This window comes from Dyadobacter sp. HNCC25DJ185 (assembly GCF_056895195.1).
Window position 1 is genome coordinate 229,524 of sequence record NZ_JBXHAR010000001.1, and the last position, 922,746, is coordinate 1,152,269.

Here is a 922,746-nt window from a genome sequence, read left to right on the forward strand (position 1 = left end):
AAGATGCATTGCAGAATCCCCCCCATCTTCCTGTTGAGAAAAATCCGGGCAGCAAGCCGCTGAGTCCGGAACAGACCATGCGTTCGATCAGGCTCCCGGAGGGTTATCACCTGGAACTGGTGGCAAGTGAGCCGATGGTGACGGAACCGGTCGCGATTGCCTGGGATGGTAATGGAAGGATGTTTGTGGCGCAAATGCAGACTTACATGCAGGACATCAACGCTACGAATGAAAATCTGCCGATCAGCCAGGTCTTGCTTCTAGAGGATACCGACGATGATGGTAAAATGGATAAAAAGACGGTTTACATCGATAGCCTGGTACTGCCGCGCATGATGCTTCCATTGGATGACCGATTGATCGTGGGAGAAACCTATTCCAATCATTTATACAGTTACCGGGATAAGAACTGGGACGGAAAAGCGGATGAAAAAATCCAGGTTTACGAAAACAACACACGCGACAACTGGAACCTCGAACACCAGAAGAGCGGGCTGATCTGGAATATCGATAACCACATTTACGTCAGCACCGGCCCGGTCCGCTACCGGTTTGCAGGCGGGAAAATGATAGCCGATTCCCTGCCGGAAGGTTCTCGGGGACAATGGGGACTTACGCATGACAATTACGGAAGGCTTTTTTATTCGCTCGCAGGCGGGGAAGTACCCGCACTTGGCTTTCAGCAGAATCCCGCATACGGCGATCTGGAATTTTATAAGTCGCAATGGGAAAGCGGATTCGAGAAAGTATGGCCGATCCTTTCCACGCCCGATGTGGAAGGAGGGGCGCACCGGCTTCGCGAAGACAGCACGCTGAACCATTTCAGCGCGAGCTGCGGACAATCCATTTTCCGCGGCGACCGCCTGCCAGGCGACCTCGTCGGCGACCTGCTGATCTGTGAACCGGTCGGAAGACTGATCCGGCGCGCCCGGGTCGTCAGCAGCCATGGAAAAAGAATGCTGAAAAATGCCTACCAAGAGGCCGAGTTCCTGGCTTCCACCGATATGAATTTCCGCCCGGTCAATACGGCCACCGGGCCGGATGGGAATCTCTACATTGTGGATATGTACCGGGGCATTATCCAGGAAGGGACTTACACGGGCCCTTCTTCCTACATCAGGCCGCAGATCCTGAAAAAAGGACTGGATAAAAATATCGGCAGGGGCCGTATTTACCGCGTGGTTCATGACGATTACGTTCGGGGAGGCAAGCCCCAATTGCTCAATGAACCCAGTAAAAAGCTGGTTGAATACTTGTCGCACCCCAATGGCTGGTGGCGGGATAATGCACAGAAATTGCTGGTGCTCAGGGATGCCCGGGAAGTAGTGCCCGATTTGCAGGACCTGGCTACCGGATCGATTTGGGACAGAATCCTATTTTGGAAAAGCAGTAACCGGCATTTGGGCAGGATCCACGCCTTATGGACGCTGGATGGTTTAAAAGCTCTTGACAAGACAACGCTCTTCGAAGCTTTCAAAGATCCGGACCCGCAGGTAAGGCGGACCGCTATCCGGCTCAGTGAGAACTATTTAAGGAAATCAGACCAACAGGTATTGGATCAGCTTGCTGAAATGCAAACCGATCCGGATGTTGACGTACGAACCCAGCTCGCACTCTCTCTCCGGTATTTTCAGACAAGGTCTTCCAAAGGATTGCTCGAAAATATCCTCAAGAGCGACAATAAGAATGAAATGATCGTGAGCGCTGTCAAAGGTTCCCTGGGTAAGTGGGAGACGGGCAAAAAGGTCGATCTCCAGATCAGCGGCCTTTCTGCATCGGATCGGGCGCTGATACAAAGGGGGGCGGTCATTTTCAAACAACTTTGCGCCACCTGCCACGGTTCAGACGGAAAGGGGTTGCAGCTTGGCGAAAGTGGGATGGCCGCGCCGCCACTCGCCGGATCGCCCAGGGTGAAAGGCGAAAAAAGGATTTTGATCAAAATACTCCTTTCCGGACTAACCGGTCCGGTGGACGGGAAAACATACCCGGGCATCATGCCCGAAATGCAACGGAATGACGACGACTGGATCGCTGCCGTGGCCAGCTACATCCGGACCAATCTGGGAAATAAATCATCCGTAATTACCACCGCCGAACTGCTTGAGATCAAGGCCAAGGAGCCCGGGCATTACCAGCCATGGACTTTCAAGGAACTGGGGCTTGCAGACAAATAGCCGGGTGATAAAATAACCTTTTTAACAATCGGGTAGCCTATTGCCATGGAATTAATCAGAAATCTCTTTTTCCGCTTCCTGCTCATTCCTGCCCTGCTGTTATTCACGGCTTCGGCGAATCAGGAGCGTGGAGCAGAGGTCCCCGATCCAAATGTTCGGAAGGAGCTCGAATCGTTCCGGCTTGCCGAGGGTTTCGAAGTATCGCTCTGGGCTGCCGAGCCGCTTGTGGTAAAGCCTATCCAAATGAACTGGGATGCCGACGGCCGCCTGTGGGTGGTCGGCAGCACGGCCTATCCGCACGTCACAACCGGAGAGACGCCCAATGACAAGGTGTTTGTGATCGAAGATACCGACGGCGATGGCAAGGCCGATAAGTCAACCGTTTTTGCAGAAGGCCTGCTGACCCCGACCGGGATCCTTCCCGGCGACGGAGGCGTGTACGTAGCCAATGCGACCGAAATACTGCATCTGACGGATACGGACGGTGACGGTAAGGCCGACAAACGGAGGAGGGTACTATCCGGGTTCGGCACGGGCGATACGCATCATCTCATACATACTTTCCGCTGGGGGCCGGATGGGACCATGTACTTCAACCAGTCGGTATATATCTTCAGTCATGTGGAAACACCTTTTGGGATTAGAAGGCTCGAAGGTAGCGGCGTGTGGGAGCTCCGGCCCAAAAACCTCAAACTGGATGTGTATGCCAAAGGGATGGCCAATCCTTGGGGATTTCAGTTTGATAATTGGGGCGAACCCTTTATGACAGACGGGGCGGGCAGCTCCGGGATCCATTTCGCGATTCCTGGAAATGCATTTGGCCTCAACCCAGGCCAACCCAAACATTGCGGGCTCGAAGTACTTTCCGGCCGTCAATTGCCCGAATCATGGCAGGGAAGTGTACTTACCAACGACTTCCGGGCGAATCGTATCAATCGTTTCCAACTCGAAAAACAGGCAAGCGGGTACGCATCAAGGCAAATGGAAGATCTGATGTGGACCGATCATATGGCTTTCAGACCGGTGGATATCAACCAGGGCCCCGATGGCGCCATTTATGTGGCAGATTGGTATAATCCCATCATTCAGCACGGAGAGGTCGATTTTCACGATCCCCGCAGGGACAGGGAGCACGGAAGGATCTGGCGTATTGTAGCAAAGGACCGGCCCTTGGTTAAAACACAAAAATGGAGTACAGCTACCCTGCAAGAACTTCTTGAAGCGCTGAAGCTGCCCGAAAACCAAACCCGTTCGCAGGCCAGACGGGTATTGAAAGACCGAGGGGCAGCCGAAGTAGTCCCCGCAATTCACAAATGGCTGGAAACACTGGATCAAAATGATGCCGCGTACGAACATCACCTGCTGGAAGCACTGTGGGTGTTTGAGTCCCTGGATATTGTAAACGAAACGCTGCTTCGAAAGCTCTTGACCTCGAAAAGCCCGGACGCACGGGCTGCGGCTGTGAAAGCTTTTCGTTTATGGGGCGGGAAGGTTCCCGGTGAACTGGAACTGGTCAGCAAAGCCGTCACCGACCCTATGCCGAAGGTAAGGCTGCATGCCGCCATTGCGTTCCGCACGATCCGCCAGCCAGAAGCCGCCCGGGCGGCATTGACAGTGCTGGACCAGCCGACGGACGAATTTATCGACTATGCGATATGGCAGACGATCGTCAGCCTGGAACCGGTCTGGATGAAACGGCTCAAAACGGATCCTGACTTTTTTCAGGATACAAAAAAGACAATATATGCTCTTAAATCCGTGAACACGCCTGAGGCAGTCACAGACTTGATGCAGCGTTATCAGAAAGGGCAGGTCCCGGGCGAATATGAGAAGGACGTACTTATCTCTATTTCAAAAAATGGGAGTTCGGGCGACCTGAACCTGCTTTTAGATTTGGCTATCAAAAATGCAAAGGAAGGCAATGCAGCGGCTGGTGCACAGTTAAGGGCACTGGAAGATGCCGCAAAGCAGCGAAATGTAAAGCCCGGTCGCGGACTGGACCGCGTTGCCGGGTTGACGGGCCACGCTGATGAAGCAACCTCGATCGGGGCCGTCAGGCTGATCGGGCTTTGGAAGCTGAACGAATCGGACACAGAACTGATCAGGCTCGCTAAAACGGGAGAACCCGATATGCAAAAGGCTTCTTTGATTTCACTGGCGGCTTTGGATCGGGCAAAAGCAGAAAAAGGGCTCATACATATTGCAAACGGTCCGGGATCGGCAGCTATCAGGCTTTTGGCGGTGACACAGCTGGTTCCGCTGAATGTGGCCGCAGCTGCAAACCTCACGCCAGGAATTCTGGCAGCCTTGCCTGAGGGATCAGATACTTCCCCACTTTTTACAGCCTTTTTTGCATCAAAAGAGGGTATCGGGACGCTTGCCAGGTCTTTATTAGCAAAGCCGATACCGGAAAAGATAGCCAAAGCCGCGAGGCAGGATTTACAGGTCAAAGTGGATGCAAACCGACAACAGGAGGAAGAGATCGTGCTACTGAAACGGGCGCTTGAGGCGTCGGGGGGCACCTTGCCGGTCGAGCGCATACCACAGCATCCGGGAGATACGGAAATCGCCGAGATGGCCCGGGCAGTAAACACGCTGGCCGATCCGGAACGCGGCGAAACTGTTTTCAGGAAAAGCAGCTGCCCCCATTGTCACGGCATTGGCGGTGCCGGTGGCCTGATCGGTCCCGACTTGAGTAGTCTTGGTACAAGTTCTCCGGTTGAAACCATTATCAAGTCAGTGATTTATCCGTCAGTATCTGTCAAAGAAGGGTTCGAGTTACATCGTGTTTTCAAGAAAGACGGCAGTGAGATCGTGGGTTACCTGTCGGCTAGCCGTCCATCCGAAGTAACGGTCCGGGATGTGAGCGGAATATCCATTTCTGTGCCCCAAAGCCAGATCCGGTCCATGGAAAAAATGCCCGGTTCACTCATGCCTGCGGGATTGGCCAGCGGTATGGAGAAACAGGAATTGATAGACCTCATCGGATTTCTTGCCAAACTGGGGCAACCCGGAAAATACCGCGTCCCCAATGCCCAGTTTGTGCGCCGCTGGCAAACCGTAGTACCGACAGCAGCTTTGATTATCCAATTAGGTTCAGAAGGACCGGCGTACGTCACAAAGCCCAGTGCAAAAGTTACTTTTCAGCCGCTGTACAGCAAAGTAGCGGGTGATCTGCCCGTTGAAGAACTGCCGGTGACCGAATGGGGCGGAGGAAAACGGTATAGCTTTATCCGTTTTGAAATAGAAGTGCTGACTAGAGGCATTGTAAATTTTGACATGAACACAACAGCCGGGTTCACTTTCTGGGATGGGAATAAACCCATGAAGTTATCCACTCGGGGTCTTGCTGCTGACCTTGCTCAAGGTAACCACAGCATTACCGTCGCCTTGGACAGAGATGTAGTGAAAGCAAGTTCGGTAGAGGTTCGGCTGGGCACAGAAGGTTCGACTGCGCAGGTGCGATTGCCGACAGGAAATTGAAATAATGACGAGATCAGAAAACCAACCACAAATTTTGAATAAAAACCAATGAAGAAAACCTTAGCCCTGTTTGCCCTTTTACTGCTGCACCTGAGTAGCTACGCCCAAAAAAACAGCCTGCAGTGGAAACAGGTCGCGCCGGGTGTCTGGAAGGCGGTTATTGGCTCGCCCGATCAGATCAGCCTGCTTTCTGTTGCGGGGATCGTCCCGAAAATCAGCGCTCTGAAGACGTTGGGAGAACCGGCTTTTCCGAAGGAACTGGCAGAAGGTGCCGGTGAAATCGTGGACGGAAAGACCTACCTGCGTTTTCCGCTGCAAAAGGGAGAACAGCTGTACGGCTTTGGATTGAATTTTAAGAACGTGCTGCAACGGGGGACCATCAAGACCCTGCATGTAGACCATTACGGTGGCCGGGACGATGGCCGCACCCACGCCCCGGTGCCGTTTTATATATCCGACCTCGGTTACGGGGTGCTGGTCAATGCGGCCAGGTACATCACCGTTTACGCAGGAACGGCTGTCAGGAAAGACAGCAGGAACCTGCCGCCCGAGCTCAACCGTAACCTCGATAAAAACTGGGACGCTCAGCCCTATTCGGATGCAGTTGAAATGCTGGTACCGACCAAGGGTACGGAAGTGTATGTGTTTGCCGGCAAGGACGCCATGGAAGTTGTGCAACGGTATAACCTGTATTCGGGTGGCGGGCAGCTTCCGCCCAAATGGGGCCTGGGCTTTACCCAACGGACACCCACACTGTATACCGATGCCGATGTGCTGAAGGAAGTCCAGGCCTTTGAGGATAAAGGTTATCCGCTGAGCTTTATCGGGCTGGAACCGGGCTGGCTGTCGCGTTCCTACCCCAACACCTTTGCCTGGGACAGCACGAGGTTTCCTAATCCGGGAAAGCTGCTGTCCGCGTTGCTCCGGAAAAATATCAGGGCCAATCTCTGGATGAACCCGTATGTGTCGACCTATTCGCCCATTTACAAGTCGGTATTGCCTTACACCGGTTCACACACCGTCTGGCTGGGTCGTATTCCCGATTTTACACTCAAGAAGGCGAGGGATATCTATACCGATTTTTTTACAAAGGAGCATTTGGATATCGGCGTGGCAGGCTACAAAGTGGACGAGGTCGATGGTTTCGATTCCTGGCTCTGGCCCGACGTCGCGACATTTCCGTCCGGACATTCTGCGGAGCAAATGCGGCAGACCTACGGGGTTAGTTTTCAGAAAATGACGGCAGACTGGTTTCATGCCAGAAATACCCGCACCTACGGCCTGGTGAGAGCGTCCAATGCGGGTGCCGCCGCTCTGCCTTATGTGATCTATAACGATTATTACGACCACCGGGATTTCATTACGGCGCTGTGCAACAGCAGCTTCACCGGGACACTCTGGACACCCGAGGCCCGGTCGTCGGGCTCTTCCGAAGAGTGGCTGCGCCGGATGCAGACCGTTTGTTTCTCTCCGATGGCCATGCTCAATGCCTGGTCGGACGGGACCAAACCCTGGACTTTTGCTGATGTGGCGCCGCAGGTGAAGGAGGTAATGGAATTACGGATGCAGCTCCTTCCTTATCTCTACACCACGTTCGCGCAATACCATTTTGAGGGTAAACCGCCGGTGCGCGCCATGCCGCTGGCGGAGGGTTTTTCCTTTGACGAAAAGGTGACCAAAGGGCAGGTCAACTCGACCTCCAATCCCTATGCAATGGCGGTGCGCCAGGATATCAAAGATCAGTTTCTGCTAGGGGATTATCTTTTGGTGGCACCCATGTTCGCGGGAGAGAAAAAGCGCAAAGTAATCCTGCCCAAAGGGAAGTGGTTCGATTTCTATACCGGCAAATTAGCGGGTGAAGGAGAGGTGATCGAAATAACCCCGGGCCTCGACCGTATTCCGCTTTTTGTGAAAGACGGCGGGATCATTCCGCTGATACCCGCGCTGCTGCATTCGCCGCGAAAAGACGACGTAGTGCCGCTGACCGTCCGTTACTACGGCACAAAACCTGCAACCTTTAAAATGTACGACGACGACGGGGAGACCTTTGACTATGAAAAAGGGGTTTTCGGCTGGAGCACATTGTCTGTCAGGCGCAACGCGGCGGCCAAGCCGGAAGGCGCTCTTGAAAAGGGTAAGATTTTTCATTATGATAAAATAACGTGGGTCTATATGACCGAATAGCATTGCCGAATTCCTAAATCCTAACCATCCTAAACATGAATCCTTTTTCTTTGAGGATTAAGATCCTTGTTGCCTTTTTTTTAATTCTTGCCCGGCTTTCTTTCGGGCAGGCCGTCTTTGTGAGTCCTGCCGGGAATGATCGTAACCCCGGTACTTCCCAAAAGCCGCTCGCGACACTGACTGCCGCGAGGGACAAAGTAAGGCAGCTCCGAAAACAGCAGGCTTTCAAAAAGCCTATTGAAATCATCGTCAAAAAAGGGCAGTATCGTATGACCGAGCCGCTGGTACTTACTACCGATGACAGCGGCACGCAGGAATCTCCTCTCATATTCAAAGGAGAAGCGGGAAGCACGCCGGTTTTTACCGGAGGGAAATCGCTTGGAAAGTTTGAAAAAGTGAATGAGGGATTGTGGAAAATGAGTATCCCGGAGGTGAAGCATTACGGCTGGTATTTTGAGCAGCTTTTTGTAAATGGACGGCGAGCCCAGCGGGCACAGGCGGTCAACGATCTGTTTATCACGCAGCCGCTGGCTGTAAAAGAGACCATCGTACTCAAAGACACCACTTATGCCAACGACTTTGCTGTTCAGAAAGTGACCTTGCCGGTGGAAAGTGCCAAATGGCTGAAAGGGCTGTCCAAAGCGGAGCTCGACGATGCCATCATCACATTTTACCACAACTGGGACATTACCCGTCGCCGTATCGCTGCTTACAGTCCAAAGGATACGGCTATTTTTGTGACAGGACAAGGGCAAAAGCCATGGAATGGCATCAGTTCCAATTCCCTTTTTAATCTTGAAAATATAAAAACAGCACTGGACGCGCCAGGGGAGTGGTTCCTGGAAAGAGCGGGGACACTTTACTACAAGCCGCTGGCAGGGGAAACCATCGAAAATACCAAGGCGCTCGTGCCGGTTTGCGACCAGCTGATTGTGATTGCAGGCGATGAAAAGGAGGACCGGCGGGTATCCAACATCCGGTTTGAAAATCTGTCTTTTGAAATGACAAAATACCGTATGCCACTCTCGGGAGAGGAGCCTGCACAGGGTGCGCACCATATCGGGACGGCGGTCGCCCTGGACTATACGGATCATATCTCGTTCGTGAATTGTGAAATAGCCCACACCGGCGGCGGGGCGATCTGGTACCGCAAAGCCTGCACGAACGGGAGGGTCGAAAGATGTTTTCTGCACGATCTGGGTGCCAGTGGCGTGAAGGTAGGCGAACTTTCCCAGCCGCTAAAAAGTGATGAGCTGACCAGGTTCATCACTTTGGACAACAACATCATGTCGGCTGGCGGAATGGTTTTTCCATGCGCCGTGGCAGTCATGATTTTCAATTCCAGCGATAACCAGGTCACCCATAATGAGATCAACAATTTCCAGTATTCCGGCATTTCGGTCGGCTGGACGTGGGGGTACAGCCATAGTCCCGCCAAACGGAACAAAATCGCATTCAACCACATCCACCACCTGGGCTGGGGCGTGCTGAGCGATATGGGCGGGGTATATACCCTGGGCAGTTCGGAAGGAACGGTCGTTAACAACAATGTGATCCACCACATTTATTCGTTCGACTATGGTGGTTGGGGACTGTATACCGACGAAGGTTCAACCGGTATCGTGATGGAAAACAACCTCGTGTACAATTGCAGAAGTTCCGGTTTTCACCAGCATTACGGCAAAGAGAATTTCATCCGCAACAACATATTTGCCAATAACATCAATGCGCAGCTGCAGGCGACCCGGGTGGAAAAGCACCGCTCTTTCTCTTTTACAAATAACATCGTCTACTTCGACAAAGGAGATCTGCTGAGCAATAACTGGGATGATATCGACATTGTTACCGACGAAAACTGTTACTGGGATACCCGCACCACGGATATTAAGTACAAGAAAAAAACATGGGCTGAGTGGCAGGCTGCAGGCAAGGATTTAAAATCAGTGATCGCTGATCCCGGTTTTAAGAACATCAAAGATTTCGATTTCAGCCTCACAAACCCTCAATTATTGCAAAAGATTAATTTCAAAACATTCGATTACTCCCAGGCCGGCGTGTATGGCGCGGCCGATTGGAAGGCAAAGGCCCGGCTGGACCCAAAGCTGGAACATATTTTCGATGAAATAGTAACCGTCAGAGAAAAGGGCAGGAAGTGAAATTCAGGAAAACGGGTCGCTACTATCCGGCAAATGAAATTTACTAATGTGATACCTTCCATTTTTTGCTGGCACATTTTTGCCCTACGCAGGCTTGCCTTCCTGCTGGTAACCGGCCTCTGCAGGCTTGCATCGGCGCAAACAGACAAGGGATTCAGTACCGCATGTATCCAGAGGTTCGGTCGTATCAATCAAAAGCGAAATAGCAAAGCATATAAGAATATGAAAAACCTGCTCTTCCTCATGCTCGCCCTATTGTCCCTCCCCGGATTGGCCTACGATCATCCCGGAGGGATGCACCCGCGCAGCCAGATCGAATTTGTCAGGAAAAAGGTGAAGAACAAGGAGCAGCCTTTTTATGATGCTTACCGGGAACTCATCGCTTATGCCGATTCGGCCGAACAGCATCCCGAACACGCCCTGGCCGATTTCAATGTGCCCGGTTATTACATCGAACCGCAATTGCACGAGGAACGCTCATTGAGCCTCGCCTCAGACGCATTTGATGCCTATGCATGCGCGCTTGCTTTTCAGCTGAGCGGGCGGGAAGTATATGCAAAAAGGTCACTTCGTTTTCTGAGCGCCTGGGCGCTCAAAAACAAAACCTATTCGAACTACGACGGGAACCTCGTCATGGCCTATACAGGTACAGCGATGGTGATCGCCGGAGAGTTGCTTTATCATTACGATGGCTGGAACAAGCCCGACAAAGCAGCGTACCTGGAATGGGTGCGCCACGTGTATGGTAAATCCGTGAACGAAATACGGAACAAGAAGAACAACTGGGCCGACTGGGGACGGTTCGGCTCGGTGCTGGTTGCACATTTACTGGACGACAGCCAGGAGATGGAGGAAAACGCGCGGCTGATCAGGTCGGACCTTTTGTCCAAAATTGAGGAGGATGGTCACATGCCAGAAGAAACGCGCCGGAAGGCCAACGGGATCTGGTACACCTACTTTTCACTTGCGCCGATCACCGCTGCTGGCTGGGTGATTCTGAATGCCGGTGGGGGAAATATCTTTGGGATATCCCAGGGTAATCGCTCCATCCGTTCGGCAGTTGATTACCTGTACCGGTACAATCTGGAACCCAAATCGTGGCCGTGGTTCCCGGATCCGGTTCAAGGCAGCGCGAAAAGCTGGCCTGGCAATCTCCTCGAAGCCATGTCAGGTATTTTCGGCAAAGAGAAATACGAAAAATATGTATCGGCAGACAGGCCCATCTGCTACAATACCCATCATTTTGCCTGGGTTTTTCCAACCTTAATGCCTTTGCGCCCGCAGGGTTATACCGATAGTTTGCCAAAAGTGCTGACCGGCGACTATGTAGACCTGATCAACCGGGAGCTCAGGCGAAAGGCCATTATACAGTTTCAAAACCTTCGGTTGCCGGCAGATAAAAAAGAATGGGATGGCCACCGGGCGCAATTGCGGAGCAGGATTTTTGAAAAAACCGGGGCGGTCGTCGATCATAACCTGCCGCTGAACTACCGGGAAACCGGACGGACCCAGCTGGCAGGCTACTCGGTCAGGAACATTCTTTTTCAGACCAGGCCAGGTATTTATGCGACCGCCAACCTGTATGTTCCGGACGGTGAAGGCCGTTTCCCTGCCGTGATCGCCATGCACGGGCACTGGCCCGATGGTAAGACGGACGAAGTGGTGCAATCACTGGGGCATACCCTTGCGCTGAGCGGATACGTTTGTCTGGTAAGCGATGTCTGGGGATCCGGCGAGCGTACGACGGTTCATGGCGTGGACGAATACCACGGCTCAAATCTGGGATCTTCCCTGATGAATGTGGGCGAAACACTGATGGGCGCGCAACTGACAGACAATATGCGTGGGGTCGACCTGCTGGCCTCCCTGCCTTATGTGGATGCGGGCCGCCTGGGTGCAACCGGGGCGAGCGGCGGCGGCAACCAGACAATGTGGCTGGCCGCGATGGACGACAGGATCAAAGCTGCCATGCCCGTTGTCAGCGTCGGTACTTTCGATTCCTACGTGATGGGCGACAACTGCGTATGCGAACTGCTGCCCGACGGGCTCACCTTTACTGAGGAATCGGGTATTCTGTCCATGGTCGCTCCACGGGCATTGAAACTGGCAAGCGCCCTGCGGGACGATAATCCCACCTTCGTTCCAGCCGAAATGATCCGCAGCTTCAGCAATGCCCGGCCTGTTTTCGATATGTTAGGCGCAGGCGATCATCTGGCCTATCAGCTTTTCGATACCGGACATGGCTATATGCCGGAGATGCGGGAGGCTATGCTGGGCTGGTTTTCTTTGCACCTGAAAGGAACTGGCGATGGTACCGCTATCAAGGAAACTCCTTTTCAATTACTCAGTGCCGACAAATTGCGGGTTTTTCCCCATGGCGGGAGGGACGCTGCGGTGAGGAACATCGCGGAGTATTGCGTAAAAAGAGGAGCGGAACTGAGGGGCGCTTTCATGAACAACGGCGCTTTAAATGCCGATCAGAAAAGGAATGAGTTGCGCGCGCTTTTGAAGCTGGACAAACCCGCCACCCTTGTGGAGGTAAAAAAGCACGGGAGCGAACGCGGCTGGCAGCGGATCTCTCTGAAGACCAGCGAGCACTACTTCATCCCAATATTGCTCAGATCACCGCAGAAGGGCTCCGACGAGTATGTGATCGTGATACGACCGGAAGGCAAGAGTGCAGTTGAACCGCGCATTTTGGAACAATACAAAGGGAAAGGCATCCTGCTGGTGGATTTATGGGGAACAGGCGAAACCCTCTCAAAGCTGACCATTCCTTTCGATACCGGCTTCACACCGTTCCATACATTGGAAAGGTCCACACTCTGGCTTGGAGAGACGGTCATGGGACATTGGGTCACCGACCTGAATGTGGTAACCGCCTATCTCAGGCGGCTGAACCCATCGGCGACAATTACGGTTGACGCCGGAAAAGAAACAGGCATATCCGCCTTGCTTTTTGCAGCGCTCGGAGGAAAGGTGAAAGAAACGATTCTCCGGGAAACGCCGGTCAGTTATCAGTTTGACCAGAGGCAGGGTGTTGATTTTTTCAGTATGGCCACGCACATTCCCGGTTTCCTGAACTGGGGAGATGTTTCGCTGGTGGCGGCATTGGGTGGACAGCCGGTTGTTTTCAAAAAGCCGGTCACCATGTCGGGACGGGCGCTCGATGCCGGCACGATCTCAGATTTTAAATCGGAATTTGATGTGGTCAGGAGAAAGTGCAACCAATCTGGGAATGTGTCTTTTGAATAAAACCGCAAAACCATTTTCAGGCAGGCATGTCCGGTGCGCCTAGGGATTGTATTATTAACGGACTGCCAACCTGGTTTTCAAGAGGGGAAAACAACGGTAAATCCAATGCGGCGACCTATTCTCCGGAACAACCGCGAAAAGTATATGATGGTTATGGATCATTTTTTGTTGTTTCAAAACAAAGGCCAGCACTTCTTCCGGTGGGGAGGATCGCTCATTTTCCTGTTAATCGGGATGCTGTGGTTACCGTCGCTGATGCAAGAAGATACAGGGAGTTTTCCTGGAAACGAGGGAACGAAACATGCTCTTTTTAATGCATCTGCTTTCGAGAATGCAAAACCGCCAGTCACTTTATATGCTTCGCCTGATGGTGCGGGTAGCATTTGTTCTAAAGAACATCCAGGATCACTAACAAGTGTGCGGGATAAAGTCAGGACCCTGGTTCCCGCCATGGATCAAAATATTGTAATCAACCTTTTTGGAGATACTTATCGCATTAAATCGACTTTTAACCTGGGTCCGAAAGACAGTGGCCGTAACGGCTTTTCCGTTACCTGGCAGGCTTATCCCGGTCAGATCCCGTTTTTTAGTGGAGGTACCGAAATTACGGGATGGACTTTGTACGATCAAAGGCATGACATCTGGAAGGCAAATGTCGGAAGCTCCGTCAGGTTCCGGCAGCTCTATGTGAATGGTGTGAGGGCGGTCAGGGCCAGAATTCCAAACTTGACCTGTGAATTGGACAGGGGCCCTTATTCCCGGTTATTGTCATGGAATAAGGGGCATCCGGTGATCCATGCATCGTTACTGCCCGGATCGGTCGGCCACGGACAGCTCGAATTCTGCGTGAACAAATACTGGCAGCATTTAAGATACAGAATAGCCTCCTCGACAATAAAAGGGGACAGTGCCATTCTCTCGTTCAGTATGCCCGAGGCAGCAACAGCACCTCAGTTTACAAATGACAATGCGCCTTTTATGCTCGAAAATTCCCTTGAACTTCTCGATGCGGAAGGCGAATGGTACCTGGAGCCGGATGGCGGAAACCTGTACTATAAGCCGCGGAAGGGAGAGGTCATGTCGAAAGCAACGATCGTTGCCCCCGTCCTGGAAACGATCATGAAAATAACGGGAACCACTGCCACCAGTGCTCACGATCTCCGTTTTAAAGGAATTACCTTCGAACACAGCACCTGGCTTGGCCCCAATGACCGTGGATATACCTGCGTACAGGCTGCCATCGGTATGGCTATTCCGGGTATGGTCGAAGTTTCCAATGCAAATCATATTCTTTTTGAACGAAACCGTTTCAGACATGCGGGCGGATTTGGACTGGTGTTCCTGTCATTGTCTCTTCACAACAGCATCGTCGGGAATGAGGTTACCGACATTTCTGCCAACGGAATTGTCATGGATCCGACGTTTTACCAGGGAAGCTACCAGGACGATGTCTATCCCTGGATGATTTCCGAAAAAGCAATGGCCAAGTTATCAGCTGGCAGCAATGATGATGTCATTAAAAATAACCTGATTGAATTTTGCGGGCGGGACTATTCTGACGCCGTCGGGATTTACGCATCTTTCCCAAACCATTTAGTGATCGAACATAATGAGATACGAAATCTCCCTTATTCGGGTATCAGCGTCGGGTGGTCGTGGCGAAAGGAAAAAACACCGTATCAGGATGTGGAAATCAGATACAATAAAGTACACGATGTTTGCCAGACTAATCCCGACGGAGGGGCTATCTACAGCCTTGGGACTGTGTCGGGAAATGGGACACGGATACACCACAATTATATCTATAATGTGACCAGTCCAAACGGGTGGGCGCCCGACTGGCCGATAGCAGGCCTTTATTGTGACGGACCAGGAGCCACCAACGTCTTGCTCGATTCGAATGTACTGGACAATTGTAATTCCGCCTTTCAGAACGGGACACACACAAGCAATCCGGATCTTCGGTTTAATCACAATGATTGGCAATGCCCGAAGCTATGGTCTGGCAATGGCGCAGGGAACGACAAGGAACCGAACACAGCTGCCAAGGATTCGGGGAATGTAAGGGTTACCAGTAACCAATGGCCTGTAAAAGCAATATCGGTTATGAAAATGTCCGGAATCGAGCCTGGCTACAAACATGAATAGGGAAACATTTTTACGGAAAGCCGGCATCCTGCCATTGGTCGGGTTCGCATGGCCGGGCTATGTTCAAACCTCTGAAGCGCATCGTCCGGATCGCGGATACAGGGATGATGAAAAAATAACGACCGACTATTTCGATGGGGCCTTTCCTCCCAAAGTCTATGGAGGCTCTTTAGATGAAGTAGCACAGACCATCCAAAAAGTGCTTGAAAATATTTTCCGGGATCCGTATGGAATGATGCGTTCCGGGGTAAATGGAAAAACGATGAAAATACTGACCCCGGCGGAGGTCATCGACAGACCGCATGGGGTAGGGGGATTCGCCGAAAATGCCTGTATTCCTGACGAGGCAAAGGCCACATGGACCAATTATGAAAACTTCGGCATGGCGAGTGGCACTTACCTGGAAGCGTTATGTACCAGGGCTCGTGCAACAGGAGATCCGGCGACGCGGGATTTGGCGAGGAAAACGGTCGAAGCCATCGTTTTGCTCTGGGAGAATGCTGCGGTGATGGGGCATCCTTTGGGCGGGGAAGGGAGAGGGTGGCTTCCGAAGCCTTATCTCGGCATACAGAATCTGGAAGGAATGTTCGAATGCAGCGTAGACCAGTATTGTGAAGTCACCCTGGGACTTCACAGTTATTATCTTTTCCTGGCAAATGCGCATGAAAAACGGACCATTGAAAAAGTAATCGTTTCCTTTGCGTCATGGTGGTATGACCACGATTATTGCGGTGTTTACTTCGGCAAGGCTATTTATTGGAAACGCCTTAAATGGCATTCCATTGCGGCATCTTTTTTCCTGTATGTCAACAGCCTGGCCAGTACCTGGGATCCGGACCCGAAATTCAGGCAAGCCTTCGACATCTGGTACCGGCTGAGGGATAACTTGCAACCGGCTGGTAATGAGGCGAGCTTTGTTCCAATGCACGGGATGACGCTCAATTGTATGGAACGTCTGCTTGTTCTGGAACCCGACCTTTCAAATCTGTGGAACGATGTAGTCGACTATCATATTCCGTTGCTTATCAAGAGTGTTGACCCTGTAAATCACCCCTTCCCGCATATCAACGCCCTTGCCTACGGAGCTGATTATCTCGCCACCGCGCATCGGCTTCGGCCTGGCAACAGCTACGACAGCTTGTCGGAAAATTGTCTCAAAATGACCAATAGCCGGGCACATTTTTACCATCTGAAACGTGGCCTTCCTTTTGATGGACTTAACAAAGCCGTGACGGGGGACGATTATAAGAATTTGTTTATGTGCGAAACACACGCACATTGGTTAAATGCTTACTGGAACCGTAAGGCATAGGATCGCGGCCAATCTTTTGACTTAAAAACCCCTAAACAATTTTCAGGCGGGCATGTCCTGCGCCTCTGCCAATTGTATTACTGAACAGACACCCATCTGCTTTTCGGGAGCGGAAAGACATCGCATTTTAATGTGCATATAGTGTATAGCGTTAGCTGTATTCCTGGGATGACTGCGCACTGATTTCGCGATCGGTCACGGTTCAGCGGGTACAGGCAGCTTTGGAGATGATGATCAATTATAGAATACCGGCATTTAAGACGATTTTCCTGAGCCCTCGTTCCGGCAACTATGCCGTGGGGCGAGTCACCATCACCTTTCTGATCATTTTGACAGGATGCTTGGCCCACCGCCGCACGCCGAAAAACGGTCATACGGAAAGTCGCGTAGGTGATCCGCACCGTTCGTGGTGGGAATATGGGGGCGGGCCGGATCAATCGAAGTTTACCTGCCTGACCCAGATCAACAAGTCGAACGTGACGCAGCTGGAAGTAGCCTGGGAATACCCAACCGGCGACAGGTACCAGCACAATCCCATTATAGTGGACAGCGTAATGTACGTCATGGCTAAAAACGGGTCGCTGGTAGCACTCGACGCGGCAACCGGGAGAGAGTTGTGGATACACGCCAACCTGCACGGGATATCACGGAGGGGCTTTAATTACTGGGAAAGTAAGGACCGGCGAAACCGCCGTATCATGCTGACCATCAACAACACCGTCCAGGCAATCGATGCCTGGACCGGAAAATCGATTATGGATTTCGGAGAGAACGGATATGTGCCTTTGAGAGAAGGGCTGGGACGAGAGGTAAGCAAGGTTGTGAATGTACAATCAGGCACGCCGGGGCGGATTTTCGAAGATCTGTTACTGGTGGGTTCTGCTACCGGGGAGGATTATTTTTCAAGTCCGGGGCATTTGAGAGCGTACAACGTGATCACAGGAAAGCTGGCCTGGATTTTCCATACCATTCCCCAGCCGGGTGAATATGGGTACGATACCTGGCCGAAAGATGCTTATAAATATGCAGGAGGAGCGAATACCTGGGGTGAAATCACGCTTGACGAAAAGAGAGGCATCGCTTATTTCCCCATCGGCGCGCCAACCTACGATTACTACGGCGCTGACCGGATCGGCAGCAATCTTTTCAGCAATTGTCTGCTGGCGCTTGACGCCCGCACCGGGAAAAGGCTCTGGCATTTTCAGGCCGTGCACCACGACCTTTGGGATTATGACCTGACGGCCGCCCCGCAGCTGATCACGGTAACCCACAAAGGAAAAAGAGTAGACGCCGTAGCCATTGCCACCAAACATGGTTTTCTATTTGCTTTCGACCGGGTTAACGGGAAACCATTGTGGCCGGTTGAAGAAAGACCTGTGCCTGTGAGCGATGCTCCCGAAGAACAATCCTGGCCGACACAGCCTTTTCCAACCGTCATCCCGCCTTTCAACCGGCAGCTGCTGACCGTCGACGATGTGAACCCCTACCTGATTGGGAAGGAACATGATGATGCGATGAAAACGGTGAAGGAAGCAAAAGGCGGCATGTTTACGCCGCCGTCGCTGAATTACGAAACCATTGCCTTGCCAGGGGCCGTGGGGGGCGCCAATTATGGCAATACTGCCTCTTACCCCTCTAAAGGGTTGGTCTTTGTTGCTTCGCAGGATTATCCCTCTGTTTACAAACTCCGTCCCTTCAAACCCGAGCCGGAACCTGAGGCACCTGCAAAGGTGGTAGCGGTCGATGATGGCGCGAAAATCTATACAACCCATTGCGGGGTCTGTCATGGAGAGGACCGTGCGGGAAAAGCGGGGCCTTCTTTACTGAAACTTGGCAGCCAAGTGAACTTTGAAAATTTCAAATGGACGGTTTCAAATGGAAAGGGCCTGATGCCGTCGTTCAGGCAGATCGATGACAAAAAATTAACAAAACTCTACCATTACCTCGCCGACCAAAAAACAGAAAGTGCGGTGCCGCATGGCGTGCAGGCGCTGCCAGCAACGGTTCAGGTACCCGTTTTGCCCGAGGGGCCTGTTGTTGCCAACGGATCTGTCCCATTGAAGCCCTCGGACCCGCCGAAACCCATGCTGTTTTATCCCGATGGCGTGAAGCATCCCCGGCACAAGTATACTTCAGGTTGGGGATTTTCGCCTGAACTGATTGCCCCGCCCTGGTCGATCATCACGGCTTATGACCTCAACAAAGGAGTTATTATCTGGAAAAAACCATTGGGCCATGACGATCAGGTACCCCGCAGAGACGGGCACGACCTGGGCCTGTACATGGGATCTCAGGGAACCGCCATGGTGGTTACGGCTTCGGGAATTGTGTTTTCAACGGCTAAGGGTGGAAAAGTGATCGCCTTTGATATGGAAACCGGGCAGACACTCTGGACGAAACATCTGCCATACGAAGTATCCGGCCTTATGTCGATGTATGAAGTAAATGGCCGACAATACCTGGCGGTAAATGCGACGGACCAGCTGAAAGACTGGATGAACAAGCCGGCAGAGCGCTGTATGAAGGCTGCGGGCTATGTGGTATTCGCTTTGCCCGAGATAAATAACAGTCCCAAAACCAAACCTGAATGAACAGAAGCGCATTTATATACAGATCTTCCGGACTGGTACTGACCATTTGGGCGGGCCCTTACTTACCAGCGGTGCGAAAAGATGCGATGGACCGGATCGCCATGGGTACCGTTCTGTTCCGGTACCGTTTTAAGCAAACGCTCCCCGCTGAGATCGCGGTGGTCAGGGACGAACTGAAGCTGACGGATATTCCGCAATACTATCACAAGCGCTTTGGCATCAAAAACATAGAGTTTTGGAGCAAACATTTTGAATCACTGGATGCGCCTTACCTGAAGGAGGTCAGGAAAAGTATCCGTGAGGCCGGGTCCAGGCTTATCAATGTCCAGATCGATGAAAGCTACAATCTGGCTTCACGCCATGAAGAGGAGCGTCTGGCCAGTATGAGGCTGGTGAAAAAATGGATCGACGCCGTTTCTTTTCTGGGATCAAAGGCGATTCGGGTCAATCCGGGAAGCAACAAAGGCAGCATTGAAAACAGCATCCGTTCCATGAAAGAAGTGAACCAATATGCGAAGCAACGAAAACTCATTTTGCTCAATGAAAACCATTTTGGAATAGAAATGGACCCGACCCTGCATCTGCGGATTATCCGGGAGGCGGGGCCCGGGAATATGTATACCCTGCCCGATTTTGGGAACTATGAACCCGCAGACAGGATGGCGTCATTGACGAAGATCATTCCCTATGCCTATCTGATATCGGCAAAAGCGGACCGGTTCAATGCCTCATTTGAGCACTTTTCATTTGATTTTGATGCCTGTGTAAAGCTCGCAGAGAGCCTGGGTTTCAGGGGTATTTATTCGGTTGAACAATGGAGTGGCTACTACCAGGACCTGGATTATGAAAAGGTAGGGGATTGGCTCATTGAACATGTCAAAAGCAATATCCGCCCATGAAAGCATACCTATTCCTGCAAGCTGCGCTCTTTCTGATCAGTCTCGGATGGCAGGCGAAGGGTCAGTCATTTGTGAATGAAAATCCCGGGACCGGCCTCTCATTTGAGCCCGATGCGCGTTTCAAAGGCGCTTCCCTTGCGGGTTGGCACAATTTGGGTGGAGTGAAATGGGTAGCAAAAAGCGGACAGATCACCGGTACAGGAGCTTCCGCTTCATCCACGGGTGTGCTGGTTTCCGGTCAGTCTTTTCAGGACATCGGCCTGCATGCTGCCTTCAGAACTTCGGAGGATGCTGAGGCGGGTTTTATTTTTCGCCTGGAAAAAACAGACGCCGGTTTCAAGGGTATCCTGGTCTCGGCGCGGAAAGGGGAGATCACTTCTTACAAAGTGACACTGGACCAGCAGGGCAGCGTGACGCAAAGAACCATTTTACGCAACGCCGGGGGCACCAGCAGAATAGTGCCCCCTCCCCGGGACGGAGATGAACCAGGAAAACCCGGAGGCAGGTTAAGTACCGGGAAAGCGCCCGACCTGCTCGCTTTTCCGTTGCAAAGGCCCGAAACCGGTTTAAGGTCAAATGCCTGGAACCAGATTGAAATCTTTCTGGACGAAAACATCATCCGTTCGTTCTTGAATGACGGCGATGAAATTGCAGGCGGTGCCACCGAACCGGAAGATGGAAATTTCGGGCCCTTTGCTTTTTATATGGCGGGCCAGGGCGAAGTATCCTTCAAAGATGTGGTTTACAAGGATTTATCCGTCAAAGTATGGCCGAAGGAAAACGTCTCCCGGCGTTTTCGGGCCGAGCGGATCAGCGATATGTATTATTCCTGGGGTGTGAGTGCAGGGGATTATGATAAAGATGGCAATATGGATATTGTGTCCGGTCCTGTGCTTTTTTACGGACCAGATTTTACAAAGTCAAGGAACATATACCCCGAGTATCCGTCCAATCCGAACGAGTTTGCGAACGTGAACTGCCAGTTTACATTCGATTTCAACCGCGACGGCTGGCCCGATATCCTCAACAACCCGCCGGGCGCGACCGTTTATTTCAATCCAAAAAATGAATCGCGGCGGTGGGATAAAAGCAGGGTGGTGAAGGATGTAAATACCGAAGTGAACCTGCTGGAAGATCTGGACAACGACGGCTTTCCGGAATTCATCTTGTGCACGGCAGGTGCCGTGAGCTTTGCCAGGCCCGATCCTGTCGGCAGCAGTCTTCCCTGGAAAATCTACCCGGTTTCCGAGCAGGGCTACGCAATGGCGCACGGACTTGGTGTGGGGGATATCGACGGCGACGGACGGAAAGATTTGTTGAATCCCAATGGTTGGTGGGAACAGCCCGCAGACCTTGAGAAAGGCAAATGGACGTATCACCCTGTCGCTTTTGGAAGGTATGCCCACAGAAGTACTGGCGTGGGCGGCAGTGTCATGGGCGTGTATGATGCGAACGGGGACGGGCTTGCCGATGTGATCACCAGCCTGAATGCGCACGGCTTCGGATTGGCCTGGTTCGAACAAAAGCGGGATGGCAAAGGAGGAATTTACTTTGTAAGACACATGATCAGCGACGATTATGGCGCAAAAAACGCGGGCGGCGTAACGTTTTCCCAGCCCCACGGCTCAGCCGTTGCCGACGTCGACGGCGACGGGGTGCCCGATTATATTGTAGGCAAACGTTACTGGTCGCACCGAGACAATTACCTGGATCCCGACGCATTCGGGCCGCCCGTTTTATACTGGTACCGCACCGTACGTAACCCTGCCGCGCCAGGCGGCGCCGAGTTTGTCCCGGAGCTGATCCACAACAGATCGGGCGCCGGATCCCATTTATTAGCCATGGACATGAACAAGGACGGTACGATTGACATCGTATCGTCCAACAACAGAGGCACTTTCATTTTCTGGAATACACCCCGGAAATAAGTGTTGCTCCAATCAATTTTTATGAAGAATTTAAAAAACAAGACCACCGTGCGAATTACCCGCTTCAGTATCTGCCTTTGCATAATTGTTGTTGTGTCTGCATTTTTCAGGTGTCAGACCTGTGCACAGTCTGCTTCCGATGTCATTCCTTTGACCGATCTATCCTTTTTTTCAAATACCGCAGATAACTGGCAGGTTGCGGGTGACGTGAATGCGGATCTTGGAAAAAAACACGCGCTGCACGTCGTAAAAGGCATGGGCGTGTTGGTTAACCTTCCCAAACACAAGGGCAATGCCAACATCGTGACCCGCGCAACACATGGCGATCTTGATCTGGAACTGGATTATATGATGGCCAGAGAATCCAATTCGGGAATTTACCTTCAGGGTCGTTACGAGTTTCAATTACTGGATAGCTGGCTTGCCGCAAAGCCGGATCTAACGGGTAACGGCGCTATTTACGGGTACCGTGCCGCGCGGCAGAATGCGAGCAAAACGCCTGGCCTCTGGCAGCATCTGAAATTATCTTTCCGGGCTCCGAGATTTGACCGGACGGGAAAGAAAGTGGAAAATGCCCGCGTGATCAGGGCGGAGCTGAACGGGACCGTGATCCACGAAAATCTCGAACTGACCGGCCCTACCGCTGGTGCGATCGGGTCGGGGGAAGTTGCAGCAGGTCCTCTGCTGATACAAGGCGACCATGGGCCGGTGGCATTCCGGAATATCCGTTTTACCAATCTTTCGGAATCACAGGCCGTTTTCTTGCCGTTTCAATATGAGGTTTACAAAGGGAAATTTGCCCAGATACCTGATTTTTCCAAACTCAAACCGGTCAGGGCCGGCACATCCGTCCAAATGCTCTCGAATGTTTCCCCCTGGGCCAACGATTACCTGATCCGCTACCACGGCAAGCTGCACATTGCGGAGGCCGGCACCTATTCGGTCTTCCCGATCGCCGATCATGGTTTTTCCGAACTAACGATCCACGGAAGGGAAGTTTTCGATTGGGATTCGCCCAACTGGCGGCCAGCCCGGAAGGTCAGTTTGCCGGCGGGTAATCTGGATTTTGAGATGATCTATTCAAAGCTTGACCTCGACCCCGCCGCATTGGGGATCTGGCTGAGCGGCCCCAAAATGATTCCGCTTTTCAACGGAGATTCCTGGGCGTCGGTGGGTGCTTACGACCACGACGGGCCGGTGTATGTGGAGGCAAACGAAAATACAATCCTCCGCAGCTTCATCAACCTGCCCGACGACGATCCCTCGAAGCAGCCTTATTTTGTGGCCCACGGTATTTCGGCCGGTACACCCGCGGGCATCAGCTATACCTACGACCTGGACAACGGAGCGCTTGTACAGGTTTGGCGGGGGCATTTTCTGGACGCATCGCTGATGTGGAAGGGCAGGGGCGACGCCATTGCGGTCCCAACCGGCACCATAACCCGCACAGACCTCCCGGGCTTCGTTTTGAACAGATTACAGGATCCGGGTTCAGCCTGGCAGCGCGATACATTGGGCTCGGGCTATCGGTTCAAAGGGTATCTGCTCGACAGCCAGGACCTGCCGACGTTTGAATACCATGTTTTTGGCGTGAATGTCAGGGATGCACCCAGTGTCTTGGAAAACAGGGAAGGTATACGCAGGGAAATCACTGTTTCCGGGGCGACCGACGGTCTTTTTGCCTGTCTGGCGGAAGCCGGTAAAATTGAAAAGCGCGCCGAAGGACTGTATGTGATCGGAGAAAAGCAGTTTTTTATCCGTTTCCATCCCGGAAAGGGGCAAGTGCCACAGATCCGGAATTCGGCAGGGCGCCAGCAATTGATCGTTCCGGTAGCTGCCGGGCAAATCTCTTATGAAATATGGTTTTGAGCCATGAAAACAAATCGGGAGTCCGTCAAAAATAAAAAGGGAATGAATGATCTGAATTATAGAAGCATGTTTTGTAAAACATTGAAGAGAAATATATTACTGATTGCCCTGGCCATTTTTAACGGTCGCAGCCATGCCATTGCGCAGCAGGCTTTGAAGGAAGATGACTTTTCGAAAATAGTACCGGTGACCGGTCCCGAAGGTACCATACTGGAAGTAGGGGGACTCGTTACCTTGCCCGATGGGAATATTGCCGTTTCAACCCGCCGGGGTGATATTTATATCATCGAAAACCCAAATGCGCGCAAGCCGTTTTTCAGAAAGTTTGCGAGTGGTCTGCACGAAGTTTTAGGGCTTGCTTACAAAAATGGCTCATTCTATTGCGTGCAGCGGGGAGAGCTCACCAAACTGACCGATACGGACAACGATGGGAAGGCAGACAAAATCGAAGCGATTTTCACCATTCCAGTCTCCGGGAATTACCACGAATACAGTTATGGTCCTAAAATAGCGCCTGACGGGTCGTTTTTCCTGTCGACCAATGTATCCTTCCACATTTCCTTTCGGGGCGAAAGCCGGGTGCCCTGGCGTGGCTGGGTCCTGAATGTGAGCGAAGATGGAAAACTCCAGCCCTGGGCAACAGGCATGCGTTCGCCCTGTGGTTTGGGAATGATCGACGGGGAGTTGTTCTATACCGATAACCAGGGCGAATGGATGGCGTCCGGCGGAATCTGGCATCTTAAAAAGGCTCCTGGACCGGGCATGTGGCTGGCCTGGACTGGACGAAATTGCCCAATTCGCCGCTTCGTTTAACTGCGGCACAAGTTTATGAAAAGGTAGACCCTCAATTTCGTTTTCGCCCGAATGGCAGCAGTATTTCCCCGGACGACGACCCCAGCAAGATCATACCATTATTTGCCCTCAAAGAAGCTTTCCCAAACCTGCAGCTACCGGCGGTCTGGCTTCCGCATGCGATCATGGGTATCTCCAATTCAGAGATCGTGAAGATCCCGGAAGGATATCTGCCGCCGTTTTCGGGCCAGATACTGGTAGGGGACCAGGGGCAGAATAAGGTCATGCGGGTATTTATGGAAAAGGTCAAAGGCGAGTACCAGGGGGCGGTTTTTGACTTTCGAGGCGGGTTTCAGTCGGGCGTATTGCGGATGGATTGGGGAAAGGACGGCTCCTTATTTGTGGGGGAAACCAATCGGGGCTGGGGATCCGAGGTAGGGGTCGAACAGGGCATTGAAAGATTGATCTGGAACAAAAGGCTGCCTTTCGAGATGAAGGCGGTACGCGCCATGCCGGACGGATTTGAAGTAGAGTTCACACAGCCGGTAGATCGCAAATCTGCCGAAGATCTGGCATCTTATACGCTCAAAAGCTTCATTTACAAGTACCATCCCGTCTACGGCAGTCCGCCGGTGAATAAGCTGGACAACACGGTCAAAGGCGTGAAGGTATCTTCAGACGGCCTCAAGGCACGTATTGTCGTGGATCAGCTCAGGCAGTATTACATTCACGAGATCAATCTGGCGGGCATCCGCAGCGCGGCAGACGGGGATCAGCTGCTGCACGCTGTCTCTTATTATACCCTCAATAATTTGCCCGACGGAGAACCTTTGAAATTAAGTGACATCAGCACAAGGAAAACTTTGCCTGCCAACGCGCCAGCAGCGAAGGAAGCGGCAGTGAGCAGTAAAAAAATGGCCTACGAGGATGTGAAAGAGTTACTGTCCAAAAATGCTTGCCTGGCGTGCCATGAGGCAGGAAAACGCAAGATTGGGCCAGCCTATAGCGATGTTGCCAAACGCAATTATACCAATGAAGAGATTGTGGAACTGATCTTTAAGCCGAAGGCTGGCAACTGGCCGGCATTCGCGACCGAAATGCCGCCAATGCCCCAGGTGCCCCGGGATGAAGCATTGAAAATCGCAGAATGGATCAACTCTTTAAAACCCGGAAAAAGCAAATGACCTGCCAGCATGCCTGGAAGGAAAATTATCTGTATTAGTAGTCGGATGGCATGCTTAATGCGTATTGTTTTCCATGAATGCCACAACATTTCCAATCCTTTTAGCAGTGCGAAATTTTCTGATGGGTGCTCCAAAAGTCTATAGTCGTTTGACTGGCCGTAACAAGAGGCGGGCAGGGCTGATATCGGCACTCGTCGTTTCTCTCGCCTTGCTCCTGACAAACGGGTTTTACGTTTCAGCACAGAAAAGGCCGATAGCCGAAGCAAAAAGCATGGATAGCTGGATTACCGACCATTTCGCCAAAGGGAAAGTGCCTCCTTTTTCTTTCGTTTACGGAGGGAAAGAGTCACGTTCATTCATTCATAAATGGAAATATAAAGCTGAGAAGCAATCTGGCCGCCCAGGTATTTCAAGCTATACTTTTACCTACACTGAACCCGGAGCAGGATTAAGAGTGTCTTGCCAAGTGACTGGTTTTGAAGATTTTCAGGCCGTTGAGTGGGTGTTGGGGTTCACCAACACGGGGTCCGCCAGTTCGCCTGTGCTGGAAAAAGTAAATGTTGCCGACCAATCCTTTGCTGAAAGCAACAACGGAAAATATACATTGCATTACGCGATGGGTTCGGATGCCAAAAAGACGGACTTTCTGGCTGCTGACAGCACGCTGGAAGCTGAAAAACATATTTATCTCACCCCGACGGGAGGACGTTCCTCGGACCAGTCTGCGTTTCCGTTCTTCAATATCGAAATGCCAGGTGCGCACGGGGTGGTGGTGGCTGTTGGGTGGACAGGCAAATGGTTTGCAGACCTGAGCCTGCAAAAAGCATCCGGACTGAACCTGAAATCCGGCATGGAAAGATTGAAACTGAAATTGTTGGCCGGAGAATCCATCCGTACACCGCGTATCAGTATGCTTTTTTGGCAGGGCGCCGATCGGATGATTGGACATAACCGGTTCAGGCAGTTTATGTTAGCCCATCATTCGCGTAAAGTCAATGGCAAGTTTGCGGAATATCCCCTTTCCGGCGGTTTCAACTGGGGCGACCCGCCTCCATGCAACGAATACAGCTGTCTCACCGAAGATTACGCGGTTTCGTTGATCAAAAGATACAAGCAGTTTGGGATCGTACCAGAGGTGTTCTGGCTGGATGCGGGGTGGTATACCGGCTGCGGGACAGGGGAAAAAGGTCAGTGGTGGGAGAATGTGGGAAACTGGACGGTTGAAAAAGAGCGCTTTCCCAATGGACTCAAACCCATATCCGACGCAGCGCACGAAGCCGGTGCCAAATTCATGGTTTGGTTTGAACCTGAACGAGTGCATAGGGGCACACAAGTTGAAAAGGAGCACCCCGAATTTTTACTTTCCGACCCCAAAAAAGGAGATCACCTCTTCAATCTCGGAGACCCGAAAGCCCGGCTCTGGATGACAGAGCATATCAGTAACCTGATCAAAAAAGAAGGGATTGACTATTACAGACAGGATTTCAACATGGACCCGATGCCGTATTGGGAGCTGGCAGATGCGCCCGACAGGATAGGGATTTCGGAGATCAGGCACATTGAAGGACTTTATGCTTATTGGGACAGTTTGCTGGTCCGTTTTCCGGAGCTCCTGATCGATAACTGTGCCAGCGGCGGACGGCGGCTGGACCTCGAAACGACCTCGCGGAGCGCACCTTTATGGCGCACCGATTACAACTACGGCGAGCCCAACGGGTATCAAAACCATACTTATGGCCTGAACTTTTACCTGCCGCTGCATGGAACGGGCCTATTTGCAAAAGCAGATCCTTATACATTCAGGTCTAGCCTGAGCAGCGCCATGGTACTGAACTGGAAAATTACCGGGAACCAGGTGACGATCCCGGATATGCAGCGGTCGATCCGTGATTTCAAGCGGCTGCGACCATTTTTTTACGGCGATTACTATCCGTTATCGGGAATTGGTGATAACACGGGTGACGACGACTGGCTCGCTTACCAGATGCACCGGCCTGGCTCGCAGGATGGGATTGTGGTTGGTTTTCGCAGAGCTGCCTGTCAGGAGCAATCCTGGCTGATCAGGCCTGCAGGTCTGGATCCGAAGGCGAGCTATGAATGGCTGAACGAAGATACGGGGGAAAAAACCGTCGTGACGGGTGCAAAACTCAGCGAGGGTATTTTATTGGAAATGAAGACCAAACCGGGATCTGCATTGATCAGTTACCGGAAAATTGAACCATAATTTAAAGCAATCTCTGGCAGCCGGACTGTTTTGCTCCGACCTCAGACCTATTGACCGGAAATGAAAAAATATACTTGGATCGTCTTGCTGCTCATTACCACTGCTCCGGCAATGGCGCAGGGTACGCGTTGTGAAAATGTAGTAGTAGTCACACTCGATGGCATGCGCTGGCAGGAAATCTTCCGAGGCGCCGACAGCCTGCTCACTTTCGACGCAAATGCAGGATACGATAAAAGTGGTATTCAAAGAAAATACTGGGATGCGGTGGTCGGGGAACGCAGGAAAAAGCTCATGCCATTTTTCTGGGGCGAAATGGCCGGGAATGGCTTGCTGGCAGGTAACAGGGATCGCGGGCATCTTATGAACAATGCCAATCCCTACTGGTTTTCCTATCCCGGTTACAACGAGATCATCACAGGCTATCCGGATACCCTGGTTAACTCCAACAACGAAGTGCCCAATCCCAATGAAAGCGTTTTCGAATACCTGAATAAAGAGTCGACCTTCAAAGGCCGTGTGGCTGCGTTTGGCTCGTGGCGGGTATTCAGCTCGATATTCAATGAAAAACGGAGCGGGATTTATGTCAATGACGGCTTCAGAGATGTCACCGGCAAGCTTTCAGAAAACCAGAAAAAGCTGAACCGGTTGCAGCACGAGCTCCCCGACCTTTTCCACGGCGGCGAGCGACTGGATTTTGCAACCTTCCATATCGCCCTGGAATATATGAAGGTGAACAAGCCTCGGCTGCTGTTCATTGGATTCGGCGACACAGACGAGTTCGCCCACGGCGGACAGTATGACCTTTACCTCGGCGCGGCTCAAAATGCAGACAACTGGATCCGCCAGCTTTGGGAATACATACAGGCCACGCCCGGGTACGCAAACAAAACAACCCTGATCGTCACCACAGACCATGGGCGCGGCGATGTCGGGAAGGAGTGGGCCAATCATAACAGGCAAACTCCGGGGTCCAGCGAGATATGGATGGCTGCCATCGGGCCGGGAATCGGGGCGAGGGGCGAGTTGGCAGGGAAAGCCCAGTGGTACCAGGGCCAGATCGCCGCCACGATAGCACATTTGCTCAACAAAGAATTTAAGCCAAAACATACCGTTCTGCCAGCATTGGATTTGTCGCGTTGATAGTCAGAATAACCATCAATTCATAACAATGTACCGTAAGTTAGCATTGCCCTTTTTCATTCTCTTGCTCCTTGTCATCGGGTGTACCACCGGACTCAAGACAGCCGTTTTCCGGTCGCCCGAAAAGAAGGCAGTGGATCCGCATCCTTCGGTTGCCTACAGGTCACCGGAGGAAACGATTAGAGCCACTACTTTGCCGGAGGGGTATCACCTGGAGCTGGTCGCCAGCGAGCCGATGATCGCAGAGCCGGTCGCGATCGTATGGGATGCCAACGGGCGGTTATATGTGGCGGAGATGCGGACTTACATGCAGGACATTGAGGCCACAGGCGAGAACCTGCCTGCCAGCCGTATCTCGCTGCTGGAAGATACCAACGGGGACGGCAAAATGGATAAAAGCACCATTTTCATCGACAGCCTTGTACTGCCCAGGATGATGCTTCCGCTGAACGACAGGCTCGTGGTAGCCGAAACTTACACGGGCAACCTGTACAGCTACAAGGATACCAACGGGGACGGAAAAGCCGACGAGAAAATCCAGGTATACAAAGACGATCAGCGCGATAACCGCAACCTGGAACACCAGGAGAGCGGCCTGGTCTGGAACATCGACAATTGGATTTACGTGAGCAACGGGCCCATCCGCTATCGCTTCGAAAATGGTGTGTTGCGGTCGGATACTTTGCCGGATGGTTCAAGAGGGCAGTGGGGATTGACCTACGACAATTATGGACGGCTGTTCTACTCGGCCGGTGGGAGTGAGAACCCGGTGTTCGGGTTTCAGCAAAACCCTGCTTACGGGGAACTCGAATTTTACCGCGATCAGTGGGAAAAGGGGTTCGAGAAAGTATGGCCGATCATCGCAACTCCGGATGTGGAGGGAGGGGCCAAGCGGCTCAGGGCCGATAGTACCGTGAACCATTTCACCGGCGCATGCGGACAGTCTATTTACCGCGGAAACAGGCTGCCGGCCGATCTGGTGGGCGATTATATCATTCCCGAGCCGGTAGGCAGGCTGATACGCCGCGCCAAAGTGACCGATGTAAACGGAAAGAGAATTCTTAAAAACGCCTACGACGAGGTGGAGTTTATCGCCTCGAAAGACATGAACTTTCGTCCGGTGAATACGGCCAATGGACCCGACGGCTGCCTTTACATTGTCGATATGTACCGGGGTATTATCCAGGAAGGCACCTGGACAGGTCCCAAATCATATCTCCGGCCGCAGATTTTAAGCAAAAAACTCGACAAAAATATTGGCCGTGGCCGCATTTACCGACTGGTACACGACGGCTTCAAGCCCGAAGATTCGCCAAAACTTCTGGAAGCTTCCAATTCGGAGCTGGTTGATTACCTTTCACATCCGAATGGCTGGGTGCGCGACAATGCCCAGGTTTTGCTGATCCTTCGCAAGGCAAGCGAAACGATTCCGGAACTGCGGAAGCTCGCACAGGGTGACATCTCCTTTTGGGATAAATTAGCTTTCTGGAAAGAAAATCCGTCGCATCTGACGAGGCTGCATGCGCTCTGGACCCTCGAAGGCCTGGGTTCCGCAGACAAGAGCCTGGTTTTAAATGTTTTGCAGGATGAACATCCGCAACTTCGAAAAGCCGCTATCCGCATCAGCGAGCGGTTTCTGAAAGAAGGCGACGCCTCGGTACAGGATCAGTTGGAAAAGTACCAGGATGATCCGGATTTTGATGTCCGTATCCAGCTTACACAATCACTGAGATTTATCAACAATGAAAAATCGAGGGATATCCTGGCCCATGTGATCAACAAAAGCCCGGGGAACGAACTGCTGACGGCAACCGTTAGCCAGACCCTCGGGGAGCTGGAACTGACAAAACCGGTCACCGTGAACACCAAAGGGTTCAGTGCCCCGGACAGTGCCCTGATCGCCAACGGAGCGGCTACTTTCAAACAATTGTGCGCAACTTGTCATGGTATCGATGGCAAGGGGATCATGCTTGGGGAAAGTGGTATGGCAGCACCCCCGCTCGTGGGTTCTGCGCGGGTACTGGGCGATAAAAATGTGCTGGTCAACATCGTGATGTATGGCCTCATGGGGCCGGTGGACGGAAAGACATATCCGGGTATGATGCCTGATATGAAATCGAATTCCGACGAATGGCTGGCGTCTGTCACCAGTTACATCCGGACAAACCTGGGCAATAAGGCCACGGTGATCAGAACGGCGGATGTTACAAAGGTGCGAAAGACCGTGCCCGACCGATGGGCGTGGACGCTGAAGGAATTGGGGATCGGGGAATAAGCAAACGATCATTTGCATTCACATAAACGCTTTTAATACGTTAATCCTAAACCCTTATGTTTAAAAAATTAGGTCTGCTCATGCTGTTGTTCGCCGCCGGCTGCAACAGGGAACCTGCCGCTCCGGAGGCATACGGCGTGCTGCCCACCCAGCGGCAGCTCGATTGGCACCGGCAGGAAACATATGCCTTTCTTCACTTTACCGTAAATACGTTCACAGACAAAGAATGGGGTTATGGCGACGAAGCCGAAACGGTGTTCAATCCGACGGATTTTGATGCGGACCAGATTGTGGGTACTCTTAAGAAAGCCGGCTTCAAGGGGGCCATCCTGACCGCCAAGCACCATGACGGATTTTGTCTCTGGCCTTCCAAATACACCGAGCATTCCGTTAAAAACTCCAGATGGAAGAATGGCAAGGGCGATGTGGTGAAAGAGATCTCCGAAGCCTGCAAAAGACAGGGCATCAAGTTCGGCGTATATCTATCACCGTGGGACAGGAATCATGCCGATTATGGCACCCCCAAATATGTCGAGTACTACCGCAATCAGCTGCGCGAGCTGCTGACCGGGTACGGGCCGATCTTTGAGATCTGGTTTGACGGAGCCAATGGCGGCGATGGATATTACGGAGGGAAAAGGGAGGTGAGGAAGATTGATGCGAGCCATTATTACGAGTGGGAAAAGACACTGAAAATTGTGCGCGAGCTGCAGCCCAATGCGGCGGTGTTCAGTGATGCCGGGCCGGATATCCGCTGGGTGGGAAATGAAGGCGGCTATTCCAATGATACCTGCTGGGCCACTTACACGCCAAGCCCGCGTGAGGGTTTCACGCAGTCCTGGGCAGGTACCACCAAAGATTGGGAAGGAGAAAAAGGTCATATGAATGGTAAATTCTGGCTTCCGGCCGAAACCGACGTGTCGATCCGTAAAGGCTGGTTTTACCACGATTCCGAGAACAGGGATAAAGTGAAGGACGTGGATAGCCTGGTCAAGATTTATTTCAAATCGGTCGGCAACGGCACTTCCCTGAATTTGAACCTGCCGCCCGACAAACGGGGGAAAATCCATCCGACGGACTCTACCAACCTGATGGGGCTGAAGAAATACCTGGATGAAGGTTACAAGCATAACTTTTTGGCCAACAGCAAGATAATGGCCGGCGAAAATGATGATTGCGACAAAATTCTATCCTACGAACTCACCGACGGAGACGATGATACGTATTGGTACAATGGCGTCAAGACCAATAACAAGGTAATCAGCTTTCACCTCGACCAGGAGACCGAGTTCAACTGCCTCATGCTCAAAGAATACATACCATTGGGGCAGCGTGTGAAATCCTTTTCGGTAGAAGTGTACGATGGAAAAAACTGGAAGGAAGCGGGCAGGGCGGCAACGATCGGGTACAAGAAACTGTTACGGTTTCCCACTCAAAAAGCCAGGGACGTGAGGGTGGTGATCAAAGATGCGCTTGCAACCCCGCTTATCGCAGAAGCCGGGTTGTACCGCTTCGCGGATTTGAAGGCCAGATGAACGAGATCATTTTTGCAGCGGATTCTTTTTGCAGCTGCTGCAAATGGCGTTAATAAAAAAGGAGGTTACATTCATTGGTTGAGTTTTACATATCGGGGCGGGATCGTCTGAATTCCGCTCGGATATTTGTTTCCGACAAACCTGAGTAAGAAGAAAATAAGTGTATTTGAATCATTTTTCAAGTCCCGAGAAGATGCTTTTAAGGCTTGGTTTTAATTTTTCCTGGCGGGCAGGTCTCTGTCTCTTATGGCTGTTGTCGGCCTGTTCCGTGGCGCAAATCCCGGAGCACGGGAGAAATATGCCGTTAATCTCTGTCGAAGACCTGTCTTTCCTAAAACAGATCACCATGGATGTTCTGGAAAAAGCAAAGGTCTACCCTGGCCAGGAAAAAGGAGCAGGTCATACCAACAACACGAAGGGCGTGCTGATCACTCCGGGAGGCAACTATCCGGCATTCTGGATCCGGGATTATGCCATGTCGCTCGAAACGGGCTTTATTTCTGCGCAGGAGCAGGTACATATGCTGAAACTTACCGCGGGCACGCAGTGCGACCAGGCCTGGATTACCCACCGTGGTGCCATGGTGCCGGTTGGTTCCATTGCCGATCACATCAGGCTCAGTGACAGTCTCCCCGTTTATTTTCCCGGGACATATAGCTATGAAGATCAGGGTGACGGGAGCTTTGGGATGCTGCCGCCATTTTGTGATCAGTTTTTCTTTGTTCAAATGGCATGGTATTATGTCAAAAGTACCGGAAATGTCAAACTATTATCAATGCCGATCAATGGTAAAAAGTTGATAGACAGGCTTGAAGCGGCTTTTTCTTCGCCGACATCCCGTCTGGACAACGAGGTAGTTTATACCACCGAAGCGTTTCGCGCAGTGGATTTTGGATTTAGAGATGCCATCACCATTACCGGGGACCTGTGTTTTGCCTCACTCCTGAAATTGCAGGCGGCGAGGCAGCTGGAATACCTGTTTTCAAAGTTGGGCAAGCGAGCCAGGTCGGAGCATTACAAAGGGGTGGCCACAAAGCTGAAAAGCGCCATTCCGAAACTGTTTCTGGATAACAGGGGAATGCTTCTGGCCTCCACCGGCAAAAGTAAGCAGGCAGATGTATGGGCCACCGCATTGGCGGCGTACCTGGGCGTTCTGGAAGACGAGAACCTGAAAGCAACTTCCCAATTTCTTGCTGGTGCTTATAAAAAAGGCACTCTTGCTTTTAAAGGGAACATCCGGCATGTTCTGAAATCGGACGATTTCAGTGAACAGAGCGCCTGGGAAGTTTCAATGGCTGCAAAAAACGAATATCAGAACGGGGCCTATTGGGGAACTCCCACTGGCTGGGTGGCCTGGACCATCGCCCAGACGGATCTCACGGCGGGCAAAGCGCTGATCAAAGAATTTGTACTCGATTTACGTGAGAACGATTTCAGGAAAGGGGCGGGTTTCGGGGCTCCGTTTGAGTGTTTTTATCCACCCGCACACAAGCAGAACCCCGTTTATCTGACCACGGTTTCTTGTCCCTATATCGTTTTGAAGGATTTTAGATAGAATATTTCCGGCTTGAACACAAATAACTTTTAAAACCAATTCGCATGCTTTTCAGAAGCAAAGTACATTCCCTCCGCCGGGCCTGTATGAGCGGTGCTTTATTGGCACTGGCTTTTACGGAGCTATCAGCTCAATCAGTCGCCCTAAACGATCTCAGTTTTTTTAGAAATCCTGGGAAAAACTGGCAAATTGTTGGCGAAGTGTCTGCGGACCTTTCGCGGCACGACCAGCTGGAAACCAAGCCAGGTAAAGGTATTTTGGTAAACTTACCGGACGGAAGCAACCGTGCACACCTGGAAACCGTGGCCGAACATGGCGATCTGGACCTGGAACTGGACTACATGATGGCGCTGGGCTCCAACTCCGGCATTTATCTTCAGGGCCGCTACGAAATCCAGCTGTTCGATAGCTGGCTGGTCAAAAAAGTGAGTGAAAACGACAACGGTTCCATCTACGGACGACAATCGGCCAGGCAAAATGCCAGCCGCGCTGCCGGGCTCTGGCAACATATGAAAGTAAGGTTCAGGGCGCCTAGATTCGACGCGGGAGGCAAAAAAACAGAGGATGCAAGAATCGTCAGTCTTTACCTGAATGGCGTACTGATCCATGATAACGTGGATCTTCCCTGGCAGACGGCCGGGGCTGTCCAACCCAATGAGGTGGCTAAGGGAGCCCTGCTCATACAAGGCGATCATGGTAAGGTAGCTTTTCGTAACATTGTCTTCAAACCGCTCCATACACCAGTCCCTTCATTGACGCAGCTTCATTATGCGGTGTACAAAGGCCAAAATACAAAGGTCCCGGATTTCAGGCTCTTAAAGGCCGACTCGGAGGGGAGCTCAAAGGAACTTGCTTCTGCCGTCGCCAACAAGGCCAACAACTTTCTGATCCGCTACACGGGAACCCTGGAAATCGGCGAGGCGGCTAAATATTCGCTCTTTTTGGTCGCGGACGGAGGATTTTCCCGGTTAAAAATTGATGGTAAGGAGATATTTGACTGGGATGACCCCAACTGGCGGCCCGAGCGTACTGCCGACTTGCCCGCTGGCGACTTGCCGTTTGAGCTTATTTATTCCAAGGTCAACGGGGGGGCGCAGCCCTCACTTGGCCTGACGTTATCGGGTGCTGCACTGCTTCCGACATTTACCGGCGATTCATGGGCTGCCGTCGGACGGTACGAAGAGGAAGGCCCCATGTATGTGGATGCGCCCGCGCCGGTTGTGATGCGAAGTTTCATGGACCTGCCGGGAATGGACGCAGGTGACAAAACCTATCGCGTGACGCATGCCATCTCGGTAGGCCATCCCGATGCGATCCATTACACCTATGACATGGATTTCGGGATGCTGCTGCAATCGTGGAGAGGTTATTTTCTTGAAACGACCCCCATGTGGAGGGGCAGGGGGGATGGTTCGTCCCGGCCAAGAGGCGTCCTGAGCCGCAACGGGAGACCCCGCCTCACACTCAGCCGCCTGAAAACACCGGCAAGTCCCTGGCCTTCCGACACTACCGGATCAGGATACGAACCAGACGGATATGCGTTGGATGCACAGGACCTGCCTACTTTCCGCTATGAGATATTCGGGTCGGCCGTCAGCGATAAGATCCGGCCCATTGTTACCGGCGAAGGCGTTCACCGGGACATTACAGTCAAAAATCCCGCAGCTGATCTGTACGGTCTGCTGGCTTCCGCATCCAAAATAGAGCAGGTGGACGACCAAACTTATGTGATCGGTGACAGGCAATATTATATCAAAATCGACAGCGGCAGTGCCCGTAAGCCGGTGATCAGATCTTCGTCGACGGGGCAGGAACTGATCGTTCCTATGGATTCAGGCAAATTGTCATACGCAATCTGGTTTTGATCATGGCGCAAATAGTTGATCCGGTAACGAATGCCGACAGGTATTCAGGAAGCGTAGAAAAGCCGGAACGCCTGCTATCGCTGGATACATTGCGGGGTTTCGATATGTTTTGGATCACCGGCGGGGCGAACCTGGTCAGGACCGTGGCAGCACAAACGCAATGGGGATGGGTAGTCTTGATTGCGGATCAGCTGGACCATCCGGCCTGGAATGGCTTCCACTTTTATGACCTGATCTTCCCCCTATTTGTTTTCCTGGCAGGCGTTTCAACTCCTTTCTCTTTTGACAGCCGGATCGTAAAAGGAGTCTCAAAAAGCCACCTGCTGCGAAAAGCAGTACAGCGCGGGCTGATCCTGGTCATTTTGGGAATTGTTTATAACAATGGTCTTTTTCACACAGCATGGGACCACATGCGTTACCCGAGCGTACTTGGGCGGATCGGGTTGGCCGGTATGTTTGCGCAGATCATTTACCTGTACGCAGGCCGTCGCTGGCTTTATCTCTGGGTGCCCGCAATCCTGGTCGGTTACTGGCTGATCATTGCGCTGGTCGCGGTTCCCGGTTGTGGTGCAGGGCTCCTGACCAGAGATTGCAACCCGGCGAGCTACCTCGACAGCATCCTGCTCTCCACCAAAAACCAGCCGGTAAATCATGATCCGGAGGGATTGCTTTCAACACTTCCGGCTATAGCTACCGGACTGATCGGCATCCTGGCAGGGAGATTATTGAAGTCGGAAGCGGAGACCATCAATGCCCGTGAAAAAGTAGCCTGGCTGATGATCGCCGGAATTGCCAGTATCTGCATCGCCATGATCTGGGATACTGTTTTTCCAATCAACAAAAACCTGTGGACAAGCTCTTTTACCCTGCTCACATCGGGGCTCAGCCTACTGCTCCTGGGACTTTTTTACTGGGTCATCGACGTCAGGAAATACTACAGGTGGACCTTCTTTTTCATGGTGATCGGTACCAATTCGATCGTGATCTATATGGCCAAGAAATTCATTGACTTCAATTACACGGCCCAGGCCATTTTCGGAGGCATCCTTGATTTCTTTCCCGAAGCGGTGTCAAAACCAGGGCTGGTCGTGGCGTTCATCGCCGTGCAGTGGGCGTTCATCTATTATCTGTTCCGTAAAAAGTTATTTCTCAAAATTTAACCTATACCCCATCCATCACAAATGAATATGATCAAGTATGATCTGGTGAGAAGCACATTGGTTACACTGGCATGCTCAGCGACGCTGGTTTTATCTTTTGATCGGCTGGCAGCCCAGGAATCGCCAAAAGAAACGGATTATTTTAAAATATTTCCCGTTGTGGCGCCGGAGGGTACCATACTGGAAGTGGGAGGCCTGGCGTCTATTCCCAATGGGGATCTGGCTGTGGCGACGCGTCGCGGCGATATTTATGTGATCGAGAACCCGGCAGGACGATACCCTTACTTCCGGAAGTTTGCCAGCGGCCTGCACGAAGTACTTGGCCTTGCCTACAAAGACGGCTCATTATATGCAGCCCAACGCGGCGAACTGACCAAAATTACCGATACCAACAAGGATGGTCACTCGGACATGTCCAAGCTGAGCGATACCGGTACGGACGGCAAGGCAGATACCTTCGAGACCATTTACGCCTGGCCCCTTACCGGCAACTACCATGAATACAGTTATGGCCCCAAAATAGCCGCTGACGGTACTTTTTTTGTTTCCGCTAACGTCGCTTTTTTTGACGACGAATGGTGGAGCGGAGCGAGCCGGGTGCCCTGGCGGGGATGGGTGATGCACATCACAGGCAAAAACAAGATGGAGCCCTGGGCAACCGGAATGCGGTCGCCGTGTGGATTGGGGATCATCGACGGCGAGGTCTTTTACGCCGACAACCAGGGTGACTGGATCGGGTCGGGCGGAATATGGCATTTGAAGAAAGGTGCCTGGACCGGACATCCGGCCGGATTACAATGGTCGGGGCAGCCCAATTCGCCTGTGAAAATTTCGAAAGACGATGTGTATGCCATCATTGATCCCCGCAGGAAACGCGGAGGAAACGGAGAGTGGATCAAGCCCGAAAACAATCTGAACGACAAGATAGTACCACTGTACACGCTGAAAAGCAAGTTTCCTGCATTGCAGACCCCGGCTGTCTGGCTTCCCCACGGCATATTCGGCGTGTCCAATTCAGAGCTGGTCAAAATTCCTGATAACGCATTCGGGGCTTTTGGCGGCCAGATCCTGATCGGGGACCAGGGGCAGAGCAAGATCATGCGGGTATTTATGGAAAAGGTCAAAGGAGAATACCAGGGCGCGGCGTTCGATTTCCGGTCGGGCTTCAACTCCGGTGTATTGCGTATGGCCTGGGCGGGCGACGGTTCTTTATTCGTGGGAGAAACAAGCCGTGGCTGGGGTGCTTCCGGCAATGCGCTGCAGGGACTGGAACGGCTGGCGTGGAGCGGCCAGGACCCTTTCGAAATGAAGGCGGTGCGGGCTATGCCGGATGGGTTTGAGATCGAATTTACCAAACCAGCCGACAGTAAGACAGCCGCAAACCTGGCGTCTTATTCCGTTTCGAGTTTTATTTACAAATACCACCCCGTGTACGGAAGTCCACCGGTGAACCAGCAGGTCAACAAGGTCAAGGGTGTGAAATTGTCCCCTGACGGACTGAAAGCGCGTATTGTTGTGGAAAACCTGCGCCCCTATTATATCCACGAGATCCGCCTGCCGGGCGTCAAAAGTGCGGAGGGTGCCTATGCGCTGGTACATCCATTGGCTTACTACACGCTCAATAGCATTCCTGACGGCGAAAAATTAAGTGTTTCGGAATGGAGCATTGAAAAAAATACGATCCCGGAAACTCCGGTGAAGCCCGCCGACATGAAAGCTGGCGCTCCGGGGAAAGCGCTCACTTTTGAGCAGGTCAAACCGCTTTTGAGCAAATATACCTGTCTGGCCTGCCATAGCGCAGACAAGCGTCAGGTTGGGCCGGCTTATGCCGCAGTGGCGCAGAAGAATTACACCAGTGAGCAGATCGTAGACCTGATCTACAATCCGAAGCCCAAAAACTGGCCCGAATTCGCGACCGAAATGCCGCCCATGCCGCAGGTACCCAGGGCCGACGCCCTTAAGATCGCGGCCTGGATCAATTCGCTTTCAAAAAATTAACCGCATTTGCTATTCACATTTCCTAAACTCTTGAGAATGATCCGCTATAAACCTGCAACCGACCTCCTGATCCCCGAAAAATCGTGGAGAAACCTTTGTATCCTGGTGATATGTGCTTGCATGTCGGTGCAAGTGTTTGCCCAGGAAGGCAGCGCAGAAAAAAGGCTGCTCGTCTTTTCCAGGACCACTGGGTTCCGCCATTCATCGATCCCTTTCGGCAAAGATGCGATTATGAAACTGGGCCGGTTGCACGGTTTTATAGTGGATACCACTGAAAAGGCTTCGGTTTTTACCGACGAAAATTTGAGAAAATATGGGGCCGTGCTTTTTCTGAATACGACAGGAGGAGTGCTGGACACCGATCAGCAGGCAGCATTTGAGCGGTTCATCAAGGCAGGGGCGGGTTATGTCGGTATTCACGCGGCAACCGATACAGATCACAAATGGCCTTGGTATACAGCGCTTTCAGGCGCCTGGTTTGCTGGCCACCCCGATCAGGATACGGTTCAGACAACGGTTGTGAGCAGGGACCATATCTCCATGAAGGGTTTTCCAGATCACTGGTGGATCAAAGACGAGCTCTATAATTTCGGAAATGTAAGCCCTGACATCAAAGTGCTGCTGACCATTGACGAAAAAGCCTATGAGGGAGGCAGTATGGGTGATTTTCATCCGATGTCGTGGTACCACGAATTTGACGGCGGCAGGTCTTTCTATACCGCATTCGGTCACCGGGAGGACCTGTATACGAATCCGGTATATCTGAAACATTTGCTCGGAGGTATTCAGTATGCATTGAAAAAACCGAAGCACGCAGCCCATCGTCATAGCTCAAACAGGTAGCAATCGCAATGTCCATAACAACGATATCCCGGCGCAACTTTGTCCGTAATTCTTCAATCGGAATGAGCCTTCTGCCCCTCTCCGCCTATTTTGATCCCATTACCAAACCGGCTGCGCCGCTCAGGATCGTCTGCACAGGCGGCCACCCCGATGATCCGGAAACGGGCTGCGGCGGTACGCTGGCCAGATTTTCGAAGGCCGGACACCAGGTAACGATCATTTATCTGACAAACGGGGATGCGGGAATTCCCGGAAAAAGCCATTCCGAAGCGGCGAAAATACGTACTGCCGAAGCAACCCGGGCCTGCAAAATCCTGGGGGCAAAACCTGTCTTTGCCGGACAGGTGGATGGGGCATCTGTCGTCACCAATGAATGGTACGGCAAAATCCGGAAATTGATCGAAGATGAAAAACCGGATCTGCTTTTCACGCATTGGCCGGTGGATTCTCATCAAGACCATATGGCGGCCAGCATCATGACGCAGCGCGCCTATCTGGAAATGAAGCGTGATTTTCCCTTGTATTTCTATGAGGTTTGTACGGGAAGGCAAACGCAGAATTTTCATCCCACAGACTATGTGAATATTACCGATACGCAGGCGCTGAAACGAAAGGCTGTTTTTTGCCACAAAAGCCAGGGGTTTGTTTCAGACCAGTTTTACCAGCAGGACCATGGGATCATGGAAGATTTCCGGGGATTAAGCATGGGAGTAAAAGCGGCCGAGGGTTTTGTGAAGCTGGCCACGATCCATCCATCCATTATCTAGTTAAAGCAGGTTACTATGTTCCGAGCACACATTGCAAAATACTTTTTTCTAACCGGCATGCTGACCGTTCAGGGGGCTTCCCTGATGGGCCAGAGTGGCAGGGTGAAGGTTGTCGTTCCCGCCAGTGTCGTGGATGTTTTTGTCCCGGCTCATGCTGCCGATGTGAAGGTAGGCGGGGAAATAGGCCGCCGGATTGATATCACCGAGCATGCGAACTTGGCAAGCCTCCGGCTCGATCCATACTTTATCGAACCGTTCGTGAACAAAAAGAGGGTGGAGGGTTTTGTCGGCACCGGAATGCTGATCGACGCGGTGGCTAAGCTGGCGGCGCATTCGCAGGATGCCGGTACGATTAAGATTAAAAACCAGTTGGTAGACCATCTCATTGCTGCCCAGGAGCCCGACGGCTACGTGGGCATGTTCACCAAAGCCGAGCGCATGTGGACCTTGTGGGATGTGCATGAGATGAGTTACATTACCTTTGGGTTACTGACAGATTATCAGCTTTTTAACAGGAAAAAATCGCTGGGCGCAGCTACCAGGGCTGCGGATTATATCATCACGAACTGGTCTGCCATGCCTTATCACTGGGACAAAAACATCGGTGTAAACCTGTTTGAGGCAGTCACCGGTCTGGACCGTGCCCTACTCACCCTTTACCGCCTGACGGGCAAGAAGAAATACCTTGATTTTTGTATGGAACAAAAAAAGCTAAAGGATTGGGACCTGGAAATCGAAGTTGGCCGCAGGCTTGGGCTGAACGGACATGTCTATGGCTTTTTGGGGATGTGCCTCGCGCAACTTGAACTGTACCGTTTATCGCCAGAACCCGGGCTACTCAAACAGACCAACAAAGCAGTTGATTTTCTGACTTCCGGGGATGGTACTGTCATTTCAGGAGCGGCCGGGCAGTGGGAAGCCTGGACCGATGACCAGGATGGCGAGAATGCTTTGGGCGAAACCTGTGCTTCGGCCTATCAGATCAGGGTCTACGAGAATCTTTTCCGGCTGTCGGGAGAACCTAAATATGGTGATCTGATGGAGCGGACCATTTACAATACGCTTTTTGCGGCGCAATCGCCTCAGGGAGAGCAGATCCGCTATTATACGCCTATGGTAGGGCCGCGGCGCTATTTTCATGAAGAGGGCTATTGCTGTCCCAATAATTATCGCCGCATTATATCCGAGCTTCCCTCCATGATCTATTACCAAAGTTCCGAAGGAGGAGAGGGAATCGGGATCAATCTGTATACGCCTTCGACGGCCCGGCTGAATTTGCCGAAAGCGGGCATCGTTCAGATCGAACAGCGGACGGACTATCCGGCTGACGGTCGGGTGACCATACGCGTTGCGCCAACAAAACCATCGGTTTTCCCGCTGAGTCTCCGTATTCCCGCCTGGTGCAAAGGGGCCACGATCAGCGTCAATGGGGTACCCTGGAGTGAAAAAACGGAACCCGGATCTTTTATTAAAATGAATCGGAAATGGTCCAAAGGGGACGAGGTGACCTTGAATATGCCTATGGAAGCCAGGCTGGTAAAAGGCCGGAAGCGGCAAGCCGGCCGGGTGGCCGTGATGCGTGGGCCCGTCCTTTTTTGCCTTAATCCGGAGCGCAACCCCGGAGTCGACAGCATGAATAAAGAAGTTGATCCCCATAATAAGCTGAACGCCTTCGATCTCGGCCGAATCGTTCTGGACCCGCTCGCGATCAGCGGTCCGGTAGCGGATAGTTCGATCCGGCCGGGCGGCATTTCGCTGAAAATAAAAGGCTGGCGGGAAGGCTGGGGCATGGGAAGCGGGCCGCATGAGCTGGATCTGCTGCTGACCGAATTCGCCGATCCAGGTGGGAAGGCAACCTATTTCCGCCTGGCTGACCTCGGTAACGCTGGTGAAGACGAACTTTTTGGAAGACCCTGACACGACACCCATGATACCTGCTTTAAGCTCTTACGATCTCCTGACTTTCGTCCTCTACCTGGCGGTATTTGTAGGCGTAGGCATGATCGCGGGCCGTCGGAAAAGCGAGGCGGCTGCGGATTTTTATCTTCGTCAGGACCAGCTGCCCTGGTATGTGATCGGGTTTTCGCTGGTCGCAGCCGGCATCAGCAGTGAGCAGTTTATCGGCACCGTCGGCGCGGTGTATAGCCGGGGTTTGGTGACGGCCAACTGGGAATGGGGTATCTTCCCGGCGGTGTTGCTGATGGTCGTGCTTTTTGTTCCGTTTTACCTCAAAAAAAGGATCCTTACGACGCCGGAGTTCCTGGAAAAGCGTTTCGATAAGCGGGTAAGCCTGCTCTATGCAATCCTTTCGGTGCTGATTTATGTTTTTATCAATCTAGCGGGGGTGCTGTACTCCGGCGCTTTTGCGATGAGCCAGATACTAGGCCTGGATCTTTTTATCTGCATTGCTTTCATTGCGGCGATCGTCGGTTTTTTCTCGGTTTACGGTGGCATGGCATCGCTGGCATGGGTGAGCGTTTTACAGGCCGTGATGCTTTTGGGCAGCGGTATTGCGCTTTTTCTGCTGGGTGTGGGCCGGATTGAAGGCGGGTTGCCGGCCATCATCGGTACCAGCGAACGTGCCCACCTGATCCGTCCGCTGGATGATCCCGAGATCCCCTGGACGGCTTTGCTGGTACTCATGTGCTCTACCAATGTCTGGTATTATGCAACCAGCCAGAATATCAATCAGAGCGTACTCGGTGCTAAAAGTCAGTGGCACGGGAAAATGGGCATTGTGTTTGCCGGATTTTTGCTGATGATCGTTCCGCTGGCCGATGTGTTCCCGGGCCTGATCGCCTTCCGGCTGAACCCTTCCCTGCCTCGCGCGGATATGGCCTTTGTATTTGTAACGCGTGCGCTCATGCCGGCAGGGGGCGCAGGTATCGTTTTTGGCGTGCTCATTTTTGCCGTCGTCACAGCGGTACTATCCGGCGTTAATGGCGTATCCGCTATTTTCTCTTTTGATATTTATAAAAACCTCAGGAGCAACAAAGCGCAGTTGACCGAGGGAGAACTGATCAAAACAGGCAGGTATTTTGCCGGGGCCGTGCTGGCGATCGGTGCGCTTTTTGCGCCTGTGGTCGGCAGCTTCAAGCACATATTCGACTTTTTTCAGCAATGCTGGGCGTTTGTAGCGGTGCCTGTCTCGCTTACCTTCCTGCTGGGGGTGCTGAGCAAACGCATGACCGCCAATCTGGCTTACTACCTGCTATTGTCAACATTTCCCATGTTTTTGGTGCCTTATGCGCTGAGATCGCTGCAGGTTAGCTGGAACATATTCAATGTTGCCGGGGTGTTATGGATCATTTTGCTCCTCCTTTCACTGTTACATATTGCGCGTTTTGGGAAAGAGAAACGGGAGCAGGCAACTGCAAGCGACGCCGTAACTGTCCCCTTGGAAGAAGTGGTTTCCTGGTACCGCGGCGTTCCGTTCTGGCTGTGCGTAATGGCCATTTGTTATATCAGTATTTACATTTTGCTATGGTGATGAAATCAATCAGCATGTCGTCGGACCATAAAATCACCGTTAACGGACAGACCCTGATACGCCTCGAAAACCAGTGGCTGAGCGTGGATATTTTCCCGCGGGGAGGCGGAAAACTGACCAGCGTGTTCAACAAGATTTTGGGTTACGAATTCTTATGGAAGAACAACGGGCTGTCTTTGGAAGCATATCCGGCCGGGACTGAATATGATCCTGTATTTTACGGTGGTATCGACGAGCTTATTCCAAATGATATTCCCGAATCCATCGACGGCATCGACTACCCCGATCACGGCGAGTTATGGACTACCCCGCTCGACGTTTCACAGGACGAAGCGGGTATCAGTCTGTCTGCCACATTGCCAGAGAGCAGGCTTTTTTACAAAAAAACGATCCGGCTGGACGACAGTGCCCCGCTGATCAGGACCGACTATGTCATTCGTAACGACGCGGAAGAACCCAGGAAGTTCTTATGGAAGCTTCACGCTGCCCTGAAAGTCTCAAAAGGGGACCGGATTCATTGCAGCGCGGTTATGGGAAAGGTTGTTGATCCGGACTATTCCAGGTTTACCAGTACGGAGCCTTTCAAATGGCCGGGCATCGAGGGAGCAGATGCGTCCAGGATTCCGGCGAAGAACGGGACGATCGATTTTTTCTATCTCTACGACCTGGGGCAGGGTGAGGTCAGCTGGAAAAGTGCCAATGGTTTATACCGTTTTCAATATTACTTTGATCTCAAGGTATTTCCATATGTCTGGCTTTTTGCCAGCTACGGCGGTTTTCTGGGACATTATACTGCTATTTTAGAGCCTTGCACCACCATGCCGTTATCGGTTTGCGATGCGGCTTCGCTGGGGCAGTGCACGATCCTGGAACCCGGACAGGAGATACAGACCACTGTAGTGATGTATGCGGGGATTCAGTAGATAAAAAGATAAAAAGCAATGGGCACTGACAAACTTAAGATATTGGTAACCGGGGCCGCATCGGGTATTGGCCGGGCTGTTGCGCGACGTTTCGCGGCGGAAGGTTACGCGGTTTGTTTAAACGACATCCAGGACCTGGGCTCTACATTGGCATCACTTTCGGGCGAGGAGCACCTTGTTTTTCAGGGCAGCTTCGCCGATGAGTTGAACATGGAGTTGCTCAGGGAACATATTGGGAAGGAATGGGGGAGGGTTGATGCACTTGTGAACTGCGCCGGCTTTTCACGATATACCCCGTTTGTGGATACATCGCTCAATGAATGGGAGCTGATCTTTCACGGAATGTCCAGAGGGGCGCTACTGACATCAAGATTGGTTTTTCCATTCATGTCCAATGGTGGCAGGATCATCCATATTACGTCGGTCCATGGCGAGCGGGCAGAATATGGTTCGGGCAGCTATGCCATGGCGAAGGCGGCAATCAACCAGTACTGTCGGACGCTCGCGTTGGAACTGGCCCCCCGTGGAATTTTGGTAAATGCGATTGCGCCAGGGTTTGTCAATACGGCGATGTCTATACAGCCCGATGGGCAAAGCGAGCTGGAAACCGCCTGGTTCAGGGACAATTACATCAAAGGGCATCACCTGCCTTTGAAACGGGCGGCAGAACCGGAAGAGATTGCCGGGGTGGCCTGGTTCCTGGCTGGCAACGATGCACGGTATATCACAGGTCAGGTGATCCATGTGGACGGCGGGCTGAGTGTGACCTTCTGATTTTTTTATGAATTAGTAATCAAGTAATTAAAATTTTTACAGCAAAGTAAGATGCACATAGGATCGGTTGATTTTTTCTATCTGAGTATGCCGGAAGTACTCGATATCGGTGACGGGAGCCAGGATGCATTACTGGTAAGGGTAAGGGCCGGCGGGCTGGAAGGCTGGGGCGAATGCGAGGCCTCTCCCTTGCCAAGCATCGCCGGATATGTGGCACCCATGTCGCATAGCGGGTGCAAGCCGGTCAGCTGGGCCGTCGAAGGTATGCCGTTAAACACGCCCGACGACATTTATGAAATCACAAAAAGGGTTCATGAAAATAGTTTCGACCTCCTGCAGTCTGACCATATCCTTTCCGGTATCGACATTGCATTGTGGGACTTGCTGGGTAAATCCCTGGAAGAGCCCGTTTACAAGCTCATTGGCTATCCGAAATCCTATCCCAAAATTCCCTATGCTTCCCAGCTTTTCGGAGATACACCCGAAGGGACTTTTGAAAAGGCCAGGCAATCGAACCTGCTTGGCTATAAGGCCGTTAAATTTGGATGGGGCCCCATCGGAAGATCCGGGCCTGCTTTGGATGAAGCACATTTCCGGGCGGCCAGGGAAGGACTTGGAGAGGATATCTACCTGATGATCGATATCGGAACAGTGTGGGGAGAAAACGTTTCCGAGGCGACTCAACGACTGGCGGCATTAAAAGCGGTGAACACCTACTGGCTGGAAGAACCTTTTGCGAATATGGCCCTGGGCCCCTACAAGGCATTGTCGAAAGCAGGCCCCAAGGCATCCCTGGCGGCTGGCGAAGGCTGCAATAACTATGTGCAGGCCGCAGCCATGATCGAGTACGCCGGTCTGGATTTTATTCAGATCGACACGGGGAGGATCGGCGGTATCACGACAGCCAGACGGGTTGCCGGCCTGGCACAGAGCATGGGCGTGACTTACGTAAACCATACTTTTACCTCCCACCTGGCTTTGAGCGCATCCATCCAACCTTTCGCGGGGCTCGAAAATGACATGATCTGCGAGTATCCCGTAGAGCCAAAGCAGCTTGCATTGGACATCACCAGTAATAAACTGCTGCCAAACGAACATGGCGAGATCGTGCTGCCTGAAGCGCCCGGCCTTGGCCTGACGGTCGACACTGCAAACCTGAAAAAATACCTGGTGGACGCGGAGATCATTGTAAAAGGGAAAGTGCTTTACCGTACACCGGAACTCTAACCATTGTCCAGAATTATTATGGTCCAACGTTTCTGTCTTCTGTTCTGTGTTACCTGCCTATGCCTGCGTTCTTTCGGTAAAGGAAATCCGGCAGGTCAGTATGGTACCCATGCGGCCACAATAGAATTATATGTCTCTCCCGGGGGCAATGACCTCCATGAGGGAACGAAGCAGGCGCCATTGAAAAGCCTCGAGGGTGCCCGAAACCGGGTACGCCTGCTCCGTAATGGCAATCCCGATCAAAGTGTGGTGGTGTACGTCCGTGGCGGACTTTACCCGTTGGAAAAAAAGCCGGTCGTATTTAGCGGCGAAGATTCCGGAACGGAACGCAGCTCTGTAACCTATCAGGCCGCAGCAGGCGAGCAGCCTGTATTTTCCGGTGGCCGCCGGTTGAACCACTGGAAGAAAGTCAAAGACAAGCAAGCGCTTGCACGGCTAGCCGGTGCCGCAATAGGGAAGGTGTATGTGACAGATCTGAAGGCCGCCGGGATTTTCGATTTTGGAGACCCCACGGAGCTGGGGCGCAGACCGGAGCTGTTTTGCAATCAGCAACTCCAAACGCTGGCCCGCTGGCCAAACACCGGGCTGGCCACCGCCGGGAGGGCGACGGGGCAGACACCTCTACCGGAGACATATATTGCCAAACGTGGTTTTAAAGAAGGGAATTTCGAATACCTGGACAACCGCCAAAGCCGCTGGGCCCTCGAAAGTGACGCGCGGCTTGGTGGGTACTGGTATTGGGACTGGAGCGAGGAATTCCAGAAAGTGGCCCGGGTGGATACGGTCAAAAAGACCATTCAGATCAGCCCTCCCTATCATGGTTATGGTTACAAAGACAGTCTGCACTATTTTGGGCTCAACCTGTTCTGTGAAATCGATTCCCCGGGAGAATGGTTCCTCGACAGAACGGCCGGCCTTCTTTACTGGTATCCGCCGGCTGGCGTCAATCCTTCCAAAGCGGAGGTCAGCCTCTCGGTATTTGCAGAACCCTTTATGATCCGTGCTGAGGACTGTACCAATTTTTCGATAAAAGGTCTGGCATTTGAGGAGGGCCGCGGGAGTGCGATCAGCGTGAAAGGCGGACAGCATTGCCTGATCTCTGATTGCCGGATCGAGCGGTTCGGGCAGGATGGTATCCATGTGAAAGGAGGATCTGCAACCGGTATCTCCGGGTGCATGCTGACCACTTTTGGCTGCGGGGGTATCAAAATGGAAGGCGGCGACCGCAAAAAGCTGATCTCCTCCGGTCATTTCATCGAAAATACCGTCGTGCAGGACTTTTCTCTTTTTAAAAGGACTTATCAGCCTGCAGTTTTGATGGAAGGATGCGGGCATCGGATCAGTCACAACCGGTTCAGTAACTCTTCTTCGTCCGCTTTCAGGCTGGAAGGCAATGATATGGTAATTGAGTACAACGAGATCAGCCGGGTCGTAAATGAATCGGATGACCAGGGCGGCCTGGATGTATTCTATAATCCGTCCTATCAGGGTAACGTCGTCAGGTACAACCATTGGGCGGATATCGCAGGCGGGACGCTCCACGGCGCGGCGGGAGTTCGTCTCGACGATATGATCTCCGGATTTCTGATTTATGGAAATGTCTTTGAACGTTGCGGGGCAAGGCATTTTGGCGCGGTTCAGATTCATGGCGGGAAGGACAACATGATCCGTAACAACCTCTTTTTCAATTGCCCGTATGCCGCGAGCTTTTCTACCTGGGAGAACAAAAGATGGTATGCTGCGCTTGAATCGCCATCCATCCGCGAAAGGCTTTATGAGCAGGTAGATATCAATTCGGCGATTTACCAGGAAAAATATCCATTGCTGAAAAATATCCGCCTGAACCCCAATGTGAACAGCATAGTCGATAACCTGCTGGTAGACTGCCCGCAAACACTCCGGAACGGCCAGGAACAAATTTCGAATAACAACACCTCTGTTGCATCTGCGGGAAAATCAATTGAAACATTTTGTGATCCGGCATTTTTAAAAACCATTGGTCTCCAGCCCATACCGTTTGGGGAAATGGGCCCCAAGCACAATCGATGGGAGAAGAAAAGATAGCAGGTATCCCGGTTGGTTAAACCAAACCCATGCAAAAGAAGATTCAAACTATTTTAAAATGACTACGAGAAGGGACTTTATTCAGAAGGCAGCCGGGATTACAGGATTAGCTGCCATGCCGTCAGCAGTTTTGCCCACCGGACGGACTTCCGGAGACTTATTCAAACTCGGCATGGCTGGTTATACCTTCCATAAGTTCTCAATTGACCAGACCCTCGCCATGATGAACAAGGTGGATGTGAAATATCTATGTATCAAGGATTTCCACCTTCCTTTGAACAGTAGCGATGAACAGATAGCGGTTTTTTTCCGGAAACTGGAACGGGCTGGGGTGACAGGGTACGCGGTGGGGCCGATCGGTGATGACGACACAGACCTGGACGGGACATTCAGCTACGCCCGGAAAGTGGGTGCCAGGCTGATCGTCGGGATTCCTGCGCTGAAAGATATCCCGGACATTGAGAAAATGGTAGAAAAGTACAATGTACGCTATGCCATTCACAACCACGGGCCCGACGAAAGCCGCTACACCAATGCGCTTTCTGTTTATAACCTCATCAAAGACCGAGATCCCAGGATGGGGCTTTGCCTGGATATCGGCCACGACGCCCGTTTCGGTAGCGATCCGGTAGCAGATCTTAAAAAATACGCACACCGGGTTTTTGACATACATCTTAAGAATGTAACGGCGCCGGATAAGGAAGGAAAAGGAATTGAGCTGGGGAGGGGGATCATCGATATTCCGGCGTTTGTAAAAATGCTCAGGCAGGTGAAGTACAATGGCATGTGCAGCCTGGAATACGAAAAAGATATGGAAGACCCGCTCGTCGGGATCGCCGAGTCGGTCGGCTATTTTAAGGGTGTTTGCGCGGTTTAGATTCAACAAATTCTCATTTCAGAAGCATGGAAAACGCAAGGAGGGATTTTATTAAAAAGACAGTTGCGGGTAGCAGCGCACTTGTTTTTGGCGGTATCATCAAGGGAATGAGCGCGGCCAGTTACGCAAGGATATCGGGTGCGAACGATCGCCTTCATGTTGCCATTGCCGGGTTAGGCAGGAGGCTGGACGCCTATTTTGAACCTGTTTCCCTCAAAACCAGCAATGTAAGACTGGTAACTTTATGCGATGTGATGGAACGCCAGCGCAACAGGGCTGCGGGGGAGTTCGCAAAGCATATTGACTATAAGCCAAGGCTTGAAAATGATTTCAGAAAGGTTGTGGAAGATCGGGAAATAGATGTGCTGATCAATGCCACGCCCGACCACTGGCATGCGCCGGGAACGATCATGGCTGTGAAAGCCGGCAAGCATGTATACGTGGAAAAACCCTGCAGCCACAATCCCCGGGAAGGGGAGCTCCTGGTGGAGGTGCAGAGAAAATACAATAAGATTGTCCAGATGGGCAACCAGCAGCGTTCTGCGGCTGAGTCGGTGCAGATCGTCAGCGAAATACACAATGGGGTGATCGGCAAACCCTATGAGGCCGTCGCATTTTATTCGAGCGACAGGGAGGAAACCCCTGTGCCGAAGATAGCGCCTGTCCCTGAGGGCCTCGACTGGGACTTGTTCCAGGGGCCTTCGCCCAGAAAAAAGTATATGCACGATACCTGGGATTACAACTGGCACTGGTATGGCTGGGACTTCGGTACTGCCGAGTCGGGTAACAATGGTACGCATGAGCTGGATGTGGCGCGATGGGCCCTGCAGGTGGATTTCCCGGAGCAGGTAGAAGCGCGGGCTGCCAAGCGACATTTCGTGGATGACGGGTGGACTATGTACGACACCATGGATGTTACCTACAGGTTTCCGGGAAACAAGGTCATCAAATGGGATTGCAAAAGCCGCACCGCCTACACGACCTACGGGGCAGGGCGGGGTACGATCATTTACGGAACGGAGGGGACGGTATTTGTGGACAGGGGAGGGTTCAGGTTGTACGACCGGATGGGCAAGCTGATCCGGGACAGCCAGGCGAAAGGTAAGGAGGCAGGAACCGTGCTCGGCGGTGGCGGGGATATGTCCACCAGGCACCTTGTTAACTTTTTCAATGCGGTGAGGGGTACGGAAAAGCAAAACTCAACGATTGAAGATGGCGCCCGAAGTACGTTGCTGAGTCATTTGGCCAATATTTCATACCGAACAGGCAAATCACTTAAGACTAACCCTAAAAACGGGCACATTGATGATCAGCAGGCGATGAAACTGTGGAGCCGTGCCTATGAGCCGGGATGGGAACCTAAGATTTGACATACCATGATGAAAGCAATCATCCTTATCGGCCTGGCCTTCCTGCTGTTTACCGTTTCTGGTTTTGCCCAGGAAGCGGAAACCAATGAGGATGAAAGCAAAGTAGGTGCATTTATTTTGCCCGAGGTGCTCAAAACAAATGCGGGCACGATCGTGCATAGTAAAAAGGACTGGGAGATGATAAGGCGGCCCGAAATCGTGGCCCTTTTTGAAGAGAATGTCTTTGGAAAAACGCCTGTTCGTAAACTCCCGATGCGGGTTGTGGTGACTTCTGTTGACGAAAAGGCATTGGACGGGAGGGCGGTCAGGAAACAGATCACGATTTATTTTACCGAAAAGGATAAACCGAAAATGGACCTGTTGCTGTACCTTCCCGCCGGTGCCAGCAAGCCTGTGCCGGTATTTCTGGCACTCAATTTCGAAGGCAACCACTCTATTCACGCTGATACCGGAATTAGCATGAGCCGGCGCTGGATGAGATACGACCATGCTCGCGGGATCGCCAACCATTTTTCAACTTCTGCCAGCCGGGGTTCGAGGGCCGCGAGGTGGCCGGTGGAGGAAATGCTGGCGCGCGGTTATGGGCTGGCGACGGTATACCAGGGCGACATTGAGCTGGACCGTGCGGAACGATCTCCGGACGATATCCATGCATTGTTCCCCAGGCCCGGGCCGGGCGACTGGGGAAGTATAGCGGCGTGGTCGTGGGGATTGAGCCGGGCGATGGATTACCTGGTTACCGACCGGCAGGTCGATGCCGGAAAAGTAGCCGTGCTGGGGCATTCGCGGCTGGGGAAGGCTGCACTTTGGGCCGGGGCATTGGATCAAAGATTGGCCATGGTCATCTCCAACAATTCGGGAGAAGGGGGCGCGTCATTGTACAGGAGGAATTTTGGAGAAACGATTGCAGATCTTACCCGGACTGTGCCTTACTGGTTTTGTGGGAATTTCAGCAAGTACAGCGGTCGCGAAAAAGAGCTGCCGGTGGATGCACATGCGTTGATTGCTCTGATTGCGCCAAGGCCTGTGTATGTGGCGAGTGCGGTGGAAGATACCTGGGCGGACCCTAAGGGAGAATACCTGGCAGCCTACCATGCAGGTCCGGTTTATAAATTATACGGACTCGCCGGATTGGAAAGCGATCAGCAGCCTGAGCCTGGGAAGGGCGCAGGAAATGGTGTTGTCGGCTACCATCTCAGGAAAGGAGATCACGAGCTGACCCACCTTGACTGGCAGTATTTCCTGAATTTTGCAGACCGGCATTTCAAAAGCAAAATATAGTTCACAGACAATCAGTTACGATAATAAAACATTTCTTTTCTATACGACATACCATGAAATTAAGCCCGTACACCTGTATTATTTTTCTCTTGTTTGCCGGTTTTCGTTCGGCTGCGCAAAATGACATGGCTTTGTGGTACAAGGCGCCAGCCAAAGAATGGACGGACGCATTGCCGGTAGGCAACGGCCGGTTAGGAGGAATGGTGCATGGGCGCTACGACAAGGAGCTGATCCAGCTCAATGAAGAGAGTGTGTGGGCAGGTAGCAAGATCAATAATAACAATCCGCAATCGGCCGCGCACCTGGCGGAGATCCAGCAGGCGATTTTCAAAGGTGAATATAAAAACGCAGTCGCGCTTGCGGACAGGTACATGGTGGGGACACCTCCCCGGGTGCGTTCCTATCAGCCGCTTGGAAACCTGTTTATTGAATATCCTTTTAAGGAAACTGCCGAAAGCTACCGGCGGGACCTGACGCTCTCTACCGGAATTTCCAGGACAGAATTTACAGTAAAGGGAAATAAAGTTTCACAGGAAGTATATGTTTCGGCGCCTGGTGACGTGATGGTACTCACGATCACAGCCGCTCAGCCAATGGATACGGACATTTATCTCAGCAGGGACCGGGACGTAACCAGCTACCAAAGCGCGGCCGGAACCGCTTTTTTTAAAGGTCAGATTGATGACAAGGAGGATAAGCAGGCGGGACCGGCAGGAAAGCACATGCGATTTGCGGCTGCCATGAAACTACTGGAGACGGATGGGAAATCCTCGGCCATGCAGTCTGCGACCAGTTCCGGGTTCAAGATCAAAGGTGCGAGAAAGCTGGTGATCGTGCTGACGGGCGCGACGGATTATAACGTAGAAAAGCTTGATTTCGACACTTCTATTGACCCCATTGCCATATGCAACGCCAAACTGGGGGCTACAACCGGAAAGACGGAAGCGGTGCTGAGAAAGATCCATACCGATGACCACCGCTCTTTTTTTGATCGCGTGAGTTTGAAGCTGGGCGCGGAGAATCACAATGAGCTGCCTACGGACGAGCGGCTGAACCGGGTAAAAGCAGGCGGCGTGGACCTGGGTCTGATCGCTTTGTATTATCAGTACGGAAGATATTTGCTGATGGCTTCTTCACGTAAGCCCGGCCGTTTGCCAGCCAATCTTCAGGGTATCTGGAATGACAGCTACGAAGCTGCCTGGAATTCGGATTTCCATACGAATATCAACCTGCAGATGAATTACTGGCCTGCTGAATCGGGCAATCTGTCCGAAACGGCTGAGCCGCTGGTCCACTTCATGGAAAAGATCACAGGGCCTGGAGGCGCTACCGCGAAGGAAATGTACAAGGCGCGTGGCTGGACATTGCATCATTTAACCGATCCTTTCGGGCGGACGGCCGCGGCCGACGGTGTCTGGGGCGTATCGCCAATGGCAGGACCGTGGATGACTTTCCCGCTTTACGAACATTATGCCTACACCGGCGATCTCAATTACCTTCGGAAAAGTGCTTACCCTATCATGAAAGGCTCGGTAGAATTCGTGCTGGATTTTCTGGTCAGGTCCCCGGAAGGGTTCCTGGTTACCAATCCGTCCCACTCGCCTGAAAATGCCTTTTTTGTACCCGGAACAGATAAAAAGGAAAGTTCGCAACTCTCTTACGCTGCCACGATCGATACGGAAATCATTCACGGACTATTTAATTATTACCTGAAAGCAGCGCAGGTGCTGAACCTGGATGCCGGTTTGGTAGCTCAGGTAAAAGCGGCTCAGAAACAACTGCCGCCGCTCAAAGTAGCGGCAAACGGCACATTGCAGGAATGGATCCAGGACTATGAGGAAACCGAGCCCGGGCACCGTCACATTTCACACATGCTGGGTTTGCACCCTTTGAACCTGATCTCTCCCAAAGAGCCGGTACTTTTCGAAGCGGCAAAAAAGACAATAGCCAGGCGCCTCTCCAACGGCGGGGGGCAAACGGGCTGGAGCAGGGCATGGATCACCAATTTTTATGCAAGGCTGCTTGATGGCAGCAAGGCTGGAGAAAATTTGCAGTTACTACTTCAGCGAAGCACGCTCAACAACCTGTTCGACACGCACCCGCCTTTCCAGATTGACGGAAATTTCGGTGGCGCGGCCGCAATTGCCGAGATGTTGCTGCAATCTCAGAACGGCGAGCTTCACATTTTGCCTGCGCTCCCCCCAGGCTGGACAGAGGGGTCCATCAAAGGATTGAGGGGACAGGGAGGCTACACCGTCGACATCACCTGGAAGGGCGGCAAACTGACCGGGCTGGTCATTACTGCTGACCGACCGGGCAAATATACCGTGAGGTATCAGGAAGATATGAAGGCGATTCATTTCAAAAAATCAGTCGCTCAGAAGGTAACTTTCTGACCAGGTTACTAAATGCCAGATAGTATCAAAAATGTCTGATAACGAAGTGTTTAAGTCGTAAAAAAACGTCGCCTAAGAGGTGCGATCAGTTCCGATAACGTTACCGCTACTATTTATTGTTCGAGCCGAAAAGTTGACATAGAAATATTGTAAAATTGTGGCGGCTGAAAATAGCTGATCCAATACTGACTGAAATGGCAGCCAGGCTCAGAACCTGCCCTTGACAGGAACGCTCAGATTAATCTGATATACAGACATACCGCTTGCTCCGGACAATTGGGCCGGACATAACCAGCTTGTTTCAGGAACGGGTGATCAACGTATCAGTTCGCGTTCGGTACAATTTCAAATAGTAGAATACATGTTTAGTAGGACCATTTTTAAAGTTGGGGGCCGGTGCCTTCTGTGGGCTTGCCTGTGTTGTCTTTCGCTGCATGGAAATGCACAGCCTTCGGGCAAAATGTCTCCCGTTGCCAACGCGCCGGTTTTTCTGACACCTCCGGGACTCAGGATGTCATTTGGAGGGGTAATAGGAGAAAGATTAAAAGCAAACCTTGAAAACTGGGAGCTCAAAGCTCCTGAGGCCAATCCGGCAATGGTCGAGATGTTTTACGACCGTGACCGTAAGCCATCGCGCAATCCACTGCCATGGTCAGGCGAGTTTATCGGAAAGTACCTCTGTCAATCGATCCTGAGTTACCGGATTTTAAGGGATCCCAGACAGAAAGAGCTGATTACCAATCTAAGCGAACGTTTCATGAAAAGCCAGGGGGCCGATGGTTACCTGGGCGCTTTCGATCAGCAAAGCCGTCTGACAGGGTCCAACTGGGATATCTGGGGGCATTACTGGGCTATCCAGGCACTCCTGCTTTACCACCAGGATTTCAGCGCTCCCCACGCTTTGCAAGTGGCTGCCAGGGCTGCCGATTTGATTGTAGAAAAATTCCTGAACAAAGACTTCCATCTCACTAACGATGGCAGCCAGGGTCAGATGAACTACTCGGTGATCCATGCCTTTACCCAGCTTTACAAGTTAACCGGTAAACCGTCCTACCTGGATATGGCCCGCTGGATCGTGAAAGAGTGGGATCTGCCTGGAGCCGGAGAATATATGTCGAATGCGCTGGCGGGAAAGGATATGTACCAGTTTCCGGGAAACCGCTGGGAGAGCCTGCATGGTTTTCTGGGGATGTATGATATGTATCTGATTACGGGCGAACAGCGATTCCGTGATGCCTTTACGCATATCTGGTACAGCATACTCAAGGGAGATCGCCACAATACGGGCGGCTTTACATCCGGAGAGGCGGCCAAAGGAAACCCGTACCTGCCCGACCCGATCGAAACGTGCTGCACCGTGGCCTGGATAGATATGAGCATTGCCATGCTGAAACTCACGGGCGATTCCCGGGTAGCCGATGAGCTGGAACTATCTACTTACAATGGCCTGCTCGGCGGTCAACACCCCAGTGGGCGCTGGTGGACTTATAATACGCCTATGGACGGGGTCAAAGAAGCTTCGGCACATACCATCAATTTTCAGTGCCGTGCGGGCAGTCCCGAGCTGAATTGTTGCTCTGTGAATGCGCCGCGTGGATTGGCATTGCTTTCGGAATGGGCGGTTCTAAGTTCTGCCAAAGGTGTGGTGCTCAATTTTTACGGGCCTTCTCAACTGGATTTAAAAACGCCTGCGGGTAAAAGGCTTCAATTGATCCAGAAAACGGATTACCCCAGGGGCGGGAGAGTGAGTGTCCGGGTTAACCCTGAGGCGGCGGAAACATTCGATGTCCGGCTGAGGATTCCTTCCTGGTCGGCCGGTACCCGTTTAGCTGTGAACGGGAAGGCTGTCAAGGAAATAAAAGCGGGCTCTTACCATGTTCTTTCGAGGAACTGGAAACCGGGAGATGTGATTGACGTCACGTTTGATATGACGCCGCATTATTGGGTGGGTGATCAGCAAACTGCCGACAAAACCTCTGTTTACTACGGGCCGCTGCTGCTCGCCTTTGATCCGGTCTACAATAGCATGGATGCGGATCAGATTCCGGAAATACGGGTTGAAAACCTGCGACTTACCTCCGCATCCACCGACAGGACGATCAAGCCCTGGGTGCTTTTCAGGGTAAACGCCACAGGGACGCCCGTTTATCTTACAGATTTTACCACGGCCGGTGCATACGGCAATTATTATACAAGCTGGCTACCGATCAGGGGTGTCATTCCGATCGCCTTTGATCCGCAATCTGCGATCTGGAGTAACCGGCCCAAGAGGTAGGCAAGATAAGAACCTATGAATTTTCAGGAACCGGAATGGACCGTAAAAAAGGTCCTGTGGCCCGGATACATTCTAAATTTTAAACCCAATGAAAAAAAGAGACTTTTTAAAACACTTCAGTTTGGGCAGTATAGGCATGGCAGGCTCCGGATTTGCATCGGGTGCTGCCACGTATGCTGCTGCTCCTGGTTCACAGCCCGCCAACTTTCGCAAGGGTTGGAACCGATTCAACATGTCCGGTTATGCGGCGCCTAAGATCGATACCGTCCGAATCGGTTATATTGGCGTAGGCAGCAGGGGCGAAGGCGCTGTGCAACGGATTCTGAATTTGAAAAACATCCATGTGAAGGCAATTTGCGACATCAGGCCGGAAAAGGCAGCATTCGCAAAAAAGCATTGCGAGGGAACATCCAGCAACCCCGTACTCTATTCGGGAAGCGAGGAAATCTGGAAAAAGCTATGCGAACGCGATGACATCGACCTGGTTTATATCTGTACACCCTGGCACTTGCATACGCCGATGGCCCTATATGCCATGCAGCAAGGCAAACATGTAGCCGTTGAAATCCCGGCTGCGACTACCGTAGAAGATTGCTGGAAGCTGGTAGAGATGTCCGAACGTACCCGGAAGCATTGCATGATGCTCGAAAATGACTGCTACGACTTTTTCGGACTACTCACGCTCAATATGGCCAGGCAGGGTTATTTTGGCGATATCATTCACGTGGAAGGGGCTTATATCCACGATATTTTCAATTCTCTCTTTGATAAGAACGGTCGCTATAATCTTTGGCGTCTGCGGGAAAATATGAACCGCGACGGAAATCTGTATCCCACGCATGGGCTGGGTCCGGTGTGCTGGATCCTGGATGTGAATCGGGGGGATCAAATGGATTACCTGGTTTCGATGTCGAGCAATGATTTCATGCTCAAAAAAAGGGCAGAGGAACTGGCGAAAACCGATCCGGACTTCAAGGAGTTTGCGGGACAGCATTTTCGCGGGAATATGAATACGACTACTATCAAAACCCAAAGAGGAAGAACAATCATGTTGCAGCATGATGTTTCCTCTCCAAGGGTCAAATCCCAGATCTATCTGGTGAGCGGGACTAAGGGCTCAGCGCTGAAATATCCTTACCCTTCAAAGATATCCCAGGGGCATGAGTGGGTATCGGAGGATGAGCTCAAACGGCTGGAAGAAAAGTATAATCCCGAAATCGTAAAACGGATCGGCGAACTGGCCAGGCAGGTAGGAGGGCACGGCGGCATTGACTTCCTGATGGACTGGCGACTGATCGACTGTCTTAGAAACGGCTTGCCGCTCGATCAGGACGTATATGATGCAGCGTCATGGAGCAGCGTGGGGCCGCTCAGTGAATGGTCGGTAGCCCATCGCTCGAGTCCGATTGATATTCCTGACTTTACGAACGGGGCTTGGAAAACCAATACACCCGTTGATATTTCGCTGGAAAAGGGAGGCACCACGGGTGTTAACAGGAAAATTTAAACCCTAAACCTTAACATGTATGGAAATTGGATTTTCAGGTCGCAAGGGCCTTGTGCGTCTCCTTTTGCAAAATTTTCAAAAGATCATGATGACAGCCTTGTTTCTTGCCTCGTGTCAGGCGGCATTCTCGCAGACAGAGAAGCCCTATCTGCCGAATCAGGACGAGCTGGCATTTCCGGCACAGGTCGCCCAGAACTGCTTCGGGGTCAAAAGGGAAAAGGGAAATATCGTGCAGATTGAGCAGCCGTGGGAGTTAGTAAAATTTAAGCAATCGTTTCTGAAAGAGCGCCTTACAATAGCAGGCAGGCAATTCGATCATGGTTTGGGCGTACACGCGAACAGTCAATTGCTGATCCGCCTTCCGAGGCCCGGGCGCCGTTTTCAGGCAAAGATCGGATATGATGAAAACAAACTTACCCGCCAGCATGCAAGCTCTAAAATCATTTTCAGTATTGAAGCCAACGGCAGAAAGTTGTGGCAGTCGAAGCCGATGGGTTTACAGGATCAGGCTGTCGTGGTTGATATCCCGCTGGGAGGAGTCACAGAATTCTGTCTGAAGGTAAATTCCACGGATGCTAATTTCAGCTATTGTCATGCAAACTGGGCGGACGCAAATGTTGTGTACGGTCCAAATGAGTCGGACTGGATCGATTCTTTTTCTCTTCAGGATTCCGCCATCAACGCATTGCCCTTATCCTTTGTTCTTGGGGGGCGCTCCTCGCGGGATTTGCTGGGCGGCTGGATCCGAACGGTGGCCTCGAAACCCCAAAAAGACCGGATCTTACATCAAATCAAATGGACTAAGCCTGACAAGACATTCGAAGTGCGATGCGAACTGACAGAATTCACAGACCAGCCGGTGCTGGAATGGAGGCTGTTTTTTAAAAACAGGGCCAGCGTAAATAGTGCCGTACTGCAAAATGTGCTGCCCCTGGATGTGCAGCTCAAGCAGCCTGAAATGTTTTCGCTGAGAAAGCAAAGCTACAATCCGGTCAGGATACACAGTAACAAGGGAAGCAACTACGCCAGTTATGACTTCATGCCATTTACAGAAATTCTGGAAAAAGAAGTGCCGGACGAGAAGCATGCGTATACTATTAATCGTTCGAGCATGTCCAGCGAATCGTTCTTGCCTTTCTGGAACACGGAACTCAATGGAATGGGCCTGGTAACCGCGCTCGGCTGGTCCGGATCGTGGAAATCGGATTTTTCATACACACGCGACGACCAGGTGAAAATGTCGGCGGGCATGGCAAGGATGAAACTTTACCTGAAGCCGGGAGAGGAGATCAGTTCGCCCTCAGTCTGCATTCTGTTCTGGACGGGCGCTGAAGCGATGCGGGGCAACAATCTTTTTCGTCGCTACATGAGAGAAAAAATCGTTCCGAAATGGGATGGAAAAGAGCCGGTTACGTTTTCAATGGGCGGCGGCTCCTCGGCCCTGGAGACGGTCAGTGAAACGAACCAGCTGGATTATATCCGCAAAATAGCCGGAACGGGAGCGAATGTTTACTGGCTGGATGCAGGCTGGTACGACGGCCCGCCGGGAGAAAAATGGTCGGCCGGGCGCGGCAACTGGTTTCCGAGCCCTCAGAAATTTCCTCGCGGCATGAAGGTCCTGGCCGACGAGGCGCATCGCAATAACCTGAAATTTCTGCTTTGGTTTGAACCGGAAAGTGTTTCGCAGGGTTCGGCCATCGCGTTGAAGTATCCTGGCTGGGTATTGCGCCAGCCCGACAGGACCAATCGGGGGCTGTATAATCTGGGCGACCCGGCGGCTTTGAAATACATGACCGACCTGATTTCCAGGGACCTGATCGATTGGAACGTCGACATCTTCCGGTGCGATTTCAATGCAGACCCTGAAAGGTTCTGGCTGATGGCCGACCAGCCGGGCCGAACCGGGATGACAGAAATAAGGTATGTGGAAGGGCTGTACCAGTTTTGGGATGAACTATTGAGACGAAAAGCCGACCTGCTCATAGACAACTGTGCCAGCGGAGGCCGCCGGATCGACTATGAAACCTGTAAGCGTTCCGTCCCGCTGTGGCGGTCGGACTATGAGTGTGAGCTCTTTCCTGATCTGTATGAAGCGAGCCAGAACCAGACTTACGGACTGGGTATGTATCTGCCGATACATTCGACGGGACAGGGAATGACCTTTGACAAGTATAAAGACCGTAGCCTTGCTACAAGTTCGGTAGTGCTTTCTATCGGCACAAAAGCCGATGAACCAGTCGATGTTCCGTTCGAAAAAGTGAAAAAGGTGTGGGAAGACCTGCGATCTTACTCCTATCTCATGATGGGGGACTTTTATCCGCTGACTGATTTTGATCTGGGCGACAAAAGCTGGATGGTGCAGCAGTACGATAGTCCTGAGAAAGGCGAGGGCTGCATCATCTGTTTCCGGAGGGGCCATGCACCTGGCCCTGAATTTACTCTGAGACTGAGGGCCGTGGACCCGGAATCGAGATACAGGTTAACAGACCTGGATACCCGCGAGGAAAAGACAGTGACCGGACTCGAGCTGGAAAGGCTGTCGGTTAGCCTGAACCGGCTTGAATCCAGGGTGATCAAGTATAAGAAGATTGAAAACGGATCAAATAACCAGCAAAGCAATCCATAACCTGAATCCTTCATGAAAAATCAACTGGCGCTTGTCGACATTAATGAGTTGAACAGCCGTGATAAAACCATATCGCTGCTCATTATCGGCGGTCTTTTCTTTATCATTGGTTTACTTTCGTGGGTCAATGCGATCCTGATCCCTTATTTTAAAATCGCCTGTGAACTGACCTCCTTTCAGTCATATCTGGTCGCTTTTGCCTTTTACATTGCCTACCTGATCATGTCGGTGCCGGCTTCTTTGCTGCTCCGGAAATTCGGGTTCAAGAAAGGGATGATGCTGGGGTTCTGGGCGATGTCCATGGGGGCTTTCATCTTTGTTCCTGCCGCATTGACGAGGACTTACGGGCTTTTTTTAACGGGATTGTTCACGATCGGGATCGGTTTGTCGATTCTCCAGACCGCCACCAATCCATATGTCACGATCCTGGGTGCCAAGGAACGCGCGGCGCAGCGGATCAGTATGATGGGGATCTGCAACAAGGCGGCCGGCATTCTGGCCCCGCTGTTGTTTGCAGCAGTCGTGCTCAGGCCTACGGATACCGCGCTCTTTGGCCAGCTTGCTACGATGAGCGATGCCGAACGCGGAGCGGCCCTGGACGAACTGGTCAGAAGGGTGGTCACCCCTTATGCAATCATCGGTTCGCTGCTTTTTGTTTTTGGAATCCTGCTATACCTTTCGCCGCTGCCGGAAATCGATTCGGAACAGGAGTCTGCGCAGGTAGCCGCTGCAAATTCCGGGAAAACATCCATCTTCCAGTTTCCCCATCTCATCCTGGGAGCCCTGGCCATTTTCCTTCATACAGGAACGCAGATTGTTTCCATTGATACGGTGATCAGTTATGCCAACTCCATGGGGGTTGATCTGTTGGAAGCGAAGGTTTTTCCTTCTTACACGCTGTTCTGTACGATTTGCGGGTACTTGTTGGGTATTGTACTGATTCCGCGTGTGATCAGTCAGGTGAACGCGCTAAGGTTCTGTACCATTCTGGGTTTGGTGCTGACGGTCTCGATCATTTCACTGCATGGAACGATCACTTTTCTGGGGCACACGACCGACATCTCGATCTGGTTTGTAGTACTCCTCGGTTTGGCCAATTCATTGGTCTGGGCAGGAATCTGGCCTTTGGCTTTAAGCGACCTGGGCCGGTTTACCAAACTCGGTGCTTCTATCCTGATCATGGGACTTTGCGGCAATGCAGTGATGCCTCTCTTTTACGGGCACTTCGCGGATGCATATAGCCTCCGTTTGGCGTACTGGGTGCTTTTCCCCTGTTACTTATACCTGGCTTTCTATGCTTTTAAAGGCCACAAAATAAGGAGATGGTCTTTCTGAGAACCCCTCTCAAAGCCCGCCGCATTTGGAAACCAATTTATTCAGATTTTAAAATTTATTGCGAAAATGGAGGTAATCGTATCTCAGACGACAAAACAGCTGGGTATGGCTGCCGGCAAAGAAGCGGCAGCATTCATCAGAAAGGCGATTGCCCGGAAAGGCAACGCCCATATTATTCTGGCAACCGGGACAAGCCAGTTCGAAACGATCGGCCAGCTCGTCGAAGAAGAGGACATCGACTGGTCTAAGGTGGTCATGTTCCATCTTGACGAATACATGGGTATCAAAGACACGCATCGGGCCAGTTTTAGAAAGTATCTCAAAGAACGGTTTTTGAGCAAAGTCCCGGCGCTGGGGTCAGTCTATCTGATAGACGGAGAGGGGGATGCGGCCGCAGAGACAAAGCGACTGGCACGGCTCATTGAGGACCATCCTATCGACGTGGCATTGGTTGGTATTGGAGAAAACGGGCATCTGGCTTTCAATGATCCGCCGGCCGACTTCGATACGGAAGACCCCTATCTGATTGTTAATCTGGATGAAATGTGCCGTCGCCAGCAAATGGGAGAAGGGTGGTTCGAGACTTTGGATGAAGTGCCGACGCAGGCGATCAGCATGTCGGTGAGGCAGATATTAAAATCGGCGCATATCATTTGCTCGGTGCCGGATGCCCGAAAGGCCCAGGCTGTAAAAGACTGTCTGGCAAAGCCGATATCCAATGTTTATCCTGCGAGCATCCTTCGGCAGCATGCAGATTGCAAGCTGTTCCTGGATCAAAAATCGGCCGGATTGCTTCGTGACGTACAAGCGGAAAGTCGCGCGTAGCGCGGTCGCTCCTGGAATTGATTGATCGTTTAACATGAATGATTGAGATGAAGAATTTCGCCGGTATTGCCATTAAAATGATTTGGTTGTCAGTGATTTGGCCTCTTTTTTCCGTTAAGGCAGCTGCGCCTGATAAGCCCCGTAACCTGAGAAGTTTCGACAAGTATGACCCGATAGGCACTGGTAACTCACCTTATTTCGGGTGGTATTTCTCCGACCCCGACGACAACGAAATACAATCGGCCTACCAGGTTTTGGTCGCATCTTCTATGGAGATATTGGAATCTGACCAGGGGGATATCTGGGACAGCGGGAAGGTCGGGTCCAGAATGCAAAACTATGTATATGCGGAAGGGAAGCCACTTCGGTCGGCCAGTCGTTACTATTGGAAAGTGAGAACCTGGGACCGTGACGGGAACATCAGCCCGTATTCTGTTCCGGCAAACTTTGAAACAGGCCTGCTTACAAACGAGGATTGGGCGGGAGCCCGGTGGATCAAGCGGAACACGGACGAGGGTGACGATTATACTTATTTCAGGAAAAAATTCGGGTTGCGTGGTAAGACCATCAGAAAAGCAACAGCCTATGTGGCGTCCTGTCACAGTTACGAGCTGTACCTGAACGGCAGGTTGATCGGCAAAGGGTTCAACAATCATTATCCCCAGTACAGCTACTATCACGCGTGGGATATCACTTCATCCGTTTTGAGCGGTTCCGAGAACGCAATTGCATGCCTCACACACTGGTATGGGGGCGGACAGGGGAGGGCGACAGGAAGCCGGGGCTTGCTGATGAAAGTGATTATCCAGTATACTGACCTGACCACCACGGTGGTCGGCAGCGACGGTACGTGGAAACAAATGCAGGCCGCCCAGTGGGTTACAGGCCAGCCTGAGCGGAATGGCGAAGGCATTGGCCGGATTGAGATGATCGATTCCCGCAAAGCGGTCGCCAATTGGGATGCACTTAAATTTGACGATTCAGCCTGGCTGCCCGCAACCGAGATAGGTCAGCACCCGGTGGCACCCTGGACAGGGACGCTCCGGGCCGATCTGACGAGGGTGATCGAAGAGGAGATCAAACCCGTTTCAGTGACGGATCTGGGCCGGGGTAAATATGTGATCGACCTGGGGAAGATTTATCCCGGTTCATTTAAAATAGGCTTTTCGGGTGGAATTTCGGGCGATACCATCAAAATGCACGGCGGCTACGTCCTGGAAAAAGACGGTACGGTTTCCACAAAAATCAATCAGGGCACAAAACTGGGCTTTTATTTTATTCATAATGGGAAAACATCGGTTTTCAATCCCCACGTGTACCTGGGAGTCCGCTATCTGCAAATAGACCATGCGCCGAATGTGGTCCATACAGATAATGTGCGTTTTGTTAGCCGTCATTTCGAGCTGGATCCCGCACGGTCCAGTTTCAGCTCGTCGAACCCGATGCTGAACAGTGTCTGGGAACTGATGCGCCACTCGCTGATTGCCGGTGCGCAGGAAGGGTTTGTCGACACACCCACCCGCGAGAAAGGTTCATTTCTCAGTGACGGCTGGTCGCAAGCCGTGCCAGCCATGCGTGTTATGGGCGACAGGACCATGAATTTCCGCGTTTTGCATGAATTTCTGGATTCCCAGGACCAGTACTGGCCCGACGGAAGGTTGAATGCCGTTTACCCGAATGTCGACGGGGCACGGGACATTCCCGATTACACCCAGGCGTTCCTGGTCTGGATCTGGGATTACTTTATGCAGACCGGCAATATCGAATTTCTGAGGGTAAATTATCAGCGACTCAAAAAAATCGCCGACTATGTGGATACTTATCGAAATGAAAAAACCGGCCTGATCCATCTGCTAAAAGGTGGGGACGGCCTGTATGAGCACGGAATTATCGACTGGCCGGTAAGTATGCGATACGGCTACGACGTTTCTGTAGAATCGCGCACCGTCATCAATGTGTACGCTTATGCGGATTTCGATCTGATTTCGAAAATAGCGGGCTTGATTGGCAATACGGCCGACCGGGATAAGTACAGGGTGAAAGCAGAGCATATCAAAACTGCAATCAACTCCCAGCTAATCAACAACGATGGCGTGTATATCGATGGGCTGAACGCAGACAAAACACAGAGTACGCATGTATCCCAGCATGCCAACATATTCCCCCTGGCGATGGGCATTGTTCCTGCACGGAATATCGGGCCAGTGTTGGCAGAAATAAAAAGCCGGAAAATGAATGTGGGGATGATCAGCCTGCGCTGGTTACCCGAGTCGCTGGGCCAGGCGGACCAGGGCGCACATCTTATTGACCTGTACACCAATACCGAATGGGATGGCTGGGCAAAAACCGTCTTACTGGGAGGGACGGTAACGTGGGAGTCTTGGAACGCTTATTTGAACAACGACAGCATGTCGCATCCCTGGGGGGCGGTGGGCCTGCTGGCTATGCAGCAGTATATTCTGGGGTTGCAGCCGCTGACTGCCCAGCACGACCTCGTTCAGATAAAGCCACTTGAAATGGAGGGGAAGCTCTCGTCGGCACGCGGCGTATCGCCAACCGACAGGGGTGATATCAGTATTGCCTGGGAGAAAAAAGGTGCTGGTTTCTCCATGACAGTGAACATTCCAGACAATGTCACGGCGAAAATATACGTACCAAAGTGTGGGAAACCGGGAAGGTCTGTCAGGGTTGATGGGATTGAAACCGAAGGCGACGAGGAGGGAGGCTACCTTTATTTCAACCATATCGGTTCGGGTGTGCATCTACTGGAACGGTGAGAGATCCGGGGAAGCTTCTCAACGGATCTCTCTCAGCACTTACCGGTGCTGTGTATCGCCGTTGGCATCGTTTTCGTCCGTATCTACATCGGCATGTGCTTCGGCCTGATAGGTATCAGCATATTTTATTTCGTCAAGCCAGTATGCCGAACTCACAATGTCATAGGAGACAGCCGACGCGCTCCTGGAGATCACATTCAGCTGCCAAAGGATGTCCCGTGCTTCAGCAAAACGGTTTCCCTTGATCTGATCAGGAAACAGGCGCTGGATCAGGCTTCGTTCTGACATGCCGGCTGCAAGGATTCTTAAGATTGCGGGTTCTGGATTTTCATTAAAAATAGTGACGTCGCCTTCTATTTCGATGGAAAAACGGACTGCTTCCGCACGCGGAAATTTGCCGTTGAAAGCATCATAAAGCAGTTGCGTTGACCGGAAAAGATCGGGATGTAATGACAATTCGGGATATTCTTCCCAGAGCTTTTCGGTCAGGATTTCATGTGAAAGGTTTTCAATCTGCCCGTCTGTCAGCCGCCCTGCAATTGTATAATCTAAAACGATCTTTGCGGCTTCTTCAGGCTCAAAGTCGGTCAGGGACATCATGCACATTTCCTTCAGCTCGGAGTCCTTGATCTCCCCAGGGTTTTGGTAATCCATCGCGCCCAGCAGATTGACCAGATCATTTTTCTCCCAGGATCCGGGCAATTCCTGAATTTGCTCAAAGGACAGGACTTTTACTTTAAATTGACTCATTTTGCAGTTTGGTGATTTGAAAAGCTGACTATAAAGATGGTTACCGAATCACAGGAATTCGTTTCCTTACCCAGGTTATACCGTTCTCTAGTATAATCGTGCCCGGCATAGTCATATGACTTAGATATCTCGGATGAAGCAGTAGGCTCACCATACAGAAGCCTCGAAATGCAATTTGAACTTTCAATTAAAGGAATGACGGAATTCGAGCGGCGAGAGGCGGGTTTTGGTTTTGAAAAGCTTACTAAAGGATTGCAGGTGTTCAAAGCCCAGCTCGTAGGCAATCTCACTGACCGACAGGTTGGTGGTGGATAGCTTTTCCTTGGCCAGTTCGATCAGCTTGCCGTGCAGATGCTGCTGGGTGCTTTGGCCGGTCAGGGATTTGAGCAGCCCGCTCAGGTAACCCGGTGAGATATTTAAGTTTTCGGCAATGTAGGTAACGCTGGGCAGTCCTTTCACAGCAAGCGCACCGCTGTTAAAGTAATCGGTAAGCAGGTCTTCCAGTTTGGATAGGATTTCATGGCTATTGATCTTGCGGGTGATGAACTGGCGCTGGTAGAACCTCTCCGAATAGGTCAGAAGTAGTTCCAGCTGGGCAATGATCACACTTTGACTGAAGCGGTCGATATTGGCGTGGTACTCTTGCTCGATATTTTGCGCGATGGTTGTGACCATGGTTTTCTCTTTGTCTGAGACGTAAAGCGCCTCGTTAACCGAGTAATGGAAGAATTCGTATTGCCTGATGGTTTTAGCCAGCGGCGTATTCCACAAATAATCAGGATGGATCAGGATCATCCAGCCTTCGGGACGGTGCATTACGCTGCCCTTTTCAATTTCCATCCCGAAAACCTGGCCTGGTGACATAAAGAACAGTACGCCTTCATCGAAGTCGCTGGCCTGCTGGCCGTATTTAAATTTAGCATTCCTGACCCTTTTCATCGAGATCGAATAAAAATCATAGATCAAACTGAACGAGCCTTCGCTCAGCGGCCTGTTCAGGTCGTCCATATGCACCAGGCTTATGAGCGGGTGGGCGGGTTTAGGCAAGCCCGCAGCCCGGTGATATTCGGTGATCGTATGAAAATGGAAAAGCTGCTTCGTGTTCATAGCTAAGATAAAGTTCGTCATTTTTTATGGTAAGCTGCCGCAAATTCTCTGGCAAAATCAGCCAGTTTGACCTGGCCCATTTTCGGGTTGCTCCGGTGAAAGTTTTCCAGGGTCTTCCCGCTGTGCATGGCGGCCTGCATTTCCACCAGGGTCTCTGCCAGCTTTTCCGGCACCTTAGCCATCTTCAACCCCCGCAGCATTTCCTTTTCCGATAGCAGTACCCATTTTAGCCAGGGTTTGCCTACCGCGCTGCCAATGATCTTCGCCGCCTGGTTACAGGTCATTTCTTCGCTCCCTACGTAACGAATGGTTTTTTCGGCGGGCATCAAGAGCAATTCTTCAGCCACTGCATCCGCGATGTCCTTTGGCGATACGAACACGATCCGGTCTTCCCCGCCGTAATTGCCCATCAGCAGGCCCGTCTTGCCGGTCAGCAGAGCCCAAAGACCGGAGTAGCGCAGCGTCAGGAACTTACCTATGAAGCCTTTGCCTTTGATCAGGTTGATGGATTGGTAGAAGTTGGTGTAAAAGGACCCTGGGCGCATGATGGTTGTGGAGGCTTCCAGTCCATCAAATAAATGCTCCACGTTTTCGGACCTGATCAGGTCCGCTGCCCATCCACTCATCAGGACGACCCTTTTGGTACCGGCTTCTTTAAGGGCTTGCGCATAGTTTTGCGCCATCCGGTGCATATAAGCGCCCAGATCGTGCTCGGTAAAGCTCAATGGGATCATGGCATACACTGCATCGGCACCCTGGAATGTATGGGTCAAAAACCTGACATCGGAGATTGACCCGATTGCCGGTATGGCGCCCAACTTTTCAATCGCGGCCCGCTTTTGGGGGTCGCTGCTGACAACAGTTACCGCATGTCCCTGCGCGACCAATATTTCTGTCAGTGGCTTACTGATATTCCCTAAGGAACCCGTTACAATAATTTTCATCGCTTTTATTGGGTGTAAATGCCACTTTCAATATCGGCAAGTAAGGTGGAATGCGTTGGGTGCCAGTTCAGTTGCTGCTGTGTCCACTGGCTCGAAGCCGGGCAATCAATCGCGGCCATATGTGAAAACCAGCCAAAATGCTCGGCGGCTGCTTCGGGGGCAATTGAAACTACTGGTACATTCAATTGGCTGCCTATGGCCTCTGCTATCGTTTTGACCGCGATAGCTTCCTCGGCAGAACCATGGAAACGGGCGCCAGGTGTCGCATTTTCTAATGCCAGTCGGTATAAATGGGCGGCGTCCAGCCGGTGTACGGCGTTCCACCGGTTGAGCCCGTCGCCCACGTAAGCGGAAACACCTTTCTGGCGGGCTATATTCACCAAAATGGGTACAAATCCGTGCCGGTCGTCCAGGCCATGTACCGAGGGCGACAGGCGAATGGATGCAGTCCGGGCCCCAAACGCGGCTACTGCATCGGCTGCTTGTTCCGAAGCCCTGGGCCAGGCAGGATTAAAAGGTGGAATGATATCCTCGGTCGCCAGCTTTCCGGGGCTTACAAGCGCTGTACCAGAAGTGACAATAAACGGACGGTCGGAACCCGCCAGTACTTCCCCGATGGTTTCAATGGCTATTTTATCTACCCTGCAGACTTCCGGAAACCGGGTAAAATCGTGGATGAAACCCGCATGGATTACGCCGTCTGCTTTTGCCGCGCCACTGCGCAGGCTGTCCAGATCCTCCAGATCTCCCCTGTGAACTTCAGCACCGGCATCGGTCAGCTTCTGGGCTGACGCCTCCGAACGCGCCAGTCCCAATACCTGGTGGCCGGCGCCAATTAATTCCTGTACAATGGCAGTACCTATGAAGCCTGTGGCCCCTGTGACAAATACACGCATGATTGATTTTCTTTTTGTTTGGACAAATGTCGGCAGCTTTGGTCAGGAGGATTTATCCAAATCTCAGTTTGATTTAGCCGAAATCGTGGAAAGCAAACGCGGGATATGGTGGCCACCCCGGGGACGTATAAAACTGCCTTTGATGGCTGTTTAATCCAAAGTTACGTGCGCGTTTTGAAGTGTATCCTCTTCAGGGAGCCGGGATAATTCGGGGACCGGCTCCTGGTGGTAAGGGAGCCTTTGGCCTGTTTGCCGGATAGTGGCAGTAAAATGGTGCGGGCTTTGCGACGCAATCACACGCCTAATATTTTCAGGAATTCATCTTTATAGTGACCGCCTAACGGCACTTCAATTCTGCCCAGGATAATCCGGTTGCCCTTTAAGCTTGTGACTTTTGAAAGGTTGATAATAAAAGACCGGTGAACCCTGAAAAACAATTGGGCTGGCAGTTGTGTTTCAATAGATGAGAGCGGTGCGGTGCTTACAAAGTGCTCGCTGGAAGTAACAACCTTTGTGTTGTTCCGGTTGGCTTCCAGATATACAATCTGGTCGTAACTCACTTTATTGATCCTGCCTTCTGTCCGCAATAGCATGTGGCCGCCCACCGTAGGGGACGGCATCTCCTGCCTTGCATTTGTTTTGGAGCCCTGCTTTTCCAGGACGCGGTCAATGGCGATAATGAACCGCTCAATGGAGAACGGTTTCAACAGGTAGTCACAGGCAGCCAGGTCAAATGCGTCTGTCGCAAATTCCTTGTAAGCGGTCGTAAAAACCACGGAAGGCGGATTTTTCAGTGTTTTTATAAGGTCAATTCCCGACAATATCGGCATGTTAATGTCCATGAGTACGAGGTCGATCGGCAGCTGCTGTATTTTCTCCCTGGCCTCGAAGGCATCACCGCAGAGTCCTACCACCCGCAGGACAGGGAGCAATTTGCAATATTCCACTAGAATGTCCCTGGCTACCGGGGAGTCGTCGACGATTAGGCAATTGATCATGATTATTTGGCTTTCAGCCGTAGTTCCACCTGGTAGATGTCATGGTCGGTACCGGCATTGTAAAAATAATCCCCGCCATAGATCAGGTTTAACCTTTTCAGCGTATGGTGCAGGCCAATACCAGAGGAGCCCGGAAAACCGGTTTCCCGCCCGCGGTCAGTCTCGAATGAATTTTTGATCGTAAAGTGGATCCAGCCCTCTCTGACCTGCAATGTAATGGCAACGAAGATATGCGGCCTGCGCGTCGACTTGGAATATTTGAATGCATTTTCAACAAACACGATTAACAGCATAGGAGCGATCCGTGTGCTGTCTTCCGGCTTTTCTTCGAAGACAAGTTCCAGGGTCAACCTGTCACCAGTTTGTATTTTCTCAAAGTCAATGTAATTCCTAAGGTACAGCAGCTCATTTTTGAGCGGGATAAACGCTTCCCTGGTTTCGTAAACGCTATACCTGAGCAATTCGGATAGCTTAAGCAGCAAGTGAGGCACCCTTTGCTGCTGTGTAAGTGATATTCCATAGATATTATTGAGTGTATTAAAAAGGAAATGCGGGCTCAGTTGGGACAGGAGGAGCCGAAGCTCACTTTCCTTTTGCTCCCGGGCGATTTTGGCGTCAGTGACCTGCAATAAAAGTGCATGCCGCGCTAAGGCAATGGCCATACCAAAAATTACAAAGAGCACCGAAATGGGAAAGCAGATCAACAAGTTTTGCAATAAGTAATTGGCAATATCACCTTTAAACATATATGCGGCACCGGTAGCGCCGCCCAGCACCAGCGCCAGGAAAGTCGCAACCGACTTTGAAAGGGACACAGGCACCACGGATCGGTGCAACCAGGACTTTCCGTACCATCTCCCCACGTAAGTGCACGTCAGAATATAAAGGCAGCTTACCATCGCAGCAACAGCCACCTCGAGGTTTCCACTCAAAATAACTGCCAGTGAAAAGACGGACACAAAAGCCAGGCAAAAGCACAGGTGCAGCAACAACCGGGAGGTCAGTACTTTCCCAATCAAAAATTCCAGTTGTTCCATGCCCTAAATATGGACAATGAAAGCCGCTTTCGAAAACCTTCATGCCCAAAGGCGGTTTTTCAATGCCCAATTCAAGATAGGTACCGTCAAAGGGGCTGGGCATGACAAACACGTAACAAGGCAGCCTGGTTGCGGCTTATGTCCGGATCATTTTTCCATTTGGACAAAGCCGGGAATATTTGTCTGTCATTCAAAATACACGATTATGAGTCATCGAAATGAGCTTGCCATTGAAACCAGCCGTTTGTCGTTTAGGTTTTCGAAAAAACGGCCTGTTGTTAAGGAACTCAACATGCAAATTCCGAAAGGGGCCATTTATGGTTTTTTGGGCCCGAACGGCGCAGGTAAAACCACAACGATCAGGTTGCTGCTCGACCTGCTTCCCGCCAGCTCCGGGACGGTCAGGATCTTCGGCAAATCGCTTCGCGACCAGCGTAACCTGGTACTTTCCCAAACGGGCGCCCTGATTGAAACACCATCGCTGTACGAACATCTGACCGGGTTGGACAACCTGAGGGTAGCTGCAGCCCCGAGGCACATCGGGAAAAGCCGCGTACGGGAAGTACTGGAAATGGTCGGGCTGGGAAGGGAGGCAGGGAAATATGTTTGCAATTACTCGCTTGGAATGAAACAGCGGCTCGGCCTGGCCATTGCTTTGCTTTCTTCACCGGATTTGCTGATCCTGGATGAACCTACCAATGGACTCGACCCCAATGGCATCACAGAAATCAGGGGGCTTTTACGGGAGCTGAATGGGAACGACAATGTTACTGTGCTGGTATCAAGCCACTTACTTTCGGAAGTCGAGAGGCTCGTGTCCCATGTGGGCATTATTAATCATGGTCAATTGATGTTCCAGGGGCCACTGAAAGAACTGCACCAAATCGGCTCCGATAAAACCTTCATTGAGATAGATACAGATGATAACGATCGCGCCTTGAAAATTCTGACGGAACATCAAATACCCGTCGCCACTGCCGCACCATTTCTGGCAGTACGATGCGGCGATCAAGCACTCGTGGCACAGATGATCGCCTTGCTGACGACGGCAGGGCTGCGTGTCAACCGCGCTCAGCTTGTGGAAAGTACCCTCGAACAAACTTTCTTTTCACTTATAAAGGATGATCATTTATGAAATTGTTTTACACCGAGCTGATTAAACTCAAAAATACATTTGCCCTCTGGCTGACCATATTAGGCGCTCTTTTTATCCCCCTTATTTTGTTTGCTACCTACCTGTCCGATGTAAAGGCGTTTATTCCCGGGCATGGAATAAATCCGTGGGACGATTTTCTCGTGCGGACGCTAAATGGATGCTGTTTCTTTTCCGCAGGCTTTATCCTGCTGATTGTCGGTCTGATTCTCCATATTGAACATAGGGCAAATGCATGGAAGCATTTATTTACATTGCCCGCAAGCAGGGGTAGAATTTATCTGGGCAAGCTGATGGTTATTTTTACTGCAGTCCTTGTTTTCTTTACATTATACCTGTCGTTCAGTGTTGTATCGGGTGTGGCACTTGGTTATGCCGTGCCGGATCTCGCGTTTTTAAAATTCCCTGTGCCGGGCCTTTACCTTTTCCACTTCGTGACCGAGTTCTTCACTGCTATTTTGCCGATGGTTTTTTTGCAATACTGGCTATCGTTCAGGCTTAAAAACCTGATTACTTCTCTAGGTATTGGTCTGGCTGGACTGATGATTGGCTTGCTGTTAAAAAGCTGGGAATACATTATTTACCTGCCATACGCCGCCCCGTTCCGGATGCTGAACTACCGGGATTTCGACAGTCATCATCGCGTTTACCTGTTAACCGCCCTGTATACGCTGTTGCTGGTGACGCTGAGTTACCAGGATTTCACCAAAAGATTCCGTGGATAAACGGGCCTGGGTATTCTGGTAAGCCTGTTCCAGGTTTTACGGAGAAGTGCCGTCGGGCCCACCCTGGGCATGGCCCTGGATCTTGAAAACGAAGATTCTATAAAAGCTTTTGTTCAGGAGATCATGGCTGAGTTTGGAAGAATTGATGAGCTGGTCAACAACGCGGTTTCCCGCGACGGGTTCCGAAACCTGAAAGACATTGACCGTGAAAGCTGGGAAAAAGCACAGCGTACCAACTCCACCAGGCTTGTGCTCATTACTCAGGCGGTTAGCCGTGTGATGGTAACGCAGAATTCCGGTAACATTATTAATATGAGTTCTATACAAGGCGCTGTCGGGCCAAATTTCCCGGTCTATGGCAGTACGGACATGACCAGAGCGGTCAATTATACTTATGACAAATGGTGCATGGTGGGTTTTACCAAATGGCTGGCCAACTATTACGGCAAGCACCAGATACGTGCAAATTGTATCAGTCCGGGCGGCTATGGCCCTGGTGTTTCCCAAATGACCGGCAAAGAAGAATTTGTTGAAAACGACAAGCGATTGACCCCTCCCGGACGGTTCGCCGAAGAAGATGACATCAAAGGGCCGGTTGTATTTGTGGCTTCAGACGCTTCTGCCTTTATTACAGGTCAAAACCTGCTGGTCGATGGAGGTTGGACCAGTTGGTAAAGACAACTGGCCAACCTCAGAAAGGGGCTAATGCGGCACGTTACCGGGTTGGTGTCACATCAAGCATTATTCCACTTTAAGATTATCAACCGGATTGATCAGCGCCGTTTTCACGGATTGAAAGCTAATGGTAATGACTGCCAAAAACAGGGCAGACAGGCCGGCCAGCGTAAATACATCCCATGAGACCGGGATACGGTATGCAAATGAATCCAACCACTTTTCCATGACCCACCATGCCAGGGGAAGTGAGATCACAACGGCGACTGCCACGAGTTGGATGAAGTCTTTGGACAACAATAAAGTTACGCTGCTTATCGATGCGCCAAGCACCTTACGGACACCCACTTCTTTGGTCCGGAGTTTTGCCGAATATGCCGATAATCCAAACAGGCCCAGGCAGGAAATCAGGATTGCCAGGCCTGCAAACCCATTGAAAACCTGACTCATGCTATTTTCAGATGCGTAAAGTTTATCCAGGTTTTCGTCCAGGAAAGAGTAAGTGAATTTGCTGGAAGGCGAAAGGGTGTTCACCTGATCTTTCAGGAAGGCCAGCGTTTGCGGAATGTGGTTCCCCCGGACTTTAACCAGCAGGTAATTTGTCCAGAACGGATTATACTGCATCACCAATGGTTCCACTTTGGAATGAAGGGACGCGAAATTGAAGTCTTTCACCACGCCCACCACAGTGCCAGTGTCTGCGCCGGTCACAAACGGTTCTCCCACCGGATTTTTTAGTCGATAGGCTTTTACCGCAGCTTCGTTCAAAATGAATTCGTGATTTTTAACTTTAGGGAACTGGTTGCGAAAACCTCTCCCTTCTTTCAGCCTGATACCCAGCGTGGAAAATATCTTTTCATCTGACCAAAAGACCCTGGAACCATCGGGGATACTTTCGCTGGGTCTGTGCAAGGGCGACGCGGGATAGTTGCCGAAACGCTCACCGGGCATGTTCGAGGCGATCGCAAAGTTGGAAATGGCAGCATTTTTTGCCATTTCATCTGTCAGTGCACCGTACTTTTCCCACATCTGATCGTACATCGTGACACTGATAATCTGGTCCTTGTCGAAACCCAGGTCCCGGTTGTGAAACAGCTGCAATTGGCGATACACGATAATCGTGCTGAAAATCATAAATACCGACACCGCAAATTGAAATATGATCAAGCCCTTCCTGACTACATTGACACCCTGCCCGAGCCCTTTTTTACCCTTTAGAGCTGCCACAGGGTTGAAACGCGCCACAAACCAGGCAGGGTAGAGGCCGGCCAGAAATGCCACAACAAACATCATCACTACAGGAATAGCCAGGTTTGGCAAGGCCACGATGTCCGAGAAAATGAAACCGTCGGAAGCCAGATTGGTGTAAAAAGGGAGGCTTAATTTGAACAGCACCCCCGACAGGAAACTTGCCAGGAGGGTGACCAGGAAAGATTCACTCAAAAACTGGCGGATCAGCTGTTGCCTGGTAGCGCCTACTACCTTACGGAGCCCAATCTCTTTCATCCGGTTGAAAGCCAGCGCCGTCGAAATATTAATAAAATTGACGGTAGCAACGAGAAGAATAAACAAGGCGGCAATTGCGAAAATATAGACGTAGGTAATATCGCTGTTTGCAGACATTTCTTTCTCCAGCTTGGAATGCAGGTGAATGTCCTTGATCGGCTGTAAATGGAGCTGTCGGGTTGCGAGGATTGTCTTTTTAGATTCTCCCAGCGGCGCATAAAACCGGGTGGCAAATAATGGTAATCCGGCCTCCAGTTTTTCTTTGGAAGCACCTTTTCGAAGCATGACATAATGATAGAACCCCGACCAGTCGACTTTTTCAAGCGTCTTTTTGTCCATGTAGTGATCAATCGTCGGAATAGAAACCAGATAGTCAAAATGCAGATGGGTTGGAAAGTCAAACGCTTTCACAACGCCTGTTACTTTCAGCGGTAATTTGTTGCGGTCGTCCACGATGATCTTACCCAACGGATCCGACTTTCCAAAGTACTTGGCAGCCATTTCCTGCGTGAGGATGATCGAATTCGTTTCGTTAAGTGCTGTTCGCGAGTTTCCACGTAAAAACGCCAGATCAAACATGGTGATCACATCTGAATTCGCAAAAAAACCGCCCTTTTCTTCAAACCGTTTGACCTCCCCTTTCGGTCCGGCATAGCTTAGGAGCTGATAGGGGTATAATTTGTGAAGGCGCACACTCTGCTCAATCTGGGTGAACTGGCGTTGCAACGACGGCCCCAGCGGCGGAGGGGTGGCAGCCCAATGACGGCTGTCTTCTCCCTTGCTTTCGAATGTGACGCGGTATATACGGTCGGCCTTTGAAAAGCCCTTGTCGTAGCTTAACTCGTGCTTAATGTGGAAAACAATAACGAGTGCGCCCGCTATGCCAATAGCTAGCCCAAAAATGTTAATGAGCGAAAACGTCTTGTTATTCCACAGGTTACGCCAGGCAATCTTGATGTAGTTTTGGAGCATCGCAATATCTTTGATCAGGTGAAGAAAAGTCTTGTTTGTAAGAAAGCAAAAAAGATGCCAAAAATGTAAAATGGCTGTTTTTCAGCAAGATGTGCGTTGTTTTTTTGTAAAAAACGTTCGATTTCGTACAAAACGTTTTGAACCTGGACAGATCGGTCTTTCAGATTTATTTCTGTTACCCAACCTTGGCATGTATTTCGAGAGCCACTGTCCAGGATTGGACAATAGTTTGTCCGTTTCTGGACATCACTTTTACCATTAACAAGCTTTTTTTGGCCCGGAGGCACATTTCGTATGCTGGCACCAGATTTGATTTAAAATATTGTATCTAATCAGGCAAGCAGAAACGCTCATGAAAAAGACTATTCTGGGAGAGTTAGAAGAGCTGGTGTTACTGGTGGTGGCGGCCAGTACCGGGGAGGTGTATGGTGTGCCCGTTATGGAGCAGCTCCAACTCCAGACCGGCCGGAGCTTCACCGTCAGTGCGGTGCACACCACCTTGTACCGGCTCGAAGAAAAAGGGTTCCTGTCGTCCTCGGTGGGCGGGGCTACTACCGAGCGGGGAGGGCGGCGTAAGCGGCTGTTTGCCCTGACAGCGGCCGGTGGGAGGGTATTGCTGGAAATTCAGCAGATGCGACAACAGCTCTGGCAGTCCATTCCTGAGGGAAAATTTGAGTTACTCGGACTATGAGAACGCAACATAACCCGGGCGGGCCCTCCGGTTTGGGTCCTCAATCTCCTCGCTGGGCCGACCGCCTGCTGGAATGGTTCGTAGCCCCGCACCTACTGGAGTATGTGCAGGGAGATTTGCAGGAAGTATTTCACAAGCGCGTCGAGCAGGTCGGTCTGGCCCGTGCCCGGCGCGAATATGGCTGGGAGGTGCTGTACTGCCTGACCCCATTTTTTCTCAGGCAGCCCCGGTACGGTAGGTATGCCGAGCTTGGCCCCGCGGGCACGAGGTCACGTGGTGCCTCCAAACCCATTTTCAAACATCGTCAACCCGCACCAATGGACATGCTGCAGAACTATTTCAAAATCGCTTTCCGTAACCTTGGCAAAAACAAGGGTTACTCTTTCATCAACATTTCGGGGCTCGCGATCGGCATGGCCGTGACGATGCTCATCGGGCTCTGGGTTTACGACGAAATTTCGTTCAACCATTATCACCAAAATTATGATTCTATTGCGCAGGTAAGGAGGTTGTATACAGACCCCAATATCCAGAAAACGGACGGGACAGACGCTCAGCAATTGCCGATGGGGGCTGTTCTGAAAAGTAATTACCACCAATATTTCAAACATATTTTGATGGCCTGGTGGGTTGGGGAGTACACGCTTTCCACTGGGGATAAGAAAATGCCGAAAAAGGGTGAGTTTATTGAAGCAGGTGCTTTGGAAATGCTTTCGCTGAAAATGCTCAAAGGAAACTACGCATCGCTGAATGAGCTTCATTCGATTGTGTTGTCAAAATCGGCGGCGGATGCCATTTTCGGCCAGGAAGACCCGGTCAATAAGAGCCTGAAAATTGATAACCGTATCGACGTGGTCGTGACAGGCGTATATGAGGACATACCCCGGAATAACCGTTTCAGCGAAGTTCAGTTTTTTTCGCCCTGGGATCTCTGGGTTGCTTCCAATGATTGGATCAAAGAAAATGAGAACAGCTGGGGCAACAGTTCGTTCGGTATTTACGTGCAGCTGCAGCCCCATGTTTCCATGGAAACGGCCAATGCCCGGTTGAAGGATTTCTATCAGAAAAGCACACCCAAAGACGTGGCTGAGCGGGCATCAAAATACAAGTACGAAGTTTTTTTGTACCCGATGAAGGAGTGGCATCTGTATTCGGACATGAAAAATGGAAGGCCAGCCGGCGGGCGCATCACGTTTGTCTGGCTTTTTGGTATCGTCGGCATTTTTGTATTGCTTCTGGCATGTATCAACTTCGTGAACTTGAGTACCGCGAGGAGCGAAAAGCGGGCGAAGGAGATAGGTGTTCGAAAAGCCATCGGCTCGCTGAAGAACCAGCTTGTGCAACAATTCCTGAGTGAATCGTTCCTGGTGGTTTTGTTGTCGTTTGTGTTTTCAATACTGCTGATTTTAATCGCCCTTTCCTGGTTTAACCAGGTGGCGGACAAAGATTTAAACCTCCCATTTTCAAACCCGATTTTTTGGATAATCAGCGTGGCGTTTATCGTCGTTACCGCCTTTTTAGCTGGTGCTTACCCTGCCTTTTATTTGTCCGCTTTTCAGCCGGTAAAGGTTTTGAAGGGTACCATTCGTTTGGGACGCTTTGCGGCTTTGCCCCGAAAAATCCTGGTCGTTGTCCAGTTTGTTGTTTCCATTGTTTTAATAATCGGCACCATCGTCGTCTATAAACAAATTCAATTTGCGCAGGACCGGCCCGTAGGCTATCATCGGGAAGGCCTGATCACAGTTCCCAAAAATGATCCCAATTATGTGGGTAAACTGGACGCATTGCGATCCGATTTGCTGAACACAGGTATGGTAAGCAGTATGGAGCTATCGTCGAGCCCCCTTACAGCGATTTGGAATAACATGGGTGGTTTCAGTTGGAAGGGAAAAGACCCCGAGCTGGCCGATGATTTTGCTATTACGGATGTGTCGTACGACTTTGGGAAGGCGGTGGGATGGCAGGTTATTGCAGGCCGGGATTTTTCCAAAGAGTTTGTTACCGACAGTACTAAAATGATCATCAATGAATCGGCGGCCAGATACCTGGGGTTGAAGAACCGCGAAAGCGGAACGACCGTCGGAGAATTTGTGACTTTTTATGATGGCAAAACATCCCGGCAAATTATTGGCGTGGTTAAGGATATGGTCAGAAACTCGCCCTATGAGCCTGAAAAGAGGGCTTTTTTCTTCCTGGATGCTGACTATGCGGCTGCCAGCCAGATCATCATAAAAATCAAACCGACCGTCAGCGCTTCCCGTGCCCTGCCAACAATCGAATCGGTTTTCAAGAAAGTAGTTCCTACGGCAGCATTCGATTACAAATTTGTCGATGAAGAATATGCTAAAAAGTTCAGCACCGAGGAACGGATCAGCAAGCTGGCCTCGTTTTTTGCAACGCTGGCCATTTTCATCAGCTGCCTGGGCCTGTTCGGACTGGCGTCCTTCGTCGCCGAGCAACGTACCAAAGAGATTGGTGTCCGTAAAGTGATGGGTGCTTCGGTGCTGAACCTTTGGGGTCTGCTGTCCAAAGACTTCGTGTTCCTGGTTGTGATTGCAATGGGGATCGCTATTCCGGCAGCCTGGTACGTTTTAACCGGCTGGCTCAACAACTATTCATACCGCACGGACATCTCCTGGTGGATTTTTGCAGTATCCGGGGGAGGGGCCCTGCTGGTTACCCTGCTGACGGTCAGTTTCCAGAGCATCAAAGCCGCTTTGATAAATCCGGTCAGAAGTTTACGTTCGGAGTAAGATGAATACAACCTTTTCACCCGTAGACGTACAAGACCTTCAAACATGATGATCAGCAGTCACACAGGATGTCTTTCTTGAAAGCTTTCTTAATCGTACCACCAGTAAAAACGAATCAGCTAGTGATTGTTGTCGCCCAAATCGAATCGGTAATCATGAATGTCGAAGTGTTTGTGCTCAGATCATCCATTTTCTTTCTGTTGTAAAAGAAATGGTCAGCCACATTTCATAATCACCTTTGATCTGGTCGTGCAGTTTCTGACGGATTTCGTCCATTTCGGAAACAGAGGTAGCCGATAAGCTTTTTGGTAACAGAAAGTCGATTTCAATGGTGTAGCTATTCCCTGTTTTTGCTACGCGTACCAGGGAATCCAAAAACTGGTATTCGCTGCGAACCTGGTCCGAGACATCATGGATTTTGTTTTCAACTTCGTCGTCTGGGGCGAATTGCAGTAATTCGCGTACGTTTTTCCAAAATGTATGGGCAGGGATGCGCAGGAATACAATTGAGATAATCACGACCATCGCAGGGTCGAGGTAGGGGATCAGATAGGCCAGCGGCCCCCTTTTAAAAAAATAACCCAGCGAAAGAACCCCGAGCACACCTATACTCAGCCAGGCATCGAGCTGCCATTCCGTAGATTCGATCCGCAGGTATTCGGAGCCTAGTTCCGAAGCTTTATTTTTGAAAAACAGCCAGAGCACGAAACAGACGATGATCGATGCGATCAGATAAGGGAGGGCAACGTCGAGTTCGACCGTTTTGCCACCGTTAATGATGTCGATAACCGATGTCGCGAGGGAGTAGAGGCAGAGGAAAATGATAACGGACGACTGTAACGTAATGGCAAAAGGCTGGAATTGCGACCTTCCGAACGGGAGATTATCGTCGTCGGGCTTACGGATAAAGTTGTTGACCAGCAGCGAAACGCCGGAGAGGCTGAGTCCGACCATTGAGAAAAGAGCGTCAAAGATGATTGATTTCGAATCTCCGGCTATACCTACACCGATCGCCCACGCCGTCAGTACCGAGCCAATTGCGATGGAGATTTTGATGAATCTTCTTTCCAGAAGCCTTTTTTTTCGGGAGCTCATTGGGCTTGAACTTTTGAAACAGTCACCCGGTCATCAGGTTGGTTGTCCCGCGATCGATTCGCCGTTCAGTTGTGTTTGCTCAGCTAGCTTCTTCGCTTTTTTATCGGCCCGCTTTTCTGCCTTCCTGATTTTATCGGCAAGTTTCTTCGCTACCTTTTCAACAAATTTCCTGATTTGTTTAGGCTGCTGGTCTGGTTCGCCAAACTTGCCGGTTACCGCTGATACAATCTGGCTTGTAAGCTCTTTTTTTCTGCCTTTCATATGGATGGGACGCTAAGTGACGTCGTAAATCTAAGACTTCCGCCAACAAATTTCATATTAAGTTTTTTCGACCTCATTCAAACACAAGTTCACAAGGGACACTGAAAATGGGGGTCTGATACAGGTAACAGGCCGCCTGCAACTTATTTATAGACCTGCGCTTGTTATTGACGGAACACCATGTACTTTTGTAAAGTAACTTAACAAGTTTACCTTACAAATATGCTCTTAGACCAGGATAAAGGGCAGCTGGCTGTCGAGCTGCGAACAATACTGACCCGACTGATCAAGAAAATGCGGAGCCAGTCGATCACGCGTGACCAGATCTCCCTGACCGAGCGCTCGGTGATTAAGCTGCTCGACCAGCATGGGGCTTTGCTGCCCAGCGAGATAGCCCGGATGGAAAAGGTGACGACCCAGTCGATGTCCCAAATAATTAATCACCTGGCAGAGCTAGGCTATATTGTCCGTCGGCCGCTTGAGACCGATAAGCGGAAAGTCCACATTTTATTGTCTGATGCAGGTCAGGAGATTTTGCGCACTGTCAAAAATGAGGTAGACGAGTGGCTGAATAAGGCCATATACGAAGCCTGCACTGCCGACGACCGTGCCTTGCTGCATCAGGCGCTCGGGCCACTGGCAAAACTGGTTGATTTTGACTGAACCTGGTGGCTCGCTCACAATGAATACTAATGACAAATCAATTACACTTGTTAAATCTCAAAATATGAAATGGTATCAATATCTGGGCGCTTTTTTTGCCGGGCTCTTCCTGGCAAATGTCGTTCCTCATTTTGTAAATGGCGTATCGGGTGATCCATTTCCGACACCGTTTGCAGATCCGCCTGGCAAAGGCCTTTCCTCGCCAACGGTCAATGTTTTATGGGCTTGTTTCAATTTGCTGGTGGGGTATCTGCTGTTGCGTGTGAGCAGGGTATCTCCGAAGAATAAATGGTCGATGCTGCTGTTATTTGCAGGAATTGTGGTTTTGTCGGTAATGGGAAGTATCAACTTTGCGGACAAAATGCATCCCTGAACCGGGCGAGGGTAAGCATAGCTGCATGCAGATTCGGGCGCAGGCCCATTTTACTTCCACATTACCTCATATCTGTTACCTGCTCTTGCTTGTAATCGGTCCCTCTTTTTACGCTCGCTGACAGGCTGCTGGCACGTTGTTTGCTGCTAGGGTGCATTTCCGTTTCCCGATCAAACCTGAACAGTTCAAAATGAAGGACTTTATTAATAAAAGGATTTCGGCCAATACGCTGCATATCAATGAAGTAATCGCTGGGGTCAATGACACTTACGAATATTTGCAGTCCAGAGGTTTGGTTGTCTTGCATGACCCCGCCAATGCCTACAGGTATTTTGTTTTTGATCTCACCGCCAGCCTTACCGGCACGCGTATGCACGCTGTGGAAAATCTGGGCGCATTCATCAATAGGATAAGCCAATTTCGTGAGCTGAAAATGAGTCAGGCAAGGCTTTCGAATGTAGCCTTCAAGTTACTCAAAACATATTTTGACGATCCTGCCGACCACTGGATCCGTTTGGTTGTCAGGCGGTCCGGTGAATATTTTGATTTTCCCGTCGCCGTTATGCTGGATGACCCGTTTATCCGGTTCGCGAAAAAAACTTCTTGAAACGATCTGAAGGAAGAGGAAAGAGGGCTCAGCACATATGCGTAGTCGCGAGCTATGGCACGTTTTTAGCTTACTAGCATTGTCAAACCAAAACGATAATGTGATGAGCACGAAATATGAAGATGACGAAAGTGAAGACTCTAATGGCGGTTTTGCGTTAGGTCTGCTGGTTGGCGCCACCCTAGGGGCACTGGCTGCAATGCTATTTGCCCCCAAATCTGGTGTCGAAACCCGGCAGCAGCTAAAAGACCTTGCCGACCGGCAAAAAGAAAATCTCAAAAATCAATGGCAACAAGCCAAAGAGACAGCCGCCGGTACTGTTGATGCAGCCAGGGAAAAGCTGGATGAGGCAGCAGAGCAAACCAAAGATACGGTCGATGTATACGCAGATAAGGCCAAAGAAGCGGTTGATTATCTGGCCGACGGCACAAAAGCAACCGTGGACAGGTTTCAAAAGAGATATTGATGCAACTCCGGTAAGTGTCCGTTGCGCATACCTTGAAAGAAATCACGCTGATTATCACTATTGAAATCAATGGTGGCAATTAGCGGGAAACTGCTAGGCGGCCTGGTTTAAAGACCAGGTGAGCTCAACAGCATACAAGAAAACCATTTGTCCCGGGGGCCTATGGGTTACCCCACTTGTAAGGTTTACTTCCTTTACTAAGCAGGTAATCCGCATTGATTGGTTCCCCGTTATCGGCAACCTCTTCCCCTTTGCCTTCCCCTTTTGCTACTAATTCTTACATTATGCTAAACCACACAAACTACGGTTCTTCCAAAAGCAGGGAGGCCTCCATGGATGAAGACGCCCTTCGCGACAATCTCCCGCGGGCGGTAACCAGGCCGAATAAATATTTACTGCTTGATGGCGAATGGAAATTTGCTGAGGACACGGAAGACCGGGGAATTGCTGAAAACTGGTTCACACAATACACATTTGTTCAAAACGCACATTGGCCGGGAAGCGTGGAGCAGCATCTGGCTGTATCCAGACATAACGGCTCTTCCTGGAATGATAAGATTATTGTATGGTATGAACGCGAGTTTGCATTGCCGGACTACCTGTCTCCCCAGAACGACAACACCATTGTGCAGCTGACTTTTGGCGCATGCGGATACGAAACCCGCGCCTGGCTGAACGGACATCTGTTATCAACCATTGAAGGTGAGCAGGTACATACGGGGGAGTATACTTCGTTTTCTTATGAACTGGAAGACCTTTTGCCTGTAAACAGGCTCACAGTCCGCGTCGCCAGCAGCATGGACGCGGATATCCCGCGTGGCAAGCAGGAGTCGCACGTATACAAGAGGGGAGGTATCTGGTATCAGACTTTCACCGGCGCTGTTCGCAGTATCTGGCTCGAAAAGGTGGAAAGAAATCGTTTGCGGTCAAGGGTAGGAGTGGTGAGCATTATTGAAGATAACCTGGTGCGGTTTACGCTCACTACCCGTATCCATGATCCTGGTTTATACAAGATCACACTATCCGTGTATGCACCTGAGGCGGGAAAATATGACAGGCTCGTTGCCGAAGACGAATTTCCAATGGTACTGGAAGCAGGCCAGAAATCGCAACGGCTTGTTCTCGACGTGCCGGACGCCCTCCTTTGGTCGCCGGATTCCCCCAGTCAATACCGGCTGGTTGCCCGGCTTATTGATGAAAGAGGTGCCATGTCTGTCATTGAAACCAATTTTGGATTGAGGAAATTTGAGGCCAGAGGGAGTCGGCTGTATCTGAACAATCAGCCGATTTATCTGGATGGCATCCTCTACCAGCCTGGCAATGCGACCTACGATCAGATCAAAAACCATTTGCTCGCCATGAAAGAACTGGGATGCAACCTGGTCAGGATTCATATTGCAGGTGTGGACCCACGCATTTATAAGCTTGCCGATAAAATCGGGATGCTATTGTGGGTTGAGGTGCCCAGTCCACATCAGTCGACGCAAAAAAGCCGTGAAAATCACCAGGCTGAGCTCATGCGCATGCTTGCATTGATTGGTACACACCCTTCTGTAACCATCTGGAGTCTGTATAATGAAGACTGGGGAGCGCAGGATATTGCTTATAATCATGAGACCCGCTCGTATATCATTGACATGTACCATTTCATGCAACTTGCGTATCCTCAGTTCCTTGTTGTCGATAACGATGGCTGGCAGCACATTTCGTTAGAAGGCCGGCTTAAATCCGACCTTTTGACGGCACATTTGTATACGGCAGACCTCGGGCACTGGCAAAAGGTGCTCGATGAGCTGACAAACGGGGACCTGGATACCGTGGCTGCATTTCCGCTGGTAGTGGGCGATCCGTTCTTTTACAGGAAGCAGGTGCCTCTCATCGTGAGTGAATGGGGAGGATTTGGTTTTGAAAATTACGGTGGCCCGGCAGATAATGCCGCACGCGCGGAGCAGATTGCGCTTTTCAAAACGGAACTTAGGAAGCGGTCGGTAGCCGGGGACGTTTACACACAGGCAACTGACATTGAAGACGAGCGAAACGGATTAATTGACACCCAAAGTGCTGAACTTCGGGTGCCTGCAGGCCTGCTCGCTTCAAAGACAGACCAAGCATAGCAGCTTAAAACGGCTATGGGGTCGTCGCAGCATCAAACGATACCAGGCAAACTAGTTGGCTTTGGTTTTTTGCTTTTCGATGGCATCCAGCAATTTCTGAAACGGCTTGTTGAATTTGTCGATACCTTCTTCTTCCAGCTGCTTTGTTACTGCGTCTATGTCAATTCCCGCAGCTTTTATTTGTTCCATGATCGCAGTCGCCGTGTCAAGGTCGTTTTCCAGGCGGCTCGCCGGATCGCCATGGTCACAATAGGCTTCCAGCGTTTCCATCGGGATCGTGTCCACGGTATCCGGTCCGATTAATGCTTCCACGTATTTTGTATCCTTGAAAGCAGGGTTCTTGCTGCTGGTGCTCGCCCATAACAAACGCTGCGGCACCGCGCCTTTGGCTGCCAGCTTTTTCCAGCGGTCGGTACTGAATACGCGTTGATAGATCTCATACGCCTTTTTGGCTGAAGCGATGGCCACTTCTCCTTTGAGATCGCCCAGGCCTTTTTCATCCAGGAGCGGATCAACCAGCACATCTATGCGGCTTAAAAAGAAACTGGCAACGGAAGAGATATGATTGATAGGCAAGCCATCCGCGGCTCTTTCTTCCAGTCCTGAAATGTAGGCTTCAGTAACCGCTTCATAACGGTCGAGGCCAAAAAGCAATGTCACGTTGATGTTGATTCCTTCCCTGATCGCTTTCTGGATTGCGGGAAGTCCAGGTTCTGTGCCCGGAATTTTGATCATTACATTTTCTTTGTCAACGGCTTTCCAAAGTTCACGCGCCTGTGTGATGGTTCCCTCTGTATCAAGCGCCAGAAAAGGGGATACTTCCAGGCTCACGTACCCGTCGGCACCCACTACTTCGGCGTCGTACACAGGTCTCAAGAGATCACAGGCCGTTTTAATATCTGCAATGGCAAGGCCAAAGAATATTTCTTCGTTGGTTTTGTCGCCTTTTGACAATGCGGCGATATCCGCGTCATAATCTGAGCTGCTGCTAATCGCCTTTTCAAAAATGGCGGGATTGGAAGTAACACCTCTCACACCGTCTTCCTCGATCAATTTTTTTAACCCGCCTGAGAAAATGATCTTGCGATCAATAAAATCCAGCCAGATACTTTGACCGAAGTCATGTATTCGTTTTACCTTATTCGACGTCATCTGATTCTATTTAATTGTTTAACTGAAAAATCTATGGATCTTCTGTTTTCACATGGTCCCAATTCCCTAACCATGTTTTTGCTTTTTTAATTACAAATTCCAACCACGTCGCATTGCTGCGCGGATTGGATCTCACGATCCGCCATGGATCAAATATTCAAATTTGCGGCTGTTTTTCTGTCTGGTTTCGCTGATGCGGGCCGCCGCGGTCACCCTGGAACTCTTCGACAAGGAGCCTTTCGAGTGTACGTAAATTCTCAATCGCCGCACCCATCGTATTGTTGAAGTACACATACACAGTTTTTCCCGAGCCCTGCCACTGCGAGATGTATCCGGCGTACTCGTACAACAGCCCCTGGTCGTAACTGCCTTTGTAATCGCCATCGGGCCCGTGAAAACGCAGGTAAACATGTTCCGCTTCCAGCTCTGGCTGGGGCGATTGGCTGGCTGACTTGTCATGGTAGACCATCGCCGCATGATATTCGTTCAGAAGGTCATAGGTTTGCTGCTGGTACCAGGAAGGGCTTCTGAATTCCACAGAAACAGGCCAATTGTCTTCATTTAACGCTTGTAAACGGGCCAAAAGAAATGCGACTTTCCCGAACTGCTGGCTTTTTACAGAGGCAGGGAATTGAACGAGGATGGTGCCTCTCTTGTCGCGGGCTCCTGCAATCACCTGGAAATACTTCTGCAGGTCGGCCTCATTGAAGTCGAGACCCGGGCTGTGTGAAACCTGTTTCCAGAGTTTAAATGTAAACCGGAAATCTTCACCGACAGCCTCGCTCCATTGCGCTATCGTTGAAGGTCTGGGAAGTTTGTAGAAAATGGAATTGACTTCAATGGAATTGAACAAGGTACCGTATACCCTGATCCTGCTGCTGCCTTCGAGGGCCGGAGGGTAGGCTTGTCTGTTTTTATAAGGTAAAACCAAACCACTTAGTCCAAGGTATAATGATCCACACTTATTCATATCCTGCTTAGTATTTTTTTGCTATGCAAAAGGCATAACAAAATCGAGCCTCTTGTTTTCAGTGCGCACGATCAGCCGCCGACTAGGTATTGCCGCCAGATCAATGTGGTATGCGGCGGCAACAGGCGATGGATACCAGCGATGTTTCACAGGGTAGGGCACCGAGGCGTTTCCGGAAGGGGGTAGCGTTACGGTACAGGGGCGATCCATCCTGGCGATGAAATTGCCGTTTGTATTATCCGGCCGGAAGAAACGACTGGGACGTGTAGCTTACTACAGACTTATCATCACATTATAAGCCTTCCCGCCTTCTTGATAAAAAATATTGAAGCGGCTGTCCGAAAGTGATACGACCCTGAATGTGGAAACCTTTGGCGCTCCTTCCAGTTGTGCATCCAGCATGATCAGGCCGTATTGGTTGGTTACTTTATTGATCCTGAAAGGCTTCCTCAAAGGGCTTTCAGTGTAGTTGGCGGCGTTACTGGAAAGCTTCGTCTGCTGGATCGCAGTGAATTCAGTTCTATTGGAAATTGCCTTCTCGAACTCGCCAAAGCCGGGAACCTGGCTGGAGTAAGCGATTCCAAGTAAGTTGGTGGAAGAGGGATAAAAAAGATTGTATCCGATTGCCCGTGGCAAACGGTACCAAGGCACAAAAGCAAAGAGAGGATTTTAACTTTCATATTCCCAACAGTTTGATGATTTCTGAAGATCTAACGGTCCGGCCCGACCAGATAAATGTACAAAAATCCCTTTTTTGCTCAACACCGATGCGATCATGCTCATCAGATTCCGGACGTGATACCAATTCGTGTACAGCGACGCAAAAAGCAGGGATGCGGCACGGTTATTTCTGAGGGCATAAGATCATTTCTTGTTACAAATCATATATCATGGAAAATTTTACAATGCTTCAGTTCTTCGAATGGTACTTTCCCTCCGACGGGACCCTTTGGAAACATTTCAGGGATGAGGCGCCGCGTTTGAAGCAAACTGGCATCGACTCTGTGTGGCTGCCCCCGGCACACAAGGGCATGGAAGGAGGTTCGTCTTCAGGTTATGATTCTTATGATCTATACGATCTTGGGGAGTTCGATCAGAAGGGTTCAGTACGCACAAAATACGGCACCAAACAGGAACTGCTGGATGCGATCAAAGCGGGCAAAGAATCTGGTCTGCAGGTATACTGCGACATTGTCCTCAACCACATGGGGGGTGCGGATGAGGTGGAAACCGTGCCGGTTAAGGAAGTAACGCCGGAAAACCGGACAGAATTTATCAGCGATACCTTTGAAATGGAGGCTTATACCAAATTTACTTTCCCAGGAAGGGGCGGCCGGTATTCGCAGTTCGTATGGGATTACCAGTGCTTTTCGGGTGTGGATTACAATGCTTCCACGCAGCAAAATGCCATTTACAGCATCCAGAACCAATATGGTGAAGGATGGCAGGATGTGCTGGACCTCGAAAACGGGAATTACGACTACCTGATGTTATCCGATATTGAGTTCCGCAACCCGCATGTGCGGCAGGAGCTGAAAAACTGGGGTGAGTGGTTTGTGGAAACGGTGAATTGCGATGGTTTCCGTCTGGATGCGATCAAGCATATGGACCCGACCTTTTTTAACGAGTGGCTTGACCACCTGAGGGGGAAATACCAGCGGGAGTTTTACACGGTTGGGGAATATTGGGCACCTTATGACCTCGCTTCCATGCATGCCTACATCGAAGCGACAGGGGGGAGGATTTCACTCTTCGACGCGCCGTTGCAGGCAAACTTCTTTCGTGCATCCAAAGAAAACGAGCATTACGATCTGCGATTGATCCTGGACGAAACCCTTGTACAAAGCTACCCTTCACTGGCAGTTACCCTGGTTGAGAATCACGATACCCAGCCCTTGCAGTCACTGGAGCAGACCGTAGAAGGCTGGTTCCGGCCTATTGCTTATGCCATTATCCTGCTGAGGGACGCGGGGTACCCTTGCGTCTTTTATACCGACCTTTACGGGTCCAGGTATATCGACACAGGCAACGACGGCCAGGAACACGAAATCACAATGGAAAAATTGAACGGGCTTGAGACCATGCTCAGCGTCCGAAAAAATTACGCATATGGTCCGCAGCACGATTACTTCGACAATCTCAACTGCATTGGCTGGACCCGTGAAGGTGACGAAGAACACGCTGGCTCGGGTTGCGCCGTATTGGTCTCCAATCACGAAGACGCAGAGAAAACCATGTTCATCGGCCCCCGGCACCACGGTCGCGTATTTTCCGACTGCCTTGGGAATGTGACTGAAAAAGTGACCGTCGGGGAAGATGGCAGCGTGGTTTTCAGCGTGAAAAGCCGTTCCGTCAGTATCTGGGTGGCCGACCCAGAAAACCAATGATGAGAATTGATCAAAATATCCGTGAACGGCCAGTCTCGGATATTTTGTTTTAATCTTCATCGGATTTCTCATCAGAAGCCCGCGCTTTACCTTTGGTCCTGTGCACGGTTTTTGATTTTTCCTTTTGCAGGTCATCGGCGGCATCTATAGAATAGGAATCATGGATATCCTGGTCTTTTTCCGACTCGTCGGACAAACGCTGGTAGAACTTGTGCAAAACTTTGAGCTCCTCTTCCGTGAGGTCTTCAATGTCGACCATCCTGTTGCTGGCGCGCTGGCTGGCGGCGATGAGCTCGTTGAGTTTAAGCTGGATGGCCATAGAGTCCTTGTTTTGAGATTTTTGTATGATAAATACCATTAAGAAGGTGATGATCGTCGTGCTGGTATTGATCACGAGCTGCCATGTTTCGGAATAATTGAACAAGGGCCCTGTCGCGCCCCAAACCACTACAAGTGTAAAAGCAGCCAGGAAAGCGGCCGAGCTGCCCGTCCATTGTGTGGCTTTGGTGGCCACAATCTCAAAAAGTGCATTTAGTTTTTTCATTGGGATAGGAAATCAATTCTGGTTATACAATTGCCGGGATTGTACAAAAATCGTGCAAAGGAAATCAGCACAGGTACCCGCCCCAAGTGGGTATTTTGAGTAATACTTGCAACCCGCTTATTCAGGAAAATCGTTGCCTCTGCGGGGATGACAGGACGTCTGCACACCCGCAAATCCAGGGAGAGCGGGGATGAATATATCCGTATCACCTACATTTTAATCTCAAGATTAAAGCAGGATTTAAAAACAATTAAAAGAAGATTAGAAGATAGGCGGGAGCTGCTGACGTAACATTGGCTTAACATCGGTTTCTGGGATTTGCCGGACTTTTATGCTGTACAATCAAACAGTTAAGTCTCATGAAGCATTTTGTTTCTACCCTGCTATTACTCTTTTTCATTGCCACCGTTGCTACTGCCCAAATTACCACCAGCGGTATCAGCGGCCTTGTCAGCGATAACAAAAATGCCAGCCTGATCGGCGCGACGGTTCAGGCTACCTACATTCCCACCGGCACCAAATACGCGACGGTTACCGACATTGACGGACGTTTCCGGATCAACAGCATGAACGCCGGCGGACCTTATCGGATCGACGTCACCTACGTAGGTTTTAAAACAGAAACCCTCTCGGATATCGTCCTCCAGCTTGGAGAAACGACCAACCTGAATGTCACTTTAAAGGACGAAGGCCAGACACTGACCGAAGTGACCGTTACAGGGTCGCGGGGCGGCGAGCGGGAGGGCGCCGGGTCGAATGTAAATGCGGAAACCATTCGCCGGTTACCCACCATTTCACGCAGTCTGACGGACATGACAAGGACTTCGCCCCAGGTCAATAACAACAATTCCTTTGCGGGCACCAACTTCCGCTATAACAACGTAACGGTCGACGGTGCCGTGAACAACGACGCGATCGGCTTCAGCCCATCGCTGGGCGGCTCCACGGGATCGACCGGCCAGCCTGGGTCCAGTACCCGTACCAACCCGATCAGCCTGGACGCCATTCAGGATATCCAGATTGCCGTTGCACCATTCGATGTCAGATTGGGCAACTTCCTGGGAGGGTCGGTCAATGCGGTAACGCGGAGCGGTACCAATGAAGTGACGGGCTCGGTGTATGGATTTGGCCGTAACTCGGCACTTGTAACCAAATGGAACGGTGCTTCGGATGCGAAAGAAAAACTGCCCAGTACCTTCTACGAATACCAGACAGGTGCCCGAGTGGGCCTCCCGTTGATCAAAGACAAGCTTTTCTTCTTCACGAACGAGGAAGTGACCCGCCGCCAGGACCCTGTCCAGTTTCAGGCAGGTACTCCGTCCTCTTTGATTAAGGATGCAGCGGTGGCCCAGGAGATCACGGATTTTGTAAAAACCAATTACGGCCTTGATGCCGGCTCTTTCGGCAATTACTCGATCTATTCAAAAAGCACCAAGTTTTTCAACCGTATCGACTGGAACATCAGCCGTAAACACCAGCTGTCGGTCCGCAACAACACGGTATTTTCGGAAGCCACTAACCTGGAACGCGACGCACAGAACTTCCGCTTCGGGAGCATCGATTTCAAGCAACATAACAATCAGACGAGTACGGTTGCGGAGCTGAAAAGCCAGTTTGGAGGTCACTCGTCCAATAGTCTGATCGTGGGTTATTCCTCGATCCACGACTACCGCAATACCCTGGCGAATATCAGGACTTTTCCGCAGGTTGAAATCGGGTACAACGGCGGAACGATCTTCCTGGGCAACGACCGCGAAGCATCGGTTTTTAATCTGAAGCAAAAGACGTTCGAGGTGACCGACAATTATACTTTTTATGTGGGTAAAAACACCTTCACAGTGGGAACGCATAATGAGTTTTATCATATCAATTACGGGTTTGTCAATTCTCCCAACGGGCGTATTTCATATAGCAACCTCGACCAGTTTCTGGGCATCGGCACGCCCAACAACCAGTCTCTGCCCAACCGTGTGCGTGGTTCTTACCCCTTTTCCGATCCGACCAACAACCTGGAAACGCAGTTTAATAATCCCTATGCGCAGTTCAAGGTTAACCTGCTGAGCGCATATATTCAGGACGATATCCAGCTGACCGACCGTCTTAAAATCACCCCGGGCATCCGTCTGGATTATTCAGGATTGCCTAATAAGCCTGCATTAAGCCCTCTGGTTACCGCAGCGGCGACAGATCCGGGCTATGGTACCACCTATTCTTATACCCCGCTCAACCAGATCAACAATAAGTACCTGAACAACGTACAGGTTTCGCCCCGTTTGGGATTCAAATATGATGTGAAAGGGGATAAGAGCGTGATCGTTCGCGGCGGAACGGGACTGTTCACCGGCCGTATTCCTTTTGCGTGGCTGGGTTATGCATTCTATAACAATGGCGTAGGTTATGGGGCTTATGATTTCAACAACAATGCAACAGCCGCAACCAAGCTGGTGGGCGATCCGCTTGTGCCAAACGGTGGCGTGCTCATCAACAACAATCCGGCTAACGGCGGCGTAAAGAGGACCCAGGTAGACCTCATCGACAATCATTTTAAGATGCCGCAAATGTTCAGGAGCAACCTGGCGGTAGATTATACGGTGGCCGGCTATAAGTTCACGGTCGAGGGCTTGTACACCAAGGTGATCCAGGACCTTAAATTTCAGCAGGTCAATACCAAAGACGTGGTCCGCTACTATAGCTACGACACCCAGCACCAGCAGCCGATTTACGTGGCTGCAAACGGATCGGCCGGAGCCCAGCGGATCGACAATAATTTCGCGAACGCTTACATGCTATCCAATACCAAGCAAGGCCACCGTTACAGCTTAACCGGCCAGATCCAGAAGACTTTCCCGATGGGCTTTGGTTTCTCGGCTGCCTACACTTACGGAAAATCCTACGATATCACCAATGGTATCCGCAACTCGATGGAATCGAACTGGCAGCTGAACCAGTCGCTGACCCCCAATAATCCTAAGCTTGGTTATTCGAATTTTGACATCAGGAACCGTATCGTAGGCACTGTCAACTACCGTAAATCATGGAACCCGAAAAATGCGACGACGGTCAGTTTGTTTTACTCGTTCCAGTCGGGCACACCGTTCTCCTGGGGATATGTAAACACCACCATCGACGGAACAGGGCAGGCCAACAGCCTGGCTTACATTCCAAAGGATCTTGCCGAGGCGCAAAAACTTTTGCCGACTGGTACACAAGCTGCTGATTTCATGGCCTTTGTTGATTCAAAATCCTATTTGAAATCAAGGAAAGGAAATTTTACGGAAAGGAATGGGGGCCGTACACCCTGGAATAACACCATGGACCTTCGTTTTATGCATGAGTTCAAGATCAAAGGCCGACAGGCGCTTCAGATTACTTACGACGTGCTTAATTTCCTGAACCTGGTTGATAAAAAATTGGGCTACTCTTATTTCTCGCCCAATACTTTCAACTCAACAGCTTCCATCGGCTTAGCGCGCGCGACCAACCCCACGACGGGCGATCCTACTTTTACCTGGACCAAACCCGGCGCCCCTTATTCGATAGACCCGCTGGCCTCCAGATGTCAGATGCAGCTGGGCGCGAGATACTCATTTTAGTAACAGGTCACGAATGACATAAAGAACTTATAATTGGTGTCAAATTGTGAAAAGGCCGGTAGCGTTTGCTTCCGGTTTTTTTTGTTCCGCCAGTTCAGCGGGTGTCAGCCCGAACAGGTTTTTAAAATCAGATGAAAAATGCAGCATCTCTTCAAAGGCCAGGTCGTCGTTATTGGGCCGGTTTATTCAAACGGAAACTCGCATGGAGCGTGATGTTTCTCGGAAAATTGCGCGCGTGGCGAATCCAATCCGCTCGCTGAGGGCGAGCTTTTTTAGAGAGGAAAGTTTTCTCCCGGCATGGCCAATTTTTCAGGGATAAGTTCTCGGATGTTCACAGCGAGATTAAACGCAACTATCCATTGCTGCTTTCGCCAGTACCGAAAAGTAGGCTGGACAGAATGAAACTTTTGAAAATATCGTCTCCCGGACAAATAGATTATGACTTGTACTTGATTTTGACATTAGCTATTTTTTTCTAATGACGGTCAATCAAAACTACCTCTTAAAGCTCAAAGCGATTTTACCACTGTTCTCGGTAGTTTCCTGGGGCACTTTGCTCGTGCTGGGCTTAATCCGCTGGTTTTTCTTTTTAGGCAAGCACCCGATTTTGGAGATCGATGAGGAAATATGGAACTACTGGATACCTGCCTTCGCTCCCTGGCTGCCCATTTTGCTTTGGCTGAAATTCGATAGGCTTGTTTTTCGGAAGGACCAAAAAGGGGCACAAACGCGTATGCAATTAATTGTCTGGTTCACGATGTGGGCCATGCTGGTATTTTCGCAACATTACGTTACAACTGCCACGGCAAAGGTACTCGATCTTCCGAATGTCAGGGAAATTGGCAAGCACGAGCAAGCCAGGTATTACCGGATCGATACTTTTGCTGTGTATCGGCCGATCGGTGGCGTGCGTTACGCTTTCCGCAAGACCGGGCGGTTTAACGAAAACCTGAACATCGACATTTGCTTTACACACCCGATGCTCACTCATAAGAACCAGGCCATCACCATGACGCCGCTCTATTGGTACGGTGTCAAATTTCATAAGCAGATCAGCAATCGTAGTAGTCAGGCAAAAAAGGAGCAGCGTTTCCGGGATTTTCTCCGAACCTGCGTGGATTCTATGAACACTTACGACTTCTATAAAGTGGACCATTTTGAATGCAAGCCAGCCTCGTACGACCGCGAAAATTTTCGTCAAGCCGTTCAAAACGCGTGGAGGAGGCCAACCAACAATACATTCGTCATCCTGGAACCGAGGTACGACCCCGTGGAAGGGCGCAACGGCCACAAGATCGCATGGATGCTATTGTCCTTCGCGATCGGTATCGGGATAATGATGCTTGCGTTGATCAGGCCGGGGCTGCATGTTGAAAGCAAGTGAATTCCGTAATTCGGCCTGAACCATCTCACCTTTAAACCAATGGCAAAAACAGACTACCGGACGATTGATGAATACCACCAGGCATTTCCAGGGGATATGCAGGAAAGAATGCAGGCCGTTCGTGAACTCGTGCATCAGATAGCACCCGAAGCAGTGGAAGTGATCAGTTACCAGATACCTGCGTTTAAAATCGGCAAAAAGTTTTTAATCTACTACGCGGGGTTTGCAAAACACCTCACCATTTCCAACCCCTGGAGCGACGCCTTTCTGACAGCATTTGCACCGGAACTCAAAGGGCTGAAGGTTTCGAAATCAGCGATCCAGCTGCCTTTGGACAAACCTCTGCCGGTTGATTTCATAGAGCGCGTCCTGAAATTCAGGAAAGAGGAGGTGGGAGCCTGAATAAGTGAGTTTTCCATTCCCCTCTGCAGGAATGGTCACCAAGCCGGTACCGCCTGCGCGACAATAGATAGCACGCCGTCGGCGACGCGGCAATGTGGCATTGTCGAATTGCTATCCGCGATGCCCGGTGAGGATTGTTGGCCTACTGTCCGGATGCTTTCGCCCCGCAAAGTAAGTCAGTGATCATTGCATGCATTTGCCAGCTCATCCCGACCGGTCCGGAAGTTGATAAGCAATAACTTAAGACGCCGGTGCACGGCAGGTTACTTTTCGTCGGGGCCCATCTCCTTCCTGCTTTCAAACAGGCCCCATCCTCATTTCGGCTACGAAAACCCCCGATTAGACTACAAACGCAGCATGGCCGCAGCGGACCTTTGTCGCATTCAAATCAAAAATTAAAATGATGGTACAACAAGATGAAAAATCAGGCGCTCAGCCTGCCCTAGCCCCAGCTTCGGCGGATAAAGTTTGGTTTATTACGGGCGCATCCCGCGGTTTCGGGCGGGTCTGGGCCGAGGCAGCGCTTTCACGGGGCGATAAAGTAGCGGCCACCGCACGCTCCCTTGCAAGTATTGCCGGTCTCCGGGAGAAATACGGCGAAAATGTATTGACATTGCAGCTCGATGTCACCAATGCCGAACAGGTAAAATCGGCCGTGGCGCAGGCGCATACCCATTTCGGAAGGCTGGATATTGTGCTCAACAACGCGGGTTACTCGCTCGTCGGGACGATTGAGGAAGCCAGTGCGGACGACGTGCGTGCGCTTTACGAGACGAACATTTTCGGTCCGATCGCCGTTATCCAGGCGGCGCTTCCCTTGCTGCGGGAACAGGGTTACGGGCATATTCTGGGCACATCCAGCAACCTGGGCCATGTGGTATTGCCGGTGATTGGCTACTATTGTTCTTCCAAATGGGCATTCGAGGCCATTCACGAAAGCCTGGCCGCGGAGGTCAAAGCTTTTGGGATCAGAGTAACGATCGTTGAGCCAGGTGCTTATGCTACCGAGTTCGGGAGTCAGGAATCGTTGAAGTTTGCCTCAGGAATGGACATTTACGAGGACTTTAAAAACCAGTTCATCGGCGGGATCAGAAATCTGGAAAGGGGCGACCCCAATGCGACGCCGGAGGCACTTTTCAAAATCGTAGATTCGGAAAATCCGCCTCTGCGGTTCTTTCTGGGCAGCCACAATCTGCCTTGGGTGCGTAAGGATTACGCCGGGCGTTTGGCACTCTGGGAAGAATGGGAGGAAGTTTCGAACTCCGCTCAAGGGGTGTCAAAACAAGAGGGCTAGAAAAATGTGAACCGGTAGCTGATGTTACCGGTTCACGCAAATCAATTCAAAATGAAAAACGAAGACGCTCCCTACAAATTCGATTCTCTGTCCGACCTGCATCGGGCCTTTGGCTTAGCTAAGCCGCTACACCCGCTGATCAGCCTGATCGATAATGGCAACACGCAGATCGATATGCGCAAGCTGCGGCATTCGCATGCGCTTACTTTTTATAAAATAGCCTTGAAAGGGAGGCTGAGCGGGAAGTTGCGATATGGGCAGGATTACTATGATTTTGACGAGGGCGGGCTTTTGTTTGCTGCCCCAGGCCAGGTGATTGGGCACCAGAGCGACGATGCAGCGATTGCTGAGAGCTGCTCCTTGTTTACTTTGCTGATACACCCGGATTTTCTGCTCCATTATCCTTTGGCAAAAAAAATCCGGCAATATGGTTTCTTCTCCTACTCGGCTAATGAAGCATTGCATTTATCGGACCAGGAAAATGCTGTTATCCTGTCTATTTTTGATATTATGCATGGAGAATTGCAGGGACGTATCGACGAGTTCAGCCAGGATGTGATGATTTCTCAGATTGAACTGCTCCTGAACTATGCCAACCGCTTTTACAAACGGCAATTCATTACCCGTAAAGTTTCGGGCAATAACCTGTTGCAAAAGCTGGAAGAAATCCTGGACGAATATTTCAATCAGGAGAAATCGCTGAATCAGGGCATCCCGACCGTTCAGTTCCTTTCCGACAACCTGAATATCTCGCCCAGCTACCTGAGCGATATGCTCCGTTCCCTGACGGGGCAAAATGCGCAGCAGCATATCCATCAAAAGCTCATTGAAAAGGCAAAGGAAAAATTATCTACAACCAGCCTGACGGTGAGCGAGGTGGCTTATGAGCTCGGCTTTGAGCACCCGCAGTCGTTCAGCAAGTTGTTCAAAACCAAAACCAGCCTGTCGCCATTGGAATTCAGACGGTCATTTAACTGATCCGTCCGGCAAGCGATTCCTGATAGCTGAAAACGAAAAGAGGCACAACCTATGCTGTGCCCCTTTCCGTCTTTAACCAGTTTGATCAGTACCCGGGATTCTGGGTGATTTTTTCTTTATTGATATCGATCTGGCTTTGCGGTATCGGAAAAACGAGGTTTTTCGTGGTCAGCTCGGAAACCAGCCTGATCTGTTCTTTTTTGCTGTTTAAGACTGCTATCGCACGATCGGTGCGTACAAGATCAAACCAGCGGTGCCCTTCGAACGCCAGTTCAACACGTCTTTCCTGTTCTATGGCCAGGCGAAAATCCTGCTGTGTCGGAACCGTCGCAGCCGTTTTCTTAGCTAAGCCAGCCCTTGTCCGGATCATGTTCAGGTAAGAAAACGCATCCCCGTCGGCCTGATAGCCTACTTCGTTCAGTGCTTCCGCGTACATCAGCAGTACGTCGGCATAACGGATCAACGGGATATTGTTGCCGTTGTCATTTTTTGCAACCGGCACATCATAGTATTTTTTGATAAACCTGTCCGGGATAACCTGTCCTGCCGCATTTGTATAGGATGAGGCGACAGATACGTCTTTCCGTAGATCGCCGGGTTCATAAGCATTGATGATATCGAGGGTTGGCTGGTTATTGCCGTCGCCGCCGAAAGCAATCACCGCATTGCCCGAATTTTGGGGCGCAAAGGAATTGGGCCAGGGATTTCCTTCACCGGCACCGCCCGATTTGTATTGGACGTCAAAGACCGACTCCTTGTTATTTTTATTGGCGACTTTGAATACGTCGGCATAAGAAGGCAGCAGCGCATACACACCCAGATCGATCACCTCTTTCAGCTTGGAGACAGCCGGGGCGTATTTTTTTTGTGTCAGGTACACCTTGCCCAGATAGGCTTTGGCGGCACCTTTTGTTGCTCTTCCCAGATCGGCGGCAGGGTAGGAAACGGGCAGGATACCTTCGGCGTCTGTAAGGTCTTTTTCAATTTGTGCGTAAACATCCGCTTTGGGTGTGCGGCCAAATGAATAGCCTTCATCCGGGGTAGCGACGGGTTTGAGTATCAGCGGGACATCCCCGAAGGTCTGCACCAATGTGAAATACACGATCGCGCGAAGGAATTTTGTCTCCCCGATGTACCTGTTTTTCAGTGCTTCGTCCATGGTTACCGCGCCGATCTTGTCCAGAATTGTATTGTACCGGGCTATGGCACTGTATGCGTCATTCCAGCGGCCGGAGATATACGGGTTGGTGGTTTTGATGTAAAACCTGTCGAACTCATCCTGATCGGTAACAGATCCGGAAGCGACGGCAACGGTATTATCCGAAGCAATTTCCCCGAAAATGTAGCTATTCCCCGCAAGTCCTCCGGCCTGGAGTCCTGCATACCCGCCATTGACTGCATTTTTAAAATCGTCGGCGGTCCTGTAAAAATTATCGCTCGTAGCTGTCGAGATTGGCTTCAGGTCCAGAAATTCTTCGCTGCACGAACTGAGCGAGACAAGGAATAAAAGGAATAGATATGGCTTTGAAATGTTCATTGCTTTTTGTTTTTTGAATTTAAACTTCACGCGTCCCATGGCTGGCTTTGACTTATAATCCGATGTTGATACCCAATGTGAATGTTTTGGCCAATGGGTACACGCCATAATCGACACCTCCGGTCAGCGGGCCTTCGTAATTGCTTACCTCTGGATTGAAATTGAGGTATTTGGTGAATGTGAACAGGTTCTGTGCCGACGCGTAAATTCGTACCTGCTGCAATTTCGCCTTGTTGATCAGGGATGCCGGAAGCTGATAACCCAGGCTGACGTTCTGGATACGCAGGTAGGAGCCGTCTTCTACCCAGCGTGTCGAAACAGCATTGTTGTTTCCGGTCGTCCGGGCATTGGCGCGGGGCGTTACTCCGTCGCCAGGATCCGACGGGGAGCGCCATCTGGTCAGAACGGTGGTCAGCTGATTGGCATTTCCTTCGAGGTTTTCAAAAAACCGGCGGCTCAGGTTCAGTATCTCTCCGCCCTGTGTCCCCTGGATGGCAATGTTCAGGTCAAAACCTTTGTAGCTGAACGTATTCGTGATCCCGTAAATGAAGTCGGGCTGGTTGTTACCAATGATCGTACGGTCGTTCGCATCAATTTTCTGATCGCCGTTGACATCTTCATATTTTACATCCCCCGGCCGGGCGGTAGGATCATGCGGGTAACTGTCCAGTTCGGCCTGGTCTTTAAATACGCCCAATTGTTTGTACCCGTAGAAACTGCCGATCGGGGAGCCGATCTGGGTAATGTTCGTTTCGCCGACACCCGTTCCGCTGCGGATCGGGTCGCCTGTTGGCCCCAATGCAATTACTTTATTCCGGTTGAATGATAAATTCAGACTTGTGTTCCAGATCAGCGCTTTGGTAAGATTACGGGTGTTCACCGCAAATTCCCACCCTTTGTTCTGCATTTTGCCGATGTTCTTGACTGCCGAACCAAAGCCGGTCAGCGTGGGCACATTCACCGAAAGCAGCAAGTCCTTGGTGGTGCGCTGATAATAATCCACGATCAGATATATACGGTTGCTGAAGAGTCCTACGTCGATCCCGGCGTCCAGTTGCTGACTGCGTTCCCAGCCAAGTTGCGGGTTGGCCAGGGACGAAGGCGCCAGGCCGTTGACCAGCCCATTGTTAAAGCTGTAATTATCGGACCGAAGTGTGGCTACATAAGGATAGTTGTTGCTGAAAGCGTTGTTTCCTGCTAAACCATAACTTACACGCAGCTTAGCTTCTGACACTGCCCTGACCGGTTTCATAAATGCCTCTTCGCTGATCCGCCAGCCCAGCGATCCCGCAGGGAATGTACCCCAGCGGTTGTCGGGCCCGAAGATCGAGGAGCCGTCGCGGCGTACCGAAACATTGACAAGGTATTTCCCTTTGTAATTGTAATTGGCCCGCGCAAAATACGAAGCCGATGCATTTTCCACCTTGGAAGAAACGGCCGTTGTCGTTGTTCCGCTCGCGCTTCCGTTCAATGTCTCCACCACATCGTTCGGGTAAGAACTGCCTGTTCCCTGGCTGTCCTGGTATTGGAATTTAGTGGATTCCATCCCGATCAGTACGTCAAAATTGTGGACTTCATTGAGCGACTTGCTGTAATTTAAAGTCTGGTTGAAAAGCCAGCTCAGGCTCTGATCCGAATAGGCTGTTCCGGTTGACACCGAAGGCGGCAGGATCTGGTTCAATGGCATTTTGGAAGTACGGTACGCATTGCGGCGGTTGCCCATAAAATTCACGTTTCCCGAAACCCGGTAGGTGAAATCTTTGAACAGGTTCAGCTCTGCATACGTATTGGCAAGCAGGGTGGCTGTCAGGTACTGGCTGTTATACTCGGTGATATTGGCAACCGGGTTGGTAATGCCAGGATAGTTATAAGGGGCGGCAAAAGCGGTTTGCGAAGTATAAGAGCCGTCTGCTGCGTAGATCGGTATCATCGGCATGACCGACAGGGCCGAGTTGATCACGGCATTATCCGCCCAGTGCCCCGCGTCCTTCACTTCCTGCTGGACTTTATACGAAGGGTTGATATTTAAACCGATTTTGAGTTTAGGCAGCACATTCACTTCCACATTTGCCCTCAGCGTATAGCGGTCCAGGGCCGATCTGCGAATGATCCCATCCTGCTTCAGGTATCCGCCGCTGATGCTGTAGCGTGCCTTATCAGATCCCCCGGAAGCGGAAAGCTGGTAACTGCTCATTTTGGCCGTCCTGAAAATTTTATCCTGATAGTCGTAATAGGGCAGTGCGGCAACCTTGGCAGGGTCGTCAAAATTAAACCAGTCGAAAACTTCTCCCCTGGGATAGCGGTACCTGAGATAATCCGTAGGCCTTACGCTATTGGGGTCTGTGATGTTGGCGCCTTTGATATTATCCAGATAGGCATTGTTGGAAGCGTCCTTTCCAAATTCGGCAAATTGCTGTGAATTGATCAGATCGATCTTTTTGCTGATTTGCTGGAAACCGGCGAAAACATCGAGGTTCACGCTCGGCTTCCCGCTTTTCCCTTTTTTTGTAGTGATCAGCATGACGCCGTTGGAACCCTTCGAGCCGTAGATGGCCGTTGAAGAAGCATCCTTCAGAACGTCCATGCTTTCGATGTCATTAGGATTTAATGTGCTGAAAATATTGGCATTAACAATATTTCCATCCACAACAATCAGCGGGGCATTCCCTGCGCTGATAGAGCCAAAACCCCGGACTTTGATCGCCGGCGTACTTCCCGGCGTACCGTTGTTCTGCTGGATGACCACACCCGGGATTTTCCCCTGAAGCGCCGTCGCGAAATTGGAGACGGGCATGTCCTTTACCTCGCTCATGGGGACCGAGGCAATTGCAGCAGTCACGTTGGCCCTTTTTTGCGTACCATAGCCTACCACCACAAGCTCATCCAAAGACTTGGTGTCTGTCTGGAGGGTTATGTTCAGCGTTGTTTCGTTTTCAACTGCTTTTTCCTGGGGCAGATATCCTACGAAGCTAAAAATCAATGTAGAAGGACCGTCGGGCACACTGATCTGGTAGGTTCCGTCGACATTGGTAGATGTGCCGCGCTGTGAACCCTTTACCACGATGCTGACACCCGGCAGCGGTTCCCCTTTTTCGTCCTTGACAGTGCCCGAGATGCTTTTATCGACAGCAGGGGCACCCTTCGCGTTCAAATGTCCGGCTAACGTAAGCCCGTACAATACAGCGACCAGCAAAGATTGTATCAGTCGCATCCGCATGGATTTGACATAAAACAATTCGGTAAATACTTTTTTTTGCATACTTAAAGGTTTAGAATGATGGTAAATAAACATCAGATAAAATCACGTCTGACAGGATGGCGACTACGATTTAGAAGCCATACCCTGACGTGAAGTCACCATTTGTTTACAGCCGTCATCCAAATCACTTTTCCAGGCTGCCTGCAAGCAGTTTTGATTCCGGCCCGGTCAGTTCGTCGACCAGCGCGTATCGGGTTGTCCTTGTGATGGCCATTTCGTCCATGGTATCTACCATGTTCTTGTAGCTCGAACCGGGCGTCGGCTTGATCACCACGGTAAACGGCGCGGAGGTGTTACTTACCTGGCCCGCCATTGCATTGACCCGCCGCTGCGCCGCAAAAATGACATTTCTCAATTCATAGCCGGGACGCGTTGTTTTTAAAGCAGAACCGGCATGGCCGTCGGTGGCCGCCACTCCGTCCAGATAATAGATTTCGTCGTTTTCGCCCAGAAAGATAGTGAGCACGTGTGACGCTTTAACCGGCATGTTACCGTTGGGTTCTTTTTTGGGAAAGGACACGGACATTACCGTTGGGCTGGATAAACTCGTGGTGAGCATGAAAAATGTGATCAGCAAAAAGCCGAGGTCAACCATGGGCGTCATGTCTACGCCTGTTGATAGCCTGCTGCTGCTTGCCTTGCCGTAGCCCGCGCTACGGTCATTAACGGGAATTTCGATTGCTGCCATGATCAGGTGATCTTTGAAAGTGAAACATCTGGCCCAATTTATATATAATTTATTTATATATAAAATTATTTATTTGCCCAGTAACGGTGCATGCTAGAGATGCCTTGGTGCGCGATCTTAGGCCGCAAGGAGGAACAGTGATACCATGCAATGCTCCCTGCTGAAAAGCGTCGGTAAGTAGCTCGTAGATGCTTAAAAATGAATGTTTTATATATTTTTCAAATAAATAATAATATTAAACACATAATTTTTTGTCTTTACAGAGATTTTGAAGGGGCGGTTGCGCGTTAAATGGGCAATGAATTAGCCGTATTTGAATGTCAACAAACCAAACCAGACTGGTCCTGTTTATGGCCGGTCTATTTCTCTTGTCACTGACCGTTTATAGGTGGCAGTTGTTCACACACTTTGTATGGAGCATCGTCCTGTTCAAAATTTTGGTGCCCGTTTCCTTTGTCATGCTTTGTTGCGGATTAGGCAGGATGCTCAGGATACCGTTGCTTTTCTGCCTCGCACTCCCCGTAGTGGCCGAAGGCATTTGCTGGATGTACATGCGGCACGTGATCCGGGTAAATCAAACGGCGGAAATACACCGGATAGGGATTTTGGAACAATGGGTCAATTATCGTGACGTGATCCAGTTCAACAGGCAATTCAGCAGCTATTCCGACGATCTTGGATATACGCTCCGGCCGCGGAGTGTGGGCTACCATGCTTCTCTTGAATATAAAAACAAATTCTCGATCAACAGCCTGGGCGTCAGGGACGACGATCAGTCGCTGGAAAACCCTGAGATCGTATTTCTGGGGGATTCTTTTACAATGGGCTGGGGGATCGACCAGGACCAGACTTTCGCTCACCTCACCGAACGCGAAACCGGCGCCAGGACGATCAATGCGGGTATTTCTTCTTACGGTACTTTTCGTGAGATGTTGTTATTCAAAAAGCTACAACGCGATTCGTGCAAATTGCTGGTGATCCAATACTGTGATAACGACCTGGAAGAGAACATGGCCCGAAACGATCCTAACGGCGGTGGCCAGCTCTTAACGCCCGAAAAGTTCGGAAAGGTAACTGTTTTCAACCGCCTCAATGAGCAGTATTACCCCATGCGCTACACCTACTTTTTTCTCCGCGAAAAAGAGCTTTTCAAACGCACCTTCACAAGCCCTGCCGGGGTATTTCAGGATACTTTCGACGCCCTATCTTTCTGGATATCGGGGAAACCTTTGACGGACGATAAGCCGCTTTCAATCAAGTCGCAGGCTGAAACAAGGTTGCATACTGAACACTTTTTTAAGGTACTGGATAAAATCAGGGCGGTATATGCGGGAAACATCGTGGTGATGCATATAGACGGCCGCTACACAAGACCGGAGCTGATCAATGCTTTTGAGGCGAACGCGAAAAGCCAGGGGGACCCCAAGCTGCATTTCCTCAGAAGCTCAGACCTGCTCCGTGCCGGCGACTACTATCCGGTAGACGGCCACCTGAACACGGCAGGTCACAAAAAAATTGCCGGGAGTCTTTGCAGACTGATCCGGGAAAAGGATTTATTGCGCTGACAACCCGCCAAAGTCAGATGATTTTCAGCCGTTCTTCCTCCAGATCGATCTGGTACAACTGCTGACGAATCATATCTTCATCGATCCTGGGGTCCTTGTTGAGTTCGGTAAGATATTGCCGCTGGGTTTCGAGCAGCTCTACAAAAATCAGCTTGGTCTTTTCATTCATCCAGCTGTCGTCGGTGGCTTTGGCCCGCTCCTCCCATTGTTTCAGGAATTTTTCCATGCCCGCGTGACCATTGAGCTCGGTTTCATATTTGTTTTTCAAAAACTGATACACATGTTGTTTCAGGCCCTGTTTCATTTTTCGCCTGGTCGATTCTTCTGTCTCGTCTTCCGTCAGGCCTGCAAACAATTCCGTACGTGTGATTAAAGAAGGCAAGGTAAGCCCCTGTACCACGAGCGTGAGCAATATCACAATGAAGGTGATAAACAAAATGAGGTTCCTTTGGGGGAAAGCCGTGCCATTGTCCATGGTGATGGGTATGGCCAGTGCCGCCGCCAGCGATACAACACCGCGCATACCGGTCCAGCCGAGCAGCATGGGCATCATCCAGCGTCTTTTGTTGGACCTGGCACGGGGGATTACGCCAGGGCGAAAAATGTAAGTAGCAAGCAGCGCTGCGTAGGAGCTGATGATCCGGGCGGCAATCAGCACGCCCGTGATCAGCACTCCAGACCCGACGGCCGTCCGCAATGGAATGCCTTTTTCGCGCATCCCTTCCACAATTTCGGGAAGCTCCAGGCCGATGATCAGGAATACAATGCCATTCAATATAAACACAAAGCTTTCCCAGACACTAAAGCTCTGTATACGGCTGGTACTATTCAGAAAAACAAGCCGCCTGGCCGACATAAACAGGCCGCCGCTTACCACCGCCAGCACGCCCGAGCAATGGATCTGCTCGGCCAGCCAGTACATGAAATAGGGCTCAATGAGTGTCAATGCAATATTTGACTGCGCATCGAGAGGGAGGCGTTTATGTGCCTCAACAAAAATCCAGGCCAGTAGCAAACCAATGCCCGTGCCGCCTATTATCATCCAGATAAAACTAATGGCCGCTTCCTGCCAGATAAACTGACCAGTACCTACGGCAATCAGCGCAAACCGGAATATAATCAGCGATGAAGCATCGTTGAGCAGGCTTTCACCTTCCAGAATAGCTGAGGTGGCTTTGGGTATTTTAACGAACCTGGTGATGGCTCCGGTACTTACCGCATCGGGCGGCGATACGATCCCTCCCAAGAGAAATCCCAGGGCAATGGTAAAGCCGGGAATGAAATGGTGTGCCACCACCGCTACCGACGACGCTGTGAAAAACACGACGAGAAAGGCAAAACTGCCGATGATCCGCCACCATTTTCTCATTTCCTTAAAGGAGATCGTCCACGAGGCCTCGAAAAGGAGCGGTGGCAGGAAAATGAAAAAGATCAGGTTCGGGTCAATGCGCAACATGGGTAACCCGGGGATAAACCCAATCAGCAGGCCGGCCACGACCAGCAAAATAGGGTAGGCAATCCTGAGTTTGTTGGCCATGGTGTTCAGCAGCACGATGGCCACGATCATGGCAATCAGAAAGGGTAAATGGGTATGCATGAGGCAAAAGTTAGGTAATCGTTACCGTCTTTTAAAGCATCAAAGCAAAGAACGGTCATTTTTATTTTGTTTGAATCGGAACGGGAAAAGTAGCCTCAGTCTTTTCGCCGTTCCGGAACAAGCCAAAGAAGTTAATAACGAACGTTATTGCTTCACGAATTTTCTCGCATACTGGTTTGACCCGCCTTTGATCGTGATAAAGTAAATACCCGGTGAAAGGGATTGTAAATCAATTGATTGGTTTTCAGTTAGAATTCCGGACCGGACGACCCTGCCTGATTGGCTGTAAATGGTCAGGTCGGCGTTTTTCAGGGTATGGTCTGCCTGAACAGTTAACTGGTCGGTCACCGGGTTAGGGAAAATCGTTAACGTTTTGTTGGTCAGTGCTTTCGCTGCTACAATACGGCTGTATTCAAACTGTCCGTCCAGATCGACCTGCTTTAACCGGTAGTATAGGTTTCCCGGGTTTTCAAAAACGTCCTCATATCGATAGCTCAGCACGTGCGTACTCTCTCCCCCCGCCCGGACAGTGTCGACAGAGTCAAAGCCGTACGATGGGTTCAAAGATCTTTCTATTACAAAATAGGCCGAATTTAACTCCGAGGAGGTAGCCCATTCCAGCAGTGTTCCGCTGTGACTTGCTTTGGCTGTGAAAGACAACCAGGTAACCGGCAGGGTCCCGGATGTTTTGGCCTTCCCGGACACCGCTGTGGCGGTCCCGTATACCGGCGCGCTTGTGCCATTGTATTCAAAAATGGCAAAGTAATACTCTGTATCGGGTTTTAATCCGTTAATGGTGACCGCATTCCCGTTGCTGGCATAAACCACATACTCCTCTTCGGCAATCTGGGCGCCGGATTTGAAATTGTTGTTCGCCGGATATACGCTCAGATTTGAAGGTGTGCCGGTCACTGCATTTGCTTCTTTTACGACCACAATTCTTCCGGCCCCATTACCAATCGTCCAGCTCAGGGAAATCGAGGAGGCGGAGCTTACGGACAGGACATTTTTGCTGCCCGTCGTCGGTCCGTAAATCGTGGATCCCGTCGCGGCGAGGAAATCGGTGACCAGATATTTTCTGTTCGTGCCATTGCCATTATATTCAAAAACCGCAAACTGATATCCTGACTCGGGCAGAAGGCCAGTAGCTGTGACGAAGTTCAGGCTGCCGTCGAAAATAGCGAACTGTCCGTTCCCCAAGTCTTGCCCATAACCAAACTGCGGATCTGTGGCATAAACAACGCCATCTGTCGGTTTGAAATCCACGGGGCTGTCCTTCCTGGCGATGACGAGCCTGCCCGATCCATTTCCATTTGTCCAGCCTAGCTTAAACTGATCGCCATCCACTGCGGTAATGCCGGGCTGCGAAGCGGGTACAGTAGGCGCAGTGACCGGGCCTGTGTTTTCCAGGGTAGTAAAGCTGAAAGCAGCTCCCGGGCGCAGATAAACCGGGTTCGAGGAACCGTTGAATTCAAATCCGGTTACGTGATAGAGCGTATTGGGTTTAAGGTTCGAAATTGTAAAGGGGGCCTCCGTTGCGGTTGACTGGACCACGTAATTACCCGTTCCTATGGGCATAGACCCATAGCTGCTATTTGCTTCGTAGCGTTTCAGGTCCTCCGGTTCTGCGTCTACCGGTGAGCCTTCACGGATCACGAAAAGCCTTTTCGCACCGCTTCCGCTTTTAAAGGTCAGGGTGGCCTGGGTTGCTTTTATTTCACTGGTTGCGATGTTATAAACCTGACTTGCAGGCACGGAAACCGTAGTGACCTGCCCTTGCAGATATGGGGATACCAGATAGTCGGGGCCCGCCGGCGAGCCATTGTATTCGAAGATCGCCAGGTAATAGGAAGAAGCCTTTTCCAATCCGCTCAATATAAAATTATTGGCGGTGCCGTCATAAACCACATATTGGCCGGTTTCGATTTCAGTGCCTTTGGTAAATTCGGAGTTTGCGGTGTAGGTCTGGCCATCGGCTGGTTTGGCGGTCACTGCAGTACCCTTCCGCGCAATCACAACCCTTCTTGCCCCGTCCCCGATTTTCCAGGCGGGTTTAACACTGTTGCCCTCCGGAGCCTGCGCTTCCAATAGCGTCGAGGGAACAGCCGGTTCAACGGAAATCGTGAAGCTTGCTTTTGCGCCGGGAACAAGATAAACCGGGCTTTTATTTCCATTTGATTCAAAGACTTCAATATGATAAGTAAAACCCGCTTTCAGGTTCGAGATATTGAGGGTAGTGCCATTCATGTTGGAAGCCATGATGTAGTTTCCCGCGCCCAGCGTCGCACCCAGCCCAAAGGCCACGTTCCCACCGGTATAGTAGGTGAGGTCTGCAGGCGTACCGTCCACTGGAGAGCCTTCCCGCATCACGATCATCCGGTATTTTCCATTTCCGTCCGGAAAGCTCAGCGAGGCCGTGGAGCCGGTAGTGGCCGTTACTTTGACGTTACTGTTTATTGTCGGTTTCTGTTCCGTGCTGCTGCTGCCTGTCCGGTACGAGGAAGTCAGATAGTAGCTGTAACCGCTCAGATCAACATCATATTCGTAAATTCTGATGAAGTAAGCCGTCGCCGGTTCCAGATTGGAGACGATCAGCGAAGCGTCGCCCGAATTGCTGAGCACAAATTCGCCCGGCGATATTTCGAAGCCGGAGCCAAAAACAGGGTTTCCGTTATACACTTGTCCATTTTGAGGAACGGCGGCGGGTGCCTCGCCTTTTTTAGCAATGACCAGCCTCTTCGTGCCGTTTCCCACTGCAAAATAGAGTTTAAAACCATTTCCTTCTTTTTCCGTAAATGTGATCACGCCCGGAATCGTAGTCGGGCCTGCGCTGGTCGTGACGGAGTTGGTTGCGGCTGTTTTGATATAGACCGGTGAATGGTTACTGCTGCCGTTGTACTCAAAACAGGCAAAATGATAGGTTGCATTGGGTTCCAGGTTGGCGATCGTCACTGAAGGGCTGCTTAATCCGCTCCCTACTACAAAGTTATCTCCATTCAGGACCGCGCCGTCGCCGAAATTGTTGTTGTTGATGTAAGGTTTCAAATCCTCCGGCACAGCATTGACGGGGCTGCCCTTTCTGGCCAGAATGATCCGCCTTTCGCCATCACCGGCCGTCATCGACAACTTGACGGAGTTTCCTGTCACGTTGCTGATTGCCAGACCTTTTGTGGGCACAAGGGGTGCCGAGGCAGTAGACATGCTGGCTGTAAAAGCCGTTGCCCCGTATTCGATCGCAGCACCGGAGCCATTGTATTCGAAGATTTTGAGGAAATAGGTGGTGGCCGGTTTGAGTTTGTCAATGGAAAACGAATTTCCGTTCCCGCGGTAAACCACATATTCTCCCGGCCCGGTAAACTCGCTTCCTGCGCTCCCAAACCCGGAATTATAGCTGTACTCAGTTCCATTGACGGGAGATCCCGTTACCTGGCCAGCTTCTTTGAGCACAAGAATACGGGCGTTGCCATTTCCTCTGGTGAAATACCCCGAAAGGCGGGTGCCGTCCACAGGGTTTAAGTTGATATTGCTGGCGGGGACAGTGGGCGCCGACGCATAAGAGAAGCTGCATACGCTCAGCAGAACGTACGTCACAAACATGGAAAGCTTGTTCATTTTAATTTTGAGAAAAGTATGGCTAACAGGACATCGTTGGTTTTGACCGATCGGTGATACAAAATTTGTTGCCGAGACGATGTTAACCCAGACCGAGAAGGGTGAATTGGAAATTCGTATCTATGAAGCGACAGAAATCGGGGATGGCGCGGTCACGATAAACATATTGGCTGCAAAGGGGAGGACTTTTATGTTTCCGGACATGAAATCCTACAAGATCTCAACTCCGTGCCCAATTTCAGATCAGATCATGGCTGGGAAACCAGCTAAGGGTAGGGACAAAAAAATAGAACTATTTACCATGTTCGGCCCGGCTCAGACGTCCGTGACGTTGGCCGGCGGTTTGCTTCGGTCCATCACTTCCGGATAAGCTGCCCGCCCGCCGGGAGTAATGTTGTTGCCGTTGTTGTAAATCTAAACCCTTTAAACGTTATTTGTCTATCGATTTAGTAGATTAATATTCCATCTTGATGGTTTTTGAAAGTGTATTTTTCCGGGTCAAAGCCTGGGCAATCCCTGCCCTCGCTTATGTCTTACTGGCTATCCATTTTTGCCACGCACAGCCGGGCAAAGGCAAGCCCAATATTGTGATCATCATGGCCGATGACCTGGACAGCAGGCAGTTGAGCTGCTATGGTGGTCAGAACCTAAAAACAACCCACATCGACCTCATCGCCTCCAAAGGTCTGAAATTCAATCACATTTATGTCTCGGAGGCCATGTGCGTGCCCACGCGGGCTTCACTTTTTACCGGCTTGTACCCGGTCCGTCACGGATCGTTCCAGAACCATAAACCGGTTTACGATAACCTGCAAAGTGTAGGGCATTACCTGGCAGATCTGGGATACCAGGTCGGACTGACAGGGAAAGATCATGTGACGAAACCAAAGCATGTTTTCCCGTTCGATCTCATCGACGGCTTTGAGCCGGACTGCGTGTCGCCGACAGACGATTACCGCCTGGATGACGTCCGGAAATACATTACTGCCGGCGAAAAGCCATATTGCCTGTTCGTGATGAGCATTAACCCGCATACGCCATGGACAACCGGGGATACAACGGAATTTGATGCGGCCAAACTGAGGTTGCCTGCCGACTGGGTGGATACCCCGGTTACCAGAAGGCAGTACGTCAGGTATCTCGCGGAGGTCAGGCGATTGGATCATCAGGTCGGTGAAATCACGGGTCTGCTGCGAGAAACGGGGCAGGAACAAAATACAGTCGTTATTTTTCTGGGCGAGCAGGGCGCACAATTCCCCGGCGCCAAGTGGAATTTGTGGGACTCGGGCCAGAAAAGCTCCATGCTGGTGAAATGGCCCGGCAAGGTGACCGCTTCAACCGAAACCAATGCCATCGTTCAGTACGAGGATATCACGCCAACCCTGATCGACATTGCGGGTGGAAAGCCGGTTGCCGGCCTGGACGGGAAAAGTTTCCTCCCAGTATTGACAGGTAAAAGCAAGACGGCCCGAACCTATGCTTACGGAATCCATAACAACATTCCCGAGGGCAATGCCTATCCGATCCGCAGCATCCGCGACAACCGTTACAAGCTGATCCTGAATTTAATTCCTGACGTCCCTTATTATAACCGGTTTATGATGAACAGAGAACGTTCCATGGATCGCAATATGGTCTGGTTTTCGTGGCTCGAAAAGGCGGAAGCCGATTCAAATTCCAGAAGACTAACAAACCGGTTTGTAAACCGTCCGCCGGTGGAATTTTACGATACGCAGAAAGATCCTTTTGAACTCAATAACCTGGCTGCCGACCCGGCCTACAGGCAACTGATCGGGAAATTCAGGGCTGAACTGACGGCCTGGATGAAAGAGCAGGGTGACGAGGGGGCCTCCATCGACAAAGCTTACACGAAATGAGAAGGTTACTTTTTTACGCATTGCTGTTTCTATCGCTTACCCGCGGGGCCGAAGCGCAGATCCGGAAGGAAAAACCAAATATCATCATCATCCTGGCCGATGATATGGGTTTTTCGGACCTCGGCAGTTTTGGCTCCGAAATCAGCACGCCCAACCTCGACCGGCTTGCCAAAGAGGGGTTAAGGCTGACGTCGTTCTATAACAGCGGCCGCTGCTGCCCGTCCAGGGCGGCGCTGCTCACGGGGTTGTACCCTCATCAGGCGGGGATCGGGGATATGGTACAGGATAAGGGTTCGCCGGCCTATCAGGGATTTTTGAGTGAAAACAGTGTGACGATTGCGCAGCTTTTGAAAACAAAAGGATACCATACCATTGTTTCCGGAAAATGGCACGTGGGGCTTGTGCCCCCTGCATTTGCCCATCGCCGTGGTTTCGACAAATCCTTTACCATGCAAAATAACGGCAGCAGTTATTTTAACTCTGAGCCGATTTACAATGATGGCCGCAAAGTCACTTTCCTGCTGAACGGGAAGGAAGTCCAAAGGCAGGATACCTCGAAATACCTTACCCAGGCCATCACGGATTTTGCAATCCAATCGCTCAACGAACTGAAAGCAAGTCCCGACCCTTTCTTTTTGTACCTCACTTACACCGCGCCGCACTGGCCTATCCAGGCATTACCCGAAGATATCGCCCGGTATAAAGGAAAATACAGGAAGGGCTGGGAGGCTGTCAGAAAAGCGCGTTTTGAAAGGCAAAAAGCACTCGGTTTGATCCGGAACAATTGGAAGCTGCCCGAACCTTATGCTTCCAAAACCCCCTGGGGATCGCTTTCGGATGCCGAGAAGGACAACTGGGATTTGCGAATGGCAATTTATGCAGCCATGATCGACAGAATGGATCGCGGCATCGGCGAAATACTTGCTAAGCTGAAAGCATTGAAAAAGGATAAAAACACCATTATTTTCTTTGTTTCCGACAATGGCGGCAGCGCCGATACGGCGAAAGACTGGGCGGATGTAATCCAGAAGAATGGGCAGCCGGGCTCCGTAGCTTCTATAGACAGCTACTATCCCGAATGGGGCAATGTGAGTAATACACCGTTCAGTCTTTTCAAAAAGAACACGCATGAAGGCGGTATTGCTTCGCCGTTTATCGCCTGGTATCCCAAAATGATCCGCGGAGGGTCGGTGAGTAACCAGACCAGCCATTTAATAGACCTCTTGCCAACTTGCCTGGATCTCGCGGGGGCAGCATATCCAAAGGAATTCGATGGTAAAAAATTGATCCTCAATGAAGGAAAGAGCCTTTTGGGGACATTTAAAAATACAGCGGAATCTTCGGAAAGAACCTTATTCTGGGAACACGAGGGCAGTCGGGCCGTTCGCAAAGGGTCGTGGAAATTGGTTGCGGAAATTCACAAGCCATGGGAGTTATACAACCTGGAAACCGACCGGACCGAAACCCTGAACCTTGCGAAACAATATCCCGATCGTGTCCGCGAATTGGAAAAGGAATTTCTGCTCTGGGCTGAAAAGGTCGGGGTGGTAGATTGGGATCAGATCAAATGAAAACTGACCGGTTTCGCGGAATGAATGGCGACGACTCAGATCGTCGGCTTACCCTGGATATAACCCAATGATTCCAGGAAAATATCGGCTTGCCGCAGTGTTTGGGTAAAGCTTTCTCCCTTGTTGAAGAAACCGTGAGCCTGGTCCGGATACAGATACAATTCGCAGCGGTTGCCGGCTTCGGTCATTTTAGTTTGATAGGCTTCCGCGGTTTGTACGGACACCAGCTTGTCTTTCGTGCCAAAGAACACGACGGCTGGCGCAGCACCTTTCACAATGTTATGGTAAGGCGAAATTTCCGGATAACGCTCCCTGATCCTGTCGTAACCATATTCGCCGGGACCATTGTTAAAGACAGGGTTAAACAACACCAGCGCATTGGGCCGGGAGCTGATGCGCTGGTCTTCCGAAGGTTCGTCGAGCCTGGTAAGATCAGCAGCCGCGGCAACATGTCCCCCTGCGGAACCGCCGGCTGCGGCTATGCGGTTTGGGTCGATGTTTAATTCGGAACTATGCTGGCGAACATAGCGGATGGCGGACTTACCGTCGGCAACAGATTCAAATGGGGTTGTGTGGTGGCGGGATGCAACGCGGTAGTCGGCCAGGACCGCAACCATTCCTCTGGAGGCAAGGTACAAAGCTTGCTTTTTAAACTGCGCGATGCTGCCATTGATCCAGCCGCCTCCGAAAAAGAACACAATGGCCGGGTATTTTTTGGCGGTATCAAAGCTTGCGGGTTTGAAAATGCTCAGCTGCAGATTGATGGTGTCAACCGTTTTGTAAGTTCTGATCACTGGAATGGTATCAGGCTGAGCGCTTGCCAGATGCGCAATGTACAAAAGCATGGTTGCCAGCAGTGTCTTTCTCAGGGGATAGAGCAGATGAATGTTCATGTGGTAGGGAAATGATGTCCTTGCATTTATTTTAACAAATATGATAAAATGCGCCGCGGTTTTGGCAATTTGAAAACTATTAATGTAATTTGCCCATAGATTTAATAGAGTATATCCTTTTCAGCTAACCACCGGCCGGGATATATGGGTTGCAAATGTTGCAGGACGGTCCTGCAACCTGATTTTACTTCAAAATGGTGGTTCAATTTCTATTTCCTTACAGCCTTTGGAATACTGCGGTCCCGCAGGAGCTATCCCATTTCTTGTACAGAATCCAAATTCAATATTTATAAAACGACTATGAAAAATCTTCGACTACTTGGCATGATGCTGCTTGTACTGGCTTTCAAAACCCCGGTTTTTGCGCAGCAGGAAAAGAAAAGAGACCTGCTATCATTTGAGGCCTTCGAGGCCAAGCTGAAAGCCGCTGGTAAGGATGCCCAGATCCTGGATGCCCGCTTGCCGGAAGAATACGCCCAGAACCACCTCGAAGGAGCCATCAGTTTCAGTGTTGCCGACAAATCGGATTTCGAAAAGCAAAGCGGGAAATTAAACAAAGAGAAACCTGTCTTTATTTATTCGATCGGGAATGGACGAAGCGGCGTCCTGGCTGCCGACCTGCGGAATGCTGGCTTTAAAGATGTTACCGAAATTCCCGGTGGCCTGAGCAAGTGGATAGGATTGGGCCGGCCAGTTATTTCTACAACCGGGAAAGGGCTCTCACTGGACGAATACCAGGCGTCGCTGAAAAGCGATAAGCTGGTCCTGGTTGATTTTGGTTCGCGCTACTGCCCAAGCTGCAAACGGCTCGCGCCAACCGTCGATTCGATTAAAACAGAACAGGCTGCCCATGTAAAGGTGATCAAAATCGAGGCTTATGAAAATAAAGGCCTTGTGAAAGAACTGGGTGTGGTCGGTCTCCCTACTCTGATCCTCTACCGCAACAATCAGGTGGTGTGGGAGAGAAAAGGTGTTGCTTCCAAGGCTGAGATCGAAAAAGCACTGAAAGAACAAACTGTTTTTTAAAGTGAATTTCATGCGATCAGTACATTACAAGAAGCTGGCTGCGGCAACATTCCTTAGCGCAGCGCTTACGGCAGGCCAGGTAAATGCCCAGCACGATCCGGTGCAGCCATTTAAAGGCAAAATCGGGAAGACGATTGAAGAAACCCAGCAATGGTGGCAGGAGCCTGTGAAAGCACCGAAGGGCGCGCCCAATGTCGTCTGGATATTGCTGGACGATGTCGGTTTTGGTGCCACGTCTGCATTTGGAGGATTGATCGACACGCCTCATTTCGAGAAGCTCGCCCGTAACGGTTTGCGTTATACCAATTTCCACACCACGGGGATCTGCAGTCCGACCAGGGCTGCATTGCTTACTGGCCGTAACGCGCACAGTGTCGCGATGGGGCACCATGCTGAGCTGGGGATCGGTACGCCGGGCTACAACGGGAACATTCCTTTCGAAGCCGGAACGGTGGCCGAGATATTTAAGGAAAACGGCTACAACACATTTGCATTGGGCAAGTGGCACGGAAACCAGCCGCGTGACCTGACTATTGCAGGTCCGTATAACCGCTATCCGACCGGTCGGGGCTTCGAACATTTTTACGGATTTCTGGGCGGCGCGACAGACCAGTGGCATCCGCAACTGGTAGAGGAAACTTCGCCGATCGATATCGAACCCAATACGCGGCATTTGAATGAGCTCATGGCCGACAAAGCCATTTCTTACATCGCCAACCAGAAATCAGCCGATCCTGAAAAGCCTTTTTTCGTCTATTTCGCAACCGGCGCAGCCCACGCGCCGCACCACGTAGCTAAACAATGGAGCGATCCATACAAAGGCAAGTTCGACGGAGGGTGGGATAAATACCGCGAGGAGGTGTTCAAAAGGCAATTAGCTGCCGGACTGGTTCCGAAAGGGACGCAGTTGCCGCCGCGCCAGACAGGTATCAAACCCTGGGAGTCGCTTTCGGCAGACGAAAAGAAAATATACGCACGCTTCATGGAGGTGTATGCGGGTTTTCTGACTTATACCGATTATGAGATTGGTAGAGTAACGAAGTATTTAGAAGAAATTGGCCAGCTCGATAACACGTTGATTTTCCTGATCGTGGGGGACAACGGAGGTAGTAAAGAAGGTACTTACACGGGCACCGTGGGTACAGCCGAAAAAGCAGCAGGGGACAATATCAGTTTCCTTTTGTCGCAATATGATAAGATCGGCACCGAATACAGTTACCCGAATTACCCGCTCGGCTGGTCGCAGGCTACGAATACTCCCTTCCGTTACTGGAAAAGCGATGTGAATGCGGAAGGCGCATCGCATACCACGCTGATCGTACATTACCCAAAAGGTATCAAGGAAAAAGGCGGATTGCGTCCCCAGTATGCACACGTGATCGATATCCTGCCCACCACGATCGAATTGGCTGGATTGAAGGTGCCGGAAGTGATCAACGGTTATCCGCAACGGCCATTTCATGGTACTTCGCTCACGTATTCCCTGGACGATGCCAAAGCGCCGACGCGGCATACCCAGCAATATTATGAGTTGCATGGCGGGCGCTCTATTTATAAAGATGGCTGGAAAGCCAGCGTTTATCACCCAAGAAATACATTTGGCGAGAATACGACGGACATTAATTTCATCGCCGATTTCAGCAGGGACAAGTGGGAGTTGTACAACCTGAATGAAGATTACAACGAAATCAACGACCTGGCGGCGAAGTATCCCGACAAGCTGGAAACACTCAAAAAGCTGTTTGACGAAGAAGCCCAAAAGTATGACGTGTACCCTCTGAAAAATTTCCGCGCAGGATTGGCGCCACCGCCGATTAGTCCCAAATCGGTGATCTACGGAGGTGCGAGCATCAAAACCAGGGTTTACATTGGAAAAGGCCCTGTTCAAATTACCGCGACCGTCGATGTGAAAGACAGGAACACGGAAGGCGTAATCTTCGCAAATGGCGGTTTGATCGGCGGGACAAGCCTTTTTGTGAAGGATAACAAGTTGCAATACCTGCTTAATGATGGTTTGAAAGAGATTTTGTTGATTTCTGCCAAAAGCCTTTCGGCCGGAAGGAACGTGATCAAAGTGGAGTTTGCCGATGATAAAAAAGTAACGCTTTATGTCAACAACGAGAAAGCCGGCGAGCAGTTCATCGAAAGTAAAACCAAGTTTCTCAATTCGGCTTCGAGTGACGGGTTTAGCGTGGGGAAAGATTTGAATTCGCCAGTCACGAAGTCGTATGGAGGGACGTTTGCGTTTACCGGCGCAGTCAAAACAGTGGTCATTGAGCAGTCGGAAGGGGACAAGAGCGCGACAGGGAAGTGAAAGCGCGCCCAACCCGCAAGATGGTGGGTCTACTCAGGCAAATACAACACAAAGTCCCCTTGAAGGGATTTGGGTTCAGAGACACAACAACACTAGTCTTCTCATGCACCAGAAAGGGAAGATATGCTCAGGGATTCCTCAATTTTTATTATGGATTTTAGATTAACTAAGGTTTTTTATTGCGTTTGGGCTTATTTGTTGATTGCGCTGCCAGAAGTTAGGGCACAGAGCAATCGGGTCTGGGAGAGACACGCAATCGACCATTCTCTGAAACCCAGGGTTGCCAGCGGAAATCTTGGAATTATAGGGTTTTGGCTCTCATTCCCTTTAGACGTAAATGTATGCTTACTTCTGTAAATAATTTAACTTTTTGAAGATTCAGTTTTGGGGACAATACTTATTTGTTTGTCAGTCTGTGAATTATGCTCTGAACGATTTATAAAAAAATGAAAATTTCAAGAGATGCTTCCGGATTTTCTGGCTTTTGCTTGGATATATAAATTTAAAAACTTTACTTTGTCTATCAAACAAGTAGACTATATTTGTTTGTCTCAATGCTGCTAACCTGCTGAAACGTCAAAATCAAAATAAGACAATGAAAAATGCTTTACACGAGTCACAGCATCCCGCTGTATGCATGGTGGTTTCACGACGCTCTTCAAATGTTTTCTATTGTTGTTGTGGAAACTCATGAAGTGTGGTAAATCAATACCAGAAAAAGTTGCTTCCACACGACGGCCTATCAACAACGCCCCCCGACATCCCTAACTGTTTGTGATCTCCAAATTCTCGTGCACGTGAATTTGGCTGCGTATATCTGTGTCCGTTGCTCCCGGGTGAGTGCCGGAAAGTTGCGTGTATGATAAGAGAGTGCCCTCAATTTAATTTACCATTATTCATAGTTTAGAAATGATCAAGAAAAAGTTTTACCTGATCTGGTTATTAGGTGCGTTAATTTTCAGCGCCTCTGCGCTGAAAGCTCAGGACGTTATTAAAGGTATTGTCAAGGATGATACAGGACAGGGCCTCCCCGGCGCAACCATTGTTGAAAAAGGGACATCAAAATACGCCTTATCGGACTTAGAAGGCAAATTCAGCATTAGCGCTGCGAAAAAATTTCCTTTCACGCTGCAAATCAACGTGACTGGATTTCAGCAGCAGGAAATCGAAATTTACGAACTGACCGATGAAGCTGTTGAAGTAGTATTAAAAACCGCCAACCTGCTCAATGAAGTGGTTGTGATCGGGTACGGTGAACAGAAAAGAAAGGACATTACGGGTTCAATTTCTTCTGTTCCGCAAGAGATAAAATCGCAGCCGGTAGTTTCCGTGGAAAGGCTTTTGCAAGGTTCTATTGCCGGGGCAACAGTAACCCAGACGTCCGGACAGCCGGGTGGCGGTGTGAGTGTCCAGATACGGGGAAGCAATTCGATCACCGCAGGAAGTGACCCGCTGTATGTGATCGACGGGTTTCCGATTAACAACGATTACGGGCTAAATGACGCGGGCGTAACCAACGGTTCGAAGATCAACCCGTTGTCTTCGCTGAATACGGCAGACATTGAATCCATCGATGTATTGAAGGATGCATCGGCTACGGCTATTTACGGTTCGAGAGGGGCTAACGGTGTAGTAATTATCACCACCAAAGGCGGATCAAAAAAGAAGTCGTCCATTACATATGAAGCTTATTATGGCAAACAGGAGGTGATCAGGACATTGCCGTTGCTGAATGCGGGTGAATGGTGGCAGTTGCGTAAGGACGCCGCTTACAACTCGGGAAAGACGCCCAATTTGCCAAGTGTGACAGGATACAAGCTTGATACAACAGGAGCAGGGACCGACTGGCAGGCAGCAGCTTTCAGAAAGGCGACGCAGCAAAGTCACAGCATTTCGATTTTATCGGGCGGAGACAAAACCAGGCTTGGGATTTCCGGAAATTATCTGAAACAGGACGGCGTTCTGAAAAACACCGATTTTGAAAGGCTTTCAGCCAGATTCAACATAGACCATGATTACAGTTCCAAACTGAGATTCACATCGAGCATCACGGGCAGTCGTACAAAGGCCAATGTAGCACCGGCAAGCATCGTTTCTGCTTTGGTACTTACTCCCCCTGCATTACCCGTTTACCAGGACGATGGTACTTATGTAAAAAACAGCCCCTTCGAAACGGTTTATGCCAACCCGATCAATTCATTGTATAATCAGCTTAATGAAACCATTACCAACCGGTTTCTGGGGAATCTTTCAGCGGAATATACGATTATCGAAGGCTTGAAGGCGAAAGTGCTGGTGGGTACTGATATCGTGGATAACAAACAGAACAGGTATCTGCCCAAATCTACCTATGAAGGTTCGTCGTTGAACGGTCAGGCGCTCGTCGGCTCTCTTTTTACAACCAACTGGCTGAACGAAAATACCCTGAGCTATGATAAGGAGCTTAATGAAAAAAACAGGATCAATGCCGTCGTTGGTTTCACTGCGCAGCGATCACAATCCAAAGGTGCGGTTGCTGAAGCGGCTGGTTTTTCTTCTGACGCCCTTGGATACAACAACCTTGGAACAGGAATAACCAACAGGACACCATCTTCGTCGTCTTCCGAATTTTCATTGGCGTCTTACCTTGGTCGGGTAAACTACGTTTTCGATAATCGGTACCTGTTAACTTTTACGCTTCGCGCTGACGGGTCTTCGAAGTTTGGGGCGGGAAACAAATGGGGGTATTTCCCATCCGCAGCATTTGGCTGGAATATCGCCAATGAAAAGTTCTTCGAAAAGGTCAAGCACGTGAGTTTGCTCAAACTGAGACTGAGCGCAGGCTCGACTGGTAACCAGTCTATTCCGCCATATCAGTCTCTTGCACAGCTCACTTATTACCCTTACAACTTTTCAGGGAACACCGTTTCGGGTTATGCGCCTAGCACGGTGTCAAACAAAAATCTGGGATGGGAAAAGACATTTCAGGTGGATGCAGGCTTAGATGTGGGGTTGTATAAAGATCGTATCAATATCACGGCGGATTATTATTACAAAAAGACAACAGACATATTGCTGACCAGGACTGTTCCAGGTACCTCCGGTTTATCGGATATCTACAACGGACAAGGTTCTACGGTTTACCAGAACGTGGGCGCTGTTTCAAACCAGGGTTTTGAACTGGCGGTGAATTCTCAGAACCTTACAGGCGCTTTAAAATGGAATACCTTGTTTATTTTTGCCAGAAACACCAACAAGATCCTGGATCTGGGGCCTGGCGTAAGTCAATACATCCCATCCAGTTCCGCACCGTCTATCGCCAAAGTTGGACATCCACTGGGTTCCTTTATTGTCTACAAAACCGATGGCGTGATCCAGGAAGGGGAAACCCCGCTCACGCCGCAGGCGAATAAAGGACCTGGCGGACAACAATTTAAGGATCTGGACGGCGACGGCGTAATAACCCAGGCAGGTGACCGTGAGGTGATCGATAATCAGATCAAATTTACAGCCGGGATCACCAACACGTTGAGCTACAAGGGATTTGACCTTTCCGTATTTTTTCAGGCGTCGGTGGGAGGGAAATTATATAACGTCAATCGGGCCAGTCTGGAACTGGGAACAGGTTATACCAATGCATCCACGGAGCTCTTAAAGAGATACACGCCCACGAATACCAATACCGATGTCAAGGAAGCGTATCAGGATCCGGCCATTACAATTTCCGACAGGTTTATCGAGGATGCGACCTATTACAGGCTGAAAAACATTTCTTTCGGATATACCATTCCCAAGCAAATTCTTGCAAAAGCGAACATTCAAGCCCTCAGGATTTATATATCTGCTCAGAATGCAGCAACCTGGACCAATTACACTGGTTTTGACCCCGAGGTGAGTTCCAACGGACAAAGTTTGATTAATAAGGGTGTGGACGACAGCGTTTATCCAAACAACAAATCCTACCAGGTTGGCTTGTCCCTAACATTCTGATTTTTATCAATAACAACGAGCATTAAAATGAAAAAATACCAATTTATTTTGTTGGCCATGAGCGCTTTGTTTATGGCATCCTGCAAAGAATTTCTTACCGAGGAGCCCGAATCCATTATTTCGGAAGAGCAGTATTACAAAACAGAGTCCGATGCGGTCACAGCGATCAACGCCGTCTATTTCCACCTCAACACGGCACGGGTACAATCGCCCTACAACACCTTGTTCAACACAGGCATGAACATGGGCAGCGACGACGAGGATCCGGGTCCCGGCGCCACCAATCCTGACGTGAGGTCGCTTGCAGTGCAGTCTCATTCGTCAGCCAATCTGAGGGTCTACGAACTCTGGCAGCAGCATTACGCGGCAATACGTAAGGCCAATTTGGTTTTGGCAAAAGTGCCCGGTATCACTTTCAGTGTTCCGGCAACAAAAGACAGAATTTTGGGAGAAGCCAAATTTTTAAGGGCATTATATTACTTTAACCTGGTACGTTTATACGGTGACGTTCCTTTGGTTACGGAGTATCAGAATTACGTTACCGCAGGTGAATATGCCATTGCAAGAACGCCGTCAGCTGATGTTTATGCGCAGATAGAAAAGGATCTCACCGAAGCTGCTGCGGTATTGCCTGCTACATATAGTTCCCCAGAGGTGGGGAGGGCCACAGCCGGCGCGGCAAAGGCGCTGCTTGCCAAAGTGTATCTGATCAAGGCGTCGCTGCCTTTGAAACTGACTGAAAATTACCAGAAGTCGATCGCCAAAGTGGAGGAAGTATTGTCAGCGGCGGATGGCGGCACCGGTAACTATGGGTACGACCTGATTTCGGACTATTCCCGCGTATTCCTTCCAGCTTATAAAAATGGGGCCGAACATATTTTCTCGGCTCAGATGAAAGGCAACTCCTACAGCCAGGGAAACAGTGAAAACCCGCGTGCGATTTATACAGCCATTCCCGGGCTGACGGGCAATTACGCCCACATGGTTCGCTTTTACACGGAGGGTAACGATAAGTCTTTTAGCATTTACAAACTCTACAAGCCTACTGATAAGAGACGTGCGGTAACCTTTGTGAGAAGCTTTACAAGCCCCACCAATGGGAAAAAATACGGCCTGCCAATTGTTAACACGGCTGTTCCAAATGATTCTACGCCTTTCTGGAACAAGTGGTGGGACCCCAATAATACCGCGGTAACTTCAAACTCGGAAGCCAATGTTCCTATTATCCGTTACGCCGAAGTGCTGTTGATCCATGCCGAAGCCGAGAACGAAGTGAACGGTCCGACTGCCAAAGCTTACCGGTCGATCAACCGTGTGCGGACAAGAGCCGGATTGCCCAACCTTACACAGGGATTGACAAAAGACCAGTTCAGAGATTCATTATACTTTGAACGTCGATTGGAATTGTCTTATGAATATCAGCGGTGGTTCGACCTGATCCGTGAAAAGGATGCAAATGGTAACGGAATATTGGAATCCAGCCTGCGTAAGGTGGGCAAGAACAATGTTTCTGCCAAACATTATCTCTATCCGATCCCACAGACAGAGCTGGATAATAACGCGCTTTTGAAGCAAAACCCGCTTTGGCAATAAGAAGAATGTATTTTTCAGTCTGATGTATGTTGGAAATGTAAAATGCCCTCCGTTTTTTGAATGAATATGGGGGGCATTTTACCTTCCGGCAAAGGTCGGGCTACTATTAAATCCATCAGATCTGATATAGAGATGAAACAAGTTTTAATTCCTGTCAAACATTTGCTTGTTGCGATGGTCTTGTTGAGCACAGGCCGGTTTGCAAACGCCCAATACACTCCCGTCCAACCCTACAAGGGCAAGATCGGAAAGACTGTAAAAGAAACCACAGAATCCTGGCCTGAAAAGAAGACGGCCCCGAAAGGCGCGCCAAACGTAGTCTGGATATTGTTGGATGACGTTGGCTATGGAGCGATCAGTACTTTTGGGGGGCTCATCAATACGCCAACGCTTGATAGCCTGGCCAATAATGGTTTGCGTTACACCAATTTTCATACAACCGCCATCTGCGCCCCCACGAGAGCCGCGCTGCTGACCGGTCGGAATGCTCATTCGGCACACATGGGGCTGTTTCCTGAAACCGCCATCGGTACGCCGGGTTATGATGCCCAAATCCCCTTCGAAAAAGCGACTATTGCCGAGATACTCAAAGAAAACGGATATAATACGTTTGCATTGGGAAAATGGCATATCACACCACTTGCCGACCTGACACCCGCCGGGCCGTTTAACCGCTGGCCAACGGGCCGTGGTTTTGAGCAATTTTATGGGTTTCCTTCGAGGGGCAGTATAGATCAGTGGCATCCTGAGCTTTGGGAAGGGACGCAGCGCCAGAAAGATCAGCAGAATGGAAAGCACTTCAACGAATTGATAGCCGACAGAGCGATCAGCTATGTTTCGGGACAAAAGGCGGGGAACCCCGATAAGCCGTTCTTTCTCTACATTGCCACGGGGGCAGGGCACGCGCCTCACCAGGTTGCAAAGGAATGGTCGGACAAGTATAAAGGCAAGTTCGACGGTGGCTGGGACGAATACCGCGAAAAGGTGCTTGCCAATCAGATCAGGCTCGGTGTTGTTCCTAAAAACGCCAAACTGCCCCCCCGAAATCCGGGTGTCAAGGAATGGAGTACGTTGCCTGCGAATGAAAGAAAATTATACGCCCGTTTCTTCGAAAACTATGCGGGTTTTATTGAATATACAGATTATGAGATCGGGCGCGTGATTAAACACTTGAAGGAATCGGGTCAGCTCGAAAATACACTCATTTTTGTCTCAGTTGGCGACAACGGCGCGAGCAAGGAGGGTACTTTTGTGGGAACCGTAAACAATTATGGAGCAGGCATTACCGAGGAACAGCGTTTGAAAAAGAACCTGGAAAATATAGACCTGATCGGTACGGAATTTTCCAAAGTAAACTATCCGCTCGGCTGGGCCGCTGCGACCAATGTCCCGTTCCGCCACTGGAAACAGGACGCCAATGCGGAAGGCGGCACGCACAATCCGCTCATCGTCTTTTATCCGAAAGGAATTAAGGAAAAAGGGGGAATACGTAACCAGTACAGCCACGTCATTGATATTCTGCCCACAACGCTCGAACTGGTCAATGCGAAAATACCAGATCAGATCAACGGCTATAAGCAGGATCCGATTGAAGGCACAAGTCTGGCGTACAGCTTGAATGATCCTACTGCAAAAGACCGTCACACGGTACAGTATTATGAAATCCATGGTTCCCGGGCGATTTATAAGGATGGCTGGAAAGCGGGCTCCCTGCACGTGAAAGGAGAAGATTTCAGTCAGGATAAATGGCAGCTGTACAATCTGAAAGATGATTTCAATGAGATCAATGACCTTGGCGAGCAGCAGCCGGCTAAGTTAAAGGAACTTCGCGCGCTGTTTGATAGTGAAGGCACAAAATACAATGTTTTTCCATTGAAGGATGGGACGCTGGGTTATAATTTGCAGACGGCCTACAAAGATTTGGACCGTGTGGTTTTATATCCCGGTCAGTCGACTATTGTGGATGTAGCAGGGTCTTTTGCGATAAAAAAATCATTCAGTATCGTTGCGGACGTAGCTATTTCGGGGGTAGAAACAGAGGGTGTGCTCTTGTCGCGTGGCGGGTTTGAAGGAGGGCTGAGCTTCTTTGTGCAGAATCAGAAACTGAAATTTGTTTACGCTGTCGGGGACGGCACGAAATACGTGGTCACCTCCGAAAACGCGACTTTGCCCACAGGGAAAGTGCAGCTTAGAGCAGATGTAAAGTACGATCAGGATGGGACGGGCCTGATCAGGCTTTTTGCAAATGATGCGAAGGTTGGCGAATCTAAAATTGAAAAGACAACGGGCTACGTGTATCTGCATGAAGGCGTCAATGTTGGCTTTGATGACCTGACGCCCGTAGCCGACACGTACAAAGTTCCTTTTGCTTTTACGGGAAAAATAGATCGTATCACGATTGATTACAATCCGGGGCAGCAAAGCAGTCTGAAGTAGCAGGTTTAGTTTGAAGCCTGGAAAACTGGACATTCTTCCAGGCTTCCTTTTCGTCTGCGGTGCGTGGAAAGGGTGTCTTCACAGCAGTTGGAATGGGCGGTGCGTTTGGTGTAGCCAATAAGGAGCACACTATGCGAATTTAGAGACGCAGGCTTTCATGGAAACTGGATCCCATGAAAGCCTGCTTTGTTTGTAACAGAAGGTGGACAAAATTTTATTTAATATTGAAAAATTTAAATTTATTGTGTTGACTATTTAGGTTGTATTACTCTTTATGAGGGCTGTAAGCACTTTTTAAATACAACGGATATTAAAAAAGTCACAAATGTTTGATTAAGTATTTTTATTAACTTTACTTTGTCTATAAATTTAGTAGGGTATACTCTGTCGGCCTTCCGCATATATCCTGCGACACTTACGATTTTTCAATTACTGTCTAGCATAATGAAAGCTTTCAAATCCCTATTAATGGCAGCCGGCGTGGCTGTTTTTGCTCATTCGCTCTCCTTTGCGCAGGAATCTTCGCAGGACAAGGTGGTGATTACCGGAGTTCGGTTTGCATATCCACTGGTCGAAAAATGGATCAAGGACTATACGGCAGAGCATCCGAATGCGCAGATTGTCATTGAGTCCAGAACGGTAACTGATCCGGAGAAATACGATCTGCTTATCGAAGCATATGATCAGGAAAGGCTGGTTAAGGAAGGCAGGGAATTCATTTCCATCGGCCGTTACGCGTTGCTTCCTGTTGCGAATGCGAAATCTGCCTTCGCCAAAGTATACGGTGAAAAGGGGCTGGATGAAAAGACGTACAAGCAGGTTTTTTTCCATGACATATATGCGGAAAAAAGCGAGCCGATAACCGTTCCCTTTACTGTTTACACGCGTCTTCAGAAGGCCGGTGCTCCTGTTACATTTGCAAAATTCTTCGGATATGAGCAACAGCAAATTAAAGGCAAATCAATCGCCGGAGCGGATGAACACCTGATTAAAGCACTTTTGAAAGATGAAACCGGCATTACTTATACAGTGCCTGGCCTTGCATTTGACCTGAATTCCAGGAAAGTGGCTGACGGGCTTGCCATCATCCCTGTGGACCTGGACGGAAACGGACGGATTTCCAAAGACGAAAAAGCATTTGAAAACCTGGATCAGGTCATTGGAAAACTCGAAGGCGAAAAAGTGAAAAATGTACCTATCGAATATTTGCACTTCTCAATCGCAAAAAACAACGCAAATCAGGAAGCGAAGAAATTTCTCTTATGGGTGGCGTCTCACGGAGGAGCGGACCTGCATCAGTTTGGTTTTCTGAACGCAGATGCAAAACGTCTTGAAGCTGAAAAGGCGAAACTGGAAAAACTGCTTGCGGTAAAGTAAATCTTCCCGGAAGAATCCTGCCGGGTTTAATGACCGGCAGGATCAAATCGTGCTCAGGTCATCTCTTTTTTTACAGTATAAGACAATTTACGCTCCAATGAAGTTTAAGTTCATGATGATCTTTCTGCTGCTGGGCAGCGTGAAGGTCTCCCTTGCCCAAAAAAAGACAGTACCGGACCAACGTCCCAATATCATCCTGATCATGGTGGACGATCTGGGGTATTCGGATATCGGTGCTTATGGTTCCGAAATCAAGACTCCTAACCTGGACCAACTTGCGGCAGAAGGTATCCGTTTCCGCGAGTTTTATAACAACTCCATTTGCGCCCCCACGCGTGCTTCGCTGATCACCGGCCAGTACCCACACAAAGCCGGGGTTGGTTATTTCAATGTGAACCTGGGCTTGCCGGCTTACCAGGGATATCTCAATAAAGAGTCGCTGACATTTGGCGAAGTGCTGCGCAATGCGGGTTACAGCACGCTTCTGAGCGGAAAATGGCATGTGGGGAATGACAGCCTGGCCTGGCCTAACCAGCGCGGGTTTGACCGGTTTTACGGCTTCATCGATGGCGCCAGCAATTATTATGACATTGGTAAATACGGCAAGGCACCTGCGGTACCGTTGATTGAAAACAACAAAAGGATCACGCTGCCTGCCGACAAATACCTGACCGACGAGATCGCGGACCATGCCATCGGTTTTCTGGATGAGCAGAGCAAAACGGCCAAACCGTTTTTCTTATACCTCGCGTTCAATGCGCCGCACTGGCCATTGCAGGCTCCGGCGGAGGATATTGCTAAATACAAAGGCCGTTACAGCATTGGCTGGGACTCGCTCAGAAAAGAGCGGATTCAGCGGCAGAAGGTCATTGGCATTGCCAGTCCAGGTCAATCCATTGCCGTGAGAGACAGTGAAGTTACGCCCTGGGACAATGTGCCTTTCGACGAAAAACAGCTGTGGCAAACCAAGATGGAGATATACGCGGCTATGGTCGACCGTGTGGACCAGAACATCGGCAAGCTGCGCGAGAAGCTGAAAGCCTTGAAAAAAGACGATAACACGCTCATTATTTTCATTTCTGACAATGGCGCGCAGGGCGGTTATGCCGGCTCCGCACCCCGCAGGCCGCAGCGCAATTCGGGCCCGGCGGGAACGGCTGGCTCTTATGTATACCAGGATCAGCCCTGGGCTTCTGTTTCCAATGTACCGCATGCAAGCTATAAAAACAATATGCACGAGGGAGGCATCAGCGCGCCGTTCATTGCCTGGTTTCCGAAACAGATCAAAGAGGGAAGCATTGTAAAAGGTACGGGCCACCTGATCGATCTTGCGCCTACATTTTACGACTTAGCCAAAGCGACATATCCGGCTTCATTCCAGGGACGTGCGACGAATACGCTTCCGGGTAAAAGCCTTCTGCCGGTGTTGACCGGGACAAAGGAGCAAGTTGAACGCGGAGAGCCTATTTTCTGGGAGCGTGCGGGAAACCGGGCTGTCAGGAAGGGGAATTGGAAGATTGTGTCCACCTATCCTGCTTACAAATGGGAGCTTTACGATCTGGAAAAAGACCGGGGTGAAACGACCGATCTGGCCGCTACGCGGACTGATATTGTCAACGAACTTTCGGCAGACTATTTCCGCTGGGCCGAAAAAACGGGCGTCGTGGATTACGAAAAGATCAAACCTGTCAATCAGATCGGCTCGCCCGCAGCGAGACCCAACAGGCAGGCGGCCAGTTTTTAGCGGATAGCCTTTTTGAAAATGAGGGTTAAACTTATTCCTGAGACAATTAATAAAAGCGAAATGGCACGAAGCTAAAAGCCCATAGGAACCCACACCATGCTGAAAAACATATTGCTCCTGAGCCTCGTCGCTCTTGCAGGTACAGCCCATGCGCAAACAGCGAACAAGGCGTCTCGTCCGAATATCATCTTCATTTACACCGACGACCAGCGCTTTGACGCATTGAGCGTTGTCCAAAAAGAACAGGGAGATAAAGCCAGGTTTCCCTGGTTCACGACGCCGAACATTGACCGGCTGGCCGACGAAGGGGTCAGGTTCAGGAATGCATTTGTGATCAATTCGCTTTGCTCGCCCAGCCGCTCCACCTTGCTCAACAGCCGGTATAACCACCTCAATGGTGTCGCAAACAACCATACCGGACTGGCAGATACGACGGTAACTTACGCTACCGAACTCCGGAAGGCGGGTTATCGGACGGCGTTCTTCGGCAAATGGCATATGGGCAACGAAACCGGCAAGCGGCCGGGGTTTGATTATTCGGCGAGTTTCATCGGACAGGGAAAGTACTTTGACTGCCCCATTGAGGTCAACGGAAAGTCGGAGCCAACCCGGGGCTGGATAGACGACGTTTCGACCACCAATGCGATCGATTATATCCGCGCCAACAAAGACAAGACTTTTTTGGTAGCCCTTGCCTTCAAATCAGGGCATGGGCCGTTTCAGCCGCCGGTACGGCACCAGGATACGTATGCCAAAGTCACTTTAACCGGGCCTGCCAATGAAAGCAACGGTTTTCCATACAAAGGACAGATCGATACCGGCAAGCCCAGCGCGAACGCCGCCAATGCAAGCGGCACGTGGACAGAGAAAAACGAGCAGCGGATCAGGAATTATTTCGGAGCATTGAAAGGCGTTGATGAAAACGTCGGCAGGATACTCAAAACACTTGATTCGCTTCATCTGGATCAGAACACCGTCGTGATTTTTTCCAGCGACAACGGGTTTTTCTTTGGGGAACACGGCCTGGGGGATAAGCGGGCCGCCTATGAGGAGTCGATCAGGATACCTTTGCTGGTCCGTTATCCGGCCCGTTTTCCAAAAGGCAAGAAGATAGACAAGATCGTGCTGAACCTGGATGCGGCGCCCTCTTTTCTGGATCTGGCTGGGATCAAAGCACCGGCCTCATTTCAGGGAAAAAGCTGGGTGCCATTGGTTGAGGATAGAGCGAAGGATTGGCGTACGTCATTTCTGTATGAATATTTTTACGAAAATGGCTATGCGACACCTACCATCAAAGCGATCCGCACGGAAAAGAGCAAGCTGATCCTCTATCCTGGAGAAGAGGGCTGGTCGGAGCTCTACGACCTTGAAAAAGATCCGGGGGAAAGCTCGAATTTATATCATGCCAAAGAGGGTGAAAAGCTGAAGAATCAACTCCAGACAGAACTGACCAAACAGGAAAAAGCAGTGGGGTATGTCAACCCCGATTTCGCTGACCCCAGACCGGTTGATGAAAACGGCAAATATGTTCGTCCCAAGAAGCAGGTGATCCCTTAATGGTCTTAGGATGATGTTTACAAAAAAGATGTCCGGCTACCTGAACCGCATTACAGCGCTTTGTTTCTTGCTTGGCAGCGCGTTCCCTCTTTTCGCAATTGGCAAAAAACCAAATGTGCTTTTCATCATCGTCGATGATTTGCGACCCGCTTTGGGTTGTTACGGCGATCGTCTTGCCTACTCGCCTCATATAGATGCGCTGGCAAAAACCGGTGTGGTTTTCAAACGGGCATATTGCCAGGAAGCGGTATGCTCACCCTCACGTACCTCCATTCTAACCGGGCTTCGCCCCGATCAGACGCGCGTCTGGGGACTGAAAAGCCTGTTTCGGGAGACGATTCCGACGGCAGTTACGCTTCCGCAGTATTTTAGACAGCATGGCTACATCACGGCGCAGGCAGGCAAAATATTTCACGACCCGGCTTCCCACCAGGACAGCGTTTCCTGGTCGGGACCGGTACGATATAATATCACCCAAAATTTGAAAGGCCACAAATACGTACTGGACGAAAACCTGTCAGGCGGGAAAGGCGCATCAACAGAAAGGCAGCCGGTCGCGGACAGTGCTTATATCGACGGAAAAGTGGCAGACGCTTCGATCGAGATACTGCGGCAAATTTCGGCAAAGCCCTTTTTCCTGGCCGTAGGTTTCAGGCGGCCCCACTTACCTTTTACTGCTCCGGAACCATACTGGCAACGATTCGATCAAACAGTGTTCCCGATACCTGAGCGTGTCCGGCCCAAAAACGCCCCACCATTGCATTTCATCGTTCACAGGAATTACGTGGATACGGGGACATTGGCCAGGAATCTATCTCAGAACAAGTTGCCAGAAATCTTTGGCAGGGTTACTATGCGGCAGTCAGTTATACAGACGCGCAAATCGGCAAGGTGCTTGCCGAACTGGACCGTTTAAAGCTTTGCGACAATACGATCATAGTTCTTCTGGCTGACCATGGCTACCATTTGGGAGAGCAGGACCAATGGTCCAAATCTACCAATTTCGAAAACGCAGTACGAGTACCTCTGATCATTTCAGCACCAGGAGTGAGCAAGCCGGCGGCCTGCGACGCCATTGTTGAACTGATAGATCTATACCCAACCCTGGCTGAACTTTGCGGGCTTCCCGGCAGAGAAGGGTTGCAGGGTGAAAGTCTGGTGAAACTTCTTAAAAATCCCAATGCGCCATCCAAAGGCCTTGCGCTCAGTCAGTTTATCCGCCCTTATGAGGCCTTGCAAAATGAAAGCCGGATTCAGAGCATGGGTTATTCCCTGAGGGCCGACCGTTACCGATATACGGAGTGGTACCGTTTCCAAACGGATTCTCTGATTGCCTCCGAACTTTACGATCATTTGAAAGATCCAGCGGAAACCAGGAATGTGTATGCTGAGGCTTCCGCTGGTTTATTGGATTCGCTTCACAGGGAGCTGGGGACTTTGATTGGAGGGAAATAAGCCTGTACGGGCGAGATTGAAAGCAGTCTTATTACCACCAGGAAGCGGAGTACCGATATCCGGCGTTTTCATCCCGACTGGCACCTACACATCGCGAACTTTACGGAAGATCCTTCTGAGTATTTCTGTTGATTCTGTAATTTTTAAATCCCAGTATTTGGTGTGGGTAGTGAAAGGTACTTTGTTCCAAAACGACTTGGGAAGATTCACCTCAAAATCGCGGATACCAGAACCCAATTCGGATGCGAGCGGTCCCCCGATCCAGTCGTTCCCAAAATAGATATTGGTCCATTGTGTTTCAGCAAAGCACGCGGCATGATTGAGGTTCAGAAGATTTCTCGGGGCCTTGGGGCTTCGGTCGTATTGAAAATCGAATGCAAAGTGGTGATCATAGATATCCAGTTGCGGAGGACAGGTGGGCAACTCCCGCTGCGTTTTTTTTAGCTCAAATTCAGCTTCATCTTTGCCAAAAAGCATCATGCCGTGCGTCAGAGGCGAGCCCGCTGTGATAAAATGGCTGACCCTCCACTGATTTCCCAGTTCTTTAAATTCTTCAAATACTTTCTGCTGCAAGTTTTGATAACCATCTTCTTCGTGGTCCGGATGGATTACTTCGCGGAGTTCTTTTAACTGGGGCTGCTCAATGTCGTCGGGAATATTTGCGTATTTCTGATTGTACGAAGAAAACAGGCTGGTCAGCATATCATAAGCCACTATACTGCCAAGGCTGTGACCTACAACAATAATCTCCTTATATCTGCTTTTGCCACTCGGATTCTGCTTTTTATGTAAGTTGTCGAGCAGCAGTATCCCTGCATCCCGGATCTTTGCCCTGCAGGCTATGTTTTCGGGAGAAGCGACTGTATATTTCAGTACATCACCCAGGCTGCCCGTCACAATGCCCACCAGGGTGTTCGATGCAAGCGATAAAAGCGATTTGGCGATATAAAAAATGAACGCAGCAGACACTACGGTGGCTACTGCGTTTTCAATGTCGTGTTTAAAATATTTCATATACACCACGACCAGTGCGATCAGAAGTATGACGACCGCGCCAATGGACAGGCGTACCGGCCAAATGTGTTCAGCCAGTCGCTTGGAGGGCTTTTTAAAAAACAGGAGTTCAAAGGCCCACTTTAAAACCGCCAAGATGCCAGGCTCCTCTACAAGATGCGCCCAATAGTATTCGTAAAAGTCATATCCGCTTGACTTGAAACTTAACCTTCGGGTTTCCCGGTCGTCGGTGATCCGGTTGGGGCTGCTGAATAATGTAGAGTCATCGGGTTGCAGGGCTTTCACAAAACCCCTTAACGTATCCATTGGATATTGGTTGCCCATTCCATGCACGACGACGACGGCAATACGGTCCTGGTTTCTCATTCAGTGGAGAGTTATCATGTCAAATTCTGTTCATCCGTTGCGAATGATTGCAACCAGGGAAAATAACAAAATTTTAGATGACAGGAGCCACAAAAATGAAACAGGTTGCTTGCATTCAATTACTTCCAGCCACCCCCCAGGCTCCTGTACAAATCCACCCTCGCTACCAGCGACTGGCTGCGAATAAATGCCAGGTTCAGCTCGGCCTGCAATGCATTGCCTTGCGCCGTGATCACTTCCAGGTAGTTGGCCATGTCGCTTTTATAGAGCAACTGCGCATTGGTGATGGCCTGTTGCAGGATCGTTACCTGGTTGCCTGCGATTGCCTCCTGTTCTTTTAGCTTTTGGGTTTGGACCAATGTATTGGAAACTTCGCCGATTGCATTCAGTACCGACTGGCGGAATGCGATCACCGATTGTTCGCGCTGGATCTTCGCGACTTCGTAGTTGGTTTTCAGCTGCCGCCTCGCAAAAATCGGTCTGGCAATCGTTCCGGCAGCTATGCCGAATAGGGAGCCCGGAATATTGAACCAGTTGCTCGATTTAAAGGACTCAATACCGCCGCTAGCCGAAATGATCAGCGACGGGTACATGCTCGCGTGGGCTACACCCAACTGTGCATTGGCGATCAGGACCGACATTTCGGCTTGCCGGACGTCGGGGCGGCGGCTCACCAATGCGGCGGGGACGCCGGTAGCGAGGCTGTCGTCCGATTTGAAATCCGCCAAACTAACTTTTCTGGCAATGCTGTCGGGCATCTGGCCGGTCAGTAACTGCAATGCATTTTCCTGAATGGCAATGTCCTGTTCCAACTGCGGGATTAGTAGCGCAATGGATTCCCGCTGTGCTTCGGATTGCTGGATGGAAAGGGAGGTAACCTCGCCCGCGTCTTTCAGCAAACGGGTGATTTTCAATGTATTGTCGCTCAATTCCAGGTTGCCTTTAGCAATTTCCAGTTGTTTGTCGAGCATCAGCAAATTGAAAAACCCTTTGGCAATATCTGCCACGAGCTTGGTTTTCACGGCTTTGCTGGCTTCGTAGGTTTGCAGGTACTGACCAAGTGTCGCTTGCTGCTGCCTCCGGATCTTGCCCCAGATATCGGCTTCCCAGCTCAGGTTCACGCCTGCGATATAGTTCTCGATGTGTTTGGAACCCAGAAAATTACTGGCGCTGATCCCGTTCAAACTATTGCTCGACGGACGGTTATACTGCCCGGCGATCTGTAAATCCAGTCTTGGAAATTGCAAAAACCTCGCCTGCTTTACCTGCTGCTGCGCAATATCAATGCGTTTCAATGCCAATTGGAGGTCGTAATTGTAAGTCATTCCCCGATCGATGAGCCTTTGCAGGGTTGTGTCCGGGAAGAAATTTTTCCACTCTATATCAGCCACCGTCGCGGTATCAGCGAAAGTGGCATTGCGGTATTGGGCGGGCAGGCTTAGTTCGGGGCGCTGGTAATCTTTGGTCACCTTGCAGGACGAAATCACCATCGTCAAAAGCAGGAAACCCAGGAAATGCTGAAAATCTATTTTGTTTTTCATGTATCTGTTTCTTGATTTTTTAAGGAGTCTGTGGTTCAAAGAAGCTGTGACTTCGTCAGCTCTTCATGAGCCCGCAATTCTTTGGACTTACCCACCACTCGTTCCTGTAAATATTGAAATATCACATACAGTACGGGAATAACAAATATCCCGAAGATCACGCCGGTAAGCATGCCGCCCACTGCGCCCGTACCAATGGAACGGTTACCCAGCGCGGAGCCCCCAGTGGCCCTCATCAATGGCACCAGACCAACGATAAAAGCAAACGAGGTCATCAGGATCGGCCTTAGCCGGAGCCGCGAAGCTTCGAGCGCCGACTCCACAATGGACATACCCGCACGCCGGCGCTGCACCGCATATTCGATGATCAGGATTGCGTTTTTGGCCAAAAGACCAATTAACATGATCAGGCCGACCTGTACGTAAATGTTATTTTCAATGCCTGTGAGATTGATAAACAGCATGACCCCGAAAACACCCAGCGGAATGGTGAAAATCACCGCGAAAGGCAGGATATAGCTTTCATATTGGGCTGCCAGCAGGAAGTATACAAACACAAGGCTCAATACAAAAATCAACAGGATCTGTGAACCCGCATTGATCTCTTCCCGGGTCATGCCGGTCCATTCGGTACGGTAGTTATTGGGAAGTACCTCGGCAGCGGTTTCTTTCACAGCCCGGATCGCATCCCCGGTACTGTAGCCTGGCTTGGGTATTCCGTTGATCGCCACGGCATTGTACAGGTTGTTACGGGTAACGGTTTCAGGGCCAAATACCCTTTTTAAAGTGACCAGTGAATTGGCCGGTACCATTTCCCCTTGCGTATTCTTCACATAAATATTGTTCAGAGACGATGGGTTTGCACGGTAGGACGCATCCGCCTGGGCCATTACCCTGTAATATTTACCAAAGCGGTTGAAATCCGAGACAAAACTGCTGCCGTAATAAATCTGTAAAGTTTGAAGCAACTCGTTAACAGGTACATTCAGCTGTTTTGCTTTGGCATTGTCGATTTCCAGCAGGTATTGCGGGTTTGCTGTGGCAAAGGTGGTAAATGCGTAGGCGATCTCTTTTTTCTGCATCAAAGCGCCCAGGAACTTATTGGTAGTCGCGCTCAGCTTTTCCAGCGATCCATTCCCCCGGTCTTGCAGCATGAATTCAAACCCGCTGACATTACCGAATCCGTCTACCGTCGGGAATGTGAAGAAAAATGCATTGGCATCGTTTACGGCCCGCACTTTCTGTGACATCATGCCCACGATCTGATTAAAGTCCTGTACCTCGCCACGTTCTGCCTTGGGTTTCATTCTTATAAAACCCACTCCATAGGGCGATGCATTGGAATTGGAAATGATGTTCATCCCCTCCACAATGTAGCGCTGCTCGGCGATAGGGGAGTTTTTTACGATGCTATCCACCTGCGCCATCGCCTTGTGCGTACGGTCGAGTGAGCTGCCCGGAGGTGTGTTGAGCGCATACAACAGAAAACCCTGGTCTTCTGTCGGGATAAAACCGGTCGGGGTTTTCAAGGTAAGCCAGAGTGTCGACCCTGTGATGACGACCAGGCCCAAAATGGTTACCCATTTGGCGCGGACCAGGAATTGCAGGCTCTTGACATATTTGTTAGTCATGGTCTGAAAGCCCGTATTAAACGCGGCAAAAAACCTTGCTCCGAAACCCTTGCGTACCACATGGCCATTTGCGTCGGTTGTATGCGGGTTTTTCAGGAACAATGCACAGAGTGCCGGGCTGAGTGTCAGGGCGTTCAAGGCCGAAATCAAAATGGCGATGGCGAGCGTGAAGGCGAACTGCCGGTAAAATACCCCCGCCGGTCCCTGCATAAACCCGACCGGTACGAATACTGCGGCCATGACCAAAGTGATGGAAATGATTGCACCGGAAATCTCATTCATGGATTCGATGGTGGCAGGCCTGGCGGCCAGATGCGTCAATTCCATTTTGGAGTGCACGGCCTCGACGACGACAATGGCATCATCGACGACAATCCCGATTGCGAGCACCAATGCAAAGAGCGTCAGGAAGTTGATCGTAAAGCCAAACAACTGCATAAAGAAAAACGTACCAACAATGGCCACAGGCACTGCAATCGCCGGGATAAGCGTGGAGCGGAAATCTTGCAAAAAGATGAAAACCACAATGAAAACCAATACAAAGGCTTCCAGCAAAGTGGTACGCACCTGACCGATGGAGTCGTCCAAAAAGTCTTTGGAGTTGTACATAATGGTCGTTTTCACGCCTTTGGGCAATGATTTTGAAAAATCGTCCAGCAATGCTTCGGCTTGTATCAGGATGTCGTTGGCGTTCGTACCGGCAGTCTGGAAAACGGCGACACCGGACGACGGGTGACCATTGAGTTTACCATTGGAAGAGTAGGTGTAGGACCCGAATTCCACCCGCGCCAGGTCTTTCAGGCGGATTACCGAACCGTCGCTGTTGGCTTTGATAATGATATCCTCATATTCTTTGTTCTGCGTGAGCTTCCCTTTGTATTTCAAAACGTATTCAAAGACTTCCGTGCTGCTTTCTCCCAGACGGCCCGGCGCGGCTTCGAGGCTTTGCTCGCGGATTGCGCTGGTTACTTCCTGGGGGGATAATCCGTATGCTGCAAGGCGGTCAGGTTTCAGCCAGATCCGCATCGAATAGTCGCGCGTCCCGAACGGCTGTGCCTGTCCTACCCCGGGAATACGCTGCAACTGCGGTACGAGGTTGATCTTGATATAGTTCAGCAAAAAAGTTTCGTCATAGGTACTGTCTTCACTCGACAGCGCCACGAACATGATGATACTGTTCTGCTGCTTCTGCGTGGAAATACCGGCCTGCACCACTTCCTGGGGGATCTGGCTTACTGCCTTTGAAACACGGTTCTGGACGTTCACGGCAGCGATATCCGGATCGGTACCCTGTTTGAAATAAACGTTCAAAGCCATGGTGCCGTCATTATTGGACGAAGAGGTCATGTAGGTCATGTTTTCCACGCCATTCACCGCCTCTTCGATCGGCGTGGCTACCGCACGGGCCACCACTTCGGCATTCGCGCCCGGGTACACCGCTGTTACCTGCACGGTAGGTGGGGCGATATCGGGGAATTTGGTAATCGGTAAAGTTGTGAGCGAGATGATCCCCAGCAGCAGTATCAGGATAGAGATCACCGTCGAAAGGACAGGCCTTTCTATGAATTTTTGAAACATACAGGTTGCGTTTTACCCCGCGTAGGGTATGGTGTTGACTTTTTTGTTGGGCAAACGGATAACAGCCATAGCATCATTTCGCAATGCTATGTTGCTGAAATCCTGGTGTATTATCAAATAGCGGGCGTCCCGGTCAAATCGGATTGGCCAGCAGCAGGCTATCCATTGACATCTTCTGCGGGACGATGGACATGCCGTCGCGCAGCCTGTCAAGCCCATTGTATACGATTTTTTCGCCCGGTTTCAGCCCTTTGGATATCAGGTAATAACGTCCGCTTCTGTCGGAAACTGTCACGGGGCGCCCTTCCACTTTGTTGCTGTCGAGGACGGTGTAAACAAACACTTTGTCCTGCAATTCGAACGTCGCTTCCTGCGGGATCAGCACTGATTTCACGAGCTCGCGTGGTATCCGCACTCTACCGGTATTGCCTGAACGCAGCAGTCCGTTCACATTCGGGAAGGTGGCGCGAAAGTGGATGGCGCCCATGGTTTTGTCAAACTGGCCTTCTACAATTTCGACCTTTCCCTTTTGCGGGTACACACTGTTATCGGCCAGCAAAAGTTCCACGGGAGGAATTTGTTTGATCTTCTGCTCCACTGTGTTTCCGGGGAACTGATTTTTGAATTGCAGGAAATCCAGCTCGCTCATGGAAAAATAGACGTGGATATCCTTCGTTTCGGACAGCACTGTCAGCGCCTCCATGGTGCCTTTTCCAACCAGACTGCCGGTTTTAAAAGGGATCGTGCCAATATAACCATCCGCAGGTGCCTTGATAGAGGTGTACCCAATATTGATCCTGGCTGCATCTACAGCAGCCTGAGCCTGGGATACATTGGCTTTGGCAGCATCCTGGGCGGCTTTTGCCGATTTGAGCTGCACATCCGACACGACATTGTTGGCAACAAGCGGAGTAAGTTTATCCACATTGATAGAAGCACTTTCCAAGGCAGCTTTTGCCGAGTTCAGGCTGGCAGTCGCGGTATTCAGTTGTTCGGCATAGGGACGGGCATCGATGTGGAACAAAACCTGTCCCTTGTGGACGTAGGCGCCCTCATCTACGGAAATCTTATCAAGATAACCGTCTACCTGCGGGCGGATCTCGATATCGCGGCTACCCTGGATGGACGCAGTAAACTCTCTGTGTGCAGTCACCTGGTGGTCACTTACCGTGAGCACGGGCAACGATTGCGCAGGCATGGCTGTAGCCGGGGCGTCGGCATTGGAAGATCCGCAGCTGTAGATGGCTGCGGGCACTGTGGCGAGTAAAAAAAACGCAATAAGCCGTCGGAGTGAATTAAAAAGAGCGCTTTTCATGGATGTTGAAGGTACTTTTTGTGGTGAGAAATAGACAATTAAGAATGGATAGCGTGGTTATTATTACTAACGGTGTTAGCTTATTTTTAAAAAAATTATAAGTTTTTAATGAATGCTTCTACGGTATCATCCATTACTTTCTTGTTCATGGTGGTGTCGTCGATGTCGGAGCAGCGCATCATCACAATGGAGATCAGCCCGTGCAGCACCGACCAGAATGCGTAGATTTTAAAGCAGGTTTCGTCATCGGTGGATTGCTTGTTTTTGACGATCCCTTCAATGGCTTCTCCGATATAATCCCGGAAGCAATTGAATTCTGGCTTGATCTTCCCAGCCCCTGAACAAGGCATGCCCAGTCCGTACATCAGCTGATAATACTCGGGATTTTTAAAGGCAAAGTTCCAGTAGGTCTCTGCATGGGCTTTCAGCCGCTCGGCCGGATCAGGGTATTTTCTTTTGTTTTTTTCCAGCGTTCGTTCCAGTAACCTGAAACCATCCAAAGAAAGTTCAAACAGAATGGCTTCTTTATTTTCGAAGTGATCATAAATGACCGGGACGCTGTACTCGATAGCGTCCGCTATCTTCCGAATGGACAGGGATTGCCAGCCTTCATCCTTGACCTGCTGCAATGCAACAGACAGGATGGTGGTCCGCATGTTTTCCTTTTGCCTGATCCTTCTTTCCAGAATACCCATTTGAATCCGATTTTCACCTAACGGTGTTAGCAAAGGTAAGGGCGCTTTTTGATTTTGTCAAGCGGAAATTCTGACTAATCGTCGATAATTCCGACAATGACCAGGCCGAATGCATAATTCCGCGGAAAAAAGAACCCTGAAAGCACCACTTTACCGTTCCCAAAACCGGTTGAGGTACCTGAGGGGAATTGCCCAGAAAATGTTGGCCCCGCATTTGGAACATCTGTGTTTTGCCCTAAGTACGATTTCAATCGAGAGCGCAGACCGTGGGCTGCCGGGTAGCGGTAATGAATATAAAAATATATTTAATCTATTGATTTAGTAGTTTATTTGATGTTCTTTTGTGACCAACATATTTCCCGGCTTTTCTATCTGAACTAATACCTGCATAACGATGATCAGGAAAATTTACCTTGTTCTTACATTCGTAACGATAACCATCTTATCCACTTTCGCACAGGGCGACGGCACGCATCAACTGGCCGCTCCGGAGGCAGCCAAAATCAATGAGGTACTCGACGCTTACCTGAGCACTTTCAATGCGAAAGACCTGAAAGGGTGGGAGAGGACCTATCATTTTCCGCATTACCGGCTGGCCAGCGGCAAAATGTCGGTACTGGAAAGAGCAGGTTTGAGGGACTCTGCTCATGTGTTTGGACCGCTTATCAGGGCGGGTTGGGATTACAGTAAATGGGACCACCGGAACATCATCCAGGCCTCGGACAATAAGGTACATGTGGACACGAAATTTACCCGTTACCGTAAGGATGGTAGTGTGGTGGCTTCTTACGAAAGCCTCTACGTACTTACCAAGGAAGATGGCAGGTGGGCGGTAAAGTTGAGATCCAGTTTTGCAGAATAAAGCTCGGGTATGAACACAAAATTTTACCTGATCGCCGCGCTGACCTTTCTGCTCCGATATACCAGCTCGGGTCAAAATGCGAAGCCCAACATCGTTTTCATTATGGCGGACGATCTGGGTTATACAGATCTTTCCTGCTACGGAAATCCGTACCACAGGACTCCACATATCGATTCGCTGGCGCGGAATGGGCTCAAATTTACCCAGGCATATTCCGCATGCCCGGTGTGCTCACCGTCGCGGGCGGCGATCATGACCGGCAAATACCCGGCACGCCTGCACCTCACTAACTTCATTGCCGGGGACAGAAAAGATCCCGCCTCGCCCGTGCTGCCTGCCAAGTGGACTAAATACCTGCCGTCGTCCGAGACAACTCTTGCCGAGGTGCTTCAAAAACAAGGTTATGCAACCGGCATAGTGGGGAAATGGCATCTGGGAACTGCGGATTCTACTTCTCCTTCAAACCAAGGATTTGATTACGACCGGGTGATTGGCAAGAATGGGCTGGATTACTACAATTATTCGATTACCGCCAAAGGTAAAACTGTTTTCGAGGATCAGGGGCAACATTATCTGACCGACAAGCTCACCGATTACGCGGTGGAATACATTCAGGAAAACAAATCGAAACCTTTTTTCCTGTACCTTACTTACTCGGCGCCGCACGTCATGCTGATCCCGCGTGCCGACAAGCTGAATTATTATTTTTTGAACTACGCAAAGCACCAGGGAAAATTCAACCCTAATTATGGGGCTATGCTCGAAAGTCTGGACGATGGCGTAGGCCGGGTCGTGAAGCAGCTTGCCGAAAGCCATTTGCTTGAAAACACCATCATTGTTTTCACATCCGACAACGGTGGCCTCGGACTTGCCGAACTCGGGCCGGTACCGACGAACCTGGAACCATTGCGAAAATGGAAAGGCCATATTTACGAAGGGGGAATCCGCGTGCCGCTGATTTTTTCCTGGAAGGGAAAGATCCCCGCCAATACCGTCACGGGCAGTTATGTGATCGGTACCGACTACTTGTCCACCTTCGGCGAACTTTTAAAAATAAGCGGCTTCAGAGCACCTGCCGACGGACAAAGCTTTTACAATCTACTGAGGGACCCGACAAAACCACTGGACCGCGGACCTGTTTACTGGCATTATCCGCATTTCAGTAACCAGGAAGGCCGGCCGGCCGGGGCGATCCGTAGCGGCGATTTCAAGCTAGTGGAATCGTATGAAACTGGTAAAACGGAGCTTTTCAATCTAAAAAATGATATCGGCGAAACAACAGACCTGTCTGCTTCCAATCCCGATAAAGCCAGGGAACTGCTTCAAGCGCTGCAGGCCTGGCGCAAGGCAGTAAAAGCCAATATGCCCGAACCCAACCCGGACTTTCGTAAGAAATAATCATTCTCAGAAACCCTCTATCCCTCGTCATGGCCTCCAGAAGAAACCTCAGAAAGCCCATTTTTTTAATCATCTTACTTCTCATTGCCGTAGCTGTCTATGCATTCTGGCCACTCGACAGTGACTGTTTCAGGATCAATCAGGACCAGGAGAAAATTAAAGCCAAAGAAGCATTCCTCTCTGAAAAAGTGCCGGATGACATGGCTGGAAAACCAAATATCATTGTTCTGGTGGCCGACGATCTGGGTAAGACAGACCTGCCTGTTTACGGCAATCAGTTTGTCGATGCGCCACATATCACTGCGCTCTCGAAAGAAGGTGCCTTGTTTAACGAAGCCTATGTGACCGCGCCCATCTGCTCACCTTCCAGGGCGGGGCTGCTGACCGGCCGCTATCAGCAGCGTTTCGGCTATGAGCTGCAGCCTGTGAACCGCTACCTCAGCAACCGTTTCATGAAATGGGCTGTAAACCATACACGCGATCTTCAGGAACTTGAATTTATTGATTACGACCAGGTTCCCGACCAGGAATCCATTGCGCAGCAAGGTCTTCCCGTGCAGGAAATCACCATGGCGGACCTTTTGAAAAAGAACGGATACCAAACCGCGATCATCGGTAAATGGCACCAGGGTTTCAGCGAGCAGTTTTTGCCTTTGCAGCGCGGCTTCGATTACCATTATGGATTTTACGAGGCATTCTCTTATTTTGACGATACGACCAAAACCGTCAACGTACACCACGCTGGCATCATGGACTCGCATATCTGGGAAGCGGGAGATAAAGGTCCGGCTGCGAAAAGACGGAATAATGAAATCATTAAAGTAGAGGAGTTTTACACAGACGCGCTGGCCCGGGAAGCAACGCAGTTCATAGAAAAGAATAAAGACAAGCCCTTTTTTCTATATGTGCCGTTCAATGCACCGCATACGCCTTTTCAGGCATTTCAAAAAGATATAGACCACTACAAGGCCAAAGGTGTGACTGATCTGAACAAAGCAGTGTACTACTCACTGATCACCGGGCTGGACAGGGCGGTTGGGGAGATCAATGAAAAAGTAAAGGCTTTGGGCCTGGAAGACAACACACTGATCATTTTCCTGAGCGACAACGGCGGCGCTACCTATACGCATGCTACGGACAATGCGCCGTTGCGCGGAGGTAAGATGTCCCTTTATGAAGGGGGAATCAACATTCCATTTCTGCTGAAATGGAAAGGAAAAGTGAAACCCGGTACCATTGTGGATGCGCCTGTCAGTTCGCTGGATATTTTCGCCACCGCCGCAGCGGTTTCTGCTTCCACGCTCCCCAAAGACCGGCCATACGACGGCATTGACTTGGTTTCCTACCTGACCGCCCAATCTGCTCATGCGCCCCACCCGGTCTTGTATTGGCGTTCAGGCAACAACAAGGCGGTCCGTAAGGGCGACTGGAAATTGGTCATCAACGACACCGACCATATTACCGCATTATTTGATTTGAAAAACGATAAATCCGAAAAGCACAACCTTGCAGGCACTAATGCCCCCAAAGTTGCTGAATTGAAAAAGGAGCTTGCTCACTGGGAAAGCGGGCTTATTAAGCCACTCTGGCCTGGAAACGGGTACTATAAGAACCCGCTATTCGAAGGCAAGCCAGACCGTTTTTCATTGTAAGCATAAACCTGTCAACCAGAAACATACTCCAACATGAAACAGACGCCCATCGAGAATTTCGTAATCTTCATGCTCCTGTTGCTGTTATTTGTGCAGACTTCCGCTCAGAAATACATGTCGGCAGACAGCTTTAAAGGGGCAGACCTGTATGCGGATGTTGTCCATTATGTGAAGCTCGGCATTCACCGCACGGGCACCGAGGGGGATAACCGTACCTCGGAATGGATCAAAGGTATTTTGGATAAAAATGGCTTTAAAACGGAGTACGTGACGTTTCCGGTGGAGCAGTTTTTTCCCGAAAAGACACAGCTGACTGTAAACGGCAAGATCCTGGAAGTGTTTCCGATATGGCCGGTCACTAATCCAAAAGTGAACCTTACGGGTGAGCTTTCAGATGCGCAAAAAGGAACAGGCGACATTTCGGGAAAGATTGTCTGGATCAATCAGGTATCTAAAGAAAGGTCTTTCAGTTTTCTGGACAAGGATCATGCTTCGGTCATCAAAAAAATGATCGCGGCCGGCGCAAAAGCCATTATCCTGGTCACCGACAATGCCGCTGGCGAAATTGCGGCGATCAACACACTGCCGGGTGATAACTGGCCGGTACCTGTGGTGCAGCTTGCTCCGAAGGACTTGTCGCAGCTTTCGGACGGAGTCAAAGCAACGATGACCATTCAGGGTACTTTGAAAAACATTACTGCCCGTAACATTCAGGGAACGATCGGCGAAGGCGCGAAGACGGTTATCATTTCCACGCCCATCAGCGGGTGGTTTACCTGCGGTGGTGAGCGGGGGCCGGGCATTTCGGTTTTCAATGCGTTGTCTAGATGGGTAGCGGAAAAGAAGCTGCCTTACAAATTCATCTTCACGGGCAATTCCGGTCACGAGCTGGCCCAGCATCAGGGTACCCACATATTCCTGCATGAAAAGGCCCCGAAACCCGACGATGTACGCCTATGGCTCCATTTGGGTGCCAGCTTTGCCACTTATGCATATTCCAAAACGGGCACCGGGGTCGAAAAACTCAGCCGGGCGGACACCAACCGCATTGTCTATTTCTCCGGTAATGTCCGGAATGCTGTGGATGGCGCTTTTGGTAAAGTGAAAATCAACAAAGTCAGCGACAAGGCTTACGGGGAACTGGTTGTCGCGAAGGATCAGGGTTACTCACGCTTTATCGGCCTGGTAGGTACAGCCTCTTTCCCGCTCTTTCACACCCGGTTGGACGATGCTTCCACTACCTCGCCCAAGCTGCTCGAAGAAATGGCCAACGCCGTAAAGGAGGCTATTGAGCTCGAGTTGGAGAAGGATAAGGCGCATGGAGGCCAATAAGGGCATAAATTAGGAATATACCATCTATTTATTACATCTCATACCTATGAAAAAGCTGACTCTTCTGGCGATCCTTTTTTTATTTTCTGTTACCATTGCAAGTGCGCAGCAGGCCGCATCGGCGCCGTCAAATATTGTTAAACCTGATGCATCGGCGCTTAAAAAGATCAAAGCTGGTAAAGCGTATCTGGTCGATGTACGCACGCCCGAAGAGTATTCGGCCGGTCATTTGCAATACGCTTCGAACGTCAACTATAACAGTCCGGATTTTAAAGCGCAGATCGGGAAGCTCAACAAAAAGAAACCGGTTTACCTGTATTGCAGGTCAGGCAACCGAAGCGGAAAAGCTGCGGACACGCTGAAAGCATTGGGATTTAAAACGTTCTATAACATCGGCGGTTTTGAACAACTTATGAGCGATGGATTTCCCGCAGCCATAAACTGAAAATGCTAATCTATAAAATTGGTAGGTTAAATAGTTTGCTTACCTTTGCAAAACAGCCACCACTCTGGTACCGATTGACTTATATCCTATGGATAGCAGGCGGTACGTATCTCACTTAACAAAATTGTGTAATGAAAAAGTACTGCAATCACTTCATCTGGCTGGCTGGAATTTATGTACTCTCAGCGTTTACTTTTAACTATAGCGCATACGAAGAACAGATTCAGCAGTGGCACCAAAAAAGGATCGAAAGTCTGAAAGAGGAATCGGGCTGGCTGAACCTCGCGGGTTTGTTCTGGCTGGAAGAAGGCCGGAATACATTCGGCGCTGACGAGAAAAATGATATTCTATTTCCAAAAGACAAGAGTGATCCGTTCCTTGGAGAGATCGTACTCGATAACGGCAAGATAACCCTTCAAGCGAATCGCGATGCGAAGATTTTTAATGGAGATGCGCCGGTGGACCAACTCGATATCTTCCCGAATGAAAAACCGGTTACCCTCAGACACAAATCTTTGCGATGGTTTATCATCAGGCGCGGCGACAAATACGCAGTGCGCCTGCGCGATCTGGAAAGCCAGTACCTCAAAGAATTTTCGGGTATTGAACGCTATCCGGTGGACGAAAAATGGCGGGTAAAGGCCAGGTTTGAACCAACGACCGGTAAAAAAGTATCGATCACCGACATCACCGGGCGGGTCGCCGATCAGGACTCGCCGGGAACACTGGTATTTTCGGTCGCCGGAAAAGAATACCGTTTGGACGCAGTGGGGACTACCGAAAACCTGTTCATCATTTTTGCAGATCAGACTAATCAAAAGGACACGTACGGCGCTGGCCGTTTTCTCTACTCGGCGGTTGAAGAGGATGGCAGCGCATGGCTGGATTTCAATAAATCCATTAATCCGCCCTGCGCATTTTCTCCTTATGCGACTTGTCCGCTTCCGCCAAAGCAAAATAAGCTTGCACTGGCCGTAGCGGCTGGTGAAAAGCGTTATGGAGCGCATTGATTAAGTCCGAGCTCTACTTATTCACCTTTTTTCAATTTCGAACCCGGAGGCGTCCCTGTTTCCGGGTTCGAAATTTCGTTTCTCATTCGTGCCTCTTACTACCCACTTGACTTATAAGCAACAACACAACGCCGCCCGCGGCTTTGCGTATACCCGCCTGCGTGCATGAATTGCTTTGTGCTTCCTTGCTGAGATTACTGTCCATTGCAGGTCCGGTTGAGATAAAGGGAAGTGGCTGGCCGCAACAGCTGAATATAGCCACGACCCTGCACCTGTAAAGGGGGGCAGCTTGGGAAGGTATGTTTCATTTAGCTTTTCTTCGCAAGGTCATCGGTCTTCGAAGTGATCCTTAACTGGTGTGTATTGAAAACCTGGGAATCGGGCGGGATGCTTTTGGTAAGGAACACGCTCCCCCCGATCACAGTGTTTTTGCCGATGACCGTGTCGCCCCCCAGAATGGTTGTCCGGGCGTAAATGATCACGTTATCTTCCACGGTCGGATGTCTTTTGGTGCTGTGAAGTTCCTTAGCAACCTGCAGTGCACCCAGGGTAACGCCTTGGTAGATACTCACATTGTTACCGATTACCGAGGTTGCCCCGATGACAATCCCGGTCCCGTGATCGATCATAAACGGCACACCGATGGTCGCATCCGGATGGATATCGACACCCGTTTTTCCATGGGCGGATTCGCTCAATATTCTTGGCAATATCGGGATGCCGAGCCTGCTGAGGTGATTGGCGATCCTGTAAACCGTGATGGCGTAAAAACCGGGGTAAGATACGATCACCTCATTTACGCTGGTTGCGGCGGGATCGTAATCGTAAATCTTGCTGGCATCCAGCCTGAGATTACGGTAAATGGTTTCCAGTGCATTGTAGAAAGACCCTACCACACTTTCGACATCAATTTCTTTCGGGTCCAGATAGCTGAGCAGGATATTCTCGAGATCGATCTGGTTCTTCTTCAGGATTCCTTCGTAAGAGGAATTCTTGGGCAAATGATTGCTGGGAAACAGGAATTGGACCAGATCGTTCAGCCACGAAATCGCATCGTGGGATGAGGGGGTCGCTTCCCATTCCGCACGATGCGTTTTTCTGAGCAATTCAACCAAAGACCGCGTATCCGTATGCCTGGTATTTGTTGTTTGTGCCATTAATTTCTTCCTCTCCTTAACCGGTACAATGTATCCACCAGCACATCAATTTCGGAAGTGGTATTATAAAATGCCAGCGATGGCCGGACGGTGGTTTCCTGTCCGAACCTGCGCAAGATCGGCTGCGCACAATGGTGGCCCGAGCGTACCGCTATACCTTCCTGGTTCAATGCGGCGCCTACTTCCTCCGTCCTGAAACCTTCAAATATAAATGACAACACCGATGCTTTTTCTTTTGCGGTACCAATCAATCTGAGGCCTGGAATAACCTGCATGCGGCTGGTGGCGTATTCGAGTAAATAATGTTCGTATTGGTTGATGACATCGATCCCGATTTTGTTCACATAATCAATGGCAGCACCCAAACCCACTGCGTCGGCAATGTTTCCGGTACCGGCTTCAAACCGCGAAGGCGCTTTGTGGTATTGGATATGCTCAAAAGTAACATCGACGATCATATTGCCTCCCCCCTGCCAGGGCTGGGTCGCATTCAGCAGGTCTTCTTTGCCGTACAAAACACCTATTCCGGTAGGTCCAAACACTTTATGTCCTGAAAATACAAACCAGTCGCAATCCAATCCGCGTACATCCGAACGTAAATGGGAGACCGATTGAGCGCCGTCGAGCAATACTTTTGCTCCGGCGGCATGTGCCATCTCTATGATCTGCTTCGCAGGGGTGATCGTTCCGAGCGCATTGGAAACCTGGGTAAAGGAAACTAGTTTGGTGCGGTGGTTCAGCAGTTTTGCATATTCCGAAAGAATGATTTGTCCGTCATGATCAACCGGGATCACGCGGATGGTTAACCCTTTTTTATCGGCCAGCTGTTTCCAGGGAACAATGTTGGCGTGATGTTCCAGATGACTCAGAATGATCTCATCGCCGGTAACCAGATTCTGATCGCCCCAGGTTTTCGCCACGAGGTTAATGGCTTCAGTAGTACCCCGGACAAAAATGATTTCGTTAACAGAACCTGCATTCAGAAACTGCCGCACTTTTTCACGCGCACCTTCGTATGCGTCGGTTGCACGGGCGGCAAGCTCGTGTGCGGCGCGGTGGATATTGGAGTTTTCGTGCTCGTAAAAATAGCTGACGCGGTCAATTACTTGGCGAGGCTTTTGGGTGGTGGCCGCATTATCCAGCCAGATCAGCGGCTTTCCGTTGACGCGCTCATTAAAAACCGGGAAATCTTTCCGGATGGAGTCGACGTCGAAGCCACCCTGCGACTGCGTAACCTGCTGCGGCGTACCGGGTAGAAAATAGTAGGCGGGATTGGAACCCTGATAGGCGTCAGCCGGAATTTGCGGCAGCTTTTCTGACTGGGTAATTGCGGCCAGTATGTGCTTTAACTCAACTTCCTGCCGGTGATCAAACTGGTAAGGCGTGAATTTGGAATCGTTAACCTCGAATGGATGCGCATATCCCTGGACAGCCGGCGTTACTTCCTGCCGGGAAGGCTGGTAACTGTGTGCGACACCGGCAGGAGATACCCCCACACCCGTGGCCGAAGGAGGCACTTTTCCATCAGAAAAATGCGGATCTGCCAAACTCGTCTGCGGGTTGCTCATTTGGAAGCCATCGTGTGCGGCCGGGGCCTTTGAGAAGCCGGGTACCACAATGTTCAGCATTTTTTCCATTCTGGGATGATCCTCCAGGTGCGGGGAAAAAACAGGCTTGGGCGCCTCGTTCGGAAGCGCTGAAAACAGCTCATTAGCCAGCTTCTCGATCCAGGCAGCATCCGGGACGCCCGGAGCGTTTGGGTCAGTATTTATACTCATGGTAATTGCCGATTTCGACGTCTTCCAAAACTGCGATCGCATCGTCTACCAGCACCGCCAGAGAGCAGTACAGCGATACCAGGTAAGATGCAATGGCTTTGTCGTTAATGCCCATAAAGCGAACCGACAATCCCGGGGATTGTTCGCCCGGCAATCCAGGCTGGTACAGGCCGACCACACCCTGACGGCTTTCGCCTGTGCGCAATAGAAGGATTTTTGTTTTGCCATTTTCAATGGGCACCTTATCCGAAGGGATCAGCGGGATGCCGCGCCAGGTGATAAACTGAGAGCCGAAAAGCGAAACCGTTGGCGGCGGGACACCTTTACGTGTACATTCACGACCAAAAGCGGCTATTGCTTTCGGATGCAGCAAAAAGAAACCCGGCTCTTTCCAGACTTTCGCCAGCAGATCGTCGAGATCATCGGGAGTGGGAGGACCCAGGCGGGTAGAAATGCGTTGAGAGGGTGCAATACTGCTGATCAGACCGTATTCGCCGTTGTTGATCAGTTCACTTTCCTGGCGCTCTTTAATGCTTTCGATCGTCAGGCGTAATTGTTCGCTGATCTGGTTATAAGGCTTACTGTAAAGGTCGGAAACCCTGGTATGGACGTCCAAAACCGTATTTACAGCTGTCAGATTATACTCACGCGGATTTTCGACATAATCGATAAACGTGTGCGGCAATTCTCTTTCGTCGCGTCCGGAACAATCTACTTCGGCGGTACTGCCTTCTTTTACTTTGTTCAATCGGTACACCCCGGATTCAACGGGTATCCAGTTGAGTAACCGGGTCAGCCAGCGGGGGGTGATGGCTTCAAACTGAGGGACGGTACGGGTGGCGATGGCCAGTTGCCTCGCGGCAACATCGCCTAATGCGGTTTGGTTTTGATTCTGTTTTGCCATTATGAATTGTGTATTGGTAGGGATCCTGGGGCCGGAAGCAAGGGGCCACAGTTTGTAAACATACAGGAAGTTATCCCCGGAAAAACAGGAAAACCTGATGCATACCACCTGCTCCTGCAGCATGTAGAACCCCTGAAACAGTGAAACGAAATATTCGTTGGAAATGAAGGCTTTATTTTACTTAATGTTAAATAAAGTTTTATAATAGAGCGGAATAGTATACTTATATTCTGCTATTTAATCCATTACTTTAGTCGGAAAGGAAGAATAAAGGATTGGGCACTTTACCACATGAATCTATAAAAATCTATTAAATCGATAGATTTTATATTTTTAATTTTTAACTTTGAAAAAGCGTAATTTTCCTATACACGATGCCAGCAGGTAATTTGATCGATGTCTATAAAAACGAAGAAATCGCCATATTGGCGTTCAGGGACTTCCGGTTAAGAAAAGGGGTAACTTGTAAGAAGTGTGGTGGGACAGATCATTACTGGCTGTCGTCCAAGCAGCAATTTCAGTGCAAGCATTGCAGATTTCGTACCACCTTGCAAAGCGGAACGGTACTGGAAGGCAGCAAGCTGCCGATTTCCTATTTTTTTATTGCCGTTTACCTGATACTTAAAAAGGGCAACGCGTTTACGATCCAGGACCTGCAGCTTCAGACCGGCCATAAATACTATGAACCGCTTTACGATTTCGCGCGAAAGATCAGGGCTTACCTGAGTGAAAGCGAGCAGAGCGGTATCCTGATCGATTTTGTAGAAATATCAAGTCAGCAGCTGATCAGCCGGCAAGCGGAACGGGCAGGAGCCTAGTTGATTGCTTTTTTGGCTTCTATGGCCTCAGGCTTGCCGGTTTCACATCATAAATGTGACAGCAAATCCATACCGCCGGGTTTCATCATAATGAGTGTTTGCTGAATCTTGCAGCATCAAACGGCAACGCTTTTTCCCAGGATCTAAATCCACAATAGTTGGAAGAATAAGAACTAGCGGCCATATATGATGCTGAGATACTGTTTCTGCAAGGTCGAAAAATAGGCGAGGCAGGCAGTGGTCACGGCCGACAGGAAAAGGAAGGTGGTCGGGTGCGGGAAGTAATGGAACGTGATCAGTACAATAAGGGTAGCCCGGATGAACTCGAGATAAAAGACCCATCGGCGCTGTTCCAGAATGGCACCACAGTTGATCAGCGTGACGAAAATAGTCAGTGCGATCATAATCTGGATGTATGCACTGATGTAATGTTCGAAGAGCAAAAGGAAGAACAGCGTTGTAACTGTCAGGGCGAACTGGATTACGGCGTAAAATCGGAACTTTTGCGAACGTACACGTACTTTGTGCCTGGAGAGAAACCGCTTCTCGGCTAAAATCCGGAATTGGGGATCGAAGTCTGCGGGGCGCCCGAATATGATTTTGAGTTTGTGATACATTCCGGGCGTTCTGCGAACCGCGTAACCGAGCTCTACCAGGTAATGAAAGTGCTGCCAAAGGAAGCTATGGCTTTCCAGTTGTTTGGTCAGGCCATATCGCGGAGCCTCTTTTTCTTCCGCAAATGTCCCGAACAACTTATCCCAGATAATGAACATATCCCCGAAATTCTTATCCAGATAAGCCTCGTTGCTGGCGTGGTGGACGCGATGGTGGGAGGGTGTTACGAGAATTTATTCCAGGAACCCGAGCTTGCCGATCACCTGGGTATGCGTGAAAAACGGGTATAGTCCGTGCACAATCAGCATGGTCGTGATCATTGCAGGCGGAAATCCGATTATGGGCAATACCGTCCAAAATGCAGTCCGTACAAACGCCTGAAAAACCGTAATTCTGGTACCTGCAGTGTAATTGAATTCTTCGCTGGTATGGTGAACGACATGAAAACCCCAGAAAATATTGATTTCATGTCCCAGGCGATGGTACCAATACCAGACAAGGTCTGTTGCAAGTATCAGCGCGATCCACATCAGAATACTCGGTTTGAGGTCGAAAATGGCGTAATGCTGGTGCAGGTATTGGTAGAAAAAATAGAAGGACCCGGCCGTAAACATGTCGATCAGGCGCTCGGCCACGCCTACATTCATATTCGTGATGGAACTCGTAAAGTTAAAGACCTGAAGACCAAGCTTTTTAGAGAGTAAATATTCCAGTCCAATCAATAACAGAAACACGGGGACTGCCAATGCCATGTAATTCAGGTCCATATCTGCAAGCTTTTATATCTGGTTCAACTTAATGCCAGGCCCAAAAGTAAAGAAATTTTTAAAACTATATATAATTGATAGAATATATAGGTTTAAAATTGAAATTACAATTTGTAAAGCAAAGTCAGGTAAGCTTAAAATGGGCCTTTGTCGTTTTTTCGATCTGCATCTGCGGCCGTACCTGGCATTTCTCCGCGTGTGCCTTTTGCAGGCAATGCTGTGCCATTTGCGCGGCTATACCAATCAGGCGTGAGTTCTTTGGGCGCTGTGTCGCCGGTTTCTGCCTGCCATTGCCTCATGACTTTCCTTAAAACGGCCACCTGATTTGCGTATGCCGGGCTTTGGATGAGGTTATGTTCCTGCAGGGGGTCTTTCTGATTGTCGAAAAATTCTTCCGCGGGGCGGGGCAAAATAAATATTTCGTCCTGGTAAGCCGTGATGGTCCCGTTGGCTTTTGCCTTTTTGAGTGCCTTGGCGGAAGGACTTTGATTGGCATCGATAGGGCCCTCGTTGGTCAGTAAGGGGCGGCCGTTTGTGAGGTAAAGGAAATCTTTGGTTCGGACAGATCTTTCCAGCGCTTCGTAGTCATGCCAGTTGTGTTCCCCAAAAACGTGGTTGCGGAATGGAGCGGCAGGGTCATGTAATAGTTTTGCAAAACTCACGCCCTGTATGCTTTCGGCTGGTCCCGCGCCTGCGAGTTCCAGAAGGGTGGGGGCGATGTCAATACTGCTCACCAGTCCGGGGACGCTGACGCCCGTTTTGGGCATTCCCTTCGGCCATTTGATCACAAACGGGGCTCGAAGTCCGCGGTCCAGCAGCCGTGTTTTAGCGCCGGGAAAGGGTCGAGCGTTATCGGCTGTGAAGATGATGATGGTATTGTCTGCAATGCCCTGCCTCTCCAGTTCCTTTTCCAGCTCACCAATGTAATGGTCTATGCGTGAGATTTCATTATAATAGTAGGCAAGGTCCTGCCGCGTTTCCCGTGTATCGACCAGTGAGGGCGGCACGATCACTTCTTCCGGCCGGTAGGGTTTATCAAACTGGTCGTTCGAAGACCATTCCCGGTGCGCATCATAGGGGGCAAGCCAGAAGAAAAAAGGTTTTCCTGCCGGTCTCGCTTTCAGCAAGCCGACCCATTGGTTTTCACCACCCTCCCCATTGATTTTCTTGTCGGACAGAAGCGTGTCGTAGGCGCGGCGTGAATTTTCTCCCTCATGCCATTTTCCGGCCAGTAAGGAATAATATCCGCTTTGTTTAAGTAACTCGGGGAAATACGACAAATGCTTCGGAAGCGGGTATGCAGCTCCGCCGCGCCGGTGTTGTGCGGGTAACGGCCTGTAAGAATACTGGTCCGGCTTGGACTGCACGAACTTGCAGTCAGAAAAAAATGGTCAAATTTCAGCCCTTTTTTTGCCAGCCCATCCATATTTGGCGTGCGGATTGCCCTGTTACCGTAAATACCGATGTCGTCGGCGCTGATGTCGTCACCCACAATAAAGATGATATTCGGTCGCTGATCTTCGCTTTTCTTCCGACATGCGGTCAGGCCGGCGAGCGAGAGCAAAAGGAGCAAAAGGTAGTATCTCATGTTTTAATTTTATAAGCGGCTCGAACATTCCATTTACCCGATCATGCCGACAAGTCGCCGGAATGTTTTCATGGCTAAGCCGCCTGCTATTTTTATTTTATCGAATGCATAGCAATTCGCGACGTTAGGAGATCCCTTGCCGTCGGTTCAGGGAGGTTTCCGGGGCATCAGAAATCGGGTCCCGACACCTCCATGATAGTGCCGGCGTCTGGGGCCATGCATTCCACAAAATGAGGCGCGACATGGGATAATGATCCTCTAAATATTGAAACCGCTTGCCGATTCTGCTGGTACGGATATTGTTCGGGAGGCACCACCATGTAACATCTCAACTTCATCATGGACTAAACTTGAAAAAAATGGAGAATGAACAAATGAATAAGCCGGAGCAGCCGGAAAATGAGAAAACCAGGTCACTGGAACAGCATTCCGAGCATCCTTCCGGTCAGATGATGACCACGAATACCGGACTGAAGGTCAATGACGATCAAAATTCGCTGAAAGCTGGCGAGAGGGGGGCTTCGCTGCTCGAAGATTTTATTCTAAGGGAAAAGATCACCCATTTTGACCACGAACGGATTCCCGAACGCGTGGTGCACGCCCGCGGGGCGGGAGCGCATGGTGTCTTTAAGGTCTACGAGTCTATGGCCTCGGTGACCAGGGCGGAGTTCCTGTCTGATCCTTCTCTGGAAACGCCTGTTTTCGTGAGGTTTTCGACGGTTGCCGGATCACGCGGCTCGTCTGATCTGGCCCGGGATGTGCGCGGCTTTGCTACCCGTTTTTATACTCGTGAGGGGAATTTCGACTTGGTTGGCAATAACATGCCTGTCTTTTTTATCCAGGACGCGATCAAATTTCCCGATCTGATCCACGCGGTGAAGCCAGAGCCTGACAATGAGATTCCGCAGGCTGCATCGGCGCATGATACGTTCTGGGACTTTATCTCGATCATGCCCGAATCAGCCCATATGATCATGTGGGCAATGAGCGACCGTGCCATTCCGCGTAGTTACCGCATGATGGAAGGTTTTGGCGTGCATACGTTCCGTTTTGTAAATGCGGAGGGTGTGGCGAATTTTGTCAAATTCCATTGGAAACCTTTACTGGGTGTTCATTCGGTTGCCTGGGACGAAGCGCAGAAAATTTCGGGCAAGGACCCCGATTTTCACAGACGCGATTTGTGGGATGCGATCGAGGCCGGAAATTACCCGGAATGGGAACTGGGTGTGCAAATTGTGCCCGAAGCCGACGAATTTAAATTCGAGTTCGACCTCCTCGACCCGACCAAGATTATTCCGGAGGAACTGGTTCCGGTACAACGCATCGGTAAGCTGACACTGAACAGGAACCCATCCAATTTCTTTGCAGAAACAGAGCAGATCGCTTTCCACCTGGGGCACATTGTCCCCGGAATCGACTTCACAAATGATCCGTTGCTGCAAGGAAGGCTGTTTTCATATACCGATACACAACTTACCAGACTTGGCGGCCCCAATTTTCAGGAAATACCGATCAATCGCCCGATTGTTCCCGTACATAACAACCAGCGCGATGGTTTTATGCGGCAGCAGATCAATAAAGGAAAAACCAGCTATGGGCCGAATACGATCGGGGCCAATGATCCTGCGCAGGCAAAGGCGTCGGAAGGAGGCTTTACGAGTTATCCGGAGCGTGTAGATGCCAGAAAGGTGCGGGCGAGAAGTAAAAGTTTCTTCGACCATTTTAGTCAGGCACGGCTGTTTTTCAACAGCCAGTCGGACCCCGAAAAGAGCCATATGATCGATGCTTTCAGCTTCGAGCTGGGCAAGGTGAATGACAGGACGATCCGCGAACGTATGCTGGGTATCCTGTCGCTGGTCGACAAGGACCTTGCTGCCGCTGTAGGCTACGCGCTGCGGATGCCCGTTCCTCCGGATCCTGCATTACCTGTTAACCACAGTATGCCAGCCGACGCCGATCCTGCGGATTACGATTCGGCAATGGTAGAGAGCTCGCTTTTGCGTTCTGAAGCGCTCAGCATGGCCAATACGATCAAGGATACGATCAAAACCCGCAAAATCGCTTTCCTGGCGGCTGACGGTGTCGACGAACAATCGTTGAAAGTAGTGCGCAAGGCATTGGAAGATGCCGGTGCCGTTGTGGAAATCGTGGCGCCGAGGCAGAACTTTATCCAGGCTGAAAATGATGTGGAAATTCCGGTAGACCACAGTCTGCTGACTGCCGCGTCGGTACTTTACGATGCAGTGTATGTGCCGTCTGGCGTTACCAGTGCGGCCACTATCGCGGCGGAACCCGATGCGATCCATTTTCTGAACGAGGCATTCCGGCATTGTAAGGCCATTGCGGCAGATGCAGGTGCTATTCAGGTGTTGGAGGCAACCAACTTTGCAGGTAAGCTTCCGGCCGATTCATCAGATGAAAGCGTCCTGACAGAAGGGGTTGTGATCGGCTCTGACCTCCAAAAGCTGGCCACCCAGTTCATTAAGGCGATCGGTATGCACCGTTTCTGGGAAAGAGAGAAACCGAGAAAAGTCCCTGCATAAGTAAAACAGGAATGTATCTATTGCAAAACTACCCGCACCAACTGTGCGGGTAGTTTTTTGTATCAGGATTGCAGCATGGTCACCGCGCTTTCATTTCCCTGCTGCAGTGCATGTTCGGTTGCCGAAAAGCCGCGTTGATCGACAATGTGCCTGTCTGCGCCGTGAGCGAGCAGAAGCTTTAAAATATCATTTCGGCCGAACATCGCCGCGAACATCAGGGCAGTTCCCCCGTTGCCATGCTGCTGGTCGAGGTTTGCGCCATGCGCTATGAGCAGCGTTGCGATGTCGGTGTACCCTTTAAAGCAAACCCCCATGAGCGCAGTATTTCCTCCAGAATCGCTTCCATTTACATCTGCCCCTGCGCGGAGCAGCATCTCTGCCGCCTCCAGGCGGTTATTGTAGCAGGCCACGATGAGTGGGGTATATCCTTTTTCATCTCTGGCATTCAGGTCTGCATTTCGGGCAATGAGCTCTTGCAGCACCTCCACATTCCCAAGCCGTGCAGCGTGGATCGTCACGGGGTCAAGGTTATTTATTTCTGTCATAGGTTCTAAAATGTTGCGAATCAATTTTTAAAATATTGTGCCGCAATCTATTAGGCTATGCCAGGAAGATCAGTTTCTACAACTATGGAGTGGGCATCGGGCTTTTGGAACAGTTTTTAACGGCATTTAAACGACCATCAACATTTGAAAAGATATGAAACCTGAAATCAAAAGCCTCGCAGGCGGACTGGCCGGTGCAGTGGTACTCAACCTTATTCATGAAACTGCAAAAAGATTTTCGCATAAAGCGCCGCGGATCGACCTGATCGGCGAAGAAGCGCTGACTAAGTCATTGAACGCTGTTGGCGTGCCGGCGCCCAAGGGAAATGCATTGTTCGGCACAACCCTGGCGGCCGATATTGCAAGCAACACCATGTATTACGCCATGATCGGGAAAGGCCCGAAAGAGCATTTGATGCTACGCGGGGCCGGTTACGGGCTTTTTGCCGGACTGGGGGCAGTGGGGCTTACCCAAAAACTTGGTCTTAGCGACAAGCCGGTTACCAAAACGACCGAAACCAAGCTGATGACCGTTGCCTGGTATCTCCTCGGCGGGCTGGCTGCCGCTTTTGTTATGCAGAAGGTAAGTGAGCTGGAAGTGCCATCCCTATCGGCATGAACCTCGGGGATGTCACTTTAAAGGAGTGTTTTCAGGGAAGCGAGCACAAAATCAAAACCGGGATTTTTCGTCCAGTCGATGGTTTTGTGAAGGGTTGTATCCAAAGGTCCCCAGCGTTCGGGCTCGCCGTCCATACTGATCACAATGCTTGGGGTTCGCGTGGCGGCCGCAATGTGGGAAACACCGGTGCAGTTACTGATGAGCAGCGCTGAGTCTTTGATCAGCTGCCCCATTTCCCCGAGGCCTGTCTGGCCGGTGAGGTCAAGAGCGGGAGAGCTCATCAGTTCAACGACTTGCGAGGTGATGCCGGCTTCGTCTTTTGTTCCCGTGACAATCACCTCGTAACCGTTTTCTGTGCATGTATCGGCAAGGCTGGCGAAATGGGAGGGCGGCCACTGCCGCCAGGCCCCCCGACTACCCGGATGTACACATACATAACGTTCCGTTGGCAACATCGGGATCGACGAACGCAGATTCCGCACTTCCGATTCGCTGACCGGGAACTCCAGGGCGGTTCCCTGAGACGGGATACCCAGGTTTCCGAGCATGCGCAAATGCCGCTCGATCTCAGAAATACCAGTCGGATATTCCAGAAAATAATTACCACCCCTGTGATTTCCGGCGCTGTGAAAACCAGCTACCCGACCAGCTTGCAGATTTTCCAGCATGTCGTTGACAATGTTGCCGTTTCCCTGCATCTGGAGGATGAGGTCAAATCGTTCTGCCTGCATCTGAGCTTCGAAATCTTTCCAGGCAGCTTCGTTAAAGGGCTGTTCGGGCAGACCTGCGAACCCCGGGAAATGTATGAAACGGTCGATATACTTTGAAAACCTTTCAGAAAATGAAGCTGCCCAGGGTAAACCCAGCAACGTGATTTCTGCTTCCGGATAGCTATACCGCAATGCCCGCAGGGCAGGTACGGCACAAAGCATATCCCCGAGTTGCAATGCCCTGAAAACGGCAATTTTTTTTGTGGAAGCGGCTGGAAATTTCATAGGAAAAATACCTTATAACGCATTGCCCCGCGCAGGGTCCAGTAGATTGAAAGATAGGGTATCAGCACAGATGTGACCGCCATTTCCAGGCGGTGTGAAAATGAGCGATTGGTGCCTCGTAAACGTCTGATCGTAAAACCGGCAACGGCCCAAAGCCAGCCCGCCGAAGCAATCCCTCCCAGGAGCGGGATTTGAAAGACAAATGCAAGTATTGCCATGATGCTTGCCAATAGGATCGCATAGTAATTCCAAACCGGGCCGTTTGCAATGTGTTTCCGATATAGATGAGGGTGTTTTTTGAACAGCAGCGCATTGAACATGCTCTTCTGCTGGTCACGGATACTGGAGCCCCAGGATGTCGTTCGCACCGGGTGGCATACCAATGCTTTGGGAACCCGGACAATCCGCACCATTTTTTCGAGCAGCTGGAATTGCAGATCGGAATCTTCCCGCCAGGCGACCGGGAAATCCTCATCAAACCCGTTCACTTTTTCCAATGCTTCCCGAGTTGCAGCGCAATTGGCGGTAATGAATTCGGCGGTAGAAAGGTGGGCAATGTTTTTTTCGTAGTCGGTTGGTCGTGCGGGGATGGGAACATCTACAGGTCCGGTGAAAGCGACCAGAGGCAGTCCCACTGCCTGATAACCGCGCCAATACGCTTCCAGCCAGCCAGGGGACGGGAGACAATCGTCGTCTGTAAACACGATCAGCTCTCCGTTGCTTTGCTTCCACCCATAATTTCTGGCGGTGGCCGGCCCGCGTTTTTCTCCCAGGGTATGGAAACAAATGGCGAAGCCGGGATTAGCTTCTCGCAGCCGGTCAATCAGCGAACTGGTGGCAGGATCAGGACCGTCGGACACCACAATCACTTCAAATGAGCAGGCGGAGCTGTTTTGCCGGATCAGCGCATCCAGGCATTTTTGCAAAAGCGCAGGGCGACGGTAGGTCGGAATGACTACGCTGATATTCGTGACCATTATTTTTCCAGGATAAATGAGTTGATGATCAGGGCATCGAAAGGAGAAGTCCAGAAACATTCGATGGCATCGCGCGGGGTGCACACAATGGGTTCGCCGCGCGTGTTGAAGGAGGTATTCACCAGCACCGGCACGCCAGTAAGTGCCTTGAATTCACGGATGAGCTCATAATAGAGGGGGTGCTGCTGCGGATTGATGGTTTGAACGCGGGCAGTCCCGTCTGTATGCCTCACAGCGGGGATGCTGTCGGCCTTATCGCCTTTTACCGGATACACAAAAAGCATAAAAGGAGAAACAGTGGCGTCTACGAACCATTCGGGCGCATCTTCTTCCAGCACAACCGGTGCCACCGGCCTGAAATCTTCCCGGTCTTTAATGTCATTGAGCCTGGCCTGCATATCCGGGTGGATCGGCGAGGCGAGTATAGAACGGCTTCCCAGGGAACGCGGGCCAAACTCCATCCTGCCCTGGTACCAGGCAATCACCTTGTCCTGAGCCAGTATGGATGCTGTTTCTTTGGCAATGTTGTCCAGCCGTCTATAAGGCGTTTTGGCCCAGATCATAAACTGCTCGATCTCTTCGTCGGAGTACTCCGGCCCCCAATACACATGGTTCATTTCGGAAGTATACCGGGTATCCTTTTGAGCATTCAACGCCACATCGAGCCACTGCGCCGCACCGAGCGCAGTCCCCGCATCGCCAGCGGCTGGCTGAACCCAAACGTTTTTGAAAGGGCCTTGGTCGCGAATCACCGCGTTCATCACACAGTTGAGGGCGACACCTCCGGCCATGCACAGATTCTCGGTGTTGGTCTGATCATAAAGCCAGGTTACCAGTTTTAAAACCGTCTCTTCCAAAGCTTTCTGAAGGGAATGGGCAATGTCGTGGTGCAACTGTTCAAACGGGTCTTCTTTTTTCCGCCCGGGCCCCCACCAATGTTCGGGGTCGAACTCGTCGATCGTATAATGGCCATCCTCGCCGACCTGGATCACAGACAGGAAGTCTTCCAGGTACACAGGCTTGCCATAAGAAGCCAGCGCCATGACTTTATATTCATCGGAGGAATGCAAAAAGCCCAGGTACGTCGTCATTTTTTCATACAGCATGCCGAGAGAGTGGGGCATGTCGACGGTTGTTAACGGGACGAGCGCATTGCCATGGCCAATAAAATAACCTGTCGTTGCTTTTCGCCCCTTCCGTCGAGTGTAAGTACCGCGGCATGTTCGAACGGTGAAGGGAAAAATGCACTTGCGGCATGGGCGATATGGTGATTTACGAAAGTCCATTTCCGATTTAAGTCGCCCGGATCGGCGAAGCGTTTTTGCAGGTGGTGCGGGTAACCGTCGCGAAGTTGCTCGGGGGCTTTCCGGATATAATTCAAAAATAAAGTATCCCAGCCATTATAAACATCGGCCACTTCCTGCACGCCGGTGCCCGAAAGCAGGTCGTCTTCGTATACGGAAGCTTCGCAGACACCATCCGGATCAAACGAATAGGCGATACGGTCGACCTCCTTCAACGTGATGCCCGCCGTTTTGAGGCAATAGTCGATGGCGTGAAAAGGCAGTTCCCAGGTAGAAAACGGCACCGGACGTTTGCCGTGCTTGATATGGGTAAACCGTTCTTCTTCGGCGGCTGCAATGATCCTCCCGTCTTTTACGAGTGCCGCAGCGGTGTCGTGAAATGCTGCATTGATTCCCAGAATATACATAAGCGATGTGTCGTGTTTAAAATGCAGGCTTTGTTGCACAAGGATAGTGCCAGAGAGAAGTGGGGATATTATTGCATGTACCGCTGTCAGTTGACAAAAGGTTTATACGTCGCGTTTTGAACAGTTCCGCGCATTCTATTGGCTCTTCTCCTAACTCTTTGATAATTAGGGAAGCGTTTTGTGTGGAGTGGCACTGTTTTTTACAAGCGGCGTTCTGTTCAAAGCGAAAACGCAGTCATTATGAATGAAATCAATATCGAGAACCGACGGCTTAAAATCTTCACATGGCATATTCACGGAAGTTATCTGTATTACCTCTCACAAGGTGCCTATGATATTTTTATCCCGGTCAATCATCAAAAAACAGAAGGCTACTACGGTAGGGGAGAGACCTTCCCGTTTGGGCCCAATGTGATCGAAGTTCCTGCGGGAGAAATCAGGAACATGCAATTTGACTGCATCCTGTTTCAATCGGAGCGAAATTTCCTGACCGATCAGCATGAATTGCTGGCCGACTGGCAAAAGCAGCTCCCCAGGATATACGTAGAGCACAACACGCCCGAAAAACATCCGACCAATACCCGTCACGTGATGACCGACCCGAACGTAACCATGGTGCATGTAACGCATTTCAACAAGCTGATGTGGGACAATGGCGGAATCCCAAGAGTGCGTGTCATCGAACATGGCGTTTGCATACCTCCCGTCGTGTACCAGGGCGACATCCCGCGCGGTATTGTAGTGATCAATCACATCGAACAGCGTGGCCGGATTACCGGCTGGGATGTTTTCGAGCAAGTGAGAAAGCACGTGCCGCTGGACCTGATCGGCATGGGGACTTCGGAGTCGGGAGGGTTGGGAGAGGTACTGAACCCGCAACTGCCCGGATTCATCAGCCATTACCGGTTTTTCTTTAATCCAATCCGGTACACCAGTTTCGGCCTCGCTGTCTGCGAGGCGATGATGGCCGGCATGCCGATCGTTGCGCTGGCGACTACCGAGTATGTCACAGTCATCAAAGACGGTGAGTCGGGCTTTATTGACACAGATATCGGGAAGCTGATTGCAAACATGAATACCTTGATCGCCGACCCTGCCAAGGCGGCGCGTGTGGGTGAAAACGCAAGGCAGCTAGCATTGGAAAAGTTTGGTATCGAGCGCTTTACCCACGATTGGGAAACTATTTTCAGAGAAACGGTCCAACTAAACTTCCCTAAGCATGAAACGGAGAATAGCATTTATCAGTGAGCACGCATCGCCTCTGGCGGTCCTGGGTGGAGTGGATAGTGGAGGTCAGAACGTATATGTGGCCGAAATATGTAAATCGCTGTCGAAACTGGGCTATGTGATCGATATTTTCACAAGACGCGATGATGCAAACCTGCCGCAGGTGGTTGGCTGGTTGCCCGATATTCGGGTCATCCATGTAGACGCCGGTCCGGCGAGTGAAGTTCCGAAGGAGGCATTGCTGGGCTACATGGATGATTTTACCGCAGGCATGATCCGTTTTATAGAAACAAACAAACCGGGATATGAACTGGTCCACGCCAATTTTTTTATGTCGGGACTGGTCGCATCGCGGATAAAAAGGCGATTGGGCATTCCTTACGTGATCACATTTCACGCATTGGGCAGGATCCGCATGATCCATCAGAAAGAAAGGGACGCGTTTCCTTCAGAGCGGTTGGACATTGAACAAATGCTCGTGCATGATGCCGACTACATCGTGGCTGAATGTCCGCAGGACAAGCAGGATCTTGTCGATCATTACCAGGCCATACCCTCGCGTATTACGATTATCCCGTGCGGGTTCAGCCCGGAAGAGTTTTACCCTTACTCCAAGGCAAAAGCCAGACAAAGGCTTGGATTGAAAACGGATGAGGTGGTATTATTACAGTTGGGCAGGGTGGTGCCCAGAAAGGGTATTGACAATGTGATCCGTGCGATGGGTCTCCTCAAAAATATTCCGAAGATTAAGCTTTTGATTGTAGGCGGACCCGACGAAAAGCCCGATTTTACAAAGGATGCCGAACTCCGGCGCCTGAAAGAAGTAGCTGAAATGGAAGACGTATCTGCCGCCGTAGCTTTTACGGGTCGCAAAAACCGGCAGCAGCTAAGGTATTACTATCAGGCGGCGGATTTCTTTATTTCGACACCCTGGTACGAACCATTTGGTATCACCCCCCTGGAAGCGATGGCCTGCGGCACTCCAGTGATTGGCTCCGACGTGGGAGGAATTAAGTACACGGTCCAGCATGGAAAAACAGGCTTTCTGGTGCCGCCTAATGATCCGCAGGCACTTGCGGACGCATTGAGGGAAGGCGTTTCGTGCCCGGATACGTATCGTCGTTTGTGCCAGAATGCATTAAAGCGCGTCAACGAAAACTTCACCTGGGGATATGTTGCCCAGAAAGCGCATCAGCTGTATGCGAAGATCGCGGGTCGCGGCCGGACACAGCCGGTGTACCTGCTGCACATTAAAAAGTCGGAACAGAAGTTATTCAAACAACCCGGTCTAAATGCGATCACCTATGCTGTATCCTGAGTACCCGACTACCAAAGCCGTATTTCTGGACAAGGACGGCACACTCATCAAAGATGTACCCTATAATGTTGATCCCAGGCAAGTTGTATTTGAAGATGACATTTTTGAGGGGCTCAGGACATTGCAGGCAGACGGTTACAAGCTGGTGATCATTTCCAATCAGCCCGGTCTGGAAATGGGCAAGTTTTCCCAGGATGAATTCGATCGGCTTATTGCCTATTTCATTGAAATGTTTCGGGAAAACGACCTGGAACTCTCGGGATTCTATTACTGTCCGCATGCACCGCCCGACGGTATCGTTTCCTGCGGGTGCCGGAAACCGGAGCCTGGGCTCCTCGTCTGTGCTGCCCGGGAGCTGCATATTGATCTCGCCCAATCCTGGATGATAGGTGACATCCTGAACGACGTGGAAGCCGGAAACCGTGCCGGATGCAGCACCGTCCTGATCGACAACGGGAACGAAACGGAATGGGTGAAGGGCCTGCACCGTGAACCGGAATATACAACACGCGATTTTCGGGACGCAGCAGATTATATAACCACTAAGACCGTAATCGCCGATGCCTGACCAGCCTTTTAAAAATGTGTTATGCGTACGGGCAGACAATATGGGGGATGTGATCATGGCATCTCCAGCCATCCGCGCTATCAAGGAATCGTTTGGAAGCCGTATTACCCTGCTCACTTCCAAGGCAGGCTCACTGGTCGCGCCTTATCTCGATCAAATCGACGATACGGTTCCGTTCAATGCGCCATGGGTTCAGAGTGTGGGATCTGACAAGGAGGCTTTGCTGTCGCTGGTGGATGAAATTAAGGACCGAAAATTCGATGCGGCGGTTATTTTTACCGTTTACAGCCAGAGCTCACTTCCTGCGGCCATGCTCGCATACCTGGCGGGGATTCCCGTGCGGGTGGCCTATGCGCGGGAAAACCCCTATCAACTGCTCACCGATTGGATACCCGACTCCGAGCCTTACGAACGTATATTGCACCAAGTTCGGCGTGATCTGGACCTTGTTGGCCATCTCGGGGCAAACGTCATGGACGACCGTCTGTTACTTCATATTGGCGTTGCCGAACGGGCGTCATGCCAACAGAAACTTTCGGCCTTCGTGACAGATACCGGCCGGCCCCGCATTATTTTTCATCCCGGCGTCTCGGAGGCGAAAAGAGAGTATCCCGTAGATTATTGGATCAGGGCCGGCAGGCTGGTTGCAGAAAAATACCAAATGGATATACTGGTCACCGGATCTGAGCCAGAAAGAGAACTGGCGGAAACAATTGCCCGGGGGATCGGAGCGCATGCGGTTTCTGTCGCGGGAATGTTTTCGGTCGGTGAGTTCGCCGCCCTGATTGACAAAGCGTGTTGTGTCGTCTCGGTCAATACGGCGACGATCCATATTGCCGCAGCCATGCAAACGCCTGTGGTGGTGGTATATGCGCAAACAAATCCACAGCATACGCCCTGGAAATCGGCTCACAGGATTTTACCCTTCTCGGTGCCTGCTCATTTGAAAAGCCGTAACAGTATCATCAGACATGTCGATGGGCGATTGTACGATGAACACATACCCTATCCTATTGCCGAGGAAGTAGTATCTGCATTGGATAGCCTTATGCCTAAATTCAATGCAGGTGTTTGATGACACTTCCAACCCAGTCATAGGGGTGTTTGCGTCGAAGAGATACACGGTAACTACCGAACGTCCGACGTCTTATTGGGCTGAAACTATGAGTCCGACTGAAAGTCCGTTCCGGTGCCTGCCATGGCAGAGTGGTCGACCAACCTGTTATAATCGATCCAGTAGCGGCAGATGGTTTCGAGCAGTTCCCGCAAAGCATCCGATTCCACTGGCTTGATGATGAAGGAGTTGGCGCCGGCTTCATAGCATTGTTCGATATCCGCCGGCGCCGAACTGTGGGTAAGGATCAGTACAGGAAGGGTACTCCATTTTGTGACATGATTATCCGGGGTTTTCCTGATCAGCTTCAGTAATTCCAAACCATCTATCGCGGGCATTTTGAGGTCCATCATGATCAGGGCAGGCCTGTTGCCGCTGAACTCAGGCGATGACTGGAGAATCAGGAACTGATAAAGTTCGCTGCCTCCCTGAAAGGACCTCACATGGTAATCGGGCAGGAACTGCCTAAAAATAGTTCTGACCAGAAGCCGTTGGTCGGCCGAGTCATCCACCAGATATATTTCCTTTTGATCCATATTGAAAGATAGGCGATAAGTACGACCGCACGAATGCCAAAATTATGCCAGACGGAAGGTCCGGCATAGGCCACACAAATCCCACAGGGTACCGATCATAGGAACAGCCTGAACCGCCGCCTACTTCTTGGAGCGGATGTCCAGGTTATGAAATACAAAAACGCGCAGGATATTATTGCTGTTAAAATGGTTACCGGAAGGCAGTTGCTGAAACTGGTTCATATAGCCCACCTGGACATTCAGCTCTTTTGTGAATTGGTATCCGAGTCCGACAAAAAGCCGGTTCTGATCAAAAACGTTATAGGTGATTTCCTTGCCTGCGTTGATATGGATTTCGTCGTTAAATGCGAAAAATAACGTATTGGGCTCGATGAAATCACGGTTCAGCGGCACCATCAGGTTTAGAAGGTATCGGAAGCGAAAATTGAAATTGTAACCGTCCTGAAGCTGGTCATTGGCAATTTTCCGGTTAAATCGTTCTTCAACCCTGATCCATTGCTGCGTCTGGAGCCGTTTTTGCTGGCTTGTCCAAAGCACTTGTTGCCATAACCTGTTTTCGGGCCTTACCGTGTGCAGGCCGGGTGCAGGAAAGCTTCTTGCAAATGCATAGCCTGCCGTGAGACGAACGCGTTCGTTCCAATAGTAGGTAACACCCGGCCTGATGATCTGGGTGGACCATCGGTCCAGAAAGTCCGTTCTCCGTGCGTGCAGGTCCAGCCATACGCCCCATTTATCGGAAAACCTGGTTTGGTTAAAGTATCCCAGCCAGGCACCGCTTTGCTTATTGACTTGTTTTTGACCTAGTGTGGTAAGGGGTAAAATGAAAGCTAACAAAAACAGGTGGTATTTTTTCATAACATAAATTGAGTACTTGCGATAGGCGTTACAATATTAGCTGGCAAGGCATCCCAAAAATAGAATGAAAATGATTATTTGTATCAGCTTTACTTTTTGAGCAAATTTTTCCTGTAATCGGAGGGATTTTGACCCGTATGTGCCTTGAAAATCCGGTTGAAGTGGCTCTGATCCGAAAAACCGGTCAGGTAGGCAATTTCAGACAGGGATTGCTCAGGATTGGATAGCAGATCAATGGCCTTTTCTATTCTCAATTTGCGGATGTATTCCCCGAAGGACAGGTTGCTGAAATACTTGGAAAACTCCCTGGACACGTAGCTGGGATGTATCTGCAATCCTTCCGCGATTTCCTTGAGGCTCAGGCTCAGGTTGGTATCAATCTGGTCCTGGATTATCTCTTTCAATTCCTTTGCCCATTTTGGCATCTTGGCTTGCCCGGTTTGCTTTTTGTCCAGGTAATTGTTGAAAACCTGCAAGAGAAGCTTTTCAGCCGGGCTCTGCGTGTGCTTTTGCGTCTGCAAATGTTTGGCCCAGCTGTACAACCCATCGTATATCAGCAACCCCGTTTCCAGGAGCTGCTGATCGTCCGTCAGGTTGTATGCAAGACCAGCCGAGATAGCCCACAGGCCTGCCGACTGGCCGGCCAGCGAATGATTGTCCGTATCAGCGCCGCGGATAATAACCGCCATATCTTTTAAGGCCGGGTCCCGTAAATCATATTTTTCAAGAAAATAATCGAAGGTACATCTGTCCTCGTAGTGCGTAAATTCCACATCAGGTATGTCGAAAGGCGTCGCGTTTAGTTCCAGTGCCTTTTGCCTGACCTGCTCAAAAGGGACATAGAAGATCTGTGCGTCCGGATCGATGAAGCGTTTAATCAGCCAGGGGCAGGCGATGCGGTCTATCTTTGGTTTCTCCCTTGTAATCCAGTTCATTGCTCAATTGAATACGGATGGTTTCCATGCAGCTGGGCCGTGTGCTCATTTGCCCGTCGCATCATGCAAAACTAACTCCAATTTCTTCACCAGATTCTCAGGCTGCTCGCGCATGGAATAATGGCCGCCTTCCAAGGTGTAAATTTTCCAGTTTCTTACCCTTGCCCTGGCGACTCCCATTTTGTCGGTACCGCTGTCGCTCTTGCCGTTTTTGGTCATGAGAATAAAAGCGGTCGGGATTTTTTTGACCAACGGGTTACTGATCCTGAGTGGCTCGGTAAAGGTTTTCAGAGGTTGCGCCACATCGGTGGGCGGCGTTGATTTTGCGGTGCCGAACGGGTACTCCACCAGACCGTCCCTGATTTTGGGTTTCATCAGTACATCCCAGATATCGCCGCAAACCGCCTGGGCGCTTTCGCCGTCGTTGGGCACCATGGCGTCCAGATAAATGAGGTTGCCGATCCGGCCGGGTATCTGCTCTGCCACACCGGAAATGACCATGCCGCCATAGCTATGGCCCACCAGGACGACGTTATGCAGATTTTCAAATAGGATTACGTTTACGATATCCGTGATGTAGGTGGTGAGGTTGATATCTGGATGAGACAAATGCACCCGTTCTCCCAGCCCGGTGAGGGTAGGTCGGTAAACCTGGTCGCCCTGGGCACTTAAAATAGAATCTACTCTGGCATAGTCCCAGCCGCCATCCCAGGCACCATGCACAAACAGGAAAGTACGTGGCCGGTGCGATTGCCCGAAGCAGGCCGTAGTAAAAAGGAGGGCAAAAATCAAAAATGGTTTTTTCATGATGTGTTCTGGATTGTTGGTTAGAGGCACAAAATTAGGCGCAATTAGTTACCAAAAGATAGTTGTTACCTATTGGTAAGTAGTTACCTTTGGGTAAGGAAACTTCTTTAAAAAAAGATATGGAAAGCAAAGAACCGGTCTGCCAGTACGAATTGATGGCTGCAAGAGACGCATTGGAAGTGGTCCAGGGCAAATGGCGTATCCCGATCATCATTTCCCTTACTTATGGCAAGAAGCGATTTGGCGAAATTCAAAGGGATATCTCGGATATATCGCCTAAAATGTTGTCGCAGGAATTAAAGGCGCTGGAAGAAAACAAGATCATCACGCGCACGCTCTACGATAGCATGCCTGTTACGGTGGAATACGACCTAACGCCGCTGGGCCAGTCGATGAAAAATCTTTTGTTCGAATTGCGGAGCTGGGGTAAGCATTTCAGGAATGAGATTGTCGGGAAGCAGCCGGATGCAACGGACTGACTGAGAGACAGGGGGATAAATACTATTTGGAATTAATATAATATTAGGAAAAAATTAAAATATGCGAAGTTTTGGTCAGACACTATTTCGTAAATCGGGCAGTATTTATCTTTGGACAAAACCCCCTAACAACAAAGAATAAATGAAGTCCCTTTTTCGATTTTTTTCTCAGGAAAAAATGATACTTGCTGTGTACGCTTTGCTCAGCATTGTCATTGCCCTCCAGCATTACAGGGGCGGGCCCGACCGCTACAACAATTTCAGGATTTTCAGGGCGGCATTGTGGCATCTGCTCGAACAGAAGAACCTCCATCTGGAGTACCCCTCCGAATACTGGGACCTGTTTCTCTACAACCCCACGTTTTGTATTTTTTTTACTCCTTTTGCAGTACTGCCGGTTGGTGTCAGCATGGTTTGCTGGGCGGTTTTCTGTGCGCTGGTACTTTTTTTTGCCATCAGTTCCATGCCCCTGAAAGCAGATCAGAAAGTTTTCTTCTGGTGGTTTATCTTGCTTGAGCTGGTTACTTCGCTCCACAGCCAGCAAACCAATCCACTCATCGCGGCGTTCGGGTTGTTCACTTTTTCGTTTCTCGAAAAGGACAGGCCCAGGTGGGCGGCGTTATTTCCGGTTCTCGCATTTTGCATCAAGGGATATGGCCTCATTTTCGCCGGACTTTTTCTGTTTTATCCCCGAAAGGGACAGTATATTCTTTTTTCGGTCCTTTGGGCAGTGGTTCTCGCCTTGCTCCCGCTACCGGTGACGGGCCCCGCCTATTTTGTCCAGATCTATAAAGACTGGCTTGCGGTACTGGTACAGGACCACCAGGTCAACTATGGATTTTCCGTCATGGGATTGCTGAAAATCTGGTTCCCTTACTTCACTCCCGAAGGTGTTACCAGGATACAGCTCGCTGGGTTGGCCCTGTTGGGGCTGACTTTGGTTGTCAGTCTTGTCAAAAAGGCTTATTCCGACGGAAAGCAGCGGGTCTTGATACTGGCTTACCTGTTTTTGTGGGTGATTTTGTTCAACCACGCAGCAGAGTCCCCCACTTATGTGATCGCGATTCCGGGCGTGGTGCTGTTTCACCTGATCAACCGGGACAGGCTGCGTCCCTGGTCGACCGTCCTGATCATTTGCGTATTTGTTTTCTGCGTGCTTGCCCCGACGGATCTCTACCCGCTTTCCTGGCGAAAGCATTTTTTTCAGCCCTATCTGATTAAAGTGATTCCCTGCCTGCTGGTCTGGTCAGTGCTTCAGATTCAATTACTCCTTCATCATGAAAACTAAGAACGAAAGTCAATTGCCGGGTATCAGCATTGTGCTGCCCTGCTACAACCCTTCGCCGGGTTGGTGCGAAATATTACAAACGTGTATCTGTGAACTTCATGAAAAGCTGCCGGATGTCGTTATTCAGTATATTATCTCCAACGACGGTTCTACGCGCCTGGATCCCGAGCAGGTGGCCGCGCTGCTGACCATGCCGGGTGTGCTGTTTCTGGATAACCCCGTGAATGAAGGTAAAGGCTCCGCAATCCGGAAAGGAACGCTCAGGTCCACCGGGGAGATCATTATCTATACCGACATTGATTTTCCTTTTGGCACAGACCCCGTCGTGGAAATGGTAACTTTGTTTCAGAATAATCCGCGATGCTGGTTTGTATACGGAAACCGGAATGCCGAATACTTCAAAAAGCTACCCTGGAAGAGAAAGCTGTTTTCCAAATGTCTTCAGATCATGAACCGGGTCATTTTGAGCAAGCGTATAACGGATACCCAGGCCGGGATCAAAGGACTGAGAAGGGAGATATTGCCGGAGATCCTGCAGACGAGGACCAATACCTTTGTCTTTGAGGTGGAATTAATGCGTAAGCTGCTAAGAAAAGGAATTGGCATTGAAAAAGTCGACGTTTGTGCCAAATCGTCCATTGTTTTCACCGATTTCAGCATCAAGGTACTTTTCAGAGAGGCAGTCAATTTTGCAAAAATCACAATCATGAACAGACAATGGACCGATCTTTCATAATGCTGACCTTCGACCTGGAGGAGTTTGATATTCCAGAAGAATATGGACAACCGGTACCCGAAAGGGACCAGATTCAGGTAACACTCACCGGCATGGAACGCCTGCTGGCCGTCTTGGATGCGCATCAGATCCGTGCCACTTTTTTTACAACCGGTAATTTTGCAGACAAAAATCCTAAACTGATACGCCATCTGGCCCAAAAGCACGAGATCGCGTCGCACGCGCTCTACCATGCGCACACGCACGAATTCCGGGAATCAGATATGGTGCATTCGAAAAGAATCCTGGAGGCTATTACAGGCAAAGAAGTAACTGGCTTCCGTATGCCGCGGCTCAAACCGTTTGACGTGCATGCACTGGCCAAATGGGGTTATCATTATGACTCATCCATTAACCCAACCTGGCTACCTGGCAGGTATAACCTGCTGAACAGAAACCCGTTGCCAGAAATCATCGACAGCCTCGTCGAAATACCGTGTTCCACGACACCCTGGCTCAGGTTCCCGCTTTTCTGGCTGTCGTTCAAGAACCTTCCGCTCAGCTGGTACCTCGCATTATGCAGGCTGACACTCAAAAAGCGGAAAAACCTCATGCTTTACTTTCATCCTTGGGAGTTTGCCGATCTGGCCGCCTACCCGTTGCCGGGGTATCTCAAGAGCCCCGACGGCGACCAACTGACGGAGAAATTGGACCAACTGATCACCGGATTAAAAAAAGGGCAGGGCCGTTTTGTGACCTGCCAGACTTTTTACAAGGATTTCATGCATGGCATTGCAGAGAGCAAAAACTCACTGCCTGCTCACTGAAACCGCCGGTCACCGGGAAGATATTCTGATCATTGGCTTTTGCCATATTAGAAGGACGGGCTGGCTGTGTTTAGGTCTGTTTGCACCAGATTGTACAGCCCCTGTCTTTTCACTTTTTTTGCCAATCTCCGCCTAATTTTTACCGACAGCGGCGTGCAGGTCCCACGGACCGGTGGTTCCTTGTGCCAGGACGTATACGTCCGAACGTCAAAGCTTTGTAAGACAATTATTTACCGGCTCATTATTTACTTCCTTTCCTTCTATTTTAGCACAAATACATCAGTGCTACGCCGTCCTCCGACTTTAATCCAACCCGAAAAGCTATGATCAGCCCCCAATTTGCGATCCTTGAATTTGATCCCGCCAAGCAATCAATCACTCCAAAGAAACAGCTTCGGGACGGCTTATCCGTTTCTGTGCTGGTAGGAGACTGCCTCTGGGTTGCCAATGATGAAACCGTCAGTCTGGAGCGTCTGACGCTAAAACGCAAAGACCCGGATGGCTACCTGTTCGGTGATCATGAACAATTTCCTTTGGCGAAATTTTTGAACCTTCCGGTCCCGTCTCCCCCGAATGATATTGAAGAGGTTGACCTGGAAGGGCTGGATTGTGACGGAGGTTATCTCTGGTTGGTAGGCTCGCACAGCCTGAAACGCGCCAAGTCGGATCCTTTTGATCAGGAAAGCAAGCACGACCGGCTTAAAAAGTTACATCAAGTGAAACGGGAAGGTAATCGGTTTCTGCTTGCCCGGATACCCATTTCAGGCAATGAATTGGAGCCAACGTCCGGAACACTTACAGCAGCTCAATTACCGGGTAACAGCATTGGCAACGAACTGACCGAAAAATTAAGGGGTGGTAAGTTGAAATTTGTCGATCATGAAAAAGAGAAAGTAAGGGTAAAAGTCGATGGTGATTTGGTCAGATTATGCGATGAGGCACTCAATGGCGACGAGCATCTTGCACCGTTCCTGGATATTCCGAGCAAGGACAATGGCTTTGATATCGAAGGGATGGCTGTGAGAGGCGATCGGGTTTTTCTGGGTTTGAGAGGACCGGTATTGCGCGGATGGGCCTTTATCATTGAGTTGAAAGTGGGTGAGCACGAGGAGGACGGGCGGACTGTCCTGCATATTGCAGATCTGAAAAAACATATCCTACATTTGGGTGGCCTGGGAATCAGGGATTTATTCATTCGGGGCCAGGATATTTTCGTTTTGGCAGGTCCAACCATGGATCTCGATGGACCGGTTTCCATTTTCCGTTGGATAGGAGGCTTCGATTCCGCAAATGACCATCCGGTGCTGGTCAAAGTGCGGGATATCCCATTTGGACAAGGTGAGGATCATGCAGAGGGGATGTGTTTATTGCCGGCGGAGTTTGGCGGGGATGGCGATGCTGTTCTGGTTGTATACGATTCTGCTTCACGCGGCAGAAAAGTAGGGGCGGCGGCAGCCGTGGCGGATATTTTTCCATTGTTTGGATAGAAGCATTTGTTTTCCAGTTGCCAGTAAAATCAATCAACCTCCTCTTAACTATTTAAATGATGCGTATCCTAGCCACGATTCCCCCATTACTGCTGATCCTGCTCATCTCTTTTGCCGTGTATCTGATCGGGAAGGCAGGAATTATTTCCAGGTGTTATCACAAGATCATTGGGTTTCTTCAGGGAGTTTTTGCTCTGCCTGTCGTCTCGAGGCAGAGGTTGTTCACCGCTTTCTGGACAGTCGTACGGCATAACTGGTACAGCTTGCTGATGATAACGCTGCTTTGGTACCTGCTTTTCAAACAGGACGTTGGCGAGGACACCATAGAGAGTTACATGAGCAACCTGACTGATTTTTCCTGGCTTGAAAAATACCTTTCCATTTTATCTCTTTTTGCCTGTGCATTCACGCTCACGCTTTGCGTATGGATCATTCCGTTCTTTTTGTTTTCGGAAATACGGGTACATGAGTTAAAGAAAGATGTTGTGGCGTTTTACACCCGTTCGAAGATCTTGTCACTCTTTGCGATACTCCCGTTTTACATTCTCGCCAATGCATTTCTTTTGCACGGTTATCCGAAGACTTTAACCAAACCCTGGCATTTCCTGGTTATTAATCTTTTGATCATTGTCGTATTCTCCGCCATTGAGTTTCTGATATCAATGGTACGGCCGAAACAAACCCATCAATCGGCAGAAAACCGGAGGAAGAAGATTAAATCGGACAAACGATACCTTCGCACCATTGCGTCCATTCTTCTGGTTGAGCTGATATGCATTGCCTTTGTCGCTTTTCTGACCGGGATAGAGGCTATCAAATCTGACGTGGTCGTCAGTGTATTCTTGTTTATCAGCAGCGGAATGGTATTTCGGTTCCTCTTTTTTACAGATGAATCCGAGAAAAGTAAGGAAGAAGTAGAAGAACTATTTCTGATTTATACGGACACAGCTCATAAAAAAGAAAATAAGATCGTGTACCAGTCCCTGTTTTTCCTGATCGGTCTCTGGAATTTATATTACTATTTGATCCCGTCGCTTACAGAGACGAATACGCTATATGTCCTGTTCTCCTGTTTTAGTTTGATTGTCATCTATCTCGATTATTTCCGAAACCGTTTTCAAATGGGCGGATGGAAAAACAAGGCCATTTCCATGACCGCGCTTTTGATATTTTTAATAGCCCCTGTCCTCACACCTGACAACCAGTTTAGAGTTGCGTTGCTACCGGTACAGGTTAACGAAAAATCGCCGTCATACAATGATTTTACCCTTGAGAGTGCGCTTGCGGAGCGGATCAGACAAATCGACAGTCGCCAAAAAGGGGCTCCCGTTTATATTGTGTGTGGAATGGGCGGCGGTAGCCGGGCAGGGTTTTTTACCTCATCTGTGTTAACAAAGATAGATTCCCTTTATCCGAACTTTTGGGACCATACATTATGCTACAGCACCATTTCGGGTAGCTCGGGAGGTATTTATCACTACATCAAAGCGCGGGAAGCCAAACCGGACGGCCGACAAAATATCCTCCGGAGAATCTATCAAAGAAATTATAACACGAGCGGCGGGTACGGGCTGTTGTTAGTCGACCCGATTGAAGCACTTTTTGGGAAGATCCTCACGGTACCCAAGAAGTGGCTGTTGGATACAATTCCTCCCACGGGCTTTTACGACCGGAACGTGCGGCTCAGGATGGAGTACGAAGTCGCTATGCAACAAGCGCTTGCGGATAAAAGCAAAAATGACGATCAAAAAAAATGGTTTCATAACTATTGGGACTATACTTTTTCAACCGGAACATCTGCTCCGGACGGGTTTAAGACTTTCTTCGCCGGAAAGCTGGATAGATTACCCATTCACCTCGTCAACTCCTTTGAAGTAAATTCAGGACAGCGGACCATTCTCTCACCATTTTGTGTAAGTGACACGAGTTTTTTTTCAAATGTTATTCTGCCTATGCAGGATCCCGTTTTTGATGTAGATATCGCGAAAAAGGATATCCGATATCGCGACGCGGTGCATCTGTCGGAGCTTTTTCCTTTTGTGAGCGCGGTGTCGACCATTGGAGAAAGCCCACAGCAATTTGCCGATGGCGGAAATTTTGAGAATTATGGATTGGCAACCGCTCTGGATATCGTAAACTATCTGATCAGCCATCAGTTAATTGAGCGGGACAGGATTAAAGTTCTGTTATTAAAGAACAGTGCACAGTTACCTAAAATCCCCACAAGCAAAGGTCAACTGGTTGCTCCGTTGATTGGTGCTCTGAATGCGCCTTTTACGGGGCATGCCAATCATTTTTTGCAGGAGGCGACCAAATTGCTTCAGGGGAATTTTAGCATCATCCCGTACCCTGCCGAACAAGTGGGCTTCGAGGTCCCGCTTACCCGAGCATTAACTGGCCATCACATTGCAAATATGACGCAGAATATCAATGAGCGGCGCAGCATTCCTATGATTGATTCTGCCGAAGCCAGGGTTCCGGCTGTCCGGTAAAACCTGCGAGATGCAAGCTTCAACTGTATTTGCTTTCCATGAAAACGGAAGGGACCCCGACAGGGAATATTCTAAAATATTAATCCATTAAATTGGTAGGATAAATAGTTTAATTAAATTTATGCCGCTTATCTTACACGATGAAGAAATATTTACTGATCCTGTTACTTTCCATATCGGGCAAAGAGGGTGTCAATGCCCAGAAAACGGCGCGCCCCAATATCGTGCTGATCATGACCGACGACCAGGGTTATGGTGACTTTGGGTTCACGGGCAATCCGTATGTAAAAACACCGAACATCGACCAGCTCGCGGCCCGTTCTACGAGGCTGACCAATTACCATAATGCTCCCGTATGCGCGCCGACACGTGCCAGCCTCCTCACCGGGCGTTACCACCAGCGCACAGGTGTTCACGATACCTATAATGCAGGGGCGATCATGGCCTCCGAGGAAATCACTCTGGCGGAAATCCTTGGTAAGAATGGCTATAAAACCGGGATTGTAGGTAAATGGCATCTCGGCGATAATTATCCTTTCCGGCCCTCGGACCAGGGTTTTCAGTATAGCCTCGTGCATGGCGGCGGCGGGGTAGGACAGCCGGGCGACCTGATCGAGAATTTTGTGAGGACCGACAGTTGTTACTTCAATCCTGTTTTGATCGAAAATAACCGCAAAGTGGAAAGCAAGGGTTATTGTACCGACGTTTTTACCGATTATGCCCTGCGGTTTTTGAAGGAAAACAAAAGCGCGCCTTTTTTTCTTTACATATCCTATAATGCCCCGCACACCCCGCTGCAGCTGCCCCGGAAATACGAGGATATGTACCGGGACGTGCAGTTCGACTCAGATTTTGACAGACGGAGAGATCAGCCCTGGTCGGCCATGACCGACCGGGACAAGGAAGATGCGCGAAAAGTGTACGGCATGGCCACCCACATTGACGACAATGTGGGCAGGATCCTGCAGGAATTAAAGAACCAGAAATTGGATGAAAATACCATCGTGATCTTCCTGACCGACAACGGAAACCAGCAATTGCGCTTCAACACTGGTTTTCGCGGATTAAAAGGGACGGTTTACGAGGGAGGGACCAGGGTGCCGTTCCTGATTTCAGGGGCCGGACTTTTTCAGGCTGACAAAGAAGTGCATGCATTGCTTGCGCACGTGGACCTGTTACCAACGCTATTGGAAGCGGTCAAAATCACATTGCCCAAAAACGTTGAAACCGACGGGCTACCGGCGTTGCGTATTCTGCAGGGGAAGACGGATCCCAAAGAGCGGATTTTATACAATTCCTGGAACCGCGGCTGGCCCGAGCCTTACCGGAATGCAGCTTTTTACAAAGGCAGGTACAAGCTGACAGCCGTTAATGCCCGGGAAGGTGATTTCCATTCATTCGGCCTGTTTGATCTTGATAAGGACCCTTACGAAAAGTCGAACCTGGTAGACAGCGCGCCTGAAATTGCAAAAGACCTTAAAAAGGGGATGGACAGCGTTTTTGCCGCTATTTCGGCCAGTCCAAACCTGAGTCCGAGGCGGATGATCGTAGGGTCACCTCAAGAGCCGGTTTCAATCCTCACACGCCAGGATATGGGAGGCACCGCAATGAACAACTGGCTTTCGGACAAAGCGACGGGCTATTGGAATATTTCTGTCTCTAAAGATGGCTTTTATGACTTTAAGGCGATCCACACCAAGCCTTTGCCGCCTGGCACACGTGCCTTGGTGCGCGTCGGAAACGTACAGAGAAGTGTCGTTTCAAAAAATGAGAAGAGCTCTGTTGATCTCAATCAAATATTCCTTAAAAAAGGCGATTACCAGGTCGAATCCTGGTTTGAAGGCCGCGACGGCGTGACAGGCCCATACTATCTGGAAGTCGCAGAGAGCAAATGATCGGCATAAGCATTTGATCATGGGACAAATGCCGACCTTAAACTATATAAATCGAAATGAGCGTGAAGACAAAACTTACATTCCTGTACATCCTTTGCCTAGTTACCGCAACCGGCCAGGCGCAGCAAAAAAGTAAGCCCAACATCGTGGTTATTCTGGCCGACGACCTCGGTTATGGCGATATAGGCGCATTCGGTGCGACAGACATCCGCACGCCAAACATTGACAAGCTGGCCGCTAATGGTCTGAAAATGATATCTTTTTACTCAACGTCACCGGTGTGCAGCCCTACCCGGGCTGCGCTGATCACCGGCCGTTATCCCAAGAGACTGGGGATCGAGCACGTGTTTTTCCCAGAAAGCTTTACCGGGATCCCATCTGAGGAAGTTACCATTGCAGAAACACTGAAGGGCAATGGCTACAGGACCGCAATCTTTGGGAAATGGCATCTGGGACATCACAGGCAATTTTTGCCGCTGCAAAACGGTTTTGACGAATATTATGGCATTCCCTACAGCAACGATATGCAGGGTGTGGTTTACCTGCGCGGGAATGATGTGGATAGCATAAAGGTAAACCAGAAATACATCACCAGAACTTACACCAACGAAGCGACGCGGTTTATCGGACAGAACAAAAACAGGCCGTTTTTCTTGTATGTGACGCACAATATGCCGCACGTGCCCTTGTACGCTTCGCCCGGATTCGAAGGAAAGTCAAAAAGGGGGCTTTACGGGGATGTGATCGAGGAGATCGACTGGAGCGTGGGCGAAATCGTAAAATCCCTGAAGAGTAACGGGTTGGAAGACAATACCCTGGTCGTTTTCACCAGCGATAACGGCCCCTGGCTGATCTTTGATGTAGAAGGCGGTTCGGCCGGGCCATTGCGGCAGGGAAAGGGCACTACTTTCGAGGGTGGGCAGCGCGTTCCGGCGGTGGCTTACTGGCCCGGTAAAATCAAGCCCGGAAGCGTTTACGACGACCTGGCCACGCAGCTTGATCTTTACCCAACCATTGTGAACCTGACCGGCAGCCAGAAAACGCAAACCAAAAAGCCGCTGGACGGGGAGGATATCAGTGCGGTTCTGTTTGGTACCGGAAAGCGGAAAGGGACCGAATTCGCCTATTATTCCAATGGCATCATCGAAGCTTTCCGGAAAGGTGACTGGAAACTCCGTTTACCGCAGGCAGAGGTTAAGGCAGGCGAGGCCGTCGTAGTGCCTGCTACTGATACGCTTCTTTTTAACCTCAGGGCCGATGTGGGCGAAAAGAACAACCTGGTAAAAACCAATCCTGAAAAAGTGAGGGAATTGCTTGCGGCCTGGAAAGCATACGAAAAAAACCTGGGCGAAATGCCCCCTGCACTGGTGCAGCGGATGCCCGCCGACAATAGCCACATCATCAAACGGGCGGAAAGGGCGAAGAAAAGCGCAAAGTGATGACCCGTACTTGGCCGGCCCAATGCGGATTGTTCATGTAAGAGGTTGTTGCTTTACCGCGTTAAACGTCGCAGGTACGGTCCGCCGCTTTTTTGAAAAGCGCCACTTTTTGATGCAGCTCAATGATATTGGAAACACCCAGTTTACCGAAGATTCTTGATTTGTAAGTGCTTACAGAGCTTTCGCTGACGTGCAATCTGAACGCGACCTCTTTAATCCAAAAACCTGCTATCAGCATATCCATCACTTCAAGCTCCCTGGCAGACAAGTCCATGATCGGGTTGTTGGTATTTCTTCTGGGGTCGTTCAGATTGGCAATCATCTGGTTTCTGATGGATGCGCTCAGGTAATTTCCGATTTCGAGAACAGAAGTAATCGCATGTTCGATTTCCTTTTTTTCTGCGTTCTTCGACAGGAAGCCGTTTGCCCCGGCTTTTAAATAAAATACGGCGTAGATATTTTCATTGATGGATGAAAAGACGAGGATCTTTACCCGGGGAAATAATTTTCTGATCCGTTCAATGACATTGAAGCCAGCTTCTTCCAACCTTGCAATATCCACGATCACAAGGTCCGCCGCATGTTCCGAGAGTTTGTAAAACATCTCACTGCCTGAGATAGCCTCATTGACAGAAGCATGATAGGGCATGCCTTCGATAATCGCTGCCAGGGCAGCGCGAACAATGTAATGGTCATCAACAATCAAGACTTCTTTCATACCTTCCAATTCAGTTCCTTGGGCCGCATATAACAATAGCGGAATCAACAGGTGCCGACAGTTCATGCTGACGGGTGCCCTGAGCGGTTTCTGTTTTTAAGGTGGATTGTAAGGTAAGTCGGTATTTGAAATGACTTCCAGATGACTTCCGGATATGGGCAAAAATAGTTAAGAGCCATTAAATACAAATATTTCTCAGATTCTTTTTCGGGTAGAATTTATACATAAGGCACCCGCTAAAAATTGGGGAGGAACTCTCCTTTTTTATTGGGGGGCAATTGTGGCTGTTGCGGCACCAGGATGGTAATAATTTGCATCTTAAGAATTGTAAGGCCAGTTTCTGATCCTTTTGAAAATTCAATATCAAAGCAATCAAAGGTACAGTCCGCTTGTTTGTATGCAGATAACGGATGAGAGCCTGGTGCTTAGCTGCGCTGACTGTTTTAACTTTCTGCATTACACATTCCTCTTGCTGATGACGACCTCTGCTGGTATAGCGATCTGGTAAACGCAATGGCCATCCCTGGAATACGGGTAGAGGCGGTCCCGGCACCGGAACAAATCGGGCTAGATTATTGATATCAGGCTCTTCTTTTTTTATTGGAAGTGCGCCTTTACTTTTATGGTTATTTTTCAAACTGATTCATGAGGCCCTTTCCGACCAGCTTGCTTTTTGCACTCTTCCTGATTATCTCTCACCGCGAATCCTTAGCGCAAACCAATCGTAACCCGCACCCGCTGGTGTTGTGGTATGACAGCCCTGCCAGGGAATGGATGACCCAGGCGCTGCCCATCGGCAATGGGTATGTGGGGGCTATGTTTTTCGGCGGCGTCGACGAGGAGCGGCTGCAATTTTCGGAGGGAAGCCTTTGGGCGGGGGGTAAAAATGCCAACGCCTCGTACAACTTCGGGCTGAAAAAAGGAGCAAGCCAATATTTACCGAAAGTCCGCGAATTACTCGCCGCCGGAAAGCTGAAAGAAGCCCACGAGCTCGCCAATAAGGAACTCACCGGGGTAATTCATGAAAAGAAGGAAAATACGCCCTCCAGCGACTTCGGGGCACAGCAAACAGTGGGGGACCTTTACGTAGGCATATCCCACCAGGGCGATATCCGGAACTACCGAAGGGAATTGAATATTGCGGATGCGGTGGGGAAGGTTAGCTATGATGCAGGCAGCAGCCATTTTGAGAGAACATTCCTGGGGAATTATCCATCGAAAGTGATGGTCTACAGATTCCAATCGTCCACACCGGAAACCTACGCGATAAGGTTCGTGTCCCCCCATCAAAAGGAATATGAGCAGTTTGCGAAAAACCAATACACTTTCGGAGGAAGTCTGAAAGACAATCACCAGGAATTTGAAACAGTTTACCGTATCGATACGGACGGCAAAACGGCATTCAAAGACGGGGTTTTAACAGTGACCAACGCCAGGTCGGTGGTGCTCGTCCATACGGTTGCCACGGATTACGTGATGCAGTTTCCGTCCTACAAAGGCAATGATTATAAAAAAGCCAACCGCGCCATCATGGGAAAAGCGGCTGCTAAACGCTTCGAGGCCTTATATGCGGAGCAGCAGAAGGACTATCACGGCCTTTTTGATCGCGTATCGCTGCGGCTAGGCAAAGGACAGCCTCAAAATATGCCTACAAACGAGAGGCAAAAAGCGTATGCGGCCGGCGGGTCCGACAATGGCTTGGAGGAATTGTATTTCCAGTACGGCCGCTACCTGATGATTTCTTCGACCCGCCCGGGTACGATGCCCATGAGCCTACAGGGCAAATGGAACGATAGCACCAATCCGCCCTGGGCCAACGATTACCATACCAATATCAATGTGCAAATGCTGTACTGGCCCGCGGAGGTCACCAACCTGTCGGAATGCCACCTGCCACTGATGGATTTTACCCAATCCATTGTTGAGCCGGGCAGGCTGGCAGCGAAGGAGTTTTTCAATGCCAGGGGCTGGATTGTGAATACCATGCTCAATGCTTATGGCTACACTTCGCCGGGCTGGGATTTTCCCTGGGGGTTCTTTCCGGGAGGGGCGGCCTGGCTGTCACAGCATTTAGGGGAGCATTACGCATTTACCCATGATCAAGCATTTCTGGAAAATACGGCCTATCCGGTAATGAAAGAAGCGGCCCTTTTCTGGATGGACTACCTGACCGACGATGGCAAAGGGCATCTGGTATCCTCACCGTCGTATTCGCCCGAGCAGGGTGGCATTTCCACCGGTGCTACCATGGACCACGAAATTGCGTGGGATATCCTCAACAATACAGCGGAAGCGGCCGCAGTGCTCGGCGTGGACAAAGACTTTGCGGAAAAAGCGGCAAAGACCCGCGACAAGATCCTGCCTTTGCAAATCGGAAAGTGGAAACAATTACAGGAATGGCGCGAAGATGTGGACGATTCGACCAACCATCACCGGCACGTATCACACCTTTTTGCATTGCATCCCGGAAAGCAAATCTCGATAGGTGAAACACCAGCCGAAGCACAGGCCGCCAAAATAAGCCTCAATGCCCGCGGCGACGATGGAACGGGGTGGTCATTGGCTTGGAAAGTGAATTTTTGGGCGCGTTTGCAGGATGGTAACCGTGCGCACAAATTATTCAAAAGTGTTTTAAGGCCTGTGAACGACCAGGGTACCAATATGGCCGACGGCGGGGGATCTTACTCCAACCTGCTGTGCGCGCATCCGCCGTTCCAGCTGGACGGTAACATGGGCTCTACCGCCGGCGTAGCCGAAATGCTTTTGCAATCCCAGACCGGCGCCATCGAACTCCTGCCCGCTTTGCCCGATGTATGGCCCGCCGGCGCTGTAAAGGGGCTGAAAGCCAGAGGAAATGTGACTGTGGATGAAGCCTGGGAAAATGGGAAGCTGACCTCGGTTTCAATCATTTCGCCCGAGCCGCAGACACGAACGCTGAAATATGCCGGAAAGACGATAAAAGTAACCTTGGCCGCCAATACGCCCAAAATGTTGCATTTGCGTGATTTCGGTTTCAAATAGAGGGCCCCGGGCATTAATTGCTTCGATAACCCACATATTCGTTGGAAAAGGACCCGTCGTCGAAAAGGTCGATAATGGCGTAACCGGGCCTGGTTTCTTTATATTTTCCCATCCAGTAGTTACCGCAAACCGCACCATTGCAGCAATAGGTCACCTGGTTATATTCCACACGGTCCTGTAAATGAATGTGCCCGCTGACCGCGAGTCTGACATTTTGATGTTTGTGGAAAAGTTTGACGAGCTGCGCCGAATCCATGTGCATCCAGCTGCCGGGAACTACCCAGTTTCCGTCCCTTAAATTGTCGCCGTCGAAAAATACACTGGCGGATAAAATGGGAATGTGCGAAGCAATCATAACCGGCACGCGGTCCGGCGTACTTTTCAGATCTTCCGCCAACCAATGCATTTGCGCTTCATCCAGGCTGGCCAGGTAACCAGTGTCGCCAATCCGGGGGTGTACGCTGTCGAGCAGGATGAAATGCCATCCATTGAGGTCAAAGCTGTGATAAGGCTTTGCCATTTTTGTTTCGTCCATGGCCCATTTTTTACCGTCCTGGAAGCCGTTTTCGGACAACGACGGATACCAAATGTCATGATTGCCAATACAGGAAACCATGGGCAGACTGTTTTCGGAGGATAAGACCCGATTGTAAAGCCTCCATTCTTTGGAAGCCTTTTCTCTGGAACTGCCGTGGGAGCCCATCACCGAATCGCCCGTGTTGAGTATTAAATCAGGTTTAATGTCCAGATTTTGGAGATGATGCAGGCATTTTTCAAATCCCTTGGCCGCCCACAAATGAGGCTGAACATGGATGTCGGTAATGTGGGCGATACGCAAAACCCGTTTAGGCGAAGGGCTGGCGTATTGAATCCCTTCTGGAGCAGGCCATCCGCCGACCATTATTCCAAGCGTTTTCAGAAGATCTCGTCTTTGCATCTTGCTCAGGCATGTTTCGCGAAGATGCCTCTTCTGTTTAAACCCTGTGTTATTGGGAGGTTACCTGATTATTAATCTTTCCTGGCAGGCACTTGCATCGCATTACCAACACGATGACCACTTTCGTAGTAGGGCGCGGCCAGGCGGGACCGGTATGAGAAACCACTTTACATGGAAAGAAAGTGAAGCTACATAGTCTCTTTCTCACGGTGTTTCTTATCCATATCGACTTTCGAGATAAAATAACCCCGACCCCCACGCGCCTCCATTTCGCTGGAAGGGGAGCTCTGGCGCAGAAAGATCCGATGGATTTAGCAGCGTGGTCGGTAGTAGCAGCCGGCGTCCCGGTATAGCTCGTTATCCTGATATGTAGATGAACTACTTTGGCAGAAATTGTATAAAATTTGTCATTTATGCCAAAATCATAATTGGTTAAATTTGTATGTTGATTCAGGTCCGGAAAAGTGAGGCCTGGACGTACCTAAATTACCCAGATATGAAAATTGCAATTAATGGTTTCGGAAGAATAGGCCGCATGGCTTTGCGCGCCTTACAGAATAAGGAAAATGTTGAAATTGTAGCAATCAACGATTTAACCGATATTAAAACGCTGACGCATTTGCTCAAATACGATTCGTCCCACGGCCATTTTCCCGGCCAGGTTTCTGAGGACGGGACCCACATCCGCGTCAATGGAAAGGATATTATCCTGCTCAGCGAAAAGGCTCCTGAGAAATTACCCTGGAAAGATTTTGGAATTGATGTCGTCATTGAATCCACAGGCCGTTTTACGGAAAGGGACAAAGCACAACTGCATATCAATGCGGGTGCCAAAAAAGTGCTGATCACGGCCCCGGCTACGGGTGGTGTCAAAACCATCGTCAGTGGTGTCAACAATGATATCATCACCGCGGATGACGATATTTATTCAACGGCGTCCTGTACGACCAATGCTATTGCGCCGGTTCTGCATGTGCTGGATAAGGAATTTGGAATTGAATCGGGTTATATGAGTACCGTGCATGCTTTCACGGCAGATCAGGTATTGCAGGATGCTCCACACCGTGACCTGCGCAGGGCGAGGGCTGCGAGCCAATCCATCATACCCACTACCACCGGTGCGGCAAAGGCAATCGGCGACGTACTGCCTAACCTGAAAGGCAAACTGGACGGCTTCTCCTACCGTGTGCCTGTCGTGGACGGTTCCATCGTGGATCTTTCACTTAATCTGCTCAAAGAGGCTTCGTCACAGGAAATTAATGATGTATTGAAATCCTATGCTGTAAACCAGCTGAATGGCGTGCTGGAATATACCGAAGAACAATTCGTGTCGGTCGATATCCTGGGCAATACCCATTCTTCGATTGTCGACGGTACGCTGACCAGAAGTATCGGAAAGATTGTGCAGGTTGTTGCGTGGTATGATAATGAAGTGGGTATTTCAAACCGTATTTCCGAACTAGTTTCCGAACTTGCGGGTAAGACCCGATAAAAGCAAACTGAATGGAAGTAGCGGAGCATTCAAAACTGGTTGTTATTGTCGCATTCCCGGACCTGCCCTTACTGGAAATAGCAGGTCCGGGAGATGTGTTTTTTCAGGCATCCAAAGCGGTGTACGAAAAGACAGGAATTGAAAATGCCTACCGGGTGACGGTTGTAGCCGCAGACCGCTCCGAACAAGTCGTGACCCGGTCGGGAATCACCATCAGTACACCAGTTAAAAGGGACGAAATCAAGCAACCCATTGATACGCTGATTATTGCAGGTTACAATTTCGAGAACCCAGCTATTGAGGAGTCGGATTTTTACCAATGGGTTTCAGGGATTTATCCAAAAGTCCGGCGGATCGGATCGATATGCGTCGGCACATTTGCCCTGGCCAAAGCCGGGCTTTTAACGAATAGAAACGTAACAACCCATTGGAAAAGGGCCTCCAGGCTCCATCATGATTTCCCTGACATCCATGTCGATTCTTCACAGCTTTTCATCCGTGACGGCAATGTGTATACTTCGGGCGGCGTATCCTCGGCGACGGACCTCTCCCTGGCATTGGTGGAAGAAGATTACGGACGTGAGATTGCCGTCTCTGTCGCCCGGCACCTGGTTCTCTATCTGAAACGTCCTGGCTACCAATCGCAATTCGGCGACTTGCTGCCGGAGCCGGAAACGGAAAACGGTGTGTTCGCGCGGATCCAGGAGTGGATGATCGCGAACCTGGACAAAGACCTGAGCGTGGAGCAGCTTGCGGTGCACAGTAACATGAGCCCGAGGAATTTTGCCCGGGTTTTTTTAAAAGAGACCGGCCTGACTCCTGCGAAGTTTGTAGAAAAACTCCGTGTGGAAATGGCCCGGAAACTACTGGAAGAAAGCGACCTGAATATGGAACAGATTGCGGCCAGGACCGGACTCGTCAGCCTGGTGTCCATGCGGAGAATATTCCTGCGCAATCTCATGATCACGCCCAGTGACTACAAACGCATGTTCAGAACTACCAACAGGGAAGTTGAATTTGCATAGCGCCTGCGGCCAGTTCAGCGACCAAATTTCGTGTAAGCGATTCGTCACGTTGGAAATTCTGTATATTCCACTTTCCAATACGACTTCCTATGAAATGTTCGCTCTTCTCCCTGCTGATCCTCACGATTGCTTTATCCTGCTCTAAAAAGGCAAAATACGATTCTATCATTCGCAATGGGGTTATTTATGACGGCAGTGGCCGAAAGCCTTATACCGCCGATATTGCGATCAATGCCGACACCATTGCCTTTATTGGCGATCTCAGGGAAGCCACCGCAGCAAATGAAACTGATGCCAAAGGCATGGCCGTCTCGCCTGGCTTTATCAATATGCTGAGCTGGGCCGGGGAATCGTTGATAGAAGATGGCCGGAGCCAAAGCGACATTCGCCAGGGAGTTACCTTAGAGGTCATGGGCGAGGGAACCAGCGCGGGACCACTAAGTGAGAAGATGAAACAGGAATGGCAGGCCGGAGAGGGAGATATTCAGTACAAAGTAGCGTGGAGTACATTGGGGGAATACCTTCGTTTCCTGGAAAAAAAAGGGGTCAGCTGCAATATTGCCTCGTTTATCGGGGCGGGTACCGTAAGAACTTATGTGATTGGGGAAGACAACCGGCAAGCTACGCCGGCCGAGCTGGACAGTATGCGGGTCCTGGTGAGGGAGGCTATGCAGGAGGGTGCCATGGGGGTGGGCTCCTCCCTCATTTATCCTCCTCACTTTTTCGCAAATACAAACGAGCTCATTGCCCTCTGCAAGGAAGCGTCAAAGTACGGGGGAATGTACATTTCGCATATCCGAAGTGAAGGTAATAAACTGGATGAAGCTGTGGATGAGCTGATTACCATTGCCAGGGAGGCGCATATTCCGGCGGAGATCTATCACATCAAGGCGGTGGGCAAGGATAACTGGCACAAAATGGATGGCGTCATCAGCCGGATCGAGAAGGCGAGGGCGGAGGGATTGCAGATTACCGCTGATATGTACACTTACCTGGCCGGCGCCACGGGGCTCACTTCGGCTTTTCCTCCGTCCTTACAGGATGGCGGATTTGGCAAGTTGTGGCAACGCCTGCAAAATCCGAAGATTCGTTCTGAAATGAAGCGGGTCATGAACTCGAACCCGAAGGAGTGGGAAAACCTGTATTATGGTGCCGGATCTCCTGAAAATGTATTGCTGCTGGGTTTTAGGCAGGATTCGCTCAAGAAGTTTACCGGGAAATCGCTGGCTGCGGTGGCCCAGCTCAGAGGTACTTCTCCGGAAGAGACCGCCATGGACCTGATTGTGCAGGATAGCACCCGTATCGACGTCGCTTATTTCTTCATGACCGAAAGTAACCTGAAAAAAGAGATCGCTTTGCCATGGGTCAGTTTTGGTTCGGATGCCGGAAGTTATAGTCCCGAGGGCGTCTTCCTCAAATCGCAGCCACATCCGAGAGCGTATGGGAACTTCGCGAGGGTGATCGGGCACTATGTAAGGGAGGCCAAAATTATACCGCTCGAAAAAGCCATCTACAAGCTGGCCAAGCTGCCCGCAACCAATCTGAAACTCCAAAAACGTGGTGAGCTGAAAGTGGGCAACTACGCAGACGTGGTCATTTTCGATCCTGAAAAAGTGCAGGACCACGCTACTTACGACAAGCCGCAGCAGTTTGCCACCGGTGTTTCCGACGTCTTTGTCAATGGGATACCCGTCCTGAAAAACGGGGAACATACCCATGCGAAACCTGGCAGGTTTGTGAAAGGGCCTGGGTTTGTCGGGAAATGATGCTTGTTATTTACGATCCCAAATATTGTTGGAGCTGTCTATATCGGGAAATATTCCTTTGGGGTTGATGACCACTTTGATAACCGCGCCCACGGCGTCTGGGGCAAATTGGTAAACTGGACCTTGCTGCCAAATCTCCACCGGGAAGGTGTGGGTTTCTTTGACGCCGTTTTCAAAAGTGACTTCAACCGATAAAGGCATTGCTGCTTTCTCCCTGTTCTCCACAACAATCAACGCTTTGCCTGACTGTCCTTTCGGAGGATTGGTAACCCCCGATAGCCTTTGGTCCAGCTTGTCATTTTCAATAAACATGGATTTCCAGAACCAGTCGAGGTCCTCGCCCGTCGAGCTCCCGATACTTCTGAAAAAATCCCATGGAGTAGGATGCTTGTAGGCCCAGTCCTGGATATACTTGCGGAACGCGGGATCGAATTGGTCTTTTCCCAGAATATGTTCCCTAAGTAGCGTGAGCAGGTAGGCCACTTTCTGGTATTGTACGGTGTACACTTCCGTGCCAGGGATCACGTCGGGCCTGGTCATGATCGGGACCAATGAATCCGCAAAAAGCCCTTGCACCGGGATATCGATCTCGGGATAGCCGATAAATTCGCCTCCATTAAAATCCTTCGTAGCCATATTGTCCATGAAAGCATTCAAACCCTCGTCCATCCAGGCGTATCTCCTTTCGTTGCTTCCCACAATCATCGGGAACCAGGTATGCCCGAGCTCATGGTTGACCACCGCCCAATACATATTCCCTTTGTCCTTGGCCGAACAGAAAACGAGGCCGGGATATTCCATGCCGTCCAGGTTGGATGCTACATTAACAGCCTTGTTATAAGGATATTCGTACCATTGCTGGGAGAAATATTGCAGGGTGAAACGGATGTATTCACTGGATCTTTCCCAGCTTTCGGGCAGTTTGGCTTCGGCTGGGTAGAGCGAGCTTCCGAGCACTTTCCTTCCGCTGGGAAGCGCAATACCAATTCCCTCCCAGATGAACGATTTCGACGCAGTCCATGCGAAATCCCTTGCTGAGTTTAATTTGAATTTCCAGGTACAGTGTGGTTTGGACGGGCGCGAGGCAGGGTCGGTTACTTCCTCAGATGTCCGGATCAAAACTTTTTCGTTGGACGACCTGGCTCTTTTCCAGCGTTCCGATTGGACGGGCGTCAGTACTTCCTCAGGGTTGAGGAGATCGCCCGACGCCTCTACAATGTAGGCAGAGGGGAGGGTGATGTTAACTTCAAAATTTCCATATTCCAGATAGAATTCCCCGTTTCCCAGGTAAGGCAACGTGTTCCACCCATTGATGTCGTCGAGTACGCAAAGCCTTGGGTACCATTGTGCTACGGAATAAATGTCGCCGTTTTTGGTAGGCAGGATATCCGTCCTGTTCACGTTGAAATCGGCATTCCTGAAATTTCTCGGGAATTGGTAGCTGTATTTGATCTCAAATGAAATCCTTTGCCCCGGGAGCAGCGGCTCGGTCAGCTGGACCTTCATTCTCGTATCGCTTATGGTAAAGCCGGCCTGTCTGGAAACTCCTTTGATGCTTTTCAAGGTCACCGACGAAATTGTGAACCCGCCTTCGAAAGCCGGATCGGCACCGGTGTTGGTCAGGAATAATTTGCTGTCCAGCCCTTTCGAATGCTTTTTATAAACATTCTGATCCAATTGTAACCATAATAATGTAAGTGTTTTGGGGCTGTTGTTAGCGTAAGTAATGGTTTCGATACCTGCGATGATTTCGTTTTTATCGTCCAGGCTTACGTCAATTCGATAATCTGCCTGGTTTTGCCAGTAAGCTGGGCCTGGCTCGCCGGTTGCCAGACGGAACGAATTGCCCGCAGGCAAAATGGACGTGGCCGGAAACAGCTCCTTTGCGTCATATTTTGATTTTTCCAGATCCTGGGACCAGCCTGAAAGGGCATTTAATAGAAAAAAGTGAAGACAAAAAACGGTGAAACCGCGGTTCATAGTCATTTTTAAGAAGATGAGCGTTATGGAGCCAAGATAACGATTTCGGCCCAAAGACCGATAGTCCTGGATGTCCGCCATTGAACGACGATTGTCCGCTTACGGACAGCTTCTCGCGTTGAAAACCCGCTATGCTGGGCAAAATTGCCATTTTAAGGCTTGGCAACCTATTTGCTATACAAATGAGTAGGATAAAATCCGTATACCGATGAAAGGCTCTCAACTAGGGGAATTTGAGGAAATAGTGCTTCTGACCATCGCGCTGCTCTACGACGACGCATACAGCGTGGCTGTTATGGAAGAACTCAGCCAGCGGCTGGATCGTCCCATGAGCCTCGGGGCCGTCCACCGGACGATGCAGCGGCTGGAAGAAAAAGGGTTTGTCGATTCCCGGTTTGGCGATGCCACGGCAGAGCGGGGCGGGCGTCGTAAAAGGCTGTTTACTGTGACCACGGCGGGTGAACAGGTTTTGAAGGAAGCCCGTAAGATCAGGAACGAGTTGTGGGCGGATATCCCTCATACAGCTTTTGGAGGAAGCATGGCATGAACCCTGGGAAAACAAAGCAAAATAGAAGCGACCCGCACCGCCCACCCCGCTGGGCCCGCGCACTGATGGAGCGTATCACGGCCCCTCATCTCCGCGAAGAACTCGCAGGTGACCTCAACGAACTGTTCCACAAACGCGGCCGGCGCGACGGCTATGGCAAGGCAAGACGCATGTACGTGTGGGACCTGCTGTTGCTCATCCATCCCCGGCTCTGGCGGCGGGAACGCGTAATTCGTAGTAAAACAAAGCATCAAATACATAGAGAACTCCCCCAACCTTCATCTTTCCGTCCCGACATGATCCGCAACTATTTAACAATCGCCTTTCGTAACCTGGTCAAAAGTAAATCGTATTCCGCCATTAACATTGGCGGCCTCGCCGTGGGGATGGCCGTAGCCATGCTGATCGGTATCTGGATCAACGATGAAGTATCTGCCAACAAGCACCATAAGAACTACAACACGCTCTATGAGGTGAAACTGAACCAAACCTTTGATGGTACCAGGGGTACCCAGGACGCGGTCCCATTTCCCGTTGGAGACGAACTAAGGTCCAAATTTCCCGATTTCAAGGCAGTGGCCAGTTATGACAGGGGTGAGGGAACCCGTTCCCTGATAGCCGGTAACCAAAAATTCCTTAAGAAAGGGATTTTTATAGGCGAGGATGCCATTGATATGTTTTCACTGCGCATCCTGAACGGAGGAAAGGATCCGTTAAAAGAGCCTTATTCGATCGTGTTGACGGATGAAACCGCCGAGGCTTTCTTCGGTAGCCAGGACCCTGTTGGTAAGAGCATCAACCTGGAAAACAATGTGAATTTGAAAGTAACGGCCGTAGTGGCCAAACAACCGGATAATGCAACACTTCAATTTGATTACCTGCTGCCCTGGCATTTACAGGAGCGGATGTATGACTGGGTCGAGAAATATGCAAAAACGGATTGGCGGAATAACGACTGGGGTGTTTTTGTCCAGCTCAATGAAGGCGCCGACCCGGTACAAACGAATGCCAAAATTAAGGACGTGGTGCTAGTCCATCAAGCAGGTGACGCCAATGTAAGAAATCTGATTAAGCCCGAAATTTTCCTGCACCCCATGTCAAAATGGCGGCTTTATTCCGAGTTTACCGAGGGCAAAAACACGGGAGGTTTTATCAGGTATGTGCGGCTGTTTGCTATTTTCGGCCTCTTTATTTTGGTCATTGCCTGTATCAATTTTATGAACCTCTCCACCGCCCGGTTGGAGAAACGGGCGAAAGAAGTGGGGGTCCGAAAAGCCGTAGGCTCTGGCCGTCGGCAGCTCATAGGTCAGTTTTTAAGCGAATCGACCCTGATTACGGGCATTGCCCTGGTGCTGGCACTTGCGATGGTGGTGTTGTCGCTGCCTTACTTCAATACCCTGACTACTAAAAAGATGTCCGTCGACTTCGGGAATCCGATTTACTGGGTTGTTATCGTGGTTTTTACGTTGTTGACAGGTTTACTGGCAGGCAGTTATCCTGCGCTTTACTTGTCGTCGTTCAACCCCGTAAAGATCCTGAAAGGAAGCGTCCATGTCGGGAAAGGAGCGTCGCTGCCTCGGAAAATCCTGGTGGTGATCCAGTTTACTTTTTCCGTGGCACTGATGATTGGTACCATCCTTATTTATCAGCAGATCCAGCACGGTAAAAACCGTCCGCTTGGTTTTACGAAGCAGGGCCTCATTTCGGTCAATTCGTCGAAAGACCTGTTGGACCATTTCGAAGTGCTACGGGCCGAATTATTGGCTACTGGTGTGATTGCGTCTGTTTGCAAGACCAATTCGCCTCCCACGCAATGGTGGAGCAGCAACAGCGGCTGGAAATGGAAAGGCGCAAAACCCGGGGACGAATCCGTCATCTTCACAACCCTCGCTACCAGCTACGATTACATCAAAACAATGGGCATTAAACTCAAAGAAGGGCGGGACTTTTCGAGGGACTTTGCAAGCGATTCTACCGGAGTTATTCTGAATGAAGCGGCTGTTGCGCGCATGGGATTAAAACATCCCGTTGGTGAGATCCTGAGATGGGGCGGGAAAGACCGGACGGTTGTAGGCGTTATCCCCGATATCGTCGTGGAATGGTCGGCCTACCGCGCGGTGGCACCGATGACTATTATTTTCGACAAAAACTGGGTGGGTTTTATCGACATGCGGATCAATCCGACTGTGTCGCCTTCCGTAGCGATCAAAAAAATCGCCCCGATTTTTGATAAATTCAACCCTGCCTATCCATTCGATTACAAGTTTGCCGATGCCGAATATGCCAAGAAATTCTATTACGAGGAACTCATTGGCAACCTCTCCGCCGTTGTTTGCCTTTTGGCCATATTCATTTCCTGCCTGGGCTTATACGGATTGGCGTCTTTTATGGCAGAGCAGCGGACCAAGGAAATCGGGATCCGCAAAGTACTGGGCGCAAGTGTCAGTAATGTCTGGGGGTTATTGTCCAAAGACTTCGTGCTGCTGGTGGTTATTTCCTGCCTGGTGGCATCGCCCATCGCCTGGTTTGCCATGCAGAAATGGCTGGAAGACTACACTTACCGGATCGATATCAGCGCTTGGGTATTTCTGCTGGTACTGGGCGTCGCCTTGCTTATTACGCTGTGGACGGTCAGCTATCAGGCGATCAAGGCAGCTTTGCTGAACCCGGTGAAGAGTTTGCGGAGCGAGTAGGGATGAATACCAAGGTCAGCCAGTTACCTGTTATGCTCAGTGTCTCGTCAGGGTGCCGCGGAAACAGCTGTTTCAGAACGTTATTCGCCCCGCGTTCGGCTGCCAAATTCCTGCGCTGCTGTACTTTATCTTTTTTCTTTCCGGAAGTCTTGGTTGTTTTGTTTCAGGCAAAATCATTTTGGGAAACAGAGCTATCATATCACTTTACTGGAAATGCCAGCTGATCGGCTGGACAGTCGCTTCGTTGTACTGGACTTTTCAGGGCTGGACTGGCGACGGGTTCAGCTGGGGCTTGGCCCTGGTACAGCTGGTGTCGGATGTGGGTATGTACATTCTGATCACGCATCTTTACCGGATTTTTGCATTAAAAAACCATTGGCAGGATCTTTCGCTCGACCATTTATTGTGGCGCATGCTGGCCGCGATACCGGTGATGGGTGTATTCTATTCTGTTGTTACACTCGCCAAACTTTACTTTATCCAGGTCTTTTTTCTGACGAAGAGCCCACAGCAGTTTGGTGACTTTTTTGAATTGACCGGATTGAGCATTTTCATTGCGGGTGTCCGCCTGATGGCGATCTGGCTGCTGGCTTATCATTTATACCATTATGCCAAAAGGGAAATAAGGCTCTCGGGCGAAAACGCGCGGCTTGAACTCAATTTCAAGCAGGCGCAGCTGGATAACCTTTTTGCGCAGCTCAATCCACATTTTTTGTTCAATTCGCTTAATACCATCAAATCGCTCATTTACACCAATCCCGCTTCCGCCGGCAGGGGCATCGACCTGTTGAGCGAATTGCTCAGAAGCGGATTGTACAGCGGCTCCTCCATGCTGATCAGCCTGGGCGAAGAAATGGAGCTGGTGAAGGATTACCTCGAATTGGAGCAGTTGCGCATGGAAGAGCGGCTGACTTACCGTCTCGATATCGATAAATCCTTTTTAAACTTCCTGGTGCCTCGTCTGAGCGTTCAGGCCTTAGTCGAAAATGCCGTAAAGCATGGGGTTGCGCTGCGAAAGGAAGGCGGACGGATTAATGTCTCGGCATTGGAAAAAGGGGGATTTTTATATCTCAGGGTTGCGAATCCGGGCAATCTGAAGCGGGATATCAGTCCGGAGGGCATCGGTCTCCGCAACCTGAGGGAGCGACTGGCGATCAGTTACCAGGGTCGGGCTGCCTTGCATTTGTTTCAGGAAGGTGAAAATGTACGTGCTGAAATCAAGATGCCGGTCCCATGAAAACAATAAAGGTGCTGATCATTGACGATGAGCGCGGCGCGAGGCTGGAATTGCTTCGGATGCTGACCAGTTATCCCCAGATAACGGTTTTGGGCGAAGCAGCCAATGCCGATGAGGCAGAATCGCTGATCCGGTCTTTGCGGCCAAACCTTATTTTTCTGGATATCCAGATGCCGGGGCGGTCGGGTTTCGACCTCCTGGAAACGCTCGACCACCTGCCGCAGGTGATCTTTGTTACCGCGTTTGACCAATATGCCATCAAAGCTTTTGAAGTAAGCGCCCTGGATTACCTCATGAAGCCGGTGCGGGAAGAACGTTTCGCGCGGGCAATGGACCAGGCTATGGAAAGGATCGGCGGGCGCGAAGAGCCCTCGGTTTTTGTGAGGGACAGGGGCAGGTACCATCTCATCAAATGGAAAGACATCCAGCTGATCGAATCGGTGGAAAATTATGCGAGGCTCTGGTTTGGAAAGAACCAGGTGCTCCTCAAAACTTCGCTCAACAAGCTGGAAGAAAACCCGGATTGCAGGATGTTTTTCAGGGCCGGAAGAGGGCAGCTATTCAATATGGAGTTTATCAAATCGATACGGAAAGAAGATAACGCAATGACGGTTGAGCTCACCACGGGAGAACTGGTCCATATTTCGGAGCGGCAGGCCGTCAAATTCAGGAACCTCAAAAAACAATAGAACAAAACTTAATGATGTATATGAAACCGAAAAATTTCGGTATGGCTTTGCTATGCCTCTTACTCAGCTTTCGCAGCTTCGGTCAGCAAAAAGCCGACTTGCCGGATACAGCCGGCTACGTGATCCAGGACAGTGTGATGATCAAAACCAAATATGGCATTACGCTCTCGGCGGTGGTGGTAAGGAAGAAAGGGGTGAAGGCCAAACTACCCGCGGCGCTTTTTTATTTCATTTATTCCAATACAAACAGAAGCCTGGCGGAGGCGAAATATGCCGCGGATCATGGATATGCAGGCATCGTTGCGGATGCGCACGGAAAACGGCTGAGCCCCGACAAGCCTGAACCTTACGAGCATGAGGCTAAGGATGTGAATGCTGTCATCGATTGGATCATCGCCCAGCCGTGGAGCGACGGCAGGGTAGGGATGTACGGGGGAAGTTATTCGGGTTTTGCGCAGTGGGCGGCCACCAAAAACCTGCATCCTGCCCTGAAAACGATCGTGCCTTATGTGGCGGCAATCCCTGGCCTCGGGCTTCCGATGGAGAACAATGTATTTCTTGCGGCCAACTACCAGTGGGCGTTTTACGTGACCAATAACAAATACACGGATGACGCCGTGAACAACGACAATGCCCGCTGGCGGAGGATGAGGAACAACTGGTGGGAGAGCGGCGCAGCCTACAACCGGATCGATAGTATAGACGGAACGCCCAATCTCTGGCTCCAGAAGTGGCTGTCGCATCCGGACTACGATGCCTATTGGCAGTCGATGGTGCCATATCAGGAGGATTTTAAAAAAATCAACATACCCGTGCTGACCATTACGGGTTATTACGACGACGGACAAGTTTCTGCCCTGGAATATCTGCGGGAGCATTACAAATACAACCCGGCGGCCGAACATTACCTAATCATCGGGCCTTACGATCATTTTGGTGCCCAACGCGGAGGTGTCGCCGAATTAAGGGGTTACAAAGTAGATTCACTTGCTTTGATCAATACCCGGGAAGTCACCTTTCAATGGCTGGATTACGTACTCAAAGGCGGGAAGAAGCCAGCGTTGCTGAAGGACAAAATCAATTTTGAAGTAATGGGCGCCAATACCTGGAAGCACGCCGCTGCACTGGAAAAGATGGAGGACCGTAAAGTCAGGTTTTACCTCGACAGCATTCCCGGAGGAGCTCCCGTACTTTCGGAGAACAGACCTTCGAAACCAGGTTTTGTGTTCCAAAAAGTGGACCTGGCCGAGAGGGAGACATCCAACAATGATTACTATCCCGACCCAATCATCAAAAAGGATCTCGACAGAAGTAACGGGTTGTTTTTTATGACCAGGCCATTTAAAAATGCAGTTTCAATCAGCGGCGCTTTGCAGGGCGAACTAAAAGCGATCATCAATAAGAAGGATATGGACGTAGGCCTGGTGCTGTACGAGGTGACGCCGGAAGGTACTTACTTTCAGCTCTCCTATTACCTGGGCAGGGCAAGCTATGCGGAGGATATGAGCAGGAGGAAATTGCTTGTTCCGGGCAAATTAGAAACTATCCCTTTTTACCGGTCGCGGCTGTTCAGCAAGCAATTGCAAAAAGGAAGCAGGTTGCTTTTGGTACTGAATGTTGATAAAAACCCTTTTGCGCAGATCAACTACGGATCAGGCAAAGACGTGAGTTTCGAGACCGTAAAGGATGCGGGCGACCCGCTTGAAATCAGGTGGTCGACGGAGAGTTTTATTGAGCTCGGGGTTTCGGGCCTCCCATAAAGACCGCCGCGAAGTCGCCGCATTTGGAAATCCTTCTTACGTAAGCCAAAGCCAAATTGAGTCGGGCGAAAATGATGAAACGGTCTTGAATGCCATTCATCAGGTACGGGCACGGGCTTGTAGCGTGGCGGCAGAGCAAACAACCTCTTATCCGCCCTAGAAAGCAGGTTAATACCGGTGTCACATAGAATTTGGGTTAAAACGGATAAACCGTGTAAAGCAACGGCTTAGACGAACTACGCATCATGGTGTAAAATTTGAAAATCAACGTCTTTCGTTGTAAATCCCGAACTCGGCAACGGAAGGCGCTTCCTTGAAATCCGTGAATTTGATCCTTACTTTCTGGCCGGTTACGCGGTCGAAACGGATCGCTTTGATACGCTTTTCCTGCATGCCTTCGGCCAACGGGTACCATTTGTTGTTGGCAAAATATTCGAGATTGTAATGTAAGGGATTGGCTTTTGCAGCGGTTACCACCACGGTGTTGAAGCCGGTCTCTCTCTCCAGATCAACCTCGAACCAGGGTTGTTTAACGGAAGGATTGGAGTTCCAGCTCGTTTTGAAGTTGTCGTCATTGGCAAAATCCATGATCATCATATCGTCGCCCCAGCTGGAATCGGCAGGACGGTTCTTGGCCAGATTGGAGGAAATAACCGGCCCGTCATTGGCAGGTAATGTGGGAGAACTGGCGGGTTTTTTGTACAATTTTCCAATCTCTTTCAGTTCCGCAATCACATTGTCGTCAATCAGCCCGTCACGGTTTGGGGCGACGTTCAGGATGAAGTTGCAATAGACCTGATTGAAGGGGATCAGGTTTTTGTTGACCAGGTCGTCTGCCTTCTTCACGGGCGTGGTCGGGAATGAGGGTTTCCAGAACCAGTATGAGTTGATCGGCAGGCAGGATAACGCGGGAAGCTGGTTGCTTTCTTTGGAAATATGCTGACCCGCACCTTGTTCGTAGGATTTGATATCGGTATAAAACAATGCTTCCGCTGGATACTTAGCCGCATTCAGGTCCATGAGCAGGCATTGCGGCTGTATGGATTTGACCAGGTTGTATATTTCTTCAAAGGGCACGTCGTCATAAGAAATCCGCGACCAGGGCGCATCCCAGCCATCGATGATCAAAGCGGAAATTTCGCCGTAGTTGGTCAGCAGCTCGGTAAGCTGATCTTTGATCATCTGAATGTGTGCGGGGGTAATGTGGCCGGGGCGCAGCTTGTGGTGCGTGTCCAGGATCGAATAGTACAGCATCACTTTCAATCCCTGCTTACGAAATGATCGGGCATATTCGGCGACGATATCTTTTTTGTAAGGACTGTTCATGACATTGTAATTGGTGGTTTTGGTATCCCAGATCGCGAACCCGCTGTGGTGCTTGGTCGTGAGGCAGCCATAAGCCATATTTGCCGATTTCGCCGCTTCGGCCCATTGATCGGTATTGAGTTTTTTGGGATTAAAAACAGCAGGCGAAGCGTCGGGATCGGCCCAGTCGTCGTCCCCGTAAGTAGGGATGTTATAGTGGATGAACATGCCGAACCCCAGGTCGACGAACTGCTGCTGCAGGGCAACCAGCGATTTTCCTGTACCTGCCTTTTGAGGGAAAGCCAGCTCCGGGCAACCCCAGAGGCACAGAAAAAGGAGAATTAAGGATATTAATCGTTTCATTATGAGGTGTTTATTTTTTACTTTATGCTAAAAACTTTTCTGCCCCTCCCATTGGTATCAAAAAGGGTTATGGTCTCGGTTGCTTCGGAAATGCCGATGGTACGTTCCTGCTGCGACAGGTATCCGGCACCGTAATAAAATTCCTGTTTTCGCTTCGTGCCATTTTTGAGCGTAACGACCGCATACACATCATCGGCCCCAGCTTTCACTGTTTTTACAAGGGGATGATACCTGTTCGATAATAGGTTCAGGCTATCCGCATTGGCAACGGCGAGGATCAATTCGCGCCCTTTGCTGTCGTGCAGTAAACCAATGCCCCTGGTTGCGCCGATCAAAAACAAACCGCTCTTTTCTGCTGTTTCTGCTTTGAAATTTCCTTTCCCGTCGCCTTTTAACAAAACTCCGAGAGATGCGTCCATGAAACCGTAAACCACCTCGTTGGAATGCGAGTTGCCGGTGATGAGCAGGTCGAGGTTGCCGTCTTCATCCACGTCCGTAGCCAGAATCCCGAAGATGCAGGAAAGCTGTGCTTCTGCCGGCAATATTTTCACTTCAAGTTTTCCGTTGCCTTTATTGATCAGGACACAGCTCTGGAATGTGTCGGCATTGTAATGCTTTGCCTGGGCGATGATGTCTTTATTAAAAATATCGCCCAACTGTGCCTTGCTGAACGGTTCGTAAGTCCCAAAGGTCTTTTTGAGGATCGGCATGGAGCGGAACAGGTCGTCGCGGTAGGTGAGGGGAAAGCTCTTTTTCTCGCCGTCGTTATTGGCAATGTAATGGGTAACAAGGGGTTTGGGCCTTCCATTTCCGGCGAAATCGGCATAGAAAAGTTCCAGTGGCTGGCCTGGCGAAGGCCGGTAGTCGATGTTATTGCCCATGTTGCCCAGGACGTAATCGGTATCGCCGTCATTGTCCAGATCAGCCGGGTAAATGCTGTTCCACCAGCCGCTCATATGGGTCAGGCCTGTTTGCGCAGTGACGTTTACCAGTTTCCCTTTCTGGTTTTTCATAAAAACAGGGGTCATCCATTCCCCGGCCACGATGAGATCTGTCCAGCCGTCATTGTCAAAATCAGTCCAGACGGCTGCATGGATCATACCTGCCTGCATCAAATCCGGCGCGAGCTGCAGGGTGGCGTCTGTGAACGTTCCGTCCTCATTTTCTAGAAGGTAACTTCTCGGGGGCTCGGGGTAGGCACCCGGTGAAACCGCGCCGGCCCGGAACAAATCGAGGTCTCCGTCCTTGTCAAAATCGGCCGCAACCACGCAGCTGCCGCTCGAGACCGTCGGCGGCAATGCTTGGGCGTTGCGGGTAAAATTGCCTTTGCCGTCATTGATATAAAGCCGGTCATGATAGGCGCCTGGTTCCGTTTTGAATTCGCTGCCGCCGCTTACCACATACAAGTCCATGTCGCGGTCATTGTCGGCATCAAAGAAAATCGAGCCCATATCTTCGTACCTGGCATCTGCTTCATGGAGGGGCTTTTGCTCGAAAGAACCCTTGGCCGACTGCCGGAAAAGCGTGCCCGGGATACCAGCCGCGCCGCCAATATAAAAATCTGTCCCGTTTTGATTATCCGCTTCGCCCACCGCAATGCCCGGCCCTTTTTTCGAATACATTGCCAGGAGCAGCGATTCGTCGATAAAGTCGTTGTATTCGTTTTCCACGTGTTTCCAATGCAAATGGTATTGGTCATTCACATTCGTAAAAGCCGGACCGGGCGTATCTAAAACGGGATTGGGGTTTTTCGAAGCATTTTTGTAATCCAGCATAAGCCGCTGATTGGGTTTAACCGACCTGATCACCTGCGACTTCCCGTCCGGCCAGATCACGGCCAAAGAATCGATAACTGCATTTTTGCCCAGCCCGGTATGCAGGGGGCCGTTCATGCTGGACAGATAGCCCTTAACAGGCGAAAAGTAGTTGTAAAATTTTTCCTGACCACAGTACAAAGTAACTGTGGTGCCAATTCCGTTGGGGTTTTTGTCTGTTCCCTTTAAAACCATCTGCAGGTAATTTTCTTTCGCCCCCGGTTTCATGGCCCTGTTTTCAAATACAAAGGCTTCTTCATTGATATTGTTGACCACCAGATCGAGGTCGCCGTCGTTATCCAGATCCGTATATGCTGCCCCGTTGGAGTAGGAATCGTATTTCAGTCCCCAGTTTTTCGTTTCGTTTTCGAATGTCAGTCCGCCGGTATTCCGGTACATGTAATTGGAAAGTTTCACGCCTTTCAGCAGGCTCAGCAGGTTTTTGGTACGGTTGGCTTTTACTTCGTTGGTACCAAACATACTGTTGTCGGTATTGTAGGCCAGGAAATCCAGGTCGGTAATGTCTTTGACGAAACCGTTGGTAATGTAAGCGTCGCGCCGGCCGTCGTTGTCGTAATCCGCGAGCAGCACGCCCCAGCTCCAGTCGGTTGCCTGCATGCCAGTCAGCTGAGCAATGTCCGAGAAATACGTAACGCCGCCAGCATTGGTACCCTGGTTCAGCTGCACGGTATTGCGCATGTACTGATCCACATATCCCGCTTTTTGACGCATGAAAAATTTCTCGTAATCCGCCTTGGCGATCATGGTTTTGCGCCGCTCGTTATTTTCCGGCAGCATGTCCATGACCATGATATCCGGTTTGGCGTCATTATTAATGTCTTCGATATCCACACCCATCCCGTTGTAAGTCTGGTGACGCATGCTCTCTTTCGCCGATTCCCTGAAGGTTTTGTTTTTCTGATTGATCAGCAATTGGTCGTTGGGCATGAAGTCGTTGGCGGCATAAATATCCGGCCAGCCGTCCCGGTTCAGGTCGGCTACTGCCAGGCCCAGCCCATAGCCTTCCTGCGTGATGCCTGCCTTTACAGACACGTTTTTGTAAAGCGGATGGCCCAGCGTATCGCCCACGTTTTCGTATAGCTTGTCGCATGTTTTGCCCCTGGTGACAGGGAAGCTGGAGGGCATAATCAGCGTTTTTTCTACTTCATCGACGTCGTTGGTCAGCAGGTACATGTCCAGGTCGCCGTCCCGGTCGTAGTCCAGGAAAGCCGATTGCACGCAGAAGGTGCTGTCATTGAGCCCGTAGCCCGCAGCTTCCTCTTTAAAAGTCAGATCTTTTTGATTGATGTATAGCAGGTTATGATGCTTCTTGTTGAAGCGGGGGCCGGCTACACTGAGGTAAATGTCCATGAATCCATCATGATTGATATCGACGACCGACACGCCCATGACCCAGTCTGAAGTGGTTACGCCAGCCGGAACGGTGATGTCTTCAAACTGCATATTTCCCTTGTTGAGATACAGTTTGGAAGACACCATGTTGCCGGTAAAGAAAATGTCAGGCAGCTGGTCATTATTAAAATCGCCAATACCGACACCGCCGCCATTGTAGCAATAGTAGTAAGTGAAGGTGTTGATGGTATCGCCTTCGGTAATGGTATTCGCGAAATGGATCCCTGTTTTATTCGGGGATAGTTTGCTGAACAACTCGCCGCCGTTTCGGTTGCAGGCGATGGCGGCTAGCAGCAGGAAAACAAATACTGTTTTGTTCCCCATAACCCAAGGATTAGTCCTTGGGTTATGGGGAACTGGTCGCAGCAAGCTTTTTTTCATATTTTGGTAACAAGGTCTTTTGTTTGGCATGCTTCACAAGAGCCTCTGGCTCTGTCTTACGGCTTTGTTGCCGGTACCCCAGGTTGAAACCCGGGGTTAAGATATCGGTCGAGCCTCTGGCACTGTCTCACGGCTTTGCTGCCGGTACCCCAGGTTGAAACCCGGGGTTAAGATATCGGTCGAGCCTCTGGCTCTGTCTTACGGCTTTGTTGCCGGTACCCCAGGTTGAAACCCGGGGTTAAGATATCGGTCGAGCCTTTGGCTCTGTCTTACGGCTTTGTTGCCGGTACCCCAGGTTGAAACCCGGGGTTAAGATATCGGTCGAGCCTTTGGCTCTGTCTTACGGCTTTGTTGCCGGTACCCAGGGTTGAAACCCGGGGTTAAGATATCGGTCGAGCCTCTGGCTCTATTAACTGATACACTGATGTTGTTGGTGACAACACCGGCACCTAACGCCTAATTGATATACCCCGGGTTCTGCTTGATCTTTGGATTGGCACTTACGTCGTTGAAAGGAATCGGCAGATACTCATGCTTGCCTGCTATGAACTTACCGCCGCTGTTGGAGCGGTATTCGGGATGTTTTGTGAACACATCCGCCATGGTTCCCCAGCGCAGCAGATCGAAAATCCGGTCGCCTTCGAGTGACAATTCCAGTACCCTTTCGTCGCGCACGGCGGTGCGGAACGCGTCTTTGCTTAGTCCCGGTGTAATATCGGGCATGTTGGCCCGCGCCCTTACGGCGTTGATCGCGGCATAAGCGGTTGCATCCGGCCCAATGGCTTCGTTTTGCGCTTCGGCATACATCAGCAGCACATCAGCGAGGCGGATCATCCTCCGGTTGTTGGAAGCATACCACCATGAGCCTGGTACCAATGAGCTCTCACGGTCGAAGTTCAGGTATTTGCGGTCCCAGATCCGGTTCGTATCGGCGCCGGTCATCTTGGTTTTGAAACTGTCCTGGTAGATTTTGGCTCCCGGATAATTCCAGATCATGGTCGCATAAGCCCGCGGGTCTATCTTGCCGTCTTTGGTTTTTTGTTTCATAAAAGCATCAAAGACCCATTTGTTCACAGAAATACTGCCCTGGCTGGAATAGGCTGGCGGGGCAATATCGGGTTCGTAAGCCTGGCCGCGTCCCACATTGGGCGTGCCGCTGGTACCCCAGCTCGCATTCACGTTGCTTTCATACTGCAATTCCCAGATCGATTCCGCATTGTTGTTGGTGGCCGTCAGGAAGTTATCCTGATAATTAGCCACCAGGCGGTACAAGTTGGGTTTGTCTATGATTTTCTTGAACTCGGCCGCTGCATTCGTCCAATCCTTTGTAAACAAATAGGCCTTGCCAAGCAGCGCAGTGGCTGCTCCCCAGGTTGCCCTGCCGACGTTTGCTGCATCTACTGTTTCGGGTAACGAGCTTTGCGCCAACTTGCTATCGCTGATGATCGAAGCCCAAACCGCTTCCTGGGTCGCCTGTTCTACAAAAAGATCGTTCACTTCTTCCACCGGTTGGAGGATCAGCGGAATGTTGCCCCACATGTTCAGCAGATAGAAATGGGCCAGCGCACGCAGGAACGACGCTTCGCCCAGGATCCTTTTCTTCTGCGCCTCGTCCATATCGATTTTAGGCACAAAAAACAGTACCGAGTTAGCCCTGGCGACGATCGCGTTCAATTCTCCCCAGCCTTCGCCAACACGTCCGTCGGTGGGCACCACGGTGAAAGTGCCGGGATCATTTACAGCTGGCCAAGAGAACGCATTGGCGTCGTCCCCGCGCTGAATGGTGAGGATACCGCCGAGCATCCTTCCCCAGCCCTGTGTGGTAGTGAGCGGCCCGTAAACGGCCACCAGCCCTTTTTCGGCATCGTCTGCCGTTTTCCAGAAGCTGGAAGTACTCAGCGCATTGGGGTTGGTCAGGTTCAGGTCGTCCTTACTGCAGTTTACGGTCATCATGACCACCATCATGAAAACCATAGGAAGTATAAAAAACCTCCTTTTATTACGAGTGATGATTATCTTTTTCATGTTTGTGAATTAAAAATTTAAGTCAAGACCGACACTCATGATTCTCGCGTTGGGATAAGCCGTCTGGTCCACGCCATTGTTGAGCAGGTTGCCGATGTTGTTCGGGTTACTGCCGCCGTTACTGTTACGTCCCACCTCCGGGTCATACCCTTTGTACTTGGTGAAAGTCAGCAGGTTTTGTCCGCTCACGTAAAACCGAGCACCGCTGATCTTGGCCTTGTTGAGAACTGCCTGTGGCAGACTGTACCCGATGGTCAGGTTTTTAAGTCGGAGGTAAGATCCGTCTTCGATATAAAATGACGACGAGCGTTTGTTGTTCGCGGGATCCAGCTGGGTCGCTCTCGGAATGTCGGTATCCGTATTGGTTGGCGTCCAGGCTTTCAGTACTTCCGGGCTTTTGTTGCTTCCATAATCCAGGATGTACTGGAAGCGCCCTTTTGCGTTCCAGATCTTGTTGCCGTTAACGCCCTGGAAAAACAGGCCGAAATCGAAATTCTTGTACGATGCATTGAAGTTGGCGCCGTAATTGAATTTCGGGAACGGGCTGCCCAGCCAGGTAGGGTCTTTGCTGAATTTGAAATCGCCGGCCCCGGCATCGGTGCGTCCGTCTTCGGTGGCTTCCTGCTTGGTTTGGTAAATACCTAGTACCTGATATCCCCAGAAACTGCCGATCGGCTGGCCGACATCGGTGCGTGTCGCTTGCAGTGATTGCTGGGTGAACCCTCCCGCAATAATCGGGCTGACCCCGTCCCCGAGGCTGATAACCTTGTTTTTCACTGTGCTGAAAGTACCGGTAACGCTGTAATTAAAGTCCTTTCCGGCCGGTTTTGCATAAGTGACAGCCATTTCAAACCCTTTGTTGTTGATGGAGGCTGCGTTCTTGGTCAAAGAGCTGCCGCCGCCGCCGTAGGCCGGGATTGGGATGTTGGCCAACACATTGGATGAGGTTTTATCAAAATAATCCGCTGAAATGGTAATCGCGTTCCGCAGCATGCTCAGGTCGAAGCCAATGTCGCTCGTTTTGGTGGATTCCCATTTCAAGGCAGGGTTAACATATTGGGTCACTGCGATACCCGGCTGCGCTCCACCAGCAAAATAGTAATCCGAAGTCAGGTTAAAAGTAGGGGACGTCAGATAGTTTCCAATGTTCTGAGAGCCCAACGTTCCGTAACTTCCCCTTAGTTTTAAGTCGTTGAACAGGTCATTTTTCGGGAAAAACGATTCTTCGCTCACGCGCCATCCCAATGAGAAAGATGGGAAAGTAGCGAATGTGTTGGACGGATAAAGGAATTTGGAAGATCCGTCCCGGCGGATCGTGGCAGTGAGCAGGTACTTGGATTTATAGTTGTAATTGATCCTTGCCAATGCAGATTGCAATACAAATTGCTGTAAGTCGCCGCTGGTATTGACCGTCCTGTTGATAGCCGCATTGATCACTTTCAGGTCATTGGAAGGAAAGTTCGCAGCCGTGGCGCCGAGGCTCCTTGCCGTACCGTTCTGGGAAGTATAACCGATCAGAACTTCAAAATTGTGGTCCCCGAACGATTTGTTATAGGTAAGGGTATTTTCAACCAGCGTGGTAAGCGATTGGGTATAGGAATCGTTCAGAGTAGCTTGCTGCTGGAACGCTTCCTGCGAATTGCTCATGAAAAACGCCGGGGTGAAATCGTACTGGTGGTAAACCGAGTAATCCAGACCGACATTGAGCTTGTATTTCAGCCCGTCGATGATCTCATATTCCAGCCCAATGTTGCCCAGCGCCTGGTCTGTCGTGTACCGGTTGTCGTCCATATGCGCCAGCCCATACCAGTTTACGACCCGCGCAACGCCCGCAAAAGCGGGGTCCAGACCGGCATAACCGCCCAGGTTTTTCGGATTGTACACGGGCATGGTAGGCAGCGGGCCTGTTTCCCGGCCTACATAAGTATTGGGATTGTTGACGCCCCTCGACAAACTCAGCGATTCCGTAAACTTGAACCTGCCTTTCGTGAACTGTGAGTTGGCACGGAGGTTATATCGCTTGAACCAGGAGTCGGTGGCGATCCCTTTTTGGTCAAAATACTGGCCAGAGATAAAGTATTTGGCATTGTTGCTCCCACCGGATAAGCTGAGGTTGTAATCCGTCATTGGCGCGGAGCCCAATTCCAGATTTTGCCAGTCGGTATCGATGGTCGGATCGAATTTGGAATCGTTGCCGGGCGCACGTTCCAGGCCGTCGTTGTCATGGGCCTGGTTGTTCCAGTCGGCGTATTGGCGCGCATTCAGGAATTTCAGTTTTTTGCTGGGTGTCTGGATACCTCCTTTCACGTTCAGGCTGATTTTTACATCGCCTGCTTTGCCCGCCTTGGTTGTAACCAGCACCACGCCGTTGGCGGCGCGGCTACCGTAAATGGCAGCAGCGGAAGCATCTTTCAGTACTTCCATAGACTCAATGTCATTGGGGTTGATGTAGGCCATAGACGCGGCGATCATGCCGTCGATGACGTACAGCGGCTGATCGTTTCCGAAGGTTCCTGTTCCCCGGATCACCACTGCAGGGGCCTGGCCCGGCGCGCTCCCTCCGTTCTGAACCGTTACCCCGGCGAGTCTTCCCTGCAATAAGGCCGACGCATCTGCGGCGATGACGCTTTTGACGTCACTCCCTTTCACGCTGCCCACAGCGCCGGTCACGTCCCTTTTTTTCTGGGTACCATAGCCGACCACCACCACCTCATCCAATGCCCTGTCTTCATGCACAAGCTCGACGGTGATTTCAGTCCGGTTGCCGATTGTCTCTTCAACGGTTTTGTAGCCTACAAAGCTGAATACCAGGATGGCATCCCCGGGTTGGATTTCCAGGCTGAACTCGCCGTTTCCGTTCGATACCGTTCCCCGCTGTGTCCCCTTCACCACGACATTCACACCGGGCAAACCTTCGCCCTGGCCATCTTTTACTTTGCCATGAATGGCCTCGACAACCCCCGCAGGCAAAGCGGGAAGGCGCGTGCGGCCGCCCTCCGCCAATGATGCCCCCGAAAAGGCAACAGCGATCATTAATTGATAAAATAGTTTTCTCATAGGTTTAGGAACAGTTAGTGTAGATTTATTTGTATTTTCATAATTTTTAATTGATTAATTCAATTTAAAAATGAGCCCAGGTATCCTTGTACAACAGGCCAAAGAAGCATGCTGCGGATGGAGCCTATCCGGCCATTGGCCCGATCGGGCCTGAAAAGTGATTTGGTAACACGGTTTTTATTTTTTCATAGGCGACTGACGATCAATTTGAAGTTTGTTCAATGGGCTTACCGTTTCGGGAAACTTCGTCATTCAGTTTTGTGAGTAGTCATTTTACGGGAATGGTTGCCAGCGTTTCCGTTTCAGCATTGGTTTCCAGCGCAATCACATAGGGCAGTTTGCCCTCGGGACTGAGGCTGATTTTCAGTGCACCGTTTTCAACTTTGACCGGAATGCCTTGGCTGCCGGCCAGATAGCTGGCTTTGGTTACTTTCAATGGTGAGGGAACCGGGATGGTTAAATTGGTGAGGGATTTATTTAAAATATGGAGGTAAATGATTTTTCCTTTTCTGGTGGAAACGAAATCCGGTGTGGGTTCATAGGGCCCGCCTTTTGTGCCGTAGATGGCTGTGCCATTCTGTTTCATCCAGGCACCCATTTGTAATAACATGTCGGTCTGGCGCTGCTCGAAACGGCCGTCGGGCATGGGACCGACGTTGTAGAGCAGGTTACCGCCTCCGCCAGCCGTCCGGATCAACGTTTCCAGGCTGGTTTCCAGGGGTTTCATTTTATCATTGGGTTTCCATGCCCACTGCTCGCAGATCGTCATGCAGGTTTCCCAGGGCTCTTCCACCATGTAAGCGCCTATCCGCTGTTCCGGTGTAGCGTAATCACCTGCGTACTTTTCCTGATTGGCATTGTTCCTTACTTCCACACCCTGGAAACCTTTATCGATACGGTCGTTGATGATCACATCGGGTTTCAGCTTGTGCAGATACGCATACAAGTCCATACCCATTTCGTGGGTCAGGCATTCTTCCCAGCTGCCGTCAAACCATAATACCTTTGGGTCGTAGTTGACGATAATTTCTTTCAGCTGGTCTTTCATATACTGGACATACCGGGGCATCACCGATTCGGAAACCGGCCGGGGATCGCCGCCGTAACGGGTTGCATAATCGGGATGGTGCCAGTCGGCGAGGGAATAATAGATGCCGAAATCGATGCCATATTTTTTGCAGGCTTCCGCCAGGGCTTTCACAATGTCCTTTTTATACGGCGTGGACATGATGTCGTAATCGGTGTATTTGGAATTGAAAAGACAAAAGCCGTCGTGGTGCTTGGCAGTAATGATGAAATATTTCATACCGGCGTCCTTTGCTGTTTTGATCCACTGATCGGCGTCGAAAAGCACCGGGTTGAATTCCTTGTAGAGGTTATCATAATCCGCGATCGGCACGATTTTACCCCTCGACCAGCCAATCTCCGTTCCACGGAGTGTAACTGGGCCCCAGTGCAGGAACATGCCGAACTTGTTGGCCCGGAAACGTGCCATCGCCTCCTTGTCGGGATGCAGGTTGGGGTAAGCCTCGCCCCCGCCCCGCAATTGGGCCATGCCGGCGAATGAAACCAGTGAAAAGAGGACAGCTGTGGTTATGACTTTTGGGAGGTTCATTGTGTGATCATTTAAATGGGATTAAAACCGTTTTTTAAAAGCCGCTCACTGGCCGGGTGGGAACAGTTCGAACTCGTTCACACCGAAATACCGATGGTAATCGCTGATCACCAGCCTGAACTTCTGCGCAGTGACCGGTTTGATTTCTTTGTCCCAATCGCCCATTTTGTCGCCTTCTGCCAGACTTACCCAGTTGCGGCCGGAGAGATACTCCACCTTGAATTTCTTGATCTCCGAATCATTGTATTTCGATTCCCCCAGCTTGATTTTGCCCACCAGCTGCGGCTTTCCGAGGTCCACTTCCAGCCAGCCGGAAGGTTCGTAAAGCGCCAGCACATCTTCGGACAGGTAATGGATATTTTTACCGTAGATCTTGTCCACATCAATGTCCTTCCTCCGCCCGATCTTCCAGCTTGTTCTGGGATTATCATCAAATGCCGCCGCCGGATCGTGGTAAAACTGCCCGACCGAGCTGGACGCCGTGGCTTTTTTTCCGTACGCCATTGAACCGGAAGTGGAGAATGGTATGATGGGCGCGAGTCCGGAAACAGGCCTATCTATGGTCAAAACCGCGATGGTCGCAATGGAATCGATCTGATCCCTGGGGAAGTTGATTTTCAGCTCTTTACTGGTTTGGGAGAAGCTGACCTTTCCCCCGTTCAACAGCGCTGCGCTTTTTACCCTGGCAGAAACAACGGGCAGGGTAAGTTCGGTTTTTGAGCCATTTAACAGGTGAACGTACACTTTGTTGCCCCGGAAAGAACTCACGTAATCCTGGGCTGGCGTGTAGATCCCGCCCCGGGTATTGTAAATCGCCTGCTCGTTTTTTGCAATCCAGCTACCCATTTCGCGCGCCCTGGCCGCAAAGTCCGCAGGGAAAACACCAGAACTGTCGGGGCCGATGTTGAAGAGTAAATTGCCGTTCCCGCCGACGCAGCGAAGCAAAGTGTGCACGGATTCTTTGAGGCTGCGCGGGTGGTCGTTGAATTTCCAGGCCCATTGGTGGCCCATATTCGTACAGGTTTCCCATGCGGTTTGTCCGTAACCCGCTACAAACCCTTCGGGCGTGGCGTAATCGGCGTATTGCCCTACATAGCCGTGCGATTCGTCCGGGGTGAATGGTTCGAGCCGGTTGTTGATAATGATTTCAGGCTGCAAGCCGCGGGCGAGGTCAAATACGCTTTTGGGCGCAACCGGGCTGGGCCAGCCTTCAAAGTCAATCCACAGCAGACTGATCTTGCCGTAGTTGGTCAATAGTTCCTTTACCTGCTCCAACACCCTGTCGGCGAAAACACCGTTCGTTTTGGGATCGCGGCAGTCGGGGTCTTTCCAGTCGGCAACCGAGAAATACCAGCAGATCGGCATGTTGGCTTCGTGTGCGGCCTGGGCCAGTTCTTTGCACACATCACGCCCGAACGGCGTGTGCATGATGTTGTAATCCGTCGTTTTGGTTTCAAACAAACAAAAGCCGTCGTGGTGTTTGGCGGTAAGTACCATGTATTTCATGCCCGAAGCTTTCGCCAGTGCCACCCATTCCTTTGCATCGAACTGTTTGGGGTTAAACCGTCTGTAGAGGGAGTCGTATTTTGCCGCCCCATAATCCTTGCGCGACCAGCTGATTTCTTTTCCGATCAAAGAAACCGGCCCCCAATGTATGAATAAGCCCATTTTAGCATCCTGCCACCATTTCAGCCTGTCAGCCAGCGGCATTCCATGCGGCATTCCATGCGGCATTTCCTTTTGCGGGAAAGCACGAAAAAAGGAGACGATAAGAAGCAAAGTGAGGATAAACCTTTTCATAAAACTGGGCTGTTGAAATTGATATTTTCCGATTGTAAACCGGTCTCTTCACGGGTAACCTTATGGCCTGTCCCGGCGTAATATACCAGGTATGCATAGCAGATTACCGGAACGGCAAAGGCGGGTTTGATCCCATAAGAATCCGAAAGCAGGCCCATCAGCGGCGGTATCACAGCCCCGCCTACAATGCTCATGATGATCAGGGACGAGCCTGTTTTGGTATAAATGCCAAGATCTTTGATACTGAGCGTAAAAAGGATCGGATACATGACAGAAGTGAAAAGACCAATGAACGACAGCGCGTAAATGGAGATATAGCCGGTGCTCAGTATGGAGACAAAGATCAGGCCCATTGCCGCAAGCGCACACGCCGCCAGCATTTTAGAAGGGTTCAGGCTGCGCAGCCAATAAGCTCCCGCAAGCCTGCCGATCAGTACCAGCGCCATATAAAACGTGATAAACAAAGCGGCATGCTGCTCCGTAAGCCCGGCAATGCCCGAGGATTTGGCATAGCGGATCATAAAGCTCACAATACCCACTTCGGCACCGAGATAACAAAACACGCCCAAAGCGCCCAGTACGGTATGCCTGAATTTGAGCACAGACCTCAGGTTACGAGCGGATCCACCGTCTTCCTGAATTTTCGGGAGTTTAATCAAATACAACAGCAAGCCAATCACTACAAAAAGGCCACCCAGGCTCAGATAAGGTATTTTCACAAGCTGGGCTTCTGCATTGAGGTATTGATCCATTTCTGGGGCATTGAAATGTGCTACCGTTGAAGCAGATACCTCTGTGGCATGGAGCAAAAACCGGCTGCCGATCAACGGCCCGATGGTCGCCCCCAGTGACCCCACAGCCGATGCCAGGCTGAGTCTGCTCGAGGCACGGTCAGGATCGCCCAGTACCGATATGTAAGGTGTCGCAGTCACTTCCAGGAATGTAAAGCCGGCGGCCATGATAAAAAGTGCCGCCAGAAACAACGGATAATAACGTGTATTGGCTGCCGGAAAGAACAAAAATGCACCTGCGGCCGCGGTCAGCAGCCCGGTTACCATTCCCGCTTTGTAACCATATCTGCTGATAAACTGCCCGACTGGCAACGCCAGCAAAAAGTAGCCGCCAAAGAACGCCGACTGCACCAGAGACGATTGGAAATCAGTTAACTGGCACGCCCTTTTCAAATGCGGGATCAGGATATCATTGATATTCCGGCTGAGGTTCCAAATGAACATCAGGCTCATCACGACCAGTAACGGTACCACCACTGCCTTGCTGTTTTTCATTGGATATGGTCGTTTAGTAAAAACACCGGTTCCATCTCTGCCCAATGCTCCCCGGGCCTGGCTTCGGGCAATTTTTTCTGGAATTCAGCCATGAGTAATGCCCATTCAGATTGCCGGGGCATCGTGCCCATTTTTTCGAAGGCTTCTTTCAGGCTTGTCGTTTCAGCATAATCGACGATCATAAAAAGCCGGGTCCCAACGCGGTAGATCTGCATGTCAACAATCCCGGCCTCTCTGATCCCCACCGGAATTTCGGGCCAGATACCTTGCGGGCTGTGGTAATGTTCGTATTCCGAGATGAGGTTTGGCTCGTCCGTCAGGTCCAGGGCCATGCAGGTTCTTTTTACCGCCATTGTCGTATCATTTTTTATATCCTAGTTCCGCGCCACCACTTACGGGCATGACGCACCCCGTTACGAACCGCGCCGCGTCGGAAATCAGGAATACGGCCACATCGGCAATCACATCGCCCTCCGGACAGTAACCCAATGCATGGATGTGGTCGAGGTATTGCTCGATTTCTCCTGTATTCGGCTGCTCGGCAGACCATTTTCTGAGCATCGGCGTCCAAACGCCCGCCGGGCAAACGGCATTGACGCGGATGCCGAACGGCGCATAATCGAGGGCCATTGCTTTGGTAAGCGCGCTCATTCCTCCCTTTGTCGCGACGTACGCCGCGTGGTTATCCTGGCCTATTTCGCCCACCATGCTACTGGTATTGAGGATGCAGCCTTTGGTTTGTTTCAAATATGCAATGCCGTACCTGGTGGTCCAGAACACGCTTTTGAGGTTGACGGCAAACAGGTTGTCCCATTCTTCTTCCGAGGTTTGGTCCAATGGCCTGGATGGGTTTGCAATGCCAGCATTGTTGTGGATGACGTCTATTTTGCCAAATGCTTCGATCGTCTTCTCGAAAGCTTCTTTTACCTTGTTTTCCGAGCGTACGTCCCCGGCGAAAATGAAAAGTTCTTCGCCGCTGAATTCACGGAACAGATCCTTCAGCGCATTTTCGTCAGCGTCCATCACCACCACTTTGGCCCCGGCCTTGATGTAAGCCTTCGCGCAGGCTTTACCAATGCCGGCGGCACCGCCTGTCAGGAAGATGATTTTATTTGCCAACACGCTCATATGCTCAAAAAGGTATTTGTTATCAAGCCTTAATCCTTCAGGTCACTGCTGCTTCCGGGTATTTGGGGTACCTGGTAGTAAGCGTCAACGATCTCTGCCGGATTTACAAAATATTGTTTCAAATGTGGTATATGTTCTAAAAACAAATGTTCGTGACCTATGCCGATGTGATTGAACAACACCAGGTGCTGGTGGATCTGTCCCATATCGCCCACATGCGGGACGACGGGAATACCCATGCTTTTGGAAAGCAGGCTGATGGTCAGAAACTCGGAAACGCCGCCAACCCTCACTGCGTCGACCTGGCAAAAATCCATGGCCTTGGCTTGGAGAAAATTTTTGAAAATCACTTTGTTAGGGATATGCTCGCCTGTCGCGATTTTGAGCGGTGCAATCGCGCGGGCAATGGTCTGATGGCCGAACACATCGTCGGGATGCGTCGGTTCTTCGATCCAGAACGGGTTGATTTCGCCCAGCCGCTTACAGATGTCCAATGCCTCAGGGACGTTCCACTTCTGGTTTGCGTCGACCATGATCGTCGCGTCGTCCCCGGCTGTGCTCCTGATCAGGCCTGCCCGGCGAATATCGCGTAGCGGGTCGTCGGAGCCTACTTTCAATTTCAATGCGGTGAATCCGCTGTCCATTGCCTTTTTGGTATTGGCTACTATTTTCTCATCCGAGAAGTTGAACCAGCCTACCGAGGTGTCATATCCTTTGTAACCGGTCGACAAAACGACTTTCCGTGCCTCCCTGGTCGCTAAGTGTTCTGTCAGCAATGCAATTGCCTGGTCCCGTGTAAGTACTTCTTCCAGATAGCTCAGGTCCAGGGTGTTCACCAGTTGCTCCGGGGTAAGGTCCAGGAGCAATTTCCATAAGGGGACCTGGCGTGATTTTGCCCAGAGGTCATAACAGGCATTCACAATCGCCGCCAATGCCAGGTGAACGACGCCCTTGTGTGGTCCGAGCCATCTGAATGAAGGCGAATCGACCATCTTACGGTACACGGTCCCGAAATCGCTCATCAGTTCCCCGATCTCCCGGCCAATCAATGGCCCGGAGAGATATTCAATGGCTTTGCATACCAGGTCGGTACCGACACCGAGCGTGAAGGCCAGGCCGGTGCCGGTCACCGATGTGCCGGTTTTCAGGCAGCAGACAGCATAGGCATATTGAGGTGTGGTATGTGTCGCGTCTGAACCGACCCCGTTTGAGAGGTCGAACCGTTTGTCCTTTATTTCAATCGATGTGATCTGCATTCGCTCTATTAATGTCAATATGCTATTAGTGTGGCCAACGGTCAGGTCTGGCCCGGTCTCCTTACTTCTATTTTATTTTAATCGAATTATAATGTGCATTAAACCAAGTATATGCACCCATTTGATCTCTTTTACCGCAAAAGTCGCTCCTCGTAGGTCTCCACGACTGTAAGGCTGTTAGAGATATTGTACAAATTTATTGCTGGTAAATCCAGTAAGTTGATTTCAGGTTGATATTTTATAGTACTATGTTTGCACGTGCATTTCCGTTCTACGCCAGGCCCATTCCATCATGAAAGCCACCTATACGTTGTTGCCCGACTTCGCCCAGGCCCGCAAGCCGTTTCTGGTCAAGAAGATCATACGGCCTTACTTTTCGAAGGATTTTCATTTTCATACAGAGTGCCAGCTGGTTTATGTGCTTTCGGGCTCAGGGACACGCATCATTGGCGACTCCATCGAGCATTTTGAAGAGGGCGACCTGACGTTCGTAGGCCCCAACGTGCCGCACGTCTGGTATAGCAAATCCGACCCGGATTACAGGGGTAAAGACGCGGTTTCGGTGGCGCTGTATATCAATCCCGAGGCTGTAAGCGAAAACCTGGACGGGTTGATCGATACCAAGGAATTGCGGCATTTTTTTAAGGAATCGGAGCGGGGGATCAGCATCTGCGGTGCAAAAAAGGCATTGATCACGGACATTTTACAGCAGATGCCCAGCCAGAAAAACATCACTTTGCTGGCTTCTTTCACGCAAATCCTGCATCATCTGCTGGACCCTCAGGACCTCGTCTGGCTGAATGTCCCTAATCCGCTTTCGGTGTATGCGGGGCAGGCACCGGGACGGGTACACAAGCTGATGCATTATATCCAGCAGAATTTCAAAGAAGAAATTACATTACAGCAAGCAGCCTCCGTAGCGGGCCTTCAGATCCATTCCTTTTGCCGGTTTTTTAAGACGCTCACCAATCGCACTTTCTCGGACTTCCTGAACGAAGTCCGCGTTGGCTTTGCCAGTAAGCTCCTGCAGCAGTCGGACCTGCCGGTGACCCAGATCGCCCTCGAAAGCGGTTATGCCAACATATCGTATTTCAACCGCTGTTTTAAGAAAATTAATAAAATGTCACCCAAGGAGTACCGGGCACTAAGTGCGCCGAAGGGGGAGGACAAGGGCTAGGGGGGCACACTAACAAGCCACTACTTCGCCATCTGCCGGAATGGTGATCCTGGACAGCAGGTTTTTTTCTTTGATCGCTTCCCGGAGCAGCGTTCTGGTTATGAGACAATGGTTCACGGTGTCCATATGCACGGCAATTACCCTGGTTTCGGGAGCGGCATTGCACACTTCTTTCACATCGTCAGGCGTCATGGTGATCGGGCCGCCCGTCAGGAAGCGGGCGCCGCCTGCATTTACCACCGTGTGTTTTGGCTTGTATTTCAGAAGCGCCGTTCGAACTTCGTCACACCAAATGGTATCACCGGCGATGTAAATGGTATGCTCGCCGTATTGCAGTACAAATCCAGAAACGTGTCCCATTGCTTTGCCAATCTCGCCCGTGCCGTGTTGTCCCTCGGTCCGGTAAATCGTTAGCCCTTCCCAATTGTGCCTGTTCGCGACCGGGGTAACCTTTTCGAAACCTTGCTGAAGGATCAGTTCCTCGTCCTGCGGCTGACAGAAAACGGGTTTATCCTTATCGATCAGCCTGATCGCTTCCTGATCCCAATGGTCACGGTGTGTGTGGGTGACCAATACGGCATCCACTTTTTTCAAAAGACTGGCAAGTTCAGCCCCATTTAATGGCAGGCCCACCATGGGGATCCGAAAAGCATTTTCGGCATTTCCGACCGGATCCATCGCTTCCTTTGGAGAAAGCATCGGATCAACCAATAGTTTCAGACCATTGATCTCTACCCATAGCGTCGCGTGTCGGATCAGCCGTATGCTGGCCTGTTCTTTCAAAGAAATTTCGGAGGATAGGTGAACAGAAGGTAAGCTCATTGTGATAAGACCCAGGTGATTGATCAATTCCGCTCTTTTCATTCTGACTGTCTTTTTTGAATTGGCGTCAAATGAAGAAGAAGAGGAACAATGCCCCTCTCCTTACCAAAACTACAATGAAATGTCGTTTGCCGGTAGTTACCGTGGTGCGGCCTTCCGTTTTTTATTGGCGCAGAACTTACCGGGGTGCTTTTCTTTCAAACCTGACGACGCGGTGATCAATGGGTTTTACGCTATTCAGGTAGGCGAAAATGGCTTCGAGGTCTTTCTCTTTCATACCTCCGTACATTGTCCAGGGCATAGGTGTGTTGTAAGCACCAGCAGGTACTTTGGGAGAAACATAGGCGCTGTCGGTGTAAATTTTGAAACGGCGCACGAACGCTTCTTTAGTCCAGCTGCCGATCCCGGTTTCCTGGTGCATCGTGATGTTGGGGGAACGTAAAATACCGTTGGGGCCGCTGAACTCCATACCTCCGCCCAATTCTGTTCCGGGTATCACGCTTCCTTTTTCGGTCCTGCTGTGGCAATCCACGCAGCCTGTGGCGGTAACCAGGTATTTGCCATAGGCTATCTGGTCTGCTTCCGAGGGGATTTTGGTGAAAGCAGCGTCGCGGGGCATGGTATTGATGATTAAGTTGACTGGAAAATCGGGCTCCGATGCAGGGATATCCTTCCTCACCGGCGGGAGCTCCCGGATGTAGGAAATGATTGCGTAGATATCTTCCTGGTCCATCTGGCCAAAACGGTGGTAACCCATCACCGGGAACAGGGCTTTCCCGTCTTTGCTGACCCCCGTGGTGACCGCGCGGAAAATTTCACCGTCGGTCCAGTCGGCCAGCTTATAAGGTGTGATATTGGGGGCGAAAAATTTGCCTGGAAAACCCATTTCCTGGTTAAAGGTCTCGCCGCCAGCACCAAATCCCCCCGCGATCGGTCCTGCGTATTTCGACCAGTCGCGAGTGCTGTGGCAGTCCATACATACAGTTACATGGTTGGCCAGGTATTTTCCGCGCTCGATCCTGGCGGCTGTCCTTTCAATTTTGATGTCGGGGGCAGGTCCGGTGTCCGGAAGGGCTGTTTTTACGTAAACCATCGCCGCTCCAATCAGGATCAAGAGCCCGGCCAGGATTGTGCCGATCAATTTCAGTGCTTTCACTTTCTTCTTTTTTGTCTAAAAAATAGGTAAACAGTTTGCTCATCCCGACTTGTCAATGTCGTGCGGGAATGGTCACAAAACTGGTTTAAAGCGCCCTATTGGGCAATCCTGATTGGGTTAAACTGTTATTACGGGCGTATGAACCGGTAAAATCGGCGTTTTGGGATGAAAACGGTTTGATCTTCGTTAACACGAAATATACCTGAGCGCATGCTTGACGGCGGTGAGCAACTGAGGATGGCCCGGGAAAGGATAAGCCGATATTTTTTACAATACAATGAAAAAAAATGAATGTCAGGGCAAAGTGCAAACCGCGCTTTGCTTATCGAAGATCTTATTGTTTTGCGCTGTATCAGGGATGGCGCTCAATTCCTGCAAAGTTAGTGTGCAGGAGCAGCACGATGGCAAAGCGGCTTACGCCAGTCTCGCAGGCCGCGTAGATACCTCGTTGCTGCCCAAAAGGCACATCGATTTCAAAAGGGCCGCTAATTTCAGGGACTTGGGCGGGGTGAAAACTAAAGATGGCAGGACGGTTCGGCTGGGTATGATCTACCGGTCGGACAACCTGTCCAGGCTGGGCACTAACGAGTTCGGCGAATTCAATGGTCTGCACATTGCCACTGTGTACGACCTGCGCACGGATCATGAGATCAAGGGTAAGGAAGACCACCTGCCTCCGAACGTGACGTATCTGCATACGCCGACCGTTCAGGATCAGGAAGGTGAAATTGCCAAATTGCGGGAGAAGGTGCTGCGCGGCGAAATATCTGAACAGCAGGCCAGGGAGAAGACAATTCAATTTTATGAAGACGCCGTAACCGTCAACGTAGGCTCTCTGAAAGGCATTATCCGGCAGATCATGGAATCAAAAGAGCCTGTGCTTTACCATTGCTCGGCAGGAAAAGACCGTACGGGTATTGTTTCAGCTTTGATTTTGTCGATCCTGGATGTCGACAGGGCTACCATCGAGAACGAGTACCTGTTATCGAATTATTATCGCAGGCCCCGCACCGAGAAAATGCTGGGTAAGGCCAGGCTCGCCAAAGTGATCAAACCGAAGATGGACCTGAAAGCGATCGAGGTTTTTATGACGGTCGATGAAAGCTTTATCGATGCCACTTTCGCCGCCATTGATCAAAAATATGGCAGTATGGACTCATTTATTAAGGATGAACTTGGCATCGGCCGGCAGCAGCGGGAAAACCTGATCCGGAAATTGACTTATTGAGCCAACCCGCCTGTTCCTTCCGATTTTTTCCAACGCTTGCCCGTGAAGGGGAAGCGTTTTTGGTTGCTTTTGATAGTAGGTTTCAGGCAGAATGAACTTAGATCATTTTGCAGTGGGGCCTCTCTGGTGCATCGTTCCCGGTTTTGCGGTAAACAATCCTGAACCAGGCAGATGGGGTAACCGCGGAGGTATCAGAGTTTGTGGTCCAAATCATCAAAACATTGAATTTATGCAAAACCGCAGGGATTTCATCAAAGCAACAGCCGTAGCCGGCGCAGGCTTGCTGACCACTTCCAACCTCTATGCTTTTCGGGGAAAACCGAATGAAAAGGTGGTACTCGGCATTATGGGAACGAATAGCCGGGGTGCCTTTCTGGCCAAAACCTTCGCGAATATACCCCATGTAGAAATTGCATATATCTGCGATCCCGACTCGAAAGTCCTGGAACGGACCATCGCCGATATTGAAAAAATCTCGGGGAAACGGCCGCAAGGTTTCAGCGATGTCCGCAGGATGCTGGAAAAAAAGGATTTCGACGGAATGGCAATCGCTGCCCCCGACCACTGGCATGCGCCCGCGGCTATTATGGCTTTGCAGGCCGGAAAGAACGTATACGTGGAGAAACCCTGCAGCCACAATCCGAGAGAAGGCGAATTGCTGGTTGAGGCGGCTGACAAATATAAAAAGCTGGTGCAGATGGGCAGCCAGCGCCGGACTTTCAGTCATGTCAAGGGCATGATCGCCAAGCTCCACGGCGGGGAGATAGGGAGGGTTTATTTTGCCAGAGGGTGGTATGTCAACAGCCGTAAGTCCATTGGCAAGGGCTCGGTGGCAGCAGTGCCACAAAACCTTGACTTCGATCTCTGGCAAGGACCAGCGCCCCGGCGCGACTACCGGGATAACCTGGTGCATTACAACTGGCACTGGTTCTGGAACTGGGGTACCGGGGAGGCACTCAACAACGGCACCCACGAACTCGACGTGATCCGCTGGGGACTGGGCGTGGACTATCCTACGCAGGTAGTCTCGGCAGGGGGAAGGTTTCACTTCCAGGACGATTGGGAAACGCCTGATACGCAAACCATTACCTATAATTTTGGAAACAACACAGCGTGCACCTGGGAAGGCCGGAGCTGCAATGGCTATAACTCCGAAGGCAGCGGCCGGGGCGTGATTTTCTATGGCGACAAAGGCACTATCGTGTATCCTGGCGCCAATAGTTACCAGGTTTTTGATCCGGCCAATAAGCTGATCTCGGAAGTAAAGGACGACACACCTTTTGACGCCACCAATACCGTCAGCCCGCTCGAAAAGCTGGATGGCCTACACCTGATCAACTTTTGCGAGGCGATCAGGGGAAGGGAAAAAATCAATGCGCCGATTTTAGAAGGCCATAAATCGACTTTGCTTCCGCAATTGGGCAACATCGCTTACCGCGTGGGACGCGCCCTGAAGTGCGATCCGTCCAATGGGCATATCCTGGACGATAAAGAAGCCATGAAACTGTGGTCCAGGGAATATGCAAAGGGCTGGGAGGTAGTGGTTTAGGGTATGTTTAGGCGGGATTGCAGGAATTTAAATGCAGTTATGTTGTCCGAAGTTGCGGCCGAAAGGGTTATATTGCTTTAAACGAGCATCATGACAAATTTTTTAAAGGCAAAGTGGGAGAACCTGATCATGGCCAATTATGTCATTGAGCCGGAAGTACTTTTGCCCTACCTCCCGAAAGGTACCGAGCTGGATTTTCACGACGGCAAAACCTTTGTCAGCCTGGTTGGTTTCTTGTTCCGGGATACACGGATTTTCGGGGTGCCCGTTCCTGTTCTGGGGACTTTTGAAGAAATCAACCTGCGCTTTTATGTGATCCGGAAAGTGGGCGGCGAAGTGCGGCGCGGCGTCGTGTTTGTCAACGAAACCGTTCCCAACCGTTTTGTTGCCTGGGTCGCCAATTTTCTGTATAAGGAACATTATGTTGCGGTGCCCACAACCCACCAATGGGCCGTGGAGGAAAAGACCAAGCGGGTGAAATACCAGTGGAGCAACGATCGGGAATGGAAAAGTATTTATGTCGAAGCAGGCCTGGAAAAAAGACCGATGAACTCGGGGACCATCGAAGAATTTATCTTCGAGCATTATTATGGCTATACCCGGGTCGACGGGAATACCTCCGAAGAATATCAGGTACAACATCCGCGGTGGGACGTGAACCAGGTAAGCAGTTACGAGATCAACTGCAATTTTGAAACAATGTATGGTAAGGATTTCGCCTTTTTAAACGGCGTTGAACCGCATTCGGTGCTGCTGGCGGAAGGGTCTGCGGTAACTGTGAAGTGGAAGCGGGACCGTTTCTGACAGACGGTCAATGCATATCTGTCCCTTTGTTTTTGCGGTAGCTGACAGGGGAAATGCCCATCTGCTGCTTGAACAACCTTGAAAAATAAAAAGGGTCGTCGATCCCGATCCGTGAAGCCACTTCATTGATCCGAAGATCGCTGAAATGGAGCAGCTGGCAGGCTTTCTGTATCCGGAGATGGTTGAAATATTCGATAGGGGCGTAACCGGTATCCTGTTTGAATTTTCTTGAGAAAAAGGATACCGACAAATGTGCCGAACGGGCAATATTGTCCAGTGTGACCGTATGTGACAAATTCTCCTGCATAAACCGGACCGCCCTGTCCGTGGCGTTTTCCTGGTGTATGACGCTGTTGCCGCGATTGAAATTCTCAGGTGCAATAAAGGTAGCCAGGTAATAGGGCAGCGACAGGTTTGCCGTCAAAAGATTGGCGGCGCTATAACCTTTCAGGAGCGTCGTCGCGATCTGTTTGAACAGAGCGTTGCGTTCTTCCGAAAACCCTGCCTGGGCAGCACGCCAGGTATCATGTTCGTGGTGAATGATCGAATACGCGGCATCATCGGCATGATTTCCGTTGATATGCAGCCAGTAGATACTCCATGGGTTTTTGGCATCGGCCCCATAGGCATGCGGAATACCGGTGGGAATAAGGAATATCTCCCCGGCGTGTATCTGGATATTTTCCTCCCGGAGCCGGATCCAGCCTTTGCCATCCGTGCAGTAGAGCAGTATCACCTGGTTGATTCCAGAAGGGCGCTGGTAGTAATGATGCAATGCCTTGGGATAAAAGCCCATACGGGAAAGATAAAGCGACCGTATCAATGGCAGCTCTTCACTGTGGGCGATCGCCATTTTGGGTATTTCAATGATCAATTCTCCTTCGAAACCTCTGCTTTTCCTCATGGGATGATGGGCTGGGCTAAAACTGGCTGAGAATTTCAAAGGTAAAATAATCCATGTTTACAATAAAATTGTTCAGTTGATATTTCACGGAATAGCTGAATTTTGAATTGTTAAAGTACAACTCGATCCAAAGTTGTATGACTATATCCTAAACCTTTAATTTTTAAAACATGTCTAAAAAGATCTTAAGCCCTGAACAGATCAGGCGGTACCACGAGGATGGTTACCTGATCGTCAGCGGTTTTTACGATGCGGATGAAGTAGCCAGGCTATATGCCATTGCGATGGATGACATCGCCGTTAGCAAACATGCGATCAACGTGAACGACAGTACCGGAAAGCGCAGCAAACTGTCGCTGTGGTATAAGCCGGGCAATGATGTGTACGGCCTGCTTACACGCGGCGAAACGCTGGTAGCCTCCGTTGATCAGCTGCTCGAACGCCAGCCAGGCGATGTAGAGCATTCTGTTTGTCACTACCATTCCAAGCTTATGCAAAAAGAACCGAAGGTAGGAGGCGCCTGGGAATGGCATCAGGACTATGGTTATTGGTATAAAAATGAATTCCTGCTGCCAGACCAGATGATGTCGGTGATGTTCGCGATCACCGATGCCAATGAAGAAAATGGTTGTCTCCAGGTCATTAAGGGGTCTCACAAAATGGGCCGTGTCGAACACGGGTTCTCCGGTGAACAGGTAGGCGCGTCGCAGCGCTATGTGGATCTGGCGCTGAAAACCATGGAGCGTGTTTATGTGGAGCTGAAAGCAGGCGACGTCCTGTTCTTTCACAGCAATATCCTGCACCGTTCGGAGGCGAACTTGTCGGAGCGTCCGCGTTGGTCGATGATCTCCTGCTACAACCGCTCGACCAATGTGGGCTATAACGAATCGTCGTCATCCTCCGCAAGTGTTACCCCCATCGACGTGGTTCCAGATGAAGCACTGCTAACCTGGGATGCTGCAGGGCTTGCCGAAGAAGCTGCCGATTTCCTGAGCAAGGAGGCGGATGTGTCGCTGAAATGAACAAAGGTTACGTATATCTGATCAGCACCATTGCGGCGCTGGGAGGTGTTTTGTTTGGCTTCGACCTGGTCATCATCTCCGGGACGGTTTCTTTTTTTGCCGATCATTTTCAACTGAATGAATTCGAAACGGGCTGGGCTGTGGGCTGTATTAACCTGGGCGCTGCGATCGGTGCGGTTATCGGGGGCAGCCTCAGCGAAACGCTCGGGCGTAAAAAGTTGCTGATGCTTTGCGCCGTATTGTTTGCACTGACCGGCGCTGGCACGGGCTGGGCGGGTTCGTTTCCTTTGTTTGTCGTTTTCAGAATGCTCAGTGGCGTCGCGGTCGGCGCTGCCGCGCTGGTTTGTCCGATGTATGTAGCTGAAATTTCCCCGGCAGCGATGCGGGGAAGAATGGTATCTTTTTACCAGCTATCCATTGTAACCGGGATTTTGCTTGCCTATTTGTCCAATTACCTGCTGCTGGATACCGGCGAAAATAACTGGCGCTGGATGTTTTCTTCGCAATCGGTGCCATCTCTGCTCTTCTTTTTGGGTTTGTTCTTTGTGTCCGAAAGCCCCCGCTGGCTCATTGGCAAAGGCCGGGGCAGCGAAGCAAACGGGATTCTCGAACGGATCGGGGGCTCCGGTTATGCCGCCGCCGAGGCTGCCCAGATCGAGTTGAGCTTTTTACAAAAAAACACTGTCGCCGTTTCCGATCTGTTCAAAAGGGACGTCTGGCATATTGTATTCATTGGTATCATGATCGCCGTTTTTTCGCAGGCGGTGGGGCAGAACTCACTCTTCTCTTATGCTCCGGAATTGTTTAAAAAAGCAGGCATGGCGCAGGATTCGGCATTTTTGCAGTCTATTATCATCGGGGTGATCAATTTCATTTTCACCTTTATAGCAATTGGGAGCATCGATCGCTTAGGCAGAAAGAAACTGCTTCTGTACGGTGCTTTCCTGCTTTTTGCAGACGCACTTGCTTTGTCGGCGGCATTTTACCTGGAACTGCCCGGTATTTGGGTATTGATCTTTGTCCTGGTCTTTATAGCCGTTTACTCGGCGACGCTGGGGCCTGTAACCTGGGTAGCGTTATCCGAGATTTTCCCCAACCGCATCCGGGGCCATGCCCTGGCGATCGCTACGCTGGCGTTATGGACTGCCAATTTCTTTACTACATCCTTATTCCCTGTCATGAACCAGTATTTCGGCTTGTCGGTCACCTTTTTGATCCATGCCGTGATCTGTCTGGCGTATTTTCTCTTTGTGAGGGCGAAGGTGCCGGAAACGAAGGGCAGGTCGCTGGAAGAGATTGAGAGGTTGTTAAGTAAAGAATAAGTGTCCCGGTCGTCATGAAAATTAAATTCTACGCCCCCGAGTGGGGAAATACCCTTCCGTTCGATACGTTTTGCGAAAATGTGAAAGCTGCCGGCTACGACGGCGTTGAAATGGCCCTGCCTTTTGAACAGAAAGAAAAAGAGGCGATACTGGGAGCATTGCAGAAACATCACCTGGAACTGATCGGGCAATACTGGCAATCATTCGAAAAAGACATGGATGAGCATGCGGCCAGCTACGAAAAGTACCTGCGTCATTTGATCGCCGCAAACCCTGTTTTTATCAATTGCCAGACCGGGAAGGACTATTTCAGTTTTGATAAAAATAAAAGGCTTTTTGAGGTGGCGGCCGGTCTCGCAAAAGAATCGGGTATTCCGATCATCCATGAAACACACCGTGGGAAAAGCCTGTATGCTGCAAACATTACCGCAGATTATCTGACGCGCATCCCTGACCTGCGGATTACCCTGGATATTTCGCATTGGTGCAATGTGCACGAGTCGCTACTCGCCGACCAGGATGAAGAAGTGCGCCTTGCGATCCGGCATACCAGTCATATACACAGCAGGGTAGGCCACCCGGAGGGGCCGCAGGTTAATGATCCGCGAGCACCTGAATGGGGTGAAACGCTGGAAACGCATTTGAAATGGTGGGACCAGGTGGCGGACCTGCACAGGGGCAATGGTACCACGCTGACGGTTACGACAGAATTTGGTCCAGCCACTTACATGCCCCTTATGCCTTATACCCAGATGCCGCTTGGCAATCAATGGGAGATCAATGTGTTTATGATGGACCTGCTGAGAAACAGGTATGAGGTAGGTGTCCACTAGATTGATCACAGCGAACGCCGGAAACGATGGCGGGGCTTCATTTGAATTTATAAATATATTTTATGAATAAATCAATTGAAAACTTCATGACAGATCAAGCCCACAAGCTTCGGGAAATCTGATCAGCACCAGGATTGCTTTCGACAATCCCGTAGCAAGGCTCGTGTTATTTACAAGCCGTCGTGAATAAGTTCACGAAAAATTGCACTAAAGTTCCTTAAAAAGTGAAATGATTGTTTTCAGGTTTTTGGCTAGTTTTGGATTATGAAGTCTCCATACTCAACGATACCGTGAAAACTTACAGAAGAAATTACCCCCCTACATCAGTCAAAAGTCGTTTTCCGCAATGCCTGGCCACTCTTCGCCAGAAATATTTCATGATACGGTTCCAGTTGTAGGATACCAGCATGTCGCGACTATCTAAGTCCGGCTATTCACGCACTTACAATTCAGCAATTATCAAATCAAATTGGGACACAAACCGTATCACGATGGATCAGCAAGATTACAATCCCGGGCCCGGCCCTTCAATCACCGGTACATTTAAAGGAATAAGGCTTTTAATGGTGGAAGATGAACAGATCAATGCGATGATCTGCTCAAAATATCTCGACCGGCTGCAGATCTCCTACACCTGGGCCGAAAATGGCCAGGTGGCTTTGGAGGCTTTTTTGAGTGCAGACTACGATGTGATCCTGCTGGATCTGCAAATGCCGGTGATGGACGGCTATGCCACAGCGGCTGCGATCCGGGAATTGTCGGCTGAAAACAAGCGGAATGTGCCCATTATTGCCATGACAGCCTCCATAGTGACCCATGATCGCGATAAGGTTTTTGCTGCGGGAATGAATGAATATATCCCTAAGCCTGTCAGCATCGAGTCCCTCACGGAAAAAATCACTGCCCTGCTGATCGTCTGACGGACCGCACTGATATGCGAGGCCGGGCAGGGTAAAGGACCGTCTGATCGGCGTCGCATATAGGGTACCGTTATGTCGAAAAGTATCACTCGTATATCGACCTGCTACTACATGCAGGAGAATATAGCCGGTATGAAAAGCGGCAGCTTGGAACTGGACGCCCGAATCATTCTGGAAACAGGCCGGAGGCAGCCCCCATGGGCTTTCTCCGGTATCGCCCATGGACGGTTTTCCTGCTCTTTTTAAACGGGGGCGGTCAGGGTAATGCGAAAGCTACATACTTGTCGCCGGACCGGCCGTTGAGCTTCCCGCCGCCGCAGGCAATGACCACATATTGTTTGCCGCCCACTGCATAGGTGCTTGGAGAAGCAAATCCCCCCGCCGGCAGCTGTGCCTGCCAGAGGATAGCGCCGGTCCGTTTGTCGATAGCGCGGATCTGCTCGTCCTTGCTGGCGGCAATAAATAGCAGCCCGCTGCCTGTGACGAGCGGCCCACCGTAATTATCCGTGCCGGTAGGAGGGACTCCTTTTGCGGTCAGTTCCTTGTATTCTCCCAACGGCACCTGCCAGAGGTGGTCGCCGGTGTTAAGATCAATGGCTGTCAGCGTGCCCCAAGGCGGCGCGCTGACGGGGTAACCTTTGCTGTCGTACCAGCGGTTATAGCCGGTATGCTGGTAAGGAATTTCCGTTTTTTTGCCGGCTATGGTAACTTTTTCTGTCGATCCACCCTTATTGGTCAGGAAATCAATAATCGCTTTGGCCTCTTTTTCGGGAAGGTGCGAAAAGGAAGGCATCATACCGCGGCCTTTTTGGAGTACCTGCCGGATTGCAGGGTCGGAGAGCCGTTGTTCGATCCCCAGCAGGGAGGGGTAGGACCCGTCGTGGTTGCCCTGCCGGTCTTTTCCGTGGCAGGCCGCGCAGTTAAGGTTATACAATTGGGCGCCGGTTACAGATGCATTGGCGGTTGGCTGCTCTCTGAGCACAAGCGAAGAAAAACAGGGATTTTGTTTGGCAGGAATATAGACAATCCCCTCAGGATCCACTGCGGACCCGCCCCATTGCGCGCCGCCGTCGGTGCCCGGAAAGAAGATCGTCATCGTGGAAGTCAGAGGCGTGAAAGGGCTTCCCGTGCGCGCATTGCGCAGCAGTATTTTGATAGAATCCTTGTTAGACGCCCAGGGGTTGATGTCCTTTTCGGTGAATGTCTGCCTTGTAAATGGCGCCGGTTTCGTGGGGATCGGCTGGGTCATGCTTACTTCTTCGCCTTCTACGGCGTCGGTCGGAAAGGATTTTTCTTGGATCGGGAAAAGCGGTTTGCCGGTCACGCGGTCGAAAACAAAGATGTGCCCCTGCTTCGTCGTTTGCGCTACTGCATCAATCCGTTTTCCGTTTTGACGAACGGTAAGCAGGTTGGGCGGGGAGGGAGGGTCGCGGTCCCAGATATCGTGGTGGACGAACTGAAAATGCCAGAGCAGTTTCCCGGTTGCCGCATTTAATGCCAATAAACAATTGGCGTACAGGTTATTGCCTTTGCGGTTGCCACCGTAAAAATCGTAAGCCGCAGAGCCTGTAGGGATGTATACAATACCCCGCTGGCGGTCTATCGCCATGCCGGCCCATGCATTGGCGCCACCCAGCCGCTGCCGGGGATTTCCGGGAGACCAGGTGCTGTAACCCGGCTCGCCGGGTGCCGGTATGGTGTGGAATGTCCATGTTTTTCTGCCCGTTTTTACGTCGTAACACCTGATATCGCCCAGCAATGCGGTTTCGCCTTCAGAAACACGTACGCCCACGATGATGGAATTTTTATAGATCACGTTCGGGGTGTTGGGCAGCACATAATTGTCAGCGCCCGGCCGTTCAATACCGGCTTTGAGATCGATACGGCCTGCTTCGCCGAAGCTGGGAATGGATTTACCCGTTCGAGCGTCCAATGCATAAAGCCACTTGCCCGCACCGAAAAGGATTCTTTTGTCATCTCCTTCAGCCCAATACGTTAAGCCCCGGCTGGTTGTACCGCCATTATCGGTCAGGTTTGTTTTCCAGATCTGTTTCCCGGTAGCGGCTTCCAGGGCGAACGCCTGCGTCCCCGCTGACACCCCGTACAATATGCCATTAATGATGATGGGATTGCATTGGATCTGGGTTCGGTTGCCTACCGTATCCGCCCCGCCTGAGGCATATGTCCAGGCAACTTTCAGCTGACCGACATTTTCACGGTTAATCTGGGTTAAAGGCGAAAAGTGGCTTCGGGCGCCGTCGCCATTGTATTCTGCCCAATCCGTATCGGGCATGAGCGGCGCAGAGGCAGCACCGGCGAATAAGAGAAAAATCAGTCCTTTAAGATAACGCATAAGAAACCGGATTGGCTACTTTTTCAGATTTGTGAACACATATGTAAATGTATCCTTTGCAGCCAACATTTGGTTGGTCAGAACGACGCGGGTTATATTTTTTTTAAACCATTTTTCACGAAAAACCTGATCGTCGGGATTGTTCAGCGGAAGTGTCTCTTGGGTAGCCTTCCATTTTTTTGGGTCGTAAGTCATCATCACTTTCTCCCCACCGGGTTGTGTGAAGATCATCTTTCCGGGCTGGTCCAGATCGACGTTGCAAACGGTCATGAAAATCTGCGAAAGGCTTTTAAGCCTGCCGGTTGCCTCGAATTTGTCGGTTACGCTGACCGTCATCCTGTGATCGCTTTGCACAGTGCGCGTCCATTTTTTCAATGTCGTTTCGGCGGGATACGCTTTCTCAATGCCCATTTTCAGAGAGGTGATATTGTCTTTATCCTCATAAAAGACATCGGTGGCTTCGAACTTCCTTCCCGCCGATTGCTGGATGCCATTGATCATCGGCAGGTTATGGTAGGCGGAGGTATTGTACCAAAAATTGTAACGCTCCGATGAAAAGGTTTTGGCGGTGTAGGTGCCTGACCCGGCGTCGATGATCACCGGATAGCCATTGGCATACACGATCAAATCGCCCACATCATTGTGGTTATGGCTTTCGGCATTATGCCCTGCGTGTGAGGCCACAAACAAACCGTCATCTGTACGCGCGGACATTAGCTGGATATCGCCGATCCAGACACTCGGGAGTACGGGCGCAGCAACTTTTGCCGCGTTTGCCTCTTTTGTGATAGCGGGCAGCGTCAGCCAGTCAGAGAGCATGCGCGGCTTGGTATTGGTCTCGCTGAAAGCCAGCCCGGGAGTGCTCTGGAAGCTGGAAACGGCCAATTGTACCAGCAAAGGATCTTCAATTGTCTTCCCCACCCTGAACAGAAAAGGCGCGTCTATGCGGATCGTGGGGCTGGCGTCGGCCGTATTGATAAAATAATTACCCGAGATATGGGTTTTGTAGATGTAAGCGGCCATGTTCCTGACCAGCGGCTCTTTGTACACGTCCACTTTTCCCCCGGTTGCGCTTTTGAGGATTTCCAGTGCATCAAACATGCTGCCGCCTGCTACAAACCAGTACGACGGTCCTTCGTCGCAACCGCCGTCGTCGCCCAGGCTGTCGAAATAATGGTCTATCAGCTGCATGGAATAATGCAGGTTTTTTGCCCTTTTTACCTCATCTTTTTCTATGATGAGGTTCACGAACTGCCAATTGGAAATAATCCAGGGATTCCAGTTGTTCACTGGCTTGTCGCCGGTGATCCCGAGGTAGGCATATCGGGCGGTTTGCATAGGAATGAGCATCCGCCTGTTCAGTTCATATTGGATTCGGGGGCGTAGCAATTTCGATTTGTTGTCGAGACCTTCGGCCAGAAAATAATCCGCCAGTGCCAGCATGACGGCCGTTTCAGCAGAAACCAGGTCCACGGTGGGCTCTTCTGCATCTGGTAATCCCAATCCCTTTTTTTGTAAATAAAGATGGACGGGGATGCCCCAGTACGTTTCCTCGCAGGTAGACCATATACCGTTCATGATATCTTCGAGGAACCGTCCCTTTCCTTCCATCGTTTCAGCAAAGATCAGCGCCATCAGATTAGCTCTTTTTTTGGCCTGGTAGTTGGAATATTCGGTACGATCGCCGGTACGGGTAGAGGTAAGGAGCAATGAGGCGGAAATAGCAGGCCAGGTAACGCCCAGTAACCCTTCACCTCTTTTGATCACACTTTTGGTGATCGAATCCGGTAAGGATGCCTGCCATTCAGCGGCAGTCTTGGGGTAGGGCTTCCATTGTTCACGGGGAATCAGCGAGCCTGAAATGTCTTCGAGGGAGAATTTGCCCAATATATGGCGGTCTTTTCGTTGCGCAGATACACTTTGGGCAAACGCGACGGCCAGCCAGAAAAACAGCCATGTTCTCATCACCATCCGGGGTTATTGTTTCCAAGGTTTGGATTAAGGCCTAACTCGTTGACCGGCAAAGGCCACAGATAATCCCTTCCCGATTTAAAAGTGCGTTTGGCCGCGGCTTCAATGAGTACATAGCCATCCTGAAGGGCAGGGGCGGCGGTACCGGTTGAATATTCGGCAGGAAAATATTTTGGCCCGATCAGGGGTTTCAATAATTCCGTTTCGGCTGTTTTCCAGCGGATCAGGTCCCAGTAACGAAAGCCCTCGAAGGCCAGCTCGACTGTACGTTCCCGGCGAAGTTCGGTCCGCATGTCCAGCCCATTCGCGGCCAGAAAGGCGTTGGTCATGGGTGGCAGCAAATCAGGCTGGTTGTTGGTCGAGCGGTTGCGCAACAGGTTGACTGTTTTGTCAAGGTCGGCATCGCTTATTTTTCCGGTAAGCTCAAAGGTTGCTTCTGCGTAATTGAGCAGGACTTCGGCGTAGCGGAGTACCATAAAATCCACAAAGCTCTGGTTTTGGACCCAGTCCGCGGGGATGTAGTATTTTTTGATCCGGTAAGCGGTGGTAGGCACGAAATAGGGTGCAAAGGTGGAGCCGAAATAGTCGCCTTTTTTGAAAATGGTCTGCACCAGTCTCGGATCGCGGTTGCGGTATTCGGTTAATGTTCCCGTTTGCATTGCCGTAGAGTCGAATCGGGATTTACCGGCGGGTAGCCCGTCTTTGAACAAAACCATATCCATGTAGGCGCGCGTGGCGACCATTTGCCCTCCTTCCAGAACACTCCTGCCATATGAATGATAGGAAATGTTATTGGTAATGTTCTGCCCGTATAACCTGGCCAGGATCACTTCCTTGTTGGCCGAATAATTTTCCCCCGGGTATTGAAACAGGTAAAAAAAGCTGCTGTCTTTCTTGGCGGGATAGGTATACAAAGCGTGTTTGCTTTCGGTCATGACGATGTTGCAGGCGTCGAGGGCAAGCTGCAAGTGTTTGACTGGCGTGCCGGTGGCAAAGTATTTCTGGCGGGTACCTTCAAAAAGCGCGACCCTGGATTTGAAAGCCAATGCGGCAGAACGGGTGATCCGGCCGTCTTCGTTTCCGCTTGTGGTGGTCAGCTTGTCGGGTTGCGGGCAACTGGCAGCGGCGTAATCCAGGTCGGCATAAACACTGTCGATCACCGTTTCCCTGGCTGTCCGTGTCCCGAATAGCAGCGGATCGTCGGTCGTCAGCGTTTTGAGGATCAGTGGTACATCGCCAAATCGTTTGGTCAGCTCGAAATAGGCGAAAGCCCTGAAAAACCTGGCTTCCCCGATATAGCGGCTGATCACCGCAGCGTCCCCCGTTACCCCGGCCGATTTCTCGATAATGTTGTTTGCCGCGCGTATCAGTTTGTAAAAGTTATTCCATTCGGTAGAAGTGGAGGGTGCCGTGGTCCGGGACCCGTTACTGATCTCGTTCAATGCGCCGGTAGCCACACTGGCCATATCGGAATAATCGTCCTGCACGGGCGTGGCGACGCCGCTCGGGTCACCCGCAGAAAGTCCCGGCAGAAAGGTGTAAAGATAGTTGCAGCCGAGTGCCAGGTCACTGGTTGTTTTCCAGAATGTCTGATCGGTAATGGCTGTTTGCGCAACCTGGTCGAGGTTTTTCTCGCATCCCCAGACCCCACCGGATACCGCAGCCGCGATCAGATAAATTTTAAGCTTTTTGAAATAGTTCATTTGAATAAGGGTTTAGGATCTTATTGGAATGTAACGTTCAGGCCAAGTGAGAACGAGCGGAACAATGGATACTGGAAGCTCGCATTGCTGGGATTTTCGGCATCGTAGTACTTGTACCACATTTTGTTCTTTTCCCAGATATCCTGGCCGGTGAAAAAGATCCTTGCTTTGGCCATATGGATTTTTTGTGTCAGCAGTGCCGGCAGCGTGTAACCTACCTGCAGGTTTTTCAGGCGGATATAAGCCGCATTCTGCACCCAATGGCTCGAAACGTTGGTGTTCCAGGTCGCGCCATTGTAGAGGCGGGGGAAACGTGCGTCCTGGTTCTCGGGTGTCCAATAGTCTTCGTGTATCGCCCAGGGCATCCGCCAGCCGTCCACAAACGGGATCACCGCTTTGGCAAACAATAACATTTTGCGTTGACCTACCCCTTGCAGCAGTGCCGATACATCGAAACCTTTCCAGGATGCGCCGAGATTCGCCCCGAAAATGTAGCGCGGGCTGGTGTTGCCCAGGTTGACCAGGTCGCCGTGGTCGTCGGCACGTCCCAATCCGGCATTGATCTTACCGTCGCCATTGATATCCTGCAATTTGATATCCCCGACACCGGTTTTGGAATTCTGGAAAGCGTGGGCTTTGAGTTCTTCGTCGTTGTTGAAATAACCTTCTGATTTGTACCCGTAAATCGTGTTGAGCGATTGTCCGGGCAGGTAAGGGTTGAGACCTTCGAGATAGGCGACCGGCCCATCGTAGCGGGTTACCTTATTGGTGTTGTCGCTCACGTTGACGTTGATAAAGTAGTTTCCCTTTTTGAAAGTATCCCGCCATCCCAGTGAAGCGTCCCACCCCTTCACCTGCAGTGAAGCGGCATTGGTGGAACTCGGCGACACGCCCAGCGTGGCGGGCAGATTTAGCCTGATAAAAACATTGTTGTTGTTACGGACGTAATAGTCAAAGCTTCCGGTCAGGCGGTTTTTGAACAAACCAAAATCCAGTCCCAGATCGACGGTTTCGATGATCTCCCATCCTTTGCCGGGAGAAGGCAGTGCCGATTGGTAAATATAGGGCGTGTTGGCGTTGTTGAACGGATAGTTGGACCCACTGATCAGCAATGCCTGGTAATCATAATTATAGAGGTTCAGATTGGAGGATTGTGCGCCGCCCAAACGTCCCCACGAACCACGGAGTTTGAATTCCGTAAACATCGGCAATGCCGCGCTGAACCAGTTTTCCATACTCAACCGCCATGCTGCGGACGCCGAAGGGAAAAATGCGCTTCGGTATCCCGGCGCCAGGCGTGAGCTGGCGTCATTGCGAAGGTTGGCTTCGAGGAAGTATTTTTCGGCATAATTGTAAGTGACCCTTCCGAAATAGGATACCCACGTATTGACCTGGATGTTGTCACTGACATTGGCGGGCGAGGATGCGGCCAATGTAGAGAAATTCAGCGTCGGGACATCGTTGGACAGCAGCGCGGTCTGTTTGGCTGAAGTAGAATTGTAATTGTAGCTCTTGTATTCAAACCCTCCCAAAACGTGGAAATTGTGTTTGCCTGCCAGTTGCAGGTCATAGTCGGCCAGTGCCTGTACGTTCTGCCAGAGCTGCGTCGACCTCACTTTTTGCAAAGAATTGGTAGGGTTGATGCTTCCTCCCGATACAGGATCCGGCGAGGTGAGCACATATCTTGGGACAGTTCTCAGGAAAATGTCCTGGTTGTATTGTTGCAAACGTGGGCTGTACACCAGCCGCATTCCAAATCCTTTGGCCAGGTTATCGGCCCTCCATGTAAAAACGCCTTCCACGGTATGCTGGCCGGAATTGTTGAAGCCGCCGTCTTTTAAAATAGGGTAGGCAGCCGACGTGGTCCCCACATAGGCATACTTGCTGTCATTACTTCCGGGCAGGAAAATGGGTTGTCGCGAAGAGCGTACCTGGTACACGTTGTACATGAGGCCGCCATCGCCGGCGGCGGTCACCGAGGGCGATTGTATGCGGGCCTGGGTGTAAGAGGTGCGGGAATCTATACTAAAAATCCTGCTGATCCTGCTCGTCAGGTTCAACCGTGCATTGTACCGTTGCGTGGCGTCGGGGCCGAATTTGAAGACACCTTTCTGATCAAAATAACCAAATGAAAAGAGGTATTGGGTTTTGTCGCTGCCGCCGCTCACTGTCACATTGTGGTTTTGAACGGGGCTTACCTTGCGCATCAGGACGTCGGCCTGGTTGATGTCGTAATAGTAGTCGTACCCGCCGCTGCCGTTCTTGACCTCATTGGTGTCAGGGTCCATCAGCCAGCGGATCTGCTGGTCGGAATATGCTTTGCTGCCATTGGTATTGAACTGTGCCACGTTGTTCAGCTCGGCCTGTTCCCACGAATGGAGCAGTTTGGGCCGGTTATAGGGTTTGTTCAGCGTAAAGAGACCGGTATAATCGACTTTCACTTTTTGGGCAGAGCCTTTTTTGGTCGTTACCAGAATAACACCCCCTCCCGCTTTGGCACCGTAAATGGAGGCAGCTGCGGCATCTTTGAGCACAGAAATGGATGCGATATCATTGGGGTTCAGTAGCGAAAGATCGCCCTCTACGCCATCGACAATCACCAACGGATTGTTACCCGCGTCGGCATTGATCGACGTCGCCCCCCTGATCTGTGCAGACCAGCCCTCCATACCCGGCTGCCCGCTGCTTCTTGTAATAATTAATCCCGGCGCTGTTCCCTGTAATGCGGAAACCGAGTTGGTTACCGGCCTGTTTTCAATCGTCTTGCTGTCGACCGTGGATACCGCGCCGGTGAGGTTCACTTTCTTTTCGCTTCCGTAGCCCACAACGACAATTTCTTCCAGCGAATTCAATCCCGGTTTTAACTGGACGTTCAGCGTTGTTTCACTGGTAAGCAGTATTTCCTGCGAATCGTAGCCGATAAAAGAGAACACCAGGATGCCTTTGCTTTGTTCGTCGGGTATGCTGAGGCTGTAAAGTCCCTTGATATCCGTAACCGTACCGGTGGACGTCCCTTTGAGCACAATACTGACCCCCGGGAGCTCTTCTCCTGTTTCGCTGGTTACTTTTCCTGTGACGGTATGTTGTGGCGCGGGCTTCGAAATGGTTTGCAGCGGAGGTCTGTCAGCAGTTTCCGCCCCTGGCGTAACGGGTGCTGGGAGCTCGGTTACTGCCACCGCAGATTCGGTGTTACGGATTAAGTTATCCGCGCTGACGAGGTAGGATTTGCCTCTTTTACGATAGGTAAGCTGAAACTTTTTGAGCAGTTCGTCCAGGCGGTTGTCCACTGTGCCTGTTTCCTGTACTTCGTCCAAGGGCACGCTCAGATCTTTGATCGTTGCGTCCTCGTAAAGGATATTGATCTTGAAAGTCTTCGCCCATTGGTTGAGTATTTCTTTTACCGGGCGCGTTGCGGACTGCTGAACGGGACTGTGGCTTACCGGATGAGCGGAAGCTACATATTGGGCCTGGACAGGAAATATGTGTAAAACGGCAATCAATATGAATGCAATCTCGAAACGATCATTGCGTAAAACTGTCTTCATAGAGGCTTGGATTATTTTGATTTAGGTAGTTTTCCGGGGATGATTGTTGGTTGGGAAAGCTCGACGCCTTCGGGAGTTGTGACCGCATTGAGGTGCAGCAGGTCGGCGAGCGCTTCTACGAGCTCGCTGGACTTCTGGGCTTCAAATACACCCGAAACCTTCCGTTGGGCCAGATTGGGATCGTTGATGATGATGGTCAGCCCGAAATGTTCACGGATTTGCTGGCCGATCTCTGCCAGGCTCGTCTGGTCGAATGTGAAACGATGCTGTTTCCAGCTGGAAAATTTGGTTGGCTTGTCGGTGGTTTTACGCATCAGCCTGCCTGAATCGCCCAGATCTACCCAGTCCCCGGGCTTCATCAAAAGCGCTTTTCCCGGCTGGTAAGTGACCTTCACCTTTCCTTCGCTTAAAATGACCTTGCGGCGGCGCTCCCTTGCATACAGCAGGAACGAAGTTCCCAGCACTTCCACAGCAAAGTCCGTGCTGGTCTTTACCACGAATTTCTGGTGATTGGGTAAATGGGATACTTTGAATTCTGCTTCGCCGTCCAGCAGGACTTTGCGGTCGGATGCGCCAAACCCCCATCGCGGCACCTGCAGCCGGGAGTTGGCATTCAGCGCTACTACCGTTCCGTCACTCAATTTCAAAGACGACGTTTGCCCGTAACCGGTGCTGTATGTGACGTACCTGACCAGGTTTCGTCCGAAGTAACCACCCACGGCCAGCAATAAAAGGAAAGAGGCCGCCAGATAGCGGGTTGATCGGATATCCCATCGCTTTCTGGTTACAAATTGCGCTGTGGCACTGCCCTCTTCATGGGTATGAAGCCGGGTCGACCTGCGAAAGTTTTCGATCGCTCCCGTTACGTCGGCCTGATACTGCGGATGCTGGCTTTCCCATTCGTTGAGATATTGGTAATAAATAACCTGATTGGCAGGGTCTTTCAGCCAGTCGGCAATCCACTGCTTTTGCAGGGAGGTACTCTTTCCCGCAAAATAGTCGAAAAGGAGCTGTTGATGAGGAAATTCGGGCATGGCTTGATGTTGTTATTTCCGGTAAGACAAAAAACTTGAAATGCACCCCACGCTGACGGGCGAAATACGGTTATTGTGATAAGATGTGGGTTAATCGAGATTGAGATGGGTTCTCAGCCGTCTTAACGCGCGGCTGATGAGATGCTCAACTGCTTTTTGGCTGATGTGAAGCTCTTCGGCTATGTCGTGGTACTTTTTTCCTTCGTACCGGTTGATCATAAAGGCCCGGCGGCATTGCGTCGGAAGGGCCTGGATTTCAGCATCGAGACGGTGGGTGAGGTCCTGGAAATGCATGATCGCTTCAGGCGTGTCGTGGTCGACCAGTCTCTCGTCCGAGGTTTTGTCGAGAGACTGGTTTTCGCTTAACTCTTTGCGGAGATGATTATAAGTGCGGTTGCGAACGGAGCGATACAGATAGGCTCCATAAGAGATGTTGACCTGTTCGTGTGTCGCGTTTTTCCAGAAATTCAGAAAAATGTCGGACACAATATCCTCCGCCACCTGTTTTGAAATCACGTACCGTGTAGCATAACTGCATAAATTCTGATAGTACCGATGGTAAAGCAGCTCACAGCCAATGAGCGGGTCCTGCAGAAAGCCGCGCCGGATAAAAAATTCGGGATCATCGGGCTTCATGGGGTTATCCCCTGTTTCATGTCCTGTGTCCGGGATAAATTGATTTGCCTTGGAAGGATCAAAAGAGGGCAAAGGGTTTTCCATCAGCATAAGGTTTATTATAGTATAACCTTAAGACATAATTAGACTCTGGCACCCCACGCGGATAATTGAATATTTTTATAATGATATTTTTGAAGCTTTCCCTGCATTGCATCACCGGCCTGGCATTTTATATCCATTGTGATATTCCTTGGAAATTAACTTATTGGCTGCCGCTTCGTCGAACTTTCCTTTGTCCGCGTCCCAGTAAATTTTTTTACCTGTCCTGTAAGCGATGTTTCCCATCTGGGACAGGATCGCAACGTCTGCACCCACCTGGATCGGGGCGTGCAGGTCGACCAATTTTCGGGAGCGGATTACTTCGACAAAGTTTTTCGCGTGCATGTCGAGTCCGTTGTCCGACGATTTCTGAAATGGGACAGCTTCCATTTTCTGTCCCTGCGGTACCACTTCCCAGCCACCTCGGTCCAGGATCAGGGTACCATTGCCACCGAGGAACGCAATGCCGTGCTCGCGGTTGTAGATGCCCGGACCATACCCGATCACATGCTCCCATTGGATATTGAAACCATCGAATTCATAGAGGGTTGTGAGGGTATCAGGCGCATCGACACCAAAATTGAGCACCATGCTGCCCGCAGCAGACACACACTTTGGCGACCCGGCTTTCATCCCCAGCAATGCATAATCCAGCAGATGCACCCCCCAGTCGGTCATGATGCCGCCTGCATAATCCCAGTACCAGCGAAAACGGCCGTGAAAGCGGTTGGGGTTGAAAGGCCGTTTGGGGGCGGGTCCAAGCCACATATCATAGTCCACGCCAGCCGGTGCTGCGCTGTCGGGCAGGCTCACCATCGGGGTGCCGTAATTGAAATACCCCCAGACTTTCACAAGGCCGATTTTGCCAAGCTTTCCCGAATGCACGAATTCAATCGCATCCCGGAAATGTTTCTGGCTGCGCTGCCATTGTCCCACCTGTACCACGCGGTTGTAGCGCTGCTGCGCCGCCACCATACTCCTGCATTCCGCAATCGAATTGCCGATCGGCTTTTCCACATACACGTCTTTTCCTGCCTCGCAGGCTTCCGCCATCATCAGGCAATGCCAATGGTCGGGCGATCCGATCACGACGGCGTCAATGCTTTTGTCTTCCAGCATTTTACGGTAATCGCCGTAGGTTTTTACGTTAATACCCCTGGCAGCGAGCTCGGCTGCCCGCTTGTCGAGGACGTTTTTGTCGACATCGCACAGAGCCACACATGCAACGCCCGGGACCTTCATCACCGCGCTGATATCCGCCCAGCCCATGCTGTTGATTCCGATGGCACCGACACGAATGGTATCTGCAACCGGGAAAATCTTGGGAAAGGCGGATAGCGAAGAGGGGATCGCCGATGAAAGCCCCGCAGCCACAGCGGAAGCCGATCGTATAAATTGTCTTCTGGAAGTTGTCATAGGGGAAAGCAGAAAATAGCCGGTTGTGGGTAACAGAATATTATAAACTTAAAGGAGTATAATGCCATCTGTTTACTTGTGTCCGGCGGGAGAAGCAGACCGGCGTGCCGGTCTACGGCATTGATACTTTACACATCATCATTTAAAAGCATCAACCAGGAAATGGAAGAATTCCGAAGCTTCGGACTAAACAAATGCTGCCTTTTTGTTATGATATCCAAATCAACAAAAGATATTTTATAGATGAAATTATCCCTAGACATATCAATCATTTTATGATTGGCCCTAAGAGTTGAAAAGATAAATCAGGAAATTTACCCGCATGTGTATGGCAATGGCAGTTATAAAGTCGCATTTGATTTTAGATGCACGTTTTATTAAATGTGATGAAATTTTTGAAATATTCTAATGGCACATTTCATTCGTTATGGTAAATATGATCATCGTAAAACGGGATCCGAAGATGTTTGTTTCTTACACGAAATACTTTAATTTGCTATGTAAACAAAACAACCTCCAATATGAAAAAGTATACCTTGTTCCAATGGATTACAGGAAATGGTCTGACACAAAAGGACATTGACAGAAGATTTGAATGGATAGAGCTCATTGTTGCAAGTTCGATTAATTTAGTGGGCATAGCGCTTACGGGGGTAGTGCTTTTTTTTGTCACAGTTAGCACATCCCGTGAGAATAAGAGATTTGAGAACAGGGTTGTTGCCTATGGAAAGATCATGAAGCATAAAAGAACATGGCCAACAGCAGTTGAGAATTACGCAAAGACTTTCTTATTGGTTGACTATTGTAGTTTGCATAATGAGATCAAAAAAGATAGCGTATATGCGGCGGAGGCCGCTTTTCACAAGGAAAAGGCCTATGACCTCTTTGACAGGGTAACCAAACAACAGAGTGAGATTTTCGAATCATTAGGAACGATTGAAGTGAGCTATGAGATAGATGCGAATTTAAGATCCGCTATTGACGCGATCTACGATTATAAGCCGGTTCCCATAAACAGGTTAGGAGAGCAACAACATTTACTCAAAACGATTACATCACTAGATTCAGTTAATTCAATTATCGAGAAAGAGATAGAATATTTTGTATCAAAAGAATATGCTGAAAAAATTAATAGATTAAGTAATCTGTTAAAAAGAGAATTAGATAAAGAAAACGACTAACGAAAATATTAGGCGTCCTGCCCCTTTCGACAGTAGTAAAATCTCAATAATAATAATGATGATTTTGTTTTTACTAATTATGGAATGCTGACAGGCTGGTTTGAAAAAGTTGAGCCAAGGGAATTCGAATCTTTGGGTGGAAAAGTGAAATTATACATGACAGATTTGCTTGTCAATCATAGTGTATTTTATCAATGGCTCATCATTGACTTTGCCGGATTTTTATCCGGCAAAGTACCAGCCCTAAACCTCAGCCATAATCAATTGCCCCGGCTTTCTCGCCGGAGCAATTGATTTGATTGAAAATCAAAAGAATGCTATACCCTCCCTGTGATCAGCGCTCCGGCATCCGCATCGAGTAAAATCTCGCAGTTCGGGTGCATCTGTACAATGGAGGCCGGGATATCCGTTGTGACGGGGCCCAGGATCGCTTTGGCGACCATTTCGGCTTTGTGGGAGCCTTTGGCGATGAGGATAAGCTTGCGGGTATGCATGATGTTTTTGATGCCGCGCGTCAGCCCGCCGAGTTCGGTGCCTTCCGGTACCTGTGTTTCGCGGCGTACGCGGGCTTCGAAATCGGGATCCATGGGCGAAACCCAGGTTTCGCTTTCGAATGGTGTTCCCGGCTGGTTGATGCCGATGTGGCCGTTGGAACCCAGCCCAAGCATTTGCAGGTCTGCGCCGCCGCGCTCGGCCAGCCGTTCTTCAAACAATTTTGCTTCCCTCTCAAAATCGTCGGACATCGTAGGCGGCATGATGAAGTTTTCGTCAGGGATACCAAGCGGGCCGGCGATCTGGTTGAGGATCATCGTATAGCAGCTACCGGCATATTCGCGGGGCAGGTTGGTGAGCTCGTCGACGTTGAAGAGCGTGATCCGGGAAACATCAAAGGGGTATTGGGTATAAATATGGGAAACAATCGCGTGCATGTCGATGGTGGTCTGGCCGGTGGAAAGGCCGATCACGGCGTCGGGTTTTTCCAGCATCTGGGCAATGATCCGCCATGCAGCGGTAATGTTGAATTCCTGCTCGTTCCTGCAAATCGTGATTTTCATAAAGTACTGAGTTGTTCGTTAAAAAAGACATCTACCGCCGAAGCGGCTTCCACTTCGTCTTCGCCGTCGATCATAACCGAAACTACATCGCCGCCCTTCGTCGACAAGGCCAGGATATTCAGCATGCTGTTGAGCTGGATCGTTTTGTCATCCTTTTTCAGGCTTATCCCGGATTTGAATTTCTTAACCAGCCTGACGAGCGCCGTCGCAGGTCGGGCATGGATGCCTTCCGGGGCGAGAATGGTGTATTCTTTTGAGATCATATCCAATGATTCGGTTTGGGTTAATAAGGGACAAAAGACGGATTTCTTACTTTTTAGGCGCCGGCTTGGAAGCGGGCATACCCAGCACCGGATTGGCCGACATAAAGCCCATGGGCATCAGATGCACCGCCACGCTGTGCTGGTTCATGATCGGCCACTCTTCGGGCCGCACAATATGCGTCACGCCGCCGACATACCAAACCACCACATCCGTGTTGTCGATGTTCCGGTTTTGTTTGGTCCATTCCGGCAAACCCTGGCCTTTTTGTTTCGTGGTAGGGTAATCCCCGGCCGGGTACATTTCGTCGGGATTGTAGGGGGTTGCCCAGAAATGGTGGTACAATACTTCCGCTCGGTTGAACAAAGACGAGTTCTTGTCGGGCAGAGGCGTAATGCCCGCGCTGGGCATGAGCATGTAGGACGAATGATGCCCGTATTTATTCATTACCTGGTGGTTCATGACCATCCAGCTCCGGTTGGTCGCAATGTTGGCATCGCGCTGCGCTTCCTTTTCTTTCTCGAACATGGTTGTTTTCGCAACCAGCGTGTTACCCAGGGGATTGGACGGCCCTCTTGGCACAGCCACGGTATTCATCTCGCCGACACTGTTCAGCTGCCCGTCCACGTCGAGGTCAAACCGGTATACAAACCAGTGCTGGTGGTTATTGGCTTCCACGTGTGGTTCCACAATGGTCCCGTAAAAATTGCCGAGGTAAGATTCATCCGCCTTGTCCCCCAGGGCCGCAGCAGCATGGTCTTGAGTCCGGTTTACGGCGCGCACGTGCGGATATCCGTTCAACTCGGTCTCTACCACAATCACGCCGTCTTCTTTGAAGATCCATTTAAAGCCATAGTCGTAGTTACCGGCTGTAATGTAGTATTTGATGGCCAGGTTGGTAGCCCTCCGCGAGTGGTTTTCATGCCGCCAGAGCACGCCGCCATATTCTTCAAAAACAGCCACCGAACTGTCGGATTTCAGCGGGGAACCCCATTCATTGTGTAAGGTCGAAGGAAGATAGGTAGCATTTTCGGGTGCGTCGGCCCCGTAAGTAAGTGGTCGGGCCACATTTTGGAACAACCGGTAAACACCCACATCGAAATAATTATTGGCTGCATTCAGCAAATCCGGCGAACCATAATTCACGATCATTTCGGCCAGGCCACCCCGGTACATCACATACCGCCATTGTTTCTGGGCGTGGTCGAAATACTGGACATCCGAAATGACCAGTCCTTCCCGGTTGTGTATGCCAAAGCGGAATTTCCAGAAGGGCGAGATGATCTGGTTCCCTTCGATCCGGTAATTGGTGCCCTCGGGCTGAGTGATGACGATCGGTTTGGGGGCCTGCAGGTCCGGGACGATTTTCTTGCCGTCAAAATAGTTTACTGCTGTCGGCTTATCATAGCCCCTGCCCGTATCGATCACTTTGAGCACTTTTTTGTCGGTAATATCAATATAGGCATAAATTCCGGCGATGGGCATTTCGTAAAAAGCCTTGTTTTTGTAAGCCGGGGCAACAATCCGCTCGCGGTGACCAACCGGCGCCAGGCCCAGGTCCGCCGCAAAGGTGCCACGGTGCGATTTGACCGAATCCGGGTTAATGCCCCTTTTTCGCAAAGCATTATTCCATTCTTCATTGTCTTTCACAATCTCGGACACGATGGTATCGCCCTTGAACGAACCGACCGGCTGCTTATCGGGGATCACGTCAAAAGACAGAAGCTTCCCGGCTTTGAGGTCCACGACTGCCTTGGCCAATGTATTGGACGGGAAATCATACACCATCGCATAACCCTCCCGCCTGAACGTTTCGCCTGGCTTGTAAGCCAGTACCTCGGCCTTGGGCGGTTCTTTGAGGTTGATGATGCTGAACAAGCTGCTGCTGTCGCTGCGGATCTTGTTTTCCTGTAATAGAACCTGTTTGATCAGTTTGATTTCGATGGAATCCAATGGGTCCAGCGGGTGACGGTATTGCATAACCGTCTGCTGACCGTAGCCGCGGGCATAACCCAGGAGCGCGAGTGCAAGCAGGAAAAATGTAGTAGCATTTTTTTTCATATTCAATTCAAGCAGGAGTGATATGGTTGGTTAAACAGGCAATAAAGTTTTCAGATAGATTTTGATCTCATCAGAATCGCTCATTTCGCTTACTTTCAGAAATACCTCTTTTGCTTCTGAAAACGAGCTGCTGATGATCGTGTTTTTGACAAAAGGAATGGAAACTGCGCTCATCGAAAATTCTTTCAGGCCCATCCCAATCAATAGCAGTGTCGCCAGCGGATCGGCCGCCAGCTCGCCGCACATAGCCACATGAATGTTGTGTTTGTGGCCTTGCTCGATCACGTTGGCGATCAATCTCAAAACACCCGGATTGTACGGATCGTAAAGCGCAGACACCTTTTCATTCATCCGGTCCACAGCCAGCGTATATTGCACCAGGTCATTGGTCCCGATGCTGAAAAAATCGACCTCTTTGGCAAGCATATCCGCCATAACCGCCGCAGAAGGAATTTCGATCATGATGCCCACCTGGATATCCGGATTGAATGCAATGCCTTCGTTTGCCAGTATGGCTTTTGCATTTTCCAATACCTTTTTGGCTTCCCTGATTTCCTGCACATTGCTGATCATGGGAAACATAACCCTCAGATTTCCAAATGCATTGGCCCGCAGGATTGCTTTTAGTTGTACCCTAAAAAGGTCTTTCCTGTCCAGCGAGATCCTGATCGCGCGATAGCCGAGAAAGGGGTTCTGCTCTTGGGGCAGGCCGAAGTAATGCAGTTGCTTATCCCCGCCAATGTCGATCGTGCGAACGGTAACTGGCTTACCTCTGGCCTTTAAGGCCACTTTTTTATAAAAATCAAACTGTTCCTCTTCGCCTGGAAAGGCATCGCGGCCCATAAAAAGCAGTTCGCTCCGCAACAGCCCGACTCCCTCTCCACCGTTTTCAAAAACCTGTTCCATATCCGCAGCCTCTGAAATATTGGCAACCAATGCGATCCGGCGGCCATCGACCGTTTTGGCCTGCACATCTTTCAGCGAATTCATGATGCCCGATTGGCGCAGGTAAGCTTCTTTTTTTGAGGTATATAACGCAATGATATCCTCGTCAGGATTAGCCATAATTTCACCGGTTGACCCATCCAAAATCAGCCGATCGCCGGTTTTAATGGTAGACAAATCCGTTCCGCAGCCCACTGCCGCAGGTATCCCCCTCGCTTTCGCAACAATGGCCGCGTGGGAAGTCGCGCCACCGGTTTGGGTGGCAAAACCCGCGACGTTTTTAATGTCCATCGCGATGGTATCGGAAGGGGAAATATCCTCCGCAATCAGGATTGAGCCTGGCACAATGACCTGTTGATCAGCGGAAATGGCCGATCCCAGGTTCTTCAGAATCCGCTCGCCAATATCCTGCACATCGGCCGAGCGTGCCCGCATATACTCGTCCGTCATCGCCTGGAACATCGCCACAAGCGTCGAAATGACTTCGATCAGCGCATCGCCGACCGTTTTTCGTTCGGTACTGATTTTTTCCAAAACATCAACGCGGATCTGCGGGTCGCTCAGGAATTCAATATGGGTTTCCAGGATTTCCAGGCTTTCGTCCGTAAGGTCTGCCTGCGCGATGAGCATTTCCACTTCTGCAATGGATCTGCCGACAGCCGCGTCATATTTTCCCATTTCAACGAGGACCGCATCCTCATTATCAATCAACAATCCGGATAAAACTGCCTGCTGTTTCCGAATGACGTGCGCTTTTCCAATAGCGATCCCCGGCGAAACGCCAGTGCCTTTGATCGTAAGGGTTGTTTTCAAGTCCATGCCTTCTCAGATGAATATGCCCAGCACGCTTCCCGCGAAACCCAAAACCAGCAAACCGAGCAGCAGATAGGTTGTTTTTATATTTCTTTTTACAAAATAGAAAACCAGGAACGTCAATGCCAGCGGCAGCATATTCGGGACGATCTGGTCCAGAATGCCTTGTACCGATACCGCAGCATCGGAAGATCCGATTTTCAAAGGCGTTTTGATCGCCATTAAAGTGGCGGGCATCGCCCCCACGACCATCAACCCCAAAATGGCCGAGCCGGATTTCAGCTTGTCCATCACATTGCTTTTGGACAGATCCTGTAAAAACCGCGTACCTGTCTGGTAACCGATGAAAGTGAGCTTATAACGCAGCCACAAATGCGGGACATTAAAGATCAGCAGGAACAAAACCGGCCCAAGCAGGCTTCCCTGCAATGCCAGCGAAGTACCAACACCGGCTGCAATGACCTTCACCGTCCCCCAGAACAAAGAATCGAAAACACCTGCCAGCGGCCCCATCAAGCCTAATTTGACAGCGTTAATGGATTCTTCGTCGAAATCCGCTTCTCTCGCATTCTGCTCTTCCATGGCTGCTGCAATGCCGATGATGAGCGTCGAGCCATGCGGGGCTGTGTTGAAGAACTGCAAATGTCGTTTCAAAGCCTGCGCCATTGCTTCTTTGGTCGTATAAAGTCTTTTCAGGACCGGAATGATCGAGAATGCAAAGCCGGTATTCTGCCAGGTTTCGAAATTGAAGTTAGCTTCCAATGCCATTGACCTGAGGAAGAGGTTACGTATGTCTTTTTTGGTCAAAACGGAAATTACTGTGGTTGGTGCAGGTACCGTTTGTTCTGTGGAGAAATCGTCAAAATCATCATCAAAATCACTGTCTGTACTTGCTACCGGCGCTTCTTTGCGCGTCATGCCCGTAACGATCAGCGCAATGATCACGCCCAGTCCGCCGAGCGCAATCATGGGCAATTTCAAGTAACTGGTCAGGATAAAGCCCAGGAAAAAGTAGGGAGCGACCGTTTGATTGAACATCAGGTTCATCAGCAAAGCGAAACCCAGCGCGGGCAGCATGTTGCCCGCGACCTGCAAACCCGAATGCACCCTGGGCGGAATGGTATCCACAAAAGTCCTGATTACGTCGGAGCCCGATACCAAAGCGAGCAGGGTTACCGCGCCCATCAGCAAGGGTTTCAGCAAACCGGAGAGGATATGCAGCCGCTGAACGCCTTTGAAGTCTCCGTTTTCGGCATATATGGCAAATCTTTTATTCAAAACCGGCCTGAAAACAAATAGTCCGCTGACGACCATTTCGGCGAGAATAGAAATGGGCACGGCCAGAGCCAAGGCCACAGCCGCGCCTTTCCCGGACATGATCGCGAACGCAGTACCCAATACGCCGCCGGTGATCACATCGGGCGGTATGGCGGCTCCGACTTTGATGTTGCCCATGAAAATCAGTTCCAAAGTAGCGCCAATCGTGATCCCCTGCTGCAAATCGCCGAGCACCAGGCCTACGAGCGGCCCTAAAACCAGCGGCCTGCTCAATAAAGTAGTACCCAGGAAGTCTTCCGAATGGCCAAACATGGCGATCAGGGTTAGGAGGAGGTGGTTCAGTAGCATTTTTAAAGGGTTAAAAGCCGGGCGGTTAAGGGTCAGATCAGCGTTTCGACCAGTTGTGCTTTGTCGGTTGGGACTTGCCTGATTTCCAGTTCGATATCTTTTGCAAGCAAATCTTTAATGATCGCGATATCGGCCTCATTTACTGCAACCGCTTTTGAAATTAGCTTTGAGCCCTCTTTTCCCCGGATCCCGCCGAAGTTGATCGACTTGATTTCCGGCATCGCGCCTGCCAATGCCGCCGCATCCTGCACGGAATTGACGAGGACCAGGATTTTCATGTTCCGGCTTCGCTCGTCAGAAAGAAACCTGACGGTATCTTCCACGGATTTGATCAGCAGTTTTGCCGACGCTGGCTTGGCCAGGTTCATTGTCATTTTGAGGAATTCGTCTTTGGCGGCTTTGTCGTTGGCGACCACCAGGCAATCGGCCCCGAGCGAGGGCGTCCAGGTAAGCGCAACCTGCCCGTGAACCAGCCGGTCGTCTATGCGTACTAGTTTAATCATCGAAATCGGATTCTTCTTGGGGTGTTAATAACTGGTTTACATACACGATCTGCTCTTTGGCAGCGGCAATCGCGTTGGCAATGATTGTTGTTACCGGCTCTTCGGGGTCCGCAAGCAGAATTTCCACCAGCAACGGCAGGTTAAAACCGGAAACAACGTGCACATTGGGCTTGAGGGCATGCCTCAAAACCTGATTGGTGACACTGCCGCCCATTAAATCGGTGAAAACCACCAGTTCGTCTTCGTCGGCCACATTTTCCATGACCATAGCGAGCTCATCCTCAATGCCCTTGTTTGCTTCTACATAGGCCTGGATCAGAAAAACATTTTCCATGGGACCAATGATGATATCCAGCGACGATTGGGCGCCCTTTGCCAAAGTGCCGTGTGTGGCGATCAGGAATTTTCGCATTGCATTTGAACGAATCTTGTTTATTTTGTCCCTGGTAATACCTGTTACTTAAAATTCGGTGAAACAGGCTAGCAAGTTAGTATTTAACCGGATGATTTTCCAAATAGCCCAAATCTTGTTCTGGGCAGTATAAGTTAGGCCACAGCCGTTTTTGATAAGCAATAACCGTCGCGCATTTCATGAAACCACGCAGCTTTCTACTTTCTTTTTTTCTTACACTCCTCATTTTTTCGCATCAGGCGCATTCCGGTGTCATTATTCATGTCAATCAGGTAGGGTTCGACAGCCAGGGAGCCAAAACGGCTGTGATTTCCGCAGGTCCCGGAGAGCTGGATACTGTAAAAGAATTCGAGCTGATAAGCCCCGCCAGTACGAAAAAGGAATTTTCGGGCCCGGTTTCGGGAGCCATGAAAATAGAAGAATGGTTTCCCGGAAAGGTGTATTACCGGATTGATTTTTCATCCTTCAACAAGCCGGGCAGGTACAAGATCAGGGTTTCTGCAAAAGGTATGACTTATGTTTCTGATGAATTTCAGATCGCCGACAAAGCGCTGGCGAAGCTGCTGGTGCCATCTATTATCCATTATTTCAATAAACAAAGGGCCGATAAGCCGGAGGAACTGATTGCTGATAAGGCGGTTACACTATTTGGAAGTAATAAAACCGTCGATTTGCGCGGTGGCTGGGACGACGCTTCGGGTGATATCAGCAAGTATTTTTCGCACCTGGCTTATGCCAATTTCATGTCGCAGCAGCAAATCCCGCTATGTACCTGGTCGATGGAAAATGCGGCTGAAAGCATTCCGAAACTGCTTACCGGGTTGAATGTGCTGGATTCGATGAAGCGGGAAGCATTGTATGGGGCCGATTACATTGTGCGCTCGCTTTCGGAGGAAGGCTACTTCTACATGACGATTTTCAGCTACTTCAATCCCGATCCCAAAGCGCGGCGGGTAGTGGGTTTGAATGCCAACAGCGTTACGACCGACAAATACCAATCCGCCTACCGCGAGGGCGGCGGCATGGGTATCGCAGCCCTCGCCCGGATTTCGCGCTGGAAAATGAACGGCGATTTTACTTCCGAACAATACCTGGCCGCTGCAAAAAAGGCATTTGCCCATTTGCAGGTTAATAATCTCAAATACTGCGACGACGGGAAGGAGAATGTGCTCGATGATTATTGTGCATTGCTGGGAGCCACCGAACTCTGGATGGCGACAGGCGAAAATGAATACCGCGACGAGGCGAGGAAGCGTGCGAAAAATCTAGGAAACCGGTTAGCACCCGCTGGTTATTTCATTGCCAATGACGCCGACCGCCCTTTCTGGCATGCATCGGACGCTGGCTTGCCGATTGTTGCATTGTGCCGTTACCTGAAAATCGAATCCGATCCGGCGTTAAGAACTGTTGCGTTGAGTACCGTCAAAAAAGCATTGGATTACAATCTGAAAGTGACGGGCGAGGTAAGCAACCCGTTCGGATATGCGCGGCAATCGTTTTTATTTAAAGGAGATGTCAAAAACGGCTTTTTTATCCCGCACGAAAATGAAAGCGGCTGGTGGTGGCAGGGCGAAAATGCCAGGCTGGGTTCGCTGGCCACAGCGGCGATCATGGGCGGAAAGCTGGTGTATCCCGGAAAAGGAAACTGGGGGACTAATGAAGCACTGGCGGGTTATGCTTCCCGGCAGATTTCCTGGATATTGGGCGGTAACCCTTACGAGGCGTGTTTTATGTACAAATTCGGCCGAAATAACATGCCTTATATGAAGTCGATGTACGGCCACGGCTCGGAGCGCGGCGGGATTTCCAATGGTGTCACGGGCAAAGACGGCAACGCAGATGGCAGCGGGATCGATTACAAACCGCATGACAACGGCAACGAATGGCGCTGGACCGAGCAATGGATCCCGCATGCGGGATGGTTTTTGCTGGCATTGACAGCGATGGCGGCGGAGTGATTCTCCAACAGTAAAAGAGCCAAAGGCGCGACCGATATCATGGCGCCGGGTTTCAACCCGGCGTCCGGGCATGTGATATGCGTGATCTTGCGTTGGATGTCAACGGATTGAAATCCGTTGTCTCAGGTTTGGCTTCAACGGATTGAAATCCGTTGTTAGGATATCGGTCGAGCCTCTGGCTCTGTTCGCGTAGCATAACAGTTTAAATGTGTTGATTTTCAATATGATGAGAAATTTTTTTGTCAGGTTTGAGATGCTTCGGCAGCTACTATTAGCTGTCTTCTTCGCCGTAACTTCTTACGCCCAAAAGCCAGCTTTCAAAGTCATCGCCTTCTACAATACCACCGTAGAAATGGACCATGTTTTGTTTGCCAATGATGCATTGTATTTCCTACGGCTGATTTCTCAGCAAAACAACTTTTCTTTCGACGCGACTACCGATTGGACGAACCTCAATGAGACCTATCTCAGCAATTATCAGGTGGTAGTTTGGCTCAACGATTCCCCGCACACGGCCGAACAGAAAGCGGCTTTTGAGAAGTATATCCGTCATGGAGGTGCCTGGCTGGGTTTTCATGTGGCGGGGTATAATGATAAGAGTTCAAACTGGCCGTGGTTCCTGGAATTCCTGGGAGGGCCGGTTTTTCATAGCAATAACTGGCCGCCGATGGCTGCGAAGGTAAATGTGGAAACGCAGGAACATCCGGTTACGAAGCGGATGCCGAAAACCTATGATTCGCCAGTGACGGAATGGTACCAGTGGAAGCCAAGCCCGCGATTGGACAAGGATGTGAAGGTACTGGTTTCGCTGGCGCCCGAAGTGTACCCGCTGGGTGTGAAAACCTACCTTTCCGCTGGCGACACACCGGTGGTTTGGACCAATACGCGGTATAAAATGCTCTATATGAATTTCGGTCACGGCAATAAAGTGCTTTCCAATTCGGACCAGAACAGGATGATCACCGATGGAATTTTGTGGCTGGGAGGACAATCAGGCAAATGACCAGACCACTCATGAAGACATTTCTCCGCTTCTCACTTTTCATTAAAACTGCTCTTCCGGCAATGTTTTTGGCCGGATGTCAGGCGTTCGGGCAAAAGCCTGATTTTAAAGTCATTGCTTTTTATTCCAACCGGGTTGAGCCCGATCATGTCGACTTTTCCAATGATGCGCGGGCGTTTTTCAAAAACCTGGCTGCGGAAAACAATTTCACTTTCGATGTAACTTCCGAATGGACCAATTGTAACGACGCCTTTCTAAGCAATTACCATATTGTGATGTGGCTCAACGATTTCCCGCACGACGAGTCGCAACGCGAAGCATTCCGGAAATACATGGAAAAGGGAGGGGGATGGTTCGGCTTTCATGTGGCCGGCTATAACGATAAAGATACCAAATGGCCGTGGTTTGTGGATTTTCTGGGAGGAGGCATATTTTACAGTAACTCCTGGCCGCCTGTTCAGGCGAGGTTATTGGTGGATGATCACCAACATGCCGTTACCCAAAACCTGCCCGACGCCTATGCAGCCCCTGTAAACGAGTGGTACCACTGGCGACCCAGCCCACGTGCAAGTAAGGACGTAAAAGTGTTGGTGACCCTGGATCCCGCCAACTACCCGCTGGGTATCAAGGATATACTGGAAGGTGGCGACACGCCCGTCGTCTGGACCAACACCAGGTACAACATGATCTACATGAACATGGGCCATGGCGACAAGGTGATGTCCGACTATATGCAGAACAATATGATCGCCGATGCCCTGTTCTGGCTTGGCAAAACCAAACGGAAACCATTGGCCGGGACGTTGCCGGAATTGCCTGCCAGGTATTATCCGGAACTTGTGAATGTCCGGGGCGGTATGTTCACGATGGGCGACGAGACCGGCAAAGGCGGGGCGGACGAACTGCCTGCGCATCAGACTATTGTTAAAGATTTCAAAATCGCAAAGACCGAAACGACCGTCGCCCAGTGGCGGGTTTTCTGCACTGCCACCAAACGCAATATGCCCGACCTGCCTGGCTGGGGCTGGCACGAGGATCACCCGGTGATCAATGTGAGCTGGGACGATGCGGTGGCGTATTGTAGTTGGCTCAGCGGGCAAAAAGGGACCCGGTACCGCCTGCCTACCGAGGCCGAATGGGAATTTGCTGCGAAAGGGGGCAGCAAGGGCAGGAGCAGGAGCTTCAGCGGCGGTGGCGACATTGATTCTTTGGGCTGGTACGCCGCAACCGGGTACGGAACCAAACCCGTCGCTACCAAAAGGGCTAACGAGCTGGGCCTGTTCGATATGACTGGTAACGTATGGGAATGGGTGAGCGACTGGTATGATGCCGGGTATTATGCCGCCAGCCCGATAAACAATCCAACCGGGCCCGTAACCGGTGTTTACAAGATTTACAGGGGCGGCGCCTGGTCGGTGCCGGCTGGGAATTGCCGGGTCAGTTATCGCAATGTGGTCCCTCCTTCCAGCAGCAATTTCAACCGGGGTTTCAGGGTGGCGGCAGACTGACCGTTTTGTGAAATGGAATAAAATTTTAAAATAATATTATTTTTAGTAATTATTCAAAATTTTGTTTTATATTTGTATCCTAATCTAATATAAAATAATGCAAGAAGGAACGGTTAAATTTTTTAATGAAACTAAAGGTTTTGGTTTCATTTCTCCCGCAAATGGTGGAGACGACATTTTTGTACATTCATCTGGTTTGAATACCAACATCCAGGAAAATGACAATGTCAGTTACGAAGTGGAAAATGGAAGGAAGGGATTGAACGCAGTGAACGTGAACGTGATCTGATTTTTTTCATATAGTCATCAATGTAGGAACCTCCCCCAAACAGGGGAGGTTTTTTTGTGCGGTCGTGTGTCGAGAAACGGGCTTTTGCGGGTTAGAATCCCTTGTTTTTAGCGCCATTTGTCTTAACTATGTAGTATTGCACCATCCAATAACTCAACCCTGCGATAGCTATAGCCCATGTTTAGCAAGAGACGAAGCACTTTTCTATTGGTCCTATTAATGGCGCGAACTATCTACGCAAACGCCCAACAGCTCTATTACCCGGATTCCATTTGGCAAACCAAATCCCCGGCAGAGCTGAAAATGAACAGGCAATGGCTGGACAGCGCCGTAAATATTGCTTTACACAATGAAAATGACGTGGACCGTGACCTTCGGATCGCAAACCTGAAATCCTACCAGCGCGAGCCGAACTACCAGCTGCTCGGGCCCACTAAAAAGCGCGGCGGACCGGCCGGACTGATCATTAAGAACGGCTATATTGTGGCCAAATGGGGCGATGTGGAGCGGGTGGACATGACTTTCAGCGTTACAAAAAGTTATTTATCGACCATTGCCGGGCTGGCGATTGACGATGGACTGATCCGGAACGTGCAGGACCGGGTAAACAAATACGTATGGGATGATACGTTTGAAGGCGAACACAATGCTAAAATCACCTGGGACCATCTGCTGACACAGAGTTCGGACTGGTCGGGCACCCTGTTTACACAGCACGACTGGGCCGACCGGCCTCCCCAGGAAGGCGGTATCGACGACTGGAAAAACCGCAAACTGCTCGAGCCAGGCACCCATTTTGAATACAACGACGTACGGGTAAACCTATTGGCTTATTCGCTCCTTCAGGTTTGGCGGAAACCTTTGCCGGTAGTCCTGAAAGAAAAAATCCAGGACCCGATCGGCGCCTCCACCACCTGGCGCTGGTATGGTTACGACAATTCATTTGTGAACGTGGATGGCGTCATGACTCAGTCGGTAAGCGGCGGCGGACATTTCGGCGGCGGGCTGTTCATCAGTACCCTCGACCAGGCCCGTTATGGCCTTCTGTTTCTCCGGAAAGGCAAATGGAAGGGCAAGCAGATACTCTCCGAAAAATGGGTGGATGCAGTGCACCAGCCCTCGGCCGCCAACAAGGCTTATGGCTATTTATGGTGGATCAATTCCGACAACGCGATACAAGGCGCACCATCCAATCTTTATTATGCCAACGGTTTCGGCGGCAATTACATCGTGGTCGACAATGCGCACAACCTGGTGATTGTTGCCCGCTGGCTGGATAGTAAGAAGCTGGGGGATCTGGTGAACGCGGCGATTAAGGCGGGCGGGGAGTAGGGGGTGGGATGTTGTCTGGGGGCCTTGGGTCCTTGCCGCCAGGGTTGAAACCCTGGCGGGGCCACCCTGGCTTAGGAGATCGGTCATGCCTCCGGCATTTGGTACAATGCAAGTGACGGAGGCACGGTCGATCTTTTTGCACCGGGATTTATCCTGGTGGCAATTGATGACAAAGGATCCAAACTAAACTTTCCATGTTGTTTGCCACCATGGTTGAAACCCTTGCGGGGCCACCCTGGCTTAGGAAATCGGTCATGCCTCCGGCATTTCAGCATAATGCAAGTGCCGGAGGTGCGGTCGATATTTTTGCACCGGATTTATCCCGGTGGCACTAAACCTTGCCTGTTGTTTGTCGCCAGGGTTGAAACCCTTGCGGGGCCACCCTGGCTTAGGAGATTGGTCATGCCTCCGGCATTTGGCACAATGCAAGTGCCGGAGGCACGGTCGATCTTTTTGCACCGGGATTTATCCTGGTGGCAATTGATGACAAAGGATCCAAACTAAACTTTCCCTGTTGTTTGTCGCCAGGGTTGAAACCCTGGCGGGGCCACCCTGGCTTAGGATATCGGTTATGCCTCCGGCATTTGGTACAATGCAAGTGCCGGAGGCACGGTCGATCTTTTTGCACCGGGATTTATCCTGGTGGCAACTGATGACAAAGGATCCAAACTAAACTTTCCCTGTTGTTTGCCGCCATGGTTGAAACCCTGGCGGGGCCACCCTGGCTTAGGGGATTGGTCATGCCTCTGGCATTTGGTACAAGGCAAGTGCCGGAGGCACGGTCGATCTTTTTGCACCGGGATTTATGCCGGTGGCAGATGATGACAAAGGATGTAAACTAAACCTTCCCTGTTGTTTGCCGCCATGGTTGAAACCCTTGCGGGGCCACCTTGGCTTAGGAGATCGGTCATGCCTCTGGCATTTGGTACAATGCAAGTGCCAGAGGCACGACCCATCTCCTTGCCTTGGGATTAATCCCAGGGCAACCGATAGCAAAGAACCTCCAAAAGTGCCAGCGGCACGGCCGATCTCTTTCAAGTAGATAATCTAAAATCAAGGTTATATCTGGAAAGAACTCAACCTCGACCATGACCGCCCAAAACCTCAACTCCCAACTCCTCGAACTCTACCAAACCTACACCCAATCCATCTACTCCCAAACATGGGAAGACAATGTTTCTGCGCCTTTGCTGATGCATGTTTTCGATGAGTACTGCGCGATGGAAAATAAGATACTTTTTGTCGGGCAGGAGACGCATAGTTGGGGGCAAATGAATTTAAAGTCGACTCCCGAGGCGCTTTTGACGAGTTATCGCGAGTTTAATCTTGGTAAGTCTGCCGATTACGGCGATGGGAAGCCGCGTCGCTACTTGCGAAGTCCGTTCTGGAATTTTCTGCGGGCTTGTTTTTATCAGGGGAATTGGCGGAATAGCGAGGTAACCAACAAAACAAACGGATTTCTCTGGACAAACATTTCCAAATTCGATTGCAACAGTACCACGCCGTCGCACGATCTGCAAGACCGGAATAAGGAAGGTTTTGAATTGCTGAAAGCCGAAATCGCCATTTTGAAACCCGATGTGGTGGTGTTCCTCACCGGTTCCAAATACGACGATCGCATTAACACGGTGTTCAATCCTGTCCGGGAAACCATTTTGCCCGACGGATATTTGTATCAGCTAACCACCAGCGACGGTTCTCTGCCGCCCCGCACCTTCCAAACCAAGCATCTCAGAACATTACTGGGCTCTCGCCGGAATAAGATGGAGAATCGGTATCGGGAAGTTTTGGGGAAGGTTGTTGAATGTGCGTTTTGTTGATAGGGCAAATATGAATATAATGTTCACTAGTGGGTGAACTGACGACAACCGCTAGTGAATGAAATAGTTCTACGATTTTAGCAGGGGAAAGTCGATGTAAGGGTTTTGGGTCAGCTCATATGGCTTATTCAGGCCTCTATAGAGAAGCTGTGGGCTGAATTGTCTGAATTTTATATTATGTTTAACGACGGGATCTTCAAAAAGCCCCTTGGAGATTTAAAGACATATCGTTTCAAATGGAAAGAATAGAGATTAGAGGCTATAAGTCAATCCGGGAGCTTGACCTCGGACTTAGAAATATAAACATTCTCATAGGCGCAAATGGAAGTGGAAAAACTAATTTTTTGAGTTTTTTTGAATTGCTGCGGAATATTTACAATGGTAATCTTCAGCAATATGCTGCGCTTAAAGGGGTTGAGAAATTTCTTTTTAACGGAGAAAAAGTAACTGAACAAATTAGTGCTAGGATTTCATTTCAAAGTACGAATAGATATTCATTTACATTAAGGAAAGGGGAGGATCGATTCATTTTTGTTGAGGAAGGGCTTTGGTATGATAACAATCCCGTTTACGCGAATCCAATTAGTATAGCTTCGTTTGGGCCGGAATCTCGTCTTAGATATGCTACTCAACCTCGAGCTGATTTTATTAGAACTTATTTGGGATCGTTGGAAAAGTATCATTTTCATGACACCGGAGAAAGATCACCTTTTAACAGAGAGTCCAATATCCAAAATGATAAATTTATATTATATGATAAGGGCGAAAATCTCGCAGCCTTTTTATATAACATTTTTGTAGAGAATAGGATAGTCTATAATATAATTGTTAAAACTATTCAGTCAATTGCACCGTATTTTCTTGATTTTGTCCTTCGTCCGGAAAGTACCGGAAATATCAGATTACGTTGGCAAAGCCGTAATAGCTCTACAATTTATGGGGTGAATGATTTGTCCGACGGAACGGTTCGGTTCATCGCCCTGACAACTCTATTTCTTCAACCATCTCTTCCTGACACAATTATAATTGACGAACCTGAACTTGGCCTCCATCCATCGGCAATAGCTAAATTGGCTGGAATGATTAAGGTTGTGGCAGCTAAGCGGAAACAGGTTATTGTTGCTACTCAATCCACAGACTTGATTAGTCATTTTGAACCAGAGGATATTGTCACGGTAGATCAGATAAATGGGGAAAGTATTTTTAAGAGGTTGGAAAGTAGCACTCTAACCCGGTGGTTAGAGGACTATACGATTGATGACTTATGGAAAAGAAATATTATCAGCAGCGGTCAGCCAAATTACTGAATAACCAATGAAGAGAATTATTGTCATTTGTGAGGGGCCAACAGAACAGGTATTTTGCGAAAGAACCCTTTATCCTTATTTCATTCGAAAGGAATATCACATACAAGCTCCAACAATTAAGCATAGCAAAGGGGGAATTGTAAGTTGGCCAATATTAAAAAAGCAAATTGAGACACATCTCCTGTCTGAGTCAGATGTATTTGTAACGACATTCATAGATTATTATGGCTTGTACCAAAAGCATAGTTTTCCAGGTTGGGAACTAGCGGAACGTAACACTGACAAAAATGCGCGGATGATTGCGTTGGAACTTGGAATGTATCAGGATTTGCCAGATCAACTAAAACACCGTTTTATTCCATATTTACAACTTCATGAATTTGAAGGTCTCTTATTTAACAACATTGATGTTTTTCATGAACAAATACCCAGGGCTGACCTGGTTGGATTGGCGGAATTGGAAACAATTTTTCAACAATATGAAAATCCAGAAATGATTAATAGTAATGTGCTTACTTCACCATCGCACAGATTACAAAGAATTATATCTGGATACAACAAGATTGTTTATGGCGACATATTAGCCGAAGCGATTGGGCTAGAAAGGATTATGCAAAAGAGCCCTCGCTTTAGTCAATGGATTCAAAAATTGTCTGCCCTTTAAAACGACAAACTGAGATTGCTTTATACAGATCATACAATTCTGACTTTCCTGCATTTGATCGATGCGTTGATCACATTACTATTAATGCAACCAAAGTTGGCCCGCAATGTTATTGCACAGGGTCTTGCTACCGTTAAAAAATTCCCCCGCCCTCTATTTGCATCCCACCAATTTTCTCCCGAATATGCGACCTCCAAAAAAATAGTCTTATGAAAAATATTGAAAGTTTTGCCCTGTTATGGTGTGAGGACCGCGAAAGCACCTCGAGCGATGACTACTTCGCTTGGACACCTTAGGCAGGGCATTTTATATCCATCCAAAAAAGTAGTTGTAATGTCAAACAAACCAAACTCCCCCGAGTCTGCGGACTCCACGTGCATGGCCTACGGTGAAAAGGTCAAGGAACTGCTAAGCGCCAGTTCACCCGAAGCGTGGTGCGACTACCTCTGGGCCATGTACGGCGGGTACGTCATCGCCCAGAAGGAATTGGGTTACGGTCCCGAAGCACCGAATGTTTTTTGGTCTTTCCGCGATCTGCTGTTTTTCTTTGAAGGAATGAAGGAGAAGAAGAATGTTAATGATTAAGCATTGTCACCCTGAGCGCAGTCGAAGGGTAGGAGCACAATGCAAAAAAAGCGTAATGCCTGGCCAGTAGCGTCCTTCGACCGCCGGGCGGCCCCGTCCGCTCAGGATGACAACTCGGATGACAAGTTAACTCACGTTGTTCTATTACTTTTTACACTTCTCAACCCATGAAAAAACCCACCTTACTCACACTTCTGATTTTCATTTTTTTCGCTTCGCCGGTTCTGGCGGGCGGCATAGTTGCGGATAGCGGCGTATTCATTTTGCATAAGTTTCAGCAGCGCATTGGGCGGGAGGTTTATCGGGTTTCGGGCGGGGATGGGGCGGTGCGGTATGATGTTGATTTTAAGTTTGTGGATCGCGGGAGTCCGGTGCCGCTTACGGCTATGATCCGTTTGAATGCGGCTTTCGAGCCGGTGGATTTTAAGGCAGAGGGCAAAACTTCGCGGTTTTCGCAGATCAAAGATTCCATTCACATTGAAAATGGTACCGCATTTGTCTCGGCGACGGACACGGTTTTTAATCAGAAAATAGATAAAAATACATTTCCGATCGACGGTTATTCCCCGGCCACAGTGCAGGAATTGTTGTTGAAATTCTGGAAAAAGAGAGGGCAACCTGCCCATATAACCACTTTGCCGGCTGGCGATTTGCAGATCCAAAAAGACGGTACCGACCAATTTACCCTCGCCGGAAAATCGGTTACATTGACGAGATATATGGTCAGCGGGCTAATTTGGGGCAATGAAATGCTTTGGGCCGATGGCGACGACAACCTCGCGTGTATCCTGACGATCGATGCCGAGGGCGACAAAACCGAGATGGTCCGGGAGGCTTACGAACCTTTGCTTGATGAATTCATCAGTCGCGGCGCTGCTTACGGCATGGCCACTTTTGCCAAAACGATGACCAAAACCGAAAGCGCCAATGTGCCGCTTTTGATCCGGGGAGGCCAGGTGATCGACGTAGTCAATGGCGTGGCTGCGCAAAAAGATGTGCTGATCGAAAACCGGCGCATCAGCAAAATCGGTAAAAACCTGACGGCCCCGAAAAACGCGAAGGTGATCGACGCGACCGGCAAAACGGTGCTGCCGGGACTTTGGGATATGCACGCGCATTTCGAGCAGACGGAATGGGGACCGGCGTACCTCGCCGCCGGCGTGACGACCGTGCGCGACTGCGGCAACGAAATCGGCTTCATCACCGCCACGCAAAAGGCGATCGACACCGGCAAAGGTGTGGGGCCGAAGATTTTGATGGCGGGGATTATCGACGGAAAAGGGCCAATCGCATTGGGCGTGATCCAGGCCGATACGCCCGAGGAGGCCGTGAAAGCGGTGCGGACTTACAAGGAAAACGGTTTCGACCAGATCAAAATTTACAGCTCCATCAAGCCCGAAATCCTGAAAGTGATCAGCGACGAATCGCACCGTCTCGGCCTGACCGTCACCGGCCATGTACCGCAAGGCATGAACCTACGGCAGGCTGCCGCGCTGGGGATGGATATGGTTAACCACCTGCCTTACGTTAGCCAGCTGATGAAGCGCGACTCGTTGCGCAAGATTGATTTCTCAGATACCGCCAGCATTTCGGCGATCGAATTTGTAAAACAAAAACACCTCGTCGTGGACCCAACGGTAGGCGTGTACGCCCTATCAGCCCGGAACCTGAGCGAAGATATCACCAAGTCTGAACCCAATTTTTACACACTGCCAATGCCTTTGCAGGCGCAATTCAAAAGCACTGGCGTAGATTCAGCGACGGCACGGCGATACAAACCAGCATTGGTAAGCTTAGGGATACTGGTCAAAAAGTTATATGACCAGGGCGTCCCGATCGTGGCCGGAACCGACATGGGTTTCCCCGGATACAGCCTGCCCCGCGAGCTGGAACTCTACGTCGAAGCCGGCCTAACCCCAGCCCAGGCCCTGAAAACCGCCACAATCATTCCCGCCCAGGTCATGGGAAAAAACAAACAAACCGGCTCAATTGCGGAAGGGAAAGATGCTGATTTGATTATTGTTGACGGGAATCCGCTTGTGAATATGAGGGATGTGAGAAAGGTGAAAGTGGTCGTGAAGGGTGGGGTGGTTTATGATCCGGGGGTGTTGCATCGGATGGTTGGGTTTAATGTCAAATAAGTGTATATGCACTTTGTCAATCTGAGCGCAGTCGAAGCACGCCACTGGGAAGCACAATGCAAAAAAAGCATAGTGCCGAGCCAGAAGCGTGCTTCGACTCCGCTCAGATTGACAAGGTAAACCTACGTTTCGACCACCCGGCGGCCCGGTCCGCTCAGCATGACAAGTTTTTAGAAGGCTTAGCCCTCCCTCACTGCGCCCCATCAATCCCCGACTTCGAAGTCTTCTTCTCCTCTGCCACTTTAAACTTCGCTCCCGAAATCTTCAAAACCACCGCATTAGGCCAGGTCCGGTTCGTATAAAATCGCTGCCCATTCACAGCACTCACTGCCAACCCCAGCGGCGTAGGCGCAGCGCGGATGGAGGCGTCGAAATTGTTGACGTATTCTACCAGTTCGCTTTTGTAGCCGAGGACTTCCACTTTCGTTTGGGCGTTGCCTTCGATCATGGGGAAGAGGAATTCGCGGCGTTGGCCATATTTCCAATCGTCGTCGCGTTTCTTGGTGATGAAGGCGTAAATGGACTTTTCGTCATTGGATTGAGTGAACCAAATGTCTTTGTCGCGGATCACCGGCAGCGGTTTCACTGCGTAAATGGATTCTCCGTTGGCGAAATTCCAAAGCGCGATCTCCCGCAGCAATGCTTCCTGCTCGATCTGGATCTCTCCATTGGGTTTCGGGCCGACGTTCAATAAAAAGTTGCCGCCTTTTGCACGGATTTCGATGAGCATGTTGATGATCTCGGTACCGGATTTGTGCGGGTCGTTGGTGGGCTTGTACTGCCAGTCGGTGCCCATGGTGTAGCAGGCTTCCCAGGGGCGGGGCGACGCTTTGTCGGGGATGTTTTGCTCGGGCGTGTTCATGGCGTCGCGGGTGATGACCAGCTCGGGTTGCAGGCTCCATGCGTATTCGCGGAGACCGTCGCCGGGGCCGTCGAAGAACATAATGTCGATTTTTCCGTAGTTGGTCAGCAGCTCTTTGATCTGCGCTTTGTCGTATTCCATCAGCTTCGGATTGTTGGTCGGATATTGCCTTTTATCCTGTAACCGGCCGAGCGGAATGTTGTTTTGGTGAAAAAACAGAAAATCTTCCGGTGAAAAATACAGCCCGATCGCAATGCCCTGCTTGCGGAAAGCCTCAATGATCTCCTTCGTCACGTCCCGCTTGAAGGGCGTGTTCATGACATTGAAAGTCGTCGTTTTGGTATCAAACATGCAGAAACCGGCGTGATGCTTGGTCGTAAAAACCACATATTTCATCCCCGCCAGCCGCGCCGCCGTCGCCCATTCGTCGGGATCGAATTTCTTTGGGTTGAAAAAAGTAGGGAGTTCCTTGATGTAGCGATCGACATATTCGTCGGATGCGCCGGCCAGCGAGTGGCTGATTACGGTGCCTAGCGAGACATCGACATTCCAGTGGATGAACATGCCGAAGCCGAGGTCCTGGAACCATTTAACACGGTCGGGGTTGTTGGTGGTTTGCTGGGCGGTTACGAGGCTTGAAGTTGTGAGGAGTAGTACGAGGGTAAGGAGTTTTTTCAGGCGCATAAGAGTGAAATGTTTTTAAGAAAGATAGATTTTTGGGAGGGGCGATACTCGGTTTTGTTCGTATTTTTTGAAAATACTTGCAGGGTTCGTGGTTAGATCGAAGTTTTCGGGAATTTTGTTAGTAAAATCAACACTTCGTCGAAATGCGCGCCCATAAAATCACCTTACTACTTCTGCTTATCACATTGACCCGGGTTTTTGGTCAAAAGGAGGAAATTTATCGGCTGACATTCAGTGATCCCACGAACTTTAACATTATGAACAGCCTATCACACAAGCAGCCTAAAACGATACTTATCGCTGACAGCATCGATGCCTGGGATTATACTGTTTTCTGGAATGGATTTGTGGGAGGTGAAACACAGGATCAAATCGATATAGAAACGAAAACGACGCGTCATGAGTCTTACGACCCGGAATATCTCTTCCGTGATCCGCAAATGTTGAAAGCCATCAGTACGGCTGAGCGTAAGTCACTTAGAAAACGCACGCTTTCGTGGACGGCCAAAAAAAATTCGTTGAAAGGCACAAATTACCGCACGATATCATCCATAAAGAATGTAAAAGGCTTTTGCGTTTCGACTACGGAACCGATTTTTACCTCCGACAATCGCTATGCATTTATTGACATTGCCATCTATTGGGGCGGGCACCATCAGGTCGATGGGGCCTGGTACGGTGATTTTGGTTCAGTCACTCTTGTGTTCCAAAAACAGGAGAATGGTAATTGGAAGCGATTCAAAAAGTTTGATCATTTGATTTTGTAGATTACATATCACGGAACTATTTCAGATTGCGATTGAAGAAATCTTAGGACCAGATCATCCCAATTTTATGAATCGGGAAATAGCAATGTTCAAACAGCGGGTTGGTATGAAAGCTGTGGATGATTTGCATCACTGGCTTAGCAAAACGCCGCAGGAGCGTATTGCGGCGGTGACTTTCCTTGTCCATCAGACATTGAAACCACATTGGTGTTCTTTCATCTACCATCAGTTATCCGCAAACCGTAACTCTACCCGCCGGTTCCCAACCCTATTCTCTTCCCACGGGGTTTTGGTAGCTGACAGAAATGAGCATATCCTAATTTTAAGTTTTGATTTAAATTAGCAAACAATTACCGCTGCAAAAAACAGGTAAGACCCGCCAACCATGCGTGCCGAAATTTTATCTACGAATAAGACATTAACAAAAACAGCACAATATGCGAAAGCTCGTTCTTTACATCGCCACAAGCCTCGACGGCTACATCGCCGCTCCGGGCGACGACCTTAGTTTCCTGAGTAAAGTAGAAAAACCTGGTGAGGATTACGGCTACGCCGGGTTCATGGCGCAGGTCGATACGGTGATTTTAGGTCGTCGGACGTATGAGTGGGTATTGCAACATGCGCCGGATTACGCACATGACGGGAGAGAAACTTACATTATCACACGGACGCCGCAGGAGAGTGTTGGCAATCGGCATTTCTACACGGGAGATCTGGACGAGCTTGTTTCTGACCTTAAGTCAAGGGAAGGCAAAATCATTTTCTGCGACGGCGGCGCAGAAGTCGTGCATCAACTCCTGACGAGGCATTTGATCGATGAATTTGTCATTTCGATCATTCCCACATTCATCGGTGACGGTATCCGGCTTTTTAAGGACGGTCGGCCTGGTGCGGATTTGGTGTTGGTGGAGGCTAAAAGTTTTGATACTGGTTTGGTGCAGCTGCATTATAAACGGGCTTGATAGACTCTCCGGTTATCTTAACTCCTTATCCGCGAGCTTCGTGAGCCAGGGAAGCTGATCCATGCTGTCGATAATAGTACTGGAAACGATCAACCGTCCGGTTTTGTCGAAAATCATGGCGCGGGGGATGAATGTCAGGTTTTGCTGCTTTAAAAATTGGGAGGAGTCCTGATTTGTGATCAGGTAGTTTTCTGCGTAGCCGGTTAATTTTTCCTGTTCGCTGGCCTTCTTCCATTTGCTTGAATCTTTGTCAATAGACAGGTAAATAATTGCAATATCTTTCCCTTTCATTGCCTCGATCAGCTTTTTCGACTCCGGCATGGCTTCGCGACAAGGCCCGCACCAACTTGCCCAAAAGTCAGCCACGATGATCTTCCCGGCGTGCCGCTTTTTGATATCATCAAAAGTTAGTTTTTTTCCAGCAAGATCGGCTAGAAGAATTGAATTGGTGTCTGGTTTTGGGAGATTGGTAGTTGGGTTTACTTCTTTTTGAAATGGGTGACCATTCCTCATTTGATACATACCAGTCAGTATCGTTGTCAAAATTATCAGTTGGTATTTCATGCTCATGTTTGATACTGAAAGTGTCTACAGAAAAACAAAATGGGTAGGGCGACTATGTTCTAATTTCAAGTTTTGATTTAAATTAACAAACAAATCAACGACCATAAAACTAATCTGAAAGCAAATATGCTGGCAACCATCAAAAACAATCTATGGACCCAATTCGGAGCGAGCATCGACATGCTCAAAAACGCCATAGAACTGTGGCCGGATGAATATTGGGAGACCGACAGGAAATTCTTTTACATGTCGTATCACACATTGGTTTTCCTGGACTATTATCTCACCATCCCGCCGCCAAAGGTTTTTTCGTCGCCGCTGCCTTTCACATTTACAGAGCCCAAAGATGCGCCTGAAGAGGCCATAGACGACATTGTTCCCAATCGTATTTACAGTAAGGTGCTATTACTTGATTATCTCCAATCGTGCCGGGAAAAGTGTTTTGAAGTCATTGAAAGCCTCACGCCCGAAAAGCTCGAAGAACGCTGGATTGAGGAAGACGGCGATATGGATTATGCGGTTTTGGAGATATTGCTTTACAGTATGCGTCACGTCCAGCACCATGCGGCGCAATTGAATTTACTTTTGAGACAAAAGATTGATGATGCGCCCGGTTGGGTTTCGAGGGCAGGATAGCTTTTTGGAGATCGTATTTCCATAAACATTATTTCTTTGCAGGTATTCACTGTAAACAGACAAGAACTAACCAATGCCAACCCTTTCGACCTATTCCCTCGCCATCATGCCCAGCCCCACCATCCTGGAACAGGTGGCAGCAATGAAACAACAATACCGCACGGCAGTTGGCAGAAGTTATGGCAGCGCCAATGCGGAGGCGCACATTTCGCTGGATGGTTTCGAGGCCAATGAGGATGACTATCCTTACGTATTGGCTGAATACCAGCGCATTGTGTCGGAGTTAACGCCTTTTGAAATATATTTCTCAGGTTTTGGTGATTTCGACCGTGCTCATTTTTCTGCATTTTACATTAAACTTCTGGATGAGTCTGCTGATGCGATCAGAACGCGCAGCCAGGTGGTGATTAAGAATTTTGATAAAAAGCTCAAAAAGCAATACATCAGAAAATGGTCGGACGAATCGAAAAACCCGCACATGTCTATCGGGCGGCGACTAACGCGCGAGTGGATTGCGCTAGCCTATTCATTGTTTACAGATTATGAGGCCAGCTTTCACTGCGACACATTTGTGATCCGAAAGTTCAATGAGAAGCGTCGGCAGTATGATGTAGTGGACGTGCTTTCGTTGGCAGGCGCACCGGCGGTTCAGCTGGATTTGTTTCAGCCGTGAGTGTAAAGGTTTCGAGGTGAATAGGTGAAGTTTTCGGGTCGGGAGGAAATTTTCTGGTGTGTGAATCTTAACCCACTTTCAGCCACCCCGTAATGCTAAGCCTCGCCTTATTGGTTACCAAAACTTCATGTTCCAGTTCGCTGCTTTTGAAGAAGATACTTTTACCATTCATCGGGGAAATATCCTGTTCGTGGTCTGCGTGATAGATCCTTAATTGGCCGCCGTCGGCCTCTACCCAGTCTGCGTTCAGGTACATGATCATGGAATACTGTCGGCTTGGGTTGTTTCGGAACTGGTCGAGGTGCTTTTTGTAAAAGCTGCCTTCCGGGTACAAGGCATAATGAAATTCGTAGCCGGTGATGCCCGTATAGCAGGTACGGTTCAAATGCAGGACAAAACGGTCCATTAGGTCGAAGAAATCATTTTCGTGAGGATTGTTATGCTTACGGTCGAGCCAGTAGATCATGTCGCTGCGGTACAGTTTGTCGTGCAAAATGATCTTTTCATTCCCTGTCCCGGCCGGTTGAAACTGGTCATTTGCAAACAAGGCATACAGATTGCTCTTGAGCTGTGAAGCGAGCAGGTCGCTTAAAAAATGATTGGCTATCCCCACTTTGTCATCAATGTAGCTGTCGATGAGGGTATTAAAGATCGTTTGCAAGCGGTGAAGGTAGCTCTATTAAATTTCATTTATACAAAACCTGACAGCTCTCGCAGAAATAACTCCGTCGTTTGGTTTTTCCAAGGTATGCTTTATGAAAAGGGATATTACACCGCGGACAGATCTTTTTGGTATGTGCCAGCCAGTGCTTTTTCAGGGTAAACTCCTTTTTCCATTCGAGGAAGTCGAAAGCATAGTCACGCGTTTCTTTCACCATTTCTTTGAGCTTCTTGTCAGGGATTTTCCCAACTTCGCTCAGAGGGTGCATTTTCGTACGGAAAAGGACTTCATTTTTGATGATGTTCCCGCTTCCTGCGAATATGTTTTGATCTAGTAACGCATCACAGGCCAGCATGCCGGGGTTGGCTTTCAGCTTTTTCAACGCGGCGGCAGGCTGCCAGGAGCTGGCCATGATATCGGCGGTCCAATCATATATTTCGTCCACCGGCTGGTCGAAGATTTTGATTGCGCAAGCGTAGAAATTGAGTTCGTCCTGATCGAAGGTCAGACTGAGCCTGGGCTGCGTTTTCTTCTTTTCATTGATCAGATAACTTCCAAAAAGCATAAAATGGATCCGAAGCGTGAAGTCTTCAAAGCAGATCAGGAAATGTTTTCCCCAGGACCTGAAATTCGCGACTTTCTGGTTGATCAGGCGGTCCTTATCGATCTTCGAATTGCCATCTGCGTGCCTGATAGGCTTTCCTTCCAGATGAAGTACATCAATAGCCTCTCTTAAAATCACAATAGACGGTCCTTCGGGCATGGCATACTTATTATATCGTGTTGCGTACCGGCTTCCTAAAAAATGCGGGCCATCCACGAAAAGTAAGTCCTTATTTTAACCTGACACAATCGTATGGGAATTTTCTCCACCAAACCTAAAGAAACAAAAACGCCCGGCTCTATTGGCCTTTCCACGGAACAGGAATATCCGTTTTACATCAAGGCGCCCATGACCCTGATCGGTTTGTACCTGTTTTTTTATTTTCTCTACCTTTTGCAGGATATCATCGTCCCGTTTGCATTTGCAGGACTTATTTCGATACTGCTGAACCCGGTTTACAATCGTTTCCAAAGATGGAATTTTAATAAAATAGTTGCGATTGTGTGTACCATTTTGCTGGCCGTGCTGGTGGTGGCGGGTATTATGTTCTTTCTCTCTTCTCAAATCGTGCAGTTTGGCGAAATGCTGCCCCAGTTGAAAACCAAGACGGTGTCGTTGGTTCACGATCTGCAATCCTGGCTTTCGGTCAAATTTAATGTTTCCGACGAGAAGCAGACAAGTATGGTCAACGACGCTTTAAACGAAGCCATGAACAGCGGAAAAACTTATGTCGGCAAAACGTTAAATACGGTCTTCGGCATTGTCAGCTTTTTCGTCCTGATCCCACTTTATATCTTTCTCTTACTGTTCTACAAGCCGCTGATCCTGAACTTTATATTCGAAGTCTTTGATGAGCATAACTCGGATCGTGTAGCCGAAATCCTGCAGGAAACGAAAGGAGCGGTGCAGAGCTACATCGTGGGCCTGATGATCGAAACAACCATCATAGCGGCGCTCAATTCTACGGCACTATTAATTCTGGGGGTCAAATACGCGTTGCTGCTCGGCGTCATCGGTGCGATTTTGAACCTGATACCTTATATTGGCGGACTGATAGCCATCATTTTACCCGTATTGATTTCTTTCATTACCAAAGATGGTTTTACCACGCCGCTGCTCATTATAGGAGCCTACACTTTGATCCAGTTTGCAGATAACAACATCATTGTCCCAAGGATCGTATCGTCTAAGGTGTCCGTCAATGCATTGATATCTATTTTGATCGTGTTGCTCGGCGGTACCCTTTGGGGTGTGAGCGGAATGTTTTTGTCGATCCCGTTTGCGGCTGTGATGAAAATCATTTTCGACCGGATCGATGAATTAAAGCCGTGGGGTAAATTATTGGGTGATAAAATGCCCGACAATCCGCCGCCCATGGTTGTCAATCCCGAAGAGGCGGAGGGTCGTGGAAGGCGGCCCTTTTGACGTGGACCGCATGAAAAAAGCGCCATCCCTGTCTCGGAATGGCGCTTTTTTATGATTGTGAGGACTTAGTAGGTCAATTTTTGGACAGTTCCCAATGCGTAGCTCTGAACATAGAATGTCTTGTTGCCACTGCGTTTGATGTCTGTCGGCATCATCAGCCCACCTATTAAAACAGCGCCATCTTCATTTAATACAGAGCCCGTAAACGGTGTAAAGCCGCCAGGAAGTGCGAAATCGCCGAAATGAAGCAATAATGGCTTTTTATTTGCAGTCAGTGTTAAATGGGTAAGTGTGGTGAAGCCGGTTTTGTAGTCGCTTACCGTACCATCCAGGGCAACCTGGAGTACTTTTGCAGACCCCGGAGCGAATGGGAAGCCTGTTAGCTGGCTTACCAGAAACTTCGTTCCATCGAACACGATACCAGTAGGTACCCCGTCCACCATCGCCGAGGGGCCGGGGATTTTGGCAAACAGGCTCAACGCATGTGTGTCTTTATCACGCTTGATAATGGCATTGGCACCGGCGTCTGCAATGTAAAGATGGCCATCCGGGCCCTTAGCAAGGCTATAGGGGTCGGAATTCAGTGGGTCGGTGAGGTTCAGGGATTTTACATAAATACCTATATCCTGTTTTGGAATAAGATTAAGGGCCATCTCAGGATCACCCGATTTGAAATTAGATACGTTGATCGTGTAAAGTGTAGCTTCCACGCCATGCAGCAGATAAAGCGTCCCTTTGTCATAGTACATGTGAGCCAGCCCCTCAGGTCCGCCCTCCGGGCTAACAGAGGACGAAAATCCGCTTAGCACGGTGGTTTTAACGCCGGCTGGCGTAATCATCACCAGTGCGCCATCGTTTTGCCCTGTACCGGCTTCGGTAATCCATAGCTGTCCCCAATCATCGACAACCATGCCGATTGGAGCGCGTAAGCCGCCTGCAAAGGGAGTTGCAACAAGAGCAGTGGGTTCGGGGATCGGTTCCTCAGGAATTTCGTGGTCGGTACAGGCGAGAACGCCAAAGAGGAGCAGCAGGTAAGCGGAAACGGATTGTAGAAAATTCTTTTTCATCATGATGTGTATTGGACGTTGGTAGGATATGACATGCGGTACGTGTTATATACCGTTCCAAATTTAATTATTTTGAGGATACCTTGCATTGGATAGGGACAAAGTAGCTAAGTCCTATTTATTAATCGGTAAATCCGCTGCCCTTGCTTGTCGTCTGATGCGCAGGTACTATGTTTACAAATTCTGACCCCACCACCATTACGAACATATCAGCCGTATTCCATGACACAAGACATCAACCAACCGTTACCGAAGGCTTACCGGGCGATCGACGAAGCAACCAGAGAGTCGGGCTTTACGATGGCGTCGGATATTTACACTTGTTCTTTATTAAAAACCCTGGCTGCTTCCAAACCTGGCGGCCGTTTTCTGGAGCTTGGTACAGGCACAGGTCTTTCCACTGCATGGATACTCGACGGGATGGATCAAAACTCCAGCCTGGTTTCAATAGACTTTGATGAGGCTTTTTTGAAAATAGCGGATTACTATCTGGGAGGTGATTCCCGGTTATCGCTGGTGCACAGCGACGGTGCCGATTGGGTTGAGCGTAACATCGGGCAGAAATTCGACTACATATTTGCCGATACCTGGCATGGGAAATATTTGTTACTGGACGAAGTGCTGGATATGGTCAAACCCGGCGGTTTTTACATTATCGACGATATGCTGCCTCAGCCCAATTGGCCGGAAGGTCACGATATCAAAGCCCGCAATCTCATTGATTACCTCGAAAGCCGGAATGACCTGGTTTTGACGAAACAGGTTTGGGCGACCGGAATTATTCTGGGGGTGAAGGTTTGACCCCCAACTCCCTGGGAGGGGCGTTTCTCGACCGAAAATTGTAAGGTTTCTTTCTGGGATTTAGATGGTAATACCGTGAAACATTGAATTTTTTAAAGACAAATTAGAGTAAAATTGAGTATTGGTGTACTTCGATCTATACTAATCCCTTAAATTTTACAGATATGTGTCAAAATCATGGAGTAGCTTACATCAAGCCAGGCGAAGTGGAAGTGCAGGAAATCGAATATCCGAAACTTGCCCTGGGCAACCGAAAGTGCGAACACGGCGTGATCCTGAAAATCGTTTCTACCAACATTTGCGGCAGTGACCAGCACATGGTACGCGGACGTACAACCGCCCCGGCTGGCTTAGTTCTGGGTCATGAGATTACCGGTATTGTGCTCGAGGCGGGCCGCGATGTGGAATTCATCAAGGTGGGCGATTTGGTATCCGTACCTTTCAATATCGCCTGCGGCAGATGCCGGAATTGTAAGGAGGGCCGCACCGGTATTTGCTTGAATGTGAATCCATCACGCCCGGGGGCCGCGTATGGCTACGTGGATATGGGCGGATGGGTAGGAGGGCAGGCAGAGTATGTAATGGTGCCGTATGCCGATTTTAATCTGCTCAAATTCCCCGACAAAGATCAGGGAATGGCTTATATCAAAGACCTCACTTTATTATCTGATATTTTCCCTACTGGTTATCACGGCGCAGTAACTGCCGGGGTGGGCCCTGGTTCTATTGTGTATGTGGCAGGTGCCGGTCCGGTTGGGTTGGCCTGCGCGGCTTCCTGCCACTTATTAGGGGCGGCGGTAGTGATTGTGGGCGACATGATTCAGGAAAGGCTCGACCAGGCAAAAAGCTTTGGCTGTGAGGTGATTGACCTGGCCAAGGATACACCATTGGAGCAGGCCATTGAAGCCATCATTGGCGTCCCCGAAGTAGATTGCTTTGTGGATTGTGTAGGTTTTGAGGCAAGGGGGCATGGCGCACATGCTACAGAAGAAAGACCAGCTACAGTATTGAATACGGCCATGGCGGTAACCCGGGCTGGTGGCGCTATTGGTATACCCGGCCTCTATGTAACCGGAGATCCCGGCGCAAAAGACAAGGCAGCCCAGGAAGGCAGCCTGAGCATCCGCATAGGATTGGGCTGGGCCAAGTCGCATTCATTTTATACAGGACAATGCCCTGTGATGAAATATCACCGGCAATTGATGAATGCTATTTTATATGACAAGATCAAAATCGCAAAAGCCGTTAACGTGGAAGTGATCACCTTGCAGGATGCACCGCGGGGCTATCAAGATTTTGACAAAGGCGCTGCCAAGAAGTTCGTGATTGACCCGCATGGTATGATTGCGTAAAGATCACACTGAGCGGACGAGGCGTAGGGCGGTTGAGGTGTGTGAACAGTCTACTGGATGCCGTTGCCGGTGTTGTCACCGGCAACCTTTTATCTTGATACCTGATGGTGCTTGTTGTCGGTGACAACACCAACAATGGTATCAGAGCCACTTAAAAGGATCCCCGGACGCAATGTGGGTAACCTTCAGGTCGGGGATCTTTGGTTGTAGCCAGCCCGCGAAATAATCCATCCCCGGTTCCTCGCTGACCGAGTGCCCCAGGATGATCAATGCCGTTTTTGCGCCCAATATTCGGCCGTCACGAATATATTCGGCCGTTTCCCATTCCGATACTTCGCCCACGATCAGGACATCCGGCTTTTCGGCTTCAACTACCGACACATGCGAAACCCCGCCGGAGGCGCCCGGCAGCAATGCAATCCGCTCACATTTTTGATCCAGATCCCCGATTACCCGCAATTGCCTAATGCCCAGCGAGGTTTTGAGATGCTTGACCAGATCACCAAGTCCAATAGAGGGAATCGTCAGTATCCTTGACCCGGTTTTATAATAGGGCGCCCAGTTTGCCTTTTTCGCGACACCATAGCTGACTGCGTCGGGTTTCAAAGAATGGCAGTAATCGTGAAAACGCCAGACTGCAATCTTATGCTTTTCGAGCAGGTCTTGCTTCTTCTTGACGATCTGATTGTTTTTGACCCAATCCGGATCATCCCTGTGATTGTAAAATGTGGGTTCATGCGCTATCATAAAATTGGCATTGCGCTTGACTGCTTCTTCAATTACGGCAACTGTCGCAAACATCGTGGTGACGATGCCGGTTACGTTCTGCCCAGCGCTTCCGGACTTTAAAGTATCGACTGTATTGGGGATAGGCGAAAGGTTGCCCTCCTTCATGACAAGGTCCATAATCTGCTGTACCGTCCAGGACTTGACGGGAGCATATGTGTTTTTGCCGATGACCAGCTCCGGCAGCAATGTAAGCATGGCGGATGCTTTTAGCGAACCGGCCAGGAAGTTTCTTCTGGGAAGTGTTTTTACAAACTGATATTTCGAATTGGTCATGACAGGCACAGTTAAGATCATTAGCACAATGATTTGAAAAGGCAGATGCGGTGCCTTGTTTACTGGCAGAACTATTCACTTAACACTTCCCGTCGGTTAAAACCTACGGCAAGTGTGATACTCAATTCCCGTCGGTTTTAGCCGATGGATAACAATAACACTTCATTACTCAGACTTTAACGATTTCGCGGGATTCGTCAGCGCCGCTTTCATCGCTTGTGAACTTACCGTTGCAAATGCAATGATCACTGCCAGAAGCCCCGCGACCACGAACATCCACCATTCGATATCAATTTTATAAGCAAAATCGTCCAGCCACTGACGTACGCCATACCAGGCAATAGGTGAGCCGATTACAATAGCGATTAGCACCAGCTTCAGAAAGTCTTGTGAAAGTAGGGCTACAATACTGCCTACCGTTGCGCCGAGCACTTTTCTCACACCGATCTCCTTGGTACGCTGCGCAATGGTGTAGGAGGAAAGCCCGAAAATACCCAGCGAAGCGATCATTACAGCCAGTAGCGAGAAGAAACTGGATATCTGCCCGAAAATACGGTCGTCTTTATATTGTTCATTAAAATGCTCGTCCATAAAAAAATAGTCAAAATCGTTTCCAGGGAAGAAGTCAAGGTATTTTTGCTTGACGAGCTGAACCGTTTTTTCGACATCCGGCGTAGCTATTTTTAATGAATAAAACCCTCCAAGCGTATAAAATGGTGCGAAAACGATTGGTTCTATCGCATGTTTCAGCGATTGCTGGTGGAAATCACTGACTATACCAATGATCTCCCATTCTTTTTGATAATGCGAAAATTTCTGGCCTACGGCGGATTCAGCGTCTTTGAAGCCTAGCAATTTCGCAGCAGAAAGGTTCAGAACCACATTTTTAACTTTGTTGCCGTCCGGGTCCGAATCCGTTGGGATGAAATTACGCCCTGCCAGCATTTTGATCTGATAGGTGTCAAAAAAGTCAAGGTCGACCGGCATACGGCTAAACGTAACACCTTTTTCCTCGTTGGAACCCAGTCTTTTGATGTTGAAACTCCTCGAAAGGCGGTTGCCAAAAAGATTACTGGAAGAGCTTGCGGCCTTGATCTGCGGATACCGTTTTAGTTCGGCTTTAAAGCTATTGATGCGGTCGATGGAAGTGGAGTCCCAGCGGGTAAGCTCCGGCCCGCGCAGTACCAGCATTTGCTCCATATTAAAGCCGAGGTTTTCATTCCGCATAAATTCCAGTTGTTTGAAAACAATGAACGTACCTACTATCAAAACCATCGACGCCGTGTACTGAAAGACAACCAGGGACTGACGGACCCAAATACCCTTTGCAGATCTTTTGAAACTTCCTTTCAAAACACTGATCGCCTTAAAAGCAGACAAAGCGAATGCCGGATAAAATCCCGACAAAAGAATGCCGAGTACAAATGTGGTAGCCAAAACCAGGGCCATTGTGGCGCCGCCATACCCCTGTCCGGTCAATAGTGAAAATGACAAGGGTTTTTCAATCAGCTTATTAAGTACTGGTTGCAATATTCTTGTCAAACCCAGCGACAATACCAATGCCATTAAATTCAAAAGGATCGATTCGGAGAGAAACTGCCAGATCAACTGTCGCGAAGTCGCTCCCGCTACCTTTCTGACACCTACTTCTTTGGCACGTTCCAGCGAGCGCGCAGTAGAAAGATTGATGTAATTGATCCAGGCAATGACAAGAATAAATGCGGCGATGATCAGCATGGTCCATACCGCCTTACCATTGTTCACTTTCCCGATTTCATACTCATAATCCGAGAAAAGGTGCGCCTTATTGAGCGGCTGCAAATAGAATTTCTCAACGCTTCCGGATACTTTGTCGCCTTTGAAATACCGCTGGCTAAATGCGGGAAATTTCTTTTCCAGGCTGGCCGCCTGCACACCGGGCTTTAGTTTGAGGTAATGCCACATATCAGATCCGTCCCAACTGGTTTTCACCCAATCCCCCCAGATACGCACCAATGTTTCATAGGACATCAGCACGCTGTATTGCAGGTGCGAAGTCGCGGGGAAATCCTTCATGATACCCGTAATCTGATAGGGTTCCGTGTCCAGATCGATCAGGATGGTCTGCCCGATCAGGGCCGGATAATCTCTGGGCTGAGCGTTGAAAATCTTTTTGGCGTCCGATTCGGAGAGTACAATGGAATTGGGTGCTTTTAATGCGGTTTGCGCGTTTCCTGCTAGCAACGGAAACGTGAAAAAAGATAAGAAATGATCATCGGCATACAATCCCTTGGCTTCATAGATCTTCTTGTCTTTTTGCAGCTTGAAAGTCCCGGCATTGGATACGGTTGTGTAGGCTTCGACTTCACTGAAATCCTTTGCCATCGTGGTGCCAATGGTTGGGTAGGTGATGGTACCGTGCTGGATGAGCTTTCCCTGCTGGAACCGGTCGTTGGTAACCCTGTAGATCCTGTCGGCATCCTGATGAAACTGGTCGAAACTCAGCTCGAAACTTACATATTGCAAAATCAGCAGACAGGCCGTGATGCCAACCACGAGGCCGGTCAAATTAACGAAGGAAAAAGCTTTGTTTTTCCACATGTTGCGCAAGGCAATTTTGAAATAATTCTGGATCATTGATGGTTGAAAAATAGAAGGTTGGGGATACTTGCTCATTTCTTTTTTAAATGCAAACGGGCGGATCATGCTCAGTACGTCGATTACATAGCGGATCCGGGCCTTGCCGACATCTCCTGATGCAACACGCTGATCATACAATTCTTCCAGATCCCCCTCGAGCTCCTCCACTAAATGTGGGGCACAGAAGAGTCGCAAAAGGCGATTGGGCCATTTTGGCGGATTGATATAACGGTTATTTTTCATAGTTATTCGCTTCTCAGGCTTGTACCGGGTTCATGAGCGCGGCGATTGCAAATACCCACCATCCGATATCGTGTCACCGTCCATGTCCTTCACGGATTGGAAAGCGCATAAGAAATGCAGCACCCGGCTGGCCCACATAGGGGGTGTTAGACGTTTTTTTTGTTTCATGATCAGGCTGGTTTTGGAATGGCGTCCCACATCTTATTACGTATTTCCCGGATGCTGTCCAACGCCCTGGTACCAGCCATCGTAACAGTAAAAAGCCGTTTGCTCCTGCCGCCCCTTTCCGCGGTAGCCCCGCCCATGCGCGAATTGAGCAGTCCCTTTTCCTCCAACCGGTGCAAAGAGGCGTGCACTGCTCCGAGGTTGACCGACCTGCCCATCTGTTGTTCTATTTCATTCGTGATTGCTGCTCCATAAGCGTCCCCTGCGAGAATCGCGACGGCCAGTAAAACGATCTCCTCAAACTCGCCTAGATAGGTGCCTTTCATTGCTTAGCTGTTAGCTTTTTTGGCAGTTAGCTTTTGATTTCAAACGCATGAATAACCTGATGCCAACAGGTATCGGACTAAAAGCTGACCGTTATCCATTATTTCTGTAAATGTATAACAAATAGAATGCCAGTATTAGAAAACGTTGTTTCCAGGGAATGAGGAAGGATTTTGCTGAGATGAACTGTTCGAATGCGGACAAAATGTTCAGGGGCCGGACAATCCCGGAGTCGTAAAAAATGGATGCAGTTTACTGTTGCTGACGAAAAATAGTGGCCGTTTGGGCCAAATTAGAGTAGTTATCACTTATTTTCCAGTTTAAATATCCGAGTACCTTTATCCACTGCGCCGATTATATCGGTTTTGACTGTATCTACTAATTATGTTAAAAATCACGCTCAGCCTCTTTTCAGCCTTTCTGCTTGTTTTTTGGAATGGTATGAACCTGGGACGTCCTGAAAAACCCGCAGGCAAGACCATTGTCTCCAGGCCCGACTCTTTGCCTAATGCTTCTGGCTGGCCGCCAGAGTTAAGTGTCACTCCTTTTGCAGGCCCCTCCCTTACTCCAAGTCCTGCCTGCCTTGCGGTGGCGGCAACCGGGGAAGTGTATGTGGGTGTTGATATGATCGGTTCGCTTGGAAAAGATCCCGGAAAGGGAAGCATTGTGAGGCTGGTTGACACGGACAATGACGGGAAAGTAGATCAAAACACCACATTTGCGATGGTGGATGATCCGCGCGGCATCATTTCAATGGGCGATCAGCTTTTTGTGCTGCATACCACATTTTCCAAGGAAACCGGTAAAGCCTCCGGTATGGACCTGGTAGTTTTCGAAGATAAAAACCATGACGGTGTAGCTGACGGCCCTTCGAAACCTTTGATCGTAGGAGTGAGTAACCCCGTGTTCCTGCAAAGCCGTGGTACAGATCATGCTACCAACGGGATACGCATGGGTATCGACGGCTGGATTTACATTGCGGTCGGGGACTTCGGGTTCCACGAGGCGGTAGACCGTTCAGGAAAAAAGCTGACCCAACTCGGTGGCGGGATTGTGAGGGTAAGGCCAGATGGCACCGAAATGGAGGTTTATACCCACGGTATGCGTAATATTTATGATGTTGCCATTGATCCCTACATGAACATTTTTACGCGCGATAATACCAATGACGGCGGTGGCTGGAACATCCGTTTTAGCAACCAGATCCAATCTGGCGAGTACGGCTATCCTGTTTTGTTCAAAAACTTTACCGAAGAAATTATCCCTGCGTTGATCGATCTGGGTGGCGGTTCCGGTACTGGTTCATTGTTTATGGACGACCCTACCTGGCCTGCCAAATACAACAGAGTACCCATGATGGCCGATTGGGGCAGAAGCCAGGTATATATACACCGCGTAACACCTGACGGCCCTACATTTACCCAAAAAGAAGAAGAATTTATCAAGCTCGCGCAGGTGACCGATCTGGACGTCGATGCGTCTGGCCGGATGTATCTGGCAGCCTGGGACGGCGCAGGATATTCTGGCAACCCCAATAAGGGTTTTGTCGTACGTGCAGTGCCCAAAACCTGGCAGTATAAGGCATTTAAAGACACAAAAAAGTCTTCTGACAAAGATTTGGCCAACCTTCTGAAATCTGAGAGCGCTGTTCAGCGGCTGGCTGCACAGCAGGAAATGCTTGCGCGCTCGGCAAAGAACGCAGCAAAGGCTTCCTGGGCAATCGCATCGGATAACAGTCTTCCATTGTACGTAAGGGCTGCCGGTATTTTCACTTACGGACAGGCAGCAGGAAAAGACGGAATTTCCAATCTGGTAAAATTGACGGACGACAACGACGTGCGGGAGTTTGCACTGCGTGCATTAGCCGACAGAATGCCTAATCTGGATAAAGTGCCGATCGAGCCATTTCTCAGGGGAATGAAAGATGCAAACCCCCGCGTACAGACCGTTGCGACTGTGGGCTTGGGAAGACTAGGGCGTATGGAAGCCGCGCCTGCATTACTTGCGGTAAAGGTCCCATCGTCGTTTGTATCTCCCGCGAAAGGGACCGAGGGCCCGCACGCAACGCCGAATTCGGCCATTGTCCCGCCGCATTTGGCAGTACGCGCATTGGTGGCTATCCATGCCGTGGACGCTTGTGTGCAAGCTGTGGGTACCGAAAATTCCACCATCGCACTTTGGGCTTTGCGTTATATGCATGACCCAAGAGCCGTTTCGGGACTGATCGCGGCTTATGGGAATGCAAAGGACGAAGAATTAAAAAAACGGATTTTGACAACGTTGGGAAGGCTTTACAAGGAAGAAGCACCCTATGACGGCTCCTGGTGGTGGAGCACCCGGCCAGATACGCACGGGCCCTATTATAAAGCCATTACCTGGAAGTCGTCCGACGCAATCAAAAGTCTGCTGATGCAGGAATGGAGTAAAGCCGACGAGAACGGCAAGAAATTTTTCGCAGAACTCAACGGTCGTCAGCGTATGGGAATCGACGAATTTGGTGGAGAAGAAATTGTCATTGAAAAAACGGAACAGAAAATCGACCTGACTAAGATACAGAACAAGAAGGGGCAGGTTGGCGATAATTCTATCGAAGACGTGATGCTTGCGATAGCAAAAATAGAGGGCGATCCCGCGTTGGGCAAAACACTTTTTACCAGGCAAGGATGCGTGGCCTGTCATAGCATCACCAAAAGTGGTCCGCTAAAAGGCCCTTATATGGGACAAATTGGTTCGATCATGAACCGCGAGCAGATTGCGGAATCGATACTTAAACCAAGTGCGTCTATCTCGCAGGGATTTGCTTCGGTTTTGATCACAACTAAAGACAAGCAGAGCTATATAGGCTTTGTTTCGGAAGAGTCGGCTGAAAAATTAGTTCTAAGAGATATTACTGGCGCTGTGTATACTTTTAAGATGTCGGACATCACTTCCAGGCAGGAAATGGAGAATTCAATGATGCCCCCGGGACTGGCCAACGAGCTGTCGTATCAGGAATTTGCTTCCCTGGTTACTTTTTTATCACAACAAAAAAAATAACAAGTGTCAGTATATCAGAAAGTTGAAAGATATTTTTAGAAATACGAGGAAAAATCTGAAAAAAATCTGAATTTTCGATAGTCGTAAATGATACTAGCGTAGTAATACTTGGTACATACAGTAAACCCGCCTATCAGAAATTCGATTTACTCAACGTTAACCTAACCTTAATCCCGCCCTACGCTCAGGGCGGGATTTTTTTGAATAATCTGTAAGCATATTCCTATGGCTTTTTATGATTTATCCAAACAAGGCAGGCTGGAACTCGTTGAGACTATCAAAGCAGACCTTCGTAAAGAGCTAGAAAGCTCTTTCCCGCTGAGGACGGCCTCCCATTTTGGTGACGACGATACTTATATCAGAAAAGCGGGATACTTGTCTATGGGGCGTCTTTATGCATCAGATGAGAATCTCCGGGAGCCTATTCTCGGTATGCTCAGCGGACTGATCGCCTCGCCGGATTTTAAGGTCAGACAAACTGTGATCAATGCGGCTGGTGAAATTGGCAAAACGCATTTTGAAGTGGTCAGGCGATTTTTTGACCAGGGACTTTTTGACGAACACCATTCGCCACGTAACGCTGTAATTGGGTCCGTTAAGAAGATGGGCGAATCAAATCCGAAGCCGGTCCTGGCCTGGGCGCGGGAATATTTGCATCATCCAGACAAGGAAATCAGAAGGGAAATCTGTCATGGGATCGAGCTGCGCGGCCGGAAATATCCTCAGGATATCCTGCCCTTACTGAAGGAATTTCAATATGACAAAACCGCAAGGGTCAGAAACACATTGGTCCACGTGATAGGCCAAATCAGTTACAAAAAAGGTTGCCTGCAAACGGTAGTAGCTTATTTGAAACACTGGGACAACAGACAACTGGTAGCTGCGGCTATGGAGGAAATCATTGCTGTGCATGAACGTTACCGTAATTTTTCGGCTATGACGCAGGATGAGGCCAGGCATTACATTCTGGGAAATAGCTGACTTAACCTCATTGATCCAACCGAATATGAAGTATCTCCCATCATTGCTGCTTATGACCTTTTGGATGAGCGAAACAGATCATTTCGCACTCGATTCGCTTCCGAATAACAAGATCGGAATCACAGGAGGGCCAACACAGGATTTTTCACAAATTGTCAGGGGACGGTTTATATTGAAAAAGACGAGTTGCGCCGGATTCGAGTTTTTCAGCGATAAGGAGATCGTCTGGAGGAATGAAATTACCTGTTCCAGCCCGGACACTTTAATGCTTTACTGGCTGGATCAGAAGTCTTTTCTCGTCAAAGACAAACGACGGATCGATGGCAATAGCGACTGCCCGCCGCGAAACTGGTATTATAGAGTCAGTCGGTATGATGGCAAGAACCTGGACCTGGAACAAATATGGACGGGCTGGGGTGATTATAAAACAGAAAATCTGAAATTTTCAAAAATGCTTTCGGAGAAATGACATAGAACCTTTGGAAGGCACCAACTTAAAAACCTCTGAAATACGGTCTGGCCGAAAGAGGGGAGAAGGGCCAGGGAATGGCTATCAGGATGATCAATGCTGCGATCACGTAGAAAATGGTCATCGTTCTGAACTTGGCGAGGTCGCCCTCTTTTCGTTTTGCCGCTGAAGACCCAATTGTGATCAGAATGACCGCAACGGTCATCAGCGAAATATGGATGATCCCAAAGAACATGAAATCAAACTGCTTGGCCGCCTCCTTAAAATGCGAAAGAAAGTAGGCGATAAACGGACTGTTAAAATACAGTAAGTACCCGATCGTCAATTGAATGTGTGAGAAGGTTGCGGTAATGTGCCTGATCGCATCGTCCCGCTTTGAGAAGTGCCTGTTGCCGAACCAGCCCCAGGCGCCCTGGTAGATTGCAAGAAAAAGAGAAGTTACCACAAGCCACCTGATAATGGAATGCGAAAAGATCAGGAAAGGGTACATATGTTGTTAATCAGGGCTTTTTGCGTTTTTGGGTCGTGCCCGCTTTGGGGGCCTCACCGGGATTTACGGTTCTGATGGTTTTTTTAACAGTGTATGTTGTGGCGGTATCTGCATCCGGCCGGCCGGTACTACTTCTGCTTCCATCTACCGTACCAGTTGAAGTTACTGTGCCATTGTCGTTCAAAATAGGCCCGGTTTCGGCATTGGACGAATCTTTCAGAATGGCTGTAACATCGGAAGTATCGGTCGTGGCCTTGCGAATGGACATTTTTTTCTCGTAAACCCGCTCGCTGGATTTTCCTTTTTGGGCAAAAGTGAACGCGGGTGCAAGGAGCAGCCCTATTACAATAAGAGATTGAAACGCTTTCATGATTTACTGGTTTTAGTTGTTGATGACGGACTTGTCCTGATTTTACTTTAAATCAACAAATATTATTCCAGGCGGTTAGACTTTGGTCGTGATTCTGTGATTTCGGCGAAATGCTCCCAGGCTCACTCCCTTACTTTTCTTGAAAAACCGGTTCAAGTGGCTTTCGTCGGTAAAAGAGAGTTCGCTCGCAATTTCATTGATCCGCATATCGCTGTGCAGCAATCGTGTTTCGATTAGTTTGAGGCGCGAGTTCACGATATATTCCTGCATCGTCTCATTCGTATGTTTCTTAAAATAGCGGCCGAGGTAAGATTCGGATATCCCGAAATGTCTGCTGATACAGCCAGCTTTAATTTTCTCAGGATGGTAAATATGCTGCTGGATGTATTGCAGGATATCCAGCGCCTTCTCCTCGGTACACGCGTTGATCTGCGCAGGGAGATACATAGCTATGTTCCTGGCTACCAGGATAATCATTGTATTCACGTATTGCTGGATCAGCTCTCGGTTGTAAAGGTCACGGTTTATATATTCCCTAATGATCGCTTCGACCAGTGGTCGGATAATGCTTTTATCGGCTTGGTTTTTCAGAATGCAGCCGGGCTGGTGGTTGGCATTCTGCAGGATAAATTCCAGTCTTTGCAAAAAGTCTTTCCTTTGGGAATCGCTGATCAATGCGTTGTTTTTTTTGAGATAAACGTCGTTGAAGCGAATGAAGAAAAAATGGGTCGTCGTTTCAATATCAAAGGAATGGGTATCTTCCGGGGTGATCAGGAACATGTGCCCCGGCTTATATTGAAAAGCATTGTGATTGATCACCTGAGTACCCGTTCCCCCCATGATGTAAACCAGCTCGAAGAAATGATGCTGATGGTGTGACTTGGGGCATTCGTCCAGTTCTTTATAGACAATCTCGAACGGCTCGTGAAGATTTTCTTTCATATTGCAATTAATTTACCGGAAGAAGGAAAAATTGTACAGCGAAAGTAGCCATTTTCCAGTACAACTTTGCAATGTTCAATCATTCATCAGAAATCATGAAAGCAGCATTCTTAACAGGCACCGACGAACCGCTCGTCATCAAAGAAGTAAGTAAACCCATCCCCGGTCCAGATCAGGTTCTCATCAGGCTAGCTTATTCCGCATTGAACCATCGGGATGTGTGGATACAAAAAGGCAAATATGCCGGTCCTAAGTCCGGGCTTATACTCGGATCGGACGGATTTGGTACGGTTGCTGAAACCGGACCGAATGTTGATCCAAACTGGGCAGGAAAAGAAGTGATCATTAACCCCAGCCATGATTGGGGCAATAATCCCGCCGCCTTCGGCGACAATTTCAAAATTCTGGGCAATCCCGAACAAGGCACTTTTGCTGAATACATTGCGGTGGATGCCAGATACGTGCACCTAAAGCCGGCTCACTTGACCGACGTTGAAGCGGCAGCATTGCCACTCGCCGGGGTGACCACTTACAGGGCCCTTTTTACAAGAGCTGGATTGCAATCCGGTGAAAAAGTCCTGGTAACAGGTATTGGGGCCGGCACTGCTTTACTTGCATTACAATACGCCATTGCGGCCGGGGCGGAAGTATATGTCACTTCAGGCTCGCGGGAAAAGATCGAGAAGGCTAAACAGCTCGGCGCCAGGGAGGGATTTAGCTACAAAGCCGACTCCTGGTTCAAAAAGGCAAAGGAAGTCTCCGGCGGTTTTGATGTGATCATCGACAGTGCTTCGGGAAATGGATTTGGTAGTTTGATTGAAGTCGCTAGGCCTGGTGGGCGGATCGTATTTTTCGGCGGAACAGACGGTGCGATCGGCAATATTGTTCCCAATAAAGTGTATTGGAGAAACCTGTCGATCCTCGGTACGACAATGGGGACCTTGGCGGATTTCGCGGCTATGCTAGCCTTTACCGAAAAACACAAGGTCAGGCCCGTGATTGACAAGGTTTATCCTGGTTTGGAATATGCCCAGGAAGCGCTCGATTATATGCATGAAGGAAAGCAATTTGGCAAAATCGTTTTGACAAACGCATAATCGGTACAGGCAATAAGTACTATTATGTCTTTTAATACATATAATACGGGTGATACTTTTAATGATAAGCGGTGGTTTGTGCAGGTACCACCCGTTTTTTCTATTTCTGTTTAAACCCTGCAAATCCGCGATCCCATTGGCACAAAGCTGAATAAACAGTTTATTTTTTTGCATGTTTGCAATTAGTTTAATGCTTAAAATGAGGATTTTGGAAAAATAATGGCTTCTGATTTAAGTGAATTGCAGCGATGCAAAGGAATAATTGAGAAAAACCTCGATTGGGGCTCCAGCGAAAGCTGGCAAACCGCTGATTTTGAAAATCTGAGCCAGCTGATCCTCGAAAGAACAGGCGTTTCGCTTAGTTTGAGCACGCTTCGCAGGATATGGGGCAGGGTAGAGTATAACCACTTGCCAAGTGGTACCACTTTGAGTACGCTGGCCAAATTTGCCGGTTACCAGGATTGGCGTTCTTTTGTAAAGCAGCAGCAGTCCCATCCTGAAGCCATTCCTGCGCAACCGGCACAGATTTTCAGTCGTGACCACGACGGTCAGGCGGCAAAACTCATCTGGCCACTATTACTAATTTTGGCAGTGGCTTTTTTTTGCATACTCGCTTTCAAAAAAGTCCAGTCTTTTAATCGCAAAGCCTATTCATTCGGGAGCAGGCCGGTTACAAGAGGGATTCCCAATTCGGTGATATTCACTTACGACGCTTCGGCTTCTCCCACTGATTCGGTTTTTATTCAGCAGTCCTGGGATATGCGTACCCGGACTCGGGTCGATAAAAATCTGCATAGCCATACAGCGGTTTATTATGAACCCGGTGTGTATACTGCCAAACTGTTTGTCGGCGAACAAGTGGTGAAAGAACATCAGCTTGTGGTGCCATCGAATGGATGGATGGCGGCTGTTGGGGGGGCAAAGATTCCGGTTTATATCAAGAAGGAACAGTTTATGGAGGATCACATGCTCCGCATACCGATAGACCTGATCAGAAAGAACAACATTGATCTGCAGCCGCAGCCGCCCTTCACCCGGTATTTCAACGTGGGTAATTTCGATCCGGTAGCGCTTGACAATTTTGCGTTTAGTGCAGAGGTGAAAAATGAATTTGATGAAGGTGCCGGCGCCTGTCAGTTTTCCTACGTCGCGCTTTTCACGGACGACATTCCCATCATGATCCCTCTTTCGATCAAGGGCTGTGTGTCGGAGTTGAACATTCGAAGTGTCGATGATTTTGTTTCTGGCAAAAAGTCGGACCTCTCGGTTTTGGGGGTTGATTTTTCAGATTGGGTGCGCGTTTCCTGTCGAAGTTCGGGACATAAAATCCGATACTATATCAATGAAAAGCTGGCCTTTGAATTCCCTTTACCCAAAAGGAAAATCAGGATTCTGGGGATTTCCTTTGGTTTCCAGGGAACGGGGTCTGTTAAAAATATCAATCTTACTTCGGGGAATAAAGTCGTCTTTAAAGCCTTTTAACTTTCGAGGCTTGGAAAAACCAGATTAATAACCGGAGTCGGACATCAATGAGCGATAAAACGGCATGTTTTGGCAACATAGGTATCCTGTTCGAAATGGATATTACATGCCGCTGGGATATTATTTCAGGTTAATGATCAAGTAGGATACGCCGCAAAAAGCAAAATATACCGCGTAATAGATTATCTGGTCGTTACAGTCTCGTTCATGATGGACGGCACCGTCCGTTTATGCCTTTTATAAGTTGCGGAACGTGTAAACAGCATTAAAGTTTTTGCAGTTTCACTAACTTGGCTGCTGATTAAACAAAAGATCAAATGAGATTGAAGATTTCCCCTCTTCGGAATGTCAATGTGACAAGGTACCTGACGCCACTTCGGGAAGGCGGGTCTTTGCCGGCGATTGTAGAGGCCGACGACGATTTTTTGTATGTTTTGAAATTTCGGGGCGCTGGGCAAGGGCAGAAGGCGCTGATTGCCGAATTGATAGGAGGGGAGCTCGCCAGGTTTCTCGGACTGCGGGTCCCGGAAATTGTATTCGGCGAATTAGACGAAGCTTTTGGAAGGACCGAACCGGATGAAGAAATTCAGGATCTGCTAAAGGCAAGTACCGGACTTAATCTGGCAGTACATTATCTGTCCGGTTCCGTGACCTTTGACCCGCTGGTCACCCGGTTGGAAAGTCGGCTAGCTTCTCAGATCGTGTGGCTGGACAGTTTGCTGACCAATGTGGATCGTACCGCCAGAAATACGAATATGCTGATGTGGCATAAAGAGCTCTGGCTCATAGACCATGGCGCATCTCTCTATTTTCACCACTCGTGGGATCATTGGCTTGAACAGGCGAAAAAATCCTTTGTGCAGGTCAAAGACCACGTTCTGTTGTGGCAGGCCGATCATATGGAAGAAATCAACAGCGAATTCAGGACAGCGCTTACTCCCGAGGTGATCAGGGAAATAGTGAACCTGATACCGGATGAATGGTTGCTGAAAGATTCTCCCTTCGAATCTTTTGAAGACCACCGCAATGCGTACGCCGAATTTTTGGAGACCCGTCTCTCAGTATCGGAAATATTTGTAAAAGGAGCCAGGGATGCAAGGGAAGCACTTATTTGAGTACGCGATCGTTCGCGTTGTGCCCAGGGTGGAGCGCGAAGAGTTTATGAATATCGGGGTGATTTTGTACTGCCCCGGACAGAACTTTCTACAGGTCCTGTTTGAGGAAGATAAAACCCGGTTATGTGCATTTTCTGACGGCATTGATCATGCGGAAATGATGGTTTACTTAAATGCGCTGGAAAGGGTTTGCAAGGGACGCAAAGAGGGTGGCATAATCGGAGCTTTGCCACTTTCTTCGCGTTTTCGTTGGCTTACGGCAACCCGCAGCACGGTGATTCAGACCTCGAAAGTGCATTCAGGTTTTTGTGGAGACCCGATGGAAGCACTTGCGAGGATATTCAAACAGCAGGTCGGGTAGTTTTGATGATTAACTACCTCATGTTCAGGTATTGTTGCACCACATCCTTCTTGCGTCTTGAAATCTCGATCTGGGACCCGTCAGAGAGCAGTATGTATTGGTTATTGTGACTGACCTGCTTGATGTGCCGGGGATTAACCAGGTGTGATTTATGTGTGCGGATGAAATTAAATTCGGTCAGCATGTCATCAAAATGTTTAAGTGTTTTGCTTGAGAGAAAGGGCCTCTTTCCGATCAGATGAATGGAAGTATAATTTTTGTCCGCTTCCAGACGCAAAATATCATCCAGATTAAAGAAGTAGACCCCTGCACTGGAGGGGACTGCCAGCCTGAAATCCTTGACATCCTTTTTTTCAATGTTCTTAATGAGGTTCTCGTAAAGCTGTCTTTGATTGTCCTGGGAAGATTTCTGTTTAAATTTTTCGATATGACGGTCAACAGCGCAACGCAGCTCGTCTGGATCAACAGGTTTGAGCAGGTAATCTAATGCACTGAACCGAATTGCCTGGATCGCATATTTGTTGTAAGCCGTGATGAATACAATGTCATAGGAAGGATTGTCACGGGCGATCAGGAAGTCGAAGCCATTCTGATGCGGCATTTCCACGTCGAGAAACACGATATCGGGCGTGTAGTTTTCAAGAATGAGCAGCGCCTCGCTCACCGAGTCGGCCTGCCTGACAAAAATTTCCTCCGAAATAAAATTGGTTAAGTAATGGTTCAGTACGTTGCGAGCCTTCTGTTCATCATCGATTATTAGGGCCTTTATCATAACGTTTGTAGAGTAATATGTGAGAAAGTTGAAAGTTCTGTTAATGCTGTGCACCTTTTTGTTCGTGCCATTCGTATCAAAATGCTGTTTATGTTAAAGAAATCTTTTTGCTAAGTGGTCCTTTTTCGTACTCTCATTCGAATTAAGTTACGTGGCCTTCCACATTTTTTAGTGGTAGTAACAAACTAATCGTATTACAGTATTTGCATTTTTTGAACATATACCACAATAAGAAATGGCTTTCCAGAGCCAAGATCGCGCCATTTGACTGGCCAATTGAGGTATCATTTTTCAGGTATCGCAGAAAATCGGTGCCTTCAGCCAGTCACCGGGCAACAGGATACTCGAAGCTTGGAAAACGGGCATTGAATTCAATATAAAGTCGGCCATTTTCATTGTTACCAAAAACTAGGCAGTCCTTGAAGAGATTTTGGAAGAAACTTTTTTTTCGGCGGGAATGAATTTTCAAACGGTAACAGATCGCCGTTTAAAGGTATTTTTTAGCAGCAAGTTAAAAACCAAAAGCGCCTCGTTATTTTATAGTTTTCATTAACGTATATACATTATCGTTCACTTCATATTAGCCTGCTTGGCTGGGGTATTTGGCAGGCAGGCTCTCGCTGATCGCAATAGTCCAATGGCATGACAAATTAGTTCGCAAAACTATACCGAGTTAGTGTATGATTACTACTCAGTAGCGGATTCGCTATACCGATGAATAATTGGTTTCCAACGATGGTTCATCGGATTGTCCGAAGTAAGGCTTGGAAGGCCACATTTGTCGCAAATCAAAAAATCAGTCTTTACTCTAAAACATGAGGAACTATGGAAACGACAACGCGACGACAAACGACATTCAAAATGCACGACAACTTTACCAAATGCTTCTAAACAAGATGAACATCTACCTTCTTCCAACTATGAAAATGTCAACTTTTAAACGCACTAATTATGAAAAAGATATTTCTATTCATAGCATCATTTATCTTCATATTTTGTAGTTTCCTTCAAGCTCAAAGTATTTCCCCAACGGGAGGAGGGAGTACTTGCGCTGTTTGCGCCCCTCCTGGGTGGACGAAGGTCACCGGAATCACAAGTGTATCCTCAACGCAGCTTATGGCGGGGACTGATAACTGGGTTCCTTCCGTTCCTACTCCTCCCTCTGTTCAAGGTGCTTCTTCCGGAACGTTTTTAACTGCTTACAAAGTCAACGATGCTTCTGATCAAGGAACCGCATCCACGACAATCACCGGCCTAGTTTCGGGAAAAAAATATAAGTTGAAATATTCCGTCATATCAGCAAAAACTAACCTAGCAACCTATGGCGATTTGCTGACTATTGAACTGTCAAATGGAGCAACGGCAACACAGTCAACTAGTTTTTCAGCTGCTCAAAGTAATCTTGGCAAATGGATTACAAATACCATTGAGTTTACAGCCACCGCGTCGTCAGCGAAATTGACATTTAGAGGTAGCACTGCAAATAATTCTCTTGTCGGTATTGATATCGGCTCGGATGCAATAAAGGCATGTAACGCTGGTATAAATCAGGTGAGCCTATTCAGCACATTTCTTACAAACAACTGCCCCTCAAAAACTATAAACCTTAATTATGCCTTCAATGGTAATGGTGCCAGCGCCCCAGCGGGGACTACGCTTGTGTGGTACGATAATCCGACTCATTCTGGCTCAGCGGTTTCATCTCCATCAGCCGTCAGTTCTGGAACTATTTACTATGCCTTTTTCTATGATAAGGTAAACAATTGTTTTAATACGGACAACTCATCTGCCTTGGTCACCGTTTTTTTCAAAGATTGTTGTAATGCTGGTACTGATCAGGTCGTCCTGAACGCACATAAGCTTAAAAATGTCTGCCCATCCCTGACCGTAGACCTCAAACAACTATTCAGTGGAGTGGCCCCTTCCGGCTCAAGCTTGGTATTTTATAGTACTCCCGATCATCAACCAGGTACATTAATTGCTGAAAATGGGGTAACCGGTATGATTAGTGTAAACACCTCGGGTACTTATTATGCTTTTTTTTATGATGCGGTCAATGAATGTTTCAATACTAATAATTCAACTGCCTATGTGGATGTGATTGTTACAACCTGTCCTCCACAGTGCAATGCAGGGAGCCAGCAGGTATTGCTCAATACGTCAACTCTTAAAGCGGTTTGCCCCACGACTACTGTTAATCTGAACAATGCCTTTGTCGGTAATGAACCGATAGGAACTGTTTTGAGGTGGTTCAGTAATCCGTCTCATTCCGGTATCCCGGTTTTTAGTTCTGCCGTTGGGGAAGGATCATATTATGCCTTTTACTATGATTACAATAACGACTGCTATAATACTGATAACTCGACTGCGGTGGTTACTGTTACGATAACAGCCTGTCCGCCATGTAACGCAGGAACGAGTCAGGTTACTCTGACCACTAATAAACTTAAGAACATCTGTCCATCAAAAATAGTAGATCTTAAGCCGTTATTTCAGGGAGTTGTTCCCGCTGGGTCTACACTTGTATTTTACAGTACAGCTAGCCACGACCCTGGAACGCTCATTGCAGAATCTGGTGTCAATGGACAGACTAAAATTAATGTAGACAAATCGGGAACATACTATGCCTTTTTCTATGACCCAGTCAACAATTGCTTCAATACCGGACATTCGACGGCTTTTGTTGTTGTTACGATTGGTAGCTGTTGTGTTGCAGGAACGGATCAGGTTGTTTTAGCAGGAAATACGCAGCCTATATTAAACTGCCCTTCTTCAACCGTTAACTTGATTAAAATTTTCAAGGGAATCGTCCCCAGCGGAACCACCTTGGTATGGTTTACAGACGAGTCGCATACCCCTGGTAACCAGGTTGCTAATCCAGCATCTGTGCCCGCTGGAACTTATTATGCATTCTTTTATGACGCTGCAGCTGACTGCTATAATACTGATTTTTCAACCGCAAAAGTGGTTGTCAGTCCACCTCCGGCGGTTACGTTGAGCGGAGAAACACTGATAGATTTAAAATGTACCAATTCTACTTTTAATCTGAATTCTGCCTTCGCTGGCTCGTTACCCGCGGGAATGTCTTTGGTTTGGTTTAATAATCCCACACATACACTTCCCACAGTGGCCGATCCGACGTCAGTATCTGTTGGGACTTATTATGCATTTTTCTATGATGCACTTAACAACTGTTATAATACCGATAACTCTGACGCAAAAATTACCATCTATGCGCCAATACAAGTTGGGCTGAGTGTGACAAATGCGAATGCAACTTGCCCAGGTAATACAATTAACCTGAATACGTTGTTTATGGGTTTTCAACCTGTTGGGTCTATCATAAGGTGGTATACCAATGCGAATCACGCGAACGCGCCGGTGGCGAACCCGGCAATGGCGCCTCCTGGAACTTATTATGCATTTTTCTACTTTGCCGGAAGCGATTGCTATAATACGGATAACTCACAATCAAAGGTAGTTGTGAATACAGCAAATTGCTGTACTGCCGGCACAAATCAGGTTGTACTTGTCGGGCCTGGCGAAATCAATATTGGTTGTGGCGGAGGACCAACTGTAAATCTGAATAATTCGAGCCCAGGCATACCACCAGCTGGCTCTTTTCTAGAATGGTTTACTGATCCCATACACTCAGCAGCCAACAAGGTTAATGATCCAACCGCTGTGGGTGTAGGAGTATATTATGCTTTTTATTACGACCCGACATACGGTTGCTATAATACGGACAATTCTATTGCGAAAATCACTGTTGTGAATAAAGCTTGTGTGGATTGTAATGCCGGCACAACAGAGGTCACATTGGTCAATCAGGAATCACAGCGTTTCTGCACCAACCCAGTTTGGAATCTTACACAGGTCTTTGTCCAGGGACAAGCACCTGCTGGGGCAACTGTGGTCTGGTATACCGACCCAGCACATACGCCGGCCAATAAGGTGATCACTCCCGAATCTGTGGGGCCAGGTGTATATTACGCATTTTTCTATGACGAGGTGAATCAGTGCTTTAACACCGATGATTCCAAAAGTAAAGTGACCACGGCCAAGTATACGATTCAAACTGCGCTTGCTACTAACGCATTGACAAACACCTGCCCGGCGACAACTGTCGACTTGAACAACGCATTGGCCTTACCGCCTACCGAATACGCGGGAATAATAGTTTGGTATGACAACCCAAATCATACTGGATCACCCATACCTAATCCTCCTATTGTCCAGCAAGGTAAAACTTACTACGTGTTCCAGAAGGGTGATGAAGATAACTGCTTTAATACCGATAATTCTCCCGATTTAGTTAACGTCACCATCAACCCTTGCGGGGTACAGCTGGGAATAAAAGTTGCCTTGCAGGGTTCTATGCCCACTGTTGGCACTACGATGCGTAATGATTTGCAAAACTATTTTGGAGAATTCCTAGGATTGTTACCTGCGAATGATCCTTACAATGGCGGAGCTGTTTATCCTAATATTGGCAATAAAACTGGGGTAGCCGGTTCTATTGTTGACTGGGTCCAAGTTGAAATACGGAGTGCAGCAAATCCCTCAATCATCCTGGAAGCGAAAAGTTTGCTTCTTAAAACGGATGGCAGTTTGGTAGATGTTAACGGCGCAGTTCCTTCATTTGCGCCACAGGCTGGCAATGTGCAAGTGGCTGTAAAACATCGCAATCACATAGGAATCATGAGTAATCCTTTTGCATTTGCGGCCGGCTCCATAAGCTATGATTTTACAAATGGTTTAAACAAAGCGTTCAATGACGGTTCGGTACCCGATCAGATGATCCAACAAAATGGAATCTGGACGATGATCGCCGGGGATAGTTTCAGCGATCAGGTCGTAGACAATACTGACGTCACTGTGCTAAGAATTGCCTTCAACAAGGGTGACTTTGATATCTACACAAATAAAGATCTAAATCTCGATGGAGTTGTAGACAATACCGATGTAGCAATTCAAAGAAATGGATTTAACGCTGGATACTTTTCAATTTTAACCAACTATTAATAATCAATCATGAAAAAATTTTTAGAATTATTAACCCTGCTACTGTTTTTTACAGCCATATTTCAACAGGTCAAATCTCAAGCGATCATATTGGACTTCACAAATCGCAAAGTAGCCGCTGATGGTTTGAGCTGGTCGTTTGATCTTGAGGCTAAAGGAGATGTAGGAGATGCACAAAATTTACCTTACGGCGGTACTGAAAATGGATCGTGGACTGCGTATAACATTCGACTGGATCTCAAATTACCAGCGGGAGTGACGATCACTGGCGGATCGGGTGTAGGTGTGCCAAATTACACAAATGGTGTTGCCGCTGTTCAGACTAACGTTCCGGGTAATCCACCAGCGGGACAGACGGAAGTGGGACTTACGCTCGAGAGGTCGGATTTTGGAACAGACTTGAACAATATCACTTTCGTCAAACTAGCCAGCTTTACTATCAATTTTTCGGGTCCAGTTGATCAAAGCGATCCAGCAACTCCAAGACCAAATGCAAATTCGGCTGGCAGTTCATGGACTAATACCGCTGCACCGTTGTTAAAAAGACCTTTTAAAATGGCGAAAAACACCTTTCCGTTACCCGTGAAGTTAATCTCTTTCACTGCGACAAAAGAAGGCAAGGTAGCACAACTCACCTGGAAAACATCGGAAGAGATCAATAGCGACAGATTCGATGTCGAGAGAAGCGCTGATGGCAAAGCATGGGAAACGATCGATAAAGTATCGGCGAAGGGACAGAGCTTGAACTTAGTTGAATACAATTCAAGTGACAGTAACCCCTTGGAAGGTAGCAATCTGTACCGCTTGCGTATGATCGATTTGGATGGAAGCAGCGCATTTAGCCAAATTCAGGCTTTGAATTTTGGAGCCAGGTCCAAATTTACTTTATATCCTAATCCTGTATCGGACAAGTTGATGATAAAATCGGCCGATTTTGACAAAATTGCTGAAATACAGATTTTCGACGCAAAAGGGGTAAGTGTATACAAATCTGGAAAAACGCCTGAAAGCTCTGTTGATTTGAAAAGTTTGATATCTGGTATGTATGTCATTCGTATAGAAGAAAAAACGGGCGCATTCAGCAGTCATAAGATATTGGTGACTAAATAATGGCGTAATTTCTCAATTAAGATGTCATTCTTCTAAGACATCTTAATTGAGAATTTTGTCAGTTGTTGGATACGGTTTAAACGTAGCGTATATGCTTAAAAGCACTGCAGTTAATCTACTGCTACTCCTGATAACCATTTCTTGCACTAAGCATGCCAAGGAATGCGTCCCACCAATATTTAGTGAAAATCTCGTGGGGACATGGTCAGCGTCTTGGGCTTCAAGTTCGGATGAGGTGGGTACCGTTGAGTTTAAACCTGGCGGCATTTATACCGAAAATAAAGATGTGCTGCTGGGTATTTATAATAACCCCACGGCAAGCTGGAAAGCGAGCAAAGATTCGCTTAACGTCGTTGCCAAATTCACAAATTCCAGTACCTCCTCCTACACTTTTTCTGTTTTGATAAACAGTTGCAATGAAATTGTCCTGGATTTAGAAGGTTTAGAAAAATTGAAATTGGTAAGAAAGTAGTTTCATGAAATAAGGCGAATCATACTCGCATTGTTGGCGAAATGCGTGTGGCCCTCTCTCTGCGATGAGCGGTGTTTAGTGTGTGTAAAGTTGTTCCCGAATAGATATTTTCTATTCGGGACTTTTATTTATGCTGGCTAAGTAGGATGTTAGCATCACCTATAACCACTCAAACTCCCCCTCATACTTCAAAACCACAATTCCCAGGGGTGGCAATATAAGCGGCAGTGAATGCCCTCTCCCGTGCTTTGGGATCGGATAGCTCTCTATGGCGCCTGTTTGCAGCAAGTCTGACCCTCCGTACTTCAAATTGTCTGTATTGAAGATTTCCCGATAATGACCCGGCCTTGAAACGCCGACCCTATAGTTTTCTCTCACAATGGGTGTGAAATTGGCAACGAAAATCAAGTGGTCCTTTTCATCATTTCCTTTTCGCGTCCAGCTCAGCACGCTGTTGGTGGAATCCTGGTTATCAATCCATTCGAATCCCTCGACTGAGAAGTTTTTTTCGTACAGTGCAGGCTCACTTTGATATAATTCATTGAGGTCTTTCAGCAGCCTCTGAATTCCTGTATGAGCAGGATTTAAATTCTCGTCCCAATCCAGGCTGAAATCATGACGCCATTCATGTCGCTGCGCAAATTCGGCCCCCATGAAAAGTAGTTTGGCTCCCGGGTGTCCAAACATATAGCCATATAAAAGCCGCAGATTGGCAAATTGCTGCCAGCTGTCCCCAGGCATTTTGTTGATCATCGAGTTTTTTCCATAAACTACCTCATCGTGAGAGAGTGGCAAGGTGAACTTCTCCGAGAATGCATAGTGAATGCTGAATGCCAGCTGGCCCTGGTGGTAAGAACGATAAATAGAGTCTTTCTGAAAATAGGATAAGGTATCGTGCATCCAGCCCATCATCCATTTCATATCAAACCCAAGTCCGCCATGGTCGACGGGTTGTGTAACGCCCGGCCAGGCTGTTGATTCCTCGGCTACTGTAAAAACATCCGGGAAATAACGGTGTACTGCAGAATTGAATGCTTTCAGAAAATCGATTGCTTCCAGATTTTCACGGCAGCCATACTGATTCGGAATCCATTCCCCATCATTTCTTGAATAATCCAGATAGAGCATAGAGGCGACCGCATCGACACGAAGTGCGTCGATATGAAATTTGTCGAGCCAGTAAATGGCATTGGAGATCAGGAATGCCCTTACTTCGTTTCGGCCGTAATTGAAAATGAAACTTTTCCAGTCGGGATGAAACCCTTGTTTGGGATCGGCATGCTCGTATAGATGAGTGCCATCAAAATATCCCAATCCGTGTTCATCGCTTGGAAAATGGGAAGGTACCCAGTCCAGGATAACGCCAATGCCAGCCTGATGCAGTGAGTCAACCAAAAACATGAAATCCTGGGGAGTGCCAAAGCGGCTGGATGGCGCGAAGTAGCCGGTCAACTGATATCCCCAGGACCCGTAAAACGGATGTTCCATGACCGGCATCAATTCCACATGGGTAAAACCCATAAATGCGCAATAGGAGGGTAGATCGGCAGCCAATTCCCGGTATGTCATCAACCGCCCCGCTTCCTCATGGATCCTCCTCCATGAGCCAATGTGCATCTCATAAATCGAAATTGGTTTTTCCAGAGCAGGCGTTTCCCTGCGTGACTCCAGCCATGAGTGGTCGTTCCATTGAAAATCGAGATCCCAGACTATAGTAGCGGTGTGCGGGGGCGTTTCCCAATGAACCGCGTAGGGGTCGCCTTTTTCGATCTCATGCCCATTGTGCGAGCGGATGAAATATTTGTAATATTCTCCCTTTCCTACGTCAGGGATAAAGCCTTCCCAGATTCCTGAGTGATCCGCCCGAGGCTGTAACGGATGGGTTTCCCTCATCCACGCATTGAAATTGCCTGTTACCGAGACATATTTTGCATTCGGGGCCCAGACGGCGAAAAAGACACCCTTTTCGCCGTCCAGTTCTACGATATGAGAGCCTAGCTTGTTATATACATGGCAGTGCGTACCCGACCTGAATAATTCTATATCAAACTCAGTTATTGGCGATACGGAGCCGTTATTGATATCAGTCATAATTTATTTTTAAACGGTCAGTACTTCCTGTTGTTTCAGGATGGACTTGATCCCCCTGAGTGGTACCATGACCCATGACGGCCGGTTGTTGACTTCGTAATTCAACTCATAAATGGCCTTTTGCAAAAGGAAAGTCCGGATGAGGATTTCCAAATCCTCTTTTTTCTGAGGAATAATCGGGTTGTCTCCGACCGTTTCGAGGTAAGCCTTCATGAAAAAACCGCTCATATAGTGATACCATTGCTCCACGTAAGGCAGTAGCTTGCTGATATCCTCCTTCCTGATCTGGTTATCCAGATAGAGACTTCCATAAGCGGCATAATGAAATGAACGTAACATGCCGGCCACATCCCTCAGCGCAGATCGTTTCAGCCTTCTTTCGCTGTAACTCCTTGCTGGTTCGCCTTCAAAATCGAGGATAATAAAGTCTTTGCCGGTAAACAGCACCTGGCCTAGGTGATAATCACCATGGATACGGATTTTGGAAGTATCTATCTTATGGCTGTATATCTTTTTAAGCTCCGAAAGAATTTCATCCTTCCTGTGCAGAATCTCATCTGCCTCTTCTTTCACGTCGGGCGCAAGTTTTTTCATATTCCTGTTCAGGCTCTGAAATGCAACCCGCACCAGCGACTGCAGTGAAGAATAAACCGATCGCTGATAATGAAGCGAAAATTCCTCTGGTTTGAAATCTGGTCCGTCTTCGGTCGAAGCCAGTGCCAGATGCATTTCGGCTGTGCGAACGCCCAGCAAAGCAACCTGCTCGGCTATCGGAACGTCCAGCAGTTCTTTTAAAACATCCGGGATGTCTTCGTAACCAGCAGGTTCTGTGATCGTTCCAATTAGCTCCGACGGTAACTCAATACCATGCCCGGAAAGGATTTTTTCATTAAAGCTGTCAAGACGGTCCAGCATATTGGCCCAGGCATCGGTGCTGTTATTGACCATTTCCTGCATCATACCCAGCACCATGGAATCTTTCTTATACTTCCATTCGACTGCGCCGACAAAGGCCGGGATGTTTTTGAACTTCGCCTTCTGGCTCAGGAAATGTGTGATTTCCATATCAGGATTGATCGCCCTGTCGACTTTCCGGTATAATTTGAAAAAGTACTTACTATCGTATGTAATGGAGGTGTTGCTCTGTTCGCCGGATAGGACCCGCGGCCTGATTTTATCCGTTTCCCTCACATGTTTTTCCAGTTCTATATTTCCTGAAAAATGGATTTCACTGTCCTTGGCATGTAATTTCTCGCTCCCGGCCATATTCAGCAGCAGGGCCTGCTGTAATTCCAGACCATAAATAGCGTCAAACAAAACACCCTCTTCCTCGCCCTTGATCTTGATGCGCGCAATGACAGCCTGTGGGCAATTTTCTTTCACTTTATAAGAAAAAGGCTCTTTGCCGAAGGCGACCGGCAACTGGTACATTTCGGGAAGATCGTTTTGATAAGTTGCTTCCAGCAGGAAAATGTAGCACGGGGGATTACCTCCCAATGGAATAGCGGCGTGGGAAATAATCCGGATGCTGTCCAGCCCTTTTCCTTTTCCGCCAAACCAGCGCATCTTCATCAGGTAATTGGGCAGAAAATTGTTTTCCAGTTTTTCCAGCGTCTCCGGCTCAATTAAGTCTTTCCATTTCTCCAGTTTCATGAGTGGAAGCTCCGCATTTTCGTCTATTTCAGGATGGACTTTCTTTAACGCAAAACATTGACAAGCATAGGCTTCCAATGTAAAGAAGTAGGGTGTGTTATCCTTTACAGAGGGAAACTTGTTTTTGCTGTAAATTTCAACTGGCTGAAAACCCTTGTATTGATCCAGATCTAGTTCTACCGGCTGTGGAAACCTCGAAAGGTTTGCAATTACAAGCATGGTTTCATCTTCAAAAGTGCGTGTAAAAGCGAGCACCTTTGAATTCTCGGAATTGAGGAACTGGATATTCCCACGACTGAAAGCTTTGTATTTTTTACGTGTACTGATGGCCCGTTTCATCCACCATAGTAAGGACGACGAGTTGCGCGATTGCAATTCCACATTCACCGACTCATAGTGATACTGGGGATCCAATATCAGCGGAAGGTAAAGCCGCTGTGGGTTAGCCTGCGAAAATCCAGCGTTTCTGTCGGGATTCCATTGCATTGGCGTTCTCACGCCGTCCCTGTCGCCGAGGTAGAAATTGTCCCCCATTCCGATTTCGTCGCCGTAATAAATGATTGGGGTCCCGGGAAATGTAAACAGCAAGGAATTGAGCAGCTCGATTTTTTTGCGGTTGTTTTCCATCAATGGTGCCAGCCTGTGCCTGATACCCAGGTTAATCCTTGCTTTGGGATCCTTTACATACACTTTATACATATAATCTCTTTCCTCGTCGGTCACCATTTCAAGTGTCAGCTCGTCATGGTTTCGTAAGAAGATACCCCATTGACAATTGTCAGGAATAGCTGGTGTCTGCTCAAAAATATCGGTAAGCGGGTAGCGGTCTTCCATTTGCAACGACATGAACATGCGCGGCATGATTGGGAAATGGTAATTCATCTGGCATTCGTCGCCGTCGCCAAAATAGGCCGCCGAATCCTCAGGCCACATATTGGCTTCAGCGAGGAGTAAAGTGCCTGGATATCTTTCGTCGACGTATTTCCGGAGCTTTTTGAGATAAGCGTGTGTTTCTGGCAGGTTTTCACAGTTGGTACCATCCTGTTCAAACAAATAAGGCACGGCATCCAGGCGGAAGCCATCGACACCCATTTTGCACCAGAAGTTGATGATCTTGAAAATCTCATCCTGAACGAGCTGACTTTCATAGTTGAGATCAGGCTGATGGTGAAAGAAGCGGTGCCAGTAGTATTGTTCCGCTTCGCTATCCCAGGTCCAATTTGATTTTTCGTAATCCTGGAAGATGATCCTCGCATCTTTGAATTGCTTCGGGTCGTCAGTCCAGACATAAAAATTACGGTGATCGGATCCCTTAGGAGCTTTCCTGGCACGCTGGAACCAGGGATGCTGGTCGGAAGTGTGGTTGATTACCAACTCGGTAATTACTTTGAGTCCGCGTTTATGTGCTTCCTTCAGAAACAGCTTGAATTCGTGAATGTCTCCGTAAGAAGGGTTAATAGAATAATAGTCCGCGATGTCGTACCCATCATCCCGCAAAGGCGAAGGATAAAACGGCAACAGCCAGATCGCAGTGACACCAAGATCCTGGAGATAGTCAAGTTGCTCCATTAGTCCTTTAAAATCGCCAATCCCATCACAGTTGCCGTCTTTGAAAGCCTTGATATGCAATTCATAGATAATGGCATCCTTGTACCAGAGCAAATTCTTTTCGAGCATTCCTTTTCTGTAATCCATACGATCTCGGTGTTCAGTGGTTTTCAATTTTTAAGATGTGTGCGGGCATTTCGTAAGGGTTCATTTGTACATAATTATATTCTCCCCTCCAGTGGTACCGTTCCCCGCTCAGCATGTCGCGGACGGTATACGGCTGGTCGGGATACATACCGAATTTGTGGACAGGTACTTTGATGTGGGCCCCTTGGGTATTGAAATGATCCAGGTTAACGGCAATGATCAATGCATTGCCCGCCCGCTCATCGGCTTTTGTATAGCAAATGACCATATCGTTGTCCGTTTCGGTGAAATCAACATTCCAGGTGGTTTGCAGCGCCGGATTTTCACGTCTGATCCTGTTCACCCGCGTGATGATCTCCCTCGTCCTGCTGTACCGGTCCCAATCCCACTGCTTTATCTCATATTTTTCATTGTCGGTATACTCCTCTTTGCCAGGATGGGGTGTATTGACGCCGTATTCATATACCGGTCCATACATGCCATAATTGGACGACAGCGTCGCCGCGAGAATAAAGCGGGTAATATGTGCGTTTTCGCCTCCCTCAACCAGGTGGTGGGGCAGAATATCCGGCGTGTTAGGCCAGAAATTGGGGCGGAAATAATATTGCTGATCTGTTTTTGTCAGTTCGTAGAGATATTGTTCAATGTCCCATTTGCTATTTCGCCAGGTGAAATAGGTATAGGATTGGTTGAAACCGATCTTAGCGAGCCTTTCCATCACTCTGGGCCGTGTGAACGCTTCCGCCAGGAACAAAACTTCCGGATGTGTTTTCCTTACTCCGCCGATCATCCATTCCCAGAAAGCAAAAGCTTTTGTGTGCGGATTGTCGATCCTGAAAACGGATACTCCCTTTTCAATCCAGAATTCTATGACGCTCTTGAGTTCGTTCCAAAGGTTTTGCCAATCCTTCGTCTCGAAGTCGAAAGGGAGGATATCCTCGTATTTTTTGGGAGGATTTTCGGCATACTGAACGGTCCCGTCCGGCCGCCACTTGAACCACTGCGGATGTTCTGTTACGTAGGGATGGTCCGGTGCGCATTGGTAGGCAATGTCCATGGCTATCTCAATCCCATATGTCCCCGCTTCTTTGACCAGATTTTCGAAATCTTCGATCGTGCCCAGTTCCGGGTGAACCGACTTATGGCCTCCTAGCCGGTTACCAATCGCCCACGGAGATCCGGGATCCGTATCGGACGGGTTCAGGGAATTATTTTTTCCTTTCCTTTTCATTGTCCCGATGGGATGAATGGGCGGGAAGTAAAGAATATCAAAACCCATTTTGGCTACTTTCGGCAAAAGGCGCTGGACGTCCTTAAAAGTGCCATGCGTATCGGGAAATGCCGAAGCTGACCTTGGGAAGAGCTCATACCAGGTACTGAAACCTGCCTTTTTTCGCTCTATTTCCAGGCGGAAGGTCTGGTCAAAAACGGTGATCCTGTCGGTATACCTGATTTGGGACATGGCATCGCCCAGTTCATCGCTGATCGCCAGGTTAACAGCCGATTCTGCATCACTGGTGTGTTGCAATCCGTCGATCCATTTTTCAAAAGACGGCCTGGCTTCGGCATTGGCCAGCAAAATCGCCTCGCCCAACAGCTCAGCCCCGATCAGTATCTCGACGGATATGTCCTGGCCTGCTTCAAACTTTTTTAACAACCCCTTTTTCCAGGTTGTAAAGTGGTCTACCCAGCCGGTGAAACGGTATTCGTAAACTCCAGGTTTCCCAGGTGTCCAGTCTGCTTCCCACCGATCGTTGATCACGTACTGCATTGGGATATCTCCCCACCATATCTCCTTATCATGTTTATAGATCACGCTGGCAGCTATCGAATCATGGCCGTCGCCAAATATGTCTGCCGAGAAATGGACGCTTTCATCAATTGCGCGTCTGGCCGGAAATCTGCCTGCTTCAACCTGGGGGGCGACGTTGGTAATGACCACTCGTTTTCTTCCATCCTGAATATCCATCGGACCGTCCATTTTGTTTTCGATTATTGAATGGCAGCCTACCAATCAAAATCATGCCTGCAGGGCGGAGCAGAAGCGGTTTTGCTGAATTTTTCCCGTGAAAGAGCAATGGAAATAAAGCTCCAACATCTTGAAATAGTGGAGCGCAAAGGCTAAGTTGGCGGAGCTGAGGGGCGGGTTAAACGACCTGCTTGAAGCTGAATGCCCTTTGAAGGGAGGTTTTTATTTCTTCGTACCTGATTGGTTTTGCGAGATAATCGTCCATTCCTGCCTGTATACAAATTTCCCTGTCTTCCGGCATTGCATTGGCAGTTACTGCAATAATAAGGGGTTGCTGGCCGGGTAATTTCCGGATCAGGCCGGTTGCTTCAAGTCCGTCCATCTCAGGCATTTGAACGTCCATAAAAATGATGTCATATGACTCCTCACGTGCCTCACAGAGCGCTTCTTTCCCATTTCTGGCTACTTTTGCGTCATAACCCAATTTCGAGAGCAATGCCAGGAACAGTTTTTCATTGACTGCATTGTCTTCTGCAATCAGGATCTTAAGCGGAAACTCTTCGGCGAAAGATACCGACAATAAATTCTGTGAACCGGTGGTCTTTGGTTCAACTGCGACGGCCTGACGAGAGAGTTCTTTTCGTATCACATGCCCAAGCTTCTGATGTTTGACAGGTTTGGTTAAAATAGCGCAGAAAATTCCTGGGTAGTTCTTTCTCGTTTCGTCCCCCACGGAGCTTAACAGAACGATTGGGAGGTCAGGGTACCTACTTTTGATTTTTTCGGCCAATTGAGTGCCAGTCATTTCCGGCATGTTCTGGTCGGTAATGACCATGTCGATTTTGCGCTTGCTGGTCAGTACCTGAAGGGCCTGGCTACCCGAAGATGCAAGGATGGGAAGGAGCTTCCAGTATTTCAGCTGCATCTCAATGATCCGAAGGTTTGTTTTGTTGTCGTCGACCACCAATACCGATTTTCCTTCGTCTTCAAAAGCATTCTGGCCCAGGATGTTTTGCCTGGTATCTTCGCCTGCACTGGTGATGATTGTAAAATGGAAGCTGGCGCCCTGCCCTTCGGTACTTTCTGCATAAATACCTCCTCCCATTAGCTGGATCAGCCGCTGGCTGATCACCAGGCCCAAGCCAGTCCCCCCGTATCTTCTTGTGTGAGAGGAATCGACCTGCGAAAAAGCCTTGAAAAGTAAGTCCAACTTGTCAGCTGCAATGCCTATCCCGGTGTCCTGAACCGTGAATTTGAGCTCTATTTCCCCCTGGTTACTTTTCTGTATGCATTGCACACTGACCAGGATCTCTCCTTCGTGCGTGAACTTCACTGCATTGCTGACAAGGTTGATCAGTATTTGTCGCAAGCGCATATTGTCGCCAATGATCTGGGAAGGTACTTCCGGGTCGATCTGATACACCAGGTCCAGACCAAGATCTGCCGTTTTCCTGGAAAATAGGCCCAAAACCTCTTCAATGCATTCATGCAGATCAAAGGGTTTGTGTTCCAGCTCCATGTTTCCTGACTCGATCTTGGAAAAGTCCAGGATATCGTTGATTACCGTCAGTAATCCATCTCCACATCCGATGATCGTTTCGGTGTATTCTGCCTGCTCTTCCGTCATTTCGGTCTGTGACAACAGCATGGCCATTCCCAGGATTCCGTTCATTGGAGTACGGATCTCATGACTCATGGTTGCAAGAAAGACACTTTTGGCCTGGTTGGCCTTTTCCGCTTCTTCCCGGGCCTGCTGTTCCTCAATGTGCTTGATTTGCAAGTCGTAGTTTAGTTTGTGTAGGTGGAGTGCCTGCTGCTCAAGCTCCTGCTTTTGCTCAATCACTTCACGTGTCCGTTCGAATACTTGATTTTGCAAAACCTCTTTCTGACTTTTAATAGTCCGCACTCTCCGCTGGTACCATAAATAGATGACAAGAAGGACGAGCGCAATAAATAAGAGGCGGAACCAGTATGTCTGCCAGAAGGGGGGGATCACATGAAGCCTTACAAATGTGCCGGTTTCGTTCCAAATCCCGTCGTTGTTGGATGCTTTGACGCGGAACACATAATCGCCAGGGTCCAGGTTGGTGTAGGTAGCCCTGCGGGTGGGGCCGGAATAGATCCAATCCTTATCGAATCCTTCCAGTTTGTATGCATATTGGTTTTTCCGTGAGATGGTGTAATTAAGTGCCGTAAACTCGAAGGAAAGCATCAGGTCTTCGTAAGATACAGTAATGTCCTGCGATTCGGTGATATGATAGGTCAGGGGTGAGTTTTCAGTGTGTGGCGTAACAGATTGGTTAAAGATCTGAAAATCGGTGATGTATACCGGTGGAATAAAGCGGTTATAACGGATGCTGTCCGGATGAAATACATTTAGGCCATTTTGACCGCCAAAAAACAAAGTACCCTTTGCGTTTTTAAAAGCCGATCCCCTGTTGAAGGACGCGCCCTGAAGACCGTCGCTGGTGTCGAAATTCCGAAAGGTTCTGGTGGACGGGTTGAAGTTGGATAATCCGTTATTGGTGCTGAGCCATAACGTCCCATGGGAATCTTCTTCAATGGCCCATACCACGTCATTGGGAAGCCCGTCCTTCTGACGATAATGTGTGAAAGTATTCTTTTTCCGGTCGTACAGGTTGACACCGGCGTTGGTACCTATCCATAGATTGTTTTTGCTGTCTTCAAAAATGCAGTTAATCAGGTTGTTACTAATGGTGGCAGGATTATTTTTATCGCGGGTGAAATGCCTGAATGTCTGGGTTTTTTCATCCAGCAGGTTCAATCCTCCCCCTTCGGTTCCTACCCAGATATTGCCCCTTTTATCCTTATAGACGGCCAGAATGATATTGCTGCTGATACTTCCCGGGACACTGGGATCGTGTATATAAGTCTTAAAGGTATTGTTATTTGTATTGTAACGTAGCAGGCCCTCAGATCCCCCGATCCAGATACATCCATTGTGGTCCCTGGCAAAGCAATAGATGTTATTGGGGATAAGGGACTTAATGTTCCGGTTTTTGTTGAGATTGTTAAAGTTGTCCGTCTTGGGATTGAAAAGGCTTAACCCTCCTTTGAAATTTCCCGCCCATATTTGTCCTTTCTGATCCTGAAGCAGCGCGGTAATGAAGTTACTGGCAATACTGGAAGGGTCGCCCGGGTTATGGGGATAGTGTTTGAAATCCCCTGTTTTCTGATCCCATACATTCACCCCCCCACCATCCGTGCCAAGCCAAAGTTTTCCGTCAACAGCCTCTATCACAGATAGAATGTTATCGTTGTTAAGACCGTTACGGATACTGGGATTGCTTCGATATCGGGTGAATTTCAGCGGGGCTCTATCCAGTACATTCACTCCTCCGCTGAACGTGCCAACCCACATATTGCCAATTTTGTCGCAAAAAAGGGAGTAAATAGAGCCATTATTCAGACCCTCCGAATTGGCTTTATTGAAATCGTGTTTTGTGAATTTTCCATCTTCTTCCAGGATATTGATCCCCCCATTTCTGGTACCGATCCACAGGCGGCCACTCTCGTCCTCCGTCAGCGAGATCACATCATTATGTGAAATGCTGGCCGGATCGCCCGCAACATGCCGATAGGCGGAGAATGTACCCCGGGCGCGGTCCATCTTGTTTAACCCGCCGCCTTCGGTGGCAACCCATAAAATGCCTTTTTTGTCCTCATAAATTGTATTCACCTCGTTTTTTGTCAGCGACATGGGTGCGGCCGGATTATGGAGATACCGGGTAAAAATGCCTGCCGGGGTTTCCAGCTTGTTGAGGCCTCCCTCTCGGGTACCGACCCATACCACCCCTTCTCGGTCGACAAAAACCTTTTTGACGAAGTCATTGCTAAGACTTCTGGGATCGCCGGGGTGATGTTGGAAGCGTTGAAAAGTTTGTTTGCTTATATCAAAATAGTTCAGCCCTCCTCCTCCCGTACCTATCCAAAGATTTCCGCGATGGTCCTGCGCGATAGACATCACCTTATTGTGACTAATGCTTAACGGATTGGCGGGTTCATTGCCATAATTGGTAAAGCGATCATTTTTAAAATCGTACATGCTGAGCCCGCCTTCATCGGTACCAATCCACAACCTTCCTTCCTTGTCCTCGAAAAGTGTATTGATATAACTATAACTAATACTCTGGGAGTTTTGAGGGTCATTGCGGTAGACGGTGAATTTATATCCGTCGTACATGTTGAGGCCATCTTGGGTGCCGAACCACATAAACCCCCTTTTGTCCATGAGAATACAGGTCACATTATTTTGTGAAAGCCCCTGATTAGTAGTGAGATGGCGAAAAATATATTTTTTTTGCTGCGCCTTTAATGGAGAAACAGAAAGAAGAAGAATTAAACCATAATATAGAAATACTTTCATTTTTATTTTAGGATCGAAATAAAGTATTACTAAACATTTGCTTTTTTATGATTTAGTTTGCGAAATGAGTATTTGAATTATTTCTACAATCGTGTTTTAAATGTATAAAAAAAAATTATTTTTCTACATTTAATCATGAATAGGTTAGCAGTTGTTTCAATGTAAAATTATTTTTCCTTGCCTGCATGGAATTTATAATAATTGACGATAGTCCATTTGATTTGTTCACGCAGGAAAAGCTGCTTTTGAAAAGTGGTTTGGCAACAAAAGTCCAGACTTTTCTCTCGCCGCAGCATGCATTGGATTACCTCAACCAGCATCTCGAGTTTATCTCGGATGTAGTTATTTTACTGGATCTGCAGATGCCCGGTTTAAATGGTTTCGAATTCACCGAACAATATTCCCTGCTTCCCGAGAATGTAAAAAACCGGATTCGTTTATTTATGATTTCCTCTACTGTGGATACTTCGGATATGAAGGAGGCGGACTCTAACCCCTACATCATCAAACTATTGTCTAAGCCTTTGGAGGTTGCCGTGCTGAGAGCTCTTCTCGATAGCTGACGTGATCTGGCGACCTATCTCGCGGGTTGCTGGCATAATATTTAGAGGCCAGGATTTATATCATTTAATTTAAACATGAATAATCCTGTTTCTACCTACCGAATACAATTTAATCGGCAATTTACATTTAAGGATTTTGAAAAATTGATCTCCTATTTTCAAAAACTAGGAGTTGGAACCATATATGCGTCCCCTATTCTGGAATCTGTTCCCGGCAGTACGCACGGTTATGATGGCGTCAATCCCGAAAAAATTGACCCGGAGTTGGGAAATCTGGAAGATCTTCGACACCTGAGCAGAAATTTAAAGGAACATGGAATGGGCTGGTTGCAGGATATTGTGCCCAACCACATGGCTTTTCATTCCGAAAATCCATGGCTTATGGATGTTCTGGAAAAGGGGACCCGATCAGCTTATGCTTCCTTTTTTGATATCGCATGGAACAGCCGGCTCTTCCATGGCAAAATCATGGTGCCCTTTTTAGCCCATGACCTGGATGATGTGATTCAAAACGGCGCGCTGAAACTGGCATATCGGGACAATAGGCTGGTGATGGATTATGAGGGTTCGGTTTTCCCGCTGAACCTGAGATCCTATGTCACTTTGTTGTCCTTAGGGCAGGAGAACCACCCACAGTCGGTGCACCAGCTGATCACGCAGCTCCGGGAAATGAATGAAGTAGAAGACGCGAGGGCTTTCTCTGAAAGGTGGAGTGAACTTTTGCTGCAACTAGCCTCACTCAGTAAAAATGAACAGGTGGGCAGGTTCGTGCAGGATACGCTCGATCACTATAACAGCGACGAGGGGTTGTTGAGGCAGATCGTTGATCAACAGGCCTATGTCCTTTGCCACTGGCAGCGGACTGAGGAAAAGATCAATTTCCGTCGTTTCTTTACTGTTAATGGTTTGATCTGTCTCAATATGCAGGATGAGGAGGTTTTTGACCAATACCACAGGTTGGTAAAAGAGCTTACCACGGAAGGTGTTTTCCAGGGACTTCGGATCGACCATATCGATGGTCTGTTCAACCCGGTTGGCTATCTTGATCAACTTCGGGAGTTGGTGGGAGAGGAAACCTATATCGTCGCGGAGAAGATCCTTGAAAAAAATGAAAAACTGCCAACAGACTGGCCAATCCAGGGAACCACAGGCTACGAGTTTTTGGCAATGGTGAACAACCTTTTTACCAATAGCGCGGCAGAACAGGTATTCACCAGCTTCTACGAACAACTGATACAAGAGGGTAAGCCTGTCCACGACCAGCTCATCAGCAAGAAATCGGAAATTCTTTACAACCATATGGGCGGGGAGCTCGAAAATCTCACACAGCTTTTTATAGAACTGAGGTTGGCAGAGCCTTCGGAAATGGAACATTTGGAAGAAGGGGAGCTGAAAAAGGTAATAGGTGAATTTCTGATCCATTGCCCGGTATACCGGTATTATTCCAATAAAATCCCGCTGCCGGATTCGGAGGTTGTGGCCATTCAATCAATTTTTAGTGAAATCGTACGATACCATCCCGGTCTGGTAAACGGATCCGCGTTACTTGAAGCGTGTTTGGTCGGCAAACCAGTTGACGCCGATGACGACTACAGGGAACGAGTATTGGAATTTTACCTGAGGTGCATGCAGTTTACCGGTCCATTGATGGCGAAGGGTGGCGAGGATACGCTCATGTACACCAACAACCGGTTCATCGGGCACAACGATGTAGGGGATTTTCCCGACCGGTTTGGCGTGACGTCGAAGGCGTTCCATACCTTCATGCAGGAGCGACAAAAGGAATGGCCCCTGGCTTTGAATGCTACGTCTACCCATGATACCAAAAGGGGAGAGGATGTGCGGGCCCGCCTCAATGTATTGACTGATCTCGGTGAAAAGTGGATAGATAGAGTCAGACGGTGGCAGGAACTGAGCGAGAGAACCGACGAAAAACCTTTGGCAAATGATGAATACCTCATCTACCAGACCCTCGCAGGAGCTCATCCCATGCCCGGTGAAGACAATGACCATTTTGCTGAAAGGCTAAGTCAATATTTGCAGAAGGCCCTCCGGGAAGCAAAGACAAATACGACCTGGGCGGAGCCCAATGAACCTTATGAAGAAAAGGTGAAACGTTTTGCCGCCAGCCTTTTGGATCCAGCACAGCCTTTTTTTGAAGACTTTAAAAATTTCCAAAACGAAATTGCGGATTTCGGGATCATCAATTCCCTTGCTCAATTGGTTTTAAAGTTTACCTGTCCGGGTATACCCGACGTATACCAGGGATGCGAACTCTGGGATTTCAGCCTGGTTGATCCTGACAACAGGCGCCCCGTCGATTTTGCAAAACGCGAACGATCGTTACTGGAATTTTCGGAATATGAACCCGAGCGGCTGGTAGAAAAGCTTTGGAAAGAAAGGAACAATGCCAATATCAAGCTTTGGCTGACCCAGAAGCTGTTTCATCTGAGAAAAGCACACCCTCTGCTGTTTACGAAGGGTGACTACCTTCCTCTCAAAATCCGCGGGGAGCATAAAGCACATTTGCTCGCCTTTGCCAGAAAGCACAAGAAGGATTTTTACATCGTCGTGATACCTCTCCATGCAGCGGTAATGTGCCAGGAGCAGGGGAGGGATTTTTTCTCATTGGACTGGTCAGACACTACAATTGTATTGCCCGACAACCTTTCGCCTGAATGGGAATCGGTATTAACGGGTGAAAAAAACGAATTCCAGGGTAAACTGACGCCCGATGTAGTCTTCAAAGGGTTGCCTTTGGCCATACTGAAAGGAACTAAGCCCGACAACGAACGACGGGCTGGCGTGCTGCTTCACATCACCTCCCTGGCGTCGCCATTTGGAATAGGTGATCTTGGGCCGGAAGCCTACGCTTTTGCCGATTTTCTGGAAAAGGCAGGACAGAAAATATGGCAGATCCTGCCACTGAACCCGACTGAAGCATCACAGTTGAACTCACCTTATAGCGCTTTATCCAGCAGGGCAGGAAACCCCTTATTGATCAGTCCGGAACTATTGGCCCAGGAAGGGTTGCTCTCTTCGGACATGCTTGCCGATTACCACGTCCCACCGAATGCCGCGACAGACTTTGAAAAAGCTGGTATCATTAAATCCGATCTTTTGAAAACGGCTTTCAAAAACCGCAGGGATACGTCGGAAAACAGTATAGACTTTGAAGCTTTCTGTACCAATAACTCCGAATGGCTAGACGATTTTGCGCTATACGTTATCCTCAAAGCACAACATGGTGGTTCACCCTGGTATGAGTGGCCGGAGGAATTCAGGCTGCGCGATGGCATTGCCCTGCAGAGAATCCAAGAATCAGAGAAGGAGGAGATTGAGTATGTGCGCTGGCAGCAGTTTGTGTTTGATAAGCAGTGGAAAGCTCTGAGGGAATATTGTAAGGATTTGGATATCAAAATGCTGGGTGATATTCCATTTTATGTGAGTTATGATTCCGCCGATGTCTGGGCCAACAAGGAATTTTTTCGAGTGGATGAAACTGGCAAAATAACCGGCATGGCAGGCGTTCCTCCCGATGCTTTTTCCGATGATGGCCAGCTATGGGGGATGCCGGTCTTTAATTGGAGCGCATTAAAAGCAGACGGTTATCAATGGTGGATCAATCGCCTGGCGAAAAATATCGAATTATTCGACCTGGTCAGGCTGGACCATTTCCGGGCGTTCGCGGATTATTGGGAGGTTCCCGGCGGTGAGAAGACAGCGGTAAACGGCAAGTGGCAGACAGGCCCCGACGAGGACTTCTTCAAAAAAGTAGAGGCTGCTTTTGGATATCTGCCATTCATCGCTGAAGATCTGGGCGAGATCAGTCCGGAGGTTTACAGGCTGCGCGATCAATTTTCTCTGCCGGGGATGAAGGTATTACAATTTGCATTCGATGAAAATATGCCGCAATCGGATCATATACCTCATCATTTTTCACCCAATTTCGTGGCATATACCGGTACGCACGACAATAATACCGTGAAAGGCTGGTTCAGGCAAATGGAAAAAGAGGGTGTCCGGGAACGTCTCGAGCGGTACATCGGGAAAGCAGTTTCAGAAGATAATGTATATGCTGAAATGGCAAAGCTGGTATACGCGTCGGTAGCCAAAATCGCCATATTGCCGATGCAGGATGTGCTTAACCTGGATGAAACTGCTAAAATGAACCTGCCCGGTTCGAACGGGAACAATTGGGTATGGCGGCTGTTGCCCGGGCAAATTACAAATGAGCATGAGCAATTCCTGGCGGGTCTGTCTGCTTTGTTTAACCGGGATTAGCATTCCTTTTTCAACAAAATGCAACCCTTTATATTTGCGTTTCACCAACTTGCTCTAAAATGTCCGTTCTAAGAACCCGTATCTGGCTTTTGCTTTTTTTCGTGACTTTATGCCTGCAGTCGTGCGATCAATCTGCCGGCAGTGCCCAGGAAGCGGCTGGTTTTCTTACAGCTTCTCCCAGATGGGTGATTGATGAGATTTCAGTTAATGACGCTGTTACCTATAAGGACGGGAAAATGTCAAGACAGTTCGGAGGGATTGATTTTGAAAGATATATGGAAACGGTCGAGATCAAAAAGGATGGGACCTTCGCTGGTCATTTTAAAGGGGAATCAAAACCGTTTGTTTTGCATTGGAAGGCTAATCCCAAAGACATCACGGTAGGTCTGCCGAACAGTACATCCCAGGGCAGCGACTGGACTATCGCTCCCCAGGATGTTACCAAAGCGTCATTCATCATGAAAACCAAGAGTACGGCCTACGATTATCCGAGCGTAACTTCGATTGCTTTAAAGTTCAAAGCTGGTTTGTAGAAACCCAGCGATGCTATTTTCCAACCTCCGCCTTTGATCCATCCAGGGATTGGGCAGTTTTTGCCAGGCGGACGAATTCGGAACGGTAACCTTCTTCGTCTTTGCCAAAAGCACTTTTTGCGAGACTGATTACGTGGCCATAGGATGCATTGCCCTTGTATTCAGAATTGCGGAGCAACAGCCCGAATTCAGCGACCGCGGTGGCGAACTGCAAGTTCTGGGAACAAGCACCCAGCGTTTTAGAGGTGTTTTTCACTGGGATATCGAATAAAATGCTTTTATCGCTGTCAGGATTTTTGTAGCGGATTTTTACGGTAAGCATTTCATCTGTTTTGCCAGCCTCGGAGGCACCGGTCTTTTGATATTTCAATGCGTCCATTTGAGAGAGGTAGCTGCTTTTTGTTCCCGTTGGGACAATTTCATAGATCGCCGTCACCGTATGCCCCGAACCCATATCTCCCGCATCTTTCTTGTCGTCATTGAACTCTTCATTTTTCAACGCGCGGTTTTCATACCCAATCAGGCGATAGGCCTGTACATGAACGGGATTGAATTCGATCTGAATTTTGACATCTTTCGCAACGGTAAATAATGTTCCGCCAAATTCCTGGACGAAAACCTTTCTGGCTTCCTGGATATTATCAATGTAAGCGTAATTGCCGTTCCCTTTGTCCGCCAATGTCTCCACATGACTGTCTTTGTAATTTCCCATTCCAAAACCAGCGATACTTAAGAAAATCCCATCTTTCCTTTTTTGTTCGATCAGCCGCTGCAGTTCACCTTCACTGGAAACGCCAACGTTAAAGTCTCCGTCTGTTGCGAGAATAACCCTGTTATTGCCTTTTGGCATCAGATTTTCCCTGGCGAGTTTGTAAGCCATTTCAATTCCTTCCCCACCTGCAGTCGAGCCCCCGGCTTCCAGGTTATCCAATGCTTCTTTGATCTTCATTTTTTCGGCACCCGAGGTAGGCGGGAGCACCACACCCGCAGCACCTGCGTACGCCACAATGGAAATTTTATCTTCCGGGCGCAACTGGTCCACAAGCAGCTTGAATGCCTGTTTCAACAATGGAAGTTTATTGTCATCCATCATCGAACCGGAAACATCAACCAGGAATACCAGATTGGAAGCAGGTAAGTTTCTGGCCGATAAGGTTTTAGCCTGTAAGCCGATATGTAATAATTTTAATCCGCTATTCCAGGGCGAATCTGTATACTCGGTGCTCACAGTCAAGGGTCGATCGCCAGTCGGCTGGGGGTAGCTGTAATCGAAATAATTGATCATCTCCTCAATTCTGACCGCATCTATGGGCGGCATCTGACCGGAATTCAGAAACCGGCGGACATTACTGTAAGCGGCACGGTCGACATCCACTGAAAACGTAGTAACCGGGTCATGCCCGGTGAATCGGAAACCGTTTTCGTTGATCGGGTTATAGTTTTCTGTATTGGGGCGCGGACTTACGCGGTAGGCCTGGGCGGCGGATACAGGTGCTTCGGCCAGCTTAGCAAATGAGGGCGATACGAAATCTTTCGTCACCATGTCTGCTTTGGGATCGGGTTCTTCTTTTTCTGATATGCCAGTCTGCAATGTGACATGGACAGTGGATGCAGCAGATAATTTTACCTCGGCGATTTTGAATCCCACATGGCTGAAAACCAAGCTTTTCGAATACACGGGAACAGGGACAGAAAATCTTCCGAGCGAGTCGGTTGTTGTCTTTGTCCGGCTTCCTTTAACCGAGACTACCACATTGGCAACAGGTACCCGGTTACTATCCTGAACAGTTCCGGTGATCATTCTGTCGGGCACAAGGGCGAACGCGCTGAAAAACAGTGCGAGGAGTACTACAATTTTTCCTTTCATGGTCAATCAAGTTTTGGTTTTATCGACTGGATGCGGCTCTCGCGATAATTCCATAAACTTTTCTAAACTTTTTTATGGAATTTTGATCGGACGGCATCTACTGGCTACCTGGCAGATGGAATTGGGGCTTTAAGCATCAACAAGTGAAGTTTTTGAAAGTATTCGCGGAGAAAAATCAAGGCGCGTTGACGGAAGGTGAAAAGCTCGGACTTTATCGCCGGACGGGCGACGTCGCACTTCTCGGCACATTGTATGAGCCTTACATGGAAATGATTTACGCGATCTGCTATAAATACCTGAGAGCAGAAGATGAGAGTAAGGATGCGGTTATGCAGATATTCGAGCAGTTGGTACATGATTTAAGGCACCATGAAATAACCCGTTTTCAAAGCTGGCTCCATAGCGTTGCCCGCAACTATTGCCTCATGCAAATCCGATCCCGCCCCGCATTTGTTGCTTTTGAGGAGTTGTTGGAAAATACCGAAAGTGGGGTATTTGAACCGGGAGCCAACGAACATTTGGCAATAGACCGCCAGCTTACAGGCCTTGAAAAATGTCTTGAAACGCTCGTCGGCGAACAACGTTTAACGTTGGAGATGTTCTATAAGCAGGAAAAATGTTACAAAGAAATTTCACAGGAAACGGGTTTTGACCTGAGTAAAGTCAAAAGTTATATCCAGAACGGAAAGCGGAACCTGAAAATTTGTATGAAAAAGTATGAAAGCCAATAGCTCAAATCCACCGGTAAGCTTCGAAATATTTCGCCGCTATCAAAACGGGGAAATGTCGGCAGAGGAACAGCACAAACTGGAACAGCGTATGCTGGATGACCCGATGGTTGCAGAGGCATATGAGGGCTTTTTATTGATGGGTTCGGACCAAGACGGCTTGAAAAGGATTAGCATGGAGCTCTCGCAAAGGTTGGAGCAAAATGCGTGGCCGAATACAAGGAAGCGTTTCCCTTTCTGGGGATATGCAGCAGCGGCGTCGGTGCTGATGGTTCTGGGTGCTTGCTGGCTAGTGCTTTTATCAGATAAAAAGGAGTTGCAGAGCGACCAGCTGACAGCAACCCGCCCTGCAATTGCTCCCCATCAAAAGTCCGATGGAGCCAATGGCCCTGAGTTTCGGCCGTCAAAGCCACAGGTTGGCCGACAGCAGGTCCCTCAGATTAAACCAGGGATTGCAGCACCGCCGGAAATAGCGGAAGAGCAAAAACCCGAGGTGGATAACCTGGAAAAGGCGGTTGCTGCTGACGAGGTAGAAGAAAAAGTTGCCGCCGCTGAGCCTATCCCGGCAGCAGCGCCAGCCCAGCCGCTGTCAGAAGCATTGGCAAGTCGGCCGGCTGCAAAGGTCGCTGCGAACAATGGCAATGCAGATTTTGTTACGGCCAAATCTGTTGCTCAGGGCAGTGCCTTTCTGAACGATTCGCTGCCTTTTCCCAAGGTCGGGTGGGGTGCCTATCGGGCTTATCTTTTAAAAAATGCGATTTCTGGCTTACCCGACCAGGATATCACAGTCTTTTTCGTAGTAAACGCCGATGGCACGCTGACCGATTTCAGGGCAGTGGGAGAGGAGGCATTACACAGTAAAGCGATTCAGGTGATACAGGAAGGCCCAGCCTGGCAGCCGGTCGTTCAGGGCGGCAAACGAGTAAATGTGGCCATGCAAGTCAAACTGCGCTTTCGCCACTCTAATTGAAAAAAAGATAAAATCGGTTACAAAATAGGGTGTAGAACTAATTTTAAAAAAAACCGAATTTAGAACTGGATATTTTTTGTGTTATAGCTTCCAGTACTTAATTTTACTTTCAATTACCCGACCTCACCCCCACAGGAATTAAAAACATTGAGCCTTTTCAGATATTAAAACATAGCCTATCGGGTTAATTGGCGGTTTTTTGAAAAAATTCACTATGTCGTCAAGAAGAAAGTTCGCGATTTTTGAGAGCAAATTTTGTTATCGTAAGTATTATTACTAAATCTACCAAATAATTTGCTGTACCGGATAGAGGGGGGCAGGGGATGCTGCAGCGGGAAATCATATTAACTAATCACCATCACCAAGTTCCAGTAGCAAGCATTTGATTTTTACGCTCAACCATGGATAGTAAAAAAAGTCTGTTGATTATAGACGATGAACCCAGTATTACCAAAATACTGGAACATTTCCTTAAGAAGGATTTCAATGTAATTATCAAGAATGACGGCTCTGAAGGCATGCTTTGGCTTGAACAGGGCAACCAGGCAGATCTCATTATTGCCGATTTAAATATGCCGAACCTGAACGGAAAGGAGTTCCTGAAGGTCGCAAGGGCAAGCAACCTGTATTCCGAAATACCCATTATTATACTTTCTGGATCCGACGAGAGCAGTGAACGAATTCAATGTTTGAACCTGGGTGCTGATGATTTCATGGTCAAGCCGTTTAATCCGATGGAAGTGCATGCGAAGATCAACGCGATCTTGCGCAGAAGCAAAAGATACTCCTAATCAGTTATACCATGGAATTGACAATGAGTTCCCCTGCAAGAACTGTCGAGGCAAAATCATACAATGCGCAGTTTAGGGTTATTTACCTGAACTCCGATTTTGAACACTACCTCAGCTTTTCCGAAAAATTTACGGAGTCTTTGCAGGTAGAATATTTTGCGACCAAAGAGGCCGTTCTGGAGGCACTTCAGGAGAATTATCCAGCAGATGTGATCATTGCGCATACCTCAAGCGGGGGCCTCGAATTGCTTGACATCATCCGCAGCAGCGCAGGATTTGGCAACATCCCGTTCGTGTTGATGGTCGACACGCTTACCAGGGAAGCTGTCAATATCGCCCGTGAGAAGCATGCAGACGATATATTTTCTGTCAAATTTGACGAAGGTGATCTCCTGACCAGGGTCAAGTATTTTAAGAAAAGGCAATGGTACGTCGCAAATAAGGCTTCCAAAATCATTGGGTCGCAAAGCACACACACACCACTTTGGAAGCGTTCGATCGATATAATTACCACAGGAACAGCGGTTTTGCTTCTGCTCCCGGTTTTTATTCTGGTTGCTATCCTGATCCGCCTGGACTCAAAGGGACCAGTATTTTACAAATCAAAAAGGGTAGGTAGCGGCTACAAGATTTTTGATTTGTACAAGTTTCGAACGATGCGTACGGATGCCGATCAGCTTATCCGGAAAATGGCTGCCTTGAGCATGTATAATAAGACCGCCGAGCCGGTTCACCAAATCGAAAACAATGGCCTGTGCGAGGAGTGCCAGGCCGGTAACAAATGCAAGAGCCTGCTTTTCCACGACGGAAAGGAGATTTGCGAAAAACTTTACCAATTTCAAAAAGAGCAGAAAGCCGCTTTTATGAAATTCCAGAATGATCCCCGAATCACCCGCTTTGGTCAATTCCTGCGAAATTCGAGTTTGGACGAATTGCCTCAGCTCATCAACATCCTGAAGGGCGACATGTCCCTCGTGGGGAACCGCCCGCTTCCGCTTTATGAGGCCGAAAAGTTGACGACAGATGACAAAATTTTCCGCTTTGCGGGACCAGCTGGTTTGACTGGCTTATGGCAGGTTACGAAGCGTGGAAAAGGGAAGGCTGATATGTCCGAAGAAGAGCGTACACAGCTGGATATCACCTACGCAAAAGAATTTTCCTTTAAAATGGACATGCTCATCATACTTAAAACGTTTCCCGCTCTCCTGCAGTCCGAGAACGTTTGATGACCTTCCTAACACCGCCTTCAACCCCATTTTTGTAACTTCATAACCCCACTAGATGAGATATATCTACGCACTACTGTTCTTCTTCATCATTTCTATCTCTCCTTTAAGATCCCAGGATATACTATCCCAGGAAATTTCTTATCCTTATCTCGAAAAGTTGATCGAGGTGGCTAAAAAGAATTATCCCAGGCTGAAACAGTACCAGGCCCGTGTTGAGGCCGGCGGTTACGCAGAGAAGAAAGCGAGGCTCTCTTATTTCGAGATTCTTTCTTTCTCGTACTTGTTCAGTCCCGACCGCCTGGCCAGCAGTATCAACCCCAATTTTCTAAATGGATACCAGTTTGGCTTCTTCGTTAATATTGGATCGCTTCTCCAGAAACCTTCCCTGATCAAACAAGCTAAGAGTGAGCTGAAAGCCCTGGAATACGACAGGGATAGTTACCAGCTGAACCTTGAAGCAGATGTGAAGCGCAGGTATTTTACCTATGTTCAGTTTAAAATGCTTCTTCAGATTAAAGCAAATGCCCTGCAGGATGTAACAGAAATGGCAGAGGAGCTTAAAATTAAATTCGAAAAAGGCGAAAGCACTTTTGAAGAATATAACCGGGCTCAGGTGGTGATATCGGACAGGCTCCAAAGCAAGATATCGGCAGAGACAGACCTGCTCATCTCCAAAAGCAATTTAGAAGAATTATTAGGCCAAAAACTGGAAGACATCCAATGACAGAACTTTCCATATTCCTCAAACTATTATACAGAAATAAGTTCATCCTGATTTTTGTCCCATTAATTACTGTAGTAGCTGCTTATTTTCTGGTCAAAGCCCTGCCAGACCAGTACAAATCACGCGGAAGCATTGCGACAGGACTCGTCGATAAGACAGAGCAGGGACTGATGAGCAGCGGAACTGAACAGGACTTTGAAATTTCCAGAAAATTTGACAACATCATCCAGATGATGTCTCTCAAAAAAGTAATGGATCAGGTATCCTATCAGTTGTTGTTGCATGACTTGAAGGAGAGCGAGCGAAATGATTTTGCCAAGCCTTCCAAACTGTTGAGCGAAATGAGCCAGCAGGAACGTCAGCAGGTTGTTTCGGTTATCACGCAAAAATATAAGGCCCAGCAGGAACTGTCGTCCGAAAAACCTATTGAAAAGAAGCTGCAGACTATCCTGTCAGACATGGAGTTTGATGCAGGAAGCCTACAGAAGAAGCTCTTGATATTCAGGGCTTCCAACAGCGACTACATCAATATCGAATTTGAGTCCAAGAACCCGGTCATGGCTGCTTTTGTGATCAATACATTGAGCAGCGAATTTATCAGTATTTATTCGTCACGCCTGGCGACCAACAACAACCGCACCATCAGCTTCCTGGCCGATTTATTGGAACAGAAAAGACTGGCCCTGCGGGTTCAGATGAATGGCCTGAGGGATTACAAAATCCGCAACAGGGTACTCAATCTGGATGAACAGGCCAAAAGCCTTTACGGGCAGATCGCCGAATTTGAGCTAAGACGTGAAGTGGCAAAAAAAGACATCATTGCTTACGGCGTGGCTATCAAGAATATTGAAAACAAGTTCAGCAGCAACGATCGAAAGTATTTTGAAAGTACAGTTTCTACAATTAACCAGAACATCGTCGCGACCAAGCAAAGACTGCGCGCTGCGAATGAGGCTTATGTGAAAAGCAATTTCGACCCCAAATACAAATCGTCGCTCGACTCAATTCAAGCAAAACTATCGGCACAAATAAACGAATCGACAGACCGGTACTTGTACAATCCATTGACAGTCAAGGAAAACCTTGTTACCGAAAAGTTAACCATGGAGGTGTCGAGGGACCTTGCATTGAACAGTGTTTCGACCATTGAAGCTGAATTAGCGCGGTTAAATACCAAGTTTGACGGTCTGGTTCCCAATGAAGCGAGGGTGCAGGAATTTGAGACAGCGATCGACATTGCGGGCAGAGAATATATAGAGGCCCTGCAAAAGTACAACGACGCGAGGTTGCTTTCCAGCTTTCCCGCTAAGCTTAAAGTGGCGGAAAAAGCATTGCCCGGTATCATTCAGCCGTCCAAGAAAATTGTGCTGATCATACTTTCCGGGGTGATTAGTCTTGCATTCTGCTTATTCGTTCTGTTCATCCTCTATTTCTTCGATAACTCCATCAGATATCCGCAACAACTTGCCAATGCGACGGACAGGCCGGTACTGGGCTTTGTAAACCAGGTAAGCGGCGGATTTAACCTGACCCAATTACAGAATGAAGCCACAAACGAACGAAAGGTGGAATTGTTCCGGAACCTCATCAGATCAATCCGCTTCGAGCTTGATAATGAGTACCCTGATCCCAAGGTGGTCTCCGTGACAAGCCTGTCGCAAGGTAGCGGAAAAACGCTGCTGACGATCAGCCTGGCCTGGGCCTACTCGAAGATCAATAAACGCGTGCTGATCATTGACGGAAATTTCAGCGACTCAGATATCACCAAATTAAACAGCGGGTCGAAGCACCTGGAAGATTATTTCACCAAGCCTGACTCCGTTGCACTCGACAATCAGTACGGCTCCATTTGTCTGTTGGGAAACAAAGGGGGAGATGTATCCCTGTATGAAATTACCAATGAAGCACAGATCCGAGCGGCGTTCGACAGGCTGAAAACGATGTTTGATGTGATATTGATTGAAGCCGACTCACTGATTTCCATGAACAAAGCCAAGGAGTGGATCACCTTCTCCGACACGGTGGTTTCTGTTTTTGAGAGCGGCCGCAGTATTTCGTACGCCGACAGGTCTAAAATCGAATACCTCAAAAGCCTGAATGGCAAAATGGCGGGCTGGGTACTGACTGGTGCCCAGGACATTCTTAAGCAAACTGGAAAAGTTTCTAAACTTGTGACTGAATGAAAATCATTTGGTTTTTATGGTGGCTGGTTCAGACGGCAATCGGATTTTATCTCGTTTTTCCGATCCTTTTGCTGGTGATACATTTGTTTGTCCGTAAACCTGCCAGGGTTGCTCCCGGGATCCGTCCGTTAGCCGAACCTGACTATGCGCTGATTGTTGCCACCTATGAGCAGGTGCAGCAGCTTCCGGATGTGGTAGCGTCCATTTTGCGGATGAATTATTCTAATTACCTTGTTTATATCGTTGCCGATAATTGCGATACTTCGAACCTGCATTTTCAGGATGACAGGGTGTTTGTTCTCAAACCCGATACTATTCTCGCAAGCAATACCAAATCCCATTTTTTTGCGATAGACCGTTTTCAGCGTGCACATGAGCGTTTGGCGATCATTGACAGCGATAACCTGGTCGACAGCGAGTTTCTAAATGAACTGAACCTGCTTTTCGCCGAGGGGTACACCGCTGTCCAGGGTGTCAGGAAAGCGAAAAACCTAGACTCGGTGTATGCCTGTTTGGATGCTGCCCGCGATATCTATTACCACTATTATGATGGCAGAATGCTGTTTGAAGACGGTTCTTCTGCAACGCTTTCGGGCTCGGGAATGGCTTTCACAGTTGATCTTTATAAACAAACGCTCGGCGGGCTCACGATCAGCGGCGCCGGATTTGACAAGATTCTCCAGAACGCCATTGTCACCCGCGGTGATCGCATTGCATTTAACGAGCATGCCGTGGTTTACGATGAGAAAACTTCGGAGTCTGAACAGCTTGTGAAGCAGCGGTCGAGATGGATTAATACCTGGTTCAGGTATTTCAAGTTTGGCTTTTCACTCGTTTTCAAGGGCGCGATCCATTTCAACTGGAACCAGTTTCTATTCGGATTCGTGCTGTTGCGGCCACCATTGTTTATTTTTCTGATCATATCAGTGTTTTTCATGCTGCTGAATATCTGGATTAGCCCGGTTGTAAGTTTGCTTTGGTTTGGGGGGCTTTGTCTTTTTGTAGCAGGATTTCTGGTCCCGCTTTTCAACTCGTCTGTTGATAAGCGCATTATCAAATCACTGTCGTCTATTCCTGTTTTTATGTATTACCAGGTAATATCCTTGCTCAAGGCGAAAAAGGCGAACAAAATGTCAGTGGCCACGAAGCACAATTACAGAAAGGCACCATAAATTCAATGATATGAAAGTCCTCCCTTCTCGAAAAACCAGGAAAAAGCTGCGTGAACCTGAGTTAACCCGATTGCAAACGATCACGAGGACCATTGCGTTGATACTGGCGTTTATCAGTGTATTTGTGTTCTTTTTTAAGATATTATTTTTCTAGAACCACGAACCGGTGAAATATTCATTACCAGGAGACTCACTTCAAAGCAAAATGCCGATTCCTCTTACAGATCGGCTAAATGGTCCCGGCTGGATCATCCTGTTATCGGTGGTGGCTATTTTATTGGGAGTCGGGTCGGTGTACGGAGGTATGGTGTCGGGTTTGCTGATGCTGATCGCCATGGTGGCCATTCCGGCCGTGTATGCCATCATCGTTTATCCTATTTTCGGTATCGTCGTGTTGATGACGATGGCGTTTTTCCTGTTCTTCATTTCCCGTATGGGCGTCAACTTTCCTTTGGGTACGATGATGGACGGATTGCAGGCATTGCTCATTTTGGGTTTTTTGATCAAGCAGAAGGGGCAGTGGGATTTTAGTATCTATAAAAATCCGGTATCAGTGATGATATGGGTCTGGATCGGTTACAATGTATTGCAGGTTGGCAATCCCTGGGCTGAGTCGCGGCTGGCGTGGGTTTACACAGTGCGGACTGTGGCGATTGTTACCCTCATGTATTTTGTTTTCATTTACCATTTGAGGTCAGCCAAAGCGATACGTGTAGTTGTGATTACCTGGATCTTGTTGGCGGCATGCGGAGCTATTTACGGTTTCAAGCAGGAGTATTTCGGATTTGCTCCTTCCGAATTACAGGATTTACTTAATAATCCCCTGATGGTAAGCCTTTTGTATATCAATGGGAGCTGGCGGAAATATTCTTTGTTTTCAGACCCTGTGTCGTTTTCTTACACAATGGTGGGTGCTAGTCTGCTTTGCATTGCGCTATTATCGGGGAAAACCACCCTTAAAATGAAAATAACCTTGGGGAGCCTTATCGCTGTATTTTTGATTGCCATGTTATATTCGGGTACCAGAGGTGCTTACGTGCTGGTACCAGCTGCGATGGTTCCCTTTGCATTATTGAATTTCAGCAAAAAGATCATGTTCGTTTCGTGTGTGGGGGCCGTATTTATCGCAATCCTGATCGTGATTCCGACAGGAAATCCCACTTTGGCGCGGTTTCAAACCGCATTTCGTCCTTCTGATGATCCATCTTTCAATGTCAGAAAATACAACCAGAAGCGTATTCAACCCTTTATTATATCGCATCCGTTCGGCGGAGGGCTGGGTTCTACCGGAGCCTGGGGCGCTCGTTTCTCGCCTAACAGCTTTTTGGCGAGCTTTCCGCCTGACAGCGGATACATGCGGGTGGCTGTAGAAACGGGGTGGGTCGGGCTACTGATATTTTGTATGCTGATGTTTACCGTATTGAAAATGGGGATCAACAACTTCTACCGTATTCGGAATAGTGAGCTTAAGACTTATTCCCTGGCGATGATACTGATTGTATTTGCATTAAATGTGGGGAATTTTCCGCAGGAAGCAATTGTGCAATTTCCTAATAACATTCTTTTTTATGTCGCGGCGGCGATACTGCACACTACTTACCTTGCTGATAAAAAGGAGAGTGAAGTAACCTCTCCTCTTATCACGGAATCTTAGAGGCCTTTCAGGATTTTCAAGCCATATCTTGATTCGCTTTCAAGATCTTCAAGGACCTTGCCAAGGTTGTCAATGATTTCGCCTCTTTTGAGGACTGTCTCGATTTCCTTGTATTTGGCAGCTGTTTTGAGTAAACCAACAGAAAACAAAGAGGACCTGTATTTGTGAATAGCTTGTTTCAGGCCTTCAAAATTTGATTGTTTATTGGATGCCGAAATATTTGAGAGTTGAACATTTGTTTCGTCTTCAAACATATTGATCAATTCACCTTTTAATTCTTCGTCTCCACCAGTGATTTCATTGAGATAAGCATGATCTATCATGGACTCATTATTATCCTGGTCATTAGTTGAGTCAATTATTTCTATGTTCATGGTTTTTTGTTTAATTATGAAAAGGGTACATGTAACAAATCTAATCAATACTGTTAATTCAACAAAATACTTTAAGGAGTATTTGAGAGCCGGAATGGCAGGTTTTGATTGCTCATCTGAGCCGCCTGAACCGATTATGCTGGTATATCTTATATGCCCCTATTTCCTTTACCAAATAATAATTCTTATTTTTTATTTCTGGTAAATCCGGGATAATGCGAAAGTTAAAAGGTGTGGAAGATTCAATAATGTACTTTGTTCTGCCTGATGTTAATGTGTCCCTGAAATTAGAATAACCCAATACCCCTGATTTTACATTTGAAGACTTAAAGATATCCAGCTGCGGAATCAGGCAATTTTCAAATAGCATATTATTGATTCCCCGCCTTCCATAGGAATTTTCAATAATTGACTCGTCATTCAGATTGGCAAATACATAATCCTCAGACGTTAATTGCTTTTTCACATACTCAGCCACGTCAAATGCTAATTGTTCCCTTGTCTGGACCTGACTCTTATAATCAAATTCAAGCTTTTTTACCTCCGAATATTGGTGAATTACGTTCAAAACGCATACACCCGAAAAATATATCGCAAATAAAGGATGCAGATAAAATTGGGGAATTGATTTGTTATTAACTGATCTTAATTTCCAGGAGAAAAGTAGTAATGAAATAATAAAAAATGGAGAAAAATACGCAACGTTTGAGCCGCTTTTGAGTACGGTGATCCCTGCAAATGCGAACATAGCGCATGCGCAAAAACATAAAAAACGGGTGATGATATCATCTCTGAATATATTCCAATGATAAAATGTTACCGCCAGGACAATGAGTGCAGGTATCAGAATTTTAACCTTGAATCCCGGTCCAAAGACATAAAGAAAAAACCAGCTGGTATCGATGCCGTTGGCTACACCGCCGATCACATTCTTGAAAAAGACACCTTTGTAGAGTAAAAGCATTGTAACAGTGAAGGCCGCAAAGGAGCAAGCCATTGTCAACATGCTTATTTTCAGCCCCTTCCAATCATTTACAAAAACAAGAAAGCTCAAAATGATGACGGGCATCTGGATGCCGCTTTGTTTGACAAAGATCGCCAGGACTGCCAGAAACGACCCCATGGCCAGGTTACCTCGTCCCGAATGCCTGTCTTTAAGGTAACCTAAAAAAAAGTATACGGACAGTATGATCACGAAATCCATCAGTGAATCGGGGCGTACTGTAAATCCCTGCCGGAAAACGCAAACGAAGCACCCCAATCCCAGTGCAGCAGAAAGGGAAGCTGATAAATCTAATTTCCTGAAAGCAATGCGATAAACGGTGAGCGCAAGAAATAGATTGATCAGTATGTTAGCTCCTCGCCCGATTAAATATAGCTGATAGATATTTTTCTCCGGATCCTGTCCGGTTAGCCAGGCTACAAACGCACATATGTAGTGATAAATCGGCGTGTATTGAGTTATTGTAAACGGGGCGTTCTGGGGGTCTGTATAAAGCTTGCCATCGAAAAGTAATTTCTGAATACTATATATCACATTTTGCTCAACGCCGCCCAGGTCGGAATGATGACTCTTGGCGAGAATAACACGCAAAATGATTGTTGGGATAAAGCAAAGGGTAATCAGAAAAGCGGAAAAAAAGTAGATTTTTTTTGTAGAAGGCAGGTTAGCAAACAATTTCATTGACGAAACTACGGAACGGGGTGGGTTGAGTAATTTATGAGTGCATCGTGAGGCAAATATCGTGATTATATTACAAATGTAATTTTATTTGTTAAAATTTAGGCAGCATCAAACGATGATGCTGACCAGCTCTGGCGACGCCAAGCTGGCAGCAGGTATTAACGGCCAACCGTATGTAAAGCACCTTGGACAAGATGAGGTGGAAATCGCTGATTTTGAAAAAAAAATGGTGGCCAGACGGGATATGTGGCTAAATATTGCGATTTTTAATGTCTGTTTATTGATGCTGAACAGATTGAATAGCCGACATTCCTGGCTTAAACGTCCACGAGTAACAGGATAAATGTTTATGAGAGAGGGATAATCACTAAAACATGCTAAACAAATTACTTAGTTTTATAGTCCTTGTTAAATATGGACAATTACCGGTTAACATCAGATATTTTTACAGGCATACCTATTATTGTCAACTTGTTCAGCTGAAATATTTTTTTCGGGATTATCTATTCAAAAGGAAATATAAGGATATTGATTTTCATGGTGAGTTTGCGCCGGAACTCCAGTTTGTCCTGCCTTTCGCATATTGGCATCACAAAAACGGCACATTAAAAAGGACAGAAGGCTGCAAATTCACCAGGGAGCTGTATTTTTTTTCTCCTGAGCATTCGGAGTCTTACGATATCAGGACGGAGGATGGGAACTACAATTTTGAAATGCCCAGAATCTTGTACAGCCAGAATTATAACATGAAAAAGTGGCTGCCGGTACCATTGAAAGCGCATTACCAGAACCAAATCTATAAGTATGACAGACCTATACTAATTATTGCAAACCGTTATAATATGGAGTGGGGGGGACCTCCGATCAGTTTTTATAGTATCGAAATCCTGGCATACATACTCGAAAGGGTCAAGGAGAACTATACGGTCATCTATAACAGGCCTCGTCCACACCATATTACAATGGATAACAGTGATATTTATGACATGAAGGAACATGAATGGCTCGAAAACGAGCATCCCGACGTGTTGCTTATGGAGAACCTTTATAAGGAAAATAAAGGCGGGGCGAATAATTTCAACCACCTTCAGCTCATGGTGTACGCCAATGCGGAAAAGTTCATTTCCATCCATGGAGGGACTGCCACCCTGGCCAGTTACTTTGGCGGGACCAATCTGATCCTTTCCAAAGAAGGTCCGGAGCACCATTTCCACTGTTATCAGAAACTGTACCCCAAGCTTTCGGGTGCTAAAATTATCCACGCCAAAACCGAGGATGAAGTAAAGTACTATATAGACGAACTTTTTACCAAGGATATCGTTCCAAGCGATTAACATACCAGGCAATCAAAACATGCTTAATAAGTTACTGAGTTTTATTGTCTTGATTAAGTATGGAAAGCTCCCTATTGGGATACGGTATTTTTATAGGGATACTTTTTACTGTCAGCTTGTTCAGTTGAAGTACTTTTTTAAAGATTATGTCATACGGGGGAAATATAAAACCTTGATTTTTGACGGTGAATTCGGCCAGGAGCTACTTTTTGTATTGCCGTTTGCCTACTGGCATTTCAAGAATGGGACACTACGGAAAACTGTTGGCAGCAAGCATACCAGTGAGTTTTATTTCTTTTCTCCTGAACATGTGGAGGAATTCGATATTCGAAGAGAATCGGGTAATTACAACTTTGAAATTCCCAGGATTCTTTTCAGCCAGAATTATAATATCAGAAAGTGGCGGCAGGTACCGCTTAAGGACCGGTACAAGAATGACTGGTACGTTTTTGAAAAGCCAATATTGATTATTGCAAACCGGTATAATGAGGAGTGGAACGGGCCGCCTGTCAGCTATTTTGACATAGAAATGCTTTCGTTTATGATCGAGAAACTCAAGAGCAAGTACACGATCATCTATAACCGCCCGAGGCCACAGCATATCACGATGGATAATAGTGATATCTATGATCTTCACGAGTATGACTGGCTGCAAAAGGAATATCCCGAGGTTTTACTCATGGAGAATCTTTACAGGGAGAACATTGCCAATGTGCACAATTTCAATCATTTGCAACTGATGGTTTATGCCAATGCGGAGCGCTTTGTGTCCGTTCATGGCGGCACTGCCACACTGGCCAGTTATTTCGGCGGCGTAAACGTGATTTTATCAAAAAAGGGGTTAGAACACCATTTCGGCTGTTTTTACAAGCTTTACCCGCGTCTTTCCGGAGCGAACATTGTTCATGCCAAGACGGACGACGAGCTGAAAGAGTTTATAGGCCGATATTTTTTATAGTATGAGACTGAAAGGACAACAAATCATTGTTTTTGGCCTGCCGCGGTTCGACTCCAAAATTGAATCAACCAACTATACCGTTGCGAAAATGCTGGCGCGGGAAAACAAGGTTTACTATCTGGAGCATCCGTTTACAATCAAAGATTATTTGCGTCTGAGGAATTCGCCGGAGAACGAAAGAAGAAAGGGTTATTTTTCAGTATGGAATGATGATGTCCTCGACACGGATATCCCGGATTTCAAGGTGATTATTCCTCCGGTATTGTTGTCGATCAATTTCCTGACCGAGGGACCTGTGTTCCGGCTGGCTCTTAAATTCAATGAATTCCTTATCAGGACCAAGCTCAGGCGGATTATCAGGAGATACCAGATCAAAGATTTCATTTTCATTAACTCCTTTAATTTCCATTATCCCGACGTGGCGGACGGTCTTGCGCCAAAGCTTACGGCATACCACTGCGTAGACCCGATCATTGTGCCTTTCGATGCGCGGCATGGAGTGGTTTCTGAGAAAAAGTTGCTGAAAAACAGCGATCTTGTTTTTTGTACAAGCCGGCAGCTTTATAATCAAAGCAAGGTAGTGAACCCGGCCACATTCTTCGTACCCAATGCTGCCGATATCAGACATAGCCAAAAGGCATTGGATGAAAACCTGCCTGTTGCATCTGTTTTACAACAAATTCCCAAACCGGTCATCGGTTACTTTGGCAATATTGAAAGGCGGATGGACTACACTATGCTGCATGAAGTCGTGAAAATGAACCCCGATAAAAGCTTCGTTTTCGTAGGCCCGCAAGAAAGAAACTACATACCCGACTGGTTTTTCAACACTGCCAACGTGTATTCGACTGGCAGCGTACCCTACAGCGAGATGCCCGCCGTAATAAAAGGCTTTGACGTGGCGCTGCTGCCTTTCAAGCGGGACGAGGTCAGCGCTACTATTTTTCCCTTGAAACTTTTTGAATACCTGGGAGCAGGCAAGCCGCTGGTTGCCATTAACTTTAACGATGATCTGAAAGAATTTACAGGGAATACGGTAACGTATTGTGATAATCCGGTTTCATTTTCGGAAGCAATTGCTGATGCATTATCCAATGACACCGCCGAGAAGAAGGAGAGGAGAATTCGGGTCGCCGCTGACAACACATGGGAAAAAAGAGTTGATCAGATCTCGGACCTGCTTGCAGATGCAATGCTTGCAAAGGGCCAGGCGATGTAAATTACAATTTCTCGATCTCTTTCGGCGCCTTGGAATGCAGATTGAAAAGCAAGCCTTTGAATTCTTTGATGACCCTCTTGGTAAAGAGGCTGAAAAAACTTCCATCCCTTTTCAGGGTCCTGGCGCCTGTCCAGGCGCGAGCGTTATTATTCTTTACTTGTCTGATCTTGCCATAATTCATTAAGGCATAGGCCATTCTCCCGTCTTCTCCCCGCACGTTTTTCATCACAAAGCCTATTTTAAGCGCTGGCTCCCTGAGAAACCCCATACTGATCCCGTAAGTATTGAGGTAGGGCCGGTTGAGGTGGCGGTATTCTGCTATGATGTCTTTGGCTTTTTCCAAAAGCGACAACTGCCAGCGCGAATAGCCTTCTTCGCTGATGAAGGAATATCGTCCGTATACACAAACGACCTCTGGCTGGGTAAGTACTTTCATCATTTCTTCCAGCCAGCAATCGGGATAAAAGCAATCTGCATCAGCTAAAAGAATATATTTCCCCGATGCATTTTCGAGACCCAGCTGTCGCGCGGGGCCTGGCCCCTGAATTTCCTGGAACACAGTCCTCACATGCAATGCATCGATGGTCTGCTGGGTTTTGTCGGTAGAATTGTTATTGACGACCAGGATTTCAAACGGCTTGGAGGTGGCCATGGCAGACAAAGTAGCGACGCACCGAAGCAGGTTGACTTCCTCGTTCCAGGCTGCGATCATGATGGTGATCAGCGGATCGGAGGTTTTTCTGGCGTCGAGCCTTCTATTTATTTCATTAAAAACGCGCTCCGGGATTTGGTCATAGGAGGTATAGGGATAATGGTATTGATCGAGCCAGTCCGGGTTCTTAAAGAATGACATTGGGAAAGGTGTCTTAAATAAGTGAGCAAATGATGTTGAGGGTCAGGTAAAACGGGGCTTTATATATTTCGAGAAAAATTCAGGATAAAACTTATATGCGTAGATGAAGGTATTGAACGTATTGACGTGGAGAATCCGGTTCAGGATTGTCTGCGCGATCGTGAAACTGATGATGTTCGAGATCAGCGTTGCATATGCCGCCCCCATTACGCCAATCCGGCTGATCAGAATGTAGTTCAGGCCCAGGTTTACTGTTGCGTTCAGTACGACGAGCATAAAATTGATCTTTGGCCTCCCGATAGAATCCAGAATCGTGCCGCATTGACGCCCAAAGGGAATTAACATACAATATAACACCGTGACTTTCAGGATCGGAACCGTTTCTTCATACTTATTCCCGGCAATAAAACTGACGACAAAATCGGGAAAAAGGAACAGGAAAAGCAATGCAGGTATCAGCACCGCAAGTATGGTACCTACTGATTTTTCGTAAAGATATTTGATTGCGCCTTCCCCATCGGTAGCCAGCCTTCGCGCACTTTGCGGAAAGACAATGACTGCAATGGCATTGGTGGGGATATCGACGAGGTTCATGATCCTGACCGCAATGTTGAATGCCCCGGAAGCGGCAGGGGAGAGCAGTGAACCCAGCATCATCTGGTCGATTGTACTGGAAAGTATGGAGCCGATAGACGTCCCGAATGCATATTTCCCGTAATTCAAAAGTTTTTTTACCCATTCCCCGGTTACCCGGAAAGTGAAGTGAAGCAGGTCCCTGACGAAAAAATACTCAAGAATGATACTAAGAAGTAATGCAAGTGCCTGGATGTAAACGAGCTCTATGAGGTGTACCTTGATTTTAAAAAAAAAGCAGATAACCAGATAAGTGAAGAAAACGCCCTGCTTGACGAAATTAGTCACGAAAATACCATTGAAACGGAAATTGGCCTGCTCCATCCAGTGAAACTGCGACAATATGCCTGAAAACAAGTATACTACGCTGTACATCATAAACAACGGAACGATTTCCTCCGATTTCCAGATCTGTCCCAGATAATGAGCGATGATGAGGTTGACCAGAATACAAAGCGCTGTGAGCCCGCCGCACAAGGCGAAGGAGGCGGAAAGAATTTTGTGATGTTCTTCCGGCTCAGAAAACGAAAGGTATTTGATTAATGCATTTTGTATGAGACCGCTTCTGACCATTTCGAAAATGGTAGTGGTTGCCACAAAAAGCGTCCACACACCAAAGGAATGTTTGTCGAGCATACGAACCATCAGGTAAAACCCGCCAAAGCCAAACAGGACACTGGTGAAATTCTGCATCACATTGATAATCCCCGACTTTAACCAATAATGGTCGTTACTTGATTTTTCACTTGCCATAAATGCAGATCCTAAATTTTAATGCAAACTCCATTCAATCATTTTCTTAGAGGAATAGCTATTTGCCAATCAGGTAGTCGTAATTGAATTTTAAATGTCGATACAGATGACGCGACAGGGATATCAGGGGATTTTCAGTTTCCCGCCAAAAATTTCTCCTTACCGTACTGGGTTCAGCAGAGGAGTTGATCTGATCAAATAGCCCGGTGTAATCTTCGTAAAACAAAGCCTTTCCCTTGTTTTTCAACACGGACATCATCATGCGGTATTCGGTAACTTCCACTTTTAAACCCTCCGGGTAGCGTCCAAACCGATCGAAGAAATTGCTGCGCCTTAAATGCGGGTGGTCGCTGTAATAGTAAAACTTTTTATAGCCTGGATTCCAGATGCTGAACAGCATGTCTGAAAATCCGTTTTTGTAGGGTTTGAGATAAGGATATTTGAAATAGGCATAGAAGCGGACGAAATCAAGTTCTGTCCTTTCGTTCATAAAGCCTATGGCATGTACCAGGTTTGCGGGAAAAATGGCTTGAGGCACAAAATCCTCCTGTACGTAGAGCGTGTATGGGGTTTTGACCGCGTCCTGCCCCTTGTTGATGTTATTACCTAGTCCTTTGTTTTTCGGTGTTGTTACCAATGTAAAGGTATAAGTGCTTTTAAGACCATTGATGTAGTCAATGTGTTCCTGCTTGCTTCCGTCATCGGACACCACGATATCGCCGAAACTCAAACCCAGGTCACTGAAATTTTTCAACAACCTTTCAAGGGAAGTGCTTCTGTTATAATGTGTTACAAGTAAAGTTATATCATCGAAACGCTGCATATCCGTGAGGACCTATTTAAGATAACCTGAAATAATTTTTCTCAATTTGTTGTAAGCCTTCCTGCTAAGCCGCACCCAGTCTGGCACCGGTTTGTGGTCTTTCCAGGGCGTCATCCTGAGGTATTTGTAAAATTCGTCCTTATAGGCCACGTTGCAATTATAGGATTGAAAGATGGGTTTGATATCCAGATAGTGGATCAGCCAGGGGTCTTTAATGTCCAGGATGGCGAATGTATTCCAGCGCTGGTCGAGGATCACCCATCGGTTAGCCAGGGTCACATTCAAACCGTACTGGTCAGGGAAGCTGGCTGATGCGAGGTTATCAAAAATACACTTGATTACTTTATTGGAAAGGTCGTCTGCCCGCCATTTAATAGGGTCAACCAGCAGCATACCGGCATTAAAATAGGGCGTGTCCGGTGCAAAACCCAATTCTTTATAGTTGGGCACGCCGCCCCAGTCGCTGGCGAAAATTTTTGCTAAGTCCGGTACAGCAGCAAATAATTGATCGCCAAGATCCGTATGCCACAGTTTAGAGATATCTTCGATCAGGATCATGTCCACATCCAGGTACAGGAACCTTTCCGTTTCTTTTGGAATGATGTATGGCGCAAAAAGACGGAGATAGGTAGTGATCGGAAATGCCGACTTATCCACCGGGATCTTTACGTTCGGTGGTATCACATCATTGGTTTTGAACCAATACATCGTTGTTACATCCGGGTTGCTGGACCCCTTTATCTTTTTCTTGCTCGACTCTGAAATCCCGTCGTCTATGATATAAAGGTCGATCTTCTCGGGGGTTTTGTGGTTTACCTCAATGGATTTGATCAGCGCGCCCAGCAGGATGGCATAGTGATTGTCCGTAGCAACGACGATCGTAATTTTGTCTTTAATGCTCATATAAAGAAAGTTATAACTAAATAGACTGTTTCGGAGTTTTCAGTTCAGCTGGCCGGCTTGTTAATGGTGGCGATGTCCGGGATTTGGATTTATAAGCAAATTGCATTTCGATGTATTTATAGGTCCAGGTTGAAAAGAGATAAATGAGCAGAAAATTGGGGATAAACAGATAGGAGTAGGCCGTTTCCGGAAATTTCAATATTCTGATAAAAGCTACATTGAACAAGCTGATCATCAAAGCATGGCTCATGTAAATAGAGTAAGAATACTTCCCAAGGTTATGAAGCAATCTGACCTTTCTGATAGCATTGGAAAATGCCCCTTTTTCGAATGCGAAAATGTAAATGCATAAAAAGAATAACAGCTCATACACAAAGCCGAAAGGTTTGAGTAAATGGCCCGAGCTGATCATCACGATAATCGCTGCAACAGCCAGTATTTCGAGCAGCGTGAACCAGGTAGAAGAAACCGTAGAAAAGGAGGGGTAAGTCAGCCTGAAAATGTTCACGCAAATGGCCCCCAGAAAAAAACCGATGATCCCCCTCAGAAACCCATAGTCAAATGTGAAATCAATTTTGAAGCCATTCTGGATAGATATCAAGGCCCCTGAGGCCACCAGCACCAACAGCAGGTATATCCAGTTTTTAACCTTGTCTGCATGCACCATGAAGATGGTCAGTGTAAGTAGCGCAAAAATGATATATGCCACCATTTCTGCGCTGATAGACCAGCTTGGAATGTTCCAGCTTACGTCTTTCGGATCAAAAATAGGAGTAGAGTTTAACAGGAACAGGGACGAGAGGAAAGTGAAAATGTTGTTGTCGGGGTCGTTTGGGTTGTTTACTTTGACATACGCGGTAAGCATCTTCTTGCCGAATTCAACTATGACAAACAGGATCAGCATGAATAAATGTAATGGATAAATCCTCAAAAAACGCTTCTTCAGAAAGAGCTTCACTTCTCTTACCGAAGATATCGCCTGGTAGCTATACGCAATAACGAACCCGCTGAGCACAAAAAAGAAATCCACGAACATATCCGCGTTCTCTATGAAGCGGTTGTTGATGATCGCTGTCTTTGCAAACGGGCTGAGGTGGAACAAAAATACCAGCGACGCAAACAAGCCACGGAAAATATCCAATACTTCAAACCGGTGTTTCATATCAGCTGTCGTGCAGGTTGAAAGTGCTTAAAAACCTGTTTTCTCCAGATGTGGGCTCATGTTCGTATTCGAAGGCGTCAGAGGCTTTTGTCAAAATCAGCAAACCAAAATGCTCACTCGTGTTAAACAGCAGCGCCGGCATTTGCTGGTCTCCAATTTCCTCAACGGAGAAAACCACCCTGTGCGGATTCTCGGCGTAGGCCGAAAGCGATTCTGTTCCGTTGTGATATACCTGGAAGCTCCTGGGGTACGAGTCTTGTGTCAGCGGCCATGTTATTTTTGCCCCGCTTGTACACTCGTTGAGAGCCAGGGGTTTACCTGTATCCTTTTTTTCGAAAAAAAGCTGGTCATCGTTAATTACGATGCTCAGAAAACACTCCTCTACATCCGAATGCTTGATTGCGTTTGTGAGCATCTCTGTAATGACCCATTTGATCCTGGTGGCCAGACCAAAAGCGATATCGGCCCCACCGATGTTATTTTGGACATGTGCTATACAAAGATTCACTGTATCTGAAATCGCTTCCAGGTCACATTTAAATACTGTTTCAAACCTATTACCGCTGAGCTTCATGCGTTATTTTAATGTCCCCATCGCCTCTGTATAGTCTTTATAAATTTTAAAGACTTTATCCATTCTGATCAGTGTCAGAAGGTTTTGAACATCGGGCTTTAAGGAGACCAGATAGATGTCTATATTTCTGGGCAGCGCATACTTCAACGCGACCACCAGGCTTCCCAGGAATGAACTGTCGATATAATTGACATTTTCAAAACTGACGATAATCAGCTTGGCACCATCCACCATCAGACTGATCATTTCTTCTTTAAATGCTTCTGAATTAGCCAGGCTTGCTTCGTTGGGCAAGATGGTTGCCCGTACAACCTGATTAGTTTCTTCTACTTTTAATACCATTAGGGTTAAGTTTTTTCAATAAAAATGATACTTGCATCATCCATTTGATTGCTGTCATTGATGCGTTCCAATACCCTGGTCCTGATTAATCCGAAACTATCAGGCAAACCAAGGTACGGGCTGATTTTTTCGACAAAGAAGGGATAGTCGCTTTTTTTTGAGCCGTTTGTGGGAATATCAATCATTCCATCGGTAAATATGGCGAGGTTGTCTCCTACCTCCATTTGGATTGTCTGTTTGTCATAAAAACCGTCCTCGAGAAGACCGAGTAACAAACCCGAAGATTGGACGGTTGAAATGCTTCCGTCCCTAGATTTATATTGGATCAGTGGCAGATCGCCAGCCCCGGTATAGTGGACCTCGCCGGTCTTGCTGTCCAGCAGAAGAAGTGATAGGCTCGACAGGATGTTCTGCAGGCTGTCATCTAAATAGATGAGCTTGTTGATCTTCTGGAGGATTGTATCCAGTCTGAAATCATTGTCGAGTACGCAAAAACGGATTGCAGCGCGGATATAACTGAGAAAACCAAAGGTAAAAAACCAGGCTTGCCATTTCTTTCCCATAATATCACCCAAAAAAGCGAAGCAAAAGCGTTCGTCGGCCTGCACAAAATCCAGGAAGTCGCCGCCGGGGTAACCTCTGAAACCTTGGTTCCAAAAGTGCAGCCTGAATCCCGGAACATCGGGGGATTTTACCGGTATGGATTTTACATTCAGTGTTTCCGCTGCGATTTTTAATTCCCGCACAGATCTGGAATGCTCGTTTTGCAGGGATTTAATGATATTGTTCAGCTTGGATATGATGACAGGAATGGGGGTCTCCTTATTAATAAAATCCAGGGCATACATGCTCAGACCTTCGAGAACTAGGGAATTGTCTGTGAAGGAAGTCAGGAATACAAAAGGAATATCTCTTATCTTGGGATTCATCAATACTGCCTGCCGGAAGTCGAACCCATTCATTTTTGGCATATCATAGTCCGACAAGATCAGGTCTGGAGTCTCTGTCAACAGCAACTCAAGCGCTTCGGTTGCCGATTCGCATAGCACGCATTGATAACCAGCGCGTACCAATGCTGATTCCACCACTTTACTAAAAAGCCTGTTGTCCTCCACCAGGAGGATTCTTTTTACTGCAGCCGGCGTTTCAGCAAATGCGATCATTTCCTATTGAAGTTTAATACCAGCAATAGGACTCCACCAAAAATGATCAGCAGCGAAATCAGGTCCATGACCGTGACGCCATCATTGATATTGAAATAGTATATCGTAAAAATCTCGAAGCTCGGGGGCGCTGGCATAATGATCATCGACAATCCGGTGACAATCAGCAACACCGCCAGAATCAGCATCACGATTTTTTGCAGTGTATTACGTTTGAGATAGTTACTGCTTATTTTGCTGTCAATTGGATTTTCCGCGAGTAACTTTTCCAGGCCATCCAGAAGTTCTTCCCTGGAGAGGTTGTTCTCTTTGTCGAGGGTCTGAAAGGGGGCGATTTTCTTTTGGGCGGCCGCCGATTTCTTAAATGCTTCTTCTATTTGTTGCTGGTACGACCGCGACACGTTGTTGTCCACGACCGACCGTCCTATTATTTCAACAAGCTCCTGGACCTTGTCGGCCAGTATGTTTTTTTCAAGATCATTTTGTGAGATTTGATTTCCGGAATTTTCCGAAACCCTGTTTATGTCCAGAGATGATATTTTCACTTGATCAATTTTTTGTTGAATTTTGACGGATTATAGTGAGATTTTTGGCATCTCAGGACAATATCTGGCACTTCAAGCTACATTTTTCTTAAAGCTATATTTTTATTATTAATTTTGAAATAGTTCTACAAATCAACAAAAATATTCCCTCAATCAGAACGGTTTTAAGAAGTCATTTTCAAGAATGAGAAAAGTTTCCATTGTGACCGTCAATTTCAACCAGCCTCAGGTTACCGAGGATTTGTTGAAATCTTTGAAAGAGGTAAATGTCTATCCAAACCTTGAAATCATCGTCGTTGACAATGGAAGTAAGGTGAATCCGGTTACAAACTGGAGGTCGAAATATCCGGGCGTAACATTCATCAGGTCAGACAAGAACACTGGTTTTGCTGGAGGAAATAACCTGGGAATTGTACACGCTACGGGTGAATATTTGTTTTTGATCAACAATGATACAGAAGTAACTCCCGAACTAATTGGCAAGCTCGCTGCCACACTTGACGCCAATCCTAAAATAGGGATTGTCTCCCCCAAAATCCACTATTTTGATCATCCGGGTATGCTCCAATACACAGGCTACACCCCTATGAATTATTACACCGCAAGAAATGCTTGTATCGGGCAGTTCGAGGAGGACAAAGGCCAGTACGACTCATTGAGTGGCAGGACAGGCTATGCCCATGGCGCCGCCATGATGATCCGCCGGGAAGCACTTGAAAAGGCTGGACTGATGGCAGAAAATTATTTTCTCTATTATGAGGAGCTCGACTGGTGCGAACGAATACGGAAAGCAGGTTACGAGATCCATACGGACTTGTCGGCGCTGATTTATCACAAAGAGTCAGTTTCGGTGGGGAAAAGATCAGCTCTGAAGGAATATTTCATGAACCGCAACAGGATATTGTTTATCCGGAAAAATGCGCCGCCCATGACCTTTGTGCTTTTTTGCTGCTACTTTCTGGCTGTGGTTGTTCCGAGAAATCTTATCCAATACATAAAAAATAAAGAGTTTCGCTTTATTCCTGTTTTTTTCAGATCAATCGCCTGGCATTTCACAAACAAAACGGATAGCGGGAACCTGGGCTATCCATTGACCCGCTAATATGGAAATATTCTTTTGGCTCAGCTTATTTATCGTTTTTTACACTTTTTTGGGGTATGCAGTTGTTTTGTACGTGCTGGTACGCATTCGAAGGGCCATTAAAGGCAAAAGGACCATTCCGGGGTTAGATCAGGAATTCCCCACCCTTACACTGATCGTCGCAGCGTATAATGAGGAAAGTATCATTGAGGAGAAAATCAAAAACACCCTCGAATTGTCGTATCCTGCAGGCAAACTCACCCTGATCTTTGTAACCGACGGCTCATCAGACCGTACTCCCGAATTGGTAAGTGCTTATGACCAGATCAAGCTGATGCACACGCCGGCACGTAGCGGAAAAATCCTGGCCGTACATCGGGCGATGCACGAAGTTACAAGCGATGTGGTGGTTTATACGGATGCCAATACTTTCCTGAACAAAGATGCCCTGGTACTGATCGCCAGGCATTATGCCGACCCGACGGTGGGCGCAGTTTCCGGGGAAAAGAGGGTTATGCAGGCTGCAGTATCCGACGCAACAGCAGGAGAAGGTTTTTACTGGAAATACGAATCGACACTTAAAAAATGGGATTCCGAGCTGTACTCGGTCGTGGGTGCGGCAGGAGAATTGTTCAGTGTTCGCAGGGCATTGTACAAGGAGGTGGAGCCCGACACAATCCTGGATGATTTTATGATATCCATGCGCATTGCGTTGCAGGGATACCGGATTATTTATGAGCCGGAAGCGTATGCCTCTGAGTTGTCTTCGGAAAATATCAAGGAAGAGCTGAAAAGGAAGGTCAGAATTGCTGCGGGGGGAATTCAGTCCATTCTGCGTCTTGAGAAATTATTGAACCCGTTCAACTATCCGGTTTTGTCGTTCCAATACATTAGTCACCGGGTGCTGAGGTGGACGATCACACCCTTTTTGATGATCCTTGCATTTGTCCTGAATATTTTGATTGTGTGGCAAAGAGGAGGCTGGTTTTACGATCTGTTATTGGCAGGCCAAATTGTTTTCTACGGACTCGCACTGGCAGGCTGGGTCATGGAAAGGAGAGAAATCAAGGTGAAGGCGCTATTCGTTCCCTACTATTTCTGTATGATGAATTATGCAGTGATAGCAGGGATCCGAAGGTATTTCAAAGGGTCGCAGAGTGCTGCCTGGGACAAGGCCAAAAGAAAAAGCGCATAGAGTAAGCTATACTCCGCCAACTCGCAGTCTAAACTCATTCAGATCAGTTTCAATCGTTCCGATTCTTGTTCCAGGATGGGAATGACGGAATTCAGCTCTCCAGATATTTTGCGGTACATCTCCATTAATTCGGAAGTATCCGCATTATTCTTGATCGCCCGTTCCAGTTCGTCGACTTTGGGACGTAGTTTCGTAAGGCCAGTCATGGTAAACGAAGGTTTAAGGCCGTGTACAATGCTGGCAGATTCTTTTTTGTCGTCTGTCTTTAGGGCATTGTCAAGTGCATGCCATCTGGGGAGCGAGTCACTCAGGAAAGCGTCAAAAATCATGTGTAAAATGACGGGGTCTTCGCCATAAGCCTGATCGATATAGTCAGAATCCAGTACAGGGTTCAATTGTAAGGCCATCAGTGTTTAATTAAAAAGTATCTCAGACGCTAAAAAGAAATCAATGTAGTAATAGTCAGTAGAACTACTGTAATTACTACGGGCCAGGCTATGCTGCAAAACTATACATTTATTGGTTAACCTGCTCCTTCACTTCCTGATTTGCCGACTGCTTTGCTTCTTCCTTCGCTTTCTTTTTGAAATAACGACGGAAAAGGAAATTGGATCTTAAGGCCTGCATATTCTCGTCCAGTTTGCCGGTACTGGTTTCAAGATTTTTTAATGTTCCTTTCAAATTAGCTGCAGTAGCCTCGTCGTGTAGCAAAACGCCGATGGGACTGGTTGTATTGGAATTGAGATCTGCACTCGCGGTCTTAAGGTTATTTACCATAACGTTGGCAGAAGAAACGGTTTCGTTCAGCCTGGCAATGGTACCTCTCAGATCCTTCATAATCACGGTATCTGTGGCAAAATCATTGGCCAGACCACCTTTCTCATTTAATTTCGCAGAATAACCCGAGAGAGATGCTGTCAGTGTCTGCGCATTGACCGAAGCTTTTTTCAATGCAGCCAGTGTTTGCTCAACGTCATTGTAAAGTCGCTCGTCATTCAACAGCATTCCAACAGTACCCTTTCCCTCTAGTATATTTTTACTGATTGTCTTGAATGCACTGGTGATGCCCAATAAGTTCTTATTATTTTCAGATAAAACGGCAAGCATTTCATCGGTACTTTCCATTTTCTCGACGACGAGCTCATCCCCGTCCTCTATCGAAGGCACTTTCTGGGTCCCTCCGTAAATGACAATGATTTTGTTTCCGATTAATCCGTCGGTACTGACTTTCGCCTTGGCATTTTTACGGACGAATTCCTGTGATTTTTCTTCGATATGCAGCATGACCTCCACCTTCGAATTTTCCAGGAAACGAATGGACTTGACGGTCCCAATCTTCACACCGGAGTACCAGATGTTGTTTCCTTGTTTAAGGCCGTTGACGTCGTCAAATATAGTCTTCACTGTAATCGTCGATGAAAAGACCTTTTTCATACTACCAATGGTAAGTATGCCTGCAACGAGTATTACAATACCTATCAGCACAAATAGGCCTACGGTTATGGAGCGTTTTCTTGTTGATGTTTCCATTATTTACTGAATAAAATTATAATCGTAAAAACTCTTGATTCTCGGCTCTTCCGAGTCAAATACTTCCTCGAAAGTGCCTTGCCTGAGGAACTTTCCATCCAAAAGCATGGCGATCCGGTCCCCGGTGGCTCTGGCGCAGGTAAGATCGTGGGTAATGATGATGGAACTGGTGTGGTATTTTTCTTTTACCTCATTGATCAGCTGATTGATCTCCAGACAGGTGATTGGGTCAAGGCCGGCTGTAGGCTCATCATAGAGCATGATCTCCGGTTTCAATATCAGCGTCCTGGCAATACCGATCCGCTTGCGTTGCCCGCCCGAAAGTTCCGACGGAACCTGGTTGATGGTCTGCAACAGGCCAACGGCGTCGAGTACTGATTCGACCTGCTCGTTAATGTTGGCGCGAGTGAGGTTTTTCACATTGCGTACCAGAGGGAATTCGAGGTTTTCGCGTACAGTCATACTATCGTACAACGCACTGTTCTGGAATGAAAAGCCAATTTTAAGGCGCAGATCGCGTAATTCCTTTTCGTTTAGTTTGGATACTTCCTTACCTAGCACAAGACATTGTCCGCGGTCCTGGCGAAGCAAGCCGGCAATGATCTTGATAAGAACGGATTTGCCGGTTCCCGAACGCCCAAGAACCACCACGTTTTCGCCTCTGTTCAATTTCAAATCCACGCCCCGCAACACATGCAGATCTCCAAATGACTTGTGAAGGTCCCGGATATCTATGACGGTTTCCTCGGATTTGGCAAAATCTTCCATTTCTATATTCTAAAATAATTGGATACCTGAACAATGATCACTTCTTCAATGAAAATGAGGAACATGGAAATAACGACCGCTGAATTTGCAGCCTTACCTACGCCCTCAGTACCCTTGTTGGCATTATATCCCTGGTAGCAGCCCACAATCCCGATCGTGAAACCGTATGCGACAGCCTTTGCAAGGGAAGTAAATATGTCCAGAAAAGTGATCTGTTCGAATGCATTCTCAAAAAACGCAATAAAGCTGGTTCCTTCGTTCAATGCGACGTTCAGGTATGCCCCCAAAAGGCCTACCAGCGTACAATAAAACATCAGGATCGGGATCGTTATTGTCGATGCCAGGACGCGGGTTACAACCAGGAATTTGAAAGGATTGACCGCAGAAACCTCCATGGCGTCTATTTGCTCGGTGACCCTCATCGACCCTAGTTCCGCGCCAATGCTTGAACCGATTTTACCAGCGCTGATCAGCGCGGTTACCAATGCAGCAAGTGCACGCACAATCGCAATGGCGACCAGTGAAGGAAGCCACGACACCGCCCCGAATTCAGCTAATGAAGGCCGCGACTGTTTTGTGAATACCATACCGGTGATAAACCCTGTCAAACTGATGAGAAGCAGCGACTTATTTCCAATCGCGTAGCATTGTTTCACTATTTCCTGGAATTCCATTCTTCCACGGAAAACCTCGCGGAAAAAACGTATAAAAAAAACATATCCGTTATAAATTGCCAGAAGGGCGGAATCTATTCCTTTGGTATAAACTTGTTCCTTTCTCTTAGCGCTCATTCAATTTTGGTGCAAAGTGGGTCCTCGATACTTTTCGATATTTAATAATTCAAAGGCAGGCTGGCCTGCGGTCTGATTTCCTGAAGCGTACGGTCTTCCAGCCAACGCATCCGGTATGCGTTCATCGCTGTTTTCCCGAGCTTGTCTAGCAGCCTGTAATTGACGATCAAGCCAACTGCCGCCCCGATGCCCGGAATGAGCTGGGCCATTTTTGCAAGGTCGATGTAATCCCGGTATTCCTGCTGGAACGATTTCCAGTCAAATTGGTGTATGTCGTCAGGCAGGCTGCTGCTTTTCACGTTCCAATTGCTCATTTGTTCAAAAACTTTCTGTCTTTGTTTTTGGCTTGAAAATGCGAGTTGGAAAATATGAAGGATGAAGAGCCTTTCTTTGTAGTCATTGATAGGTCGTCCATACAGTGCAGCAATCTCAAAAAGCAGCTTCAATTTGATCCCGATCAGTATGGGAAATTCTGCTAGAGCGAGTAAGAACCCCCCCGCGCCTGTTATTCCGCCCTCTGCGGCCCCTGCCTTTTTGTATACAGCAATCTTTTTTCCGACCAATGCTTCTATTTCTTCCAAACTTTCTTTTCGAGGCTGGCTGGGCGTCGTGAACTCCGCGCCTGTCAGTACCGCTCGGGTCATTTGCTTGATCGTCGTCGTGATTACCTGATGAACTTTGTCTGGAATGATGTCATTGATTTTATCCTGAACAGCCTTGGAAGTCCTATCCACCAGATTAGGCCGCTTCTGCATTTTTTGCTGCCACTTGAGCAAATCCTGCGTTACTTTTTCCTCATAAGTCGATAAATGCATGTCGGATCAGAATAAATTCAGATAGGGTAGAAACCGCGAATAAGTTAGTTCTGCCTTAGATTAGCAAAAATCATTCCAATGTGTTCATGACATGGCGCAACGCTGCACTCGCTATACAATTTCTTACGACGAAACGCTCATACCTATATGTAAATCAGCGGACGACTATTTTTTTGCTCCATTCTCGATCTCCCGATTTAAATTTGACAACGTGAAGCCCGGGCGCCAGTTCCGGCAGCATTATGGTTGTATTCCGATTGACTTGAACAGCGCGCTGGGACGTGTATTGCCCTTTGCTGTTTAAGACAGACACTACGCCTTTCATTGGCTCTGCAAAACGTACTTGAACGGGCTGATCTCTGGCAGCAGGGTTAGGGAAGACGGAAATTAAGGCATTTTTTTCTTTTTCAACACCCAGGACGACCGGGAATTCGTAATCAGCATAGGCATATTCGGCGGACTCGGAATTGGTACCAACGGCCTTTAACCGATATTGAATCGTTCCAGCAACCTGGTCCGGCTTGTCGACAAACTTTAATACCTGCCCCTTAACACTTGCGAGATGCACAAATGAGCCGCTTCCCGGTAGTTTCCTTTCCAGCACATATTCAATGGCGTCCGCGACGGCGTCCCAATTTAGAGCAACATTTTTGTCCACATCGTCTGTCACTGTCAGCAAAGGTGTTTTTAATCCAACAGAAAGCGGGACATTGTAAAAAGTGAATGCCCGCATTCCGAGCTTGTTCTTGATATAGGGACCTGTGAAAGGATAATAGGGTCCTCCCTGCTCCAGGTACATCGGCAGATAATCCAATGTTGTCGCCCTCTGAGGCCCGTTTAGTTCAAGTATAACCTTGTTGGCTTCGACCTTTCCAGAGACAATTCCGCCCTGATTTCCACCCAGGTAAAAAAAATCTTTGATATCCAGCGTCACGTTAGCATTGGGCTTGTAAGGTTCTGGATATACTAATTCTTGTCCTTCGTCAAATACGAGTGTGAGCTGCTTTCTGTCGCTATTGGTGTAGAATGCCTTTTTCAGGGAAGGGGAATTGATGTTCAGGGTATCTTTCAGCCCGTAAAAATCCCTCTCTATCAAGCGGGAAACTTCCTGGCCGCTTTGCACATTGCCTGAATGTCCGTAATGCAGCCCGTCGAATTCCGTTGTTCCGACCGTGGCCAGCGATCGTATATCCGGGTAAATCTCCGGAAGACGCCTCTGATAATCCCTCAGAACGGCCCCTACTGACGATGGGTAGTAAATAATGTCGATCTGGAACACATAAAATTTCTGAAGGTTTGGAAGGTCGGCTTTCAGGTAATTCCTCAGCCTATCAAAATTCTCCTCCCAGTTAAACCCCTCGTTGTATGCCTCAGTTTCTCCCTGCCGAAAAATATAAGCCTTCACCGAATTCACCAGACCGGCTTTCTGGATCCGGTAGAGCATTCTTCCATAGCCGGTATTGAAGTCTGTCGGGTTGCTTTCTGTTCTTATGGCATGGCTATAGGCGGAGGACCAGTGAAACCCGGCATTGATGAGACAATTAGGGATCCCTGACACCTGCATCAATTGTTTTTGAATTTCAAAACCCATGGTTCCAACACCGGTCTCGTAGGAGTTCATATTGGAAAATGCCCATAAGGTATCCGCGGCATTGTACGTATCTGTGTTCAGGTTCTGGGTGATTTTGCCAAAAGTCCGGCAAAAACGATTGGTATCCGCCTCCGTAAAGAAACCCGTCGAATTGGACTGGCCTGAAAGGATGTAGACGTCCCCGCTCACAATTTGCTGCCGGGTTACTACCAGAACAGAATCGGCATCCTTGCACGCGTAAACTTTGAATTCGTACCCCGCCAGTTCGGCTTTTATTTTTGTCTCGCCCGAAAACACCCCGTTGCCATTATTCTGATATGTAATTGGAGCCCGGAAGTATTTGTAGGGGGCATTGTTGCGCGTAACCTGAACAGACATGTATTTCCAGCCAGCTACTTCTACTATCCCGGCGACGGGGACTACGCCTTCATTTGTAATGTTCCGTGGGTAGAGCTGATAATCCTGTGGAAGCTTACTAAAAACAACAGAATAAAACCGTTGGGCCGGGCTCACCGCAATGGTTAGCAGATAAACGCCGACGGCGATCATTGAATTTTTAAAAGTCATGTTGATATGTTGAGTAATCTGCCTGATTGATTAGTCAGAAGGTTTATTTCAAATGCACAGCCTTCACTCCCTCGCGTGTAATTTTTACAGGATTAATCGTCCCGTTTTGATCAAAGGTCATGACGTCGATACAAGTTTCACGGTGGTTTCCGTCCGTTTCAGTTAAAGGACGGCGGTGGTATACGATATACCACTCGTCTTTTCCGGGAACCTGAATTACTGAATGATGGCCTGCGCCCGTAGCAACTTTGGGATCTTGCTGAAGAATTTTCCCGACGCGTTTGAAGGGCCCGAAAGGTGAATCGGCTATGGCGTAGGCAACGGAATAATTGGGCCCTGTCCAGCCGCCTTCGGACCACATAAAATAATACTTACCATTGCGGATAAACATAAAGGGCCCTTCTACGTAACCCTCGGGGGTTATTTCATGAAATGTTTTGCCATCTTCAAACGGGATAAAGCCGGTAAAGTCCGGCTTGAGTTTTGCGACATTGCAATGCTTCCAACCTCCGTAAAAGAGATAATGCTGGCCGTCTTTGTCCTTAAAAACAAACTGGTCGATTGGTTGGGCCCCATTGTAGAATTTGTCGATCAACGGTTTGCCCAGATAGTCTTTGAAAGGCCCCGCAGGATTGTCGGCTACGGCAATACCAATACCGCCGTACTCATTGTCACTTTGTATGTCGTTTGCGCCAAAGAAGAAGTAATATTTTTTGTCTTTTTCGATGATCGAGGGTGCCCACATGGCACGTTTTGCCCATTTAATGGCCGAAGAATCAAGGACATTACTGTGTTTCTGCCAGGTAATGAGGTCTTTTGATGAAAAAGCATCAAAATGGACCTGCTCGTTATAAGGTGCGGAAAAAGTAGGGTAAATCCAGAAGGTTTTGTTGAAAATAATCCCCTCTGGATCTGCATACCAGCCTGGAAAAACAGGGTTCTTTGATGTTTTTCCGGCGATTCTGTCGTCGGACTCTTGCGATTGGGAGGCGAAACTATATAAGCAAGGAAGTAACAGCAGGACAAGTCTTTTCATATGGAAATTTGAGCGTAGTTAAGTAACCTGGGTAAAGTTCTTAATTTTTTGCTCAAATTAATATACTTCGCCGGCACCGCCTCCGCCAAAATTACCTCCTCCAAACTCCATTCCGTTTTCATGGGGTGTTTGCCCCAGATTTTGCGCCACCAATATGGCTTCCAGATTCCCTAGCTTACGACGCCCTTCCTGTTCGTCCGACAACCGGTGCTTGGGTGTGTGGAGGTATTTCATGACAAGCATGGCAACCGCGATCATGCCAGTTCCTGCTGCTATAAGTTCTTGTGCAGGAGTAAGTTGGCTAAAATAGTTGCGATAGGTGTAAATAGAAAAAGCGAACGTGATCAGTCCGATGATCAGTAAAATCCGGTCGTGTTTTTTCAGACTTATGAAAATGTATGAAATGGGGATAACAGTTGTAAAGAGATAAAATAACGGCGCAAAGGCGATCTGAGGAGCAACTGGAAAGTTCAGATCATTGAGCCTTGCGTTACTTTCTCTCACAATAAAATAATTACCTCCAAGGTAGCAAGTGATCAAGGCCAAAGCCTGAATCAGTTTTTTACAATCCTGATAGTAGACATCGTGGATTCTGACTGAACCGAAATAAATGATGGAGGATAGCATCATGACGAAAAACGGAAGCAGCGCTTTTCCAAGTGGAAATTTCATCATTAAGTCTGCCAACAATGTAAATAGGACAAGAAAGCAGGCCAGAGTGGTTAATAAGTCGGCATAACGCAAAGTAGCAATGGAAAATATTATCAGGGAGATGACGCAGTAAAACCATAGGTCGGCATTTTCAAAGAGTAGGAACACCGGTACCAGGGCCGCAGTAATCGCCGAATAGAGTAGGGCATTGTCGACTCCCGAGTGATAAAGTTTTCTGTTTTTGATCAGATATTCAAGAAAAAACAGAAAAAAGCCGCTTGCTATCAGGCTCATAAAGGAAAATGCGTCGTCCCCATCCGCATTCGCGAAGAAAATGGCCAGAAAGCCGACGAAAAAGGAACAGGCAATTACGCCAAAAATGAATAGCCCGATCTTTACAAAAATTCCTGGGTGATAAAATTCTTCTGGAAATAAGTCTTTTACCTGGCTTTCCTGCTCAGCAGTCAGGAGATTTTTGGATGTCCACCGGGCAGCAGCCTGCTTGATGTACAGATTTTCAACCCATCTCAAATTGTAAGCCTTTTTCATTTTTTGATCCCCAGGAAAACTTTAAATTTTAATAAGAAAATAATCACTCCGGCGCTGGAAAGCATAAAATAAATTGAGCCCAGTGCCAAAGCGGCGTCGCTTCCAATCGTACTGAATATGGAGTAGGTGATGATAATGTATCCATAGACAACTCCCATCAGCAGAAAAATCAGCGACTGGGCGAATCTTGAACGTAGAATAAAGAAGACGGATAATGACATTCCTACAAAGAAATACAGGATTTTGAACGAATGCGCAAACAACCCAACAAGACTTCCGACCGATGCAAGTTGCCCACCCATGAAAATGTATGTGAAGGAAAAATGTGGTTTCAACTCTTTTTCCTGTGAAACCCAGCCTGCAACCACGAGGATAACGCCAAGCACAATTGCAGAAACAAGCAGTTTCTCATCAGTAAAATCATTTTCTGAAAGAATAGAAAGTGGGGCTATTGTGAGGCCGAGCCATGAAGCCATGCCTGTCACCCCCATAGAAAGGATCCCCTTGTGATCAAAACGATAGGCGGAGATCAAGAACACAACAGTCGGGATAAGCACCGCAATCCCGTAGCGCGTGCCGAAAAACTTATATTGATATTGCAGATATCCTTCCAACGCCAGAAATGTGGTACAACCTAATAAGAGTGCGTAGTCGGCAAACTTATCTGGATTCTCCCCTTCCAGCCATTGGAAGGGGAGACTATGTTTAAAAGTGTATAAGAAACATGCGATGGTGAGACATGCGATGGCGGCGATGATGGCCTGATGGCCAATGGTATCTATATTTTCATAGATAATGATCCCAATGCCTGTGGTAAGCAAGGCAATTCCCAGATAAAGTATAGACCTTAGCTCCCAGTAAAGTGAAAATGGTTTCGATTTTTCGTAAGAGGAAATGATGGAGGATTGTTGGTCAGACAAGATTCCTTTTTCGGACAAAGACCTCAGGATGGCCTGGATATTCATGATAGATTAGAACGGGAGAGATCAATAAAGTTACAACTTTACCAAAAGAAAGTGCTAATCGGTAGACTCAGTTATCCAGCGGGAAAATATTATTATTTAATGGCAAATGGTTAGAACCGAAGTATAAAATCCTCTTTGACCTGTTCGGTTCTGAAGAAGACCAGGCCGACCCAAAACAAGTCAACCGTTAAAGTCACCCGCGGATGGACTTTGATATATTGCCAGGCCTGAGTCATTTCTTTCGACCAATAGATGTCGTCGAATATAAAAACAGAGTCGTTTTTAATGTGAGGTAGGCATTGCTCAAAATACCGAACAGTAGGTTCGAAACGATGATTTGCGTCGAAGTAAGCGAAGTCGATCGTAGCGTTTAATCCCCGCATGCTTTCTGGCAGCGTATTGTCAATATTGCCGACGATTACCTGAATATTTCTGGCGTTTTGCTCGGCAAAGTGCTGCTCGGCCTGCCTGGCGGTTTCGGGGCAACCTTCAAAGGTTAATACCTTCGCATCCGGCTTGGCCTTTGATAAATATAAGGTGGTCAACCCCAGCGAAGTACCTAGTTCGACGATGGTCTGGGGCTGGAACTTTCGGATTAGCCGATAGAAGAGTTTGCCGAATTTCTCGGGTTTCTCAGCATTTTTGGCGATCGTGCTGATCTTCCGCCGACTGGACTTGTTGATTCTGGAACCAGCTCCAAGGTCCAGGATTTCAATCTCTGCACTGGACTGCAGAAGTTCCTTGCGAAGAGACTTGATCTGATTATAGTCGGTATTGTCGTCTCTTTTTACAGCGATTACTTGAGTATATAGATCAAATAAGAATGGGGAATGAATGGAATGTTCGTTTCCGGAACGGAGGAGATACTTGAGATAGGCGGCAATCAAAATAATCAATTCAGACGGTAAGGTGCTACAAGAGAAAATGCCGGAATAATAACCCTGAACTGCCTTCCATCCAACACGCGTTCCATCAGATAAGTCCCGGCCATCTTGCCTAAATCAGTACGCAAATTACAGCCCGAAACATAATCATGGACGTCGCCAGGTTCCAGAATAGGCTGAAGGCCTACGATACCAGCACCTTCCACTTCCCTGACCGTGCCATTAGCATCATATATATGCCAATGCCTTCTCAACAGTTTGACAGTATGTTCACTATGATTTTCAATCAAGATCTTATAGGTAAAAACATAGTGGTCTTGACCAGGATTGGAATAGTCCGGTTGAAATTCCGTCAATACGGTGACTTTTACACCATCGGTCACTTTGGAAACCATAAGAATTGAGGGTGTTGGTGGGTTTGGGTATGGCCGCTGCTACTTTGTAAACTCGGTAACACTTCCTTTTAAACGAAAATAGTCATCAATCGGTGATAAAACCAAATCAAAATGACATAATTTGGTTTCATAAACTAAAACCTGGTATATGGATGTACGGATTGAGCAGTCATGGAAAGAGAAGTTGGCTGCCGAGTTTGAAAAAGATTACTTTGCGACACTTGTGTCATTTGTAAAAGAGGAATACGCGTCGAAGCAGATTTTCCCGCCCAAAAGGCAGATATTTAACGCGTTTGATTTTTGTAGCTTCCCGGATTGCAAAGTGGTTATTCTCGGTCAGGACCCCTATCACGGCCCGGGACAGGCCAATGGTCTTTGCTTTTCAGTCAATGATGGAGTGAGGATGCCTCCCTCGCTCATCAATATATTTAAGGAAATTCAGGAAGACCTGGGAAAACCATTTCCGAAAACAGGAAATCTTGAAAGATGGGCGAAACAGGGTGTACTGCTGCTGAATGCAACCTTGACGGTTCAGAGCGGTGCTGCAGGTTCACATCAGAACAAGGGCTGGGAAAGATTTACAGATGCGGTGATCAAGTGCGTGTCGGATAAAAAGGAACATGTCGTTTTTATGCTTTGGGGTAGGTATGCGCAGGATAAAGGCATGATCATCGACGCCAAGAGGCATGAAGTTCTCAAGGCTAAACATCCTTCTCCCATGTCTGCTAACAACGGCGGCTGGTTCGGGACACATCATTTCAGCAAGGCCAACAAATACCTCGAAAGCAAGGGCCTAGATCCGATCAATTGGTGAAACAAAAAAAGAGTCGGGATGCCCGACTCTTTTTAAAATTTTCACTCCTATTACTATTGTTTGATTTTATTTCTCAATGTCGGAATTCATTTCCAGCACCTTGTCCCAATGAGCCTCATTGACTTTGACAAATTCTTTACGATCTGCATTAGCAGCATATTTTTCTGCGGCTTCCTTGGTGCGGAAAGTAAGGTAGTGAACGACGTCAAACTCATTTTGATCCGGTTCTGACTCCTGTACATGCCCAGCTGAATAAGCAACTATGTCCTTCACGGCATTCTTCATCGAAGCAAAGTCGCGCATGTGTTTTTCTACTTCTTCAGGAGTAGTACCTGCCTTGAATTTGATGCAAACTATCCGTTGAATCTCGGCAGGCTTGTGAGGTACATATGCGCCATAGATGACAAGCATAAAAACGCAAAGCGCAAAAATCGGTACCAAATATCCCAGTGTTTTATTTCTCGTTTTCATTATTATAATTCGATAAAATACATTTTTAAAACTTCTTGTGACAAAGGTAAAACATTTGTCAATAATTGCATTATTTATATATAAAATATAACTAATTTCGTCAAATTGTGTCAATATGAAAGAAATAATAGGTTTTATTTAATTTGGCGGAATTTAATTCGGAAGCCCTGCCCAGGTGATAAAGTGTCTTTTATATAAAAAATAGGGTTTCGAAAGACGCTAACGTGCCGAAATTTTTGTCGGATTTGAAAAATTCAACTGATAGTTTTGGCAAAATCCGTTACTTTTTTTCCAAATGCCGTCATAGAAGGTATAGGCGTGAGAATTTGCCTTATCCAAATTTTGTATGGCATCCCGGAACCAACCTCCACGAAAAAAAAGATTAAAAAATCAATTTTTTCTAAGCTTTTGCTTGAATGTCAGCTGGATAGTTGGCCTGTTGGGCGCGTCCTCGGCACAATTACCTCATTGGGGGTTCTGGGCACACAAACGGATCAATCGGTTAGCAGTGTTTAGGTTACCTCCGGAAATGCAGATCTTCTACAAGCTCAATATTGATTACCTCACGGAAAACGCTGTCAATCCGGATAAGAGAAGATACTCGGTAGTCGGAGAGGCAGAAAGACATTTCATAGATCTGGATGTTTATGGAGACAGCGCCTTATCGATTTTGCCAAGATACTGGGAGAGGGCTGTTGCGAAAATGGGCGAGGATAGCTTGCGCAGGCACGGGATTGTCCCATGGCACATTCAGCTGTCTTGTTACCAGTTGACAGAAGCTTTCAAGGCCCTTGACAGGAAGCGGATCCTTCGTATTTCGGCCGATCTTGGTCACTACATTGCTGATGCGCACGTGCCACTGCACACAACCAGAAATTACAATGGGCAGTTAACCAATCAGGAAGGAATTCATGGTTTTTGGGAATCAAGATTACCGGAATTATTTGCAGAGGACTATGACCTCTGGATTGGCGCTGCCGTTTACAGGAATAAGATGCAGGACGATATCTGGAATGTTGTGGCAATCTCCCATCTGGCTTCTGACTCTGTGTTTCTTTTGGAAAAAGAGCTCACCAAAGAATTTAGGCCTGAAAAGAAGTATAGTTATGAATTGCGGAATAATATTTTAACAAGGACGTATTCGCGTGATTTTTCAGCCAGGTATCATCAATTGCTTGACCATCAGGTTGAAAGAAGAATGAAGGCGTCTGTGCAAATGGTGGGGGATATGTGGTATACCTGCTGGGTAAATGCCGGGCAGCCAGACCTTGGTAAACTCGTAGAGCCCGATGCTAACGAAGAATACAGAAAACAAGAGGTCCTCGAACGGCAAAGTTGGTTAATTCGTCTCCTGCGCGTAAGGCCCGAATCGGATGAATAGCAACAGGCGGGCTATTCCATACTTTGCATTAAGATTCTGGCTGTAACGAGTAGCTGACCAACATGACGTTGCGTGTGCTCTGCCGCGTGGAATAAGAGTCCTATGTGAGTGGACGGGATCATTGCACGGCCCACGTATCTTATTTCGGTGAGAGTAGCTTCATTAGTACCCTTTATTTGAGTGATCGCCACCTGAATTTGTGATTTTAACTGACCAAACAGGTAATGATAGGAACATTCGGGAAATGGGCTTGTTCCCTCAGCTTTCAGATATGCCAATTGTGTTTCGCTAAGGGATTCACCTCTAGCATAAGTGAGTAAACGATCCAAAACGCCAGTCAGGTGTTGGAGATGAAAGCCGACGGAGGCGACTCCAGCAGGTTTCTCCCAAAGATATTTTGTCGGGAACCCATAGTCAAACAGAGCCATTTCCTCTTCTGCCTGTAACAAGGCATGGGCGATCGGCTGCAATAAGGGCGGTATGCCTGCCAGGGGTCCGCGCAACCAGACCTCTGGTTTCTCCATATTTTTCATGTTGAAAAGTAATAAAAAAAGGGACCTTTTTACAAGTCCCTTTCTTAGGCAATTTTGCGCTACAATTATTTCGCAATATCAATCTGAACCGGCTTACCCTTGATGGTATTTCCGTCCATTGCACGCAATACGGCACGAGCGTCACGTTCCGGAACATCTACAAAAGTGAACTTGTCATAAATATCAATAGCTCCAATCGTTTTTCCAGGGATGTTAGCTTCGCCAGCAATTGCTCCAACAATGTCTTTAGGCATGATATGATCTTTACGCCCAAGACTTAGGAATAAACGGGTCATTCCAGCCTCCGGGATTGACGGGCGACGCTCTCCGTCACGAGTACCACCCTCGGTGCGTCTTGATTCCCCTCTTGCAGCGGGGGCATAACGGTCAGTTCCCCGACGGTCTCCTTCTCTGCGGTCACCACCTCTTTCAAACCTGCTGCTGCCACCTGGCGATCTGCGCTCAAATCTGTCACCACCTTCACGACGGCCACCGTCGCGGTCACTACGTCTTTCTTCCCACGCCAGATTGCCGTCTGAGTATTCATTTTTCTGAACACCCATAATCTGCTTGGCCATTGCGCCCACAATCTGCTCGGTTGAGAAGCCTGCGTGGTGCAACATTTCCAGCACGTCTATGTACAAATCCTGATCGTCAACATCTTTAATGGACGCAGAAATGTTTTCAACAAAACGGGCTTTCCGAACGCCAACGATATCTTCGTACGATGGAATAACCCCTTTCTCAATTTTTACCTTGGTATAGCCTTCAATCGATTTCAATCGGTATTTCTCATCACGGGCGACCAGCGAAAACGCTTTTCCGGACATACCTGCACGACCTGTACGGCCAATACGGTGTACGTAATATTCTTCGTCCAATGGAATATCGTAATTGATCACTCCATCAAGCCCGCTTACATCGATTCCGCGTGCCGCAACATCAGTAGCTACAAGAATCGTAGTGACACCAGCCTTAAACTTGCTCATAACGTTACTTCTCTGCTGCTGGCGTAAATCACCATGGATACCTTCGGAAGCGTAACCTCTCAATTGCAGGTCTTCGACGATCTCATCCACTTTTCTTTTCGTATTACAAAAAACCAGCAGCGATTTCAGGTGGTGCATATCGATCAGGCGCGTCATTACTTCAACTTTGGCCTGGGGTTTCACTTCGAAATATACCTGTTCGATATTTACATTGGTCAATTCATTGCGAACGACTTTAATAAGTACCGGATCTGTCTGGAAACGTTTGGTGATAGACATGATCGGCTTAGACATGGTCGCAGAAAACAGGATTGTCTGACGATCAGCGGGCATGTCTGCCAGAATGCTTTCAATGTCCTCACGGAATCCCATATCAAGCATTTCATCTGCTTCATCGAGGACCATCATACGAACTTCGTCAAATTTAAGCGTTCTGCGCTCCATATGGTCCATTACACGGCCTGGCGTTCCAACTACAATATGGACACCTTTTTTTAGTGAACGGATTTGACGGTCAATAGAATCGCCGCCGTAAATCGCTTCAATTCTAATCCCTCTCATGTATTTAGCAAGACGGCCTATTTCCTCGGAAACCTGTACTGCTAATTCACGAGTTGGGCAAAGTACAAGTGCTTGTACCGAATTACTGGAAAGGTCAATTTTTTCCAGTACAGGAATACCAAATGCTGCAGTTTTACCAGTTCCGGTTTGAGCCTGTCCTATTACGTCGGCCCCTTGCATAACTGCCGGGATTCCTTGTGCTTGTATCGGGGAGGGTTTTTCAAAACCCATTTCGGTTAAGGCTTTGAGGATGTTTTCGTTGAGACCAAGCTCTGCGAAAGTTTCGAAAGTTTCAGTTGTCATTATATTTATTTTTGTATTAATTCTTTGAAAAAACGCGGATGACTTATTCCTTTTTATTGACGTTCATTCCAGGCAAAGCTCAGAAATGATAAGCCAGAATTATGCTGATAGTCCCAATAGAACCGGGCTATGTAATCAGTAAAACGTGGAACAAACAAATTAGTTAAAAGGGGATTTCGCAAAGCCCGCCACAACCATCCGTGGGGCTCTGCATGCGGAAACGGGAAATCCAACCGGACGAAAAATGGCTGGTAGCTTATTCAAATAGCTGAACCGTATAAGAAGCAGAGAAGCGAACGGATGTTCGTTAAATTTTATGCAAAAGTAAGAATAAAGTTGAAATAAGCAACGCATTGATGAAAATAATTGTAATATTTCCAGAAAAGCAAAAAACCTGACAGGTATATCCCTGCCAGGCTCATTTATTAGGTTTGTTGATTCAGAATAATTCTTTTACATCGGTATAAGGCAGGTTCCAGGCATCTGAAACTCCCTTGAAAACGATTTTTCCATTTACTACATTCAATCCTTTGCGCAGTTCCTCGTTTTTCGAGCAAGCTTGTTTCCAGCCTTGATTCGCAAGCTGCAAGGCATAGGGCAGGGTGGCGTTGGTTAGGGCCAGCGTAGAGGTGTAAGGAACCGCTCCGGGCATATTGGCCACACAATAATGTACGACACCATCCACTTCATATATTGGGTCCTCATGCGTAGTTGCTTTGGAAGTTTCAAAACACCCTCCCTGGTCGATCGCTACATCCACCATCACTGTTCCAGGTTTCATTAACTTAAGCATATCACGCGTAATCAAAGAAGGTGCTTTCGCTCCAGGTATCAGTACACCACCAATGATCAGGTTTGCACTTTTTACCAGTTCGCGGATATTATATTCATTTGACATGACTGTGTCGACGTTGGCAGGCATAATGTCTTCCAGGTAACGCAGCCTCGCAAGGCTGATATCCACAATGGTTACGTTTGCACCAAGGCCAGAAGCCATTTTGGCCGATTGGGTTCCCACTATCCCGCCTCCCAGAACCAGGACATTCGCAGGCTTCACACCTGCTACTCCTCCCAGTAAAATTCCGAATCCACCCATGGGTTTTTCCAGATATTTTGCACCCTCCTGAACGGCCATCCTGCCTGCTACTTCGCTCATCGGGACGAGCAAAGGAAGAGTTCTGTCTGTTTTTTCAACGGTTTCGTAAGCTAGGCAGACCGCCTTGCGATCGATCATCGCATGCGTGAGGGGTTCTGATGAAGCGAAGTGGAAATAGGTAAATAGTAGTTGATCTTCTTTAATAAGCGGATATTCGCTTTCAATTGGTTCTTTCACTTTAATGATCATTTCAGCAATGCTATACACCTCTTCAATGCTAGCGAGGATGACCGCACCCGCTTCAGTGTATAGTTCGTCCGTAAAACCGCTTCCTTTGCCGGCTTCTGTCTGGATGTAGACGGTATGCCCTTGTTTACGGAATTCGGTCACGCCCGCAGGGGTTAAAGCAACGCGGTTTTCGTTATTCTTAATTTCTTTGGGGACGCCAATAACCATTGTGCTGAAATAAATAGTGTTGATAGTTTTAAACAGTACAAAACTACTTTCCCATGGAAAAAGATTCTATCCTTCACCTGTAAGACGGAAAAGAAAACTATTTTTGGGTTACCTGATAAGAAAAAATTCTGCCAGCTATTGGTAAAACGGACATTCGCAATAAAAAAAACTGATGCAGCCAGACCCTACCGACCGTAAAATCCTCGAACTCCTGCAACAGAATGCGCAGATGACGATTAAAGAGATTGCCAGTCGCATTAATTTGTCAGTTACCCCCGTGCATGAGAGAATCCGGAAGCTTGAAAAAGAGGGCTTTATCGATAAATATGTCTGTCTGCTGAACAGACGCAAGCTGGGAAAAACATTGCTTGTTTATTGCAACGTTACCCTGGATAAGCAGCGCAAGGAGAGCTTCGAAGATTTCAACCAGGCCATTGTGAAAATGACCGAAGTGCTGGAATGTTCTGTTGTTTCGGGCAATTTTGATTATATGCTAAAAGTTGTAGTTGAGGATGCGGAAGCTTACAACCAATTCTACCAGCATAAACTTTCTGCCCTAAAAAGTGTGTTACACATCAGCAGTTATTTCGTAATTTCCGAGATCAAGTACACCACTGGAATTGCTGTGGTTTGATTTGTGCCGTATCTTAAATCAAATCACTACCACTCATCATAGTAGGCTTATAGCTAGAAGCTGGCCGCTAAAAGCAACCGATCATGAATAAAAATTTAAAGGATGGCCTGAACCTGATGTCCAAAGTGACACCCAAAAGGGCCTGGAATGCCGTTCGGATACTGAGCAGTTATTTTTATTCGAAGGCAACAGGCAATCCGGTACACTGGGGAATGCCGATCGCCATTTCCTTCGAACCTACTACTTCCTGCAATCTCCGCTGTCCCGAATGTCCAAGCGGGCTGCGCTCTTTTACGAGGCCGACCGGCATGATGGAAGAGAAGCTTTACAAAAGGACTATTGACGAGTTAGCGGACACCCTGCTTTACCTCATCTTCTATTTTCAGGGCGAACCTTACCTGCACCCAAAGTTTTTCGAACTAGTGCAGTATGCGCACGATAAAGGAATTTATACCGCTACTTCCACAAATGCGCATTATCTGACAGACGAAAAAGCCAGAAAAACAGTCGAATCGGGTTTAGACAGGCTGATTATTTCCATTGACGGTACCACTCAGGATGTGTATCAGCAGTACCGGATCGGGGGAAACCTGGAAAAGGTATTGGAGGGGACCAGGAACATCATCAAATGGAAGAAAGAACTGAAATCCAGCACACCACATGTAATATTTCAGTTTTTGGTTGTAAAACCGAATGAGCATCAGATTGAAGATGTCAAGCTTCTGGCGGAGGAAATGGGAGTAGATGAGGTTGGCCTGAAGACTGCCCAGATATATGACTACGAGGAGGGTTCAGATTTAATCCCTACGATCGAAAAATATGCGAGGTACGAAAAGCAGGAAAATGGGCGCTATTCTATAAAAAATAAGTTTGTTGATCATTGCTGGAAAATGTGGCATTCCTGCGTAATCACCTGGGACGGTGCGGTTGTTCCCTGTTGTTTCGACAAGGATGCAGAGTATCAGTTGGGTGATATGAAAAGAGAGACTTTCCGTCAATTATGGAAGGGAAAAAAATACAAGGATTTTCGGGCTTCATTAATTAGGTCCCGGTCTGAAATTGAAATGTGCAAGAACTGTACCGAAGGCACACAGGTCTGGGCGTGAAACACCACGCAAATTTTGCCTAAAATTAATTTTAATTAAATAATAATATTAGGTAACTTATTGATATTTAATTAGTTGTTGGTTGAATTTAAAACTGCGTGGAACATTTTTTGGTGAATTGCCCCGAATAACAGAAATTTGACGTGGGTAACACAAATGAATACATGGGCAAAGTAATTGCTATTGCAAACCAAAAAGGAGGAGTAGGTAAGACCACCACTGCTATTAACCTGGCTGCCAGTTTGGCCGCACTTGAGTTCAGGACACTGATCATTGATGCTGATCCCCAGGCGAATTCTACTTCCGGTCTGGGCTTCAACCCGCAGGAGATGGAGAATAGCATTTATGAATGTATGGTGGAGCAGGCTAAAACGTCAGATATCATTCTGGAAACCGACTTTCCAAATCTTCATTTACTGCCGTCACATATTGACCTGGTTGGGGCAGAGATAGAGATGATTAATCTCAAAAACCGCGAACACAGGATGAAGGACGCCATTACGGAAATTCGTGACGACTATGACTTTATCATTATAGACTGCTCTCCGTCACTAGGTCTGATAACCATTAATAGTCTTACAGCCGCTGATTCCGTCATTATCCCGGTGCAATGCGAGTATTTTGCATTAGAGGGGCTGGGCAAGCTGCTGAATACCATCACTATTATTCAGTCCCGGCTAAATACGGCACTGATTATTGAAGGTATCCTGCTTACGATGTACGATTTACGCCTGCGCTTGTCAAACCAGGTTGTAACGGAGGTTACCAATCATTTCGAATCACTGGTTTTTAACACGATCATCCCACGCAATGTCCGTATCAGCGAGGCACCTAGTTTCGGCATTCCCGTCATGGCCCAGGATTCGGATAGTAAAGGTGCAGTTAGCTATCTAAATCTGGCAAGAGAAATTCTCAGTAAAAATGGTTTGCTATCATCGGACAAGCCGATGGGCGTGAACTGATCATAGTTGAATAGCACTAACTGACACAAATGGAGAATAGCAGTAAGACAAAAAAGATGACGGGGCTTGGCAGGGGATTGGGGGCGCTTCTGCAGGATTCGGAAAAGATAAATACGCCAAGGACTAATTCCCGCATGTCCGCTGCCGAGATCGTCGGTTCGATGAATGAGATCGAAGTGGACCAGATAGAGGCTAATCCATATCAGCCCAGAACAAAATTTGATCAGGAAGCTCTTCAGGAACTAGCGGATTCTATCCGCGTTCAGGGGATCATCCAGCCCATCACCGTTCGCCAGCTTTCTGAGAACTCCTTCCAGCTCATATCAGGGGAAAGACGCCTTCAGGCGTCCAGGTCAATCGGCATGACCAGCATTCCCGCTTATGTCAGGACAGCCAATGACCAGCAAATGCTGGAAATGGCGTTGATCGAAAACATTCAGCGCGAGAACCTCAATTCGATTGAAATTGCGTTGAGCTACCAGAGGCTCATATTGGAATGTAACCTAAAACAGGAAGAACTGGGTGTCCGGGTCGGAAAAAACCGCACTACCGTAAATAACTACATACGCCTATTGAAATTACCGCCGGTCATTCAGGCCGCGTTGCGTGATAATCAAATCAGTATGGGTCATGCAAGAGCAATCATTACTATCAACAGTGACCAGAGCCAGCTTACGATTTTTAATAAAATAATTGAGGAAGGATGGTCTGTGAGAAAGGTGGAGGACGAAGTAAGGAAGTTGGGCATGATGACCAATGTGTCCTTTCCCGCGAAAAAGCAGCCAACAATTAATCAGGAAATTAAGTCGTTACAATTCCAATTATCTTCTTTTTTCGGGGCAAAAGTCTCTGTCAAAAGCAACGAAGACCATAAGGGCGAGATTAAGATCCCTTTTACGTCCCAGGATGAGCTAAATAAGATATTGGAAACACTGAAATTCAAATAAGACTTGAAAAACTGGTTTTGGCTGGGAGTTACCTTGCTGTTTTGCAATAGCATTACAGCGCAAACAATGAATCATAAGGACAGTCTGAATATCAAAAATGTTCCAGCAGTGGTGGCAGATAGTGCCGTTTTGCTGACAGTCGATTCGTTAAAAAAAGTTAAAGTTGATACGGCGAGATTTATGCCCGTTCCGAGGACAGCGACCAAAATGGCGCTGATTCCAGGACTTGGTCAAATATATAACAGGGACTATTGGAAAGCTCCTTTCGTGTACCTTGCGGTAGGGGGTGGGCTTTACGCCTATTATCTGAATTCCCTGAAGTACCACGATTATCTGAATGCTTACAAGGAGTTTTTTATATTGGATAAAAATAATGCCGACTACGGAGACGTCAAGCCGGAGCTGGTAGATTCCACGGTGATAGTCAGGGTGAGAAATTTACTGAATACGAGCAGCCAATATCTTCCGGCGACAAAAGACCAGGCTGCGCGCGGTAAAAATTACTGGAGGCGCAACAGGGGTTTTGCGTTGATCGTGACGGGGTTGTTTTATACACTATCCATCATCGAAGCAAACGTAGCAGCACATTTGAAGACATTTGATTTGTCGGATGACCTGACACTACGGATAGAACCCAAGTTGCAGCAGCCTTTGATGCGTACGCCCGCGCCGGGACTCAGGCTGGTTTTTAATTTAAAATGAAGGAAATAGTTACCAATCAAATTGTTTGTTAATGAGAATATTATTACTGGGGTATGGTAAGATGGGGAAGGCAATTGAGAGGATTGCGTTGGAAAGAGGTCATACGATTGTCGGGAAAATAGATTTGCAAAATCGGTCGGAGATGGATCGGCTTGCTATGGCTGATGTGGACGTCGCAATAGAGTTCAGTTCGCCGGAAGCCGCTTTTGAGAATATTAGATATTGTCTGAAAAAGGGTTGGCCCGTCGTAAGCGGCACGACCGGCTGGCTCGAACACCGTAGCGAAATTGAAGTACTTTGCAAGGAGCAGGCAGGCGCTTTCTTTTATGCTTCGAATTACAGCATTGGAGTGAATCTTTTCTTTCGTTTAAGCCGCCAGCTGGCCAGGCTCATGAATGGCCAGGCTTATCAGCGTTCCATGACGGAGATACACCACATTCATAAATTGGACGCCCCTAGTGGGACTGCTATTACGCTAGCGGAAGGAATACTGGAAGAAACAAATGATCTGAAAGGATGGAAGCTGGTTCCGGATGAAGAGGAAGGATATCTGCCAATCGTCGCCAAGCGGATAGGGGAGGTGCCAGGCACTCACATTGTTCGGTATGAGTCCGAGGTCGATACCATCGAAATATCACATACCGCTCATAACAGGGCCGGGTTTGCGCTTGGGGCAGTAGTTTCCGCAGAATGGCTGCCCGGCAGGAACGGCGTTTTTGGAATGAATGACCTCCTCAAAAATTTAGAATAAATACTGTTAACTACCCAACAACCGCTTATAATGGCTATTAATAAGGAATTGACTTCCAATCCAGTTCAGAATAAAAAAAAGAAATCGCCGCTTAGGGAATGGTTTGATTCAATCTTATTTGCGGTCGTAGCCGCCACTCTCATTCGCTGGCTGTTTTTCGAAGCATTTACAATTCCCACGCCTTCGATGGAGAACAGCTTGCTGGTAGGTGACTTCCTTTTTGTGAGTAAGCTGCATTATGGGACGCGGACCCCAAAAACGCCGTTGCAGGTACCTCTTACGCATCAAACGATCTGGGGCACCGATATCCCCTCCTATACCGATGCCATTCAATTGCCTCAATACCGTCTCCCCGGCTTCAGTGAAGTAAAAAGAGGTGATGTTGTGGTGTTCAATTATCCACCCGAGCTGCAACATCCTGTCGACCTTAAAACAAATTATATAAAGCGCTGCGTGGGATTGCCCGGGGATAAACTGGAAGTGCGGGATTTGCAGGTGTACGCCAATGGAACTGCCGAAGAGAACCCCGTCAGGATGGAAAACGAGTATTTTGTCGCAACCACCACCACAGTTAATGAAGCGAAGGTTTTCAAAGAAAATGGCGTTTCTGAGTATAATGCTTACACGGAAAGTTATAACGATACAATTCCAGGCAATGATCAGACAGGCTACCTGGTTTTTACCACTGTTGAAATCGCGGCCAAACTGAAAAGTTATGACTTTGTGAAAAGCATAACCTTGGTTAAGTCTTCAAAGGATATCAGCGAACCGATGTTATACCCCAATTCATCTTTGTTTAAGTGGAACAGGGATAATTACGGGCCGGTGATCGTTCCAAAAGGAGGAGTTACTGTTCAGCTAACACCTGAGAACATAGCATTATATGGACCAGTTATCAAAAACTATGAGGAGAATGAAGATGTCGTGCTGGAAGAAAAAGCAATTAAAATCGCAGGAAAGCCTATCACAAGCTACACATTCAAACAGGATTACTTTTTCATGATGGGTGATAACCGCCACAATTCTGCCGACTCGCGTTATTGGGGATTTGTGCCGAAAGATCATATTGTGGGAAAAGCTGTTTTTGTCTGGATGTCAATAGATCCAAATCCAACAAGCTTTTTTAATAAGATCAGATGGAACCGGTTATTTCGTGTTATTAATTAAACTGGCTTAAATGCGAAAAGGAAGGCACTCTCGGGACTGCCTTCCTTTCTTGTTTATATGTAAATAAATTTAATATACCTGTTTATTTGCTATTTTGATTTAGCCTATATTGCATAGGCAAATATCTTTATCCAATGGACACTACCGAGATAATCAAAAAATCAAAAAAGCAGAAGGCGAAGAAATCGCCGTTCAGGGAATGGCTTGATTCTATTTTGTTTGCAGTAATCGCAGCAACGATCATAAGATGGCTGTTTTTTAGTGCGTTTGTCATTCCCACTCCCTCGATGGAAAATAGTCTGCTGGTAGGAGATTATCTTTTTGTCAGCCGGTTACACTACGGAACTACAACTCCAATAACCCCTTTGCAGGTCCCTCTAACACATCAGACAATCTGGGGAACAAAAATCCCCTCATATCTCGATTGGATCCAGCTTCCCCAGTTTCGGCTTCCGGGTTTTACAGAGGTTAAAAATGGTGACGTTGTTGTTTTTAATCTACCGGTAGAACACCCTGACGCTTTTTCAAAATATAGCAATGTATTGCCCGATTTGCACCCTCATCCAACTGATTTGCGTTCCAATTATATCAAAAGGTGCGTTGGGATTGCCGGCGACCATCTGGAAATACGTAGCGGACAGGTGTATGTTAACGGAAAGCAGCAGCCTAATCCGGTGCGTATGCAAAGTGAATACTTTGTTTCGGTCACCACAGCAGTGAACGAAGAAAACGTCTTCCACAAAAATGGGATTACGGATTATGCCCAGTTTACGGAAACATTTGACGATAGCATTTCGTCTAATGACGAATTTGGTTATATCGTCAAAACAACCTCTGATCTGGCCGAGAAGCTCAAATCTTATGATTTTGTAAAGCGTATTGAACCCATACTACTGAGTAAGGGTTTGAAAGAGCCTTTTCTCTTTCCTTCAACCGATCTGCTGAATTGGAATAAGGACAACTACGGCCCAATACGAGTACCAAAGAAAGGAATGACGGTTCGTTTGGAAGGAGCTGATGTAGCCCTTTACAGCGAAATTATTAAGAATTACGAAGGTAATGAGGGGATCGTTTTTGAAAAGGGTACGATCACCCAAAACGGAAAGCCTTTGACCAGTTATACCTTCAAGCAGGATTATTATTTTATGATGGGTGATAATCGGCACGATTCTGCGGATTCCCGTTACTGGGGTTTTGTGCCGAAAGATCATATTGTGGGGAAAGCTGTTTTTGTCTGGATGTCAATTGATCCTAATCCGACCAGTTTCGCGAATAAAATACGTTGGGACAGGATATTCAGAATAATTGATTAAATAAGAGAGACGGAATCCCCGCCTCTCTTATTTAATCAATTATTCTTCCTGAGAGAAGACCAGTGCAGTATAAGGAGGCATGTGCAATACCCCCGAAACAGGCTTACCATCAAACTCTCCATCAATCGTTTCGATGTCGAAAACACCCAGGTTGGAGAATTCAGCATCGTAATTCTCGTTGTCACTATTGAAACGTAGATGCCATTTGCCTGCCCTAGGAAATCCTACCCGATAATCGGAAAAAGTCTCGGTTGAAAAGTTGAAAGCAACCACCACACTGTCTTTTGGTCCACCTTCCGCCCATCGGTGCATCACAATTACCTTTTTCTCGTTGTCAACCCGGATTATTTCAGCGTTCTGGCCCTGCAAACCTTTTGTGACACCAAACCAATTTCTTCTGAGGTGGATCATATCCTTGTGCAACGTAGCAAATCCACTGAATTTTTCCAGTCGCGACCAATCGATCGGATCGTCGTCCGAAAACCATTTGTCTTCCAGCAACGGCTGCCCTTGAAAGATCATTGGGATACCAGGTGAGGTAAGGACTAATGCAACCCCGAGGGCAGCCCTCTTCTTGGAATACCAATTATTTACGTCTCCATTGGCGATTTCCTCGGCTACCCTGGCCTGACCGTTTGCTACTTCATCGTGGGATTCGGTGTAAATAATGCGCTGAAATGAATCGGTATTGTAGCGGTTCATGATAGCTTCGACTATTTTATTCATATCCCGGTCCTGGTCATTGGCAGTAATGATCACATCCCTGACACCATGAACGAATTCTGCGTCCCATTGGGAGCCATAACCCATCCCTCCATTTTCGACAGAATTGGTAATGAAGTCCAGCGAATGCATATCCTCGGCAATGGTGATGCAGTTGGGGCAATTGTCGCGGATATCCTTATTAATCCATTGGATAAGCGAGATGCCTTCCTGTAAGTCATTGCCTGGGTTTCCATCGGCTTTTACATTTCGGATATAAGGGACCATATCCATACGAAGACCATCCACTCTGAATTCTTTCAGCCACATCAACGCATTATCATGGATATACTGGCGTACTTCGTTGCGTCCGTAATCGGGTCTTGTATTTCCCCAGGGCGTCTCCGCCTTCCAGTCGTTGTAGAAATAAATTCCTCCTCCATCATTTTCCTGCCACCCGTCAAATTGCCATAAATCCAGATCGGAAGGGCCGAAATGGTTATATACCACATCCAGAATAACAGCAATACCGATCTCATGGGCTGCTTTAACAAATGCTTTAAGTCCATCAGGGCCACCGTAATCCGACTCAATCGCGAAAGGATTTGCGGGATTATATCCCCATGACCGTGATCCTGGAAACTCAGAACATGGCATTAATTCAACAACATTAAAACCCATGTCCTTTAGATAACCCAGCTTTTCGATGGCGGTATACAGCGTACCAACCTGATCTTTTTCTGTAACGTTAAAGGTGCCTACGTGTAGTTCGTATATGACCAGTTCCTGCCAGCTGGGGATTTGAAATGAAACATTCTGCCAATCAAAACTCGAGTGATTATAAACCACACAGTTACCTGCCGAATTAGTCATTTTCAAGGCGTACGGATCATTCCTGTGCAAGTTGCCGGAAGGCGTTTTTAACAAGAATTTATACTCGTCCCCTTCCTTGGAATTTTCCACTAATCCTCCCCAAACGCCATTTTCTTCTGGTTGAAGTGGATTTGAAGACTCATCCCAGTCGTTAAAACTGCCAATTACTGAAACACTTTCTGCATGTGGCGCCCAAACTCTGTAAAATACTCCTTCAGGGTAACATATTGCCCCCATGCCCTCATAATGTTGAATGGTAGTCATTTCTTCAGTTTGTAAATTTTCCATACCCTTTGAGTATTATTATTTATTTTTGAGCTGAAACTTTTTGACGTATAGTGGCAAAATGTGTGCCATTACCTTTCGCGCCAGATCTTTTTAATATTCAATCAAAAAACACACTATGTTAACTTCCACCGAGACAGATAAAATCTGTATCCTTGCACTAATCCAGACCCCTGGCGTTGGTTCGGTGACAATCCGTCAACTGATTAGTTACTGTGGAGGGGCCTCCAACGTATTTACCGCCGACTATAAAAAGCTAATCAGAATTCCGGGAATAGGCGAGAAGGTCGTGAAGGCTGTTCTGGCTAAGGGCACTTTGCGCAAGGCTGAAAAGGAATTTCAAAATTGTACTGATGCGGGAGTCCAGCTCCACTTTTACACCGACCCTACTTACCCTGCCAGGTTAAGGCAGCTATACGACGCGCCTACTGTCCTATATTCACAGGGGCGAATGGACTTTAATGTTCACAGCACGATCGGTATCGTCGGCACAAGGCAAATCAGTGATTATGGAAAAGCCGTCACCGAAACGGTGATCAAAGATTTGATCCCATATCAATCGACGGTCGTTAGCGGATTGGCATATGGAGTAGATATTACAGCCCATCGTGCATGTCTGAAGAATGAGCTCGCTACGATTGGGGTAATGGCCAGCGGACTGGATGTGATTTATCCGGCATCCCACAAACGGACTGCCCTGGAAATGCAGGATAAAGGTGGCATTGTAACTGAAAACCCTATGGGTACTAAACCAGATTTTATGAGATTTCCGGCTCGAAACCGAATTATTGCAGGGTTGAGCGATGTTACACTCGTGATAGAATCCGGAAAAAAGGGAGGAAGTCTAATTACCGTGGAATTTGCACAAAACTATCACAGGGACGTTTATGCGGTGCCTGGTATGATTGGCAGCGGGCCATCAGAAGGATGCAACTATCTGATCCGTGACCATAAGGCATCCATTTTTACATCAGTTGAAGATATGGCAAAAGCGTTGGGCTGGAATCAGAATTGTAAGTCGGAGAGCTTGCAAAAAACTTTGTCGGAACCAATCAGTTTCGAAGGTTTCACCCAGGATGAAGGTCAGGTTTTGTCTATTTTAAAGCAAAACGGGGTCTTGCAAATTGATGAGTTGGCGTGGCGGTCAGGGATGCATTTGAACAAGCTGGCAACTTTGCTTCTCAATCTCGAATTTCAAGGTATGGTACGTGCGTTGCCGGGAAAAAAATATGGGTTGATATAATTTATGAGTAAAAGCATCAATCAAACGGTCCGGCAGGGAGAAGGACTAACTATCGAATTTAAGCAGACGATTGACAGTCCTTTCAAAATTGCCAAAACAATTGTTTCGTTCGCCAATACTTCAGGTGGCACGCTGGTGGTTGGAGTTGCCGATAACGGAAGCTTTAAGGGTGTGGTATCAGAGTTGAAGGAACTGCAAAAGTTGGAAAAGGCGATCACCGAGTTGGTGGAGCCGCAGATCGCCTTGCGAATAAAGTCAGAGCTGCTGGATGGGAAAAAGCTATTGTTGATTGAGGTGGAAGAAAGTCTTACCAAACCGCACTACGCGATCAATGAAAAAGGTGAACGCATTATTTATATCCGGGTTAAAGACAAAAGCATTCCTATTCCAAGGCTGTTGCTTTACGGGGATGGAGATTTGGAAACGGATAAGCTGCTAGCCAGCAAGCATGTAAAAACGCTTATATCTTACCTAAAAGAGACAGACTGGGTTACAGCTAAGGTCTTCGCCAGAATGATCAATGTTTCTGAAAAACGGGCTGAACGGATGTTACACGACCTGGCTGCGAAACAAATTCTCTTTAAAATAAGTAGCGCCAAGCCGGAGGCATTCAGCCTTAAGTGGGCGAAGTAGCATTTGGATGAAGACAGTCGACACCCAAATGCCTCTACTGATTAATTTATTCCAACAAGCTCCAATTCAAAAATAAGATCCTGACCAGCCAATGGGTGATTAGCATCCAGAATAACGTACTCAGTTGTCACCTCCCGCACGACGACAGGGATTACCTGCCCGTTTCCATCTTGGTGCATATTAAGCGTAGCGCCTATTTCAAGTGGAATATCTGCGGGAATCTGGTTCCGCTCGAAATTGATGATCATGTCCTCGTTCACCGGTCCATAAGCCTCCGCGTTTGGGATGTGCACCGTTTTTTTATCACCGATCTCCATACCGGTAACGCCATCGTCGAACCCTTTGATCACCTGGCCGCTGCCCAGTGTAAAACTCAACGGTTCCCGTCCCTCAGACGAATCAAAAAGTTGTCCGTCCGGCAAAGTTCCTTTGTAGTGAACCTGCACCTGATCACCTGCCTGCGCCTGCTTCATTGTTATTTGCTTAAATGGTTAAAAAAATTTCGGTCCCTGGTATTCGGGAGACCGGATAGATAAAAAATTAATATGCCCGGGCAAATACGACCCTGCCAGCTGAAGGTTTACCCGAATAAATGCAGACTCCCTCTTCCTTTTCCTGATTGAGAGGTACACAACGTATAGTCGCTTTAGTTTCCTCTTTAATTTTCTCCTCAGTTTCTGTTGTTCCATCCCAGTGTGCGAGAATAAATCCGCCTTTTGTATCCAGGATTTGGTTAAACTCTTCAAAACTGTCGGCGCGGAAGGTGTTGTTCTCCCTGAACGCAAGGGCCTTATTGTAAATAGATTCCTGAATGTTGTCAAGCAAAGCCTGAATATGAGCTGCGATTCCTTCCAATGAAACCGTTTCCTTAGTTTTAGTATCACGGCGGGCAACCTCAACGGTCCCGTTTTCCAAGTCCCTGCCCCCCATCGCAAGGCGCACAGGCACGCCTTTCAACTCATATTCAGCAAACTTATAGCCAGGCTTATATGCGTCGTTGTTGTCATATTTAACGCTGATTCCCAATTTCTTCAGCTGTTTAACAATTTCCCCAACTTTCTCAGAAATCTGGCCGAGCTGTTCTTCATTTTTATAAATAGGAACAATCACAACCTGGATTGGTGCGAGCTTTGGGGGAAGGACTAGCCCGTTATCGTCAGAATGGGCCATAATGAGCGCTCCCATTAAGCGCGTACTTACACCCCAGGAAGTTCCCCATACGTATTCCAGTTTCCCGTCTTTGTCCTGGAATTTCACATCAAATGCCGTGGCAAAATTCTGTCCTAAGAAATGGGAAGTTCCGGCTTGTAATGCTTTGCCGTCCTGCATGAGTGCCTCAATGCAATAAGTGTCCTCCGCCCCGGCAAAACGTTCGTTGGGGGTTTTTACGCCTTTCAGGACAGGAAGTGCCATCCACTCTTCCGCAAACTGCGCATATACCTCCAGCATTTGTTTTGTTTCGGCAACTGCTTCTGCCGAGGTAGCGTGGGCAGTATGGCCTTCCTGCCATAAGAACTCAGCCGTTCGCAAAAACAGGCGTGTCCTCATTTCCCAGCGCACCACATTAGCCCACTGGTTGATGAGGAGCGGAAGGTCACGATAAGATTGGATCCAGTTCTTATAGGTACTCCAGATTACAGTCTCAGACGTTGGCCTGACAATCAACTCTTCTTCCAATTTTGCATCGGGATCAACGATGACACCCTTGCCGTTCGGATCATTTTTGAGACGATAATGCGTAACGACTGCACATTCCTTCGCAAAGCCCTCCACATGCGAAGCTTCTTTGCTTAAATATGATTTTGGAATAAACAGAGGGAAATAGGCGTTGGTATGGCCCGTTTCTTTAAACATATCATCCAATGCGCGCTGCATTTTTTCCCAGATAGAATATCCGTATGGTTTGATCACCATGCAGCCCCGTACAGCTGAATTTTCGGCCAGGTCGGCCCTTTTTACTAACTCATTATACCATTCGGAGTAGTTTTCACTTCGGGTTGGCAATGCTTTACTCATTATTTGGATTATTTTGTAATGGAAATGGAGAATATCATTATATCGAGCCCCGGTATTCTGGGCTTGCAAAGATAGTTTTTTATGTTAACTTTGGAATTAATGTGTTGTAGCGGGCGTTTACAAACTAGTTTGGTATGAAAATTTTATATATTAGCAACAAACTTTTAATCCTTTGAAGCCATGAGTACGATCAATAAGGCAAAATATTTTTCTTTGCTAGTGTTGCTGGGAGCTTGGGGATGTACCACAAATCAATATGTATCACGTTCGGCAGGCGGATATGACGACCTTTACGGTGGAAATCCAAATTCCGGGGTCGTATCGAGAAACAGAGGTGCAGATCAAGAAATTTCCCGTTCTGATAACCCGGATTATTCTTATACCGGTAACTATACCGAGTCCGGCACCAGTGATTATTATGATGAATCCTATCTGTCTTCACGCAGCGTAAAGCGTGCAATATCCAATGATGTAGGGTACAATGCCGGTTTTGTGGATGGTTACAATCAGGCCAGCACTTACGCCAATCCTTATTCTTATTATGGCGGTCTTGGATCTTACTGGCCAGGAAGTTCCGTCGGGTTCCAGTTAAGCTTTGGCAATGCTTTCAGGATGAGGCCTTATCTTGGTTTCGGGATGAGTTCCATGATGCTAGGCTACGGCTCTTATTCTCCCTGGGGATTCGGAGGTATGATGGGTTACGGATATGATCCATTTGGGTATAATTCATGGGGATATAATCCCTGGGGTTATAATAGTTTTGGTTACGGCTACGGCGGATATGGTTATTATGACAGCTTTTATGGAGGGTATGGTTATTCCCCATATGCTTACAGCCGCCCAGTTATCGTCGTAAACAACTCCTACGACAGAGGTATTTCCAGAACTTACGGGCCGAGGGTCGCTTCTAGTGGAAGAAGTGCTCGTAGCGCAGACAGATATAATTCAAATTTTGTTAATTCACCGAGAACAGCATCGGGATCTACTTCCGGAGACCGTAGCGGCAGGAGGTCGGCCAGTACCATATCAGGCACGGATACATATGCTTCTCCAAGATCATCAAGATCGTATGGCAGAGGAAGCGTGACAGACGCTGGCGGAAGAGTTGGAGGGGATACTTACAGTTCTCGGGGAACGAGCGAAGGAAATAATGTTTACTACTCTCGTCCTCGCTCGGCTGGCTCTAGCACTTATTCTACGGACGGCGGAAGTTATGCCTCACCAAGGTCTTCTCGGGGTGGAAGTTCTTACAGTGCACCTTCTTATAGCGCACCGTCAAGAAGTCAATCTGATTATAGTGCTCCTACACGCAGTTACTCATCTCCAAGCAGATCGGATTCTTACAGTGCTCCAAGCAGGTCTTACAGTGCACCGAGTTATAGTGCCCCATCAAGAAGTTACAGCGCACCTTCTAGTGGATCGTCGGGCGGAGGAGGTGGTGCAACACGTTCTTCATCCAGAGGCCCAAGATAATTTTAACTTGATTTTGAAAGTATAGATATTGATTTACAAACCCTGCAAGATGTCATAATTTTGCAGGGTTTTCGTTTAAACGGTGTTTAACAAACAAAGCCATCTACCTGAATGAATATAAAATATACCGGGGCTCCATTCTTGTTTGCCCTATTAGCCCCCCTCTTTTCCCAGGCCCAATATGCCGCTGATGCATTCAGATATTCCGAAATGGACCAGTCGGGTTCGGCCCGTTTTCAGGCGCTTGGAGGGAATCACGCCTCATTGGGCGGCGACCCCAGTACCATTCATGGAAATCCCGCTGGACTGGGATTTTATAACAGGTCGGAGTTGACCATTAGCCCTGGGGTAACGAGTCTGGGAACAAAAAGTAGTTACCTGGGTCAAAGCAGCACAGATAACAAGACACTTGGCAATGTCACTCAGGCTTCGCTGGTGATAGCCAGCCAGCCAGGTTTTCAAAGAAGATGGAAGCGGTCTTCGCTTGGGATTTCTTTTTCCCGTCAGCAGACGTTCCAGAGCGCTTATAATTATTCCGGTTTAAACAACCGAAGTGCTTATCTGGATAAGGTAGTGGAAGATGTGAACGGACGGAATACCTCGGTTGCACAGCTGGAGACTGATTTTGAAGCCAATGGTTCGGTAGTTGGGGGCCCGGTTGCCTATTCCGTTCCCGCAGCGTACTATCAGATGTACCTGATTAATCCCACCAGCACTGTCGGGCCGCCTTACAATGCTGTCGATAAAAACAGCGTCGTGAATCAATACGGGACTTATAGTGCGACTGGGGCGAATTCCCAGTGGACATTGGCATATGCCGGAAACCTGAACGACAAATTTTACATAGGGGGTAACTTGGGTTTCAGCAGATTAAGGTATAAGTATACCAGAACTTTCCAGGACAATTATGTCAACAGCCCTGAGCTTATTTCCATTACTCAAGGTGAAGATCTCAATGTGACCGGCAGCGGGGTGAACCTCTCAGTTGGCGTTATTTATAAAGTTAACCCCATTTTTCAATTGGGCGGTGTTATCATAAGTCCGACTTTTTCTTCGATTAAGGAAACGTTTAACCAAAATGTTGTGGCCGAATATGTTGATGGAAAGGTTACAGGCCCGGACGGAACGCTGATTACTCCGCCATATACAGCCATACCTATTGCACCAAATGATTTTGAATACTCTTTGACCAGCCCAATAAGGGGTAATATCGGAGGAACTGTATTTTTGAAAGATAAGGGATTTATAACCGGAACAATTGAGTATGTGGGTTATAGTGGCATGCGCGTGAGAACCAGCTATTTAAGTAGCGCCGACAACCAGGCATTTAAAGACGATACCAGGTCGGAAATAACGGATACTTACCGCAATACGGTGAATCTTAGGCTTGGAGCCGAATACCGCGCCAATATGTTTAGGGCCAGGATTGGAGGGGCCTATCTGGCAGACCCTTATCTAAACAATGATGGCATTAAACGCGATAAAATGCTGTTTTCTGCGGGACTAGGCGTTCGCGGTAACAGATTTTTCGCTGACCTGACAGGTACATTCTCTACCTACAAATCGGCATATACCCCGTATGCATTGAATAATGTTCAGGATTACTCTTCGGTGCAGATTACAAATAAGCCGGTTAATGTCATGATGACACTGGGAATGTTATTCTGAGTTTGACATCTGATAACGGAAAAACCTGCCACCACGGCAGGTTTTTCCGTTTATTGCGGGGCCTGAAGAACTTCCAGTAAGTGAGGAAGATCAATCTCGCCTTTTAGGGTAAAGTGGGCCTTCGAATAGTATGGCGTTCTTTCCCGTATTTTGCTTTGCAAAGTTTCCCGTAGAGAAGTCGAGCCGGAAAGGATGGGACGATCGTCCTTACCATGATTTTCAATTCGCTTTGCCAAATCCGCCGCCGGGACATCAAGGTAGATACTGATACCCATTTGATTAATCACTTCCATATTATCGAAAAAGCAAGGGGTGCCGCCGCCAGAGGCCAGCACAATGCCCTGCTGGTTTGCAATTTCCCTCAGGACTTTGCTTTCAATCATGCGGAAGTAAGCCTCGCCCTTTTCGGCAAATATATTTGAGATGGTTGTATCCTGATCTTTTTCGATCAATTTATCCAGATCCACAAACCTGTAATTTAAGGCGCGGGCAAGTTTTTTCCCAAGGGTAGTTTTGCCAGAAGACATCATTCCGACGAGTACGATATTCTTCATTTATTTCACCAAATCGATAACTTCTTCCGGCGAAGGAGTGTCATTGTAATGCCATTTACCTTTTACGATACCGTCTTTAAGAAGCCATAGCCCAGGGTTGGACCTGAGGATTGTTTTAAGAACAGTCGAATCTACATAATAATAAGGCACCGTCAGTTGATGTGCGGCCAGGAATCTAACAATTTCGTCGCTGTTACCCGAAGTCAAAATGATGGGTTCTACGCCCTTGCTCTTCACATTGGCGATGAGTTTGTTGATGTCGGGAAGGGCGGCTGTATTAATGTCGTCAAGACTTTTAATGATCAAGAAAAGTTTTTTTCCCTGAAATGTCTGCGCTGTGAAATCGCCTTCGTCATTCCAGACCTTGTAATCTGTAATTTTTGGTTTCGCGTCCTCATTCAGCACAACCATTTCTTTGAACACCAGAGTGGTATCGCTAGGGTATTTCTCATACTCCAAAGTTTTACCGTCTTTTTCAAATACATACTGATATCTCAGCGGCTCGGAAGGCTTCATCTGTGCCGGGATGCTTGCTCCTTTGCGATAGGGCAGAAGATCGATAATCGGTAAGTGCCGTAGAGAGTAGACCGCAATGGCGAGCGAGGCCACAGTTGAAAGGACTACGACAATGCCAGTTGAAAATGCTTTGAACTTCTTTCTATACCAAACGATAATAAGTATCAGGATGAGCAGGAATAAGTCTTTTCCAAATGAGGTCCAAGGCGTAAGTTTTATCGCGGCCCCAAAACATCCGCAGTCTGTAACTTTATTGAAATATGCGGAATAGAACGTGAGGAACGTGAAAAAAACGATGATTGCAAGCAGGAGCCAGGATATCGTACGCGGCTTATAGCCGACTATCAAAGCAATTCCCAGGACTACCTCCGCAGTGCATAGAAAGACAGAAAAGTACAGCGCCAGAGGAACGAGCGACATGAAAAAATCATGCGCCGCGGGGAGATCAGCCGCAAAAACCTCGAAGTATTCTTCCAGCTTGTACTGCGTACCGATCGGATCGTTTAATTTGATTGCCCCGGAAAAAATAAACAGCAATCCAACAATAGCACGCGAAATCTGAGCAGCAATTTTCATTTCGAAATATTTATTGGGAGTTTAGCAGCGAGGGTTTTAGTCAATTGGTTTGCAGAGCGTTGGATTTGATAAGGCAAAAAACAGAATAATTAATTATGTCCTGGTATCCAGCCTTCACTCCTTCTGAAACCAGTGTAAGGCCCCTGTTATCCTCAATCTGTTTGATACGCAGCAACTTCATGAGTATGATATCTGTCATTGAACTGACCCTCATGTCACGCCAGGCTTCGCCGTAATCATGGTTTTTATTAAACAAAAGCTCTTTCACTTCGTTCACCTGGATGTTATAAAGTTTGGGCAGGTCGTTATCGTCTATTCCTGCGTTACCTTCTGTGGCACTTATTTGTATAAGTGCCATCACACAATAGTTGATAATTCCGATAAATTCTGATGATATGTCCTCGTTTACCCTTTGTACTCCCTTTTCCTGAATGGTGCGAATGCGCTGGGCCTTGATAAAAATCTGATCGGTAATGGAGGGAAGCCGGAGAATACGCCAGGATGTTCCGTAGTCCTCATTTTTTTTGGTAAAAAGATCTTGGCAATACTGAATGATTTCCTGATATTCCGATTCTGTGGATTTCACCGTTTAATAAAAGTTTATTGCTTCCAGAGTAATGAAGACAAGATTATTGACATTTTCAGTCGTGCAAATTGACTAAATCGATGGCGCAAGTTAACAAAAAAACGCTCAACATCCGGGGCCGGCTACTCGATCTGTCAGCCCCTGTTGTGATGGGAATTCTAAATGTTACCCCGGATTCCTTTTATTCAGGTAGCAGGGTTAAGTCTGACCAGGAGGTGGCAGACAGGGCCGGGATCATGTTGGATGAGGGTGCAACGATCATTGATATCGGCGGTTATTCAACACGGCCAGGGGCGGAAGATATTGAGGTAGAGGAAGAATCGGAAAGGGTAGAGTCGGCTATTGGTCCACTCACTAAATATTTCCCCGATATTATTATTTCTGTGGATACATTCCGTTCGCAAGTTGCAAAGCGGGCAATCAAAAAAGGGGCATCGATTATCAATGATGTATCAGGTGGTACGCTCGATGGTAATATGTACGGGGTCGCCGCAGAACTAAGGGTGCCGTACATTCTAATGCACATGCGAGGCAAGCCGCAAACCATGAATCAACTGACAGGATATGATCATCTGATTGCTGATATCCTGAAAGATTTGCGCGAAAAAATTTTAGCATTGAGCGTTCTGGGAGTATCTGATCTGATCATCGACCCAGGATTTGGATTTGCAAAAACAATTGAACAAAATTTCGATTTGATGCGGTCGTTGTCCCAATTTAAGCTATTGGGTTATCCGGTGTTGGCTGGCATATCCAGGAAAGCGACAATTTATAAAACGCTTAACATTACCTCCGGTGAAGCATTGAATGGAACGACTGTGATGAATACCCTGGCATTACAGCAGGGGGCCAACATCCTGAGGGTTCATGATGTGAAGCCTGCCATAGAAGCCATAAAACTATGGATGGCGGCTGGCAGTTGTATGAATTAATATAGTAATTTAGTCGCGAAATAATATTGATTTTCTTATGCGTGTGGGTTTCCTGAACATCAATTGGGCTGACGTCCTGGATGTTTTTTTAGTTTCAGTTCTTCTGTATCAGGTATATACACTTGTTCGGGGCAGCATCGCCAGCCGGGTTTTTCTCGGGTACTTATTTGTATACGTGTTTTATCTGGTGGTCAAAGGACTTGGATTAGGCCTTTTGACGGCGATCTTACAATATTTTATGGGAGTGGGCGCAGTAGCGCTGATTGTGATTTTTCAGCAGGAAATCCGGCGTTTTCTTCTGATTATAGGAAAATCGACGGTTTATACAAATAATGGTCTCCTAAAGAAAGTGATGGGAAGTTCGGCTTTGGACCTTAAAGTAAAAAACCTCAGAGAAATTGTAGATGCTAGCAAAACCATTGCCTCCAATTTCACAGGTGCTTTGATCGTCGTCAATAAACGGGATGACCTTACTAAATTTGTGGAGACCGGAGAGCTGCTGGATGCCCGCGTTTCGAAGCCATTGCTGGTATCTTTATTTAATCAATATAGCGAATTGCATGATGGTGCGGTTGTGATTGTAGACGGCGTTCTGAAGGCGGCCAGATGTGTGTTGCCAGTTGCCGACGGCGTGGATGTTCCATCCTCATTGGGTTTCAGGCACCGGGCAGCCATGGGCATGAGCGAAGCTACCGACGCAATTGTGATTGTGATTTCGGAGCAGACCGGTAAGATTTCCCTTGCTGTTGAAGGAGAATTACACAGCAATATTCCGTACAATGAGCTGGAAAGCCGTATCGAAGAATATTTGTCATCGGATGTTCAGAGAATGCGGAAATGAGGTTTATTAAATATATTTCAGGCTAAGTTTGGGTTTTCACCGAGCAATTTCTATTTTTGCAGACCGAAATGAAAAATAGAAAAATATTCATACAAAATGGCAAATCATAAATCAGCTTTAAAAAGAATCCGCGCGAACGAAACCAAACGTTTGCGTAACCGTTACCAGCACAAAACTACACGTTCATACATCAAGAAATTGCGTGAAACGACTGACAAGACAGTAGCAGTGGAAGTTTATAAAACTGTGTCTTCCATGTTGGATCGTTTGGCAAAGAAAAATATTATCCATAAGAAAAAAGCTTCTAACCAGAAATCGAAATTAGCCAAATTGGTGAATTCGCTGGCAGCGGCATAATTTTTCTACTAGGAGTTTTGGCCCCGTGAGCATTGCTTTCGGGGTTTTCTTTTTTTATTGTATATTGCCATTTATGTCTGAAACCTTGTACCGCACTTTCGCAGTACAAGGTTTCCTTTAATATTCAGTTCATTTTTCAAACCACCTAAAACTTAAAATTCTTTTCTATGAAAAAAGTTGCATTATTCGCTGGTTTGGCGGTCTTGGGATGCGTTTCTTCCTACGCCCAATCACCTATCATGTTCAATGCCCGCGGCCTCGTTGTTATTTCCGACGGCGATATGTCGTCTTCGGCACTTGTTGATGGGAAGCTATTAAGGGACAACACATCAAAAGATCAGCTTACCACTATCAAATTTCCTGTTGAAAGAGGCAGCAAAGGATTGGGGACCGCCTTGGTGTCCAATTCAGCACTGGGCTTCTCTAAAACTCTGGCCGTGCCTGTAAATGGTGGACTGGCTTATGTTTTGGAGAACCGTATTAAGCCGGAGGACGGTGTGGCTGAATATAAAGACATTCAAAAGGAATTCCCTGCAGGCGAGAAACTGTTTGTGGTTGACATCACAAACCTCGCCGCTCCAAAAGCCAAATTCGGTTTTCCGGTTGGAAAGAAACCCACTTCTATCGACGTAAACAAAAATGAATTGATCTTGTCGACCACAGAGACGGGTAAAGAATTGGTATTCATTGAGGCTGGCCCGGATGGTAAGCCTGCCCGCTTTCTGAATTTGCCTGCCGCACTGGATACCGCCAATAAGATCATAGACATTACCTGGCATCCTTCGGGCGATTTTATTGCTTTCACCCTGGATAAGTCGAACGAAGTGGGCTTGTACAAAGTAATCCGTGAAGCGGGGAAACTTAAAAATGTGGAAATGGTCGGCAAGCCGGTGAAAGTAGGGGCGGAGCCTGCTTTTGGGGAATTTTCAAATGACGGTAAGCATTATTTTGTATTGGATACAAAGGGTACCCAGGGAAAAGGGGCCGGTGACGGTGAAATATTGGTCGTTGATTTTTCAATGGATGGTTCGGCAGAACACAAAGTGGTAAGTCAGGTGCCAGTCGGCACGAACACCGGGTCTTTTGCCATCAGCCCGGATGGCTCTACCCTGGTGACCGTTAATGCGGCAAAAAGCGGTTCGCCATGGACCGAGCCAGGTGCCGGGTCAGGAGCGTCGCTATCTTTATATAAAATAGCGCCAACCGGTGCGTTGACCAAAGTTTCGGACTATCCTTTCGAAGGTATCTATCCTCAAAGTGTAGCTTTCGATAAAGATGGCTCGAATCTGGCGGTAGCGGTGTTTGAATATCTGGAATACGGTTTGGGAAATGGTGGGGTTGAATTCTGGACCGTCACAAAAGGAGAGGCGCCGACGCTAAAAAAACAAGGAGCAAAAATAAGTGTTGGAAAAGGCGCACATACATTGCGTGTTATTCCTTGATACTTTGAGGGACAATCAAGCAGCAAAGCAGGCCCACGTAAGGTCTGCTTTGCTGCTTTTAAGTTTAATCAGATATGCTAAATCAGCCCGATTTTTGTAATTTCGCGCTCTCATTCATTAATAATCAATTAGTAAGATGATTACGGTTCAGAACGTATCGCTGAGATACGGCAAAAGGGTATTATTCGACGAAGTAAATATAAAATTTGTCCCAGGGAATTGTTATGGTGTGATTGGTGCCAACGGCGCGGGGAAATCTACTTTTCTTAAAATACTTTCCGGGGAACTCGAGCCCCAAACTGGAAACGTCAGCATGAACCCTGGCGAGCGGATGACGTTTTTGAAGCAGGACCAGTTCGAATTCGATGCTTTTACTGTAATGGATACCGTTTTTCTTGGCCATGAACGCCTTTACAAGATCATGAAGGAGCGTGAAGCCATCTATGAAAAGGAGGACTTTACGGATGCAGACGGAGAAAGGGCAGCAGAGCTGGAAGCTGAATTTGCTGACCTGAATGGTTGGGAAGCAGAAACAGAAGCAGCACAATTGCTTAGTGGACTGGGCCTGACTGAGGATCAGCATTACACGGTGATGGGGGACCTTAATTCCAACGATAAAGTTCGCGTCTTGCTGGCGCAAGCGCTTTTTGGTAACCCCGATGTGCTTTTATTGGATGAACCTACTAATAACCTTGATGTAGAGACTGTATTATGGCTGGAAAATTTCCTGGCTGATTTCAAAAATACGGTCATCGTCGTTTCCCACGACAGACATTTCCTCGATGAAGTGTGTACGCATGTGGTAGATATCGATTTCAGCAAAGTTCAGATGTTTTCGGGTAACTATTCGTTCTGGTACCAATCCAGCCAGCTGGCACTGAAGCAACGGCAGGATGCCAACAGGAAGTCTGAAGACAAGCGCAAGGAATTGGAAGAATTTATCCGCCGGTTTAGTGCAAATGCTTCCAAATCCAAACAGGCAACCTCCCGCGCCAAACTTCTGGAGAAACTGACCATTGACGATATCAAGCCATCTTCCCGCAAGTACCCTTACATCGCCTTTAAATCCGACAGGGAAGTAGGTGACCAGCTGCTGCGCATAGAAGGGTTGGCCAAAACCGCTGAAGATGGTACCAAACTTTTTGATAACCTAAGCTTTAATATCAACAAAGGGGATAAAATTGCTTTCGTGAGCCGGAATGTCAATGCCATCAGCAGCTTCTTTGATATTATCAATGAGATTCAGAAACCTGACAAAGGTTCTTATACCTGGGGCGTGACGATTACAAAGTCTTATTTCCCCAAAGACCCTACACCATTTTTTGACGTTGACCTTAATCTGGTAGATTGGCTCAGGCAGTACTCCGAAGAGAAGGACGAAAGTTTTATTCGTGGATTTTTGGGCCGGATGCTTTTTTCCGGTGAAGAATCACTTAAGAAAGCGAAAGTCCTTTCGGGAGGGGAAAAAGTGCGTTGTATGCTATCCAGAACGATGTTATCGGGTGCTAATGCCCTGGTGCTCGACGACCCAACCAACCACCTCGACCTGGAATCGATCACCGCATTGAACAACGGGCTGATCGACTTTACGGGATGCTTATTGTTCTATTCCCATGATCACCAGTTTGTGCATACCATTGCAAACAGAATCATAGAGATCGGACCAAAAGGTATTTTGGACAAACTGATGAGTTACGATGAGTTCCTGACCGACGAGACTGTCAAACAGCAACGTCAGAAACTCTATTAAAACAAAAAACCGGCTCCCGTGCCGGTTTTTTGTTTTATAACTGGTTTTTATTCAATCATAACTTAATCCATATTGTTTTAATACGTCCGCAGGAACACCTTCCCATACGTTGGGCGTATTGCCCATATAGCCCAGATCGGCAATGCCGATTTTGGAGGTGTAAAAACCCGATGCGGTCAGGTTACGCATTAAATTAAAAAAAGCAACACCCTGGCTGTAAATGGGCTTGGCTTTTTCAGGATAAGCAATATCGTCAATGATCTGGATCTGCTGTGCCTTCGTTGCCAGCGTAAATATCTTACCGAACCTTTTATTGGATTCCCTGTCCAGCCACGTCAAACCGCCGCGAAGTGGCGTCTGATTTTGCGGCATGTCTTTGGCAATAAATTCGATAAAGTCGGGCACACCGGCCTGCGAGGCACTTCCTGATTTTTCGTCTGCCGGGATAATGATATCAACAAGCACTTTTACCGTGGCGAGTTCCGCCGCGGTAAAAAACTTCTCTTTCATCAATTTGGCATCACGAATAGCTTCCTCTTTTGTCCGTCCTCCCGGGATTTTAAGGGGAGTCTCTGGCGGCGACTGCATTTCAAGGTCCCGTTGTTCGGCCAGGGCAACCTGCGGGCTAAGCGCCGTAATGCCCAGAGAACTTAGGGTTAATGCTTTGAGTGAATCTCTACGTTTCATATAGTGATGATTTGAAACAATGTTCAAACGTTAAATATTCTTTTGTTTAACCTCATTAATTATGTACTCCGACGCTCTCATGGACAAGGCAAGAATCGTCCATGTAGGGTTTTTATCTGCCTGGGAAACAAATGACCCTCCGTCTACAACAAATACGTTCTTCGCGTCATGCGCTTGTGAGAACTTGTTGAGGGCAGAAGTTTTCGGATCGTCGCCCATCCGTACGGTGCCAACCTCGTGGATAATACGACCCGGAGCTGCAATACCATAATTGGTATCTGCGCCAGGTTTTACACCATTTGGAATGCCGCCTAAGGCATGAATGATTTCTTCGAAAGTATCATGCATGTGCTTGGCCTGTTTGATCTCGTAGTCAGACCATTTGTAATGGAAACGTAACACGGGGATGCCATACTTGTCGACCACGTTAGGGTCAATTTCCGCATAGTTATTGAAATCCGGCACAGCCTCGCCGCGACCGGCCATACCGATATTGGCACCATAAAAACGACGGTAATCTTCTTTCAGCGACGCACCATATCCACCGGCGGGTTTCGTAACCCCGGCCTTGGTTGGGTATTTGCCATTGAGATTTTCGATGCCAGAACCAAAACCGTAGCTTGGCATTCCCATTCCGCCACCGTATTCAATATGGTAACCACGTGGGAAATCAAGTTTTTTGTTATCCAGCCACCAAGGGGTATACACGTGCATACCGCCGACACCATCTTCATTATACCGTTTGCGGTCCATTAAATGCGGGAGGAAAGCCCCACGGGAAGCGCCTGTTGAGTCGTGCAGATAGTGACCCACCACCCCGCTCGAATTCGCCATTCCATTGGGATGACGTTCTGATTTCGAATTCAGCAAAAGTCTTGCCGATTCGGCAGCACTGGCTGCCAGTACAACAACTTTGCCTTTGATGGTATGTTCCGTCAGTTTCTCACGGTCAATATACGACACGCCGGTAGCGAGACCTGTCACCGGGTCGGCCACTACTTCACGGCACATCGCGTTGTTGATCAATGTGACGTTCCCCGTTTTGATTGCCGGGATACATAGTACCGAAGAAGCTGAGAAATCGGCATAAGCCTGGCATGCGCGGGAGCATTGGCTGCAATAAAAGCAAACACCGCGTTCGTTATTGATCGGTTTTGTCAAAATGGACAGCCTCGACGGGATAACCGGGATATTGGTTTTTTTACCGGCCTGTTTAATAAAGAGCTCATGCAAACGCGGTTTTGGAGGAGGAAGAAAAATACCATCAGGCTCATTGTCCATACCCTCGACCGTTCCGAACACGCCGATCAGCTTATCGACTTTATCATAATATGGTTTTACATCGTCGTAACCGATCGGCCAGTCGTCACCAAGGCCGTCGATGCTTTTTCTTTTGAAATCTTTGGGGCCGAAACGCAGGGAGATCCTTCCCCAGTGGTTGGTACGTCCACCGAGCATCCTAGATCTGAACCAGTCAAATTGCGTACCGTTTTTGCGGGTATAGGGTTCTCCTTCAATTTCCCAACCTCCCCATGCCGCATCAAAATCCCCAAATGGGCGATGATTGCCCGCGCCGCGTCTTGGCGACTCATAGGGCCACTTCAACTGTGTAATATATTTAGGATCAGCCGGATCAAAGTATCCGCCGGCTTCCAAAAGTGCAACCTTGGCACCCGCTTTCGCAAGTTGGTAAGCCGCCATTCCGCCTCCCGCTCCTGAGCCGACGATCACGACATCAAAAACGGCAGGTTGTTCTTTGATTTGAAACATATTTAAAGGGTTTTTGAGATGGTATTATTTGATCAATAAATATAAACAGGGATTGTGTAACCGGCGTCTTTGAAACCGACTTTCCAGGTTATTTAAAAACAATCTAAAAAAGAATATGCGTGATTTAATGTCCGCGAGCGTATTTTTGCATTTTATCATTTACAGACGGTTTTGGCTAAAATAGACTGCGATATCCATATTGCAAAAGAGTTTCTGATCAAGGGTGAACTGGTAGCTATACCGACGGAAACGGTTTATGGGCTAGCCGGAAATGCATTAAATGAAAAATCGGTGCTGTCTATTTTTGAGGTAAAGAACAGGCCCGCATTTGATCCGCTCATTATCCATACTGACTCCATCGAAAAGGTGATGCAGTATGTCTCTGAATTTCCCGAGAAAGCACAGAAATTGGCCGACAAATTTTGGCCTGGTCCGCTTACGCTGCTTTTGCCCAAAATACAAGTCATTCCGGACCTGGTTACGTCGGGATTGGATACCGTTGCCGTGAGAATTCCCAAGCATCCGCTTCTAATTGATTTACTGTGCCAGCTCGATTTCCCTTTGGCTGCGCCGAGCGCTAACCCATTCGGCTACATTAGCCCAACAAATGCAGGGCATGTCAATACACAGCTGGGCGACAAGATTCCTTATATACTGGACGGTGGCGAATGCGAAGTGGGCCTCGAGTCAACAATTGTAGGTTTCGAAAATCATGAAGCTACTATTTACAGGCTTGGCGGATTGGAAGTCGATCAGATTCGGCAAGTGATCGGCGAGGTCATTCTGATGCCACATTCTTCATCAGACCCCAAGGCACCAGGTATGCTGAAAAGCCATTATGCGCCGCGAAAGCCATTGTTTTTGAAGAGAACCGGTTCTATAGCGAGCCATCCGAGTGGAACTTCCGGATACCTTTTATTTGATAAGTATCTTGATCATATCGATAAAAAATACCAGCGGGTTTTAAGCCCTTCAGGTAATCTGCGGGAGGCTGCTCATAATCTGTTCTCGTATCTCCGAGAATTGGATAGCCTGCATATCGACGTGATCTACGCGGAATGGGTACCCATGACGGGCCTTGGCCTCGCGATTAATGACCGGCTTCAAAGGGCTTCCGTGTCGGAAGCGTCGCTATAATAGGTTGGCCACTCAATGGGTTATTTGAAGAAGTGAGGATGGAAATTCATCAGGAAAACTTCGTCGGTTGCGCGGGTGATTGCCGTATACAGCCATCTGATGAATTCTGTATTGATTTGTTCCTCAGGTAGATAGCCCTGATCGATGAAAACAGAGCTCCATTGGCCGCCTTGCGCTTTATGAACAGTTAAGGCATACGCAAACTTGACCTGCAATGCATTTAAAAACGGGTCTTTTCGAAGAGCCTCAATCCGCTCTTTTTTTGATTTGATATCAAGATAATCTTCTAAAACACTTTCGTATAATTTCTTGTTGTCCTCCGATGACATGGACGGAGAAGCCGAGTGGAGTGTGTCCAGGAAGATTTTCGCATCAAATTCCGGCTGTTTCTCATAATCGCTCAATCTCAGCGTCACATCTGCGAAACGGAAGCCGTGTATCTCCTGCGTCTTTCTGATTTTTAATAATTCAACGAAATCACCATTTGCAATAAAGCCTGCCGGCGAATCCTCGTCCAGAATATTGTAGTTGTTACGTACTACCATAAGCCTGTCGCCAGCGTCCAGCTCCTCTTCCGAGAAATGAATGATCCGACGGATGTACTCGTTGTACTGGACGGCCGATTTGTTGGAACGCGTCAGAATAATCGCATTTTCCTGTCCATATTTCTCATATGCATAGCGAAGGCCTTCTTCTAGTCTTTCGCCTGTCATTTTAAACACATCCCTATAGCTTCGCGTGGTGATTTGAACTTCAGGCTTCTCGGCCACGAGCTGGTTTCTGAGCAGGGTAGCATTGAACAAAATCCCGGATTGTTCATCCTGGCGCATGACTTCCCGCAATTCCTCCTGAAAAACTGACATGTAATAGGTCTTTTCAAGATATTCCCTATCCAGCGCGGGGCTGAGCTCTCTGCCCACGGGCGGTAACTGGGCGACATCCCCGACAAGCATGAGCTTGTTGCCAGGATTTTCAAAAACAAATTCGATGAGGTCATTGAGTAAGCTGCGACTTCCGAAATCGGCTTCGTCGGTGATCATCGAAGCCTCATCTACAATGAACAACGTATTGTCATGATAGTTTTTTTGTCTTTGAAATGTCAAAGTGCCTGAAAAAGAGTCGGCCGTTTGCTTGTAAATTTTCTTGTGTATGGTCAATGCAATTTTATCAGAATAACCAGACATCACCTTCGCTGCGCGCCCGGTTGGCGCGAGCAACACAGACCTGTAACCGAAATTGGGGAGGATTTTAATTAAGGTGCTGATAATGGTTGTCTTGCCCGTACCTGCATAACCTTTCAGAAGAAAGCAATCCCTATATCGTTCCAGCCCCTTTTCTTCGATTAGAAAATCATTTGCCTGTTCGAAAAACCGAAACTGGCCTTCTGTTGGTTTGAAAGGGAATTTTTTGCGAAGTAGTTGAGAAGGCAGAATTTTATCGGTATCCATGGTAACGAATCTAGCGTAACGAATACTAAAATCAAAACCAGGGCCTAAACACAAAAATATACTCAGAATTAATTGGACTTTTATGCGTCAATTCACTATATTAGGATTCATATATCTTACAACTCCCAACCTTTGACATCTATGCTGGTACAACATGTAATGGGCAATAAGCCTTTCAACGCGATTTGGTCCGTCACGCAGGACAACACAGTCTTTGAAGCCCTCGAGCTCATGGCTGAAAAAAATATAGGTGCGGTTCTGGTACTGGAAGATGACGAATTGATTGGCATCTTTTCCGAAAGGGATTATGCCCGCAAAGTGATCCTGCAGGGCAGAGGGTCTCGGGATACATTGATCAGAGAAGTGATGACCAGCAATGTCATCACTGTCGAAACGGACCAGAAAATTGAAGAATGTATGCAGATTATGTCAGATAAGCACATTCGTCACTTGCCGGTTAACCGTGAGGGCACCCTGGTTGGCATCATATCCATCAACGATATCGTTTCCGCTATTATTCATGAGCAGAAGGAGCATATCAGCACGCTTGAAAGCTATATCTCAGGAAGCCCTTATTTCTGAGACTGTTCATTTCCGCTGTTTTTCCCAGGGCTTGTGAGGCGATTTGAAACCTCACAGGCCCTTGCACTTTTAAGAGGTGCTTGCCAATTATGTCGGGATGGTTATCTTTGCCTCTTAAAAAATCCGTGCTTGCAAATTGTAAATGATGAAATAGGGAACTTGTACGGGGGTAGCTTACGCTTGCGCGTTTGCGGGATTTGCGTTGAAAACGACCGCATCCTCCTGGTCAATCATTCTCTTTATGGCAAGGACCGGTATTTCTGGAGCCCTCCGGGCGGCGGCGTTACTTTCGGCGAAACAGCAGTGGAGGCGTTGGAGCGGGAGTTTAAGGAAGAAACTGGACTGGAGGTAAAAGTCGGCAGATTGCTTTTCGTACATGAACATATCCATTCCCCTTTGCATGCGGTTGAAATGTTTTTTAATATAGATTCCTATGCAGGAACATTAACCAAAGGCAGGGACCCGGAGATTTCAGATGAAGGCCAGCTTATCGAAGAGGTCTGTTTCATGAAGTGGGAAGATATGGGCAGGTTCGGGAAAGACCAGCTTCACAGGATATTTTCACTAGCCAATTCCTTTCCGGACATTTTTAATATGGATCATTACATTTCGGCCCAAAAGTCGCAATTTGGTCAATAAAGCAATTTTAATTCTTAACTGTGGCAAATTCTGAGAATCACGTCATTGAAATCATCCCCACGTTGTTGGTTGGGGACAGTTCTTTTGACTCGGGCAGCATCCCATTTTGTACATTATGTATCGAGGTCGATGAGCGACGGATACGGCTGTGCATCGTCCGGGATGAAAACATGGAGTGTATCTGGCTGGAAGATTACGGATTTGAAACTGCGTTGGGTGCGGATGAGGTTTTTGAAAAACTGAAAAGGATTTTTGCCGGGCATATGCTTTGGTCCTCAGCCAATTGGAAAAACGTGAGGATCGCTGTCAACTCACATGCTTTCAGCCTTGTACCGGATCTTATTTTTGACAGCGAATCTACTCAGGATTATTTGTCTTTTGCGCTGGGAATGCCTGTGCCGAAAAATGAGAAAGTCCTTTTCCACGATTTGCCACTGATCCATGCCCATAATATTTTCAGTGTTCCGGAAATATGGTACGATTGGATCATCAATCATTTCGGTTCTTCAAGTATCACTTTTTACCACCTGACCGGCCCATTAATCATTGGCGCGCTGGTTAGCCACGTGGAGCACCAGGAACTTCGGATTGGTTCACTCTACTTTGAGAAAGACCATTTTACGTTGGTTGTAACCGAAAGCCAGCAACTGATCCTTTGTAACCGTTTCAGATACGGCCAGGTACAGGAGCTCGCATATATTATTCTTTTTACACTGAGTCAGCTGAACTTCTCACCTGAGGAGATGAAAATTCTTTGTTATGGGGAAATCACCCCTTCATCCGAACCCTATCAGGAGCTTTCAAGATTTTTTCCCAATTTGCAGGTAGGCAACAGACCAAGCACGCTGAAATACAGCAGTCAATGCGCCGAAGTACCTGGCCACCGCTATTTTGGCCTGTTCAATACATATCTTGTATCATCATAGCGTACCTATATATGACGCGCGTAGCATTATTTCCGGGGTCTTTTGATCCTTTTACCAAAGGGCATGAAGACATCGTGTTGAGAGGGCTGCGGCTTTTCGACCAAGTGGTCATCGGCATTGGCAACAACGCAACCAAAAGGCGGTATTTTCCTTTGAATGTGATGAAGGAAATGATTGAGAAAACATTTTCTGAGAAAAAGAATGTGAAAGTAATTACCTATGAAGACCTTACAGCCCACACTGCCAGGGAACTGGGCGCAACCTTCCTGCTGAGAGGCCTCCGGAATACCACCGACTTTGAATACGAGAATGGCATTTCACAGGTTAACAGGTACTTGTATGAAGAGATAGAGACGGTTTTCCTGATCACTTCGCCGAATCTAGCACCCATCAGTTCCAGTATTATCCGCGATCTGCATAGGTATGGACAAAGAGTCGACGACTTTCTGCCTTACTCTCTTTCAGAATTGGACAAGCTAAATCAGGAGATTTAAATCAGGATTCTTTGATATTGTGCAGCTTATTCAGGCTGTCGACGACATATCTGATAGAGCTATATGAATTGATAAGAAGCGATTTAGCTTCTGCCGGGGCATACCATTCCAGCTTTTCAATTTGTTCCTCAGCCTGTGGCTGCATTTTTGAATCATCCATACAATCAAAAAGATACCACTTGGTCCGTTTCAGAATGCGGTTGTTATTTAAGGTGTAGGTGTGCCAGGTAGTGCATATTTTCCCCCGTATCGCTGCTTTTACCCCGGTCTCCTCCTCGATTTCCCTGACAGCGGCAGCTTTGGAATTTTCTCCTTTGTCCAGCTTTCCCTTTGGAAGGTCCCACTTTTTGCGCCGGAACATGAAGAGCCATTTACCTTCTTTAACCACGATACCACCGGCAGCTTTGATTACCTTGTAATATCCTTTGATCTTAGCTTCAATTTCTGATTTCTCTTTTGTTGCCATCGTGATCGACAACATTTCTGTAGGTATTTGTTTTTCCAGAAGCTGAATTACCTGGAAAGCTGTAGTAACCGTCGAGTTGAGAAATAACGTATGCCCTTGAAGCATGCTCTTTTGCAGCTTTTCCAGTCTCAGATCGACAATATGATCGAAATGTGCCGTAGCTGCAGTGAGCTGATTGGTCCGTACAATTTTGAATGGACGGTCGTCAAAAAAAATGGTCATTTTTCAAATGGTACGTGAATCGATGCCAAAATTAAGTAAAGAGTTTAGTTTAGACAGAGATTATTATTGATAAATTTGTATTAGTATCAAATAAAAAGTTCTTGGAACTCCTGATCATTCTACTTCTTGTGCTTCTCAATGGTATTTTCTCCATGTCCGAGATTGCACTCGTTTCCTCCCGAAAATCGCGTCTTGAAGCAGCTGCAAAAAATGGAGATTCAAGTGCCAAGGCAGCATTAAATCTGGCCAACTCGCCGACAAGGTTTTTATCCACTGTACAGATTGGAATTACACTGATAGGGCTTTTGACAGGTATGTACAGTGGTGACAATATCACTGCTGATTTTGAACAATTGATTGCGAAAATTGCCATTCTGACGCCATATAGCCATTCTTTGGCTGTTGGGACTGTATTGGTTTTCATCACTTACCTGTCGCTGGTATTGGGAGAGTTGGTGCCCAAGCGGATTGGGATGGCAAACCCGGAAACGATTTCGAAAGTAATGGCAACGCCAATGAACCTGCTTTCCAAGATAACCGCACCTTTTATCAGCCTTTTGGGCTTTTCGAGTGATCTCATCATTAAGATACTGAATATCAGGCAAAGTGAGAATTCTGTTACCGAGGAAGAAATCAAGAGTTTAATCCAGGAAGGTACTTCAGGAGGTGTGTTTGAAGAAATTGAACAGGAGATCGTACACAATGTCTTTCAGCTCGGAGATCGCAAGGTTACCTCATTGATGACCAACCGTCAGGAGATTGTGTGGCTTGACCTGGAAGATTCTGTCGAAGAAAATAAATCCAAGATCTTTGACTCCAGGCATTCGATATATCCTGTATGCAGAGGAACTGTGGACGATGTGGTCGGCCTGGTGTATGTAAAAGACCTTATTGCAACAGATATAGAGGCGCAAATGGCCAATCTGAATGCAATAGTTCGTGACCCTGTGTACTTGCCCGAAAGCAACAGGGCCTACCAGGCGCTTGAAAAGTTCAAGGAACAGCGGGTCTATTTTGGGATTATCGTAGATGAATATGGTGGTCTTTTAGGCGTATTGACAATGCATGATATCATGGATGCATTGGTAGGGGACATTTCTGAGGATATCGAAGAAGCATCAGAAATTGTGAGGCGGGAAGATGGCAGCTACCTGGTCGACGCGCAACTACCTTTTGATGACTTTTCGCAATATTTTAGTATCAACATCCAGGATACCGAACGACGTGAACTGGTGGGTTTCAACACTTTGGGCGGATTTGTATTGCATATCCTCGAAAATATTCCAAAGGTGGGGGAACAGTTCAAATGGAAGAATTTTGAATTTGAGGTAGTCGATATGGACCGTAGCAGAATTGACAAATTATTAGTTACTAATCACAATAAAAAAGAAGAATCCGAAGCATAACGATGTTGAATAACCAGGATATTACCAAACGAATTGCGGAACTGCTCCTCGAAGCGCAGGCGATCAAACTAAGTCCCGATAAGCCTTTCCAATGGAGCTCCGGCTGGCTTTCACCGATTTACTGCGACAATAGGGTAGCCCTGTCATATCCTGATACCAGGACTTTTATCAAGAAGGCGCTTGCCGACCTCATCAAAAAGGAATACCCACATATCCAGGCAGTGGTGGGCGTGGCTACCGGTGGTATAGCCCAGGGGGCCCTGGTTGCCGACCTGCTCGAACTTCCATTCGCCTACGTAAGACCCGAGCCAAAGAAACACGGAATGGGTAACCAGATCGAGGGCCGTCTCGAAAAAGGACAATCGGTGATCATCCTGGAAGATCTGATTTCGACCGGAGGGAGTTCCCTGAAAGTGGTCGACGTATTGCGCGAAGCAGGTGTAGAGGTGGCAGGAATGGTAGCGATTTTTACTTATGGATTTGAGGTCGCTGAGAATAATTTTAAGGCGAAAAATGTCAGGCTTAGTACAATCAGCAATTACAATGCATTGATTGAAACGGCATTGGAGCATCATTACGTAAGCGAATCACAGGTGGAAAGCCTGAGTGCATGGAGGCTTGCACCGGACGTTTGGGGCAAGTAAAATTTCGGCGGTCGGTTCACTGAGCACCGACCGCCGAAATTCAATTTCTGTGATTATCCAATTTTTCGAATAGCCCACCGAAGGCTTCCTCCTTCACGCCGTCGGATTTCAGAAATTCATGGGGAAAGCCAAGCTCGATCTGGCTCACAGCGTTCAGCTTGTCCATGGCTTCCTGAGGGATTTTGAAATTAAGACAGCCAAGAGAATCCAACAATTGCTTTTCCTTGGACGCCCCGATGATTGGTATCATCACCTGGTCGCGATGCCGTGTCCAGTTGATGGCAACCTGGGCAGGCGTTACACCCAGATCGCTGGCGACATCCACCACAGTTTGTGCAATAATGCTACTGTGCTCATTTCTTCGGATGCTGTTTTCGGGCACACGGCCTTTTTCTCCCCTCAGATATTTTCCAGTCAGTGCACCTCCTCCGATTGCACCCCATGGGGTAACGGCCAGATCAAGGGCTTTGGCCATCGGTATCAAATCCCTTTCCGGTGTTCTTTGCAACAGCGAATATTCAAACTGAATGGCCGCAAAAGCATTCCAGCCTCTGAAATCAGCGATGGTATTTGCCTGGGAGACGATCCATGCCGGCGTATCAGAAATACCAACGTAGTGAACTAATCCTCTGGAAATCAGGTCGTCAAGCCCTCGCATTACCTCCTCCGCAGGTGTGGTATTATCCCACATATGAACCCAAAGCAGATCAATGTATTCGGTATTCAATCTTTTTAAACTGGATGTAACCGAACGCATCATATTCTTCCGATGGTTACCAGCAAAATTGAGATCATCATTACGGTCTTTCAGCGTGAATTTGGTGGCCAGCACCCAATGGTCACGATCACTTTCGATAAACTCCCCTACAAACTTTTCGGAAGAACCTTCTGTATACCGGTTGGCTGTGTCGATGAAATTTCCGCCTGCCCCGGCAAATGTTTCGAATATTTTAAAACTTTCATGTTTATCCGCCCCCCATCCCCATTCTTTTCCGAAGGTCATAGTACCGAGACAAACTTCGGATACCCTCAAACCTGACCGGCCCAATAATTGATAACGCATAGCAATGAAATTAAGATTTTGATTGCCAATATAACGTCGGACGGCAATCGCACAATGTTATTTTTTTGTGATGTAAAGTTATATTCTTACCCATCAAATGTATTTATATTGTAGCAAATTTCGAATCTTTTTCAACACGCTATGATCGATGTAGCCTATCCTTACTTTGATACAAATCTGAGTTGGCTGTCCAATAATTACAGATTATTGCTGGAAGCAAATGATGAAACGGTACCGGTGAGGGAGCGCCTGCGTTTTCTTGGGATCTACGCTTATCAGACAGAGGAATTCTTTCGAGTTCGAATTCCGAATCTTCTGGCAATGGGCGAGGTGAGCAACGATATTCGGACCAAGCTGAATATTTTTCCGGAATCTTTGCTGGAACACATTTACGAAACGGTTGAAAATCAGCTTACTGAGTTTAATGATATCCTGGTATCCGGTATTTTACCTTCTTTGCTGGAGCAAGGAGTTCATCTGTATTACCGAGAGCCCTTCGCCGCGGATCACTTGTCATTCGTCCGGAAATTCTTTGTCGATAAGCTGTTCCGCTATCTGCAGCCTGTTTTTCTGGACACAAGAAGAGTTTCCAAAACACCAGTTTTTGAGTCTAGGCAATTGTATCTTGCAGTAAGGCTACAACATCGCGAAGACTCGGAAGAAGACTGGTATGCCTCTGTAAACGTCCCTTTTGAGCCTTTCGGCAGATTTCTGGAGTTGCCTGACCTTGAAGGTAAGCGGCATGTTGCATTTATGGAAGATGTGATCCGGGAGAACCTGCCTTTGTTATTCCCCGGCTATACCATCCTGGAAAGTTATACCATACGGGTGGAACGTGAAACGGAACTTTCGATTGAGGACGATTATCCAATGCAGATTGCGCAGCGGATATTGAAGCAGTTGGAGAAAAGAAACTTTGTGCAGCCATTTCAATATTTTTATGAATCGGGGATGCCGCTTTATATGCGTGAATATCTTGGGAACAAGGTGGCTATTCCCATGCATGAGTTTCACGAGCGGGGTGACTACATCTTCATGCAGGACCTGGCAAGATTCCCGCAGGTAAGCAGAAAATTGGATTATCCTTATCAGCGGCCCATTCAAAATACTGGCTTCGACGAAAGTACTTCTGTATTTGACTCTATTCAGAAAGCAGACCAGTTGCTGCATTTGCCTTATCAGTCATACGAACCTATCGTCAGGTTTTTCAATGAAGCTGCCGTGGATCCGCATGTTAGGGAAATCCATGTTTCGTTGTATAAAATTAGCCCCAACTCATTTATTCTCAACTCGTTGATCAGCGCGTCAAGAAATGGGAAAAGGGTGACCACCTATGTAGAGCTGAATACCAAATTGGATGTCCAGGAGAACCTGCAATGGTCCAGAAAAATGCGGGATGCAGGCGTTAAGATTGTTCTGAGTTTACCAGGGCTGAAAGTGCATGCTAAGATGGCGCTGGTTAAAAGAAAAGTGCAGAAGGGGTGGGAGCGATACGCTTTTTTGGGAACTGGCGGTTTCTACCGGCTTACCAGCAGAGAAATCGTCGATCATGCCTTACTCACCAGCCATAGAGAACTTACCAACGAACTTGAACTCTTATTTGGGTATTTATCTACACAAGACGAACCGAAAAAATACAAGTACCTGCCATTTAACTTCTTGCAGGTTACTCAATTTAACCTTCAAAAAAGGTTGCTCGACCTGATAGACAGGGAAATCGCCAATTGTAATGCCGGATTAAAGTCATTTATAACGATTAAAATCAATCAGTTGCAAGATCACATTTTGATTGATAAATTATACCAGGCCGGGCAAGCCGGAGTCCCTGTACATGTAATTGTCAGTGAAAGCTGCGGCCTTATTTCGGGCCTGCCCTCGCTTAGCGACAACATCCTGGTAAGCCGTCATGTCGATCGCTATATTGAAAACACGAGGATTTTTCATTTTGGGAACCGAGGAAGTGATGAGATCTTTCTTACATCCTGCGACTGGACGCACCGTAACCTGCACCGCAGAATCGATATTTGCTTCCCCATACTCGACGAAAACCTGAAAAACCAGATGCGGCTTGTGCTCAGGAACTACGCAAACGACAACCAGAAATCGGTCAGATTAGATCTTTATCAGAATAATTTAAGGATCGCAGAAGATGCGAAGGGGAAAGTGAGAGCCCAGGAGTCAAATTACAGATTGGTGGAGAAGATAGAAAAAAGTGCACCTGCCCGTAAAAACGATTAGCCATTTTTTGGCTGGGAAAAAAGTTTTTTCGGAACAAAATTTTTGAATCTGTGCCTGTATATGACTGGTGCCATTTGTAGTACAGGAATAGTTGGACTTAGAAGACTTTTTACAAATTAGCGGTCGTATGTTCTTGAGACATAAGCACTATATCATTATATTTGGAAACATATCTACTGAATCAATCATAACATACATTGTAGCATGGGAATAGTTGAACGAAGAGAACGACTTAAAATCCAGGTACGTTCGGATATCGTTAAAACAGCCAAAGACATTGCCCGCGAGGACGGGTGGACGGCTGTCTCGATTCGCAAAATTGCTGAAGTGATTGAATATAGCCCGCCTATTATTTACGAATATTTCGATAGTAAAGACAAGCTTCTGGAAGCGATCCGAATAGAAGGTTTCGATTATCTTCAGGCAGAATTTGTTAAAATAAAAGGACATTTCAGCAATCCTCAGAAGCAACTGGTAGAGGTTGCTCAAAGCATATGGCATTTTGCGGTGGAGAATCCCGAGGTTTTCCAGGTCATGTTTAACCTCGACGGCGCCTATTGCGACTCCAAAAAGGCTTATTCCCAGGCCATGAGTATCAAAGGAAATCCGGTTTGGGAGATGATAGCAAGCCTTCGGCCTAAGTCGGGCGAGGCGGTTACTAAAACTTATTATGAATGGTGGTGCCTCACTTATGGCTTTGTGAGCATTACGATGACGACCCAGCCGCGTTATGCTTTTTCTCAGGCTGAGCCTGTTTACATGGAAGGTATCCGGAGGTTTATCCGGAGCATTATGTAACAGGTGTTGCGCCTGAGTGCTGGCGTATCTCTATTTTGCTTTGGTGATAAACCTGCGAAAATGGAGGTACGCTTCTCACCAGCCAGGCATTCCCTCCAATAATCGAGTCGTGACCAATCACGGTTTCACCCCCCAAAATCGTTGCATTGGCATATACCACCACATTATCTTCAATGGTTGGATGGCGTTTACGGGAAGCAAGGGATTTAGAAACGTGTGTTGCCCCCAGTGTTACCCCCTGATACAGTTTCACATTGTTTCCTATGTGCGTTGTTTCGCCAATCACTACGCCAGTCCCGTGATCAATAAAAAATGAATGTCCAATCACTGCGTTGGGGTGGATATCGATTCCCGTCTGACTGTGCGCAAACTCGGTTAACATACGTGGCAGGAGGGGAATCCCGCTCTTTGCAAATGAATGTGCAAATCGATAAGTGGCAATTGCCATGAATCCAGGGTAAACCGATATCACTTCCTCAATGCTAACAGATGCGGGGTCATTATCAGTAATTGATTTGGCGTCCATCAGTAATTCTTCGTAAATGGACGGGACCTGGGTAAAAATCTCGTCAAGTATCACCTCTTTGTCCCGCTTTATTTGTGGTAATAGTGGCTGTAGCATGCAACTGAGATCATTTCTGAGGACTGCATACTGCATGGCAAGATCTTTGGTAGGACAATTGGGACAATCCTGGCTTATCGGAAACAAGAAGTTGATCAGGTTCTGAATAAACTTCCCGGCATCCTGCCTGGAAGGAAGTTTATAACGATACATTTCGTTTTGCCCGGTCAGGCGTTGAAAAAACAGATCTTGGTGGTCAGCTGTCATGAAGAGTAGTGTTAGACTATAAAGTCAAATTGTAGCTAATGGTGTTTTTTAGAGGCAACAAAGAATCGATGGGAAAAATTTGGTTTGGGTACTTTCTTCGAAAAAACTACAAAAGTTTTACCTTTTTGCCTGATAAAATCGTATATTGAAATATACTGTGAATTTATAAAATAGAGTGACATTCTCTGAGATGTATGTTAAGTTTTAAGTTCGTCCGGTCCGCATTCCTGCTTTTGCTCCTTTCAGCCTCTCTGAGTTCCTGCTTCTCAAGATATATTATTTCCGCCAAGCAAGTAAGAAAGCATTATGCTGAAAGGAAAGTAAAACCAACCGAACAGATCATCAGGAATGACACGCTTTCGCTGTGTGTTGCCAGTACAGGCGCCGACACGCTCCCCATGCTGCTCCTCATACATGGTGCCCCGGGGTCGCTATGGGGTTACATGAATTTAATGGATGATGAAGACTTACAGAAGCAGTTTCACATTGTATCTGTCGACAGGGTAGGCTATGGCAAGTCGAGATTGAAAAAGAAAAGATTTGTTACTTCTATCGAAACACAGGCCAATGCATTGCTCCCCATTTTTGCGCTCAATAAAAGCGACGAAAAGGTAACGGTTCTGGGAAGGTCTTACGGGGCACCCATTGCTGCGAAGCTGGCGTCCATGGTTCCCGAGCAGGTGAAAGAACTGATTATGGTATCGCCGGTGATTGACCCCGACAAGGAGAAGTTCTACTGGTTCTCGAAATGGGGCAGGAATGCATTTATTCAGTTATTTCTGCCCGGAGAGTTCAACACCGCAACTGCGGAAAAGTACAGTCATTCCGACGAGCTGAAAAAGCTGATTCCAGTCTGGCACAACCTTGAAGTTCCGACAACGGTAATTCAAGGCGGCAATGACTGGATCGCTGACCCAACCAATATTGATTTTGCTAAAAAACACATTAAAAGTAAACGGGCCCAGTACATTTTTCTGTACAATGCGGGGCATATGATCACTTATACGCATTTAGCGATGATCAAGGAAATGCTTTTGAAAAACAGGCTCTTCCAGGATAAAATTTCGGCCCTGGACACCCATGTCAAGGGAGGTCAGTTGGGAAATTGAAAATGGGAGCAAAAGAAAACGGCTGGTCGCGAGATCAGCCGTTTCTCTATGATTATAATTAACCTATGGATGGTCTGCGAGGCGAATCTCCCGTAAAACCATACATTCATAAGACGACAAGTTCAGGTTTATACCATCACAACCGGGACACTATCAGCATGTTAATTTTTGAGAAGCCGAGCCGAAGGAATTGCTGGCTTTGATCAGACAAAATTCGCTTTGGCAGGTTACGAACATCAAACTCCTCGGCAATCATTTCCGGTGAACTGGTGGCAGTCTCTCGGATCACACGCCCATTAGGATCGATCAATGGCAACCTGATAACATTCCGTTTTTTGTTGTAGGCTTTTATCCTTACAAAGTCCCATCCCCTCAAACTCCTCATAGCAGGGCTCCGAAAGCTAGTTTCGTACGTCAGCGGATCAATTTCTGAGTTACCCTGTCGACCGCATTACTGGCTTTGATGATGTATATACCATTGGAAAGATTGCGCATATCAAACTGCTGCTGCACGGCTATTTCCGGGCTGCCACTAGAGGTTTCGCGAATAATCCGGCCACTCATATCGATCAGCTGGAGTGTGATCACCGCGCGGGTTTTACTATATGCTTTCACCGTCACAAAATCCTGGGTAGGAACGGGATAAGCTTCGATGGCCATCGATAATTCGGGCGATTCTACATCGGGAACGGATGTGATGGGGTTGCCGGTTTCGGCAGATTCGTATGGGGGAATTTCGACTGTCGGGCCGGGCTTGTCCGTCACCGTGATTGTTCCCTCGCGGTAACTTTCAGATATCTTGATACCGTCCCTCCACTCTTCGACAACCATTGCAAACGAGTAGCTGCCAACTATTTCCGGGGCCTTCCAAATCAACTTTTTAGAGGCATCGTCCACTTTAAAAGTGCCCGTACTGCTGATTTCATTAGGAAAAAGATAAGTATGGTCAGGCATTCTGACACCGCAAGTTCCCGGAGATCCCTTGCTAAGTCTATAGGCTCTAACTTTCACGCTGTCAGCATCTGCGACGGTTGGTTTCAGATCAACCGAAAATACCTGGCGCACACCTGCTTCAAAGGACAGGTAGGGCATTACCGGAGTTGAATTTCCGAACTGTGTCTCAACCACTGTCCATAAAAACATGGATGTCAGTGCTGAATTGGGTAAATTAAGTATGTTGGCGGAGCGGTTGTCTATCGCGGCAGAAATCTGAAATATTCCGGCGGACGCAAAAGTATACTGTGCATCATAGTCCGAAACGACTAAACCCTCACTGCCAGTAAGCGGCGTTAGGGAAGTCCTGGGTATATTCAGCGTATTGCCGTCACCCGTACAGACCGAGACTTCGGTCATTGCAGCAACTGCTGATTCTCCGTTTTTCTTGTCCAGATATAGCCGGACCTTGATATGATAAGTCTGCCCGGAAACGTAGGATGCCATAATCTCACCGCCTTTCAAATGGGTAGCAAGGCATAACTGTGGGAGAAGCGTTATCAACAGAAGGATTCTGTAAACTGATTTCATAGTATCGAAAAGGAAAGTCGTTGACCTGAGATCAGAACGTCCGGAGCATCAGAATTTGTATTAAGTAACCGGTCACAGATAGATAAAAAATGGAAATTTGCACGGTGACTTCTCATGTGACGAATAATCGCTCAGTCTTTATAAATCAACACCTCGCTTTTGCCGTCACTTTTGATGTAACCACGGTACATTCCTTCGCTGTTGAATGGCATGGCGATGTTGCCGTTTCTGTCCAAAGCGATTACGCCGCCTTCGCCTCCACGTTGCACCAGTTTTTTCATAACCACTTCATCGGAAGCGTCTTTTACAGTCAAGCCCTTGTATTCCATCAAGGCAGCAATGTCGTGTGCTACAACCGAACGAATGAAAAACTCACCATGTCCGGTGGCTGATACCGCGCAACTGGCATTGTTGGCATAAGTACCGGCGCCGATAATTGGGGCATCGCCAATGCGGCCATACCTTTTATTGGTCATCCCTCCGGTTGAAGTTCCTGCGGCCAGATTTCCAAACTGGTCCAATGCTACACAACCTACAGTACCGAATTTTTTACCCTCAGTAAAAATAGGGTCCTCGAGATTTAGCGCACCGGTTTTCGGGCCTTTTTTAACTTCCTTTTCTTGTTTTGCATCGTGATCCAGTTCTATCTTCTCCTCTTCTTTTGCTTTTTGCAGCGTTTTGTAACGGGCTTCTGTATAGAAGTAGGAGGGATCAACTATTTCAAGTCCCTGCTCTTTTGCGAACTTTTCAGCTCCTGGTCCGGCCATCATGACGTGCGGCGATTTTTCCATCACTGCAATAGCAGCACTGATCGGGTTCTTAATGTTGGTTACACCCGCAACCGCCCCGGCCTTCAAAGTATTTCCTTCCATGATCGCCGCATCCATTTCATTTTTCCCGTCGTGTGTAAAAACGGCGCCTTTTCCTGCATTGAAAAGCGGGGAATCCTCCATCACATGGATCGTCGCTTCCACCGCCTGTACACTTGTACCACCTCTTTTGAGCACTTCGTAACCCTTTTGTAAGGCCAGATTTAACGCCTCTTTGTAAGCTTTTTCCTTTTCCGGGGTCATGTTGGCCCGCGTAATGGTTCCGGCACCGCCATGAATGACCAAGGTGATTTTGCCGGGATCCTGGGCAATGGAGGCAGAGTGAAACAATGTGAACAACAGCAACAGGCAGACAATCTTCATCTTGGTAGGTTTTGAGTGACGGACCAAATCTAGAAACTAAAAGACAAATTACTATGTCAAAACCGCATCGAACGAGGTATATATCGGTGATATCACAGTATAGGTATTTCCGCCCGTACTTTTTAGAATGAACAGTTCAAATTTTCAGTAACCAAAAACTTGATGAAAAAAATAATCCTCTTATTAGGAGTTTTAGCAGCGGGCCTCAGCGGATTTTCACAAGCTCCAAATCAGGGTGTGTGGAAGGTCAAAGAAGGCAAAATTGTCACACCCTGGGCCGATAAGGTAGTTGCGCAGAACCCCCATCCTGAATATCCCAGGCCGCAGCTGGTAAGGCAGAACTGGCAGAACATCAATGGGCTCTGGAGTTACTCGATCGTTCCCAAAAGTACCGGCGATACTAAACCGGCGACATTTGACGGCCAGATACTGGTGCCATTTGCAGTGGAATCGGCGCTTTCGGGAGTGGGCCGCACAGTAGGTAAGGATAGTATCCTGTGGTATCAACGACTTATTGATTTTTCTCCAAAGCTTAAAGACCAGCGGGTATTAATCCATTTTGGGGCAGTGGATTGGAAGTGCGAAGTGTTTGTCAATGGAAAGCCTGCGGGCTCGCATCAAGGCGGTTACGACCCTTTCACATTTGATATTACAGATTTACTGGTCAAAAAGAAGCAGCAAGAGATCAGTGTGAAAGTTTGGGACCCGAGCAGCGACGGTCCTCAACCCAGGGGCAAGCAGATCAAAAATCCGCATGGTATATGGTACACGCCGGTAACGGGAATTTGGCAGACTGTCTGGCTCGAAACTGTAGCGACGAGTTATATTTCCAATTTGACGCCGAGAGCCGACATTGACAAGCAGACATTAAGTGTTCAAACTGAAATTAAAAACCCGGGAGCGAGTGATAAAATAAAGGTAGTAGCCTGGGACGGGACAAACAAAGTGGCGGAGCAGGAAGCAGCGCCTGGAACCGATGTGGAGCTTACCATTAATAACGCAAAACTCTGGTCACCTTCTACTCCTTTTCTATACGACCTGACGGTGACTATTACCAGAAACGGCAAGGTGGTCGACGAGGCGAAAAGCTACTTTGCAATGCGTAAGATCGCTATGCAGCCCGATATGAATGGTGTCCAGAGGATGACTCTGAATAACAAGTTTTTGTTCCAATATGGCCCGCTTGACCAGGGCTGGTGGCCCGACGGGCTGTATACCGCACCAACCGACGAAGCATTGAAATTTGACATATTGAAAACAAAGGAAATGGGCTTCAATATGATTAGGAAACATGTAAAGGTGGAGCCCGCCAGATGGTACCGTTATTGCGATGAGCTCGGAATGCTGGTGTGGCAGGATATGCCGAGCGGCGATATGGGTAACAACTGGGAACAACGCCCAGGCATTACGGGCGCCGAAACGGAAAGGGACCGTACTCCCGAGTCAGAAGCCATTTACAGGACAGAGTGGAAGGCAATCATCGATGCGAACCGCTTTTTTCCTTCAATCGTAGTCTGGGTTCCTTTCAATGAAGCCTGGGGGCAGTTTAAAACGGAGGAGATTACCAATTGGACGATGCAATATGATCCGACAAGGCTGGTCAACAGTGCGAGCGGCGGCAATTTTTACCCTGTGGGTCATATTATCGATATGCATAATTATCCTGCACCGGTAATGCCGCGCCCGGACATTTTCGGCGCTAAGCAGATTATTGTTTTGGGCGAATTCGGTGGATTAGGCTTGCCCGTAGATCAGCACACCTGGCAACAAAAAGACAACTGGGGATATCAAAGTTTCAAGAATCAGGAAGAGCTCTATGCTCGTTATGCATCGTTTATTGCCAGATTGGAGCCGCTGATTAAGAAGGGTTTATCTGCCGCAGTCTATACGCAGACAACCGACGTAGAGGTCGAGATCAATGGGTTAATGACTTATGACAGGAAAGTGGTGAAGTTTCCGGAGAGTAAACTGAAAGAGATCCATGCGCCGCTTTATAACGCGGCTTTGGTCAATTTCAAACCTTGATTCTTTGCCTCTTTTCTACCCTAATCGCTGAGCGTACGTAGCACTGCCAACAAAGAAAAATCCCCGTCTGGGGCCTGCGGGGAGGAGAAAATCCAATCGCCGGCTTCGGCAGACCGGAAAGCGTTGCAACAGAAATCCGGCTTTGGTTATAAAAAGAAGTACCATAACCAAAGCCGGAAAATCTATTTTTGAACATCATTTCAGCATTTGTGCCTCCACAACGGCAATCGCCACCATATTTACAATCTCGCGCACAGAGCTGCCCAGCTGCAACACATGGACCGGCTTTTTCAAACCCAATAAGATCGGCCCGATCGTTTCGAGTTCAGCAGCTTCTTTTAATAGATTGTACGCAATATTGCTGGCCGAGAGGTTTGGGAAGATAAGCGTGTTTGCTCCGCCATCTGCCAGATCACTGAACGGATGATTTTCTTTTAACAAAGCCGTGTTGAATGCAAGATGCGCCTGCATTTCACCTTCAACGATCATGGAAGGATTTCTCTTCTTCAATATGGCTGTCGCTTCTCTCATTTTTTCGGCGTCGTTTCCGCCTGCACTGCCATAATTGGCATAAGTCACCAACGCAATGCGGGGCTGAATGTTAAACCTCTCCACCGCTTTGGCAGTCAGTTCTGTAATTTCGACGATTTCGTCAACGGTAGGGTCGAGGTTAACGGTGGTATCTGAGAAAAAAAGCGGACCCTTCGGGGTGAGCAGAATGTACATACCCGCCACCTTATTAACGTCCTCCTGTTTCCCAATCACATGCAGAGCGGGCCTGATGGTATCGGGATAAGTGCGTGTCAAACCGGATATAAATGCGTCTGCCTCACCATTTTCGACCATCATCGATCCGAAATAGCTCTTGAAATAGATGGTCCGCCGGGCTTCAATCGGGGTCAGGCCCTTTCTTTTTCTTTTATCATATAATTTAGAAGCATACACGTCAATGATATGCTCATTTTCCTCGGCTCTAGGGTCTACAATTGCAACATCCCCCAAGTCGAGCTTGCTTTCCCTGATCAAGTGCTGGATGGTTTCTTTGCTGCCAAGAAGGATGGGTACCGCAATACCTTCATCCCGGACTTGCTGCGCTGCCCTCAGAACCTGAATATTTTCTGCATCGGCAAATACCACACGTTTTGGTGACAGTTTTGCCTTATTCAGGATGACCCGTGAAATTTGTTCATTGCGGCCCAGGCGGCTTGAAAGTTCCTGCTCGTAAGCGTCCCAGTCTGTGATAACTCTGCGCGCTACCCCTGTCGCTATGGCCGCCTTAGCTACTGCGGGAGCGACGGTGGTTAAAAGCCGTGGATCTACGGGTTTTGGGATGATATACTTGTTCCCAAAAACGATATTAGTCTCATTGTAAGCGAGGTTAACAATATCGGGAACAGGCTTTTTGGCAAGGTCTGCCAATGCGCGTACAGCCGCCAGTTTCATTTCTTCGTTGATTTCGGTGGCCCTTACATCCAATGCGCCACGGAATATATAAGGGAAGCCGAGCACGTTATTAACTTGGTTGGGATAATCGGACCGGCCTGTCGCCATGATGACATCTTCGCGTGCTTCGACGGCATCAGGATAAGGGATTTCGGGATTAGGGTTTGCCATGGCGAGCACTATAGGGTCCTTCGCCATGGATTTTACCATTTCTTTCGAAACAATGTCCGCCGTTGAAAGTCCCAGAAACAAGTCGGCGCCTTTCATGGCATGCGCGAGCGAATCGAAAACTACTTCTGTTGCGAATTGTTTTTTCATTTCGTTCAAATCCGCCCTGCCATGATGGATGTGTCCCTTTGTATCGAACATGGCTACATTTTTCGGATCGACACCGAGCGATATATAAAGTTTTGTGCAGGATACCGCTGAGGCCCCAGCGCCGGAAACAACTACTCTGATGTCCTTAATATCTTTCTTGACGAGGACCAGCGCATTGAGCATCGCAGCTGCACTGATGATCGCCGTTCCATGCTGATCGTCATGCATGACCGGAATGTTCAGTTCCTTTTTGAGGCGGGATTCGATTTCGAAGCACTCCGGTGCCTTGATATCTTCCAGGTTGACACCCCCAAAAGTAGGCTCCAGAATTTTAACGGTCCTTACAAACTCGTCTACGTTTTTGGTATTGAGCTCAATGTCGAAAACATCAATATCAGCATAGATTTTGAAGAGCAGGCCTTTGCCTTCCATAACGGGTTTGGAGGCTTCCGGTCCAATATCCCCAAGACCTAAAACGGCCGTTCCATTGCTGATAACAGCTACCAGATTGCCTTTCGCGGTGTACAAATATGCATTTTCTACATTGTCAGCGATCTCGAGACAAGGCTCTGCTACGCCCGGAGAATATGCCAGCGAAAGGTCGCGCTGGGTGCTGGTTTCTTTGGTTGGGATGACCTGGATTTTCCCGGGACGGCCTTTGGAATGGTAGTATAAAGCGTCTTCTTTTCTAATGTTCTTGTTCATACCTATTCGACAAGTTGTTTTCCGCGAAGGTACAACATTCGAACAAAGTCACTGAATTATAAAGGGATGCCCGGCCAGGCAGGAACCATATTATTTAAGATCCCGCAGGGTATTGCCGGAAGAATGCAGGTCATTTTTATTGAAGGAGGGACTATTTACCAATTTTTTTTTCTCCCTCACAACGATCACGCGTCTCTTGAGCAGGTATGCGAAAAGCATGTAAACGCCGAACATGGCAATGTAAATATAAAGAGAGGCCGTGTTGGTAATATCTCCATGGAACGTGAAAAACAACGCCGTGTTGACGACGGTAACCATCCACAATGAGAACGATGCCCAGAAGTGGTTCAGCCCGTTATCGATCAGGATATGGTGCATGTGGTTACGGTCTGCGACAAAGGGTGACCCGCCTTTGAATATTCTGACAATAAATACCCGCAGGGTGTCAAAAATGGGAACGATCAACAAAACCATCACAATGATAGGCGCATTGAAATAGGCGCTAGGATCATGCAGGTAACCAACATTCAGAGACAAAAACTCTACGGAAAAAATAGATAGCAGGTAACCGACTATCAGGGATCCCGTGTCGCCCATAAAGATCTTGCTGGTTTTGGAAAAATTGAAGCGCAGAAATCCGAGCAGCGATCCCGACATGGCAAACGCCAGACAACCGAATGAAAAATGATCGTTCAATATAAACCAGATACCAAAACCGAGACCAGCAATAAGACTAATGCCTCCGGCTAAGCCATCAATGCCGTCAATGAGGTTGATCGCATTGATAATTGCAATGAAAATGAATACAGTAAGCGGTATGCTGATGAAATCCGAAACCCCATGAATGCCAAAAATCCCATAAAAATTATCCACCTTGAAATTCCCCATTGCCACAAGAATCAGGGATGCAAAGATCTGTATGATTAGCTTTTTGGTTGGATCAACGGCAAGGATATCGTCTTTGATACCCAGGAAAAATAAAATGATCACCCCGGTCATTGCCAGACTGATCAAATTGGAATCCAGGATGTTCTCTGAATGCGGCCAAAGGAAATAGGCAATCAGAGTGGCTGCAAAAATGGCAATACCGCCGAGTGTAGGTGTTTCAGTTTCGTGTGAGCTTCGGAAACCTGGCTTGGCAGTAAGGTGAAGCAGATTAGAAAGATTGATGATAATGGGGATGGAAATGATCGACAAGAAGCAGGCGATCAGGAAGGAGAGGAGGCATTGGTACACATCATGATGCATAATATTACTGAAGTCTCCTTCGCTTAAGATCTGTAGGGGTAATTTTAATTCCATAGTGTCTGCAAGATGTTAAGAAGTGCGTTAAGTGGATGAATGCAAAATTTAATTCAAATGACGTAAAATAATTCAATATTTAAAATGTGCAAATGACTGATAATCAAAATATTTATTATCTGGTTTAGAGCTAATTTTACGAAAAGTGTTTCTAAATAAACTGTAAAATCTTTCTCAACGGTTTAACCCATAAGGTATAAAATCTCGGTCTAAGACCATTGATTTTCCATGCTTTCAGATCGTTACGGTTAGCGGCGATCCTGTTCTTCAGTGTGCTGTTACTTACTCCCCCTATCCTCATTTTAACCAGTACCTTAGGAACGTACGCAATTCCAATCTGCGCTTTATGTACAAACCTAAGCATGAGCTCATAGTCGGCAGCGCTACCCAGGTCCAGGCGAAACCTGCCGTTGTTTTCATAAACCTCCTTTTTTACAAAAAAAGTAGGATGGGGAGGCATCCAGCCATTAACAAACGAACCCTTTTTATAAATTCCCGAAATCCATTTTCTTTTAACAATTGTTTCATCCGAGGAATCGACATATTCCAGATCTCCGTATACCGCCTGAACGTCTGCGGAACTCATTAACCGGGAGACATCACTGATTACGCCGGGATACGCATAAAAATCGTCCGAGTTGAGGATTCCGATCACGTTACCCGTTGCTAATTGTATGCCTTTATTCATTGCGTCGTAGATTCCGGCGTCAGGTTCGCTCACGAACTGGGCGATCTGATCTCCGTAAGACACCACAATTTCCTGCGTACCATCTGTAGACCCGCCATCGACCACAATGTATTCTATATCCGGATAGTCCTGTTTCAGGACCGACTCAATGCTCTGACGGATCGTTTTCGCGCCATTATACACAACTGTCAGAATACTTACTTTCAACGGCTTATTTCTCTTGTTTTAACGTATTTTGCAGGATTGCCCTGGTAAATGCTGTATGCATCCAGCTTGCCGGTCGCTATTGAACCGACCGTGAGCACTGCATGAGAACCGGCCGATACGCCCGGGCATACAATCGCTTTCGCCCCGATCCAGACACCGTCTTCCAACGTAATAGGTTTGACCGAAAGATCAAATGTGCTTTTGGTGTAATCGTGATTGCCTGTCAGCAGCATGCAGCCTTGCGAAAGGCAAACGTTTGATCCAATTGTCACCAAAGTGAGGTTGTCGATCCACACATTTTCTCCTATCCAGGTAAAATCTCCAATTTTCAGCATCCAGGGGTACTTGATACTCACCTTCGGCTTGATCACAACCCCCTGGCCTATCCTGGCCCCGAACATTTTTAATAACCCAATTTTGAAAGCGGAGGGGTAGGGTAAATAAGTATTGACGAACAATCTGTTTGCAACATACCAAAGAAGCTGCTTTGCAAAGCTTCCCGGTTGGTACCAGTCGTTGTTATACCCGGACAGATTGGTTTGGGTTCTTAAGGTCTTTTCCATATTCTGTCCTGAAATGCGAAATTATCTCGTCTTTATTCTTGCCCACCCGATGGTAAACCTCGTATATTTTGGCGTCGACCAGAAACCGGTACCAAAATCCCTGTAAAACGTGCCAGATCAAACCTTTGGTCCCGTCCAGGAAACCTCCCTTAAAAAAATACCGGTAACCGAAATAAATGAATGGCCTGGTAAAAAGTGGAAGGCCTGCATATTTAACCTTCAAAAACCGTGTTCGCTGCTCCTGACTGCCCCAAAAACTGGGGTCTACAGTTTCCTTGCTATCAAAATTATATTTAATATTCAATAAATCAATTACCTCGCGTATTGCATAATTATTATGCTTTTGGGTCCACCAGGTCAGGTTATTCAGGTTATGATCGACGATATCGTGCTGTAACTGAGCGGTGTTTCCGCTGCTTAGCTTGATATGTTCATCCATCCAGAGTTCCTCACAGACACCCAGCCCGCTGCGCCATATTCTGAGCAGCCAAATCGGATAATATCCGCCTCGCCTGATCCATTGTTCCATGAAAATGACCCTTCTTTTGACATACAACCCTGAAATGTCCTGCTGAAAACTCCTCATTGACATGTTCAGCTCGTTAGCAAGCTCAGTGGTAATATATTCGTCGGCATCCATCCGCATCAACCATTCAGTTTTGAACGGATTGTTTTGAATGCCGAAATTGAACTGAAATGCGTAAGACACCCAGGAATTTTGAATGACCGCCGCACCCAGGGTTCGGGCTATGGCAACTGTATTGTCAGTGGAGTAGGAGTCGACAATGAAAATCTTGTCGGTGATCTGAAGCAGGCTTTTAATACAACGCTCAATGTGCTTGGATTCATTGTGTGTCAAAATGATGACAGATAAATCAATCATATCCAGTGTGAAACGGAAAAAAAGTTGCTTTTGGCAGTGATTACAATGTTCAAAGATAGTTGATTTTCCTAACTTTCTTGTATTCTTCCAATAACTGATTGGCGACTACTTTGATGTCAAAATTTTCAGTTACCATGCGGTAGGCCTGATTTGCGATCTTCCGGGCGAAGGACTTATCTTGCAATATTTTAAGAATGCCCGCCGCAACGCCTTCACTCGTCAGAGGTGTCAGATAGGACGCCTCATATTTTCGGATATAGTCCCCGAAGCCAACGCGGTCCGAAACAAGTGTCGGGATTTTGCATGTCATTGCTTCCAGGACTGCAATCGAAAACCCTTCAGAATAGGAGGGAAGCACAAAAAGGTCAGCATCTGCAAAAGCCTCTTTCTTGATGGTATCCGTAAGCATTCCCACCAGTTTGATACGGTTCCCCAGGTTATTTTTTTGGATAAAAGTTTCATTTTCAGCCTGATAGCCGTCATCTGGACCAGCCAATACAAGAATGGCGTCCGGCAACTGTGCACAAATCTGTTGAAAGGCCGGAAGCAACAGATCGAGCCCCTTCTTAATGTTCAGGCGTCCCATGAAGAGGATCATCTGCTGATCTTCGCGGATTTGATATTTTGCCCTGAAAACCCCTTTGGCAGGAAGATTGGAATAATCCGAGAGCTTCATTCCATTGGGCACAATCGCCATGTTCTTTGGCCGGTAACCCAGATACCGGATCACGTCTTCCTCTTCGTCGGTATTATTGATCTGGATCAGGTCCGCTTTACCTAGCAATTTCCTCTGATAAAGCAAGGTTACCAAATCCTTCTTCCATTTGCTGTGGGCTATGGCCCATTTGTCCAGCAGTCCGTGAATGGTGATCACTTTAACCGCCGTATTCGGGATCAGAAAAGGAGCGAGGCTACCAAAATGCCAGATCCCGTGCATATGCACCACATCGTACTCGTGGATATGCTTTTTGAGATATCGGTACATATCCACGGAAAACTCCCGGTAGAAATGGCTGATGGGAGTCGTCCGCGCGCATTCGATCAGGCGTGCGCCTTTGGGCACTGTATACATTTTCTCGCCGGGGGTCATGGGACTGAGTATGTCTACATCGTGACCTTGTGCCAGGACTTCCGTCGTGTGGTCGTAAATGATCCTCGCCGGTCCGCCGATGGCCCAGGTATAAGCGCAGATGTTCAGAATTCGCATGTGTTGATATGATGAATGGGTAAATGCTTTCGCATATCCCGTTAAGCCAGTTCCAGTTTTTTATAACAATCCACCATTTCTGCCGCTACTGACGCGGATGAAAAAGGGGCGATCAACTTCATCGATTCCGCCCCCATGGCAGCAATTTTTTCAGGATGTTTTCCAAAAAACTGCATGGCGGCAACCAGTTCGAATTGTTTTCCAGGTGCAAAAGTAAAGCCGTTCCTCCCGGTTTTGACCAAATCTGGGACGCAACCGCATTTTTCGGAAACAATTACCGGCATGCCGCAAATCATGGCCTCGTTTACGACCAACCCCCAGGGTTCCGATTTGCTTGGCAGAACGAGTACATCGCTTTTCGCAAGCCAGCCGGGGATCTGATACCATGGAAAGCCGCCGGTAAAAGTGATCATGCTGGTTAAGTTCAATACCTCTGTAAGTTTTTCAAGCGATGGGCGCGAATCGCCGTCCCCAACCATTACCAACTTCCAGGATAAGGCATTTTGACCGGATTTTAAAAACTGGTCAAATGCCCGGATGAGCATTTCCAGGTTTTTTTCGGGGGCCAGGCGACCTACGTAGATAAATTTTCTGGCGAGGTCGCTCCCCGCTGTGAGGTCGTCCCGCTGAGCCGCTTCATATCTCTCGCGGATCAGCTCTTCATCCACCACTGCTGCATTACGGACAGATATATCGGATGGTTTCACCCCAAGGCTTTCGAGATATTCGGCGGATGACTGTCCAAAACAGAAAAATGACTGAGCCCTGCCAAGAATAAACTTCTTGATAGCCTCGCGCCAGCCGGAACGTTCGTGGTCTGCCGGCGACGACTCGGAGGACACAACCACTTTAATACCTTTGATCCTTGCGTAGAACATCAAAAGGACCTGAGCGAAATCAGAATAGCCCGTGATGTTTAACACCGTGGGTTTGTAGTCATTAAAGACCTTGAGCAGCGCAGTCAGCCTTTCCATGAAGCCAATGTCATCAAGGCTGCGGTCGAAGAGGAGGCGGTAAGGATATTGGTATTGGATGGTATCGTCGGGCTGCATTGATTTCCTGCTTGCTTCGTTCAGGGCGATCTGGGCAACCAGAAAATCGCTGTCCGGCTCCTTTTCCTTCAAGACACGGTTGATTTCACTGAAAAGCCTCGACTTATAATGTGCCCATAACTGATTGTGAACAACAAGTATGCGCATTAGCGATGGAGTTTTAGATATTCCTGAAACAAAGGATACAGGTTATTCGAAAGGAATATTTGTCCCTGGTCGTTATAATGGACCACATCGCTCTTCCTGTACAGGTTCTTGGATATACCGAATTTGAATTCGTTGATCAGCCGGATGTTTTTTTCCCTGGCGAAATCGATGATCTCTTCGCCCTGGTCGTTGAAATGGCCCAGATCGATTTCTGAGATTTCAGGATGTAAATAGATAAACAGCGGAATGTCATTGGCTCGGGCCATTTCATAAAGCTGCTCATAGCCGGGATTGAAACCGATACCGGGCTTCCGGATACCGGCATCATTCAGTTTTTCTTCTTTTACGGACTGCTCGTGGGCAGGCAGCTTTTTTATGGAGTCATTTTTTGAGGTAGCCGGGGTATTTTTTTCCGGCACTTCCGAAGTGAAGAAAAAGGTGTCCAGATAGTAGAAGAAGATCCAGCGATAACGCTCCCACAACTCTACCAGAGCCACTTTATATTGCTTATTGGGCATCTGCGGATCAATGCCCACAGGGCTTTGGTGCGACATGATATCGTGGGCGTCGTGGCTACTGGTTACAAGGCACATGAGCTTCGCTTTGAAGAGCCCGAATTTTTTAAGGTAAGCCGCCATATTGTCCGGCCCCCACGATCCTGCTGAGATGTTCAACACCCTGACCCGCTTTCCAAAATCTTTCTGAAATCGTTTTTCGAGGATCGTTGAAGCAATGTTTTCCTGATCGGTGAGGCTACCCCCATTGACCACCGAGTCGCCGATCAACAGAATGACGAGGCTGTCCGTTGGCAGGATCTCGTCGTTGCGCATAGAAAACCGGTTGGTGCGAAGTGTGGACCCGAAGCGCTTCACGTCCTGATTGGGTGCATATATGTATTCGAAATCAGGGTCTGAAACGTAAAGAGGGGAGTTGCAAAAGCCAAATGCCAGTCTCAGGACAACTTCGGTAATTGCGGCAAGAATGACAATGAAAATCAAAAACCCGTATATGTATTTTAACATCAAATGAAGTTCAGTTCTGCAACGGTTGAGTCTGCAAATTTAGGATTACTTTTTCCAAATACGATTTTTTGCGATTTCATTCAATAAATAATGCTCCGCCACTCGAGCGGCCCGGTTGCCGACCGTCTTGCACGGTTTCCACGGTTTTGTTTAACTATCTGCGCCGTATATGGTATACCATCATGCCTTTTAGCGCTGGAACGATAATTTGCAAAGGTGATGCGCACACTCATCAATGTTACACGAATGGATGAGGAGTTTAATTCAAAGTCTATTCTTAAAACAGCATGTTATGAAGTTGATCGAATCAAAAACAGGAAGTACAGGTGAACCGGTAAAGTTGTTTGTTCACGAAGTTGGACAGGGAAAACCGGTCGTTTTCATTTCAGGATGGCCTTTGAGCCACGAAATGTGGGAATATCAGTTCAATGTGCTGCCCAAGCATGGCATCAGGTGCATTGCTTATGACAGGCGGGGGTTCGGAAAATCGGATAAACCATGGAACGGATATGATTATGATACCCTGGCGGCGGACCTGAAAGCGGTTATCGACGAGCTCGACTTAAACGAGGTAACGCTTGTCGGTTTTTCGATGGGAGGCGGGGAGGTCGTCAGGTATTTGAGCAGGTATGGCAGCGAACGTGTTTCCAAGGTCGTGCTGATCAGTTCGGTAGTACCTTATATGTTAAAAACGGATGACAATCCGGAGGGGCTGCCTCAGGAGATGTTTGATGAGTTTGTGGAGCAGATAGAAGAAGACCGTCCTAAATTTTTGGCGGGCTTTGCAAAATCGTTTTACGGTAATTCATTGCTAAACAATGCGGTAAGTGACGAAATATTGCAGTGGCACAGCATATTGTCGCTGCAGGCGTCGGGAAGGGCAACCACTCAGTGCATCCGCAGCTTCAGCGCGATCGATTTTAGAAATGAAGTATCGCTATTGGATGTCCCTGTTCTGATCATCCACGGAGAATCGGACAAAACTGTTCCTATTGAGGCCAGCAGCGACCGTACTTCAGAAATGCTGCCGGGTGCCGAATACATTGTCTATGAAGGTGCCCCGCACGGTCTGTTTATCACCCACAAAGAAAGGCTGAATGAGAACCTGGTACAGTTTATCAACCAGGAAGTGGTGACGATAAGCAATCCTTACACGGATATTGTCACCTAGCCTGCGTGTAGTCAGGAAAAAAAGCGGGGCTGAAAACCATTTTCAGTCCCGCTTTTCTTTTGCGATCATTTCAATGAACTCAATCCGGTTACCAAACGGGTCTCTGAAAGAAAACCGGGTCCGGTCCGGAATTATGCTCTCGTTAGAAACACGAATCCCATGTTCCTCCAAAACCGCGCGTGCCGCTTCTAGGCTTTTTACTTCAAACGCCGGATGTCTGGAAGATAGGTCCTGCGCTTTTTCCGACCGGATATGCAATTGAATATCACCCATTTGAAACCAGATTGCGCCATTGGGCAGCGGATATCCGAGATCTGATAATTCGGGGAGGCCCAGCACGCCGCTGTAGAAATCCCTGGCTTCCTGTTCTTTTCCCTCCGGAATGCAGAGCATGATGTGATCGAGTCTTTTGAATTCTATTCCCATTGAACTGACTAGTTTGATAAAAAGGTTAAGCCCACAATTTAACCAATCCCTCGTTTGCGCCGGTCAACGGATCAAATGCGGGTTTAGGTACTTGTGAAATATTCCGGTCTGCTTTGGGCCTGTCGCCTGGCTCGCCACGAAGAATGTCATAATCACGCCCATCGGGATAAGCGCCTACCACGCCAAAGTCGGCGGATGACTCGAGCTTTTTGTGGCCCACACCCGCAGGTATCACCAGAATATCGCCGGCCTGCACTTTTATTTTCTCTCCCTGCTCTCCGCCCATATGCAGCAAGGCATTGCCCGCATAAACGCCGAGTACTTCGTGCGAAATGCTGTGATAATGGTGATAAGTAAATACGCCATTACGCCAGGAGTTCGTCCAGTTATTTTTTACAAACCAGCCTTCCAACCACGATGCGCCCTTTAAACCCCTTTCCGGAAAAGCATTTTTATATACCAGAAGAGGGAATTGACTATTAGGAATTTTACCGTCATCCTTGAATAAGAATGTCTCAGGCTGAATTGGGGGTGTCATGAATTAGCTGGTTGATGTTGCAGTATAAATCTTAACTATTTGGCTGAAAGCTACCCTACTAAAATCCACGTGCCAAAGTACGACTTCGGATAGATTCGGACGGTCCGCCATCAATTCTTTCACAAGACATTATTTCCTTAAAGGCCCATTACTCACTTCAATGCCGTCCTTCCAAACCGCTTCAATGCTTCTTGAATGCCTGATGTCTTTTTCCGGATTGGAAGTGAGGATGATCAGATCAGCCTTCTTGCCTTTTTCCAATGTACCATATTCGTCATCGACTTTCAAAGCCTTAGCAGCATTACGGGTACTGATGGTAATCGCTTGCAGTGGCGTTAACCCTGCCTGTACCATCAATTCCATTTCCAAATGTTCGGTAAAACCTTGCGTACGAATTGGAAATGCACCGGAGTCTGTTCCGAGCGCCACTGCGATACCAGCGTCATGAATTTTCTTAAGGTTCGTCATGCCAATTTGATGCGCAGCGATATTGCGCTGATAGTCTGGTGAATTACGGATCTTTTCGGCATAATTCTTATCTGTGATCATTTCATAAACACCTGGTTCCAAGGACGCCTTAAAAAAATCGTCCTGCACCCAATTGACATTTCCAGCATAGACAAACTGATATTCATCCAAAGAAAGAGTAGGAATGTAGATTACCTTTTTGGCTTTCATTTTCTTGAGGAGGTCGGCATCCACCACTTGGTCCCTGATACTGTGTGCGATGATATCAAGCCCGGCCTCAATCAATGCCCGGGCGTCTTCGGCATAAAACAAATGTGCTGCAACACGGATATTTCTTTGGTGTGCCTCCCTGATGATGGCCTTATAAATCTCGGGCTTCATTTTCTGTGCGCCACCATGATCGTCCACCCACATTTTAACGACCGTAGGCTTGACAGCCGCCAGTTTATCCATCATAGCCGGGACGTCCTCGGGCGTAGCCGGCCGGAGCAAAAGATTCATCCAGGAACCCGGATTCGGATCCGGTACATTGAAGCCAAAGCCTGCCGAGAATAGCCTTGCTCCCGGGAGCTGCCCTGCAACGGTTGAATCCCTCAACCCATCGAAGATCAGCGGCCGGTCGGTACCCATCGCCAATACTGAACTTACGCCATAATCCTGATACTTCTTGAGCTGGCGCATGATGTTCTCCCGGGTGTAATTTCCGGCCGACGAGGAATTTCCCTTCAACGTACCCACATGGGCGTGTGCGCAGATCAGGGAGGGGATGATGGTTTTGCCGGTAAGGTCAATCTCTTTCGCACCATTTGCTTTCAGGCCCCTTCCGATTGAGGCGATCCGCCCACCCGCAATCAGGATATCAATGTTCTGCTTCGGAACAGAGCCTGTCCCGTCTATTAAGGTGCTGTTTTTCAACAGTACTGTTGCGGGCTGTGTAAAGGCCCGCAGTGGTGCGGACCAAAGGAATATCAGGCAAAAGAGAATATTTAATCGCTTCATAATACAGATTTTACGGGACGTGACACGGAACAGAAAGGCCATTCCGATGGTATGAATTTTGTACTGATCAAACGCATTTTTGAAATAGGATACAAAAAGTAAGTTAAGTAATCAACCCTGTAAATTTTCCAGTCATGGCTAAATATTCAAAAAAAGCGGGAGAAAAGGTTGAGAAAACCTTGCACGAACAAAAAGAAGGCAAACTCAAATCGGGTTCTGGTAAAAAGGTCACTTCCCGGAAGCAGGCAATCGCAATTGGACTGTCTGAGGCGAGAAAAGAGGGTGCGAAAGTGCCGGAAAAGAAAGCTTAGTGCTGCCAGATTTATTTTCAAATCCTTTTTACGGATCGTTCTGTAGAAAGGATTTGTTCTTTCTGGACGGTGAAAGTGGCGACCGTTTTTCAATGTAGTATTTATTTGCGTTTTTGGGTAAGCGGCGTAGCTAAACATTTACAATCATAATATAACTAATCAAAAGACCTATATTGTGGAGGTATCCAATCCCCTTCTGACGCCTTTAATCAGTGAGCAATTAAATCCATGAATATCCTTAGGAAAGCGTTAATTAGATTTTTACAGAAGGATGAGCGAATTTTTGATTTTGTCCAGGATTCGGCGATAGATGGCCTGCTGATTTGGGATCTGTCGGATCGGGAACTGTACTGGGCCGACAGGAAGTTGGCCAAAACGGTTTCGGGTCACCAAAAAACTGAAAACGAAGACCTGTATACCGGTTTGCTTCTGAATCATGCCTTCCAGAGTTATCGGGACCAGGCAGCGGATCATTTCCGGCATGACACTTCGGTTTGTAGAGGCCAGGTTACTTTCATCGAAAATCTGGACAGACCAATCAGTCTGATCGTTCATTCCATTGCCGTTTTTGACACAGAGTTAAAAAAGCGGGTAGTCATATCCGGATTTCAAAAAAATGATGCGGAGGAAGAAATTCCCGGAGGCCTGACGAACACCCAGCTTTACACTACCTTCCTGAATAGTAAGTCCCTGTACGTAATCGGCATCAGCGCGGAGGGGAACTACATTTACGTGAACGACTATTTTTGCGAATTTTATGGATTGAGACGTGAAGATATCCTGGGCAGATCTTCGCTAATCGGGATTATTCCGGAGGATGTCGAAAAATGCCTGAGTGCTGGAAATCTGTGCTTTACAAATGCAGGCACGCCCAATCCGGTCAGGTTGAGAAAGCAATCGCCGGACGACGGCATCAAAACCACGATGTGGGAATTTACGGGCATAGCCAATAGCGAAGGGGTTGTGACGGAGCTGTTCTGCATTGGCTACGATATTACCAAAAAACTGAAGGTAGAGGAGGATTTGTCTGTACTGGTAACCAATATGCAGGATGTCCTTTTCATTATCAGTGCGGACGGGATCTTTACTTATGTGTCCCCAAGCTGGACCAAGATGTATGGCTACACGGTCGAAGAAACGGTAGGGCAGTCATTTACACAATTTATCCATCCAGACGACTTTCAGGTTTGCTACGAGGCTCTGAAAGCAACCGTAGCAACCGGCAAACCCATCGCCGGGGGCGTCGAACACCGGATCAGGAATAAGAACGGGGAGTGGACATGGAGCAACACCTGCGCAAATGTTGATCCGGGCAGCGGGAATATTATCCTGACCAGCCACGACATCACGGAGCTGCGCAATTCGAGGGAAAGATTGAAAGAACTGGCCATCGTTGCTTCCAATACCACAGACTACATTGTGATTACGGATGACAAGGGCAACATCACCTGGGTAAATAAAGCGTATGAACAAAAGACCGGCTATAACCGGAAAGATATTAAGGGCATGAGCCCGTTGGAGTTACTAAAAGGTCCCGAAACGGACTATGATGCGATAGAACGAATTTACCAGGGCTGCGCGCAGAAGAAGATCGTCCAGGAGGAGGTTTTGTGTTACAGCAAAACGGGCGAACAGTATTGGGTGGATATAAAGATAACACCGTCATTTGACGATCATGGGACCTGCACGCACTTTATTGCAGTGGAGCGCGACATTACCGCCCGAAAGCGGTCCGAAGGTGAACTGAAAAGGTTCAAAGATATGCTGGAACAGACCAATAGGGTGGCGAGTATCGGCGGCTGGGAATTGGATCTGAGGACGGGAAAGCTTTACTGGTCATCGATTACGAAGGAATTGCACGAGGTAGACGAGGATTTCGAGCCTGACCTGGACCGGGCCATCGCTTTTTATAAAGAAGGCTCAAGCAGGGAAATGATCACCGAGGCTGTCAATGAGGGCATCGCGAAAGGAAGTTCGTGGGATATTGAATTACAGCTTGTTACTGCAAAAGGAAATGAAGTTTGGGTGAGAACGATAGGGCAGGCTGAAATGAAGGAAGGAACTTGCTTGCGAATTTACGGGGCATTTCAGGACATAACGTCAAAAAAGCGGGCTCAGGAAGAAATACTGAATTCCGAGGCCAAGTTTCGGAGCTTATATGATTCGACGAGCGATGCAGTAATCCTTTTCAACACAGAAAGATACCTGGACTGTAACCAGGCAGCTTTAAAAATGTTCGGTCTGGATTCCGCCGAAGCCCTTTTGCAAATGCCGCTTGGTAATTTGTCGGGCCTGAATGATCCGGGCCAGGACGAGCGGAAGAAAATATATGGCGATCATCTCAGATTACTCTATGCAAATGGCAGTCATAGCTTCGAATGGAATTTCAAAAGGTTTGGCGAAAACAGGGATCCATTCATTGGAGAATTACTGCTTACCATCATCAATGTCAATGACGAGCAGATCATTCAGTCTGTTGTAAGGGACATTACGATCAGGAAGAAGGCTGAGGCAGAGCTGCTGGAAGCCCGGGAGCATGCGGAGGCAGCTAATAATATGAAATCGGAGTTTTTAGCCAATATGAGCCATGAAATCCGGACCCCGCTCAATGGCGTGGTTGGATTTACGGATCTTTTGATGAAGACAAAACTGGACGAAACCCAGCAACAGTATATGTCGATGGTTTTTCAGTCGGCCAACTCCCTGCTGGATATCATCAACGATATTCTGGACTTTTCGAAAATAGAGGCCGGGAAACTGGAGTTATCCTTTGAGAAGACAGACCTTCTTGAAGTTTGTGGCCAGGTCGCCGACATGGTGACCTATCAGGCCCAGCAAAAACACCTCGAAATGCTGCTGAATATCCCCGCCGATATTCCCCACTTTGTTTGGGCGGACTCGATCAGACTGAGGCAGATTCTTGTCAATCTGCTCAGTAATGCGGTAAAATTTACGGTGACGGGGGAGATTGAGCTCAAAATCGAGCTTTTTATGAAAGTCAGTGAAAGCGACTATACATTCCGCTTTTCGGTACGTGATACCGGTATCGGCATTGACCCTCTCAACCAGAAGCGGATTTTTGAAGCATTTGCTCAGGAAGATTCTTCGACAACCAAGAGATTCGGAGGGACAGGACTTGGACTTACCATATCAAATAACCTTTTGGGGCTCATGAACAGCAAGTTACAGCTGATCAGCACACCCGATCTTGGGAGTACGTTTTTCTTTGATGTCACTTTCTCGATGGTGGAGGGCAAAGACCAGTTCGAATGGGAAAATGTGGATGATATACGGAGGATACTGATCGTGGACGACAGTGAAAACAATGGCCGTATCCTGGGGGATATGCTCGGCAACAAGAACATCGCATCAGACTTTGTCCAAAGCGGGGAACAGGCCGTTGAAATCCTCAGGAATGGGCCGCACTATGATGTAATACTGATGGATTGCCAAATGCCGGGTTGGGATGGTGTCGAGACGATCAGGCAGATTAGAAAGCTGGATGGAGATCAATTTGAATTGAAGCCTATTATTTTGCTGAATGATTCATTTGAAGAGGATATGCTCGTTTCCGTGCGCGAAGAGCTTGATATTCAACATTTTCTGGTCAAGCCTGTCAAGATACAGCAATTGTTTTCTACCTTGTCCGGCCTGGGTATCAAAAAACAGGCCGAAGTACATTCTTTGAATGAAAACGGAGGTCCGAAAGAAAACCGATATGGTTCGAAAAGAATTACCGTGCTGATTGCAGAAGATCACAAGATTAATATGCTTTTAGTAAAATCCATGCTCGGTAAAATCCTGCCCAACGTGAGTATTGTGGAGGCTTCCAACGGTTCGGAGGCGGTGGACGCCTATCAAAGAACAAAGCCGGATATCGTTTTTATGGATATCCAGATGCCGGAAATGAATGGTTACGAGGCAGCAGAAAGCATCAGAAAGCTTGAAAACAACCGCTACGCCCCTATCATTGCACTTACCGCCGGGACGGTCGTAGGAGAAAGAGAAAAATGCCTGGAAGCAGGGATGGACGATTACCTCACCAAGCCGGTACTGAAAGACACACTTGAAAAGGCAATTCAAAAGTGGCTGTTTAATGCGTAATCAACCGGATGTTTAAAAACTATCTGCTCTTACTCTTGTCATTCATTGCGGTATCCCTGGGTTGGATATCGGGTTGTAAGCCCGAAAAAACAAAAGCTGTTTCTGGGAAAAGGGAGGCAACGGTGAATCTGCCCCATTTGTATGAGAAGGCGGAGGACTATATTTCGTCCTGGCCCGACTCCCTTCTTACCGTCGCGGGGCTGATCAAAAAGGAGGGTATCAGGAGCGGTAACAAAGTGGCGATCATAAGGGGCGAAAGGTATGAGGCGCAGGCTCAATGGCGGCTTGGCAGCCACAAAGAAGCGATGAGGCTTGCGATACAGGCGTTGTCGGATGCCGAAAAATGGAAAATGTCCTCGGAAATCCCCAATATTTATGCAGTCATTGGCAATCTTCATAAGGAGAAGGCCAATTATGAAATGGCATTCGCGTCGGTCGACAAGGGGATGCATGCCGCACGTTCCAACCGGGATACAGTTGCGATGCTGTTAATGGCCCGCTTGAAAGCCATGTTCACGCAGGGACTAGGATCGCAGGAGCAGGACTCAGCCATGATCCACCGTTCGCTTGACATGCATCTGGAAGCACTTAAGATCGCGGAATCGTCCCCGCGTTTCGAGCGTCACAGGATCGGCTACTATAACAACATTGCACAAGCCTACGTGAAAAGGAATGAAATGGATAAGGCGCTTTTTTTCGTCAGAAAGGCAATTGTACTTGCGACAAAATACAATCAACCCCTATCCCTCACTTACAGCTACACCTGGCTGTCTCAGGTTTGCTTTGCCAGGAATGAACCTGAGAAAGGAAAGGGATATCTTTTGGAAGCATTGCAAATTTGCCGGGAATTGAAAAATCCATTCCGTGAAATGGAGATTAACCGCTATCTATACCAAGCGTTGAAGCCTACCAGGGACTATGAGCATGCCTTGGATGCATATACAAGATATATCCAGATCAGGGATTCCCTGCGTGTTTTGGAAAATGTGCGGCAGGTGAGCGAGTTGGAAGTGCAGTATGAGGCCGACAAAAAAGACCAGCAGATCAGGACGCTGGCTACCATCAACAAAGTGAAATCCAGAGAGATGGTACTGGCACTAGTCGGGTTCGGCGTGTTGCTGCTATTGGCTATTTTCATGTTTGCACAATATCAGACGATTGCGCGCAACAACCGGATACTGGAGCTGAACAACCAGAAGATCAATGAGCAGTCGGAGAAGCTTAAAACCCTGATGAAGGAACTTCACCACCGGGTTAAAAACAACCTGCAGACGGTTTCCAATTTGCTGAGTCTCCAGTCGGGCAGGCTTGTGGACGAGGATGCACGTGAAAGTATGAAAGCCGGCCAGCAGCGAATTGAAGCGATGTCGTTGGTGCACAAGAGCCTTTACAGTCACGAAAACCTGGATATGGTGGATATGCAGGAATATGTCACCAGCCTGGCAGAGAGCATCATGCAAAGCTTCGGGATGTATGAGGATAAGCTTGAGATGAATATCAGGGTATCAGTACAAAAACTGAACATCGACTCGGCAATACCCATCGGACTTATTATCAATGAGTGGATTACGAATTCATTCAAACATGCCTACATGGGCGTGGAACATCCGGAATTATCATTAATATTGGAAAAAAAGGACAAACTGCGCCTTGAAATTGTCGACAATGGGCATGGCATCGATCTACAAAAGTGGGAGCGACCGGCAAATTCATTTGGCATCAAGCTCGTAAAAGTTTTGTCCCGACAACTCAACGGGGTATGTAAAGTGTCTGTCCATGGCGGTACCAGGTTCACACTTGAAGTTCCATTATCAGAAGAAGGCTGACCGTCCAGTGAGCGGCAGCGCATGTTATGAAAGAGACAAAAGCGAGTATTTTAATTGTTGAAGACGAAGGTATCCAGGCTATGGGCCTTGAAGAAACACTGGAACAGGCTGGATATATTGTTGCCGGTATAGCAGACAACGGTATGGATGTCCTGGAATTTCTCAGTAAAGAAAATATTGATTTGATTCTCATGGATATCCACATCAAAGGCGATCTGGACGGCATAGACACTACCTGGAAATTAAAGGAAATAAGGCCGGACATCCCGGTAATTTACCTCACCGCCTATGTTGACCAGGAGACTGCGCGCAGGGCGGAGGAAACCTTGCCGGCTGCCTATATTGCGAAACCATACCGGCAGGTCACCCTCCTTAATTGTATACAAAGCGCACTCTCAGGCGTAAAAAAACCACGTTAGCCGTTTACAACCTGGCCTCCGTTGGGGTGTAACACCTGGCCGCTGATGTAAGACGCATCTTCACAGGCCAGAAACACATAACACGTCGCCACCTCGCAAGGCTGACCGGCCCGTTTGAACGGCGTATCCTTTCCGAACTTCGCGACTCTTTCCGAATCAAAAGTAGAAGGTATCAAAGGGGTCCAGATAGGGCCGGGCGCCACAGCGTTAACCCTGATCCCTTTTTCGGCCAGCGCGCCGGCCAGCGAACGGGTATAGGCCACAATGGCCCCTTTGGTAGAGGAATAATCCAGGAGTGCCGGACTGCCGTGATAGGCGGTGACCGAGGTCGTATTGATAATTGTATCGCCCTCAACCATGTGCGGCAGCACAGCCTGGGTGAAATAGAAAAATGAGAATATGTTTGTGGAGAAAGTGTCGGAAAGCTGCTGGGCCGATATATCGCGGATATCGTCCTGAGGATGTTGTTCGGCGGCATTGTTGACCAGGATGTTGATCGTGCCAAATTCCTCTGCCGTCTTTTTCACAGCTTCCCTGCAAAACGATTCGTCCCGGATATCTCCCGAAATTAACAGGCAGGATTTACCTTCCGCTTCTATCATCGATTTGGTTTCGCGGGCATCCCCGGTTTCATCCAGGTATACGATCGCTACGTCGGCCCCTTCACGGGCAAAATGTACGGCAACCGCTCTCCCAATCCCACTGTCGCCGCCAGTGATCAGGGCTGTTTTTCCATGTAACTTGCCGCTTCCCCGGTAATTTTCTCGGATCACAATCGGTGCGGGATCCATGATGTCCTCAATTCCCGGTTGGGTATGTTGCGTTTGGCCTTTTGTGTCTATTTGATACTCCATGATCGGTTTCGTTTATGTTGAAAGAATGGTGCTCATTTAGCAAAGCGCGTGCCAGCAAGCGCCACAATATTGGAAAGACTTCGGATCACGCCGTCCAATGCCGTTGAATAGGCGGATGAGCGAACATTTCACAAAAGCAAGACAGCAAAAAAGCAGATACCTGGCCGACCAAGTGGCATCAGGCATAATTATAATATCGATAGGACGGGTTGTTACCGGTACAAAATCGTTTTAAACATGGATTACAAAAAAGTAGTAATTGTCGGTGGAGGCTTCGCGGGTATGAACCTGGCCCAGAAACTTTCCGGAAACAAGCAGTTTCAGATTACGCTGGTCGATAAAAATAATTACAACTTTTTTCCCCCATTGCTCTACCAGGTCGCAACGGGGTTTCTCGAAGCTTCCAATATCAGCTATCCTTTCCGGAAGTTCTTTCAGGACAAAAGCAATATGCGTTTCAGCCTCGGCGCTTTTAAGGAGGTTTTTCCAAACGAAAAGAGGATAGCGACGGAGAGCGGCGACATTGATTACGATTGCCTCGTATTCGCGACCGGCACCGAAAGCAATTATTTCGGCATGGAGAATTTGAAAAAGAATGCAGTACCTATGAAGACTGTGCAGGATGCCCTTGCGTTGCGCAACCATATTCTCTGGAATAAGGAAAAGGCCACAAAAATGACTGATCCGGGAGAGCGCAGGAAAGTATTGTCGATTGTTGTTGCTGGCGCAGGCCCCACCGGTGTGGAGGTCTCGGGAATGCTGGCCGAAATGCACAAGAAAATTTTCAAGAAAGACTATCCCGAACTCAAACGGGAAGAAGTACAAATATACCTGGTAGATGCGCTGCCCGTGGTACTGAACCCGATGAGCAAGAAATCGCAGGAAGAAACGCTGGAAGAATTGAAAGGGCTGGGGATCAATGTCCTGCTGGACCATGCAGTAAGTGACTATAGCGACGGCGTGGTTACCTTTAAAAACGGAAAGACCATTGAAACGGAGACGTTGATCTGGACCTCGGGGGTTACTGCGACGGATTTGCCCGGTTTGCCGAAAGAGGCATTCGGTAAAGGGAAAAGGGTATTGGTAGATGCCTACAACAAGGTGATGGGTTTCGACGACATTTACGCGCTCGGTGATATTTGCCTGATGAAATCGGACCCGAAATTCCCCGAAGGGCATCCGCAACTCGCACAGGTGGCGATACAGCAAGGTAAAAACCTGGCAGAAAATCTCGAAAAAATGCTGGAGGGTAAGTCGCCTGATGAATTTCATTACAAAGACAAAGGCACCATGGCGATCATAGGTATCAACAAGGCAGTGGCCGATTTGCCGGGCTTGCATTTCAAGGGTTTTATCGCTTATTTTCTGTGGCTGGTCGTGCACCTGTTCTCTTTGATCCGGTACCGCAACCAGATCAAGACATTTTACAACTGGATGGTGCTGTTTTTTACCAGGGACCAGTCGCTCCGTTTTATCCTTGACGCTAAACCTGAAAATAAGGTCACCGATTGATTTATGATCCAGACTATTACGGACCGCTCCCAGTACCCTTTTGAATGGCTGGATATCCTTGATCCCAGTCAGGAGGAACTCAAAGAAATTGCAGAAAAATACGCACTGCACCCGTCTTCAATCAAAGACTGGCTACAGACCGACCACCTTCCCAAATATGAGAATGTAGGCAGCTATGCGCTGATCATTTTCAGGATACATTGCGAAACAGTACCGGAAGAGGCTGATACGGTTCCTGAACTGACGGACAAGGTGGTGATCTTCATGAGTGACGAGCGTGTCATTACCCTGCATAAGAAGGAATGGAAAGCGCCGGAGCTGATCAAGGCCAATCAGATCCAGCAGCATGACTGCAAAAATACCCACGACCTGGTGAACGAAATCGTCAAAAGCTGCCTGGCTACGTATGAAGCGCCTTCCGTTAAGCTTACCGAGGACATTGAATATTACGAGCAGAATATGTTCTTGAAAAACCGGAAGCCGACCTTGCTGAAAGGGCTCTACTATCTGAGAAGGCGGACGGAGGTCACACGCAGGGTGATTATGTTATCGCACGAGATCATTGACAAAATGGATGTCACAGCCCATTCCAATACGCACACCCGCGACACCCGCGATTTATATGTGAAACTTCATAACATTTACGACACCCTTTTCGAGAACATGAACCAGCTGGTCATGATCTATTTCTCAATTTCTTCACAACGGACCAATGAAATTGTCCGCGTTTTAACCTTGTTTTCAGTATTTTTCATGCCGTTAACCTTCATTGTAGGAATTTACGGGATGAATTTCGACTATATGCCGGAGCTCCGGATGAAAATGGGTTATCCGGGCGTGATGATCCTGATGGGCCTGATCACGGTCGGGATTTACACATGGTTCAAAAGAAGGGGCTGGCTGTAAATCAATAAAGCGAAGGTAACGCACTCTTTTTGTTTGTATTGAACTATGAAGCATCGTTTTACAGATTACATGGCCCGGTTTGTTTTTCTACTGGTCTTCTTTCTGTTGTCCGGCATTTTACATGCAGGAAATTTTGCCATTCCACTTGCACCGCTCAACCTGACGGCGCTTTCTGTGTCGCCATCCCAGATTACCCTCACTTGGCAGGATGCCTCGGCAGATGAAACCGGGTTTGAAGTGGAAGCGTCGAATGATAACAAGACATTTATCAAAATCGCGGATTTACCTGCAAATTCAGTTACTTACGCGAGTATCGGGCTCACAGCTTCAAGTCAGTTCTGGTACAGGGTACGCGCCAAAAATGCCTCCGGGTTCTCCGTTTATTCCAACATTGCAACTGCCGTTACCAAAGCACCGGTGATCACCATTCCCAAGCCACCTACTAATCTGGTTGCGACGGCGGTATCGGGCTCACAAATCAATTTGGCGTGGACAGACAATGCCACTGACGAGACCGGATTTGAACTGGAAAGATCATTGGACGGTGTGAGTTTCACCAAACTGACGGATCCGGCCATGAATGTTGTCATGTTTCAGGATACGGGTTTGAAGCCCGTAACCAGATATTGGTACAGGCTTCTTGCTAAAAATACAGCTGGCAAATCGTCCTATTCCAATGTGGCCACCACGACGACATTGGACGTGTTGCCCCATGCGCCGGAAAGTCTAACGGCCGTGGCCGTTTCGCCCAATCAGATCAACGTTTCCTGGAGCGACAAGTCGAATAATGAGACCGGCTTTCAATTGGAACGATCGTTGGACGGGGCTGTGTTCACCAAGGTTGCGGATTTGGCTGCGAATGCGGTTGCATACCAGAACGAAGGATTAGCACCTGCGACCCAATACGATTACAGGGTCCGTGCATTCAACGCAATTGGTTTTTCGGCGTATAGTAATGTCGTTTCAATAAGAACGCTGAATATCCCTGTGCCCGGGATGCCGGAGGGTTTTACTGCAGTTCCTGTTGCACCGGAATTGATCCAGCTGCGCTGGGCGCCTCTGAGCAGTAACGCAGTAGAGACGGTGATCGAGCGCTCAAAAAATTCGGACGACGCTTTTGTGCAGATCGGCAAAGTTGCAGCCAGTGTGCTGCAATTTGAAGATAAGGGTAAGCCGGAAACCGCTGATTACTACTACCGTATCAAGGCAAACAATGCAGGCGGCAGTTCGCCTTACAGCCTCATTTCTATTGTTCGGGCATCTACGATCATTACCGGCGTAGAGCCTGGCGGGGGTGGGAACCTGATTTATGCTTTTGGAAAAACATTGGTTGCCGAGCTGAAAAACCAGGCGCCGGCTCAACTCGCTGTGTACGACGCAACAGGCGTTCGGCGTGCGCAATTCACAGTAGAACAGTCCTTCAGAACGGATCTGACGATGCTGCCTTTGGGTATCTATATTGTTGTTGTTCAAGCCGATAGAGAAGTAATATCCCGCAAAATCCTGCTTTATTAATCAAAATACTGAACCATGAAACATCTATCCTTCCTTTTGCTTTCAGTTTTTGTTCTTGCCGTTGCTCATCCCGGCACAAGCTTCGCCCAGAAAAAGAAAAAATACGTGGTCAATGCCTATGTCGGCGGTTTTCGCGGATTGGTTAAAACCGAGGATATCGACGCCGATAAGCTGACGCATATCAACTATGCTTTCGTCAATGTACAGGACAGTATGGCCGTGCTGACCAACCTCGCGACGGATTCGATCAATTTCAGAAAACTGAATGCATTGAAGCTGATCAACCCGGACCTAAAAATTGTGATTTCAATAGGCGGCTGGTCGTGGAGCGAGAATTTTTCCGATGCCGTTTTGACCGAATCTTCGAGGATCAAATTTGCCAAATCCAGCGTGGATATCGTGAGGCAATTTGACCTGGACGGCGTAGATATCGACTGGGAATACCCTGCCATGCGCGGCGAGGAAGGAAACATTTTCCGCCCTGAGGACAAGCACAATTTTACATTGATGTTCAAGGCGATCAGGGACGAGTTAAATATCCTGGAAAAAGAAAAAGGAAAAAAATACTTGCTGACTACGGCGGTAGGCGGCTCCAAATCTTTTGTCGATAATACCGAAATGGGTCTCGCACAGCAGTATTTGGATTACGTGTTCATTATGACTTATGATTACGGTGGCAAAAACGGCACGGTAGGGCACCATACCAATTTGTATGCTTACGGCGACGCCGAGGATGTTTCCTCTGCGGATCGGTCTGTCAAAAACTTTATGGCGGCGGGGGTACCCGCCGGCAAGATCGGGTTAGGTGCCGCCTTCTACGGAAAAGGCTGGGAAGCAGCTTCCGGTAATAACAATGGCCTGGGCGAAAAACGGGTGAAGGCAGTCCAGGGTGGTGGTTATACCAAACTGAAAGACACGCTGATTGATCAGAATGGCTACAAAAAATATTACGATAAAAAGGCACGTGCCCCTTACCTGTTCAATGATTCCACCAAAGTGCTGATCACCTACGAAGACGAAAAGTCGATCAAGGACAAGTGTAAGTATATCAAAAAGAATAAGTTGGCCGGTATCTTCTTCTGGGAATATTTCAGCGATCCGAAGGAATATCTGCTGACGGAGATCAGTAAAGACCTGGACTAGCAACCAGCCCCAGCAAGTCCTTTTTCGTGAGGCTTTTCAAAACGGAGGTATCTGTTTTCACGAGGTCATTGGCAAGGTCTTTTTTGGATTCCTGCAATTCCATGATCTTTTCTTCGATGGTATCCGGGCAGATGAGCCTTACCGCAATCACGTTCTTCTTCTGCCCTATGCGGTAGCTCCGGTCGATGGCTTGATTTTCAACGGCCGGGTTCCACCATGGATCGATCAGGTAAACATAGTCTGCCTCGGTGAGGTTGAGCCCGGTACCGCCTGCTTTCATGCTGATCAGGAATACACGGATATCCGCGTTGTTTTGGAAATTGTCTACTCTGGATGCTCTGTCGCGGGTTTGCCCGGTTAGGTATTCAAAGCCGATGCCGCGCTTTTCCAGTTCCGGCCTGATCAGGTCGAGCATGGTCACAAATTGCGAAAAAACCAGGATCTTATGCTGTGGCGATTTGGTTTCGATCTGTTCCATCAACGTATCGATTTTGGAGGAAGCATTGCCATAAAACGCATCGTCGTTTAAAAGGGCAGGGGAATTGCAGATCTGACGCAGTTTGGTGAGTCCCTGTAAAACATGGAGCGTTTCGCGCTGGATATCCACTTCATTGCGGGTATTCAGGAATGTGTAAAATTCGAGCTCATAAGCATTGTAAACTTTACGCTGCTCGTCGCCCATTTCGCAGTAGACAACCATTTCGGTTTTATCCGGAAGCTCGGTGGCAACCTGTTTTTTAGTGCGGCGCAAAATGAACGGATTGATCCTTTTCTGTAGCTCCCTGGCGCGGTCATTCTCCTTGAACCGGTCAATGGGCGTCGAAAAATGGTGCTTGAACTGGACCTTACTGCCCAATAACCCCGGGCACGCAAAAGAAAGCTGACCGTACAGATCGAATGTGTTGTTTTCGACCGGTGTTCCCGTCAGTACCAGTTTATTTCTCGATTGGAGCAGCCGTGCAGCTTTATAGCGCTGTGATTCAGGGTTTTTGATCGCCTGGGATTCGTCGAGAATGATGTAGTTGAAATGGTATTTTTTCAGATAATTCACGTCCGAAAGCAGCGTTCCGTAAGACGTCAGGATGATTTCATATTGGTCAAAACCAGCGGTTTCCCTGATCCGGTCGGCGCCGTAGATGGTGAGCATCTTCATATCCGGCGCAAACTTCTGCACTTCTGCCTGCCAGTTGAAGATCAGTGAAGTAGGGACAATGATCAGGTTGGTATTCTGGATTTTCTTGTCCCTTTGGGCCAGCAGAAAGGCAATGACCTGTACTGTCTTTCCCAAACCCATATCATCGGCCAGACAGCCGCCGAAGCCAAATTCGTCCAGAAAGCTGAGCCAGTTGAGTCCTTGTTTCTGATAATCACGTAATTCGGTTTTCAGCGCTGCCGGGACAGCAACCGAAGGAATGGCATCAAACGATTCGAACCGCGATTTGTAAAAGGCAATTTGTTCTTTCACTTCCTGCGTCAGAACTTCTTCTTCGTACATTTCACTTACGGAAACGAAATTGACTTTGGGGGTGCGGATGGTTTCATCCACGATCTCGCCGACCTCAAAAAACTTAGCAAATTTTTCGATCCATTCTTCCGGCAGGATTCCAAGCGTGCCGTCGCCCAGCTCTACGTATTTATTTCTGTTCTTGACTGCTTTTTGCAAGTGTTTCAAGGTCACTTTTTGCTTACCAAACTTGACATTTGCCGTGGTATTGAACCAGTTAATGCCGCTGACCACACTCACGGACACCTTCGCTTTATGGAGGTTGAGCCGGTTTTTGGTCAGGTTGTTAAAGCCGAGGATGCTGACTCCCTGATCCTGCCATTCTTCGAAAGTGTCGGGAAACCAGTCTTCATTCAGGAACTGGGCTTTATGCAGATAGAAGAAATTCTTGCCCAATTGGTCTTCAAAATCGGGGTGCTGACGAAGCAATACACTTGCAAAACGATTTTCCATATCGTGGTCACGCGCTACTGTAAAAGGGTTACCATGACTATCGACCGAATAAATTTCCTTTCTGGAAAAAAGCGCGACCTCCACATGCCCATATTTGATCACCGGCGTAATCAGGACGTAATTGCCGAAATCTTCCAGGTAAATGATCTTCTGGGTTTCATTATTGAAGCCCTGCTCTTCCTTTTGCTCTTCAGTCGCGGGTTTCAGGTAAGAATAAACGATCCCGATTTTGTCTTCAATTTTAGTTAACAGGTTCTGGCGAAAATTTTCAAATTTAGACTCATGGACGATGATTTTCTGGTTATGCTGACTGAAAAACTGAATGGTGTTCAAAACATCCTCGCTGTCAATCAGGTACAGGGAGTTTTGGTACAACACGAAGTAATCGTACCGCATCTGGACTTTTTCCAGGTCCAGATAAGTACCGTCTAGGATCAGGTAGCCGGAGATATGGTAAAACTTGTCTTTCTGATCAATGGACAGCTGCATATCCGTGGCCGAATGTGCCAGGCGGACAGAAATGAGGGATGCGGCACTTACATTTTCTGAAACCGAGCTGTCGTGGTAATAGAAATCCAGGTCGAGCGGGTTTTTCAGGATGGATTTAAGGCCTGCTATGTCTGTATCCGGCTTCCTTTTGCGGAAATTGTTCTGAAATGCGGATACCGCCGTGTGAAACTTGATGATGCTGGTGTCCTCTGTTGCCCAAACCTGGTCCAACGGATTTGCCGGTGTCAGCGGATTCTTGAGTTTCCCATTGGTTGCAACAGCGGCTTCATACAGTTCAATGTAAAAGTGTTCGTAATATTTGTTCAGGCCAAAAACCCCAATGGTTTTGGCTTTCTCGGATGTGTTACCTCCACTTGCCATTGGCAATGCAGGCTTTGAAACCAGCTGACCTGCCAGCTGGGAAACCCAGGCCGTGTTAACCGGTATCATTTCCTTCAATTTCGGTCTGATCTGCAGTTCTTTATTGACCAGTTCCAGGCGGAAATACAGGTCTGGATCAGGCTCATTTTCAAGGCCGTAATTGGCGGCTACCGGCCTTATCTTTTCAAATCTCAGTTTTTGATCAAAAAAGGCGCGCAGGTCTTTGTGCCTCATGAGGTTATATAAAACCTGGATCTGATGTTCGCAAAGCCTCCGCTTGGGCACATTGCATGAGCAGTAAAGGTTCACCTCGCGGTCATTTTGTTTGATCACCACTTTTAGAAAATCTACCACGGTGCCCGGGATCTTGAAGGAGGCGTAGTTGATGTCTATTTCGTGCGGCTGAATATCAAAAAAACCCCGCTTTTCGGTCGAAGGCAGTTCGGCACTGTGGTGTAAAATGAGTGTTGTGGATAAATCTGAGAGATTGAAATCCGGAAACGAGTAATTGTGCAGGCTGATATTTGCCATTTCGGCAGGCTCATTTTTTCTCATGCGGCAAATTAGTCAACTGCTTTCAAAAGCATCCCAAAACAATACCAGGTATGACGATGTTTTAGTAAAAATAACGAAATTACGCTCGTGGAGGGCATTAGCTCTTTTCCAGGTAGTATCGGACTAAACTTTATTTCAAATGGAAATCGGATTGGCAGCAGACCATGGCGGATATGAGCTGAAGGAATTTTTGAAATCATACCTCATTGAAAAAGGACATCATGTGAGTGATTTTGGTGCTTACGTGCTCAATAGTTCGGATGACTATCCTGACTTTGTAATCCCTATGGCACAGGCCATTGCAGCCAGGGAGCTCGATCGCGGAATTGCCGTATGTGGCAGTGGGGTAGGCGCTTCGGTGGCAGCAAACAAGGTAGCTGGTGTGCGAGCGGCACTGATCAACGACCACTTTTCGGCACACCAGGGTGTAGAGGACGACGACCTCAATATGTTGTGCCTAGGCGGCAGGGTAACCGGAAATATGGCAGCGAAAGAATTGGTGGAAGCATTTTTGAACGCCGAGTTCACAGGCGAAGAAAGGCATATCAGAAGGCTTGGAAAGGTAAAAGCTCTGGAGAAATAGTGCAGGAACAGTCAGATGGGATCGTTTTGGCATTATTATTTTGCAGAGCCGCGTTAATGAAAAATCCGACATGCCACCGTTTTCCAAAGCTTGCCGCTTTATTCTTCATCGTTTCCATGTCGCCGGTATTCGCGCAGAAGCCGGCTGCCGACAGCCTGAAAATACTTCCTGCAGATTCGCTGACGGTTTCAAAGCAGGATTCCGTTCCGAAACCTTCTGTATTTATCGATACCATCCGGTACCGGTTTATAGGTGATGGGAATTTTACCAAAGGGAACGTGAACCGGACCTTAATGGTCCTCCGTGCCGAACTGACTTTCAGCGGCCCCACTCTGAATATCGCCACCAACCCAAGGTTCACTTACGGGAAGCAAAATGGCATCCTTGCCGAGAGGGACAGCTATCTGGACCTTTATGTGGACGTTTTTAAAAAGCGGCGGACCTATGCGTTCGGGCTTGGGGTCATCGAAACCAGTAATCTCCGGAAAATCGATTTCAGGCAAATGGCGGGTGCGGGGGTTGGTTACAGGGTTATCAAAAACAAAACCAATGACCTGAGCCTTACCGACGCGATCCTCTACGAATCGACCAATTTTCAGGAAATAGCAACAGTAACTACCATCCGTAATTCCTTTCGTATCAAGGGGAAGCACTCCTTTATGCAGGATAAGCTGCGGTTCAACCATCTTACTTTTATACAGCCCGCGTTGAATGACCTTTCAAATGTGCGCTGGAATACCATCATGTCGCTGGAACTTCCTCTGAATAAATGGGTTACCCTCCGCACCAGTTTTGAGAATTCTTACGAAAGCGTGGTAGAAGCTACCAGAAAGCGGAATGATTCCCGCATCACGTTCGGTATCGCGGTCGGTAACAAATAATGATCTTTATTCTTTGTAAGGGAGAGATGCGGTTTTGGGTGTCCTTGAAGACGGTACATTAAATCTTCCGGAAATGTGCCTTTATCAGATATCACCACATTCAATCCGAGCAATGAAAGAATCACAGGATAATCGCCGCCAGTTTATTAAGCATTCGGTCAATACAGCCGCCAGCCTGATCATGATACCCGCTATGGCACAGGAAGTGCTGGGTGCGAACAAGCCGGGGGATATCGGAAACCCTCAGTCCACCCATATGCCGCCGAGAATCAAATTTTCTGTCATCGGGATCAATCACGGCCATATTTATGGACAGGTGGAGGCAGTTACCCGCGGCGGCGGCGAACTGGTATCTTTTTATGCCAAGGAGCCCGATCTCGCCAGTGCATTTGCCAGGCGGTATCCCCAGGTGAAGCAAGCGCAAAGTGAAGCCGAGATACTGGAAGACAAAAGCATCCAATTGATCCTGAGCTCCGGCATTCCCGATGAGCGTGCTCCATTGGGCATCCGCGTGATGAAAGCTGGTAAGGATTATATGGTTGATAAACCGGGAATCACCACGTTGGAGCAGCTGGCGCAAGCGCGGAAAGTGCAAAAGGAAACCAAACGCATCTATTCTATCATGTACAGCGAGCGTCTGGAAAACCGGGCGACCATTAAGGCAGGGGAATTAATTAAAGAAGGCGCGATCGGGAAAGTGGTACAAACCATCGGACTTGGGCCGCACAGGATCAGCCTCAACACGAGGCCTGAATGGTTTTTCGATAAAAAGCGCTTCGGCGGGATCATTTGCGATATCGCATCGCACCAGTTCGACCAGTTCCTTTTCTTTACCAATTCTACAAAAGCTGAGGTGGTAGCTTCGCAGGTTGGAAACGTAAACCATCCCCAATATCCCAAATTTGAGGATTTCGGAGATGCAATGCTCCGGGGCAACGGAGGCGCAGGCTACATCCGTGTAGACTGGTTTACGCCGGACGGACTGAAAACCTGGGGCGACGGACGACTGACCGTATTAGGGACAGAAGGCTTTATAGAAATTCGCAAGAACATTGATATCGGTGGCCGTGAAGGCGGTAACCATTTGTTCCTGGTCAATAATAAAGAAACCGCTTACATCGATTGCAGCAAGGTAGAACTGCCTTATGGCCGTCAGCTGGTCGATGATGTTTTAAACAGGACCGAAACCGCTATGTCGCAGGAGCATTGCTTTCTGGCAACGGAACTCGCGTTGAAAGCCCAGAAGAATGCACAGAATGTGGCGGTGCTGAGCTGATTTGCTCGTTTATTCCTCGTAAATCATTTTACGCGTCATTCCGCCATCTATGACCAGATTGGTCCCGGTGATAAAATCATTATCAGGATCAGTCAGATAAAGACAAGCTTTTGCAATATCGTCCGGCTTTCCTACTCGTCCTGCGGGATGTTGGGCATGGTCGGACGGTTTTAGTTTATTGTAATCGCCGGTTTCTATCCATCCCGGACTGATTGCATTGACATTGATTTTATCCGGCCCCAAAGAAATGGCCAATGCATGGGTCAGTGCCAGAATTCCTCCTTTTGAGGCAGCATAAGCTTCCGTGTTGGGCTCGGACATCAATGCTCTCGTGGAAGCGATGTTGACAATCGATCCTTTGCCTTTGAGACGCATTACTTTGGCAGCTTCTCGTGAACAGAGGAAAGTTCCTCTCAGGTTGGTATTGATCACATAGTCCCAATCTTCTATAAGCAGCTCGTAAGGCGAAGCGCTTCTGCCAAGCCCTGCATTGTTGATCAGGACATCGATATGGCCTAGCGACTGGTGTTCTTCTTTGATACCGCGCACGATCTCATCGGGCGAGGTAAGGTCTATGGTACGGGTCGAGGCCAGATAACCCTGTTCTTCGAGGTTTTTCCGGGCGCGTGCCAATGCTATATCATCCCGGTCCCACATTACTACCTGCGCGCCAGCCTTTGCGTAGTAGGAAGCAATGACATACCCGATGCCATTTCCGGCACCGGTTACGATCACTGTTTTGTCTTTGTAAGTATTCATAATGCTTTTGTAATCAAGGTATTGGTTCTTATGAAAGGGCCGCAAAGTCCTCATCCGACAATTCGATCTGCGAGGCGGCCAGGTTTTCTTTCAAATGTTGCAAAGAACTTGTCCCGGGGATCAGCAGGATGTTGGATGCCCGCCTGAGCAGCCAGGCCAAAGCGATTTGGGCTGTGGTTGCCCCGTGTTTCTGGGCTATACCAGCGATTTTGTTTTTCATTTTGTCGGGACCGGAAGCGAGCGGAAACCAGGGGATAAAAGCCATTCCCCGTTGTACGGTGTAATCCAGCACGCTCTCCCACTGGCGGTTACCCAGGTTGTACAGGTTCTGGACCGAGACGATCGGCAATACTTTTTCGGCGCGTTCGATCTGCTCTACAGTTACTTCCGACAAGCCCACGTGACGGATCTTCCCGGCTTTCACTGCATCTACTACAGGCCCTAATGTTTCTTCCACTGGAAATTTGGGATCGAAACGGTGTAACTGCCAGAGGCCGATCACATCCAGTTTCAATCTTTTTAAGCTTCCGTCGATGGTTTCACGGATATGTTTGGGGTTGCCATTTACCGGCCACTGGTTGGGACCCGTGCGGTCCAGCCCGCCTTTAGTTGCGATCAGCAGATTTTCGGGATAAGGATACAGGGCATCTGCAATCAGTACTTCGTTGGTATGCGGACCATACGAATCGGCCGTATCGATAAAATTCACTCCCGCTTCGACAACTGCCTGCAATACTTTTTTCGCATTTTCCCGGTCGGGAGCATCTCCCCACACGCCGTGACCGGTCAATTGCATTCCCCCGTAGCCTAGTCTGTTGACCTCAATTTCCCCGCCGACCCGAAAAGTGGACGGGTTTTTTGCTGTTATGCTCATTGCTAATACTGTTAAAGGTGATTTATTCTTAACCAGTCTGCCGTCGATTTCATTCCTTGGAGAGGTACTGGTTATGCTTATTTGTAGCTCACAAATGTCACGCCAGTTCGAGTGAAAATAAGATGGCATCCTCTCTGCTTCCCCTCTTTCGAGCATACCGAATATCGCAACAGAGCCTGTGAGGGCCTATTCTGGCCGCCGTTAACCTCTGAAATTGACCGGATAATCATTTGTGCCGTCCTTTTTGAAAAAAAATTAAAAATATTTTTTCATGTTATCCGGTGTTTGCCGCTCAATATTTGGCGAAAGTGCCTATCGATATAATCCACTCGGAATAAAATTCCATATTGTCGCTGTTTCATAAAATAAATCTAATGCCTTTGATTTTAAACAGTATTAAACTTGGCATCATCAGGTAGCTGCAAAATGTTTTTCAGTCACAAAACCCCTGAAAATGGCCATTTTAAATTTTAAATATTGGAATAGTACCATAATGTTCCGTGCCTTCCAAGTCGCTTTTTTAATGATTTTGAGCATTTTTGGCCGAATATTGTTTTGCTGTTTATTGCCTTGAACGTTTGTATTCAGAATATTGTAGTATATTTGTACTCGAAATAGAGACAATAACAAAAGAAACAAAGTAAACACTATTACCAATGAAAAATGCAAAAACAATGATAGTAACTGCCATGATGGCCATGACTATCGCAACTTATGCTAACGCTGAGAATTCTACATATATAAATGAAGAGAAAGTGAGAGTTTCAGTGATGGACAGGGTGTTGCCAGCTTCACTGCCAGTTTTGGAAAGCCCAGCCCCGCAGAATGTGAAATTGACAGCTGACACCAATAAGCATACCGCCGCTCAGAAGGCTGCGATCGTAGGATTGCAATTGAAAAGTGCTTCTACGAAGTAATTGAACCGGATCCATAAAGGGGTCCACTAAATTGGAAGTTTTTAAAAAGGGAGAAATTTTTCTCCCTTTTTTTGTGTGCCGGCCAGCTCGAAGTCCCAGTTTCGTGCCGAAGGTCAACTACGGACACAATTGGTGGGAGGGCTGTAAATAACCGATCAAGGAGATAGATCTTCACGCCGACTGACTTATATTTAAGATTTCAGCATCCATTGCACCATATGAAAGTATTGCTCGTCGAAGACGAACCCAGCGTTATTTCGGTTATTCAAAGGAGTTTATCCGCCTCTGGCCACGAGATCACGGTAGCTATGGACGGACAATCGGGCTTACAAATGATCCTTCAACACACATTTGATATTGTTATTCTGGACCTCATGCTGCCTGTGATCAACGGTATGGAGGTATGCAGGCGTCTGCGACAGGCGAAGATTACGACGCCTATTTTGATGCTGACCGCATTGGGAACGACTGAAAACATCGTGTCAGGGCTGGATGCCGGAGCTGATGACTATATGACAAAGCCCTTTAAGCTGGCAGAGCTGGAAGCCAGGCTCAGAACATTGACCAGGAGGGGAAAAGAACCTGAAAAAGAACGGGATGAGGGTTTGCTGATCATTGGCGACCTGGTGATGGATACCGTCACAAAAACCGTTCGTCGTGATCACCAGACAATCGAGCTGACTGCTACCGAATTCCGGCTGCTGGAGTACCTGCTTTCAAACACGAACCGGGTGCTTAACCGGATGGAAATATTGGAAAATGTATGGGATATCAACTTTAACCTGGGGACTAATGTAGTTGACGTATACATTAACTATTTGCGAAAAAAAATAGACAAAAACCACGATATCAAGCTGATCCACACGGTTTTTGGTATGGGATACGTACTGCGCCAGGCTTATGAAGATCCAAAATAAAATTGCGTTGATTTTTACGGCCCTGGCAGCTGGGATTATTCTGGCGCTGAGTGCATTCCTCTATATTTTCGCCTCTGAGAATATTTCGGCCAGTTTTTTTCACAGGCTTGAAGTTCGGGCCGATATCGTGGGACACGCGGCTTTGGAGGAAAACAAATCGCGGACCTCCATTTACCATGATATCAAGGCAAGGCACCTTGGTGATCTGCCATTTGAGAAACACAGGATCACCCCGGGAATGCTTTCCGAAAAATCAAAACACGCCTTGCCGATGCCAGAAACGTTTTATAATGATCTGGCTAGCAACGTACCGGCCAGGTTTTTCAAAAATGACACCTCCTATGTAGGCCTGCTTATCCGGAAGGAGGGAAACAGCCTGGTGGTTATTTCGTCCGCAGTAGATTTATATGGTATGGAGGAGATGGATAACCTGAAAAACCTGCTGGTCATTGGTTTCCTGATCGCGATGGTTTTTGTATTCACATTTGGGAAACTTTTTTCCAATGAAGTTTTCAAACCCATACGGCGGATTATCCGTAACGTTAAGGGTATCAATGCGCTGAACCTGCACCAGCGCCTTGTGATCGACAACAGCAGCGACGATGTAGAAGCCCTTTCCAGGACCTTCAATGATATGCTCGACAGGCTGGAAATCACATTTGAAATGCAAAACAACTTTGTGAGCAATGCCTCCCATGAATTCAAAACACCTCTTACGGTGATCAGTGCAGAAGCAGAGTTGGGATTGGCTGTCCCTGGCCTGCCCGAAAACGCAGTTGCCTCTTTCCTGAACATTTACCGGGAATCGGAGAAATTGGAACATCTGGCCAGCAGTATGCTAAGTCTTGCGCAAACAGGTTTCGACGGAAAGAAAGAACAATGGAACGATCTGCGTATTGATGAGCTGGTGATTGCCGTAAAGGAGGCTGTCGACAAAATCATCCCCGACAACAAAGTAGCCATCAATTTCGACTCGTTGCCGGACGATGAAAGAAAACTGGTACTGAATGGGAACGAAATGCTTTTGAAGGCCGCATTCACCAATATCGTCCTCAACAGCTGTAAATATTCCGACAACCGGCCTGTTCAGATCATCATTCGCGCCGATCAAACCTATTCGGTCGTCGAGATCATCGATGAAGGCATTGGCATCCCCGAGCGGGAAATAGGCCAGATATTTGTCCCTTTTTTCAGGGCTTCGAATACAGAAAAATACAAGGGCTATGGAATTGGCTTACCGCTGGCCAACAACATCATCCGTATGCACCAGGGAAAAGTGGAGGTAAAAAGCAGGGTAGGGGAAGGTACCCATTTCACTACCTGCCTGCCTTTCCGCAACTTCTAATCCGGTTCTAATATTCTAATCCGGTTTTAATCAATCTCTCACCACATTATAATTTCCCTCTTAGCGCACACTAATGAGTGCGCTGTAACATTGCATGACCAAATTTTAGTCAAATGCATTGTTAATCAAACCGATAGAGTTTATGAAAACGATAATGATCCCGACAGATTTTACCAATGAAGGTATTCAGGTTGCGGAAACCATGGTGAGAGATATGAACGAAGAGGTTAACATCGTGTTCACGCATCTTTTTCATGTGGCAGAGGATATTCAGGACCTCCTCTTTTCAGGTTCACGGGACAAGGAATACGAACTGGTCCCCCGGGAATTCTGGAATGCATGTAAAACGCTCAAAGTGACGTTCGCGGAACAGATTAAAAGCATCCGCATCGATTTTTTTTATGGCAATAAGCTCGCTTCGCTGAAAAACTTTCTGGAGTACCACGACGTCGATTTCATCGCTTACTCGGACAGTTACGGTATACCAAAACTCAATAAATACAGCCTGGATGTCCTGCCTGTACTGAAAAAATCGGATACCCCGCTGGTCAACATCGATCTCATCCAGGTTTCGGCTTTGGCAGCCACCGTGGAAGCGCATTGAGCAAAGGAAATGGATATTGAACAGATAAAGTCTAATAAATTATGCTTCTCAAAAAGAACATTCCCATCCGTTATATTTTCGGAAAAATCAAATATGAAATTCTTTTCGTGACGATTTACGGTTTCGCCATTGAAATCATTTATCAGAATTTCCATATCACGAATATCTCCATTCCGATGACGGTACCCACCGTCCTGGGGACAATCATTTCGCTTCTGCTGGCTTTCCGGTCCAATCAGGCTTACGATCGCTGGTGGGAAGCGAGGATCATCTGGGGGGCAATCGTGAATGACTCCCGGACACTGGCGCGCCAGATTCTGTCGCTCATGGACGAGCCCTTTGAGCCGGATCACATTGACGGTTTCAAGCGGAGAATGATCAACCGGCAGATCGCCTGGTGTTACGCGTTGGGGAAAGGCCTGAGGAAGGACGATCCGATGCCATTGATCAGCAAATTCGTGAGCGAAGATGAATGCGAGTTTGTAAAAGATTACGACAATAAGCACCTGGGATTGATCCAATTGCATGCGAGAGATTTGAAAAATGCGCTAAAACAGGGCTGGGTAAACCCATATCAGCAGGTGGAGATTGATCAGACACTGACCCGTCTTTGTGATTCCATGGGAAAATCGGAAAGAATCAAAAACACGGTATTTCCCTCGACTTACAGCCTGTACATCCATCTGGCCTTGCACTTCTTTATCCTGCTCCTGCCATTCGGATTGGTCGATTTATTTGGATTTCTGATGGTACCTGTGCTGATCGTGATCACTGCTTGTTTTTTCCTTATCGAAAAAATGGCGATCCATCTGCAGGACCCGTTCGAGAATAAGCCAACGGATACGCCGGTACTTTCTATTTCAAGAAACATCGAGCGCGACCTGAAACAAATGATGCGCGACCAGCAGGTGCCACTGGCTTACACGCCCGAGAAGTTTTTTATTTTATGATGGCTGCGTGCTTTCTGGCCAGCCCGTTATAAATTTCAATCAGAATATTGTAATCATCCCGAACCCAATTGCCGGTTTGGGATTTTTTTGTCGTCACTGTCAGAAGATAATCCTCATACAAATGGTACGCTCTCATGGCATCTTCCCGGGAATAGTATCCATTGATCCAGGTCGGCGGGATTTTGTCGGGTTTGACAATGCCGATACCTACATTATAAAGCCTGATGATCCCGTCTGAAAATTCCATGGAGACCGTTTTTTGTTCCCTGATCTCGGCTGCATTTAAAATATAAGCGCAATGAAGCAGATAGTTTCTCAATCGCTGTAACAGCTGTTTTTTGTCCTCCGGCTGAGCGGGTTTAATGCGCCATAGGTTGTTGGCCGGGTAAAACGGGTCGTCCTGGTACCGCGAAACAGGTTTGCCATCTTCAATGAGTGACATGACTTGCCTGTTGCGGATTTCAAGGCTCATCAGCCGTTTTCCATTGGCTGCCTGGTCAAATGACAAGGGGATTTCCTGCGTCTGGCGCCCGGTCGTCAGAAATACGGATTGGGTTTCGGCGGCGTAGGCCCACCGCCCTGCAAGATAGCCTCCTTTTGTCCCTATTTGGGTAAATGAGCTGTCGGGGAAATAGGCGATGAGCATTTCGTTGCTCTGGATATCTTCCGGCCCGAAAGTGTCGTCGTCGAAGGGCAACACCGGCATATCTCCGTCTACCTTGATCCCCGATAGCCGCCAGATCCCATGCATGGCACCTGGCCCGCTCAGGGTTGTTCCGGAAACACCCTCCATTTCCTTCCCCCGCCTGTGCCGCTTGCCGGTCCGGTAGATGATACCATGCTGTTCCATCATGGTGATCAGTATGAAAAGGAATAGTAGTTTGATGAAGTTCATTGCCGTGTTCTTGGAAAGATAAATCGCCGCTGCTGCTTCTATTGAGTATTTATTGAAGGGTTACTACTTATTCTAACCGTATAAAAAATAACAAATTACTTCCGAACCGGATAATCTATTGATTCAAATATGGGAATTGTAAGGTCTGCCCCACTGCTTGTTATTTTCCTGCTCCTCAATTTTGGATATGATTTTAAAAATTCCAAAGACTATTTTGTTGCCGCGCAAAAGGCCGATACACAGCTGCGCGCCGTGCAGAACGAAGCGACAGAAACGATCAGTATTTTTCGGGGCAACGAGGCCAAACCAATCTTAACCCAAAATGCAAAAGCAAACTTCCGTCCCTATCTCCACCCGATCGTCGCACCGGACGGGAAAGGTATCCTGACCGAGTACAGCCCTGGGCATCACAAGCATCAAACGGGTGTTTACTGGGGCTACACGAGGGTCAATGGCCGGGATTATTTTCATCACCCGGACGAAGGATATTGGCGTAAGGTTTCGGCCAAAGTGCTGGAAGCAAAAGGGACAGAAGTAAAGTGGCAAACCGTCTATGACCTGCTTGATTCCACAGGAACTGCCGTTTTAACGGAAACCCAAAACTGGACCATGCGGCAAAAGGACGGAAAATACCTGCTGGACCTGGAATGGAACGGCGAAGCCAAAACCGACGTGACCATTGGGAAATACGACTATGGCGGGTTATTCGTGCGGATGCCCTGGAAGGAAGGGATCAAAGGAGAAGTAGTGAATGCCGCGCGCCAGAAAAACGAAAAAGCAGAGGGGCAGCCAGCCCTGTGGGTGGACATTGGTATGCAGGTGGAAGGTAGGAGCGACCTGGCGCACATAGCCATTCTCGATCATCCCGAAAACAAAGGATATCCGCAGACCTGGCGTGTGGACAGCCAGCTGGGCGCCGGCCCGGCCCGGGCCCGCAAAGGGGATTGGCATATCAAAAAAGGCGAAACTGAAGTCATCAAGCACGAGCTGGTCATTTATACAGGCCAGCTGAATGATGTGACCCTCAATAAAACATTCGGGGAATTCATCGGGAACAATGGTACCTACAATACGGCGGCACTCTGGGCGATTGCTCAAAAGGAAGGCCGCGAGGCGAAATTCCTGAGTGCCCAGGAAGCTGTAGCAGCCATGACGGTTAAAGACGGGTTTATTGTAAATGCATGGGCTTCTGAACCGATGATGACACAGCCAATGGCTTTTTGCTGGGATGATCGGGGACGTATGTGGATAGCGGAAAATAAGGATTATGAGTCAAGAGGAAAGGGGTTTTCCAATGCAGGTACCAGCCGGATACTCATTTTGGAAGATACTGATAAAGATGGCGTTGCGGATTCAAAGAAGGTTTTCATGGAAGGCCTCGCGTTTCCTTCTGCGCTGGCGGTAGGTTTCGACGGTGTTTTTGTAGGCGCGCCGCCTAACTTGCTTTTTGTGCCTGATAAAAACGGCGACGACAAGGCCGATATGGAAGATATCGAAGTAAGGCTGACCGGCTGGGGGATCCGCGACCGCCACGAAACATTGAACAGCTTCCACTGGGGGCCTGACGGCTGGCTGTATGGATTACAAGGCTTTGCGACCCCTTCGAAAGTGGGCAAGCCGATTGGGAAAGGAAAACTATACAAACACAAAGACCCTTTCCCCGAAAATATGGAAGTAGAAGACGGTGTGGATATCAACGGAGGCGTGTGGCGGTATCACCCTACCAAAAATAAGTTCGAAGTCGTTGCCCATGGTTTCAGCAATCCCTGGGGAGTTGATTATGACGCAAAAGGGCAAATGTTTATTACCGCCTGTGTCATCCCGCATTTATGGCATGTCATTCCCGGTGGGATCTATCACCGCCAGGGTGGCCAGCATTTCAATCCTTACGTTTATAATGATATCAAAACCATTGCGGACCACACGCACCGCTCGGCGCATGGAGGGGCCAGGGTTTACTTGTCAGACGCATTCCCCGAAAGTGAGCGGGGCAAAATTTTCATGGCCAATATCCATGAGCACGGAATTTTGTCGGATCTGCTCGTACCAAAAGGTTCGGGATTTGCAGGAAAGCATTCCGATGATTTTTTAATGGCCAATAATGCGCAATGGGTCGGCTTCAGCATGGAAATAGGGCCGGAAGGAGGGATGTACGTATTGGACTGGCATGACGCGGATATTTGCGGCTCGGACGTACTCAATTCAGAAACGGGGCGGATTTTCAGGGTGATGCCAAAGAACTCGCTTGCCGGAAACTGGAAAGGCCGGTATGGCGATCTTGCCAAAATGAGTGACCTGGAACTGGCTGAGCTGCAATCCAGCAAAAGTGAATGGCATGCGAGGCGGGCCAGGGTGATCCTGCAAAGCAGGGCCACAAAAGGCAAAATCGCCCAGCCGGCATTGGAGAAGTTAACCCAAATGTTTCAGTCTGAGAAAAATGCAGACTATCGTTTGAGGGCGATGTGGACGCTGCATGTTGCCAACTCCGACAAAGGTTTTCTGGTTAAATCGCTTTCAGACCCCGACGCTTATGTGCGTTCCTGGGCGATTCAGTTTCTTTGTGAGGACGAGAAGCCTACGCAGGACGTATTGGCTAAATTAGGGAAAATGGCTGTTGAAGATAAGTCGGCAGTTGTCCGCCTGTACCTGGCGTCGGCATTGCAGCGCATTGATCCTGCATCCAAATGGAGCATAGCAGACGGTCTGCTGACACACGCCGAAGATGCGGAGGATCACAATCTGCCCAAAATGATCTGGTTTGGTGTGGAGCCATTGGTGCAGGAGAACCCCACAAAAGCCCTTGACATGGCGCAAAAAAGTAAAATCCCGATGGTGACCAATTTCATTGCACGCCGCGTGACGGACGCTGACCAGATTGAGACATTGGTAGCTTCTATCGGCAAAGCGACTGTTAACCGAACCGGTATGCTGGAAGGAATGCGCGACGCGCTGGAGGGAAGAACGGATATCAAGACACCGGCCAACTGGAATGCGGTTTTCAGCAAATTGAAGCAGGCTGACAAGCAAACCGCGCAGATAGCGATGGACCTGAGCAGGCAGTTTGGCGATACCGAGGCGGCGAAGAACGATTTGGCGACACTTAAAAACAAAAACGCGCCTGTCGAGCAAAGAAAGAAGGCGCTTCAGTCCCTTACCAGCCGGCAAAGAAAAGAGCTTGTTGACGAATTCCCGGCTTTGCTGGAAGACAACACGCTCAGATTGGATGCGATCAGAAGCATAGCCGCCTTTGACAATGAACCACTTGCTAAATCCTTAATCGAAAAATACCCTCGGCTGAATACCGCTGAAAAAGCAGAGGCAATCCAGACCCTTGCTTCGCGACCTAAATCGGGCTGGCTGCTTACTCAGGCCATTTCGAAAAATACAATCCCCAAGAAGGACATTCCTACCTATGTAGCACGCCAGCTTCGCAGGGTGGTAGGAAGTGGTTTTGTGGAGGTTTGGGGACCGATCGATCACGTCGCATTTGATGAGAAAGCCTATAAAAAGTACCGTAACCTGTTGTCCGACAAATCGGTTGCCGAGGCCAGCAAGGTGCAAGGAAGAATGGTGTTTCAGAAAACCTGCGCCCCCTGTCATAAATTGTACGGAGAAGGCGGTATCATTGGCCCCGAACTGACGGGCTCCAACCGGGCCAATGTAGATTATTTATTGGGCAACATCCTTGATCCAAGCGGGGAAATTCAGGATGACTATAAAATGGTGGTAGTTACCACGCGAGACGGACGTACCTATGTAGGCAATATTGCCAAAGAAACGGAAAGGCAGGTCACCTTGCGGATTGTGGGTCAGGACGCAGTTGTTGTCAATAAGTCGGACATCCAGACGCGCGAAGTAACGCCTGCTTCCATGATGCCCACAGGACTGCTGGAGAATTTGTCTGATAAAGAAGTGACCGAATTGATCGCATACCTGAAAACCACAGCCCAGGTACAATTGCCTAAAAAATGACGGCATTACCCGCTGTTTATTTAATGGTATAAAAACAGTAATAAATTGCAGTGCGCTGACTTTTGGGTTATATCATGTCTAAATCAAAAAGTAAGTCCTATGCGCTCATTTTATAAAGTTTTCATAGCTCTTTTGGTTTGTGTTCTGCAGGTAAATGTGTTGTATGCCGAGCAGCCGGCTACGCTGAAAATCGGTGCCTCTGCGCCCGATTTTAATCTTTTGGGGATTGATGGCAAGCGGTACACCTTAAAAAGTTTTGCCGGGGCGGATATTCTCGCAATCGTTTTTTCGTGCAACCATTGCCCCACCGCCCAGGCGTACGAGCAGAGGATCAAGTCTATCACCAGTGACTATAAAGCAAGGAAAGTGGCAGTGGTCGTCATTTCTTCCAATGATCCGAAGGCGATCCGGCTGGACGAGCTCGGTTATACCGATATGGGAGATACCTATGCGGAAATGAAATTACGGGCAAAAGATATGGCTTATAATTTTCCGTATTTGTTCGATGGCGATGACCAGAAAACGGCAAACGCGTATGGCCCGGTTGCTACGCCCCATATTTTTATTTTTGACAAAGCCAGAAAACTCCAGTACAACGGGCGCATTGACGATGTGGAAAAGCCGACAGGTACCCCGAAAAACCTGGATGCGAGGAATGCACTGGACGCATTACTTGCCGGGAAACCGGTACCTGTACCTACAACCAAGACCTTCGGATGCTCCATGAAATGGATTTCGAAAGAACATGGCGTACAGGATGAGCAGGCTGGCTGGGCTAAGGAACCAGTCAGCCTTGAAACCATTGATGAAGCCGGGATAAAGGAACTGATCCAGAACAAATCCGACAAACTGAGGCTGATTAATGTATGGGCGACCTGGTGTGGCCCATGCGTGACCGAATTCCCGGATTTTTTGACCATGCACCATATGTACCGCGGCCGTGACTTCGAGTTTATTTCGATTAGTGCGGACAGCCCGGACAAAAAACCCAAAGCACTTAAATTTTTACAAACAAAATTTGCCTCCAATACGAACTATATTTTTAACGTGGAGGACAAATACAAACTCATTGAAGCAGTGGATCCGAAATGGCAGGGCGCTTTGCCCTATACTTTGCTGGTGGAGCCTGGTGGAAAAATTGTTTACTCTTCCCAGGGGCCGATCAACCCCGCTAAGATGAAGAAACTCATTGTTGAGAATAAGTATGTTGGACGTTACTATTAAGGCCTTTAATAAACTTTAACTGAAAGATATGGAAGATCAGGACATTTCAAGACGCAGTTTTTTGAGCACCTCCGCACTTGCCGCAGCAGGTTTTGCATTGGTTAAAGTGCCGGTTTTCGGTGCACCGGCCTATATCAAGAAACTGGGCAAGCCTAACTCTCTTTTTAACGGCGTGCAAGTGGGCGCTATCACATATTCGTGGCGCAGCTTGCCAAGCACCGCAGAGGATATCCTTAAATATTGCATTGACTGTAACATCAGTGCGATTGAATTGATGGGCCCGACAGGCGAACAGTTTGCCGGAGCGCCTGAAGCACCGCCACGTCCGAATATGGCACCCGCTGCAAATGGACAGCGTCCGCAGATGACTGACGAGCAAAAAGCTGCGATTGCCGAATATAATACCAAGCTTGCCGAGTGGCGCGCCAAAGTTCCGATGGACAAATTTGTACATTTAAGGAAAATGTACAATGACGCGGGTGTGAGCATCTATGCTTTTAAACCTTCGGCGTTGGGAGAAAAAAATACGGATGCGGAAGTGGATTACGCTTTTCGCGCTGCCAAAGCATTGGGTGCCAATCAGGCAAATGTGGAGCTGCCCAACGAGGCACAGACAAAAAGATTGGGTGAAATTGCACTGAAAAACAAAGTGTATGCAGGTTACCATGGCCATACACAGCAAACGCCTACCTGGTGGGATACCGCCCTGAGCCAGTCTAAATACAACGCAATGAATTTCGATATGGGGCATTACGTTGCAGCCGGCTTCGATCCGATTCCACTGATTGAAACCAAACACGACCACATTGTCAGTATGCATGTAAAGGACCGTAAGAACAAAGAACATGGCGGTGCTAACGTGGTATGGGGCGAAGGAGATACGCCTATTGTGGCTGCATTGGAATTGATGCGCGCGAAAAAGTATAAATTTCCAGCTACCATCGAGCTGGAATATGATATCCCCGCAGGGTCCGACCCGCTTAAAGAAACAGCCAAGTGCGTTGAGTTTGCCAGGAAGGCGCTGGGAGCATAAGGATTGTTCTTGCGCAAGCAAAAAAAGATCCAGTGGCTCGACTAATCTATTGACCCCGGATTTCAATCCGGGATATAAAGATAACAAGCCGCAGGTTTGATCGATTGCCGATCGGGCCTGCGGCTTTTCTGTTCCGAAGGATTCGAATTCTGTTTTTGTGAGGTCGGCTGCGCCGCTGGTTTCGGTAAGTGCCGCAGCTGCCGCCGCCGTTGTTGGTTTTGTCACCAACAACATTAGCGGATAATTCGGGCTAAAAGATAAAGAAGACATATCAATGTGACTTAATTCATTGCCCGGCGTCTATGTCGGTAAGGTACAATACACCCTGAGAAAACTACCTGGCGCCAGCGGAAACACATTACATTCCATTCTTATCGCAACCATCTTATGGTGGAAGAAACTGCCGGTTCAAGATAAATACAAGGAAGTCATGATTCGTAGCTTGCAATTTCTTGTTGAGCAAAAACGGGTAACAATTTATGGGCTTGTAATTATGCGCAACCATATTCACCTGATCTGGCGCATCCAGAAAGACCTGCCTTTACAAGATGTGCAAAGAGACTTTTTAAAGTACACGGCGCAACCGATCAAATTCGATTTACAGGAGTCTGATCCCGGATCCCTCAGCCAGTTTGAGGTTAATTTGAAGGACAGGAAATATCAGTTTTGGGAAAGGAGCACATTGGGTATTGATCTTTATTCATCAAAAGTGCTCAGACAAAAGTTGGATTATATTCATGAAAATCCCCTTCAAAAGGGGTGGAAACTTGCTAATAGAGAGTCGGAATATTGGTATAGTTCATATGGGTTTTAGCATGAGGGAGTCGATGAGTTTGGCTGTTGACTCTTCGAAAAGCAAAAAAATAAACCTAAATATTTTTTCGTACGAAATTTTTCCTACCTTTGAGCCGTTGATAAGAAAATGAAATTTTAATGGAGCCTACGAAGTCAGAATTAGAGATACTACAGGTGCTTTGGGAGCATGGGCCGTCAACGGTCCGCTTTGTAAATGACACACTTAACGAAGAAAAACGTGCGGTGCAATATTCCTCGACCTTGAAATTGATGCAGATCATGGCGGAGAAAGGAATCTTGCTGAGGGATGAGAGCAGCATGAAGCACGTATATAGTCCCGCAGAAGAAGAGGACAAAACCAAAACCGCCCTGCTGGAACGTTTTGTCGATTCAATGTACAAAGGGTCTGCGGCTAGTCTGGTGATGCAGCTCTTCGGAAATAAAAATACCTCTTCGGACGACCTGAATGAGATCAAGGATTTTCTAAAAAATTTGGAGAAATAATTTATTAAGATCTGACCGTCATGGATTTAGATTTGATTTCGCAACCCTATTTTCAAAAGTTGATCCAGGCCATGTGCCTCACACTGTTGCATTCGGTTTGGCAGGGATTGGCGGCAGCCGTGCTCGCTGGCGGAATACTGATAATGACCCGCAGACAGAAGCCCGCGGTCAGGTACAACTTGCTATGCGCGGTACTGCTTTTGTTTGTGTCTGCGGCCTGCCTGACCTTTTTTCTGGAAATGCGGGTAGGAAATGAGGTCCCTTTTATGACGCTGGTTCGCAAGACCCATACGGACTTATCGCACGTCCAAATGAATCCAGTGGTTGAACACGCCGATGGATCATTCCAATGGATAGACTTGATAACCGGATTTTGCTCCCAAAATGCCCAAGTCATTGTTGCCATATGGTTTTTGGTTTTTGGATTAAAAAGTGCGCAGGCAGTTACCGGGATCGTTTACTTGAGACGGATCCGTCGGCAAGCTATCTTTGAAACTGAAAAAAGTTGGAAGAACAGGTTCCTGTTGTTGGCGCAGAAACTGCGGATCAGCGAGCGTGTTTTCTTAATGGAATCGGAGAAAATTACGGTTCCAATGGTGGTCGGATTTTTCAGGCCGATGGTTTTGGTCCCTTTGGGAATGCTGGCGAGCCTTCCTGCTGCACAAGTGGAGGCCATTCTCTTACACGAACTGGCCCATATCCGCCGCCGCGATTACCTGGTCAATCTGATGCAGATCTTTTGTGAAAATGTCTTTTTCTTCCATCCGGCTGTGATATGGATTTCGTCGGTCATCAAAGAAGAAAGAGAGCATTGCTGCGATGATCTGGCGATTTCAGTGATGCAGAATAAAACCTCGTTTATACATGCGCTGGTTTCATTTCAAGAATACAATCAGTCGATGCCAGCCTTTGCAATTGCGTTTTCCAAGAAGCGTAATCATTTACTGGACAGGATCAGGCGAATTATTAATAACAACAATAAACCTTTAGATGCCATGGAAAAATTATTTGTAACAGTTAGTTTATTAGCGGTGGCAGCACTTTCAGCTGCCGTTTCCCACGTCGGTCCGGGAGAAGGGAATTTAATCTTGGCCAAAGCCAGGTTATTACCGGAAGTAACCATTGTGTCCGGGCCAGCCGAGGAGCTCACAACAGTCGTTGACACATTACCGAAAAAGAAAAAGGAAAGTAGTACAGCCATTCACGCTGCGCATATTTATTCAGACCAGGAGGGGATCAGCACCTATGATGTGAGCACCAACGGCAAACGATATAAGATCATTCAGAAGAATGGTAAAACTACGGAGCTGGCCGTAGACGGTAAGGAAATTCCTGAAAATCAATTCGCTTCGTATCAGCCTGAAATTGACGGGATTATTGAAAAAATAAAAGTCGAGCATGAAAAAGCCGAAATCGATCGCCGGGAAGCGGACAAACGGAGGGCTGAGGCAGACGTCCTCAGAGAAAGGGCGGAGTTAAACAGACAACAGGCGGAGCAAAACCGTATCCAAGCAGACGAGCAGAGGGTTCAGGCGGATAAGTTGAGGGAGCAAGCCGAACTGGGCCGGCAGCAGGCTGATCAAAGCCGCATTCAAGCCGACAAAATGCGCGAAGAAGCCAATCAAATGCGGCTGGACGCAGAGCATCAGCGGACACAGGCAGAAAAACACCGCGAACAGGCCGAAGTCAGCAGGAAACGCGCAGAGGAATCCAGATATGTCGCGGAAAAGGATCGTCAGGAATACGAGAAGATGCAAAATGGTTTGATCGACGACCTGATTGAGGCGGGTGTGATCAAGGGCATTAGTAATCTTTCCTACAAATTAAGTCAGGACGAATTGATTGTAAATGGTGTGAAGCAGTCGGCAGAATTACATAAGAAGTTGAAAAATAAATACATACAGGAAAAGGCCCTAGAGATGGTCTACAACTTCAAGGGGAAAACAGGGTATACAACAACCGGATTTATTTATTCGAGATAAAAAGGGCTGAGACTGGGCAGGATTTGAAAACTCTGTAAGTCCGCAGTCCGGCAAGTATAACGACCCGCTCCCGGTATTTTACTGAAAGTACAACGAAACGTGCTCAACCCATGCATCGCAGAACTTTCATCAAAAATACCGGGGCTTTTGTTGCGGCCGGTGCCGTTGCCGGACCGGAACTAGCTTTTGCGGACCAAAAAGCGAAGAATAAACTCCCGAAGTGGAAGGGTTTTAACCTGCTGGATTTCTTCTCGCCGGATCCCGCTTCCAGCCGAAAGCCCACACCGGAGGAATATCTCAAATGGATGGCAGACTGGGGGTTCGATTTTGTCAGAATTCCGATGGCGTACCCCGCTTACCTCAAATTTGACCGCAGCCGAAACATTACACCGGATGAAGTGTACCATATCGACGAGCAGGCTGTTGAGCATATCGATGAACTCGTTGCTGCTGCGCACAAATACAATATGCATGTCAGCTTGAACCTGCATCGCGCACCCGGTTACTGTATCAATGCCGGGTTCCACGAACCCTATAACCTTTGGACAGATCAGCAAGCACTGGACGCGTTCTGCTTTCACTGGAATATGTGGGCCAAACGATACAAAGGTGTCTCATCCAAAAAAATAAGCTTTGACTTGCTCAACGAGCCCAGTATGCGGGCGGATATGAACGATCAGCATTCAAAAAGGTCCTCGGTACCTGGGGATGTATATCGCAAAGTCGCCATTGCTGCGTCGGAATCGATCAGAAGGGAGAATCCCAGGCACCTGATCATCGCGGATGGGAATGATACGGGTTCCTCAGTTATTCCGGAGTTGGTGGACCTGGATATTGCACAAAGTTGCCGTGGTTACAATCCCGGGATTATTTCCCATTACAAGGCACCCTGGGCCATGAAGGATACTACGAATGTTCCGACACCCAAATGGCCCGGACAGGTGGGGGATAAGTATCTGAGCCGCGAACTGCTTGAAAAGTTCTACAAGCCATGGATCGAACTCGTGGGGAAGGGAGTAGGCGTACATTGTGGTGAATGCGGCTGCTGGAACAAAACACCGCACGATGTTTTCCTGGCATGGTTTGGCGACGTGCTCGACATTCTATCGTCTAATGGGATTGGCTTTGCATTGTGGGAGTTCTCTGGAGATTTTGGCTTGCTTAATTCCCGTAGGGAAGATGTGGCCTACGAAGAATGGCACGGACAAAAACTGGACAGGAAGCTACTGACTTTAATGATGAAGTATTGAAAATTTCTTTATCCTACAAATCCAAGCGCTGTTGGGCGAGCGTATATTTTCGTGACAAACTATTCGATCACGAAATGAATTGGGATGACAGGACAAGAGTATTTTGCGCTTTTTTCCGAAGCAATGCGCAATAAAAAAATTATCCGGTATGAAAATGAAACCAGCAGAGACGACTATCACACCTATGGAATAAGGGAAACTGCGACGGGATACACGTTTTTCTGTTTGCTGGAAACATTTTTTAGAAGAGAAAAGAACACGGACAAATGGATTCAGGGTTCACTGGCATCTTATCACGAGTTTAGCCACGTACGGGGCGCCACACTTTCCTCCCTTATTTTAACCACTGAACACTTTGAGCCAAGAGAGGGTTACAAAGACCGGCTCCCGGGTATTCAGGGCGGCCTTTCCAATTGGGTTACAGTGGATTAATATCAGTAAAGGGAACGTTTTGATAGGAATGTTCCCTTTGTTTTTATGCGAGTTCGGCCAGCAATCCTCTCAAATTGAGGCTCTTGGTGTACATTTCTATTGAGCCGTCGGGCAGGTAGCTCCAGAGTTCCTTGGGCCTGTCCCAATACAATTCCACTCCATTATTGTCTGGGTCGTTGAGGTAGAGTGCTTCAGAAACGCCATGATCACTCGCTCCGGATAGCGGATATTCTGCTTTTAATAACCTGTCAAAGGCAACTGCAAGGTCTTTTCTGGTTGGATAGAGAATCGCTGTATGAAACAGCCCGACCCCATGCTGAGAGGCAGATGGCGCGTTTTTGCTGTACCAGGTATTGAGGCCAATGTGATGATGGTACCCGCCGGCAGAGATAAAAACGGCCTGATCGCCATAGCGGGTTGTTATTTCAAATCCCAGTAAACCGCAGTAGAAGGCCAGCGAACGTTCGAGATCTGCGACTTTCAAATGAACGTGCCCGATGCGCGTGAGGGCGGGTATTTTATAATCATCTGCTTTCATCCAGAAGGTGTTTTGGATCCATATTAGGTTATCAAATTACGTATAGTTGCGGTAAAAAATTCCCTGGTTTTCCTTTACAAAGAAATCAGTTTTACCATACTCCAACTTATTGATGAACCGTCGTGAATCATTGTCCTCTATGCTGGCCGTAACAGGGGCCGGTCTTTTACCCGCAGACATCGCTAAAACCAAAGAGCAGTCTTTTATTTATTCTTTGAATATGAGCACTTTAAGGGGCCATAAGCTGGGTTTTAGAAAGGAGCTCGAAGTAGCTGCCAAGGCAGGGTACGGTTCGGTAGAAATTTGGATTAATACGTTGCAGGACTATCTTAAAAATGGGGGCACATTAACCGAAGCCAAAAAGATCATTACCGATCTGGGATTGAAAGTGGAGGATGCCATCGGGTTTGCAACCTGGATTGTGGACGATGAAAATGCGAGGGCAAAAGCATTGGATCAGCTAAAAATGGAAATGGAACAATTGGCGCAAATCGGCTGTCCAAGGGTTGCAGCCCCACCCATGGGAGCGACCACTGGTGCATCGCTTGATCTTTCGAAAGTAGCTGAACGTTACAGGACAATCCTCGAACTGGGCGATAAAACCGGAGTAGTGCCTCACCTGGAACTATGGGGCTTTTCCAAAAATCTGAGCCGCGTGGGAGAGATACTTTACGTGGCAGTAGAATCAGGCCATCCTTCCGCACGGGTTTTGATGGACGTTTATCATTTACATAAGGGAGGCTCGGGTATGCAGAGCGTCAAAGATGTCGGAAAACCTTTGGTTGAGATATTTCACATGAACGACTATCCTGCCACGCCGCCACGTGAAACCATCACCGATGCCGACCGGGTATATGCCGGGGACGGTGTTGCGCCCCTCAAGGATCTTTTGAAAATACTTAAAAATCCAGAAAAGCCGGTTATTCTTTCTTTTGAAGTTTTTAATCAAGGATATTACACCCAGGATCCGCTGCTGGTCGCCAAAACGGGACTGGCTAAAATGAAAAAGGTGGCGGAAGGGGTTTAATATGGTTTAAAAATCAATTTATGGACGAGGTCAAATTAAAGCTGGATAACAGGCTGCGAGGGAAATTTTATATTGAAAATGACGGGAATCAAGTAGGGGAGATGGTTGTGGGAGTTAGTGAAACCACATTAACTGTTTACCATACAGAAGTAAATCCTGAAATGGAAGGCAAGGGCCTGGCCAGAAAAATGCTGGACGAGATGGTTGCCTACGCCAGAAAAGAGCAGTTGCAAGTGTTGCCGTTGTGCGAATATGTGCTGATGCAATTTCGCCGGCACCCAGACGAATTTGCTGATATCTGGAAAAAATGACATCAGGGGAGGCGCTGTCCTTTTTTATTTTGGCTGTGGCAGGTATACCATAAATGTGGCGCCTTTTCCGGGCTCACTTTTCGCTGTGATGTGACCATAATGGTTTTGGACTACTTTTTTGCATAAAGCCAGGCCGATTCCTGAGCCTGCAAATTCGCTTCTTCCATGAAGCCGCTGGAACATCTGGAATATCTTGTCCAGATAAATTTCATCGAACCCGATACCGTTGTCCGCAACTTCAAGGCAGATATACCTGCTGTCGGGAAGCTGTTTTGGTACTGCCTGAATTTCGTGCGATGCCGTTTCCCTGGCTGATATGTGTATCTTGGGCGGCAGTTCAGGATGTTTGTATTTGATGGCGTTACTGAGCAAGTTCTGGACCAGCTGCATCAGTTGCAGCGGGTTTCCCAACACAACAGGGAGTATTCCTACCGTAATGTCAGCCTTTTGCTCCTGGATGGATATTTCGAGATCGGCGATAACGCTCGCTACAATATTACTCAGGTCGACCGTGTGAAACTCGGCTTCGCGGGTTGTGAGACGGGAATATGCAAGCAGGTCATCGATCATGAGCGTCATTCTTTTGGAGGCATCCTGAATACGGTTAAGCATAAAAACGCCATTTTCGTCCAGTACCTTCGCGTAAACAGATTGTAAGCGGGATCCGAATGACTGGATTTTGCGCAATGGCTCCTGCATGTCATGACTGGCTGCGTAAGCGAACTGCTGCAAGTTATTGTTAGAATTTATCAGTTCGGCGTTAGCCTGATGAAGCTCGGCAGTACGTTGCTGTACCCGCAATTCCAGCTCGCTGGCGAGCTGGCGGTAGCGCTCTTCGCTTGCTTTGAGTTTTTGCTCCGATTCGATCCGGTCGGTGATGTCCATTACAATGCCTGAAATCGAAATCGCTTTGCCGGTACTATCATACAGGTAGCGTCCGATCACCTTTACCCAATGTACCGATCTGTCTATCCAGACAAAACGTGCTTCATATCTCAGGTCGCCAGTCTGTTCTGCTCTTTTGTAGGCTTCCAGACGTATCAAAACATCTTCGGGATGCACGTGCTCAATAAATACTTCTCTGGTGATATTTACCTCCTCGATCCCCGTAATAATCCGCGCCATCGTAGGAGAATGTATTATCTCATTGGTATCCAATTTAACTAAAAACGACCCTGCACCTGAACCCTCAATCGTCATAGCCGCCTGCTGGTCGGCCCACAACACTTTTTCCTGGGAGCTGATATCCTGGGTGACGTCCCTCATGATACCAGTAAAACGGTACGCGCGGCCATCCGAAGTAAAATAAGCTTTACCATTGCAATGCAGCCAGCGCAGTATTTGGTCGCTTGCACCGACAACCCTGTATTTGATATCATAACTGCTTCTTAGCTCGGGGTCCAACGCCCTGGCAACCGCGTGGGCCACCCTTTCACGGTCTTCGTAATGAATGAACTGGACAAGGCTGTCGTAGTTGAGTTCGTTATCGTCAGGTCTCCCGTAAAGTTCTTTACAACGGTCGTCAAAAAGGACGCTTTTTTTAACCGGGTCCATGTTCCAGGTTCCCAGCTGCGCTGCCTGGAGTGCAAATTTCAGACTTTCCTCACTTTCTTTACGGGCCTTTTCCGAGTGGATCTGCTCCGTAATATCCGCCATGGATCCTATCATGCGGACGGGCTTGCCATCACTTTGAATCGTATAACCACGGTCATGGACGTACGCATAATGGCCATCGGCCCGTCTGAAGCGGTAGAAATCAGACCAATTTGTTTCGCTGCTTGCCATAACAGCACGTATTTTTTTCAGCACCCGTTCGCGGTCTTCCGGATGAATATTTTCCGACCAAGAGGCAGGACCGTCTGACAGTTCCCCGGGTTTGTATCCAAAGATAAGCTCCATGCCATTGCTCCACCAGAGTTTGTTATGCGTGAGGTCCCAGTCCCAGACCACGTCATGGGTTGCCTTGGCAACAAGTTCAAATCTTTCGATGGCTAAGAGCAGGTCGTCTTTTTGGTTTTTGAACGAGTCAATCATGTACAATTATCCTGCTTAGAGGGGCTTTGTTACGTTTTTATAAAACAGGGTTGTAAAAATAGCAATATTCGTGAAAAGCACTGATATGGTCTCTTTTTCGTGAGCGAGAAGCGATTTGAAGTTCTGACAAATAGGCCAGTGACCCGTCATCAAATAGTAAAGACAGCGGTGTAAATGCTTTAATGAATAAATCAAACCGGTTGAACAAAAACGTGACTGCCATGCTAAAAAGACCATTATACCTTATTACAGCAGCACTGCTGATCCTGACAAGCTTCATGGTGATACAGAAAGGGAAGCCCGTTGCGCTTTTTGACGGTAAAACCTTTCATGGCTGGGAAGGCGACACTGTGAAGATGTGGAAAATTGAGGGCGGCGCATTGGCTGGAGGGTCACTGACAGAGACGGTTCCTCACAACGATTTTTTATGTACCAAAAAGGTGTATTCCAATTATATCCTGAAACTGAAATTTAAGCTGACAGGCAGTGAAGGATTTATCAATACGGGCGTCCAGTTTCACAGCGTCAGGGCTAAGGACCCCGCTTATGAGATGATTGGCTATCAGGCTGACCTGGGCGACGGGTATTGGGCCAGCCTTTATGACGAATCCAGGCGGAACAAAACCCTGATCGGGCCTGACTCGGCGACTGTAAGCAAAATTCTCAGGAAAAACGATTGGAACAATTACGAGATCAGGAGCGAGAGCGGCCATATTCAGATCTTTTTGAACGGCAAACAGACCGTGGACTATACCGAGCCAGACAAGTCCATTCCGCAGAAAGGCATTATCGGGTTTCAGGTACATGGTGGCGGTAAAGCCAAGGTATTTTATAAGGAGATTTTTATTGAAGAGCTGTGAGGCAATTGGATAAAGCAGATCAATTCCAGGCCTTGAACAGACGTCGGATTACCAGGATTTCAGCAGTGTGATAGGCATTGTGATCGCCGATGAGCATCGCCTCCCTGATTAAGTTTTGTCCGTCCCCCCAGGGAAAGGCCCTGGTAAGGTCATTGTTCTCGTCATCCAGCAATTTAATGAAACGTTCTTGGTCATTTTTGATTTGTTCCAGGCAGTTTTCCCACATTTCGTCGCTTACCTCGCTTATTGGATCAGCCCAGTAGTCTTTGGGCCACTCAAGTACGGTGTGGTTTTCCGAGGCTGAGAAATCGACAATGTCCTGTTGAGCGATACGGATATGTTCAAGCAATTGCCAGATACTGTAGGGGAGGTTCTCAGGAACAATACCCCGGAGATGGGCTGGCAGACTGGCTACTGCTTCTTCCAGCGTGATGTGGGCGTTGCCATTCCGGATAAGTTCTTTTAATTCTTTAACAATCAGTTTTCGGGATGTATTTTCCATCGTTTTGTTAGTCTTAAATCAGTTGATCCAAAAAACATTAATTTGCCTGTCATTAATTCCGTTCATTACCGTCACCAAATGTACATTCGCACATGCAACGAACCCGCCGCAGATTTTTGAGGAATGTAGCAGCAGCTTCGGCTCTGGTCGCTACTGAAAGTATTGCAAAACCTTTTAACGTGATCAGGGACCTTAAAAAAATCAGTCCCAATGATAAAATTCGTTTCGCGACCATCGGCATGGGAATCCAAGGGCACAGCGATACACGTGCCGCCATTAAAAGTACACCTGATGCGGAATTTGTGGCAGCGGCAGATCTTTACGACGGTCGGCTGACGCGGGTTAAGGAGCTGTATGGGAAAGATATTTTCACGACACGGGACTATCGGCAGATCCTGGAAAGAAAGGATATTGACGCTGTGCTGATCGTCACTCCCGATCATTGGCATGATCATATCACCAAAGCGTCATTGAAAGCAGGCAAAAATGTCTATTGCGAAAAGCCGATGGTGCACCATATCGACGAGGGCCTTTCGGTGATCGAGGCATGGAAGAAATCGGGCAAAACCATGCAGATAGGCAGCCAGTCCATCAGTTCGGCTTCTTACAACGAGGCCAAGAAGCTTGTACAGGCGGGGGAAATCGGTGAGATCAATTTTGTGGAATCCAATTACGACCGTTTTGATTCAATAGGGGCCTGGAATTATTCTATTCCAACCGATGCTTCTTTGCAAACACTTGATTGGGATACTTTCCTGGGTGATGCGCCAAAGGTACCGTTTGATCCAAAGCGTTTTTTCAGGTGGAGAAATTATAGGGACTATGGTACAGGTGTTGCGGGTGACCTGTTTGTCCATTTGATTACCGGTGTGCACTTTGTAACTAACTCATTAGGTCCGGAGCGGATTCTGTCGTCGGGTGAACTGAGTTACTGGAAGGATGGCCGCGATGTACCCGATGTACTGGTTTCGATCCTGGATTATCCTAAAACAGATATTCATACCAATTTCCAGATGGTTTTGCGGGTGAATTTTGCAAACGCAGGTTCCATTAAGAACAACACGAGGATTGTGGGAACGGAGGGACAAATTGAATTCACCCAAAACAACCTCCTCCTTAACAAGAAGAAGCTGCCCAAAGCGCCTGGTTTTGGGGGATACGACAGTTACTATACTTTTTCTGAAAGCCAGCAAAAAGAATTTAAGGCGCAATACGATGCGCAATATCCGGAGGATACCAGAAAAGCGGAGCCGGTTAAGGAAGTCAGATTTGAAGCGCCTAAGGGGGATGACGCCCACGCTAATCATTTTAAGAATTTCTTTGATAACGTGAAGAGTGGCAGTGTCGGAACGATCGAAGATCCCGTTTTTGGTTTCCGGGCTGCGGCGCCGGTGCTGGCTTGCAATGAAAGCTATTTTGGTAAAAAGATAATTAACTGGGACCCGGTTAATATGAAAATTAAAAAGAAATAATCTAACCCTGATTTGTATGCGGACCGTCAATTTTACCTTTTTAATCCTTTTAGGAGCGATTGCGTCTTTTGCGCAATCAGGAAAAGTGCTTGATAATCTTTCACTTCCGTCCAAGCTGCTCAAATCGGAGCGGAAATTTGCGATTTACCTCCCGCCGGACTACGCTACCTCGGAGCGCAGCTATCCGGTACTTTACCTGCTGCACGGCGCAGGCGACAACCATACCGGCTGGGTGCAGTTCGGTGAGGTGCTCAACATTGCCGACAAAGCGATCCGTGACGGCATCGCGACGCCGATGATCATTGTCATGCCCGATGCTGATACCGGTCGCAGGGGTTATTTCAATGATCCAAAAGGCGACTGGCCTTACGAGGATTTCTTTTTTCAGGAGTTGATGCCATTTGTTGAGAAAAAATACAGAGTCAAAAGTGAGAAAAGGTACCGTGCAGTGGCCGGGCTTTCAATGGGCGGTGGCGGCAGCTTTATGTATGCGCTGCACCATCCCGAACTGTTTTCATCCGCTTGCCCGCTGAGCGCCTATACCGGTCCCCTCACCCTCGAAGATGCCAAAAAAGGCTTAATGCGAAGCATTCCCAATGTTCAGGATTCGACGGTGACGAATTATTATAACCGGCATAATGCGCTGGAATTGATCAACAATATTCCAGATGCTAACAAAAAAGCGGTACGCTGGTATATCGACTGCGGCGACGACGATTTTCTGTTTGAGGGAAACAGCCTGGCCCACATTGCAATGCGCAAAAAAGAGATTCCGCACGAGTTCCGTATCCGTGAAGGCGCACACAACTGGACTTACTGGCGCGAATCGCTGCCGGAGGTACTGAAATTTGTCTCGCAAGCCTTTCACCAGTACTAGTATTATGTTGCACGAACTATTACCGGGGATCAAACAGTTTGATCTGACCGGAAAAGTGGCTGTCGTTACAGGCGGCTCGAAAGGCCTGGGCTTTGCGATGGCTGCCGGGCTGGCTTCGGCGGGAGCTGATCTGCTCCTCGTCAATCGCAATGCTGCGGAAGGTGAGCAGGCGGCGTTGGAAATTGCTGCGTCCTACGGGACAAAGGCGATCTCTTTTCCCGCCGACATTACCAGTGAGGAGCAGACGGAAGCTATGGCGAAATTTGCATTTGAGCAATTCGGGAAGATCGATATTCTCATCAATAGTGCGGGAATCAACATCCGCGGCCCTATAGACGAGCTGACTTTCGCGGATTTCAGCAGAGTGATCGAATTGAATGTCAATGGTTCGTGGCTTGCTTCGCGCGCAGTAGTACCTTATATGAAGCAGCAAAAGAGCGGCAGGATCATTAACCTGGGCAGCACGTTGGGTTTGGTAGGGTTGACAAATCGCACACCTTACGCGGCCAGCAAAGGAGCGGTGGTACAGATGACCCGTGCGCTTGCCATCGAACTAGCGCCCTTCGGTATCAATGTCAATTGCATATGCCCCGGCCCGTTCCTGACAGAGATGAACGTTCCTATTGCGGACAGTGATGAGGCGAGGGACATCATTCTAGGTGCGACTGCATTGAAACGCTGGGCGCAGCTTCCTGAAATCCAGGGAGCCGCCATCTTTTTAGCTAGCGATGCTGCAAGTTATATGGTAGGCTCTATCCTGGCGGTCGATGGGGGGTGGACGGCGCATTAATGGCGCAGCCAATTGTTACCGGCGAATAATTCATAAGACCGATTGATCATTCATTTGGACTAAATTCTTCTTTGGAAATTAAGATTGCTGGGAAAGCGTGTTAACACCCTTTCCTTTTTCTTCATTCCTCTGATTATTGAATATCCAATGAAACATCTCATCCTGATCATCTCGGCCATTTTTATTTCACAAACTATCTTTGCACAGAGTGTTGGCATTAATACGCTTACGCCGGATCCAAGTTCCGCCTTGGAAATTAAGAGTAATAATAAAGGCCTGCTTATTCCCAAGATTTATCTGGATTCTCCATCGGATAATTCTACTATTCCCGCCCCAGCACCATCTTTATTCGTGTTCAACACCAATCCTAATCTGACAGGGGGAAAAGGCCTTTTCTATAATTCCGGAACAGCGGCGTCTCCAGATTGGAAAAGTGTCTCTGTTTTTCCTCTCCCTTACTATCAGGCTACTAGCGCCAACGGCACAGCTTTTCAAATTGTTAACTACAGCGCTTCCGCATCTTCCTGGGTTGTAAAAGGCTTTGCTGGAGGTTCTGGCAATGCTCTGGAAGGGTCTGCTGGAAGCGGCGTCGGGGTGTCTGCAAAAAGCGTGTCCGGAAATGCCTTGGAGGTAGATGGAAAGATGAAGATTTCGGGCAATGGACAGTCTCCTGCTGCTGGGAAAGTGCTTACAAGTGATGCTAGTGGCAATGCGAGCTGGCAGGGGGCGGTGGCTTTCTCTGCCAGCGGAATAAAAGGCTCGGAGGCGCTGGTTCCCGATGCACCCAATAACAAGCACATCATTTTCAGAACAGAAGAGTATGATTTGAGTAACAATTTCAATCAAGGTAATTCGACTTTTACCGCTCCGGTCGACGGAATTTATCATTTTGACTTTCAAATCAGATGGAAGCCTTTAACTGATGAAATGGTCTCCACAGTAGAGATGATATTGGTACGAGGCGGAATAGAAATAAATCTTGCCGTAAACGTGATTGAAATTAATTCCAACGGCAACTGGTCAAACCAGCTTAGCAGGGATTTTAAACTACTAGCCAGCGACCACGTCTTCATTAGAATGTACCAAAATTCTGGTGACGATCAAGTACTGTATTCCGAAGATTTTTTAGAGCCGGAAGATGCCTCTTCTAGTTTTTTTTCGGGAAGATTGGTTGTCAAGCTCTAACAGTGCTTAGTAGACTTTCTAAAAATACTTATCCAATCAGCATTAACGATTGTAAATTTAGCCAATCAAGTGAAAAATATCCTCCCACAAGTCAGCATTTATACCCTCGCCATCCTTTTTTTTGGAATTTCTCTTTCGGGTTCCGCCCAATTTACCTCCGGCACGGGCAGCTTCTTTATCCGCGACGGCACTCAGGTCGTCATCGACGGGTTGGCTATCAAGCCTGATGGTGATCTGGCTTGGACCAATAAAACGCTGGTACTCTCCCACGAGCCGATACCTGGTTCACCAAAAAATAGCATAAAGCGTGTTTACACATTCAATGAGACCTTTTCCTATTCGGGAGTAGCTGGGATCCTTTATCAATCTGAAGAGCTGAACGGAAATGACGAAGCACTTTTACAAGTAGCCAATTCGTCAACGGATTCAAAGGGTTTTATAACTTCAACGGGAAGTACTGTATCCCTTCCGCTCAAATACGTTTCGAATACGCTGGATGCAAATCTTAGGATCATTACTGCGGTTGAAGCTGGAAGTGTTTTGCCTGTGACGCTGGTTAGTTTCACCGCTCGTAAGAAAGAAACAAGTGTGGTGCTCAACTGGGCAACATCCTACGAGACGAATGCCAATTTTTTTGAAATCGAACGCGGAACCGATGGAAAAAGTTGGCAGTCCATAGGTAGGGTTGCTTCCAGTGGTGAAAGCCAATCTCTTCTGAACTACTCCTTCACAGATTTGAATCCATTTGCCGGTAGACCGGCCCAGGCAGAAGTGCTATATCGGCTTAGGATGGTCGACATTGACGGCAAATATGCTTATAGCCGAATAGCCGACGTTCATAATGAACGCTTCAAAGAGGCTTTTCTTTTTCCCAACCCGGCACATCATTTACTTCATATCAATTTAACGGATTGGGATAAAGTTGCCGACATCCAGCTTTATGATTCCAAAGGCCTGCGCGTTTATTCGTGGGGTAATCTAAAAATAGGCGATATCAAAGATAAGGGTTTGGATATCAGTGCCTATGAGGCGGGAATGTACCTTCTCAAAGTGATTTTTAATGATCAGTCATTTGAAGCATTGAAACTTCAAAAGTTTTGATCCAATCTCTGCTACTTTGCCGCTGTTTATAGCGGATGTACCCTTTCTACAAATTGATATTTTCTCAACCGGATAAGACATACTACTGCAATGCGTCCGGCTGCAAATCAACGGTAGTTACATTTTTGCAAAGGATTAGTCCAAAAATGGCAAAATTGCACGAAATGGGTAAATTCTACTTCTATCAGCTAATAATCCGGTTCTGGATTTCTACATAGAAATATGTTTTTGACGAATTGTATTTCATCAATATACGTCAAGTAACTCATGGTTATTTTCTAAGAAAACATATTCAAAAAGCGGGAACGCTTGTTTATGTAAATAATTTCATATCTTTTTGTACCAACGGTTACAATGATTTATTAAACGGACTCGGCGATCCATTCATTTGTAACCGTAACCAACTCACCTAAACTTCACGACTGAATACGGACAGGGGTCATTTTGATCTCTGAAGAATAGGATATTTACCCCTTTTTATTGAATGAAATTGTGTAAAAAAGACACAGTGAGGGCAGCCCAACGAAGCATTACCGAGTACGCAGACCAGCAGTTTTTTACCAAAGTTTAACCTATTTTTTAACTATCTACAATTTCTACTAATCTATGAGAATTTCTAAACGAGAAAGCGGCCGGGGCCTTGCCGGGTACTTCCGCTCTCTGTTGCTGGCCTTTGCGGTTGTGACGGGAGCGTATGCTCAGGACGCAACGGTCAAAGGGAAGGTGAGCGATGAACAGGGGCAGGGTTTGCCTGGAGTGAGTGTTGTTTTGAAAGGAACTTCGGTGGGTACCGTAACCGATCTGGATGGACGTTATACGGTGAATGCGCCTGCCACAGGCACTTTGGTATTTTCCTTTATAGGCTACATTACGCAGGAAATACCAGTGGCAAACAAAACAGGCCTTGACGTCAAGTTGGTATCGGATATCAAAGCCTTAAATGAAGTCGTTGTCGTTGGTTATGGTACGGCGAAGAAGGCAACATTAACCGGTTCGGTAACCGCAGTAAAAGGTACCGAACTTGAAAAAGCGCCGTCTGCCAACCTTTCCAATACACTCGGCGGACGTCTTCCAGGTGTTTCTACCGTTCAGTCGAGCGGCGAGCCTGGTTATGATGGTTCGGCGATCCGTATACGCGGTACCAACTCTTTGGGTAACAGCAATGCGCTTATCGTGGTGGATGGTGTACCCAACCGTAGTGGCGGTTTGGATCGTCTGAACCCTGCTGATATCGAAAGTATCTCGGTTTTGAAAGACGCGGCAGCTGCTATTTACGGGTCGCGCGCCGGTAACGGTGTTATCCTGATCACCACCAAGCGCGGTAAATCGGGTAAGCCACAATTGTCTTACGACATGAATGTAGGTATGGGACAGCCTACAAAAGTACCTGAAATGTCCAATGCAGCAGAGTACGCCACAATCCGTAACGAATTGCAGATTTATGACAATTTGCCGGCAGGTCAGTGGTCAGGTGCTTTACAGGGCTTCAACACCAACGGAAATTACAAAAGGACAGACAATGGGGATGTTTTGAGCGCGGTATATAGTCCTACTGACATTCAGAAATTCAAGGATGGCTCAGATCCATTGCTTCACCCTAATACAGACTGGTACAGCAAAGTAATCCGTAAGTGGTCCCCGCAGCAACGTCACAATGTACAGTTAACGGGTGGCAGCGAGAACATTAACTATCTGGCATCGCTGGGATATTTGAACCAGGATGGCAACTATGTTAATTCGGCAACCGGTTACAAGCAATATGACATGCGTGTTAACCTTGATACCAAAATCAACAAATACCTGAAAGCTAAATTGGGTATTGCGCTTCGTGAAGAGTTCCGCCATTTCCCCAACGGTGGCGGCGCAGGTGATATCTTCCGTATGTTGATGCGCGGAAAACCTACCGAAATCGCTGTCTGGCCGGATGGACGTCCAGGTCCTGACATTGAAAACGGCCAGAACCCGGTCATCATCACTACCAACCAGACCGGTTACAATAATGACAAAAGAGACTACATACAAACCAACGGTACGCTCGAGTTTGATGTTCCGGGTGTACCGGGCTTGAAGTTGGTCGGTATGGCTGCAATTGATAAGCAAATGCGCCGCACCAAGTCCTTCCAAAAACCGTGGACATTGTATTATTGGGATAAAACATCCTATGAAGCAGACGGTGTAACCCCGGTTTTGACTGGGTCGATCCGTTCCACATTCAATGATCCAAGGTTAACTGAAACCGCTGCACAAGAATTGTCGGTACAGCTTACAGGTCAGGCATCCTACGAAAAAACGATTGGAGGACATAATTTCAATGTAATGGCAGGTATCCAGCGTGAAAAAGTGGATGCGGACGGTTTCTTTGCTTACAGAAGATATTTCATCTCTCCGGTGGTTGACCAGCTTTTTGCAGGGGGGACGCCTGAACAGAACATTGGGAACTCCTCGTTGATGGCTGCTACTGATTTATACCAACGTGCCCGTTTGAGCTACTTCGGTCGCGCAGGCTATAATTACAAAGAAAAATACCTTGCTGAGTTCTTGTGGAGGGTCGATGGTTCTTACGTATTTCCTAAAAATGGCCGCTTCGGATTTTTTCCGGGGGTATCTGCGGGATGGCGTTTGTCAGAGGAAGATTTCTGGAAGAACAATATCCGTTTCATGAACAATGTGAAATTGCGCGGTTCATGGGGACAAATGGGTGCTGAACCTTATGTTTACGGAACTGAGAACCTGGCGGAATATCAGTATTTGTCGACTATGACATTTGACAGCTATGTAATCAACGACCAGGTTGCCAAAACACTTCTTGAGGCGAGGGTTGCCAACAACAGTTTTACTTGGGAAGTTGCGAACAACATCAACGTAGGTTTGGAGGGATCGCTGTTCAAAGACAAGCTGGCTTTTGAATTTGATTATTTCGTGAACAACCGTTCTCAGATCCTGATCCCAAAATTGGGTTCTACGCCTTCGACCGCTGGCATTGATGGTAAGCTTCCTCCTCAAAACATTGGTAAACTGCAAAACAAAGGATTTGAATTTAAAGTAAGTTATGATGGTGCAATCAACGATTTCACTTACTCGGTGAGTGTGAACGGTGGCTACGCAAAAAACAAGATCAAGTTCTGGGATGAAACGCCAGGTGCGCCTTCTTATCAGCGTACAACGGGCATGCCTTACCAGTCATTCCTTGTGTACCAATTCGATGGATCATTTAAAGACCAGGCTGAGATCGACGCCAACAAAATTGACTACAGCCCGATCACAGGTAACTTGTTGCCAGGGGATATGAAGTTCAAGGATATCAACAATGATGGCAAAATCAACGGTGATGATCGTATCCGCTCCCAAAAAGTACAACGGCCATGGTTCACAGGAGGTATCAGCCTGAACCTGGGCTATAAACAGTTTGATCTTTCCGTCCTGATGCAAGGCGCTGCGGGTGGTCTTCAATTGGTAGGTATGACCGAATCGGGTGATATTGGTAACTACCTGAAATATGACTTCGACCATCGCTGGACAATAGACAATCCGGATACAAGATACCCACGTTTGACAAACCGTAGCAACCGTTATTATACCAATACAGGCAGCGGCGGCGCGTTCAACAACTACTTCCTGAAAAGCAACAATTACCTGCGTATGAAGAACGTTGAGTTGGGTTACAACCTGCCATCTGAATTCGGATCGAAAATTGGTTTGAGCAAATTCAGGGTGTATGTGAATGGATTGAACCTGTTCACTTTTGCAAAAATCAAAATCTGGGATCCAGAATCTACCAGCACAAGCGGACAGTATTATCCGCAGTCAAGAATTCTTAATGCAGGTATACGTGTAGCATTTTAATGATGAAAACAATGAAATTTCGATATAAAAATATAATTGCCATTGCCTTATTTGCTGGCGGGTTATGGTCCTGCAGCACTGACTTTCTGGACGTAACACCTCCAAGTGAAATTGCTGGAGACCAGGTGTGGACGGATGGAGCATTGTCAGAAGCATTTGTAACAGGTATTTACCAGGGACTTCAGCAAGGAGGTTTCAGTGAGCAAATGCTGGCTTCTTTGACCGATGAAGCGGTATTTACCCACACAGGACGTAACATCAATACCGTAAACGAGGGAAGTTTGAGCCCTTCAAACCTGGGTTGGGTAGATGATACCTATGGATGGAGCCCCATGTATACACGTATCCGTGCTACGAACATTGCAATCCAAAATCTTGCAACTGCTTCATTCACAGATGAGACTTTGAAGCAGCGTATTCTGGGAGAGACCTATTTCTTAAGAGCATATTACTACCATCAGTTGGTGCGCTATTACGGTGCAGTTCCTTTGATCAAGAAGGTTTATGACCTGAACGAAGACTACGCGGTAACCCGTAATACTTTTGACGAATGCATTCAGTCCATCATCAGCGATGCGGACAGTGCGGCATTGTTGCTCGATGGAAAAGCAGCCATTAAAGGTCGTGCCTCTAAAATTGCAGCTTTGGCATTAAAATCACGTGTGTTGCTGTATGCAGCCAGTGATTTGCACGATATCCCGACTGCAAAAACGAAATCCACTCTGATTGCCGGGTTCACTAATCCCGAGTTTCTGGGATATCTGTCTGGGGACCGGGCTGCACGCTGGACAGCTGCGCAAGCAGCTGCAAAAGCAGTAATCGATGGCGGAAATGGTGGTTATAAGCTGAACCTGACTGCGCCAGAAACTGCCGAACAAGGCCGTATCAACTATATTTCTATGGCAATGGCCGGGTATAGCGCCGACAAAACACTGGATCCGACTGGTGGAAATGAAGTTATTTTTGGACGCTTCTTCACGGCAAGCTTAACTTCTGACGGAGCGCGTCAAACAGGCCTCAACAATGGCCCGAACGGCTATCATAACTGGGCCGGCAACACGCCGATCGGTCTTTTAGTTGATGATTACGAAATGATGGACGGAACCCCTTTCTCATGGACTAACCCAGTTCAGAAAGCGAATCCTTATGTAAACCGTGATCCGCGCTTCTATGCAACTGTCATGTATGACGGTGCAGACTGGAAGCCACGTAACAAGATATCCGGTAATGTAGACCCTGCAAACCAGATCCAGACCGGTGCATATGACCTGCTCGATGATAAAGGCGCATTGTTTAACCGCAAAGGGTTGGATACGCGCAGCAGCTCAATCGAAGACTGGAATGGCAGCCGTACTGGTTACTACATGCGTAAATTCATCGATCCAAATCCTGATCTTGTTGATAATACCGACCGTCAGAACATTCCCTGGCCCTTCTTCCGCTACACCGAGGCTGTTTTCAATTATATCGAGGCCAGCATTGAGCTTGGACAAGATGCGGTTGCACTTTCTTGGCTGAACAAAATCCGCTTCCGTGCAGGTATGCCGGCCTTGAAAGCTTTGACAGGCACAGCTCTGCGAGACGCCTACCGTCACGAAAGAAGGATTGAAATGGCTTACGAGGAGCAACGCTACCACGATGCGCGTCGCTGGATGATTGCCCCGACTACACTGGGCCGTTCTCTTCAGTTTATCTCGGTCATCGGTAAGTTCAAAGCCGGTAAATCGATGAAGGAGCCGTATCACTATGATCCAACCGTTTATGATTACACTTACACTCCGGTGGAAGATAAATCGCATGAAAACCGCACCTGGGTGGACAAAATGTATTTCCGTCCGTTCAGCCGTGATGAAATCAACCGTAATGCCAAGTTGCTTCAAAACCCTGGCTACGACAAATAGCGGGTACGAAGAGAAATAAAGATAGGCTCTCCTGTAATTCAGGGGAGCTTTTTTTATGAAGCAGCGTAAATTTTTATGGTATCCGGCACTAAATTTCAGATGTGGCAGGATCTTTCCGCAGTGATCCGTATCCGGTTAGTCGGGTTAATACTTATTGATAATTAGGTCTTGCCTTTTGACAGGACGGTCGCTGAATAGTGGGATAATCAGTTAAGAAAAGAGCATATATCAAAGCTTTTCGTCAATAGTCGATTTTGAAGATAAAACCCCACAAATCGGGGATTTGAGTAAACACTACTCCACAAGTAGAGTTTTGTTAAATTGCTGTAAATCAGTTATATGTGAATTTTGGCACGGTCGTGTTATGGAGACATGAAACAGTGCGGATGCACAGAGTATCAAATTAAATTGTCTAAAAAACAAAAGATTATGAAAAAGCTAATAGTATCGGCATTGGCCTTAACACTTATCTCTTTCGCCTCTGTTCAAGCTCAAACTGCTCAACAGGAAGCAACTCAGAAGGAGGCGACTGTACAGGATCCGACTACTCAGGAACCGGTAAAAAAGGCATCTAAGGAAGAAAAAGTAGCGGTGAAACCGGAGGATCTTCCGGAGGGAATTAAAAAAACCATTAAAGGGGAAGAGTTTTCCGGTTGGACTGTGAAAAAAGCCTTTTTGGTCACGGAAGGAGATAATTCGCAGTATTATGAGTTGCAGGTAGCAAATGGTAAGGAAAATGCCAGGGTCAAACTTGATAAAAACGGAAAGAATGTAGGATAAAGTAAAGTAATCCTTCATTAGTGTGAAAAAGCCGGACATATTCCGGCTTTTTTTATGGCCTAAATACTATCTTTATCCACTTCTAAACCTAGTTCACATTGTTGTTTAATGTCACGTTCTTTCTTTTTTTCCTTCGCATCGTTAATCGCTATCTTCCTACTGCTCAACTGCGGTGGCGCCAAAAAACAAAAAGCTGGCTTGTCAGGATCAAAATCAGTTGCTTCGGGAAAAGCACTTTTCACTTCCCATTGCGTTTCGTGCCATGCGATGGAATCGGAGGAAATCGGCCCAAGACTTGGCGGGATTACCAGCCTGTTGCCGGAGCAGGAACTTGTCAGTTTTATTAAGAATCCGAACCACTCTATCGAAAAAGGAAATAAGCGGGCAATCAGCCTCACCAAACGCTATAAGATGATCATGCCGCCGTTTGATTTTCTAAAAGATGAGGAAATCAAGTCTATTTTATCCTATATAGCGGATGAAACCAAACTGCATCATATCAAGCCGCTGGAAGTTAATATGGACGAGGGCGCTGGGACTCAACCAGAACGGCTGGCAGCACCGATAGTCAAATCCAGTCTGAAAATTGAATTGGAAGACTTCATAACCATTCCTCCTTCCAGTGATAAAATGCCCAGAACGCGCATCGCAACCATGCGACCTCATCCATCTGGCGACGGCTCTTTGTATGTAAGCGATCAGCGCGGTATCATTTACAGGATATCCAATGGAGCAGTAACCACCTTCCTGGACATCAGGCCGCTGATCGAGAATTATGTAAATGAACCGGGCTTGGGTACCGGTCTCGGCAGTTTTGCTTTTCACCCCAATTATCTGAAGAACGGGCTCATCTACATCACGCACACGGAAACGCCCAACGGTAAGAAAGCAGACTTTGCATATTCGGACACTATTAAAGTTGCTTTGCAATGGGTAGTTTCTGAATGGAAAACTGATGATGTCAAAAGCCAGGTTTTTGAAGGCAAGCGGCGGGAGTTGTTGCGTATCAATGTGCCCAATGTGGTGCATGGTACGCAGGACATTGGTTTTGTTCCAGGCATTGGTACAAATGACCCGGATTTTGGGTTTTTATACATCGGTACCGGCGACGGCGGGTCTACGATCAGCAAACATCCCGAGCTTTGTCATAACCTCAGATCACTTTTAGGCACCATTATCCGCATAGACCCGCTTGGGAACAATAGTAAGAACGGACAGTACGGTATTCCAGCTGACAATCCTTTTGTCAATAATTCGGAACCTGGTATCTACAAGGAAATTTATGCATACGGTTTTAGGAACCCGCACAGAATGTCGTGGGATATGGAGCATGGCCGTAAAATGTTCAGCGCAGAAGTAGGGGAGTCTAATTTTGAAGAGATCAATGTTATTGTAAAGGGCGGAGATTATGGCTGGAATGTGCGTGAAGGTAATTTTGGTATTTCTTCAAAAGATTTGAAAAATGTTTACAAACTACCACAAACGGACGAAGGGAAGTTTGTTAAGCCATTCGCACTCTATGATCATTACGACGGCAATGCAATTAGTGGAGGTTCTGTATATGAAGGTCAGTTGAAGGCCCTGCAGAACAAGTATGTGTTTGGTGATATTGTGAGCGGCAGGCTGTTTTTTGTGGACATAGGTAATGATTTAACCGAGCCGGCAGTACGTGAGATTTCGATTGTCCGGAACTCCAGGGAAACCAGCCTGGCAGAGCTTTCGGGTTCGAAGCGGGTCGATGTTCGCGTGGAGTACAACCAGCTGACTAAAGAGATGTATATCATGACCAAACCAGACGGTAAGATCCGTAGAATCAGCAAGGCTTACACCGAATAGCCGGTTAATCATTTGCGCTAGCCAGAAAGTAATAAAAAAATAAGCTGTGGATCATCGATGCTAATTTGGAAGCTTAACCAAAATAATTAAGCTCAATGGCAAATGTAAAGACGTTGGTTGACCAATGGTCAGTCAAAGATTTGGAAGACAATTCCTCCATTCATGTAGCAGTAGAAGATTGTACGGAGCTAGGCAACAGCTCATTACCAGGCATCCAGGTAATTGCTATGGGGCAGATTGTTACTTATGAACCAAATATTGTAGAGCAATGGGCATATAAAGCCGGGAAACAAGGAGTGACCGAGTATTTTCTCGAAGATAAATCCTGGACTTACCACGAAGACCAGTATATCAAGCACTACCTCGTTCTTGGAACTCCGTTGAAGGCCAGGGTGATCGTTAAAACAAGAAGCTCCAAACCCATCACCAGGGAATACGAATTGCCTTTTGGGATCGAAGAATAAGCTTTCTCGTGGATCTTTTTGCACTAGAACGCATTAATGTTACAACCATTTCGCCGGGGAATGTTTCTTTTCGCTATATCCAATTATATCATTAGCATGAAAAAAACGATTCTATTCGCACTGATCTGGGTAGCGGCAGTTGCCTGCGACCAGAAAGATGATGCAGCCCCCCAAGCTGAACTGAAAACCACCAGTATTGCTTACCGCCAGCTTACCACTGTTCCGGCCTCGGGCGAAAACCTGAAAGTTGACCTTCGGGAAGTGAGCGACAGCCGCTGCCCCAAAAATGTCGTCTGCATTCAAATGGGAAGCGCACAAATTACTTTCAATGTCTCTGACGGAGCCAGTCAGACGAGTGTTAGCGTAAACTTTAAAGGTGACAAAAATGGCGATTTTCAGACATTTACCTTGGGAGGCCAAAACTATGTGCTGAAGGTAAGCGAGGTGCTGCCTTATCCGGAGACTACGGTGTCGCCAAAGCTGGAAGACTACAAGGTGAGCGTTACGATTGAAAAAAAGTAGTAGATTAGATTTGGTGTGAAGTTTGTAAAAGGAGTCAGGAGTTGTCCTGGCTCCTTTTCTGCTTTTGGCTGATACTTCAAATGTTCGGATTTGTTGCGTAAATTGAAACCGTAAAAAACGAGGTTACAGAGACAATGGGGCACATTATTTCAAGAAGAGAGGTTTTACAGGGGCTGGCTGTAGCTGGCGGCACATTGGTGATGAACCCTGCATGGACATTGGCAAAAAACACTCAGAAGATGTTGATCGAAAGAAAAATACCCGCAACGGGCGAAAAGCTTCCGGTGGTCGGGCTTGGTTCCTGGCAGCAATTTGACGTTGCCACGGCGGCGGCGGAAAGAGAACCGCTACTGGAGGTATTGGCCAAAATGCACGAACTGGGCGGAAAAATGATCGACGCCTCTCCGATGTACGGCCGTGCAGAGCAAGTCATCGGGGAACTTACCGATCAGCTCAAAGTGAATGACGCGTTTTTTCTTGCGACGAAAGTCTGGACAACGGGTAAGCAGGAGGGAATAGCCCAAATGAATGATTCCCTGCGAAAGATGAAGCGGAGTAAAATGGATCTGATGCAGGTGCATAACCTGCAGGACTGGCAAACGCATTTGAATACATTGAAAGCCTGGAAGGAACAGGGAAAAATACGATACATAGGTATCACCCATTACACTGACTCCGCGCACTCAAGGCTTGAAGAGATCGTGAGGTCAAAAGTGGTGGATTTTGTTCAGTTCAATTACTCGATACGTTCCAGAAATGCCGAGAAAAGCCTGCTCAATGCCGCAAAAGATAACGGGGTTGCTGTAATTATCAATGAACCATTCGAACAAGGCGCTTTGTTCAGGGCAGTGAAAGGCAAAGAATTGCCTGACTGGGCCTCTGAATATGGTATAGATACTTGGGCGCAATTTTTCCTGAAATATATCATTAGCCATGATGCAGTTACCTGTGTCATTCCGGGAACTTCAGATGCCAAGCATCTGGTCGATAACCTTTCTGCCGGTATGGGCAGGTTACCGGATGAAGCAGGCAGAAAAAAAATGCTGAACTGGATAGAATCCGTTTAGGGATAGTTGATTCGCCTATTCCAGCGCGAACGCCACATATTGATTCCCCTTTTTTGCTCCCAGCTTGGTACCTCCGCAGGCGATGACGATAAACTGTTTGCCGTTCACTTCATAGGTAGACGGCGTTGCGAACCCCGCGGCGGGAAGTATGGTTTGCCAGAGTAATTTCCCGGTTTTCTTGTCAAATGCGCGGAACTTGCCATCTTTGGTAGCTGCGATAAAAAGCAATCCGCTGGCAGTAACGACGGGGCCTCCATAATTTTCGCTCCCTGTCGTAGGAACGCCTTTTGCCTTCAGCGATTCAACTTCACCGAAAGGTATTTTCCAGAGATAATCCCCGGTATTTAAATTAATGGCATTCAGCGTCCCCCATGGAGGTGATATGGCTGGGAGCCCATTGGCGTCGAGAAATTTATTGTATCCGGTGCTCTGATAAGGCAGGTAAACTTTTTTGGAAACGGGTGTCGAAGAAACGGCTTCTACTTTTTCGTCACCAAAAAGAAATGCAACAAGCGACTGCTTTTCCACGGATGTAAGCATGGTAAAGCCCGGCATCATTCCCTTTCCGGTATTGAGCAACTGGTTTACGAAAGCCCGGTCGCGCCGCTGCCCGATATCAATCAGCGAGGGATAGCCGCTTTTGGCATTTCCTTTTCTTTGCGGGCCGTGGCAGGTAACGCAATAGGTTGTATACACTTTTTCGCCAGGACTTAAATTGGAAAGCTCGCTCTCTCTGGGGGTATCTTTCATGGTTAAGATCCAAGCCATTTCATTGCTGTTGACATACAAGATACCGTCGTCTGGATCGGCCGCTGCTCCCCCCCATTCGGCTCCTCCGTCAAAGCCTGGAAGGATCACCGTGCCCTCTTTGCTTGGCGCTGCAAACAGCCCTTTTTTATAACCTTTGAACTTGATTACCAACGAATCATGGTCGGGAGCGTAGGGGCTGATGTCTTTTTCAGACAATGTGTAAGCCTGCCTCGCAAATGCGGCCGGCTTGGTGGGAACAGGCTGTGTAGGCCAGGGGAACTCGCCCGGTAAGGCGGCCTGAGGTGCGGTAATTTCTTTAATCGGAAACAACGGTTTGCCGGTAACCCTGTCAAAAACGAAGACATATCCCTGCTTGCTGACCTGTGCAACAGCATCTATCTTTTGTCCGTTTTTGGTGATCGTGATCAGGTTGGGCGGAGCTGGCAAGTCACGGTCCCACATATCATGGTGCATGGTTTGATAGTGCCATAGGCGCTTGCCGGTGCGGGCGTCCAATGCGATCAGGCAGTTGGCAAAAAGATTGGCCCCTTTTCTTTTACCACCATAAAAGTCGTAGCCGGCAGAGCCAGTGGGTACATACAGAATCCCTCGCTGGCGGTCTATGGCTGTACCAGACCAGTTATTCGCAGCACCGGTAAAGGTGTTTTTGTACGCGTCCGGAGGGAAGGTTTCATAGCCGAACTCACCAGGGTAGGGTATCGTGTGAAACGTCCACACCAGTTTGCCAGTACGTACATTGAATGCTCTGACATCACCCGGCGCAGCATCCGAATCTTCGGAGAGTCGAACCGGCATGATGATCAGATCTTCGAAAATGGTACCGGGCGTATTGGACACCATGTATTTATTTTTAGAAACTTCGGGCAGCCCGGTATGCAAGTCAATTCTACCCTGGTCGCCGAAACTTTCGATGACTTTTCCGGTCCTGGCATCAAGCGCATAAAGAAAAGAACCCATTGCGTGAAGGATCCGCTGATCGTTGCCGTCGCTCCAATAGGCCAGGCCACGGCTTGTATTGGAACCGTTTTTTGATTTATCCCCGAATGTCCAGATTTGTTTCCCTGTTGCAGCGTCCAGCGCAAATGCCTGGACTGTAGCGGTTACGCCATACAAAACGCCATTGACAATGATTGGATTAACCTGAGTTTGTCCTGAATCAGGCATGGCGTAACTCCATGCTACTTTAAGATTTTTGACATTTCCCGGGTTGATCTGCGTCAGCGAGGAGTAATGGTTACGGTCTGGGCCACCCAGATATTCCGGCCATTCCGTATTCACGGCTTTTTTATTATCATATAAACGGTAAGCCCCCAAAAAGAGAAATGAAGCGAACACAATACATAAAATCAGAGGTCTTACCATTTTACTGATACCAAAAACTTGGGTTTTGAAAGGTTGTCAACAGAACTTATCAACTTACTGAAACTTCACACTTTCCGTAACGCCGGGCCAATTGTCTGTCCTAAATGCGCTGGCGGGGAATCCATCTGTGCTGTAAAGATTAGCATCTTCAGGAGCATCAGACCATCCATATCTCACCGCCGCCGGCTTGGAAACTTTTGGATGGGTTACGATTACTTTATTTCCGTCTATTTCCGCTTTGGCATAGTAGAAAACTTTGTCATCGCCAGCTATCTCAAAACCTTTCAGGTAGTTATACCGATCCTTCACCATCAACCCGTTTTCGGCATGTTTGAAAGATAAAACGGCTTTGGACCCCTGGAACTGTACCTGATCATAGAGCGGCGAAGCATAGGGGATGTTTTGACCGTAATCGAGCTTAAGTGCATTTGTTGCCAGCCGATGTGCCACATCCTGCTTGTTGGTAGGGTGAATATCTTTTGGATTGCCCACATCCGTACAAACAGCCATGCCCGTTTTGGGAAGACTTAATGTCATATTCTGAGCTTCGCGCAGTTCGGCCCAATTACTTCCCTGGTTGCTGCTCTGATCATTTCCGAAACTGGATAACTGTACCCAATAGAATGAGAAGTCGTCATTCCACAATTTTCGCCAGTCATTGATCATTAATGGAAATGACTGGCGGTATTGGTAAGCCCTGGCCGCGTTGCTTTCGCCCTGGTACCAAAGTGTCCCGCGAATCGCAAAGGGAATCAGCGGAGCAATCATGGCATTATAAATGGTGGTTCCCACATTATTCATCAAATGGGCGTACTCGTGCTTTTCAGCAAATGAGGGCATCAGGTACCAATCTTTCGCAATGCTTATTTTTCTCGAACCATCTTCAACATACAAATCATTGCCAGATCCCATAAATCCAGGCCCAAACCATGGCGTGGCTACCATGTTGCCGGATTTGACTACCAACTGATTTTTACCGGCTTTCCAGGTCCCGGCTGGAATATTGATTTTTCGTACACCCTTGACGGTACCTTCATTAACCAGCTTTCCATTGACATAGATTTCATTCGGGCTGTCATTCTCGGGAAGCGATAATACGGTTGGTTTGGACACGATATCGTCTGCCAACTCGACTTCTTTCGCCAGGTATCCGTTGCCCCGGAAACCCATCAACCCCTTCCAGTCCCACTGTCCAACCGGATCGGCGGTCTTCTGCCAGTTAGTAAAGTCGGCGTTGCCGGATACATATCTTTTCTGATCGTCGGTATTGGGAAAAACAGACTCGTTTTTGAAAAGTTGCTTTTTTAATTTCGTATCCATCAGCACGTCTGCGTCCTGCCATGTTTTCGGCATGGTTTGGGCATAAGCTTTTAGGTCATTGCTGGCAAGCATCGCCTCTTTGCTGATCCAGCCTTCAATCTGCGAGCCTCCCCACGACGAATGCAGGATACCGATTGGAATATTTAGTTTCTGATAGAGCTCACGTGCAAAAAAGAAGCCGATTGCAGAAAAACCGCCAACCGTTTCGCGGGACGCAACCTGCCATTCGCCTGCCTTCAGATCGGCTTCGGGCGTCAAGGTAACGACATGGTCAACCCTGAAATGACGGATCTGTGGAAAATTTGCATTTTGTCTCTCCTCCTCGTAATTTTTGGCTGCCTGTACCGGCCATTCCATGTTGGACTGTCCCGAGCAAAGCCACACCTCGCCGATCAGAACGTCATTTACACTGGCATTCCCTGATTTGGCAGTAGCAGTGATGGTGTAAGGGCCGCCGGCTTCAAGCGGCTTGAAACTGGCCATCCACTTGCCTGATGCGTCTGCTTTGACGTCCATCGTCTGACCCGCCAGTGTCACTTTTACTTTTTCGCCGGCCTTTGCCCAGCCCCAGACCGGGATTGCTTTTTGGCGCTGCAACACGACATGGTCAGAAAAAAGGCGGGCAAATTTAACCTGCCCGAAGGCTGTGATCTGAACGAACAGTAAAAGAGCAAGGCAGAAACGTTTCATGGGTTTTCTCTTAGTGATAATTCCTATAAAACACGTTAAGGGGGCAGATTCTACTTAAAATACTAACTTTGTCGTCTCTGGTCTCATTTCAAAGTTCCGATCCGGAATCACTGCTGCTGAATGATATCTGTTATTATTTGTTCTGCCAATCCCCGGGATCTGGCCATTGTGAAGGAAAATATCGCCAAAACAGTTGGTGTCCCGCATGAGATTATCCATTTTGATAACCGCTCGGGAGGCAAGGGGATTTGTGAAGTTTATAACCTTGGGGCGCAGCAAGCCAGGTTTGATATCCTCTGTTTTATGCATGAAGACATTGAGATGCTGACGGATAACTGGGGGAGCAAAGTAATTGATATTTTTAGGGGTGATACTTCACTGGGCCTGCTGGGAATCGCCGGAGGAGGGTACAAATCGCTGGCACCTTCTAGTTGGTACAATTATCATCTGCAGGAAAACGGCGGATTTTATTGCAACCTGATACAGGGCTACAAGCATGCAGCAAAGCCTGATATGAAGGATTACCGTAACCCTAAGGGAGAGCTTTTGAGCAAAGTTGCGTGTGTTGACGGCTGCTGGTTTTGCACAACTAAAAGCGTCGCGCTTAAATACCCTTTTGATCAAAAACTGCTTCGGAAATTCCATGGCTATGATCTTGACTTTGGAATTTCTATCAGCCGGGAGTATGGGGCAGCAGTTACGTTTGAGATTCTTTTAAAGCATTTCTCGGAGGGGAAATTCAATAGAGATTGGATGGGTGAAATCCTGAAAGTTCATCGGAAGTGGGGCCATTTGCTCCCGTTGAATGTTGATTACGTCCCTGCGCAACATTTGAAGCGGATCGAGCGGCACGCCATTGAGGTTTTTCTGCAGCAGAGCATCAATGAAGAGAGCTTTTCCAAATGGGAGCTTATCAGCTATTTATGGAGCACAAGACGATCCAGGGTCGCCCCCATCTCTTTTCCTTTTAAGTTAATAATCAGGTTATTAAAAATGAAAAAAGGTCAGCCGATTACCTGATTTTGCGCAGATTTTTGTAAAACTTCCGGATGTTATTCAGATACGAGAAATAACTTCTTCCTTTCCATTTGTACTCGTAGTAGAAACGTTCCCGGCTGGTCAGTTCGAGTTGCTCGGTTGTGCTTCTCGTTTTTAAAGTGCGACTTTCCAAATGGTCCACCACGGACGACGTCACCAGGGCATGTTTGAGCTTGTGCTTCTCCAAGGTATTTCCGTAGTCATTATCCGCAAACCAGAACTTGAATGCCGGATCCAGTCTTCCGGTTATTTTTAACATATCCCTTTTGAAAAGGATACACCAACCGATTAGCTCCTTCCGCACCTCATAACCATAATAAATTCCGCTGTTCAACTCAAACCCATGCTCAGGATGGTGAATGCTGCAAGCGGGGGAAACGCTTTGAAGGTCCGGGTCACTAGCGAAAGCATTCAAAATTTCTGTTGCCCACCTTTTGTGAAATAAAAGATCGTTATTGGCAATGCAGACGTACTTGCTTTTAGTCATACCAATACCAATGTTCATATATCGGTGGTAACCAAAGCGTTGCCAAGGATACACCGTTTTGGAAAAAGGGTATTGGTATGGTTTCAGTGCTTTATTGGATTCCACCACAATGACATTGAACCTGATTTCTTCGGGATTTTCGGATTTTTCAAGGCTTTCGAGCGCGTCCAGCGTTACCTTTTGTAGCTCCTCGCTACGAGCGTAGCTGAGTATGACTACATCGATCTCCACCGGCTTTTTTTCGGGATTTGGACTCATCTTACCGGGTCTTTTTAAAAAGATTTTTTCTCTTAAAATTTAGTGATTTGAAATAGTAAGATAGGAACGTTTTCAGATCGGTGAGACCATAAAGTATCTTCAAGTCGTTTACATTGAGCAGATTGGCGTGGTACATCATGTATTTGTAAAGCTTCTGCGTGCTGGCAGCATTGCGTTGAAGCAGTTTTTCTTTCTCTGTTTCTGTCAAAAATAAAGATTCATTAATCCTGTTAACAATCCTCTTTCGAAATTGCAATTCTCCGGCCTGCATAATCTGAATGTTTTTGCTCGTGTTCCGATGATGGATCCTGATCAGCGTTTTGGCGTTTTCATGATCGAAAAAGCTGTAATGTGCTCCATGAACTGCACAAAGGAACCAGAACTCCCAATCTTCGGTATAATTGCTGAACTCCGGAAAGCCATTTACCTTTTCAACGATACTTCTTCTGAGCATTGGGCTGCTCACAACAGCAATGTTAGAGTATATCAACGTGTTAATAGCTTCGTAACCTTTTGCATTGATCTTGGGGAGCCAGTTGTGATGGTTCATTTCATAGTCTGGATAGGTCACATCGGGCCGGTCCGTTTCAAAATATAAGTGGTCGGTGTATGCGATATCGACCTCCGGGTGTGCGTCCAGAAAAGCGGTCTGGAGTGTCAGCTTCTCCTTGCTGAGCAGATCGTCCGCATCCAGGAATTGAATGTACTCACCTTTGGATTTCTTAAAACCGAGGTTCCGTGCCACAGAAACACCGCTATTGGGCTGGACCACGTAGCTTATTCTACTATCCTCTTCTGCGAATTTTTTAACAACATCTCCTGTGTTGTCCGAGGACCCATCGTCGATGATGATCGCTTCCCAGTTCTGATACGATTGCATCAGAATGTTATTCAGGGTTTCTTTAATGATAAACCCGTAATTGAAAGTTGGGATTATAATGCTGACTAATTTATTCATATCAGTTTTTTCGCCCGGCTTCCCCATATTTTTCTAAGGGTGAAAAAGAATTTACTTATCGTCGATTTCTTCAGTAAGCTAAGTAGCAGGTCTTTATTTTTCCATATAACTACTCCATAAGCCATGTTTGCGAACGACCTATTTCTTCGGAGGCTAAGGTTGTATAGCTTGGTAACGAGTTGATTAGTTTTGCCTGTTGACTTTTGGGAGCACAAAAATAACCATTCACTTTCCCTATCAAGCCCCGCGATCTTCTGATCCGCGCTTTTTGAAACGTGGTGCAAAGCAAGAATATCCGTATTGTTCTTCTGATGTTGCCTGTATTGCACAAGCGCCTGGTCCACAAAGTCTATGCGACCAAGGGTAGCGGCGTGGTATGCCAGCCATTGGTCGTAATGAAAATGCTCAGGAAATGGCAGGGCAGTTTCCAGTACCGCTTTTTTCATCATGATACTATGGCCGGACACGCAATTAAAATACAAAAAAACCTCCGGTCGATCGCCCCGGTAAAAATTGAACTTATCCGAGATCCTGTATTTCAGGGGCGCTCCGGAAGAGTCAATAAATTCGGAATCATGGTAAACCAGCTTGTGATCTCCAATCGCGTTGAACTGAACTTCAAGTTTGTCTTTTCGCCAGATGTCGTCCTGATCGCAGATGGCGATGATTTCTCCCCGGCATAGTTGAAGGGCTTTTTCAAAATTCTTGTTATAGCCGAGGTTCTGCTCGTTGCAATATACCTTGAATCTTGCGTCCCTTTCGGCATAATCGTTCAGGATGCTTTGACTTTCATCGGAAGAGCAGTCGTCGACGATGATCATTTCCCAATCAGTTATGGTTTGGGAAATGATGGAATCTAGCTGTTCCTTTAAAAAATCGCGACCATTGTAAGTGCACATTGCAATCGAGATCAGCGGCATGTGCGAGGGCGTTTGCAGCGGCGTACTTTCCATTTAAGCTTCTGTGAACTGCTGCATGTCCACCAATCTCCTGTAGAGGCCTTCGTGAGCAATCAGTTGCGGATGATTTCCCTGTTCCACGATGACTCCGTCTTCCAGAACAACGATCATGTCCGCATTCTGGATGGTACTCAGCCTGTGTGCGATTACAAGCGAGGTTCTGTTTTTCATCAGATTGTTCAACGCTTCCTGCACGAGCTTTTCCGACTCTGTATCCAGGGCCGAAGTAGCTTCGTCCAATAACATAATAGGCGGGTTTTTCAGTACCGCTCTTGCAATGCAAATCCGTTGTTTCTGGCCACCGGAAAGCTTCATACCCCTGTCTCCGATGTTACTGTTATAGCCATGCTCGGTTTGAAGAATAAAGTCATGGGCATTGGCAATCCGGGCTGCAGACTCTACTTCTTCCTGTGTTGCGTCGGGTACGCCAAAAGCAATATTATTATAGATGGTATCATTAAAAAGGATCGACTCCTGGTTTACAACGCCGATGAGCGACCACAGAGATTCCAATTTTAAGTCCCGAATGTCAACTCCATCCAGCGTTACGGATCCTTCGTGGGCTTCGATAAACCTCGGAATCAGGTCCATCAGGGTAGATTTTCCACCACCCGACGGCCCTACAAGGGCCACCGTTTTTCCCTTCGGGATGGTTAAATTAATGTTTTTCAGAACCGGCCTCCCGGGGTAAGAAAAAGAAAGATTATTTAGTTTAATGGCTTCACGAAATTCAGAAACGTCTTCCGCATCGGGGCTGTCTCTGATTGCGGGCCTTTCGTCGATCAGTTCCAATACTCTTTCCCCGGCAGCAATGCCTGCGTGGATAGTACTAAACGAATCGGTGAGTGCCTTCGCGGGGCGCATTACCTGGGAAAATATAGCAATGTAACCCACAAATTTGGCCACCGTTAATTCGGATTGGTTGTCAAGAATCAGAGAGCCGCCGTATAAAACGATAATCGCCACCATAGTTACACCCAGAAATTCAGAAACAGGCGAGCTTAATTGTTGCCTTCTCGCCATTTTGCGGCCTAATTCAGAATACCTGATATTTTCCTGGTGAAATTTATCTTTGATCTCGTCAGTTGCATTAAAAGCTTTGATAATCTTGATCCCGGACAAGGCTTCATCCAGATAGCTGATCATTAAGCCAAACAGATGCTGTGCCTGGGTAGCCTGCTGTTTGAGCCGCTTGACGATTTTTGAAATCAAAAATGCGGAAATGGGAATGACGAGAATGGCGAAAAGCGTGAGCTTGACCGACGTTGCAAAGAGCATAAAAACATAGGCGATCAATTGCAGCGGTTCTTTAAATACGACCTGCAGTGTACCAGTTACAGAAAACTGGACGACCTGAACGTCTGACGCAATCTTAGAAATGATGTCGCCTTTTCTCTGGTTGCTGAAATATCCGACATGCAGGTTCATCACGTTGTTGAAAACAGTCTTTCTCAGATTAAGAAGCGTGTGGATACGAAGGTTCTCCATAACACGCTGAGAAAAGTATTTAAAGATATTGGAGAGCAAAACGGAGCCGACAATTACGCCGCACACAATTTGCAATGCGCCATGAGGTCCGTATAAAATGTTTGCTTGTTGGGCGAGATAGTTTAGCACATCCGTAATCTCCCACCAACTATTGGGCCGCTCTATGAGGGTGGCACCTGCCTTATTGCTGTTGAACAAGGTGCTGAGAAGGGGTACCAGAAGTGCCAGGTTTAGCGTATTGAATATAACTCCCAGAACGGTGAAAAGGATATATGGAAACGCAAATCGAGCAATTGGTTGAGCAAAGGATAATAATCTGAAATAAGTCTTCATTATGTAAAAGTGGCACCTTTTTTGGGACGCCCGAAAGTAAAATAGCCGGAAATTGGGAATTTCCGGTTAAAAGGTGCAAATTAATGCTTATCGGTGGAAAGTTGGCTCGGGCCTATAATTTAATTACCTGCTTGTACTTCAGCATGATCTGGATATTTTCGATCACGTCATTGATTCCGATGTTAGACTTATAAACCCTCATCTGCCGTTTAAACGCTGTCTTCTTGATTTTCAGCTCATTCATGTTCCTCAGGAAATCAAGATATGCCTGCGCCTTATAAAACTGCAGTGTCAGAATGCTGGGCAGAACGTCGCTCAGTAATACCTGCAGATGATAAAGGTTCAGGTCCGCGCCGTGTAAATGCAAGTGGTGCATGTAGTACCGGTTCCTGAAATAAATCCTTTTGACCGAGTAGGCATCCTTGTGGCCTTTTGTAGTCGCAGATACTTCATGTCTGCACACCGCATTGTGCTCATAGTAGCATTTCCAGCCCAGGCGCCACGCCCTGATAGACATTTCCTGGTCCTCCCCGTAGTAGGGATTGAACATCTCGTTGAAGCCGTTGATAGCCTTTAACTTTTTGGTGTCCATCAATGCAATTGCACCCGACAGATAGAAGGTAGGGGTGAGGCTGTCCGAGTCTTTCAGATAGAAAAAATTGCTTGGCTTGATCTTCCTTCCCAGGATTTTGGGCGATCTGGCGGCGTCCAGGATGTTATCGTCTTCCATACCGATGATCCTGCCCATCACGCCAAAAGTATCTTCCAGCTCGAAATATTTATATAGTTTTTCGAAATACCCCTCTTCCAGGGTCACGTCGGTGTTCAGGAGAAATATCAGATCGTTTGTAGCCTTCTTTATTCCGAGGTTGCATGTGTGTGCAAAACCCGAATTTTTGTGCTTTCTGATTACGGTAATGCTGCTACCGTAGTGCGTTTCAAGATAGCTGACAGAGTCGTCAGTAGACGCGTCGTCAACCACAATTATCTGGACGTTTGGCCCGAGTCCGTTGAGTATCTTATAATTGTTCTCAAAATACTTCTCGAACAAATGCTTTCCGTTAAAATTCGGAATTACTACGGAGATGCTTTTCATTAATCATACAGTTTAGTGTAGCGTATATAGTGTTATCGATAGTTGTTTCTTTTTCATGGCAGTTAGTCTCCGCCGAATTATAAATAATTGAACCACTGAAAATTTGTAAATACCAAACGCACGAAAACCCTATACGTGACACGATAAAAAGAACGAAATTTCCGTTTCTGGCAATAAAAACCTTTCGGGATTCTTTAACCCCGGATTTGTTTTATGATCGATTAAGAGAAGGGAAGGAATTGAATTAAATCAAGAGCAGAGGCCCTTAAACGGGATTTGGATCAGATTTTTCAAAATTGTCCAAATGTTTAAATAGATAGTTAGTAGTATATATCCCAGTACTTTGGAAATACCGGGAATGTTGCAAACAAGGTATATTTTTCAAAAAGTCAAGCATAATATCATGGTGTTTAGTAAATATTCATGGCTACTTATTCAACTGCTGTATTCTGAATGAACCCTAACTTTCCGGAATAGTTGTAACAAAACCTGATAAATTTTATTCCATACAGCAAAGCTGGTCCATTTAAAGTCCGGAACTCTTTAATTGTCAGAGGTAAAACCATACATTTTGGGTAAACGGAATTTGAATGTGTGAAAAAAAATACTCATCCACTTTTTGGTGATTCCGTCGGTAAAATCAAAATGGTTATTCGGCTCAACTTTTTGGGATGAGTCTTTGTTTACATCGTAATTCAGGACAATTATGTTCAGTGAATTGCAAAGTGCCACGCTGCCGTTTTATAAATCTTCAAGTTCTGAATAATGACCAATAACCTCGATTTGATCATCAATACCGGTGATAAAGTTCCGGTAACTACCTATAAAGCTGCACGTTCCGTTGCCGCTCACGTGGCTGCTCACTTTGAAAGGCATCATTCTTCGGTGAGCATACACTATGATCAGGAGCTGGCTCCTAAACCAGACGCTAAAATCATCGAAACGATCATCGATACGACGTTCTGGGCAAGTCTCCGCAGAGAAGAAGGCAGGTCGCCGAAAGTATCGATTGCATTTCTGCCGCCCGAAGCTGCCGAACATCCGTTGATCTTTGCAGAAAAATTATCTCTCACTGCCAACACACTTACGAAGCTTGCGCCTGCCGTGGAGCGGTCCGGGATACATTTGGGTGTGTGGATGGATGAGGGTGAGCTAAGGATCTGGGGTACAACACGTGTAATCCCGGGTTTATGCTTTGTGCTTGAAGTGGTCGAGCCTGGTATGCTGGTAATCAAGCACCGCAGGGTTGAAGGTTTCGGGAAATTTGTCAACGTGGCGGTTTTAAAAGGCGACCAGGTCAAGATCGTGAATGAGGTAAGCCGTAAGGTCCGTGACTGCCCGTCCGTAATCAATTCAATGATCGGTTTCGGGTCGACTTCACTTTGGAGTGAAGCACCCAATCTGTTGGTCCAATTGGCGGTTTCAATGCGCGGGCATGAGCGGGGAGGTATCTTGTTGGTAGTCCCTAAAGGCAAGGACGATTGGCGCAAGTCTATTATTCATCCGATCACGTATCACATCCAGCCTGCTTTTTCCGAATTGGCTGAACTAAATAGGAAATACCTGGAGGATCCCAATCCGATTTCATGGCAGAACCAGTTTAGTTCTGCCATCAGTAACATGGCTGGACTGACGGCCGTTGACGGGGCCACGATTATCAATGACAGCTATGAACTGCTCGCTTTCGGTGCCAAAATCGGGCGTGCGGCGGAAGGTTCTCCCGTAGAGGAAATGCTGATCACCGAACCTGTAATCGGAAATGTTCCACAAGTGATCCATCCTGTACAGAATGGCGGGACGAGACACCTGTCGGCCGCCCAGTTTGTTTTTGATCAGCGTGATTCCATAGCCCTCGTCGCTTCGCAGGATGGCAGGTTTACCATATTTTCCTGGTCTGCTTGTGAAGGCAAAGTGCTGGCTTTCAGGGTAGATACTTTGCTTTGGTAATATCTCAGGGGAATAATTCCAATTGCTCGGGATTCCTGGGCTTTCTGGACTTAACTTCGGGTTCCTGGAAATTCGAGAGGGAAATGCCCAAGAGCCTGACAGGCTTGGCTTCCATTTCCACTCTATCAAGCAATTGCTTGGCGGTTTCTGTAATGGTATCCAAATCGCCGGTCGGAGCATGAAAAGAGTGGTTTCTTGTAATTTGCGTAAAGTCGCTGAATTTGATTTTTAAAGTGACAGTCCGGCCTTTCAGCTGATTCTTGTGGAGCCTGTTGACAACGATCACGCCAATTCTGTCCAGCTCTTTATGCATTTCTTCTTTTGTAGAAAGGTCGTAGGTGAAGGTATCTTCTGCGCCGAGGGATTTGGTTTCCCGGTGCGTCTGTACCTCGCGATCGTCTATTCCCCTTACAATCGTGTAATAGAAGTGACCCGCCTTTCCAAAGTGCTTCACCAGCTCATCTTCTGAAAGCATTTTTAGGTCTGCCCCAGTAAAAAGCTGCATGCTTTTCATTTTTTCGGCTGTTACTTTACCTACCCCATGAAATTTCTCGACCGGTAGGTCATTCATGAAACGCTCGATTTTCGACGGGCCAATGAAAGTCAGTCCGTTGGGCTTGTTAATATCAGAGGCTATTTTTGCAACAAATTTATTGACTGAAACTCCCGCCGAGGCGGTTAAATGCAATTCATCAAATATCTCTTTCTTGATCCTGGCGGCGATTTCCATCGCCGATCCGATCCGTAGCTTGTCTTCGGTTACGTCAAGGTATGCTTCATCCAGCGAAAGAGGTTCGATCAGGTCGGTGTATCTTGAGAAAATTTCCCTGATACTTCTTGAAACAGCTTTGTATACATCAAATCTTGGAGAAACGAAAATGATTTCAGGGCAGAGTTGGATTGCCTGGCGGGACGGCATTGCGGACCTTACCCCAAATTTTCTTGCCTCATAACTCGCTGTGGCTACTACACCCCGGCCGGTCGGCGAGCCGCCAACAGCCAGGGGTTTTCCTCTGTACTCCGGAAAATCACGTTGTTCAACCGACGCATAAAAAGCGTCCATGTCTATATGAATGATCTTTCGTTGCAATGATGGCATGCTTACAATAGTCAAAAGCAGTTGCGGATGCGTCTATTAAAAACAAATTAAATAACTAACAATTCGCATCATTACGCATTTTTTTTACGTAGTAGTTTAATAATTCAGCTAGGCCGTGCGACCGGCAATCAAAATTTATTACTAATCAGTTCCTGCATATATAACCAATGCGATACACTATACCTGACTTTGTACCCTCTTTTATCATTTTGTTGATGTTTGTTTCAGGAATTCCAGCCGTAGCACAGGAGAAATGCGGTACGATGGAGTTGCTGAACAAAAGGTTCACGGACCAGCCAGCATTGAAAGTCATGTTCGACCAGCGGGAGGCACGCCTCAAACTTGCTATTGCTGAGCGCGTCAAATCAGGAAAATCCCTCAAAACCACAGGTGAGGTAACAATTCCTGTTGTATTTCACGTGGTGTTAAGCCGCCAATCGCAAGTTACGGATGCGCAGATCATGGCTCAACTTGACACGATCAATAAGGACTACGCGGGGCTGAATGCAAACGCATCGCAGATCCCATCTTATTTCAAATCGCTTTTTGGGCAGACTGGCATTCAATTCTGTCTGGCGCAACGCACGCCGGGCGATGCCCCGTCGACAGGTATTGTGAGGTACACGACAACCCGGAGTTCTTTTGATTATACCACCAACCTTGTGAAGCATGCAGAATCTGGTGGAGCAGACGCCTGGGATACGGACAAATATCTGAATGTCTGGATTTGTGATCTCTCGGGAGGGACTTTGGGCTATGCGACTTTCCCGGATGATGGTGTGAAAAACGAACAAGGGGTCGCTATTGATTATGCTTGTCTGCCTGGCGGAAGCGCAACCAGCTACAATCAGGGCAAAACGCTGACCCACGAGTTAGGGCATTATTTCAATCTCTACCATATCTGGGGCGACGACAACGGTTCGTGCTCGGGAACTGATCAGGTGGACGATACCCCGAACCAGGCGAATAGTACTTCGACCTGCCGCACCGGCGTAGTGACGGATAACTGCACCACGAGCTCGCCAGGAATTATGTATCAGAATTACATGGATTATACCCCAGATGGCTGTCTTTCGATGTTCACCAAAATGCAGGTAGCACGGATGGAGGAAGCATTTAGTACCTATCGGTCCCTGCTAAGTCTCTCAAACGGCTGCGTTCCGGTTGACGTCAAGAATAAGGATGCCTCGTTGAAGAGCATTATGCAGCCGGCTCAACGAATTTGCGGCAATACCTTTACACCACAAATCATTCTTGTGAATAAAGGCAAGGAGACGCTGACTTCTGTTATAATCCATGCCGTAATTGATAACGGGACAGAACAAAGTTTCACCTGGACAGGCTCGCTGGCCACCTATGCACAGGCAACAGTCAACTTGCCTACGTTCACAACCGTTGAAGGAAACCACGTCCTCAGTATCTATACCACCAATCCTAACGGAGGAGCAGACGAGGATACATCCAATGATGCCCTATCACTCGACTTTATTTATTACGAACCATTTACCGCGCCACTCACCGAGAGTTTTGAAGGATTATTCCCACCCCGTGGCTGGGATATTGTGAATGAAGACGGCGGGTCGAGCTGGGAGAAAACAACCACCGCTGCAAAAACAGGCAGCGCCTCGGTAAAAATAGGCAACTTCGATAATGGATCGATCGGGCAGAAAGATTATCTCCGATTGCCAACCGTCAATATAGCCGGAACAGATTCTGCCTTTGTGTCCTTTCAGATAGCCGCGGCTACATACAGTAGTTCCAGTCTGCAAGGCAATGTCTGGGACACATTGCAGGTTATGATCAGTACCGATTGTGGGCTTACCTACACCAGTGTTTATAAGAAATGGGGATCGAGCCTGGTTACACGGAGTACAGCAACCCGCGTTGCTTTTACGCCGACCGCAACAGAATGGCGGCGTGAGGAAATTAACATCAGCCAATACATTGAACAGGGCGAAGTGCTCGTGGCTTTCCTAAATACCAACGGAAATGAAAACAACATTTTTCTTGACGATATCAATGTAAGGACCGTCACGGTTAATCCGAATCTCAAGGAAGCTGGGTTCCTGGTGTCGCCGAATCCTACAAATGGCCTCGTTTCTGTACAATTTTATCCACATCCTTCTACATTGCAATCTGTTTCAATATATAATGTAGCAGGACAAAAAGTAGCGGAAACATTGATCACCGGCGAAGTCAGCACCAACGTGTACGACTTTGATCTGACGCTGTACCCATCCGGGCTCTATATTGTGAAAGCAGAATTCGCGGATAGGGTTTTGACGAAGAAGATTGTCAAAAACTAATTGAAGGGACATCAAAAAGCCGTTTAAGCGTCGACCAAGATCGGCAAGCTTAAACGGCTTTTTGACTAATATATCCTTTTAACCACCACTTTGCTGTTCGTTTGCGAAATGGCAAACTCCTTTGCATTTTCATTTGGCGGTGCAATAAAGATCTGCTTTTTCTTTTTTCCATCCGTACTTACCCAGTTTGCAGAGTAAATTTCGGGCAGGCTGCCGGTGTAAATGGGATGATTATCGGAGAGCATAAATACTTCTTCCTGCTCATATGCCATTTCGAGATCGCTTCCTTCGATGATGTCGCAGATAATTTTCAATCCTCCCGAGTCGCCGTCAACCAGCCCTTTGATCCTGGCTTTTCCAAAGAAAGGATCCTCCTCAAAATCCCAGCGAATGTAATATTCAATTACGTTTCCTATCTGGGAATCAATATAATCGGCAGTAAGCAGTTGTTCCTGGTGCATGGTCTCTATTGGTTTCTTATCCTTTTCGTCAAAGCAAATTCTAATGCCCCTAAAGAATTCCGGCATTTTGACAAATGTAATTGGAAGCAGGTTGTTTCCAAAAATAATGACATGTGTTTCAACTAGTATTTAAAATTTCAAAAACGAACGCTCTCTTTTTTATTCGCTAATCTAAAAAACCTTTCCACATATAGCTCCCAAGGTTAGCTGGTTTTATCACCGCCGGAAACATAGAGGTATGATTTTTGCCCCGCTGGGCTAATTGAAATTATTTATGGGCGCTGTCCTATCACCTAGCCAGAAATAAATATGCGAAAAACTCAACGAATAATGAAGCTGGAGTACTGTTTCGACCCAGTCATTTTTTTGAGGATCAGCGTTTTGCTCCTGCTGTTATCTTTTAGTCGACCCAATCGTTTATTCGCACAGCAGGTAAATCCCGATTCGACCAAAAAACCAAAGCCGGACACGCTCATCCCAAAGGCAACCAGGCCAATTCCCGCGGCAGTAAAGCCAATCATCGACACCCTTTCCAAGACCCATATCACCTCCGATTCTATTGCCAAACCCGCTAAGCCTTCGCAAGCTTTTGACCCGCTTGTAAAACCGGCGGTCAGGTCCGATTCCACCGGCAAGCCTGTCACTGAACCAGATTCTTCCCCGGTGATGAAGCCCGACAGCGCTACTCCCGGGAGTAAGCCTACGAGTACATCCCCAGCACAGGCCCCCAAGCCCACCGTAGCGAGTGACGACAGTACGGTTAGCGATCCCGTTGTGCAGGAATCCCCGGAATTGGGCCCAAACGCAAAATTGATCAAAGGGACTGTTCTGGACGAGAAGGGTAGCGGTATGCCGGGTGTGAGTGTGTTGCTTAAAAACACTAAAATTCAAGCAGTTACGGCTAATGATGGCGCATTCGAACTGAAAATCCCCGCCCAGGGCGGTATTTTGGTCTATAGTTCTGTCGGTTTCAAAACACAGGAAATTCCTGTCGGGAACAAAACCCAGTTTAATGTTCAGCTGCTCCCCGAGGCGAAGGCTTTGAAAGAAGTAGTCGTGGTGGGTTATGGTGCGCAGAGCAAGCGGGACCTGGCCAGCTCTACTTCGAGGGTTGCCGCCACCGAATACAAATCCGCGGTCATCAATACCGTCGATCAGGCTTTGCAGGGCCGGGCAACCGGGGTGCAGGTAGTGGAAACTTCGGGGGAACCGGGCGCATCTTCCGTAGTAAGGATCAGGGGGAATAACTCTTTGAGCGGCAATAATGAGCCATTGTACGTAATCGATGGATTTCCTATGCCGCCGTACAGGGAAGCCGGAGCGAACTTCACCGGTGCCTACACCCAAAACGGGCTATATGGTATCAATCCCAATGATATCGAAAGCATGGAGATTTTGAAGGATGCTTCTGCCACAGCTATCTACGGCTCACGGGGTGCTAATGGGGTTGTGCTGATCACCACCAAAGCAGGGAAAAGAGGGGAAGGGAGGGTTGAGCTGGTCAATAAGACTTCGTTTGGAAGCATCTCCAACCCAATTAAAATGATGAATTCCAGGCAATATGCGCAGGTGATCAATGAAAGTTATGCCCTCGCGGACAGGAAGCCCCCGTTTACCAATCTCGATAGCACATTCACAAACACCGACTGGGTTGCCGCCATTACGCAGCCGAGTTTCAGGCAAGATGTCACCCTTAGCCTGTCCGGTGGTAGTCCAAAATCCTCTTATTACATATCCGGTAATTATCTTCAGGAAAAAGGGACGATCATCAACTCCGACAACAACCGGGCAAGCCTGAGGGTAAACCTTAATAATGAGGTGAACGACTGGTACAATATAAAAGGACAGATCTCATTCAGCCGGCAAAAATCCAACAGGGCCGTCACATCATCACGTGCCTGGCCAAGCTCGGGAGGCTTAATGGATGGGCTTCGTGCTGCGCCGACACTGGCGCTGGATTACCTGGGCAATAACAGCATGGGTATTCCCGATTACCAGGGATATTACTTTTCAAATCCTTACAATGAGCTGACTGCGAAAACAGACGTTACCCAGAACGACTATTCGATCCTCAACTTTGAAAACTATTTCAAAATAATCGAAGGTTTGCAATTGGTGGTTAGTCTGGGGGGGAATCAAAACCTGAGCCGCCGCAAGGTGTTTTTGCCTCCGTCGACCGCAGAAGGAAATGGCGTAAAAGGAAAGGGCAGCAATAGCACTTCCAATACGTACAGCTACAATGTCAATGCGTATTTCCAGTATGAAAAAACATTCAGGAAGGACCACTACCTGAGCTCGACGCTGGGTGTGGAATATAACGACCAGACTGTTGAAATCGTCAACACCAATGCAAGCGGCTACGATATTCCTTTTTTCGGGATCGATAATATTGGTACTGCACAATCGCAATCGATTGGTTCATTCAAAGAAAAGCGGATTCTGCAGTCAGGATTTCTTCGTGCGAACTATTCCTTTAAAGGTAGATATGTCCTGAACACTTCGGTGAGGGTGGACGGTGCTTCTCCATTTGCAGCCAACCGGAAATATGGCGTGTTCCCTTCCGTCGCATTGGCCTGGAACCTGGACCAGGAAGAATTCATGAAGGGAGTCCGTTTTGTGTCCAATACCAAGTTCAGGGCATCCTATGGCGAAACAGGCAGCCAGGCGATTGGTCCTTATTCGTCATTGTCCCAATATAGCAGCGGGTTTTACGAAATGGGCCCTCAGGGTGATGCGGCTGTGATTAATACGGGCATTTATCCCAATTCTATTGCCAACCCAAACCTTTCCTGGGAACGTACCAGACAATTCAATGCGGGTTTCGATTTTAATACGGCCCAAGATAGGCTGGTACTAAGCCTGGACTACTACAACAAAGTAACTTCGGACCTTCTGCAACCCAGAAAGGTCCCTACGCAGTCGGGTGTCGGCACTATCATCGATAATTATGGAACAATGCGTAACCGTGGCTTTGAGGTAAGTATCCAAGGTAATATCATTCGGAAAAAGAATGTGACTTTCTCGACACGGTTCAATATTTCAAGAAATGTCAACACGTTACTCGATCTGGGCGATCGCACGCAATCCGATTATGTGACGCTCAATGGGAACCTACTGGGAGGTGTTTCCGGAATTCTGACGCCAGGCGAGCAAGTAGGGCGTTTCTTCGGGTTCAGGGTTGCAGGACTTACGCACCCGACTGACTTCGACACCAATGGCAACCCTACTTTCGCCACCTTTGAAGGCCCGGCACCTCCTGGCACCAAGGGTACACCGATTTATGGTGCGTGGATTTACGCAGATACCAACGGTGACAACATCATCAACGCGGACGACCGCGTGGTGCTCGGAAAATCCAGTCCCGACTTCACGTTCGGATGGAGCAACGACCTGACCTGGCGCAACTTCTCGGTAAACGCACTTTTCACTGGTTCAGTCGGCAACGATGTGCTCAATCTCACCAACTTCTATATCAACAACGGCGTCGTGGAGTTTGCCGGTGTAGGTTTCAATCAGTCCGAAGATTGGTACAACAAGCGGTACACCGAATCCAACCCGCATCATGATCCCAAATATCCAGGAATCCAGCGCGGCATTGCATCCGGTGACATCAACTCAACCATGCTCGAAGACGGCAGTTTTGTAAGGCTTAAAATGCTCAGTCTTTCCTACACTTTTCCGAGACTTGGCCCGGTTCAAAATCCGAAATTGTTTATAACAGGCACCAATTTGTGGACGCTGACCAAATACACGGGATTTGATCCGGAAGTCAGCTCTTATGCACAATCGCTTTTGCAACAAGGGATTGATTATGGGGCTTATCCTTCCCAGAAGTCCTTTACCATTGGCCTTTCCTGTCATTTTTAAAACAGACCAACGCATTCACGATATGAAATACCGTATAGAAATTTCTGCAATGCTGCTGATGGTACTGGGCATTGTTTCCTGCAAAAACAACCTGGAAGAATCACCCTATTCTTCGCTTAGCAAGGAAGTTGTTTTTAAAGACGAAGACGGACTGAACCAGGCAACTATCGGCGTATACCAAGCTTATACCGCGCCTGATTTCCCGGATATCACAAACCGTTTTATTCTTACGGAGTCGGGCCACCGGTATGCGACTGCCGGCATCCTTGGTTCAGGCGCGGACCCCTATTATCGTTTTGGGCATAATGCAATTTCCGGTGCATTTGAATCCGTCTGGGCGAGATTTTACAAGATCATTTTTCGGGCTAATACGGTGATCGCCAATGCTGCACTGGCTGTGCCCGGAGAAGAAGAAGAGGCTGATCCTTACATTGCCGAAGCGCGATTTCTGCGGGCTTATGCTTATTTCAATCTGGTCCGTTACTTCGGTGGCGTTCCGCTGATTTTGAATGAGATTGAATCCCTGGAAGACAAAGACCTGATTTTTGCACCTAAGTCAACGGACGTTCAGGTATATGATGCGATCCTGGCAGACCTGGCCTTTGCTGAAACCAACCTTCCGGATTCAAGGGGAGGCGCAGAACTGGGGCGGGTGTCGGCGGGTACGGTGAAAGCATTGATGGGCAAAGTTTACCTGACCATGGCCGGAAAGCCTTTGAACCGTACAGAGAATTATCAGAAAGCCGTAGATAAGTTCAGCGAACTGGTTGGGCCGGAGAATGAGGAAAAGTACGGTATGGGGCTGCTTACGGACTTTTCGGAAGTATTTGCCTTATCCAATGAAAGGAACCGCGAGATCGTGCTGTCGTTCGGGTATTTCATCAATTCATCCAATCCCAATGGAAATATCCTCCCGTTCAACCTTTTCCCCTCCGGACTGGTAAATGGCGATGAGCAAACCAACTATGGCCTGACTTATGCCTTTTATCAATTGTTTGAAAAAACAGATACGAGAAGGGATTTTACCCTGGTATATAAATATGCGTTCCGGGGAAGCGCCAGGGCAGGGGCGGAACCCGGCGACAGCATTATCTATAACCCGACGATCGGCAATTACATCAACAAAAGGACTAACACGTCCTTCGCCCATGACGATTTTAAATATGGGATTGCTTACGGGAAGATGGCCCGGGAACCCAGGCCGACCGGTGCAGCAGTACAGGGTTACAGCGCCGATCTGATTGAAATGCGTTTTTCGGACGTCCTTTTGAGTCTCGCGGAGGCATTGAACGAAACCGGAAAAACGGCCTTGGCGCTGCCACTGGTGAACCGGGTGAGAGCACGGGCAAAAGCCACATTGTACAAAACGGCTACTGCGGTGACTATGCGCGACGCAATCCGGCTTGAAAGAAGGCTGGAATTGACCGGAGAGTTCAACACCGTATTCGACATCCGCCGTTGGGGCACACTGAAAGATGAGATCGCGGCTATGTCCGGCGACCAGGTACTCGACAATATCCTGGTACCTTATAGCGAGCGGCTGGAAATTTATCCTATCCCGCAGTCGCAGATCGATGCAAACCCCAATCTCGTACAAAACCAGGGATGGTAAGGAATAAGGAACGGGCGGGCCCAACGGCCCGCCCGTTCAATGTATATGAATGCAATGTTAAATTCTTCCGGGCAGCAACTTTCTGCGAGTTTCTGTGCTATTTTAGTGTTTCAAAACAGCGTTCATGAAGACTCCGTTCTATATTAAGCAGGTTCTGTTTTCGATAACAGTTTCGACTTTTGTTTTTTCTTCCTGCCAGCAGCACCTTTCGATCTCCAAGAATAATTACGAACAATACAGCATTAACCAGCAAACTGCGGAGGATTCGTTGGTTGTGAAATATTATACGCCTTACAAGCAGAAAATGCAGGAGGAAATGGGTAAGGTCATTGGTCAGACCGGGCAGGAGCTTACCAAGCCATCGGAGCCGGAAACATTGATGGGCAACTACTTTGCAGATGCCATGTTGAAAGAGGGTTTGAAAAAGGACCCTACCATCCAATTTACGCTTTCAACCAAAGGCGGCCTTCGTACCACATTCCCGAAAGGCGATATCACGGTTTCCAAGGTGTTTGAATTAATGCCTTTTGAAAATGAGATGGTGGCTTTGAAGTTATCCGGGCAGTCCGTTGAGAAACTTATTGATTTTGTCGTGCAAAAAGATGGTGAGCCGATATCCGGCATGCGAATGAAAATCAAGGCAGGCAAAGCATATGAGGTAACCATCGGCGGGCAGCCCTTTGATGTGAATAAAACATATAACCTGCTGACCTACGATTACCTGGCGGACGGTGGAGACGAACTCGATTTTTTGAAACAACCCTTGGAAAGAAAGGATATTGGCATCAAAGTCCGCGATGCGCTTCTTGAAAATATAAACGATCTGACCCGGGAGGGTAAAAAAATAAATGCTCAACTCGATGGAAGAATTGTCATTGACAAAAACTAGCCGCAGGGATTTCCTGAAAAACGGGGCTGGCGCTGCAGCAATGCTGGCGATGGGCACATCGCCGCTGGCGGCATTCGGAAAGGACAGGACGGTGCAATTAACCATTCTTCATACCAATGACGTACACAGCCGTATCGAACCTTTCCCGATGGATGGTTCACGTAACCAGGGGCTGGGTGGTGTCGCCAGGCGTGCCGCATTGGTCGGCAGGATCCGCCGGGAACAGGATAACGTACTTTTACTGGATGCCGGTGATATTTTTCAGGGAACGCCATACTTTAACCTATACGGCGGAGAACTCGAAATGCAGATCATGAGCGATATGGGTTACGATGCAGCCACCATGGGTAACCATGATTTTGATAATGGGATCGCCGGTTTTGTGAAGCAGTTGCCCCACGCCAATTTCCCCTTCCTGGTCAGCAACTATAATTTCGATAACACCGAGTTAAGGGGTAAGACTTTGCCCTACAAGGTCTTCAAAAAAAAGAAACTGAAAATCGGTGTTTTTGGCCTGGGAATTGAATTGAATGGTTTGGTAAACAAAAAAAACTATGGCGAAACCATTTACCTCGACCCGATTGCAAAGGCCAATGAAATAGCCTCGATCCTAAAAAACGAAGAGCATTGCGATCTGGTGATCTGCCTTTCGCATTTGGGATATAAGTATAAGGAGGATAAAGTGTCGGACCAGATCCTGGCCAGATCAACCCGCAATATCAACCTGATCATTGGCGGGCACACCCATACTTTTATGAAGGCGCCCGAGGATATCCTGAACCTGGACGGAAAGGTAACAACAGTAAATCAGGTGGGTTTTGCAGGGATAAATCTGGGAAGGCTGGATTACTTTTTCAATCACGAGACAGGCAAGCACAAAATGGTGTCGGCCGTATATCCCGTTCATCAGCAAGGATTTGTATGATTTCCGGTCACAGTTACTCAATATGCATGAACTGTTGCCGGACTTTTTCTTCTTCCAGGTCAAGCTGTGCCAGGTGCTGTTTAATCACCTCGTCTTCAAACATTTCTTTTTTATTGAATTGATGCAGGAGAGCCCGCTTCTTGTTCAGTAGTTCTTTTGTAATGTCTTGATATTTGGTGATATAGTCGTGCCCCGCATGCAGCGGATCGGATTCTTTCACGTGGTTGAGAAAACCAATATCGCTTTCGAGTTTGTACCTGAGGCTTTGCAACAGCTCGTTCTTCGGCACTTCTTCCGAATATTTCTCATCGATATATTTCAAAGATTCCTGCGCCAGTTTCCGGCGGATCATTACGTCCTGCTCCTGAGAGGGTACATCGTAATCCATTTCTTCCAATCTCATCCATTTGATCACCAGTGGCAATGTCAATCCCTGAAAAACAAGGGTTACGAAAATCACCACGAAAGTGATGAACAGGATCAGGTTGCGTTGCGGGAAAGGCTGCCCGTTATGGATAAGCAGCGGAATGGATAAAGCGGATGCCAGGGAAACCACCCCGCGCATACCAGCCCAGCCGAAAACGACAGGTGCACGCCATCCCGGCCGGCTATCGGCTGTTTTGATAAAATTGCTGATAAACACCGTGAACCACGAGGCGCCTATGGTACATAGCAAGCGCGTTACAATAACCACCGCCGAGATAATCAGTCCGTACTTGATAGCACTGTACAGGGAATTTTCTCCTAGCTGCTGAACAATCACTGGCAGTTCCAGCCCTATAAGCATGAACACGATGCCATTCAGAACGAACCCGACTGTTGCCCAGACATTCACGCCCTGGATACGGCTGAGGTGTCCCATGATGGAATGGCTGCGATCAGAAAGGAACAGCCCCCCGGTTACCACGGCGATCACACCCGAAAAATGAAAATGCTCCGCTGTGATGTACATCGCGTAGGGCGCGACGAACGTAAGGATGGTATCGATACTCGGAGTGGTGGGCAACCAGCGGTGAACGGCATAAAATACAAGCGCGAGGCCAATCCCGATCGCGAAGCCCATGATAATAACCAGAAAGAAATCGGTCACGGCGTCCGACAGCACAAAGGTTCCGGAAACCGTACTAGCCAGTGCAAAGCGGAATACAATCAAGCTGGAAGCGTCGTTCAGCAGGCTTTCTCCCTCCACAATTGCAATGAGCCTTTTAGGAACCTTGACATCTCTCAGGATTGATGTGGCCGCGACCGCGTCGGGAGGCGATATGATCCCGCCGAGCAGAAAGCCGAGCGGAAGCGTGAAGCCGGGGATAATGGAATGCGAAACATAGGCGATTACGCAGGATGTGAGAATTACGATAATAAAAGCGAAAGAACCAATTACCCGCCGCCATTTCCAAAAGTCCTTCCAGGAAGTTTGCCACGCGGCCTCGTACAACAGTGGCGGAAGAAAAATCAGGAATATCAATTCCGGGTCAATGGATACTTCGGGAATACTGGGGATAAAGCCCAACACCAGCCCTCCCAGCACCAGCACGATAGGATAGGATATCTTGATCCGCTGGGCAAGCATCACCAGGAAAAGAATGACAACGATCAGGGACAGGTATAAAACGATAGTGTTATGCATTGAGAACGTTCAGGTATAGGCGCTTTTATCGCACGTACAATTTAATGCCATTTGTAGACTTAAGTACAATCTGGGGATGCATTCCGACTGGATGCGAGGGGTCATTCTCGAATGAAAACCGTTTTACAAGCGAAGCGAGTATCAGCTGCATTTCCATGAGCGCAAATTGTTGCCCGATGCAGATTCTGGGACCTGCGCCAAACGGCAGGTAGTTGAATTTGCCTCTGTTTTTAACGTTTTCAGGGTTAAAATTTTCCGGATTAAAAACCGAAGGCTTGTCCCACAAACCGGGGTTTCGGTGAAGTTCAAAAACAGAAAGGAATACGGACGTGCCCGCGGCAAGCCGATAGCCTTCAATTTCGTTATCTACCACGGCTTCCCGCGTCATGGTCCAGGCAGGCGGGTAAAGCCGCAGGCCTTCTTCTACAACCTGCCGGGTGTACGGCATCTGCATCAACTGGCCGAAAGTCGGAACATTTTCAAAGATCTCGCTTTCCTTCCTGATTTTCGCGACGATGTCCGGTTGGCTGGCCAGTTCCCATAGCAGCCAGCTCAGGCCGGTTGCGGAAGTTTCGTGCCCGGCTGCAAACATCGTGATCGCCTCGTCCCTGATCTGCGTATCGTTCATTTGTTCGCCGGTCTCTTCATCGGTACTATCCAATAATAACTGGAGCAGGTCGTTGGGCGCTTCACCGGACAATCTTCTCTGCTTGATAAATTCAAAAACCAACTTGTTGAAGTAAGCCAGGTCTCTTTGAAACCGAATATCCTCGCCATTGATCGCCATCAATGGAATGCGGTAGGGCCTTCTCACTTTTGTTACCAGATAGCGCTGTGTCCGGCTTACCTGCTGATAGATCTGCGCTTTATCTTCCGTAGTCATATTGCCGAAAAGTGTTTTCAGCGCGATATCCGACGTGATGCTCATCATTTTTGCATCGATGTCGACAGCTTGTCTGCCACGGAAAGCCTCCATTTCATCCAGGAAAGATGCGGTAAGCTGGCCCATTGCCTGAAACAGTTCCTGTAACCTTTCGCGGTGGAAAGCGGGCTGGACCAGTCGTCGCTGCCGCAGCCAGAAGTCGCCGTCGCTGGTTACCAATCCGTTTCCCAGGACAGGGCGCAGCATTTTCGACGAGCTCCCTTTTTTGTAATTCTTGTTGTTTTGTTGCAGGATATGTCTGAAAAACGCGGGATCGCGGCTCACGACAAACTCTCGGAATAATCGGAGGCGATAGGTATCGCCGCATGTGTCAAAGCCTTGCCGGAGAAACCTTAACGGATCTCCGGCAAACCTGAAAGGGGATAAGATGCTTATTCTTCCTAATTTGAATTCGGGAATCGGGCGCATTGTGTTATTTCTTGCCGGCGAACGAGCGGAGCATCCAGGTATTTTTTTCTTTGAACTGCATGAAGCGGTTTACCATATCGTTAGAGCCGTCATCACCAGCTTCATCTGTTGCTTTCAGGAGCTCTCTTTCAAGTTCGATCAGTTTGGCCATATCGTCCAGAATGGCCTCCACCATATCCAGGTCTTTCATCCCGATGGTATCAATTTCTTTGATCGAGGATTCACTGATGTAATCCGCAAAACGGCTGTGTGGCGGTTTTCCCAAAGTGAGCACGCGTTCGGCAATCTCGTCGATGGTCAGTTGCGCGTTGGTATAAAGTTCTTCAAATTTCACGTGCAGGGTAAAGAAATTCTGGCCTTTGATATTCCAGTGGCAGCCACGCAGCTTTTGATAATGAATGTGGTAATTGGCAAGATAATCGTTCAGGAGATCCACCACAGGTTTTACTTCCTGCTCGTTGAGGCTGATTGCTTTGGCATCCATAATTGTAAATATGAGTTGAAAATGGTTCTAATCTGAATCAACAAAACCGTACCAAAATACACATTCTGCCGTTCATATACGTTAATGAGTCGCAAACGCACAAAATAGTTCACAAAAGTCCGTTTTTTGACGATTAGCGCGGATTTTTTGTGTGTCGGGCACGATACTTTTTACCATTTACCATAACCACTAATTGTTTTAATTATGTTTAGCAAGAGATTAAGGATTTTCAATTTTCAGATTTTGACCCTGATGGCCCTGGCAGTGTCTGTTTCCTCTTTTGCCCAAAATAAAGAAGAGGAGAAGATCAAAGCGGCCACAGCCGTTCTGAACGATTTCAACGAAATGCAGGAAAACATTCCTTCCCAGCTTCTCAACATTTCCAAAGGCGTCATCATCGTGCCCAGGATGATCAATGCAGGGCTCATGGTCGGAGGAAAGTATGGAAGAGGCCTGGCGATGGTTAAAAAGGAAGACGGGGAATGGAGCGATCCTGTTTTTATTACGATCGCCGGAGGAAGCATCGGTGCCCAGATTGGCGTGCAGTCTGTTGACCTGGTACTCGTTTTCAAAAGCAGCAAGTCGCTGATGGAAATTGGAAAAGGCAGTTTTACCCTGGGCGGGGACCTGTCGGTCGCAGCCGGCCCGATGGGCAGAAGCTCCTCAGCCCAGACGGACTATAAGCTCGAGGCAGAGGTATATTCCTATTCACGCAGTAAAGGGCTCTTTGCAGGAATTACGCTGAATGGCGCCGTACTGGCGGTAGATGATAAAGCGAATCATGCGTTTTACGAGGACTGGGTCAACGCCAACTCCACTTTTAAGGAAGATCGTATCAAATCGGGTCCAGTTTCCGAACTGCGCGCGAAACTCGACGAGTTCAACTAAAATGAGCTAACCTATGCCATCGTCCGTTGTGTCAAGAATCATTTATGACGGGGATAAAGAAAGACTGAGGGTTATCTATGTTTCGGGGATGGTTTATGACTACAAAAAAGTCCCTTTGGAAGCGTACCAGTCTATGAAGGCTGCATCTTCCAAAGGGACTTTTTTAAACAAATACATCAAAGGAAACTATGAATTTGAGAAGGTAAAAGACTAGATATTACCCTTCTTCATTTCTTTCACCACATGGTCCACTGCCCTGGCCGTCAGCGCCATATAAGTCAGGGACGGATTTTGGGTTGCCGTGGATGTCATGCATGCCCCATCGGTTACGATCACATTCGGACAATGGTGCATCTGGTTCCATTTGTTGAGCAGAGCTGTTTTAGGGTCGTTGCCCATTCGTACACCGCCCATTTCGTGGTTTTCACTACCGGGATTTCTTTTTGTATCCGAAGTCTTGATATGGGTGAAGCCGGCTTTCGAAAGCATCTCGCTCAGCTCGTTATAAAAATCATTCACCATCTTCATGTCGTTGTCGTCAAAAGCGACCGACATACGTAATTGGGGAATGCCCCAGGGATCTTTCAATGTCGGGTCAAGCCGTACCGAATTGGTTTCTTTGGGCAATGTTTCGCCCATCATTTGCGCGCCAAGGCTCCATCCGCTTTCGTCCGGCTTAAAGAGGTTTGTTTTCAGTTCTTCCCCGAGTCCTGTATGATCGTTGCCGATTTTATTAGCCGAAAAAGAAGCCGCATATCCCCGGAGAAAGTCTGTTTCCTGCTTGAAAACGTTACGAAATCTGGGGATATAGGCGCCATTTGGTCTTCTGCCATCTATTGTCTTGTCGTGAAACCCGTCAAATTCGGCACTTACCCGACCGCGGTAATTATGAAACCCTATGAATTTACCGAGATAGCCGCTGTCATTGCCAAGCCCGTTTGGAAAGCGGTTTGAAATAGAATTAAGCAAAATCAAATTGGAATTGATCGCAGACGCATTAATGAAAATCACCTTTGCATAATACTCGGTCATTTCTTTTGTCAGTGCATCAACCACCCGCACGCCGGTAGCCCGCTTCTTTTTTTCATCATAAATCACCGAGTGGACAACAGAATGTGGCCTCAAAGTAAGGTTGCCGGTCTTTTCAGCCCATGGTAAGGTAGATGCATTGGTGCTGAAATAACCGCCGAACGGACATCCTCGCTGGCACATATTGCGGTGCTGGCACTTAGCCCGGCCTTGTTCTGTATGGATCGGCTGTGGGTTGGTAATGTGAGCTGCCCTTCCGATGATGATCGGGCGTGTATGATGGTAGTTTTTGGCCGTCTGGTCGCTGAAGTGTTTTTCGACGCAGCTCATTTCATGTGGCGGAAGAAATTCTCCGTCCGGGAGCTGGGGTAAGCCGTCTTTATTACCCGAGATTCCTGCAAACTTCTCGACATAACTGTACCAAGGCGCGATGTCTGCGTAGCGTATAGGCCAGTCCGTTGCGAAACCGTCACGAGCGGGGCCTTCAAAATCGAAATCCGACCAACGTTGCGTTTGCCGTGCCCAGAGCAGCGACCGGCCTCCCACCTGATACCCCCGCATCCACGAAAAGGGCTTTTCCTGGACATAAGGGTGTTCTGCATCCTTAACGACGAAATGCATGGCGTCTTCCCGGAAAATGTAATGCTGGCTTACCATTGGATTTGCTTCGCGAATAGCCAGGGTGGGCTGCCCGAGATGTTCAAATTCCCAGGGGCGCATGTTGGTGGTCGGGTAGTCGACAATGTGCTTTACATCCCGGCCACGTTCCAATACCAATGTTTTCAGTCCCTTCTCTGTGAGTTCTTTCGCCGCCCATCCACCGCTGATACCCGTGCCAACGACGATTGCGTCGAATGTTTTTTCTTTGATCGAATCAATGTTTAAATACGCCATTTGGGTCATTCGTCTTTACAAATATTTTCGCCATTCATTTTGCTTGGAATGCTACTTCTTCCAGAGATCAGGCAGCAACTTGTCATGCAGTAAGAGCCGCCAGGTGCCCCAGTCGTGGGCGCCTTCGCCACCAATGAAATAGTCGTGCTTGATACCAGCCTTCGCAAGCGCTTCATGTGTTGCTGCTGATCTTTTCGCAACAGCGGACCCTGATTCGCCGCTGCCCAGCCCAACCAGCAGATAATCAACCTTTTCCCTGATTTTGGGATCGTTGAAAAAGGATGGGTTGAGTTTCTCGGGTTCAAGATCTCCGGCACTCAGGATCCCGAAAGAGCTGAAAAGGTCCAACGCATTGAAGCCCACCGCCTCGGTATGTCGCCCACCCATGGAGAGACCCGAAATTGCCCTTCCTTTCCGATCCCTGATCGTACCGTAATGACTGTCCACAAAAGGCACGATCTGTTTTCTCAATTCTTCTTCAAAAAGCTTATAGGTTTTTTCCAGATGACCGGGATCGTTCCGGTGAATCACCTGGTTATTGGGCATGGCGATGATCATCGGCACCATTTTTCCTTCAGCCAGCAGGTTGTCTGCCATGAAATCGGCACGGCCGTCCGATGTCCATCCGGAAGCCAGTTCCCCGCTTCCGCCAAGCAGGTACAGTACAGGGTATTTGATTTTGGGATTGTAGCCTGGCGGCGTATATACAAATATTTCGCGCTCGCCATTTAGAACATCCGAATGGTAAATATGCCTTGTAACGCTTCCGTGCGGAACATTCAGCGCGTCGTAGTAAGCCGGTTTGCTGCCATGGACGATCAGATTGCTGTAGCCGGGCTGATTGGAATAACCTGTGAAAGTATTGTTTGGGTCAACGATGGGTACACCGTCCAGCAAGAATCTGTACACGTAAATATCCGGTTGCAACGGTCCGACTGTCAGTGACCAAACACCGTCGGCCGCTCTCGCAAACGGAATTGAGTTTTTCGATTTGAGTGCAAGCAATATAGGTCCACCGGTGAGCTCGACCTTATTCGCGTCCGGGGCTTTAAGCCTGAATGTGACCGTTTGGTCGTCTTTTACCTCGGGAGAAATGATGTTACCTCCATAAGGCACAAGGTTTTGCGTATTTTTCTGTGGATCAAAATCCAGGTTTACATGGGCTTGCTGCGCAAATGTAAATGGCGAACCGGCCACCGCGATCAGAAAAATACTCAAGCAGGATTTTTGAAGGCCCATTGATCAGGTAAAACGTTAATTTTTAAAGTGTTTTTAGTGTACTTGCCTGATGTAAAGACGCATATATGCAGACAATACCCGCCCAACTCTCAAATAAAACGCCATCAGACGATATTACTTGACCCTCTCAAAACCAATGAACTTTCCAAAACGACCCGTTCAAATGCAAACCGGGCGCTGTTCAGCTCCTTGAATACCAGTTCCATAGCTTTTTCGCCCATTTCATAGGCGGGCTGTGAAACGGAGCTTAACGGGGGGTCCAGTAACTCGTTGGTGGGTTCGTTGTAAAAACCAATAATGGACAGGTCCTGCGGGATACGGATACCGCGCTGCTTTGCAATTACCAGTGCCCATTGCGCGATCTGGTCGCTGTAGGCAAGGAGGGCATCAGATTTTGAATCGGAGTCAAACAAGGCGTTGATTACCTCGGCCATCGTTTCCTTTTCCTGTTGAACGACTACTTTAATGATCTGGTTATCAATCGGTATGTTGTGGTCAGCCAGAGCCTGGCAGTAACCCTCGAATCTTTTCTGACTGATTTGCAAATGCTCAGGCCCTCGTAAAAAGGCGATTTTTCTTCGTCCCTGTGCGATCAGTACAGAAGTGGCCTCGTAAGCAGCATGGTGATTATCGATCAGCACTTTGGAACAGGTAATTTCTTCACAATCACGGTTGAACAACACGAGCGGGACGTTTTTTCGCTGGATTTTGAGTAAATGATCGTAGTTGGTGGTATTGGCGGACATGGATAGCACAATGCCCGAAGTTCTCGAGGTCAGCAAGCTGTGTATTTGTCTCACTTCTTTTTCATAGCTGTCGTCTGTTTGGCATATAAGTAGCTGGTAGCCATGTTTTTCTGCAACATCCGCCATGCCGGGAATGGCTTGTAAATACAATGCATAACTGATTTTAGGAACGACCACCCCAATGGTATTGCTGCGGCGGTTGAGCAATTGAAACGCCAGTTGATTGGGCTCATAGTCGAGCTTTTCGGCGAGTTCATATACCGCTTGCCGGGTAGATTCCCTGATATCAGGGTGATTTTTCAGAGCTCTTGAAACGGTGGATATGGAAATCCCGAGTTTCGTTGCGATGGTCTTCAGTGTGATATCTTCCATATCGTATATAACGTTGCCAACTTGAAAAAATCTAAATTCTATTACTTGTCTAAACAACGGAAGAAAACAGTCTTTTACAAGGAAATAGTTGAACTGATTTTGCCGCAAATTACTGCAAAGGTTTGCGAAAACGTTTGCGGAAATTTTTTAACAATTTTATTTGCAGTGAGTTAAATAAAATTTCATCTTTCTCAAAGATAGTGTTTTAATGACACATTTGAGTTGTCAAACGCCTCATTAAAATGCTATTCCTAAACCTTTATACATTCAATTTTATGAGAAAGAACTACAATCCGACAGGGCTGTCCAGGTTGTGCCTGATCCTGTCAATCTTGCTGCTGTGGCAAGCGCAGGAAAGTTTTGCATCTTCGTTGGCCGCGATCAGCGGCAGGGTTACTTCGGAAAAAAACGAAGCGCTGGTGGGTGTCAATGTCATTGTAAAAGGTACCTCCACAGGTACGACTACCGACACGGAAGGCCGGTTTGCCCTGAGCGTCCCCGAAGGCAGCGATGTGTTGATCTTTTCGTTTATCGGCTACATTTCAAAAGAAGTGACCATTGGAGGTCAGTCGGAGATCCTCGTACAGCTGGCAGCGGACACCAAAATCCTGAACGAAGTAGTGGTAGTGGGTTATGGTACTCAGCGGAAAAGCGATGTGACCGGTTCACTCACCTCCATTTCAACGGATCAATTTAAAGACCAGCCTGTGAACCGCCTTGACCAGATTCTGCAGGGCCGGGCCTCGGGCGTCCAGGTAACGAACGCGTCAGGTTCGCCCGGCGGTGACGTGCGGATCAGGATAAGGGGAGCGAATTCCATCAACAGCGACAATAGCCCGCTTTATGTGGTCGACGGCTTTGTGGGAGCGGATTTTAATAACATTAATCCGGATGACATCGCTTCCCTGGAAGTCTTGAAGGATGCTTCCGCAACAGCTATTTATGGCAGCCGGGGCTCCAACGGGGTGATTATCATCACAACCAAAACCGGTAAAAAAGGAAGCATGCAGGTCAACTTCGGTGCGCGTTTTTCGTCGTCGGAGGTTCTGAAGAAAATGGACCTGCTCCATGCGGCTGACTATGCCCAAACGGTGAACGAAAGGGCCGCTGCAACCAACGGGAACCCGGTTTTCTCTCAGGCCCAGATTGACCAGTTTAAACAAAGTGGCGGGACCAACTGGCAGGACGAAATACTGAGAAAGGCGGGAGGACAGGAATACCAGCTGGGAATTTCTGGCGGAAACGACAAAACGACTTATCTGATATCGGCCAACTATTTGAAGCAGAATGGTATCATCGATAACTCTGATTATCGTAGATACACCGTCCGCTCCAACATTAATTCGCAGGTTTCGGATCAATTTTCGGTGCGCCTCAACTTTACAGGAACGCGTCGTGAAAACCACAATACGAGCGGCACAGGTGCGCGCGGTAGCGCATTGGGCCAGGCATTTGCGTGGTCGCCCACGACGCCTGTATATGACGCGACGGGCAATTACACTTACCGTGACCCGGTAGGCTCTATTTTCGAGAATCCGGTTGCACGGGCCATGGACGCGGACAACCGTATCAACCGCAGTATCGTGAACCTGATTGGGGGTATGAAATATGAATTTATACCTGGGCTGTCGCTGGATGTTCAATATGGTGTCAACTACGTGAATCAGCAGGATAAGACATATGCGGGACCGCTGATTACCAGCTATTTGCCAAGGGCCGGGCGTGCCTCGGGAGAGCAGGTCACTCTGCAGAACACCAATTCTATCAACTACAAAAAAGTATTCAGCGGCAAACATAGCCTGGATATCATCGGTGTTTTTGAAACTCAGAAACAGATCGGAGAGTCGTTTTACGCCAATGCGACCAACCTCACTTATCCTGCCCAGTCCTACAACAACCTGTCCCTCGCGGCTTCCAATCAGATTGGGTCTGGTTATTCGAAATGGAGCCTGATGTCATACCTGGGGCGGATCAACTACGGATTTAATGACCGATACCTGCTCTCTGCGACGATCCGCCGGGACGGGTCTTCCAAATTCCAGGACGGCAACAAATGGAGCGTTTTTCCTTCGGTCGCATTGGGCTGGAAGGTTTCGGAGGAAGCTTTTATGAAAAGTCAGCACGTTTTCAACACTTTGAAATTGAGGGGAAGCTGGGGTTTGACGGGTAACCAGGCCATTAATCCGTATGGCACGCTGTCGAGCTACATTACCAATGTCGACGACGCCGGGGTCCCATTCACCTCGGGTTACTTTACCAATGGCATCACCAATGGGATCGTATTGGGCAACCCAGGCAACCCCAACCTGAAATGGGAAACGACCGAGCAGGTCAACGGAGGTGCAGATGCGGAGATTCTTGGCGGAAGAGTATCATTTTCAGTGGATTACTTTGTCAAGAACACGAAGGACCTGTTGCTGAGCCAGCCGCTGCCTGCTTACATCGGCGGCAATAACATTTTGAAAAACATCGGTCAGGTGCAGAATAAAGGCTGGGAGTTTTCTGTAGAAGCTTCGATCCTGGAAGGCAGAGGTTTCAGATGGAACAGCGGACTGAACTTTTCGGTGATCAAAAACAAAGTGGTGAAACTGGCTACCGCCAGCGATACGATTTTTACGGCAACGGAATTTGTCTTGATACCCGGCCAGCAAATGGCGGCATTCTGGGGCCTGAACTACCTGGGCACCTGGAAGGCCAGCGAGGCCGACGAGGCTGCTGTGTACAACAACAAACCTGGAGACGCACATTACCAGGACCTGAACGGGGATAAAGTGCTCGATGCCAAAGATTACCAGGTCATCGGCAGCGGGATGCCCAAGACAACATTGGGTTGGAACAACACCTTTTCATATAAAGGTTTGTCGCTTAACGTGTTCTTTCAGGGCGTCTTTGGATTTGACAAACTCAACTACACGTACGCAAACGGGATTGTGGGTAGTACCGACGTGCGTCAGCCGACCTTTGCGGCTATCAAAGACCGGTACATTCCCGGCATAAATGAAACATCCGATATTCCGGCTTTCAGCAGTGCAAAAGAAAATTTCTACACCCAGTCGACCCGCTTTTTGGAAAAAGGGGACTTTCTGAGGATGAAAAATATCAGCTTGTCCTACGACATTCCGAAGTTGGTACTCAAAAATATTGCGTCCGTCAGGGTGTTTGTCAGCGGTACCAACCTGCTCACTTTTACCAAATACAAAGGCATCGACCCGGAGTCGACTTCCAATGGTGTAGGAGATGCAGTGCAGAACATCGACCACGCATCCTATCCAAACTCCAAGACCTATACACTGGGCCTCAATCTGACATTTTAATCATCTTATATATCAAAAGATCATGAAAAAATTAGCAATTATATTCCTCATACTGATGGCCTGGGGCTGTAAGGATTTTCTGGAAGAAGATCCCAAAGGTCAGGTGGTCGGTACCAATGCCATCTCCGACATCGCCGGCCTCGAATCGGCATTGACCGGCAGCTACAAAGGTTTGCTGAGAACCTGGGCACGCGGTTTTCTGACCTCTGCTATCCAGGGGTTTGGGATGGGCGCCGATGATCTTTCCACGATCTCCGGAGGTAACAAGGCCGATTTTCGGGAGATCGATCAGTTCAATGTAACTTCTTCCAATCCAAGGCTTTCACAGATTTGGAGCGGATGTTACAAAACCATTCAGGGAGCAAATAATATCATCAATAATTATCAGGCCGTCACCGGCGACCCTGCCAGGATCAATGCGATTGTGGGGGAAGCATACTTCCTGCGGGCATTGGGATATTATTGGTTAACAAGAGGTTATGGTAACATTCCGCTGATCACTACTGCGGATTTCTCCGAGGAATTGCTTTCCATCCAGAAGAGCTCACCCGCCGAGATTTACGCATTGATAGAGGCTGATTTGAAAAAGGCGGAAGAGTTGCTGCCCGACAAAAAACGCGATCCGGGCAGACCCAACAAGGGCTCAGCGAAAGCTATGCTGGCAGACGTGTATCTGACCGAAGGCGGCTGGCCGATTAAAGATGCGTCAAAATATGCACTGGCCGCAGCAAAAGCCAAAGAAGTGATTGATAACAAGGCAGTTTACGGTTTCGATCTCGTTTCCGACCTGGCAACTTTGTGGTCGGGAACGGCTTCTGCGACAGGTACCGCCGAGGAGGTTTTTGCTTTCCAGACTTCTGAGAATTTTGGCGGGTCTACCAACTCCTTTTATGGTTTGCCAGCTGTACCAGGCGATGAAAATGGCTGGGACGATTACCTGGCGGAAATTGGTTTTTTTAACAAATTTCCAGCCGGAAAGCGCAAGGATATCACTTTCCATACAGTTTTTACCAAACCCGACGGCACGAAGGTACCTTGGCAGAACAGTCTTGCCAAGCATCCCTACTATGCCAAATTCAGATTGGCCGATAATACCAAATTCACTTCTTCCATGCCTGTGCATATGATACGCTATGCGCATGTGCTCCTGATCTATGCCGAGGCGCAGGCCATGGCGGATGCGACACCCAACGCACAGGCTTACGCGTCGGTGAATGCAGTTCGGAAGCGCGCGGGATTGCCGGATTTGGCCGGGCTTTCCAAAACGGCGTTTGTGAGCGCGGTTGTAGACGAGCGCGCCTGGGAGTTTGCGGGAGAATGGACACGCTGGTTTGACTTATTGCGGCTTGAAAAGGTGGCGGAAGCCAATTCCAACAAAGCCGCAGACGACCTGAAACCGATCGGCAATCTGAGCAGGGACAATTTCTGGTACCCTGCGCCAATCGGTGACGCCAATATTAATCCTAATTTATAAGTTGCTGATGTTCAGGAAGTATTTTGGTATCATGTATTCGTGCTTCTTCGTGCATTCGTGGCTGGTAAAATGCCCAGAACACACGAAGAAGCACGAATACTTTCTTCGTTTTTTCTGGGTAATTGCGGCCTGCCTTGTTTGTTCAAACGGTTTTGGTCAAAATGCTCTTAAACAATGGCAATTTGAAAACGATCACCTGATCATCAAATGGGACCTGGGTCAGGATAAAGCAACACTAACCAATAAGGCAAACGGCGCTACTGCGTGGCAGGGAAGCCTTTTGCCTTCCTTTTGGTATGAAAATTCAAAGAAAGAAAAGGCTTTCAGCAAGGCTATCGCAGATGCAATGACCGAGCAGGGCGACAAGGTATCAGTGGCATTGCGTTGGCCTGGATTGGGAAAGGGAACACTGATTATTGAAAAGAAGAACTGGGGTTGGAAATTCAGCGAGCTCACCGCCGAGTGGGCAATATTCACGCCGAAAATCATTGAAATGTACCTGGGCGCTTCTGTTGTTACAAACGGCGCGAACGTAAAACCGACCTGGGACAAGCCGTTTATGCCCGATTGGCAATCGTTTGGGTATTGTGTTCCGGGGGCCAAGGCCGGAACGGTGCAAAGCTATTTTCGCAGCTGGGATTTGGGGCATACCACCATTGCGCTTGGAAACTTCGGTCCTTCAATGGGTACACCTTACGGGGCGGCGTTCCCCAGACCTGTCCTTTTTGCAGGCCTGGGTTCCGATGATGGCTGGATTACAATCGGTGCGGGTAGCGTTCCCGACGCCGCGATGTCTTTGAAAATACAATCAACAAGAGGTTGTCTGGAATTTTTATATCGGGAGGACCTTTGGTCGGCGCCGGTCGGCAAAAGCCGGAAATGGACCGATCTGGCGCGTTTTACCATTGACACCACCGCAAGATCAAGTTTTGAAAAATATTACGCTTCTTTTCCGGAAATGAAAAAGCAGGTCAGGCCAGACGGGGCACGCAGGCAAACGGCCTCGATCTGGAACACCTGGGGGATGTGGCGGCTGCGCAAGTTCCCGATCCGCCCGATCGCCGATTTCATGGAAAAAATGCATAACGAAATCATGGTATTGGACGATCCCTGGGAATCGTCGCAGGGTTCGGGACAGCCGGACCTGAAACGTTTCCCTGATTTCTACAGCGATTTGGCCTATATCAGGGAGAAGAAAGTGGAGGTAGGGGTTTGGGAAACCATTGGCTGGATCAAAGACACCGTTGCGTGCGGTTTAACATCGAAAGACCTCATTCTGGATAAAAGCGGCAGGCCCTGCATGGCCAACTGGAATTTTGACCCAACCGGCGATGCGTATTATTGCCTGGATGCTAGTTCTGAGCATACCAGAAAGTTCCTGCGGGACCGCACCGTGCGGATTATGAAAGAGATAAAACCACGGCTGATCAAATTGGATTTCGGTTACGGGTTACCAAGCCCGGATATGGGCGCGCCAAGAAATCCCGCATTGCGTGGCGAGAGACATACTTTTGAACTAATGCAGCAGATCGTGAAAGCAGCGAAAAGCATCGATCCGGATGTGGTGGTCATGGGCTACGGCATCAGCCCGCTTTGGGTGCCGCTTACCGACCTGGTTTCGCTGGATGACCAGGGAGACCTTTGGTTTGACTTGCACCGCGGTCATCAGGAATGGAGCATTTGGGCCTCCTTGTTATCCGGTTATGGTGTCGCGATCAGCGGTTCGTCCTGTTACGACTGGTCTCTGGATGATGGTATCTTATTGAATTCCATTGTGATGGGTTCGCCGGGCGCAGTTTTGCCAAGCGAAACGGAAGATGGCAAGTCGGTCCCCAATGTATTTCTGAACCGCCGGATGGCTGTAAACCTCTGGCACAGAAGAACAACCCAGTGGCAGCCCAAATGGTACAACAGCCATACCGGCAATATGAAAGCACCGCCCCAGCTTAGGGTATGGGGTAGGCAGGAAGTATTATCGGATCAAAATGCATTGACTTCATTGGTTTTGAGGGATTTGGGAAGAGAAAATAAAGTTTTTGAAAACATTAGCGGCACCGGAACCTGGGCCATTATTTCACAAAATGACCAGGATATATTCAAATCGGGCAGTATAGCCGTAATCCCTTTTTCGGAAGGGACTATTGAAATTCCGCTAGTCACAAAACCGCAAAAAATCACACATCGGAATACAGAAGGAGAAAGGCCATTCGACCATTGGGATTGGCAAAATGGAAAACTGGTGATCAAAGTCTCCGGTGAAGAATTTGCCAATACCGCCGGATTTTTAATTGAATCTCAACAATGAAATTACGACTAACATTTATTGCCCTTATCATCCTAGTTACCACGATATCCGGGAGTTTGGCGCAGCCATTTCCCCGAAACCTGCTGGCCAAATTCACAAAAGAAGAAATCGCCAAATCGCTGATCCCGAAAGATCAGTGGAAGCCGTTTCCAAAGACAGTAACAGACTGGAAAAACACTGTCCCTGACTCGATCAGGCAAATGCTGATTGTGGACGGCGAGAAATCTTTGGGTAAGCCTTTTACTGCCATTCCGGCTTCACTCACCTTGGAATACCAGAAAACCGGAAACCGGACGGGTTACGAAGATGTATCATTCCAAAAAAGAGAGCAGCTTTTTGGGCTGATACTGGCTGAGTCTCTGGAGCAAAAAGGACGGTTTTTGACGGATATCGTGAATGGGATCTGGTCAACCTGCGAGGAAACTTACTGGGGCATTCCGGCGCACTTGTATATGCAGAAAGCAGGAATAGGCTTACCTGATATACAAGATCCGGCGGTTGATATTTTTGCCGTGGAAGCTTCGACCATTCTGGGGCTTGCGGATTATTTTCTGGGAGAGAAGCTTGACAGTATTTCTCCGTTGATACGCAAACGGATCTATTATGAAGTCGATCGGAAGATACTAACCCCAATGGAATCGAACAGCGACCAGTTCTGGTTTACAAAAATTGGTACCAAAGCAGCGCCTGTCAACAACTGGAACCCGTGGGTCGTGAGTTGCTGGATGACTTCGCTTTTACTGGTCGAAAAAAATGAAAACCGCAGGGTGAGCGAGTTGCGCCACGCCATGCAAATTCTGGACAATTACCTCAACTGGCTCGGTGAAGATGGCGCTATCGACGAAGGCCCCAGTTACTGGTCGGGCGCTATAGGCAGGTTATTCGATGCATTGAAACTAATGGAAAGTGCATCTGCCGGGAAGCTGCAGATTTATGACCAGCCGCTGGTGCAAATGGCCGAGGCTTACATGTACAAGGTGCACATTTCGGGCAATTATTTTATCAATACAGCCGATGCGTCGCCTACGATCAATCAGGACGGCCTGTTGCTTTATCGTATTGGAAAATCCGTTCGTGACCCGGTCATGCAGCGTTTCGGGAGCTGGGCTTACCACCATTTAAATGAAAACAACCCGGTGCCAAAGGATTTCTCCAAGCCTCGCAGGCTTTGGAACCTCACAGCGATCAGGGATTGTGCGAAAGAGACCGGTAGCCCGGCAGAACTGGGTGACGTATGGCTGCCCGGGATTCAGTTGATGGCTTCCCGGTCGGCATCCGGGCTTTTTACAGCTTCCCATGGCGGACATAATGCGGAAAGCCATAATCATAACGATGTCGGGGATTTTGTGTTATTTGCTGGCGGACAGCCTGTTGTGATTGACGTTGGTTTTGGTACTTATACGGCCAAGACGTTCTCAAAAGACCGGTACACGCTCTGGTACAACAATTCGGCCCACCACAACCTGCCGCTGATCAATGGTTTTGAGCAGCAGGCCGGGCCGGAATTTGAAGCCCGGAACGTGACATATCACAAAACGGGGGGCGGCGCGTCTCTGGAAATGGACATCGCTGCCGCTTACCCGGCTGATGCGGGAGTTACCACCTGGAAAAGAACCGTTAACCTCGATAAAACTAAAAATGTGCTCCTGGTTACGGATGATTACAGTTTGAAAACCTGTACCAAGCCGCTCAACCAGGTTTTCATGACGGTCTGTAACACCAGCCTTGACCAGCCCGGAAAAGTCGTCTTTGAAATTCCGGGGGCCAAGCCCGTTACCATGCAATATGACGCGAAGTTCTGGCAGGCAAGTAAAGAACAAATGCCCACGGGCGCACCGGACGAAAAGAGATTGGCCGATAACTGGGGGCAAAGGGCTGTTTGGCGCATTTTGCTGACCGCCAAATCCAAAAAGACAAAAGGGGTTTCCCGATACGAATTCAAGCAGTAAGCAATTCACTTCGTTTTCACCATGTATAAATTTGACCTGACTAACTTCTTAAAAATCGCCCTGCTGCTTTTTCCAATCTGTTTTGAGGCGCGGGGCCAAACCGACGTCCCCTACCAGGACCTGACCCACGAAAGCAAAGTTTTTGGGCATGAAAAATACTACCGGCTGTATTTGCCTGAGGAATACAAAACTTCGCAAAAGCGGTTCCCTGTAGTATATTTCTTTCACGGCTGGGGCGGGAGGCATTTCAAGGATGAAAGTGCCAGGCTGGATTACGTGAAATTGCAGGAGTTGGTGGATAAGTACCATATCATCATGGTGATGTGGGACGGCAATATCGATTTGAAAGAGCCGCGCCCCTATAACGTGGGTAATCATGAAGATGTGAAGTTTCAGGTGCAGATGAAAGACTACTTTCCCGAACTCGTGCAATACATTGACGGTACCTACCGGACCATCTCCAATCGGGACAACCAGTCTATCATCGGGTTTAGCATGGGAGGTTTTATGTCGCTTTTTCTGGCAGGGAAATATCCGGATATGGTGAGTGCAATGGTGAGCATGATGGGAAGTCCGGAGTTTTTCGTGGGCACGCCTGATCATCAGACTCTCTACCCGGTGCGCTATACTTTTGAGAATTTAAAGGATGTGAAAGTTCGCATACATACCAGTCCGACCGATATTTTATATGATCTCAACCAGGAGGTAAAAGCCGGAGCGAAATGGGAAGGTAAGCCGATACAGATGGAAGAATTCCCGGGCGGGCACATGGTGGATGTGGCCGGAAAGACCGATGTTTTTGAAAAAGCCATGCGCTTCGTAAGCCAGGAAATGGGTAAGCCGCATCCGGTTCCTACGAAATGGTCGCACTATGATCTTTACGGCAATTTTGGCCTTTGGGGATATGAGGTAACAAGCGCTAAGGATCAGCCCGGGTTTATTTATCTGAAAGACGTGACAAAAAACGGTTTTGGGTTATATACTAAAAAATGGCTCCTGCATGGACCAACGGTGGAAATGGGCCATATTAAGGTTACAACCGCCCCGATTTACGAGCCAGGAACCACATACAAAGCAGCTACTTACCATTTAGGATCAGAGAAAGTCGACCTGAAAAATGTGCAGGCGGATGCAAAAGGAAGGATTGCATTGGATCTTGATCCTGCTGGCAGCGAAACGGGAATTTACGCTGTAAACGGCAGGCCAGACTGGGGTTTTGTTGATTACAAGATCAATGGAAAAAAGAGCCTGAAGAGTAGCAATGAGCCTAATCAACTGGCTGTAAAGTTATTTAACAGGGGAAAGGAAGGAAAAGCAGCGCATTTGAAAGTGACCATAAGTGCTGAGGGTGAGGGAATTACTGTTAAGGATTCTGTCAAAATGTTTTCTTCCAACTCGGGTGTGCGAGTTCTTGAAATTGCTGGATTTAGTATAATGTGTTTTAAGAAACCGCCTGTCCATGCGGAACCGGCGGACGTTAAACTAAAAATAACCGTTTCCAATGGTGCAGATTCCAGGAGTACGGTCGTCAATGTTCCTGTTGATTTTGATGTGCCTTATTTTACAAACCTAAAAATGGATGATGGGGTAGCGGTCCGACAGGATGCTTTGGGAAAGGGGAATGGAGACGGCGAGGTCAACCCCGGCGAAGATATCCTGATATATGAAGGCAACAACAGGCTCAGAATTTATGCCGAAGATGTGGGGATTGTGAACGCACAGGAAAAATTTACTGACGAAATGATTCCGGGCCGCTGGCCCGACGGGTTTACCCAAAACTCGATTATCCACATCTCGCCCGATTGCAAAGACGGTCAGGAAATAGACTGCCTGGCCAGCTATGAGACCAAAACCTTTAATCCGATTGAGCGGAAAGTGATCTGGGGGAGAGTTAAGCTGAAAGTGAAAAAGTGATTTTAGATGAAGGTTTTATGCCACGAATACACGGATAAGGCACGAAGGCATTCGTGTTTCTTTCGTGTATTCGTGGCTATAAATCAAGAGCCCAGAAGACCCTGCACAACTTTCCCGTGCACATCAGTCAGGCGGAAACGTCGTCCCTGAAATTTATAGGTAAGCCGCTCATGATCAACACCCATTAAATGCATTAAGGTGGCGTGGAAATCGTGCACGTGGACCGGGTCTTTCACAATGTTGTAACTGAAATCGTCCGTCTCGCCATAGCTGATCCCCGCCTTGATGCCCGCCCCGGCCATCCACATGGTGAAGCACCTCGGGTGATGGTCGCGGCCGTAATCGTCGGCAGTGAGCTTACCCTGGGAATAAACGGTCCGGCCGAATTCGCCGCCCCAGATCACCAGTGTGTCATCCAGTAAGCCCCTTCTTTTTAGGTCCATGATCAATGCCGCGGTTGCCTGGTCCGTTTGTTTGCACTGGTTGGCGATGCCCTTTGGCAGCCCGCCGTGCTGGTCCCAGCCCTGGTGGTAGAGCTGAACAAACTTCACGTCTTTTTCCAGCAACTTTCTTGCTAGTAAGCAATTAGCGGCATAAGTGCCTGCATCGCGACTTTCAGGCCCGTACAAGTCAAAAACATCGTCGGGTTCGTCGGATGTATCGATAACCTCGGGCACGGAAGTCTGCATGCGGAACGCCATCTCATATTGCGCAATGCGGTTGTCAATTTCCGGGTCGCCATACGAATCGTTTTGTAGCTGGTTCAGTTTGGCGAGGTATTGCAGCATTTCTTTTCTGTCGGTACCGTCGTAACCTTCGGGATTGTTGAGAAATAAAACAGGATCTTTCCCGGAACGGAATTGGACGCCCTGATGCCGCGATTCCAGAAAGCCATTTCCCCAAAGTCTTGCATACAAAGGCTGGTCCTTAGGCGCGTTTTTGGAGACCAATACAATGAAGGTGGGCAGGTTATTATTATCCGTACCCAGCCCGTAACTTACCCAGGAACCGATGGAAGGCCTTCCGGGAAGCTGGTTGCCGGTTTGGAAAAAGGTAATTGCCGGATCATGGTTAATTGCCTCCGAGTAAATGGATTTGACAATGCATAAATCATCGACCACTTTGGAAGTATACGGCAAAAGCTCGCTCACCCAGGTCTGGCTTTTCCCATGCTGACCGAATTTGTAAATGGACGGAACCATGGGCAGTGCGCTCTGGTTCGCGCTCATGCCCGTCAGCCGCTGCCCTTTTCTCACCGAATCGGGCAGGTTCTGCCCGGCGAGATGGACCAATTTGGGTTTATAATCAAAAGTTTCAAACTGGGATGGGCCACCACTCATGAACAAATAGACCACCCGCTTTGCTTTGGGCGCTATGTGTGGCAATGCTTTGAGTATATCCGCCTCCAGATCTCCCGTAGGCTGAGCCTGTCGGGAGGAAGAGCCGTATAACTTATCCAGTCCAAAGAGGGAGCCGACGGCCAAAGCGCCAATCCCCAATGAAGTTTTGGTCAAAAACCTGCGGCGGTCCAGCTTTTTGTGGAGCTCGTTAAATTCGGGGGTATGCAGCCTGAATTCGTCGTCGTGGTGATGGTACATGGCTTATCTTTTGGTTAAACAGGCGTCGGAGTTGAGAATGGTGCTGGCGACAACGCTATTGGCGGCGACGCGGGACGGATCGAGCTTTTTGGTCACTTGATACTGACCTGTCGACAGCCAACCCTCAGCCTTTTTCAGATCTTTTCTGAATTTGTCTTGTTCGAGTTTTTGTAAAGTGAGCAGTAACTCCACTTCTGCGATTGGCGGTTTTCGGCCCGTCAATTTTCGATAGGTAATGGTGATGGCCGATTTTTCGTCAGCTATTCTGGTCATTTGTTCGCCCAATACCCTCGCCGCCTCAATGAAGGTCGGGTCGTTTAAGGTAACCAATGCCTGCAAAGGCGTATTGGTTTTTTGCCTGCGAACGACACAGAAACTTCTCGAAGTGGCGTCGAAAGTGGAAAGGGTAGGGTTGGGTACCGACCTCTTGGCAAGAATATAAAGACTTCGGCGATAGACCGCATCCCCGGAATCGGGAACGTAATTGCTGCTGTTGATCGACCATAAACCATCGGGCTGGTAGGGTTTTATACTTTTACCGCCAATCTTTTTATTCAATAATCCACTCGCCATCAACACATTATCCCGTATCATTTCTGCAGACATGCGGTTGGCAGGTCCCCTGGCAAGCAAACGGTTTTCCGGGTCTTTTTCCCTTACGTCTTTATTGGTACGCGAATCCTGCCGGTAAGTGGCCGACATGACAATGAGCTTATTCATTTTCTTGATATCCCAGCCCGATTCCCGGAACGTAACGGCAAGCCAATCCAACAATTCGGGGTGACTGGGCATTTCTCCCTGGTTACCAAAGTCTTCGGTGGTTTTTACGAGCCCAATGCCGAAGAAATTCTGCCACAGCCGGTTTACTTCAACCCTCGCAGTCAATGGATTGCCGGGATGTGTCAGCCACTGCGCAAGGCCGTACCGGTTTTTCGGGAAATTTTTCGGGAATGCGAGAATAGAAGAAGGGGTCGATGGGAAAACTCTTTCACCTAATGCATCGTAGTTACCCCGGATTAAAACATGTGCCTGTTTTGGCTTTGGCATTTCCTGCATCACCATCAACTCGCGGACATGTTCCGTGGAGTCACTTTGCGCTGTTCTCGTTTTCTGCAATTCCAGTTGGGATTTGGCAATTTTCTGATCGATACCGGCCATATAAAAATCCTTTAAGGTGGCAATTTCGGCCTGGGTAAGTTGAGAAGGCTGCTTTTCGGCGATTACGTCCCATGCATTTTTTCCGGCCAGGATCCCTATTTCAAAAGGAGTAAGTTCGCGGTTGTAGATCGCAATATCATCTACTTTCCCATCCTTAAAGCCCAATCCCCGCCACCAGCCGCCGATCTGCAAGCCCGGCTGACTGGAACCGTTGAAGAGGATATCTTTCGTCAGCTGATCCATGGTTGTTTCCATGGGAGCTTCATTTCCATTGAGATACAATCTAAACCCATTGGCCTTGGAAGAGCCGTCATAGGTGATCGTCAGCTGAACCCATTGGTTTCTGGGTACCGGTTGTTTGGTAACCTTCGTGATAGCATTGGACGGCGAGGTGTGTGCCATGTTCAGTTCAAACCGGTCGTTTTTGAGGTATAAATGATATCCTCTGAAATTGTACAACCGCTCCGCGTTGCTTTTGTGCAGGATTACACCTTCTTTCAATTCTTTGGGAATATTAACCCAGATCCCGATCGTAAAAGGTTCGGATTTTCTGAAAACCCCTGCAGGCGAAAGGTCAAGGAAAATATCGCCGTTCAAATGCATGACTTCGCCTCGTGATGATTTCTCGAATTCAGGTGCACCTCCTTCCTGCCCGGATTCACGCTTCATGACGCCCGCTGCTTTTGGATCAGCCGCATTTTTCAATAGCCCCTTGTCAAATGGAAAATAAGCCTGAAGTCCTGGCTGCGGAATGTCTTGTTTCGCTAAACGCTTGTAGCCGCCCGAGCTTAGCCATTGATCAAAGGCAGGCCCCGCGTTCTTCTTCGCGTCGGTCAATGCCTGCTCCTGATTCGTGATATTAGATTGAATAAAACGTAGCATTTTCTCTTGCTCGGCCGTCGGGAGCATCAGGGTTGGCGTGGGCAATGCGTCATCCCAGGATATCTGGCCTGCCTCTTTTACATTATTGAAAAAACTGAAAAGCTCATAGTAATTTTTCTGGGAAATCGGGTCGTACTTATGGTCGTGGCACTTGGCGCATCCCACAGACAAACCCAAAAATGCATCCCCGAATGTATTGGTACGGTCGACCACATATTCCGTCTGAAATTCCTCTTCAATGATACCACCCTCCATATTTTGCTGATGATTCCGGTTGAAGGCGGTGGCGATCCGCATATCCCTGGTAGGTTTCGGCATTAAATCGCCGGCGAGCTGCCAATGTACAAACTGGTCGTAATGCATATTCCGATTGAAAGCACCGATCACCCAATCGCGGTAGGGCGACATATCCCTCAGCCGATCCACCGTGTACCCGTGCGAATCGGCAAAGCGGGCCAGGTCCAGCCAGTCGACGGCCATTTTTTCGCCATAGTGGGGAGAATTCAGCAGACGGTCGACTTGTTTTTCGTATGCTTTTGCGGAATTGTCTTTTACAAAAGCATCAGTTTCTTCCAATGTTGGCGGCAGTCCTGTCAGGTCCAGCGATAATCGTCTCAGCAGGATTTCTTTTCCGGCCTGGGCAGAAGGCTGCAACTTCTCTTCTTCGAGTTTTTTGAAAACAAAATGATCGATGGGGTTAACAGCCAGGTGATCATGGACAGTCGCCGGGATCTCTGCTTTTGCCGGTTTTACAAACGCCCAATGCGGTTTGTACTCGGCGCCGTCGCGTATCCACTTGATCAGGACCGCTTTTTCTTTGGCGGACAGGGTCAGATGCGATTCCGGGGTGGGCATCCTATATTCCGGATCGGAAGAAATAATCCGGTGAAAGAATTCACTGCCAGCCAGGTCTCCCGGATCAATGGCAACGCGGCCCGACTCTTTTGCCTGTTTAACGAAGGCAAATTCGGCCAGGTCAAGTCTCAGACCGCCTTTTTGCTTTGCCTTATCGGGGCCGTGGCAGGCAAAACATTTATCTGAAAGCACGGGTTTTACATGCCGGTTGTAATCCAGCTCTCGCGGCAGCTCTTTCATGGCCAATTCCACATCTTCGGGCAGATCTGGTGAACAGGACAAGAGCAGGCAGGAAGCTAACAGGCAGTAAAGGAAAATGTGAACCGGTTTCATGTAAACTATAAGTCGGTTTAACAAAAATATAATTGAAGATTTGGTATAAATAATGCGGTGAGGAATAATTCTGAGATATTTACATCACTATCCAGCTGTTGTGGCACATTATTCGCTAGATATTTTTCAAATCGTTTTTAACCTAAATAATTAATCTATGCGTTGGCAGGATTTACGGAGAAGCAGCAATGTGGAAGACCGCCGGGGTATGTCCGGGGGCGGTAAAATTGCACTGGGTGGCATTGGTACCATTATTGTGCTGGCGATTGGCCTCTTAACCGGGCAGGACCCGGGTGAGATCCTTTCCAATATTCAGGGAACGCAGACGGAGCAGGCACAGACACGTCCGCCAGGGCCACGCCCGGACGATAAAACTGCTGATTTCGTTTCCAAAGTACTAGGCAGCACGGAAGATGTCTGGACGGAAATTTACTCGGAAAATAATGCTCAATATGAAAAGCCAAAACTGCAGATCTTTGAGGATGCAACTCAGAGCGGCTGCGGCGGGGCGTCTTCCGCGATGGGCCCGTTCTACTGTCCGGCGGATCATAAGGTATATATTGACCTTTCATTCTGCGATGAGCTGCGCGAAAGGTTCAATGCGCCCGGTGATTTTGCGGTAGCTTATGTGGTGGCGCATGAAGTAGGGCACCATGTGCAGAACTTGATGGGGCTGAGCGAGAAAATGCAGGAGGAACGGAGCAGGCTGAGCGAAGCGGAATACAACAAACTTTCCGTCAAGCTGGAACTGCAGGCCGATTTTTTGGCGGGCGTTTGGGCCAATCACGCCCAGGAAATGAGCAAGATCCTTGAACCTGGTGACCTGGAATCGGCACTTAACGCTGCCAATGCCATTGGCGACGACAAGCTGCAGCAGGAATCACAAGGCCGCATTGTCCCTGATGCATTTACCCACGGCACTTCCAAGCAAAGGATGTATTGGTTCAAAAAGGGTTTCGACACCGGCGATCTGAGCCAGGGGAAGTACGAGGATATACAGTAAGAAGAATACGCTGATTTAATATTTGGGCTGCCCATGAAGATGGTGATCTTCATGGGCAGCCCAAATATTAAGCCGGGAGCAGCGGAGGCTGTGCCATGAAACGCGGGTTTGTACCACGATGAGGCTGGGCGGAATGTACCAGGAAAGGGTGGCACAGATATACGGTCCCTGCTTTTCCGGTGGCATTTACTTCGGGCCTCTGGGCAGTGGCTTCAAGCTTTCCGGCCAGTTTCAGGAACGTAAGGCCCTTTTCCCCGTATGGTTCGAGGATTCGGGTTACGTCAAGATGCGAGCCCTCCCGTATGCGGGTCGGTGCATCCAGCTCGCCGACGTCCGAAAACAGGAATAGCATCAGCAAGGCCCGCCCCTTGGAATGTACATTGATACGCCATTTGAAATAATCGGCGGGATCTTCATCCGGGAAACTTGCTTCCACGTGCCAGCCGGTATCCCCGGGATCATCATTGGATGGAAAGCGAACGGGAAATGTACCCAGACTGTAACGCGGCAACCATTTACCCACCCCCAGCAGTTGGTCAAATGCAGCATGCAGCGATGGCATATTTGCCGCCCGGGAAAACGGTTCCTGAGCGTAATCGCCCAGCCTGATTACAGGTTTTGTCCAGGTAGACGGGTCTGCCGGGTCGCAACCTGTATCTCTCCAGAGAATAGCCCGACCTGCACGGGCGATATCATCCGAAAAAACATTTTCGAGCTTGATATAACCTTTGAGATGATAATCTCGGATATCGCTGTCGGTTAACAGGGCTGCTGATTCCATCAAAGCTTAGTCGCTGTTTTCGTCCTTGGCGCCTTTAAGAAGGGCATATATGGCCATTGCGTGGCCGTGTCCCAGTTCGAAATCGGCCTGAAGCCATTTTACAATGTCGCCGGCTTTAATGCCCGATTTGATATGGCCAGCGTCGGTGAAGCCTTTCTCTTCCGCAAGCTTTCGGAAATCCTCAGGCCCTTTTCCTGTTTTCGATTTGATTGTTTTAAGATATCCCTGAAATGACATGGCTTATCTGCAATGGATGAATAATATGGATGTGATTAGTTTTTTAGCGACAGCTCTGGAAAATTTTCTGAGCGTGCCTGATTGGACGGCGGGCTCTGCCGCTTCGTTTTTGTCATCAGGCGGTGAGTATCCTGCTTACACCGTTTTCGGATAGTCCTTTTTTATGGACGGAACTAATTTCCGAGTCCGTCACCAGGCAGGTTATTTCGGATAATTCCGCAAATTTCAGGTAGCTGTCTTTTCCAATTTTGGATGAATCGGCCAGGAGAATGATATTGTCGGCATTTCTGATCAATGCGGAGGTGATTGTGGACTCAAGCTCGCTATGTGCGGTAAGCCCATTTGCTGCCGAGATTCCGTCGGCTCCTATGAACGCTTTCTGGGCATGGTAGCTGTCGATATGCCTGACAGCCCTTTCCCCGTGGACAGCCTTCCTGGCTTTGTTCAGTTCGCCGCCAATGATGTTGATGTCGATCGTCTGTATATCAATCAGTTCTGCCATGACAGGGAGCGAGTTGGTGATGACCCGCAGGTCATTTTTCTTTTTCAAATAATTGCACATCCGGAAAACCGTGCTGCCGCAATCCAGGAAAATAGTGTCACCGTCTGATACGAGGCCGGCTGCAAGTTTCCCTATCCGGTCTTTCTGTGCATCCCTTAGGCCAGCTTTTTCTACAAAGCTGGTTCGAATCGGATTTTCGGGCTTCATAGCCCCGCCGTGCGTCCTGATCAGCAAGCCTTCGTCAGAAATGTCGTGGAGGTCTCGGCGGATCGTGGCGGGTGACATCGCAAGCTGATCCGACAGCTCGAATACCGATAGGCTGCCCGCTTCGTAAACTGCTGTAAGGATCTTTTTTTTTCTTTCCTGAAAATTCATTGTTGAAACGACATTTGATCAAAACTAATCAAATGTCGTCAGATTGTATACTAGGACAAACCGGTAGGCCAAATGGCTGCATCCTCCATGGTGGGGACGGATATGTAAAATGAAGTTCCTGTTCCCTGGACGCTTTCAAACCAAATCCTGCCGTTCTGCGCTTTAATAAATTCCATGCAAAGCATCAGGCCTAAACCGACACCCTTCTCATTCATTGTGCCGAAACTAGACTGGACGTTGAAGGAAAAAATGGCGTCCTGCTTTTCTGCGGATATGCCAATTCCGTTATCCTGAATGGTGATGACGCAGCTGCTGCCGGTTATTTCCGCCCAAATCCGGATCAGGCCGCCATTGTTGGTGAATTTGATGGCATTGCCGACGATATTTCGCAAAATGAGCTGCATCATGTTGGCATCGGCATAAATCAATATGGCCGGATCGAAATTGTATGCTAATGTGATGTCTTTTCTGGCGGCAATTTCTTTTTCCAGGTTGAGCGTAGATTCGAACAACTTAGCGACGTTGAGGTATTCCAGGCGAGGGGTGATGCCCTGGAGCTGCGACTTGGACCAATCCAGCAGCTTGGAAAGCATAGCCAGGGTATTTTTGGTGGAGCTGAGCAGATCATTCTCGATGTTCAATTTCTGGTTCGGGTCCAAATCGTGCTGTGTCAAAAGTTCAAGGAAATTCTGAATACTTCCCAGCGGCGAGCGCAGGTCGTGTGCGACGATCGACATCAGTTTATTTTTTTCGGCATTAAGCCTTTCAAGCTCTACGTTTTGTTTCAGAATCTGTTCGTTTTTTTCCTCAATGGCTTTGGATTTCTCAATGGCGGAAGCCTTTTCGTTTTCATAGCTGACACGTATGTAATCTATACAGAAATAAGTGATTACGGCAACTACGGCATAAGCAGATATATGGTCAACAAATCTGCTAAACCTGCTCTCATAAGTATATGGTACGACGGTCGGCATGTAATACTCGGCCAATTCGAGCAGGATCACAATGCTTATGTTGACGGGAATCCAGAATTTGTACTGGTTAACTGGGCTGATTCCTATGCTGATGAGCAGGAATAAAAGAAAAAAGAGGTCGGTAGGTCCCTGCTGCCCTGAGTTCAAAAAGTAATTGACGAAAAACAGTACCAGGCCAAGAATGTTGAAAATAAAGATGCTAATTTTTACCTGATGCCTGAAAAGGGAGGCGTAATACAGCGCACCTGCTATTATCAGAACAAACAGGCTGACAGCGGCTACCTCCGGTAAGCCTATGAAGTAATTGAACGGAACATTATAGCAAAGAGCAAAAATGGATATCAGGCAAACAGAATGAAAAATTCGTGCATTCAGCGGAAACTGACCCGGGTCCCCTGACAGGTTGACCCAAAGTTTGTAGAAATATGATTTAGGAGGCAAGTCGATGATTTTTTCTTTCCACAAATATAATATTGCTTGTTTTTATTACAGACAGTAAAAATAATTAAATCAGCGCTCGTTTTCAGCCTTGCTTAATTTCGGGAAACTCGTTATCGAGATACTTCGATTTCCTATATTTGGACTACACATCGTTCAAATCCAAATTATTCCTCATACTCCTATTGAAAAAGTTAATGAAACGCAGAGAAGCAATCAAAGATTTATCGTTACTTCCTCTTGCAGGAACCGTCCTGCTCCCGTCCGGATCGGATAAGGAAATTGGGAACAGAGCTCCGGCGACAGCTGCCAGCAAAGAGATTTATCAGGCTATTGGTGTAGAACCCATTATCAATTGCCGCGGAACATTCACCATTATAGGCGGCTCTATAGAACGGCCCGAGGTGCGTGCTGCGATGGATGCGGCCGCGCAGGTTTTCGTGCAGTACGACGAGCTGGCATTTGGTGCGGGGAAACGTCTGGCCGAGCTGACGGGAGCAGAGTGGGGAATGGTATCGGCTGGCTGCGCCGCGGGATTGAAACATGTGACGGTTGCATGTGTGACGGGCGGTAATCCCGAAAAGCTGGTACGTATCCCGGATCTGGCAGGATTTGAGAAAACGGAGGTGATCGTTCCCAGATATTCGCGCAATGTATACGACCATGCGCTGCGCAATGTAGGCGTCAAACTGATCACGGTTGACTCTATCGACGAACTCGAGAAAGCGATCAGCCCCCGAACCGCACAGATTTATCTGATGGCCTGTGACCAATCCATGAGCGGCCCGATGTCCCTGGAGGCGATTTCTAAAATTGCAAAGCCCAAAAATATCCCTATTCTGATCGACGCTGCTGCGGAAAATCTTACTATACCGAACGTTCATTTGAAGATGGGCGCCGATGTTGTCGTTTATAGTGGGGGAAAGGCGCTATGCGGGCCTCAATGCGCAGGCCTTGTATTAGGAAGAAAGGACCTTCTGATGTCTGCATGGCAGGCAAGTGCGCCGCACCATGGTCCTGGTCGGGATAACAAGGTGGGTCGTGAAGAAACAATGGGAATGGTGGCGGCGGTTGAAGCCTGGACAAAGCGTGACCACGCAGGAGAATGGAAGAGATGGCTTTCGTGGCTGGATAGCATTTCCAAAAAGGTAACCACCGTCGATTCCGTTAAAACGACGGTGATTGAGCCCAAAGAGCTTTCTAACAGAACCCCGGTACTTAAGGTAGCCTGGGACGCATCCAAACTGAATATCACCGGCGAAGAAGTAGCAGAACTTTTCGGCCGTACGAAACCGCGTATCGCGCTGGGGGGTGGCAGCAGTGAAAAGGAGACATTTGTTACGATTACGACCGGCCAGATGCAACCGGGTGACGAGCAAGTGGTAGCAGGGAGGCTGGTGGAAGTTCTGTCCCAGAAACGTACTGGCCAAAAAGCCGAAATGGCTGCGGCAGCAGTCTCACTCAAAGGACATTGGGAAGCGGATATCGAGTTCTTTTCAAGTACGAGTAAGCACACTTTAATGATTGAGCAGGAAGGTAACTGGCTGAACGGCTCTCATAAAGGAGAATTTAGCGTACGTGAACTACAGGGAACAGTTGAGGGCAACGAATTCAAAATGCGCAGCACCGACCGTCAGCCTGCAGATGCGATTACCTTCTTGTTTTCAGGTACAGTTAAAGATGACGTGATGACCGGGTCCATTTATATGGGGGAGTATATGACAGCCAAGTTCACGGCAAAGAGATATAAATTCAAGTACAAGAGGGAAAAAGTATTTATTCCATCGGGCCCGCCGCTTGCGACCTAGTTCGATTAACAACAGAAAGAGCAGCCTGCTGGCTGCTCTTTTGCGTTTGTCTATGATGAAGTGTTTTAAATTTGATCGCTGCAAAAATATGGAATAATTCCTTTTATATGGAAATAATCCACATAAAATTTAAAAAACGGGTCCCCGGCGTCATCAAGCAATTTTCATTTTTGAAACAGGGGTTGCTCAAACCTGCGCAGGTACGGCGCTAAGGGTGTTTTTTAAAGAAATGGCTTCATGGGATGCGTCGAAAACACATTCGCCGTTTTTCACCACCAATATCTGCGGTGACTGGTGCACAACACCAAAGTTATCTGCAATGGCCATGGATTCTTTCCGGTTGCTGATGACATCCACGATGTAGAGGGGGATGTCGATATGCGGCGCGGCGCTCACATCGGATTTTAATTGTCGGTATGCCATCAGGCTGGTCATACACCTCGGGCTATGCTTATAAATAATCGAGTATTCGGACGATTTCCGAATCTTCTCCACTTCTTCCTCACTATTGATTGTAATCCAGTTCATATTGAATTGAGAATGTCCATTACTCAGCTAACACGAATTAATTGCTTTTTCATTCCCGGCTGCGTCAGAAAATGCATTTTGATAATATTGAGCAGGGTGCCTAACCTTTTTTCTCTACCGGCACAACGATAAAATTCAACAGTTCTGTGTGACGGATCACGGAGATATCGGTGATGTCGAGGATCTCCCTGTGCGTGAGCTCCTTGAATAACTCGTTGGAATTGCTGACGACTTTATTGTTGAATGACACAATGATATCTCCTTCTAACAATTGGGACCGGGAAGCGGGTGTGTTGGGCTCAATGCGTGTGATAAAAACACCTCCGCGGTTTGGAAGCTTGTAGTGCTGCCTAACCTTCTCATGGATGGGTACATCCTGTAACTGGAGACCTAGGTAAGCTTTAAAAACTTTACCGTCACGGATGATCTGTTGCGCTATTTCTTTCGCCGTGTTAATATCCACCGAAAAGCTCAAGCCTTGTGCCCCCTGGATAACCGCGGTGTTGACGCCGATGACCTCTCCGTCCGTGTTAATCATAGGTCCGCCGGAGTTGCCCGGATTCAGCGCAGCGTCGGACTGGATCACATTGTCTACCATTCTCCCCGACTGTGTCTGTAGGGTCCTGCCCAGCGCACTTACCACGCCGGTGGTTACCGTGTGCTGGAAGCCGTAGGGGTTGCCAATTGCAATTACAAATTGGCCTATCTGCAATTCGCTGGTATCTCCCAGCTTTGCCACCGAATGTCCCTGTGCATATATTTTAAGGATCGCGAGATCTGTATCCGGGTCTTTACCAATCAGAGTGGCTTCTATCTCGTTTTCGTTCAGGAGACTTACCATGATTTTCTCTGCACCCTCCACCACGTGGCTATTGGTAAAAACGAAGCCGTCGGAAGAAAATATGAAGCCCGAGCCCGAGCCTGCGGGCCGTAGTTTGCCGTTTACTGTTTTATAAATGTCAATTTTAATTACTGCGTTTTTGATCTTGTCAACAGCGCCAATAATCATGGTCGAAAAGGTATCCATAGCGATTGAGTTTGCTTTGCATTGCCGGAACAAAAAGTTATCCAGCATATTTTTAATGCCAATTTGACTTAGCCTCTCAGCTGGCTGCGCCAAAAAGGCATCATGATCGTGTGCTTGTCTTCATTTTCCAACTTATGGACAAGTGGCCGTCCAGGTTTTCTGCCGCAGAGATAAAGCACATTTTGAATGCGCCCAATTTGAATGCGTCCAATATTTGGCGGAAATATTTCGACGCATTTAGGAAGTGTCAGGCTAGCATCAAGGCAAGTCTGAATGCGATTACCAGACACTTAATTCCTTTGAGGTCACATGCGGAAGGCGGGCAGGCCAGTGGGCGGAGGCTCCTATTTACCGGAGGGGAAGCGCCTGATCCTTTTTCAAGAATTTTTCAACAACACGTTTTTCTTGTCCTAGTTCAATGATCTGTGGCCCGGGGGCGTGCTACATTTGTATCATTAAAACGAAATATAAACAGAAGACGATCATGGAAAATACAATCAACGGGATACATCACATTACAGCCATTGCCGGTGATGCTAAAAGAAATTACGATTTCTATACCCGCATTTTGGGATTAAGAATGGTTAAAAAAACGGTCAATTTCGATGACCCCAATACCTACCACTTTTACTACGGCGACGGTGTCGGAACACCTGGTACGATACTTACCTTTTTCCCATGGGGAAGCCAGATACCCGCCGGCAGGAGAGGGACCCGGCAGGTAACAGAGATCGGTTACTCCGTACCGGAAGGAAGCCTTGATTTCTGGCAAAAAAGATTTGAAGCCAATGGTATCACGTATAATAAAGTTTCGGAGAAATTCGGTGAGAAGTACCTGACCTTCCTTGACCACGACGGACTGAAATTTGAATTGACGGAGCCCAAAACAGCGGATAACCGTACTCCATGGGAAACAGGGGAAGTGACCGCCGAAAATGCCACACGCGGGTTTCACCACATCACGATTACCAGCAACAAAATTGAAGAAACAGCCAAAATCCTAACGGACATTTTTGGGTATAAACTGGCTGAAACACATGTAAACCGTTTCAGGTTTGTAACCGATGCCGTGGAAACAGCCGCAATTGTAGATCTTGTTGAGGTGCCTGGTGAAAGGGCTGGACATGTTGCGGGAGGTTCGGTACACCATGTGGCTTTCCGTGTGGCGAACGACGATATTTTAATGGAGTTCCGGAAGAAAATCGTGGAAGCCGGCTACCAGATTACCGATAAAATCGACAGGAATTATTTTTATTCCCTTTATTTCAGGGAGCCAGGCGGCGTTTTATTTGAAATTGCCAGCGATAACCCAGGATTTGCTACGGATGAGACAGTAGAAACATTGGGTTCAGGTTTGATGCTGCCGCCTCAATATGAGCCAAGAAGGGCGCAGATAGAGCAGATCCTTCCGGCTTTAAATTAGTGATAGGTGCGTGGCAACCACGCACCTGCTTATTTCACTTAATCATTCAAACATTATGTACACCCATCATAAAAACTTCATAACCAGCGGAGTGATTGCATCGGAAGCAAAAAAGGCGATGATTATGCTCCACGGCCGGGGAGGTTCGGCACAGGACATCCTGTCCCTTCAGCGGTTATTGAACCTGGACGGAATGGCCATTTATGCGCCCCAGGCGACAAACAATAGCTGGTATCCGTACAGCTTCATGGCCCCCGTAGCACAGAACCAGCCAGCGCTGGACTCTGCGCTGGGAGTGGTTGATCAGCTGGTTTCCGAAATAGAATCTGCAGGTATCGCAACCGAAAAGATCTTTTTTGCAGGATTTTCCCAGGGAGCCTGTCTTACCCTGGAATATGTTTCCAGGAATGCAAAGCGCTACGGGGGGATAATTGCTTTTACCGGCGGCTTAGTCGGCGAGCATTTGAACGAAGCCAGTTACAAAGGGGATTTCGGCCAGACGCCGGTATTCATCTCCACGGGAGATCCCGATCCGCACGTGCCGGTCTCCAGGGTGAAGGAGAGTATCGCAGTCATGGAAAGGTTGAATGCATTCGTTACCTATGCGATTTATCCAGGTCGGCCACATACGATCTCACCGGATGAGGTCAAGCTGGCCAACAGCCATATTTTGCATTGATCTGCTGCTAAGTTTTATTTGAAACCCTTCTTTCGGCGAACAACATCCGGTTCAATCCCAAAAAAAGATACTTTTATCCTCGTATTTATAAGCGGATCATTTATCTAACCGGATGTATGTTTGAAAAAATAAACAGCTATGCATTAAAGTGCATGCCTTTTTCCACCCAGGATCTCCAATATTTCGATTCGCTTCTTCAGTTCAAGAAATTTCCCAAGAAAACATTTTTGCTGCTGGAAGGCGAAGTATGCAGATTTGAAGCGTATATCTTAAAAGGCTGCATTAGGACGTACTACATTGATGGGACGGGCGCAGAGGTTACTTTACAATTTGCGATTGAGGACTGGTGGGTGAGCGATATCACGAGTTTTCAGTATCAGACACCCAGTCATGTTTACATTGAGACACTTGAAGATTGCGAGTTGCTCATACTCTCGCCCGAAAATAAAGAGGAGCTATTGGCGAAGGTCACCGGATTTGAAAGAATGTTCAGGTTAATGGTCCAGCGCAATCTTGCTCAGACGCAGGAAAGGCTGTTCAGGACAATCTCAACCAGTGCGGTTGAAAAGTACCTGGATTTTTTAAACCGTTACCCCACGATTCCCCACCGGGTTGCCCAGCATTATATTGCATCATATCTCGGTTTTTCGCCCGAATTCCTCAGTAAAGTCAGGCGAAAACTTAGTGTCGGGTGATGGCCCGGCGGTTACTTTTTCGCCTGCGCGACTATACGGCGCAAAAACCTCCCCAAAACTCCTTCTTCAGGGCGCTTCTGAACGCTCTGACGCGTTGGAACAATAATTTTTGAAATGAGACCATAACCAAACATGCAATTGTCATGGCACATAATTCAGAAGTAGTAGAAGTGTTAAACGATTTGATCCTTATTAATAACGACAGGGTAGAGGGGTATAAAAAAGCCTACGATGAGGCAGATCAGTCTGATTCTGATTTGAGAACGTTGTATAATAACCTCGCAGATCATAGCAGACAACACGCATCTGAACTGGCTACTGAGGTGACGTCCCTGGGTGGTGAACCAGCAACGGGAACGATGCTTTCAGGAAAATTATACAGGACCTGGATGGATGTGAAGGCTGCTTTCAGTAGCAATGATCGCCAGACTTCTTTGGAAAACTCCGAATTTGGAGAGGATGCTGCACAGAAAGCCTACGAAACGGCTCTTAAATCGGACGAACTGACTCCGGATCTGAGGTCACTGATTACCCAACAAAAAGCCACTTTAAAAAGCGGTCACGATACAATCAAACGTCTTCGTGATGCCGAGAAAGTGCTGAACTAAAAAATTACCACTTCATCAATAAACGAAAGGTGGCCGGTTAATCCGGCCACCTTTTTTTATCTCCATCATTATCGTTTGGGCAGTTGATCGTCGTGTTTTTTACTGGTCGAGTCTGCGTTGAGGTTGGACTGGTTCGTTGGGTAACCCAGGCTATCGTCCTGATTGTCCTCGTTGGTTCCCAGGGCGGCTTTGCTCTCTGCGCCGCTGCTATCATTGGGCGTTGTTTGTGAGGCACTTCCCGAACCAGCGCTGCCTTCGGTGTCGTTCTTTTCGGTCCCGCAGGAAGTGAACGTCAGGCATATTGAAAACGCCAGCATGGTACTGGCCAACTTGATACTTTTCATGATTTTTAAGTTTAACTGATGAATTAAGATAAATGATGTATTGATTCTGTAAAGAGCATATCATATCAGCAAATGCCGGTGGTTCGAATGGCAGCGTTGCTGAAAAACGGAGATGTCCTTATTTTAATCGGATAACCAACCCTTCGTCCCCGCCAAGTGTTATTACATCTTCAACATGCATTCCTATCCGCTCATTTTCAGTGCTTAGAGAAACTACACCTTCGTAAAAGCCTTTTTTGGGCTTAAAGTAACCCGGCCTGTGACTCAGGTTAAGGATGATCAGGAATTTCTCATCATTGTATGCGCGGATGTAGGAAATAAGTTGTGAATCCGAATACACAGGACTATAGCTCCCTACATTCAACGCAGGGCTATCTTTCCTGAGTTTGATGAGCTTGGTATAGAAAGTAAGGGTGGAATAGGGGTTATTTTTTTGTGTTTCGACGTTGACCCGCGCTGAATTGTATGGTAGACGCAACCAGGGCTTATGCATTGAAAAGCCACCATATATTTCTTCATTCCATTGCATTGGCGTTCTTGCCGGGTCACGGCTCACATTGAGATCTGGCATGTTAAGACCCTGCGGATCAATGATTTCATTCATTGGAATCGGCACGTCCCGCATGCCAATCTCGTCACCATAATAGATGGTGGGTGTGCCCCTTAATGTCAGTAACATCATGGCTGCGACCTTCGCCTGGGAGCGACCGATCCTGCTGGCAATCCGGGGTTTATCATGGTTTCCCAGTACCCAGTTAGGCCAGCCTTCCGAAGGCAGTGCACCCTCGTACTGGTCGATCGCCATGGCGATCTGGGTGGAATCCCAGGGAAGCGTCAGTAGCTGAAAGTTGAAAGGCAAATGTGCACCTTTGTTGTCTTGCCCATAATACGTAACCAGTTTGTGAATAGGCAGATAAATCTCTCCTATCAGAACACGCTCGTCATATTGATCCAGCAGTTGCCGCATCATCCTGACAATATCGTGCACCTCAGGCTGATCGGTAGAATAAACTGGCAGATAATGGTCGTATATCAAATCCTCGGGGTTGAATTTTGAATCCGGCGAAGGAGGGTTGTCCCTTAGCTGCCGATCCTTGATCATGTGCCACATCACATCCACTCTGAACCCATCAATTCCTTTGTCCAGCCAGAAGCGCATTACATCCAGCATGGCTTCCTGCATTTCTGGATTGCGCCAGTTCAGGTCCGGTTGCTCCTTCAAAAATGCATGATAATAGTATTGGCCGGTTTGATTATCCCACTCCCAGGCGTGCCCACCGAAAACACTTAACCAATTATTGGGCAAGGATCCGTCTTCTCGGGCATCCTGCCAGATATACCAGTTCCTTTTTGGATTGTCGCGAGACGACTTGCTTTCCAGAAACCAGGGGTGCTGGTCGGAAGTGTGGTTGGGAACGAGATCCAGCAGTAGTTTCATTCCCCGGCTATGTACCTCATGAAGCAACTCATCGAAATCGTCCATATTTCCGAATAACGGGTGTATTCCGCAGTAATCTGAAATATCGTAGCCAAAGTCGGCCATGGGGGAGGGGTACACAGGAGAGAGCCACACACAATCGATCCCAAGCCACTGGAGATAGTCAAGACGGCTTATAATACCTTTGAGATCACCGATACCATCCCTGTTGGAATCCTGAAAAGACCTTGGGTAAATCTGATATATTACTCCCTGCTGCCACCACAAATGTTGTTTTTCGACGATAGTTGCTGTGCTTGTTTGCTCCATAATCATTGCTTTTTAGTAACACAAGTAGGGGATCTCCTTAAAAAATCAAGCCTGCAAGCTTGCTTGTTTCGTTGATCAAGTTGCCTGACACTACGAAAACCCTAAATGGCATAATTTTTAAGAAGTTGGAAGCCGGATCAGGCTAAAAGTATTCATTCAATGGGCAGAGTCGGCGCGCACTTTCAACATAACCATGTAACCTTTACGGTCTGGGCACCTGAAAAGGATCGGGTCAAATTGCATCTGGAAACTCCGGGTAGGCAGCAGGTGGATATGCTCCCAACAGGAGACGGATATTTTGAAATCCAGTTGCCCGACATTCCGGCCGGTACCAGGTATTTTTTTGCTCCCGATCATGGAAACACTTATCCTGACCCGGCGTCTCACTATCAGCCAGAAGGTGTTCATGGCCCTTCCGAGGTTGTAGATCACGAAAGTTTTAAATGGGACGATGCCTTCTGGAAAGGTTTGGCGAGGGATGAGCTGATATTATATGAATTGCATGTCGGCACTTTCACACCGGAAGGAACATTTGAGGCAATCATTCCACGCCTCGGGCAACTTGCCGAAACCGGCATAAATGTAATTGAGCTTATGCCTGTTTCGGAGTTTTCCGGGAGCCGTAACTGGGGTTATGACGGTGTTTACCCTTACTCGGTTCATAGCGCTTACGGTGGACCGGATGGTCTGAAAAAGCTGGTCAACGCTGCCCATCGAAAAGGGATTGCCGTGATTCTGGATGTGGTATTCAATCACCTGGGACCGGAGGGCAATTACCTATCAGAATTTGGCCCGTATTTTACAGATACTTATTCGACGCCGTGGGGCAAAGCCATCAACATGGATGGTGAATGGTCAGACGGGGTACGTGCCTATTTTTCCGACGCTGTTTTACACTGGTATGACCTGTACCACCTGGACGGCCTCCGGGTAGATGCGATACACACCGTATACGACAATGGCGCGGTGCATTTCTGGGAGCTGGTCAGCCAAAAGCTGGAAAACGCCCGACAGAAAAATGGGCATTCCTTTCATCTCATCGCGGAAAGTGATCTGAATAGCCCGAAAGTAGTGAAAGCTCCGGAATATGGTGGGTACGGCTTCACCAGTCAGTGGCTGGACGATTTTCACCACGCCCTGTACGTATTATTGGATGAAAACGGACAAAGCAGATATCGGGATTTTGGAAAAATTGAGCAATTGGGTAAAGCCTATACCGATGGCTTCGTCCATAGCGGGGAATTTGTAAACTTCCGGAAACGCCGGCACGGTGCATCGTCGGCAGGAATATCGGGAGACAGATTTATTGTCTTTAATCAAAATCACGACCAGATTGGTAACCGCATAGGAGGAGAAAGGCTGAGCGCCCTGGTTGATTTCAGCAGGCAAAAGGTTGCGACCGCGGCGATGCTTCTTTCACCTTATTTGCCGATGTTCTTTATGGGGGAAGAATATGGAGAGGACAATCCGTTTTTCTATTTCGTGAGCCATACGGAGAAAGAGCTCATTGAGAAGGTTGTTGAAGGAAGGAAAAAGGAATTTGAAAAATTTGACTGGGGTCGCGATCCCCTTAACCCGCAAGAGGAGGAAACATTTGAAAAGTCGAAACTGGATTGGGAGAAGCAGGGACATGGCAAGTACCTCATTATGAGGGAGTGGACTTCCAGGTTGATCAGGCTAAGGAAAACCAATCACGCGCTCAGAAATTTCAGGAAAAATGATGTTCGTGTCAATTTGCTTGGGGAGAAAGCATTTGTACTGCACAGGGCCAGCGCCGATCAGGAGGTGGAACTCGCCTGTCTTTTCAATCTTTCGGACGAAACGGTTACTTGGACTTTCCCCTCCCGCCAGCCCCAATGGACTTTATTGCTGGATTCTACGGAGCAGGAATGGGATGAAGATGCTGTCAGGTCACAACCACTGGATCAATCACCGATGAATATTGCTTACAAAGTGTCGGTAAACGGCGTAGGTGTGAAAGTGCTTTTAGCAGCGAAAAAATAAACCTGGGTCAACCTCTGTAGGTGGTGATCAATATCTCGGCGTCGTTCAAAGCTTTGATAGAATGCGCGACATGCGCATGAAAACTCATCATCTGGCCCATCGTCGTATAAAACACGCGGCCTTCGGTCTCCACTCTAAGCTCGCCACGCAGGACCTGAAAAGTGAGGTATTCTTCAATAGCATGATCGTTTACCAGCGCTCCGGCTTTGAGTATTGCAAGGACAATGGTTATTTTTTCGGACTTATAAATCGTGATTGCGTTCCGGTCGTTTTTCGTCCACGACTTTTCGTTTTTAAGCTGGTCGAGGTACATTTGGATGTCACTGAATACATACGGCGCATTCAGGATCCTGTCTCCGCCGGGACGGCTTTCCGTAGCGTGATTTGACTTGACTTCCATAGTTCAGTTGGATTAATGGTGACAAAGATATTTCCAAAAAAAATGATGCCATTTTATGGGCAGTAGGGAGATGCTGCTAAGGTAGCATGGTACTAATATATATAGAAATATTAACAATTGAGGATAGGTAAAACTGCAGCCTGAGCAGCTCGTTCAAATGTGTTGGGCGGCACAGTTTTGTAGCTATTACACGCCACGATTTGCCTTTAAGTAACAAAACCAGCCGTTCAGTAACTCAAATGCCTTCCCTATCAAAACCAGATGCTTTATTTGTCCATAACTCTAATCAAAAAGGCAGTGGAAACCAACAACAGAGCAATTGGTGCAACAATTATACTGATCTGCATGGTGGCGTTTTGGGTGGTCTCAACCATTCGCAAGCGCATAAGAAACGAACGGAAGAGGAAGATCCTCAAAGAGGGTGTAGAAGCGAGTGCCACGGTACTTAACATCAAGCCGACAGGTGAATATCTGAACAACCTGCCTGAATTTCAGGTAAGGGTACAGATTAAACCAGAGGCAGGAGATGATTTTGAAGCTGAGATGACGGAAGTTTTATCCTATTCAAAATATGACTCGATAAGACAGGGAACCCAGGTCGTGGTGAAATATGATCCCGAATATTACAATCGGGTTATCTTTTTACAAATGGCAGAAACATTAATCTAAACGAATCGTATCTAATTTAAAGGCCCGGGCAACCTGGCCTTTTTTTATGGTCAGCAGATAAATGTCGTAGGTGCCCCTCACCAGTTTCTTTTTATAAATCACACAACTGAACCCCCTGGCTACCGGCTTTTTGAAGGTCGAATAGAACTGTTTGACGGCACGCTGATAGCTGTGATCAACCGCAAACAAATATTTCGGATGGCCTGTAGAAGGGTCGATTGCAATTGCATAAAGCGCTTCAATGCCTTCTGTTCCATCTATCCAATCGGTATTTGAAAGATCCAGGCTCTCACCGTTGTCTGCTCTGATGACCTGTATGGAATCGCGAACAGCTTGCCAGTTCATTCCTTGAAAAGATAGGGTTTCGTGTACTTTGAAAAAATGATTTTTCGCGAAATCCATGTAAATAGCTGCATAGGGGTCGGAGTAAATTACAGGATAATAAATGGCCTTGCTCCATGCATCGTTGTACTGATTCGCTTCAATGGTCTTGCGATAATTTACAATGCTTCCATAATAAACGTAGTAGGTGCTGACGCAAAACAGGAATGAAATGCCAGCTACGATGAGCCGCGAAAGGTCGCCAAATCGCGATAGTGACCAATAGCAGTCGTAGAAAGCAATTGCGAGCGCCGCAAAAAAAGCAGCGTATACTTTGTAACGGTCCATTTTGTAGCCGTCATAGTCTGGCTCCGTTCCGCGAGCAAACACAATCAGAAACGCGACGAAAAGCAGAGTGGCTATTCCGGCCCCGCAAAACCATTGTAATCTGTTGATTTTGCCGCTTTTGCCTTGCGCTACATGCAAGGAAAGTATCGCCAACGGGCTCAGAAAAATGGCACCCAATACGATACTTGGTATTTTGTTGCCGATCACATTCGGGTCGGCCAGCTGACCTGTGAAGGAAAGCAGCAATATAACTTTGGGGCCAATGTTGCTTGTTACGTGTTCGACAAGCGATCCGGAGTGGATTGTTAATGTCTTTAAATGGATGATGGTTATCGTTATCAGAATCGCGCCGGGGATGATCATTTTTCTCCGCTCTCTGTCGGCAAAAAATACGATGACCAGCCAGATAGCGACGGACGATAATCCATTGGCGCTGGTGAACAAGGCTAGTAGCGCCAATGCCCCGCTGATATACAGGCTACGCCGGTCCAATGCCAGGTAAAAGCTCCAAAGAGAGAAAAACAGACAAGGAGCGTGTTGCAAACTGCATGTGGCCCAGGAAATGGTGTCTTCGTAGTGCTGGACCTGGAACAGTAAGCAAACAACCGAAAAAAAACCTAACAGGCTTAACTCGTTTCTGGTCCGGTATTTGAAAAATAAGATGGCGACACCCAAAAGGGTAAGATTGCCTAGAAGGATCAACCACTTGATGTTCACCTGGCTGGTGATCAGATATTGTGCCAGGGTCAGCAGTTTCGCAAAAACGACTCGGTGTTCAAAGTTTTGTTCGAAGAGCAACGTCAGCTTAACCCATGAACTATCCGCTTCGATATATTTATAGATAAACAGAATGATATTCTGAAAATCGTCGTAGTAAGGGAAATTATAAGAAAACCGTATTACAGAAAGCCAGAAAGTAAAAATAACGGCTATGATTGTGGTCCAGAGTATACCGGCAAACCATTTAAGGTACGGGGCCATCAAAAATAATAGTAAATAAGTACAGCCTTTTGGCCGAAATCGATTCAGCGTCCTACCTCCAAATATAGAAAGTTAATTGGTTACTTGATTGAATAGACTAAATCGATGAAAAGATTGAGGAGGGAATAAACGGCTCCGAATAGTGCGATTGAAGGAACCGGCAACATTAAAATAAGTGAGTGTGTGTATAGTTTTAAGTTATAGTGTGTGCGACCCTTTATTTTTAAGCCGTTACAAACAAAATATGAAAGCGCCTTTTTTACAAAGACATTGATTAATAGGCAGCGTTCAGTTACTATCCGGTAAAAAAGATGGAAAAGAAGGGTTTCTGGCGAAACGCTAAGCCGATTCTGTTAAGTTGATCCTGTCGATTACTTCTTCGAGGATAATACCTTTTTCCAGGACTGGCTTAAACAAATCACCTTCGCTTCTGATCCTCTCTACGGCATTGAAGATTGTAAAATGTTTGAGCTGAAGACCTTTTTTTACCTCATCCCAATGCAGCGGCATAGAAACGGTCGCTCCTGGTTTGGGCCGCACGGAGTAAGGCGCTGCCAATGTCGCCTTAGGGCGGTTCTGGAGATAATCGATATACAATTTTCCTTTTCGGTTCCTGGTCATTCTTTCAATGCTGGTGAAGTCCCGAAGCTCCTGCTGTGCCTGCGTCGCAATCCATAGCGCAAACATCTGGCATTGGTCATAACTGTATTTGGCGCCAAGCGGGATGTAAATGTGCAGGCCTGTTGAACCGGAAGTTTTGCAGTAGCTTTCGACCTGAATAGAATCGAGCAATTTCTTGATGGTCTGGGCTGTTTGGATCACTTCCTCAAAAGTGTTGGTGGTGTCGGGATCAAGATCCAGGAGGCACCAGTCGGGATGATCAGGCGATGCTACCCGACTGTTCCATGGGTTCATGTCGATGCACCCGAGGTTCGCCATGTACAGCAAGCCTGCCTCGTTGTTGCTGAGCATAAAATGCTTCTTTTCATTGTCTTCGCCGGCGGTATAGGGCGTCGTCTCGATCCAGGAAGGGACTTTTCCGGTGACGTCTTTCTGGTAAAAACTTTTCCCGTTGATCCCGTTGGGATATCGGTTCAGCGACATCGGGCGGTTTTCCAGATAAGGCATGATGAAGGGAGCGACCTGATAGTAGTAATTGATCAGGTCCCGCTTGGTGATATGATCCTCTGGCCAGAAGACCTTGCTGAGATTGGAAAACTTAATCTCGTGGCCATTTAATTGACGTACCTGCGTTTCATCTTTTGGATTGAGCAGTGTTTTACGTGCCGCCTTTTCAGGCTTTTTGATCAGGTCCTTGTGTGATTCGTTTGCAGGCTCGGTTACAACTTCCTCCGTTGATTTGGCCACCTCCCTGATCACGTCCCTGGCAGGTTTATCTTCCCTCATTCCTTCAAAAGAGGGGTGCCGGAACACCCCGTCGGCCGTTACCTCCGTAAAACTGATTTCACATACCAGCTCTGGTTTCAGCCAGGTGGCGTTTGCCTTAGGCGGATTGGGGCGGAACCTGGACGGTTTATTGTAGTCGGGCGTTTCATTAAACGGACTTTCCCGGGTGACAAGCGGTTTGAAAAGGTTGAGCATTTCCCTTTGCTGCTTGTCTTTAAAGCCTGTCCCCACTTTGCCCACATAGTGTAGGTTGCCATTGTCATAGGCGGCAAGCAATAGCGCGCTAAACGGTTTTGAGGTTCCTTCATTTTGCGTATAGCCGGCAATAATCACCTCCTGACGCTTATTGATCTTGATTTTGAGCCAGTCCCTGGTCCTGATGCCGGGAAAGTAGACACTGTCAGATTTTTTGGCAATAATGCCTTCCAGGCCCATTTCCTTTGCCGCTTCGAAAAACGAGGTGCCTTCTGCTTCAATGCTGTAACCCAACTTTACAGGGCTGTTCTCGGTAACAATGCTTTGCAAAATGATCTTCCGCTTCGCTAATGGCAATTGGGTCAGGTCTTTTCCCTCAAGCCAGAGGATGTCGAACACATAATATACGAGCTGACCATCAGCTTCGCTTCGCCAGTTTTGCAATGCACTAAAGTCCGAATGGCCGTTTTCATTGATCACCACGATCTCGCCGTCCAGCACCGCGTTGATCTTCCAATCGGTCAGGTCCCGGTAAACGGGGTAAAACTTTTCGTTGAATGATTTTTTATTTCTTGAGCTGATTTCGACAGAGCCCCGGTTCAGATATGCTACGGTCCGGTATCCATCCCACTTCACCTCGTACTCCCAGCCGGGGTCATCAAAAGGTTCGTTTACCAGTGTCGCCAGCATAGGGGTCAGCATCTCCGGGAATTTACTTTCCGGTGCGCTTTTCAGAATGGCTGTCGTTTTTTTTTTAGTGTCGGCTTTGTTGTCTTTCCCTGGTACTTCTTCCAATACATCATTGGCTTTGGCCGATTCCTTCGCAGGTTTTTTGTCCTTAACTTGTGTATTGGAATCGTCGTCCTTTTCCCCGTATATCAAGCCGGGATGGTCTTCAATACCTTTCAAAGTTCTCCTGGAAACAGCGGACCTGTCTTTTTTTGTAATGTCTGCTTCATCGGCATATTTGTCGCGGTGTTTGATCAGCAACCACGAATTTTCGGCCATTCCGCTGGTTTTGACGAGTGCGAATTCTCCTTTCAGTTTCTTACCATGCATCCGGATCTTAATGGAACCCGAGTCAAGTTCTTTCAGCAGCAATTGTTCTTTGTCTTTTTTGGAGGCTGCATCTTCCAGTGGCTCATAAGTGCCGTAGTCCCAGACCATTACGGTACCTGCGCCGTAATTTCCCTCGGGAATAATCCCTTCAAAATCCTTGTAATCGTAAGGGTGGTCCTCCACCATCATGGCGAGCCTTTTAACGGAAGGATCCGTCGACGGCCCTTTTGGTACTGCCCAGCTTTTCAGTACGCCATCCATTTCGAGGCGAAAATCATAATGCAACCGGCTGGCTTCGTGCTTTTGAATAACGAATATTAATTCGTCGGCTTTTGCTTTTCCGCCTTTGGGCTCAGGGGTTTTATCGAACTTCCGTTTTGAATTGTACTTGGTAAGGCTCATGGTTTGCGGGATTTAGCGGATGATAGAATGTTCAGGACAACTCGTCGACATATTTTTGAAGCCTTGCCCCGTTGTGTAGGGCGTGGGCGTTGATATCGTTATTAAAAAATGCCCATACTTCGTGCCCTTCCTCACTCCAGTCGCAGCATTTCCGGGCATATTCCTTTAATGTCTGGTCGGAATAGGAGGAACTGTACAAATCTTCTGGGCCATGAAAACGGAGAAAAATATCGTTTGCTGTGATTTCTTCATGGTACGGAAACCGGCTGGATTGGGCAAAAACAAGTGTTATCTGGTTGCGCTTCATCAACTGAATGCTTTCCTCGGAGAACCAGGAGTTGTGTCTGACTTCTATTGCAAAACGGTAATAACCATACTGCTTCCGCAAAATGTCATAGAGTTTCGAGACAACTTCTTCGTGAAAACCAACGCTGGAAGGCAATTGGATGAGGACCGGCCCGAGGCGCTCTTTTACCGTTTCGAAAATCTGGAAAAAACGCTGCAGCGGCTCTTCGGGGTCATTCAGTTTTTTCAGGTGGCTGAGGTATCTGCTCAATTTGGGACAAAACAAAAAGTCTTTTGGAACCACCTTAGCCCATTTTTGAACGGTACCCGTTAGCGGCAACCTGTAAAAACTGCTGTTCAATTCTGAAACTGAAAAGTGTTTTGCATAGTAAGCGAGGTAGTCCGCAGGTTTCACATCTTCGGGGTAAAAAATCCCGGCCCAATGCTTATAGCTCCATCCCGAAGTGCCAATATGAATCCGACCGCTCTCCATGTTTTCTGATCAAAAACCTTAGAAATAAAATAATCGTACCGGTTTGGTTGCCATTCGGATATGGAGTTGTACCTGCCCTGCACGAAGAGGGCGATTGGCGGATTTGCTGCCGGCTGAACGCGGCGCGGAGCGTTCCATAATGCAGTCGGTAAAACGAAGGGTCCGTTAACGGATTGGTGAAAAATCGAAAGAGGGCTCCAGGTAATCGTATGCGGCCAGAGCAGGAACGGTTTTTGACCAGCCTGAATACGGTTTCACTAAAATTAAATAAAATGAGCATCATTGATATCCTGGGCGAGCCGGAAGAGACTCTGGGGACTGCCGACGACCTGCGCGAGGAAATCGTGGTGGAAGTAATGCAGGCGGAGATCTCGGGCAGCCTGATTAAAATTGAATTTGAAACTTCCATTGGACTTTGCAGGGGATATTACCACGCAAGCGACCTGGGACACGAGGAGATTAATCTGGAAGAAGAATCGATGCAAATCCTTAAATCACTGTTCCCCTCCTGCAATGGGGCCTTCGTGCACCAGAATAACCGGGATTGGGTTGAGATAAGTCTTTCGGAACATGCGGACCTCTTTCCGGAATATAAAATTTACAGCCGGATCGTAACCGGCAGCGCCGCCTGAAAATTGAGCCATCATTTCGTCAGCTTAAGCTAAATATTTTGAAGGTAAATCCTGATTAATGCCGTAATTAGAGACTGACTTAACGACAACCCTATACTTTTCATGAAGGATATTAGTGCCAAGGAGCTGAAATCGTTCAAAGTCTTTCAGGATGTACCTGAGGATCAATTGCAATGGATGATCGACGAAAGCAATCATTACGAATATCAGGAAGGCGAATATCTGACCAAGCCTGGCGATCCGCTGATCGGTACCCATGTTATCATCAGCGGCAGGGTGGAGCTTTTCCGGATCCAGAACAATACCAAGCTTTTTATCGCAGAATTCCGGTCGGGCTATGTGACCGGTATGCTTCCGTTTTCCAGGGGTACCGTTGGTGTCGCTTTCGGACAATATACCGAACCGACGCAGATCATGACTTTCCCCAAGGAGAAGATGCGCGATTTAATCGTCTCACATTATGAACTGACCCAGGCATTGGTGATCGTGATGACTTCCCGTGTCCGCGAATTCACCGAACTGGAACAACAGAACGAGAAAATGATGGCTTTGGGCAAGTTATCAGCCGGCCTCGCCCATGAACTGAATAACCCTGCCGCTGCGATCGTGAGAGGGTCTGTTTCATTGAAAAAGCATTTGCTGATGCAGCCCAGCGATTTCAAAAAGCTGATTTCCATTCACTTGTCTCCCGAGGAAATTGATATGATCAACACGAAAATGTCGGCGATTTTGGCCAATACCGACAGGCCCGTGCTAAGTATGATGCGGAGATCGGAGCGGGAAGACGAGATCCTGGACTGGCTGGAAGACCATCATGTGAACGGTTGTGATGACATCGCGGACAATCTCGTAGAGTTTGGCGTCACCGAAGAGGATCTCGAAGACCTGAAAAACAAGATCAACAAAAACGACTTTTCGCCGATTCTTTTGTGGATCAATAACAACCTGACTACCGAACGGATGGTAGCGGATATTCAGGAAGCTTCCAAACGGATCGCCGATCTGGTAGGCTCCGTCAAAACATTTACCCATATGGACCGGGGTGGGGAGAGAGAGGTGATTGATATTCATACCGGCATCAAAAACACCCTGACCATGCTGAATTACAAACTCAAAAAAGGCAACATCAAAGTGACGGAAGAATTCGACCTGAGCCTGCCGCATATCAAAGCCATGGTGGGTGAGCTGAACCAGGTTTGGACCAATCTGATCGACAATGCTATCGACGCACTTGAAAATCAGCCCAACCCGGAGCTGACGATCAGCACGAACCGTGACAAGGAATTCGTAAAAGTAGGTGTCATTGACAATGGCCCGGGGGTTCCGGCGGAGTTCCGCACCAAGATCTTTGATCCTTTTTTTACCACCAAATCCATTGGGAAAGGGACCGGCCTCGGGCTCGATGTGGTGATGCGGATCGTAAAACAGCATAATGGTTCGGTGACCCTTCATTCTGAACCGGGAAAAACAGAATTTCTGGTTTGTTTCCCCATAAATGGATAAATTGGTTTTTAAATCTTAACAAAAATTTCCTCATGGGTTTGCCCATTATATTTTCAATTGACGACGATCCACAGGTGTTGAGGGCGATCAGCCGCGATCTGAAAGCACATTACCGCGAACAATACAAAGTGTTAAGTACCACCTCTGTTGCTGAGGCCATGGAGAGCTTGCTGGAACTCCAGAACAAAGGGGAGGAGGTTGCTATATTTGTTTCGGACCAGCGAATGCCTGAAATGCAGGGTGTTGAGTTCCTGGAAAAAGCAATGGTACTGTTTCCATTTGCGAAACGGGTTTTGCTGACTGCTTACTCAGATACGGAGGCGGCAATCAAGGCGATTAACGATGTGCGGCTTGATTATTATCTGATGAAACCCTGGGACCCGCCGGAGGAAAAACTCTATCCGGCCATTGATGATCTGCTGCAGGACTGGCAGGCGAATTACCGTCCTGATTTCAAGGGTATCAAGGTAATTGGTTATCAATTTTCTCCCAAGGCACACGAAATAAAGGATTTTCTGGCGGGTAACCTCGTTCCGTTTGCCTGGCTGGATGCTGAGACCAACGACATAGGCAAGCAAATCTCCACCACCAATCAGCTTTGTCCTGTTGATTTCCCCGCAGTTATCTTTGAGGACGGTTCTTTGTTAAAGACTCCTTCGCTCATCGACATAGCCGAACGTATCGGATTAAATGCGAAAACCAAGCAGCAGATTTACGACGTTGTGATTATTGGTGCCGGACCGGCAGGGTTGGCGGCTTCCGTTTACGGGGCTTCGGAAGGGTTAAGTACCTTATTGATTGAGCGGAAAGCTCCTGGTGGTCAGGCGGGTACAAGTTCCAGGATTGAAAATTACCTCGGTTTTCCCAGCGGATTGAGCGGTGCGGAGCTCACGCGCCGGGCGATCACCCAAGCCACCCGATTTGGCACAGAGTTTCTCTCGCCGCAATCGGTAAAGGAAATTAAATTAAAGGACAAATATAAAACCATTGTCCTGGGAGACGGTAACGAGGTAAACGCAAAAGCGGTTGTGATCACCACAGGGGTTGATTACCGCAAATTGGAAACCAAAGGCATTGAAGAGTTTACCGGAAAAGGTATTTACTACGGAGCGGCGAGCACGGAGGCCTCGTCGTGCGGGAACAAGGACGCTTATGTACTTGGTGGTGGCAATTCCGCCGGTCAGGCGGCCATGTATTTGTCCAAATTCGCAAGAAACGTTTACATTCTGGTCCGCAAAAATGACCTTACTTCTTCGATGTCGTCCTACCTGATCGACCAGATCAATGGTACCGACAATATTACTATCCTGGGCTGCACCGAAATCGTTGAGGCGAAGGGGAATGAGCATTTGGAATCATTGACACTCATAGATCTGAATACAAGCGAACAGCGCACGGTCCCTGCCGATGCATTGTTTATTTTTATCGGGGCGAAGCCTTACACCGATTGGATTGGCCTCGAAATCATTAAGAACGGCAAGGGATTTATAGAAACGGGCAGGGATATGAAGAGCCACAGCAAGTTCAAACAAATTTGGAAAGCCGAGCGCGATCCCTATCTGCTCGAAACCAGTTCACCCGGCATTTTTGCCGCCGGGGACGTGAGGGCCGGGGCCATGAACCGGGTTACTTCCGCAGTAGGCGAGGGTTCTATGTCCATCAGTTTTGTTCATCAATATTTAAGCGAAGTATAATGGATGGTATTTGTAAACACATTGAAGAAATAGCAGAAATAAAGACGCCCGTTGCGTACAAATGCGAGGAATGCATGAAGGTTGGCGGCCACTGGGTGCATTTGAGGACTTGCCAGACTTGCGGCGTCACATTGTGCTGCGATACTTCGCCGGCTAAGCATATGACGCAACACTTCAACCAAACCGGGCATCCCGTGGTCATTTCCGCTGAACCAGACGAGAAATGGCTATGGTGTTATGAGGACGAAGCATTTGTAAGGTACACCTAGCGGATATGCATTGTTGTTTTGAATTTCGTAACTTTCGGCATGCAAAAAGCGACCACAGTTCCCGAATTCTATAAAGAGATATCGCAGCTTATTCCTGAGCCTGTTCAAAAGGAGATCGGTCACTTTAATCTTTTTAAAACCGAAGATATTATTCGGGCGGGCAAACCGAAAACGATGCCCTACAATCGGCGGGCCTACTATAAAATCAGCTTGATCATCGGCAGAAACCGGGCGGAGTATGCCGACAAGGTGATTGACATTGAGAATAATGCGCTATTGTTCGCTACTCCGTTGATACCCTATCATTACGAACCGCAGGATGATAATCAATCAGGTGTGTTCTGTATTTTTTCGGAAGATTTTCTCACGCAGGACAACAGCGGTATCAAGTTGAAGGAGCTGCCGGTTTTCAGGCCGGGCGGAACCCCGATATTCTTTCTGGATAACCAGCAGATTGAAGATATCAGGCATATTTTTGATAAAATGTTTCGGGAGATCAACTCTGATTACGCCTACAAATATGATTTGCTGCGTAATTATGTGATCGAATTGATCCATTTCGGTCAGAAACTTCAGCCGGCAACTTCCCTTTTCGCAGAAACCAACGCCTATAAACGTATTTCAAGCCTTTTTATGGAGTTGTTGGAAAGGCAATTCCCCATTGAACCGCCCCATCAGAAGCTGAACTTTCGCTCGGCCAGGGATTTTGCAGATCAGTTGTCTATTCATGTCAATTACCTCAACAAAGTTTTAAAAGAAATCACTGGTAAAACCACCACAGAGTTGATTACCGACCGTATCGTGCAGGAATCGAAAATTCTCCTGAAGCACACCGACTGGAATGTATCCGAGATTGCATACAGCCTGGGTTTTGAGGAAGCTTCGCATTTTAATAACCTGTTCAAGAAGCATACTTCGCTCAGCCCGCGCGCGTTTCGGGTTTAGATTTGATTTTTGTAAGTTTTGATTTGAAACCGGCAAATTCGCCGGACCGCCGTCCCCTACCTTTGTCCCGTCAATTTTAAAAAAACAAAGACAAGATGGGATCAACTAATAAAATAGCGCTCATTACGGGAGCCAGTCGTGGATTGGGGAAAAATATGGCATTAACCCTGGCTGCGAAAGGAACGGACGTCATTGTCGTTTACCGCAGCAAGATCGAGGAGGCAAATGAAGTCGTCGCTCAGATTGAAGCATTGGGCCAGAAAGCCGCAGCCTTGCAGCTGGATACCGCGGACGTCAAATCCTTCGACGTTTTCATAGCCCGCTTATCGGGATTGCTCAAAGAAAAGTGGGGTCGGGACACGTTTGATTTCCTGATCAACAATGCCGGGATCGGAAGATATTACGCTTTTCAGGATACGCCGGAGGAAGCGTTTGACGAACTAATGAATGTCCATTTCAAGGGCGTGTTCTTTCTTACCCAAAAAGCTTTACCGCTGATTGCCAATGGCGGCCGGATCGTCAATCTCTCCACCGGATTAGCCCGGTTTTCGACACCGGGTTATGCCGCTTATGCTTCGATGAAGGGGGCTATTGAAACCTTGACCCGGTATCTGGCAAAAGAACTTGGGCCCCGCGGCATTACGGTCAACGTGGTCGCTCCGGGTATTATCCATACCGATTTCACAAAAGCCGCTTTTGAGGGTTATCCTGGTCTGGAAGATCATATGAACGCGATAACAGCGCTGGGAAGGGTAGGCCGCCCGGATGATATCGGAGGTGTGGTGGCGTTCTTGTGTTCGCCGGAAGCGGGATGGGTGAATGCTCAGCGTATTGAGGCTTCGGGCGGAATGAACTTGTGAGGTTTTGCACTGACTTGATAATGTCACCCTGGGCGGGTTCGTCCAGGGTGACAAGTGAGCATTACTTCTTCTTTCCGGACAATTTCAGATGCACATCCACAACAGGTTTGATGGAGGCGTCGTCTGGCAGGTTCGGCTCGGTGGCATAAGTGATCCCCCATCTGGTGCGGTCTATCTGAGCCAGTGCGTCCAGCCTGAAGGAATCTCCCTTCAGTTCGATTTTGGCGGGGAAAATAACCAGGTTGGTCTTTCCCAGCATGGTGAGGTTACCGGTCACCTGATAATTCGCATCCGGAACCACGTTGTCGCCGCTTCCCGAGAATGGGGACACACTGTTGATCTCAAACTTCACCTCCGGATGGAGCACCATATTGAAGAAATCCGGACTCTGGAGGTGGTGTACCAGCTGGTGTTTGAGTTCGTCTGTCGGCAGGTTGAAATTGACGATGGACGATACCGGAATGGTGAAAGCCCCGCTTTTTACTTTGCCTTCCTGGATCACAAGGCTTTCACTTTTTACTGCAATGGAGCCTTCGTTGAAATAGCCCGTCTTGAGATATCCCTTCCATTCTGCGACTGAAATCTCGTCAAGCTGGTAGTTGGAAGTTTGAACTTCGTGGTCGGTGCAGTGCCAGAGGCCGACAGAGAGCGAGAAAAGGGTAATGATCTGACTTTTTCTGAACAGGGATTGGATGGTTTTCATTTTTCTATTTTATTTAACATGGCTTAAAGATTTAGATGCAAAACTAGGGCGCTGACGCAAGGGAGCGGTTACGCAAAAGGGAGAAAAACCTACGCAAAAGGGATTCTTCGAATCCAATCCCAAATTGTGATTGGATTGAATAAATGTGATATTTGTGTCGGAGTTTTTACTTAACGATTCGCATAATGTCAAAAAAGGGGACAATCATTTGTATTGAGGACGATGCGGATGATCAGTTTTTAATCAAGAATGTGATTGAGGAATTGGACATTTCAAACAAACTTCTTTTTTTCGGGAATGGGCTGGAAGCACTATTGCATCTTGAAACGACCAGAGAACAACCCTTCCTCATCATTTGCGATATCAATATGCCAGTCATGAACGGGCTGGAGCTGCGGGAAAGGATCGATAGGAATGACTACCTCCGAAAAAAGGCGATCCCATTTATATTTCTAAGTACGGCGGACAACCCTCTCGTGATTGAAACTGCCTACGAGTCTACTATTCAGGGTTTTTTTAAAAAGGAAAACAGTTTCAGCGATCTGAAGACCAGGATCAGGATCATTTATGATTATTGGCAGTGCTGTTTGCACCCCAACAACCGCGGATAACTTTCGATTAACTACATTGGCGCAGGTTCGCCGCACGTAAATGAATAAAATCCTGATCATTGACGATGAAGAAAAGTTACGTGGTCTGCTGGGGCGCATAATCAGGCTCGAAGGATTTGAGGTAGTGGAGGCCGCTGACTTAAAATCGGGACTGAAGAAGCTGGACCAATCGGACATTGATGTGGTACTCTGCGACGTGAAATTGCCCGATGGAAATGGCGGTGACTTTTTGAAAACCATCCGGGAAAAATTCCCGCTCGTCGAAACGGTCCTGCTCACTGCCTACGGGAACATACCGGACGGAGTGCAGGCCATCAAAAACGGGGCCTTCGATTACATTACCAAGGGGGACGACAACAATAAAATCATTCCGCTGATTTACCGGGCCCTTGAAAAGGCCGAGCTGAATAAAAGAGTCTCCAATCTTGAAAAACAGGTGGGCGACAAGTTTTCATTTGACTCGATCATAGGTAAGTCCAGGAAAATACTGGCGAGCATTGATCTCGCAAAGCGGGTTGCGCCCACGGATACGACCGTTTTACTGCTCGGTGAAACCGGTACCGGTAAAGAGGTTTTTGCTCAATCCATTCACCAGGCAAGCAGCAGATCAAAAAAAGCTTTTGTGGCAGTCAACTGCTCTGCATTTGGGAAAGACCTGCTCGAAAGTGAGATGTTCGGCCATAAGGCCGGTGCATTTACCGGTGCCATCCGCGATAAAAAAGGACTCTTCGAAGAAGCCCATGCAGGTACTATTTTTCTGGACGAGATTGGCGAGCTTGCATTGGAATTGCAGGCAAAATTGCTGCGTGTGCTCGAATCGGGTGAATTTATCAAGATTGGCGAAACCCACCCTACGAAAGTGAACGTGCGGATCATCGCGGCAACGAACAGGGATCTGCAGAAAGAAATCGAGGCAGGGGTGTTTAGAAGCGACTTATACTACCGGTTATCGGTCTTTCAAATCACCATTCCGGCTTTGCGGGACAGGGTGGAGGATATCGGTGCGCTGGCGGCTACCTTTGCGTCTCGATTTGCATTGAAAGCCAATAAGAAAATCAAGACGCTTTCCCCGGGTTTTATTTCTGCCCTGGAAGGTAATACCTGGAACGGCAATATTCGGGAGCTTAAAAATGTAATCGAAAGAAGCGTGATCCTTACTGACGGGCCCGAGCTGGATGTCGAAAGCCTGCCTTTTGAGCTGCTTCACCCGAGGAGCGATGCCACAAAAAGCATGTCGGCCTTTTCACTGGCCAGTGCTGAGAAGCTGCATTTTCAAAAGGTATTGAACTACACCAAAGGTAACAAGGCAGAAGCGGCCCGCCTGCTCGAAATCGGTATAGCCACGCTTTACCGGAAAATCGAAGAGTATAAATTATAGCCGACACCTACCATTCTGATACAGAGCCTATCATTTTGATAGGCTTTTTTTTATAGCTGATTTTAAAATTTTGCAGTAATATGCTGATTTTGAGCTGATTGCGATCTGATTGAATTTTGAGGAACAATGTTGGCATACCTGATGAAAACATTCAAAAAATGAAAACATCAAGATCATGACCACATTCCTTCTTCTGGCAACCGGCACATTGTGTTTTGCCCTTTTTTACAAACTGATCAACTACTTCGAAAAAATCTGAAATCATGCTGGCCTTATTCATCGTCTCCATCCTGGTTTTCTTCTACATGTGCTATGTACTGGTAAAACCTGAAAAATTTTAAACTGCTAATCCAATGAATACTGAAATCACAGGGATTGTCTTCGTATTTGCGGCCACCGTCGCGCTGGCAATCCCTTTTGGAAAATATATCGCAAAAGTTTACGGCGGCGAGAAAACGCTATTCGACCCCGTTTTTAATCCGCTGGAAAAATTGTTCTACAAATTCAGCGGCATAAAGCCCAACGTTGAAATGAACTGGAAACAGCACCTGACCGCCTTGATTACCATCAATATGGTCTGGTTTTTCCTCGGCATGTTTGTGTTAATGAACCAAGGCTGGCTTCCTTTGAACCCCGACGGAAACCCGTCCCAGTCCGCTGAGCTGGCTTTCAACACCAGTATTTCATTTGTAGTCAACTGCAACCTGCAGCATTATTCGGGAGAAACCGGGATGAGTTACCTCGGGCAGTTGTTCCTGATGTTCCTGCACTTTGTAAGTGCTGGTACAGGTATGGCCGCCGCCGCGATCATTTTCATTGCGTTAAAGGAACGCACAACCGACAAACTCGGTAATTTTTACGATCTGATGATCAAATCCTGTACGCGTATCCTGTTGCCGCTTTCCATTCTGATTGCTGTGATTCTGACAATCAACGGGACGCCCATGACATTTGAAGGAAAAGATACCATCATTTCCATGCAGGGCGATACCGTACATGTGTCTACCGGGCCTGTCGCAGCATTTGTGGCGATCAAACATCTGGGGACCAACGGGGGCGGATTTTACGGGGCCAACTCCGCGCATCCGCTCGAAAACCCGAATTACCTCACCAGCTCGCTGGAAATGTCCGCCCAGATGATCATTCCGATCGCCATGATATTTGCACTGGGTTTTTATCTCAAAAAACGCAGACTGGCCTGGATGATTTTTGGGGTAATGACTTTAGGCTTTCTTGTCCTTACCATTCCGACCATCATCGGAGAATTAAATGGGAACCCTAAAATCGCTGCCATGGGCGTCGACATTTCGTCCGGCGCGACGGAAGGAAAGGAGGTCCGCTTTGGAACAGCCGCCTCTGCTTTTTGGAGTATAGCCACCACCGTTATTTCCACAGGATCCGTTAATTCCATGCACGACAGCTTCATGCCTTTGTCGGGATTGACGCAAATGTTGTCTATGATGACCAATGCATTCTATGGCGGCGCTGGTGCGGGGATCGTTAACTTCTACATTTTCATTATCCTCGCGGTATTTATCAGCGGCTTGATGGTGGGTCGTACGCCGGAATTCATGGGTAAAAAAATTGAAGCACGCGAAATGAAAATCGCGATGATCGTGGCGCTGCTGCACCCTTTGTTGATATTGGCAGCCACCGCCCTGGGCACTGCTATGCCGGAACTTACGGCCGGAACGCTGAACAACCCAGGCTTCCACGGGTTCAGTGAAATGCTTTATGAGTTCACATCGTCGGCTGCGAATAACGGTAGTGGTTTTGAAGGATTAGGCGACAATACACCCTGGTGGAACATCAGCTGCGGTATCGTGCTGATCCTGTCTAGATTTATCCCGATTATCGGCCCAATTGCAATCGCGGGGTTATTGGCATCCAAAAAACACATTCCGGAAAGTGCAGGAACACTGAAAACGGATACTGGCACTTTTGGTATCATGGTGTTTGCAGTGATCGCGATCATTACCGCATTATCCTTCTTCCCTGCATTGACCCTCGGTCCGATTGCAGAATATTTTTCAATGAAATAATTAAAGGAATCAAAAAATGAAAGCTCAAAATACATCCCTTTTTCAGGGAGATCTCATACGGGAAGCACTGGGACAATCCATTGTCAAGCTGAATCCCAAAGTCATGTTCCGCAATCCCGTGATGTTCACCGTATGGATTGGCACAATGGTGATGTTGATCGTCAATATCTGGATTATCAGCGGTGAAAAGTCGCAAGGTGCTCTTTCTTACAACCTGATCATATTCTTTATCCTCCTGCTGACGTTGATCTTCGCCAATTTTGCGGAGGCAATCGCGGAAGCCAGAGGTAAGGCGCAGGCCAATAGTCTGAGAAAAACCCGTGAAGAAACGCCGGCGAAATGGATCCAGGTGATTGGCGACATGTATGTGAACGAGATCAAGATCGTGCCGTCGTCGCAGCTCCAAAAAGGCCATGTTTTCCTTTGCGAAGCCGGGGATATCATACCGACCGACGGCGAGATCGTCGAAGGGTTGGCGACGATCGATGAAAGCGCCATTACCGGTGAATCTGCGCCGGTGATCCGGGAAGCCGGCGGCGATAAAAGCAGTGTCACAGGTGGTACCAAGGTGCTTTCCGATAAAATCAAGGTGAAAGTGACTACAGAGCCAGGCGAAAGTTTCCTGGATAAAATGATTGCGCTGGTAGAAGGAGCAAGCCGCCAGAAAACACCCAATGAAATCGCGTTGACAATCCTGCTGGCCGGCTTTACGCTGGTATTCATCATTGTCTGCATTACCTTGAAACCATTCGGTGATTTTGCCAATACGCCTATTACCATCGCCGCATTTATCTCCTTGTTTGTCTGCCTGATCCCTACCACAATCGGCGGATTACTTTCGGCGATTGGGATTGCCGGTATGGACAGGGCGTTACGGGCCAACGTGATTACCAAAAGTGGCAAAGCGGTAGAAACGGCCGGAGACATTGATACTTTGCTTCTTGACAAAACCGGGACTATTACCATAGGTAACCGCAAAGCCACCAATTTCTGGCCCGCGAACGGCGTTGATAAAAGCTACTTCATTACCAGTGCCGCATTGAGCTCCGTTGCGGATGAGACGCCCGAAGGAAAGTCCATCATCGAACTGGCAGGGATCAGTCCAGACAAGCTGAGGGTTGAAAATCCAGTTTTTATTGAATTCACTGCAGAGACCAGAAGCTCCGGCGTGAATTACAAAGACGTGCGCATTCGCAAAGGCGCATCAGACGCGATACGCAAATTGACGGAAAAAGCAGGCAACCGTTTTCCCGATGAGACAGCCGAAAAGGTGAGAGACATTGCGAGTAATGGAGGTACCCCGCTTGTGGTTTCCGAAAACGAGAAAGTCATTGGCGTGATCGAGTTGCAGGATATCATCAAACCGGGAATCCAGGAAAGGTTTGAACGGCTGCGCAAAATGGGTGTGAAAACGGTGATGGTAACCGGAGATAACCCGCTTACTGCCAAGTACATTGCCGAAAAAGCCGGTGTGGACGATTACATTGCCGAGGCACGTCCGGAAGATAAAATGAATTACATCAAGGCCGAACAACAAAAAGGAAAGCTGGTCGCGATGATGGGTGACGGTACCAATGATGCGCCCGCGCTTGCCCAGGCCGACGTAGGTGTAGCCATGAACAGTGGTACCCAGGCTGCCAAAGAAGCCGGTAACATGGTCGATCTGGACAATGACCCAACCAAGCTGATCGAGATCGTCGAAATTGGTAAACAGCTCCTGATGACTCGGGGAACACTCACCACTTTCAGTATCGCCAACGACGTCGCCAAATACTTCGCCATTGTGCCCGCACTGTTCATTGCTTCGATCCCAGCATTGCAAGGTTTGAATATCATGCGGCTGCATACGCCGGAAAGCGCGATCCTGTCGGCTATCATTTTCAACGCGGTGATTATCCCGCTGCTCATTCCGCTGGCCTTGAAAGGAGTTGCCTATAAGCCGATCGGCGCAAGTGCATTGCTGAGGAGAAACCTGCTGATCTATGGCCTGGGAGGCGTATTAGTACCTTTCGTGGGGATTAAGGCGATTGATTTGCTGGTTAGTGTTTGGTTTTAACCACTTATAAAAACGGATTAAAGATGGTCAGCCGGTTTTCAATAACAAGTCCGTGGTGCATGTCTTCGGAATACAAGATAGCACAATCGGCTTCCAATGCTGATGCAACAATCTTTGAATCAAAAGGCTACAATAAATATCTGTTAAAAATGAACAGAGCTGAATTCGCAACGTGTTCCGTTTCATCCTGGATAAATGTGCTTGCCATGAGCTCGCCTGCAAAGCGGAACGCGATGTTACGACCAATGAAAAACTTATCTCTCATTGGCCTAGTCCCGGTTAAACCTATAACCGCTACGGTCTACCTCAATGGTTTTGAAAAATTCAATGGCTTCCGCGGCTGCCTTCTTCTTAGCTGCGTAAATGTCTTCTTTTCCTTTTTCAACTTCAAAAGCGATCACCTCGATTCCTTTATGCAAATAATCTTCTGGCAATCTGATATTCAGATCTTCGGAAGTCTGAGCAACGAATACTTTACGGTACATAAGAATTAAGTTATATCAAAAACAAAGAAAATAAAACGAATCATGAAACAACACATCTTACCAGCGATCCGGTTGACAGTCATCACGCTGGTGTTTTTCTCAGGGATATATACATTGATCATTTGGGGCGTTGCGCAGGCAGTTCCCAATCATGGCAAAGGCGATGTGATCACGCAAAATGGCAAGAGGTATTATGCCAATATTGGCCAATCATTTACGGATGATACATATTTCAATTCCCGTCCTTCGGCCGTGGGCTATAATGCGGCCGGTAGCGGTGGCAGTAACAAAGGTCCGTCCAATGAAGAGTATCTGGGCGTAGTTCAGGCCAGGATAGATACCTTTTTGGTGCATAATCCGGGTGTAACCAAATCTCAGATCCCAGCCGAAATGGTAACAGCCAGCGGCAGTGGCCTGGATCCCGATATCTCCGAAAAGGCGGCATTGGTACAGGTCAACCGCATTGCAAAAACCAGGAACCTGTCTGCGGACAAGCTTGAAAAACTGGTAAAGGACCACGTGGAGGCCCCCTTGCTCGGTATGTTTGGCCCTGAGAAAGTCAACGTACTGCAATTGAACCTCGCCCTTGATCAACTTAAATAAGCAAAACCGGCAGCATTCATTTCTTGTGTCGGCGCAATGAATGCTGTCTTTTCCAGTTCCGCGTCGCTCGCTATTTAGTACCTATTTCAATGAAGCCTATCTTTTTAAGTGCCATCTTACTCACATCTTTTTCGCATGCCATTGCCCAGGATTCGACAGACGCCGTTAAACCATTTTCGGTGAGCGGTTATGTAGAATCTTACTATGTTCAGGATTTTGACAAAAATGAAAACCACACTTTGCCAGGATTTTTGTACAACCATAACAGGACAGGCGAAGTCAATCTCAATCTGGCATTTATCAAAGCTAATTTTTCGAACGACCGCGTGCGGGCCAATTTATCATTGGCGACAGGTACCTACATGAATGCCAACTACGCCGCCGAGCCCGTTGTTTTGAAAAATGTGTACGAAGCCAATGCGGGTATCAAAATTTCCAAAAACCATAACCTGTGGCTGGATGCAGGGATTATGCCGTCCCATATTGGTTTTGAAAGCGCTATTGGCAAAGACAACTGGGCATTGACACGAAGCCTGGTGGCCGAAAACACGCCCTACTTTGAATCGGGCCTCAAACTGGGTTATACCAGCAAAAACGAAAAATGGTATTTGTGCGCCATGTATCTCAATGGCTGGCAGCGCATTCAAAGGGTTGACGGAAATGCAACACTGGCTTTCGGCACGCAGGTGATTTTTAAACCTGCATCGTCCGTCACGCTGAATTACAGCACATTCGTCGGCAGCGATAAACCGGACAGCCTGCGCCAGATGCGCTACTACCATAATATTTACGGCGTTTTCCAATGGTCTGAAAAATTCGGGTTGACAGCTGGTTTCGACATTGGTTCGGAACAGAAATCCAAAGGAAGCAGCCAATACAATACCTGGTATGTGCCGGTTCTGATCGCCAGGTTTTCACCGACTTCAAGGATCAATATTGCCGCGAGGGGAGAGTATTTCAATGATAAAAATGGTGTGATCATTGCGTCAGGTACAGCGGGCGGCTTTCAGACTTATGGGATGTCCGTCAATTTCGATTACAGCATTACTTCACAGGTGTTGTGGCGACTGGAAGCCAGGAACTTCAATAGCCGCGACGCGATTTTTGGTACTGGGCATGATGGGCTGTCGCGCCAGAAAACATACATTACCACTGCACTCACCTTTGCTTTCAATTAATCATGATCAGCCAATTGCAAGTAATCCGTTTGATCCGGAACGAGTTGCCCGCGCTCGCAGAGAAAGAAGGCGTGGCATTGAAACCTGCGATGTGCGCTTCGGTCCATGCCGCTGTTCAGCTTCTTTCCGATTGCACCCGTAATGCCGTGTTGCATCACCATTTCGGCGCGGTGAAAAAGTGTTTTAACCTTGCCGAAAGGCTTTATCTGGAAGGTGACGCGCTGGTGAGGCTGCTGGTCGAAAACGTGTTCGTTTATACAAACGTGTCGATGATAAGCAATACCGGCAGGGAACATCTGTTTTTTGAAAACCTGGTTCCGGATGTTTTTCATAAAATTCATTTAAGACAATTGATGGGCAGCGGTTGCTGACAGCGCCATGAGAAAAGATTCCGATCACATCGACATACGCATTGCAGGCCGGTCTGACGAGCAATTTGCCAAGATCATCACCGAAGAAATGGAGCTCTCGGCCAGGTTAAGAGGATCAGGCATTTCTAAAAGATCGCCATCCAGTATGATCAAAAAAATGAGGGAAGGAAAAGCGGTGATTGCAGTGACTGAGAGCGGAATATGGGCCGGGTTTTCCTACATCGAAGTCTGGGGCGACGGGGCATTTGTTTCCAATTCGGGCCTGATCGTCTCGCCTGCTTTCCGGTTAAAAGGCGTGGCCAGGCGGATCAAGAATAAAATATTTGAGCTCAGCAAGGAAAAGTACCCGGAGGCAAAGATATTCAGCATTACAACGGGCGCGGCGATCATGAAAATGAATTCGCGACTGGGTTTTAAGCCTGTCAGTTTTCGTGAAATACCTGATGAAAAGAAGTTCTGGGATGGTTGTAAGAGCTGCGTGAATTACTGCATCCTCAAAAGTAAAGGTTTCCATAACTGCTTATGTACCGCCATGTTATATGAACCGAAGCACACAAAAAAGCATCTTGAGACGACCTGAGCCAATCAATTAAAAAAAAGATGGACCCTGAAAACAGCAGTGCTGAACATTTCCTGGATTTGATCAAAAAATCCCGGAGAGGAAAATTCAAAATTTACATTGGCATGAGCGCCGGTGTGGGGAAGACCTACCGTATGCTGCAGGAAGCACATGCCTTGTTGCGGACGGGCATCGACGTCAAAATCGGGTACATCGAAACCCATAACCGGAAGGAAACGCACGATTTGCTGGAAGGACTGCCTGTAATCCCGCGTCGGAAATTGTTTTACAAGGGCAAGGAACTGGAAGAGCTCGATGTGCAGGCGGTGATCAGCCTGAGGCCGGAGGTGGTGATCGTGGACGAAATCGCGCACACCAATATCGAAGGCAGCAAGAATGCGAAACGCTGGCAGGATGTACTGGATATTCTGGAAGCCGGGATCAATGTGATCTCGGCTGTCAATATCCAGCATATCGAAAGCCTGAACAATGAAGTGAAGGAAATTACCGGCGTGGAGGTAACTGAACGCATACCCGACAAGGTTTTGGCGATCGCGGACGAGGTCGTCAATATCGATCTGACGGCGGATGAGCTGATCACCAGACTGAAAGAGGGAAAAATCTACAAACCGGAGAAAATCCAGATCGCTTTGCAGAATTTCTTCAAACCGCAGCATATCCTTCAATTGAGGGAACTGGCATTGAAAGAAGTGGCTTCACAAGTGGAGCGTAAGGTGGAAAGCGAGGTACAGCCGGGGATGTCCGTGAAGCACGAGCGCTTTCTCGCCTGTATCAGCAGTAATGAAAAGACGGCAAAGAATGTGATCCGGAAAACAGCCCGGCTGGCCAATTACTACCACAGTAACTGGTACCTGCTGTACGTCCAGACGCCAAAGGAATCGTCCAGCCGCATTGGACTTGCCAAGCAAAGGCATTTGATCAATAACTTTAAATTGGCCACCGAACTCGGGGGCAAAGTGATCAAAATCGAAAGCGGCAGCATCGCCAAAGTAATCATCGACGTGGCCGAACAGAATAAGATCACGACCATCTGCATCGGAAAGCCGCATATGAACCTCTTCAAGGTCATTCTGGCCACCAATGTTTTCAACGAGCTTTTAAATAAGATGTCTTCTTCCGACATTGACCTTGTTATACTTTCCTGAAAATGAAGATAAAAACCAAGTTAAGGCTGGGGACCGGTATTTTGTTTGCCATGATCACCATATTGGCCGTGTTGGGGGTACGGCAGGTAAATGTATTGTCGGATGACTCTCGAAACATCCTGGAGGCTAATTACAATTCGCTGGAATACAGTAAGCTGATGTTGAAAGCATTGGACGAAATGAAAACGGATACCGGTGCATTGCGGACATTCACACAAAATCTGATCAATCAGCGAAGAAATATTACGGAGAGCGGGGAAAGGGAAATGACGGATCAGTTATCGGAACATTTCCTGATGCTGAAAGCAGATAAGTCGGATGAAGTAATTATCGGCAGGCTCAGGAACGACATCATCGGAATCATGAGCCTGAACCTGAATGCGATCAACCGTAAAAGCCAATACGCCGAGCAAACGGCCCAGGAATCGATGGTATGGATCACGATTGCGGGTACCCTCTGTTTTCTGATCGCCTTCACATTATTTATAAACCTACCGGGAAACATTGCCAATCCGATCCGCGAGTTAACGGAGAGTATCAAACAGATCGCCAATGAAAATTACACTGAAAGGGTTCATTTCGGGACAAAAGATGAATATGGGCAACTTGCGCAGTCGTTCAACACCATGGCGGAAAAGCTGGAAGAATACAACAACAGTAATCTGGCAAAACTGATGGTGGAAAAGAAGCGTGTGGAAACGCTCATCAACAATATGCATGACCCAGTCATTGGCCTGGACGAAAACAAGACGATCATATTTGCCAATGAAGAGGCGCAGAAAGTAACCGGTTTGCGTGCGTCGGAGCTCATTGGTGGCAGGGCGGCAGAAATTGCCCTGCAAAATGACCTGGTCAGGTCGCTGGTTCGGGATACGTATGACGGCCGCCATGAAAAAGCGGAACAACCGCCCATGAAGATTTATGCCGACGGGAAAGAAAGTTATTTTGAAAAAGAAAATATCGATATTTCTATTGTGCCCACCGGAGAAAGAGAAAGCAGGTCCATTGGAAACGTGATCATTCTACGGAATGTAACGCCCTATAAAGAGCTGGATTTTGCAAAAACCAACTTTATTGCCAATGTTTCGCATGAGCTCAAAACGCCTATATCCTCGATTAAGATATCGCTGGACCTGCTTCAGAATGAGCGGATAGGGATAATCAATAAGGAGCAAAAAGATTTGATCGACAGCATTCAGGACGATGCGAACCGGCTTTTAAAAATCACCGGAGAGCTTTTGAATATCACTCAGGTCGAAAGCGGCCACATCCAGCTCAACATTACCAAATCGTCCCCGGCCGAAATCCTTCGTTACGCGATCGCTTCCAACGAAATGCAGGCTGACTCGAAGGACATTACGATCCGGATGGATGAAGCCGCCAGTCATACTGAGGTGCAAGCCGATACTGACAAGACAGCCTGGGTGCTTACAAACTTGATTTCCAATGCAATACGCTACTCTTACGAACATTCCATAATCACGATCCGAACGGAAGAAACCCGGGATCTTGTCAAAATCTCTGTACGGGATACAGGCCCGGGGATTTCCCAGGAGTACAGAGACAAGATTTTCGACCGTTATTTCCGGATCCCGGGGTCCACCAAAGAAGGTACTGGCCTCGGCCTGGCTATCAGCAGGGAGTTTATGGAAGCCCAGGAGGGGACATTAACGGTTGAAAGTGAGTTAGGTGCCGGAAGTACCTTTACGATAGGTCTGAAAAAAAGCAACTAACGCCAGTAAATGAACCAGAGCCATCAGCTCGCCTCATCTCATAACCACGGATTTCACTCCGTGGGGGACAGCAAAAAAGTCGCCTCGGGGCCTCCGGGTTGAAACCCGGGGCCAGGATATCGGTCGAGCCTCTGGCTCTTATGTCAGTTTTACAAGATATTGGTCGCCATTGACAACCCCGGCAACCGCGTTAGTGAACCAGAGCCAGCGGCTCGCCACATCTCATAATCACGGATTTCAATCCGTGGAGGACAGCAAAAAAATCGCCTCGGGGCCTGCGGGTTGAAACCCGGGGCCAGGATATCGGTCGAGCCTCTGGCTCTTATGCCATTGTTGGTGTTGGATATCGGTCGGGCCTCTGGCTTTCGGCTGCTTGGCAATTACTCTAACACCCGCACACCGACATAGGAAGAACTATTTCCCGACAGATAAACCCGATGCTGCGCGGCCTGGAAATCACTTTCGGAAGCCTGGTAGATGTTGACGAATTTTTGCGGATTGCGGTCAACCAGCGGGAACCAGGAACTTTGGACCTGGATCATGATCTTGTGGCCTTTTTTGAAGCTGTGCGCGGCATCCTGCATGTCGAATCTGACATTTTCGATTTTGCCGGGTACCATCGGTTCTGGTTTGGAAAAGCTTTTCCGGAATTTGGAACGCATCACTTCACCACGCACCAGTAATTGGAAGCCGCCCATTTTCATATTGGGGTTAATCGGACTATCGTTCGGAGCGTCACCAGGATACACGTCGATCAACTTGACCACAAAATCCGCGTCGGTCCCGGTTGTCGACACGAACAGGTCTGCAAAAACATTCCCCGAAATCGTTACGTCCTGCTGGAGTACTTCCGATTGAAAAACCAGTACATCGGGGCGTGTGGCAGCAAAACGCTGATCCTCATACATAAAATCACTCCCGCGGATGATCCGGATCTCGGCTGTATAGGGGACCGGTTTTGCCGGATCGCTGGTGTATTCTTTAAAGTCAGGTTTGGTACCGGCCTGCATGGTGGTCATGGTCGGCGAAAATGACAAGGTTCCGTCGGGATGCAGGTACAGCTTTTTTTCTACTGTATTTTTCGGGGGCCACTGGTCATACTTTTTCCAATTATTGGTGCCGGTTTCGAAGATCATCGCTTTGGGGAGGGCAGGGTCGGGGGTATCTTTCAGATAGTGGCTGAAAAACGGAAATTCAATTTCTTTCTGGTAAAAAACACTTGTCTGCGAACCAAAACGAATGTTGCCTAACGATTCACCAGTCCCGCGCGACCAGCCGCCGTGGATCCAGGGACCCATGATCAGCACGTTAGGCGATTTGGGCTTATTGGATTCGATGCCCTGGTAGGTTTTCAACGGCCCGTAAAGGTCCTCCTGATCAAACCACCCGCCAACGACCATCATCGCGGGCTTGATGTTTTTCAGATGCGGTACTGGCGTACGGGCCTTCCAGAAATCGTTGTAGGTTTCATTCTCCATCATCTGGTTCCAGATGCGGTTCTGGTTATGGAAGATCTTCTCGTTCACATTCTTTAAAGGGCCCAGGTTTTTGTAAAATTCATAGGAGTCCGGCGTGCCGTAAGCCGCGTACTGCGGGGTACCCCTCGGTGTGGGCACCGGTCTTGGGGCACCATACGAAGATAAAAATGCAAAAGTGCCCATGAGAAAGAAAGCGCCGTTGTGATGCCGGTCGTCGCCCATAAACCAGTCGGTAACCGGGGCTTGCGGGGACGCTACTTTTAGGGCCGGATGCGCGTCGATGGCGGTCATGGTAGTGTAATAGCCGGGTGCAGATATACCCCAGGTACCCACTTTGCCATTGTTCCCATCCACATTCTTGATCAGCCAGTCGATTGTGTCAAAGGTGTCCGAGCTTTCGTCGATATCCGCTTTGCTTTTCTTATTTGGAATATAGGGGCGGTAGGCTTCAAATTCTCCTTCGGACATATACTTACCCCTTACATCTTGATACACAATGATATATCCGTCGCGGGCAAAATGCATGCTGGGGCCGATACTGGTTTTGAAAAGCGTGTCGCCATAGGGTGCCACGCTGTAAGGTGTGCGGTCCAGAAGAATCGGATAAGTTTTGGCGGCGGAAATATCTTTGGGCGTATAAATGGAGGTAAAAAGCCGGATACCATCCCGCATGGGCACCATTTTTTCAATTTTGTTATAATGCTGACGTATGTAAAGCGAATCTTGGTTGACCCTCGCCTGGGCAAAAAGTGACGCCGCTGTCAGAAGATGGAAGAGCAAAGCCAGGAAAATTCCCCGGGTGCAGGAGTGAGATAAAGCAGTTTTCAAGTCTTGAAAATTTGGGTTGGTAAGCCAAGTTAAATATAAAAGTGTAAACAGGGCGACTTTTAGGCAAACCGGTATTCAGGATTTCGGCCGGACGACTTCATGGCCATTACAGCGCTTCTATGTTCTCGAGAATCCTGATCCCGCTTTTTCTCATGAGTTCGCTCGCATTGAAATCCTTGCAGATGCCATTTGTTAAAGTGTAATTAAAAATCATTTCCCCCGACCGGATCTCGCTGTTGAAACTGAAATTCGCAACGATCATGTGCTGACCCGCTAATTTGGCCAGTTCCAGATCGTGGGTTGATATGATACCGAAAGCGTTCAGTTCACTCAATTGCTTGATCAGGGAAACACCGCCTTTGTAACGGTCTTCGGAGTTAGTGCCTTTGAACATTTCGTCCAGCAGAAAGAAGATCTGCTCCCCGCTTTCGATCAGTTTCAGAAGCTGTTCTATCTTTCTCAGCTCGGCGTAAAAGGACGAAACCCCCTCTTCCAGGTTGTCCTGGGTACGCATGCTCGTAAATAGTTTCATATGCGACACCCGCCCCGATTTGGCGCAGACGGGAGCGCCCATCAACGCGAGCACCAGGTTGATGCCCACTGTTCTCAGAAAAGTGCTTTTCCCGGCCATGTTCGAGCCGGTAATCATCGCGATATTTCCCTGGCCGCATAAATTAAAATCATTGCAGACCCTTTTGCCCTGCCGGATCAGCGGATGCCCCAGCATTTCAAAATCAATGGTAAAAGGTTCGTCTTTGATTTCCGGAAAAGTAAAGGAGGGATTGGAATAAGTGAAACCCGCCACGCTGCTGAGCACTTCAAATCCGCTGACGGCATCGGCCCAGGACCGGACATAAGCTGCATTTTTTTGTTTCCAGTTTTCCGTCAGGATAATCAGATAAACATCCAGAAACCAAAGCGAATTAAAGATGTTGTAAAACGCATTATTCCCAACCGATTTGCTCGTTCCTTTTTGCTGAAATATCTCGAGTATCCTTTTTAGTTTACTGATCTCGGCCGCAGCGGAATACTGACCTTCGCTAAAAACCGATTGCAGGCTGCTCAGTTTTTTCGATTCAAATCTGCCCGACTCAATGGAATTAATTAACGATTCGTAGCCCGCCAGGGTCTGGATATTGTGCTGCGTATTTTCAATGATTTCCTCTGCATTGTTTTTTAACCGTTTCAGAAATCTGCCGTTGATAAAAACCGTAATGATCAGCGGGACAACAAATTCGAATGAAAACGAATCGGGAGAAATGATTAACCCGTAAACAAAATAAATTGCAGCGGCAGTTGCCAAAATCGATAGCAAAATACTGGATGCGAGATATTTATTTTTATCGGGAAGTATTTTAACCGGAGCTTCTATCCAATTGATCAATCTGGCATAATCACTTTTGGTGTTGTTAAACTGCATACCCGACGCCTGGAATTCCTGTCTCCATTCGAGTTTGGTCGCCAGTTCTTTCACAGCCATTTGCCGCTCGATGATGTCTGTTTTGGGTGCTGCCCCGGACAACCATTCGGCAAGCAACGCCTGGCCGGATTCTGTTGTAGCCCTGTTGATAAGCTGAAAAACAGAATGGTTTCCAAAAATATCGAGGTCGGAAACATAAGCATGTCCGGGATTTAAAAATGACTGGCCGGTTGGAAATCCGCCGAGCTTGTTTTCTGCCCTAAGCAATTCCGATTCATTGATTTCCTTTAATAAAACCGAGATTTGTTTTGAACGAAATGCCGCATTGTACCGATTGAGTACTAGCGCAAAAACAATCAGGCATACAGGAATCAATATCAAAACCGGGACCAGTTGCCGTTCGTTGGCTAAAAAAATGATCACGACCAACGAGGTAACGAACGTGACGAGCCGGAAGAGCGAAAGTTCTTTCAGCTCTGCGTTTTGCCGGGAAATAAATGCTTTATTTTCTTCGATCTTATCTTTATAAATATGCATCGGGCTATTCAAATTTTATAGGGCTTTTTGCCCTGTTTTCAACCTTTTTCTGGCCCGGAGCTTGCCCATATCAATTCAGGCGAATCGTTTATTTTCCGGCCCCGGTACATCCGCATAAACCTTCTCTGCTCGGTAAAGCCATTGAGTTCAGCCCATTTCGTAGCCCCGGCGTTTTGTACTGGAATGTCAATATAGGTTTTCTTTCCCGGAAAATGGGCGGCAATGGTATCCAGCAGCTTACTTCCGGCATTGGAGGAAAAAGCGATCACTGGCCCGATCTGAATCGCATTTTTACCCGACCTGCAACCAGCATAGCCCGTAATCTGTTGGTTGTCAATGGAATAATAAAAGGGGTAAGGGCTGGCCTCTTTCAGTTTAAGGAGGAAAGCTTTGCGGTTGGTCAAGGAAACCTCGAAGTCAAGTCGGCCAATTGCTGAAGTGGTTGCTTCGTCCTGCAGGATCATCGCATTTTCATGCCCCGAGCCTCCGGTTGCGGGAGTACCGGAATAGCGGATCAATTCATATTCTGTATGAAAGCCGAGTTTCTGGTACAACGCCTGTCCCAGTGAAGTTGCATCCAGTCGGACGGTAAACATGCCCCGTTCGTCGCAGTATTGCAATGCGTGCAGCATCAATCTTTCGCCAATTCCCTTACCGCGCATGTTCTTGCTCACTAGCACCATGGCGATCCAGGCTATTTTGTCAAAACAGCACACCGTTGTCGTAGCAACCGGTATGTTGTCGACTTCCGCCACAAAGCACCCCGTCGGTTCCAATTGCATGGCCCGGATCCAGTCTTCGTCCAGCTGGTTCCATCCGGCTTCACTCACCAGGTACCTGCATAAAGGGAGGTTACTAAGTGTCATTTGCCGGATTTCGACCCGAAATTCCGGAGGTTGCTCTTTTGGGCTTTCTTGAATACTCATGGGTCCGATTCGTGCAAAACCTTCTTTGAGTTTCAAAAATACAAACTGTGACGCAAAACCAACTTCTACCACTTTTCCAGCAAGCCGGTCATATACAGATCAAAACCGCCTTTGCCACCGGGGCGGTCCGAGGAAAACAGCACCAGGCGATAGGAGAAACTGTTGAGTGAGGGAATAATTGGGCGATATTCGTTACTGCTGGAATTGATGCGGTCGCCGGCATTGACAGGGGCAGACCACTTTCCGTTTTCGTATCTGGCATAGTAAATATCCTGCCCGCCTTTTCCGCCCGGCCTGTCCGATACGAAAACCATCATATTATCCTGGAAATAGGGGCATTTATCGTCGTTCGGACTGGATAGTTCCTCTACTTTCTGTAGCTTGAATGTCTTCGGTTTTACGAGGCTCTCGACAGTAACCTGCTCGTTTTCTGTCCTTGGAATAGACAATTCATAAATGTCGAAGTTTCCATCCCGGTTGGAGCTAAAATAGATTTTGTCGCCCGACCTGGAAAAGCTGGGATATCCGTCGTCTTTTAAGGAATTAAGAAGATCAAATCTGAATGGCCCAGTGATTCCCGTGTTGTTACTGATGAGGTATTTAATCTGCATATTCCCCTCCGAGTCATCGGCATAAAATAGCATCACGTCGTTCACGTCGCCATAGGAATTGACATCGTATTTGAAGGACAACACTTTTGGCCCAAATACATTAAAATCACCGTTTGCCCGATTGGCAAGGGCATCGGTAATCGCAAAATCTCCGAGGTAACTCGTGTTTACCGTATTCTTACCATCTGATTTTTCCAATTCCAGGTGTTCGTTGTAAGTAAAAACGGCCGGAAAGTAGACGAGATTTAAAAACTCCTTTTTCGTTCGTTTGGAAGAGAAAATTAAATGCGTCTGCTCGGAGCGGTTTGAAGGCAATGCCATATTATAGTCGTCATCTTCAGAATTGAATTGAGTTAATGGGACAACCTGATCCAGAAATTTGCCGTTTCTGTTGCGGTTATCATTTTCTGGATTGTCAGATGAACAGCCATTAAAGATGAGCACGGTCGCAATGAGTAGTGGTTTTCGCACGGTAGATTGGTTTAGTGTATTTAAGTTTACTTGAAGGAAAAATCTTTGACAGCGCGCATTCACTATTGGTTGGAACACATCCCTCTGCAACATCGTGCCCGAAAAACGGGTACAGGGTTTGGAACGCAAAAATGAACGAATCATGATTCGGAACTATCTTAGGATCAGCTGGAGGAACATCAGGGGCGGAGGACTTTATTCGGCACTGAATATTGGAGGGCTTGCCATTGTGCTGGCTGTGAGCATGTTGTTGTTCTGGTGGGTTCATGACGAGCTTACCTATGATACCTTTCATGAAGACGCGGATCGCATTTATCGGATCAATTCGCATTTTGGCTCCGGCCCGGATGAAAATACGTTCGAATACAGCCCGGGCCCGCTCGCGGTCGCTGCAAGGAAATCGGTGCCTGGTATCGAAAACGCTGTCCGTGTGGAGGCTTACCCGTTCCGCACCATTCTTGTGAACGGCAAGACGTTTACCGAAAAAAGTGACCTGGGTTATATCGACGAACATTTTCTGGAAGTGTTCAACGGTTTCAAAATCATTCATGGAAATCGTTCAAAGCCTTTTCCAGCTTCAAATTCAATTATCCTTACGGCCGATCTGGCGAAGAAATATTTTGGCACCACCCTTGCAACCGGCAAAGTTTTGACGATTGTAGAAAACAATAAAACCTTTGTGGTCGGTGCGGTCATGGCGGATGTCCCTGATCGTTCGTCCTTACATTACAAAATGCTGTTCCCCATGAGCGTCCGGAAACAGGCGTTTATCGCAAATGGTCCATGGAAAACGATGGACGAGAACTGGGACGATTATAATTTTGAGATCTTTCTGAAACTTAACCGTGGTGTAAATCCCAAAAAGATCAATGCCAGTTTGACCGCAGTTAAAAATACAGTCCGGAAATTGAGTGAAGATGGTGCGGATTACCAGCTTCAGCCCTTCTCGCAGCTGCACCTCTACACGCCCGACGGGCGAAATTCCGGCGTCGAGCAGGTGAAGATGCTAGGCATCATAGCGATATTTTTATTGAGTATGGGCTGCATCAATTATGTGAACCTCACTACTGCGCGGGCAGCGAGAAGGAGCAAAGAAGTGGGAGTGCGGAAAGTGGTAGGTGCGGGCTCAGGCCAATTAGTCGGACAACTGCTGACGGAATCGCTAATGACTTTGTCCATGTCCCTGGTTCTGGCGGTTGTTTTGATCCAGGTTCTTTTGCCGTTTTATGGCAACATTACCGGGAAAACCGGACATTTTACGCTACTGGATAGGCAGGCGTGGCAGTTTTTGTCGGGTGCGCTGCTTTTCACTTTTATTCTGGCGGGCGTTTATCCTGCGGTGCTGATTTCGGGTTTTAATCCGGTCCTCGCCCTACGTGGCCGCTCGACCCGTGCCAGCGATGCGGGGTTGCGCAAGGGCCTTGTGGTTTTGCAGTTTGTATTGGCCACAGTGCTGATCAGCGGTACTTTGGTGATCAGCAGCCAGCTGCGGTTTATCCGCGAACGCGACTCCGGGCTGGACAGGGAGCACGTATTTACGTTCAATGCGGGAAAGTTTTCACAGCAATTTAAAGAGGAGCTTTCCCAGAGGTCTGACGTGATCAGTGTGAGTACTTCCAGCGATTCGCCGGTGAATGTTTTTGAGGCTACAAATGGGATCGACTGGGATGGTAAGGAAGCCAACCGCATGCTCATCATGGCGCAAATGAGTGTAGACCAGTCTTTTTTCAAAAATTTTGGCATCAAGCTGGCAGCGGGCCGAAATTTTGATGGAAGCCGTTCAGATTCAGTTCATTATATACTTAACGAAACGGCGGTGAAACAGGCAGGTATCACGAACCCGATCGGGAAGCGGTTCAAGTTGCAGCGCGAGGGCCGGATCATTGGCGTTGTGAAGGACTTCAACATTGCCAGTGTTCACGAACCGATCCGCCCATTGGTGCTATTCACCTCGGCGGAACGTAATAAGGTCGTCAGTGTGCGCACGACTGCGCAGTCGGAGCAAGAAGTTTTACGGGCTGCCGGGGTTTTATGGAAGCGTTTTACTCCGGAATATCCATTTGAATACACCTTCCTGGAAGAACAATACGACCGCTTTTACCACAATGAACAGAAAACCGCCCAGTTATTTAATTTCTTTTCGATTCTGGCGATCCTGATTTCCTGTCTGGGATTGCTCGGCCTGGTTGCTTATACCGCCGAACAACGTACCCGGGAAATCGGGATCAGGAAGGTGCTTGGAGCCAGTGTGATGAATATCAACGCTTTACTGTCCGGTGATTTCATGAAGCTGATAGTCATCGCTATTGTAATCGCATCGCCCATTACCTGGTTTGCCATGAATAAATGGCTGGATCAATTTGCTTACAAAATCAAGATTGACGGGCTGCTGTTTGTCAGCGCTGGCGTATTGTCCGCTGTAACTGCCTTGGCAACCATTAGTTTTCAAAGCATTAAGGCTGCCTTGACCAATCCCGTCAAGAACCTTAGTTAACTACTTTTAAGACAATCCATTGTGTTTTTTGTTTGGGGTCTTTTCCCTTTTCTTCTTCTTTTTTATAATTATTGTCGGAAATAACGACCAGCGTTTTTCGATCTGGTCCCCAGGTCATGCCTTCCAGATTGTCGATTTTCAGGTTTTTGACTGAGCTGAAATTAAAAACTTCTTGCTTAGGCAGTGGACGGAACGGGCCTGCACTATTCAACTGGCTCAATTCAGATAGGTTCACATTGGTACTTTCCCTGGAGATCCACGTTTCATATATTTTAACAAAAGCGGCCCCATTATAGCAGCGTTCAAGCATTAAAAAGCGGCCATTACCAGCATACAACATCTCGGAAATACCGTTTCCGATATCGCCGTCCACTTTGCCGTTTTCCTTTACACAAGAATTGATGTCCAGCTCATATGCATATTCGGCAATTGTTGTGCACTTGCCGCCCGGGCAGGTCATTAATTTCAGGCGGGCATACCGCCCGTCCTCGCTGATAGGCCATTCTGAGATCGTGCAAATCGTATCGTGGCCCGCAAATGCAAGGGACTCGTGCCCTCTGTTGCTGTTTTTGGAGGTGTATTCAAATGAAGGTGCTTCGATGGCCGTATTCTGTGCGTTGAGCCTGTTGATAGATCCCACTTCAAAGATATCACTGTTGGTCCTGGACGGTTCAGCATCCTTTTCTGTGATGACCCATAAATTTCCGGAGTCGAACCGAATGGCTTCGGCCTGGCTAAGCCTCTCTACAGGCTTTATTGTAATCGCGTTCTTGTTTTTGAACTGGGGAAAGGAGTCGGTTCTATTCCCGTCGATTTCGAAAAGATAACTTTGCCTGGGGCCTTTATTGCCATCGGTAATAAAATACCACTTATTCCTCTCCTGAACATACTCGATGCCCGATACACCGCCAAAATGCTCGTCAATGGCAATGTGGTCCATAAAGTGGGACTGATCATATTCCAGTTGTAGTGTCTGGGCCGGGATGCTGACTGAGGTCAGCAAAAACAAGAATAGCAATGCGTTGCGCATGGGAGAGGTAGGTTAAGTTCGCTTTCTCACTCAAGTAATGCTTTGCTTTCAATTACTAACCCGATTTAGTAAACGGTAAAAACATCGAGTTGAATGGAAATGATGCTTCCAACACAAGTTAGGTACCGGTGAATCAAATGTGCCGAAAGCTTACAACCATCAATCGGAAAATTGCATCAGTCACTCTGGCGACCAGATGATTCTTGCGATTTTTTTGGATAACGTACTGTTTTTTAAGAGAATCAGAATGATCGAACTCGCTTTGTCAAACCTTTTAAATATAACTTTTTATAATTTTTCCTACAATTAGTTCAACTAGCCATGAAGAAGATCAATTTAATGCTGGTGCCTGTTTTGCTGTCCCTGCTCGTATCCTGTAACAATGCCTCAGATCCCAATCCCGAACCGTTACCTGAGGACCCTCAGGATGTGACCTACATCGATCTGACAGGGAAGGAACTGAAGCAGAATGGCTATCTACCTTTCGATTTGAACAATGACGGCGTTAAGGATTTCCAATTTTCGACGATGTTAGTCGGTGATCCTTCTGAAAATGTCGACAAGGTATGGTTCTTTGTAGAGTCGGGACAATTCAGCAATCTGGCATTCAATAGCAGTGAATTATCTGCCCGGTTGTCAAAAGGAGAAGAAATTCCGGTCGAAAATTTCAAGGGCTTTAATTGGTACAACATCGGTTTCGGTGTGCTCGCTGAAAAGCGTATCGGAACCAATTCGGTAAGCTGGTATGGCGACTGGCGGGACGCTTCTCACCAATACCTGCCCGTTCAGATTATGAAAGATAACCAACGTTATACGGGTTGGTTTGAACTGAGCGTAGATACGAAAAATGAAAAGGTGATTTTCCACCGGGCGGCTATCCAGAACAAGCCTGAGAAATCCCTTAAAGCAGGCATATAGCAATGTCATCCACTTTGTCCGTGTAGCAGAAAGAAAACGCTTGAGGTGATGCGGCGAAAGAGGATCTTGCTCAAAAAAGTCCCCGGCCTTGAAGCCGGGGACTTTGAATTTGTAGTTAGATCTCCCTGATCCGGATGTTTTTAAACCAGACCTTTTCTTTTGCATTGTGGGTTTGCAATGCAATTTTGCCTTTGTGATGGGCAGTAGCATAGGGCCAGTCTTTGTATTTACTTTCGGCGACCTTCGCTTTCCAGGCCTCGCCGCCATATTCATAATCCGCAACCAGCTTGCCGTTCAGGTAGTGCTTGATGCGGTTATTTTTTACCACGATTCTGCCTGTATTCCAGCTTCCGGCCGGTTTGAAGGCAGTGGGGTCTGAGGGTGGGTTCATATCGTAATTCGCACCTGTCAATTGTACGGGTTTAAGGCCGATGTTCTTTCCGCTCTCGTCTTTTACGACGTAATTTTTATCGTCAATGATCTGATATTCAGGCCCGGAAAATACAGTTCGTTTGATCTCCGGTTTTTCAATAACCTTGTACAGGACGCCGCTATTGCTGCCCTCTGGGATTTTAAACGCAAACTCGAGCTCAAAATCTCCATATTCTTGGTCTGTTACCAAATCCCCGCCTGTTCCAAGAGCGGTCAGAACACCCTCCTCAATTGCCCAGCCGTCGGTGTTCGTCTGATTGTAGTTATGCCAGCCTTTCAGGCTTTTTCCGTCAAAAAGGGTAACCCATTTATCGGCAGCGGGCGATATCTTATTTTTGATAAAGCTCGAGCCGCCAACGAAGAGCAGTTCAAGTGCTATCCATTGGAGCGTTTTGGAATATTTCATTTTTGATGTTGTTGGTTGTTAGATTCAAAGAAAAATGCCGGGTGAATTTACCTTGTTATGTCCGGGCTTTCATTCAAGAGATATTTGGGAGACTGCCCTGCCAGCCCACGATGATTGTAAGTAAGCCAATTTTGACGAGGGCCAGGCTTTTTGCGCATGCGACTGGCAGATACGGTAGAAATCTCCGATCGGAGGTTTTATTGGATAGTTATTGCATTCCTAAATACCCAAATTCCTGCCGATGAAGCCGCTGGCCCAGAAAAGATGGTTCCGTATCATTCCCGTTGTATTTGTCACATATAGCCTTGCATATCTGGACAGGGCCAATTTTGGTTTTGCGGTGGCCGGAGGGATGGGGAAGGACCTGGACATTACTCCGAATACATCCACCTTACTCAGTTCGCTGTTCTTTCTGGGATATTTCTTTTTCCAGATTCCCGGCGCGCATTATGCGGCAACCCGAACTGCAAAAAAGCTGATTTTTATTTCCCTGATCCTCTGGGGCGCATTGGCTGCCGCCACCGGGATGGTCAATGATACAGCCACGCTTGTAGTCATCCGGTTTATGCTTGGAGTGGTAGAAAGCGCTGTGATGCCGGCCATGCTGATCCTTTTGAGTCAATGGTTTACCAAGGAGGAACGCTCACGCGCCAATACCTTCCTGATTCTTGGAAATCCGGTGACCGTGCTCTGGATGTCTGTACTCTCAGGCTACCTCATCGATTCGATGGGATGGCGCTGGATGTTCATTTTGCAAGGCGCCCCCGGGATCATCTGGGCATTCATCTGGTGGAAAGTGATCGACGAAAGGCCCATGAAGGCCAGCTGGCTTACCGAAGAAGAGAAAAATGCGGTCGAAAATAAGCTGCTCGAAGAGCAGGCTGGGATTAAACCGGTCAAAAATTACGCGGAGGCCTTTAAATCAACCAAGGTTATTTTACTGTGCCTTCAATATCTGCTTTGGAGCGTCGGTGTTTACGGCTTCGTGATGTGGCTGCCTTCCATTATCAAGGCAGCACCGAATATGAGTATGGTCAATACCGGCTGGCTGTCTGCGGTGCCTTATCTTTTTGCCGTGGTCGGGATGCTTGCTGCTTCTTATTTTTCGGATAAAACGGGGAACCGCAAGATTTTCGTCTGGCCGTTTTTGCTGATCGCCGCCATCTGCCTTTATGGGGCGGTATGGCTCGGGCCGGATAAGTTCTGGTTCGCTTATGCGCTTTTGGTGATCGCAGGAGGGGCACTTTATACCCCTTATGGACCATTTTTCGCTGCGATCGCGGAGATTCTGCCCAAAAACGTGGCCGGAGGGGCTATTGGGCTGATCAATAGTCTGGGCGCACTGGGGTCGTTTGCGGGGTCCTATCTGGTGGGTTACCTCAATACTGAAACAGGAAACTTCAATGCATCCTACATGTTGATGGCTGTCGCACTGGTATGTGCAACGGTGATCACCATCATGGTCATCCCCGGGCCCGGCCGGCCGCTTGCCAAACCTATGGAAGTCAAAAACTTCGACCACTAACCTTCATTTATTTCATCTTTACATCAGGATTACGGTTAATTTCGTGCGGATTTATCCTTTGTTTCCAAAATAACTAAACCCCAAGTGCATGAGAAGTTTGAAAGTGCCGGTATCTGCCGGTTACATTGCATTATTGTTTATTCCATTGATGACTGTCTTCGCCCGGGCACAGTCGTCTACAACCGCCCCTCCCCCCAAGTTTGAACTGAAAGACGGTGACCGCGTTGTTTTTCTGGGGAACTCCATTTTCGAAAATGATTTTCAGTATGGCTATCTGGAATTGGCTTTAACGACCCGTTTCGCGGACAAAGGGATTACTTTCCGTAACCTTGGCTGGACTGGCGACAATGTATGGGGAGAGGCCCGAAGTACCTACACCAATCCGCCCACTCCCTATCAGCATCTGATGGAGGATATCACCAAAGCGCAGCCTACTGTGGTTTTTCTGGCATACGGAGGGGTTGAAGCGCAGGACGGACGTCCCGGTATTCCTCATTTCAAAGACGGGTTGAACAAGCTGCTCGACAAATTAGATTCACTGGGCGCCAAAACGATCCTGCTATCAACCATCCCCGTCGTATCTGGCGACACGTCGCTACATATCAGCGACCGGAATGCAGACCTCGAACTCTATTCTACCGCGATATACCAGGTGGCGTCTTCGAGGAATAAGCAATATATAGATATCTACACGCCTGTTCTGAACACGAGCAAAAAGGAGACGATCATTGAAAACACCGTTCATTTGAACGAAACGGGATATTACTATCTGGCAACAATCCTCGAAAAAGCATTGGGATTAACTACGGAACTGGATCCTATAACGATCACTGTTTCAAAAGCCAATGCTCAGGCTGTCAATGCGAGGATTTTGACGCCGGATAAAGAGGGCGAAATTGCCAAATTTGTGATCGACGAGAAGTACCTGCCTTTGCCTTCGCCGCGTTCGGGGAGCTGGATCGTGGACAATGCCAGAGTCATCAAAATAGTAGGCCTGAAAAAGGGGTATTATAGCTTGATGTCTGATCACAACGAGGTGGTGAGCGCTTCTGCGGGGGAATGGGAAAAAGGAATTGATATAAAACAAGGCCCTCAATTCACAAAATCCCAGGAAGTACGGAACATGATCATCAAGAAAAATGAGCTCCATTTTTTCCAGTACCGCCCTTTGAACCAGACATACATCATTGGTTTCAGAAAATATGAGCAGGGACGCCACGTGAAGGGACTGGAAGAGCAAAACCTGCTGATCAAGTGGCTAGAGGGACAGATCATTCTTAACAGCGAGCCACAGGAAGTGGTGTATGAGCTGAGGAAATTGGAATGATACGCACCTCCTTATAATCGAAAGAAAACATAAAAAGCGCATAGCTAAGGGCTAAAAGCCAAAAGCCAAACATGAAAGCAACCAAGTTACTATATGGAGCGCTGCTCCTCCCAATCATACTCCTGTCCACCTCTTCCAGCAAAACGGACAAAGCCAAAGAGAATCAGGACCCTGACCCTCAAAAAGAACTCGCATCTTTTAAAGTGGCGGACGGTTTTGAGGTAACCCTTTTTGCGTCTGATCCCATGGTCGCCAAGCCGATCCAAATGAACTGGGATGCTGAAGGCCGTTTGTGGGTGGTCAGCAGTACGGTATATCCGCATTTGAAAACCGGAGAGTCGGCCAATGACAAGATCTTTGTGCTGGAAGATACCGATGGAGACGGCAATGCGGATAAGTCGACCGTTTTTGCGGAAGGGTTGATCCAGCCGACCGGGATTTTACCGGGAGATGGCGGTGTTTATGTCGCCAATTCAACCGAGATCCTGCATTTCTCAGATACGGATGGGGACGGTAAAGCAGATAAAAAACGTCGTGTCCTCAATGGTTTCGGCACGGGCGATACCCACCATTTGATCCACACATTCCGCTGGGGGCCAGAGGGCAGAATGTATTTTAACCAATCTATTTACATCTACAGCCACGTCGAAACACCGTTTGGGATCAGACGTCTCGAAGGTGGCGGTACCTGGGCGCTCAATACCCGGAACCTGGATATGGAGGTCTATCTGCGCGGGCTTGTCAATCCCTGGGGTATACAGTTCGATCGTTGGGGCCAATCCTTCCTGACCGATGGGGCTGGCGGAGAAGGGATCAATTATGGTTTTCCGGGGGCGACTTTTGTAACCGCGCCGGGGGCTGCGCGCATCATGAGGGGATTAAATCCTGGCCAGCCCAAGCATAGTGGACTGGATGTTGTTTCGGGGCGGCATTTGCCGGATGCATGGCAGGGAAGGATGATTACCAATGATTTTAGGGCAAACCGTATCAATAGTTTTAGACTGGAAGAGCAAGGGGCCGGTTACGCTTCCAAGCAAGCCGAAGACCTGATGTGGACAGACAACGTAGCATTCCGTCCGGTAGACATCAATGTGGGTCCCGATGGCGCGATTTACGTTGCCGACTGGTACAACCCGATTATTCAGCATGGTGAGGTAGATTTTTATGACCCTCGCCGCGACCAGCAGCACGGGCGCATCTGGCGTATTGTGGCGAAAAACCGGCCGTTGGTCAAAAAGCCGCAATTGGCCAAAGCCACTGTTACCGAGTTATTGGAATCGCTGAAAGCACCCGAAGAATGGACACGCCTCCAGGCCAAGCAGACTCTGAAAGCGAGAGGTGCCAAAGAAGTAGTCCCTGCCCTGCAGAAATGGGTGCAGGCTTTGGATAAAAATGCGACGGATTACGAACACAATCTACTGGAAGCGCTATGGATGTACCAGACCCTGGAAACCATCAACGAGCCAATCCTTGTGAGCCTTCTGAATGCAAAGAGCCACAATGCCCGCGCCGCCGCATTGCGCGCGCTTGAATTATGGTATACCAGGATTTCGGGCGTACCGGCATTACTGGCGAAAGCTGTGAAGGATGAACACGCGCAGGTGAGGCTTGAGGCTGTGATCGCGCTGAGAAAAACCAAGACCGCCGACGCGGCGAAAGCGGCGCTTTCGGTACTGGATGCGCAAATGGATGAGTTTCTGGATTTTGCCTTATGGCAAACCGTCCGCGAGCTTGAACCCGCCTGGCTGGCAAAGCTGAAGTCGGAGCCCACATTCCTGGGTGATGCGAAGAAGACGGCGTATGCGCTGAAATCTGCGACAAGTGCAGATGCAGCGACCTTACTGGTACAACTGTATCAAAAAGGGCAGATACCCGAAGAATATCAAAAAGATGTACTGACTTCCATTGCCGCCAGCGGTAAGCCTGGCGATCTGGCCATGTTATTGGATCTCGCCTTAAAAAACAAGGATAAAGACACGCCTGCTCAGCTGTCGGCTTTGGAAGATGCGGCCCGGCAGAGAAATGTGAAGCCGGATAAAAATGCCGAGCAGATTGCCAGCTTCATCGAAAGCGACGACGAAGCAGTCAGTCTTGCAGCGATCCGTCTGGCAGGATTATGGAAACTGGATCAGCTCAACGCCAAACTCACCGAGTTGATCCGGCAAGGCACACCTGAAACGAAAAAGGCAGCCCTGGGTGCCCTCGCGGCAATTGATAAAATTAAAGCGCAGCAATTGATGCTGGATCTGGCCGGCCCGAAAAATACGCCGGAGGTGCGCGTAATTGCGGCCGGGCAGCTTGCTGTGGTCGATCCAAAAGCCGCGGCGGATGTCGCCGGCGGACTGATGCGCACATTGCCTGCCGGGACGGATTTCACCGAATTGTTTGTAGCGTTCATTTCTACTAACCCGGGATCTGCGGCGCTGGGCGAGGCAATTGCTGCTAAAAAGATACCGGAAGCCGTCGCCAAAACGGGTAGGCAGCTGGTCCGGTCACGTGCGGGATGGACGCGATTGGGTATCGATGAAATCAAAACCCTTGTCAATGCGCTGGAAGCCTCGGGCGGGTCTTTACCCACTCAGAAAATGCCGCAGGACCTGAATGACGACCAAATTGCAGGACTTGCCAAATTGGTACGCGAAAAGGGTGACCCCGCCAAAGGGGAGCTGATTTTCAGGAGGGCAGAATCGAGCTGTACTACCTGCCACGCGATAGGAGGGGCAGGCGGACTGATTGGGCCGGACCTCAGCAGCCTGGGAACCAGTTCGCCAGCCGAGACGATCATTCGCTCTATTCTCTATCCAAGTGCCTCAATCAAGGAGGGTTATGAATTGAAGCGCGTCGTAAAAAAAGACGGTTCTGAACTGATGGGTTACCTCGCATCTGACGGTGCTTCGGAAGTGGTGATACGGGATGTGACTGGCAAAGAGGTTTCCATTCCGAAGAGCCAGGTGCAGGTGATGGAAAAAGTCCCAGGCTCGCTGATGCCCCCCGGACTTACCGCGAGCCTGGATCAGACTGAGTTTATTAACCTGGTTGGCTTTTTGACCAAATTGGGAGAGTCGGGCGATTTCCGGGTTCCTAACACAAGGTTTGTACGCCGCTGGGAAACAACACCGACAGACATTAACCTGACATTCAAAACCAAGCCTGATGTGCTGGTTGTTACAAGAAAGGATAAATCGAAAGTGGCCTGGCAATCCGTGTACAGCAAGGTTTCCGGAGAACTGCCGCTGGATGAATTGCCCGAAGTCACCTCTGCTACAAACAAGCATTATAACGTCGTCCGGTTTGAGATCGAAGTACTTACAAAAGGTAATGTGTCCCTTGCATTAAATATGTCCGATGGTATTACCGCTTACACTGATTCAAAAACCCTGAAAATAGCAGATGGAAATATCGTTACGGATCTGCCGCAGGGTATCCATAGCGTTACGGTACTGATTGAGAAAGGCGTTGTGAAGGCCGGAGGATTGAAGGTGGAATTGAAAGATGTTGCAGGCGGCGCGCAGACCAGGCTGAAAATGGGAAGGTAATACGTCCGAAAATTAGCAATTAGTCTAAGCAATTTCCGCAAGGAAACAATAAAACCGGGCCCTATGGCTCCGGTTTTATTGTTTTCAAGCCTTCCAGAATCTCAGCCGTTTTAGCATTTCAGAAATGAGCTCCGGATTGTTTTGATAAAAAATGTTGGTTCTAACGAGATATTCAATTTTTTCAGCTGCTTCCGGACGTGAAATGATTTGCATTTCCACGAGCTGGTCAACGATCCAAAGCATTCCATGATACTCTATTCCATGTCGCCCGGCATATTTTCGAACGACTTTATCGCTGCTGACGACAATCGCACCGAGTTTCTGCGCAAGGAACAAAACAGTTTTATCTGCTTCTGACAATGCAGCCGGAAAACGGGTTCGGCGAATATGAAGCCTTTCCGATTCATGTATAGAGTGGATCTTGAACTTACCCGTATTTACGTAGTTCGAAAGCACCTGCTTTTGCTCTTCAAACAATTCGTTGACCACATCCACCGAACTATGTATCTCGCAGTTCAGGCAAAAGAAAGAGTCGACCAGATCCAGATCACGCAAACCAATAAAGATACAGGCATCTGTTACCGCAATCTTCATGCAAATGAATTGCTCAGGCTATGAAATTCCGCTAGCTTCATGTTCTTCAGAGCAGCAGCTTTGGTGAGCGATATTTGCTCTTCTGCGATACCTCTGAAAAGTAGCTGGTCAAACCGATTAGATTTCTCGATACCCTCATAAGCAACAGGTTCCTGGGTTCTCCAGCCCATATCTTTCATCATGTTCAGGAATTGCCTGGTGAAATGTTCACTGGTGATCTCACATTCCAATGCTCGCCGAACAATGGCTTGCACGGACATTCCATAGCGCTTTTTGATATTCCCCAGTTCCTGAAGAGAAAGCCGGTTCCTGTTTCCACCCAATTCCTGCTTCAAAGTTTCTTCTGGCATCAGCATCGCCCCCGCAAACTGATGACAAAGCGTTTCCTTTCGACTGTCGGTCAAATTACCGAATTCCAAAAGTAAGTGTGCCAATTCATGAAGTAATGTAAAACGGATTCTATCAGCTTTTCCTGCCAGGTTCTGATTAAAAGCGATGATAGGAATAACTCCATTAGCCCAGGTTTGCATCCCATTGAAATTAGTATCCGCATCAATTTCGACAACCTTGATAAACTTGTCTTCCAGAAACGCTGCAACATTATAAACGGGGTCCTTTCCCATTTCCCACTTTTCTCTCAAAAGCCTTGCGGCATCATTAGCGTGCTGATACTCGGTTACCAAACCAAACCCTGCCAGGGGATTAACAAATTTATTTTCCAGCCCCAGGATTTCTTCCAGTTCCAGATAACGCGAAAGATATTCCCTGGTTTGCTCAACAACCTTATTTTCTTCTTTCGCAGGAAGGCTCTTCAAACTTCTGTAAGCCAAATTGCCTATCTGAACTTTTGTTTCCCTGAAAAAATAATCAGGCCGAACATTCATCGCGTCGCTCAAAAGCCCTATTCTCTCGCTGTCAGGAGTGGCATTACCCTTTTCATATTTGTGCAAAGCCTGTTTCGTGATCTTATTTTCGAGCTTATTAGCAAGATCCTGCAACGACAGGCCACACTTTAACCGGGCTGATTTAAACCGGTCTGCGAATATCTGATTCATGACTATCGGGACTAATTTGAAACGATTGGTTGACAAAAATACAAATAAATTCAAATTTGTCAACCAATCGCCTAAAATATTCCCAGATCAGGCATGCGCAAAAGCGCCCGCGAAATCCTTCGCAAAGTCTTCCAGCTTATGTTTTCCCAAGGTCGCTGGACGGTTTTTCCAATAGTCTTCCTGCATGGTGCCATTGCGTAACGCCTGGCCCATTTCAAGGTAAAGCCGGGCGAAGCTCTCGTTCAGTCCCGCGCCGATCATTCCCTCGTAAGCTTGTTCATCCGTGAAAGTAACCCAGGGTATGTGGTCTTTTCCCGCCGCTGTTCCGAGTATGGAAGCGATTTCATTAGGATGTCTCTCGTCGCTGGAAATATAGGTAATGTTCCTGCCGGTCAACGGGTGCAGCAAATGTTCGGTAGCGACTTCGGCGATGTCGTCGGTATGGGTGAGGACCAGTTTCTCATCGGTATTTCCAAAATTGCTCCCCGCTATGCCCGCATGCCCGATCAGTCCTGCCTGGCTGTACAGGTTGTTAAAGAAGTAAGACGGGCGGAGGAAATCAAGGCTCAAATCGGGCAAGGTAAGTAATTGCTCTTCCAGGTAACCCAATGCATCGATGGGACCGGCACCTTTTCTCAGATGTGCCCCGATGCTGCTCAAAAGCACCACATGTTTGATCCCGCTGCCTTTCAGCGCTTCAAGGTAGTTGTCGGCCACTTCCAGCTGGAACCCGGCATAGTCCTTGATCGCGAAGCTGCTGGGGATCATCAGATAAGCTATTTCTGCGCCCTTGAAGGTGTTTTTGAGGAAGGTAACGTCAGTGGCCGAGCCGATGGCCGCCTGCGCGCCAAGCGCTTCTATTTCCGTTCTTTTGTCCGCGCTGCTGCTGATGACGGTCACTTCATGGCCGGCTTTTACCAGATTTTTGGTGACAGGCAAACTAATGTTTCCCAATGAACCTGTGATGATATATTTCATAGTTGTAAGTTGTTTTTTGTTGCCACAAAGCTATATTTGTACTTACTTTTAAACAAGTACTTACCCTAAAGTGTGTATCCATGACGAAGATCAAAGAAAGCTCGACTTATAATGCCAATCGCGAGATTGTGATGCAGGAATGCCCCGTTACCTATGTGATGAGCAAAATCGGCGGGCATTGGAAGCCGATCATTTTATACCACCTGCTTTCGGGCAGCAAACGCTATTCGGAAATCAAGAAGGCCATGCCGCATATCACCGAAAAAATGCTGATCCAGCATTTGAAACAATTGGAAAACGACAACCTGCTGATCCGCGAAGCGAGGCCGGTAGTGCCGCCTTATGTTACCTACACGCTGACGGAATCGGGGAGGGAATTGGAAATGGTGATCAATGCGATGGCAACCTGGGCTTTTAAGGACATGAAAAGAAATCGCGCATTGCATGCTTCCTGCTGATATATTTGCTTCAAATACCTGAACCTGCAACACATGCGTACCCTCCTTTTGATCGGGCTGCTTTTCAGTACAGTTTCCCGCGCTGGCGCCCAACCGCCAGCCACCCTTACTACTGACGGAGCCTGGTGCTGGTTCAGCGATCCCAGGGCGATTTATACCAAAGCTGGCACGGTAGTAACTGGCTGGGTTACCAAATCGGGCGATATCATGGCAGCTTCCCTGAATGCGCAAACCGGGGAAATCCAATCGAAAAGACTGTACTCGAAACTGGAAATCGACGATCACGACAATCCCGCTTTTCTGGAATTGCCCGATCACCGGATTTTGACCCAATATACCTGGCACGGCGGCAGCAGGGACGGAATGGGCGTCATCCAGAATACCACATCGGAGCCCGACAACATGACCAGCTTTTCGGATCCCATTGTCTTCAAACCGGAGACCGCGGAATTGCTGGAAAAATTCAAACGCGAGACCTTCACTTATGCTAATCCTTTCATGCTGAGTGCGGAAAATAACAAAATTTACAGTTTCGGACGGTGGGTTGGTTTCAAACCCAATTTCATGACATCGACAGACCATGGTAAAACCTGGTCGGACCCGAAAGTCGTGGTTACTTCCAAGAAGCTGGATACCAACAACCGGCCGTATGTGAAGTATTTTTCCGACGGTAAATCAAAGATCCATTTGATCTTCACGGACGGACATCCCAATGCGGAGTCACTGAATTCGGTCTATTATTGCTTTTATGAAAGAGGAGCGTTCTGGCGCGCCGACGGTTCGAAAATTGCGGATATTGACCAGCTTCCATTTAATCCGTCTGACGCTTCTATCGTTTATAAGGCCACTCCCGAAACCGGCAAAGCCTGGATATTCGATATAGCGATTGACAAAAAAGGGCATCCCGTGGTAGCCTATACGCGCTATCCCACCCATGAAAAGCACCAGTATTATTATGCTGCTTTCGATGGGAAGAAATGGCATGACCACCACATTATTGATTCCGGCAAATGGTTTCCGCAAACAAAGGACGGCGAAAAGGAGCGGGAGGAAAATTATTCCGGTGGTTTGACGATCGACCCTCTGGACCCACGCATCATTTACTTCGCCCACGAAATCAACAACGTCTTTGAGATTTCCAGAGGGGAAACCAAAGACGGCGGGAAAAACTGGCAGATTACGCCCGTTACACGGAATTCCCGGCTGGACAATGTCAGGCCTGTGGTGCCGAGATATAAAAAACGGGGTGACAAAAATGTGCTGCTCTGGATGCAGAATAAGAGATACGTGCATTATACCGACTACGATACCAGCATCATGTGGCGGGTTCTGGAGTAATGAACAAAAGTATATTCGGGGTATTTTATGTTTTAATATTAAATCAAATACATCCCATTCAACAAAACCCAATACCATTATGCGTACAAAAATACTGGCCCTGCTTCTCGTCGTGGTGAGTGCGGTTTCCTCTAATGCCCAGCAGTTCAAAGCATTGCTTTTTACCAAAACCGCCGGGTTCCATCACGTATCCATTCATGAGGGCGTCGACGGTGTCAGGAACCTGGCGGCGCGCCATAATTTTTCGGTCGACTGGCAGGAGAACGCGGATGTTTTTAACGACAAAAGCCTTGCGAACTATGCCGTCGTTATTTTCCTGAACACCACCGGCGATATCCTGAACGAAACCCAGCAGGCTGCATTGGAGAAGTACATCAAAAGCGGCAAAGGATGGGTAGGCATCCACTCGGCTGCGGATACCGAATACGATTGGCCATGGTACGGCAAAATGGTGGGTATGTATTTTAAAACCCACCCGGCGCAGCAAACCGCATTCCTGGATGTAAAAGACAGCAATTTCCCGGGCTTGGAACGTTTCCCCAAACGCATGCTCTGGACCGACGAATGGTATGAATACAAAAAACCATACAACGCCGATGACCTGAAAATCCTGATCACCTTAGACGAAAAGACTTACGACCCCAAAACCAATCAGGGTACGGGAATGGGAGCGGAGCATCCGATGTCGTGGTACCACAATTACGATGGAGGCCGCGCATTTTATACCGGCTTAGGACATATCGGCCTGGTTTATTCGGATCAGTCGTACCTCGATCATTTGTATGGAGGGATTTATTGGGCGGCTACCGGGAAAGGGTTGAAGTGAGTGAGAATATAATTTGTGAGCCGATGGATGTGCGGGTTTAGCGCGTTCATCGGCTGATTTTTTGTCTACGGTCGTGGATCGACGATCTTTCTGATCGTTTGCACCAATTGCATCCAGGCGTCCTCGGGGTTAGTCCATTTGGCCAGGGGCATCAAACGAGCTTCATCATTTTGAGGGAGGAACTGATAGTCCCGAAGCTGGCCCGATTTGGGCATGGTACTGATGGCTTCTGCCTCAGACCTTACGTCCGGATCGATCACATTCCAATGCGCCCAGTCGCAGTTTTTTAGCAATACGGGGATAATTTTGGCATTGCCCTTTCTCGCCTTCTCCAGGGCTGTCTTCATTTCCTTCTCGAAAATATAGGTGGAATTGATGAAGCTTTGGCTCAAAAGCAAAATGATGATATCCGCGCTTTCAAGTTTTCCCATTATTTTGTAGTCCCACTCGTCGCCTGCATTCAGATTTCCATCATGCCATAGTTCAATCAGTTTGTCCCGTTCCAGGTTGACCAGAAATTTCTGAACCTGGGCACGAAATGCAATATCATCGTGCGAATACGAAATGAATACACGTTTCATGGATATAAGTGGTTTAAGCGTGAAAGACTGAAGAGCAAAAATCGGGATTTCCCTGCTTCCTTTTTTTGCGATTTCCCGGGCCGAATCTCCGTCGCTAACTGGCTTTCTTGGAAATGCCGGGATTTTGCTTGGTCTGGTTTCTTCCGCCAACAATTCGTGAAACGAATTCAGATGCACGAAATCTTCATTGTTATTGGAAACATATAGATCTCCGGGCGCGCTTTGGAAAATCCGGTCCGTTAAAGCCCTTTGTTTTCGGAATTCCATGGATACTTTCTCATCTTTTGAAAGGTTAATGTTCACACGCTTTAAAGAGCCAAAATCTTCAAAATCAACAGGCTCTTCGTTCCAATACAAAACCATTATCGCATAATACAGATATTGCTTTTCCAATAACCCTAAGTCGCCGGCCGAGAGAATTTGTATTTCCAGGTTGTCAAAGTTTAATTGGATCAGCACCTTTTTTTGCCTGAAAGTAAAAAGCAGTTGATCCCGCCAGAAACGTTTCATATCCGGCATTTTTCCAAAGAAGCAGACCATTTGATTGATGAGGCCAAATGGAAGGAAATTCAAGAATTTAAGGATGAAAACCGGGGTTTGCACGCCGAAATTAAAAAGCGCAAAGTCCTTGTCCTGTTCTGCCAGAGGTAAATAATTTGGGATGATATATTCGGTCCCGTCTGGATTATGGCTATGCAGGAAGATTACCTTCTGCCATTGGAGCAATTTGATGATGTCCTGATCGAACCTGTCAAACAATTTCTCGGGGACAACCCCTTTATGGGCGGATACAAACTCCTTAGACAATATTTCGCGGTGGATATAACCCACCAACGCCTCCGGTTGTAGCCAGACTTTATCGGGTATCAGGCGGCGATAGTACAACAAAATGCCCTGCTCATGCAGATTTTCCAGCTCCTTTTCCCATATAAAAGTTTCACCAGCATCCGATTTATAGTCATTGATCAGCTTGTCGACGAACACCGCCTGATGGCCTTGCGTATCTTCCGGGAAGCCTAGTATCATTTCCAGGAATTTGACATACCACTCGTTTGCTGTGATGGTCCGCCGATATTTTTCAATAGCCTCTGCCAATGCCGCTGTAAAAAATAAGCGGGCCTGTTTATTCCTTTTTCTGATGAGCTTTGACCCAATTATCTTTTCTCCTTCTGCACTTAGTGACAAATGAAAGTCTTGCGACACGAGGCATTCTTCCAGGCCGTCGGGGCTAGCGTTGTACCTTTTCGGGTCGAGATCTGCGCGGGTCTGGACCAGGAACATTTCATCTTTTGGATTTGCGCTCTGTTCCCTCCCGGAAATCAGGGCTTCATTTTCTTCCAGATACAATTTCTGCCCCATCCAGTAGCGCAGGTTGTAATCACGGATGGGAAGACCATCGGAATCGAACCTGACCTGATTACGGTCCGAGCTAAGGTTCCAGACTTGGATTTGAAACGCACCCAGGCTCAGAAAGACCCGGTAAATACCGTGGTAATAGTCTTGTCCTCCAAAATCGAAAAAAATGGCTTCCGGGATCGGGTCATCGCCCTTCTCCCCCCAGTATTTTTCGATCTTAATGATATGGGTGCTGCTCGTTGTCTGCGCAAGCTTTCTTTTTTGAATAAAGTAAAGCAGGGACGATTTCCCACTGGCGTGATTGCCGAGCAGGAGTACTTTGGCAGGCAAAGTCACCTCTCTTTTTCGACCTTCTCCCTTAAGTTTGTTGAGTAGTATTAAAATATCCTCCCGGTAATCGTAGTATGAGTTATTTTCTAACTCATACATCCCAATGAAAGGGTTATCGCTAACAGAAAGAGAAAAATAGCCAGTCGTGTTTAAATGATTATTGAGAATGAGAAACTGATTGATATCGCTGATTTGATTGTTGCTCAACTCCAGTGTATGCAGGTTATTGAGCTTTTCCAGCGGTTTCAAATCGCTGATTTGATTGTAGCTCAAATACAGGCTCTGCAGGTTATTGAGCTTTTCCAGCGGTTTCAAATCGCTGATTTCATTGTAGGCCAAATACAGGCTCTGTAGGTTATTGAGCTTTTCCAGCGGTTTCAAATCGCTGATTGGATTGTTGCTCAACTCCAGTGTATGCAGGTTATTGAGCTTTTCCAGCGGTTTCAAATCGCTGATTTGATTGTAGCTCAAATACAGGCTCTGCAGGTTATTGAGCTTTTCCAGCGGTTTCAAATCGCTGATTTCATTGTAGGCCAAATACAGGCTCTGTAGGTTATTGAGCTTTTCCAGCGGTTTCAAATCGCTGATTGGATTGTTGCTCAACTCCAGTGTATGCAGGTTATTGAGCTTTTCCAGCGGTTTCAAATCGCTGATTTGATTGGATCTCAACTCCAGTGTATGCAGGTTATTGAGCTTTTCCAGCGTTTTCAAATCGCTGATTTGATTGTCGCTCAACTCCAGTGTATGCAGGCTATTGAGCTTTTCCAGCGGTTTCAAATCGCTGATTTGATTGTCGCTCAAATACAGGCTTTGCAGGTTATTGAGCTTTTCCAGCGTTTTCAAATCGCTGATTTGATTGTCGCTCAAATACAGGCTTTGCAGGTTATTGAGCTTTTCCAGCGGTTTCAAATCGCTGATTTCATTGTAGGTCAACTCCAGTGTATGCAGGTTATTGAGCTTTTCCAGCGGTTTCAAATCGCTGATTTGATTGTAGCTCAACTCCAGTGTATGCAGGCTATTGAGCTTTTCCAGCGGTTTCAAATCGCTGATTTGATTGGATTTCAACTTCAGTGTATGCAGGTAATTGAGCTTTTCCAGCGGTTTCAAATCGCTGATTTGATTGTAGCTCAAATACAGGCTCTGCAGGTTATTGAGCTTTTCCAGCGGTTTCAAATCGCTGATTTGATTGTAGTTCAAATCCAGTGTATGCAGGTTGTTGAGCTTTTCCAGCGGTTTCAAATCGCTGATTGGATTGTTGCTCAAATCCAGTGTATGCAGGTTATTGAGCTTTTCCAGCGGTTTCAAATCGCTGATTTGATTGTTGCTCAAATACAAAGTTTCGAGGCTATTGAGCTTTTCCAGCGGTTTCAAATCGCTGATTTGATTGGAGCTCAAATACAAAGTTTCGAGGCTATTGAGCTTTTCCAGCGGTTTCAAATCGCTGATTGGATTGGAGCTCAACTCGAGTGTTTGCAGGCTATTGAGCTTTTCCAGCGGTTTTAAATCGCTGATTGGATTGTAGCTCAAATACAAAGTTTCGAGGCTATTGAGCTTTTCCAGGTAGCTCAGGTCTTTGATTGCCCAACGACTGTTTTCGCTACCTGAAATGATTAATATTTTGAGATTTTCTAAGTTTCGTAGATGTGGATCGAGGCATTCTATTGTATTTTCGGAAGATGTGTTCTGGCTCCCGGTCCAATCGCCCTTTTCATAATCCCACCAGGTATTGCTCACCACCAACTCCTCCAGCCACACACATTCAAACAGCTCCGTTGGCAATTCACTCAGCCCGCACTTTCCGATATCCAGCCTTTTCGCACTTTCGTCCCCGCGCGTATGTGCGGCTTTATTTTCGGTAATCAGTTTCAGGGCGAGTTCGGACATGGAGCAGGGGTCAGCGTGTTTACATTTTCAATATATGGATTTTTGAGATTCACGGCAATGCGGCCGGGGACACATTATTTTACGGGTCAGGCATGGGGTCCGCATTTGAAAAGGTGCCATGGCCTTGTCGTCCGTGGCTTTTGGAATTTTGGATATGTTGCTATCTTTCTGAAACAAAAACCCTCCAATTAGCGGTAACACAACCTATTTGCCAGCCATGACCGAAAGACAAGCCGACAAGCTCCGAGAGAAAATCAAAGCCATTAAGGCGGCGTTGGCGGCGGATAAGCGGCGGTGGGCCGGGTTTTATGACGATAGCCGTGGCCTGCGCTACATGCCGCCGCAGTATTACATCAAGTTGGGCGACTTTGCCGGCGGGCTGAGGTACTTCAAATGGTTTCGCAAAAACTTCGCGGACGATGCCGGTTTTCCTGATTTTCTGTTTGAATGGACCATCATCCTTTTTGCGACCGGGAACATCAAAGACGCCGAAAAGAAGGCTTTTGAAACCTATACTTCCAATACTTATGTCTTCGACAAGTTCTTTGGAAGGCCCATTGTCCCGGTCGACAAATACGAAAATTCAAACCTTGATATCCCCGCATTTACGGAGTATTTCAACTATTCGGCCGTTCAGCCGGAACTAGCCGGTTTTGCGGGATGGCTGGAAGCATTTATCGAGACCGAAAGATTCGTGAAGGCCAGCGAAAAGTTTGTCGAGATCCAGAAAAAGCTGAATGTGGAGGAGGATAGCGAAACCCGCTTCTATCTGTTGCGTCAGGCGGAGCAGTTGCAGGAGCGATTTTAGACTGCGTTCTCAAAAACCTTGGCCAGACTTTTTCTGCTTCCATATCCTGAATCCCCCCAAAGCCCGGAACAAGTGAATAATCGCCAAAATCGCATGCATTTTTCTGTACATAATACTGAAAAATCAGTATTGCGTTGATTTGGATGTCGGGATACTTTAGGGGCTGATTTCTCAAGGCAAGCCTGTTTTCGGCACATGAGAAATGCAATGACATTTTCAGCTTGTTATGAGGATTCGAGTGATGTAATATTAAAATCTGAAGTTCTATGCGTAACGACCAATTTGAAAAGTGTATTAAGCTCTTAACCGGCGTCCTGGAGCAGGGCGATGGAATGGTTTACAGCGGTCAATCCCTTACTATTTTAATTGACCACTTTGCCTCAATAATTTCAAATCTGCCCGACAACGATTTGGACGCTGTACTTTCGCAGTGGGAGAACATGCTCGAAGATTTTAAAGAGCGGATTATAAACGAAGCTGCCGACCAGAAATCCTATACGTCTACCGATAATCGTCAGATATATCTGGTCACCGAAACGGTTGTAAGGAAGATCATTGACAAAATCAAAGACAGTTGCCCTCCTCCCCCAAAAGCTTAGCCATTTTTCCATGGAAGAAGACAATAAAATGTGGCAGGTACCCAAATCAATCGAATGGTATCTGGATGGAACCAAATGGCTGGTATCTGTTTCGTCGGGTATTTTGGTTTTCGGTTTCGGGTTTTTCGGAAATTCAGGTCCGGCCGAAATAATCGCATTTGGTGTTTCTGCTGCGATATTTGGTTTCAGCAGCCTGGCAGGGATAGCCACTTTTTTTTGGCTGACGTCCTATATCAACGAAAAAGAGGATTATCACCGTTGGCTGTTGACATTAAACCAACCTGGTCCGCAGGCCGCGGAAGCCGAGGCTACTTCGAAGGCGGAACAAGCGCTGTCAACAAATGCGGAAAGGGATGCCAAGCTTTCTAAATTAGAAAAGAAAATGCACGGGTGGTATTACGCTCTTTTAATCAGTTTCGTCTCAGGGTTGATCACGTTTGCTATTTTTGGCACCATAAAGCTGGTGAACACCGCGTCACAAGGTAAAATAAGTGACTCTGATTACACGGTAGTGCCGGTGAGCGAGGAAAACCACCGATTTTTTCTCCTCGAAAAGAAGAGCGGTGAACTCTGGGCCATTGACTACGATTCTTTGAAGCGCGTCAAATACGACAAGCTGGATATACCCAAAAAGGCAGTAAAATAGGCCGAAAACAGGTAAAAGCGGCCTACTTCTTCCTGAAATTCCTGATCCTGTGAAACGTCAGAAAATTGGCATCGTGGTTATTATGCGCGCCGCCAGCCCCGTCGTCAAACGCCGTGCGGGACAGGAAAATGATGTCCCGGCTCTCAAAAAGCCAGTCTACATATTGGAAACCGTGTTTGATGAGGTCGGGATGTTCCAGGAGCTTTTGGGTCAATGTCCACTTTTGCAAATCCGGCGAGCTGAATAAGCCCTGCGTATTCCGGATACTTGCCGGCGACTTGCCGGCATTCGCTGTTTTGACTTCGTCTGGGATATAGTTGGCAATGGTCCAGTAAAGCTTGGATTTAGGATCAAAGCGGATCGCGAATTTTTTGCTGCCACCCGGAAACGGGATAAAGTCCTTTGCCGCATCAAATGTGGCGGTTTTGCCATCCGCACTGATCCTTACAATGGCAGCTTTCTCTTCCAATGTGGAGCGGTCGTCCACACGCAGGATGTCCAATACCTGTCCTTCCGGCCCGATTACCGCGTTGCCTTCCAACCAGCCGCCAAAATGGCCGTCGAGGTAAGCAGAGTCGTAGCGCACGATATTGGATGAAGTCCAGTTGGCTGCGATCATGGGATCTGCATGCACAGGAATCGACATCATGAATGCGCTGTACCGTTTCCCCCATTGTTTCGGCGGGCCTCCGGCGTCTTCCATGGCGCGCCAGAGCTTGCCATGGTATTCGATAACCGGCACAGGCGCGCAATGGTATTCGCCTGCTTTCAATAAACCGTGCTCTGCGTCGGAAGGGCTGGTCCAGGTTGCGCCGCCGTCGGTTGATTTGCGTATGATGGTATTTCCGTGGTGGCGATTGGTGCCAAACAAGAACAGATTGCCCTGATGCACAAAGAGTTTTGACCAAAATTGCCCGTCGATCTCGGAGATCTGCTTCCAGCTTTTTCCTTTGTCCCTGGAAACAAAAACCCGCGACACCGCGCTGGTATGTTCCGTGGATTTTGGTCCAAAGAAGTCGTGCGAGGCCACATAATCGCCATTAGGCAGGACCGCAATACTGGGCGAGCCGATGTATTGGCCCGAGCTGGCGGGGCTGTAAGTGACAATGCTTCCCGGGACTTTTGAAAAATCAGGCGTCTGGGATTTGGCCTGAATAACTGAAATGAGGAAAACGGCCAGCGCAAAATGTTGTATCACGGGAAAGATTATTGAGCTTTGACAAAGGTTAACCCATCTTTAAGGCACATAGCAGTGTTGTATACTGATGAAAAGAGCTGTGATGAAATTCATATATTTGGGGATAGGGCATCTTCTTCAAATATTGATCAGCCATTAACCTGAACGAAACATGGAAATCCTCGGTAAAATCCTCGTCGGCCTCGTCGCGCTCGAACACCTTTACATCCTGTACCTCGAAATGTTTGCCTGGGAAACCAAAGGCAAAGAAACCTTCAAAGGCTCCCTCGCACCGGAATTGTTCAAGCCCACCAAAGTCCTCGCAGCTAACCAGGGACTTTACAACGGATTCCTGGCTGCGGGGCTGATCTGGACGTTTTTCATCGAAGAACATCATTGGCGATTTCACGTTGCTATTTTCTTTCTAACCTGCATCATTGTAGCCGGCATTTACGGCGCTGCCACGGCGAGTAGAAAGATATTTTTCATCCAGGCACTGCCCGCGATTGTGACGCTGGTGGTTTTGCATTTTTAGGTGGCGGTTAAATATCCAGTTATGACAAATGAAATTTTCCACCCCTTCCTAACCTTCCTCCAATCCCACCGCCCAATCCCAGTCTCTGACCTGCAAACCATCTCGGAGCACCTCTCATTCCGCCAGGCCGAAAGCAAAACAACCCTCCTCGAACAAGAGCGCGTTGCCAACGAGCTTTTCTTCATCTGCAAAGGCATTCTGAAAATCGTCACCAATAATGAAAAGGGCAACACAGTGACTCAGTTCTTCCTGAAAGAAAACCAGTTCTGCACCATCCTGCACAGCTTCGAAAATGGTGTTCCCGCGCATGAAAGCATTGTAACGGCGATCGAATGCGAGCTGGTGGTGATCCCCAGACAAAAGCTGCTCGCGCTTTTTGAAAAGCTGCCGTATCTCAAAGAGCTAATCATGAGCATTATGCACCGAGCTTTGCTTGATAAGATCGCCATTCGCAATGCATACATGGGGGAAGATGCCTCTTCGCGGTACGAAACATTTCTGGCCCGCCAGCCCGAAATTGCGCTCCGGGTTTCGCTGAGCGACGTCGCTTCCTACCTTGGCATTACGCAGCAATCCCTCAGCCGCATCCGCAAGAATGTGCGCTGAAACGCTTTTTACCATTTGTTAAATACTTCCGGCAAGGGCGCATTCTACCTTTGTTTTCGTGATCCACCACATTAAAAATCGAAAACAATGGAACAGCAATCAGAACCTTTGCAAAACAAAAAAGTCGTCGTCATAGGAGGTAGTGCGGGCATCGGACTGGCCGTCGCGCAGGCTGTCGCCGTAAAACAGGCGCAAGTCATCATCGTGTCCAGCAACCAGGAGCGGATCGATAAAGCCCTTGCAACATTGCCGGAAAACAGCATCGGATACGCCGTTGATGTAACCAATGAAGCGCAGATTCACCAAACATTTGAAACAATCGGCGCATTGGATCACCTGGTTTATACAGCTGGTGAAAATCTGGTGCTGGGGAATGTCAGCGATACGGACGTGGCTTTTGCCCGCAAGTATTGGGATATCCGTTACTGGGGCGCCTTCACGGCCGTGAAACACGCTTCGGCGCGGCTCAATCCCGGCGGCTCGGTCGTCTTCACAAGCGGCATCGCAGCCAACCGCCCGAATGCAGGTTGGTCTCTGGACGCGAGCATCTGCGCGGCGATGGAAGGCTTCGCCCGCGCCATGGCGATGGAGCTGGCCCCGATCCGGGTCAATATCGTCTCACCCGGCGTGGTAGCCACGGACTTGTGGGGCAATATGCCTGAAAGTGAGCGCAATGGGTTTTACGCGTCTGTCGCCGAGTCACTTCCTGTAAAGCATGTCGGCCAGGCGGAAGAGGTTGCGCGGGCTTATGTGTATCTGATGGAGCAGACTTTCGGGACCGGGCAGGTGGTGGTTGTGGATGGTGGGGGAGTGTTGGTTTAGAAGGGGAAAGGGCGATTTGTGAGAAATATGGGATTTCCGCCATGACTATGGAAGAAATCACTGATGAGGTAAAAGCGGTTAGGAATGCAAAAAATCGTCATTGATACCAATGTCATCGTCTCGGCATTAATTAAATAAACCATCATCTGACCATGTTCGATGGTGCTTAAATTTTACAATTATCTTTACATTTCTCAGTAATTTTCTTTCTGTGGTTTTTACCCCATAAAATCATTTCTTTGATGACAGGCAATAGGGAGTGCATGTAGTCAGGCACTTTGTATTCAACTGCAAGCGGCGTGTGATAAACCGTCCTGATTACTAACTTGTTCTCTTCAAGGTGTTTTAATTCTTTTGACAAAACCCTCGTTGTAATTAAAGGCAAACTTCGTTGTATATCACGAAAGCGATGATTTCCACTGTGTATTGCCCTCAATATGGGCAGCTTCCATTTACCGCCAACGACAAATAGGGTATCTTGTAAATACCGCATTGCCTGTTCCTCTGTCATTCCTTTCATAGTTAAACCGCTTTGGTATCCTTGAGGATATTGATATCAAAAGTACACCGGTTTAATAAATACTTTTGCATACAAACAATCACATAATGGACAAGAACACAGCAACAATAACCGATACCGACGGCAACGTTTATCACACGATAGCCATTGATACCCAAGTATGGATGGTAGAAAATTTAAAAACCACAAAATACAACGACGGCACTGAAATCCCATTTATATCAGATACTGCTGAAGCCTGGTATGAGCTAAACTCGCCCGGTTACTGCTATTATAATGATAATGTGACTAATAAGGAAACTACGGGTGCTTTGTATAATTGGCATGCTGTAAATACAGGTAAACTTGCTCCTAAAGGTTGGCATGTACCGACTGATAAAGAATGGTCGATATTGGCGGAATTTCTTGGTGGCGAACTTGTGGCGGGTGGCAAAATGAAAGCAACAGGAACGGAATCTTGGTCAAGCCCAAACGTTGGTGCTACAAATTCAAGCGGATTTACAGCTTTATACAGCAGTTTTCGTGGCAAAAGCGGATTTATTCCTTCAAGCAATGGCACTTCACTATTTTGGAGTAGCACAGCGTATGACGATGTAGATGCCTGGGCGTGGTATTTGCGATTCGACAGCGAAGCTTTAGGCAGAAACCATGGTGGTAAATATCACGGCTTTTCTGTGCGATGCCTAAAAGATTAGCTAATCATATAAGGTTGCAAATGCCTTGCCATTATCCAGTGCTTAAAAGAATGTATGATATGCCGTGAATAATGTGTGTAGGACTAGTTGTGATCTTATAGTTCTCTTTTAATGAGACTATTTTTTCAATTAGGTGAGACTTGTAAAACAAAATTGCACATACTATCAGGTAAGGGGCTATCCATTTACAATTAATACAACGGAGCTACCCATTCCTGATCATTTACAATCTTTTCATCGAGCGGCAATTCAGCTCTGTGTCTCCGATGAGTTGCTTGGCTAACAGATCAGCTTGTATAGCTCATTAGAGAAGAATTTCTTAACTTGCCCTAAACATTTTGCCAGTGAGCTACGCCGACAGACATATCGTTGAAACCTACTCAGGTCTTTTTGAAGGACTTAGCTCGTCGGGTAAAGAGGCGTTGATCGACACACTATCGAAGTCCCTGAAAACTGAAAAGGCAGAGCGGGACGAGAATTTCTTCAAATCTTTTGGAGCTTTTTCATCTGAAAAATCCGCAGAAGAAATATCAGCCGATATTAAAGCCAGCAGGAAATTCAGAAAAAAAGACATTTATCTTTAATGCAGTATCTGCTAGACACCAGCATTTGCGTTTTCTTTCTCCGTGGTAAGCTTGATCTTAATAAGATCATCCGTGACAAGGGCCGTTAAAATTGCTTCATATCCGAAATCACCGTGGTCAAACTCCGCTACGGAGCGGAAAACAGCAGCGACCCTTCCAAATCCCACCAAGCGGTCGATAATTTTGTCAACGGCCTTTCGATCGTTCCCATTTACGGTTCGATTCCACTTTATGCCAAGGAAAAAGTCAGGCTGCGTAAAATGGGAAAGCCCATGCACGACGAGTTTGATCTCCTGATCGGAGTCACTGCCATCGCACATGAGCTTACACTTGTAACAGATAATGAGAAAGACTTTCAACGTCTGAGCTGGATCCAGATGGAAAACTGGTTCGCCCGGGCTTAACTACGCAAAAAAACTAACCCTCCCCAGCACCCCGGGTTGCCAGCTGCCATCTCTCCGTCTCAGTGATTTTGAGACGGTCAGGACTTGGTGTAATCTTGCTTGCTGGTCGGTGGCGGGGTCTTGGGCGTGTGTAATAGCCAGACAAATCCTTATATTTGAATACACAAACTATAACCCAATGATGACAAAACAAGCAATCATAGAACGGACAGTAGAAGCGATCAACCAGCTACCACAGGACAAAGCCGAGGAAATATCTGATTTTGCGGATTTTGTCAGAAAACGCTACGAAGAAAATCAGCTTACTGAGAGCATCGAGAAGATGGTCGCGGAAAGTGCCTCATTTGAATTCCTGGATGACGAAGAGGACGTTTACTCAGTAGCGGATTTGAAAGTGGTATACGATGGCGAAAGGTGACATTGTACTCATTACTTTTCCTTTTACCGATTTGAGCGGAAGTAAACTGAGGCCCGCTGTTATACTGGCAGAAAGCAGGTCCGATTTAACCGTCTGCTTTATCACGTCACACACAAGCTATCAGGAACCAACCGATATCCAGCTCACGCCGAGTCCAACAAACGGACTTAAAAAGCAATCTTTAATACGCACAAGTAAAATCGCAACGCTGGACAAATGGCTTGCGAAAGGGCTCCTCGGCGAATTGTCCGGCCTAGATCTGATCGAGCTAGACTTAAAGCTCAAAATCCTATTTCAGTTAAAATAAAGAAAGTCGTTGTGCCAAAGACAGCGACCTTCTTCTTGCTAACTACGCAAAAAAACTAACTCTCCCCAGCACCCCGGGTTGCCAGCTGCCATCTCTCCGTCTCAATGCTTTTGAAACGGTTAGAATTTCCTGCAGACGTTCCTGCTGGTCGGTGGCGGGGTCTTGGGCGTGGAAGTATTGGCCGATGATTTCGAATTCGAAGGTGTCGGTTTTGGAGTCGTAGATGCCGATGGGGATGCGGTTGCCGTCGGTCATGAGCGTCCCCAGCACGTATTGCGCCTCTTCCTGGGACGAACATCCCACGTGTTGGTACTGGCCTTTCAATGTGTAAAGTACGGAGTAACGGTTTTTTGTAAACTCCTGAGACTGGTTTTTCGACTTGTCCTGTTTTGTGTGTTTTTGTACTTGTATCATGGTATTTCTGTTTTCAATGCCCTGTGTTTCTGTGAGGCGCTTTTCTGTGGTATTAAAATAGTGATGAAATGAGGGAAATATTTACAGTTTTTTAAATGTGTTTAATTGCCTTCAATTTGCTAAACGTGGATTGGTTGTCAATAGTTTACTTGAAATGCGAGGATGAGGGAAGTTCTTCTGATAGGGAAGGTGTTTGTTGGGATAGTACAATTTGCTAGTTTGTGCCGTAAATATTCCGTTTAGAGCTTGCCGCAGCCTATCATAGCGCCATATAAGTAACGTTGATGCAGAATTCAGGATTTTCGACAGATAATAGTTCAAACTAGAAAATTTCACAGAGTAAATGTTATCGGATGCTAAGCTTTTGACTCAAAATAGTCCCAAAATTCCATCCAACATTCATGCGATATTGATATCATGAAAAGTTGCTGGTTTTATATGCTGCGCAATCTTCATAGCGTTCGGGAAAAAATTTAACCTCTATCGGAAACCTCAAAAATGAATCTAGAAATATCCAACCATCTGATTAAACAAATTGAACAAGGAAATTGTGTGCTGTTTTTAGGTTCAGGTGCGAGTTTTGGCGCCCTGAGTGCGGTTCCAGAAAAAATTCCACTAGGTCAGCAGCTGGCTAATATGATTGCGAAGGAATTTCTAGATGATAGTTATCTCGGCAGCCCGCTGTCATATGTTGCAGAACTAGCTAATTCTATAGTAGGACTAACAGAGGTTCAGAGGTTTGTTGCTGATATATTTTCAAAATATGCTCCATCAGACTTTCACCATTTGATATCGACCTTTGTATGGAAATCAATTTTTACCACAAACTATGATACTATTATCGAGAGGGTCTATGATGAAAACAGTAAGATCCAGGAATTATCAGTTGTTGTAAAAGACAGTAGGCAACAGGACATCTTCACTAAAACTAACACTTTACCCTACTACAAACTACATGGTTGTATCAACTATATACAAGATGATACCATTCCACTGATCCTTACTATTGATCAATATATTACACATAGAGAACATAGGAGCAGGCTATTTGATCGATTGAAGGAGCTAGCAAATGATTATACTTTCTTATTCGTGGGTTATGGAATGGCCGACTATAATATTAGAGGGATATTAAATGAGATTGAAAAATCACTAGAGAAGCGGCCTAGATCCTATATGGTGTCTCCATTTATTAAGGATGAGGAGGTAAAACTTTGGGAGTTAAAAAAGATTTCGGTCATAAGGTCAGGGTTTGAAGACTTTTTAAGACAACTTGATAAAGTAATTTCTCCACAGAATCGAATTTTATCAAGTTTACGAAATCACATAGATCACCCAATTTACAATAAGTTTTCGGTTGATGTAGCTAGCGTTAAACCGACTTCTGAATTTTTAAGGTTAATAAATGAGGAGACAGATTTTATCCATTCAAATTTTGCAACAGAGAACACCAGGGCGGAGGCTTTTTATAAGGGCTACTTTGCGAATTGGGATCCTATTTCTCGTAATTTGGATGTGAAGAGAAATTTAACAGATCCAATAATTTCGGAAGTTATAATCGAGGAAAGTTACCACAAAAAATCTCCTCAAAATTTAATTCTAATAAAAGGGCACGCTGGTTCCGGAAAAAGCGTGATTTTAAAAAGAATTGCTTGGGATGCTGCAAACATGTTTGATAAATTGTGCATTTACCTTAAGCCGGGTTCAAAATTGTCTTATGACCCTATTTCTGAGCTATATAACTATGTAAAAGAGAGAATATTTTTTTTTATTGATGGCGTTTCTGGCCGCGATGAAGATATAAGACGGTTTTTAGATAAATGTAAAAACGATAACATTGAAATATCGATAATATGCACTGAGAGGACAAATGTTTGGAATACAGATTGTCAACCTTTAGAAAGCTATCTCACGCAATATTACACCCTCAAATACCTAGATAACAGAGAAATAGATGCATTACTCGATTTGCTTAGCAGGCATAATTCTCTCGGATTACTCGAAAGGAAAACAAAGGCAGAACAACGAAGTGCTTTATCTGAACAAGCAAACAGAGAATTATTAGTAGCATTGTATGAAGCTACCCAGGGGAAGCCATTTGAGGAAATTATTCGAGACGAGTATGATAAGATTAATAGTGAATCAGCAAAACAGATGTATCTGACAATATGCATTTTGCATAGACTCGGCGCCTCCGCGAGAGCTGGCCTAATCGCAAGGGTGCATGGAATTAATTTCGAAGAATTTAAGGAGCGTCTATTTAAGCCACTAGAGTTTATCGTGTTTGATAAGAGGGATTATTATATTAATGATTACGTCTACCTGACAAGGCATAAACAAATTGCTGATATGGTATTTGAAACCGTCCTTACATCGGCTCAGGAACGCTTTGACCATTATGCCAAAATTCTTGCTTATTTAAATACGGATTTTGAAAGTGATAGAACAGCTTGCCACGCAATGACAAATGCTAGGAAGCTTATTTACATTTTTAGTGATCCAATAATGGTCAGAAATTTGTTCAATATAGCGGAGGAAAAAAACCCGGATAACGCGAAAATAAAGCAGCAAAGAGCTATTTATGAGATGCAAATATCTGGAGGAAGCTTAGTAAATGCAGAAAAATACTTAAAAAGGGCATTGGAGATTTCTATAAATGACCCAATTCTTCTACATAGTATGGCTGAATTGTCACTGAAAAAGGCCGAAAAGTCAGATTATATCGTTGAACAGAACAAGTTCTTGCAAGAGGCAAGTGAGATCTGCTATCGACTGATAAGGAAACAATTGGAATCGTCGCATCCTTATCACACACTTCTAAAAGTATTTTTATACAAAATAAAAAAGGAAATACTTAAAAGGGAGGATAATGCAATCGAGTCGATGGTTAGGGATTTTGAGAAGTACCTGAATATCGCTAAACAAAAGCATCCGCTAGACGAGACGCTGCTCGGATTGGAAGCATCTTTAAATCAAATTTTTAAGGACACTCCAGCTGCAAAGGAGGTTCTTAAAAGGGCATATGAAATAAACCCTGCTAGTCCATTTATCTCAATAAGATATTCTGAGATACTCCAAAATGAAGGTGATATTATTGGTGCAACTTCAACCTTAGAGAAGACCGCTAAACTAGTTCCTAATGATAAGGACGTAAATTTCAAGATAGCAATGCTGATTGACGAAAATGATTCAGAAAATTACAATGAATTAAAGCACTATCTAAGAAGATCTTTTACCCCGGGTGACAATCGATATAATGCTAAGTTCTGGTATGCTAGAAACTTATATTTGAGTGGTGAAATGCAAGACGCTGTTGATAAATTTGAAGAACTGTTTAATAATACGAGAATAAATTTTGATATAAAAAATAGAATTCAAGGAATTGTTTATAGTAACGGATTTCCTAAAAGATTTAAAGGGATTATTAGAAAAATAGAGACCACTTATGGCTTTATTCAACGCGAAGATACATCAAGCAGTATTTATTTCAATCCAGAAGAAAATGCCGATAACTGGCATCTCTTGAAAAAAGATCAAAAAATAACTTTCGAGATAGGTTTTACATACAAGGGTGCAATGGCTGTTAACTTGGGTTCTTATAGGTAGAGTAGACAATGTATTTTTCAGGGTTTTGTCTCTTAGGATACCTTGTTTTCTAAGTCTTGAGCAATTATGAAACTCCTAAACCTAGACGCATCTTCAAATGCCCCAACGCAATCTCCACATACTCCCTCTTAATCAACTCACCCTTCCTGATACGCCAAGCTTTGATCTTATCCATAATCTCATCAATTCCAAAATCCGGATTGTTTTGGAGAATGAAATCGGTGGTGGCCAATATTTCCAATGATAAGTCGGAGCTGAATCCGTCAATTAATGTAAGGAGCTTCTGGTTTACTGCTTTTGCCTCGGGGCTGAGTTCATTTTTAATGTAGTTATTTACCTCGTGCCACTTCTCGTAATTGAGCATAAGAGGCTGAGATGCTTTTGCTTGTCCCTGCTCCATTCTCTTTAAAAAGGCACCATTCAGAGCATATAAAACCTTTTCAACACCAATCGCATAAGGGCCGTAATGATGGGGAGTGAATGTCAGTTGCAGAGGTTGCCCGAGTCGCTGGAAGAAGTAAGCCAGCTTGTTGGCCGTGTAGAGGCTGCTATGCTCGCCCATGCTTTCGTACGCAAACAATGCATAAAATAGTTGAGCACGGGCAGGAGTGAGTTTCATAGCTTTGTTAGTTATCAGTTATCGCAAATTTGTAGCAATTCTATCGTCTCATTCTAAATGGGTTTAAACAGGACAATGGATTGAAGGCCATTAATCGCAATATGAAGGTTATCAAGTAGATTTCAAAAATCCTTTAAAACTCTAAAGCCTCTTGGAATCTCTGGAAGGAAGAAAATAGCAAAGGGTCGCTGGTATATTTTTGCAAGAGTTTGAGCCTCTTTGATTGTCGGCTTACTAGTTCCGTTTTCCCAATTTTGGAGTTCAGCGGAGGATATGGAAAGCTCTGCGGCGGCGGCCTGTCTAGACATCCTCGCCGATTTTCGAGCCCATGTTATTATTGTCGGTGTTATATCTGCCCTATCTTCCATTAACCATTAGTATGCGTTAGTTATATTAGGTTCATCTACTCTTTCGTACTCACCAACAACTCCCGAATATCAACCTTCAAAAACACCGAAATCTGATAAAGTATCTCTACCGAAGGTTGAACTTCGTTTGTACACCAGCGTGATACGGTAGACTCAGTCTTGTTGAGATGCCGGGCCAGATCCCTGCTAGTTTTCTCCTTTTCTACCAAGACAAGTTTGATCCTATTTAAACGCATTTTTGAGCACCAGAAGCTTATTTCTTGCTATCTAATGCAATTTCAAGAATTATCCTACACACCTAAAATTGACAAATCTTCATGTAGTTTATGATTTGGTGCGTAACATTTACGTTATTGCGATAAACATTTATCGCTATGAAATAATTACTAAAACTATGACACACGAAGAAAAAATTTCAATCTCCGGCGAAAAGCGCCTGAAAATCTGCGAAAAGTATTTTGAGCGAGCACATTTCGGGGCGGCACACTTCCCGGAGATCAGGCTTGCCGGGAAGTGGCTGCAAGATTTGGGTTTTGAGTGTGGGGAGGAGGTAACGGTAAAGTACTCTGAAAAGAAATTGGAGATTACTCTGGTCCCGCCGGTTGTCGTTGAAGTGGCGCCGGTGAGGAAGAAGAGGGGGGCGAGGAAGGAGGTTTTTGTGGCTTTTGATGACCGATAATATTTCTAACTGATGTTTTTGGCTAATAACGGGTTTAATGATTTTTGCAGCGCCTGCCTCCGGTCATTGTTCTTTTGTCTTGATACAAAAAGAACCGCGCGGCGGCCGCCAAAAAATCAAGGCAAAAAAATGCTTCCGCGCCCATAGCCCGCGCACACCCCGCTTTTTTGCCAGCCCCACGCACATTTTTTTAGTTGGCAAAATAGAAATTAGTGAAGAAGTTCAAATGTAATATTATTGAGATGCCAAACTAAATGTGCGTTTGCCTGGCGAAAAAGCGGGGGGTGCGTATGGCATGTGCGGTTGAAGCTTTTTTTCGCCTTGATTTTTTTGTTACTTTTTTGTATCAAGACAAAAAGTAAGAGAGCCGGAGGACGCGGTGCAAAATGCGAAAAGCTGGGATGAGCGAAAATGATGGAACAACCAATAACTAAGTACATTCACAGAATCGGTTGAAATACATTAAATTAGGAAACTGACTAAACGTAGCTCAACTCATTTCTAAATGAAAAAACTGCCACTTTTTTGCCTCCTGGCGGTGGCTACTGCCCGGTATTCGCAGCACGACCACCACGTCGACGACGACAAAACCAATCACAGTCACTTGGCCCATATGCAGGCGGCGAGGGCGAAGACTTTTTACATTCATAATCTGCCCGCGCCGAAATTGATGACGGGTATTGGGAAATCTTTGATGAAGATTGAGACGAAACCCCAGAAAACGCAGGCTTATGATAACCAGGGGCTGAATCTGACGCATGATTTTTGGGATTTTGAGGCTTACCGGGCTTTTAAAGAGGCGATTGCGAAGAAAAATCTTTGCCGTAATTGCCCCCTGAGAATGTCGTTTTTGCCGCCCGGATGTTTGAGGAATGCCGTCTAAATTTGCATTGTCAAACATTTAGAAACCTTTAACTTTCAATATCATGGGACGGATCATCATCAATGAACATTTGAGTTTGGACGGTGTGATACAGGGACCAGGCGGACCTGATGAAGATACCTCAGGCGGCTTTGAGCTGGGCGGATGGAGCGCGAAATATGGGGACGATATAACAGGGAAGACGATCTTCGAAGCAATTCAGAAGGATTACGATCTGCTGCTGGGCCGCGTCACCTTCGACATTTGGGAACCCTATTGGCCAAATCAATCCGGCCCGATCGCAGACAAATTCAACGCGATCAAAAAATATGTGGCCACGAAAACGCGGACTGAATCCAGCTGGGAGGGGACCGTTATGTTAAATGGCGATACCATTGAAGAGGTAAAAGCCCTGAAAACGAGCGAAGGGCCAGATTTGCATATCTGGGGCAGCGCTGATTTTATCCAATCCTTATTTGAAAATGGCCTGGTCGACCAGATGAATTTGTGGATTTATCCGGTGGTATTGGGCAAAGGGAAAAAGCTTTTCGCTGGTGGGACGATGCCGGGCGGGTTTAAATTGGTGAAACATGCTGTAGGTTCGAAAGGGTTGATATTTGCGAGCTATGAGGCGGATGGGGAGGTGAAGGTTGGGAGGGTTGGGGAGGAGTAGGGCGCTTCGACTGCGCTCAGCGTGACAAATGTAGCTTTGTTGCAGTGAGCCCGCTTTGTCACACTGAGCGGAGTCGAAGTGCAAGAAGCAGGATGCAAAAAACGTTGTAGCCAGCCAGAAACGTGCATCGACTTCGCTCAGCATGACAATAACCTTGATATTTTGATGTGGTTCTGCCAGTAACTTCAAGACTTTGTTCTCTTATATAAGAATCTGATATATTGTTAGCTCTTTTTAATATGAAAAACCTTCTCCTCCTCTTACTTTTAGCAACCTCCTACCTGTCAACCGCCCAGGACAAAAACACCATTTCCATCGGCAAAATCGATTCCGTTTACTCCAAAATATTGGGCGAAAACCGTAAGGTGATGGTCCACGTCCCCAACGGCGGGGATGGGCTGTATGCGAAAACAAAATACCCGGTGGTGTATTTGCTGGATGGGGATGCGCATTTTAGTTCGGTGGTGGGGATGATCGAGCAGTTGAGCTCAGTGAATGGGAATTCGCTGGTGCCCGAGATGATCGTGGTGGCGATCCCGAACACGAACCGGACGCGCGACCTTACGCCGACGCATGTGGCTGTGGACCCGCCGTTCATGGATAGCACTTTTTCCAAAAACACCGGCGGAGGGGATAATTTCCTGTCATTTATCGAAAAAGAACTGATTCCGCATATCGACTCGCTGTACCCGACTGCGCCTTACAAAATGCTGATCGGACATTCGTTCGGCGGGTTGGCGGTGATGAATGCGCTGATCAACAGGCCTAATATGTTCAACTCCTACATCTGCATTGACCCGAGCATGTGGTACGACCATATGAATTTCCTGAAAACGACTAAGAGGGCATTGAGCGGGCAGAAATTTACTGGTACTTCCATATACCTCGGCATTGCCAATACCATGAGCGACGGAATGACGCTAGCCAAACTGCCCAAGGATACCACTTCGATGAACGGCCATATCCGCTCGATTTTTGACCTGGACAAACATGCGAAAGCGAATCCGCAGAACGGGCTACGTTACAAAAGCAAGTATTATCCCGACGACACGCATAGCTCTGTCCCTTTCATTACAGCGTACGACGCGCTGCGTTTCATCTTTGATTTCTATAACTTAAAGCTCACGGATAACGATTTTGAAGACAGTACGACTGTCCTGACCGACAAACTCCTGAAGCATTATACCCATGTTTCCAAACAACTTGGCTACAAGGTTGCACCGCCGGAAGAGATGGTTAACTCGATGGGTTACCAGGCAATGACGAGCAAGCACCTGAAAAAGGCAGAAAGTCTTTTCAAACTGAATACTATTAATTATCCGGCAAGCTGGAATGTGTATGATTCGTACGGCGACTATTTTGTGGCTAAAAAGGATACGGCGAATGCAATCGCGCAGTTTGAAAAGGCGCTTTCGATCAAGGATAATGAGGAGACGAAGAAGAAATTGGAGGAGTTGAGGAAGTAGCCAGATTTGCATATAATTATTTTTACGAATGAGAGAACACCACTATAATCGGGAAGCGCTTATTGACAAATTCAACAAAGGCGAAAATCTCAAGTACATCTTCTTTTGGGGCCATACCAGGAAACACAATGAAGAAATCGGGAAATTCTGTTTTAGCCAATGGTTTGAATTACCCTTTGAAGTTGACGGTATAAAATATCGGACCGCCGAGCATTGGATGATGGCCGAAAAAGCCCGTTTATTCAGGGATTTAAACACGTTTGCGAAAATCATTGCCGCCGAAAAGCCTGGAGCTGCGAAAGAGCTTGGCCGGGAAGTACTGCACTTCGACGAGCAGGTCTGGAATGAAAAGCGTTTCGAAATCGTCGTCGAGGGCAACGCGCATAAATTTGGCCAGCATCCCGATTTCAAGGATTTTCTTCTCAAAACCGGCGACCGGATCCTCGTGGAGGCCAGTCCGCTGGATCAGGTATGGGGTATCGGGCTTTCAGAAGATAGGGAAGAAGCCCTCCGTCCCGATCAGTGGCGCGGACTCAACCTGTTAGGGTTTGCTTTAATGGAGGCGAGGGATATCCTCAGGGAAAGTAATGGCCGCAGGTAAGGGTCGCCGCCGCTGGTCTGTGGGGCCTAGCAGGAAAAATCGTCTTTGAACCGCTTGGAAATAACCCTTTTCAGTTCAGTCTCATGCTGATCGCCCCACTGCCCAAGGGCGGCAATCACCGGGATCAATGACTTTCCGAGGGAAGTCAGCGCATATTCGACTTTGGGCGGCACCTGCGGGTAGATGAAACGGGCAACGAGCTCATGCTCTTCGAGTTCGGTGAGCTGCATATGCAATACCCGGCCCGAGGCATCGGGTATCTTTCGTTTCAGCTCGCTGGGGCGTTGGAAGCCTTCGTGGATGAACCACAACAGCCGGGGTTTCCATTTGCCGTACAGTACTTCGCCGACCAGGTCCAGGCCGCAGTTCAGGGTGGGTTGTATCTTTCTTTCGTACATGGTTACAAAGGTAATGGAATTGTAATGAATGGGTTACAGGGAGAAATTTATCACTATCGGAATCGTTTTTCCGTACTTACATGGGCGGATCATACTACCTAAGTTTGTAAAAAAAACAAACTATGAACGATTCATTTGATTTCAACAAGGAACTCGCCGGGCAGGTTGCACTGGTGACCGGCGGTACCAAAGGTGCGGGAAAGGCGATTGCAGAAAGACTGGCAAAAGCCGGGGCGACGGTGATTATCACCGCCAGGAATAAGCCTGCATTCGACCATTTTGAATTTCATTTTATATCTGCGGACCTGAACAAGCCTGACGGGACTGCTGCAGTGACCCGTGAGGTCAATGAGCGATTTGGCGGACTGGATATTTTGATCAACAACCTGGGAGGCTCCGGGTCACCCGGCGGTGGTTTTGCGGTGTTGAGCGATGCCGATTGGGAGCTGGGTTTGCAGACTAATTTGCTGGCGCCGGTAAGGCTGGATCGGGGCTTTCTGCCTGGAATGCTTGCAAAGAAATCAGGAGTGATCATTCACATTGCGTCTATCCAGGCGCGTTTGCCGCTTTATGATTCCACTTTGCCTTATGCGTCGGCGAAGGCGGCGTTGGTTAATTACAGCAAAAGTCTGTCCAATGAAGTCTCGCCGAAAGGTGTTCGGGTGCTGACCGTTTCGCCTGGCTGGATCAAGACGGATGGTGCCATGGGAATGATGAAAGAAATTTCCGACCGGACAGGGAAAACGATTGAAGAGGCAATTCAAATGGTAATGGATAGTTTGGGTGGAATCCCGATGGGCCGGCCAGCATTGCCTGAGGAAGTTGCGGAGTTGGTCGGGTTTTTGGTGTCGCCGCGGGCAGTGTATTTGACCGGGACGGAGTATGTGATCGACGGGGGGACAGTGCCGACGGTTTGAGATAGAATGGCCCCAGCGGGGCGTGCATCCCGATAGAACAGGCGCCCCGCTGGGCGTGGATATGTACAATTAAATCCTTAGGCTATAACAGGTAGCAGCCCTGCGGAGTATTAAACATTTAAGGCAAAACCGATGAATAAGTAGGCGCTGCCGGATAAATTTTACATTTCGTGAAGTTCAATAGAAACGTTTCTCTTGCCGCCGGATTTATATTTTAAACTCGGTTGCTATGCCAAACTACATTACCATCTATTTACGTGAAAAATTAGAAAAATTAAGCGTCGATGAAATTCGTTCAGGAATTTCTGCCGCAGACTGGTGGACATTGGCCGAGGCATTAGGCATCGAAGAGGAGGAGGTCGATGATTTCATGAATGCGCTGAAATGGGAATCCAGCCCTCTGGAATTTTATCTGGAGGGAAAGCGGCCGGTCCAAATTACGACTTACGTTGAAAGGGGGCGTGTAAATGAGGAGCTTATGGAAATATCTCAGAAGAGCTTACCTGCCGATGTGGTCAAGCATCTAAAAACCGTTCAATCCGTGGTGATATTGGAGTTCGGAATTTCTCAAAATCGTACGATGTTCGAAGTTGTGGCTTTTGAAATTGCCTATTGGCTGGCTGAAACCCGCCAGGGATTAATTTGTTCGCCGGACGGTTTGTGGTTTGATCATAAAGATCATCGATGGAGACCGATCGTTTAAATGGTCAATTCAACCTTCTGGAAGACCCGCGCATCGGACGATATCTTGTCTGATAATCTCTGTTTGCTTGTATTGTCATAATTTATCTATATTTGCATAACCACTTATGTAATTGGTAATATAAAAATGAACTTCTTCAAAAAAACCGGCAAAATGGCGCTAGGTAGTCGCCTCCGGATGCTGACTGCGAAAATCACGGATGATGCTTCGTCGATTTATGATTTGTATGGCATTGATATGCAGCCCAAATGGTTTCCAGTATTTTACGTTTTGTCAGAGCGGGATGATGTGACGATTACGGAGATCGCGACGGAAATCGGACATTCGCAGCCTTCGGTAAGCAAGATCATCCGGGAAATGGCGGAGAAAGGGCTGGTGAGGGAAGGGAAGGACGAAGCCGACGGGCGGCGGAATGTGGTGCAGCTTTCGGAGGCGGGGCGGGAGATCATTGGCAGGATCCAGTCGCAATATGATGATGTGAACAATGCGATCGAGGAGATTTCGGCGCAGGCCAGTCATGATCTTTGGAAGGCGATCGAGGAATGGGAGTTTCTTCTGGAGCAAAAATCTTTGTTTCAGCGGGTGAAGGAAACCCGTAAGCTTCGGGAAAGTGGGTATGTTGAAATCGTGCCGTATGAACCAACATACCAGGGGGCATTTCGAGAATTAAATGTGGAATGGATTTCTGCTTACTTTCAAATGGAGGAGGCGGATTACAAAGCGCTCGATAACCCTCAGGCGTATATCCTCGATCGTGGAGGTTACATCCTGGTGGCTTTGTACAAAAGTGAGCCCGTGGGAGTTTGTGCGCTGCTGAAAATGGATGATCCGGATTATGACTTTGAGCTGGCAAAAATGGCTGTCTCTCCGCATGCCCAAGGGCTGAGCATTGGCTGGTTATTGGGGAATGCAATGATTGAGAAAGCGAAATCCGCTGGTGCAAAAAAGCTGTATCTCGAAAGCAATACCATTCTAAAACCGGCTATCAACCTATACCACAAGCTGGGTTTCAGAAAAGTGACGGGCCGCGGCACGCCTTATAAGCGCTGTAACATTCAAATGGAGCTGGTTTTGTCGTAACGCTCTTATTGGATCAGTTTCCAGCTTCTTGAAAAAACGCTTTCTCCGCTACTGGAAATTTTGAAGGTACTGGCGATAATAAAAATGGTATTGGCAACAGACAGGAATAAAATAATTTCCATAACCAATTTAGGGTCTACTATGAACCCATCAATAAGAAATAAGCCCCACATCGCGCCCAGCATGGTGAAAATTGCCAATCCGTAAACGATGATCGTCCAGATGATCTGTACATTCAGGATGCGTTTCCCCAATTCTTTCACGCCAGCTATTTTATTTTTTCTGTAAATCCAGAAACCCAGCGGAAGCAGGACGTTTCCCAGCGGGATAAACCAGAACGATAACGCGGAGAGGTTCATCAGTTTCAAAAAACCGGGATCTTCTTCAATTTCAAGCCGGGGTCTCTCTACCGACTCGGACAATGAGTCCGGTTCAGACAATGATTCAATCGGCACGTCGAGCGCGCTGGCGATAAGTCTTAATGTTTCGCCACGCGGCTCCGCATGTCCGGCCTCGACCCTTTGCAATGTCCGCAGATTGATACCTGCATTTTCAGCCAATGCTTCTTGCGAAAGGCCTTTGGTTTTTCTTAATGTGCGGATTTGTTCGGAGATCGTCGGCTTGCTCATTGTTCAATTGTTTTGAAGCAAAATTAACCTGAAATAGCGCAGATTGATAGCGACTTTTCTGCGGCATTTTGGCGACAATGGCAAATATTGGCTTTTTCCGGCGCGTGATACCCATATCCGGACGGATATTCCCGTTTGATTTTGGCGGAACATTGAAATGATTTGGGTACAATCCTTATCTTAGGATGATCCATTACTCAGCCAATCAATCACTCCAATACGATGCGACACCTTTTCCGCAAAACAAACACTTACATTTTCCTCATTTCCCTGGCGCTCGCCGGTCGGACGCAGGCACAGCAGCTCATGGGTTTTGGCACCGAAACGGCTAAAAAAGAGATCGATCTTGAGGCCACCTTCGACAAGCAACTGCAAGCCAATAACCTCCGCGACTGGATGAAGCTCATGACCGCCTACCCGCACCAGGTAGGTTCGCCTTATGGTTTGAAAAACGCCCAGTTTATCAAAGACAAGCTAACATCCTGGGGTTTTGACACCCAAATCGATACGGTACATGTACTGTTCCCTACTCCCAAGGTGAGGATTGTTGAGCTCACAGAGCCGACGAAATTCAAAGCATCTTTAATGGAAAAACCGTTTAAAGAAGATGCCACTTCGGCGCAAACCAAAGATGTGTTGCCGCCTTACCATGCCTATTCAGCGAATGGCGATGTTACCGCCGAACTGGTGTTCGTGAATTATGGGATACCTGCGGATTATGAGGAGCTCGCGAAGCTGGGCATTGATGTAAAAGGCAAAATTGTGATCGCGAAATACGGTAACTCCTGGCGAGGGATCAAGCCGAAAGTAGCTTACGAGCACGGTGCCATTGGATGTATTATTTACTCAGATCCAAAAGAAGATGGTTATTTTCAGGGAGATGTGTATCCCAAAGGACCCTATAAAAATGAAACGGGAGCGCAGCGTGGCTCGGTCGTAGATTTGCCCCAGGCGCCGGGCGATCCACTGACCAATGGTTTTTACGCCAGCGGAGACAAAAAACGGCTGACTGTGGAAGAAGCGCCGGCGATGATGAAAATCCCGGTTTTGCCGATTTCGTATTCCGATGCATTGCCCTTGCTGAAAGCATTGGGCGGGCAAGTTGCGCCCCCTGCCTGGCGCGGCGCTTTGCCGATTACCTACCACATTGGCCCCGGTCCGGCAAAAGTGCATTTGAAACTGGAATTCAATTTCGACATCGTGCCTTGCTACAACGTAATCGCCACATTAAAAGGCACCGAGTTTCCGGATCAGTGGGTGATCCGCGGTAACCACCACGACGGCTGGGTATTTGGCGCAGCCGACCCGGTAAGCGGCGCAGTGGCTGAATTAGAAGAAGCCCGGGCATTGGGTGAACTGGTCAAAACCGGTTGGAAACCGAAAAGAACAATCGTTTATTGCTGGTGGGACGGCGAGGAGCCCGGGCTATTGGGCTCGACGGAATGGGTGGAGAAGTACCAGGATATTTTGAAAGAAAAGGCGGTGGTTTATATCAATACCGACGGAAACGGACGCGGATACTTCGGCGCGGGCGGCTCTCATACGCTTGAAAAATTCATCAATCAGGTAGGTCGGGATGTGATTGATCCGGAAAAAGGGACCAGCGTGATCGAAAGGCTGCGTTCTGAAAACATTGTCAACGGTAACCCGACTGCCAAACAGGAAGCGCGCAGCCGCTCCGATCTCCGCATTGTCGCATTGGGTTCCGGCTCGGATTATACGCCGTTTATTCAGCATTTGGGAATTGCGTCGCTCAATCTGGGCTTTGGCGGCGAGGATGGCGGTGGTGACTACCATTCTATTTTCGATTCTTACGATGACTATATCCGTTTCAAAGACGGCGATTTTGCTTATGGCGTGGCGCTTGCAAAAACCTGCGGTCGCTCCATTTTGCGTTTTGCCAATGCGGAAATGTTACCTTTTGAATTCGGCAACTTCTCCAATACGATACAGATGTATGCGGCGGACGTGAAAAAGCAACTGGAAACGGCGCGTACTGCCGCCGAGGAGCATAACAAGCTGCTTTCAGAAGGCAGGTTTGAAGCCGTGGCCGATCCAAAAGAGCCCAAGCAAATCATTGTTGCCATGCCTGTAGCCCCTTACCTGAATTTCGCGCCGCTCGAAAATGCATTATCCAAATTGCAGGAAAGTGCCAATGCTTTCACAGCCGCTACGGCGAAAGCAGGCGGTCTTTCTGCTGAAAAATTAGCCCAATTAAACCAGATCTTATACAAAACAGAGCGTTTCCTGATCAACGAGCAAGGTTTGCCGAAACGTCCCTGGTACAGACATCAGATTTATGCGCCAGGTTTTTACACAGGTTACGGCGTGAAAACTTTGCCAATGGTCCGTGAATCGATCGAACAGAAAAACTGGGCGGATGCGGAGATCGGGATTACGAGGGTGACGGAGGCTTTGAAGAATTTCACAGCCGAGATTGATAAGGCGGTTGAGCTGACCAAGTAGCGATTGCAAGCGACTCAGAGCCAGCGGCTCGACAGACGCAATGACTCCGGATTTCAATCCGGTGACGACTGGCAAAAGCTGCAAGCTAACATAGAGCCAGCGGCTCGACCGATCTCCTAACCCCGGATTTCTATCCGGAGAGGACTGGCAAAATGTGCAAGCCAACAAAGAGCCAGCGGCTCGACCGATCTCCTAACCCCGGATTTCAATCCGGAGAGGACTGGCAAAATGTGTAAGCCAACATAGAGCCAGCGGCTCGACCGATCTCCTAACTCCGGATTTCAATCCGGAGAGGACTGGCAAAAGCTGCAAGCTTACATAGAGCCGCAGACACTACGATCGATACGTCGGTTGTGTATGCGGCTTTGTCAGCTAGGAGCAGGTCTACATCTCCTCGTCTCCCACGGATTGAAATCCGTGGTTAGGAGATCGGTCGAGCCTCTGGCTCTTTTTGCAAGTGAGATCTTAAAGGGTTATTTTGCTGCCATGAAATTGATGCTCACTTTCTTGATCTTTCTCGGCCATTTAACCGCTTCCGCCCAGGTTAGCGTCGTCTCAAAAAACAACTTCAACTTCATCAAAGGAACTTACCCGGCAAAAAGCGCTCATGTGGAACGGATTAATGCCACAACTCAAACCATCCAACCCCAAATAGAAACACCTATAAGCACCCAAAATATCGCCTTTCTTTTTCCTCCCCAAACCGGCATCCTGCTATTCAAATCGAAAAACCTGAACAATCCGGAAAATATAGCCGGAAAGCTACTAACCAATTCATTAGTCCAAGTCGACACCATTTTCCACAATCAGGCATACCGTACCGAAGACAATTCCACATTCTCTTTCGATATCGTTTACGCATTGACAATCAACGGTAAAAAGTTCTATACCGATTTTCGCCCTATCGATTTTGTGCCTTTTAAGTATCCATTAAAAGAACATAACCAACTTTTCGTGCTGGCTGGCCAATCAACCGGTTACGATATGTATGCAGATAAAGGTTATCCCAATCACTTCCATATAGCAGTTTTTTCAAAGACGGGAACTACAATGCAGTTGTCCTTTGCAAGTGAAGAACTGCCGTTTAACTATGAGAATGAGTTTTGGGAAGAAGATAGCGTGAAATCGACTTATGATGTGGGTAAAAAGCAACTTAATATTGAGATCGAAGGAAAGCCCGCTTACAAAGCCGTTTGGAATGGCGCTGAATTAAAAAGATCCGATTTGTGACATTTCGGTAGCTGGTGCGAATAATTAAGAAACAGTTTATCATTCTTAAATGATTCGGACATGAAAACACAAAATAACCAATGCCCCTGAGCCGCGACGCGCCCACCTTCCTGAGCGTGATCGAGGACAACAAGGGCATCATCTATAAAGTAGCCAATGCCTATTGCCGCGACATGGAAAATAGGAAAGACCTGATCCAGGAGATCACCATCCAGCTGTGGCTTTCATTTACGAAATATGACGAACAGTACAGGATCACCACCTGGATGTACCGCATAGCTCTAAACGTCACGATTTCATTTTACCGGAAGGAAAACAGCAGGGCTAGGATCAATCAACCTTTACTCCCTGAAATCATTAGTCTGGCCGAAGATGACGATGCGCCGGTGTTTGACTCGGATATTAGTATGCTGCACCGGTTCATCCGCGAGCTTAAAGAAATCGACCGGGCGATTATCCTGCTTTATCTCGAAGAAAACAGTCAGCAGGAAATTGCGGGAATACTTGGGATGACGGCTACGAACGTTTCGACCCGTATTTCAAGAATTAAAGAACAACTCAAACAAAAATTTCAGGCATTCAAACCATAAACAAAATGGAAGACACGGAATTAATGGCTCTTTGGAAAACGTATGACCAAAAGCTCGAAGAAAACCTGGTTTTAAACCGGAAAAACGCCGAAGATATTACCCGTATGAAGATCAAATCGCTATTGGGTTCGATGAAACCGATCAAGATTTTTACCATTGTTGCGGGCATTTTGTGGGTACTATTTGTGGATATGATCATCATTGCAACCTGGGGACATGCGAGTCTGTTCTTTACAGTTTCAGCCCTCATTCAGGTATTGTTGACGAAACTTGCGATCGGCGTTTACATCTACCAAATGGTGCTCATTTACCAAACCGACATCAGCGAGCCACTACTGGAAACGCAGGAAAGGATCGCGCGACTGCAATCTTCGACACTTTGGATTACCCGTCTGTTGTTTCTGCAATTCCCGGTCTGGACCACTTTTTACATCAGCAAAGGCTTGCTGATCAATGGCGGGCCCATCTTTTATCTGGTTCAAGGGCTGGTTACCATTGCACTTACGATGCTGGCAATCTGGCTTTTTGAGAATATCAGATACGAAAACCGGGATAAAAAATGGTTCAGGCTGATTTTCAGCGGGAAGGAGTGGGAGCCAACCGTGAAAGCAATGGAAATGCTGCGGGAAATTGAGGGGTATAAATAAGTTGCAAATTTGAAGACATATTGGGGCGCATTTCTGTCAAGAGCAGGTGGATGAGGAGGGCATTTGATTATCACGCTCCGTTGAATGAAATGTAATTGCGCACTTATGGCAAATAGAATCTGCTGAAAAGTGGCTGAATGAAAACTTGTAAATCACGACCATGCAAACCGACCAAAAAGACCCGAACATTTACCTCGAAGAGTACAAGCAATTGACCAGCCTGTTTCAATTTTATATGGAACTGACCTTGAACACATTGAATTACACCTTTTTAATAACAGGTGGAGTGATTGCTTATGTTTTGGGAAAGGATAACCGTGACTCGGAATTTGCTATTTTTGGACTGTTGTTGCCCGGGCTCATCTGTGTTGCGATTGGGACAGGTTTTCTGATGTCCATCAAATCATCTCGCGAGCTAACCGCAGCAATGAAGAATATCAAAGCCAAACTCGATCTTGAGCTAGCCCCTCACACAGAAAACCTGACCAGAACGCTTCTTTCTTCTGGACTTATCCTTCTCTTTATAGCCCTTGCAATTTTCGTACTTTTTGCGGTTTTGCTGATCAAACAAAATCACTGATGGCATCAGCGCCTCAATGCAATGGCACGATTTTGGAGGAGGCAGCCTTATAACCATCCATCAAAAAGATGAAATCTCTCATTTCAATGTTATGTGCGGTCGTTCTTTTGAGCGCTTGTAACAGCAATTCACACCAACAGGAAGAAGCATTAAAAGCACAGCAGGCCACCATTGATTCGATGAAACTGGCGATGCAGAAGCAGGCAGTGGTAGATTCGATGAACGCGGTGATGGCTGAGCGTGAGAAAGAAAAAGTGGAGGAAGAAAAGCAGCAAATCGCGGCAAATACCTACAATGCACCGGTAGCGACGACGAAAAAGAAAAAATGGAGCCACACCGCCAAAGGGGCAGTGGTAGGTGCCGGTACCGGGGCGATTACCGGGGCAATCGTTAACAAAAAACATGCTGAAGGTGCCTTGATCGGTAGTTTGATCGGCGCAGGCGTAGGTGCCGGAACTGGTGCGATTGTAGATCATTCGAAAAAGAAAAAAGAACGGCAATAACAGTAACCTAATCTGCATGATCATCCCTGCAATCTGAACCCTGGTGCGCGAAACCTGGTGTTAGAATTGCAGGGATGATTTCTTTTAAACCCAAAAAGTAAAACACGATGGCCTGGAATCCCGAAACCTACAATCAGTTTAAATCAGAGCGTTTCACGCCTTTTAATGACTTGCTGGCGCTGGTTAAGGCGAAATCAGGCATGAGCGTTATCGATCTGGGTTGCGGGACGGGCGAGCTCACCAGAAAGCTCGCAGATGCAATCCCGGATTCGGATGTTTTGGGGATTGATTCCTCTGAGGAAATGCTAAGAGATTCAAAAGCATTTGCGAGTCAGCATGTAAGGTTTGAAAGGAGGTCTATGGAGGAACAAATTGAACTGGACCAAAAATATGACCTGGTATTTTCCAATGCGGCGGTGCAATGGGTGGATGACCATGAAACGGTTTTCGCAAAAATCATCTCGATGCTCAAACCTGGCGGGCAATTGCTGATCCAGATGCCAGCTCAAAATCATAACATTTCCAATCGGATGCTGAATGAGCTGGCGGGGCAGGAACCTTTCAAATCTGCATTGAAGGGTTGGACGAGGGATTCTCCGGTATTAGATATTGATCAATATGCGAGAATCCTTTTCGAAAACAGAAGCCGGGTGATGACAGTTTTTGAAAAGATATACCCGCTTATTTTACAAGATTCCAATGAGTTGTTTAACTGGGTTTCGGGTACAGCTTTGATACCATTTACGGAGAGACTGGAAGGAGATACGCGGGAAGCATTTATCACAGAATACAAAAACCTGCTTCATGAAAAGTTCGAGAAACTACCCGTTTTTTATCCGTTCAAAAGGATTATTTTAGAGGCAACGTTTTGATAGCGTATATAGAATGCTTTTAAAGCTTGCTCATCCAAATTCGTTTGCGAAGGTTAAAGATTTGAAACAAAAGGGAAGGGTTGGCCATTGTCAAATCGGTTTCGCCTGTCAAAAGAGAAAAGAAACTCGTGTCTGGGAAAAAGAAAAAAGCAGTAACAGATGATTAACCTGCCGTTAAAAATGAAACTATTGACTTTCCTCTTTATCGTGCTTCTTTCGCTTCCCTCTTTCTCTCAGGAAAGACTCGTAAAAGTCAACGGGAGCAACTATAATATCCTTACAAAAGGCTTTGAAAACAGAAAAGCTGGTCAGCCCGCGTTGGTGTTTGAGAATGGATTAGGGACGGGTTTAGGGCATTGGGACACGGTCAGGGATTCCCTGGCAAAAGTCGCGCCGATATTTATGTATGACAGACAGGGCGAGGGGAAATCGGACAAAGTATTTCAGCTTCCAACCCCACAAAAAATTGCCGGAAACCTGAAATTGCTTTTGAATGAACTCAAAATAGAACCGCCGTATGTGCTGGTAGGTCACTCCATGGGCGGTGTTTACATCAGGGCGTTTGCCGGTTATTATCCCCATGATATTGCGGGACTTGTGTTTGTAGATCCGGCCGATTTTACGGAGAGCAAGGCCGATTGGAACGAGATATTCAGAACGATCGGGGTGCCGGAGAAGAAAATTGACGAAATGATCTATCAGCGCCTTTACGTCCCCTCAAAAGTGGATTCCGCCAGTTATGGACCTTGGAGCGAAGGACAGGTTTTGACTGATTTGCGAAAAACGGATTTCGCTGAACTCGCTGGTTTACCCGTTCCGGAAGTGCCTGTCTATTTCTTTGTAGGAGGAAAATTTGAAGTTCCCGTCGAGCGCAGGAGCAAGGATTTTGACCATGAAAAATTTTTTGAAGTGAAGAACAGCTCCAACATGCTGAGGTGGAGGAGGTTTATTCATTCCGCCAAGCGGGCAGGCGCGCTTATTTATCTTACAAATAGCGGACACTTCGTACACCGCGACGACGCGCAGACGGTGATTGGGAATATTAAAATGATGCTGGAAGCATTAGGGAAATAAAGACGGCTCCCTTTTATAGTCAGATCCAATTTAAATTCCCGCAATGGCATTCCTTAAAAATCCGAAGTCAATCTTATTCGTCGGTCTCATCTTTCTATTTTCCGCGGTCAAAGCCCAGAAAAGCACCATTACCATTGAAAACACCGTTTTTCAAAATCCGCCTTCCCAATACGGTATCCGGTGCTGGTGGTGGTGGCTGAACGGCAACATCGATCAGGAAACCATCACCCGCGATCTGGAAGAAATGAAGGCTAAAGGTTTCAGCGGGGCCTGTATTTTCGATGCGGGCGGGGCCGACCAGCGCAATAACGCGCAGGTGCCGGAAGGCCCGATGTTTGGCTCACCAGAATGGAAAGAATTGTATGTCCACGCCATCAAAGAGGCCGACAGGCTTGGGTTGGTGATGTCGCTGAGCATCCAAAGCGGGTGGAATCTCGGCGGGCCGGATATTACCCCCGCCGAAACGGCCAAACAGGTTGTTATTTCTGAAACTCAGGTGAAAGGCGGCAGCCGGGTCAGCCAGGAATTGCCCATGCCTAAAATAAGGTACGACTACTATCGAGACATTGTCGTGCTCGCTATCCCCGCCAAAACGTTCACGAACAGACCGCCTATCAGGGAATTCGAAAACAAGGCGGCCATGCGCGAGGTGGGAGGGTCGGCACCCGAGACGCGATCGATGCTGACGGATATTGCCGCGTCGCCGGGAGAAGAAGACGCTACGTTAAAGCAGGTGATCAACCTCGGCAAATATTTCAAAAACGGCAAACTCGACTGGAAGGCGCCTGCAGGCGATTGGACGATCCTGCGGATTGGCTATACGCCGACCAACGCCGAAGTTTCCACCTCGAGTGGCAAATGGCAAGGGCATGTGATTGATTACCTGAGTGAAAAGAATTTCAACCGCTATTGGGACACGCATGTAGACCCTCTGCTAAAGGCGATCGGGCCAATGGCAGGGAAAACTTTGAGGTACCTGCAAACCGATAGTTTCGAAGCGGGTGGGCTGAACTGGACGGAGGGGTTTGAAAATGAATTTGTGAAATACCGCGGTTATGACCCCATTCCTTACCTGCCCGTTCTGGCCGGGAAAATCATTGAAAACCGGGATGTCAGCAACAGATTTCTGTCGGATCTGAGGAAGACATTGGGGGATTTGATTGCTGAAAAACATTACGGGACATTTGCAAAACGTGCCCTGGCCTATGGTATGGGCATTCAGCCGGAATCCGCGGGTCCGCATGCCGGGCCTTTTGACGGCTTGAAAAATTATGGTTACAGCGAGATCATGATGAGCGAATTCTGGTCGCCATCACCCCACAGACCACGACCGATCGACCGGTTTTTTGTGAAGCAGGCCGCCAGCGCAGCCAAGATTTACAACAAAAAATTAGTTGGTGCTGAGTCATTTACCACGATCGGCCCGCACTGGAATGATGTGATGTGGTCGGATATGAAACCGAGTGCCGACCATGAATTTTGTGCCGGACTAAACCTCGTTTACCTCCACACTTTCACTGCCTCGCCCAAAGCAATGGGCTTGCCGGGGCAGGAATATTTTGCCGGAACGCATTTCAATCCCAATGTTACCTGGTGGAATTATTCAATACCTTTCATTCAATACCTTACACGCTGTCACTACATGCATCAGACAGGCACTTCGGTCGCCGATGTGCTCTATTATTACGGCGATCACGCACCAAACCTCGGCCGGTATAAAGAAGACGATCCCGCAGGAGCATTGCCCGGGTTTGATTATGACCTGATCAATGAGGAACGGCTGCTTACACTGCAGGTGAAAAATGCCCGTATCACATTGCCGCACGGCGTTTCATATCGTGTACTGGTTTTGCCCAATCATAAAACGCTGTCGCTGGCTGCATTGCAAAAGATTGAATCACTGGTAAAAGCAGGGGCCACGGTGATTGGTGAAAAAACGATTACGACTGCAAGCCTAGTCCGGTACCCTGCCAGCGAGGCGGCGATGAAAAAGATGGCCGATCACCTTTGGGGAAGTGCCCCCGGTGTTACCGGTGAACGTGAGGTTGGCGCCGGGAAAATGGTATGGGGGAGAACTGCCGCAGACTACCTCAAATCCAAAGGGGTGCCCGATGATATGGAAATTATTGATAAGGAGACAGGCAGTAAATACGATTTCATTCACCGCAATGACGGTGCGGCAGACTATTACTTTATCAGCAGCCAGAATAAGGCAGCTTCGAAAATAACTGCAGCCTTCCGCATCAACGGAAAACAGCCTGAGCTTTGGAATGCGGTAACGGGTGAAACAGCCCCTGCCCAATCGTTTTCCCAAAAAGACGGGCGGACGTTCTTAGATCTGGAATTTGACCCTTATGGTTCTGTTTTTGTAGTTTTTAAAAATCCAGTTGACAAAAACCAGCAGGGTACGGTCAAGTCTAATTACCTGCATTTGGAACCGCAGTCGACATTGCACGGAGACTGGCAGGTGGCTTTTGATCCCAAATGGGGCGCTCCGGCGAATGTTACCTTCCATGAATTGGGCAGTTGGACAGACCGTCATGAAGAAGGGGTTAAATTTTATTCCGGAAAGGCGGTTTATACCAAAAGTTTTGACCTTAAAAGCGATATTTTGAATTCCGGGCAGGTATTTTTGGATTTGGGAGAAGTGAAGGATATCGGTATTGCAAAAGTTTCACTCAATGGAAAAGACCTGGGCATTGTCTGGGCACCGCCGCTGCGTGTTTCTGTAAAGGGTATTTTGAAGGAAAAAGATAACAAGCTGGAAGTCGAGGTAGTCAATACCTGGCGTAACAGGCTGATCGGCGATCGCGGAAAACCGCAGGATAAGCGGCTTACAAAAACAAACATTACCATTCAGGACTGGTGGCAGCTTACGCCCTCGGGATTGCTGGGGCCGGTCCGGATTTTGACTGGAAAATTGTAATTTGATTTACGATATGACTAAGGAAGAATATGAATGGCAAATCAACCTGGTCAGGAACAGACATGCTCACTACAATCTGACACTTGAACAGGCTGAGCAGGTTCACCGATATGAAGAAGACCTGCATAACACGCATTCGGACAAGCATATTTTTTCCATGTGGGAGGAATGGGATTATGAGTGGTCGGTGTTCAGGCAAATCCTGAATCCCGATCAATTGCAAAAGTACGAGGCGTAGCGTCTGGCGAATATCAGGGGATTTGAGGAACACCTTTTGGACCAAGACACACAGCATGCAAGAGAAGTAAGCTTTGCGGAGGATCGTTTACACTATTATGAAAATGTCTTCTTACCGCAGCTGGACAAGCCCGAATTCTGGCAGTTTGTAGTTTTGCCTTCCGAACGAATCAAAGTCGATTATTTGAAAGCAGAGTATAAGCGTTTTCTGGGTGAAAAGAAGCGGGGTATTCTGGTCCAGCACTTTCGGGAACACAGGGTTTTTAAGCCTAATTTGCTGAAATCATCCCTGTTACGGCACGAAGTGGATTATTTGTGGCCCAATTACGCCGACTTTCAGAAACACATGGACGAGCCTACCAAAGCGGTTGATACCTAAGGAACAAATACGGTTTGAGAAATACGGGCGTCACGGACGAAAATGGGGGAGAAGACGAAATCATTCATGCAACCAGAAATGACAGACGCACACCGGGAGGAGCTTCGCCAGGCGATGATCACCCTTGAAAATCCCGGTATTGCGGCAAAAATCACGGATTTTATTGGTATGCCGATTCAAAAGGCTTTGGATCTGCTTCCCGCAAACTGGAACGCGAAGATTGGCGACATCACGAGGACCGCTTTGTTAAAAGCCTCTGATGCAGCGGTTTTCACAATGAAAGACAAACCCGGCGGTCGTTCCTACAATGTGTTGCATAAGGTGGGCGTGGCAGTGACAGGAGGTGTTGGCGGCTTTTTTGGTTTTGCCGCACTGGCGGTAGAATTGCCCGTCTCCACCACGATTATGCTCCGATCGATTGCGGATATTGCCAGGTCTCAGGGCGAGTCGATCAATGATGCCGAGACGAAACTAGCCTGTCTGGAAGTATTTGCATTGGGCGGTACCAGCATTGAAGACGACAATTCGGAAAGCGGTTATTACGCCGTGCGCTTATCCTTGGTTACTTCGGTTTCGGAAGTGGTGGGCTATGTGACCAAGACATTGACAGACAAGAGTTCGCCTGCATTTGTCAAATTCATAGCCAATATCGCGCAACGTTTTGGCTTACAAATTTCCGAAAAAGTGGCCGCACAGGCCATCCCCGCCATTGGAGCGGCGGGTGGTGCGATCATTAATGCCATTTTTATCAATCATTTCCAGGATATGGCGCGTGGGCATTTCACGGTGCGGAAACTAGAAAGGATTTACGGGAAAGACGCAATTAAGGCGTTTTATGACGATCTGTTTAAATCCAATATCCAGTTGAAACGATAACCTGGGACTAAACATCAAAACGCTAAGCGAATGCGCATCATCTTCATTGCATTGCTGGGACTTTACGGTGCCGTCGCATTTGGACAAAATAGCAGCGGCACCGTTAAACCATTCGTACTTGGCTTGATTGAAGAAATTCAGTCTGCGGAATTAGCGGAAAAAAGGACCCTTAATATTTATTTGCCAGAAGGATATAATGCTGCCGACACTGTCAGGTATCCGGTAATTTATTTGTTGGACGGTTCGGCAGATGAGGATTTTATCCACATTGTCGGACTGGTGCAATTCAATAATTTTCCGTGGATTGACCGTGTCCCGAGATCAATTGTTGTGGGAATCGCCAACGTGGACAGGCGTCGTGATTTTACTTTTGCTACAACCATTGAAAGTGACAAAAAGCAAAATCCCACTTCCGGGAAATCCGACCGGTTTATTGGGTTCATAGAAAAAGAATTGCAGCCGTATATTTCAAAAAAGTATAAAACCAGTGCCTCCAAAATGATCATTGGCCAGTCGCTCGGAGGGTTGCTTGCAACGGAGATCTTGTTTAAGAAACCAATGCTGTTTAATAAATATGTCATCATCAGCCCGAGCTTGTGGTGGGATAATGGTTCGCTTTTGAAATTCCGATCGGTGGTGCTCGAAAAGGGATTTGTTCAGAAGACCGACATTTACATTGGCGTTGGCAAGGAGGGCCTGACACCCGGTGATGTTCCCAGGGTCATGGAGGTGGATGCCAACCTATTAGCAGACAAAATCAAAAAATCGGAGAGCTCCGGCCTTACGGTCCATTTTGATTATCTTCCCGGAGAAGATCACGCCACAGTCACGCATCAGGCGGTTTTTAATGCATTCAGACTTTTGTATCCGGTACAAACGAAATAACAAACCTGACTTCTTTATGAAAAAACTTCTGCTCATCATTCTTTGTTGCTTGTCGGTCTATTTTGCCAATGCCCAGGTTTTCTCCGTGTTCCTGCCCGATTCGTTGAGCAAAAAGCCATTGGATGGAAGGTTGCTTCTCATCCTTTCCAATCATGACAAAGCTGAGCCGCGTTTCCAGATCAGCGGAGGGCCGTCAACCCAATTGATCTTTGGCGTGAATGTCGAAAACTGGAAACCGGGTACTTCTCAAACGATTTCTGCGGGTGCCGAAGGATATCCCAAAGAAAGCCTGAAGGACATTCCGGCCGGGACGTATTCGGTCCAGGTTGTATTGCATTTGTATGAGACATTTAGAAGAAAGGACGGCCACGTTTTGAAATTGCCCGCCGACCGGGGCGATGGCCAGCATTGGAATACGGCTCCCGGTAATTTGCTTTCTACCCCGAAAACCATCCAGTTTGATCCAAAATCAAATAAGCCCTATCCTGTCGCGCTAAATAAGACGATCCCGCCCATCAAGGAACCGGCGGATACGGATTATGTGAAACACATTAAGATCCAGAGTAAACTACTGAGCGAATTCTGGGGCAGGCCGATTTACCTGGGAGCGCACATTTTGTTGCCCGAAGGCTGGGATAAACATCCCGATGTGAAATACCCGCTGGCGATATACCACGGACATTTTCCGGCCGATTTCGGCGATTGGAGGACCACGCCGCCGGATCAGAATCTGAAACCGGATACCAGCGAACGTTTTCACATCACAGGCTATAACAGGATCATCCAGCAGGAGAATTACAATTTCTACAAACTCTGGACAGGCCCGGATTTTCCCAGGGTTATTGCCATCGAAATCCAGCATGCGAACCAGTTTTACGACGATTCTTACGCTGTTAATTCCGCGAACATCGGCCCTTATGGCGATGCGATCACTTACGAGCTGATCCCGGAAATTGAAAAACGTTTCAGGGGGATCGGCAAAGGCTGGGCGAGGTTTATGTACGGCGGCTCCACGGGTGGCTGGGAAGTTCTGGCCGCACAGGTTTTTTACCCCGACGAATACAATGGCTGTTATGCGGCCTGTCCCGACCCGATCAGTTTTGATCATTATACCGTCATTGACCTTTATAAGGATAAAAATGCCTATTATCTGGAGAGCGCTTTCAAGCAAACCCCCCGGCCGGGTATGACCAATTATCTCGGGCATATCAGTTCCACCTTAAAGGAGCTCAACCAGCTCGAACTGGTATTGGGTGATAAAACCCGGAGCGGCGAGCAGTGGGACATCTGGGAAGCCGTTTTTTCACCGGTTGGCAAGGACGGATACCCCGCCCGGATCTGGGACAAAAAGACGGGTGTGATCGATAAAAATGTTGCAGCATATTGGAAAGAGCATTTCGACCTGACCCATATCATTCAGCGGGACTGGCCCAAAATCGGGGAGAAGCTGAAAGGCAAAATGCACATTTATGTAGGCGATATGGACAACTACTATCTCAACAATGCCGTGTACACCGCCGAGGACGTGCTTAAAAAACTGAAAAATCCTTCCTGCGGCTGCGAGGTGGATTATGGCGACCGGGCCGAACATTGCTGGAATGGCGATCACACCCAGCCGAACTACATCAGCCGCCTGCGTTACCATCAGATGTTTATCACCAAATGGGCCGAAGAAATGAAGTCGAGGGCGCCGCAGGGGGCCGACCTGACCAGCTGGAAGTATTAAGGATCTTTAAGAAATAGAAACAGACTTTTGCAAACATGAAACTTCCATTAACCGACCTTGAAAAGGCAAACCTGAAGAAAAGCAAAGTAAAAATTATGGAAATCCTCGACTATGCGCCCGACGAATTAGAAGTGTTGCTTAACTCGACAGCCGAAAGAGCAAAAGAAATTCATGCTTTGGCTGAATTTCAATCTGTGCCATCCATCGGGATAAAATTTGCCGGAGATCTGGTATTCCTGGGTTATTATTCCCTGGACGAACTAAAAAATAAAGATGGGGCAAAGCTGACCGACGAGTACGAACAGAAAAAAGGTTATTGGATAGATCCCTGCGTTGAGGACCAGTTCAGGTTAGCGATTCATTTTGCGGAAACAAGGGACCCGGCAAAAGTGTGGTGGGACTTTACCAAAGAACGAAAAAAATATCGCCTTGCACATGGTTATCCTGCAACCAGACCCGAAAAGGCGTGGCATGAAACAATGGAATATAAACTGACTGAGAACTAGGGAAGGAAATTAGGGATAAAGGTGCTGAAATTCAGTTAAGTACGACTCGCTATGATCACCAATCAACAATTCCGGGAAATGGCTTTGTCTTTCGGGGAAGCAACGGAGCAGCCGCATTTTGAGAATCATTCTTTCCGCGTGGGGAAGAAGATATTTGCGACTTTAAATGAAAAAGCCGGGCGAGCGTGCCTGAAATTGAATGAGACAGATCAGGATTTATTTTGTTTGGCTGATAAAACCATTATTTATCCGGTCCCGAATAAATGGGGCAAGAAGGGTTGGACATTGATCGAATTAAGCAAGGTTGAAAGTGAAGTGTTAATGGATGCTTTGACCATCGCATTTTGCGAAGTGGCGCCGAAAAGATTAAAAAACAAATGAGTCAGGGTCTTTGATGGTTGATGAACGTCTGTGTTGATTCATGATTAAGTATTTATCAATTGAAAAGCGATCAAAACTCAATCATTGTTTCAATTCCAGTGTAGGTTTCCTGATTACTCCAATTGCTGGCATGATACATCAATGAATACCAACTAAAATCACAAATAGCTTGCACCTTGAATTTGGGAACTATTTCATTTAGGCCAATGACCTTGGCCGATGCAGACGATATTTTAGAGATCATCAACTACTACGTTACTCATTCTACCTCCTACTTTTCTGAGACGCCTTTACAGAAAACCAGTATCTCAGATATGTTAGATGAGAAGAGCAGTCTTCCGAGGTATGTAGTCCTCAGTGGCAAGGAACTAATCGGATTTGGGTATGCCTATAAGTTCAGGCCCGAAAGCACCTTTTCGCATACAGTTAAACTAACATATTGGTTAAAAGATGGTTGCACCAGGAAAGGAATTGGAAGCCAGCTTTACAATATTCTGGAAAGTGAGCTCAGGGGTTTAAGAATATCAAGTATTTTGGTTAATATTTCATCTGAAAATATAGCCAGCTTAAACTTCCATAGGGCATTGGGATATAAAGAATGTGGAAGTTTTGAGAAAATTGGTTACAAAAACGGCGGGTATTTTGACCTGGTTTGGCTGCAAAAATTTCTGGACTAATTTTCACCGGAAGATGCTGAGTGAGCAAAAGCGGCTTAATCCGCCCTACAATGGAATTGTATCACTTATATGCCTAGTTCGAAAAAACGAAATAAAAAAGCCATTGAAAATAAATAAGCATTCATGAAAAAAGTAGGCTTGGTGGGCGGAATGAGCTGGGTTTCGACCATTGATTATTACCGGTATATCAACGAAGGAATCAATGAAAGGCTAGGCGGCCTGAATTATGCCGAATGCGTGATTTATTCTTTGAATTTCGGTGACATACAGTCCGTTAGCTGGGATAAATCTTTTGACATCCTGCTCGGGGCGTGCGAAAGCCTGAAAAAAAGCGGTGTGGAAGCCCTTGTATTGTGCGCCAATACCGCGCACGGGATGGCCGACAGGCTTGAAGAAAATACTGGCTTACCGGTTATTCATGTCGTAACGGCAACTGCGGCTGCAATAAAAGCCAGCGGTCTGAAAACAGTGGGCTTGCTGGGAACCATTTACACCATGGAAATGGATTTTTATAAAGACGGCCTTAAGAAAGAGGGGATCAAACCTTTAATCCCGGAAAGGCAGGACACGAGGAACTTTATCCAGCAAACCCTGAAAGAGGAACTTGGGAAAGGCATTTTAAAAAAAGAAACCAGGCAGGCTTACCTGGACATTATCGCTGAACTGATCGCAAATGGCGCTGAAGGAATTATTTTGGGTTGCACCGAAATACCGCTGATCATCGGTCAGGACGATATTTCGGTGCCGGTTTTTGATACCACAAAAATACATGCTCAAGCGGTGGTCGAGTTTGCCTTAAGCTGAAAGCCTGGGCTATTTACTTTCCGAGGAGGGTACCAGCCGGGCTTTGAGGTCCGGGTCTTTCATATCTTTGTCCAGCGGGAACATAGGCCTTTTAATTCGCTTGTATGGCAGGCGTTCCAGGTTCTGATCTACACCACCGGGCGTCAGCGATAAGATCCAGTCGGCCCGCATATTATAAAGTTCCGGTTCGAGGTAACCGATTTTGACAACCACAATATCGCTCTTTCGCGGATTGAGACCCAGATTTGTAAAGTCGGCTTCCTTGTGATAAGGTTTGCGTTTTTTCGTGACAATCACAGAAACGCTGCCAACTTTTACCACCACCTCCGTCTCGGCGTTTCTGTCCCCGTGCACAATGGAGGTGACCGTCCCAACCAGGCGAATTGGCGGTGCAAAGCGGGCATCAACCTTTGCGCCTGCCAGTGCGTCGATTGTACTGCCGACACCAGCTGCAACAGCTTTTTCGACCAATTCCGGTCCGGGAATCGATGCATATATGAGCGAAGGGCCGTTTTCGGATTTAAATTCCGGCCTCTTCAGGATTTCAGTCAGTGTCCATGTAACATCACCAGCGCCTCCGGCAGTTGGATTATCACCTGAGTCGCTGATAAAGTAAGGATGTTTGTCGCTTTTGACCGCCTTATCCAGGCTTTCCTGCAAGGAGCCTGTCGGTGCTACGAATGCAAATTCCTTTCTTACCCTCCAGAAACTGGCTGCCAGGTTTTCGGCAGTACTGGTTACCGCCTGTTTATCGTCGCCGGTGACCATTACCACGGCATGGTTGCGCGGTTCGTCTGCCCAGGCGTAGCCCACCCACATCGCCGCATCGATAATGCCCTTTTGCTGAGAAGCAGGCGCAACTGCCGCGTAAATGGTTTTAGCAGGTTCAATACGCGTACTGGTTTTCTCGCCGGGCAATAAAACGGGGATGGGTATCCACGCTTTGTAGGCGGGTTTACCTTTGCCGCTTTCGATCCGTGACAGCAGATTGGTTACCGCGCGTTTCTTGGTTTGCATAGCGTCCTCGTGCGGTGCCATGCGATAGCAGGTGATCAGGTCGGTGTTTTGAGCGAGGCGCCAGGAAACATTGCCATGCAAATCCATGGAGGTAGAAATGATCGTTTTTTTGCCGACCACTTCCCTGATCCTGACAATGAAATCACCTTCAGGATCATCGAGGCCTACCACGCTCATGGCACCGTGGATATCGAAAAAGAGGCCGTCATAGGGCGTGTTTTTCTTTAAAAGTTCCAGCGATTGCTTCACCAGCGATTCATAAGCCTCCCGGGTAACTGCCCCGCCGGGCAGCGATTTGCCGACCAGTGCGGGAAGCCAGGTCGCTTTTGTGCGCACCAGCGAATCGGCGGCCATAAACGGATAGGAAGTATAAACTTCGTCTCCGTATTTGGCGTGAAAAGCTTCCTCGTTGGTCAGTGCAGGCGAAAATGTACTCGATTCGATACCCAGCCCGGCGATGGCTATCCGGGGCAAAGCCTTGCCCGGCGGCGTCTTTTGGGCCGCTTTACTAAAAATAGGCTGAGAAACGGATACGCAAAATAAAACAAGCAGTAAAAAGGTAGTTTTCATATATAAAATTTTAAGAAACCTCCATTTGGCTTCTATTTGTTTAAAAATAGCCGGAGGTTTCTTAAAAGTAAAAAATACCATGGAAATTCACCGGGAAAGATTCCGCTGTTATCAGAAACCCACGTATTTGATGCTGCTGTAAGCGGATGTCCCGTCGCGGTCTATCATTTTCAACCGGTAATAATTGGACCCGGCAAGGGGTGTTTTATCCGTGAATTGGTAGTTCACAAGGGCGGTGCTTTCTCCCGCCGCGCTTTTTCGGCCTATCGATTTCCAATCTTTCGCATTGCTGCTTCTTTCAATGCTAAAATGGTCTGTATTCACTTCTTCGGTAGTCGACCAGTTCAGTAAGGACGTATTTCCGGATTTGGCGGCTTTGAAAGAAACCAGCGTTACGGGGAGCGTCCCCATGGTGGCATCCGGTGAAACTTTGTTCAGATCGGCGGACCGGCTACCAATGGTAACCTCGTCCACATACATCACGCGCGTATCGCTGAATGTCTTGATGGCCGGGTTGGCCCAATCCCATTTGTAAATCCCGATCTTGAAGTAAGGCGACATCACATCATTGAAGCTGTTTGGTTGATTAACCCTGCTTAGGATCAGGTTCTTATCTTTCCAGACCTGAACGATGCCGGTATGGTCGTATGCCCACTTGATATGAAAAACCCAGTCATGCCACACTTCCTTGTCGACCGGGCCGAGGTCGATCCGGGTAAAGGAGAACTGGCCCTGAACAGTTACCTTATTTGTATCTGAACGTATTTCGAGCACAAAGCGGTCGTTGATGATCCCGAGCAGCATGGGCGGGCTTCTCCAGTTTTCGCCCAGGTTCAGGTCTGGTTTTGCCTGCCATTGTACAATGCTTTCCTCGAGGGATTCTTTACCAAAAGAATGAGGAAAAAAGACGGAAAAACCGAACCATCCTTCTGAATTTTTATTAGGCGCCTGCCCCAATTCGGATCTTGCCCCATTGGGCAGGTCTCCTTTTCTGAGCTCTATCCGCATGGAGCTTGACCCTGCCCGCTTGACAGATCGGTTCAATCCTGCAGACCAGGAGCAGCAGATGCTTTTTTCGTACCAGTTTCCCAGTTCGCTTTCAAAATCGTAATAAGCAACAATGGCGCTGTCGTTGGGTACGATAGACCGTGCGGTGGCGGGAGCGTCTACGCTTTGATCCATGGGGCCTTCGCTGACGTCTTCAATGGAGGGGCTCTTACAACTTAAAATGACTAAGGGGATTAAAATAAGTAGTAATAGTCTGGTAGTCATTAGATTGTGGGTTTCGATGGGTTATAGAAGTATTTTTACTGTGTAATATAATTATAGCTAACAATTAATTACAACACAAAATATAAATAGTTCTTAAAACAGGACACTTTATCCCCGATGTACTTGAACTTTTATAGAATTAATACGCAATATTTTTGACGAATTAGATTAGGTACTTCCGTCCCGGAAGTTGAATTGTCGAATGACTGTGGCCCCAGTTGCGGAGTATAGAGGCGTTTTTTACAGATGTAGCAAAGAAAAAGGCAAGAAAGAGCAGGCTTGCAGAGAAGTGTCAGTCTCTTTCCATGAGCGCGGCCGACGCAGACCAGCGACAGGGCATTGAGGACGCCAGGGCCCGGAAACGGATCACAGTAAACGTCTTGGAAGTTTGTCAGGCAGGCTGTCCGCCTTTTGAAATCAAGGCCGGTGAAAGAAATCCCGACCGTCATGACAGGAAAATGACAACGGTGGGCCAATTGCTTGCCAAGAAAAAGCTGATTTCAAAACCAACCTGTCGTTTTTTGCCTAGCGCGTGTCGAAGGCATGGTGCGCAGGATAATTTGGGGGATCCCCGTGGACCCTATGTCCACGGCTGCCCGACTGGCATTGGAGTGGAAGAAGCGGTCGGTGGGAGAGAAAGCGGAATGCTCACCGGAACCAGAGAGGTCCGGTCAGAAGAAATTTGTTACGATCAAGCAGGGAGACGGCAGGGGCGGGCTGGCACTAATTCGATGTCTTATTAAAAGCTGAGTTTTAGCAAACTTTTGAAACGGTTTAAAATCCGGTCCCTTACCGGTAGGTCTTTCATCATGATACTTCTCGCACGGATCCTCTCGAAGGAATCGTCGATGGTCAAACGCACATCGGTTTTCATACTTCTCCAGACTTTTGTTTCATAGAACCGGTACTCACCCTGTTCCCTGTATTCGGTTTCCGCATCGAGACCGATATTGCTGATCAGGTTCACATTGGGCACGGCTGCCAGTCCATAGTGTTGAAAAAGTGTATACTGCCATTGGTAGTTCCAGGTTTTCTTCTTTCTTTCACCATATACGCTGTCGAAACGCTCATACCAGTAGTTAGCGATATCCGCGTCGCCGAAGAGCTTCTGTATTTTTCTCTGGTCCCTCATTTCCGGGAATTGCTCCATCCAGAAATCGTATTTATTCCACGCCCTTTTCCAGGTAGCCCAACCCCAGACATGGCCGATACGGCTAAAAAAATGGTCAGCCTGGCCTTCGTGCGATTTCTTATTCCAGTGGGTCCCAGATACATGCATCACGCGCTCGTTGGACTGGTATTTTTCGAGCATAAACTTGCAGAATGTGAAAAATGTAGGGTGGGGCAGGCAATCGTCTTCCAGGATGATCAGTTGCTCGCAGGTTTCAAATGCCCATGTAATCGCTGAGGATATGCCCAGCGCGTTCCCCATGTGGAAATCCGAATACCACCTTTCGATTTTACAAGCCCAACTGATCTGCGAATCGTCCATCAAATAGCGGCAGGTTTCCACCAGCTCAGCCTCTTCCGGGCGATCGGTCCTGGGCGCATCTGAAAAAATGTAAAGCCTGGAAGGCTTCAGCTTTCTGATTTGCTCAAAGACGTGACACGTGGTTTCGGGACGGTTGAATGTGATCAGGAGTACCGGGATGTCAAAAGGTTTTGCATTCATTATCAATGTTAATTACTGTCGGCTCGAGGGTTATTCGGTGTTCAAAAACGGGAATCTGATGGTCGGGGCGGCCCGGACCCAGATTAGTGTGCGAGGTGAATGACCGGTTCAACTGGAATTCGGCAACTAAGATATCATATGGATAAAATACAATTGTTTTTTTGTGGTTAACGGGGAAGAAGTTGGGGTAAAGGTTGGACTAAGCTGGCTGATTATTCTAAGTTAATTATGCTAATCCAACCTTGATACATAACATTAATTATTAATAAAAGATCGATCAAACAGCGGATATTCATCAATTGGTATTGCATCGATATACGATAGATGTTAAATCTTTATTGGCATAATATTATTTTAATTACAATTAATATCATGAATATATAATTGCTAAACTATCTGATTAAATTAAAAATAAAGGCACAGATAAAATAGAAATATTTCTATCTATAAATAGAAAATAAATTTACGCAATATTTTTTGTTGATCGTATTACTTATGCACGGCATCGGATACGTATAGTGCTATATAACAAGTATATAGGTGAAAATTAAGATAAGAAACTGCCCGCAAATGCGGATTCAAATGGCAATAGATTGGTTCGGAGTGGAGGTATTTTTCAGGCAAACAGTCCACTATTTCACTGCGAATGTAGAAGTACTTTTTATTTGTCTATTTTTGATTATTAAGGGGCATATTCATCCCCAAAACATGAATGTTACACCCTGAAAATACATGTGATCACCCCAAAAAAGAGACTGAAGTTGACTTAATAGGTTATACTTGCCTTGTGATTAATAAATCGCTCTTTTTAATCCGTTCTTTATTATTTAATCTGTTCATTTCTAAAACCCTTCGCGAAAATGAAACAAACCTATTCGATTGACAACCGGGAATTACCGACACTGATCATGGTCGTCTGTCGGCGTTTTGACAGTAAATAGTACAATTTGTACCCGTACACAAAGTTCCATTCTATTCCTTTAATTAACCAGACATTTTAAAGCATATCCTCCTTCTATGAAAATTTTAGCCATAGCCTCTGCTGGCGGTCATTGGGTCCAGCTATTGAGATTGAAGCCTGCATTTGACGGGCATGAACTAATTTTTGTTTCGACTAAAAAGAGTTTCAAAGAAACCGTTAAAGGCTACACCTTCTATAGTATTCCGGATGCAAGCCGCTGGAACAAGCTGCGCCTGCTGTATTCGCTTCTTTGCGTGCTCAAAATCGTATTTCTTTCCAAACCAAACATCATTATCACAACAGGTGCTGCCCCGGGACTGATGGGCATCATCGCGGGAAAAGTAATCGGAGCGAAGACTGTCTGGATAGACAGTATTGCCAATGTGGAAAATCTTTCAATGAGTGGCCGGATCGCGACATCCATTGCTGACAGGAGCTATACCCAATGGCCGGATTTATCAAATTCCAAAGTAACATTTAACGGCAACGTTCTATCATGATATTTGTAACAGTAGGTACACAAGGGCCGTTCGACCGCCTGATTTCAGCGATGGACGAGATTGCCGCATCCATGCCCGAGACCCGGTTTGTGGCACAGGTTTCCAAGGGCGGCTACATCGTCAAACATATGGAGGCCTTCGAATTCATCACACCGGCAGAATTTGATGTGTTCTTTTCGGCCGCCAAACTGATCGTTAGCCACGCCGGAATGGGCACGATCATCTCGGCATTTGAGCGGAACAAGCCTATTATCATTTTCCCGAAGCTGCATAGCCTGGGTGAGCACCGGAACGATCACCAGATGGCAACGGCTAGAAAGCTCAGCAGTCTGAACTATGTGCATGTAGCTTACGATCAGACAGAACTGAAGGAAAAAATACTTTCGGTTTTGAGCGGTGAATTAAACCCTTTACACCGTGTAGGCAAGTACGCGTCTTCCGAACTGATCAATTCTCTCCAGCGCTTTATATCCGTCTAGCGACACAATCGCAAAAAATGCAATGAAATATAAACTCAACAGAATCTATTTACACATGCGAATTTTCGATATCATTTCCAGGCAGTTTTATTTCATTGCACTTTTTTTTGTCGCGTCACTGGCAACTTCGGGTTGCAAAAATGTTGATATGAGCGCTAAAGACATGGATGACCCCGATCTGATCGAGTCGGACAGCTTTTTGCTCGCCTACCATGGTTTCGAAGGTAGGCTTGGCGATTGGTACGAAAGCAGCGTCTGCTGCTCCTGGTCCGGGACCCTGAGCAGCACCATCAAACGGGCGGGTACACACTCCGCCCGTTTTGAGCTTAGAAGGAACGACGCGCTTTACGACTACCAGGCGCAATTCGCCAGGGCCCCGAACAAGAACAAGGAAGGCTGGTTCGGTTTTTCGCTTTACTTCCCTGCTTCCTTTGCAAAAGATTCTCTCGAGGAAAGCATCGTGCAATGGCAGTCCCTGCCCGATTTCAGCAAAGGGGAGGAGTGGCGAAGCCCGCCTGTGATCCTTGGCGTGCTGAACGACAGCCTGGTGCTGGAAGTGCGGTCGGATCCCAAGGAAGTTACCGTCCAGGGGGAGGGTGCCTTTACGAGGATCAACCTGGGGATACTGGAAAAGGAAAAGTGGCTCGATTGGGTCTTTCATATCAAATGGGCCTACGACGATACCGGTACCCTCGAAGCATGGAAGAATGGGGAGCTGACGGTAAGCCGGATCAATAAACCTAATACTTACAACGATGTTCTGTTTCCCTATATCAAAGTGGGGATAGGCAAATGGGACTGGCGCAGTACCAAGTATTCACCGATTACTGAGCGGGTTGTATATGTGGATGAGGTAACCATTGGTAAGGAAAATGCAGGATATGATAAAGTGAAACCTGGAAGATAAAAAGCGAATAACCCATCCACAGAGAAAGCAGCCTGAATTTCGGGCTGCTTTCTCCGTGGATGGCCATGCTGAAAATCGCTCACGAAGGTGTGTAAACGTTGGATGGTTTACCTGTAAAAATCAGCTCATATACCTGACGATCCTGGCCGGATTCCCGACAACAACTGCATTGGCCGGAACATCCTTGGTAACAATGCTGCCGGCTCCGATCACTGCGTTATCACCGATCCGAACCTTGCCAAGGATACAAACATGCGCGCCAATGTCCACGTTGTCGCCGATAACCGGGCAATCGGAGACCACTTTTCCCTTGTTCCCTAGCGTCGTCGTATGCCTGAGCAGGCAGTTTTTGCCTATTACGGTATGTTTATTGATCACAAGCCCCGTTCCATGGTATACTTTAAGGCCCGTGGCGATACGGGTATCGTAAGGGATTTCTATGCCGAAAACCCATTCGATCCAGAACTTGTACAATCCCAGATAGGGGATCATCACGATCTTAAGAAATTGGCTTCTTTTGCCGTAGCTGGCCAATCTGAATGTAAAAGTAAGGAGCTTGCCTTTCGTATACCCTTTATTGACGTGCCAGTCCTGGGTAAGGTATTTGATGACGTTCATAGATAAGCGTTTATGTTTCGAGGAGGGATGTCGGCTCATTTTGGGTTCTGTACCGTATTACTTTTGCAGGGACTCCGCCGACAATCGCATAAGAGGGCACGTCTTTGGTTACCACCGCTCCGGCACCGACAATGGCCCCCTTGCCAATCCTGACACCAGGCATCACAATGACATTCCTGCCGAGCCACACATCGTCTCCGATGCGCGGAGGGGAAGGCCTGGTAGAGCCTTGTTTCATGATAGGGATATCCGTCGATGCAAATGCATGGGTGACGGCAAGAATGGCTACGTTTTGGGCAATCAGCACGTAATTTCCGATATGGGCGGATTGGATATAAACATCTTCATTGATCTGGCAGTGGTCGCCGATCACCAGTATGTCGCGCATTCCAAACCGGAACCCGGACTGGACACGCGCATGGCTGCCAATGACGATGATCTTTTTCAGGGCCATTACCCGAAGTGCATTGAAAAACCGGCCCATCGGGAAGTAGCTGGATGGCAGGTTTTTGAACACAACATAATACAGCAGCAGAAAAATATTCCTCATATGATTTGCTCGTACAGTTCGTAAACAGACTCCGAGACTTTCTGAGAATCAAGCCCGATTTTTAAGAGTTGCTCCCTGCCGTTTGACTTCCTTTTCCCGGAAGGCAACCCGATCAGTTGTTGTATAGGCAGCAGGAAGTCAGCTGCATCGAAGCTATTGATCACGTAGCTGTTGTCAACGCCCCGGAGCAGGTCTTTCACATCCCCGACCGCCGTGGAAACGATTGGTTTATTGCAGGCAAGGGCTTCCTTGATAATCTGAGGGGAACCCTCGATGGTGGAAGTCATGAGCAGCATGTCAATCTTATTGAGATTGGCCACAACTTCCTCACGCTTCATATTATGAAATTCGATGACTTCAACCTGATGGTTTTTCCTGAGAAGCGCTATGATGGCGGAGAAAAGGACGTAGTTTTTTTCGGGCCTTGCTTTGTTCCCCGGAAATCCGATAACGAATTTGCTGTTGTCGCTTTGTGCCGATGTTTCGTGGAAGTAGCCAAGGTCTGTCCCGCAAGGGATCTTTACGAGCTTACTCTGATGCTTTTTGAGCATGGCTACCATGTCGTCATTCAGCACAATGACCTTCTTCGCGCTCTTGATGATAGAAAGCGTGATGTTTTTCTGAAAAAAATGGTTGATGAAACCTTTCTTTTGAAATAGCTCGCCGCTGTGCAGGGTCACTACGACCGGTGCGGAGGGTTTGAAAAACAGGAGGAACAGCGCAGAAAGCCCATAATGAACATGTATAACATCGAAATCTTTGCTGGCAACCAGATTTTTGATTTCCGAAATGCTTCTGAAGTAATTCCATTTACTCGACCGGCCATTGATAAAGTAAACCTCCTTGTCGATCTTAAATTTGCTTTGAATAGCCTCAATCTGTTCCCTGACGTGAATTCCGAAATAGATGTAATCCGGAACGGGATACATGTTGGTAATGTATAAAATTTTCATTTCTCAGTTTATCAAGATAAGTATTTGACAACGCCCGGTTCGGGTTATTCAAATTTTCTGTACCAGCCTTTGTTGGCGAATTCGATCAGCTCTTTATCGCCCCGGCTGTCCCCGTATGCTTCGAGAAAATACTGGTCCCTGTGGGGAAAGCTCTGCAGGAGCCTGTTGACCTTTTCTTCGCCAAAACAGTTTTTGGAAAGGAATTTGCCTGTTAGCCTGTTGTCCGCATCTATTTCAAGCTGGGTAGCCAGCAGGTTGCTGATCTGCATATGATCGGCCCAGGGCTTGATCCAGTTTTCGATGGAGGCGCTGATAATCACAACATTGTCGCCGTCTGCCTGGTGTTTTCGGATACCATCAAAAGCTTTCGGTCTTGTGAATCGGTCGATTTCCGTGGCGAACGCGCTTCCCCATTGGTCAAAAAGCGCGAGATCAGTGCCCCTGAAAAAGTAGCCGAAAACGATCTCTTTTGCCTTCCAGTTCGGCATCAGGTTAAGCTTAAACGCTACCAGGACCGGACTGCACAAAAGCATCCCGAACATGTAACCCCACCAGCCCTTTGTGAACTTGATGAATTCAAGAAAAGTGTCTTTACTGGTGATCGTTCCGTCAAAATCAAAAACCGCGAGTTTCATAAAAGGTAAATAATCAGTGTAAAGGTGACCATCCATGCAACGATACAGGATTGGATCACAAAGTCCTTGATGAGCACTTCGGTCGGCGAACCGCTTTTGTAATCAACAAGCGTCAATTGCAAATACCTGAAAATACCTATCAACACAAATATCGACGTAATATAAACATAGCTGTTGTGAAAACGCTCAATCACTTCGTCGGACACCGTGTACATAATATAGCATACAATGGTAACTGTCGCCAGGATGGACAGGATCAGGTTGAGCATTTCGAGATTGTAACGCTTTGTTTTTTTTCTGGCCTGGATGCCGGTCTGCTGGTAAATGATCACATCGTCCCTTCTTTTTGCAAATGCCAGGAAGAGTGCGAGCAGGAAGGTCATCAGCACGATCCAGTGCGATAACGCTATGCGTGTGGCAATACCGCCCATCACGACCCGCAACACAAACCCGAGCGCGATGATGAATACATCGATGAGCGGATAGTGCTTTAATTTTAAAGTATAGGCGATATTCATCACAAAGTAGCAAAGCAGGACGATCGTCTCGCCCAATCGGTTTTCACCGCCCCACAGGGTCACGGTGGCAAAAGAGGCAGCGAGCATCACCACCATGATGAGATAGCCCGCAGACTTGCCTAATGCCCCGCTGGCCAAAGGCCGTTTGTGCTTTTTCGGGTGGGCGCGGTCGGCCTCCATATCGCAAATATCATTAAATGCGTAGATCGAGCTGGCAATGAACGAGAAGGCCAGAAACGCTATGAAACTCTCGTTCCATGCTTCCAGGTTTCGAAGTTGCCCGTCAAAGAAGAGCGGTAGAAAAATAAACGAATTCTTCAGCCACTGATGGGGGCGGATTAATTCCAAAAGACTTTTAATGGTTCCCACTAACTTGTTTTTTGGTTGTTCGGAGGAAAGTATCAAATCCATAAGCTGCGAATAGGACGAGGACGAAGGTAAAAGGATAATGGTAACGGGGACTGACGGCAAAGATTGAGGTAAGGAGCGTGCCTAAGATTAAGATCAGCAGGAGTAATCCCTTGCTGGAAAGGAGTTCCCTGCGGTTGACGAACACGGAGTAAACAAAACCTGCCAGTAACAGGTAGAAAAACAGGCTTTTAACAAATCTTATGCCGATTTCTTTCAAAAAGCTGGCCCGGGAAACGTTATCAGTGACCACGTAAGAGCCGACTAGTGCGTCGCCGCCCAGCAGCGGACGGTCTGCCCACGAATCTTCGACGTAGAGTCCCACCAGCTTTTTGGCATACAACTGGGCAACCTTTACGGGGTGCGCCTTGATCCAGGTAACCGCACGCGACTTCCAGATCGAATCCTTTTCGGCAAAAGTATAAGCGGCTTCATTTTCGATGTAAGCGATTGAATTCGTATCATTTGTTAAAAAATTGGCTACGCCGCCGTAAGCTTTGTCGTTGGATGTCTGGATCAGGTTCATGCCCGAGGTGGTAGACTGGTGCACAAAATATCCGATCCTGTTTTTGGTACTCGTTCCGATAATGAATACCGTCAGGAAAATGGGCAGTAAAAAGGTCGCGTAATGTAGGGGCCTGTATTTGTTCATCAGCATGTACAAAACAATGCTCGGAATGAAAATAATGGCAAGCGGCCGTATCCAGTTAGCAAGGGCAAACAGTATCCCGGCAACGAACAGGGCCGGGAACTTTCTGGACAAGCAAAGGCAAAAACCTGTCAGACAGAGAAACAGGAATGGAATTTCTGTTCCCGAGGCTGCTACCAGGATAATATTCGAATAAAGTATACACCAGCATATGACAGCCAGCTTCGCGGTAGTGACATTGAAAAACCGCTGACCTATGAAATAGATCTCACCTGCGATCGCCAGGTTCATCAGCAGGTTGAAGATACCATTGGTGTTCATCGTGCCGAATACTCTTAATTGCAGGATGAGCAAATTCACAAATCCCGGCGCCCAGATGTACCTGGAATAAACCTGTTCGGGAATCGGGTACCAGCCTTGGATGCTGAAGCACTGTTTGGCCAGTTCCATATAACCTTTCTGGTCGCTGTGCTGCGGCCTGCCCCAGAAATAGATCAGTACGGCAAACTGCGCCAGGACAGAGAAAGCAAGAGCCAGGTACATCAGCCTGGACAAAAACGCGGGATCCTGAATTTTGTAGCGCGGATAAACTAAACGTTCATGTTTCGTCACGGACATTTTTGATGGTCTTTTTGAAGGTTGTATAATTCCTTGAGCTTTGTAATTCGGGTTTGAGATGCTCACTTCTTTTTGGCGACGTCCGCCTGTGTTACCACGCAGTATACTTTCATAATGGCTTCGTATAAAAGCGGACTGAGCCGGAACAGGTAAAAGGCGTATTTGTGCTTTTTATGAATGGCTTTGCTGCTGGCCTGCCATTGGTAATGGATGAGATGGTCGGCCACTTCCCGGTATTCGGCCGGAAATTTTTTCTTTTCGGACATCAGGATGATGTTCAAAAGGGAAATGTGCGCCACCAGATCAAAATTGACTGCTTCGTCCACCAGGTCAGGCATCTGCGCCCGGCATACTTCCAGCATTTGCCCGGATACCTGAATGGTGTTCATGTATTTCTGGCTGAACCTGGACATACTCACGGAGCTGTCGCGGATCACATAATTGTATTTGACCACATCTTCAAAGACGGTCTTGTTGGCCCGGCTCAAAACGCTGAAGTTGTAGAGGATATCTTCGTAAATATGTCCCTGGAAATGAGTGCTTTTTGCGAGGCTGGCGACATATACCTTGTCATACACGCTCCTGAGGAATTCTTTCTTTAAAAGCCCGGCGGCCGCCTCGGTGTTTGTGTAGGTTTTGACCTTTCGAGTCCCGAAATAGACTTCGGTTTTGTCCGGAAAAATTTTTTGCACCCCGCATATCGAAACGTCGGCCCGAAACCGGACTGCGTTGTTGATCAAGATCTCGTACATATCCGGTTCCAGTGTGTCGTCGCAGTCAACAAATCCGACATAACTTCCCTGCGCTGCCTGCAGCCCGCGGTTTCTTGCCGACGATACGCCGCCGTTTTCCTGATGTATGACTACTACACGGCTGTCTGCTTTTCCGAAATAGTCACATTTCTCGGCGCTGCCATCGGTAGACCCGTCGTTGACCAATATGATTTCGAAGTCAGTAAAGGTTTGCCTCAGCACAGACTCAACGGAAGAAGTGATATACTGCTCTTTGTTAAATACCGGAATGATGATGGACAATGCTGGCATGGTGAATTTTGTTATGGTTCAGGAATAATCGGATCTGGCGGTTTTATATTTCCAGCGGATCGGTTACCACCGTTTCTGATATTGTGGATAATGTGAACTGCTTTCTGATGCTTTCGAAAAACACAAAGAACAACACGACGCCTATCGATGCAAACCCAATAAAAACCATGGACTCATTGAATATTTTTCCTGCATAGGAATAAGCAAAAACGAAGGAAGCGATCAAGCCATAAAATAATACGGAGCCATTCACCGAGCAGACATTATGCCTGATCAAAATAACCGTTTGGATAAGATGAAAAGCGACAAAAGAACCAAAAATGGAGTAATTAATTACGGAAAGGGATTTGTAAAACCGGAAGCCTGTAAAACACATCGCCAGGCTTAATGTCAGGGCAAAAATATTACAATACATATCTATTTTTTCCATCTTCATCGCCAGTAAGATATTGGCCTGTAGTAACACGGTAGGAAATATCAGGAATGTGAGCATCATTTCTTTCAGGCATCCGACAGCCGGAATAAATGATTTTCCGAAAATCAGCGGAATAATAAACTCGGAATACGATTGGATAAAGGCATAACAAATAATTGCCGCCGCCGTATAGGCCCAAAATGTAGTTTGATAGACCTTTCTGGCTGAGGATAATTGATCCCTTGCGATTAAATTTACCAATTTGGGATAAATGGTGGTAGACGCCGCAAGCGGAAGGATATTGAATACCGAGAATATTTTGTAAGAAACTTCATAATTGGTGACATCGTGCGCTGTCAGAAATTTTGAAATGATGATGGTTGCATTCCGCCAGAAAATAATAGCCAGTCCGGCAATGACAATAAACCGCCAGTTGGCTATTACCTGTTTTTTGAAATCTGAAAAAGTGACATGAAAATGCCAGACGCCGAAAAGGGTAATGTCACCCGCTGATCCAAAATTGATAAATACATTCACGGTGAATAACCGGATCATCACCGAAAATAAAGAGAAGTAAAAAATAGACAACGGATAGAAAAACAGGATGCATCCCATACCTAGCCTGAGCAAGCCGTCAATCGCCAATATGACTGATGTTTTTTTCTGTTTCCATTGGGCAATGTTCAATGATTTTAACGCATAGATAATATTATCAAAAATAATATTAGTGCCCAGAATCACCGATAGCAACCGGATAGAGGGATCGCTATAAAGCAGGAAAGTAACCCCTATGCTTACCAGGTAGAATATAATACCAAGTAGTGTTTGTATTTTAATAAAACGATGCGTAAGCGCAGACCGATCGGGCACATTCTGTTCGTATTCCCGGATGAACCAATGTCCCAATCCCATCGAGGAAAAGCCTACAATCAGTTGATAAATAGTTGTTGCGATCAGGAAATGAGAGAGTACCGTGATGCTGTAAAACCTGGACGTTATAACAAATAAGACGCTCAAAAAAAAGGTCTGCAATGCCGTCGATACCAGGCTCCAGAAACTATTGTTCACCAAGCCAGAATTACCCGAAAATATTTTATTGAATGGCAACTTCATAAAGGCTTTTTCTTTTATGACTTTCTAGAATTAAAAAACAAATAAAACTAACAAGTGAAATAAGGACCCGCTTGTCGTGGAAAGAATAGGCCGAGGCAAAAGCCAATAGCCAGCTGATGAGCCCGGCAATAAGGATGAATACAAGATGATTGGTGTTCCCGCTGAAATAATTCCTCAGACTCGTGTATACGGGGATCAGGATAAAGAGGAAAATAAGCGCCGTGCCCAGTCCACCAAGCTCTGTTAACAGCATCCAATAACCGCTTTCGGGTTGTCCGTAGCCGAAGAAAATAACTTCATTACCTTCCGCGAGGGTGTAATTATTGGATGTGGCCATATTGTACTGTTTAAAGTTTCCGGACCCAATGCCGAGCATGGGATATTTCTGGAACATCTGATAAGCTTCTTCCCACAAAGCAGCCCTGAATGCGTAATCGTCGTCGGTCTTTTCAGCGCGCTGCAGCACAGTTAATTCGCTGGCAAGAAATACAAATACGCACGCTCCGGCCGCCACCAGACCGGTCATGATCAGTTTGAATCTTGGGCCGAGCACGAAAAAAAGGAAAAACATACCTACGAATGTGGCAAGCAGCGCGGACCTTCCGCCGGTTTGCAATACCGCGAAAACGATCAGCAAAAAGAGGCCATAATTTTTTAGCGACGGATATACCAGCACGGATGTTTTGATCAGAACCGGGTTTTCATTTGCGACATTTTCCGGCTGGGGTATTTGGGATAAATCCTTCCTGTAATTCACCAAAAAAAGGAAGATAATCATCACCAGGTATTGGCCGTACATCTGCGGATCGTGAAAATAGCTGGGATATCTGATGAGGCCTTCGCCCTCGCCTGTATTTTTATTCAGCATCGGATAAAATGTGAATTTCAGTCCGATGATCATTTGAATGACTAAAAATGCGACCGAAAATAACGCGCCGAATTTGAGGCCTTCGATCGCTTTTTCCTGAAATTCATCGTCGCTCATTAACTCGGCCAGCATAGATCTCGAAAAAATGAATACGGCAAAGACAGCCGAAATGGATAGCAAAGAACTTTGCATATAAAGCGAATTCAAACTGCCGAAGACCATGGCGATCACCAGCAACACAAACATGACGCTATATGGAATAAACCTTTGGTTCAGTCTGAGAAACACCGGGATTGAGCTAAAAAAATAGATCAGAGAAACGAAATCAAAAACCCTCAATCTTCCATACTCAACCGGGGTTATAGCCAGGTCCATGATAGGAAAGGCGTATAAAACAAAGTAAAGATACGTTTTGCCGGTATTTTTCCGGTAAAGCAAAACAGCGAAAACCGCAACTGCCCCAATCGCAAGAAGATGATTGATTTCCATGCTTTTTTCCGGTTAACGAATGCTTTGTAATAGGGTTTTGCAATACTTGGGCTGATGCAATCAGAGCAGGCTTAAATATTCCTTTTTGATCTGATCGGTAACCATCTTGTTGAAAATCATCGCACCGGCATTATTAAGGTGTTCCGAATCCCAGAAATATTTCGGCTGGTTGATGAAGCTGGAATGACCTGAATAATCGGTAAATGGTACGCCGTATGCTGCCGCAATTTTACCGGCCAGCTCGGTCGATTTTGTGTGCGCCGAACCTTTTACATAGGGCGAAACAAATACCAGCAATTGTATATTCCGGCTTTTACATTCCTTAATGAACGAAGTGTAAATTTGCACCTTGTTACTATCCAGGCTCTCTGTCGCAGGGTCAACTTGCTTAATTTTGCCACCCTTGTAGTCACCATATAGCGGTAGATAACCATTGGATTCCTGATACCGCGTTTTGTTGTAAGAAGTATTTCCGATCCCGATGGTCAGCAGAAGAGAATTGAAAGGATAAATCTGCGATATCATTTTATATTGGTCATTCTCCTTTCGGAGCGAAATCATTTGCTCAAAGCCCGGGTGCTTTTTATAATAGGGGAGTAATTCACCCAGCCTGTCATACGATTCCTGTCTGAAATCAAGCTCGTCGCTTACGATATCCAGCAGGACGATTTTAGGGCAATATCTTTCCAACATTCCTTGCAGGATGGTATAATGATAAAATATAGACTGCCCGTCTTTTCCTGCATTGTAAAAGTGTGTATTCAGTGAATTGCTCAGTGAATCGCTGATATAGTGATGGCTCGCCCTGGATGAACCGAATATCACGCCATTTGCTTTTGTTTCTTCAATGGCGTAAGTAATTCTTGAAAGAACACCGGAAGTTTGCCTGAAATAGAAAAGGCGTAACCCGTTACCGATTACGAAATCGGCGAGTACGATGCCAAGAGCTATGATTAAAAATGCCTTGGCAAATCTCTTCACATCGGGATTAGATTGATTGGTCATATAAAATCAGAATTGGAAGTAAATGAACTGGCTGTTGTCGAATACCCCGAACATCAGTATCATGACCACTACAAAAATGTAGGACAGTCGCCGTACATATAAATTCGTATTGTTGAACAGGCTGAAATCATTGAAAAGCTTGTATTCACGAATGATTTCAATCACCAGTAGTACCATGATAAAAAATACGGACAGCACCATGTTGCCGATTTCGCCAATAAATACGGGACCATGCACAAACAGGATTTTATGTAAAATCGAGGCTGCAGTTGGCAAATCAGAAGCCCTGAAAAATACCCAGGTAAAACATGCGAATGAGAAGGTCAGCAGGATACTCATCGGCTGATAGATGTACGAAGGAATATTCTTCGACATTTTTTTTCTGAATTTCTTAGTAAGGAATTCATACACCAATGCAAGCCCGTTCAATATGCCCCAGAATATGTAAGTCCAGTTGGCGCCGTGCCACAATCCGCTCGTTGCAAAAGTGACAAGCAATGCAAAAACGACGGCCATTTTGCCCCAATCTCTTTTGGCAATGATAATTGGCGTGAAAAGATAGTCGTTAAACCAGGTGGATAAAGAGATATGCCACCTTCGCCAGAATTCGGTATAGCTCTTGCTGAAAAACGGCATGTTGAAATTGGTCATCAGTTTGAAACCCATCGTTCTGGCGGCACCAATTGCGATGTCTGAATATCCCGAAAAGTCGCAGTAGATCTGGAACGCGAAAAGTAATGTCGCGACGATAAATGTGCTTCCGTTATGATTTTCCGGGTTGGAATAAACCGCATTTACATACAGAGAAAGCCTGTCGGCAATGACGACTTTCTTGAATAGTCCCCAGGCCATTTTTTTCAGTCCAATGGTAACATCTTCGTAATTGAAGTGATGTTTTTCGTAAAACTGATATAGTAAATTCTGAGGTCTTTCGATGGGTCCGGCCACTAATTGCGGATAGAACATGACATACAGGCTGTAAATCCCGAAATCTTTTTCCGCTTTCTGCTGTCCCCAATATACTTCTATCACATAGCTCAAACTTTGGAATGTGTGAAACGAAAGCCCGATCGGAAGGATGATATGCAGTAATGGCAATGCATAATCGATATGTAATGCATGTGCCAGGGAATTGAGATTACTGTTGACGAAGTTGAAATATTTGAAAATAAACAATACCAGGCACGTGGCGATAATGCTGAATAACAGCCAGGCTTTCTTTCGCTTACCTTCGGATTTTTCAATGTAAATCCCGGCGAAGTAATCAATTACAATCGTTGCCAGGAGGATGAAAAGATAAATGGGAACGAAAAAGCAATAGAACACGCAGCTGGCCAGCAAGAGATGTATCCATCTGTACTGATGCGGCAGCAAAAAATAAATGAGCGTGACGATCGGAAAGAAGAGCAGAAAATCGAACGAATTAAATAGCATAGAAGAGGAGGGTTACAGTCATTATTTTCAAACTTTCCGCTTGATCGAATCGATCATTTCGCCCACGTTTTTCCATTTTTGGATTTCGGCCGAATTGAACCGGACTTTGAATGCTTTCTCAATCGCTACCACCAGCTGAACATGGTTGAGAGAATCCCATTCGTCGATATCTTCTGCGGTTGTTTCCGTTGTGAGAACGATATCTTCATTGTCGAGGGTGTCAATGAAAATGTCATTCACTTTTTTCATCAGGTCTACGTTTTCCATAACAGTTTTATCTTTTTTTAATCAAACATTTCTTTGTCTTGTATTCGGGTACGTTTAGCGTCCAGTACCCGTTATGCTGCTCAAATCCAAGATTGGCATAATGGTCTTTCACCATTTCATTTTTATTGGTGGGGATATATTCGCCTTTGATGTATTTGGCGCCGGCATCTTTCGCGGATTCGACAATGGTGTTCAATACAAAGTTTTCCATGCCCCGTTTCAAAACCCGGCAGCTCATGAGCCAGGTATCAATAAAGAGCGTGTCGCTTTCCTCCTTTTTGAGGATAATGATGCTGATCAGCCCGTTACTTCCGAATTTGTCTTCCAGCGTAAAGGAAAGGGAAAGATTTTCGGGCGATTGTGCGACCAATTCGATGTCCGTTTCGCTATACCTGACAGTCCTGAGGTTGAACTGATTGGAGCGCTGGGAAAGCTGTGCTACCCTCGGCGTATTGAATTTGTTGAAAGGCTCCACCACCGAAACCATATTCAGGCTTTCGAGAAATTCGTCCTCGTTCGCGAATTGCTTCTGCACCGATGTCCGTTGTGCTTCAACCTGATATTGCTTGGTCCTTTCGGCGTCTTCGCTCGAAAATGAAACCGTTTCGAACAGGTTGAGCGAATAGAGATATTCCAGGTAATTGGCAGGGTCTTCCGGGAGTTCGGGGACTGTCAGGCCGGGGATACCTTCTCTGACGATGTTTCTTTCGAACGGATTATCATCCAGAAACACCATCGAATCGAAACCGATATTGAGGATGCCCTGAATGTGCCGGATATTGTCTACTTTATTGCCCCAGTTGGCGACGAACACGGCGATATCATCCGGACGTAGAACCATGTCGGGATGTTTTTCAAAAGGCTCCCGGGCAATGGATTCGGTATTTTTGCTGCATACCGTCAGGATAATGCCTCTGTTCTTCAGTTTTTTCAGCCAGTACTGGAATTCCGTAAATGCTTTCCCGATCCCGAGCGTGCCGAGCTGAATATTTTCCATTCCGTCGTCACCAATGATACCTCCCCAAAGGGTATTGTCAAGATCCAGCACAACACATTTCTTGAATTTGCCTTTTAATGCGGATATCATATCCAGGGTTAATCCTGCAACACGGGGAAGAATGTCGATGCTGAGGACCATTTCCGTATTGATATAAACGGTCGTATCGAATAAAGCCGTTTTTCCGTATTGGTTTTGAAGCGACGACAGGTCCAGGCAATGGAAATTCTTGTGCGTTACAGCCAGCGTCATTAATTGATAGTTCAGCTTGCGAAGCTGGTATAAAAAAGAAGATTCTGTTTTATTGGCATAGTTGCCAAAAACGTGGTCGTCTATTTCGGCATAGTTATAGAAAAATACCTGGGCGTTGAGTTTGCTGTCGATTTCGGACAGCATATTGGAAATTGCGTCCAGTTCTCCGTCAGCTAGGGTGCTGTATTTTTCAGGTTTCTGTTTGCTGTATTTGGCCAGCAATTTGTGGGAGGATTTGAAAATAATGACGATCTCGGGATTTACTTCATATAATTCGGAGGTTGGATCAAATACCTGCCTTTCGATCTGGTTAAAATCCGCTTCCCATATATCGAGGTCAAAGCCACATTCAAATCCTGCGCCACGAAGCGATTGGGTAAGGAACTGCGTGGCCGTGTCGCCGAGCAATGCTACTTTTATTTTCTTTAAGGAAGAGAAATCCTTTTTGAGGTTTTTTTTGAGGGTTTTAAAATCCTGGGTCAATAGCATTCTTCTGATGTGTTAATAACGTTGAAGTATTTAATATGAAATGCTGATCCTGCATTTCAGGCAATGAAACGAATGTTCCTTTTTCCGTCGGGGAAAGATCTTAGAACCTTTCTGAAAAATTACTGAATATGGAGCCTGACATTTTACGTTGCGGAGTCAGGTAATTATATCTGCTATAATCATAACCGTATCCGTATTTGATCCTCCGGATACCGTTGAAAACAATGTGCATTCCTGAGAGCTGGTTTTGGGCGGATAGTTCCTGAATAAATGCCAGTTCTACCTTTTCGGTATCTCCCTGCCGGATAATGTACAGTGTAATGTCGGTCAGCCGGGAGAGGATCAATGCATCGGAAACCAGCCTGACCGGCGGACTATCGATCATGATATCGTCGTACATATTTCTGAGCATCCCAATCAGGTCCGCCAGCCGGGTGCCTTCCAGCAATTCCGAGGGATTTTGAACCGGTGACCCACTGCTGATCAGATGAAGATTGGCGTCAACGCCCGTATGCTGGATGATATCGGAAAGCGTTGCATGACCGCCCAGGAAGTCGCTGATCCCGGCTGCATCATTGCGGATATGGAATGCTTCAGCAATTTTGGGTTTGCGCAAATCCAATTCAAGAATAATGGTCTTTCTTCCTGAATAGGCAAGTGCTGCACTCAGGTTACTGCTCACGAAGCTTTTGCCTTCACCAGGCAGACTGGAAGTAACCAAAGTAACCCTTCCGCTCTTTTTTTCCCCGTGCAAATGAAAAAGCCTGCTCCTTAACGACCTGAACTGCTCGCGCATTACGGTGGTCCCTGTACTAACAGTGACCGCGTCGCTGGCGCCGTCGAATGATAATTCGCTGACGACCGGGACTTTTAACGCACTTTTAATCTCTTGCAAATCAGTTACTTTGCCGCTGTTTCTTTTGAATATCAGTGCCGCAGGCAAAACGAACCCCATCAGGAGGGCGGCTGCCATAGCAGCGGCCTGGTTTGGCTTTTTGCCTGCCCCCGAATACGCCTGGTCGATCACGCGATCCTCCGCGAGGGTTGCCGCGTAACTTACGGATACTTCCTCCCGTTTCTGAAGCAGGTAGGTGTAGAGATTTTCCTTGATCGCCTGCTGCCTTTTGATATTGATAAACTCGCGTTCCTGAGTGGGGATGGTTTTGATCGTCGATTTAAAACCGGAGTTGAAGGACAGGAGCTTTTGTCTGGTAGCGTTGAGCGATGCCCTGATGCTGGCGACATTGGCCTTTATCCCGGCTTTCGTAGTCGCGATTTGCCTGTTAATGGCTTCGAATTTGGGGTTACCCTCGGGGGTAATGGCCAGCAGGCGGTCACGCTGCAGCTGCAGATCCGATAATATTTCGATCTGCTTGCCCAGGCCTGGATCGTTGATCCCGAACGTAGTGGGCACCGCCCCGGAATTCTGAGCTGAACTGATATACCTCTCAATACCCTCAATCACACTCAATTGCACATTCACTTCATTCAGGCGGGTATCATTTGCCTGCATATTTTCCAGGCTGATTCGGGCGTCCTGGCTGATGTCTGTCAATCCGCGGTCGCTTTTATAATCTTCAATGCCTCTTTCCGCCAATGTCAACTCCCTTGTAAGCGAATCGATACGCTGGTCCAGAAAATCCAGCGTGCTTTTCGACTGGAGTATCTTGCCATCGCGGGACGCGGAATTATAATTCAGAATAAGCCTGTTCAATACGTCCTTTCCTCTTTGCGGAACTTCATCTTCCAGGGAAAGGACCACCGTGGTGGATAATTTATTGGGGATATTTACATTAATAATGCGCTGATAATCGAGAGCGACTTTTTCAGGGTCGGTCACCTGGATGATAATCCTTGCCCCCTTGTATTTTGAAATGTTTTGGGTGGGTTCGATTTTCCAGGAGCCAATGCTGTTTTTAAATGATAGTTCTTTTGTATTTCCGTCAGGTAATACCAGCATATAAGAATTTTCATCCTTCATAATCAATTCCTTTTTGTCATGGATTGATTTTGCGGCCGGGTCAAGAAAAGACAGTTTTACAGGACTGGAATCGTATAAATCATTGGTCAGCAAACCGTCTTTTTGCCGGTAGTTAATGCCAAGCTGCAGGTCCTCCACAACCTGTGAAACCAGTCGTTTTGATTTGAATACTTCGACCTCATTTTCGATCAATTTGGAGGAATTGATCAGGTCAATTTCACTCAGGGGCGATTGTTGGCCGGGGGTTTTCTTTTCATCCTGGATAAGCAATGTTGCCTTGATCTCATAGACCGGCTTGACCATTTTGAGATAGGCAAAAAGCAAACCCATTGAAACAGCCATTCCGATCAGGAAAAGGGGCCAGTGATAAAGGTACTTTTTGAAAGTACTACCGAGATCAGTGATTGGACTGGTGTTCTCCGGAATGGCAAACGTCGTAAACTGAACGGGTTTAGTACTCATAATCTTATTCTTTCTGTGTTGAGTAGGATAACTTCAATTTAAGATCTTCGATCATGCTGTATTGTACATGCAAGCTGTAACTGGAGATCTCTTCATATGTATTTCATCATATTATTCAGGATCTGCTGCTGAAATAAATGACGTAACTATTCAGTGTGCGTATGATTTGCCGATGTTTATCTTTCGAGCTGGCGATAAGGATTGGAAACCGCGGACATCGCGTTTCTAATACTTCAAACTTAATCTAAGAATGCAGATGCATCGATATTTTTGGGATGACTTGCCGGGAATACGGGGTAAGCGAGGGGAAATCCGGGTTTTTTTAAAACGAATTTTTGAGGTTTCCGGCCTATTTAGAGTAGCAGAATAGGAATAAAGTCAGAATGCCGGGCACCGGCGTCTGATTAGGAAACTTGGTTAAATGCAAAAAAGTAAATGGAAAGGAATGAATGATTATTTTAATTCCTTCTTTTCAAGATAGCCGCTGTCCGCAAGCCAGTCGGCCATGCGTTGCGGCCAGGATTTGATGCTCTGCAGCTTGGAGCGGTTCCCCATATTGAAACCATGATCGCCTTTTGTGTAAAGATGCGCCTCGACAGGCCGTTTCGCCTCGCGGTACTTAACCAGCAGGCTTGCGGTCGTCACACCACAGCACGGATCGTCATTAGCGGCTAAAAGAAATGCGGGCGGCGCATCCTGCGGCACTGTTTCGGGTATTCCAAGCGGTCCCGGATAAATCAGCATCTGAAAATCGGGTTTCCCGTCCAAACGATCGATCGGGTCTTTGGCACCGGGATCGCCCTTGCCCGGGGCGTAGGCCACGGCTGCGACCACTTCGCCGCCTGCCGAAAAGCCAAGCATCCCTACGCGTGCGGGGTCTATCTGGTATGTTTTGGACAGGCTTCGCACTGTGCGCATGGCGCGCAGGGCATCTTCGCGTGGTGTTTTCTCCAGCGAATAGGGCGAACCCTCTTCCCGGGGAAGCCGGTATTTCAATATGAAAACAGTAATTCCAAGTTTAGCCAGGTATTCGCCAGGTTCTTTACCTTCGGCATGATATACCAGCAGCCTGAAGCCGCCCCCGGGGCAAACCACAACGGCAGTGCCATTTGCCGTTCCTACCGCAGGAAGGATTACTTCCAAAGAAGGGTTATGGATGTTTTTGACCCAGTAATCCTTGGCCGATTCCGGCTCTGCCCGGCGGTCCTCAAATCCGGGAACACCGTTACTCCAAAGCGGGATTATGGTGTTTTTTTGCTGGGCAACGGCGGTTTGACCCACCAAAAACACACAAATGAGCAGAGGCAACGCAGAACGTAGTGCGGCGGATGAGGGACGTGTCATAGCAAAAATGGGTTTGCCAGGTTTATGGTAATTGAATAAGCATCAGACTGTCATTTTTTACCCGGGCAACATCAGCACTAATCGCCGACAGCCCGTTGCCATTACGGCTATTGACTGAATTGAATGATAGTGGTTTCAGGCTTTCTCCTGGATTTTGACCACAGCGCTGCCGGTTTCCCCAAAGGGTATAGTTCAAATTGTTGCCAAAAAGAGTATTTCGCCCTCTTACATGCTTCTTATTAGCATATTTATAAGGATTGGTGCCTGTCGGGTGAATAGGCTTTAAGTTAAAGATGCGTCAACACGAATGTGACTTTCAGCAAATGCCGTTTTCAGAGATCAGCATGTGCTGGCTTGTTGGCCGCTGAAATTCCGTTTTCGTGCCTACCGTCAGAAAAACGGCCGTATCGAGTAGGACACGCCTGTGATGCCTTCGGATACATTTGTCAGAACAGAAATGAATAATCATAACGACATGAGATTTGCCAGAATTTTTACCGCCCTGCTGTTGATCGCCGCAGGCGCCAGCGTGTTTGCGCAAACGTTTACTGTGAGCAGCAATAAACGGTATATCATGAAAGACGGTAAGCCGTTTTTCTGGCTGGGGGATACCGCCTGGGAATTGTTTCACCGCCTCGATCGGGAGGATGCCGATTATTACCTTGCAAAAAGGGCAGCGCAGGGTTTTACGGTAATCCAGGCAGTTGCCCTGGCCGAATTCGACGGGCTGGAAATGCCCAATACCTACGGTGATAAGCCGTTGACCGACAACGATCCGACGAAGCCCAATGAAGCCTATTTCAGACATGTCGACTATATCATAGACAAAGCCGCAGAATACGGGCTCACCATTGCATTTCTTCCTACCTGGGGAGATAAGGTGTTTAAATCGACCTGGGGAAAAGGGCCAGAGGTTTTTAATGAAGCCAATGCGGGAACTTACGGCAAATGGCTGGGAAACAGGTATAAAAACAGGAAAAATCTCATCTGGGTGTTAGGCGGAGACCGGCTTCCGAGAGCAGGGACCCGCGATGTGGAAATATGGCGTTCCATGGCAGCCGGCATCGCAACAGGTGCCGAGGGGAACGACAAGGTGCTCATGACCTACCACCCCCAGCCAAACAGGGAAGGGGCCAGCGAATGGTTTCATGAAGACGAATGGTTTGACTTTAACATGTTCCAGACCGGCCATTGCCGCGACTCGCCTGTTTACGATCAAATCAAAAGGTCTTATGACCGTCCGCTGATCAAACCTGTTTTGGACGGCGAGCCCATCTATGAAGATCACCCGGTGTGTTTTAACGTAAAGGAAAACGGTACGTCCAGCGCTTATGACGTCAGAAAGTCGGCGTACCTTGATCTCTTTGCGGGTGCATTCGGGCACACTTACGGCTGCCACGACATCTGGCAAATGTATTCTCCAGGCCGCGAGGCTGTGAACGGGCCGAACATTTTCTGGCAGCAGGCGCTTAACCTGCCCGGGGCCAATGAAATGAAATTTGTGCGGAAGCTTATTGAGTCCAGGCCAGTGCTTGATCGTGTCCCTGACCAGTCGGTTATCGTGGAAGGGGATATGGCTTCCAATGGCCGGGTCCAGGCCACCAGGGGTAAGGACTTTATATTGATTTACACCGCATCGGGAAAGCCGTTTTCGGTCAATCCGGGAAAGATTTCCGGAAAGCGAGTCACCGCATTCTGGTACGATCCCAGGAACGGAAAGACAAAGGAAGCAATAACCTTTGACAACCAGTCGGTTACCAAATACATGCCGCCGACCACCGGCTATGGGCAAGACTGGGTACTGGTTTTGGACGATGCATCCAAAAATTATCCAAAGCCCTGAGAGGAAGTTTCTCTTAGATCAATCAGTGAAAGAGTATTCCTTTGCAGATTGGTCATGAAAGCAGTATTTTTAACTAGTAAATTTATTTTCTAAGAAATAACGCCCGGTCTTTCTCAAAAACGCTTCACATTCTTAATGTTCAGTTCCTGGTTTAAATACTGCCTTTTGCTGCCGGTTGCGGGATATGCTTTTATTTCCTGTGAGAAGAAAGTCGACCTGCCCGAGGATGTGCAAAGGGAGATGTCGACATTGGTGGCGCCTGTCGATTACACTTACGACGTCAAGCCAATCCTTTCCGACCGTTGCTTTGCCTGCCACGGCCCGGATGCCAATCATCAGAAGGTCAATCTGCGGCTTGACGTGCAAAAAGTAGCCTATGAGAAAGAGGCAGAAAGCGGTTTGAAAGCCATCGAACCTGGGAAACCGGGCAGCAGCGAGCTGGTACACCGCATCCTGTCCCAAGATCCGGAAGTGACCATGCCTACACCGGAATCACACTTGACGTTAACGGCGAGAGAAAAAGCGATTTTGATCCGCTGGGTCGAAGAAGGTGCCGAATACAAGCCGCATTGGGCTTTTACCAAAGTAACCAGGCCTGACCTGCCGGGGGTTAAAAATGAGCGGTGGGTGAAAAATCCCATCGATCGCTTTATCCTCAGAAAGCTGGAAGACAAAGGGATTAGCCCAGCCAGAGAAGCCGAAAAAACCACATTACTTCGTCGGGTTTACCTCGATCTGACCGGCTTGCCGCCAACTCCGGAGGAAGTTCAGCGCTATATGGCTGATAAATCGCCCGATGCCTATGAAAAAGTAGTGGATCAGTTGCTGGCGTCCCCGCACTATGGCGAGCACATGGCGGTGCCCTGGCTGGATGCCTCCCGGTATGCCGATACCCATGGTTACCAGGATGATGGTTTGAGGACAGCCTGGCCTTTCCGGGATTGGGTGATCAAATCCTTTAATCAGAACCAACCTTACGACCAGTTTGTGACCTGGCAGCTTGCAGGGGATATGCTGCCGAACCCGACGCGGGACCAGCTGGTAGCGACCGGTTTCAACAGGATGCACCAGCAAAGCCAGGAAGGCGGGATTATTCCCGAAGAGTACCGGACCGCCTATGTTTCTGATCGTGTGGACACTTTTGGCAAAACATTTCTGGGTATTACCGTAGAATGCGCGCGGTGCCACGATCATAAATATGACCCGATCAGCCACAAGGATTATTATTCGCTTTACGCGTTTTTTAATAACAACAATGAAAACGGGCAGATCCCTTACAATGGAGAGGCGAGCCCGTCGATCACTTTACCGACTCCCGAGGCAGACGCAAAGCTGAGATTCATCCATCAGAATCTTGCTCAGGAAAAATCGGCCATGACGGCCAGGGTCAGGCTGGCGGAGCAAAATTTCCAGAACTGGCTGGCCACCGCCCGAAAAGACCCTGAAAAAGCGAGCGCGCCGGACAGGTCTGATATGGTAGGATACTTTAATTTCGATGAACCGCAGGGCAAGGAATTTCAGAACCTTGCAAACCCCAGGCACAAAGCGACTGCTGAAGGCGACGACAGCCTGTCGAATGTGGCCCCACGTCGCGGCAGATTAGGGAGGGCGCGGTATATCTTCGGAGAGAATGCGGTTGCGTTTGGCGATACGTTCGCATTTTTTGACCGGCACCAGGCATTCAGCATCAGTATCTGGCTTAATCTCCACGATCCGAAAGTGACCGGCTCGCTTTTACATAAATCCAACGGGGTCATGAACGGCTACCGGGGTTGGAACGTGTTCCGGGAGAAGGATGGAAAAATTAAGCTGATCATGAGCCACGTATGGCCGGAGAACGCCATTGAAATCCGGACGGTTGAGAAGTTTCCCATGAATAAATGGACCCACATCGGGTTTTCGTACGATGGCTTGAGCAAGGCAGCGGGACTGAAATTGTATGTCAATGGCCGTCCGGCAAAAGTGGTTGTGTACAATGATCAGCTTACCGAAAGTATTCTTTACGGTAAAAACAAAACGAACTGGTACGTCGACCGCCTGAATATCGGACGCCTTTCTGATCAGCGGACGAAGAATTTTGAGGTAGACGAATTCAGGATTTATAAAAAAGCATTGACCCCGCTGGAAATGCTCGGTATGTATTCTTTCAAAAATGAGTTAGTCAATGCATTAAAGATACCGCCTTCGCAAATCAAGCCGGAACAGCTTTTGGCATTAAAAGAATATTATCTGACCAATTTTGACCCGGATTTCAAAAAAACGATTGCCGAAAGCCGAAAGCTCATTGCCGAGGAAACTGAAATCCTGGATCAACAAATTGACGTGATGGTGATGCGTGAACGGAAGTTCCCGCGGAAAACCTTCATTCTGAACCGCGGGGCCTACGACGCGCCGGGCAAGCAGGTTACCACGGACACACCTGACAGCTTTTTCAAAATACCCGAAGATTTTCCGAAAAACCGACTTGGACTGGCCCGGTGGCTGCTCCATGAAGACCATCCCTTGTTTACCCGCGTTACAGTAAACCGTTTCTGGATGATGTATTTTGGGAAAGGATTAGTGGTATCGAGTGACGATTTTGGAAACCAGGGCGAGCTGCCGACGCATCCGGAATTACTGGACTACCTCGCGGTGACCTTCCGCGAATCGGGCTGGAATGTGAAAGCGATGCAAAAACTGATCGTGACCTCAGCCACCTATCGCCAATCTTCCAATATTGATCCCAAAATGAAGGAGGTCGACCCAGATAACCGGCTGTACGCGCGCGGGCCGAGTTACCGGATGAGTGCAGAACAAATCCGTGATAACGCTTTGGCATCCAGCGGATTGCTTACACAAAAGATCGGAGGGCAAAGTACGCGTCCTTACCAGCCCTCTGGACTTTGGGAAGCGCTGGCAACCCGCAACGAAGTAACTTACAAACAACAGCACGGTGACACCCTGTACCGCCGAAGCCTCTACACGATCTGGAAGAGGAGTTCTCCTCCGCCGATGATGCTGAATTTCGACGCGGCAGAAAGGCATTTTTGTGTAACCAAAAGACAAAAAACCAGCACGCCTTTGCAGGCATTGGTGGTGATGAATGACCCTCAGTTTGTGGAAGCATCCAGGGTATTGGCGCAAAGGATGCTGAAACAAGGTAAAACACTTGACGACCAGATTACTTATGCATTCACAGCACTGACAAGCCGCCAGCCCGATCCGAGAGAAAGGCAGATTCTGAAGGAATTATACGAAGAAGAGTACAGCGATTTCAGTCGCAACCCCAAACGGGTAAAATCGATCCTGGCGGCGGGCGAATATCCTGTGGATAAGAGTCTTAACCCGGTGCAGCTTGCGGCAGGCACGATCGTGTCGAGCACGGTCATGAATTTTGATGAATTTTTGATCAAGAGATAATAAGCAACAGCATGAGCTTTTATAAAGAACTTGAAAACCACGTCCACGAGCAGTTGAGCCGGCGTAATTTTCTATCCAAAACCAGCCTCGGTCTGGGGGCAGCGGCGATGGCTTCCCTGCTGAATGCGGATAACTCGATGGCCAAAAAGATCGTGCAGCCTGGGACTGAAGCCACGGGATTACCTTTGGGACATCCTCATTTTCCACCGAAAGCCAAACGGATCATTTACCTTTTCCAGAGCGGCGCGCCTTCCCAGCTCGAACTCTTCGACTACAAGCCCAAACTGGAAGAAATGTGGGGCAAGGACCTGCCGGAGTCCGTCCGGAAGGGCCAGCGCCTGACCGGCATGACGGCCGGACAAAGCAGCTTTCCGCTGGCGGCTTCCAAGTACAAGTTTGCCCGGCACGGGGATAGCGATATGATGATCAGTGAGTTGCTTCCATACACATCCAGCATTGTGAACGATGTAACGTTCATTCGTTCCATGTTTACAGAAGCGATCAACCACGATCCGGCGGTGACGTTTTTCCAAACCGGCAGCCAACAGGGCGGGCGCCCTTCCTGGGGTTCCTGGATCAGCTACGGCTTAGGGTCCGATAACCAAAATATGCCTTCGTTTGTTGTGCTGTTGTCCAAAGGCAGGGGAGGGGACCAGCCGCTTTATGCCAAGCTATGGAGCAATGGTTTCCTGCCGTCTGTGCACCAGGGAGTAGTTTTTCGCTCCGGACCTGACCCGGTTTTTTACCTCAATAATCCTGAGGGCATTGACCGCACCAGCCGCAGACGCATGCTGAACTCGCTTGCGAAATTGCAGCAGGGACAATTTGAGAAGATCCTTGACCCCGAGATCAATTACCGGATGGCACAGTATGAAATGGCGTACCGCATGCAGACTGCCGTTCCCGAAACCATGGATATTTCTAAAGAGCCAGGCTATATTTTTGACTTATACGGAGAAGAATCGCGTAAGCCTGGCACCTTTGCTGCCAACTGTTTGCTGGCAAGAAAACTGATTGAAAAGGATGTGAAATTCGTCCAGTTGTACCACCAGGGCTGGGACCAGCACGGAAATCTGCCCAATGATATAAAAACGATGGCTAAAAGCGTGGACCAGGCCTCGGCTGCATTGATCACCGACTTGAAACAGAGAGGATTATTGGACGAAACGCTTGTGGTTTGGGGGGGCGAATTCGGACGTGGCGCATATTCACAGGGAAAACTTACGAAAGACAACTATGGCCGCGACCACCATCCGCGCAGCTTCACGATCTGGATGGCAGGGGCGGGGGTTAAGAAAGGATTTGTGTACGGGCAAACGGACGAATTTGGATATAACGTTGTCAAGGACCCGGTGCATGTGCACGATTTTCAGGCGACCGTAATGCATTTAATGGGTGTAGACCATGAGCAGCTGATCTTCAAACACCAAGGCAGAAGGTACCGGCTCACCGATGTGCATGGCAAGGTGGTGAAGCCGCTGCTTGCCTGAAATTTGTGGTCATAAAAAAATCCTGCCATATGACGGCTGCCGTCGCATTGCAGGATTTTTTATGATTAGGTTAAATCAGAAAGGTTTGTAATCCTTTACACCTTGCTGTAAATCTGCAAGTATAGCCTTGAATTTTGTTTCAAGTTGTCCTCTGGCAGCATTGAGCTCTTCACTGTACTTCGGCGATGATTTTTCCGATGATGCGGATTTGCTTACAATAATGTCGTCGTATTCACGCGTCTCAATTGTTGCGCGGTACTTTCTGTTTACGCATTCCACCGCCAGTACGAAATGAAAGGAATAGAAACCTTGAATTGGACTTTTCGAACCCGTAAAATCGACAGACACATTTCCGTAGACCGCAATATCGCCTGTCTCTTTGTCCGCAAGGAGTATTTGACCGTAGGGAAAAGCCTGGGCAATCGATAATCTGGCTCGCCTGAATAATTCTGCCTGTGTGACGGCACCGCAGTCGACGGTTTCAGAATAAGAGATTTTTTTAGTCGCTGGTGAATCTTGCGAGACCGCTGATACTGTTGTCAAAAAAATAAGAACAAGGGTGAAAAAAGATAGTTTTAACATTTTGCTGCTCGATTTGGGATGCTGGTTTTTGAATGCGCAAAGGTGATCATACGATCAAGATTTGTGTATTCTAAATTATCCAGCGGCAAAAAATATTACTATCAGGAAGCTGTCCTAGTTTTCTTTGCTGTATTTGTTCCGGTATTCGACCGGAGTGAGACCGGTTACCTTTTTAAAAACGTCACGGAAGGCTTTAGTGTCCGTATAGCCCACATCGAACATTACCTCTGTGACATTTTTGCGCGAGGCTTCGAAACTGCGTTTGGCTGCTTCAATCCGAACCCGTCTGACATACTCGTTGATCGTATTACTGGTAGCTGTTTTGAACCTCCTCTCAAAACTCCTTCGACTCACGTTCGCGATGTCGGCCAGTTCCAGGATGCTTAATTTTTCGGCGTAGTTTTTTTCAATGTAATCCTGGATGGCGCGGATTTCGTTGTCGGGATGGCCTTTCTGACCGCGAAAAATGGTAAATGCGCGCTGGTTATCGCGGTCAATATCTATTGCAAAGAATTTGGCGGCCAGGATGGCCAGGTCACGGCTTGTATATTTTTCCAAAAGATAGATCAGCAGGTTCCAGATCGAATTCGCACCGCCGCTAGAGTAGATCTTGCCTTCGTCGGTGATGATAGTTCCGTCAACCACTTCAATCTGAGGGTATAAATCCCTGAATTCATCGTAATAAGCCCAGTGTGTCGAACACTTTTTACCATCCAGCAGGCCTGTTGCGCCCAGAAGAAATGCGCCGAGACAAAGGGACGCGATTTCGGAACCCCTGTCGTGCATCCGCAGCATCCAGGGAATCGCTTCCCTGTTCTGTTCGACCGAATCACTCAAATTACCGCACAATGCCGGGACAATCACCAGATCCGTATCCTCTACATCACTCAGCAAACGGTCTATATGGACGGTGTATTCACCTTCCTGCGCTTTGATGTCCTTGCTTAAGCCAACGAATTCTACCTGGAACATTGGGCTGAGGCCCATGGTTTTGCCCAGGTCATTGGCGGCGTTGAACAGCCGGTAGGCGGGCGTCACGGCTTCCATATAGGCACGCCTCGGCACATACACTGATATATGTTTCATACTGAAAGGATTTGGGATCGCCAAATATAAAGAAAATACTCTGGCATTTTCACCCCCCTGGAAAGGCGCTTTTACACCCCTGGTTTCTGGTGATACCGACGCAATTTTGTAGTGTCAATTCCGGAGCAGTTGACAGATTACAACTTTGAAGTTTAATTGAAAAGTTGACGCCTAAACATCAATCGAAAATGAAAACCTTCAGACTATTTGCTTTTTCACTGCTTGCTATTTCTCTCGGGACTGATTCAGTCACCAAAGCCCAAAACCCATTAGCTATGAAAACGACAGGATATGCGCAGGTCAACGGGGTGAAAATGTATTACGAGATCCAGGGGGCCGGTGAGCCGTTGATCCTGCTGCACGGAAGTTTCATGACCATTGACCTCAATTGGAGCCTGCTGATGCCTGAGCTGACAAAAAATCACAAGGTAATAGCCGTTGAAATGCAAGCGCACGGACACACAGCCGATACCGACAGGGCATTTAGTTTCCCGGCCCTGGCAAGCGACGTGGCCGGGCTATTGGATTACCTGAAAATCGACCGGGCCAGTGTGATGGGCCATAGCTTGGTCGCTACTGTCGCCCTGGAGCTTGCCATTCAAGAGCCCGAAAAAATCAAAAAGATTGTATTCATTTCATCCGTATTCAAATCTGACGGCTAGACTAAACCGGTACGGGACGCCATGGCCCATATGCAGCCCCAGTTTCTTACGAACACTCCTTTGAAAGCCGGGTATGACAAAGTAGCACCAGATAAGGCCCATTGGGACCAGTTTGTTGCTAAACTGTTGAAATTAGATAACCAGCCTTTTGACTTGGGGATCGAAAATGTAAAGAAAATAAATGCACCCATCCTGATCATCAGCGGGGATAATGACGGGGTGGACTACGCGCATACCAGCGAATTGTACAAGACTTTCGGCGGCGGGGTTTTTGCCGACATGTCAGGTAATCCCAAATCGCAGTGGGCGATGGTGCCATGTACGTCGCACGTAACACTGATGATGCAGACCGCCCGACTGGCTGAGCTGATCAACCCGTTTCTCAAACAAGCTTTATAATAACCGATTAAGATGTTTTATGCCGACATACCCCTTCCTTACATTTAACGGAAATTGCAAGGAAGCGATGCGCTTTTACCAGTTCTGTTTCGGAGGGGAGCTTCATTTCAGATACCTGGGTGAAGCTCCCTACGGACGGGATTTGCCATTTGAGATGAAACAGTTGGTACTGCACGCAAGCCTGGTATCCGAACATATCCGTTTGTTTGCTTCCGATATGCCCACAGAGGACGAGCTGTCCAACGGGAACAGCATTTCGTTGTTGATCAGCATCGCGCAGAATGAGGAGTTAAAGGCCGTTTTCAACAAGTTGTCCAAACAAGGAGAGGTTACCAATCCCTTTTCACGAAATCCGGCAAACGGCCAGTGGGCATCCCTGAAAGACCGTTATGCCGTGCAATGGATTTTTACTGCCGGGAGTTGAGAATTTCCTCTTATTTCGGCTGTTCCTGATTATCGTAATAAGTGTAATCCTTTGTAATCAAGCCTTTATTGAAAGTGAAAACCGTACAAATTGGTAAGGAGAACCTCGTGCTGTCGGGAGCCGTTCCTGTTGAAATGAACTCGACAATCATATGGTCAAGCCCTGAAGGATAAACGGCCACGACCGAATCTTTGATATCGGCAAATGCCTGGGCCAGTTCACTGTATTTTTTTACAGTCTGCTCATGGGTTTGCCTTACGATCTCATTTCCGAACGACGGATCTTTGAATTCGGCCGTATCGACGTACATGGCCGCCATTTTTTCCCATTCGTGCTTATTGAAATGTTCAAAATACTTCGTGACCAGGTCTTCATTGTCATTGACCGTTTCTGTGGGCTGTTCGGACTGGCAAGCGGCGATCAAAGTGAGGAGCGTAAACAGGAGTGTTGCACGTTTCATTGTGTGAGGATTTTTTGGTTAAAAGCTTCGAAAAATAGCGCGAATAAGTTAATATTATTTAACATTTCCATAAACTCTGTCTCTCACTAACCCATTACTTTTGGTTGAATTGGCAGGCAGCATCCCGCGGTCGGTCATCAAATTTGATCAGTTAACCTTCACTTACGGAATATGACAAGGTCGTTGCTGGCCATATTGGCATTTTTACTCATTGGCACGGATGGTCTTTGCCAGCAGAAAAAAACAAAAAACCTGGTCCTCATTTCGATCGATGGTTATCGGTGGCAGGAGGTATTTCACGGAGCGGATTCGCTTTTGATCTTTAACAAGAAGTACCGTAAACAGGATTCGGCAGCTTTCGCAAAAAAGTACTGGGCTGCTACCCCACAGGAACGTCGGGTCAAACTCATGCCGTTTTTCTGGAATGAACTGGTGAAAAAAGGTCAGCTCTATGGCAACCGCGATGTGGGAAACCTGGTGAATGTCCGCAACAAATACTGGTTCTCCTATCCAGGCAGAAGTGAAACCCTTTGCGGATATTATGACCCGCAAATCAACAGCAACAGCTATCCCAACAACCCTAACGAAAATGTGCTGGAATTTATCAACAAGCACAGGGGCTTCGAGGGAAAAGTGGTCACATTCGCCTCCTGGGAGGCCCTTTCGAAAATCCTGAACCGCGACAGGAACGGCATGCTGGTCAATGTGGCCAATGAGCCGCTGAAAGCGACCAGGATGTCTGAGTCGCAGGTACTGGTGAATGAGCTGCAGGATTATTTGCCGGAATATTACGGAAAAGGGGTCCGTTTCGACCTGACGACCTACGCGATGACGAGGGCTTATATTGCGGCCAACCATCCGAGGGTCGTACATATCGATTTTGCCGATCCCGACGATTTTGCCCACGCGGGCCAATACGATTCCTATATGGACGCAGCCCATTACCTGGATGCCATGATCGGGAAACTTTGGAACACCCTTCAAAATGATCCTTTTTACAAAGACAATACAACTTTGATGATTTATCCCGATCACGGCCGCGGCGTTGAAAAGCTTTGGACAAGTCACGGTTCATCGGCTCCCGGATCGAATCAAACCTGGCTGGCGATTATCGGTCCGGATACGCCGGCGGGAGGCGAGATGAAAAGTGAGATGCAGATCTACCAGGATCAATTCGCCCAGACTGCCGCTCAATTGCTAGGTCTCACGTTTACTGCAAATCATCCGGTAGGGGAGCCTCTGAGGACGGTTACCAAATAGCAGTAACGAGTTATCGCGAATGGATTTTTCGAAGATATCGTCGCGAAAATTGAATTTAAAACTGTTTTTCAAAACCTATATGCACTTTTCACGGTTAGTCGGGTATATAATTGGTTAAAACAAGCCCTTTTCTGAAGCATCGCTTGCAACTATCTCCCCGACAATGTCCTTTTTTGGCCCAACATATACCACACCTGTTCTGAAGAAAAACCAGCCGGACGATAGCTACAAGTTTCAGCCGGTTCCACCCCCGTCGGGGACTTATCCTTTTCGACTGGATTTAACCAGCATACAGCCGGTCCCCGATCCTGACCAGCTCGCTTTTCACATGCTGGGCGACACGGGCAGCCTTTACAATTCTGATTTTCAGAAGCTGGTGGTTTCTGAAATGATCCGGCAGTATGAGAAAACGGAGGACACCGGCCTGCAGCCTCAGTTTTTGTATCATTTGGGAGATGTCGTTTATAATTACGGTGAGGCGAGCCAATACAAGCGCCAATTTTTTGACCCTTATCAAAAATATCCGGGCCCTATTTTCGCCATTCCCGGAAACCACGACAGCGATATCAACCCCGACAGCAAGGTCAGGTACGAAAGCCTGGACGCGTTCAGGGCAGTTTTTTGCGATACACATCCCCAAACGGTATCATTCAGTGGTGGCGCGGAGCGAAAAAGTATGGTGCAGCCCCATGTATACTGGACGCTGGTGACGCCTGTTGCCCACATCATCGGGCTCTATTGCAATGTCACTAAGTTTGGTGTGATCACGCCGGATCAGCGCCAGTGGCTGATTGAAGAACTGCGTAATGCGGATGCGGGAAGGCCCGGAAAAGCAGTTCTGCTGGCGATGCACCATTCACCTTATTCAGCAGATGTCAACCACGGGTCCAGTTTGGCGATGATCAGGTTTCTGGAAGGGGTTTTTGAACAAACAGGCATTCGCCCAGATGTCGTTTTCAGTGGTCATGTGCATAATTATCAACGCTTTACCAAACGTTATCCTGGCGGCAAGACATTGCCTTTTGTAGTTTGCGGCGGAGGCGGATATGATGAGCTTCACCCGGTGGCGTCGACTTACGATAGCCGGTTTACAGCCAGTAACGCATTATTCAACCAGGTGCACCTGGAAAACTATTGTGACACCAAGCATGGCTTTCTGAAAGTAATGATCGAAAAGTCAGGCGATGGTGTCACTGTCCGGGTTGAATTTTATACGCTACCACACGAAAAACGGATAGGGCCCGGCATGAAAGCCGTTTTGACCGACCATTTTGTAGTGGAAGTCCGGTGAACAGGTTATTGCAGGAACTTGATCTTCGAAAACGACATCAATGGCTGTATGGCCGTTGCCCCGTCATTCTTGAACACAAAATACAGGTCGTGCTGGCCTGCTGTGGGCTTAAGCTCAATTGAAACGGGCAGTCTCGTCGGACGCCTGACCTGTTTTGGGGCTTCACCAGGTTTCAAGTTCTTATTCTGGTTCTCCATTTCAGCAATCAGTTTCGCCATATCCACTTCCGGGGCGATATCTACTTTTTGCTGCCCGATAATAGTACCTGCCGGTGAGTCCAGGTGTACTTCGATCGTTCCTCCGACGGCCCCTTCCCGGTTTTGCGCTACGGCATTGAGTTCCAGTTTATGGATGCCCGTTAAGTCTATTTCGTTGAATGCCAGCATGCTGTTAGCGAAGGGTACCACCGCAAACCCCAGTCCTGCGGTTCCCAGGGCTTTCAGCTCGGCACCTTTCACGATGTTAGCTTCTGCGGCGTTCAGCTCAGGACTCCGTAATACGATCATTTCTTCGGTGGTTTGGGCCGGGATTGCCTTATTGCCGCTTACTGCGCGGTCTGTAAAAGCAGCTCGGATCAGGACGGAGCCCTTGCCATTGTCCTGCGCAGGGATTTTGGGTGTATATGCTCCTTTGACCGGTAGCGTACTGAGGTTTTTGTCGGTGCTGTTGAGGATGTATTTCACAATCACTTCCGCATCAGCTACCGGCAACGCGGGGTGTGCTGCCATTGCTACTTCACCCCAAACGCCCGAGCCGCCTTCACGGATTTTTTTCACCAGTATTTCGGTAACTCCTGGCTGGCCTTTGTATTTGTTAGAAACATCCGCGAATGACGGTCCGACGGATTTGGTATTGGGCTGGTGGCAAACTTTGCAATCACTTTTATTGATCAAAACCTGCGCAACGGCAAATTGCGTCGAAGCGTCCACGCTTCGCTGGCTCTGAATTACTTCGGCGTAGTCGAACCCTTCCGACGCGTAGTCGATACTTACAGCTACCTGATCTGCCCTGATCTTACCATCGGCAAGGCTGCCGTCTTCCTTGTCGGTAACGTCAATCGAGTAGGGAATAGGCTTGTCGGCGAAGAAGAAAGTCCTATTGCCTTCAATGTGAACGGCTACTTTCGGCGGCTCGTTTCCTGCTACTATTTTCAGCGATTGCGTATTGGCTGCCCCTTTTGCGTCGGTTACTGTCAGGCTGGCCGTGTAAACGCCCGGCTTGTCGAAGGTTACCGACGGGTCGGGAACGTGAAACGTTTTGGGCGCCGTTCCGGCGCCGGAAATTTTCCAGCTGTATTTCAACGCATCCCCGTCAAAATCTTTGGTACCATCCGCAGACAATTTTGCCTGAAAAGGTACAGTCCCGCCTTTTTTATCTGTGGAGGCCATGACAACGGGTTTGCGGTTGCCGCCATTGTATTCGATCCTGACCAGACGCGAGTTTTCACTCTTGCGAAACCAGTTGCTGCCATATTCCAGTACATATAAATCACCGGAAGGGCCAAACTTGATGTCGATAGGCTGAACGGGGTGATAGCTGGGCATCACGCGTTCCATCGATTTGTAATCACCGTTTTCGTCCATTGAAATAGCCATGATCCAGCCGCGCGAAAAATCCGCCGCGATCCATTTGTTTTCGTAATAGGCTGGCCAGGGACGTTTGGGAGCTTTGAAATCCGACCGGTGGTAAACAGGGCCGCCGGTAGCGCTCCGGGAGCCCGAGCCTACCAGTGGAAACTTCTCGGAAACGCCGTAAGGATAGTAAATGAAATTCGGGGCGGTTGGAAATAATTCTGTTAAGCCCGTATTGTTGGGCGAGGTATTGACAGGTTTTTGAGGATCTTTCTTTGCAAGGGGCTTATTACCAGCATAATCAAAGACGGGGAAAGCCTGGTTATCTCCCACAAACCACGGCCAGCCGAAGTTACCCGGTTTCCTTGCCTGGTTCAATTCATCGTAACCCCGCGGCCCGATCTCCGAATCTTCACTTGCGTCGGGGCCTACTTCCCCCCAATAGAGGTAACCTGTTTTGCTGTCGACCGAGATCCGCCATGGGTTTCTGTGGCCCATCGAATAAATTTCAGGCCTGGTCTTGGCTGTACCTTTTGGGTAAAGGTTCCCTTCTGGAATAGTGTAGGTGCCATCCGGTTCGGGGTGTATCCTCAATATCTTTCCTCTCAAATCATTGGTATTGCCGGCGTGCCCCTGATCGTCCCAGCTGGAGCGTCCCGGGCGTTCATCGGTTTGTGCTGCCTTTTGATTTCCGGTATTGTTACCAACGGTCAGGTAAAGGTTTCCCGCTTTATCCCAGGTCATTCCGCCGCCCGTGTGACAGCAAACCTCCCGTTGGGTTTCCACTTCGAGGACGATTTTCTTGGTGATTTCCACCAACTGCTCATCACGCATTTCCCAGCGCGCAAGTATGTGTTTTTTCTCGGTCGGGTGTGCGTAATACAGGTATATCCAATGGTTTTTTTCAAAATTGGGATCGACTGTCAAGCCCATCAGGCCTTCCTCCGCTTCCCTGGAAACGCCTTCGGCACTGGTATACTTGGTATTGACGGGAATGGTTGCGACCAGGTCGGTTGCTTTGGTAAGCGGGTTGTATTTTTTCAGGGCGCCCTTTCTCTCGGCTATGTAAACAGACCCATCGGGCAATACTTCAAAAACCATAGGCTCGTCGAGGTTATCGGAAACGACAATCGGCGTGAAACGGCTTTCATCGGGTATGGCAGGGCCGTCCTGAAAGGTAAACGCGGCAATTAAAAGAAGGAGCAAAAATTGAGAAGCGAGTTTAAAACGACGGATCACTCCGGATGGAATATGGGATAGGTTTGTCATGGGCAGTAAACTAGAGTACCCATGTAATTTAATCATATTTTGAGAAAAAATAGGCACTGTCCTATTTTTCCATCTATTTGTCTAAAATTACCCGCCTTTTCCTTGCTTTCCAGTGCTTGTGGTCGGAGGGAATCGCGAGCTGGTAAGCTGGCAAAAGCCGAGACGGCCGTTTGGGACAGGAAGCGTCTCCATCGCGCCGGTTATTGGGCAGTAGATTGGAATAGCAGGTTATGGATGTTTGTGAGAATGATGAAAGGCCATTATGACCACAACTTTAAGATCAATTTTTTAGCCTTTTTGAAAACATCCTCTTTTCGCGGCTTAGGCCTGCCATCATGTGTCAAGCCATTGTGGTAGTGAAAGAGCAATTTTTTCAAATATTCTTCATCGCCAGGTTTTTCAATTTGAAACCGATCAACAAAATGCAAAAACTGCTCATTAAGCATACTGTTTATGGACACAGGATGAAAACCGGCCCGTTTCCTCTCAGGTCGGTTTTTATTTATTTCGAGTGAAAAATTTTGAGCGAAGTAATCAATGTGATAAATGTCCGGATTCGCTCGTTTCAATCTTTTGGTACCCCGGCGCTCGTTTCTCCACGGATTTTCGTTTGGCCTTAAATTACTCATGAAGAAATTCCGGTCCCATAATGTTATCTGGTGGGACATGAGGTACCTGGAATTGCGGTTGTCGATTTTGGCGATGTTAAAGCTTTCCAAATATTGATTGGTTTCAATTGTGTGATATACATTCACGCTGTGAAGTTTTATCTGCTTATATTGGTTTTTGAATGCAATTTCGAATAGCCCGTTAAAAAAAGAGCCACTCACAGGCTCACTCAGCCATACATCTTCTTGTATATAAATTACATAGTCTTCCGATATTTCGTGAGTTAGCAAGTATTTGAGCCGATCTGACCATTCCCCTTTTCCGGATTTAATATTTTTAAAGCCATCAATTTTTACATCTAATTCTTCAGTAGCAAAGTAGTAATTGCAATGAATACCAAAATCCCAGAATCGATTAAAAAATTGCTCAAAGCCCCTGAATAGTAATTGATATCTGTCACAGGCATGTACAATCAATGCAACATTGTTCTCTCTCATCTGAATTTGGTAAGTTTATGGAAAGGTTAATGCAAAAGTAACCGATGGCTGCAAACTTCACGCGGTAAATAGACGAGCGATTGAGCAAAATGTGAATTTGGAATAGAAATAAGGTAATATCTTACTAAAACAGGGGAAAATCTATGCCAGATAGAATCTAGCAGGAACAAATTTGTCTATTATTTCTTAAATAAGGCTTTGCTTCATTTTCAAGAACTTAAAACAAACCAGCTCGCTCTTCTGCTGCCCCAAACCGAATTCACCTCGAAATAAAGGATTGCTTATCGAAAAGGCAACTGGTCGCACCAATTGTATTTTTCGAGAGCGAATTGCAGCTACACCCGGACGGGTTCTGGCAATAGCGGAAGTGTAACCGTAAAGTTTTCGGCATCTTCCTCAACCCGGACTTCGCGGTTGGTGAGCTCACGATATTTTGCTTTCAGGCTGGACAGACCAGCTTTTGCGGTACCTGTCGCCCCGATTTTCGGATCGAAATGATTGGAAATGCTGATCCTCTGGCTGAACGCGTTTTCGATTTTGATGATCAACGGCTTGCTGACCGACATAGCATTGTGCTCGATCGCATTGTCGACCAATATCTGCAAAGCGAGGGGCGGGATATATAGGTCACCGCTGCCGGATTCCGGCGCTGTAACCAGCAGGCTGTTGCCGTACCGGACATGCAGCAACCTGATATAGGTTTGGAGGAAGCATAGTTCCGATTGCAAAGGCACCAATTCTGCTTTGGCCGCCTGGAGCGTATACCGGCAAATTTTCGAAAGGTCTCCTACAAATTGCTCTGCCAGGCCTTGGTTGGCGCTGATCAGGGAGGTAAGCGTGTTGAGGCTATTGAATAGGAAATGCGGATTAACTTGTCCGTCTGCGTGATCTGAGTGACGCTGCAGTGACAGCCGCTGTAGATTTTCGACCGCTGCCTCGTTCTTACGCCACTGTTCCAGGTGATGGAGAAGACCCAGCATTGCACACAGGGAAAAGGCAAAAACCCCGCCCTGAACCAGCACGGGCCATATCGTTGCCCATGCAAACGACACATGCAGCCAGGGAGTTATGCTGTACGCCCACACATCCAATGTGGCTGAGAGGATTGCCAGGCCTCCGGCGGCAAACAGCATCACCAGCAAACGCAGGGAGGTTTGGTCGATGGCCGGGTAACGGCGAATAATCCGGCGTGTGACCAAAGTGAGGGTGATGGCAGAAAACCAGTAAAGCGCGAAAAAAAGGGCGGTCGCGACAAGAAATGTTTTGCCGTTGGAAAAGTAGGCTCGCCCGGCGAAGTAGTAATTTCCTATGGCAAGAAGTGCGGGCAGCAGGGTTAAATGGTAGCACCATTCATATTTGGAAAAGAAAGAGAGTTTCATGGCCTGAATCGGATAAGTTGAAAGTTGTTTTTTCAGTTCAATGCGTGATTGATCCACTTTGTGACACCAAAGATGCAATTGATTGGAAGTGGGCTGCACAGAAGCGGCATTGCCCACATAAATTTGGGTGACCATTCATAAAAGTAAAAGCAGCTGCCTCGCAGTTTCACAGATGGCAGAGCAACTGCCCTCGACTTTTGATCTGCTCCTGACCGATCGACGTTATTTTGCGAATTGGCTATGTTTTGCGGGTTTCTGAAAGGTTATGGTCCACTCGTGCGTTATCCGGAAGCAGTTAATCAGGACTATTTTTATTCATTTCATTAAATAGAAAATCATGGCAGATCAGAGCGCAGGAATATTAATGTACCGTTGGAGAAGTTCGTTGGAAGTGCTGCTCGTCCATCCCGGTGGGCCTTATTTTATAAAAAAGGATCTTGGAAATTGGTCGATACCCAAAGGGATATACGGAATACATGAGGACCCTCTTGAGGCCGCAAAGAGGGAATTTCATGAAGAGACCGGGGTCAGAATCGATGGAGCATTTACAGCCCTTTCGCCCGTGAAATTAAAAAGTGGAAAACAGGTAAAGGCGTGGGCTTTTGAAGGAGATATCGATGCGCTTTCCATAACCAGCAATACCTTTGAATTAGAATGGCCGCCGCATTCCGGAAAGATGCAGCGCTTTCCGGAAGTTGACCGTGGCGAATGGTTTACGCTGGATATAGCCCGGCAGAAAATCAATGAAAGGCAAAAGGCATTTTTGGATGAACTTGAAAAAATATTGGAATAATGAATCTCCGAAGTTAATATGCACCGTCACTTTCTATAAAATACATGTCCATGAATCTGCATAAATCATTTTGTTTCTGCTTAAAAGTCTTCCTGCTCACATTATTATTTGTTGATGCTTTTCCGCAGGCCGTTTTTCCTAAGATGTTTCTGGTTTGCGGAGATAGTAAAATCCTTTTGGTTGATTACGCGAAATCCAAAGATAATTCCCCCGAGATTGTATGGTCATGGGATGCACATTATGCTCAGGACCTGCCCGAAATATACAGGACTAAAATGTTTAATACCATTGACGATTGCAAAGCCATTGAAAACGGAGAGAAATTGCTTGTATCCTCGTCGTCCGGCGCGATAGCCATACTCAGCATGCCGGATAGTAAGGTATTATTTTACGCGTCCGTACCCAATGCCCACAGCATCGCATTGCTGCCCGAAAACCGGCTTGCTGCGGCCGCTTCCACACACAATGAAGGCAATAAGATCATGCTGTTTGATATTGCTGTTCCGGGTAAGCCATTATTTACCGACAGCTTGTATTCAGCCCACGGACTTGTTTGGAATGAAAAGAGGAACAGTTTGTTTGCGCTGGGGTATGATGTGTTGAGAGAATATAAAATGGTTTCCAAAAACAGTCTCAGAATGGCCATGCAATGGAAAATTCCAGGTATTGGGGGCCATGAGCTGCAACCCGCTCCAGATGGTGAAAACCTGTTCGTTACAGAGCATCATGGTACGTGGCAGTTTGATATGACAACTTACAAGTTTAAAAAAATCGATCGGTTTCCGGATGCCGAGAATGTAAAAAGCCTTGGCCAGGATCAAAACGGTCAATATATTTTTACAATTCCCGAAGAAAGCTGGTGGACTTTTCATGTGAAGTTTTTCAACCCGTCACGCACCGTTTCATTTCCCGATATACACGTTTATAAAGCTCGTTGGTTTCCAAAGAAATAAGTTTTAACAGCGTTAATTAAAATATTAGATTGTCACCACTAGTCGATAAATCAATACTTTATGTTATTAATTCCAACAGTAAAAGGTTTGATTTAACCTCCTTATTTACAGATAATTGATTCGATTTTGTGAGTGGTAGAACATTCGTTTTAAGTATCAGGTCGATCTGTAAGCCACAAGCAAATAGCAATTATTGAGTTTAATTGTAGTCGGGTTTAATAAGAGTGACAGGAGTGAAGACCAGGCAGCTTTAATTTAATTTTGTTCTGAATATTTCGGCAAATTCAATTTTAAAATGCCTATTAAAGTTATTAATTATTCAAAATGTTTTAAATAGTTAAGTTCGTTGTTATTTTTGCGTTAAATAAATCACGGTAACCCATAATTTGAACATGAAAGCAAGCGCGATTAAGTTTTTTTCTCCGGAAGAAAATGTCATTGTTACGAAGAAAACTAAGGAACAACCTAAACCAACCGGCTACATTTCCGGAACGGGTAAGTTGGTACTCCCTCCCAAAACACTTGAAGAATTAGGCATTGAGCCTCTGGCAACGCGATTTAAAATTGGCACCCAGCAGGGCAAAAGAACCTTGAAATACCTTTATCTGATACCAAGTTCCGACGAAGCAGGAACTTTTGCATTAACAAAAAGCGGTCGTGGTTTCTCTATTCCATTGGATGTAATTCTGAAAAAAAGCGGCGTTGATTTCGAACAAACGAAGTATACATTTGCAGTTACTTTGTTTAACTATGAAGAGGGCGTTGTGGGTTACGAACTAGAATTGGAAAGCTCTGAGCCAAAGCCGGCGTATACAGGTAAGCCGCGCGGCCGCAAGCCCAAAAATGCAGTACCAGTAGAATAGTCCGGTAGGGCTTGTTCATTTGAAACCAGCTCTTACGCGATTATTTTACACCTTGAAAACCAATTTGTCCTTAGCGGGCAGATTGGTTTTTTTCTTTTAATTCGTCGGTGATTTAAATGAAGAATCCTAAAACCTATTTTTCGTCATGCTCCATAAATTTACTTTGCTTCTCTGCTTTTTACTTTTTCCAATCATTTCTCCTGCCCAGGCAGTTGGAAAAACAAGGGGGCAAGTAAAGCAGTACAGTTCGTTAAGGGAAAACAGTTATCAGGAACTCCCGCTTGGGGCGATCAGGCCGCAGGGATGGTTAAGGGAAATGCTGGTGCGGCAAAAAAATGGCGCGACAGGTAATCTTGACCGGCTTTATCCACTGGTGATGAACCAGCGCAATGGCTGGCTGGGTGGTGACGGTGACCAATGGGAGCGAGGCCCTTACTGGATCGACGGACTTTTGCCTTTGGCCTATATCCTGAATGACGAAGCATTGATAGCTAAAGCGAAACCCTGGGTGGAATGGGCGATCAGCAGCCAGCAGCCCGACGGTTATTTCGGGCCATCGAAAGATTATACCGGAGAAAAGGGACTGCAGAGGGACAACAGCCGTGATTGGTGGCCCAAGATGGTGATGCTGAAAGTTCTGAAACAGTATTATTCCGCGACCGGTGATCAGCGTGTGATCACGCTGATCACCAATTATTTCAGGTATCAGCTGAAAGAGCTCCCCAACACGCCGCTTGACCATTGGACTTACTGGGCGAAGTTCAGGGGCGGCGATAACCTGATGGTCGTTTACTGGCTTTACCGGATTACCCACGAGAAATTTCTGCTTGAGCTTGGAGACTTGATCCACAGGCAGACATTTGACTACACGAATGCATTTGCACATACCGACTTGCTTTCCAGACAAGGAAGCATTCATTGCGTAAACCTCGCTCAGGGAATCAAGGAGCCGCTTGTTTATTATCAGCACCATCCTGATAAACAATACCTCGACGCGGTAAAACAAGGATTTAAAGATTTGGACAAGTACAATGGGATGGCCCACGGATTGTATGGGGGCGACGAAGCACTGCATGGAAATAATCCGACGCAGGGATCCGAATTATGCAGTGCTGTCGAAATGATGTTCTCTCTGGAAAGTGCATTGGAAATTACCGGCGACGTCGATTTCGCGGACAGGCTCGAGAAAATCGCGTTCAATGCATTGCCTTCCCAGACGACCGATAATTATATGGAGCGGCAATATTTTCAGCAGGCCAATCAGGTGATGGCGACGCGGGCGGTCCGGAATTTTGCCGACAACCATGGCGGTACGGATGTCTGTTACGGGTTACTGTCTGGCTATCCCTGCTGCACGTCCAATATGCATCAGGGATGGCCCAAGTTCACCCAGAATCTCTGGTATCGTACTGCCGATAAAGGCGTTGCAGCTTTGGTGTATGCGCCCAGTGAAGTGTCTGCTACGGTGGGGAATGGTACCAAAGTGACATTGAAGGAAGAGACTAATTACCCGTTCGAAGAGACCATCCGGTTTACGGTTTCCCTGGCAGAAACCGCAAAGGCGGTTACTTTTCCGTTTCACCTGCGTATTCCGGCTTGGTGCAGGGAAGGTACCATTAAACTGAACGGCCAAATCCTCCAGACCGTTGCCGGTGGTACCATTTTTAAAGTCAGCCGGTTATGGAAGTCAGGCGATGTTGTTGAACTGGTCTTACCGATGCATATTTTTAAAAGGAAGTGGTACGAGAACTCTGTATCCATAGAAAGGGGGCCGCTTACCTATGCTTTGAAGATCGGACAGGAAATGAAGAAAGTGATCAACGACAAAGACCCGATCGATTACGGAAGTTACTATTTCGAGGTACGTCCGACAAGCCCCTGGAATTATGCTTTGTTTGAGGTACCCGATTCTAAACTGGATTCCTATTTTCAGTTTGTACCCGCCAAAACCGTCGCATCCTTTCCCTGGAACCTCGAAAATGCGCCGGTCAGTATGAAAACAAAAGCGAGGCGCGTCCCCTCCTGGAAATTGTACAACGAAACGGCCGGGCCGGTCCCTTTTAGTATGATCTACAACATGGAGGTTTCAAAAGAAGAAGAGGAGATTGTTCTCGTACCCTATGGCTGCACTAAACTGCGCGTTGCACAATTCCCTGTGATCGGAAAGAAGTAAGGTCTGAAAATCCTGTGACTTCGGCCCTTTGTGGCGTAGCTGGCATAATTCTAATAGGCTACAGCGCATTCACTTAACTTGCCAGTAAGATGCGCACACATGATCCGGATATACACAATGGGGTAGGCGAAACTTTCAGTACAGAAAAAATCACGCTCCACGTCAATAGCGCGCCTGTAGAGTTGCACGTCATGCCCTGGGTAAGCCTGCTCGACGGCCTGAGGGATTATGCGGGCCTTACGGGAACCAAAAAAGGGTGCGACCACGGTCAATGCGGGGCATGCACCGTCATTTGCGACGGCGACAGGATATTAAGCTGCCTTACGCTCGCCGTCATGAAGGACGGCTCCGAAATCACAACCATTGAGGGCATTGCAGAGGAAGGGCAGCTTCATCCTCTGCAAAAGGCATTTATTGCACACGACGCGTTTCAATGCGGCTACTGCACGCCCGGACAGATTTGCAGTGCGATAGGGATGTTGAAAGAAGGGAAGGCAACAAACCGGGACGAGGTGAAGGAACTCATGAGCGGAAACCTGTGCCGGTGCGGCGCCAATACAAATATCATAGACGCCATCATGGAGGTCAAAAATCAGTGGTCGCATGAATAATTTCAGCTATTTCAGGGCAGCGGACTTACAGGAAGCGATTGGCCGCGCAACTGAGGCGACCAATTCCAGATACATTGCCGGAGGTACCAATCTCATTGACCTGATGAAATACAATCTGCTTGCTGCGGACACGCTGGTAGATGTTAACAGGGTCCAGGAGTGTGGGGAAATCGAAGAATTGCCTGACGGCGGTATCAGGCTCGGCGCCTTCCTGACAAATGCCAGGACAGCCTGGGACCCGCTAATCGAAAAAAGATATCCGCTGCTTTCCCGCGCCATACTTGCAGGGGCGTCCGCCCAGATCAGGAACATGGCTACCAACGGGGGCAATTTGTTGCAACGGACGCGATGCTACTACTTTTACGATGCCAATGTGCCTTGCAATAAACGCGAGCCCGGTTCTGGGTGTTCAGCATTAACCGGCTACAACCGGATCATGGCCATTTTGGGTACGAGCGAGAGTTGCATTGCGGTTTTTCCCTCGGATATGTGTGTTGCATTGGCCGCGCTGGAAGCCGTTGTCAATGTGGAGGGACCTGATGGCGCCAGAAGTATCCGGTTTTCCGAATTTCATCGCCTGCCAGGCGACACACCGGAAATAGACAACAACCTGTTGCGTGGTGAAATCATTACCAGTATCGACCTTCCTTCAAAAGGGTTTTCCAGCAATTATTCTTATCTCAAAATCCGTGACAGGAATTCCTACGCTTTTGCGCTTGTGTCGGTAGCAACGGGCCTGGAACTCGAAGGTGATGCGATGATTCGTGAAGCAAGGATCGCATTGGGCGGGGTGGCCCATAAGCCCTGGCGTGCTTTGGAAGCGGAAGCATATCTGGCGGGAAAGGCAGCAACAAAGGAAAACTTCCGGGAGGCGGCAGAGATCATTTTAGGCGGGGCAAGGGGTTATGAACACAATCAATTTAAAATCGAACTGGCGAAAAGGGCAATCGTGAGAAATTGTTTAATGGCGCTTCATCCCCCAACACAAGCGCCCGGCGCTCAGCCGGAGGCTTAACACTTCATCAATAAAAATATGTCAGTTTTACCATCAATTGGTCAGCCCCTAAGTCGGCTGGAAGGCAGCCTGAAAGTGACAGGGGAAGCCCAATATGCCGGAGATTACAAGGTTCCCGGGTTGTTGTACGGATATGTGATCAGCAGTACCGTAACAAAGGGGAAGATAACCCGTTTCGATACTGGCAGGGCGATGGCCTTACCGGGGGTGATTGCAGTTTTCAGCCACCTCAACCGGCCTTCACTGGCCTGGTTTGACCTGCAGTATGCGGATATGGACGCGCCGCCAGGTTCCCCGTTCCGGCCGTTACAGGACAATGAGGTGCTGTACAATGGTCAGCCTATTGGCCTGGTTGTGGCTGAGACCTTCGAGCTGGCGCGCTACGCCGCTACATTGATTGAAATCCAATATCAAGAGGAGGTTTTCGATACGGACCTGCAGGCCAATCTTTTAAAAGCCCGCTCGCCAAAAATCGGTATTGCCACGATGCTGAAACCACCGCCGCCCAGGCCGAAAGGTAATTTTGAAAAAGCGTATAGCGAGTCTTTTGCACAATCTTCGGGGGAGTATGTGCACGGTACCGAGCACCACAATCCGCTGGAATTGTTTGCGACTACGACCGTTTATGAGGGCAACGGGAAGCTGACGATCTATGACAAAACGCAGGGGACGATCAATAGCCAACTTTATGTGGCCAATATTTTTGGTCTTAAGTATAAAAATATCCGGGTTATAGCACCCTATGTGGGTGGCGCATTTGGCTCTGCATTGAGGCCACAGTATCAGTTGTTCTTGTCGGTAATGGCAGCCCTGGAACTGAAACGCTCGGTTTTGGTGACGCTGGACCGGAGTCAGATGTTTACCTTCGGCCATCGTCCTCCGACCGTACAGAACACCCGGTTTGGTGCGTCCGAAAATGGTAAACTGACCGCCATGAACCATATCGCCATCGGTGAAACATCCCGTTTCGAGGATTACACCGAAGTGGTCGTGAACTGGTCGCCCATGTTGTATCCCGCGGATAACTCCCTCATGCAGTACAAGCTGGTGGAACTAGACGTATTCAGCCCGCTCGATATGAGGGCGCCGGGCGGGGCAACCGGCCTGCACGCCATTGAATCCACCATGGACGATTTGTCCTACCAACTCAAAATAGACCCGCTGAAACTCAGGCTGATCAATTACTCGGAGAAAGACGAAAGCCTGAACAGGCCTTACAGCAGCAAGGAACTGAAAGAATGTTATCTTCAGGGAGCGGAACGCTTTGGCTGGGGGAACAGAAATCCGGAGCCCCGGAGCATGCGCCGGGGGAATCGGCTTGTAGGATATGGTATGGCTACCGGGATTTGGGAAGCCAATTCGCTACCAGCACGCGTTGAGGCTGTCATGACCAAAGAGGGTAAATTGCAGGTTGCCAGTGCGGTTACCGATATCGGCACCGGTACCCTGACCGTCATGACACAGGTTGCAGCTGATGAGCTTGGGCTTTCAATGGATGACGTTACTTTTTCTTACGGTGACAGCAAAATGCCTTTTTCGCCTATCCAAGGCGGTTCTTTCACGGTTTCTACTGTTGGTTCGGCGGTTAAGGCAGCCGGAGCTGCTTTGCGGAAAAAGCTTTTTAAAAAGGCAGTTTCTATGAAAAATGGGCTGCTGAAAGGCCTGGAATTGGAGGATGTGTATTTCCGTGACGGGCGCATTATACTGAAATCCGATCCTTCGACCTTCGTATCTTTTGGGGATATCGTGATGAGCCATGGAGGTGAACCCGTGAAGGTGACCAAGTTTTCGGTCCCCAATCTTTTGAAACTGAAAAAATATTCAAGGGCTGCGCATGCCGCCGCGTTCGTAGAAGTGGAGGTGGATGAAGAACTAGGAATGGTCAATGTGACCCGGGCGATTACTGCCGTTGCCGCTGGCAAGATCATCAATCCCAAAACTGCACGTTCCCAGATCCTGGGCGGGATGATCTGGGGTATCAGTAAGGCATTGCGGGAGGAAACCATCAGCGACCATCGCTTTGGCAAATACATGAACCAGAACCTGGCCGAATACCATATCCCGGTGCACGCGGACATTCATGATCTCGAAGTGTTTTTTGTAGAAGAAAAAGATGAGATTGTCAACGAGCTTGGAACAAAGGGAGTAGGGGAAATCGGCTTGGTTGCGATGCCTCCTGCCATTGCCAATGCAATTTATCACGCGACCGGGAAAAGGATCAACCATTTACCGATACATTTGGACGACCTTCTGTAGGTTATTCCCGCCCCTAAATTCCCAAACGATTTTTTTCAGTATGCGAGTCCCCGTTTGGGGGGTAGGGGCAAAACTCCATTGTTAATGGAAAGCTCTGTTGTCAGGATAAGACGCCGATCCGTGAATCTGTATCCGATTTACGGATTTTTGTATAAATGATCGTTGCGTGCGTCCGGTAGCTTTGTCTTATTATTTAAACAAATATTTCTAGTGATGACAAAGACCATTTTTATTACCGGCGCGTCCAAAGGATTTGGACGGATCTGGGCAGAAGCTTTTTTAGAAAGAGGGGATCATGTAGTGGCAACAGCAAGAAATATCGATTCGCTGCAAGACCTGGTTGCCAGATACGGCGACGCGATTTTGCCGATCCAACTGGATGTGAACGACAGGCAAAAGGGTTTCGCGGCTGTTCAGCAGGCAAAATCGCATTTTGGGACATTGGACGTTGTGATCAACAATGCAGGCTATGGCTTGTTTGGCACGATCGAGGAAACCAGCGAGCAGGAAGCCCGCGACCAGATCGAAACCAATGTATTTGGAACGTTATGGATCACACAAGCTGCCTTGCCGATTATGAGGGAACAAGGCCATGGTCATATCGTCCAGATTACCAGCGTTCTTGGAGTTGTTACCTTGCCTACTCTGGGATTGTATAATGCATCCAAATGGGCGGTGGAAGGGATCAGTGAAAGCCTTGCTGCTGAGGTTAAAGATTTCGGGATCAAAATCACACTGGTGGAACCCAATGGATTCTCAACGGACTGGGGCGGAGCTTCTGCCGTTCATAGCAAACAGCTCAGCGTTTATGACGATGTGAGGAAAAAGTTTGGCGAAGGCGCTTCTGCCGGCGACTTTTATGGCAAGCCCGAAGCTACCTCCGAAGCCATTCTGAAAATTGTTGATGACGAAAACCCGCCATTGAGAATTTTCCTCGGAAAAGTGGCGTTACCATGGGTAAAACAGACATACTCAGACCGTCTGGCTACCTGGGAAGAGTGGAAAGAAGTTGCGGATGCGGCACATGGCAGCGTGGCGGTTTAACTGTCCAGAAAACTAACAGTGAATTTTTCCTCTTATGAAACATTTCCGGAGTATCAGTGAGCTGCACCGTGGCAATGGCTTCCCGCCATCTGCGCATCCTTTGATCAGCCTGATCACGTGTAAAGAACTGATGAGCTGCACGTTGAGTGACAATGTGTTTACGAGCGATTTCTACATGATCGCATTCAAAAAAATCAAATCGGGTAGCGTCGGGTACGGGAGGACCAAGTATGATCACGACAATGGCTCCATGATGTTCATCAAGCCACGGCAGGTCATGGAAATCAGGAATGTGGAATTGGAGGAAAGAGGCTTTATCATCTGGGTGCACGAAGATTTTCTGAATGGACATCCGCTCCATTCAGAAATCCGGAAATACAGCTTTTTCGATTACGAAGCCAACGAAGCACTGCATTTGTCGCCGCGCGAGGAAGCGATTATCTGGGATCTGTTCAACAAGACCGAAACCGAATATCTCAATAATACCGATGAGTACAGCCGGGATATTATGCTGACACACCTGGACTCCATCCTCAAATATTCGCAGCGTTTTTACAAAAGACAGTTCATCAACCGCACAGAGATGTCGGGGAAAATGGTCTCGAAATTTAACCAAAACCTGGTCTCCTATTTCGAAAACGGACTTTTTGGAAAAAAGGGACTGCCTACGGTAAACTTCATGGCTTCACAGCTGAATACATCGCCACGCTATTTGAGCGACCTTCTGAAACAGGAAACCGGCAAAACGGCGATTGAACTGATCCATATCTTTTTAATCTCTGAAGCGAAAAACCTGCTGATGGCATCGGACCACACCGTCGCCGAAACCGCATATATACTTGGTTTTGAAAATCCGCCTTACTTTTCCCGGCTTTTCAAAAAAGAAGTGGGGATCACTCCCAATGAATATAAAAAGAGCTTCGAATTAAATCCCCGTGTCACCAGCCTGGCTTCCTAGGCTGGTGATTTTTGTGCTATGGGTAGGCAAGCCGTTAAGTAAGATACTGATTACTAGGTGGTAGTGCTGGGAGATGTTTTGTAATTTGAACAATTCCTTTGTCATCATACTCCCAACAGCCAACCCATGGACGCCACACTGGTAACTTTCTTCTTCTTTACCGGGATCAAAAAATCCATATTCCGGAACGCCAAACTAAAAGGCAGCTGGGGCGGGAACGGCGTTTATTCCGACCATTGGACTGAAACAGAAATGGTGCCCATAACAGGTAGAGACGGCTGTCCGGCCTTCAAAGCCGCCCTGACGCTCCAATACGACAATCCTGATACATTGTTCAAGTGGGGTGTGGAGCTGGACGGGCCGGCTGGCAATAACCTTTGGGGCATCATCACGGAGCTGCCTGATGCTTACTCGGCAGACCGTTATTGTGTTTTCAAACCGGACGTGTCAGGGAGGCAGACGGAGAACTACTATTTTACATTCTGTAGGAAACTCGGTGCCAATAAAATCTTTGATGAAAATAGTCCCTCCCCTGGATTGGAATTTGCGGTTTGGGCACCCAATGCAAAGGCCGTTTCCGTGGTTTTCGGTAAGGCCGATAGCGGCTATGTTTATGACGACGGCAGTGGTACAGATCTCGAAAAGCCCGAATTGATCCTGCGTCCGGCCCAACAGGGGATTTGGGAAGGCGACCTGCTCCCTTCTTTCCAAACCTATATGGGTCAGCCATATATGTATAAAATCACCAACGCACAGGGTAAAACGGTATACCGTACGGATATCTATTCGCGAAGTCAGATCGGCTCCGGCGCAGCCGATCCTGCCCGATCGAGCGACTGGCCCGGAACACCTGGGACTTTGAATGGTTCCAAAAGCTGCAGCGTCGTCATCGATCCGGACATGATCCGGCCGGAATTTGAAAGACCTGCCGAAGGGATGCCCAACTTGGTGAATGAAGAAGTTTTCTGGGCGCATGAGTTTGACAATAACCGTCCTGTCCCCTCGCACGTCAACGACCTGGTGATCTACGAATTGCACATTGGTGCGCTGGGTTTCGGAAAGGAAGGACAGGGGACCATAGCCGATGCAATTGCCCTGCTGGATTATCTCGTCGACCTGGGTATCAATGCAATAGAGCTGCTCCCGATGGCGGATTTCTCAGGCAACGTGGGCTGGGGCTACGGAACGACCCATCACATGGTGATACACTCCGCGGCGGGCGGTCGCGACCAGTACCGGCATTTGATCCGCGAATGTCACCGAAGAGGCATTGCAGTGATCCAGGACGTGGTTTTTAATCACTATGACGGCGACGCCGAACGTGCGCAATGGCAGTATGATTCCGAGGCCCCGGAGGAAAACTGTTATTATTGGTTTGAGCGCAAGGCAGAGGGAAGTTACCGGAACCCCTTTGGCGGATTTGTTGACAATGGTTCCAGCGGATGGGCGCCAAACTACCGGGAAGAGATTGTCAGGCAACAATTTATCAGCGCCTCCGTATTTCTGATCGAAGAAATGCATGTGGACGGATTGCGGGTGGATCTTACCCAGGCAATCCACCGGGATAACTGGCTGCATGAGGATGGTGCTCCGGTGGCCGAGGCCAATTTGTTCGGACAGAAATTACTGCGTGAATGGAGCCGCACGCTGAAGATCATTAAGCCGTCGGCCATACTGATCGCCGAGGATCATACTGGCTGGGGCGCAGTAACCCAGCTTCCTGCCGATGGCGGACTTGGTTTCGATGCGGCCTGGTATGTTCATTTCTACCATGGCCTGATCGGCGATGCGGACAGCTCGGGCGGGGAGGCAAGGCTTTTGAAAAATGCGGGGACAGGTTTCGACGGGGCGCTTGGCATGGAGCAGTTTGCCGGGAATCTGTACCAGAGCCAGTTCAAAAAAGTAGTTTACCATGAGTCTCACGACGAAGCCGGCAATGCCGGCGGCAGCGCCAGGACAATGAGTGTCGCGGTCAATAAAGCGGCGATATTCGACGAAACGCGTGTTTGGGCAGAGAGGCGATCACGGGTTGTGTTCGGGTTATCCGTTCTGTCGCCCGGTACGCCTATGTTTTTGATGGGTGAGGAAATTGGCGCCATGAAAAATTATAAGTACGACGATTTTGTCTCGAACAAAGAAGATTTGCTCGGTCAGAGGGCCTCGGATGGGGCCAGGATGTACCGGTTTTATCAGGATATCATCCGGTTGAGTAAAATATTTGTTTCGGTCCGCAAGGGTGGGGTGGATGTCCTTCACGTCAGCAACGATACCCGCGTCATTGTGTTCAAGCGTTACACCAGCGGGGAGCAACTGCTGGTTATTGCGAGCCTCAACAACCATTCTTTCGAAAGCTATACCATTTCCAACGATCCTTACCGACTCCCTGACGGTGATTGGAAAGAGATTTTCAACAGCGATTCAGCGCTTTATGGCGGCTTCAACTTTGGAAATTCGGGACGGGCGATCCAGTCGCACCACGGCAGTCTCACTTGCGCAATTCCCGCTTCCGGCCTCTTGGTTTTCGTCAGACAATAAGCATTTGCATTCTTTGCAGTCCTTTATGTTTTCATTAAAATCACATTAATTCTTAATTGAAATAAGTCTAAATTGTAATAATGTTTATTTTTGCGCCGAAACTCTTTTTTACTAAAAACAACGGGCATGAAAAGATACATTATACCATTTGTTCTGCTGGGTTCGCTGGCGGCTTGCAATTCTGACGATGATGATGGGCCGACGGTCAATCCGGTTACAAGTCAGGAAGTTGTAAATAATTACGCGGACATTGTGCTGGCTAATTATAGCGACGCGGTAACGGCGGCCAAGGATTTGCAGACCAAGGTTAATGCGTTCGTGGCAAGTCCAAGTGCACAGGGCCTCACTGACTGCAAAAATGCGTGGCTTGCGAGCCGAGTACCCTATTTACAAACAGAAGCATTTCGTTTTTACGATGGCCCGATCGATGGGACAGACGATAATTTTGAAGGTTTGATCAACGCCTGGCCGCTTGACGAGGCTTACATCGATTACGTAGTCGATTCTTCAAAAGCTGTTGTGATCCAGGATGTTGGCGTGATCAACGACCTCGCAGGATATCCTACCATCACCGAAGCGGTCCTTCTGGGGGATAATGAAAAAAATGGCGAGACCGATGTGAAAGTGGGTTATCACGCCATTGAGTTTTTACTTTGGGGACAGGATTTGTATGCCGACAGCCCCGGCAAGCGCCCTTATACGGACTACGTGGTAGGCGGAACCAACAAAAACCAGGCGCGCAGAGGTACTTATCTTAAAATCGTCACCGACTTATTAGTGAAGAACCTGGAATCCGTGAAAGCGTCATGGGAAACTACCGGTGCTTACCGCAAGGATTTTACTGCTGCCGCAAATGCGGACAAATCGCTTACAAGCCTGCTTATGGGTATTGGAAAACTGACAAAAGGGGAACTTTCCGGCGAGCGGATGACCGTTCTTGAAGCTTCCAAAGACCAGGAGGACGAACATTCCTGTTTTTCAGACAATACGCATAACGATTTTATTTACGATGAAGCTGGTATATACAATGTTTATATCGGCAAATATACCCGCACAGACGGTACTGTAATCGATGGCCCGGGCGTAGACGACCTGGTGAAGGCAAAAAATGCGGCTGCCAACACCGACATGATTGCTAAACTGGACGCTTCAACGGCTGCGATCAAAGCGATCCCGCCGCCGGTTGATCAGGCAGTGAAGAAGAGCCCCGCCACATTACGGACCGCAATTACTGCTTTGCGGGCACAGGCAGACCAGCTCACTGTTGCTGCTAACGCAATCGGCCTCAATTTGACCATTCCGGAAAGTAACTAATCGGCCGCCTGGGCCCTGTTGCTGGTGATACCGCCAAAGACCGCGGGCCCATGGGCCGAGCCACCGCCGCAGACTTTTAATAAGAGAAAGCAGCAATCACTGAATTGAAATTGAAAGAAGGAATTCATAAAATAACGGTATGCTTGTTTTGCCTCCTGCAACTGCTGGCTTTAAGCCGGTGCAGCAAGCCCGATGTGACCAGAGAGCCGGTTGCGGAACAGGATGAGGAATTTTCGGGTGGTAAAGAGGGCACAGTGGTGGACAAAACCGCCAATGCTTTCGGAAATTCCCTGATCAGCCTCACCTCGGATGAAGTGGATCGTTTTGTGATCGGGAACTCGTTTAATCGCAACAACTGGGTTACGGCTCCGTCTTCGACCAGTGCCAGGGACGGGTTAGGGCCGTTTTTTAATGCTACATCCTGCTCGGCCTGCCATTTTCTGGATGGAAGGGGCGCACCTGTATCTGCAACGGACCAGCAAATCACGCAAGCGTTACTTTTTAGGTTGTCGGTGCCAGGAAAGGGTGAGCACGGAGAGCCCCTTTTTGATCCGAATTATGGGGAGCAGTTTAACCCAAGGGCTATTATCGGCGTGGAGGCCGAGGGGGATGTTTCCGTTTCTTATCAGGAAATGCCGGGCTCCTATCCCGACGGTACAAGTTATTCATTAAGAAAGCCGACCTACACATTTTCCAACCTGAAATATGGTCCAATGAGCGGAACGATGGTTTCACCCAGAATTGCACCGCAAATGTGTGGTGTAGGTTTGCTGGAGGTAGTTACGGAGCAGACCATCCTGTCGTTCGCAGACCAGGACGATAACAATAAGGACGGGATCTCGGGCAGGCCTAACTATGTATGGGATTTCAGGAAAAATCAGAAAGTGCTCGGAAGGTTCGGCTGGAAGGCCAATCAGCCTACCGTTGAACAGCAGACAGCGGGTGCGTTCAACGGTGACCTCGGGATAACTTCTTCTTTGTTTACCGTTGAGAATCTCACCGCAGCTCAAAAGCAGCAGTACGGCTCGGTCCCCAACGGAGGCACACCGGAAGTGGAGGACAAGATTTTTCAGGATGTGGTTTTTTACATCAGATCGTTAGCGGTCCCTGCCCGGCGCGACTGGAAAGACCAGCAGGTGCTTACAGGGAGAGAGCTTTTCGGGCGGGCCAATTGTACCGGATGTCACATCGCCAAAATGCAGACAGGCCATTCCGACTCGCCGTCTTACCTATCGGCCCAAACGATCCGGCCTTTTACAGATATGTTACTGCATGATATGGGAGAAGGGCTTGCCGACAATCGGCCGGACTATGAAGCCACCGGCACAGAGTGGAGAACACCGGCCCTCTGGGGCATAGGACTGGTAAAAACGGTGAACAAGCACACCTTTTTCCTGCACGACGGCCGTGCACGCAGTGTGGAAGAGGCCATTTTGTGGCACGATGGGGAAGCGAGTAAATCGCGGCAGGCCTTTATGAATTACAGCAAAGCTGATCGGGATGCTGTCCTTCGATTTATTGATACTTTATAGCTACACCATGAATTGTATACCTAAGCATTTTTTTCATATCCTTATCGCAGGCTTTATCGTAGTTGCGTGCTCCTCGAAAGACAACCCGGACCCGGGCGACGGCCAGGACAGGGCCGCTATGCTTGATAACGAAGGTACGAATGTGATTGTACCCTCGTTTGAGGCATTTTTGACAAGTTCGAATAGCCTGGTTGAAAGCGTGAAAGCCTACACCGGCGATTCGAAAAACGCCCAGAAGCTTGCGGCGGCGCAGGAAGCCTGGCGGGCTGCCGCAGAGGCTTGGAAAAGAGCGTCCTTATTTTCGCAAGGCCCCATTGAAACTGATTTTTTATCATCAGGTATCTATTTCAGCACGACCAGCTATACCGGGATCGAAAGTGCGATCGCCAAATCCGGGGTTACCATTGACAATGCCTACGTGGAAAGCCTGGGAGCCGCTATGAAGGGACTGCCAGCGATCGAATACATGCTTTTCAGCGCAGACGGCGATCCGGCGATCATCGCCAATTATTCGGGTATCAACGGAGGCAGGCGAAGCGCTTACGTGAACGCGTTGACCCAAAACCTGCAGATTCAGGCAACGACAGTGCTTTCCAAATGGAAACCTGAGGAAGGTAATTATCTGAAAACTTTTAAAGAGGCCGACGGCAGGGACATTAACTCTTCCCTGGGTTTGCTGTCCAACAAAATGATCGACCTGGTTTACACGATCAAGGATGAAAGATTGGGGGCACCCCTGGGCAAAAGGAACAATGGTACGCCCCAGCCGGGATTGGTCGATGCGAAACTCAGCAATGCCTCTATCCGGCTGATGCGGGCGGAACTGAAGTCTTTGCAAAACGCATTTTCCGGAACCAGTCCCAGTGGGACCGAAGGCACCGGCATAGACGATATCCTTGATAAAGTCGGTGCAAAATCCGGTGATCAGATGCTGAGCGCAAAGATCAAAGCACAATTCGCAACAATTTCTGCCAAGCTGGACGCAATTGCAACGCCTTTAAGCACCGCAGTGACCGATCAGAAAGATCAGGTAAGTGCTGTGTACGATGAAGTGAAAAAATTACAGGTTTTGATGGAAGTTGACATGATCAACAACCTGGGTGTATTGCTGACATTCAGCGATAACGACGGGGACTAGCAGTTATGATCATTGGTAAGCTCATACGGCAGGGACGGGAATTGACTGGCAGTGAATCACTTGCCTTTTTTCGGATTGTCTTTGGGTTATTGCTCTTTGTATCGGAAATACGTTTCATTTCGAGAGGCTGGGTGACCGACTTTTACGTCAAACCCAGCTTCTTCTTTTCTTTTTACGGCTTCGAATGGATCCGGCCCTTGCCCGAGCCATTTATGCACGCAGTATTTTACGCATTGGCTGTGTTGTCCCTGCTGATTGCGTTGGGCCTGTTTTACCGGGGCACCATTGTTATTTTCTTCCTGCTTTTCACTTATGTTGAACTGCTCGACAAGAGTGTTTACCTCAACCATTATTACCAGGTGAGCCTGCTGGCGCTGTTGATGTGTGTGCTCCCGATGAACGGGTGCTATTCCCTGGACAATTATTTTTTTCGGAAAACGAGGGTTGCGAAGGTGCCAGTGTGGATGCTTGGCGCTCTGCGTGTGCAGGTTGGGCTCGTTTATTTTTTTGGAGGAATAGCGAAATTAAGGTATGATTGGCTTTTCGAGGCGCAACCATTGAGGATCTGGTTGTCGGCCAACCAGGATTTTCCGGTTATTGGGCCGCTGCTGACAGAAGCCTGGGTGGCTTTTGCATTAAGCTGGTTCGCAATGCTTTTTGACCTGACCGCTCCATTTTTACTTGCCAGTCGGAGGACCAGGCCTTATATGTATGCAGTCGTGCTGGCATTTCATGCTATGACGCATTTGCTATTTTACATTGGGATGTTCCCATGGATGATGATCTTCACAGCATTGATTTTCTTTCCCACATCTTTTCACCAGTCAGTGCTGAGGTTTGCATTTCGTGGCCGAGAGGGCCTGTATTTTGGCAATGATCCGCTAATTCGCCGTTATGGCGTGGTCCCGTTTTTTCTGGTGCCATTCTTTATTTTTCAGTTCGTGATGCCGTTTCGGAGCTACCTTTATAAGGGCAATGTGTTGTGGCACGAGCAGGGTTACCGGTTCTCCTGGAATATCATGCTGATGGAAAAAAATGCTTCGCTGGAATATACTATCAAAGTGAAACAGAGCGGCAGAAGCTTTACCGTCAAACCAGGGCAGTTCCTGACGCGCATCCAGGCTCGTCAATGTAGTTTTCAGCCTGATATGGTCTTGCAGTTTGCTCATTATCTGCACGATTACTATAAAGAAACAGGACTTGGGGAGACCGAGGTCCGGGCAATTTGCTATGCATCCGTCAATGGGCATCCCAGCAATTTACTGATCGATCCAGAGACGGACCTGGCCAAAGTAGATGATGGTTTCGCTCCAAAAAAATGGATAACCGCTTGGAGGGATTGAGCGGTTTTTTTGAAATAATACTCAATTGTGATTCTCTATAAAGTGTTCAAAAAGTTTGTATTTCACCTTTCCTTCCTGCTTGGTTCCGGTTTTTTTACCGGGGTCGCGGCACAAAAGGTCCATGTATCCGGAAGGATTACGAGTCCGCAGAATGAACCTGTCCCTTTTGCGAAAATCGTCATTAAAAGTCCCGAAATGGTTTTCGTTGCCGACTCTTTGGGTGCTTACTCCGTATCACTTTCGCCTGGTAAATATGCCATTCAGGTTTCGTCTGTCGGTTACAATACGTCCGTTAAAAACTTAAAGGTTACTACTTTGCAGCAGGAGGTATCGCTTGATTTTATGCTAAGCCTCTCCAATTGGGGCCTGGACGAATTGCAAGTGACCGATCAGAAGCCCGACGTGAACGGCCTGCGGCGGCTGGCGGATGTAGAGAATATGGGGATTTATGCCGGTAAGAAGAATGAAGTAATTGTATTACAAGGTGTTCATGCAAATCTCGCTACCAATAACGCGCGTCAGATCTACGCACGCGTTCCCGGTGTGAACATCATCGAAAACGACTCCTACGGCATCCAGTTGGGAGTGGCTACCCGTGGTTTAAACCCGAACCGTACAACGGAATTCAATTCGCGCCAGAATGGCTATGATATTTCTGCCGACCCGATCGGCTATCCCGAAAGTTACTACACGCCTCCGGCGGAGGCGATCAGCCGCATTGAGATCGTGCGTGGGGCGGCTTCGCTGCAATATGGGACGCAATTCGGAGGGCTGCTTAATTTTCAGTTCAAAAAGGGAAATCCGGATAAAAAGATTGAACTCGAAACCCGCCAGACATTGGGTACCTATGGCGTTTTCAATTCTTTCAATGCACTGGGCGGGCAAATCGGCAAAGTGAATTATTACGCATTTTATCAGCATAAACAGGGAGACGGTTGGCGAGACAATACCGGCTTTAATCTGAATACCGGCTACGGCGCCATCAACTGGCAGTTGACCGAGAAGCTGAAAATAGGAGGAGAGGTCACGCTGATGGATTACCTGATGCAGCAACCGGGCGGCCTTACCGACGCTGAATTCGAAGAAAATCCAAGAGCGAGCTATCGCGACGGCAATTGGTTTCGGGCAAAATGGTACATACCCGCAGCCCATTTTGACTACGCAATCAGTGAAAAAACCAGGCTTAACCTTCGTACTTACGGCCTGATCGCCGAGCGCGGGTCTATTGGCAACATCATTAACCCATTGCGGGACAAGACCGATACGACGGCAAGAAGGCAGCTATCTTACGACCATTACCATAATTGGGGAACGGAATTCAGGTTTCTGCACCGGTACCAGGTTGTTGGGAAAACCTCTTCTCTTTTACTTGGTGCAAGATATTTCCGAGGGAACACCTCAAAAATCCAGGGATCTGGATTTCAAGGCAAGGACGCCAACTTTCGATTCCCAAGCCCCGGCAAGGCCGACGAATTCGATTATCTGTTTCCTTCTCACAATGCAGCTTTTTTTGTTGAGGACGTATTTTGGCTCACCAGCAAGTGGAGTGTCACTCCAGGATTCAGAATGGAATACATCAATTCCAATGCGAGAGGCTATAGTATCGAGCAAAAGACAAATGAAGTTGTACCTGGAAATCAGCAGAAAACCAGGTCGTTCCCATTGTTTGGCATAGGCCTTAACTATATTATATCCCCGCAGTCAGAAGTTTACTTTAACATCTCCCAAAATTACAGCCCGGTCAACTATGCGGACATACAGGTGAGAACGCCCAATTTTCAGGTGGATCCGGATTTGAAGGATGTTACAGGCTTCAATGCGGACCTGGGTTTTCGGGGGAAGCACAAAGACTGGCTGAATTTCGATGTAAGTGCTTACTATCTGGATTATAACAACAGGATCGGCATCATTCGCAAGGCTAGCGACGACGGCCTGGAAGTAATCCGCTACCGCACTAATGTAGGCAGATCGAGAAGCAGGGGAGTGGAAACCTTTGGCGAACTGAATTTCTTTCGTTTGTTTTCAAGGCCGGCCAGTGCTGGCGACTTATCCTTGTTCGCCAGCGTTGCCTATACCGACGCGGCCTACACGAAGGCAATTAATCCGCTGCTGACCACCCTGATCGTAGGAAAACAGGTTGAATTTGCTCCTAAAATGATCGCCAGGGCTGGCCTTACCTTCAAAAAGGGAAATCTGGGGACAACACTCCAAATCGCTTACACGAGCACCCAATATTCCGACGCATACAATTCCTCACATACAGCCGATGGGCTCGTCGGCGAAATCCCGGCTTACAAGCTCGTGGACTGGACTGCCAATTACCAGGTCCGCAAGGTTACGTTCAGTTTGAGCATCAACAACCTGCTGAACGAAAAGTACTTCACACGCAGGGCCTTGGGTTTCCCGGGGCCGGGCATTATCCCAAGCGACGGCCGGACGGCCTTTTTGACGGTCGGATTGAAAATCTAGCCGTGAAATTTAAAGAAAACGGATTCGGGTAAAGATGTTCAATCAATGCCTTTGTTGTGGGTACAACATAACAATGATAATCTCTTTATGAAAACACGTCACGCCGGCAAACTGATCGCCCTGCATAGCCTCTTGCTGCTTGGTCTCAGCATTTTCGCTTTTGCCGCCCCACCCAAAAAGGAATTTTTTCAGATTAAGATTTACAGCCTGAAAAGCAAAGAACAGGAAGCGAGGCTGGATAATTACCTCAAAGACGCTTATATCCCGGCTCTGCATCGAATGGGCATAAAAACCATTGGTGTTTTCAAACCGGCTGCAACCGATACAGCGGCATTCGGAAAGAAAATATATGTGCTGACGCCTTTCAAATCGTTGGACCATTTGTTTGCATTGCCGGAAAAACTGGGCAAGGATGCAGCCTACGTTTCCGCAGGTAAAGATTATATCGACGCCGAATACAAAAATCCGCCGTATTCCCGGTTTGAAACCATCATTTTGGAGGCCTTTGAGGATGCCCCTGTGATCACACCTTCTAAGCTGACGGTACCCAAAAGTGAAAGGGTTTACGAATTGCGCAGCTATGAGGGCCATACCGAGAAGATACATCTCAACAAGGTAAAGATGTTCAACGCAGGTGGCGAAATTCCTCTTTTCAGCAGACTGGATTTCAATTCAATATTTTACGGAGAAGTAATTTCTGGCAGTACGATGCCCAATCTGATGTACCTGACCACTTTTTCGGATAAAGCTTCGCGGGAAGAACACTGGAAAGCATTCTTTGCCTCACCAGAATGGACCAAGTTGAAGGCCGACCCACAATACATGAACAATGTATCCAAAAACGTAACCTCCTTTCTTTTTCCAGCTGACTATTCGGATCTGTAAGGAGGGACGATTATTGCTTGCGGTCGTCTTCCCAGATCAGCTTCTCGTTTGAACGTTCTTGAAAGAAATCGCTACATTTTCCATCCCCGGCGCCGGATAACCCTCCGTCGGGGGCGCAGATGACATTGCAGTTCTCATCCATCAGAACACTCGCAAAGTCGCAACACCTGGCGGGTATGTAGTAAACCGTCTCACCCTTATAAAGATACCTGTATATTTTCGCCGGAGGGTTCCATACTTTTTCCGCTTTGATCTGATCAATTTTCGAAACAATGCAGGAGGGCGTCTCCTTGGGGATGTCCTCCTTATTGCATCCGGAAATGACTACAAAGAGGAACAGAATGCGTAAACTTTTCATGAATAAAGGGATAATAGGTTGGCAGGTTTTTATATGACAATCTGAATGGCTGTTCCGTTGGGAGCGATGCGTCTAAGTTTACATTTTTCGTCAATAAATGTTGTTGTTCTTAGCGGATAAATTCATGGGGAACATTGGTATAGTAATTGCAAAGCACGCCTGTAGATCAAATAACCCTATATGAATTCAGATTTTAACAACAGACTAAGACAATTGCTGTTCTTACTGATCGTAATTGCATTGGCTGTCATCGTTTTCAGGCAGCTTTACACATTCTTTCCCGGTTTCTTGGGCGCGCTTACCTTGTATATCCTTTGCCGCAAATATTATTTTTATCTGACCCTGAAAAAAAACTGGAATAAGAGCCTGACTGCCCTGGCGTTCATGTTGTTGTTCCTGGCCTGTATCGTTGCGCCTGTTTATTTTTCACTTCAGATGGTTTACACCAAAATAGACAACGTAGTGAAGGATCCGGGCCAGGTGAATCAGGCGATTGACGCCATTTCTGCACAGATCAAGGACTGGACCGGGCAGGATTTGTTAACGAAGGAAGCCACAGCGGACATCCGGAAAAAAGCGGCGGGCTTCATTCCTGGCATCCTGAACAGCTCGGCAACTATGCTGGGTAATTTACTGATGATCCTGTTCCTGGTATTTTTTATGTTCCTCAACGGACAGTCAGTAGAAAAAAGCCTGCGGGCCGCCATTCCTTTGAAACCGAAAAACATTGATATGCTGTCCGACGAAATTATCGGAATGGTGCGGGCCAATGCGCTGGGGATTCCGCTTATCTCTGTGATCCAGGGCCTGGTGGCGGTGGCCGGGTATTGGATTTTCGGGATTAAGGATTTCGTACTTCTGGGGATGGTGACGGGTATCTTCGCCTTTTTTCCGGTGATCGGTACTGCGCTGATCTGGATCCCCTTGGTTATTTTCCTGTTTTCGACGGGTGAAAACGGCAAGGCGATCGGTTTGGGCATTTACAGCATGGTTGTGATTGGGAATATCGATTACCTTGCCCGCATTACTTTTCTTAAAAAGGTAGGGGATGTCCATCCGGTGACCACTATTCTGGGGCTGATCGCCGGCCTGAAATTGTTCGGCTTCTGGGGTTTTATTTTCGGGCCGCTGCTGATCAGTCTGTTGCTGGTACTGGTAAAAATTTATAAAAGCGAATTTACACAGGAAAAAACACCATGATAAATGACCAACCTGCGCTTTTTTGCAGGGCATTTTAGCTGACGCATTTTAATCAACAAGGCCGTTAAAAATCCGGTCGAGCTACAGAGCGCATTGATCGAAGAACGAGAGATGATTCAGGAACGCGGTAAACGGGTCAGGTAAAAAGAATAAGCCCCATTGCGGCTTATTCTCTATAGCTCGTTTTCTCTAGATCTCCGTATCAGTCTTTGAATCGATTTCGTAGTCAGCAACGTCCTTCTGATTGTCCGACCATTTGTACACGATCTTTCTGAACCGAAGATCACTCACGATTTCCTCTATACTATTGGTGAAGTTCTTTTGGGCTTTTTTGGGCTCAAACATACCTCCCGTAAAAGTAAGTATGTCGTTTTTGTCACCAGAAACTGAGACGTTGATCTGCTGCTGTTCCAGCACTTCCTTTTTAGACGCTACATAGGCGCCTCTCAGTTCCGGAAATTCCCTTTGCTGAATCTTCAGCATTTTTTGCTTTAAAACTTCACGCTGCGTGCCGATTGCCTTGTCCTTATTTCTTTTGACCTCGTTATAAAGCGCGGTGTTCGACTTATGCCAGGAAAGCTCGGTCGCAATGTCCGGCCTCACGTTTTGCGCAACAAGTTTTTGGTCGATATCGCTGATCTTATTGGTGATGAAAAGGCTGATGTCCTTGTTGGCGGAATTGTCTGCTGGTTTCGGGGCAAGGAAATGCCATCCCAGAAATCCCGAAGCCACGATCAGCAAGACCAGCATCACATACTGACCCAACCTCCCTTTCTTTATTTCGTTGTGTTCCATATCGTTTTTCTGTTGTTCGACTTTTTTTAAAGGTGTTAAATCAAGTTCGTTTAACACAGGTGTGAATCACATTTCAAAAAATATGCCATCAGGCTTTCGGATGAGCCCGCAACTTGCCAATCATTATGGTGGAATGAATTTTTGAGCATTCGGCATATTTGAAATATTGACCCAATTGTAATAATGAAGATGAATGAGTTTTATAACCAGGCCTTTGCCTGGATACTGAAAACCGGTCCAGGGGTTCTGCTGGGCATTGGTGTTTTGATTGCGGGATTCTGGCTGATTAAGGTACTTTCTCGATGGCTCAACGGCCATATGTTCCGTAATAAAATTGACCCATCGCTTACGCCGTTCCTTTTAAGCCTCACAATCACCACGTTGCGTGTGCTGCTGATCATTTGCGCCATGCAGGTCGTAGGCATTAAGATGACCGTTTTCGCTGCTTTGATCGGAGCAATCGGCGTGGTTGCCGGCCTGGCACTATCAGGCACTCTCCAGAACTTTACAAGCGGGATATTGATTTTGATCCTGAAACCTTTCGCAGTGGGGGACAATATCGTGGCGCAGGGACAGGAGGGTACGGTGAAGGCGATCAAGATATTTTATACCGTTGTCAATACTTTCGATAACCGTATGGTGGTGATTCCGAACAGCAAATTGTCCAATGAGGTCATCATCAACATGAGCGGCTTTGGGAGCAGGCGGCTTGATATTGAAATGAAATTTGGCAACAGCATTGATTTCGGTGTGGTCAAAAATACGATCAATCATGTCCTGGACAATGCTCAAAGTGCCCTTAAAGTACCCGAAAGACGCATTGGGATCTCATCGCTAGAGGCGGATGGGTACAAGGTAATGGTAAACGTCTGGCTGGATGCGCACGGATTTGTGGACACAAAAATGGACATCCAGGAACGGATCATGGAAAGCCTGAAAAGCTCAGGGCTGAAATTGCCGGGGCTTTAGTGGAAATTCAATATCTACCTGCCGGCCCCTTTGATATAGAGCAGATAGCGGGTTTCCAGCGTTCTGCTTCTGGTTCTTTGATTTAGAAAATCGTATTTCAATGTGCTGATATGGAAGTGGGAGGGGGTGGCCCTTACTTCCGTATCGACGCCCGCTTGCCGCAAACTATCAGCAATAAAGGCCGTAGTATACAGATAACCGGGACCGGCCTTGATGAAATTTCGCAGTGTATTCGGGTCCTTGATGAGCGTCACTTCCCCTGGCGAATAGAATTCAAATGAATAGGAAAATGACGCGTATGCTGCGACAGGCAGATGCTTGTCCCTAGCCGGGATCGCACCGGCCGCCTGCCGGCCCGACTGAAATTGCAGGAGAAAAGGATAGAAAAATAAGAACAGAAAAATATACATGATTGCAGCAGTGGCGTAACCCCGGTACAGAAGCTGCTGAAGCTGATTTTTTGAAGGAAAGAACAAACCGGCAAAGATGACCAATAGTGCGACGGAAAATGCGATGGCCCCATTTTCCAGTCCGGCAATATATTGCAAAGCGCCTATGAGCAGCCATGTTAAAACAGCCAGCACTGTTTGAACGATCACCAGGATTTTAAGCTTCGACCGAACCGATAATTGATAGAAGAAGTAGGCGGTTATGATCGAAAAGTGGGGGAATAGGATAACCAGATAGTGCGGCAACTGAAATTTTGAAAGAGAAAACAGCAAGAAGGTTAGCAACGCACTGCCGTACAAAACCCACCGCAGCGGATTACGGTCCCTGTCAAATCCGACCAGATATACCAATGCCGAAACCAGCCCGGCAGACCACGGAAGAAATGCCCACAACGTTGTATGTAAAAAGAATGTAGGGTTTCCCCTTCCTTTGATCGGACCCGTATTGAAGAAGCGGCCGAACTGGCTATCCCAGAAGAAAAACCGGAGTCCCGACACACCGGTTTTCCCGAAGACGATCTTTTCGGGATGAAGGTCAAACTGGATGTAGAGGCTGTACAATTCGGGGGTGATGAAAACAAGGCACAGCAGCAGCATGACCCACCATCGCGGCTTGAAAAATTCGCCGAACTGCTTGGTTATCAACCAAAATAGGATCCAGCCGCCAGCGATTGTGATCAGGACGAAAATGCCCTTGGTCATGATGGCGCAGGCGGCAAACAGTGCAGCGGCAGGAATGTGGGCCCCATGCTTACTCCTATAGGCGGCCAGCATATGCCAGATGGCCGCGATGATGCAGGTTGTGAGATAAGGCTCCGCCCGGACGTCAAAATTGTTCAGTGTGCTGTGCAGGGCAACGGCCGAAACAAGCACCGCGATCTTACCGACCTCTTCATTAAATAAATCCCGGCCGATCAGATAGGTATACCAAAGGCCTGCCAGCCAGAAAATAAAAGCCGGCAGCTTGTATGCAAAGCCCGTAACGCCGAAAATCTTGTAACTGATGGCAGCCATCCAGAATGGGAAATGAGGCTTGTCGAGCCAGTCGTGGCCGTCGCCGAACAAATTGGCCCAATCGTTGTGCTCCGCCATGTGCCGGGCGATAGTGGCGTACAATGCACCATCGGGCTCGATGATATCCAGCCATAATCCGGGAATATTGAGTGCAATGCCTGTAAAAAGTAACCAGGGAAAGTAACGTTTCAGAAAGGGGTCGTTCATAATCCGGACTTGGACACCACGATGCGGGTGGATTGATTTTGTGGCCGCAAGTTAACCAAGAACGGTTTCAGATTCCGCTAAAATTTTGATCAGCCCGTAGTTTTGGCGGTCATTAATAAGTTCTGAAATATTTTTATCGGGACAAAGATGTTTTTCAGCCGCGAATGGCGGAAGTAGATTCGTGCCCATTCGTGGATCCGTGGCTAAGATAGGAGAATTGCGTACATTGTCCTTCCTTATATTTCCGATCAATTTTATGAAAAAAATCATCTTGTGTGCTGCGCTGGCCTTTTGCTGTCAGGATCTTTTCGCCCAGGCTTCTTCTGGCAGCAGCCTGGGTTTTGTGCGTTTAAACCATTTGGCATTGCAGGTGAAGGATATCCCTGCGAGCAGGGATTTTTATCGGGATATTGTCGGTCTTAAGCCGGTTGAGGTCCCCGACAGCCTGAAAGCAATCCGTGCCTGGTTCGACACCGGCGACGGGCAAATGATCCACCTTTTGGCCGGACGTAACTTTCCGGTCGTCAATGACAGAAACGGAGGCCATTTCGCCATGTTTGTCAGTTCTATTGCGGGTTCCGAAAAGTTTTTGATCAGCAAGAAAATCCCTTTTCACAAGCAGGTAAGGTTCGACGGGGTAACCCAGATCTATTTCGCCGATCCCGACGGTTACCTGATTGAGTTGAATGAGAAGAAAAAATAGTTAGTGGACAACACTCGCGAGATCAGGCCGTTCGAACACCTCCGTTTCCGGCCTGGTTTCAATCCACCAGATTTGCCTGCATTTTGGATCGTAGTATCTGGCTAGTTTCCCTTTAAAAAGAACCACTTTTCTGATCTCCTTTTTCAGAGGCGTCATGTTGCTCCCCGCACCATAAACCTGCCTGAACCCGTCGAGGAAGTATGGTTGATCCTTTAAGTTGCGAAGGTCAAAATCGTGGATATCTTTGACTTCAACGTTGCGTTTCAGCAGGGCGGTCGGGGGGGCTGTTTTATGAAGGGGGAAAGTGAGGTAAGTGATTTCCTTGCACAAGCCTCTTTCGCCGCGGTTCTTGTATTCCTGGTTCTCATCGACCAGATAAGGATCATCTTTAAACGCGTCATTAATTGCCTTGTAGTCTACTTTTTTGCCGTCAAGATACAGCTGCGTCATGCCTTCATAGCCGACCAGCTCTTTTTTCCTGTCAAAATACCCGTTTCCGAACTTGGTAATGACATCCTTCGGCCAGGGATAAGCTTTTTTGAAATCGGCTTTAAGTATATGCTCTGTAAGAAATTCATCGAAAGTGTTGTTAAGATAATTTTTGACCGCGTCTTTGATTTTCCCTGAATAATTTGACTCAAAAAACTTGTGTTTTGAGACGCTGTAAAATTCAGATGTAACATCCATCCTGCCATGACGCCCCAGAAATATGATCTCAAAACCTCCAAAAGCCCCATTCCTCTCGAATTCCAGGTTTTGCGAAAGCCCGAATTGATAGAATTTGTCGCCCTCATAGCTCAATGAATAGTTGAATTCCGGCAAGTACCGATTGGCAGATCCAGGAGGGTGCGGATTTTCATTTGCATTGACTTTGACCTCCTGGTAATAAAATCCATCCTTGTCGGTGCGGATCACTTTCAAAAACTTTTCTCCATGTTTTAATGACAACGGAAGGTTACCCAAAGGCTTATTGGATTCGCCATCGAGGATCATGCCGGATATGTACAGCGTACCGGAGTCGGATTTGATAGTTTGGGAAAAGATTTTAGATTGATTTCCATCTACTATTTCGCGGATATCATTGCGAAAAATAAGCAACAAGACTGCGATAATGGGCAAAACGAGCAAAAATGCGGAAAGCAGAAATACAGGTGATTTTTTCTTGTTCATCATCACAATGCGCTGTTTGAGTGATGAAAAACTGAACGGATTGGCGATCCTGTATTCCGGAACGCCTGCAACTTTGAGCAGCAAATATTGATATTGTCGGGCATCGACATGATTTTCCAATACTTTCCGATCCGCTATGAATTCTAGGTTTTGCCGGATCGCATGACGCAACAACCAGGCGAACGGATTGAACCAGTTGACAATGCACAGCAACTCGCTCCATATCACATCCCATGTGTGTTTTTGCTTCACGTGGACATATTCGTGCAGAATAATTTCTTTGAGCTCGTCGGGTTGATGCAGTGCAGGGTTATAAAATATGGAATTGCCAAAAGAGAATGGGCCAACTTTTTTTTCAAGGTGATAGATCTTAATATCGTCTTCTGATACAAGCCGCGCGGTCCGGCGGATCCTCGCATAGAAAAATGCGTGCAGCGCAAATCTCAGCAGTATCACGATCGTGCCGGCAAGGATTACAAAAGGCAGCCATTGTTCAAAATCAAAGCTGCCTGGCTGATCCATTGGAACGATTGTGGCCTGCATGACGGTCAACTGATGGATGCTTGGAATCCGGTCCATGATCTGGTGACCTTTTTCAGAAGACAGGCCCGAAAGTGATGGATCGACGTCGATGAGCGGAATAATGAAACTGAGAAACGTATAAATAAGCAGGTACCAGCGGTTCCAGTCATAAAAAGTCAATCGCCTCAGGACCAATTGATAAAATAGACCGACGGCAGTCAGGCTAACCGACAATTTGAAAAGATATTCAATGACAGGCGCCATGGGCAGATGAGTAGGTGGTTAGTTTTTATTCTCAATCAACCTGATAATGTCTTTGAGCTCGTCGGCGGAAATGTTGTTTTTCTCGACAAAGAAACTCACAAGCGACTTGTAAGAATTTTCAAAATAATCTTTCACGACGTTCCCCATAAACTTTTGTTTGTAGTCTTCCTCCGAAATGGCAGGGGAGTACAGGTTCACGTTACCGATCAAACGGCTTTGAACGTAACCTTTCTTCTCGAGATTTTTGATGGTGGAGGCAACTGTGGTGTAGGGACCTGGTGCTTCCATTGCTGCCATAAATGCTTTGATACTCCCTTCGCCCGTTTTCCAGACGGCGAGCATGGCATCTTCTTCCTGCTGCGTTAATTTCTCCATTACTACGATGTTTTCGTAAATTTACGAATATTTCGTAGAGGGCAAACTGACTCACTAAATTTTTCTCAGACCACGTCGTTTTGCCCCTTGTAGAACTGAACTTTCTTAAACATTTCGATGAGCGTTGACACCTGCAGCTTTTCAAAAATCCTGGCCTTATAAGTACTCACAGAGCTTTCGGTGAGATTGAGATAGATAGCGATTTCCTTGGTCCAAAAACCGCTGAGAAGCATATCCATTACTTCCAGTTCCCGCTGAGAAAGCTGTTCGAGTGGGTTTGTCATATTGGATTTGCTTTCCAGTGTGTGACGGAGCAGTTGTTGCTGGCTGTTCAGGCTGAGATAATGGCCAGAATCGAACATCGACTGGATTGCACGCCTGATTTCGTTTTGGGAAGCGTTTTTGGACAGGAATCCATTGGCACCGGCCTTGATGTAGTGCAACGCATATATTTGCTCTTCCAGACTGGTGAACACAAGTATCAGGACTTTGGGTTGAATCTCGCGGATTTTAGAGATCATGTTAAAGCTTTCGCCCTCGGGAATGCTGATATCCAGAAGAATCAGGTCGAATGGGTGTGAGCTTACCTGGGCGATGGCTTGCCCAAAAGTGGCGGCTTCGAGAATAGCAACCGGGTCCACCAGGTCCATGATGAGATATTTAGTTGCCAGTCTGACAATCGCATGGTCTTCAACCAGTAGAATTTGTTTCATTGTATCGAGGGGCGGAAGCAAATCGTGATGTCCCACTGGGAGACCGGAAATAGAACGTTAAGCCAATTTATTCATTTTGCATAGTAACCTTTCGCTGGGCAGGAGTTAAGTTCATCCATTTACCAAATCTATTTTGAAATAATTTAAGTCTGTTATCACTAGTTCCTTAATAAGCAAAAATAGAAATAATTCTACAATTCGACCATTGGCCTATCCTCGTCATCATGACACAAAAAAAGGCGTTGCTTACAGAAGCAACGCCTTCATTACGTTTTCCTTCACGGCTATTTGACCGGCCTTTTGAAAAGCGCTTCATCTACCGGTTCGTTAACGCTTATTTTATTGGTTATGAAGGACATAGTGCCCATTTGAGGGTTAGAAATATCCATAGCATTTGGAAACTTTACTCCGTTGATCTCCTTATAATCGGTAAGCTCCATTTCGCCATCCTGACCGTTCATATTAACCTTCACTTTGCTGATCAGGTATGTATTGGCATCCACGTACTGGTCCATAACCTGTCCTTCCTTGGAAGTTACTTTGAGGTGGAACACGTCTTTCTTGTCCACTTTTTCTTTGCCTATCAACTCAACCTGGTTTCCCTTTTCTTTGTAATTCACCAATCCTCCGAATGGGTCCAGAGAGCTTATTTGTTGTTTTAGCTGATCGGCGGGCATATCTTCCGGTTCACCCGTTCCGCCCATCATGGTCGGCCGGATCATCCAGCCTTTCGAGTCGCTCACTACCTGCACCATGGAGTTGCCCATCACCGTAGATTCAGTGCGGACGGATTTTCCTACAACCAGGTAAGTCTTATTGGGAATTTCCATTCCCTGGACGGCCAGCGAACGATCGATTACAAGCGTATTGACTGCTTTGATTTTATCAAGGCCGCCCAAAGCTGCCACGTGTTTGTCGACGATTTCGTCAACACTTTGTGCGAATGAACCCGCCGAGATGAGTGTGGCAGCAATAGCCAAGAATAGTTTTTTAGTTTTCATAAGTAAGTTTGATATGCGTTAAATTCAGTTTGTGACTATGAAAGAAGGAGCCCAGTATGAACTACCTTGGTGAGCTGCCGCCAGCGGGAGCACCACCGCCGGATTGCTGTCCGCCACTGCCATCGCTCTTCACGTCGTCGTTGTTGACAGACTTGGCTTTTCTCTTCGGCGCATCCATGGTCATTTTACCGATTTTGTAGGTAAATGTCAGACGGATGCCGCGGTTGTAAAGATATACATCATTGACCTGATTGAATTGCAGGGAAGTCAGCTCAGTATGAATGTTGAAGCGCTTGCTCAGGAAATTCTCAGCCGCAAGTCCGACGCTTCCCTTTTTGTTATTAAATTCCTTTTTCACACCAATGGTATAAAATCCGAATCCGCCTTGCATTCCTTGCAACTGGACCTGATTTCCCTGCATAAATCCGAAAGCCTGCGCCCCCCAGCCATTGGCGAATGTAGCCTGTGAGAAAATCCCCCCGCTAATATTAAATCCGTCGTTTTTAATTTCTTGCTGCAGACCGTTCTGGCCAATCGTTACGCCTGTTAACGTGGTGTAGAAAACGTTGGCAAAGATACCGACATTGATTTTGGTCGTGGCAGCAACGTTGGCAAACAGGTTGGTACCATAAGCATGCTGTTTTCCAATATTTTCATAGGTGGTCACGATCGCGCCGGCCAGCGTATCGGAAGGCTGGCGGACCTGGCTGATAGCGTTGTTGGTAACCCTCCCGAAGAATGTCGCGTTCACAAATGTTTTCTTGATGTTTTTGCTGACGCCCAGTTCAAAGTTATTGGTCAGTTCCGGTCTCAATTTCGGGTTACCGATGGTAATGTTCTGCGGGTTGGCCGAGTTGAAGTTCGGGTTCAGCTGCTGCAATCCGGGGCGCTGGATCCTGCGGTTATAACCCAGTTTCAGGGTTGTTCCTTTGATCGTTTTGGAAGCGTTCACACTTGGCACCAGCACGGCGTAGTTACCAACGCCCACCGTTCCTTCATTGGTACTGGCGTCGATAAAGGTATGTTCGTAGCGCAAGCCTCCTTTCAGGGTGTACCTTTTCTTCGTCGTATAAGTATAGGACGAATAGGCAGCCGCGATGTTCTGATGGTAAGTAAGGTCTCCCGCAGGCTGGTCTGTTTCAGGTCGGAAATCGCCGGTCGGGTCTGCAATCAGAAAGCTGTAAGCACTTGTTACTTTCCTGAAAATTCCCTTTCCGCCAAATTCCAATAGCTGGTTTTTCTTGATGGGTGTTTGATAATCAGTTTGCAAGGTGTATTCCTGATTGACACTCTTATTCAAATTTTTCTGGCGGCCGGTTAGTTCATTGCTGCCATTCAACAGGTTTGCATCGAAGTCGTTGGTAAGGTCGTTGCGACTGTACAAGGTAGAAATGCTCCATTCCTGTTGCGGCTTGAAAGTGTGCAGGTAGTCTACGTTCACATCCACAGTTCCGGAAAGGTTTCTTGTATCCACATCTCGGCTGTTTGTAATGTCTGTCGATCCGGTCTTGCTGAGCCTCGTTATCAGGTCCTGCTGATTGCTGAAATTACGGACACCATATTTCACGCCCGCCGTGAGGCTCTGATTCTTGGCTATATCATAATCAAAGCCAAGATTATAGTTTCCAAACAGGCCACGGCTACTTCCATCGCCAGTTTGAAGCGTCTTAGTAGTCACATTTTCTACGGTACTGGTTTGCTCCAGGGAAGTCTTGGTAATGGTATTGTAAATCCCCCGGCCAAACCCGCCGATCGTAAAACCTGCTTTTCCCTTCCGATAACCTCCGTTGAGCGACAACATGGACCCGCGGTTACCTACACCGGCATCTACATTCAGGTTAAGTCCCTGCAAGCTGTTCTTTTTGGTAATGATATTGATGATTCCACCCGAACCTTCGGCATCGTATTTCGCTGAAGGGCTGGTAATTACTTCCACCGTTTTAATCTGATCGGCCGGGATTTGTTTCAATGCATCCGCCACGCTGTTGGCGATGATCGTACTGGGTTTGTTGTTGATCAAAACGCGGATATTCTGACTGCCGCGAAGTGATACATTACCGTCAAGGTCGACGGTCAAAAGAGGTACTTTGCGTAAAATGTCCGTCGCATCGCCCCCTTTGGCCGTAATGTCCTTCTCGGCATTGTAAACCAGCCTGTCCACCTTTTCTTCAATCAATGCGGCTTGTCCTGTTACGGTCACTTCATTGAGTGTTTTTGTATTGGAAGCCAGCGTGATAACTCCCAGGTCCAGCTCCTGGCCTTTACCGAGCGCAATGTTGTCGAGCGTCCTGTTGGCATAGCCGATGAAGGATACCAGCACTTTGTAATTTCCGGCAGCCAGCTTGCTCAGCGTGAACTTTCCTTTTTCATCGGCCATTGTACCGTCTATGGCTTGACCATTGGTTTTATTGTAGAGCGCAATGCTCACGAACTCAATGGCTTTGGAAGAAGCGGAGTCAACAATAGATCCTGAAATTTTAGAAGAACCTTTCGGGGTTTGGTCGCCCGCAGTACCTGGAAGCGCTTTTGGCTGTGTGGCGCCGCCACCCGGAAACTGCGCAAAGGCAGGTGTCAGAAGTGAAGCCAGAACAATAGTAGCAGTGAGCAGAAGTTTAGACATTTTCATGGTTTTAGAATTGATGCCATAAAATTGCCACATAACTGCTACCGGGGAAAGCAAATTATGACAAAGGTTAAAATAAAAGGGATGGATGTGCTTATTGGCCTGCCAGATCTTTATATCCTATTAAAACAACACCTTTCGCCTGAATCGCATCTTTTACTTTTTTGCTGGTAAAAAGATCAGTTACACCTTGCCGGTCCCGGGCCACATCTTCATAGCCGATGTGGTGGATTGCTTTTAATTCATCATCATCCAGGCCCGGATGGTCCACAAAAAGGTAAGTTTTTCCGGATTGCAGCTGATCAAGCATTTTGATGAAGCTCTGTATTTTTTCTTCCGAGGTTTTGTGAGCGCCGTCGTAGCCTGCATACGCGAGATTCGCCGGTTCGGGATCAATCGGAATTTTGTATTCTTGTGCCAATTTTTTTGTTAATTCCCTCACTTCCGGCGAGATACCCGTGCAGCCCATATGCGACGACAAGTGACTGATACGTGGCAGCTTTTTCAACGCAATTTCAATCTGCGCGCGAAATTCCTTCTCAATGTCGGCGATTTTCCAGTTATTATCCTTGATAGCGCGTTTTGGATAATTTTTATTTGGATGGATCATCGGGAAGAAATAGCCATCCTCATCCCGGAGACTCGGACAGTCGGACACCGGCCGCCATTTAACGTTGTCCCACTCGCTGGTGATTGCCAGGTGGATACCGACATCTACGCCGGGATTTTCGTTCAGCATTTTCACCGCTTCCGGAAACCAAGGCGAGGGTACGATAATTTCAATAGCGGTTTCGATGCCTTCCTTGTAACTTTTAATGAGCGCCAGGTTACCGGAATGGGAATAGCCCATGTCATCACCGCGAACGATCAGACGGGGACCTTTTTGCTGACCGAAAGCGGCAACTCCGATCAGCGAGAATAGGAGCGGGAGCAGGTTTTTCTTCATATGTACCTGAAGTCGTGCCGTTGAGATTCTTACCTGCCTGGGTAAAAAACAGTTCCGCAACCATTGCAGCGAAACGGTTATTACGCTTGTTTTCTCTCCTGATTTGCCTGGAAGGTTGAAATAGTTATCTGTTATTTATTGAAGGCCGTTTTGAGTTCGTCCGCTGTATATGCCATTGCATCTTTTGCTTCGGTAACAAAGAGGCTCATGCCAAAAACCCCTGATTCACAGCTTTTCAGCAAGCATTTCATGTCCTTTACTGCGGGCAACTTCGCTGGCGCTCCTGCCTGCCACTGCGATCTTTCGGGACCACCTTGCACGGCGATGGCCTTCTTTACGGTACACAAATAAGCGCATCATGGGATTTTAACTGTTTGGATCAGTTATTTCGAATTTTAAAATGGTAGCACACGTGATCTTGTTGGTTCTGTACCAGATATGTCCGTACCATTCCAAAGATTTGCACGATGTCAGACGATCGTCGGCATGCTTTTAAAGTTCACACCAGCCCTTGGCGTAAAGGATCAATTGGATGGTTTCGGGAAACGGCGACTATATTTACGGCATGGAAAAGGAGAACGCTTTAAATGGTGTAAAGGAAATCGCCAGACGGGCCAGGGTGTCCACAGCTACGGTTGACCGCGTGCTGCACAACCGGACCGGGGTTTCTGAAAAAACAAGAGAGAGGGTCAATGCGATCGTTAAAGAGCTTAATTATCAGCCCAATATTCTTGCAAGTAGGCTCGCTTCGCGGAAAGTGATCACGCTCGCGGTATTGATCCCAAATGTCTCGCAGGAAACCAATTACTGGGAAGGCCCGCTGAAAGGGATTCGGCGCGCTGAGACTGAGATCAGCCGGTATGGCGTACAGACGAACATTTTCTTTTTTGATCTCAACAGCAAAGAGTCATTTTCCAGGCATGTTAAGGAAATCATGCAAATGGATATAAATGGTATCCTGATTTCGCCCTCTTACATAGAGGAAACCACGAGCCTTGCGGAAGATTGTAAAAAACGAAAAATCCCCTTTGTATTCATAGATTCTGACGTTCCCGATCTGCAGCGGCATTGCTACATCGGGCCGCATCTTTATAAAAGCGGCTATGTAGGTGCCAAGCTACTTACTTACAGGCTGGAAGAAAACAAAAAGATATTGATTATCAATATTTCAAAAGAGGTAGACCACTTCAATTATCAGGGAATAGAAGATGGCTTTCGCGCCTTTTTTAAGGATAATCAGCAGCCAAATGAAATCGTCCGGATTGACATCAGGGAAACCGACTACCAGTCCGTGGCGCGGCACCTCACCTATGTTTTCCATTTAAATAAGGATATCGGGGCCGTATTTGTGACCAACTCCCGTGTTCATACCGTGGCTTCCTTTCTGAAAAACAGCCACCGTGCCCATGTTTCGTTGATTGGCTATGATTTTTTGAAAGAGAATGTAGACTATCTGGAAAAAAGGGTCATCGATTTTCTGATTTGTCACCGGCCCGAGGAGCAGGGGTACCGGGGCATGATGGCCCTCTACCAAATGTTAATTGTTAATTCACCCATTGCCCCGATTCATTATATGCCAATTGATATTGTGACAAAAGAAAATTATGAATTTTATCAAAATTGATTACATCCCCAGATATCTTTTTTATATTTACGGGCACGTGCCCGTAAATCGCCGAGCGCATTGAAATTTTAACCCAAACAAACCCTTTACTTTGGAAAATTTTAAATCTGGGGTAGTCCGGTGGCTTAAGTCACTTGGTCCTGGCATGATCACCGCCGCATTGGTCTTCGGCCCGAGCAAGCTCACCATCACTTCAAAAATGGGGGCGCTTTATGGCTATTCCCTGCTCTGGCTTGTTTTCGCCGCAATCTTTTTTATGGCGGTCTTCACTGGCATGGCGACCCGGATTGGGGCTGCCACCGATATTTCTCTTCTGGCAACGGTCAGACAAAAATGGGGAAATGCGGCAGCGGTTGGCATGGGTATAGGCGTCTTTCTGGTAGCTACCTCATTTCAGGCAGGTAATTCAGTTGGCGTTGGCATTGCGGCGGGAGAACTTTTTCACACCTCGACCGTTCCATGGATCATTTTTTTTAACCTACTGGCTATCGGACTGCTTTTTTTCAGGAGTTTTTACTCGGTTCTCGAAAAGACGATGATCTTTCTGATCGTTGTTATGCTTATATCATTTATCACCACCTTTTTCTGGGCAAAGCCCGATGCGGGTGAAATGGTAAAGGGAGTAGTTTTGCCCTCTATCCCGGCGGGTTCAACCGGGCTCATTATCGCCTTTACCGCGAGTTGCTTCTCTATTGTCGGGGCATTGTATCAGGCATATCTGATCCAGGAACGTCTCAGGACAAATCCTGCATTGAAAAATGAGAAGAGCAGCAGCAATACCGGTATTATCCTGCTGGGAGTGATGTGTTTCATCGTAATTGTCTGCGCCGCCGCCATCCTCAAACCGAAAGGGATCCCCGTCACATCGGCCTCTGATATGGCCAAGGCGCTGGAGCCGCTTTTTGGCAGATATGCTTCGGCGTTTTTCCTGATCGGGCTTTTTGGTGCCGCATTCTCTTCTGTGATCGGGAATGCTTCGGTTGGGGGCACGTTGTTAGGTGATGCGCTGGGCCTGGGCAGTAATTTTTCTTCCAAATCCGTGCGTTACCTCGTAGCACTCGTGATGGTGATTGGGGCTTTCATTGCAGTGAGGTTCGGCAAATTACCCCTTGAACTGATTGTTTTCGCGCAGAGCGTGACCATTTTCGTGGTTCCCTTCATAGGGACGGTCATGTACCTTGTCGGGAACGACAAAAAGATCATGGGTGATCGGGTCAACAGCCCTTTTGTGAAAGTGGCAGCAGCCCTTGGCCTTCTGATCATCTTCTCACTGGCGATCATCAATAGTAAAGAATTATTCTTCAATAACCCGCTTTTCAAATAATGGACGAAAAAGAATCTCTGGAAGAAAGATGGCTTAGTCCGTCGGATGCCCTCATCGAAGACATCAAAAAAATAGATGGCGACATCATGGTACTCGGTGCCGGTGGGAAAATTGGCCCAAGTATCTGTCGGCTTGCCAGGCAGGCGATCGGGAAGGCGGGTCTGGACAAGCGCGTGATTGCGGTTTCCAGGTTCAGCGAGGAAGGCCTGGCAGCCGGCCTGAATGCAGAGGGGATCGAGACGATCGTAGCGAATATATTGGATGATAGGCACTTACAAAGCCTGCCTGAAGTGGAAAATGTGCTGTACCTGGCCGGCACCAAATTCGGTACTTCCAGCAATGAGCCTTATACGTGGGCGATGAATACTTACCTGCCTGGCCGTGTAGCCGAGAAGTTCAGGAAATCAAATATCGTGGTCTATTCGACAGGTAATGTGTATCCTTTTACACCCGTGAACTCAGGAGGTGCGACGGAGGAACTGCGTGCCGACCCGGTTGGAGAGTATGGGCAATCGTGCCTGGGAAGAGAACGGATGTTCCAGTATTTTTCCTCGGTTTACGGCACGCCCCTGCTAATTTACAGACTGAACTACGCGATCGACTTCAAATATGGCGTTCTGCTGGAAATTGCAAAATCGGTACTGGCCGGAAAGCCTATCGATGTGAACATGGGCCATGTCAATGTAATCTGGCAGGGCGATGCCAATGAAATGGCGATCCGGTCATTGCTGCATTGTGAGGCGCCTTCGAAACTGTTGAATATTACCGGCCCCGAAACGGTGTCGTTGCGGTGGCTGGCGAAAGAATTTGGTAAAGTGTTTGAGACGGAGCCGCAATTCATCGGAGAAGAACAGCCCACTGCGCTGCTGAGCAATGCGGCGGAATCTTTTCGGTTGTTTGGCTACCCGCGTACCACTCTGAAACAGATGATCGGTATTACGGCGCAATGGTTATTAGAGGGCGGCAAGACGATTAATAAGCCGACGCATTTTCAGGAGCGCAAAGGGCAGTTTTAAAATTTTGAGCGATGTTAAAAAAAGAGATTAAGAACCTGTTATTTGAAGGTACCGTCATCCCGGCGCACCCGCTGGCATTGAACAACCATCTGCAGCTGGACGAAAGTAAGCAGCGTGGCCTGACCAGGTATTACATGGCGAGCGGCGCAGGCGGAATCGCTATTGGTGTGCATACAACCCAATTTGAGATCCGCGACCCGCATATTAATCTGTATGAAAAGTTGCTGGACATCACAGCTGATGAAATTAACAGAGCCAGCCTGGATCGTCCCTTCATCAAGGTTGCCGGCATAGTAGGGCCCACCAGCCAGGCTTTGCAGGAAGCCGGTATTGCCGTGAAATATGGTTATGATCTGGGCCTCGTCAGTATGGCAGCCTTAAAGCAACAGTCAGAAGATGAGATCATTGAACATATCAGACGAGTAGCGGAGGTCATTCCGGTATTTGGTTTCTATTTGCAGTCCGCGATCGGCGGGCGGATTTATACCTATGATTTTTGGCAGAAATTTGCAGAAATACCCAACGTTTTTGCGATCAAAGTGGCAGCTTTCAACAGGTATCAGACCCTGGATGTCGTGAGGGCGGTAGCTTCATCATCCCGGGCGGACGATATAGCACTTTACACAGGCAACGATGATAACATTGTGGCCGACCTGCTGACACCTTTCAGGTTTCACATAGGCAACAGGACAGTCGAGAAAAGATTCGTCGGCGGGCTGCTCGGACACTGGGCGGTTTGGACAGAGAAGGCGGTAAAGCTGCTCCGTTTTGTGAAAGAAAGCATTGCCACCGATAAGAACATCTCCGAACTTATGAGTATCAACGGGGAAGTTACGGATATGAACGCAGCGATTTTTGACCCTGCCCATCAGTTTCACGGCTGCATTACCGGGGTGCATGAAGTGCTGCGCCGACAGGGGCTGATGGACGGGATCTGGACGCTGAACCCCGCAGAAAATCTTTCTCCAGGTCAGTACGAGGAAATTACCAGGGTCACCGAAGCGTACCCACATCTCATTGACGACGCGTTTGTTAAATCACATTTGGCACAGGAACAGGCTGTGCACTAACCGGCGAAGGGTTCCTCCTTTCGCCGATTTGCTGCCGCCACATGGCATAATACAAACCTTTCGACAGCAGCAGTTGCTCGTGTGAACCTGTTTCGACAATTTTTCCTTTTTCCAGTACATAGATAACGTCGGCATGCATCACGGTGGAAAGCCTGTGGGCGATGAGGATCGTCATCTGTTCCTGGTTTGCCGAAACGTTCCGTATCGTAGCGGTGATATCTTCCTCGGTAATAGAATCCAGTGCGGAGGTGGCCTCGTCGAAAATAAGCAATCGCGGCTTTCTTAGTAATGCACGGGCGATAGAGATCCTTTGTTTCTCCCCACCGGAAAGCTTCATGCCGTTTTCACCGAGCATGGTATGGATACCGTTGGTGGCTTTTTCAATCAGTTTCAGGGCAGAGGCTTTCGATAGTGCTTCATGGATTTCGTCGTCCGTTGCGCTGGGCTTGACATATAGGAGGTTATCTTTGATGGTTCCGGCAAACAGCTGCGTTTCCTGAGTTACAAATCCAATCTGTCTTCGCAGGGGATTGTAGCGGATCAATGAAGAATCGGTTCCGTTAAATTCGATTTTGCCCTCGACAGGAAGGTAAAGGCCAATCAGTAGTTTGACCAGGGTGGATTTACCCGAGCCAGAGGGTCCCACAAATGCTATTGTTTTGCCCGACTCGACCTCAAATGAGATCTCGTCAATGGCATTGTAGCTGGAGGTCCGGTGCCTGAATACAACCTGACTGAATTTCAAATGATGAAGCGGCCCTAGCTCCACCGAGTTTTCCGGCCTTTGCTCAATGGGTTTGTGCATCAGCTGATCAAACGTTTTCAGTGACGCGTCCACTTCTCTGTATTGCAGGATCATATTGCCGAAATCCTGCAACGGGCCAAAGATGGCCGTTGAAATAAACTGCATGGCGATCAGTTCCCCGGTGGTCAGGATTTTGCGGAAGATCAGCCAGAGCAGGATAAAAAGAATGGATTGCTTCAGGAGGTTTAGGGTAATGCCTTGTAAAAAGGTAAGAAGGCTGACATTGCGCGCCTTGAACATTTCGAGCTTGAATATTTCCATGGTCTGCAGGTTAAGCCGCCTGATTTCCGAAAACGTAAGTCCGAGGCTTTTGACCAGCTCGATGTTCCGTAGGCTTTCCGTGATGATCCCCGCCTGAATGTTCGTCTGTTTATTAATGCTTCTCTGAATGGTTTTGATCTTTCGCGACAGCAGGCCGGTGAGAGATCCCAAGACGAGCACGCCCACAAAAAAAACCGGCACCAGCAGCCAGTTTTTATTGAGGCTGTACCAAATCAGAAAACCGACCCCGACGAGGGATGAAAAGAGGATGTTGATGAATGAATTGACAAAACGTTCGGTATCCGTTTTGACCTTTTGCAGGATGGCCAGCGTAGTGCCGCTCCGGTTTTCTTCAAATTCCTGAAAGGAGAGGCGTAACGTCTGCTTGAGCCCGTCGTTAAAAATACTCATCCCAAAGTGAGCAACTGCCTTTCTGGTCAGGTATTCCTGTCCCGACTTTAAAACCTTGGCAACCGCCGCAATGCCGAGTGCAATCCCAAGCCAGACCATCACGTCGGCGATCAGTGCTTTTTCAGGCAACTTTTTGGGGTTGGTCGCGTACTGGTCTATTATTTTTCCAAAAATCAGCGGGTCCAACAAGTTCAGCAGTTGAGCGGCGGCGGCAAGAAACAGCGAAATGAGTATCGTTTTGCGCTGCGTCCTGAGGTATTTCCAGAGTATTTTCACTTGAATGATTTTTGTTTCGTGTTCCGTTTTTCCTGTTCCTGGGAGCTTCGAAAGATCAGGATAGCTGCCTGACTGATGAGCCTAAAAAGTCATTCCCGTTATTAATGGACCTTCTAACGGATGGGAAGTTACATCGCAAACCTTTGCGGTACGCATTGCGGAAATTTTTTAATTCATTTGTTTGCAGCGGTTTAATTATTGCCACATCTTCCGGCCTGAGTTCTAAACCTGAAAACGATGTTGAAACCTTTTGCCAAACTGTTAGCCGGGATTCTGTTGACCGGTACGTATGCTCCTGTTTTTTCCCAATCCGCAAAGCCAATCCCGGCGATCAACTCCAAAGACGGCCGCCACACGCTGATGGTCGATGGGAAGCCCTACCTCATTCTCGGCGCGCAAATGTGGAATTCGAGCGGCTGGCCGGATATTCTTGACAAAACATGGCCTCAATTGAGGGACTTGCACTGCAATACACTCGAGGTACCCATCTATTGGGAAAATATTGAAAAAGAGCCTGGCCGGTTTGATTTTGCTGATCTGGATCGACTCATCCTGGATGCCCGCCGCGAAAACATCCGGCTGGTACTGCTGTGGTTTGCTTCCTTCAAAAATGGCAGCTCGCAATATATTCCCGTTTGGATGAAAGAAGATTCCAGGCAGTTTCCCAGGATGCTCGACACTGGCGGCAGGCCGATCCAGGTACAGGCTACCATTTCAGAAAATAACCGCAATGCCGATGCGAAAGCGTTTTCGGCAGTTATGGCGCATATCAAAAAAATTGATGAAAAAGACAGAACGGTGATCATGGTGCAGGCCGAAAACGAACCTGGTTCATTGGGCACCGACCGGGACTATTCCGAAGAGGCGACGAAGCTTTTTAACCAGCAGGTACCGGCGAAACTAATTTCAGCATTAAAGAAAAAACCGGGGACATGGCAGCAGGTATTTGGGGTCGACGCAGCGGAAACGTTTTCGGCCTACCATATGGCGGCATACATTAACTACGTCGCCACCGAAGGCAAAAAGCAATATCCGCTTCCTGTTTACGTCAATTCCTGGCTCAGAGAAAACCGATTTGAACGTGCCGGCGAGCATCCCAGCGGCGGTCCGACCTCCAATATGATCGATGTTTACAAAGCTGTTGCGCCTGCAATCGATCTTTGCGCGGTTGATATTTATAACCGTAATTATGTGCAGTTCAGGGATCTGTGCGACAAATATGAGCGTCCTGACAATGCACTGTTTGTTCCCGAAACCGGTAAGGGAATGCTCTTCGCGCGTTTTCATTTTTATGCAATCGGCGAATACAACGCGATTGGTGTCGCGCCTTATGGTATCGATCCATTTCACGCAGACCCTAACGACAAGCGCGATAAAACGAAGCTGGACGGAAAATTTGATGCAATTGCGGAAAACTATAAACTACTGACGCCGGCCATTCCTTTGATCACGTCCTTACAGGGCACAGGCAAACTCAAGGCTGCGGTGGAAGAGGATGGGCTGGGGGAGAAGCTCCTGCATTTTACCGATTATGACCTGTTGTTTTCGTTTGGATATCCTTCTTACAAAGAGACCAAAGAGCCCACCGGGAGGGTATTGGTTGCCGAAACAGCACCGGATGAATTCTATCTGTTGGGATTTGACGCCAAATTCCAGTTCAGGCCCAGGTTGGGTTCCGGTTTTTCCGCCTCAGAATTCATTTATGTCGAGGAGGGTACCTTCGAAAACGGAAACTGGAAAAGGCGCCGCATCTGGAACGGCGACGAAGTATATCATTCTACATTAACACCCGACGGTGTCATTCTGAAAGTCAAGCTTCGCGGCTTGCAATCAGACCAGTACAACACGAAGCCGAACTTCGAGCAGTAGTTTTTCGGCGCAGGCTTGGCAAGTCTCCGAGACTTGCCAAGCCTCACCTCCGACCTGAAATATTTATAATTTCTGTTTTTCCTCCCTTTTTAAAAAAATTTACAAAAAGATCATATAGCGATCCGTAACAGACCTTTCCATTTTCTGCAAAGGTTTGCGAAAAGGGTTGCGGAAATTTTTTAACTGTTTTATTAGCAGATAGTTAAATAATAATTCATCTTACTTCAAAAGTGTGCAATTGACACAATAGCGATTCCGGCCGGATCTTGATTTTGTGCAATCATCTCACCAATCGTAGTTTAGTTTTCACCGGATTTGCCATCATGAGCAAGTCTCAAATGCTGTTTATTTATGCTCATAAAAAACTACTCACTTAGCAGGTATTCCTGTTGTCTGGCGCTTGTGGCCATCCTCGGCTGGGATACCGATGCGATAGCCTCAAGCACATTGGCATCGGTTGTGAAGGAAAACCGGTCGGGCGGATTCGCCGAGACCGACGTACGCGGCAAGGTATTGTCGGATCGAAACGAACCGCTTGTAGGCGTGAACGTTATTTTGAAGGGGACGTCTGTGGGCACCACAACAGACCCGGACGGAAATTACCGGATTACTGTTCCGGATGGGGGCACGCTGACGTACTCTTTTATCGGTTATTTGTCGCAGGAAGTTGTCGTTGGCAACCGGTCGGAGATCAACGTTCAGCTGATGCCCGATACGAAAATCCTGAACGAAGTGGTCGTGACCGCGTACAGCAGTCAGAAGAAAAAGGACATCACCGGCTCGGTAGCAGTGGTGAATGTGAAGGATATGACTAAACAGCCAACCGGGTTGGTGTCCAATTTGCTGCAGGGGCAGGCAGCGGGCGTGACGGTCATTTCTTCCGGGCAACCAGGCGCCGAACCGCAGGTCCGTATCCGGGGTATCAACACTTTTGGCAACAACACCCCGCTGTACGTGGTCGACGGTGTGCCGACGCAGAACAGCACCAACCTCAATCCCAACGACATAGCGTCTATCCAAGTTTTAAAAGATGCTGGGGCGGCATCCATTTACGGTTCGAGGGCTTCCAATGGGGTGATCATTATTACCACTAAAAGAGGGACAGGAAAAGTCTCTGTCCAGTACGATACTTACTATGGCGTGCAGATCCCAAAATCCGGTAACGTATGGAATTTGCTCAATCCAACAGAAGAGGCCAACCTGCGCTGGATCGCCAACAAGAATTCAGGTCTGCCGATCAATGACCCGATTTACGGCTCAGGCCCCACGCCGGTTATCCCGGATTACATTTATCCCTTGGGAAAAATGGAAGGCGACCCGGCTGTGGACCCCGCAAAATATTACGTGAATCCCAATTTTAAGACCGACGACGATTACAATCGGTTTTACAGGATTATCAAGGCTAATAAAGCAGGCACGGACTGGTTTCACGAAGTGTTCAAACCGGCCATGAACAGCAGCCATAACCTGTCGGTAAGCGGTGGAACGGATAAAGGAAATTACCTGATATCCCTCAATTACCTGAACCAGCAGGGCACATTGCAGACCACTTATCTGAAAAGGTACAACCTGCGGGCCAATACACTTTTTCACGTGAACAAACACATCAGGATTGGAGAAAACCTGACGTATACTATCAGCAGTAACCCCCAGGTAAGCGAGCTGTCGGACAACAATGTGATCTACTACACCTCTCAATTGTCCCCGATTTTCCCGGTTTATGATATCAAAGGAAACTATGCGGGCATTTTTGGAACAGGGTACAATGGCAATAATCCAGTTGGGATGCTCGACAGGCTCCGCGACAATCGCAACCTGGGCAACAGGCTTTTTGGTAATATGTTCGCAGAGGTGGACCTCTTTAAAGATTTTACTTTCCGCACCAATTTCGGAGGTGAAATGTATTCGGGCACTGCGCGCTCTTTTGTTTACCCGACTTATGAAAACAATGAAAATACCAAATACAATGCCTATTCCCAGAGTTCCTCGGGCGGATATGCATGGACCTGGACGAACACGGTCAACTTTCATAAGACGTTTTTGGCGCACCACGACCTGACCGTGATCCTGGGTAATGAAGCCTATAAATCCTATTATGAAAACCTGGGAGGCAGCACGCGGGACTATTACACTTTCGATCCCAATTACACCACCTTGTCGACTGGTTCGGGCATCCAGAGCAATTATAGCGGCAGAAGTTTTGAGTCGTTGAATTCGCAGTTTGGCCGCCTGGACTATGCATTCAGGGATAAGTACCTCCTGAGCGCCACCATTCGCCGCGATGGTTCTTCGAAATTTGTGACCTATCAGTATGGCTGGTTTCCGTCGCTCAGTGCGGGCTGGCGCATTTCGGAAGAAAAATTCATGGGGGGCGTCAAATGGCTCGGAGACCTGAAACTGAGAGGAAGCTGGGGTGTAATGGGTAATCAGCTTAATGTCAATGCTAATAATGGTTATTACACTTTTGTGATGGACAAAGCGGCATCTTACTACGACATTGGGCGGACCAACAATTCCAACCAGCCGGGATTCCAGGTTGGCCAGATCGGTAACCCCGATGCCAAATGGGAGCGTAATATCAATGCGAACATTGGTTTGGACGCCACTTTCCTTGCGGGGGCTTTGGATGTGTCGGTCGATTATTTCAGAAAGGACATTAAGGATCTGCTTTACAATCCGGCCGTTCCTGGAACACAGGGCCCGGGAACAGTACCGTTCGTCAACATCGCAGGGACTACCAACCGGGGGATCGACCTTTCTATCAATGCCCATAAAAATCTTGGCCCGGATCTGAAACTGAACGTTGGCGCCACCTTTACCTCGTACAAAAACAAAGTGACGCGTGTTACCGACAACACCAATTATTTCTTCTCGACAGGCCGCGCTTTAAACGGGATCAATTTTGTACGAAACGAGGTAGGCCATCCGATCGGCGCTTTTTATGGATACAAGATCATCGGATTCTGGAACACCACTCAGGAACTGGACGCCGCCAATGAGCAAGCGCGCCAGGTTACCGGTGATCCTGCCACGGTTTACCAGACCGACCAGGCTTTGGGACGGTTCCGTTTTCAGGATGCGAACGGCGACGGCCGCATCACGGCCGACGACCGGGTTTTTCTTGGAAACCCCAACCCCGATTTCAATTACGGCCTGAACTTAGGCCTTACTTACAAACACTTTGATCTGAGCATGTTCTTCTATGGTGTTCAGGGCAATGAGATCTGGAACCAGAACAAGTTTACCACCGATTTTTACGCGTCATACGTGCAGGCCAAAAGTAAAACAGCCTTGTATGATTCATGGACCCCTGAACACAAGAATGCCAAGGTGGCTATCCAGGAAACCAAGCTTACCGCCGCTACTAACGGGTCGCCGACGTCTTATTACATCGAAGACGGATCTTACCTGAAACTGAAAAACATCCAGCTCGGCTACCATGTGCCAGCCGGGCTGTTGTCCAAAGCGGGGGTGTCCAGTCTGCGCGTTTACGTCCAGGCGGCCAATGTATTTACACTTACCAAATACACGGGCCTTGACCCGGAAATTGGTGGTACGGCCACCAGTTTCGGTGTCGATAAGGCGATGTACCCCAACGACCGTCAGTTTTTGGTAGGAGCCCAATTGAGTTTTTAATCATCACCAATACAGATATGAACGCATATAAAAAACTTCTGTTGGCGTGCATGGCGATAGCCGTTTCACTCCAATCCTGTAAAGAAGAATTCCTGGACTATACGCCGCAGGGTGCTTTGGGAGAAGAGCTGCTGGCTACAAAAGAAGGTGTAAACTCCTTGTTGATAGGTGCTTATGCAGCGCTGGACGGGCAGGGCAACTATGGGTTGAACATCAATGGCGGCACGGCCTGGGCAGTGGGCCCCGACAACGCCATTTATGGCAGCGGTTATGGAGGCGAGTCGCATGCTATGCCGCTTTCTACCAGTGTGGAGCCGATCAATGAATTCCTGAACGAACGATGGAAAGCCTCCTATGCCGGCGTGAGCCGTTGTAATGCGGTGTTGCGTGTCGCGGCGAAAACGACAGGGCTGACAGACGCTGAGCTTCAAAACGTCATCGGGCAGGCCCGTTTTCTGAGAGGCCATTATTATTTTGAACTAAAACGCATGTACAACATGGTTCCCTGGATCGACGAAACTACCACGGATTTCAAACAGCCTAATGACAAGGACATCTGGTCCAGGATTGAAGAGGACTTCCAGTTCGCGATTGATCACGTATCGGAAACCCAGCCTGAGGCTGGCAGGGCCAATAAGACAGCCGCACGGGCCTATCTGGGCAAAGTTTATTTGTATCAGAAAAAATACGCGGAGGCAAAAACAAATTTTGACCTCGTGATCACCGGCGGAATCACAAGCCGGGGCGCAAAAGTGGGCCTGAACCCGCAATTTGAAGACAACCAACGACCAGAGAAAGAACTGGATAGCCCGGAAGCCCTTTTTTCTATTGATATGTCGGCCAATGTGGGCAATGGTACGATTGCCACGGCGAATCAGGGAAGCATGCTGAACTTTCCGATCAATAGTCCGTTCGGCTGCTGCGGAAACTTTTTGCCTTCGGTAGATCTGGTCAATTCGTTCCGTACGAACCCGGCCACCGGGCTCCCTTATCTGGATGATTACAACAAGTACGAAATCAAAAATGATATCGGCATGCTTTCCAGTCAGCCGTTTACGCCTGACGCCGGAACTGTAGACCCGCGCCTGGACTGGACGGCGGGGAGAAGAGGTATCCCTTTCAAAGACTGGGGATTGATGCCGGGCAACAACTGGATCCGCAATTCTGTGGCTACAGGGCCTTATGTGAACCTGAAAAATATCTATTGGAACGCAACCAAAAGTCTTTATTACGACGGGACGGCCTGGGCGCCCGGCTCCGCCATCAATTACAATGTGATCAGTTTTGCGGATGTGCTTTTGCTGGCATCGGAGGCCGAGGCGCAACTGGGCAACCTGGATATGGCACAAACTTACGTGAACCGAGTAAGGGCAAGGGCGGCCAATCCACAAGGGTTTTTATATAAATACAAAGACGATACAAAACCTGAACTCGGCTTTTCGGCAATGCCTGCGGCGAACTACCTGATCTCCGAATACCCAGCCGGGAGTTTCAAATCCGGGGGCAGAGATTTCGCGCTGAAGGCGATTTATTTCGAAAGAAAAATAGAGCTTGCCATGCAGGGCCACCGCTTCTTCGACCTGGTGCGCTGGGGATTGGCAAATAGTTTCCTGAATGCTTATTACGCTTATGAAGTCACCAAGGTAACCGAGGTAACAGGAATGAAATTTATTCCCAACAAGAATGAATATTATCCGATCCCGCAGACGCAAATCGACATCAGCACCGTGAACGGCAAACCTACATTGAAGCAAAATCCTGGTTATCAGTAAGAACGTCGGTTTAGATTTAGTTAAATTCTCATAGTAGGTCGGATCAGTTGGTTTCGTGTGAGACCAACTGATTTTTTTGCGTGACGGGTAGCAAGAAGGCAGCTTCGCCTTTGTAAAAGGGATTAATCAACACATCAATGGTGATTGAAAACCTGGAAAATATGAACCGTCGTGCATTTTTGCAGAAAGCAGGCATGGTTGCACTGGCAGGCGCAGGTGTGGATTTCTCAGGTTTGCAGCTGCCTTTTTCCCCACCTATGAAGAAAATAAAGATCGCCCGGGTCAATTCTAATTTTGAGCGTGAGCCGCTAAATCCATATCGTTTCAAAGGCAGTGCGATCACCGATAGCTGGCAGGGTATCGCCATGCTTGAATCGGAATCGGGGACCAGGAAGATAGGCTTGGGCACGCAGGGGGTGCTCTGGTCGGATTCAAAAGTTTTTGCGGCCCATTCCGAAAGCGCCGGAAATGCATTGATGTATGCGATGAGCGAAAGGGCCTTACAAATGCTGAAAGACACAACCTTCACCGATCCTGTTCAGTTACTGGACGACCTTTTGCCGGAGGTACTGGCTTATGGAAAAAAGATAACCGGGAATAGTGATTTGCGTAAAACATTCGCGCTCAATGCGCTGGTATGTGTGGATAACGCAGCCTGGCTGTTATATGCGCAGGAGAACAACATCAAGCAATTTGACGACATGGTCCCGGCTGCCTACAAGCCGGGCTTGTCTTATCGCCACGAGAAAGTCGCCAGTATCCCGTCTTTCAGCGTCGGTACCAGTGCAGAAAGGATTAAGCAGGCTGCAGATGGGGGTTACTTTATTTTAAAACTGAAAACCGGGGCCGCAGGGACACAGCAGGAAATGATCGAGAAGGACATTGCTTTTTTGACGTCGCTGCACAAAACCATCGGGCATTACGAAACGCCCTACACCCAAAGCGGAAAGATTCCTTATTACTTTGATATGAATGGCAGGTATGAGAAAAAGGAAACGCTGCTGCGTTTTCTCGACCATGCTAAAAAAATAGGTGCGTTTGATCAGATAGCGGTCATTGAGGAACCCTTTGAAGAAAATAACGAGGCTTATGTGGGGGATGTGGGCGTAAGGGTGGCGGCAGACGAAAGTGCACACACAGTAGAGGACGCAGCGCACCGGATTGAGCTGGGCTACTCCGCGATCGCCGTGAAAGCCATTGCAAAAACGCTGAGCATGACCATGAAAATTACGCAGCTGGCTTACGAGAAACAAGTCCCCTGTTTTTGTGCCGACCTGACTGTCAACCCGATACTGGTGGATTGGAATAAAAATGTGGCAGCCCGCTTGCAGCCATTCCCCGGAATGTCTGTGGGGTTGCAGGAAACAAACGGGCATCAGTATTACAAAAACTGGGACAAGCTCATGACCTACCACCCAATGGCAAACGGCAGCTGGGTAAAAACGCAAAAGGGGGTCTATCAGACAGATCAATCTTTTTATAAAGAAAGCGGAGGGATATTTGCTCCCTCCGCCCATTATGAAGCTTTTTTCAAAAGCTGACGCCCGGTTAAATCTGTTTCAGCGTCTTGAAAATCTCCGCATGAGGCTGTTCGCCTTCGAAGGTTTTGACCAGTTTGCCGCTTTTGTCATAAATCGCGATGTACGGGAAGGAACGGATCTGGTAATATTTCTGGACCACATAAGATGTTCCTTCCGTCCCGACCTTGAAGTTGGAGTAAGAATTTAACCCGTACTGGGTCACAAATGGTTTCAGCATGTCCATCGCTTGAAAAGTGACCATCACCACCTGTTTATTGGCTACTACGCTGTAATTTTTGACAAGGTCTTTAGTAAAATCCTGGCAGTGTTCGCAGTCAGGCGAAAAGTAAATCAGCACTACCGGTCCCGCGGCGAGCTGTGAATAGTTGTATTGCTGTCCGTTCGTGAGCCTCATCGAAAACGGGGCTATTTTTTTCGCGGCGGCGGCTCCCTGAGAATAGCAATTAAAAATTGCGGTAACCAATAAAAGAACAATTGATAATCTACGGACCATATCTTGAAGTATCTGAAATTAAATATTGCAAGATATTATCTTTTGAAATGCTAGCCTCCGACTTTCTCCAAAATGTTCTGCAATTGCCGCGTATGTCTTGTTGAATGGCTGATGATAAATTTGAGCCATTCCCAGCGGGTCAGCGTGCCGAGTTGCGGCAAAGGAAAATTCAGGCATGTCGGTGTTAGATCTTCTGTCGCCGCGATTTTTGCTATTTCTTCCCGTTTTGCTTTAAACCTGCTGAGCAGATCGGCCTTTTCGTGAGGGCCCTCAGAAGGGATGATAAATTGGGGCGATTTCAGTTTGGTCTTAAAATTCAGGAAGATACCCTCGATAATAAGCACTTTTTCATCAGCCCGGCGGTCAGTTGGCGTTGTTTCACCCAGTAATACGTGCGGCAGGCCGTTTTCAGATTTCAGGACGTGCTCGACGACCTGTCCGGCGGTCCAGCTTCCATTGAAAGGAATGGTATTGATTTGGCTAGAATCAAACGACTGGATTGCGGTCAGGAAATCAGCAGTGGTGCGCTCGAGTTGGCTCAGCAGTTCTGAGGTTTCCATCATTTTTAGTTTGGTTGACGAAGTGACTTATTTTTCAAGGATATTTTTTAAAGTCGACAGGCTGGTCTCCAGGTCGCTTCCCAGGATTTTCTCGATGAATAAATTGGAAATGTTCATAGGGTACTTACTTCTTCCAGCCATTTGCCAATGCACTCTGGTCTGGTCAGGCCCATGCGTTTCCGTGGCGATTTCGGCAAGGCCAGTACCTTCAAACGGTTTGATAAAGCGGATTTCGATGTTTACTTTTTGACCTTCTGTGATACTCGTAATTTCCTGTTCCCCTTTTCCTACATTTTTATTCTTGCTGTCCCAGGCGTAAGTAAAGCCGACCGTCCCGTCCGTCCCTTTATATTGTTTGGACGCACCAGGGTCAGCCATGACCCATTTGTTAAACTGATCCTGGTTTTTCAGATACCTTACGTAGTCAAAAACAGCTTGATTTGGCCTGCTGATGACAATTTCCCTCTTGATGAAATAGTTCTTTTTTACGAAAAGTGCGACCAGAAGGAGCAGAACAATGAGTCCAGCGATGACAAAAAGAATGATTTTGACGATTAACATGGTTTCGATACGATTAACTGGCCATTGGTAAGAAGTGACAAACCTAGCACCTTTTGTTTCAAAAAAAGGGGTGCAAACATGTCAAAAAAAGGGCTGAACGCGACAAAAAATACCCTGGTTCGTGCAAGGTATTTTTAGGCTCTTCCGGGCAACTGAGAAGCAGGCTCGCGGACTGGGCTCTCCTTTTTATGATAGTAAAAATAAGAAGCTGCAATTAACGCAAGGCCTACGATCAGCCCGCCCCACATTTGCACGCCGTCCCCGAAAGCGATGTGCGAATACAATGCGCCGAACACATCATAGGTAAGCCCGGCATAGGCCCATTCTTTGATTCTTGGATAGCCCGGCACCAGGATTGCGATGATACCGAGCAATTTCATGATACCCAGAAATGGCACCAGGTAGGTAGGATAGCCGATCCGTGTAATATGTTCTATCGCCTCGGGAGCCGACATAGCGTCGAACACAGAACCAATTCCAAGCATGGCGGCGAGCAGGCCTGTGAGGATCCAGTAAATAATATTGGTTTTTTTCATTTTAAGTATGGAGGTAAGTTGAACAAAGAACTGGGATAAATTGCCGGTAAATCATATACGTCTGCCAATGATTCAAATAGTTAGCCACGATGTTGATAGATGCCAAAAACATTGCCCGCAGGATCACTGAATTTGGCCGTGATCTCGGGAAAGTCAGCACCGACAGGCGTTACAATTTTGCCGCCACTCGCCTGGATCAAATCCAATGTTTCTTCTGCATTATCGACCATCATATGGATCGAAATGGAAGGACTCGGGTCTGGAATTACATGGGTAACCCATGTTCCGCTTACCTGCCCCACACCGTCGTCGAATGCAATGGACCCTTGACCGTCGGTCCTGACATGCCATTTAAAAACTCGTTCAAAAAAGGCGGCCGATACCGCAATATCCAGGGCCGGAATTACGAGGTAGCAGATTTTGCCATGTCCGAAAGTGGGTTGCCGGGCTTCGGTTCCGTTTGCCGGGGAATTTTCCATTTTATCGCTTTTGGGTTGAAGTTCCGGAAGTATATTTCATTTCTGCCAGGGCATTTTCCAAGGTGTCCAATCTCTTACTCCAAAGGTTTTTGTACGGCCGATCTAACCTGCACTTGTGTCAGCTTTTCGAGTTTCAGGTTCATTTTTTCTACTCGTAGGGTATTGGCAGGTAACGGGTTAAAAATGACTCATCATGCATCACTTCGGCGTGGTAACCAAGATCCCCGACCAGCCTGATGAGGCTGCTTGCGCAAATTTCCCGCGCTGGGGATTTCACACGCAGCACCTTATCGCAATCTTCAAGATCAAAGGTTGCGGTATAGTCATGAAAACTTTTCTCGATCAGCTCAATGATCATTTTTGCCTGATTTTGTCTGGTAATATTGGTTTTGAAGACTTCTACCATAGCCCGACACATTTTAAGATTTTACCAAAGCCATTTCCATCCATTGTGTCCATTCTTTGCCGACTTGGTGTTCCCAATTTCCAGCCAGCCTTTTGTTGCCGGCGCTGAATTGTCCCGAGAAACGCATCCATGCTGAAAGATTCAGCCAGTTATCTCCGTCAAAACCACCATGCATGATACCTGATTCGCCTTTGTCGTCGAAATGCTGCATCGGGTAAGTATCGCTTAGCGGATCGTAGCCAATCACTTCGATACTTTGTTTTCTTTCATTTCCCATCATCACATCCACCTGATGAAAAAGAAAGAAACCACCGGGTAACCATTCGTACGTATCGGTGCCATGAAAATGAATAGCGGGCTGATCCGGTCCAGCTGTGAGCGTGCCGGAAGTATGCCATTTCCCGACAAATACATCGAGCCGCCTGAGTTCTATTCCCGGAACGAGATGCTTAGTTTGATTTTTCATAATCTGGGTATTGGAAGATCAGTATCAAAAATGGATCTCATCCGATCATTTCCAACCATACAAACTAAACTGGATCGGATCAAAAAAAGAGATGTGATTTGCGACATTCTCAGGGGGGGATTGTGACAATTGCACGGCGCTTATGGCTCTATGCGGTTTGGAGAGCATATTACGCTCGACCGTAGTTTGAAGCAGCACTATCTTCGAGAACACAAAGGTGCCTTGGCGTACTTGGTTCGCTGCAATGTATCTCTGCATCGCTCACAAAAAGGGAATCTCTTCTTTTCAGTTGAGCCGTGACCTTAACCTTTACCCAGAAAACTGCTTGGTTTGTACTGCACCGCATCCTTGAAATGCTGACAGATAACGCACCCGAACATCTTGAAGGAACTGTTGAAGTTGATGAAACCTACGAATGCGGAAAGAATAAAAACCGCCACGCCAACAAGAAAATTAAACAAGGGGAGGAAGACAAGACATCTGTACTAGGACTTTTGGAACGCGGAGGTATACGTATCTACATACGTTGTCAAGGAAACTACGGCAGAGGTTTTACATTCGATTATGCAGAGCAGACTGAAAAAATCGTCACCACTTTGATCATGGACGGTTAAAATCATATCATGGCCTAGGTAAGGAATACCTTCACTTATTATTAACCACTCGGACGGCGTATATATTATTGGACAGTTCCATACTAACAACAGCGAGAACTTCCGGAGTCTTTTGAAAAAGGGGAATCATTCGTATCTATCACGGTGTTAGCCCAAAGCATCTACACAGATATTGCAATGAATTTGGTTTTCGTTACAATAGCAGAAAAATCAAAGACACCATTCGCTTTGAATTATCCGTAGGACGTGCGGAGGGAAAACGTCTTAGATAATGTTGACGTTATAGAAATGTGACCTATGGCAAAAGAAAAAGAGTCAAAGAAAAGGGCAGAAAAGTACGAAACGAAGGTGGCCGTGAAAGGCGCATGCGAAGATATGGTTTCCGCTGCGATTAAGCCGAAAAAGAAAGAGGAGAACAAAGACAAATGATTGACCTGTAAATCGGCCGTTTGCTCATTTTTTTGCCATGTCTGATCGGATATAATAGCTATCAAATAAAAAAATTGTGTACGGCTATACGTTTATAAGAGAAATTGAGGATTTTAAGATAGATGACTATATGCCTTATATGGGGTGGATATATAGTTTACCATCATTTATAAAAATTTATAGCAAAGCGGGAGGCGACAATTATTTCCTGCATGATGAAACCATAGATAAACTCTATGAATTTACATATGACAGTAATACTTACATAAAAGAATCTTATGAGTTCCAAAATGCAGTTAACGCGTACTTTTTGCGTTACCCGAGAAATGCAGATAGATAAAACCAAATTACCCACACCCCGGTACTGGCCGTACCCTGAGAGACTCAAACTAGCTGCGAGAACTATTAGGGAGTTGCGACATGCTCTTTAAATTAAAGATGTTTACCCCGACCATTAGAAGGTCTAAGCGTATTGACGCTAAGGGATTTTCATCTTCTGCGAAAAAGTCCACATTTAGGGCAGTCGCCCGTTGTTAACTTTTTGCCCCAAGTTGTATAAGTTGCAGCACTAAGGTTAACGGCCGTCAACTGGTCGTAGCTTCAAACTACGACAATGCGCTCCGCGGTCCGCGGAGCGCACAAGGGACAATCTTTCCAAACAAACAATCAAATTTTGAGCTGAACTTATCTGGTCATTTCCGACACGGTAACTACGCGCTAAAAACGCCTTCCCGATACTTGCCGTGTCAGTTTAGCATAAGTGGCTGCCCTTTTCTTTGCATCTATTTTACAGATCGTATGAATTGTCAGGATTGGGTTCTTTTAATTCGCGGATATAGCTGCAAAACACGTCAAAATCAACAGGAAGAATATGGCTATGGTCGGGAAAGGTGTGGCCGAAAAGGCCGGCATGCAGGGGAATTGGGAGTCTGGGCGCAGCCCCAATTTCTGCTGTTTTCAAGTCAATCACCTTCAAGAACGTCCGGTTTACGTTGATGCTGAAATCCGACCAGCCAAAATGGTAGGCAGACCCGCACTTGTTGCATGTCCATAAGCTATTGTTAACTTCCTCGCCGGTCATTGGAGCTGCCGTGAAATGTTTGCCGGCTATGCTGATAAACCCTTCTGTTTCACTTGCATAAAAGGATTTGCGGTAATCGACACAATCAATGGAGACGATTTGCCTGAACCTGGGAAAGGCACATGGGCAAGCCATTGAATTGTAAAAATCGATTGTTTCTTCCAGATATCTCCAGACCATATCCGTTTTCACCTGCATCATTTTAACATATTCAGCCTGGCTGGTTTGTGTCCTGGAGGAAGAGGTAAATAGTTTTTGAAAGAATTTCATAAGTGTCTTTGGTGTAGAGTAGAGAAGGCGAAGTAAGGCACTTCCCAGAAGTTGCAAAGACCAAATTATCCTCCGGTCATTTAATTACCCCACGCGGTAACGACCAGCCTTCGGGGCCCGCCGTGATCACGATGTTCGCAGAGATAAATACCCTGCCAGGTACCCAGGGCAAGGCGTCCGTTTGAGACAGGAATTAAAACCGAGCTGCCCAGCAATGCAGCTTTCAGGTGAGCCGGCATGTCGTCCGCACCTTCGTAGTCGTGCCGATAGTCGGGGTCATTTTCAGGAACGGATTTGTTGAAATACATTTCAAAGTCCATTCTCACGGTGGGGTCCGCATTCTCATTGATGGTCAGGGACGCGGAGGTATGCTGAATGAAGACCTGGCACAAGCCTGTTTGTATCCCTGAAAGCTGCGGTAATGCAGAAACGATTTCACCCGTCACCAGATGAAACCCTCTTCGTCTTTCTCTTAGCTGGATCGTTTGCTGGAATAATTTCATTCAGCAAAAGTACCAATACTACATGTATTTCATCGCCGGATAGTCCAGAAGTCTCCTCCAAAGCGCAATTTGTCCAATGACATTGGCTTCTCGGTACATAGAAAAGCTGATCAGGTCGTAAACAGACATCGTCATTCCAGGGCCCATTGAAATTTGTTTGTCCAGGTGCTCGTCGGATATTGTCAGAATTGCCGTCTTCAGGAGGGGAGTGATCCTTTCCCAATCTTTCCGGAAAACTTCCAAAGAAGGATAGGTCGCGCCATCCTGGATACCTTTGTTATTTTTGAAAAGATCATGGGCTTGCATGGTTACCTCTATTTCAAGCTGATTGGCCAAGAAAAACCGTTGCGCAACAAGGCTTCCTGTCAACCAGGCTACATGATTAGCCTTGGTATCCAATCGTTTGTGTGCGTCCTCATCAGAAATTCCTTCCAATGCCTTCTTAAAAAAGTCGGTCTGCATGTCGTACAACGTGACGATCGCAAACATTTTGCTGCTATTGGGATTTTCCATTTGTCAAAGATTTAAGTAATGGGACAATATTATTCCTGGATGACAGACAAAATATTTCCTGCCGGATCTGTGAACCATGCGATAACCGGCCCGTTGCTTCTCGATATATTGTCTGCGTCTGTTTTCAACCCCGGCATATCGTAACTTTCGAATTTTACGCCTTTTGCTTTCAAACCGCTCACCGCCTTTTCTATATCCGGTACCTTAAAATTAAGGAGCGTGAAAGTGGCCGGCTCATGGTTTGGCTTTTGGTAGATCGTGACAGTGTAACCACCTGCCAGGTGCAGGCTCAATACCACTCCTTCCATTTCCTCTGTGACCGCCAGACCAAGGATTCCCTCATAGAATTCCCTGGCTTTTTGCAGGTTATCCACCGAAAACCCGCTAAATGCATTTGCTTGTCCGAGCATAAGCTTTGTTGTTTAGTTGTTGATTGCGTTTGGTTTATGATGCGCCGATCTGGTTTCAATGTACATCCAGCAAGTTGCCGCAAAACACACAAGTGTTAGTCAGCGGAGCTGCGAGCGAATTCACCAAAACGACATAAAACGTCTCCATATTTTTCTATTTTGACTTGACAAAGGTAATGTGCCCAAATCGGTTAAAAGGTGGGAGTATGCGACAAATAACGGGTGGGATCGTGCCATTTGAAATCGGCTATACAGGCATCGAATTTGATTGTCGACTGAATTGACCTATTTTTATTTTGGTATATCTTTTAAAATTAAAATTTCATGATTCGTGAGAAACTTGATAGTTTGTCTCTGCATGCTTTTACCAGTCATGCTTTGCTGTGAGAAGGATGCAGAAAAGTCTGACAGACTGATAGAACTGCCGGTGCGGATCGAAAACGGGTTTGGACCTTTCAGCAGTAGTTATGCACTTCTTTCGCAAGAGCAACAGCCTGGAACTCCCAACTTTGCGGCTTGGGGCAATACCTATTTGGCGGTCAAAGGTATTCCGAAGGCGTGGAAGGGCGTAAAGAAGTCTATGATTTGGCTAAACGAAGTGCAGTTTGTGTACCAGAATTACCACGCCGGCAAAATTGACACGGCGTTTTACAATAGTTTGAAAGAAAACTGGACGTGGATATCGGACGAAAAGCTGTTATCCAAAAAACCTCTGAAATGCTTCGTTTACACTTTGCGGGGAATAGATGAGACAGGTAGAGGCTCATTCATGATTGACACAAATAATAACCTGGATTTCAGCGACGAGACTCCATTTTACCCGGATACCGCCTATTTCAAAGCCGACAGGCTGAACAAAGATTCTCTACGGGCATATAAAAATGTTGTTACTGTTCATTACCAGGTTTTGAAAGACGGAAGAGTAGTTGAAGACAGTCTGCCGATCATGATTAAGTTTACACCCGAATATGGTGAAGGAATGGATTATTTTTACAGCATCCCAAGGTATGGCCGCGCCTCGTTATACTGGAAGGGAAAGAAGTACCAAATCGGAATTAACAATTACTTTTCCAGCGCAAACTTTACAGATTCAAGGATTTTTTTACTAGAGGACACAAATGCTGGAAAACGCGCAGATTTCCAGGAAGGAATTAGCAAAAGTGAGTTTCTGGAAATCGGCGGAATTTTGAAGGAGGTGAAATTCAGGAATTTGGGGTACAACCTGAGAAATAATTCAATTCTGCTCAAACACGAAGCTGCAGAAATACAGGAATATTCGTTGCAGAAAGGCTATTTGTTTAAGCCATTTAATGCGAAGGAATTTCTTACCGGCAGACCAATATCAAGCAATGATTTACAGGGAAGATTTCTTTTCATCGATTTTTGGGGTACCTGGTGCAAAGGTTGCGTTGAGCAAATGCCTGAGCTGATTGATATCTATAGCGAAATAAATAAAAGCAAAATCGAGTTTATCGGGATTGCGGCTGACCGCCCCGCCGCTTTGGCAAGATTTCTTAAGAAGACCCAGATAAAGTGGCCCCAAATATTGTCAGACAGCGTAAATAAGCTCGTAGAAACCTACAAAATAGAGGGTTACCCCACCAACATACTTGTTAGCCCTTCTGGCCAGGTGATCGGAAGAAATCTCAGCGGGGAACGGTTAAGAACCAAACTTCAGGAAATCTCAAAAGGCAAAATCATTTAGTTTCTCAGCGATCTACCTTTTGCGCCGCGGCAGGTACGGTGCCGGGGAGCGTACTTGCTCGTTGCTTAGTCGTGGTCCGCTGATATGTGGCAGATTGGGGTTGCGTTACCTGCTGAGCATTACTTTGCTGATTTGGAGCTATTTGTGACTGAACCGCTGCTGTTCCAATCGTTTGCTGAGCAGGGTTCGCAGTGGTGGCCGACGGATTCTGATAGGTAGTGACAGGTTGTGAAACTTGCACCGGCGTAGTTTGCGTTTCCTGGATCGTGATGGTTTCGGTTTGCCCGGGCTGGCTCGGGTTATACCTTTCAGAAGAGGTAATCGGGTCCTGGCTTGTAGTAACTTTGGGAATTTGCCCCGGCTCTGCAGTTTGGACAGTTGTGTTTACTGCTGACTGTGCAGGCATGTTGTGCTGTGCTGGCACATTGCTCGGCGCAGCCGGAGCGATCTGGCCGGTGGGCCTGGGTTGGTATCCTGAATAAGGGTTGCTCTGCGGCCCCGAGTAGGATTTAGGAACCTGACCGGTCGGAACAGGCCGCCTGATCTGGGCATCGACCCGAGTGGAAAATAAAACGGAGGCAATCGCAACAATGCATACCAGGCTGAAATTTTTCATAATCATGTGATATAGTTTAAGACGAAGTTACCTACTAAAACTATTCCACAAAAAAATTCGGGATAAAACCCAGGGCGGGAACCGGAATGCCTGGCTGCATTTCCCAATTCCGACCCTGGGGAGTTTCATGGCTATTGATCAATATCTATCCCAGAAAGCAGGCGGTTCGATGCCCAATGCGCGTAGATAAACATAGCCCTGCGCCCGGTGGTGAATTTCGTTGTCGATCAGATAAAGGATTGTGGCGTAGTTCTTGTTTTCATACATCCCAAACGCCGCTTCAGTTTCGTAAAAGCGTCCGGCGGGAATCTGCGGCCAAAGAAGATCAATGTATTCGGTTACAAGGTCCCACAAATTGAGTACTTCCGCCTGGGTAGGCGGTGCGGGCGTTGAATGGTTCAGGTCGGGATTGGTGAATGTCCAGTCGCCGAGTGCGAGGCCGCGGATACCTGGCGCGGATAGTCCGATTATTTCCATAGTAAGCTGCGCGAAAGTCCGCATACCGCCAATTGAAAAACCATAAAACTGATCTTCAGGAAATGCTTCAATAACCTTGCGGGTGAGCTTGCGATGTGCCTGCCAATGTTCGAGCAGCGCTTCCGCGGAAATAACGTTCGCAACAGCTTCGATTTCGGTGGTCTGAGTGTTTTTGGTTTCCATGTCAAAGGTCTTTTTTGTTTGAAGTTTGATTACATGACAAAGTAAATACCGCGTTGTGACAGCAGTATGTCAGCAGGATTTTTAACACGGCTTTTTTTAATCTTAAATGGGTCGGGTCTTCAACCTGGTGCTTATGGTTTCCCTCCGTCGTCCTGATATATCCTAACACAGGTGGCGGGAAATTCGCGCAATCAAACGATGCCGGAGGCATTCCGATAATCATTTGAATGCGACCGTTGGGGAATTTGGTTTGTTTTTTGAACAGACAAAATGGGGGTTTCATACGAACGAAACCGATTTTCATGTAAACTTCATAACCATTCAAATTTACCAATCCAGTTCTCACACAACTAAAAGTAAACTGACTTGAAAAAGACGAAAGGAATTCTCAGAAAGCTTTCATGGGTAGCAGCATTCTTTTTCATCCTGGTGAATTTTCTGGCAGGTTTTCATGCTTACAAATTCACCCACTTTATGGAAGATGACCGAGAGAAAACGCAGGCTCCGGAGAAACTATCGCCATTTGTAAAATGGAGTGTGTTGATTTTTGGGATCAGTAATCCACGACCATCCAACAATGCGCTACCAGCCACCAGGTTTGAAACAGTCAGACTTCAAAGCAACAGAAAAATAGAATGCTGGCATATCAAAAAGGATGGCCCTACGAACAAAGGAACAGTTATCATTTTTCACGGATATACAAGTCATAAATCCTCGATGCTTGATATATCAGATGAGTTTCTGAAACTCGGTTACAGCACAATGCTGGTTGATTTCATGGGAAGCGGCGGCTCTGAAGGAAACAGCACAACATTGGGATTCAAAGAAGCACAGGAAGTGAAAACCGCCTACGACTATTTGAGCAATAAAGGGGAAAAGAAGATTTACCTGTTTGGGACTTCGATGGGGGCGGTCGCTATTCTGAAAGCGATAAATGACTACGATTTGCAACCTAAGCGAATCATGCTAGAGTGCCCATTTGGTTCGATGTATGAAACAACTTGCGCAAGATTTCGAATCATGAAAGTGCCCGCTTTTCCAATGGCAGGCCTTTTGGTTTTCTGGGGCGGGGTTCTGAATGGTTTTTGGGCACTAGGCCACAATCCGACAGAATATTCAAAAAAAGTCAGCTGTCCAGTACTCCTGCTGTACGGCGAGCAGGATAAAAACGTAAGCAGACAGGAGATCGACAACATTTACGCAAATTTAGCGGGACAAAAAAGATTGATACTTTACAAGTTTGCAGGGCACGAAAACTATTTGCTGAAGTACAGACGGGAGTGGGAGAGAGACATTAAAAAGTTTATGGATTCGATCTGACGGCACAATTTTTTACGCCTTTTGTCCAAACTAAAAACGAAAACCATGGCTACTACAACCAGCAGCACCAGCAGCACAACCGATCACGAAGAGATCCGTGCCTGGGTAGAAAAAAGAGGAGGTAAGCCTGCTACCGTGAAAGGAACAGGAAAAAAAAGTGACCATACCGGCATTTTACGAATAGATTTTCCGGGATACAGCGGCGATGATTCGCTGGAAGAAATTACCTGGGACGAGTTTTTTAACAAATTCGATGAGAGCGGGCTGCAATTCCTGTATCAGGAGGAGACCAGCGATGGTAAAGAAAGTCGCTTTAATAAATTCGTTTCGAAGTAGTGGAAAAATCCCCCTCTTCCCGGGGGATTTTGTTTATAACTGTCTTAGTTTCCCTCTTCAACTTCCCACAAACTATCCGTGAAGTAGGCCTTACAATCCAGGAAATGCTCTATGACCGTGAAACCGTTTTTCTCCGCCGTATTGTCTATTTCCTGTAAAGTATATTTTTTGGATAGTTCAGTCCAGATAAGTTCGTTTCGTTCAAAAGAATAGACCTGGCCGGTTTGCCCGACGAATACTTTCTGGGGCACCAGACTGATCAGATAGCTGCGTACTTCGCCGTTTATAGGATTATAATGCGAGTAAAAATCAAATTGGCTCGTTTTGAAATTCCCGCCAAGCTCCCGGTTGATACGGTGTAACAAATTGATGTTGAATGCCTTGGTAATACCTTTTGGGTCGTCGTATGCACATCTGATGGTCGCCGGGTTTTTTTGCAGGTCAAAACCGGTAAGTAGCTTGTCTCCAGGTTTCATACTGTTCCTGAAATCGCCCAGAAGCTGGTCTGCTTCCTTCGGTTCATAATTACCGATGTTCCCGCCCAAAAAAAGATATAACGCAGGTACCGGAGATTCGGAAAGTTCTTCCATCATCGTAAAGTAATTCCCGATCATGGGCTTGATTTCAAGGCCGGGCAGATGCTGCAACATGCCTGTCTGTAGCTCTTCTATGGCCTTTTTGGAAATATCGATGGGCACATAGGTAAATTCAGCCCCCTTTTCGAGGAGCTTCTTAAGCAACTGCCGCGTCTTAATCCCGTCGCCGGCTCCGAATTCTACGATGTTAAATGGCTGATTGAACCCCAGCTTTTCGATAATCTGATAGCCCTGTAAAGAAAGGATTTCAAATTCGCATGCGGTAGGGTAATACTCAGGCATTTTCATGATGTCCTGAAAAATGACACTGCCCACATCATCGTAGAAATATTTAGAAGAAATATTTTTCACCGGTGCGCTGAGGCCTTTGTGAATATCCTTTGCAAATGTATTGTCTGACATACGCTAATTTGAAGATCAATTACTTAACCAACCTGATACCTGTAAATTGCCAGCGTTCATGTGCATGGAAAAAATTACGATAGGTCCTCCGGCTATGCCCGGGAGAGGTTCCAACCGACGCTCCGCGCAGCACCATTTGGTTGATCATAAACTTGCCGTTGTATTCTCCCACAGCGCCAGGCGCTTTTGCAAAACCGGGGTAAGGCAGGTATGCGCTGTTGGTCCATTCCCAGCGTTTACCCCAATCGAGATGAACCGACGCGATTTCCCACTCAAATTCGGTGGGCAGCCGCATTTGTTTCCATTGCGCAAAAGCGGAGGCTTCGAAAAAGCTGATATGGCTTAATATGGCCTTTGGGTTCACCTTTTGTAGTCCATCCAGGGTGTAATAATACCATTCGCCATTTACTTTGTGCCAGTACATCGGAGATTTGACGGCGTGCTCGTTTACCCACGACCAGCCTTCGTCCAGCCAGAGATTGAAATCCTGGTAACCGCCATTTTCCATGAATTCAAGGTATTCTTCATTGGTAACCAATGCTTTGCTGATTTCGAAGTCGTGCAGGTATACCTTGTGCCTGCCCAGTTCATTATCAAAGCAAAAACCCTCGCCTGCAAAACCGATGTCGTAAACGCCTCCGGGAATTTTTAAAGACCCAAGCTCCGCGTTCACAGAATCGACCAGGTTATGGCCGGCTTTGTATACGGGAAACAATGGGTTGTGGCCGAGTATGTATTTGATATCCGTGACCAATAATTCCTGGTGCTGCTGTTCGTGGTGCAAGCCGAGCTGCACGAGCGACAATGCCTGCCCGTCGTTGAGCGACGCCAGCAGCCCGTCCATGCAACGATCCACATGTTGCCGGTAAGCATACACAGCTTTTGTTGTCGGCCGTGTAACATTTCCCCTGTCGGTCCGTAGCGTTCGCTCACCCACATTGTTGTAATAGCTATTGAACAGGTAACTGAAATCCGGGTCGTAAACCTGATAGCCCGGCAGGAAATTTTTGAGTATAAACGTCTCAAAAAACCAGGTCGAATGCGCCAGATGCCACTTTGGAGGACTTACAAAAGCAACGGGCTGGGGGACGTAATCTTCCGTTTCGAGGGGTTCGCAAATGAACTCGGTATATTTTCTAACACTGTTATATGCTTCCCTAATGCTGGTGGTTTTCATTAGATGAATAGGTTGTTAAATCAGAAATGGTTTTAATGTTCAAGGATTGTGCCTGCTCTTTTCGCATCATCAGGGCATAGGCGTTGTTGAAGCCGATGGGTTTAAGCCAACGCAGCTTATATTGCTCCAAAAACGCTTGTCTAACGTAGTTAAAAACCTTGTCCCGGTCACCGGAAAGCCGCTCCGTTGTTTGCTTTGAAGGTTTGAGCAATACCAGGAGCCCGGTGCCGGTGTACTCCGGATACATATCGATTTCATTGTTGGTGAGTGCGTCAAAACAAATCTTAGTTCCCCCCAGCCCGGTCTGGCTTACCGTTTTCAATTGTGTGTTGCCTTCGATCAGCTCTTTGTACATCTGGATCAGAACATATTGTTCTGCGAAAATCTTCGATCCAAGACGTACGACCCCTTTGTTTCCGTTCATCGGTTTCTTATAAAGACCTTTGGAAACCAGAAAATCATGCGCCACTTTTTCCGGGGCTTGTTTGAGGTAGTCGACCCGGTAATTAAGTTCGGTCATGACCGAATCGTTGATCGTTCCCGAGAGCAGTTCTAGCACAGGTTGCAGCTCCGGGTACTTGTCGAGCACATCCTGCCGAACGACGGGAGACGCATAATAGGGAGGAAAAATAAGCCGGTCGTCGTCGAGCGTGACGAGGTTGTACGCTTTGAGCCGTCCGTCTGTACTATAACCGCTGATCACGTCGATTTTTTCCTCGAATGCCGCTTTGTACATGACCGCATCGCTGATCACCACCGTATTGATAGCGAGCCCATATCTGGATTTGAGGCCTAGGTAACCATCCTCGCGGCCCATAAACTCGGGCGTAAAACCGCCAAGCAGTGTGCTTTTGGAATGAGGGATCACATAAAACGACGACATGACCAGCAGTAATCCGGGTAAAATCACAGCCACCCTTCGCATTCGTTTCAAATTGACCTTCTGAATTTTCGATAGCAAAAAATCAAAGAGAATAGCCAGCAGTGCCGCCGGAATAGCGCCCGCAAGGATCATATTGGTATTATTCAGAGCAATACCCCCGAAAATAAATTCTCCCAGGCCACCCGCCGCAATGTAAGCTGCCAGCGTGGCCACGCCGACATTGATGACGGTAGCGGTGCGGACCCCTGCCAGGATAACCGGCATGGCCAGGGGCAATTCCACGCGAAAAAGTACTTGCCAATTGTTCATACCCATTGCCTTGGCTGATTCCGTTATCGCCGGGTCTACGCCTATAATTCCGGTGTAGGTGTTGCGGATGATCGGTAGCAACGCATACATAAAAAGGGCCGTGATCGCAGGCAGCGAACCGATTCCCAATAACGGGATCATAAAACCCAGCAGCGCAATGCTGGGTATGGTTTGCAAGACGCCCGCGAGCCCGAGGACAAACCAGGCGGCCTTGCGTTTCTGTGCGATCCAGATTCCGAAAGGCAATCCAATGATCACGGCGATCAATAGGGAAATACAGGTCAGTCCAATATGCGCAATCGTCTGGTCCCACAGTTTGTCGGACTGCTGCTCCATAAATTGCCATAAGTTTTGACGGTTCTCCTCCATTAGATTTCCTTCTTTATCCAGTTAAAAGCACTCTGGATTGACTCCTGGGTTGCGGAGCGTATCCTTGTATTTTGCAAGCGGTCGGTAACGGTGATCTCTTGTACATTTTTTTCGGATAACAACTTCATTCCTTCCCATAAACTCTGGCTGCTAGCCAGGTTAAATTTCGAAAGATGCTCTGCTTCCGGCAGGAATTGCCAGATATCGTCGAATTTCAAGGCAGTCAGTTCAAGATACAGGCGCTGATTTTCAAAAAAGGATCTCACAAAATCATTGACAGGGCGAAATAACAATTCTTTGGCACTCCCTGATTGTACAATTCGGCCCTTATCCATTAAACAGATCCTATCGCCCATCTCGAAAGCCTCCTGCACGTCATGCGTGACAAGGATAATGGTTTTCTTTTTTAATTCAGGCAGCTGGTTGAATTCCTTACGGATGCTGGCGCGGGATACCGGGTCCAGGGCGCCAAAAGGTTCGTCCATTAACAGCACGGGTGGGTCCGCGATCAGTGCACGAGCAACAGTTACGCGCTGTTTTTGACCGCCGCTCAGTTCGTCCGGATACTTTTCGCCAAATGTTTTCAGAGGTAGTTTAAGCTGTTCCAGCAGTTTTTCTGAATGCTCTTTGATCCGTAGTTTTTCCCAGCCCAGCAAATGAGGAACAACCGCAATGTTTTCCGAAACAGTAAAATGAGGGAACAACCCGTTATTTTGGGAAACGTAACCGATTGTACGTCTGAGCCGCTCAGGTTTCTCCTGAAAGATGTCCCGTCCGTCGATCGTAATGCTACCCGAGGAAGCTTCGATCAGGCGGTTGATCATCTTTAAAGTTGTTGTTTTTCCGCAACCGCTGGTGCCCAGCAGGACCATCGTCTTTCCTTCTTTTACTTCAAAAGAAACATCATCGACAGCCCGGATATCATGGAAATGTTTACTGATTTTCTCGGCAACGATCATAGTGAGATTTTACTGCTGGAAGTTTGGAAGCCAAGCTGCACGCATGTTTAAATGCTACATAAAATAAGCCGAAATCGATCCATATTTAATAAAAGAACCAGCCATTTATTCTTCCAGCATCATAAAAAGATTGTTCAGGGACTCAGCATAAGTGGGGTGGGCGAAGACGCCGTTTAGGATATGCCTGTATGAAAGACCACCCATCATGGCGACCTGCAATATCGTAACCACCTCGCCGCCCTGCTCAGCGAGGACGGAGGCACCGAGTATTTTGCCTGTTTTCGCGTCAACAACCGCTTTCATCATTCCTCGTAAGTCGCCGGTTTCAATGGACCTGGCGACGCTGTCGTTTTTCAAAACTGCAACTTTGATATCTAATCCCTTTTCACGCGCTTCCTGTTCAGTCATGCCGACCCTGCCGAGCTGAGGATCAATGAACATACAGTAAGGGACGATCCTGTCCTTGATCGAAGCGTTCCTCTTATCGGTTATATTTTCCAGGACCACCCGGTAATCATCATAGGAAATATGGGTAAATGCCGGGCCTCCTTTGACATCGCCCAGGGCGTAAATACCTTTCGCCGAAGTTTCCAGTCTGTCATTTACTTGTATGTAGCCTTTCTCGTCCGTTTTCACGCCAGCGGCACTCAGTCGGAGCGCTGCGGATTGGGGCATTCTTCCTGTCGCCACCAAAACGTGGGAACATGTCAGAAGGCTGGTTATTCCTTTTTGGTCAATGGTTGCCAATACACCTCCCGCATTTTTTTCAAAGGCGATTGCTTTTGTATCGCATTGAATGTCAATTCCTTCTTCCGTGAGGATCTTTGCTATTTCTTCCGCGATATCTTCGTCCTCCTTTTTCAGTATCCTCTCAGAAGGCTCCAGAATGGTCACTTTGCTTCCGAATCTTTTGAACATTTGCCCAAATTCCATCCCGATATATCCGCTGCCCAATACCAGTAAATGCTCAGGGATATCGTCTAGCTCCATGATGGTCGTGCTCGTCAGATAATCAATGTCATCGATTCCGCGAATGTCCGGGATGGATGGTTTCTCGCCTGTATTGATAAAGATCATGTCCGCGCTGAGCAAAGAGGTGCCACCATTTTTCAATGCCACCGTAATTTCTTTTGCCCCGGAAAAATGAGCTTCACCTTCGATGAAATCCAGGTTTTTGGTTTCGGAAATGCCCTTTTCAAGGTTTCCGCGCATCCTCTGAACCACTTCATCTTTTCTTTTAAGAATGGTTTTAAAGTCCACTTCGACTGCTTCCGAAACAACGCCGAGGCTTTTACTGTGTTCGACAAACCAGGCTGCTTTTGCAGAGGCGATCATCGTTTTGGTAGGGGAGCAGCCGTCATTTACGCACGTCCCGCCAAGCCATCTTTTTTCAATCAATGCTGTTCTCAGGCCCGAGCCTGCAAGTTTTTTGGCTAACGGGACTCCTGCCTGGCCGGCACCGATTACAATTGCGTCGTAATGTTCCATAAAATCGTGTTTGATCTGAAAACAATAAAAGCGTGCCTGTGAGGCACGCCCTGAGTTTCGGCAGAGTATCCGCTTACGAGAAGTAAAGCAAAGTATTCCCTTTATCTACGTTGATTTGCCTGACGAGGTTATCCAATCCGTCAAACTTTTGTTCGGGCCTCAGGTAATGTAGCAGTTCCAATTGCAGGTCCTCACCATAAATTTCCTGGTCAAAATCAAACAAGTGCGCCTCGATGGTGCGCGTGGTACCGTCTATGGTCGGACGGACACCAATATTCAGCATTCCTTTGTGCCGGTTGCCGTTATGTAATGCATGGATGATATACACGCCGTTCAATGGGACGAGCTTGTAAGATTCATGTAAGTAAAGATTCGCCGTAGGAAATCCGATCGTCCTGCCTAACTGCTTGCCTTTCACTACCGTTCCGGACAAAGTATAGGGTCTGCCGAGCAGCTCGTTGGCTTCATGGATATGGCCGGTTATAAGCGACTTGCGTATCCTTGACGAACTGATCGCCATATGCTCAATGTCAGCACGAGGGATTTCTTCCACTTCGAAGCCATACTTGGAGCAGTTGTCCTGGAGGAATTCGAAGCTGCCCTGACGGTTTCTGCCAAAGCGGTGGTCGTAACCAATCACCAGTTTCTTTGTTCCGATCTTGTCGACGAGGATCTGTTGAATAAATTCATCAGAAGTTAATTCGGAAAAAGCGCGGGTAAATGGTACAATGGCCAGGTGTTGAATCCCCAGGCTGGCAAACAAGTCTATTTTTTCGTCAATGGTCGACAGCAACTGAAGTGCCTGGCTATCTTCCGAAACAACCGTGCGTGGGTGCGGCCAGAAGGTAAGTACTACTGACTCGCCTCCGGATTGTTCGCTGATTTCAACAAGACGTGAAAGTATTTTTTGATGTCCCAGGTGCACACCGTCAAATGTGCCACTGGTTACGACGCCGTTTTCCAATCTATGAAAGGACTCCAGGCTATGGTATATGTTCATTCGTCTAATTCTAACTGCAATGCTATCCGTTTCTGATGAATGAAATCGGTCAGATTCCATGCATTTTTGAGTTCGAAAGCGCCAATCCTCGTTCTGCACAACGCACTAAGGTAGGCACCGCTCCCGACCAGCTGGCCGAAATCACGAACCATGCTGCGAATATAAGTACCTTTTGAGCAAATGATCCTAAAATCGATGGAGGGAAAGTTAGCGCTATCGATTTCAAAAAGAGAAATCTCTACGCTCCGTTTCTTAATTTCTGCCACTTCACCGCGCCTGGCCTTTTTGTAAAGCCGTTCACCTCCAACACGCACTGCGGAGTAAATCGGTGGAACCTGTTCAATGTTTCCAGTTAACTGCAAACGGGCTTTTTCAAGAATTTCGGGGGTAATGTGTCCTGTGGGATACTCAGCGTCGAAATTGGTTTCGAGGTCAACCGACGGGGTTGTCTTGCCCAACATAAATGTCCCCGTGTATTCTTTTTCCTGAGCCTGGTAGGTGTCAATCTGCTTGGTTTTTTTTCCGGTGCAGAGGATCAGAAGACCGGTAGCCAATGGATCCAGAGTTCCGGCGTGACCGATTTTTTTGAACTTGCAGGCTTTCTTAAGCTTGTTGGCAACGTCGAAAGAAGTCCAGGTCAAAGGCTTGTCAATCAGAATGACTTCACCCTCGTCCGGTATGTTATGATCTTGGTTCAATAGTGAAAATTTTAATAGGCACCGGGACGATCAGACGATGTCCAGCTGATATCCTGATGCAAGCAAACCCAGCAGGATTAGGCCGAGAATGATACGGTAATAGCCGAAAACCTTGAAACCATATTTGGTTAAAAAGCTGATAAAGAATTTGATAGCGAGCATCGCCACTACAAATGCCACCAGGTTACCAATTAGTAATGTCTGGATATCTTCTGCCTTGATGGCATCGTAAGTTTTCAAAAGCTTGTAGCCGCCGGCAGCTGCCATGGTCGGCACGGCAAGAAAAAATGAAAATTCGGCTGCCTGCTTCCGGGATAATCCCTGTAGCATGCCTCCAATGATTGTGGAAGCCGATCTTGAAACACCGGGTATCATAGCAATGCACTGGAAAAAGCCGATTTTAAGCGCAGTCCAATAGGTAATTTCTTTTTCCCGGGTATCGTTCACAATCCTGTCAATGAAAACGAGGATTATACCTCCTACGAGCAGGGATATTGCCACGACTACCACGTTTTCAAGCAGGGCATCGATAAAGTCATTCAATAAAAAACCAATAACCGCAGCAGGAAGAAATGCGACAGCCAGCTTGAAATAGAAATCGGTAGTTTGAAAGAAGCGTCTCCAGTAAAGCACCAGGACAGACAGGATCGCACCGAACTGGATATTAACCGTAAACATTTTCGTGAATTCGAGATGACTGATCCCCATGAATGAGGAAGCAATGATCATATGGCCGGTAGACGAAACGGGCAAAAATTCGGTGATTCCTTCGACGATTGCAAGGATAATAGCCTGCCAGATACTCATGAATTAGCAGGTTTACGTAAGATAGCCCAAAACTCAACGATGAATCCGGAAACTGTGACGACCGGCCCCAGTGTCAGGCCCAGGAACCCAAAACCGAATTCTGCACTGTCAAAACTCATGATCAGGAAACCCGCGAGGATGATTGCGATGCCAATCAACATCATTGTGTAGTTGGATGTAGCGAAAGGGAGTTCTTCTTTTTTGCTGCTCATTACTTTGTATTTTTTGATCTGAACACTTAATGCAATTATCGGATTAATACAGGTCGTCGAGTGCCATGCGCAGATAGCGGGCAAGCGACTGATAGGTACTTGAAATGCCAATCAAAACGCCCAATGAAAGCACTGCCACTAGCAAGAAGACAATTTTATCATATTCTTGCAGTATCGCGAGCCCTTCTATATTGCGAACGGCGAGTTGTTGCAACCCGATCAGCATAACCCCTGCAAGGACACCGCCAACCAGCCCTTGTATCGCCCCGCGCAAGACATAAGGACGCTGAATAAAACCATTAGTGGCGCCTACCAACTGCATGCTCCGGATCAGAAAACGCTGAGAATATATGGCCAGCTTGATGGTGTTGTTAATTAATAACACAATGATAATCAGCATAACAAGTGCAAAGCTCGCCAGGACGATATAAATCTTGGTGACGTTTTGGTTGATTCTGTCTGCTAGATCTTCCTGGTACACTACCTCGTAAACACCCTTGATCTGTTCAATGTCTTTTTTGATTTGTTGCAACTTTGCTTCCTCGAAATAATCCTCCTGGACTTTGACGCGATAGCTGTCCCGGAGCGGATTTTCACCTAAGAAATTAGCAAAGTCCTCTTTCGTGCCCGCAATAAATTCTTTTGCAGCCTCTTCTTTGGATACATATGTGATGGGTTTTGCTTCTGAAGAGCTCAGCACGAATGGTTTTGCCTTGATGATATTCAGAACCGAATCCTGGCCAGCTTTGGTGCTCTGCTTATCCAGAAAAACCCTTACTTCAATGTTCTGGCGAATGATGGATACCAGTTTTTTGGATTGGATTACCAACAGCCCGCAAAAACCAATCAGGAATAGCGCCGCTGTCAGGCTCATGACGATCATTGCATTTGGGTAACTTCCAATCTTCTTTTTTTTAGCCATAACAGCGTATGATTTCGCTTTTGTTAACCGAAGTTTCGGGAGGGTATGCAGCAAAAATAAGGATTAAAAATTCAAAAAAGGGCGAATCTGCCGAATCCTTAACTCTTTTTAACTAAATGCAGAGTAGCTAATTTCTTCTGCCCATTTCATCGCGGATCTTGGCAGCCTTTTCGTAATCTTCTTTTGAGAGGGCGTCGTCCAGCATTCTCTGTAGTTCGTCGAAGGAAAGGTCACGGAGCTGATCCTTGGATCCGGTAGCTTTAACCGTCTCGCGCACAGCTTCATCATCTTCATCCTCTTCTTCAGTCAACGAACTGGAAATGATTCCAGCCTCTGATAATATGGCCTCGTAAGTATAAATAGGTATAGCGAAGCGCAAGCCTATCGCGATTGCATCGGAGGGCCTTGCATCGATCTCCACTTCTCTGAGGCCGTCGGTGCAGACGATTTTAGCGTAGAAGATGCCTTCTTTGAGATCAGAAATGACTATTTCTTTCAATGTATAATTCATCCCATCAGCGAATGACTTGAAGAGATCATGCGTCATCGGCCTGTTGGGTACTATATTTTCGATTTGGACTGCAATTGCCTGGGCTTCGAATACGCCAATAATGATCGGCAGGCGACGGTTTCCCAACTCTTCACCCAGTACCAATGCAAAAGAACCCGCCTGAGATTGGCTAGGCGAAAGCCCCAGAATTTCTAACTTAATTTTTTTCACGTTTAACTAAATGCGCAAGTATGGTTAACAGTTGTGCTGGATATGCTTTGAAATATTGGCAGGGAGAAATTTAAATGTTAATTGTGTATTGATTATCAGTGCATTAACAAATAAAAAACATAAAGTGTTCCTAATCGGGCAGACTTAGCTTGCCCATTGAAGTTGCAAAAATAAATAACCCGTACTGCATAAAAAAATGCCGCACGGGTTAAGAATTGCCTCAAAATTTGATTCCCCAAAGCAAATCAGCTTAAATAACTGATTTATAAGCGATTTTTGCCAAACTGGTTTTGCAAATAATCTATATTAATCACGATATAGGCTGGTTTTGTTATTTCAGCTGCTTTGCTGCCTCGGTCAGTTTTGGCAAGACCTCGAAAACATCACCGACAATCCCATAGTCTGCCGCTTTAAAAAATGGGGCCTCAGGATCTTTGTTAATGACGACTATACATTTAGAGCCGTTAACACCTGCCAGGTGCTGGATCGCACCAGAAATGCCACAGGCGATATACAGACTGGGGGCCACTTTGATGCCGGTTTGTCCGATGTGCTCATGGTGCGGCCTCCAATCGAGATCCGATACGGGTTTGGAACAGCCGGTTGCTGCCCCTAATGCCCTGGCCAGATCGATCAGTGGCTGCCAGTGATCGGGTCCTTTCATGCCACGACCTCCCGATACGATGATTTCGGCTTCGGTAAGGGATAGTTCCGAGCTGGTTTTTTCTACATTGACCACGCTCGCTTTGAAATCAGCATCACTTAGTTCCGGGGCAAAATCCTCAACTTGTGCCTGAGCTGTCGCTATCTGCGCGTCATCGATTTCAATGGCATTTTTTCGGACCACCAAAATTTTGATTTCAGATCGGATCTCTGCGATTGCAAATGCTTTTCCGGTAAAGATGCTTCTGGGCACTTTAAAAGTGTCGGTGATTTCGGGTAATCCGGTTACGCCGGAGACAATACCCGCCTTCAATTCGGCTGCCGCGCGCGCAGCGACCGCATCGCCCAAGCCGGATTTGGACAAAATGATAACCTTACTGCCTTCCATTTTCGCAGCCTGTACGAGAACATCGGCATAAGCGAGGCTGTTTTCATGCTGAAGCTTTTCTTCTGCAGCATGTAATACTTTTGCGGCACCGTAACTTCCCGCTTTTTCGAGCTCCGATTTTTCTGCTGCTCCTATTGCGAGTACAACCGCGTTCCCGCCTGTCATTTCGGCTACTTTTGCACCATAACCGATCGCTTCCAGCGAGGTCTTTTTGATTGAACCGTTGTCCAGTTCTACATATATAAGGACTGACATTTTCCTGACTTGTGATGTTTTGAAATAATTTAACCGGATTTAAAGAACCTTAGCTTCTGTCTGCAACAACCGGAGCAATGTTTCAGCCTCATCTGCCGGAATCATTTTGCATGCACCTTTGGGTGCCGGCAGGATGTATTTCTCAGGCGCAGTCAGGGCTTCCGTAGCGACGGCCTCTATCACTTTCAGAGGTTTTGTACGCGCAGTCATGATCCCCCGCATGTTGGGAATTTTCCATTCCGCAATGGGCTCCTGGCAGCCTAGTACCAGTGGGATTGGTACTTTCAGGATTTCTTTGCCACCGTCTATCTCCCGGGAAATGGTGGCGATGCCAGCCTCTATATCGAGTTTCATAACCGGCGAATAGGAGGGAATGCCCAGCATTTGGCCAACCAGGCCGTGTACAACGCCACTATTATAGTCGATGGATTCCCTGCCCATGAGGATCAGGTCATAGGCGTCCTGCCTGGCGACCTCCGCGATCTGGAAGGCTGTGTAGTAAGAATCTAAAGGCTCCGCGTTGATCCGGATGGCATCGTCTGCGCCGATTGCCAGCGCTTTTCGGATTTGAGGGTCTGCGTCCGCTTCGCCCACATGGAGCACCGTAAGCGAGCCTCCAAACTGCTCTTTTAATTCCACGCCGCGCGCGAGGGCGTAGTCGTCGTATGGGCCTATGATGTATTGAACTCCGGTTTTATTTAGCTTGGTGTCGTTGTCGGTGAAGGTTATCTTAGCGGTGGTATCCGGGACATTCGTTATACAAACCAGTATTTTCATGATGATTTGGTTGCGGATTTTGTAGTTAATGAGAATAACTTTGTCCGGGAAAATTAAAAGAAATACCAACAGTATGCAAGCATAATAATTTCTATGAACGGCTCTCTATTGTCTAATTTATTGGCTTTTTACGAGGAAGATCCTGCCGATCCTTTCAACGTTTACGCATTGGCAATCGAATATACCAAGTCCGATCCGGCGAAGGCGGCCTTTTTTTTCGACATTCTTTTGACCAAACATGACGAATATTTGCCCACATATTACCATGCGGGCGCGCTTTTTGCTGAACTTGGAAGTGTGGGCAAAGCTGAGGAAATTTATCAAAAAGGTGTGGAATTGGCTCGTTTACAAAAGAATACAAAAGCACAGCAGGAATTAATGCGTGCTTATAATAATTTTCTGGATGAAATAGACGATTAACCGATTTGTCCCCGAAATTTGCTCATTAGCGCAAAAACCCGTACCTTTCCAATCTATTTACACGACTTGCCGGCCTGTTTCAGGCGAAACTTTAATCCTCTGCTCAGTTAAGCTTGATTTTTTAATGTGAAGTTCGTTGTTGACGGGGATAAAAAAAATTATTCAACATATTATGGAAAGGGAATCATTTATTCCGCTTGTAGTAAAGTGGGCAAAGGCTCATGGGTTCAAAGAAATTCAGGCAAACCTGGAAGGCTATGAAGTTCCTAAGTCATACGAACGAGCTGCCGACAACCTGAAATTTACACCTGATGTAACTGGTGTGAACATGTTCAACAGACATTATCTGGAAGTTTCGATGAAGACTGACCAGTTGCGCGGTAACATTTCCAAATGGAAATTATTAAGCGAGCTGGCCGGTATGAAAGGCGCAAAACTGTATCTGATGGCACCCCGTGGCCATGTCAGGTTTACCCGTGAGGTAATTGAACAATACAATATCCCTGCAGAAGTAGTCAAGATTGACTGATCGGCTGGGCGGGCATTGGTTATGGACTGTCAGCGCAGTCTAATATATTACGGTTAGGTTTGTCATTAAAAAAGATCAGGAGTTGTTCGCCCATTGGTTAACAACTCCTGATCTTTTTAATGCAATTCCAAGTTTTAAACTCAAACAATTTGTACCAGATCGAATCAGCCTGGGCCATGCATCCTTAAACACTCGGATACTTCCATTCCCCACGGTATTCTCTGCTCAGTAATTGATTTGCCTCCGGGTCGCCTTCTATGATTTCTTTCTCTCCATCCCAGATAATGCTTCTTCCTAATTTATATGAAAGCATACCGAGCAGCGCCACATTGGTTGATTTCTGTCCGATTTCGATTTCGCAGACCGGAGGTTTGTTCGTTTTGATGGATTCCAGAAAGTTTGCCCAAAGCTGCTGGATATTCTGATCGTCGGGCTTGTTCAATTGTGCATCCTGGTGGATAATCGGCTTTTTCGGATCAGTGGGGTAAAATGTCCAGCCGTCGAGCCAGCCCATGTGAAAAGTGCCTTCGGTTCCGTAGAAATAGACTCCCACTGCTTGTTGCGGATGCGTTTTCTCGGCATTGTTTGCCGCAAAATTTCTATGTTCCCATTCCAATGTAAACCCGTCAAAATCGTACACAGCTACCTGGTGGTCTGGGGCGTCCGTGTTGTCCTGTCGTATGGCGCGGCCACCTGTCGAATATACCTTTTTTGGATATTTCTGTTCAGACCACCAGAGTACCTGATCGAGCCAGTGAATTCCCCAATCACCCAATGTCCCGTTTGCAAAATTGAGATAACCACGGAATCCCCTTGGGTGGATTGTTTTATTGTAGGGTACCAATGAAGCCGGACCGCAATAAAAGTCCCAGTCCAGACCCTTCGGAACTTCTGAATCGGGGGTTTTCTGGCCGGGGCCGCCTCCGTAGTGTACAAATGCCCGTGCCATTCCAATCTTTCCTGCCTTCCCCGATTTCAGGAACTCCTGACCCGAAATATTATGGGGCGAAACGCGTCTGTGCGTACCCACCTGAACGATTTTCCCATGTTTGCGCGTGGCATTCACCATGGCGCGACCCTCTTTTATGGTATGGGAAATGGGTTTTTCGACGTACACATGCGCTCCTGCCTCGATAGCCGCTATACAGCACAGCGGGTGCCAGTGATCGGGCGTAGCCACGATGACAATCTCAGGTTTTTCTTTGGCGAGCATCTCCCGGTAATCGCGGTACATTTTCGGTTTGTCGGGTGTAAGTTTAGAAACGACATCCGAGCAGACTTTGAGCTGATTTTCATCCACGTCACATAGCGCAACCAGCTTTGACTCCCCTGCCTGGAGTGCGCAGCGCAGGATATTAGTTCCCCACCATCCTGCGCCTACCAGCGCGGTCCGATAAGGGGCGGCCCGCTTCAAGGCTGACAGTAAGGGTAACGAAGAAAATGCCACACCGGCCATAGCCGATTTTTCGATGAATGTTCTACGGTCCATAAAAATGGGTTAGGTACTTTGGTTTGGGTGTATTATTTGCCTTTCAGCTTGTCTACCAGCCAGTTGTTCATGATGTCTCTTTCTTCCTGGTAGGTCCAGTGGCCGGTATCCTGGTACAGCTTCAATTCTTTGGGGGCAGTAGTTACATTGTAAGCCGAATACATGGAAGTAGGGGGGCAGGTCTCGTCATTAAAGCCCCAGATGTAAAGGCCCGGCACCTTAACCCTTCTTGCAAAGTTGACAACATCATAATAACCCACGGTCGTTATTTTGTCCTTGGTATTATTTGCCTTAATGCTGTTTTTATCAAAATAATGCGGCCAGCCGCCAGCCCTTCCGTTCAGATAGCCCGTCACGTCGCTTAATGCGGGGTAAAATGCACCCAGCCATTTCACGCGGGGGTCGAGACCGGCCGTAACGATCGACAACGCCCCGCCCTGACTTCCGCCGGTTACTGCCAAATTTTTGCCATCATATTGCGGAAGACTTACCAGGAAATCGTTAGCGCGGACGCAGCCCAGGTACACTCTTTTATAGTAAAAGCGGTCTTTGTCGTCCAGGTTATAAGAAGGGTAGCCGTTTAACACGCCCATGCCCAGATCCGTATAAACCGAGGGGTCCATCGTTACCGGAATGCCATGAATACCGATTTCCAGAGTAATAATGTCTTTATCCGCAGTAACCACATCACCATAATAGGCCCTTACACCAGCGCCAGGTACCCGGAGCAAGGCAGGATATTTACCCTCTTTTTTAGGGATGCTCAGGATTCCGTAAACACGTACGCCTTGTTTGTTATTCTGCAGATTGAGGTGGTACACATTGGTTTTCTCAGTGCAACGATCAGGCAGGAGCGTCATTTTCGCATCCATCGGAACGGCTGCCAGCTCTTTTTTTGCATTTTCCCAGAATGTGTCGAAATCTTCTGGATTGCTGACGGTCGGCTGGATTTTAAGCGGATCGAAGCCGGCTGTGGCCAATCCGCGAAATTCGCCGCCGTCTACATTGGCCCAGGCGATGCATCTTAGGAAGCCAGGCGTTTTTAATGTTCCCCCGTCAATCGTGAGTCTGCCGTCGGCGGCCGTTTTTGTTTCCTTGATAGTCGGATCGAGTTTTTCGAGGCCAATTTCGTAACGGACCGACGCATTTTTTACCGGATATCCATTTCTTAAAACTTGTACGGTAAATTGTACTTTTTCACCAGGCTTGTAAGTCCAGTCTTCATGATCCGTACTTACAATCACCTCAACGGGGCGCCTGACGGGCTGGGCATGAAGCGATGCGAAAGTTATCCACAGGAATAGCTGACTGAGCAGGAAACGATTTTTCATATAGATGCAATTGTTCTATCTTACTTATAAATAAATAGGTTACCACTAGTTAAAGAGGCAATGCGGCGAAATCTTTGATGCTGGCAGGGTAATTTTTATGATTAGCTGTATTTTGCTTTCTGTTTTTACTGGAAAAACCTGAATAAGATTTTTGGAACCACTGGAATTGACACGTATTAATAAGTTTATCAGCGAAACCGGCTTTTGTTCGAGGCGCGAGGCCGATAAGCTGGTAGAGCAGGGAAGGATTACGTTAAATGGCCGAAAAGCGGTCTTAGGGGACAAGGCTTCAATAGCCGACGACGTTCGCGTTGACGGAAAACCGTTGAAACAAAAAAAAGCCGCCGTATATATTGCCTTCAACAAGCCGGCAGGCATTACCTGTACAACCGAAAGGGACATCAAGGGCAACATCATCGACTATATCCGTCATCCTGAACGCATCTTCCCGATCGGGCGGCTGGATAAACCCTCCGAAGGGTTGATTTTTCTCACAAGCGATGGGGATATCGTAAACAAAATCCTTCGGGCGGGAAATAACCACGAGAAAGAATATGTGGTAACTGTAGATAAACCCGTCACGCCCGCGTTTGTACAAAAGATGTCCTCTGGTGTCCCAATCCTCGATACTGTCACCCGGAAATGTTTTGTGAGAAAAGATAGCAGCTATGTTTTCACGATTGTGCTGACACAGGGCCTGAACAGGCAGATCCGGCGAATGTGCGAATATCTGGGCTACAACGTCACCAGACTGAAACGGGTACGGATCATGAATGTTACCATCAAAGACCTGCCGGTTGGGAAATGGAGAAACCTGACGGAATTGGAAATGCAGGAAATCAATCGTGCAGTCGAAAGCTCAACAAAAACAGAAGAGGGGTCGCAACTGGCCGCCTGGGAAGAATAATTCTTTCACACGCTGTCGGCTTAAATGGGCGGCAAATGGAAGAAAATGAATTGTTTCTTATGAAAAGGATTTTTGCTGTTTTATTCTTTTTTGTTCTTTCCATTTCCTGTGTCGCGCAGAAGCGGGATACCGTCTTCCTGGAGCGCCTGATGAAGAAGCGGCCTGAGCTCTTCGCGGGAATCCTCACCCATCCGCAGAAAAATCAGGTGCAGATTCTCTATACGCAAATTGACCGCGACAAAAACAATATCCCGCATTTCAAAAGTTACAGCTATCAACTTGACGATCTGCATTACTTTTTCCCGGCCAGCACCGTGAAGTTGCCGACACTGATTTTTGCTCTGGAAAAGATCAATGAATTGCAGATCAGGGGTCTCACCAAAACTTCGGCAATGCTTACCGGAGTGGATTTTGCCAGGCAAACCAAAGTGGAGTACGACAGCTCCGCCGCGAATCATCTGCCTTCCTTGGAACATTATATTAAAAAGATCCTGCTCGTTAGCGACAACGACGCCTATAACCGCCTTTACGAATTCGTTGGGAGGGCCGAAATTAATCAGAGGCTGAAAAGGCATGGACTGACAACCAGCAGAATATTAAATAGATATGCAGTAAAAGATACCGACATTACGTCACGACACACCAACCCGGTTTCGTTTTACGACGGCGAAAAGCTCGTATACGAGCAGCCTGGCCGGTTTGATCCGGGAAACTATCCCCTGAATTTGACTAATACGCAAATGGGCAGGGCGTATATGGACAGTTCGGACAGGCTGGTGAACAAACCTTTCAGTATGGCCAACAAAAATGCATTCAGCCTGACAGACCAGCAGGCTGTGATGAAGAAACTGCTTTTCCCCGAAGTTTTTGACGCCCGCGAAAGATTCCATTTACAGCCTGACGACTATCGGCTGATTTATACCTGTATGAGCAAATACCCAACCGAGAGCGACTATCCCCACTACGATCCCGCCGAGTTTTGGCCACTTTATGCCAAGTTCCTTTTTTACGGTGGCGATCAAAACGTCAGGCCCGATCCCAACGTGCGGATTTTTAATAAGTACGGTGATTCTTATGGTTTTATCATCGACAACGCCTATATCGTCGACTTCGAAAATAAAATTGAGTTTTTGCTTTCCGCAGTAGTTCAATCCAATGAGGACGGGGTTTACAACGACGACAAGTATGAGTATAAAGAAGTGTGTTACCCTTTTATGAAGAATCTGGGACAGGTAATTTATGAATATGAACTAAAGAGAAAGAAAAAATACCTTCCGGATCTATCTAAATATAAAATGAAATATTCGAACTAAGGTGCCTAACAAATTTTGAAAATGAAAGCGATATATTCATTGCTCTTCCTTTTAATCAGCTTCCAGTTGGTTTTCGCACAGGAGAAAAAGAACGTTTACCGGGTAAGGAGTGGCACAGATATAAGCTCTTTCATGCCTTTTTCTGACCGGTATCAATACGATCAATTTTTGGACGGGCAGGCTTACTTCCGGGGCGGGAGGACTTCAAAAGCGAAATTTAACTATAGTCTGGTTCATGGAGAGATCATGTTTATCGCACCCAGTAAGGATACGCTGTTGATGACCGAAAATAATTTTATCGACCATGTCGTGATTGGTAACGACCTTTTTTATTACAGGCGTAACCACGGTCATGTCCAGGTTGAAGGAACTTACGGGAAAGTGATGCTCGGCAGAAAGCAGTTTTTTGTTAGAATGGGCAATGAAAAGTATGCTGCATATGGGCAATATTCGTCTACTTCGTCCATATCCAGTTTCCTGTCTTACACCAACCACAATGGTCAAATTCAATTTTTAAACGGACAGGATAAAGTGGTTCTGAAACGCGATAAGACTTTCTTTCTGATAGACCGGAACAGACGTTTCTATCCGGCAAACCGTGGCAGCCTGTTGAAATTGTTTTCTTCCAATAAAAGCCAGATTAGCAGCTTTTTGAGAGAAAATGATATTAATCTGGAAAATGAACAAGACCTGGTGAAGACACTTGAGTTTTGTAGTAAATTCTAGGGGTTCCCTGTTTGAAGATTTGGTTGGAAAGCAGCCATTACGCTATCTTCCGGTTTATTTCCTAAACCATGAAGCTAAAAACATCTATCCTTTTTCTTGCGTACTGCACCATTACCGTGTCCTTTGCGCAAAATTTACCCATCTGGAATTCGGCATCTGCTAAAAAGAAAGAAGCCGATTGGCTGGTCCATCCGGTAACGGAGAAAGCAGCGGTTTACAAGTCTGCCGATAGTAAGAACCTGGTCCTCTACAACGGGCTGGTTAAGCGGACTTTCAGACTGGCGCCGGACCTGGCCTGCACCGATTTTTCCAATGTGACCAACGGCCAGCAATTGCTTCGGGCAGTGAAGCCCGAAGCGCGTATCGTGATCAACGGAAAGAATTACAATGTCGGCGGGTTGTATGGCCAAAAAGAAAATGGCTACCTGCTTCCGGAGTGGGTCGACGGCCTGAAATCATCGGACAGTGCTTTTCATTATGCCGACTTTACCATCGAGGAGATTAAGCCTTATCTGAACTGGAAAACGGCCATGTGGACCGGTAACAAAAATCAGGCAACGGGCAAAACCATCAATTTCAGGTACAAATCAGCCCTTCCTGCATTGCAAGGCTTACTGGTATCGGTGCATTATTCCATTTTCGACGGCGTGCCACTCATCAGCAAATGGGTGACTGTTCAGAACAATACCTCCGGCCCGATCGTGGTCGATCAGGTAGTGAATGAAATTCTGGCCGTGACCGAAGAAGAAAGCGCGGTGGTGGGGACGCCGGAAAAAATGGCTAAGCCCAATGGACTTTATGTTGAAAACAATTTCGCATTCAACAATTCCATGCGGTATACATTAAGCGATCAGGCCACGCATTGGAAAACGGACCCTTCCTATACCTCCCAGGTAAATTATGATTTTCAAACACCATGTTTGCTGGAAGTACATCCCGGCCGGGATATTGGAATGACGCTGAAAAAAGGCGGGTCGCTGGAATCCATCCGTACTTATGAGCTCCTTCAGGACAGTTACGACAGAGAGCGGAAAGGTTTGGCAATTCGCAAAATGTACCGCACAATCGCCCCCTGGACAACCAGCAATCCGATATTCATGCATCTGGTCAGTAAAAATGACCAGGAAGTCCGTACCGCCATCGACCAGTGCGCGGGCACTGGTTACGAAGCATTGATTCTCAGTTTCGGTAGCCACTGTAATATGGAAGACACCACCATGGCAAACTTGAGAAAATGGAAGGAGTTGGCCGATTATGCGCACAGCAAGCGGATTTTTATTGGAAGTTACTCGCTCTTCAGTTCCAGGCGTATCAGTGACGAGGACGATGTGATCGATCCTAAGACAGGCAAGCCGGGCGGTGCTTTTTTTGGTCATGCACCTTGCATGGGGAGTAAGTGGGGACTAGCCTATCTTGCCGGCCTTAAACGCTTCATGACCTATACCGGCTTCAATATCTTTGAAAACGACGGTCCGTATCCCGGTGATGTTTGCGCGTCGACGTCACACCCAGGCCACACCAACCTGGATGATTCACAGTGGCGGCAAATGGAATTGCAGAAAGGACTCTACCGCTGGTGCAATGAAAATGGCATTTATGTGAACGCGCCCGACTGGTATTTTCTGGATGGTACCCATAAGGTAGGTTTGGGTTACAGGGAAGTTAACTTCTCTTTGTCACGCGATCAGCAAAAGATCCTGAACAGACAGAATATATTCGATGCAACCTGGAACGAGGCACCCTCGATGGTCTGGGGCTTTGTACCGCTGACCAAGTACCAGGGAGGAACCGCCGATGCTATCCTGGAACCGCTTTCGGAACACCTTGATTCTTATGAACAGCTGATGATGCAATACTATGGCGCTGGTATCCAGGCCTGTTACCGTGGGCCGAGGCTTTACGATACCGAAGCAACACGCACGAAAGTGACTGAGGTAATCGGCTGGTACAAGCAATACCGCCCTATACTGAACTCCGATCTGTTGCATTTGAGAAGGGCCGACGGGCGCGATTGGGATGGGATCATGCACGTCAATCCTGCTTTGAAGGAGAAAGGGCTGGTAATGCTGTACAACCCGTTGAACGAGGCAATCGAGAGGACGATCAAGTTGCCCGTATACTATACCGGCAAACATGATACCATAAAAATCCGGGAAAAAGAGGGTGCGGCAAAGACGTATAAAGCCGACCGGAACTACGACGTAACCCTTTCCGTCAAAATTCCCGGAAAAGGCTACACCTGGCTTGTTTTGGAATAGACTTAAAGGTCCCGGATTTTCTTGCCGGTTTGAATATCCCACTGTTCAAACCGGCGAAGTTCCAGGAACGAGCCGAAATGCCAGTCGGTATTGATAATAATGGCACCGATCACGAAAAGATATTTGCCTGTAAAGCTGGTTCTCTGGATCAGACGGTCAATCAGCAGGCCCGATTCTTCCAGGATTACCTCGGTAGCTTCCTTGATTGGCTTGTCGGAACTGAGCACGCGGTTTTTTTGATTCAACAGAAATTCCTGCAGGCAATGCTGCTGATAATCGTCCGCTGGCTTTTGGGACGGATCTATCTCATTATTTTTCAATCTGTTTAACGCCAGGGCCGCGGCCCCGCAGCAGCTGGATTCTTCTTCCTGGCCAACGCGTATGATCTTACCCAGCTCGCCGCTCGCGCTGACACCTATGTGCGGCGCATAAAAAACCATGGCCGCACCGTCCTCCGGAATATGGTGTGCGAATGCACCCATTCCGGTTAATCCTGTAAACGGGTAACCGTTTAGCCCGCCCATGTTGAAAGGACCCAGCATCTGCCTTCCTTGTTCGGGATACTCAATGGCGTTCACGTCGTCCGAACAAATGGAGTGAGCGAGCATGATTTTGTTGGGTGTCAGTTCGAAAGGGGCAAGCGATTTGTAAATGTTTAAGACAAAATCACTGGATGGAACTGCATTTGGAAAGTGTTTTCGTACCTGTTCGAGCATAAGATTACATTAAGATATTGTTGACAGCCGTGATAGGGGCCGGGACCGATTCTTCATTCAGCATTTCACGCAGGTCAATTTCAATCGTGCGGCAGATGGCCGTCATCGGAATGTCGTTGACTGCGTTTTCAAATGGATTTTCGCTGGTATCGCCCACCACTTCCATGGTGTTGAAAACCCAGCCGATGATGATATAGCTCGGAATGGCAAACCAGAGAAAGCCCTGGCCGAGCTTGGCGAATTCGTTGATCAGCCCAAATGGCAGGATCAGGATAAAAAGCCAGACGAATACTTTGCTGAAATAAGCATACTGCCTGGGAAAGGGAAAGTTCTTGATCCGCTCGGCCGCGCCCTGTTGGTTATAGAATTCCTGGACAACATTCATCATATGAAAATAAAGCAGCTCATTGATCCCGCCTTTTCTGAAAATTTCGTCCAGTTGCCGGCCCTGGGCTTTCATGATATGGGTCGCGGGATTCTTTTTGGAGAGAAAATAATCTGCCTCTTCCGCAGGCAAAAGCTTTTTCAGCATATCCGGCAGACTGTCTTTCTCAATGCCTTGCTGCTCTTTTACGACCGCATGCGCCACCGAATGGCTGTCGTTCCATACACTTTTTGCCCTGAGCTGCAACCTGACCGCGTTGATATAGGCGATGTGGCGGTGAATCAATTGCGACTTTTCGGCCTGACTGTCTGCGGATTGCACATACGTGCAGGCTAAGGTGCCCCAGGTGCGGCTGGCATTGACGATCGCCCCCCAGATCCTCCTCGCCTCCCATAACCTTTCATAGGAAGAGTTGTTTTTGAAACCGACATAGAAGGCGACGGCAGTCCCGATCAGGCCGATAGGAACGAAGGAAATGCCCAGGGTAATACCGGAAAAATAGCTGATGCTGCAAAGCACGAGCGAATAAACAAAAAAGAACAGGACTGTTTTCCAGGCAAAAGACCAGATGATACCAAACTTGATTTCACGGGCGGTGTACATAAAAAGGCATAGGGTGATTTGAAACGATGCCCTAATTTTTCCCTTTTTATGCGGGATTTCGCGCAGGTTTGTTTGAACCTGAAATTTTCAGAAATGAAGCGGACAAAACAGGGGTTGAAGGCCTGGGGCTAGTCGGTGCGTTAAGCGAGTTCTTCAAACCACTTCTTGAAAACAGGCACCCTTTCCTTGCTGATCAGGACCTGGTTGGGGGATGCAGGAGTAGTGCGGACCAGCAATCTGCCGTTGAAATACAGTTCAATCTCGGTAATGCATTGGCGCGAAATAATGAATTGGCGGTTGGCACGAAAGAAATTGGCAGGGTCAAGCTGGTTTTCCAGTTCTTCCAATGATTTGTCGATCACGAAGTTTTTGTCGTCGTGCAAAGTCGCTACCACCATTCCGTTGCGTATGGTAAGCCAGGCAAAATCGGCATCTTTAAGCGGGATCAGTTTGTCGCGATAGGGTACCAGGAAGCTTCGGCGGGGGCTTTTTCGGTTCAGGATGTGGTTGTGCATCAGTTCTTCCAGGTACTTTACCTTGCTGATCGCGTTTTCTTCGTTCAGCTGATAATACTTGTCCAGGCTGAATTTCAGCGATTCCTGGCGGATCGGTTTCAGCAGGTAATCAATACTGTTGAGCTTGAAGGCCCTTAATGCGTATTCGTCATGGGCCGTGGTGAAAATAACCGGGCAGCCAATGGATATTTGTTCAAAGACCTGAAAACAGGTGCCGTCACCCAGCTGAACATCCAGAAAGATGAGATCCGGGACAGGATAATTGCTCAGCCATTCAACGGCTGCCTCTACACTTTCGATCACATCAAGTATCTCCGTTTTCGGATCGATTTTTTGAATTAATTGCGTCAGGTACTGACCTGCCGGTCCTTCATCTTCAATGATGAGAATTCTTGTCATGGCGCTTCAATCAAAGGTACTTTAACTGTGAATTGTTGTTCGTCTTCAATCAGGGAAGGCTTTTGGCCTGTCTGTATTTTATAGCGTTTGTCCAGGTTCTGCAGGCCAATGCCTGTTCCCTGTACATTCAGTTTTTTGTTGACCGTGTTCATGACAGTGATCTGTTTTTCCTCCTCATCCAGCTTGATTTCGATCATGAGAACCTGATGGGAACTGATTACATTGTGCTTGATCGCATTTTCGATCAGGATCTGAAGGGACAGCGGAATAATGTACCATTGCTTGGTCGTTTCGGTATCTACAAAATGGAAAGCCATTTTCTCTCCAAAACGGGCTTTGTAAAGGTCCAGATAAGCGCGCGCCGCAGCCAGTTCGTCCGATAGCAGGATGAGGCCCTGATTTTGTACTTTCAGATTGTACCGGAGGATGTCCGACAGATCGAGCACAATATTTTGCGCCAGTTCCGGATTGGTTGAAATGGAAATATTCAGAATGTTCAGCGCATTGAAAAGAAAATGCGGGTTCAGTTGGTTTCTCAACGCTTCCAGTTGCGCCTTGAGTTGTTCGCGCTTCAGCTGTTCGTTTTCGAGGCCGATCCTGTGATTTTCCTGAGTCGTCAGCAAAAAGTACCGGAAGCCAAGGATCGCAAGCAGAAGCAGGATATGGTAGAGGTAGTAAACGACACGGAAAATCAGGATATCCGAATTGTCCTCGTCCAGCGCCAGTTTTAACTGAAAGAGAATTTCGTTGATTGCAAAAAACAAAACGATGAGCAGGAAGCTTTGTACCCCGACATTTTGCCTGTTAAACCAGCTCGGCATCTGGTAGGTGTAATGCAGACAGATGTAAACGAAGATCCAGGCAAATTCGAAACTGACGATAAACTGAATGCAAATATCCAGAATCCCCGTCGCCGTATCGCCTTGTTCAAAAATTGACGGCCAGACGAAGATAAGCCTGGGAATGGTTGCAAAAAGGCTTAAAATAAAACAGAGACGCCAACCTAATGACATCCCGTTTCTGTAATCCAAATCCGGGCTCATGCAGGACTGTTTAGGAATGCAAGGTCATGCCGGGATACTTTTGTTGTTGAGTAAAATGCGCTCTGAATAAGTGCCGCGACGGATATGAGCAACTCGATTTTGGCTGGTGGCCAGTCTCTCGCATTCATGGTATCTTCAAATGCAATGTATGCGGTCCATTGGCCATTTACGCAGATGGGCACCGCAGCAAGCGACTGGATCTCGTATTTGGCAAACCATTGTTTTTCATGCGCAGGAAGGGCGGAAGTAATTTCGACGACCGATTTGCCTGCTTCAAAAGCTTTTGTCCACCGGCTGAAATAGGGGATTTCGCCAGGATTTTGACTCAATGCACGTCGTGGGGATATGTCGGGCGAGATGGCTTCATGGGTTCTGACTATTTCCAGGGTGCCGTCTGGCTGGAGGGCAGGAACACACAAATAAACCCTGCTCAGGTCCATAATGTCCAGCAGCAACTCAAATATGGCAGAAACAGGTTCTTTCGTTTGTTCATTCTCTGTGGCCCCGGCAATGATCTCTCTGCACCGGGCCAGTATCTGCTTATGGAGGTTGTCATGGCTGTGCTGATGCTGGTCAATTTTCTGCTGGGCGCTTTTCCTCCATTTTGCCAGGGTATTTTCCAGTGCCGGAATCCAGCTTAGTTTGTCGGAGCAATTGATATAATAATTCGTGTCCGCCACAATCAACACTTTTCCAGTGGTAACCGGGCATTGCCCTTCCGACATCACCAGGCACGGAAGCTGCGTCCCGAGTACGTCGGCAAGATCCGTGATGTTGCCGTCGGGAAGCATGCAGTTTGAAATCAGCAAATCGTATTTGGCCTCATGAAATGCCTTAATCGCCGTTTGCTTGGAATCGACCTGCTTCATCTGAAAATGATAACCGGCGTAAGTGAGGGAATCTTCCAGGAGTATGAGCCACTCTTTTCTTATGGCGACGATCAGGAGGTGCAGGGGTCTCATAGAAGGGATTTTTAAGATTCGAGAGAGGTAAGCGTGAGGAATTGCAATTATACTGGTTAAGGTAGAAATAATACTATAATTGTCCCGATAAAACAACAAATAAAGCGAAAAGCTGGATAAACAAATAGTACATTCTGTATCAAACTTTCATTGATATCTTATGGGACTGCCGGACAATAGATTAGCAAATCAATTTATTATTTAACGGCTTTTTATACTGCTCCAAAGGCACTCCGGCAAATTTCAATTCGCAATTTAGCTGCTTCGTCAAAGCTTTGACGGTTCAAGGTCTGGAAACAACGACTTCACCTTTCTTTTTTTCAGTTTCAATCATTATTTGGATCGGCTGCGTCTCGCTTGTGGCAATATTTCGGAAGGAAACGGCAGAAAATGCGCTTCCTGATCATTAATTAACACCTTCCACCGGTAAAGTTGAATCTCATGAATTCAAATAAGGTACTCTCAAGACGCTATTTTTATCAGATCATGAACGGGATGAATGAGCAGGTCGCTCACGAGATCCTTTCCGAGGACTTTGTCTTTACCTTGCCGACCCACCCCGAGCCGTTTCACGGTCCAGACGGTTTCATGGGCCTTGTACGCATGCTGCACGGTTCATTCCCTGATTTCTATATCAACCCGCAGGAAATGGTTGCCGGCGGCGATTGGGTGATTACACGATGGAGAGGAGGCGGCACGCATACCGGAGGCCCGCTACTGACAGTAAAAGGTAATGTAGAGGCTACAGGTAAATTTTTCGAGATAGACGGGATGACCTGGCATACCATCAGCGACGGTAAGATTACGGAGTCAATCGGACATGAAGATACGCTGGGCTTGATGTTGCAATTGGGCGTGTTACCATCCGAAGGAGCCGCTCCCGCACTCGATCTCGACCATCACCAAAAACTTGCTTCGAGGTATTTTGATGAAATCATGAGCCAGGGCAAACTGGACGTGGTGGAGGAGATTCTTGATCCTGAATTCGCGTTCATCATCCCTACGCAGCCTGAGCCGATAACCGGTTACGCCGCTTTTAAGGGCTTTGTTTCTTATTTGCGCAATGCTTTCCCGGACATTAAGTTCAGCGTGATGCGGCAAACTGCGGAAGGGAATAAAGTCGCTACCCGCTGGAACATAGAGGGAACACACCTCGGAGAATTCCTGGGCGCATCTCCGACCGGAAACCACGTCAAAGACTACGGTATTGATATTTTCACCATCAAAAACGGAAAAATTGCATCCGTTCACGTCAATGAAAACGACTTCGGACTGATGCAACAGCTGGGGGCTGTCCCGTCTTAACCGGGCAGTTGAAAATCATTAGAAATGCTCTAAAAAGGTCGGTTCATGGAAAGCGTTGAGGTCAGATATTTTCACATTGCCGATGGCGCGCTTCCGGAAGTTCCTGTTGTAGTCACCGATTTTGATACGGACCATGATGTCCTGGTGATCGCAAATGTGGGTTTATCCCGAAAGGATCTTCGGCTTTTTCAGCAGGACCGTGATACCGTGATCGGGCTTGGGGATGGGGAGAAGGAGCTGGCAATCCTGAAAAATGTGAATGCCCACGACCTGGATCCGACCTCTTTGCTGAAATCATTCTATAAAGCACTGTTAAATCATAATTTGGCCAAGGCACTAACGCTTTTAGCGGACGATGTGCTCTGGGAAGTAGCCGGACCAACGGACATCATGCCCTGGGCAGGAGTCTGGAAAGGGCCGGAGGGCGTCGCAAGGTTTTTTCTTTTACTCAACGAGGGGCTTGCTTTTGAAAAGCTCACACCAACCCGGTTCATAGCACAAGGCAACACGGTTGCTGTAGTGCTTGACGGGAGTGGGGAGTCGAGGTATGGAACGCCATTTAGCGGCGGGGTAGTCCATTGGGTAACTGTCAGGAATGGAAAGATCAGCCATTTGCAATATTACAGGGATACGTATCCGATCATCGAGGCGATTTACGGCGGCCGGCCGTTTACCGTGCACCCCAGTGCTATCGATTCGCATTACCGCGTGATCAAACCAATCCCGGCGCTGAGGAATACCGATAGCATTGTTTTCGAACCCATTGAGCCTGCTATCCCCAATCCGACGGTCAAAACGGTATTGGCGATGTATGCTGCTTTGCAAGGATTAAATGCCGCGGAAGTACGAAAAGTATTTGCCGAGAACGTAGTATGGGAAATGTTCGGCCCGGCAGACCTGATCGCATGGTCGGGAAAACGGATAGGCCCGGACGCGGCGATGGAATCGGCGAAGGAAATTATCAGGACTATGCAATTTGAACATTTCAAGGCGGTCAGGTTGATTCACCAGGGAGATACAGCAGCCATTGTGATCGACGAACCGGGTGCGTCGAAGGTTACAGGTCTGCCATTTCACACCAGCACTGTTCACATCGTAACCGCCAACGGGGACGGAAAAGTCACGCAGCTGACCAACTACGTCAACACAGCCTGGATCGTGGAAGCATTCCTGGGCGGGCGGCCGTTTACGGTCAACTAAGCGACTGGATTTTAGCCCTCAGCTTTCCGAACTGTATCCTTTCGTTTAAATGCCTGATAAATAGTGTATTAATGATCATTTTAAATAGAAAAAGCTGAAAGCCAACAGCTCGAGGCGATTATCCACCCTTTAATAAGAAAACCATGTCATTCACAGCAGAACAGAACAATGCGATCTGTATTGAATTTTTTGAAGCAGCCTGGAATACAGGCGTCGTAAGAGAAGATTTATTGTCGTCGGATGCGATCGATCATTCGCAGGTTGCCGGCAAAACCGTTTCTGAACCCGGATCCGGCAGCTTTAAAGGAATCATTGGCATGTTTCGCGGTGCGATGCCGGATGTCAAGCTGACGATCGAAGACCAGATTTATGTGGCCGACAAAGTGGTACACAGGTGGAGACTAAATGGCACCGATACCGGCGGCGTGATGGGTATGCCGCCTTCAGGAAAGCCCATTTCAATGTCGGGCACCACAACCGTCCGCATGCATGATGGAAAGATTGCCGAGCGCTGGGCCAATGTCGACGAACTGGGGCTGCTGCAGCAATTGGGTGTTGTACCACCTCCTCCCGGACACTGACGCTTAAAGAGACTTAAATCCTCCTCATAATCATATTCCTTCTCATTTCCCGAAAACCTGAAATGTTATGTCTAAAAAAATACTCGCCGTTTTATCGGAATACGGATACTGGGGCATTGAGCTCGTAGGCCCGCTCGAAAAACTGGAAGAAGCCGGTTACACCGTTGAATTTATCACACCGAAAGGGAAAAAAGCGGAAGCTTTGCCGCCCAGCTATGATACGACCTACGTAGACCCTCCGCTGGGCGTGTGCGTTACAACGCCGCTCGCAGCCGAAAAAGTGATCGCTTTCGAAAAGTCTAACCGGCTTGAAGACCGAATGAACCTTTCGGAGGTTATTCCTGAACGTCCGTTTTTCTCTGCTCCGGACTTTCTGCGGGCATTTGAAAAGTATTATGCGGATTTGAAAATTGCCCAGGAAAAATTGACCGAAGAGTATGCAGCTGTGTTCCTGGTTGGCGGGAGCGGCCCGATTGTGGATATGGTTAACAATCAGCGCGTTCATGACCTGATTTTGGGTTTTTATAAAAAGGGCCTGCCGGTTGCCGGTATATGCTACGGGGTTGCCCCGTTGGTTTTCGCCAGGGATTTCAACGAGCGCAGGCCAATCATCCGGGGCAAACATGTGACCGGTCACTGTATCGAATACGATTACCACGATGGTACCGGCTTCCTGCACACCGACCTGAACATGGGCGCACCGCCGTATGTATTGGAATACATCCTTTCCGATGCGGTTGGGCCGGAGGGGCAGTACCATGGAAATTTCGGAAAGGAAACCTCAGTGATTGTTGATTACCCATTTATTACAGCTCGTTCCCTGCAATGCTCGTTTGAATTTGGCGAACAATTTGTGAATGTTCTGGACAAAGGCCTCACGCGTTATGGCTGGTAAAACCGGAAATCAGAAGATCATCGAACAATTTCTGGCCGATGGCATGGACTTCATGTTCGGAAATCCCGGAACAGTGGAACAGGGTTTCCTGGATGCGCTGGCCGAATATCCGGAAATGAAATACATCCTGAGCCTGCAGGAAACCATTGCCGTCATGATGGGCGATGGTTATGCCCGGGCAACCCAAAAACCTGCATTGGTGCAGCTGCACAGTTCGCCGGGCATTGGCAATGCCGTGGGTGCGGTGTACCAGGCTAAAAGAGGACATGCGCCATTGGTTGTAATCGGGTCGGATGCCGGTGTGCGGTATATGAACATGGACGCGCAAATGGCTAATGACCTCGTAGGCATGATGGCGCCTGTAACCAAGTTTGCGACCATGGCTACCGATTCCAGGTCATTGTTAAGAACATTACGCCGGGCCGTGAAAATTGCGACCACGCCGCCGATGGGCCCTGTATATGTTTGTCTGCCTATGGACATCCTGGACGAGATCAATGAAGAGCCGGTATTTCCGAGCTGCACACCCTCGACACGTGTGTTGCCAGCCCCGGACCTGATCCGGCAATCGGCGGAAATCCTGCTGAACGCCGACAAGCCCATGATTTTCGTAGGTGACGGTATTGCTTACTCCGGTGCCATTGCAGAATTGACCAAAGTTGCAGAATTACTGGGTGCGGAAGTCCACGGCGTTGAGTTCGGCGACGTGGTGATGGACAATACCCATCCGCTTTACCAGGGTACCACCGGCCATATGTTCGGCTCATTCAGCTATCCGATCACTTCAAAAGGCGATGTGAACCTCATTGTAGGCACCTATATGATGCCCGAAGTTTTTCCGAACCTGGACGATATTTATGCCCCTGGTGCAAAAGTCATTCATTTTGATCTGAATGCTTATGAGATCGCGAAGAACCATCGGGTTGATCTGGGTGTGGTGAGCGATCCAAAGCTTTCCCTGGCAGCGCTTGCCGAGGCGATCGAAGCGATGATTTCGCCCGAGCAAATGTCGCTTGTGATCCAGCGTATAGTGGACATCGGTAATTTCAAAATAGAAAAAATTGCGCGCGAAAAGGAAATGGACGTTAAGCAGGAAGGCAAAAGTCCTTTGCATATGGCCCAGTTCGCCCGCGTGTTAGGCGAGAAAATCCATCACGGCCAAAGCATCATTTTCGACGAGGCGCTGACGAACTCCCCTGCGTTGAGCAGATACATCCCGCCGCAGTTTGCAGGGCAATACTTTACAACCCGGGGAGGCTCGCTGGGCGTAGGGTTTCCGGGGGCAATTGGTGCCAAGATCGCACATCCGGAAAAGACGGTCATTGGGTTTTCAGGGGATGGCGGAAGTATGTATACCATTCAAACCCTGTGGTCTGCTGTGCGGCATCAAACAGGTGCCAAGTTCGTGGTTTGCAATAATGGTTCTTATAAGCTCTTACAACTGAATATTGATCAATACTGGCAGGAAAGGGAAGTTGCCGCACACAATTATCCGCTCCCTTTTGACTTGTCGTATCCGGCTATCCGCTTTGATATCATGGCCCAGTCCATGGGTATGGATGCAGTAAGGGTTGAAAAAGAAGAAGAGATCTTACCGGCAATTGAAAGAATGCTGGCTGACGACAAACCGTTTCTGATCGATCTGGTGCTGGAAGGTGACCATCGGTCTGAGTGGGTAAAAGTGAATTGTTCGCATTGACTGTACAACAAACCTCCACATCAAGATGCTGAATAATCAGATTTACGATTATATCATTATTGGGGCCGGGGCTTCCGGCAGCGTATTGGCGAACCGTCTGAGCGCAGATCCGCAAAACCGGGTCCTGTTGATAGAAGCGGGTGGTACCGATCAGGTTCCCGCAATCAAAGATCCCGGCGGGTTCGTGAGCCTGTGGGGGTCAGAGCTGGATTGGAAACTGGAAACGACACGTCAGGAAGGGCTGGGGGGAAGGCAGATCGTTATCAATCAGGGTAGGGTGCTGGGTGGAAGCACTTCTGTCAATGCCATGATGTACGTCCGGGGAAATCCCGGGAATTTCGACCAATGGAGTGCATTGGGAGCCACTGGATGGGCTTTTAAGGACGTTTTGCCCTATTTCAGGAAATTGGAAAACTTTGAAAACGGCGCATCCGCATACCACGGGACGACCGGTGAATTAAGTATCAGGGATTGTCCTGATGACATGATGCGTTCGGAACATTTCCTGGTAGGTGCCACCGAGCTGGGTTTCGACGGACCCTATTGGGACTACAACGGGGAAAGGCAGGAAAACGGGGCTGGGTTACTTCAATTTCATATTGATAAAGAAAACAAACGAGAGAACGGTGTCTCGGCATTTCTGGACCCGGTAAGGGGTCGTAAGAACCTTGCGATGATCATTCACGGACAGGTTTCCAGGATTTTGATCCAGGATAAGAAAGCGTTCGGGATCGAATTTGAATCGGAAGGCAAAACCTGGCAGGCACTGGCTGAGAAAGAAGTAATTGTTTCGGCGGGTGCGCTGGCGTCTCCCAAGTTGCTTTTGCTCTCGGGCGTAGGACCAGCGAAAGCGCTGAAAGCCTTGGAGATTCCAGTCCACGCGGATCTGCCGGGGGTAGGCAAAAACTTACAGGATCATTTGCAGCTGCCGATGATCTTCCGGTCAAGAATTCCAATGCCGAATACCACGTTGCTGACTGGAAACGCACTTTTTGTTTGTACCAAAGAAGCAGGCGGGCTTGTTGACCTGCAGATCAACTTTACACCAAGTCTGCCGCAGCCACTGGCGCCGGTATTGCCGGATCTGGGTGGCCCGGTATGTATTTTTCTGCCGATCCTGGTTCAGCCGGAAAGTCGAGGAGAGGTAACGCTTCGCTCCAAAAATCCAATGGACGCACCGCTGGTCAACCCCAACTACCTGAATAAGGATTCTGATTTACAGGTGCTTGTGAAAGCGGTGTCGCTTGTCAGAAAGCTGGCCAACACCAACAAATTCCTCGAACTGAACGGCGGCGAAATGGTACCGGGTCCAGTGGCTGACCTTCCTGGATTTGTCAGAAGCCAATGTACTACGATATGGCATCCTGCAGGAACATGCAAGATCGGGCACGACGAAATGGCCGTGGTAGATCCCGCATTGAGAGTTCATGGAATTCAAAATCTGAGGGTGGCGGACGCTTCGGTGATGCCGACCGTGACCAGCGGAAATACAGTGGCCGCCTGCTTTATGATTGGCGAAAAAGCGGCGGATATGATCCTGGAACAACAACATACTTCGGCTGCGAGATCCGTCGCCAGTTGATTAATCTAAATTACTAACCTTAACTCAATCAAAATGTTAACGAAGGAAGCAATAGTGGAGCTGGCCGCAGACTGGTATAAAAAACTGGACGTCCATGTACCGATGGTTGAAGTGTTGCCGCTGCTCGCCGACGCTGAGCTGGAAATGGTATTCCCCGAGGCGACGGTTTATGGATATGCCGGATTCGAGGGCTGGTTTCAAAGGGTGATCCGGATCTTCTTTGATGAAGTCCATACGGTAAAAAGTGTTTCTGCGGAAATCGGGGGCGATAAGGCAGTTGTGAAGGTGGTCGTCCAGTGGGAAGCAAGTGTCTGGAACGCACCCGAACCATTCAGCAAACGCATCAAATGCGATGCTTTTCAGACCTGGGAAGTGAAGCTGAATGAAGCAGGAAAGGCGATCATAACCAAATACATCGTAGACGGACTGGAATACCACGAAGGCTCTGCGACCTTATAAAGCCACTTATCATACCACTTTATCCTTTAAAAGATCATGAAAAACGTACCTGATACCAAGCTGGGTAAGATGTACAGGGAGCATATCCAGCATATCCTGGACAAGAATATCGATGCCCTTTTAGACCAATACACCGACGATGCAACGCTCATCAGCAGTTTTTCCAAATCGCCGGTCGTCTATAAAGGCAGGGACCAGGTGAATGAGCATATGCAGGGGATACTGGGCATCGACGGTCTGGAAACAGAGGTCATTTTCTGGGCGGAAACTGAAAATCCCGAAACGCTGATGATCACCGAGCAGATCACCATGACCGTCGGCGGAGAACAAAGCGAAATGCGTTTTGCCGATAGCTGGGTGCTTCAAAACGGCCGGATTGCGATCCATTTTGCCGGGATGGTCCAGCATCCCGATGGAACACTTGCCTAAAACTACCATGCATTCCTAAACCCTCTGTTCACATGAAATTATCAGGAAAGAAAATCGGTATCCTGCTGGAAGCCGATTATTTTGAGAATGAGATCTTTTACTACAAGTTCCGTTTTCCCGAAGAAGGCGCTGAAATCCATTTCCTGAGCAGGCTGTGGGGACAGGACAAGCTTACTTTTCTCGGGCACGAATACCGTGCGCCGATGGATTGCTGGGAAACGTTCGAAAACATGAGCGACGAAGAATTGCGGACTTATGACGCGATCATTGTGCCATCCGGCATGGTTTCCGACCGGTTGCGCTATACCGAAGATGTGGAGAAAATCCCGCCGGCCACAGCGTTCCTAAAACGTGTGTTTGCCGAGCCGGACATATTGAAAGGTATTATTTGTCATGGATTATGGCTGGTAGCGCCGGCTACAGAGCTGGTTAAAGGCCGAAAACTGGTGTGCCACAATAACCTGATCGGTGACGCCAGGGCCTACGGAGCGATTTACACCAATGAAGACGTGGTGGTGGACGGCGACCTGATCACCGGAAGATCGGGAGGACATGCGCACCTGTTCGCGAAGAAAATCATTGAAACCCTTTCAGTTAATCCGAATTGATATGGAAACGACCTTTTTCCATCTGGCACTTACAGTGAAAAACCTTGCAAAGTTTGAATCCTTTTACGCGCAGCATTTTGGTTTTCAACGTGCAAGAACGATCAGTCTGGGTGATGATGCCGAACTGGTTTTTCTTAAAAATGGCGACAACTTCTATTTCGAAGTGTTCCCACCCGAGGAGGAAAGGCCGTGCCCGATGTCGGAAGCCGACGGTCCACACTATCCGGGGCTGCGCCATATCGCTTTTTCCGTAAAAGACGTTGATGCAAAGATCGAATCCATGGGCGAGGATGCGGTGATCACCCTTGGCCCGCTGCATTTCGACGATGTGATCGAAGGCTGGAAAACGGTCTGGCTGAAAGATCCCGAAGGGAACATTATCGAGATCACACAGGGGTATAAGGACGCTGTGTCTCCCTGAGGACAGGGAAGGTAAGCGGTTGTCCCGGTGCGCTGCACCTAAATGTTCAGCCTGTTCATGCCTTAACTAAAAGTCTTTTGGTGCTATGCACCAGGTGTATGCCAAGGCGCGGAGCGCCGAAAGACTTGTAGCCAAAAATTTTCAACCGAAGCCGAGGTGCAGCGCACCGAAAGATTTCGAAGCGCTGCGGCGGTAACATTCCAGATCAAACATTTAACCACCTTAACCATTCAAGCATGAATGTCAATTTCACTTTTTCAGATACCATTGCTGGTTATATCACTGGATACCATGCGCAGGAGCGCTGGTTTACATTGGAAACTTCGGATAAAAGGCCTTTCAGGATAAACCTGATCGCTTCGACCTACGCACGCAGCGTACAGAACCTGACCGAGGGCTGGCAGGATCCCGGGGACATAGGGCCGTTCCTCTCGACCAATGGGCAGTACGTTTTCGCGTACGGCACATTTTATCCCAATGCAGGCGCAGAGGAAGCGACATTCGAAGCGCAGCAATTGATCTTTCCGGGTAAATCGCCCAGCGTTTATCGCCACGAAGAGCAGAACTGGTGGATCACGCAGATCAGTTCCATCGCTTCCAGCTATCTGAAATGGCAGTTTGATTATCCCAAAGAGGAGATCAACTACAAGAATTACCGTACCATGCTGCATTTGGGAGGTTCCAAAAAAGGCGATTATCTGCAGGAAACAGACACGATTTCCCGAATGGTTTATGGATTTGCCTCGGCTTATCTTTTGACAGGGAAAGACGAATTCCTCGAAGGTGCGGAACTAGGCACCGAGTACCTGCGCGACCACATGCGTTTTTTCGACAAAGACGATGATCTGGTTTACTGGTACCACGGGCTCAAAGTAGAGGGACAAAAAGAAACAAAGTTGTTGACCTCCGAGTTCGGCGACGACCTCGATTCACTGCCCATGTACGAGCAGATCTACGCGTTGGCAGGTCCGACCCAGACCTACCGTATCACCGGCGACCAGCGCATCCGGGACGATATCGACAAAACCATCGATCTTTTCGAAAAATATTTCAAAGACCCCAATGGCGTAGGGTACTACTCTCACCTGCACCCCATTACATTGGATGCGCACGAGGAATCACTGGCGCACAACAAGGCCCGGAAAAACTGGAACTCTGTGGGTGACCACGCCCCGGCCTACCTGATCAACTTGTACCTGGCGAGCGGCGAGAAAAAGCATGCCGATTTTCTGGAATACACTTTTGATACCATCACCAAATATTTCCCCGACTACGAAAACAGCCCGTTTGTACAGGAGAAATTTTTCGAAGACTGGAGTAAAGACCAAACCTGGGGCTGGCAGCAAAACCGGGCAGTAGTAGGCCATAACCTCAAAATTGCCTGGAACCTCATCCGCCAGCAGTCATTGACCCCGAAAGAGGAGTACCTGGCTTTTGCCAAGAAAATTGCCGAGTTAATGCCGGCTGCCGGCTCCGACCAGCAACGCGGCGGGTGGTACGATGTGGTGGAAAGGGTAACGAAAACCGGTGGCAAACACCAGTTTGTGTGGCATGACCGCAAAGCCTGGTGGCAGCAGGAGCAGGCAATTCTAGCCTACCTGATCATGTATGGGGTTTTGGGTGATAAAGAATACGAAAAACAAGCCAGGGAAGCAGCTGCATTCTACAACGCGTTCTTCCTGGACAATGACGATGGCGGTGTATACTTCAACGTGCTGAGTAACGGTATGCCTTATCTGCTGGGCACGGAACGTTTCAAGGGAAGCCACTCGATGAGTGCCTATCATAGTACCGAATTGTGCTATCTGTCAGCGGTTTATATCAATTTGCTGATCACCAAACAGCCTACTTATTTCTATTTCAAACCATATCCGAATGGTTGGAAAGACAATATCCTGAGGGTTTCCCCGGATATCCTGCCGCAGGGAAGCATTTTCATCAGCGAGGTATGGATAGACGACCAGCCTTATGCCAATTTCGATGCACAGGGACTTACCGTGAAACTTCCCGAAACAGAAGAACGCCTCCGCGTGAAAGTATTGATCAGCCCGGCGCTATAAGGACCGTAAAACAAAGCTAACCGCTAACTGCTAAAAGCTAAATAACATGAAAGTAACGATTACGGACCACGAGGAAATAACCGTTGTTGAGGTCACAGGGGATATCGACAGCAAGACCGCACCCGAGTTTGAAAGGAACGCCAGACTGGCTACGGAGAAAAGTCAGCATATCGCCATTGATCTCACCGAGGTTGAGTTTATGTCGAGTGCCGGACTACGTGTATTGCTGATGGTTTACAGGAATATCAAGGCGCAAAATGGCAAAGTCATGCTGGTAGGCGTGTCCGAAGACATTCAGGATGTGATGTCAACAACCGGGTTTATCAACTTTTTCACGATCGTGGGGACATTGGATGAAGCACTCGTCAATCTAAAACAGGACTAGTCCATGGCAACAGACATCAGGATTGATTATTATCCGACTCACGAGCAGCAGGGGATTAAGTTCAGGCGCGGGCATGCCTTGCCCTTCGGCGCGACAATGGTACCGAACGGGATCAACTTCAGTATTTATTCCAGCGAAGCGATTGATTGCACACTGGTTTTGTTTGAACGGGGCGAAAGCGCCCCTTTTGCCGAAATCCGTTTTCCTGAGGAATTCAGGACCGGGAACGTGTACGCTATGATCGTGTTCGACCTCGATTATGAGCGGCTGGAGTACGGTTACCGCATGGACGGACCATTTAAGCCTGAGGAAGGCCATCGTTTTGACAAAAGTATTATTCTCAGCGATCCTTACGCCAAAGCCATCGGCGGAAGGGACAGCTGGCTGGCGACACCCAATTGGGATAACATTTATCCTTACCGATCCAGACTGGTTTTTGAGGATTTCGACTGGGAAAACGACCACCCGCTTGAAACGCCGATCGAAGACCTGGTGATCTATGAAATGCACGTAAGGGGTTTTACGCAGCACCCGTCATCCAACGTGAAGAACCCCGGAACGTTCGCGGCGATCCGCAGCAAAATTGCGTACCTGAAAGACCTCGGCATCAATTGCGTAGAACTCATGCCGATCTATGAATTTGACGAATGGGAAAACAGCAAGGAAAACCCGGTTACCGGTGGGCTGATCGTCAATTTCTGGGGCTACAGCACGGTTAATTTTTTCTCACCCAAAGCCGGTTATGCCGCTACGGGGAAATTCGGGATGCAGGTCGACGAGCTGAAAACCATGGTGAAGGAACTGCATAAAAATGGTATCGAGGTGATGCTGGACGTGGTTTTTAACCATACCGCCGAAGGCGACCACCGCGGACATACCATTTCTTTCCGTGGCATCGACAACAAGACCTACTACATGCTCACCCCAGAAGGTTACTATTTCAATTTTTCAGGAACAGGAAATACACTGAACTGCAACAATCCGGTGGTCAGAAATATGGTGTTGGATTGTTTAAGGTACTGGGCTGCGGACTACCATATCGACGGCTTTCGTTTTGACCTGGCCGCAATTTTAGGCCGTGACCAAAATGGGGCGCCGTTGAGCAATCCGCCACTTCTGGAATCCTTGGCTTATGACCCGATCCTGGCCAAATGCAAGCTGGTAGCTGAGGCATGGGATGCAGGAGGTTTGTACCAGGTAGGCTCATTTCCTGCTTACGGCCGCTGGGCCGAATGGAATGGGAAGTACCGCGATTCGATCCGCAAGTTTTTGAAAGGAGACGAAGGATTGGTAGGCGAAATGGCGCAATGCATCCAGGGGTGGCCCGATCTGTATTTCTACCGAGGCCCCACAGCAAGTATCAATTTCATTGCCTGTCACGATGGCTTCACGCTTTATGACCTTTTTGCCTACAATGGAAAGCACAACGAGGCGAATGGGGAAAATAACAATGATGGCGGCAATGACAATCATTCCTGGAATTGCGGGGTGGAGGGCGAAACGGACGATCCGTATATTAACCAGCTGCGTCACAAGCAGATCAAGAATGCATTGTCGATCCTGATGGTAAGCCAGGGAGTCCCAATGATCCTTTCGGGTGATGAAATGGGGGTGACGAAACATGGTAACAACAACACCTATTGCCACGACAACGAGCTGAATTGGGTGGATTGGAACCTGCTGGAACAAAATGCGGACATCTACAATTTCGCCAAACACATGACCAGGTTCCGCCGGGCACATCCCGTGCTGAGAAGCAGGACGCACTTTCAGCACAGGGATTACATGGGCAGCGGTTATCCGGATATCAGTTTCCACGGCACACAGGCATGGCACGCCGACTTCGCGCCATCCAGCCGATGCCTCGCGGTCATGCTCGACGGTGCCCATGCAAAAGGCGGGACCATTGTCGACGATTCGGTTTATATCGCCATGAATTCCTATTGGGACGCGCTTTATTATGAGCTTCCGATATTGCCCAACGGAAGAAGCTGGCATTTGGCTGTCAATACGGATATGCCTTCCGGGCAGGACATTTATGAAATCGGTAAAGAGCCGAGGCTCGACGATCAGGGGAGATTCCTGGTGGGGGGAAGGGCTACGGTTATTCTGATTGGGAAGTAATAAGTAGTAAAAGGTCAAGGCGCTTCAGAGCATTTTCAAATTAAAAAAACATCATCATCATGGCATTTCAAATAGAATCAGTAGTAGAAGATAATGTGGCAAAACTCACCTTGCACGGTGAACTGGATTCACTTTCAGCAAGGGTTTTTCAAACTGAAATTGAAAAAATAGCGAATCAACCTATTGATGCATTGGTACTCGATATGGAAGATCTTAGCTTTATGTCATCCGCCGGTCTCAGGGTTCTGATTTATTCAAAACAGAAAATAGGTCCGAAACTTTCCATTTTTATTGTAAAACCACAGGAACTGATTGTAGATACCCTTGAAAAAACAGGTTTACAACACAGCGTCACCATCGTAGATCAGTATCCTGTTTAACGTCCGCCATCATGGAATCGAAAAGTTTTCCTGGAAATGTTGATTCCTTGGATTCGCTTCGGGAATACATAGGTGAGCTTGCCCAAAAAGCCGGCTTGGCAAAAAAACCGACTTATAGCCTGAAACTGGCTGTTGACGAGATCGCTACCAATATCATTTTATATGGTTATCAAGGTGCTGGTATTGAGGCGGATTTCAAGGTTTTGAGCGAAATTACCAGTCAGGAACTCATCGTCATCCTTGAAGATATTGCGGCGCCATTTGACCCGCTTGCCAAAGAACTGCCCGGTGAAGAGCACCTCAGTAAATCGCTGGAAGACCGGGATATCGGAGGGCTAGGTATCTTCCTGACCATCAAAGGTGTAGACGAGTTCTCTTACGAGTACCTCGATGGAAAGAACCGCAATAAGTTTCTGATGAAAATTGCCGCGACCTGAAAATTATGGTTGATCATGCAATGCTTTCCAATCCATTTCCAGGCCTGCGAAGTTATGAGTATGAAGATCATGCTCTATTCTTCGGCAGGGAAGCACATATCCGCGAATTAAAAAACAAGCTGCTCGGTGGCCGGTTTCTGGCATTGATCGGCTCGTCGGGCAGTGGAAAATCATCTCTGATTAAAGCAGGCCTGATCCCTTCTCTCGAGCAGAGCGAGGGCGTGAACCGCTGGGAGGTTGTCGTTTTCAGGCCGGGCGGGAACCCGGTCAGGAATTTTGTGGCAGCATTGAAAACCGCATTGAGAAGGGACGACCCCGCATGGGAAACCCGCGACCCCCTGGCGGTTGAAAAGGAATTGTATGCCAACCCCAAAGCTGCCCTGGCATTGCTGCCGAAAGGGGACAATCGTCATGTACTGCTTGTCATCGACCAGTTCGAAGAGCTTTTCAGATACGAACTTGCCGATGATGTTTTGGGAAAAGGCAGGACGCAGTCTTTCGTGAATCTGCTCCTTACGCTGATCAATCAGCACGATTTCCCAGTTCATGCGGTCATTACCATGCGCTCGGACTATCTCGACCATTGTACCGAATTCAACGGCCTTACCGAGGTGATCAACAAAGGCTACTACTTGTTGCCCAAGATGAGCACGGAGGAAGTGGAGCAGGTCATTGTCGGACCGATTGAAACGTCTGGCACAACCATTGAGCCCGAATTAGTCAGCGGGCTACTGAAAGAACTGGCCGAAAACCCTGATTTCCTGCCCATTCTGCAGCACGCGCTGATGCGAACCTGGGACCGGTGGCGATCGACCAAACCTGCTTCATCGCCGGTTGCCTATGCCGACTACGAGGCGATCGGCACCATGAAAGAAGCGATTACCCGGCATGCAGAGGAAATTTACACGCAAAGGCTTGACGAAAAAAGGAGGAATGCGGCAGCCAAGCTTTTCAAATCCCTGATTGTCCTGGGGCCTAGCGATACTTCTTCCCTGCATCCAACAGCCTTGCACGAAATCATTCAGATTACCGGCATGCCCGATTACCTGCTGATCGACGTGATCATGATCTTCAGGGAAAACGGCGTATCGATCCTCACGCCCAAGCCTGGTGTGAAGATCGATCACGACTCGATTATCGACGTCTCCGTTGAAAAAGTCCTGACATTCTGGGACCGCTGCGGAAAGTGGATCGGGGAAGAGCTGGAATCGGCCAAGCTGTACAAGCAGCTGAGCTATTCAGCCGCGCAGTACCAGGAGGGGCGTACGGGCCTATGGATTAACCCCGAACTGCAAATGGGCCTGAAATGGCTGAAAGAAAGCGAGCCGACATTGGAATGGGCGCAACGCTATGATCCATTTTTCGAACGGGCCATCAACTTTCTCGACTACTCCAAGAGTCAATATGAACTGGAAGTAAGGCAAAAGGAGGACAGGCAGAAAAGGGAATTGCGCAAAGCCCGGATTTTTGCGTCGGTACTGGGGATCAGCTCACTGGTTTCGCTTTTGTTCCTGATCGTCGCGTTGGTGCTCAGGACACAGGCAAAGCAAAGCGAGAAGACGGCATTGGAAAAGGAAAGCCTTGCCCTGGAAGAAAGGAAAAGAGCGGAGGATCAGACGAAGGAGGCCATTTCTCAAAAGAAAATCGCCGAGCAGCAAGGTACATTCGCGGAACTTCAGAAGGCTTTGACCGAGGAACAGAAAGCCATTGCGGTAAGCGAACAGGAAAAAGCGGTGAAGGAAAGCATTGCGGCCAAAGCGGCAAGGCAGGTTGCGGAAGAACAAAAGCTGCAGGCCGATAACGCCAGACGGGCCGCGGTGCAGTCGCAAAAGGAGACGGAAGTTCAAAAAGAGTACGCAGTAAGCGCTCAGAAAGAGTCGGACAGGCAGAAAGTGTATGCACAAGCGGCGCAAAAGGAAGCGGAGAGTTCCAGGAATGACGCATTGAAACAACGGTCCAAAGCGGTAGCCAGGTTTATTGCGATCCAATCGTTTCAAATGCCGCCAGGAGATGAGCTGGCAGCTCTGCTGGCTTTGAAAGCATATGATTTTAACATCAGAAACGGCGGAGAACGCGAAAATCCGGACATATTTAACGCGCTTTCGAAAGCGGCGGGAGCCAAAGCGACTATGATCGCCCATAATGACATTGTGCGTGTCGTGGCCGAGCCCCAATCCGGAAACGGACTTTTTGCGACAGGCGGTGACGACGGCACAGTAAGCCTTTGGAACTACCTCGCGCCGACGGCCAGGCCGCTGGTATTCCGGAACCCCCGGCAGACATTCAAAAGTATCCGTTCGCTGGCTTTCATGCCGGACGGCAAAACCATTTTTACGGGCTCGTCCAATGGTCAGATCGTGCGCTGGGACAACCTGGCAGCCGGTAGCGCGCCCACGAAAACGCTTGTTGGTCATGACGGGATTGTTTTTTCGATGGCGGTCAGAAACATCGGTAACAAGCCATACCTGATATCGGCTAGCTCGGCCGGACAATTGAGGGTCTGGGATATCAGCGATAAAAAGCTTGAAGTACTCAAAAATGTGGATCTCGGCTCGGAAGTGGCTTGCGCGGAAACGTCGGCGGACGGGCATTATATGTTTTTTGGGACCGGAAACGGCAAGCTGATCCGTGTGGACCTGACCCAACTTGAATCGAAACCGGTTGAATACAATTTTACCAGCTTGCGCGGTAGGCTGATTTCGCTGGCCCTGACCCCGGATCAAAGATATCTGTATTTCGGTACGAGCTCGGGCATGCTGTATCATGCACGCTTAACCAACGACGAGCCCGTGGTGAATTCGCTCAATGGGACGCAGGGGACCCATACTTCCGGTATCACCAGGATCGCTTTCGCTCCCGATGGGAGTCGCATTGCCACAGCCTGTTACGATTGGAAAATCCGCATATGGAGCACAAAAGAAGATCTGTCGAAACAGCAGCCCGTCGTGTTGGGCGACTTTGATTACTGGGTGATGGACATTCAGTTTACGCGGGACGGGAACAAACTGCTTGCCGCAGGCGCGGACAAAACAGTCAGGATCTGGGACATTAACTCGGCCGATCTGTTCGCAGAGGTTTCGAAAAAAGCAAAGAGAGAACTGACGGAGGAAGAATGGGACCAGTACATCGGGAAGGACATTCCCTATGAAAAATTGTCCCGAAATATCAGATAACCCATGATGAGAAAATCGATACTGCTCTTTTTCATAATCATCCTGGCCTGCGCCGGCAACCTCTGCGCTGCCCAGGATGATTGCGACCCGTCCGTGATCCTTCCCGAAGCAGACAGAAGTTACCGTACCGGTCATTTTGATGAAGTATTTCAGCTATTGAGCCCTTGCCTCAAAACGAAATTTTCGCCCAATGCGCAGGTCCAGGGTTATAAGATCATTGCGCTGACTTACCTGGCCCTGGATTCTCTTCCCCAGGCTGCGACGGCGGTGAGAAACCTGCTGGTGGCCAACCAAAACTACGAGCCAGAATATTCGTCCCTTCCCCAGTTCAAAGATCTGGTGACCCAGCAGAAAGACCTGATGGACCGGATTATCCAGATCACTTCGGTGTCCAAAAAAGCGGAAAACGTGCTGAAAGTTCCGGCCACAGTTACCGTCCTGACGCATTCGGACATTGTTAAAAGAGGTTATAAGGACCTGACCCAAATGCTGAGCGACATTCCTGGCTTTGATGTGATCAGAGGGAACGGGCCTTCTTATGTGACTTTTTACCAGCGAGGTTACCGGTCCACGTCCAATGACAGGACGATCCTTTTGGTGGATGGCGTGGAAGAAAATGACCTCAATTCGGACAATATCCCCATTTCCCGGCAATATGCGCTATCGGACATCGAGCGGGTGGAGGTGATTTACGGGCCCGCGTCCACCATGTACGGCGCCAATGCTTTTATGGGGGTGATCAACCTGATCACCAAAAGGTATCTCGACAAAGAAATGCCGGAGGGAAAGAAGGTGGATGTTTCGGGCAATGGCCAGATCAGGTACGGTTCATTAAATACGAGGATCGTCGATGGCGTGGTTACGGTCCGGACCAAAGACATTGCGGTGTCTGTTACATCCCGTTATTTTTCGTCCAGCGAACTGGATAACAGCAAATATCCCGAGTGGAATTATGACCCCCGTACAGCCGATGATTACCCTACCCAGCAAAGCATCAGTGGAGCCGCCGCGCAGACCTACATTACCAATAACAAGCTGACCACACTGTTCCCCAACAGCGATCTTTACCGGATCGGATACGATGCAAACGGGGCGGCCAATGCACTGAGCCTGACGACCGCAGGAAAGGCGAAGGCTGCTGAACTGGACAATATGTACCTTTTCCAGACCCATGTGAATGGCCAGCCGGTCGGCTACAACGACGATTCCAGAAATTTTTTCGTCAGGGCAAAAGTGGAATTCAAAGATTTCATGATTTCGTTCATGAACTGGAAAACCGACGAAGGCGCTACGCCATGGTATACCAATAAATCGCGGATCGTAACAGCAGACCTGTCGCGCTGGGTGGCCAATAATAAGGCTTTTTCGCTGACCTACAACAAGTTCATCTCCGACAAAGTCCAGATACTGAACCTGACTTCCTATCGTCTGCACGAATTGAACGGGTCCACCAATCTTCCGACGTACCGTGGTTATTTCAATGGAAGCTACGGGGTGATCGATTTGCTGAATGCGCGCAAACCAACGTATGCGGTACCTTACTGGTACCGGGTATCCAATCAGCTGCGAAACGAGTTCCGGATTTTGTGGACACCTACCCCAAAAATGGATATCAACAGCGGTTTGGAAATCCGTAACAGCATTATCCAGGCGAACTACATTACTTCATCGGTCGAGGGCGCCGATGAATCGGGGCGACCCGACTCCACCTTGGCCGGAGGCGATAATTTCAGGGTTTATGACATTGGAATATTCAGCCAGGGCACCTACAACTGGACGGAAAGTCTCAAAATGGTACTGGCTTCGAGGCTGGACTACAATCAGATACGTACGAACGGCGGTTATGGCTTTGTTTTCAATCCCCGCGTCAGCCTCATTTACTCGAAAGGGAAATTTGTATTCAAAGGGATTTATACCGAGGCTTTTAAGGACGCATCTTATTTGCAAAAGTATGCGACGACTCGGGAGAGGATGCTCAATAATCCCACACTTCAGCCAGAGCGCGTCAAAAACCTTGAAGGCAGCGTTTCTGTACGTTTCAGCAAAGCGTTGTCATTCAATGTAGCAGGTTATGTTGCCAATTACAGCAACGCAGTAGGCCTGGCAGCGGCGGTAACGCCGGCGGGTGTTGCTACCACGCAGTTTCAGGCATTGGGCAAGCAGCGGATCATTGGCGCGCAATCCGAAGCGCGCTACGAAGTGAAAGGCTTGAACGTCTGGGGGAATTTTACCTACAGCAACCCGCGGGACCTGAGCAAAGTGGAGGGGAAAAAGATACCGGTGAGTGATATTGCGCCATGGTCGGCCAATCTCGGGGCGATTTATGAGCCGGTCAGGGAGCTCAGTATCAGTGTTACCAATAATTATATCAGCGCCAGAAAGTCGGGCGCAGGGACATCGGGCAGCAGCAATCCCATTACTCGTTTTCCGGCGATCTACCTGCTGAATTCCGCAGTTACCTATCATCACATACTGAATGTCATCAGTTTGCAACTTCAGGTATCCAATATTTTAAACAAGGAATACTTCGTTCCGGGAATCCGAGCAGCCGAGGGCGTTACTTCCGCTTCGAGGTATCCGCAGGAGAGAAGGGTTTTCTCGATCGGGCTGCTGATCGATACAAACAGGAAATGATCATGGTAACGGATATGAATGCAGTGAAATTAAAAACGCCTCTCGTCATGGAAACAAGGTTTGAAATCGGGAATGCGGAATTTCTGCTGACGAAGCTGGAATATCCCGAAAGGCTGGATGAAATGGGGGAACTCCGGGTGCTGGCCTGGAAAGAGGAGGAGGGGATCAGCAAAGCCTTTTTTTCTCATCAAACCTGGCTCGACGAGGACGACCTGCGCGCCCACCATTGGGTAATCATTCACAACAGGAAAATGGTGGCAGCCGCCCGGCTGAGCTTTCACAAAGAATACAATACTGTCCCGCATGCGGATTTGTTCGATGAGGCCTTGCTCGAAGGATTTAGCAAAGGGCCTTACGCTTCATTAAACCGGCTGGTGGTGGCGCCTGCGTATCGGGGAAATGGATTTTCGGCTTTGCTGGATCAGGTGCGGATTTCCTTCGCCGAGGAGCAAGGGATCAAAGCGATCATTGCACAGCCGGTCGCCTCACGGATCAAACCCCTGCAGAACCTGGGGTTTGTTTATCTGGGCAAGATCAAGCCGTTACATCAGATGCCCGAACGTCAGATTTATTTCATGATTAAAGAAATAGGAGGGGAAGCGTGAAGAAATTCAGGAACATATCGCGGGTGCTCAACATCAGGAAGGACGAGGAAGGCCTCGTAAGCCTGCTGATGGCCTATTCCTTTTTTATGGGCGGGGCAACGGCATTGTTCTATACGGTCGTAGCGTCTTCTTTTCTGGTCAGTTTCGACAGGCTGATATTGCCCCAGGTGTATGTGGCAGGAGGGATTTTTATTTATGTGCTTGGACTTGCGGTGACCCGCCTGCAAAAGAAAATGGCGTTCGACCGGCTGGCCGAAAATATGCTGCTTTTCCTAATTATTTCCATTGCGTCGTTTCTCCTGACTTACCACCTGACCGGAAGCAAATGGGTGTTTTTTGTGCTTTTTATCTGGAACCGGGTGTTCGTCTTGGTCTATGGGGTGACGTTCTGGGCAGTTGTTGTGAAGCTGTTTAATTTCCAGCAATCCAAAAGACTGGCCTCGCTGATCAATACGGGCGATGTGTTTTCTTCGGTGATCATGTACCTGGCCGTGCCGGGCCTACTTAAAATTTTCCAGATCGATGCCCTTCTGATCATCGCTGTGGGCTTTCTGATCGTCTGCGGCATACTGCTCAGGCAGATCCACAAACGGTATGTGACTTCGGAACATCTGGAAAACGTGGCTGGCAGTACTTCCTCCCGGCAGCTGGAAGGGAATGTTGTGAACCCTGCTTATTATCGAAATATCTTCATATTGGCACTGCTGCCTGTTTTTGCACTGTTTTATGTCGAGTATATTTTCTTTACAGAGTCAAGAAATATATTTCCAAACAAGGAATCCCTGGCCAGTTTTCTGGGTGTTTTCTTTGGCATATGCGCCATTCTTGAATTTTTCATCAAGACATTCCTGTACAACAGGTTAATCAGTAAGTACGGGTTAAGGATCGGACTATTGAGCCTCCCGTTGAGTCTCGTTTTTAGCTTTGCTGTTTCGGTTATTTATGGTTTAGGCTACGATACGGCTGCCATTTTCTTTGCCTGCGTCGCGCTTTCGCGTTTTTTTCTGAGCGCGGTACGAAAGGCGGTAGCCGAGCCAGCCTACCAGGTTTTATACCAGCCCATCCAGGCAAAATTTCGTTTGAACATTCAGGGGAGGATAGAAGGCCGTGCCAAAGCAATGGGCGGGCTGATTGCCGGTGTGCTGCTGTTGGCGCTGGTTAATCTTTCTCTGCTCGACGCACTGCAGCTTTCCATTGTATTCCTCGTGGTTGCCCTGTGCTGGACGGCGGCGGCTTTTATCGGACAAAATTCCTATAAAAAAATGGTGCGGGGAAAGGTTTTCCAGTTTCCCGACAATCCGGCAAAAACTAATTCCTACAAGCCTCAGCACAAGGTATCTGAGCAAACATTTGAATTGTTGACCGACCAGGTTTTTTCCAAAAATAAGGAGGAAAGGATGGAAGCTGTCTTCGGATTAGGTGCGTCGAATCGTTTTTCGTCCTATAAATACCTTATACCGCTTTTACAGGACCCCGACGGCGAGGTGAGAAAAGCGGCGATTTACATCGCGGGTGAGCTGAAGCGGCCCGAGCTTTGGCCCTACCTGATAGAGCAAATGGACATCGACAGGTATTATTCCGTGGCGTTCAATGCCCTTTGCAAATCGGGTACGCCTCTGCTGAGATATATTGAAAAATCCTTCCTGAGCAACCATGAAAGCCGATACCGGCAACTTCATCTGCTCAAAATCGTCGAAGATATAGGAGGTGAAGATGCAGTCCGGTTTTTGCGGCGTAACCTCGGAAATCCCAATCGTTTTGTGAAGGACAAAGTCCTGGATGCGCTCAGGAACCTGGGTTACTGCTGCAACAGCACAGAACGGATTTATCTGCTAGACGAACTGGACGAGCATCTGAAAACATTTGCCTGGCTCCTTGCAGCGCAATATGACCTGGTCGAAGAGAATGGGCACGATACCGAACTGATGCAGAGCCTCGAAAGGGAAAAGCAACGGATCATCCTGAAAGCGTTCACTGTTCTGGAAGTAATATATGGTTCCAGATTTCGGGCGGTTAAGCTGCTTCACGGCGAGCAGGCCACCGATGCGCGGGATTATCTGGCAGAGATAGCCGATCTCTTGCTGCCGGAGAATGTCAAGAATAAGATCCTTCCTTATCTGGACAGCGACTCCCTGGATGAAATGCGCAACCGTTACAGCGAGTTCTTTCCGCAGGCCCGGTTATCGGCAGAGGAGCGTTTAAAGGATATTGTCAACAAAGATTACACCCGCGTTTCCAGGTGGACAAAGGCCGTGGCGATTAGTGAACTGCGGCACGCATCGGCTGAAAGTGTGACGCCCGTCCTGGTTGCGAATGCTGTTTCGCGGTCAAAAGTGATTTCTCAAACGGCATTTTATATTCTCAGGATCGTCAACCCCCACAGGTTTCGCTCGCTGATGGAAGTGATGGTGCGGGACAACGACCAGTTCCATCTTCAGATCATGAAACCGCTGGAATGGCTCTCGACTGAAGAAGATTTGTTGATTTCCAAGCTGAGGAGACTCCGTGAAACGCCTGTATTGGGTGGCTTACTCAATGGGGAGCTGCAAAAAATCCTGCTGAACTCCGCCTATTTCCAGGAAGAAGCCGGCGCAGTTATCGACCTGAGGAAGCATACCAATGTGTCTGACATTTCCTTGCTGGTCACCTACGGAAAGCTATTTTTTTCAAAAGCAGGCGGAATCGGGCCGGGCGAGATCAGGAGCGTCAGTGAACTGAAAGCGATGGGCGTAGCCTTGATACCGAATGTTCTGGAAAATACTGAATTCTATATCATTGAAAATTACCTGTTAAGAGATCTTAATATCACGCAAAATGCGGCGGAAAGCTTCTAGGTTCAATCATATTTTGCTTTTAATGGCAATGTTCGCTGTGCCGGTTTCTGTTTGTGCCCAGCGCGCAGAAGATCGCCATATAGCCGCCCGTTTCGAAAGAGTTGTTGCTGCGAAACCTGAAATGGGGCGGCCTTTTTTCAGCGTTTTTCAATCGTCGCAATACCATGCGCACGATCAGAATTTCGGGATTGCGCAGGACACCTCGGGGGTGATGTATTTTGCCAATTTCGCAGGGGTACTGGAATATGACGGTGTTTCCTGGCATACGATCCAGACCGAAAATGTGACCCGTATTTCAGCCCTGGCCACCGATGTGAAGGGACGGGTACTGGTGGGGGCGAATGGTGAATTCGGTTATCTCGACTATGATACCCTCGGTACGCACCGGTTTGTAAGCCTTTCTTCCAAAATAAAAGAGAAGATTCCGCCGGTCATCCAGATCATTCCAATGAGAGGCGGTTCGTGGTTTGTGACCGATCAGACCAACTTTTTTTGGAACGGCACCTCAGTCAAGGCTTTCCATCATAAGCTGTCTATCCAATCCGCATTTGCGCTCGGAAATAAGATGATTGTTTTTTCCAGGAACAGGGGTATGCTGTCTTTGAATGGTGAGGATGTTACTGAAATTGGGAAAGGCGAGCATGTGCCGGTATTGCTGGATCTGGTCGCAGTAGTCGATTTGGGCGATCAGACCGCACTGATCGTAACGACAAGTCAGGGTTTGTTCCGATTGCAAAACAACCGGATCGAAGCAGTCGGTGGAAACGTGAATGCGATGCTTATCCGCGGAAAGGCAACCGCTGCTGCTCAGTTACAGGACAGGCATATTGCCGTGAGCATGGCCACGGGCGGAATGCTGATGATCAGCCCTGGGGGTGATCTGGAGTACCCGGTTCATCCGGATGGGAATATCGGAGATAGCCAGGTTTCGGCTATGTTCAAAGACCGTGACCAGAACCTTTGGCTGGCACTTAACGACGGTATTATACGGTTTGACCTGCCTTCGCCGATTTCGATTTTTGATGCGGCCGATGGCTTAAAAGGCGCTGTTACCGCCGTGGGACGTTTTCAGGGAAAGCTTGTGGTAGGCACATTGTACGGGCTTTATTATATCGAGAATAACAGGGTTGTGCGGGTTCACGGCTTCCCGGGAAGCTGCCTGGGTTTCGATCAGCACGGAGATAAGCTTTTTGTTGCATCCAACAAGGGTTTGTTCCAGTGGAATAAAGGCGGGAGCATTACCGCTATCAATGGGGATTTTACGCTGGCTGTTACCGTTTCGGAATCGGGCAGGGAACTATATGTCGGCCTTCAGGACGGGCTGAGGGTTTTGAGAGACCTGGGAAATGGCTGGAAGGCGGAGAAATTCACTGCCGTTGACGAGCAGATTGTAGGTATTACCGAGTATCCTTCAGGAATGTTCTGGCTCGAAACGTTGTCCAATGGGATCATGAAACTGGATCCTGCAAAGGGCACGGTGAAAAAATTTTCTGCAGCCCAGGGTGTTCAAAGCCCTTTGTATAATAAGCTGGCCGTTTACAATAACAAACTCATTGTATCCAATAAGGACGGGCTGTTCGAATACCTTCCTCAGTCTGACCGGTTTATAAGAGCGGACTGGCTCCATGGCGAAAAGGCCTGGTTCGACAGGGTGGAGGAGGATAGCAAGGGTAATGCCTGGACGACCCGGGGCGATAAAAGGTCCGCGGCGTTTTTCCGTAAAAAGGCAACTTCCGGGTTTGATCTCGTTGAAACACCATTGCTTCCCGTTGCCGGGATACCATTTGGTGTTATTTACGCCGACGAGAATGGTGATGCCTGGCTGGGAGGTGATCAGGGCCTTTATCGCGTCGATATGAGCGTGCCGAAGCAGTACGTTTATCAATATCCGGTATTGTTGCGGAACGTGGCGACGCAGCAGGGTGCAATCCCCTTTGATAAGGGCCGGTTACGGGATGTGACGCTCGGATACCGGCAAAATAATGTGATCGTGGAGTTCGCATTGCCGAGTTATCATAGCAACCAGGAAGTAAAGTACCAGTATGTGTTGGAAAACTATGATAAGGACTGGTCTGAATGGAGTACGTTAACCAGGAAAGAATACAACGGTCTCCCGCCAGGCACCTACGTTTTCAAGGTACGGGCGCGTGACATTTACAATAACGTGTCGGAAGCGGCGGTTTTTCCATTGACGATCCTGACACCCTGGTACCAGCAATGGTACATGATTGCCCTGTACGCGCTGGTTTTTGCGGTGCTGGTCTATTACGCGGTGCGGTGGCGGCTTCGGGCGGTGATCAGGGAAAAGCGGCAGTTGGAAAACATGATCCGGGAACGGACCGAAGAAGTAGTGAACCAGAAAGAAGAGCTGGAGCATCAGTCGGAAGAACTTGCTGCGACAAATGATCAGCTGGAACGCATTGACGAATTCGTGAAGTCGATCAACGGTGAAGTGAATACGAAGAAGCTGTTTCAACTGGTACTGGACAGATTGTGTGAATTCCAGAATGTAGATGGCGCCTCCGCATTGATTTATAACAAAACAACTGATCATTACCAGTTTATCGCATTGGCGGGTGCGGTTAAGAATGCCAGTGTGGAAGAAATCAGGCTCACGGCCAGACAGGCGCAGCAGCGATATGCGGACGGAGGCGAGGAAGTTTTTGAAGATATTTTCGTGAAAAACAATTTCCGGTCCCAAAATGCGGATGCGTCTATCGACGAAATGTTTACGCCGAGGTCGCTGATCACCATCCTGATCCGGGTAGAAGGGAATGTGAAAAGCTATATTACCCTGGAAAATATGGACCGGGACAATGCTTTCAGGGAGCGGGACTTTAATATGGTCAAAAACCTGAAAGAGCATTTGATCGGCGCTTACATCAAAACCAACATTCTCGAAGACCTGGAAAGTACGCTTTCCAATCTGAAATCGACACAGGAAGAACTGCTCCGGCAGGAAAGGCTGGCCTCCGTGGGCAGTCTTACCAAGGGGATTGTAGACAGGATCCTGAACCCGCTGAACTATATCAACAATTTCTCGCAATCGTCGGGAAAGCTTTTGAAGGAGATCACTGAAGTGACCGATAAGCATCAGGACGGACTGTCGGAAGATGAAAAGGACGATCTGGACAGCGGCTTCAGCATGCTGGAAAAGAACCTCGAGAAAATCTACGAACACGGTAACAGCACCACCCGGATTGTCAAGGACATGCAGAAATTGCTGAAAGGCAAGTCTACCGAGTTTTTCCTGATGGAACTGAACCCTTTCCTCGAATCAAAAGCAAGGGCTGCGATCCAGGAGATGCTGAATGAATATAAAGACGCGGCGTTCAAGATGAGCTTTGCGTTGGATAATAAACCGCTGAAAGTCAGTATTTTGCCTTTTGAGTTTGCAGAGGTGCTTAAAAATCTGATCAGCAATGCATGTTATGCGCTGATGGAAAAGGCAAAGACCGAAAAAGTCTTTGAGCCGGAAATTACCATCCGGACCAAGCCTGGCCCGGGCGGGGTGTCGATTTTTTTGAAAGATAACGGCAAGGGAATACCATTGAAAGAAACACAGCAGCTTTTCAACCCGTTTTTTACGACCAAGCCCACGTCGAAAGGGACCGGACTTGGATTGTATATGAGCAAGGATATCATTGAATACCACAAGGGACGCATATCGGTAAATTCGAAGGAAGGCGAGTTTACGGAGATTGAGATTTTTCTTCCGATCGCCAGATAAGTGTAAAACTCACCATACAATTTTAATGATCAGGAATATGGAGCCCGCGATTACCGACAAGGAAATTGAAAATTACCAGCAAAAAATCCTGGAACTGAACAAGCTGGCGGAAATCGGCCAGCTGAGCGCTGGTATTCTGCATGAAATTAAGAACCCGGTCAGTTTCGTCAATAATTTTTCCCGGCTGTCGCAGGGATTAGTGGACGAAATCAAGGAGATCGCGGCGAAGCAACTGGTGGACCTGAATGAGGACGATCTGTCGGATGAAAAAGACCTTCTCGATACTTTGTCCCAAAACCTCTTGAAAATCAATGAGAATGGATTGCGCATTGAAAGGATCATCCAGGGAATGCTGGCACAGGCCCGGTCTGACAGCGCCGTATTGGAACCAACCGATCTCAATCAACTTTTGGAAGAATACAGCAAGCTGGCCTATCAGAGTGTAAGAGGCGATGATAAGGAATTTAATGTGACACTCCGATACGACTTTGACCCGTCTGTCGGAAACGTGCCTGTTGCGCGGGGTGAGTTTGGCAGGGTCATCGTGAACCTGGTCAACAATGCCTGCTATGCCGTGAATGAGAAGAGGAAGCAAGGTACTGAGAACTATGATCCGGTGATCGGGATCAGCACATTGCGGGCCAGCGACGAAATAGATATCCGGGTTTGGGATAACGGCATCGGCATTCCTGAAGAGGTCGTTTCCAAGTTGTTCGTGCCTTTTTTTACTACAAAACCAATTGGCAAGGGGACTGGCCTGGGGCTTTCGCTGACCTATGCGAGCATTGTGGATACGCATCATGGAAAAATCAGCGTGACATCCGCCCAAGGCGAAAAAACAGAATTCAGGATACAGATCCCTGCGTAACGACATTAAAACATCAAATCAATTAAAATATTAAGATAATGGCTATCAGGATATTAAGTGTCGACGACGAGCAGGATATGGAGATGCTTATTCTTCAATTGTTCAGGAAACAGATCCGGGATAAGAAGTACGAGTTTGTATTTGCAAACAATGGCGTAGAAGCATTGCAAAAGCTGGAAGAAACGGAAGATATCACCCTGATTCTTTCGGACATCAACATGCCAGGTATGGACGGTCTAACCTTTCTCTCCAAGATCAACGAAAGGCAAAATCCTCTTTTAAAGGCAATTATGGTCTCGGCGTATGGGGATATGGACAATATTCGGACCGCGATGAACCGCGGGGCTTTTGATTTTGTGACAAAGCCCGTGAATTTCGACGATCTCGAAATCACCATCGCGAAGACAGTGGAGCATATTGAAATGTTGTCGAATCTGGAACGGGGAAGAGAGCAATTGATTGCGATACAAAATGACCTGAGTGTGGCGAAGGAAATACAAAGTTCCATGCTACCCAAAACGGTACCTGCCAATATTGGAAAAGCCGGTGTGGACTTACATGCGTTCATCCACCCAGCCAAAGTGGTTGGCGGGGATTTGTATGATTATTTCATGATGGATCCCGGGCATTTGTTTTTCATGATTGGGGATGTTTCCGATAAAGGTATACCTGCTGCCCTTTTTATGGCCATTGGCAAGGCGATTTTTAAAAGCCAGTTTTCCAATCGGAACGGGGACAGTATTTGCGAAAAGGTGAAGATTGTCAATGAATTCCTGAGTGAGGATAATTCGTCTTTTATGTTTATTACCGCGTTTGTATGCATTTTAGACGTGAAGACAGGAGTGGTGGAATACGTTGACGCCGGCCACGAGCCTCCGATGATCATCCGGGCGGACGGAAAGACAGAATTGGTCAAAAAGCAGGGGGGCATGGCACTTTGTTTTGACAGTACCTTTGAGTACGAGTCGCATCAGATTGTATTGAACCCCGGAGACAAATTTGTACTATATACAGATGGCGTTACGGACGCCAATAACCTTTCGGGAGCTCGTTATGGTCTTCACTATTTGCAGGATTTCTTTACCACCGGCGAGGGATCGACGAAGGAAACGGCCAGGGAAATGAACGAGGCCACATTGGAAAGCCTGATCGATTTCATCGGGCCAGCCAATCAATTTGACGATATTACGATGCTGTCGCTGAGGTATTTGGGGAGTTGAATCGGGAATATTGACTAAACTGTCGGAATGAAGCTTTTTTCCCAAAAAACAAAAGAGTTCGGTAGCGAACTGCTAAACTCTTTTGCCCCCATTGTGCTTTCGGTACAATGGGCTGCATAGTTTTGAATGTAAACCCCTAATTTCAGGGGATATCAATACAAATTAGCCACCGGTTGATATCGCACCAGTGCAAGCCGGTAAACCTCTTCATAGTTCCGTTGTAACTCAGTCCAGCATAATGAGTCCATCATGTATTTGGGGAGGCTGGATCTTGGGATATATTGCTGGCTGTCAAATTTTTCGACAAAGCTGATCAGAATTTCTGTCAGTCGCTGGGTTGCCTCTTCATCGGATTGATAACGTCTGTGAAGGATTTTGACTTCGTCGCTGTCTTCGGGGGCAACCGTACTTCGGATGTATTGGCCAAAGCCGGATAAGTCGCTGGTGACGACTGGTGTTCCGTGCATGATGGTTTCCATGGGTGCGTAACCCCAGGGTTCGTACAGCGACGGGAAAATGCCCAAATGGCACCCGCGTACGAATTCGAGGTAATCCATTGAAAACAGGGAGGTTGCGCGGTCAATAAAATCGGGGTGGTAGATTACTTTGACAGGGTTTTGTTCGTGGTTATTTAACCCCGCGTGCTGTAAGAAATCTGATATCTCATCGGGGTTGGCGAGCTGGTGGGTGGTTACCGGCGGAAGCCCGTTCCGCCTGAACAGCGACAACGCTTGCCGCCAGGTGAGCTGTAATTCATCATCCACCAACTCGTTCAGATCGGACAGGCGATAACCTCTTTCTCCGGTAACATGGGAGTATATACGCGGACCGAGTTTTGAACTGATCCGTTTGCAGATCTTTTGAAGATCCTGATAGCGCTGCTTTGCCTCCAGCACGTCGGGACGGATGCTGGTAAAAGGTTGTTTTGAAATGATGAAAAGAACAATGGTTATATCAGAATGCGATTGCTTCAAAACATAGTTAAGTCTGGCGATCGCCTCCAAAGTAATATCGAATCCCTTGTTACGATATTCATAACGCCCCGAAGTAAAAAAATATAATGTTTTGTCCGTTTTGGAGTGATAACTGGGTGAGATCAGGGCTTTTACAAAGGCATCTATCCTGGACCTGTTTTCGAGGTGTTTTTCAAAAACCTCATGGCCTGCGCCGGGTTTTTTATGCATTCCGCTTCGGATCACGCTGTCCGGGGACCTGCCAAGAAATACCTCACATTCTGTCGAAATCAGCTTGCTGCTGCAAACCAGCGCGTGCGCGCTTTGTGCGGCGGCCCTTTCCAGGCTTACCCTGGCCTCAATCCCGTATGTCCTGGCTTTTTCGGCCCAGTTGTAATCAGGCAGATTAAGGTAATAGTGCGGCTCATTTGGGGCGAGATACCTGCCGAGTAAGGTACCGTGAACCGTAAAAACAGTCGCAACCCGGATTTTTTCACGCACCAGTTCGATCATACTTGTCGCCGACATCCATTCGTGGTAATGAGCAACGACATCCTGCTTGACGGTAATGCGGGCTATAAATGCTGTGAAGAAAATGCGGGTAATTTCTCCAAAGGCGAGCACCTGGTCAGTTAACGCATCCGGTTGGATTGTTGAGATCTGGTGTTGCTGCCAGAACCTTGCTTTTACTTCATTCAGCTGTCCAACAGGCAATTGCGGGGTGATCAGCAGAACTTTGGGGCGGGCATCTTCGAGCAGCCAATAACCATAATGTACTTCGTGCCCCAAGGCCCTTATCGATTGGATAGTTTCCGAAAGCGGTGTGTTTTCTGGTTCGCAGAGCGCCCTGAAATCCAGTTTAGCCTTTTCCGGAAAATAGGGGCCGATCAGCATATAGTCATCTCCGTACGTATCCTGCAAGGTAGGGACTCTGGATTTGATGTACGTGAAAATCCCGCCGATCTGGTTGCAGACTTCCCATGCGATCTCAAAAAGAAGGGTATCTGGTTTCAAAATGTCTAAAGGGTAAGTGAGGTAACGTCAAGCGGTATATTTCAACTAAAAATAAGTCTCAGGTCAAAAACAACGGCCCATATATGGTGCTAAACAGAAAAATTGGGACGTAAGACAGACAAAACGGATACTGAGATGTTGGAACGGCCCGATTGTAATCTTATGGACAAAAGGCTATATTGGGATCTGTAAATTATTTTCTAAAAAAATGGATAAAACGACACCCGGGCTTCGTCTGGATTCGATCGATATTTTCAGGGCGCTTACCATGTTCCTGATGATTTTTGTGAATGATCTCTGGACGCTGGAAGGTGTTCCATGGTGGCTGGAGCATAGCAAAGCCCAGGACGACGCGATGGGTGTTTCCGATGTGGTGTTCCCAGGTTTTCTTTTTATAGTCGGCCTTTCGGTCCCTTTTGCGATTTCTAACCGCCGCGCCAAGGGCGATACCCCGTTTATTATCGTGTTCCATATCCTGGAACGCACTTTCGCTTTGCTTTTAATGGGGATTTTTACGGTCAACCTGGAAAGCGCCTTGCCGCATGGGATGATCATCAACAAGCAGGTATGGTCGCTCGGCATGGTATTCGCTTTTTTCCTCATCTGGAATCTGTATCCAAAAAGCAGGGAGCTAAAATATTCGAGTTTCAAAATGGTGGGCTACATTATTCTTGCAGGACTGGCGGTGATCTACAAAGGCGGCGATCCTGCACATCCGCAGGGAATGGGCACGCATTGGTACGGTATCCTCGGGCTGATCGGCTGGTCTTATCTGATCTGCGCACTGATCTATTTTTTTGTGAAAGACAGTTTGCCAGGCATTGTGGTCGGTTGGCTGTTCCTTTTGGTTTTTAACCTGGCCGAGTTTGCAGGCTTACTTCATTTTTTGGACCCTATACGGAAATACATCTGGATCGTTGGCAGTGGCTCCATGCCAGCTTTTGTGATGGCAGGTGTTACCGCGTCGGTTATTTACCGCAAATATGTCGACCAGAATAGCAATGGCTTTGTTTACATGCTGATTTTGGCAACCCTGGGTATCGCTTGCTTCCTATATGGTTTCGGAACACGTCCGTATTGGGGCATTTCCAAAATACGCGCAACACCGGCGTGGGTTGGGATATGCAGCGGCATCAGTTTTTTTGCATTTGCATTTCTTTTCTGGCTGGTGGATTTGAGAAAAATAAAGGGCTGGGCATACGTTTTCAGGCCTGCGGGCACCGCAACCCTAACCTGTTACCTTGTTCCGTACGTTTGGTACGCGGTCATCACTTTATTGGGGATCAGTCTGCCTATGTATTTGCGGACCGGCGTTGTCGGGTTGGTGAAATCGATGTGCTTTGCCCTTCTTGTTATCGCTGCGACAGGCCTGATCAACCGGCTGGGTATTAAGCTGAAGATTTAGCGCATTGGGTGGTAAATTAGTGGCTCTTCGTCTTTATAAGGTAGCGTTTAATTTTTAACACCTGTCTCAATGAATTCAAGAAGAGCTTTTGTGAAAAAAGGAGTTGCTGGTATCATGGCCGGCAGCATTTTATCATTTCCGGAATACGGGCATGCCGCTATGGCTCCTGCCAAAAAAGAAGATACTTTTAAATTGGGGATCGCTGGTTTTAGTTTCGTCAATTTTAAGCTGGACGAATCCCTTGACATGATGAAAAAAACAGATGTGCACTATTTGTGTATCAAGGATTTTCATCTTCCATTCAACAGCACTGCCGAACAGATCTCTGCCTTTCATGCGAAATTGAAAGATGCGGGCGTAACCGGATATGCCGTAGGGCCTATTTACACCAAAGACCATACGCAAATCGACGGGGCATTTGAGTATGCGAAAAAAGTGGGTGTGAACCTGATTGTCGGTATCCCCAATCACGAAGACCTCAAATATGTGGAGCAAAAAGTGAAAGAGTACGACATCCGCTATGCCATACACAACCACGGGCCGGAAGATAAACTTTATCCCAATGCGACTTCAGTTCACAATCTGATCAAAGACCTGGACCCCAGAGTCGGGCTATGCTTCGATATTGGCCACAACCGCCGGGACAACCAGGATTCGGTAGCCGATATGGGAAAATATGCCAAGCGCGTTTTTGACATTCACCTTAAAAATGTAACGGAAGCGACAAAAGATGGAAAAGCGGCTGAGCTGGGAAGGGGAATAATAGACATTCCTCCATTTGTCAAAATGCTCAGAAAAGTGAAGTACCCTGGTGTTTGCAGTCTTGAATATGAGAAAGATATGAAAGATCCGCTGGCGGGCATTGCCGAATCGGTGGGCTACTTCAAAGGGGTATGTGATGCAGTATAATAGCTAAAAAGTCGGTTAAAGTGCCGTAAAGTCATATTTTTGCGAGTTCAAGGTTGATTTTTTTACTCTAACACAACTAGAAATGCTATCGAACGTGCCCTTTGACCAGTTACCTGCGTATAAAAAACTAAAATCGCATTTTAAGAATATTTCCCAAAAGCATTTGAAAACGCTTTTCGAGGAGGAGCCTGAGCGTCATAAAAAATTTTCCATCCGTTTTGGCGACATTTTGGTCGACTATTCCAAAAACCGGATCACTTCCCGTACACGCTCGTACCTGGTACAACTTGCCGAAGAAGCCGGCCTGGCAGATGCGATTGAACAGATGTTCACCGGTGCGAAGATCAATGTAACCGAAGGGCGGGCCGTGTTGCATACCGCCCTGCGTAACCGTTCCAACGAGCCGGTCCTTGTGGACGGCAAGGATGTGATGCCCGATGTAAACGAAGTACTGTCCAAGATGAAGGAATTCTCCGGAAAAGTGCGGTCGGGTTCATGGAAGGGTTATTCGGGAAAAGAAATTACCGACATCGTGAATATCGGTATTGGTGGCAGCGATCTGGGTCCGGTGATGGTAACCGAGGCGCTAAAAGCTTACGGTAAGGATGGACTGAATGTGCATTTCGTGTCCAATGTGGACGGTACGCATATTGCTGAAACTGTCAAGCCGCTGAATCCGGAGACGACATTGTTCATGATCGCTTCCAAAACATTCACCACGCAGGAAACCATGGCGAATGCCCATAGTGCCAGAAGCTGGTTTCTTGAAAAGGCGGTAAAAGAAGAGTTTGTCAAAAAGCACTTTGTTGCGATCTCGACCAATCAGCCGGAAGTTGAAAAATTTGGTATCGATCCCGAAAATATGTTTGGCTTCTGGGATTGGGTAGGAGGCAGGTACTCACTATGGTCCGCCATTGGATTGTCTATCGCCTGCTTTATCGGCTTTCAAAATTTTGAGCAGTTGCTTTCGGGTGCCCACGAAATGGACAAACATTTCAGGACCACCAAGCTGGAAAGAAACATTCCGGTGATCCTTGGCTTGCTGGGCGTCTGGTATAACGATTTCTTCGATGCCCAAACTCAGGCAATACTCCCATACGATCAGTATATGCACCGGTTCGCTGCCTATTTCCAGCAGGGAGATATGGAAAGTAATGGGAAGAGTACCGGCAGGAACGGCAAACCGGTTACTTATCAAACTGGTCCTGTTATCTGGGGTGAGCCAGGCACAAACGGACAACATGCGTTTTACCAGCTGATCCACCAGGGTACGAAGCTGATCCCTTGTGACTTCATTGCACCAGCCGTGAGCCACAACCCGCTTGGCGAGCATCACCTTATGCTTTTGTCTAACTTTTTCGCACAGACCGAAGCTTTAATGAATGGTAAAACCGACGAGGTGGTAAGAGAGGAGTTGAAGTCCTCTGGAAAAAGCCAGGAGGAAATAGATTTAATCGCCCCTTTCAAAGTATTTTCCGGAAACCGGCCTACCAATTCAATCCTGGTAAAAAAAATAACCCCGAAAGTATTGGGTAGCCTGATCGCGATGTACGAGCACAAGATTTTCGTGCAGGGTGTAATCTGGAACATTTACAGTTTCGACCAATGGGGTGTTGAACTGGGCAAGCAGCTTGCCAACAAAATCTACCCCGAACTTCAGAACGACTGGCCGGTGAGCAATCACGATAGTTCCACAAACGGGCTGATCAATCAATACAAGCGTTGGCGGTAACGGTTTAGGACGAAAGTCGTGAACAAGAAGCCAATCATCACACCAGCAGCGTCTGCTACTGCGTCCCACCAATCAAACGTGCGGTCGAAAGGCAGAAGCTGCTGGTAAAATTCCAGCGCCAGGCCGTAAGCGATTCCCAGGACGATCAGCAGATTGGATTTTCGGGGATATGCCAATAGCCAAAGGGTGATCCATCCGATAAAGAGTCCTATGTGAACGACTTTGTCAAAACCGACTACCGGCGCGGCAGGAAGGTCTTTTCCCGGCCAGGTACAGGCAACTAAAATGAGCAGGGTCCAAAAAATGCCAAACCAGGGGCCTTTGGAGAGAAATTGGATGAATGATCGGAACAAGGCGGCGTTGAGTTAGTTCATCACAAATTTAAATGCATTTTGCCGGAAGTAGAATGGGCAATTGATAATCTGATAAAGGGAGCAATTTTTAAATTTTTTTATTAAGTTTAGAAACTGAACTCAATCCACTCTTATTTGCTCAAATGAAGAAGTTTTTTTTCTGTTTTGTTTTTACGCTTCGGTTATTACAATCTCAATCCCAAACCATTTTTCATTTTGAAGAGGGCCTAGCTGTCGGCCCTTGTAACCAGTATGGGAGGGAGGCTCTCTATACGGACCAACTGGCGTACCAGCTTTATAATGGAACTTTGGAAAAGCCCTCGGAGGGAAAGTTGCTGTTTACCAACACAAAGAATGAAAAGATTAGCTGGAAGAAAGTTACAGCTGACTCCACGCATCGTTTCAGGGGAGAGGCCTTTTCCAATGGCTACATCTACCTCACCTATGATTCCAAAAAGGAACAAACCGCGATCCTGACGCTTACCGGCCACGACATGGTTTTTGTAAATGGCGTACCGAGGGGCGGGGATATGTATCGTTATGGCTGGATGCATTTGCCGGTTTTGCTCAAAAAAGGCAAAAATGAATTTTATGCACGCGTTGCCCGATTTGGACGGTTTGGCGGGATAACTGGCAATATCAGCTTTCCCGGACAGCCAGTTTCACTGCTGACCGGAGATTTAACCCTTCCGGATATTGTACAGGGCCTAAAAAATGATTCGCTCTGGACAGGTATCACTGTTCAGAATACAAGCGGAGGCTCATTAAAAGGACTCAAAGTGCAGAGTATTTTGGCCGGCAAAAAAATCGTCACGGCTTTACCGGATGTGCCGGGTATGACCCTGAGAAAAATAGGTATTTTGATCGACGGATCTAACGTGGGCGCTCCCGGAAAAAATGACGTGGCCATTACCCTGCTTCAGAACGGTAAGGTGATTCACGAGGCGACGGTTGCCGTCCAATCGGTTGAAGAGGGTAGGCAATATAGCAGGACTTTTGTGAGCAAGCTGGATGGAAGCGTCCAATACTATGCGGTATCTCCACAGATCAGGTCGCAGGATGCAAAGAAGCCGGCATTGTTTTTCTCCGTACATGGTGCCGAAGTTCAGGCAATTAGTCAAGCAAGAGCGTATAAGCCAAAGGATTGGGGCGTTTTGGTAGCCCCCACCAACCGCCGACCGCGCGGATTCAACTGGGAAGACTGGGGACGCCTGGACGCTTTGGAAGTTTTGGAAATCGGAAAAAAGCAATATGATCCGGATCTAAGCCGTATATACCTCACCGGTCATTCGATGGGCGGCCACGGCACCTGGTTTTTGGGTGCGACATATCCCGAAAAATGGGCAGCTATTGCACCCTCAGCCGGTTACCCGAACCTATCTTCTTATGGGTCTCACGACGGGGTTATACCAGATAGTGCCGGTTCGCCTATGGAAGCTATTTTGCTGAGATCCAGCAATGCCAGCAATGTTTTGAAATTGATCTCTAATTACAGAAATCTTGGTGTGTACGTCGCGCACGGAGATGCAGACAAGACGGTCTCTGTGGAGTATGCGCGGCAAATGCGGGATAGTCTCGGTAAATTTCACCGCGATTTTAGCTATTACGAACACATCGGCGGAGCACATTGGTATGGCGACATCAGCGTAGACTGGCCACCGATTTTCAATTTTTTCAGCTGGCATACCATTCCAAAAGATACCGCGGTCAGTTCGATAGACTTTATGACTGCGAATCCAGGAATTTCTTCTAAAATGCACTGGGCAGGTGTGATTCAGCAGGCTAAACCGCTTGAATATAGCAGGATCCAACTCAGCCTCGACAAAAAGGCTAAGAAGATCATAGGAAAAACCACCAACGTCGAGCTGCTATCGTTGGATCTGGGGTCGTTTTCAACCGGGTCGGAAATTAGTGTTATCTTGGACGGGCTGGCACCGGTCAACCATCAGGTGGTTGCGCCTGATGAAGTGATTTATTTGAGAAAGTCGGATAATTGGGCGGTTACCTCCCGGCCGGACCGGAAGCATAAAAACGAACAGAGAAACGGTACCCTCAAAGACGCATTCCAAAACCGCATGGTGTTTGTGTATGCTACGGGAGGATCAAAAGAAGAAAGAAATTGGGCATCCGAAAAAGCCCGTTACGATGCAGAAAGCTGGTATTACCGCGGAAATGGATCTGTAGATATCATTGCTGATAAAGATTTTGATCCTCAGGATTTTAAAGATAGGGGGGTGATCCTCTACGGAAACCGCACAACTAACCTGGCTTGGGATAAGCTGCTGGCAAATTGCCCGGTCAATGTTGCAGACGGAAAAATAGAAGTAGGGGCGAAGCAATTCTCGGGAAAGGACCTTTCGATTTATTTTGTGTGGCCGCGAGCGGATAGCGACGTGGCGTCCGTCGGCGTAATCGGCGGGACTGGCCTTAAAGGTTTTCAGGCTGCCAATGCGAATCAGTATTTCAGTGGTGGAAGCGGTTTTCCTGACATCATGATTTTCTCATTGTCTATGCTGAATGAGGGTATCAGCGGAGTAAAAATGTCCGGATTTTTTGGTAACGATTGGTCCGCGGAAAAAGGAGAGTTCGTTAGCCAATAATGTTCAACAGGGATATAAAGCAAAACGTCAGGACCCAAGTTCTGACGTTTTTTTATTGATGAAGTATATATTTTAAATTAACCGTTATCCGCAAATTCTGGATAAAGTGTCATGCCACCGTCAATGTACAAAGTTTCACCATTCACATAGTCTGAATCATCTGAGGCAAGCCATGCGACAGCCTTTGCAACATCCTGAGGAGTTCCTATCCTTTTGTACGGTATCAGGTCGAGCAGACCCTTGTATTTGTCCGGATCAGACCACACCTCTTTGTTAATCGGCGTTTTGATCGCACCGGGGCTTACTGAATTTACCCGGATTTTATGTGGGGCCAATTCTTGCGATATGGATTTCATGAACATCATGATACCCCCTTTGGAAGCAGCATAATTGACGTGCCCGGCCCAGGGTATCACGTCATGCACGGAGCTCATCAGCACTATTTTGCCTATAGACAACTCGCTATGAGAAGGTTCTGCGGCATTCTTTTCCTGTGCGATGAATTGCCTGGCAGCCGCCCGGCATGCCAGAAACTGGCCTGTGAGGTTTACGTCAATGACTTTTTGCCATTGCTGCAGAGTCATTTCCAAAAATGGGGAATCCTTTTGCAAGCCGGCATTACTTACAAGCACATCAAGTCTGCCAAACTTATTAATGGTTTCCCTGAACAGGGCAAGCACTTCGTCTTCACGACTTACATCTGCTTTGATCAAAATGGCACTGCCGCCGTTTGAAACAATCTCGTCCAGCGTATTTTGACCCTCTTCGGCATTAGCACTGTAATTGACTACGACGTGTGCGCCCTGGTTCGCGAAATGAATGGCGCAGGCCTTTCCGATTCCGGAGCTTGATCCAGTCACGATTACAACCTGATCCTTGAACTTCAATTCGGGACCTATCATATCATCTCTTTTTCAAAGGATTTTAATTTTTTCCAAACCCGTCTGTTGACATTTTTAACAGCCCAGTTCTTTGCAATCAGGATTGCTTTAGATACAGCCTCACGAGGAGAAACGTTATTGGATCTGATAAGCTCCTGTGCAATCATCACCGCTTTTTCACGGGTGGTAGGAGATAAATACATTAATTCAGGTAATGCAATCCTTGCGTCCATATTGGTGATTAGATTTTTAGTAACAGGTTTTAGAATGTTGATTTGTATAAAAGGCCTTACTAAAATTTGATGCCAGAGCCAGGTGTATTTGGTTTAATATTTAAAAAAATCCTGAACTCGGGTTTGCAACACTTGGTGTAAAAAAAATCCCCATCTGTCGAGACGGGGATTTTTAAACTCGAAGTCCTTATTTAACTTCTTCAAAATTTACATCTGTCACATCATCGGTAGCACTGCCATTGCTGGCCGATCCCGCTCCGGAATGATCAGAATTTCCGGCAGGGCCTCCTGGTTGGCTGTCCCCTCCCTGAGCGTACATCTCTTGGGAAGCAGCCTGCCATGCACCGTTCAGTTTTTCCATCGCAGAGTCGATTCCTGACAGATTCTGGCTCTGATGTGCCGTTTTAAGCTCAGTTAAGGCACTTTCGATTGCTGCTTTATTGCCCGCTGAAAGTTTGTCGCCAAATTCTTTCAATTGTTTTTCGGTTGAGAAAATCAGGCTGTCAGCACCGTTTATTTTTTCTATTTTTTCACGTTCCGCCTTGTCAGCAGCTTCGTTTGCCTTCGCCTCTTCACGCATTCTGGTGATCTCGGCATCAGTCAAACCGCTTGAAGCTTCGATACGGATTTTCTGCTCTTTATTGGTTCCTTTATCTTTTGCCGACACATGCAGGATACCGTTTGCATCTACGTCAAATGTTACTTCAATTTGAGGCGTTCCGCGCTGTGCAGGTGGAATATCGGACAAATGGAACCGGCCAAGTGTCCGGTTTTGATTCGCCATCGGACGTTCTCCCTGTAAAACGTGAATTTCAACTGAAGGCTGGTTATCAGCAGCTGTTGAGAATACTTCTGTTTTTTTGGAAGGAATTGTAGTGTTCGCGTCAATCAATTTGGTAAACACACCGCCCAATGTCTCGATACCCAATGACAATGGGATAACATCCAAAAGAAGTACATCTTTTACTTCACCTGTCAAAACCCCTCCTTGAATAGCGGCACCCACTGCAACTGCTTCATCGGGGTTCACATTTTTGGAAGGTTTTCTCCCAAAGAATTTTTCAACTTCTTCCTGTACCCTTGGAATACGGGTCGAACCACCAACAAGAATCACTTCATTGATGTCGCTATTGGTGTACCCTGCATTTTTCATAGCTCTTTTGCAAGGTTCCATCATTCTTTGGAACAGGGAATCAGCCAATTGCTCGAATTTTGCACGGGTCAAAGTGCGAACAAGGTGTTTTGGAATTCCGTCTACTGGGAATATATATGGTAAGTTGATTTCAGTCTGAGTAGAGCTGGATAATTCCACTTTTGCTTTTTCAGCAGCTTCTTTCAAACGTTGAAGGGCCATAGGATCTTTTTTAAGATCAACGCCTTCATCTTTCTGGAATTCGTCGGCCAGCCAGTTGATAATGACCTGGTCAAAGTCGTCACCCCCAAGGTGTGTATCACCGTCAGTGGATTTTACCTCAAAAACGCCGTCGCCTAACTCAAGAATTGAAACGTCGAAAGTACCACCACCTAAGTCGAACACAGCAATCTTCATATCCATATGCTGCTTATCCAGACCGTATGCAAGTGCCGCAGCAGTAGGTTCATTGATGATACGTTTCACATCGAGACCTGCGATCTGACCAGCCTCTTTAGTAGCCTGACGTTCTGCATCATTAAAATAAGCGGGAACGGTGATGACCGCCTCAGTTACTTCCTGGCCCAGATAATCTTCTGCCGTTTGCCTCATTTTTTGCAAAATGAAAGCAGAAACTTCCTGTGGTGTATATAGCCTGTCCCCGATTGGGATACGTGGCGTATTGTTGGGGCCTTTTTCTACGCTGTACGCAACCGTCTTAATTTCGCTTGTCGTGTCATCGTATTTTTTACCCATAAATCTTTTTATGGAGCTGATAGTATGCTTGGGATTGGTGATCGCCTGACGTTTGGCCGGTGCTCCGATTTTGCGTTCACCATTGTCCATGAATGCAACCACGGAAGGCGTAGTGCGGGCACCCTCGCTGTTTGCGATTACAACCGGCTCGTTACCCTCCATGACAGCCACGCAGGAGTTCGTTGTTCCTAAGTCTATGCCAATAATTTTTCCCATTGTTCTATATTAAAGTTTAGTATAATTTGATTCTGTTACTATTAAGCAGATGTTCCGAAATTTCAACCGCTCTGAGTTTTATTAAAAACCCCGTACCAGAATACCTGATGGAAAATGGGAGTGACAAAGTGTCAGGCCAAAACTCCGGCCTGACCAAGTGAAAAAATCAGCTGATCATTATACCCATATAAGGGTCGCTCTCGCTTGGATGACCGGTTTCAACATGACCTGCATATCGGCTCAGAAAGTCGGGTTCGCCTTCAATAAGAACGGAGAAATCGTACCAGTTGGAATTTCTCTCAAGTTGTAACGGGATATAGGCTGTGCCAGCATTTGTATGGTCTAACTTAACAACTTGATCAGCAGCACCATATGTGTTGTCTCTGATGATAATGGTATTTTCTTTATTTGCGTATTCCTGAGTAAGTTCAAATATCAAAATTCCATTTGCTCCGTTATTTTTATCGGTGGAATATTTACTCCCGACCTTAACTCCGGGAGCGCTCCTGGAACCTTTATATTCCCGCATAAATCCGTTTGGACCGTAAACGATCAAATGATATTTCTGGTCGTCAAAATCTGTTAGTTTCCACGTTGCAGGTAGGGAGTCTCCGGCTTTAACCGCGTAATTCCATACCTTCGAAACTTCGTTTTTATATTTACCCGGAGCATAAATCATGTATGGTGAACCGGCAGCTTTGTCCTTAAACATGCCATTTCTGGCTTCCAGCTTAATTTGAAATGCAGTTTTGTCAGAGTTAAGTGCACCATCTGCATATAGTTCGTAAGGGATAGCGCAAGCCGGCCGGGTGCCCTTTTCCTGTTTTGGCATAACGGGGGAGAGCATCGGATTCTTATTCACCTGCTGGATTTCAGCTTCTGTCAATGCTTTATACGCATTTGGTAGTTTCTTGAACTTGGCGTTATAAATTCCCTCCATGAATTCGTCCCTTTCCAGGAACGTCGGCAATGGAATTTTCTCTCCCTGATAAGGTTTGAATGTTGAAGTCAGGTCGCCGCAAATGGTTCTTCTCCACGCACTGATATTCGTTTCTTTAATATCTTTCCCAGACTTGTGGCTCACAAATTTCTCAAGAAACTGTAAGATTGAGGTATGATCGAATACCTCAGAGCAAACGTTCCCGCCACGGTTCCAGGGAGAAGCGATCACCAGCGGCACACGGTATCCAAGCCCGATTGCACTTTCACGAGACTCTTTCCTGGATTTTTTGGTCATATCCTGTTCCAGCGTCACCCATTCTGTTTTGCAGTCGATGCCAGCGGAAACCGAACCGGTATCTTCTTTATATGGATTAGGCACTGAAAATGGAGGTACATGATCGAAATAGCCGTCGTTTTCGTCATAGCACAAAATAAAGATCGTTTTTTTCCAGACCTCGGGATCGGAAGTGAGGATATCCAGCGCTTCGGAGACGTACCAGGCACCATACCAGGGGGAACCCGGATGATCCGAAAAATTGGACGGCGCCACCAGCCAGGAAACAGTCGGCAGCTCCCCGGACTTAACATCCGATCTGAATTGGTGAAAGACGTCGCCCATGGGTGCTTTTGCTTCATGTTCTATGTCGCCATCCATGTATTTGACGGTTGTTATTTTCCGATAGTCGGGATCCTTTGTATTGGTTGTAAATGCTTTCTGGTGGAGATTTTTACTTCTCTGAGAAAGCTTTTCAAAATTTTCGGGACTCCATCTTACGATTTCGTCTGCTGCCGTTTTGAGCAGAGCCTCTTTGTCGGAGAGTGACCTCAGAAGCAAGTCCTTTTCTTTGCCGGATGAAAGTGCTGCAAGCTTTGATTTGGTAGCTTCGATTTCGCCTGGCAGTTCTTTAAGTCTGGCTTTCAGATAGGTTTGATAGCCGGTGTGAAAACGGATTTGATATTGGCTAAACCATTCGATGGGATTATCCGTGAAGTTAGCCAGCCAGGCATCTTCATCGTCGGTAAAGCCTGTTGAAATACTGAGTTCGTTCTGGTATATCTTCCATGAAACGCCGTTATCCTCTAATCTTTCCGGGAAAGTTGTCCAGGAAGCTTCGGCTGTGTCAGTCACATTTTCGTTCCTTACATTGGCATAATGCTTTGGATCCGGATTTTCCCTTATTGTGCCTGTCCATAAGTATAGCCGGTTAGGAGTTGTACCGGTCAATGAAGAGCAGAAATTCTGATCGCATACTGTAAATGCATCCGCCAGCGCATAGTAGAAGGGGATATCTTCTCGGTTGTAGTAACCCAATGTCAGCGGCATTTTCGCATAGTCTTTATGGCCGGCCTGTTTGGCGATCAGCCACTTATCATATTTTCCTTCATTCCGCGCGTCCACCTGATTTGGCCATGAATGGGGTAAGGAACCCATCCACGTTGCGTTCGATTCCCGCATATTGAGCCGGAAGGGAACATAGGTTTCTCCCGAAGCATTGGTTTGCAGCCATGCCAGATTTTTATTTGGCTGGGCAATGGTCCTCGGGTCATTGAAACCTCTCACTCCTCGGAGCGAACCGAATGAATGGTCGAATGAGCGGTTTTCCTGCATCAGTATCACCACGTGTTCGGCATCTAGATAGGTGCTGCCTTTTTTTGGATCGATTGCAAATGCTTTTTGAATAGAGGCGGGCAGGGTGCTGAACAGTCCGGCTGCTCCCGTAAGCATGCCTGCCTTCTTTATAAATTCCCTTCTGGATTCCATAGAATAGGGTAGTAGGTTTTAATTTTCGTCTGTAGTACCTGATGACGATACTAAAGTACCAATCCTACGGCATTTCGGGAATTAATAAATTGTAAAGAGGCAAACAGAAGGGCAAAAAAAATCCCGCCGGAGAGGCGGGATGCTGTTTTATTTTACCTGATCAACGATAGCTTTGAAAGCTTCCGGATGGTTCATCGCCAAGTCGGCGAGGACTTTTCTGTTAAGCTCTATGCCTTTTGCACTGAGTTTGCCGATAAAAGCGGAGTAAGATAATCCGTGAATACGTGCTCCGGCATTGATCCTTTGAATCCAAAGGGCGCGAAAATTACGCTTCTTCTGTTTACGGCCTTTGTATGCGTAAGCCAAACCGCGTTCTACCGCGTTTTTAGCAACTGTCCACACATTTTTGCGACGGCCGAAATAGCCTTTCGCAAGCTTCATTACTTTTTTACGTCTTGCACGTGACGCGACGTGATTTACTGAACGTGGCATAATTTAACTGTTTTTGACAATCGGCGCTCTGTTGAGTCTTAAAAGCCTTTTATCGGGTTGAACAAAAAACCAGAATGGGTTTTAATTTTTTAATGGCTCTGGATTATTTTCCAAGCATTGCCATTACCTGCTTGTGGTTAGACTCATCGATGAGACCAGTTTTAACCAAACCACGCTTGCGTTTGTTTGACTTTTTAGTCAGAATGTGGCTGTGGAAAGCGTGTTTGCGCTTAATTTTTCCGGTGCCCGTCAGCGAGAAACGCTTTTTGGCTCCTGAAATACTTTTCATTTTAGGCATGATTCAAAAAATAATAGTTGATAAAATATAAAACAGCGCGCAAAATTAGCCAAAATGTTTACAAAATGAAAATCGTGCTCCTGACATGACGTCAAAAACACGACCTATATGTTGCTGAGGCTCTGTTTGCCTGTTAATTATTTTTTTGAAGGCGCAGGAGCGAGGATAATCGTCATTCTTTTTCCTTCCAGCTTAGGCTCCATTTCCAATTTACCATAATCGGTAAGTGCTTCGGAAAATTTATTCAAAAGATTGACGCCCCTTTCCTTAAACACGATGGTACGTCCAACAAAGTGTACGTAGGCTTTCACTTTCGAACCCTCTTTCAGGAAGTTTTGTGCGTGTTTCAATTTAAAGTCAAAATCGTGATCATCGGTATTAGGGCCGAACCTGATTTCCTTAATGACCACTTTCTGAGCTTTCGCTTTTATTTCTTTTTGCTTCTTCTTTTGCTCGTACTTGAACTTGGAATAATCAACCACCTTACATACCGGAGGAACTGCTGTTGGCGCAATTTCAACAAGATCAAGGCTTTGTGCCTTCGCGATTGCTTTGGCTGTATTGATATCAACTATTCCCGGTTCGATATTTTCTCCAACCAGGCGTACTTCTTTTGCTGTAATTCGTTCGTTAATTTTATAAGGTTCTTCGGGAACTCTTAACCGTCCACTAGGGGGTCTTAATGCCATATAATTTGGATTGGTGTTTTTTTTGTTTTTTGGTGAAAATCGAAAAAGCTAACACTGCGGCCACAAAAATAGTGCCTTGTTGATTGATTTGTAATAAAAAATTACAAAAACATCAAATGATGCTGGCTTCTTTTTTGAAAAAGGCGGCGAATTCTTCGACAGTCATACTTCCTAGATCGCCCTCACCTTTCCGGCGAACCGATAATTTCCCTTCAGCCTGTTCTTTTTCTCCTACAATCAGCATAAAAGGAACTTTGGTAACCTCCGCGTCACGTATTTTTCGTCCGATTTTTTCGTCCCGGTGATCCACAAACCCGCGAATGTCGTCGTCCTGCAATCTGAAAAATACATCTTCCGCATAATCCGCGAATTTCTCGGAAATGGGCAGTATCGCAATCTGGTCTGGAGAAAGCCACAGTGGGAATTGACCTGCGCTATTCTCGATCAGGATTGCGATAAATCTCTCCATTGAGCCAAACGGGGCACGGTGGATCATCACAGGACGGTGTTTTTGGTTATCCGACCCGGTGTACTCGAGGCTGAAACGTTGCGGAAGCTGATAATCCACCTGAATGGTACCCAACTGCCACTTGCGTCCCAATGCATCGCGTACCATAAAATCGAGCTTAGGGCCGTAGAATGCTGCTTCACCTAACTCGGTTACAGTGCTCAAACCACGTTCTGCTGAGGCTTCGATGATCGCGCTTTCTGCTTTTTCCCAATCTTCATCCTTTCCAATATATTTCTGCTTGTTACCAGGGTCACGGAGTGAAATCTGCGCGCTGTAATCATCAAACCCGAGTGATTTGAAAACATACAGGACCAGATCGATCACCCGAATAAATTCTTCCTTCACCTGATCGGGCCTGCAAAAAATGTGTGCATCATCCTGTGTAAAACCGCGGACGCGAGTAAGTCCATGCAACTCACCACTTTGCTCATAGCGATACACGGTCCCAAACTCCGAGAAACGCAATGGCAGATCCTTGTAGGAGCGTGGAGATGTTTTGTAAATCTCGCAGTGATGCGGGCAATTCATCGGTTTCAGCATGTACTCCTCACCTGGATTTGGTGTTTTGATAGGCTGAAACGAATCTTTCCCATATTTATCCCAGTGACCAGACGTCACATACAATTCTTTGCTTCCAATATGCGGTGTAACTACTGGCGTGTAGCCAGCCCTTGCCTGCGCTTTGCTTAAAAAAGCCTGGAGCCTCTCCCGGAGCATCGCACCTTTTGGTAGCCATAACGGCAGCCCCTGGCCGACTTTTTCGGAAAAAGCAAATAGCTCAAGCTCTTTTCCCAACTTGCGGTGGTCACGTTTTTTGGCTTCTTCCATCAGCGTAACATACTCCTCCAATTCTTTTTGTTTTGGAAAAGTAACCCCGTAAATGCGGGTAAGCATTTTGTTTTCCTGCTTGTTGCGCCAGTAAGCGCCGCCAATATTGGTGAGCTTAACTGCCTTGATAAAGCCTGTGTTGGGGATATGGGGGCCACGGCACAGGTCGGTAAAGCCACCTTGCTCGTACAAGGTAATGGAGCCATCTTCCAATCCGTCGATCAGTTCCAGCTTGTATTCGTCGCCCTTTTTTGTAAAAAATTCAATTGCGTCGGCCTTGCTGATCGGCTTGCGGATATATTCATTTTTCTGACGTGCCAACTCAAGCATTTTTGCCTCGATCTTTGGAAAATCTTCCTGAGATAAATGCTTATCACCCAAGTCTACATCATAGTAAAACCCTTTTTCAATGGAAGGACCTGTCCCGAACTTTACGCCGGGATACAGTGCTTCCAAAGCTTCAGCAAGTAAGTGGGCAGATGAATGCCAGAATGTAGACTTACCGTCTTCGTCATTCCAGGTGAGCAGTTTGAGCAGGGAGTCCTGCGTGATCTGACGCGTCGGGTCCCAAATTTCGTTATTGACTTTTGCTGCAATGACATTCCGCGCAAGCCCTTCACTGATACTGAGTGCGATGTCGAGAGCAGTTACTCCTTTTGGATAATACCGTTCACTACCATCTGGCAGGGTAATTTTTACTTGAGACTCGTCTTTCATTCAAAAATTTAATTCTATGACTATTATTCTCTAAAGTGCAAATCTATTCAATTTTAGCTTTTCGTGTTGAGTCAACGCCGATATTTGTGGTACCACGTGGCTTGATGATATTGATTTTGATGCGGGCGGTATCAAGCAGCTTGTAACTGGGCCCAATGTTTTCTTCCGGATAATATGCCTGGTTCAAACCTTCGTTTTCGCGTTTCCGTATCCTGAACAGGCCATATCTGGCATCCTGGTCACCCGGGCTAAGTGCAAGTGCGGTATAATAGTAATTTTTTGCTTTTTCAAAATCGCCGGTTTTTTCATAACAAAAGCCGAGCATATTATTGATTTCTTTGGACCTGGGTTTCTTTTTGAAAAGCTTTTCCAATGCGGGTAAGGATCTGTAAAAGTCTTGTAAATGAATCGCAACGACCGCTACCTGCAATAAGGCCTCCTCGTAGTCCGGATTGATCGCAACCGCCTTTTCATAATTGATCAGGGCGGTATCCGGTTTACCTAACTGGTCAAAAATCTCGCCTCTTTCGAAATACAGGCTCGCTTCATTTGGAAATCGATTAATAGCCTTTTCGTTGACAACCAGTGCCTGATCTGTATTTTGCAGTTTTCTTAAAATAATGATGCTTTGTTCGTATGCCCTTAAAAGCTTTGGGTTCACATTCATCGCATAATTGAAGCTGGACAGGCTGGCCAGTGAATCGCCTTGCCGCGCCTGAAGCATTCCTTTCACATAATATGCGGAGCCGTCATACGGAGCCATTTTTAAGGCCTGGTTCAAATATCCGGCGGCTTCCGTAAAATGGCCCTTCGCCTGCAGAATGTCAGCCATCAGCACATATAGCTCGGGGCTGCTTTGTTGTAATGCCTCCGCGCGCTGCGCGTCTTCCAGTGCCGGGTCGATTTTGCCAAGTTCCCGATTAATCTTGCCCCTCAGTAAAAAGTATTCACTCACATTATCCTGTTCGTAAATAGACTCATTGATGTCGTCCAGTGCCTCTGAATATTGCTCCCGGTCGAAATGGATGCGTGCCCTTTTGAAGTAGTTCAGGTCGGAATCTATTCCACGATTGATCAAGTCTGTTAAATACAACAATGCATCATTTTCCCATTGAGCCCTCGACTTTTTGATGACGGGAGGAATACGTGTTGAGTTCCTGGCATCGCTCTGGCAGGACTGGTTGATCCCGCCAAGTACTGTCAGCAAAAAGAGTATCAGATATGGAAAGGAATTTGACTGCATGAAGACTTAATGAGTTAATGCTGCAAAAAGTGCCCAGAACATTCAATGACAGAATCGGGCGTCCTGAATGTATTAACCGTCCTGGTCCGAAAATCGGGAAAATACGCCCAGAGGGAGCTTTTTACCAAAAGAATCGGCAATGTACAATTCGCCAAATTCGTGACGTATTTCTGTTCCGAAATGCGCCTTAATCAGGTTCTCGACAATCAAAGCGGAGAATCCTAACGAATACAGATTGATGATGAAAAAGAAGTTTTCGTCTTTCAAGAGCTGTGCACAAAGGCGGAGAATTTCATTGAGGCTTTCTTCCAAAAGCCATTTTTCACCGTCTGGGCCGCGCCCGTAAGCCGGTGGGTCCAGGATGATACCATTGTATTTATTACCCCTGCGAACTTCGCGCTGCACAAATTTCAAAGCATCTTCCACAACCCAGCGGATGTTGTCCAGGCCGCTCAGCTGCATATTTTCCCTTGACCAGCTAATCACTTGCTTTACTGAATCTACGTGGGTTACGTCGGCGCCCGCAGCTTTGGCTGCTAGCGACGCGATGCCAGTATATGCGAAAAGGTTCAGCACATTTGGCTTGGATTCTGGAATTTGCTTTAAGGTTTTGGATATATAGTCCCAATTGGTAGCCTGCTCGGGGAAAACACCGACATGTTTGAATGACGAAAGTGCAAGTTTCGCGCGCAGGTGCAGCTCCTTATTGCGGTATTGAAAAACCCATTTATCCGGCATGCCCGGTTTTGAAATCCACAGACCTTTTTCCTGGGAATTTTTATCCCTCTTAAAAACAGCGTGTGCCTGCTGTTCCCAACTTTCCTCGGCCAAAGATTTGTCCCAAATAGCCTGTGGCTCAGGCCTGGAAAGGGTATACGGCCCGAATCTTTCCAGCTTCTCGAAGCCTCCGGTATCAATGAGTTGGTAATCAGTATGGTTTTCGGGCGAGAGAAGAATCATGGGTGAGCGTTAAGCGATGAGCTTTTAGCGTTTAGCTTTTTGATGGCGAAGGCGCATGGTTTGCGCCAGGTGTAATATTGTGTTTTTGGTATCAATACGAAAAAAGCCAATGGCTTGTCAGTATGCGATCTTATTCAGATAAAAAACATTTCTTCGACCTCTTGTTTGGGGATCTCCAGCCGCATTGACAATACGCTGCTCCCCCCAGGCCAGGTAGAAGCTTCCGTACCAGTAGTCGATGTCGTCCGTGCTGGTTTTTCGCACCTTGTCACCTTCCACGTTAGTTTCGTTGGGTATCACACGGTCACTGTCAATCACCTGATCTCCTTTGATGTTTTTGCTTCTGATCGCCCCATTGTGGCTATAAACAAGCCGAGTGTTTCCATTGGAAAAGGTTTGTACCTTGATCTTTTCACGCAGGTCCATGCTCTTGACGTGATCGAAACTGAGGCTGTTGTCCCAAAGCAGTTTTCCATTTTCATCTACATCTGCGACGATGGCGTGGGTGTACGTAAACCCATCGAAGATTTGTTGGTTATAGCCCCCTCTGCCACCATACATCGGGTTCCAGAGGTATGGATTATAAAGTCCCATTCCAAAAGGATAACCAATCATGCTTCCATAGCCCAGCCCGCCCATGATGTTCTGGTTTTGGTACCTGTATTCAGGATAAAATACTTCGGCCACCAGCAGGAAATTGTTGTTTTTAGGAACGATGTCATGGACGAGAAGACGATAGTTGAGTTTCAGGTCATCACCGCTTTCTTTCTTTTTGCGAATGCGCCTTTCCATCTTTTCCTGCTGGCGCTCATTCATGAAATTAAAGAAATTTTTAAAATCCGTAAAGCTGTGGTAACGCGTAAAAACAGGTTCATTTCCCACAATTTTGCTGATGTAAAGCCCTTGTGAGGCTGCATTACTGCTGCTTTGCATATTGCGGTAACCATAGGTACCGATGATGATGCGCACGGAGTCATTCAAAACCTGCAGCCTTCCGCTTAAAAGCGAATAGTCGTCCTCTGGGTCCACGGAAACTTGGGTATATAATTCGCCGGTCTCCTCGTATGACCTTGCTACGATTTTGGTTTGTCTTCCCTTTTTTACAGCAAAGCAAACATTGACCAAATGGTGCGCGGTATCTACTTCAACAGTCTGAATCGCATTGGAACCTTTGATTGCCGATGGCAGGATCCGCGTTTGAGAAGTGGTTAGCTGGGTATAGATCAGCAGGGGTTCATTACGGACCATTCCAGCCATAAAGACGGAATAGCCCAAGGTCTTAAAATCAGTGATCTCAAAACGATCGATGGTATTGATCGTGAAAGTTTCTACAAACCCTGGCCCCACGTTAACCTTGACAATCTGGTAAAGGGAGCTCCGGTATTTACTGAAAAGAAGAAATACGGCTTGTCCGTCATAGGACGATGCGATATAATCAAGGTTAGATTCGATAGGGCCGTCGATTGCCCACACGCGATCCAGATTGGTATCGAACTTTTGCACATTGAAAGTCCCCTTATCCGGCTTGGAAATGAGCAGCACGCCTTGTTCCCCAAGTGGGACCGTCTGGTAAGCGGTGTTCCCCGGCAATGGAAGCTCGATGCGCTTCACGACTTGCGCCGCCACCTGCAAGGTCAACAGCATCAGCGAAAACAGCAAAAGCGTCGCCTTCAAACCTTGATGTCTATTCGGAATCATGTGCCAATGCAATGATAACGTCAAACTCGTCCGGCCTTACCGGGACCACTGACAATCTGGATAATTTGATAAGGGCCATCTCCTTTAACCTGGGTTCAGCCTTGATTTGAGCAAGTGTCACCGTTTTTGGAAACAGCTCAACAGGAACGACGTTCACTACTACCCAATTGCCTTCGGTAGCGGTAGGGTCGGGATAGTGTTCCTTCGAGACTTTAGCGAGCCCGACCACCTCTTTTCCTTCGTTGCTATGGTAAAAAAGGACGGGATCACCCACTTTCATGGCCATTAGATTGTTTCGGGCTGCATAATTACGGACACCGTCCCACATACCTTCTTTTTCTTCTACCAGTTTGTCCCACGAATAGGCGCTGGGTTCGGATTTGACAAGCCAATGATTCATTTTATTAATGTGGTTAAATTCCGGTTTTTGAGAGCTGGTGTGATGGAGATCAGGGAAATTTAGGGAATTTACTAAAATCCGGTTTTCTTTTTTCAAGAAAAGAATTTTGTCCTTCCTTAGCTTCCTCACTCAAATAATATAGCAAAGTGGCGTTTCCGGCCAATTCCTGGATTCCCGCCTGACCATCCAGCTCGGCGTTGAAAGAACTTTTCAGCATACGGATGGAAAGAGGACTTTTCTCCTGGATTTTCTTACACCATGCAACGGTAGTGGCTTCCAGCTCTTCCAAAGGAACAACCTTGTTCACCAAACCCATATCCAATGCTTCTTTCGCATCGTACTGGTCGCAAAGGAACCATATTTCCCGCGCTTTTTTCTGACCGACTACTCTCGCCAGGTAGGATGCCCCGAAACCACCATCGAAACTTCCGACCTTAGGGCCCGTCTGACCAAATCGCGCGTTTTCAGCAGCAATGGAAAGGTCGCAGATCACATGCAATACGTGTCCGCCCCCGATTGCCCAGCCGGCTACCATCGCGATCACGGCTTTTGGGATGGATCTGATCATTCTCTGAAGATCAAGTACGTTCAAACGTGGTACGTGATCGTCGCCAATGTATCCACCATGCCCGCGTACGGATTGGTCACCTCCCGAACAGAATGCTTTCCCGCCTTCCCCGGTTAAAATAATGACGTCTATCCTGGGATCTTCGCGGCAGATGTGCATCGCGTCAATCATTTCCGTGACGGTCAGCGGGGTAAATGCGTTGTGCTTGTGTGGACGATTTATGCTTATTTTGGCAATTCCTTCGTGCAGTGTAAAGAGGATTTCCTCGTATTCTTTAATGGTTTCCCATTGAATTGGACTGGACATAAATCAAAGTAAAAATGTAAAGTTCAAATGCTTGAATCCGCGAAATTACTGATTGTTTGGGTTTCCTTCAAAAACAAATGAATAACTTTCCGTCCGTCAAAGGGCAGCGCAACAATAGCAAATGATCCTTGGCCAAGACCAACTGAATATGAATTGGAATACCAGTGCAAGAGATATCGACCAGCAATTGAGGCCTGAACATCCTTATTTTTCTCAGGCTTACGATTTTATGAAAAGCTGGCGTGAGGGAAGGGAAGAATTTATCCTGCGCACTTCCGGCTCGACGGGAACACCTAAGCCCATTACGATACATCGGTCACAATTGGTTGCAAGTGCAGGAATGACCGGAAAAGCCTTCGGTTTGGGTAAAGATACGAGGGCGCTGGTCTGTCTTAATATAGGGTATATTGCCGGGCTGATGATGTTGGTCAGAGGTATGGAGCTGGAATGGGAGCTGACCATCGTTGAACCGTCTTCCAATCCACTGCTTCAGTTGGAAAGTAGCGGCAAGTTTGATTTTGTAGCAATGGTCCCGCTGCAAATGGCCGCAATCCTCGACAATGCGGATACCAAGAATAAGGTTGACGATTTAGGGAAAATACTGCTGGGCGGCGCCCCGGTCGGCATGGCCTTGCAGCAACGAATTGCGCAACTGAATGTGCCAGTGTATCAGAGTTACGGCATGACCGAAACCGTTTCGCACGTAGCTCTCAAAAAGCTGAATGGCGTGTCCGGCGGGGATAGTTATGCCTTTTTGCCCGGTATCCGGTTTGGTACGGACGATCGGGGATGCCTGTTTGTTTCGGGCAAGGTCACCAACCACGAAATTGTTCAGACCAATGATCTGGTAGAGATTTCCGGCAATACATTCAAATGGATTGGGAGGGCTGACCATATTATTAATTCCGGGGGGGTGAAAATCGTGCTGGATCAGGTCGATGTTTCCGTTGCGACGCTGTTCAGTGATTTAGGGATATCCAATCCATTCTTCAGCTGGTATCAGAATGACGATCAGTTGGGACAGAAACTTGTATTGATTGTCGAGGCCAGCACCTCAGTTTCAGAAAAAAATCTGCTGGAAGAAATAAGAAAGCGGGTTTCGTCCTATGAAACCCCGAAACATATTTACTTTGTGGAGCAATTTTCGAAGACGCCGACTGGCAAAGTCGATAAACGCGGGATTGCCCAGCAACTTTTCCAATCATAAATGGACAAAAATATTCAGATACCAGGTCAGTATACCATTCTGTTTCAGACCGCTCCTGTTGTGCCAGCGCCGTACGCTCATTTTTATACGCTAAAAATGGACATTGTCTCGAAGCAGGAAATGCATGTCGATTTCGCAATTACTTATCTGGACAGGGAAGACATTTCTGAGGAAGACTTATTTGAAGAAGGTTTTTCTCCAGATGATGATTACAAATGGGCGGGACCGGTTCCTGCTATATGGATTGACCAGTTTGAACAAATCCTGAGATCTTCCAAAACAATCCGTAAAAGGGACGAAAGTGAGTTCGAAGATTTTATCGAAATGGAGCTGGATGAAAATGGGCAAAGAGTAAACATTTATCCCGTTGACAAAGAGCGTTGGTCCTATTTTCTGCAGGAAATGATGCAGGCGATTTTTGAAACCAGCGGAAGGGAGAAGCCTTTTGAACTGACATTTATTGAAATTGACCAGGATAAAAAGACTATCCTCGATCTGAAAGCATCTTTTGCCAATAAATTATTCACGATCAGCAAAAATAAAGGGACAGCCAGAAAACTGGATTGGGTCCAGTTGCAAAAGATTATGGATACCGTGTACAAGGCAGAATTTGTCGCTGATAATGCATTCGAAGCAAAGCCATCCAGAAAAGGGAAATACATTACTGCCGGGGACGGACTTTGGTACCAGTTCGGCGTGGCAATTCTTGAAACAACCTCAAAGAGCAAAGACCTTCCGAAGATAGAGGCGCTGTTCGAGACGCTTGGAAATAAAATTGATTAGGTTGTTATTGCTGCCTGTATCGGTTAAGTTCCATCTGCAATTCATCAATGAGTTCGCTGACACGTTCCAGCGAAGGTTGCGGCGCAGGCATCTGCAGGCTGATAAATGCCTTTACTTCCCAAACTTCCAGGACTTCCTGCAGCGGGACTTCCAAGTCCGGAACGGCGGGGTTGTCGGAAGTGAGCAGCAGTAAACCTGATGTTTTTACTTGGTTGTAGGCATTACGGCAAACAAAACCCTCTCCCCGCAATACAAAAACATATTGCATTCCATCGTGAATGTCGTACCAATTCCTTACAAACGTTCCTACCAGCAAAGCGCCGGGATAGGTAAAATCTTCGCCACTTTCAAACGCCCTGTAATAGCCGGATGGCAGATTAGGCAGCTGAAAAGACGGCAGATTGGTCAGATAGGAAGGATTTTGAAAATGGGTAAGGTATTCTTGCCGCTTGCTGTTGGATACCCACTGAATGGTCGGGTAATTAACTTTCTCCTCGACCTGGGCATTGAATTGGGCGGGTTGATACTGATTATTGAATACAGGTATCTCCTGTACGGAAGATGGTACCGGTTGCACGGCAGCAGGCGATGACATGCTTGGCCGCGGTTGAGCAGAAGCTTGTGAAGCCGGTAAATCCCCATTAACTGGCTTGAAATTCACTTGCCTGGAAACCATCCGGATGGGCTGCTCCGGCTGCTGGTATTTTTCCATGATGGTGGATAAAGGCTGGGGTTCTGCAAATGTCGGTGTCCTGGCAGGAGCGGGGGGCGGTACATTTCCGGAATGGGATACTGTCATGGGCCTTGGTGCAGATAAAGGCAATGACATATCCGGCGTTTCCCTCAGTTTCCTGAGATCATTTTTTAGCAAATTGTCGACCGTGATGCCAAATGCGGCCGCCATGTTTTTAAGATTAGTAAGGTTCGGATTAGCACGGGCTTCCTCATAAGCACCCAGCAAAGAACGCTTGATCGCTATTTTTCGGGCAAATTGCTCCTGGGTAAGACCGTTCAGTCTCCGCAGATACTTGATATTATTGCTTACAATGCTCATAGTACAGCCTTTTCACAAAAGTACTTACTAATTGGTAAATCTTTTAGTAAAAGCGTAGAGCCAGCGAATCTTACCGGAAGCTTGGAAAACTTACTTGTAAATCTCCTTCTTGGCGGCTTTGAATGTATTGGTCAGCAACCCGCAGATTGTCATTAAACCAACGCCACCGGGCACTGGTGTAATGTAACTGGCTTTTGGGGCTACATCATTGAAGTTAACGTCTCCTTTGATCGAGAAGCCGCTTTTTTTGGTTTCATCCACTACCCTGGATATCCCCACATCAATCACAACTGCACCCTCCTTGACGTAGTCGGCCGTAACAAAGTCGGGACGACCAAGGGCAACGATCAGGATGTCGGCTGTCTGGCAGATCTCCTTTAAATTCTGTGTTTTGCTGTGGGTAATCGTGACGGTGCAATTGCCTGGGTAATCATTTCGCTGCATCAGGATGCTCATCGGCAAACCAACGATCTGGCTGCGGCCGATCACCACACAATGCTTTCCGGCTGTTTCAATTTTCGCGCGGATCAGCATTTCGAGGATCCCAAATGGAGTGGCCGAAATATAAGCCGGAAGCCCCTTGCACATCTTACCCACGTTCACCGGATGAAAACCGTCCACGTCTTTGGCAGGGTTTACAGCTTCCATCACCGTGTTTTCTGAAATATGCTTGGGAAGAGGGAGTTGAACGATAAACCCATCGACATCCGGATCATTGTTCAGCGATTCAACTGCTTTCAGCAAAGTTTCTTCACTGATGTCGGAATCAAAACGGAGCAGGGTGGAAGTGAAGCCGATTTCCTCGCAGCTACGGATTTTGGATGCAACATAGGTTTCGCTCGCTCCGTCCTGTCCCACAAGGATGGCGGCCAGATGAGGCTTTTTACCTCCACTGGAAACCCATAATTCCACTTCTTCTTTGATTTCGGCTTTGATTTGGGATGAGATCGCCTTCCCGTCGAGTAATTGCATCAGTTATCTGGTAATAAGTACTTTTTGATTAATGTTTCCATTCCGGTAGTCGCTTTTTCCTGGATAAAGGTCATATTTTTCTTCAGGTTGATTTCCGGTTTGGCGGGGTCTACAATAAATATAGGTTTGGAAGAGCTTACGTAGTGTACCAACCCTGCTGCCGGATAAACGGCCAGCGAAGTTCCGATGACAAGAAAAATATCCGCTTCTTCGGCAACACCGGCCGCAACTTCCATCATGGGCACTTCTTCTCCAAACCAAACGATATGAGGACGAAGCTGGCTCCCCAATTCACACAAATCGCCTTTTTTTAATTCCCAGGATGTCATTTCATAGACAAGGTCCGGGTTTTTCGTACTCCTGGATTTGAACAGCTCACCGTGCAGATGGATCACTTTCGAGGATCCGGCTACTTCATGCAGATTGTCGACGTTTTGGGTTATAATGGTAACATCGAAAGCCTTTTCAAGTTCGACAAGTGCGTAGTGCGCGGCGTTTGGCCTGACGGTTTCCGCCTGTTTTCTGCGCTGATTATAGAAATCCAGCACCAATTCCTGGTTCCTGACCCATGCCTCGGGTGTCGCCACGTCCTCGATGCGGTAATTGTCCCATAAACCACCATTGTCGCGAAAGGTACTAATGCCGCTTTCTGCGCTGATCCCCGCTCCAGAGAGTACTACTAGTTTTTTCATGTTGACCTGTGTTTTGGGCTTTTCTGTTTTCTAGGCCTCCGCTGCGGCGTATCCGTGGCTTGAAATTATTCTTTCTTCGCAACCTTTTTTGCTGCGGGCTTCTTCGCTGCCGCTGCTTTCGCCGTTGGTTTTTTCTCTGCCGCCGCTGCTTTGGGCGCTGCCTTCTTAAATCCTCCTCTGCCAGCCGGCTTGTCAGGCGTTTCCGCAGCCAGTTTTACAATTTCCTCATAAGTTAATGCCGCCGGATCGGTACCTTTCGGGATTTTCACATTCTTTTTCCCAAACGCGATGTAAGGGCCGTATTTACCGTTCAAAACCTTGGCATCCGGGTCCTGATCGAATTCTTTGATTGTGCGGCTGCTGTCCTGCATACGCTTCTGAACGATGATCTCGATCAGGCGTTCCTCTGTAACCGCCATTGGATCGTCGGTTTTGAGCAATGAATAATATTTCCCGTCATGTTTCACATAAGGTCCGAATTTCCCGATGTTAACAACCAGTTCTTTACCTTCATACATGCCTACTTCCCGCGGCAATTTGAAAAGTTCAAATGCTTCATCCAGTGTGATGGTTTCCATCAGCTGCCCTTTTTGCAAGCTGGCAAACTTAGGTTTGTCCTCGTCTTCCGCGTCGCCAATCTGAACATAAGGCCCATATTTGCCGATCCTCACAGACACCTTTTTACCCGTTGCCGGATCTTCACCCAAGTCGCGGGAAGTAAGGCTGCGGTCGATGGCTTCTTCTTTCGCCTCGGCTACTTTTTTCTGAAATGGCGTGTAGAAATTTTTGATCATTTGCCGCCAGGCCAATTGGCCTTCGGCGATATGATCAAAATCTTTTTCCACACTTGCCGTGAAGGAGTAGTCGATGATATCGTTAAAATGACTGACCAGGAAATCATTTACCACCATTCCGGTACTGGTAGGGAACAGCTTGGCTTTCTCCGATCCGTAAATCTCCTTGTTGATCTGACTTTTGATCTGGTCGTTCGCCAGCGTAAATTCTTTGAAATCCCGCTCAAATCCCTGGCGGTCCTCCTTGATGATGTACTCGCGTTTCAGGATTGTAGAAATCGTTGGTGCATAGGTAGAAGGCCGTCCAATGCCCATTTCTTCCAGCTTTTTAACCAAACTCGCTTCCGTATAACGCGGCGGGTTGCGGGTAAATCGCTCCGTTGCCTTCATATCCGAAAGGTTCAGTATCTGCCCGATGTTCAATGGCGGAAGCATTCCTTTTTGCTCTTCATCGCCTTCGTCGTCGCTGGATTCGAGGTACACCTTCAAAAATCCTTCAAATTTGATCACCTCGCCCTGCGCCACAAGTTCTTCGGAGGTGGTGGAAATACCGATGGTTGCGGTGGTGCGTTCCAGCTGGGCATCAGACATTTGTGACGCGATTGCGCGCTTCCATATCAGCTCATACAGGCGCTGTTCATTGCGGTCGCTGCTGGCAGAGAGGGTTGAGAAGTCCGTTGGACGGATCGCTTCGTGAGCTTCCTGCGCGGATTCGGATTTGGTCTTGAAAACTCTCTTATTATAGTAGTCCTTGCCGTATTCGCTGGTGATTTGCTGCCGTGCTTTCTCCAATGCTTCTTCCGAAAGATTGGTGGAGTCGGTACGCATATATGATATTTTCCCAGCTTCGTACAAGCGCTGGGCGACGGTCATGGTCTGGGCCACCGAAAAACTTAATTTTCTGGAAGCTTCCTGTTGTAAAGTAGAAGTTGTGAATGGGGGTGCAGGTGTTTTCTTAGCAGGTTTTACTTCAAGATTTCTGATGGAGAACTCGGCCCCAACGCATTTTTCGAGAAATCGCAGCGCATCGCCTTCGTTGGCAAAATTCTTGGCAAGCTCGGCATTCAGTACTTTCCCGTTGCCCAAATCAAAATGGGCGGTTACCTTAAAGCTACTTTTACTTTTGAAAGCGTCTATTTCTCTTTCTCTCTCCACCACAATCCGCACAGCTACCGATTGCACACGGCCTGCGGAAAGATTGGATTTGCCGATCCTGATCTTCTTCCAAAGTACAGGCGAAAGTTCATAGCCTACCAGTCTGTCCAGGATTCTCCTTGCTTGCTGGGCATCTACCAGATCGACGTCGATAATCCGTGGCTTGGCAATCGCGTTCTGCAAAGCCGTTTTGGTGATCTCACGAAACACAATTCTTTTGGTATTGTCGGGCAGGCCGAGGGCCTCCTTCAAATGCCATGAGATAGCTTCCCCTTCCCGGTCATCATCCGTCGCCAGCCATACTTCTGCATCTTTGGCCAGCTTTTTCAGTTCCGAAATGACTTTGACTTTATCGGAGGAAATCTCGTAAGACGGCTGAAAACCATGTTCAACATCAACACCCATATCATGCTCAGGCAGGTCGCGGACGTGGCCAAAACTTGACTTTACCGTGAAATCCTGGCCTAGATAACTTTCAATGGTTTTGGCCTTCGCCGGTGACTCTACGATCACCAGATTTTTTGACATAACTTTAAATTTAAGGGATCTGGTAGCATTATGAATGTCCAAATATAGGGTACAATCGAACAAAAAATCAAAGCACGGCAAAAAAGGGCGGGCCTGTTGTCAGGGTCTTACCCATTTTCAGCCGGGCATTTTTTAAATAATACCTGAAATAGCCCGGCTGACAGAACAAAAAAAAATGGGGTCGGGTTATCTAAACAGACGAGTATATATAATGATGCTAAATAGTTGTGAAAATCAATGGGATTCCCATCGTATATTGGGTAAATTCGTAGTTTCGCGTGTTTTATTGACAACAGATAATCCAATTATTAGTGTGTACTATGGCTTTTGATCTATACATAATTAAGGGAGTTTATTGAAAAGATTGCGACTATGAATATTTACAAGGATTACATCAAAGAAATTGAAGAAAGAAAAACCCAGGGGCTTCACCCGAAGCCGATTGATGGTGCGGAATTGCTTGGCGAAATCATCGCACAAATTAAAGACCCCGAAAATGAGTATCGGGAAGACTCTCTTCATTTTTTCATTTACAATACTTTACCAGGGACCACGAGCGCTGCTGGCGTAAAAGCCAGGTTTCTAAAAGAAATCATTCTCGGTGAGTCCGTACTGGCAGAAATATCACCTGCTTTTGCTTTTGAGTTATTGTCTCACATGAAAGGCGGCCCGTCCATTGGCGTACTACTTGACCTTGCCCTGGGTGACGATGCCGCTATTGCAAAACAAGCTGCTGAGGTTCTCAAAACACAGGTTTTCCTTTACGATGCCGACACTGACCGCCTGAAAGAAGCATTCAAAGGCGGTAATGAAATAGCCAGAGAAATACTTGAAAGTTATGCAAGGGGCGAATTCTTCACGAAACTGCCGGACATACCTGAGGAAATCAAGATCGTCACATTTATCGCTGGTGAAGGCGACATTTCGACGGATTTACTCTCCCCCGGTAACCAGGCACACTCCCGGTCGGACCGTGAATTGCACGGTCAGTGTATGATCACTCCAAAAGCGCAGCAGGAAATCAAGGCATTGCAGGAACAACATCCCGACAAGAGTGTGATGTTGATTGCAGAAAAAGGGACAATGGGCGTGGGTTCATCCAGGATGTCGGGTGTGAATAACGTGGCACTTTGGACCGGCAAGCAAGCCAGTCCGTTTATTCCTTACGTTAACATTGCCCCGATTGTTGGCGGAACAAATGGTATTTCTCCGATTTTCCTCACCACGGTAGACGTTACCGGCGGTATTGGTATTGATCTGAAAAACTGGGTGAAAAAGGTAGACGAACATGGTAATGTTGTCCGCAATGAAAGTGGCGACCCGGTTCTTGAGGAAGTCTACTCGGTTGCTACGGGAACTGTCCTGACGATTAATACAAAAACCAAGAAACTTTATAATGGCGACCGGGAACTGATTGACATTTCCAAGGCGCTCACTCCGCAGAAAAAGGAATTTATCAGAGCAGGCGGATCATATGCGATTGTATTTGGTAAAAAGATCCAGACGGTGGCAGCGAAGATTTTAGGTATCGAGCCTACTCTTGTATTTGCTCCATCCAAAGAGATATCTAATGAGGGCCAGGGTCTTACGGCGGTGGAAAAAATATTCAACAGAAACGCTGTTGGTATTACTCCTGGCAAAGTGTTGCACGCCGGATCAGATGTTCGTGTAGAGGTTAATATCGTCGGTTCACAGGATACGACGGGCTTGATGACGGCCCAGGAATTGGAATCGATGGCTGCTACGGTTATTTCGCCAATCGTCGACGGCGCATACCAGTCGGGCTGTCATACTGCTTCGGTTTGGGACAAAAAGGCACAGGCCAACATTCCGAAACTGATGAAGTTCATGAACGACTTCGGTTTGATCACAGCCCGCGACCCGAAAGGCGAATACCACGCCATGACAGATGTGATTCACAAAGTGCTTAACGATATTACAATTGACGAGTGGGCGATCATTATCGGTGGCGACTCCCATACAAGGATGTCCAAAGGGGTTGCTTTCGGGGCTGACTCGGGAACAGTTGCGATTGCATTGGCTACCGGCGAAGTGTCCATGCCAATCCCTGAATCGGTGAAGGTGACTTTCAAGGGAGAGATGAAGGATCACATGGATTTCCGGGATGTGGTCCATGCCACGCAAGCCCAGATGCTTCAGAAGTTTGGCGGAGAGAATGTATTCCAGGGGCGGATCATCGAAGTTCATCTGGGAACGCTTCCAGCCGACCAGGCATTCACTTTTACAGACTGGACCGCGGAGATGAAGGCAAAAGCTTCCATCTGTATTTCTGAGGACGACACCCTGATCAAATCCCTGGAAATTGCGAAAGGCAGGATCCAGATCATGATCGATAAGGGTATGGAAAATCACAAACAGGTTCTTCAGGGATTGATCAATAAGGCAGATAAGAGGATTGCAGAGATCAAATCGGGCGAAAAACCGGCTTTGACGCCTGATGTGAATGCAAAATATTACGCAGAAGTGGTTATTGACCTTGATGTGATCGTTGAGCCAATGATTGCAGATCCCGATGTCAACAATAAAGATGTTTCGAAGCGTTACACGCACGACACGATTAGGCCGATCTCTTACTATGGGGACGATAAAAAGGTAGATCTTGGCTTTGTCGGCTCCTGCATGGTCCACAAGGGAGACTTGAAAATTGTTTCCCAAATGTTGAAGAACCTCGAAGAGCAGCAGGGTAAGGTTGAGTTCCATGCACCGCTCGTGGTGGCAGCACCAACTTATAATATTGTAGAAGAGCTTAAAAATGAGGGTGACTGGGACGTTTTGCAGAAATATTCCGGCTTTGAGTTCGACGACAATGCCCCGAAAGTTGCTGCACGCACTGAATACGAAAATATGATGTATCTGGAGCGTCCTGGATGTAACCTTTGCATGGGTAACCAGGAAAAAGCAGCCAAAGGAGATACTGTTTTGGCAACCTCAACCCGTCTTTTCCAGGGAAGGGTTGTTGAAGATTCGGATCGTAAAAAGGGAGAATCCCTGCTCGCGTCCACACCAGTAGTTGTTCTGTCTGCAATCCTTGGGCGGATTCCTAACATAAACGAATACAAAGCTGCGGTGGTAGGCATTGACCTGACCAAGTTCGCACCTCCCGTGAAACAGTTAAGTAGATAGTCATTGCTGGTACAATTGTTGACGAGTGTGAATGTATAAGCATTAATTTAATTAATATGGCGTTTGACTTAGATATGATTAAGGGCGTTTATGCCCGCATGCAGGAAAGAGTGGAAGTTGCCCGTAAAGTAGTGGGGCGTCCATTAACCTTGGCAGAAAAGATTCTGTACGCTCATTTATGGGAAGGTACCCCTTCACAGGTTTATGAACGTGGTAAATCGTACGTTGATTTCGCCCCCGACCGTGTCGCGATGCAGGATGCAACTGCTCAAATGGCCCTTCTTCAGTTTATGCAGGCCGGCCGCCCTCAGGTTGCGGTGCCATCCACAGTACATTGCGACCACCTGATCCAGGCAGAAGTAGGTGCCGTGCAGGATTTGAAGACGGCTGTCGATAAGAATAAAGAGGTATACGATTTCCTTTCCTCAGTTTCCAATAAATATGGGTTGGGTTTCTGGAGAGCCGGAGCGGGGATTATCCACCAGGTTGTTCTTGAAAACTACGCATTTCCGGGCGGCATGATGATCGGTACCGACTCACACACGCCAAACGCGGGTGGTTTGGGTATGATCGCCATCGGTGTGGGTGGTGCTGATGCCAGCGACGTGATGTCGGGGTTGGCCTGGGAACTTAAAATGCCCCGCCTGATCGGGGTGAAACTGACTGGTAAACTGAGCGGCTGGACAGCGGCTAAGGACGTAATTCTTTGGGTTGCTGGTCAGCTTACAGTAAAAGGCGGTACCGGATATGTAGTAGAGTATTTTGGAGAAGGTGCTGAAAGCCTTTCAGCAACGGGCAAAGGTACAATCTGTAACATGGGCGCTGAGATCGGAGCGACCACCTCCATCTTCGCTTATGATGAGAAAAGCGCAGCTTACCTGAGATCGACAGATCGTGCCGATGTGGCCGATGCCGCAGACGCCATCAAAGGGTATCTTCGTGCCGACGAGGAAGTTTATGCAGACCCCGCGTCTTACTATGACCAGCTTATTGAGCTTGATCTCACGACGCTGGAGCCGCATGTCAATGGACCATTTACGCCGGATCTTGCCTGGCCACTTTCTAAATTCGCTACGGCGGTCAAGGAAAACGGATGGCCCGAAGTGCTTTCGGTTGGTCTGATCGGTTCCTGCACCAACTCGTCCTACGAGGATGTGAGCCGTGCGGCTTCTCTGGCACAGCAAGCTGTTGATAAAAAATTGCAGGTCACTTCCGAATATACCATTACTCCGGGTTCTGAGCAGGTTCGATACACGGTGGATCGGGACGGCTTCCTGGATATATTCGCAAAAATCGGCGGGGTTGTTCTGGCCAATGCTTGTGGACCCTGTATCGGGCAATGGGCGCGCCACGGTGCGGAGAAGGGTGAGAAAAACTCAATTATCACTTCTTTCAACCGTAACTTTTCGAAACGTGCTGACGGAAACCCCAATACCCACTCATTCGTAGCTTCCCCTGAAATCGTGACAGCTATGGCGATTGCGGGCCGTCTTACTTTTGACCCAAGAAAAGACAAGCTTATCAATGTGGATGGCGAGGAAGTGATGCTGGACGAACCAAGCGGCCTTGAATTACCAACACGCGGATTTGCAGTCGAAGATGCTGGTTACCAGGCGCCGGCAGAAGATCCTAGCCAGGTTCAGGTTTTGGTGAGCCCAACTTCCGATCGTCTGCAACTGCTTGCTCCGTTTCCTGAATGGGAAGGAACAGATCTGAAAGGTTTGAAACTTTTGATCAAAGCAAAAGGAAAGTGTACGACCGACCATATTTCAATGGCTGGCCCATGGCTGAAGTACCGTGGCCACCTCGACAATATCTCCAATAACATGCTGATTGGCGCGGTTAACTTCTATAATGAGAAGACGAATACTGTCAAAAATCAGCTAACTAATCAATACAGCGAAGTACCGGCGGTTCAGCGTGATTACAAAGCACATGGAATCGGCACAATCGTAGTGGGTGACGAAAATTATGGTGAAGGATCTTCCCGCGAGCATGCGGCCATGGAGCCGCGCTTTCTGGGCGTACGCGCGATTTTGACTAAATCATTTGCCCGTATCCACGAAACCAACCTGAAAAAACAAGGTATGCTGGCGTTAACTTTCGCTAACACTGCCGATTATGACAAAATTCAGGAAGACGATACCATTGATATTATTGGTCTGGAAACATTTGCTGAGGGACAACCTCTTACCATTGTTTTACATCACAGCGATGGAACAAGTGAAGCGTTTCCCGTAAATCATACCTATAACGGTCAGCAGATCGAGTGGTTCAAGGCTGGTTCTGCATTGAACATTATCCGTAAGTCTGTTGGAGCATAGTCTTTAGACTTATTAAAACGAAAAAGCTCCTGCTTGCGGGAGTTTTTTCGTTTTAATAAGTCTAAAAAGCTATTGATTCAGCATCCGGCCTTTCTGGCGGCTATATGATTGGTAAAGGAAAATGAACATACCGGTCATGATCGAAACGTCGGCCATATTAAAAATGCCGGTCTGGAAAAAACCGAAATTGATATGCATAAAGTCGGTAACGGAGCCGTGGACGAGCCGGTCGTAAATATTACCGATACCCCCGCCAATTGCAAAACTCAAAGCGAGTGAGCTCAGTAAAGTCAGGTTCTTTTTTAATAAAATATACAAAATTCCAAAGCCAAGAGCGATTACCGGGATCACCGAAAGGATAAGTTTCTTGGCCAAATCGGGCAGACCGCTTCCAATGCTCAGGAAAGCACCTGAATTCTCTACATAAGTCAGCGTGAAATAATCGTTAATGATTCTTCGGGTTTCGTAAAAACCAATATTCTGCCTTACGACATTTTTGGAAATCTGGTCGCAGCCAATGTTTGCGATCAGAATGAGAATGATGACAATGTTCCGGAAAACCCTGTTTGAACCTAATCTCGACATTACTTAGACAATTCTTTGATTGGCGTTAATTTAATTTCTTTAAACTCAACTTCTGAGCCTTCGGATTGCAATGCAAGCTGGCCGGTTTCGGCGGTAGCATTGTAGCCGTAATTGACGAGAACGCCGTTCAGCCACACTTTTATTGTATTTTTAACACATTCAATCACCATCGAATTCCATTCGCCGAGCGGTTTTTCAGTTCCGTCCGTCAGGTTCGGGATGCGGCGTAGCTTGTCGCCATTTACGCCCCATTTTTCTTTCGGGCCGCGTCTTTTTTCCATCTCCGGCACCGTGATATCCTCCTGGATACACCAGAAATCACCCGCATTCTCATGCATCATCTGTACTTCGATGGATTTGGGGAACATATCATAAAGGTCCCTGGGTTTGGAAACGAAAACCAATGCGCCGCAATTGCCGGGTTTACCTGCAAACCGGTACTGGAATGTCCAGCGGAAGTTATTGTATTCGGCGTCCGTAATCAAGTGGCCACCTGGCTCTCCCAGACTAACCAAAAGACCATTTCGGACTAAAAAAGGGCTTTTAACACTTGGGTTTTTGTCCATTTCAGGAACATCCACATGCCAGCCTTTCAAATCTTTTCCATTGAACAATAATTTGGATTGGCTGTGGGATTGATAAGCATGGAACAGGAGGAAGGCGGCAAACAGTACTAGTTTTTTCATTGCTTGCGAAGGTTTATTTTGGGGTTTAGCAGTTTCATGAAAAGAAAATTAGGTAATAATAAGCTTAATAATAATGGCACGGGGCGAAATTTAAAAGATATGCTTTAAATTGAGCCAGAGCATTTTCAAAATCGGTCTGTTATGTTGGTTAAAAACTTACTTGGTCTTTCCTTATTTTCACTACTTGTCAGCCCTTTATCGGCTCAAAAAATAAATTACGAAATATCATTTCCCAATCTTGTTCATCACGAAGCGCGGATAGCAGTGACCGTTACGGATGTCGCCCAAAAGGAGCTTACGTTCCGAATGAGCAGGTCTTCGCCGGGAAGATATGCGACTCACGAATTCGGAAAGAATATCTACGACGTGACGGCGTCGGACAAATCGGGTGCGGCGATAAGCATTGAGCGTGTTGACGGGGATATTTACAAACTTTCAGGAATCAATGGTTTTGCCAAGGTCGAGTACACCCTGTATGCCAATCATGCCGATGGGACTTACGCAGGATTGGACCAGAACAGTGTCCAGTTGAATATGCCGGCCGCATTTATGTGGATCAGGGAATTGCAGAAAGCGCCCATCGAAGTGAAGTTTAATTTACCCGAAAATAATAAATGGACCATTGCGACACAGCTCAAAGCCACCAGACAACCTCATGTTTTCACAGCGCCGGATCTGCAATATTTTATGGATTCCCCGGTCAAGATCGGCAAACTAATTGTGAAAGAATGGGCATTGGATAACCCGGGCCAGAAGAAATCCCAGTTCCGTCTCGCGCTCGAAGTGACTGCCAACGATTCATTGGCCGAAGGTTTCGCAGCAAAAGTGAAACGCATTACCCAAGAGGCGCAAATGGTTTACGGAGAGTTCCCGCTTTTCGATTCGGGAAATTATGTTTTCCTGGCCAGCATTAATCCCTACGTGAAAGGTGACGGCATGGAGCATCGGAACAGTACGATGATCGCATTGCCAACGACTTTTGACGGTTCGAATAATCTTTTGGGCGTATTCTCCCATGAATTTTTCCATACCTGGAATGTCGAGCGGATCAGGCCGAAAACGCTGGAACCATTCAATTTCGAAAAGAGCAATATGAGCTTCGAATTGTGGTTTGCAGAAGGGTTTACACAATATTATGGCGAACTGCTGATTGAAAGGGCGGGTTTTGATTCGCCTGAAGATTATTGCAATACATTAAGTTCTTTGATCAACACCAAGGAAAATACGGCTGGCGCCAAACGCATTTCGCCTGTTCAGGCGAGTTGTCAGGCGGTGTTTGTAGATGCCGGCGTAGCAGTGGACAAAACCAATTACCCCAATACTTACACCTCCTATTATCCCTATGGAGCATCGATTGCCCTCGCATTGGACCTTGAACTCCGCAGAAAGGGCCTCACGCTCGACGGCTATATGAAGATGGTCTGGCAAAAACACGGCAAGCCGGAGATCGCCTATCAGGTTTCGGATTTGCAGACAGTACTGGAGGCTTATTCCAAAGACAAGCTTTTTGCGGAAGGGTTTTTCAAAAAATATGTAAATGGCCACGAATCGTTTGATTACGCTCCTTTACTCCAAATGGCGGGAATGACGCTGAAAAAGCAATTTGAGGGTCAGCCGTGGATTGGAGATATGCGATATAAGGAAGGCCCTGAACTGACCATTCTCTCCAATACGGTGATTGGTACTCCATTGTATGAAGCCGGCTTGGATGTGGATGATCAGATCCAGAAATTGGACGGAAAAAGGGTTGGTTCCCAAAATGAATTGAACACCATCCTCAAAACTTACAAGCCGGGGGAAAAAATCACCATTGATTTTACACACAGAGGCGAAGCAAAATCGGCTACGCTGACAATTTCAGAAAATCCACGACTGGTCGTCCAGTTGAATGAAAAAGCAAATCTGCCTGTTAGCGCTGAAATGCAGAAATTCAGGAAAGATTGGCTGGACAGCAAGATCAACCAGTAAAAACCTCAAAATTCGTCGTGAATGATCAGCGAAAGGCAAATGCTGGTTGGCTGCCCGTAAGATAACAGCTCAAAATACGGCCTGTACCCGAATCACAAAAAGGTAAAGTTTACACATTATCTAAGGTCTTGTTTTTCAGAAAGATACTTCCAGTATCGTTTAGGGACGTGGCGGATATGCAGCTTCATATTTTTTCGCGATGGGATATTTGTACTTGTAAAATAGTCCTTCCATAAGATCGTGTACAATTCTTCCTTTTCGTCCAGTAAATGACCGGGCAATGCATTGAGATTGGACGACATTTCGGAAGAGAAATCAAAGGTGATCTCCTGCACGATTTCCAGATCGTAAAATAACCCGTATTTTCTTCGCAAATCATAAATAATCCATTTCTGATCGGCATACCGGTTTTTGAAATGATCTATCAAAAGCGGAAGCACATTGAAGTCAGGTTCGATGTGCGAATAAAATACATCTTCCGAAGTTTTTTGAAACCGGATAAATGCCTCCATCCGATGCTTTTCGCGATGCACTTTCTGGCTCATTTGAGAAATTGCCAGAACATGGGTGTTTCCGTAATTTTCTTCCGCACCTGGCGGGCTGTCAATAATATACCGCGCAAATTCAAATAAGTGCTGAAATGTACCGGGTTCTTCGGACAGAAAGGCCTTGTAAAAACGGAGCATCCATTCTTTATCCAGCTTTCTCCGCAATCCGCTCCAGACACGCCTCGCTTTATCTTCCTCGCTGATCACCGTGAAGCATTCATTGAAAACGTCGGGCATATAATGTGCCTGACTCACCAGTTTGACTACTTTTGCTTTCTTTTGATAGGAATCAAAAATGGCAGTGAGCAAACCTTCCAGCGTCCCGTCAAATACAAATAATTCCATTAGAAGAGCGAAAGCTGGTTATTTGCTTTTTTCTGGTACTTGCTGTGACTTTCTGCCAGGATGATGCCTTTGAGATAACCCGCCTCGAAATCCCTCAATTGTACCGGGCTGTCCGCGAACCGGATAAAGTGTTTTGCCTTGTTAAAGGAGATGCCGATTTTTTTGAGGTTATCCTGGTACAGCCGATTGAATTTGCGGGCCTGCACGATTTTCAAAGCCGACGAAACACCGATTCCCGGGACCCTTAAAATCATTCTGTAATCCGCCGTATTCACATCCACCGGAAATTGGTCGAGGTTGCGCAGTGCCCAGCTTAATTTCGGGTCTACATCAACTTCCAGATTAGGATATGCATCATTCAGGATTTCCTGTACATTGAAACCATAAAATCGCATCAGCCAGTCGGCCTGGTATAACCGGTTTTCCCGGATCAGCGGTGGCTGCGTTCCGATCGCGGGCAAGCGGTTATCATCACTGATCGGGATATAGCCGGAATAATAGACTCTTTTGAGAGAGAAATTTTTGTAAAATGCATTGGCTGTATGCATGATCTGCTGGTCAGTATCGGGTGTGGCACCGATTACAATTTGCGTGCTTTGGCCTGCAGGTACAAATTTCGGCACGCTCTTGATCAGCGCTTTTTCGTCCGAAAACTGGTCAATGCGCTTCTGGATATAATGAAGCGGCTTTTTAACTTCTTCGTGTGATTTTTCAGGCGCCAACAATTTCAGGCCTGTTTCCGTGGGCATTTCAAGGTTAATGCTCATCCGGTCGGCGTACATACCGGCTTCTCTCAGCAGATCTTCACTGGCACCGGGGATGGTTTTTAAATGGATATAGCCGTTGAAACGCTCCTCATTGCGGAGTTTTTTTACGATCCGAACCAGCCTTTCCATCGTGTAATCCGCATTTTTGAAAATACCCGAACTTAAAAAAAGCCCTTCGATGTAATTACGGCGGTAAAAATTCATGGTCAGCTCCACTACTTCCTCTACCGAGAAAGCAGCGCGCTTGATATCATTGCTCCGTCGCGACACGCAAAAGGCGCAATCGAAGATGCAATGATTGGTCAGCAGGATTTTCAGGAGCGAAACACACCGGCCGTCCTCCGTGTAAGTGTGACATATCCCAGTACCTTCCGCGTCGCCCAATCCTTTGTTTTCATTTTTTCTGTTACTACCGCTCGACGAACACGATACATCATATTTGGCTGCGTCTGCCAAAATCCCCAACTTTTCCCGAATCCTGTCGAACATATAAAATTTCAATAAGTTAATTTTAACTAAAATATTAGCGCCTATTTCACAGTTATAGGAACGGTGTCAAGGCTGTTTTGTGCTCTAAAATATCAAATTTTTGATACTGATACAATCAAATACCATATTAAAAGCGTTCCAGATGAATTGCAGCAGGGTTGGAATTTCTATCCTCTTCACACTCACCATTTTCATTCAAATTGCCCAAAGCCAGCCTTCCGAAGAAAAGGTGACCCGGTATAACGGTAAGGTGAGCCAGCAGTTTGTGATGAACCGGGAAACAATTGTTATTGACCACTCCACTGGTAAGCGGATCAGTTATGAAACCTATGACGGGATTTTGAAAAGAAATCCGGGGGTATATAAAACAGTCCCGATTTTCGACAAATATGGAAAACCATCTTCATTTGAGCTGGTCAAAAGAAGCCAGTTGCAGATTCAGGGTGACGGGTCGGTGATGCAGAATTCGGACCTGATGCCTGAAGTAGGGGAGCCCCTGCCTCCGTTCGTAATGAAAGGCCTGGATGGCAAGGAATATAATTCTGAGAAGTTGAGGGGGAAGTATATTCTGCTAGGGTTTTGGATTAAATATGAAAAACCACTTTACACATTTGCCAGCACAAAGGTGATTTCCAAATTTATCGAAGAAAACAAGCAGCGGGGTATCGAAATTATTTCCCTCGGGACTACCTTAAATACGGAAGAGGAATGCCTCGAAGCTATTCCTAAACGTAATTGCGGTTTTATTCCGGTTCCGGATTCTTACGGATTTAATCATCGGTACAAAATCAGCGAGACGCCTTACTTTATTCTAGTAGACAAAAAGGGAATCATTAAGGCGATGGCTCCTCATACTGAATTTGATAAGATCAGTGAATTGGTTTTGAGATAGTTACCCCAGCTGTCCGCTGATCCGGTTGAATATTTTGTCACGCTTCCAGGGACGTTCCGGACCCAAAAACATTCGTCTCGAAAATCTGGATTGTTTGAAACCGTTTTCTTCCAGAAACTGAATAGCCAGTCTGTTTTCTTCAGGCAGAATTGCAGCCCCGTTGTCCCTGATGCGCAGTTTCAAAAGTTCCAATCCCGCCGTATCGTCAGTAGCCACAACCGGATTATCCCCCCAATCGGGAATGAAATAGCCCAGCACTTCCCGACCCTCAACATACAAATAGGCCGAGGAAATAAAATCGCCGAGCACGCCGCGACGATCTTCGCCGGAAACCTCGCTATCCAGGTCATAGATTTGTTCGCGGTATTTCTCCGAAAACGGGACAATTTTCTCCGATATAACATGCTCAGGCGCTGGGATCTCCTTCGTGAAGTGTCCGTACACATTTTCCAGTTCGAACCCGAGTTTAACGTAAACCGGGAAGCCGAATTCGGTCGCATCCAGGTAGATCGTCGGATATTTTTCCCGGTCTATCCCTTCGATCAGGCTCAATGTCAAGGATTTTCCGAGCCCCTTATTGCGGTGGTCCGGGTGGGTTACAATGCAGGCGAGCCAGGCTGTCTCTCTGTGCAGGATCGTTGTTCCGATGGCCACCATTTGTTCATTGATACTGATTTTAATTGGCTTGCAATGTTCAGAGGCGATGAAATATTCAAATCGGGGAACAAGGTTGCCCCATGTTGGCGGCTGCAGAGCGGGCAATTGTTTCAAATCGTGCGTGGTAAATTCGGTACAAATCATGAAGGGATGAAATAGGTTAGTCATCTGAAGAGGCGACGTACTGATATAGTTAAAATTAAAAAGTTAATGCAGGACCGGATGAAAGTTTAGTTTCGCTTGTCAAATTCGTTAGTCATCATGCCAAAACGTGATCAATCGGGGAATTTCCTTTTCGCCATTTGTAGCAAAAAGCCATCCCATCTTCATTTATGGGTTTCTGCCGCCAGGTGACGGCAGTCTACATTCTGTTGCTTTCGGGATTCCAATGGACGTCCTGGTCTCAACACTTAATACATTTTCTTCAAAGGCCAAACGTATTGACATATTTCTGAACTCGTTGGTATTGGAGTTAGGGTGGCCAAATTTAATAAAAAATAGGGCCTTGAATCTCCCCGCGGCATGACTGTACTTCAAAAGATAATTTTCAATTTTGTTTAATGAAACCACTGCGTGCGGACGATGATGAAATTTGGCCATTATCCAGGTGTAATAATCAGTGATATTTCGAAACAGCAGCAGCTTTTTCCCTGCCTGTCTGGCAGGAAGTATCACGATCACACTTAGATGTGATTTCAGAAAAAAGTAACTTTCTTTATAATTCAAAAAAGCAGCGCCTTGATCAATGAACATCATCACAACACAACAGCTTAAAACAATCATCGACAATGAAAATCCGGTTATTGTGGATGCAAGGGGAGGGGTTGACGCTTTTGAGCGGTACAGCGCCGGACATTTGGCCAATGCATTGTATGTGGACCTTGAAACGAATCTTTCGGAAAAGTCGGACAACGCAGCAGACGGTGGAAGACATCCGCTGCCCGATCCCGCGGAGTTTGGGGTGTTTCTTGGAGAATTGGGCATCACGCCGGAATCAACTGTGGTGGTTTATGATGACAAAAAAGGGGCGAATGCTGCCGCAAGGTTCTGGTGGATGCTGAAAGCTGCCGGGCATGAAAAAGTGTATGTGGTGAGTGGTGGGCTGGATTCGATTATAGCTGCCGGTTTACCTGTAAATCAGGAAGTTCCAGCCGCACCTTTGGAAGACGATTATCCGGTTTCGGAATGGGCTTTGCCGGTTATGGATATCGAAGACGTTTCGAAACTGGCCGAAGATCCTGATTATATGTTGATCGATGTCCGTGAGCAATATCGCTATATTGGTGAAAGTGAGCCCATTGATCTGGTTGCAGGGCATATTCCGGGTGCTGTAAATATTCCTTACACATCCAATCTTAATGGTGAAGGAGAGTTTTTATCCCTGGAAGAACTGGTTGCGAAATATAAGGAGGCATTGGGTGGCCGCATTCCCAAAAATGTGATCGTGCATTGCGGTTCCGGGGTCACTGCGTGCCATACTTTATTGGCTTTGTGGGAGGCGGGATTGGAAGGGGCGTCTTTGTATGTGGGGTCGTGGAGTGAATGGTCGCGGAACGACAAACCCGTTGCCATCGGACATCACTAAATTGATGGCCGGACTCCGATGGTGAATCCGGCCGGATCGATATCAATTGATCGATTGCAAATACTGGTACAGTGACGCAAGCTCGGTTTTGGTGTACTGGGCTGTCATTTTCCAGGGCATATCTTCATTTTTGAGGGTATGCCCTTCTGGTGTTTTGCCGGTACTCAAAGTGGCGATAAACTCGTCTTGCGACCATTTGCCGACGTGCCCGGACCTGGTGATATCTGGTACAGGCGGAAAACCCGGTGCCAGTGGTTCGCCGCCTTTCATGTTTTCACGGTGGCAGCCACTACAGGAAACAGAAAGGTATTGCCCTTGCACAACCCCTTCCGCAGAATCTATTTTCGCGATCATTGGCCTGCTGTGGTCGATTTTCTCAACAGAAAGCAGTGGCATTTTTCCCAGGTAGGTCATGACCATTGCAACGGGCCCCAAGTCATTATCGGGCAGTTCCCGGTCTACATCCGGAATTTGTACGCAGTAAGAGATTAACGCCGATATATCTTCTTCGGACAGCAAGGTCGTTTCGTGCGAAGGCATGAAAATCAGCGGCTTGCCGTTCTTGCCCACTCCGTGGCGAAGCGCAGTCAGCCAGTCGGAATTGCTGTAATCTTTCGGAAGGCCACCTTTTCCTTTGGTCAGGTTACTTGCAACGAGCCTTCCGATTGCTCCATCGTCGTTCATGATTTTACCTCCCAGGTCGGCCGAGTGGCAGTCCTGGCAGCCTTTGATCGCGACCAGATGTTTTCCTCTCGCTAAAAGGGCACTGTCTTTTGAGATACGGATTGCTTCCTCCGCGAATGAATACTGTTTTTCCATTCGAGTTTTAACACTCGAGAAAATAAAAGTGTATACCGTCAGAAGCAGTGCAATAAGCACACCGAACACGATCCCTGTCCATTTTAAGATTTTACGTACCATGGCATTTGTTTGAATTTTTTGCCACAAAGATGCGTGGCGATGCGGGCGCCGGGGTACGCGAAAGGGATTTAAAACTACGACAAACGGATTTTGTCGATAAACCCGTCCGTTGAATAATTTGTATAGAATCTCCTTTATCAAAACGGATAGTTTTGCAGCTACACGTTCCTGATATTTAGTTTTAAAAAGCCATGATTTTTAACTCTTCCGATATTTTCGAATTCGATAGTCTGCCGAATCCCCAGTCAGTTGGTCCAATCCCTTTGTCGCAATGGTCAGACGCGCTGATTAGCAGGTTTCATCCCAAGGCCGGTACAATCAGCTTTAAGAATGCCATGTTCCCTCATATGCATATCATGGAACTGCACTGGCAAACGCAACACGCCATTGAGGTTTACGAAAGCACACCCTCCGATACCATCAATATTAATTTTCACATGGACGGAAACCTGGATACCACGTTTTCAGGGATACCGGATGATTTGAAAATGCGTCCTAAAACAAACAACCTTGTGTTTTCGCCGGAAGAGGGGTCTTGCAATAGAGTGGGAAGTAATGCTTCGGTGGAAATGTTTCACCTCAGTTTCGAACGGAATTTTTTTCTGAACGCAATAGGCTGTGACGACGCATGGAGTGAAAGTGTGCACCAAAACCTGCTTCATAACCGCCCTTTTTCAGGAATAGTGGGAAACCTCAGTACAACTCCGCAAATGCTTTTGCTCATCGACGAGATCAAAAAATACAAGTCTAGCGGGCCAATGCGAAATCTGATAATCCAGTCGAAGGCCCTGGAACTGCTGGCTTTGCAAATAGAACAGTTTCGGGTAACGGGTGCCAGACATGAAGACTTAAAACCTGGGGAAATTGAAAAATTAAATGCACTGAAATTATACCTGGATGCCCATTTTTTGAACGAAATGACTTTGGCCCAATTAAGCAGGACATGTCTTTTGAATGAATTTAAACTTAAGAAGGGATTTAAGGCTTTGTTTGGAGAAACCGTATTCGGGTATATCAGAACATTGAGAATGGACTATGCAAAGAAACTTTTGCTCGACTGTGGGATGACAGTGGAAGAAGTGTCGGCAGTGTTGGGTTATGAGCACGCTCAGCACTTTTCTGTTGCCTTTAAGAAATTTACCGGTATCAATCCGTCTAAAATCAGACAGCAACCGGCAGCCATCCTCGCATCCATCTGATTTTTTATGAAAAAGTATTTGATTTTAATAGTCTTCATTCTATGTTCTTTTACCTTCTTTCAGTCAAAAGATTGGGAAATATTAAGTGGTTATACGATTAAGTTCGACGGCAGATATGCTCACGGAACGTTTGATAAATTAGAAGGGTTACTCAGTTTCGATCCTGAAAATGTTTCTGACGCAAAATTTGATGTTAGGATTGATGTAAAGTCGATTGACACGGGCATTGAATTAAAAAATAAGCACGCCAAAAGTGACAAGTGGCTGGATGCCGAGAAATTCCCGGTAATCCGTTTTGTTTCGTCGGAAATCATAAAGCTGGACAGCAGCTATATTGTCCGTGGCGAAATGGAACTTCATGGTGTCAAAAAACAAATTACAATTCCTTTCGTATTTCGCGAAGATCGGGCCAGGTGGCTGTTTTACGGGAAGTTTAAAGTCAACCGGGGAGATTTTGGAATTGGGAAAGTGATTGGCAAAGAATCCGATTCGACTCAAGTGGAGGTTTCGGTTCCCGTGAAATTGAGATAGCAGCGTCGCTGGTATGATATTTTTTGAATAGAAATAGTACAACTACTATTTGCCTGCCATGAAGAATATTGAATGCCATTACAAAGACGGTTCCCTGATTTTCTGCACAACTCACGGATATCCTTACGGGACCGCACACCAGATTCTGAATGAATTCAATGTCGTAGGCCTCATTTCCACAGTTCGGGAAAAGCAGGACAAGCTATTCAATGTAGTCGGACGCCTGCCAGTCAACTACGATCCCTTTAAAAATCACGAAAAAAAGTGGGGCCACGTCATCTCTGAATTAAAAAGGACAAAAGAGATGCTCGAAGAAAAGATTGAGCTATTTTAGGGCTTTTCAGCCTGATTGAGTCGCGCTATTAACTCGTTCAAGTCCCTTTCAGCGGTCTTAAGTGCCTTTACTTCAGAAGTCTCCGCCACGCTTTCAGCGGGGTCATTCTCATTTTTAATTTCTTCCATCACGTCCGGATTTTCCCGGTTTTCTTCTGACGTTTCAGTGATGAGGTCTAAATTCATCCTTTGGAACTCAATTTGCTGACGTTTGGAAAGAATTTTCTCCTCCAGTTCTTTTCGCGACTCGGTTGACATATCCTTTGGGTTTTTGATTTAAAAAAGGCAGCAAAAAATCGAGCCAGCTTGCGTCATCGGAAAATAAATGAGAATTGCCTTTGGCTCAATAGCTCTCCGCCTCCTGGTAAACGGTTTGTGCTGATGCAGTTGTAAATGTTAAGATTTGTCAGGGAGCTTTACGCTTTCCAACAAGCCTTTCATTTACCCTAAAATCCGCTATCATGAGATACATTTACAAACCGGCCATCCTCGTGTTCCTGGGGGCCATCGTTGCTGCCATTTCTTACCTGGTCCGGGAGCCGGGCGTTCAAATGCAGGCCCTTGGGCTCGTAAAGCCGGGAACCAATACCGGCACAAAGCAAAACCTGACAGGCGTGCCTGAAAACGCTGTATCCGAAATCCAGCAAGGGCTGGCAAAGCGGGAATACCACATTTCTTACGACGAGGCCAGGCACTCCCTTCAGAGCCCCAACCGCAAACAAAACCTGCGTGCTTATTACGCACCGGGAACATTGACGGTCCAAAATCGCATCGATTCGGCTGGCCACAATTTCAGCCTTCAACTGGTTAACGAAGGCATTTTTGCAGATGGCCGTCAACTTTATGCACCAGAGGGAAGTCCTGAACTGGCCAATAAAGAAAACCAGCTTGATATCCGTCATACCGGTTTTACGGAACAGTATGTCAACAGCGAAGCCGGTGTCCGGCAAAATTTTATCATTCAAAGTGCACCTGCAAATACCACGGCGTTGCAGGTACACATTTTAGCAAAGGGTCTTACAGTAAATGACCTGGAAAATAATGAACTACATTTTTACGTAGAAAATGAAAATGGTTATAGAGAAAAACAATTGGTTTACAATGGTTTGAAATGCTGGGACGCCCGTGGAAAAGACTTGACAGCCCGCCTTTCTGCCCGTGGCCAGCATATTACAATAAGTGTCGATGTAGAACACGCCGCTTATCCTGTGACCATCGACCCGATCATTGCTGCCGGGAACCCTGGCAATGCCAATGGTACGGTAGAAAGTAACCAGGCTGGCGCCCAATTGGGCTATTCTGTGAGCAGCGCGGGTGATGTGAATGGCGACGGGTACAGCGATGTGCTGGTGGGCGCACCTTATTACGACCAGGGCCAAAATGATGAGGGGGTGGTATTTGTTTATCTTGGCTCTTCCACGGGCGTTGGCGGCGCAGCAGCTGCGGTCTTGGAAATAAACCAGGATGGTTCGGGATTTGGCTGGTCGTTATCTACGGCGGGGGATATTAATAAAGATGGTTACAGCGATGTGGTTGTGGGTGCGCCGATGTACCACAATGGGCAGCTCAATGAAGGCGCCGTTTTTGTTTACCATGGATCGGCGTCCGGACTTAACACGCAGGCCGCAAAAATCCTGGAAGGCAACCAGGTGGGGGGGCAGGTGGGTTTAGCCTTGGCGCTGGCAGGTGATGTCAATGCGGATGGCTATTCGGACATAATTATCGGTGCCCCTTTGTATGATAAGGGGCAGGCTGACGAGGGGGTTGCGGCGGTTTACCATGGCTCGGCCCAGGGTTTGGCTGGTGCGGCGGCATCGGTTCTGGAGAACAACCAGGTGAGCGCTCAACTGGGCTATTCAGTGCGTGGCGCCGGGGATGTGAACGGGGATGGTTATAGCGATGTGATCGTGGGTTCGCCGCTGTATGATAATGGTGAAGTTAACGAAGGCGCCGCGTTTGTTTACCAGGGTTCAGCCTCAGGCATCAATGTCAATGCTGCGGCGGTGCTTGAGAATAACCAGGCAGGTGCTGCCCTGGGCTGGTCGGTGTCAGGTGGCGGTGATATCAATGGAGATGGTTACGGTGATGTGGTTGTGGGGGCGCCACTCTACCAGAACGGTCAGAGCGGTGAAGGCGGCGTTTTTGTGTACCATGGTTCGGCGTTGGGGATAAGTGCTCAGGCATCGAAAGTATTGGAAGGTAACCAGGTCGGGGCCAAGGCTGGTAATGCCGTGGCGGCGGCCGGGGATGTAAATGGCGACGGTTATGGGGACGTACTGACCGGCGTGGGGGAATACGACAAAGGGCAGACCAATGAGGGGGTGGGGGCTGTTTACCATGGATCAGCGCAAGGATTAAGCAGCACGGCCAACTCCGTTCTGGAAGGCGACCAGGTGGAAGGCCACTTAGGTTTCAGTGTGGCCAGCGCCGGGGATGTGAACGGAGATGGTTACAGCGATATCATTGTTGGCGCGCCGTTGTTTGACAAGGGGCAGAATGATGAAGGGGCGGCTTTTGTTTGGATGGGGAGTTCTTATTCAATGGATATGGTTTCCTCGACAACGCTTGAAAAGAATCAGGCGACTTGCTCGATGGGTTTTTCTGTCGCCAGCGCAGGGGACGTAAATGGTGATGGATTTAGTGATGTTGTGGTAGGGGCTTTTTCTTATGACAACGGGCAGGTCGATGAAGGAGCTGCTTTTCTCTATTTAGGGTCGGTAAGTGGGGTTGTGACAAATCCTGCTGTTATGCTTGAAATCGATCAAGCTGGTGCTTCAATGGGTTACTCGGTTTCAAATGCCGGTGACATTAATGGCGACGGATACAGCGATTTGATCATTGGAGCAAATAAGTATAGTAAAGGTGAGAACTATGAAGGTGCCACCTTTATATATTACGGTTCTGTCAACGGTCTCATCAATTCCCCTACAATAATTGAAGGTAATCAGGCAGATGCAAATTTTGGCTGCGCAGTGTCCGGAGCCGGTGATGTTAATGGAGACGGATTTGATGACGTTCTGATTGGTGCTGAGGGGTATCAAAATGGAAATAATGACGAAGGCGCAGCATATGTTTATTTTGGCTCCCAAGCTGGCTTAAAGATAACCACCGGCGTTTTTGTTGAAGGCAATCAGGACATTGCCAGGATGGGAGTTTCCGTTGCAGGTGCAGGAGATGTAAATGGGGATGGATATGACGACATCATTGTAGGCGCTGTGAATTATGATACTTTTGGGGCAGCACTTATTTATTATGGATCCAGTACTGGCATCGGCAATGTGGCGGGTGCCATCCTGAAAACCAACGGCTCGTTAATGGGAACCTCTGTTTCCAGTGCTGGCGACGTTAACGCCGACGGTTTTAGCGATGTTATTGTCGGAGCTCCATACTATACAACGAATGCAGGTGTAATTGGTGCTGCCGTTGTGTATTATGGAAGTGCTGTCGGCATTAACTCTAATCTTAAGACTATTGTCGAAGGTAGTCATGAATTTTGTTTAATGGGTAATTCAGTCTCCTTTGCCGGCGATGTAAATGGTGACGGATATGGAGATGTCATAGTTGGAGCGCCATTCTTCAATAAACCCCAAATGAATGAAAAGGGCAAGGCGTTTATTTTTCCAGGATCACCCAATGGTCTCATAACAAGTTCTATTGCATCGTTTGAGGTTTTGAGTGTCGGAGCCCATATGGGGTATTCGGTGTCAGGTGCCGGGGATGTCAATGCAGATGGATACGCTGACGTAATAATAGGGGCACCCCAATATGGAAACAGCGGTGCGGCATTTGTCGGATATGGAAATACAGGTTACTGCCTCAAAAACAACTCCCGCCTCTACAACTCCGATCTCACGACCATTATCAACCAATCACAATCTATGAAGCCAGACTTCGGAGCGGGCCTGTATGCCAAATCATTTCTCGGCAACAACAGAGCCAAGCTGGTTTGGGAAACGAAACCAAAAGGGCAAGGATTCTCGAAAGGAAGCAACAACATCATCACCAATAGCACGCAAGTCACGGGTTCACAAAATGCTTATGCCAGCCTGGGCTTGGCAGGTACAGAGCTAAAAAGCCTTATTGCCAAACAAGGCCCATCGACAAAAGTCCGGGTGCGTGTAAAATACGATCCCACTTTGGCGCTGACCGGGCAGACGTATGGCCCGTGGCGTTACCTGCCTGCTTACCTGATTGGGAACAGTGTCGCGCCGGTGCCGGAGAAAGCGATGAGTGAGACGGTAAGGAAGAAAGTAACTGCGGCAGAAGTTTTAAATAACAAGGTAGAGGTGTTTCCAAATCCAGTTTCGGAAAAGTTGAGTATTAAACATTCTAATGCGGAAAACGTGAAGAGCATACAGCTTTTTACGACTTTGGGAAAGTCAGTGTACAGGTCAGAGACAGTTGAAACGGAAATAGATGTGAGGCGTTTTACGCCGGGTGTCTATATTCTAGTGATTACAAATGCCGACGGTTCCCAAAGGTCCCAGAAAGTGATTGTTAGTGAATAGAGGATGAATAAACTAGTTCGAAAACCAGCTTTAACTTAGGGCTGGTTTTTTTTGTATTTATTTCATATTAAGGGCCTTTTTAAAAAATCCACCCAGGAAACTGGCGGAGAAAGTGAGAAAAACGGAGCCGTAAAGACTGAAATTCTCCAGTTCCCTCTTTCCGCTGTTTTCAGGGATTTGGGTAAACAGGAAATAGCCTGTTAGTAGCAGTACACTTTGCATCATGGCCAATAGCCAGCCTTTGCGTGGTTCAACAAAACCAATTGAAATGGCGGAAAAAACAGCCACCAGATAGGGCAGGTGCACGCTTTCCGCGTTTTTGACCACCGAAATAACCACTGCGCTCGTGATAACCACCATCACCATACTGGCGATCAGTTTCCTATCTAAAAAGGGTGTTTTTGCAGTTCCAGATACAGGGCCACGATTTGCGAGCTCTTCTGAAATACGCTTTTCTGTTGCAAAATCATCCCAGGCCTCTTCGTCCTGGTGGAGTTTGAGATAGGTTTGTCCGCGCCAATGATAGGCTTCGGATTGCATATTTTCCGCCAGTGTTATGGCTTTGTTGAGTGCAACTAATGCATCCGCACAGCGCTCGTTCTCCAAAAGAAGCTTTCCTAATTCGAGCTGACTTTTGAATACCATATCATCCAGGCTGACTGACATCTGAAAATCGCCCAAGGCATCAGGATCGTTCCCCAGCGCTTTTTTGCAGAGCCCTCGGTATAAATAAGCAATGGATGACTTAGGTTTCACCCTGATCCTCTGATCAAAATACCGGTAAGCCTCATCGAGTTTTTGGTTTTGGAACAAAAGGACTCCTTCCGATAAAGCAACCTCTTCCTTTTCCGAAGCCGTGCGCAGGTCTGCGTAATTTCTCAGGTAATATATGTAGCCAAAAAAGGCGGCAACAATCAGTAATTCCAGCATTTATCTACTACGAAGTAAGCGTCATGAATTTTGGTCAAAGGAAACAGGTCTTTTTGAAAAGGAAAAATGATCTTCGACCTGGCCCGATGGAATTCGCCAAAAAATAAAACGAGGATGCTCCCAGGTCATGGGAACATCCTCGTTTGTTAAAATAGGTGACAGCGTCAAATCAGCATCGCCATATCCGGGTCATTGCGGTTATCTTGCGACAGGGCGGAATAGCCGAGTGCGATCCGTTTGCCGGTATTTTCAGCCATTTCCAGCAACTGAAAAACCTTTTCTTCTCCCTCCAGTTTCAAAGCCTGATATAAAATATTTCCGTAGTGAAATTCCTGGGAACCAAGTCCTTTTGCAAGAGCAGCCAATTGGTAGCGATCGAAGAGTTCCTTTCCTGTCATGGGATGCGAAGGTTTAATTAAATCCGGTATCTTGATTTTGACCAAAAGATGACGGAAAGGCTCCCAAAGTTGCACAACCCTATATTAAATGTTTTGGAAGAGGAATATTCAAACTGCGCTCATCGGGGATTGGAGCCAACTTTTTTACCGGAATAGGGATGATGCCCGACCAGATCGGCAGCTCCAGGTCCTCCTTTTCGTCATTGGGCATTCCTGATCTGGTTTTTGCCACTGCCTCTTCGAAAGAAAAGGCAAGGGCTGTTGTTTTTCTTACTTCGCTGTCCGTCATTGGGCGCAGGTAATCCCAGCTGCCGGGAACAATCTTATCGGTCAGCCATTCAAAGGCCGCCCTTTTGGTCTCCATATCTTCGACTTTCTCTGCTTTGGAAAAAATAGTGACCGAGCGGTAGTTCACCGAGTGACTGAAGGCTGACTTGGCAACTACCAGGGCGTCTGTCAGCATGACCGATATGCAGACACGTATCCCTTTCTCAATCTCTCTTAAAAAATGGCTTCCGACCGAGCCGTGGATATAGAGCTTATCGCCATAGCGTACAAATGCAGTTGGGATAGAAAATGGTTGATTATCAATAGAATAGCTGATGGTGCAGAAAAGAGCTTCATCGAGGATGGTGCAAATTGTTTCGTGGTCATAACTGGCCCGTTTGGCGAGCCGGCTCGGTACCAGGTGTGGCGGCGGATTGTGCATGGCTTTTTGTTTTTCGTCAAAATTATCTCTTAATTGGATGCATCATATGATCCAATATTTAAAATTTAAGTAGTCCAATGCAAGTGCTCTCCACGCTATTGTCCATTGAAAAAACAGCAAGGCTGCCCGTTTACCTGCAGATTGCAAATCAGCTCATGGCCCTGATCAAGGAAGGTATACTTGCCCCGGGATTTCGTTTGCTGAGTACACGGCAGCTGGCGTTGGCGCTCAAAGTGCACAGGAGAACTGTGATCCAGGCGTATGATGAGCTTTTGGCGCAGGGCTGGCTGGAAAGCCATACGGGCAACGGAACATTTGTGGCGAAACATTTACCAGAAATCGGGCGCGCCCCGTCCGGGACGAAGGAAGAACGATCTTCCGGCCATGCATTGAAAAAGGCGGGGTTTAGTTTTGAAAAGCCAGTCCACTTAAATCGCCCGGTTTTGAAGTCGGGTACGAGATTACATTTGGATGACGGCTTTCCGGATCCACGCCTTGCTCCGCTGGAAGAACTTTCGAGAGCTTACCGGAGCCAATTATTGCACGGAAACCCCTATGTACGGTTGGGGTACGGAGATACTAAGGGGACCAGTTGGCTTCGCCAGGAACTATCCCAACATCTTAATGAAACGAGAGGTTTGAAGATTAATGCCGACAATATTTTGATTGTGAGGGGAGTGATTATGGGTATACACCTATTAAGCAACCTGATACTGCGGCCGGGTGATCAGGTGGCTGTCGATTCGCCAGGATGGTTTGGTGCCAATATGAATTTTGTGCAGGCAGGTGCGGAGGTTATCAAGGTCCAGGTGGATGAGCACGGTCTTGATGTGGACGCTTTGGAGAAATTATGCGAAAAGGAGAAAATAAGGCTGTTGTATCTTACGTCGCATCATCATTATCCTACCACCGTGGCGCTTCGTGCCGACCGGAGGATTAAATTGCTGCAGCTGGCGGAGCAATTCGGGTTTGTCATTTTTGAGGACGATTACGATTATGATTTTCACTATCTGAGCAAACCACTTTTGCCATTGGCGGGCGCCGATAAGGCAGGGATGGTTATGTATTGTGGTTCTTTTACCAAGACAATTTCTCCCGCATTCCGGATTGGTTACCTGGTTGGGCCCGAAGATGTGATCGTCCAGCTTGCTTTGTTGAGGCGTATTATCGACAGGCAGGGCGACCAGATGCTGGAGAATGCTGTGGCTGAATTGCTTCAGACGGGCGTAATCCAACGACATTTGCGGAAATCGGTCCGTGTATATAAGCAGCGCCGCGATTTTTTTTGTGAGCTTTTGAAGTCGAGGTTGCATGATAAAGTTGCTTTTGAGGTGCCTGACGGGGGGATGGCGGTTTGGGCGAAATTCGATCTTGCCATCGATCTTAAAAAATTGGCCGAGAGGGCATTGCAGCAGGATCTGTATTTTTCGGACGGCGCTCTTCTGGGTACGTCCGGGCAGGAGGACAACAGGGTGCGATTGGGGTTTGCATCTTCCAATCTGGATGAACTGGAAGAAAGTGTAGGTATTATTGCAGATTTGTTGTGAGATTTGTGGCGGCAAAAAGTCATTATGGTTAAAAGAATTATTGACAGCTACCGTGTTTCGTTTAGCGGCCTCAGTCGGGAGACATGGCTTTTGAGCATTGTGATCCTGGTCAATCGGTGCGGTTACATGGCTGTGCCGTTCATGAGCATGTACATCACACAAAACCTGCACCGCAGCATTACCGACGCAGGTCTGATCATCACGCTGTTCGGTGTGGGGTCCGTGTTGGGTGCCATGGCGGGCGGCTATTTTACGGATAAGTTCGGTTTCCGTCCTGTACAGATTGTCAGCCTGATATTGAGTGGGGTCTTTTTCATTCTTTTTGGCCTGGTTACCAATTTCACAGGCCTCTGCTTCCTGATCATCGTTCTCAGCTTTTTCGTGGAAGCCTTCAAGCCCGCCAATAGTACTGCCATCGCGGCGTACTCGTCACCAGCCAATCTGACCCGATCGTATGCCCTTAACCGTTTGGCTATGAACGTCGGGTTTGGTTTCGGGACTTCGGTGGGAGGGATACTGGCGGCTATTAACTATCACCTGCTGTTTTGGGTGGATGGGCTGATCTACATTTTGGCGGGAATACTAATGACCTTTTTGCTTTCTAAAGGCCGCATGGTCAGAAAGGATTCTATTTCTGTCCAGGACGATGCTCCTGGCAAGTCTCCATGGAAAGACGCATTTTTCGTTCGGTTTCTGGTGCTGGTGACTGGATATATGCTTTGCTTTATCCTGCTTTTCAGGCTGGCACCGGTGTATTGGAAGGAAGAAATGCATATAGGTGAATCTACTATTGGTATCCTTCTGGGAATGAATGGTTTAGTGATCGCGATTTTTGAAATGGTCCTGATCCAGAAGATGGCGAACCGGCGCCCGGATGCGTTTTATATTACAGCCGGGGTTGTCTTTTGCGGGTTGGCATTTATGGCGCTTGTGCTGCCCGTGATATTTCCTGTAATCCTTGCTGCAGCGGCTGTATTGCTCTTTACAATGGGTGAAATGCTGGCGATCCCCTACATCAGTACTTTTGTGATGAGCCGCGCCAGCGAGATGAACAGGGGCAAGTATTCAGCCGCCTATTCGGTTTCACAATCGGTGGCACAGATTATCGGTCCCGCACTGGGAGGTTATGTAGCCGGTAAGTGGGGATATGATATGCTTTGGATAATGCTGGTGATTCTGAGTTTCACTTGTGCAGCCGGTTTCCGGGCGCTTTTCAGGAGAGAGGTGATGCTAAGATAGCTCTTCGCCCTCTTTTCCTTCCGGGTTTTCTGTTGTTTCCGGCAACAAGAGTACCCTTCCAAGTTTTTCTGTCAGGATCTTGATCTTCTCATTCTCAGCTTCCAGCGCTTTTCTCTGTAATTCGATCAGGTCATCTTTTTTGACCATGATGTAGTTTTCTCTGGGCTCTTCAAACATAGGCGCTTCACCAACGAGCTGGGCGACTGTGGTATTGAGTACTTCCGCCAGTTTTCTGACTTCTGCGAGGGAGGGATCATGCCTGCCGGTCTCCCAATGCGAGATGGTTTGCTTACTTGCCTTTTCAATTCTCTTGGCGAGCTCTTCTTGGTTCCATCCCATCATTTCACGGTATTTTTTAATTCTTTGGCCGGTGATTGACATTGTGTTGCTAAGATGTAATAATACTTGACTTTGTTAAAACTAAACTATATATTTGCATAAAGTAGTTTTCGTAAGGCGCAAATTACAAAAAACAAACACACTAATTCAATCCATCCATGAAAGAGAAACAAGCACGGGTGTCAGAGTACGGCGGATTATCCATCAAGGAACGCCTCCTTATCAGGTTTATCAAATCAAGAAACATTGTAGGCAAAAATTGGCGCAGTGTCCTGGCGGCCCGAGATCCTTTTTTCAACACCAAGCTGGGAGGCGATTATCTCACTTCTGTCGCTCAGGCAGTTTCGGATAAAAGCCGCGGTAACGTCGACAGAATTGAGCGGGTCACGATTGCGCTTGAACAGGCTGCGGGCATCTCTTCATCTCCGGTTGTGTGAGGATGGGCTATCTGATCGCTCTGGGATTGTTTCTCACGGGAGAGGGAACAGTCCGGTTAATAGCCGCTTACGGCAATCTTTTTTTGCTTTTCATTGTGCTTTTCCTGATCGGCATGATTATCAGGTTTATGCATCAGGATTAGGGGTCAGATTTTCTTCCCCTGAATCCTGAATGCATTGAGAATGGCAAGTAATGCTACGCCCACATCTGCAAAAACGGCTTCCCAGAGCGTGGCAACTCCACCGGCGCCCAATACCATGACGGCCAATTTCACCGCCATGGCCAGGGAAATATTTTGGTAAACTATGCTTTTGGTGATTTTCCCAGCCCGGATCGCGGAGACAATTTTGGTTGGCTGGTCATTTTGTATCACAATGTCAGCAGTTTCGATTGCCGCATCGGAGCCAAGCGCGCCCATAGCGATGCCCGCATCGGCCAGGGCTATCACTGGCGCATCGTTCACCCCGTCGCCTACGAAAGCGATTTTCTTTCCTTCGCTTTTAAGCCTTTGAACGATACCGACTTTGTCTTCTGGCAATAGGTCACCGTAGCTTTGGGTGATGCCCAGTTGTTTTGCTACGTGGGAAACAACTTCTTTATTATCTCCGGAAAGCATGATCGTTTCGATGCCCAGATGCCTGAGGGCCGAAATTGCCTCCGCTGCATCTTCCTTTACTTCGTCTGCTATCATGATGTACCCGGCATACTTTCCGTCGATCGCGACAGCGACGATGGTTTCTGAAATTTCATTGAGAGCCGCCGAAAATTCAATCCCGAATTTTGTAAGGAGTTTGAGGTTTCCCGCCAAAATCGTTTTTCCATCGATTTCCCCTTTCAGCCCATGTCCCGAAATCTCTTCTACATCGAGCGGTTTCAATAGGATAGCCCCCTCCATATGTTGTACTACGGCTTTTGCTACCGGATGGGTTGAGTAGCTTTCAAGCGATGCTGTTAATGTCAGAAATTCTTTGGGGGCTAAATCGGTTTCCACTTTCTGTACTTTGAAGACACCTTTTGTAAGCGTGCCTGTTTTATCCGAAACGACCGTGTCGATTTGCGTCATTACATCCAGAAAGTTTGACCCCTTGATCAGGATGCCATTTCTCGAGGCCAGGCCGATCCCGCCAAAGTAGCCAAGTGGAATAGAAATGGTTAACGCGCACGGACAGGCAATCACCAGGAACACCATGCCACGGTAAAGCCATTGATCGAAGTTGTAATCCGCTGTGAACAAATAGGGAACAAGAATGATCACCAGGGCCAAAACAAAGACAATGGGCGTGTAAATCCTGGCAAGTCTGCTGATCATCAACTGCGTAGGCGCTTTTCGGACGGTAGCTTCCCGCACCATTTCCAATATCCTGGATAGTTTGGAATCTTTAAATAATGACTGAACCTGTATTTTGATGGTTTTTTCACTGTTGATCATTCCCGCAAGCACTACCTTGTTTTGGGTGATCACGGTGGGCCTGGATTCGCCTGTCAGTGCGGCTGTGTTGAACGTGCCGGAGGGGGATATCAATATACCGTCCAATGCAACCTTTTCACCTGCCTTAACCAGGATGGTTTCGCCGACTTGTACCGAGCCCGGGCTTACCTGTTCATTTTTTTGATCGCGTATCACCGTGACGGTTTCAGGCCGGATATCTAAAAGCGCTTTTATGGAGCGTTTGGAGCGGCTCACTGCGAGGTCCTGGAACAATTCTCCAATCTCGTAAAATATCATTACCGCCACACCCTCACTGAACTCGCCAATGTAAAACGCCCCGAAAGTGGCGATGGTCATCAATGTAAATTCATTAAATAAATCGCCGCGACCTACGCGACGGGCAGCAGTTGCGATTGTTTTGTTTCCCGCCAGGAAGTATGCGGTAAGCATCAGCAGGATTTCCGTATACCGGTTTACTTCAATTTTCAGAACAAAGGTTGTAAGCAGGAATGCGCCAAGGATGGCCAGGCTTAGCCAAAGCATCCATTTGGTTTTTAAAATCCCCGCATCACCGGACTCTCCATGGTCATGGTCATGATCATCATTGTGGTCATGAGCGTCATCGTGGCCATGATCGTGGTCGTGACCGTTTGGCGTGTGGTTGTGCTTGTGCGCAGGTGAACTGGATGTGTTGCCAGAGCAGCAGTCGTCGGCTTCGCGCAGCAGGTTATTCTTTTCCTCCATTTTCATTCAATTCCATTCTAAGACTCTCTCAATGGTTAACAGAAAAAACAGTTGATTCATCTTTCTGCTTCTTTAATCTCGGCAAAGGTAGCTCTCAATCGCGTGCAACAGGGTTACATATGTTGAAAATCAATTACTTGCAATGCTGTTGCACGCCTTGGCGATTAGTTCACCGAGCTTTTTTAGCCCGTTGTCGATCGCCTCGCTGTAGGGTGTACCGAAGCTGATGCGGATATAATTTGAGAAGCGTCCGTCGGTGCTGAAAATCTGGCCCGGCGCGATGCTGATGTTTTCATTGATGGCCATCTCAAATAATTCGAATGCATTAACGCGGGGATTTAATTCAATCCATAAAACATATCCGCCCTGTGGTCGGGCTATTTTGATGTCGGCCGGGAAGTATTGAGAAATGGCCTGCTGGTAGCGAAGGCTCTGCGTGTGTAAAGCTTTCCGCAGATTGCGCATGTGGAGGTCGTAACGGCCGGTTTCGAAAAAACGGGCGATGGCCGCCTGTGTTGGCGTGGCTGCCGAAACGGTATGTACTAGTTTGTTGGTAATCACTTTGTCGATGAACTTTCCCGGGATGCACCAGCCTACGCGGTAGCCCGGGGCCAATGTCTTCGAAACCGACGAACAAAGCAGTACGAGACCGTTTTTGTCGAAACTTTTACAGCTTTTGGGCCGGGTTTTTCCGAAATACATTTCGCCGTAAATATCATCTTCGATCAATGGAATTTCGCGTTCGGCCAACATTTCTACCAATTGTTTTTTACGGTGGTCGGGCATTAATGCACCTACTGGGTTCGAAAAATTGGGAACAAAGAGGCATGCCTTTACCGGGACCGTTTTAAGTGCATTTTCGAGGTATTCGAGATCGGCCCCTTCTTCGGGATGGCAGGGGATTTCGAGTACTTTCAATCCCAAAATCTTCATGACGTTAAAAATACCGAAGTATACCGGACTTTCGATGGCTATCGTGTCCCCGGGTTCTGTGACTGCTTTCAGGCAGAAAACCAATGCCTCCATGCATCCGTGGGTTGTGACAATCTGCTCCTCAGTAATGTTGCCGTTCCAGTTGAAAGTATACTTGGCGATTTGTTTCCTAAGCTCCGCATTACCTTGTATTTCTTCATATTGAGTACAGCTGTCGGGGCTTTTCCTGATTGCTTCGATCATGGCTTTGTTCAGCTTGGCTTCGGGGATCAGCAATGGCGAAGGTGCGGAAACGGAAAGCCTAACCATGCCTTCCTGGGTAAGCGTTTTGTAAACGCTCCGGATCATTTCATCGACGTTCGCTTTTTCGGTCGCGGGCTTAGGTTTCGAGGTTGCAAGCCGCTCCGGATACTCCGACGGAGAAAATTTGACGAAATAACCTGATTTAGGCCTGGCCTCTACAATTCCCTTATTTTCAAGCTCGACATATGCTTTGTAGGCGGTGCTCAGGCTGATCCCCTGCTCTTTGCTGATCGCTCGAAGAGACATCAGCTTCTCGCCAGCCTTCAGAGTTCTGCTTTCAATCTGCGCAGCCAGCCGGTCTGCTATTTGTATATATAAAAAATCGTCCTGATCTGAATGGGTTTGGGCAAGCATGATGGGTATAAATTATATCTGTTATGCTTCAAAATAACAAAACTGAATCTGTTTTATTAAAATTCAAAACCAGAATTTTGTGATATTAAATAGTGGAAGCCATGAATTCGAACGTGAAAGCTTACATAGCACTCGGACTGGTCTGTTTCTTTTGGGGAACTACCTTTATTGCTGCACGCATTGGTGTTTCCCATTTCCCCGCGCTGCTTTTTATGGCGTTACGGAATTTTACAGCAGGCAGTATTTTACTGACGACACTTTCCCTAAAAAAACGGGCATTCGATTGGAAGTGGGATGAAATCAAAATGCAGGTCATTCCCGGTTTGCTGATGATCTCGCTTGGTACGGGCGTCGTAGGCTGGTCGATGCAATTTATCCCAAGCGGACTGGGTGCTTTGATCTATTGTTCGGTTCCCATCCTGACCATCGCTATCAACACGACATTTCTAAAAGACGAACGAGTGAATAGATGGATTATAGCGGGAACGCTGGTCGGTATTTGTGGTATTCTGCTGATTTTCAGGGATAACCTCCAATATGTACGTAATCCCAAATCGTTGACCGGCATGCTGGTTGCGCTGGCATCCTGTGTTTTCTGGTGCTTCGGAGGGCTATATACCAAAATTTACGTTGCCAGGACAGACTCATTTTTCAATGCCGCAATCCAGATGATAGCAGGCGGGTGCGGGCTTTTTGTGCTGAGCCTGGTGGTGGAGGACTGGAGTAACATTCCGATTATTAATCAGAAATCCGTGCTCGCCTTGCTTTATCTGATCTTGTTTGGATCCATCCTGGCATTCGGGTCTTACCTCTATGCGCTGGAAAGGCTCCCCGCAGGGTTGGTTTCGATTTATGCTTACATTAATCCATTGGTTGCCCTTGTACTGGGCTTTCTGATCCTGGATGAAAAAATCACCTGGATGACGGGGCTCGCATTTTTGGTGACCGTGAGCGGGGTGTTTCTGGTAAACAAGGGTTATGTTATTCAAAAGAGAAAATTGGCAGCATGATAAATCAGTATGGGCTATGAATAAAGAAGCGTACAGGACCCTGTTTGTCAGGGAACTGAAAAAATGGAGGACTGAAATGGAACAGTATCCTACCGAAGATTCTCTCTGGATCCAGCTGCCCGGCACGATCAACCGAGGCGGAAATCTTTGCCAGCATTTGATCGGTAACCTCAGGACTTATGTCGGGCTGACTTTGGGGCAGTTTGCGTATGTCAGAAACCGTGACGCAGAATTTTCAGAGCGTGTTTTTACCAAAACGCAGCTATTGGAACAAATCGATTTGCTTTTGAAAATCATCCCGGAAACCATCGACGGCCTGGATGACGAAAAGCTTTCAGCGGCTTATCCCATTGAGATCGTGCATTTATTCCCTGAACAAAACGTGAGCCTCGTATTGCAGCATTTGCTGATGCACCTGGCCTATCATACCGGACAAATCAATTACCACAGAAGGTGGGTCTCCACTTTAAACTCCAATCCATAAAAATGAAAAAGTTAGACGAACAAACGGCCCGGTCATTCGCCTCGGAATGGATTGCGGCTTGGAACAGCCATGACCTGCCACGGATCATGAGCCATTATTCCGAACAGATCCAGTTTTATTCTCCGATGATTATCAAGCTGGGAATGAATGAGGAAGGCATGATCACGGACAAAAGCGAATTGGAACATTACTTCGAAAAAGCCCTGAATGTATATCCGGACCTGCATTTTGACTTACACGATATTTTAGTTGGTGCCGATTCGCTGGTGGTTTATTATACGAGTGTCAGCAACAGGAAATCGGGGGAATTCATGCAGTTGGATGAAGCAGGTAAGGTATGTCTGGTGAAAGCCCATTACAGCAATTAAATGGACCCGTTACTTGAAAATGATCTGCGGGATTTGGAACAAATTCTCGACCGGGTAAAAAGCGAAAGCACAGAGTTCCTGGCCAGGCTTAGCCAGCGGCCTACGTACATTTTTGACCAGGAATTGAAACCGGAGCGCCTGCCCGACGCGGGAATGGGTTCTTTGGCGAGCCTTGCTTTTTTTCAGAAGCATTATCAAAAGCTGATGGTCGCCGGAGGAGGGCCGCGTTACTGGGGGTTTGTTACCGGAGGCGCGACGCCTGCGGGCATTGCGGGCGACTGGCTTACAGCTGTTTATGATCAGAATACACAGATTTGGTGGAGAGGGTGATATTTCGGGCGTTATTGAGAAAGAAACAATCCGTTTATTATGTCAGCTATTTGATCTTCCCGACGAATTCCATGGCGGATTTGTGACTGGCGCTACGATGTCCAATTTCACAGGCCTCGGTGTGGCCAGGCAGTGGGCGGGGAAGAAAATGGGCCACGATATTTCCCGGAACGGTATGATTGGCGATATACATTTTATGTCGGCGACACCGCATTCTTCCGTGATCAAATCGCTTTCCATGCTGGGTTTTGGGAGCAGTAATATGCTGAAAGTGAAAACACTGGATGGGAGGGAGGCCATGGAATTAAATGATCTGGAAGAAAACCTGAAACATTGCTCCGGGAAACCGGTCATTGTCAGTTGCAGTGCCGGCACGGTCAATACGGTTGACTTTGACGATATCAGGACCGTTGTGGAATTGAAGAAAAAATATGGCTTCTGGCTGCACATTGATGCCGCTTTCGGTGGTTTTGCTGCCTGCTCGGAAACGCATCACCATTTGCTGAATGGTTGGGCAGATGCAGACAGTATCACGATCGATTGCCATAAATGGATGAACGTGCCCTACGATAGTGCCGTAATTCTGGTCAGAAAGGAGCATGCGCAATTGCAAATCCAGACGTTCCAGAACTCCAATGCACCGTATCTGGGCGATCCGCAGGATAGTTTTTCATACCTCAATTTCCTGCCGGAAAACTCCCGGCGTTTCCGTGCATTGCCGGTTTGGTTCAGCCTGACGGCCTACGGGCGGAATGGGTTTCAGTGGATCGTTGAGAATAGCATTGCCGTGGCCGGGGAATTTGCAGATTATATTTCCAATAGCGACTATCTCGAGTTGGCGGCGCCCCTCAGGCTCAACGTGGTCTGTTTCAGCTTGAAGGACAATCCTCAAAAAAACCAGGAATTTTTGACTCGGCTTAACAAGCGAGGGAAAATATTCATGACGCCTACCATATGGAATGGCAGCCTTTGTGTTCGGGCCGCTTTTGTCAATTACCGGACCAACAGTGAGGACATTGGCATAGCGATCAAAGAAATGGAGGAAACCTACCGGTCGCTGTGATTTTCCAAGGCAAAAATGTAATTTTACGGAAGTCGAATTACATTATTACATGCACAGACAGTTTCTGAATTTCCTCTTATTGCTCCTTGGTTTACATTCGGTTAGCTGCAACTCCGGTCAGTCTGTGTTAGAAATGAACCGTATTTCGGGCTACGACAAAAGCGGCAAGGATCATATCATTTTTCTGAATTTTAGGATTATCGATCAGGGAAAGGGGCAAAGCGAGAAGGTAAAACTGGTCACTGCAACCTCGGGAAATGGACGGATGAAAAACCTTAGAAGCTCTTCAGGTTATTCTTACCAGATCAAAGCAATACCCCGATACACTACCAGTCATCTGGAAACGGAAATTATTTTTGAACATCCCCTTCACAGAACGGTCGAAGTTCCGAATCAGGATGGGACATTGAGTAAGAGTGTGGTGACTGCGAGGGAAGGAATTCTTTCCATGCGTTTTCAGGAGGAACGGACGATGGACCGCATCGAGTTGTACAGCGAAACCCCGGAGCGCGGTTTAGTGAAAATATTCACGCTTAAACTAAAAATATGATCAGACTCGCTACCACGCTATTCCTGCTCTTTCTATCCTGCTCTGGTTTTGCCCAGACATTCCCGGTCGATACATTATACAAAACAGGTCCGTTGAACAACCGCATTAATGTGGTGATCCTGGGAGATGGGTTCACCGCGGCTGAAATGCCTAAGTTTGAAGCGGAGGCCAGAAAATTTGCGGATTTTTTCCTGTCTTATGCGCCGTATGACCGTTATAAAAACTATTTCAATTTTTTTGCCATACCCACCCCATCCAAAGAGAGTGGCGTCACCAATCCGGGAACTGCACCGGATGCTTACCAGGACCAGCCTGTCGGCAGGAAAAATACTTTTTATGGTGCTACCTTCGGCACTTCCATCCATCGTTTGGTAACGATCAATATCGCAACTGCATTCGGCGTCTTAGCATCCAATCTGCCTGAGTATGACCTGGCGGTTGTATTGGTGAACACTACATTTTACGGAGGTTCAGGAGGGTCAATTGCGGTGCACACGTTGCATACCCAGGCCAACCTGATCGGCGTGCACGAGATAGGTCACACTTTCTCGCATCTGAACGACGAATATTGGGCTGGGCCGGGTTACGGCTGGGAATCTCCCAACATGACGGCAGATGGTAACCCGGCCACAATCAAATGGAGGAACTGGCTTAATTCAAACGGGATAGGTATTTATAAACTTGGTACCGATTTCGAAGCTTCCAAATGGCATAAGCCAACCGACGGTGCCTGCCTGATGGAATTACTGAACCAGCAATTTTGTGCTGTTTGCAGGGAAGCAACCACGGAAATGATCTTGTCGATCGTAAATCCTGTTGAGAAAGTATTGCCGGACGCCGAGGGTGTTATTCAGGTGGACAAGGATAAGACGTTTCAATTGAACCTGATCAAACCTCAGCCCAACTCGCTGCAAATTGAATGGGCGCTTGATGACAAAACGATCTCCGTCGGTAGTGATCATGTCTCTATTTCTCCCGACGAAGTATTTGACTATGCCACGCTTACGGCCACCATTTTTGACTCTACTTTTATGAGCCGGATGGATAACAGCCGCGATCAGCGATCCTGGAAAATAGTTTGGAATCTTGAATCTGCCTCATCCAGGGTTTTTAATATCAGGTCCAGTGCGGATAGCATCTGCGCAGGGCAGCAGGTCACCTTGACTGCGTCCGGCTGTCCGGGCTCCGTGAAATGGTCTACCGGTGAAAGCGGCAATAGTATCACTTTCGGGGCAACGATCACCTCCAGATACGAAGCAGTATGTAAGGTTGACGGCAAGCCTGATTCGACGGTGGCGAAAACGGTCACCGTATTTCCCCTGCCAGAGGCCATAGCCACCAATACCGGCCCTTATTTTGAAGGTTCCACCATCGAGCTGGATGCCAGTGGTGGTACCGGCTACCAGTGGAAAGGTCCTGGTAATTTTAGGTCAGATATGCAGTCAGTCTCAATTCCGAATGCCTCGCTGAATAATGCGGGACAATATCAGGTTACGGTGACTGATTTACATGGATGTGTGGCGATAGCTTCCACGAACGTGAAGATAGATCCTATTTTGGGAGCAGGGAACGAGATAGACGAACTTGTTCAGGTCTCGCCCAATCCTGCGAAGGAGTTTATAAAAGTCCGTACAAAACTACCCGGCGGGTCTGTTTTTGCGATTTATGATTTGGCCGGCAGAAAACTCTCCGTTACTAGATTCACCACAGAGACGCAGATTGCTCTGAAAATGGCCGCTGGTATGCACCTCTATCGCTTTACGAATGGCGATAAGGAAATTTCTGGAAAGTTACTGGTTCATTGAAATATAGAGAGAGGGTGCCTTCTCAGCAAAAAAGTCTCCCGTTGGAGACTTTTTTTGTTTCTCAATCATTCGCAGATTTTGGTTTCCGGCCTACTTTGGTCCTGTTGCGGATTTTGTCGGGACGAGGCCTGATTTCTTTATCCTGAAAATATAGCTTTAAGGATTCGAGAATAATGTCTTTTTGAGTGAGTCCTTCCCAGTACCCATAATCTTTCATGTTCTCCATCAGGATGTAGTCACAATCGAAAGTTACTTTGGTTGGGGCTCCGTCCGGGGCCTCGCCGGGCTTGTTGATTGGCTCTTCCTCAACGTCGGTAACGAGGGGTAGGGGTGCAAACTCAAATTTCCTTTCCTTTGCCATAGGTGTCAGTTATTAATTCGTTCCAGTATTTCTTTAGTTAGCTTATAATAGTCTTCCGCACCGTTGCTGTCGGGCGCATAATCAAATATGGTTGTGCCATTCGCCTGTGCTTCCGACAAGGCAATGTTGTCGCGAATGTACGAATCCATAAATACTTCACCAAGCTGCTCTCTCGTGGCAGCGATCAGCTCATGGCTGATCTTTTTTCTGATTTTAGGATTATAGCGTGTCGCAAAAACGCCGCCCAGGTTGGTACTCGGACTTATCTTTTTGATCTCTGCGGAGTAAACCAAAAAGTTGCGTAAACCCTCGTAACTCAAAAACTCTGCCTGTAGCGGAACGTAATATTGATGACACGAAACCAATGCCAACCTGGTGTTTCCATACAGGGCGGGCGGGCAATCGATGATCACGAAATCATAACGGTCCTTTACTTTTTCCAACGCAATCCTGAGATTGAAAGGGAATACCGGGGCCGACTTGATGGTGTCCTCCCTGTGAATCATTTCCGCTGACCCGGGCAATATATCAATATCTCCAACACGCTTTACGATCTCATCAAATTCGTATTCGCCGGTGATGAATGAGCCGCTGTCTTTTTTGAGCCCGGCATGTGTAATGCCGAAACTCTTGGTAAGACTTGCCTGCGCATCCAGGTCAATAACAAGTACTCTTGCATTGGCAAATTTGCTGAGGCCTGCAGCAATGCTCTGGGCAGAAGTAGTCTTTCCTACACCACCTTTGTTGTTGACAATACTGATGATTTTCATGTACAAATATTATATGTATAAAAAGTATTAATTTATCTTACGTTCCGTATGTAAATAAACGTAAAATATTTTTACAGCTAATATTTATAAATAGAAAGTCTCAAAAGTTTTTGTCTTTGTAAATGTATGAAACTATTTAAAAGAATAATAAGTATTAAAAGAATTTGTTTAAGAATGTTGAGGTCTATTTTAATAAATACTTCTTTGTCAGGTAATTAGTAAAATTTGCTTGGAGTAGTTGGGCGGAGAAAATTGACCGGGAATTGTCTGGCGACAGATGGAGAGCAGAGGATTGGAGAATCCCGAGTATAGCAAGCTGTAAGGTTGCAACTTTCAATAAGCCCCGGAGCTTATCGATGGCATGTGATAAGAAGGGGTATCATCAGTCCAAGGACGACTATGCCTTGGACTGATACACGGAAGAAGGAATGGCTAAACAGATGTTTTCTGGGCTTCGGAGGCGGCGCTTGAGGCGAGCTTCGCAGCTACATAGCGATGGATCCTGTACATTAAAATGGCTGTGATGATTACGGCGAAGACGACCACATTTCCCAAAGTGGGGTAATTTTCGATGAGACCGCTGCTGCTTACATATACAATAAAACCAGCGATGAGAGAAGCTATCCCTCCGGCAATTTGCTGGATCGAAGAGTTGATGCCCATAAACGCGCCCCGATCTTGCGGTTCGGGAACTGCTGTCATGAGTGCCGAGGCGGAGATCATCCTGCCTGTGATACCAACGAATAGGAGGACATTCAAAATGATGATAATCCAGAGCGGCGTTACACTCAGATTGCAATAAATGAGCGTCATGATACAAGTGACGACCGAGCCACCGACGAACACTTTATATTTGCCGATCTTGTCACTTAGCTTTCCGATCAGCGGGCTGAATACCAACATGCAGATGCCGGTGATCATATATAGGGTGGGAAGCTGCGCTTCCTTGATCCCGAGGTTGTTCACCCCATAAGCTGTACCAAACGGCATGAGCATAAAACCACCCGTGGCCAGTAACGTGGTTGCCGCAAATCCCTGGAGATATTCAGGACGTACCAGCGTTTTTCCCAAATGCCGAAACGCATTGCCACCGGTTTGTAATTTCAAGTGTGTGTTGATCGGCTTCATATAAGTCACTACCAGGAAGCCGACAATGACGCTAAGCCCGACGATCATAAAAAACGGTGCATGCCAGCTGAATGTTTTGGCAAGATACAATCCGATCGGTATTCCTAAGACCTGGCTACTTGCAAATGCCATTTGCACAAAACCCATCACACGCCCCCGCACCTGGATTGGAAAGAGATCGGTGATGATCGCGAAGCTGATGGAGCTGATTACACCGCCGAAAAGTCCCGTGAAGATCCGAGCCATCAACAGAAAATGGTAGGAGGGCGCTATGCCGCAAAGCAATGTTCCGATCACAAAACCGGAATAGAAAAAGAGCAGCATTTTTTTTCGGTCAAATTTATCGGCAAAACCTGCCGTTAGCAGCCCTGCGGAGCCAGCGCTAAATGCATAAGCCGAAACCACCAGCCCGAACTGCGAGGTACTGATGGAAAGTTTGTCCAATAAAATGTACCCGAGGGGAGAAATGACCATGAAGTCGAGTACCACGGTAAACTGTAACGTGGCGAGAATAGCGATAATGAATTTTTCGTAGCCCGAAAAAATACTTGTTTTTTGTTCTGACATATTGATGATTTAATTAAGGAGCTAGTCTGTTAATTCTTCGCATGCGTAGCCTGCTTTCGTGACCAGTTCGATCACAGGGCGGCAGTCGGGATGGGTTGTTTCAATGCGTAACACATGATCGATGTCGGATAAATCCACATTCCACCTGATAATTTCGCCACATCCGTTCAGAAAAGGCGATATAGATTTAATGTGTTTTTTCTTGCTGATATTCGTCCTGAAAACCAATACGAATTCTTCTGTGGCGTAACTTTTCATAGCAGGCGGTAGGTGTTGAGTAGTCGTAAAACTTCATTCTATGGTTTTAAAGCCTTGATAACCAGTTCAAGTGTTTGGTTGATTTTTTCCTCGTCGAACACAAACGGAGGCCTGCCGGGCATGGATGTCTTCGAAATATGAAACTTGACCAATTGGTATAACGGCGCAAATGCGATCGACCAGTAAATCTCGACAGGCAGTTGTACGATCTCGTTTCGCTCGATTGCTTTGTGTACAAAACGCGACATGGCATTTAAAAAGCGCGTATCCATGGTAGACCGGTCGACCAAGGGCGAATGTTTCAATTGCTCCATAAAGGTCATGCTGTAGGGGTTTTTCAGACAATAATTCATACGGTTCAGCCACTGCACTTTCAGGCCTTCGTCAAAGTGCGCTTCCGGGTCAAAGTTCAGCAATGTAGCCTCTGACATTTTCCTGGTTTCTTCTGTATAAAGTTGCTGGATCAGGTCTTCCCGGTCCTTGAAATAAATGTAAATGGTCGCTACCGACACCCCGGCAGACTTGGCCAGTTTATGCATACTCAGTCCGTCAAAGCCGTGGTTGACAATGATTTCAATGGCTTTTTCCCTGATCAGGGCTTCTTTATTGGTATCTCTTGTCCTCAATTCACAAATGCTTTTTTACAAATATAAATGAACGTTCGTTTATTTATGTTTTCTATCAGCCCCGAAACGTATGATTTTTTATGAATTAATAAGCAATAATCTGTCGCAGGTGATGCTCCATGTGGTTAACATAGTCATCGATATAAAATTTCAGTGTATGTTTCATACCATCTCTCCCGATCCCGTTCTTCGCTAGATTATCCTCAGGGATATGGCGGATGATTTCGATTAGGTGCAGATTATAATGTTTCCAAAGCAGTATCAATTGAACTGTTTCGATGGATTGATAATGACTTAACGCGTTCCATTGATTCTGTTCGTAATATATAATGGGCTCATTTTCAAACTGTATTCGAATAAATCGTTGGTGATTGTTGGCAGCACTGTCGATTAAATGGCCTAGAATCTCCTTTTTACTCCACTTCGTCGTCAGTGGTCTAAAGGAAAATTCGCTCTCATCTATTGCTCCAATCCGTGCTGGAATGTTCTCACAAAGCCACAGAAGTCTGTCAGCCGAATGCTGAATACCCATACTAGGAGAGGTTGGTGATGATAAAATTTTCAATAACTTTTTTGTTATAGCCCTTATAACCACCCTGAAAATCCCTGCCGGCCACCGCAACAAAATCCGCCATTCTTTGAGAGTTCAACTGGCCCAGCAAAAATTCATAATCACCATCATATTTGATAAAATAGCCCGAATAAACCGTGGCGTAAGGATTTTCGTACAGGACAAAATTGGGTGCCAGATTCATGGGAGAGAAAATGATTTTCTTACCAAATGAACTGTCCAGTCCCTGTGCCCTGCCGAAAGCGTACCATGCAACCGGGTTGGCCTTTCCGTTATCACGACGATCAAGAAGCGGTTTTACTTTAAGGAAATAGGAAAAAGTTTGAGGGAATTTTGATTGGAGTACTTCTTCCGGAATAATGCGGTGCTTGTCGAAGGCGTCTTTTTGATAGGGAAACAGGATGAATTCAGTTACCGGGTCGTTTGAGGTTTTCAGTTTGGAGCCTTTGACGATTGGTTTCAGCAATTCTTTTTCGAGATAAGCGAAGTGGCCGGTCTTATTTTTTGCATACACAATGCCATCGTTTTCCTCGATTATGGAGAACAGATAGCATGCATCCGCCAGGGTAGTAACACCTACTGAAATCTGGCAAACATCGCCAAGCCGTCTGCCTTCAATCAATTGGTTCAGATTTACCGACAATTTCCACGGCTTACGGGATTCGAGTTCCGAGAATTCAATATCACGGGCTTTGTACTGAAAATCCGTATTGATGCATAATTCAAAGCGGAACTGATCTTTTTTGATTTTGTCAAAGACCGTAATAACCGGATAGGTTCCCGTGTTACCAAAAACCGGAACGGAGCCGTAATTGGTAATGAATGATAGATTTTGCTGAGTTTCAAAATAGGAGCGAAGCGTCTTCCCGGTTTCGGAGGTAAGAAAGGAATTGGGCGTAATAAACCCACACACTCCTTGATCTGACAAAAGTGCCGATGCCAACTCGAAAAACGCGACGTAAGCATCCGTGGAGCCATTTTGACAAAAAGAATAATGGCTCTGAATGTACTTCCTCTGGCTTTCGGAGAGATGTTGAATGCGTATGTACGGTGGATTTCCGACAATAAAATCGAATTTCTCGCCAGAATCCTTCTGCCTCAATGCGTCGCGCTCCTGTAAATTCCAATTGATTTGAATGTCCAATCCTGCTATCAAATCATCAAGATTTTGTCTGCAAATTCGGATTGCCTCCGGGTCGATATCCCAGCCTTGAATCAGTTTGAGCCGATCTGCCAGTTCTTCCGGCGGTGCATTCCTGACGATATACTCCGCAGCAGGGACCAAAAAGCGTCCGTCACCGCAAGCCGGGTCGAGGATTTTTTTGTTTGCGAGATCCGCATCGTAAAACCCGCATTGGAACAGGATTCTGTCTACGATGTGAAAGGGGGTATAAACTTGCCCAAACAGTTTCTTTTTATCGTAAGTGCGGGATTGTGAAGCCATTAAAGATTAAAAATCGATGCCGGGTTTCTGTTTTAGGACGTTTGTTACAAAATTTTTTGCTGTAAGAACAGTTAACCTGTCGGAAGAAACTCGGAAATCTTTGACATTATTGGTGATGAGATAGTCGCATTTTTCTCCGAAGGCAGCATGAAGTTGAAAAGAGTCTTCGATATCTCTCCCGTTAAAGTCAAGAGCATTTAAAAGACATTCCTTATCAATACTACAAATGTTGAAAATTTGGAGATACATACTCAACGTTTTCTTCAACTGCTCATTTCTTATCCCCTCCTTTTGCAGGACATAAGTGAATGTGTAGAAACTTCCTGGAGAAATGAATAGGGGAACTTCATTTTTCAATGCCCACGAAATCAGGAATTTGGCTTCATAGGGTTGCCCGGTTAATCTTATCAGTGCGTGATCTACGAGGACATTTGTGTCTAAAAATAATTTCATACACCAAATTTGTCCTTCACCATAAGGTCCTTTATCTGCTTATCCGTCATTTGGCTCAAAGGGCCGCCTTTCGCACATCCAAAGAGCTGATCGGCAATGTTAGCGTATTGTTCGAATTCATCTTTCTCAGCATGCTGCAAATCGGACAAATGTGTCTCGAGAAGCTGAGATACAGATGTGCCATGTTGGGCGGCGTATTTCTTCGCCTTTTCAATCACTGATTTTTTCACGCTTAATGTCAGTTTTACTTTTGGATCATTTTCCGCCTTCATTTTATACGTATCAGTTGAGTAACATGCATTCAAATATACGTATAAAAATGCTACTTCAGATGACAAAGGCGGAACCCATTCAAGCGTTTCAAGTAATCAGTAACCACAGGCGGATCAATATCCCTGAACAAAACCTCGTAAGTATTTTCATGAAAAGTGAAGCTGCTTCCGTCGGCCCTCACGCGTTTTGTTCCCGATTTGTAAAGCTGTCCCACTGTGCCAGCTTCCAATGCTTGCTTATCAATGAAGCCGATCAGAGAGGCGATTGTACCGTCGGTTTCTGACTGGTGGAATGAAATGCAGAAATAATGTGAAGTTTTGGAATTGGGTTTGTGCAATTGGGAAGACGGAATATTCAAAACGTAGTCTTCTGCCAAAATCCCTGATTTTCGTTTCATTGATTTAATATCAACGGAAAAAGCGTGCTCTTCGGATTGGATCAAAAAATCCTGGCCCCAATCCTGGCCGTCTACAGCTCCGAATGAGCGGATAGGCCGGGGAAGGTGATAGCAGTCGGCAAAAACGATTTCACCCAAACTACCTGTGAAACGCATCATCCGTGTTTGCGAAAGTTTGTCGTCATGACGGTCCCAGATATTGGACACCTGGTGATGGCGAAGAGAATGCTCGACCAATTCGCGGGCAAAAAGCTTCTGCTCGTCACTGACTGAGATTTGTATGTATGCAGGTGTATTCAAAACAGTTTGCTCCATGCAAATCTGATGGCGAGCAAGGTGAGGATAAAACCAATTAAAATCACACTGAATGGAACGTAAGTCCATGCTACTAAGTGGATTCTGTCGAAAAACCACATCACTCCAATGAGCGCCGCAATCAATGTAAGAAATCCGGAAAGTTTGCCAAAACCTGGGATCAGGGAGAATGGGATCTTCCTTTTAATCAGCATCAGGGTAATGGCCATTGAAATGATTGGCAGAAATTGCAAAACAATATTCGCCTGCCAGATGCTTTGCCGCTCGAAGAGAAAAAGGTAAATATTGAGGGTTGTCGCAAAGATTCCGGGGATGCAGACTGCGTAAACAATAATTGCATATATTAAACTCCAAAATTTAACATTATAACTTCCCGTTGCTACTTGACCAATAGCCCAGGTAGTAAATGGAAGTATAGAAAAGTAAACCACGGTAGGCCATGGGTTTTCCGATATTGCATTGAAGAGTTGTGAAAGCGTCATTTTGAAATGTATAAAAGGGAAGGGGGACCGTCCCTCTTCCCTTCATGAAACCCAGTAAGATCTTATAACCCCAGGAGAAATCCGATTGTAAAGTTCGCGTCCCAGTCGAATACGAACTGATTGCATTCAGTCGCATCTTTGACGGCTTTATAAATGTTGACGCCGGCCTTGCTTTTCGCGTTGGAAAGCTTGGAATAGGCGAGTGGGGCACTCAAGGTAGTATAGCGTTCCTTTCCTTTGCGTACTTCCTTGGCCATTTCAAAGGGTACGCCACCGATAATGAAGCAGGTCTTTCTCAGACTGGCTGGTACCTGCTTGGCTTTTGCCATCACTTCTTCATATACCTTAGAATCGTCTGTCCCTTCCTGAAAATACTTGGCACCATAAGATTCCAGAGCCGAAACCTTTCCGTCGCCCACCCAGGAAATTTTGGTGTTACCTGAACCAATATCCACTACAAATGCCTTATCCGCGTATTCAGCCGGTAAAACCGATTTCAATGCAAGTTGGCCTTCCTGTTCCGGAGTGACCGTGTTAACCACATATCCGAGGGATTTCAACGCACGGGTGATCTTCTGAGTGACCTCTGCCTTGGCAGCTCCGGAGCTCACCACGAAATGGATGTCCTTACTGCCTACCCCGAAATCAAGCATGCCCCCGATATACTTTTTCAGTCCGATACGGATGTCTTCGTCGGTTGCCATGTTTTCTGTCACGAGGCTATTTCCGAACTCTGATTTTTCAAGATTCCAGCGCTTTTCCTTGTCTACTTTGATGATAAATGAATTAAAACCACTGGCCCCTAACTCAACTACGCCCTTTAATTTGCCATCGACAGGCGCGGGTGGGGTATAGGTAAAGGCGGAAGTTTCTGTACTGGCTGTTTGCGAATCTGTGCTGCCGCTTTCGTTGGTTGAAGGCTCTTCAGTTGCGGCCATTGTGGTATCAGTTTCACTCGTTTGGGTCTGATCCTTAGCCATTTTGTTCAAGGCTTGCTGGCCTCCCAGGTATTTATATCCGACAAATAAAGCGCCTAAAATAATGGCTGTGATGATCAGGCGGCCGGCAACGGTTAGTCTTTTCATGGGGTTATGTTAAATATTGAACAGTGTTAAATCGGTTTACAAAAGAAAAATTAATCTAAAAGTCCTTTATAGCTCGAATCCTTCGGGGTTTCGATCGACCGTGTTGATGTTGGAGGGGCGTCGAGCTGGATGAATTTGAATTGATTGGAATTATAGGCTTCAAGCATGGCCTGTCCCTTGTCGGAAAGCAGGCCGTTTTGCACGTCGACCCCATTTATAAAGTCCAGCGAGAGGTCCATAGCCCTCTTCATTTCACCCAGTTTCTGGCTCATATCGTCCTGGATGTACTCCATGGACTCGTCGAAATAGAATTTCTTATCTGGGTTGCCTTTGAAAATACTGATCGCTGTGCGCAAGGCGTTGGAGCTTTCTTTTACAATCCTGTATTCAGCCTCTTTCAGTTTAACTTTAATCTCGGTCTCTTTAATGATGTAATCAGCGCTCTTATTAACCTTTTCCATGAATTCAAGCACGGTTTTCATGTTGCGTTGCAAAGGAAAAAGCTTTTCGTTCATTTCCTGCAACCCGGCCCCTTCAATCGTCGCCAGGGAAGCCGTTTCCTTCATGCCAGGGCGATCCAGCATGGTGCTTGCCTTGTTTGCTTCCGCGAATTTCTGCTTGATCTGCTCGTTATTTTCGTTGATATTTTTATTGAGCTTAACCAATTGGCCAGCTAACGTATTGATTTGTCCCTGCATTTTCTCCCTTTTTTCTTTCAGATCGTCTATGTAGATCTTCATGATTGCGATCGGGTCCAGCTTGATGATCAGGCCGGTAATATTGCGCATCAGCGTTTTGAAAAGGAAGAAGACTGCGGTACGGACATCCTTGCTGGTAAAAAGAAATATGACCAGCGCCAGTATGCCCATCAAGAAAGCCAGGTACAGTGTATTTTGAGTCACTTCGATCAGGAAAGCGGCTATTTTGTTCCAAAAATAGAGGCCAGCCGCGCCAAGCCCGCCTAAAAAAAGGAGGGAGGTGATACCTTCCGGTTTACTCCAGTACGAACGCTTCGAAACATCCTCCTGGGGGCCGCCAATTTGAGAAAAATCCGGTGTTGCCATTGTTTTCGATGTGTTAGGTTATTTAATGTATTGGTTAATCTTAGTTAAATCGGACTTGATCTGTTCTACGAAGCTCATGTAAGTGATCTCAAAGCTGTCCTTATTGGCATTGATTTTTGCGCTCTGCTCGGTCACTTCACCCGAAATTTGTCCAAGCCGGTTTTTATTGTCGTCTATTTTCTTCTGGATGTCGGCAATTTGCTGCGCAAGTGCAGCATTTGCGTTTTCCAGTTTCTGATGCTCATCCTGCAAGGAGCCAACCCTGTCTTTGATCGCTTTTTCAACGTCTTTTAGAAATGACGTGCGGTCCTTTTCAAGAATGGAAAGATACTGTTCGGCTGAGGTTTTCAAGATCAGGGAATCCGTAACGGCGCCCATTGCCTTAAAACTTGCCCAGGCGGCCTGAAATTGCTTTTCTTCCCCAAGACCCAGGCCTTCCATGTTCTGAAGTGCCTGCTTATATTCAAAATAATCCGGGCCAGGAAGATTTGCCTTTTCCAGCAGGCTCACAAAGTGCTCTACAAATTTCCGGTCGACATTTGTTGTTGCTGCTGCATTGGGGACTGTTTGGGCAGTAGCTTGCTTTGGCTGTTCGGTAGTTGGGGCGCTGACTGGTCCGGGTTTGGCCGGTTCGTCATTTTCCTTGATAAAAAAGCTGAGTATTTTTCTGCCAATACCCGGATCGGAGTCTGCCATGATTGTCTAAAGTATTAAGATTCATTTGGTTTTGTCGAGTCAATATTACTAAAATTAAAAGGATTTCATACCTGGTGATATTTACCAATGGCGACCTGAATTGATGAGGCTGCTTAAAATTTGGATGGAATTGAGGACAATTGTTGAATGCCGGGAGTTTTTTCCGGAAGTTTGCCTCAAAAACCAAATCATATGCTCCATTTAGGTTTTAACAGCGCCATTTTAGCTGATTTCGGATTCGAACATGTTGTCAAGTTTGCGGGAAATCATGGGTTTTCATGCGTAGAAATGATGTGCTGGCCTTCAGAAAATGCGGATACCAGAAGGTATGCAGGGGTTACGCACATCGATGTAAACAGTTTGACAGACACCAAGGTGTCGTCAATCCGCTACGCCTTAAAGGAGGCCAATATTTTTATCTCTGCCTTAGGCTACTATCCCAATCCGTTGGACCCGGACCCAAACCGTTCGGAATACTTCATTGAACATATAAAACAAGTCATCAAAGGGGCTGCTAAACTGGGTATTCCCGTGGTGACTACTTTCATAGGACGTGACCCGGCCAAAAGTATCAAGGACAATCTTTCGCGATTTGCCGATGTCTGGCCTGCAATTGTGAAAGTTGCAGAGGAATGTAATGTCAAGATCGCAATTGAAAACTGCCCGATGTTTTTTACGGACGACGAATGGCCAGGGGGAAAAAACCTGGCTATTAGTCCGGCTGTATGGGACAGGATGTTTGAGATCATTCCCAGCCCGACCCTGGGCCTGAATTATGATCCGTCCCATATGATTTGGCAGATGATGGATGAAACCTATCCAATTTACAATTATAAATCAAGGCTTCATCACATACACTTGAAGGATGCTAAGGTTTACAAAAGTAAACTTAACTGTGTAGGCATTATGGCAAACCCGCTGGAGTACCATTCTCCAAAATTACCCGGATTGGGCGATGTAAACTGGCGCGCCTTTTTCGCTGCACTAACGGATGTTCGTTACAGAGGCCCGGTGGTGATCGAAGTGGAGGATAAGGCCTATGAGGGCAGCATTACAGATGTACAAAGTGCAATACTCACCAGTAGAAATTACCTGAAACAGTTTCTGGGTTAAGGGTTTAAGTACTTAATTAGGGGCGCAATAAACCGTTCAAAATCTTCAATGTGTGGTGCATGGCCCAGGTTGTCTAATTCGACAAGCTGGGCATTTTTGATTCTGGATTGCGTTTGTTTCCCCAGTGACGGGTAATTGCCCAGGGTCTTCCGCACTTCTTCAGTAACCAGGTTCTTTCCTATCGCACTCCTGTCACGTTGTCCGATGATGAGGAGGGTAGGATTGGCTATTTTGTCAAATTCATAGCAAACCGGCTGGGTGTAGATCATATCGTAGGTGAGCGCGGAATTCCAGGCGATACGGGGATATTCTTTGTTTAATGTCCATCCGGCTAATAAGTTTACCCATTTGGTATAACTGTCCCTCCATTTTCCATCATAGTAGCTGCTCAGCTGGTAATTTTTGATGCTGTTGAAATCGCTTTTGAGCTCACTCTGGTACCATTTGTCAATGGATTGAAATGGCACTTTAAGCTTGTAATCTTCCAGACCAAGTGGATTTACGAGGACTAGTTTCTCTACTGCCTCCGGAAACATCAATGTAAATCTCACGGCGATCATTCCACCCATGGAATGGCCCAGAACGACCGTCTTGTGAACGTTAAGTTTATCCAGGATCCTTTTTGTATCGGCCGCCAGTTCGTGGAAGGAGTACTGAAAATGAACCGGTTTGGAGGATTTACCAAAGCCAATCTGATCAGGGACGATTACCCGGTAACCCTTCTCTGTCAATGCTTTGGCAGTTTGTTCCCAATAAGCCCCGTTGAAGTTTTTTCCATGCAGCAGCATGACCGACTTCCCATTCGGCTGGGCAGGTTTGACGTCCATATAAGCCATTTTGATCCTTTCTCCCTGAGATTCGAATTCAATGAACGAAACTGAAAAGGGATAGTCGTAATTTTCGAGATTGATATCCAGGCTGCGTAAAGAGTCTTTCTGTGCATGGACCGGATTTGCAAAAGCCAATACCAGCCATGCGAAAAGGAGATTTCTCATATCAATGGGATTAAAACAAAAAAGGAAAACCAGTTCGGTCTTCCGTTTTACATATCAAATTGTATACCAGTGAGGTTATCTGATCAGGCGCGCTTTGGTTGATAAATAAGCAGTAACCGAAGCCAAAACACCTACGATCGCAAACGACCAGCGAAGATCGGCGAACTGCGCCACGATCCCGATTAACGGAGGTCCGATCAAAAATCCAATAAAGCTGATGGAGGAGACGGCCGCAAGTGCCATTCCCGCCGACATGGTAGTGGATCTTCCGGCAGCACTGTAAACGAGGGGAACGACCGAAGAAACACCGAAGCCGACCAGTAGAAAACCAAATGTGGATGGTATGAGGTAGGGGAAAAGCACGGCGATAGCGAGCCCTGTGCCCATTAAGGTACCGCTGATCTGAAGCATTTTCATCCTTCCCAGGCGGTTAGCCAGAAAATCGCCAGCGAAACGACCACCAGTCATCGTGCCCATAAAAGCAACGTAACCCAGCGTAGTCATCGAAGAAGGTACTTTTACAATTTCCTGGAAATAAACGCCGCTCCAGTCAAACATAGCGCCTTCGCAAACCATAGCACAAAAACCGATAAGGCCCAAGGTAAGCAGGTCACGGTCAGGTTTTACAAACATTGGCTGAGGTTCTCCTTCGTTTTTTTCCCCATCGGGCATGGTGTGCTTGTAGGCAGTGAAAATGATCGCGAATGCGGCAACCGCAATGATAATAAAATGAATCTGAGGGGGGATACTTACGGAGATGAAGAACGAGCCGATCATCGCGCTCACAAAGCCGGCCAGGCTCCAGAGCCCGTGAAAGGACGCCATGATGGATTTACCATAAACCTGCTCTACGGCCACGGCCTGCGTATTGATCGCAATGTTGGTCAGGTTTCCCCAAAGGCCAAATGCGAAAAGTGCGATTACCAATTGCTCAGTCCTTGTTACGAAACCGATGAATGTCAGGGTAGTCGCATATAAGATTGCACCGATCAGGATCATTTTCTTGCTGCCGTAATGGGTAACCATCCAGCCCGAGATGGGCAGGCTCGCCATCAAACCGATGGGCAAGGCGAGCAGAACGGTGCCTAACCCACCTTCCGTCAGGTGGAGCATATTCTTAATATCCGGAATGCGGCTCGCCCAGGCTGCAAAACTCAAACCCTGCACAAAAAAGAATGCTGCTACGGCAAGTCGCAGGTACTTTCGGGAGTCGGACGGGGCGAAAATTGAATAATTCATAGGAGTGAAAATTTATACAAGCTTTGGCAGCTCATCATTTATCTTTCTGACTAATGTAATTTTTTCAATAATTATTTTCTGATCAAAAATTCAGCATTGGCGATTACTATCATACCTAAACTGCTTTGACACTGCAAAATTAACGTTTTATGAAGGTAATAGTTGCAGATACTGCGTACTTTTTAAATAAAGTTAAAAAGTATGTGTTGTACAAAATGAAGAAAATGGATTTTGAATATACTTTGTTGAAGCCTACCGGGTGGAGAATATCAAAAATAGTAGTAAAATGAGACTGGAATTATTTAAATTAAGATGTTCACCTAAACTTACTGGCTTCATGCTGAGACTGATTTTTACATTTTGCTTTACCCTGGCCATCTTGATCTTGCGGGCGCAGCCGTCCCCGGCCGAAAGAACTGAGAAGATCAAAGCCACACTGCCTGTTATACAGAAATTATACAAGGAGTACGCCGAAAGGAACCATTTTCCTGGATTGGCATTCGGGCTGGTGGTGGATGGGAAGCTGTTATTATCAGGCGGCCAGGGCTTTTCGGAAATAGCTGCTTCCACCAAAGCTTCGCCGAAATCGCTTTTTCGCATCGCGTCGATGTCTAAAAGCGTTACCGCGATGGGAATTCTAGCATTGAGAAAAGAGGGGAAACTGAAACTCGACGATCCCGCGTACTTATATATCCCCGAACTGAAAGATATGCCCGGCCTCACAAAAGACGCACCGCCGATTACCATCAGGCATTTGCTGACACACGCAGCGGGCTTTCCCGAAGACAACCCCTGGGGCGACCGTCAGCTGGATACCCATGATGACGACCTGATTAATTTGATCAGGAAGGGGATATCGTTTTCCAATGTTCCCGGAGTCACCTATGAATATGCGAACCTGGGTTTTGCTTTATTGGGCAAAATCATCGGGAATGTATCGGGCAAACCTTACCAGCAATATATCAACGAGAAGATTTTTAAACCGCTGGGGATGAACAATACCATTTGGGAATACACCCTTGCTCCCAAAGCATTGCTTGCCCACGGGTATCGCTATGAGGACGACGTCTGGAAGGAGGAAGAACTGGAACATGACGGTACCTATGGCGCAATGGGCGGATTGATTACATCAATCGACGATTTCAGTAAATATGTGAGCTTTCATCTGTCTGCCTGGCCGCCCAGCTCCACTCCTGAAACGGGCCCTGTACTGAGAAGTGATGTACGTGAAATGCAGATGCCATGGAATTTCAACAGCTTGAATGCCAGTTTTAAATATCCCAGCGGCCGGGTATGCGCCATGACAACAGCTTATGGCTATGGTTTGAGGTGGAGCAAGGACTGTGAAGGGCGGACTGGTGTCGGACATACGGGTGGTTTGCCTGGCTTTGGAAGCCAATGGCAGATTTTGCCAGAGTATGGGATCGGTATTCTTGCCTACGCCAACCGCACTTATGCCGGAATGGCGACCATCAATACAGCCGTATTGGACACAATCATCACACTGGCTGGTCTTAAACCGCTTCCAATCGCCGTTTCTGCGATATTGAAGAAGAGAAAGGAGGAGTTGATCAAGCTGCTTCCCGATTGGAAAAATGCGGAGCAGAGCGGCATTTTTGCCGAGAATTTCTTTCCTGACCGGTCCGTTTCTCATCGGAAAAAAGAGCTGGATATTCTTTTAGCTAAAACCGGAAGCATTACCGGATCAACCGACATGATCCCTGAAAATCAGCTGCGCGGGACTTTTTTGCTGAAGGGTAGTAATGGCGATATCAAAGTGTATTTCACGCTCTCTCCTGAAAACCCCGCATTAATTCAGCAGCTTGATTTTTCTATGGCCAAATAACATTTTAGCAACTCGTTATGGTGATAACGCCACGGATGCACTAATTGGCACGAATGCTGTTCAAGTGTCATTCGCGGCATTTAATTCCAGGAACGGGATAGGGGGAAGCTTTCGCTGGATTGTCTGAGAGGAAAAAATTCAGAAATCATGAAAAAGATCGTTCTATCATCCATTTTGCTTTTTTGCACGGTATTTTCTGAGGAGAGCTTTGCTCAACAAAACGAGACCATCTTTAAAAGTACAGGTATCCATAAATCGGGCGGATATGCTGCTTTGTCGAACAAATTCACCAAGATCAACGGACATTATGCCAATATGCCCGAGCTATATGGCGGCTGGTTTATCAATCAGCGATTTTTGCTCGGAGTGGAAGCTGCCGCTACCACCAACTACATTCCTGTCCCTTTAGCAAATCAACATTTCCCCGGGGACAAAGTCAGTTACCAGTACGGACAAGTGGGATTAATGACCGAATATGTGGTAGCGTCCACAAAGGCAGTTCATTTTAATGTAAACCTGATGACGGGTACCGGCTTTAGCCTGCAATACGACAGAGGTGATATCAACAACTGGGATTCTGATTGGGGTGACCGTTATGACGGCAACGATGCTAAATTCTTTTTTGTAATGGAACCGGGAATGCAAGTGGAGTTCAATCTTTTGAAATGGATGCGTTTCAGTCCTGGAGTTTCCTATCGAAAGGCATTCAGTGCGAAGGGAAATGGCCTGACGGACGGTGATCTAAGTAACATCTCATATAATCTTACTTTAAAGTTCGGTATATTCTGAAACTGTCGGGATTGGTTGACAGTTTGAGGTTGACACTGTTTCAATCAATCCCCATTTTTTTATTGATTTTTTATAACTAGTTGTCAATCAGGCAAAATCGACTCTGGTTTTTGACGCAGGGCAATAGGAACGAAAGTTATACTGTTATATATAGATTGCACACTATTCCGGCAATGACTTTATGAAGATGAGAATTTCAGGTTTCGCGCTTATTGGTATGATGTTGGTCTGCTGTTCAATGGCGCAGGGCCAGCATGTTTACGATGTGATCGTCGCGGGGCGCACGATCGGTTCACTGAAGGTATTTGACGACAAGGGGGCTGCCGACACCGAAACCCATCGGATCGAGTCGGACTTTAAGGTCATGTTTTATAAAGGGACCTATTCCACACAGACCAATTACGTACAAGGCAAGCTCGTTTCTGCTATGTGCTCACACCACGTTAACGGCGATCTGAAAGAGAAGACGCTTACAAAGAGTAGCAACAAATCGCTTTATGAAGTGTTTTTCTCGGGCGAAGATGCTGAGGACAAGCCCAAGCTGGAATTGAATGCACCCATCAACAGTACCATAACAGGGCTTTATTACAAAGAGCCTATCAATATCAACGAAGTTTATTCCGAACGTTATGGCAAAATGTGCAGCGTTAAAAAGCTCTCTGAAGGCAAGTATGGCGTGTCTTTGCCGGACGGAAAGCAAGGTATATATTCTTACAAAGACGGACGTTGCCAGGAGGTTAAAACGGACCTTGCAGGTTTTAAGCTACGCATCGTTTTAACGGGCAGCAAAAGGCTTTAAAGAATTTGTTGCCTGCTTATTGCGTGACGGTCTTCTGGTTTTTAATTTCAGAATCGTCCCTGATTTCCTCATTGGCGGCTTTCACAATGACATCGCCTTCCTTGATATCCCCAAAAATTTCCACCTGATCAGTCGTTTTAGCGCCAGTTTTGACTGGGACCCAGGCTGCTTTTTTGTTTGTAACTTTTATGACATAGGTACCCTGGGTAGAATTCAATAAAGCTGATCTGGGGACAGCGAATGAGTTGACATCGCCTGTAAGCGGAATGGAAACTTCCGTTATCATACCCGGTAAAAGTTTTCTATCATTGTTAACCACATCCATTTCCGTTCTTTGCGATCTTAGTCGGGTGTCCAGCGCACCGGCCAGACGGGTCACTTTTGCAGGGAAGTTCTGGTCGGGAAAGGATTTTACCTTAAAGGTTACCGCGCTGTTATTTTTCAGATAACTTGTATATGCCTCAGGAACGCTCACTACCAATCTCAGCTTGCGTTGCTCGACCAATGTGAAAAGAGGGAATTCAGATCCTTTGCCAGATGGGCCTACATACGCGCCAGCGCTGACATTACGTGCGGTGATCACGCCGCTGAAAGGGGCGCGAATCTCCAGGTAATTTCGGGTATCGGTGATTTCGCGGCTTGCCGACCTTGCTGCTTCCAACTGCGCCAGATCTGATTGCTGTTTGGCCAGGGCCACATCCAGATCGTTCTGGGAAACGGTTCCAGGTGTCTTACTTGTTTCCAGCAGACGATCGTAGTTCGCCTTGCTGGCCTGGTATAATGCTTCCTGAGACTTCAGGCGCGACTGGCTTCCTGTAAGCTGGGCGGTAATTTCCGGGGCTTCCATCGAGGCAAGAAGCTGCCCCTGGGTAACCTCGGTACCAACGTCGGCGTGCAGTTTTTTTACAAAACTGCTCACTTTTGCGTACAGGTCGACCTGCTGGAAAGGAACAAGTTCTCCCGGGATTTGCAAACTGGAAGACAATTGCTTTTTCTCGAGCGTAAATGTTTCAATTACAGGAGCCTCGACGGCCGCGTTTTTCTTTTTTTCCTCTTCCTCAGCTTTGGACGATCCGCATCCTTGCAATAAGGCAACCGATGCCATGAAAAGCATTGCTGCCGTGATGTGACTGATATTTTTCATTTTCTGATGTGTTCAGTGCTTAAAATCATTTCGTGATCGGAACATAGAATTTACTGTCTTCGTCCTCGGGATCGAGGGATACGCTTTGTGTGCTTGCCTTGCCTTGCCCCCAGGCAAAAACCAGCGGCAGGATAAACAGCGCGGCGAAGGTGGAGGCGATCAGCCCGCCGATTACTGCACGTCCAAGAGGAGACGACTGGTCACCTGCCTCGCCCAGTCCGCTTGCCATAGGTACCATGCCCACCACCATCGCGACCGCCGTCATTACGATCGGGCGAAGTCTTAAACCGGCCGACTCTTGCGCCGCCTCAATGGCATTGCCGCTGTGCTTTCGAAGTTGTTCTGCATTGGTAATCAGCAGAACCGCATTGGAAATGGATACCCCGACCGACATGATAATTCCCATGTAGGACTGAAGGTTCAAAGTAGAGCCGGTTAATATAAGCAAGCTAAGCGACCCCAGCACAACTGCCGGCACAGTTGCCAGTACGATTGCTGAAACTTTAAATGACTGGAAGTTGGCAGCAAGCATCAGGAATATCACCACGATCGCTACAATCAAACCATTCTGCAAGCTATCGAGCGTGTCCGTCAGCGTCTGGCTCATTCCAATCAGTTCAACGGTCAGCCCGCGTGGAAGTTCGCCCAGGGAGGCCAATGCTTTCTGCACATCCTCTTTGGCAAGCCCCAAATCGGTGTTATTTAAATTGGCCGTCACGGATAACACTGGCATAGAACCGAGGTTATCATTCTCGCCATACGTGGTATCCGGTGTTATGGCGGCAATGTCGCCCAATACAGGCCGGTTGGAATTGCGCAGCAAAGGAATTTCGCCTATGTCATTTACACTGTTCATTTTGCTTTCCGGGATCTGGACCTGCACGTTGTAACTTAAACCGGCTTTTTCATCTACCCAGATATTCTTATCGGTGTATCGGGATGAGGAAGTAGAAGCGATAAGCGATCTGGAAACATCATTCATGTCTACACCCAGTTGCGCTGCCCTGATACGGTCCACCTCAATGCGGATCGCCGGGTATTTATTGGACTGGCCCAGCTGAATATCCCTGAGGTAACTGATATTCCTTAAACTTTTCATTACTTTCTGAGCATACTCCTCGTTTAACTTTTTATTGCGTCCGGACATCCTCACTTCGATGGGTGTGGACGAACCCTGACTTAATATTTTATCTGTCAATTCAATTGGCTCAAATGAAAGGGCAACATCCGGTTGCGTTTGTTTCACACGGTGCCTGATTTTTTCTTTCAGGTCATCCAGGTTTGTATGAAAGCCTTCACGTAAACCGACCTGCAAAACAGCTTCCTGAGGTCCCGCCATCCACAAATAAATAGGGCTGGTTGAGAATAAAGACGGGTGCTGACCTACATAGGCGGACGTAATGGCTACATTTTCTGCACCAACAATGTCTTTGATCGCCTGGATCGTCTTCAATGTTTTTTCCTCCGTTCTTTCAATACGCGTACCTTCCGGGGCACGCAACCGCACCTGGAATTGGCTGCCATTTACTTTCGGTAAAACATCCTTTCCTATCATATTGAGCATTAATGCAGCCAAAGCAGTGGTGATAACCAGGTAGGCAATGACGATCGGTTTCCGGAACGGGATCATACGTTCGATGAAGCGCAGAAAACGTGCCCTTATGCGATCGAAACGGCTGATCTTGCCCTCTGCATTGAGATGGGTGTGATGGAGCAATGCTTCTTTTTGCTCCTCTTTGTTTCTGCTCAATCCCGATGCGGCAAACTCTTCAGCATCCGTCATTTCCGTGCCGTCGCTTTTCTTGTGGTGCTTTCCTTTCATAATCCAGTTGGCCATAACCGGAACAAATGTCTGGGCCAGGAAGTAGGAGATGATCATACTGAAACCTATTGCCAATGCCAGCGGAAGGAAAAGTGATCCCGGAATGCCACCCATGGTGAATGCGGGCGCAAATACTGCAAGGATGCAAAAGAGGATGAGTAATTTGGGAAATGCGATCTCCTGACATGCATCCCAGATCGCCAGTGCCTTGGGTTTGCCCATATCCAGATGCTGGTGAATGTTTTCTATAGTCACCGTACTCTCGTCCACCAGGATACCAATAGCGAGGGCCAACCCACTCAATGTCATGATGTTGATCGTTTGGCCAAACAAATTCAGAAATAACACACCTGAAATGATCGAGGTAGGAATTGTAAGGATCACGATCAACGCGCCGCGAGGGTCTCCGAGGAACAGCAACACCATCAAACCCGTCAGGATTGCACCAATGGCACCTTCCGTAAGCAAGCTCATCACCGAGTTCATCACATAAGTCGACTGGTCAAACTCGTAGCTGATCTTTACATCTTCGGGCAATGTACTCTGAATGCGTGGCAAAGCGCTTTTTAGTTTCTGGACTACTTCCCAGGTAGAGGCGTCCGCACTTTTTGCAATACTCAAATAAACCGACCGTTTTCCATTCACAAGACCATAACCTACTGTAACATCGGCTGCATCCTCGATTGTGGCCACGTCGCGGAGATACAAGTTCTGTACACCGCCTTTGAATAATGGGATGTTCTCAAAATCGACAATGTTGCGGACAGTCGTATTGGTTGGCGTAATGTAGTTTTTATCGCCGATGCGTACATTGCCCGACGGGGCTGTCTGGTTGTTTACCCGCAAGGCTTCGACAATCTGATCTGGTGAAATGTTGTGTGACCTCATCAGTTCCGGATCGGCTTTCACGACAATTGTACGTATATTTCCTCCAAATGGCGGTGCGGAGACGAGACCGGGAACAGAGGTAAAAGTGGATCTTACATACACATTGGCCAAATCTAGCAGCTCGTTGTTTGAACGTTTTTCACTGCTGATCACCAGCTGGCCAACAGGTAAAGTGGACGCGTCAAACCGGATAATAAATGGCGGATTGGAACCTGGCGGAAATATGGCCTGGGCGCGATTGGTGAAAGAGCTTAGTTCTGCCGAAGCCTGCGCCATATTAGTCCCCGGATAGAAATTGACCTTCATCAATGTCAGCCCCTGGATATTTTTTGTTTCAATGCTTTTGATCCCGTTTGCATAAAGCAGGATGTTGATGTATTGCTTGGCAAAAAAGGTCTCCATCTGAGTCGGCGTATAGCCACCGAATGGATGCGCGATGTACATCACCGGAAGGTCCAGTTTTGGAAAAATGTCGACCTTGATGGTCCGCACTGCATTGATACCAAAAAAGAACAAACCGGCCACCAGCACCATGATGGTGATCGGTTTCCGTAATGCAAAACGTATTAAATCCATGATACTGTTATTTGTAGGATCGACTTGTGGTTGTCAATGGTGGCCATTCCTGACCCATCTTCCTTTATTGGTTCAGAAATATGTTAAAATCACCGGCGGCTGCGGCTTTCAGCAGCAATGCCTGCCACAAGTTGCTCAATGCGATATCCTTGTTGGTTTCTGCACGGTTAAGAATATAAAGTGCCTGGGTGAGGTCGACAATGTTGCTCAGGCCATTTTTATACAAAACACTTTTCTGCAGATACGCGTCGGAGGCCGACTTGACTTGCACCGGGGCTTCTTGAAAATTGGCGACCGCGTTTTTGATTTTGTTTTCAGAGAGGATCAGCTGGTTTTTAATTTGCTGATCCACCAGATTGTATTCTTCCTTCAAGGCATTCGATACAAAGTTCTGGGCGGTCACTTGCTGTCGCGTACGCAGGATGCTTGTCATGTTCCAGGTAGCCCCAATACCCAATAAATAATTTGCCCTCACAGGTTTGATGCCCTCGAAATAATTCTGGGTGTAAGCGTGCTGATCTGTTGCATACGTTGACGAGAAACCTGCCCCGCGTCCCTGGAAAACGCCAAATAACGAGAAGGTGGGCATTCCGAGCGTGTGGAAGTACTTAGCTTGCTGGTCGCTTACCGCAATCCGGCTGGCATAGAATTTCAGCAAAGGATGGTTTTCACTTTTATATGTTGAGTCTGACAGCGACTGCGGCATTTTCGTAATAAACAGGGTGTCAAGCTGGAACTGTTGGCTGGTAATACCCATCAACCTGGCCAGGTTATTCGCCTGCTCCTGTTCAAAATCGCGTGCCTGTGTAATACTGATTTTAGCGTTGGAAACTTCCGCATTAGCAAGTGAAGAATCGACCCCTGGGATCAGGCCGTTTTTGGCACGTGTCACCACCACATTCTTCAGTGCAGAAGCCCTCTCCAGATTGTTTTCCCATGATTTGGTCAGCCTTTGCGCTGCAAGCAGGTTGAGATATGCCGCAGCTACGCGAATGCTGTGCTGGAACTGCTCCTGTGCCAGGTCGCTTTCGTCGCGGTTTACCATGGACTGCGAAACATTGATCTTTTCCCTGGCTCGCCCGAAAGCGAAGAAATCCCAATTGACATTGGTTAGGTAAAGGGCGCCAAATGCTGAATTCCAGTTTTGCTGAGGCAGGGGCAGTCCAGAGGATGCGACCGACAAGCCCAGACCATACAGTGGCCCGTTTTGTCCGTTAACCGTTCCGTAATCTTGCTGGGCAGATAAATTCAGGTTGGGAAGGTACTCTTTCCTGCTTTGTAAAACTGTTGCTTTGGAGGCACTCAGGTAATTGTTTTTTGCCTTAATAGAGGCATAATTGGATAGCCCGGTTTCAACAGCGCTATTTAAGGTAAGGACCTGCGCGGGAAGTTTTTTACTTGTAGCAAAAAGCGTAAGGATCAATAACCAGGGGGAAATGTGGCTTTTAGGCATAGCGAACGGCAAGTTCTGTCAAATGACGGTGCAAATGTAATTGTGTAACCGCTGGTAATCTTTATTACTTTCAAACAATATCTTATAGAATTCAAACATTGCTACCTTGCATGTATCCGATAGGACTTCGGAGTAATACCTATTTGTTTTTTAAAAAGGTTATTAAAATAGGCCGGATACTCGAATCCCAGGCAAAATGCAATTTCGGCAACACTCCAGTTGGAATGCCGAAGCATCACTTTTGACTGAGACACGATCCGGTCTATAATGTGCTCGGTAGTCGTTTTTCCAGTGGTTTCTTTAAGTGCGCGGTTCAGGTGGTTTACATGTACCCCCAGTTTGGTTGCAAAGTCTTTCGCTGTTTTCAGTTTGAGCTTGTGCTCAGGCGATTCGATAGGGAACTGCCTTTCCAGCAACTCATGGAACATAGAGGAAAGCCTTGCCGATCCGTTCACATGCAGGTCGCTGAGCTCGTAAGACTGCATTTTCATGGCCTCGTGTGCAAGTACGTTCACATAATTACGCATCAGGTCGTATTTATGTATGTAGCCGGATTCGATATCAGCCTGCATTTTAGTGAAAATCCCAAGCAGGTATTGTTCCTGAACTTCATCAATAAAATAAACCGGGATGCTGTCGGTGCGCAATATCGGACAATCGTTTAATAGGGCAGAGCGGCTCATGGTGCTCAGGAACTGATCAGTGAACAAACAAAAATACCCCGATTGATCGGGAGATATCGCTTGCCAGGAATAGGGGACATTCCGGTTAAAAAATACCAGGGCATTCCTATTGATGTCGATCTGTTGATCGCCAAAGGTAATCTGACCCTTACCGATGATCAGGGAGATTTTGTAAAAGTCCCGTCTGGCGTAAGAAGTATATTTATTACAGAAGACCCGGGAAAATACATTGAAGTGTCCTTCGTCAGTGCCCGATTTGTCCGGTCCTTTCGCACCCTTCGCAGCCGGATGGGTCTGATAGAAATGCTCGACGGTCTCGTTCAGTATCATACGTCGAAATTATGAAATTCAAATATTCGTCGCAAATCAACATTGTTAAATAAAATCGTTAAATGGAATAACTTGCTATCGTCATACTTTTTCGCGCCTTAATAACTTTTAATTCTGGAGCCCGGCTTGATTTACCAACAATTGGATGCCGCAGGTGGCAGTAGTGATTTATATTTCTGGAATAGTGGATACAAAAAAAGCCAGCACATACACAAGATGGCTGGCTTTTTTGTACCGAGGCGAGTCGATCAGTCGATAGTCGGATAGGATGGCTTCGCATGACTATCAGCAAGCCGTGAGGTATCCTTTTCGATGTAGATCGTCGGTGTTTTATAGTTCCTTGGAGAAAGCAACGGATTGATATCGATTCCCTCAACCTTGTATTCCCTGAAAACAACCAGAGTGGCGGGCCGGGGCGCATATTTTGGCGTGCTGCTGACAGATCTGTTCCTTTGGTCCTTACCCAGGCGTTCTACCGTGTTGTAGCTTTCCACGCGTACGGTTTTCATTTCCCTGCCATTTGCTTTCGCCTTGGCAGCTTTGTTGGGGTGCTTGTAGTTGTGCACTGAGATGCCGGGATCGACGATTGACTGGGCTTTTGCCCCGAAAGAGAATATAGCAGATAGAATCAAAGAAGCGGTCAGAATTTGGTTCTTTTTCATGTTGGCTATCGTTAAATGAGTGGAATGATAGTTCCCAAAAAGCGGGATGCATGAAATTAGCAACCTTTAAATGACGTTGTCAAGCGCTCTAATTTGTCTCAAAATTGCGTGTTTTGACAAAAACGGGTCTAATCGGGACCGGTTTCGATTATTAATTGCCGATACTTCAAAAAACAGGTTTTAACTGGAAGGGATTTTAAGAGAAAAAGTGGATTGGCAAATGAAATCGGTTTCAAAAATGTCTCCTGGGAAGACCTAAAAAAAAGAGTAATTTTAATCAGTTTCTAATCAGACTCTAATTTTTACCAAAGCAGTGCTTCTGATGATACCCTGATGCCATTGCAAATCCGCTCAATCGGCAAATCGTTGCTATCCTCGCCAAACGGGTCTTCAATTTCCTCGGCGATCACTTCCAGACTGGCGAGAATGTAAAACACGAACATGACAAAAGGAATTACCAGAAAATGCAGGCTGAACACGTAGCCAATGGGCAAGGTAAGGCAATAGGTGAAGATAAATTTCTTGATGAAAGAGCTGTAAGACAGTGGTATAGGTGTATTTTTTATCCTTTCGCAGGCACCACAGATGTCTGCAAAGGATTCAAGTTGACTGTTTAACAGAATAATGTGTTCCGGTAGCAGAATGCCTCTTTTCTGCAATTCAATCACTTTTGCAAAGATCGCTGAAGAGATCTGGTTAGGGACATGGTCCTGGGTTTTTAGCCATGTTTTCTCGTAAAGTTTTGAATCTTCAAATTCTTCCGGAATATACCGGCCCCTGAGGTGATTTTTCAGCGAGAAGGCATAGTTGGGTATCATTTTCTGAAAAAACTGGCGCTCATCGGAATATTCTGGGCCCAAAAGTGCATTGATCTTAATCGCCAGGTTGCGGCTATTGTTTACAAGCGCCCCCCATTGTCTGCGGCCTTCCCACCACCTGTCATAAGCCGTATTGGTGCGGAATACGAGGAGCATGGAGATCACGAATCCCAGCAGCGAATGCATCAGGGATATATTTTTGAGATCATGGTTTTCGCCAAACTTCCAATGTGTAATAAAAAGGTATGCGATGATTGCAGAATAAACGCCAATGGTAACGATCAGCGGAGTGAGTTTGCGGACTGTATCCGCCTTTTGAAAATAGAAGATGTAACGAAACCACTCTTTGGGATTATAATCTATCATACAAGTTTGACCTGATCAATCAGTTTGAAAAACTCCTTAAAGCATTTGGCTGTCAGCCGGGCGTCTTCCAGGGCGTTGTGTGTGTCTTCTGTACGTTCAAAGCCAAAATAGCCGGCTACCGATCCCAGGCTCAGTGACCGGGGGACTGTTTTACCGTTTTTCTCTAAAATCTGGAAGAAAAGATAAGATACCGTGTGCAAATCCAGCATCTTGTTGGAGAAAGACCATTTCATTTTTTCGCTGCGATAGGCAAACCGTAGGAAATTGATGTCATTGATAACACTCTGGCCGCAAATGATCACGTTGGAAAGCCCCGGTTTGCCTGCATTCAGTTTTTTGATCCATTTTTCAAATTCAGGCAGAACGTCATAGATCATCGGCGCGTCTTCCAGGTCAGCCATGGAAAGACCGTGAATTTCTTCGGATTTGACAGAAAAAGCCTCTTCGTTCTCCGGATATACATTCTGAAGGTAAGTCCCCAATGGGCGCCAGCTATCGTCAAACAGTTCAGCGCCAATTTGGATGATCTCATTCCAGCCTGGTTCCGGTCCGGTCATTTCAATATCTAATACGAGGAAGGCCATCGGTCCTGAAGGGAATTAAGAAAGAATGATCGTGATTTGGAAACTCAAACTAATACTTTTGCGTACAAAAGTAGAGAAACATTGCGCTATAAGCTGATCCGTAACATTCATTTATCACAAATGCCAATAGATTATAACCAAATCCCGTCACCGTGTTTTGTGCTGGACGAGACGCTTCTCCGTAAAAACCTGGAACTGATTGATTCCGTCCAGAAGGAAGCAGGCTGCGAGATCATCCTCGCGTTAAAGGGATTTTCGATGTACAGCGTTTTTCCGATTGTCAAAGAATATTTGAGCGGGGCCACCGCCAGCTCTCTGAATGAAGTGAAGCTGATCAACGATTTTATGGGCTGCAAAGCGCATACCTATATGCCCGCTTATCTGGACCAGGAGTTTGCCGAGATCATGGAGCGCAGCAGCCACATCACTTTTAACTCGCTGAGCCAATGGCAGCGGTTCCAGGGAAGAGTGGAGGAATTTAGATCTGTAAATCCGGAGCATGAACTTTCCTGCGGTATCCGTGTAAACCCGCAGTATTCGGAAGTCACTACGGATATGTACAATCCCTGCGTGCCTGGCAGCAGGCTGGGGGTTACCCGAGACAAATTGCCCGATGAATTACCGGCCGGAATTGACGGTATTCATTTTCATACACTCTGCGAAAATGATTCGGATACTTTGGAAAGAACCCTGCAAGCGTTGGAATCCAGATTCGGTGATTTGCTTTACCAGGCGAAGTGGCTCAATATGGGTGGGGGGCACTTAATGACGAGGGAAGGATACGACATTGAAAAGCTAATAAAATTAGTTAGCAGTATCAAGGAGAAATATGACCTGAAAGTTATCCTGGAACCGGGCTCTGCCATCGCCTGGCGCACCGGAGACCTGGTGACTACAGTGCTGGATGTCATGGACAGCCAGGGCGTCGAAGTAGTGATACTGGACACATCATTCGCGGCCCATATGCCAGATACTTTGGAGATGCCATATAAACCTTTTATTGCCAACTCATACCACGAACCAGTGTCCGGAAAGCCGACATACAGAATGGGGGGAATGACCTGTTTGGCTGGAGATTTTATTGGTGACTATTCTTTCGACGAACCGTTGAAAATTGGCGATAAAATCATATTTGAGGATATGATCCATTATACGATGGTGAAAACTACCACATTTAACGGCGTTAATTTACCTTCCATTGGTATTGCTGGAAAGGATTCTCGTTTTAAGCTAATCCGGTCTTTCGGTTATGAGAGTTTTAAAGATCGGTTATCTTAGTAAATATATCATTATTTCTTGATTTACGTTCGCTACAAACGAGGGTGCCGGACTGGAAACGTTATATATGCATTTCCAGTCCGACGTCTCTATTTTTAAGGATGACTGGCCCGTCTACAATTAGGGAAGCATAGGGAAAAGCCGCTTGATTTCTTCAGTCGAGGGCTGCTTTCCGTATTCACAAATCTCAAACACTTCTACGAATTTAATCTGATCCGCCTTGTCTTTTCCATACCATTTTTCGAGGGAAGCTTTGATTTCGGGGGTCACTGATGAGCGTTTTTCCATGGAGGTAAGCAGCCATTTTTTTCGTTCAACCAGGTCTTTGGGAACATTAGCAAGGTCCTGATTGGTCCATGGTAGCCACTCATAGAACTGGGAGACGTGGGCGTCGAGACCGTCTACTTTTTTAGCTAAGATATGGGTGATATCGATAGCAATATCAGGACGGAAAGGATTAGGGCGTTGAAAGCGGTCGCGGAAATAGAGAAAAACAGGGTTTTTGGTCAACGGGGGGACACTGCTAAGAATGTTGGGTACAATCACCAGATAGGCAGCGTCCTGTACCACGACACCGGTATTGCGGTGATCGGGATGGTAATCGTTGGTTCTTGGCGCGATGACGAGGTCTGCATTCCATTCACGGATTTTTCGGATTACGGCTAGGCGGTTTTCCAAGGTGGGGAGAAGTTCGCCGTCGTGGTTGTCCAAAACATCATAGGCAATGCCCAATCGTTTTGCGACCTCCTGTGTTTCTTTAAACCGGCGCATGGCAAGCTCGCCTCCCCCGATATCCTGGTGCCCTGCATCGCCATTGGTGAGGGACACAAATTTGACTTTATGTCCCATAGAAGAATAGATGGAGGCAATACCGCCAGCCCCGAGGTCACAATCGTCGGGATGTGCACCAAATACGATTATTTTGAGGGGCGCTTTTTGCGGCTGTTGCGAAGTTTGGGCGAAAGATCCGCCTGTGCAGAAGCTCAAATGAATCAGTAGTATCAGTTTTTTCATCATTTACCAGGGTTTAATAATTGTGTTTAGTGGTTAAAAATGGAATTTAGGAATTAGTTATCAAAATTAACCTCGTTTAACTGGGCAGTGTAACAAGACGTTAAGTCGGGCTGGCAAATATTTAGATAGTGCCCGCTAAGATTCTTCCAACATTCCTGTATCTTTGTATCCCGTAATCATAGAAAAAAAGCAACGTCTTATGGCTGCTAAAGCACAAAAGACCGCGAAGTACATTTTCGTTACGGGCGGTGTTACATCTTCACTTGGCAAGGGAATCATTGCCTCTTCATTAGCTAAACTGCTGCAAGCCAGAGGGCTTTCTGTCACCATTCAAAAATTTGATCCTTATTTGAATATCGATCCGGGTACCATGAATCCGTATGAGCATGGCGAATGCTACGTTACAGACGACGGAGCCGAAACAGACCTGGATCTTGGACACTACGAGCGCTTCCTGAACGTCAGGACGTCGCAGGCCAACAATGTCACCACAGGGCGGGTTTACCACAATGTGATCACCGCAGAACGGCGTGGCGACTTCCTCGGAAAAACAGTACAAGTTGTCCCTCACATTACCGACGAGCTCAAAAGAAACATGCTTTTGCTCGGCCAAACAGGAGACTATGACATTGTCATTACTGAGATCGGGGGCTGCGTAGGGGATATAGAGTCACTTCCTTTTCTGGAGGCTGTCCGCCAGGTTAAATTTGAGATGGAGGAGCACGATACCCTGGTGATCCACCTTACGTTGATTCCTTACCTCAATTCCGCAGGCGAGTTAAAAACCAAGCCCACACAGCATTCTGTGAGAATGTTACAGGAATCGGGTATTCAGCCGGATATTCTGGTTTGCCGGTCAGAACATCCGCTGCCGTACGACATCCGTAAGAAAATTGCGCTGTTCTGTAATGTCCAGGTGAACTCGGTAATAGAGGCGATGGATGCGGACACGATCTATGCAGTACCTCTTTTGATGCTGAAGGAAAGGCTGGATCAAAGGGCTTTGTATATGCTGGACATCTATAACGACAAAGATGTGGACCTGGATTCGTGGAAAACCTTCTTGTCGAGACTTAAAAATCCAATGGATGCTATCCGTATAGGGCTGGTCGGCAAATATGTGGAGCTGCATGATGCTTATAAGTCCATTGTGGAGTCGTTTATTCACGCCGGGGCAGCCAATGAATGCAAGGTGAATATCGAATGGATCCATTCAGAAAGCCTTACTGCGGATAATGTGGTCGAAAAGCTGGAAAATCTGGATGGGGTATTGGTTGCGCCGGGTTTTGGCGAAAGAGGTATTGAGGGAAAAATTGCGGCTATCCAGTATGTGCGTGAGAACAACATTCCGTTTTTCGGGATCTGCCTTGGTATGCAGATGGCGGTGATCGAATTCGCAAGAAACGTGATCGGTTGGGAGAACGCGCATTCTGTAGAGATGGATGTCAATACGGACCATCCCGTTATCCACCTGATGAAAGATCAGAAAGATGTTTCCAACAAGGGGGGGACGATGAGATTGGGGGCTTACGCGTGCCGGATTAAAAAGGATACGCTTGCTCACAGCATTTATGGGAAAACGAATATCAGTGAGCGTCACCGTCACCGCTACGAGTTTAATAGCAAATACCTCAAAGAATTTGAAGAAAAGGGCCTGATTGCGACAGGTATCAACCCCGACAATGACCTGGTCGAAATGATGGAATTGCCGAGCCATCCATTTTATATTGGTGTGCAGTTTCACCCTGAGCTGAAAAGTACTGTGATGAACCCTCATCCACTTTTTGTCAATTTTGTGCGTGCTGCCCTGGCTTATTCTCTTGAGAGAAAGTCGGTGGAGTCTTTAAATCCGTCAATCCACTGAGCACAAAAGGCCTTTAAGGAAAATCTTATTACCTTTGCCGTCCCAAAGGGGACGTATTATTTCAATCATTTTAAGTAAATAATGGATAAAAATTTTATAATCGGCTTAGTACTCATCATGCTAATGCTGATAGGCTACCAGATACTGGTTCCGAAACCTGTGGAACCAACGCCTGAGGAGCAAGTAACGCAGGGTTCTGCAAAATCATCATCTGTCGCTTCATCAATCGTTCCGGATTCCATCCAAGCACCCTCCCAATCAGCCGATTCTGTTGCACAAACTGCTCCCAAAGAGCTTGTTATAGAAACTAATGATACCCGGATCGTTTTCACGAACAAAGGTGGTGTCATGAAAGAGGTGATGTTGAAAAAATACAAAACCTACGATCAGAAGCCGCTTTATCTGATCGCCGAGAACCACAATAACTTTCAGATCAACTTTCCTACACAGACAGGGGATGTAAATCTGACAAGTCAATATTTTACAACGAACTCCGAAAATCAGACGCTTTCTGAGAAGGATTCCGCCATTATCACCTATCGAGCCAATCTCAAAAACAACCAGTTCGTAGAGCAAACTTATGTGGTGCGAGGCAGTGGCTACGTGATTGATTACGGTATCAGATCCAATGGCGTAGGATTGGCAGACAAGTCGGTTGGATTCAACTGGAACAATGATTTGCTGCAGCTTGAAAACGACATGAAGAAGAACCGCGAAGTGGTCACAATTAACTATTTTACGGATGAACTGCGGAGCCTGCCGACCAGTCCAACCTCAAATGAAGAGGAAAAAACGGCTGATCCTGTTAAATGGTTTACGATTAAGCACAAATACTTTCTTGCCGGCCTGATTGCAGAAAAGCACGCATTTGGCAATGTGACACTTCGTGCGGATGTCAATCCGAATGATTCGACGATCGTTAAAACAATGCATGTGTCTGCGGGTATCCCTATGTCAGCTATTCAAAAAGGAGAGGCTAATTTCCAGTTTTTCCTTGGGCCCAACGACTACCATTTGGTGGGCAAGGTTAAGGCTGAAAACTTTGACCAGAATGTGTATCTGGGATACGCATTCCTGAAACCAATCAATAAATTTTTCCTGGTACCGCTTTTCAACTTCCTCGAAAAGTTTGTCAGCAATTATGGCTTGCTCATTATTCTTTTGGTATTGTTTGTAAAAACGCTTCTGACGCCTTTAACCTATAAGTCGTACATCAGTATGGCCAAAATGAAACTGCTGGCCCCTGAATTGGAGCAAATTCGTCAGCAAAATCCTGACGATATGGCAAAACAGCAGCAGGATCAGATGAAACTTTACCAGCAGGTGGGCGTGAGTCCTTTGAGTGGCTGTATTCCGGTATTGGCAACCATGCCGATCTTGTTCTCGTTGTTTTTTCTTTTTCCCAACCTGATCGAGTTAAGGCAGCAGTCGTTTTTGTGGGCCAGTGACCTTTCCACATATGACTCGTTTATCAAGTTGCCAGTCACCATCCCATTGGGCATTGGGAATCACATCAGCTTGTTTACCATCCTTATGACCGCTTCGAGTATTGGTTATGCGTATTACAATAACCAGATCACCCCTACACAACCCGGGCCGGTGAATATGAAAGTGCTTGGTTATATCATGCCGCTGATGTTTATGTTTGTTTTGAATTCCTTTCCGGCTGGTTTGACATTCTATTATTTTGTATCGAATATTACCACGATCGCCCAGCAATTGCTTATCAAGAAATTTGTGAATGAGGACAAGATCAAGGCAATTTTGGAAGAGAACCGTAAGAAAAACGCGAACGGGGAGAAGAAACAAACCAAGTTCCAGAAGTATCTTGAAAAATCACTTCAGGCAGCCGAAGAGGCAAAGAAAAAACAGGCGGAGCTAGAGAAACGCGCTAAAAAGAAATAAAAGATTTTTCGAATCGTAATATAAGGGCAATGTTCCAGACGGGAATATTGCCCGTTTTTTTCTCTTAGAACGGTTTTTGTAATTTGTCTGATCCAAATCAATATTGACCCCACAATTCTGATGAGAGTTACTATTTTCCTGATCCTGCTGGTCCAACTGGGTTTTAATAATACTGTTTTGGGCCAAAATTTTCCACAGGTTGAAGCCAAATACAGATCAGCGGTCAACGATTATAAACAAGGCAGGTATGCGGTCGCCATGGACAAGCTTTTTCCACTGACCAGCATTAATACCAAAACCCCTTATTCTCCCTACGCGCATTATTATTATGCGCTTTCCGCATACCAGCTGAAGCGTTTTCGCGAAAGCCGCCAGATGTTGCAGCAGTTGCAGAGCCGGTATCCTGGATGGAATAAGATCAACGACGTTTTTTACCTGCTCGGCGCTGTCGCTCTTGAGAATGGACAGGTCAGTGAAGGGCTTGATCATCTGGCAAAAATAAGGGACTCGGCCTTCGCCAAGGATGTACAGGCGTTGAAATATCGACATCTGGCAGCAATCAATGACATATCCAAATTAAAAGACCTGCAAAGGCAGTATTCGTCGGATCGCGATGTCGCTCTGGTGTTGTTTCAAACTATTCAAAATTCCCCTTCTGCGCCCCAGTCCGACATACAGATCGCCGAGCACCTTGAAAAGCAGTTTAAATTCAGTAAGAAAGAGAAAGCTGTAGCGGACGAAGCGCCGAAACGCAGCATACCAAAAGAGGATAAGCAATGGACTAAAGGGTACCTAGATGTTTCGGTTCTTCTGCCTTTCAGGCTCGATGAATTTGCTACTTCAAAACACCGCTCCAATCAGTTTGCATACGATTATTATTTGGGCCTTGTGATGGCCAGGGAGCAGCTGCTGGCTGAGGGCATCCAAGTAAATCTTTGGGCTTACGATGTGAGCAGCGACCAGAGTGTCATGGAGAACATCGTCAATAATAGAAATTTCCAGTTGTCGGATATGGTGATCGGCCCATTGTACAACAGCACATTTGACGTTACCGCAAACTATGTTTCCAAAGCAGATATGGTCATGTTAAATCCCCTTTCAACCGATCTTGGATTGCTGAAATCTGCCCCCAATATTTATCTCGGGCACCCGTCAATTACTTTTCAGACCCAGAAGGCTGTGCAATGGATGAAAACGCAGTCTCCCGGAATGTCCGTCGGCGTGTTTTACGGCAACACGCCGAAAGACTCTGCTATGGCCGCTTCTTATGTAAGCGAGTGGAAAAGTAAGGGTGGGAAGGTGCTTGGTGTTTTGAAAATCCAGTCTGACCGTGAATGGCTGGAAAGTAACATTCCTGGTTACGAAACCGGGAAACCTGCCCATATTGCTTTGTTTTCATCAGATGGTGCGTCAGGAGTTAATCTGATCGAGGTACTGAACAGCCGCAAACTGATCAATACGCCCGTCCTGGCGACATCTACCAGCTTTAACACACAGCAATCACGGGTAGCGAAATATGGGAGCAGGTTATCATTGATTAATCCTGACTATGTGGATCGGGAAAAGGAAAGTATCCGTCAATTTCAGAGAAACTACTGGAACAAAACAAGCACTTTTCCTACCGTATATTCTTATCAAGGTTATGATCAGCTGTTGTTTTTTGGGAGAATGCTCTCGAAGTATAAAGACAAACTTTCCAATGGACTGCAATCCCGAAAATATGGTGAGGAAGAATATCTTCTTGCAGGATTTGATTATACAAAAGCCAACGAAAACCAGATTACGCCTGTTTTAAAATTCAATGGTTCCAAATGGATACCCATTGACAGGTAACTCCAATTGACCCAAACAATGAATATTTCCACAAGTAAGAGTCTTTTCGAAAAAGCGCAGAATTTTATACCTGGCGGCGTTAATTCGCCTGTCAGGGCATTCAGGGCGGTAGGCGGTTCGCCGATTTTTATCAAGTCCGCGAAAGGTCCGTATGTATATGACGAGGACGGAAATGAATACATTGAGCTCATCAACTCCTGGGGGCCGATGATCCTGGGCCATGCGCACGAATTGATTCAAAAGGCGGTTTCCGATGCCATTCAGTATTCTTTTTCTTTTGGTGCCCCAACCAGGAGAGAAGTCGAAATTGCCGAGTTGATCGTGGGAATGGTCCCCTCGATCGAAAAGGTGAGGATGGTGAACTCAGGTACGGAGGCAACTATGTCGGCCATCAGGGTCGCAAGGGGATTTACCGGGCGCGACAAGATCATCAAATTTGAAGGCTGCTATCATGGGCATGGAGATAGCTTCCTGATCGCCGCTGGAAGCGGAGCAGCCACATTTGGCACACCTGACAGTCCGGGAGTGACTCGTGGTGTCGCAAACGATACATTGACAGCACCTTTTAATGACCTCACTGCCGTTCAGCAGCTTGTTGACGCCAATAAAGGCAAGGTCGCTGCCTTAATTCTCGAACCAGTAGTGGGAAATATGGGTTGCGTACTTCCCGCAGAGGGATTTTTGGAGGGTTTGAGAAGAATATGCGATGAGGAGGGTATTGTCCTCATCCTGGACGAAGTGATGACTGGCTTCCGTTTGTCAAAAGGAGGGGCACAGGAAAGATTTGGAATCAAACCTGACCTGACTACCCTTGGAAAAATCATTGGGGGAGGAATGCCGGTGGGCGCTTATGGCGGTCGGGCCGAAATCATGAACTGGGTTTCCCCAGCCGGACCGGTATACCAGGCAGGAACCCTCTCGGGCAACCCGATTGCTATGGCAGCAGGACTTACCATGCTGACTTACCTGGATGAGCACCCTGAAGTATATACTCAACTGGAAGCCTCCGGAAGTAAGTTGGCCGCCGGATTTCAGGCTTCGCAGCAAAAACTGGGACTCAGCTATACATTGAACCAGATTGGCTCTATGTATACTTTATTCTTTACCAATCAGGAAGTTACGGATTTCCCTTCTGCCAAAACTTCTGACTTGGTGTTATTCGGAAAGTACTTTCATGCAATGCTTAATCGTGGAATTTACATGGGCCCTTCCCAATTCGAGAGTATGTTTCTTTCAACTGCCTTAACAGATGCACACCTGAACCGGATCATTGAGGCGAACGAAGAGTCGCTTGTAGAAATTCTGAGCGTATAAACATTCACTCATTCCAACATATCCTTGAAAATGCGCCGCTATTCCATCATCATCCCAGTTTATAATCGCCCTGATGAGCTGCAGGAATTACTGGAATGTCTTGTGGTACAGACTTACAGGAATTTTGAAGTCATCATTGTGGAAGACGGATCAAAAATCAGGGCCGATGAAGTTGTGAATGCTTTTGCAGGCAGATTGGATATTAAGTATTTCTTCAAGGAAAATGGCGGTCAGGGTTTTGCAAGAAACCATGGTTTCGAGAAAGCTTCCGGAGATTATTTTATTCTGCTGGATTCCGACGCATTAATTGAGCCAGATTATCTGCAAGTTGTTGATGATAGGTTGAACTCAGAATTTGTGGATCTGTACGGTGGCCCTGATACTGATCATGCTTCATTTACACCAATTCAAAGAGCGATCAGCTACTCGATGACTTCCTTCTTTACAACGGGTGGAATAAGAGGGAAAAAGAATAATATGGGGGGGACATTTCACCCTAGAAGCTTCAATATGGGCTTGTCGCGCCAGGTCTGGGAGAAAACGGGGGGCTTTCTGACCAGCAGGATGGGGGAGGACATCCTTTTCAGTATCGGCGCGATGCGTCTCGGATTCCGCTCGGCTTTGATTCCGGAAGCATTTATCTACCATAAGCGGAGGACGAGATTTCTCCCATTTTTCAGACAACTCAAATTCTTCGGACGGGCCAGGATTAACATTGCCCGCTTTTATCCGGACGAGTTAAAGCTGGTGCATACTTTTCCATTGCTTTTCACTTTCGCCGTTTGCAGTATCCCGTTATGGTTTTTTATTTATAAACCAGTGTTTTATCTGGGTCTTGCCGGACTTTTGATGTACATATCGTTGTTGTTCATCGACGCATGGCGGCAAACCAAGAGTGGTGTGGTAGCGATTTTGAGCGTGGCCGCTGCTTTTGTTCAGCTTTTCGGGTATGGTACCGGATTTATGCAGGAAGGATGGAAACGGATCTTTGAAAAAAAATCACATCGTGAGACAGGCGCCGCAATTGAATATCCTTCGTGAGATCGGTGCTGCAAGTCAGACAAGTCACTTACTTCCAGCAATAATAGACGATTTCTTCGCCAGGTAGTGAGTACTTCTTCACTTCGGCCCGCGAAAGCTCGTCCATCACAAATCGGTCTTCTTTTACGTTGAAGCCTCCTTTTTGCAGTTCAGCTCCGTAATTTCTCCCAAAAAGCCTCAAATGGTCATTTTGAAGAAAATGCTTTTCACGCTCTTTTGGATCAGTAATGCTGGCATCCTCATAAGTGGTTTCATATTTCATATCCTGGGGGGACTGGATAAGCGCCCAGCCTCCCGGTTTTAGCACCCGATGCAATTCGCTCATGGCCAGTATATAGTCCTCCACGTGCTCCATGACGTGATTACAGAAGGCGACATCAAAGGTATTATCAGGGAACGGGATCTGATGAATGTCCATTTTCACTTTCGCCAGCGGAGACTCAATGTCTGCGGTGATGTAATCCAGATTTTTCATTTGCTCAAACCGGTCGATAAAGCAATACTCTGGCGCTACGTGAAGGACTTTGAGATTGGCTGTGTAAAAATCCGTTTTTCTTTTGAGATAAAGGGCCATCAGGCGATGACGTTCCAAAGCCAGGCAATGCGGACAAAGCGCGTTTTCTCTGCTGGAAGTGTTTCTCCCGTAAGGAAGGAACTTGCGATAGTGACTGTCGCAAACCGGGCACTCAACTTTATTGCCGATATAAAATATGCTGAGGAAGCGTGCGACCCAATGTCCGACTAATTGAAGATAGGGGCGGGGAATATACCGTAATACTAAACTAATGATGGATTTCATTAAATCAATTAACTAAAAATTAATAATTTTAGGATCATCATATGGAAAATTTCAGTTAATGATTCCCTCAATTGATCCGAAACCACCCGGTAAAAGGCTGATTAAAAGAATGTCAACGCGTACCAAATGGATGATCCTGGCTCCATGCGGATTGTTGCTTTTTAGCTTCGGCCTGACCGTCCTGAGCCAGGCTGCCCATGAGCGGCGGATCGGGGAGCCTACGCAGGTATGGGTCGTTCTTGGACTGTACAGTTTGGCATTGATCAATGGCGGACTGATTATGTTTGGGGAAGCACTTCGTTTTCGTATCCTTCTGCATGTCCGTCGGGAAACCCGCCGCAGCATGCGTCAGCTTATTCGCAAGGTAAATACGAAGTCTTCTGCCAAATCAAAGTCCGGCAAAAAAACAAAAAGCCCCACCAAAACAGATTGACAGGACTAGTTGAATAACATTCCGGAGAGGCTTATTTATTTTTTATTGGCTTCAAACTGAGCCTTTATTGCCTCAACATCTACGTTGCGAACTTCTGGTTTACGTAAAAGATCTTTGATTTTTGCAGTACGGTTATTAGCTACCGCCTTGTTTCTGCGACCCTTACGTTTCAATTCCGTAACTCCCATTGTAATTTTTGTTTTGTGAAAGAGCCGCAAAATTAATCAATTTCGCATAAATATTGCAGTCCATAGTCACAAATATTACATAACCTGCCCTAACTTTGCGCGTCGTCCGGCTTTTGGGCACTTTTTTATTTACACCTGCCGATTTATTTATAAAAAGCAGTCACCGTATTTTTGATTGAACTTTAAATAATGAGTAAACCATCCTTAGCCCGTGGAACCCGTGATTTCGGTCCGGAACAAATGGCGAAGCGAACCTTCATTTTCGATACAATCCGCCGTTCATTTCAGCGTTACGGTTTTCTTCCTCTCGAAACTCCTGCTTTTGAAAATCTCTCTGTCCTGATGGGCAAATACGGGGATGAAGGAGATCAGCTTTTATTTAAACTTCTTAATTCCGGGGATTTCAGCGGCAAACTTTCAGATGACGATTGGAGAGAAGGTTACAAGCCTTTGACCCCGAAGATTTCGGAGAAGGGCCTGAGATACGATCTAACTGTCCCCTTTGCCCGGTATGTTGTAATGAACCGCGGCACTTTGGCAATGCCTTTTAAAAGGTATCAGATACAGCCTGTATGGCGTGCGGATCGTCCTCAGAAGGGGCGCTACCGCGAATTTTACCAATGTGATGCGGATGTTGTCGGTACGGATTCCCTGCTTTGCGAAGCGGAGATCGTCATGTTGCTGCATGATATTTTGCCGGCGCTGGGGATCACAGATTTTACAGTTAAAATCAACAACCGTAAAATCCTGACGGGTATTGCAGATATGGTCGGGGCGCACGGTCTGGAAGGGCCGCTTTGTGTCGCCATCGACAAGCTGGATAAAATAGGGAAAGATAAGGTTGTGGAGGAGTTGCTCGAAAAGGGTTTTTCTGGCGAAAGTATAGCGCAGTTGGAACCGGTTTTTAGTTTATCGAATGAAAATGAGCCATTTACGGAACTGAGAAGCTGGCTTGCCGACTCTGAAATTGCCCTGAAAGGAATTCAGGAATTGGAAGCGGTTTGGGCGATGGTCAAGGTTTTTGGCTTGGAAAATGCTAAAATCGAATTTGATGTAACACTGGCGCGGGGCCTTTCTTATTATACCGGTGCCATTTTTGAGGTAAAGGCCAATAACGTGCAAATCGGAAGTATTTCAGGAGGCGGAAGGTACGATAACCTGACCGGGACATTTGGCGTTCCGGGGATATCAGGCGTAGGCATTTCGCTTGGCGTCGACCGGATTTATGATGTCATGGAGGAGCTGGGACTTTTTACAGAAGACCAGCGGACGAGCACCAAAGTGATGATTTCTAATTTTGATGAAGAAGCGTTTACCTTTGGCCTCTCGATTTTGCCTAAATTAAGGAATGCGGGAATTAATTCAGAAATCTATCCGGACCAGGTCAAATTGAAAAAGCAGTTGGATTATGCCGATCGAAAAAACATACCTTTTGTCATCCTGATCGGTTCTGAAGAAATGCAGTCACGGCTGCTCACCCTGAAAAATATGAAAACCGGGGAGCAGCAAAAATTGGCTGCCGAGGACATTATATCCATGCTGGCCGAAGAAAATTAATCGGCCGGTGTAACTTTAATTATGCTAAATAGTCTTTAAAGGCTCTTATTACAATGAATGACAATATTTTAAGAATTGCAATACAGAAATCGGGCAGGTTGAGTGAGGATTCTTTGAAATTAATTAAAGAGTGCGGTATCCGTTTCGATAACGGGGCTGGAAAACTGAAAACCGATGCGACGAATTTCCCTGCCGAAATCCTTTTTTTAAGGGATGACGATATTCCGGGCTACGTAGAGGACGGTGTGGCGCACTTAGGGATAGTGGGCGAAAACGTGTCTGAAGAATCGGCCAGGAATGTGGATACCGTTCATAGGCTCGGTTTTTCCAAATGCAGGCTTTCGATTGGGGTATTGCGCGAGCATGATTATTCTGGCGTGCAGGACCTGGAGGGGAAAAGTATTGCAACAACTTATCCGAGGTTGTTGGGTCAGTATCTGAAAGCCAATAACGTCTCTGCACAGATTCACGAGATCAGCGGGTCGGTCGAAATTGCGCCGAGCATTGGTCTCGCTGATGCGGTTTGTGATATTGTGAGCTCTGGCAGTACTTTGTTAAGCAATGGTTTAAAGGAAGTCGAAACGATCTTCCGATCGGAGGCGGTAATGATTGCCAGCAAACATTTGTCGGATGTTCAAAGGAATTTGCTGGACCAGCTTCTGTTCCGCATCAAGTCCGTTCAGGTAGCTAAAAATAATAAGTATATCCTGCTCAATTGCCCGACCGACGCGGTCGAAAATATTTCCAAATTTCTGCCAGGCATGCGTTCGCCGACTATCTTACCGCTTACGACAGAAGGTTGGTGTTCCCTGCATTCCGTAATCAATGAGAACGAATTCTGGGAAAACATAGAGAAGATCCGGCAAGCGGGTGCAGAGGGCATCCTTGTAATTCCAATAGAGAAAATGATTTTGTAGCGTATGAATATTATTCCATTTCCAGAAAGAAGTCAATGGGCAGGATTGCTGGCACGTCCGGTTCTGGAAGCAAAGGATATTGAAGGGAGCGTATTACCGATCCTCGAACAGGTGAAAAGCCAGGGCGACGAGGGTATCAGGGCATTGGCGAGAAGATTCGATAAGACAGAACTGGCCGAGCTCGCTTTTGCAGATTCAGTGATCGATGCAGCCGCTGATCAACTGGATGCCGAACTGAAAGAAGCGATTGGGCAGGCTTATCAGAATATTTATAAATTTCATAAAGCACAGCTTCTACCTGCCGAAAAGATTGAAACAATGCCAGGCGTGACCTGCTGGAGACGTAGCGTAGGGATTGAAAAGGTCGGAATATATATTCCGGGCGGTTCAGCGCCTTTATTCAGCACAGTTTTAATGCTAGGTATCCCGGCTCAGATTGCCGGATGTAAGGAAATTATTTTGTGTACACCTTCTGATCATCCTGCGATTTTATATGCGGCGAAACTGGTAGGTGTTACCAAGGCGTTCCGGATCGGTGGGGCACAAGCTATTGCTGCCCTGGCCTATGGTACTGAAAGCGTTCCCAAAGTATACAAGATTTTTGGCCCGGGAAATCAGTATGTAACTACTGCCAAAATGCTTGTAAATAGGGAGGGGGTTGCTATCGATATGCCAGCAGGGCCGTCGGAAGTGGCGGTTTATGCAGATGACACTGCGGTTCCTGCTTTTGTTGCTGCAGACCTCTTGTCCCAGGCCGAGCACGGCGCGGATAGTCAGGTTTTGCTGGTTTCTACCAGCAAAAAGCTTTTGTCTTCGGTAAACCTGACATTGTCTTCCCAATTGGGCCGTCTGCCAAGGCGTGATCTTGCAGGCAAGGCCATTGAGAACAGTAAAGCAATACTGGTAGGGTCTGAAGAGGAAGCCATTGATCTTCTGAACCAATATGCTGCGGAGCATTTAATTTTAAGTGTGGCTGACGCGGAAAGTGTTTCAGAAAAGATAATCAATGCGGGCTCTATTTTCCTGGGTAATTACACACCCGAATCTTGTGGAGATTATGCTTCCGGAACCAACCACACCTTGCCGACCAATGGTTATGCAAGTGTTTACAGCGGTGTTTCGGTAGATAGCTTTGTTAAGAAAATCACCGTACAAAATATTACGGAAACGGGTATACGAAATATCGGCCCAACTGTGGAAGCGATGGCGGAGGCAGAATCCCTCGATGCGCACAAACGGGCTGTCAGCATCAGGCTTAAAAGTCTTTTGTGAAAAATTCTTTATCCCGGAAAAATGTCGTAAATTGGAGGACATTTTTCTAGCTTAAAGATTTTTCAATTATGACGGCACGGATGGTTAACGAGCGTTTGGGTGGTTATGGTGTTTTGAAACACGCCGTAAAAAATGATTTCGACCTTGCCTACCTGGCTGAAAATGGTGTTCCAAAGGTTTCGATCCAATATCTGGCCGATTCAGTAGGTATGGATGTAAAGGATGTAATAGCCTTGTTACCAGTTACTTCCAGGAACTTGCAGCGTTATAACGATATCGATCTCCTTAGTAACGTCGTCTCAGATCATCTGATAGCCCTTGCTGATCTGTTTTCCATAGGTGTGAGGGTTTTAGGAAAGCCTTATTTTCTGGATTGGCTGAATAATGTTATTCCCGCACTTGGGCAGGAGAAGCCGGTGAACTTTCTCAGGACACATGCCGGGATTGACCTTATCAAAACTGAGCTGGGACGTATTGAACACGGAATTTTTGCTTAATGGAGCTATTCAGGATCACACGTTCCGAATTTAAGAATGACCTTACCGGCATCGGAGCCTTTTATCATGGGGGCAGATGGAATTCTCCAAGAAATTACATGCTTTACACTTCCTCTCATCGTTCGCTGGCCATGTTGGAGGTGCTCGTACACTGGAACAAAACCACTCCGCCTCCCGATTATGTTATTGTAGTCCTGTTTGTGCCGGATGCCATGGTAACTACTCAGGCGCCTTATATGGTGAGCGATTGGCAGGAGGAACAGCAATGGACGAAGGAAACCGGGGATACCTGGCTTAAAGAAGGCCGGACACTTTTATGCCGTGTACCTTCGGTGGTGGTTAAATCGGAGTACAATTATCTGATCAATCCGATGCACGCCAATGCAAGTTCTATCAAAATAATGGATGTGGAACCATTCGAATTTGACAAGCGGCTCTTTGTCCTTTCAAAATAAATTAATTACCCGGCGAAAGCTGCGAAACAAAGATGAAAGACAATTTTGAATTAAATCAAATTTTAAGGCCCCACATTATCTCCCTGGCCCCTTATTCGTCTGCCAGAGACGAGTATACAGGCCACGTGGGCATATTCCTGGATGCCAATGAAAATCCCTATGGGTCGGTTACGGAAGAGCACTATAATCGCTATCCTGATCCTTATCAAACTGAAATCAAGCAGAAACTGGCACCTATCAAAGGCATTGCCCCGGAGCATATCTTCCTAGGAAATGGAAGTGATGAACCTATCGATCTCATTACCCGCGCTACCTGCACACCTGGAAAGGACCACGTGATCATTATGCCGCCTACATATGGCATGTATGAAGTGAGCGCCCACATTCATGATGTCAACATAGATAAGGTTTTACTGAGAACTGATTTTTCCATTGATACCGAAGCGGTTTTAAATGCAGTCACGCCGTTAACGAAGATCATCTGGATATGTTCTCCCAATAATCCGACAGGCAATGTGATGCAGGATGATGCAATTCAAACCCTTCTGGAAAATTTTAACGGACTGGTCGTGGTTGATGAAGCATATATTGATTTTACAGAGACTGCTTCCTGGATACAGAAACTGAATCAATATCCAAATCTGGTGGTATTGCAGACCTTTTCGAAAGCCTGGGGTTTGGCAGGTATTAGAGTTGGAATGTGCTTTGCTTCGACGGAGCTGATCAGGATACTAAATAAGATAAAACCGCCGTATAACATCAGCTTACCGGCACAAAAAGCGCTTTTGGAGGGGTTGGATCATATCGCAAGCAAGGAAACGATGGTGAAAGACATTCTCAGGGAGAGATCGTCTCTGCGGAGCATGCTGGAAGATTTACCGCTGGTCACAAAAGTGTATCCCTCAGATGCCAATTTTCTTCTGGTGCAATTTGAAGATGCAAAGGCAGTTATGGATTATCTCATCCGCGAGCAGATTATTGTAAGGGACCGCTCCCGAGTTGCACTTTGTGATGGTTGTTTAAGAATAACAGTCGGGACGCAAATAGAAAATGAAGTTTTAATAGATTCTTTAAAGAAATACCATCAGACTAGCGTTATTGTGTAGTACGATTAAATACTCAAAAAGAAAATTCCCCGACATACTTAATTATGAAGAAATTAGCCTTATCTATTATTTGTACGTTTTGCTTTGGTATTGCGCAGGCGCAATACGACAACTGGGCCGTAGGTTTTAAACTCGGCGAGCCGACAGGGATCAACATCCGGAAATATTTTAACAACATCCATGCACTTGACGTGACGGTAGGTACATACGGAGGGATTTTATCAAACGACCGTAAGTACAGAGGCGATGAAGGAATTTACAAAAATGCAGGTGTTTCGCTCCAGGTTCATTATTTATGGCATACGCCGGTTTTTAATTCCGAAACCGTTCATGTTTATTATGGCTTGGGAGGGCAAATCAACAGCCGCAGGTCTTATCCGAAAAGGCTGAACGGAAATTACGAAAAGGATATCTCCCTTGGTGGTTCTGCATTGGGTGGTTTTGAATATTATATACCGGATAACCGCATGTCCGTATTTCTTGAAGGAGGCACTTATCTGGAACTTTTGCCACGCCCCTTTTATCTAAGCCCCAATATTTCAGCTGGTATCCGTTTTAATCTTTGAAAAAAATAATCTTTGATAAAAATAAAATGAAAAAAGGGGAGTCAGGCGAAAACCAGCTCCCCTTTTGCATATCCTTATTCTTTGATTATTTTATGGATGGCGTTATCGCTTTTAATGAAATAGATTCCGCTTTTCAGATCGGACATGTCCAGTGAAAACTGAGTTTCGGATAACTGGCCAAGTCCTTTAATTTGCAACTCCCTTCCCTCTGCATTGAACAGTTTTACCGTTTCTGCCTTTGCCCTCTCAACGGTCAGCACGTTTTTAACAGGATTGGGATATACAAGAGAGTTTTGCGAGGCGCTGCTGCTCACATTTCTGATTAGTGAGTAAGCATAGGAGCCGTTTATATCTACTTGTTTTAGACGGTAATACACATTTCCAGAAACAGGAGAGAGATCCTCATAACGATATTCGTGTCCGGTGCGGCTATTTTCCATCGCTTCCATCCTGAAAACGGACAACCACCTTTTAGCGTCCAGTGACCGTTGTATCTCGAAGAAATCACTGTTTAATTCCTGCGAAGTAGCCCAGGACAACACGACACTGTATTCCTCTAACGTTGCGCTAAAGTGTACCAGCTCCACTGGCAATGCTATCTCTCCCGACATGATCCCAAACTCGGAAGTACTTTTAACTGCACCTGTCCGGCTGGCTGTGCCTGTCACGCCGTCTGTTTTTTGCATTGTAGTGCCTGCTGCTGGTGTAAAAGTCACGTCGGTAAATTTCCCAGTTGCGTCGGTAGCAATAGTACCCAGGTATTCTCCGCCTTCTCCGTGTGAAGTGATCCGGCTATGCCCCGTAGATACGGCTCCATCCTGATTTCCGTCATTGTCCTGCTTATATACCTCAATATTAAGTACTTCATTAATAGTAGTTCCAGGTGTCTCTTCGGTGGCGCCTGCCGTGCCAACATATCCGCTGACCGTGATAGTGCCATTATTGTGTAAGACAAATTTGGTGAATATGGGGTAATCCAGTGCATCGTTGCTATTGGCGGTCCCCGCCCCAAGGCTACCGTCGTTAACATCTACGCCTGAATTTACATCCAACAGATTGATCGACGGGCCGCCATTGTTATGAAACGTATTTCGGCTAATCAAACACCCTGTGCTTGGGCGGGTCCCCGCTACAAGATCGCTTGTAATATTTCCTACACCAATGCCGTAATTCGTATTATTTGCAATTAAATTGCCCATAGAGGTTAAGGGCGAGGATGCGCCCGAACCAATGATATTATCTTTGGAACCGTCGATAACTAAAACACCATATCCATTGCCTGCGGCATTCCCCGTAAAATTGGCCCCAATATAATTACCGGAAACGTTGTTTCTCACAGCCCTGCCTACTAGCGTAACTTCATCAATAAAAGCGCTTGAATGAATCAGGACTCCCGCTTTAGTATTATTGCATATATAGTTTCTTTCACTTGCGTCGTTGATCCCATCCCCATCGGTGCCGATAGTAACCATCTCAGAACCTTCGATATCTATTCCGTTAAGATTGCCCATGTTTCCGGCGCCGGATGCATCTAGTCCGATAAAATTCCCACAAACGTTAGATGTTGCGGAAGGAACAACTTCATAGAAAATGCCATTTTGACCATTGGAACTTATTATATTTCTCATGACGGGCAGAAAGGTTTGAGACTTGCTATCATTATATCCTATTTTGACCTCCGTATTATTTCTTGCTAAGCCAGATCCGGTATATAATGCGATTCCATTGCCTGCATTACCTTTCGGGAACATTCCGGTTATATCCGTTCCGATCCTGTTTCCTGCAATAATAACATGGCTCGTTTCACGAAGCTGAATGCCGTCTGCTATATCTTCGGTAACACTTGTCTTGTGAGCACTTATGGTATTTCCTTCCAGAGCATCAGAAACGCCGTTGGCATCGGTTCCTACTCTGATATTCTCCACGATATCCTCGCTGAAAAAGGTGAGCCCGTTTGTGCCGAGCTTACCTGTTGTTGCAACAAGTGCGTTGATATTGCCATTTCCTAACTCAGTACTGCCGTCGGCACCCAGGCCAATGACATTGCCAGCAACAACGACATCTCCACCGTCAATAAACCGGACACCGTCCCGACCGTTCCCGCTGATTAAGTTCCCTTCCAATGCGTCCGATACCCCATCGCCATTTGTGCCCAACCAAACGTCGTGACAATCCAATAGCAGAATCCCACCATTTTTGTTGGTACTTTCCAAAACAGCGGTATTACCCAATTTATCGGTAGGCCCTATGTAGTTACCTGCAATGGTGAGTCCGGACGCTGTTTTTGCGTATATCCCCGAATTTCGGTCAGTGTGATATTGGGCAGGATCATAAGCCGAATTGGTAATGAGGTTCCCCTCGAAAGAATCCAGAATTCCGTCCCCGTTAGTGCCGATAACGACTGACGATAGCTGCCCAATCAGAGAACTTTGAATGTGAATGCCTGTCCCTACATTAGTGGTGCCGGTAACTTCACCGTTTTCTTTGGTACCTATGTAGCAACCCCAAACATGTAAGATTGAAATTTCCTGAATTGCCCTGATTGCCGCGTTGGTATTGTTCGCACCGGTGTTATAAATCGAAAGACCCGAAAGATATACGAAATAAGTGTTCTGGAAGGATAGGCCGTTGAAGCCGGCAAGATCGATCGCTATCGTAATAACCCGACCCTGAATTGTGCCAGCCGATGCGCCCGGTGCGGAATAGCCGTTAATACTGATATTATGATTCGTGATAATTGGCAGGTCGGCTGTCAGAGTGATTGTTCCCGCAATCAGGAAATTAATATCGTGGGGGCCGGATAAGTCCGAATTGGCTTTAACTATTGCATTTCTGAGTGTTCCTGGTGTATTTGCGTCCGACAGCGAAGTGACATTGAACGTGGTGGCTTTGAGACCGTGAGAGATCATAGCCAATAGCATGCATAGTAGTGTTCTTTTCATCATAATGGTTGTTTTCTGATTTAATACGTATGTGTAAGATTCTATTTAAATAAGTAATGGTTACAATTTATGAAAACTTTTGTAAATGAATAATTAAACTGATTATACCGATAGTTATAATTATCGTTGTAGGTCAAAGAAGATTATGTTCAAAGTATACAGTTCATCTGCGGGTTCGGGTAAAACCTACACTTTAACCAAGGAGTACCTGAAACTGGCATTAAGTTTTAATTCAGAAACTTATTTCAGGCACATCCTGGCGGTTACTTTTACCAATGCCGCGGCCAATGAAATGAAAGACCGCATTCTGCTGATGTTGCGGACTTTTGCGTCAGCAGATTTTGGAAAGCCTCATCCTATGCTTGCGGACGTGGTCAGCGAGCTTTATCCCGAGACGCTGGAAGACCCTGATCTTTTCATTGAAGCATGCAAGCTCATTGCAAGCCGGGCGCAGCTGGTGTTCAGGCAGATACTGCACCGTTATTCGGATTTTTCGGTGATGACGATCGACAAGTTTACCCAAAGGCTGATCAGCAGCTTTACGGACGAACTGGGCATTCCGTTTATTTTTGAAACACAGCTTGACAGCGATTTGCTTGACGACGCGGTGGATAGGTTGCTGGCCAGGATAGGTCAGGAAGGAGAGACCGTTCTGACCGAAATCGTAGAAAGGTATTACCGCGAAAATGCGGAGGAAGGAAAAAGCTGGGGTGCTCTGCCCATGCAGATCCGGGAGACCGCCGGGACATTACTCAGCGAGCAGAGTTACCTGCAGATGAGGCGGGTCGAAAACCTTGAAATGGAGGACTGGATGGCGATCAGAAGCCAGATGAGCGCCTTTGTGAGGGAAAAAGAAGCATTGATGCTACGGCTTTCAAAAAATGCCTTCGAATTGATTCAATCCACATTTCTGACTGAAAAGGATTTCCATCAGAGCGGGAGAGGAATTTATGGTTTTCTTCGGGACAGGGCCGAGGGAAAGAAATTTTGGGTAGAGCCGAATTCCTATGTTTATAAGACCATCGGAGAAGGCGTGTGGTATGGCGCCAAGACTCCTTCGCTGATCAAAGATGAAATTGAGAAGGTAAGGACAGACCTGGAGAATTATTTCCATCAGATTGAAAATATCCGTCTTGCAGAATCGGAGAAAGTCGCGCTGTACAATCAGCTTGACAGGCACATTTATCATTTATCATTATTAGGGGAGATCCGGACGGAATTTGATGCCCTGCTGAAACAGAACAACCAGGTACACATTTCTGATTTTAACCGGAAAATCGTGGAGATCGTTGCCAGGGAACCTGTACCATTTATTTTTGAACGACTTGGTGAAAGGTACAACCATATTCTTGTCGATGAATTTCAGGATACATCCAAGTTGCAGTTTGCCAACTTGCTTCCATTGATTGAGAATGCATTGTCCGGCGGGTTTTTTAACCTGATTGTGGGGGATGCAAAGCAATCCATTTATCGTTTTCGCGGCGGGGATATGGACCTGATCCTTCAACTGGCACAGAGTCAGGTAATGCAGCTTGCTTCCGTGCTGGGACCAGGCTCTTTTCACGCAGAGCGCCTGATGAGCCTGGATCAATATCTGCATGTAAACCATCTGAAAACCAATCGCAGAAGTTACCGTGAGATCACCGATTTTAACAACAGTTTCTTTGCTTTCATTGCAAAAACTTTGGGCGAAGATTATCCGTTGATCAGGGAAGTGTATGATCAGAATTTTCAGCAGGAGATCCCGGAAGGAGTGAAAGAAGGCGGACACGTTGAACTCGAATTCCTGGAAATGAATGAGGATACGGCAGAAGGCGACGAGGAAAACCCTGCCGATCATATGGTGCGCAGGGCGACGGAACTGGTAGTCGAGCTGAGAGCAGGCGGCTACAAGTGGAGGGATATAGCTATTTTGTGCCGCAAAAAAAGGGAAGCAACTGCACTGGCCAATGCCATGAAGGAGGCGGGATTTCCTTTGATCTCGGACGATGCCCTCTCGCTCGGATTTTCCCGGTCAGTGCATTTCGTGATTTCCTTTATGAAAGTCCTGCATAGCTCGGACCACCGGCTGGCACGTTATGAGGCCGCATATCTTTTTCACCACGTGATCCACCGGGAAAATCCCGCACCGGCGGAATATGAGCAGATACGGATTTTGTGTGAAGAAAGGGGACTCGATACTTTCCTGGATTATTTCAAAAAATGGAATATCGGGCTGAGCTCGTTCAGGATGCGGCAATTGTCTGTTTTCGAGCTTTGCGAGTACCTGATGCAGCATTTTGGCTTGCTGGAAAACCATTTTGAAAACGAATACCTGTTCAGGTTTTTGGATGTAGTGCTGGAATTCGGGAACCGTAAAAGCAATCACCTGGGTGATTTCCTGGTGTATTGGGAAACGGCCAGGAGCCGGCTTTCGATCACGATACCCGAGGAAACCGATGCGATTAGAATCACGACCATTCACAGGTCCAAAGGACTTGAATATCCGGTCGTTATTATTCCGTATGCACATTGGAAAGTCACTCCCAATGCAAAAATGGACCGGCTTTGGATAGATCTGGAACATGTGGATTATGAGGAACTCAACTTACCCGGTCGGGGGGAGGGCGTACTGAAGAAACTGAAAACTTCAATGGTTTCGGTCGTGAAAGACCTTGAAAATACGGCTGTCGCCGAGCAGTATCAAAACGAGCGGACCCGGATATTGGTGGAAAACCTCAACCTGCTTTATGTAGCATTCACCAGGGCCATTCAGCGGCTATACATCCTCGCCAAAAGGGAGGGACGGCGGGAGTCGGGGCAACAGGTGAGCAACTGGCTGCGCGATTATCTTGGACAGCAGGATTTTGTGCCGTCCTGGGATGATACTCAATCAAAATACCTCATTTCCAGTGGAAAAGGGCCGCTTGTGCACGCTCATCAAAAATCGGACTCTGAGCCATTTACCATTGATCACATTTTGAGCAATGACCGCACGGAATCGTTGCGGTTAAGAAGAATGGCCGACCGGATTTTCGATGTGGAGACTTTCGAGCCAAGGCACGATCGCCTGCAAAAAATACGCTATCTGCTGACCCGGTTGAAGACGGTTTCCGATTTGCCAGACGCGCTGGGCAAGTTGGTGACCGAAGGGATTTTTACAGGAAAGGAAACGTACGAGATAGAAAAATCCGCCATTAACCTCCTGAGCGACCCATCTCTCCAGGTCCTTTATCACGATCATAATCAAATCCAGGTCAACAAGGAACTGCTGATCCCGGGCGGAAAACTGCTGCACATAGACAGGGTCGTTCGAACCACTGGAGGCGAGACGATTTTTATGTCATTTGTCGGAGGTAACAACCCCGATGAACCACGACGGCACTTGAAAAGACTGATCAAGGCCAATCAGGATTCGGGTAACAAATCGCGGGGCGTACTGGTTACGCTGGAAGATGAAGTCGTAGAATGGATAGATCTTTAACAGAGACTCGTCCTTCACACAAAATTAGATGATCATAAGAGTAATCTGTGTTTATCTAAGAATGTAGAACTAATTTTGTAGAATTTCGACGTGTTTGGTAAAAAGCTTGGCGCATTTAGATTAGAAACCGCCTCAAATGATTATTTTTAGAAATAATCTTATCGCAAGGTTCCGCTCGACTTTATTCTATCGCTTTTCGTTCTTCTATGCGCATATCCTTCCAGCAACAGGTCTTTCTTGGTATATCTTTTTCCATTTTCTTAGTACTGATTGTCGGTTTTACTTCTTACAATGCCATCCGGATACAAATGGAAAACATCGGATGGGTTAACCACACAAGGGAGGTCATGCGTCTCTCTACGTCTGTTAAAAATCTGTTATTGACCGCAGAATCTAATGTTCGAGGTTTTGCAATCACCGGTAATCCTAGTTTTGAAAATAATTATCTGCAAGCAAGCAATAAGATTTTAACGGAAGTCGATGTCCTGCGAAAACTTGTAAAGGATAACCCGGTACAAACCGTCAGGATCGACTCTCTTTCGCTTCTTCTGCAATCCAGATTGGATTTGATGACCAGACAATACGAGATTCTTAAATCAGGAAGAGATACCTCGGGGACGGTGAGGGCGATGGTGTTGGCGGGAAAAAATCTTTCTTCTCAGATCGAATTCAGTTTCCGACGCATTGAGAATGTGGAGGAGGGTTTGCTGATAGAGCGGGAACAAAACGCGACAGTGAGCTCCTCTCGGGCAAAACAATACATCCTGATGGGGTCGTCGGCATTTTTCCTCGTGATTTTACTTCTCTATTATTTTATCAGAAGGACGTACAATGCTCAGATGGCCTCTGAAAAGCAAACACTGGAGGCAAACAAACAGTTGGAACTTCTTGCATTGGAAGACCAGGAAAAAAACTGGATATTGAATGCAGCCATACAACTGTCGACCTCCGTACGCGGAGAGCCTACTCTTACAGAACTTTCGGAACGATTTATTGCCAAACTTATCGAAGTCTCCGAGGCCGAAATTGCCGTACTGTACCTGGTTTCAAGGACAGGAGATACGTTGGAAATTTCGGCTAGTTCAGGGATGAACCAATCGGTACCATTTCCGGCTACGATTAAAATCGGGGAAGGGATTTTGGGCCAGATCGTGCACGATAAAGTTAGCCTTAAAAGGCTTGACGTCACCCCGGATTATTTCAGGATACAAACGGCGACGGGCAGTACCGATCACGCCACCGTTATCGTGAAAACTGTTTCGTTTGGGGGCAATGTAACAGCACTGATCGAAGCCGGGTTCCTGAATGAGCCGAACCCGAGGGTTTTCAAGCTACTGGAGCTGGTATCCGATAATATTGCGGTCGGTATCATGGCAGCCCGTGCGCGTCATATCGCAAACGAACTGCTGGAAAAAACACAGCTGCAGGCAGAAGAACTCGAAAGCCAGCAGGAAGAACTGAGGGTAACCAACGATGAATTGACCAGGCAGACATCCTTACTTCAGGTTTCCGAGGAGGAGCTACGGGTTCAACAGGAAGAACTCAAGCAAATAAACACGGAGCTGGAAGAGAAGGCCTTCATGCTAGAAGAGCAAAAGACCACGATTGAGGAAGCCCGAGACCAGATCCAACTCAAAGCCGACGAGTTGGAAAAAAGCGGAAGGTTCAAAAGCGAGTTCCTGGCCAATATGAGCCACGAGTTACGGACTCCGTTGAACAGCATTCTTATCTTGTCGCGGATATTGGGCGAAAACAAAGGGGCCAGGTTGAGTGAGGAAGAACAACGGTATGCATCGGTTATCTACAATTCGGGCAATGACCTTTTGACATTGATCAACGATATCCTCGATCTCGCCAAAGTTGAATCGGGCAAGATCGAATTGCTGAACGAAAATGTGGCTACCGAGCTGATTTTATTGGAGATCAGCAACACTTTTCAGAAAATCGCAGAGAATAAGGGCCTGAAGCTCAATCTTTCAAAAACCGGATCCTGCCCGGATACACTGTATGTAGATCATGTCCGGCTTGTGCAGATTATCCGCAATCTTATTTCGAACGCGATCAAATTTACGTCCGCTCCCGGAACGGTGTCGTTACAAATAAGCCTGGAATCAGGATATCTGCATTTTGAAGTGGCCGATACAGGTATCGGGATTCCATTGGAGAAGCAGAAATCCATTTTTGAAGCATTTCAGCAGGCCGATGGTTCGACCAGCCGCAAATACGGCGGTACCGGCCTTGGACTTTCTATTAGCCGTGAGTTGGCAAACCTGTTCAAGGGATCCATTTCTCTCGTAAGCGAGCAGGGCAAAGGTGCAGTTTTTACTTTGAAAATCCCTTTGCAAACTGACGCAAAGGAAAATGCCGTGCAAGTACCAGCGGTGCCTGAATTCCAAAAGGAAGCTATAAAGCCAGCATCGCCAACAACAGACTTGTTGAAGGAAAACCGGCTCCTACTGATTGAAGATGACGAAGTTTTCGCCGCGGATATGGCTGCGAAAGCAACTGACAGTGGCTTTCAGGTTCAGTTGGCATCCAATGGAAGGGATGGGCTTGCACTTGTCAAAACTTTTGCCCCGACAGCGATCATCCTCGACATGAACCTGCCTGATATGTCTGGCGACGATGTGTTGAAAGAACTCAAATCGGATACGAAAACAAGGCTTATCCCTGTTCACACGGTTTCTTCGGGTGATTATTTTGAGGCAGATATCCTAAAAGAAGGCGCAATTGGTTTTATGCAAAAGCCGGTAGATCAGAAATCCGCCGAAAACATATTCAATCTGCTCAAACTGGAAGGGAAGGATCTGGAAAAGCAGAGGATCTTGCTTATTGAAGACGATACCTACCAAAGCAAGTACCTGGGAGAGTTTCTTACCGCCAATAACATCATGGTTTTGTATGCGTTCTCTGCGGCAGAAGCCATCGCAATTTTGCGCAGGGACACAGTGGACGGAATTATCCTGGATATCAGGTTGGCCGATATGAATGGTCTCGAATTGCTCGACCAGATCAAGGAGGACCCGGAATGGAGTACATTGCCTGTTGTGATCAACACAGCCGAAGACCTTACTCAGGCGGATTTGGGCAGGGTCATGAAATATGCACATCCGGTAGTGATCAAAACCAGGAAGTCTAATGAGCGCCTGCTCGACGAGGTGAAGCTGTTTTTGAAAAAACTACGACCCCATACGTCCAGGGCAGATATGGGCAGGGAATCGTTCAGCAATCCGGTAGTGCATTCTGACAAGGTATTTGTAGGCAGGAAAATCCTGATTGCGGACGACGATATGCGTAATATTTTTGCTTTGAGCGCGGTACTGGAAGATTCGGGCTTTAAAATAGAAATTGCGACAAACGGGAGAGAGGCAATACAGAAACTGGAAGACAGCCGTGGGATCGAGCTGATACTGATGGACGTTATGATGCCTGAAATGGATGGTATAGAGGCCACACGCAAAATACGCGAGCAGAACAAATGGGCTAAGCTGCCGATTATCGCGGTTACCGCGAAAGCAATGCAGGGCGACAGAGAGCAATGTATGGCTGCGGGAGCAAACGACTATATCTCCAAACCCGTTGACATCGACAAACTGTTGTCGCTGATTAAAGTATGGTTACACGCCGCCTAGCTATGGTATCTATCGAGTATTCGGAACTGGAGGTACTGATTGGCAGGATCCGCGAAATTTCAGGATTTGATTTTTCAGGATATGCCAGGCCATCGCTTTTGCGAAGGGCCGGCCGCTACCTCACGAGAAATGCCATGGATCTGGATCAATTGCTCCGGCATATTGAACCCGGCGGCGGAATTGTATACGACCTGATCCAGGAGATGACGGTCAATTACTCGGAGATGTTCCGGGACCCCGAGTTTTTCGTAAAGCTACGGACGGAGGTGTTCACCTATCTCGAATCTTATCCGGCACTGAGGTTTTGGGTTGCGGGTTGTGCATCAGGAGAAGAGGCGTTTTCCATTGCTATTTTGCTCAAAGAGGCAGGTTTTCTGGAACGTTCGATCATCTACGCTACAGACTTGAATAACAAAGTGCTTAATGCGGCACGTGAGGGTGTTTTCACATTAGGCAGTACGCGAACTTTTTCAGAAAATTATTTGCTGGCGGCAGGACAAAATTCATTATCGGATTATTACCATGTAGCTTATAACAAAGCTGTCATTTCTCCTGAGTTGAGAAAAAACATCGTCTTTTCATTGCATGACCTCACCGGGGACGGTGTTTTTAACGAATTCCAGCTGATCAGTTGCCGAAATGTAATGATCTATTTTACCCTGGAATTAAGGCAGAAGGTGTTCAGGTTACTGTACGACAGTCTCAGCATGTTGGGTTTTCTTTGCCTTGGCAAGCGGGAGACTTTACGTTATTCGGGGATCGAGCATCGCTTCAAGATCGTTGACAGTACCCTGAATATTTACCAGAAAATACAATGAACAGATATAAAGATGACCTTAGCCTGGTGCTTGTCGGTGGTTCGTCTGGCAGCTTCGTCATCTTTGAAGAAATCCTGAAATCGTTGATCGATCCGCTGTCCTTTGCGCTGGTGTTTGTCTTGCACCGAGGAAAATCAAGTATTTCTGCTTTGCCGGATCTGTTTAGAAACAGAACAGGTGTTTTGATGAGTGAACCGCAGCATCTGGACCCGATCGAACGCAACACTATCTATTTCGCCTTCCCGGATTATCACTTGTTGATAGGGCCAGACCGCCGATTTTACTATGATATGTCTGAAAAGGATTTTTTTTCAAGACCGTCCATAGACGCAACATTCATTTCGGCTGCGTGCTCAGGAATTCACGTTAAAGCTGCGTTGCTCTTTTCAGGGTCAAGTGCGGACGGTGCCCTCGGAATGAAATTGCTGGCGCAAAAGGGTTATGAAACTTATGTTCTGAATCCAGGCGACGCGGAGTCGGCCCGCATGCCCGCAGCGGCGCTAAAAGAATGGGAAAACCATCACATTATATATAAGAGCGACTTTTTGAAGACATTACAAGGCGTACTTTATTCACACGCAACGTGAACCATGGAAAATACAAAAATTTTATTACTTGATGACCGGGAGGAAAACCTTTTATCGTTGAAAGCGATCCTGAATAGGGAAGATATTGAAATTGTAGCGACCACCTCTCCCAATGAGGCTTTGCGGATTGTATGGGAAAATGATATAGCTGTTGCACTGGTGGATGTGCAGATGCCCGGGATGGATGGCTTTGAATTTGCTGAAACACTCGTCTCCAATCCAAAAACCAAAGAAATCCTGATCGTTTTTGTCACGGCAATTTCGACAGAAACGACCTATGCTGTGCGGGGCCTGAAGACAGGGGCCATTGATTATCTCTACAAACCACTTGATCCATACATCACCAATGCCAAGGTTGATTCATTGATCAAGTTGGCGCGAAGCCAGAAAGAAATAAGGGACAAAAATCGGTTGCTTGAAAATTATGCGACGATTATCCTCAATTCACCTGATATTATCGCAACCGTTGAGCCGGAGTCCGGCAATATTTTATCGATCAATCCTTCAGTTGAAACCATTTTGGGCTTATCGCCTTCGGCTTTGCATGGTGTAACGATACTGGATCTGCTCGTTGACCCTATGAAATCCGGATTACGGGAAGTGCTGATACGACGCAGCTATACAGGGGGCGAAACCATCGTGGTCGAGGATCAATTTTATGGCCGTCTGCGCCAGCCAGTCTGGTTGGAGCTGCGTATTATGTATAAGAACAGGCTTTTATTTCTGAACCTGCATGACATTGAGAAACGGAAGGCCCGCGAGCGCGCGTTGATCGATGCGCAGGCTCAAGCGGAGAAGGCACGGAAAGTGAAGGAATCTTTTCTTGCCAATATGAGCCATGAGATCCGGACGCCATTGAATGGCATCATTGGTCTGGGGAATCTTTTAGCTGCGACGACATTGAACGATTCCCAGGCGGACCTGATCGAAATGCTGCGACAGTCGTCGGGCTCGTTGTTGAATATCCTGAACGACATACTGGATATTTCAAAAATAGACGAAGGTAAATTCTCGATCATTCCTGCCTCCACAGACCTGCGTGTGCTGGGGAAAGGAATTATTGATCTGATGAAATTCAAAGCGGAGGAGAAAAATCTGGATTTCAGCTTGGTTGTAGAAGAAGCTGTTCCGGATTGCGTGATGGTGGATGGCATGCGTTTGAACCAAATCTTGCTGAACCTGGTAGGTAATGCGCTCAAATTTACGCAAACCGGGCGTGTCAGGTTAAAGTTCGAAAGTGTTTCCCAGACTGAAACCGGGCATAAAATCAGGTTTTGCGTCGAAGATACTGGCATTGGAATGTCCGCTGAGCAGATCGCCAATATTTTTTCGGAGTATGGCCAGGCCTCGGAAAATACTTCGTTTCAATACGGGGGTACCGGCCTGGGACTGACGATTTCCCAGAAGCTGGTGCGTTTAATGGGCAGCGAACTTGAGGTGAACAGCAGGTTCAATATGGGAAGCCAGTTTTTTTTCACGCTGATACTGCTCGACGCGAACGAGAAAGCCAAGGCGTTTAAATCGACCATCTCGTTTCAGGATCTGCCGCCATTTAAAGGTAAGACCGTTTTAGTTGCGGAGGATAACCCGATCAATGCACTTTTATTAAAAAAATACCTGAAAGCCTGGTCTCTGGAAGCCACGGTTGTAGGAAATGGTAAAGAAGCGGTCCAGGCGCTTAGGGAGCAGAATTTCGATCTCGTTATCATGGATACGAGGATGCCGGAAATGGACGGTTTTCAGGCAACTTATATCGCCAGGACCCAATTGAAGGTAGTCACACCCATATTATCCTTGTCCGCGACTGTATTACCTGAAGAGATCGAACAAGCCCTGGCAGCGGGAATGAATGATACTTTATCAAAGCCGTTTGAACCGCAAAAGCTGCACATGAAAATCGGCTTGCTCCTGGATAGCAACGCATCGCAATAATGCAACGAATTGTTGCTTTTTGTCGTAATGTAAGCTGATGGATTTCGTTATCAGAAGTAATTGCAATCGTTATCAACCAACAAAATGAAAATCATGAGAAACAGTTGGGGCATTGTGCTTCTGGCCGCTCTGGCCGGATGCAGTTCCTCCAAAACAATGACCTACGAATCGAAGTGGAATGCCCCTTTTACATATGTGGATGAAGTGAAACCTGATCAGCAGGACCAGAAATCCAGGCTTCGCTACGGGATTATCAATGACGACCAGTACGTCTACATCACGTTAAAAACCAAAGACCCGACCACGATCCAGAACATACTCAACAGCGGGATGAAGATCGCTTTCAGTCCGGATGGCCAGAAGAAAGAAGCTTATTCTCTGCTTTTTCCTGTGGTGATGAAAGAGGATAGAAAAGCATTAAAAAGAATTGACACGGATCTTCCAAACAGTCTTGGGCTGGATTTGCTCCTGGATTCCTACAACAAGGAGGCAGTCTGGAAAGATACCAAAGGGCAGCATTTCATCAGTCTGGTTGCCCCCGACGGTAGCATCAAGTCACATATTGCCATGGACAGAAACGGTGAATTGACCGAGCAGATCGCCATTCCTTTTAGCCTCATGGCTGTAAATGTAAAAGAAACAGGCGCACTGGGAGTGAGTATTAAGGTAGACGGGCAATCGTCCCAATCGGGTTTCAGCCCCAGAATAGGCATTGGCCTGGGCGGTGGTATCGGTATGGGTGGCGGAATGGGCGTAGGCATTGGAACAGGCAGTGGCTACGGTTCGCGCTACAACAATAATGACCGTAATGTGGATATCAAGCTCGAAGTCCAGCTTGCAAGAGCGAACTAACCCAGCCTTTATCCATGCAAAAAGCCCGCTGAGACGTTCAGCGGGCTTTTTAGTTTTTCAGAACAGCTCGGTATTATTAGGTCTGCTGTAAACCACCTGGATCACACTGATATTTCTCATCCTGAAAGCCGCTTCGCAGTAGCACAGATAGTAGGACCATTTTCTGATGAAAGTATCGTCAAAGCCAAGTCTTTTGACCTCACCAAGGTTATCGTTGAATTTGTCCAGCCAGATTTTAAGCGTTTGGGCATAGTGCAGCCCGATTTCTTTGAGGTCTACCATCGTTAAGTCGCTGGATTGATTCACTGCTTTATTAATGGCACCGACAGATGGCAGCAAGGAGCCCGGGAAAATGTGCTTCTGGATCCAGTCCACGCCTTTTCTCAGGCTGTCATATCTGGAATCCGGGCAAATAATTACCTGGATCGCCAGGATACCCTCTTTTTTCAGCAATTCGTTGCATCTTTTGAAATAGGAGGGCAGGTATTGATGTCCGACTGCCTCCAGCATTTCAATGGAAACGATTTTATCAAATTTTCCGTCGATTGTGCGGTAATCCTGTACCAGCACCTGCACGCGATCCGATAAACCAGCTTCCGCAATGCGTTCGGTGGCGAGCTTTTGCTGCTCGACCGACAGCGTGAGCGAGGTTACCCGACAACCATAATTCCGGGCCATGTGAATCGCGTTTCCGCCCCAGCCGCTCCCTATTTCCAGTACGTGGTCGGTATGCTTCAGTCTGAGCTTTCTGCACAGGCGATCGTATTTTTCGATTTGCGCCTCCTCCAGGTTCATATTTTCATCTGTGAAGTAGGCGCTAGAATAGGTCATTGTTTTATCCAGAAAAGTGGCGAAGAAGTCGTTGTTCAGATCGTAATGTTCTGAGATATTTTTGCGCGAACCGGACATGGTATTCGCCCTTTTATTTTGCAGGGCCTTGTTAAAAAACCTGAGCATATTGGTGGAAAGTCCTCGCGCCCTGCTTCCCGAGACCCCCGGCGCATTGTCGATATTCAGGATCACCCAGGCAATTACGCTGGTAATATCGTCGGTTTCCCAAAGACGAGCCACATAAGCCTCCCCGAAACCAATATCTCCAAAAAGCACTATCTTCTTGAAGAAATCCAGTTCATTGACGGTAATGTTTGCCTGAATATCATGTTTTCCATTTCCAAAATAATGTGTGGTGCCATCCGGGAGATTTAGGGTTAAACAACCCAATGTCATCTGTTCCAGCTGCCTGTAAACAATCTTTTGGTAAAAGCCCGGCTTTGAGATGAGAAGTTCCCTGACTTCCGGGAAAGGTGTTTTGACTAGCATAGTGTCCTGTTTATGATTTGTATGGCCTGAAAACCTCTTTCTGTAAAATCAGGTTGTCTGCTTTCCGGATAAACCTCAGTTTTCGCGTCCAAAGCAGGAAAGCCTGCCAGTGTATGAGCGCAATGATTTTGAGAGTGATGAAGGGAAAAGAGAAAAAGAAAATCAATAAGTTACTGTCTGTCAATGGCTTTCTTTTTCCAGTTAGCGAACTCACAAAAAAGAGGCTACCATTTCTGTCGAAGTCGTTGATATTGATTTTCAATTTCTCTTCCGGAATTTCCAGCTTGAAATGAAAGTGTGTGTCCAGATCTATAAATGGTGAAACATAAAATTCCTTAGCGGTATTTAACTCGTAACGCTGGTTCTTATACGTATCGCTGTTCAGGAAATAGGGCTTCATCTCTCCGAAGGTATTGCAAACCTCCACAACCGAGCAAAGCGGCTTTCCTGCCTCGTCAAAACAATAATAAAACGAGACGGGATTGAACTGGTAGCCCAACGTGCAGAGGTTCGTGAGCACCATTATTTTTCCGTTTCCGATATGTATTCCGTTGGTGCTGAGGTATTCGGCCAAATGTGCCCTTACCTTTTTGCTTTTGTCCGGATTTTCCCTGGGCATTTGCAGATGATCTTCGTCCCTGAAATTGAAAAGATTGAAACGGTTCCTGCTCAGCCACCAGAGCTCAGTATGCAGTGTGTCAATTTCGTTCAGGTCCAGGTAAAACATATATATGTCATAGGCAAACTGATGCGCCTTGGGACTCAACCTCTTGTGCATGACCTTTGCCTGGTACAAACATGAATTCAGTTTCAGACCTTTCATGCTCTATATACGACACGGTCTTTTTTTTAGATTTATGCCTCACAGAACATTTCTGCCTAATAAATGCGAGCAGAGTTTCACCGCGCTGGCGAACGCATCCTCATGGAAACCATATTTGAAATAACTGCCGCAGAAGTACACCGGGCCGTCGACATTTAGCGAATCCAGTTCGTTCTGCGCGCGGATAGCCGGTACGTCGAAAAGCGGATGCTCGTAATCGATTTCGCGGATGATTTTTTTCTCGTCCAGATCACTCTGAGGATTGATGGAGACAAAGTAATTATGCTTCTCGGAAACATCCTGCAAGCGGTTCATCCAGTAAATGGTACTGGGTTTGAGTTGTCCCGCCTCGGCAGAAATGCGGTAATTCCAGCTGCTCCAGGCGAGTTTCTTTACAGGCATTGTGTTTTCGTCGGTATGCAGCACTGCCTTGTTGTATTGATATTTGAAATTGGATAGCAACCGCTGTTCCGCGTTGGTAGGTGCGTAAAGCATTTGCAGGGCCTGGTCCGCGTGACTGGCAATAATCACCCGGTCAAAAACTTCGCGCGAACCATCTGACGCCTGTATCGCAACCTTTCCATTTTCCCGGATCACCTGAACGGCTGTGCGGTTCAGGTGGATTTTCGACTTGAACGGCTCTATCAGCAGTTCCCGATAAGCTTGGCTGCCGTTGTGGAGCGTGTACCATTGGTGCTGTGAGTGAAGGCCCAGAAAACCGTGATTTTTGAAAAACCGGATCAATGTCACTGCCGGGAAATCCAGCATTTGTTCCATTGGGGTTGACCACACCGCCGAGCTCATCGGCACCAGGTATTTCCAGAGCATATCGGAACTATACCCGGACTCGGTTATATATCTTCCAATGGAATAATTGGCGTATCTGGGATCATCCAGGATCTTAATGCTTTCTTGATTGAAGCGTGAAATCTCCGCCAGCATTTTCAGGTACGGGATATTGAAAATGTTTTTGCGCTGCGCAAACAAATGGTTCAGGCTGCTGCCGCTATACTCAAGACCGCTTGGTTTATGCTGCACGCTGAAAGACATATCCGTCTTTTTGATCGGCGCTTTGATCTTTTCGAAAAGTTTACAAAGGTTCGGGTAAGTCTGAAAATTGAAGACCATGAAGCCGGTATCAATGTAAACAGGTTTGCCATCTTCGTCTACCGTTACGGTGTTGGTATGTCCTCCAACGTAGTCGTTTTGTTCGTAAAATGTCAGGTCTTCGGATCCATTTAAAAAGTAACCGCAACCCATTCCGGCGATGCCGGTTCCGATGATGGCTGTTTTAAGCATGCTATTGGGTAACTGAATGTAAAAAATGTAAAACCGCGTAGGTCGAAAGCTGTCCGCCGGGCCCATTGATATGATAGTCAAAACCGTGTGTCGCCCAGGGGAGCGTCAGCAGGTAATGTTGTACTTTTTTCTGCCTTAGTTTTTCATCAAGCCGTCTGCTGTGTTCGTAGGCGACCAGTACATCGTTTTCGCCGTGAATCAGCAAGGTCGGCGGCGACCACTCCGAAGCAAACAGGATAGGAGAGCTGTTCTCATAGCTTTTCGGGCGGCTTTTGTAAGGTCCGCCCAGGTAATCGTCCATTACCTTTCTTGAATCCATGATCAGCGGGTTGGAAGGAATTGAATAGCCCCATACCATATCCGCCGGCCCGTAAAAGTCGATCACTCCTTTTATACAAGTTTGTTTTTTTGAATAACCTGCAAGTAAGGCGATCTGCGCGCCGGCCGAACGTCCGAGCAGCACAAAACGACTCGTATCAATCTGCCATTTTTCGGCATTTTGTTTGAGGTATTTTATCGCATCCAATACATCTTCGGCAGGAGAAGGATTCCTGAACTGCGGAGCAAGCCGGTAATTTATTGCCGCTACGTGGTAACCCTGTTGACTGAGGATTGTGTTCAGTTCGGGCAACTGGGTATTGTCGCCACTCTTCCAGGAACCTCCATGCACCACGATGACACAAGGCCGTTTGCCCAGTAATTTCGAAGGATAGTGCGAAAGGGTCAACTTATATCCAGCTCCGGATTTGTATATAAAAGATTGATAATCAGATTTTATAACACTGTTAAATATTTTTCCGATTTGCAACGGGCTGCCTTGCTGCCCATGTTCCGGAACGGAATAAGGGCCAAATGCCGCTTCCAGGTTTGCCCTTAAGTCAATTGCAATAATTCTTGCCCGGATCACCGGCGTCATGAATAAAATGAGCGATAACGCCAATAGCAGGTTCGACGCAATGGGGTAAACGGGCGCCCGAAGGTTGATCAGTAAAAATAGAAAGGTGAACGTGATCGGCGCCCAGGGAAATTCATCGACCATAATGGCCAGCAGCCAGAAGAAATATGCGGGAGCCGGAAAAATGGTCAGCAGGGAAATCAGAAAAATAATGATCGCTGGAATCAACCTACTCATGGGCCTGGTTTTTTTCGAAAAGATAGTGACTTACCATCCATTCATTGCCATGATTGTAATTCCAAAGTTCGGCGCACGACATGTAAAAGATCCGCCAGTAAACCCACCATTTAACAGCATTGGCTGTGCCATAGGTTTTTTCGAAAAGCGGCATAATCTCCTGCTTATGGGCGTCCATGTTCGAAAGCCATGCCTCGGATGTTTTTCCATAGTGGCTGCCGCTCACGTGCCAGTGTTTTTTAACAGTCAGATCGTCGTTAAAGTAAAACAGCAGGTCGTCACTCGGCATCACGCCGCCGGTAAAGAAGTACTTACTCATCCAATCCGTATCGTCCACAACTTCAAACAGATAGGCATATTCCCTGTGTGTAAAAATGTGAATGAACAGCTTGCCGTCTGCTTTAAGAAAGGACGCCACTTTTTTCATCAATAGCTCATAATTACGCATGTGCTCGAACATTTCTACGGAAACGATCCTGTCGAATTTTCGATCGGTTTGAAACGTATTCATATCGGCCGTTAGCACAGAGAGGTTGGTTAACCCCCGTTGAGCTGCCTGACCGTCGATATGCTGCTTTTGTGTCCTGGAATTTGAAACTACGGTGAAGTTACTGCCAGGATATCTCGCCGCCATGAACAGCGAAAGTGATCCCCAGCCACAGCCCAGTTCCAATACTTCCTGACCCTCCGAAAGCTCCGCACGGTCGCAGGTCATTTCCAGCATGTCAACTTCGGAGGTATCGATATCGGTAACGCCGGGTTTCCAGTAGCCACTCGAATATTTCAGGTTTTTGCCCAGACAGTATTGATAAAACTGCGTCGGGACTTCATAATGCTGTTCATTGGCAGCGTGCGTGTTTACCGCGATAGGGGATGCCTTTAGCTTCGCTATAAATTCCGAGAGGTGCGCCTGCTGGGTTTCGACTCCGCCTTTATTTTCGTCGTCGAGGCGTTGTTTTAACAATTGGCGGATACGTTTCCGGATCAGAAAGTCGGGGACCCGGTCTTTTTCTAACATATGATTCATCCACATAAGCCTTTGATTTGAAGGTTGGTTAATTTCTCGACGGCAAGATTTGGCAATTTCTCACGACCTAGCTGGTCTGCCAGGTACAAAAGCATTGGTTCTGCGCTGATATTCGCGGTATAAATCGCCTTTCGAGCGGATAGACTGTTCTTCGGTAGCCGGTATCCCGGTGACATTCAACAATAAATAGAGCATAATGGCGGGACTCAACACGGCCAGATACCCGTATGGCGAAGCCAGTGCAAACACGAAATAGGCTACCCATATCATCCACTCGAAGAAATAGTTAGGATGTCTGGAATAATGCCACAAGCCTTTGTCACACACTTTTCCTTTATTTAAAGGATCCTTTTTAAACTGGTCTAATTGCCAATCCGCCAATGTTTCACCGCCTAATGCAATGATCCATATCGCTCCGCCTAGATACTCCATTACGGAGAATTTTGGATGGGCATTGCTTGTAATGATGAAAAAGGGGATCGCAAGCAAGACATTCGAAAAAGCCTGCGCCTGAAAAAACCAGAATAGTTTGCGATCCGAATGCGGTGCCCAATCCTTTCTGAGCTGCGCGTACCGTCCTTCCTCTTCGTGGATATGCCTGATCACCCGTTTACCCAGGTGGGTTCCTAACCTTATACCCCATACGATGACCATCCCGCAGATCAGCCAGACACGGTTGGGGCTACCCGGCGCAAGCAAAACGAGGATCATCGCAATCACCGGGAAGTTATACGACCAGAAAATATCCACGACACCGCCGTTCTTGATTTGATAGGCCCAATACCAAACGCCCGCCATGATGAGGCTGCATACGACCAGGCAGATCAGCGCGATCGTCAATGGGTTGTTAATCATGTTGCCTGGTGAGTAAATCGTGAATTCCTTCCCCTGGTTTAAGTCTGAAAAGCGCGATCAAGATGTACATACAACTCGCAATACTGCCGAGAAAGAACATCGCCAGCAACCACACAATTTTGAGCAGGATCTGGTCCTCCTTGTACCATATCCATAAATAGATCACCAATGCATTGGCGTAGAAGTCCCAAAGCGTGGCCCGCATCCATGGAATGGAGGCCAGAAAATCCCACTCATTGAAAAGGTTGCTTTTCAGACTGGTTGTGATGACGACAAAGCACATCCAAATGAGGATAGCGCCAAATGTGATTTTGAGAAAAGTGACCATTTTACTTGCCGTTAATGGGTATTTACAAATATTTGTGGGAGACTCGGGCCTCCGGGAACGTCTTTTGTACTGTTTAATAGCATACGAATTTTGAACTAAAAGCGATTAGCGTAGGT

At 47.8% G+C, this 922,746-nt stretch carries 757 protein-coding genes and 4 pseudogenes (1 of these 761 cut by a window edge); 431 read left to right on the forward strand and 330 right to left on the reverse strand.

The features are described from left to right. From AC1XUF_RS00990 to AC1XUF_RS01180, 39 genes are all read left to right on the forward strand, one after another. Positions 1 to 2,174, forward strand: partial view of a DUF7133 domain-containing protein gene (locus tag AC1XUF_RS00990; RefSeq protein WP_483339694.1) — the 3' portion only. 70 nt of this gene lie to the left of the window's left edge; only the last 2,174 of its 2,244 coding nucleotides appear in the window; its start codon lies beyond the left edge, outside the window; its stop codon occupies positions 2,172 to 2,174. A gap of 45 nt (positions 2,175 to 2,219) precedes the next feature. Beyond that, a complete protein-coding gene (locus tag AC1XUF_RS00995; RefSeq protein WP_483339695.1) occupies positions 2,220 to 5,657 on the forward strand; it encodes a PVC-type heme-binding CxxCH protein in 3,438 nt (1,145 codons plus the stop codon). Between the two features lie 48 nt (positions 5,658 to 5,705). Next, positions 5,706 to 7,841, forward strand: a complete 2,136-nt coding sequence (locus tag AC1XUF_RS01000; RefSeq protein WP_483339696.1) for a TIM-barrel domain-containing protein — start codon at positions 5,706 to 5,708, stop codon at positions 7,839 to 7,841. 35 nt (positions 7,842 to 7,876) lie between these two features. After that, complete coding sequence (locus AC1XUF_RS01005) at positions 7,877 to 9,997, forward strand: right-handed parallel beta-helix repeat-containing protein (protein WP_483339698.1); 2,121 nt, start codon at positions 7,877 to 7,879, stop codon at positions 9,995 to 9,997. A 33-nt stretch (positions 9,998 to 10,030) separates the two neighbouring features. Continuing rightward, a complete protein-coding gene (locus AC1XUF_RS01010) occupies positions 10,031 to 13,252 on the forward strand; it encodes an alginate lyase family protein (protein WP_483339700.1) in 3,222 nt (1,073 codons plus the stop codon). 105 nt (positions 13,253 to 13,357) lie between these two features. After that, on the forward strand, positions 13,358 to 15,400 hold the full coding sequence (locus tag AC1XUF_RS01015; protein ID WP_483339702.1) for a right-handed parallel beta-helix repeat-containing protein: 2,043 nt from the start codon (positions 13,358 to 13,360) through the stop codon (positions 15,398 to 15,400). Further along, the gene (locus AC1XUF_RS01020; RefSeq protein WP_483339704.1) at positions 15,393 to 16,712 is read left to right on the forward strand and encodes a hypothetical protein; all 1,320 of its coding nucleotides are present in this window, start codon (positions 15,393 to 15,395) and stop codon (positions 16,710 to 16,712) included. The genes AC1XUF_RS01015 and AC1XUF_RS01020 overlap by 8 nt, the downstream gene beginning before the upstream one ends. A gap of 227 nt (positions 16,713 to 16,939) precedes the next feature. Further along, positions 16,940 to 19,303, forward strand: a complete 2,364-nt coding sequence (locus tag AC1XUF_RS01025) for an outer membrane protein assembly factor BamB family protein (protein WP_483339706.1) — start codon at positions 16,940 to 16,942, stop codon at positions 19,301 to 19,303. Then, positions 19,300 to 20,202 (forward strand): sugar phosphate isomerase/epimerase family protein, encoded by a 903-nt coding sequence (locus tag AC1XUF_RS01030; RefSeq protein WP_483339708.1) that lies wholly within the window; start codon positions 19,300 to 19,302, stop codon positions 20,200 to 20,202. Before AC1XUF_RS01025 ends, AC1XUF_RS01030 begins: the two co-directional genes overlap by 4 nt. After that, on the forward strand, positions 20,199 to 22,130 hold the full coding sequence (locus tag AC1XUF_RS01035) for an FG-GAP-like repeat-containing protein (protein WP_483339710.1): 1,932 nt from the start codon (positions 20,199 to 20,201) through the stop codon (positions 22,128 to 22,130). Before AC1XUF_RS01030 ends, AC1XUF_RS01035 begins: the two co-directional genes overlap by 4 nt. Before the next feature lie 21 nt (positions 22,131 to 22,151). Further along, positions 22,152 to 23,999: a 3-keto-alpha-glucoside-1,2-lyase-like domain-containing protein gene (locus AC1XUF_RS01040; RefSeq protein WP_483339711.1), complete on the forward strand. Its 1,848-nt coding sequence runs from the start codon at positions 22,152 to 22,154 to the stop codon at positions 23,997 to 23,999. Between the two features lie 3 nt (positions 24,000 to 24,002). Beyond that, positions 24,003 to 24,812, forward strand: a complete 810-nt coding sequence (locus AC1XUF_RS01045; RefSeq protein WP_483339713.1) for a PQQ-dependent sugar dehydrogenase family protein — start codon at positions 24,003 to 24,005, stop codon at positions 24,810 to 24,812. Continuing rightward, the gene (locus tag AC1XUF_RS01050) at positions 24,764 to 25,975 is read left to right on the forward strand and encodes a c-type cytochrome (protein ID WP_483339714.1); all 1,212 of its coding nucleotides are present in this window, start codon (positions 24,764 to 24,766) and stop codon (positions 25,973 to 25,975) included. The genes AC1XUF_RS01045 and AC1XUF_RS01050 overlap by 49 nt, the downstream gene beginning before the upstream one ends. Positions 25,976 to 26,048: 73 nt before the next feature. Then, positions 26,049 to 28,199 (forward strand): glycoside hydrolase family 36 protein, encoded by a 2,151-nt coding sequence (locus AC1XUF_RS01055; protein WP_483339716.1) that lies wholly within the window; start codon positions 26,049 to 26,051, stop codon positions 28,197 to 28,199. 60 nt (positions 28,200 to 28,259) lie between these two features. After that, on the forward strand, positions 28,260 to 29,339 hold the full coding sequence (locus AC1XUF_RS01060) for an alkaline phosphatase family protein (RefSeq protein WP_483339718.1): 1,080 nt from the start codon (positions 28,260 to 28,262) through the stop codon (positions 29,337 to 29,339). Positions 29,340 to 29,367: 28 nt separating this feature from the next. Next, positions 29,368 to 31,614 (forward strand): DUF7133 domain-containing protein, encoded by a 2,247-nt coding sequence (locus AC1XUF_RS01065; protein ID WP_483339720.1) that lies wholly within the window; start codon positions 29,368 to 29,370, stop codon positions 31,612 to 31,614. A gap of 56 nt (positions 31,615 to 31,670) precedes the next feature. After that, a complete protein-coding gene (locus AC1XUF_RS01070) occupies positions 31,671 to 33,149 on the forward strand; it encodes an alpha-L-fucosidase (RefSeq protein ID WP_483339722.1) in 1,479 nt (492 codons plus the stop codon). A 166-nt stretch (positions 33,150 to 33,315) separates the two neighbouring features. Next, positions 33,316 to 34,704 carry a hypothetical protein gene (locus AC1XUF_RS01075; protein ID WP_483339724.1) on the forward strand — a complete coding sequence of 463 codons (1,389 nt, stop codon included), beginning with the start codon at positions 33,316 to 33,318 and terminating at the stop codon, positions 34,702 to 34,704. Positions 34,705 to 34,748: 44 nt separating this feature from the next. Beyond that, positions 34,749 to 36,569: a 3-keto-alpha-glucoside-1,2-lyase-like domain-containing protein gene (locus AC1XUF_RS01080; protein WP_483339726.1), complete on the forward strand. Its 1,821-nt coding sequence runs from the start codon at positions 34,749 to 34,751 to the stop codon at positions 36,567 to 36,569. Positions 36,570 to 36,571: 2 nt separating this feature from the next. Further along, a complete protein-coding gene (locus AC1XUF_RS01085; RefSeq protein ID WP_483339728.1) occupies positions 36,572 to 37,729 on the forward strand; it encodes an acyltransferase family protein in 1,158 nt (385 codons plus the stop codon). A gap of 21 nt (positions 37,730 to 37,750) precedes the next feature. After that, positions 37,751 to 39,727 carry a c-type cytochrome gene (locus tag AC1XUF_RS01090; protein ID WP_483339730.1) on the forward strand — a complete coding sequence of 659 codons (1,977 nt, stop codon included), beginning with the start codon at positions 37,751 to 37,753 and terminating at the stop codon, positions 39,725 to 39,727. A gap of 36 nt (positions 39,728 to 39,763) precedes the next feature. Further along, positions 39,764 to 40,570 carry a ThuA domain-containing protein gene (locus AC1XUF_RS01095; RefSeq protein WP_483339731.1) on the forward strand — a complete coding sequence of 269 codons (807 nt, stop codon included), beginning with the start codon at positions 39,764 to 39,766 and terminating at the stop codon, positions 40,568 to 40,570. A gap of 8 nt (positions 40,571 to 40,578) precedes the next feature. Further along, positions 40,579 to 41,337 carry a PIG-L deacetylase family protein gene (locus AC1XUF_RS01100; protein ID WP_483339733.1) on the forward strand — a complete coding sequence of 253 codons (759 nt, stop codon included), beginning with the start codon at positions 40,579 to 40,581 and terminating at the stop codon, positions 41,335 to 41,337. Between the two features lie 15 nt (positions 41,338 to 41,352). After that, entirely contained in the window at positions 41,353 to 43,254 is a 1,902-nt protein-coding gene (locus tag AC1XUF_RS01105) for a beta-L-arabinofuranosidase domain-containing protein (RefSeq protein WP_483339734.1), read from the forward strand. Then, positions 43,226 to 44,827: a sodium:solute symporter family transporter gene (locus tag AC1XUF_RS01110; RefSeq protein WP_483339735.1), complete on the forward strand. Its 1,602-nt coding sequence runs from the start codon at positions 43,226 to 43,228 to the stop codon at positions 44,825 to 44,827. Before AC1XUF_RS01105 ends, AC1XUF_RS01110 begins: the two co-directional genes overlap by 29 nt. Then, a complete protein-coding gene (locus AC1XUF_RS01115) occupies positions 44,827 to 45,750 on the forward strand; it encodes a hypothetical protein (protein WP_483339736.1) in 924 nt (307 codons plus the stop codon). The genes AC1XUF_RS01110 and AC1XUF_RS01115 overlap by 1 nt, the downstream gene beginning before the upstream one ends. 18 nt (positions 45,751 to 45,768) lie before the next feature. Further along, positions 45,769 to 46,524 (forward strand): SDR family NAD(P)-dependent oxidoreductase, encoded by a 756-nt coding sequence (locus AC1XUF_RS01120; protein WP_483339737.1) that lies wholly within the window; start codon positions 45,769 to 45,771, stop codon positions 46,522 to 46,524. Between the two features lie 51 nt (positions 46,525 to 46,575). Next, positions 46,576 to 47,751 carry a mandelate racemase/muconate lactonizing enzyme family protein gene (locus AC1XUF_RS01125; protein ID WP_483339738.1) on the forward strand — a complete coding sequence of 392 codons (1,176 nt, stop codon included), beginning with the start codon at positions 46,576 to 46,578 and terminating at the stop codon, positions 47,749 to 47,751. A 3-nt stretch (positions 47,752 to 47,754) separates the two neighbouring features. Next, positions 47,755 to 49,815 carry a right-handed parallel beta-helix repeat-containing protein gene (locus AC1XUF_RS01130; protein ID WP_483339739.1) on the forward strand — a complete coding sequence of 687 codons (2,061 nt, stop codon included), beginning with the start codon at positions 47,755 to 47,757 and terminating at the stop codon, positions 49,813 to 49,815. Positions 49,816 to 49,873: 58 nt separating this feature from the next. After that, positions 49,874 to 50,692 (forward strand): sugar phosphate isomerase/epimerase family protein, encoded by an 819-nt coding sequence (locus tag AC1XUF_RS01135; RefSeq protein ID WP_483339740.1) that lies wholly within the window; start codon positions 49,874 to 49,876, stop codon positions 50,690 to 50,692. Positions 50,693 to 50,718: 26 nt separating this feature from the next. Next, positions 50,719 to 52,062: a Gfo/Idh/MocA family protein gene (locus AC1XUF_RS01140; RefSeq protein ID WP_483339741.1), complete on the forward strand. Its 1,344-nt coding sequence runs from the start codon at positions 50,719 to 50,721 to the stop codon at positions 52,060 to 52,062. Positions 52,063 to 52,068: 6 nt separating this feature from the next. Further along, on the forward strand, positions 52,069 to 53,343 hold the full coding sequence (locus tag AC1XUF_RS01145; RefSeq protein ID WP_483339742.1) for a glucuronyl esterase domain-containing protein: 1,275 nt from the start codon (positions 52,069 to 52,071) through the stop codon (positions 53,341 to 53,343). A gap of 53 nt (positions 53,344 to 53,396) precedes the next feature. After that, positions 53,397 to 55,739, forward strand: coding sequence for a glycoside hydrolase family 95 protein (locus AC1XUF_RS01150; RefSeq protein ID WP_483339743.1), 2,343 nt, complete (start codon positions 53,397 to 53,399; stop codon positions 55,737 to 55,739). 361 nt (positions 55,740 to 56,100) lie between these two features. Further along, the gene (locus tag AC1XUF_RS01155) at positions 56,101 to 58,014 is read left to right on the forward strand and encodes a beta-L-arabinofuranosidase domain-containing protein (protein WP_483339744.1); all 1,914 of its coding nucleotides are present in this window, start codon (positions 56,101 to 56,103) and stop codon (positions 58,012 to 58,014) included. An 88-nt stretch (positions 58,015 to 58,102) separates the two neighbouring features. Continuing rightward, positions 58,103 to 59,521 (forward strand): Gfo/Idh/MocA family protein, encoded by a 1,419-nt coding sequence (locus AC1XUF_RS01160; RefSeq protein WP_483339745.1) that lies wholly within the window; start codon positions 58,103 to 58,105, stop codon positions 59,519 to 59,521. Between the two features lie 19 nt (positions 59,522 to 59,540). Continuing rightward, on the forward strand, positions 59,541 to 62,147 hold the full coding sequence (locus tag AC1XUF_RS01165) for an alpha-galactosidase (RefSeq protein WP_483339746.1): 2,607 nt from the start codon (positions 59,541 to 59,543) through the stop codon (positions 62,145 to 62,147). A 12-nt stretch (positions 62,148 to 62,159) separates the two neighbouring features. Next, positions 62,160 to 63,482, forward strand: coding sequence for a sugar MFS transporter (locus AC1XUF_RS01170; protein ID WP_483339747.1), 1,323 nt, complete (start codon positions 62,160 to 62,162; stop codon positions 63,480 to 63,482). A 66-nt stretch (positions 63,483 to 63,548) separates the two neighbouring features. Further along, a complete protein-coding gene (locus AC1XUF_RS01175) occupies positions 63,549 to 64,307 on the forward strand; it encodes a glucosamine-6-phosphate deaminase (RefSeq protein WP_483339749.1) in 759 nt (252 codons plus the stop codon). A 47-nt stretch (positions 64,308 to 64,354) separates the two neighbouring features. Next, complete coding sequence (locus AC1XUF_RS01180) at positions 64,355 to 67,084, forward strand: family 78 glycoside hydrolase catalytic domain (protein ID WP_483339750.1); 2,730 nt, start codon at positions 64,355 to 64,357, stop codon at positions 67,082 to 67,084. Positions 67,085 to 67,123: 39 nt separating this feature from the next. Here AC1XUF_RS01180 and AC1XUF_RS01185 read toward each other — a convergent pair whose 3' ends face one another. The 6 genes from AC1XUF_RS01185 to AC1XUF_RS01210 form a co-directional block, all read right to left on the reverse strand. Next, the gene (locus tag AC1XUF_RS01185) at positions 67,124 to 67,834 is read right to left on the reverse strand and encodes a hypothetical protein (RefSeq protein ID WP_483339752.1); all 711 of its coding nucleotides are present in this window, start codon (positions 67,832 to 67,834) and stop codon (positions 67,124 to 67,126) included. 183 nt (positions 67,835 to 68,017) lie between these two features. Continuing rightward, the gene (locus AC1XUF_RS01190; RefSeq protein ID WP_483339753.1) at positions 68,018 to 68,962 is read right to left on the reverse strand and encodes a helix-turn-helix domain-containing protein; all 945 of its coding nucleotides are present in this window, start codon (positions 68,960 to 68,962) and stop codon (positions 68,018 to 68,020) included. Continuing rightward, positions 68,959 to 69,885 (reverse strand): NAD(P)H-binding protein, encoded by a 927-nt coding sequence (locus AC1XUF_RS01195; protein ID WP_483339754.1) that lies wholly within the window; start codon positions 69,883 to 69,885, stop codon positions 68,959 to 68,961. Before AC1XUF_RS01195 ends, AC1XUF_RS01190 begins: the two co-directional genes overlap by 4 nt. A gap of 5 nt (positions 69,886 to 69,890) precedes the next feature. Further along, positions 69,891 to 70,781, reverse strand: coding sequence for an SDR family oxidoreductase (locus tag AC1XUF_RS01200; protein ID WP_483339756.1), 891 nt, complete (start codon positions 70,779 to 70,781; stop codon positions 69,891 to 69,893). Between the two features lie 293 nt (positions 70,782 to 71,074). Then, complete coding sequence (locus tag AC1XUF_RS01205; protein WP_483339757.1) at positions 71,075 to 71,779, reverse strand: LytR/AlgR family response regulator transcription factor; 705 nt, start codon at positions 71,777 to 71,779, stop codon at positions 71,075 to 71,077. Positions 71,780 to 71,781: 2 nt separating this feature from the next. Then, positions 71,782 to 72,816 (reverse strand): sensor histidine kinase, encoded by a 1,035-nt coding sequence (locus AC1XUF_RS01210; protein WP_483339758.1) that lies wholly within the window; start codon positions 72,814 to 72,816, stop codon positions 71,782 to 71,784. A gap of 205 nt (positions 72,817 to 73,021) precedes the next feature. On the opposite strand from AC1XUF_RS01210, the gene AC1XUF_RS01215 reads away from it, so the two are divergent. From AC1XUF_RS01215 to AC1XUF_RS01225, 3 genes are all read left to right on the forward strand, one after another. Beyond that, the gene (locus AC1XUF_RS01215; RefSeq protein WP_483339759.1) at positions 73,022 to 73,951 is read left to right on the forward strand and encodes an ABC transporter ATP-binding protein; all 930 of its coding nucleotides are present in this window, start codon (positions 73,022 to 73,024) and stop codon (positions 73,949 to 73,951) included. Beyond that, a complete protein-coding gene (locus AC1XUF_RS01220) occupies positions 73,948 to 74,694 on the forward strand; it encodes an ABC transporter permease (protein WP_483339760.1) in 747 nt (248 codons plus the stop codon). Before AC1XUF_RS01215 ends, AC1XUF_RS01220 begins: the two co-directional genes overlap by 4 nt. 63 nt (positions 74,695 to 74,757) lie before the next feature. Then, positions 74,758 to 75,369: an SDR family NAD(P)-dependent oxidoreductase gene (locus AC1XUF_RS01225; RefSeq protein WP_483340630.1), complete on the forward strand. Its 612-nt coding sequence runs from the start codon at positions 74,758 to 74,760 to the stop codon at positions 75,367 to 75,369. 66 nt (positions 75,370 to 75,435) lie between these two features. Here AC1XUF_RS01225 and AC1XUF_RS01230 read toward each other — a convergent pair whose 3' ends face one another. Next, positions 75,436 to 77,847: an FtsX-like permease family protein gene (locus AC1XUF_RS01230; RefSeq protein ID WP_483339761.1), complete on the reverse strand. Its 2,412-nt coding sequence runs from the start codon at positions 77,845 to 77,847 to the stop codon at positions 75,436 to 75,438. 352 nt (positions 77,848 to 78,199) lie between these two features. On the opposite strand from AC1XUF_RS01230, the gene AC1XUF_RS01235 reads away from it, so the two are divergent. Together AC1XUF_RS01235 and AC1XUF_RS01240 are read left to right on the forward strand one after the other, a co-directional pair. Then, positions 78,200 to 78,538: a PadR family transcriptional regulator gene (locus AC1XUF_RS01235; RefSeq protein ID WP_483339762.1), complete on the forward strand. Its 339-nt coding sequence runs from the start codon at positions 78,200 to 78,202 to the stop codon at positions 78,536 to 78,538. Further along, positions 78,535 to 81,291, forward strand: a complete 2,757-nt coding sequence (locus AC1XUF_RS01240) for an ABC transporter permease (protein WP_483339763.1) — start codon at positions 78,535 to 78,537, stop codon at positions 81,289 to 81,291. The genes AC1XUF_RS01235 and AC1XUF_RS01240 overlap by 4 nt, the downstream gene beginning before the upstream one ends. Before the next feature lie 177 nt (positions 81,292 to 81,468). Here the strand turns inward: AC1XUF_RS01240 and AC1XUF_RS01245 are convergent, their stop codons facing one another. Both AC1XUF_RS01245 and AC1XUF_RS01250 read right to left on the reverse strand, forming a co-directional pair. After that, complete coding sequence (locus AC1XUF_RS01245; RefSeq protein WP_483339764.1) at positions 81,469 to 82,386, reverse strand: cation diffusion facilitator family transporter; 918 nt, start codon at positions 82,384 to 82,386, stop codon at positions 81,469 to 81,471. 33 nt (positions 82,387 to 82,419) lie between these two features. After that, positions 82,420 to 82,647 carry a hypothetical protein gene (locus AC1XUF_RS01250; protein ID WP_483339765.1) on the reverse strand — a complete coding sequence of 76 codons (228 nt, stop codon included), beginning with the start codon at positions 82,645 to 82,647 and terminating at the stop codon, positions 82,420 to 82,422. A gap of 222 nt (positions 82,648 to 82,869) precedes the next feature. Between AC1XUF_RS01250 and AC1XUF_RS01255 the strand changes: the two genes are divergently transcribed. From AC1XUF_RS01255 to AC1XUF_RS01275, 5 genes are all read left to right on the forward strand, one after another. After that, complete coding sequence (locus AC1XUF_RS01255) at positions 82,870 to 83,310, forward strand: MarR family winged helix-turn-helix transcriptional regulator (RefSeq protein WP_483339766.1); 441 nt, start codon at positions 82,870 to 82,872, stop codon at positions 83,308 to 83,310. Between the two features lie 64 nt (positions 83,311 to 83,374). Continuing rightward, a complete protein-coding gene (locus AC1XUF_RS01260; protein ID WP_483339767.1) occupies positions 83,375 to 83,683 on the forward strand; it encodes a hypothetical protein in 309 nt (102 codons plus the stop codon). A gap of 190 nt (positions 83,684 to 83,873) precedes the next feature. Continuing rightward, positions 83,874 to 84,290 carry a hypothetical protein gene (locus AC1XUF_RS01265; RefSeq protein ID WP_483339769.1) on the forward strand — a complete coding sequence of 139 codons (417 nt, stop codon included), beginning with the start codon at positions 83,874 to 83,876 and terminating at the stop codon, positions 84,288 to 84,290. A gap of 103 nt (positions 84,291 to 84,393) precedes the next feature. Continuing rightward, positions 84,394 to 84,756, forward strand: a complete 363-nt coding sequence (locus tag AC1XUF_RS01270) for a YtxH domain-containing protein (RefSeq protein WP_483339770.1) — start codon at positions 84,394 to 84,396, stop codon at positions 84,754 to 84,756. Between the two features lie 284 nt (positions 84,757 to 85,040). Beyond that, positions 85,041 to 86,870, forward strand: a complete 1,830-nt coding sequence (locus AC1XUF_RS01275; protein WP_483339771.1) for a glycoside hydrolase family 2 protein — start codon at positions 85,041 to 85,043, stop codon at positions 86,868 to 86,870. 51 nt (positions 86,871 to 86,921) lie between these two features. Here AC1XUF_RS01275 and tal read toward each other — a convergent pair whose 3' ends face one another. The 3 genes from tal to AC1XUF_RS01290 all read right to left on the reverse strand — a co-directional run bounded on the left by tal (position 86,922) and on the right by AC1XUF_RS01290 (position 89,643). Beyond that, complete coding sequence (gene tal, locus AC1XUF_RS01280; RefSeq protein WP_483339772.1) at positions 86,922 to 88,022, reverse strand: transaldolase; 1,101 nt, start codon at positions 88,020 to 88,022, stop codon at positions 86,922 to 86,924. A gap of 157 nt (positions 88,023 to 88,179) precedes the next feature. Further along, the gene (locus AC1XUF_RS01285) at positions 88,180 to 88,992 is read right to left on the reverse strand and encodes a DUF72 domain-containing protein (RefSeq protein ID WP_483339773.1); all 813 of its coding nucleotides are present in this window, start codon (positions 88,990 to 88,992) and stop codon (positions 88,180 to 88,182) included. 273 nt (positions 88,993 to 89,265) lie between these two features. After that, the gene (locus tag AC1XUF_RS01290) at positions 89,266 to 89,643 is read right to left on the reverse strand and encodes a hypothetical protein (RefSeq protein ID WP_483339774.1); all 378 of its coding nucleotides are present in this window, start codon (positions 89,641 to 89,643) and stop codon (positions 89,266 to 89,268) included. 239 nt (positions 89,644 to 89,882) lie between these two features. Here AC1XUF_RS01290 and AC1XUF_RS01295 point away from each other — a divergent pair, with 239 nt between their 5' ends. Further along, positions 89,883 to 91,379, forward strand: coding sequence for an alpha-amylase (locus AC1XUF_RS01295; protein WP_483339775.1), 1,497 nt, complete (start codon positions 89,883 to 89,885; stop codon positions 91,377 to 91,379). A 49-nt stretch (positions 91,380 to 91,428) separates the two neighbouring features. On the opposite strand, the gene AC1XUF_RS01300 is transcribed toward AC1XUF_RS01295, so the two are convergent. Beyond that, a complete protein-coding gene (locus AC1XUF_RS01300; RefSeq protein ID WP_483339776.1) occupies positions 91,429 to 91,923 on the reverse strand; it encodes a low affinity iron permease family protein in 495 nt (164 codons plus the stop codon). A 359-nt stretch (positions 91,924 to 92,282) separates the two neighbouring features. On the opposite strand from AC1XUF_RS01300, the gene AC1XUF_RS01305 reads away from it, so the two are divergent. From AC1XUF_RS01305 to AC1XUF_RS01325, 5 genes are all read left to right on the forward strand, one after another. Beyond that, positions 92,283 to 95,516, forward strand: coding sequence for a TonB-dependent receptor (locus AC1XUF_RS01305; protein ID WP_483339777.1), 3,234 nt, complete (start codon positions 92,283 to 92,285; stop codon positions 95,514 to 95,516). 478 nt (positions 95,517 to 95,994) lie between these two features. Then, the gene (locus AC1XUF_RS01310; protein WP_483339778.1) at positions 95,995 to 96,900 is read left to right on the forward strand and encodes a hypothetical protein; all 906 of its coding nucleotides are present in this window, start codon (positions 95,995 to 95,997) and stop codon (positions 96,898 to 96,900) included. 39 nt (positions 96,901 to 96,939) lie between these two features. Further along, complete coding sequence (locus tag AC1XUF_RS01315) at positions 96,940 to 97,302, forward strand: iron chaperone (RefSeq protein WP_483339779.1); 363 nt, start codon at positions 96,940 to 96,942, stop codon at positions 97,300 to 97,302. A 400-nt stretch (positions 97,303 to 97,702) separates the two neighbouring features. Continuing rightward, positions 97,703 to 98,596 carry an SDR family NAD(P)-dependent oxidoreductase gene (locus AC1XUF_RS01320; protein WP_483339780.1) on the forward strand — a complete coding sequence of 298 codons (894 nt, stop codon included), beginning with the start codon at positions 97,703 to 97,705 and terminating at the stop codon, positions 98,594 to 98,596. 51 nt (positions 98,597 to 98,647) lie between these two features. Beyond that, the gene (locus tag AC1XUF_RS01325) at positions 98,648 to 99,574 is read left to right on the forward strand and encodes a helix-turn-helix domain-containing protein (RefSeq protein ID WP_483339781.1); all 927 of its coding nucleotides are present in this window, start codon (positions 98,648 to 98,650) and stop codon (positions 99,572 to 99,574) included. Positions 99,575 to 99,659: 85 nt separating this feature from the next. Here the strand turns inward: AC1XUF_RS01325 and AC1XUF_RS01330 are convergent, their stop codons facing one another. The 3 genes from AC1XUF_RS01330 to AC1XUF_RS01340 form a co-directional block, all read right to left on the reverse strand. Continuing rightward, a complete protein-coding gene (locus tag AC1XUF_RS01330; RefSeq protein WP_483339783.1) occupies positions 99,660 to 101,111 on the reverse strand; it encodes a RagB/SusD family nutrient uptake outer membrane protein in 1,452 nt (483 codons plus the stop codon). A 52-nt stretch (positions 101,112 to 101,163) separates the two neighbouring features. Then, complete coding sequence (locus tag AC1XUF_RS01335; RefSeq protein WP_483339784.1) at positions 101,164 to 104,370, reverse strand: SusC/RagA family TonB-linked outer membrane protein; 3,207 nt, start codon at positions 104,368 to 104,370, stop codon at positions 101,164 to 101,166. Between the two features lie 124 nt (positions 104,371 to 104,494). Further along, positions 104,495 to 105,058 (reverse strand): ExbD/TolR family protein, encoded by a 564-nt coding sequence (locus tag AC1XUF_RS01340; RefSeq protein ID WP_483339786.1) that lies wholly within the window; start codon positions 105,056 to 105,058, stop codon positions 104,495 to 104,497. 317 nt (positions 105,059 to 105,375) lie between these two features. Between AC1XUF_RS01340 and AC1XUF_RS01345 the strand changes: the two genes are divergently transcribed. Further along, entirely contained in the window at positions 105,376 to 106,623 is a 1,248-nt protein-coding gene (locus AC1XUF_RS01345; protein ID WP_483339787.1) for a hypothetical protein, read from the forward strand. Between the two features lie 13 nt (positions 106,624 to 106,636). Here the strand turns inward: AC1XUF_RS01345 and AC1XUF_RS01350 are convergent, their stop codons facing one another. Together AC1XUF_RS01350 and AC1XUF_RS01355 are read right to left on the reverse strand one after the other, a co-directional pair. Next, the gene (locus AC1XUF_RS01350; protein WP_483339788.1) at positions 106,637 to 108,220 is read right to left on the reverse strand and encodes a Na+/H+ antiporter; all 1,584 of its coding nucleotides are present in this window, start codon (positions 108,218 to 108,220) and stop codon (positions 106,637 to 106,639) included. A 144-nt stretch (positions 108,221 to 108,364) separates the two neighbouring features. Then, positions 108,365 to 111,832: a T9SS type A sorting domain-containing protein gene (locus AC1XUF_RS01355; RefSeq protein WP_483339789.1), complete on the reverse strand. Its 3,468-nt coding sequence runs from the start codon at positions 111,830 to 111,832 to the stop codon at positions 108,365 to 108,367. 79 nt (positions 111,833 to 111,911) lie between these two features. Here AC1XUF_RS01355 and AC1XUF_RS01360 point away from each other — a divergent pair, with 79 nt between their 5' ends. The 3 genes from AC1XUF_RS01360 (at position 111,912) to AC1XUF_RS01370 (ending at position 115,280) form a co-directional block, all read left to right on the forward strand. Next, entirely contained in the window at positions 111,912 to 112,202 is a 291-nt protein-coding gene (locus AC1XUF_RS01360; RefSeq protein ID WP_483339790.1) for a hypothetical protein, read from the forward strand. A 100-nt stretch (positions 112,203 to 112,302) separates the two neighbouring features. Beyond that, positions 112,303 to 113,709, forward strand: a complete 1,407-nt coding sequence (locus AC1XUF_RS01365; RefSeq protein ID WP_483339791.1) for a sulfatase family protein — start codon at positions 112,303 to 112,305, stop codon at positions 113,707 to 113,709. After that, on the forward strand, positions 113,706 to 115,280 hold the full coding sequence (locus AC1XUF_RS01370) for an arylsulfatase (RefSeq protein WP_483339792.1): 1,575 nt from the start codon (positions 113,706 to 113,708) through the stop codon (positions 115,278 to 115,280). Before AC1XUF_RS01365 ends, AC1XUF_RS01370 begins: the two co-directional genes overlap by 4 nt. Positions 115,281 to 115,315: 35 nt before the next feature. Here AC1XUF_RS01370 and AC1XUF_RS01375 read toward each other — a convergent pair whose 3' ends face one another. Further along, positions 115,316 to 116,173: an alpha/beta hydrolase gene (locus AC1XUF_RS01375; RefSeq protein WP_483339793.1), complete on the reverse strand. Its 858-nt coding sequence runs from the start codon at positions 116,171 to 116,173 to the stop codon at positions 115,316 to 115,318. Between the two features lie 300 nt (positions 116,174 to 116,473). Here AC1XUF_RS01375 and AC1XUF_RS01380 point away from each other — a divergent pair, with 300 nt between their 5' ends. The 10 genes from AC1XUF_RS01380 to AC1XUF_RS01425 all read left to right on the forward strand — a co-directional run bounded on the left by AC1XUF_RS01380 (position 116,474) and on the right by AC1XUF_RS01425 (position 133,644). Further along, on the forward strand, positions 116,474 to 117,199 hold the full coding sequence (locus AC1XUF_RS01380; protein WP_483339794.1) for a thioredoxin domain-containing protein: 726 nt from the start codon (positions 116,474 to 116,476) through the stop codon (positions 117,197 to 117,199). A 10-nt stretch (positions 117,200 to 117,209) separates the two neighbouring features. After that, the gene (locus tag AC1XUF_RS01385) at positions 117,210 to 119,513 is read left to right on the forward strand and encodes an arylsulfatase (protein WP_483339796.1); all 2,304 of its coding nucleotides are present in this window, start codon (positions 117,210 to 117,212) and stop codon (positions 119,511 to 119,513) included. 909 nt (positions 119,514 to 120,422) lie between these two features. After that, on the forward strand, positions 120,423 to 123,482 hold the full coding sequence (locus AC1XUF_RS01390) for a SusC/RagA family TonB-linked outer membrane protein (RefSeq protein ID WP_483339798.1): 3,060 nt from the start codon (positions 120,423 to 120,425) through the stop codon (positions 123,480 to 123,482). 27 nt (positions 123,483 to 123,509) lie between these two features. Further along, the gene (locus AC1XUF_RS01395) at positions 123,510 to 125,075 is read left to right on the forward strand and encodes a RagB/SusD family nutrient uptake outer membrane protein (protein WP_483339800.1); all 1,566 of its coding nucleotides are present in this window, start codon (positions 123,510 to 123,512) and stop codon (positions 125,073 to 125,075) included. A 132-nt stretch (positions 125,076 to 125,207) separates the two neighbouring features. Continuing rightward, positions 125,208 to 127,511 carry an arylsulfatase gene (locus AC1XUF_RS01400; RefSeq protein WP_483339802.1) on the forward strand — a complete coding sequence of 768 codons (2,304 nt, stop codon included), beginning with the start codon at positions 125,208 to 125,210 and terminating at the stop codon, positions 127,509 to 127,511. Between the two features lie 444 nt (positions 127,512 to 127,955). Further along, entirely contained in the window at positions 127,956 to 128,888 is a 933-nt protein-coding gene (locus AC1XUF_RS01405; RefSeq protein WP_483339803.1) for a hypothetical protein, read from the forward strand. Positions 128,889 to 128,985: 97 nt separating this feature from the next. Beyond that, positions 128,986 to 130,632, forward strand: a complete 1,647-nt coding sequence (locus AC1XUF_RS01410) for an arylsulfatase (RefSeq protein WP_483339805.1) — start codon at positions 128,986 to 128,988, stop codon at positions 130,630 to 130,632. A gap of 96 nt (positions 130,633 to 130,728) precedes the next feature. Beyond that, positions 130,729 to 132,189 carry a sulfatase family protein gene (locus AC1XUF_RS01415; protein ID WP_483339806.1) on the forward strand — a complete coding sequence of 487 codons (1,461 nt, stop codon included), beginning with the start codon at positions 130,729 to 130,731 and terminating at the stop codon, positions 132,187 to 132,189. Between the two features lie 10 nt (positions 132,190 to 132,199). Next, entirely contained in the window at positions 132,200 to 133,105 is a 906-nt protein-coding gene (locus AC1XUF_RS01420) for a sulfatase-like hydrolase/transferase (protein ID WP_483339807.1), read from the forward strand. Then, positions 133,081 to 133,644, forward strand: a complete 564-nt coding sequence (locus AC1XUF_RS01425) for a sulfatase/phosphatase domain-containing protein (RefSeq protein WP_483339808.1) — start codon at positions 133,081 to 133,083, stop codon at positions 133,642 to 133,644. The genes AC1XUF_RS01420 and AC1XUF_RS01425 overlap by 25 nt, the downstream gene beginning before the upstream one ends. 84 nt (positions 133,645 to 133,728) lie before the next feature. Here the strand turns inward: AC1XUF_RS01425 and AC1XUF_RS01430 are convergent, their stop codons facing one another. From AC1XUF_RS01430 to AC1XUF_RS01450, 5 genes are all read right to left on the reverse strand, one after another. Further along, complete coding sequence (locus AC1XUF_RS01430; RefSeq protein WP_483339809.1) at positions 133,729 to 135,024, reverse strand: hypothetical protein; 1,296 nt, start codon at positions 135,022 to 135,024, stop codon at positions 133,729 to 133,731. Positions 135,025 to 135,143: 119 nt separating this feature from the next. After that, positions 135,144 to 136,565 carry an efflux transporter outer membrane subunit gene (locus tag AC1XUF_RS01435; RefSeq protein ID WP_483339810.1) on the reverse strand — a complete coding sequence of 474 codons (1,422 nt, stop codon included), beginning with the start codon at positions 136,563 to 136,565 and terminating at the stop codon, positions 135,144 to 135,146. Between the two features lie 35 nt (positions 136,566 to 136,600). Beyond that, on the reverse strand, positions 136,601 to 139,774 hold the full coding sequence (locus AC1XUF_RS01440; RefSeq protein WP_483339811.1) for an efflux RND transporter permease subunit: 3,174 nt from the start codon (positions 139,772 to 139,774) through the stop codon (positions 136,601 to 136,603). Between the two features lie 133 nt (positions 139,775 to 139,907). After that, positions 139,908 to 141,089 carry an efflux RND transporter periplasmic adaptor subunit gene (locus tag AC1XUF_RS01445; RefSeq protein WP_483339812.1) on the reverse strand — a complete coding sequence of 394 codons (1,182 nt, stop codon included), beginning with the start codon at positions 141,087 to 141,089 and terminating at the stop codon, positions 139,908 to 139,910. Between the two features lie 95 nt (positions 141,090 to 141,184). Further along, the gene (locus tag AC1XUF_RS01450; RefSeq protein WP_483339813.1) at positions 141,185 to 141,784 is read right to left on the reverse strand and encodes a TetR/AcrR family transcriptional regulator; all 600 of its coding nucleotides are present in this window, start codon (positions 141,782 to 141,784) and stop codon (positions 141,185 to 141,187) included. Between the two features lie 394 nt (positions 141,785 to 142,178). Here AC1XUF_RS01450 and AC1XUF_RS01455 point away from each other — a divergent pair, with 394 nt between their 5' ends. The 6 genes from AC1XUF_RS01455 (at position 142,179) to AC1XUF_RS01480 (ending at position 148,483) form a co-directional block, all read left to right on the forward strand. Next, positions 142,179 to 142,646, forward strand: a complete 468-nt coding sequence (locus AC1XUF_RS01455; protein ID WP_483339814.1) for a hypothetical protein — start codon at positions 142,179 to 142,181, stop codon at positions 142,644 to 142,646. Between the two features lie 9 nt (positions 142,647 to 142,655). Continuing rightward, entirely contained in the window at positions 142,656 to 144,044 is a 1,389-nt protein-coding gene (locus AC1XUF_RS01460; protein WP_483339815.1) for a sulfatase, read from the forward strand. A gap of 29 nt (positions 144,045 to 144,073) precedes the next feature. Next, on the forward strand, positions 144,074 to 145,696 hold the full coding sequence (locus AC1XUF_RS01465; RefSeq protein WP_483339816.1) for a sulfatase-like hydrolase/transferase: 1,623 nt from the start codon (positions 144,074 to 144,076) through the stop codon (positions 145,694 to 145,696). A 33-nt stretch (positions 145,697 to 145,729) separates the two neighbouring features. Continuing rightward, the gene (locus tag AC1XUF_RS01470) at positions 145,730 to 147,028 is read left to right on the forward strand and encodes a protease-associated domain-containing protein (protein ID WP_483339817.1); all 1,299 of its coding nucleotides are present in this window, start codon (positions 145,730 to 145,732) and stop codon (positions 147,026 to 147,028) included. Positions 147,029 to 147,074: 46 nt separating this feature from the next. After that, positions 147,075 to 147,473: a rhodanese-like domain-containing protein gene (locus tag AC1XUF_RS01475; protein WP_483339818.1), complete on the forward strand. Its 399-nt coding sequence runs from the start codon at positions 147,075 to 147,077 to the stop codon at positions 147,471 to 147,473. A gap of 131 nt (positions 147,474 to 147,604) precedes the next feature. After that, on the forward strand, positions 147,605 to 148,483 hold the full coding sequence (locus AC1XUF_RS01480) for a DUF1684 domain-containing protein (protein WP_483339819.1): 879 nt from the start codon (positions 147,605 to 147,607) through the stop codon (positions 148,481 to 148,483). A 308-nt stretch (positions 148,484 to 148,791) separates the two neighbouring features. On the opposite strand, the gene AC1XUF_RS01485 is transcribed toward AC1XUF_RS01480, so the two are convergent. Genes AC1XUF_RS01485 through AC1XUF_RS01495 form a run of 3 tightly spaced genes read right to left on the reverse strand, consistent with a single transcriptional unit; the run spans position 148,792 to position 152,322 of the window. Further along, the gene (locus tag AC1XUF_RS01485) at positions 148,792 to 149,640 is read right to left on the reverse strand and encodes a serine O-acetyltransferase (protein WP_483339820.1); all 849 of its coding nucleotides are present in this window, start codon (positions 149,638 to 149,640) and stop codon (positions 148,792 to 148,794) included. After that, positions 149,640 to 151,418, reverse strand: coding sequence for a family 2A encapsulin nanocompartment cargo protein cysteine desulfurase (locus AC1XUF_RS01490; protein ID WP_483339821.1), 1,779 nt, complete (start codon positions 151,416 to 151,418; stop codon positions 149,640 to 149,642). Before AC1XUF_RS01490 ends, AC1XUF_RS01485 begins: the two co-directional genes overlap by 1 nt. After that, a complete protein-coding gene (locus AC1XUF_RS01495) occupies positions 151,402 to 152,322 on the reverse strand; it encodes a family 2A encapsulin nanocompartment shell protein (RefSeq protein ID WP_483339822.1) in 921 nt (306 codons plus the stop codon). Before AC1XUF_RS01495 ends, AC1XUF_RS01490 begins: the two co-directional genes overlap by 17 nt. 374 nt (positions 152,323 to 152,696) lie before the next feature. On the opposite strand from AC1XUF_RS01495, the gene AC1XUF_RS01500 reads away from it, so the two are divergent. Beyond that, on the forward strand, positions 152,697 to 153,140 hold the full coding sequence (locus tag AC1XUF_RS01500; RefSeq protein WP_483339823.1) for a transposase: 444 nt from the start codon (positions 152,697 to 152,699) through the stop codon (positions 153,138 to 153,140). A gap of 173 nt (positions 153,141 to 153,313) precedes the next feature. Here the strand turns inward: AC1XUF_RS01500 and AC1XUF_RS01505 are convergent. The 3 genes and pseudogenes from AC1XUF_RS01505 to AC1XUF_RS01515 all read right to left on the reverse strand — a co-directional run. After that, positions 153,314 to 154,522 (reverse strand): annotated as a pseudogene (locus AC1XUF_RS01505) (sterol desaturase family protein). A 134-nt stretch (positions 154,523 to 154,656) separates the two neighbouring features. Further along, entirely contained in the window at positions 154,657 to 155,889 is a 1,233-nt protein-coding gene (locus AC1XUF_RS01510) for a sulfatase family protein (RefSeq protein ID WP_483339825.1), read from the reverse strand. Then, positions 155,880 to 156,110: pseudogene (locus tag AC1XUF_RS01515) on the reverse strand (sulfatase-like hydrolase/transferase); the annotation flags it as partial. The gene AC1XUF_RS01510 and the pseudogene AC1XUF_RS01515, both read right to left, overlap by 10 nt. Positions 156,111 to 156,469: 359 nt before the next feature. Here AC1XUF_RS01515 and AC1XUF_RS01520 point away from each other — a divergent pair. After that, positions 156,470 to 158,653: a catalase gene (locus tag AC1XUF_RS01520; protein WP_483339827.1), complete on the forward strand. Its 2,184-nt coding sequence runs from the start codon at positions 156,470 to 156,472 to the stop codon at positions 158,651 to 158,653. 62 nt (positions 158,654 to 158,715) lie between these two features. Here AC1XUF_RS01520 and AC1XUF_RS01525 read toward each other — a convergent pair whose 3' ends face one another. Further along, positions 158,716 to 159,198 carry an ankyrin repeat domain-containing protein gene (locus tag AC1XUF_RS01525; protein WP_483339828.1) on the reverse strand — a complete coding sequence of 161 codons (483 nt, stop codon included), beginning with the start codon at positions 159,196 to 159,198 and terminating at the stop codon, positions 158,716 to 158,718. Positions 159,199 to 159,352: 154 nt separating this feature from the next. On the opposite strand from AC1XUF_RS01525, the gene AC1XUF_RS01530 reads away from it, so the two are divergent. After that, positions 159,353 to 159,817 carry a hypothetical protein gene (locus tag AC1XUF_RS01530; RefSeq protein ID WP_483339829.1) on the forward strand — a complete coding sequence of 155 codons (465 nt, stop codon included), beginning with the start codon at positions 159,353 to 159,355 and terminating at the stop codon, positions 159,815 to 159,817. Positions 159,818 to 159,834: 17 nt separating this feature from the next. Here AC1XUF_RS01530 and AC1XUF_RS01535 read toward each other — a convergent pair whose 3' ends face one another. The 4 genes and pseudogenes from AC1XUF_RS01535 to AC1XUF_RS01550 form a co-directional block, all read right to left on the reverse strand. Next, positions 159,835 to 160,812, reverse strand: a complete 978-nt coding sequence (locus AC1XUF_RS01535) for a glycosyltransferase family 9 protein (RefSeq protein WP_483339830.1) — start codon at positions 160,810 to 160,812, stop codon at positions 159,835 to 159,837. Further along, complete coding sequence (locus tag AC1XUF_RS01540; RefSeq protein WP_483339831.1) at positions 160,809 to 161,789, reverse strand: glycosyltransferase family 2 protein; 981 nt, start codon at positions 161,787 to 161,789, stop codon at positions 160,809 to 160,811. The genes AC1XUF_RS01535 and AC1XUF_RS01540 overlap by 4 nt, the downstream gene beginning before the upstream one ends. Further along, positions 161,789 to 162,406, reverse strand: coding sequence for a carbamoyltransferase C-terminal domain-containing protein (locus AC1XUF_RS01545; RefSeq protein ID WP_483340631.1), 618 nt, complete (start codon positions 162,404 to 162,406; stop codon positions 161,789 to 161,791). The genes AC1XUF_RS01540 and AC1XUF_RS01545 overlap by 1 nt, the downstream gene beginning before the upstream one ends. Positions 162,407 to 162,520: 114 nt before the next feature. Continuing rightward, positions 162,521 to 163,500: pseudogene (locus AC1XUF_RS01550) on the reverse strand (carbamoyltransferase N-terminal domain-containing protein); the annotation flags it as partial. Positions 163,501 to 163,740: 240 nt separating this feature from the next. Here AC1XUF_RS01550 and AC1XUF_RS01555 point away from each other — a divergent pair. From AC1XUF_RS01555 to AC1XUF_RS01570, 4 genes are read left to right on the forward strand one after another with little or no spacing between them, the layout of a single operon-like run. Next, entirely contained in the window at positions 163,741 to 164,748 is a 1,008-nt protein-coding gene (locus tag AC1XUF_RS01555) for a glycosyltransferase family 4 protein (RefSeq protein WP_483339832.1), read from the forward strand. Then, positions 164,720 to 166,045, forward strand: coding sequence for a glycosyltransferase family 4 protein (locus AC1XUF_RS01560; protein WP_483339833.1), 1,326 nt, complete (start codon positions 164,720 to 164,722; stop codon positions 166,043 to 166,045). Before AC1XUF_RS01555 ends, AC1XUF_RS01560 begins: the two co-directional genes overlap by 29 nt. Further along, positions 166,020 to 166,613: a D-glycero-alpha-D-manno-heptose-1,7-bisphosphate 7-phosphatase gene (locus tag AC1XUF_RS01565; RefSeq protein WP_483339834.1), complete on the forward strand. Its 594-nt coding sequence runs from the start codon at positions 166,020 to 166,022 to the stop codon at positions 166,611 to 166,613. The genes AC1XUF_RS01560 and AC1XUF_RS01565 overlap by 26 nt, the downstream gene beginning before the upstream one ends. Next, entirely contained in the window at positions 166,606 to 167,688 is a 1,083-nt protein-coding gene (locus tag AC1XUF_RS01570) for a glycosyltransferase family 9 protein (protein ID WP_483339835.1), read from the forward strand. The genes AC1XUF_RS01565 and AC1XUF_RS01570 overlap by 8 nt, the downstream gene beginning before the upstream one ends. An 86-nt stretch (positions 167,689 to 167,774) precedes the next feature. On the opposite strand, the gene AC1XUF_RS01575 is transcribed toward AC1XUF_RS01570, so the two are convergent. The 4 genes from AC1XUF_RS01575 to AC1XUF_RS01590 form a co-directional block, all read right to left on the reverse strand. Then, the gene (locus tag AC1XUF_RS01575; RefSeq protein ID WP_483339836.1) at positions 167,775 to 168,263 is read right to left on the reverse strand and encodes a response regulator; all 489 of its coding nucleotides are present in this window, start codon (positions 168,261 to 168,263) and stop codon (positions 167,775 to 167,777) included. Between the two features lie 120 nt (positions 168,264 to 168,383). Continuing rightward, positions 168,384 to 169,118: a DUF2490 domain-containing protein gene (locus AC1XUF_RS01580; protein ID WP_483339837.1), complete on the reverse strand. Its 735-nt coding sequence runs from the start codon at positions 169,116 to 169,118 to the stop codon at positions 168,384 to 168,386. Positions 169,119 to 169,207: 89 nt separating this feature from the next. After that, entirely contained in the window at positions 169,208 to 170,053 is an 846-nt protein-coding gene (locus AC1XUF_RS01585) for a chromate resistance protein ChrB domain-containing protein (protein WP_483339838.1), read from the reverse strand. Positions 170,054 to 170,098: 45 nt separating this feature from the next. Further along, positions 170,099 to 170,860 (reverse strand): alpha/beta fold hydrolase, encoded by a 762-nt coding sequence (locus AC1XUF_RS01590; protein ID WP_483339839.1) that lies wholly within the window; start codon positions 170,858 to 170,860, stop codon positions 170,099 to 170,101. 119 nt (positions 170,861 to 170,979) lie between these two features. Here AC1XUF_RS01590 and AC1XUF_RS01595 point away from each other — a divergent pair, with 119 nt between their 5' ends. From AC1XUF_RS01595 to AC1XUF_RS01630, 8 genes are all read left to right on the forward strand, one after another. Continuing rightward, on the forward strand, positions 170,980 to 171,339 hold the full coding sequence (locus AC1XUF_RS01595) for a winged helix-turn-helix transcriptional regulator (protein ID WP_483339840.1): 360 nt from the start codon (positions 170,980 to 170,982) through the stop codon (positions 171,337 to 171,339). A gap of 142 nt (positions 171,340 to 171,481) precedes the next feature. Beyond that, positions 171,482 to 172,627, forward strand: coding sequence for a glycosyltransferase family 87 protein (locus AC1XUF_RS01600; protein WP_483339841.1), 1,146 nt, complete (start codon positions 171,482 to 171,484; stop codon positions 172,625 to 172,627). Next, positions 172,617 to 173,363, forward strand: coding sequence for a glycosyltransferase family 2 protein (locus AC1XUF_RS01605; RefSeq protein WP_483339843.1), 747 nt, complete (start codon positions 172,617 to 172,619; stop codon positions 173,361 to 173,363). The genes AC1XUF_RS01600 and AC1XUF_RS01605 overlap by 11 nt, the downstream gene beginning before the upstream one ends. After that, positions 173,345 to 174,169, forward strand: coding sequence for a polysaccharide deacetylase family protein (locus AC1XUF_RS01610; protein WP_483339844.1), 825 nt, complete (start codon positions 173,345 to 173,347; stop codon positions 174,167 to 174,169). The genes AC1XUF_RS01605 and AC1XUF_RS01610 overlap by 19 nt, the downstream gene beginning before the upstream one ends. A gap of 323 nt (positions 174,170 to 174,492) precedes the next feature. Next, a complete protein-coding gene (locus AC1XUF_RS01615; protein WP_483339846.1) occupies positions 174,493 to 175,656 on the forward strand; it encodes a DUF3616 domain-containing protein in 1,164 nt (387 codons plus the stop codon). A 56-nt stretch (positions 175,657 to 175,712) separates the two neighbouring features. After that, positions 175,713 to 178,148 (forward strand): hypothetical protein, encoded by a 2,436-nt coding sequence (locus AC1XUF_RS01620; protein ID WP_483339847.1) that lies wholly within the window; start codon positions 175,713 to 175,715, stop codon positions 178,146 to 178,148. Between the two features lie 140 nt (positions 178,149 to 178,288). Further along, positions 178,289 to 180,043: an arylsulfatase gene (locus tag AC1XUF_RS01625; protein ID WP_483339848.1), complete on the forward strand. Its 1,755-nt coding sequence runs from the start codon at positions 178,289 to 178,291 to the stop codon at positions 180,041 to 180,043. Positions 180,044 to 180,105: 62 nt separating this feature from the next. Beyond that, positions 180,106 to 181,482 (forward strand): sulfatase family protein, encoded by a 1,377-nt coding sequence (locus AC1XUF_RS01630; RefSeq protein WP_483339849.1) that lies wholly within the window; start codon positions 180,106 to 180,108, stop codon positions 181,480 to 181,482. 61 nt (positions 181,483 to 181,543) lie between these two features. On the opposite strand, the gene AC1XUF_RS01635 is transcribed toward AC1XUF_RS01630, so the two are convergent. Next, positions 181,544 to 182,200 carry a response regulator gene (locus AC1XUF_RS01635; protein ID WP_483339850.1) on the reverse strand — a complete coding sequence of 219 codons (657 nt, stop codon included), beginning with the start codon at positions 182,198 to 182,200 and terminating at the stop codon, positions 181,544 to 181,546. A gap of 645 nt (positions 182,201 to 182,845) precedes the next feature. Here AC1XUF_RS01635 and AC1XUF_RS01640 point away from each other — a divergent pair. After that, positions 182,846 to 185,221 carry a glycoside hydrolase family 95 protein gene (locus tag AC1XUF_RS01640; protein WP_483339851.1) on the forward strand — a complete coding sequence of 792 codons (2,376 nt, stop codon included), beginning with the start codon at positions 182,846 to 182,848 and terminating at the stop codon, positions 185,219 to 185,221. Positions 185,222 to 185,234: 13 nt separating this feature from the next. Here the strand turns inward: AC1XUF_RS01640 and AC1XUF_RS01645 are convergent, their stop codons facing one another. Further along, positions 185,235 to 186,158, reverse strand: a complete 924-nt coding sequence (locus AC1XUF_RS01645; protein ID WP_483339852.1) for a metallophosphoesterase family protein — start codon at positions 186,156 to 186,158, stop codon at positions 185,235 to 185,237. Positions 186,159 to 186,654: 496 nt separating this feature from the next. On the opposite strand from AC1XUF_RS01645, the gene gap reads away from it, so the two are divergent. The 3 genes from gap (at position 186,655) to AC1XUF_RS01660 (ending at position 190,441) form a co-directional block, all read left to right on the forward strand. Next, on the forward strand, positions 186,655 to 187,650 hold the full coding sequence (gene gap / locus AC1XUF_RS01650) for a type I glyceraldehyde-3-phosphate dehydrogenase (RefSeq protein WP_483339853.1): 996 nt from the start codon (positions 186,655 to 186,657) through the stop codon (positions 187,648 to 187,650). Positions 187,651 to 187,661: 11 nt separating this feature from the next. Next, positions 187,662 to 188,675 carry a GlxA family transcriptional regulator gene (locus AC1XUF_RS01655; protein ID WP_483339854.1) on the forward strand — a complete coding sequence of 338 codons (1,014 nt, stop codon included), beginning with the start codon at positions 187,662 to 187,664 and terminating at the stop codon, positions 188,673 to 188,675. Between the two features lie 89 nt (positions 188,676 to 188,764). Further along, positions 188,765 to 190,441 carry an N-acyl-D-amino-acid deacylase family protein gene (locus AC1XUF_RS01660; protein WP_483339855.1) on the forward strand — a complete coding sequence of 559 codons (1,677 nt, stop codon included), beginning with the start codon at positions 188,765 to 188,767 and terminating at the stop codon, positions 190,439 to 190,441. Between the two features lie 6 nt (positions 190,442 to 190,447). On the opposite strand, the gene AC1XUF_RS01665 is transcribed toward AC1XUF_RS01660, so the two are convergent. Further along, complete coding sequence (locus AC1XUF_RS01665; protein WP_483339856.1) at positions 190,448 to 192,427, reverse strand: M1 family metallopeptidase; 1,980 nt, start codon at positions 192,425 to 192,427, stop codon at positions 190,448 to 190,450. Positions 192,428 to 192,629: 202 nt separating this feature from the next. Between AC1XUF_RS01665 and AC1XUF_RS01670 the strand changes: the two genes are divergently transcribed. The 5 genes from AC1XUF_RS01670 (at position 192,630) to AC1XUF_RS01690 (ending at position 199,347) form a co-directional block, all read left to right on the forward strand. Then, on the forward strand, positions 192,630 to 192,968 hold the full coding sequence (locus tag AC1XUF_RS01670; RefSeq protein WP_483339857.1) for a PadR family transcriptional regulator: 339 nt from the start codon (positions 192,630 to 192,632) through the stop codon (positions 192,966 to 192,968). Beyond that, a complete protein-coding gene (locus AC1XUF_RS01675; protein WP_483339858.1) occupies positions 192,965 to 195,661 on the forward strand; it encodes an ABC transporter permease in 2,697 nt (898 codons plus the stop codon). Before AC1XUF_RS01670 ends, AC1XUF_RS01675 begins: the two co-directional genes overlap by 4 nt. Positions 195,662 to 195,839: 178 nt before the next feature. Further along, positions 195,840 to 196,898: a sensor histidine kinase gene (locus tag AC1XUF_RS01680; RefSeq protein WP_483339859.1), complete on the forward strand. Its 1,059-nt coding sequence runs from the start codon at positions 195,840 to 195,842 to the stop codon at positions 196,896 to 196,898. Next, positions 196,895 to 197,587, forward strand: a complete 693-nt coding sequence (locus AC1XUF_RS01685) for a LytR/AlgR family response regulator transcription factor (protein ID WP_483339860.1) — start codon at positions 196,895 to 196,897, stop codon at positions 197,585 to 197,587. Before AC1XUF_RS01680 ends, AC1XUF_RS01685 begins: the two co-directional genes overlap by 4 nt. A gap of 20 nt (positions 197,588 to 197,607) precedes the next feature. Next, entirely contained in the window at positions 197,608 to 199,347 is a 1,740-nt protein-coding gene (locus AC1XUF_RS01690) for a CocE/NonD family hydrolase (RefSeq protein ID WP_483339862.1), read from the forward strand. A gap of 264 nt (positions 199,348 to 199,611) precedes the next feature. Here AC1XUF_RS01690 and AC1XUF_RS01695 read toward each other — a convergent pair whose 3' ends face one another. The 10 genes from AC1XUF_RS01695 to AC1XUF_RS01740 form a co-directional block, all read right to left on the reverse strand. Next, complete coding sequence (locus tag AC1XUF_RS01695) at positions 199,612 to 201,015, reverse strand: alpha-L-fucosidase (protein WP_483339863.1); 1,404 nt, start codon at positions 201,013 to 201,015, stop codon at positions 199,612 to 199,614. Positions 201,016 to 201,032: 17 nt separating this feature from the next. Further along, positions 201,033 to 204,566, reverse strand: coding sequence for a VCBS repeat-containing protein (locus AC1XUF_RS01700; protein WP_483339864.1), 3,534 nt, complete (start codon positions 204,564 to 204,566; stop codon positions 201,033 to 201,035). A gap of 513 nt (positions 204,567 to 205,079) precedes the next feature. Continuing rightward, positions 205,080 to 206,648 carry a RagB/SusD family nutrient uptake outer membrane protein gene (locus AC1XUF_RS01705; RefSeq protein ID WP_483339865.1) on the reverse strand — a complete coding sequence of 523 codons (1,569 nt, stop codon included), beginning with the start codon at positions 206,646 to 206,648 and terminating at the stop codon, positions 205,080 to 205,082. A 9-nt stretch (positions 206,649 to 206,657) separates the two neighbouring features. Then, positions 206,658 to 209,705: a SusC/RagA family TonB-linked outer membrane protein gene (locus AC1XUF_RS01710; RefSeq protein ID WP_483339867.1), complete on the reverse strand. Its 3,048-nt coding sequence runs from the start codon at positions 209,703 to 209,705 to the stop codon at positions 206,658 to 206,660. A 268-nt stretch (positions 209,706 to 209,973) separates the two neighbouring features. Continuing rightward, positions 209,974 to 211,320, reverse strand: coding sequence for an alpha-L-fucosidase (locus AC1XUF_RS01715; RefSeq protein WP_483339869.1), 1,347 nt, complete (start codon positions 211,318 to 211,320; stop codon positions 209,974 to 209,976). A 45-nt stretch (positions 211,321 to 211,365) separates the two neighbouring features. Next, positions 211,366 to 213,120, reverse strand: coding sequence for an alpha-L-fucosidase (locus tag AC1XUF_RS01720; RefSeq protein WP_483339870.1), 1,755 nt, complete (start codon positions 213,118 to 213,120; stop codon positions 211,366 to 211,368). Continuing rightward, entirely contained in the window at positions 213,117 to 214,406 is a 1,290-nt protein-coding gene (gene fucP / locus AC1XUF_RS01725) for an L-fucose:H+ symporter permease (protein WP_483339871.1), read from the reverse strand. Before fucP ends, AC1XUF_RS01720 begins: the two co-directional genes overlap by 4 nt. Continuing rightward, complete coding sequence (locus AC1XUF_RS01730) at positions 214,403 to 214,759, reverse strand: L-rhamnose mutarotase (protein WP_483339872.1); 357 nt, start codon at positions 214,757 to 214,759, stop codon at positions 214,403 to 214,405. The genes fucP and AC1XUF_RS01730 overlap by 4 nt, the downstream gene beginning before the upstream one ends. Before the next feature lie 7 nt (positions 214,760 to 214,766). Further along, a complete protein-coding gene (locus tag AC1XUF_RS01735; protein ID WP_483339874.1) occupies positions 214,767 to 215,534 on the reverse strand; it encodes an SDR family NAD(P)-dependent oxidoreductase in 768 nt (255 codons plus the stop codon). Positions 215,535 to 215,563: 29 nt separating this feature from the next. Next, the gene (locus AC1XUF_RS01740; RefSeq protein ID WP_483339875.1) at positions 215,564 to 216,790 is read right to left on the reverse strand and encodes an enolase C-terminal domain-like protein; all 1,227 of its coding nucleotides are present in this window, start codon (positions 216,788 to 216,790) and stop codon (positions 215,564 to 215,566) included. Positions 216,791 to 217,082: 292 nt separating this feature from the next. Between AC1XUF_RS01740 and AC1XUF_RS01745 the strand changes: the two genes are divergently transcribed. Further along, positions 217,083 to 217,967 (forward strand): helix-turn-helix domain-containing protein, encoded by an 885-nt coding sequence (locus AC1XUF_RS01745; protein WP_483339877.1) that lies wholly within the window; start codon positions 217,083 to 217,085, stop codon positions 217,965 to 217,967. A gap of 9 nt (positions 217,968 to 217,976) precedes the next feature. Here the strand turns inward: AC1XUF_RS01745 and AC1XUF_RS01750 are convergent, their stop codons facing one another. Continuing rightward, on the reverse strand, positions 217,977 to 218,831 hold the full coding sequence (locus AC1XUF_RS01750; protein WP_483339879.1) for an MBL fold metallo-hydrolase: 855 nt from the start codon (positions 218,829 to 218,831) through the stop codon (positions 217,977 to 217,979). A gap of 136 nt (positions 218,832 to 218,967) precedes the next feature. Next, complete coding sequence (locus tag AC1XUF_RS01755; RefSeq protein WP_483339881.1) at positions 218,968 to 219,945, reverse strand: c-type cytochrome; 978 nt, start codon at positions 219,943 to 219,945, stop codon at positions 218,968 to 218,970. Between the two features lie 277 nt (positions 219,946 to 220,222). On the opposite strand from AC1XUF_RS01755, the gene AC1XUF_RS01760 reads away from it, so the two are divergent. The 3 genes from AC1XUF_RS01760 to AC1XUF_RS01770 all read left to right on the forward strand — a co-directional run bounded on the left by AC1XUF_RS01760 (position 220,223) and on the right by AC1XUF_RS01770 (position 223,526). Beyond that, positions 220,223 to 221,173: a tyrosine-protein phosphatase gene (locus AC1XUF_RS01760; RefSeq protein WP_483339883.1), complete on the forward strand. Its 951-nt coding sequence runs from the start codon at positions 220,223 to 220,225 to the stop codon at positions 221,171 to 221,173. Positions 221,174 to 221,402: 229 nt separating this feature from the next. Beyond that, positions 221,403 to 222,722: a Gfo/Idh/MocA family oxidoreductase gene (locus AC1XUF_RS01765; RefSeq protein ID WP_483339884.1), complete on the forward strand. Its 1,320-nt coding sequence runs from the start codon at positions 221,403 to 221,405 to the stop codon at positions 222,720 to 222,722. Between the two features lie 90 nt (positions 222,723 to 222,812). Then, positions 222,813 to 223,526, forward strand: a complete 714-nt coding sequence (locus AC1XUF_RS01770; RefSeq protein ID WP_483339885.1) for a YqjF family protein — start codon at positions 222,813 to 222,815, stop codon at positions 223,524 to 223,526. 7 nt (positions 223,527 to 223,533) lie between these two features. Here AC1XUF_RS01770 and AC1XUF_RS01775 read toward each other — a convergent pair whose 3' ends face one another. Next, positions 223,534 to 224,430 carry an AraC family transcriptional regulator gene (locus AC1XUF_RS01775; protein WP_483339887.1) on the reverse strand — a complete coding sequence of 299 codons (897 nt, stop codon included), beginning with the start codon at positions 224,428 to 224,430 and terminating at the stop codon, positions 223,534 to 223,536. 170 nt (positions 224,431 to 224,600) lie between these two features. Here AC1XUF_RS01775 and AC1XUF_RS01780 point away from each other — a divergent pair, with 170 nt between their 5' ends. From AC1XUF_RS01780 to AC1XUF_RS01800, 5 genes are all read left to right on the forward strand, one after another. After that, on the forward strand, positions 224,601 to 225,452 hold the full coding sequence (locus tag AC1XUF_RS01780; protein WP_483339889.1) for a phytanoyl-CoA dioxygenase family protein: 852 nt from the start codon (positions 224,601 to 224,603) through the stop codon (positions 225,450 to 225,452). After that, on the forward strand, positions 225,449 to 226,774 hold the full coding sequence (locus AC1XUF_RS01785) for a sugar porter family MFS transporter (protein ID WP_483339891.1): 1,326 nt from the start codon (positions 225,449 to 225,451) through the stop codon (positions 226,772 to 226,774). The genes AC1XUF_RS01780 and AC1XUF_RS01785 overlap by 4 nt, the downstream gene beginning before the upstream one ends. Before the next feature lie 14 nt (positions 226,775 to 226,788). Further along, the gene (locus tag AC1XUF_RS01790) at positions 226,789 to 227,607 is read left to right on the forward strand and encodes a sugar phosphate isomerase/epimerase family protein (RefSeq protein ID WP_483339893.1); all 819 of its coding nucleotides are present in this window, start codon (positions 226,789 to 226,791) and stop codon (positions 227,605 to 227,607) included. A gap of 491 nt (positions 227,608 to 228,098) precedes the next feature. Next, on the forward strand, positions 228,099 to 228,527 hold the full coding sequence (locus AC1XUF_RS01795) for a response regulator (protein WP_483339895.1): 429 nt from the start codon (positions 228,099 to 228,101) through the stop codon (positions 228,525 to 228,527). A 72-nt stretch (positions 228,528 to 228,599) separates the two neighbouring features. Beyond that, positions 228,600 to 228,773, forward strand: a complete 174-nt coding sequence (locus AC1XUF_RS01800) for a hypothetical protein (protein WP_483339896.1) — start codon at positions 228,600 to 228,602, stop codon at positions 228,771 to 228,773. A 10-nt stretch (positions 228,774 to 228,783) separates the two neighbouring features. On the opposite strand, the gene AC1XUF_RS01805 is transcribed toward AC1XUF_RS01800, so the two are convergent. The 7 genes from AC1XUF_RS01805 to AC1XUF_RS01835 all read right to left on the reverse strand — a co-directional run bounded on the left by AC1XUF_RS01805 (position 228,784) and on the right by AC1XUF_RS01835 (position 241,266). Continuing rightward, on the reverse strand, positions 228,784 to 230,880 hold the full coding sequence (locus AC1XUF_RS01805) for an outer membrane protein assembly factor BamB family protein (RefSeq protein WP_483339898.1): 2,097 nt from the start codon (positions 230,878 to 230,880) through the stop codon (positions 228,784 to 228,786). Positions 230,881 to 230,895: 15 nt separating this feature from the next. Next, the gene (locus AC1XUF_RS01810) at positions 230,896 to 232,845 is read right to left on the reverse strand and encodes a heparinase II/III domain-containing protein (protein WP_483339900.1); all 1,950 of its coding nucleotides are present in this window, start codon (positions 232,843 to 232,845) and stop codon (positions 230,896 to 230,898) included. Further along, positions 232,845 to 234,554, reverse strand: coding sequence for a RagB/SusD family nutrient uptake outer membrane protein (locus AC1XUF_RS01815; protein ID WP_483339902.1), 1,710 nt, complete (start codon positions 234,552 to 234,554; stop codon positions 232,845 to 232,847). The genes AC1XUF_RS01810 and AC1XUF_RS01815 overlap by 1 nt, the downstream gene beginning before the upstream one ends. Before the next feature lie 20 nt (positions 234,555 to 234,574). Then, entirely contained in the window at positions 234,575 to 238,099 is a 3,525-nt protein-coding gene (locus AC1XUF_RS01820) for a SusC/RagA family TonB-linked outer membrane protein (RefSeq protein WP_483339904.1), read from the reverse strand. 11 nt (positions 238,100 to 238,110) lie between these two features. Further along, positions 238,111 to 239,133 (reverse strand): FecR family protein, encoded by a 1,023-nt coding sequence (locus AC1XUF_RS01825; protein WP_483339906.1) that lies wholly within the window; start codon positions 239,131 to 239,133, stop codon positions 238,111 to 238,113. Between the two features lie 90 nt (positions 239,134 to 239,223). Further along, entirely contained in the window at positions 239,224 to 239,853 is a 630-nt protein-coding gene (locus tag AC1XUF_RS01830; protein WP_483339907.1) for an RNA polymerase sigma-70 factor, read from the reverse strand. 111 nt (positions 239,854 to 239,964) lie between these two features. Continuing rightward, positions 239,965 to 241,266: a Gfo/Idh/MocA family protein gene (locus AC1XUF_RS01835; protein WP_483339909.1), complete on the reverse strand. Its 1,302-nt coding sequence runs from the start codon at positions 241,264 to 241,266 to the stop codon at positions 239,965 to 239,967. Positions 241,267 to 241,787: 521 nt separating this feature from the next. Here AC1XUF_RS01835 and AC1XUF_RS01840 point away from each other — a divergent pair. After that, on the forward strand, positions 241,788 to 242,447 hold the full coding sequence (locus AC1XUF_RS01840) for a hypothetical protein (protein ID WP_483339911.1): 660 nt from the start codon (positions 241,788 to 241,790) through the stop codon (positions 242,445 to 242,447). 317 nt (positions 242,448 to 242,764) lie between these two features. Here AC1XUF_RS01840 and AC1XUF_RS01845 read toward each other — a convergent pair whose 3' ends face one another. The 7 genes from AC1XUF_RS01845 to AC1XUF_RS01875 are packed head-to-tail and all read right to left on the reverse strand — an operon-like array spanning position 242,765 to position 250,123. Then, positions 242,765 to 243,502 carry a 6-phosphogluconolactonase gene (locus tag AC1XUF_RS01845; protein WP_483339913.1) on the reverse strand — a complete coding sequence of 246 codons (738 nt, stop codon included), beginning with the start codon at positions 243,500 to 243,502 and terminating at the stop codon, positions 242,765 to 242,767. Then, positions 243,499 to 243,765: an HPr family phosphocarrier protein gene (locus tag AC1XUF_RS01850; protein ID WP_483339915.1), complete on the reverse strand. Its 267-nt coding sequence runs from the start codon at positions 243,763 to 243,765 to the stop codon at positions 243,499 to 243,501. Before AC1XUF_RS01850 ends, AC1XUF_RS01845 begins: the two co-directional genes overlap by 4 nt. 46 nt (positions 243,766 to 243,811) lie before the next feature. Further along, complete coding sequence (locus AC1XUF_RS01855; RefSeq protein ID WP_483339916.1) at positions 243,812 to 245,824, reverse strand: copper amine oxidase; 2,013 nt, start codon at positions 245,822 to 245,824, stop codon at positions 243,812 to 243,814. 30 nt (positions 245,825 to 245,854) lie between these two features. Next, entirely contained in the window at positions 245,855 to 247,588 is a 1,734-nt protein-coding gene (gene ptsP / locus AC1XUF_RS01860; RefSeq protein WP_483339918.1) for a phosphoenolpyruvate--protein phosphotransferase, read from the reverse strand. A 6-nt stretch (positions 247,589 to 247,594) separates the two neighbouring features. Next, positions 247,595 to 249,208 carry a PTS system mannose/fructose/sorbose family transporter subunit IID gene (locus AC1XUF_RS01865; RefSeq protein ID WP_483339920.1) on the reverse strand — a complete coding sequence of 538 codons (1,614 nt, stop codon included), beginning with the start codon at positions 249,206 to 249,208 and terminating at the stop codon, positions 247,595 to 247,597. 32 nt (positions 249,209 to 249,240) lie between these two features. Then, positions 249,241 to 249,711 (reverse strand): PTS sugar transporter subunit IIB, encoded by a 471-nt coding sequence (locus tag AC1XUF_RS01870; protein ID WP_483339921.1) that lies wholly within the window; start codon positions 249,709 to 249,711, stop codon positions 249,241 to 249,243. Next, complete coding sequence (locus AC1XUF_RS01875) at positions 249,704 to 250,123, reverse strand: PTS sugar transporter subunit IIA (protein ID WP_483339923.1); 420 nt, start codon at positions 250,121 to 250,123, stop codon at positions 249,704 to 249,706. Before AC1XUF_RS01875 ends, AC1XUF_RS01870 begins: the two co-directional genes overlap by 8 nt. Before the next feature lie 179 nt (positions 250,124 to 250,302). On the opposite strand from AC1XUF_RS01875, the gene AC1XUF_RS01880 reads away from it, so the two are divergent. The 10 genes from AC1XUF_RS01880 to AC1XUF_RS01925 all read left to right on the forward strand — a co-directional run bounded on the left by AC1XUF_RS01880 (position 250,303) and on the right by AC1XUF_RS01925 (position 262,730). Further along, complete coding sequence (locus AC1XUF_RS01880) at positions 250,303 to 252,081, forward strand: glycoside hydrolase family 9 protein (RefSeq protein WP_483339925.1); 1,779 nt, start codon at positions 250,303 to 250,305, stop codon at positions 252,079 to 252,081. Between the two features lie 223 nt (positions 252,082 to 252,304). Beyond that, entirely contained in the window at positions 252,305 to 253,084 is a 780-nt protein-coding gene (locus AC1XUF_RS01885) for a ThuA domain-containing protein (RefSeq protein ID WP_483339927.1), read from the forward strand. An 11-nt stretch (positions 253,085 to 253,095) separates the two neighbouring features. Next, positions 253,096 to 254,592 (forward strand): SUMF1/EgtB/PvdO family nonheme iron enzyme, encoded by a 1,497-nt coding sequence (locus tag AC1XUF_RS01890; RefSeq protein ID WP_483339928.1) that lies wholly within the window; start codon positions 253,096 to 253,098, stop codon positions 254,590 to 254,592. Positions 254,593 to 254,689: 97 nt separating this feature from the next. Next, entirely contained in the window at positions 254,690 to 254,881 is a 192-nt protein-coding gene (locus AC1XUF_RS01895) for a cold-shock protein (RefSeq protein ID WP_483339930.1), read from the forward strand. Positions 254,882 to 255,100: 219 nt separating this feature from the next. Then, the gene (locus AC1XUF_RS01900; protein ID WP_483339932.1) at positions 255,101 to 256,213 is read left to right on the forward strand and encodes a serine hydrolase domain-containing protein; all 1,113 of its coding nucleotides are present in this window, start codon (positions 255,101 to 255,103) and stop codon (positions 256,211 to 256,213) included. A 1,088-nt stretch (positions 256,214 to 257,301) separates the two neighbouring features. Then, the gene (locus AC1XUF_RS01905; RefSeq protein WP_483339934.1) at positions 257,302 to 258,033 is read left to right on the forward strand and encodes a uracil-DNA glycosylase family protein; all 732 of its coding nucleotides are present in this window, start codon (positions 257,302 to 257,304) and stop codon (positions 258,031 to 258,033) included. A gap of 236 nt (positions 258,034 to 258,269) precedes the next feature. After that, positions 258,270 to 259,340 (forward strand): AAA family ATPase, encoded by a 1,071-nt coding sequence (locus tag AC1XUF_RS01910; RefSeq protein ID WP_483339936.1) that lies wholly within the window; start codon positions 258,270 to 258,272, stop codon positions 259,338 to 259,340. 7 nt (positions 259,341 to 259,347) lie between these two features. Then, entirely contained in the window at positions 259,348 to 260,004 is a 657-nt protein-coding gene (locus tag AC1XUF_RS01915) for a DUF4276 family protein (RefSeq protein WP_483339938.1), read from the forward strand. A gap of 333 nt (positions 260,005 to 260,337) precedes the next feature. Continuing rightward, a complete protein-coding gene (locus AC1XUF_RS01920; protein WP_483339939.1) occupies positions 260,338 to 260,589 on the forward strand; it encodes a hypothetical protein in 252 nt (83 codons plus the stop codon). 167 nt (positions 260,590 to 260,756) lie between these two features. Beyond that, a complete protein-coding gene (locus AC1XUF_RS01925; RefSeq protein ID WP_483339941.1) occupies positions 260,757 to 262,730 on the forward strand; it encodes an amidohydrolase family protein in 1,974 nt (657 codons plus the stop codon). Between the two features lie 190 nt (positions 262,731 to 262,920). Here the strand turns inward: AC1XUF_RS01925 and AC1XUF_RS01930 are convergent, their stop codons facing one another. Further along, positions 262,921 to 264,276, reverse strand: a complete 1,356-nt coding sequence (locus tag AC1XUF_RS01930) for an alpha-L-fucosidase (protein ID WP_483339943.1) — start codon at positions 264,274 to 264,276, stop codon at positions 262,921 to 262,923. 143 nt (positions 264,277 to 264,419) lie between these two features. Here AC1XUF_RS01930 and AC1XUF_RS01935 point away from each other — a divergent pair, with 143 nt between their 5' ends. From AC1XUF_RS01935 to AC1XUF_RS01945, 3 genes are all read left to right on the forward strand, one after another. Beyond that, positions 264,420 to 265,043 carry a hypothetical protein gene (locus AC1XUF_RS01935; protein WP_483339945.1) on the forward strand — a complete coding sequence of 208 codons (624 nt, stop codon included), beginning with the start codon at positions 264,420 to 264,422 and terminating at the stop codon, positions 265,041 to 265,043. A gap of 67 nt (positions 265,044 to 265,110) precedes the next feature. Continuing rightward, positions 265,111 to 265,386, forward strand: a complete 276-nt coding sequence (locus AC1XUF_RS01940; RefSeq protein WP_483339947.1) for a hypothetical protein — start codon at positions 265,111 to 265,113, stop codon at positions 265,384 to 265,386. Positions 265,387 to 265,480: 94 nt separating this feature from the next. Beyond that, on the forward strand, positions 265,481 to 266,005 hold the full coding sequence (locus AC1XUF_RS01945) for a dihydrofolate reductase family protein (RefSeq protein ID WP_483339949.1): 525 nt from the start codon (positions 265,481 to 265,483) through the stop codon (positions 266,003 to 266,005). A 12-nt stretch (positions 266,006 to 266,017) separates the two neighbouring features. Here the strand turns inward: AC1XUF_RS01945 and AC1XUF_RS01950 are convergent, their stop codons facing one another. Further along, the gene (locus AC1XUF_RS01950) at positions 266,018 to 266,569 is read right to left on the reverse strand and encodes a TlpA family protein disulfide reductase (RefSeq protein WP_483339951.1); all 552 of its coding nucleotides are present in this window, start codon (positions 266,567 to 266,569) and stop codon (positions 266,018 to 266,020) included. Between the two features lie 126 nt (positions 266,570 to 266,695). Between AC1XUF_RS01950 and AC1XUF_RS01955 the strand changes: the two genes are divergently transcribed. Together AC1XUF_RS01955 and AC1XUF_RS01960 are read left to right on the forward strand one after the other, a co-directional pair. Continuing rightward, positions 266,696 to 267,205: a DinB family protein gene (locus AC1XUF_RS01955; protein ID WP_483339953.1), complete on the forward strand. Its 510-nt coding sequence runs from the start codon at positions 266,696 to 266,698 to the stop codon at positions 267,203 to 267,205. 73 nt (positions 267,206 to 267,278) lie between these two features. Beyond that, entirely contained in the window at positions 267,279 to 267,878 is a 600-nt protein-coding gene (locus tag AC1XUF_RS01960; RefSeq protein WP_483339955.1) for a 2'-5' RNA ligase family protein, read from the forward strand. 67 nt (positions 267,879 to 267,945) lie between these two features. Here the strand turns inward: AC1XUF_RS01960 and AC1XUF_RS01965 are convergent, their stop codons facing one another. Further along, the gene (locus AC1XUF_RS01965; RefSeq protein WP_483339957.1) at positions 267,946 to 268,539 is read right to left on the reverse strand and encodes a 2OG-Fe(II) oxygenase; all 594 of its coding nucleotides are present in this window, start codon (positions 268,537 to 268,539) and stop codon (positions 267,946 to 267,948) included. A 25-nt stretch (positions 268,540 to 268,564) separates the two neighbouring features. Beyond that, positions 268,565 to 269,302 (reverse strand): DNA-formamidopyrimidine glycosylase family protein, encoded by a 738-nt coding sequence (locus AC1XUF_RS01970; protein WP_483339959.1) that lies wholly within the window; start codon positions 269,300 to 269,302, stop codon positions 268,565 to 268,567. A 93-nt stretch (positions 269,303 to 269,395) separates the two neighbouring features. On the opposite strand from AC1XUF_RS01970, the gene AC1XUF_RS01975 reads away from it, so the two are divergent. After that, positions 269,396 to 270,568: an AI-2E family transporter gene (locus tag AC1XUF_RS01975; RefSeq protein WP_483339961.1), complete on the forward strand. Its 1,173-nt coding sequence runs from the start codon at positions 269,396 to 269,398 to the stop codon at positions 270,566 to 270,568. Positions 270,569 to 270,633: 65 nt separating this feature from the next. On the opposite strand, the gene AC1XUF_RS01980 is transcribed toward AC1XUF_RS01975, so the two are convergent. After that, positions 270,634 to 271,638 (reverse strand): ScyD/ScyE family protein, encoded by a 1,005-nt coding sequence (locus tag AC1XUF_RS01980; RefSeq protein ID WP_483339963.1) that lies wholly within the window; start codon positions 271,636 to 271,638, stop codon positions 270,634 to 270,636. A 219-nt stretch (positions 271,639 to 271,857) separates the two neighbouring features. Here AC1XUF_RS01980 and AC1XUF_RS01985 point away from each other — a divergent pair, with 219 nt between their 5' ends. After that, positions 271,858 to 272,436, forward strand: a complete 579-nt coding sequence (locus AC1XUF_RS01985; protein ID WP_483339965.1) for an O-methyltransferase — start codon at positions 271,858 to 271,860, stop codon at positions 272,434 to 272,436. Positions 272,437 to 272,600: 164 nt separating this feature from the next. Next, positions 272,601 to 273,788 carry a formaldehyde dehydrogenase, glutathione-independent gene (fdhA, locus tag AC1XUF_RS01990; protein WP_483339967.1) on the forward strand — a complete coding sequence of 396 codons (1,188 nt, stop codon included), beginning with the start codon at positions 272,601 to 272,603 and terminating at the stop codon, positions 273,786 to 273,788. A 141-nt stretch (positions 273,789 to 273,929) separates the two neighbouring features. Here the strand turns inward: fdhA and AC1XUF_RS01995 are convergent, their stop codons facing one another. From AC1XUF_RS01995 to AC1XUF_RS02005, 3 genes are all read right to left on the reverse strand, one after another. Continuing rightward, on the reverse strand, positions 273,930 to 274,850 hold the full coding sequence (locus AC1XUF_RS01995) for a Nif3-like dinuclear metal center hexameric protein (protein ID WP_483339969.1): 921 nt from the start codon (positions 274,848 to 274,850) through the stop codon (positions 273,930 to 273,932). Positions 274,851 to 275,015: 165 nt separating this feature from the next. After that, entirely contained in the window at positions 275,016 to 277,712 is a 2,697-nt protein-coding gene (locus AC1XUF_RS02000; protein WP_483339971.1) for an ABC transporter permease, read from the reverse strand. Positions 277,713 to 277,882: 170 nt separating this feature from the next. Next, entirely contained in the window at positions 277,883 to 278,203 is a 321-nt protein-coding gene (locus AC1XUF_RS02005) for a PadR family transcriptional regulator (RefSeq protein ID WP_483339972.1), read from the reverse strand. Positions 278,204 to 278,585: 382 nt separating this feature from the next. Between AC1XUF_RS02005 and AC1XUF_RS02010 the strand changes: the two genes are divergently transcribed. The 3 genes from AC1XUF_RS02010 (at position 278,586) to AC1XUF_RS02020 (ending at position 282,687) form a co-directional block, all read left to right on the forward strand. After that, entirely contained in the window at positions 278,586 to 281,237 is a 2,652-nt protein-coding gene (locus AC1XUF_RS02010; protein WP_483339973.1) for a DUF7133 domain-containing protein, read from the forward strand. A gap of 225 nt (positions 281,238 to 281,462) precedes the next feature. Beyond that, the gene (locus tag AC1XUF_RS02015) at positions 281,463 to 282,218 is read left to right on the forward strand and encodes a HEAT repeat domain-containing protein (protein ID WP_483339974.1); all 756 of its coding nucleotides are present in this window, start codon (positions 281,463 to 281,465) and stop codon (positions 282,216 to 282,218) included. 25 nt (positions 282,219 to 282,243) lie between these two features. After that, a complete protein-coding gene (locus AC1XUF_RS02020) occupies positions 282,244 to 282,687 on the forward strand; it encodes a hypothetical protein (protein WP_483339975.1) in 444 nt (147 codons plus the stop codon). Positions 282,688 to 282,712: 25 nt separating this feature from the next. Here the strand turns inward: AC1XUF_RS02020 and AC1XUF_RS02025 are convergent, their stop codons facing one another. The 3 genes from AC1XUF_RS02025 to AC1XUF_RS02035 form a co-directional block, all read right to left on the reverse strand. Beyond that, positions 282,713 to 283,177, reverse strand: coding sequence for a hypothetical protein (locus tag AC1XUF_RS02025; protein WP_483339976.1), 465 nt, complete (start codon positions 283,175 to 283,177; stop codon positions 282,713 to 282,715). 10 nt (positions 283,178 to 283,187) lie between these two features. Beyond that, on the reverse strand, positions 283,188 to 283,547 hold the full coding sequence (locus tag AC1XUF_RS02030) for a hypothetical protein (RefSeq protein WP_483339977.1): 360 nt from the start codon (positions 283,545 to 283,547) through the stop codon (positions 283,188 to 283,190). A 75-nt stretch (positions 283,548 to 283,622) separates the two neighbouring features. Next, the gene (locus AC1XUF_RS02035) at positions 283,623 to 284,489 is read right to left on the reverse strand and encodes an AraC family transcriptional regulator (RefSeq protein ID WP_483339978.1); all 867 of its coding nucleotides are present in this window, start codon (positions 284,487 to 284,489) and stop codon (positions 283,623 to 283,625) included. A gap of 95 nt (positions 284,490 to 284,584) precedes the next feature. On the opposite strand from AC1XUF_RS02035, the gene AC1XUF_RS02040 reads away from it, so the two are divergent. The 4 genes from AC1XUF_RS02040 (at position 284,585) to AC1XUF_RS02055 (ending at position 288,544) form a co-directional block, all read left to right on the forward strand. Continuing rightward, positions 284,585 to 285,586, forward strand: a complete 1,002-nt coding sequence (locus tag AC1XUF_RS02040) for a zinc-binding dehydrogenase (RefSeq protein ID WP_483339979.1) — start codon at positions 284,585 to 284,587, stop codon at positions 285,584 to 285,586. 219 nt (positions 285,587 to 285,805) lie between these two features. Next, on the forward strand, positions 285,806 to 287,068 hold the full coding sequence (locus AC1XUF_RS02045) for a hypothetical protein (protein ID WP_483339980.1): 1,263 nt from the start codon (positions 285,806 to 285,808) through the stop codon (positions 287,066 to 287,068). A 317-nt stretch (positions 287,069 to 287,385) separates the two neighbouring features. Beyond that, a complete protein-coding gene (locus AC1XUF_RS02050; protein ID WP_483339981.1) occupies positions 287,386 to 288,183 on the forward strand; it encodes a HipA family kinase in 798 nt (265 codons plus the stop codon). Beyond that, positions 288,161 to 288,544 carry a DUF3037 domain-containing protein gene (locus tag AC1XUF_RS02055; protein WP_483339982.1) on the forward strand — a complete coding sequence of 128 codons (384 nt, stop codon included), beginning with the start codon at positions 288,161 to 288,163 and terminating at the stop codon, positions 288,542 to 288,544. Before AC1XUF_RS02050 ends, AC1XUF_RS02055 begins: the two co-directional genes overlap by 23 nt. A 13-nt stretch (positions 288,545 to 288,557) precedes the next feature. Here AC1XUF_RS02055 and AC1XUF_RS02060 read toward each other — a convergent pair whose 3' ends face one another. Next, on the reverse strand, positions 288,558 to 289,316 hold the full coding sequence (locus AC1XUF_RS02060; RefSeq protein WP_483339983.1) for a LytR/AlgR family response regulator transcription factor: 759 nt from the start codon (positions 289,314 to 289,316) through the stop codon (positions 288,558 to 288,560). Positions 289,317 to 290,267: 951 nt separating this feature from the next. Here AC1XUF_RS02060 and AC1XUF_RS02065 point away from each other — a divergent pair. The 3 genes from AC1XUF_RS02065 to AC1XUF_RS02075 all read left to right on the forward strand — a co-directional run bounded on the left by AC1XUF_RS02065 (position 290,268) and on the right by AC1XUF_RS02075 (position 295,923). Then, a complete protein-coding gene (locus tag AC1XUF_RS02065) occupies positions 290,268 to 294,341 on the forward strand; it encodes a hypothetical protein (RefSeq protein ID WP_483339984.1) in 4,074 nt (1,357 codons plus the stop codon). 9 nt (positions 294,342 to 294,350) lie between these two features. Continuing rightward, positions 294,351 to 295,451, forward strand: a complete 1,101-nt coding sequence (locus AC1XUF_RS02070) for a T9SS type A sorting domain-containing protein (protein ID WP_483339985.1) — start codon at positions 294,351 to 294,353, stop codon at positions 295,449 to 295,451. 91 nt (positions 295,452 to 295,542) lie between these two features. Then, positions 295,543 to 295,923 carry a hypothetical protein gene (locus AC1XUF_RS02075; RefSeq protein WP_483339986.1) on the forward strand — a complete coding sequence of 127 codons (381 nt, stop codon included), beginning with the start codon at positions 295,543 to 295,545 and terminating at the stop codon, positions 295,921 to 295,923. A 159-nt stretch (positions 295,924 to 296,082) separates the two neighbouring features. Here AC1XUF_RS02075 and glgB read toward each other — a convergent pair whose 3' ends face one another. The 4 genes from glgB to AC1XUF_RS02095 all read right to left on the reverse strand — a co-directional run bounded on the left by glgB (position 296,083) and on the right by AC1XUF_RS02095 (position 307,718). Continuing rightward, complete coding sequence (gene glgB / locus AC1XUF_RS02080; protein WP_483339987.1) at positions 296,083 to 298,014, reverse strand: 1,4-alpha-glucan branching protein GlgB; 1,932 nt, start codon at positions 298,012 to 298,014, stop codon at positions 296,083 to 296,085. Between the two features lie 9 nt (positions 298,015 to 298,023). Further along, complete coding sequence (gene treS, locus AC1XUF_RS02085) at positions 298,024 to 301,362, reverse strand: maltose alpha-D-glucosyltransferase (RefSeq protein ID WP_483339988.1); 3,339 nt, start codon at positions 301,360 to 301,362, stop codon at positions 298,024 to 298,026. Between the two features lie 13 nt (positions 301,363 to 301,375). Next, positions 301,376 to 303,331 (reverse strand): alpha-1,4-glucan--maltose-1-phosphate maltosyltransferase, encoded by a 1,956-nt coding sequence (locus tag AC1XUF_RS02090; protein WP_483339989.1) that lies wholly within the window; start codon positions 303,329 to 303,331, stop codon positions 301,376 to 301,378. 178 nt (positions 303,332 to 303,509) lie between these two features. Continuing rightward, on the reverse strand, positions 303,510 to 307,718 hold the full coding sequence (locus tag AC1XUF_RS02095; protein ID WP_483339990.1) for a hybrid sensor histidine kinase/response regulator: 4,209 nt from the start codon (positions 307,716 to 307,718) through the stop codon (positions 303,510 to 303,512). A gap of 185 nt (positions 307,719 to 307,903) precedes the next feature. Between AC1XUF_RS02095 and AC1XUF_RS02100 the strand changes: the two genes are divergently transcribed. The 3 genes from AC1XUF_RS02100 (at position 307,904) to AC1XUF_RS02110 (ending at position 313,098) form a co-directional block, all read left to right on the forward strand. Next, the gene (locus AC1XUF_RS02100) at positions 307,904 to 308,281 is read left to right on the forward strand and encodes a response regulator (RefSeq protein WP_483339991.1); all 378 of its coding nucleotides are present in this window, start codon (positions 307,904 to 307,906) and stop codon (positions 308,279 to 308,281) included. Positions 308,282 to 308,356: 75 nt separating this feature from the next. Further along, on the forward strand, positions 308,357 to 312,565 hold the full coding sequence (treY, locus tag AC1XUF_RS02105) for a malto-oligosyltrehalose synthase (protein WP_483339992.1): 4,209 nt from the start codon (positions 308,357 to 308,359) through the stop codon (positions 312,563 to 312,565). Positions 312,566 to 312,624: 59 nt separating this feature from the next. After that, positions 312,625 to 313,098 (forward strand): hypothetical protein, encoded by a 474-nt coding sequence (locus AC1XUF_RS02110; RefSeq protein ID WP_483339993.1) that lies wholly within the window; start codon positions 312,625 to 312,627, stop codon positions 313,096 to 313,098. Positions 313,099 to 313,111: 13 nt separating this feature from the next. On the opposite strand, the gene AC1XUF_RS02115 is transcribed toward AC1XUF_RS02110, so the two are convergent. After that, positions 313,112 to 314,965, reverse strand: a complete 1,854-nt coding sequence (locus AC1XUF_RS02115; protein WP_483339994.1) for a YfbK domain-containing protein — start codon at positions 314,963 to 314,965, stop codon at positions 313,112 to 313,114. Positions 314,966 to 315,108: 143 nt separating this feature from the next. Here AC1XUF_RS02115 and AC1XUF_RS02120 point away from each other — a divergent pair, with 143 nt between their 5' ends. The 8 genes from AC1XUF_RS02120 (at position 315,109) to AC1XUF_RS02155 (ending at position 324,416) form a co-directional block, all read left to right on the forward strand. Further along, entirely contained in the window at positions 315,109 to 315,696 is a 588-nt protein-coding gene (locus AC1XUF_RS02120) for an RNA polymerase sigma factor (protein WP_483339995.1), read from the forward strand. Further along, positions 315,683 to 316,663 carry an energy transducer TonB gene (locus AC1XUF_RS02125; RefSeq protein WP_483339996.1) on the forward strand — a complete coding sequence of 327 codons (981 nt, stop codon included), beginning with the start codon at positions 315,683 to 315,685 and terminating at the stop codon, positions 316,661 to 316,663. The genes AC1XUF_RS02120 and AC1XUF_RS02125 overlap by 14 nt, the downstream gene beginning before the upstream one ends. 401 nt (positions 316,664 to 317,064) lie before the next feature. Then, on the forward strand, positions 317,065 to 317,454 hold the full coding sequence (locus AC1XUF_RS02130) for a response regulator transcription factor (RefSeq protein ID WP_483339997.1): 390 nt from the start codon (positions 317,065 to 317,067) through the stop codon (positions 317,452 to 317,454). An 11-nt stretch (positions 317,455 to 317,465) separates the two neighbouring features. Next, positions 317,466 to 318,680, forward strand: a complete 1,215-nt coding sequence (locus tag AC1XUF_RS02135) for a sugar transferase (protein WP_483339998.1) — start codon at positions 317,466 to 317,468, stop codon at positions 318,678 to 318,680. Between the two features lie 55 nt (positions 318,681 to 318,735). Beyond that, a complete protein-coding gene (locus AC1XUF_RS02140) occupies positions 318,736 to 319,407 on the forward strand; it encodes a TolC family protein (RefSeq protein ID WP_483339999.1) in 672 nt (223 codons plus the stop codon). After that, a complete protein-coding gene (locus tag AC1XUF_RS02145; protein WP_483340000.1) occupies positions 319,404 to 321,590 on the forward strand; it encodes a GumC family protein in 2,187 nt (728 codons plus the stop codon). The genes AC1XUF_RS02140 and AC1XUF_RS02145 overlap by 4 nt, the downstream gene beginning before the upstream one ends. Further along, positions 321,587 to 322,762, forward strand: a complete 1,176-nt coding sequence (locus AC1XUF_RS02150) for a glycosyltransferase (protein WP_483340001.1) — start codon at positions 321,587 to 321,589, stop codon at positions 322,760 to 322,762. Before AC1XUF_RS02145 ends, AC1XUF_RS02150 begins: the two co-directional genes overlap by 4 nt. A gap of 205 nt (positions 322,763 to 322,967) precedes the next feature. Continuing rightward, on the forward strand, positions 322,968 to 324,416 hold the full coding sequence (locus AC1XUF_RS02155; RefSeq protein ID WP_483340002.1) for an O-antigen ligase family protein: 1,449 nt from the start codon (positions 322,968 to 322,970) through the stop codon (positions 324,414 to 324,416). Here AC1XUF_RS02155 and AC1XUF_RS02160 read toward each other — a convergent pair. Then, a complete protein-coding gene (locus AC1XUF_RS02160) occupies positions 324,413 to 324,790 on the reverse strand; it encodes an Hpt domain-containing protein (protein ID WP_483340003.1) in 378 nt (125 codons plus the stop codon). The two genes, AC1XUF_RS02155 and AC1XUF_RS02160, sit on opposite strands and share 4 nt — an antisense overlap. Before the next feature lie 112 nt (positions 324,791 to 324,902). Continuing rightward, positions 324,903 to 326,384, reverse strand: coding sequence for an ArnT family glycosyltransferase (locus AC1XUF_RS02165; protein WP_483340004.1), 1,482 nt, complete (start codon positions 326,382 to 326,384; stop codon positions 324,903 to 324,905). 205 nt (positions 326,385 to 326,589) lie between these two features. Here AC1XUF_RS02165 and AC1XUF_RS02170 point away from each other — a divergent pair, with 205 nt between their 5' ends. Genes AC1XUF_RS02170 through AC1XUF_RS02185 form a run of 4 tightly spaced genes read left to right on the forward strand, consistent with a single transcriptional unit; the run spans position 326,590 to position 329,985 of the window. Next, positions 326,590 to 326,817 carry a hypothetical protein gene (locus AC1XUF_RS02170; RefSeq protein WP_483340005.1) on the forward strand — a complete coding sequence of 76 codons (228 nt, stop codon included), beginning with the start codon at positions 326,590 to 326,592 and terminating at the stop codon, positions 326,815 to 326,817. Positions 326,818 to 326,848: 31 nt separating this feature from the next. Further along, a complete protein-coding gene (locus AC1XUF_RS02175) occupies positions 326,849 to 327,808 on the forward strand; it encodes a hypothetical protein (protein ID WP_483340006.1) in 960 nt (319 codons plus the stop codon). Positions 327,809 to 327,827: 19 nt separating this feature from the next. After that, entirely contained in the window at positions 327,828 to 328,766 is a 939-nt protein-coding gene (locus AC1XUF_RS02180) for a hypothetical protein (protein ID WP_483340007.1), read from the forward strand. A gap of 1 nt (position 328,767) precedes the next feature. After that, positions 328,768 to 329,985, forward strand: a complete 1,218-nt coding sequence (locus tag AC1XUF_RS02185) for a glycosyltransferase family protein (RefSeq protein WP_483340008.1) — start codon at positions 328,768 to 328,770, stop codon at positions 329,983 to 329,985. 1 nt (position 329,986) lies between these two features. Here AC1XUF_RS02185 and AC1XUF_RS02190 read toward each other — a convergent pair whose 3' ends face one another. From AC1XUF_RS02190 to AC1XUF_RS02230, 9 genes are read right to left on the reverse strand one after another with little or no spacing between them, the layout of a single operon-like run. Further along, a complete protein-coding gene (locus AC1XUF_RS02190) occupies positions 329,987 to 330,838 on the reverse strand; it encodes a glycosyltransferase family 2 protein (RefSeq protein ID WP_483340009.1) in 852 nt (283 codons plus the stop codon). Positions 330,839 to 330,880: 42 nt separating this feature from the next. Beyond that, on the reverse strand, positions 330,881 to 332,224 hold the full coding sequence (locus tag AC1XUF_RS02195) for a flippase (RefSeq protein ID WP_483340010.1): 1,344 nt from the start codon (positions 332,222 to 332,224) through the stop codon (positions 330,881 to 330,883). Between the two features lie 58 nt (positions 332,225 to 332,282). Beyond that, a complete protein-coding gene (locus tag AC1XUF_RS02200; RefSeq protein WP_483340011.1) occupies positions 332,283 to 333,047 on the reverse strand; it encodes a glycosyltransferase family 2 protein in 765 nt (254 codons plus the stop codon). A 12-nt stretch (positions 333,048 to 333,059) separates the two neighbouring features. Continuing rightward, the gene (locus tag AC1XUF_RS02205) at positions 333,060 to 333,950 is read right to left on the reverse strand and encodes a glycosyltransferase family 8 protein (RefSeq protein WP_483340012.1); all 891 of its coding nucleotides are present in this window, start codon (positions 333,948 to 333,950) and stop codon (positions 333,060 to 333,062) included. 16 nt (positions 333,951 to 333,966) lie between these two features. Continuing rightward, positions 333,967 to 335,112: an acyltransferase family protein gene (locus AC1XUF_RS02210; RefSeq protein WP_483340013.1), complete on the reverse strand. Its 1,146-nt coding sequence runs from the start codon at positions 335,110 to 335,112 to the stop codon at positions 333,967 to 333,969. Position 335,113: 1 nt separating this feature from the next. Next, positions 335,114 to 335,686 (reverse strand): ATP-binding protein, encoded by a 573-nt coding sequence (locus tag AC1XUF_RS02215; protein WP_483340014.1) that lies wholly within the window; start codon positions 335,684 to 335,686, stop codon positions 335,114 to 335,116. Between the two features lie 3 nt (positions 335,687 to 335,689). Next, positions 335,690 to 336,028, reverse strand: a complete 339-nt coding sequence (locus AC1XUF_RS02220) for an STAS domain-containing protein (protein WP_483340015.1) — start codon at positions 336,026 to 336,028, stop codon at positions 335,690 to 335,692. A gap of 5 nt (positions 336,029 to 336,033) precedes the next feature. Continuing rightward, complete coding sequence (locus AC1XUF_RS02225; RefSeq protein ID WP_483340016.1) at positions 336,034 to 337,191, reverse strand: SpoIIE family protein phosphatase; 1,158 nt, start codon at positions 337,189 to 337,191, stop codon at positions 336,034 to 336,036. Further along, entirely contained in the window at positions 337,188 to 337,736 is a 549-nt protein-coding gene (locus tag AC1XUF_RS02230) for a hypothetical protein (protein WP_483340017.1), read from the reverse strand. Before AC1XUF_RS02230 ends, AC1XUF_RS02225 begins: the two co-directional genes overlap by 4 nt. A 184-nt stretch (positions 337,737 to 337,920) precedes the next feature. Between AC1XUF_RS02230 and AC1XUF_RS02235 the strand changes: the two genes are divergently transcribed. Both AC1XUF_RS02235 and AC1XUF_RS02240 read left to right on the forward strand, forming a co-directional pair. Continuing rightward, complete coding sequence (locus AC1XUF_RS02235) at positions 337,921 to 338,838, forward strand: glycosyltransferase family 2 protein (protein ID WP_483340018.1); 918 nt, start codon at positions 337,921 to 337,923, stop codon at positions 338,836 to 338,838. A gap of 1 nt (position 338,839) precedes the next feature. Further along, positions 338,840 to 340,012 (forward strand): glycosyltransferase family 2 protein, encoded by a 1,173-nt coding sequence (locus AC1XUF_RS02240; RefSeq protein WP_483340019.1) that lies wholly within the window; start codon positions 338,840 to 338,842, stop codon positions 340,010 to 340,012. A 38-nt stretch (positions 340,013 to 340,050) separates the two neighbouring features. Here AC1XUF_RS02240 and AC1XUF_RS02245 read toward each other — a convergent pair whose 3' ends face one another. The 11 genes from AC1XUF_RS02245 to apaG all read right to left on the reverse strand — a co-directional run bounded on the left by AC1XUF_RS02245 (position 340,051) and on the right by apaG (position 350,554). Then, the gene (locus AC1XUF_RS02245; RefSeq protein ID WP_483340020.1) at positions 340,051 to 340,419 is read right to left on the reverse strand and encodes an Hpt domain-containing protein; all 369 of its coding nucleotides are present in this window, start codon (positions 340,417 to 340,419) and stop codon (positions 340,051 to 340,053) included. A gap of 109 nt (positions 340,420 to 340,528) precedes the next feature. Continuing rightward, entirely contained in the window at positions 340,529 to 341,542 is a 1,014-nt protein-coding gene (locus tag AC1XUF_RS02250) for an MlaD family protein (RefSeq protein ID WP_483340021.1), read from the reverse strand. A 3-nt stretch (positions 341,543 to 341,545) separates the two neighbouring features. After that, positions 341,546 to 342,310: an ABC transporter ATP-binding protein gene (locus AC1XUF_RS02255; RefSeq protein WP_483340022.1), complete on the reverse strand. Its 765-nt coding sequence runs from the start codon at positions 342,308 to 342,310 to the stop codon at positions 341,546 to 341,548. A 2-nt stretch (positions 342,311 to 342,312) separates the two neighbouring features. Next, the gene (locus AC1XUF_RS02260; protein WP_483340023.1) at positions 342,313 to 343,101 is read right to left on the reverse strand and encodes an MlaE family ABC transporter permease; all 789 of its coding nucleotides are present in this window, start codon (positions 343,099 to 343,101) and stop codon (positions 342,313 to 342,315) included. A gap of 41 nt (positions 343,102 to 343,142) precedes the next feature. Continuing rightward, entirely contained in the window at positions 343,143 to 343,916 is a 774-nt protein-coding gene (locus AC1XUF_RS02265; RefSeq protein WP_483340024.1) for an EcsC family protein, read from the reverse strand. Between the two features lie 154 nt (positions 343,917 to 344,070). Continuing rightward, a complete protein-coding gene (locus AC1XUF_RS02270) occupies positions 344,071 to 346,074 on the reverse strand; it encodes a T9SS type A sorting domain-containing protein (RefSeq protein ID WP_483340025.1) in 2,004 nt (667 codons plus the stop codon). Between the two features lie 43 nt (positions 346,075 to 346,117). Next, positions 346,118 to 347,110, reverse strand: coding sequence for a glycoside hydrolase family 43 protein (locus AC1XUF_RS02275; RefSeq protein ID WP_483340026.1), 993 nt, complete (start codon positions 347,108 to 347,110; stop codon positions 346,118 to 346,120). A 57-nt stretch (positions 347,111 to 347,167) separates the two neighbouring features. Continuing rightward, positions 347,168 to 348,310: a hypothetical protein gene (locus tag AC1XUF_RS02280; protein ID WP_483340027.1), complete on the reverse strand. Its 1,143-nt coding sequence runs from the start codon at positions 348,308 to 348,310 to the stop codon at positions 347,168 to 347,170. Further along, positions 348,307 to 349,275, reverse strand: a complete 969-nt coding sequence (locus AC1XUF_RS02285; protein WP_483340028.1) for a DUF2157 domain-containing protein — start codon at positions 349,273 to 349,275, stop codon at positions 348,307 to 348,309. The genes AC1XUF_RS02280 and AC1XUF_RS02285 overlap by 4 nt, the downstream gene beginning before the upstream one ends. Before the next feature lie 110 nt (positions 349,276 to 349,385). After that, the gene (locus tag AC1XUF_RS02290; protein ID WP_483340029.1) at positions 349,386 to 350,171 is read right to left on the reverse strand and encodes an O-methyltransferase; all 786 of its coding nucleotides are present in this window, start codon (positions 350,169 to 350,171) and stop codon (positions 349,386 to 349,388) included. Continuing rightward, positions 350,168 to 350,554: a Co2+/Mg2+ efflux protein ApaG gene (apaG, locus tag AC1XUF_RS02295; RefSeq protein WP_483340030.1), complete on the reverse strand. Its 387-nt coding sequence runs from the start codon at positions 350,552 to 350,554 to the stop codon at positions 350,168 to 350,170. The genes AC1XUF_RS02290 and apaG overlap by 4 nt, the downstream gene beginning before the upstream one ends. Before the next feature lie 148 nt (positions 350,555 to 350,702). Here apaG and ung point away from each other — a divergent pair, with 148 nt between their 5' ends. Then, positions 350,703 to 351,368 carry a uracil-DNA glycosylase gene (gene ung, locus AC1XUF_RS02300; RefSeq protein ID WP_483340031.1) on the forward strand — a complete coding sequence of 222 codons (666 nt, stop codon included), beginning with the start codon at positions 350,703 to 350,705 and terminating at the stop codon, positions 351,366 to 351,368. Positions 351,369 to 351,434: 66 nt separating this feature from the next. Here ung and AC1XUF_RS02305 read toward each other — a convergent pair whose 3' ends face one another. After that, positions 351,435 to 351,839 carry a Dabb family protein gene (locus tag AC1XUF_RS02305; protein WP_483340032.1) on the reverse strand — a complete coding sequence of 135 codons (405 nt, stop codon included), beginning with the start codon at positions 351,837 to 351,839 and terminating at the stop codon, positions 351,435 to 351,437. A gap of 508 nt (positions 351,840 to 352,347) precedes the next feature. Here AC1XUF_RS02305 and AC1XUF_RS02310 point away from each other — a divergent pair. Next, positions 352,348 to 353,220 (forward strand): zinc dependent phospholipase C family protein, encoded by an 873-nt coding sequence (locus AC1XUF_RS02310; protein WP_483340033.1) that lies wholly within the window; start codon positions 352,348 to 352,350, stop codon positions 353,218 to 353,220. 11 nt (positions 353,221 to 353,231) lie between these two features. Here AC1XUF_RS02310 and AC1XUF_RS02315 read toward each other — a convergent pair whose 3' ends face one another. The 3 genes from AC1XUF_RS02315 to ald all read right to left on the reverse strand — a co-directional run bounded on the left by AC1XUF_RS02315 (position 353,232) and on the right by ald (position 357,158). Then, positions 353,232 to 353,753, reverse strand: a complete 522-nt coding sequence (locus AC1XUF_RS02315) for a DinB family protein (protein ID WP_483340034.1) — start codon at positions 353,751 to 353,753, stop codon at positions 353,232 to 353,234. 65 nt (positions 353,754 to 353,818) lie between these two features. After that, positions 353,819 to 355,606, reverse strand: a complete 1,788-nt coding sequence (locus tag AC1XUF_RS02320; RefSeq protein WP_483340035.1) for a DEAD/DEAH box helicase — start codon at positions 355,604 to 355,606, stop codon at positions 353,819 to 353,821. A 439-nt stretch (positions 355,607 to 356,045) separates the two neighbouring features. Continuing rightward, positions 356,046 to 357,158 carry an alanine dehydrogenase gene (gene ald / locus AC1XUF_RS02325; protein ID WP_483340036.1) on the reverse strand — a complete coding sequence of 371 codons (1,113 nt, stop codon included), beginning with the start codon at positions 357,156 to 357,158 and terminating at the stop codon, positions 356,046 to 356,048. A 172-nt stretch (positions 357,159 to 357,330) separates the two neighbouring features. Here ald and AC1XUF_RS02330 point away from each other — a divergent pair, with 172 nt between their 5' ends. From AC1XUF_RS02330 to lepB (AC1XUF_RS02365), 8 genes are all read left to right on the forward strand, one after another. Continuing rightward, on the forward strand, positions 357,331 to 357,792 hold the full coding sequence (locus AC1XUF_RS02330) for an Lrp/AsnC family transcriptional regulator (protein ID WP_483340037.1): 462 nt from the start codon (positions 357,331 to 357,333) through the stop codon (positions 357,790 to 357,792). 83 nt (positions 357,793 to 357,875) lie between these two features. After that, complete coding sequence (locus tag AC1XUF_RS02335; protein ID WP_483340038.1) at positions 357,876 to 358,898, forward strand: SPASM domain-containing protein; 1,023 nt, start codon at positions 357,876 to 357,878, stop codon at positions 358,896 to 358,898. 164 nt (positions 358,899 to 359,062) lie between these two features. After that, positions 359,063 to 359,860 carry a ParA family protein gene (locus AC1XUF_RS02340; protein WP_483340039.1) on the forward strand — a complete coding sequence of 266 codons (798 nt, stop codon included), beginning with the start codon at positions 359,063 to 359,065 and terminating at the stop codon, positions 359,858 to 359,860. A 29-nt stretch (positions 359,861 to 359,889) separates the two neighbouring features. Continuing rightward, positions 359,890 to 360,807 carry a ParB/RepB/Spo0J family partition protein gene (locus AC1XUF_RS02345; RefSeq protein WP_483340040.1) on the forward strand — a complete coding sequence of 306 codons (918 nt, stop codon included), beginning with the start codon at positions 359,890 to 359,892 and terminating at the stop codon, positions 360,805 to 360,807. A gap of 66 nt (positions 360,808 to 360,873) precedes the next feature. Beyond that, entirely contained in the window at positions 360,874 to 361,509 is a 636-nt protein-coding gene (locus AC1XUF_RS02350) for a DUF5683 domain-containing protein (protein ID WP_483340041.1), read from the forward strand. A 31-nt stretch (positions 361,510 to 361,540) separates the two neighbouring features. Next, on the forward strand, positions 361,541 to 362,260 hold the full coding sequence (gene dapB / locus AC1XUF_RS02355; RefSeq protein WP_483340042.1) for a 4-hydroxy-tetrahydrodipicolinate reductase: 720 nt from the start codon (positions 361,541 to 361,543) through the stop codon (positions 362,258 to 362,260). A gap of 30 nt (positions 362,261 to 362,290) precedes the next feature. Continuing rightward, positions 362,291 to 363,427 carry a signal peptidase I gene (gene lepB / locus AC1XUF_RS02360; protein WP_483340043.1) on the forward strand — a complete coding sequence of 379 codons (1,137 nt, stop codon included), beginning with the start codon at positions 362,291 to 362,293 and terminating at the stop codon, positions 363,425 to 363,427. A 134-nt stretch (positions 363,428 to 363,561) separates the two neighbouring features. Then, on the forward strand, positions 363,562 to 364,740 hold the full coding sequence (lepB, locus tag AC1XUF_RS02365) for a signal peptidase I (protein ID WP_483340044.1): 1,179 nt from the start codon (positions 363,562 to 363,564) through the stop codon (positions 364,738 to 364,740). A gap of 39 nt (positions 364,741 to 364,779) precedes the next feature. On the opposite strand, the gene AC1XUF_RS02370 is transcribed toward lepB (AC1XUF_RS02365), so the two are convergent. Further along, positions 364,780 to 366,603, reverse strand: coding sequence for an alpha-amylase family glycosyl hydrolase (locus AC1XUF_RS02370; protein ID WP_483340045.1), 1,824 nt, complete (start codon positions 366,601 to 366,603; stop codon positions 364,780 to 364,782). A gap of 115 nt (positions 366,604 to 366,718) precedes the next feature. Here AC1XUF_RS02370 and dprA point away from each other — a divergent pair, with 115 nt between their 5' ends. Then, a complete protein-coding gene (dprA, locus tag AC1XUF_RS02375) occupies positions 366,719 to 367,843 on the forward strand; it encodes a DNA-processing protein DprA (protein WP_483340046.1) in 1,125 nt (374 codons plus the stop codon). 3 nt (positions 367,844 to 367,846) lie between these two features. Further along, the gene (locus tag AC1XUF_RS02380) at positions 367,847 to 368,476 is read left to right on the forward strand and encodes an AlbA family DNA-binding domain-containing protein (protein ID WP_483340047.1); all 630 of its coding nucleotides are present in this window, start codon (positions 367,847 to 367,849) and stop codon (positions 368,474 to 368,476) included. A 41-nt stretch (positions 368,477 to 368,517) separates the two neighbouring features. Here AC1XUF_RS02380 and AC1XUF_RS02385 read toward each other — a convergent pair whose 3' ends face one another. Together AC1XUF_RS02385 and proS are read right to left on the reverse strand one after the other, a co-directional pair. Next, positions 368,518 to 368,949 (reverse strand): FKBP-type peptidyl-prolyl cis-trans isomerase, encoded by a 432-nt coding sequence (locus AC1XUF_RS02385; RefSeq protein WP_483340048.1) that lies wholly within the window; start codon positions 368,947 to 368,949, stop codon positions 368,518 to 368,520. 67 nt (positions 368,950 to 369,016) lie between these two features. Next, positions 369,017 to 370,492 (reverse strand): proline--tRNA ligase, encoded by a 1,476-nt coding sequence (gene proS, locus AC1XUF_RS02390; protein ID WP_483340049.1) that lies wholly within the window; start codon positions 370,490 to 370,492, stop codon positions 369,017 to 369,019. Positions 370,493 to 370,672: 180 nt separating this feature from the next. Here proS and AC1XUF_RS02395 point away from each other — a divergent pair, with 180 nt between their 5' ends. Together AC1XUF_RS02395 and AC1XUF_RS02400 are read left to right on the forward strand one after the other, a co-directional pair. Beyond that, positions 370,673 to 371,965, forward strand: coding sequence for a hypothetical protein (locus tag AC1XUF_RS02395; RefSeq protein ID WP_483340050.1), 1,293 nt, complete (start codon positions 370,673 to 370,675; stop codon positions 371,963 to 371,965). A gap of 111 nt (positions 371,966 to 372,076) precedes the next feature. Beyond that, positions 372,077 to 373,633 carry a hypothetical protein gene (locus AC1XUF_RS02400; protein ID WP_483340051.1) on the forward strand — a complete coding sequence of 519 codons (1,557 nt, stop codon included), beginning with the start codon at positions 372,077 to 372,079 and terminating at the stop codon, positions 373,631 to 373,633. Between the two features lie 50 nt (positions 373,634 to 373,683). Here AC1XUF_RS02400 and AC1XUF_RS02405 read toward each other — a convergent pair whose 3' ends face one another. The 3 genes from AC1XUF_RS02405 to AC1XUF_RS02415 are packed head-to-tail and all read right to left on the reverse strand — an operon-like array spanning position 373,684 to position 375,865. Further along, positions 373,684 to 374,187: a shikimate kinase gene (locus tag AC1XUF_RS02405; RefSeq protein ID WP_483340052.1), complete on the reverse strand. Its 504-nt coding sequence runs from the start codon at positions 374,185 to 374,187 to the stop codon at positions 373,684 to 373,686. Beyond that, positions 374,188 to 375,279 carry a BT_3928 family protein gene (locus AC1XUF_RS02410; RefSeq protein WP_483340053.1) on the reverse strand — a complete coding sequence of 364 codons (1,092 nt, stop codon included), beginning with the start codon at positions 375,277 to 375,279 and terminating at the stop codon, positions 374,188 to 374,190. 40 nt (positions 375,280 to 375,319) lie between these two features. Next, positions 375,320 to 375,865: a DUF1599 domain-containing protein gene (locus AC1XUF_RS02415; protein ID WP_483340054.1), complete on the reverse strand. Its 546-nt coding sequence runs from the start codon at positions 375,863 to 375,865 to the stop codon at positions 375,320 to 375,322. 80 nt (positions 375,866 to 375,945) lie between these two features. On the opposite strand from AC1XUF_RS02415, the gene folP reads away from it, so the two are divergent. From folP to AC1XUF_RS02440, 5 genes are all read left to right on the forward strand, one after another. After that, entirely contained in the window at positions 375,946 to 376,797 is an 852-nt protein-coding gene (folP, locus tag AC1XUF_RS02420) for a dihydropteroate synthase (protein ID WP_483340055.1), read from the forward strand. A gap of 37 nt (positions 376,798 to 376,834) precedes the next feature. Next, on the forward strand, positions 376,835 to 377,638 hold the full coding sequence (cdaA, locus tag AC1XUF_RS02425; RefSeq protein WP_483340056.1) for a diadenylate cyclase CdaA: 804 nt from the start codon (positions 376,835 to 376,837) through the stop codon (positions 377,636 to 377,638). 96 nt (positions 377,639 to 377,734) lie between these two features. Then, the gene (gene rpsT / locus AC1XUF_RS02430) at positions 377,735 to 377,995 is read left to right on the forward strand and encodes a 30S ribosomal protein S20 (RefSeq protein WP_483340057.1); all 261 of its coding nucleotides are present in this window, start codon (positions 377,735 to 377,737) and stop codon (positions 377,993 to 377,995) included. A 167-nt stretch (positions 377,996 to 378,162) separates the two neighbouring features. Then, the gene (locus AC1XUF_RS02435) at positions 378,163 to 379,437 is read left to right on the forward strand and encodes a lactonase family protein (protein ID WP_483340058.1); all 1,275 of its coding nucleotides are present in this window, start codon (positions 378,163 to 378,165) and stop codon (positions 379,435 to 379,437) included. Between the two features lie 136 nt (positions 379,438 to 379,573). Beyond that, the gene (locus tag AC1XUF_RS02440; RefSeq protein ID WP_483340059.1) at positions 379,574 to 381,187 is read left to right on the forward strand and encodes an ABC-F family ATP-binding cassette domain-containing protein; all 1,614 of its coding nucleotides are present in this window, start codon (positions 379,574 to 379,576) and stop codon (positions 381,185 to 381,187) included. Between the two features lie 51 nt (positions 381,188 to 381,238). Here the strand turns inward: AC1XUF_RS02440 and AC1XUF_RS02445 are convergent, their stop codons facing one another. Continuing rightward, positions 381,239 to 381,874, reverse strand: coding sequence for a gluconate 2-dehydrogenase subunit 3 family protein (locus tag AC1XUF_RS02445; protein ID WP_483340060.1), 636 nt, complete (start codon positions 381,872 to 381,874; stop codon positions 381,239 to 381,241). A gap of 30 nt (positions 381,875 to 381,904) precedes the next feature. Beyond that, entirely contained in the window at positions 381,905 to 383,644 is a 1,740-nt protein-coding gene (locus AC1XUF_RS02450) for a GMC oxidoreductase (RefSeq protein WP_483340061.1), read from the reverse strand. A gap of 171 nt (positions 383,645 to 383,815) precedes the next feature. Here AC1XUF_RS02450 and AC1XUF_RS02455 point away from each other — a divergent pair, with 171 nt between their 5' ends. After that, positions 383,816 to 384,781, forward strand: a complete 966-nt coding sequence (locus tag AC1XUF_RS02455) for an L-threonylcarbamoyladenylate synthase (RefSeq protein WP_483340062.1) — start codon at positions 383,816 to 383,818, stop codon at positions 384,779 to 384,781. Between the two features lie 20 nt (positions 384,782 to 384,801). On the opposite strand, the gene AC1XUF_RS02460 is transcribed toward AC1XUF_RS02455, so the two are convergent. Beyond that, positions 384,802 to 386,229 (reverse strand): ATP-dependent DNA helicase, encoded by a 1,428-nt coding sequence (locus AC1XUF_RS02460; protein WP_483340063.1) that lies wholly within the window; start codon positions 386,227 to 386,229, stop codon positions 384,802 to 384,804. A 141-nt stretch (positions 386,230 to 386,370) separates the two neighbouring features. Here AC1XUF_RS02460 and AC1XUF_RS02465 point away from each other — a divergent pair, with 141 nt between their 5' ends. From AC1XUF_RS02465 to coaD, 4 genes are all read left to right on the forward strand, one after another. Then, on the forward strand, positions 386,371 to 386,811 hold the full coding sequence (locus AC1XUF_RS02465; RefSeq protein WP_483340064.1) for a CBS domain-containing protein: 441 nt from the start codon (positions 386,371 to 386,373) through the stop codon (positions 386,809 to 386,811). 129 nt (positions 386,812 to 386,940) lie between these two features. Next, positions 386,941 to 387,450 carry an NUDIX domain-containing protein gene (locus tag AC1XUF_RS02470; RefSeq protein WP_483340065.1) on the forward strand — a complete coding sequence of 170 codons (510 nt, stop codon included), beginning with the start codon at positions 386,941 to 386,943 and terminating at the stop codon, positions 387,448 to 387,450. Between the two features lie 20 nt (positions 387,451 to 387,470). Beyond that, a complete protein-coding gene (locus AC1XUF_RS02475) occupies positions 387,471 to 388,376 on the forward strand; it encodes a DUF3822 family protein (protein WP_483340066.1) in 906 nt (301 codons plus the stop codon). 11 nt (positions 388,377 to 388,387) lie between these two features. Next, positions 388,388 to 388,870, forward strand: a complete 483-nt coding sequence (coaD, locus tag AC1XUF_RS02480) for a pantetheine-phosphate adenylyltransferase (protein ID WP_483340067.1) — start codon at positions 388,388 to 388,390, stop codon at positions 388,868 to 388,870. 1 nt (position 388,871) lies between these two features. Here coaD and AC1XUF_RS02485 read toward each other — a convergent pair whose 3' ends face one another. Then, positions 388,872 to 389,558, reverse strand: a complete 687-nt coding sequence (locus AC1XUF_RS02485; RefSeq protein WP_483340068.1) for an NUDIX hydrolase — start codon at positions 389,556 to 389,558, stop codon at positions 388,872 to 388,874. Between the two features lie 101 nt (positions 389,559 to 389,659). On the opposite strand from AC1XUF_RS02485, the gene AC1XUF_RS02490 reads away from it, so the two are divergent. Then, positions 389,660 to 390,964, forward strand: coding sequence for a hemolysin family protein (locus tag AC1XUF_RS02490; RefSeq protein WP_483340069.1), 1,305 nt, complete (start codon positions 389,660 to 389,662; stop codon positions 390,962 to 390,964). 2 nt (positions 390,965 to 390,966) lie between these two features. Beyond that, positions 390,967 to 391,608, forward strand: a complete 642-nt coding sequence (pyrE, locus tag AC1XUF_RS02495; protein ID WP_483340070.1) for an orotate phosphoribosyltransferase — start codon at positions 390,967 to 390,969, stop codon at positions 391,606 to 391,608. A 40-nt stretch (positions 391,609 to 391,648) separates the two neighbouring features. Here the strand turns inward: pyrE and AC1XUF_RS02500 are convergent, their stop codons facing one another. Further along, positions 391,649 to 392,671, reverse strand: coding sequence for an aldo/keto reductase (locus tag AC1XUF_RS02500; protein ID WP_483340071.1), 1,023 nt, complete (start codon positions 392,669 to 392,671; stop codon positions 391,649 to 391,651). Between the two features lie 141 nt (positions 392,672 to 392,812). Between AC1XUF_RS02500 and ppk1 the strand changes: the two genes are divergently transcribed. Both ppk1 and AC1XUF_RS02510 read left to right on the forward strand, forming a co-directional pair. Continuing rightward, positions 392,813 to 394,909: a polyphosphate kinase 1 gene (ppk1, locus tag AC1XUF_RS02505; protein ID WP_483340072.1), complete on the forward strand. Its 2,097-nt coding sequence runs from the start codon at positions 392,813 to 392,815 to the stop codon at positions 394,907 to 394,909. 204 nt (positions 394,910 to 395,113) lie between these two features. Further along, entirely contained in the window at positions 395,114 to 395,707 is a 594-nt protein-coding gene (locus AC1XUF_RS02510) for a TetR/AcrR family transcriptional regulator (RefSeq protein WP_483340073.1), read from the forward strand. On the opposite strand, the gene epsC is transcribed toward AC1XUF_RS02510, so the two are convergent. Next, positions 395,700 to 396,536: a serine O-acetyltransferase EpsC gene (gene epsC, locus AC1XUF_RS02515; protein WP_483340074.1), complete on the reverse strand. Its 837-nt coding sequence runs from the start codon at positions 396,534 to 396,536 to the stop codon at positions 395,700 to 395,702. The two genes, AC1XUF_RS02510 and epsC, sit on opposite strands and share 8 nt — an antisense overlap. A gap of 194 nt (positions 396,537 to 396,730) precedes the next feature. Between epsC and AC1XUF_RS02520 the strand changes: the two genes are divergently transcribed. Beyond that, positions 396,731 to 397,645: an alpha/beta fold hydrolase gene (locus AC1XUF_RS02520; RefSeq protein ID WP_483340075.1), complete on the forward strand. Its 915-nt coding sequence runs from the start codon at positions 396,731 to 396,733 to the stop codon at positions 397,643 to 397,645. Between the two features lie 414 nt (positions 397,646 to 398,059). On the opposite strand, the gene AC1XUF_RS02525 is transcribed toward AC1XUF_RS02520, so the two are convergent. Together AC1XUF_RS02525 and AC1XUF_RS02530 are read right to left on the reverse strand one after the other, a co-directional pair. Beyond that, a complete protein-coding gene (locus AC1XUF_RS02525) occupies positions 398,060 to 399,169 on the reverse strand; it encodes a T9SS type A sorting domain-containing protein (RefSeq protein ID WP_483340076.1) in 1,110 nt (369 codons plus the stop codon). A 131-nt stretch (positions 399,170 to 399,300) separates the two neighbouring features. Next, complete coding sequence (locus AC1XUF_RS02530; RefSeq protein ID WP_483340077.1) at positions 399,301 to 400,362, reverse strand: isoaspartyl peptidase/L-asparaginase family protein; 1,062 nt, start codon at positions 400,360 to 400,362, stop codon at positions 399,301 to 399,303. Positions 400,363 to 400,524: 162 nt separating this feature from the next. Between AC1XUF_RS02530 and AC1XUF_RS02535 the strand changes: the two genes are divergently transcribed. Continuing rightward, positions 400,525 to 402,387, forward strand: coding sequence for a glycoside hydrolase family 2 protein (locus tag AC1XUF_RS02535; RefSeq protein WP_483340078.1), 1,863 nt, complete (start codon positions 400,525 to 400,527; stop codon positions 402,385 to 402,387). 195 nt (positions 402,388 to 402,582) lie between these two features. On the opposite strand, the gene AC1XUF_RS02540 is transcribed toward AC1XUF_RS02535, so the two are convergent. The 8 genes from AC1XUF_RS02540 to AC1XUF_RS02575 form a co-directional block, all read right to left on the reverse strand. Further along, on the reverse strand, positions 402,583 to 404,853 hold the full coding sequence (locus AC1XUF_RS02540; protein WP_483340079.1) for an NADP-dependent malic enzyme: 2,271 nt from the start codon (positions 404,851 to 404,853) through the stop codon (positions 402,583 to 402,585). A gap of 90 nt (positions 404,854 to 404,943) precedes the next feature. Further along, positions 404,944 to 406,155 carry an MraY family glycosyltransferase gene (locus tag AC1XUF_RS02545; protein ID WP_483340080.1) on the reverse strand — a complete coding sequence of 404 codons (1,212 nt, stop codon included), beginning with the start codon at positions 406,153 to 406,155 and terminating at the stop codon, positions 404,944 to 404,946. 151 nt (positions 406,156 to 406,306) lie between these two features. Continuing rightward, a complete protein-coding gene (locus AC1XUF_RS02550) occupies positions 406,307 to 407,050 on the reverse strand; it encodes a glycosyltransferase family 2 protein (RefSeq protein ID WP_483340081.1) in 744 nt (247 codons plus the stop codon). Then, positions 407,047 to 407,613: a WcaF family extracellular polysaccharide biosynthesis acetyltransferase gene (locus tag AC1XUF_RS02555; RefSeq protein WP_483340082.1), complete on the reverse strand. Its 567-nt coding sequence runs from the start codon at positions 407,611 to 407,613 to the stop codon at positions 407,047 to 407,049. The genes AC1XUF_RS02550 and AC1XUF_RS02555 overlap by 4 nt, the downstream gene beginning before the upstream one ends. Next, the gene (locus AC1XUF_RS02560; protein ID WP_483340083.1) at positions 407,570 to 408,496 is read right to left on the reverse strand and encodes a glycosyltransferase family 2 protein; all 927 of its coding nucleotides are present in this window, start codon (positions 408,494 to 408,496) and stop codon (positions 407,570 to 407,572) included. The genes AC1XUF_RS02555 and AC1XUF_RS02560 overlap by 44 nt, the downstream gene beginning before the upstream one ends. A gap of 49 nt (positions 408,497 to 408,545) precedes the next feature. After that, positions 408,546 to 409,703, reverse strand: coding sequence for a glycosyltransferase (locus AC1XUF_RS02565; protein ID WP_483340084.1), 1,158 nt, complete (start codon positions 409,701 to 409,703; stop codon positions 408,546 to 408,548). A gap of 41 nt (positions 409,704 to 409,744) precedes the next feature. After that, on the reverse strand, positions 409,745 to 410,902 hold the full coding sequence (locus AC1XUF_RS02570; protein WP_483340085.1) for a glycosyltransferase: 1,158 nt from the start codon (positions 410,900 to 410,902) through the stop codon (positions 409,745 to 409,747). Then, complete coding sequence (locus AC1XUF_RS02575; protein ID WP_483340086.1) at positions 410,902 to 411,924, reverse strand: hypothetical protein; 1,023 nt, start codon at positions 411,922 to 411,924, stop codon at positions 410,902 to 410,904. The genes AC1XUF_RS02570 and AC1XUF_RS02575 overlap by 1 nt, the downstream gene beginning before the upstream one ends. 292 nt (positions 411,925 to 412,216) lie before the next feature. Here AC1XUF_RS02575 and AC1XUF_RS02580 point away from each other — a divergent pair, with 292 nt between their 5' ends. Beyond that, complete coding sequence (locus AC1XUF_RS02580) at positions 412,217 to 413,095, forward strand: alpha/beta fold hydrolase (protein ID WP_483340087.1); 879 nt, start codon at positions 412,217 to 412,219, stop codon at positions 413,093 to 413,095. Between the two features lie 42 nt (positions 413,096 to 413,137). Here AC1XUF_RS02580 and AC1XUF_RS02585 read toward each other — a convergent pair whose 3' ends face one another. The 3 genes from AC1XUF_RS02585 to AC1XUF_RS02595 form a co-directional block, all read right to left on the reverse strand. Beyond that, complete coding sequence (locus AC1XUF_RS02585; RefSeq protein ID WP_483340088.1) at positions 413,138 to 413,521, reverse strand: VOC family protein; 384 nt, start codon at positions 413,519 to 413,521, stop codon at positions 413,138 to 413,140. 25 nt (positions 413,522 to 413,546) lie between these two features. After that, positions 413,547 to 414,059: a cupin gene (locus tag AC1XUF_RS02590; RefSeq protein ID WP_483340089.1), complete on the reverse strand. Its 513-nt coding sequence runs from the start codon at positions 414,057 to 414,059 to the stop codon at positions 413,547 to 413,549. Between the two features lie 129 nt (positions 414,060 to 414,188). Continuing rightward, complete coding sequence (locus tag AC1XUF_RS02595; RefSeq protein WP_483340090.1) at positions 414,189 to 415,526, reverse strand: amidohydrolase family protein; 1,338 nt, start codon at positions 415,524 to 415,526, stop codon at positions 414,189 to 414,191. Positions 415,527 to 415,660: 134 nt separating this feature from the next. Between AC1XUF_RS02595 and AC1XUF_RS02600 the strand changes: the two genes are divergently transcribed. The 4 genes from AC1XUF_RS02600 (at position 415,661) to AC1XUF_RS02615 (ending at position 422,186) form a co-directional block, all read left to right on the forward strand. After that, positions 415,661 to 415,837, forward strand: coding sequence for a DUF6496 domain-containing protein (locus AC1XUF_RS02600; protein WP_483340091.1), 177 nt, complete (start codon positions 415,661 to 415,663; stop codon positions 415,835 to 415,837). A gap of 228 nt (positions 415,838 to 416,065) precedes the next feature. After that, positions 416,066 to 419,941 (forward strand): PAS domain S-box protein, encoded by a 3,876-nt coding sequence (locus tag AC1XUF_RS02605; protein WP_483340092.1) that lies wholly within the window; start codon positions 416,066 to 416,068, stop codon positions 419,939 to 419,941. Positions 419,942 to 419,949: 8 nt separating this feature from the next. Further along, on the forward strand, positions 419,950 to 421,767 hold the full coding sequence (locus AC1XUF_RS02610) for a tetratricopeptide repeat-containing sensor histidine kinase (protein ID WP_483340093.1): 1,818 nt from the start codon (positions 419,950 to 419,952) through the stop codon (positions 421,765 to 421,767). 26 nt (positions 421,768 to 421,793) lie between these two features. Beyond that, positions 421,794 to 422,186, forward strand: a complete 393-nt coding sequence (locus tag AC1XUF_RS02615; protein WP_483340094.1) for a response regulator — start codon at positions 421,794 to 421,796, stop codon at positions 422,184 to 422,186. Here AC1XUF_RS02615 and AC1XUF_RS02620 read toward each other — a convergent pair. Continuing rightward, positions 422,183 to 423,040 (reverse strand): SDR family oxidoreductase, encoded by an 858-nt coding sequence (locus AC1XUF_RS02620; protein WP_483340095.1) that lies wholly within the window; start codon positions 423,038 to 423,040, stop codon positions 422,183 to 422,185. The two genes, AC1XUF_RS02615 and AC1XUF_RS02620, sit on opposite strands and share 4 nt — an antisense overlap. A gap of 237 nt (positions 423,041 to 423,277) precedes the next feature. On the opposite strand from AC1XUF_RS02620, the gene AC1XUF_RS02625 reads away from it, so the two are divergent. From AC1XUF_RS02625 to AC1XUF_RS02640, 4 genes are read left to right on the forward strand one after another with little or no spacing between them, the layout of a single operon-like run. Continuing rightward, positions 423,278 to 424,552: an NAD(P)/FAD-dependent oxidoreductase gene (locus AC1XUF_RS02625; protein ID WP_483340096.1), complete on the forward strand. Its 1,275-nt coding sequence runs from the start codon at positions 423,278 to 423,280 to the stop codon at positions 424,550 to 424,552. Between the two features lie 3 nt (positions 424,553 to 424,555). Continuing rightward, entirely contained in the window at positions 424,556 to 425,458 is a 903-nt protein-coding gene (locus AC1XUF_RS02630) for a magnesium transporter CorA family protein (RefSeq protein ID WP_483340097.1), read from the forward strand. A 45-nt stretch (positions 425,459 to 425,503) separates the two neighbouring features. Next, positions 425,504 to 426,973, forward strand: coding sequence for a fibronectin type III domain-containing protein (locus AC1XUF_RS02635; protein WP_483340098.1), 1,470 nt, complete (start codon positions 425,504 to 425,506; stop codon positions 426,971 to 426,973). Positions 426,974 to 426,988: 15 nt separating this feature from the next. Next, complete coding sequence (locus AC1XUF_RS02640) at positions 426,989 to 428,116, forward strand: glycoside hydrolase family 18 protein (RefSeq protein ID WP_483340099.1); 1,128 nt, start codon at positions 426,989 to 426,991, stop codon at positions 428,114 to 428,116. Here the strand turns inward: AC1XUF_RS02640 and AC1XUF_RS02645 are convergent. Beyond that, complete coding sequence (locus AC1XUF_RS02645) at positions 428,097 to 431,498, reverse strand: DEAD/DEAH box helicase (protein WP_483340100.1); 3,402 nt, start codon at positions 431,496 to 431,498, stop codon at positions 428,097 to 428,099. The genes AC1XUF_RS02640 and AC1XUF_RS02645 overlap by 20 nt on opposite strands. Before the next feature lie 139 nt (positions 431,499 to 431,637). Between AC1XUF_RS02645 and AC1XUF_RS02650 the strand changes: the two genes are divergently transcribed. The 3 genes from AC1XUF_RS02650 (at position 431,638) to AC1XUF_RS02660 (ending at position 434,238) form a co-directional block, all read left to right on the forward strand. After that, positions 431,638 to 432,081: an RpiB/LacA/LacB family sugar-phosphate isomerase gene (locus tag AC1XUF_RS02650; RefSeq protein ID WP_483340101.1), complete on the forward strand. Its 444-nt coding sequence runs from the start codon at positions 431,638 to 431,640 to the stop codon at positions 432,079 to 432,081. A gap of 56 nt (positions 432,082 to 432,137) precedes the next feature. Next, positions 432,138 to 432,962 (forward strand): DUF481 domain-containing protein, encoded by an 825-nt coding sequence (locus AC1XUF_RS02655; RefSeq protein ID WP_483340102.1) that lies wholly within the window; start codon positions 432,138 to 432,140, stop codon positions 432,960 to 432,962. Between the two features lie 112 nt (positions 432,963 to 433,074). Further along, positions 433,075 to 434,238, forward strand: a complete 1,164-nt coding sequence (locus AC1XUF_RS02660; RefSeq protein ID WP_483340103.1) for a Gfo/Idh/MocA family protein — start codon at positions 433,075 to 433,077, stop codon at positions 434,236 to 434,238. A 9-nt stretch (positions 434,239 to 434,247) separates the two neighbouring features. On the opposite strand, the gene AC1XUF_RS02665 is transcribed toward AC1XUF_RS02660, so the two are convergent. Both AC1XUF_RS02665 and AC1XUF_RS02670 read right to left on the reverse strand, forming a co-directional pair. Further along, the gene (locus AC1XUF_RS02665; RefSeq protein WP_483340104.1) at positions 434,248 to 434,997 is read right to left on the reverse strand and encodes an SDR family NAD(P)-dependent oxidoreductase; all 750 of its coding nucleotides are present in this window, start codon (positions 434,995 to 434,997) and stop codon (positions 434,248 to 434,250) included. A gap of 28 nt (positions 434,998 to 435,025) precedes the next feature. After that, on the reverse strand, positions 435,026 to 435,871 hold the full coding sequence (locus tag AC1XUF_RS02670; protein ID WP_483340105.1) for an aldo/keto reductase: 846 nt from the start codon (positions 435,869 to 435,871) through the stop codon (positions 435,026 to 435,028). 656 nt (positions 435,872 to 436,527) lie between these two features. Between AC1XUF_RS02670 and AC1XUF_RS02675 the strand changes: the two genes are divergently transcribed. The 5 genes from AC1XUF_RS02675 (at position 436,528) to AC1XUF_RS02695 (ending at position 440,604) form a co-directional block, all read left to right on the forward strand. Beyond that, positions 436,528 to 436,788 (forward strand): hypothetical protein, encoded by a 261-nt coding sequence (locus AC1XUF_RS02675; protein ID WP_483340106.1) that lies wholly within the window; start codon positions 436,528 to 436,530, stop codon positions 436,786 to 436,788. 218 nt (positions 436,789 to 437,006) lie between these two features. Beyond that, the gene (locus tag AC1XUF_RS02680) at positions 437,007 to 437,705 is read left to right on the forward strand and encodes a response regulator transcription factor (RefSeq protein ID WP_483340107.1); all 699 of its coding nucleotides are present in this window, start codon (positions 437,007 to 437,009) and stop codon (positions 437,703 to 437,705) included. Then, positions 437,689 to 439,050: a HAMP domain-containing sensor histidine kinase gene (locus AC1XUF_RS02685; protein ID WP_483340108.1), complete on the forward strand. Its 1,362-nt coding sequence runs from the start codon at positions 437,689 to 437,691 to the stop codon at positions 439,048 to 439,050. Before AC1XUF_RS02680 ends, AC1XUF_RS02685 begins: the two co-directional genes overlap by 17 nt. Before the next feature lie 142 nt (positions 439,051 to 439,192). After that, positions 439,193 to 439,654, forward strand: a complete 462-nt coding sequence (locus tag AC1XUF_RS02690; protein ID WP_483340109.1) for a hypothetical protein — start codon at positions 439,193 to 439,195, stop codon at positions 439,652 to 439,654. Between the two features lie 41 nt (positions 439,655 to 439,695). Then, entirely contained in the window at positions 439,696 to 440,604 is a 909-nt protein-coding gene (locus tag AC1XUF_RS02695; protein ID WP_483340110.1) for a bestrophin family protein, read from the forward strand. Here AC1XUF_RS02695 and AC1XUF_RS02700 read toward each other — a convergent pair. Next, entirely contained in the window at positions 440,594 to 441,499 is a 906-nt protein-coding gene (locus AC1XUF_RS02700) for a hypothetical protein (RefSeq protein WP_483340111.1), read from the reverse strand. The genes AC1XUF_RS02695 and AC1XUF_RS02700 overlap by 11 nt on opposite strands. Before the next feature lie 129 nt (positions 441,500 to 441,628). Here AC1XUF_RS02700 and AC1XUF_RS02705 point away from each other — a divergent pair, with 129 nt between their 5' ends. From AC1XUF_RS02705 to AC1XUF_RS02740, 8 genes are all read left to right on the forward strand, one after another. After that, positions 441,629 to 445,471, forward strand: coding sequence for a PVC-type heme-binding CxxCH protein (locus AC1XUF_RS02705; RefSeq protein WP_483340112.1), 3,843 nt, complete (start codon positions 441,629 to 441,631; stop codon positions 445,469 to 445,471). Positions 445,472 to 445,570: 99 nt separating this feature from the next. Further along, positions 445,571 to 446,695: a redoxin domain-containing protein gene (locus tag AC1XUF_RS02710; protein ID WP_483340113.1), complete on the forward strand. Its 1,125-nt coding sequence runs from the start codon at positions 445,571 to 445,573 to the stop codon at positions 446,693 to 446,695. A 28-nt stretch (positions 446,696 to 446,723) separates the two neighbouring features. Beyond that, positions 446,724 to 447,728 (forward strand): sugar phosphate isomerase/epimerase family protein, encoded by a 1,005-nt coding sequence (locus AC1XUF_RS02715; protein ID WP_483340114.1) that lies wholly within the window; start codon positions 446,724 to 446,726, stop codon positions 447,726 to 447,728. 430 nt (positions 447,729 to 448,158) lie between these two features. Continuing rightward, positions 448,159 to 448,542, forward strand: a complete 384-nt coding sequence (locus tag AC1XUF_RS02720) for a transposase (protein ID WP_483340115.1) — start codon at positions 448,159 to 448,161, stop codon at positions 448,540 to 448,542. Between the two features lie 119 nt (positions 448,543 to 448,661). Further along, the gene (locus AC1XUF_RS02725; RefSeq protein ID WP_483340116.1) at positions 448,662 to 449,027 is read left to right on the forward strand and encodes a BlaI/MecI/CopY family transcriptional regulator; all 366 of its coding nucleotides are present in this window, start codon (positions 448,662 to 448,664) and stop codon (positions 449,025 to 449,027) included. A 20-nt stretch (positions 449,028 to 449,047) separates the two neighbouring features. After that, complete coding sequence (locus AC1XUF_RS02730; RefSeq protein WP_483340117.1) at positions 449,048 to 451,009, forward strand: M56 family metallopeptidase; 1,962 nt, start codon at positions 449,048 to 449,050, stop codon at positions 451,007 to 451,009. Between the two features lie 110 nt (positions 451,010 to 451,119). After that, positions 451,120 to 452,259, forward strand: a complete 1,140-nt coding sequence (locus AC1XUF_RS02735) for a glycoside hydrolase family 5 protein (protein WP_483340118.1) — start codon at positions 451,120 to 451,122, stop codon at positions 452,257 to 452,259. Positions 452,260 to 452,343: 84 nt separating this feature from the next. Continuing rightward, positions 452,344 to 452,691 (forward strand): hypothetical protein, encoded by a 348-nt coding sequence (locus AC1XUF_RS02740; RefSeq protein ID WP_483340119.1) that lies wholly within the window; start codon positions 452,344 to 452,346, stop codon positions 452,689 to 452,691. A gap of 43 nt (positions 452,692 to 452,734) precedes the next feature. On the opposite strand, the gene AC1XUF_RS02745 is transcribed toward AC1XUF_RS02740, so the two are convergent. Next, positions 452,735 to 453,229, reverse strand: a complete 495-nt coding sequence (locus AC1XUF_RS02745; RefSeq protein WP_483340120.1) for a VOC family protein — start codon at positions 453,227 to 453,229, stop codon at positions 452,735 to 452,737. Between the two features lie 112 nt (positions 453,230 to 453,341). On the opposite strand from AC1XUF_RS02745, the gene AC1XUF_RS02750 reads away from it, so the two are divergent. Further along, positions 453,342 to 454,256 carry a sugar phosphate isomerase/epimerase family protein gene (locus AC1XUF_RS02750; protein ID WP_483340121.1) on the forward strand — a complete coding sequence of 305 codons (915 nt, stop codon included), beginning with the start codon at positions 453,342 to 453,344 and terminating at the stop codon, positions 454,254 to 454,256. Positions 454,257 to 454,276: 20 nt separating this feature from the next. Then, a complete protein-coding gene (locus tag AC1XUF_RS02755; protein ID WP_483340122.1) occupies positions 454,277 to 454,567 on the forward strand; it encodes a GNAT family N-acetyltransferase in 291 nt (96 codons plus the stop codon). A 24-nt stretch (positions 454,568 to 454,591) separates the two neighbouring features. On the opposite strand, the gene AC1XUF_RS02760 is transcribed toward AC1XUF_RS02755, so the two are convergent. Continuing rightward, positions 454,592 to 456,601: a PAS domain-containing sensor histidine kinase gene (locus AC1XUF_RS02760; protein WP_483340123.1), complete on the reverse strand. Its 2,010-nt coding sequence runs from the start codon at positions 456,599 to 456,601 to the stop codon at positions 454,592 to 454,594. Between the two features lie 221 nt (positions 456,602 to 456,822). Here AC1XUF_RS02760 and AC1XUF_RS02765 point away from each other — a divergent pair, with 221 nt between their 5' ends. Beyond that, positions 456,823 to 457,461 (forward strand): 3-keto-disaccharide hydrolase, encoded by a 639-nt coding sequence (locus AC1XUF_RS02765; RefSeq protein ID WP_483340124.1) that lies wholly within the window; start codon positions 456,823 to 456,825, stop codon positions 457,459 to 457,461. A 19-nt stretch (positions 457,462 to 457,480) separates the two neighbouring features. Here AC1XUF_RS02765 and AC1XUF_RS02770 read toward each other — a convergent pair whose 3' ends face one another. Beyond that, positions 457,481 to 457,963 (reverse strand): DinB family protein, encoded by a 483-nt coding sequence (locus AC1XUF_RS02770; RefSeq protein ID WP_483340125.1) that lies wholly within the window; start codon positions 457,961 to 457,963, stop codon positions 457,481 to 457,483. 92 nt (positions 457,964 to 458,055) lie between these two features. Between AC1XUF_RS02770 and AC1XUF_RS02775 the strand changes: the two genes are divergently transcribed. From AC1XUF_RS02775 to AC1XUF_RS02830, 12 genes are all read left to right on the forward strand, one after another. Continuing rightward, a complete protein-coding gene (locus tag AC1XUF_RS02775) occupies positions 458,056 to 459,435 on the forward strand; it encodes a Gfo/Idh/MocA family protein (protein ID WP_483340126.1) in 1,380 nt (459 codons plus the stop codon). 16 nt (positions 459,436 to 459,451) lie between these two features. Beyond that, positions 459,452 to 460,312 (forward strand): alpha/beta hydrolase, encoded by an 861-nt coding sequence (locus tag AC1XUF_RS02780; RefSeq protein WP_483340127.1) that lies wholly within the window; start codon positions 459,452 to 459,454, stop codon positions 460,310 to 460,312. Positions 460,313 to 460,316: 4 nt separating this feature from the next. After that, positions 460,317 to 461,102: an SDR family NAD(P)-dependent oxidoreductase gene (locus AC1XUF_RS02785; RefSeq protein ID WP_483340128.1), complete on the forward strand. Its 786-nt coding sequence runs from the start codon at positions 460,317 to 460,319 to the stop codon at positions 461,100 to 461,102. A 147-nt stretch (positions 461,103 to 461,249) separates the two neighbouring features. Further along, entirely contained in the window at positions 461,250 to 462,287 is a 1,038-nt protein-coding gene (locus tag AC1XUF_RS02790; RefSeq protein WP_483340129.1) for a C1q-like domain-containing protein, read from the forward strand. 69 nt (positions 462,288 to 462,356) lie between these two features. After that, entirely contained in the window at positions 462,357 to 463,388 is a 1,032-nt protein-coding gene (locus tag AC1XUF_RS02795; protein WP_483340130.1) for a T9SS type A sorting domain-containing protein, read from the forward strand. A gap of 606 nt (positions 463,389 to 463,994) precedes the next feature. Then, positions 463,995 to 467,231 (forward strand): SusC/RagA family TonB-linked outer membrane protein, encoded by a 3,237-nt coding sequence (locus AC1XUF_RS02800; RefSeq protein ID WP_483340131.1) that lies wholly within the window; start codon positions 463,995 to 463,997, stop codon positions 467,229 to 467,231. 11 nt (positions 467,232 to 467,242) lie between these two features. Next, positions 467,243 to 469,132, forward strand: coding sequence for a RagB/SusD family nutrient uptake outer membrane protein (locus AC1XUF_RS02805; protein ID WP_483340132.1), 1,890 nt, complete (start codon positions 467,243 to 467,245; stop codon positions 469,130 to 469,132). Between the two features lie 429 nt (positions 469,133 to 469,561). Beyond that, positions 469,562 to 469,912: a hypothetical protein gene (locus AC1XUF_RS02810; RefSeq protein WP_483340133.1), complete on the forward strand. Its 351-nt coding sequence runs from the start codon at positions 469,562 to 469,564 to the stop codon at positions 469,910 to 469,912. A 108-nt stretch (positions 469,913 to 470,020) separates the two neighbouring features. Continuing rightward, positions 470,021 to 471,748 (forward strand): PQQ-dependent sugar dehydrogenase, encoded by a 1,728-nt coding sequence (locus AC1XUF_RS02815; RefSeq protein WP_483340134.1) that lies wholly within the window; start codon positions 470,021 to 470,023, stop codon positions 471,746 to 471,748. A 95-nt stretch (positions 471,749 to 471,843) separates the two neighbouring features. Beyond that, the gene (locus AC1XUF_RS02820; protein ID WP_483340135.1) at positions 471,844 to 472,212 is read left to right on the forward strand and encodes a hypothetical protein; all 369 of its coding nucleotides are present in this window, start codon (positions 471,844 to 471,846) and stop codon (positions 472,210 to 472,212) included. 96 nt (positions 472,213 to 472,308) lie between these two features. Next, entirely contained in the window at positions 472,309 to 472,734 is a 426-nt protein-coding gene (locus AC1XUF_RS02825) for a hypothetical protein (protein WP_483340136.1), read from the forward strand. A gap of 134 nt (positions 472,735 to 472,868) precedes the next feature. Continuing rightward, on the forward strand, positions 472,869 to 473,801 hold the full coding sequence (locus tag AC1XUF_RS02830; protein WP_483340137.1) for an aldo/keto reductase: 933 nt from the start codon (positions 472,869 to 472,871) through the stop codon (positions 473,799 to 473,801). 15 nt (positions 473,802 to 473,816) lie between these two features. Here AC1XUF_RS02830 and AC1XUF_RS02835 read toward each other — a convergent pair whose 3' ends face one another. Continuing rightward, on the reverse strand, positions 473,817 to 475,934 hold the full coding sequence (locus AC1XUF_RS02835; protein ID WP_483340138.1) for an outer membrane protein assembly factor BamB family protein: 2,118 nt from the start codon (positions 475,932 to 475,934) through the stop codon (positions 473,817 to 473,819). Positions 475,935 to 475,988: 54 nt separating this feature from the next. Further along, positions 475,989 to 477,944 (reverse strand): sialate O-acetylesterase, encoded by a 1,956-nt coding sequence (locus AC1XUF_RS02840; protein WP_483340139.1) that lies wholly within the window; start codon positions 477,942 to 477,944, stop codon positions 475,989 to 475,991. Positions 477,945 to 478,064: 120 nt separating this feature from the next. On the opposite strand from AC1XUF_RS02840, the gene AC1XUF_RS02845 reads away from it, so the two are divergent. After that, positions 478,065 to 478,964 carry a glycosyltransferase gene (locus tag AC1XUF_RS02845; protein ID WP_483340140.1) on the forward strand — a complete coding sequence of 300 codons (900 nt, stop codon included), beginning with the start codon at positions 478,065 to 478,067 and terminating at the stop codon, positions 478,962 to 478,964. Here AC1XUF_RS02845 and AC1XUF_RS02850 read toward each other — a convergent pair. The 5 genes from AC1XUF_RS02850 to AC1XUF_RS02870 all read right to left on the reverse strand — a co-directional run bounded on the left by AC1XUF_RS02850 (position 478,957) and on the right by AC1XUF_RS02870 (position 484,561). Then, the gene (locus tag AC1XUF_RS02850) at positions 478,957 to 479,727 is read right to left on the reverse strand and encodes a glycosyltransferase family 2 protein (protein ID WP_483340141.1); all 771 of its coding nucleotides are present in this window, start codon (positions 479,725 to 479,727) and stop codon (positions 478,957 to 478,959) included. The genes AC1XUF_RS02845 and AC1XUF_RS02850 overlap by 8 nt on opposite strands. Position 479,728: 1 nt before the next feature. Further along, on the reverse strand, positions 479,729 to 480,685 hold the full coding sequence (locus AC1XUF_RS02855; RefSeq protein ID WP_483340142.1) for a glycosyltransferase family 2 protein: 957 nt from the start codon (positions 480,683 to 480,685) through the stop codon (positions 479,729 to 479,731). After that, positions 480,682 to 481,638, reverse strand: coding sequence for a glycosyltransferase family 2 protein (locus AC1XUF_RS02860; RefSeq protein WP_483340143.1), 957 nt, complete (start codon positions 481,636 to 481,638; stop codon positions 480,682 to 480,684). The genes AC1XUF_RS02855 and AC1XUF_RS02860 overlap by 4 nt, the downstream gene beginning before the upstream one ends. Further along, positions 481,639 to 483,465 (reverse strand): ABC transporter ATP-binding protein, encoded by a 1,827-nt coding sequence (locus tag AC1XUF_RS02865; RefSeq protein WP_483340144.1) that lies wholly within the window; start codon positions 483,463 to 483,465, stop codon positions 481,639 to 481,641. It abuts the gene before it with no gap. Positions 483,466 to 483,577: 112 nt separating this feature from the next. Next, complete coding sequence (locus AC1XUF_RS02870; protein ID WP_483340145.1) at positions 483,578 to 484,561, reverse strand: glycosyltransferase family 2 protein; 984 nt, start codon at positions 484,559 to 484,561, stop codon at positions 483,578 to 483,580. A 765-nt stretch (positions 484,562 to 485,326) separates the two neighbouring features. Between AC1XUF_RS02870 and AC1XUF_RS02875 the strand changes: the two genes are divergently transcribed. After that, positions 485,327 to 486,508 carry a putative sensor domain DACNV-containing protein gene (locus AC1XUF_RS02875; RefSeq protein WP_483340146.1) on the forward strand — a complete coding sequence of 394 codons (1,182 nt, stop codon included), beginning with the start codon at positions 485,327 to 485,329 and terminating at the stop codon, positions 486,506 to 486,508. Positions 486,509 to 486,512: 4 nt separating this feature from the next. Here the strand turns inward: AC1XUF_RS02875 and dinB are convergent, their stop codons facing one another. Then, positions 486,513 to 487,607 carry a DNA polymerase IV gene (gene dinB / locus AC1XUF_RS02880; protein ID WP_483340147.1) on the reverse strand — a complete coding sequence of 365 codons (1,095 nt, stop codon included), beginning with the start codon at positions 487,605 to 487,607 and terminating at the stop codon, positions 486,513 to 486,515. A 167-nt stretch (positions 487,608 to 487,774) separates the two neighbouring features. Here dinB and AC1XUF_RS02885 point away from each other — a divergent pair, with 167 nt between their 5' ends. Continuing rightward, positions 487,775 to 489,913, forward strand: coding sequence for a M43 family zinc metalloprotease (locus tag AC1XUF_RS02885; protein ID WP_483340148.1), 2,139 nt, complete (start codon positions 487,775 to 487,777; stop codon positions 489,911 to 489,913). A gap of 65 nt (positions 489,914 to 489,978) precedes the next feature. On the opposite strand, the gene AC1XUF_RS02890 is transcribed toward AC1XUF_RS02885, so the two are convergent. After that, positions 489,979 to 490,440, reverse strand: a complete 462-nt coding sequence (locus AC1XUF_RS02890; protein ID WP_483340149.1) for a hypothetical protein — start codon at positions 490,438 to 490,440, stop codon at positions 489,979 to 489,981. A 264-nt stretch (positions 490,441 to 490,704) separates the two neighbouring features. On the opposite strand from AC1XUF_RS02890, the gene AC1XUF_RS02895 reads away from it, so the two are divergent. From AC1XUF_RS02895 to AC1XUF_RS02910, 4 genes are all read left to right on the forward strand, one after another. Continuing rightward, the gene (locus tag AC1XUF_RS02895; RefSeq protein ID WP_483340150.1) at positions 490,705 to 494,241 is read left to right on the forward strand and encodes a SusC/RagA family TonB-linked outer membrane protein; all 3,537 of its coding nucleotides are present in this window, start codon (positions 490,705 to 490,707) and stop codon (positions 494,239 to 494,241) included. Between the two features lie 22 nt (positions 494,242 to 494,263). Next, positions 494,264 to 495,853 (forward strand): RagB/SusD family nutrient uptake outer membrane protein, encoded by a 1,590-nt coding sequence (locus AC1XUF_RS02900; RefSeq protein WP_483340151.1) that lies wholly within the window; start codon positions 494,264 to 494,266, stop codon positions 495,851 to 495,853. A gap of 124 nt (positions 495,854 to 495,977) precedes the next feature. Then, positions 495,978 to 496,742, forward strand: a complete 765-nt coding sequence (locus tag AC1XUF_RS02905; protein WP_483340152.1) for a 5'-nucleotidase C-terminal domain-containing protein — start codon at positions 495,978 to 495,980, stop codon at positions 496,740 to 496,742. After that, positions 496,702 to 497,667: a metallophosphatase gene (locus AC1XUF_RS02910; RefSeq protein WP_483340153.1), complete on the forward strand. Its 966-nt coding sequence runs from the start codon at positions 496,702 to 496,704 to the stop codon at positions 497,665 to 497,667. Before AC1XUF_RS02905 ends, AC1XUF_RS02910 begins: the two co-directional genes overlap by 41 nt. Positions 497,668 to 497,680: 13 nt before the next feature. On the opposite strand, the gene AC1XUF_RS02915 is transcribed toward AC1XUF_RS02910, so the two are convergent. The 3 genes from AC1XUF_RS02915 to AC1XUF_RS02925 are packed head-to-tail and all read right to left on the reverse strand — an operon-like array spanning position 497,681 to position 501,129. Beyond that, the gene (locus AC1XUF_RS02915; protein ID WP_483340154.1) at positions 497,681 to 499,294 is read right to left on the reverse strand and encodes a Na+/H+ antiporter; all 1,614 of its coding nucleotides are present in this window, start codon (positions 499,292 to 499,294) and stop codon (positions 497,681 to 497,683) included. A 25-nt stretch (positions 499,295 to 499,319) separates the two neighbouring features. After that, the gene (locus tag AC1XUF_RS02920; RefSeq protein WP_483340155.1) at positions 499,320 to 500,645 is read right to left on the reverse strand and encodes a cytochrome P450; all 1,326 of its coding nucleotides are present in this window, start codon (positions 500,643 to 500,645) and stop codon (positions 499,320 to 499,322) included. 4 nt (positions 500,646 to 500,649) lie between these two features. Beyond that, on the reverse strand, positions 500,650 to 501,129 hold the full coding sequence (locus tag AC1XUF_RS02925; RefSeq protein WP_483340156.1) for a Dps family protein: 480 nt from the start codon (positions 501,127 to 501,129) through the stop codon (positions 500,650 to 500,652). A gap of 204 nt (positions 501,130 to 501,333) precedes the next feature. On the opposite strand from AC1XUF_RS02925, the gene AC1XUF_RS02930 reads away from it, so the two are divergent. Beyond that, positions 501,334 to 502,017, forward strand: coding sequence for a lipid-binding SYLF domain-containing protein (locus AC1XUF_RS02930; RefSeq protein WP_483340157.1), 684 nt, complete (start codon positions 501,334 to 501,336; stop codon positions 502,015 to 502,017). A gap of 13 nt (positions 502,018 to 502,030) precedes the next feature. Beyond that, entirely contained in the window at positions 502,031 to 502,231 is a 201-nt protein-coding gene (locus AC1XUF_RS02935; protein ID WP_483340158.1) for a KTSC domain-containing protein, read from the forward strand. On the opposite strand, the gene AC1XUF_RS02940 is transcribed toward AC1XUF_RS02935, so the two are convergent. The 3 genes from AC1XUF_RS02940 to AC1XUF_RS02950 form a co-directional block, all read right to left on the reverse strand. After that, complete coding sequence (locus AC1XUF_RS02940) at positions 502,228 to 503,940, reverse strand: GMC oxidoreductase (RefSeq protein WP_483340159.1); 1,713 nt, start codon at positions 503,938 to 503,940, stop codon at positions 502,228 to 502,230. The two genes, AC1XUF_RS02935 and AC1XUF_RS02940, sit on opposite strands and share 4 nt — an antisense overlap. Before the next feature lie 51 nt (positions 503,941 to 503,991). After that, complete coding sequence (locus AC1XUF_RS02945) at positions 503,992 to 505,158, reverse strand: alpha/beta hydrolase-fold protein (protein ID WP_483340160.1); 1,167 nt, start codon at positions 505,156 to 505,158, stop codon at positions 503,992 to 503,994. A gap of 125 nt (positions 505,159 to 505,283) precedes the next feature. Then, complete coding sequence (locus tag AC1XUF_RS02950) at positions 505,284 to 506,297, reverse strand: LacI family DNA-binding transcriptional regulator (RefSeq protein WP_483340161.1); 1,014 nt, start codon at positions 506,295 to 506,297, stop codon at positions 505,284 to 505,286. 275 nt (positions 506,298 to 506,572) lie between these two features. Between AC1XUF_RS02950 and AC1XUF_RS02955 the strand changes: the two genes are divergently transcribed. The 5 genes from AC1XUF_RS02955 to AC1XUF_RS02975 are packed head-to-tail and all read left to right on the forward strand — an operon-like array spanning position 506,573 to position 517,253. After that, complete coding sequence (locus AC1XUF_RS02955; protein ID WP_483340162.1) at positions 506,573 to 509,611, forward strand: SusC/RagA family TonB-linked outer membrane protein; 3,039 nt, start codon at positions 506,573 to 506,575, stop codon at positions 509,609 to 509,611. Between the two features lie 22 nt (positions 509,612 to 509,633). Next, positions 509,634 to 511,085 (forward strand): RagB/SusD family nutrient uptake outer membrane protein, encoded by a 1,452-nt coding sequence (locus tag AC1XUF_RS02960; RefSeq protein WP_483340163.1) that lies wholly within the window; start codon positions 509,634 to 509,636, stop codon positions 511,083 to 511,085. Between the two features lie 7 nt (positions 511,086 to 511,092). Continuing rightward, positions 511,093 to 513,390, forward strand: a complete 2,298-nt coding sequence (locus tag AC1XUF_RS02965; RefSeq protein ID WP_483340164.1) for an alpha-amylase family protein — start codon at positions 511,093 to 511,095, stop codon at positions 513,388 to 513,390. Continuing rightward, complete coding sequence (locus tag AC1XUF_RS02970; protein ID WP_483340165.1) at positions 513,387 to 515,339, forward strand: heparinase II/III domain-containing protein; 1,953 nt, start codon at positions 513,387 to 513,389, stop codon at positions 515,337 to 515,339. The genes AC1XUF_RS02965 and AC1XUF_RS02970 overlap by 4 nt, the downstream gene beginning before the upstream one ends. A gap of 21 nt (positions 515,340 to 515,360) precedes the next feature. After that, a complete protein-coding gene (locus AC1XUF_RS02975) occupies positions 515,361 to 517,253 on the forward strand; it encodes an alpha/beta hydrolase (RefSeq protein ID WP_483340166.1) in 1,893 nt (630 codons plus the stop codon). Positions 517,254 to 517,336: 83 nt separating this feature from the next. Here AC1XUF_RS02975 and AC1XUF_RS02980 read toward each other — a convergent pair whose 3' ends face one another. Further along, positions 517,337 to 518,851, reverse strand: coding sequence for a DUF1501 domain-containing protein (locus AC1XUF_RS02980; protein ID WP_483340167.1), 1,515 nt, complete (start codon positions 518,849 to 518,851; stop codon positions 517,337 to 517,339). Positions 518,852 to 518,854: 3 nt separating this feature from the next. After that, a complete protein-coding gene (locus AC1XUF_RS02985) occupies positions 518,855 to 522,079 on the reverse strand; it encodes a DUF1553 domain-containing protein (RefSeq protein WP_483340168.1) in 3,225 nt (1,074 codons plus the stop codon). 157 nt (positions 522,080 to 522,236) lie between these two features. On the opposite strand from AC1XUF_RS02985, the gene ypfJ reads away from it, so the two are divergent. Beyond that, positions 522,237 to 523,082, forward strand: a complete 846-nt coding sequence (gene ypfJ, locus AC1XUF_RS02990) for a KPN_02809 family neutral zinc metallopeptidase (RefSeq protein ID WP_483340169.1) — start codon at positions 522,237 to 522,239, stop codon at positions 523,080 to 523,082. 67 nt (positions 523,083 to 523,149) lie between these two features. Here the strand turns inward: ypfJ and AC1XUF_RS02995 are convergent, their stop codons facing one another. From AC1XUF_RS02995 to AC1XUF_RS03010, 4 genes are all read right to left on the reverse strand, one after another. Further along, on the reverse strand, positions 523,150 to 523,863 hold the full coding sequence (locus tag AC1XUF_RS02995) for a phytanoyl-CoA dioxygenase family protein (protein ID WP_483340170.1): 714 nt from the start codon (positions 523,861 to 523,863) through the stop codon (positions 523,150 to 523,152). A gap of 6 nt (positions 523,864 to 523,869) precedes the next feature. Next, positions 523,870 to 524,100 carry a DUF4287 domain-containing protein gene (locus AC1XUF_RS03000; protein ID WP_483340171.1) on the reverse strand — a complete coding sequence of 77 codons (231 nt, stop codon included), beginning with the start codon at positions 524,098 to 524,100 and terminating at the stop codon, positions 523,870 to 523,872. A 115-nt stretch (positions 524,101 to 524,215) separates the two neighbouring features. After that, positions 524,216 to 524,977 carry a DeoR/GlpR family DNA-binding transcription regulator gene (locus AC1XUF_RS03005; RefSeq protein ID WP_483340172.1) on the reverse strand — a complete coding sequence of 254 codons (762 nt, stop codon included), beginning with the start codon at positions 524,975 to 524,977 and terminating at the stop codon, positions 524,216 to 524,218. 50 nt (positions 524,978 to 525,027) lie between these two features. Next, complete coding sequence (locus AC1XUF_RS03010) at positions 525,028 to 526,416, reverse strand: sensor histidine kinase (protein ID WP_483340173.1); 1,389 nt, start codon at positions 526,414 to 526,416, stop codon at positions 525,028 to 525,030. 170 nt (positions 526,417 to 526,586) lie between these two features. Between AC1XUF_RS03010 and AC1XUF_RS03015 the strand changes: the two genes are divergently transcribed. Then, positions 526,587 to 528,197, forward strand: a complete 1,611-nt coding sequence (locus tag AC1XUF_RS03015; protein WP_483340174.1) for an aminotransferase class V-fold PLP-dependent enzyme — start codon at positions 526,587 to 526,589, stop codon at positions 528,195 to 528,197. Positions 528,198 to 528,383: 186 nt separating this feature from the next. Here the strand turns inward: AC1XUF_RS03015 and ytxJ are convergent, their stop codons facing one another. Both ytxJ and AC1XUF_RS03025 read right to left on the reverse strand, forming a co-directional pair. Then, positions 528,384 to 528,725: a bacillithiol system redox-active protein YtxJ gene (gene ytxJ, locus AC1XUF_RS03020; protein WP_483340175.1), complete on the reverse strand. Its 342-nt coding sequence runs from the start codon at positions 528,723 to 528,725 to the stop codon at positions 528,384 to 528,386. 100 nt (positions 528,726 to 528,825) lie between these two features. Further along, positions 528,826 to 529,752, reverse strand: a complete 927-nt coding sequence (locus tag AC1XUF_RS03025; RefSeq protein ID WP_483340176.1) for a S1C family serine protease — start codon at positions 529,750 to 529,752, stop codon at positions 528,826 to 528,828. 484 nt (positions 529,753 to 530,236) lie between these two features. On the opposite strand from AC1XUF_RS03025, the gene AC1XUF_RS03030 reads away from it, so the two are divergent. The 4 genes from AC1XUF_RS03030 (at position 530,237) to AC1XUF_RS03045 (ending at position 533,157) form a co-directional block, all read left to right on the forward strand. Continuing rightward, a complete protein-coding gene (locus AC1XUF_RS03030) occupies positions 530,237 to 531,175 on the forward strand; it encodes a ring-cleaving dioxygenase (protein ID WP_483340177.1) in 939 nt (312 codons plus the stop codon). A gap of 55 nt (positions 531,176 to 531,230) precedes the next feature. Next, entirely contained in the window at positions 531,231 to 531,854 is a 624-nt protein-coding gene (locus tag AC1XUF_RS03035; RefSeq protein WP_483340178.1) for an alpha/beta hydrolase, read from the forward strand. 116 nt (positions 531,855 to 531,970) lie between these two features. After that, positions 531,971 to 532,549 (forward strand): Crp/Fnr family transcriptional regulator, encoded by a 579-nt coding sequence (locus tag AC1XUF_RS03040; protein ID WP_483340179.1) that lies wholly within the window; start codon positions 531,971 to 531,973, stop codon positions 532,547 to 532,549. Positions 532,550 to 532,692: 143 nt separating this feature from the next. Beyond that, positions 532,693 to 533,157, forward strand: coding sequence for a ferritin-like domain-containing protein (locus AC1XUF_RS03045; protein WP_483340180.1), 465 nt, complete (start codon positions 532,693 to 532,695; stop codon positions 533,155 to 533,157). 68 nt (positions 533,158 to 533,225) lie between these two features. Here AC1XUF_RS03045 and AC1XUF_RS03050 read toward each other — a convergent pair whose 3' ends face one another. Continuing rightward, positions 533,226 to 533,501, reverse strand: coding sequence for a hypothetical protein (locus tag AC1XUF_RS03050; protein WP_483340181.1), 276 nt, complete (start codon positions 533,499 to 533,501; stop codon positions 533,226 to 533,228). A gap of 118 nt (positions 533,502 to 533,619) precedes the next feature. Next, positions 533,620 to 535,248 (reverse strand): alpha-amylase family glycosyl hydrolase, encoded by a 1,629-nt coding sequence (locus AC1XUF_RS03055; RefSeq protein ID WP_483340182.1) that lies wholly within the window; start codon positions 535,246 to 535,248, stop codon positions 533,620 to 533,622. Between the two features lie 159 nt (positions 535,249 to 535,407). On the opposite strand from AC1XUF_RS03055, the gene treZ reads away from it, so the two are divergent. Continuing rightward, a complete protein-coding gene (treZ, locus tag AC1XUF_RS03060; RefSeq protein WP_483340183.1) occupies positions 535,408 to 537,252 on the forward strand; it encodes a malto-oligosyltrehalose trehalohydrolase in 1,845 nt (614 codons plus the stop codon). 7 nt (positions 537,253 to 537,259) lie between these two features. On the opposite strand, the gene AC1XUF_RS03065 is transcribed toward treZ, so the two are convergent. Then, positions 537,260 to 537,652: a cupin domain-containing protein gene (locus AC1XUF_RS03065; RefSeq protein ID WP_483340184.1), complete on the reverse strand. Its 393-nt coding sequence runs from the start codon at positions 537,650 to 537,652 to the stop codon at positions 537,260 to 537,262. Positions 537,653 to 537,922: 270 nt separating this feature from the next. Here AC1XUF_RS03065 and AC1XUF_RS03070 point away from each other — a divergent pair, with 270 nt between their 5' ends. Next, complete coding sequence (locus AC1XUF_RS03070) at positions 537,923 to 538,321, forward strand: DUF3592 domain-containing protein (RefSeq protein WP_483340185.1); 399 nt, start codon at positions 537,923 to 537,925, stop codon at positions 538,319 to 538,321. Here the strand turns inward: AC1XUF_RS03070 and AC1XUF_RS03075 are convergent. From AC1XUF_RS03075 to AC1XUF_RS03085, 3 genes are all read right to left on the reverse strand, one after another. Continuing rightward, positions 538,313 to 539,971: a hypothetical protein gene (locus tag AC1XUF_RS03075; RefSeq protein WP_483340186.1), complete on the reverse strand. Its 1,659-nt coding sequence runs from the start codon at positions 539,969 to 539,971 to the stop codon at positions 538,313 to 538,315. The two genes, AC1XUF_RS03070 and AC1XUF_RS03075, sit on opposite strands and share 9 nt — an antisense overlap. 339 nt (positions 539,972 to 540,310) lie before the next feature. Continuing rightward, on the reverse strand, positions 540,311 to 543,034 hold the full coding sequence (gene ligD / locus AC1XUF_RS03080; protein ID WP_483340187.1) for a DNA ligase D: 2,724 nt from the start codon (positions 543,032 to 543,034) through the stop codon (positions 540,311 to 540,313). Between the two features lie 31 nt (positions 543,035 to 543,065). Further along, a complete protein-coding gene (locus tag AC1XUF_RS03085; protein ID WP_483340188.1) occupies positions 543,066 to 543,812 on the reverse strand; it encodes a DUF72 domain-containing protein in 747 nt (248 codons plus the stop codon). Between the two features lie 272 nt (positions 543,813 to 544,084). On the opposite strand from AC1XUF_RS03085, the gene AC1XUF_RS03090 reads away from it, so the two are divergent. From AC1XUF_RS03090 to AC1XUF_RS03115, 6 genes are all read left to right on the forward strand, one after another. Then, entirely contained in the window at positions 544,085 to 544,444 is a 360-nt protein-coding gene (locus AC1XUF_RS03090) for a hypothetical protein (RefSeq protein WP_483340189.1), read from the forward strand. Between the two features lie 102 nt (positions 544,445 to 544,546). Beyond that, the gene (locus AC1XUF_RS03095; RefSeq protein WP_483340190.1) at positions 544,547 to 545,947 is read left to right on the forward strand and encodes an ATP-binding protein; all 1,401 of its coding nucleotides are present in this window, start codon (positions 544,547 to 544,549) and stop codon (positions 545,945 to 545,947) included. A 32-nt stretch (positions 545,948 to 545,979) separates the two neighbouring features. Continuing rightward, entirely contained in the window at positions 545,980 to 547,641 is a 1,662-nt protein-coding gene (locus AC1XUF_RS03100; protein WP_483340191.1) for an FAD-dependent oxidoreductase, read from the forward strand. Continuing rightward, on the forward strand, positions 547,641 to 547,910 hold the full coding sequence (locus AC1XUF_RS03105; RefSeq protein ID WP_483340192.1) for a UBP-type zinc finger domain-containing protein: 270 nt from the start codon (positions 547,641 to 547,643) through the stop codon (positions 547,908 to 547,910). The genes AC1XUF_RS03100 and AC1XUF_RS03105 overlap by 1 nt, the downstream gene beginning before the upstream one ends. A 39-nt stretch (positions 547,911 to 547,949) precedes the next feature. Beyond that, positions 547,950 to 548,855 carry a helix-turn-helix domain-containing protein gene (locus AC1XUF_RS03110; protein ID WP_483340193.1) on the forward strand — a complete coding sequence of 302 codons (906 nt, stop codon included), beginning with the start codon at positions 547,950 to 547,952 and terminating at the stop codon, positions 548,853 to 548,855. A gap of 95 nt (positions 548,856 to 548,950) precedes the next feature. Further along, on the forward strand, positions 548,951 to 549,715 hold the full coding sequence (locus tag AC1XUF_RS03115; protein WP_483340194.1) for an SDR family NAD(P)-dependent oxidoreductase: 765 nt from the start codon (positions 548,951 to 548,953) through the stop codon (positions 549,713 to 549,715). A 61-nt stretch (positions 549,716 to 549,776) separates the two neighbouring features. Here AC1XUF_RS03115 and AC1XUF_RS03120 read toward each other — a convergent pair whose 3' ends face one another. After that, positions 549,777 to 550,418 (reverse strand): YceI family protein, encoded by a 642-nt coding sequence (locus tag AC1XUF_RS03120; protein ID WP_483340195.1) that lies wholly within the window; start codon positions 550,416 to 550,418, stop codon positions 549,777 to 549,779. Positions 550,419 to 550,603: 185 nt separating this feature from the next. Here AC1XUF_RS03120 and AC1XUF_RS03125 point away from each other — a divergent pair, with 185 nt between their 5' ends. From AC1XUF_RS03125 to kdpB, 4 genes are all read left to right on the forward strand, one after another. Continuing rightward, the gene (locus tag AC1XUF_RS03125) at positions 550,604 to 551,029 is read left to right on the forward strand and encodes a response regulator (protein WP_483340196.1); all 426 of its coding nucleotides are present in this window, start codon (positions 550,604 to 550,606) and stop codon (positions 551,027 to 551,029) included. A gap of 40 nt (positions 551,030 to 551,069) precedes the next feature. Continuing rightward, positions 551,070 to 552,407 carry a sigma-54-dependent transcriptional regulator gene (locus AC1XUF_RS03130; RefSeq protein ID WP_483340197.1) on the forward strand — a complete coding sequence of 446 codons (1,338 nt, stop codon included), beginning with the start codon at positions 551,070 to 551,072 and terminating at the stop codon, positions 552,405 to 552,407. A 353-nt stretch (positions 552,408 to 552,760) separates the two neighbouring features. Next, the gene (kdpA, locus tag AC1XUF_RS03135; protein WP_483340198.1) at positions 552,761 to 554,449 is read left to right on the forward strand and encodes a potassium-transporting ATPase subunit KdpA; all 1,689 of its coding nucleotides are present in this window, start codon (positions 552,761 to 552,763) and stop codon (positions 554,447 to 554,449) included. A gap of 16 nt (positions 554,450 to 554,465) precedes the next feature. Then, the gene (gene kdpB / locus AC1XUF_RS03140; protein ID WP_483340199.1) at positions 554,466 to 556,505 is read left to right on the forward strand and encodes a potassium-transporting ATPase subunit KdpB; all 2,040 of its coding nucleotides are present in this window, start codon (positions 554,466 to 554,468) and stop codon (positions 556,503 to 556,505) included. A gap of 127 nt (positions 556,506 to 556,632) precedes the next feature. On the opposite strand, the gene AC1XUF_RS03145 is transcribed toward kdpB, so the two are convergent. Together AC1XUF_RS03145 and AC1XUF_RS03150 are read right to left on the reverse strand one after the other, a co-directional pair. Then, entirely contained in the window at positions 556,633 to 556,770 is a 138-nt protein-coding gene (locus AC1XUF_RS03145; RefSeq protein ID WP_483340200.1) for a hypothetical protein, read from the reverse strand. Between the two features lie 4 nt (positions 556,771 to 556,774). After that, a complete protein-coding gene (locus tag AC1XUF_RS03150) occupies positions 556,775 to 556,990 on the reverse strand; it encodes a hypothetical protein (protein WP_483340201.1) in 216 nt (71 codons plus the stop codon). 42 nt (positions 556,991 to 557,032) lie between these two features. Between AC1XUF_RS03150 and AC1XUF_RS03155 the strand changes: the two genes are divergently transcribed. The 6 genes from AC1XUF_RS03155 (at position 557,033) to AC1XUF_RS03180 (ending at position 562,600) form a co-directional block, all read left to right on the forward strand. Next, entirely contained in the window at positions 557,033 to 557,593 is a 561-nt protein-coding gene (locus tag AC1XUF_RS03155; protein ID WP_483340202.1) for a K(+)-transporting ATPase subunit C, read from the forward strand. 89 nt (positions 557,594 to 557,682) lie between these two features. Then, positions 557,683 to 558,771 carry a porin gene (locus AC1XUF_RS03160; protein WP_483340203.1) on the forward strand — a complete coding sequence of 363 codons (1,089 nt, stop codon included), beginning with the start codon at positions 557,683 to 557,685 and terminating at the stop codon, positions 558,769 to 558,771. A gap of 2 nt (positions 558,772 to 558,773) precedes the next feature. Then, positions 558,774 to 559,142, forward strand: coding sequence for a DUF7674 family protein (locus AC1XUF_RS03165; RefSeq protein WP_483340204.1), 369 nt, complete (start codon positions 558,774 to 558,776; stop codon positions 559,140 to 559,142). A 7-nt stretch (positions 559,143 to 559,149) separates the two neighbouring features. After that, the gene (locus tag AC1XUF_RS03170) at positions 559,150 to 559,722 is read left to right on the forward strand and encodes a GNAT family N-acetyltransferase (protein ID WP_483340205.1); all 573 of its coding nucleotides are present in this window, start codon (positions 559,150 to 559,152) and stop codon (positions 559,720 to 559,722) included. Positions 559,723 to 559,742: 20 nt separating this feature from the next. Further along, on the forward strand, positions 559,743 to 560,867 hold the full coding sequence (locus AC1XUF_RS03175; protein WP_483340206.1) for a universal stress protein: 1,125 nt from the start codon (positions 559,743 to 559,745) through the stop codon (positions 560,865 to 560,867). Positions 560,868 to 560,869: 2 nt separating this feature from the next. Further along, the gene (locus AC1XUF_RS03180) at positions 560,870 to 562,600 is read left to right on the forward strand and encodes a HAMP domain-containing sensor histidine kinase (protein WP_483340207.1); all 1,731 of its coding nucleotides are present in this window, start codon (positions 560,870 to 560,872) and stop codon (positions 562,598 to 562,600) included. A 380-nt stretch (positions 562,601 to 562,980) separates the two neighbouring features. Here AC1XUF_RS03180 and AC1XUF_RS03185 read toward each other — a convergent pair whose 3' ends face one another. The 4 genes from AC1XUF_RS03185 to AC1XUF_RS03200 form a co-directional block, all read right to left on the reverse strand. Further along, positions 562,981 to 564,906, reverse strand: a complete 1,926-nt coding sequence (locus AC1XUF_RS03185) for a CocE/NonD family hydrolase (RefSeq protein ID WP_483340208.1) — start codon at positions 564,904 to 564,906, stop codon at positions 562,981 to 562,983. A 106-nt stretch (positions 564,907 to 565,012) separates the two neighbouring features. After that, positions 565,013 to 566,863 (reverse strand): MutS-related protein, encoded by a 1,851-nt coding sequence (locus AC1XUF_RS03190; protein WP_483340209.1) that lies wholly within the window; start codon positions 566,861 to 566,863, stop codon positions 565,013 to 565,015. 38 nt (positions 566,864 to 566,901) lie between these two features. Further along, a complete protein-coding gene (locus AC1XUF_RS03195) occupies positions 566,902 to 567,789 on the reverse strand; it encodes a GNAT family N-acetyltransferase (protein ID WP_483340210.1) in 888 nt (295 codons plus the stop codon). Positions 567,790 to 567,854: 65 nt separating this feature from the next. Continuing rightward, the gene (locus tag AC1XUF_RS03200; protein WP_483340211.1) at positions 567,855 to 568,871 is read right to left on the reverse strand and encodes a TolB family protein; all 1,017 of its coding nucleotides are present in this window, start codon (positions 568,869 to 568,871) and stop codon (positions 567,855 to 567,857) included. Positions 568,872 to 569,013: 142 nt separating this feature from the next. Between AC1XUF_RS03200 and AC1XUF_RS03205 the strand changes: the two genes are divergently transcribed. Beyond that, a complete protein-coding gene (locus AC1XUF_RS03205; RefSeq protein WP_483340212.1) occupies positions 569,014 to 571,365 on the forward strand; it encodes an ABC transporter permease in 2,352 nt (783 codons plus the stop codon). Here AC1XUF_RS03205 and AC1XUF_RS03210 read toward each other — a convergent pair. Further along, positions 571,358 to 572,395, reverse strand: a complete 1,038-nt coding sequence (locus AC1XUF_RS03210; RefSeq protein WP_483340213.1) for an esterase-like activity of phytase family protein — start codon at positions 572,393 to 572,395, stop codon at positions 571,358 to 571,360. The genes AC1XUF_RS03205 and AC1XUF_RS03210 overlap by 8 nt on opposite strands. A gap of 321 nt (positions 572,396 to 572,716) precedes the next feature. Between AC1XUF_RS03210 and AC1XUF_RS03215 the strand changes: the two genes are divergently transcribed. Then, positions 572,717 to 573,313, forward strand: a complete 597-nt coding sequence (locus tag AC1XUF_RS03215) for a hypothetical protein (RefSeq protein WP_483340214.1) — start codon at positions 572,717 to 572,719, stop codon at positions 573,311 to 573,313. A 115-nt stretch (positions 573,314 to 573,428) separates the two neighbouring features. Here AC1XUF_RS03215 and AC1XUF_RS03220 read toward each other — a convergent pair whose 3' ends face one another. Further along, complete coding sequence (locus tag AC1XUF_RS03220; RefSeq protein ID WP_483340215.1) at positions 573,429 to 574,151, reverse strand: 3-keto-disaccharide hydrolase; 723 nt, start codon at positions 574,149 to 574,151, stop codon at positions 573,429 to 573,431. A gap of 241 nt (positions 574,152 to 574,392) precedes the next feature. Here AC1XUF_RS03220 and AC1XUF_RS03225 point away from each other — a divergent pair, with 241 nt between their 5' ends. From AC1XUF_RS03225 to AC1XUF_RS03235, 3 genes are all read left to right on the forward strand, one after another. Beyond that, a complete protein-coding gene (locus AC1XUF_RS03225; RefSeq protein WP_483340216.1) occupies positions 574,393 to 575,676 on the forward strand; it encodes an MFS transporter in 1,284 nt (427 codons plus the stop codon). Positions 575,677 to 575,764: 88 nt separating this feature from the next. Further along, positions 575,765 to 577,003, forward strand: a complete 1,239-nt coding sequence (locus AC1XUF_RS03230) for a GDSL-type esterase/lipase family protein (RefSeq protein ID WP_483340217.1) — start codon at positions 575,765 to 575,767, stop codon at positions 577,001 to 577,003. A 71-nt stretch (positions 577,004 to 577,074) separates the two neighbouring features. Continuing rightward, a complete protein-coding gene (locus AC1XUF_RS03235) occupies positions 577,075 to 580,539 on the forward strand; it encodes a PVC-type heme-binding CxxCH protein (RefSeq protein WP_483340218.1) in 3,465 nt (1,154 codons plus the stop codon). 84 nt (positions 580,540 to 580,623) lie between these two features. On the opposite strand, the gene AC1XUF_RS03240 is transcribed toward AC1XUF_RS03235, so the two are convergent. From AC1XUF_RS03240 to AC1XUF_RS03250, 3 genes are all read right to left on the reverse strand, one after another. After that, positions 580,624 to 581,133, reverse strand: coding sequence for a PIN domain-containing protein (locus AC1XUF_RS03240; RefSeq protein ID WP_483340219.1), 510 nt, complete (start codon positions 581,131 to 581,133; stop codon positions 580,624 to 580,626). Then, positions 581,130 to 582,188, reverse strand: coding sequence for a helix-turn-helix domain-containing protein (locus tag AC1XUF_RS03245; protein WP_483340220.1), 1,059 nt, complete (start codon positions 582,186 to 582,188; stop codon positions 581,130 to 581,132). Before AC1XUF_RS03245 ends, AC1XUF_RS03240 begins: the two co-directional genes overlap by 4 nt. Before the next feature lie 87 nt (positions 582,189 to 582,275). Further along, positions 582,276 to 583,166, reverse strand: coding sequence for an NAD(P)H-binding protein (locus tag AC1XUF_RS03250; protein WP_483340221.1), 891 nt, complete (start codon positions 583,164 to 583,166; stop codon positions 582,276 to 582,278). Positions 583,167 to 583,246: 80 nt separating this feature from the next. Between AC1XUF_RS03250 and AC1XUF_RS03255 the strand changes: the two genes are divergently transcribed. From AC1XUF_RS03255 to AC1XUF_RS03265, 3 genes are all read left to right on the forward strand, one after another. Further along, positions 583,247 to 583,624, forward strand: coding sequence for a winged helix-turn-helix transcriptional regulator (locus AC1XUF_RS03255; protein WP_483340222.1), 378 nt, complete (start codon positions 583,247 to 583,249; stop codon positions 583,622 to 583,624). Positions 583,625 to 583,657: 33 nt separating this feature from the next. Then, on the forward strand, positions 583,658 to 584,962 hold the full coding sequence (locus AC1XUF_RS03260) for a BNR-4 repeat-containing protein (RefSeq protein ID WP_483340223.1): 1,305 nt from the start codon (positions 583,658 to 583,660) through the stop codon (positions 584,960 to 584,962). 79 nt (positions 584,963 to 585,041) lie between these two features. Continuing rightward, entirely contained in the window at positions 585,042 to 585,788 is a 747-nt protein-coding gene (locus AC1XUF_RS03265) for a ThuA domain-containing protein (protein WP_483340224.1), read from the forward strand. 65 nt (positions 585,789 to 585,853) lie between these two features. Here the strand turns inward: AC1XUF_RS03265 and AC1XUF_RS03270 are convergent, their stop codons facing one another. Further along, entirely contained in the window at positions 585,854 to 589,939 is a 4,086-nt protein-coding gene (locus AC1XUF_RS03270) for a leucine-rich repeat domain-containing protein (RefSeq protein ID WP_483340225.1), read from the reverse strand. Between the two features lie 217 nt (positions 589,940 to 590,156). Between AC1XUF_RS03270 and AC1XUF_RS03275 the strand changes: the two genes are divergently transcribed. The 3 genes from AC1XUF_RS03275 (at position 590,157) to AC1XUF_RS03285 (ending at position 591,992) form a co-directional block, all read left to right on the forward strand. Continuing rightward, on the forward strand, positions 590,157 to 590,747 hold the full coding sequence (locus AC1XUF_RS03275) for a hypothetical protein (RefSeq protein ID WP_483340226.1): 591 nt from the start codon (positions 590,157 to 590,159) through the stop codon (positions 590,745 to 590,747). Positions 590,748 to 591,013: 266 nt separating this feature from the next. Next, entirely contained in the window at positions 591,014 to 591,346 is a 333-nt protein-coding gene (locus AC1XUF_RS03280; protein ID WP_483340227.1) for a hypothetical protein, read from the forward strand. A 10-nt stretch (positions 591,347 to 591,356) separates the two neighbouring features. Further along, positions 591,357 to 591,992 (forward strand): hypothetical protein, encoded by a 636-nt coding sequence (locus AC1XUF_RS03285; RefSeq protein ID WP_483340228.1) that lies wholly within the window; start codon positions 591,357 to 591,359, stop codon positions 591,990 to 591,992. A 22-nt stretch (positions 591,993 to 592,014) separates the two neighbouring features. Here the strand turns inward: AC1XUF_RS03285 and AC1XUF_RS03290 are convergent, their stop codons facing one another. Further along, entirely contained in the window at positions 592,015 to 593,190 is a 1,176-nt protein-coding gene (locus tag AC1XUF_RS03290; protein ID WP_483340229.1) for an exo-alpha-sialidase, read from the reverse strand. A gap of 151 nt (positions 593,191 to 593,341) precedes the next feature. On the opposite strand from AC1XUF_RS03290, the gene AC1XUF_RS03295 reads away from it, so the two are divergent. From AC1XUF_RS03295 to AC1XUF_RS03305, 3 genes are all read left to right on the forward strand, one after another. Further along, a complete protein-coding gene (locus tag AC1XUF_RS03295; protein WP_483340230.1) occupies positions 593,342 to 593,704 on the forward strand; it encodes a DUF1304 domain-containing protein in 363 nt (120 codons plus the stop codon). Positions 593,705 to 593,725: 21 nt separating this feature from the next. Continuing rightward, positions 593,726 to 594,310 carry a Crp/Fnr family transcriptional regulator gene (locus AC1XUF_RS03300; RefSeq protein ID WP_483340231.1) on the forward strand — a complete coding sequence of 195 codons (585 nt, stop codon included), beginning with the start codon at positions 593,726 to 593,728 and terminating at the stop codon, positions 594,308 to 594,310. Between the two features lie 87 nt (positions 594,311 to 594,397). Next, positions 594,398 to 595,132 (forward strand): SDR family oxidoreductase, encoded by a 735-nt coding sequence (locus AC1XUF_RS03305; protein ID WP_483340232.1) that lies wholly within the window; start codon positions 594,398 to 594,400, stop codon positions 595,130 to 595,132. A gap of 166 nt (positions 595,133 to 595,298) precedes the next feature. Here AC1XUF_RS03305 and AC1XUF_RS03310 read toward each other — a convergent pair whose 3' ends face one another. Next, complete coding sequence (locus tag AC1XUF_RS03310; RefSeq protein WP_483340233.1) at positions 595,299 to 595,643, reverse strand: winged helix-turn-helix transcriptional regulator; 345 nt, start codon at positions 595,641 to 595,643, stop codon at positions 595,299 to 595,301. Between the two features lie 95 nt (positions 595,644 to 595,738). On the opposite strand from AC1XUF_RS03310, the gene AC1XUF_RS03315 reads away from it, so the two are divergent. The 5 genes from AC1XUF_RS03315 (at position 595,739) to AC1XUF_RS03335 (ending at position 598,060) form a co-directional block, all read left to right on the forward strand. After that, complete coding sequence (locus AC1XUF_RS03315; protein WP_483340234.1) at positions 595,739 to 596,347, forward strand: fibrobacter succinogenes major paralogous domain-containing protein; 609 nt, start codon at positions 595,739 to 595,741, stop codon at positions 596,345 to 596,347. Between the two features lie 344 nt (positions 596,348 to 596,691). Continuing rightward, the gene (locus tag AC1XUF_RS03320) at positions 596,692 to 596,931 is read left to right on the forward strand and encodes a hypothetical protein (protein WP_483340235.1); all 240 of its coding nucleotides are present in this window, start codon (positions 596,692 to 596,694) and stop codon (positions 596,929 to 596,931) included. Positions 596,932 to 597,029: 98 nt separating this feature from the next. Next, positions 597,030 to 597,335 carry a PIN domain-containing protein gene (locus AC1XUF_RS03325; RefSeq protein ID WP_483340632.1) on the forward strand — a complete coding sequence of 102 codons (306 nt, stop codon included), beginning with the start codon at positions 597,030 to 597,032 and terminating at the stop codon, positions 597,333 to 597,335. A gap of 178 nt (positions 597,336 to 597,513) precedes the next feature. Further along, complete coding sequence (locus AC1XUF_RS03330) at positions 597,514 to 597,753, forward strand: hypothetical protein (protein WP_483340236.1); 240 nt, start codon at positions 597,514 to 597,516, stop codon at positions 597,751 to 597,753. Further along, positions 597,740 to 598,060, forward strand: a complete 321-nt coding sequence (locus AC1XUF_RS03335) for a type II toxin-antitoxin system PemK/MazF family toxin (protein ID WP_483340237.1) — start codon at positions 597,740 to 597,742, stop codon at positions 598,058 to 598,060. The genes AC1XUF_RS03330 and AC1XUF_RS03335 overlap by 14 nt, the downstream gene beginning before the upstream one ends. 42 nt (positions 598,061 to 598,102) lie before the next feature. Here the strand turns inward: AC1XUF_RS03335 and AC1XUF_RS03340 are convergent, their stop codons facing one another. Further along, a complete protein-coding gene (locus tag AC1XUF_RS03340) occupies positions 598,103 to 598,474 on the reverse strand; it encodes a hypothetical protein (protein ID WP_483340238.1) in 372 nt (123 codons plus the stop codon). A gap of 498 nt (positions 598,475 to 598,972) precedes the next feature. Between AC1XUF_RS03340 and AC1XUF_RS03345 the strand changes: the two genes are divergently transcribed. Beyond that, positions 598,973 to 602,080, forward strand: a complete 3,108-nt coding sequence (locus AC1XUF_RS03345; protein ID WP_483340239.1) for an SIR2 family protein — start codon at positions 598,973 to 598,975, stop codon at positions 602,078 to 602,080. 64 nt (positions 602,081 to 602,144) lie between these two features. Here the strand turns inward: AC1XUF_RS03345 and AC1XUF_RS03350 are convergent, their stop codons facing one another. The 3 genes from AC1XUF_RS03350 to AC1XUF_RS03360 all read right to left on the reverse strand — a co-directional run bounded on the left by AC1XUF_RS03350 (position 602,145) and on the right by AC1XUF_RS03360 (position 603,303). Beyond that, a complete protein-coding gene (locus AC1XUF_RS03350) occupies positions 602,145 to 602,699 on the reverse strand; it encodes a hypothetical protein (protein ID WP_483340240.1) in 555 nt (184 codons plus the stop codon). Between the two features lie 122 nt (positions 602,700 to 602,821). Further along, positions 602,822 to 603,067 carry a helix-turn-helix domain-containing protein gene (locus AC1XUF_RS03355; RefSeq protein ID WP_483340241.1) on the reverse strand — a complete coding sequence of 82 codons (246 nt, stop codon included), beginning with the start codon at positions 603,065 to 603,067 and terminating at the stop codon, positions 602,822 to 602,824. A gap of 35 nt (positions 603,068 to 603,102) precedes the next feature. Continuing rightward, positions 603,103 to 603,303, reverse strand: coding sequence for a helix-turn-helix transcriptional regulator (locus AC1XUF_RS03360; protein ID WP_483340242.1), 201 nt, complete (start codon positions 603,301 to 603,303; stop codon positions 603,103 to 603,105). A gap of 158 nt (positions 603,304 to 603,461) precedes the next feature. Here AC1XUF_RS03360 and AC1XUF_RS03365 point away from each other — a divergent pair, with 158 nt between their 5' ends. The 6 genes from AC1XUF_RS03365 to AC1XUF_RS03390 all read left to right on the forward strand — a co-directional run bounded on the left by AC1XUF_RS03365 (position 603,462) and on the right by AC1XUF_RS03390 (position 607,348). Beyond that, the gene (locus tag AC1XUF_RS03365; RefSeq protein WP_483340243.1) at positions 603,462 to 603,746 is read left to right on the forward strand and encodes a SymE family type I addiction module toxin; all 285 of its coding nucleotides are present in this window, start codon (positions 603,462 to 603,464) and stop codon (positions 603,744 to 603,746) included. A 37-nt stretch (positions 603,747 to 603,783) separates the two neighbouring features. Further along, on the forward strand, positions 603,784 to 603,978 hold the full coding sequence (locus AC1XUF_RS03370) for a hypothetical protein (RefSeq protein WP_483340244.1): 195 nt from the start codon (positions 603,784 to 603,786) through the stop codon (positions 603,976 to 603,978). Positions 603,979 to 604,251: 273 nt separating this feature from the next. After that, positions 604,252 to 604,629: a hypothetical protein gene (locus tag AC1XUF_RS03375; protein ID WP_483340245.1), complete on the forward strand. Its 378-nt coding sequence runs from the start codon at positions 604,252 to 604,254 to the stop codon at positions 604,627 to 604,629. 43 nt (positions 604,630 to 604,672) lie between these two features. Further along, complete coding sequence (locus AC1XUF_RS03380) at positions 604,673 to 605,281, forward strand: dihydrofolate reductase family protein (RefSeq protein WP_483340246.1); 609 nt, start codon at positions 604,673 to 604,675, stop codon at positions 605,279 to 605,281. Between the two features lie 239 nt (positions 605,282 to 605,520). Beyond that, positions 605,521 to 606,747 (forward strand): alpha/beta hydrolase, encoded by a 1,227-nt coding sequence (locus tag AC1XUF_RS03385; RefSeq protein WP_483340247.1) that lies wholly within the window; start codon positions 605,521 to 605,523, stop codon positions 606,745 to 606,747. A gap of 28 nt (positions 606,748 to 606,775) precedes the next feature. After that, positions 606,776 to 607,348, forward strand: a complete 573-nt coding sequence (locus AC1XUF_RS03390) for an NADAR family protein (protein WP_483340248.1) — start codon at positions 606,776 to 606,778, stop codon at positions 607,346 to 607,348. Between the two features lie 26 nt (positions 607,349 to 607,374). On the opposite strand, the gene AC1XUF_RS03395 is transcribed toward AC1XUF_RS03390, so the two are convergent. After that, positions 607,375 to 607,746 (reverse strand): winged helix-turn-helix transcriptional regulator, encoded by a 372-nt coding sequence (locus tag AC1XUF_RS03395; protein WP_483340249.1) that lies wholly within the window; start codon positions 607,744 to 607,746, stop codon positions 607,375 to 607,377. Between the two features lie 122 nt (positions 607,747 to 607,868). Between AC1XUF_RS03395 and AC1XUF_RS03400 the strand changes: the two genes are divergently transcribed. The 3 genes from AC1XUF_RS03400 to AC1XUF_RS03410 all read left to right on the forward strand — a co-directional run bounded on the left by AC1XUF_RS03400 (position 607,869) and on the right by AC1XUF_RS03410 (position 610,446). Further along, positions 607,869 to 608,663: an SDR family oxidoreductase gene (locus AC1XUF_RS03400; RefSeq protein ID WP_483340250.1), complete on the forward strand. Its 795-nt coding sequence runs from the start codon at positions 607,869 to 607,871 to the stop codon at positions 608,661 to 608,663. A 229-nt stretch (positions 608,664 to 608,892) separates the two neighbouring features. Next, the gene (locus AC1XUF_RS03405; protein WP_483340251.1) at positions 608,893 to 609,366 is read left to right on the forward strand and encodes a hypothetical protein; all 474 of its coding nucleotides are present in this window, start codon (positions 608,893 to 608,895) and stop codon (positions 609,364 to 609,366) included. Between the two features lie 126 nt (positions 609,367 to 609,492). After that, a complete protein-coding gene (locus AC1XUF_RS03410; RefSeq protein WP_483340252.1) occupies positions 609,493 to 610,446 on the forward strand; it encodes a bifunctional helix-turn-helix transcriptional regulator/GNAT family N-acetyltransferase in 954 nt (317 codons plus the stop codon). A 5-nt stretch (positions 610,447 to 610,451) separates the two neighbouring features. Here AC1XUF_RS03410 and AC1XUF_RS03415 read toward each other — a convergent pair whose 3' ends face one another. Then, complete coding sequence (locus tag AC1XUF_RS03415; protein WP_483340253.1) at positions 610,452 to 611,075, reverse strand: magnetosome magnetite crystal formation protein family; 624 nt, start codon at positions 611,073 to 611,075, stop codon at positions 610,452 to 610,454. Between the two features lie 222 nt (positions 611,076 to 611,297). Between AC1XUF_RS03415 and AC1XUF_RS03420 the strand changes: the two genes are divergently transcribed. The 18 genes from AC1XUF_RS03420 to AC1XUF_RS03505 all read left to right on the forward strand — a co-directional run bounded on the left by AC1XUF_RS03420 (position 611,298) and on the right by AC1XUF_RS03505 (position 628,434). Further along, positions 611,298 to 613,541 carry a M28 family metallopeptidase gene (locus tag AC1XUF_RS03420; RefSeq protein WP_483340254.1) on the forward strand — a complete coding sequence of 748 codons (2,244 nt, stop codon included), beginning with the start codon at positions 611,298 to 611,300 and terminating at the stop codon, positions 613,539 to 613,541. A gap of 417 nt (positions 613,542 to 613,958) precedes the next feature. Further along, positions 613,959 to 614,771 (forward strand): hypothetical protein, encoded by an 813-nt coding sequence (locus AC1XUF_RS03425; protein ID WP_483340255.1) that lies wholly within the window; start codon positions 613,959 to 613,961, stop codon positions 614,769 to 614,771. Between the two features lie 80 nt (positions 614,772 to 614,851). Then, the gene (locus AC1XUF_RS03430; protein WP_483340256.1) at positions 614,852 to 615,361 is read left to right on the forward strand and encodes an RNA polymerase sigma factor; all 510 of its coding nucleotides are present in this window, start codon (positions 614,852 to 614,854) and stop codon (positions 615,359 to 615,361) included. Positions 615,362 to 615,366: 5 nt separating this feature from the next. Continuing rightward, positions 615,367 to 616,008 (forward strand): hypothetical protein, encoded by a 642-nt coding sequence (locus AC1XUF_RS03435; protein ID WP_483340257.1) that lies wholly within the window; start codon positions 615,367 to 615,369, stop codon positions 616,006 to 616,008. A 160-nt stretch (positions 616,009 to 616,168) separates the two neighbouring features. Next, on the forward strand, positions 616,169 to 616,588 hold the full coding sequence (locus AC1XUF_RS03440; protein ID WP_483340258.1) for a hypothetical protein: 420 nt from the start codon (positions 616,169 to 616,171) through the stop codon (positions 616,586 to 616,588). 68 nt (positions 616,589 to 616,656) lie between these two features. Next, positions 616,657 to 617,091 carry a glycine zipper domain-containing protein gene (locus AC1XUF_RS03445; protein ID WP_483340259.1) on the forward strand — a complete coding sequence of 145 codons (435 nt, stop codon included), beginning with the start codon at positions 616,657 to 616,659 and terminating at the stop codon, positions 617,089 to 617,091. A gap of 107 nt (positions 617,092 to 617,198) precedes the next feature. Next, the gene (locus tag AC1XUF_RS03450; RefSeq protein ID WP_483340260.1) at positions 617,199 to 617,963 is read left to right on the forward strand and encodes a methyltransferase domain-containing protein; all 765 of its coding nucleotides are present in this window, start codon (positions 617,199 to 617,201) and stop codon (positions 617,961 to 617,963) included. Between the two features lie 180 nt (positions 617,964 to 618,143). Further along, on the forward strand, positions 618,144 to 619,037 hold the full coding sequence (locus tag AC1XUF_RS03455; protein WP_483340261.1) for an alpha/beta fold hydrolase: 894 nt from the start codon (positions 618,144 to 618,146) through the stop codon (positions 619,035 to 619,037). 43 nt (positions 619,038 to 619,080) lie between these two features. Further along, a complete protein-coding gene (locus tag AC1XUF_RS03460; protein WP_483340262.1) occupies positions 619,081 to 621,963 on the forward strand; it encodes a glycosyl hydrolase in 2,883 nt (960 codons plus the stop codon). Positions 621,964 to 621,976: 13 nt separating this feature from the next. Then, positions 621,977 to 622,201, forward strand: coding sequence for a hypothetical protein (locus AC1XUF_RS03465; protein ID WP_483340263.1), 225 nt, complete (start codon positions 621,977 to 621,979; stop codon positions 622,199 to 622,201). Between the two features lie 36 nt (positions 622,202 to 622,237). Beyond that, on the forward strand, positions 622,238 to 622,579 hold the full coding sequence (locus AC1XUF_RS03470) for a hypothetical protein (protein ID WP_483340264.1): 342 nt from the start codon (positions 622,238 to 622,240) through the stop codon (positions 622,577 to 622,579). Between the two features lie 66 nt (positions 622,580 to 622,645). Continuing rightward, on the forward strand, positions 622,646 to 623,455 hold the full coding sequence (locus AC1XUF_RS03475; RefSeq protein WP_483340265.1) for an EcsC family protein: 810 nt from the start codon (positions 622,646 to 622,648) through the stop codon (positions 623,453 to 623,455). A gap of 30 nt (positions 623,456 to 623,485) precedes the next feature. Then, positions 623,486 to 624,340 carry an alpha/beta hydrolase gene (locus AC1XUF_RS03480; RefSeq protein ID WP_483340266.1) on the forward strand — a complete coding sequence of 285 codons (855 nt, stop codon included), beginning with the start codon at positions 623,486 to 623,488 and terminating at the stop codon, positions 624,338 to 624,340. Between the two features lie 16 nt (positions 624,341 to 624,356). Then, a complete protein-coding gene (locus tag AC1XUF_RS03485; protein ID WP_483340267.1) occupies positions 624,357 to 626,066 on the forward strand; it encodes a hypothetical protein in 1,710 nt (569 codons plus the stop codon). A 35-nt stretch (positions 626,067 to 626,101) separates the two neighbouring features. Continuing rightward, positions 626,102 to 626,572: a helix-hairpin-helix domain-containing protein gene (locus tag AC1XUF_RS03490; RefSeq protein WP_483340268.1), complete on the forward strand. Its 471-nt coding sequence runs from the start codon at positions 626,102 to 626,104 to the stop codon at positions 626,570 to 626,572. A 51-nt stretch (positions 626,573 to 626,623) separates the two neighbouring features. Continuing rightward, positions 626,624 to 626,953 (forward strand): MmcQ/YjbR family DNA-binding protein, encoded by a 330-nt coding sequence (locus AC1XUF_RS03495; RefSeq protein WP_483340269.1) that lies wholly within the window; start codon positions 626,624 to 626,626, stop codon positions 626,951 to 626,953. A gap of 176 nt (positions 626,954 to 627,129) precedes the next feature. Further along, on the forward strand, positions 627,130 to 627,630 hold the full coding sequence (locus AC1XUF_RS03500; protein ID WP_483340270.1) for a GNAT family N-acetyltransferase: 501 nt from the start codon (positions 627,130 to 627,132) through the stop codon (positions 627,628 to 627,630). Between the two features lie 123 nt (positions 627,631 to 627,753). Beyond that, the gene (locus AC1XUF_RS03505) at positions 627,754 to 628,434 is read left to right on the forward strand and encodes an aspartate/glutamate racemase family protein (protein ID WP_483340271.1); all 681 of its coding nucleotides are present in this window, start codon (positions 627,754 to 627,756) and stop codon (positions 628,432 to 628,434) included. Between the two features lie 9 nt (positions 628,435 to 628,443). On the opposite strand, the gene AC1XUF_RS03510 is transcribed toward AC1XUF_RS03505, so the two are convergent. Together AC1XUF_RS03510 and AC1XUF_RS03515 are read right to left on the reverse strand one after the other, a co-directional pair. Then, positions 628,444 to 630,021 (reverse strand): M81 family metallopeptidase, encoded by a 1,578-nt coding sequence (locus AC1XUF_RS03510; protein ID WP_483340272.1) that lies wholly within the window; start codon positions 630,019 to 630,021, stop codon positions 628,444 to 628,446. Positions 630,022 to 630,132: 111 nt separating this feature from the next. Further along, positions 630,133 to 631,293, reverse strand: a complete 1,161-nt coding sequence (locus AC1XUF_RS03515; protein ID WP_483340273.1) for a polysaccharide lyase family 20 protein — start codon at positions 631,291 to 631,293, stop codon at positions 630,133 to 630,135. Positions 631,294 to 631,511: 218 nt separating this feature from the next. On the opposite strand from AC1XUF_RS03515, the gene AC1XUF_RS03520 reads away from it, so the two are divergent. Continuing rightward, entirely contained in the window at positions 631,512 to 632,036 is a 525-nt protein-coding gene (locus tag AC1XUF_RS03520; protein WP_483340274.1) for a hypothetical protein, read from the forward strand. On the opposite strand, the gene AC1XUF_RS03525 is transcribed toward AC1XUF_RS03520, so the two are convergent. Next, positions 632,033 to 632,965, reverse strand: coding sequence for a hypothetical protein (locus AC1XUF_RS03525; RefSeq protein WP_483340275.1), 933 nt, complete (start codon positions 632,963 to 632,965; stop codon positions 632,033 to 632,035). The two genes, AC1XUF_RS03520 and AC1XUF_RS03525, sit on opposite strands and share 4 nt — an antisense overlap. Positions 632,966 to 633,982: 1,017 nt before the next feature. Between AC1XUF_RS03525 and AC1XUF_RS03530 the strand changes: the two genes are divergently transcribed. Genes AC1XUF_RS03530 through AC1XUF_RS03540 form a run of 3 tightly spaced genes read left to right on the forward strand, consistent with a single transcriptional unit; the run spans position 633,983 to position 635,812 of the window. Next, positions 633,983 to 634,426, forward strand: a complete 444-nt coding sequence (locus AC1XUF_RS03530) for an oligosaccharide biosynthesis protein Alg14 (protein WP_483340276.1) — start codon at positions 633,983 to 633,985, stop codon at positions 634,424 to 634,426. Continuing rightward, a complete protein-coding gene (locus tag AC1XUF_RS03535) occupies positions 634,423 to 634,905 on the forward strand; it encodes a glycosyltransferase (RefSeq protein WP_483340277.1) in 483 nt (160 codons plus the stop codon). Before AC1XUF_RS03530 ends, AC1XUF_RS03535 begins: the two co-directional genes overlap by 4 nt. 22 nt (positions 634,906 to 634,927) lie before the next feature. Continuing rightward, a complete protein-coding gene (locus AC1XUF_RS03540; RefSeq protein WP_483340278.1) occupies positions 634,928 to 635,812 on the forward strand; it encodes a polysaccharide lyase family 20 protein in 885 nt (294 codons plus the stop codon). 120 nt (positions 635,813 to 635,932) lie between these two features. On the opposite strand, the gene AC1XUF_RS03545 is transcribed toward AC1XUF_RS03540, so the two are convergent. The 15 genes and pseudogenes from AC1XUF_RS03545 to AC1XUF_RS03615 form a co-directional block, all read right to left on the reverse strand. Continuing rightward, a complete protein-coding gene (locus AC1XUF_RS03545) occupies positions 635,933 to 636,430 on the reverse strand; it encodes a serine O-acetyltransferase (RefSeq protein ID WP_483340279.1) in 498 nt (165 codons plus the stop codon). Positions 636,431 to 636,476: 46 nt separating this feature from the next. After that, a pseudogene (locus AC1XUF_RS03550) lies at positions 636,477 to 636,632 on the reverse strand (DapH/DapD/GlmU-related protein); the annotation flags it as partial. Positions 636,633 to 636,976: 344 nt separating this feature from the next. Continuing rightward, positions 636,977 to 637,933 carry a glycosyltransferase family 4 protein gene (locus AC1XUF_RS03555; RefSeq protein WP_483340280.1) on the reverse strand — a complete coding sequence of 319 codons (957 nt, stop codon included), beginning with the start codon at positions 637,931 to 637,933 and terminating at the stop codon, positions 636,977 to 636,979. 44 nt (positions 637,934 to 637,977) lie between these two features. After that, positions 637,978 to 638,568 (reverse strand): HAD-IB family hydrolase, encoded by a 591-nt coding sequence (locus AC1XUF_RS03560; protein ID WP_483340281.1) that lies wholly within the window; start codon positions 638,566 to 638,568, stop codon positions 637,978 to 637,980. Then, on the reverse strand, positions 638,565 to 639,455 hold the full coding sequence (locus AC1XUF_RS03565; RefSeq protein ID WP_483340282.1) for a decaprenyl-phosphate phosphoribosyltransferase: 891 nt from the start codon (positions 639,453 to 639,455) through the stop codon (positions 638,565 to 638,567). Before AC1XUF_RS03565 ends, AC1XUF_RS03560 begins: the two co-directional genes overlap by 4 nt. Continuing rightward, positions 639,442 to 640,761 carry a glycosyltransferase family protein gene (locus AC1XUF_RS03570; protein WP_483340283.1) on the reverse strand — a complete coding sequence of 440 codons (1,320 nt, stop codon included), beginning with the start codon at positions 640,759 to 640,761 and terminating at the stop codon, positions 639,442 to 639,444. Before AC1XUF_RS03570 ends, AC1XUF_RS03565 begins: the two co-directional genes overlap by 14 nt. A 62-nt stretch (positions 640,762 to 640,823) precedes the next feature. Beyond that, entirely contained in the window at positions 640,824 to 641,804 is a 981-nt protein-coding gene (locus AC1XUF_RS03575) for a glycosyltransferase (RefSeq protein ID WP_483340284.1), read from the reverse strand. A 43-nt stretch (positions 641,805 to 641,847) separates the two neighbouring features. Continuing rightward, positions 641,848 to 643,332 (reverse strand): MATE family efflux transporter, encoded by a 1,485-nt coding sequence (locus tag AC1XUF_RS03580; RefSeq protein ID WP_483340285.1) that lies wholly within the window; start codon positions 643,330 to 643,332, stop codon positions 641,848 to 641,850. Next, a complete protein-coding gene (locus tag AC1XUF_RS03585) occupies positions 643,313 to 644,689 on the reverse strand; it encodes an O-antigen ligase family protein (protein ID WP_483340286.1) in 1,377 nt (458 codons plus the stop codon). Before AC1XUF_RS03585 ends, AC1XUF_RS03580 begins: the two co-directional genes overlap by 20 nt. A gap of 60 nt (positions 644,690 to 644,749) precedes the next feature. After that, positions 644,750 to 645,694: a hypothetical protein gene (locus AC1XUF_RS03590; protein ID WP_483340287.1), complete on the reverse strand. Its 945-nt coding sequence runs from the start codon at positions 645,692 to 645,694 to the stop codon at positions 644,750 to 644,752. 6 nt (positions 645,695 to 645,700) lie between these two features. After that, positions 645,701 to 647,128 (reverse strand): MBOAT family O-acyltransferase, encoded by a 1,428-nt coding sequence (locus AC1XUF_RS03595; protein ID WP_483340288.1) that lies wholly within the window; start codon positions 647,126 to 647,128, stop codon positions 645,701 to 645,703. 27 nt (positions 647,129 to 647,155) lie between these two features. After that, on the reverse strand, positions 647,156 to 647,395 hold the full coding sequence (locus AC1XUF_RS03600) for an acyl carrier protein (RefSeq protein WP_483340289.1): 240 nt from the start codon (positions 647,393 to 647,395) through the stop codon (positions 647,156 to 647,158). Between the two features lie 7 nt (positions 647,396 to 647,402). Then, on the reverse strand, positions 647,403 to 649,133 hold the full coding sequence (locus tag AC1XUF_RS03605) for an HAD-IIIC family phosphatase (RefSeq protein ID WP_483340290.1): 1,731 nt from the start codon (positions 649,131 to 649,133) through the stop codon (positions 647,403 to 647,405). A 100-nt stretch (positions 649,134 to 649,233) separates the two neighbouring features. Further along, positions 649,234 to 651,576, reverse strand: coding sequence for a GumC family protein (locus tag AC1XUF_RS03610; RefSeq protein ID WP_483340291.1), 2,343 nt, complete (start codon positions 651,574 to 651,576; stop codon positions 649,234 to 649,236). A gap of 453 nt (positions 651,577 to 652,029) precedes the next feature. Further along, positions 652,030 to 652,920: an alpha/beta hydrolase gene (locus AC1XUF_RS03615; RefSeq protein ID WP_483340292.1), complete on the reverse strand. Its 891-nt coding sequence runs from the start codon at positions 652,918 to 652,920 to the stop codon at positions 652,030 to 652,032. Between the two features lie 475 nt (positions 652,921 to 653,395). On the opposite strand from AC1XUF_RS03615, the gene AC1XUF_RS03620 reads away from it, so the two are divergent. The 3 genes from AC1XUF_RS03620 (at position 653,396) to AC1XUF_RS03630 (ending at position 659,652) form a co-directional block, all read left to right on the forward strand. Continuing rightward, positions 653,396 to 654,763, forward strand: a complete 1,368-nt coding sequence (locus AC1XUF_RS03620) for a glycoside hydrolase family 140 protein (protein ID WP_483340293.1) — start codon at positions 653,396 to 653,398, stop codon at positions 654,761 to 654,763. A 135-nt stretch (positions 654,764 to 654,898) separates the two neighbouring features. After that, on the forward strand, positions 654,899 to 658,162 hold the full coding sequence (locus AC1XUF_RS03625) for a DUF1553 domain-containing protein (RefSeq protein WP_483340294.1): 3,264 nt from the start codon (positions 654,899 to 654,901) through the stop codon (positions 658,160 to 658,162). An 11-nt stretch (positions 658,163 to 658,173) separates the two neighbouring features. Next, positions 658,174 to 659,652 carry a DUF1501 domain-containing protein gene (locus AC1XUF_RS03630; RefSeq protein ID WP_483340295.1) on the forward strand — a complete coding sequence of 493 codons (1,479 nt, stop codon included), beginning with the start codon at positions 658,174 to 658,176 and terminating at the stop codon, positions 659,650 to 659,652. Positions 659,653 to 659,727: 75 nt separating this feature from the next. Here AC1XUF_RS03630 and AC1XUF_RS03635 read toward each other — a convergent pair whose 3' ends face one another. Both AC1XUF_RS03635 and AC1XUF_RS03640 read right to left on the reverse strand, forming a co-directional pair. Further along, positions 659,728 to 660,195 (reverse strand): DUF4468 domain-containing protein, encoded by a 468-nt coding sequence (locus AC1XUF_RS03635; RefSeq protein WP_483340296.1) that lies wholly within the window; start codon positions 660,193 to 660,195, stop codon positions 659,728 to 659,730. A 153-nt stretch (positions 660,196 to 660,348) separates the two neighbouring features. After that, positions 660,349 to 661,320 carry a GlxA family transcriptional regulator gene (locus AC1XUF_RS03640; protein ID WP_483340297.1) on the reverse strand — a complete coding sequence of 324 codons (972 nt, stop codon included), beginning with the start codon at positions 661,318 to 661,320 and terminating at the stop codon, positions 660,349 to 660,351. Positions 661,321 to 661,508: 188 nt separating this feature from the next. Between AC1XUF_RS03640 and AC1XUF_RS03645 the strand changes: the two genes are divergently transcribed. From AC1XUF_RS03645 to AC1XUF_RS03655, 3 genes are read left to right on the forward strand one after another with little or no spacing between them, the layout of a single operon-like run. After that, complete coding sequence (locus tag AC1XUF_RS03645) at positions 661,509 to 661,982, forward strand: alpha/beta fold hydrolase (protein ID WP_483340298.1); 474 nt, start codon at positions 661,509 to 661,511, stop codon at positions 661,980 to 661,982. Positions 661,983 to 662,003: 21 nt separating this feature from the next. Then, entirely contained in the window at positions 662,004 to 662,381 is a 378-nt protein-coding gene (locus AC1XUF_RS03650; protein WP_483340299.1) for an alpha/beta fold hydrolase, read from the forward strand. A 19-nt stretch (positions 662,382 to 662,400) separates the two neighbouring features. After that, the gene (locus AC1XUF_RS03655) at positions 662,401 to 662,805 is read left to right on the forward strand and encodes a VOC family protein (protein ID WP_483340300.1); all 405 of its coding nucleotides are present in this window, start codon (positions 662,401 to 662,403) and stop codon (positions 662,803 to 662,805) included. Positions 662,806 to 662,815: 10 nt separating this feature from the next. Here AC1XUF_RS03655 and AC1XUF_RS03660 read toward each other — a convergent pair whose 3' ends face one another. Then, positions 662,816 to 663,265, reverse strand: coding sequence for a nuclear transport factor 2 family protein (locus AC1XUF_RS03660; RefSeq protein ID WP_483340301.1), 450 nt, complete (start codon positions 663,263 to 663,265; stop codon positions 662,816 to 662,818). A gap of 171 nt (positions 663,266 to 663,436) precedes the next feature. Between AC1XUF_RS03660 and AC1XUF_RS03665 the strand changes: the two genes are divergently transcribed. Further along, a complete protein-coding gene (locus AC1XUF_RS03665) occupies positions 663,437 to 664,525 on the forward strand; it encodes a sulfatase-like hydrolase/transferase (protein ID WP_483340302.1) in 1,089 nt (362 codons plus the stop codon). Positions 664,526 to 664,688: 163 nt separating this feature from the next. Next, positions 664,689 to 665,816, forward strand: a complete 1,128-nt coding sequence (locus AC1XUF_RS03670; protein WP_483340303.1) for a metallophosphoesterase family protein — start codon at positions 664,689 to 664,691, stop codon at positions 665,814 to 665,816. A gap of 5 nt (positions 665,817 to 665,821) precedes the next feature. On the opposite strand, the gene AC1XUF_RS03675 is transcribed toward AC1XUF_RS03670, so the two are convergent. The 3 genes from AC1XUF_RS03675 to AC1XUF_RS03685 form a co-directional block, all read right to left on the reverse strand. After that, complete coding sequence (locus AC1XUF_RS03675) at positions 665,822 to 668,656, reverse strand: PQQ-dependent sugar dehydrogenase (RefSeq protein WP_483340304.1); 2,835 nt, start codon at positions 668,654 to 668,656, stop codon at positions 665,822 to 665,824. Positions 668,657 to 668,916: 260 nt separating this feature from the next. Then, positions 668,917 to 669,762: a hypothetical protein gene (locus tag AC1XUF_RS03680; RefSeq protein ID WP_483340305.1), complete on the reverse strand. Its 846-nt coding sequence runs from the start codon at positions 669,760 to 669,762 to the stop codon at positions 668,917 to 668,919. Between the two features lie 335 nt (positions 669,763 to 670,097). After that, positions 670,098 to 671,276, reverse strand: coding sequence for a sensor histidine kinase (locus tag AC1XUF_RS03685; RefSeq protein WP_483340306.1), 1,179 nt, complete (start codon positions 671,274 to 671,276; stop codon positions 670,098 to 670,100). A 202-nt stretch (positions 671,277 to 671,478) separates the two neighbouring features. Between AC1XUF_RS03685 and AC1XUF_RS03690 the strand changes: the two genes are divergently transcribed. The 16 genes from AC1XUF_RS03690 to AC1XUF_RS03765 all read left to right on the forward strand — a co-directional run bounded on the left by AC1XUF_RS03690 (position 671,479) and on the right by AC1XUF_RS03765 (position 693,023). After that, positions 671,479 to 671,934, forward strand: coding sequence for an NUDIX hydrolase (locus tag AC1XUF_RS03690; protein WP_483340307.1), 456 nt, complete (start codon positions 671,479 to 671,481; stop codon positions 671,932 to 671,934). A 50-nt stretch (positions 671,935 to 671,984) separates the two neighbouring features. Next, positions 671,985 to 672,887: a DUF6528 family protein gene (locus AC1XUF_RS03695; protein ID WP_483340308.1), complete on the forward strand. Its 903-nt coding sequence runs from the start codon at positions 671,985 to 671,987 to the stop codon at positions 672,885 to 672,887. Positions 672,888 to 673,279: 392 nt separating this feature from the next. Continuing rightward, a complete protein-coding gene (locus tag AC1XUF_RS03700) occupies positions 673,280 to 673,750 on the forward strand; it encodes a hypothetical protein (RefSeq protein ID WP_483340309.1) in 471 nt (156 codons plus the stop codon). A gap of 145 nt (positions 673,751 to 673,895) precedes the next feature. Beyond that, complete coding sequence (locus tag AC1XUF_RS03705) at positions 673,896 to 675,923, forward strand: beta-L-arabinofuranosidase domain-containing protein (protein WP_483340310.1); 2,028 nt, start codon at positions 673,896 to 673,898, stop codon at positions 675,921 to 675,923. Positions 675,924 to 676,012: 89 nt separating this feature from the next. Next, positions 676,013 to 676,534 (forward strand): (2Fe-2S)-binding protein, encoded by a 522-nt coding sequence (locus tag AC1XUF_RS03710; protein WP_483340311.1) that lies wholly within the window; start codon positions 676,013 to 676,015, stop codon positions 676,532 to 676,534. Further along, positions 676,527 to 677,549 carry an FAD binding domain-containing protein gene (locus AC1XUF_RS03715; RefSeq protein WP_483340312.1) on the forward strand — a complete coding sequence of 341 codons (1,023 nt, stop codon included), beginning with the start codon at positions 676,527 to 676,529 and terminating at the stop codon, positions 677,547 to 677,549. The genes AC1XUF_RS03710 and AC1XUF_RS03715 overlap by 8 nt, the downstream gene beginning before the upstream one ends. A gap of 18 nt (positions 677,550 to 677,567) precedes the next feature. Beyond that, on the forward strand, positions 677,568 to 679,805 hold the full coding sequence (locus AC1XUF_RS03720) for a xanthine dehydrogenase family protein molybdopterin-binding subunit (protein ID WP_483340313.1): 2,238 nt from the start codon (positions 677,568 to 677,570) through the stop codon (positions 679,803 to 679,805). A 213-nt stretch (positions 679,806 to 680,018) separates the two neighbouring features. Further along, on the forward strand, positions 680,019 to 680,849 hold the full coding sequence (locus AC1XUF_RS03725) for an SDR family oxidoreductase (RefSeq protein ID WP_483340314.1): 831 nt from the start codon (positions 680,019 to 680,021) through the stop codon (positions 680,847 to 680,849). 34 nt (positions 680,850 to 680,883) lie between these two features. Then, complete coding sequence (locus AC1XUF_RS03730; RefSeq protein WP_483340315.1) at positions 680,884 to 681,807, forward strand: helix-turn-helix domain-containing protein; 924 nt, start codon at positions 680,884 to 680,886, stop codon at positions 681,805 to 681,807. A 126-nt stretch (positions 681,808 to 681,933) separates the two neighbouring features. After that, entirely contained in the window at positions 681,934 to 684,342 is a 2,409-nt protein-coding gene (locus AC1XUF_RS03735) for an alpha-amylase family glycosyl hydrolase (protein WP_483340316.1), read from the forward strand. Positions 684,343 to 684,468: 126 nt separating this feature from the next. After that, complete coding sequence (locus AC1XUF_RS03740) at positions 684,469 to 685,656, forward strand: imelysin family protein (RefSeq protein ID WP_483340317.1); 1,188 nt, start codon at positions 684,469 to 684,471, stop codon at positions 685,654 to 685,656. A 143-nt stretch (positions 685,657 to 685,799) separates the two neighbouring features. Then, positions 685,800 to 687,188 (forward strand): di-heme oxidoreductase family protein, encoded by a 1,389-nt coding sequence (locus tag AC1XUF_RS03745; protein WP_483340318.1) that lies wholly within the window; start codon positions 685,800 to 685,802, stop codon positions 687,186 to 687,188. A 7-nt stretch (positions 687,189 to 687,195) separates the two neighbouring features. Next, complete coding sequence (locus tag AC1XUF_RS03750; protein ID WP_483340319.1) at positions 687,196 to 688,326, forward strand: imelysin family protein; 1,131 nt, start codon at positions 687,196 to 687,198, stop codon at positions 688,324 to 688,326. A gap of 5 nt (positions 688,327 to 688,331) precedes the next feature. After that, on the forward strand, positions 688,332 to 689,669 hold the full coding sequence (locus AC1XUF_RS03755) for an HTTM domain-containing protein (protein ID WP_483340320.1): 1,338 nt from the start codon (positions 688,332 to 688,334) through the stop codon (positions 689,667 to 689,669). A 27-nt stretch (positions 689,670 to 689,696) separates the two neighbouring features. Next, positions 689,697 to 692,138, forward strand: coding sequence for a TonB-dependent receptor domain-containing protein (locus AC1XUF_RS03760; RefSeq protein WP_483340321.1), 2,442 nt, complete (start codon positions 689,697 to 689,699; stop codon positions 692,136 to 692,138). 87 nt (positions 692,139 to 692,225) lie between these two features. Next, entirely contained in the window at positions 692,226 to 693,023 is a 798-nt protein-coding gene (locus AC1XUF_RS03765; RefSeq protein ID WP_483340322.1) for an NIPSNAP family protein, read from the forward strand. A gap of 10 nt (positions 693,024 to 693,033) precedes the next feature. Here the strand turns inward: AC1XUF_RS03765 and AC1XUF_RS03770 are convergent, their stop codons facing one another. Beyond that, positions 693,034 to 693,381, reverse strand: coding sequence for a DUF6970 domain-containing protein (locus AC1XUF_RS03770; protein WP_483340323.1), 348 nt, complete (start codon positions 693,379 to 693,381; stop codon positions 693,034 to 693,036). A 180-nt stretch (positions 693,382 to 693,561) separates the two neighbouring features. Between AC1XUF_RS03770 and AC1XUF_RS03775 the strand changes: the two genes are divergently transcribed. Further along, positions 693,562 to 694,581, forward strand: a complete 1,020-nt coding sequence (locus tag AC1XUF_RS03775; RefSeq protein WP_483340324.1) for an AI-2E family transporter — start codon at positions 693,562 to 693,564, stop codon at positions 694,579 to 694,581. Positions 694,582 to 694,770: 189 nt separating this feature from the next. On the opposite strand, the gene AC1XUF_RS03780 is transcribed toward AC1XUF_RS03775, so the two are convergent. Then, positions 694,771 to 695,376 (reverse strand): hypothetical protein, encoded by a 606-nt coding sequence (locus AC1XUF_RS03780; RefSeq protein ID WP_483340325.1) that lies wholly within the window; start codon positions 695,374 to 695,376, stop codon positions 694,771 to 694,773. A 189-nt stretch (positions 695,377 to 695,565) separates the two neighbouring features. On the opposite strand from AC1XUF_RS03780, the gene AC1XUF_RS03785 reads away from it, so the two are divergent. Next, the gene (locus AC1XUF_RS03785; protein WP_483340326.1) at positions 695,566 to 696,345 is read left to right on the forward strand and encodes a mechanosensitive ion channel family protein; all 780 of its coding nucleotides are present in this window, start codon (positions 695,566 to 695,568) and stop codon (positions 696,343 to 696,345) included. A gap of 14 nt (positions 696,346 to 696,359) precedes the next feature. Here AC1XUF_RS03785 and AC1XUF_RS03790 read toward each other — a convergent pair whose 3' ends face one another. Further along, a complete protein-coding gene (locus tag AC1XUF_RS03790) occupies positions 696,360 to 698,015 on the reverse strand; it encodes an ArnT family glycosyltransferase (RefSeq protein ID WP_483340327.1) in 1,656 nt (551 codons plus the stop codon). A gap of 256 nt (positions 698,016 to 698,271) precedes the next feature. On the opposite strand from AC1XUF_RS03790, the gene AC1XUF_RS03795 reads away from it, so the two are divergent. After that, the gene (locus AC1XUF_RS03795; protein WP_483340328.1) at positions 698,272 to 698,718 is read left to right on the forward strand and encodes a VOC family protein; all 447 of its coding nucleotides are present in this window, start codon (positions 698,272 to 698,274) and stop codon (positions 698,716 to 698,718) included. On the opposite strand, the gene AC1XUF_RS03800 is transcribed toward AC1XUF_RS03795, so the two are convergent. From AC1XUF_RS03800 to AC1XUF_RS03830, 7 genes are all read right to left on the reverse strand, one after another. Continuing rightward, positions 698,719 to 700,674, reverse strand: a complete 1,956-nt coding sequence (locus tag AC1XUF_RS03800) for a M56 family metallopeptidase (protein ID WP_483340329.1) — start codon at positions 700,672 to 700,674, stop codon at positions 698,719 to 698,721. 18 nt (positions 700,675 to 700,692) lie between these two features. After that, on the reverse strand, positions 700,693 to 701,049 hold the full coding sequence (locus tag AC1XUF_RS03805; protein WP_483340330.1) for a BlaI/MecI/CopY family transcriptional regulator: 357 nt from the start codon (positions 701,047 to 701,049) through the stop codon (positions 700,693 to 700,695). A gap of 65 nt (positions 701,050 to 701,114) precedes the next feature. After that, positions 701,115 to 701,762: a response regulator gene (locus tag AC1XUF_RS03810; RefSeq protein WP_483340331.1), complete on the reverse strand. Its 648-nt coding sequence runs from the start codon at positions 701,760 to 701,762 to the stop codon at positions 701,115 to 701,117. A 284-nt stretch (positions 701,763 to 702,046) separates the two neighbouring features. Further along, positions 702,047 to 702,763, reverse strand: coding sequence for an outer membrane lipoprotein-sorting protein (locus AC1XUF_RS03815; protein ID WP_483340332.1), 717 nt, complete (start codon positions 702,761 to 702,763; stop codon positions 702,047 to 702,049). Between the two features lie 61 nt (positions 702,764 to 702,824). Next, positions 702,825 to 705,389, reverse strand: a complete 2,565-nt coding sequence (locus AC1XUF_RS03820) for a TonB-dependent receptor (protein ID WP_483340333.1) — start codon at positions 705,387 to 705,389, stop codon at positions 702,825 to 702,827. Positions 705,390 to 705,480: 91 nt separating this feature from the next. Then, positions 705,481 to 706,332 (reverse strand): polysaccharide deacetylase family protein, encoded by an 852-nt coding sequence (locus AC1XUF_RS03825; RefSeq protein WP_483340334.1) that lies wholly within the window; start codon positions 706,330 to 706,332, stop codon positions 705,481 to 705,483. A 225-nt stretch (positions 706,333 to 706,557) separates the two neighbouring features. Next, on the reverse strand, positions 706,558 to 706,692 hold the full coding sequence (locus AC1XUF_RS03830) for a hypothetical protein (RefSeq protein WP_483340335.1): 135 nt from the start codon (positions 706,690 to 706,692) through the stop codon (positions 706,558 to 706,560). A 172-nt stretch (positions 706,693 to 706,864) separates the two neighbouring features. Between AC1XUF_RS03830 and AC1XUF_RS03835 the strand changes: the two genes are divergently transcribed. The 4 genes from AC1XUF_RS03835 (at position 706,865) to AC1XUF_RS03850 (ending at position 711,366) form a co-directional block, all read left to right on the forward strand. After that, on the forward strand, positions 706,865 to 707,956 hold the full coding sequence (locus tag AC1XUF_RS03835; RefSeq protein WP_483340336.1) for a LacI family DNA-binding transcriptional regulator: 1,092 nt from the start codon (positions 706,865 to 706,867) through the stop codon (positions 707,954 to 707,956). Between the two features lie 91 nt (positions 707,957 to 708,047). Then, complete coding sequence (locus AC1XUF_RS03840; RefSeq protein ID WP_483340337.1) at positions 708,048 to 709,280, forward strand: Nramp family divalent metal transporter; 1,233 nt, start codon at positions 708,048 to 708,050, stop codon at positions 709,278 to 709,280. Continuing rightward, positions 709,280 to 710,296 (forward strand): NAD-dependent epimerase/dehydratase family protein, encoded by a 1,017-nt coding sequence (locus tag AC1XUF_RS03845; RefSeq protein ID WP_483340338.1) that lies wholly within the window; start codon positions 709,280 to 709,282, stop codon positions 710,294 to 710,296. Before AC1XUF_RS03840 ends, AC1XUF_RS03845 begins: the two co-directional genes overlap by 1 nt. Before the next feature lie 11 nt (positions 710,297 to 710,307). Beyond that, positions 710,308 to 711,366 (forward strand): dihydrodipicolinate synthase family protein, encoded by a 1,059-nt coding sequence (locus AC1XUF_RS03850; RefSeq protein ID WP_483340339.1) that lies wholly within the window; start codon positions 710,308 to 710,310, stop codon positions 711,364 to 711,366. Here AC1XUF_RS03850 and AC1XUF_RS03855 read toward each other — a convergent pair. Continuing rightward, complete coding sequence (locus AC1XUF_RS03855) at positions 711,329 to 713,119, reverse strand: ABC transporter ATP-binding protein (protein ID WP_483340340.1); 1,791 nt, start codon at positions 713,117 to 713,119, stop codon at positions 711,329 to 711,331. The genes AC1XUF_RS03850 and AC1XUF_RS03855 overlap by 38 nt on opposite strands. Positions 713,120 to 713,356: 237 nt before the next feature. Between AC1XUF_RS03855 and AC1XUF_RS03860 the strand changes: the two genes are divergently transcribed. From AC1XUF_RS03860 to AC1XUF_RS03875, 4 genes are all read left to right on the forward strand, one after another. Next, the gene (locus tag AC1XUF_RS03860; RefSeq protein ID WP_483340341.1) at positions 713,357 to 714,988 is read left to right on the forward strand and encodes a DUF5597 domain-containing protein; all 1,632 of its coding nucleotides are present in this window, start codon (positions 713,357 to 713,359) and stop codon (positions 714,986 to 714,988) included. Positions 714,989 to 715,339: 351 nt separating this feature from the next. Beyond that, positions 715,340 to 718,624, forward strand: a complete 3,285-nt coding sequence (locus AC1XUF_RS03865; protein ID WP_483340342.1) for a SusC/RagA family TonB-linked outer membrane protein — start codon at positions 715,340 to 715,342, stop codon at positions 718,622 to 718,624. A gap of 17 nt (positions 718,625 to 718,641) precedes the next feature. Beyond that, positions 718,642 to 720,396, forward strand: a complete 1,755-nt coding sequence (locus AC1XUF_RS03870) for a RagB/SusD family nutrient uptake outer membrane protein (protein ID WP_483340343.1) — start codon at positions 718,642 to 718,644, stop codon at positions 720,394 to 720,396. Between the two features lie 137 nt (positions 720,397 to 720,533). After that, the gene (locus AC1XUF_RS03875) at positions 720,534 to 721,937 is read left to right on the forward strand and encodes an enolase C-terminal domain-like protein (RefSeq protein WP_483340344.1); all 1,404 of its coding nucleotides are present in this window, start codon (positions 720,534 to 720,536) and stop codon (positions 721,935 to 721,937) included. Positions 721,938 to 721,944: 7 nt separating this feature from the next. On the opposite strand, the gene AC1XUF_RS03880 is transcribed toward AC1XUF_RS03875, so the two are convergent. From AC1XUF_RS03880 to AC1XUF_RS03910, 7 genes are all read right to left on the reverse strand, one after another. Beyond that, complete coding sequence (locus tag AC1XUF_RS03880; RefSeq protein WP_483340345.1) at positions 721,945 to 722,430, reverse strand: TlpA family protein disulfide reductase; 486 nt, start codon at positions 722,428 to 722,430, stop codon at positions 721,945 to 721,947. 50 nt (positions 722,431 to 722,480) lie between these two features. Beyond that, complete coding sequence (locus tag AC1XUF_RS03885; protein WP_483340346.1) at positions 722,481 to 722,993, reverse strand: DinB family protein; 513 nt, start codon at positions 722,991 to 722,993, stop codon at positions 722,481 to 722,483. Between the two features lie 24 nt (positions 722,994 to 723,017). Further along, entirely contained in the window at positions 723,018 to 723,551 is a 534-nt protein-coding gene (locus tag AC1XUF_RS03890; protein WP_483340347.1) for an SRPBCC family protein, read from the reverse strand. A 134-nt stretch (positions 723,552 to 723,685) separates the two neighbouring features. Further along, positions 723,686 to 724,087: a DoxX family protein gene (locus AC1XUF_RS03895; protein ID WP_483340348.1), complete on the reverse strand. Its 402-nt coding sequence runs from the start codon at positions 724,085 to 724,087 to the stop codon at positions 723,686 to 723,688. Between the two features lie 80 nt (positions 724,088 to 724,167). Then, positions 724,168 to 724,566, reverse strand: coding sequence for a VOC family protein (locus AC1XUF_RS03900; RefSeq protein ID WP_483340349.1), 399 nt, complete (start codon positions 724,564 to 724,566; stop codon positions 724,168 to 724,170). Between the two features lie 148 nt (positions 724,567 to 724,714). Beyond that, entirely contained in the window at positions 724,715 to 724,972 is a 258-nt protein-coding gene (locus tag AC1XUF_RS03905) for a hypothetical protein (protein ID WP_483340350.1), read from the reverse strand. A 13-nt stretch (positions 724,973 to 724,985) separates the two neighbouring features. Continuing rightward, positions 724,986 to 725,438: a DUF1579 family protein gene (locus AC1XUF_RS03910; protein WP_483340351.1), complete on the reverse strand. Its 453-nt coding sequence runs from the start codon at positions 725,436 to 725,438 to the stop codon at positions 724,986 to 724,988. A 296-nt stretch (positions 725,439 to 725,734) separates the two neighbouring features. On the opposite strand from AC1XUF_RS03910, the gene AC1XUF_RS03915 reads away from it, so the two are divergent. The 3 genes from AC1XUF_RS03915 to AC1XUF_RS03925 all read left to right on the forward strand — a co-directional run bounded on the left by AC1XUF_RS03915 (position 725,735) and on the right by AC1XUF_RS03925 (position 726,481). After that, positions 725,735 to 726,052: a transposase gene (locus AC1XUF_RS03915; protein WP_483340352.1), complete on the forward strand. Its 318-nt coding sequence runs from the start codon at positions 725,735 to 725,737 to the stop codon at positions 726,050 to 726,052. Between the two features lie 128 nt (positions 726,053 to 726,180). Beyond that, positions 726,181 to 726,324, forward strand: coding sequence for a hypothetical protein (locus AC1XUF_RS03920; protein WP_483340633.1), 144 nt, complete (start codon positions 726,181 to 726,183; stop codon positions 726,322 to 726,324). Between the two features lie 25 nt (positions 726,325 to 726,349). After that, the gene (locus tag AC1XUF_RS03925; RefSeq protein WP_483340353.1) at positions 726,350 to 726,481 is read left to right on the forward strand and encodes a hypothetical protein; all 132 of its coding nucleotides are present in this window, start codon (positions 726,350 to 726,352) and stop codon (positions 726,479 to 726,481) included. A 787-nt stretch (positions 726,482 to 727,268) separates the two neighbouring features. Here the strand turns inward: AC1XUF_RS03925 and AC1XUF_RS03930 are convergent. The 4 genes from AC1XUF_RS03930 to AC1XUF_RS03945 all read right to left on the reverse strand — a co-directional run bounded on the left by AC1XUF_RS03930 (position 727,269) and on the right by AC1XUF_RS03945 (position 729,258). Beyond that, positions 727,269 to 727,832, reverse strand: coding sequence for a hypothetical protein (locus AC1XUF_RS03930; protein ID WP_483340354.1), 564 nt, complete (start codon positions 727,830 to 727,832; stop codon positions 727,269 to 727,271). Between the two features lie 80 nt (positions 727,833 to 727,912). Further along, positions 727,913 to 728,335 carry a secondary thiamine-phosphate synthase enzyme YjbQ gene (locus AC1XUF_RS03935; protein WP_483340355.1) on the reverse strand — a complete coding sequence of 141 codons (423 nt, stop codon included), beginning with the start codon at positions 728,333 to 728,335 and terminating at the stop codon, positions 727,913 to 727,915. 18 nt (positions 728,336 to 728,353) lie between these two features. Further along, positions 728,354 to 728,848 (reverse strand): DinB family protein, encoded by a 495-nt coding sequence (locus tag AC1XUF_RS03940; RefSeq protein ID WP_483340356.1) that lies wholly within the window; start codon positions 728,846 to 728,848, stop codon positions 728,354 to 728,356. Between the two features lie 29 nt (positions 728,849 to 728,877). Next, positions 728,878 to 729,258 carry a VOC family protein gene (locus AC1XUF_RS03945; protein WP_483340357.1) on the reverse strand — a complete coding sequence of 127 codons (381 nt, stop codon included), beginning with the start codon at positions 729,256 to 729,258 and terminating at the stop codon, positions 728,878 to 728,880. Positions 729,259 to 729,589: 331 nt separating this feature from the next. Here AC1XUF_RS03945 and AC1XUF_RS03950 point away from each other — a divergent pair, with 331 nt between their 5' ends. Further along, positions 729,590 to 730,963: a peroxiredoxin family protein gene (locus AC1XUF_RS03950; protein WP_483340358.1), complete on the forward strand. Its 1,374-nt coding sequence runs from the start codon at positions 729,590 to 729,592 to the stop codon at positions 730,961 to 730,963. A 4-nt stretch (positions 730,964 to 730,967) separates the two neighbouring features. On the opposite strand, the gene AC1XUF_RS03955 is transcribed toward AC1XUF_RS03950, so the two are convergent. Together AC1XUF_RS03955 and AC1XUF_RS03960 are read right to left on the reverse strand one after the other, a co-directional pair. Continuing rightward, complete coding sequence (locus AC1XUF_RS03955) at positions 730,968 to 731,579, reverse strand: hypothetical protein (protein ID WP_483340359.1); 612 nt, start codon at positions 731,577 to 731,579, stop codon at positions 730,968 to 730,970. 138 nt (positions 731,580 to 731,717) lie between these two features. Next, positions 731,718 to 732,239: a DinB family protein gene (locus AC1XUF_RS03960; RefSeq protein ID WP_483340360.1), complete on the reverse strand. Its 522-nt coding sequence runs from the start codon at positions 732,237 to 732,239 to the stop codon at positions 731,718 to 731,720. Between the two features lie 366 nt (positions 732,240 to 732,605). On the opposite strand from AC1XUF_RS03960, the gene AC1XUF_RS03965 reads away from it, so the two are divergent. Then, positions 732,606 to 733,559: an alpha/beta hydrolase gene (locus tag AC1XUF_RS03965; protein ID WP_483340361.1), complete on the forward strand. Its 954-nt coding sequence runs from the start codon at positions 732,606 to 732,608 to the stop codon at positions 733,557 to 733,559. Between the two features lie 45 nt (positions 733,560 to 733,604). Continuing rightward, a complete protein-coding gene (locus AC1XUF_RS03970; protein ID WP_483340362.1) occupies positions 733,605 to 733,895 on the forward strand; it encodes a hypothetical protein in 291 nt (96 codons plus the stop codon). A gap of 44 nt (positions 733,896 to 733,939) precedes the next feature. Here the strand turns inward: AC1XUF_RS03970 and AC1XUF_RS03975 are convergent, their stop codons facing one another. The 13 genes from AC1XUF_RS03975 to AC1XUF_RS04035 form a co-directional block, all read right to left on the reverse strand. Further along, positions 733,940 to 734,893, reverse strand: a complete 954-nt coding sequence (locus AC1XUF_RS03975) for an L-histidine N(alpha)-methyltransferase (RefSeq protein ID WP_483340363.1) — start codon at positions 734,891 to 734,893, stop codon at positions 733,940 to 733,942. Between the two features lie 19 nt (positions 734,894 to 734,912). Further along, positions 734,913 to 736,070: an ergothioneine biosynthesis protein EgtB gene (egtB, locus tag AC1XUF_RS03980; protein ID WP_483340364.1), complete on the reverse strand. Its 1,158-nt coding sequence runs from the start codon at positions 736,068 to 736,070 to the stop codon at positions 734,913 to 734,915. Next, entirely contained in the window at positions 736,051 to 737,598 is a 1,548-nt protein-coding gene (locus AC1XUF_RS03985; protein ID WP_483340365.1) for an ABC transporter permease/substrate-binding protein, read from the reverse strand. The genes egtB and AC1XUF_RS03985 overlap by 20 nt, the downstream gene beginning before the upstream one ends. Positions 737,599 to 737,630: 32 nt before the next feature. Then, complete coding sequence (locus tag AC1XUF_RS03990; protein WP_483340366.1) at positions 737,631 to 738,590, reverse strand: ABC transporter ATP-binding protein; 960 nt, start codon at positions 738,588 to 738,590, stop codon at positions 737,631 to 737,633. Between the two features lie 105 nt (positions 738,591 to 738,695). After that, complete coding sequence (locus tag AC1XUF_RS03995) at positions 738,696 to 740,078, reverse strand: mercuric reductase (RefSeq protein WP_483340367.1); 1,383 nt, start codon at positions 740,076 to 740,078, stop codon at positions 738,696 to 738,698. 73 nt (positions 740,079 to 740,151) lie between these two features. Further along, positions 740,152 to 741,078 carry a bifunctional riboflavin kinase/FAD synthetase gene (locus tag AC1XUF_RS04000; protein WP_483340368.1) on the reverse strand — a complete coding sequence of 309 codons (927 nt, stop codon included), beginning with the start codon at positions 741,076 to 741,078 and terminating at the stop codon, positions 740,152 to 740,154. Beyond that, positions 741,075 to 741,776 carry a tRNA pseudouridine(55) synthase TruB gene (gene truB / locus AC1XUF_RS04005; RefSeq protein WP_483340369.1) on the reverse strand — a complete coding sequence of 234 codons (702 nt, stop codon included), beginning with the start codon at positions 741,774 to 741,776 and terminating at the stop codon, positions 741,075 to 741,077. The genes AC1XUF_RS04000 and truB overlap by 4 nt, the downstream gene beginning before the upstream one ends. A 30-nt stretch (positions 741,777 to 741,806) precedes the next feature. Next, positions 741,807 to 742,583: an undecaprenyl-diphosphate phosphatase gene (locus AC1XUF_RS04010; RefSeq protein WP_483340370.1), complete on the reverse strand. Its 777-nt coding sequence runs from the start codon at positions 742,581 to 742,583 to the stop codon at positions 741,807 to 741,809. Then, positions 742,580 to 742,795 (reverse strand): DUF3098 domain-containing protein, encoded by a 216-nt coding sequence (locus AC1XUF_RS04015; protein ID WP_483340371.1) that lies wholly within the window; start codon positions 742,793 to 742,795, stop codon positions 742,580 to 742,582. The genes AC1XUF_RS04010 and AC1XUF_RS04015 overlap by 4 nt, the downstream gene beginning before the upstream one ends. A gap of 43 nt (positions 742,796 to 742,838) precedes the next feature. Then, entirely contained in the window at positions 742,839 to 743,717 is an 879-nt protein-coding gene (locus AC1XUF_RS04020) for a cell division protein FtsX (RefSeq protein WP_483340372.1), read from the reverse strand. A 127-nt stretch (positions 743,718 to 743,844) separates the two neighbouring features. Continuing rightward, positions 743,845 to 744,438 (reverse strand): bifunctional nuclease family protein, encoded by a 594-nt coding sequence (locus AC1XUF_RS04025; RefSeq protein WP_483340373.1) that lies wholly within the window; start codon positions 744,436 to 744,438, stop codon positions 743,845 to 743,847. Positions 744,439 to 744,769: 331 nt separating this feature from the next. Continuing rightward, positions 744,770 to 745,744, reverse strand: coding sequence for an electron transfer flavoprotein subunit alpha/FixB family protein (locus AC1XUF_RS04030; RefSeq protein ID WP_483340374.1), 975 nt, complete (start codon positions 745,742 to 745,744; stop codon positions 744,770 to 744,772). A 39-nt stretch (positions 745,745 to 745,783) separates the two neighbouring features. Beyond that, positions 745,784 to 746,521: an electron transfer flavoprotein subunit beta/FixA family protein gene (locus AC1XUF_RS04035; protein WP_483340375.1), complete on the reverse strand. Its 738-nt coding sequence runs from the start codon at positions 746,519 to 746,521 to the stop codon at positions 745,784 to 745,786. A gap of 93 nt (positions 746,522 to 746,614) precedes the next feature. Here AC1XUF_RS04035 and AC1XUF_RS04040 point away from each other — a divergent pair, with 93 nt between their 5' ends. Together AC1XUF_RS04040 and AC1XUF_RS04045 are read left to right on the forward strand one after the other, a co-directional pair. Then, on the forward strand, positions 746,615 to 746,941 hold the full coding sequence (locus tag AC1XUF_RS04040) for a tetratricopeptide repeat protein (protein WP_483340376.1): 327 nt from the start codon (positions 746,615 to 746,617) through the stop codon (positions 746,939 to 746,941). Between the two features lie 172 nt (positions 746,942 to 747,113). Beyond that, on the forward strand, positions 747,114 to 747,470 hold the full coding sequence (locus tag AC1XUF_RS04045) for a hypothetical protein (RefSeq protein ID WP_167271547.1): 357 nt from the start codon (positions 747,114 to 747,116) through the stop codon (positions 747,468 to 747,470). Between the two features lie 184 nt (positions 747,471 to 747,654). Here the strand turns inward: AC1XUF_RS04045 and AC1XUF_RS04050 are convergent, their stop codons facing one another. Together AC1XUF_RS04050 and AC1XUF_RS04055 are read right to left on the reverse strand one after the other, a co-directional pair. Further along, positions 747,655 to 748,959 (reverse strand): Gfo/Idh/MocA family protein, encoded by a 1,305-nt coding sequence (locus AC1XUF_RS04050; RefSeq protein WP_483340377.1) that lies wholly within the window; start codon positions 748,957 to 748,959, stop codon positions 747,655 to 747,657. A 32-nt stretch (positions 748,960 to 748,991) separates the two neighbouring features. Beyond that, complete coding sequence (locus tag AC1XUF_RS04055) at positions 748,992 to 750,290, reverse strand: acetylxylan esterase (protein ID WP_483340378.1); 1,299 nt, start codon at positions 750,288 to 750,290, stop codon at positions 748,992 to 748,994. Between the two features lie 160 nt (positions 750,291 to 750,450). Here AC1XUF_RS04055 and rluF point away from each other — a divergent pair, with 160 nt between their 5' ends. The 4 genes from rluF to AC1XUF_RS04075 all read left to right on the forward strand — a co-directional run bounded on the left by rluF (position 750,451) and on the right by AC1XUF_RS04075 (position 755,494). Next, entirely contained in the window at positions 750,451 to 751,197 is a 747-nt protein-coding gene (gene rluF / locus AC1XUF_RS04060; RefSeq protein WP_483340634.1) for a 23S rRNA pseudouridine(2604) synthase RluF, read from the forward strand. A gap of 59 nt (positions 751,198 to 751,256) precedes the next feature. Next, positions 751,257 to 752,510: a serine hydrolase gene (locus AC1XUF_RS04065; RefSeq protein WP_483340379.1), complete on the forward strand. Its 1,254-nt coding sequence runs from the start codon at positions 751,257 to 751,259 to the stop codon at positions 752,508 to 752,510. Between the two features lie 21 nt (positions 752,511 to 752,531). Then, the gene (locus AC1XUF_RS04070; RefSeq protein WP_483340380.1) at positions 752,532 to 753,236 is read left to right on the forward strand and encodes a hypothetical protein; all 705 of its coding nucleotides are present in this window, start codon (positions 752,532 to 752,534) and stop codon (positions 753,234 to 753,236) included. Positions 753,237 to 753,304: 68 nt separating this feature from the next. Beyond that, the gene (locus AC1XUF_RS04075) at positions 753,305 to 755,494 is read left to right on the forward strand and encodes an alpha-galactosidase (RefSeq protein WP_483340381.1); all 2,190 of its coding nucleotides are present in this window, start codon (positions 753,305 to 753,307) and stop codon (positions 755,492 to 755,494) included. 2 nt (positions 755,495 to 755,496) lie between these two features. Here the strand turns inward: AC1XUF_RS04075 and AC1XUF_RS04080 are convergent, their stop codons facing one another. The 5 genes from AC1XUF_RS04080 to AC1XUF_RS04100 all read right to left on the reverse strand — a co-directional run bounded on the left by AC1XUF_RS04080 (position 755,497) and on the right by AC1XUF_RS04100 (position 760,117). Then, positions 755,497 to 756,210 carry a hypothetical protein gene (locus AC1XUF_RS04080; protein ID WP_483340382.1) on the reverse strand — a complete coding sequence of 238 codons (714 nt, stop codon included), beginning with the start codon at positions 756,208 to 756,210 and terminating at the stop codon, positions 755,497 to 755,499. A 4-nt stretch (positions 756,211 to 756,214) separates the two neighbouring features. Next, the gene (locus AC1XUF_RS04085; RefSeq protein WP_483340383.1) at positions 756,215 to 757,198 is read right to left on the reverse strand and encodes a bestrophin family protein; all 984 of its coding nucleotides are present in this window, start codon (positions 757,196 to 757,198) and stop codon (positions 756,215 to 756,217) included. Positions 757,199 to 757,338: 140 nt separating this feature from the next. Beyond that, complete coding sequence (locus AC1XUF_RS04090; RefSeq protein WP_483340384.1) at positions 757,339 to 758,112, reverse strand: LytR/AlgR family response regulator transcription factor; 774 nt, start codon at positions 758,110 to 758,112, stop codon at positions 757,339 to 757,341. Further along, positions 758,109 to 759,155: a sensor histidine kinase gene (locus AC1XUF_RS04095; protein WP_483340385.1), complete on the reverse strand. Its 1,047-nt coding sequence runs from the start codon at positions 759,153 to 759,155 to the stop codon at positions 758,109 to 758,111. Before AC1XUF_RS04095 ends, AC1XUF_RS04090 begins: the two co-directional genes overlap by 4 nt. Further along, complete coding sequence (locus tag AC1XUF_RS04100; RefSeq protein ID WP_483340386.1) at positions 759,152 to 760,117, reverse strand: GAF domain-containing protein; 966 nt, start codon at positions 760,115 to 760,117, stop codon at positions 759,152 to 759,154. Before AC1XUF_RS04100 ends, AC1XUF_RS04095 begins: the two co-directional genes overlap by 4 nt. Before the next feature lie 441 nt (positions 760,118 to 760,558). Between AC1XUF_RS04100 and AC1XUF_RS04105 the strand changes: the two genes are divergently transcribed. The 22 genes from AC1XUF_RS04105 (at position 760,559) to AC1XUF_RS04210 (ending at position 789,746) form a co-directional block, all read left to right on the forward strand. After that, positions 760,559 to 761,422 (forward strand): ester cyclase, encoded by an 864-nt coding sequence (locus AC1XUF_RS04105; protein ID WP_483340387.1) that lies wholly within the window; start codon positions 760,559 to 760,561, stop codon positions 761,420 to 761,422. A 45-nt stretch (positions 761,423 to 761,467) separates the two neighbouring features. Beyond that, the gene (locus tag AC1XUF_RS04110; protein WP_483340388.1) at positions 761,468 to 762,622 is read left to right on the forward strand and encodes a nuclear transport factor 2 family protein; all 1,155 of its coding nucleotides are present in this window, start codon (positions 761,468 to 761,470) and stop codon (positions 762,620 to 762,622) included. Between the two features lie 143 nt (positions 762,623 to 762,765). Next, positions 762,766 to 763,203 (forward strand): ester cyclase, encoded by a 438-nt coding sequence (locus tag AC1XUF_RS04115; RefSeq protein ID WP_483340389.1) that lies wholly within the window; start codon positions 762,766 to 762,768, stop codon positions 763,201 to 763,203. A 67-nt stretch (positions 763,204 to 763,270) separates the two neighbouring features. Continuing rightward, positions 763,271 to 764,098, forward strand: a complete 828-nt coding sequence (locus AC1XUF_RS04120) for a type 1 glutamine amidotransferase domain-containing protein (RefSeq protein ID WP_483340390.1) — start codon at positions 763,271 to 763,273, stop codon at positions 764,096 to 764,098. Continuing rightward, a complete protein-coding gene (locus tag AC1XUF_RS04125; RefSeq protein WP_483340391.1) occupies positions 764,061 to 765,797 on the forward strand; it encodes a thiamine pyrophosphate-binding protein in 1,737 nt (578 codons plus the stop codon). Before AC1XUF_RS04120 ends, AC1XUF_RS04125 begins: the two co-directional genes overlap by 38 nt. 25 nt (positions 765,798 to 765,822) lie before the next feature. Then, on the forward strand, positions 765,823 to 767,379 hold the full coding sequence (locus AC1XUF_RS04130; protein WP_483340392.1) for a GMC family oxidoreductase: 1,557 nt from the start codon (positions 765,823 to 765,825) through the stop codon (positions 767,377 to 767,379). A gap of 33 nt (positions 767,380 to 767,412) precedes the next feature. Next, the gene (locus AC1XUF_RS04135; protein WP_483340393.1) at positions 767,413 to 767,838 is read left to right on the forward strand and encodes a hypothetical protein; all 426 of its coding nucleotides are present in this window, start codon (positions 767,413 to 767,415) and stop codon (positions 767,836 to 767,838) included. Between the two features lie 36 nt (positions 767,839 to 767,874). After that, a complete protein-coding gene (locus tag AC1XUF_RS04140; RefSeq protein ID WP_483340394.1) occupies positions 767,875 to 768,267 on the forward strand; it encodes a nuclear transport factor 2 family protein in 393 nt (130 codons plus the stop codon). A gap of 32 nt (positions 768,268 to 768,299) precedes the next feature. Then, on the forward strand, positions 768,300 to 768,875 hold the full coding sequence (locus AC1XUF_RS04145) for a DJ-1/PfpI family protein (RefSeq protein WP_483340395.1): 576 nt from the start codon (positions 768,300 to 768,302) through the stop codon (positions 768,873 to 768,875). Between the two features lies 1 nt (position 768,876). After that, on the forward strand, positions 768,877 to 769,296 hold the full coding sequence (locus AC1XUF_RS04150) for a VOC family protein (protein WP_483340396.1): 420 nt from the start codon (positions 768,877 to 768,879) through the stop codon (positions 769,294 to 769,296). A 236-nt stretch (positions 769,297 to 769,532) separates the two neighbouring features. Then, the gene (locus tag AC1XUF_RS04155) at positions 769,533 to 771,356 is read left to right on the forward strand and encodes an AGE family epimerase/isomerase (protein WP_483340397.1); all 1,824 of its coding nucleotides are present in this window, start codon (positions 769,533 to 769,535) and stop codon (positions 771,354 to 771,356) included. Positions 771,357 to 771,402: 46 nt separating this feature from the next. Continuing rightward, positions 771,403 to 771,741 (forward strand): STAS domain-containing protein, encoded by a 339-nt coding sequence (locus AC1XUF_RS04160; protein ID WP_483340398.1) that lies wholly within the window; start codon positions 771,403 to 771,405, stop codon positions 771,739 to 771,741. 3 nt (positions 771,742 to 771,744) lie between these two features. Beyond that, a complete protein-coding gene (glgX, locus tag AC1XUF_RS04165) occupies positions 771,745 to 773,865 on the forward strand; it encodes a glycogen debranching protein GlgX (RefSeq protein WP_483340399.1) in 2,121 nt (706 codons plus the stop codon). Between the two features lie 59 nt (positions 773,866 to 773,924). Further along, the gene (locus AC1XUF_RS04170) at positions 773,925 to 774,245 is read left to right on the forward strand and encodes an anti-sigma factor antagonist (protein WP_483340400.1); all 321 of its coding nucleotides are present in this window, start codon (positions 773,925 to 773,927) and stop codon (positions 774,243 to 774,245) included. A gap of 11 nt (positions 774,246 to 774,256) precedes the next feature. Further along, complete coding sequence (locus tag AC1XUF_RS04175; RefSeq protein WP_483340401.1) at positions 774,257 to 774,682, forward strand: ATP-binding protein; 426 nt, start codon at positions 774,257 to 774,259, stop codon at positions 774,680 to 774,682. 5 nt (positions 774,683 to 774,687) lie between these two features. Continuing rightward, on the forward strand, positions 774,688 to 777,855 hold the full coding sequence (locus AC1XUF_RS04180) for a WD40 repeat domain-containing protein (protein ID WP_483340402.1): 3,168 nt from the start codon (positions 774,688 to 774,690) through the stop codon (positions 777,853 to 777,855). 3 nt (positions 777,856 to 777,858) lie between these two features. After that, positions 777,859 to 780,489, forward strand: a complete 2,631-nt coding sequence (locus AC1XUF_RS04185) for a TonB-dependent receptor plug domain-containing protein (RefSeq protein WP_483340403.1) — start codon at positions 777,859 to 777,861, stop codon at positions 780,487 to 780,489. Positions 780,490 to 780,536: 47 nt separating this feature from the next. Beyond that, positions 780,537 to 781,094 (forward strand): GNAT family N-acetyltransferase, encoded by a 558-nt coding sequence (locus AC1XUF_RS04190; protein WP_483340404.1) that lies wholly within the window; start codon positions 780,537 to 780,539, stop codon positions 781,092 to 781,094. Beyond that, the gene (locus AC1XUF_RS04195; RefSeq protein WP_483340405.1) at positions 781,091 to 783,928 is read left to right on the forward strand and encodes a HEAT repeat domain-containing protein; all 2,838 of its coding nucleotides are present in this window, start codon (positions 781,091 to 781,093) and stop codon (positions 783,926 to 783,928) included. Before AC1XUF_RS04190 ends, AC1XUF_RS04195 begins: the two co-directional genes overlap by 4 nt. 22 nt (positions 783,929 to 783,950) lie before the next feature. Beyond that, positions 783,951 to 787,658, forward strand: coding sequence for a sensor histidine kinase (locus tag AC1XUF_RS04200; protein ID WP_483340406.1), 3,708 nt, complete (start codon positions 783,951 to 783,953; stop codon positions 787,656 to 787,658). A gap of 25 nt (positions 787,659 to 787,683) precedes the next feature. Then, positions 787,684 to 788,526 carry a sensor histidine kinase gene (locus AC1XUF_RS04205; protein ID WP_483340407.1) on the forward strand — a complete coding sequence of 281 codons (843 nt, stop codon included), beginning with the start codon at positions 787,684 to 787,686 and terminating at the stop codon, positions 788,524 to 788,526. A 38-nt stretch (positions 788,527 to 788,564) separates the two neighbouring features. Then, a complete protein-coding gene (locus tag AC1XUF_RS04210) occupies positions 788,565 to 789,746 on the forward strand; it encodes a PP2C family protein-serine/threonine phosphatase (protein ID WP_483340408.1) in 1,182 nt (393 codons plus the stop codon). A gap of 152 nt (positions 789,747 to 789,898) precedes the next feature. On the opposite strand, the gene AC1XUF_RS04215 is transcribed toward AC1XUF_RS04210, so the two are convergent. After that, positions 789,899 to 791,713, reverse strand: a complete 1,815-nt coding sequence (locus AC1XUF_RS04215; RefSeq protein WP_483340409.1) for a glycosyltransferase — start codon at positions 791,711 to 791,713, stop codon at positions 789,899 to 789,901. A 208-nt stretch (positions 791,714 to 791,921) separates the two neighbouring features. Here AC1XUF_RS04215 and AC1XUF_RS04220 point away from each other — a divergent pair, with 208 nt between their 5' ends. The 3 genes from AC1XUF_RS04220 to pgi all read left to right on the forward strand — a co-directional run bounded on the left by AC1XUF_RS04220 (position 791,922) and on the right by pgi (position 795,759). Next, a complete protein-coding gene (locus AC1XUF_RS04220; protein WP_483340410.1) occupies positions 791,922 to 793,118 on the forward strand; it encodes a DUF5009 domain-containing protein in 1,197 nt (398 codons plus the stop codon). Positions 793,119 to 793,187: 69 nt separating this feature from the next. After that, positions 793,188 to 794,027 carry a sugar phosphate isomerase/epimerase family protein gene (locus AC1XUF_RS04225; RefSeq protein ID WP_483340411.1) on the forward strand — a complete coding sequence of 280 codons (840 nt, stop codon included), beginning with the start codon at positions 793,188 to 793,190 and terminating at the stop codon, positions 794,025 to 794,027. A gap of 82 nt (positions 794,028 to 794,109) precedes the next feature. Next, the gene (pgi, locus tag AC1XUF_RS04230; protein WP_483340412.1) at positions 794,110 to 795,759 is read left to right on the forward strand and encodes a glucose-6-phosphate isomerase; all 1,650 of its coding nucleotides are present in this window, start codon (positions 794,110 to 794,112) and stop codon (positions 795,757 to 795,759) included. Here pgi and AC1XUF_RS04235 read toward each other — a convergent pair. Continuing rightward, positions 795,738 to 796,112: a VanZ family protein gene (locus AC1XUF_RS04235; RefSeq protein ID WP_483340413.1), complete on the reverse strand. Its 375-nt coding sequence runs from the start codon at positions 796,110 to 796,112 to the stop codon at positions 795,738 to 795,740. The two genes, pgi and AC1XUF_RS04235, sit on opposite strands and share 22 nt — an antisense overlap. Before the next feature lie 143 nt (positions 796,113 to 796,255). Between AC1XUF_RS04235 and AC1XUF_RS04240 the strand changes: the two genes are divergently transcribed. After that, positions 796,256 to 798,712, forward strand: coding sequence for a carboxylesterase family protein (locus AC1XUF_RS04240; RefSeq protein WP_483340414.1), 2,457 nt, complete (start codon positions 796,256 to 796,258; stop codon positions 798,710 to 798,712). A gap of 77 nt (positions 798,713 to 798,789) precedes the next feature. Here AC1XUF_RS04240 and AC1XUF_RS04245 read toward each other — a convergent pair whose 3' ends face one another. The 13 genes from AC1XUF_RS04245 to menB form a co-directional block, all read right to left on the reverse strand. Continuing rightward, positions 798,790 to 799,614, reverse strand: coding sequence for a glucose 1-dehydrogenase (locus AC1XUF_RS04245; RefSeq protein ID WP_483340415.1), 825 nt, complete (start codon positions 799,612 to 799,614; stop codon positions 798,790 to 798,792). Then, on the reverse strand, positions 799,611 to 799,826 hold the full coding sequence (locus AC1XUF_RS04250; RefSeq protein ID WP_483340416.1) for a hypothetical protein: 216 nt from the start codon (positions 799,824 to 799,826) through the stop codon (positions 799,611 to 799,613). The genes AC1XUF_RS04245 and AC1XUF_RS04250 overlap by 4 nt, the downstream gene beginning before the upstream one ends. 187 nt (positions 799,827 to 800,013) lie before the next feature. Next, positions 800,014 to 801,930 carry a molecular chaperone DnaK gene (dnaK, locus tag AC1XUF_RS04255; protein WP_483340417.1) on the reverse strand — a complete coding sequence of 639 codons (1,917 nt, stop codon included), beginning with the start codon at positions 801,928 to 801,930 and terminating at the stop codon, positions 800,014 to 800,016. A 166-nt stretch (positions 801,931 to 802,096) separates the two neighbouring features. Then, positions 802,097 to 804,634 carry a phosphocholine-specific phospholipase C gene (locus tag AC1XUF_RS04260; protein ID WP_483340418.1) on the reverse strand — a complete coding sequence of 846 codons (2,538 nt, stop codon included), beginning with the start codon at positions 804,632 to 804,634 and terminating at the stop codon, positions 802,097 to 802,099. Positions 804,635 to 804,781: 147 nt separating this feature from the next. After that, entirely contained in the window at positions 804,782 to 805,126 is a 345-nt protein-coding gene (rplT, locus tag AC1XUF_RS04265) for a 50S ribosomal protein L20 (protein WP_483340419.1), read from the reverse strand. 103 nt (positions 805,127 to 805,229) lie between these two features. Then, positions 805,230 to 805,424 (reverse strand): 50S ribosomal protein L35, encoded by a 195-nt coding sequence (gene rpmI, locus AC1XUF_RS04270; RefSeq protein ID WP_483340420.1) that lies wholly within the window; start codon positions 805,422 to 805,424, stop codon positions 805,230 to 805,232. A gap of 137 nt (positions 805,425 to 805,561) precedes the next feature. Continuing rightward, positions 805,562 to 806,113 (reverse strand): translation initiation factor IF-3, encoded by a 552-nt coding sequence (gene infC, locus AC1XUF_RS04275; RefSeq protein WP_483340421.1) that lies wholly within the window; start codon positions 806,111 to 806,113, stop codon positions 805,562 to 805,564. A 112-nt stretch (positions 806,114 to 806,225) separates the two neighbouring features. Next, entirely contained in the window at positions 806,226 to 808,169 is a 1,944-nt protein-coding gene (gene thrS / locus AC1XUF_RS04280) for a threonine--tRNA ligase (protein WP_483340422.1), read from the reverse strand. Between the two features lie 43 nt (positions 808,170 to 808,212). Further along, positions 808,213 to 809,412, reverse strand: a complete 1,200-nt coding sequence (locus tag AC1XUF_RS04285) for a tetratricopeptide repeat protein (protein ID WP_483340423.1) — start codon at positions 809,410 to 809,412, stop codon at positions 808,213 to 808,215. 72 nt (positions 809,413 to 809,484) lie between these two features. Beyond that, on the reverse strand, positions 809,485 to 810,372 hold the full coding sequence (locus tag AC1XUF_RS04290; protein ID WP_483340424.1) for a class I SAM-dependent methyltransferase: 888 nt from the start codon (positions 810,370 to 810,372) through the stop codon (positions 809,485 to 809,487). 117 nt (positions 810,373 to 810,489) lie between these two features. Further along, positions 810,490 to 812,070: a hypothetical protein gene (locus tag AC1XUF_RS04295; RefSeq protein WP_483340425.1), complete on the reverse strand. Its 1,581-nt coding sequence runs from the start codon at positions 812,068 to 812,070 to the stop codon at positions 810,490 to 810,492. Further along, positions 812,057 to 812,470, reverse strand: a complete 414-nt coding sequence (locus AC1XUF_RS04300) for an EVE domain-containing protein (protein WP_483340426.1) — start codon at positions 812,468 to 812,470, stop codon at positions 812,057 to 812,059. Before AC1XUF_RS04300 ends, AC1XUF_RS04295 begins: the two co-directional genes overlap by 14 nt. 49 nt (positions 812,471 to 812,519) lie before the next feature. Continuing rightward, positions 812,520 to 813,344 (reverse strand): 1,4-dihydroxy-2-naphthoyl-CoA synthase, encoded by an 825-nt coding sequence (gene menB / locus AC1XUF_RS04305; protein WP_483340427.1) that lies wholly within the window; start codon positions 813,342 to 813,344, stop codon positions 812,520 to 812,522. A 148-nt stretch (positions 813,345 to 813,492) separates the two neighbouring features. Between menB and AC1XUF_RS04310 the strand changes: the two genes are divergently transcribed. After that, positions 813,493 to 814,551 carry an AMP-binding protein gene (locus AC1XUF_RS04310; protein ID WP_483340428.1) on the forward strand — a complete coding sequence of 353 codons (1,059 nt, stop codon included), beginning with the start codon at positions 813,493 to 813,495 and terminating at the stop codon, positions 814,549 to 814,551. Further along, on the forward strand, positions 814,552 to 815,334 hold the full coding sequence (locus AC1XUF_RS04315; RefSeq protein ID WP_483340429.1) for a hypothetical protein: 783 nt from the start codon (positions 814,552 to 814,554) through the stop codon (positions 815,332 to 815,334). A 4-nt stretch (positions 815,335 to 815,338) separates the two neighbouring features. Here the strand turns inward: AC1XUF_RS04315 and AC1XUF_RS04320 are convergent, their stop codons facing one another. From AC1XUF_RS04320 to topA, 4 genes are all read right to left on the reverse strand, one after another. Further along, on the reverse strand, positions 815,339 to 816,388 hold the full coding sequence (locus AC1XUF_RS04320; RefSeq protein WP_483340430.1) for a helix-turn-helix domain-containing protein: 1,050 nt from the start codon (positions 816,386 to 816,388) through the stop codon (positions 815,339 to 815,341). 90 nt (positions 816,389 to 816,478) lie between these two features. Next, positions 816,479 to 817,360 carry a bifunctional 5,10-methylenetetrahydrofolate dehydrogenase/5,10-methenyltetrahydrofolate cyclohydrolase gene (locus tag AC1XUF_RS04325; RefSeq protein WP_483340431.1) on the reverse strand — a complete coding sequence of 294 codons (882 nt, stop codon included), beginning with the start codon at positions 817,358 to 817,360 and terminating at the stop codon, positions 816,479 to 816,481. Then, positions 817,360 to 818,052, reverse strand: coding sequence for an SIR2 family NAD-dependent protein deacylase (locus AC1XUF_RS04330; protein WP_483340432.1), 693 nt, complete (start codon positions 818,050 to 818,052; stop codon positions 817,360 to 817,362). The genes AC1XUF_RS04325 and AC1XUF_RS04330 overlap by 1 nt, the downstream gene beginning before the upstream one ends. A gap of 65 nt (positions 818,053 to 818,117) precedes the next feature. Next, positions 818,118 to 820,529 (reverse strand): type I DNA topoisomerase, encoded by a 2,412-nt coding sequence (gene topA, locus AC1XUF_RS04335; protein ID WP_483340433.1) that lies wholly within the window; start codon positions 820,527 to 820,529, stop codon positions 818,118 to 818,120. Positions 820,530 to 820,901: 372 nt separating this feature from the next. Between topA and AC1XUF_RS04340 the strand changes: the two genes are divergently transcribed. Further along, a complete protein-coding gene (locus tag AC1XUF_RS04340) occupies positions 820,902 to 823,673 on the forward strand; it encodes a bifunctional aconitate hydratase 2/2-methylisocitrate dehydratase (protein WP_483340434.1) in 2,772 nt (923 codons plus the stop codon). Positions 823,674 to 823,729: 56 nt separating this feature from the next. Continuing rightward, positions 823,730 to 825,997 carry an aconitate hydratase gene (locus tag AC1XUF_RS04345; protein WP_483340435.1) on the forward strand — a complete coding sequence of 756 codons (2,268 nt, stop codon included), beginning with the start codon at positions 823,730 to 823,732 and terminating at the stop codon, positions 825,995 to 825,997. 69 nt (positions 825,998 to 826,066) lie between these two features. Here the strand turns inward: AC1XUF_RS04345 and lspA are convergent, their stop codons facing one another. Both lspA and AC1XUF_RS04355 read right to left on the reverse strand, forming a co-directional pair. Then, positions 826,067 to 826,582 carry a signal peptidase II gene (lspA, locus tag AC1XUF_RS04350; RefSeq protein WP_483340436.1) on the reverse strand — a complete coding sequence of 172 codons (516 nt, stop codon included), beginning with the start codon at positions 826,580 to 826,582 and terminating at the stop codon, positions 826,067 to 826,069. Continuing rightward, positions 826,582 to 827,268 (reverse strand): 3-keto-disaccharide hydrolase, encoded by a 687-nt coding sequence (locus AC1XUF_RS04355; RefSeq protein ID WP_483340437.1) that lies wholly within the window; start codon positions 827,266 to 827,268, stop codon positions 826,582 to 826,584. The genes lspA and AC1XUF_RS04355 overlap by 1 nt, the downstream gene beginning before the upstream one ends. A gap of 141 nt (positions 827,269 to 827,409) precedes the next feature. Here AC1XUF_RS04355 and AC1XUF_RS04360 point away from each other — a divergent pair, with 141 nt between their 5' ends. Beyond that, positions 827,410 to 829,236: a M61 family metallopeptidase gene (locus AC1XUF_RS04360; RefSeq protein WP_483340438.1), complete on the forward strand. Its 1,827-nt coding sequence runs from the start codon at positions 827,410 to 827,412 to the stop codon at positions 829,234 to 829,236. 116 nt (positions 829,237 to 829,352) lie between these two features. On the opposite strand, the gene AC1XUF_RS04365 is transcribed toward AC1XUF_RS04360, so the two are convergent. Together AC1XUF_RS04365 and AC1XUF_RS04370 are read right to left on the reverse strand one after the other, a co-directional pair. Beyond that, positions 829,353 to 830,129, reverse strand: a complete 777-nt coding sequence (locus AC1XUF_RS04365) for a TIGR03915 family putative DNA repair protein (protein ID WP_483340439.1) — start codon at positions 830,127 to 830,129, stop codon at positions 829,353 to 829,355. Further along, complete coding sequence (locus tag AC1XUF_RS04370; RefSeq protein ID WP_483340440.1) at positions 830,129 to 831,385, reverse strand: putative DNA modification/repair radical SAM protein; 1,257 nt, start codon at positions 831,383 to 831,385, stop codon at positions 830,129 to 830,131. Before AC1XUF_RS04370 ends, AC1XUF_RS04365 begins: the two co-directional genes overlap by 1 nt. A gap of 142 nt (positions 831,386 to 831,527) precedes the next feature. Between AC1XUF_RS04370 and AC1XUF_RS04375 the strand changes: the two genes are divergently transcribed. Continuing rightward, the gene (locus tag AC1XUF_RS04375) at positions 831,528 to 832,277 is read left to right on the forward strand and encodes a TlpA family protein disulfide reductase (RefSeq protein ID WP_483340441.1); all 750 of its coding nucleotides are present in this window, start codon (positions 831,528 to 831,530) and stop codon (positions 832,275 to 832,277) included. Here the strand turns inward: AC1XUF_RS04375 and AC1XUF_RS04380 are convergent, their stop codons facing one another. Next, positions 832,278 to 833,078: a GNAT family N-acetyltransferase gene (locus AC1XUF_RS04380; protein WP_483340442.1), complete on the reverse strand. Its 801-nt coding sequence runs from the start codon at positions 833,076 to 833,078 to the stop codon at positions 832,278 to 832,280. It lies immediately after the preceding gene. A 186-nt stretch (positions 833,079 to 833,264) separates the two neighbouring features. After that, positions 833,265 to 833,717 carry a DUF6883 domain-containing protein gene (locus AC1XUF_RS04385; RefSeq protein ID WP_483340443.1) on the reverse strand — a complete coding sequence of 151 codons (453 nt, stop codon included), beginning with the start codon at positions 833,715 to 833,717 and terminating at the stop codon, positions 833,265 to 833,267. Here AC1XUF_RS04385 and AC1XUF_RS04390 point away from each other — a divergent pair. Next, positions 833,680 to 834,519, forward strand: a complete 840-nt coding sequence (locus AC1XUF_RS04390; RefSeq protein WP_483340444.1) for a sulfurtransferase — start codon at positions 833,680 to 833,682, stop codon at positions 834,517 to 834,519. The two genes, AC1XUF_RS04385 and AC1XUF_RS04390, sit on opposite strands and share 38 nt — an antisense overlap. A 42-nt stretch (positions 834,520 to 834,561) precedes the next feature. Here AC1XUF_RS04390 and AC1XUF_RS04395 read toward each other — a convergent pair whose 3' ends face one another. Continuing rightward, entirely contained in the window at positions 834,562 to 835,440 is an 879-nt protein-coding gene (locus AC1XUF_RS04395) for a c-type cytochrome (RefSeq protein WP_483340445.1), read from the reverse strand. A gap of 191 nt (positions 835,441 to 835,631) precedes the next feature. On the opposite strand from AC1XUF_RS04395, the gene AC1XUF_RS04400 reads away from it, so the two are divergent. The 3 genes from AC1XUF_RS04400 to AC1XUF_RS04410 are packed head-to-tail and all read left to right on the forward strand — an operon-like array spanning position 835,632 to position 837,504. Continuing rightward, a complete protein-coding gene (locus AC1XUF_RS04400; RefSeq protein ID WP_483340446.1) occupies positions 835,632 to 836,639 on the forward strand; it encodes a helix-turn-helix domain-containing protein in 1,008 nt (335 codons plus the stop codon). 6 nt (positions 836,640 to 836,645) lie between these two features. Beyond that, entirely contained in the window at positions 836,646 to 837,170 is a 525-nt protein-coding gene (locus tag AC1XUF_RS04405; protein ID WP_483340447.1) for a YceI family protein, read from the forward strand. 58 nt (positions 837,171 to 837,228) lie between these two features. Continuing rightward, entirely contained in the window at positions 837,229 to 837,504 is a 276-nt protein-coding gene (locus AC1XUF_RS04410) for a hypothetical protein (protein WP_483340448.1), read from the forward strand. On the opposite strand, the gene AC1XUF_RS04415 is transcribed toward AC1XUF_RS04410, so the two are convergent. Beyond that, positions 837,501 to 837,761, reverse strand: coding sequence for a hypothetical protein (locus AC1XUF_RS04415; protein ID WP_483340449.1), 261 nt, complete (start codon positions 837,759 to 837,761; stop codon positions 837,501 to 837,503). The genes AC1XUF_RS04410 and AC1XUF_RS04415 overlap by 4 nt on opposite strands. Before the next feature lie 203 nt (positions 837,762 to 837,964). Here AC1XUF_RS04415 and AC1XUF_RS04420 point away from each other — a divergent pair, with 203 nt between their 5' ends. After that, positions 837,965 to 842,011, forward strand: coding sequence for an FG-GAP-like repeat-containing protein (locus AC1XUF_RS04420; RefSeq protein ID WP_483340450.1), 4,047 nt, complete (start codon positions 837,965 to 837,967; stop codon positions 842,009 to 842,011). A gap of 57 nt (positions 842,012 to 842,068) precedes the next feature. On the opposite strand, the gene AC1XUF_RS04425 is transcribed toward AC1XUF_RS04420, so the two are convergent. The 3 genes from AC1XUF_RS04425 to AC1XUF_RS04435 all read right to left on the reverse strand — a co-directional run bounded on the left by AC1XUF_RS04425 (position 842,069) and on the right by AC1XUF_RS04435 (position 844,048). After that, on the reverse strand, positions 842,069 to 842,941 hold the full coding sequence (locus AC1XUF_RS04425; RefSeq protein ID WP_483340451.1) for a tetratricopeptide repeat protein: 873 nt from the start codon (positions 842,939 to 842,941) through the stop codon (positions 842,069 to 842,071). A 164-nt stretch (positions 842,942 to 843,105) separates the two neighbouring features. After that, positions 843,106 to 843,339, reverse strand: a complete 234-nt coding sequence (locus AC1XUF_RS04430) for a hypothetical protein (protein WP_483340452.1) — start codon at positions 843,337 to 843,339, stop codon at positions 843,106 to 843,108. A 79-nt stretch (positions 843,340 to 843,418) separates the two neighbouring features. Continuing rightward, the gene (locus AC1XUF_RS04435; RefSeq protein WP_483340453.1) at positions 843,419 to 844,048 is read right to left on the reverse strand and encodes a pyridoxamine 5'-phosphate oxidase family protein; all 630 of its coding nucleotides are present in this window, start codon (positions 844,046 to 844,048) and stop codon (positions 843,419 to 843,421) included. Positions 844,049 to 844,125: 77 nt separating this feature from the next. Between AC1XUF_RS04435 and pdxR the strand changes: the two genes are divergently transcribed. Together pdxR and AC1XUF_RS04445 are read left to right on the forward strand one after the other, a co-directional pair. Further along, positions 844,126 to 845,595 (forward strand): MocR-like pyridoxine biosynthesis transcription factor PdxR, encoded by a 1,470-nt coding sequence (pdxR, locus tag AC1XUF_RS04440; protein WP_483340454.1) that lies wholly within the window; start codon positions 844,126 to 844,128, stop codon positions 845,593 to 845,595. A 24-nt stretch (positions 845,596 to 845,619) separates the two neighbouring features. Next, positions 845,620 to 846,834, forward strand: coding sequence for an MFS transporter (locus AC1XUF_RS04445; RefSeq protein ID WP_483340455.1), 1,215 nt, complete (start codon positions 845,620 to 845,622; stop codon positions 846,832 to 846,834). Here AC1XUF_RS04445 and AC1XUF_RS04450 read toward each other — a convergent pair. Further along, positions 846,826 to 847,176, reverse strand: coding sequence for a helix-turn-helix transcriptional regulator (locus AC1XUF_RS04450; RefSeq protein WP_483340456.1), 351 nt, complete (start codon positions 847,174 to 847,176; stop codon positions 846,826 to 846,828). The genes AC1XUF_RS04445 and AC1XUF_RS04450 overlap by 9 nt on opposite strands. Positions 847,177 to 847,331: 155 nt before the next feature. On the opposite strand from AC1XUF_RS04450, the gene AC1XUF_RS04455 reads away from it, so the two are divergent. After that, positions 847,332 to 847,610, forward strand: coding sequence for a hypothetical protein (locus tag AC1XUF_RS04455; protein WP_483340457.1), 279 nt, complete (start codon positions 847,332 to 847,334; stop codon positions 847,608 to 847,610). 146 nt (positions 847,611 to 847,756) lie between these two features. On the opposite strand, the gene AC1XUF_RS04460 is transcribed toward AC1XUF_RS04455, so the two are convergent. Continuing rightward, positions 847,757 to 849,790, reverse strand: coding sequence for a heavy metal translocating P-type ATPase (locus tag AC1XUF_RS04460; protein WP_483340458.1), 2,034 nt, complete (start codon positions 849,788 to 849,790; stop codon positions 847,757 to 847,759). Positions 849,791 to 849,913: 123 nt separating this feature from the next. Continuing rightward, a complete protein-coding gene (locus AC1XUF_RS04465) occupies positions 849,914 to 851,374 on the reverse strand; it encodes an aminotransferase-like domain-containing protein (protein ID WP_483340459.1) in 1,461 nt (486 codons plus the stop codon). 101 nt (positions 851,375 to 851,475) lie between these two features. Here AC1XUF_RS04465 and AC1XUF_RS04470 point away from each other — a divergent pair, with 101 nt between their 5' ends. The 7 genes from AC1XUF_RS04470 to AC1XUF_RS04500 all read left to right on the forward strand — a co-directional run bounded on the left by AC1XUF_RS04470 (position 851,476) and on the right by AC1XUF_RS04500 (position 856,984). Further along, positions 851,476 to 852,384, forward strand: a complete 909-nt coding sequence (locus AC1XUF_RS04470; RefSeq protein WP_483340460.1) for a DMT family transporter — start codon at positions 851,476 to 851,478, stop codon at positions 852,382 to 852,384. A 16-nt stretch (positions 852,385 to 852,400) separates the two neighbouring features. Beyond that, positions 852,401 to 852,868: a DUF1572 family protein gene (locus AC1XUF_RS04475; protein WP_483340461.1), complete on the forward strand. Its 468-nt coding sequence runs from the start codon at positions 852,401 to 852,403 to the stop codon at positions 852,866 to 852,868. A gap of 2 nt (positions 852,869 to 852,870) precedes the next feature. Further along, positions 852,871 to 853,236: a nuclear transport factor 2 family protein gene (locus AC1XUF_RS04480; protein WP_483340462.1), complete on the forward strand. Its 366-nt coding sequence runs from the start codon at positions 852,871 to 852,873 to the stop codon at positions 853,234 to 853,236. Next, complete coding sequence (locus AC1XUF_RS04485; protein WP_483340463.1) at positions 853,237 to 853,566, forward strand: hypothetical protein; 330 nt, start codon at positions 853,237 to 853,239, stop codon at positions 853,564 to 853,566. Next, on the forward strand, positions 853,532 to 854,629 hold the full coding sequence (locus AC1XUF_RS04490; protein WP_483340464.1) for a pyridoxal phosphate-dependent decarboxylase family protein: 1,098 nt from the start codon (positions 853,532 to 853,534) through the stop codon (positions 854,627 to 854,629). The genes AC1XUF_RS04485 and AC1XUF_RS04490 overlap by 35 nt, the downstream gene beginning before the upstream one ends. A gap of 133 nt (positions 854,630 to 854,762) precedes the next feature. Next, positions 854,763 to 855,179: a hypothetical protein gene (locus tag AC1XUF_RS04495; protein WP_483340465.1), complete on the forward strand. Its 417-nt coding sequence runs from the start codon at positions 854,763 to 854,765 to the stop codon at positions 855,177 to 855,179. Further along, positions 855,176 to 856,984, forward strand: coding sequence for a M64 family metallopeptidase (locus AC1XUF_RS04500; RefSeq protein WP_483340466.1), 1,809 nt, complete (start codon positions 855,176 to 855,178; stop codon positions 856,982 to 856,984). Before AC1XUF_RS04495 ends, AC1XUF_RS04500 begins: the two co-directional genes overlap by 4 nt. Before the next feature lie 61 nt (positions 856,985 to 857,045). On the opposite strand, the gene AC1XUF_RS04505 is transcribed toward AC1XUF_RS04500, so the two are convergent. From AC1XUF_RS04505 to AC1XUF_RS04570, 14 genes are all read right to left on the reverse strand, one after another. Continuing rightward, a complete protein-coding gene (locus AC1XUF_RS04505) occupies positions 857,046 to 857,345 on the reverse strand; it encodes a hypothetical protein (RefSeq protein WP_483340467.1) in 300 nt (99 codons plus the stop codon). A gap of 5 nt (positions 857,346 to 857,350) precedes the next feature. Beyond that, positions 857,351 to 858,115 carry a ParA family protein gene (locus tag AC1XUF_RS04510; protein ID WP_483340468.1) on the reverse strand — a complete coding sequence of 255 codons (765 nt, stop codon included), beginning with the start codon at positions 858,113 to 858,115 and terminating at the stop codon, positions 857,351 to 857,353. A 432-nt stretch (positions 858,116 to 858,547) separates the two neighbouring features. Then, on the reverse strand, positions 858,548 to 859,810 hold the full coding sequence (locus AC1XUF_RS04515) for an MFS transporter (protein ID WP_483340469.1): 1,263 nt from the start codon (positions 859,808 to 859,810) through the stop codon (positions 858,548 to 858,550). Between the two features lie 21 nt (positions 859,811 to 859,831). Next, positions 859,832 to 860,068, reverse strand: a complete 237-nt coding sequence (locus tag AC1XUF_RS04520) for a hypothetical protein (RefSeq protein ID WP_483340470.1) — start codon at positions 860,066 to 860,068, stop codon at positions 859,832 to 859,834. 38 nt (positions 860,069 to 860,106) lie between these two features. Further along, positions 860,107 to 860,694 carry a TetR/AcrR family transcriptional regulator gene (locus AC1XUF_RS04525; protein ID WP_483340471.1) on the reverse strand — a complete coding sequence of 196 codons (588 nt, stop codon included), beginning with the start codon at positions 860,692 to 860,694 and terminating at the stop codon, positions 860,107 to 860,109. 85 nt (positions 860,695 to 860,779) lie between these two features. Next, complete coding sequence (locus AC1XUF_RS04530) at positions 860,780 to 861,226, reverse strand: DinB family protein (protein ID WP_483340472.1); 447 nt, start codon at positions 861,224 to 861,226, stop codon at positions 860,780 to 860,782. Position 861,227: 1 nt separating this feature from the next. Further along, on the reverse strand, positions 861,228 to 862,709 hold the full coding sequence (locus AC1XUF_RS04535) for an Eco57I restriction-modification methylase domain-containing protein (RefSeq protein WP_483340473.1): 1,482 nt from the start codon (positions 862,707 to 862,709) through the stop codon (positions 861,228 to 861,230). Positions 862,710 to 862,715: 6 nt separating this feature from the next. Next, positions 862,716 to 863,162 (reverse strand): type II toxin-antitoxin system VapC family toxin, encoded by a 447-nt coding sequence (locus AC1XUF_RS04540; RefSeq protein ID WP_483340474.1) that lies wholly within the window; start codon positions 863,160 to 863,162, stop codon positions 862,716 to 862,718. After that, complete coding sequence (locus AC1XUF_RS04545) at positions 863,159 to 863,434, reverse strand: DUF6364 family protein (protein WP_483340475.1); 276 nt, start codon at positions 863,432 to 863,434, stop codon at positions 863,159 to 863,161. Before AC1XUF_RS04545 ends, AC1XUF_RS04540 begins: the two co-directional genes overlap by 4 nt. A 50-nt stretch (positions 863,435 to 863,484) precedes the next feature. After that, positions 863,485 to 864,147 (reverse strand): hypothetical protein, encoded by a 663-nt coding sequence (locus tag AC1XUF_RS04550; protein ID WP_483340476.1) that lies wholly within the window; start codon positions 864,145 to 864,147, stop codon positions 863,485 to 863,487. Then, positions 864,129 to 864,629, reverse strand: coding sequence for a hypothetical protein (locus tag AC1XUF_RS04555; protein WP_483340477.1), 501 nt, complete (start codon positions 864,627 to 864,629; stop codon positions 864,129 to 864,131). Before AC1XUF_RS04555 ends, AC1XUF_RS04550 begins: the two co-directional genes overlap by 19 nt. A 62-nt stretch (positions 864,630 to 864,691) precedes the next feature. After that, the gene (locus tag AC1XUF_RS04560; protein ID WP_483340478.1) at positions 864,692 to 865,714 is read right to left on the reverse strand and encodes a Ppx/GppA phosphatase family protein; all 1,023 of its coding nucleotides are present in this window, start codon (positions 865,712 to 865,714) and stop codon (positions 864,692 to 864,694) included. 50 nt (positions 865,715 to 865,764) lie between these two features. Then, entirely contained in the window at positions 865,765 to 866,778 is a 1,014-nt protein-coding gene (locus tag AC1XUF_RS04565; protein ID WP_483340479.1) for a hypothetical protein, read from the reverse strand. 18 nt (positions 866,779 to 866,796) lie between these two features. Continuing rightward, positions 866,797 to 867,474: a hypothetical protein gene (locus AC1XUF_RS04570; RefSeq protein WP_483340480.1), complete on the reverse strand. Its 678-nt coding sequence runs from the start codon at positions 867,472 to 867,474 to the stop codon at positions 866,797 to 866,799. A 192-nt stretch (positions 867,475 to 867,666) separates the two neighbouring features. Between AC1XUF_RS04570 and AC1XUF_RS04575 the strand changes: the two genes are divergently transcribed. Then, a complete protein-coding gene (locus AC1XUF_RS04575) occupies positions 867,667 to 868,587 on the forward strand; it encodes a sugar phosphate isomerase/epimerase family protein (RefSeq protein WP_483340481.1) in 921 nt (306 codons plus the stop codon). Here the strand turns inward: AC1XUF_RS04575 and AC1XUF_RS04580 are convergent. Together AC1XUF_RS04580 and AC1XUF_RS04585 are read right to left on the reverse strand one after the other, a co-directional pair. Further along, a complete protein-coding gene (locus AC1XUF_RS04580; RefSeq protein ID WP_483340482.1) occupies positions 868,584 to 869,582 on the reverse strand; it encodes an alpha/beta fold hydrolase in 999 nt (332 codons plus the stop codon). The two genes, AC1XUF_RS04575 and AC1XUF_RS04580, sit on opposite strands and share 4 nt — an antisense overlap. A 75-nt stretch (positions 869,583 to 869,657) precedes the next feature. Further along, positions 869,658 to 870,821, reverse strand: a complete 1,164-nt coding sequence (locus tag AC1XUF_RS04585) for an MFS transporter (protein WP_483340483.1) — start codon at positions 870,819 to 870,821, stop codon at positions 869,658 to 869,660. A gap of 337 nt (positions 870,822 to 871,158) precedes the next feature. On the opposite strand from AC1XUF_RS04585, the gene AC1XUF_RS04590 reads away from it, so the two are divergent. The 3 genes from AC1XUF_RS04590 to AC1XUF_RS04600 all read left to right on the forward strand — a co-directional run bounded on the left by AC1XUF_RS04590 (position 871,159) and on the right by AC1XUF_RS04600 (position 874,255). Beyond that, positions 871,159 to 872,667 carry a serine hydrolase domain-containing protein gene (locus AC1XUF_RS04590; RefSeq protein ID WP_483340484.1) on the forward strand — a complete coding sequence of 503 codons (1,509 nt, stop codon included), beginning with the start codon at positions 871,159 to 871,161 and terminating at the stop codon, positions 872,665 to 872,667. Between the two features lie 147 nt (positions 872,668 to 872,814). Next, entirely contained in the window at positions 872,815 to 873,456 is a 642-nt protein-coding gene (locus AC1XUF_RS04595) for a hypothetical protein (RefSeq protein WP_483340485.1), read from the forward strand. Positions 873,457 to 873,643: 187 nt separating this feature from the next. After that, positions 873,644 to 874,255, forward strand: coding sequence for a DUF6134 family protein (locus tag AC1XUF_RS04600; protein WP_483340486.1), 612 nt, complete (start codon positions 873,644 to 873,646; stop codon positions 874,253 to 874,255). A gap of 16 nt (positions 874,256 to 874,271) precedes the next feature. Here the strand turns inward: AC1XUF_RS04600 and AC1XUF_RS04605 are convergent, their stop codons facing one another. From AC1XUF_RS04605 to AC1XUF_RS04635, 7 genes are all read right to left on the reverse strand, one after another. After that, a complete protein-coding gene (locus AC1XUF_RS04605) occupies positions 874,272 to 875,399 on the reverse strand; it encodes an efflux RND transporter periplasmic adaptor subunit (RefSeq protein ID WP_483340487.1) in 1,128 nt (375 codons plus the stop codon). Between the two features lie 25 nt (positions 875,400 to 875,424). Beyond that, positions 875,425 to 878,685: an efflux RND transporter permease subunit gene (locus tag AC1XUF_RS04610; protein WP_483340488.1), complete on the reverse strand. Its 3,261-nt coding sequence runs from the start codon at positions 878,683 to 878,685 to the stop codon at positions 875,425 to 875,427. 64 nt (positions 878,686 to 878,749) lie between these two features. Then, complete coding sequence (locus AC1XUF_RS04615; protein WP_483340489.1) at positions 878,750 to 880,138, reverse strand: TolC family protein; 1,389 nt, start codon at positions 880,136 to 880,138, stop codon at positions 878,750 to 878,752. A gap of 101 nt (positions 880,139 to 880,239) precedes the next feature. After that, the gene (locus tag AC1XUF_RS04620) at positions 880,240 to 881,151 is read right to left on the reverse strand and encodes a helix-turn-helix domain-containing protein (RefSeq protein WP_483340490.1); all 912 of its coding nucleotides are present in this window, start codon (positions 881,149 to 881,151) and stop codon (positions 880,240 to 880,242) included. A gap of 248 nt (positions 881,152 to 881,399) precedes the next feature. Beyond that, the gene (locus AC1XUF_RS04625; RefSeq protein WP_483340491.1) at positions 881,400 to 881,813 is read right to left on the reverse strand and encodes a hypothetical protein; all 414 of its coding nucleotides are present in this window, start codon (positions 881,811 to 881,813) and stop codon (positions 881,400 to 881,402) included. 302 nt (positions 881,814 to 882,115) lie between these two features. After that, positions 882,116 to 882,997, reverse strand: a complete 882-nt coding sequence (locus AC1XUF_RS04630) for a bestrophin family protein (RefSeq protein ID WP_483340492.1) — start codon at positions 882,995 to 882,997, stop codon at positions 882,116 to 882,118. After that, positions 882,994 to 883,581, reverse strand: coding sequence for a 3'-5' exonuclease (locus AC1XUF_RS04635; protein WP_483340493.1), 588 nt, complete (start codon positions 883,579 to 883,581; stop codon positions 882,994 to 882,996). Before AC1XUF_RS04635 ends, AC1XUF_RS04630 begins: the two co-directional genes overlap by 4 nt. A 120-nt stretch (positions 883,582 to 883,701) precedes the next feature. Between AC1XUF_RS04635 and nspC the strand changes: the two genes are divergently transcribed. Then, a complete protein-coding gene (nspC, locus tag AC1XUF_RS04640) occupies positions 883,702 to 884,859 on the forward strand; it encodes a carboxynorspermidine decarboxylase (RefSeq protein ID WP_483340635.1) in 1,158 nt (385 codons plus the stop codon). Positions 884,860 to 884,979: 120 nt separating this feature from the next. Here the strand turns inward: nspC and AC1XUF_RS04645 are convergent, their stop codons facing one another. Next, entirely contained in the window at positions 884,980 to 885,876 is an 897-nt protein-coding gene (locus AC1XUF_RS04645; RefSeq protein WP_483340494.1) for a PIG-L deacetylase family protein, read from the reverse strand. A gap of 196 nt (positions 885,877 to 886,072) precedes the next feature. Between AC1XUF_RS04645 and AC1XUF_RS04650 the strand changes: the two genes are divergently transcribed. From AC1XUF_RS04650 to AC1XUF_RS04670, 5 genes are all read left to right on the forward strand, one after another. After that, positions 886,073 to 887,737: a CTP synthase gene (locus AC1XUF_RS04650; RefSeq protein WP_483340495.1), complete on the forward strand. Its 1,665-nt coding sequence runs from the start codon at positions 886,073 to 886,075 to the stop codon at positions 887,735 to 887,737. Positions 887,738 to 887,818: 81 nt separating this feature from the next. Then, positions 887,819 to 889,642: a membrane protein insertase YidC gene (yidC, locus tag AC1XUF_RS04655; protein ID WP_483340496.1), complete on the forward strand. Its 1,824-nt coding sequence runs from the start codon at positions 887,819 to 887,821 to the stop codon at positions 889,640 to 889,642. 120 nt (positions 889,643 to 889,762) lie between these two features. Continuing rightward, positions 889,763 to 891,475, forward strand: a complete 1,713-nt coding sequence (locus AC1XUF_RS04660; protein WP_483340497.1) for an ABC transporter substrate-binding protein — start codon at positions 889,763 to 889,765, stop codon at positions 891,473 to 891,475. 18 nt (positions 891,476 to 891,493) lie between these two features. Continuing rightward, a complete protein-coding gene (gene hemL / locus AC1XUF_RS04665; RefSeq protein WP_483340498.1) occupies positions 891,494 to 892,789 on the forward strand; it encodes a glutamate-1-semialdehyde 2,1-aminomutase in 1,296 nt (431 codons plus the stop codon). Between the two features lie 30 nt (positions 892,790 to 892,819). After that, the gene (locus AC1XUF_RS04670; protein ID WP_483340499.1) at positions 892,820 to 893,830 is read left to right on the forward strand and encodes a glycosyltransferase family 2 protein; all 1,011 of its coding nucleotides are present in this window, start codon (positions 892,820 to 892,822) and stop codon (positions 893,828 to 893,830) included. A gap of 28 nt (positions 893,831 to 893,858) precedes the next feature. Here AC1XUF_RS04670 and AC1XUF_RS04675 read toward each other — a convergent pair whose 3' ends face one another. Then, the gene (locus AC1XUF_RS04675; RefSeq protein WP_483340500.1) at positions 893,859 to 894,629 is read right to left on the reverse strand and encodes a class I SAM-dependent methyltransferase; all 771 of its coding nucleotides are present in this window, start codon (positions 894,627 to 894,629) and stop codon (positions 893,859 to 893,861) included. A 109-nt stretch (positions 894,630 to 894,738) separates the two neighbouring features. Between AC1XUF_RS04675 and AC1XUF_RS04680 the strand changes: the two genes are divergently transcribed. Further along, positions 894,739 to 895,062 (forward strand): hypothetical protein, encoded by a 324-nt coding sequence (locus tag AC1XUF_RS04680; RefSeq protein ID WP_483340501.1) that lies wholly within the window; start codon positions 894,739 to 894,741, stop codon positions 895,060 to 895,062. Positions 895,063 to 895,097: 35 nt separating this feature from the next. Here AC1XUF_RS04680 and AC1XUF_RS04685 read toward each other — a convergent pair whose 3' ends face one another. Then, positions 895,098 to 895,250, reverse strand: a complete 153-nt coding sequence (locus AC1XUF_RS04685; protein ID WP_166444435.1) for a hypothetical protein — start codon at positions 895,248 to 895,250, stop codon at positions 895,098 to 895,100. 189 nt (positions 895,251 to 895,439) lie between these two features. Here AC1XUF_RS04685 and hisS point away from each other — a divergent pair, with 189 nt between their 5' ends. From hisS to AC1XUF_RS04720, 7 genes are all read left to right on the forward strand, one after another. Then, positions 895,440 to 896,807 (forward strand): histidine--tRNA ligase, encoded by a 1,368-nt coding sequence (hisS, locus tag AC1XUF_RS04690; protein WP_483340502.1) that lies wholly within the window; start codon positions 895,440 to 895,442, stop codon positions 896,805 to 896,807. Between the two features lie 53 nt (positions 896,808 to 896,860). Then, positions 896,861 to 897,724 carry an ATP phosphoribosyltransferase gene (hisG, locus tag AC1XUF_RS04695; protein ID WP_483340503.1) on the forward strand — a complete coding sequence of 288 codons (864 nt, stop codon included), beginning with the start codon at positions 896,861 to 896,863 and terminating at the stop codon, positions 897,722 to 897,724. 3 nt (positions 897,725 to 897,727) lie between these two features. Then, the gene (gene hisD, locus AC1XUF_RS04700) at positions 897,728 to 898,996 is read left to right on the forward strand and encodes a histidinol dehydrogenase (protein ID WP_483340504.1); all 1,269 of its coding nucleotides are present in this window, start codon (positions 897,728 to 897,730) and stop codon (positions 898,994 to 898,996) included. Positions 898,997 to 899,064: 68 nt separating this feature from the next. Further along, positions 899,065 to 899,493 carry an antitoxin Xre/MbcA/ParS toxin-binding domain-containing protein gene (locus AC1XUF_RS04705; protein ID WP_483340505.1) on the forward strand — a complete coding sequence of 143 codons (429 nt, stop codon included), beginning with the start codon at positions 899,065 to 899,067 and terminating at the stop codon, positions 899,491 to 899,493. Then, positions 899,493 to 899,948 (forward strand): RES family NAD+ phosphorylase, encoded by a 456-nt coding sequence (locus AC1XUF_RS04710; protein WP_483340506.1) that lies wholly within the window; start codon positions 899,493 to 899,495, stop codon positions 899,946 to 899,948. The genes AC1XUF_RS04705 and AC1XUF_RS04710 overlap by 1 nt, the downstream gene beginning before the upstream one ends. A gap of 32 nt (positions 899,949 to 899,980) precedes the next feature. Next, positions 899,981 to 901,054 carry a histidinol-phosphate transaminase gene (gene hisC, locus AC1XUF_RS04715; RefSeq protein WP_483340507.1) on the forward strand — a complete coding sequence of 358 codons (1,074 nt, stop codon included), beginning with the start codon at positions 899,981 to 899,983 and terminating at the stop codon, positions 901,052 to 901,054. A 44-nt stretch (positions 901,055 to 901,098) separates the two neighbouring features. Next, the gene (locus tag AC1XUF_RS04720) at positions 901,099 to 901,620 is read left to right on the forward strand and encodes a hypothetical protein (RefSeq protein ID WP_483340508.1); all 522 of its coding nucleotides are present in this window, start codon (positions 901,099 to 901,101) and stop codon (positions 901,618 to 901,620) included. A gap of 74 nt (positions 901,621 to 901,694) precedes the next feature. On the opposite strand, the gene AC1XUF_RS04725 is transcribed toward AC1XUF_RS04720, so the two are convergent. Then, positions 901,695 to 904,565, reverse strand: a complete 2,871-nt coding sequence (locus AC1XUF_RS04725) for a T9SS type A sorting domain-containing protein (RefSeq protein ID WP_483340509.1) — start codon at positions 904,563 to 904,565, stop codon at positions 901,695 to 901,697. A 142-nt stretch (positions 904,566 to 904,707) separates the two neighbouring features. Here AC1XUF_RS04725 and AC1XUF_RS04730 point away from each other — a divergent pair, with 142 nt between their 5' ends. From AC1XUF_RS04730 to AC1XUF_RS04755, 6 genes are all read left to right on the forward strand, one after another. Further along, the gene (locus AC1XUF_RS04730; RefSeq protein WP_483340510.1) at positions 904,708 to 908,025 is read left to right on the forward strand and encodes a UvrD-helicase domain-containing protein; all 3,318 of its coding nucleotides are present in this window, start codon (positions 904,708 to 904,710) and stop codon (positions 908,023 to 908,025) included. A 206-nt stretch (positions 908,026 to 908,231) separates the two neighbouring features. Continuing rightward, positions 908,232 to 911,657, forward strand: a complete 3,426-nt coding sequence (locus tag AC1XUF_RS04735; RefSeq protein WP_483340511.1) for a hybrid sensor histidine kinase/response regulator — start codon at positions 908,232 to 908,234, stop codon at positions 911,655 to 911,657. A 2-nt stretch (positions 911,658 to 911,659) separates the two neighbouring features. Continuing rightward, positions 911,660 to 912,475, forward strand: coding sequence for a CheR family methyltransferase (locus AC1XUF_RS04740; RefSeq protein WP_483340512.1), 816 nt, complete (start codon positions 911,660 to 911,662; stop codon positions 912,473 to 912,475). Next, a complete protein-coding gene (locus AC1XUF_RS04745; protein ID WP_483340513.1) occupies positions 912,472 to 913,062 on the forward strand; it encodes a chemotaxis protein CheB in 591 nt (196 codons plus the stop codon). The genes AC1XUF_RS04740 and AC1XUF_RS04745 overlap by 4 nt, the downstream gene beginning before the upstream one ends. A 3-nt stretch (positions 913,063 to 913,065) precedes the next feature. Beyond that, positions 913,066 to 914,994 (forward strand): response regulator, encoded by a 1,929-nt coding sequence (locus AC1XUF_RS04750; RefSeq protein ID WP_483340514.1) that lies wholly within the window; start codon positions 913,066 to 913,068, stop codon positions 914,992 to 914,994. Positions 914,995 to 915,087: 93 nt separating this feature from the next. Next, positions 915,088 to 915,846 (forward strand): hypothetical protein, encoded by a 759-nt coding sequence (locus tag AC1XUF_RS04755; protein ID WP_483340515.1) that lies wholly within the window; start codon positions 915,088 to 915,090, stop codon positions 915,844 to 915,846. Positions 915,847 to 915,903: 57 nt separating this feature from the next. Here the strand turns inward: AC1XUF_RS04755 and AC1XUF_RS04760 are convergent, their stop codons facing one another. Genes AC1XUF_RS04760 through AC1XUF_RS04790 form a run of 7 tightly spaced genes read right to left on the reverse strand, consistent with a single transcriptional unit; the run spans position 915,904 to position 922,630 of the window. Continuing rightward, positions 915,904 to 917,166: a class I SAM-dependent methyltransferase gene (locus AC1XUF_RS04760; protein ID WP_483340516.1), complete on the reverse strand. Its 1,263-nt coding sequence runs from the start codon at positions 917,164 to 917,166 to the stop codon at positions 915,904 to 915,906. 10 nt (positions 917,167 to 917,176) lie between these two features. Next, positions 917,177 to 917,989 (reverse strand): DUF1365 domain-containing protein, encoded by an 813-nt coding sequence (locus tag AC1XUF_RS04765; protein WP_483340517.1) that lies wholly within the window; start codon positions 917,987 to 917,989, stop codon positions 917,177 to 917,179. Positions 917,990 to 918,028: 39 nt separating this feature from the next. Further along, the gene (locus AC1XUF_RS04770) at positions 918,029 to 919,288 is read right to left on the reverse strand and encodes an NAD(P)/FAD-dependent oxidoreductase (RefSeq protein ID WP_483340518.1); all 1,260 of its coding nucleotides are present in this window, start codon (positions 919,286 to 919,288) and stop codon (positions 918,029 to 918,031) included. Between the two features lies 1 nt (position 919,289). After that, a complete protein-coding gene (locus AC1XUF_RS04775; RefSeq protein WP_483340519.1) occupies positions 919,290 to 920,420 on the reverse strand; it encodes an alpha/beta hydrolase fold domain-containing protein in 1,131 nt (376 codons plus the stop codon). Beyond that, on the reverse strand, positions 920,413 to 921,447 hold the full coding sequence (locus AC1XUF_RS04780; RefSeq protein WP_483340520.1) for an SAM-dependent methyltransferase: 1,035 nt from the start codon (positions 921,445 to 921,447) through the stop codon (positions 920,413 to 920,415). Before AC1XUF_RS04780 ends, AC1XUF_RS04775 begins: the two co-directional genes overlap by 8 nt. Before the next feature lie 60 nt (positions 921,448 to 921,507). Further along, positions 921,508 to 922,302: a DUF1295 domain-containing protein gene (locus tag AC1XUF_RS04785; RefSeq protein ID WP_483340521.1), complete on the reverse strand. Its 795-nt coding sequence runs from the start codon at positions 922,300 to 922,302 to the stop codon at positions 921,508 to 921,510. Then, positions 922,295 to 922,630: a DUF1475 family protein gene (locus AC1XUF_RS04790; protein ID WP_483340522.1), complete on the reverse strand. Its 336-nt coding sequence runs from the start codon at positions 922,628 to 922,630 to the stop codon at positions 922,295 to 922,297. The genes AC1XUF_RS04785 and AC1XUF_RS04790 overlap by 8 nt, the downstream gene beginning before the upstream one ends. Positions 922,631 to 922,746 lie beyond the last annotated feature (116 nt).

Coding starts and splice junctions, on each gene's coding strand:
- AC1XUF_RS00995 (WP_483339695.1), top strand. CDS start 2,220: ATGGAATTAATCAGAAATCTCTTTTTCCGCTTCCTGCTCATTCCTGCC.
- AC1XUF_RS01000 (WP_483339696.1), top strand. CDS start 5,706: ATGAAGAAAACCTTAGCCCTGTTTGCCCTTTTACTGCTGCACCTGAGT.
- AC1XUF_RS01005 (WP_483339698.1), top strand. CDS start 7,877: ATGAATCCTTTTTCTTTGAGGATTAAGATCCTTGTTGCCTTTTTTTTA.
- AC1XUF_RS01010 (WP_483339700.1), top strand. CDS start 10,031: ATGAAATTTACTAATGTGATACCTTCCATTTTTTGCTGGCACATTTTT.
- AC1XUF_RS01015 (WP_483339702.1), top strand. CDS start 13,358: ATGCGGCGACCTATTCTCCGGAACAACCGCGAAAAGTATATGATGGTT.
- AC1XUF_RS01020 (WP_483339704.1), top strand. CDS start 15,393: ATGAATAGGGAAACATTTTTACGGAAAGCCGGCATCCTGCCATTGGTC.
- AC1XUF_RS01025 (WP_483339706.1), top strand. CDS start 16,940: ATGATGATCAATTATAGAATACCGGCATTTAAGACGATTTTCCTGAGC.
- AC1XUF_RS01030 (WP_483339708.1), top strand. CDS start 19,300: ATGAACAGAAGCGCATTTATATACAGATCTTCCGGACTGGTACTGACC.
- AC1XUF_RS01035 (WP_483339710.1), top strand. CDS start 20,199: ATGAAAGCATACCTATTCCTGCAAGCTGCGCTCTTTCTGATCAGTCTC.
- AC1XUF_RS01040 (WP_483339711.1), top strand. CDS start 22,152: ATGAAGAATTTAAAAAACAAGACCACCGTGCGAATTACCCGCTTCAGT.
- AC1XUF_RS01045 (WP_483339713.1), top strand. CDS start 24,003: ATGAAAACAAATCGGGAGTCCGTCAAAAATAAAAAGGGAATGAATGAT.
- AC1XUF_RS01055 (WP_483339716.1), top strand. CDS start 26,049: ATGAATGCCACAACATTTCCAATCCTTTTAGCAGTGCGAAATTTTCTG.
- AC1XUF_RS01060 (WP_483339718.1), top strand. CDS start 28,260: ATGAAAAAATATACTTGGATCGTCTTGCTGCTCATTACCACTGCTCCG.
- AC1XUF_RS01065 (WP_483339720.1), top strand. CDS start 29,368: ATGTACCGTAAGTTAGCATTGCCCTTTTTCATTCTCTTGCTCCTTGTC.
- AC1XUF_RS01070 (WP_483339722.1), top strand. CDS start 31,671: ATGTTTAAAAAATTAGGTCTGCTCATGCTGTTGTTCGCCGCCGGCTGC.
- AC1XUF_RS01080 (WP_483339726.1), top strand. CDS start 34,749: ATGCTTTTCAGAAGCAAAGTACATTCCCTCCGCCGGGCCTGTATGAGC.
- AC1XUF_RS01085 (WP_483339728.1), top strand. CDS start 36,572: ATGGCGCAAATAGTTGATCCGGTAACGAATGCCGACAGGTATTCAGGA.
- AC1XUF_RS01090 (WP_483339730.1), top strand. CDS start 37,751: ATGAATATGATCAAGTATGATCTGGTGAGAAGCACATTGGTTACACTG.
- AC1XUF_RS01095 (WP_483339731.1), top strand. CDS start 39,764: ATGATCCGCTATAAACCTGCAACCGACCTCCTGATCCCCGAAAAATCG.
- AC1XUF_RS01100 (WP_483339733.1), top strand. CDS start 40,579: ATGTCCATAACAACGATATCCCGGCGCAACTTTGTCCGTAATTCTTCA.
- AC1XUF_RS01105 (WP_483339734.1), top strand. CDS start 41,353: ATGTTCCGAGCACACATTGCAAAATACTTTTTTCTAACCGGCATGCTG.
- AC1XUF_RS01115 (WP_483339736.1), top strand. CDS start 44,827: ATGAAATCAATCAGCATGTCGTCGGACCATAAAATCACCGTTAACGGA.
- AC1XUF_RS01120 (WP_483339737.1), top strand. CDS start 45,769: ATGGGCACTGACAAACTTAAGATATTGGTAACCGGGGCCGCATCGGGT.
- AC1XUF_RS01125 (WP_483339738.1), top strand. CDS start 46,576: ATGCACATAGGATCGGTTGATTTTTTCTATCTGAGTATGCCGGAAGTA.
- AC1XUF_RS01135 (WP_483339740.1), top strand. CDS start 49,874: ATGACTACGAGAAGGGACTTTATTCAGAAGGCAGCCGGGATTACAGGA.
- AC1XUF_RS01140 (WP_483339741.1), top strand. CDS start 50,719: ATGGAAAACGCAAGGAGGGATTTTATTAAAAAGACAGTTGCGGGTAGC.
- AC1XUF_RS01145 (WP_483339742.1), top strand. CDS start 52,069: ATGATGAAAGCAATCATCCTTATCGGCCTGGCCTTCCTGCTGTTTACC.
- AC1XUF_RS01150 (WP_483339743.1), top strand. CDS start 53,397: ATGAAATTAAGCCCGTACACCTGTATTATTTTTCTCTTGTTTGCCGGT.
- AC1XUF_RS01155 (WP_483339744.1), top strand. CDS start 56,101: ATGTTTAGTAGGACCATTTTTAAAGTTGGGGGCCGGTGCCTTCTGTGG.
- AC1XUF_RS01160 (WP_483339745.1), top strand. CDS start 58,103: ATGAAAAAAAGAGACTTTTTAAAACACTTCAGTTTGGGCAGTATAGGC.
- AC1XUF_RS01165 (WP_483339746.1), top strand. CDS start 59,541: ATGGAAATTGGATTTTCAGGTCGCAAGGGCCTTGTGCGTCTCCTTTTG.
- AC1XUF_RS01170 (WP_483339747.1), top strand. CDS start 62,160: ATGAAAAATCAACTGGCGCTTGTCGACATTAATGAGTTGAACAGCCGT.
- AC1XUF_RS01175 (WP_483339749.1), top strand. CDS start 63,549: ATGGAGGTAATCGTATCTCAGACGACAAAACAGCTGGGTATGGCTGCC.
- AC1XUF_RS01180 (WP_483339750.1), top strand. CDS start 64,355: ATGAAGAATTTCGCCGGTATTGCCATTAAAATGATTTGGTTGTCAGTG.
- AC1XUF_RS01185 (WP_483339752.1), bottom strand. CDS start 67,834: ATGAGTCAATTTAAAGTAAAAGTCCTGTCCTTTGAGCAAATTCAGGAA.
- AC1XUF_RS01190 (WP_483339753.1), bottom strand. CDS start 68,962: ATGACGAACTTTATCTTAGCTATGAACACGAAGCAGCTTTTCCATTTT.
- AC1XUF_RS01195 (WP_483339754.1), bottom strand. CDS start 69,885: ATGAAAATTATTGTAACGGGTTCCTTAGGGAATATCAGTAAGCCACTG.
- AC1XUF_RS01200 (WP_483339756.1), bottom strand. CDS start 70,781: ATGCGTGTATTTGTCACAGGGGCCACAGGCTTCATAGGTACTGCCATT.
- AC1XUF_RS01205 (WP_483339757.1), bottom strand. CDS start 71,779: ATGATCAATTGCCTAATCGTCGACGACTCCCCGGTAGCCAGGGACATT.
- AC1XUF_RS01210 (WP_483339758.1), bottom strand. CDS start 72,816: ATGGAACAACTGGAATTTTTGATTGGGAAAGTACTGACCTCCCGGTTG.
- AC1XUF_RS01215 (WP_483339759.1), top strand. CDS start 73,022: ATGAGTCATCGAAATGAGCTTGCCATTGAAACCAGCCGTTTGTCGTTT.
- AC1XUF_RS01220 (WP_483339760.1), top strand. CDS start 73,948: ATGAAATTGTTTTACACCGAGCTGATTAAACTCAAAAATACATTTGCC.
- AC1XUF_RS01230 (WP_483339761.1), bottom strand. CDS start 77,847: ATGCTCCAAAACTACATCAAGATTGCCTGGCGTAACCTGTGGAATAAC.
- AC1XUF_RS01235 (WP_483339762.1), top strand. CDS start 78,200: ATGAAAAAGACTATTCTGGGAGAGTTAGAAGAGCTGGTGTTACTGGTG.
- AC1XUF_RS01240 (WP_483339763.1), top strand. CDS start 78,535: ATGAGAACGCAACATAACCCGGGCGGGCCCTCCGGTTTGGGTCCTCAA.
- AC1XUF_RS01245 (WP_483339764.1), bottom strand. CDS start 82,386: ATGAGCTCCCGAAAAAAAAGGCTTCTGGAAAGAAGATTCATCAAAATC.
- AC1XUF_RS01250 (WP_483339765.1), bottom strand. CDS start 82,647: ATGAAAGGCAGAAAAAAAGAGCTTACAAGCCAGATTGTATCAGCGGTA.
- AC1XUF_RS01255 (WP_483339766.1), top strand. CDS start 82,870: ATGCTCTTAGACCAGGATAAAGGGCAGCTGGCTGTCGAGCTGCGAACA.
- AC1XUF_RS01260 (WP_483339767.1), top strand. CDS start 83,375: ATGAAATGGTATCAATATCTGGGCGCTTTTTTTGCCGGGCTCTTCCTG.
- AC1XUF_RS01265 (WP_483339769.1), top strand. CDS start 83,874: ATGAAGGACTTTATTAATAAAAGGATTTCGGCCAATACGCTGCATATC.
- AC1XUF_RS01270 (WP_483339770.1), top strand. CDS start 84,394: ATGAGCACGAAATATGAAGATGACGAAAGTGAAGACTCTAATGGCGGT.
- AC1XUF_RS01275 (WP_483339771.1), top strand. CDS start 85,041: ATGCTAAACCACACAAACTACGGTTCTTCCAAAAGCAGGGAGGCCTCC.
- tal (WP_483339772.1), bottom strand. CDS start 88,022: ATGACGTCGAATAAGGTAAAACGAATACATGACTTCGGTCAAAGTATC.
- AC1XUF_RS01285 (WP_483339773.1), bottom strand. CDS start 88,992: ATGAATAAGTGTGGATCATTATACCTTGGACTAAGTGGTTTGGTTTTA.
- AC1XUF_RS01295 (WP_483339775.1), top strand. CDS start 89,883: ATGGAAAATTTTACAATGCTTCAGTTCTTCGAATGGTACTTTCCCTCC.
- AC1XUF_RS01300 (WP_483339776.1), bottom strand. CDS start 91,923: ATGAAAAAACTAAATGCACTTTTTGAGATTGTGGCCACCAAAGCCACA.
- AC1XUF_RS01305 (WP_483339777.1), top strand. CDS start 92,283: ATGAAGCATTTTGTTTCTACCCTGCTATTACTCTTTTTCATTGCCACC.
- AC1XUF_RS01310 (WP_483339778.1), top strand. CDS start 95,995: ATGACGGTCAATCAAAACTACCTCTTAAAGCTCAAAGCGATTTTACCA.
- AC1XUF_RS01315 (WP_483339779.1), top strand. CDS start 96,940: ATGGCAAAAACAGACTACCGGACGATTGATGAATACCACCAGGCATTT.
- AC1XUF_RS01320 (WP_483339780.1), top strand. CDS start 97,703: ATGATGGTACAACAAGATGAAAAATCAGGCGCTCAGCCTGCCCTAGCC.
- AC1XUF_RS01325 (WP_483339781.1), top strand. CDS start 98,648: ATGAAAAACGAAGACGCTCCCTACAAATTCGATTCTCTGTCCGACCTG.
- AC1XUF_RS01330 (WP_483339783.1), bottom strand. CDS start 101,111: ATGAACATTTCAAAGCCATATCTATTCCTTTTATTCCTTGTCTCGCTC.
- AC1XUF_RS01335 (WP_483339784.1), bottom strand. CDS start 104,370: ATGCAAAAAAAAGTATTTACCGAATTGTTTTATGTCAAATCCATGCGG.
- AC1XUF_RS01340 (WP_483339786.1), bottom strand. CDS start 105,058: ATGGCAGCAATCGAAATTCCCGTTAATGACCGTAGCGCGGGCTACGGC.
- AC1XUF_RS01345 (WP_483339787.1), top strand. CDS start 105,376: ATGTCAACAAACCAAACCAGACTGGTCCTGTTTATGGCCGGTCTATTT.
- AC1XUF_RS01350 (WP_483339788.1), bottom strand. CDS start 108,220: ATGCATACCCATTTACCCTTTCTGATTGCCATGATCGTGGCCATCGTG.
- AC1XUF_RS01355 (WP_483339789.1), bottom strand. CDS start 111,832: ATGAACAAGCTTTCCATGTTTGTGACGTACGTTCTGCTGAGCGTATGC.
- AC1XUF_RS01360 (WP_483339790.1), top strand. CDS start 111,912: ATGTTAACCCAGACCGAGAAGGGTGAATTGGAAATTCGTATCTATGAA.
- AC1XUF_RS01365 (WP_483339791.1), top strand. CDS start 112,303: ATGGTTTTTGAAAGTGTATTTTTCCGGGTCAAAGCCTGGGCAATCCCT.
- AC1XUF_RS01370 (WP_483339792.1), top strand. CDS start 113,706: ATGAGAAGGTTACTTTTTTACGCATTGCTGTTTCTATCGCTTACCCGC.
- AC1XUF_RS01375 (WP_483339793.1), bottom strand. CDS start 116,173: ATGAACATTCATCTGCTCTATCCCCTGAGAAAGACACTGCTGGCAACC.
- AC1XUF_RS01380 (WP_483339794.1), top strand. CDS start 116,474: ATGAAAAATCTTCGACTACTTGGCATGATGCTGCTTGTACTGGCTTTC.
- AC1XUF_RS01385 (WP_483339796.1), top strand. CDS start 117,210: ATGCGATCAGTACATTACAAGAAGCTGGCTGCGGCAACATTCCTTAGC.
- AC1XUF_RS01390 (WP_483339798.1), top strand. CDS start 120,423: ATGATCAAGAAAAAGTTTTACCTGATCTGGTTATTAGGTGCGTTAATT.
- AC1XUF_RS01395 (WP_483339800.1), top strand. CDS start 123,510: ATGAAAAAATACCAATTTATTTTGTTGGCCATGAGCGCTTTGTTTATG.
- AC1XUF_RS01400 (WP_483339802.1), top strand. CDS start 125,208: ATGAAACAAGTTTTAATTCCTGTCAAACATTTGCTTGTTGCGATGGTC.
- AC1XUF_RS01405 (WP_483339803.1), top strand. CDS start 127,956: ATGAAAGCTTTCAAATCCCTATTAATGGCAGCCGGCGTGGCTGTTTTT.
- AC1XUF_RS01410 (WP_483339805.1), top strand. CDS start 128,986: ATGAAGTTTAAGTTCATGATGATCTTTCTGCTGCTGGGCAGCGTGAAG.
- AC1XUF_RS01415 (WP_483339806.1), top strand. CDS start 130,729: ATGCTGAAAAACATATTGCTCCTGAGCCTCGTCGCTCTTGCAGGTACA.
- AC1XUF_RS01420 (WP_483339807.1), top strand. CDS start 132,200: ATGATGTTTACAAAAAAGATGTCCGGCTACCTGAACCGCATTACAGCG.
- AC1XUF_RS01430 (WP_483339809.1), bottom strand. CDS start 135,024: ATGAGAAACCAGGACCGTATTGCCGTCGTCGTCGTGCATGGAATGGGC.
- AC1XUF_RS01435 (WP_483339810.1), bottom strand. CDS start 136,565: ATGAAAAACAAAATAGATTTTCAGCATTTCCTGGGTTTCCTGCTTTTG.
- AC1XUF_RS01440 (WP_483339811.1), bottom strand. CDS start 139,774: ATGTTTCAAAAATTCATAGAAAGGCCTGTCCTTTCGACGGTGATCTCT.
- AC1XUF_RS01445 (WP_483339812.1), bottom strand. CDS start 141,089: ATGAAAAGCGCTCTTTTTAATTCACTCCGACGGCTTATTGCGTTTTTT.
- AC1XUF_RS01450 (WP_483339813.1), bottom strand. CDS start 141,784: ATGGGTATTCTGGAAAGAAGGATCAGGCAAAAGGAAAACATGCGGACC.
- AC1XUF_RS01455 (WP_483339814.1), top strand. CDS start 142,179: ATGATCAGGAAAATTTACCTTGTTCTTACATTCGTAACGATAACCATC.
- AC1XUF_RS01460 (WP_483339815.1), top strand. CDS start 142,656: ATGAACACAAAATTTTACCTGATCGCCGCGCTGACCTTTCTGCTCCGA.
- AC1XUF_RS01465 (WP_483339816.1), top strand. CDS start 144,074: ATGGCCTCCAGAAGAAACCTCAGAAAGCCCATTTTTTTAATCATCTTA.
- AC1XUF_RS01470 (WP_483339817.1), top strand. CDS start 145,730: ATGAAACAGACGCCCATCGAGAATTTCGTAATCTTCATGCTCCTGTTG.
- AC1XUF_RS01475 (WP_483339818.1), top strand. CDS start 147,075: ATGAAAAAGCTGACTCTTCTGGCGATCCTTTTTTTATTTTCTGTTACC.
- AC1XUF_RS01480 (WP_483339819.1), top strand. CDS start 147,605: ATGAAAAAGTACTGCAATCACTTCATCTGGCTGGCTGGAATTTATGTA.
- AC1XUF_RS01485 (WP_483339820.1), bottom strand. CDS start 149,640: ATGGCACAAACAACAAATACCAGGCATACGGATACGCGGTCTTTGGTT.
- AC1XUF_RS01490 (WP_483339821.1), bottom strand. CDS start 151,418: ATGAGTATAAATACTGACCCAAACGCTCCGGGCGTCCCGGATGCTGCC.
- AC1XUF_RS01495 (WP_483339822.1), bottom strand. CDS start 152,322: ATGGCAAAACAGAATCAAAACCAAACCGCATTAGGCGATGTTGCCGCG.
- AC1XUF_RS01500 (WP_483339823.1), top strand. CDS start 152,697: ATGCCAGCAGGTAATTTGATCGATGTCTATAAAAACGAAGAAATCGCC.
- AC1XUF_RS01520 (WP_483339827.1), top strand. CDS start 156,470: ATGGAGAATGAACAAATGAATAAGCCGGAGCAGCCGGAAAATGAGAAA.
- AC1XUF_RS01525 (WP_483339828.1), bottom strand. CDS start 159,198: ATGACAGAAATAAATAACCTTGACCCCGTGACGATCCACGCTGCACGG.
- AC1XUF_RS01530 (WP_483339829.1), top strand. CDS start 159,353: ATGAAACCTGAAATCAAAAGCCTCGCAGGCGGACTGGCCGGTGCAGTG.
- AC1XUF_RS01535 (WP_483339830.1), bottom strand. CDS start 160,812: ATGAAATTTCCAGCCGCTTCCACAAAAAAAATTGCCGTTTTCAGGGCA.
- AC1XUF_RS01540 (WP_483339831.1), bottom strand. CDS start 161,789: ATGGTCACGAATATCAGCGTAGTCATTCCGACCTACCGTCGCCCTGCG.
- AC1XUF_RS01545 (WP_483340631.1), bottom strand. CDS start 162,406: ATGAACCATGTGTATTGGGGGCCGGAGTACTCCGACGAAGAGATCGAG.
- AC1XUF_RS01555 (WP_483339832.1), top strand. CDS start 163,741: ATGAATGAAATCAATATCGAGAACCGACGGCTTAAAATCTTCACATGG.
- AC1XUF_RS01560 (WP_483339833.1), top strand. CDS start 164,720: ATGAAACGGAGAATAGCATTTATCAGTGAGCACGCATCGCCTCTGGCG.
- AC1XUF_RS01565 (WP_483339834.1), top strand. CDS start 166,020: ATGCGATCACCTATGCTGTATCCTGAGTACCCGACTACCAAAGCCGTA.
- AC1XUF_RS01570 (WP_483339835.1), top strand. CDS start 166,606: ATGCCTGACCAGCCTTTTAAAAATGTGTTATGCGTACGGGCAGACAAT.
- AC1XUF_RS01575 (WP_483339836.1), bottom strand. CDS start 168,263: ATGGATCAAAAGGAAATATATCTGGTGGATGACTCGGCCGACCAACGG.
- AC1XUF_RS01580 (WP_483339837.1), bottom strand. CDS start 169,118: ATGAAAAAATACCACCTGTTTTTGTTAGCTTTCATTTTACCCCTTACC.
- AC1XUF_RS01585 (WP_483339838.1), bottom strand. CDS start 170,053: ATGAACTGGATTACAAGGGAGAAACCAAAGATAGACCGCATCGCCTGC.
- AC1XUF_RS01590 (WP_483339839.1), bottom strand. CDS start 170,860: ATGAAAAAACCATTTTTGATTTTTGCCCTCCTTTTTACTACGGCCTGC.
- AC1XUF_RS01595 (WP_483339840.1), top strand. CDS start 170,980: ATGGAAAGCAAAGAACCGGTCTGCCAGTACGAATTGATGGCTGCAAGA.
- AC1XUF_RS01600 (WP_483339841.1), top strand. CDS start 171,482: ATGAAGTCCCTTTTTCGATTTTTTTCTCAGGAAAAAATGATACTTGCT.
- AC1XUF_RS01605 (WP_483339843.1), top strand. CDS start 172,617: ATGAAAACTAAGAACGAAAGTCAATTGCCGGGTATCAGCATTGTGCTG.
- AC1XUF_RS01610 (WP_483339844.1), top strand. CDS start 173,345: ATGGACCGATCTTTCATAATGCTGACCTTCGACCTGGAGGAGTTTGAT.
- AC1XUF_RS01615 (WP_483339846.1), top strand. CDS start 174,493: ATGATCAGCCCCCAATTTGCGATCCTTGAATTTGATCCCGCCAAGCAA.
- AC1XUF_RS01620 (WP_483339847.1), top strand. CDS start 175,713: ATGATGCGTATCCTAGCCACGATTCCCCCATTACTGCTGATCCTGCTC.
- AC1XUF_RS01625 (WP_483339848.1), top strand. CDS start 178,289: ATGAAGAAATATTTACTGATCCTGTTACTTTCCATATCGGGCAAAGAG.
- AC1XUF_RS01635 (WP_483339850.1), bottom strand. CDS start 182,200: ATGAAAGAAGTCTTGATTGTTGATGACCATTACATTGTTCGCGCTGCC.
- AC1XUF_RS01640 (WP_483339851.1), top strand. CDS start 182,846: ATGAGGCCCTTTCCGACCAGCTTGCTTTTTGCACTCTTCCTGATTATC.
- AC1XUF_RS01645 (WP_483339852.1), bottom strand. CDS start 186,158: ATGCAAAGACGAGATCTTCTGAAAACGCTTGGAATAATGGTCGGCGGA.
- gap (WP_483339853.1), top strand. CDS start 186,655: ATGAAAATTGCAATTAATGGTTTCGGAAGAATAGGCCGCATGGCTTTG.
- AC1XUF_RS01655 (WP_483339854.1), top strand. CDS start 187,662: ATGGAAGTAGCGGAGCATTCAAAACTGGTTGTTATTGTCGCATTCCCG.
- AC1XUF_RS01660 (WP_483339855.1), top strand. CDS start 188,765: ATGAAATGTTCGCTCTTCTCCCTGCTGATCCTCACGATTGCTTTATCC.
- AC1XUF_RS01665 (WP_483339856.1), bottom strand. CDS start 192,427: ATGACTATGAACCGCGGTTTCACCGTTTTTTGTCTTCACTTTTTTCTA.
- AC1XUF_RS01670 (WP_483339857.1), top strand. CDS start 192,630: ATGAAAGGCTCTCAACTAGGGGAATTTGAGGAAATAGTGCTTCTGACC.
- AC1XUF_RS01675 (WP_483339858.1), top strand. CDS start 192,965: ATGAACCCTGGGAAAACAAAGCAAAATAGAAGCGACCCGCACCGCCCA.
- AC1XUF_RS01685 (WP_483339860.1), top strand. CDS start 196,895: ATGAAAACAATAAAGGTGCTGATCATTGACGATGAGCGCGGCGCGAGG.
- AC1XUF_RS01690 (WP_483339862.1), top strand. CDS start 197,608: ATGAAACCGAAAAATTTCGGTATGGCTTTGCTATGCCTCTTACTCAGC.
- AC1XUF_RS01695 (WP_483339863.1), bottom strand. CDS start 201,015: ATGAAACGATTAATATCCTTAATTCTCCTTTTTCTGTGCCTCTGGGGT.
- AC1XUF_RS01700 (WP_483339864.1), bottom strand. CDS start 204,566: ATGGGGAACAAAACAGTATTTGTTTTCCTGCTGCTAGCCGCCATCGCC.
- AC1XUF_RS01705 (WP_483339865.1), bottom strand. CDS start 206,648: ATGAAAAAGATAATCATCACTCGTAATAAAAGGAGGTTTTTTATACTT.
- AC1XUF_RS01710 (WP_483339867.1), bottom strand. CDS start 209,705: ATGAGAAAACTATTTTATCAATTAATGATCGCTGTTGCCTTTTCGGGG.
- AC1XUF_RS01715 (WP_483339869.1), bottom strand. CDS start 211,320: ATGAACCTCCCAAAAGTCATAACCACAGCTGTCCTCTTTTCACTGGTT.
- AC1XUF_RS01720 (WP_483339870.1), bottom strand. CDS start 213,120: ATGAAAAGGTTTATCCTCACTTTGCTTCTTATCGTCTCCTTTTTTCGT.
- fucP (WP_483339871.1), bottom strand. CDS start 214,406: ATGAAAAACAGCAAGGCAGTGGTGGTACCGTTACTGGTCGTGATGAGC.
- AC1XUF_RS01730 (WP_483339872.1), bottom strand. CDS start 214,759: ATGGCGGTAAAAAGAACCTGCATGGCCCTGGACCTGACGGACGAGCCA.
- AC1XUF_RS01735 (WP_483339874.1), bottom strand. CDS start 215,534: ATGAGCGTGTTGGCAAATAAAATCATCTTCCTGACAGGCGGTGCCGCC.
- AC1XUF_RS01740 (WP_483339875.1), bottom strand. CDS start 216,790: ATGCAGATCACATCGATTGAAATAAAGGACAAACGGTTCGACCTCTCA.
- AC1XUF_RS01745 (WP_483339877.1), top strand. CDS start 217,083: ATGAAAGCCACCTATACGTTGTTGCCCGACTTCGCCCAGGCCCGCAAG.
- AC1XUF_RS01750 (WP_483339879.1), bottom strand. CDS start 218,831: ATGAAAAGAGCGGAATTGATCAATCACCTGGGTCTTATCACAATGAGC.
- AC1XUF_RS01760 (WP_483339883.1), top strand. CDS start 220,223: ATGAAAAAAAATGAATGTCAGGGCAAAGTGCAAACCGCGCTTTGCTTA.
- AC1XUF_RS01765 (WP_483339884.1), top strand. CDS start 221,403: ATGCAAAACCGCAGGGATTTCATCAAAGCAACAGCCGTAGCCGGCGCA.
- AC1XUF_RS01770 (WP_483339885.1), top strand. CDS start 222,813: ATGACAAATTTTTTAAAGGCAAAGTGGGAGAACCTGATCATGGCCAAT.
- AC1XUF_RS01775 (WP_483339887.1), bottom strand. CDS start 224,430: ATGAGGAAAAGCAGAGGTTTCGAAGGAGAATTGATCATTGAAATACCC.
- AC1XUF_RS01780 (WP_483339889.1), top strand. CDS start 224,601: ATGTCTAAAAAGATCTTAAGCCCTGAACAGATCAGGCGGTACCACGAG.
- AC1XUF_RS01785 (WP_483339891.1), top strand. CDS start 225,449: ATGAACAAAGGTTACGTATATCTGATCAGCACCATTGCGGCGCTGGGA.
- AC1XUF_RS01790 (WP_483339893.1), top strand. CDS start 226,789: ATGAAAATTAAATTCTACGCCCCCGAGTGGGGAAATACCCTTCCGTTC.
- AC1XUF_RS01795 (WP_483339895.1), top strand. CDS start 228,099: ATGGATCAGCAAGATTACAATCCCGGGCCCGGCCCTTCAATCACCGGT.
- AC1XUF_RS01800 (WP_483339896.1), top strand. CDS start 228,600: ATGTCGAAAAGTATCACTCGTATATCGACCTGCTACTACATGCAGGAG.
- AC1XUF_RS01805 (WP_483339898.1), bottom strand. CDS start 230,880: ATGCGTTATCTTAAAGGACTGATTTTTCTCTTATTCGCCGGTGCTGCC.
- AC1XUF_RS01810 (WP_483339900.1), bottom strand. CDS start 232,845: ATGAGAACATGGCTGTTTTTCTGGCTGGCCGTCGCGTTTGCCCAAAGT.
- AC1XUF_RS01815 (WP_483339902.1), bottom strand. CDS start 234,554: ATGAACTATTTCAAAAAGCTTAAAATTTATCTGATCGCGGCTGCGGTA.
- AC1XUF_RS01820 (WP_483339904.1), bottom strand. CDS start 238,099: ATGAAGACAGTTTTACGCAATGATCGTTTCGAGATTGCATTCATATTG.
- AC1XUF_RS01825 (WP_483339906.1), bottom strand. CDS start 239,133: ATGCCCGAATTTCCTCATCAACAGCTCCTTTTCGACTATTTTGCGGGA.
- AC1XUF_RS01830 (WP_483339907.1), bottom strand. CDS start 239,853: ATGGAAAACCCTTTGCCCTCTTTTGATCCTTCCAAGGCAAATCAATTT.
- AC1XUF_RS01835 (WP_483339909.1), bottom strand. CDS start 241,266: ATGACAACTTCCAGAAGACAATTTATACGATCGGCTTCCGCTGTGGCT.
- AC1XUF_RS01840 (WP_483339911.1), top strand. CDS start 241,788: ATGAAAAAGTATACCTTGTTCCAATGGATTACAGGAAATGGTCTGACA.
- AC1XUF_RS01845 (WP_483339913.1), bottom strand. CDS start 243,502: ATGAAAATCACGATTTGCAGGAACGAGCAGGAATTCAACATTACCGCT.
- AC1XUF_RS01850 (WP_483339915.1), bottom strand. CDS start 243,765: ATGATCTCAAAAGAATACACCATTCTCGCCCCGGAAGGCATCCATGCC.
- AC1XUF_RS01855 (WP_483339916.1), bottom strand. CDS start 245,824: ATGAAAAAAAATGCTACTACATTTTTCCTGCTTGCACTCGCGCTCCTG.
- ptsP (WP_483339918.1), bottom strand. CDS start 247,588: ATGGACTTGAAAACAACCCTTACGATCAAAGGCACTGGCGTTTCGCCG.
- AC1XUF_RS01865 (WP_483339920.1), bottom strand. CDS start 249,208: ATGCTACTGAACCACCTCCTCCTAACCCTGATCGCCATGTTTGGCCAT.
- AC1XUF_RS01870 (WP_483339921.1), bottom strand. CDS start 249,711: ATGATTAAACTAGTACGCATAGACGACCGGCTGGTTCACGGGCAGGTT.
- AC1XUF_RS01875 (WP_483339923.1), bottom strand. CDS start 250,123: ATGCGAAAATTCCTGATCGCCACACACGGCACTTTGGCAAAGGGCGCC.
- AC1XUF_RS01880 (WP_483339925.1), top strand. CDS start 250,303: ATGAAACCACGCAGCTTTCTACTTTCTTTTTTTCTTACACTCCTCATT.
- AC1XUF_RS01885 (WP_483339927.1), top strand. CDS start 252,305: ATGATGAGAAATTTTTTTGTCAGGTTTGAGATGCTTCGGCAGCTACTA.
- AC1XUF_RS01890 (WP_483339928.1), top strand. CDS start 253,096: ATGAAGACATTTCTCCGCTTCTCACTTTTCATTAAAACTGCTCTTCCG.
- AC1XUF_RS01895 (WP_483339930.1), top strand. CDS start 254,690: ATGCAAGAAGGAACGGTTAAATTTTTTAATGAAACTAAAGGTTTTGGT.
- AC1XUF_RS01900 (WP_483339932.1), top strand. CDS start 255,101: ATGGCGCGAACTATCTACGCAAACGCCCAACAGCTCTATTACCCGGAT.
- AC1XUF_RS01905 (WP_483339934.1), top strand. CDS start 257,302: ATGACCGCCCAAAACCTCAACTCCCAACTCCTCGAACTCTACCAAACC.
- AC1XUF_RS01910 (WP_483339936.1), top strand. CDS start 258,270: ATGGAAAGAATAGAGATTAGAGGCTATAAGTCAATCCGGGAGCTTGAC.
- AC1XUF_RS01915 (WP_483339938.1), top strand. CDS start 259,348: ATGAAGAGAATTATTGTCATTTGTGAGGGGCCAACAGAACAGGTATTT.
- AC1XUF_RS01920 (WP_483339939.1), top strand. CDS start 260,338: ATGTCAAACAAACCAAACTCCCCCGAGTCTGCGGACTCCACGTGCATG.
- AC1XUF_RS01925 (WP_483339941.1), top strand. CDS start 260,757: ATGAAAAAACCCACCTTACTCACACTTCTGATTTTCATTTTTTTCGCT.
- AC1XUF_RS01930 (WP_483339943.1), bottom strand. CDS start 264,276: ATGCGCCTGAAAAAACTCCTTACCCTCGTACTACTCCTCACAACTTCA.
- AC1XUF_RS01935 (WP_483339945.1), top strand. CDS start 264,420: ATGCGCGCCCATAAAATCACCTTACTACTTCTGCTTATCACATTGACC.
- AC1XUF_RS01940 (WP_483339947.1), top strand. CDS start 265,111: ATGAATCGGGAAATAGCAATGTTCAAACAGCGGGTTGGTATGAAAGCT.
- AC1XUF_RS01945 (WP_483339949.1), top strand. CDS start 265,481: ATGCGAAAGCTCGTTCTTTACATCGCCACAAGCCTCGACGGCTACATC.
- AC1XUF_RS01950 (WP_483339951.1), bottom strand. CDS start 266,569: ATGAAATACCAACTGATAATTTTGACAACGATACTGACTGGTATGTAT.
- AC1XUF_RS01955 (WP_483339953.1), top strand. CDS start 266,696: ATGCTGGCAACCATCAAAAACAATCTATGGACCCAATTCGGAGCGAGC.
- AC1XUF_RS01960 (WP_483339955.1), top strand. CDS start 267,279: ATGCCAACCCTTTCGACCTATTCCCTCGCCATCATGCCCAGCCCCACC.
- AC1XUF_RS01970 (WP_483339959.1), bottom strand. CDS start 269,302: ATGCCCGAAGGACCGTCTATTGTGATTTTAAGAGAGGCTATTGATGTA.
- AC1XUF_RS01975 (WP_483339961.1), top strand. CDS start 269,396: ATGGGAATTTTCTCCACCAAACCTAAAGAAACAAAAACGCCCGGCTCT.
- AC1XUF_RS01980 (WP_483339963.1), bottom strand. CDS start 271,638: ATGATGAAAAAGAATTTTCTACAATCCGTTTCCGCTTACCTGCTGCTC.
- AC1XUF_RS01985 (WP_483339965.1), top strand. CDS start 271,858: ATGACACAAGACATCAACCAACCGTTACCGAAGGCTTACCGGGCGATC.
- fdhA (WP_483339967.1), top strand. CDS start 272,601: ATGTGTCAAAATCATGGAGTAGCTTACATCAAGCCAGGCGAAGTGGAA.
- AC1XUF_RS01995 (WP_483339969.1), bottom strand. CDS start 274,850: ATGACCAATTCGAAATATCAGTTTGTAAAAACACTTCCCAGAAGAAAC.
- AC1XUF_RS02000 (WP_483339971.1), bottom strand. CDS start 277,712: ATGAAAAATAACCGTTATATCAATCCGCCAAAATGGCCCAATCGCCTT.
- AC1XUF_RS02005 (WP_483339972.1), bottom strand. CDS start 278,203: ATGAAAGGCACCTATCTAGGCGAGTTTGAGGAGATCGTTTTACTGGCC.
- AC1XUF_RS02010 (WP_483339973.1), top strand. CDS start 278,586: ATGTTAAAAATCACGCTCAGCCTCTTTTCAGCCTTTCTGCTTGTTTTT.
- AC1XUF_RS02015 (WP_483339974.1), top strand. CDS start 281,463: ATGGCTTTTTATGATTTATCCAAACAAGGCAGGCTGGAACTCGTTGAG.
- AC1XUF_RS02020 (WP_483339975.1), top strand. CDS start 282,244: ATGAAGTATCTCCCATCATTGCTGCTTATGACCTTTTGGATGAGCGAA.
- AC1XUF_RS02025 (WP_483339976.1), bottom strand. CDS start 283,177: ATGTACCCTTTCCTGATCTTTTCGCATTCCATTATCAGGTGGCTTGTG.
- AC1XUF_RS02030 (WP_483339977.1), bottom strand. CDS start 283,547: ATGAAAGCGTTTCAATCTCTTATTGTAATAGGGCTGCTCCTTGCACCC.
- AC1XUF_RS02035 (WP_483339978.1), bottom strand. CDS start 284,489: ATGAAAGAAAATCTTCACGAGCCGTTCGAGATTGTCTATAAAGAACTG.
- AC1XUF_RS02040 (WP_483339979.1), top strand. CDS start 284,585: ATGAAAGCAGCATTCTTAACAGGCACCGACGAACCGCTCGTCATCAAA.
- AC1XUF_RS02045 (WP_483339980.1), top strand. CDS start 285,806: ATGGCTTCTGATTTAAGTGAATTGCAGCGATGCAAAGGAATAATTGAG.
- AC1XUF_RS02050 (WP_483339981.1), top strand. CDS start 287,386: ATGAGATTGAAGATTTCCCCTCTTCGGAATGTCAATGTGACAAGGTAC.
- AC1XUF_RS02055 (WP_483339982.1), top strand. CDS start 288,161: ATGCAAGGGAAGCACTTATTTGAGTACGCGATCGTTCGCGTTGTGCCC.
- AC1XUF_RS02060 (WP_483339983.1), bottom strand. CDS start 289,316: ATGATAAAGGCCCTAATAATCGATGATGAACAGAAGGCTCGCAACGTA.
- AC1XUF_RS02065 (WP_483339984.1), top strand. CDS start 290,268: ATGAAAAAGATATTTCTATTCATAGCATCATTTATCTTCATATTTTGT.
- AC1XUF_RS02070 (WP_483339985.1), top strand. CDS start 294,351: ATGAAAAAATTTTTAGAATTATTAACCCTGCTACTGTTTTTTACAGCC.
- AC1XUF_RS02075 (WP_483339986.1), top strand. CDS start 295,543: ATGCTTAAAAGCACTGCAGTTAATCTACTGCTACTCCTGATAACCATT.
- glgB (WP_483339987.1), bottom strand. CDS start 298,014: ATGACTGATATCAATAACGGCTCCGTATCGCCAATAACTGAGTTTGAT.
- treS (WP_483339988.1), bottom strand. CDS start 301,362: ATGGATTACAGAAAAGGAATGCTCGAAAAGAATTTGCTCTGGTACAAG.
- AC1XUF_RS02090 (WP_483339989.1), bottom strand. CDS start 303,331: ATGGATATTCAGGATGGAAGAAAACGAGTGGTCATTACCAACGTCGCC.
- AC1XUF_RS02095 (WP_483339990.1), bottom strand. CDS start 307,718: ATGAAAGTATTTCTATATTATGGTTTAATTCTTCTTCTTTCTGTTTCT.
- AC1XUF_RS02100 (WP_483339991.1), top strand. CDS start 307,904: ATGGAATTTATAATAATTGACGATAGTCCATTTGATTTGTTCACGCAG.
- treY (WP_483339992.1), top strand. CDS start 308,357: ATGAATAATCCTGTTTCTACCTACCGAATACAATTTAATCGGCAATTT.
- AC1XUF_RS02110 (WP_483339993.1), top strand. CDS start 312,625: ATGTCCGTTCTAAGAACCCGTATCTGGCTTTTGCTTTTTTTCGTGACT.
- AC1XUF_RS02115 (WP_483339994.1), bottom strand. CDS start 314,965: ATGAAAGGAAAAATTGTAGTACTCCTCGCACTGTTTTTCAGCGCGTTC.
- AC1XUF_RS02125 (WP_483339996.1), top strand. CDS start 315,683: ATGAAAGCCAATAGCTCAAATCCACCGGTAAGCTTCGAAATATTTCGC.
- AC1XUF_RS02130 (WP_483339997.1), top strand. CDS start 317,065: ATGGATAGTAAAAAAAGTCTGTTGATTATAGACGATGAACCCAGTATT.
- AC1XUF_RS02135 (WP_483339998.1), top strand. CDS start 317,466: ATGGAATTGACAATGAGTTCCCCTGCAAGAACTGTCGAGGCAAAATCA.
- AC1XUF_RS02140 (WP_483339999.1), top strand. CDS start 318,736: ATGAGATATATCTACGCACTACTGTTCTTCTTCATCATTTCTATCTCT.
- AC1XUF_RS02145 (WP_483340000.1), top strand. CDS start 319,404: ATGACAGAACTTTCCATATTCCTCAAACTATTATACAGAAATAAGTTC.
- AC1XUF_RS02150 (WP_483340001.1), top strand. CDS start 321,587: ATGAAAATCATTTGGTTTTTATGGTGGCTGGTTCAGACGGCAATCGGA.
- AC1XUF_RS02155 (WP_483340002.1), top strand. CDS start 322,968: ATGCCGATTCCTCTTACAGATCGGCTAAATGGTCCCGGCTGGATCATC.
- AC1XUF_RS02160 (WP_483340003.1), bottom strand. CDS start 324,790: ATGAACATAGAAATAATTGACTCAACTAATGACCAGGATAATAATGAG.
- AC1XUF_RS02170 (WP_483340005.1), top strand. CDS start 326,590: ATGATGCTGACCAGCTCTGGCGACGCCAAGCTGGCAGCAGGTATTAAC.
- AC1XUF_RS02175 (WP_483340006.1), top strand. CDS start 326,849: ATGCTAAACAAATTACTTAGTTTTATAGTCCTTGTTAAATATGGACAA.
- AC1XUF_RS02180 (WP_483340007.1), top strand. CDS start 327,828: ATGCTTAATAAGTTACTGAGTTTTATTGTCTTGATTAAGTATGGAAAG.
- AC1XUF_RS02185 (WP_483340008.1), top strand. CDS start 328,768: ATGAGACTGAAAGGACAACAAATCATTGTTTTTGGCCTGCCGCGGTTC.
- AC1XUF_RS02190 (WP_483340009.1), bottom strand. CDS start 330,838: ATGTCATTCTTTAAGAACCCGGACTGGCTCGATCAATACCATTATCCC.
- AC1XUF_RS02195 (WP_483340010.1), bottom strand. CDS start 332,224: ATGGCAAGTGAAAAATCAAGTAACGACCATTATTGGTTAAAGTCGGGG.
- AC1XUF_RS02200 (WP_483340011.1), bottom strand. CDS start 333,047: ATGCAGCGTTTCGATGATATAACTTTACTTGTAACACATTATAACAGA.
- AC1XUF_RS02205 (WP_483340012.1), bottom strand. CDS start 333,950: ATGAGCATTAAAGACAAAATTACGATCGTCGTTGCTACGGACAATCAC.
- AC1XUF_RS02210 (WP_483340013.1), bottom strand. CDS start 335,112: ATGAAACACCGGTTTGAAGTATTGGATATTTTCCGTGGCTTGTTTGCG.
- AC1XUF_RS02215 (WP_483340014.1), bottom strand. CDS start 335,686: ATGAAGCTCAGCGGTAATAGGTTTGAAACAGTATTTAAATGTGACCTG.
- AC1XUF_RS02220 (WP_483340015.1), bottom strand. CDS start 336,028: ATGGTATTAAAAGTAGAAGAAACTAATCAGGTTGTACGGGCAACCATC.
- AC1XUF_RS02225 (WP_483340016.1), bottom strand. CDS start 337,191: ATGATCGCATTTGCTGAAACGCCGGCTGCAGTAAAAAGAATCCTCCTG.
- AC1XUF_RS02235 (WP_483340018.1), top strand. CDS start 337,921: ATGAGAAAAGTTTCCATTGTGACCGTCAATTTCAACCAGCCTCAGGTT.
- AC1XUF_RS02240 (WP_483340019.1), top strand. CDS start 338,840: ATGGAAATATTCTTTTGGCTCAGCTTATTTATCGTTTTTTACACTTTT.
- AC1XUF_RS02245 (WP_483340020.1), bottom strand. CDS start 340,419: ATGGCCTTACAATTGAACCCTGTACTGGATTCTGACTATATCGATCAG.
- AC1XUF_RS02250 (WP_483340021.1), bottom strand. CDS start 341,542: ATGGAAACATCAACAAGAAAACGCTCCATAACCGTAGGCCTATTTGTG.
- AC1XUF_RS02255 (WP_483340022.1), bottom strand. CDS start 342,310: ATGGAAGATTTTGCCAAATCCGAGGAAACCGTCATAGATATCCGGGAC.
- AC1XUF_RS02260 (WP_483340023.1), bottom strand. CDS start 343,101: ATGAGCGCTAAGAGAAAGGAACAAGTTTATACCAAAGGAATAGATTCC.
- AC1XUF_RS02265 (WP_483340024.1), bottom strand. CDS start 343,916: ATGCATTTATCGACTTATGAGGAAAAAGTAACGCAGGATTTGCTCAAG.
- AC1XUF_RS02270 (WP_483340025.1), bottom strand. CDS start 346,074: ATGACTTTTAAAAATTCAATGATCGCCGTCGGCGTTTATCTGCTAACC.
- AC1XUF_RS02275 (WP_483340026.1), bottom strand. CDS start 347,110: ATGAAAAGACTTGTCCTGCTGTTACTTCCTTGCTTATATAGTTTCGCC.
- AC1XUF_RS02280 (WP_483340027.1), bottom strand. CDS start 348,310: ATGAAAAAGGCTTACAATTTGAGATGGGTTGAAAATCTGTACATCAAG.
- AC1XUF_RS02285 (WP_483340028.1), bottom strand. CDS start 349,275: ATGAATATCCAGGCCATCCTGAGGTCTTTGTCCGAAAAAGGAATCTTG.
- apaG (WP_483340030.1), bottom strand. CDS start 350,554: ATGGTTTCCAAAGTGACCGATGGTGTAAAAGTCACCGTATTGACGGAA.
- ung (WP_483340031.1), top strand. CDS start 350,703: ATGGATGTACGGATTGAGCAGTCATGGAAAGAGAAGTTGGCTGCCGAG.
- AC1XUF_RS02305 (WP_483340032.1), bottom strand. CDS start 351,839: ATGAAAACGAGAAATAAAACACTGGGATATTTGGTACCGATTTTTGCG.
- AC1XUF_RS02315 (WP_483340034.1), bottom strand. CDS start 353,753: ATGAAAAATATGGAGAAACCAGAGGTCTGGTTGCGCGGACCCCTGGCA.
- AC1XUF_RS02320 (WP_483340035.1), bottom strand. CDS start 355,606: ATGACAACTGAAACTTTCGAAACTTTCGCAGAGCTTGGTCTCAACGAA.
- ald (WP_483340036.1), bottom strand. CDS start 357,158: ATGGTTATTGGCGTCCCCAAAGAAATTAAGAATAACGAAAACCGCGTT.
- AC1XUF_RS02330 (WP_483340037.1), top strand. CDS start 357,331: ATGCAGCCAGACCCTACCGACCGTAAAATCCTCGAACTCCTGCAACAG.
- AC1XUF_RS02335 (WP_483340038.1), top strand. CDS start 357,876: ATGAATAAAAATTTAAAGGATGGCCTGAACCTGATGTCCAAAGTGACA.
- AC1XUF_RS02340 (WP_483340039.1), top strand. CDS start 359,063: ATGGGCAAAGTAATTGCTATTGCAAACCAAAAAGGAGGAGTAGGTAAG.
- AC1XUF_RS02345 (WP_483340040.1), top strand. CDS start 359,890: ATGGAGAATAGCAGTAAGACAAAAAAGATGACGGGGCTTGGCAGGGGA.
- AC1XUF_RS02350 (WP_483340041.1), top strand. CDS start 360,874: ATGAATCATAAGGACAGTCTGAATATCAAAAATGTTCCAGCAGTGGTG.
- dapB (WP_483340042.1), top strand. CDS start 361,541: ATGAGAATATTATTACTGGGGTATGGTAAGATGGGGAAGGCAATTGAG.
- lepB (WP_483340043.1), top strand. CDS start 362,291: ATGGCTATTAATAAGGAATTGACTTCCAATCCAGTTCAGAATAAAAAA.
- lepB (WP_483340044.1), top strand. CDS start 363,562: ATGGACACTACCGAGATAATCAAAAAATCAAAAAAGCAGAAGGCGAAG.
- AC1XUF_RS02370 (WP_483340045.1), bottom strand. CDS start 366,603: ATGGAAAATTTACAAACTGAAGAAATGACTACCATTCAACATTATGAG.
- dprA (WP_483340046.1), top strand. CDS start 366,719: ATGTTAACTTCCACCGAGACAGATAAAATCTGTATCCTTGCACTAATC.
- AC1XUF_RS02380 (WP_483340047.1), top strand. CDS start 367,847: ATGAGTAAAAGCATCAATCAAACGGTCCGGCAGGGAGAAGGACTAACT.
- AC1XUF_RS02385 (WP_483340048.1), bottom strand. CDS start 368,949: ATGAAGCAGGCGCAGGCAGGTGATCAGGTGCAGGTTCACTACAAAGGA.
- proS (WP_483340049.1), bottom strand. CDS start 370,492: ATGAGTAAAGCATTGCCAACCCGAAGTGAAAACTACTCCGAATGGTAT.
- AC1XUF_RS02395 (WP_483340050.1), top strand. CDS start 370,673: ATGAGTACGATCAATAAGGCAAAATATTTTTCTTTGCTAGTGTTGCTG.
- AC1XUF_RS02400 (WP_483340051.1), top strand. CDS start 372,077: ATGAATATAAAATATACCGGGGCTCCATTCTTGTTTGCCCTATTAGCC.
- AC1XUF_RS02405 (WP_483340052.1), bottom strand. CDS start 374,187: ATGAAGAATATCGTACTCGTCGGAATGATGTCTTCTGGCAAAACTACC.
- AC1XUF_RS02410 (WP_483340053.1), bottom strand. CDS start 375,279: ATGAAAATTGCTGCTCAGATTTCGCGTGCTATTGTTGGATTGCTGTTT.
- folP (WP_483340055.1), top strand. CDS start 375,946: ATGGCGCAAGTTAACAAAAAAACGCTCAACATCCGGGGCCGGCTACTC.
- cdaA (WP_483340056.1), top strand. CDS start 376,835: ATGCGTGTGGGTTTCCTGAACATCAATTGGGCTGACGTCCTGGATGTT.
- rpsT (WP_483340057.1), top strand. CDS start 377,735: ATGGCAAATCATAAATCAGCTTTAAAAAGAATCCGCGCGAACGAAACC.
- AC1XUF_RS02435 (WP_483340058.1), top strand. CDS start 378,163: ATGAAAAAAGTTGCATTATTCGCTGGTTTGGCGGTCTTGGGATGCGTT.
- AC1XUF_RS02440 (WP_483340059.1), top strand. CDS start 379,574: ATGATTACGGTTCAGAACGTATCGCTGAGATACGGCAAAAGGGTATTA.
- AC1XUF_RS02445 (WP_483340060.1), bottom strand. CDS start 381,874: ATGAAACGTAGAGATTCACTCAAAGCATTAACCCTAAGTTCTCTGGGC.
- AC1XUF_RS02450 (WP_483340061.1), bottom strand. CDS start 383,644: ATGTTTCAAATCAAAGAACAACCTGCCGTTTTTGATGTCGTGATCGTC.
- AC1XUF_RS02460 (WP_483340063.1), bottom strand. CDS start 386,229: ATGGATACCGATAAAATTCTGCCTTCTCAACTACTTCGCAAAAAATTC.
- AC1XUF_RS02465 (WP_483340064.1), top strand. CDS start 386,371: ATGCTGGTACAACATGTAATGGGCAATAAGCCTTTCAACGCGATTTGG.
- coaD (WP_483340067.1), top strand. CDS start 388,388: ATGACGCGCGTAGCATTATTTCCGGGGTCTTTTGATCCTTTTACCAAA.
- AC1XUF_RS02485 (WP_483340068.1), bottom strand. CDS start 389,558: ATGACCATTTTTTTTGACGACCGTCCATTCAAAATTGTACGGACCAAT.
- pyrE (WP_483340070.1), top strand. CDS start 390,967: ATGTTGAATAACCAGGATATTACCAAACGAATTGCGGAACTGCTCCTC.
- AC1XUF_RS02500 (WP_483340071.1), bottom strand. CDS start 392,671: ATGCGTTATCAATTATTGGGCCGGTCAGGTTTGAGGGTATCCGAAGTT.
- ppk1 (WP_483340072.1), top strand. CDS start 392,813: ATGATCGATGTAGCCTATCCTTACTTTGATACAAATCTGAGTTGGCTG.
- AC1XUF_RS02510 (WP_483340073.1), top strand. CDS start 395,114: ATGGGAATAGTTGAACGAAGAGAACGACTTAAAATCCAGGTACGTTCG.
- epsC (WP_483340074.1), bottom strand. CDS start 396,536: ATGACAGCTGACCACCAAGATCTGTTTTTTCAACGCCTGACCGGGCAA.
- AC1XUF_RS02520 (WP_483340075.1), top strand. CDS start 396,731: ATGTTAAGTTTTAAGTTCGTCCGGTCCGCATTCCTGCTTTTGCTCCTT.
- AC1XUF_RS02525 (WP_483340076.1), bottom strand. CDS start 399,169: ATGAAATCAGTTTACAGAATCCTTCTGTTGATAACGCTTCTCCCACAG.
- AC1XUF_RS02530 (WP_483340077.1), bottom strand. CDS start 400,362: ATGAAGATTGTCTGCCTGTTGCTGTTGTTCACATTGTTTCACTCTGCC.
- AC1XUF_RS02535 (WP_483340078.1), top strand. CDS start 400,525: ATGAAAAAAATAATCCTCTTATTAGGAGTTTTAGCAGCGGGCCTCAGC.
- AC1XUF_RS02540 (WP_483340079.1), bottom strand. CDS start 404,853: ATGAACAAGAACATTAGAAAAGAAGACGCTTTATACTACCATTCCAAA.
- AC1XUF_RS02545 (WP_483340080.1), bottom strand. CDS start 406,155: ATGGAATTAAAATTACCCCTACAGATCTTAAGCGAAGGAGACTTCAGT.
- AC1XUF_RS02555 (WP_483340082.1), bottom strand. CDS start 407,613: ATGGAAAAGACCTTAAGAACCCAAACCAATCTGTCCGGGTATAACAAC.
- AC1XUF_RS02560 (WP_483340083.1), bottom strand. CDS start 408,496: ATGATTGATTTATCTGTCATCATTTTGACACACAATGAATCCAAGCAC.
- AC1XUF_RS02565 (WP_483340084.1), bottom strand. CDS start 409,703: ATGCGAATTCTGAACATCTGCGCTTATACCTGGGCCATCGGCGGACCG.
- AC1XUF_RS02570 (WP_483340085.1), bottom strand. CDS start 410,902: ATGCGCATACTTGTTGTTCACAATCAGTTATGGGCACATTATAAGTCG.
- AC1XUF_RS02575 (WP_483340086.1), bottom strand. CDS start 411,924: ATGTTAAAATACATATACGGGTTTTTGATTTTCATTGTCATTCTTGCC.
- AC1XUF_RS02580 (WP_483340087.1), top strand. CDS start 412,217: ATGAAGTTGATCGAATCAAAAACAGGAAGTACAGGTGAACCGGTAAAG.
- AC1XUF_RS02585 (WP_483340088.1), bottom strand. CDS start 413,521: ATGGGAATAGAATTCAAAAGACTCGATCACATCATGCTCTGCATTCCG.
- AC1XUF_RS02590 (WP_483340089.1), bottom strand. CDS start 414,059: ATGACACCCCCAATTCAGCCTGAGACATTCTTATTCAAGGATGACGGT.
- AC1XUF_RS02595 (WP_483340090.1), bottom strand. CDS start 415,526: ATGAAGCGATTAAATATTCTCTTTTGCCTGATATTCCTTTGGTCCGCA.
- AC1XUF_RS02600 (WP_483340091.1), top strand. CDS start 415,661: ATGGCTAAATATTCAAAAAAAGCGGGAGAAAAGGTTGAGAAAACCTTG.
- AC1XUF_RS02605 (WP_483340092.1), top strand. CDS start 416,066: ATGAATATCCTTAGGAAAGCGTTAATTAGATTTTTACAGAAGGATGAG.
- AC1XUF_RS02610 (WP_483340093.1), top strand. CDS start 419,950: ATGTTTAAAAACTATCTGCTCTTACTCTTGTCATTCATTGCGGTATCC.
- AC1XUF_RS02615 (WP_483340094.1), top strand. CDS start 421,794: ATGAAAGAGACAAAAGCGAGTATTTTAATTGTTGAAGACGAAGGTATC.
- AC1XUF_RS02620 (WP_483340095.1), bottom strand. CDS start 423,040: ATGGAGTATCAAATAGACACAAAAGGCCAAACGCAACATACCCAACCG.
- AC1XUF_RS02625 (WP_483340096.1), top strand. CDS start 423,278: ATGGATTACAAAAAAGTAGTAATTGTCGGTGGAGGCTTCGCGGGTATG.
- AC1XUF_RS02630 (WP_483340097.1), top strand. CDS start 424,556: ATGATCCAGACTATTACGGACCGCTCCCAGTACCCTTTTGAATGGCTG.
- AC1XUF_RS02635 (WP_483340098.1), top strand. CDS start 425,504: ATGAAGCATCGTTTTACAGATTACATGGCCCGGTTTGTTTTTCTACTG.
- AC1XUF_RS02640 (WP_483340099.1), top strand. CDS start 426,989: ATGAAACATCTATCCTTCCTTTTGCTTTCAGTTTTTGTTCTTGCCGTT.
- AC1XUF_RS02645 (WP_483340100.1), bottom strand. CDS start 431,498: ATGAGAAAAAATGAGCCTGCCGAAATGGCAAATATCAGCCTGCACAAT.
- AC1XUF_RS02650 (WP_483340101.1), top strand. CDS start 431,638: ATGGAAATCGGATTGGCAGCAGACCATGGCGGATATGAGCTGAAGGAA.
- AC1XUF_RS02655 (WP_483340102.1), top strand. CDS start 432,138: ATGAAAAATCCGACATGCCACCGTTTTCCAAAGCTTGCCGCTTTATTC.
- AC1XUF_RS02660 (WP_483340103.1), top strand. CDS start 433,075: ATGAAAGAATCACAGGATAATCGCCGCCAGTTTATTAAGCATTCGGTC.
- AC1XUF_RS02665 (WP_483340104.1), bottom strand. CDS start 434,997: ATGAATACTTACAAAGACAAAACAGTGATCGTAACCGGTGCCGGAAAT.
- AC1XUF_RS02670 (WP_483340105.1), bottom strand. CDS start 435,871: ATGAGCATAACAGCAAAAAACCCGTCCACTTTTCGGGTCGGCGGGGAA.
- AC1XUF_RS02675 (WP_483340106.1), top strand. CDS start 436,528: ATGAAAAATGCAAAAACAATGATAGTAACTGCCATGATGGCCATGACT.
- AC1XUF_RS02680 (WP_483340107.1), top strand. CDS start 437,007: ATGAAAGTATTGCTCGTCGAAGACGAACCCAGCGTTATTTCGGTTATT.
- AC1XUF_RS02685 (WP_483340108.1), top strand. CDS start 437,689: ATGAAGATCCAAAATAAAATTGCGTTGATTTTTACGGCCCTGGCAGCT.
- AC1XUF_RS02690 (WP_483340109.1), top strand. CDS start 439,193: ATGAAAACGATAATGATCCCGACAGATTTTACCAATGAAGGTATTCAG.
- AC1XUF_RS02695 (WP_483340110.1), top strand. CDS start 439,696: ATGCTTCTCAAAAAGAACATTCCCATCCGTTATATTTTCGGAAAAATC.
- AC1XUF_RS02700 (WP_483340111.1), bottom strand. CDS start 441,499: ATGAACTTCATCAAACTACTATTCCTTTTCATACTGATCACCATGATG.
- AC1XUF_RS02705 (WP_483340112.1), top strand. CDS start 441,629: ATGGGAATTGTAAGGTCTGCCCCACTGCTTGTTATTTTCCTGCTCCTC.
- AC1XUF_RS02710 (WP_483340113.1), top strand. CDS start 445,571: ATGCGCTCATTTTATAAAGTTTTCATAGCTCTTTTGGTTTGTGTTCTG.
- AC1XUF_RS02715 (WP_483340114.1), top strand. CDS start 446,724: ATGGAAGATCAGGACATTTCAAGACGCAGTTTTTTGAGCACCTCCGCA.
- AC1XUF_RS02720 (WP_483340115.1), top strand. CDS start 448,159: ATGATTCGTAGCTTGCAATTTCTTGTTGAGCAAAAACGGGTAACAATT.
- AC1XUF_RS02725 (WP_483340116.1), top strand. CDS start 448,662: ATGGAGCCTACGAAGTCAGAATTAGAGATACTACAGGTGCTTTGGGAG.
- AC1XUF_RS02730 (WP_483340117.1), top strand. CDS start 449,048: ATGGATTTAGATTTGATTTCGCAACCCTATTTTCAAAAGTTGATCCAG.
- AC1XUF_RS02735 (WP_483340118.1), top strand. CDS start 451,120: ATGCATCGCAGAACTTTCATCAAAAATACCGGGGCTTTTGTTGCGGCC.
- AC1XUF_RS02740 (WP_483340119.1), top strand. CDS start 452,344: ATGACAGGACAAGAGTATTTTGCGCTTTTTTCCGAAGCAATGCGCAAT.
- AC1XUF_RS02745 (WP_483340120.1), bottom strand. CDS start 453,229: ATGAAAGCAGATGATTATAAAATACCCGCCCTCACGCGCATCGGGCAC.
- AC1XUF_RS02750 (WP_483340121.1), top strand. CDS start 453,342: ATGAACCGTCGTGAATCATTGTCCTCTATGCTGGCCGTAACAGGGGCC.
- AC1XUF_RS02755 (WP_483340122.1), top strand. CDS start 454,277: ATGGACGAGGTCAAATTAAAGCTGGATAACAGGCTGCGAGGGAAATTT.
- AC1XUF_RS02760 (WP_483340123.1), bottom strand. CDS start 456,601: ATGATTGACTCGTTCAAAAACCAAAAAGACGACCTGCTCTTAGCCATC.
- AC1XUF_RS02765 (WP_483340124.1), top strand. CDS start 456,823: ATGCTAAAAAGACCATTATACCTTATTACAGCAGCACTGCTGATCCTG.
- AC1XUF_RS02770 (WP_483340125.1), bottom strand. CDS start 457,963: ATGGAAAATACATCCCGAAAACTGATTGTTAAAGAATTAAAAGAACTT.
- AC1XUF_RS02775 (WP_483340126.1), top strand. CDS start 458,056: ATGCAACGAACCCGCCGCAGATTTTTGAGGAATGTAGCAGCAGCTTCG.
- AC1XUF_RS02780 (WP_483340127.1), top strand. CDS start 459,452: ATGCGGACCGTCAATTTTACCTTTTTAATCCTTTTAGGAGCGATTGCG.
- AC1XUF_RS02785 (WP_483340128.1), top strand. CDS start 460,317: ATGTTGCACGAACTATTACCGGGGATCAAACAGTTTGATCTGACCGGA.
- AC1XUF_RS02790 (WP_483340129.1), top strand. CDS start 461,250: ATGAAACATCTCATCCTGATCATCTCGGCCATTTTTATTTCACAAACT.
- AC1XUF_RS02800 (WP_483340131.1), top strand. CDS start 463,995: ATGAGAATTTCTAAACGAGAAAGCGGCCGGGGCCTTGCCGGGTACTTC.
- AC1XUF_RS02805 (WP_483340132.1), top strand. CDS start 467,243: ATGAAATTTCGATATAAAAATATAATTGCCATTGCCTTATTTGCTGGC.
- AC1XUF_RS02810 (WP_483340133.1), top strand. CDS start 469,562: ATGAAAAAGCTAATAGTATCGGCATTGGCCTTAACACTTATCTCTTTC.
- AC1XUF_RS02815 (WP_483340134.1), top strand. CDS start 470,021: ATGTCACGTTCTTTCTTTTTTTCCTTCGCATCGTTAATCGCTATCTTC.
- AC1XUF_RS02820 (WP_483340135.1), top strand. CDS start 471,844: ATGGCAAATGTAAAGACGTTGGTTGACCAATGGTCAGTCAAAGATTTG.
- AC1XUF_RS02825 (WP_483340136.1), top strand. CDS start 472,309: ATGAAAAAAACGATTCTATTCGCACTGATCTGGGTAGCGGCAGTTGCC.
- AC1XUF_RS02830 (WP_483340137.1), top strand. CDS start 472,869: ATGGGGCACATTATTTCAAGAAGAGAGGTTTTACAGGGGCTGGCTGTA.
- AC1XUF_RS02835 (WP_483340138.1), bottom strand. CDS start 475,934: ATGGTAAGACCTCTGATTTTATGTATTGTGTTCGCTTCATTTCTCTTT.
- AC1XUF_RS02840 (WP_483340139.1), bottom strand. CDS start 477,944: ATGAAACGTTTCTGCCTTGCTCTTTTACTGTTCGTTCAGATCACAGCC.
- AC1XUF_RS02845 (WP_483340140.1), top strand. CDS start 478,065: ATGATATCTGTTATTATTTGTTCTGCCAATCCCCGGGATCTGGCCATT.
- AC1XUF_RS02850 (WP_483340141.1), bottom strand. CDS start 479,727: ATGAGTCCAAATCCCGAAAAAAAGCCGGTGGAGATCGATGTAGTCATA.
- AC1XUF_RS02855 (WP_483340142.1), bottom strand. CDS start 480,685: ATGAATAAATTAGTCAGCATTATAATCCCAACTTTCAATTACGGGTTT.
- AC1XUF_RS02860 (WP_483340143.1), bottom strand. CDS start 481,638: ATGGAAAGTACGCCGCTGCAAACGCCCTCGCACATGCCGCTGATCTCG.
- AC1XUF_RS02865 (WP_483340144.1), bottom strand. CDS start 483,465: ATGAAGACTTATTTCAGATTATTATCCTTTGCTCAACCAATTGCTCGA.
- AC1XUF_RS02870 (WP_483340145.1), bottom strand. CDS start 484,561: ATGAAAAGCATCTCCGTAGTAATTCCGAATTTTAACGGAAAGCATTTG.
- AC1XUF_RS02875 (WP_483340146.1), top strand. CDS start 485,327: ATGACCAATAACCTCGATTTGATCATCAATACCGGTGATAAAGTTCCG.
- dinB (WP_483340147.1), bottom strand. CDS start 487,607: ATGCCATCATTGCAACGAAAGATCATTCATATAGACATGGACGCTTTT.
- AC1XUF_RS02885 (WP_483340148.1), top strand. CDS start 487,775: ATGCGATACACTATACCTGACTTTGTACCCTCTTTTATCATTTTGTTG.
- AC1XUF_RS02890 (WP_483340149.1), bottom strand. CDS start 490,440: ATGCCGGAATTCTTTAGGGGCATTAGAATTTGCTTTGACGAAAAGGAT.
- AC1XUF_RS02895 (WP_483340150.1), top strand. CDS start 490,705: ATGAAGCTGGAGTACTGTTTCGACCCAGTCATTTTTTTGAGGATCAGC.
- AC1XUF_RS02900 (WP_483340151.1), top strand. CDS start 494,264: ATGAAATACCGTATAGAAATTTCTGCAATGCTGCTGATGGTACTGGGC.
- AC1XUF_RS02905 (WP_483340152.1), top strand. CDS start 495,978: ATGAAGACTCCGTTCTATATTAAGCAGGTTCTGTTTTCGATAACAGTT.
- AC1XUF_RS02910 (WP_483340153.1), top strand. CDS start 496,702: ATGCTCAACTCGATGGAAGAATTGTCATTGACAAAAACTAGCCGCAGG.
- AC1XUF_RS02915 (WP_483340154.1), bottom strand. CDS start 499,294: ATGCATAACACTATCGTTTTATACCTGTCCCTGATCGTTGTCATTCTT.
- AC1XUF_RS02920 (WP_483340155.1), bottom strand. CDS start 500,645: ATGCGCCCGATTCCCGAATTCAAATTAGGAAGAATAAGCATCTTATCC.
- AC1XUF_RS02925 (WP_483340156.1), bottom strand. CDS start 501,129: ATGGATGCCAAAGCAATCAGCCTCAACGAGCAGGAAGTAAAACCTGTG.
- AC1XUF_RS02930 (WP_483340157.1), top strand. CDS start 501,334: ATGTTTAGCAAGAGATTAAGGATTTTCAATTTTCAGATTTTGACCCTG.
- AC1XUF_RS02935 (WP_483340158.1), top strand. CDS start 502,031: ATGCCATCGTCCGTTGTGTCAAGAATCATTTATGACGGGGATAAAGAA.
- AC1XUF_RS02940 (WP_483340159.1), bottom strand. CDS start 503,940: ATGGCGTATTTAAACATTGATTCGATCAAAGAAAAAACATTCGACGCA.
- AC1XUF_RS02950 (WP_483340161.1), bottom strand. CDS start 506,297: ATGGAAGATATCACACTGAAGACCATCGCAACGAAACTCGGGATTTCC.
- AC1XUF_RS02955 (WP_483340162.1), top strand. CDS start 506,573: ATGAGAAAGAACTACAATCCGACAGGGCTGTCCAGGTTGTGCCTGATC.
- AC1XUF_RS02960 (WP_483340163.1), top strand. CDS start 509,634: ATGAAAAAATTAGCAATTATATTCCTCATACTGATGGCCTGGGGCTGT.
- AC1XUF_RS02965 (WP_483340164.1), top strand. CDS start 511,093: ATGTTCAGGAAGTATTTTGGTATCATGTATTCGTGCTTCTTCGTGCAT.
- AC1XUF_RS02970 (WP_483340165.1), top strand. CDS start 513,387: ATGAAATTACGACTAACATTTATTGCCCTTATCATCCTAGTTACCACG.
- AC1XUF_RS02975 (WP_483340166.1), top strand. CDS start 515,361: ATGTATAAATTTGACCTGACTAACTTCTTAAAAATCGCCCTGCTGCTT.
- AC1XUF_RS02980 (WP_483340167.1), bottom strand. CDS start 518,851: ATGTACCATCACCACGACGACGAATTCAGGCTGCATACCCCCGAATTT.
- AC1XUF_RS02985 (WP_483340168.1), bottom strand. CDS start 522,079: ATGAAACCGGTTCACATTTTCCTTTACTGCCTGTTAGCTTCCTGCCTG.
- ypfJ (WP_483340169.1), top strand. CDS start 522,237: ATGCGTTGGCAGGATTTACGGAGAAGCAGCAATGTGGAAGACCGCCGG.
- AC1XUF_RS02995 (WP_483340170.1), bottom strand. CDS start 523,863: ATGGAATCAGCAGCCCTGTTAACCGACAGCGATATCCGAGATTATCAT.
- AC1XUF_RS03000 (WP_483340171.1), bottom strand. CDS start 524,100: ATGTCATTTCAGGGATATCTTAAAACAATCAAATCGAAAACAGGAAAA.
- AC1XUF_RS03005 (WP_483340172.1), bottom strand. CDS start 524,977: ATGAATTTTCAGGAAAGAAAAAAAAAGATCCTTACAGCAGTTTACGAA.
- AC1XUF_RS03015 (WP_483340174.1), top strand. CDS start 526,587: ATGAAACGCAGAGAAGCAATCAAAGATTTATCGTTACTTCCTCTTGCA.
- ytxJ (WP_483340175.1), bottom strand. CDS start 528,725: ATGAACTGGATTACAATCAATAGTGAGGAAGAAGTGGAGAAGATTCGG.
- AC1XUF_RS03025 (WP_483340176.1), bottom strand. CDS start 529,752: ATGGATACCTTTTCGACCATGATTATTGGCGCTGTTGACAAGATCAAA.
- AC1XUF_RS03030 (WP_483340177.1), top strand. CDS start 530,237: ATGGAAAATACAATCAACGGGATACATCACATTACAGCCATTGCCGGT.
- AC1XUF_RS03035 (WP_483340178.1), top strand. CDS start 531,231: ATGTACACCCATCATAAAAACTTCATAACCAGCGGAGTGATTGCATCG.
- AC1XUF_RS03040 (WP_483340179.1), top strand. CDS start 531,971: ATGTTTGAAAAAATAAACAGCTATGCATTAAAGTGCATGCCTTTTTCC.
- AC1XUF_RS03045 (WP_483340180.1), top strand. CDS start 532,693: ATGGCACATAATTCAGAAGTAGTAGAAGTGTTAAACGATTTGATCCTT.
- AC1XUF_RS03050 (WP_483340181.1), bottom strand. CDS start 533,501: ATGAAAAGTATCAAGTTGGCCAGTACCATGCTGGCGTTTTCAATATGC.
- AC1XUF_RS03055 (WP_483340182.1), bottom strand. CDS start 535,248: ATGGAGCAAACAAGCACAGCAACTATCGTCGAAAAACAACATTTGTGG.
- treZ (WP_483340183.1), top strand. CDS start 535,408: ATGGGCAGAGTCGGCGCGCACTTTCAACATAACCATGTAACCTTTACG.
- AC1XUF_RS03065 (WP_483340184.1), bottom strand. CDS start 537,652: ATGGAAGTCAAGTCAAATCACGCTACGGAAAGCCGTCCCGGCGGAGAC.
- AC1XUF_RS03075 (WP_483340186.1), bottom strand. CDS start 539,971: ATGGCCCCGTACCTTAAATGGTTTGCCGGTATACTCTGGACCACAATC.
- ligD (WP_483340187.1), bottom strand. CDS start 543,034: ATGAGCCTTACCAAGTACAATTCAAAACGGAAGTTCGATAAAACCCCT.
- AC1XUF_RS03085 (WP_483340188.1), bottom strand. CDS start 543,812: ATGGAGAGCGGTCGGATTCATATTGGCACTTCGGGATGGAGCTATAAG.
- AC1XUF_RS03090 (WP_483340189.1), top strand. CDS start 544,085: ATGAGCATCATTGATATCCTGGGCGAGCCGGAAGAGACTCTGGGGACT.
- AC1XUF_RS03095 (WP_483340190.1), top strand. CDS start 544,547: ATGAAGGATATTAGTGCCAAGGAGCTGAAATCGTTCAAAGTCTTTCAG.
- AC1XUF_RS03100 (WP_483340191.1), top strand. CDS start 545,980: ATGGGTTTGCCCATTATATTTTCAATTGACGACGATCCACAGGTGTTG.
- AC1XUF_RS03105 (WP_483340192.1), top strand. CDS start 547,641: ATGGATGGTATTTGTAAACACATTGAAGAAATAGCAGAAATAAAGACG.
- AC1XUF_RS03110 (WP_483340193.1), top strand. CDS start 547,950: ATGCAAAAAGCGACCACAGTTCCCGAATTCTATAAAGAGATATCGCAG.
- AC1XUF_RS03115 (WP_483340194.1), top strand. CDS start 548,951: ATGGGATCAACTAATAAAATAGCGCTCATTACGGGAGCCAGTCGTGGA.
- AC1XUF_RS03120 (WP_483340195.1), bottom strand. CDS start 550,418: ATGAAAACCATCCAATCCCTGTTCAGAAAAAGTCAGATCATTACCCTT.
- AC1XUF_RS03125 (WP_483340196.1), top strand. CDS start 550,604: ATGTCAAAAAAGGGGACAATCATTTGTATTGAGGACGATGCGGATGAT.
- AC1XUF_RS03130 (WP_483340197.1), top strand. CDS start 551,070: ATGAATAAAATCCTGATCATTGACGATGAAGAAAAGTTACGTGGTCTG.
- kdpA (WP_483340198.1), top strand. CDS start 552,761: ATGAATACTGAAATCACAGGGATTGTCTTCGTATTTGCGGCCACCGTC.
- kdpB (WP_483340199.1), top strand. CDS start 554,466: ATGAAAGCTCAAAATACATCCCTTTTTCAGGGAGATCTCATACGGGAA.
- AC1XUF_RS03145 (WP_483340200.1), bottom strand. CDS start 556,770: ATGAGAGATAAGTTTTTCATTGGTCGTAACATCGCGTTCCGCTTTGCA.
- AC1XUF_RS03150 (WP_483340201.1), bottom strand. CDS start 556,990: ATGTACCGTAAAGTATTCGTTGCTCAGACTTCCGAAGATCTGAATATC.
- AC1XUF_RS03155 (WP_483340202.1), top strand. CDS start 557,033: ATGAAACAACACATCTTACCAGCGATCCGGTTGACAGTCATCACGCTG.
- AC1XUF_RS03160 (WP_483340203.1), top strand. CDS start 557,683: ATGAAGCCTATCTTTTTAAGTGCCATCTTACTCACATCTTTTTCGCAT.
- AC1XUF_RS03165 (WP_483340204.1), top strand. CDS start 558,774: ATGATCAGCCAATTGCAAGTAATCCGTTTGATCCGGAACGAGTTGCCC.
- AC1XUF_RS03170 (WP_483340205.1), top strand. CDS start 559,150: ATGAGAAAAGATTCCGATCACATCGACATACGCATTGCAGGCCGGTCT.
- AC1XUF_RS03175 (WP_483340206.1), top strand. CDS start 559,743: ATGGACCCTGAAAACAGCAGTGCTGAACATTTCCTGGATTTGATCAAA.
- AC1XUF_RS03180 (WP_483340207.1), top strand. CDS start 560,870: ATGAAGATAAAAACCAAGTTAAGGCTGGGGACCGGTATTTTGTTTGCC.
- AC1XUF_RS03190 (WP_483340209.1), bottom strand. CDS start 566,863: ATGCATATTTATAAAGATAAGATCGAAGAAAATAAAGCATTTATTTCC.
- AC1XUF_RS03195 (WP_483340210.1), bottom strand. CDS start 567,789: ATGAGTATTCAAGAAAGCCCAAAAGAGCAACCTCCGGAATTTCGGGTC.
- AC1XUF_RS03205 (WP_483340212.1), top strand. CDS start 569,014: ATGATTCGGAACTATCTTAGGATCAGCTGGAGGAACATCAGGGGCGGA.
- AC1XUF_RS03210 (WP_483340213.1), bottom strand. CDS start 572,395: ATGCGCAACGCATTGCTATTCTTGTTTTTGCTGACCTCAGTCAGCATC.
- AC1XUF_RS03215 (WP_483340214.1), top strand. CDS start 572,717: ATGAAGAAGATCAATTTAATGCTGGTGCCTGTTTTGCTGTCCCTGCTC.
- AC1XUF_RS03220 (WP_483340215.1), bottom strand. CDS start 574,151: ATGAAATATTCCAAAACGCTCCAATGGATAGCACTTGAACTGCTCTTC.
- AC1XUF_RS03225 (WP_483340216.1), top strand. CDS start 574,393: ATGAAGCCGCTGGCCCAGAAAAGATGGTTCCGTATCATTCCCGTTGTA.
- AC1XUF_RS03230 (WP_483340217.1), top strand. CDS start 575,765: ATGAGAAGTTTGAAAGTGCCGGTATCTGCCGGTTACATTGCATTATTG.
- AC1XUF_RS03235 (WP_483340218.1), top strand. CDS start 577,075: ATGAAAGCAACCAAGTTACTATATGGAGCGCTGCTCCTCCCAATCATA.
- AC1XUF_RS03240 (WP_483340219.1), bottom strand. CDS start 581,133: ATGAAGATTGCGGTAACAGATGCCTGTATCTTTATTGGTTTGCGTGAT.
- AC1XUF_RS03245 (WP_483340220.1), bottom strand. CDS start 582,188: ATGAATCAGATATTCGCAGACCGGTTTAAATCAGCCCGGTTAAAGTGT.
- AC1XUF_RS03250 (WP_483340221.1), bottom strand. CDS start 583,166: ATGAAATATATCATCACAGGTTCATTGGGAAACATTAGTTTGCCTGTC.
- AC1XUF_RS03255 (WP_483340222.1), top strand. CDS start 583,247: ATGACGAAGATCAAAGAAAGCTCGACTTATAATGCCAATCGCGAGATT.
- AC1XUF_RS03260 (WP_483340223.1), top strand. CDS start 583,658: ATGCGTACCCTCCTTTTGATCGGGCTGCTTTTCAGTACAGTTTCCCGC.
- AC1XUF_RS03265 (WP_483340224.1), top strand. CDS start 585,042: ATGCGTACAAAAATACTGGCCCTGCTTCTCGTCGTGGTGAGTGCGGTT.
- AC1XUF_RS03270 (WP_483340225.1), bottom strand. CDS start 589,939: ATGTCCGAACTCGCCCTGAAACTGATTACCGAAAATAAAGCCGCACAT.
- AC1XUF_RS03275 (WP_483340226.1), top strand. CDS start 590,157: ATGACCGAAAGACAAGCCGACAAGCTCCGAGAGAAAATCAAAGCCATT.
- AC1XUF_RS03280 (WP_483340227.1), top strand. CDS start 591,014: ATGCGTAACGACCAATTTGAAAAGTGTATTAAGCTCTTAACCGGCGTC.
- AC1XUF_RS03285 (WP_483340228.1), top strand. CDS start 591,357: ATGGAAGAAGACAATAAAATGTGGCAGGTACCCAAATCAATCGAATGG.
- AC1XUF_RS03295 (WP_483340230.1), top strand. CDS start 593,342: ATGGAAATCCTCGGTAAAATCCTCGTCGGCCTCGTCGCGCTCGAACAC.
- AC1XUF_RS03300 (WP_483340231.1), top strand. CDS start 593,726: ATGACAAATGAAATTTTCCACCCCTTCCTAACCTTCCTCCAATCCCAC.
- AC1XUF_RS03305 (WP_483340232.1), top strand. CDS start 594,398: ATGGAACAGCAATCAGAACCTTTGCAAAACAAAAAAGTCGTCGTCATA.
- AC1XUF_RS03310 (WP_483340233.1), bottom strand. CDS start 595,643: ATGACAGAGGAACAGGCAATGCGGTATTTACAAGATACCCTATTTGTC.
- AC1XUF_RS03315 (WP_483340234.1), top strand. CDS start 595,739: ATGGACAAGAACACAGCAACAATAACCGATACCGACGGCAACGTTTAT.
- AC1XUF_RS03330 (WP_483340236.1), top strand. CDS start 597,514: ATGATGACAAAACAAGCAATCATAGAACGGACAGTAGAAGCGATCAAC.
- AC1XUF_RS03335 (WP_483340237.1), top strand. CDS start 597,740: ATGGCGAAAGGTGACATTGTACTCATTACTTTTCCTTTTACCGATTTG.
- AC1XUF_RS03340 (WP_483340238.1), bottom strand. CDS start 598,474: ATGATACAAGTACAAAAACACACAAAACAGGACAAGTCGAAAAACCAG.
- AC1XUF_RS03345 (WP_483340239.1), top strand. CDS start 598,973: ATGAATCTAGAAATATCCAACCATCTGATTAAACAAATTGAACAAGGA.
- AC1XUF_RS03350 (WP_483340240.1), bottom strand. CDS start 602,699: ATGAAACTCACTCCTGCCCGTGCTCAACTATTTTATGCATTGTTTGCG.
- AC1XUF_RS03355 (WP_483340241.1), bottom strand. CDS start 603,067: ATGGAAGATAGGGCAGATATAACACCGACAATAATAACATGGGCTCGA.
- AC1XUF_RS03360 (WP_483340242.1), bottom strand. CDS start 603,303: ATGCGTTTAAATAGGATCAAACTTGTCTTGGTAGAAAAGGAGAAAACT.
- AC1XUF_RS03365 (WP_483340243.1), top strand. CDS start 603,462: ATGACACACGAAGAAAAAATTTCAATCTCCGGCGAAAAGCGCCTGAAA.
- AC1XUF_RS03370 (WP_483340244.1), top strand. CDS start 603,784: ATGATTTTTGCAGCGCCTGCCTCCGGTCATTGTTCTTTTGTCTTGATA.
- AC1XUF_RS03375 (WP_483340245.1), top strand. CDS start 604,252: ATGAAAAAACTGCCACTTTTTTGCCTCCTGGCGGTGGCTACTGCCCGG.
- AC1XUF_RS03380 (WP_483340246.1), top strand. CDS start 604,673: ATGGGACGGATCATCATCAATGAACATTTGAGTTTGGACGGTGTGATA.
- AC1XUF_RS03385 (WP_483340247.1), top strand. CDS start 605,521: ATGAAAAACCTTCTCCTCCTCTTACTTTTAGCAACCTCCTACCTGTCA.
- AC1XUF_RS03390 (WP_483340248.1), top strand. CDS start 606,776: ATGAGAGAACACCACTATAATCGGGAAGCGCTTATTGACAAATTCAAC.
- AC1XUF_RS03395 (WP_483340249.1), bottom strand. CDS start 607,746: ATGTACGAAAGAAAGATACAACCCACCCTGAACTGCGGCCTGGACCTG.
- AC1XUF_RS03400 (WP_483340250.1), top strand. CDS start 607,869: ATGAACGATTCATTTGATTTCAACAAGGAACTCGCCGGGCAGGTTGCA.
- AC1XUF_RS03405 (WP_483340251.1), top strand. CDS start 608,893: ATGCCAAACTACATTACCATCTATTTACGTGAAAAATTAGAAAAATTA.
- AC1XUF_RS03410 (WP_483340252.1), top strand. CDS start 609,493: ATGAACTTCTTCAAAAAAACCGGCAAAATGGCGCTAGGTAGTCGCCTC.
- AC1XUF_RS03415 (WP_483340253.1), bottom strand. CDS start 611,075: ATGAGCAAGCCGACGATCTCCGAACAAATCCGCACATTAAGAAAAACC.
- AC1XUF_RS03420 (WP_483340254.1), top strand. CDS start 611,298: ATGCGACACCTTTTCCGCAAAACAAACACTTACATTTTCCTCATTTCC.
- AC1XUF_RS03430 (WP_483340256.1), top strand. CDS start 614,852: ATGCCCCTGAGCCGCGACGCGCCCACCTTCCTGAGCGTGATCGAGGAC.
- AC1XUF_RS03435 (WP_483340257.1), top strand. CDS start 615,367: ATGGAAGACACGGAATTAATGGCTCTTTGGAAAACGTATGACCAAAAG.
- AC1XUF_RS03440 (WP_483340258.1), top strand. CDS start 616,169: ATGCAAACCGACCAAAAAGACCCGAACATTTACCTCGAAGAGTACAAG.
- AC1XUF_RS03445 (WP_483340259.1), top strand. CDS start 616,657: ATGAAATCTCTCATTTCAATGTTATGTGCGGTCGTTCTTTTGAGCGCT.
- AC1XUF_RS03450 (WP_483340260.1), top strand. CDS start 617,199: ATGGCCTGGAATCCCGAAACCTACAATCAGTTTAAATCAGAGCGTTTC.
- AC1XUF_RS03455 (WP_483340261.1), top strand. CDS start 618,144: ATGAAACTATTGACTTTCCTCTTTATCGTGCTTCTTTCGCTTCCCTCT.
- AC1XUF_RS03460 (WP_483340262.1), top strand. CDS start 619,081: ATGGCATTCCTTAAAAATCCGAAGTCAATCTTATTCGTCGGTCTCATC.
- AC1XUF_RS03465 (WP_483340263.1), top strand. CDS start 621,977: ATGACTAAGGAAGAATATGAATGGCAAATCAACCTGGTCAGGAACAGA.
- AC1XUF_RS03475 (WP_483340265.1), top strand. CDS start 622,646: ATGCAACCAGAAATGACAGACGCACACCGGGAGGAGCTTCGCCAGGCG.
- AC1XUF_RS03480 (WP_483340266.1), top strand. CDS start 623,486: ATGCGCATCATCTTCATTGCATTGCTGGGACTTTACGGTGCCGTCGCA.
- AC1XUF_RS03485 (WP_483340267.1), top strand. CDS start 624,357: ATGAAAAAACTTCTGCTCATCATTCTTTGTTGCTTGTCGGTCTATTTT.
- AC1XUF_RS03490 (WP_483340268.1), top strand. CDS start 626,102: ATGAAACTTCCATTAACCGACCTTGAAAAGGCAAACCTGAAGAAAAGC.
- AC1XUF_RS03495 (WP_483340269.1), top strand. CDS start 626,624: ATGATCACCAATCAACAATTCCGGGAAATGGCTTTGTCTTTCGGGGAA.
- AC1XUF_RS03505 (WP_483340271.1), top strand. CDS start 627,754: ATGAAAAAAGTAGGCTTGGTGGGCGGAATGAGCTGGGTTTCGACCATT.
- AC1XUF_RS03510 (WP_483340272.1), bottom strand. CDS start 630,021: ATGAAAACTACCTTTTTACTGCTTGTTTTATTTTGCGTATCCGTTTCT.
- AC1XUF_RS03515 (WP_483340273.1), bottom strand. CDS start 631,293: ATGACTACCAGACTATTACTACTTATTTTAATCCCCTTAGTCATTTTA.
- AC1XUF_RS03525 (WP_483340275.1), bottom strand. CDS start 632,965: ATGAATGCAAAACCTTTTGACATCCCGGTACTCCTGATCACATTCAAC.
- AC1XUF_RS03530 (WP_483340276.1), top strand. CDS start 633,983: ATGAAAATTTTAGCCATAGCCTCTGCTGGCGGTCATTGGGTCCAGCTA.
- AC1XUF_RS03535 (WP_483340277.1), top strand. CDS start 634,423: ATGATATTTGTAACAGTAGGTACACAAGGGCCGTTCGACCGCCTGATT.
- AC1XUF_RS03540 (WP_483340278.1), top strand. CDS start 634,928: ATGAAATATAAACTCAACAGAATCTATTTACACATGCGAATTTTCGAT.
- AC1XUF_RS03545 (WP_483340279.1), bottom strand. CDS start 636,430: ATGAACGTCATCAAATACCTTACCCAGGACTGGCACGTCAATAAAGGG.
- AC1XUF_RS03555 (WP_483340280.1), bottom strand. CDS start 637,933: ATGAAAATTTTATACATTACCAACATGTATCCCGTTCCGGATTACATC.
- AC1XUF_RS03560 (WP_483340281.1), bottom strand. CDS start 638,568: ATGAAACTCGCGGTTTTTGATTTTGACGGAACGATCACCAGTAAAGAC.
- AC1XUF_RS03570 (WP_483340283.1), bottom strand. CDS start 640,761: ATGTCCGTGACGAAACATGAACGTTTAGTTTATCCGCGCTACAAAATT.
- AC1XUF_RS03575 (WP_483340284.1), bottom strand. CDS start 641,804: ATGCCAGCATTGTCCATCATCATTCCGGTATTTAACAAAGAGCAGTAT.
- AC1XUF_RS03580 (WP_483340285.1), bottom strand. CDS start 643,332: ATGAAGTTGCCATTCAATAAAATATTTTCGGGTAATTCTGGCTTGGTG.
- AC1XUF_RS03585 (WP_483340286.1), bottom strand. CDS start 644,689: ATGGAAATCAATCATCTTCTTGCGATTGGGGCAGTTGCGGTTTTCGCT.
- AC1XUF_RS03590 (WP_483340287.1), bottom strand. CDS start 645,694: ATGACCAATCAATCTAATCCCGATGTGAAGAGATTTGCCAAGGCATTT.
- AC1XUF_RS03595 (WP_483340288.1), bottom strand. CDS start 647,128: ATGCTATTTAATTCGTTCGATTTTCTGCTCTTCTTTCCGATCGTCACG.
- AC1XUF_RS03600 (WP_483340289.1), bottom strand. CDS start 647,395: ATGGAAAACGTAGACCTGATGAAAAAAGTGAATGACATTTTCATTGAC.
- AC1XUF_RS03605 (WP_483340290.1), bottom strand. CDS start 649,133: ATGCTATTGACCCAGGATTTTAAAACCCTCAAAAAAAACCTCAAAAAG.
- AC1XUF_RS03610 (WP_483340291.1), bottom strand. CDS start 651,576: ATGAGTACTAAACCCGTTCAGTTTACGACGTTTGCCATTCCGGAGAAC.
- AC1XUF_RS03615 (WP_483340292.1), bottom strand. CDS start 652,920: ATGACACGTCCCTCATCCGCCGCACTACGTTCTGCGTTGCCTCTGCTC.
- AC1XUF_RS03620 (WP_483340293.1), top strand. CDS start 653,396: ATGAGATTTGCCAGAATTTTTACCGCCCTGCTGTTGATCGCCGCAGGC.
- AC1XUF_RS03625 (WP_483340294.1), top strand. CDS start 654,899: ATGTTCAGTTCCTGGTTTAAATACTGCCTTTTGCTGCCGGTTGCGGGA.
- AC1XUF_RS03630 (WP_483340295.1), top strand. CDS start 658,174: ATGAGCTTTTATAAAGAACTTGAAAACCACGTCCACGAGCAGTTGAGC.
- AC1XUF_RS03640 (WP_483340297.1), bottom strand. CDS start 661,320: ATGAAACATATATCAGTGTATGTGCCGAGGCGTGCCTATATGGAAGCC.
- AC1XUF_RS03645 (WP_483340298.1), top strand. CDS start 661,509: ATGAAAACCTTCAGACTATTTGCTTTTTCACTGCTTGCTATTTCTCTC.
- AC1XUF_RS03650 (WP_483340299.1), top strand. CDS start 662,004: ATGGCCCATATGCAGCCCCAGTTTCTTACGAACACTCCTTTGAAAGCC.
- AC1XUF_RS03655 (WP_483340300.1), top strand. CDS start 662,401: ATGCCGACATACCCCTTCCTTACATTTAACGGAAATTGCAAGGAAGCG.
- AC1XUF_RS03660 (WP_483340301.1), bottom strand. CDS start 663,265: ATGAAACGTGCAACACTCCTGTTTACGCTCCTCACTTTGATCGCCGCT.
- AC1XUF_RS03665 (WP_483340302.1), top strand. CDS start 663,437: ATGACAAGGTCGTTGCTGGCCATATTGGCATTTTTACTCATTGGCACG.
- AC1XUF_RS03670 (WP_483340303.1), top strand. CDS start 664,689: ATGTCCTTTTTTGGCCCAACATATACCACACCTGTTCTGAAGAAAAAC.
- AC1XUF_RS03675 (WP_483340304.1), bottom strand. CDS start 668,656: ATGACAAACCTATCCCATATTCCATCCGGAGTGATCCGTCGTTTTAAA.
- AC1XUF_RS03680 (WP_483340305.1), bottom strand. CDS start 669,762: ATGAGAGAGAACAATGTTGCATTGATTGTACATGCCTGTGACAGATAT.
- AC1XUF_RS03685 (WP_483340306.1), bottom strand. CDS start 671,276: ATGGTCACCCAAATTTATGTGGGCAATGCCGCTTCTGTGCAGCCCACT.
- AC1XUF_RS03690 (WP_483340307.1), top strand. CDS start 671,479: ATGGCAGATCAGAGCGCAGGAATATTAATGTACCGTTGGAGAAGTTCG.
- AC1XUF_RS03695 (WP_483340308.1), top strand. CDS start 671,985: ATGAATCTGCATAAATCATTTTGTTTCTGCTTAAAAGTCTTCCTGCTC.
- AC1XUF_RS03700 (WP_483340309.1), top strand. CDS start 673,280: ATGAAAGCAAGCGCGATTAAGTTTTTTTCTCCGGAAGAAAATGTCATT.
- AC1XUF_RS03705 (WP_483340310.1), top strand. CDS start 673,896: ATGCTCCATAAATTTACTTTGCTTCTCTGCTTTTTACTTTTTCCAATC.
- AC1XUF_RS03710 (WP_483340311.1), top strand. CDS start 676,013: ATGCGCACACATGATCCGGATATACACAATGGGGTAGGCGAAACTTTC.
- AC1XUF_RS03715 (WP_483340312.1), top strand. CDS start 676,527: ATGAATAATTTCAGCTATTTCAGGGCAGCGGACTTACAGGAAGCGATT.
- AC1XUF_RS03720 (WP_483340313.1), top strand. CDS start 677,568: ATGTCAGTTTTACCATCAATTGGTCAGCCCCTAAGTCGGCTGGAAGGC.
- AC1XUF_RS03725 (WP_483340314.1), top strand. CDS start 680,019: ATGACAAAGACCATTTTTATTACCGGCGCGTCCAAAGGATTTGGACGG.
- AC1XUF_RS03730 (WP_483340315.1), top strand. CDS start 680,884: ATGAAACATTTCCGGAGTATCAGTGAGCTGCACCGTGGCAATGGCTTC.
- AC1XUF_RS03735 (WP_483340316.1), top strand. CDS start 681,934: ATGGACGCCACACTGGTAACTTTCTTCTTCTTTACCGGGATCAAAAAA.
- AC1XUF_RS03740 (WP_483340317.1), top strand. CDS start 684,469: ATGAAAAGATACATTATACCATTTGTTCTGCTGGGTTCGCTGGCGGCT.
- AC1XUF_RS03750 (WP_483340319.1), top strand. CDS start 687,196: ATGAATTGTATACCTAAGCATTTTTTTCATATCCTTATCGCAGGCTTT.
- AC1XUF_RS03755 (WP_483340320.1), top strand. CDS start 688,332: ATGATCATTGGTAAGCTCATACGGCAGGGACGGGAATTGACTGGCAGT.
- AC1XUF_RS03765 (WP_483340322.1), top strand. CDS start 692,226: ATGAAAACACGTCACGCCGGCAAACTGATCGCCCTGCATAGCCTCTTG.
- AC1XUF_RS03770 (WP_483340323.1), bottom strand. CDS start 693,381: ATGAAAAGTTTACGCATTCTGTTCCTCTTTGTAGTCATTTCCGGATGC.
- AC1XUF_RS03775 (WP_483340324.1), top strand. CDS start 693,562: ATGAATTCAGATTTTAACAACAGACTAAGACAATTGCTGTTCTTACTG.
- AC1XUF_RS03780 (WP_483340325.1), bottom strand. CDS start 695,376: ATGGAACACAACGAAATAAAGAAAGGGAGGTTGGGTCAGTATGTGATG.
- AC1XUF_RS03785 (WP_483340326.1), top strand. CDS start 695,566: ATGAATGAGTTTTATAACCAGGCCTTTGCCTGGATACTGAAAACCGGT.
- AC1XUF_RS03790 (WP_483340327.1), bottom strand. CDS start 698,015: ATGAACGACCCCTTTCTGAAACGTTACTTTCCCTGGTTACTTTTTACA.
- AC1XUF_RS03795 (WP_483340328.1), top strand. CDS start 698,272: ATGAAAAAAATCATCTTGTGTGCTGCGCTGGCCTTTTGCTGTCAGGAT.
- AC1XUF_RS03800 (WP_483340329.1), bottom strand. CDS start 700,674: ATGGCGCCTGTCATTGAATATCTTTTCAAATTGTCGGTTAGCCTGACT.
- AC1XUF_RS03805 (WP_483340330.1), bottom strand. CDS start 701,049: ATGGAGAAATTAACGCAGCAGGAAGAAGATGCCATGCTCGCCGTCTGG.
- AC1XUF_RS03810 (WP_483340331.1), bottom strand. CDS start 701,762: ATGAAACAAATTCTACTGGTTGAAGACCATGCGATTGTCAGACTGGCA.
- AC1XUF_RS03815 (WP_483340332.1), bottom strand. CDS start 702,763: ATGAAAACTAAAAAACTATTCTTGGCTATTGCTGCCACACTCATCTCG.
- AC1XUF_RS03820 (WP_483340333.1), bottom strand. CDS start 705,389: ATGAAAATGTCTAAACTTCTGCTCACTGCTACTATTGTTCTGGCTTCA.
- AC1XUF_RS03825 (WP_483340334.1), bottom strand. CDS start 706,332: ATGAAGAAAAACCTGCTCCCGCTCCTATTCTCGCTGATCGGAGTTGCC.
- AC1XUF_RS03830 (WP_483340335.1), bottom strand. CDS start 706,692: ATGATGCGCTTATTTGTGTACCGTAAAGAAGGCCATCGCCGTGCAAGG.
- AC1XUF_RS03835 (WP_483340336.1), top strand. CDS start 706,865: ATGGTTTCGGGAAACGGCGACTATATTTACGGCATGGAAAAGGAGAAC.
- AC1XUF_RS03845 (WP_483340338.1), top strand. CDS start 709,280: ATGGACGAAAAAGAATCTCTGGAAGAAAGATGGCTTAGTCCGTCGGAT.
- AC1XUF_RS03850 (WP_483340339.1), top strand. CDS start 710,308: ATGTTAAAAAAAGAGATTAAGAACCTGTTATTTGAAGGTACCGTCATC.
- AC1XUF_RS03860 (WP_483340341.1), top strand. CDS start 713,357: ATGTTGAAACCTTTTGCCAAACTGTTAGCCGGGATTCTGTTGACCGGT.
- AC1XUF_RS03865 (WP_483340342.1), top strand. CDS start 715,340: ATGCTCATAAAAAACTACTCACTTAGCAGGTATTCCTGTTGTCTGGCG.
- AC1XUF_RS03870 (WP_483340343.1), top strand. CDS start 718,642: ATGAACGCATATAAAAAACTTCTGTTGGCGTGCATGGCGATAGCCGTT.
- AC1XUF_RS03875 (WP_483340344.1), top strand. CDS start 720,534: ATGGTGATTGAAAACCTGGAAAATATGAACCGTCGTGCATTTTTGCAG.
- AC1XUF_RS03880 (WP_483340345.1), bottom strand. CDS start 722,430: ATGGTCCGTAGATTATCAATTGTTCTTTTATTGGTTACCGCAATTTTT.
- AC1XUF_RS03885 (WP_483340346.1), bottom strand. CDS start 722,993: ATGATGGAAACCTCAGAACTGCTGAGCCAACTCGAGCGCACCACTGCT.
- AC1XUF_RS03890 (WP_483340347.1), bottom strand. CDS start 723,551: ATGTTAATCGTCAAAATCATTCTTTTTGTCATCGCTGGACTCATTGTT.
- AC1XUF_RS03895 (WP_483340348.1), bottom strand. CDS start 724,087: ATGAAAAAAACCAATATTATTTACTGGATCCTCACAGGCCTGCTCGCC.
- AC1XUF_RS03900 (WP_483340349.1), bottom strand. CDS start 724,566: ATGGAAAATTCCCCGGCAAACGGAACCGAAGCCCGGCAACCCACTTTC.
- AC1XUF_RS03905 (WP_483340350.1), bottom strand. CDS start 724,972: ATGGTAGAAGTCTTCAAAACCAATATTACCAGACAAAATCAGGCAAAA.
- AC1XUF_RS03910 (WP_483340351.1), bottom strand. CDS start 725,438: ATGAAAAATCAAACTAAGCATCTCGTTCCGGGAATAGAACTCAGGCGG.
- AC1XUF_RS03925 (WP_483340353.1), top strand. CDS start 726,350: ATGGCAAAAGAAAAAGAGTCAAAGAAAAGGGCAGAAAAGTACGAAACG.
- AC1XUF_RS03930 (WP_483340354.1), bottom strand. CDS start 727,832: ATGAAATTCTTTCAAAAACTATTTACCTCTTCCTCCAGGACACAAACC.
- AC1XUF_RS03935 (WP_483340355.1), bottom strand. CDS start 728,335: ATGAAATTATTCCAGCAAACGATCCAGCTAAGAGAAAGACGAAGAGGG.
- AC1XUF_RS03940 (WP_483340356.1), bottom strand. CDS start 728,848: ATGGAAAATCCCAATAGCAGCAAAATGTTTGCGATCGTCACGTTGTAC.
- AC1XUF_RS03945 (WP_483340357.1), bottom strand. CDS start 729,258: ATGCTCGGACAAGCAAATGCATTTAGCGGGTTTTCGGTGGATAACCTG.
- AC1XUF_RS03955 (WP_483340359.1), bottom strand. CDS start 731,579: ATGAAAAATTTCAGCCTGGTATGCATTGTTGCGATTGCCTCCGTTTTA.
- AC1XUF_RS03960 (WP_483340360.1), bottom strand. CDS start 732,239: ATGGAAACCAAAAACACTCAGACCACCGAAATCGAAGCTGTTGCGAAC.
- AC1XUF_RS03970 (WP_483340362.1), top strand. CDS start 733,605: ATGGCTACTACAACCAGCAGCACCAGCAGCACAACCGATCACGAAGAG.
- AC1XUF_RS03975 (WP_483340363.1), bottom strand. CDS start 734,893: ATGTCAGACAATACATTTGCAAAGGATATTCACAAAGGCCTCAGCGCA.
- egtB (WP_483340364.1), bottom strand. CDS start 736,070: ATGAAAACCACCAGCATTAGGGAAGCATATAACAGTGTTAGAAAATAT.
- AC1XUF_RS03985 (WP_483340365.1), bottom strand. CDS start 737,598: ATGGAGCAGCAGTCCGACAAACTGTGGGACCAGACGATTGCGCATATT.
- AC1XUF_RS03990 (WP_483340366.1), bottom strand. CDS start 738,590: ATGATCGTTGCCGAGAAAATCAGTAAACATTTCCATGATATCCGGGCT.
- AC1XUF_RS03995 (WP_483340367.1), bottom strand. CDS start 740,078: ATGGAACATTACGACGCAATTGTAATCGGTGCCGGCCAGGCAGGAGTC.
- AC1XUF_RS04000 (WP_483340368.1), bottom strand. CDS start 741,078: ATGAACATATACCATAGCCTGGAGTCCTTTCATAGATTGGAAAACGGC.
- AC1XUF_RS04010 (WP_483340370.1), bottom strand. CDS start 742,583: ATGAGTATCTGGCAGGCTATTATCCTTGCAATCGTCGAAGGAATCACC.
- AC1XUF_RS04015 (WP_483340371.1), bottom strand. CDS start 742,795: ATGAGCAGCAAAAAAGAAGAACTCCCTTTCGCTACATCCAACTACACA.
- AC1XUF_RS04020 (WP_483340372.1), bottom strand. CDS start 743,717: ATGGCTAAAAAAAAGAAGATTGGAAGTTACCCAAATGCAATGATCGTC.
- AC1XUF_RS04030 (WP_483340374.1), bottom strand. CDS start 745,744: ATGTCAGTCCTTATATATGTAGAACTGGACAACGGTTCAATCAAAAAG.
- AC1XUF_RS04035 (WP_483340375.1), bottom strand. CDS start 746,521: ATGAAAATACTGGTTTGTATAACGAATGTCCCGGATACCACCGCTAAG.
- AC1XUF_RS04040 (WP_483340376.1), top strand. CDS start 746,615: ATGAACGGCTCTCTATTGTCTAATTTATTGGCTTTTTACGAGGAAGAT.
- AC1XUF_RS04045 (WP_167271547.1), top strand. CDS start 747,114: ATGGAAAGGGAATCATTTATTCCGCTTGTAGTAAAGTGGGCAAAGGCT.
- AC1XUF_RS04050 (WP_483340377.1), bottom strand. CDS start 748,959: ATGGACCGTAGAACATTCATCGAAAAATCGGCTATGGCCGGTGTGGCA.
- AC1XUF_RS04055 (WP_483340378.1), bottom strand. CDS start 750,290: ATGAAAAATCGTTTCCTGCTCAGTCAGCTATTCCTGTGGATAACTTTC.
- AC1XUF_RS04065 (WP_483340379.1), top strand. CDS start 751,257: ATGAAAAGGATTTTTGCTGTTTTATTCTTTTTTGTTCTTTCCATTTCC.
- AC1XUF_RS04070 (WP_483340380.1), top strand. CDS start 752,532: ATGAAAGCGATATATTCATTGCTCTTCCTTTTAATCAGCTTCCAGTTG.
- AC1XUF_RS04075 (WP_483340381.1), top strand. CDS start 753,305: ATGAAGCTAAAAACATCTATCCTTTTTCTTGCGTACTGCACCATTACC.
- AC1XUF_RS04080 (WP_483340382.1), bottom strand. CDS start 756,210: ATGCTCGAACAGGTACGAAAACACTTTCCAAATGCAGTTCCATCCAGT.
- AC1XUF_RS04085 (WP_483340383.1), bottom strand. CDS start 757,198: ATGTACACCGCCCGTGAAATCAAGTTTGGTATCATCTGGTCTTTTGCC.
- AC1XUF_RS04090 (WP_483340384.1), bottom strand. CDS start 758,112: ATGACAAGAATTCTCATCATTGAAGATGAAGGACCGGCAGGTCAGTAC.
- AC1XUF_RS04095 (WP_483340385.1), bottom strand. CDS start 759,155: ATGAGCCCGGATTTGGATTACAGAAACGGGATGTCATTAGGTTGGCGT.
- AC1XUF_RS04100 (WP_483340386.1), bottom strand. CDS start 760,117: ATGAGACCCCTGCACCTCCTGATCGTCGCCATAAGAAAAGAGTGGCTC.
- AC1XUF_RS04105 (WP_483340387.1), top strand. CDS start 760,559: ATGAATTCAAATAAGGTACTCTCAAGACGCTATTTTTATCAGATCATG.
- AC1XUF_RS04110 (WP_483340388.1), top strand. CDS start 761,468: ATGGAAAGCGTTGAGGTCAGATATTTTCACATTGCCGATGGCGCGCTT.
- AC1XUF_RS04115 (WP_483340389.1), top strand. CDS start 762,766: ATGTCATTCACAGCAGAACAGAACAATGCGATCTGTATTGAATTTTTT.
- AC1XUF_RS04120 (WP_483340390.1), top strand. CDS start 763,271: ATGTCTAAAAAAATACTCGCCGTTTTATCGGAATACGGATACTGGGGC.
- AC1XUF_RS04125 (WP_483340391.1), top strand. CDS start 764,061: ATGTTCTGGACAAAGGCCTCACGCGTTATGGCTGGTAAAACCGGAAAT.
- AC1XUF_RS04130 (WP_483340392.1), top strand. CDS start 765,823: ATGCTGAATAATCAGATTTACGATTATATCATTATTGGGGCCGGGGCT.
- AC1XUF_RS04135 (WP_483340393.1), top strand. CDS start 767,413: ATGTTAACGAAGGAAGCAATAGTGGAGCTGGCCGCAGACTGGTATAAA.
- AC1XUF_RS04140 (WP_483340394.1), top strand. CDS start 767,875: ATGAAAAACGTACCTGATACCAAGCTGGGTAAGATGTACAGGGAGCAT.
- AC1XUF_RS04145 (WP_483340395.1), top strand. CDS start 768,300: ATGAAATTATCAGGAAAGAAAATCGGTATCCTGCTGGAAGCCGATTAT.
- AC1XUF_RS04150 (WP_483340396.1), top strand. CDS start 768,877: ATGGAAACGACCTTTTTCCATCTGGCACTTACAGTGAAAAACCTTGCA.
- AC1XUF_RS04155 (WP_483340397.1), top strand. CDS start 769,533: ATGAATGTCAATTTCACTTTTTCAGATACCATTGCTGGTTATATCACT.
- AC1XUF_RS04160 (WP_483340398.1), top strand. CDS start 771,403: ATGAAAGTAACGATTACGGACCACGAGGAAATAACCGTTGTTGAGGTC.
- glgX (WP_483340399.1), top strand. CDS start 771,745: ATGGCAACAGACATCAGGATTGATTATTATCCGACTCACGAGCAGCAG.
- AC1XUF_RS04170 (WP_483340400.1), top strand. CDS start 773,925: ATGGCATTTCAAATAGAATCAGTAGTAGAAGATAATGTGGCAAAACTC.
- AC1XUF_RS04175 (WP_483340401.1), top strand. CDS start 774,257: ATGGAATCGAAAAGTTTTCCTGGAAATGTTGATTCCTTGGATTCGCTT.
- AC1XUF_RS04180 (WP_483340402.1), top strand. CDS start 774,688: ATGGTTGATCATGCAATGCTTTCCAATCCATTTCCAGGCCTGCGAAGT.
- AC1XUF_RS04185 (WP_483340403.1), top strand. CDS start 777,859: ATGATGAGAAAATCGATACTGCTCTTTTTCATAATCATCCTGGCCTGC.
- AC1XUF_RS04190 (WP_483340404.1), top strand. CDS start 780,537: ATGGAAACAAGGTTTGAAATCGGGAATGCGGAATTTCTGCTGACGAAG.
- AC1XUF_RS04200 (WP_483340406.1), top strand. CDS start 783,951: ATGGCAATGTTCGCTGTGCCGGTTTCTGTTTGTGCCCAGCGCGCAGAA.
- AC1XUF_RS04205 (WP_483340407.1), top strand. CDS start 787,684: ATGATCAGGAATATGGAGCCCGCGATTACCGACAAGGAAATTGAAAAT.
- AC1XUF_RS04210 (WP_483340408.1), top strand. CDS start 788,565: ATGGCTATCAGGATATTAAGTGTCGACGACGAGCAGGATATGGAGATG.
- AC1XUF_RS04220 (WP_483340410.1), top strand. CDS start 791,922: ATGGATAAAACGACACCCGGGCTTCGTCTGGATTCGATCGATATTTTC.
- AC1XUF_RS04225 (WP_483340411.1), top strand. CDS start 793,188: ATGAATTCAAGAAGAGCTTTTGTGAAAAAAGGAGTTGCTGGTATCATG.
- pgi (WP_483340412.1), top strand. CDS start 794,110: ATGCTATCGAACGTGCCCTTTGACCAGTTACCTGCGTATAAAAAACTA.
- AC1XUF_RS04240 (WP_483340414.1), top strand. CDS start 796,256: ATGAAGAAGTTTTTTTTCTGTTTTGTTTTTACGCTTCGGTTATTACAA.
- AC1XUF_RS04245 (WP_483340415.1), bottom strand. CDS start 799,614: ATGATAGGTCCCGAATTGAAGTTCAAGGATCAGGTTGTAATCGTGACT.
- AC1XUF_RS04250 (WP_483340416.1), bottom strand. CDS start 799,826: ATGGACGCAAGGATTGCATTACCTGAATTAATGTATTTATCTCCTACC.
- dnaK (WP_483340417.1), bottom strand. CDS start 801,930: ATGGGAAAAATTATTGGCATAGACTTAGGAACAACGAACTCCTGCGTG.
- AC1XUF_RS04260 (WP_483340418.1), bottom strand. CDS start 804,634: ATGGAATCCAGAAGGGAATTTATAAAGAAGGCAGGCATGCTTACGGGA.
- rplT (WP_483340419.1), bottom strand. CDS start 805,126: ATGCCACGTTCAGTAAATCACGTCGCGTCACGTGCAAGACGTAAAAAA.
- rpmI (WP_483340420.1), bottom strand. CDS start 805,424: ATGCCTAAAATGAAAAGTATTTCAGGAGCCAAAAAGCGTTTCTCGCTG.
- infC (WP_483340421.1), bottom strand. CDS start 806,113: ATGGCATTAAGACCCCCTAGTGGACGGTTAAGAGTTCCCGAAGAACCT.
- thrS (WP_483340422.1), bottom strand. CDS start 808,169: ATGAAAGACGAGTCTCAAGTAAAAATTACCCTGCCAGATGGTAGTGAA.
- AC1XUF_RS04285 (WP_483340423.1), bottom strand. CDS start 809,412: ATGCAGTCAAATTCCTTTCCATATCTGATACTCTTTTTGCTGACAGTA.
- AC1XUF_RS04290 (WP_483340424.1), bottom strand. CDS start 810,372: ATGATTCTTCTCTCGCCCGAAAACCATACTGATTACCAACTCATTGAT.
- AC1XUF_RS04295 (WP_483340425.1), bottom strand. CDS start 812,070: ATGATTCCGAATAGACATCAAGGTTTGAAGGCGACGCTTTTGCTGTTT.
- AC1XUF_RS04300 (WP_483340426.1), bottom strand. CDS start 812,470: ATGAATCATTGGCTTGTCAAATCCGAACCCAGCGCCTATTCGTGGGAC.
- menB (WP_483340427.1), bottom strand. CDS start 813,344: ATGTCCAGTCCAATTCAATGGGAAACCATTAAAGAATACGAGGAAATC.
- AC1XUF_RS04310 (WP_483340428.1), top strand. CDS start 813,493: ATGAATTGGAATACCAGTGCAAGAGATATCGACCAGCAATTGAGGCCT.
- AC1XUF_RS04315 (WP_483340429.1), top strand. CDS start 814,552: ATGGACAAAAATATTCAGATACCAGGTCAGTATACCATTCTGTTTCAG.
- AC1XUF_RS04320 (WP_483340430.1), bottom strand. CDS start 816,388: ATGAGCATTGTAAGCAATAATATCAAGTATCTGCGGAGACTGAACGGT.
- AC1XUF_RS04325 (WP_483340431.1), bottom strand. CDS start 817,360: ATGCAATTACTCGACGGGAAGGCGATCTCATCCCAAATCAAAGCCGAA.
- AC1XUF_RS04330 (WP_483340432.1), bottom strand. CDS start 818,052: ATGAAAAAACTAGTAGTACTCTCTGGAGCGGGGATCAGCGCAGAAAGC.
- topA (WP_483340433.1), bottom strand. CDS start 820,529: ATGTCAAAAAATCTGGTGATCGTAGAGTCACCGGCGAAGGCCAAAACC.
- AC1XUF_RS04340 (WP_483340434.1), top strand. CDS start 820,902: ATGAATATTTACAAGGATTACATCAAAGAAATTGAAGAAAGAAAAACC.
- AC1XUF_RS04345 (WP_483340435.1), top strand. CDS start 823,730: ATGGCGTTTGACTTAGATATGATTAAGGGCGTTTATGCCCGCATGCAG.
- lspA (WP_483340436.1), bottom strand. CDS start 826,582: ATGTCGAGATTAGGTTCAAACAGGGTTTTCCGGAACATTGTCATCATT.
- AC1XUF_RS04355 (WP_483340437.1), bottom strand. CDS start 827,268: ATGAAAAAACTAGTACTGTTTGCCGCCTTCCTCCTGTTCCATGCTTAT.
- AC1XUF_RS04360 (WP_483340438.1), top strand. CDS start 827,410: ATGTTGGTTAAAAACTTACTTGGTCTTTCCTTATTTTCACTACTTGTC.
- AC1XUF_RS04365 (WP_483340439.1), bottom strand. CDS start 830,129: ATGGAATTATTTGTATTTGACGGGACGCTGGAAGGTTTGCTCACTGCC.
- AC1XUF_RS04370 (WP_483340440.1), bottom strand. CDS start 831,385: ATGTTCGACAGGATTCGGGAAAAGTTGGGGATTTTGGCAGACGCAGCC.
- AC1XUF_RS04375 (WP_483340441.1), top strand. CDS start 831,528: ATGAATTGCAGCAGGGTTGGAATTTCTATCCTCTTCACACTCACCATT.
- AC1XUF_RS04380 (WP_483340442.1), bottom strand. CDS start 833,078: ATGATTTGTACCGAATTTACCACGCACGATTTGAAACAATTGCCCGCT.
- AC1XUF_RS04390 (WP_483340444.1), top strand. CDS start 833,680: ATGAACATCATCACAACACAACAGCTTAAAACAATCATCGACAATGAA.
- AC1XUF_RS04385 (WP_483340443.1), bottom strand. CDS start 833,717: ATGATTGTTTTAAGCTGTTGTGTTGTGATGATGTTCATTGATCAAGGC.
- AC1XUF_RS04395 (WP_483340445.1), bottom strand. CDS start 835,440: ATGGTACGTAAAATCTTAAAATGGACAGGGATCGTGTTCGGTGTGCTT.
- AC1XUF_RS04400 (WP_483340446.1), top strand. CDS start 835,632: ATGATTTTTAACTCTTCCGATATTTTCGAATTCGATAGTCTGCCGAAT.
- AC1XUF_RS04405 (WP_483340447.1), top strand. CDS start 836,646: ATGAAAAAGTATTTGATTTTAATAGTCTTCATTCTATGTTCTTTTACC.
- AC1XUF_RS04410 (WP_483340448.1), top strand. CDS start 837,229: ATGAAGAATATTGAATGCCATTACAAAGACGGTTCCCTGATTTTCTGC.
- AC1XUF_RS04415 (WP_483340449.1), bottom strand. CDS start 837,761: ATGTCAACCGAGTCGCGAAAAGAACTGGAGGAGAAAATTCTTTCCAAA.
- AC1XUF_RS04420 (WP_483340450.1), top strand. CDS start 837,965: ATGAGATACATTTACAAACCGGCCATCCTCGTGTTCCTGGGGGCCATC.
- AC1XUF_RS04425 (WP_483340451.1), bottom strand. CDS start 842,941: ATGCTGGAATTACTGATTGTTGCCGCCTTTTTTGGCTACATATATTAC.
- AC1XUF_RS04430 (WP_483340452.1), bottom strand. CDS start 843,339: ATGACAGGAAAGGAACTCTTCGATCGCTACCAATTGGCTGCTCTTGCA.
- AC1XUF_RS04435 (WP_483340453.1), bottom strand. CDS start 844,048: ATGCACAATCCGCCGCCACACCTGGTACCGAGCCGGCTCGCCAAACGG.
- pdxR (WP_483340454.1), top strand. CDS start 844,126: ATGCAAGTGCTCTCCACGCTATTGTCCATTGAAAAAACAGCAAGGCTG.
- AC1XUF_RS04445 (WP_483340455.1), top strand. CDS start 845,620: ATGGTTAAAAGAATTATTGACAGCTACCGTGTTTCGTTTAGCGGCCTC.
- AC1XUF_RS04450 (WP_483340456.1), bottom strand. CDS start 847,176: ATGATGGGATGGAACCAAGAAGAGCTCGCCAAGAGAATTGAAAAGGCA.
- AC1XUF_RS04455 (WP_483340457.1), top strand. CDS start 847,332: ATGAAAGAGAAACAAGCACGGGTGTCAGAGTACGGCGGATTATCCATC.
- AC1XUF_RS04460 (WP_483340458.1), bottom strand. CDS start 849,790: ATGAAAATGGAGGAAAAGAATAACCTGCTGCGCGAAGCCGACGACTGC.
- AC1XUF_RS04465 (WP_483340459.1), bottom strand. CDS start 851,374: ATGCTTGCCCAAACCCATTCAGATCAGGACGATTTTTTATATATACAA.
- AC1XUF_RS04470 (WP_483340460.1), top strand. CDS start 851,476: ATGAATTCGAACGTGAAAGCTTACATAGCACTCGGACTGGTCTGTTTC.
- AC1XUF_RS04475 (WP_483340461.1), top strand. CDS start 852,401: ATGAATAAAGAAGCGTACAGGACCCTGTTTGTCAGGGAACTGAAAAAA.
- AC1XUF_RS04480 (WP_483340462.1), top strand. CDS start 852,871: ATGAAAAAGTTAGACGAACAAACGGCCCGGTCATTCGCCTCGGAATGG.
- AC1XUF_RS04485 (WP_483340463.1), top strand. CDS start 853,237: ATGGACCCGTTACTTGAAAATGATCTGCGGGATTTGGAACAAATTCTC.
- AC1XUF_RS04490 (WP_483340464.1), top strand. CDS start 853,532: ATGATCAGAATACACAGATTTGGTGGAGAGGGTGATATTTCGGGCGTT.
- AC1XUF_RS04495 (WP_483340465.1), top strand. CDS start 854,763: ATGAACCGTATTTCGGGCTACGACAAAAGCGGCAAGGATCATATCATT.
- AC1XUF_RS04500 (WP_483340466.1), top strand. CDS start 855,176: ATGATCAGACTCGCTACCACGCTATTCCTGCTCTTTCTATCCTGCTCT.
- AC1XUF_RS04505 (WP_483340467.1), bottom strand. CDS start 857,345: ATGGCAAAGGAAAGGAAATTTGAGTTTGCACCCCTACCCCTCGTTACC.
- AC1XUF_RS04510 (WP_483340468.1), bottom strand. CDS start 858,115: ATGAAAATCATCAGTATTGTCAACAACAAAGGTGGTGTAGGAAAGACT.
- AC1XUF_RS04515 (WP_483340469.1), bottom strand. CDS start 859,810: ATGTCAGAACAAAAAACAAGTATTTTTTCGGGCTACGAAAAATTCATT.
- AC1XUF_RS04520 (WP_483340470.1), bottom strand. CDS start 860,068: ATGAAAAGTTACGCCACAGAAGAATTCGTATTGGTTTTCAGGACGAAT.
- AC1XUF_RS04530 (WP_483340472.1), bottom strand. CDS start 861,226: ATGGGTATTCAGCATTCGGCTGACAGACTTCTGTGGCTTTGTGAGAAC.
- AC1XUF_RS04535 (WP_483340473.1), bottom strand. CDS start 862,709: ATGGCTTCACAATCCCGCACTTACGATAAAAAGAAACTGTTTGGGCAA.
- AC1XUF_RS04540 (WP_483340474.1), bottom strand. CDS start 863,162: ATGAAATTATTTTTAGACACAAATGTCCTCGTAGATCACGCACTGATA.
- AC1XUF_RS04545 (WP_483340475.1), bottom strand. CDS start 863,434: ATGAAGGCGGAAAATGATCCAAAAGTAAAACTGACATTAAGCGTGAAA.
- AC1XUF_RS04550 (WP_483340476.1), bottom strand. CDS start 864,147: ATGGAGCAAACTGTTTTGAATACACCTGCATACATACAAATCTCAGTC.
- AC1XUF_RS04555 (WP_483340477.1), bottom strand. CDS start 864,629: ATGACGCTTTCACAACTCTTCAATGCAATATCGGAAAACCCATGGCCT.
- AC1XUF_RS04560 (WP_483340478.1), bottom strand. CDS start 865,714: ATGAAAAGACTAACCGTTGCCGGCCGCCTGATCATCACAGCCATTATT.
- AC1XUF_RS04565 (WP_483340479.1), bottom strand. CDS start 866,778: ATGGCAACACCGGATTTTTCTCAAATTGGCGGCCCCCAGGAGGATGTT.
- AC1XUF_RS04570 (WP_483340480.1), bottom strand. CDS start 867,474: ATGGCAGACTCCGATCCGGGTATTGGCAGAAAAATACTCAGCTTTTTT.
- AC1XUF_RS04575 (WP_483340481.1), top strand. CDS start 867,667: ATGCTCCATTTAGGTTTTAACAGCGCCATTTTAGCTGATTTCGGATTC.
- AC1XUF_RS04580 (WP_483340482.1), bottom strand. CDS start 869,582: ATGAGAAATCTCCTTTTCGCATGGCTGGTATTGGCTTTTGCAAATCCG.
- AC1XUF_RS04585 (WP_483340483.1), bottom strand. CDS start 870,821: ATGAATTATTCAATTTTCGCCCCGTCCGACTCCCGAAAGTACCTGCGA.
- AC1XUF_RS04590 (WP_483340484.1), top strand. CDS start 871,159: ATGCTGAGACTGATTTTTACATTTTGCTTTACCCTGGCCATCTTGATC.
- AC1XUF_RS04595 (WP_483340485.1), top strand. CDS start 872,815: ATGAAAAAGATCGTTCTATCATCCATTTTGCTTTTTTGCACGGTATTT.
- AC1XUF_RS04600 (WP_483340486.1), top strand. CDS start 873,644: ATGAGAATTTCAGGTTTCGCGCTTATTGGTATGATGTTGGTCTGCTGT.
- AC1XUF_RS04605 (WP_483340487.1), bottom strand. CDS start 875,399: ATGAAAAATATCAGTCACATCACGGCAGCAATGCTTTTCATGGCATCG.
- AC1XUF_RS04610 (WP_483340488.1), bottom strand. CDS start 878,685: ATGGATTTAATACGTTTTGCATTACGGAAACCGATCACCATCATGGTG.
- AC1XUF_RS04615 (WP_483340489.1), bottom strand. CDS start 880,138: ATGCCTAAAAGCCACATTTCCCCCTGGTTATTGATCCTTACGCTTTTT.
- AC1XUF_RS04620 (WP_483340490.1), bottom strand. CDS start 881,151: ATGATACTGAACGAGACCGTCGAGCATTTCTATCAGACCCATCCGGCT.
- AC1XUF_RS04625 (WP_483340491.1), bottom strand. CDS start 881,813: ATGAAAAAGAACCAAATTCTGACCGCTTCTTTGATTCTATCTGCTATA.
- AC1XUF_RS04630 (WP_483340492.1), bottom strand. CDS start 882,997: ATGATAGATTATAATCCCAAAGAGTGGTTTCGTTACATCTTCTATTTT.
- AC1XUF_RS04635 (WP_483340493.1), bottom strand. CDS start 883,581: ATGGCCTTCCTCGTATTAGATATTGAAATGACCGGACCGGAACCAGGC.
- nspC (WP_483340635.1), top strand. CDS start 883,702: ATGCCAATAGATTATAACCAAATCCCGTCACCGTGTTTTGTGCTGGAC.
- AC1XUF_RS04645 (WP_483340494.1), bottom strand. CDS start 885,876: ATGATGAAAAAACTGATACTACTGATTCATTTGAGCTTCTGCACAGGC.
- AC1XUF_RS04650 (WP_483340495.1), top strand. CDS start 886,073: ATGGCTGCTAAAGCACAAAAGACCGCGAAGTACATTTTCGTTACGGGC.
- yidC (WP_483340496.1), top strand. CDS start 887,819: ATGGATAAAAATTTTATAATCGGCTTAGTACTCATCATGCTAATGCTG.
- AC1XUF_RS04660 (WP_483340497.1), top strand. CDS start 889,763: ATGAGAGTTACTATTTTCCTGATCCTGCTGGTCCAACTGGGTTTTAAT.
- hemL (WP_483340498.1), top strand. CDS start 891,494: ATGAATATTTCCACAAGTAAGAGTCTTTTCGAAAAAGCGCAGAATTTT.
- AC1XUF_RS04670 (WP_483340499.1), top strand. CDS start 892,820: ATGCGCCGCTATTCCATCATCATCCCAGTTTATAATCGCCCTGATGAG.
- AC1XUF_RS04675 (WP_483340500.1), bottom strand. CDS start 894,629: ATGAAATCCATCATTAGTTTAGTATTACGGTATATTCCCCGCCCCTAT.
- AC1XUF_RS04680 (WP_483340501.1), top strand. CDS start 894,739: ATGTCAACGCGTACCAAATGGATGATCCTGGCTCCATGCGGATTGTTG.
- AC1XUF_RS04685 (WP_166444435.1), bottom strand. CDS start 895,250: ATGGGAGTTACGGAATTGAAACGTAAGGGTCGCAGAAACAAGGCGGTA.
- hisS (WP_483340502.1), top strand. CDS start 895,440: ATGAGTAAACCATCCTTAGCCCGTGGAACCCGTGATTTCGGTCCGGAA.
- hisG (WP_483340503.1), top strand. CDS start 896,861: ATGAATGACAATATTTTAAGAATTGCAATACAGAAATCGGGCAGGTTG.
- hisD (WP_483340504.1), top strand. CDS start 897,728: ATGAATATTATTCCATTTCCAGAAAGAAGTCAATGGGCAGGATTGCTG.
- AC1XUF_RS04705 (WP_483340505.1), top strand. CDS start 899,065: ATGACGGCACGGATGGTTAACGAGCGTTTGGGTGGTTATGGTGTTTTG.
- AC1XUF_RS04710 (WP_483340506.1), top strand. CDS start 899,493: ATGGAGCTATTCAGGATCACACGTTCCGAATTTAAGAATGACCTTACC.
- hisC (WP_483340507.1), top strand. CDS start 899,981: ATGAAAGACAATTTTGAATTAAATCAAATTTTAAGGCCCCACATTATC.
- AC1XUF_RS04720 (WP_483340508.1), top strand. CDS start 901,099: ATGAAGAAATTAGCCTTATCTATTATTTGTACGTTTTGCTTTGGTATT.
- AC1XUF_RS04725 (WP_483340509.1), bottom strand. CDS start 904,565: ATGATGAAAAGAACACTACTATGCATGCTATTGGCTATGATCTCTCAC.
- AC1XUF_RS04730 (WP_483340510.1), top strand. CDS start 904,708: ATGTTCAAAGTATACAGTTCATCTGCGGGTTCGGGTAAAACCTACACT.
- AC1XUF_RS04735 (WP_483340511.1), top strand. CDS start 908,232: ATGCGCATATCCTTCCAGCAACAGGTCTTTCTTGGTATATCTTTTTCC.
- AC1XUF_RS04740 (WP_483340512.1), top strand. CDS start 911,660: ATGGTATCTATCGAGTATTCGGAACTGGAGGTACTGATTGGCAGGATC.
- AC1XUF_RS04745 (WP_483340513.1), top strand. CDS start 912,472: ATGAACAGATATAAAGATGACCTTAGCCTGGTGCTTGTCGGTGGTTCG.
- AC1XUF_RS04750 (WP_483340514.1), top strand. CDS start 913,066: ATGGAAAATACAAAAATTTTATTACTTGATGACCGGGAGGAAAACCTT.
- AC1XUF_RS04755 (WP_483340515.1), top strand. CDS start 915,088: ATGAGAAACAGTTGGGGCATTGTGCTTCTGGCCGCTCTGGCCGGATGC.
- AC1XUF_RS04760 (WP_483340516.1), bottom strand. CDS start 917,166: ATGCTAGTCAAAACACCTTTCCCGGAAGTCAGGGAACTTCTCATCTCA.
- AC1XUF_RS04765 (WP_483340517.1), bottom strand. CDS start 917,989: ATGAAAGGTCTGAAACTGAATTCATGTTTGTACCAGGCAAAGGTCATG.
- AC1XUF_RS04770 (WP_483340518.1), bottom strand. CDS start 919,288: ATGCTTAAAACAGCCATCATCGGAACCGGCATCGCCGGAATGGGTTGC.
- AC1XUF_RS04775 (WP_483340519.1), bottom strand. CDS start 920,420: ATGAGTAGGTTGATTCCAGCGATCATTATTTTTCTGATTTCCCTGCTG.
- AC1XUF_RS04780 (WP_483340520.1), bottom strand. CDS start 921,447: ATGAATCATATGTTAGAAAAAGACCGGGTCCCCGACTTTCTGATCCGG.
- AC1XUF_RS04785 (WP_483340521.1), bottom strand. CDS start 922,302: ATGATTAACAACCCATTGACGATCGCGCTGATCTGCCTGGTCGTATGC.
- AC1XUF_RS04790 (WP_483340522.1), bottom strand. CDS start 922,630: ATGGTCACTTTTCTCAAAATCACATTTGGCGCTATCCTCATTTGGATG.